Annotated in this window: 840 protein-coding genes, 3 tRNA genes, 4 pseudogenes and 1 riboswitch (2 of these 848 only partly in view); of the genes and pseudogenes, 483 read left to right on the top strand and 364 right to left on the bottom strand. The window is 63.9% G+C overall.

Translation table 11 applies throughout. The annotated features are described in order from the left end of the window. Positions 1–1,167, top strand: partial view of a metallophosphoesterase family protein gene (locus BH93_RS20720; protein ID WP_037175429.1) — the 3' portion only. The gene continues 552 nt to the left of window position 1, outside the view; the window shows 1,167 of its 1,719 coding nt (coding positions 553–1,719); its start codon lies off the left edge, out of view; it ends in the stop codon at positions 1,165–1,167. Between the two features lie 64 nt (positions 1,168–1,231). On the opposite strand, the gene corA is transcribed toward BH93_RS20720, so the two are convergent. Further along, entirely contained in the window at positions 1,232–2,248 is a 1,017-nt protein-coding gene (gene corA / locus BH93_RS20715; RefSeq protein ID WP_037175428.1) for a magnesium/cobalt transporter CorA, read from the bottom strand. Between the two features lie 255 nt (positions 2,249–2,503). Further along, complete coding sequence (locus tag BH93_RS20710; RefSeq protein ID WP_037175427.1) at positions 2,504–2,785, bottom strand: PASTA domain-containing protein; 282 nt, start codon at positions 2,783–2,785, stop codon at positions 2,504–2,506. Positions 2,786–2,896: 111 nt separating this feature from the next. On the opposite strand from BH93_RS20710, the gene BH93_RS20705 reads away from it, so the two are divergent. The 7 genes from BH93_RS20705 to BH93_RS20670 all read left to right on the top strand — a co-directional run bounded on the left by BH93_RS20705 (position 2,897) and on the right by BH93_RS20670 (position 10,108). Beyond that, a complete protein-coding gene (locus tag BH93_RS20705) occupies positions 2,897–3,511 on the top strand; it encodes a trimeric intracellular cation channel family protein (protein WP_032377307.1) in 615 nt (204 codons plus the stop codon). A 55-nt stretch (positions 3,512–3,566) separates the two neighbouring features. Beyond that, complete coding sequence (locus BH93_RS20700) at positions 3,567–4,253, top strand: response regulator transcription factor (RefSeq protein WP_032377306.1); 687 nt, start codon at positions 3,567–3,569, stop codon at positions 4,251–4,253. After that, on the top strand, positions 4,253–5,722 hold the full coding sequence (locus BH93_RS20695; protein WP_037175425.1) for a HAMP domain-containing sensor histidine kinase: 1,470 nt from the start codon (positions 4,253–4,255) through the stop codon (positions 5,720–5,722). Before BH93_RS20700 ends, BH93_RS20695 begins: the two co-directional genes overlap by 1 nt. A 102-nt stretch (positions 5,723–5,824) precedes the next feature. Continuing rightward, positions 5,825–7,384, top strand: a complete 1,560-nt coding sequence (locus BH93_RS20690) for a S1C family serine protease (protein WP_080739150.1) — start codon at positions 5,825–5,827, stop codon at positions 7,382–7,384. A gap of 89 nt (positions 7,385–7,473) precedes the next feature. Beyond that, the gene (locus BH93_RS20685) at positions 7,474–7,971 is read left to right on the top strand and encodes a MogA/MoaB family molybdenum cofactor biosynthesis protein (protein WP_032377304.1); all 498 of its coding nucleotides are present in this window, start codon (positions 7,474–7,476) and stop codon (positions 7,969–7,971) included. A 773-nt stretch (positions 7,972–8,744) separates the two neighbouring features. Next, positions 8,745–9,518 carry an MspA family porin gene (locus tag BH93_RS20675; RefSeq protein WP_052065385.1) on the top strand — a complete coding sequence of 258 codons (774 nt, stop codon included), beginning with the start codon at positions 8,745–8,747 and terminating at the stop codon, positions 9,516–9,518. 146 nt (positions 9,519–9,664) lie between these two features. After that, positions 9,665–10,108 (top strand): hypothetical protein, encoded by a 444-nt coding sequence (locus BH93_RS20670; RefSeq protein ID WP_032377302.1) that lies wholly within the window; start codon positions 9,665–9,667, stop codon positions 10,106–10,108. A 132-nt stretch (positions 10,109–10,240) separates the two neighbouring features. Here BH93_RS20670 and mscL read toward each other — a convergent pair whose 3' ends face one another. From mscL to BH93_RS20650, 4 genes are all read right to left on the bottom strand, one after another. Then, positions 10,241–10,720, bottom strand: a complete 480-nt coding sequence (mscL, locus tag BH93_RS20665; protein ID WP_032377301.1) for a large conductance mechanosensitive channel protein MscL — start codon at positions 10,718–10,720, stop codon at positions 10,241–10,243. Between the two features lie 112 nt (positions 10,721–10,832). Next, positions 10,833–11,495 (bottom strand): SAF domain-containing protein, encoded by a 663-nt coding sequence (locus BH93_RS20660; RefSeq protein WP_037175422.1) that lies wholly within the window; start codon positions 11,493–11,495, stop codon positions 10,833–10,835. Positions 11,496–11,583: 88 nt separating this feature from the next. Next, positions 11,584–11,940 (bottom strand): FmdB family zinc ribbon protein, encoded by a 357-nt coding sequence (locus BH93_RS20655; RefSeq protein ID WP_032377299.1) that lies wholly within the window; start codon positions 11,938–11,940, stop codon positions 11,584–11,586. 143 nt (positions 11,941–12,083) lie between these two features. Then, a complete protein-coding gene (locus tag BH93_RS20650) occupies positions 12,084–12,680 on the bottom strand; it encodes a 5-formyltetrahydrofolate cyclo-ligase (protein ID WP_037175420.1) in 597 nt (198 codons plus the stop codon). A gap of 107 nt (positions 12,681–12,787) precedes the next feature. Here BH93_RS20650 and BH93_RS20645 point away from each other — a divergent pair, with 107 nt between their 5' ends. The 7 genes from BH93_RS20645 to BH93_RS20615 all read left to right on the top strand — a co-directional run bounded on the left by BH93_RS20645 (position 12,788) and on the right by BH93_RS20615 (position 18,681). Continuing rightward, positions 12,788–13,741 (top strand): UTP--glucose-1-phosphate uridylyltransferase, encoded by a 954-nt coding sequence (locus BH93_RS20645; RefSeq protein ID WP_037175417.1) that lies wholly within the window; start codon positions 12,788–12,790, stop codon positions 13,739–13,741. Positions 13,742–13,774: 33 nt separating this feature from the next. Next, entirely contained in the window at positions 13,775–15,034 is a 1,260-nt protein-coding gene (glp, locus tag BH93_RS20640) for a molybdotransferase-like divisome protein Glp (RefSeq protein ID WP_032377296.1), read from the top strand. 72 nt (positions 15,035–15,106) lie between these two features. Further along, positions 15,107–15,754 carry a GNAT family N-acetyltransferase gene (locus BH93_RS20635; protein WP_032404305.1) on the top strand — a complete coding sequence of 216 codons (648 nt, stop codon included), beginning with the start codon at positions 15,107–15,109 and terminating at the stop codon, positions 15,752–15,754. Between the two features lie 145 nt (positions 15,755–15,899). Continuing rightward, positions 15,900–16,769 (top strand): divisome protein SepX/GlpR, encoded by an 870-nt coding sequence (gene sepX / locus BH93_RS20630; RefSeq protein WP_037175415.1) that lies wholly within the window; start codon positions 15,900–15,902, stop codon positions 16,767–16,769. A 55-nt stretch (positions 16,770–16,824) separates the two neighbouring features. Beyond that, positions 16,825–16,897, top strand: a tRNA-Ala gene (locus BH93_RS20625). Between the two features lie 124 nt (positions 16,898–17,021). Beyond that, entirely contained in the window at positions 17,022–17,558 is a 537-nt protein-coding gene (locus BH93_RS20620; protein WP_052065382.1) for an acyltransferase, read from the top strand. Positions 17,559–17,799: 241 nt separating this feature from the next. Then, the gene (locus BH93_RS20615) at positions 17,800–18,681 is read left to right on the top strand and encodes a glycosyltransferase family 2 protein (RefSeq protein WP_052065381.1); all 882 of its coding nucleotides are present in this window, start codon (positions 17,800–17,802) and stop codon (positions 18,679–18,681) included. Between the two features lie 129 nt (positions 18,682–18,810). Here BH93_RS20615 and BH93_RS20610 read toward each other — a convergent pair whose 3' ends face one another. Beyond that, on the bottom strand, positions 18,811–19,701 hold the full coding sequence (locus BH93_RS20610; RefSeq protein WP_037175413.1) for a LysR family transcriptional regulator: 891 nt from the start codon (positions 19,699–19,701) through the stop codon (positions 18,811–18,813). 85 nt (positions 19,702–19,786) lie between these two features. Between BH93_RS20610 and BH93_RS20605 the strand changes: the two genes are divergently transcribed. From BH93_RS20605 to BH93_RS20580, 6 genes are all read left to right on the top strand, one after another. Further along, on the top strand, positions 19,787–20,986 hold the full coding sequence (locus BH93_RS20605) for an MFS transporter (protein ID WP_037175409.1): 1,200 nt from the start codon (positions 19,787–19,789) through the stop codon (positions 20,984–20,986). Positions 20,987–21,125: 139 nt separating this feature from the next. Further along, positions 21,126–21,581, top strand: coding sequence for a GyrI-like domain-containing protein (locus tag BH93_RS20600; RefSeq protein WP_037175408.1), 456 nt, complete (start codon positions 21,126–21,128; stop codon positions 21,579–21,581). Continuing rightward, positions 21,578–22,012: an effector binding domain-containing protein gene (locus BH93_RS20595; protein WP_242459024.1), complete on the top strand. Its 435-nt coding sequence runs from the start codon at positions 21,578–21,580 to the stop codon at positions 22,010–22,012. The genes BH93_RS20600 and BH93_RS20595 overlap by 4 nt, the downstream gene beginning before the upstream one ends. A 188-nt stretch (positions 22,013–22,200) precedes the next feature. Continuing rightward, positions 22,201–22,875: a ScbR family autoregulator-binding transcription factor gene (locus BH93_RS20590; protein WP_032404301.1), complete on the top strand. Its 675-nt coding sequence runs from the start codon at positions 22,201–22,203 to the stop codon at positions 22,873–22,875. Positions 22,876–22,949: 74 nt separating this feature from the next. Then, on the top strand, positions 22,950–23,120 hold the full coding sequence (locus BH93_RS20585; protein WP_165430185.1) for a hypothetical protein: 171 nt from the start codon (positions 22,950–22,952) through the stop codon (positions 23,118–23,120). 74 nt (positions 23,121–23,194) lie between these two features. Then, positions 23,195–24,097: an SDR family oxidoreductase gene (locus BH93_RS20580; protein WP_037175405.1), complete on the top strand. Its 903-nt coding sequence runs from the start codon at positions 23,195–23,197 to the stop codon at positions 24,095–24,097. Here BH93_RS20580 and soxR read toward each other — a convergent pair. Beyond that, the gene (gene soxR / locus BH93_RS20575) at positions 24,013–24,513 is read right to left on the bottom strand and encodes a redox-sensitive transcriptional activator SoxR (RefSeq protein WP_080730484.1); all 501 of its coding nucleotides are present in this window, start codon (positions 24,511–24,513) and stop codon (positions 24,013–24,015) included. The two genes, BH93_RS20580 and soxR, sit on opposite strands and share 85 nt — an antisense overlap. Before the next feature lie 61 nt (positions 24,514–24,574). Further along, entirely contained in the window at positions 24,575–24,922 is a 348-nt protein-coding gene (gene arsC / locus BH93_RS20570; protein ID WP_037175401.1) for an arsenate reductase (glutaredoxin), read from the bottom strand. 62 nt (positions 24,923–24,984) lie between these two features. On the opposite strand from arsC, the gene BH93_RS20565 reads away from it, so the two are divergent. The 3 genes from BH93_RS20565 (at position 24,985) to BH93_RS20555 (ending at position 26,521) form a co-directional block, all read left to right on the top strand. Beyond that, complete coding sequence (locus BH93_RS20565) at positions 24,985–25,653, top strand: SDR family oxidoreductase (protein ID WP_037175400.1); 669 nt, start codon at positions 24,985–24,987, stop codon at positions 25,651–25,653. 10 nt (positions 25,654–25,663) lie between these two features. Continuing rightward, positions 25,664–26,032, top strand: coding sequence for a GntR family transcriptional regulator (locus BH93_RS20560; protein WP_037175398.1), 369 nt, complete (start codon positions 25,664–25,666; stop codon positions 26,030–26,032). Positions 26,033–26,098: 66 nt separating this feature from the next. Further along, the gene (locus BH93_RS20555; protein ID WP_032377283.1) at positions 26,099–26,521 is read left to right on the top strand and encodes a DoxX family protein; all 423 of its coding nucleotides are present in this window, start codon (positions 26,099–26,101) and stop codon (positions 26,519–26,521) included. A gap of 24 nt (positions 26,522–26,545) precedes the next feature. Here BH93_RS20555 and BH93_RS20550 read toward each other — a convergent pair whose 3' ends face one another. After that, on the bottom strand, positions 26,546–28,057 hold the full coding sequence (locus tag BH93_RS20550) for a dolichyl-phosphate-mannose--protein mannosyltransferase (RefSeq protein ID WP_037176772.1): 1,512 nt from the start codon (positions 28,055–28,057) through the stop codon (positions 26,546–26,548). 107 nt (positions 28,058–28,164) lie between these two features. Between BH93_RS20550 and rsmI the strand changes: the two genes are divergently transcribed. After that, the gene (gene rsmI / locus BH93_RS20545; RefSeq protein WP_242459023.1) at positions 28,165–28,989 is read left to right on the top strand and encodes a 16S rRNA (cytidine(1402)-2'-O)-methyltransferase; all 825 of its coding nucleotides are present in this window, start codon (positions 28,165–28,167) and stop codon (positions 28,987–28,989) included. A gap of 4 nt (positions 28,990–28,993) precedes the next feature. Here rsmI and BH93_RS20540 read toward each other — a convergent pair whose 3' ends face one another. Both BH93_RS20540 and BH93_RS20535 read right to left on the bottom strand, forming a co-directional pair. Beyond that, positions 28,994–29,422, bottom strand: a complete 429-nt coding sequence (locus BH93_RS20540; protein WP_037175394.1) for an SRPBCC family protein — start codon at positions 29,420–29,422, stop codon at positions 28,994–28,996. A gap of 14 nt (positions 29,423–29,436) precedes the next feature. Beyond that, entirely contained in the window at positions 29,437–30,456 is a 1,020-nt protein-coding gene (locus BH93_RS20535; protein ID WP_032377280.1) for an alpha/beta hydrolase, read from the bottom strand. Between the two features lie 171 nt (positions 30,457–30,627). Between BH93_RS20535 and BH93_RS20530 the strand changes: the two genes are divergently transcribed. After that, positions 30,628–32,007 carry a WS/DGAT/MGAT family O-acyltransferase gene (locus BH93_RS20530; RefSeq protein ID WP_037176770.1) on the top strand — a complete coding sequence of 460 codons (1,380 nt, stop codon included), beginning with the start codon at positions 30,628–30,630 and terminating at the stop codon, positions 32,005–32,007. A 71-nt stretch (positions 32,008–32,078) separates the two neighbouring features. Here BH93_RS20530 and metG read toward each other — a convergent pair whose 3' ends face one another. Further along, complete coding sequence (gene metG / locus BH93_RS20525) at positions 32,079–33,623, bottom strand: methionine--tRNA ligase (protein ID WP_037175392.1); 1,545 nt, start codon at positions 33,621–33,623, stop codon at positions 32,079–32,081. Between the two features lie 21 nt (positions 33,624–33,644). Between metG and BH93_RS20520 the strand changes: the two genes are divergently transcribed. From BH93_RS20520 to rsmA, 3 genes are all read left to right on the top strand, one after another. Continuing rightward, entirely contained in the window at positions 33,645–34,472 is an 828-nt protein-coding gene (locus BH93_RS20520) for a TatD family hydrolase (RefSeq protein ID WP_037175381.1), read from the top strand. 101 nt (positions 34,473–34,573) lie between these two features. After that, entirely contained in the window at positions 34,574–35,701 is a 1,128-nt protein-coding gene (locus tag BH93_RS20515; protein ID WP_032378282.1) for a resuscitation-promoting factor, read from the top strand. An 85-nt stretch (positions 35,702–35,786) separates the two neighbouring features. Beyond that, complete coding sequence (gene rsmA, locus BH93_RS20510) at positions 35,787–36,662, top strand: 16S rRNA (adenine(1518)-N(6)/adenine(1519)-N(6))-dimethyltransferase RsmA (RefSeq protein WP_037175380.1); 876 nt, start codon at positions 35,787–35,789, stop codon at positions 36,660–36,662. A gap of 3 nt (positions 36,663–36,665) precedes the next feature. Here rsmA and BH93_RS20505 read toward each other — a convergent pair whose 3' ends face one another. From BH93_RS20505 to BH93_RS20495, 3 genes are all read right to left on the bottom strand, one after another. Then, on the bottom strand, positions 36,666–37,169 hold the full coding sequence (locus BH93_RS20505) for a hypothetical protein (RefSeq protein ID WP_037175379.1): 504 nt from the start codon (positions 37,167–37,169) through the stop codon (positions 36,666–36,668). 101 nt (positions 37,170–37,270) lie between these two features. Further along, positions 37,271–38,086 (bottom strand): DNA/RNA non-specific endonuclease, encoded by an 816-nt coding sequence (locus BH93_RS20500; protein WP_037175377.1) that lies wholly within the window; start codon positions 38,084–38,086, stop codon positions 37,271–37,273. Between the two features lie 12 nt (positions 38,087–38,098). Further along, positions 38,099–39,088 (bottom strand): helix-turn-helix transcriptional regulator, encoded by a 990-nt coding sequence (locus tag BH93_RS20495; RefSeq protein WP_037175376.1) that lies wholly within the window; start codon positions 39,086–39,088, stop codon positions 38,099–38,101. Positions 39,089–39,183: 95 nt separating this feature from the next. On the opposite strand from BH93_RS20495, the gene BH93_RS20490 reads away from it, so the two are divergent. The 4 genes from BH93_RS20490 to BH93_RS20475 all read left to right on the top strand — a co-directional run bounded on the left by BH93_RS20490 (position 39,184) and on the right by BH93_RS20475 (position 43,756). Continuing rightward, the gene (locus BH93_RS20490) at positions 39,184–40,119 is read left to right on the top strand and encodes a 4-(cytidine 5'-diphospho)-2-C-methyl-D-erythritol kinase (RefSeq protein ID WP_032378281.1); all 936 of its coding nucleotides are present in this window, start codon (positions 39,184–39,186) and stop codon (positions 40,117–40,119) included. Further along, positions 40,119–41,915: an ABC-F family ATP-binding cassette domain-containing protein gene (locus BH93_RS20485; RefSeq protein ID WP_037175375.1), complete on the top strand. Its 1,797-nt coding sequence runs from the start codon at positions 40,119–40,121 to the stop codon at positions 41,913–41,915. The genes BH93_RS20490 and BH93_RS20485 overlap by 1 nt, the downstream gene beginning before the upstream one ends. A gap of 109 nt (positions 41,916–42,024) precedes the next feature. After that, the gene (locus BH93_RS20480; RefSeq protein WP_032377272.1) at positions 42,025–42,708 is read left to right on the top strand and encodes a DUF4166 domain-containing protein; all 684 of its coding nucleotides are present in this window, start codon (positions 42,025–42,027) and stop codon (positions 42,706–42,708) included. 49 nt (positions 42,709–42,757) lie between these two features. Next, the gene (locus BH93_RS20475; protein WP_032377271.1) at positions 42,758–43,756 is read left to right on the top strand and encodes an enoyl-CoA hydratase/isomerase family protein; all 999 of its coding nucleotides are present in this window, start codon (positions 42,758–42,760) and stop codon (positions 43,754–43,756) included. 9 nt (positions 43,757–43,765) lie between these two features. Here BH93_RS20475 and BH93_RS28015 read toward each other — a convergent pair whose 3' ends face one another. Continuing rightward, complete coding sequence (locus BH93_RS28015) at positions 43,766–44,116, bottom strand: hypothetical protein (protein ID WP_230592571.1); 351 nt, start codon at positions 44,114–44,116, stop codon at positions 43,766–43,768. Between the two features lie 70 nt (positions 44,117–44,186). Here BH93_RS28015 and BH93_RS28010 point away from each other — a divergent pair, with 70 nt between their 5' ends. Next, positions 44,187–44,411 (top strand): hypothetical protein, encoded by a 225-nt coding sequence (locus tag BH93_RS28010; RefSeq protein ID WP_242459022.1) that lies wholly within the window; start codon positions 44,187–44,189, stop codon positions 44,409–44,411. 166 nt (positions 44,412–44,577) lie between these two features. Here BH93_RS28010 and pnuC read toward each other — a convergent pair whose 3' ends face one another. Both pnuC and BH93_RS20460 read right to left on the bottom strand, forming a co-directional pair. Further along, a complete protein-coding gene (pnuC, locus tag BH93_RS20465; protein WP_037175372.1) occupies positions 44,578–45,231 on the bottom strand; it encodes a nicotinamide riboside transporter PnuC in 654 nt (217 codons plus the stop codon). Between the two features lie 6 nt (positions 45,232–45,237). Then, complete coding sequence (locus BH93_RS20460) at positions 45,238–46,872, bottom strand: peptide chain release factor 3 (protein ID WP_052065737.1); 1,635 nt, start codon at positions 46,870–46,872, stop codon at positions 45,238–45,240. 218 nt (positions 46,873–47,090) lie between these two features. Between BH93_RS20460 and BH93_RS20455 the strand changes: the two genes are divergently transcribed. Further along, the gene (locus BH93_RS20455) at positions 47,091–48,725 is read left to right on the top strand and encodes a fatty acyl-AMP ligase (RefSeq protein WP_037175364.1); all 1,635 of its coding nucleotides are present in this window, start codon (positions 47,091–47,093) and stop codon (positions 48,723–48,725) included. A gap of 90 nt (positions 48,726–48,815) precedes the next feature. On the opposite strand, the gene pth is transcribed toward BH93_RS20455, so the two are convergent. The 3 genes from pth to BH93_RS20440 form a co-directional block, all read right to left on the bottom strand. Beyond that, positions 48,816–49,403, bottom strand: coding sequence for an aminoacyl-tRNA hydrolase (gene pth / locus BH93_RS20450; RefSeq protein WP_230594531.1), 588 nt, complete (start codon positions 49,401–49,403; stop codon positions 48,816–48,818). 88 nt (positions 49,404–49,491) lie between these two features. Then, the gene (locus BH93_RS20445; RefSeq protein WP_032404287.1) at positions 49,492–50,154 is read right to left on the bottom strand and encodes a 50S ribosomal protein L25/general stress protein Ctc; all 663 of its coding nucleotides are present in this window, start codon (positions 50,152–50,154) and stop codon (positions 49,492–49,494) included. Between the two features lie 178 nt (positions 50,155–50,332). Next, a complete protein-coding gene (locus BH93_RS20440; protein WP_052065379.1) occupies positions 50,333–50,941 on the bottom strand; it encodes a TetR/AcrR family transcriptional regulator in 609 nt (202 codons plus the stop codon). Positions 50,942–51,014: 73 nt separating this feature from the next. On the opposite strand from BH93_RS20440, the gene BH93_RS20435 reads away from it, so the two are divergent. Then, positions 51,015–51,950: a DMT family transporter gene (locus tag BH93_RS20435; protein WP_080739148.1), complete on the top strand. Its 936-nt coding sequence runs from the start codon at positions 51,015–51,017 to the stop codon at positions 51,948–51,950. Here the strand turns inward: BH93_RS20435 and BH93_RS20430 are convergent. Beyond that, a complete protein-coding gene (locus tag BH93_RS20430) occupies positions 51,857–53,062 on the bottom strand; it encodes an aminotransferase class V-fold PLP-dependent enzyme (RefSeq protein WP_052065377.1) in 1,206 nt (401 codons plus the stop codon). The genes BH93_RS20435 and BH93_RS20430 overlap by 94 nt on opposite strands. Before the next feature lie 145 nt (positions 53,063–53,207). Between BH93_RS20430 and egtA the strand changes: the two genes are divergently transcribed. From egtA to egtD, 4 genes are read left to right on the top strand one after another with little or no spacing between them, the layout of a single operon-like run. Then, positions 53,208–54,464, top strand: coding sequence for an ergothioneine biosynthesis glutamate--cysteine ligase EgtA (egtA, locus tag BH93_RS20425; protein ID WP_037175354.1), 1,257 nt, complete (start codon positions 53,208–53,210; stop codon positions 54,462–54,464). Further along, entirely contained in the window at positions 54,461–55,765 is a 1,305-nt protein-coding gene (egtB, locus tag BH93_RS20420; RefSeq protein ID WP_197914448.1) for an ergothioneine biosynthesis protein EgtB, read from the top strand. Before egtA ends, egtB begins: the two co-directional genes overlap by 4 nt. Next, positions 55,766–56,515: an ergothioneine biosynthesis protein EgtC gene (gene egtC, locus BH93_RS20415; protein WP_037175352.1), complete on the top strand. Its 750-nt coding sequence runs from the start codon at positions 55,766–55,768 to the stop codon at positions 56,513–56,515. It abuts the gene before it with no gap. Further along, positions 56,512–57,480, top strand: a complete 969-nt coding sequence (gene egtD / locus BH93_RS20410) for an L-histidine N(alpha)-methyltransferase (protein WP_037175350.1) — start codon at positions 56,512–56,514, stop codon at positions 57,478–57,480. The genes egtC and egtD overlap by 4 nt, the downstream gene beginning before the upstream one ends. Positions 57,481–57,484: 4 nt before the next feature. Here the strand turns inward: egtD and BH93_RS20405 are convergent, their stop codons facing one another. Beyond that, a complete protein-coding gene (locus BH93_RS20405; protein WP_037176759.1) occupies positions 57,485–58,336 on the bottom strand; it encodes a helix-turn-helix transcriptional regulator in 852 nt (283 codons plus the stop codon). 101 nt (positions 58,337–58,437) lie between these two features. Here BH93_RS20405 and BH93_RS20400 point away from each other — a divergent pair, with 101 nt between their 5' ends. After that, positions 58,438–59,433, top strand: a complete 996-nt coding sequence (locus BH93_RS20400; RefSeq protein ID WP_037176757.1) for an aldo/keto reductase — start codon at positions 58,438–58,440, stop codon at positions 59,431–59,433. Positions 59,434–59,441: 8 nt separating this feature from the next. Here BH93_RS20400 and BH93_RS20395 read toward each other — a convergent pair whose 3' ends face one another. Then, the gene (locus BH93_RS20395) at positions 59,442–59,837 is read right to left on the bottom strand and encodes a RidA family protein (RefSeq protein WP_037175339.1); all 396 of its coding nucleotides are present in this window, start codon (positions 59,835–59,837) and stop codon (positions 59,442–59,444) included. 96 nt (positions 59,838–59,933) lie between these two features. Between BH93_RS20395 and BH93_RS20390 the strand changes: the two genes are divergently transcribed. Further along, the gene (locus tag BH93_RS20390; protein ID WP_037175338.1) at positions 59,934–60,944 is read left to right on the top strand and encodes a helix-turn-helix transcriptional regulator; all 1,011 of its coding nucleotides are present in this window, start codon (positions 59,934–59,936) and stop codon (positions 60,942–60,944) included. Here BH93_RS20390 and BH93_RS20385 read toward each other — a convergent pair. The 8 genes from BH93_RS20385 to BH93_RS20350 all read right to left on the bottom strand — a co-directional run bounded on the left by BH93_RS20385 (position 60,908) and on the right by BH93_RS20350 (position 68,402). Then, positions 60,908–62,293, bottom strand: a complete 1,386-nt coding sequence (locus tag BH93_RS20385) for an ABC transporter permease (RefSeq protein WP_037175337.1) — start codon at positions 62,291–62,293, stop codon at positions 60,908–60,910. The two genes, BH93_RS20390 and BH93_RS20385, sit on opposite strands and share 37 nt — an antisense overlap. Continuing rightward, positions 62,290–63,042 carry an ABC transporter ATP-binding protein gene (locus BH93_RS20380; RefSeq protein WP_032377260.1) on the bottom strand — a complete coding sequence of 251 codons (753 nt, stop codon included), beginning with the start codon at positions 63,040–63,042 and terminating at the stop codon, positions 62,290–62,292. Before BH93_RS20380 ends, BH93_RS20385 begins: the two co-directional genes overlap by 4 nt. A 93-nt stretch (positions 63,043–63,135) precedes the next feature. Then, positions 63,136–63,732 (bottom strand): response regulator, encoded by a 597-nt coding sequence (locus tag BH93_RS20375; RefSeq protein ID WP_230592610.1) that lies wholly within the window; start codon positions 63,730–63,732, stop codon positions 63,136–63,138. 62 nt (positions 63,733–63,794) lie between these two features. After that, positions 63,795–64,991: a sensor histidine kinase gene (locus tag BH93_RS20370; protein ID WP_037175336.1), complete on the bottom strand. Its 1,197-nt coding sequence runs from the start codon at positions 64,989–64,991 to the stop codon at positions 63,795–63,797. An 18-nt stretch (positions 64,992–65,009) separates the two neighbouring features. After that, the gene (locus BH93_RS20365) at positions 65,010–65,642 is read right to left on the bottom strand and encodes a hypothetical protein (protein WP_230592568.1); all 633 of its coding nucleotides are present in this window, start codon (positions 65,640–65,642) and stop codon (positions 65,010–65,012) included. 182 nt (positions 65,643–65,824) lie between these two features. Further along, entirely contained in the window at positions 65,825–66,769 is a 945-nt protein-coding gene (locus tag BH93_RS20360) for a ribose-phosphate diphosphokinase (RefSeq protein ID WP_052058862.1), read from the bottom strand. Between the two features lie 35 nt (positions 66,770–66,804). Next, positions 66,805–68,277, bottom strand: coding sequence for a bifunctional UDP-N-acetylglucosamine diphosphorylase/glucosamine-1-phosphate N-acetyltransferase GlmU (gene glmU / locus BH93_RS20355; RefSeq protein WP_037175335.1), 1,473 nt, complete (start codon positions 68,275–68,277; stop codon positions 66,805–66,807). 54 nt (positions 68,278–68,331) lie between these two features. Then, positions 68,332–68,402 (bottom strand) — tRNA-Gln (locus tag BH93_RS20350). A 276-nt stretch (positions 68,403–68,678) separates the two neighbouring features. On the opposite strand from BH93_RS20350, the gene BH93_RS20345 reads away from it, so the two are divergent. Next, complete coding sequence (locus BH93_RS20345) at positions 68,679–69,311, top strand: TetR/AcrR family transcriptional regulator (RefSeq protein ID WP_080730482.1); 633 nt, start codon at positions 68,679–68,681, stop codon at positions 69,309–69,311. Positions 69,312–69,500: 189 nt separating this feature from the next. Then, positions 69,501–70,145: a ScbR family autoregulator-binding transcription factor gene (locus tag BH93_RS20340; RefSeq protein WP_032395696.1), complete on the top strand. Its 645-nt coding sequence runs from the start codon at positions 69,501–69,503 to the stop codon at positions 70,143–70,145. A 1-nt stretch (position 70,146) separates the two neighbouring features. Here BH93_RS20340 and BH93_RS20335 read toward each other — a convergent pair whose 3' ends face one another. Next, complete coding sequence (locus tag BH93_RS20335) at positions 70,147–71,127, bottom strand: alpha/beta fold hydrolase (protein WP_037175331.1); 981 nt, start codon at positions 71,125–71,127, stop codon at positions 70,147–70,149. A gap of 55 nt (positions 71,128–71,182) precedes the next feature. Here BH93_RS20335 and BH93_RS20330 point away from each other — a divergent pair, with 55 nt between their 5' ends. The 3 genes from BH93_RS20330 (at position 71,183) to BH93_RS20320 (ending at position 76,464) form a co-directional block, all read left to right on the top strand. Further along, a complete protein-coding gene (locus BH93_RS20330) occupies positions 71,183–71,752 on the top strand; it encodes a TetR/AcrR family transcriptional regulator (RefSeq protein WP_037175330.1) in 570 nt (189 codons plus the stop codon). Positions 71,753–71,968: 216 nt separating this feature from the next. Beyond that, positions 71,969–75,547 carry a transcription-repair coupling factor gene (gene mfd / locus BH93_RS20325; protein WP_242459245.1) on the top strand — a complete coding sequence of 1,193 codons (3,579 nt, stop codon included), beginning with the start codon at positions 71,969–71,971 and terminating at the stop codon, positions 75,545–75,547. A gap of 2 nt (positions 75,548–75,549) precedes the next feature. Beyond that, complete coding sequence (locus tag BH93_RS20320) at positions 75,550–76,464, top strand: MazG family protein (RefSeq protein WP_037175329.1); 915 nt, start codon at positions 75,550–75,552, stop codon at positions 76,462–76,464. 102 nt (positions 76,465–76,566) lie between these two features. Here BH93_RS20320 and BH93_RS20315 read toward each other — a convergent pair whose 3' ends face one another. From BH93_RS20315 to efeU, 6 genes are all read right to left on the bottom strand, one after another. After that, positions 76,567–77,208: a dihydrofolate reductase family protein gene (locus tag BH93_RS20315; RefSeq protein ID WP_037175328.1), complete on the bottom strand. Its 642-nt coding sequence runs from the start codon at positions 77,206–77,208 to the stop codon at positions 76,567–76,569. Between the two features lie 112 nt (positions 77,209–77,320). Further along, a complete protein-coding gene (locus tag BH93_RS20310) occupies positions 77,321–77,863 on the bottom strand; it encodes an SWIM zinc finger-containing protein (RefSeq protein WP_037175327.1) in 543 nt (180 codons plus the stop codon). 1 nt (position 77,864) lies between these two features. Beyond that, entirely contained in the window at positions 77,865–79,595 is a 1,731-nt protein-coding gene (locus BH93_RS20305; protein WP_037176754.1) for a DEAD/DEAH box helicase, read from the bottom strand. Positions 79,596–79,956: 361 nt separating this feature from the next. Next, on the bottom strand, positions 79,957–81,207 hold the full coding sequence (efeB, locus tag BH93_RS20300; protein ID WP_080739147.1) for an iron uptake transporter deferrochelatase/peroxidase subunit: 1,251 nt from the start codon (positions 81,205–81,207) through the stop codon (positions 79,957–79,959). After that, positions 81,188–82,327 (bottom strand): iron uptake system protein EfeO, encoded by a 1,140-nt coding sequence (gene efeO, locus BH93_RS20295; RefSeq protein ID WP_037175326.1) that lies wholly within the window; start codon positions 82,325–82,327, stop codon positions 81,188–81,190. The genes efeB and efeO overlap by 20 nt, the downstream gene beginning before the upstream one ends. A gap of 14 nt (positions 82,328–82,341) precedes the next feature. Beyond that, positions 82,342–83,262 carry an iron uptake transporter permease EfeU gene (efeU, locus tag BH93_RS20290; RefSeq protein WP_052065374.1) on the bottom strand — a complete coding sequence of 307 codons (921 nt, stop codon included), beginning with the start codon at positions 83,260–83,262 and terminating at the stop codon, positions 82,342–82,344. Positions 83,263–83,422: 160 nt separating this feature from the next. Between efeU and BH93_RS20285 the strand changes: the two genes are divergently transcribed. The 7 genes from BH93_RS20285 (at position 83,423) to BH93_RS20255 (ending at position 89,406) form a co-directional block, all read left to right on the top strand. Next, complete coding sequence (locus tag BH93_RS20285; protein ID WP_032404887.1) at positions 83,423–84,133, top strand: lytic transglycosylase domain-containing protein; 711 nt, start codon at positions 83,423–83,425, stop codon at positions 84,131–84,133. A gap of 88 nt (positions 84,134–84,221) precedes the next feature. After that, positions 84,222–85,508, top strand: a complete 1,287-nt coding sequence (gene eno / locus BH93_RS20280) for a phosphopyruvate hydratase (RefSeq protein ID WP_008718800.1) — start codon at positions 84,222–84,224, stop codon at positions 85,506–85,508. A 192-nt stretch (positions 85,509–85,700) separates the two neighbouring features. Then, positions 85,701–86,252 (top strand): FtsB family cell division protein, encoded by a 552-nt coding sequence (locus BH93_RS20275; protein WP_032377245.1) that lies wholly within the window; start codon positions 85,701–85,703, stop codon positions 86,250–86,252. Continuing rightward, entirely contained in the window at positions 86,249–86,779 is a 531-nt protein-coding gene (locus BH93_RS20270) for a DUF501 domain-containing protein (protein WP_037175321.1), read from the top strand. The genes BH93_RS20275 and BH93_RS20270 overlap by 4 nt, the downstream gene beginning before the upstream one ends. Beyond that, positions 86,776–87,720 carry a Ppx/GppA phosphatase family protein gene (locus BH93_RS20265; RefSeq protein ID WP_037175318.1) on the top strand — a complete coding sequence of 315 codons (945 nt, stop codon included), beginning with the start codon at positions 86,776–86,778 and terminating at the stop codon, positions 87,718–87,720. Before BH93_RS20270 ends, BH93_RS20265 begins: the two co-directional genes overlap by 4 nt. Before the next feature lie 116 nt (positions 87,721–87,836). Next, complete coding sequence (locus tag BH93_RS20260) at positions 87,837–89,288, top strand: short-chain fatty acid transporter (RefSeq protein ID WP_037175315.1); 1,452 nt, start codon at positions 87,837–87,839, stop codon at positions 89,286–89,288. A 44-nt stretch (positions 89,289–89,332) separates the two neighbouring features. After that, positions 89,333–89,406, top strand: a tRNA-Leu gene (locus tag BH93_RS20255). A gap of 269 nt (positions 89,407–89,675) precedes the next feature. Here the strand turns inward: BH93_RS20255 and mftR are convergent. Continuing rightward, the gene (gene mftR / locus BH93_RS20250; RefSeq protein ID WP_037175313.1) at positions 89,676–90,281 is read right to left on the bottom strand and encodes a mycofactocin system transcriptional regulator; all 606 of its coding nucleotides are present in this window, start codon (positions 90,279–90,281) and stop codon (positions 89,676–89,678) included. Between the two features lie 106 nt (positions 90,282–90,387). Between mftR and mftA (BH93_RS20245) the strand changes: the two genes are divergently transcribed. The 7 genes from mftA (BH93_RS20245) (at position 90,388) to BH93_RS20215 (ending at position 96,299) form a co-directional block, all read left to right on the top strand. Then, a complete protein-coding gene (gene mftA / locus BH93_RS20245) occupies positions 90,388–90,501 on the top strand; it encodes a mycofactocin precursor MftA (protein WP_080739146.1) in 114 nt (37 codons plus the stop codon). A gap of 2 nt (positions 90,502–90,503) precedes the next feature. Then, positions 90,504–90,788 carry a mycofactocin biosynthesis chaperone MftB gene (gene mftB, locus BH93_RS20240; RefSeq protein ID WP_037175312.1) on the top strand — a complete coding sequence of 95 codons (285 nt, stop codon included), beginning with the start codon at positions 90,504–90,506 and terminating at the stop codon, positions 90,786–90,788. A 98-nt stretch (positions 90,789–90,886) separates the two neighbouring features. Continuing rightward, positions 90,887–92,110, top strand: coding sequence for a mycofactocin radical SAM maturase (gene mftC / locus BH93_RS20235; protein WP_037175311.1), 1,224 nt, complete (start codon positions 90,887–90,889; stop codon positions 92,108–92,110). Between the two features lie 8 nt (positions 92,111–92,118). Then, positions 92,119–93,300: a pre-mycofactocin synthase MftD gene (gene mftD / locus BH93_RS20230; protein WP_165712794.1), complete on the top strand. Its 1,182-nt coding sequence runs from the start codon at positions 92,119–92,121 to the stop codon at positions 93,298–93,300. An 8-nt stretch (positions 93,301–93,308) separates the two neighbouring features. Next, positions 93,309–94,475: a pre-mycofactocin synthase MftD gene (gene mftD, locus BH93_RS20225; RefSeq protein ID WP_037175309.1), complete on the top strand. Its 1,167-nt coding sequence runs from the start codon at positions 93,309–93,311 to the stop codon at positions 94,473–94,475. Positions 94,476–94,547: 72 nt separating this feature from the next. After that, complete coding sequence (locus BH93_RS20220) at positions 94,548–94,928, top strand: WhiB family transcriptional regulator (RefSeq protein WP_080739145.1); 381 nt, start codon at positions 94,548–94,550, stop codon at positions 94,926–94,928. 123 nt (positions 94,929–95,051) lie between these two features. Beyond that, complete coding sequence (locus tag BH93_RS20215) at positions 95,052–96,299, top strand: DUF3500 domain-containing protein (RefSeq protein ID WP_052065734.1); 1,248 nt, start codon at positions 95,052–95,054, stop codon at positions 96,297–96,299. A 75-nt stretch (positions 96,300–96,374) separates the two neighbouring features. Here the strand turns inward: BH93_RS20215 and BH93_RS20210 are convergent, their stop codons facing one another. Next, positions 96,375–97,832 carry an MFS transporter gene (locus BH93_RS20210; protein ID WP_037175308.1) on the bottom strand — a complete coding sequence of 486 codons (1,458 nt, stop codon included), beginning with the start codon at positions 97,830–97,832 and terminating at the stop codon, positions 96,375–96,377. A 145-nt stretch (positions 97,833–97,977) separates the two neighbouring features. Between BH93_RS20210 and BH93_RS20205 the strand changes: the two genes are divergently transcribed. After that, positions 97,978–98,652 (top strand): TetR/AcrR family transcriptional regulator, encoded by a 675-nt coding sequence (locus BH93_RS20205; RefSeq protein WP_080739144.1) that lies wholly within the window; start codon positions 97,978–97,980, stop codon positions 98,650–98,652. Positions 98,653–98,809: 157 nt separating this feature from the next. On the opposite strand, the gene BH93_RS20200 is transcribed toward BH93_RS20205, so the two are convergent. Further along, on the bottom strand, positions 98,810–99,154 hold the full coding sequence (locus tag BH93_RS20200; RefSeq protein ID WP_052065370.1) for a hypothetical protein: 345 nt from the start codon (positions 99,152–99,154) through the stop codon (positions 98,810–98,812). 344 nt (positions 99,155–99,498) lie between these two features. On the opposite strand from BH93_RS20200, the gene BH93_RS20195 reads away from it, so the two are divergent. Further along, on the top strand, positions 99,499–100,446 hold the full coding sequence (locus BH93_RS20195) for an acetaldehyde dehydrogenase (acetylating) (RefSeq protein WP_037175306.1): 948 nt from the start codon (positions 99,499–99,501) through the stop codon (positions 100,444–100,446). Then, the gene (gene dmpG / locus BH93_RS20190) at positions 100,443–101,489 is read left to right on the top strand and encodes a 4-hydroxy-2-oxovalerate aldolase (RefSeq protein WP_037175305.1); all 1,047 of its coding nucleotides are present in this window, start codon (positions 100,443–100,445) and stop codon (positions 101,487–101,489) included. Before BH93_RS20195 ends, dmpG begins: the two co-directional genes overlap by 4 nt. Before the next feature lie 184 nt (positions 101,490–101,673). Here dmpG and BH93_RS20185 read toward each other — a convergent pair whose 3' ends face one another. Then, a complete protein-coding gene (locus tag BH93_RS20185; RefSeq protein ID WP_037175303.1) occupies positions 101,674–102,624 on the bottom strand; it encodes an alpha/beta hydrolase in 951 nt (316 codons plus the stop codon). A gap of 194 nt (positions 102,625–102,818) precedes the next feature. On the opposite strand from BH93_RS20185, the gene BH93_RS20180 reads away from it, so the two are divergent. Continuing rightward, positions 102,819–103,859, top strand: coding sequence for a zinc-dependent alcohol dehydrogenase (locus tag BH93_RS20180; RefSeq protein WP_037176744.1), 1,041 nt, complete (start codon positions 102,819–102,821; stop codon positions 103,857–103,859). 13 nt (positions 103,860–103,872) lie between these two features. Here BH93_RS20180 and BH93_RS20175 read toward each other — a convergent pair whose 3' ends face one another. The 10 genes from BH93_RS20175 to BH93_RS20130 form a co-directional block, all read right to left on the bottom strand. Continuing rightward, the gene (locus BH93_RS20175; protein ID WP_037175301.1) at positions 103,873–105,147 is read right to left on the bottom strand and encodes an amidohydrolase family protein; all 1,275 of its coding nucleotides are present in this window, start codon (positions 105,145–105,147) and stop codon (positions 103,873–103,875) included. A 268-nt stretch (positions 105,148–105,415) separates the two neighbouring features. Then, positions 105,416–105,952: a VOC family protein gene (locus BH93_RS20170; protein ID WP_037175298.1), complete on the bottom strand. Its 537-nt coding sequence runs from the start codon at positions 105,950–105,952 to the stop codon at positions 105,416–105,418. A 27-nt stretch (positions 105,953–105,979) separates the two neighbouring features. Beyond that, complete coding sequence (locus BH93_RS20165; RefSeq protein WP_037175295.1) at positions 105,980–107,068, bottom strand: CaiB/BaiF CoA transferase family protein; 1,089 nt, start codon at positions 107,066–107,068, stop codon at positions 105,980–105,982. A gap of 146 nt (positions 107,069–107,214) precedes the next feature. Further along, on the bottom strand, positions 107,215–108,681 hold the full coding sequence (locus BH93_RS20160) for an MFS transporter (RefSeq protein ID WP_037175294.1): 1,467 nt from the start codon (positions 108,679–108,681) through the stop codon (positions 107,215–107,217). A gap of 249 nt (positions 108,682–108,930) precedes the next feature. After that, entirely contained in the window at positions 108,931–110,166 is a 1,236-nt protein-coding gene (locus BH93_RS20155; protein WP_037175293.1) for a cytochrome P450, read from the bottom strand. 27 nt (positions 110,167–110,193) lie between these two features. Further along, positions 110,194–110,388, bottom strand: coding sequence for a ferredoxin (locus BH93_RS20150; protein ID WP_037175292.1), 195 nt, complete (start codon positions 110,386–110,388; stop codon positions 110,194–110,196). Between the two features lie 54 nt (positions 110,389–110,442). Further along, a complete protein-coding gene (locus tag BH93_RS20145; RefSeq protein ID WP_037175290.1) occupies positions 110,443–111,612 on the bottom strand; it encodes an NAD(P)/FAD-dependent oxidoreductase in 1,170 nt (389 codons plus the stop codon). Beyond that, the gene (locus BH93_RS20140) at positions 111,609–112,172 is read right to left on the bottom strand and encodes a hypothetical protein (RefSeq protein WP_037176742.1); all 564 of its coding nucleotides are present in this window, start codon (positions 112,170–112,172) and stop codon (positions 111,609–111,611) included. The genes BH93_RS20145 and BH93_RS20140 overlap by 4 nt, the downstream gene beginning before the upstream one ends. A 212-nt stretch (positions 112,173–112,384) precedes the next feature. Further along, positions 112,385–113,617 (bottom strand): cytochrome P450, encoded by a 1,233-nt coding sequence (locus tag BH93_RS20135; protein WP_165712790.1) that lies wholly within the window; start codon positions 113,615–113,617, stop codon positions 112,385–112,387. Between the two features lie 41 nt (positions 113,618–113,658). Then, the gene (locus tag BH93_RS20130; RefSeq protein WP_052065556.1) at positions 113,659–114,282 is read right to left on the bottom strand and encodes a cysteine hydrolase family protein; all 624 of its coding nucleotides are present in this window, start codon (positions 114,280–114,282) and stop codon (positions 113,659–113,661) included. Between the two features lie 86 nt (positions 114,283–114,368). Here BH93_RS20130 and BH93_RS20125 point away from each other — a divergent pair, with 86 nt between their 5' ends. The 5 genes from BH93_RS20125 to BH93_RS20105 all read left to right on the top strand — a co-directional run bounded on the left by BH93_RS20125 (position 114,369) and on the right by BH93_RS20105 (position 119,260). Next, the gene (locus tag BH93_RS20125) at positions 114,369–115,196 is read left to right on the top strand and encodes an enoyl-CoA hydratase/isomerase family protein (RefSeq protein WP_197914446.1); all 828 of its coding nucleotides are present in this window, start codon (positions 114,369–114,371) and stop codon (positions 115,194–115,196) included. Between the two features lie 40 nt (positions 115,197–115,236). After that, complete coding sequence (locus BH93_RS20120; RefSeq protein WP_052065559.1) at positions 115,237–115,893, top strand: TetR/AcrR family transcriptional regulator; 657 nt, start codon at positions 115,237–115,239, stop codon at positions 115,891–115,893. Positions 115,894–116,065: 172 nt separating this feature from the next. Further along, positions 116,066–116,818 (top strand): SDR family NAD(P)-dependent oxidoreductase, encoded by a 753-nt coding sequence (locus tag BH93_RS20115; RefSeq protein ID WP_037176084.1) that lies wholly within the window; start codon positions 116,066–116,068, stop codon positions 116,816–116,818. Positions 116,819–116,942: 124 nt separating this feature from the next. Beyond that, positions 116,943–118,463, top strand: a complete 1,521-nt coding sequence (locus tag BH93_RS20110; RefSeq protein ID WP_037176086.1) for an acyl-CoA synthetase — start codon at positions 116,943–116,945, stop codon at positions 118,461–118,463. Between the two features lie 5 nt (positions 118,464–118,468). After that, positions 118,469–119,260 (top strand): SDR family NAD(P)-dependent oxidoreductase, encoded by a 792-nt coding sequence (locus tag BH93_RS20105; protein WP_052065563.1) that lies wholly within the window; start codon positions 118,469–118,471, stop codon positions 119,258–119,260. Positions 119,261–119,377: 117 nt separating this feature from the next. On the opposite strand, the gene BH93_RS20100 is transcribed toward BH93_RS20105, so the two are convergent. Beyond that, complete coding sequence (locus BH93_RS20100) at positions 119,378–120,538, bottom strand: acyl-CoA dehydrogenase family protein (RefSeq protein WP_037176088.1); 1,161 nt, start codon at positions 120,536–120,538, stop codon at positions 119,378–119,380. 135 nt (positions 120,539–120,673) lie between these two features. Between BH93_RS20100 and BH93_RS20095 the strand changes: the two genes are divergently transcribed. From BH93_RS20095 to BH93_RS20050, 11 genes are all read left to right on the top strand, one after another. Further along, the gene (locus BH93_RS20095; RefSeq protein WP_052065565.1) at positions 120,674–122,683 is read left to right on the top strand and encodes an alpha-ketoacid dehydrogenase subunit alpha/beta; all 2,010 of its coding nucleotides are present in this window, start codon (positions 120,674–120,676) and stop codon (positions 122,681–122,683) included. A gap of 160 nt (positions 122,684–122,843) precedes the next feature. Beyond that, positions 122,844–124,484, top strand: a complete 1,641-nt coding sequence (locus BH93_RS20090; protein ID WP_052065567.1) for a flavin-containing monooxygenase — start codon at positions 122,844–122,846, stop codon at positions 124,482–124,484. Positions 124,485–124,639: 155 nt separating this feature from the next. Next, positions 124,640–125,692 (top strand): cyclase family protein, encoded by a 1,053-nt coding sequence (locus tag BH93_RS20085; protein WP_037176089.1) that lies wholly within the window; start codon positions 124,640–124,642, stop codon positions 125,690–125,692. 2 nt (positions 125,693–125,694) lie between these two features. Continuing rightward, positions 125,695–126,615 (top strand): SDR family NAD(P)-dependent oxidoreductase, encoded by a 921-nt coding sequence (locus BH93_RS20080; protein ID WP_037176091.1) that lies wholly within the window; start codon positions 125,695–125,697, stop codon positions 126,613–126,615. Positions 126,616–126,753: 138 nt separating this feature from the next. Next, on the top strand, positions 126,754–127,152 hold the full coding sequence (locus BH93_RS20075) for a nuclear transport factor 2 family protein (RefSeq protein ID WP_037176093.1): 399 nt from the start codon (positions 126,754–126,756) through the stop codon (positions 127,150–127,152). Positions 127,153–127,220: 68 nt separating this feature from the next. Then, positions 127,221–127,625: a nuclear transport factor 2 family protein gene (locus tag BH93_RS20070; RefSeq protein WP_037176096.1), complete on the top strand. Its 405-nt coding sequence runs from the start codon at positions 127,221–127,223 to the stop codon at positions 127,623–127,625. A gap of 62 nt (positions 127,626–127,687) precedes the next feature. Next, positions 127,688–128,086: a carboxymuconolactone decarboxylase family protein gene (locus tag BH93_RS27820; RefSeq protein WP_037176097.1), complete on the top strand. Its 399-nt coding sequence runs from the start codon at positions 127,688–127,690 to the stop codon at positions 128,084–128,086. Between the two features lie 33 nt (positions 128,087–128,119). Next, entirely contained in the window at positions 128,120–128,860 is a 741-nt protein-coding gene (locus BH93_RS20065; protein ID WP_037176100.1) for a 3-oxoacyl-ACP reductase family protein, read from the top strand. 2 nt (positions 128,861–128,862) lie between these two features. Next, a complete protein-coding gene (locus BH93_RS20060) occupies positions 128,863–130,053 on the top strand; it encodes an NAD(P)/FAD-dependent oxidoreductase (protein WP_037176102.1) in 1,191 nt (396 codons plus the stop codon). 19 nt (positions 130,054–130,072) lie between these two features. After that, complete coding sequence (locus tag BH93_RS20055; protein ID WP_080739176.1) at positions 130,073–130,267, top strand: ferredoxin; 195 nt, start codon at positions 130,073–130,075, stop codon at positions 130,265–130,267. A gap of 109 nt (positions 130,268–130,376) precedes the next feature. After that, positions 130,377–131,147 (top strand): hypothetical protein, encoded by a 771-nt coding sequence (locus BH93_RS20050; protein WP_037176106.1) that lies wholly within the window; start codon positions 130,377–130,379, stop codon positions 131,145–131,147. Positions 131,148–131,195: 48 nt separating this feature from the next. Here the strand turns inward: BH93_RS20050 and BH93_RS20045 are convergent, their stop codons facing one another. Both BH93_RS20045 and BH93_RS20040 read right to left on the bottom strand, forming a co-directional pair. Beyond that, positions 131,196–131,855, bottom strand: coding sequence for a response regulator (locus BH93_RS20045; protein WP_037176109.1), 660 nt, complete (start codon positions 131,853–131,855; stop codon positions 131,196–131,198). After that, positions 131,852–133,018 (bottom strand): sensor histidine kinase, encoded by a 1,167-nt coding sequence (locus BH93_RS20040; protein ID WP_052065570.1) that lies wholly within the window; start codon positions 133,016–133,018, stop codon positions 131,852–131,854. The genes BH93_RS20045 and BH93_RS20040 overlap by 4 nt, the downstream gene beginning before the upstream one ends. A gap of 177 nt (positions 133,019–133,195) precedes the next feature. Between BH93_RS20040 and BH93_RS20035 the strand changes: the two genes are divergently transcribed. Continuing rightward, the gene (locus BH93_RS20035; RefSeq protein WP_155291067.1) at positions 133,196–133,594 is read left to right on the top strand and encodes a hypothetical protein; all 399 of its coding nucleotides are present in this window, start codon (positions 133,196–133,198) and stop codon (positions 133,592–133,594) included. A gap of 152 nt (positions 133,595–133,746) precedes the next feature. Continuing rightward, entirely contained in the window at positions 133,747–134,595 is an 849-nt protein-coding gene (locus BH93_RS20030; RefSeq protein WP_052065572.1) for a mycofactocin-coupled SDR family oxidoreductase, read from the top strand. Positions 134,596–134,664: 69 nt separating this feature from the next. Here the strand turns inward: BH93_RS20030 and BH93_RS20025 are convergent, their stop codons facing one another. Next, on the bottom strand, positions 134,665–135,459 hold the full coding sequence (locus BH93_RS20025; RefSeq protein WP_037176113.1) for a FadR/GntR family transcriptional regulator: 795 nt from the start codon (positions 135,457–135,459) through the stop codon (positions 134,665–134,667). A 257-nt stretch (positions 135,460–135,716) separates the two neighbouring features. Between BH93_RS20025 and BH93_RS20020 the strand changes: the two genes are divergently transcribed. The 4 genes from BH93_RS20020 to BH93_RS20005 all read left to right on the top strand — a co-directional run bounded on the left by BH93_RS20020 (position 135,717) and on the right by BH93_RS20005 (position 140,693). Next, complete coding sequence (locus tag BH93_RS20020; protein ID WP_037176949.1) at positions 135,717–136,715, top strand: NAD(P)H-dependent flavin oxidoreductase; 999 nt, start codon at positions 135,717–135,719, stop codon at positions 136,713–136,715. A gap of 3 nt (positions 136,716–136,718) precedes the next feature. Beyond that, on the top strand, positions 136,719–137,504 hold the full coding sequence (locus BH93_RS20015; protein ID WP_080739178.1) for an enoyl-CoA hydratase-related protein: 786 nt from the start codon (positions 136,719–136,721) through the stop codon (positions 137,502–137,504). Positions 137,505–137,541: 37 nt separating this feature from the next. After that, positions 137,542–139,815: an acyl-CoA dehydrogenase family protein gene (locus BH93_RS20010; protein WP_037176953.1), complete on the top strand. Its 2,274-nt coding sequence runs from the start codon at positions 137,542–137,544 to the stop codon at positions 139,813–139,815. A gap of 98 nt (positions 139,816–139,913) precedes the next feature. Then, entirely contained in the window at positions 139,914–140,693 is a 780-nt protein-coding gene (locus tag BH93_RS20005) for an SDR family NAD(P)-dependent oxidoreductase (protein WP_037176114.1), read from the top strand. 58 nt (positions 140,694–140,751) lie between these two features. Here the strand turns inward: BH93_RS20005 and BH93_RS20000 are convergent, their stop codons facing one another. Genes BH93_RS20000 through BH93_RS19970 form a run of 7 tightly spaced genes read right to left on the bottom strand, consistent with a single transcriptional unit; the run spans position 140,752 to position 146,848 of the window. Then, positions 140,752–141,726 carry an NADPH:quinone oxidoreductase family protein gene (locus BH93_RS20000; RefSeq protein WP_037176116.1) on the bottom strand — a complete coding sequence of 325 codons (975 nt, stop codon included), beginning with the start codon at positions 141,724–141,726 and terminating at the stop codon, positions 140,752–140,754. Positions 141,727–141,762: 36 nt separating this feature from the next. Further along, entirely contained in the window at positions 141,763–142,476 is a 714-nt protein-coding gene (locus BH93_RS19995; protein ID WP_037176120.1) for a tyrosine-protein phosphatase, read from the bottom strand. A 25-nt stretch (positions 142,477–142,501) separates the two neighbouring features. Then, complete coding sequence (locus BH93_RS19990; protein ID WP_037176124.1) at positions 142,502–143,245, bottom strand: SDR family NAD(P)-dependent oxidoreductase; 744 nt, start codon at positions 143,243–143,245, stop codon at positions 142,502–142,504. Continuing rightward, positions 143,242–144,546 carry an acyl-CoA dehydrogenase family protein gene (locus BH93_RS19985; protein WP_037176126.1) on the bottom strand — a complete coding sequence of 435 codons (1,305 nt, stop codon included), beginning with the start codon at positions 144,544–144,546 and terminating at the stop codon, positions 143,242–143,244. Before BH93_RS19985 ends, BH93_RS19990 begins: the two co-directional genes overlap by 4 nt. Positions 144,547–144,581: 35 nt before the next feature. Then, the gene (locus BH93_RS19980) at positions 144,582–145,241 is read right to left on the bottom strand and encodes a TetR/AcrR family transcriptional regulator (RefSeq protein ID WP_037176128.1); all 660 of its coding nucleotides are present in this window, start codon (positions 145,239–145,241) and stop codon (positions 144,582–144,584) included. A gap of 3 nt (positions 145,242–145,244) precedes the next feature. Continuing rightward, positions 145,245–145,763 (bottom strand): DoxX family protein, encoded by a 519-nt coding sequence (locus tag BH93_RS19975; RefSeq protein ID WP_037176130.1) that lies wholly within the window; start codon positions 145,761–145,763, stop codon positions 145,245–145,247. Positions 145,764–145,804: 41 nt separating this feature from the next. After that, positions 145,805–146,848: a phosphotransferase family protein gene (locus BH93_RS19970; protein WP_037176131.1), complete on the bottom strand. Its 1,044-nt coding sequence runs from the start codon at positions 146,846–146,848 to the stop codon at positions 145,805–145,807. A gap of 398 nt (positions 146,849–147,246) precedes the next feature. Between BH93_RS19970 and BH93_RS19965 the strand changes: the two genes are divergently transcribed. The 5 genes from BH93_RS19965 to BH93_RS19945 all read left to right on the top strand — a co-directional run bounded on the left by BH93_RS19965 (position 147,247) and on the right by BH93_RS19945 (position 152,702). After that, positions 147,247–148,200, top strand: coding sequence for an ABC transporter permease (locus BH93_RS19965; protein ID WP_037176133.1), 954 nt, complete (start codon positions 147,247–147,249; stop codon positions 148,198–148,200). Continuing rightward, a complete protein-coding gene (locus tag BH93_RS19960; protein WP_037176135.1) occupies positions 148,197–149,084 on the top strand; it encodes an ABC transporter permease in 888 nt (295 codons plus the stop codon). The genes BH93_RS19965 and BH93_RS19960 overlap by 4 nt, the downstream gene beginning before the upstream one ends. A gap of 61 nt (positions 149,085–149,145) precedes the next feature. Next, positions 149,146–150,714, top strand: coding sequence for an ABC transporter substrate-binding protein (locus tag BH93_RS19955; RefSeq protein ID WP_037176137.1), 1,569 nt, complete (start codon positions 149,146–149,148; stop codon positions 150,712–150,714). Between the two features lie 4 nt (positions 150,715–150,718). Beyond that, positions 150,719–151,729 carry an ABC transporter ATP-binding protein gene (locus BH93_RS19950; protein WP_037176138.1) on the top strand — a complete coding sequence of 337 codons (1,011 nt, stop codon included), beginning with the start codon at positions 150,719–150,721 and terminating at the stop codon, positions 151,727–151,729. Then, positions 151,719–152,702: an ABC transporter ATP-binding protein gene (locus BH93_RS19945; RefSeq protein ID WP_037176955.1), complete on the top strand. Its 984-nt coding sequence runs from the start codon at positions 151,719–151,721 to the stop codon at positions 152,700–152,702. Before BH93_RS19950 ends, BH93_RS19945 begins: the two co-directional genes overlap by 11 nt. Positions 152,703–152,744: 42 nt before the next feature. Here BH93_RS19945 and BH93_RS19940 read toward each other — a convergent pair whose 3' ends face one another. From BH93_RS19940 to BH93_RS19925, 4 genes are read right to left on the bottom strand one after another with little or no spacing between them, the layout of a single operon-like run. Continuing rightward, positions 152,745–153,677: an ABC transporter permease gene (locus tag BH93_RS19940; RefSeq protein ID WP_080739180.1), complete on the bottom strand. Its 933-nt coding sequence runs from the start codon at positions 153,675–153,677 to the stop codon at positions 152,745–152,747. A 47-nt stretch (positions 153,678–153,724) separates the two neighbouring features. Further along, on the bottom strand, positions 153,725–154,666 hold the full coding sequence (locus tag BH93_RS19935; RefSeq protein ID WP_037176141.1) for an ABC transporter permease: 942 nt from the start codon (positions 154,664–154,666) through the stop codon (positions 153,725–153,727). Then, positions 154,663–155,499, bottom strand: coding sequence for an ABC transporter ATP-binding protein (locus tag BH93_RS19930; RefSeq protein WP_052065575.1), 837 nt, complete (start codon positions 155,497–155,499; stop codon positions 154,663–154,665). Before BH93_RS19930 ends, BH93_RS19935 begins: the two co-directional genes overlap by 4 nt. Next, the gene (locus BH93_RS19925) at positions 155,496–156,527 is read right to left on the bottom strand and encodes an ABC transporter ATP-binding protein (protein ID WP_052065579.1); all 1,032 of its coding nucleotides are present in this window, start codon (positions 156,525–156,527) and stop codon (positions 155,496–155,498) included. The genes BH93_RS19930 and BH93_RS19925 overlap by 4 nt, the downstream gene beginning before the upstream one ends. Positions 156,528–156,866: 339 nt before the next feature. On the opposite strand from BH93_RS19925, the gene BH93_RS19920 reads away from it, so the two are divergent. Both BH93_RS19920 and BH93_RS19915 read left to right on the top strand, forming a co-directional pair. Continuing rightward, entirely contained in the window at positions 156,867–158,450 is a 1,584-nt protein-coding gene (locus BH93_RS19920) for an ABC transporter substrate-binding protein (RefSeq protein WP_037176143.1), read from the top strand. 25 nt (positions 158,451–158,475) lie between these two features. Further along, on the top strand, positions 158,476–159,264 hold the full coding sequence (locus BH93_RS19915; RefSeq protein WP_037176145.1) for a sugar phosphate isomerase/epimerase family protein: 789 nt from the start codon (positions 158,476–158,478) through the stop codon (positions 159,262–159,264). 84 nt (positions 159,265–159,348) lie between these two features. Here BH93_RS19915 and BH93_RS19910 read toward each other — a convergent pair whose 3' ends face one another. The 7 genes from BH93_RS19910 to BH93_RS19880 all read right to left on the bottom strand — a co-directional run bounded on the left by BH93_RS19910 (position 159,349) and on the right by BH93_RS19880 (position 165,762). Continuing rightward, on the bottom strand, positions 159,349–160,563 hold the full coding sequence (locus BH93_RS19910; protein ID WP_037176146.1) for a cytochrome P450: 1,215 nt from the start codon (positions 160,561–160,563) through the stop codon (positions 159,349–159,351). A gap of 66 nt (positions 160,564–160,629) precedes the next feature. Next, entirely contained in the window at positions 160,630–161,970 is a 1,341-nt protein-coding gene (locus BH93_RS19905; protein ID WP_037176147.1) for an FAD-dependent oxidoreductase, read from the bottom strand. Positions 161,971–161,977: 7 nt separating this feature from the next. Next, entirely contained in the window at positions 161,978–162,166 is a 189-nt protein-coding gene (locus BH93_RS19900) for a ferredoxin (RefSeq protein ID WP_037176148.1), read from the bottom strand. Between the two features lie 48 nt (positions 162,167–162,214). Continuing rightward, positions 162,215–163,042 (bottom strand): NAD(P)-dependent oxidoreductase, encoded by an 828-nt coding sequence (locus tag BH93_RS19895; protein WP_037176149.1) that lies wholly within the window; start codon positions 163,040–163,042, stop codon positions 162,215–162,217. After that, on the bottom strand, positions 163,039–163,329 hold the full coding sequence (gene fdxA, locus BH93_RS19890; RefSeq protein ID WP_037176150.1) for a ferredoxin: 291 nt from the start codon (positions 163,327–163,329) through the stop codon (positions 163,039–163,041). The genes BH93_RS19895 and fdxA (BH93_RS19890) overlap by 4 nt, the downstream gene beginning before the upstream one ends. A gap of 49 nt (positions 163,330–163,378) precedes the next feature. Then, entirely contained in the window at positions 163,379–164,848 is a 1,470-nt protein-coding gene (locus BH93_RS19885; protein ID WP_037176151.1) for an aldehyde dehydrogenase family protein, read from the bottom strand. A gap of 53 nt (positions 164,849–164,901) precedes the next feature. After that, complete coding sequence (locus BH93_RS19880; protein ID WP_037176152.1) at positions 164,902–165,762, bottom strand: mycofactocin-coupled SDR family oxidoreductase; 861 nt, start codon at positions 165,760–165,762, stop codon at positions 164,902–164,904. Positions 165,763–166,022: 260 nt separating this feature from the next. Here BH93_RS19880 and BH93_RS19875 point away from each other — a divergent pair, with 260 nt between their 5' ends. The 13 genes from BH93_RS19875 to BH93_RS19815 all read left to right on the top strand — a co-directional run bounded on the left by BH93_RS19875 (position 166,023) and on the right by BH93_RS19815 (position 180,479). After that, positions 166,023–166,844, top strand: coding sequence for a FadR/GntR family transcriptional regulator (locus BH93_RS19875; RefSeq protein ID WP_052065584.1), 822 nt, complete (start codon positions 166,023–166,025; stop codon positions 166,842–166,844). A 171-nt stretch (positions 166,845–167,015) separates the two neighbouring features. Then, entirely contained in the window at positions 167,016–168,200 is a 1,185-nt protein-coding gene (locus BH93_RS19870) for an amidohydrolase family protein (RefSeq protein ID WP_037176153.1), read from the top strand. A 46-nt stretch (positions 168,201–168,246) separates the two neighbouring features. Continuing rightward, positions 168,247–168,495 (top strand): hypothetical protein, encoded by a 249-nt coding sequence (locus BH93_RS19865; protein ID WP_037176154.1) that lies wholly within the window; start codon positions 168,247–168,249, stop codon positions 168,493–168,495. A gap of 83 nt (positions 168,496–168,578) precedes the next feature. Next, entirely contained in the window at positions 168,579–170,210 is a 1,632-nt protein-coding gene (locus tag BH93_RS19860; RefSeq protein WP_037176961.1) for a thiolase C-terminal domain-containing protein, read from the top strand. Between the two features lie 32 nt (positions 170,211–170,242). Beyond that, on the top strand, positions 170,243–171,475 hold the full coding sequence (locus BH93_RS19855; RefSeq protein WP_037176155.1) for a CaiB/BaiF CoA transferase family protein: 1,233 nt from the start codon (positions 170,243–170,245) through the stop codon (positions 171,473–171,475). A 138-nt stretch (positions 171,476–171,613) separates the two neighbouring features. Next, positions 171,614–171,922: a hypothetical protein gene (locus tag BH93_RS19850; RefSeq protein ID WP_155291068.1), complete on the top strand. Its 309-nt coding sequence runs from the start codon at positions 171,614–171,616 to the stop codon at positions 171,920–171,922. 16 nt (positions 171,923–171,938) lie between these two features. Then, positions 171,939–173,456 (top strand): class I adenylate-forming enzyme family protein, encoded by a 1,518-nt coding sequence (locus tag BH93_RS19845; RefSeq protein WP_037176157.1) that lies wholly within the window; start codon positions 171,939–171,941, stop codon positions 173,454–173,456. A gap of 87 nt (positions 173,457–173,543) precedes the next feature. Beyond that, entirely contained in the window at positions 173,544–174,836 is a 1,293-nt protein-coding gene (locus tag BH93_RS19840) for an FAS1-like dehydratase domain-containing protein (RefSeq protein ID WP_037176963.1), read from the top strand. Between the two features lie 42 nt (positions 174,837–174,878). After that, a complete protein-coding gene (locus BH93_RS19835; RefSeq protein WP_197914442.1) occupies positions 174,879–175,679 on the top strand; it encodes an enoyl-CoA hydratase/isomerase family protein in 801 nt (266 codons plus the stop codon). 49 nt (positions 175,680–175,728) lie between these two features. Then, a complete protein-coding gene (locus BH93_RS19830) occupies positions 175,729–176,916 on the top strand; it encodes an acyl-CoA dehydrogenase family protein (protein WP_037176158.1) in 1,188 nt (395 codons plus the stop codon). A gap of 37 nt (positions 176,917–176,953) precedes the next feature. Next, positions 176,954–178,477 carry a class I adenylate-forming enzyme family protein gene (locus BH93_RS19825; RefSeq protein WP_037176159.1) on the top strand — a complete coding sequence of 508 codons (1,524 nt, stop codon included), beginning with the start codon at positions 176,954–176,956 and terminating at the stop codon, positions 178,475–178,477. A gap of 29 nt (positions 178,478–178,506) precedes the next feature. Next, positions 178,507–179,673, top strand: coding sequence for a thiolase family protein (locus BH93_RS19820; RefSeq protein ID WP_037176161.1), 1,167 nt, complete (start codon positions 178,507–178,509; stop codon positions 179,671–179,673). After that, positions 179,670–180,479 (top strand): crotonase/enoyl-CoA hydratase family protein, encoded by an 810-nt coding sequence (locus BH93_RS19815; protein WP_037176163.1) that lies wholly within the window; start codon positions 179,670–179,672, stop codon positions 180,477–180,479. The genes BH93_RS19820 and BH93_RS19815 overlap by 4 nt, the downstream gene beginning before the upstream one ends. An 80-nt stretch (positions 180,480–180,559) precedes the next feature. Here the strand turns inward: BH93_RS19815 and BH93_RS19810 are convergent, their stop codons facing one another. Then, on the bottom strand, positions 180,560–181,612 hold the full coding sequence (locus BH93_RS19810; RefSeq protein WP_037176164.1) for an acyl-CoA dehydrogenase family protein: 1,053 nt from the start codon (positions 181,610–181,612) through the stop codon (positions 180,560–180,562). Positions 181,613–181,736: 124 nt separating this feature from the next. Here BH93_RS19810 and BH93_RS19805 point away from each other — a divergent pair, with 124 nt between their 5' ends. From BH93_RS19805 to BH93_RS19790, 4 genes are read left to right on the top strand one after another with little or no spacing between them, the layout of a single operon-like run. Next, positions 181,737–182,888, top strand: a complete 1,152-nt coding sequence (locus tag BH93_RS19805; protein WP_037176166.1) for a thiolase family protein — start codon at positions 181,737–181,739, stop codon at positions 182,886–182,888. A 33-nt stretch (positions 182,889–182,921) separates the two neighbouring features. Next, the gene (locus BH93_RS19800) at positions 182,922–184,082 is read left to right on the top strand and encodes an acyl-CoA dehydrogenase family protein (RefSeq protein ID WP_037176167.1); all 1,161 of its coding nucleotides are present in this window, start codon (positions 182,922–182,924) and stop codon (positions 184,080–184,082) included. A gap of 25 nt (positions 184,083–184,107) precedes the next feature. Further along, positions 184,108–184,875: an SDR family NAD(P)-dependent oxidoreductase gene (locus BH93_RS19795; RefSeq protein WP_037176169.1), complete on the top strand. Its 768-nt coding sequence runs from the start codon at positions 184,108–184,110 to the stop codon at positions 184,873–184,875. Next, positions 184,872–185,648, top strand: a complete 777-nt coding sequence (locus tag BH93_RS19790) for a crotonase/enoyl-CoA hydratase family protein (RefSeq protein WP_052065585.1) — start codon at positions 184,872–184,874, stop codon at positions 185,646–185,648. The genes BH93_RS19795 and BH93_RS19790 overlap by 4 nt, the downstream gene beginning before the upstream one ends. Positions 185,649–185,723: 75 nt before the next feature. Here BH93_RS19790 and BH93_RS19785 read toward each other — a convergent pair whose 3' ends face one another. From BH93_RS19785 to BH93_RS19760, 6 genes are all read right to left on the bottom strand, one after another. Continuing rightward, the gene (locus tag BH93_RS19785) at positions 185,724–186,254 is read right to left on the bottom strand and encodes a flavin reductase family protein (RefSeq protein ID WP_242459021.1); all 531 of its coding nucleotides are present in this window, start codon (positions 186,252–186,254) and stop codon (positions 185,724–185,726) included. A 36-nt stretch (positions 186,255–186,290) separates the two neighbouring features. Then, a complete protein-coding gene (locus tag BH93_RS19780; protein WP_037176972.1) occupies positions 186,291–187,475 on the bottom strand; it encodes a hydroxylase in 1,185 nt (394 codons plus the stop codon). A 170-nt stretch (positions 187,476–187,645) separates the two neighbouring features. Then, positions 187,646–188,521: an alpha/beta fold hydrolase gene (locus BH93_RS19775; protein WP_037176171.1), complete on the bottom strand. Its 876-nt coding sequence runs from the start codon at positions 188,519–188,521 to the stop codon at positions 187,646–187,648. 119 nt (positions 188,522–188,640) lie between these two features. Continuing rightward, positions 188,641–189,642: a VOC family protein gene (locus BH93_RS19770; protein WP_037176173.1), complete on the bottom strand. Its 1,002-nt coding sequence runs from the start codon at positions 189,640–189,642 to the stop codon at positions 188,641–188,643. A gap of 133 nt (positions 189,643–189,775) precedes the next feature. After that, the gene (locus tag BH93_RS19765) at positions 189,776–190,570 is read right to left on the bottom strand and encodes a 2-keto-4-pentenoate hydratase (protein WP_197914440.1); all 795 of its coding nucleotides are present in this window, start codon (positions 190,568–190,570) and stop codon (positions 189,776–189,778) included. Positions 190,571–190,607: 37 nt separating this feature from the next. After that, a complete protein-coding gene (locus BH93_RS19760) occupies positions 190,608–191,489 on the bottom strand; it encodes an IclR family transcriptional regulator (protein ID WP_080739181.1) in 882 nt (293 codons plus the stop codon). A gap of 355 nt (positions 191,490–191,844) precedes the next feature. Here BH93_RS19760 and BH93_RS19755 point away from each other — a divergent pair, with 355 nt between their 5' ends. The 7 genes from BH93_RS19755 (at position 191,845) to BH93_RS19725 (ending at position 197,176) form a co-directional block, all read left to right on the top strand. Beyond that, positions 191,845–192,453, top strand: a complete 609-nt coding sequence (locus tag BH93_RS19755; protein WP_052065773.1) for a cytochrome c oxidase subunit 3 — start codon at positions 191,845–191,847, stop codon at positions 192,451–192,453. A 3-nt stretch (positions 192,454–192,456) separates the two neighbouring features. After that, on the top strand, positions 192,457–192,741 hold the full coding sequence (locus tag BH93_RS19750) for a cytochrome C oxidase subunit IV family protein (protein WP_037176176.1): 285 nt from the start codon (positions 192,457–192,459) through the stop codon (positions 192,739–192,741). Between the two features lie 66 nt (positions 192,742–192,807). Further along, on the top strand, positions 192,808–194,418 hold the full coding sequence (locus BH93_RS19745; RefSeq protein WP_037176178.1) for an FAD-binding protein: 1,611 nt from the start codon (positions 192,808–192,810) through the stop codon (positions 194,416–194,418). A gap of 70 nt (positions 194,419–194,488) precedes the next feature. Next, entirely contained in the window at positions 194,489–195,358 is an 870-nt protein-coding gene (locus BH93_RS19740) for a mycofactocin-coupled SDR family oxidoreductase (protein WP_155291069.1), read from the top strand. Continuing rightward, a complete protein-coding gene (locus BH93_RS19735; protein WP_052065587.1) occupies positions 195,355–195,861 on the top strand; it encodes a hypothetical protein in 507 nt (168 codons plus the stop codon). The genes BH93_RS19740 and BH93_RS19735 overlap by 4 nt, the downstream gene beginning before the upstream one ends. Continuing rightward, positions 195,845–196,312, top strand: a complete 468-nt coding sequence (locus tag BH93_RS19730; RefSeq protein WP_037176181.1) for a hypothetical protein — start codon at positions 195,845–195,847, stop codon at positions 196,310–196,312. Before BH93_RS19735 ends, BH93_RS19730 begins: the two co-directional genes overlap by 17 nt. A 120-nt stretch (positions 196,313–196,432) precedes the next feature. Continuing rightward, positions 196,433–197,176, top strand: coding sequence for a hypothetical protein (locus tag BH93_RS19725; protein WP_037176182.1), 744 nt, complete (start codon positions 196,433–196,435; stop codon positions 197,174–197,176). An 87-nt stretch (positions 197,177–197,263) separates the two neighbouring features. Here BH93_RS19725 and BH93_RS19720 read toward each other — a convergent pair whose 3' ends face one another. Next, positions 197,264–198,019, bottom strand: coding sequence for an SDR family NAD(P)-dependent oxidoreductase (locus BH93_RS19720; RefSeq protein WP_037176981.1), 756 nt, complete (start codon positions 198,017–198,019; stop codon positions 197,264–197,266). A gap of 152 nt (positions 198,020–198,171) precedes the next feature. Between BH93_RS19720 and BH93_RS19715 the strand changes: the two genes are divergently transcribed. Next, positions 198,172–199,212: an enoyl-CoA hydratase/isomerase family protein gene (locus BH93_RS19715; protein ID WP_052065589.1), complete on the top strand. Its 1,041-nt coding sequence runs from the start codon at positions 198,172–198,174 to the stop codon at positions 199,210–199,212. Here the strand turns inward: BH93_RS19715 and BH93_RS19710 are convergent. Both BH93_RS19710 and BH93_RS19705 read right to left on the bottom strand, forming a co-directional pair. Beyond that, the gene (locus BH93_RS19710) at positions 199,188–200,594 is read right to left on the bottom strand and encodes an amidohydrolase family protein (protein WP_037176184.1); all 1,407 of its coding nucleotides are present in this window, start codon (positions 200,592–200,594) and stop codon (positions 199,188–199,190) included. The genes BH93_RS19715 and BH93_RS19710 overlap by 25 nt on opposite strands. Beyond that, a complete protein-coding gene (locus BH93_RS19705; RefSeq protein ID WP_037176186.1) occupies positions 200,591–201,739 on the bottom strand; it encodes a CoA transferase in 1,149 nt (382 codons plus the stop codon). The genes BH93_RS19710 and BH93_RS19705 overlap by 4 nt, the downstream gene beginning before the upstream one ends. 536 nt (positions 201,740–202,275) lie before the next feature. Here BH93_RS19705 and BH93_RS19700 point away from each other — a divergent pair. Continuing rightward, entirely contained in the window at positions 202,276–202,500 is a 225-nt protein-coding gene (locus BH93_RS19700) for a hypothetical protein (RefSeq protein WP_037176188.1), read from the top strand. Beyond that, positions 202,461–202,742 carry a cupin domain-containing protein gene (locus BH93_RS28310; RefSeq protein WP_080739183.1) on the top strand — a complete coding sequence of 94 codons (282 nt, stop codon included), beginning with the start codon at positions 202,461–202,463 and terminating at the stop codon, positions 202,740–202,742. Before BH93_RS19700 ends, BH93_RS28310 begins: the two co-directional genes overlap by 40 nt. Positions 202,743–203,014: 272 nt before the next feature. Here the strand turns inward: BH93_RS28310 and BH93_RS19690 are convergent, their stop codons facing one another. From BH93_RS19690 to BH93_RS19635, 12 genes are all read right to left on the bottom strand, one after another. After that, positions 203,015–203,662, bottom strand: a complete 648-nt coding sequence (locus BH93_RS19690; RefSeq protein ID WP_037176193.1) for an IclR family transcriptional regulator — start codon at positions 203,660–203,662, stop codon at positions 203,015–203,017. Positions 203,663–204,224: 562 nt separating this feature from the next. Beyond that, the gene (locus BH93_RS19685) at positions 204,225–205,136 is read right to left on the bottom strand and encodes a hydroxymethylglutaryl-CoA lyase (RefSeq protein ID WP_037176194.1); all 912 of its coding nucleotides are present in this window, start codon (positions 205,134–205,136) and stop codon (positions 204,225–204,227) included. A gap of 2 nt (positions 205,137–205,138) precedes the next feature. Further along, on the bottom strand, positions 205,139–206,347 hold the full coding sequence (locus BH93_RS19680) for a CaiB/BaiF CoA transferase family protein (RefSeq protein ID WP_037176196.1): 1,209 nt from the start codon (positions 206,345–206,347) through the stop codon (positions 205,139–205,141). A 159-nt stretch (positions 206,348–206,506) separates the two neighbouring features. Next, a complete protein-coding gene (locus tag BH93_RS19675) occupies positions 206,507–207,970 on the bottom strand; it encodes a GntP family permease (protein WP_037176199.1) in 1,464 nt (487 codons plus the stop codon). 178 nt (positions 207,971–208,148) lie between these two features. Continuing rightward, positions 208,149–208,907, bottom strand: coding sequence for a WhiB family transcriptional regulator (locus BH93_RS28305; protein WP_197914430.1), 759 nt, complete (start codon positions 208,905–208,907; stop codon positions 208,149–208,151). Next, the gene (locus BH93_RS19665; protein WP_037176200.1) at positions 208,889–210,007 is read right to left on the bottom strand and encodes a citrate synthase 2; all 1,119 of its coding nucleotides are present in this window, start codon (positions 210,005–210,007) and stop codon (positions 208,889–208,891) included. The genes BH93_RS28305 and BH93_RS19665 overlap by 19 nt, the downstream gene beginning before the upstream one ends. Before the next feature lie 34 nt (positions 210,008–210,041). Further along, the gene (locus BH93_RS19660; RefSeq protein WP_037176202.1) at positions 210,042–210,806 is read right to left on the bottom strand and encodes an enoyl-CoA hydratase/isomerase family protein; all 765 of its coding nucleotides are present in this window, start codon (positions 210,804–210,806) and stop codon (positions 210,042–210,044) included. Then, complete coding sequence (locus tag BH93_RS19655) at positions 210,806–211,627, bottom strand: hydroxypyruvate isomerase family protein (RefSeq protein WP_037176204.1); 822 nt, start codon at positions 211,625–211,627, stop codon at positions 210,806–210,808. Before BH93_RS19655 ends, BH93_RS19660 begins: the two co-directional genes overlap by 1 nt. 62 nt (positions 211,628–211,689) lie before the next feature. Continuing rightward, positions 211,690–213,111 carry an MFS transporter gene (locus tag BH93_RS19650; protein ID WP_052065594.1) on the bottom strand — a complete coding sequence of 474 codons (1,422 nt, stop codon included), beginning with the start codon at positions 213,109–213,111 and terminating at the stop codon, positions 211,690–211,692. A 91-nt stretch (positions 213,112–213,202) separates the two neighbouring features. Beyond that, the gene (locus BH93_RS19645; protein ID WP_155291070.1) at positions 213,203–214,672 is read right to left on the bottom strand and encodes a four-carbon acid sugar kinase family protein; all 1,470 of its coding nucleotides are present in this window, start codon (positions 214,670–214,672) and stop codon (positions 213,203–213,205) included. A gap of 1,026 nt (positions 214,673–215,698) precedes the next feature. Continuing rightward, positions 215,699–216,685 (bottom strand): alpha/beta hydrolase-fold protein, encoded by a 987-nt coding sequence (locus tag BH93_RS19640; RefSeq protein WP_037176206.1) that lies wholly within the window; start codon positions 216,683–216,685, stop codon positions 215,699–215,701. Between the two features lie 305 nt (positions 216,686–216,990). Then, positions 216,991–217,896: a LysR family transcriptional regulator gene (locus BH93_RS19635; RefSeq protein ID WP_037176986.1), complete on the bottom strand. Its 906-nt coding sequence runs from the start codon at positions 217,894–217,896 to the stop codon at positions 216,991–216,993. 135 nt (positions 217,897–218,031) lie between these two features. On the opposite strand from BH93_RS19635, the gene BH93_RS19630 reads away from it, so the two are divergent. The 4 genes from BH93_RS19630 (at position 218,032) to BH93_RS19615 (ending at position 222,828) form a co-directional block, all read left to right on the top strand. Beyond that, the gene (locus BH93_RS19630; protein WP_037176208.1) at positions 218,032–219,129 is read left to right on the top strand and encodes a tartrate dehydrogenase; all 1,098 of its coding nucleotides are present in this window, start codon (positions 218,032–218,034) and stop codon (positions 219,127–219,129) included. 83 nt (positions 219,130–219,212) lie between these two features. Next, positions 219,213–220,337: a DUF3500 domain-containing protein gene (locus tag BH93_RS19625; RefSeq protein ID WP_052065775.1), complete on the top strand. Its 1,125-nt coding sequence runs from the start codon at positions 219,213–219,215 to the stop codon at positions 220,335–220,337. Further along, complete coding sequence (locus BH93_RS19620; RefSeq protein WP_080739185.1) at positions 220,295–221,701, top strand: HupE/UreJ family protein; 1,407 nt, start codon at positions 220,295–220,297, stop codon at positions 221,699–221,701. Before BH93_RS19625 ends, BH93_RS19620 begins: the two co-directional genes overlap by 43 nt. 65 nt (positions 221,702–221,766) lie before the next feature. Beyond that, positions 221,767–222,828 carry a DUF3500 domain-containing protein gene (locus BH93_RS19615; protein ID WP_080739186.1) on the top strand — a complete coding sequence of 354 codons (1,062 nt, stop codon included), beginning with the start codon at positions 221,767–221,769 and terminating at the stop codon, positions 222,826–222,828. Between the two features lie 45 nt (positions 222,829–222,873). Here BH93_RS19615 and BH93_RS19610 read toward each other — a convergent pair whose 3' ends face one another. Next, positions 222,874–223,044 (bottom strand): aldehyde dehydrogenase family protein, encoded by a 171-nt coding sequence (locus BH93_RS19610; RefSeq protein WP_155291106.1) that lies wholly within the window; start codon positions 223,042–223,044, stop codon positions 222,874–222,876. 136 nt (positions 223,045–223,180) lie between these two features. Between BH93_RS19610 and BH93_RS28300 the strand changes: the two genes are divergently transcribed. Further along, entirely contained in the window at positions 223,181–223,432 is a 252-nt protein-coding gene (locus BH93_RS28300) for a helix-turn-helix domain-containing protein (RefSeq protein ID WP_037176212.1), read from the top strand. A 137-nt stretch (positions 223,433–223,569) separates the two neighbouring features. Here BH93_RS28300 and BH93_RS19600 read toward each other — a convergent pair whose 3' ends face one another. Next, positions 223,570–224,931, bottom strand: a complete 1,362-nt coding sequence (locus BH93_RS19600) for an MFS transporter (RefSeq protein WP_037176214.1) — start codon at positions 224,929–224,931, stop codon at positions 223,570–223,572. A 36-nt stretch (positions 224,932–224,967) separates the two neighbouring features. Continuing rightward, the gene (locus BH93_RS19595; protein WP_037176215.1) at positions 224,968–225,888 is read right to left on the bottom strand and encodes an amidohydrolase family protein; all 921 of its coding nucleotides are present in this window, start codon (positions 225,886–225,888) and stop codon (positions 224,968–224,970) included. Between the two features lie 155 nt (positions 225,889–226,043). On the opposite strand from BH93_RS19595, the gene BH93_RS19590 reads away from it, so the two are divergent. The 7 genes from BH93_RS19590 to BH93_RS19560 all read left to right on the top strand — a co-directional run bounded on the left by BH93_RS19590 (position 226,044) and on the right by BH93_RS19560 (position 232,227). Beyond that, positions 226,044–226,712 carry a GntR family transcriptional regulator gene (locus BH93_RS19590; protein ID WP_242459020.1) on the top strand — a complete coding sequence of 223 codons (669 nt, stop codon included), beginning with the start codon at positions 226,044–226,046 and terminating at the stop codon, positions 226,710–226,712. A gap of 277 nt (positions 226,713–226,989) precedes the next feature. After that, the gene (locus BH93_RS19585) at positions 226,990–227,727 is read left to right on the top strand and encodes a PIG-L deacetylase family protein (RefSeq protein WP_037176216.1); all 738 of its coding nucleotides are present in this window, start codon (positions 226,990–226,992) and stop codon (positions 227,725–227,727) included. Then, positions 227,724–228,437 (top strand): 4-carboxy-4-hydroxy-2-oxoadipate aldolase/oxaloacetate decarboxylase, encoded by a 714-nt coding sequence (locus BH93_RS19580; protein WP_037176218.1) that lies wholly within the window; start codon positions 227,724–227,726, stop codon positions 228,435–228,437. Before BH93_RS19585 ends, BH93_RS19580 begins: the two co-directional genes overlap by 4 nt. Continuing rightward, positions 228,434–229,534 (top strand): 4-oxalomesaconate tautomerase, encoded by a 1,101-nt coding sequence (locus BH93_RS19575; RefSeq protein ID WP_037176219.1) that lies wholly within the window; start codon positions 228,434–228,436, stop codon positions 229,532–229,534. The genes BH93_RS19580 and BH93_RS19575 overlap by 4 nt, the downstream gene beginning before the upstream one ends. Positions 229,535–229,600: 66 nt before the next feature. Continuing rightward, a complete protein-coding gene (locus BH93_RS19570) occupies positions 229,601–230,017 on the top strand; it encodes a WhiB family transcriptional regulator (RefSeq protein ID WP_080739189.1) in 417 nt (138 codons plus the stop codon). A 594-nt stretch (positions 230,018–230,611) separates the two neighbouring features. Beyond that, entirely contained in the window at positions 230,612–230,914 is a 303-nt protein-coding gene (locus tag BH93_RS28005; protein WP_242459019.1) for a hypothetical protein, read from the top strand. A gap of 533 nt (positions 230,915–231,447) precedes the next feature. Continuing rightward, the gene (locus BH93_RS19560) at positions 231,448–232,227 is read left to right on the top strand and encodes a sugar phosphate isomerase/epimerase family protein (protein WP_165712784.1); all 780 of its coding nucleotides are present in this window, start codon (positions 231,448–231,450) and stop codon (positions 232,225–232,227) included. Positions 232,228–233,360: 1,133 nt separating this feature from the next. On the opposite strand, the gene BH93_RS19555 is transcribed toward BH93_RS19560, so the two are convergent. The 3 genes from BH93_RS19555 to BH93_RS19545 all read right to left on the bottom strand — a co-directional run bounded on the left by BH93_RS19555 (position 233,361) and on the right by BH93_RS19545 (position 236,925). Further along, positions 233,361–234,956 carry an alpha/beta hydrolase gene (locus BH93_RS19555; RefSeq protein ID WP_080739191.1) on the bottom strand — a complete coding sequence of 532 codons (1,596 nt, stop codon included), beginning with the start codon at positions 234,954–234,956 and terminating at the stop codon, positions 233,361–233,363. 22 nt (positions 234,957–234,978) lie between these two features. Next, positions 234,979–235,620, bottom strand: a complete 642-nt coding sequence (locus tag BH93_RS19550; RefSeq protein ID WP_037176225.1) for a hypothetical protein — start codon at positions 235,618–235,620, stop codon at positions 234,979–234,981. 117 nt (positions 235,621–235,737) lie between these two features. After that, positions 235,738–236,925, bottom strand: coding sequence for an alpha/beta hydrolase (locus tag BH93_RS19545; protein ID WP_242459018.1), 1,188 nt, complete (start codon positions 236,923–236,925; stop codon positions 235,738–235,740). A 501-nt stretch (positions 236,926–237,426) separates the two neighbouring features. On the opposite strand from BH93_RS19545, the gene BH93_RS19540 reads away from it, so the two are divergent. Continuing rightward, positions 237,427–238,068, top strand: a complete 642-nt coding sequence (locus tag BH93_RS19540) for a TetR/AcrR family transcriptional regulator (protein ID WP_155291072.1) — start codon at positions 237,427–237,429, stop codon at positions 238,066–238,068. A gap of 42 nt (positions 238,069–238,110) precedes the next feature. Here the strand turns inward: BH93_RS19540 and BH93_RS19535 are convergent, their stop codons facing one another. The 4 genes from BH93_RS19535 to BH93_RS19520 form a co-directional block, all read right to left on the bottom strand. Next, on the bottom strand, positions 238,111–239,997 hold the full coding sequence (locus BH93_RS19535) for a S9 family peptidase (RefSeq protein ID WP_052065611.1): 1,887 nt from the start codon (positions 239,995–239,997) through the stop codon (positions 238,111–238,113). A gap of 23 nt (positions 239,998–240,020) precedes the next feature. Beyond that, entirely contained in the window at positions 240,021–241,589 is a 1,569-nt protein-coding gene (locus BH93_RS19530) for an alpha/beta hydrolase (protein WP_037176232.1), read from the bottom strand. A gap of 39 nt (positions 241,590–241,628) precedes the next feature. Continuing rightward, positions 241,629–242,351 (bottom strand): MerR family transcriptional regulator, encoded by a 723-nt coding sequence (locus tag BH93_RS19525; RefSeq protein ID WP_037176234.1) that lies wholly within the window; start codon positions 242,349–242,351, stop codon positions 241,629–241,631. A gap of 86 nt (positions 242,352–242,437) precedes the next feature. Continuing rightward, positions 242,438–243,124, bottom strand: a complete 687-nt coding sequence (locus BH93_RS19520; protein ID WP_242459017.1) for a DUF3159 domain-containing protein — start codon at positions 243,122–243,124, stop codon at positions 242,438–242,440. A 1,143-nt stretch (positions 243,125–244,267) separates the two neighbouring features. Here BH93_RS19520 and BH93_RS28000 point away from each other — a divergent pair. The 5 genes from BH93_RS28000 to BH93_RS19495 all read left to right on the top strand — a co-directional run bounded on the left by BH93_RS28000 (position 244,268) and on the right by BH93_RS19495 (position 249,549). Further along, positions 244,268–245,536 carry a hypothetical protein gene (locus BH93_RS28000; RefSeq protein ID WP_242459016.1) on the top strand — a complete coding sequence of 423 codons (1,269 nt, stop codon included), beginning with the start codon at positions 244,268–244,270 and terminating at the stop codon, positions 245,534–245,536. 46 nt (positions 245,537–245,582) lie between these two features. After that, entirely contained in the window at positions 245,583–246,809 is a 1,227-nt protein-coding gene (locus BH93_RS19510; protein WP_037176239.1) for a DUF4041 domain-containing protein, read from the top strand. A gap of 200 nt (positions 246,810–247,009) precedes the next feature. Further along, complete coding sequence (locus tag BH93_RS19505; RefSeq protein ID WP_037176241.1) at positions 247,010–247,801, top strand: hypothetical protein; 792 nt, start codon at positions 247,010–247,012, stop codon at positions 247,799–247,801. Continuing rightward, positions 247,788–248,516, top strand: a complete 729-nt coding sequence (locus BH93_RS19500) for a hypothetical protein (protein ID WP_052065613.1) — start codon at positions 247,788–247,790, stop codon at positions 248,514–248,516. The genes BH93_RS19505 and BH93_RS19500 overlap by 14 nt, the downstream gene beginning before the upstream one ends. Then, positions 248,509–249,549, top strand: coding sequence for a hypothetical protein (locus BH93_RS19495; RefSeq protein WP_037176243.1), 1,041 nt, complete (start codon positions 248,509–248,511; stop codon positions 249,547–249,549). The genes BH93_RS19500 and BH93_RS19495 overlap by 8 nt, the downstream gene beginning before the upstream one ends. 216 nt (positions 249,550–249,765) lie before the next feature. On the opposite strand, the gene BH93_RS19490 is transcribed toward BH93_RS19495, so the two are convergent. Next, positions 249,766–250,248: a TetR/AcrR family transcriptional regulator gene (locus tag BH93_RS19490; protein WP_165712946.1), complete on the bottom strand. Its 483-nt coding sequence runs from the start codon at positions 250,246–250,248 to the stop codon at positions 249,766–249,768. Between the two features lie 32 nt (positions 250,249–250,280). Further along, positions 250,281–250,484: a DUF5708 family protein gene (locus BH93_RS19485; RefSeq protein ID WP_037176245.1), complete on the bottom strand. Its 204-nt coding sequence runs from the start codon at positions 250,482–250,484 to the stop codon at positions 250,281–250,283. A gap of 1,083 nt (positions 250,485–251,567) precedes the next feature. On the opposite strand from BH93_RS19485, the gene BH93_RS19480 reads away from it, so the two are divergent. Together BH93_RS19480 and BH93_RS19475 are read left to right on the top strand one after the other, a co-directional pair. After that, on the top strand, positions 251,568–252,221 hold the full coding sequence (locus tag BH93_RS19480) for a hypothetical protein (protein WP_052065618.1): 654 nt from the start codon (positions 251,568–251,570) through the stop codon (positions 252,219–252,221). Then, on the top strand, positions 252,221–253,417 hold the full coding sequence (locus BH93_RS19475; protein ID WP_037176250.1) for a PrsW family intramembrane metalloprotease: 1,197 nt from the start codon (positions 252,221–252,223) through the stop codon (positions 253,415–253,417). Before BH93_RS19480 ends, BH93_RS19475 begins: the two co-directional genes overlap by 1 nt. A gap of 811 nt (positions 253,418–254,228) precedes the next feature. On the opposite strand, the gene BH93_RS19470 is transcribed toward BH93_RS19475, so the two are convergent. The 3 genes and pseudogenes from BH93_RS19470 to BH93_RS19460 all read right to left on the bottom strand — a co-directional run bounded on the left by BH93_RS19470 (position 254,229) and on the right by BH93_RS19460 (position 255,336). Continuing rightward, entirely contained in the window at positions 254,229–254,525 is a 297-nt protein-coding gene (locus tag BH93_RS19470) for a CoA transferase (RefSeq protein WP_037176252.1), read from the bottom strand. Further along, positions 254,522–254,743: pseudogene (locus tag BH93_RS19465) on the bottom strand (acetyl-CoA C-acyltransferase); the annotation flags it as partial. The pseudogene BH93_RS19465 and the gene BH93_RS19470, both read right to left, overlap by 4 nt. A 191-nt stretch (positions 254,744–254,934) precedes the next feature. Further along, positions 254,935–255,336: a GlcG/HbpS family heme-binding protein gene (locus tag BH93_RS19460; RefSeq protein ID WP_037176253.1), complete on the bottom strand. Its 402-nt coding sequence runs from the start codon at positions 255,334–255,336 to the stop codon at positions 254,935–254,937. Between the two features lie 648 nt (positions 255,337–255,984). Between BH93_RS19460 and BH93_RS19455 the strand changes: the two are divergent. After that, a pseudogene (locus tag BH93_RS19455) lies at positions 255,985–256,280 on the top strand (putative quinol monooxygenase). Between the two features lie 230 nt (positions 256,281–256,510). On the opposite strand, the gene BH93_RS19450 reads toward BH93_RS19455, so the two are convergent. The 4 genes from BH93_RS19450 to BH93_RS19435 form a co-directional block, all read right to left on the bottom strand. After that, positions 256,511–257,611: a hypothetical protein gene (locus BH93_RS19450; RefSeq protein ID WP_037176255.1), complete on the bottom strand. Its 1,101-nt coding sequence runs from the start codon at positions 257,609–257,611 to the stop codon at positions 256,511–256,513. A gap of 149 nt (positions 257,612–257,760) precedes the next feature. Next, the gene (locus BH93_RS19445) at positions 257,761–258,000 is read right to left on the bottom strand and encodes a thioesterase family protein (RefSeq protein WP_155291073.1); all 240 of its coding nucleotides are present in this window, start codon (positions 257,998–258,000) and stop codon (positions 257,761–257,763) included. A gap of 334 nt (positions 258,001–258,334) precedes the next feature. After that, positions 258,335–259,192, bottom strand: coding sequence for an alpha/beta fold hydrolase (locus BH93_RS19440; RefSeq protein ID WP_032394898.1), 858 nt, complete (start codon positions 259,190–259,192; stop codon positions 258,335–258,337). Next, positions 259,189–260,208 carry an NADP-dependent oxidoreductase gene (locus BH93_RS19435; RefSeq protein WP_037176259.1) on the bottom strand — a complete coding sequence of 340 codons (1,020 nt, stop codon included), beginning with the start codon at positions 260,206–260,208 and terminating at the stop codon, positions 259,189–259,191. Before BH93_RS19435 ends, BH93_RS19440 begins: the two co-directional genes overlap by 4 nt. Positions 260,209–260,361: 153 nt before the next feature. Between BH93_RS19435 and BH93_RS19430 the strand changes: the two genes are divergently transcribed. Both BH93_RS19430 and BH93_RS19425 read left to right on the top strand, forming a co-directional pair. Next, positions 260,362–260,964 (top strand): TetR/AcrR family transcriptional regulator, encoded by a 603-nt coding sequence (locus BH93_RS19430; RefSeq protein WP_037176260.1) that lies wholly within the window; start codon positions 260,362–260,364, stop codon positions 260,962–260,964. 121 nt (positions 260,965–261,085) lie between these two features. Then, the gene (locus tag BH93_RS19425) at positions 261,086–261,382 is read left to right on the top strand and encodes a putative quinol monooxygenase (RefSeq protein ID WP_371828363.1); all 297 of its coding nucleotides are present in this window, start codon (positions 261,086–261,088) and stop codon (positions 261,380–261,382) included. Positions 261,383–261,737: 355 nt separating this feature from the next. On the opposite strand, the gene BH93_RS19420 is transcribed toward BH93_RS19425, so the two are convergent. Continuing rightward, positions 261,738–262,778, bottom strand: coding sequence for an ABC transporter substrate-binding protein (locus BH93_RS19420; RefSeq protein WP_052065621.1), 1,041 nt, complete (start codon positions 262,776–262,778; stop codon positions 261,738–261,740). Positions 262,779–262,810: 32 nt separating this feature from the next. Further along, positions 262,811–263,662 carry a siderophore-interacting protein gene (locus BH93_RS19415; RefSeq protein WP_037177000.1) on the bottom strand — a complete coding sequence of 284 codons (852 nt, stop codon included), beginning with the start codon at positions 263,660–263,662 and terminating at the stop codon, positions 262,811–262,813. Between the two features lie 188 nt (positions 263,663–263,850). Between BH93_RS19415 and BH93_RS19410 the strand changes: the two genes are divergently transcribed. Further along, positions 263,851–263,988: a hypothetical protein gene (locus BH93_RS19410; RefSeq protein WP_155291074.1), complete on the top strand. Its 138-nt coding sequence runs from the start codon at positions 263,851–263,853 to the stop codon at positions 263,986–263,988. Between the two features lie 88 nt (positions 263,989–264,076). Here the strand turns inward: BH93_RS19410 and BH93_RS19405 are convergent, their stop codons facing one another. Beyond that, positions 264,077–265,654: an MFS transporter gene (locus BH93_RS19405; protein ID WP_037176262.1), complete on the bottom strand. Its 1,578-nt coding sequence runs from the start codon at positions 265,652–265,654 to the stop codon at positions 264,077–264,079. Between the two features lie 78 nt (positions 265,655–265,732). Between BH93_RS19405 and BH93_RS19400 the strand changes: the two genes are divergently transcribed. The 4 genes from BH93_RS19400 to BH93_RS19385 all read left to right on the top strand — a co-directional run bounded on the left by BH93_RS19400 (position 265,733) and on the right by BH93_RS19385 (position 267,857). Then, a complete protein-coding gene (locus BH93_RS19400) occupies positions 265,733–266,449 on the top strand; it encodes a TetR/AcrR family transcriptional regulator (protein WP_080739192.1) in 717 nt (238 codons plus the stop codon). 119 nt (positions 266,450–266,568) lie between these two features. Beyond that, on the top strand, positions 266,569–267,072 hold the full coding sequence (locus tag BH93_RS19395; protein ID WP_032394893.1) for a PaaI family thioesterase: 504 nt from the start codon (positions 266,569–266,571) through the stop codon (positions 267,070–267,072). Positions 267,073–267,075: 3 nt separating this feature from the next. Further along, positions 267,076–267,669, top strand: coding sequence for a winged helix-turn-helix transcriptional regulator (locus BH93_RS19390; protein ID WP_197914428.1), 594 nt, complete (start codon positions 267,076–267,078; stop codon positions 267,667–267,669). Continuing rightward, positions 267,666–267,857 (top strand): hypothetical protein, encoded by a 192-nt coding sequence (locus BH93_RS19385; RefSeq protein WP_037176264.1) that lies wholly within the window; start codon positions 267,666–267,668, stop codon positions 267,855–267,857. Before BH93_RS19390 ends, BH93_RS19385 begins: the two co-directional genes overlap by 4 nt. Before the next feature lie 812 nt (positions 267,858–268,669). Here the strand turns inward: BH93_RS19385 and BH93_RS19380 are convergent. Together BH93_RS19380 and BH93_RS28250 are read right to left on the bottom strand one after the other, a co-directional pair. Beyond that, positions 268,670–269,101 carry a hypothetical protein gene (locus tag BH93_RS19380; RefSeq protein ID WP_037176266.1) on the bottom strand — a complete coding sequence of 144 codons (432 nt, stop codon included), beginning with the start codon at positions 269,099–269,101 and terminating at the stop codon, positions 268,670–268,672. Further along, positions 269,098–269,925 (bottom strand): VOC family protein, encoded by an 828-nt coding sequence (locus tag BH93_RS28250; protein ID WP_347402317.1) that lies wholly within the window; start codon positions 269,923–269,925, stop codon positions 269,098–269,100. Before BH93_RS28250 ends, BH93_RS19380 begins: the two co-directional genes overlap by 4 nt. A gap of 136 nt (positions 269,926–270,061) precedes the next feature. Between BH93_RS28250 and BH93_RS19370 the strand changes: the two genes are divergently transcribed. Continuing rightward, the gene (locus BH93_RS19370) at positions 270,062–270,613 is read left to right on the top strand and encodes a dihydrofolate reductase family protein (protein WP_371832073.1); all 552 of its coding nucleotides are present in this window, start codon (positions 270,062–270,064) and stop codon (positions 270,611–270,613) included. Positions 270,614–270,719: 106 nt separating this feature from the next. On the opposite strand, the pseudogene BH93_RS28295 reads toward BH93_RS19370, so the two are convergent. Further along, positions 270,720–270,809 (bottom strand): annotated as a pseudogene (locus BH93_RS28295) (dihydrofolate reductase family protein); the annotation flags it as partial. Positions 270,810–270,994: 185 nt separating this feature from the next. Between BH93_RS28295 and BH93_RS19360 the strand changes: the two are divergent. Further along, positions 270,995–271,585, top strand: coding sequence for a TetR/AcrR family transcriptional regulator (locus BH93_RS19360; RefSeq protein WP_037176271.1), 591 nt, complete (start codon positions 270,995–270,997; stop codon positions 271,583–271,585). Next, positions 271,582–273,186, top strand: a complete 1,605-nt coding sequence (locus tag BH93_RS19355) for a carboxylesterase/lipase family protein (RefSeq protein ID WP_037176273.1) — start codon at positions 271,582–271,584, stop codon at positions 273,184–273,186. Before BH93_RS19360 ends, BH93_RS19355 begins: the two co-directional genes overlap by 4 nt. Positions 273,187–273,226: 40 nt before the next feature. On the opposite strand, the gene BH93_RS19350 is transcribed toward BH93_RS19355, so the two are convergent. The 3 genes from BH93_RS19350 to BH93_RS19340 form a co-directional block, all read right to left on the bottom strand. Then, the gene (locus BH93_RS19350) at positions 273,227–273,763 is read right to left on the bottom strand and encodes a hypothetical protein (protein WP_052065624.1); all 537 of its coding nucleotides are present in this window, start codon (positions 273,761–273,763) and stop codon (positions 273,227–273,229) included. Positions 273,764–273,902: 139 nt separating this feature from the next. Continuing rightward, positions 273,903–275,084, bottom strand: a complete 1,182-nt coding sequence (locus tag BH93_RS19345) for a lipase family protein (protein WP_037176275.1) — start codon at positions 275,082–275,084, stop codon at positions 273,903–273,905. Between the two features lie 134 nt (positions 275,085–275,218). After that, positions 275,219–275,848 (bottom strand): TetR/AcrR family transcriptional regulator, encoded by a 630-nt coding sequence (locus BH93_RS19340; protein WP_037176277.1) that lies wholly within the window; start codon positions 275,846–275,848, stop codon positions 275,219–275,221. A gap of 36 nt (positions 275,849–275,884) precedes the next feature. On the opposite strand from BH93_RS19340, the gene BH93_RS19335 reads away from it, so the two are divergent. Continuing rightward, the gene (locus tag BH93_RS19335) at positions 275,885–276,685 is read left to right on the top strand and encodes an alpha/beta fold hydrolase (protein WP_037176279.1); all 801 of its coding nucleotides are present in this window, start codon (positions 275,885–275,887) and stop codon (positions 276,683–276,685) included. Between the two features lie 246 nt (positions 276,686–276,931). Beyond that, positions 276,932–278,407, top strand: coding sequence for an MFS transporter (locus BH93_RS19330; RefSeq protein WP_080739195.1), 1,476 nt, complete (start codon positions 276,932–276,934; stop codon positions 278,405–278,407). 125 nt (positions 278,408–278,532) lie between these two features. Here BH93_RS19330 and BH93_RS19325 read toward each other — a convergent pair whose 3' ends face one another. Then, complete coding sequence (locus BH93_RS19325) at positions 278,533–279,027, bottom strand: EVE domain-containing protein (protein WP_242459015.1); 495 nt, start codon at positions 279,025–279,027, stop codon at positions 278,533–278,535. After that, the gene (locus BH93_RS19320) at positions 279,020–279,388 is read right to left on the bottom strand and encodes a VOC family protein (protein WP_037176283.1); all 369 of its coding nucleotides are present in this window, start codon (positions 279,386–279,388) and stop codon (positions 279,020–279,022) included. The genes BH93_RS19325 and BH93_RS19320 overlap by 8 nt, the downstream gene beginning before the upstream one ends. Before the next feature lie 62 nt (positions 279,389–279,450). On the opposite strand from BH93_RS19320, the gene BH93_RS19315 reads away from it, so the two are divergent. Continuing rightward, complete coding sequence (locus tag BH93_RS19315) at positions 279,451–279,903, top strand: MarR family winged helix-turn-helix transcriptional regulator (RefSeq protein WP_037176285.1); 453 nt, start codon at positions 279,451–279,453, stop codon at positions 279,901–279,903. A 44-nt stretch (positions 279,904–279,947) separates the two neighbouring features. On the opposite strand, the gene BH93_RS19310 is transcribed toward BH93_RS19315, so the two are convergent. After that, positions 279,948–280,724 (bottom strand): alpha/beta fold hydrolase, encoded by a 777-nt coding sequence (locus BH93_RS19310; RefSeq protein ID WP_037176288.1) that lies wholly within the window; start codon positions 280,722–280,724, stop codon positions 279,948–279,950. 50 nt (positions 280,725–280,774) lie between these two features. Here BH93_RS19310 and BH93_RS19305 point away from each other — a divergent pair, with 50 nt between their 5' ends. Both BH93_RS19305 and BH93_RS19300 read left to right on the top strand, forming a co-directional pair. After that, a complete protein-coding gene (locus BH93_RS19305) occupies positions 280,775–281,188 on the top strand; it encodes a MarR family winged helix-turn-helix transcriptional regulator (RefSeq protein ID WP_037176290.1) in 414 nt (137 codons plus the stop codon). After that, positions 281,185–281,406 (top strand): hypothetical protein, encoded by a 222-nt coding sequence (locus BH93_RS19300; protein ID WP_037176291.1) that lies wholly within the window; start codon positions 281,185–281,187, stop codon positions 281,404–281,406. Before BH93_RS19305 ends, BH93_RS19300 begins: the two co-directional genes overlap by 4 nt. Positions 281,407–281,530: 124 nt before the next feature. On the opposite strand, the gene BH93_RS19295 is transcribed toward BH93_RS19300, so the two are convergent. Both BH93_RS19295 and BH93_RS19290 read right to left on the bottom strand, forming a co-directional pair. After that, positions 281,531–282,724 carry a PrsW family intramembrane metalloprotease gene (locus BH93_RS19295; protein ID WP_037176293.1) on the bottom strand — a complete coding sequence of 398 codons (1,194 nt, stop codon included), beginning with the start codon at positions 282,722–282,724 and terminating at the stop codon, positions 281,531–281,533. Then, entirely contained in the window at positions 282,721–283,347 is a 627-nt protein-coding gene (locus tag BH93_RS19290; RefSeq protein WP_155291075.1) for a hypothetical protein, read from the bottom strand. Before BH93_RS19290 ends, BH93_RS19295 begins: the two co-directional genes overlap by 4 nt. Before the next feature lie 481 nt (positions 283,348–283,828). Between BH93_RS19290 and BH93_RS19285 the strand changes: the two genes are divergently transcribed. The 3 genes from BH93_RS19285 to BH93_RS19275 all read left to right on the top strand — a co-directional run bounded on the left by BH93_RS19285 (position 283,829) and on the right by BH93_RS19275 (position 287,857). Next, complete coding sequence (locus tag BH93_RS19285) at positions 283,829–284,128, top strand: hypothetical protein (RefSeq protein ID WP_155291076.1); 300 nt, start codon at positions 283,829–283,831, stop codon at positions 284,126–284,128. Positions 284,129–284,137: 9 nt separating this feature from the next. Beyond that, the gene (locus tag BH93_RS19280) at positions 284,138–286,591 is read left to right on the top strand and encodes an excinuclease ABC subunit UvrA (protein ID WP_037176295.1); all 2,454 of its coding nucleotides are present in this window, start codon (positions 284,138–284,140) and stop codon (positions 286,589–286,591) included. A gap of 102 nt (positions 286,592–286,693) precedes the next feature. Further along, on the top strand, positions 286,694–287,857 hold the full coding sequence (locus tag BH93_RS19275) for an epoxide hydrolase family protein (protein WP_037176296.1): 1,164 nt from the start codon (positions 286,694–286,696) through the stop codon (positions 287,855–287,857). Here the strand turns inward: BH93_RS19275 and BH93_RS19270 are convergent. From BH93_RS19270 to BH93_RS19250, 5 genes are read right to left on the bottom strand one after another with little or no spacing between them, the layout of a single operon-like run. Beyond that, positions 287,840–289,129, bottom strand: a complete 1,290-nt coding sequence (locus BH93_RS19270; RefSeq protein ID WP_242459014.1) for an MFS transporter — start codon at positions 289,127–289,129, stop codon at positions 287,840–287,842. The genes BH93_RS19275 and BH93_RS19270 overlap by 18 nt on opposite strands. 45 nt (positions 289,130–289,174) lie before the next feature. Further along, entirely contained in the window at positions 289,175–290,404 is a 1,230-nt protein-coding gene (locus tag BH93_RS19265; protein WP_037176297.1) for a hypothetical protein, read from the bottom strand. Beyond that, positions 290,401–290,646: a hypothetical protein gene (locus tag BH93_RS19260; protein WP_037176298.1), complete on the bottom strand. Its 246-nt coding sequence runs from the start codon at positions 290,644–290,646 to the stop codon at positions 290,401–290,403. The genes BH93_RS19265 and BH93_RS19260 overlap by 4 nt, the downstream gene beginning before the upstream one ends. After that, positions 290,643–291,278, bottom strand: a complete 636-nt coding sequence (locus BH93_RS19255) for a VOC family protein (protein WP_037176299.1) — start codon at positions 291,276–291,278, stop codon at positions 290,643–290,645. The genes BH93_RS19260 and BH93_RS19255 overlap by 4 nt, the downstream gene beginning before the upstream one ends. Before the next feature lie 29 nt (positions 291,279–291,307). Continuing rightward, complete coding sequence (locus BH93_RS19250) at positions 291,308–292,060, bottom strand: maleate cis-trans isomerase family protein (RefSeq protein ID WP_037176300.1); 753 nt, start codon at positions 292,058–292,060, stop codon at positions 291,308–291,310. 252 nt (positions 292,061–292,312) lie between these two features. On the opposite strand from BH93_RS19250, the gene BH93_RS19245 reads away from it, so the two are divergent. Genes BH93_RS19245 through BH93_RS19225 form a run of 5 tightly spaced genes read left to right on the top strand, consistent with a single transcriptional unit; the run spans position 292,313 to position 300,701 of the window. Next, a complete protein-coding gene (locus BH93_RS19245; protein ID WP_037176301.1) occupies positions 292,313–294,415 on the top strand; it encodes a hydantoinase/oxoprolinase family protein in 2,103 nt (700 codons plus the stop codon). A gap of 20 nt (positions 294,416–294,435) precedes the next feature. Next, positions 294,436–296,757: a hydantoinase B/oxoprolinase family protein gene (locus BH93_RS19240; RefSeq protein ID WP_037176302.1), complete on the top strand. Its 2,322-nt coding sequence runs from the start codon at positions 294,436–294,438 to the stop codon at positions 296,755–296,757. Beyond that, positions 296,754–298,433 (top strand): (2,3-dihydroxybenzoyl)adenylate synthase, encoded by a 1,680-nt coding sequence (locus BH93_RS19235; RefSeq protein WP_037176303.1) that lies wholly within the window; start codon positions 296,754–296,756, stop codon positions 298,431–298,433. Before BH93_RS19240 ends, BH93_RS19235 begins: the two co-directional genes overlap by 4 nt. Continuing rightward, positions 298,430–299,959, top strand: a complete 1,530-nt coding sequence (locus tag BH93_RS19230) for an FAD-dependent monooxygenase (protein ID WP_037176304.1) — start codon at positions 298,430–298,432, stop codon at positions 299,957–299,959. The genes BH93_RS19235 and BH93_RS19230 overlap by 4 nt, the downstream gene beginning before the upstream one ends. A 25-nt stretch (positions 299,960–299,984) precedes the next feature. Then, complete coding sequence (locus BH93_RS19225) at positions 299,985–300,701, top strand: TetR/AcrR family transcriptional regulator (protein ID WP_052047820.1); 717 nt, start codon at positions 299,985–299,987, stop codon at positions 300,699–300,701. Positions 300,702–300,857: 156 nt separating this feature from the next. Here the strand turns inward: BH93_RS19225 and BH93_RS19220 are convergent, their stop codons facing one another. Further along, positions 300,858–301,583 carry an SDR family oxidoreductase gene (locus BH93_RS19220; RefSeq protein ID WP_037176305.1) on the bottom strand — a complete coding sequence of 242 codons (726 nt, stop codon included), beginning with the start codon at positions 301,581–301,583 and terminating at the stop codon, positions 300,858–300,860. A 131-nt stretch (positions 301,584–301,714) separates the two neighbouring features. Between BH93_RS19220 and BH93_RS19215 the strand changes: the two genes are divergently transcribed. Beyond that, the gene (locus BH93_RS19215; RefSeq protein WP_037176308.1) at positions 301,715–302,131 is read left to right on the top strand and encodes a MerR family transcriptional regulator; all 417 of its coding nucleotides are present in this window, start codon (positions 301,715–301,717) and stop codon (positions 302,129–302,131) included. On the opposite strand, the gene BH93_RS19210 is transcribed toward BH93_RS19215, so the two are convergent. The 4 genes from BH93_RS19210 to BH93_RS27995 form a co-directional block, all read right to left on the bottom strand. Further along, entirely contained in the window at positions 302,118–302,984 is an 867-nt protein-coding gene (locus tag BH93_RS19210; protein WP_037176312.1) for an alpha/beta fold hydrolase, read from the bottom strand. The two genes, BH93_RS19215 and BH93_RS19210, sit on opposite strands and share 14 nt — an antisense overlap. A gap of 116 nt (positions 302,985–303,100) precedes the next feature. Beyond that, the gene (locus BH93_RS19205; RefSeq protein WP_037176314.1) at positions 303,101–303,853 is read right to left on the bottom strand and encodes a ferredoxin reductase; all 753 of its coding nucleotides are present in this window, start codon (positions 303,851–303,853) and stop codon (positions 303,101–303,103) included. Between the two features lies 1 nt (position 303,854). Continuing rightward, positions 303,855–304,454 (bottom strand): sulfite oxidase-like oxidoreductase, encoded by a 600-nt coding sequence (locus BH93_RS19200; protein ID WP_037176316.1) that lies wholly within the window; start codon positions 304,452–304,454, stop codon positions 303,855–303,857. 84 nt (positions 304,455–304,538) lie between these two features. After that, positions 304,539–304,679 carry a hypothetical protein gene (locus tag BH93_RS27995; RefSeq protein WP_242459013.1) on the bottom strand — a complete coding sequence of 47 codons (141 nt, stop codon included), beginning with the start codon at positions 304,677–304,679 and terminating at the stop codon, positions 304,539–304,541. A 70-nt stretch (positions 304,680–304,749) separates the two neighbouring features. Here BH93_RS27995 and BH93_RS19190 point away from each other — a divergent pair, with 70 nt between their 5' ends. Continuing rightward, positions 304,750–305,157: a DoxX family protein gene (locus BH93_RS19190; RefSeq protein WP_032404162.1), complete on the top strand. Its 408-nt coding sequence runs from the start codon at positions 304,750–304,752 to the stop codon at positions 305,155–305,157. 22 nt (positions 305,158–305,179) lie between these two features. On the opposite strand, the gene BH93_RS28380 is transcribed toward BH93_RS19190, so the two are convergent. The 4 genes from BH93_RS28380 to BH93_RS19170 all read right to left on the bottom strand — a co-directional run bounded on the left by BH93_RS28380 (position 305,180) and on the right by BH93_RS19170 (position 308,502). After that, positions 305,180–305,599: a bestrophin-like domain gene (locus BH93_RS28380; RefSeq protein ID WP_442981237.1), complete on the bottom strand. Its 420-nt coding sequence runs from the start codon at positions 305,597–305,599 to the stop codon at positions 305,180–305,182. Between the two features lie 72 nt (positions 305,600–305,671). Further along, positions 305,672–306,550: a helix-turn-helix transcriptional regulator gene (locus tag BH93_RS19180; RefSeq protein ID WP_037176318.1), complete on the bottom strand. Its 879-nt coding sequence runs from the start codon at positions 306,548–306,550 to the stop codon at positions 305,672–305,674. A gap of 131 nt (positions 306,551–306,681) precedes the next feature. Continuing rightward, a complete protein-coding gene (locus tag BH93_RS19175; protein WP_037176320.1) occupies positions 306,682–307,728 on the bottom strand; it encodes an NAD(P)-dependent alcohol dehydrogenase in 1,047 nt (348 codons plus the stop codon). 198 nt (positions 307,729–307,926) lie between these two features. Beyond that, positions 307,927–308,502, bottom strand: coding sequence for a GNAT family N-acetyltransferase (locus BH93_RS19170; protein ID WP_037176322.1), 576 nt, complete (start codon positions 308,500–308,502; stop codon positions 307,927–307,929). Positions 308,503–308,646: 144 nt separating this feature from the next. Between BH93_RS19170 and BH93_RS19165 the strand changes: the two genes are divergently transcribed. After that, positions 308,647–309,135, top strand: a complete 489-nt coding sequence (locus BH93_RS19165; RefSeq protein WP_037176323.1) for a nucleoside deaminase — start codon at positions 308,647–308,649, stop codon at positions 309,133–309,135. A gap of 68 nt (positions 309,136–309,203) precedes the next feature. Then, positions 309,204–310,553: an alpha/beta hydrolase gene (locus tag BH93_RS19160; protein ID WP_037176325.1), complete on the top strand. Its 1,350-nt coding sequence runs from the start codon at positions 309,204–309,206 to the stop codon at positions 310,551–310,553. 134 nt (positions 310,554–310,687) lie between these two features. On the opposite strand, the gene BH93_RS19155 is transcribed toward BH93_RS19160, so the two are convergent. The 3 genes from BH93_RS19155 to BH93_RS19145 form a co-directional block, all read right to left on the bottom strand. After that, the gene (locus tag BH93_RS19155) at positions 310,688–310,843 is read right to left on the bottom strand and encodes a hypothetical protein (protein WP_165712781.1); all 156 of its coding nucleotides are present in this window, start codon (positions 310,841–310,843) and stop codon (positions 310,688–310,690) included. Positions 310,844–310,916: 73 nt separating this feature from the next. Further along, entirely contained in the window at positions 310,917–312,206 is a 1,290-nt protein-coding gene (locus BH93_RS19150) for a competence/damage-inducible protein A (RefSeq protein WP_037176327.1), read from the bottom strand. Between the two features lie 63 nt (positions 312,207–312,269). Then, a complete protein-coding gene (locus BH93_RS19145; protein WP_037177011.1) occupies positions 312,270–312,824 on the bottom strand; it encodes a helix-turn-helix domain-containing protein in 555 nt (184 codons plus the stop codon). A 132-nt stretch (positions 312,825–312,956) separates the two neighbouring features. Between BH93_RS19145 and BH93_RS19140 the strand changes: the two genes are divergently transcribed. From BH93_RS19140 to BH93_RS19120, 5 genes are all read left to right on the top strand, one after another. Beyond that, entirely contained in the window at positions 312,957–314,213 is a 1,257-nt protein-coding gene (locus BH93_RS19140) for an MFS transporter (RefSeq protein ID WP_052065632.1), read from the top strand. 21 nt (positions 314,214–314,234) lie between these two features. Then, complete coding sequence (locus BH93_RS19135) at positions 314,235–314,894, top strand: response regulator transcription factor (protein ID WP_037176328.1); 660 nt, start codon at positions 314,235–314,237, stop codon at positions 314,892–314,894. A gap of 13 nt (positions 314,895–314,907) precedes the next feature. Further along, a complete protein-coding gene (locus tag BH93_RS19130; protein WP_037177013.1) occupies positions 314,908–316,296 on the top strand; it encodes a sensor histidine kinase in 1,389 nt (462 codons plus the stop codon). Between the two features lie 119 nt (positions 316,297–316,415). After that, positions 316,416–317,795: an MFS transporter gene (locus BH93_RS19125; RefSeq protein ID WP_037176330.1), complete on the top strand. Its 1,380-nt coding sequence runs from the start codon at positions 316,416–316,418 to the stop codon at positions 317,793–317,795. A gap of 10 nt (positions 317,796–317,805) precedes the next feature. Next, the gene (locus BH93_RS19120) at positions 317,806–318,744 is read left to right on the top strand and encodes a TAXI family TRAP transporter solute-binding subunit (RefSeq protein ID WP_037176332.1); all 939 of its coding nucleotides are present in this window, start codon (positions 317,806–317,808) and stop codon (positions 318,742–318,744) included. A 16-nt stretch (positions 318,745–318,760) separates the two neighbouring features. On the opposite strand, the gene BH93_RS19115 is transcribed toward BH93_RS19120, so the two are convergent. The 6 genes from BH93_RS19115 to BH93_RS19090 are packed head-to-tail and all read right to left on the bottom strand — an operon-like array spanning position 318,761 to position 325,827. Next, on the bottom strand, positions 318,761–319,519 hold the full coding sequence (locus BH93_RS19115) for a hypothetical protein (protein WP_052065634.1): 759 nt from the start codon (positions 319,517–319,519) through the stop codon (positions 318,761–318,763). A 45-nt stretch (positions 319,520–319,564) separates the two neighbouring features. Then, a complete protein-coding gene (locus BH93_RS19110; protein WP_242459011.1) occupies positions 319,565–320,635 on the bottom strand; it encodes a lipocalin-like domain-containing protein in 1,071 nt (356 codons plus the stop codon). A 35-nt stretch (positions 320,636–320,670) separates the two neighbouring features. Beyond that, positions 320,671–322,158, bottom strand: a complete 1,488-nt coding sequence (locus BH93_RS19105) for an aldehyde dehydrogenase family protein (RefSeq protein WP_037176337.1) — start codon at positions 322,156–322,158, stop codon at positions 320,671–320,673. Continuing rightward, positions 322,155–323,477, bottom strand: coding sequence for a homogentisate 1,2-dioxygenase (hmgA, locus tag BH93_RS19100; RefSeq protein ID WP_037176339.1), 1,323 nt, complete (start codon positions 323,475–323,477; stop codon positions 322,155–322,157). The genes BH93_RS19105 and hmgA overlap by 4 nt, the downstream gene beginning before the upstream one ends. Continuing rightward, the gene (locus BH93_RS19095) at positions 323,474–324,727 is read right to left on the bottom strand and encodes an oxygenase MpaB family protein (RefSeq protein WP_037176340.1); all 1,254 of its coding nucleotides are present in this window, start codon (positions 324,725–324,727) and stop codon (positions 323,474–323,476) included. The genes hmgA and BH93_RS19095 overlap by 4 nt, the downstream gene beginning before the upstream one ends. After that, a complete protein-coding gene (locus tag BH93_RS19090; protein WP_037176343.1) occupies positions 324,724–325,827 on the bottom strand; it encodes an alpha/beta hydrolase in 1,104 nt (367 codons plus the stop codon). Before BH93_RS19090 ends, BH93_RS19095 begins: the two co-directional genes overlap by 4 nt. A gap of 156 nt (positions 325,828–325,983) precedes the next feature. On the opposite strand from BH93_RS19090, the gene BH93_RS19085 reads away from it, so the two are divergent. Both BH93_RS19085 and BH93_RS19080 read left to right on the top strand, forming a co-directional pair. Further along, positions 325,984–326,580, top strand: coding sequence for a hypothetical protein (locus tag BH93_RS19085; protein WP_242459010.1), 597 nt, complete (start codon positions 325,984–325,986; stop codon positions 326,578–326,580). Beyond that, entirely contained in the window at positions 326,577–327,059 is a 483-nt protein-coding gene (locus BH93_RS19080) for a hypothetical protein (protein ID WP_037176347.1), read from the top strand. The genes BH93_RS19085 and BH93_RS19080 overlap by 4 nt, the downstream gene beginning before the upstream one ends. Positions 327,060–327,080: 21 nt before the next feature. Here BH93_RS19080 and BH93_RS19075 read toward each other — a convergent pair whose 3' ends face one another. From BH93_RS19075 to BH93_RS19035, 9 genes are read right to left on the bottom strand one after another with little or no spacing between them, the layout of a single operon-like run. Continuing rightward, positions 327,081–328,382, bottom strand: a complete 1,302-nt coding sequence (locus tag BH93_RS19075) for an MCE family protein (protein ID WP_037176349.1) — start codon at positions 328,380–328,382, stop codon at positions 327,081–327,083. Further along, positions 328,379–329,494: an MCE family protein gene (locus BH93_RS19070; RefSeq protein WP_037176350.1), complete on the bottom strand. Its 1,116-nt coding sequence runs from the start codon at positions 329,492–329,494 to the stop codon at positions 328,379–328,381. The genes BH93_RS19075 and BH93_RS19070 overlap by 4 nt, the downstream gene beginning before the upstream one ends. Continuing rightward, positions 329,491–330,717 carry an MCE family protein gene (locus tag BH93_RS19065; RefSeq protein ID WP_037176352.1) on the bottom strand — a complete coding sequence of 409 codons (1,227 nt, stop codon included), beginning with the start codon at positions 330,715–330,717 and terminating at the stop codon, positions 329,491–329,493. The genes BH93_RS19070 and BH93_RS19065 overlap by 4 nt, the downstream gene beginning before the upstream one ends. Next, positions 330,714–331,769, bottom strand: coding sequence for an MCE family protein (locus BH93_RS19060; protein ID WP_242459009.1), 1,056 nt, complete (start codon positions 331,767–331,769; stop codon positions 330,714–330,716). Before BH93_RS19060 ends, BH93_RS19065 begins: the two co-directional genes overlap by 4 nt. Beyond that, a complete protein-coding gene (locus BH93_RS19055) occupies positions 331,766–332,788 on the bottom strand; it encodes an MCE family protein (protein ID WP_037176356.1) in 1,023 nt (340 codons plus the stop codon). The genes BH93_RS19060 and BH93_RS19055 overlap by 4 nt, the downstream gene beginning before the upstream one ends. Then, entirely contained in the window at positions 332,785–333,990 is a 1,206-nt protein-coding gene (locus tag BH93_RS19050; RefSeq protein ID WP_037176358.1) for an MCE family protein, read from the bottom strand. Before BH93_RS19050 ends, BH93_RS19055 begins: the two co-directional genes overlap by 4 nt. A 2-nt stretch (positions 333,991–333,992) precedes the next feature. Next, a complete protein-coding gene (locus tag BH93_RS19045; RefSeq protein ID WP_037176360.1) occupies positions 333,993–334,835 on the bottom strand; it encodes an MlaE family ABC transporter permease in 843 nt (280 codons plus the stop codon). Positions 334,836–334,843: 8 nt separating this feature from the next. Further along, entirely contained in the window at positions 334,844–335,629 is a 786-nt protein-coding gene (locus tag BH93_RS19040; RefSeq protein WP_037176362.1) for an MlaE family ABC transporter permease, read from the bottom strand. Next, positions 335,626–337,482: a multicopper oxidase domain-containing protein gene (locus BH93_RS19035; protein ID WP_037176364.1), complete on the bottom strand. Its 1,857-nt coding sequence runs from the start codon at positions 337,480–337,482 to the stop codon at positions 335,626–335,628. Before BH93_RS19035 ends, BH93_RS19040 begins: the two co-directional genes overlap by 4 nt. Before the next feature lie 103 nt (positions 337,483–337,585). Here BH93_RS19035 and BH93_RS19030 point away from each other — a divergent pair, with 103 nt between their 5' ends. From BH93_RS19030 to BH93_RS19020, 3 genes are all read left to right on the top strand, one after another. Further along, on the top strand, positions 337,586–338,416 hold the full coding sequence (locus BH93_RS19030) for an esterase/lipase family protein (protein WP_052065780.1): 831 nt from the start codon (positions 337,586–337,588) through the stop codon (positions 338,414–338,416). A 61-nt stretch (positions 338,417–338,477) separates the two neighbouring features. Beyond that, on the top strand, positions 338,478–339,107 hold the full coding sequence (locus BH93_RS19025) for a TetR/AcrR family transcriptional regulator (RefSeq protein WP_037155557.1): 630 nt from the start codon (positions 338,478–338,480) through the stop codon (positions 339,105–339,107). 70 nt (positions 339,108–339,177) lie between these two features. Beyond that, positions 339,178–340,446, top strand: coding sequence for a CaiB/BaiF CoA transferase family protein (locus BH93_RS19020; protein WP_052065636.1), 1,269 nt, complete (start codon positions 339,178–339,180; stop codon positions 340,444–340,446). Here BH93_RS19020 and BH93_RS19015 read toward each other — a convergent pair. The 3 genes from BH93_RS19015 to BH93_RS19005 all read right to left on the bottom strand — a co-directional run bounded on the left by BH93_RS19015 (position 340,415) and on the right by BH93_RS19005 (position 344,725). Continuing rightward, on the bottom strand, positions 340,415–342,262 hold the full coding sequence (locus BH93_RS19015) for a multicopper oxidase family protein (protein ID WP_052065639.1): 1,848 nt from the start codon (positions 342,260–342,262) through the stop codon (positions 340,415–340,417). The genes BH93_RS19020 and BH93_RS19015 overlap by 32 nt on opposite strands. A 201-nt stretch (positions 342,263–342,463) precedes the next feature. Beyond that, positions 342,464–343,858 (bottom strand): shikimate transporter, encoded by a 1,395-nt coding sequence (gene shiA / locus BH93_RS19010; protein ID WP_052065640.1) that lies wholly within the window; start codon positions 343,856–343,858, stop codon positions 342,464–342,466. A 144-nt stretch (positions 343,859–344,002) separates the two neighbouring features. Further along, positions 344,003–344,725 (bottom strand): GntR family transcriptional regulator, encoded by a 723-nt coding sequence (locus BH93_RS19005; RefSeq protein ID WP_037176366.1) that lies wholly within the window; start codon positions 344,723–344,725, stop codon positions 344,003–344,005. A 196-nt stretch (positions 344,726–344,921) separates the two neighbouring features. Here BH93_RS19005 and BH93_RS19000 point away from each other — a divergent pair, with 196 nt between their 5' ends. Then, positions 344,922–345,788, top strand: coding sequence for an isocitrate lyase/PEP mutase family protein (locus tag BH93_RS19000; protein WP_037176368.1), 867 nt, complete (start codon positions 344,922–344,924; stop codon positions 345,786–345,788). A 30-nt stretch (positions 345,789–345,818) separates the two neighbouring features. Beyond that, positions 345,819–346,808, top strand: a complete 990-nt coding sequence (locus BH93_RS18995; protein ID WP_037176371.1) for a C-terminal binding protein — start codon at positions 345,819–345,821, stop codon at positions 346,806–346,808. Positions 346,809–346,876: 68 nt separating this feature from the next. Here BH93_RS18995 and araA read toward each other — a convergent pair whose 3' ends face one another. The 3 genes from araA to araB are packed head-to-tail and all read right to left on the bottom strand — an operon-like array spanning position 346,877 to position 350,748. Then, a complete protein-coding gene (gene araA / locus BH93_RS18990; protein ID WP_037176373.1) occupies positions 346,877–348,361 on the bottom strand; it encodes an L-arabinose isomerase in 1,485 nt (494 codons plus the stop codon). A gap of 39 nt (positions 348,362–348,400) precedes the next feature. After that, entirely contained in the window at positions 348,401–349,078 is a 678-nt protein-coding gene (locus tag BH93_RS18985) for an L-ribulose-5-phosphate 4-epimerase (RefSeq protein WP_037176374.1), read from the bottom strand. Beyond that, positions 349,075–350,748 (bottom strand): ribulokinase, encoded by a 1,674-nt coding sequence (gene araB / locus BH93_RS18980; protein WP_155291077.1) that lies wholly within the window; start codon positions 350,746–350,748, stop codon positions 349,075–349,077. The genes BH93_RS18985 and araB overlap by 4 nt, the downstream gene beginning before the upstream one ends. Positions 350,749–351,014: 266 nt before the next feature. Between araB and fdhA the strand changes: the two genes are divergently transcribed. Together fdhA and BH93_RS18970 are read left to right on the top strand one after the other, a co-directional pair. Beyond that, entirely contained in the window at positions 351,015–352,232 is a 1,218-nt protein-coding gene (fdhA, locus tag BH93_RS18975) for a formaldehyde dehydrogenase, glutathione-independent (RefSeq protein WP_032377181.1), read from the top strand. 108 nt (positions 352,233–352,340) lie between these two features. Continuing rightward, positions 352,341–352,544: a zinc-ribbon domain-containing protein gene (locus BH93_RS18970; protein WP_037177021.1), complete on the top strand. Its 204-nt coding sequence runs from the start codon at positions 352,341–352,343 to the stop codon at positions 352,542–352,544. A gap of 10 nt (positions 352,545–352,554) precedes the next feature. Here BH93_RS18970 and BH93_RS18965 read toward each other — a convergent pair whose 3' ends face one another. Then, positions 352,555–353,727, bottom strand: a complete 1,173-nt coding sequence (locus tag BH93_RS18965; RefSeq protein WP_052065641.1) for a beta-ketoacyl synthase N-terminal-like domain-containing protein — start codon at positions 353,725–353,727, stop codon at positions 352,555–352,557. Between the two features lie 191 nt (positions 353,728–353,918). Here BH93_RS18965 and BH93_RS18960 point away from each other — a divergent pair, with 191 nt between their 5' ends. Further along, entirely contained in the window at positions 353,919–355,523 is a 1,605-nt protein-coding gene (locus BH93_RS18960; RefSeq protein ID WP_165712778.1) for a diguanylate cyclase domain-containing protein, read from the top strand. Positions 355,524–355,636: 113 nt separating this feature from the next. Continuing rightward, positions 355,637–356,569: an arabinofuranosidase gene (locus BH93_RS18955; protein ID WP_052065782.1), complete on the top strand. Its 933-nt coding sequence runs from the start codon at positions 355,637–355,639 to the stop codon at positions 356,567–356,569. 14 nt (positions 356,570–356,583) lie between these two features. On the opposite strand, the gene BH93_RS18950 is transcribed toward BH93_RS18955, so the two are convergent. The 3 genes from BH93_RS18950 to BH93_RS18940 all read right to left on the bottom strand — a co-directional run bounded on the left by BH93_RS18950 (position 356,584) and on the right by BH93_RS18940 (position 359,530). Continuing rightward, the gene (locus tag BH93_RS18950; protein ID WP_037176380.1) at positions 356,584–357,609 is read right to left on the bottom strand and encodes a phosphotransferase family protein; all 1,026 of its coding nucleotides are present in this window, start codon (positions 357,607–357,609) and stop codon (positions 356,584–356,586) included. Further along, positions 357,606–358,817, bottom strand: coding sequence for an acyl-CoA dehydrogenase family protein (locus tag BH93_RS18945; protein ID WP_037177027.1), 1,212 nt, complete (start codon positions 358,815–358,817; stop codon positions 357,606–357,608). Before BH93_RS18945 ends, BH93_RS18950 begins: the two co-directional genes overlap by 4 nt. A gap of 95 nt (positions 358,818–358,912) precedes the next feature. After that, complete coding sequence (locus BH93_RS18940) at positions 358,913–359,530, bottom strand: TetR/AcrR family transcriptional regulator (RefSeq protein WP_032377176.1); 618 nt, start codon at positions 359,528–359,530, stop codon at positions 358,913–358,915. A gap of 153 nt (positions 359,531–359,683) precedes the next feature. On the opposite strand from BH93_RS18940, the gene BH93_RS18935 reads away from it, so the two are divergent. From BH93_RS18935 to BH93_RS18925, 3 genes are read left to right on the top strand one after another with little or no spacing between them, the layout of a single operon-like run. Then, positions 359,684–361,321, top strand: coding sequence for a class I adenylate-forming enzyme family protein (locus BH93_RS18935; protein WP_052065643.1), 1,638 nt, complete (start codon positions 359,684–359,686; stop codon positions 361,319–361,321). Then, positions 361,318–362,610: an MFS transporter gene (locus BH93_RS18930; protein WP_037176382.1), complete on the top strand. Its 1,293-nt coding sequence runs from the start codon at positions 361,318–361,320 to the stop codon at positions 362,608–362,610. Before BH93_RS18935 ends, BH93_RS18930 begins: the two co-directional genes overlap by 4 nt. A gap of 56 nt (positions 362,611–362,666) precedes the next feature. After that, a complete protein-coding gene (locus BH93_RS18925; protein ID WP_037176384.1) occupies positions 362,667–363,461 on the top strand; it encodes a MerR family transcriptional regulator in 795 nt (264 codons plus the stop codon). Positions 363,462–363,504: 43 nt separating this feature from the next. On the opposite strand, the gene BH93_RS18920 is transcribed toward BH93_RS18925, so the two are convergent. After that, a complete protein-coding gene (locus tag BH93_RS18920) occupies positions 363,505–364,320 on the bottom strand; it encodes an SGNH/GDSL hydrolase family protein (RefSeq protein WP_242459008.1) in 816 nt (271 codons plus the stop codon). A gap of 167 nt (positions 364,321–364,487) precedes the next feature. On the opposite strand from BH93_RS18920, the gene BH93_RS18915 reads away from it, so the two are divergent. The 3 genes from BH93_RS18915 (at position 364,488) to BH93_RS18905 (ending at position 366,861) form a co-directional block, all read left to right on the top strand. Then, positions 364,488–364,823, top strand: a complete 336-nt coding sequence (locus tag BH93_RS18915; protein WP_037176388.1) for a DUF2834 domain-containing protein — start codon at positions 364,488–364,490, stop codon at positions 364,821–364,823. A gap of 91 nt (positions 364,824–364,914) precedes the next feature. Then, positions 364,915–365,739, top strand: a complete 825-nt coding sequence (locus BH93_RS18910) for a dienelactone hydrolase family protein (protein ID WP_037176390.1) — start codon at positions 364,915–364,917, stop codon at positions 365,737–365,739. A 222-nt stretch (positions 365,740–365,961) separates the two neighbouring features. Further along, on the top strand, positions 365,962–366,861 hold the full coding sequence (locus BH93_RS18905; RefSeq protein ID WP_037176392.1) for a 3-hydroxyacyl-CoA dehydrogenase: 900 nt from the start codon (positions 365,962–365,964) through the stop codon (positions 366,859–366,861). Between the two features lie 18 nt (positions 366,862–366,879). On the opposite strand, the gene BH93_RS18900 is transcribed toward BH93_RS18905, so the two are convergent. Together BH93_RS18900 and BH93_RS18895 are read right to left on the bottom strand one after the other, a co-directional pair. Beyond that, on the bottom strand, positions 366,880–367,632 hold the full coding sequence (locus BH93_RS18900) for an alpha/beta hydrolase family protein (protein WP_037177030.1): 753 nt from the start codon (positions 367,630–367,632) through the stop codon (positions 366,880–366,882). A 96-nt stretch (positions 367,633–367,728) separates the two neighbouring features. Continuing rightward, entirely contained in the window at positions 367,729–368,922 is a 1,194-nt protein-coding gene (locus BH93_RS18895; RefSeq protein ID WP_155291078.1) for a helix-turn-helix domain-containing protein, read from the bottom strand. Positions 368,923–369,051: 129 nt separating this feature from the next. Between BH93_RS18895 and BH93_RS18890 the strand changes: the two genes are divergently transcribed. Both BH93_RS18890 and BH93_RS18885 read left to right on the top strand, forming a co-directional pair. Beyond that, positions 369,052–370,716, top strand: a complete 1,665-nt coding sequence (locus BH93_RS18890; protein ID WP_037177031.1) for an FAD-binding dehydrogenase — start codon at positions 369,052–369,054, stop codon at positions 370,714–370,716. After that, positions 370,713–371,639, top strand: a complete 927-nt coding sequence (locus tag BH93_RS18885) for an MBL fold metallo-hydrolase (RefSeq protein ID WP_080739200.1) — start codon at positions 370,713–370,715, stop codon at positions 371,637–371,639. Before BH93_RS18890 ends, BH93_RS18885 begins: the two co-directional genes overlap by 4 nt. An 8-nt stretch (positions 371,640–371,647) precedes the next feature. On the opposite strand, the gene BH93_RS18880 is transcribed toward BH93_RS18885, so the two are convergent. Both BH93_RS18880 and BH93_RS28245 read right to left on the bottom strand, forming a co-directional pair. Further along, complete coding sequence (locus BH93_RS18880; protein ID WP_037176395.1) at positions 371,648–372,412, bottom strand: alpha/beta fold hydrolase; 765 nt, start codon at positions 372,410–372,412, stop codon at positions 371,648–371,650. Between the two features lie 78 nt (positions 372,413–372,490). Then, positions 372,491–372,871 (bottom strand): LuxR C-terminal-related transcriptional regulator, encoded by a 381-nt coding sequence (locus tag BH93_RS28245; protein ID WP_306436903.1) that lies wholly within the window; start codon positions 372,869–372,871, stop codon positions 372,491–372,493. Positions 372,872–373,097: 226 nt separating this feature from the next. Between BH93_RS28245 and BH93_RS18870 the strand changes: the two genes are divergently transcribed. Beyond that, positions 373,098–374,342, top strand: a complete 1,245-nt coding sequence (locus BH93_RS18870) for a TetR/AcrR family transcriptional regulator (protein WP_141215771.1) — start codon at positions 373,098–373,100, stop codon at positions 374,340–374,342. 19 nt (positions 374,343–374,361) lie between these two features. On the opposite strand, the gene BH93_RS18865 is transcribed toward BH93_RS18870, so the two are convergent. From BH93_RS18865 to BH93_RS18835, 7 genes are all read right to left on the bottom strand, one after another. Next, positions 374,362–375,630 carry a PP2C family protein-serine/threonine phosphatase gene (locus BH93_RS18865; protein WP_037176397.1) on the bottom strand — a complete coding sequence of 423 codons (1,269 nt, stop codon included), beginning with the start codon at positions 375,628–375,630 and terminating at the stop codon, positions 374,362–374,364. Between the two features lie 15 nt (positions 375,631–375,645). Beyond that, entirely contained in the window at positions 375,646–376,098 is a 453-nt protein-coding gene (locus tag BH93_RS18860; RefSeq protein ID WP_037176398.1) for an ATP-binding protein, read from the bottom strand. A 28-nt stretch (positions 376,099–376,126) separates the two neighbouring features. Further along, positions 376,127–376,516: an STAS domain-containing protein gene (locus BH93_RS18855; protein WP_037176399.1), complete on the bottom strand. Its 390-nt coding sequence runs from the start codon at positions 376,514–376,516 to the stop codon at positions 376,127–376,129. A gap of 31 nt (positions 376,517–376,547) precedes the next feature. Continuing rightward, positions 376,548–376,904 carry an STAS domain-containing protein gene (locus BH93_RS18850; RefSeq protein WP_052065644.1) on the bottom strand — a complete coding sequence of 119 codons (357 nt, stop codon included), beginning with the start codon at positions 376,902–376,904 and terminating at the stop codon, positions 376,548–376,550. Between the two features lie 157 nt (positions 376,905–377,061). Further along, positions 377,062–378,654, bottom strand: a complete 1,593-nt coding sequence (locus BH93_RS18845) for a phytoene desaturase family protein (protein ID WP_037176400.1) — start codon at positions 378,652–378,654, stop codon at positions 377,062–377,064. Further along, entirely contained in the window at positions 378,651–379,931 is a 1,281-nt protein-coding gene (locus BH93_RS18840) for an APC family permease (protein ID WP_080739243.1), read from the bottom strand. The genes BH93_RS18845 and BH93_RS18840 overlap by 4 nt, the downstream gene beginning before the upstream one ends. Before the next feature lie 35 nt (positions 379,932–379,966). Beyond that, the gene (locus tag BH93_RS18835) at positions 379,967–380,404 is read right to left on the bottom strand and encodes an SRPBCC family protein (protein WP_037176401.1); all 438 of its coding nucleotides are present in this window, start codon (positions 380,402–380,404) and stop codon (positions 379,967–379,969) included. Between the two features lie 210 nt (positions 380,405–380,614). Here BH93_RS18835 and thiD point away from each other — a divergent pair, with 210 nt between their 5' ends. Both thiD and BH93_RS18825 read left to right on the top strand, forming a co-directional pair. Next, positions 380,615–381,406, top strand: coding sequence for a bifunctional hydroxymethylpyrimidine kinase/phosphomethylpyrimidine kinase (gene thiD, locus BH93_RS18830; RefSeq protein WP_037176402.1), 792 nt, complete (start codon positions 380,615–380,617; stop codon positions 381,404–381,406). A 103-nt stretch (positions 381,407–381,509) separates the two neighbouring features. Continuing rightward, positions 381,510–381,815: a membrane protein gene (locus BH93_RS18825; protein ID WP_032377159.1), complete on the top strand. Its 306-nt coding sequence runs from the start codon at positions 381,510–381,512 to the stop codon at positions 381,813–381,815. 64 nt (positions 381,816–381,879) lie between these two features. On the opposite strand, the gene BH93_RS18820 is transcribed toward BH93_RS18825, so the two are convergent. The 6 genes from BH93_RS18820 to BH93_RS18795 form a co-directional block, all read right to left on the bottom strand. Beyond that, positions 381,880–382,107 (bottom strand): hypothetical protein, encoded by a 228-nt coding sequence (locus tag BH93_RS18820; RefSeq protein ID WP_037176403.1) that lies wholly within the window; start codon positions 382,105–382,107, stop codon positions 381,880–381,882. A 27-nt stretch (positions 382,108–382,134) separates the two neighbouring features. After that, complete coding sequence (locus tag BH93_RS18815) at positions 382,135–382,392, bottom strand: lipopolysaccharide assembly protein LapA domain-containing protein (protein ID WP_037176405.1); 258 nt, start codon at positions 382,390–382,392, stop codon at positions 382,135–382,137. A 91-nt stretch (positions 382,393–382,483) separates the two neighbouring features. Next, positions 382,484–382,654, bottom strand: coding sequence for a CsbD family protein (locus BH93_RS18810; protein WP_027495724.1), 171 nt, complete (start codon positions 382,652–382,654; stop codon positions 382,484–382,486). Positions 382,655–382,771: 117 nt separating this feature from the next. Then, the gene (locus BH93_RS18805; RefSeq protein WP_052058828.1) at positions 382,772–383,578 is read right to left on the bottom strand and encodes a transglutaminase-like domain-containing protein; all 807 of its coding nucleotides are present in this window, start codon (positions 383,576–383,578) and stop codon (positions 382,772–382,774) included. 85 nt (positions 383,579–383,663) lie between these two features. Then, a complete protein-coding gene (locus BH93_RS18800) occupies positions 383,664–384,683 on the bottom strand; it encodes an LLM class flavin-dependent oxidoreductase (protein ID WP_037176407.1) in 1,020 nt (339 codons plus the stop codon). 81 nt (positions 384,684–384,764) lie between these two features. Next, the gene (locus BH93_RS18795; protein ID WP_230592549.1) at positions 384,765–385,346 is read right to left on the bottom strand and encodes a TetR/AcrR family transcriptional regulator; all 582 of its coding nucleotides are present in this window, start codon (positions 385,344–385,346) and stop codon (positions 384,765–384,767) included. A gap of 95 nt (positions 385,347–385,441) precedes the next feature. Here BH93_RS18795 and BH93_RS18790 point away from each other — a divergent pair, with 95 nt between their 5' ends. The 10 genes from BH93_RS18790 to katG all read left to right on the top strand — a co-directional run bounded on the left by BH93_RS18790 (position 385,442) and on the right by katG (position 396,689). Further along, positions 385,442–386,584, top strand: a complete 1,143-nt coding sequence (locus tag BH93_RS18790) for an acyl-CoA dehydrogenase family protein (protein WP_037176408.1) — start codon at positions 385,442–385,444, stop codon at positions 386,582–386,584. Between the two features lie 42 nt (positions 386,585–386,626). Next, positions 386,627–388,237, top strand: a complete 1,611-nt coding sequence (locus BH93_RS18785) for an acyl-CoA carboxylase subunit beta (protein WP_165712774.1) — start codon at positions 386,627–386,629, stop codon at positions 388,235–388,237. Further along, a complete protein-coding gene (locus BH93_RS18780) occupies positions 388,234–388,461 on the top strand; it encodes an acyl-CoA carboxylase epsilon subunit (RefSeq protein ID WP_165712771.1) in 228 nt (75 codons plus the stop codon). Before BH93_RS18785 ends, BH93_RS18780 begins: the two co-directional genes overlap by 4 nt. Before the next feature lie 14 nt (positions 388,462–388,475). Next, complete coding sequence (locus BH93_RS18775) at positions 388,476–390,272, top strand: acetyl/propionyl/methylcrotonyl-CoA carboxylase subunit alpha (RefSeq protein ID WP_165712768.1); 1,797 nt, start codon at positions 388,476–388,478, stop codon at positions 390,270–390,272. A 10-nt stretch (positions 390,273–390,282) separates the two neighbouring features. Continuing rightward, a complete protein-coding gene (locus BH93_RS18770; protein ID WP_052065649.1) occupies positions 390,283–390,747 on the top strand; it encodes a MarR family transcriptional regulator in 465 nt (154 codons plus the stop codon). Between the two features lie 164 nt (positions 390,748–390,911). Next, entirely contained in the window at positions 390,912–393,065 is a 2,154-nt protein-coding gene (locus BH93_RS18765; RefSeq protein ID WP_037176421.1) for an MMPL family transporter, read from the top strand. Positions 393,066–393,106: 41 nt separating this feature from the next. Then, the gene (locus tag BH93_RS18760) at positions 393,107–393,526 is read left to right on the top strand and encodes a DUF302 domain-containing protein (protein WP_037176422.1); all 420 of its coding nucleotides are present in this window, start codon (positions 393,107–393,109) and stop codon (positions 393,524–393,526) included. Between the two features lie 52 nt (positions 393,527–393,578). After that, the gene (locus BH93_RS18755; protein WP_037177042.1) at positions 393,579–393,848 is read left to right on the top strand and encodes a metal-sensitive transcriptional regulator; all 270 of its coding nucleotides are present in this window, start codon (positions 393,579–393,581) and stop codon (positions 393,846–393,848) included. 87 nt (positions 393,849–393,935) lie between these two features. Beyond that, positions 393,936–394,415, top strand: a complete 480-nt coding sequence (locus tag BH93_RS18750; RefSeq protein ID WP_037176424.1) for a Fur family transcriptional regulator — start codon at positions 393,936–393,938, stop codon at positions 394,413–394,415. A gap of 42 nt (positions 394,416–394,457) precedes the next feature. After that, complete coding sequence (gene katG, locus BH93_RS18745; protein WP_080739201.1) at positions 394,458–396,689, top strand: catalase/peroxidase HPI; 2,232 nt, start codon at positions 394,458–394,460, stop codon at positions 396,687–396,689. 73 nt (positions 396,690–396,762) lie between these two features. Here the strand turns inward: katG and BH93_RS18740 are convergent, their stop codons facing one another. Together BH93_RS18740 and BH93_RS18735 are read right to left on the bottom strand one after the other, a co-directional pair. Beyond that, the gene (locus BH93_RS18740) at positions 396,763–397,227 is read right to left on the bottom strand and encodes a (2Fe-2S)-binding protein (RefSeq protein ID WP_032376547.1); all 465 of its coding nucleotides are present in this window, start codon (positions 397,225–397,227) and stop codon (positions 396,763–396,765) included. A gap of 6 nt (positions 397,228–397,233) precedes the next feature. Further along, entirely contained in the window at positions 397,234–399,423 is a 2,190-nt protein-coding gene (locus BH93_RS18735) for a molybdopterin cofactor-binding domain-containing protein (RefSeq protein ID WP_037177043.1), read from the bottom strand. Between the two features lie 217 nt (positions 399,424–399,640). On the opposite strand from BH93_RS18735, the gene BH93_RS28145 reads away from it, so the two are divergent. Both BH93_RS28145 and glsA read left to right on the top strand, forming a co-directional pair. Beyond that, positions 399,641–399,775, top strand: a complete 135-nt coding sequence (locus BH93_RS28145; RefSeq protein WP_255182535.1) for a hypothetical protein — start codon at positions 399,641–399,643, stop codon at positions 399,773–399,775. A gap of 46 nt (positions 399,776–399,821) precedes the next feature. Then, positions 399,822–401,027, top strand: coding sequence for a glutaminase A (glsA, locus tag BH93_RS18730; protein ID WP_037176428.1), 1,206 nt, complete (start codon positions 399,822–399,824; stop codon positions 401,025–401,027). A gap of 16 nt (positions 401,028–401,043) precedes the next feature. Here the strand turns inward: glsA and BH93_RS18725 are convergent, their stop codons facing one another. Both BH93_RS18725 and BH93_RS18720 read right to left on the bottom strand, forming a co-directional pair. Further along, positions 401,044–402,273 carry an NAD(P)/FAD-dependent oxidoreductase gene (locus tag BH93_RS18725; protein WP_037176431.1) on the bottom strand — a complete coding sequence of 410 codons (1,230 nt, stop codon included), beginning with the start codon at positions 402,271–402,273 and terminating at the stop codon, positions 401,044–401,046. After that, a complete protein-coding gene (locus BH93_RS18720; protein WP_037176433.1) occupies positions 402,270–402,689 on the bottom strand; it encodes an STAS domain-containing protein in 420 nt (139 codons plus the stop codon). The genes BH93_RS18725 and BH93_RS18720 overlap by 4 nt, the downstream gene beginning before the upstream one ends. 247 nt (positions 402,690–402,936) lie before the next feature. Here BH93_RS18720 and BH93_RS18715 point away from each other — a divergent pair, with 247 nt between their 5' ends. Further along, positions 402,937–403,623, top strand: a complete 687-nt coding sequence (locus BH93_RS18715) for a HemK2/MTQ2 family protein methyltransferase (protein WP_037176435.1) — start codon at positions 402,937–402,939, stop codon at positions 403,621–403,623. Further along, positions 403,607–403,897: a CDGSH iron-sulfur domain-containing protein gene (locus tag BH93_RS18710; RefSeq protein ID WP_037176437.1), complete on the top strand. Its 291-nt coding sequence runs from the start codon at positions 403,607–403,609 to the stop codon at positions 403,895–403,897. The genes BH93_RS18715 and BH93_RS18710 overlap by 17 nt, the downstream gene beginning before the upstream one ends. On the opposite strand, the gene BH93_RS18705 is transcribed toward BH93_RS18710, so the two are convergent. After that, positions 403,852–404,847 carry an iron-containing redox enzyme family protein gene (locus BH93_RS18705; protein ID WP_037177044.1) on the bottom strand — a complete coding sequence of 332 codons (996 nt, stop codon included), beginning with the start codon at positions 404,845–404,847 and terminating at the stop codon, positions 403,852–403,854. The genes BH93_RS18710 and BH93_RS18705 overlap by 46 nt on opposite strands. Positions 404,848–404,984: 137 nt before the next feature. Between BH93_RS18705 and BH93_RS18700 the strand changes: the two genes are divergently transcribed. Next, a complete protein-coding gene (locus BH93_RS18700) occupies positions 404,985–406,166 on the top strand; it encodes a zinc-dependent alcohol dehydrogenase (RefSeq protein ID WP_037176438.1) in 1,182 nt (393 codons plus the stop codon). Positions 406,167–406,227: 61 nt separating this feature from the next. Here BH93_RS18700 and BH93_RS18695 read toward each other — a convergent pair whose 3' ends face one another. Next, entirely contained in the window at positions 406,228–407,181 is a 954-nt protein-coding gene (locus BH93_RS18695) for a hypothetical protein (RefSeq protein ID WP_037177046.1), read from the bottom strand. 211 nt (positions 407,182–407,392) lie between these two features. On the opposite strand from BH93_RS18695, the gene BH93_RS18690 reads away from it, so the two are divergent. Beyond that, positions 407,393–407,785, top strand: coding sequence for an OsmC family protein (locus BH93_RS18690; protein WP_032404748.1), 393 nt, complete (start codon positions 407,393–407,395; stop codon positions 407,783–407,785). Positions 407,786–407,819: 34 nt separating this feature from the next. Continuing rightward, complete coding sequence (locus BH93_RS18685; RefSeq protein ID WP_052065650.1) at positions 407,820–408,656, top strand: YihY/virulence factor BrkB family protein; 837 nt, start codon at positions 407,820–407,822, stop codon at positions 408,654–408,656. Here the strand turns inward: BH93_RS18685 and BH93_RS18680 are convergent. The 4 genes from BH93_RS18680 to BH93_RS18665 form a co-directional block, all read right to left on the bottom strand. Continuing rightward, the gene (locus BH93_RS18680; protein WP_052065793.1) at positions 408,604–409,317 is read right to left on the bottom strand and encodes a CDP-alcohol phosphatidyltransferase family protein; all 714 of its coding nucleotides are present in this window, start codon (positions 409,315–409,317) and stop codon (positions 408,604–408,606) included. The genes BH93_RS18685 and BH93_RS18680 overlap by 53 nt on opposite strands. Positions 409,318–409,418: 101 nt before the next feature. Next, positions 409,419–409,649 (bottom strand): hypothetical protein, encoded by a 231-nt coding sequence (locus BH93_RS18675; protein WP_141215767.1) that lies wholly within the window; start codon positions 409,647–409,649, stop codon positions 409,419–409,421. 98 nt (positions 409,650–409,747) lie between these two features. Next, positions 409,748–412,069, bottom strand: coding sequence for a glycosyltransferase (locus BH93_RS27985; RefSeq protein ID WP_242459007.1), 2,322 nt, complete (start codon positions 412,067–412,069; stop codon positions 409,748–409,750). Further along, positions 412,066–413,052 carry a WcbI family polysaccharide biosynthesis putative acetyltransferase gene (locus BH93_RS18665; RefSeq protein ID WP_080739246.1) on the bottom strand — a complete coding sequence of 329 codons (987 nt, stop codon included), beginning with the start codon at positions 413,050–413,052 and terminating at the stop codon, positions 412,066–412,068. The genes BH93_RS27985 and BH93_RS18665 overlap by 4 nt, the downstream gene beginning before the upstream one ends. A 129-nt stretch (positions 413,053–413,181) precedes the next feature. Between BH93_RS18665 and BH93_RS18660 the strand changes: the two genes are divergently transcribed. Genes BH93_RS18660 through BH93_RS18640 form a run of 5 tightly spaced genes read left to right on the top strand, consistent with a single transcriptional unit; the run spans position 413,182 to position 418,251 of the window. Further along, complete coding sequence (locus tag BH93_RS18660) at positions 413,182–414,261, top strand: hypothetical protein (RefSeq protein WP_037176441.1); 1,080 nt, start codon at positions 413,182–413,184, stop codon at positions 414,259–414,261. Further along, complete coding sequence (locus BH93_RS18655; RefSeq protein ID WP_037176443.1) at positions 414,258–415,367, top strand: glycosyltransferase; 1,110 nt, start codon at positions 414,258–414,260, stop codon at positions 415,365–415,367. Before BH93_RS18660 ends, BH93_RS18655 begins: the two co-directional genes overlap by 4 nt. Next, complete coding sequence (locus BH93_RS18650; protein WP_037176445.1) at positions 415,364–416,368, top strand: glycosyltransferase; 1,005 nt, start codon at positions 415,364–415,366, stop codon at positions 416,366–416,368. Before BH93_RS18655 ends, BH93_RS18650 begins: the two co-directional genes overlap by 4 nt. Next, positions 416,365–417,195, top strand: coding sequence for a glycosyltransferase family 2 protein (locus tag BH93_RS18645; RefSeq protein WP_037176447.1), 831 nt, complete (start codon positions 416,365–416,367; stop codon positions 417,193–417,195). The genes BH93_RS18650 and BH93_RS18645 overlap by 4 nt, the downstream gene beginning before the upstream one ends. A gap of 33 nt (positions 417,196–417,228) precedes the next feature. Continuing rightward, complete coding sequence (locus BH93_RS18640; RefSeq protein ID WP_037176449.1) at positions 417,229–418,251, top strand: LLM class flavin-dependent oxidoreductase; 1,023 nt, start codon at positions 417,229–417,231, stop codon at positions 418,249–418,251. A gap of 54 nt (positions 418,252–418,305) precedes the next feature. Here BH93_RS18640 and BH93_RS18635 read toward each other — a convergent pair whose 3' ends face one another. Further along, the gene (locus BH93_RS18635) at positions 418,306–419,490 is read right to left on the bottom strand and encodes an esterase/lipase family protein (RefSeq protein WP_037176451.1); all 1,185 of its coding nucleotides are present in this window, start codon (positions 419,488–419,490) and stop codon (positions 418,306–418,308) included. Positions 419,491–419,844: 354 nt separating this feature from the next. Here BH93_RS18635 and BH93_RS18630 point away from each other — a divergent pair, with 354 nt between their 5' ends. Both BH93_RS18630 and BH93_RS18625 read left to right on the top strand, forming a co-directional pair. Further along, positions 419,845–421,101, top strand: a complete 1,257-nt coding sequence (locus BH93_RS18630; RefSeq protein WP_165712765.1) for a PucR family transcriptional regulator — start codon at positions 419,845–419,847, stop codon at positions 421,099–421,101. After that, a complete protein-coding gene (locus BH93_RS18625) occupies positions 421,098–421,826 on the top strand; it encodes an EAL domain-containing protein (RefSeq protein WP_230592602.1) in 729 nt (242 codons plus the stop codon). The genes BH93_RS18630 and BH93_RS18625 overlap by 4 nt, the downstream gene beginning before the upstream one ends. Before the next feature lie 83 nt (positions 421,827–421,909). Here BH93_RS18625 and BH93_RS18620 read toward each other — a convergent pair whose 3' ends face one another. Next, positions 421,910–422,107 carry a CsbD family protein gene (locus tag BH93_RS18620; RefSeq protein ID WP_027496220.1) on the bottom strand — a complete coding sequence of 66 codons (198 nt, stop codon included), beginning with the start codon at positions 422,105–422,107 and terminating at the stop codon, positions 421,910–421,912. A gap of 117 nt (positions 422,108–422,224) precedes the next feature. On the opposite strand from BH93_RS18620, the gene BH93_RS18615 reads away from it, so the two are divergent. After that, entirely contained in the window at positions 422,225–422,686 is a 462-nt protein-coding gene (locus tag BH93_RS18615) for a hypothetical protein (RefSeq protein ID WP_037176453.1), read from the top strand. Between the two features lie 65 nt (positions 422,687–422,751). On the opposite strand, the gene BH93_RS18610 is transcribed toward BH93_RS18615, so the two are convergent. The 4 genes from BH93_RS18610 to BH93_RS18595 all read right to left on the bottom strand — a co-directional run bounded on the left by BH93_RS18610 (position 422,752) and on the right by BH93_RS18595 (position 426,037). Beyond that, on the bottom strand, positions 422,752–423,300 hold the full coding sequence (locus tag BH93_RS18610) for a Dps family protein (protein WP_037149645.1): 549 nt from the start codon (positions 423,298–423,300) through the stop codon (positions 422,752–422,754). Positions 423,301–423,377: 77 nt separating this feature from the next. Next, positions 423,378–424,445, bottom strand: coding sequence for a TerC family protein (locus BH93_RS18605; protein ID WP_032404759.1), 1,068 nt, complete (start codon positions 424,443–424,445; stop codon positions 423,378–423,380). Then, a complete protein-coding gene (locus tag BH93_RS18600; protein WP_165430199.1) occupies positions 424,442–424,597 on the bottom strand; it encodes a hypothetical protein in 156 nt (51 codons plus the stop codon). Before BH93_RS18600 ends, BH93_RS18605 begins: the two co-directional genes overlap by 4 nt. 225 nt (positions 424,598–424,822) lie before the next feature. After that, the gene (locus BH93_RS18595) at positions 424,823–426,037 is read right to left on the bottom strand and encodes a PucR family transcriptional regulator (protein ID WP_037176455.1); all 1,215 of its coding nucleotides are present in this window, start codon (positions 426,035–426,037) and stop codon (positions 424,823–424,825) included. Between the two features lie 175 nt (positions 426,038–426,212). Between BH93_RS18595 and BH93_RS18590 the strand changes: the two genes are divergently transcribed. Together BH93_RS18590 and BH93_RS18585 are read left to right on the top strand one after the other, a co-directional pair. Continuing rightward, positions 426,213–427,655, top strand: coding sequence for an amino acid permease (locus BH93_RS18590; protein WP_037176457.1), 1,443 nt, complete (start codon positions 426,213–426,215; stop codon positions 427,653–427,655). After that, complete coding sequence (locus BH93_RS18585) at positions 427,652–428,551, top strand: universal stress protein (RefSeq protein ID WP_037176459.1); 900 nt, start codon at positions 427,652–427,654, stop codon at positions 428,549–428,551. Before BH93_RS18590 ends, BH93_RS18585 begins: the two co-directional genes overlap by 4 nt. A gap of 4 nt (positions 428,552–428,555) precedes the next feature. On the opposite strand, the gene speB is transcribed toward BH93_RS18585, so the two are convergent. Then, on the bottom strand, positions 428,556–429,515 hold the full coding sequence (gene speB / locus BH93_RS18580) for an agmatinase (RefSeq protein ID WP_032405057.1): 960 nt from the start codon (positions 429,513–429,515) through the stop codon (positions 428,556–428,558). 116 nt (positions 429,516–429,631) lie between these two features. Between speB and BH93_RS18575 the strand changes: the two genes are divergently transcribed. The 3 genes from BH93_RS18575 to BH93_RS18565 are packed head-to-tail and all read left to right on the top strand — an operon-like array spanning position 429,632 to position 432,779. Beyond that, positions 429,632–430,264, top strand: coding sequence for a helix-turn-helix domain-containing protein (locus tag BH93_RS18575; RefSeq protein ID WP_037176460.1), 633 nt, complete (start codon positions 429,632–429,634; stop codon positions 430,262–430,264). Then, positions 430,261–431,097 carry a carbon-nitrogen hydrolase family protein gene (locus BH93_RS18570; protein WP_037176463.1) on the top strand — a complete coding sequence of 279 codons (837 nt, stop codon included), beginning with the start codon at positions 430,261–430,263 and terminating at the stop codon, positions 431,095–431,097. The genes BH93_RS18575 and BH93_RS18570 overlap by 4 nt, the downstream gene beginning before the upstream one ends. Beyond that, positions 431,094–432,779 carry a flavin monoamine oxidase family protein gene (locus tag BH93_RS18565; RefSeq protein WP_037176465.1) on the top strand — a complete coding sequence of 562 codons (1,686 nt, stop codon included), beginning with the start codon at positions 431,094–431,096 and terminating at the stop codon, positions 432,777–432,779. The genes BH93_RS18570 and BH93_RS18565 overlap by 4 nt, the downstream gene beginning before the upstream one ends. Here the strand turns inward: BH93_RS18565 and BH93_RS18560 are convergent. Both BH93_RS18560 and BH93_RS18555 read right to left on the bottom strand, forming a co-directional pair. Further along, positions 432,776–433,486, bottom strand: a complete 711-nt coding sequence (locus tag BH93_RS18560) for a YoaK family protein (RefSeq protein ID WP_037176466.1) — start codon at positions 433,484–433,486, stop codon at positions 432,776–432,778. The genes BH93_RS18565 and BH93_RS18560 overlap by 4 nt on opposite strands. Positions 433,487–433,538: 52 nt before the next feature. Next, complete coding sequence (locus BH93_RS18555) at positions 433,539–435,032, bottom strand: PucR family transcriptional regulator (protein WP_037176468.1); 1,494 nt, start codon at positions 435,030–435,032, stop codon at positions 433,539–433,541. A 129-nt stretch (positions 435,033–435,161) separates the two neighbouring features. Here BH93_RS18555 and gabT point away from each other — a divergent pair, with 129 nt between their 5' ends. Then, on the top strand, positions 435,162–436,526 hold the full coding sequence (gene gabT / locus BH93_RS18550) for a 4-aminobutyrate--2-oxoglutarate transaminase (RefSeq protein ID WP_037176470.1): 1,365 nt from the start codon (positions 435,162–435,164) through the stop codon (positions 436,524–436,526). Between the two features lies 1 nt (position 436,527). Beyond that, on the top strand, positions 436,528–437,979 hold the full coding sequence (locus BH93_RS18545) for an NAD-dependent succinate-semialdehyde dehydrogenase (protein ID WP_037176472.1): 1,452 nt from the start codon (positions 436,528–436,530) through the stop codon (positions 437,977–437,979). An 84-nt stretch (positions 437,980–438,063) separates the two neighbouring features. Here BH93_RS18545 and BH93_RS18540 read toward each other — a convergent pair whose 3' ends face one another. From BH93_RS18540 to BH93_RS18520, 5 genes are read right to left on the bottom strand one after another with little or no spacing between them, the layout of a single operon-like run. Beyond that, positions 438,064–439,296: an NADP-dependent isocitrate dehydrogenase gene (locus tag BH93_RS18540; protein WP_037176474.1), complete on the bottom strand. Its 1,233-nt coding sequence runs from the start codon at positions 439,294–439,296 to the stop codon at positions 438,064–438,066. Positions 439,297–439,337: 41 nt separating this feature from the next. Then, the gene (locus tag BH93_RS18535; protein WP_037176476.1) at positions 439,338–440,459 is read right to left on the bottom strand and encodes an ABC transporter substrate-binding protein; all 1,122 of its coding nucleotides are present in this window, start codon (positions 440,457–440,459) and stop codon (positions 439,338–439,340) included. Beyond that, on the bottom strand, positions 440,460–442,223 hold the full coding sequence (locus tag BH93_RS18530; RefSeq protein ID WP_242459006.1) for an ABC transporter permease: 1,764 nt from the start codon (positions 442,221–442,223) through the stop codon (positions 440,460–440,462). After that, positions 442,220–443,335: an ABC transporter ATP-binding protein gene (locus tag BH93_RS18525; protein ID WP_037176478.1), complete on the bottom strand. Its 1,116-nt coding sequence runs from the start codon at positions 443,333–443,335 to the stop codon at positions 442,220–442,222. The genes BH93_RS18530 and BH93_RS18525 overlap by 4 nt, the downstream gene beginning before the upstream one ends. A 29-nt stretch (positions 443,336–443,364) precedes the next feature. Then, positions 443,365–444,399, bottom strand: coding sequence for an Ldh family oxidoreductase (locus BH93_RS18520; RefSeq protein WP_037176480.1), 1,035 nt, complete (start codon positions 444,397–444,399; stop codon positions 443,365–443,367). 173 nt (positions 444,400–444,572) lie between these two features. On the opposite strand from BH93_RS18520, the gene BH93_RS18515 reads away from it, so the two are divergent. Then, positions 444,573–445,490, top strand: coding sequence for a LysR family transcriptional regulator (locus BH93_RS18515; protein ID WP_037176482.1), 918 nt, complete (start codon positions 444,573–444,575; stop codon positions 445,488–445,490). Between the two features lie 49 nt (positions 445,491–445,539). Here the strand turns inward: BH93_RS18515 and BH93_RS18510 are convergent, their stop codons facing one another. Beyond that, on the bottom strand, positions 445,540–446,568 hold the full coding sequence (locus tag BH93_RS18510) for a Glu/Leu/Phe/Val family dehydrogenase (protein ID WP_052065799.1): 1,029 nt from the start codon (positions 446,566–446,568) through the stop codon (positions 445,540–445,542). Between the two features lie 257 nt (positions 446,569–446,825). Continuing rightward, entirely contained in the window at positions 446,826–447,305 is a 480-nt protein-coding gene (locus BH93_RS18505) for an Lrp/AsnC family transcriptional regulator (protein ID WP_032376573.1), read from the bottom strand. Between the two features lie 134 nt (positions 447,306–447,439). On the opposite strand from BH93_RS18505, the gene pdhA reads away from it, so the two are divergent. Genes pdhA through BH93_RS18485 form a run of 4 tightly spaced genes read left to right on the top strand, consistent with a single transcriptional unit; the run spans position 447,440 to position 453,066 of the window. After that, complete coding sequence (gene pdhA / locus BH93_RS18500; protein ID WP_037176486.1) at positions 447,440–448,522, top strand: pyruvate dehydrogenase (acetyl-transferring) E1 component subunit alpha; 1,083 nt, start codon at positions 447,440–447,442, stop codon at positions 448,520–448,522. A 5-nt stretch (positions 448,523–448,527) separates the two neighbouring features. Then, positions 448,528–449,538: an alpha-ketoacid dehydrogenase subunit beta gene (locus tag BH93_RS18495; protein WP_371832107.1), complete on the top strand. Its 1,011-nt coding sequence runs from the start codon at positions 448,528–448,530 to the stop codon at positions 449,536–449,538. Positions 449,539–449,582: 44 nt separating this feature from the next. Then, positions 449,583–450,872: a dihydrolipoamide acetyltransferase family protein gene (locus tag BH93_RS18490; RefSeq protein WP_037176490.1), complete on the top strand. Its 1,290-nt coding sequence runs from the start codon at positions 449,583–449,585 to the stop codon at positions 450,870–450,872. Between the two features lie 46 nt (positions 450,873–450,918). Continuing rightward, a complete protein-coding gene (locus tag BH93_RS18485) occupies positions 450,919–453,066 on the top strand; it encodes a thiamine pyrophosphate-dependent enzyme (RefSeq protein WP_037176491.1) in 2,148 nt (715 codons plus the stop codon). Positions 453,067–453,298: 232 nt separating this feature from the next. Here BH93_RS18485 and BH93_RS18480 read toward each other — a convergent pair whose 3' ends face one another. Together BH93_RS18480 and BH93_RS18475 are read right to left on the bottom strand one after the other, a co-directional pair. Continuing rightward, positions 453,299–454,444, bottom strand: a complete 1,146-nt coding sequence (locus BH93_RS18480) for an NAD(P)/FAD-dependent oxidoreductase (RefSeq protein WP_037176492.1) — start codon at positions 454,442–454,444, stop codon at positions 453,299–453,301. Next, complete coding sequence (locus BH93_RS18475) at positions 454,441–454,947, bottom strand: Lrp/AsnC family transcriptional regulator (protein WP_032404776.1); 507 nt, start codon at positions 454,945–454,947, stop codon at positions 454,441–454,443. The genes BH93_RS18480 and BH93_RS18475 overlap by 4 nt, the downstream gene beginning before the upstream one ends. Positions 454,948–455,117: 170 nt before the next feature. On the opposite strand from BH93_RS18475, the gene BH93_RS18470 reads away from it, so the two are divergent. The 4 genes from BH93_RS18470 (at position 455,118) to BH93_RS18455 (ending at position 458,486) form a co-directional block, all read left to right on the top strand. Continuing rightward, complete coding sequence (locus tag BH93_RS18470) at positions 455,118–455,690, top strand: antibiotic biosynthesis monooxygenase (protein ID WP_037176493.1); 573 nt, start codon at positions 455,118–455,120, stop codon at positions 455,688–455,690. A 46-nt stretch (positions 455,691–455,736) separates the two neighbouring features. After that, complete coding sequence (locus BH93_RS18465) at positions 455,737–456,504, top strand: tyrosine-protein phosphatase (protein WP_037176494.1); 768 nt, start codon at positions 455,737–455,739, stop codon at positions 456,502–456,504. A gap of 17 nt (positions 456,505–456,521) precedes the next feature. Further along, positions 456,522–457,046, top strand: a complete 525-nt coding sequence (locus BH93_RS18460; protein ID WP_032376582.1) for a peroxiredoxin — start codon at positions 456,522–456,524, stop codon at positions 457,044–457,046. Between the two features lie 312 nt (positions 457,047–457,358). Continuing rightward, complete coding sequence (locus tag BH93_RS18455) at positions 457,359–458,486, top strand: class I SAM-dependent methyltransferase (RefSeq protein WP_165712762.1); 1,128 nt, start codon at positions 457,359–457,361, stop codon at positions 458,484–458,486. A gap of 3 nt (positions 458,487–458,489) precedes the next feature. Here BH93_RS18455 and BH93_RS18450 read toward each other — a convergent pair whose 3' ends face one another. Next, a complete protein-coding gene (locus BH93_RS18450) occupies positions 458,490–458,915 on the bottom strand; it encodes a hypothetical protein (RefSeq protein WP_032376583.1) in 426 nt (141 codons plus the stop codon). A 197-nt stretch (positions 458,916–459,112) separates the two neighbouring features. Between BH93_RS18450 and BH93_RS18445 the strand changes: the two genes are divergently transcribed. Next, a complete protein-coding gene (locus BH93_RS18445; RefSeq protein ID WP_032404782.1) occupies positions 459,113–459,961 on the top strand; it encodes a Bax inhibitor-1/YccA family protein in 849 nt (282 codons plus the stop codon). A 66-nt stretch (positions 459,962–460,027) separates the two neighbouring features. On the opposite strand, the gene BH93_RS18440 is transcribed toward BH93_RS18445, so the two are convergent. Further along, positions 460,028–461,248: an acetyl-CoA C-acetyltransferase gene (locus tag BH93_RS18440; protein ID WP_037176495.1), complete on the bottom strand. Its 1,221-nt coding sequence runs from the start codon at positions 461,246–461,248 to the stop codon at positions 460,028–460,030. 71 nt (positions 461,249–461,319) lie between these two features. Then, positions 461,320–462,333, bottom strand: a complete 1,014-nt coding sequence (locus BH93_RS18435; protein ID WP_037176496.1) for an SGNH/GDSL hydrolase family protein — start codon at positions 462,331–462,333, stop codon at positions 461,320–461,322. A gap of 96 nt (positions 462,334–462,429) precedes the next feature. Between BH93_RS18435 and BH93_RS18430 the strand changes: the two genes are divergently transcribed. Further along, on the top strand, positions 462,430–463,815 hold the full coding sequence (locus BH93_RS18430; RefSeq protein WP_032376587.1) for a cystathionine beta-synthase: 1,386 nt from the start codon (positions 462,430–462,432) through the stop codon (positions 463,813–463,815). 60 nt (positions 463,816–463,875) lie between these two features. Next, positions 463,876–464,691, top strand: coding sequence for a haloalkane dehalogenase (locus BH93_RS18425; RefSeq protein WP_052065652.1), 816 nt, complete (start codon positions 463,876–463,878; stop codon positions 464,689–464,691). A gap of 57 nt (positions 464,692–464,748) precedes the next feature. Here BH93_RS18425 and BH93_RS18420 read toward each other — a convergent pair whose 3' ends face one another. Continuing rightward, on the bottom strand, positions 464,749–465,921 hold the full coding sequence (locus BH93_RS18420) for an acyl-CoA dehydrogenase family protein (protein WP_037176497.1): 1,173 nt from the start codon (positions 465,919–465,921) through the stop codon (positions 464,749–464,751). Positions 465,922–466,002: 81 nt separating this feature from the next. Between BH93_RS18420 and BH93_RS18415 the strand changes: the two genes are divergently transcribed. From BH93_RS18415 to BH93_RS18360, 12 genes are all read left to right on the top strand, one after another. Continuing rightward, positions 466,003–467,175, top strand: coding sequence for a cystathionine gamma-synthase (locus BH93_RS18415; RefSeq protein WP_032376589.1), 1,173 nt, complete (start codon positions 466,003–466,005; stop codon positions 467,173–467,175). Next, positions 467,172–467,948 (top strand): glutamate racemase, encoded by a 777-nt coding sequence (locus tag BH93_RS18410; RefSeq protein WP_037176498.1) that lies wholly within the window; start codon positions 467,172–467,174, stop codon positions 467,946–467,948. The genes BH93_RS18415 and BH93_RS18410 overlap by 4 nt, the downstream gene beginning before the upstream one ends. 123 nt (positions 467,949–468,071) lie before the next feature. Then, positions 468,072–469,256: an MFS transporter gene (locus tag BH93_RS18405; protein WP_230594469.1), complete on the top strand. Its 1,185-nt coding sequence runs from the start codon at positions 468,072–468,074 to the stop codon at positions 469,254–469,256. A gap of 196 nt (positions 469,257–469,452) precedes the next feature. Further along, positions 469,453–470,724 (top strand): NDMA-dependent methanol dehydrogenase, encoded by a 1,272-nt coding sequence (mdo, locus tag BH93_RS18400; protein ID WP_032376592.1) that lies wholly within the window; start codon positions 469,453–469,455, stop codon positions 470,722–470,724. Between the two features lie 83 nt (positions 470,725–470,807). Then, positions 470,808–471,845 (top strand): MadB family AAA-type ATPase, encoded by a 1,038-nt coding sequence (locus BH93_RS18395; RefSeq protein ID WP_037176500.1) that lies wholly within the window; start codon positions 470,808–470,810, stop codon positions 471,843–471,845. Then, a complete protein-coding gene (madC, locus tag BH93_RS18390; protein ID WP_037176502.1) occupies positions 471,842–473,359 on the top strand; it encodes a MadC family VWA domain-containing protein in 1,518 nt (505 codons plus the stop codon). The genes BH93_RS18395 and madC overlap by 4 nt, the downstream gene beginning before the upstream one ends. Before the next feature lie 178 nt (positions 473,360–473,537). Next, entirely contained in the window at positions 473,538–474,725 is a 1,188-nt protein-coding gene (locus BH93_RS18385) for an iron-containing alcohol dehydrogenase (protein ID WP_052057986.1), read from the top strand. Continuing rightward, complete coding sequence (locus BH93_RS18380; RefSeq protein ID WP_037176504.1) at positions 474,722–476,077, top strand: MadS family sensor histidine kinase; 1,356 nt, start codon at positions 474,722–474,724, stop codon at positions 476,075–476,077. Before BH93_RS18385 ends, BH93_RS18380 begins: the two co-directional genes overlap by 4 nt. Positions 476,078–476,100: 23 nt before the next feature. After that, positions 476,101–476,754 (top strand): MadR family response regulator transcription factor, encoded by a 654-nt coding sequence (locus BH93_RS18375; RefSeq protein ID WP_032405004.1) that lies wholly within the window; start codon positions 476,101–476,103, stop codon positions 476,752–476,754. Positions 476,755–476,873: 119 nt separating this feature from the next. Further along, the gene (locus BH93_RS18370; protein WP_037176505.1) at positions 476,874–479,054 is read left to right on the top strand and encodes a molybdopterin-containing oxidoreductase family protein; all 2,181 of its coding nucleotides are present in this window, start codon (positions 476,874–476,876) and stop codon (positions 479,052–479,054) included. A 34-nt stretch (positions 479,055–479,088) separates the two neighbouring features. Continuing rightward, complete coding sequence (gene fdxA, locus BH93_RS18365; protein ID WP_037176508.1) at positions 479,089–479,403, top strand: ferredoxin; 315 nt, start codon at positions 479,089–479,091, stop codon at positions 479,401–479,403. Continuing rightward, positions 479,400–480,389: an NAD(P)/FAD-dependent oxidoreductase gene (locus tag BH93_RS18360; protein WP_037176509.1), complete on the top strand. Its 990-nt coding sequence runs from the start codon at positions 479,400–479,402 to the stop codon at positions 480,387–480,389. The genes fdxA (BH93_RS18365) and BH93_RS18360 overlap by 4 nt, the downstream gene beginning before the upstream one ends. 18 nt (positions 480,390–480,407) lie before the next feature. On the opposite strand, the gene BH93_RS18355 is transcribed toward BH93_RS18360, so the two are convergent. Further along, complete coding sequence (locus tag BH93_RS18355; protein WP_080739205.1) at positions 480,408–481,433, bottom strand: helix-turn-helix domain-containing protein; 1,026 nt, start codon at positions 481,431–481,433, stop codon at positions 480,408–480,410. Between the two features lie 216 nt (positions 481,434–481,649). On the opposite strand from BH93_RS18355, the gene moaA reads away from it, so the two are divergent. The 7 genes from moaA (at position 481,650) to BH93_RS18320 (ending at position 491,107) form a co-directional block, all read left to right on the top strand. Continuing rightward, positions 481,650–483,248, top strand: coding sequence for a GTP 3',8-cyclase MoaA (gene moaA / locus BH93_RS18350; protein WP_052065653.1), 1,599 nt, complete (start codon positions 481,650–481,652; stop codon positions 483,246–483,248). An 18-nt stretch (positions 483,249–483,266) separates the two neighbouring features. Beyond that, entirely contained in the window at positions 483,267–483,509 is a 243-nt protein-coding gene (locus tag BH93_RS18345; RefSeq protein ID WP_037176511.1) for a MoaD/ThiS family protein, read from the top strand. Between the two features lie 98 nt (positions 483,510–483,607). Then, positions 483,608–484,768, top strand: coding sequence for a molybdopterin molybdotransferase MoeA (locus tag BH93_RS18340; RefSeq protein ID WP_242459005.1), 1,161 nt, complete (start codon positions 483,608–483,610; stop codon positions 484,766–484,768). Positions 484,769–484,899: 131 nt separating this feature from the next. Next, on the top strand, positions 484,900–485,910 hold the full coding sequence (locus BH93_RS18335) for a helix-turn-helix domain-containing protein (RefSeq protein WP_052065655.1): 1,011 nt from the start codon (positions 484,900–484,902) through the stop codon (positions 485,908–485,910). 153 nt (positions 485,911–486,063) lie between these two features. Continuing rightward, positions 486,064–487,329 carry an acyl-CoA dehydrogenase family protein gene (locus BH93_RS18330; RefSeq protein WP_037176513.1) on the top strand — a complete coding sequence of 422 codons (1,266 nt, stop codon included), beginning with the start codon at positions 486,064–486,066 and terminating at the stop codon, positions 487,327–487,329. 232 nt (positions 487,330–487,561) lie between these two features. Continuing rightward, entirely contained in the window at positions 487,562–488,602 is a 1,041-nt protein-coding gene (trpS, locus tag BH93_RS18325; RefSeq protein WP_037176515.1) for a tryptophan--tRNA ligase, read from the top strand. A 204-nt stretch (positions 488,603–488,806) separates the two neighbouring features. Then, on the top strand, positions 488,807–491,107 hold the full coding sequence (locus BH93_RS18320) for an HNH endonuclease (protein WP_165712755.1): 2,301 nt from the start codon (positions 488,807–488,809) through the stop codon (positions 491,105–491,107). 25 nt (positions 491,108–491,132) lie between these two features. Here BH93_RS18320 and mftM read toward each other — a convergent pair whose 3' ends face one another. Then, entirely contained in the window at positions 491,133–491,960 is an 828-nt protein-coding gene (gene mftM, locus BH93_RS18315) for a mycofactocin oligosaccharide methyltransferase MftM (RefSeq protein ID WP_037176523.1), read from the bottom strand. Positions 491,961–492,254: 294 nt separating this feature from the next. Between mftM and mftA (BH93_RS18310) the strand changes: the two genes are divergently transcribed. Genes mftA (BH93_RS18310) through mftD (BH93_RS18290) form a run of 5 tightly spaced genes read left to right on the top strand, consistent with a single transcriptional unit; the run spans position 492,255 to position 496,327 of the window. Further along, positions 492,255–492,368, top strand: coding sequence for a mycofactocin precursor MftA (gene mftA / locus BH93_RS18310; protein ID WP_080734238.1), 114 nt, complete (start codon positions 492,255–492,257; stop codon positions 492,366–492,368). 2 nt (positions 492,369–492,370) lie between these two features. Next, positions 492,371–492,664 carry a mycofactocin biosynthesis chaperone MftB gene (gene mftB, locus BH93_RS18305; protein WP_037176524.1) on the top strand — a complete coding sequence of 98 codons (294 nt, stop codon included), beginning with the start codon at positions 492,371–492,373 and terminating at the stop codon, positions 492,662–492,664. 34 nt (positions 492,665–492,698) lie between these two features. Then, entirely contained in the window at positions 492,699–493,934 is a 1,236-nt protein-coding gene (mftC, locus tag BH93_RS18300) for a mycofactocin radical SAM maturase (protein ID WP_037176526.1), read from the top strand. Between the two features lie 16 nt (positions 493,935–493,950). Further along, entirely contained in the window at positions 493,951–495,129 is a 1,179-nt protein-coding gene (gene mftD / locus BH93_RS18295) for a pre-mycofactocin synthase MftD (RefSeq protein ID WP_037176528.1), read from the top strand. Between the two features lie 7 nt (positions 495,130–495,136). Further along, positions 495,137–496,327 carry a pre-mycofactocin synthase MftD gene (gene mftD / locus BH93_RS18290; protein ID WP_037176530.1) on the top strand — a complete coding sequence of 397 codons (1,191 nt, stop codon included), beginning with the start codon at positions 495,137–495,139 and terminating at the stop codon, positions 496,325–496,327. A 13-nt stretch (positions 496,328–496,340) separates the two neighbouring features. On the opposite strand, the gene BH93_RS27980 is transcribed toward mftD (BH93_RS18290), so the two are convergent. Beyond that, positions 496,341–496,667, bottom strand: coding sequence for a LuxR C-terminal-related transcriptional regulator (locus BH93_RS27980; RefSeq protein ID WP_230594476.1), 327 nt, complete (start codon positions 496,665–496,667; stop codon positions 496,341–496,343). Between the two features lie 222 nt (positions 496,668–496,889). Here BH93_RS27980 and BH93_RS18280 point away from each other — a divergent pair, with 222 nt between their 5' ends. Continuing rightward, a complete protein-coding gene (locus tag BH93_RS18280) occupies positions 496,890–500,663 on the top strand; it encodes an AAA family ATPase (protein WP_037176531.1) in 3,774 nt (1,257 codons plus the stop codon). A 26-nt stretch (positions 500,664–500,689) separates the two neighbouring features. Then, positions 500,690–500,884, top strand: coding sequence for a hypothetical protein (locus BH93_RS18275; RefSeq protein ID WP_037176533.1), 195 nt, complete (start codon positions 500,690–500,692; stop codon positions 500,882–500,884). Between the two features lie 3 nt (positions 500,885–500,887). On the opposite strand, the gene BH93_RS18270 is transcribed toward BH93_RS18275, so the two are convergent. The 3 genes from BH93_RS18270 to BH93_RS18260 form a co-directional block, all read right to left on the bottom strand. Then, positions 500,888–501,619: an aspartate/glutamate racemase family protein gene (locus BH93_RS18270; protein ID WP_037176535.1), complete on the bottom strand. Its 732-nt coding sequence runs from the start codon at positions 501,617–501,619 to the stop codon at positions 500,888–500,890. 10 nt (positions 501,620–501,629) lie between these two features. Then, positions 501,630–503,183, bottom strand: a complete 1,554-nt coding sequence (locus tag BH93_RS18265; RefSeq protein ID WP_094616452.1) for an NCS1 family nucleobase:cation symporter-1 — start codon at positions 503,181–503,183, stop codon at positions 501,630–501,632. 112 nt (positions 503,184–503,295) lie between these two features. After that, positions 503,296–504,021: a GntR family transcriptional regulator gene (locus BH93_RS18260; RefSeq protein WP_032404649.1), complete on the bottom strand. Its 726-nt coding sequence runs from the start codon at positions 504,019–504,021 to the stop codon at positions 503,296–503,298. 71 nt (positions 504,022–504,092) lie between these two features. On the opposite strand from BH93_RS18260, the gene mftE reads away from it, so the two are divergent. The 13 genes from mftE (at position 504,093) to BH93_RS18195 (ending at position 520,142) form a co-directional block, all read left to right on the top strand. Next, complete coding sequence (gene mftE, locus BH93_RS18255; protein ID WP_037176536.1) at positions 504,093–504,779, top strand: mycofactocin biosynthesis peptidyl-dipeptidase MftE; 687 nt, start codon at positions 504,093–504,095, stop codon at positions 504,777–504,779. 125 nt (positions 504,780–504,904) lie between these two features. Beyond that, a complete protein-coding gene (gene mftF, locus BH93_RS18250; RefSeq protein ID WP_032405014.1) occupies positions 504,905–506,302 on the top strand; it encodes a mycofactocin biosynthesis glycosyltransferase MftF in 1,398 nt (465 codons plus the stop codon). Positions 506,303–506,335: 33 nt separating this feature from the next. After that, the gene (gene mftG / locus BH93_RS18245) at positions 506,336–507,829 is read left to right on the top strand and encodes a mycofactocin dehydrogenase MftG (RefSeq protein WP_037176538.1); all 1,494 of its coding nucleotides are present in this window, start codon (positions 506,336–506,338) and stop codon (positions 507,827–507,829) included. Positions 507,830–507,879: 50 nt separating this feature from the next. Further along, positions 507,880–508,017, top strand: a complete 138-nt coding sequence (locus tag BH93_RS18240) for a hypothetical protein (RefSeq protein WP_165712752.1) — start codon at positions 507,880–507,882, stop codon at positions 508,015–508,017. A gap of 108 nt (positions 508,018–508,125) precedes the next feature. Then, positions 508,126–509,421, top strand: a complete 1,296-nt coding sequence (locus BH93_RS18235; protein WP_037176540.1) for a transcriptional regulator — start codon at positions 508,126–508,128, stop codon at positions 509,419–509,421. A gap of 122 nt (positions 509,422–509,543) precedes the next feature. Next, positions 509,544–511,067: an acetaldehyde dehydrogenase ExaC gene (gene exaC, locus BH93_RS18230; RefSeq protein WP_032376614.1), complete on the top strand. Its 1,524-nt coding sequence runs from the start codon at positions 509,544–509,546 to the stop codon at positions 511,065–511,067. Further along, positions 511,067–511,606: a DUF779 domain-containing protein gene (locus BH93_RS18225; RefSeq protein ID WP_052065657.1), complete on the top strand. Its 540-nt coding sequence runs from the start codon at positions 511,067–511,069 to the stop codon at positions 511,604–511,606. Before exaC ends, BH93_RS18225 begins: the two co-directional genes overlap by 1 nt. An 84-nt stretch (positions 511,607–511,690) precedes the next feature. Further along, entirely contained in the window at positions 511,691–512,674 is a 984-nt protein-coding gene (locus BH93_RS18220) for a cation diffusion facilitator family transporter (RefSeq protein ID WP_032404652.1), read from the top strand. Positions 512,675–512,809: 135 nt separating this feature from the next. Further along, positions 512,810–514,264, top strand: coding sequence for an ethanolamine permease (gene eat / locus BH93_RS18215; RefSeq protein WP_032376616.1), 1,455 nt, complete (start codon positions 512,810–512,812; stop codon positions 514,262–514,264). Continuing rightward, the gene (locus tag BH93_RS18210) at positions 514,261–515,673 is read left to right on the top strand and encodes an ethanolamine ammonia-lyase subunit EutB (RefSeq protein WP_032404654.1); all 1,413 of its coding nucleotides are present in this window, start codon (positions 514,261–514,263) and stop codon (positions 515,671–515,673) included. Before eat ends, BH93_RS18210 begins: the two co-directional genes overlap by 4 nt. Positions 515,674–515,771: 98 nt before the next feature. Further along, positions 515,772–516,494 carry an ethanolamine ammonia-lyase subunit EutC gene (eutC, locus tag BH93_RS18205; protein ID WP_052065803.1) on the top strand — a complete coding sequence of 241 codons (723 nt, stop codon included), beginning with the start codon at positions 515,772–515,774 and terminating at the stop codon, positions 516,492–516,494. 53 nt (positions 516,495–516,547) lie between these two features. Next, a complete protein-coding gene (locus BH93_RS18200; protein ID WP_037176544.1) occupies positions 516,548–518,164 on the top strand; it encodes an AMP-binding protein in 1,617 nt (538 codons plus the stop codon). Between the two features lie 31 nt (positions 518,165–518,195). Next, positions 518,196–520,142 carry an acetoacetate--CoA ligase gene (locus BH93_RS18195; RefSeq protein WP_037176546.1) on the top strand — a complete coding sequence of 649 codons (1,947 nt, stop codon included), beginning with the start codon at positions 518,196–518,198 and terminating at the stop codon, positions 520,140–520,142. Here BH93_RS18195 and BH93_RS18190 read toward each other — a convergent pair. After that, positions 520,118–520,573: an acyl-CoA thioesterase gene (locus BH93_RS18190; RefSeq protein WP_371832072.1), complete on the bottom strand. Its 456-nt coding sequence runs from the start codon at positions 520,571–520,573 to the stop codon at positions 520,118–520,120. The two genes, BH93_RS18195 and BH93_RS18190, sit on opposite strands and share 25 nt — an antisense overlap. 52 nt (positions 520,574–520,625) lie before the next feature. On the opposite strand from BH93_RS18190, the gene BH93_RS18185 reads away from it, so the two are divergent. The 6 genes from BH93_RS18185 (at position 520,626) to BH93_RS18160 (ending at position 585,551) form a co-directional block, all read left to right on the top strand. Next, positions 520,626–522,083, top strand: coding sequence for an amidohydrolase (locus BH93_RS18185; protein ID WP_037176550.1), 1,458 nt, complete (start codon positions 520,626–520,628; stop codon positions 522,081–522,083). Between the two features lie 98 nt (positions 522,084–522,181). Then, on the top strand, positions 522,182–522,607 hold the full coding sequence (locus BH93_RS18180; protein WP_032376623.1) for a PPOX class F420-dependent oxidoreductase: 426 nt from the start codon (positions 522,182–522,184) through the stop codon (positions 522,605–522,607). Positions 522,608–522,890: 283 nt separating this feature from the next. Then, positions 522,891–543,800 carry a non-ribosomal peptide synthase/polyketide synthase gene (locus tag BH93_RS18175; RefSeq protein ID WP_242459004.1) on the top strand — a complete coding sequence of 6,970 codons (20,910 nt, stop codon included), beginning with the start codon at positions 522,891–522,893 and terminating at the stop codon, positions 543,798–543,800. Positions 543,801–543,892: 92 nt separating this feature from the next. After that, the gene (locus BH93_RS18170) at positions 543,893–565,663 is read left to right on the top strand and encodes a non-ribosomal peptide synthase/polyketide synthase (protein ID WP_052065659.1); all 21,771 of its coding nucleotides are present in this window, start codon (positions 543,893–543,895) and stop codon (positions 565,661–565,663) included. Between the two features lie 117 nt (positions 565,664–565,780). Beyond that, positions 565,781–571,636 (top strand): amino acid adenylation domain-containing protein, encoded by a 5,856-nt coding sequence (locus BH93_RS18165; protein WP_242459003.1) that lies wholly within the window; start codon positions 565,781–565,783, stop codon positions 571,634–571,636. Between the two features lie 196 nt (positions 571,637–571,832). Beyond that, positions 571,833–585,551, top strand: a complete 13,719-nt coding sequence (locus tag BH93_RS18160; protein WP_080739208.1) for a non-ribosomal peptide synthetase — start codon at positions 571,833–571,835, stop codon at positions 585,549–585,551. Between the two features lie 88 nt (positions 585,552–585,639). On the opposite strand, the gene BH93_RS18155 is transcribed toward BH93_RS18160, so the two are convergent. The 8 genes from BH93_RS18155 to BH93_RS18120 form a co-directional block, all read right to left on the bottom strand. Next, positions 585,640–586,557 carry an esterase/lipase family protein gene (locus BH93_RS18155; protein WP_037176554.1) on the bottom strand — a complete coding sequence of 306 codons (918 nt, stop codon included), beginning with the start codon at positions 586,555–586,557 and terminating at the stop codon, positions 585,640–585,642. A gap of 170 nt (positions 586,558–586,727) precedes the next feature. Further along, the gene (locus tag BH93_RS18150; protein WP_080739209.1) at positions 586,728–587,612 is read right to left on the bottom strand and encodes a glycosyltransferase; all 885 of its coding nucleotides are present in this window, start codon (positions 587,610–587,612) and stop codon (positions 586,728–586,730) included. Between the two features lie 72 nt (positions 587,613–587,684). After that, the gene (locus BH93_RS18145; protein WP_037176556.1) at positions 587,685–588,542 is read right to left on the bottom strand and encodes an ABC transporter permease; all 858 of its coding nucleotides are present in this window, start codon (positions 588,540–588,542) and stop codon (positions 587,685–587,687) included. A 10-nt stretch (positions 588,543–588,552) separates the two neighbouring features. After that, a complete protein-coding gene (locus tag BH93_RS18140; protein WP_032376627.1) occupies positions 588,553–589,410 on the bottom strand; it encodes an ABC transporter permease in 858 nt (285 codons plus the stop codon). Next, entirely contained in the window at positions 589,407–590,378 is a 972-nt protein-coding gene (locus BH93_RS18135) for a daunorubicin resistance protein DrrA family ABC transporter ATP-binding protein (protein ID WP_037176558.1), read from the bottom strand. Before BH93_RS18135 ends, BH93_RS18140 begins: the two co-directional genes overlap by 4 nt. Positions 590,379–590,499: 121 nt before the next feature. After that, on the bottom strand, positions 590,500–591,453 hold the full coding sequence (locus tag BH93_RS18130; protein ID WP_037176560.1) for an AurF N-oxygenase family protein: 954 nt from the start codon (positions 591,451–591,453) through the stop codon (positions 590,500–590,502). A 32-nt stretch (positions 591,454–591,485) separates the two neighbouring features. Next, entirely contained in the window at positions 591,486–592,391 is a 906-nt protein-coding gene (locus BH93_RS18125; protein ID WP_037176561.1) for a prephenate dehydrogenase dimerization domain-containing protein, read from the bottom strand. Positions 592,392–592,403: 12 nt separating this feature from the next. Further along, complete coding sequence (locus tag BH93_RS18120; RefSeq protein ID WP_037176563.1) at positions 592,404–592,898, bottom strand: hotdog fold domain-containing protein; 495 nt, start codon at positions 592,896–592,898, stop codon at positions 592,404–592,406. A 490-nt stretch (positions 592,899–593,388) separates the two neighbouring features. On the opposite strand from BH93_RS18120, the gene rpsJ reads away from it, so the two are divergent. From rpsJ to BH93_RS18060, 12 genes are all read left to right on the top strand, one after another. Next, entirely contained in the window at positions 593,389–593,694 is a 306-nt protein-coding gene (gene rpsJ / locus BH93_RS18115) for a 30S ribosomal protein S10 (RefSeq protein ID WP_003938093.1), read from the top strand. A 14-nt stretch (positions 593,695–593,708) separates the two neighbouring features. After that, positions 593,709–594,374, top strand: a complete 666-nt coding sequence (gene rplC, locus BH93_RS18110) for a 50S ribosomal protein L3 (protein WP_027496309.1) — start codon at positions 593,709–593,711, stop codon at positions 594,372–594,374. After that, positions 594,371–595,048, top strand: a complete 678-nt coding sequence (gene rplD / locus BH93_RS18105; protein ID WP_032376633.1) for a 50S ribosomal protein L4 — start codon at positions 594,371–594,373, stop codon at positions 595,046–595,048. The genes rplC and rplD overlap by 4 nt, the downstream gene beginning before the upstream one ends. After that, a complete protein-coding gene (rplW, locus tag BH93_RS18100; RefSeq protein WP_008718314.1) occupies positions 595,045–595,350 on the top strand; it encodes a 50S ribosomal protein L23 in 306 nt (101 codons plus the stop codon). The genes rplD and rplW overlap by 4 nt, the downstream gene beginning before the upstream one ends. A gap of 39 nt (positions 595,351–595,389) precedes the next feature. Continuing rightward, complete coding sequence (gene rplB, locus BH93_RS18095) at positions 595,390–596,226, top strand: 50S ribosomal protein L2 (protein WP_008718311.1); 837 nt, start codon at positions 595,390–595,392, stop codon at positions 596,224–596,226. Positions 596,227–596,239: 13 nt separating this feature from the next. Beyond that, complete coding sequence (gene rpsS, locus BH93_RS18090) at positions 596,240–596,521, top strand: 30S ribosomal protein S19 (RefSeq protein ID WP_008718309.1); 282 nt, start codon at positions 596,240–596,242, stop codon at positions 596,519–596,521. Further along, positions 596,518–596,940, top strand: coding sequence for a 50S ribosomal protein L22 (gene rplV / locus BH93_RS18085; protein ID WP_027496311.1), 423 nt, complete (start codon positions 596,518–596,520; stop codon positions 596,938–596,940). The genes rpsS and rplV overlap by 4 nt, the downstream gene beginning before the upstream one ends. Further along, on the top strand, positions 596,940–597,749 hold the full coding sequence (gene rpsC / locus BH93_RS18080) for a 30S ribosomal protein S3 (protein ID WP_027496312.1): 810 nt from the start codon (positions 596,940–596,942) through the stop codon (positions 597,747–597,749). The genes rplV and rpsC overlap by 1 nt, the downstream gene beginning before the upstream one ends. Positions 597,750–597,752: 3 nt before the next feature. Beyond that, complete coding sequence (gene rplP / locus BH93_RS18075) at positions 597,753–598,169, top strand: 50S ribosomal protein L16 (RefSeq protein WP_027496313.1); 417 nt, start codon at positions 597,753–597,755, stop codon at positions 598,167–598,169. Then, positions 598,169–598,414 (top strand): 50S ribosomal protein L29, encoded by a 246-nt coding sequence (gene rpmC / locus BH93_RS18070; protein ID WP_032376634.1) that lies wholly within the window; start codon positions 598,169–598,171, stop codon positions 598,412–598,414. The genes rplP and rpmC overlap by 1 nt, the downstream gene beginning before the upstream one ends. Continuing rightward, a complete protein-coding gene (rpsQ, locus tag BH93_RS18065; RefSeq protein ID WP_032376635.1) occupies positions 598,411–598,689 on the top strand; it encodes a 30S ribosomal protein S17 in 279 nt (92 codons plus the stop codon). Before rpmC ends, rpsQ begins: the two co-directional genes overlap by 4 nt. 84 nt (positions 598,690–598,773) lie before the next feature. Then, entirely contained in the window at positions 598,774–599,661 is an 888-nt protein-coding gene (locus BH93_RS18060; RefSeq protein WP_037176566.1) for a glycosyltransferase, read from the top strand. Positions 599,662–599,668: 7 nt separating this feature from the next. Here BH93_RS18060 and BH93_RS18055 read toward each other — a convergent pair whose 3' ends face one another. From BH93_RS18055 to BH93_RS18040, 4 genes are read right to left on the bottom strand one after another with little or no spacing between them, the layout of a single operon-like run. Continuing rightward, positions 599,669–600,991, bottom strand: coding sequence for an AIM24 family protein (locus BH93_RS18055; RefSeq protein WP_080739210.1), 1,323 nt, complete (start codon positions 600,989–600,991; stop codon positions 599,669–599,671). 33 nt (positions 600,992–601,024) lie between these two features. Further along, complete coding sequence (locus BH93_RS18050) at positions 601,025–604,147, bottom strand: ATP-binding protein (RefSeq protein WP_037177070.1); 3,123 nt, start codon at positions 604,145–604,147, stop codon at positions 601,025–601,027. Positions 604,148–604,164: 17 nt separating this feature from the next. Next, the gene (locus BH93_RS18045; protein WP_037176569.1) at positions 604,165–604,818 is read right to left on the bottom strand and encodes a hypothetical protein; all 654 of its coding nucleotides are present in this window, start codon (positions 604,816–604,818) and stop codon (positions 604,165–604,167) included. Beyond that, positions 604,815–605,852: an endonuclease domain-containing protein gene (locus tag BH93_RS18040; RefSeq protein ID WP_037176571.1), complete on the bottom strand. Its 1,038-nt coding sequence runs from the start codon at positions 605,850–605,852 to the stop codon at positions 604,815–604,817. The genes BH93_RS18045 and BH93_RS18040 overlap by 4 nt, the downstream gene beginning before the upstream one ends. A 238-nt stretch (positions 605,853–606,090) precedes the next feature. On the opposite strand from BH93_RS18040, the gene rplN reads away from it, so the two are divergent. Genes rplN through BH93_RS18020 form a run of 4 tightly spaced genes read left to right on the top strand, consistent with a single transcriptional unit; the run spans position 606,091 to position 607,541 of the window. Beyond that, positions 606,091–606,459, top strand: coding sequence for a 50S ribosomal protein L14 (gene rplN, locus BH93_RS18035; protein WP_008718280.1), 369 nt, complete (start codon positions 606,091–606,093; stop codon positions 606,457–606,459). Further along, on the top strand, positions 606,460–606,777 hold the full coding sequence (rplX, locus tag BH93_RS18030) for a 50S ribosomal protein L24 (RefSeq protein WP_008718278.1): 318 nt from the start codon (positions 606,460–606,462) through the stop codon (positions 606,775–606,777). 1 nt (position 606,778) lies between these two features. Continuing rightward, complete coding sequence (gene rplE / locus BH93_RS18025; protein ID WP_008718275.1) at positions 606,779–607,351, top strand: 50S ribosomal protein L5; 573 nt, start codon at positions 606,779–606,781, stop codon at positions 607,349–607,351. Positions 607,352–607,355: 4 nt separating this feature from the next. Continuing rightward, positions 607,356–607,541, top strand: a complete 186-nt coding sequence (locus tag BH93_RS18020) for a type Z 30S ribosomal protein S14 (protein WP_008718273.1) — start codon at positions 607,356–607,358, stop codon at positions 607,539–607,541. Between the two features lie 91 nt (positions 607,542–607,632). On the opposite strand, the gene BH93_RS18015 is transcribed toward BH93_RS18020, so the two are convergent. From BH93_RS18015 to BH93_RS17980, 9 genes are all read right to left on the bottom strand, one after another. Then, positions 607,633–608,331 (bottom strand): DUF6885 family protein, encoded by a 699-nt coding sequence (locus BH93_RS18015; protein ID WP_037176573.1) that lies wholly within the window; start codon positions 608,329–608,331, stop codon positions 607,633–607,635. A 1-nt stretch (position 608,332) separates the two neighbouring features. Then, positions 608,333–609,700, bottom strand: a complete 1,368-nt coding sequence (locus BH93_RS18010; RefSeq protein WP_052065662.1) for a glutamine synthetase family protein — start codon at positions 609,698–609,700, stop codon at positions 608,333–608,335. Between the two features lie 266 nt (positions 609,701–609,966). Further along, positions 609,967–610,206 (bottom strand): DUF7683 domain-containing protein, encoded by a 240-nt coding sequence (locus tag BH93_RS18005; RefSeq protein WP_037176575.1) that lies wholly within the window; start codon positions 610,204–610,206, stop codon positions 609,967–609,969. Between the two features lie 270 nt (positions 610,207–610,476). Beyond that, positions 610,477–610,680 carry a hypothetical protein gene (locus BH93_RS18000; protein ID WP_037176577.1) on the bottom strand — a complete coding sequence of 68 codons (204 nt, stop codon included), beginning with the start codon at positions 610,678–610,680 and terminating at the stop codon, positions 610,477–610,479. A 176-nt stretch (positions 610,681–610,856) separates the two neighbouring features. Beyond that, positions 610,857–611,087, bottom strand: a complete 231-nt coding sequence (locus BH93_RS28375) for a DUF7683 domain-containing protein (protein WP_037176579.1) — start codon at positions 611,085–611,087, stop codon at positions 610,857–610,859. Between the two features lie 100 nt (positions 611,088–611,187). Further along, positions 611,188–611,439 carry a DUF7683 domain-containing protein gene (locus tag BH93_RS17995; protein ID WP_155291082.1) on the bottom strand — a complete coding sequence of 84 codons (252 nt, stop codon included), beginning with the start codon at positions 611,437–611,439 and terminating at the stop codon, positions 611,188–611,190. A 106-nt stretch (positions 611,440–611,545) separates the two neighbouring features. Continuing rightward, positions 611,546–612,748 (bottom strand): colicin E3/pyocin S6 family cytotoxin, encoded by a 1,203-nt coding sequence (locus BH93_RS17990; protein ID WP_197914425.1) that lies wholly within the window; start codon positions 612,746–612,748, stop codon positions 611,546–611,548. Further along, positions 612,748–613,035 carry a WXG100 family type VII secretion target gene (locus BH93_RS17985; protein WP_037176582.1) on the bottom strand — a complete coding sequence of 96 codons (288 nt, stop codon included), beginning with the start codon at positions 613,033–613,035 and terminating at the stop codon, positions 612,748–612,750. The genes BH93_RS17990 and BH93_RS17985 overlap by 1 nt, the downstream gene beginning before the upstream one ends. Continuing rightward, positions 613,035–613,340 carry a WXG100 family type VII secretion target gene (locus BH93_RS17980; protein WP_165712748.1) on the bottom strand — a complete coding sequence of 102 codons (306 nt, stop codon included), beginning with the start codon at positions 613,338–613,340 and terminating at the stop codon, positions 613,035–613,037. Before BH93_RS17980 ends, BH93_RS17985 begins: the two co-directional genes overlap by 1 nt. 506 nt (positions 613,341–613,846) lie before the next feature. Between BH93_RS17980 and rpsH the strand changes: the two genes are divergently transcribed. The 9 genes from rpsH to map all read left to right on the top strand — a co-directional run bounded on the left by rpsH (position 613,847) and on the right by map (position 619,536). Then, positions 613,847–614,245: a 30S ribosomal protein S8 gene (rpsH, locus tag BH93_RS17975; protein WP_008718266.1), complete on the top strand. Its 399-nt coding sequence runs from the start codon at positions 613,847–613,849 to the stop codon at positions 614,243–614,245. A gap of 14 nt (positions 614,246–614,259) precedes the next feature. Next, on the top strand, positions 614,260–614,799 hold the full coding sequence (rplF, locus tag BH93_RS17970) for a 50S ribosomal protein L6 (RefSeq protein ID WP_032376650.1): 540 nt from the start codon (positions 614,260–614,262) through the stop codon (positions 614,797–614,799). Between the two features lies 1 nt (position 614,800). Beyond that, positions 614,801–615,217, top strand: coding sequence for a 50S ribosomal protein L18 (gene rplR, locus BH93_RS17965; RefSeq protein ID WP_032365631.1), 417 nt, complete (start codon positions 614,801–614,803; stop codon positions 615,215–615,217). A 34-nt stretch (positions 615,218–615,251) separates the two neighbouring features. After that, entirely contained in the window at positions 615,252–615,926 is a 675-nt protein-coding gene (rpsE, locus tag BH93_RS17960; protein WP_032365630.1) for a 30S ribosomal protein S5, read from the top strand. After that, the gene (gene rpmD, locus BH93_RS17955) at positions 615,926–616,105 is read left to right on the top strand and encodes a 50S ribosomal protein L30 (RefSeq protein ID WP_008718256.1); all 180 of its coding nucleotides are present in this window, start codon (positions 615,926–615,928) and stop codon (positions 616,103–616,105) included. The genes rpsE and rpmD overlap by 1 nt, the downstream gene beginning before the upstream one ends. Positions 616,106–616,107: 2 nt before the next feature. Further along, positions 616,108–616,551, top strand: coding sequence for a 50S ribosomal protein L15 (gene rplO, locus BH93_RS17950; protein WP_027496326.1), 444 nt, complete (start codon positions 616,108–616,110; stop codon positions 616,549–616,551). A 314-nt stretch (positions 616,552–616,865) separates the two neighbouring features. Next, a complete protein-coding gene (gene secY / locus BH93_RS17945) occupies positions 616,866–618,188 on the top strand; it encodes a preprotein translocase subunit SecY (RefSeq protein ID WP_032376651.1) in 1,323 nt (440 codons plus the stop codon). After that, positions 618,185–618,739: an adenylate kinase gene (locus BH93_RS17940; protein ID WP_037176583.1), complete on the top strand. Its 555-nt coding sequence runs from the start codon at positions 618,185–618,187 to the stop codon at positions 618,737–618,739. The genes secY and BH93_RS17940 overlap by 4 nt, the downstream gene beginning before the upstream one ends. Continuing rightward, the gene (gene map, locus BH93_RS17935) at positions 618,739–619,536 is read left to right on the top strand and encodes a type I methionyl aminopeptidase (RefSeq protein ID WP_032376653.1); all 798 of its coding nucleotides are present in this window, start codon (positions 618,739–618,741) and stop codon (positions 619,534–619,536) included. The genes BH93_RS17940 and map overlap by 1 nt, the downstream gene beginning before the upstream one ends. Before the next feature lie 2 nt (positions 619,537–619,538). Here map and BH93_RS17930 read toward each other — a convergent pair whose 3' ends face one another. After that, entirely contained in the window at positions 619,539–620,432 is an 894-nt protein-coding gene (locus BH93_RS17930; protein ID WP_165712745.1) for a glycosyltransferase, read from the bottom strand. Positions 620,433–620,730: 298 nt separating this feature from the next. Between BH93_RS17930 and infA the strand changes: the two genes are divergently transcribed. From infA to BH93_RS17885, 9 genes are all read left to right on the top strand, one after another. Then, entirely contained in the window at positions 620,731–620,952 is a 222-nt protein-coding gene (gene infA / locus BH93_RS17925; protein ID WP_005140011.1) for a translation initiation factor IF-1, read from the top strand. 89 nt (positions 620,953–621,041) lie between these two features. After that, entirely contained in the window at positions 621,042–621,155 is a 114-nt protein-coding gene (rpmJ, locus tag BH93_RS17920; RefSeq protein ID WP_025347279.1) for a 50S ribosomal protein L36, read from the top strand. 204 nt (positions 621,156–621,359) lie between these two features. Further along, the gene (gene rpsM / locus BH93_RS17915; protein WP_008718227.1) at positions 621,360–621,734 is read left to right on the top strand and encodes a 30S ribosomal protein S13; all 375 of its coding nucleotides are present in this window, start codon (positions 621,360–621,362) and stop codon (positions 621,732–621,734) included. Continuing rightward, positions 621,734–622,147, top strand: a complete 414-nt coding sequence (gene rpsK, locus BH93_RS17910; protein ID WP_027496331.1) for a 30S ribosomal protein S11 — start codon at positions 621,734–621,736, stop codon at positions 622,145–622,147. The genes rpsM and rpsK overlap by 1 nt, the downstream gene beginning before the upstream one ends. Positions 622,148–622,168: 21 nt before the next feature. Next, positions 622,169–622,774, top strand: a complete 606-nt coding sequence (gene rpsD, locus BH93_RS17905) for a 30S ribosomal protein S4 (protein WP_008718223.1) — start codon at positions 622,169–622,171, stop codon at positions 622,772–622,774. A gap of 99 nt (positions 622,775–622,873) precedes the next feature. Next, a complete protein-coding gene (locus tag BH93_RS17900) occupies positions 622,874–623,938 on the top strand; it encodes a DNA-directed RNA polymerase subunit alpha (protein ID WP_032376654.1) in 1,065 nt (354 codons plus the stop codon). A 34-nt stretch (positions 623,939–623,972) separates the two neighbouring features. After that, on the top strand, positions 623,973–624,560 hold the full coding sequence (gene rplQ, locus BH93_RS17895) for a 50S ribosomal protein L17 (protein WP_032404669.1): 588 nt from the start codon (positions 623,973–623,975) through the stop codon (positions 624,558–624,560). Between the two features lie 5 nt (positions 624,561–624,565). Then, positions 624,566–625,462: a tRNA pseudouridine(38-40) synthase TruA gene (truA, locus tag BH93_RS17890; RefSeq protein WP_037176584.1), complete on the top strand. Its 897-nt coding sequence runs from the start codon at positions 624,566–624,568 to the stop codon at positions 625,460–625,462. A gap of 30 nt (positions 625,463–625,492) precedes the next feature. Next, a complete protein-coding gene (locus tag BH93_RS17885) occupies positions 625,493–626,050 on the top strand; it encodes an NADPH-dependent FMN reductase (protein ID WP_037176585.1) in 558 nt (185 codons plus the stop codon). A 7-nt stretch (positions 626,051–626,057) separates the two neighbouring features. On the opposite strand, the gene eccE is transcribed toward BH93_RS17885, so the two are convergent. Continuing rightward, entirely contained in the window at positions 626,058–627,752 is a 1,695-nt protein-coding gene (gene eccE, locus BH93_RS17880; protein WP_052065664.1) for a type VII secretion protein EccE, read from the bottom strand. Between the two features lie 132 nt (positions 627,753–627,884). Here eccE and eccB point away from each other — a divergent pair, with 132 nt between their 5' ends. Continuing rightward, complete coding sequence (gene eccB / locus BH93_RS17875) at positions 627,885–629,453, top strand: type VII secretion protein EccB (protein WP_155291084.1); 1,569 nt, start codon at positions 627,885–627,887, stop codon at positions 629,451–629,453. Here the strand turns inward: eccB and mycP are convergent. The 3 genes from mycP to BH93_RS17860 form a co-directional block, all read right to left on the bottom strand. Next, positions 629,348–630,733 carry a type VII secretion-associated serine protease mycosin gene (gene mycP, locus BH93_RS17870; RefSeq protein ID WP_037176586.1) on the bottom strand — a complete coding sequence of 462 codons (1,386 nt, stop codon included), beginning with the start codon at positions 630,731–630,733 and terminating at the stop codon, positions 629,348–629,350. The two genes, eccB and mycP, sit on opposite strands and share 106 nt — an antisense overlap. Beyond that, positions 630,733–632,346 (bottom strand): type VII secretion integral membrane protein EccD, encoded by a 1,614-nt coding sequence (gene eccD / locus BH93_RS17865; RefSeq protein WP_155291085.1) that lies wholly within the window; start codon positions 632,344–632,346, stop codon positions 630,733–630,735. Before eccD ends, mycP begins: the two co-directional genes overlap by 1 nt. A 124-nt stretch (positions 632,347–632,470) precedes the next feature. After that, on the bottom strand, positions 632,471–633,460 hold the full coding sequence (locus tag BH93_RS17860; RefSeq protein ID WP_037176587.1) for an LLM class flavin-dependent oxidoreductase: 990 nt from the start codon (positions 633,458–633,460) through the stop codon (positions 632,471–632,473). A 247-nt stretch (positions 633,461–633,707) separates the two neighbouring features. On the opposite strand from BH93_RS17860, the gene eccCa reads away from it, so the two are divergent. The 19 genes and pseudogenes from eccCa (at position 633,708) to glmM (ending at position 652,794) form a co-directional block, all read left to right on the top strand. Next, the gene (gene eccCa / locus BH93_RS17855; protein WP_052065666.1) at positions 633,708–637,706 is read left to right on the top strand and encodes a type VII secretion protein EccCa; all 3,999 of its coding nucleotides are present in this window, start codon (positions 633,708–633,710) and stop codon (positions 637,704–637,706) included. Further along, positions 637,703–639,160, top strand: a complete 1,458-nt coding sequence (locus BH93_RS17850; RefSeq protein ID WP_037176589.1) for a type VII secretion-associated protein — start codon at positions 637,703–637,705, stop codon at positions 639,158–639,160. The genes eccCa and BH93_RS17850 overlap by 4 nt, the downstream gene beginning before the upstream one ends. 159 nt (positions 639,161–639,319) lie before the next feature. Beyond that, positions 639,320–639,685, top strand: coding sequence for a WXG100 family type VII secretion target (locus tag BH93_RS17845; protein ID WP_032376662.1), 366 nt, complete (start codon positions 639,320–639,322; stop codon positions 639,683–639,685). A gap of 66 nt (positions 639,686–639,751) precedes the next feature. After that, the gene (locus tag BH93_RS17840; RefSeq protein WP_032376663.1) at positions 639,752–640,033 is read left to right on the top strand and encodes a WXG100 family type VII secretion target; all 282 of its coding nucleotides are present in this window, start codon (positions 639,752–639,754) and stop codon (positions 640,031–640,033) included. Between the two features lie 117 nt (positions 640,034–640,150). Further along, positions 640,151–640,279 (top strand): hypothetical protein, encoded by a 129-nt coding sequence (locus tag BH93_RS28140; protein ID WP_277950832.1) that lies wholly within the window; start codon positions 640,151–640,153, stop codon positions 640,277–640,279. Positions 640,280–640,294: 15 nt separating this feature from the next. Further along, positions 640,295–641,788, top strand: a complete 1,494-nt coding sequence (locus BH93_RS17830; RefSeq protein ID WP_052065667.1) for a recombinase family protein — start codon at positions 640,295–640,297, stop codon at positions 641,786–641,788. Between the two features lie 258 nt (positions 641,789–642,046). Then, positions 642,047–642,247, top strand: a complete 201-nt coding sequence (locus tag BH93_RS17825; protein ID WP_037176591.1) for a helix-turn-helix domain-containing protein — start codon at positions 642,047–642,049, stop codon at positions 642,245–642,247. A gap of 154 nt (positions 642,248–642,401) precedes the next feature. Next, entirely contained in the window at positions 642,402–644,369 is a 1,968-nt protein-coding gene (locus BH93_RS17820; RefSeq protein WP_052065668.1) for a bifunctional DNA primase/polymerase, read from the top strand. Between the two features lie 210 nt (positions 644,370–644,579). Then, a complete protein-coding gene (locus BH93_RS17815; RefSeq protein WP_155291087.1) occupies positions 644,580–644,810 on the top strand; it encodes a hypothetical protein in 231 nt (76 codons plus the stop codon). After that, positions 644,807–645,022 (top strand): hypothetical protein, encoded by a 216-nt coding sequence (locus BH93_RS17810; protein WP_037176595.1) that lies wholly within the window; start codon positions 644,807–644,809, stop codon positions 645,020–645,022. The genes BH93_RS17815 and BH93_RS17810 overlap by 4 nt, the downstream gene beginning before the upstream one ends. Continuing rightward, on the top strand, positions 645,019–645,270 hold the full coding sequence (locus BH93_RS17805; protein WP_037176597.1) for a hypothetical protein: 252 nt from the start codon (positions 645,019–645,021) through the stop codon (positions 645,268–645,270). Before BH93_RS17810 ends, BH93_RS17805 begins: the two co-directional genes overlap by 4 nt. Before the next feature lie 181 nt (positions 645,271–645,451). Further along, positions 645,452–646,084 carry an HK97 family phage prohead protease gene (locus BH93_RS17800; protein ID WP_080739215.1) on the top strand — a complete coding sequence of 211 codons (633 nt, stop codon included), beginning with the start codon at positions 645,452–645,454 and terminating at the stop codon, positions 646,082–646,084. Positions 646,085–646,086: 2 nt separating this feature from the next. After that, positions 646,087–647,529, top strand: a complete 1,443-nt coding sequence (locus tag BH93_RS17795) for a phage major capsid protein (RefSeq protein ID WP_052065672.1) — start codon at positions 646,087–646,089, stop codon at positions 647,527–647,529. Beyond that, positions 647,526–647,723: a hypothetical protein gene (locus tag BH93_RS17790; protein WP_155291088.1), complete on the top strand. Its 198-nt coding sequence runs from the start codon at positions 647,526–647,528 to the stop codon at positions 647,721–647,723. The genes BH93_RS17795 and BH93_RS17790 overlap by 4 nt, the downstream gene beginning before the upstream one ends. A gap of 381 nt (positions 647,724–648,104) precedes the next feature. Continuing rightward, positions 648,105–648,617: an AAA family ATPase gene (locus BH93_RS17785; RefSeq protein ID WP_052065675.1), complete on the top strand. Its 513-nt coding sequence runs from the start codon at positions 648,105–648,107 to the stop codon at positions 648,615–648,617. Between the two features lie 1,346 nt (positions 648,618–649,963). Continuing rightward, positions 649,964–650,197: pseudogene (locus BH93_RS17780) on the top strand (TraR/DksA C4-type zinc finger protein); the annotation flags it as partial. A gap of 167 nt (positions 650,198–650,364) precedes the next feature. Next, complete coding sequence (gene rplM / locus BH93_RS17775; RefSeq protein WP_027496344.1) at positions 650,365–650,808, top strand: 50S ribosomal protein L13; 444 nt, start codon at positions 650,365–650,367, stop codon at positions 650,806–650,808. After that, positions 650,805–651,332, top strand: coding sequence for a 30S ribosomal protein S9 (gene rpsI, locus BH93_RS17770; protein WP_032376665.1), 528 nt, complete (start codon positions 650,805–650,807; stop codon positions 651,330–651,332). Before rplM ends, rpsI begins: the two co-directional genes overlap by 4 nt. A gap of 106 nt (positions 651,333–651,438) precedes the next feature. Next, positions 651,439–652,794, top strand: a complete 1,356-nt coding sequence (glmM, locus tag BH93_RS17765; protein WP_037176602.1) for a phosphoglucosamine mutase — start codon at positions 651,439–651,441, stop codon at positions 652,792–652,794. A 4-nt stretch (positions 652,795–652,798) separates the two neighbouring features. Here the strand turns inward: glmM and BH93_RS17760 are convergent, their stop codons facing one another. After that, positions 652,799–653,839: an LLM class F420-dependent oxidoreductase gene (locus tag BH93_RS17760; RefSeq protein WP_032404679.1), complete on the bottom strand. Its 1,041-nt coding sequence runs from the start codon at positions 653,837–653,839 to the stop codon at positions 652,799–652,801. A 152-nt stretch (positions 653,840–653,991) separates the two neighbouring features. Here BH93_RS17760 and BH93_RS17755 point away from each other — a divergent pair, with 152 nt between their 5' ends. From BH93_RS17755 to BH93_RS17745, 3 genes are read left to right on the top strand one after another with little or no spacing between them, the layout of a single operon-like run. Beyond that, entirely contained in the window at positions 653,992–654,297 is a 306-nt protein-coding gene (locus tag BH93_RS17755; RefSeq protein ID WP_037147840.1) for a type VII secretion target, read from the top strand. Then, positions 654,294–656,228, top strand: coding sequence for a hypothetical protein (locus BH93_RS17750; RefSeq protein WP_155291089.1), 1,935 nt, complete (start codon positions 654,294–654,296; stop codon positions 656,226–656,228). The genes BH93_RS17755 and BH93_RS17750 overlap by 4 nt, the downstream gene beginning before the upstream one ends. Further along, complete coding sequence (locus tag BH93_RS17745) at positions 656,225–656,494, top strand: hypothetical protein (RefSeq protein WP_037176606.1); 270 nt, start codon at positions 656,225–656,227, stop codon at positions 656,492–656,494. Before BH93_RS17750 ends, BH93_RS17745 begins: the two co-directional genes overlap by 4 nt. A gap of 22 nt (positions 656,495–656,516) precedes the next feature. Here BH93_RS17745 and BH93_RS17740 read toward each other — a convergent pair whose 3' ends face one another. Beyond that, positions 656,517–657,377 carry a dienelactone hydrolase family protein gene (locus tag BH93_RS17740; protein WP_037176607.1) on the bottom strand — a complete coding sequence of 287 codons (861 nt, stop codon included), beginning with the start codon at positions 657,375–657,377 and terminating at the stop codon, positions 656,517–656,519. Between the two features lie 99 nt (positions 657,378–657,476). On the opposite strand from BH93_RS17740, the gene glmS reads away from it, so the two are divergent. Then, the gene (gene glmS / locus BH93_RS17735; RefSeq protein ID WP_032376725.1) at positions 657,477–659,339 is read left to right on the top strand and encodes a glutamine--fructose-6-phosphate transaminase (isomerizing); all 1,863 of its coding nucleotides are present in this window, start codon (positions 657,477–657,479) and stop codon (positions 659,337–659,339) included. Positions 659,340–659,346: 7 nt separating this feature from the next. Here the strand turns inward: glmS and BH93_RS17730 are convergent, their stop codons facing one another. Next, positions 659,347–659,721 (bottom strand): cupredoxin domain-containing protein, encoded by a 375-nt coding sequence (locus BH93_RS17730; protein ID WP_052065677.1) that lies wholly within the window; start codon positions 659,719–659,721, stop codon positions 659,347–659,349. An 89-nt stretch (positions 659,722–659,810) separates the two neighbouring features. On the opposite strand from BH93_RS17730, the gene BH93_RS17725 reads away from it, so the two are divergent. From BH93_RS17725 to tsaE, 4 genes are all read left to right on the top strand, one after another. Then, positions 659,811–661,253, top strand: a complete 1,443-nt coding sequence (locus tag BH93_RS17725) for an NAD(P)H-hydrate dehydratase (RefSeq protein WP_037176609.1) — start codon at positions 659,811–659,813, stop codon at positions 661,251–661,253. 72 nt (positions 661,254–661,325) lie between these two features. After that, positions 661,326–662,516: an alanine racemase gene (alr, locus tag BH93_RS17720; protein ID WP_052065679.1), complete on the top strand. Its 1,191-nt coding sequence runs from the start codon at positions 661,326–661,328 to the stop codon at positions 662,514–662,516. A gap of 3 nt (positions 662,517–662,519) precedes the next feature. Next, positions 662,520–663,539 carry an alpha/beta fold hydrolase gene (locus BH93_RS17715; RefSeq protein WP_037176611.1) on the top strand — a complete coding sequence of 340 codons (1,020 nt, stop codon included), beginning with the start codon at positions 662,520–662,522 and terminating at the stop codon, positions 663,537–663,539. Next, the gene (gene tsaE / locus BH93_RS17710; RefSeq protein WP_037176612.1) at positions 663,532–664,041 is read left to right on the top strand and encodes a tRNA (adenosine(37)-N6)-threonylcarbamoyltransferase complex ATPase subunit type 1 TsaE; all 510 of its coding nucleotides are present in this window, start codon (positions 663,532–663,534) and stop codon (positions 664,039–664,041) included. The genes BH93_RS17715 and tsaE overlap by 8 nt, the downstream gene beginning before the upstream one ends. Here tsaE and BH93_RS17705 read toward each other — a convergent pair. From BH93_RS17705 to BH93_RS17665, 9 genes are all read right to left on the bottom strand, one after another. Then, positions 664,022–664,549: an RNA polymerase sigma factor gene (locus tag BH93_RS17705; protein ID WP_032376729.1), complete on the bottom strand. Its 528-nt coding sequence runs from the start codon at positions 664,547–664,549 to the stop codon at positions 664,022–664,024. The two genes, tsaE and BH93_RS17705, sit on opposite strands and share 20 nt — an antisense overlap. A gap of 110 nt (positions 664,550–664,659) precedes the next feature. Continuing rightward, complete coding sequence (locus BH93_RS17700) at positions 664,660–665,061, bottom strand: hypothetical protein (RefSeq protein WP_052065682.1); 402 nt, start codon at positions 665,059–665,061, stop codon at positions 664,660–664,662. A gap of 47 nt (positions 665,062–665,108) precedes the next feature. Then, on the bottom strand, positions 665,109–666,131 hold the full coding sequence (locus BH93_RS17695) for a C39 family peptidase (RefSeq protein ID WP_052065685.1): 1,023 nt from the start codon (positions 666,129–666,131) through the stop codon (positions 665,109–665,111). Between the two features lie 40 nt (positions 666,132–666,171). After that, entirely contained in the window at positions 666,172–666,858 is a 687-nt protein-coding gene (locus tag BH93_RS17690; protein WP_080739216.1) for a hypothetical protein, read from the bottom strand. Between the two features lie 106 nt (positions 666,859–666,964). Next, on the bottom strand, positions 666,965–668,713 hold the full coding sequence (locus BH93_RS17685) for an Hsp70 family protein (RefSeq protein ID WP_037176614.1): 1,749 nt from the start codon (positions 668,711–668,713) through the stop codon (positions 666,965–666,967). Between the two features lie 49 nt (positions 668,714–668,762). Continuing rightward, positions 668,763–670,457, bottom strand: coding sequence for an Hsp70 family protein (locus BH93_RS17680; protein ID WP_052065687.1), 1,695 nt, complete (start codon positions 670,455–670,457; stop codon positions 668,763–668,765). After that, the gene (locus BH93_RS17675; RefSeq protein ID WP_037176616.1) at positions 670,454–671,899 is read right to left on the bottom strand and encodes a dynamin family protein; all 1,446 of its coding nucleotides are present in this window, start codon (positions 671,897–671,899) and stop codon (positions 670,454–670,456) included. Before BH93_RS17675 ends, BH93_RS17680 begins: the two co-directional genes overlap by 4 nt. Then, positions 671,900–672,364, bottom strand: a complete 465-nt coding sequence (locus BH93_RS17670; protein WP_052065689.1) for a hypothetical protein — start codon at positions 672,362–672,364, stop codon at positions 671,900–671,902. Beyond that, positions 672,361–674,241, bottom strand: a complete 1,881-nt coding sequence (locus BH93_RS17665) for a dynamin family protein (RefSeq protein ID WP_242459000.1) — start codon at positions 674,239–674,241, stop codon at positions 672,361–672,363. Before BH93_RS17665 ends, BH93_RS17670 begins: the two co-directional genes overlap by 4 nt. 194 nt (positions 674,242–674,435) lie before the next feature. On the opposite strand from BH93_RS17665, the gene BH93_RS17660 reads away from it, so the two are divergent. Next, positions 674,436–675,668, top strand: coding sequence for a DUF7373 family lipoprotein (locus BH93_RS17660; RefSeq protein ID WP_155291090.1), 1,233 nt, complete (start codon positions 674,436–674,438; stop codon positions 675,666–675,668). Between the two features lie 99 nt (positions 675,669–675,767). Here the strand turns inward: BH93_RS17660 and BH93_RS17655 are convergent, their stop codons facing one another. Continuing rightward, the gene (locus BH93_RS17655; protein WP_037176620.1) at positions 675,768–676,325 is read right to left on the bottom strand and encodes a hypothetical protein; all 558 of its coding nucleotides are present in this window, start codon (positions 676,323–676,325) and stop codon (positions 675,768–675,770) included. Positions 676,326–676,544: 219 nt separating this feature from the next. Here BH93_RS17655 and BH93_RS17650 point away from each other — a divergent pair, with 219 nt between their 5' ends. The 4 genes from BH93_RS17650 (at position 676,545) to tsaD (ending at position 680,109) form a co-directional block, all read left to right on the top strand. Next, the gene (locus tag BH93_RS17650; protein WP_155291091.1) at positions 676,545–677,828 is read left to right on the top strand and encodes a DUF7373 family lipoprotein; all 1,284 of its coding nucleotides are present in this window, start codon (positions 676,545–676,547) and stop codon (positions 677,826–677,828) included. 93 nt (positions 677,829–677,921) lie between these two features. Further along, positions 677,922–678,590, top strand: coding sequence for a tRNA (adenosine(37)-N6)-threonylcarbamoyltransferase complex dimerization subunit type 1 TsaB (tsaB, locus tag BH93_RS17645; protein ID WP_037176625.1), 669 nt, complete (start codon positions 677,922–677,924; stop codon positions 678,588–678,590). Then, positions 678,587–679,078, top strand: coding sequence for a ribosomal protein S18-alanine N-acetyltransferase (rimI, locus tag BH93_RS17640; protein WP_037176626.1), 492 nt, complete (start codon positions 678,587–678,589; stop codon positions 679,076–679,078). The genes tsaB and rimI overlap by 4 nt, the downstream gene beginning before the upstream one ends. Continuing rightward, positions 679,075–680,109 (top strand): tRNA (adenosine(37)-N6)-threonylcarbamoyltransferase complex transferase subunit TsaD, encoded by a 1,035-nt coding sequence (gene tsaD, locus BH93_RS17635; protein WP_032376736.1) that lies wholly within the window; start codon positions 679,075–679,077, stop codon positions 680,107–680,109. The genes rimI and tsaD overlap by 4 nt, the downstream gene beginning before the upstream one ends. Here the strand turns inward: tsaD and BH93_RS17630 are convergent. Continuing rightward, a complete protein-coding gene (locus tag BH93_RS17630; protein WP_052065691.1) occupies positions 680,094–681,812 on the bottom strand; it encodes an Hsp70 family protein in 1,719 nt (572 codons plus the stop codon). The genes tsaD and BH93_RS17630 overlap by 16 nt on opposite strands. Positions 681,813–682,342: 530 nt before the next feature. Between BH93_RS17630 and groES the strand changes: the two genes are divergently transcribed. Further along, positions 682,343–682,642 carry a co-chaperone GroES gene (gene groES, locus BH93_RS17625; RefSeq protein ID WP_008718149.1) on the top strand — a complete coding sequence of 100 codons (300 nt, stop codon included), beginning with the start codon at positions 682,343–682,345 and terminating at the stop codon, positions 682,640–682,642. A 93-nt stretch (positions 682,643–682,735) separates the two neighbouring features. Further along, positions 682,736–684,349 carry a chaperonin GroEL gene (gene groL / locus BH93_RS17620; protein WP_032376738.1) on the top strand — a complete coding sequence of 538 codons (1,614 nt, stop codon included), beginning with the start codon at positions 682,736–682,738 and terminating at the stop codon, positions 684,347–684,349. 79 nt (positions 684,350–684,428) lie between these two features. Here groL and BH93_RS17615 read toward each other — a convergent pair whose 3' ends face one another. After that, positions 684,429–684,722: a WhiB family transcriptional regulator gene (locus BH93_RS17615; protein ID WP_027496361.1), complete on the bottom strand. Its 294-nt coding sequence runs from the start codon at positions 684,720–684,722 to the stop codon at positions 684,429–684,431. Between the two features lie 668 nt (positions 684,723–685,390). On the opposite strand from BH93_RS17615, the gene BH93_RS17610 reads away from it, so the two are divergent. The 3 genes from BH93_RS17610 (at position 685,391) to BH93_RS17600 (ending at position 687,939) form a co-directional block, all read left to right on the top strand. Continuing rightward, the gene (locus BH93_RS17610) at positions 685,391–686,218 is read left to right on the top strand and encodes a hypothetical protein (protein WP_155291092.1); all 828 of its coding nucleotides are present in this window, start codon (positions 685,391–685,393) and stop codon (positions 686,216–686,218) included. A 136-nt stretch (positions 686,219–686,354) separates the two neighbouring features. Beyond that, on the top strand, positions 686,355–686,933 hold the full coding sequence (locus BH93_RS17605) for a sigma-70 family RNA polymerase sigma factor (RefSeq protein WP_032376740.1): 579 nt from the start codon (positions 686,355–686,357) through the stop codon (positions 686,931–686,933). Continuing rightward, positions 686,926–687,939, top strand: coding sequence for an anti-sigma-D factor RsdA (locus BH93_RS17600; RefSeq protein ID WP_052065693.1), 1,014 nt, complete (start codon positions 686,926–686,928; stop codon positions 687,937–687,939). The genes BH93_RS17605 and BH93_RS17600 overlap by 8 nt, the downstream gene beginning before the upstream one ends. 97 nt (positions 687,940–688,036) lie before the next feature. On the opposite strand, the gene BH93_RS17595 is transcribed toward BH93_RS17600, so the two are convergent. Then, positions 688,037–688,441: a DUF5319 domain-containing protein gene (locus tag BH93_RS17595; RefSeq protein WP_032378069.1), complete on the bottom strand. Its 405-nt coding sequence runs from the start codon at positions 688,439–688,441 to the stop codon at positions 688,037–688,039. Between the two features lie 320 nt (positions 688,442–688,761). On the opposite strand from BH93_RS17595, the gene guaB reads away from it, so the two are divergent. The 4 genes from guaB (at position 688,762) to guaA (ending at position 695,042) form a co-directional block, all read left to right on the top strand. Further along, positions 688,762–690,285 (top strand): IMP dehydrogenase, encoded by a 1,524-nt coding sequence (gene guaB, locus BH93_RS17590; protein ID WP_032376741.1) that lies wholly within the window; start codon positions 688,762–688,764, stop codon positions 690,283–690,285. Between the two features lie 56 nt (positions 690,286–690,341). Beyond that, positions 690,342–691,481, top strand: coding sequence for a GuaB3 family IMP dehydrogenase-related protein (locus tag BH93_RS17585; RefSeq protein ID WP_037176631.1), 1,140 nt, complete (start codon positions 690,342–690,344; stop codon positions 691,479–691,481). Between the two features lie 186 nt (positions 691,482–691,667). Next, the gene (locus BH93_RS17580) at positions 691,668–693,422 is read left to right on the top strand and encodes an FAD-dependent oxidoreductase (RefSeq protein ID WP_037176633.1); all 1,755 of its coding nucleotides are present in this window, start codon (positions 691,668–691,670) and stop codon (positions 693,420–693,422) included. A gap of 30 nt (positions 693,423–693,452) precedes the next feature. After that, the gene (gene guaA, locus BH93_RS17575; RefSeq protein ID WP_037176636.1) at positions 693,453–695,042 is read left to right on the top strand and encodes a glutamine-hydrolyzing GMP synthase; all 1,590 of its coding nucleotides are present in this window, start codon (positions 693,453–693,455) and stop codon (positions 695,040–695,042) included. A 5-nt stretch (positions 695,043–695,047) separates the two neighbouring features. Here guaA and BH93_RS17570 read toward each other — a convergent pair whose 3' ends face one another. Together BH93_RS17570 and BH93_RS17565 are read right to left on the bottom strand one after the other, a co-directional pair. Continuing rightward, a complete protein-coding gene (locus BH93_RS17570) occupies positions 695,048–695,308 on the bottom strand; it encodes a hypothetical protein (protein ID WP_242458999.1) in 261 nt (86 codons plus the stop codon). Continuing rightward, positions 695,305–696,663: a PspC domain-containing protein gene (locus BH93_RS17565; RefSeq protein ID WP_165712741.1), complete on the bottom strand. Its 1,359-nt coding sequence runs from the start codon at positions 696,661–696,663 to the stop codon at positions 695,305–695,307. The genes BH93_RS17570 and BH93_RS17565 overlap by 4 nt, the downstream gene beginning before the upstream one ends. A 146-nt stretch (positions 696,664–696,809) precedes the next feature. Between BH93_RS17565 and BH93_RS17560 the strand changes: the two genes are divergently transcribed. Genes BH93_RS17560 through BH93_RS17535 form a run of 6 tightly spaced genes read left to right on the top strand, consistent with a single transcriptional unit; the run spans position 696,810 to position 702,481 of the window. Continuing rightward, entirely contained in the window at positions 696,810–698,168 is a 1,359-nt protein-coding gene (locus BH93_RS17560) for a sensor histidine kinase (RefSeq protein ID WP_037176638.1), read from the top strand. Next, positions 698,165–698,812 (top strand): response regulator, encoded by a 648-nt coding sequence (locus BH93_RS17555; RefSeq protein WP_037176639.1) that lies wholly within the window; start codon positions 698,165–698,167, stop codon positions 698,810–698,812. The genes BH93_RS17560 and BH93_RS17555 overlap by 4 nt, the downstream gene beginning before the upstream one ends. A 52-nt stretch (positions 698,813–698,864) precedes the next feature. Further along, complete coding sequence (locus BH93_RS17550) at positions 698,865–699,872, top strand: DNA polymerase III subunit beta family protein (protein WP_037176640.1); 1,008 nt, start codon at positions 698,865–698,867, stop codon at positions 699,870–699,872. Between the two features lie 32 nt (positions 699,873–699,904). Then, positions 699,905–700,660 carry a YqeB family protein gene (locus BH93_RS17545; RefSeq protein ID WP_155291093.1) on the top strand — a complete coding sequence of 252 codons (756 nt, stop codon included), beginning with the start codon at positions 699,905–699,907 and terminating at the stop codon, positions 700,658–700,660. Positions 700,661–700,670: 10 nt separating this feature from the next. Further along, positions 700,671–701,804, top strand: coding sequence for a sensor histidine kinase (locus BH93_RS17540; protein WP_037176641.1), 1,134 nt, complete (start codon positions 700,671–700,673; stop codon positions 701,802–701,804). Further along, entirely contained in the window at positions 701,783–702,481 is a 699-nt protein-coding gene (locus tag BH93_RS17535; RefSeq protein WP_052065698.1) for a response regulator, read from the top strand. The genes BH93_RS17540 and BH93_RS17535 overlap by 22 nt, the downstream gene beginning before the upstream one ends. Here the strand turns inward: BH93_RS17535 and BH93_RS17530 are convergent. Together BH93_RS17530 and BH93_RS17525 are read right to left on the bottom strand one after the other, a co-directional pair. Further along, positions 702,459–703,028: a TetR/AcrR family transcriptional regulator gene (locus BH93_RS17530; protein ID WP_037176642.1), complete on the bottom strand. Its 570-nt coding sequence runs from the start codon at positions 703,026–703,028 to the stop codon at positions 702,459–702,461. The genes BH93_RS17535 and BH93_RS17530 overlap by 23 nt on opposite strands. 587 nt (positions 703,029–703,615) lie before the next feature. After that, on the bottom strand, positions 703,616–704,839 hold the full coding sequence (locus BH93_RS17525) for a serine/threonine-protein kinase (RefSeq protein ID WP_242458998.1): 1,224 nt from the start codon (positions 704,837–704,839) through the stop codon (positions 703,616–703,618). A gap of 205 nt (positions 704,840–705,044) precedes the next feature. Here BH93_RS17525 and BH93_RS17520 point away from each other — a divergent pair, with 205 nt between their 5' ends. Genes BH93_RS17520 through BH93_RS17505 form a run of 4 tightly spaced genes read left to right on the top strand, consistent with a single transcriptional unit; the run spans position 705,045 to position 708,741 of the window. Continuing rightward, positions 705,045–705,863 carry a hypothetical protein gene (locus BH93_RS17520; RefSeq protein WP_155291094.1) on the top strand — a complete coding sequence of 273 codons (819 nt, stop codon included), beginning with the start codon at positions 705,045–705,047 and terminating at the stop codon, positions 705,861–705,863. Then, positions 705,860–707,434, top strand: a complete 1,575-nt coding sequence (locus BH93_RS17515; protein ID WP_037176645.1) for a DNA polymerase Y family protein — start codon at positions 705,860–705,862, stop codon at positions 707,432–707,434. The genes BH93_RS17520 and BH93_RS17515 overlap by 4 nt, the downstream gene beginning before the upstream one ends. Positions 707,435–707,456: 22 nt before the next feature. Further along, positions 707,457–708,221 (top strand): alpha/beta fold hydrolase, encoded by a 765-nt coding sequence (locus BH93_RS17510; protein ID WP_037176647.1) that lies wholly within the window; start codon positions 707,457–707,459, stop codon positions 708,219–708,221. Positions 708,222–708,231: 10 nt separating this feature from the next. Next, a complete protein-coding gene (locus BH93_RS17505) occupies positions 708,232–708,741 on the top strand; it encodes a hypothetical protein (RefSeq protein ID WP_037176648.1) in 510 nt (169 codons plus the stop codon). A gap of 14 nt (positions 708,742–708,755) precedes the next feature. Here the strand turns inward: BH93_RS17505 and BH93_RS17500 are convergent, their stop codons facing one another. Beyond that, positions 708,756–709,715, bottom strand: coding sequence for an ArsR/SmtB family transcription factor (locus BH93_RS17500; RefSeq protein ID WP_037177106.1), 960 nt, complete (start codon positions 709,713–709,715; stop codon positions 708,756–708,758). Positions 709,716–709,770: 55 nt separating this feature from the next. Here BH93_RS17500 and BH93_RS17495 point away from each other — a divergent pair, with 55 nt between their 5' ends. Next, positions 709,771–710,535 carry a class I SAM-dependent methyltransferase gene (locus tag BH93_RS17495; RefSeq protein WP_037177107.1) on the top strand — a complete coding sequence of 255 codons (765 nt, stop codon included), beginning with the start codon at positions 709,771–709,773 and terminating at the stop codon, positions 710,533–710,535. An 8-nt stretch (positions 710,536–710,543) separates the two neighbouring features. On the opposite strand, the gene BH93_RS17490 is transcribed toward BH93_RS17495, so the two are convergent. Then, positions 710,544–712,544, bottom strand: coding sequence for an SDR family oxidoreductase (locus tag BH93_RS17490; RefSeq protein WP_037176651.1), 2,001 nt, complete (start codon positions 712,542–712,544; stop codon positions 710,544–710,546). A 34-nt stretch (positions 712,545–712,578) separates the two neighbouring features. Beyond that, a complete protein-coding gene (locus BH93_RS17485; protein WP_037176653.1) occupies positions 712,579–714,708 on the bottom strand; it encodes an MMPL family transporter in 2,130 nt (709 codons plus the stop codon). Between the two features lie 123 nt (positions 714,709–714,831). On the opposite strand from BH93_RS17485, the gene BH93_RS17480 reads away from it, so the two are divergent. Both BH93_RS17480 and BH93_RS17475 read left to right on the top strand, forming a co-directional pair. Then, a complete protein-coding gene (locus BH93_RS17480) occupies positions 714,832–718,107 on the top strand; it encodes an error-prone DNA polymerase (protein WP_037176654.1) in 3,276 nt (1,091 codons plus the stop codon). A gap of 33 nt (positions 718,108–718,140) precedes the next feature. After that, positions 718,141–718,641, top strand: coding sequence for a metallophosphoesterase family protein (locus tag BH93_RS17475; protein ID WP_037177108.1), 501 nt, complete (start codon positions 718,141–718,143; stop codon positions 718,639–718,641). Between the two features lie 15 nt (positions 718,642–718,656). Here the strand turns inward: BH93_RS17475 and BH93_RS17470 are convergent, their stop codons facing one another. Further along, positions 718,657–719,382, bottom strand: a complete 726-nt coding sequence (locus BH93_RS17470) for an SDR family NAD(P)-dependent oxidoreductase (RefSeq protein WP_037176656.1) — start codon at positions 719,380–719,382, stop codon at positions 718,657–718,659. A gap of 74 nt (positions 719,383–719,456) precedes the next feature. Here BH93_RS17470 and BH93_RS17465 point away from each other — a divergent pair, with 74 nt between their 5' ends. Together BH93_RS17465 and BH93_RS17460 are read left to right on the top strand one after the other, a co-directional pair. Next, entirely contained in the window at positions 719,457–720,296 is an 840-nt protein-coding gene (locus BH93_RS17465; protein ID WP_032404708.1) for a helix-turn-helix transcriptional regulator, read from the top strand. 119 nt (positions 720,297–720,415) lie between these two features. Next, positions 720,416–721,345: an SDR family oxidoreductase gene (locus tag BH93_RS17460; protein WP_037176657.1), complete on the top strand. Its 930-nt coding sequence runs from the start codon at positions 720,416–720,418 to the stop codon at positions 721,343–721,345. Between the two features lie 32 nt (positions 721,346–721,377). Here BH93_RS17460 and BH93_RS17455 read toward each other — a convergent pair whose 3' ends face one another. Both BH93_RS17455 and BH93_RS17450 read right to left on the bottom strand, forming a co-directional pair. After that, complete coding sequence (locus BH93_RS17455; RefSeq protein WP_037176659.1) at positions 721,378–722,331, bottom strand: methyl-accepting chemotaxis protein; 954 nt, start codon at positions 722,329–722,331, stop codon at positions 721,378–721,380. Positions 722,332–722,435: 104 nt separating this feature from the next. Beyond that, positions 722,436–722,759 (bottom strand): winged helix-turn-helix transcriptional regulator, encoded by a 324-nt coding sequence (locus BH93_RS17450; protein ID WP_032376810.1) that lies wholly within the window; start codon positions 722,757–722,759, stop codon positions 722,436–722,438. 65 nt (positions 722,760–722,824) lie between these two features. Between BH93_RS17450 and BH93_RS17445 the strand changes: the two genes are divergently transcribed. Beyond that, complete coding sequence (locus BH93_RS17445) at positions 722,825–723,571, top strand: SDR family oxidoreductase (protein ID WP_347402316.1); 747 nt, start codon at positions 722,825–722,827, stop codon at positions 723,569–723,571. Between the two features lie 49 nt (positions 723,572–723,620). Here the strand turns inward: BH93_RS17445 and BH93_RS17440 are convergent, their stop codons facing one another. From BH93_RS17440 to BH93_RS17430, 3 genes are all read right to left on the bottom strand, one after another. Beyond that, complete coding sequence (locus BH93_RS17440) at positions 723,621–724,175, bottom strand: DUF6764 family protein (protein ID WP_197914423.1); 555 nt, start codon at positions 724,173–724,175, stop codon at positions 723,621–723,623. Between the two features lie 565 nt (positions 724,176–724,740). Continuing rightward, entirely contained in the window at positions 724,741–725,208 is a 468-nt protein-coding gene (locus BH93_RS17435) for a MerR family transcriptional regulator (RefSeq protein WP_037176666.1), read from the bottom strand. Between the two features lie 184 nt (positions 725,209–725,392). Beyond that, positions 725,393–725,857: a tRNA (cytidine(34)-2'-O)-methyltransferase gene (locus BH93_RS17430; protein ID WP_197914422.1), complete on the bottom strand. Its 465-nt coding sequence runs from the start codon at positions 725,855–725,857 to the stop codon at positions 725,393–725,395. 33 nt (positions 725,858–725,890) lie between these two features. On the opposite strand from BH93_RS17430, the gene BH93_RS17425 reads away from it, so the two are divergent. The 3 genes from BH93_RS17425 to BH93_RS17415 are packed head-to-tail and all read left to right on the top strand — an operon-like array spanning position 725,891 to position 727,741. Further along, positions 725,891–726,499, top strand: a complete 609-nt coding sequence (locus BH93_RS17425) for a pentapeptide repeat-containing protein (RefSeq protein ID WP_032376816.1) — start codon at positions 725,891–725,893, stop codon at positions 726,497–726,499. Positions 726,500–726,554: 55 nt separating this feature from the next. Then, complete coding sequence (locus BH93_RS17420) at positions 726,555–727,412, top strand: bifunctional methylenetetrahydrofolate dehydrogenase/methenyltetrahydrofolate cyclohydrolase (protein ID WP_032376817.1); 858 nt, start codon at positions 726,555–726,557, stop codon at positions 727,410–727,412. An 11-nt stretch (positions 727,413–727,423) separates the two neighbouring features. Next, positions 727,424–727,741, top strand: coding sequence for a DUF3017 domain-containing protein (locus tag BH93_RS17415; protein WP_052057976.1), 318 nt, complete (start codon positions 727,424–727,426; stop codon positions 727,739–727,741). 43 nt (positions 727,742–727,784) lie between these two features. On the opposite strand, the gene metX is transcribed toward BH93_RS17415, so the two are convergent. Both metX and BH93_RS17405 read right to left on the bottom strand, forming a co-directional pair. Further along, entirely contained in the window at positions 727,785–728,930 is a 1,146-nt protein-coding gene (gene metX / locus BH93_RS17410; RefSeq protein WP_052065702.1) for a homoserine O-acetyltransferase MetX, read from the bottom strand. After that, positions 728,927–730,276, bottom strand: a complete 1,350-nt coding sequence (locus BH93_RS17405) for a bifunctional o-acetylhomoserine/o-acetylserine sulfhydrylase (RefSeq protein WP_080730450.1) — start codon at positions 730,274–730,276, stop codon at positions 728,927–728,929. The genes metX and BH93_RS17405 overlap by 4 nt, the downstream gene beginning before the upstream one ends. A 171-nt stretch (positions 730,277–730,447) precedes the next feature. Beyond that, positions 730,448–730,571, bottom strand: a riboswitch (SAM riboswitch). Between the two features lie 351 nt (positions 730,572–730,922). Between BH93_RS17405 and BH93_RS17400 the strand changes: the two genes are divergently transcribed. Beyond that, positions 730,923–732,065 carry an MFS transporter gene (locus tag BH93_RS17400; RefSeq protein WP_037177109.1) on the top strand — a complete coding sequence of 381 codons (1,143 nt, stop codon included), beginning with the start codon at positions 730,923–730,925 and terminating at the stop codon, positions 732,063–732,065. A 14-nt stretch (positions 732,066–732,079) separates the two neighbouring features. On the opposite strand, the gene BH93_RS17395 is transcribed toward BH93_RS17400, so the two are convergent. Next, positions 732,080–733,135 carry an ABC transporter substrate-binding protein gene (locus tag BH93_RS17395; RefSeq protein ID WP_080739217.1) on the bottom strand — a complete coding sequence of 352 codons (1,056 nt, stop codon included), beginning with the start codon at positions 733,133–733,135 and terminating at the stop codon, positions 732,080–732,082. Between the two features lie 165 nt (positions 733,136–733,300). Between BH93_RS17395 and BH93_RS17390 the strand changes: the two genes are divergently transcribed. The 9 genes from BH93_RS17390 to yhjD all read left to right on the top strand — a co-directional run bounded on the left by BH93_RS17390 (position 733,301) and on the right by yhjD (position 741,340). Then, on the top strand, positions 733,301–733,975 hold the full coding sequence (locus BH93_RS17390; protein WP_032376819.1) for a response regulator transcription factor: 675 nt from the start codon (positions 733,301–733,303) through the stop codon (positions 733,973–733,975). Then, complete coding sequence (locus tag BH93_RS17385) at positions 733,975–734,946, top strand: HAMP domain-containing sensor histidine kinase (protein WP_080739254.1); 972 nt, start codon at positions 733,975–733,977, stop codon at positions 734,944–734,946. The genes BH93_RS17390 and BH93_RS17385 overlap by 1 nt, the downstream gene beginning before the upstream one ends. 88 nt (positions 734,947–735,034) lie before the next feature. Further along, a complete protein-coding gene (locus BH93_RS17380; RefSeq protein ID WP_052065704.1) occupies positions 735,035–736,465 on the top strand; it encodes a DUF4153 domain-containing protein in 1,431 nt (476 codons plus the stop codon). Positions 736,466–736,504: 39 nt separating this feature from the next. Continuing rightward, positions 736,505–736,789 (top strand): DUF6412 domain-containing protein, encoded by a 285-nt coding sequence (locus BH93_RS17375; RefSeq protein ID WP_052065707.1) that lies wholly within the window; start codon positions 736,505–736,507, stop codon positions 736,787–736,789. A 62-nt stretch (positions 736,790–736,851) separates the two neighbouring features. Then, on the top strand, positions 736,852–737,196 hold the full coding sequence (locus BH93_RS17370; protein ID WP_052065709.1) for a DUF6412 domain-containing protein: 345 nt from the start codon (positions 736,852–736,854) through the stop codon (positions 737,194–737,196). Positions 737,197–737,260: 64 nt separating this feature from the next. Continuing rightward, positions 737,261–738,163 (top strand): membrane protein insertase YidC, encoded by a 903-nt coding sequence (gene yidC, locus BH93_RS17365; protein ID WP_037176677.1) that lies wholly within the window; start codon positions 737,261–737,263, stop codon positions 738,161–738,163. Positions 738,164–738,314: 151 nt separating this feature from the next. Then, positions 738,315–739,121, top strand: a complete 807-nt coding sequence (locus BH93_RS17360) for an exodeoxyribonuclease III (protein ID WP_080739255.1) — start codon at positions 738,315–738,317, stop codon at positions 739,119–739,121. Positions 739,122–739,195: 74 nt separating this feature from the next. Beyond that, positions 739,196–740,236 (top strand): tryptophan--tRNA ligase, encoded by a 1,041-nt coding sequence (trpS, locus tag BH93_RS17355; RefSeq protein WP_037176679.1) that lies wholly within the window; start codon positions 739,196–739,198, stop codon positions 740,234–740,236. Between the two features lie 84 nt (positions 740,237–740,320). Beyond that, positions 740,321–741,340, top strand: a complete 1,020-nt coding sequence (gene yhjD, locus BH93_RS17350) for an inner membrane protein YhjD (protein WP_037147980.1) — start codon at positions 740,321–740,323, stop codon at positions 741,338–741,340. A 33-nt stretch (positions 741,341–741,373) separates the two neighbouring features. Here yhjD and BH93_RS17345 read toward each other — a convergent pair whose 3' ends face one another. Next, on the bottom strand, positions 741,374–742,663 hold the full coding sequence (locus tag BH93_RS17345; protein ID WP_277950831.1) for a D-alanyl-D-alanine carboxypeptidase family protein: 1,290 nt from the start codon (positions 742,661–742,663) through the stop codon (positions 741,374–741,376). A gap of 268 nt (positions 742,664–742,931) precedes the next feature. Between BH93_RS17345 and BH93_RS17340 the strand changes: the two genes are divergently transcribed. Then, complete coding sequence (locus tag BH93_RS17340; RefSeq protein WP_037176683.1) at positions 742,932–743,291, top strand: hypothetical protein; 360 nt, start codon at positions 742,932–742,934, stop codon at positions 743,289–743,291. 35 nt (positions 743,292–743,326) lie between these two features. Here the strand turns inward: BH93_RS17340 and BH93_RS17335 are convergent, their stop codons facing one another. Genes BH93_RS17335 through BH93_RS17325 form a run of 3 tightly spaced genes read right to left on the bottom strand, consistent with a single transcriptional unit; the run spans position 743,327 to position 745,779 of the window. Continuing rightward, complete coding sequence (locus BH93_RS17335; RefSeq protein ID WP_037176685.1) at positions 743,327–743,989, bottom strand: response regulator transcription factor; 663 nt, start codon at positions 743,987–743,989, stop codon at positions 743,327–743,329. Next, positions 743,974–745,443, bottom strand: coding sequence for a sensor histidine kinase (locus tag BH93_RS17330; protein WP_080739218.1), 1,470 nt, complete (start codon positions 745,441–745,443; stop codon positions 743,974–743,976). Before BH93_RS17330 ends, BH93_RS17335 begins: the two co-directional genes overlap by 16 nt. A 24-nt stretch (positions 745,444–745,467) precedes the next feature. Further along, a complete protein-coding gene (locus BH93_RS17325) occupies positions 745,468–745,779 on the bottom strand; it encodes a hypothetical protein (protein ID WP_052065713.1) in 312 nt (103 codons plus the stop codon). A 215-nt stretch (positions 745,780–745,994) separates the two neighbouring features. Between BH93_RS17325 and BH93_RS17320 the strand changes: the two genes are divergently transcribed. The 4 genes from BH93_RS17320 to BH93_RS17305 all read left to right on the top strand — a co-directional run bounded on the left by BH93_RS17320 (position 745,995) and on the right by BH93_RS17305 (position 750,174). Next, a complete protein-coding gene (locus tag BH93_RS17320; protein WP_037176687.1) occupies positions 745,995–746,999 on the top strand; it encodes a substrate-binding domain-containing protein in 1,005 nt (334 codons plus the stop codon). A gap of 29 nt (positions 747,000–747,028) precedes the next feature. Then, on the top strand, positions 747,029–748,087 hold the full coding sequence (locus tag BH93_RS17315) for an ABC transporter permease (protein ID WP_032404730.1): 1,059 nt from the start codon (positions 747,029–747,031) through the stop codon (positions 748,085–748,087). Positions 748,088–748,090: 3 nt separating this feature from the next. Continuing rightward, positions 748,091–748,873, top strand: a complete 783-nt coding sequence (locus BH93_RS17310) for an ATP-binding cassette domain-containing protein (protein ID WP_037176689.1) — start codon at positions 748,091–748,093, stop codon at positions 748,871–748,873. Between the two features lie 95 nt (positions 748,874–748,968). Further along, positions 748,969–750,174 carry an acyl-CoA dehydrogenase family protein gene (locus BH93_RS17305; protein ID WP_052065715.1) on the top strand — a complete coding sequence of 402 codons (1,206 nt, stop codon included), beginning with the start codon at positions 748,969–748,971 and terminating at the stop codon, positions 750,172–750,174. Positions 750,175–750,239: 65 nt separating this feature from the next. Here the strand turns inward: BH93_RS17305 and BH93_RS17300 are convergent, their stop codons facing one another. Genes BH93_RS17300 through sdhC form a run of 4 tightly spaced genes read right to left on the bottom strand, consistent with a single transcriptional unit; the run spans position 750,240 to position 753,582 of the window. Beyond that, on the bottom strand, positions 750,240–751,019 hold the full coding sequence (locus BH93_RS17300) for a succinate dehydrogenase iron-sulfur subunit (protein ID WP_032376832.1): 780 nt from the start codon (positions 751,017–751,019) through the stop codon (positions 750,240–750,242). Between the two features lies 1 nt (position 751,020). Then, the gene (gene sdhA, locus BH93_RS17295; protein ID WP_032376833.1) at positions 751,021–752,772 is read right to left on the bottom strand and encodes a succinate dehydrogenase flavoprotein subunit; all 1,752 of its coding nucleotides are present in this window, start codon (positions 752,770–752,772) and stop codon (positions 751,021–751,023) included. A gap of 16 nt (positions 752,773–752,788) precedes the next feature. Further along, the gene (locus BH93_RS17290; protein WP_027496419.1) at positions 752,789–753,241 is read right to left on the bottom strand and encodes a succinate dehydrogenase hydrophobic membrane anchor subunit; all 453 of its coding nucleotides are present in this window, start codon (positions 753,239–753,241) and stop codon (positions 752,789–752,791) included. Then, positions 753,241–753,582, bottom strand: a complete 342-nt coding sequence (gene sdhC, locus BH93_RS17285) for a succinate dehydrogenase, cytochrome b556 subunit (protein WP_032378103.1) — start codon at positions 753,580–753,582, stop codon at positions 753,241–753,243. The genes BH93_RS17290 and sdhC overlap by 1 nt, the downstream gene beginning before the upstream one ends. Positions 753,583–753,916: 334 nt before the next feature. On the opposite strand from sdhC, the gene BH93_RS17280 reads away from it, so the two are divergent. Together BH93_RS17280 and BH93_RS17275 are read left to right on the top strand one after the other, a co-directional pair. After that, on the top strand, positions 753,917–754,330 hold the full coding sequence (locus BH93_RS17280) for a cytidine deaminase (RefSeq protein WP_037177115.1): 414 nt from the start codon (positions 753,917–753,919) through the stop codon (positions 754,328–754,330). Beyond that, positions 754,323–755,606: a thymidine phosphorylase gene (locus tag BH93_RS17275; protein ID WP_037176692.1), complete on the top strand. Its 1,284-nt coding sequence runs from the start codon at positions 754,323–754,325 to the stop codon at positions 755,604–755,606. Before BH93_RS17280 ends, BH93_RS17275 begins: the two co-directional genes overlap by 8 nt. A 25-nt stretch (positions 755,607–755,631) precedes the next feature. Here the strand turns inward: BH93_RS17275 and BH93_RS17270 are convergent, their stop codons facing one another. Both BH93_RS17270 and BH93_RS17265 read right to left on the bottom strand, forming a co-directional pair. Next, entirely contained in the window at positions 755,632–756,999 is a 1,368-nt protein-coding gene (locus tag BH93_RS17270; RefSeq protein WP_037176694.1) for an aspartate aminotransferase family protein, read from the bottom strand. Further along, positions 756,996–757,460: an Lrp/AsnC family transcriptional regulator gene (locus BH93_RS17265; RefSeq protein ID WP_032376836.1), complete on the bottom strand. Its 465-nt coding sequence runs from the start codon at positions 757,458–757,460 to the stop codon at positions 756,996–756,998. The genes BH93_RS17270 and BH93_RS17265 overlap by 4 nt, the downstream gene beginning before the upstream one ends. Positions 757,461–757,602: 142 nt before the next feature. Between BH93_RS17265 and BH93_RS17260 the strand changes: the two genes are divergently transcribed. Together BH93_RS17260 and BH93_RS17255 are read left to right on the top strand one after the other, a co-directional pair. Next, on the top strand, positions 757,603–759,108 hold the full coding sequence (locus tag BH93_RS17260; protein ID WP_037176696.1) for a gamma-aminobutyraldehyde dehydrogenase: 1,506 nt from the start codon (positions 757,603–757,605) through the stop codon (positions 759,106–759,108). Continuing rightward, entirely contained in the window at positions 759,105–760,526 is a 1,422-nt protein-coding gene (locus BH93_RS17255) for an NAD(P)/FAD-dependent oxidoreductase (RefSeq protein ID WP_037176698.1), read from the top strand. The genes BH93_RS17260 and BH93_RS17255 overlap by 4 nt, the downstream gene beginning before the upstream one ends. A gap of 75 nt (positions 760,527–760,601) precedes the next feature. Here the strand turns inward: BH93_RS17255 and BH93_RS17250 are convergent, their stop codons facing one another. Both BH93_RS17250 and BH93_RS17245 read right to left on the bottom strand, forming a co-directional pair. Next, positions 760,602–761,456: a universal stress protein gene (locus BH93_RS17250; protein WP_032376839.1), complete on the bottom strand. Its 855-nt coding sequence runs from the start codon at positions 761,454–761,456 to the stop codon at positions 760,602–760,604. A 19-nt stretch (positions 761,457–761,475) separates the two neighbouring features. After that, positions 761,476–762,978 (bottom strand): APC family permease, encoded by a 1,503-nt coding sequence (locus tag BH93_RS17245; protein ID WP_037176700.1) that lies wholly within the window; start codon positions 762,976–762,978, stop codon positions 761,476–761,478. 245 nt (positions 762,979–763,223) lie between these two features. Between BH93_RS17245 and BH93_RS17240 the strand changes: the two genes are divergently transcribed. Next, positions 763,224–764,348 (top strand): adenosine deaminase, encoded by a 1,125-nt coding sequence (locus tag BH93_RS17240; RefSeq protein ID WP_052065717.1) that lies wholly within the window; start codon positions 763,224–763,226, stop codon positions 764,346–764,348. A gap of 22 nt (positions 764,349–764,370) precedes the next feature. On the opposite strand, the gene BH93_RS17235 is transcribed toward BH93_RS17240, so the two are convergent. From BH93_RS17235 to BH93_RS17220, 5 genes are read right to left on the bottom strand one after another with little or no spacing between them, the layout of a single operon-like run. Beyond that, complete coding sequence (locus BH93_RS17235; RefSeq protein ID WP_032376841.1) at positions 764,371–765,645, bottom strand: hypothetical protein; 1,275 nt, start codon at positions 765,643–765,645, stop codon at positions 764,371–764,373. A 15-nt stretch (positions 765,646–765,660) separates the two neighbouring features. Then, positions 765,661–765,975: a YbaB/EbfC family nucleoid-associated protein gene (locus tag BH93_RS27810; RefSeq protein ID WP_052058850.1), complete on the bottom strand. Its 315-nt coding sequence runs from the start codon at positions 765,973–765,975 to the stop codon at positions 765,661–765,663. Beyond that, on the bottom strand, positions 765,972–766,325 hold the full coding sequence (locus BH93_RS17230) for a hypothetical protein (RefSeq protein ID WP_052065719.1): 354 nt from the start codon (positions 766,323–766,325) through the stop codon (positions 765,972–765,974). Before BH93_RS17230 ends, BH93_RS27810 begins: the two co-directional genes overlap by 4 nt. Beyond that, positions 766,322–767,452: a C40 family peptidase gene (locus tag BH93_RS17225; RefSeq protein ID WP_037176703.1), complete on the bottom strand. Its 1,131-nt coding sequence runs from the start codon at positions 767,450–767,452 to the stop codon at positions 766,322–766,324. Before BH93_RS17225 ends, BH93_RS17230 begins: the two co-directional genes overlap by 4 nt. 5 nt (positions 767,453–767,457) lie before the next feature. Continuing rightward, complete coding sequence (locus BH93_RS17220) at positions 767,458–767,790, bottom strand: type VII secretion target (RefSeq protein ID WP_037155867.1); 333 nt, start codon at positions 767,788–767,790, stop codon at positions 767,458–767,460. A 133-nt stretch (positions 767,791–767,923) separates the two neighbouring features. On the opposite strand from BH93_RS17220, the gene upp reads away from it, so the two are divergent. Then, positions 767,924–768,547, top strand: coding sequence for a uracil phosphoribosyltransferase (upp, locus tag BH93_RS17215; RefSeq protein ID WP_032376845.1), 624 nt, complete (start codon positions 767,924–767,926; stop codon positions 768,545–768,547). Between the two features lie 80 nt (positions 768,548–768,627). Beyond that, positions 768,628–769,476 carry a DUF2797 domain-containing protein gene (locus tag BH93_RS17210; protein ID WP_242458997.1) on the top strand — a complete coding sequence of 283 codons (849 nt, stop codon included), beginning with the start codon at positions 768,628–768,630 and terminating at the stop codon, positions 769,474–769,476. A gap of 18 nt (positions 769,477–769,494) precedes the next feature. Here the strand turns inward: BH93_RS17210 and BH93_RS17205 are convergent, their stop codons facing one another. Together BH93_RS17205 and BH93_RS17200 are read right to left on the bottom strand one after the other, a co-directional pair. Then, on the bottom strand, positions 769,495–771,096 hold the full coding sequence (locus BH93_RS17205; protein WP_052065721.1) for a phospho-sugar mutase: 1,602 nt from the start codon (positions 771,094–771,096) through the stop codon (positions 769,495–769,497). Further along, the gene (locus BH93_RS17200; protein ID WP_037156237.1) at positions 771,093–771,887 is read right to left on the bottom strand and encodes a purine-nucleoside phosphorylase; all 795 of its coding nucleotides are present in this window, start codon (positions 771,885–771,887) and stop codon (positions 771,093–771,095) included. Before BH93_RS17200 ends, BH93_RS17205 begins: the two co-directional genes overlap by 4 nt. Positions 771,888–772,007: 120 nt before the next feature. On the opposite strand from BH93_RS17200, the gene BH93_RS17195 reads away from it, so the two are divergent. The 4 genes from BH93_RS17195 to BH93_RS17180 all read left to right on the top strand — a co-directional run bounded on the left by BH93_RS17195 (position 772,008) and on the right by BH93_RS17180 (position 775,626). Beyond that, positions 772,008–772,712: an enoyl-CoA hydratase/isomerase family protein gene (locus tag BH93_RS17195; RefSeq protein WP_037177117.1), complete on the top strand. Its 705-nt coding sequence runs from the start codon at positions 772,008–772,010 to the stop codon at positions 772,710–772,712. 111 nt (positions 772,713–772,823) lie between these two features. Further along, positions 772,824–773,987 carry a M20 family metallopeptidase gene (locus BH93_RS17190; protein WP_037177118.1) on the top strand — a complete coding sequence of 388 codons (1,164 nt, stop codon included), beginning with the start codon at positions 772,824–772,826 and terminating at the stop codon, positions 773,985–773,987. Then, a complete protein-coding gene (locus tag BH93_RS17185; protein WP_037176707.1) occupies positions 773,984–775,147 on the top strand; it encodes a M20 family metallopeptidase in 1,164 nt (387 codons plus the stop codon). Before BH93_RS17190 ends, BH93_RS17185 begins: the two co-directional genes overlap by 4 nt. 14 nt (positions 775,148–775,161) lie before the next feature. Next, positions 775,162–775,626: a TrmO family methyltransferase domain-containing protein gene (locus tag BH93_RS17180; protein ID WP_037176708.1), complete on the top strand. Its 465-nt coding sequence runs from the start codon at positions 775,162–775,164 to the stop codon at positions 775,624–775,626. A gap of 13 nt (positions 775,627–775,639) precedes the next feature. Here the strand turns inward: BH93_RS17180 and BH93_RS17175 are convergent, their stop codons facing one another. Then, positions 775,640–776,104: a gamma-glutamylcyclotransferase gene (locus BH93_RS17175; RefSeq protein WP_032404793.1), complete on the bottom strand. Its 465-nt coding sequence runs from the start codon at positions 776,102–776,104 to the stop codon at positions 775,640–775,642. A 182-nt stretch (positions 776,105–776,286) separates the two neighbouring features. Here BH93_RS17175 and BH93_RS17170 point away from each other — a divergent pair, with 182 nt between their 5' ends. The 3 genes from BH93_RS17170 to glpD all read left to right on the top strand — a co-directional run bounded on the left by BH93_RS17170 (position 776,287) and on the right by glpD (position 780,887). Then, positions 776,287–777,690 carry an NAD(P)H-quinone dehydrogenase gene (locus tag BH93_RS17170; protein WP_032376850.1) on the top strand — a complete coding sequence of 468 codons (1,404 nt, stop codon included), beginning with the start codon at positions 776,287–776,289 and terminating at the stop codon, positions 777,688–777,690. Between the two features lie 139 nt (positions 777,691–777,829). Beyond that, positions 777,830–779,053, top strand: coding sequence for an aminotransferase-like domain-containing protein (locus BH93_RS17165; RefSeq protein ID WP_037176709.1), 1,224 nt, complete (start codon positions 777,830–777,832; stop codon positions 779,051–779,053). Positions 779,054–779,111: 58 nt separating this feature from the next. After that, positions 779,112–780,887 carry a glycerol-3-phosphate dehydrogenase gene (gene glpD / locus BH93_RS17160; RefSeq protein ID WP_371832071.1) on the top strand — a complete coding sequence of 592 codons (1,776 nt, stop codon included), beginning with the start codon at positions 779,112–779,114 and terminating at the stop codon, positions 780,885–780,887. 148 nt (positions 780,888–781,035) lie between these two features. Here glpD and BH93_RS17155 read toward each other — a convergent pair whose 3' ends face one another. Together BH93_RS17155 and BH93_RS17150 are read right to left on the bottom strand one after the other, a co-directional pair. Continuing rightward, a complete protein-coding gene (locus BH93_RS17155) occupies positions 781,036–781,818 on the bottom strand; it encodes a DNA-formamidopyrimidine glycosylase family protein (RefSeq protein ID WP_037177119.1) in 783 nt (260 codons plus the stop codon). A gap of 38 nt (positions 781,819–781,856) precedes the next feature. Further along, positions 781,857–786,434, bottom strand: a complete 4,578-nt coding sequence (locus BH93_RS17150; protein WP_052065723.1) for an ATP-dependent helicase — start codon at positions 786,432–786,434, stop codon at positions 781,857–781,859. A gap of 96 nt (positions 786,435–786,530) precedes the next feature. Here BH93_RS17150 and BH93_RS17145 point away from each other — a divergent pair, with 96 nt between their 5' ends. After that, entirely contained in the window at positions 786,531–786,782 is a 252-nt protein-coding gene (locus BH93_RS17145) for a hypothetical protein (RefSeq protein WP_032376853.1), read from the top strand. A gap of 97 nt (positions 786,783–786,879) precedes the next feature. After that, positions 786,880–787,416: a J-domain-containing protein gene (locus BH93_RS17140; protein ID WP_037177123.1), complete on the top strand. Its 537-nt coding sequence runs from the start codon at positions 786,880–786,882 to the stop codon at positions 787,414–787,416. On the opposite strand, the gene BH93_RS17135 is transcribed toward BH93_RS17140, so the two are convergent. Continuing rightward, positions 787,400–788,965, bottom strand: a complete 1,566-nt coding sequence (locus BH93_RS17135) for an NAD-dependent epimerase/dehydratase family protein (RefSeq protein WP_037176711.1) — start codon at positions 788,963–788,965, stop codon at positions 787,400–787,402. The two genes, BH93_RS17140 and BH93_RS17135, sit on opposite strands and share 17 nt — an antisense overlap. Further along, positions 788,962–790,191, bottom strand: coding sequence for an aminotransferase class I/II-fold pyridoxal phosphate-dependent enzyme (locus BH93_RS17130; protein ID WP_037176712.1), 1,230 nt, complete (start codon positions 790,189–790,191; stop codon positions 788,962–788,964). Before BH93_RS17130 ends, BH93_RS17135 begins: the two co-directional genes overlap by 4 nt. Positions 790,192–790,567: 376 nt before the next feature. Between BH93_RS17130 and BH93_RS17125 the strand changes: the two genes are divergently transcribed. Then, positions 790,568–791,686 carry an acyl-CoA dehydrogenase family protein gene (locus BH93_RS17125; RefSeq protein ID WP_037176714.1) on the top strand — a complete coding sequence of 373 codons (1,119 nt, stop codon included), beginning with the start codon at positions 790,568–790,570 and terminating at the stop codon, positions 791,684–791,686. A gap of 3 nt (positions 791,687–791,689) precedes the next feature. Here BH93_RS17125 and BH93_RS17120 read toward each other — a convergent pair whose 3' ends face one another. After that, positions 791,690–792,292 (bottom strand): hypothetical protein, encoded by a 603-nt coding sequence (locus BH93_RS17120; protein WP_032376857.1) that lies wholly within the window; start codon positions 792,290–792,292, stop codon positions 791,690–791,692. Positions 792,293–792,346: 54 nt separating this feature from the next. Between BH93_RS17120 and BH93_RS17115 the strand changes: the two genes are divergently transcribed. The 3 genes from BH93_RS17115 to BH93_RS17105 all read left to right on the top strand — a co-directional run bounded on the left by BH93_RS17115 (position 792,347) and on the right by BH93_RS17105 (position 794,777). Next, positions 792,347–793,531, top strand: a complete 1,185-nt coding sequence (locus BH93_RS17115; protein ID WP_037176716.1) for an NAD(P)H-binding protein — start codon at positions 792,347–792,349, stop codon at positions 793,529–793,531. Then, positions 793,531–794,241 carry a CPBP family intramembrane glutamic endopeptidase gene (locus tag BH93_RS17110; protein ID WP_037176718.1) on the top strand — a complete coding sequence of 237 codons (711 nt, stop codon included), beginning with the start codon at positions 793,531–793,533 and terminating at the stop codon, positions 794,239–794,241. Before BH93_RS17115 ends, BH93_RS17110 begins: the two co-directional genes overlap by 1 nt. A gap of 98 nt (positions 794,242–794,339) precedes the next feature. After that, on the top strand, positions 794,340–794,777 hold the full coding sequence (locus tag BH93_RS17105; RefSeq protein ID WP_032376860.1) for an Lrp/AsnC family transcriptional regulator: 438 nt from the start codon (positions 794,340–794,342) through the stop codon (positions 794,775–794,777). Here BH93_RS17105 and BH93_RS17100 read toward each other — a convergent pair. Next, the gene (locus tag BH93_RS17100) at positions 794,749–797,463 is read right to left on the bottom strand and encodes a molybdopterin-dependent oxidoreductase (protein ID WP_037176720.1); all 2,715 of its coding nucleotides are present in this window, start codon (positions 797,461–797,463) and stop codon (positions 794,749–794,751) included. The genes BH93_RS17105 and BH93_RS17100 overlap by 29 nt on opposite strands. After that, positions 797,460–798,272, bottom strand: coding sequence for an FAD binding domain-containing protein (locus tag BH93_RS17095; protein WP_037176722.1), 813 nt, complete (start codon positions 798,270–798,272; stop codon positions 797,460–797,462). Before BH93_RS17095 ends, BH93_RS17100 begins: the two co-directional genes overlap by 4 nt. Positions 798,273–798,447: 175 nt before the next feature. On the opposite strand from BH93_RS17095, the gene BH93_RS17090 reads away from it, so the two are divergent. Both BH93_RS17090 and BH93_RS17085 read left to right on the top strand, forming a co-directional pair. Next, a complete protein-coding gene (locus tag BH93_RS17090) occupies positions 798,448–800,040 on the top strand; it encodes a PucR family transcriptional regulator (RefSeq protein WP_037177125.1) in 1,593 nt (530 codons plus the stop codon). A 9-nt stretch (positions 800,041–800,049) separates the two neighbouring features. Continuing rightward, complete coding sequence (locus BH93_RS17085; protein ID WP_037176724.1) at positions 800,050–800,682, top strand: DUF2461 domain-containing protein; 633 nt, start codon at positions 800,050–800,052, stop codon at positions 800,680–800,682. 10 nt (positions 800,683–800,692) lie between these two features. On the opposite strand, the gene pucL is transcribed toward BH93_RS17085, so the two are convergent. The 4 genes from pucL to uraD (BH93_RS17065) all read right to left on the bottom strand — a co-directional run bounded on the left by pucL (position 800,693) and on the right by uraD (BH93_RS17065) (position 804,356). Then, positions 800,693–801,613 (bottom strand): factor-independent urate hydroxylase, encoded by a 921-nt coding sequence (pucL, locus tag BH93_RS17080; protein ID WP_037176726.1) that lies wholly within the window; start codon positions 801,611–801,613, stop codon positions 800,693–800,695. A 1-nt stretch (position 801,614) separates the two neighbouring features. Next, the gene (gene uraH, locus BH93_RS17075; RefSeq protein WP_037176728.1) at positions 801,615–801,941 is read right to left on the bottom strand and encodes a hydroxyisourate hydrolase; all 327 of its coding nucleotides are present in this window, start codon (positions 801,939–801,941) and stop codon (positions 801,615–801,617) included. Beyond that, positions 801,938–802,384 (bottom strand): 2-oxo-4-hydroxy-4-carboxy-5-ureidoimidazoline decarboxylase, encoded by a 447-nt coding sequence (gene uraD / locus BH93_RS17070; RefSeq protein ID WP_052065725.1) that lies wholly within the window; start codon positions 802,382–802,384, stop codon positions 801,938–801,940. The genes uraH and uraD (BH93_RS17070) overlap by 4 nt, the downstream gene beginning before the upstream one ends. A 67-nt stretch (positions 802,385–802,451) precedes the next feature. Continuing rightward, the gene (uraD, locus tag BH93_RS17065) at positions 802,452–804,356 is read right to left on the bottom strand and encodes a 2-oxo-4-hydroxy-4-carboxy-5-ureidoimidazoline decarboxylase (RefSeq protein ID WP_037176731.1); all 1,905 of its coding nucleotides are present in this window, start codon (positions 804,354–804,356) and stop codon (positions 802,452–802,454) included. Positions 804,357–804,531: 175 nt separating this feature from the next. On the opposite strand from uraD (BH93_RS17065), the gene BH93_RS17060 reads away from it, so the two are divergent. Next, the gene (locus BH93_RS17060; protein WP_037177126.1) at positions 804,532–805,068 is read left to right on the top strand and encodes a nucleotidyltransferase family protein; all 537 of its coding nucleotides are present in this window, start codon (positions 804,532–804,534) and stop codon (positions 805,066–805,068) included. 56 nt (positions 805,069–805,124) lie between these two features. Here BH93_RS17060 and BH93_RS17055 read toward each other — a convergent pair whose 3' ends face one another. Next, entirely contained in the window at positions 805,125–805,631 is a 507-nt protein-coding gene (locus BH93_RS17055) for an alpha/beta hydrolase (RefSeq protein ID WP_165712737.1), read from the bottom strand. 166 nt (positions 805,632–805,797) lie between these two features. Between BH93_RS17055 and BH93_RS17050 the strand changes: the two genes are divergently transcribed. Genes BH93_RS17050 through BH93_RS17035 form a run of 4 tightly spaced genes read left to right on the top strand, consistent with a single transcriptional unit; the run spans position 805,798 to position 807,928 of the window. Next, positions 805,798–806,199 (top strand): VOC family protein, encoded by a 402-nt coding sequence (locus BH93_RS17050; protein ID WP_037176734.1) that lies wholly within the window; start codon positions 805,798–805,800, stop codon positions 806,197–806,199. Between the two features lie 29 nt (positions 806,200–806,228). Next, positions 806,229–806,864: a class I SAM-dependent DNA methyltransferase gene (locus tag BH93_RS17045; RefSeq protein ID WP_037176736.1), complete on the top strand. Its 636-nt coding sequence runs from the start codon at positions 806,229–806,231 to the stop codon at positions 806,862–806,864. A gap of 27 nt (positions 806,865–806,891) precedes the next feature. Further along, positions 806,892–807,368 carry a DUF2306 domain-containing protein gene (locus BH93_RS17040; protein ID WP_052065727.1) on the top strand — a complete coding sequence of 159 codons (477 nt, stop codon included), beginning with the start codon at positions 806,892–806,894 and terminating at the stop codon, positions 807,366–807,368. Beyond that, the gene (locus tag BH93_RS17035; RefSeq protein ID WP_052065730.1) at positions 807,365–807,928 is read left to right on the top strand and encodes an AAA family ATPase; all 564 of its coding nucleotides are present in this window, start codon (positions 807,365–807,367) and stop codon (positions 807,926–807,928) included. Before BH93_RS17040 ends, BH93_RS17035 begins: the two co-directional genes overlap by 4 nt. 9 nt (positions 807,929–807,937) lie before the next feature. Here BH93_RS17035 and BH93_RS17030 read toward each other — a convergent pair whose 3' ends face one another. The 9 genes from BH93_RS17030 to BH93_RS16990 form a co-directional block, all read right to left on the bottom strand. Continuing rightward, positions 807,938–808,624 carry a haloacid dehalogenase type II gene (locus BH93_RS17030; RefSeq protein ID WP_037176738.1) on the bottom strand — a complete coding sequence of 229 codons (687 nt, stop codon included), beginning with the start codon at positions 808,622–808,624 and terminating at the stop codon, positions 807,938–807,940. Continuing rightward, a complete protein-coding gene (locus BH93_RS17025) occupies positions 808,621–809,046 on the bottom strand; it encodes a DUF1707 SHOCT-like domain-containing protein (protein ID WP_037176740.1) in 426 nt (141 codons plus the stop codon). Before BH93_RS17025 ends, BH93_RS17030 begins: the two co-directional genes overlap by 4 nt. A 66-nt stretch (positions 809,047–809,112) precedes the next feature. After that, positions 809,113–810,906, bottom strand: a complete 1,794-nt coding sequence (locus BH93_RS17020) for an acetyl/propionyl/methylcrotonyl-CoA carboxylase subunit alpha (protein WP_037176419.1) — start codon at positions 810,904–810,906, stop codon at positions 809,113–809,115. A gap of 110 nt (positions 810,907–811,016) precedes the next feature. After that, positions 811,017–812,486, bottom strand: coding sequence for a condensation domain-containing protein (locus BH93_RS17015; protein ID WP_037177040.1), 1,470 nt, complete (start codon positions 812,484–812,486; stop codon positions 811,017–811,019). A gap of 122 nt (positions 812,487–812,608) precedes the next feature. Next, the gene (locus tag BH93_RS17010) at positions 812,609–813,022 is read right to left on the bottom strand and encodes a SufE family protein (RefSeq protein ID WP_032404102.1); all 414 of its coding nucleotides are present in this window, start codon (positions 813,020–813,022) and stop codon (positions 812,609–812,611) included. Continuing rightward, complete coding sequence (locus BH93_RS17005; RefSeq protein WP_032404103.1) at positions 813,019–813,915, bottom strand: sulfurtransferase; 897 nt, start codon at positions 813,913–813,915, stop codon at positions 813,019–813,021. Before BH93_RS17005 ends, BH93_RS17010 begins: the two co-directional genes overlap by 4 nt. 122 nt (positions 813,916–814,037) lie before the next feature. Beyond that, complete coding sequence (locus tag BH93_RS17000) at positions 814,038–815,411, bottom strand: condensation domain-containing protein (RefSeq protein WP_037176418.1); 1,374 nt, start codon at positions 815,409–815,411, stop codon at positions 814,038–814,040. After that, on the bottom strand, positions 815,389–816,846 hold the full coding sequence (locus BH93_RS16995) for a condensation domain-containing protein (protein WP_052065648.1): 1,458 nt from the start codon (positions 816,844–816,846) through the stop codon (positions 815,389–815,391). Before BH93_RS16995 ends, BH93_RS17000 begins: the two co-directional genes overlap by 23 nt. 46 nt (positions 816,847–816,892) lie before the next feature. After that, positions 816,893–818,341, bottom strand: coding sequence for a condensation domain-containing protein (locus BH93_RS16990; RefSeq protein WP_037176416.1), 1,449 nt, complete (start codon positions 818,339–818,341; stop codon positions 816,893–816,895). A 742-nt stretch (positions 818,342–819,083) separates the two neighbouring features. On the opposite strand from BH93_RS16990, the gene BH93_RS16985 reads away from it, so the two are divergent. Then, complete coding sequence (locus tag BH93_RS16985) at positions 819,084–820,244, top strand: hypothetical protein (RefSeq protein WP_155291079.1); 1,161 nt, start codon at positions 819,084–819,086, stop codon at positions 820,242–820,244. Positions 820,245–820,249: 5 nt separating this feature from the next. Here BH93_RS16985 and BH93_RS16980 read toward each other — a convergent pair whose 3' ends face one another. Beyond that, positions 820,250–821,527, bottom strand: a complete 1,278-nt coding sequence (locus tag BH93_RS16980) for a glycosyltransferase (RefSeq protein ID WP_037176415.1) — start codon at positions 821,525–821,527, stop codon at positions 820,250–820,252. 141 nt (positions 821,528–821,668) lie between these two features. Between BH93_RS16980 and BH93_RS16975 the strand changes: the two genes are divergently transcribed. Further along, positions 821,669–823,036: a hypothetical protein gene (locus BH93_RS16975; protein WP_037176413.1), complete on the top strand. Its 1,368-nt coding sequence runs from the start codon at positions 821,669–821,671 to the stop codon at positions 823,034–823,036. A 114-nt stretch (positions 823,037–823,150) separates the two neighbouring features. Further along, on the top strand, positions 823,151–823,594 hold the full coding sequence (locus tag BH93_RS16970) for a flavodoxin domain-containing protein (RefSeq protein WP_032376881.1): 444 nt from the start codon (positions 823,151–823,153) through the stop codon (positions 823,592–823,594). A gap of 11 nt (positions 823,595–823,605) precedes the next feature. On the opposite strand, the gene BH93_RS16965 is transcribed toward BH93_RS16970, so the two are convergent. The 3 genes from BH93_RS16965 to BH93_RS16955 are packed head-to-tail and all read right to left on the bottom strand — an operon-like array spanning position 823,606 to position 826,201. After that, positions 823,606–824,250 carry a Maf family protein gene (locus BH93_RS16965; RefSeq protein ID WP_242458996.1) on the bottom strand — a complete coding sequence of 215 codons (645 nt, stop codon included), beginning with the start codon at positions 824,248–824,250 and terminating at the stop codon, positions 823,606–823,608. A gap of 20 nt (positions 824,251–824,270) precedes the next feature. Continuing rightward, positions 824,271–824,564: an acyl-CoA carboxylase epsilon subunit gene (locus BH93_RS16960; RefSeq protein WP_052065646.1), complete on the bottom strand. Its 294-nt coding sequence runs from the start codon at positions 824,562–824,564 to the stop codon at positions 824,271–824,273. Beyond that, on the bottom strand, positions 824,561–826,201 hold the full coding sequence (locus BH93_RS16955) for an acyl-CoA carboxylase subunit beta (RefSeq protein ID WP_165712734.1): 1,641 nt from the start codon (positions 826,199–826,201) through the stop codon (positions 824,561–824,563). Before BH93_RS16955 ends, BH93_RS16960 begins: the two co-directional genes overlap by 4 nt. 94 nt (positions 826,202–826,295) lie before the next feature. Between BH93_RS16955 and BH93_RS16950 the strand changes: the two genes are divergently transcribed. The 4 genes from BH93_RS16950 (at position 826,296) to BH93_RS16935 (ending at position 829,846) form a co-directional block, all read left to right on the top strand. After that, a complete protein-coding gene (locus BH93_RS16950) occupies positions 826,296–827,123 on the top strand; it encodes a biotin--[acetyl-CoA-carboxylase] ligase (RefSeq protein WP_037174484.1) in 828 nt (275 codons plus the stop codon). Between the two features lie 77 nt (positions 827,124–827,200). Beyond that, positions 827,201–827,800: a PH domain-containing protein gene (locus BH93_RS16945; protein WP_037174482.1), complete on the top strand. Its 600-nt coding sequence runs from the start codon at positions 827,201–827,203 to the stop codon at positions 827,798–827,800. A 39-nt stretch (positions 827,801–827,839) separates the two neighbouring features. After that, positions 827,840–828,520, top strand: a complete 681-nt coding sequence (locus BH93_RS16940) for a response regulator transcription factor (RefSeq protein WP_032378125.1) — start codon at positions 827,840–827,842, stop codon at positions 828,518–828,520. Positions 828,521–828,526: 6 nt separating this feature from the next. Continuing rightward, positions 828,527–829,846: a sensor histidine kinase gene (locus BH93_RS16935; protein ID WP_032376883.1), complete on the top strand. Its 1,320-nt coding sequence runs from the start codon at positions 828,527–828,529 to the stop codon at positions 829,844–829,846. 6 nt (positions 829,847–829,852) lie between these two features. Here BH93_RS16935 and BH93_RS16930 read toward each other — a convergent pair whose 3' ends face one another. Next, positions 829,853–830,413, bottom strand: coding sequence for a GtrA family protein (locus BH93_RS16930; RefSeq protein ID WP_032376884.1), 561 nt, complete (start codon positions 830,411–830,413; stop codon positions 829,853–829,855). 197 nt (positions 830,414–830,610) lie between these two features. On the opposite strand from BH93_RS16930, the gene BH93_RS16925 reads away from it, so the two are divergent. Genes BH93_RS16925 through BH93_RS16915 form a run of 3 tightly spaced genes read left to right on the top strand, consistent with a single transcriptional unit; the run spans position 830,611 to position 832,710 of the window. Next, positions 830,611–831,813: a 5-(carboxyamino)imidazole ribonucleotide synthase gene (locus BH93_RS16925; RefSeq protein WP_371829166.1), complete on the top strand. Its 1,203-nt coding sequence runs from the start codon at positions 830,611–830,613 to the stop codon at positions 831,811–831,813. Next, positions 831,806–832,324 (top strand): 5-(carboxyamino)imidazole ribonucleotide mutase, encoded by a 519-nt coding sequence (gene purE / locus BH93_RS16920; protein ID WP_037174195.1) that lies wholly within the window; start codon positions 831,806–831,808, stop codon positions 832,322–832,324. Before BH93_RS16925 ends, purE begins: the two co-directional genes overlap by 8 nt. 8 nt (positions 832,325–832,332) lie before the next feature. Then, positions 832,333–832,710, top strand: coding sequence for a hypothetical protein (locus tag BH93_RS16915; protein WP_242458995.1), 378 nt, complete (start codon positions 832,333–832,335; stop codon positions 832,708–832,710). A 30-nt stretch (positions 832,711–832,740) separates the two neighbouring features. Here the strand turns inward: BH93_RS16915 and BH93_RS16910 are convergent, their stop codons facing one another. Then, complete coding sequence (locus BH93_RS16910) at positions 832,741–833,466, bottom strand: TIGR03089 family protein (protein WP_371832070.1); 726 nt, start codon at positions 833,464–833,466, stop codon at positions 832,741–832,743. 96 nt (positions 833,467–833,562) lie between these two features. Next, complete coding sequence (locus BH93_RS16905; RefSeq protein ID WP_037174192.1) at positions 833,563–834,999, bottom strand: LCP family protein; 1,437 nt, start codon at positions 834,997–834,999, stop codon at positions 833,563–833,565. A gap of 99 nt (positions 835,000–835,098) precedes the next feature. Between BH93_RS16905 and BH93_RS16900 the strand changes: the two genes are divergently transcribed. From BH93_RS16900 to BH93_RS16885, 4 genes are all read left to right on the top strand, one after another. Further along, on the top strand, positions 835,099–835,296 hold the full coding sequence (locus BH93_RS16900; RefSeq protein WP_037174190.1) for a hypothetical protein: 198 nt from the start codon (positions 835,099–835,101) through the stop codon (positions 835,294–835,296). Positions 835,297–835,439: 143 nt separating this feature from the next. After that, the gene (gene rfbD / locus BH93_RS16895; protein ID WP_037174187.1) at positions 835,440–836,294 is read left to right on the top strand and encodes a dTDP-4-dehydrorhamnose reductase; all 855 of its coding nucleotides are present in this window, start codon (positions 835,440–835,442) and stop codon (positions 836,292–836,294) included. Positions 836,295–836,328: 34 nt separating this feature from the next. After that, positions 836,329–837,240: a glycosyltransferase family 2 protein gene (locus BH93_RS16890; RefSeq protein WP_032376890.1), complete on the top strand. Its 912-nt coding sequence runs from the start codon at positions 836,329–836,331 to the stop codon at positions 837,238–837,240. Then, complete coding sequence (locus BH93_RS16885; RefSeq protein WP_032376891.1) at positions 837,230–838,324, top strand: sugar phosphate nucleotidyltransferase; 1,095 nt, start codon at positions 837,230–837,232, stop codon at positions 838,322–838,324. Before BH93_RS16890 ends, BH93_RS16885 begins: the two co-directional genes overlap by 11 nt. A gap of 14 nt (positions 838,325–838,338) precedes the next feature. Here the strand turns inward: BH93_RS16885 and BH93_RS16880 are convergent, their stop codons facing one another. The 3 genes from BH93_RS16880 to cofD all read right to left on the bottom strand — a co-directional run bounded on the left by BH93_RS16880 (position 838,339) and on the right by cofD (position 841,257). Then, positions 838,339–838,800, bottom strand: a complete 462-nt coding sequence (locus BH93_RS16880; protein WP_080739072.1) for an NUDIX hydrolase — start codon at positions 838,798–838,800, stop codon at positions 838,339–838,341. Positions 838,801–838,906: 106 nt separating this feature from the next. Further along, on the bottom strand, positions 838,907–840,259 hold the full coding sequence (locus BH93_RS16875; protein WP_037174478.1) for a coenzyme F420-0:L-glutamate ligase: 1,353 nt from the start codon (positions 840,257–840,259) through the stop codon (positions 838,907–838,909). 23 nt (positions 840,260–840,282) lie between these two features. Then, a complete protein-coding gene (gene cofD / locus BH93_RS16870) occupies positions 840,283–841,257 on the bottom strand; it encodes a 2-phospho-L-lactate transferase (protein WP_032403066.1) in 975 nt (324 codons plus the stop codon). Positions 841,258–841,981: 724 nt separating this feature from the next. Between cofD and BH93_RS16865 the strand changes: the two genes are divergently transcribed. Then, positions 841,982–842,215, top strand: coding sequence for a WhiB family transcriptional regulator (locus BH93_RS16865; protein ID WP_027496498.1), 234 nt, complete (start codon positions 841,982–841,984; stop codon positions 842,213–842,215). Positions 842,216–842,263: 48 nt separating this feature from the next. Here BH93_RS16865 and BH93_RS16860 read toward each other — a convergent pair whose 3' ends face one another. Further along, entirely contained in the window at positions 842,264–842,749 is a 486-nt protein-coding gene (locus BH93_RS16860) for a metallopeptidase family protein (RefSeq protein WP_037174184.1), read from the bottom strand. Positions 842,750–842,821: 72 nt separating this feature from the next. Between BH93_RS16860 and BH93_RS16855 the strand changes: the two genes are divergently transcribed. The 14 genes from BH93_RS16855 to secA all read left to right on the top strand — a co-directional run bounded on the left by BH93_RS16855 (position 842,822) and on the right by secA (position 861,546). Next, positions 842,822–843,229: a DUF3499 domain-containing protein gene (locus tag BH93_RS16855; protein WP_170944848.1), complete on the top strand. Its 408-nt coding sequence runs from the start codon at positions 842,822–842,824 to the stop codon at positions 843,227–843,229. Between the two features lie 186 nt (positions 843,230–843,415). Further along, positions 843,416–844,798 carry a phosphomannomutase/phosphoglucomutase gene (locus BH93_RS16850; RefSeq protein ID WP_037174182.1) on the top strand — a complete coding sequence of 461 codons (1,383 nt, stop codon included), beginning with the start codon at positions 843,416–843,418 and terminating at the stop codon, positions 844,796–844,798. A gap of 69 nt (positions 844,799–844,867) precedes the next feature. Beyond that, entirely contained in the window at positions 844,868–846,010 is a 1,143-nt protein-coding gene (locus BH93_RS16845; protein ID WP_037174477.1) for a hypothetical protein, read from the top strand. After that, on the top strand, positions 846,010–847,239 hold the full coding sequence (gene manA / locus BH93_RS16840; protein ID WP_037174180.1) for a mannose-6-phosphate isomerase, class I: 1,230 nt from the start codon (positions 846,010–846,012) through the stop codon (positions 847,237–847,239). The genes BH93_RS16845 and manA overlap by 1 nt, the downstream gene beginning before the upstream one ends. Before the next feature lie 151 nt (positions 847,240–847,390). Beyond that, on the top strand, positions 847,391–848,899 hold the full coding sequence (locus BH93_RS16835; RefSeq protein ID WP_037174177.1) for an amino acid permease: 1,509 nt from the start codon (positions 847,391–847,393) through the stop codon (positions 848,897–848,899). A 251-nt stretch (positions 848,900–849,150) separates the two neighbouring features. After that, on the top strand, positions 849,151–850,254 hold the full coding sequence (locus tag BH93_RS16830; RefSeq protein WP_230592470.1) for an alkane 1-monooxygenase: 1,104 nt from the start codon (positions 849,151–849,153) through the stop codon (positions 850,252–850,254). A gap of 101 nt (positions 850,255–850,355) precedes the next feature. Continuing rightward, on the top strand, positions 850,356–851,840 hold the full coding sequence (gene ahcY / locus BH93_RS16825; RefSeq protein WP_032378132.1) for an adenosylhomocysteinase: 1,485 nt from the start codon (positions 850,356–850,358) through the stop codon (positions 851,838–851,840). Between the two features lie 6 nt (positions 851,841–851,846). Beyond that, the gene (locus BH93_RS16820) at positions 851,847–852,512 is read left to right on the top strand and encodes a dTMP kinase (protein WP_037174174.1); all 666 of its coding nucleotides are present in this window, start codon (positions 851,847–851,849) and stop codon (positions 852,510–852,512) included. 4 nt (positions 852,513–852,516) lie between these two features. After that, on the top strand, positions 852,517–853,194 hold the full coding sequence (mtrA, locus tag BH93_RS16815) for an MtrAB system response regulator MtrA (RefSeq protein ID WP_027496508.1): 678 nt from the start codon (positions 852,517–852,519) through the stop codon (positions 853,192–853,194). Further along, positions 853,191–854,891, top strand: coding sequence for an MtrAB system histidine kinase MtrB (gene mtrB, locus BH93_RS16810; RefSeq protein WP_032376899.1), 1,701 nt, complete (start codon positions 853,191–853,193; stop codon positions 854,889–854,891). Before mtrA ends, mtrB begins: the two co-directional genes overlap by 4 nt. Further along, a complete protein-coding gene (gene lpqB / locus BH93_RS16805; protein WP_037174170.1) occupies positions 854,888–856,669 on the top strand; it encodes an MtrAB system accessory lipoprotein LpqB in 1,782 nt (593 codons plus the stop codon). Before mtrB ends, lpqB begins: the two co-directional genes overlap by 4 nt. A gap of 45 nt (positions 856,670–856,714) precedes the next feature. Then, positions 856,715–857,398, top strand: coding sequence for a ComF family protein (locus BH93_RS16800; RefSeq protein WP_037174168.1), 684 nt, complete (start codon positions 856,715–856,717; stop codon positions 857,396–857,398). A gap of 235 nt (positions 857,399–857,633) precedes the next feature. Further along, on the top strand, positions 857,634–858,302 hold the full coding sequence (hpf, locus tag BH93_RS16795) for a ribosome hibernation-promoting factor, HPF/YfiA family (protein WP_032376902.1): 669 nt from the start codon (positions 857,634–857,636) through the stop codon (positions 858,300–858,302). A gap of 352 nt (positions 858,303–858,654) precedes the next feature. After that, a complete protein-coding gene (secA, locus tag BH93_RS16790; protein ID WP_037174475.1) occupies positions 858,655–861,546 on the top strand; it encodes a preprotein translocase subunit SecA in 2,892 nt (963 codons plus the stop codon). A gap of 32 nt (positions 861,547–861,578) precedes the next feature. Here the strand turns inward: secA and BH93_RS16785 are convergent, their stop codons facing one another. Further along, positions 861,579–862,145 (bottom strand): Rv3235 family protein, encoded by a 567-nt coding sequence (locus BH93_RS16785; protein WP_155290954.1) that lies wholly within the window; start codon positions 862,143–862,145, stop codon positions 861,579–861,581. A gap of 197 nt (positions 862,146–862,342) precedes the next feature. Between BH93_RS16785 and BH93_RS16780 the strand changes: the two genes are divergently transcribed. The 5 genes from BH93_RS16780 (at position 862,343) to BH93_RS16760 (ending at position 868,344) form a co-directional block, all read left to right on the top strand. Next, positions 862,343–863,788 carry a WS/DGAT/MGAT family O-acyltransferase gene (locus tag BH93_RS16780; RefSeq protein WP_032376903.1) on the top strand — a complete coding sequence of 482 codons (1,446 nt, stop codon included), beginning with the start codon at positions 862,343–862,345 and terminating at the stop codon, positions 863,786–863,788. A gap of 11 nt (positions 863,789–863,799) precedes the next feature. Further along, entirely contained in the window at positions 863,800–864,324 is a 525-nt protein-coding gene (locus BH93_RS16775; RefSeq protein ID WP_032376904.1) for a DUF6912 family protein, read from the top strand. 120 nt (positions 864,325–864,444) lie between these two features. Beyond that, on the top strand, positions 864,445–865,560 hold the full coding sequence (locus BH93_RS16770; RefSeq protein ID WP_037174473.1) for a ferredoxin reductase: 1,116 nt from the start codon (positions 864,445–864,447) through the stop codon (positions 865,558–865,560). A gap of 108 nt (positions 865,561–865,668) precedes the next feature. Further along, complete coding sequence (locus BH93_RS16765) at positions 865,669–866,970, top strand: fatty acid desaturase family protein (RefSeq protein ID WP_032378136.1); 1,302 nt, start codon at positions 865,669–865,671, stop codon at positions 866,968–866,970. A gap of 123 nt (positions 866,971–867,093) precedes the next feature. Beyond that, complete coding sequence (locus tag BH93_RS16760) at positions 867,094–868,344, top strand: fatty acid desaturase family protein (protein WP_032376905.1); 1,251 nt, start codon at positions 867,094–867,096, stop codon at positions 868,342–868,344. A 45-nt stretch (positions 868,345–868,389) separates the two neighbouring features. On the opposite strand, the gene rsgA is transcribed toward BH93_RS16760, so the two are convergent. The 3 genes from rsgA to ybaK are packed head-to-tail and all read right to left on the bottom strand — an operon-like array spanning position 868,390 to position 871,190. After that, complete coding sequence (rsgA, locus tag BH93_RS16755; RefSeq protein WP_196249118.1) at positions 868,390–869,424, bottom strand: ribosome small subunit-dependent GTPase A; 1,035 nt, start codon at positions 869,422–869,424, stop codon at positions 868,390–868,392. Then, positions 869,376–870,692 carry a 3-phosphoshikimate 1-carboxyvinyltransferase gene (gene aroA, locus BH93_RS16750; protein WP_032376907.1) on the bottom strand — a complete coding sequence of 439 codons (1,317 nt, stop codon included), beginning with the start codon at positions 870,690–870,692 and terminating at the stop codon, positions 869,376–869,378. The genes rsgA and aroA overlap by 49 nt, the downstream gene beginning before the upstream one ends. A gap of 6 nt (positions 870,693–870,698) precedes the next feature. Next, complete coding sequence (ybaK, locus tag BH93_RS16745; RefSeq protein ID WP_037174165.1) at positions 870,699–871,190, bottom strand: Cys-tRNA(Pro) deacylase; 492 nt, start codon at positions 871,188–871,190, stop codon at positions 870,699–870,701. 90 nt (positions 871,191–871,280) lie between these two features. Between ybaK and BH93_RS16740 the strand changes: the two genes are divergently transcribed. Continuing rightward, on the top strand, positions 871,281–872,063 hold the full coding sequence (locus tag BH93_RS16740; RefSeq protein WP_155290953.1) for a sigma-70 family RNA polymerase sigma factor: 783 nt from the start codon (positions 871,281–871,283) through the stop codon (positions 872,061–872,063). Positions 872,064–872,140: 77 nt separating this feature from the next. Continuing rightward, positions 872,141–872,356, top strand: a complete 216-nt coding sequence (gene rsrA / locus BH93_RS16735; protein WP_371832106.1) for a mycothiol system anti-sigma-R factor — start codon at positions 872,141–872,143, stop codon at positions 872,354–872,356. A gap of 87 nt (positions 872,357–872,443) precedes the next feature. On the opposite strand, the gene BH93_RS28290 is transcribed toward rsrA, so the two are convergent. Further along, positions 872,444–872,518 carry a 50S ribosomal protein bL37 gene (locus tag BH93_RS28290; protein ID WP_370878772.1) on the bottom strand — a complete coding sequence of 25 codons (75 nt, stop codon included), beginning with the start codon at positions 872,516–872,518 and terminating at the stop codon, positions 872,444–872,446. Between the two features lie 119 nt (positions 872,519–872,637). Between BH93_RS28290 and BH93_RS16730 the strand changes: the two genes are divergently transcribed. Next, positions 872,638–872,853 carry a biotin/lipoyl-binding carrier protein gene (locus BH93_RS16730; protein WP_008717734.1) on the top strand — a complete coding sequence of 72 codons (216 nt, stop codon included), beginning with the start codon at positions 872,638–872,640 and terminating at the stop codon, positions 872,851–872,853. A gap of 21 nt (positions 872,854–872,874) precedes the next feature. Continuing rightward, a complete protein-coding gene (locus BH93_RS16725; RefSeq protein ID WP_037174163.1) occupies positions 872,875–874,353 on the top strand; it encodes a sensor histidine kinase in 1,479 nt (492 codons plus the stop codon). 108 nt (positions 874,354–874,461) lie between these two features. Here the strand turns inward: BH93_RS16725 and BH93_RS16720 are convergent, their stop codons facing one another. Further along, entirely contained in the window at positions 874,462–874,716 is a 255-nt protein-coding gene (locus BH93_RS16720) for a WhiB family transcriptional regulator (protein ID WP_032366305.1), read from the bottom strand. A 266-nt stretch (positions 874,717–874,982) separates the two neighbouring features. Beyond that, complete coding sequence (locus tag BH93_RS16715; protein ID WP_037174471.1) at positions 874,983–875,936, bottom strand: diacylglycerol/lipid kinase family protein; 954 nt, start codon at positions 875,934–875,936, stop codon at positions 874,983–874,985. A 128-nt stretch (positions 875,937–876,064) separates the two neighbouring features. Between BH93_RS16715 and BH93_RS16710 the strand changes: the two genes are divergently transcribed. Beyond that, the gene (locus BH93_RS16710; RefSeq protein ID WP_032376911.1) at positions 876,065–876,496 is read left to right on the top strand and encodes a hypothetical protein; all 432 of its coding nucleotides are present in this window, start codon (positions 876,065–876,067) and stop codon (positions 876,494–876,496) included. Positions 876,497–876,505: 9 nt separating this feature from the next. Here the strand turns inward: BH93_RS16710 and BH93_RS16705 are convergent, their stop codons facing one another. Further along, entirely contained in the window at positions 876,506–876,982 is a 477-nt protein-coding gene (locus tag BH93_RS16705; RefSeq protein WP_037174162.1) for a GNAT family N-acetyltransferase, read from the bottom strand. Then, positions 876,979–877,620: an acid phosphatase gene (locus BH93_RS16700; RefSeq protein ID WP_155290952.1), complete on the bottom strand. Its 642-nt coding sequence runs from the start codon at positions 877,618–877,620 to the stop codon at positions 876,979–876,981. Before BH93_RS16700 ends, BH93_RS16705 begins: the two co-directional genes overlap by 4 nt. A 192-nt stretch (positions 877,621–877,812) precedes the next feature. Here BH93_RS16700 and BH93_RS16695 point away from each other — a divergent pair, with 192 nt between their 5' ends. Next, a complete protein-coding gene (locus tag BH93_RS16695) occupies positions 877,813–879,279 on the top strand; it encodes a DHA2 family efflux MFS transporter permease subunit (RefSeq protein ID WP_080739052.1) in 1,467 nt (488 codons plus the stop codon). Positions 879,280–879,338: 59 nt separating this feature from the next. Further along, positions 879,339–880,133: a ParA family protein gene (locus tag BH93_RS16690; RefSeq protein WP_032376913.1), complete on the top strand. Its 795-nt coding sequence runs from the start codon at positions 879,339–879,341 to the stop codon at positions 880,131–880,133. Positions 880,134–880,155: 22 nt separating this feature from the next. On the opposite strand, the gene BH93_RS16685 is transcribed toward BH93_RS16690, so the two are convergent. Beyond that, a complete protein-coding gene (locus BH93_RS16685; RefSeq protein ID WP_037174161.1) occupies positions 880,156–881,409 on the bottom strand; it encodes an Rv3212 family protein in 1,254 nt (417 codons plus the stop codon). A gap of 9 nt (positions 881,410–881,418) precedes the next feature. Next, positions 881,419–883,080: a DEAD/DEAH box helicase gene (locus BH93_RS16680; protein WP_032376915.1), complete on the bottom strand. Its 1,662-nt coding sequence runs from the start codon at positions 883,078–883,080 to the stop codon at positions 881,419–881,421. Positions 883,081–883,383: 303 nt separating this feature from the next. Between BH93_RS16680 and BH93_RS16675 the strand changes: the two genes are divergently transcribed. Together BH93_RS16675 and BH93_RS16670 are read left to right on the top strand one after the other, a co-directional pair. Then, positions 883,384–884,103 (top strand): ferritin-like fold-containing protein, encoded by a 720-nt coding sequence (locus BH93_RS16675; protein ID WP_037174159.1) that lies wholly within the window; start codon positions 883,384–883,386, stop codon positions 884,101–884,103. A gap of 108 nt (positions 884,104–884,211) precedes the next feature. Further along, complete coding sequence (locus tag BH93_RS16670; RefSeq protein ID WP_170944847.1) at positions 884,212–884,439, top strand: DUF3107 domain-containing protein; 228 nt, start codon at positions 884,212–884,214, stop codon at positions 884,437–884,439. 76 nt (positions 884,440–884,515) lie between these two features. Here the strand turns inward: BH93_RS16670 and BH93_RS16665 are convergent, their stop codons facing one another. Then, positions 884,516–885,169, bottom strand: a complete 654-nt coding sequence (locus tag BH93_RS16665) for a TetR/AcrR family transcriptional regulator (protein WP_032378141.1) — start codon at positions 885,167–885,169, stop codon at positions 884,516–884,518. Positions 885,170–885,468: 299 nt separating this feature from the next. On the opposite strand from BH93_RS16665, the gene BH93_RS16660 reads away from it, so the two are divergent. The 3 genes from BH93_RS16660 (at position 885,469) to BH93_RS16650 (ending at position 888,722) form a co-directional block, all read left to right on the top strand. Then, positions 885,469–886,548, top strand: coding sequence for a DUF3152 domain-containing protein (locus BH93_RS16660; RefSeq protein WP_037174156.1), 1,080 nt, complete (start codon positions 885,469–885,471; stop codon positions 886,546–886,548). 92 nt (positions 886,549–886,640) lie between these two features. After that, entirely contained in the window at positions 886,641–887,807 is a 1,167-nt protein-coding gene (gene moeZ, locus BH93_RS16655; RefSeq protein ID WP_037174154.1) for an adenylyltransferase/sulfurtransferase MoeZ, read from the top strand. A 60-nt stretch (positions 887,808–887,867) separates the two neighbouring features. After that, complete coding sequence (locus BH93_RS16650; protein WP_032378142.1) at positions 887,868–888,722, top strand: TIGR02569 family protein; 855 nt, start codon at positions 887,868–887,870, stop codon at positions 888,720–888,722. On the opposite strand, the gene BH93_RS16645 is transcribed toward BH93_RS16650, so the two are convergent. Continuing rightward, positions 888,712–889,401: a FadR/GntR family transcriptional regulator gene (locus BH93_RS16645; RefSeq protein WP_032376920.1), complete on the bottom strand. Its 690-nt coding sequence runs from the start codon at positions 889,399–889,401 to the stop codon at positions 888,712–888,714. The two genes, BH93_RS16650 and BH93_RS16645, sit on opposite strands and share 11 nt — an antisense overlap. A 54-nt stretch (positions 889,402–889,455) precedes the next feature. Here BH93_RS16645 and BH93_RS16640 point away from each other — a divergent pair, with 54 nt between their 5' ends. The 6 genes from BH93_RS16640 (at position 889,456) to BH93_RS16615 (ending at position 897,349) form a co-directional block, all read left to right on the top strand. Then, entirely contained in the window at positions 889,456–890,724 is a 1,269-nt protein-coding gene (locus BH93_RS16640; RefSeq protein ID WP_371832069.1) for an MFS transporter, read from the top strand. Positions 890,725–890,950: 226 nt separating this feature from the next. Next, complete coding sequence (locus BH93_RS16635) at positions 890,951–892,354, top strand: nitrate/nitrite transporter (protein WP_037174467.1); 1,404 nt, start codon at positions 890,951–890,953, stop codon at positions 892,352–892,354. Positions 892,355–892,415: 61 nt separating this feature from the next. Next, positions 892,416–894,911: a nitrite reductase large subunit NirB gene (nirB, locus tag BH93_RS16630; RefSeq protein ID WP_037174153.1), complete on the top strand. Its 2,496-nt coding sequence runs from the start codon at positions 892,416–892,418 to the stop codon at positions 894,909–894,911. A 121-nt stretch (positions 894,912–895,032) separates the two neighbouring features. Then, entirely contained in the window at positions 895,033–895,410 is a 378-nt protein-coding gene (nirD, locus tag BH93_RS16625; RefSeq protein WP_032376922.1) for a nitrite reductase small subunit NirD, read from the top strand. Continuing rightward, the gene (locus BH93_RS16620; RefSeq protein ID WP_032376923.1) at positions 895,407–896,618 is read left to right on the top strand and encodes a uroporphyrinogen-III synthase; all 1,212 of its coding nucleotides are present in this window, start codon (positions 895,407–895,409) and stop codon (positions 896,616–896,618) included. The genes nirD and BH93_RS16620 overlap by 4 nt, the downstream gene beginning before the upstream one ends. Beyond that, on the top strand, positions 896,618–897,349 hold the full coding sequence (locus BH93_RS16615; RefSeq protein ID WP_037174152.1) for a sirohydrochlorin chelatase: 732 nt from the start codon (positions 896,618–896,620) through the stop codon (positions 897,347–897,349). The genes BH93_RS16620 and BH93_RS16615 overlap by 1 nt, the downstream gene beginning before the upstream one ends. Here the strand turns inward: BH93_RS16615 and BH93_RS16610 are convergent. From BH93_RS16610 to BH93_RS16595, 4 genes are all read right to left on the bottom strand, one after another. After that, positions 897,306–899,036: an NTP transferase domain-containing protein gene (locus BH93_RS16610; RefSeq protein ID WP_242458994.1), complete on the bottom strand. Its 1,731-nt coding sequence runs from the start codon at positions 899,034–899,036 to the stop codon at positions 897,306–897,308. The two genes, BH93_RS16615 and BH93_RS16610, sit on opposite strands and share 44 nt — an antisense overlap. Positions 899,037–899,100: 64 nt before the next feature. Then, a complete protein-coding gene (locus BH93_RS16605; protein ID WP_242458993.1) occupies positions 899,101–899,547 on the bottom strand; it encodes a PaaI family thioesterase in 447 nt (148 codons plus the stop codon). Further along, entirely contained in the window at positions 899,544–899,885 is a 342-nt protein-coding gene (locus tag BH93_RS16600) for an MGMT family protein (RefSeq protein WP_037174150.1), read from the bottom strand. The genes BH93_RS16605 and BH93_RS16600 overlap by 4 nt, the downstream gene beginning before the upstream one ends. Next, a complete protein-coding gene (locus tag BH93_RS16595; protein ID WP_032378146.1) occupies positions 899,886–900,662 on the bottom strand; it encodes an alpha/beta hydrolase in 777 nt (258 codons plus the stop codon). A 108-nt stretch (positions 900,663–900,770) separates the two neighbouring features. Between BH93_RS16595 and BH93_RS16590 the strand changes: the two genes are divergently transcribed. Then, positions 900,771–904,082: an ATP-dependent helicase gene (locus BH93_RS16590; RefSeq protein WP_037174147.1), complete on the top strand. Its 3,312-nt coding sequence runs from the start codon at positions 900,771–900,773 to the stop codon at positions 904,080–904,082. Further along, a complete protein-coding gene (locus BH93_RS16585; RefSeq protein ID WP_037174465.1) occupies positions 904,079–907,498 on the top strand; it encodes an ATP-dependent helicase in 3,420 nt (1,139 codons plus the stop codon). The genes BH93_RS16590 and BH93_RS16585 overlap by 4 nt, the downstream gene beginning before the upstream one ends. Here the strand turns inward: BH93_RS16585 and BH93_RS16580 are convergent. Then, positions 907,464–907,847 (bottom strand): DoxX family protein, encoded by a 384-nt coding sequence (locus BH93_RS16580; RefSeq protein ID WP_037174463.1) that lies wholly within the window; start codon positions 907,845–907,847, stop codon positions 907,464–907,466. The genes BH93_RS16585 and BH93_RS16580 overlap by 35 nt on opposite strands. Positions 907,848–907,952: 105 nt before the next feature. Between BH93_RS16580 and BH93_RS16575 the strand changes: the two genes are divergently transcribed. Next, positions 907,953–909,020: a potassium channel family protein gene (locus BH93_RS16575; RefSeq protein WP_032378149.1), complete on the top strand. Its 1,068-nt coding sequence runs from the start codon at positions 907,953–907,955 to the stop codon at positions 909,018–909,020. A gap of 24 nt (positions 909,021–909,044) precedes the next feature. Continuing rightward, positions 909,045–909,947 (top strand): NAD(+) diphosphatase, encoded by a 903-nt coding sequence (gene nudC, locus BH93_RS16570; RefSeq protein ID WP_037174146.1) that lies wholly within the window; start codon positions 909,045–909,047, stop codon positions 909,945–909,947. Between the two features lie 7 nt (positions 909,948–909,954). Here nudC and BH93_RS16565 read toward each other — a convergent pair whose 3' ends face one another. Beyond that, entirely contained in the window at positions 909,955–910,254 is a 300-nt protein-coding gene (locus BH93_RS16565; protein ID WP_052065126.1) for a mycoredoxin, read from the bottom strand. Positions 910,255–910,313: 59 nt separating this feature from the next. On the opposite strand from BH93_RS16565, the gene BH93_RS16560 reads away from it, so the two are divergent. From BH93_RS16560 to BH93_RS16550, 3 genes are all read left to right on the top strand, one after another. Beyond that, positions 910,314–912,428: an ATP-dependent DNA helicase UvrD2 gene (locus BH93_RS16560; RefSeq protein WP_371829141.1), complete on the top strand. Its 2,115-nt coding sequence runs from the start codon at positions 910,314–910,316 to the stop codon at positions 912,426–912,428. A 143-nt stretch (positions 912,429–912,571) separates the two neighbouring features. Next, the gene (locus BH93_RS16555; RefSeq protein ID WP_032376929.1) at positions 912,572–912,877 is read left to right on the top strand and encodes a hypothetical protein; all 306 of its coding nucleotides are present in this window, start codon (positions 912,572–912,574) and stop codon (positions 912,875–912,877) included. Between the two features lie 154 nt (positions 912,878–913,031). Then, positions 913,032–913,367, top strand: a complete 336-nt coding sequence (locus tag BH93_RS16550; protein WP_037174461.1) for a WhiB family transcriptional regulator — start codon at positions 913,032–913,034, stop codon at positions 913,365–913,367. Between the two features lie 34 nt (positions 913,368–913,401). On the opposite strand, the gene BH93_RS16545 is transcribed toward BH93_RS16550, so the two are convergent. From BH93_RS16545 to BH93_RS16535, 3 genes are all read right to left on the bottom strand, one after another. Then, positions 913,402–914,712, bottom strand: a complete 1,311-nt coding sequence (locus BH93_RS16545) for an ABC1 kinase family protein (protein ID WP_037174141.1) — start codon at positions 914,710–914,712, stop codon at positions 913,402–913,404. 71 nt (positions 914,713–914,783) lie between these two features. Next, positions 914,784–915,668, bottom strand: a complete 885-nt coding sequence (locus BH93_RS16540; RefSeq protein ID WP_032376931.1) for a hypothetical protein — start codon at positions 915,666–915,668, stop codon at positions 914,784–914,786. Positions 915,669–915,790: 122 nt separating this feature from the next. Beyond that, positions 915,791–917,206 (bottom strand): zinc-dependent metalloprotease, encoded by a 1,416-nt coding sequence (locus BH93_RS16535; protein WP_037174139.1) that lies wholly within the window; start codon positions 917,204–917,206, stop codon positions 915,791–915,793. 167 nt (positions 917,207–917,373) lie between these two features. On the opposite strand from BH93_RS16535, the gene BH93_RS16530 reads away from it, so the two are divergent. Continuing rightward, positions 917,374–918,399 (top strand): YlbL family protein, encoded by a 1,026-nt coding sequence (locus BH93_RS16530; RefSeq protein WP_037174137.1) that lies wholly within the window; start codon positions 917,374–917,376, stop codon positions 918,397–918,399. A gap of 55 nt (positions 918,400–918,454) precedes the next feature. Here BH93_RS16530 and BH93_RS16525 read toward each other — a convergent pair whose 3' ends face one another. Then, positions 918,455–919,033: a PPA1309 family protein gene (locus BH93_RS16525; RefSeq protein ID WP_037174459.1), complete on the bottom strand. Its 579-nt coding sequence runs from the start codon at positions 919,031–919,033 to the stop codon at positions 918,455–918,457. Between the two features lie 276 nt (positions 919,034–919,309). Between BH93_RS16525 and BH93_RS16520 the strand changes: the two genes are divergently transcribed. Then, the gene (locus tag BH93_RS16520) at positions 919,310–922,270 is read left to right on the top strand and encodes a UPF0182 family protein (protein ID WP_176457632.1); all 2,961 of its coding nucleotides are present in this window, start codon (positions 919,310–919,312) and stop codon (positions 922,268–922,270) included. Between the two features lie 103 nt (positions 922,271–922,373). On the opposite strand, the gene BH93_RS16515 is transcribed toward BH93_RS16520, so the two are convergent. Beyond that, a protein-coding gene (locus BH93_RS16515; RefSeq protein ID WP_037174134.1) for a transglycosylase family protein crosses the window boundary here: on the bottom strand, positions 922,374–922,746 show its 3' portion. It continues 179 nt past the right edge of the window; 373 of the gene's 552 nt are visible here — the last part of the coding sequence; its start codon lies off the right edge, out of view; it ends in the stop codon at positions 922,374–922,376.

The raw sequence follows: 922,746 nt of genomic DNA, 5'->3' as shown, positions 1-922,746 counted from the left end.
ATCGCTCCGTTCCGGTTCACGATGATGGGCGATCAGGGCGTCGACGAAACACCCGCGCAGCCTGCGGGTCTGGTGGCCGGAGACTACGACGACCAGTACTACAAGGCGGACAACGAACCGTCGGTCAAGCACGCTCGCAACATCAATCGACAGATCGAGGCGTCGCGGCCGGACTTCCACATTCTCGCCGGGGATATCGCCTACGCGGACCCGTCGGGTGCAGGTCTTCCTCCCCAGTTCGCCAAGCACGGACAGACACCGCCGAAGGGGTTCGACAAGTTCAACCCCTTCGTCTGGGACGGCTACTTTCAGGCGATCGAGGCGAGCGCGTCCACCGCTCCATGGTTGTTCGCCACCGGTAATCACGACATGGAAGCGCTGTACAGCCCCAACGGATACGGCGGCCACGCAGCGCGGCTCGATCAGCCGACCACCGGGCCCAAGGGATGCCCGTCGGCCTACTCGTTCGTCTACGGCAACACGGCCGTTCTCTCGCTCGACGCGAACGACGTGAGCTACGAGATCAAGGCCAACACCGGGTACAGCGGGGGAGCCCAGAACACCTGGGTGGAGCAAACTCTCGCGAAATACCGTGCCGATCCGAACATCGACTTCATCGTCTGCTTCTTCCATCACTGCGCGTACTCGACGACGTCCACCCACGCGAGCGACGGCGGTGTGCGCGACGCCTGGGTAGCGCTGTTCGACAAGTACGAGGTGGATGTGGTGCTCCAAGCCCACAATCACGTCTTCGAGCGAACCGACCCCATCCGTGGCAATCGCGCGACGCGTGTCGCCGGTGACAACGCGACAGTCAGTGGAAAGACCGACGGCACCGTGTATTACACCGTCGGCGGGGGCGGCCGTCCCCGATACACGTTCCAGGACGGCGAAGGCGTCAGCTACCGAGGCAACGAATTGCCCGACACGGCAGTTCCGAACAGCTACGTGTGGGCACCCGACGGTACCAAATCGGCCGAGTCCATCACCTGGTCTCGGGTGCGGTTCCTCAACTACTCGTTCGTCAGAGTCGATGTGGTGCCGGGTATTCCGGGGATCACGCCCAGCAAGATGATCATCGGTGCCATCGACGAATACGGCAACGAATTCGACAGGTTGACCTTCACCCGCGACATCCCGATCGGTCCGAGGTTCGGCTCCTCCTGAGTGCCCATGTGAGTGGAACTTCGACCCCTGCTACGAAGTTCCACTCACATGCGGCGAAGCCGCTCTACAGCCACTTCTGGCGTTTGAACACCACGTACAGCGCGCTGGAACAGATCACCATGGCGACCAGCGCGAGTGGATAGCCGAACTGCCATTTCAGTTCGGGCATGTCGTCGAAGTTCATGCCGTAGATGGCGGCGATGAGCGAGGGTGCGAAAAGTATTGCACCCCAGGATGAAATGCGCTTGACCTGTTCGTTCTGTTCGAGGCTGACCTGGGTCATGTTGCGCATTTCTTCGTTCTGCTGCTGCGCCACCATGGTGGAGTGCACGGTCATCGCGTTCTGCAGATTGGACCGGAACGCCTCGATGCGGTCCGAGATGCGGATCGCGTGGTCCAGCACGTCGCGAAGGTTGCGCTGCAATTCGACGTCGACGTGATACTTGTCCGACCCACGCTTGAGTGATTCGATCATCTCGACCAGAGGCTTTGCCGCGCGGTCGAATTCGGATACCTCACGCAACAGTGAATAGATTCGGCGCGACACACTCGGATCGCCGGTGAACAGTTGATCCTCGATCTCGTCGATGTCGGTTTGCAAGCCCTTGATGACGGGAACGTATTCGTCGACGACCTGATCGAGGATGCCGTACAGGATCGCTTCGGGCCCCAGTCCGAGCAATTCGGGGGATTCCTCGAGCCGGTGTCGCACTTTCCCGAGTTCGGGCGATTCGGCGTGGCGAATGGTCACCACAAAATCTGCGCCGAGAAAAATGTGCAATTCGCCGAATTCGACCTTTTCGGTCTCGTCGATGTATCTGGCGGGGCGCAGTACGACGAAGAGCTGCTCGGCATAGCGTTCGAGCTTGGGCCGTTGATGGGCCGCAATGGCATCCTCTACGGCCAGCCGATGCAGCCCGAATTCGTTTGCCACAGCGTTGATTTCGCTGAGCTCGGGTCGGTAGAGGCCAATCCATGCCATTCCGTGGCGATCTCGCATGCACTCGAAAGTGATATCGAGGCTTTCGGGATTAGCGGTTCGCTTCCCCTCCACGTAGACGGCGTTGTCGACGATCGGCACTTCGGGTCACCTCGGTTCGAGAAACAGATGTGCCGGACGGCACTCGATCGAGACTATCGCTACCTCGTCCACGGGTAGATTCGACGACGCCCGAGCGTTCGCAGTCGATCCCGCCGCGGGTGCGGTGCCTGTCAAGACGCCGCAACCCACGTTCGGCGGGTGCCACGGTCCTATCGCTGACCCCGACGGTGTGATCCCGGGAATCTGTCACAACCAGGGATGACGCGTCGACGACAACGGAACCATGCGGTTGAGCTAATCGCGTCCGACCATGACCAGGATGGACGCGTTCTCGTTGACCTGGGTCCCGGCCTGGAAGCTCGTTCCAATCACGATGGCATCCGGTCGGTCGTAGTTGGTGGTCACGTTGGTGAAACCAGCATCCGCGAGAGCCTGTAAGGCGGCTGATTCGGAGATGCCGACAACATCGGGAATCGTCGCGCGATCTGTGTCGGCTTGGGCGATGGCGCCGCCACCGAGTGAGAGGGCACCGGCTACGGCGATGGTGGCAATGGTCTTCTTGAATCCGATACGCATGACGTGCTCCTGAGGTTGGAATCGGTGACGACTCGAATGTGCTCGTCGGTCCTGTGGTCGCGCTCGGATGTTGCTGTCAAAACCCTGTCAGTGCCGTGACATGCTGATCCGATGCTTCTCGACGTGTTGGGTCTGATCGGTATCGCGGTGTTCGCCGCGTCGGGTGCCCTGGTCGGAGTGCATCGACGACTGGACCTATTCGGGGTCTGCGTCGTGGGAATCACGACGGGTATCGGCGGTGGGATCATTCGTGATCTGCTTCTGGGAATCCACCCGCCGACGTCGTTGGACACGTGGCCGAACATCACCGTCGGCTTTTTTGCGTCGCTGGCCGTGTTCGTGGCTCATCGGCAGATGGGCAAGGTACGACGCGGCGTTCTCGTGCTCGACGCCTTCGGGATGGGGCTGTTTGCGTCGACCGGTGCGACGATCGCGTTGGCTGCAGGCGGAAGCGCCCTGTCGGGAGCCCTCATCGGCACCACGACGGCGGTGGCCGGCGGCGTGATCCGCGACGTGCTGGTCAACGAAGTGCCCCTGCTGCTGCACCGAGACCTGTACGCCTTGCCGGCCTTGCTCGGCGCGTCGACGGTCGTGTTGGCCGATGTTCTGGCACTGCCGGAGAACGTGGGACTGGTAGTGGGAACAGTGCTTGCGACCGGGTTGCGTCTGCTTGCGCTGTGGCGGAAGTGGAACCTCCCGCTCGCACGGAACCTTCCGGTGCTCTAGGCGGAGTAGGTACCCCTCTCAGACAGATCTCAGTCGACCAGGACAAACTGTACGAATGCGGATATTGGTGGTCGACGACGATCGAGCGGTGCGTGAGTCGCTGCGTAGGTCGCTGACGTTCAACGGGTACACCGTGGACCTGGCGGTCGACGGGCTCGACGCGCTCGAGCAGGTAGCGGCGGGGCGGCCCGATGCGTTGGTACTCGACGTGATGATGCCTCGGCTCGACGGCCTCGAAGTGTGCAGGCGATTGCGCAGTGTCGGCGACGACCTGCCGATTCTCGTGCTGACGGCTCGGGATTCTGTGTCCGAGCGCGTCGCCGGTCTCGATGCGGGGGCCGACGATTACCTCCCCAAGCCGTTCGCGCTCGAAGAACTACTGGCCCGTCTGCGAGCGTTGCTACGGCGCACCGCGATGGAGGCGGGCATCGACTCGGAGACCATGACGTTCGCGGACCTGTCTCTGGACCCGGTCACCCGGGAGGTCTCGCGTGCCGAACGCTCCATCAGCCTCACCCGAACCGAATTCTCGTTGCTCGAGATGCTGATGACGAATCCACGCCGAGTCCTCACCAGAAGTCGAATCCTCGAGGAAGTCTGGGGCTACGACTTTCCGACGTCGGGCAACGCGCTCGAGGTGTATGTCGGCTATCTGCGCCGTAAGACCGAGGCCGAGGGGGAGTCGCGGCTGATCCACACCGTTCGCGGTGTCGGATACGTCCTACGCGAAACGCCCCCGTGATGGTCGCTCCGTTCGGACGCAAGACGGCTGACGTCGGCGGAAGCTCGCCCACCGCGATGCGGCCGCCGACAGCAATGCGGCCGCCGACTCCTCTGACTCGGTCGGTGTCGTTGCGCTGGCGGGTGACGCTGCTGGCCGCCTCGGTCGTGGCAATTGCGGTCGCGGTCATGGCCATTGCCGCGTACACGGTTGTGTCGCGGGCGCTGTACGGCGATGTGGACACGCAATTGCGTTCTCGTGCATCGGCTTTGGCGGAGTCGACCCTGGTTTCGTACGATCCTCGCTTCGTTGCCGGTGCCACGCTGTACAGCACCGACGTGAGCGTGGCGTTGATCTATCCGGACATGTCGAGCTACAACCCACCCGGGCCGAAGGTTCCGATCGGCGACGCCGAACTCGCCGTGGTGCGCGGAGATCAGGAATCGTCGCTGCGAACGCTCGACGATCAGCGAGTGCTGGCCATCCGCACCGAGGACGGCAGTACCCTCGTCGTCGCGCAACGACTGCTACCCACCGGAGAAGTGCTCGATCGTCTGGCGTGGGTTCTGTTGATCGTGGGTGGCTGCGGCGTGGTGTTGGCTGCCGGCGCAGGCATGGCCGTGGGCCGCACCGGTTTACGGCCGATTGCTCGATTGACAGCCGCTGCCGAACGAGTGGCGCGTACCGATGATCTGACGCCGATCCCGGTAACCGGTGACGACGAATTAGCCCGTTTGACAGAGAGTTTCAACACGATGCTCCGGGCGCTCGCCGAATCTCGTGGCAGGCAGAGCAGATTGGTCGCCGACGCAGGCCACGAACTGCGCACACCGTTGACATCGCTTCGGACCAACATGGAGTTGCTCATCGCGGCCGGTCGCCCCGGTGCGCCGTCCATTCCGGACGAGGACATGGCCGAACTGCGAACCGACGTGGTGGCGCAGATTCAGGAACTGTCCACGCTGGTAGGAGATCTGGTCGATCTGGCGCGTGAGGACGCACCCGAGACGGTGTTCGAGCGCGTCGACCTCGCCGATGCCGTCGAACGCAGCCTCGAACGAGCACGCCGACGCCGCAACGAAATCGACTTCGAGGCAACGCTGATGCCGTGGTTCGTCTACGGCGACCAGGCGGGACTGTCGCGGGCAGTGCTGAACGTGCTGGACAACGCAGCGAAGTGGAGTCCGAGCGGCGGGGAAGTACGAATCGCTATGCGGCAGATCGGTGATGGTCTTCTCGAGTTGACGGTGGACGACGCGGGCCCGGGCATCCCCGAGGAAGATCGCGAGTTGGTGTTCGAGCGCTTCTACCGCTCCACGGCGTCGCGCTCGATGCCCGGAAGTGGCCTGGGGCTTGCCATCGTGCGACAGGTGGTCGTCAAGCACGGCGGCACCATCGGGGTCGAGGTATCCGAACGCGGCGGTGCGCTCATTCGGATCGTGCTGCCGGGCGAAGGTGCCTCGGATCCCCACACACTCTCGGCAAACTGATAGCCGGATCTCAGCGCGCTCTCAGTACCGCCCTGCACAGTGAGTAGCAAGAAGGCGGGCGGACCTCGGATGTCGAGGTCTCTACTGAAGGAAGCAGCAACGATGAGTGACGACCGTAACGAAGCCGAACAGCCCGGACAGGGTGCCGGGTCCGAGCAGCATCCGGCAAACCGGGCTTCGGGCGGCGACGAGCAGAACTACTCGACCCAGCAGCATCCGACTCAGCAGAATCCGGCTCAGCAGGATTCCACTCAGCAGCACCCGACGCAGCAGTTCCCGCCACAGCAGAACGAACCCCACAACGCAGGGTCGCAACCGCCGCAGCAGGGTTACCCGCAGCAGTACGCCGGCTACGGACAGGGGGCCTACCAGCCCGGCTACGGGCCGTACGGCCAGCAGGGTCATCCCCAGGCGTCCACGCAGGCCCATGCCCAGCCGCAGCACGTTGCACCGCAGACGAATTCGACGCAGGGCGCTGTGAAGACCCGGCCCGGTCGCTCGGCGCTGGTGGCCGGAGCCATCGCTCTCGTTCTGGTCGGTGGCGGAATCGGCGGCGCGGTCGGTGCGATCGCGACCAACAACGCCAACGGCAACGGTGGCGCAGTCAGCAATTCGTTGAACTCGACTGTCACAGCCGCGCAACCGGCCGCGAACTTCCCTGACGGCTCCGTTCAGGCCGTTGCGAACAAGGTGCTCCCGAGTGTGGTGCAGATTCAGGTCAAGGGTTCGCAGGAAGAGGGTGAGGGCTCGGGCGTCATCCTCAGCAGCGACGGCTTGATCCTCACCAACAACCACGTTGCGACGGGCGCAGGCGCCAACGGCAAACTCACCGTTGCATTCTCGGACGGCTCGGTGGCCGACGCCACGATCGTCGGTGCCGACTCGGTGTCGGACATGGCCGTCATCAAAGCCGAAGGCAAATCCAATCTGACGCCCATCGAACTCGGTTCGTCGTCGAATCTCGAAGTGGGACAGCAGGTTGTCGCGATCGGTTCACCCCTCGGATTGGCGGGCACCGTCACCACCGGCATCGTGTCGTCACTCAACCGGCCGGTGTCGACTTCCGGTGAGTCCGGCAATCAGAACTCGGTGATCGACGCCATCCAGACCGACGCTGCAATCAACCCGGGCAACTCCGGTGGTGCGCTCGTCAACACCGACGGTCAGCTGATCGGTATCAACACCGCAATCGCCACACTCGGCGGCAGCGAGGGATCCGGTACGCAGAGCGGCTCGATCGGGCTCGGGTTCGCAATCCCGGTGGATCAGGCCAAGCGCATCGCCGACGAGCTGACCACCACAGGCAAGGCGACCCAGGCCATGATCGGGGTTCAGGTGCCGTCGCAGGACGATGCCAACGGCGCGACCGTCGTCGAGGTCACCGAGGGTGGTCCGGCGGCGTCGGCAGGAATTCCGAAGGGCGCGGTGATCACCAAGCTCGACGATCGGATCATCTCGAGCGGTGACGCGCTGATCGCGGCGGTCCGCTCGCACGCTCCCGGAGACTCGGTCACTGTCACCTACACCGACGGCGGTAGCGAGAAGACGGCCAAGGTGACGCTCGGAACGGCAGAGCCCGCTGCGCAGCAGACGCAGACGCAGACGCAGCAGCAGGAACAGCAGTTGCCCTTCCAGGTCCCGTCCTTCCCGGGCGGTCGCTGATGTTGCGGGAAGCGGGCAGGCACGGGACGGTTGCAACGATTTACGCACAGCGTGAGCCGGGTGGAGGCCTTACTACTACGGTGAGCGGTATGGAACTCGACGCACCACTGGCAGGGCGCGCGTTGGTCGTCATCGTGGATGACCGCACTGCGCACAGCACCGAGAAGGATTCGACGGGACCTCTCGTCACCGAACTGTTGACCGAGGCAGGGTTTCTCGTCGACGGCGTTGTTGCAGTGACTGCCGACGAAGTAGACGTGCGAAACGCTCTCAACACAGCGGTGATCGGTGGAGTCGACCTGGTGGTGTCGATCGGCGGCACGGGCGTTTCGCCGCGTGACGTGACCCCCGACGTCACCGCTGAGGTACTCGATCGTGAGATTCCGGGTATCAGCGAGGCGTTGCGTTCGTCGGGTCTGGCAGCGGGCTCGCTGGACGCGGGCCTGTCGAGAGGCTTGGTCGGCGTGTCCGGCAGCACCCTCGTGGTCAACCTGGCGTCGTCGCGGGCAGCTATTCGCGACGGCATGGCCACGCTGACGCCGCTGGCGAGCCAGGTCATAGCCGAGCTGTCGGGGCTGGACGCATAGCGACGCCGATGAACGAGCCGAACGACGATCGATCGGCCGAAGACCAAGCGAGCCGGGCCCGAGCAGAACGGGCCCGGCTCGCTCGCATCTTCGGCGAAGTACTCCCCGAGACGACTGGAGACGAGCGAAACGACGGCCCGGACGCGGAGTCGAGCGGTTCGCAGTCGGACGAATGGTTGAAGCAGCAGCGACCACCTCATTACTTTTGATGTGATCCACGACACATTTTCTTGGCTGGAATGACAGGTCTGTTAGTTACTCGTTTACCTAGCGTTAGCGAGCTACCTGTTGGTAGCTTCGGACGACAAGGCCCAAAACGGGCGTAGTGGACGCGGAGTAGACCGGACTATTCGGCCGATCGGGACATGGCAGTGTCGGAGTATTCCCACATCAGGGAGGGTTTACGTGAATGAGGCGGATGTAACAGTTCGACGCCTCCGAGAGATGCTGTGACTTGGGTTATCGCTAACACTGCTGTGAAAGTTGTTCACGCCGCCGAAACACATCACGAGTCGGCAACGTTTGGGGGCCGATCGTAGGGATTGTCACGGTCAGGCATCTCCTCTAATGTTCCCCTCAGCTTCCAAGGATCAGGGCGTGGGACCAACCGGTGCCGCGCCCTTCATCTCGGAACTGTTGGATCGAGGATGTGGCCTTCACGGCTCCATCCGGCTCGGGCTCGCACACATCGTTGCGTGCGATCTAGTTCGAGGGTGAAAGCCACAAGCTTCCCCGTGCGACACCGCGCTGGGACTGAACATGATGAGGAATAAATGACGGAGATCCAGAAGTCGCGGCGCAGCCGGGGACTCAAGTCCATGAGCGTTGCAGTTGCTGCCAGCGCTTCGGTAGTCGGCCTGGTACTCGGTACCGGAACCGCTTCCGCCGCTGTCGACAGCTCCAACTCGATCGTCGATGGCGCCGGCAACACCATCACGGTGACGCTGTCCGACACCTTCATCAACGGTGTCGCTCCGCTCGACGGCAACCCGCTCACCCGTGAGTGGTTCGCCAACGGTCGGGCTTCCTACGACGTCCAGGGCCCCACGGCCGACGACTTCGAGGGCACCCTCAAGATCGGCTACCAGATCGGCTACCCGATGAGCCTCAACGGTGGCGTCGAGGTCTCTTGGTCCTCGCCTTCGGCTGAGTTCAACCTCGGTTCGGGCAACGAGTCCACCGTGACCGGCACGATCCCGGTCACACCTCCCGGAACTCCGTCCATCGAGCTCGGCGGTGTCGGCACCTCCAGCACCGGCCTCGACGTCGGCGTTCAGCTGATCCCGCAGGCCACCGGAACCATCGCCCTGGCCAACGGCCCCGGCGTCGTTCAGTCCGAGAGCGCATACGCAGTGCTCAACGACTCGGCCGACATCACCTCTTCCGAGGGTGACGCAGCAGGCACCAGCGGATCCATCCAGGTCGCGAACCTGCACGGTACCGCCACCGGCATCCTGGGCAACGTCACGATCCGTCCGTATGTTTCGCTGACCAGCGCAGCGGGCGACACGGCCATCACCTACGGCGTTCCGGTTCGCCTCAACTGATTTCCGAATCGGTTGTAGCTCGGTGACGTAACGTCACCTGCTGAAGCTCGAGAAAAGTTCAGGCCCGTACGGATAACTCCGTACGGGCCTGAACTATGTTCTGCACAGAAGTAGTTCGACGTATACAGAGAGGCACTGAACCAAAGATGCACTCGAAAGCCCGTTACACAGTTGCCGCTGCAGGAGCGATCCTTGCTCTCGGCCTCGCCGCCGGTTGTAGCAGCGACGAGCCAGCGGCCTCCGGCGAGAACACCGACGTCTGCAACACCTTCGCCACCGACCACAACGCATTTGTGGGACTGGCGGCAGCGGGACCCGGATCGGCCGAGAACATCGACAAATGGACTGCCGACAAGCAGGCCGCAGTCGACAAGCTGAAAGCGTTGCCTGGCACCGCATCAGGCGACGTTGCGAGCTCGCTGACAACCTTCAGCGATGGACTGCCGGCGGACACCCTCGAACTCTCGACCACCGACAGCGAATCCGGTAAGGCCTTCGTCGACAACGGTGCAGCAGTGAAGTCTGCATGCGAGGCGGACGGCACGACGATCACCCTCGACGCGCTTCCGCTGTCGACGTTCTCCAACTGATCGCCTGACGGGCCTCTCGGTCTGTCCCATCAGCACCCACACCAACGAATGAATGTGCCAGTCACGCACTCAGAGTGCGTGACTGGCACATTCATTCGATAAGGGGCCCACCAAGCGCGGGCGAGCGAGATGTCAGTCCTTCGAGTGCTTGCCCAAGTCGGGGGAGGAGGAATCGATTGCCTCGCCGCTACCGCCGGTGGTGTCGGCGGCCGTCGAAAGTTTCTGTCCCGCTGCGGTTCCGCCCGCGAGGATGTCGCGGATCTGCACCAGCACGTCGACGTCGCTCAGTTCCTTCTCCGGCTGGCTGACGAAGCGCTTCTTCGCGGTGTTCACCGGCAGGATCAGCACGAAGTAGACAACCGCGGCGATGATGATGAAGTTGATGATCGCCGTGACCACGGCCCCCAGATTGATGAACGTCGCATCGTTGTCCGACAGTATTTTGATGCCCCAGCCGAGTTCGTTGCTACCGCCGACGGCCGCGACGAGGGGGTTGATGATGTTGGTGGTGAATGCGGTGACGATGGCGGTGAATGCCGCACCGACGACCACTGCAACTGCGAGGTCCACGACGTTGCCGCGCAACAGAAAGTCTTTGAAGCCCTTCAGCATGAGCCCTTCTCCCAACGTTCGGTATGTTCTGTCTCGTCAGACGTTAACCCAGATCGTCGTACTGCGGCCGGTGTGAATCGCCAGTAACGGAGCCTTTCAACGCTGGGGCCTTTCAGTGCAGCGTGACCGTCAGTGCACTGACCAACGACGCGGCGGCCACCGTCGTCGCATCGTCGGTCGGTAACGCGAGCAGCACCACGCGATCTCGCTGTCTGCTGCCCCCGGCGTCGGCGGAGACGAGTACGACCACGGCGCCAGATGCCAGCACTCGGGCGGCGGGGACGGCGTTAGGGTCTTCCTGTACCTCGACGGTCAACACGTCGACCTGATCACCTTCACGCAGCAGGTCGCTCACTCCGGCGTCCGCGAGATGCACCGGTACGACGCGTGCCTCGGTGCCCAATGCCGTCGTGGCGGTCCGAGATCCGAGAAGGCGTACGTCGGTCAGCAACTCGCCCGCTCGTACCGGCCCGGTGAGTGTCTGGCCGTCCACCGCAGCCGTATCGATCAGTGCGCCCTCGGGAACACTTGCTGAATCCCAGTCGCTGACGACCACATCGGCCGGCGTCAGAACCGTCCCGGGTGTCAGATCGCGTCCTGCGGTGATCACTTCTACTCGGTCGTCGCCGGCGGCGTCGTCGACGAACAAGACTGCTGCAAGTGCCACCAATGCGCCTGCCGCCACCCGCCGGAACTTCGGGGAGCCGACCCACGCCGGCCGCAGGGTGATGCTATCGAGCAGAGTCGAGTCGAGTCGGTTCTTACGAGCGGTCATGCTGGAACGCTATCGCCGACGAGGGCACTTCGAACGCCGAAAAGGCCGGGCTGTGGATAACGGCCCGGCCTGTGGATGAAGTGGAAAGCTACTGGCTTGCAGCAGCTTTCGTGGTGGATGACGAAGACGAGGAGCTCGACGACGACGAATCGGAAGATTTCTTCTCGGCCGGCTTGGAGTCGGACTTGGACTCGGACTTCGAGTCCGACTTCGCGGCGGCCGCATCGGACTTCTTCTCGCCTGCGCCCTCGCTCGAGGTGCTCGAGCCACCGCGACTGTCGGTGCGGTAGAAGCCGCTGCCCTTGAAGACGATACCGACGGAATTGAACAGCTTTCGAAGCTTGCCGGAGCATGCCGGGCACACCGTCAACGTGTCGTCGGTGAAGGACTGGACGATGTCGAAGCGGTTGTCGCACTCGGTGCATGCGTATGAGTAAGTGGGCATCGTGATTCCTCCGCGCTGGTCACCGAGGAGATTGGCTGCTCTGCGAGCCGAGGCCGAACACCGCCGGTGTCTTATCTGTTCGTCGAAACTGGGAGAGCATTAGCACTCTACAGTCAGGAGTGCCAACCAATCGAATCGGAACGTTATTCCGTACCCAAGCGTACGAGTCCGCCGCCGGGGGTCAACGCGTGCGTCACCCTTCGGTCGTGTGGCTCGTCGGGTAGTCGATCCACCACTTCGGTGTCGCGCACCACCGCAACCAGCATCGTGTCGGGTCCGCACAGGTCGAGTGTTCGGTCGTAGAACCCCGCGCCGCGTCCGAGTCTGACGCCACGCCGATCGACGGCCAGCGCCGGAATCAGCACCAGCGAGCAGCCGGCGACGGCGTCGGGTGCCAGCAGAGGGCCGGAAGGTTCCAGCAAACCGAACGGAGCAGTGACCAGGGAATCGCGACCGGAGTACGCCACCCAGCGCAGCGGTCCCGGCTCGTGCGCACTCGGAAGCAAGACTGTCGAGCCGGCCGCGGCCATCGCGTCGAGCATCTCGATCGAACCCGGCTCTCGGCCGATCGGCACGTACGCGGCCACCGACGGGTGTTCGGCCGCCAACTCGGCCACGACATGGCAGAGTGCGGAGGACTCCACCGCGCGCTGCGCATCGTCGAGCAGTCGGCGTTCGGCGAGGACATGTGCCCGCCAACGATCCTTGGGCGTGTTCTCCGATAATTCGGGAACGTTCACAACGGTTCACTCACCCTTCCTGTGCAGTCGTTCAACGATATGCACTCGGGGGTAGAACGCAGCACACGGCGAGCAGATCACCAGAAACCATGGATAGGGTGAGCACCATGACAGAAGCCGTTACCGCGACGACCGCCGCCACGCCTGTGCATTTCCGCACGGCCATCGTTCCTGCCGCAGGCATGGGTACCCGGTTCCTGCCGGCCACGAAAACCGTTCCGAAGGAACTGCTTCCGGTCGTCGACACACCAGGTATCGAACTCGTCGCCGGAGAAGCGGCGGATTCCGGTGCACAGCGGTTGGTCATCGTCACCTCACCCGGCAAGGACGGCGTCGTCGCACACTTCGTCGAGGACCTCGTCCTGGAAAAGAAGCTCGAAGCGAGCGGCAAGCTCGAAATGCTCGAAAAGGTGCGCGTCGCCCCCAAACTCCTCGACGTGCAGTCGGTCATCCAGCACGAACCTCTCGGACTCGGGCATGCCGTCGCCTGTGCCGAAGAAGCCCTCGACGACGACGAGGATTCGGTCGCAGTTCTCCTTCCCGACGATCTGGTGATGCCGCGGGGTGTGCTCGACGTCATGGCTCGCGTGCGCGCCAAGCGCGGCGGCTCGGTGCTGTGTGCCATCGAGGTTCCCGACGACAAGGTCTCCTCCTACGGCGTCTTCTCGGTCGAGATCGTGCCCGACGCGGTCAACCCGAACGTCCTCAAGGTCACCGGTATGGTCGAAAAGCCCAAGCAGGAGGACGCCCCGTCCAACCTGGCTGCGGCGGGCAGGTACCTGCTCGACCGCGCGATCTTCGACGCTCTGCGAAGGATAAAGCCCGGTGCCGGCGGCGAGCTGCAGCTCACCGATGCCATCGCGCTTCTCATCGACGAAGGCCATCCCGTGCACGTGGTGGTGCACCGCGGATCGAGACACGACCTCGGAAATCCCGGGGGATACCTGCGCGCTGCGGTTGACTTTGCTCTACAACGTGACGACTACGGCCCAGCGCTGCGCGAATGGCTGAACGAACGCTTGAGCGACAGCTGGGCACCGGAACTGACCACGTACGAATAGCATCGCGGGTCGATGCCATAGAGGAAGGGCCAGATGCGCTCGGTCGAAGATCAGCAGACCAGAGTGACCGCCGCGGCGGTGGCTCCACGGCCTGTTCGGGTCGCCATCTCGGAAGCACAGGGCCTGCTGTGTGCCGAGGAAGTGGTCACCGAGCGTCCCCTTCCCGGTTTCGATCAGGCCGCGATCGACGGCTACGCAGTGCGCAGCGTGGATGTGGCAGCCGCCGGTACGGATCTGCGCAACGAGGAAGACGAGCGCATCGACCTGACCCTGCCCGTCGTCGGCGAGGTCTCGGCCGGGTCGCGTCAACCCATCCGGTTGCAACCACGGCAAGCAGTGCGCGTCGACACCGGCGCGCCCCTGCCGACATTGGCCGATGCGGTGTTGCCGCTGGATCGCACCGACAGTGGTCGAGCTCGCGTCAAAGTGTTTCGCCCGGTGCGTTCGGGTGACTACGTCCGCAAGATCGGCGACGACGTCCAACCCGGCGACGTGGCGGTCCGCGCAGGCACGATCATCGGTGCCGCTCAGGTCGGATTGCTCGCAGCGGTCGGCCGCGACAAGGTGCTGGTGCATCCGCGTCCCCGGCTGTCGGTGATCTCCGTGGGCGGTGAACTGGTCGACACCGATCGGACCCCCGGGCCCGGACAGGTGTACGACGTCAACTCCTATGCGCTCGCCGCCGCAGCGCGCGACGCCGGAGCCGACGTCAACCGCGTCGGCATCGTCAGTACCGATCCCAAGCGTCTGCGCGAGGTGGTCGAGGGCCAATTGATCCGATCCGAGATCGTCGTCATCGCCGGCGCAGTGGGCGGCGGCGCGTCGGACGGTGTGCGGGAGGCGCTCGGTGAGCTCGGCGACATGGAGGTCGAACGAGTCGCCATGCACCCCGGGTCGGTTCAGGGCTTCGGCCAACTCGGACGCGACGAAGTACCCACCTTCTTGCTCCCGGCGAACCCCGTCAGTGCGCTGGTGGTGTTCGAGGTGATGGTTCGACCGTTGATTCGCATCGCACTCGGTCGACGACAGCCGATGCGTCGGACCGTCACGGCGCGAACCGTAGCGCCGATCACCTCGATCGAGGACCGCAAAGGATTTCTTCGGGGCCAACTCATGCGCGACGAAGGCACGGGCGAGTATCTGGTTCAGGCGCTCGGGGGCGCGCCGGGATCGTCGTCGCATCTCCTCGCGACCCTTGCCGAGGCAAACTGCCTGGTCGTCATCGATCCCGAGGTCACCGAAATCCGCACCGGCGAAGAAGTGAAGGTCTCGTTCCTCGCTCAGAGAGGCTGACGCCAGTGGCACGTTCAAGCGCCGCGGAGGGCACATAACCACGCCACTGCGCGTAGCGCATACCATCGACGGATGCCGCGAACGTGGTCGAGCCACCCAGGTTGGCCGGCGAAATTGGGTCCTGTGAGAGTGGCCGGCGGAACCGTGACGGTACGCCCGGTACGGATGCGAGACGCGGCAGCCTGGAGCCGGATTCGCACCGAAGACCGCGCGCACCTCGAGCCCTGGGAACCCAGCGGCGAGGGCAGCTGGAATTCACGGCATCACATCTCGTCCTGGCCCACTCTGTGTTCGGGCCTCAAGTCCGAGGCTCGCAAAGGGCACATGCTGCCCATGGTCATCGAGGTCGACGGCGAATTCTGTGGTCAGATCACCACCGGAAACATCGTTCGCGGCGCATTGCGGTCCGCGTGGATCGGCTACTGGGTGTCCAAGGACGTCAACGGTAAGGGCGTCGCTACGGCAGCACTCGCGCTCGGACTCGATCACTGCTTCGGCCCCGTCGGACTCCATCGCGTCGAAGCGACGGTGCGACCGGAAAACCTCGCCAGCCAGGCCGTGCTGCGCAACGTCGGGTTCCGCGAAGAAGGTCTGCTCTACAAGTATCTCGACGTCGACGGTGAATGGCGCGATCACAAGCTCGTGGCCATCACCTCCGGTGAAGTACAGGGAACCGTCGTCGATCGATTGGTTCGTTCGGGACGGGCCGCATGGGCCTGATCTCTCCCGAGAAGATGGCACTCCTGTTGTCAAAGTGACAGGAGTGTAATTCGGGTCGGCGCGTCTGCGTGGTTCTTGCACCTCCTCCCCATAGCCTGATGTCGTCACGACTGTCGCCGTTGCCCAAGGGAGGAGAACATCGCCGATGCCGAACTCGATCATCTGGATCGGTCTCGTGGCCGTCTGGCTCTTCGTTCTTCTTCCCATGCTGATGACCAAGCGTCCCCAGATCATGCAGACCACGGACGCGGCGCTCGCCACGCGCGTGCTGCATCGGGGTGGCACCAAGCGAAAGCAGCGCGGCCCAGCGACCGGCCACCGCAGCGATCCTGACTGGCGCCCGGAGGACGACCTTCGAGTCTCCGCGCCTGCCCGTGAGATCTTCGGCCCGACACTGGCGACTGTTCGTATCGACTCACCCGATCTACCCGGTACCGCGGAGGACCCGATGGACACTCACGCAGCAGAGAACGATCTCGAACGCGACGCACCGGTTCAGGAACCAGCGCGCGAGAGATCAGCCGCGCACGAGCCCGGTGTCGTCGACGACGACTTCGTGCCTCGCCGACGCGGCCGCGGCGGTTTCGATCCCGAGGCGGACGCGATCGCCCGCGCTGCGCGGTATGCCTTCCGGCAGCGCGCAGTACTGGGTCTGGTTTTCGCCGCGATCACCACAGCGGCATTGGCGTTCATCATTTCTCCGACGATCTGGTGGCTGTGCGGTCTGCCCGTCGCAGTCCTCGTCGGTTATCTGTACTACCTGCGTAGGCAGGTGCAGATCGAGGAGGAGGTGCGCCGGCGTCGGCTCACCCGAATGGGCCGGTCCCGGCTCGGGGTGGAGTCGGAGACCGACGAAGAGCTCGAGCTCGTCCCGCAGCGCCTGCGTCGACCCGGCGCAGTTGTGCTCGAGATCGACGACGAGGATCCCGAGTTCGAGCATCTGGACCACTACGACGAGCCGTTCCAGGCCAGCCGTGACGACGATCGGAACTTGCGCCGGGCGCAGGGCGCGTAGCGGCCGTCCGACACGGCTTTGCTAGAGTTACCCAGCCGGTCTCGATGACGGCAAAGGGGCTGTGGCGCAGTTGGTAGCGCGTCTCGTTCGCATCGAGAAGGTCAGGGGTTCGATTCCCCTCAGCTCCACCCCGAATTCGATTTCAGGCCCGGTCGACACTGTCGATCGGGCCTGTTTTCGTATCAGCCGCCGCTTGTTGCGATCGGCGTGTGCCGCTCGGTCGACTCAGTGCGCACAGCTAAGGTTTTGCTCATGCGCGGTTGGCGAGGATACGTAGCCGACGACGTCCTCTGGGCTGTGTTCCAGGTGCGGCAGTCGGCCGTGGTGGCGTTGGCCAACTGCCCGCTTCTGCCCGCGATACTCCGCGGACGTGCGCTACGGGGAGCGCGTGTGCGGGGAGGTGCCCAGGCGCTCGTCTACGGCGGTCAGATGGTCCAGGGGCGAGGCGTGCTTCGTCTGGGTGCCGGTGTGTTCGTCAATTACGGCTGCTACTTCGACACGGTGGCGAACATCGATATCGGTGACGGGGTCTTTCTTTCCGATCATGTACGCGTGTTGACCAGCACACACGAGGTGGGCGCTCCGAGTCGACGGGCAGGGCGCTTGGTGGGCAGGCCGGTGACGATCGGATCGGGAACCTGGGTGGGCTCCAGTGCCGTCATCATGCCAGGCGTCCGCGTCGGCTCGGGCTGCATCATCGGTGCCGACTCTCTGGTGACCAAGGACTGTGATCCCGACGGAGTCTACGTGGGCAGTCCGGCGAGACGAATCCGAACCCTGAACGATTAGTCGGCTCACTGCGGTCAAACCGGCCGAGTACCCGTTTTATTGTTGTTCGAGTGAATCGAAGTACGTTCGGTGATCGTCAGTCGTAATTCATATTGTTTATCACGCATAAATCGACGAATTATCTTTCCGCAATATTGAGGTAGCATCAGATCCGTCCGCGGCTCGTATTTCGGGACTAACGAATTTTGCAATCGAATCGAGCCACACGATTGCCTAAACAATTCGTCAGGGGTTGGCACGGGTGAACACTCTTTCGATCGTTGTTCCTGCATTCAACGAGTCCGCCCACTTGGGTGAATGCTTGGATGCACTGCTCGAGCAGCAAGAACACATTCACGAAATCATCGTCGTCGACAACAACTCCACCGATGACACCGCCGAAATCGTGCTCGACCGCCGACGTCGATTTCCGATGGTGAAACTCGTGGCCGAGTGCGAGCGGGGAGTCGTGCATGCACGAAATGCCGGATTCGATCACGCGAGCGGATCGATCATCGGACGCATCGACGCCGACACCCACGTCGGCGCAGGCTGGGCGAAATCGATTCTGGACTTCTTCGATCGACGGCTGGACTACGCCGCGGTGACCGGACCGATCTTTCTCTACGACTCGCCCTGGGCTGCTCCTTACCGGGCCTTCGTCAAGTACACGACCAAGCGAAAGCCCGATGAGCTGCGGGTATCTGCAGCGTCCGGCAACAACTTCGCCATTCGTCGCTCTGCCTGGGAGGCGGCCCGCGACCGAGTGAGTTTGCGAACCGACCTGCACGAGGACATCGATCTTTCGCTGTGCCTCTACCGCGTCGGGCTGCACATCGCACAGATCAAGACGATGTGTGTCGAGGTATCGGGGCGTCGACTGCTCACACCGCCACTCGAATACCGCCACTACGTACTCAGTTCCTATCGGACCTGGGCGTTCCACAGCCTGGCGGGTAAGTCGCTACGTCGTTTGTTGGTCGCGGATATGATCCTGCACACTGTTCATTGGCCGCTGACGCGCATGTTGTCCACATGCGATTCGCGCATTCTCCCGGTTTCGCATTCCGACTCGAGCGATACATCCGACCGGCATCTGTCCGCCATTCGCGAAGATCGATTTGCCGCTGCCTCCGGGAAGTGAATTCTCGGTTGCCCGACGATGAATAACAGCAATGTAATAAGTCGTCGATTTCTCAGCAATCGATAAACCCTGGGGCAATATCCACAAAGTCCGTTTCGCCCGAAAATCAGGGCGATGAAATTGTCGGTCTCAGGCGTGAACGAGGTCGAGGCCGCACCAATTCTCGTGGCCCAGATAGTCGAGCAGTGCAGACTCGGCGGGACCGGAAGGCGAGCGGACGCTTGCGCGAACGGCATGCGACACCGGCGGATCGAGCGGGCGCGCAAGGTGCCCGTATCCCGGTGGCACGGCTGAGGCCGGTATCAGTGTGACGCCCAGACCCTCCGAAGCCAGCTTGACCGCAGTGGCCAGTTGGGATGCGCGCGCGACCGTCGATACGGACAACGAGTGCGAGCGAAGTGCGTGCGTGATGACGTCGTCTCGAGCACTGCCCCGTCGCAGTCGAACCCACGGCGCAGACGCCAGTTCAGTCAGCGTCAGTACTTTCCTGGTCAACAGCGGATGTCCTTCGGACAGTACGACGACATACGATTCGTCGCCGATGACCGTGGCATCGGGGTCGTAGTGGCCGTAGTCGCTGGACAGCACCAGGTCTGCCTCGCCGGTGCGCACCAAGCGGTCGATGGCCTGGGGGTCCGACTCCTCGTACAGGGTCACCTCGAGGCGGGGATACCGTCGCCGCAACTCTCCGATGGCTCGCGGGAGTTGGCACATCCCCAGTCCGGTTTCCACGACGACGACCAGCTCGCCGGCAACTGTGCCTGAGCACGCCGTCGCAGCGGCGCGAGCGCGGCGAGCGGCGGACACCGCGATCGATGCCTCCTTGACGAAGGCGCGTCCGGCGACGGTGAGGCTCAGTCCACGGGAGGTCCTGAGGAACAGTTCCACGCCGAGTTCCTTCTCCAGCGACCTGATCTGTTGCGAGATCGACGGCTGAGCGACGCGGAGCTTCTCGGCCGCCGCGGTCACCGACCCCTCCTCGGCCACGGCGAGTGCATATTCGTACTGGCGGATGCTCATTCGCCGTCTCCTATAGGGGTTGTCTATACAGCGCACTGCAAATTCGTCTTTGATCCTATACCGATTCGGTTCTAGCGTCGTCGGCATGACGTCCACCGTGTATGCCCATGTGCAGCAGCGATCTCTCCTGTCGCCCCCTGTCCTGTTGCTCGCCGCCGTCGCATTCGTGATCGGAACAGCAGAGTTCGTGGCCATCGGCCTCGTTCCTCAGCTGGCCCGGGATCTGAACACCACCGTCGGTGCCGCCGGGCTCACCGTCACTCTGTATGCGCTCTCGGTCGGAATTCTCGCCATCCCACTGGGCCTCGCCCTGGCGCATCGTCATCCACGTGCACTGCTGACCGCGCTTCTGTTCGTATTCGCGGCGGCGAACCTGGTTGCGGCAGCGGCGCCCGGACTCCCGCTGCTCCTGATCGGACGCATTGCGTCCGCGGCGACGCAGGGAGTCGCGCTCGGCGTGGCCGTCAGCACCGTCACCACCTTCGTTGCGCCGGAGGCGCGCGGAAAGGCCGTGTCTCTGGTCTTTGGCGGTCTGATGAGCGCGATGTTCCTCGGGGCACCGATCGGCACGTATCTCGGCGGGGTTGCCGGGTGGCGTGCAGTGTTCGTGGCGCTGGCCGTGCTCGGAGCGGTACTGGCAGCGGGTCTGTGGACCGTCCTGCCGCGTCGAATCGAGGGGCCGGGAGTGCGTGGGGGCATACACCAACTCCGGGTGGTCACCGTGCCCGGCGTTCTCGGCTTGCTGGGAGTTGCCGTCGGAATTCTGCTCGTGTCCAACTTCTTCTTTCCCTACCTCGGTGTCTACCTCGAACAGTCGGCCGGGATGGGATCCGGCGGCATTTCGATGGGGCTGGGGGTATTCGGCGTAGCGGGCTTGCTGGGCAATGCCATCGGGGGCTACCTGGGCGGACGGGCCGATACGTTCTGGGTGACCGTGCTCGCCGTGATTGCGATGGTCGCGGTTGCCGCGCTCGCACTGTCCGGTGGCTCCGCGGCGGTGGTGTTTCCCGCGCTGGCGGTGTGGGGTGCCGCGCAGATGGCCGCGCTTCCGATCGTGACCACTGCGGTCGTAGCACTGGGCGGGGGGTTCGCCGCGACGCTCAACGTCGCGTTGGTCAACCTCGCCATCGCTGCAGGGGGGTTCGTCGGTGGCACCTTCGCGGCGTCCGCGATCGACCTGCTGCCATGGCTGAGCGTCGGTGGCTTCGGGCTGGTCGTCGCGGTGCTGGCGGCTCGACACCTGAGAGCGCCCGAAGCCTCGGCTGTGCGTGCAGAAGTTGGTTAGCAATCGAAACGGGCTGACGGTATGGTTGATCGATTGACGATCGACCTGCCCGTCGGGCCGGTAGATTGACGGGCGATATCCTCGACCGGACCGGTTCCGAGCACAGGATCTGCCCCTGCAACTTCTCTTTGGAGTACGAATGTCGTTCGAGATCGTCGACCTCCCCGAAACGTGGGTTGCCGGTCTTCCAGTCCGCAGCCCCAAACGGGCACTGGGCAGGCTCAACGACCCCGCTTTGGATCAGGCCTGGTCTGCGGTGCTCAATCAGGACACGTCGGGACCGTTGGCTTCGATTTATACCGACTTCGCCCCCGGTATCGGCTCTTACAACACACAGATAGTCGGTTATCTGTGTTCCTCGCTGAGTCAGGTTGCGCGAGGGCATCTCGTCGCGAAAGTGCCTGCTGCGAAATATGCACGATTTTCTGCAGTGGGGTATTTCCCCGAGGTTCTCACCCGACTGTGGACTCAGATCGATCATGCGGAGGAACAGGGTGAGATAGTGCGATCGTTCACCGGCGATTACGAGTGCTATCCGCACGCATACAAAATCGATCTCTATCTGGCGATCACTGTGCCCGGTGGTTCGTCGTGAGCTTTCGAGTGACAGCGCGCAGTGCGGAACTGTTCAGTGGATTGGTAGCGCCGAGGGTGGACGCCGGTGCCGAATCCAGCGGTAGCGAATGGATGCGATTCTTGCGAGATCGCGTGCGCGAGAAGCACATCGGCGCGAACGAAGTGAGCACGGTCTACGTTCCGGATCCGCACGGCACGGTCAATGCAGTCGTCGCTGTTTCGGTCGATTCTCCCGCTGACGTCGACGCGGGGGATGTATTCGTTTCAATACCGACCGGTGTGTTTGCAGTATTCACACCGAGTGGTTCTTTGGCGGACCCTGTCGAGGACGTGTGGGCTCAGGTCGACGACTGTGTGGCGTCCGGGGTAATTTTTCGGGCATACAAAGAGGAAGTAGAAGTCGTTACAAAATCTGGGGAAGTGGAACTTTTCATTTCAATAGTTTTGTAAACAGAACCTTCTTCACGCAATTGTCACTTTCGAATCACAAAGTCACCATCGAACCGGTTACTATTGTCGAGCGCAGTCGGGCCGATTGGGCGTCGTCAATTCGGCTCTCATGCCGTCGGTCGACGGGCAGGCAGCGTGGACAGGGCGTCGATGTCATCGCAAGGTCGACAGAGCAGGGGTGCAGCAACATGGTGAGACAACTCAGAGCAGAAGCAACGCGCGCAGCCGCACTACGCGCCGCGGCAGATCTCTTTCTCGAGGTGGGGCACGCAAATGCCACCCTCAGTCAGGTTTCTGCGCAATCCGGCGTGACCAAGGGGGCGTTGTACTTCCACTTCGCGTCCAAGGAAGAGCTGGCCCGCGCGATCGTCGACGAAGGCCACGAGCGGGTGTCCACCGCGTGTGCAGGCCTGGTCGACAGCCGTAGCCCGGCACTCGAATCCGTCATCGGAATCTCGTACTCCGTGCTCGAGCTCGCGGCCTCGGATCCTTTGGTTCGAGTCATGTACCGGTTGCAGATGGAGATCGACGGTTCCGACACCGCGCGTGGCAGTGTGTTCGGTACGTGGGGAAACATTTTCGAGCATCTTTTCGAGCGGGCGATCGAGCACGGCGACGTTGCCGATCACCTGGATGCGGGCAACGCAGCATTGCTGGTGTGCGAGATGCTCGCCGGGGTCTTGATGGTGTCCGAGGCGCAATCACGTCTCGAAGATGCACCCGCACGGATGGAAAAGGTATGGAACACCGTGCTCCCATCGCTCGTGCCCGCCGACAAGCTCGCCTACTTCCGTGAGTTCGCAGCACGGAGTCTGTCCAGTTTCGTGCGCGAGAACATCACTTCTGCATCCGTCACCGTCTGAGCAGTTTCGTACCGAGAAATATCGTGATCGGGTAGTGCTTGCCGGGCTTCCGCATGCCGGGCACACTGTGTGACATGGAACACACTGCTCAGAAATCGAGAATGTCGGACAACGAACTGCGGAAAGCGATCGGCACTTTGCAGCAGCGCGCGGACGACGCGCGCAAACGCGGTGCGGACGACGACGCTGCGCGTATCGAGCACACCATTGCCGACTACCGAGACGAGATGTCGCAAAGATTGTGACAACCCTGTCGGTCGTCACCGCGTAGGGTCGAAATCGAACTGAACGTGGCAACCGGTGGGGGATACAGGCTTCGATGGCTACTTACGATCTGCGCGGCAAGAAGACGTTGATCACGGGCGCGGGCAGCGGAATCGGTCGGGCGACGGCCATCGCTGCCGCAGAGGTGGGAGCGGAGCTCTTCCTCACCGATATCAACGGCCCAGGACTGGCCGAGACGGTGGACATGGTCGGTCGTGCGGGCGGTACCGTCAGCCACTCGCTGCCCTTCGATGTGTCCGATTTCGAGGCGGTCACCTCGTTCGCGGACGACATCCATGCCGAGTTCAGCAGCCTCGACGTCGTGATGAACATCGCCGGCATCTCGGCGTGGGGAACCGTCGAGAACCTCGAGCACCGGCACTGGAAGTCGATGGTCGACGTCAATCTCATGGGGCCGATTCACATCATCGAGAAGTTTCTGCCGCCCATGGTCGAGGCCGGACGCGGCGGTCATCTGGTCAACGTCTCGTCCGCGGCCGGATTGATTCCACTTCCGTGGCACGCTGCGTACAGCGCAAGCAAATACGGCCTGCGCGGAGTGTCCGAGGTACTCAAATATGACCTCAAGCGCCATGGAATCGGCGTCAGCCTTGTCGTGCCGGGCGGCGTCAAAACTGGTCTGGTGAACACACTTCAGATTGCCGGCGTCGACCGGGACGATCCGCGCGTGCAGAAGTTGCAGCATCGATTCGAGAAGCGTGCCGTCGAACCGTCCGTGGTCGCCGATGCCATCCTCACCGGAATCGCCAAGCGCAAGTACCTCGTGTACTCCTCCAACGACATCAGGTTCGGTTACTGGATGGCCCGCAAGTTCGCGCCGCCTTACGAGTTCGTGCTGCAGCGCGCCAACGATCAATTTTCGAAGTTGCTGGTGCCGCGTCGCGTGGAGGGGTCGTCGAAATCGACATCCAGCGTGCGCGCACCCGGACCCGAATGAGAGAGCTCGTCGTGCGGATTGGCCAGAGCGCAACCGGCAAGAGATAGACATCCGCAGCCGATACACCCGGTCAGGTTGTCGCGCAGCCTGGTCAATTGTTCTATCCGAGAATCGAGTTCGCGATGCCATCGCGTCGAGAGGCGGGCCCAGTCCTCGCGCGTCGGCGTCCGTTCGTCCGGAAGCTCGCTCAGTGCCTGCCGGATCTCGGCCAGCGGAATTCCGACCTTCTGTGAGATACGGATGAACGCCACGCGTCGCAAGGTCTCGCGGTGGAACCTGCGCTGATTGCCCGTGGTTCGGCGGCTGGTGATCAGCCCCTGTTTCTCGTAGAAGTGGAGCGCAGACACGGCAACGCCACTGCGCTCGGAGAGTTGGCCTGGAGTCAGCTCACGAACGTTCCACTCGGGCATCGGCACGACCTCGACATTACTTCAGGTCTTGCCTTCCCGCGCGAGTTGCTCACCGAGGCCATCGAGGTCAGAGAACGGTGAGCACCTTGTCGGCGGGCCGCGCCAGCACGGTTCCCTTGTCGGTCACCACAATCGGGCGTTCGATGAGAATCGGATGCTCGATCATCGCGGCGATCAACGTGTCGTCGTCCGCGGATCCGAGTCCCAATTCCTTGTAGATGCTCTCGCGGGTGCGAACGGCCTGCCGGGGTTCGAGACCGGCGTCGGCGAGCAGGGTGCGGAGCTCGTCCTCGGTGGGCGGTGACTCCAGATATCGGACCACTCGCGGGGTGACGCCCGCTTCCTCGATCAATTTCAACGCAGTGCGAGAGGTAGTGCACCGCGGATTGTGGTAGATGGTCGCGGTCAGGGTCATGTTTGCGATCTTGCCACGCGGGTAGCCAAGCCGACAGATTCACGCCAGGAACGGGAGTGGTTATGACCGACAAGCGGATTGTCATTGCAGGTGGGCACGGCCAGATCGCCCAGCATCTGACGCAGGTACTCACGGCGCACGGAGATCGTGCGGTGTCGTTGATTCGCAACGGCGACCACGTCGATGCCGTCACAGCACTCGGCGCACTGCCGCAGGTGATCGATCTCGAGTCTGCGTCCGTCGACGAGTTGGCGGCCGTACTCGACGGTGCCGACGGAGTGGTGTTCGCGGCCGGTGCCGGGCCCAACAGTGGCCCGGAGCGCAAGGACACCGTCGACCGCGCGGGCGCGGTGCTGCTGGCCGACGCGGCCGAGAAAGCCGGTGTTCGCCGCTACGTGCTGATCAGCTCGTTCGGTGCGGGAGAGCCGGTAGCAGAGGACTTGGACGATGGCTGGAAGGCCTACATCAAGGCCAAAACTGCTGCAGAAGAAGATGTTTCGGCCAGGGCTGGCCTCGACTGGACCATTCTGCGTCCGGGCAAACTGACGGACGAAGACCCCACGAACTCGGTATCGCTCACCGAGCCGCCGCTCGAGTCGGGCGAGGTGACGCGCGCCGATGTGGCCGCCGTGATCGCGCGCCTGCTCGATACCGGTGCGGCAGTGCACAAGACTCTGATGTTGACGTCCGGTTCGACGTCCATCGTCGACGCAGTCGACGCGGTCGGTTGAGGCACGGACTGTGCGCGTTCATATCGATTCGTCGAACACGACACCGGTGTTCGAGCAGTTGAGGATGCAGATTCTCGGGCTGGTGCGGTCGGGAGATCTGATTGCCGGTACCAAGATTCCGACGGTTCGCGGCCTTGCCGAGGAGCTGAAGATCGCGCCGAACACGGTAGCGAAGACATACCGAGAGCTCGAGCAGCAAGGCGTCATCGAGACACGCGGACGATCGGGTTCCTTCGTCGCATCGGGCGGCGATCCTTCTCGCGATATCGCGGCCCGAGCGGCGACAGAATTCGTCAAGACGGTCCGTTCCATTGGCCTGGACGACGACCAGGCTCGATCGTTCCTCGAATCAGCGCTCAAGGGTGCAAACGACCACTAAGTTGACGCTTCAACATACTTCTGACATCGTGGTGCGGCCCATGTAGTCGTGTCAGAAGGATGCACAATGAACTCCACCCTCGTCCGCGACGCCGTCGCCCTCGTAGCCCGCATCGGTTTGGGAGTCGTCTTCATCGCTCACGGCTGGCAGAAGCTGAACACCTACGGTCTCGACGGTGCCGCGGCCAGCTTCGAGATGATGAACGTCCCGCTCCCCACGGCGTCCGCATACTTCGCCACATTCGTAGAACTCATCGGCGGCGGTGCCCTGGTGCTGGGAATCTTCACCCCCATCGCCGGCCTGCTGCTCTTCCTCGACATGCTCGGTGCCGCGGTCTTCGTTCACTTCGAGCACGGTGTGTTCGCCGCCGACAACGGCTACGAGCTCGTCGTCGCCCTCGGCGTCGGCGCGTTGCTGCTGGCCGCATTCGGTGCCGGCCGCGTCAGCATCGACGGACTCACCAAAGGCAAGACGGCAATTCTCCGCTGATCTGCATCGAGCGGCGATCGTCGGTCAGCGCCAACTTGGTAACCACAGTTGCTCCTGCCACATCTGCGGCGTGATCGGCATCGCGGTGAGGATCGGCCACAGCCAGACGAAATTCGCGATCACCACGGCGAGGTACAGGGCGACCAGCAGTAGCCCGGTACCTCGCCGTTCCGCTGACGCTGTTGCCTTGCCGATGATGTCGCCCAGCACCAACGCGAAGCCCATCACCATGAACGGGGCGAGCGCCACCGCGTAGAAGTAGTACATCTGCCGGTCCAGTGTGGTGAACCAGGGCAGCAGTGCTGCGGAGTAGCCGACGAGCACTGCTGCGTAACGCCAGTCGCGCCGAACGAACACCGACCAGATCACCCAGGCGAGCATCGGCAACGCCAGCCACCACATCGCGGGCGTGCCGATCAGCATGATCGCCTTCACGCACGAGGACGCCGAGCAGCCGGACACGCTCTCGCCGTCGGCGAAGTAGTAGAGCATCGGACGCAGGCCCATCGGCCACGTCCACGGCTTCGATTCCCACGGATGCCGGTTGCCGGCCGAATTGGTCAGTCCCTCATGGAATTGCAGCACACTGCCGCTGTAGTACCACAGTGACCGCAGGGCTTCGGGCACGAAAGAGAACGGCCCTCCGGCACCGATGCCGCTGCCGACCTCGTGCCGGTAGACGCCCGTCTCGGAGGTCAGCCATGCCCACCAGGTCATCAGATACACCGCGATCGGAACGACGACCAATGCGTAGAGCGCAGGCCCGATGTCGCGCAATGCCGTTCCCCGCCAGGGGCGCCCGACGCCGTACGAGCGACGTGCGGCCACATCGAATGCCACACTCAGCAATCCGAAGAACGCAATGAAGTACAGGCCGGACCACTTGGTGCCGCAGGCGAGCCCCAGCATGATGCCGGCTCCGAATCGCCACCATCGCACACCCATTCGCGGACCGAGCGCACTCGCGTCCATTCGGCCCTCGTCACGCACTCTCGACAACCGTTGTCGCACGTCGTCGCGGTCGACGATCAGGCAGCCCAGTGCCGCGGTGACGAACAACGCGAGAAAGATGTCCAGCATGCCGATCCGGCTGCTGACGAAGGTGACCCCGTCGACGATCAGGAGGATCCCGGCAATCGCACCGACCAGCGTCGACCGTGCGAGGCGTCGCACGATTCGAATCACCAACAGCACCAACAGAGTTCCGGCCACGGCCGACGAGAAACGCCAACCCCACCCGTTGTAACCGAACAGCGCTTCTCCGACGGCGATCAGCTGTTTGCCGACCGGTGGATGCACCACCAGGCCGTACGCAGGATTGTCCTCCAGCCCGCCGCCGGTGAGTACCTGATAGCCCTGCGGGGCGTAATGCTTTTCGTCGAAGACCGGGGTCCCGGCATCGGTGGGGTAGCGCAGCATCGTGAATCGCGTGATCGCGCAGACGGCGGTGATGACGAGGGTGACGATCCAGCCGCGCCTGGCATCGGTGTCGTGGAACCAGTCGCGCGCGGCAACCGTGGGCCCGGGACTGACCATCGACCGGTCGCCGGAGCGCTCAGAGGTCAGCAAGGTCACGTACCGATCGTAGGCGTTGATCCGCGGTGCATGACAGGCCGCCGCACTGCATGCGGGACACTGGAGTCATGCTCATCCTTGCCGCCACCCCGATGGGCGACGTCGGTGATGCCTCGCAGCGCCTGCGTGATGCCCTCGGCAGTGCCGATGTCGTCGCCGCCGAGGACACCCGGCGCACCAAACAACTCGCGTCCTCGCTCGGCGTGGTGATCGCAGGGCGCGTGGTCAGTTTCTACGACCAGGTCGAGACGGCTCGGCTGCCGGCGCTGGTCGAGGCCGTTGCCGAGGGCAAGACGGTGCTGCTGGTGACCGACGCCGGGATGCCGTCGGTGAGCGATCCCGGCTACCGCCTCGTGGCCGCGTGTGTCGATGCGCATCTGCCGGTGACCTGTCTGCCCGGGCCGTCGGCCGTCACGACTGCGCTCGCGTTGTCGGGTCTGCCGGTCGAACGGTTCTGCTTCGACGGGTTCGCGCCGCGTAAGCAAGGCCAGCGACGCACCTACTTCCAGTCGGTGCTCGCCGAACCGCGGGCCATCGTCTTCTTCGAGGCACCGCACCGTCTCGTCGCGTGTCTCGAGGACGCCGTCCACGTGCTCGGTCCCGATCGTCGCGCCGCGGTGTGCCGGGAGCTCACCAAGACCTACGAGGAGGTCCGACGCGGCGGGCTGGGGGAGTTGCTCGACTGGGCGAGGGGAGGAGTGCGCGGCGAGATCACGGTCGTCCTCGAAGGAGCGGTCGCCGTCGCCGAGGAGCCCGAGGATCTCGTGGCCGACGTGGAAACCCTGGTGGCGTCGGGCATGCGGTTGAAAGACGCCTGCGCCCAGGTGGCGGTCGACGGCGTCTCCAAGCGTGAGGTCTACGAGGCCGTACTCGCTGCGCGGAAGGAGCAGTAGCGGGTCAGCCCACTACTTGCTGACGCAGACCCTCGGTGGCTGCCTCGAGGATGGTCTTGGTTCCCTTCTTCACCAGGAAGCCTGGTAGCGGAATCTTCGGGTCGACCGTCAACTCGAACTCGACGTGGGTGCCGTTGTCCTTGGGCGTCAACGTGTACCGGCCGTCCTGGGCCTTCTGCTGAGTGCTTTCCACCAAGGTCCACGACACTTCGTTCTCGCTCCAGGTGTACGCGACCAACTGCTCGTCGTTGACACCGATGATCGAGACGTTCATCTTGACGTGGTTCGGCTTGCCGTCCTCGAAGCGATCGACCACCTCGCACTTCTTGTGGACCGGGGACCACGAGGGGATGCTTTCGACGTCCGCGAGGACGTCGAGAATTGTCGCTGCGTCGGCGTCGATGTCGACGGACTTGTTCACTGTGACTGCCATGGGGAGAAGGTATCTCAGCTTTCTGTACGGGGGCTGACGTTCCGGGCGAACTCGCCGATGGCGCGAAGCGCACGTCGGGCTTCGGGGACGAAATCGGCCGCCTGGAACACGTGGACCTGATCCTCGTACACCTGAAGTTCGCAGTCGACTCCGGCGACCGCGAGACGCTGAGCCATGAGTTCGGCGTCGGCATAGACCATTTCGGTCGAACCGACCTGAATCAACACCGGCGGCAGGCCGGTGAGGTCGCCGTCGACGGGTGAGACCCGCGGGCCCCGGTGCCCCTCGACGACGATGCGCGCGTCGACGCGATCGGCCAGTGCGGTCAGTGCGGGAACCGCGTTGGACGGAAACACCGAACACTTCGACGCGTTCTCGTGGTCGAGTTTGCCGGTGGGGTCCATGTCGGTCAGCGGGGACATGGTGAAGATTCCGGCGGGTGCGGGCAGGCCGACGGTACGCAGCGCCAGGGTGACCATGAACGCGAGGTACCCGCCGGCCGAATCGCCGCCCAGGATGATCTGCTCCGGGCGGTAACCGGAATCGAGAAGGAAGCGGTACGCGTCCACGCCGTCCTCGACCGCATGGGTGATCGGATTGCGCGGCATCATCCGGTAGTTCACCGACAACACCGATCCGTCGACCTGCTTGGAGACCCGTGAGGTCATCCGGCGATGGGTACGCAGTCCGCAGCAGACGAACGCGCCGCCGTGCAGGTACAGGACCACGCGATCGCTTCCGGTTCCCTCGGCGCGGATCCACTCGGCTTCGCACTCGGCCAGCATGACGCGGCTGCGCGTGGTGCCGCTGATCTGCGGGACGAGCAGACCGGCGTAGTCGACCAGCCCCATCGGCCACGGAAGAGAGGGGGCCTGCGCCCACACGGTCAGAAACGGGCGGACGGTGAACTGCAGGTACTTGGACAGGATCTGCGACTGCAGGCTCGCGCCGCGGATGTCGCGTCGGCGTGCGGTGGCCGCCGGGTCGGTCGATTTCACTACGGTGAGCGCCGGATTCATAGCCGTCGCCTCCATCCCCGTTGTCGTTGCGCGGAGCGTGTGCGCCGTGCGTTGGAACCCCGCTCTATTTGGAACCCCTGGTAACGGACAATAGCGGGTAGCTTTTCGTGACCGGACGTAAGGTCGTGTTCTGAGTCACATTCGGTGCCGTACCGTGACCGAAAACAAATGGAAAAGGGACAGCTCATGGCACTCATGCCCATCACGGAATCGATGTTTCTGATCGCCGAGTCACGGGAGCACCCGATGCACGTGGGCGGGCTGGAGTTGTTCGTCCCGCCCGGCGATCCGCACGAGTTCGCCGAGGAAGTGCACCGCAAGTTCACCTCCGGCGAGGTGCACGAGCTCTTCCGCAAGCGCCCAGCGCGGCCCGTGCAGATCATGGGCAATCTGGCATGGGCATTCGATCAGGACGTCGACTTCGAGTACCACGTTCGCCGTACGGTGCTGCCGGCACCCGGACGCATTCGGGAACTGTTCCAGTTCCTCTCGCTCAACCACAGCGCACCGCTGGATCGCTATCGGCCGATGTGGGAACTACACATCATCGAGGGGTTGGCCGACGGTCGAATTGCGCTGTACACCAAGGTGCATCACTCACTGGTCGACGGAGTGAGCGCGTTGAAGCTGATGCAGCGGACTCTCAGCACGGACCCGGACGATCGAAGCGGAGTTGCCACCTGGGACCCGTCGCTGTTCGGTCGGCGCAAGAAGCAGGTCGCCGAGGAGCAGTCCGGGCGATTGGCGCAGCTGAGCAGTGGACTCTCGGTGGGCCGCAAGATCGTCGGGGACTTGGTCGATTTTGCACCCGCAACAGCTCGAATCGGGTTGCGCGCGTTGAAGAAGGAAGGGGCACAGTTGCCGTTGCAAGCGCCACGGACGATGTTCAACGTGCCCATCGGCGGTGCGCGCCGGTTCGCCGCCGAGAGCTGGTCGATCGAGCGCATCCGCACGGTCGGAACGGCGCTCGACGCCACGCTCAACGACATGGTGCTCGCGATGTGTGCCGGAGCTCTGCGCGCGTACCTCATCGATCAGAACGCGTTGCCCGAGGAACCGCTGATCGCGATGGTGCCGGTCTCGCTCCGCAAGGAGGGTGACGACAGGGAGGCCGGTAACTCGGTGACGGTGATCCTGTGCAATCTGGCAACCGACGAATCGGATCCGATCCTGCGGCTGGAGCGAATCAAGGATTCGACCGTCAAGGGCAAGCAGATGATGGGCGAACTCAACACGCTCGAAGCACTCGCCGTAGGAGCAGTCACCATGGCTCCGTTGCTGTTCGGTCCGGTGCCGGGATTCGTCGACTACACCCCGCCGCCGTTCAACGTCATCATCTCCAACGTGCCCGGATCCAAGGAGGATCTGTACTGGAACGGTGCGAAACTCGACGGCATCTACCCGGCGTCGATCGTGGCCGACGGGCAGGCACTCAACATCACCGTCGCCAGTAACGGCGATTCGTTGAACTTCGGACTCATCGGGTGCCGACGCAGTGTGCCGCACCTGCAGCGCATGCTGACGCATTTGGAGAACACGCTGGAGGAGCTCGAAAAGACCTTGTGAGAGCGGCTTCGCCGCATGTGAGTGGAACTTCGTAGTGGGGGTCGAAGTTTCGCTCACATGCGCGGAGCGCTCTACTCGTACTTGGGGAACACCGGCGTCGGGGTCGGCAGTGCCGTGCCGGGTACCGAACGTGTTGCCACATCGGCAAATTCGCGGTTCGACGCACCGAGCAGGTCGAGGATGCGCGACGCGGAATCTGGCATGACGGGCTGCGCCAGGATGCTCACGATGCGTAGCACCTCGATCGTCACGTACAGCACGGTGGCCATGCGATCGGGATCGGTCTTGCGTAGCACCCACGGCTGCTGCAGCGAGAAGTAGCGGTTGGTCTCACCGAGTACCGACCAGATCGCTTCGAGCGCGGAATGGATTGCCTGCATATCGAATTCGCGTCGGCAGATCTCCAGCAGCGCGTCCGCGCGAGCCAGCATCGCCTCGTCCTCGGCGGTGAAGTCGCCCGGCGTCGGGAGCTTTCCTTCCAGGTTCTTCGCGACCATCGTCAGCGAACGCTGCGCGAGGTTGCCGAGTTCGTTGGACAGATCGGCGTTGACGCGAGCGACGATGGCCTCGTGGCTGTAGCTGCCGTCCTGACCGAACGAGACCTCGCGCAGGAAGAAGAAGCGCACCGGATCGAGGCCGTAGTTCTCCACCAACGACTGCGGGTCCAGCACGTTGCCGAGAGACTTGGACATCTTCTCGCCCTTGACGTTCAGGAACCCGTGCACGAACACCCGCTTGGGTAGCTCGATACCCGCAGACATCAGGAACGCAGGCCAGTAGACGGTGTGGAAGCGCGTGATGTCCTTGCCGATGATGTGCAGATCGGCCGGCCAGAACTTTCGGTACGCCTCGGATTCGGTCTCGGGGAACCCGGCACCGGTGAGGTAGTTGGTCAGTGCGTCGACCCAGACGTACATCACGTGCGCGGGATCGCCGGGAACCGGTACGCCCCAGTCGAACGTGGTTCGCGAGATCGAGAGGTCGCGCAGTCCGCCCTTGACGAAATTCACGATCTCGTTTCGGCGCGTGTTCGGCGCAATGAAGTCCGGCGACGCGTCGTACAGCGCGAGGAGCTTGTCCTGGTACTGCGAGAGCCGGAAGAAGTACGACGGTTCCTCGGTCCACTCGACGGGCGTGTTGGTCTCCGTCGCGACGCGGGAGCCGTCCTCGCCGAGGGTGGTTTCGGCCTCGGTGTAGAACGCCTCGTCGCGTACCGAGTACCAGCCGGAAAACGCGTCGAGATAGATGTCGCCGTTCGCCTCCATCCGTTTCCAGAGTTCCTGGCTGGCGGCGAGGTGATCGGCATCGGTGGTACGGATGAAGCGTTCGTACGAGATCTTCAGCAGATCCTGCGCAGTCTGGAAAGCGTCGGAGTTGCGTGCCGCTAAGTCGCGGACGTCGATGCCCTCGGTCTGGGCGGTCTGCTGCATTTTCAGGCCGTGCTCGTCGGTTCCCGTCAGGAATCGCACGTCGTAGCCATCGAGGCGCTTGAAGCGCGCGATGGCGTCGGTGGCGATGTACTCGTAGGCGTGCCCGATGTGGGGAGCGCCGTTGGGGTACGCGATCGCCGTGGTGACGTAGAAGGGTGGCCGTGAGGCATCAGCTGGCGCAGTCATGGTGCGCCTACTCTAACGATCGTGAGTAGAGACCGTCCCGCACCACCGTTGCCCGAGCCCGTCGGCACCCTCGTCGACGCGCACACCCACCTCGATGCGTGCGGCGCGACCGACGCGGCGAGTGTGGCCGCGATCGTGGACAAGGCCGAGTCCGTCGGCGTCACCCGCGTGGTCACCATCGCCGACGATCTCGATGCCGCGCGCTTCGCCGTCGACGCTGCGTCCTGGGATCCGCGGGTATGGGCCGCGGTGGCCATTCACCCCACCCGCGCGAATGTGCTCGACGACGACGCCAAGGCCGAGATCGAGCGATTGGCAACCGATCCGCGCGTGGTTGCCGTCGGTGAGACAGGACTGGACTACTACTGGCCCGGCAAGCTCGACGGTTGCGCGACGGTCGCCGAGCAGCACGAGGGATTTCGCTGGCACATCGATCTCGCGAAGCGCCTGGGCAAACCCCTGATGATTCACAACCGTGAGGCAGACGAGGACCTGCTGGCTGTTCTGAGATCGGAGGGCGCTCCCGAGACGGTGATCTTCCACTGCTTCTCGGGCGGTCCCGAGACCGCGAAGGCCTGCGTCGACGCCGGCTACGTCCTCAGCTTCTCCGGGACGGTCAGCTTCAAGAACGCGCATGCCCTGCGTGAAGCCGCGGTGCTGGTGCCCGACGAGCTGGTGCTGGTGGAGACCGATGCACCGTTCCTCACCCCACATCCGTTCCGTGGCGCACCGAACGAGCCGTACTGCCTGCCGTACACCGCCAGGGCTTTGGCCGAAGTTCGCGGTCAGGATCCCGCAGAGCTGGCGGCGCACGCGACTGCCAATGCCCAGCGGGTGTACGGCCTGTAGCAGCTGAAGTTGCGGCGCGGGTACTAATTCGTTACCGTACCGTGACCGAACTCGGCGTTTCGTGTACCGAGTCACGCTCGCAACCGCCAGGAATACGAAACTTGTCGACTATCAGACGTCTCAACTCCGCCCGTTCGACCACGCTCTACCTGGTCATCGCGGCCCTGTTGATGACGCTCGTCGCCGGTGGCGTGATGGCCGTGAGCCGTCACAAGACCGTGACCATCGACGTCGACGGCGACATGATTTCGCTGAGCACGATGAAGACCGACGTCAACAGCGCCTTGGTCGACGCCGGCTACGCGCCGTCGGACAAGGATCTGGTTGTTCCCGCCCCGGACTCCGGGCTCAACGACGGCGACACCGTGGTGCTGCGCCGCGCCCGTGAGATCACGCTGAACGTGGACGGCAAGCCCGAGGACATCTGGACCACCGCCCTGACCGTCGACGAGGCGCTGCAGCAGACCGGTTTGGCCGAGGACGTGCACGTGTCCGCATCCAGATCCGAACGACTGCCCCTTGACGGAACCGAACTCGATGTGGCTCTCCCCAAGCAGGTCTCGCTGGTCGACGGCGGATCCCCGGTCACCCCGGTCACTCTGGCCGCACCGACCGTGCGTGAATTCCTCGAAGCAGCGGGCAAGCCGCTGGAAGAGGCCGATACGGTCACCCCGGATCCGGACGCCACCGTCACCGACGGCGCAGAGATCGTCGTGACGCGCGATCGGACCGTCACCAAGTCCGAGACCACCGATGTCGACGCTCCCGAGCAGCGCATCGAGGATCCGACGATGAACATGAGCAAGACCGTCGTCGAGAATCCCGGCGCTCCCGGTGTCTCGGACATCACCTGGAAGATCAACATGGTCAACGGTGTCGAGGTCGGCCGCGAGAAGGTCGACGAAGTGGTCAAGGTGCCAGCGCAGCCGAAGACGGTTCGCGTCGGAGCCAAGCCCGGTACCGAGGTGCCGCCGGTGGAGAACGGGGCGATCTGGGACGCGCTTGCCCAGTGCGAGGCAACCGGGAACTGGGCGATCAACACCGGCAACGGTTTCTACGGCGGCGTGCAGTTCGACCAGAACACCTGGGAACGCCAGGGCGGCCTCAAGTACGCTCCGCGCGCCGATCTCGCCACCCGCGAAGAGCAGATCGCCATCGCATCGGTGACACAGAAGTCCCAGGGTTGGGGCGCATGGCCGGCATGCACCTCGCGCTTGGGTTATCGCTGACTATCCCGGGTCATTCCGCAGGCTCCACTCCTGCCTTCCTGGGTCGTTCCGCAGGCTCCACTCCTGCCCACGTAGAGTTTCCGCCGTGTCCGAACATGTGAGGGGATCCGCGGCCCTGCTGGGTCCCGCCGAGGTCCGCTCGTTGGCCGCCGAGCTCGATGTACGGCCCACCAAGCAGCTCGGCCAGAACTTCGTGCACGACGCCAACACCGTCCGACGCATCGTCGCCTCCGCCGGAGTCGGCCCGCAAGACACGGTGCTCGAGGTCGGCCCCGGTCTCGGATCGCTGACACTCGCGCTGCTCGATGTCGCCGAGGCCGTCATCGCCGTCGAGATCGACCCCAAGCTCGCGACCCGTCTGCCGATCACGGTGGCCGACCGGGCCCCGAGTCTGGCCGACCGCCTGACAGTTATCGAGGCCGACGCCCTTCGTATCCGTGCCGCGGACATCGCCGGGGAGCCGACCGCCTTGGTGGCCAATCTTCCCTACAACGTCGCCGTTCCCGTGCTGATCCATCTGTTCTCGGAACTGCCGAGTCTTCGGGTGGCTGTGGTGATGGTCCAGGCCGAGGTGGCCGATCGACTGGCCGCGGTGCCGGGAAGCAAGATCTACGGCATCCCCAGCGTCAAGGCCAGATTCTTCGGTGACGTCAAAAGAGCAGGCTCAGTGGGTCGTTCGGTGTTCTGGCCGGTCCCCAAAGTCGAGTCGGGTCTGGTTCGCATCGATCGGTACGCCGAGCCACCGTGGCCGACGGACACCGCGCATCGCAAGGCTGTCTTCGCCGTGATCGATGGCGCATTCGCGCAGCGGCGCAAGACTTTACGAGCAGCCCTGGCGGGGTGGGCCGGTTCCCCGGTTGCCGCCGAACGGCGACTTCGCGAGGCCGGAATCGACCCGACGGCACGCGGCGAGACCATCGACGCCGCAGCCTTCGTCCGTTTGGCCGCTACCGAAGCCTGACCGTCAGAACGGGTTCAGGGTCACTTCGAGTGCGCCGGACGACGTGACCCGCTGCGGATTGAGCTGCTGAATCAATGCTCCAGAGGTGACCGTGATCGTGTACTCGACCCACCCGAGGCCGGTGTCGATGTACGCCTCACCCCACGGGTACCTCGCCGTTCTGTCCTCGTGTGCGACGCCCGAGGCGCCGGTCGTCGTGTTGCGCCACTGCACTTCGGTGTGCGAAGCGAACGACAGAAAACGCCAGTTCTGGCTGTAGATCGGGTCGGTGGTCGGCGGCTGCGCGGTGATCGCCAGGAATGCGTGATACGGCCCGCCGAAGTCCGATCGAAGGCCGCTGTAACCGTTCACCTCGAGCGTGTAGGGCGCTTCCCAGGGGTACGCGCTCGGGATCGATACGGTCGCGAGATGGGAATGCGGTGCAGCCGCCGCTGTGCCACTCGAGACGAACAGTGCTCCCACCGTCATCGCCAGCGCCACCAGTGCCGTCGTCCATCGTCTTCGCATGTCGAACCCCTGTTCGTCGACGCCTCGTCAGATGCTGAGCAATGCTATTGGCATTCCGCTCCGTTGCGCGTCACGATTCCGTATCGAACCGAGTGGTTCGTTCAGAGGTGGATGTCCGACAGTCGCGTCAGCTCGGTCCACCTCGACGCCGCACCGCGGGCCGCGGCCACCGGTGCGTAACGATCGGCTTCGATCAGAAGGTCCAGCTCGAGGCCGGTCGCCGACGCGATGTCGGCCACCGGAACCTGGTACGTCCGGTAGGGGCCGAGGGGTGGGGGATCGGTCTCGAGTCGCAGCGGTTTGTCGAGGATCGGGTCGAGAGACGGCGACTGGTCCAGCACGTAGCCGGTGCACGCAGGTCTCGAATCCTGTGACCACACAGCGATTTTGAAGAACCGTCGCGGAATGGCGATGCCTCGGTAGATGGGATCGTCGTCGGCGAATACGCAGCCGCTGAACACCGAAAGACGTCGGCCGTATTGCTCTGCGTAGCCCAGAACGTAATCTTCGAGCCCGAGCCACAGTGTCTTCGATTGGTTCAGCGTGGCCGTCTGCGGAGCGCACACCGTGTAGTGGAAGGTGTCCTGGTTGGCGCGGGTGGCCACCGACAGCTCACCCCACACCGGGTCTCGCCGGCGAACCAGGTGTCCGCGATCGAGGTCGTTGTTCGAGTACAGCTCGTTACCGGCCTGCTGCGACGCCGGCAGGCGGTCGTCCAATCGCCAGTCGTCGCCCCGCTCGACATCCTTCAGGCTGGCGCCGTCGATGTTGACGCCGGTGACCGCGGCGAGGCGTCGGTCGGGGTCGATGGACACCGAGAAGTGCGTGTACGGCAGTACCACCACACCTGCGCGATCGGGCAACGGAACGTCGATGTCGGCCAGGAACTTCGGGTCGAAACCGAATGGTGTGGTCATCGGTCCATTGACTCACGTGTCGGTTACCGGAGAGTGAACCGCCGCCAGGTACCGGTCGGTCAGTCTCGCGTGTCGCTCAGCCACGACTCGGCATTCCTCACGTAGTTCCGGTGGATCGAGCACGGTGAAATCGGTGTCGAACGCCGCCAGCCACCGCGCGATCGACGGCAGCGAATCGCCGGACAGCACCACCGCGCAGGTGCGCTCGTCGATGGATTCGATTGCGCCCCATTGTTCGTCGATCATCGGAGCGATGGTCTCGATCGGCGCATGCAGTGCGATCCTCGCCTGCACCTGAGTGAACGCGCGATCGATTCCCTTCGAGACGAACGCGGCCGCCCCGCCTGCAGGCAACTCTCGCGGGGTGAACCGAGGACCCGTCGGAATCTTCGGAATCAGGCGATCCACTCGATACGATCGCCAATCCTCCCGCAGCACATCCCATCCCAGCAGATACCAGCGTGCCCCCGCCCGCACCAGGCTGTACGGCTCCACCTCACGTCTGGACTCGGAACCGTCGTGCTTGCGGTAATCGAATCGCAGCCGCTCGTGCCCGTGACACACCGCCGCCACCGTCGACAGCACCGAGGCGTCCACCGCCGAACGCGGCGTCTGTTCCACCACATCGATTCGCAGCGCATCGAGCCGATGCCGGATGCGCGACGGCATCACCTGCCGCAGCTTCGTCAGTGCTCGCAGCGACGCCTCGCCGATGCCTGCCACCGAGCCACCGGCGGCGGACTGCAACCCGAACGCCACCGCCAGTGCCTCGTCGTCGTCGAGCAGCAGCGGCGGCATCTCGGCACCGGGGCCGAGCTGATAGCCGCCGCCCACCCCCGGCGTCGCATTGACCGGGTAACCGATATCGCGCAGCTTGTCCACGTCGCGTCGCAGCGTCCGCGGGGTGACATCGAGCCGCTCCGCCAGCTCCGCGCCCGCCCAATCGCGACGGGTCTGGAGCAGGGACAGCAACCGCAGCAGCCGTGCCGAGGTTTCTTTCATGCTCACACGATGCCACGCAATGCGGACATGTTCGGTCCGCATGCAAAACCCTGGTGGTGAACTCGGCCGCTGTTTCTCCACTACTGTGGTTACTCGTGCTGTCTGTCGTTCCCACACCCGTTGTCGTTCGGGCCCCGTCGAAGGTGAACTTGCATCTCGCGGTCGGTGACCTGCGTCCCGATGGCTTTCACGAGTTGACGACGGTGTTCCAGGCGCTCTCGCTGTCCGACGAGCTGTCGGTGATTCCGGCCACGTCGCTCTCGGTTCGGGTGCGCGGCGACGACGCGAAGGTGGTTCCCACCGATTCGCGGAATCTGGTGTGGAAGGCCGCGGTGTTGCTGGGGCGTCGAGTGGGCCGTGAGCCGTCGGTGGAGATCACCATCGACAAGGGAATTCCCGTGGCCGGAGGCATGGCAGGCGGAAGTGCCGATGCCGCCGCGACGCTGGTGGCGCTCAATGCGATGTGGCATCTGGATCTCTCTCGCGACGATCTGGACGAGATTGCGGCCGAACTCGGTAGCGACGTGCCGTTCTCGTTGCACGGCGGAACCGCGGTGGGAACAGGACGCGGTGAGAAGTTGCTTCCGGTGCTCTCGCGCAACAGCTTTCACTGGGTACTGGCGTTGGCCAAGGGCGGTCTGCAGACGCCCGCGGTGTACAACGAGCTCGACGAGTTGCGTGCCAAGGGCAGTCCGCCCCGCCTCGGCGGCACCGAGGATCTGATGCATGCGCTCACGTCCGGCGATGCGCGGGCACTCGCACCGTTGCTCGGCAACGATCTGCAGGCTGCTGCGGTGTCGCTGATGCCACAGCTGCGTCGCACCCTTCGAGCGGGGGTCACGGCCGGGGCGTTGGCGGGCATCGTCTCGGGCTCGGGCCCCACATGTGCGTTTCTGTGCGCCGACGCCGACGCGGCGGTGTCGGTGAGCGCTGAACTGTCCGGTGCCGGCGTGTGCCGCACCGTCCGTGTTGCGAGTGGGCCGGTTCCCGGCGCTCGTGTTGTCACTAATGAATCGATTGGTTTTTCCTGATGGTCAATCTCGTCAATCTCGAAAACGTCAGCAAGTCCTTCGGCGTCAAGCCGCTGCTCGACGGCGTCTCCCTCGGTGTACAGGAGGGCGAGCGCATCGGCATGGTGGGCCTCAACGGCGGTGGCAAGACCACCACGCTCGAGGTTCTGGCCGGTCTCGAACCGCCCGATTCGGGACGCGTCAGCCGAGTCAACGGCCTGCGGATGGCCGTCGTCACCCAGCGCGGTGTGCTCCCGCCCGGGTCGACGGTCGGCCAGGTGGTGCTCGACCCACTCGGAATGGCCGAGCACGAATGGGCCGGTGATTCTCGGGTGCGCAACATCCTGACGGGCATCGGCATCGCCGATCTCGGACCGGTCGGCAGCTCCGGGCTCGACGCGTCGATCGACAACCTGTCGGGCGGCGAGCGGCGTCGCGTCGCGCTGGCTGCGGCGCTCGTGCAGGACCTGGACCTGCTCGTGCTCGACGAGCCCACCAACCACCTGGACGTCGAAGGAGTGCAATGGCTCGCTGCGCACCTGGTGTCGCGTCGCAGCGCACTCGTCGTCGTCACTCACGATCGGTGGTTCCTCGATACCGTCGCCAATCAGACGTGGGAGGTCGTCGGGGGTGGTATCGAAACCTACGAGGGTGGCTACAACGATTGGGTCTTCGCGCGGGCCGAACGGTCCCGTCAGGCCGACGCATCCGAGGAGCGGCGTCGCAACCTCGCCCGCAAGGAACTTGCATGGCTGCGCCGCGGTGCTCCTGCGCGAACGTCCAAGCCCAAGTACCGCATCGAGGCCGCCGAGGCATTGATCGCCGATGTACCGCCGCCTCGTGACTCCGTAGCACTGTCTTCCTTCGCTCAGCGTCGGCTGGGCAAAGTCGTCATCGAACTCGAGGACGCGCGCCTGGAAACTCCCGACGGCCGTGAGCTGGTCAAGGACTTCACGTGGCGTCTGGCGCCCGGCGAACGCGTCGGGCTGGTCGGCGTCAACGGTTCGGGTAAGACGACGATGCTCCGCACACTCGCCGGTGAACTGCAGCCTGCTGCGGGCAAGCGCATTCAGGGCCAGACCGTCAAGATCGGTTGGCTGAAGCAGGAATTGGACGACCTGCCCAAGAAGCTGCGTGTCCTCGACGCGGTCAAGGAAGTGGCCGAGCGAATCACGTTGGGCGACAAGGAGATTTCTGCCGGTCAGCTCGCGGAGAGGCTGGGCTTCACCCCCGCTCGCCAGCGCACGCCGGTCGGAGATCTGTCCGGTGGCGAACGTCGCCGCCTGCAGTTGACGCGAGTGCTGATGGCCGAGCCCAACGTGCTGTTGCTCGACGAGCCCACCAACGACCTGGACATCGACACCCTGCAGCAACTGGAGGACATCCTGGACGGCTGGGCGGGCACGCTCGTCGTCATCAGTCACGACCGGTACCTGATCGAGCGCATCTGTGACTCGACGTGGGCACTGTTCGGCGACGGCAAGCTCACCAACCTTCCCGGCGGCATCGAGGAGTACCTGCGTAGGCGGGCCGTCCTCGCCGCCGACGCGACGCCGGACTCGTTGACCACCGGCGGGGCGCCGCGCAAGGCCACCCGTGATGCGGCCTCGGAGCGCGCGGCACGCAAGGAACTCAGCAAGCTCGAGAAGCTCGTCCTTCGGCTCTCCAAGCGTGAGGTGGAGCTGCACGCCGAGCTCGTCGACGCGTCCACCGAGCAGAGCGAGCTCGTCGCTCTCGACACCGAGCTCAAGCAGGTCCTGGCGGACAAGGACGTTGCCGAGGAACGGTGGATGGAACTGGCCGCCGAGTTGGAGTAGAGCCTGCGGCATGTGGCAGGAGTGGAGCCTGCGGAACGACCCGGGGTAATAGTTGGCTCGTAGCCTGCTACGAAGTTTCGCTCACGTGCCCGATGCGCATACTGGAGACATGGCATCGGTGGTCGCGGAAGTACTCGGTTCGGATTTCTCCCGTCTGCATCCCAAGGTTCAGTGGCGCTTCGGATTGAAGTCCTCGGACCATCTCGCCCAATTCGGGGTGGGCGTCATGGAGGAGATGACGCACTCTCGGCTGGTGCCGCCGCCGTTGCTGTGGGCCGGCCGCAAGCGTGGACTGTTCCCCGCCGGTGTGGGCAAGGATGTGCCGTTCACCATCGCCAACTACGCGTATGTCGACGAATTGGGCCGCGAGACACTGTCTTTCGTGCGCCGTTTCGCCTTCGTCGGCCATCCGCAGGGGATGAACTCGGTGATGGTCTCCTCGGCGGAATCCGACGCCTATGCCCTGGACTATCTGGGATTCTCCTCGGACATGGTGGTGCACACCAGGTGTGAGGTCGACGACGAGGGCGGTCTGATACTCGAGAGCGAAGTGCCGAGATTCCTGCTCGGCCCGCTGGCACCGAAGTTGCCGAAGGTGGCGTCGGCGCTGACGATCGGTCGGGAGTGGTGGGACGCAGCCGAGGAGCGGCATCGCATCGAGATCAAGGTTCAGAGTCCGGTGCTCGGCCAGTTGTTTCTGTATCGCGGATGGTTCACCGCAGAGGAGAGGCCGTGTCGACCTGCCGACATCCCCGGTGACGCGCGCCCGCGATCGGTGGAGTCTCGCGAGTAGCGCGCGCTACTGTTACGCGTCGAGCGATGCGCGTGTGAAGGAGTCAACTGTGGCCGTTGTCGAAGCCGAGGTGTCCGGCGGGGTCGGACATATCGTTCTGAATCGGCCGGAGGCTCTGAACTCGTTGAACGGTGCCATGATCGAGGGCATCCGAGACGCTCTCGATGCGTGGCGAGACGACGATGCTGTCGCGTCGGTTCTGGTGACGAGTGGTTCGCCGCGGGCGTTCTGCGCGGGCGGAGACATCAAGGCGATTCGGCAGGCAGTCGTCGACGGCGACCACGACGCCGGTCCCCAGTACTTCGCGGCGGAATACGATCTCGACGAACTGATCGCGAACTACCCCAAGCCGTACATCGCCGTCATCGAGGCAGCGGCCTTCGGTGGAGGTCTGGGTATCTCGATTCACGGCAGCATCCGCATCGTCACCGAGAACGCGGTACTGGCCATGCCGGAGACGGCGATCGGCTTCGTGCCGGATGTGGGGTCGAGCTATTTTCTGTCGCGGCTGCCCGGTCGTGTCGGGCGTTACCTGGCGCTCACGGGTACGCGCATCACCGGATCGGACGCACTCGCACTCGGATTGGCCACTCACTTCTGCCCGAGCGAGGTGGTGGACGAGCTGAAGGCCGACATCCTCGCAGGCACCGATATTCACGAAGCGCTTGAGCGTCACACCACAGCACCGTCGTCGACGGAGCTGTCGTTCGACGCGGAGGCGGTGGCGGCAGTGTTCGAGAAAGAGTCTCTCGTCGACATCATCGATGCACTCGAGTGCGATACACCGTGGTCGCGTACAACGAAGACTCAGCTGGCGACGTTGTCTCCGACGTCCCTGATGGCCACCGACGCGTTGATTGCGCGCGGAGCAGACAGCACGTTGCGGGAATGCCTGGACCGCGAGTTGCGAATGGCCACATGGATCATCACCGAGCCGGATTTCGCGGAGGGTGTACGCGCGGTGTTGGTCGACAAGGACCGTGCACCGCAGTGGAAGCCTCTGGTACTCGAAATGGTGCGACCAGAGGTCTTCCAGCAGCTGTTGTGACCGTCTGGGTCAGCGGTAACCCTTGGCCGGGTTCTGCAGGTCCAGCACGATGGTCTGGCCGTTGGAACGCACGTGGATCTCGGGGTTCTGCAGGCCACCCGAGACGAGGTATTCGCCGAGAAGCTGCAGCAGCTCGTCGGGGCCGACGGAGGTATCGGGGGTGCGGATGTCACCGGTGCGGCTGCCGAGCTCGTTCTGGGTCAGCCGGCCTGCGATGCGTACCGAGGCGACGCCCATGGCGGTACGGCGGTCGGGAGCCTGGCCACGCCCGAGCGTCGGCGTGGAGCCGGTCGATCCGTGAGACGTGGAGCGGCCGTTGGTGGGCAGGCCGTGTTCTGAGATCTGATCGCTTGTAGTCACTTCAACCTCGTTCGATTCCGTGGCGGGCTTCTCTGGACGACGTCGATCCGCGCGGGGGGTCGCTGAATCCGTGACGGACGACGTTGCTGGTGCAGGCGCTGTTGCGGACGCCTTCTCGGTGGGCGTGGCCGCTTCGGCCGATTTCTCGGTGGTTGCGGCCTCGACCGCCTTCTCGGCGGGCGCTGCCGCCGAAGAATCGGTGCGGGCACTGGTGGGCGAAGTGGAGCCTGACTTCGGCGGCGTCGCCAAACGATGCGCAGGAGCGCCACCGACCTTGATCCCGGCCAATGGGTAGTTCGATCCCTGTGTCGTCATGTCGTCTTCCACTTCATCGTGTTCCCAGGTGACTCGGTGCCGAGATGTCACGATCGGATATCGATCAGGACGACTCACTCGGCGTCGAGCACGCCAAAACGTACTCTAAGTTTGTTCGGACACACTGAGAGTAGCATCACGATTGTTTAAGACGCTATTTTTTGACCGATGTATTTGTTCTGGATCCTGAACCACATGGCAAAACCCCAGGCGACGAACGCGGCGTACACCACGTAGAGAGCCGCGGACGGGTAGAAACCGGCGACGACGAGCAGCGGTACCCCCACTACGTCCACTGCGATCCAGATCAGCCAGAACTCTGTGAGGCCGCGGGCCATTCCGAAGGTGGCCAGCATCGATCCGGTGAAGATCCACGCGTCGGCCCATTTGCCGAACGAGCCGAGATAGCCGAAGAGCTGCGCGAACACCACCGTGCCGACGACCGCGACCACGAGCATGGCGGTCCGTTCTCGCGCAGTACCCCACCGCGGGAGCACAGCGGCCCCCGATCGCTTGGAATCTCGCATCCAGCGCACCAGCCCGTAGACACTCACGGCGATGAACATCAGCTGTCGTCCGGCTTGGCCGTAGAGATCGAGTGCCTGCGGTGTATGGAACACGCCGCCCAGAAACACGGTGAACAGCAATGCGTTTCCGATGATGCCCACCGGCCACGCCCACACGACGCGTCGCATCCCACCTATGGCCGAGAGCAGCCCGAAGCCGTTGCCGACCACCTCACGCCACAGCACGGGGTGGCCGAACACGCTGAATTCGGCGTCGAGCAGATCGATCAGCACAAGGTGCTACTGATCGCCCGCGGCGACGAGCGGTTCGAGGGTCAACTCCGGCATTTCCTTCTGGATGTACTGCAAGCGCCATTTGTCGCTGACGAGCGCCAGCAGGGCCCCGTCGGTCCGGGTGAAGATTTCGACCCCACGCTGACGACCCAGTTCGACGGCCGATGCCGCGTCGGTCCGCCGGGCAAGGGAGTAACCGAGGGGTTCCATCCGGGCGTCGACGCCGAACTCGGTCTTCATCCGTGCGGTGACCACCTCGAACTGCATCGGACCGACGGCCGCGAGTACCGGGGAGGCGTCGCCGCGAATGTCGTTGCGCAGCACCTGAACCACGCCCTCGGAGTCGAGCTGCTCCACGGCGCGGCGGAACTTCTTGTACTTGTCCGCACTGTCGACGCGCAATGCCGAGAAGTGCTCGGGCGCGAACGACGGGATCGGCGGAAATTCGACCTTCTTGTCGGAGTACAGGGTGTGGCCCGGAGCCAGCGCGGTCGCGTTGACGAGGCCGACGATGTCTCCGGGGTAGGCGTTCTCGACCGTCGTGCGATCGCGACCGAACACCGTCAGGGCGTACTTGGTGGTGAACGGCTTCTTGGTCTGGGCGTGCGTGACCACCATTCCGCGCTCGAAGACGCCCGACACCACGCGCATGAAGGCGAGTCGGTCCCGATGGGCGGTGTCCATACCCGCCTGCACCTTGAACACCACAGCGCTGAACGGATCGGTCACCTCGCGCACGCCGCCGGAGACGTCGTCACGAGATCCAGGCGCGGGGGCCAGGGCCACCAGGGTGTCGAGAATCTGCCGCACACCGAAGTTGAGCATCGCCGAGCCGAAGATCACCGGCGAGGTCTGGCCGGCCAGGAACATCTCCTGATCGTGCCGCTGACCGCTCGAGATCAGGAGATCGCTCTCCTCGACCGCGGTCTCCCAGTCGACGCCCTCGCGTTCGGCGGCTGCCTCGGCCGACATGAATTCCTCGGGAGCGATGGTCGCACCGCCCGCGGTTCGGGTGAAGCGGATGTAGCTGCCGTCCTGCACGTCGAGCAGCCCGCGGAAATCGCCTGCAATGCCGACGGGCCAGTACAGCGGCGTCGGAGTGAGGCCGATCCGCGACTCGATCTCGTCGAGCAGCTCCAGCGGCGACTGGCCCGGGCGGTCCCACTTGTTGATCACGGTGATGACCGGGATGCCGAACTGACGGCACACCTGGAACAGCTTGAGAGTCTGCGGTTCCAGGCCCTTGGCAGCGTCGATGAGCATCACGGCCGCGTCGACGGCCGTGAGCACGCGGTAGGTGTCCTCGGAGAAGTCGGCGTGGCCGGGAGTATCGACGAGGTTGATGACGTTGGTGATCTCGGCATCGGGTGAGGTGTGGTAATTGAACTGCAGCGCAGTCGAACTCACCGAGATTCCGCGGGCCTTCTCCATTTCCATCCAGTCCGAGACGGTGGAGCGGCGGCCGGCTTTGCCGTGGATGGCTCCGGCCTCGGAGATGACGCGGGCATGCAGGGCCAGTGCCTCGGTGAGCGTCGATTTACCGGCGTCGGGGTGCGAGATCACCGCGAATGTTCGACGCCGGGCGACTTCGGTCTCGAGCTCTCTGGAAGGGTTTCGAGAGGGCCCGGAATCGCCGCACACTGCCGGTCCGGACCCTTCGAGCGCTGCGTCGACGTCGGGGGTACTGGACGGGGTACTCACGAAAACCTCATTCTCGTAGAAGGCGGCACCGACACGGTGACCGGGCAGAAATCCTGCGTTCGAATTCTCAGGATACGCGGCCTGTTGTGCCTCGCGGGCGGGGCGGGACTGCCTACTGTGTTCGGTGGGGCGGGATCCACCTCACGAGGAGACGCGCGTTGAGCAAGTTCACCGAGGAAATGTTCGAGACCGCGAGCACCAGCAAGCGAGGTCTGGTCACCGGCGAGCCGGATGAGGCGCTGCGGCAGTCCTGGGGCGAAATTCACGAGCAGGCGCGTCGGATGGCAGGCGCGTTGGCCGACGCGGGCGTCGTGCACGGTGACGCGATCGGCATCCTGGCCGGTCAGCCGGTGGACATCGCACCCGCGTGTCAGGCGACGTGGATGCGCGGAGCATCGGTGACGATGCTGCATCAGCCGACTCCGCGGACCGACCTCGCCGTGTGGGGCGAGGACACCGAGACCGTCGTGCGGATGATCGAGGCCAAGGCCGTCGTTCTCGGGGCCCCGTTCGACATCGCCGCCCCAGTGCTCGAGGAGCGCGGCATCACCGTGTTGAAGATCGAGGACATGAAGACCGGTCGCGATATCGACCCCGTGCCGACGGCAGAATCCGATATCGCGTTGCAGCAGCTCACGTCCGGTTCGACCGGTTCACCGAAAGCCGTACGGATCACGCACGAGAACTTCTACGTCAATGCGTACGCGATGATCGACCGCATCGAGTTCGACGTCGAGTCCGACGTGATGATCAGTTGGCTGCCGCTGTTCCACGACATGGGGATGGTGGGCTTTCTCTCGGTGCCGATGCAAGTCGGTGCCGAGGTCGTCAGCATCACTCCGCTGGACTTTCTGCGTTCACCGCTGTTGTGGGCCAAGCTCATTCACAAGTACCGCGGCACCGTCACGGCGGCACCGAATTTCGCGTACTCACTGCTTGCGCGTCGGTTGCGCCAGGCCGAGGACGACCTGGACCTCGACCTGTCCACTCTGCGTTACGCCTGGAACGGGGCCGAGCCTGTCGATCCGGACACGATGATCGCGTTGGCAGAGGCCGGTGCCCGGTACAAGCTGAACCCGTTGGCTCTCGCTCCGGTGTACGGAATGGCGGAAACCACTCTGGCGGTGTCGATTCCGGACCCCGCTCGCGGCCAGGTGATCGACGTGGTCGACGCGGACCTGCTCGAGACTCTGGGTCGAGCCGTTCCGTCCACCCGTGGCAACACTCGATCTCTCGCCACCCTCGGCAAATTCGTGCCGGGCCTCGAGGGCCGCGTCGTCGACAAGGAGGGGCAGGTGCTGACCGCTAGAGGTGTCGGCATCATCGAAGTGCGGGGCAAGGCCGTCACCCCCGGGTACATCACCGTCGAGGGGCCGGTCTCGACGCAAGACGCCGACGGCTGGCTCGACACGGGCGACGTCGGCTACATCACCGAGGAAGAACTGGTGGTCGTCTGCGGACGCATCAAGGACGTCATCATCATGGGCGGTCGCAACATCTATCCCACCGACATCGAACGGGCAGCACAAACCGTCGCCGGTGTGCGTCCCGGCAATGCCGTGGCCATCCGGCTCGATGCAGGCGACAAGCGTGAAAGTTTCGCTGTGGCCGTGGAAACCAACGACATCGGCGATGCGGACGAGGTCAAGCGCATCGAACGTGAGGTGGTCCACGCCGTGCACTCGGAGGTCGGAGTGCGACCCCGCACCGTTGCCGTTCTCGGACCGGGCAGCATTCCCAAGACGTCGAGCGGCAAACTGCGACGGGCCAATTCGGCCTCACTGATCGCCTGAAACGGCAGGAGACCTCACACCTTTTTGCGGGGTGCGCGCCTGCGTCAGGAAGCGAGAACAGGCGCGCACCTCACAACAGGGGTGTGAGGTTCAGCGTGGGTGCACCCTGTTCTGGGCAGCTTCGAGCCCGGCCGAGAGCAGGAGTTCGGCGGCGTCCGCGGCTTCTTCGACGACGACGCCGAGATCCTTGCGTTCGGCGGCCGAGAACGGCTTGAGGACGAACGACGCAGGATCCATTCGTCCGGGTGGGCGTCCGACGCCGACGCGAACCCGCAGATAGTCCTTGGTGCTCAGATGCTGCGAGATCGAGCGCAGCCCGTTGTGGCCACCTTCGCCGCCGCCGAGTTTGAGTCGTAGAGCACCGAAGTCGATGTCCAACTCGTCGTGCACCACCACGATGTTCGCCGCGTCGATGGAGAAGAACCGTGCCAAGGCGGCGACCGGCTGGCCCGAGAGATTCATGAACGTCCGCGGCTTGGCGACGACCACCGAGCGACGCCCCAGACGTGCCTGCACGATGTCGGAATTGGACTTCTTGTGCGAGGAGAACGCCCCGCCGATGCGTCCGGCCAAGGCGTCGGCGACCATGAAACCGACGTTGTGGCGGGTCTTTTCGTACTGCGGGCCGGGATTGCCGAGCCCGACGATCAGGGCAGGCGCTTCGGGGTCAACACTCACGGTCGTCATTCTCTCATCGGTGATTCGAAACGAACGGCGCGCCGGTCCCGTGGGGGAGCGACGCGCCGTTCGACGTGCTGGGTGAGAATCAGCTCTCGTCGGAGCTTTCCTCGTCCGTGGACTCTGCTTCTTCCTGAGTCTCGGCTTCGCCCTCTTCGGAGATGGGCTCGGTGCCTTCGCCGTCGGCCTCGAGGTCTTCCTCGGACGGAGCCTCGACGACGTTGACGAGGAGCGTCTCGCCGTCGGACACCAGGGTGACGCCGGACGGAAGGTCCAGGTCGGCTGCGGTGATCTGGGTACCGATCTGAGCCTCTTCGACGGAGACGACGAAGTTCTCGGGGATCTCCAGTGCGTCGGCCTCGATCTCGACCGCGGTCGAGTCGGTGGTGACGAGGGTGCCCGGTGCGGCGTCGCCCTCGACGATGATGTTGACCTCGACGGTGACGCGCTCGCCCTTCTTCAGGACGAGGAGGTCGGCGTGCTCGATGCTGCGACGGATCGGGTGCACGACGATCGACTTGGTGAGCGCCAGCTGCGACTTGCCGGCGATGTCGAGGGTGAGCACGGCGTTGGTGCCGTCGTTACGCAGCACAGCCGCGAACGCGCGAGCGTCCAGCGCGAGGTGCTGGGGATCGGTGGCGTGTCCGTACAGAACGGCGGGAACGAGGCCGTCGCGACGTGCACGGCGAGCTGCGCCCTTGCCGAATTCGGTGCGGACCTGCGCGGTGAGATTGTTTACCTTCGATGCCATGGTGCTACATGCTCCTGATAACTGTGGTTCGTGCGGCGTACTTCGTCGGGCGGTCAAGCTCGTCGGGGCGGACACGAACGAGCGCGGCCAACGGGGCCGAGCCGCGTCGATAACGGTGGATCCTGAAATCGTGGATCTACCCTCGCCGAGACAACCTGGAAGACAATACACGACCACGTCATGTGCGCGGAAGTTCGACCCCTGCTACGAACTTTCGCGCACCTGCGAGCGCAGCGAGCAACTCGGCGGCAACTCCACGCGCGACGGATATCGCATCGTCACGGCCGCCCGCGGTTCCCATCACCACCGCACCCTCGTGCAGTACGGACAGCCGCGATCCCAGCTGTTCGGCGTCGGCGTACCCGGCGTCGTCGGCCAATCGCGCGAACAGTGATCTGGTCCATTCCTTCTCGGACTTGATGATGTCGAGTACCGGGCTGTCGGTACCGCCGAACTCGGCGAACGCGTTGACGAACCCGCAGCCGCGATGGTTGTCGCGCATCCACAGATCGAGGGCGTCGTACACCCCTAAAATGCGCGCGTCTCCCGGCGTGAGGGATTCGACGTACCGACTCACGTGCTCGCACCACAGGCCGTACCGGCGGGTGAGGTACCGCTGCACCAGGCCGTCTTTGGAGCCGAAGCGGTCGTACAAGGTCTTCTTGGTGGTGCCGGCTTCCTCGGCGATGAGGTCGACGCCGACGGCACGAATTCCGCGGGCGTAGAACAGCTCGCTGGCGACGGTGAGAATGCGTTCTCCGGCGGGGGTGAGTGGCTTGTCGAGCATGGTTGCCTTCCGAAAGCGCTGGTGAGAAGCAGGTGCACTGCGAGTATACAGACCTGTATGTTTACATCGCTGCATGAAAGCAAATGTCGACGCCGTGGCAGGTACTGCCCTGGTGGTGCTGTGGAGTTCGGGCTTCATCGGAGCCGAGCTCGGCACAGCGCAAGCCCCCGCGCACACGCTGCTGGCCTGGCGCTATGTCGCGGCCGTGGTGCTACTGATCGCCTGGTGCCGATATCGACGGCTGACACCGACCTGGCACGCCATCCGAATTCACGCCGTTCTCGGCCTGTTCTGCCAGTTCCTCTACCTCGGGGCCACCATCACCGGCATCGGGATGGGCGTTCCGCCAGGTGTCGCCGCGCTGATCGCCGCCCTGCAGCCGCTGTTGGTCGCGTTGGCGTCGAGCAGGATATTCGGCGAACGCGTCGGGGCGAGGCAGAGTCTGGGGCTCGCCGTCGGCATCGTCGGGGTAACGCTGGTCGTGGTGGGGGACATGTCCGGTGCGGATCTCGCCTGGCCCGTCTACCTGCTACCGGCCGCCGGGATGCTGGCTCTGTCGATAGGGACGATCGGTCAGCGAATCCTGGCACCGAAGGAGCCGATCGCGCTGTCGATGGCCATCCAATGTTCGTTCAGCGCAGCCGGTTTCATGACCTGGAGCATGCTGGCCGGAGATGCCGCACCGCCGATGACAGTGGGTTTCGGGTTGGCCGTCGCCTGGACCGTGGTGCTGTCGACCTTCGGCGCATACGGCGCGTACCTGTTCGTGGTGCGTCGCAACGGGCCCACCCGCGCCAGTGTGCTGCTCTACCTGACTCCGCCGACGACCATGGTGTGGGCCTGGCTCATGTTCGGCGATGCGATCACCTGGGTTGGAGTGGGCGGGCTGGCGGTCTCGGCAATCGGTGTGGCTGCCTACGTGAGCGGAACTTCGACCCCTGCTACGAACTTTCGCTCACCTGCGAGCGCAGCGAGCATCGTGTCCAGTTCGGCGAACGTGACGAAATAGTGCGGAGATGCGCGCACCACGGCGTCGAGTCCCCGGCCCGTCATGTCCAGTCGCGTCGAGCTGCGGTGGCTGACCGTCACCGTCACTTCCTCGGCGGCGAGTCGATCGCGAACAGACACGGGATCCTCACCGTCGACGGAGAAGGAGACGATGCCACTCTTGCGATCGCCCAGATCCTGCACCGTCACCCCGGGGATTTTTCGGAGTCCGGCGCGCAGGTATTCGGCACGTTCGGCGACGGCTTCTTCGACGTGGTCGATACCGAGGTCGAGTAGGTAGTCGACGGCGGCACCGAGTGCGAGCCTGGCCGCGACGTCGCATTCCCAGAACTCGAATCGCGTGGCGTCGTCGGCCATTCGGTAGGTGGACGTGTCTTCCCATTGAGCGCTGTGCAAGTCGAGGGCCGGTGGATGCAGCGTCGACGCCAATCCTGGACGCAGGTAGAGAAATCCGGTTCCGCGCGGGCCACGAAGCCATTTGCGTCCGGTGGCGGACAGAGCGTCGACATCGAGCTCGGCGACGTCGACGCGCATCTGCCCCATGGACTGGCAGGCGTCGAGCAGTACCAGGGCACCGTGTCGGTGGGCGAGATCTGCGACGGCGCGGGCGGGGTTGATCAGACCGCCGTTGGTGGGTGCGTGCACCACCGAGACCAGCTTCACGCGATCGTCGAGCATGGTTGCCAGCGCGTCGACGTCGATTCGTCCCGACTCGTCGCTCGGAATCACCTCGACGATCGCTCCGGTGACCTCGGCGCGATGGAGGGCGGAGATCGCGTTGCTGGCGTATTCGGCCTCGCACAGCAGGATTCGATCACCGGGGGAGAGCGGCACCGAGTAGAAGAAGTCGGTCCAGGCACGCGTCGCGGAGTCGCTCAGAGCGATGCTCGACGCCGAAGCCCCGATCAACGTTCCGATCGATGTCTTCACTGCGGCGAGGTCGTTCGCTCGTTCGGTTGCGGCCCGATAGCCACCGATTTCCGCTTCCCGGCGCAGGTGCGCAACGGCGGTGTCGACGACGACGGTCGGCGGCAACGAGGAGCCGGCGCTGTCGAGGAATACCCGACCCGACGCACCGGGGGTGTCGCTGCGAATGCGGTCCTGATCGAGCATCGGTCGTCCTTCCTGTCACGAACTCTCGGCATCAGGGTTGCACAATCGGTAGCCTCGATACGACGCGGGATCACGGCGTTTTCGATCCCCGCAGCTGGGTACGTTCGGTAGCGAAGAACGTGGTGAGTGCGGAAAGAAGGAAAAAGTGTCGTCGAACGAGAAATCCCTCGAGCTGAGCACACGCCCAGCAGCCGAGGCGTACGTGTCGAAAGTGTGTTTCAAGCTGGGTCCACCGACGCTGATCGGTGCCGAACTCGAGTGGCTCACCGCCCTCGACGACGGAACGCGTCCCAGCCTCTCTTTGCTGGCAGCTGCACTCGGTGACCACTCCCCGCGCAGTATCGCCCCCGAGTCACCCGCCCTGACGTTGCCGGGCGGAAGTATGGTCACCGTCGAACCCGGCGGCCAAGTCGAATTGTCCAGTTCGCCTTATACATCCGTTTCCGATCTCGCACCGATGCTCGACGCCGATGCCCGGTTGTTGCGAGACATGCTCGACGGCTCCGGTATCGACATCCTGGCGGTTCCGGCCGATACCGCGCGTGCTCCGGAACGACTCCTCGTCCTGCCGAGATACTGCGCGATGGAGAACCGATTCACCACCATCGGGCCCTATGGCAAATTGATGATGTGCAACACGGCTGCCGCGCAGGTGAGTGTCGACGCCGGTCGTGATCGAGCCGAGGTTGCGGCGCGTTGGCGAATGCTCCACGTCATCGGCCCGGCCTTCGTGGCGGCCTTCGCCCGATCCCCGGAGCTCGAGGGAGCCCCCGAAGGAGTATGGGCGTCCCAGCGCATGCGGACGTGGCTCGAACTCGATTCCAGTAGAACGGATTCCAGCAGAACCGCGGTTCCCGCTACCGGAGACCCGATTGCCGACTACGCACGGTGGGCTCTCGACGTGCCGCTGCTCTGCATACAGGGCGTCGACCAGAACTGGGAAGCGCCCGCGGGTACGACGTTCGCACAATGGTTGGCCGATCCGGGCGTCGTCGGGCGCGCCCCCACATACGGGGATCTCGACTATCACCTGACCACCCTCTTCCCTCAGGTTCGAGCGTGTGGTCACCTCGAGATCCGTTACCTCGATGCCCAGCCGGACGGGCAGTGGGTGGTTCCTGCGGCGGCGTTCGAGGCGCTGTTGTCGACACCCGAGCTGGTGGCTCGCGCCACCGAGATCGGAGCAGGGACCGCCGGACGTTGGATCGACGCGGCGCGCGTCGGGCTGGGCGACCGCGATCTCCGCTCGGCCGCAACCGAATTGCTGAACCTCGCGGCGGAGTTCGGCGGCGAGCACGCCGACAACCTGTCGGCAGCCGCTCGCCGATGTCACTCCGGCGAGCCCCCGAGCGAATTCGACTCTGCGACGCGGGAATTCCACACTCGAAAGGAATCGGTGTGAGCGCCGAACAACTCAGGAACAGGATCGAAACGGTCCTCACACGCAGCCGCGCCCGTAGTGCAGCACTCACCGATTGCGTGGACGAAACCGAACTGATGGCGCAGCATTCGCCGTTGATGAGCCCGCTGGTCTGGGATCTCGCGCACATCGGGAGTCAGGAAGAACTCTGGCTGGTTCGCGACGTCGGTGGCCGTGACCCAGTGCGTCCCGATATCGACGAGCTGTACGACGCGTTCAAGCACTCGCGTTCTTCACGAACGTCGCTTCCGTTGCTCACTCCCGACGAGGCGCGCGTCTACGTGCAGACCGTTCGAGACAAGGCCTGGGACGTGCTCGACCGCAGCACATTTGCGGGCAGGCCGGTCGAGAAGCATGGATTCGCGTTCGGCATGATCGCGCAGCACGAGCAGCAACACGACGAGACCATGCTGGCGACGCATCAATTACGCTCGGGGCCCGCTGTTCTCGCCGCCCCTGCGCCGCCGTCGTCTGCGGTTCAGGTGGCGGGTGAGGCGATCATCTCCGGTGGGTCGTTCTCGATGGGCACCTCACTCGACCCGTGGGCGCTGGACAACGAACGTCCGGCCCACCCGGTACACGTGCCGACGTTCGCGATGGACCGCGCCCCGATCACCAACGCACAGTTCGTCGAGTTCATCGAGGACGGCGGATACCGACGCCGCGATCTGTGGACCGAGAAGGGGTGGCAGCACCGCGTCGAGGCCGATCTCAGCGCTCCGCAGTTCTGGGAGCGCGATTCCGACGGCACCTGGTGGCGTAGTAGCTTCGGGGTGCGCCGTCCGGTGCGTCCGCACCAACCCGTCGTTCACGTGTGCTGGTTCGAGGCCGACGCGTACGCCCGGTGGGCGGGCAAGCGCCTACCGACGGAGGCGGAGTGGGAGAAGGCCGCGCGCTTCGATGCCAAGACCGGTACCAGCCGTGCCTACCCGTGGGGCGACGCCGAACCCACGGCGGCGCATACCAATCTGAATCAGCGGCACCTCGAACCGGCGGACGTGGGCGCGTACCCGGACGGTGTGTCTGCCGACGGCGTGCACCAACTCATCGGTGACGTCTGGGAATGGACGTCGTCGGACTTCGAGCCGTACCCCGGATTCGAGGCGTTCCCCTACGCCGAATACTCCGAGGTGTTTCTGCGAGGCGATTACAAGGTGTTGCGCGGCGGCTCGTTCGGCACCGACGAGGTGGCGTGTCGAGGCACGTTCCGTAACTGGGACCACCCGATTCGCCGGCAGATCTTCAGCGGCTTCCGGCTGGCCCGCGACGTCGAGCCCAGCTGAATGTGCCGTCACCTGGGGTATCTCGGCCCCCGCACGTCCGTCGGGGGAGTGCTCACCGACGGTGAACACAGTTTACGTGTGCAGTCGTACGCCCCGAACGACATGCGCGGCGGGGGCACAATCAACGCCGACGGGTTCGGCGTGGCCTGGTGGCAGGACGGTTCGGTGCGCAGCTACCGCAATCCGATGCCCATTTGGACCGACTCGGCGGTCGATGATGTTCTGCCGCAGCTCCATTCGACGTCGGTGATCGCCGCCGTACGATCGGCCACGGTAGGAATGCCGGTGGAACGGTCTGCCTGCGCGCCGTTCACCGACGGCCGTTGGGCGTTCAGTCACAACGGTGTGGTTCGCGGCTGGCCCCACTCGCTGACCGACCTGTGGTCCGAGGTGCCGGCCGTCGATGCACTCACGTTGCCTGCTCCGACCGACGCAGCCGCAGTCTGGATCGTGTTGCGGCAGTTACTCGACACTCTCGCCCCGCCGGCAGCCCTTGCCGCGTTGGTTCGGCGCATCGAAGCGCGCGCGCCCGGGTCCAGGCTCAACTTTCTGCTCGGCGATGGGGAGAACATGTACGCCACCGCAGTGCATCACGCATTGTCGGTGCGTCGTTCCGATGACGCCGTCACCATCGCATCCGAACCGACCGACGACAGTTCCGACTGGACGCACATCGACGACCGCAGTCTTGTCGTTGCCACGGCATCGGAGTTCACCGTTTCCCGTCTCGACGAAGAGGAGCACACATGAGCACTGTCGAGGTACACCTCGCAGACACAGCACTGGTGGACGAATTGCGCAAGGATGTGCGGGACGGGTTGACGTCTTCGCCGAAGTGGCTCTCGCCCAAGTACTTCTACGACGCGTTGGGTAGCGAGTTGTTCGAGCAGATCACCGTGCTGCCGGAGTACTACCCGACCCGCACCGAGCGGGCGCTCCTCGAAGAACATGCCCTCGACATCGCCGAGGCAACCGAATCGACGATGTTGATCGAGTTGGGCTCGGGCTCGTCGGAGAAGACGAAGATTCTGCTCGCTGCAGGGGTCAAACACGGATCACTGAAAAACTATGTGCCGCAAGATGTATCCGTCACGGCGCTCGAGGGAGCCATCGAGCAGATCGCGCAGGAGTTCCCCGCTCTCGAGGTGCACGGCATCGTCAGTGATTTCACCGACACGCTGCACAATCTGCCCGCGGGTCACTCACGCACCATCGCGTTCCTCGGCGGCACCCTGGGCAACCTCATCCCCGAGGAGCGCGAGGAATTTCTGAAGGCCATCGCCGACGCGCTCGATCCCGGCGAACACCTGCTGCTCGGTGTCGGGCTGGTCATCGACCCGAAGGTTCTCGTTCCGGCGTACGACGACGCGGCCGGGGTGACGGCGGAGTTCAATCGAAACGTGTTGTCGGTGATCAATTCTCGCCTGCGCGGAAACTTCGATGCCGACGCGTTCGAGCACGTTGCGCTCTGGAATGCCGAGCAGGAGTGGATCGAGATGCGGCTACGTGCCTCGTCGCCGCAGGAGGTGTATCTCGCCGATCTCGATCTGCACGTGCACTTCGACGCGGGTGAGGATCTGCGCACCGAAATCTCGGCGAAGTTTCGACCGGAAGGCATCACCGAAGAACTCGCCGCCGCGGGATTCGACGTCGACCATCTGTGGACCGATGCAGAATCGCGCTTCGCGCTCATCCTCGCGCGCAAGGGTGCGTAGCGATCTACTCGGCGAGAGTCGCATCCAGTTGCTGAGTGCCGATGACGCCGAGCAGATTCAATTTCTCGCGGGCATCGGTTCCCGGTTGCGGCGAATAGACCAGGAGATGTTGGCCCTCTTTCTGAGTCACGAGGGTCTCGCAGTGGACGGCGATCACGCCGAGTTCGGGATGCACGAAGCGTTTGGACGCCGACGTCTTGTATGCGACTCGGTGCTCGCTCCAAATCGTCTCGAACTCGGAACTGGCGGCGCGTAGACCCTCGACCAGTACAGCGACCTCAGGATCGCCTGCTCGCCTGGCCGACACTGCTCGAAGATCGGCGACGTGCTTGTGGCCCATCCGATCCCAGTCCTCGCGAACGAAGTTGCGGCGCGTGCCGGGATCGGTGAACCAACGCCACACCACGTACTTGTCGAGCCCGGTGTACCTGCGCGGGTCCTCGGCCAGCGCGAGGTACATCGCATTGTGCGCCACGATCTCACCGAGGTCTGTCACCACGCAGGCGGGAGTGTCGTCGAGCTTGGTCAGCAGGTGCATCAGGCCGGGGCCGACGTGTTTGTCCGCACCCATCCGCGTCGGCGGTGATTGGCCGGCCAGGATGAAGAGATGGTCTCGCTCGTCGTCGTCCAACCTCAGGGCGCGGGCCAGCGCACTCAATATCTGAGTCGACGGATGCGGCCCGCGGCGTTGTTCGAGGCGGGTGTAGTAGTCGGTGGACATCCCGGCCAGCAGTGCCACCTCGTCACGACGCAGTCCGGGCGTGCGGCGGCGCGGTCCCGGTGCAACACCTACGTCGCCGGGAGTCAGAAGTTCCCGACGTCGTCGGAGAAAATCGGCCAGTTCGTCACGTTCCACGTATCGAGTGTGCGCCTCGTCGCCGGTTCGAGCCAGGGATCGGCAGTCCTCCGACAACTGCTCTCTGCCGCAATTCTCGTCGGGAACGCACAGTGGACGACATGAACAGAACACAACTGGGAAAGTCCGGACCCACCGTCTCGCGTATCGGCCTCGGCGCGATGGGGATGTCCGGTGCGTACGGCGAATCGAACGACCGGGAATCGATCCGCACCATCCATGCCGCTGTCGACGCAGGCGTCGACCTTGTCGACACCGGTGACTTCTACGGTGCCGGTCACAACGAGATGCTGATCGGAAGGGCACTGAAAGAGCGCAACCGAGACGACGTCGTGCTGTCGGTGAAATTCGGAGCTCTGCGCGGGCCCGACGGTGGATGGCTCGGCTTCGACGGCCGACCGGAGAGCGTCAAGAGTTCGCTCGGCTACACGTTGCAGCGGCTGGGTGTGGATCACGTCGACGTCTACCGGCCGGCTCGACTCGATCCACGGGTGCCGATCGAGGACACCGTCGGTGCCATTGCCGAGATGATCGAGGCGGGCTACGTCCGCCACATCGGTCTGTCCGAGATCGGTAGCGAAACACTGCGGCGAGCGGCAGCGGTGCACCCGATCAGCGATCTCCAGATCGAATACTCCATCGTCTCGCGCGGTATCGAGGCAGACATCCTCGATACCGCGCGTGGACTCGGCGTCGGAATCACGGCGTACGGCGTGCTCTCACGTGGTTTGCTCAGCAACACGTTTCGAGCTCACAAGCCACTGTCCGCCGACGATTTCCGGGCGCACAGCCCGCGATTTCAGGGGGAGAACCTCACCCGGAACGTCGAGTTGGTGGAACTACTCGCCGAGATCGCCGACGACCGCAGCATCACCGTCGCGCAGTTGGCCATCGCCTGGGTCATGTCTCGTGGTGACGACATCGTCCCGGTGATCGGTGCCCGCTCGGTCGAGCGGTTGATGGAAACCATTGCTGCTGAGGATATCTCGTTGAGCCCCGATGAGGTGGCCCGAATCGAGACGGCCGTGCCGACGGATGCAGTTGCCGGCACCCGCTACGCAGAGTCTCAGATGGCGCAACTCGACAGCGAGGTCTGAGGCGGGCGTCAACCCACGGCGATGGCGTCGATTTCGATCATCTGACCTGGGATTGCCAACCTGGCCACCCCCAGCATCGTCGTGGTCGGCGCAACTCCTGCTGCTCCCAGTCTCGCCATGAGTACGCCGTAGTGCTGGAACAGGAGGTCGACGTCGGTGGTGTACACGCCCAGCCTCACCACGTTCGAGATCGACATCTCGGCCCCCGCCAACACTGCGTCCAGATTGTCGAGACTCAGCGTCAGCTGCGCGCCCATGTCTCCCTCGTGCACGGGCGTGCCGTCGCTGTTCGTCGAGGTCTGCCCGGAGCAGTAGAGGGTCCTGGTGGGTCCGGTGACCAGCTCGCCCTGGTGAAAGCCCAGAGCGACCGACCAGTTCACCGGGTCGACTGCAGTTCTTTCCATATCTTCGTCTCCGTCTCGTTCGTTTCCGATCAGTACGAAGCAAGATTGACAGCGATACACGACACCCTCTGTCGTGTATTTCGGTACCGTTCGCGCATGCGTGCGGACAGGTTGGTCTCGCTGGTGCTTCTGTTGCGCCAGCGCGGCCGAATGACGGCCGATGCTCTCGCCGTCGAACTGGAAGTGTCGACTCGAACCGTCCTCCGCGACATCGACGCTCTGTCGACTGCGGGCGTCCCTGTCTACGCCGAGCGCGGCAGGCTGGGAGGGTTCGCGCTACTGCCTGGCTTCAGGACCGAATTTCCGGGCCTCAACCACGATGAGACCCTGTCGCTACTGGCTGCAGTGGGATCGAACGGCGGAGATCACGCGCTCGGCCTCGGATCCGGAGTGGTGTCAGCGCTCCGAAAGGTGATGGACGCGTTGCCCGACGGCCATCACGACACCGCGCGTACTGCCGCTCGCCGGCTACTCATCGAGCCGGAGACAGACCTTCTGTCTCGCCGGGTTGTCACCGAGCAGATACCCGCTCCCATCATGGACTCCGTTCGCAGGGCCGTGTTCGACGGCAGAAAGCTCCGGATTCTCTACGCGCCGAACGACCGAGATGCGCAGTGGCGCACGGTGGATCCTGTCGGCTTGGTCGCAGTGCGAAGCCGGAGCTACCTGCTGGCGACCCGAGACGGCGAAGACCGCACCTACCGACTTTCGCGGGTGCAGGACGCCGAGGTGCTTCTCGAGCCGGCCCAACGGCCGGACAGCGTGCATCTCGACCGGATGTGGCACGAGCGCAGCACCCGATTCAGGAACGGCGGCACCCCTGTGACGGTGTCGGCGCTCATCGACCCGAGGCGCCGGGAAGAACTGGCAGACACTGCATTGACCGTCACCGACGAGGATCTCGACGGTGACGGTCGGTTGCGAATGAACATGACTTTCCAGGATGCGCGGCACGCTGAGTGGGCTCTGTGGCAACTCGGTACCGACGCGGAAGTCCTGGGGCCGCAGTCGTTGCGGGATGGTCTGTACGGCCGGGCCCTTGCAATCGCCGAGCGCTACAGACCACGCGATCAGGCGTCCGCCAACGCGAGTACCGGCGAGATCTGATTGGCACGTCGCGCCGGGGTCAACGAGGCCCCGAGTGCGAGGAGTCCACCGCACAACACGGTTCCGGCGATGACTGCCCACGGCAGGGTGGGCGCGGTGAGTCCGCGGGAATCCAGTGAGCCCAGCAGCGATTGTGCTGCGGCCCAGCCGTACACGATGCCGAGGATCAGACCGAAGCCCATGGACGCGACCACCATCTGAGTACTCTCCGAGACGATCATCGCTCGAATCTGCTTGCGGGTGAATCCGAGTGCACGCAGCAGACCGATCTCACGGGTGCGCTGCAGAATGCTCAGCAGCAGGTTGTTCACCATTCCGACGGCCGCGATGACGGACGAGAAGCCGATGAGTCCGGTCATGATTCCTACTGTCACGGTGAGTACTTGGCCGACCGTGGCCTCGTCGTATTCGTTGACGAGCATCGACCGGTAGCTGTACATCGCGACCGCGAACGTCGTCACCAACGTCACCCCGATCAACAGTCCCACCGCGGTACGGGTACTGCGATCCGGATAGCGAATCGCGTTGGCGGATGCCAATCGGGCAGCGGGTCCACGGCCGGACAGTCTCCCGACCAGTTTCAGTGTGGCGGGCAGAATGCGGTACGCCCCGACCATGATTCCGGTGAACGATGCGACACCACCGAAGAACGCGACCAGAACACCGCCCGGGTTGACCATCCCGATCAGGACACCGATTCCCAGCAGAGCCACGCCGCCGGCGATGAGCACGATAGAGAGCGCGGTCCTGATCCGACGCGACCGCGGAGCCTCCACGCCCGTGTCGACCGCACCTCCGGTTGCCTGGACAGGTGTGACGTCCAGGACCTTTCGTGACCCCACATACGACGCGACGGTGGTCGTCAGCACCACGATCACGACGGGCAGAAGCACCACGGGCTGAACGGTCGTGTACTGCACATCCGGCAGCTGACCGGCCGAGACCGCAACGGCCCGGGCCAGGTGACTCGCGCCGACGCCGAGGACCATACCGACTGCGCCACCGAACAATCCGACGACGAGGCCCTCGCGTGCTACCGATCGGCGCAGGTCACGAGAGCGGGCTCCCAACAGTCGAAGGAGTGCGATGGTGCGGGTGCGGCCCGCGACGATCGTCGCGAACGTGTTCGAGGTGACCACCGCCGCGACGTACAACGCGAGGCCGATGAACACCAGCGCCACGCTGTACAGCGCGTTGACGGCAGCACCGTCGAGGTCTGAATCCCCGAAGATGTCGACCAGAAACGCGGTTGCCTGAATCAACACAACTCCGAAGAACGACGCCAGCGATGTCACCAGAATGCTGGCACCGTGCTCTTTCGACGCGTGAGCAGAAGTCAACGCACTCATCGGACGCTCTCCATTCCCAGCATGTAGCTCGAAATCTGTTCTGCGCTCGAACGCCCCAGTTCGTTGACGATGCGCCCATCGGCGAGGAAGACGATGCGATCGGCGTAGCTGGCTGCGATCGGATCATGGGTGACCATGACGATCGACTGGCCGTACTCGCGCACCGCCGCGGCCAGGAGGCCGAGAACCTCGCGGCCGGTGCGGGAATCGAGGTTGCCGGTGGGCTCGTCGGCGAAGATGAGATGCGGTCGAGTCCCCAGCGCACGGGCGATCGCGACGCGCTGCTGCTGTCCGCCCGAGAGCTGATGTGGACGGTGGTTCACCCGACCTTGTAGTCCCAAGGTATCGATGAGTTGCTCGATCCAGGCCGACTCCTGCGCACTGGGTGCGCGGCCGTCGAGCTCGAACGGCAACAGGATGTTGCCCCGAACATCCAGAGTGGGAACAAGATTGAAGGACTGGAAGATGAACCCGACTTGCTTGCGTCGCAACGTCGTCAGAGCGTCGTCGTTGGCCGAGGTGATGTCTGCACCGGCCAGCATCAAGTGACCCGAGCTGGCGTTGTCCAGCCCGGCCATGACGTGCATGAGCGTCGATTTGCCGGAACCGGACGGTCCCATGATGGCGGTGAACTGGCCGGCGTGAATGTCGAGCGACACGTTGTCGAGGGCGCTCACCGGATTGGACGAGTCGCCGAAGTGCTTACTGACCTGAAATGCCCGTGCAACAGGGCCTGCTGTGATCGTCATGCCCACAACGCTATGAATTCGCCGGATCGAAGTAATCAGGCGCGAGTCTTCGCGTCGTACATCTGCAGGATGACATCGGCGTCAGTCCCGAGGTCAGGGCGAGTTCAGCCCGTGCTCGAATGCGTAGACCACCAGCTGCACTCGATCGCGCAGGTGCAGCTTGGCGAATATGCGGCTGATGTGTGTTTTCACCGTCGCTTCGCTCAGGTACTCCAGCTCGGCGATCTCGGAGTTGCTCAGCCCGCGGGCTGTGAGCCGGAAGAGCTCCTTCTCCCGCGCAGTGAGGGTCTCGAATGCGGCCGGCACCGTCGGAACCGGAGGCGTCGGAGTGAAATGCGCCAGCAAGCCGGTCGTCGCGGACGCGGCGATCACCGAGTTTCCGGCATGGACCGTACGGATCGCAGCGAGCAGAAACTCAGGGTCGGCATCCTTGAGCACGAATCCGCTTGCGCCCGAACGAATGGCTCGCGCAGCGCTCTCGTCCAGGTCGAACGTCGTGAGTACCAGAATGCGCGGAGGTGTGTCGGAGGCGGCCAGAATCTGCTCGGTCGCGGCGATACCGTCGAGCACCGGCATCCGGATGTCCATGAGCATCACGTCGGGAGTGACGGACGCTGCGAGTTCGACGGCTTCTCGTCCGTTGCCCGCCTCCCCGACGAATTCCAGGTCGGGCTGGGAGGAGATCAGCATGCGAATGCCGGCTCGGAACAGCTGCTGGTCGTCGACCAGCGCAACTTGGATACGATCGGAACTCACGTCGTGCCCTTCGTCGAGGGGGTGGTGGTAGGCAACCACGCCGTCACAGTCCATGACGAGGCGTCGCCGGTCGCAGTGCAGGTTCCGCCGGAGAGGCCGGCGCGTTCCTTCATGCCGGCCACTCCGTGGCCGGATGATTCCGCGGCGGGAAGCCCCGGGAACACACTGTTTCGTACCGTCAGTTCGACGCCGGCAGAATCCGATTCGATGGCGACGGTCACCGGCGAGTTCGGATCGCCATGGCGCAGTGCATTGGTCAACGATTCCTGCGCGATGCGGTACAACGCAAGATGCGCTCCTGCACCCAACGACACGTCGCCGGTGTCGATCGAGGAGTCGATGTTCAGGCCGGTGGCGCGCATCTGATCGAGCAGACGCTCCAGGTCGCCCGGACCGGGGGTCGGTAGATCGCCTTGGCTGTGGCGGAGCTGCCCCAGCAGCACCCGGACGTCGGACAGGGCCTCGCGCGCGGTGTCGGAGATCGTCGTCAGTGCAGTGTCGACGGCCGCGGGGTCCAGTGCACGCACATAGCGTGCGCCATCGGCCTGAGCGATCACCACGGCCAGGGAATGCGCCACGATGTCGTGCATGTCCCGGGCAATTCGGTTGCGCTCCTGTTCGATTGCCACTTCCTGCTCGGCTCGCGCCTGATGCACCTCGGCGAGCTCGCGCGCGTGTGCCGATTCGATGGCTGTACGCCGGGCGTAGGCGAGTCGACCGAGCGCCCAGGACAGCCCGAGCATGGCCCACAGCGCAGCGAGGAGAACGGCGGCCTGCAGCAGCCTCGGTTCCTGAAATCCTGCATCCGTGGGCGCCCCGAACGGATTGCCGTCCACGAACGCCAGGTACAGCGCCGCTATCACTCCGCCGACGACGGCCGAGGCGAGACCGAGGCGTCGAACCACGTTGTCGCCGTACGCGGCCGAGCAGTACAGAATCGCGAAGATCGCTGTATCCGCCGACAGGGGGAGCACTCCGCTGACCATCTGTACGACGGCCAGCACCCAGGCGAGCGCCAAGGACCATCGTGGTGATCGGCGCCGGATGGACAATGCGATGCCGAACCCGATCAGAACAGCTGCGCCCGGAGAACCGGAGGATTGGCTCAGAGTCGACGGCAGCAGGAGCAGAACGAAGACCACGGCGTAGGTGACATCGAGCACCTGCCGTGAGATCGAACGCTTGCGCAGCACTCGATCAGACTACGTGGATCAGTTGGTGCGGCGACGAGCCTTCTCGAGCGCGGCCAGTGTCGTCAGCACGGTGGTCCGCTGACGTTCGAGATCCTTCATGCGAGCGCGTGCGGGGAGGCCCTGTACGCCGTCGAGTGCGCTGATCTGCTCGTCGACGGAGGTGAGTTGGCCGAGCAACTTCTCCACGCGGGACTGCAGTTCGATCGCATCGATTCCGGTGACACCGGCCTGCGACTTCTTCGTCGGTGCCTTCGCCGGAGCGGACGTCGACGAGGGTGAGGCCGGTGCGTTCACCGCGGCAGCGGCCCTGGGGCGCAACGCCTTGCGTACGGCGGCCGGGTCGGGGAGCTTCTCGAGCCGAATGCGGTTGAGGACCTCACGCGCATCGCGGGCGGTGACGCGGTACTCGCGCTCCTCGTCGTCCTCGGACGCCAGGGTGCCGCCCAGGGGGCGCAGACCGTACATGCCGATGAAGTGCTTGGCCTCGTCGATGACGGCTTCCTTCTCGCGGCACAGACCGCAGCGAGGCTCGTTCCTGAAGGTTTCGACGCTGTCGGTGCTGCCGCACCAGACGCACCCGCCCGGCGTCCATCGAGCAATTCTGACGGTAGTAGTTCCAGCCGGGCCGTTGAGAGAGTGCGCGTCGATCACGACGAGTCATCTTAGGTGACAACAAAACCCGCCCCACACACCCCCGTCTCGCGAGCTGCATATTCCGGTCGTCGACGTGACGTAGTTCATGCAGTGCGGACGGAGAGTGGGTGGGGCGGGTTCCGGTCGAGCGAAACAGACCTGAAGGTCGGGAGTGGAGCCTGTGGAACGACCCAGGGGTACTATGCGCTGCCGTTGAAAAGGCTGGTGACGGAACCGTTTTCGAAGACCTCGCGGATGGTGCGGGCCAGCAGGGGTGCGATCGACAGCTCGGTGAGCGTCTCGAAGCGCTTCTCGTCGCTGATCGGGAGGGTGTTGGTGACGACGACTTCCTTGGCACCGCAGTTGGCGAGGCGCTCGGCGGCCGGGTTGGACAGAACGCCGTGAGTGGCGGCGATGACGACGTCGCCCGCGCCTGCTTCCTTGAGAACCTTCACCGCGCCCGCGATGGTGCCGCCGGTGTCGATCATGTCGTCGATGAGGATGCAGGTGCGCCCCTCGACCTCGCCGACGACGCGGTTGGACTTGACCTGGTTGGGCACCAGCGGATCACGCGTCTTGTGGATGAAGGCCAGCGGTGCGCCGCCGAAGGAATCCGCCCACTTCTCGGCGACGCGGACGCGGCCGGAGTCGGGGGAGACGACGGTGATGTGCTCGAGGCTGTACTTGCCGCGGATGTGATCGGCGAGCTGGCTGTGCGCGTGCATGTGATCGACGGGGCCGTCGAAGAAGCCCTGAATCTGATCGGTGTGCAGGTCGACGGTGATGATGCGGTCGGCACCTGCGGTCTTGAGCAGATCGGCGACGAGGCGAGCGGAGATGGGCTCGCGGCCGCGGTGCTTCTTGTCCTGGCGGGCGTACGGGTAGAACGGGAGGATCGCGGTGATGCGCTTGGCCGATCCACGCTTGAGAGCGTCGATCATGATCAGCTGTTCCATCAGCCAGGTGTTGAGCGGGAACGGATGCGACTGCAGAACGAACGCGTCCGATCCGCGGACCGACTCCTCGAAGCGCACGAAGATCTCGCCGTTGGCGAAGTCACGCGCCGTTTGCGGGGTGATCTCGATGCCGAGTTCCTTGGCGACCTGCTCGGCCAACTCCGGATGTGCTCGACCAGAGAACAACATCAGGTTCTTCTGGTTGTCGATCCAATTGGGGGTGCTCACTGCTGTTCGCCGTCCTTTTGTTCTTGCCGATCACGATCTGCGAGCGCCGCTGCCTGCGCAGCTTCGGTTCCGGGCCTGTTGTCGATGACCCAGCCTTCGATATTGCGTTGCTTGCCACCGGAGACGGCCAGCGCGCCGGGAGGAACATCTTCCCGAACCACTGTTCCTGCGCCGGTGTAAGCGCCGTCGCCCACGTGAACGGGAGCGACGAACGTCGAGTCGGAACCGGTCCGTACATGGGATCCGATTTCCGTGCGGCTCTTGTTGACGCCGTCGTAGTTGGCAAAGACGTTGGAGCAACCGATGTTGCTGTGGTCGCCGATCGTGGCATCGCCGACGTAGGTCAGGTGCGGAACCTTGGTGTGGTTGCCGATCGTCGCGTTCTTGGTCTCGACGTAGGCACCGAGCTTGCCGCCGGTGCCGAGAACGGTGCCCGGACGCAGGTAGGTGAACGGTCCGACGGTGGCATCCGGTCCGATCACGGCCTGCTCGGCGTGGGTGCGCACCACCGACGCGCGTTCCCCGATCTCGACGTCACGCAGGGTCGAATCCGGCCCGACGACCGCGTCGTCGGCGATATGGGTCTTGCCGTGCAGCTGAACACCGGGCTCGAGGCGAACGTCCGCACCGAGAGTGACATCGATGTCGATCCACGTGGTCGACGGGTCGACGACGGTGACGCCTGCCCGCATGTGCCGCTCGATGATGTGGCGATTGAGTACCGACGTGACGTGCGAGAGCTGCACGCGATCGTTGACGCCCACCACCAGGTCGGGATCGGCGAGTTGGGTGCCGTAGACGGCTTTGCCGTCGGCCTTGCTGATCTTGACGACGTCGGTCAGATACAGCTCGTGCTGGGCATTGGCGGTGCTGAGCTTGCCGAGTGCGGTCCGCAGCGCCACCGCGTCGAACGCGTAGACGCCGGAGTTGACCTCGCCGATCAGCACCTGAGCGGGAGTGGCATCGGCGTGTTCGACGATCTCGGCCACCTCGCCGTCGTCGGTGCGAACGATGCGGCCGTAGCCGTTGGCATCGTCCGGGACGAAGGTCAGCACCGTCGCGGCCGCGGGACGCGGGGCGCTCAGATGCTCGTCGAGCAATGCCTTGAGGGTGTGGCCGTCGAGCAGAGGGACGTCGGCCGCGGTGACGAGGATCGTGCCCTCGAAGTCGTCCGGGAGCGCAGCCAGGCCGCACTGCACCGCATGGCCGGTACCCAACTGTCGATCCTGAACAGCGGTATGGATGGTGCGACCCAAGGTGGCCGCGAGATCGTGCACAGCGGAAGAGACTCGTTCACGATCGTGTCCGACGACGGTCACCAGGTGATCGGGCCCGAGGTCGGCGGCCGCGTGAAGGGCGTGCGCGAGCATCGTGCGGCCGGCCAGAGGATGCAGAACTTTCGGGGTCTTCGAGCGCATTCGGGTACCTGCACCCGCAGCGAGAACGACCACGGCGGTCTGCACAGGCATTGAGCTCCTCAGGCGGTAACGCGAAAGACGGGCATGCGTGAATGATGTTGCTCGCTCCGCCGCCAGGACTCGAACCTGAACTATCTGAACCAAAATCAGAGGTGCTGCCATTACACCACGGCGGATAATCGACCGGTGGTACAGACAGTGGCCGACGAATCGAACGACGCATTCGTCAAGCCGTTGCGCTCCCACCGAGCGCAACGATCCTCGCATGAGAGGTAGTGGTGAGTCGAACCGCGACGTATAACAGACCTCCTCTGTCGTTCCCGCAGGCACGCCAACCGTCCAGTCTGGTCGTTCCGCAGGCTCCACTCCTGCCTGGATCGGGCATCGCTAGGGTGAGGTGGTCGTCGATTCCGGCGTCAGGACGTGCACGGTCGGTAACGGAAGCGGTTTCCATGTCAGCCTCGGAGCAAGAACGCTCACCTCGGGTTCGGATGACCGGGACTCAACGTCGTGAGCAGTTGATCGAGGTGGGACGGACGCTGTTCGCCGAACGTGGCTACGAGGCCGCGTCCGTGGAGGAGATCGCCGGACGCGCCAACGTGTCCAAGCCGGTCGTCTACGAACATTTCGGCGGTAAAGAAGGCCTCTACGCCGTCATCGTCGACCGTGAGATGTCCACGTTGCTGGGGATGATCACCAAATCTCTCGATCTCAATCGGTCGCGAATCCGCGTGGAACGTGTCGCGCTCGCGCTACTGACCTACATCGAGGATCGGACCGACGGTTTCCGCATTCTCGTTCGTGATTCCCCAGCCTCTGCCGAGGACGGTAAGTACTCGTCCCTGCTCAACGAGGCCATCGGACGCGTCGGACACATGCTGGCCGGAGACTTCTCGCGTCGCGGCCTCGATCCCGAGTTCGCCCCGATGTATGCCCAGGCCCTGGTCGGAATGGTGTCGATGACGGCGCAGTGGTGGCTGGACGTGCGCACTCCCTCGAAGGAAGTGGTGGCGGCACACGTGGTCAACCTGTGCTGGAACGGGTTGACAAACCTGGAGGCGGACCCTCGACTGACCGAGGAATGAGTACCTGGTTTCGTCTCTTCGCGGCGAAAGAGGGGGTATCGTCCCCTTTGTCGGCCATGAGAGCTGCGTCACTCACGGCACAGTGCACAATCGGACCGATGCATGTTGGCATGAGACGTAAAGCCACTCAGTGGTACCGTTCGGGCGTAATTTGCGCAGTGTCAGTACAGAATCGCGAAGGCGGATCCTATGGTCAGGCAGGCCCGCGCTGAGATAACCCGCGACACCGTGCTCGCGGGCGCAGCGAATGTATTCCTGCGCCTCGGGTACGCGAACGCGAGTCTCAGCGAGATCATCTCTCAGTCTCAGGTCACCAAAGGCGCTCTGTACTTCCATTTCGGTTCCAAGGAAGAGTTGGCGCGTGCGGTCATCGACGAGGGAAACGCTCGTCTGACCACTGCCTGCTCGCAGTTCAACGACGGTCGCATCCCCGCACTCGAAGCGGCTATCGGCATCTCCTACATCGTCGTCGATCTCTCGGTCAGCGATCCCATGGTCTCGGCCATGCTCCGATTGAGCCATCAGATCGGTGACTACCGAGGCACCGAGGGCAATGTGATGGCCGGGTGGAGCGAGTCGTTCGACAGGCTCGCCGCCAAGGCAATTGCGCAGGGCGACATCGATCCCAACTCGGATTCACGCACCATCGGTTCGCTCGTACTCGAGATTCTCACCGGCGTGCACATGGTTGCGGTTGCCACCTCCACCACCGAGGAATTGCCGTCGCGCATGGAGCGCCTCTGGTACTACCTCCTGCCGGCCCTTGTTCCTGCCAACAAGTTGGACTACTTCCGCGAGTTCGCGGCTCGTCGAGTCATCCGCTTCGGCCCGTAACTCACGAGTTCTTCGCAACGAAGTCTGCGATGTCCTCTCGGAGTCCATCCGGGTATTCGCCGTTGATCGCGTGTGAGGCGTCCGGATAGAGCCGCACAGTCCCGTCGGGAAGCGTTCTTTCTGCTGTGGTGACTGCGTCCCCCGCGTCGTGCATCACGGATTTTCCTGCGATGACGGCCAGCACCGGTGCGTCGAGAGTCGACAGGCGCTGATCGGTGATGCGGGTGGGCTGCGGCAGTTTCAGCGAGTAGCCCTGCATTCCGGCCTCGATCATGTCTGCAATCGGAACGTTCTGGACCTCTGCACCGCACGCGGTGTACGAGTTGAAGCCGTCTCGCCAGGACTTCGGCAGCCACGGTACGGCGGCAGGGAGGGCGCGGATCGCGGTGCTCCAGGGGATGTCGGAAAAGACCTCCACCGGGTCGATCAGTGTGAGGGAGGCGATGCGGGAGCTGTCGTGCAGTGCCAGGTTCGCCGCCGTCCACCCGCCGATGGACAGCCCGATCACGTGCACCTTGTCGGCGGGCAGAGCCGCGAGGGTCTGCGCGAGCCAGTTTGCCTGATCTTCGTCACCGGAGATCGGACGTTCTTGAATACTGCGACCCGGTTCGCCCAGTAGATCGACGGTGTAGACGTCCCCGATCGTCAGCAGGCCCGGAAGATTCGCTGCCCAGACCGGGGTCGCGGAGGACCGCCCAGGCAGGAGCAGTAGCGGGTGCGTCGAGCCGCCGGTGCCCGCAAACCGATAGACGCGGACGACGCCGTAATCGGTGCGAACGTCGAGCGTCTCCGCCGGGGCGGGCAAGTCCTCGAAAGCGCGGTCGTATGCGGCGAGAAATCGATCCTCGCTCTCTGCGCTGTTCCAGTGCCCGACAGGTGAGGGGGATCGAAGCGCGAACGTGAGGGCGAGCGCGCCGACGGTCAACGCCCCGGCGGCGACCTTCAGGTATCGACGGCGTGGGTGCGGTACTCGGTCGTTCATGTCCGGTCTCCTAACCGATCGGTAAGTATTTCGACCGTACGGTAAGCTGGCGGTTGTGGCAACGAGAGAACCGAGCTTCATCGAACGCACCCGGCGCGCGCAGCTGATCGACGTCACGATCGCTGCGGTCGCCGAGCACGGATACTCGAACGTCTCGCTCGCGCGTATCGCAGACAACGCCGGCATCACCAAAGCGGCTGTGCTGTACCACTTCCGAACCAAGGATGCGGTAGTGGACGCGGCGTATCGATTCGTTCTCGATGCGCTCGTCGAGGACGTGGCTGCTGCGGTCGGGGATGTTCCAGCGCAGGACGGTCCTCAGGCGTACGTCCGGGCCATGGTCGGCCACCTCCGCGCTCACCCCCGGCACACGCGCATGCTGATCGAGGCGCTGGCAAACTCCACAGCCGGCCACACGCCGGAGCAGCGATGGCGTCCGTTGGCCGACCTCATCGACGCGTCGGTCCGTGCACGTGGGACGGACGGTGTCGATTCACGAACGCTCGCCATCATCACCGGCGGCGCGATCGACGCGATCGTCACCGAATGCCTGCACGACCCGCATTACGACTCGGCTGCTGCCGGCGAGTCACTCGCAGCGATGCTCGACGCAGCTCTGAGCTGAGCTCGCGTGTCTCCCGCCTGCCGAGGTGTCGGCGTACTCCCATAGACTCGACAGCGACTGTGCATGCGCAGCCGTCGCCTCGAATCGCTTGTAGGAGCATTGCTGTTGTCTTCCGATTCTCTGCCTGCCGTGTCGCCATCCGGGCCGGCCCCGATCGTTCCCGACGCGGCGCTGCAACTGTCGGGTCTGGCCAGCGTTGCGCTGACGGATTCGTCGATGGTGGCCGTCGCCGACGCGATCGGCACCGCCGAGCACACCCTCATCGGGCCGCACTCGGTTCGTCCGTTCGTCGCGGCCGCGATCGCGCAGCACACTCAGCTGTTGATCGTCACTGCCACCGGGCGTGAAGCGGACGATCTCACCGACGAACTCCGCCAGATCCTCGGCGGCGGCGTCGTGATGTTCCCGTCCTGGGAGACGCTTCCGCACGAGCGACTCTCACCGAGCGCAGACACCGTCGGCAAGCGACTGGACGTGCTCCGCCGGCTCGCTCGTCCCGGCAACACCGACTACGGCGATCCTCTGCGCGTCATCGTCACCACCGTCCGCTCGCTGGTGCAGCCGATGGCACCCGGTCTCGGCGAGATCGAACCCGTGACCCTGAAGGTCGGGCTCGACATCGACTTCGACGGCTTGATCCACCGGCTCGTCGAGTTCGGATACCTGCGCGTGGACATGGTCGGCAAGCGCGGTGAGTTCGCCGTCCGCGGCGGAATCCTCGACCTCTTCTCGCCGACGGCAGATCACCCGGTGCGCGTGGAATTCTGGGGCGACGAGATCACCGAACTCCGCGCGTTCGCGGTCTCCGATCAACGGTCGCTGCCCGATCATGAGGTCGAGCTCGTCATCGCGCCGCCGTGCCGTGAGCTGCTCCTCACCCAGGAGGTTCGTGACCGCGCCGCAGTGCTCGCCGCCGACAACGCGGGTGACACGGCGCTGGTGGAGATGCTGGACAAGCTCTCCGCCGGAGTTCCCGTGGAGGGAATGGAAGCGTTGCTTCCGCTGCTGCAGCCCGGTGAACTGCAACTGCTCGCCGATACCCTCCCCGCCGGAACGCACGTACTGCTGTGCGATCCTGAGCGAATCCGCACGCGCGCAACAGATCTGGTGCGCACAGGCCAGGAGTTCCTCGAGGCATCCTGGACGGCCGCATCGATCGGTGGAGCTGCGCCGCTCGATACCTCCACCCTCGACACGTCCAGCCTCGAAGGTGCGTCACTCGATCTCGGTGCCTCGGCCTACCGATCGCTTCGACAGGTACGCGAGTCCGCCCAGGTGCACGGCCGTCCGTGGTGGACCATCAGCCCACTCGCCTCTGGAAACGGCGAAGAAGTCGAACTCGCTGTCGATTCGGTCCCGGAGGTCCGCGGGTCCGAGGAAGCGCTGACGGCCCTGTTCGCCACCCTGCGGGCGCACATCGCCACCGGTGGCCGAGCCGTCATCTCCGTAGCGGGTGCCGGTACCGCCACCCGCATCATCGAACGCCTTGCCGAGGCCGAAGTGCCTGCAGCGCATCTCGAGTCCGGTGCGGTTCCGGTTGCCGACGTCGTCAACGTCCTCTGCGGATCGCTGCACGACGGCCTGGTGTTCCCCGATGCCAAGCTCGTCGTCGTCACCGAAAGCGATCTGACCGGCAACCGCGTCGCCGCGGCAGGGGAGGGGCGCAAGCTTCCGGCGAAGCGTCGCAATCAGGTCGATCCCCTCGCGCTCGTCGCCGGCGACAGCGTCGTACACGATCAGCACGGCATCGGTCGATTCGTCGAGATGGTCGAACGCACCATCGGTGGTGCCCGACGCGAATACCTCGTTGTCGAATATGCACCGAGCAAGCGGGGCCATCCCGGCGACCGACTGTTCGTCCCGATGGACTCGCTCGATCAGCTCTCGCGCTACGTCGGCGGCGAGCTGCCGTCGTTGAGCAAGCTCGGCGGATCCGACTGGGCCAATACCAAACGCAAGGCGCGCAAGGCAGTTCGCGAGATCGCCGGCGAGCTGGTGCAACTGTACGCCGCTCGTCAGGCAGCCCCCGGGCACGCCTTCGGGCCCGACACTCCGTGGCAACTCGAGATGGAAGATGCGTTCGGATTCACCGAGACGGTCGACCAGATGACCGCCATCACCGACGTCAAGGCCGACATGGAGAAGGCGGTCCCGATGGACCGCGTCATTCTCGGCGACGTCGGGTACGGCAAGACCGAAATCGCAGTACGCGCCGCGTTCAAGGCTGTGCAGGACGGCAAGCAGGTCGCCGTCCTGGTTCCGACAACGCTTCTGGCGCAACAGCATCTGCAGACCTTCACCGCACGCATGGCGTCGTTCCCGGTGTCGGTGAAGGGGCTCTCCCGCTTCACGCACGGGTCCGAGTCCAAAGAGGTCATGGCCGGGCTGGCCGACGGCACAGTCGATATCGTCGTCGGCACGCACAGGTTGCTGCAGACCGGTGTCGCCTGGAAGGACCTCGGTCTGGTCATCGTCGACGAGGAGCAGCGTTTCGGCGTCGAGCACAAGGAGCACATCAAGTCGCTTCGAACCCACGTGGACGTGCTGACGATGTCGGCCACGCCGATTCCGCGAACCCTCGAGATGAGCCTGGCCGGCATCCGCGAGATGTCCACCATTCTCACCCCGCCCGAGGAGCGGCACCCGGTGCTCACCTACGTCGGGGCGTACAACGACAAGCAGGTCGCCGCGGCCATCAGGCGCGAGTTGCTGCGTGATGGTCAGGTGTTCTTCGTCCACAACCGAGTCAGTTCGATCGACAAGGCCGCCAAGAAGATTCGTGATCTGGTGCCCGAGGCCAGGGTCGCGACCGCCCACGGTCAGATGAACGAGGAGACACTGGAACGCACCGTGCAGGGTTTCTGGCAGCGTGAGACCGACGTGCTGGTGTGTACCACCATCATCGAGACCGGCCTCGACATCTCCAATGCCAACACGCTCATCGTCGAGCGGTCCGATTCGCTCGGCCTGTCCCAGCTGCACCAGCTCCGAGGCCGAGTGGGTCGTAGTCGCGAGCGCGGTTACGCGTACTTCCTGTATCCACCGGAGAAGCCGCTCACCGAGACCGCCTACGATCGCCTTGCGACCATCTCGCAGAACTCCGACCTCGGTGCCGGTATGGCCGTTGCGATGAAGGACCTCGAAATCCGCGGTGCCGGAAACGTTCTGGGAGCCGAGCAGTCCGGGCACGTCGCAGGCGTTGGATTCGACCTGTACGTGCGGCTCGTGGGTGAGGCGGTCGAGGCCTACCGCGCCGCTGCAGACGGAAAGCCCATCACGACCGACGAGGCTCCGAAGGAAGTGCGCATCGACCTTCCCGTCGACGCCAACATTCCACCCGACTACGTCACCAGCGACCGGTTGCGCCTCGAGGGCTACCGAAAACTCGCTGCGGCAGCCGATTCTGCTGGCATCGACGCCGTCATCGACGAACTCGTCGACCGGTACGGGCCCCTTCCCGAGGAGGTCGGCCGCCTGGTCTCCATCGCGAAGTTGAGGCTGATCGCCAAGGAGTACGGCTTGACCGACGTCAACGTCGCCGGAACTCAGGTCAAACTGGCTCCGATGGAGTTGCCCGATTCCAAGCAGATTCGCCTCAAGCGGCTCTATCCCAGTGCCACCTACCGGGCGACAACCGGAGTGGTGCAATTACCGCTGCCACGCGTCGAGGGTGGCGGAGTGGGCGCGGCGCGCGTGCGCGACGTCGAATTGGTGCAGTTCATCGCCGATCTCATCCTATCCTTGGACGGGAAGCCATCTCGGTCGGTCTTGTTGGAGCAAACAGTGGGGGTGTAGCGGTGACGGTAGTTCTGCTCGACCCCGTTCGTCCGGCGCAGGTACCCGTGGATGCAGTCGAATTCCTCGGCGGTGCCGTGCAATTCACCGAAGAGGTACCGGTGCGGGTGCGATGGCTGTTCTCCGGCACCGCTGCGCCCGATGCCGTCGATCCCGTCCTGGTCAGCACCGACCGGGCCAACCCCGACGTCCAGAACCGGATCGCGCGCGGAGAACGAGTCATCGCCGCCGAGAAGTTGCCCGGTGACGACGTGATCGCGGCGGTACACCTGATGGACCGGTTGCACACCGTCGGCGGCTGGGAAGCGCAGCAGACCCACGAATCGCTGCGCGGCTACCTGTTGGAAGAAACCTACGAACTTCTCGACGCCATAGCCGCAGGAAATTTGAACGACCTGCGCGAGGAACTCGGAGACCTGTTGCTGCAGGTGCTCTTTCATTCCAGAATCGCGCAGAACGCCGCCGAGAATGCCTTCGATATCGACGACGTCGCCGCGGGACTCGTTGCCAAACTGACCCACCGCAGCCCACACCTCGCACGCCAGGACGGCGGACCGATCGACATCGTCGAACAAGAGCGCGCCTGGGAAGCGCAGAAGGCGTCGGAAAAGGCGCGGCGATCGTGCATCGACGGCATTGCTCTGTCGCAGCCGTCACTCGCCCTGGCGCAGAAGGTGATCGGACGAGCCACCAAGGCCGGCCTACCCGACGAACTCGTTCCCGACGGCCTACGCGTCGTGCACATCGGGGTCGATCACTCGCACGGTGGAGAAAGCGCCGAGGACGCGCTGCGGCGTCGGGTATTGGATTTTGCATCCCTGATCCGCAACGCCGAAGCATCCGCCCGTAACGCGGGCATCGCGCCGGGAGAGATGTCCGCACTGGATTGGATCGAGCACTGGGGTTTGCGGGGGTAGTCCTACTCCACCCCCTCCACCCCTCACCTCGTCCCTCGGTTATGGGATCAATGTGGGTTTCAGTCGCTCAGAGTGCAACAAAGCCGCATTGATCCGGAGCGGCTACTTGCGCCAGAACAGGTGATGCGTGACGCCGCTGCTGCTGGGGACGACCTCGTGCTCGAATCTGTCGTTCAACTCGTCGGGTGAATCCCACAGCTTCAGGCCCGAGCCGAATTCGATGGGCGAGACGACGATGTGCATGGTGTCGACGAGATCGGCGTCGAGGAATTCCCGAATGCTGGTGACGCCACCGCCGAGGCGCACGTCCTTACCGTCGGCCGCCTCCTTTGCTTGCTTCAGTACCTCGGCGGGCTCGCCGTCGACGAAGTGGAACGTGGTGTCGGAGAGTGTGATCGATGGTCGCTCGTGGTGGGTGAGGACAAAGACGGGTGTGTGGAACGGCGGCTCGCCACCCCACCAGCCCTGCCATTCGTGGTCGGTCCACGGTCCTCGTTGAGGGCCGAACTTGTGTCGGCCCATGATCTCGGCACCGACGTTGTTCGCGAAGTCGCGGGCGAAGTAGTCGTCGAGTCCGCGACTACCACCCGAACCGGCGTTCCCGGGAAAGCTGGCGGTGCCGAAGTACCACCCCATCAGGGCCAGATGGTCGAGTCCGAACGGGCTCTCGAAGCTCTGGTCCACCCCAGCAGCGATTCCATCGCTCGATACGGTGAAGTTCTGTACCCGAACCAGCTGTCCCATGTGCGCTCCCGATGTCGATGATGAAGATGTACGACGTGTAGACCGATCCGCGTGTGCAAACTCATCGCTGAACCGAATCGGATCAGACTAGTCCGATAGCACAGGTCGTCGATCACCGAACCGTGAAGTAATCGGCCGGATCTAGCGCATCGAGTGTGGTCCACCGCTGTGGGACTGCCGCGAATTCGTGAGGGCCGTCGGACGGGGCCAGGACATCGAGGGCGAGACGCGGATCGTCGTCGATGCGCCGGGCCATGTCGTAATAGACGGCGAGCACGTGGACACACCGACCGGTGCTGTCGGAGCAGGTGCACTCGACCCTGGTGAGTGTGGGTACAGGCGGATGACCTCGTTCGGTGCATGCGCTGTACATCTCGTCGGTGAGAATCGTTCGGGTTCCACGCAATTGGGCGGTGATGATGTTCAGAACAGGCGAAGACATGGGTGCTACCTCGATGCGCACCTCGGGTGTCGTCCGGCCGTGTTCTACGGTTCCTCGGACTCGTCCCGCGCTGATCGTCACCTCCACTTTTGCGCCCTTCGCCAGCGCGCGGGCGCGGGGTAGTCGGGGGTCGGGCCGAGTCACGCGTAGCGGCTGGGCGAGTCGAACCCAGTCCCGTCCCCATGCTGTGTAACCGAAGTCGTCGTCCGCCATGTCAGCGGGTTCGCTTCCGGCGCAGAGTGTCGACGAGGCGGTCGTCGTCCAACTTCGCCAGCTCGGCTACACCCGACATATCGGCGACCTCGGACAGCGTCGACTTTCGTGAATGCATGGTCGCGATGTGCTCCTCGATGGTGGTGTCGGTGGTGAGCGTGGTGATGGTGACCGTGCGGGTCTGCCCGATCCGGTGGACTCGATCCGAGGCCTGCGCTTCGACGGCTGGGTTCCACCATCTGTCGAAGTGGACGACGTCGGCTGCGCGAGTCAGGGTGAGTCCGGTGCCGCCGGCTTTCAGGCTCAGCACCAGGACGGCAGGGCCGTCGTCGGACTGGAAGCGTCGAACGATATCTGCCCGTTGTTCCTGATTCAGGCCACCGTGAAAGAACGGCACCGACACTCGGAACTGCTCGCCGAAGTGTCGCACGAGAAGCTCGCCGGTCTTGCGATACTGGGTGAAGATGATTGTCGGCGAATCGGTTTCGAGGTTGTTGGCCACGATGTCGGTGCAGAGGTCGAGCTTCCCCGAACGCCCCGACAGATCGTCGGAGTCGCCCGTGACCAGTGCCGGGTGATTGCAGACGTGCTTCAGTGCGGTCAGAGCGGCCAGCACTCGGGCCTGGCGTTGCACGCCATCGCCGAATCCGTCGTCGATCGCCTGATCCAGGACGCGGTCGTACAACCGCTGCTGCTCCTCGGTGAGGTCGCAGATCAGGTCTGCATGGATCTTCGGCGGAAGTGATGCGGCGACCTGAGACTTCTTTCGCATCAGTACAACCGGTTCGATCGCTGCGCGGAACCGAATGGCGGCGACGCCGGAACCGTCCGTTATCGGCTTGATGAATCGACGCCGGAACTGAGTCTTGTTCCCGAACAAGTGCGGTGCGACGAGGTTGAGTAGAGCCCAGAATTCGTCGAGATGATTCTCGACGGGCGTGCCGGTCATCGCGATCGTCGCGCCGGCGTCGATGATGCGCGCGGCCTTCGAGATCTGCGTACGCGGGTTCTTCAGCACCTGTGCCTCGTCGAATACTGCAGTGGCCCAATGAAGATCGGCGAGCTGCGGACCGTGTGTGCGCAACGTCGGATACCCCGTGAGCAGCACCGTTCTCGGGTCCATCGTCGGCAGTGGCCCGCCGCGCCAGATCACCGTCGACAGGTTCGGTGCAAACCGAGCGATCTCGTGCGCCCAGTTTCCGACCAGCGACGTCGGACTCACCACCACCTGCGGCCCCTCGTCCGCGCGCCCGACTAGGTAGCCAATTGCCTGCAGCGTCTTGCCGAGCCCCATCTCGTCCGCGAGCACCGCACCACCATGGGCGGACACGGTCTCACGCAGCCAACTCACGCCGCGTACCTGGTAGGGCCGCATCTCCGCGACCAGTGCTGTGCGCAGTTCGGCGGCAACGGCCGTCGTATGGCGAAAAGCGGCGACGGCGTGTTCCGCCGATGCCACCGCTTTCCCGGTGGCATCGGGGACCGCATGCCCAGCGATCGGCAGCGCAGAATCGCCGCCCGTCAGGTGCGTCCGCCACGCATGAACCGAGGCACCGGAAGCGTCGAGGACAACGTCGGCCAGTCGATCGGGCTCGATCAATGCACAGTCGACGTCGGACACCTCGAAACCCGAGAGGCCAGATGTCGGAACTGCCAGCGTGACCGTCTGGGCATCGCCGACTGGTGGGGGAGACCCGACAGTGCCGGAGGACCAGGTCCACAGGGCAAACATGTGACGATCGAGGAGGTAGGTCGCTTGAGTATCGGCAGTCTGGGGGAGGGGCATGAATCCCTTCGAGGAGCAGTCGGCGACGAATCCGAACCGCTAGAACTTAAGCAGACTGCGCAGTTCTGTCAAACTCGAAAAAATTCCGAAAGCTGTTGCAAAATAACGGAATTTGTGACCCTGAGTAGAAATTTGACACCCAGATGATTCGGTGTCCTCCGCTGGACTCAGGGCTCACCCGCTCGCGTCCAGAGTCCCGCCCCTCGGTCCTCGTTTGGGATCAATGTGGGTTTCAGTCGGTCAGAGTGCAACAAAGTCGCATTGATCCGAACCTGCAATAGTCCATTGACGCGAACGGGGGGCCGGTCTACTCGAACAGCGTCGAACCCCAGTATTCGGATTCTCCGACGCCGGGAGGGCAGGCGAATACCGCGGAGCCCACGTGTTGGATGTATTCGTTCAGTGCGTCCTTGCGGGAGAGGGCCAGTTGCATCGGGACGAATTGGGTCAGTGGGTCGCGGCAGTAGGCGATGAAGAACAGTCCGGCGTCGAGGTGGCCGAAGCCGTCGGAGCCGTCGGTGAAGTTGTATCCCCGACGCAGGAGCTGGATTCCACCGAGTTCCTCTTTCGACGCCAGGCGTACGTGCGCGGTCTTGTCGATGAAGGTGCCCTCGGGGCCCTGTGACTCGAAATCGAGTGCGTCGAATTCGTCTTTCTGGCCGAGTGGTGCGCCGGATCCCTTGCTGCGCCCGATCACTCGCTCTTGTTCCTTCAACGTGGTGCGGTCCCACGATTCGATGAGCATGCGGATGCGACGGGCGACGAGGTAGGAGCCGCCTGCCATCCATTCCTGATCGTCATCGGACGCAACCCACACGTTCTCGTCGAGCAACGACGGGTCCTCGGCCTTGAGGTTCGCCGTTCCGTCCTTGAATCCGAACAGGTTTCGCGGTGTTGCCTGGGTGGTCGAGGTGGACGAGGTTCGGCCGAAGCCGAGTTGAGACCACTTCACCGAGACGGTGCCGAATCCGACGCGAGCGAGGTTGCGGATCGCGTGGACGGCAACCTGGGGGTCGTCGGCGCAGGCCTGGATGCAGAGGTCGCCGCCGGAGCGTCGAGGATCGAGGTTGTCGGCCGGGAAATGCTGCAGATCGGCAAGCGACGCAGGCCTTTTCGAGGCCAGATCGAATCGGTCGAACATCGAGGGACCGAATCCGATCGTCAGCGTCAGCGATGATGCCGTCAGGCCGAGTGCTTCGCCGGTATCCGACGGCGGTTTGTACTGGCCGCCGTCGACGGCACCGCCGTCGAACGTCTCTTCGCCCTTGGTGAGGCGTTCGGCCATCAGGGTCCACTTCTTCAGCAGCGCAACAACGTCGTCGCGTGAGTCGGTGGTGATGTCGAAGGCGACGAAGTGCATGCGATCCTGTGCCGGGGTGACGATTCCGGCCTGGTGGTCGCCGCGAAATTCGACGACGTCCGAAGCGGGTGCCTCGGCGCCGGAGGCGGTCGCGTGTCCGGCGATGGCTCCCACTCCGACGAGTGCCGCCCCCGTCCCGACGGCACCGAGCAGGCGCCGTCGGGACAATTGTCCAGTCTTATTGTCCGGCAACGACACCCTGCACCTGGCTCACTTCGGCGGACAATGCGTCGATCTTGTTCGAGAGTTCCTGGCGCTGTGGTTCGGTCACCGTGTCGTAGAAGACGAAGCCGTCGCCGCTGCGGTACTTGGCCAGTTCGGCGTCGAGTTCTGCGAAGCGGGCATCGATGGCGGTACCGAGTTCGGCGTTGCGCTCGTCGAGGATGGGACGCACCGCAGCGATGGCGGCCTGGGAGCCGTCGACGTTGGCCTGGAAGTCCCACAGGTCGGTGTGTGAGAAGAAGTCTTCTTCACCGCTGATCTTGGTCTTGGCAACCTCGTCGAGCAATCCCTGTGCGCCACCGGCGACCTGAATGGGGTCGATGGTGAAGTCGTCGGCCTTGATCTTGTCGGCGAGTTCGGTGATGTCGGCCTCGAGTTGGTCGGCCATTGCGTTGGTGTCGGGCTGCAGCCCCTGCGTCCACAGATCCTTTTCGATGCGGTGGAATCCGGTCCACTCCGCACCGGGCTCGACATCGGGCTCGCGCAGGTCGATGCGCGGGTCGAGATCGTCGGGGAAGCTTTCGGCCACGGGCTCGATGCGCTCGTAATAGCTACGCGCAATGGGGAACTGGGCCTTGGCTGCGTCGACGTCGCTGCTCTTGACGGCGGTGACGAACGATGCCGTGGTGTCCTGCAACGCGTCGATCTGGCTGACGACGTAGCGCTTGTAGCCGGCGGCGGCCTCGGTGAGGAGGCCGTTCTCGTCGGCGGTGCGGACCGAGTCGCCGGAGACGACGTAATCGGCGCGGATACCGTCGCCCACCATGCCTGCCCTGCAGGCGGTTTGGTAGGTGCCGGGGTCGGGCAGGGCGACGATGAGCTGACGCGTCAACCCGGGTCCGATGTTCTCGACCTCGCCCATGACGCGGTCGCCCGCGCCGTAGACGTAGAACTCGGTGACCTTGCTGCCGTTGTTGGTGATCTGGAACGTCGAGTTACCGGTGGTGCCCTCGGATGCACTCACGTCGCAGGAGGAGTCGGTGGCGGTGACGGCGATATCGCCCGATTCGGCCTCGGTGGACGACTTTTCGGTGCATCCGGCCAGGGCTATCGGCAGAACCGCGACCGCGGCCAGAGCGAAGGTGGAACGACGCATGATGGTGGTGCCTTTCAGGAGTTCTGAAGTACGGGCTCGGGAGCCGCGGGAACGCGGACCGGGCGGAGGAAGAGGAACAGGACGACGACGATGTAGAGCACCCATGCGATCGCTTGGAAGACAGTGGGTTCGGGGCGGAAGTTGAAGATGCCGCCGAGCACGGTGCCGTACCAGCTCGAGGCGTCGAAGTGAGCGCTGATGTCGAAGGCGACAGCGCTGCCACCGGGCAGAACTCCGCCGATCTGCAGTGCGCGGATGCCGTAGGCGAGGATTCCGGCGGCGACCACGATGAGAAAGACGCCGGTGTACTTGAAGAAGACGGCAAAGTTGATGCGGACGGCACCGAAGTACAGGAACACCGTCAGCACGGCAGCGACGACGATGCCGAGCAGCAGACCGAGCAGCGGCCACAGGCTACCGTTCGTGTTCTCGGCGTAGCCGACCATGAGCAGTGCGGTTTCGACACCTTCGCGGCCGACGGCGAAGAACGAGAGCGTCAGCACTGCAGCAGGCCCGACGGTGAGTGCTTTCTCCATGTTCGCGCGCAGTTCGCCGGAGATGTTCTTCGCGGCGGTCCGCATCCAGAGCACCATCGCCGTCACGATGACCACGGCCACGAGCGATGCCGCGCCTGCGATGATCTCGGCGGTCAGTCCGGTGACCGTGGATGTGCCGTAGTGGATGACGAAGAAGATCGCGGCCACCATAGCAACGGCCAACCCCACGCCCAGCCACACCCATTTGAGTGCGTCGCGTCGGTTGGCTTTGACGAGGAACGCAACGAGGATCATCACCACGATGCCGGTCTCGAGACCCTCGCGCAGGCCGATCAAGCCACTGCCGAACATCTGGGTGGCGATCGACGGCGCTGAGCCTGCGGCGGCGAGAACGGCTACTGAGGACACGGGGTAGTGCTCCTGTTGTGCGTCGAACATTGGTACGCCTTCCCTCGCGAAGGGTAGGCGACCCTCATGCGTGAAGGTTGACAGAAACATACACCCTGCATCGCCAGTCGAATGCACGTTGAACTGGGGTTTTACGGGTCTTTAGCTTTCTATTACCTTGCGTGTGCAGGATGGTGAGGTGATCTCACGAATCTGCGTGCTCGCCACCGCATCGCTCCTCCTTGCGCTCACCGCATGTGGCAGCAGCGAGCCGAAGCGTGAGATTCCCGAGGGCATTCCGCCCGGTCCGGGAACCGAGGTGCCGCTGATCGATTTCAATGCCCCCGGCCGGACAGCCGATCTGTTGCTCGCGTGGGCCGAACCTCAGACCGACGCGCTCGGTATCTCGGTGACGGCTCTCGCGTCGTACGGGCACGCGGCCGCGATCATGACCGAGACGGATGCAGACTGCGGAATTGCGTGGACGACACTGGCCGGCATCGGCTACATCGAGAGCCGGCACGGGACGTTCCAGGGATCCTCGGTGCAGCCCGACGGCCTGGTCGCACCGCCGATCCGCGGTATTCCGCTCGACGGCGGTCCGGGTGTCGCCGAGATTCCCGACACCGACGGCGGCGTCATGGACGGTGACGCCGAGTTCGATCGAGCGATGGGTCCCATGCAATTCATCCCCGAAACATGGAAGAAATGGGGGGTCGACGCCAACGGCGACGGCATCGCAGATCCGGACAACATCGACGATGCGGCGTTGACGGCGGCTCGATATCTGTGCGCCCGCGGCGGCGATCTGCGAACGGCACAGGGCTGGGAGACGGCGTTGATGGCGTACAACCTCTCGGGCCAGTATCTTCGTGACGTGCGAGATCGCGCGGCCGCGTACTCGGTGGGCACCAGGCCGTAGAAACTCCGTGCATCGCGGGCACCACGCAAGAGCGGCTAGTCTTGCACCCGGCACAGTCCGCCGGTCCCCGTTACTAGGAGAAGCATTCGTGGCCATCATTGAGCAGGTCGGAGCTCGCGAGATCCTCGATTCCCGTGGCAACCCCACGGTTGAGGTCGAGGTCGCATTGGACGACGGGACGTTGACCCGCGCAGCCGTCCCCTCCGGCGCATCCACCGGTGAGCACGAGGCCGTCGAGCTTCGTGACGGCGGAGACCGCTACGGCGGCAAGGGCGTCGAGAAGGCCGTCAACGCGGTGCTCGACGAGATCGCGCCCGCGGTCATCGGTCTCGACGCCATCGAGCAGCGCACGGTCGACCAGGCTCTGCTGGATCTCGACGGCACTCCCGACAAGTCTCGCCTCGGCGCGAACTCCCTGCTGGGTGTCTCGCTCGCGGTCGCCAAGGCTGCGGCCGAGTCCACCGGCCTGGAGCTCTTCCGCTACCTCGGCGGACCGAACGCACACATCCTCCCCGTGCCGATGATGAACATCATCAACGGCGGCGCACACGCAGACAGCGGCGTCGACGTGCAGGAGTTCATGATCGCGCCGATCGGTGCTCCCACGTTCAAGGAGTCGCTGCGCTGGGGTGCCGAGGTCTACCACGCACTCAAGTCCGTGCTCAAGGCCAAGGGCCTGTCCACCGGCCTCGGCGACGAGGGCGGCTTCGCTCCCGATCTCGCCGGCACCAAGGCAGCTCTCGACCTGATCCTCGAGGCCATCGGCAAGACCGGCCTCAAGCCGGGCCAGGACGTCGCTCTCGCGCTCGACGTGGCGGCCACCGAGTTCTACACCGCAGGTACCGGCTACGCCTTCGAGCGTGAGACCAAGTCCGCCGAGCAGATGTCGGCGTTCTACGGCGAACTCGTCGACGCCTACCCGCTGGTCTCCATCGAGGATCCGCTCGACGAGAACGACTGGGACGGCTGGGTTGCACTCACCGAGTCGATCGGCGACAAGGTTCAGCTCGTCGGCGACGACCTGTTCGTCACCAACCCCGAGCGTCTCGAAGACGGCATCGTCAAGGGTGCGGCCAACGCGCTGCTGGTCAAGGTCAACCAGATCGGCACGCTCACCGAGACCCTCGACGCAGTCGATCTCGCTCACCGCAACGGTTACAAGACGATGATGAGCCACCGGTCCGGCGAGACCGAGGACACCACCATCGCTGACCTGGCAGTTGCCGTCGGCAGTGGCCAGATCAAGACCGGTGCTCCGGCTCGAAGCGAGCGCGTGGCCAAGTACAACCAGTTGCTGCGTATCGAAGAAGCTCTGGGCGACGCGGCGCGTTACGCCGGCGAGTTGTCTTTCCCCCGGTTCAATTACGAGGGATAGCAGGCAGGTACGTATCGCACGAAGTGGAGATGAATGATGGCACGGCGCGGAAGGTCTGGGACCAGTCCAGGTGGACGTGATCCCCGACCCCGCGGCCGGTCCTCCTCTTCGAGTCGGTCGAAGGCCGGGGGCGTCTCTCGTGACGAGAACGCCTCCGGTCGGACGGCCACCCCGCCGGAACCATCGGAGCAGGTGCGCGACGCGGTGGTCGGCGGCAAGGCCGCTCCCCGGCGCGTCGGTGTTCGTCGGCCCAAGATGCCCGAGCGGACGTTCCTCGGACTGTCCACCGGACGGGCCGTCATTCTCGGCGTTGTGGTGTGCGCGCTGGCGTTGACGCTGGCAGTGCCGCTACGCACCTACTTCTCGCAGCGCAGCGAACTCGAGTCCGTGCTGGCCGAGCGGCAGGCTTTGGAGAACGACGTACAAGCGCTGCAGACCCAGAAATCTCAGCTCGACGAGCCGTCCCGCATCGCGGCCGATGCGCGTGAGCGCCTGCGGTTCGTGATGCCGGGGGAGACGCCGTACCAGGTGCAGTTGCCCGGCGACTACGGCAAGACCCCGGAGGAACTCGCGGCCGACAGTGCGCCGACGGGTCCCTGGTACACCGACCTGTGGAACACCGCAGTTCAGCCGCAGGGATCGAACGAGCCGGCGGAGCCGACATCCGCACCGATGCCTGTCGTACAGCCAGAACCCGTGCCGGCCGCTCCGGCACCACAATCAGAAGGAGGACCGGTCGGGTGAATTCCTCGGCAGTCTCGCAGGAAGATCTCGATGCGGTCGCATCGCAGCTCGGACGTGAACCGCGTGGCGTACTCGAGATCGCATATCGATCTCCGGACGGCCGGCCGGGCGTGGTCAAAACCGCCCCCAAGCTGCCCGACGGCACGCCGTTCCCCACCTTGTTCTATCTGACCGATCCGCGACTGACGGCAGAGGCGAGCCGTCAGGAATCGGCGGGGGTGATGCGGGAGATGACCGAACGTCTCGGCACCGATCCCGAGTTGGCTACTGCCTACTTGCGCGCCCATCAGTCGTATCTGGCCGAACGTGACGAGATCGAATCTCTCGGAACCGATTTCACCGGTGGTGGGATGCCCGACAGGGTCAAATGCTTGCACGTCCTGATCGCCCATTCGTTGGCCAAGGGCCCGGGCGTCAACCCGCTGGGTGACGAGTCGGTGGCCCTTGCCGCCGAGAACTCGTTGCGTGGCAAGGCTATTCCGGCCGATTGGCCGACCATCGAAGAACTACGTGCGGAGAAACAATGACCAGGGTTGCAGCAATAGATTGCGGCACCAACTCGATCCGCCTGCTCGTCGCCGACAACAACGGGAAGTCCCTCGCCGACGTCGCCCGCGAGATGCGGATCGTGCGACTCGGTCAGGGAGTCGACGCGACGGGAGCGTTTGTGCCGGAGGCCATCGAACGCACTCGCGTGGCATTGGTCGAGTACGCGGAGATCATTCGTAAGACCGGGGCCACCGCAGTGCGGATGGTGGCCACCTCTGCCACTCGGGATGCGTCGAATCGCGAGGACTTCTTCTCGATGGTGCGCGAGGTACTCGGCAAGGTCATTCCCGGTGCCGAGGCCGAAGTGATCACCGGTGACGAGGAAGCACGGTTGTCTTTCGCCGGTGCGGTCGGTGAACTCGACTCTGCGGCAGGCCCTTTCCTGGTTGTCGATCTGGGTGGCGGTTCTACCGAGCTCGTACTGGGCGACGCGAAGGGCGTGAAGGCAGCGTTCTCGGCGAACATCGGCTGTGTCCGTCTGACCGAACGATTCCTGCATTCGGATCCTCCCACCGCGGACGAGATCAACGGCGCGCGTGAGTACGCCCGCGAGAAGTTGGCGGAGGCGTTCGAGGACGTGTCGATCGGCGACGCGTCGAGCTGGGTCGGTGTGGCCGGCACGATGACGACCATCGCCGCCATCGCCAAGGACCTGCCCGAGTACGACGCAGACGCAGTGCACTTGTCGCGAGTGCCCTTCGATCAGCTCTTCGAGGTATGCGAGCGGCTGATCGGCATGACGCATACGCAGCGAAGTGCGTTGGGTCCCATGCATCCCGGTCGGGTGGATGTGATCGGCGGCGGTGCAATTGTCTGCAGCGTATTGGCCGAGGAGTTCGAGCGACGCGGTGCCGTGAGCTCGTTGACGGTCAGTGAGCATGACATCCTCGACGGAATTGCGATGTCGATCAAGATTTGATCTGCATTTCTGCAGATGCGGCCTGCGGCGATGTAGGTTGCATCGCTGCATATTCCGGTGAAGCCTGTTAGGTGCTGTGGCCCACGTCACGGCTCCCTTCGAGGTGAGGACCACCGATGACGTCACCCGCCGAACAGGCTCCGGCCAACCAGGCGCCGGCCGAGAAAGGGCTGGCGCGAGTAGCGCAAACGCTCGCCAAGGGAACCGAGAAGTGGTTTCCCGACGCGTACATCTTCGCCCTCGTGGGCGTGGTGGTCGTTGCCGTCGCTGCCTTCGTCAACGGGTCGTCTCCGCAGAATGTGGTCGACGCATTCGGAAACGGGTTCTGGGATCTGACCGCCTTCACGCTGCAGATGGCCATGGTCGTTCTCACCGGCTACGTCGTGGCCACATCTCCACCGGTCGCCAGATTGATCACCCGATTGGCGCAGGTGCCCAAGAATTCCAGTAGCGCAGTCAGTTTCGTGGCACTACTGTCTTGCTCGGTCTCGTTCCTCAACTGGGGATTGAGCCTGGTGTTCGCCGGTCTACTGGCCCGTGCCATCGCGCGCCGTGACGATCTGCGAACGGACTACCGAGCACTCGGGGCTGCGGCATTCATGGGACTCGGAGCGGTCTGGGCACTCGGAATGTCGTCCTCGGCTGCGCAGCTGCAGGCGACGGCGAAATCGCTTCCGGCGACACTGCTTTCGGTCACCGGAGTACTCGATTTCGGAACCACGATTTTCACGTGGCAGTCGCTGCTGATGTGTGTGATCATCATCGTCCTCACCGTGGCCATCGCGCATTTCTCGGCACCCAAGGGCGCGGCCATCAAAACCGCCGAGGACATGAACGTCAGTTTGGACGACACCGTGTCCGAGCCTGCTCCGCGCAGTCGACCAGGGGAGTGGCTCGAGTACAGCAGAATTCTTCCGCTGTTCGCCGGCGCGATGACTCTGGGATGGCTTGTCTCCCAACTGCTGACGCTGCCAGTGCTGTCGGTGGTCAGCAGCCTCAACGGGTACTTGTTGGTCTTCCTGATGCTCGGGCTCGTTCTGCACGGCACTCCGCGGCGCTTCCTCGATTCGGTCAGCAAGGCAGTCCCGGCCACAGCAGGCATCCTGGTGCAGTTTCCGCTGTACGCGGCTATGGCAGCCATGCTGACCAAGGCGGAGGGCAGGGGAGGCGTCACGATCTCCGAGCACCTCGCGAATTTCTTCACCGACATCGGGAGTGGCGGCGGATTCGCCGTGGTCATCGCCGTGTACACCGTCGTGCTCGGATTGTTCGTCCCCTCCGGTGGCGGCAAGTGGCTCGTCGAAGCGCCGTACGTGATGCAGTCGGCCACCGATGTGCAGATGAACCTCGGCTGGACCGTCCAGATCTACAACGTCGCCGAGGCGCTGCCGAACCTGATCAACCCGTTCTTCATGCTGCCTCTGCTGGCGGTTCTAGGCCTGCGAGCGCGAGACTTGATCGGATTCACGTTCCTGCAGTTCATCTTTCACTTCCCGGTGGTCCTGCTGCTCGTGTGGCTCCTCGGTATGACCTTCGACTTCGTGCCGCCGGTCATCCCGGCGCAGTAGCAGCCCGATATGATCGTCACCGCTGGAGCGCGACTCCAGCGGTGGCCCCTATAGCCCAATTGGCAGAGGCAGCGGACTTAAAATCCGCACAGTGTCGGTTCGAGTCCGACTGGGGGCACTGGAGTCCATATGGATCCAGATTTGTGGACCAGGACAGTGCTTTTCGGGTGGTAGCGTGGATGTCGGTGGATTCCCACGGATTTGAGTGGACAACCGAGACGGCGGACTTTAGATCTGCTGAGTTGGGTCTCGTCTCTAAGCAGCCCCGGCAGCTCGCGCGCGCGAATGGCTGACCGTGCGCAGACTGTGATCGGTCCCAAACGCTGCGATCGTATAGATGTTGCTGGGCGAGAAGCGGCACGAGTCCGACCGGGTCAAATTTTACCTTCAGGCCGAACCGTCGAGGCCGACGTGGAGGATGCTGGTTCCCTCACCTAGGAGCTCGACCAGACTCGACTCCCCGTTTGCCAGCCACTGCTCGTATGCCGAAATTGCGATGCCGAGAAGGATCCATCCGACGGTGCGCGGTAGGTGATCGGCCGGCGTGCAATTCGTGCGAGCGGCGACGTAGTCCGCAATGACGGCTCGCCACCCCTCGTACATCACCATCGAGTAGCTCTGAAGGGCAGCGTTTCCCAGAATCAGCGACATCCGTTGCCGGTGAACTGCGGCTTCCTCTGGGGGGAATGTATTGAATTGCAACAATGCCGATTTCAGAGCGTCGGCGAGACCGATGTCGTCCGGCAGGCCGTTCAAGTGTGCCCTCAGAGCTGCCAGCTGAGTGTCGAAGTCTCCCCACGGCACGGCGTTCTTGGACGGGAAATAACGGAAGAACGTTCGGCGCGCGATGCCTGCTGCGTCGGCTATGTCATCGATGCTGGTTTCGTCGAACCCTTTCGAGGTGAACAGTTCGATGCCGAGGTCGCTCAGTTGTCCTCGCGTCGTGGACGGTCGCCGACCCATGGGTTTCGACGGTGTGGTGCCTGAAGCCATTTTTCTTCTCCGAACTCTAGCTTTATGCACTCAGTGCCATTATTATCGTGATGTGAGCCACTATCGGGTCCGATTGTGGTCCTTAACTACTTCTGGAGGTATCCCGATGTCGAAGAACAACGAGAACCCTGTGGTCGGTACCGCCGTCGTCGAATCCGATCTGGTCGAAGAGTCGTTGGTCGAAGAAGTATCCATCGACGGCATGTGCGGCGTGTACTGATCATGACTGCTGCACTGCAGGATGCGCTTGATCTGGATGTGCGGTGGGCATTACATCCGCAGGTGGCGCTGCGTCCAGAGTCGTTCGGGGCGTTGCTCTACCACTTCGGAACACGCAAGCTCTCCTTTCTGAAGAACCGCACGATCGTAGCGATCATCGAGTCGTTTCCCGATCACCCGAGCATGCGCGCCGCGATCGCGGCCGCAGGTATCTCGGAATCGGGGATGGGGCCGTACGTAAAGGCGTTTGCCACGCTGGCCGACTCGCGGATGATCACCACGCGCTAATTTCCCTGGCTGCAACGAGCCCTCCGACGGTTCGGTCGCGCCCTGTCCGACGCAGCCTCGTCGAACATCACTCCTGAAATCTTGAATGAGGACTGCCCATGACTTCCACCCTCGAAAGACCGGCTCCGGTAGGAAAACTGGTCGATCAGTTCGAACTCGGACTCGACGCGCCGATCTGTCTGACGTGGGAGCTGACCTACGCCTGCAATCTGTCGTGCGTGCACTGCCTGTCATCGTCGGGTCGCCGTGATCCGCGTGAGCTCAGTACCGAGCAGTGCAAGTCGATCATCGACGAGTTGCAGAAGATGCAGGTGTTCTACGTCAATATCGGTGGCGGTGAGCCGACGGTGCGCTCGGACTTCTGGGAGCTGGTCGATTACGCGACGGCGCATCAGGTGGGGGTGAAGTTCTCCACCAACGGGGTCAAGATCGACAAGAAGGTCGCAGCGCGGTTGGCGGCGTCGGATTATGTCGATGTGCAGATTTCCATCGATGGCGCGACGGCGGAGGTCAACGATGCGGTCCGCGGGCCGGGTTCGTTCGACATGGCGTGCCGGGCTCTGGAGAACTTGAAGGAGGCGGGGTTCCGGGACGCGAAGATCTCCGTCGTCGTCACCCGACACAACGTGAGTCAGCTCGACGACTTCAAAGCGTTGGCCGACAAATACGCTGCGACACTGCGTATCACGCGTCTGCGGCCGTCGGGTCGCGGCGCGGATGTCTGGGACGATCTGCACCCGACGGCCGGTCAGCAGCGCGAGCTCTACAACTGGCTCGTCGCGAACGGTGAGGGTGTGTTGACGGGGGATTCGTTCTTCCACCTGTCGGCGTTCGGTGACGCTCTGCCCGGGCTGAACCTGTGCGGCGCGGGACGGGTGGTGTGCCTGATCGACCCGATCGGCGACGTGTACGCGTGCCCCTTCGCCATTCACGAGAACTTCCTCGCAGGCAACATCGTCCGAGACGCCAAAGACGGAATGGGTGGGTTCCAATCGGTCTGGCAGACATCGGAGTTGTTCCAGGAGTTGCGGTCTCCGCAGACCTCCGGCGCATGCACCAAGTGCGCCCATTTCGATTCGTGCCGCGGTGGATGCATGGCGGCGAAATTCTTCACCGGCCTGCCCATGGACGGCCCGGATCCCGAATGCGTGATCGGTAACGGTGAGATGGCGTTGACGGCGGCGGGGGAGATCCCGAAGTCGAGTGTCGATCATTCGCGTACCGGGCAGCGCAAGACCCCCCGTAAGTCGGTGCCGCTCACGTTGATGATGCGTCCACCGGCGAAGATCTGCGACGAGAACCCGCTCGCTGGAATGGAATAGGAACGCTGATGGCGAAGAGTGAGTGGTTCGAGACCGTTGCCGAAGCGCAGCGGCGTGCGAAGAAACGTCTACCGAAGTCCGTGTACGCCGCGTTGGTGGCAGGCTCGGAGCGTGGGTTGACGATCGACGACAACATGGCGGCGTTCGGCGAGTTGGGTTTCGCCCCGCATGTGGCGGGGTTGTCGGACAAACGTGATCTGTCGACGACGGTGATGGGGCAGACGCTGTCGTTCCCGGTGATGATTTCGCCGACGGGTGTGCAGGCGGTGCACCCGGACGGTGAGGTGGCTGTCGCGAGAGCTGCTGCAGCGCGCGGGATTCCGATCGGCCTGTCCTCGTTCGCGAGCAAGTCCGTCGAGGAGGTCGCGGCGGTGAATCCGCAGACGTTCTTCCAGATGTACTGGGTGGGTTCGCGTGAGATCTTGTTGCAGCGGATGGAGCGGGCCCGCGCTGCAGGTGCGGTGGGGTTGATCATGACGTTGGATTGGTCGTTCTCGAACGGCCGCGATTGGGGCTCTCCGTCGATCCCGGAGAAGATGGACCTCAAAGCGATGGTTCAGTTCGCGCCGGAGGGCATCATGCGACCGAAGTGGTTGTGGGAGTTCGCCAAGACCGGAAAAATCCCTGATTTGACGACCCCGAACCTGACCCCGCCGACGGGCGGTCCGGCTCCGACGTTCTTCGGCGCGTACGGGGAGTGGATGGGGACTCCGTTGCCGACGTGGGAGGACGTGGCGTGGCTGCGTGAGCAGTGGGGCGGGCCGTTCATGCTCAAGGGCGTGATGCGGGTCGACGACGCGAAGCGGGCTGTCGATGCAGGCGTAACCGCGATTTCGGTGTCCAATCATGGCGGCAACAATCTCGACGGCACTCCGGCACCGATCCGGGCTCTGCCTGCGATCGCCGAGGCCGTCGGTGATCAGGTCGAGATCACCCTCGACGGCGGTATCCGGCGCGGCAGCGACGTGTTGAAGGCGCTCGCGTTGGGTGCGCGGGCGGTGTTGATCGGGCGGGCATATCTGTGGGGTCTGTCGGCGAACGGTCAAGCAGGGGTGGAGAACGTGCTCGACATCCTGCGCGGCGGAGTCGATTCCGCTGTTCTCGGGCTCGGGCATACGTCGGTCCACGACCTCTCGCCCTCGGACGTGGTCATGCCGCTCGGATTCGACCGCAGACTCGGCGTCGACTAGCGAACCCCGTGTACGACAGATCGAGCTGGTTCGAGAGCGTTGCCGAAGCACAACGCCGTGCGAAGAAGCGACTCCCGAAGTCGGTGTACGCCGCACTAGTCGCAGGTTCGGAGCGGGGAATCACCGCAGGCGACAATACGGCTGCGTTCGCTGAGCTCGGGTTCGCCCCGCATGTGGCAGGACTGTCGGACCGCCGTGAGTTGTCGACAACACTGATGGGACAGTCTCTTTCGTTTCCCGTGATGATCTCGCCGACGGGTGTGCAGGCAGTACACCCGGGCGGCGAGGTCGCGGTGGCGAGAGCGGCGGCGGCGCGGGGCATTTCGATGGGGTTGTCGTTGTTCGCGAGCAAACCCATCGAGGACGTCGTCGCGGCGAATCCGCGGACGCTCTTTCAGCTTCACTGGGTGGGTTCACGAGAGTTGTTGGGGCACATGCTCGATCGCGCGCGCGGTGCGGGTGCGGTCGGGTTGATCGTGACGATGGACTGGTCGTTCTCGGAGGGCCGCGATTGGGGGAGTCCGGTGATACCGGAACGCCTCGATGCGAGGGCGATGCTGCGGTTGGCACCGGAAGTGCTGGCGCGGCCGCGGTGGCTGGCTCGGTGGGCACGGTCGGGTGCGTTCCCGGATCTGACGGCCCCGAATCTCGCTCCGCCCGGTGGGCCTGCGCCGACGTTCTTCGCGGCGTACCGGGAGTGGAAGTCCACCCCTCTGCCGTCGTGGGAGGACATCGCCTGGTTACGTGAGCAGTGGGACGGGCCGTTCATGCTCAAGGGCATTTCGCGGGTCGACGACGCACTCCGGGCCGTCGACGCGGGTGCCACCGCGATCTCGGTGTCCAATCACGGGGGAAACAATCTGGACGGTTCCCCGGCCTCGATCCGGGTGTTGCCTGCGATTGCCCACGCGGTGGGGAATCAGGTCGAGATCACCCTCGACGGCGGTATCCGCCGCGGCAGTGACGTGGCGAAAGCACTCGCTCTCGGTGCACGGGCGGTACTGATCGGGCGTGCGTATCTGTGGGGGCTGGCGGCGAACGGTCAAGCCGGCGTGGAGAACGTCCTCGACATTCTGCGCGGCGGCCTGGACTCGACGATGCTCGGCTTGGGACATGCATCGGTGCACACCCTCGGACCCACCGACGTCGTCGTACCGCCAGCTTTCAGTCGATAGTAGATTTATAAATGTACGTAAAGACATATCCGGCATCTAGTTTGGCGGTCAGCTCGCTGCCATAGGACCACCGTGCGCCAGCCCGCACCAAGGCTGCCGATCCCGGAATCCGAGCACTGGGAGTTGCAGCTCGAAGCACGGTGCCGCACCGAGCCCGTCGAGACGTTCTCTACACCGCAGGGAACGCGGGGCGCAGCGCTACGACGAATCGAAATGGTGCCGAAAGAACATTGTGCGCTGTGCCCGGTGAGGGATCCGTGCCGACGCTACGCGATGGAATTTCGTGAACCGTACGGTATTCGGGGAGGCTTGTCGGCAGCGGAGAGGTTTTTCGTGTTGAGTAACTCTTCGGATGTCGCCCGGCCGCAGGACGATGCATCTCGGCCATGCCGGACGGTCGACCTCCGGCTCTCGCCCGGAGCGACTCCGCCGGGGCGACGCGCGCGCCGCTAGTGGTTCGATGCCTCGGCAGTTCCGAATTCACATCATTGTGCTCGAGTTGCTCCCACCGAACGTCCAGGTTTCTGTCAGGTTTGTTCCAGGGAGTTGCCAGACTTGCTGCCTAAAGTCATCATCATGATGATCTCCAATAGTGGCAAAGGCCGTGCCGCAGCTCGGGCACGGACAGCGTTGGCATCCCTCGTTCTGGTCGGGGGTTTGGTGCTGGCCGGCTGTGCTGACGATACGACTACCAATTCGGCTATGGCGGTTTCGACACAAGTAAGTGCCTCACCCTCGAGTGGCGCCACGCTTGACGGAGCGTCCGCCGATACGACCACCACGGCCGACACCATCGCGGCCACCGCCGATGCCGCCCAGGCGTTCTTGAACACGCTGTCGGACGAGCAACGCGAACAGGTTTCATATGCATTCGACGACGAAATCAAGACGACGTCGTGGTCGAACTTCCCGGTGACGATCGTCGATCGAGCTGGGCTGGACCTTGCCGACCTGACGGAGGAACAGCAAGCTGCTGCGTTGGCCGTACTTCGAGGACTACTCAGTGACGAGGCCTATGCGACGGTGAGTGGCATCATGGGTGGGGACGAGTTCTTGCGTGACAACGCGCCCAACACCGAACAGATTTCGTTGGGGCAGTATTTTATTGCGTTCTTCGGCGATCCGTCCGATTCGGGCGCATGGGAGGTCCAATTCGGCGGCCACCATCTCGGAATCAATGCCACCCTCGACGGTAACGACAACTCGATCACCTTCGCCCCGACACATCTGGGTGCTCAACCTGCGGTTTACACCGACGTGGACGGTAACGAAGTGCAACCGTTCGACGGCATCTACACGGCTGCGTTCGCCTTCTACGACAGTTTGACGGAGGAGCAGAGGTCCACGCTGTACCAGGGCGAGACCGTCGGCGATCTCGTGTGCGCTCCCGGAGGCACATGTGACTTCCCGACAGGAACGGGTATATCAGGCTCGGATTTGAACGACGAACAGAAACAGCTGCTCATGGATCTGATCGCGAAATGGGCCGGGATGTCCGATACCGAGACCGATGCCGCCGCTCTCTCCAAGATCGAAGCTTCGTTGGACGAGACCTTTGTGAACTGGTCCGGTGCGACTACGTACGACATGACACAAGGCAGCGGCATCTATTTCCAGATCACGGGGCCCGATGTGTACATCGAGTTCGCCAACCAGCAGTCCTCGACCGGCACCGATGTCGCCGGCTATGTCACGGCCGGATGGGGGCACATCCACACGATCTACCGCGATCCGACGAACGACTACGCGGGCAGCGCTGTGCAAGGCGCAGCACAAATGGGCGGCGGCGCAGGTGGATCCGGTGTGATGACACCCCCGGCTTGATTCCTCGCAACGGTGCTGCTCTTACCCCGGGACACGGGGTGAGAGCAGCACCGACAGCTGGCACGTGGTGGCCGGTCAGTGCGCGACAGTGGCGGATTCGACAGTGCCGACCGTCATGGTTCCCTGCTTTACGAACCGTGGGATGCAGGCAGCGAGGACGAATGCCAGGATGGCTGCACCGGCCGCGACCGCCATGGTGACATGGAATGCGGCCTCCGACGGAACGGACGTACCCCCGGTCGAGATGGTCATCTGCGCGAGTATCACGCCCGCGACCGCACTCGCGAACGATGTTCCGAGAGAACGCATCAGCGTGTTGAAGCTGTTCGCGGCTCCGGTCTCGGAGGGGGGCACGGCACCCATGATGAGAGCGGGCATAGCACCGTAGGCGAGGCCGATTCCGGCTCCGATAACTATCGAGATCACGACCAGCTGCCATACCGCGCTCAGGGTGACGACGCCGATCAGGTAGCCGGCCGCGATGACGAGCGCGCCCATCATGAGAGTCGTCTTTGGGCCCTTGGAGGTGGTGATCCGCGCCGATACGGGCGCAACAAGCATCATGATGATCCCGGACGGTGCCATTACGAGACCTGCGGCGAGAATCGACTGTCCCAGGCCGTAGCCCGTGGTGTCCGGAAGTTGAAGGACCTGTGGGAAGACGAGACTCATCGCGAACAATGCGAAACCAATGGAGATCGATGCGAGGTTGGTGAAGAGAACCTGACGGCCGGTGGTGACACGGATATCGACGAGTGGGAGCGGGGTGCGCAGCTCCCACCAGGTCCAGAACGCGAACGCAGCGGCCGATGCGGCAAGCATCGCCAGTGTGAGAGTGCTCGACCACCCCCAACTCGAGCCCTTGGAGATTGCGAGCAACAGGGTAACCAGCGCAACCGAAAGAGACGCAGCTCCGGGAAAGTCGAAGCTGCCGCCGGTGCGGACTTCGGATTCGGGCACGGTGGCGAGCACCAGACCGATGACAACAACGCCGAGGGCGGCGGACGTCCAGAAGAGGAAGTGCCAGTTCGCGTATTCGGCGATCAGGGCCGCGGCGGGCAGACCCAACGCTCCACCCACTCCGAGCGACGCACTCATCATGGCGACGGATCCGGCGAGCTTATCGACGGGCAGCACATCGCGCATGACGCTGATTCCCAGCGGAATCACGCCGGCGGCCAAGCCCTGGAGCGAACGTCCGACGACAAGCGGAACGATGCTACTGCTGAGCGCGCCGATGATCGAACCTGCTACTAGGAGTGCGAGCCCCAGTAGAAGCAGTCGGCGTTTGCCGAACATGTCTCCGAGACGACCCATCACGGGTACTGCGACCGCGCCTGCCAGCAACGTTGCTGTCACTACCCATGCGGTATTGGACGCTGATGTGTCGAGGAGTGCGGGTAGCTGGGGGATCAAAGGAATGACCAGGGTTTGCATCAGGGCGACGACGATTCCCGCAAACGCGAGTACTGCCACGATGATGTTGGTGCTACTGGAATTGGCCGTATCGGCTCCGGCTCTAGAGCTGGACATCGTTCCTCCGAGAAGTCATATCACTGAGAATTAATTCGATTGATTTAATGAAAGTTAAGTCACCTGATTTGTACTGTCAACTGCAGGCGCTGTAGTGTGATGCGCGCAACTGACCACGGAATGTGAGGAGACGTACGCGGTGAGCATGCACGCCGCCCGTTCGTCCGAAACGCGTGACCGCATCTTGGCCGCGGCCGAGAAGCTCTTTGCCGAGCAAGGAGTATTTGCGGTATCCAATCGCCAAGTCAGCGAGGCTGCGGGCCAACGCAACATATCGGCAGTCGGGTACCACTTCGGAACGAAGACCGACCTCGTCACGGCCGTCTTTCGAAGACATAGCGAAGAGGTCGAAAGTCGTCGCGAGGTTCAGTTGAACGCAATCGACGATTTGACGGACACGCGTGAGTGGGTCGGGTGCCTGGTTTTTCCGTATGTCCAGCATCTCGAGGCGCTTGGGCCGGATTCCTCGTATGCGCGATTCAGTGCGCAGGTGATGACCGACCCCACGCTACGTCTCGCTGTTTCGACGATCGCGCTGTCGTCTCCTTCCATGCGGGCGACACTGCAGGGGCTCCGAAGCTGCGTTGCCGGTCTACCGGTCACTGTGCAGCGTTCTCGTAGCGAGATGGCCAGTCATCTCATCGTGCACATGTGCGCAGAACGAGAACGAGCGTTGAGTGAGAACTGCGTCGACGGGGCAACGTCATGGAGCACGTTTGCCGTCGACCTCGTCGACGCTGTCGTAGGTCTCTGGTGCGCACAGGTCTCAGACAGGACCGCTGCCCCAATGCTGCAAAACCCTCAGTTTCGATCTACATAGGCCGATGGTGGCGTGATCGCATTGCGTGCGAGATGAGACTCTGCGAACGACGGCTACCTTGCCTGCCTCGAGACGGGAGCATTCCGACTGGAAGACGATTCGTGCCGAAGTCAGCACCGAACCCGTAGCGTCCGAGTATCGCGACACACTGGCGGATCTAATCATGATCGTTGTCCGCAGACGGTGACCTTTCGGTGCCCTTGTTCGCATTCATGGGGTCGAGCCGATCTCGCTTTCGTTCGTCTCGACGTTCGTCTCGACGCTCCTCCCGGCGTTGCTCCGCATTGATCCGCTGCTGTTCGTCCGCGCAATCGGCCCGCGAGTACAGGTAGGTGACATCCCCTTCGTTGTTGGTCAGGATGCAGTACGCGCCGTCGGACGTCTTGGTGGCGAAGTTCTCTAGCGTGTCCGCCGAAGCGGTAGCAGCGCCGGCTGCTCCGATCACGCCGATGAGACAAGCGATGACCGTCGTACGGAATGTGTACTTTCGCTGTGTTTTCATTTTTGTTCCTTTTCATTCGGACTGCTTGATTCGACAGGTATGAGCCTGCCCAATCGGGTTGGGTTCGTCGTCGTCCATCCGAACCTGTCGCGAGTACGCCCGGCGCAGTACTGGGAGGTCCGTTGACTATCGGTGAGAACGAGCGGGTACGAGGAATTCCTGGACGCATCGTGTCGCGAGGTTCCGTATCAATGCTGTCCCGGCACATGGGACAGACACTGTGGCGAGGCCTTCATTGCCAATACCGTCTCGACAATGACCGAGCATGTAGATCCGTCGTCGATAGCGGCCGCCGCTCCGGAGCCGTCCGCTTGCACGCGAATTCGAATCGAAGGTAGGACAACATGAGTCGTACGAAGGTTGCAGTTATCGGATCGGGCAACATCGGTACCGATCTGGTGATAAAGCTGAAGCGCGTTGCCCAGCACGTCGAGATCGCCGTGCTGGTAGGTATCGATCCGGGGTCGGACGGACTCGCGCGTGCGCGTCGAATGGGAATCAGCACCGTCGATTCGGGCGTGCAGGGGCTGATCGATCATCCGGACTTCGCCGATATAGACATAATCTTCGACTCCACCTCCGCGAAAGCACACGTCGCGAACGAGGCTGCACTTCGTCCGTTCGGGAAGCGGTTGATCGATCTGACACCGGCAGCCATCGGACCGTACGTGGTTCCGGCGGTCAACCTGGAGGCGCATCTCGACGCGCCCGATGTCAACATGGTGACGTGTGGGGGGCAGGCGACCATTCCGATCGTCGCGGCGATTTCGTCCGTGACTTCGGTGCACTACGCAGAGATAGTCGCTTCCATCGCGTCGAGGTCGGCAGGGCCGGGGACGCGCGCGAACATCGACGAATTCACCGAAACTACTTCGGAAGCAATCGAACAGGTCGGCGGGGCTGAACACGGGAAGGCCATCATTGTGCTCAATCCTGCCGAGCCCCCGCTCATCATGCGTGACACGGTGCTGGCTCTCGTGACCGACCCCGACCAAGATGCCATCCGCCGTTCGGTGCTGGAGATGGTCGACAAGGTATCCACCTACGTGCCCGGCTATCGCCTGAAGCAAGAGGTGCAGTTCACGAAACTCGACGATGCGGAGTCTGTGGCAACGCTCACCGGTGGTATCGAGAAGGGGCCCGGCCTGTGGAAGGTTTCGGTATTCCTCGAAGTCGAAGGTGCCGCACATTATTTGCCTGCCTACGCGGGCAATCTCGACATCATGACCTCGGCCGCCCTTCAAGTCGCCGAGAAGCTCGCGGAGAACAAGGCCCTGGAGGCAGCACGATGACCGATCCGATTTCTCGTCCCAGTGCTGTGGACGGTGCCGCACTGTATATCCAGGACGTGACGCTCCGCGACGGCATGCACGCGATGCGTCATCGCATCACACCCGAGAACGTGGCGCGAGTGGCCAGTGCCCTCGACAGTGCTGGCGTCGACGCGATCGAGGTGACCCACGGTGACGGGCTGGCGGGACACAGCTTGACCTATGGCCCCGGTAGCAACACCGACTGGGAATGGATCGAAGCCGCGGCTGCGGTGGTACACCGCGCCAAGCTCACCACGTTGCTGCTACCTGGTGTGGGTACGGTCAAGGAGCTCGAGCGAGCCTTCTCGATGGGTGTTACCTCGGTACGTGTGGCCACTCACTGCACGGAGGCGGACGTAGCGGCGCAGCACATCGGTAAGGCCCGCGAACTCGGTATGGATGTGTCCGGGTTCTTGATGATGAGCCATCTTGCCGAACCGGCGAAGCTGGCCGAGCAGGCGAAGCTGATGGAATCGTATGGTGCACATTGTGTGTACGTCACCGATTCCGGTGGGCGACTTACGATGAACGGCGTACGAGCTCGAGTCCGGGCGTACCGCGACGTGCTCGACGCCTCGACTCAGATCGGCATCCACGCTCATCAGAATCTGTCCCTGTCGGTCGCCAATTCGGTGGTGGCAGTGGAGGAAGGCGTGACCCGGGTCGACGCGTCTCTGGCGGGACACGGAGCCGGTGCAGGTAACTGCCCGATCGAACCCTTCGTTGCCGTTGCGGATCTGAACGGGTGGAAGCACGGGTGCGATCTCTTCGGTCTGCAGGACGCTGCCGACGATATCGTGCGCCCGCTGCAGGACCGGCCGGTGCAGGTCGATCGCGAAACGCTGACGCTCGGCTACGCGGGGGTCTACTCGAGCTTTTTGCGGCATGCAGAGTCGGCTGCCGAGCAATACGGATTGGATACCAGGGCAATCCTTCTCGCGGTGGGCGAGCGCGGTCTGGTCGGCGGACAGGAAGATCTGATCACCGACATCGCGCTCGATCTCTTGGGCAAACGGAGCTGACCACATTGGAACAGAGCGAACGGTTCGGTCGGAGCGTCGAGGAGGATTGCGATGCGCCGCTTTCCCGGGACGCGGGCGATCATGGAAGCGACGGTGGCCCAGGGCAGAACGGTTATCAGATACGGCCGCACTTCGGTCCGGGCTCGTACATTCAGTATTGACACCTCGGACCTCGGGACCTGCTCTACATCGAAATGACTTCTTCGAGCAGGCTCCGAGCCAGGTCCAATACTTCGCGCAGGTCGTCCTGTGCCGATGGGATGGCCCGGCGGTAAGTCGCGAACCCGTGAATTGTGCCCGGAATCTCGAGGAAGGTGGTCCGGACTCCGGCCAGGACGGATGCTGCGGCATAGTCACGGCCCTCGTCTCGCAGTGGATCCAGTTCCGCAGTGACCAACAGCGTCGGAGGTAGGCCGTCTTTCATTCCTCGCAGTGGTGACGCACGCCAATGCGTCGGGTCGGAGGCGTAATGCTCCTCGTACAGCGCCATATTGGCCGCCTGTAGACCGTAGCCATCAGCGAAAGATATTTTTGACGGGTACGGGGCCCGAGGATCCGTGGCGGGGTACAGGGCGATCTGCGCGCTGATCGGTATCGCGGCAGGCCGATCTCTCAAGGCCATCGACGTAATGAGCGACAAGGTCGCGCCTGCACTGTCACCGAACAAGATCAGCTCGGTGGCTTCGATGCCTCCCATGCCGCCATCGGCAATCCAGCGCACTGTGGCTTCGGCATCGTCGGGTGCCGCGGGCCACGGGTGCTCGGGTGCCAGTCTGTAGTCGACCGAGATCACGGGCAGTTCGAGCGAGCGTGCTACTTCCGCAGCGAGAGCGGCGTGGGTATCGATACTCCCGACCACGAAACCGCCGCCGTGGAAAAACACGATTGCCGGCCCCGGACCACGTTCGGCCTCGACGTCGAACAACCGCAGCGCGATGTTCCCCTTCGGACCTGGCGCTACCGCATCGCTAATCACTGCCAGCTCACCTACCGGCAGATCCGATCCTGCCATGGCCTCCGGCGGCAACGTGCGGATCATCGCCACGACGTCGGCGGTGAAGAGTGGGGGCGGGGAGGCCTCCAAGGCGGAGAGAAAGTCACGAACGTCCGGGCGGCGCACTTGGAATTCTGTCACGAGTCGTCAATTCTGTAGTCGTTCAAGCTTATTCCAACATCTGAAGACTCTTACAGTAGTCGAGCCCAACCCGACTCGCTGCCGAACTTCTACTGCGTTCGCAGTATCTCGAACTGTCCGCGTGGATGATGACGCATCCGGGCGACCGGGACAAACTGGAGTCACCGAAATACAATCGACCGAAGGAAAATCAGATGAAATCCGTTCTTGTCACAGGCGTCGGCACGGTCGGTGTGGAAGAGGTCGCCAGTCCGACCATCACCCCCGCCGACGTTCTGGTCCGGATCCGAGCGTGTGGAATTTGTGGATCGGATTCGTTCTACATCAGCATCGGTGGCATCCCTCCTCGCCAACATTGCACTCCTCTCGGGCACGAACCGGCAGGCGAAATCGTCGAGGTCGGATCCGAGGTGATTGGCTTCGCGGTCGGCGACCACGTGGTGATCAATCCGATTGCCGAGGGTTCCGGGTTGATTGGAAGCGGTGGGCCGCAGGGCGCTCTGTCCGAGTTTCTGGTGGTGTCGGACGCGGAGGCTGGGAAGAATCTAGCCAAAATTTCACCCGAAGTGCCCTGGGAGGTAGCGGCATTGAACGAACCGATGGCCGTTGCGCGCCATGCAGTCAACCGAACCTCGCCTTCCCACGGCGACAAAGTCGTCGTCTTCGGTGCGGGACCGATCGGTTTGGGTGCCGTTATCGGGTACAAGCTCAGCGGCGTCGAACACGTTGTGGTCGTCGACATCATTCCGTCGAGACTCGAGAAGGCCCTGGCTGTCGGCGCGGATGCCGTCATCGATTCACGGACCGAGGATGTGGGTGCGCGACTACTCGAGCTGCACGGACCGGGAACTACTGCCATGGGTAGGCCCAGGGTAGGAACCGACATCTACCTCGATGCCGCGGGTGTGACCTCTGTCGTGGATACGGTGGTGGCCAACGCAAAGCAGTTCGCCACTCTGGGAATTGTTGCCGTACACAAGAAGCCGGTTCCGGTGGACTTCGGCGCCTTACTGGGAGCCGAGATCACCATCGTCACTGCGATGGGGTACCCGAACGAGATCTTCCAGATCACCGACGAGATATCCGAGCACTGGGAGCGATTCGCGGTGATTGTCAGTCACACATTCGATTTTGCAGACGTGCGTGAGGCACTGACCACAGCGGGGACACCGGGTGCGGCGGACAAGGTCGTGGTCACCTTCCCGAAGACCATAGACCTTGCCGCCAGTCTCTGAAAGTCACGAATCCTCATACTTGCGCGGGAGATTCGACCAGCTTCTTCGACTTGTCGAAGTGGACGATGTCGGCCAGGGTGCCGCCGAGAATGGCGGCACGATCTTCATCGTTGACTCCCTCGAAGTTGAAGGCAACGCACTCCTCGCTGCCGCGGAAAGTACCCTCGGCATGCGGGTAGTCGTTGCCCCAGATGATCGTGGAGATGCCCGTGATGTGGCGGGCCTTGACGGCGGTGGGATCGTCGGCGAACTGCACGTGAATCTGACGCTGGAGGTATTCGGTCGGGCTCAGCGGCAGAGGCCATTTGGCATTGATGGCAAACAGGCGGCCCATTGCGGGCTGATCCTTTGGGCCTCGCGAGTCGTCCCAGAATCCGAGCCACCAGTCGGCATCCTGACCGATGCCGGTACGCCAGGACTTCTCCATCATTCCCATGTAGGAGACCAACCAGCCCGCGCCGAACTCGACGAGATTGAAATGTAGGTTGGGAAACCGTTCACACACGCCGCCGCCGATCAGCGACGCGATGATCTCCTGCGGACTCGCAGACGCAGTGTTGCCGCCGCCCATGGTACGACCGGCCACCATATCGTCGGTGAGCTGACCCTTGCCCATATTCATGGCGGTCATCAAGCCGCGGACCGTCGTCGCGGTTTCGGAGACGTTCTCCTTGACACTGACCCCTCCGGTGGCCACGTGAAAGAACACCGGGAGCCCGTGCGCCTGCGCAGTAGCCCAGACTGGATCGTAGTCTTTCACCCAGTAAGGCATCGGGGGGATTTCCGGAAGGAGCAGAGCCTGAATGCCCATGCGCGCGCAGCGTTCGATCTCGGCTACGGCCTCGGGGATATCGGTGAGCGGAATCGCAGCAGTGGGCCGGAGACGCTTGTTGTACGGCAAGTATCGTTCGACGATCCAGTCGTTGTAGACCCTGCAGTGGGCCATCGACAGTTCATGGTCGTCGGTGAACAGGACGAATAGTGACAGGTTGGGGAACATTACCGAAGCGTCGACTCCGTCGATGTTCATATCTCGGATGATGTGCTCGGGTTCGCCGTCCGGGGTCTCGCCGCCCAGCTGGCGGTACTTGGAAATCGTCCAACCGTCGAACCCGATCGTGTGCAGCTTCTTGAATTCCGTGTGTCCGCCGGGGACAATCGGTTCGTCGAGAGTGAATTCCTCCTCCCAGAGTGCTCGATCTCGGAGGTGAATCGGCAGCCTCGTCTTGAACAGGTCTGCTGGCTCGATGATGTGAGAATCACCGGAAACCACGAATTCCTTGAACATTTGGCGTTCCTCGAATCTGTGTAGGAGACGTGATCGCCCGCGCGCCGGGTAGCTCTGAAAATTAATGTACCGATCGGTCGACGTCAACAAATCCGAGGCCAAATTCCACTCAGCGACAAAAGCTTTCGATATCTTTCGACGATTTCGCAGTTTTGCCGTGAGGTTGTCGAGGTCTGTCGTAGTGTGTAAGGTGCCCCTGTTCTGCGCATTGTCGGCATCGATGGAGACGTGACGACCGTTCCGAAAGATGGAATGCCTCGGTGCCTTGCTACCCGCGCTCGGCCAGTCGGCGCATCACGCGTTCCATCAATTCGAGATCCGACCGCGGGCCACCTGGGGTATCGGCACCGTATCGCTCGATCTCGGCATCGATGTCGAGCGGCCGAGTGAACTCGACGCCGGGAACCACCTCCGTCTCGAGCAGGCTGTCGGGTACCAACCAGGTCACCTCGAATTCGATTCCATCAGGATCTCGTCCGTAGAGCGCCTTCGTTCCGGCGTGGTTCGCAGCTCCGGTCAGTGCACCGGCCTGCGCGAGACGATCACGGACCTCGGAAAGTTCTCGCAGGGAGTCGACTTCCCAGGCCAGGTGGTAGAGCCCCACCGCGCCATCCGCGGTGCGCGGCGCGCTGGCCTGGAAGAGCCCGAGATCGTGTTCGTTTGCCGAGCCGGTGCCGCGTAGGAATGCGCCGCCCGGAAAATCGGTAGGAAGTTTCTCGAAACGAAGTATCCGACAATAGAAGTCGACACTGCGATGGACGTCCGAAACGTATAGGACGGCATGATTCAGACTTCGGATCGGCACATCATGTCCTTCGTGTAGGGATGGTCGTCAGAGCCATAACAGGTCCGGGTCGGCCGATGTCGACGGAGGGCCGGTCGGCACCCCGTTGGGTGTTCGAGAGAATCGGGGAGCCGGACTGTGCTGCAGCACTCCGTCTACCTCGATCAAATTCTCCCGTGCTTTCAGGTGAATCTGGTCGGACGCTTCCGCAAACGTCAGCACAGGAGATACGCAGGCGTCGGTACCGTCGAAGATCGCTGCCCACTCGTCTCGGGTCTTGGACCGAAACGCCGCGGTGAATCGCGATCGCAGATCCGGCCACTCAGTCTTGTCGTTCTGTGGGGGAAGTTCGTCCGGGTCGAGACCGAGACCGGTCACGAACAGCCGGTAGAACTGTGGTTCGAGGGCGCCTACGGCGACGAACCGTCCATCCGAGGTCTCGTACGTGTCGTAGAACGGGGTGCCGCCGTCCAATCTGTTGACGCCGCGCTCGTCGGACCACCTGCCGGTACCGCGATAGTTCCAGATCATGTGCGAGAGAGCGATAGTCCCGTCGACCATCGCCGCGTCGACGACCTGTCCCATGTCGGACGTCTGACGCTCGACGAGTGCTGCGAGAATACCGAAGATCAGGAACATGGACCCGCCGCCGAAGTCCCCGACGAGGTTCAACGGAGGTACCGGGCGTTCGCCCTGGCGGCCGATTGCGTGGAGTATCCCCGTGGCGGAGATGTAGTTGATGTCGTGGCCCGCGACCGCGGACCATGGGCCTTCCTGGCCCCAACCGGTCATACGGCCGTACACGATCCGTGGGTTTCGGGCATGTACGGCGTCCGGACCCAGGCCGAGTCGCTCGGTGACTCCCGGGCGAAAGCCCTCGATCAGAACGTCGGCTCGGTCGAGCAAACTCAGCACCTTCTGCAGGTCCGACGGTGCCTTGAGGTCTGCCTCGACGACGGATCGTCCTCGCAGTTGGGGATCGTGCGCACAAAGCGAGCCGGGGCGTTGTACTCGAACGACGTCGGCCCCTAAGTCGCTCAATAGAAGCGCCGCGTGCGGGGCCGGCCCCAGTCCGGCCAGTTCGACTATCCGGAGACCCTGGAGTGGTCCCGATCTCGGAGCATTCTTCGCTGACACGTGGCCTCGTCTTCCTCGAAGTCGTTCTCCAATTGAATCCAACAAGTACTACTGAGTCAACTAGGTGTGGGTCGTGCACGGTTCGAACTGCGCGAAACCGCACCCGACGTTGTCGTCGAGTACGGTTCCGGAAGTCGCTCGAATGGTCAGCGAAGTGCCGCGACCTCCTCCTTCGGGGAGGAATCCACCGCTGTGGCCGTGGCGGCCGGGGGTGTGAACTTCGGCAGGAACGACGCCACGATGAATGCAATCACGGCAGCACCGGCCGCTACGGCCATCGTTACGTGGAACGCGGCCTCGGACGGAATCGATGTGTCGCCGACTGTCATGGTCATCTGGGCCAGGATGACTCCGGCCACGGCACTTGCGAAAGACGTTCCGAGCGAACGCATCAGGGTATTGAAGCTGTTTGCCGCGCCGGTCTCCGATGCGGGGACCGCCCCCATGATGAGCGCGGGCATCGCACCGTAGGCAAGGCCAGTTCCTGCACCGATCACCACGGAGATGAGAACCAGCTGCCACACGGCGCTGAGCATGACCACTCCGATCCCGTACCCGATAGCTACTACGACAGCGCCGGCCATCAGAGTGACCTTGGGTCCGCGGGTCCTGGTGATCACGGACGAGAGCGGAGCGATGAGCATCATGACCACACCGGACGGTGCCATTACCAGGCCTGCCACCAGCATCGATTGGCCCAGTCCGTATCCCGTAGTCTCGGGCAGCTGAAGAACCTGGGGGAAGACGAGAGTCATGGCGAACATCGAGAAGCCGAACACGATGGACGCGAGGTTGGTGAACAAGACCTGGCGGCCGACTGTCACGCGCAGATCGACGAGGGGCTGCGTCGATCGAAGCTCCCACAGGCCCCACACCACGAATGCGGCAGCAGATGCGGCGAAGAGTGCGACGGTCAGACCGCTTGTCCAGCCCCAGCTCGAACCCTTCGAGATGGCGAGAAGCAACGTGACGAGTCCGGTGGACAGTGACGCCGCGCCGAGGAAATCGAACGAGCCGCCGGTGCGAACCTGCGATTCGGGAACGATCACCACTATGAGTGCGGTAGCGATGGCACCGAGTCCGGCAGCGGTCCAGAACAAGAAATGCCAGTCCGCGTACTCGGCAAGAATGGCTGCGACGGGCAAGCCCAGCGCACCGCCCACTCCGAGAGACGCACTCATCAACGCGACGGAACCGGCCAATTTTTCGGCGGGCAGTACGTCGCGCATCACGCTGATGCCCAACGGAATAACGCCGGCAGCGAGGCCTTGAAGTGCTCGGCCGACGATCAGTGGCATCAGGGAATCGCTCAGTGCGCCGACAACGGAGCCTGCGACGAGAAGCGCCATACTGACCAAGAGCATCCTGCGTTTACCGAACATGTCGCCCAGGCGTCCCATGACCGGAACTGCGACGGCACCGGCAAGTAGCGTAGCCGTCACGGCCCAGGCAGTGTTCCCGGCCGAGGCACCCAGCAGCTGAGGTAGTTGGGGAATGAGTGGAATGACCAACGTCTGCATCAGCGCAACGACGATACCGGCGAAGGCAAGGACGGCGACGATGCCACCGGTGGCCGGCGGCTCGGTCTTGGAATGGGTTGTGGCAGTGGACATGATCGGCCTCACGTTCTCGGGAAGTTGGGCAGGCAAGTGGATATTTTCACTTCTTCGCCGGAGGCTCTTGCCTCGGCACACTGAATATCTTGCTCGCGGAACAACTCGAGGGCGTCGTCCCCACGGACCGTCCGTGACTACAGCGCCTGCAGTACCCGGGCTGAAATTGAGTAGTACGGCCGCCGCGTCGAACCGTGATGCGGCGGCCGTCCCTGTGGGGTAACTGCAGGTGTCACCCACCCATCGGAACTACCAGCGGACGGGTAGCTCGAACACCCCGTAGGCGAGGTAATCGCCCTTGAACCTCAGGTTCTCGAAGTCGGTGGCGAGTGCGAGGGTGGGGATGCGCTTGAAGAGGGTGCTGTAGACGACTTCGAGTTCGATCCGTGCGAGTTGTTGTCCGATGCATTGGTGCGGGCCCCAGCCGAAGGCGTGGTGGTGACGGGCTTCGCGGGTGAGGTCGAGCTTTTCGGGGTCGGGGAAGGCGACCGGGTCGAAATTGGCGGCCGGTAGCGGGGAGACGATGCCGTCGCCTGCTTTGATGACGGTGCCGTTGTAGTCGATGTCTTCGGTGGCGATTCGGCGTTGGAGTAGGTGCGGGATCGTCAGGTAGCGGAGCAGTTCTTCGACTGCGCCTGCGATGACTTTCTTGTCGGTGGTCTCACGGATGATGGCGAGTTGGTCGGGGTTCTGCAAGAGGGCTGCGGTGCCGAGGGAGATCATGTTGGCACTGGTTTCGTGGCCGGCAATGAGAAGAATCTGGCCGAGCATGGCCGCACCCGGAAGATCGAGATCCCCGGATTGCACCCGCTTGGCCAGGTCTGTCACGACATCCTCGTCGGGTTCGACCATCTTCTTCTGGAGCAGCTCCGTGATGTACCCCATCAATGCGACGCTGGAGGCGGCGCTCTCTTCACGAGTTGCGTTGCGGTCCACAGCCGCCCGAGAATGCTTCTCGAAGAAGTCGTGGTCCTCGTAGGGCACGCCGAGCAGTTCGCAGATCATCAACGACGGCAGCGGCAATGCCAGTGCTTCGACGAGGTCGGTGGGGTTGGGTCCAGCGAGCATGGTGTCGATCAAGTCATCGGTAGCCTGCTGAATTCCCGGCCGCACCTTCTCCATCCGACCGCGAGTGAAGGCGTTGGTCAGCATTCGGCGGAGCCGGGTGTGTTCCGCGCCGTCCACGTCGAAGATCGTTTTGGGTCGATCGGAGATGGTCTCGGCCATCGCTTGGGTGGCGATGGGAAATCCAGAAAGATGGTCGTTGGCACTGACTCGCGGATCGGACATGATCGTTCGCTGCGCGGCGTGAGTGGTCACCAGCCACGGAGTACTGCCGTCCCACACACGAGCCTTGGACAGGGCGGTGCCGTCGGCGCTCAGGTCACGAAGCTCCTTCGGCGGCAGGAAAGGGCACTTTCCGTCTCGGGGCATCGGGAAGTCGGGGATGGAATCGGTGTTTGTGCTCGTGCGTAAATCTGTCATGTGTTCTCCTCCTGAGTGATTGGTGTGCTATTCCTCGATACGAATGGCCAGAGCGGGGCAGACCATGGCGGCCTGACGAACGTCCTCGGCCTGGTCTTCGCTCGGTGAGTCGGTCAACAGGACAACGATTCCGTCCTCGTCACGTTGATCGAAAACCTCGAACGCTGCTGCCACGCATTGGCCCGCCGCGACGCATTTCTCTTGGTCGATGAAAACTTTCATTGCTCCTCCTGGGGATGACTTAAAGTTGTTGTTCTTCAGTCGAATTCGGTACTTTCACGCCATCGAGTCGACGATGTCCTGCCGGTGCTGTCGAGCTTGTTTGGGCATGTTCCACCCCAGGACCCCGGTGACGGTTCCGGCGGTGGTGTAACGGGCCACGAAGCGGCCGGCCGCAGTGTCGCCCTCGACGATGTCGACGTCGGCATCTTTCGGCAAGAATCCGTAGACCTGCAGCTTGACGTCGAACTGGTCCGTCCAGAAGTAGGGGACCGGTACGTACGGCTCGTCCTCGCCCATGATCACTGCAGCGACGGCGGCGGCCTGTTCGGTTGCGTTGGTGCGATTTTCCAGCCGGACCATTTTGTCCAGCTTCTCGTGCTTCCACCGTGCGATGTCCCCGACCGCATAGATGCCGTCCGCGGCTCGGCACCGAGAGTCGCAGACGACACCGTTGTCGAGTACCAGCCCGCTGCCATCGAGCCACTCGGTGGCCAGCACAGCTCCGATCGCGACTACGACCACATCGGCATCGAGTGTTTCGCCGGTGCTCAGCTGTACGCCGGTGACCCGCCCGTCTCGCTGGGTCAAGCCGTCGACACCTGAGCTCAGACGCAGGTGAATTCCGCGCTCGGCGTGCAATGCCGCCAGAAGGTCGGCCACCAACGGGCCGACCTGTGCCGTCATGGGGGCGGGTTGCGGGCCGCAGATGGTGACGTCGGCACCCATGGTCGCCGCAGTTGCGGCAATTTCACATCCGAGGACGCCTTCGCCTACAACGACCAACTTCACGCCTGGTCGCAATTCGGTTCGTAGAGCCAGAGAATCGTCGAGGGTACGAAGGACGTGGACTCCCTTCATGCCTTCCTGACCGGACAGAGTGCGGGGTCGTGCACCTGTTGCGACGACGATGGCGTCCGCGTCGAGGATGCGTCCGGATTCTGTTCGTACGGTTCTTGATTCGGAGTCTAGCGAGAGTGCGTGATCTCCGACGATGAACGTTGCGTTGAGCTTCTCGAGGTGATCGGTGGTTCTCAACGTTGCCTTGTCTGCACTCCAAGCACCGGAAAGGATCTGCTTGGACAACGGAGGTCGGTCGTACGGAGCGTGAGACTCACCGCCGAGTACGGTGATCTTGCCCTCGTACTCCTTGCGTCGAAGCGACTCGACGGTCGACAGACCGGATGCCGATCCGCCGACGATCAAAATGTCGGCCGGAGTGTTCACAGGTCCGCCGCCCGATCACGCGTCGAATCCTGCAAGAGCGTGTAGGCGCGCTCACTGCTCTCGCGGACGATTCTGAAGTGGTCGTCGACAGACTGCGTAATCTTGGCCGTCTGCTTGGCAGCAACCCGGCCGTGTGCAAAGTAGCCCGCGATCCATGCGAACAGGCCATTCGCGCCGAGAGCGATGGAGACGATCGTGAGGTCTGCATCGAGAGCGAAGATCGATCCAGCGAGCAATGCTGCACCGACGACGCCCAACATGGCTGCGACCGCGACCGCAGTCGCAGATACCGAGCGTTCTGCCTTGGTGATTGCCGCCAATGACGTTTCGCAGGTGCGCTGCAACTCTGCGACGTCGGAGCGGTGGTTGATTCCGCGGTCACGCTTGAACGCGAGAGTGACTGTGTCCGAGCCCTGCCAGAGTGACCGCCGGCCATCGAGTTCCCAGCCGAAGTTGGCGTAGGTGTCCCGGTACAGGGATTCGCGATCAGCCGGTACTTCGATCCTGGTGTGCTCGTACGCAACGAAGCGATCTTCGGTAGTCGTGAGGTATTCGGTCATCGTGTACTCCCTGTAGTCGTTCTCCCTGGCTTGCAGGAAGATTCGGTCTCTGTGTCGCACTACCTATGTTGGTCTGCGATTGCTCGAGGCGAATCGTCCAGAAGGACCGAAACGGTGTACTGCGTTCGGATCATCGACAACAAGAACGGCCCGGCATGGCCGGGCCGTTCTTGTGGTGTCGAGATGGTGTGGTGTTGATGTGTTGGCCTGATCTACCAGGTGACGGGTAGCTCGTAGATGCCGTATGCGAGCGAATCGCCCTTGAACTTCAGGTTCTCGAAGTCGGTGGCGAGTGCGAGGGTGGGGATGCGCTTGAAGAGGGTGCTGTAGACGACTTCGAGTTCGATCCGTGCGAGTTGTTGTCCGATGCATTGGTGCGGGCCCCAGCCGAAGGCGTGGTGGTGACGGGCTTCGCGGGTGAGGTCGAGTTTTTCGGGGTCGGGGAAGGCGACCGGGTCGAAATTGGCGGCCGGTAGCGGGGAGACGATGCCGTCGCCTGCTTTGATGACGGTGCCGTTGTAGTCGATGTCTTCGGTGGCGATTCGGCGTTGGAGTAGGTGCGGGATCGTCAGGTAGCGGAGCAGTTCTTCGACTGCGCCTGCGATGACTTTCTTGTCGGTGGTCTCACGGATGATGGCGAGTTGGTCGGGGTTCTGCAAGAGGGCTGCGGTGCCGAGGGAGATCATGTTGGCACTGGTTTCGTGGCCGGCAATGAGAAGAATCATCCCCAGCATGGAGGCCCCGGGTAGATCGATATCGCCGGCTTTCACTTTCTGGGCCAGGTCTGAGACTACGTTCTCCTGTGGGTCGTTCATCCGATCCTGGATCAACTTCGTGACGTAACCTCCCAGTGCCCGAGTCGATTTGGTGCTTGCCTCGGGTTCGGTATCCCGTGCGTTGGCAATCTTCGCGTGCTCCTCGAAGAAGTCGTGGTCCTCGTAGGGCACGCCGAGCAGTTCGCAGATCATCAACGACGGCAGCGGCAATGCCAGTGCTTCGACGAGGTCGGTGGGGTTGGGGCCGGCGAGCATGGTGTCGATCAAGTCGTCGGTAGCCTGCTGAATTCCCGGCCGCACCTTCTCCATCCGACCGCGAGTGAAGGCGTTGGTCAGGAGGCGTCGTAGGCCCGCATGCTCGGCACCGTCGGTATCGAAGATTGTCTTCGGACGGTCCGACATGGTCTCGGCCATCGCTTGGGTGGCGATGGGAAATCCAGGCAGGTGGTCGTTGGCACTGACTCGCGGATCGGACATGATCGTTCGCTGCGCGGCGTGAGTGGTCACCAGCCACGGAGTACTGCCGTTCCACACACGAGCCTTGGACAGGGCGGTGCCCTCTGCGTGGAGTTGTCGGATTTCTGGAGACGGAAGAAAAGGGCACTTGCTGTCGCGGGGGGTGGGATAGGGCGGAATTACTGATGTGGCTGTGTCCGATGTCTCAGTCATGCTCGAATATTAGTCCAATCGGTCGGTACAAACAATGAATTCTACGATCGGTCTCGAGGAGCGGTCGTTGCGGAATTCGTTGCAGTATCGAGGGCCGCGAGAAACTCCGGGGACTCGACGACGTCGGAAGTCATCGGGAGTACCTTTTCGGTCAGGATTCGATGGACCTCCGGGTCGAAATCCGCGCAGCAGTCCGACAGGACCACGACCCGGTAGTCGAGATCAGCGGCTTCGCGGGCGGTGGTGAGCACCGCGCCGCTCGTCGCCACACCGGCGAGAACGATCGTGTCGATTCCCCGGCTCCGGAGGTCCGCGTCCAGCCTCGTCGTAGAGAACGACCCCATCCGGGTCTTCGTACAAACGAGGTCGTCTGCCGCAACGTCGAGACGCGCGTCGACCTGCGATTCCGGCCCGTCAGCGGGGGGAGTCATCGTGGCGAAGTGTCCGAACATCTTGTTCGTCGGTGGTACCGCCGCAGCGTCCTCGGTCGTGAGGAACACTCGGACGAACGCCACGCGCGCACCGGCGGCACGTGCCCCCGCGGTGACCGCGCCGAGCCGCTCGATCGCGGGTTCGCTGCCGGCCACTCTGGACAGCACGGTGGGCTGTACATCGACGATCACCACGGCAACTGTGCTGGGATCGAACGGTGCGAGATCGGGCATGTCAGTTCGCCTCCTGGTCGTGCGTGTTCGATCGGGCTGGTTGCCCGACATTCGGGTTTAATGTACCTATCAGTCCAAGGAATTGTATGTTGTTGCAGCGCCACAACAACGAGATCCCGGAGGCTCGGATGTCACAGAACGTAGTAACCACAACGGTGGGGGCGGTTGCCACCGTTCGACTCGACCGCCCACCGGTCAATGCATTCGATTCTGCTCTTCGGGTGGAATTGGGAGCTGCTGTGCGGTCGCTGTCCGAGGACGAGGGCGTACGTGCTGTTGTCGTCACCGGCGGACCCAGCGTGTTCGCTGCCGGTGCGGACCTCAAACAGTTGGCTGCCATGGAGTACGAGCAGATCTCTGTTTGGAACAGAGCCTTGCAGCGAGTGTTCAACGAGATCGCTGCTCTACCGTTGCCTGTTATCGCGGCAGTCAACGGTGTTGCCCTCGGTGGCGGGATGGAGTTGGCTCTCGCAGCCGACTTCCGGGTGTTGGCAGACGATGCCGTGATGGCTCTTCCCGAAGTTCAGCTGGGAATCGTGCCTGGTGCGGGGGGGATGCAACGTCTGCGGCGGCTCGTCGGCGTCAGCAAGGCCAAAGAGATTCTCATGTCGGGCCGCCGGTTGGACTCGTCCGAGTGTTCGAGGCTCGGTATCGCCGAACACGTGGTGCCGTCCGAGGATGTTCTCGTTTTGGCACAGGACCTTGCAGCACGGTTCGCGGCCGGGCCACGTTTCGCGCTTCAGGCGATCAAGGAATCGATCGACCTCGGCGCGGACAGCCCGCTGGCCACCGGTCTGGCGATGGACAGGAACGTGCTTGCCGGACTGTTCGCCACCGGCGACCGAAAGATCGGAATCGATTCCTTCTTCGATCACGGGCTCGGCAAAGCGCAGTTCGGAACTACCCTCGAGTAAGCTGGTACGGATCGAGGAACACGAACAGCTGAGGAATTCTATGGCGCGACCACCCGGGCACGGCCCCTCGTACGAGGTCAAGCGCCAGGAGATCATCGATCTTGCGGCGGGCTTGTTCGCCAAGAACGGATATGCGGCAACAGGAATTGTCGAGATCGGTGAGACTGTCGGACTGGCCAAGGGGGCGCTGTATTACTACATTCGCTCCAAGGAGAATCTCCTGGTCGAGATTCAGGAGCGGGTCCTCGACCCGCTGGTGTACAACGCCAATCGCATCGCCGAGATCGACACTGCGCCCGCAGTGAAGCTTCGGCTGCTCTCGCATGCTCTGCTCGACATGATCTTCCGGCGTCTCGATCACATCTGGGTTTACGAGCACGACTACAAGCATCTGACGGGTGACAATCTGTCCCGAATGCTCAAGCGACGGCACGAGTTCGAGAACATCGTGCGCGAAATGTTGGTTGCTGCAATGGAAGAAGGAACCTTCCGTGAGGCGGATCCGGTGCTTGCCATGCTCCAATATTTGAACATGCACAATCACACGTACCAGTGGCTGAAGCCCGAGCAGAGGTGGGATGCAGCCTTCCTGTCCAAAACATATTGCAAGACTCTCTTCACCGGATTCGCCGGTGGAGACTTCGATTTCGACACGATGGAAGCCGAGGTAGCTCGGATTCAAGCGATGGCTCAGTAGAAAAAGAGATGATCGCAATGCCCGTGCGGGTGGTCGACGCACGGGCATTGTGCTGTGCCCGTGAGTTGGGTTCGGGGGAACTTCGACCTGGGCCTCTTGACACGTCGACTATTTTGGTTTTGTATACCGAGTGTTCTAAATTACATCGAACGTCTGGTCGCGGGAGGCTGCAATGAGTACTAGGTTCGACTCGAAGACGGTGATCGTGACCGGAGCTGCAGGTGCGCTCGGTGCCACCGTAGCCAGGAGGCTCGCCTTCGAGGGGGTGTCCAATCTGGTTCTCGCCGATATGAATGCGGCAGCTCTCGGTCCCATTTCGGAGGAGATCGGTGCCACGGGAGTAAATGTCCTCGCAGAGAACCTCGATGTAACTGACGGCGATGGGTTCGACGCATTGGTCTCGCGTACGGTCGACCGGTTCGGCGCACTCGATGCCCTGGTCAACTCTGCCGGAATTGTCTCGCCGAACGCGCGGATCCATAACTTGTCGACCGCAGACTGGGAGCGGTCTTTCGCGGTGAACAGCACGGGGACCTTCCACGGAGTGCGCGCGGTTGCGCGAACCATGCGCAAGCGCGGGGCAGTGTCGATCGTGAATGTGGCATCCGTCAGCGGCATCACTGCATGGGCCTACGCGGCACCGTATTGCGCGTCCAAGGCCGCGGTCATCCACTTGACGCGGGTTGCTGCCCTGGAGTACGCGAAGGAAGGTATTCGGGTGAATGCAGTGTGTCCGGGAACATTTCCTTCTGCCCTACACGAGGGATTGCCGCCAGAGGCGTTGGCGTCCATCGAGGCCAAGCACCCCCTTGGCTTCGGTGCGCCGGACGATATCGCCGGCGCAATCGCTTATCTCGCCAGTGACGATTCCCGTTGGGTGACCGGGCATTCTCTCGTCGTCGACGGAGGGTATTCGCTGCCGTGAGTGTCGGCGCGGACTGCGGTGCCCTTTCGTGCCGATAGTGCGTGTGCACGGACGTGGAGATGTCTAGACTGATCGGTACATCAAACAGCGAGTCCAGTAGTTGCGGGAAGAGTGAAAGGGCACGATGATCAATTTCGCGACCGTGGTCGACAGAAATGCGGCACGTTTCCCCGACCGCATTGCAGTATCGGAGACGAACCGTGAGGTCACCCACGAGGAGCTGCGCACTCGCGTCGATGCGCTTGCCGTGGCATTGGTGGAACTCGGCATCGGGCGCGGCGACATTATCGGCGTTCTGCTGTACAACCACATCGAGTTCATCGAAACCATGTTCGCGGCCAACAGGATCGGTGCCGCCATCGTGCCACTGAACTATCGGCTGTCCGACGCCGAGTGGACGTTCATTCTCCAACACGCCGAAGCCGTGGCAATCGTGACCGAGGCAGAGTTCGCGGACAAGATCGATGTGATCGGTCCGCACTTGCCGCTGCTTCGAACCAAGGTCACACTCTCGGATCCGAGCGGTCCGACGTGGAATCGATACTCCGACTTGGTTGATCGGCATCTCGGCGAGACTACCGATCTCGCGGATGTCGACCCGTCCGAGCTGCAGAGGCTGATGTACACCTCGGGCACGACATCGCGTCCCAAGGGCGTCAAGATTTCCCACGAAAACCTGATTTTCAAGAACCTTGCGCATATTCTGGAGTTCTCGCTGACCTCATCGGACACCACTCTGGTGTGCGGCCCGCTCTATCACGTCGGCGGTATGGACCTCCCCGGGTTGGCGACGCTCCACGTCGGCGGCAGTCTGCGCCTACTGCGCAAATTCGATCCGAATGCCGTCATCGACGCAATCGAGCAGGAGCGTCCGACGAACATCTGGCTTGCTCCATCGATGATGAATGCGGTACTTCAGCTGCCGAACATCGAAGACAGGGATACGCGCTCGATTCGATTCATCACCGGTGGCGGAGAGAAGATGCCGGTGCCACTTCTCGATCGTATCGCGCACGTTTTTCCGGCCTCGTGGTTCGCAGATGCATACGGACTCACGGAGACCGTGTCCGGAGACACCATCAACGATGCCGAGCACATGAGATCCAAGGTGGGGTCCGTGGGGAGGGCGGTCGCCCATACGCAGATCGCAATTTTCGATGATGACGGAAAGCGCGTGCAGGCAGGTCAACTGGGTGAGATCGCTGTGCGTGGACCCAAGGTGACGTCCGGTTACTGGCGAGACGAACAGGCTACGGAAAAGGCACTCAAGAACGGGTGGTTCCACACGGGCGACATCGGCCGCCTCGATACCGACGGCTTCCTCTACATCGAAGATCGCAAAAAAGACATGATCGTCTCGGGGGGCGAAAACATTGCCAGCCCTGAGGTCGAGCGTGTTCTGTACGAGTTCCCGGACGTCATCGAAGCTGCTGTGATCGGTGTTCCAGATGACCGGTGGGGTGAAGTTCCGAAGGCGTTCGTGGTTCTGCGGCCGGGAAGTACGGCCGGGATCGAAGATCTCAAGGAGTTCTGTCGCGGACGCCTCGCCAAGTACAAGGTGCCGTCGAGCATCGTCTACATCGAGTCCCTTCCACGCACGCCCTCCGGGAAAGTGCTGAAACGTACTCTGCGAGAGGCAACGTAACAAGCATGGTCTATTCATCGTCCGACACGAGAACATCTCCGTTCGACCTGATCGGCAAAGTCGTCTGGGTGACCGGTGCAGGGAAAGGTTTGGGATCGGCCATTGTGCATGCGTTGCACGACGCGGGAGCGACGGTCGTTCTGACTTCTCGTACGGAGTCCGACTTGTTCCGAGTGGCAGAAGAATTGACAGAAGCGGGGCCCACGGCTCGCGCGTCGGTGATTGCAGGTGCAGTCGACGAACCGGGCTTCGCGGCCGAGGCGGTGAGAGACATCGTCTCCGAACACGGCCGCGTCGATGCGCTGATCAACTGCGCAGGAATAAGTCCCAGTTTCACCCGAAGCGAGCGAGTGACCGACGAGGACTGGAGACGCGTCATCGCAGTCAATCTCGACGGCGCATTCTTCTGCGCTCGCGAGGCCGGTGCCCAGATGTTGACCCAAGGTGCAGGAAGCATCGTCAATGTCACCTCGGTTCATGCGGTGACGGGTTTCGAACGCATCGCTGCGTACGCGGCCAGCAAAGGTGGGCTGGATGCACTGACGAAGACTCTTGCCGTCGAGTGGGCTCGACACGGCGTTCGGGTCAATTCTCTTGCCCCCGGCTACTTTCGCACCGATCTGTCCTCCGGGCTGCTGGACAGTAAGTGGGGCGAGACCATCCTTTCGGCGACTCCGATGGGACGGCTGGGCATCCCATCCGAACTGGGTGGCGCTGCTGTGTTTCTGGCGAGTGACGCCAGCTCGTATGTCACGGGAACATCTGTCAACGTCGACGGAGGTTGGGTGGCCCGCTGAAGCAGTGGGAGGACTCGAACGAAGCCATCCCCGGTCTTGCACAATGCGAGACCGGGGATGCTTCGTCGGTGGTGCACTCCCGGTTCGAACCTGTTCGGCCCGAACCGGGAGGGGTATTCATCGCCGCTTCGCGTTGATCACACTGCGCGCGATCACGTTTCGCTGAATCTCGTTGGTACCCTCGCCGATTTCGAGTATCTTCGCATCGGAATAGAAACGCGAGATCTTCGATTCGCGAATGTAGCCGTAACCACCGTGAATCTGGAGGCTGGAACTGGCCGCGCGGTTTGCGACCTCCGATGCGTAGACCTTGGCCATGGCGGCCGCTTGACCGAACGGCTTCTTGTTGTCCGCCAACCACGCTGCTCGGTAGACGAGGCTTCTGGCCGCCTCGATCTCGGTCGCCATGTCTGCGATCTTGTGCTGCACTGCTTGGAATTTGGTGAGAGGGCTGCCGAACTGTTCACGATTCTTGGCGTGATCGATTGCGAGGTCGAGCGCGGTCTGGGCGAGTGATAGTGCAAGTGCTGCGACGCTGATTCGGCCACCGTCCAGGACGTCGAGGAATTGCCGTAGGCCGTTTCCCTCTTCGCCGATGAGGTTCTCCGACGGAATCCAGCAGTTGTCGAAGACGAGTTCGCGCGTATCCATCGCGTGCCAGCCGAGTTTGTGGAGCGATTTACCTACGGTATAGCCCTCCGTACCCGTGGGGATGAAGAACGTACCGTAACGCTTGGTTCCGTCATCGTTCTTACCGGTCACAGCCAGAATCGTTACGCCGATACTGATATCCGTGCCTGCGTTGGTGATGAACATCTTGCCGCCGTTGATGACCCAACCGTCCCCGTCTGCACGGGCGGTTGTGCGAATGCCCGCAGCATCGGAACCCGCCGTGGGCTCGGTCAACCCGAACGCGCCGATCTTGGATCCGGTGGCGAGCGGGACCAGCCAGTCCTGCTTCTGCTTCTCCGTTCCGAAAGCTAGCAGCGGAAGCGACCCGATCGTGGAGTGCGCGTTCCATGCAGCGCCGAGGGACTGATCCGCACCACCGATGGCTTCCATGGCGGCGACGTACGACACGTAGCCCACGTCCATGCCGCCGTACTCCTCCGGAATCAGAAGCCCGTTGAGGTTGAGTTCACCCATCTTGACGAAGACCTCCGAGGGGAACCGTTCTTCCTCGGACCAGAATGCCGCGTGCGGGTCTATCTCTTTCTCCGCGAACGATCGGCACAGTGCCTGAAGCTCGAGTGTCTCGGCCGGCAGCTCTAAGTCCATTTCGTGACCGTCCTTTTTTCTGCTTGTTCAACGTCCCTTGTTTTTTCGACCATACGGTATAATATTCACGGTCGGATGAACTTTAGTCAAGAGCGCAACCATTGCTCTTGCGGCACATCGACTGACAGAGGGCTGATGACCACAATCGAGACGGCATTCCGGACGGACGCGATCGAGCACCCGGACACACTCACCGAGCTCTATCGTCGTATGCGACTGATTCGGCAGTTCGAGGATCGAGCATCACGTCTGTACAAAACCAACCAGATCCCGGGCTTCCTGCACCTGTCGATCGGGCAGGAGGCCTCGGCTGTCGGCGCATGCTGGCCGCTGGACGACCGTGACGTCGTGACGTCCACGCACCGCGGCCACGGACATTGCATCGCCAAGGGGCTCGACGTCGATGGCATGTTTGCCGAGTTGATGGGGAAAGAGACCGGCACCTGTAAGGGTCGGGGCGGGTCGATGCATATCGCAGACCCCAGGAAGGGCATCTTCGGTGCCAACGGAATCGTGGGTGCAGGTATGCCGATTGCCGTCGGTGCCGGTACCGCAGCACAATTGAAGGCGGAAGGCGCGGTCGTCGTAGCGTTCTTCGGCGACGGAGCCGTTGCGCAGGGTGTCTTTCACGAGTCGGTGAACCTGGCTGCCGTGTGGGACCTTCCCGTGATCTTCTTCTGCGAGAACAACGGTTACGCGGAATTCTCCTCGGCCACCGATCAGCATCGCGCGACGCTCGAGGCCCGGGCTGCGGGATACGGAATCGAGTTCCACAGCGTCGATGGAAACGATGTGACTGCAGTAGCTGCATTGCAGACAACGTTGGTCGAGCGGATTCGCGCAGGTGCCGGGCCGATGATCGTAGAGGCTGCCACCTACAGATGGCACGGTCATTACGAGGGCGATCCGCAGAGCTACCGGCTGGAAGACGAACTGGCGCAATGGAAGCTGCGTGATCCGCTCGAGCTGCTCGCTGATCGTATGCGCTCGGCCGGGCTCGGTGAGCGCGTCGATGCGGTGAACAGCGAAGTTCAGATTGCCATCGACCGCGCCGTCACACTGGCAGGCGAGGCATCGTACCCGGCAGTCGAGACTGCCGGTGACTACGTCTACTCCGAGCGGGCGTTCATTCCCGAGCCGGCTGAGGCAACGGAGGGCGTGTGGAAGACGATGCACGCCATCACTGCTGCCCTCGCGCGTGAACTCGACGACGACCCGTCGGTCTTCCTCGCCGGTATAGACGTGGGGGAGGGCGGGAACGTCTTCGGTCTCACCAGGGGACTGGCGGGGAAGTATCCGGGGCGGGTTCGTGATACCCCGATCTCGGAGAGCGCCATCATGGGTACGGCTGTGGGTGCCGCGATGGCGGGGTTCAAGCCGGTTGTCGAGCTGATGTATTTCGACTTCATCGGTGTCTGTCTCGACCAGCTCATGAACCAAGCGGCCAAGCTGCGATTCATGACCGGCGGTGCCGCATCCTTGCCGATGGTGGTCCGCACTCAGTTCGCGGCAGGTAAGTCCTCCGGAAGCCAGCATTCGCAGAGCCTGGAGGCCCTGCTGGCGCATATCCCGGGCCTGACGGTGGTGATGCCGTCGACCCCGGCCGACACGTACGGTCTTCTTCGCGCGGCCATTCAAGACCCCAACCCGGTCGTGTTCATCGAGAATCGGTTGCTGTACGGGATGAAGGGGCCGAAGCCCGCCGACGACCACCTGATCCCACTCGGCAAGGCAATCGTTCGACGGCCGGGTTCCGACGTGACCGTCGTGTCGTACAGCGCAATGATGCAGGGATGTCTGGCCGTCGCGGATCGATTGGCCGACAGTGGTATCGACACCGAGGTCATCGATCTGCGAACGATCAGTCCGCTGGATTTCGACACGATCCTGACGTCGCTCAAGAAGACGAACCGGCTTGTCGTCGTTCATCAGGCGGTCGGTGAGTTCGGAGTAGGTGCCGAGATCGCGGCGCGAGCGGTACGTGAGGGCTTCTGGCATCTCGATGCACCGGTGGTGCGGGTGACCGCTGCGCAGTCTCCGGCACCGTACTCGCCAGTCCTGGAGAAAGCGTGGCTGCCCGACGAGGCGGATATCGAGGCCGCGATTCGAGAGGTGATCGACGCCGATCCGTCCGGCCACAGTTGAAGCATTCGTGACAGCTGATTCCAATCATGTTGTGCAAGAGCATGTATGACGTTTCCCCGAATTTCGGGGAACCAATATCGTCCGTTTTCGTATATTCGACTGACCGGTCGAAATATAGTGATCGTCACAGGCCGCGATCTGATTCGACAGTGGAGGAAAAGTGAGCCAAGAAGTACACGAGCGCAGCGCGTTCGACGTCGACGTCGTCGTGATCGGTGCCGGGGTGACCGGTATCTACCAGGCCTACCGCGCCCGCGAGGAAGGCTTTTCGGTTCAGGTCCTCGAGGCCGGCCACGGCGTGGGCGGTACCTGGTTCTGGAACCGCTATCCCGAGGCTCGGTTCGACTCCGAGAGCTACACCTACGGCTATCTGTTCTCGAAGGAGCTGTGGGAAGAGTGGGAATGGTCCGAGCGCTTCGCCGGCCAGCCGGAGATCGAACGGTACTTCAACTACGTCGTCGACAAGTTCGATCTGCGCAAGGACATCCGCTTCGATTCGAAGGTGGTGTCCTCCTCCTTCGACGAGTCGACCGGTGGCTGGACGACCACGACCGAGGATGATTTCGTGGTGACAAGTCGATATCTGGTCGCGGCCACAGGTGTCCTGTCGGTCCCGTTCTATCCGAACGTGGAGGGACGTGAATCCTTCCAGGGCGAGAGCTACCACACTGGCCTGTGGCCCTCGGCCCCGGTCGATTTCACCGGCAAGCGCGTTGCGGTCATCGGCACTGGCTCCAGTGGAGTCCAGCTCATTCCGGTGGTGGCGCGTGAGGCCGCATCCTTGACCGTGTACCAGCGAACCGCCAACTGGTGCACGCCTCTGAACAACGCGCCGATCTCGGCCGAGGAGCAGGCCGAACTCAAGGCGAACTACGAGTCCATCAAGGCGACCTTGGACACCTCGGTCAGTGGTTTTCTGCACAAGATGGACTTTCGAAAGTTCGAGGAGGACGCAGACGTCGACCGTCTGCCCTTCTACGAGAAGATGTGGAGCAGCCCCGGATTCGAGAAGTTGACCACCCATTACATCGACATGACGCTCAACCCTGTCGCGAACAAAGAGTGGTCGGATTTCGTTGCCGACAAGATACGCAGTCTGGTCGACGATCCTGAGACTGCCGAGAAGCTCATTCCCAAGGATCACGGCTACGGCGGTAAGCGTCCGCCCTTCGTGACGGACTACTTCCAGGTGTACAACCAGCCAAACGTCGAGTTGGTGTCACTGAAGGAAACGCCGATGCAACGAGTCACCCCTGTTGGTATCGAAACCGAAAGTGGTGTCAAGGAATTCGACATCATCGTGTGGTCGACCGGCTACGACTTCGGCACCGGTGCACTGAATCGCCTCGGCGTCAGCGGACGGGACGGACTCGAGTTGAAGAGCTATTGGGGGGATGGGCCGAGAACCTACCTGGGCACTGTGGCAGCCGGGTTCCCCAACTTCTTCTTTCCCGGTGGTCCGCACGGGTCGACCGGAAACAACCCCCGTTACTCGGGTGATCAGGTCGAGTTCGTCACCGATGCGTTGAAGTTTGCTCGTGACAACGACATTGCAGTGATGGAGATCAGCGCCGCCGCGGAGGAAGAGTGGACGGCGATGATGGATTCCGCGAGTGTCTACTCGTCGTTCACCGACAAAAGCTACTTCTATGGAGCGAACATTCCAGGTAAGCCTGTCAAGCAACTGCTCAACCCGGCGGGTAGGCCGACGCTGCAGCAAATCATTGCCAAGACGATCCAGGGTGGATTCGAGGAGTTCCGTTTGGTGCGTGGCCGCACCGACGATCGGGCAAGTGTCTGAACAGCTTTCACGTTTTCAAAGCTGCATCGGCCGCTCGTTCGCTCCCGGCTCGGCTGTCCGTTTTGTTCCCAGAATTGTATTGACCGACCAGTATAATAATGAGTAATATCACACCTACCAGTCGACGAAGACTGACATCGAGTGAAGGAGTTGCCGTGACCAAGCGGTGGAAGCAGCGCCCCCCGGGTTCCAACTGGGGCGATTTCGGCGATGATGACGAACTGGGGCGTATCAACCTCGTCACAGCGGAGAAAGTGCTCGAGGGCGTCCGAGAGGTCCAGACCGGCGAGACGTTCAGCCTGAGTCTGCCGCTCGACTATCCCGGTGGTTCGGCGTTGAACCAGCGTCGTTACCCGCCGATTCTTCGGCCCACCGAGGACCTGATGCACAATCAGGACACCTTCTACAACATCGTTGCTCGTGACAAGATCGCGCCGAACTTCATCGATGTGTGGGGCGATGACGTCGTCACCTTGTGGCTTCAGTACTCGACGCAGTGGGATTCACTCGCTCATCAGGGCGCATTGTTCGACGCGGACGAGGACGGCGTCGACGAAGCCGTGTACTACAACGGTTTCCGAGCCGACGAGCATATCGTCGGTCCGAAAGAAGATGCGAAAGGCGATGGCAGCGGCAGCCTTTCCTTCGCGAAGAACCTCGGACTCGAGCACATGGCAGAACACGGGGTGCAGGGGCGCGGCGTTCTCATCGATATCGCCCATCACCTGGGCGACACCAAGCACGAATGGCAGCCCATCGGTTACGCCAAGCTCAAAGAAATCATGGACAAGGACGGCGTCGTCGTCGAGCCGGGTGACATGGTGATCCTTCATACCGGTTTCGCCGATCAGATTCTGCGGTGGGAGAAGAACCCGGACCCCACGAAGATTCAGGCCATGTACGCCTACCTGGACGCCGAGGATCCCGAAATCCTGCAGTGGATCACCGATTCCGGCCTCGCGGCATTGATCTCCGACAACTACGCGGTCGAAGGTTTCGTCCCGGGCGACGAGACACCGCACTCGCTGCTGCCGATTCACAACCTGTGTCTGTTCAAGCTGGGAATCCCACTCGGTGAGCTGTGGAACACGCAGGCACTTGCCGATTGGCTACGTGCACACGAGCGCAGTCGCTTCTTGCTCACTGCTCCTCCGCTGAATCTGCCCGGCACCATGGGTAGCCCCCTGACACCGGTCGCGACGGTCTGATCATGTCCGAACTTCAGTTCGACGGACGCGTCGCAGTGATCACCGGAGCCGGTCGCGGAATCGGACGGGCGTACGCCAAGCTCCTCGGTGCTCGAGGAGCCAGCGTCGTGGTCAACGACTTCGGTGGCTCGATCGAGGGTGAGGGCAGCGACTCGGGCCCGGCGCAGACAGTGGTGGACGAAATCGTTGCTGCCGGTGGCAAAGCTGTTCCGAACACCGATGACGTGTCGACGGCGGCAGGTGCCACGGCAATCATCGATACGGCAATCGAGCAGTTCGGCCGCATCGACATCGTGGTCAACAACGCAGGCATCGTGCGCTATGCGGGAATGCCCGAGGTCACTCTGGACAACGTCGAGCGTCATATCGCCGTCCACCTGCTCGGTGCCTTCAACACCAGCAAGGCCGCATTTCCGCACATGATCGAGCAGGGTTACGGCAGGATCATCCACACGACCTCGACGGGCATGCTCGGTCTCGACAACAACCTGCCCTACGCCACGGCGAAGGCCGGACTGGTCGGCATGACTCGAAGTATGAAGCTGGCGGGCGATCCGCACGACATCAAGACCAATCTCATTGCGCCGGCGGCAATGACTCGAATGGCAGGGATGGACGAGCCACCGGACAACGCCGAAGCCGTGCCGGGCCAACCGCATATGCCGTCGGCCGCGGTTGCTCCCATGGTCGCATTCCTTGCGCATGAGAGCTGCCCCGTCAACGGCGAGATCTACGTCGCGGGTGCCGGACGCTTCGCGCGCCTGTTCATCGGGTCGACCCAGGGCTACTACAAGCCCTCCGGTGCCCCAACGATCGAGGACGTGGCCGAGAATTGGGCCGAGATCAACGACGAAACCGGCTACTTCGTACCGGACGATCTGATGGACTGGTCGGGTAAATTCCTGGCCCATCAGTTCCAATGACGGCCGAGCAGCTGCCGCCTCGGGCCATCGGTTCGATGGCAGCTGCCCTTGTGCCGCCCGACCCGAGGGCGAGCCGCTGAGCTCGTTTCCTTCCGCTGAACTCATCCGGCGGACCAACAGATTCGATTGGAGATCGTCGTGAGTGACTTCCAGAATTCCTCTGCCGCAGCGCAGGTGCGCGCATTGATCGGTGCCCACACGCAGGCTCAAGATGCCGGCCGAACCGAGGAGATCGTCGATCTCTACACGGTGGACGGAGTGCTCGACGTACCGGGCTTCGGTCAGATCACCGGTCGGGATGCGCTCCGCGCGGCGTTCGAGGGTTGGGTACCGACAACACCACAGCGGCATCTCGTGGCGAACACGCTCATCACGGTCGACAGCGATGACGAGGCCACCGCCAGCAGTGACGTCGCATTCTTTCAGCGAGGCGAATCAGGCTGGGCCGTAAAGGTATTGGGCAAGTACGAGGACACGTTGCGGTTGCAGGACGGTCGCTGGCGATTCGCCAAGCGCGCCACTACATACCAGGCATAACCGACCTGCTGACCGCCCACGGCGAAGCCTGTCGATCCATCTCGTTCCACTCAACTTCTGGAGGATCCATGAGCACGAGAACAGCAACGGACGTATCTGCAGTCGACGGAGTTCTTGCGGCCATCGCGGCGTACGCGCACGCTTTGGACGAGGGGCGAACCTCGGATGTGGTGGCTCTGTTCACCGATGACGGTGTATCCGAAATAACCGGCTACGGAACATTTTCCGGTCACGAACAACTGACCGGTGCGTATGCCAACCTGGTGCCGATGGCACCGCAGCGTCACATGACCGGAAATTCTGTAGTCACTGTGGTGAGCGCCGACGAGGCAACGGTGTCCAGCGATTTCGTCCTGTTCGTTCGCGGAGAATCAGGTTGGGCCGTGCAGCTCGCGGGTCACTACGAGGACACGCTTCGGATCCGGTCAGGTCAGTGGCTTTTCCAGCGCAGGCTGACCACTTTCGAGATGTAAGCCCCCATTCGGGCCGCGGGCAGCAGAGACACGGCCACGCCCCAAACATTCAGGAGTCGACTGTGACAATCGAAAACGCAACAGTGTCCACGGACACCGATCTGCGCGCAGCGGGCCTACAGGCCCTACGCGAAGCTCTGCCCGGCGTGATCCCGGAAGGCGATGTCGATCTGCGAGATGGACGGCTCGGTGAGGATCTGGTCGAACTCGGATTGGTCAGCGTCTGGGGCCAGATGTGGACGCGAGAGGGACTGTCCAAGCGCGACCGCAGTCTGATCACGATCGCCCTACTGGTGGCGCTTCGGTGTGACGCGGAGCTGAAGACCCATTCTCGGGTGGCCATCACCAACGGTGTGACAAAACCCGAGATCGCCGAGATCCTTTATCACGCAGCGGGTTACACGGGATTCCCTGCTGCGGTGGCCGCACGTGAAGTGGTGCGCGAGGCGCTCGACTCCTAGCCCATCGACCAGAACATCGAACAAGGAGCAGGCATGTCGTTGCAAGGCAAAGTAGCAGTAGTCACCGGTGGTGGCCGCGGTATCGGCGCGGCGATCGCGCTGGAACTGGCATCAAGAGGCGCTGCGGTAGCGGTGTGGGACCTGAACGAGGAAAGCGCGGAAAAGACCGTTGCGGCAATAGAAGAGGTCGGCGGTCGAGCAATTGCAGTCGGCGGAGACGCAGCAGAAGCAGGGTCCGTCGCAGCTGCGGCCGCGACGATCAAGCAACAGTTGGGCCCGGTGGGAATCCTGGTCAACAATGCGGGTGTAACCACGTATGCGCTGTTCCCGAGCCTGTCCGAGGAGGAATGGGATCGCATGATCCGCATCAATCTCAAGGGCCCGTTCCTGGTGACCAAGGCCTTCGTCCCGGACATGTTGGACGCAGGGTGGGGGCGCATCATCAACATCTCATCCTCGTCTGCTCAGACCGGCGCGCCTGCACTTGCGCATTACGCGTCATCCAAAGGAGGCGTCATGGGTATGACCAAAGCGCTTGCCATGGAGTTCGCCGACAAGGGCATCACCGTCAACACCGTGCCCCCTGGCTTCATCGACACGCCACTGCTGCGCGAGGGCCTCCCCGACCCGTCGGCTGCGGCAGCAACCATGCCGATGAAGCGGGCGGGCCAGCCCGAGGATATCGCGCATGCCGTCGCGTATCTGGCCTCCGACGGTGCTGCCTATGTCACCGGCCAGACGCTGAGCGTCAACGGTGGTCGTTACCTCGGATGAGCATGGTCAGCAGTGCGAACAGCGTTGTAGTGATCGGTGGGTCTGCAGCAGGATTGACCACTGTCGAGGCGTTGCGCCGTAAGAAGTTCACGGGGGAGATCACCGTTCTCGGTGACGAAATGCATGCGCCGTACGACCGTCCACCGCTCTCGAAACAGGTGCTGGCGGGCGCGTGGCAGCCCGAACGTGCCGCGTTGAGAACCGAAGAGCTTCTGGCCGGCCTCGACGTTCGATTCGAACTCGGAGAAACGGCGACGAGCCTGGATGTCTCGGCGCACGCTGTGCACACGGCGAGCGGACGCACCTTCAGCGCCGACGCCCTGGTGATTGCTACGGGCGTTCGTCCGCGAACGCTTCCCGATCAGCCGGATCTCGCCGGCGTGCATGTACTGCGCACTCTCGAGGATTCCGTCCGGCTGCGCGCAGATCTGACCGTTGGTGCCAGGCTCGTCGTTGTCGGAGAGGGTGTCCTGGGCTCCGAGATCGCAGCCACAGCAAGGAGTCTCGGGGTGGACGTCACCATTGCCGGTCCGTTGGCGGCACCCATGGCCGGGCAGGTAGGTCCACTCGTGTCGGGTCTACTTCGCGATCTTCACCTCGAGAACGGGGTGCACCTACGTCTCGGAACCGGCGTGGCCGGGTTGACGGGCACCGACGGTCGAGTGTCCGGCGTCGAACTCGCGAGCGGTGACACTCTGCCCGCAGACGTCGTGGTCGTCGCGATCGGCGCGGTGCCGTGTACTCAATGGCTCGAAGGCAGCGGACTCGAACTCGACAATGGCGTGGTCTGCGATTCGCACTGCCGGGCAGCCGAGGGAATCTATGCGGTCGGCGACGTCGCACGTTGGTACCACGAGCACACGGGCGCACTGATGCGGTTGGAGAATCGCACCAACGTCACCGAACAGGCCGCGGCCGTCGCCGGTGTGATCACCGGCGACTCCGCTCCCTACGCCCCGATTCCCTATTTCTGGACCGACCAGTTCGACGCCAAATTGCAGGTACATGGATTGCTCCCAAAGGACGCCGACGTGGACATAGTGGAAGGCGACGTCGCCGGCCGTCGTTTCGTTGCTCGATACCGGAGCAACGGTGTGGTGACCGGAATCCTCGGGTGGAACATGCCCAAACAGTCCCGGATGCGTCGACAGGAAATCGTCGACGCCCTCACCGATCTCAGCCCGAGCCGGTGACCGCAATGAAGGAGTTCTCATGAAGGTTGTTGTCGATCAGGACAAGTGTGTGGCAGCGGGGCAGTGCGTCGCGGCATCGATGGAGGTTTTCGACCAGCGGGACGAAGACGGAATAGTTGTTCTGCTCGAGGAGTTCCCGTCGGCAGAGCTCGCCGAGGACGTTCGACAGGCAGCAGCAGTCTGCCCAGCCTTGGCCATTCAGATCGAGGAATGAGTGATCGGCGGACATCGATCACACGGTGTCCGCCTCGTCGGGGCGAGTGGGGCCTGGCATCATCGTCTGTCGAAGCACGAGACAGCGACGAGAGAGAACGATAAGCACCGTGAGATCTGGCTTCGGGCGGCGCTCGACCACCGAGAACGACGGTCGACGCACTCTGCGCACCCGAGGTGGTAGCCACCTGCGCAGATTGTCCGTCGGTACTCTCCGCGGTGGCCGTCTCGAGCGAAGCGTGTACTTTGCTCGGCTCTCGGTTCCGGTCGATGTCACCATGGCGTCGTGGAAGATTTTGCTGGCCGTGCAGGCGACGTCCTTCGTGTTACTCGTCTACGGTGCCTTCAGCGTCGGTATCGCATCCTCGAAGATTCTTGCGGTCCGTCACCACGACCGAACGGGAGCCTTTGCCGCAGAGGACGCGAACGCTGACATCGTCGGTGTGGATTGTGCAGATTCCGACACCGTGGCATCCGATGCGCTCAGGCGCACGTTCCGTCGAATCGGTGCGATTGTCATAGCGTTGTCGGCAATCTTCGTGGCCACCAGTATGTACAACTTCTTCTCGTCGTCACCGACACAGCAGTACGACAAATGGGTTGCCATCGCTATCGCGACCGTTGCATTCGTGGAGCTCATCGGTTCGGTGATGGGTGCGCATTCTGCTCGAAAGAACAACGAGCCGGTGATGGAGTCTCTGAAGCTCGTCAATTTGGCAGGATGCTGTGCGCTACTGGTGATGACGCAGACGGCCTTGCTCTCGTTCACCTACGAGGGTGACACGACGAAGTACAACGCCCTTGCGGGCATCGTGTTCGGTCTGATCGCTGTGGCACTCGGAGTTCGCGTCTACACCAGGCGCGCCACTACGGCGTTGTGAGGCTGCGATTTGCCGACACGGGGCACAACGTACGAGGCGGAACTCGAGTCACGGCGACATGCCTGCCTGGACGGCAAGCGAAACCAGTTGTGCGCGATCGTGAGCCCCTACTTTCATCATCGCTCGATTCGCATGGGTTTTGACGGTGTACGGCGACAGGAACAGTTGCCCGGCAATCTCGGCATTGCTCGACCCGCGAACGATTGCCTCGACGACTTCGAGCTCCCTCGGCGTCAGGGCCGTGAACAGCGCGGCCACCGCCGGATCTGCAGGCCGGTTCATACCGTCTTTGACGTGGTCGACAAGTGCGTGCACCGCATTGGCGGACAGCGCCCGCTCGCCGAGAGCAACTCGAAGGATTCCGTCGGTGAGCTCGGCTGGTCCGGCTCCTTTGCTCAGGAAACCGTCGGCACCCGCGCGCAGGGCCGCCAGCACGTTCTCATCCTGGTCGAAAGTGGTGAGCACCAGTATCCGAAGCTCGGCGGGAGTTCGCGTCGCGCGAATTCGTTTGGTCGTTTCGACACCGTCTATTCCCGGCATCCGAATATCCATCAAGACGACGTCGACCTCGGTGGTGTCGAGCGTCGACAACGCCGCGTAACCGTCGGGGGCTTCGGCCACCACGGTCAACTCGTCGTGCGATTCGATGATGGTGCGCAGTCCCATTCGAATCATTTCCTGGTCGTCGACGAGCATCACAGTGATCATCGTGCCGGACCATCCTCGAGTGGGAGTCGCGCTTTCACCCAGAAAAGTTCACCCTCCGCGGCGGCGTCCAGGGTGCCGCCGATGGACGTGGCGCGTTCCTTCATGCCGATCAGACCCCGTCCACCCCCGTCGGTGCTGATGCTGGTCTTCCGATTCTTGCTACGGACGTTCACGATCTCGATGACGACCTCTCCTCTGCGGGAAACGGTGAGTGTCAACGACACTGCGCCGGCTCCATGGCGATTGGCGTTGGTCAACGCTTCTTGCACAATTCTGAATGCTGCCGCACTGGTACTCGGTGGCATCTCGAGATCAAGCCCGGGTAACGATGCCTCGATCTCCATGCCGGCCGCAGAAAAGGTGTCGACCAATTCGGCTATGCGGTGATGATTCGCAGTCGGGGCCCCTGGATCGGAATGGCCATCGACCCTCAACACTTTCAGAATTTGCTGGGTCTCTCGCAGCACTTCTTGAATCCCACTCCGCGCCGACTCCAGATCGGTTCGGGCCGCCTCGGCACCTGCGGGGAGGTGCACCTCGGCCGCCCCCAAATGCATACTGACAACCGCGATGTGGTGGCCGACGCTGTCGTGCAGGTCGCGCGCAATGCTCACGCGCTCCTCGGCGATCGCTCGGTCGACGGCCGCTGCTCGGGTCATCACGGCGTCCTGTGTCCTGTGTTCCAGTTCGAACCAGTACTTCCGATGTGCGCGAATCGAACTACCCGCCGTTGTGGTCACCAGGGCGGCGAAAGCACCTATGGATGCTCCAGGGTTGACGGACGGCACAATCGATCCCCCGGCCAAGCCCGAAGCCGTCAGAACCGCGGCCGAAACCACGACTCCGGTGAGAACGGCGGGAAGCCCGCGCAGCGCCAGGATCAGGGCAGCGAAACAGGCGACCGACCACGTGGTGATGGGATCCCAGCCGAGGCCTGCGCCGGCAATCGGACCTGAGGAGACGGCCAGTAGAGCGAATGCCGGTAACTTTCGAATCGAGGCAACGCCAGCGGCGGAAACGACGAGCGACACCCAGCCACCGACGGGGTTGTCGTCGGCCAGCAGGCGAACGAACTCGACGGTCAGCGCCAGACCCATGATCACGAACAGGGTGTTCTCGAGGAGCCGAGGGCCCTGGGTCCACATCGGAGTGTTCATGCTCATGGAGGAGCGGAACGGTGATCTCACCTCTCGATCATCTCATTTCGAGTGCAGATCGACGTACTACGAGCGCAGTACGTCGATCCGGTGCGGATGAACGATGTGCGAAGCGCTGTTTTCGGCCACGATCGAGGGGTGTTCGACACACCGGAGTCGTCGACCCAGAAAGCGAGTCCAGTCATGAGCGACACAGCTTTGCCCGATCGATCAGGTTGCACAGCAGATGAATTCATGACCCTCGTCGTCGTCGATCGGGCGGTGGAACCGCTCTACCGTCGGCTCTACAGCGATTTCGGTTGGCATGTCGAGAAGTCGACGGGCGGGCGGCCCGAGGCCGCTGCTGTGGTGCTCCATCTGCGACGCGATCGCCGCATCAAGAATCGATCGATCGTCGTGGAACTCCAGCGGCGGTGCGAAAGAACCCTCGACGACATCCGAGAGATGGAGGAGCGTTCTTTCGTAGTACGGTTTCGGGTTCCGCTGACGAAAAAGCGAGCGAGGAAGACCGGCCGCGACATCGCCGCCCGCTACGATCTCGCGCGCGAGACCGGCGAGCAGGCACGCAGGCTGCTGAGTTGAGCCGGCCGTCGCATTCGGTTCTCGAACCGCTGACACGTCGTGATCGGACATGATTGACTGGGTAAACCAGGTTCAATCTGTGCGCCGAATGCGCCAAGGAACCCGGCAGCACATCCGTGTCGAAACGTACATCGGTCCACGAAGGAGTCTTTATGACCAAGGAAATCCCCGAAGAGCCCATCCCTGACGCACCGAACGGCCATCGATACGAGGGCAAAGTCGTATTCGTCACCGGTGCGGCGCGTGGCCAGGGGCGCGCCGAGGTCGTCCGCTTCGCGGCCGAGGGTGCAGACATCATCGCGCTGGACATCTGTGCCGATCTCCCGACGGCGGGATATCCGGGCGCAACGGTGGAAGACCTGGACGAGACTGCGCGGTTGGTCCGCGCGTTGGGTCGCCGAATCGTCACCAGCACAACGGACACCAAGGACTTTCACGGATTGAAGGCAGCTCTCGAAAACGGTGTGAACGAGCTGGGACGGCTCGATGTTGTCGTTGCCAACGCGGGAATGACTACAGCTGCGTTGACATGGGAGATCGATCTGGAGCACTGGCATGCGACGATCGACAACAACCTTCACGGGGCGTTCTATACCGCGAAGGCAGCGGTGCCGATCATGATCGAACAGGGGGCCGGTGGCGCGATCGTCTTCACGAGTTCGGTTGCCGGGCTCAAGGGACTACCGTTCCTGGCCGATTATGTTGCTGCCAAACACGGGGTGACGGGATTGGCCAAGACGCTGGCAAACGAGTTGGCCATTCACCGCATTCGTGTCAACTCCGTGCACCCGCACGGAGTTCGGACCGGGCTGACCGTTCCTGAACTTCACGAAGCCATGGCGCTTCGCTCGGAACTGGGCTTGCTGTACATGGGAAGTCTCCCGGACCAGATGAGCGAGTCCGAGGACATCGCCGCAGCCGTCGCGTGGATCGCATCGAACGAGGCCCGACACGTCACCGGGGTGCAGCTCCCGGTTGATCTGGGCCGGACGAATCGTTAGCGCGGCGTGAGCAAGGGAGCGCCCGCCGTCGACTCGACCGAAGGCGGGCGGCGCGGCCGGAAAGGGGGCTCAGTCGAGAATGTCCCGCACCTTGACGTCCAGATGCCCTTCCAGCATCGACCGCGCGACCACCATGTGCTTCTTCCAATGGGCTGTGGCACCGTCGCTGTCACGAGCGCGTAGCAGCTTGATCAAGCGGCGCTGCGATCGAACGAAGAGCTTGTAATTCGCTTGAGCTGCCGCCACATCGGTGCGGGTCGATTCGCGCGTCACCGTTGTGGTGTGCCTATCGAATATCTCGTGCAGCATCCCCGCCATGAGAGCTAACGTTGCGTTGCCGGAAAGCTGAACCATCCTCAAATGGAAACGAGCAGCGGCACTGCCGAATTCATCGGCGGCAAGCGCGGCAGGGATGTCCTCGTCGACGAACCTTTCGAGCTCGTCGAATGCGGCTTCGGTCCCCTCTGTTGCGAGAATCCCGGCCGCCGCAGGTTCCAATGACTCGCGCGCGACGAGCACGTCGCCAACCGTTGCACCGGACAGTTCGAGAAGTAGAGATGCGGGCCGCGCCACCACCTCGGGTCCCGGCACACATACCCTGGCTCCGGTACGTGAGCCGCGGCGAACCTCTACGAGGCGTTCTGCTTCCAGAATCCTCACAGCTTCACGCAGAGTGGGACGACTGACGGAGAAATGCTCCATGAGCTCGGCTTCGTGAGGCAAGTGATCCCCGTCGACGAGCTGCCCGTCGACGATCATGCGCCGTAGCTTCGCAGCCACCAATTCCGCGGTCTTCGGCGTCCGGACCGGCCTGCCCGTGGGACTGAGTAGGTTGAAAACCGGGGCCGCCGATACGTCTGTCACTGGCCTACCTACCTTTCCTGTCGGGTTACCTCGAATACCTAGTAAAGCATCCGACCGACCTGCATATGTTCCTGTACTGCCGAGTTCACCTGTGCGTCTGGGCTTCGGCGGCCAATCTCGCGGACGCATCTTCCTTCGGCTGCGTTCTTGCCAAGCTCAACATAGACAACTATGTTAGCTAAGTAGATCGAGCGTCAGGCTCGACTTCCCTCATACAACGGGTCCGCAGGATGGTTGTGGCCGCCCGAGGAGTACTCATGCTGAAAACGCGATTCACAGAGACATTCGGTGTCGAGCACCCCATTGTCCAGGGTGGAATGATGTTCGTCGGCCGCGCCGAGTTGGCCGCAGCTGTTTCCAACGGTGGTGGACTCGGAATTATCACTGCACTCACTCAGCCCACGCCCGCCGATCTGGCGGAGGAGATCAGGCGGTGTCAGGCGCTCACCGACAAGCCGTTCGCAGTGAACTTGACGCTGACGCTCTCGATCAACCCACCACCCTTCGCCGAATTCCGCCGAGTAATTATCGATTCCGGCGTGAAGATCGTGGAGACGGCCGGGTCGGACCCCACCGTGCATGTCGAGCACTTCAAGGAACACGGTCTGAAGGTGATTCACAAGTGCACCAGTGTGTGGCACGCCCTCAAAGCAGAGAAGGTCGGCGTGGATGCGGTCAGCATCGACGGCTTCGAGTGCGCGGGTCATCCGGGTGAAGACGACGTGCCAGGCTTGGTCCTGATTCCGGCGGCCGCGGATGCGCTGTCGATCCCGTTCGTTGCCTCCGGGGGATTCGCGGACGGCCGCGGTCTCGCTGCGGCGTTGGCTCTCGGCGCCGACGGCATCAACATGGGCACCCGATTCATGTGCACCGAGGAAAGCCCCATTCACGACAACATCAAGAACCTCATCGTGGATGCAAGCGAACGGGATACGCGGCTGATTATGCGGCAACTACGAAATTCGATGCGTGTATCGAAGAACACCGTCAGTGACGAAGTGATCGAGATACTGAACAAGGGCGGACGGTTCAAAGACATCAAGGACCTGGTGGCCGGAGTACGAGGACGCACCGTCTTCCAGAACGGGGACCCGGAGTTGGGCGTCTGGACCGTCGGTCTCGTGCAGGGATTGATTCACGACATCCCTCCGGCCGGTGAACTGGTGCAAAAGATCTCGGCCGACGCGGAGCAATTGTTGCTGGGCTTGACCCGCACCGTTGTCGTCGATCCGGTAGCCGCGGCAGGGCGTGGGTAGGACATGACTGTCGACGACGTCAGCGCATCGGTGACCGACGAAGAAGTGCCGTTGCTGGTAACCAGAGACGGGCAGGTTGAGATTTTCACCCTGAACCGTCCCGACCGCAGAAATGCCATCAATCGGGCGATGCGCAAGGCCATCAAGAAGCAACTGTGGCGAGCCGATGCCGACGACGAGGTCCGGGTCGTCGTGATCACCGGTGCCGGGTCATCGTTCTCGTCCGGCGTGGATCTGCCGGAGGCGCTCGCGGGGCCGCCACCCCGAACGGAGGGAACCACGCCGACGCAGGTGCTGAGGGCGATGTCCAAGCCGATCATCGCCGCGGTGAACGGGCCTTGCTATACAGGCGGATTCGAGTTCGCGGTGAATTGTTCGTTCATCATCGCCTCCGAACGCGCCAAGTTCGTCGATACCCATGCGCAGATCGGTTTGCTCAACGGCTGGGGAGGAAGTGCGTTGCTCCCGCGCGCTGTCGGGTTACCCGCCGCCATTCAGATCATCCTCGGCGGTCAACCCGTCGACGCAGCTACCGCCGAGCGCATCGGGCTGGCCAACGAAGTGGTTCCACACGATCGGCTCATGACCAGAACCATGGATGTTGCCCATGCGATCGCCCAGGGGCATCCCGGAGCCGTGCAACGCATGCTGCGGTTGTTGAAGGACGGTGCAGGGACGTCGGTTACTCACGCACTGGGTCTGGAAGCCGAGGCCGGAGCGACTTTTCGTCGTGACAATGCAGATGTCGGCGCTCGTTTCGGGCGCCAGCGCGCGGCGCAGACGGACTGATCAGCAGATGCTGCAGAAAGGTGGTCCGGTGGAATCGATGTCCTCGACGAATACCGATGATTGGCGGGAACGGCTCGCTGTCTCCTTGGACGACTACCGCGCGCGGCCACGGCCGGTAACGTCACGTGAACGATTCGATGCCGCCGTGGCGTGGCAGTCCGAACTCGTGGACGCCGCTCTGGCGGCTCCGGGGTGGCCCGCGGCCGTCGGCGGGATGGAACTCGAACTCGAGGACCAACTCGACTACTACCGAATGATGACGGCCGCAGGTGCCCCCAAACATCCGTGTGCCCTATCGTTCATCGTCGCTCCGACACTGATTGTGCACGGCACGGCCGAGCAGAAGAAGCGCTACCTCGAGCCTTTGCTTCGTGCCGACGAGTTCTGGTGTCAGGGCTTCTCGGAACCGGGCGCGGGCAGCGATCTGGCCTCACTGTCCACTCGTGCCGTTCGGGACGGTGACGTGTATCGGGTGACCGGGCAAAAGATCTGGACGACCATGGCCGACAGAGCAGACTGGATTTTCGCGTTGGTGCGGACCGGCCCTCCCGGCCGTGGCACGGCGGGTATTTCCTATCTGCTCATCTCGATGAGGTCCCCTGGTGTCGAAGTCCGTCCCCTCCGTGAGGCAGCAGGCGGTCACCACTTCGCCGAAGTGTTCTTCGACGATGTGGAAGTGCCGGTGGCGCAGCGTATCGGGGAGGAAGGGGAGGGCTGGTCGATCATGCGAACCTCCCTCGGCCACGAACGGGCGACGGCTTTTCTCGCCGACGAATTCCGTTACCGCGCAACCGTCGACAAAGTGTTCCGTCTGGCAATCGAACAGGGATATGCGCGCGACGCGTTGGTCAGGCAGGAGCTCGCTGCCATCGAAACCGGCGTCCGCACGATTGCCACCAACAGTGCCCGCGCGCTCGACGCGGTGCTTCGCAAGGAAGATCCAGGTGCCGTGGCTTCTATCAACCGACTCGTGAAATCGGAGTTCGAGCAGAGAATGCACACGTTGGCTCTCCGGCTCACCGGATCAGGATCTGTGCTGGGGACTCGTAGCAACGGTGCGGTCGAAAAGGGCAGGTGGAGTTACGGATACCTGATGTCCCGGGCAACGACCATCGGCGCAGGAACCTCGGAGATTCAACGTAACACCATCGCCGAATCGGTTCTGGGTCTGCCATCTCATCGGGGCGAAGGGCGTCGAGCGGCTGCAGTGACACCCGGGCGGCCCCTGGCAGCACCCGACGAGGACGAAGCCGCATTGCGCCAGATCTTGCGCTCCGCGATTGCAGGTCATGTCGATACCGCTTCGCTCCTGGCGCGTGCGGGTGAACCGGCGTCGATGTGCACAGCCCTGTGGGACGAACTGGTTCAGTTCGGACTTCCAGGACTCGCAGCTCCCGACTCGCTCGGCGGAGGCGGCGCACCTGTTCGATTGCTGTTGGCGGCCATCGAGGAAGCGGCGTACCTGCTGGCTCCGGTTCCGCTCGTGCCGACGGTCATAGCGCTCGAAGTACTACTCGCGGCAGGCGCGGACGACGCCGCACGGCGTGTCGTCAGCGGCAGCACTGCAGCCTTCGTGGTCTCTGTCGACGACGGGGGGTGGGTCACGGATTCAGGCCTGCCTCAGCTACGGGACAATCGTCTCTCCGGTGTGGTCGAACGCGTGGCGGGCGCACCGGTAGCGGAGGTACTTACCGCTCTCGCAATCGATTTCGATACCGACGAGCAGGTACTTGTGGTGATCGAACCCGAGAACGTCGAAAGATCCGACCAGGAATCGATCGACATCACGGCAACGGTCGGCACCGTGAAATTCGACAACGCACGATGCGTCGTCGTAGCGCGTGGACCGGACGTCGAGGTCGCCTTGGACCGTGCCCGGGTCCGAGCGCTGGGTGCCGTGGCGGCGGACTCTGTCGGCGTTGCCAATCGGGCACTCTCAATGGCGGTGGAGTGGGCAGGACAGCGCGAGCAGTTCGGACGGCTCATCGGGTCGTTCCAGGCCGTATCGCATCGGTGCGCAGACATGCTGGTCGCTGCCGAAGGTGCCCGCAATCAAGTGCTCTCGAGTGCAGACCTCTCGGACGATGACCCTGACGTCGACGTTGCTGCGGACCTCGCCGCGGCGTCGGCGTGCACCGCCGGTGTGGCGGTGACAGAAGCCTGCATCCAAGTGCACGGCGGTATCGGATTCACTTGGGAGCATCCTGCTCATCTCTTGTTGCGCAGGGCCACCGCCAACCAGGCGTGGCTCGGCAGACCAGAGGTGCTGCGGGACCGAGCGGTGGGATCCGTGCTCGACCGACTGTCCTGATCGGTCGATCGTATCGATCGTCGAGGCGTGTCGTTTTCGAGATCTTTCGAGTGCAGTGTCGTAGTCCGTGTTGTACCGATGAACGAAGGAGTTCACCCATGATCATCGAAGGCAGCGTCGCATTGATAGTAGGCGGCGGTGGAGGGTTCGGCGGGGCAACCGCTCGCAGATTGGCGAAGGCCGGAGCCACCGTCGCGGTGCTGGATCTCGACGAGGAGAAGGGCGCCGCCTCGGCAGCCGAGATCGGCAACGGTGCCATCTACGCGAAGACCGACGTCACGTCCGAGGAGAGCATTCTCGAGGCGATCTCCCGAGCCGAGGCTCTCGGACCGATTCGTATCGCCGTGGTCGCGCACGGCGGCGGCGGGGGAGACGGTCGGGTTGTTCATCGCGACGGTGCCCCTCACAGCTTCGAAAAATTCAAGCGCGTCGTCGATGTCTTCCTGAATGCCACGTTCAACGTGACTCGATTGGCGGCGGCGGCCATCGCCAGGAACGATCCACTCGACGGCGGTGAGCGGGGCGTTATCATCAATACGGCGTCGATCGCTGCGTTCGACGGCAGTATCGGCCAATCTGCCTACGCTGCGGCAAAAGCCGGAATCGTGGGGATGACGCTGCCGGCGGCACGTGATCTGGGGCCGCTGGGAATCAGGGTCATGACCATCGCCCCCGGCGTATTCCTCACCGGTGCATACGGTGATGTGGCACCGGAAGATCTACAGGCGCAATGGGGCCCGTCGGTGCCGTTCCCTTCCAGGATGGGTGACCCGGACGAGTATGCGATTCTGGCGCAGCAGATCTGCGAGAACCCCTATTTGAACGGGGAAGTGATTCGGCTGGACGGTGCGCTGCGGTTCACCAAGAAGGGTGGCTAGATCCGGTCACGAGTTCGGGCCCTCCGTCCTTCGGTAGGGCCCGAACTCGATTCGGTGGCTACAACCTCATGTCGATGACGATCTTTCCGCTGGCTCGGCGCTCAGCGACCTCGGTCAGCGCGCTCGGAACATCCTCCAACGAATAAGTCTTGGAGACATACGGTTTCATTCCCTCCGCGACAAGTCTGGTCAGCTCGGCAGCCGCTTCCTTCGCGGCATCGGGCGCGTGCGCCGCGAGGGTGCGTATCTCGAAGCCGCGCAGGATTACACCCTTGAGCAATACGAGATTGAGCGCGATCTTGGGAATCTCGCCCTGCGCGAACCCGACACAAACGTATCGTCCACCCCAGGTCAGAGCGCGAATCGATTGTTCAGCGTACGGCCCACCGACCGGGTCGACCACGACGTCGGCACCGCCACCGGTGATCTCCTTGATTCTGACCTTGAGGTCCTCGTGGTCGTAACCTACGGTCTCCACTGCGCCCAATTGCCGGCATAGTTCTGCTCGCTCGGTGGTCGACGCTGCCGCAATCACGCGTGCGCCCAACCTCGTAGCAATATCGACACATGCCGTCCCCACTCCGCCCGCGCTGCCGAGCACAACAACCCAGTCGCCTGGCTGCACCGCTCCGAAGGTTCGCAGCGAGTGATACGCGGTTCGGTAGGTGACATTGAATGCCGACGCATGGATCATGTCCAGCCCCTGCGGAACCGGAGTGAGTGATTCGGGGAGAACGGCGATGCGCTCGGCGAATGCGCCGCCCATGGCCGATCCCATGACCGGATCACCGACCGAGAGCCCCGTGACACCGGCCCCGACTTCGGCGACCCTGCCTGCGAATTCGCTTCCAGCGGTGAAGGGTAAAGGAAAGCTCACCTGGTATTTGTCGGCGGCGATCAGCACATCCGGATAATTGACCGCTGCTGCTTCGATCGCGACGACGACGTGCCCGGGTGCGGCGACCGGATCGGGAAGTTCGCGGATGACTATTTTGTCCGGATCCCCATGTGTTTCACATCGTGCTGCGCGCATATCGTTCGCTCTCCTCATTCCGTGAAACTACGAATGTCATTGTGCTGTAAAGCGTCGACGCCAAAGATCGATGTCGGCCCGGGATGCACCGTGATCGGTCAGCCAACCCGTCGGGCCGCCCGGCCAGGACGTGACGATGTCCACGACCTCAGAGATTGCGTCGGGCGAGACGGTGAACAGACCCCGCGCCACCGGGGATCGCGTCTGCGCACGTTCGATGTTCGGGTCGGCCTTCGACCTCAGGCGTTCTCGCAGCAAAGGCAGGTTGCGCTGAGTCGCCAGATAGTCGCCCGTGACGGCCCACGGTTCGACCCCGGCAGCCAACAACAGCACTGCGACGACGACCCCGGTCCGATCTTTGCCGACAGCGCAGTGCACGAGCACCGGTCCATCGGCGTGCGCGGCCAAGGCGACCGTCTCGGCGATTCGACGTCCGCGATCGCGAACCATGGCGGAATAGATCTCCTGCAACGTATTCGGAATTTCACGCTCCGGAGCGGCCGCGTCGAACAAGGAGTGTCGGTGGACGACCGGGCCTGGCGGCCATCGATACCCAACCCGATCGATCTCCTCATCCGAACGAAGATCGATCACGACGGCAGGTGGCCAGGTGTCCACCTGCTGAGGGGTCGAGTCGCCGGGATAGAGCGCGTCGCCCCGGTAGAGTACTCGCGGATGAGAAGTGCCGCCGCCCAATACAGGTAGACCTCCGAGATCCCGTAGATTGACCGGTCCGGCAGTGGTTTTCACTGCTTTATCTCCAGTCCATCCGCACTCAGTACAGTCCGCCGTCGACGCGAATGAGCGACGATGTCGTGTAACTCGACGCCGAGCTGGCGAGGTAGAGCGCAGTGGTGATGATCTCCTCGGGCTGTCCGGGTCGGCCGGCCGCGCTGCGAGTGGTGTGCCGCTTCTCTTCGTCCCAGTGCTTGGAGATGTCGGTGAGGAAAGGTCCTGCGGAGAGTGTGTTGACTCGAACCTTGGGGCCGTACTCGCGTGCGAAGACACCGGTCAAGGTGTTGAGCGCAGCTTTGGCCCCTGCGTACGGTCCGAATCTCGGCTGTGGGAACAGTGCCCCTGAGGACGAGATGTTGATGATCGAGCCACCATCGCCTGCGGCCATGCGCTCACCCACCAGAGAAGTCAATCGGAACGGCCCCTTGAAGTTGATGGCAATGACCTTGTCGAACAGTTCCTCGCTCGTTTCGGCCGAAGATGGTGCGACCGGCGACATTCCGGCGTTGTTGACCAGGATGTCGACTTTGCCGAACTTGTCGTAGGCACGCTCGACCAACGACTCGATCTCGTCCCAATGGCCGACGTGGCAGCTGACCGGCAGCGCTCTGCGGCCCAGTGCCTCGACCTCACGCGCGAGTGATTCGCACGCGTCGAGTTTGCGGCTCGTGATGACGACGTCGGCACCGGCGGCCGCGAATGCGAGCACCATCTCTCGGCCGAGTCCTCTGCTCCCACCGGTGACGAGGGCAACTTTTCCATCGAGTGAAAAGTGGTCGGTCATGAGATCACGTACTCCTCGAGAACATCGGCATGCTTGGTCTGCGCGGCAGCCAAGCGGGTCGGAATGTGATTGGACGGGAACAAGCCGTCTGCTGCTTCGTAGTTCGCGAGAACTCCGCGGGCCACGGCGACCTTGTGGACCTCGGTCGGTCCGTCGGCGAGGCCGAGGGAGACGACGCCGGTCCACCAGATGTGCAGCGGGGTTTCGGTTGTGACACCGAGCGAGCCGTGAATCTGAATAGCCCGGTAGATGATGTCGTGGTACACCTTCGCCATTGCGACCTTGCACATCGCAATGTGGGTACGCGCGGACCCGTGTGGCTTGTTGTCGATGATCCACGCTGTCTTGAGCACCAGCAGTCGGTACTGCTCGAGCTCGATGGCCGAATCCGCGATGAACTGCTGAACCAGCTGCTTCTTGGCCAGCGCTTCGCCCTGGGTACGACGGGAAAGGGCGCGCTCGGCCATCATGTCCAGTGCTCTTTGACATTTCCCGACGGTACGCATGGCGTGATGCACACGGCCGCCGCCGAGGCGCGCCTGGGCAACCTCGAAGCCTTGCCCCGGGCCACCGAGAATCGCATCGGACGGTACCCGGACATCGTTGTACCGAATGTAGGCGTGAGTTCCCTCGTCGAGTTCCTCGCGATCGCCCATCACCGTGACGTTGCGGATGATCTCGATGCCGGGAGTCTCGCACGGTACGACGAACATCGACATGCGACGGTAAGGCGACGCCTCGGGATCGGTGACGGCCATGACGATGAGGAACGCCGCGTAGCGGGCATTGGAAGAGAACCATTTGTCGCCGCTGATCACCCATTCGTCACCGTCCAGACGGGCCGAGCAGACGAACTCCTTCGGGTCTGACCCGGCCTGGGGCTCGGTCATCGAGAACGACGAGACGATGTCACCGTCGAGGAGGGGTTGAAGATACCGTGACTTCTGCTCCTCGGTACCGAACATAGCGAGAATCTCGGCGTTTCCGGTATCGGGTGCTGCCGTTCCGAATACAGTCGGAGCCCACATCGACCGACCGAGAATCTCGTTGAGTAGTCCGAGTTTTAGCTGGCCGTAGCCCTGTCCGCCGAGCTCGGGACCGAGGTGGCACGCCCACAGACCCTGTTCCTTCACTCGTTCACGCAGTGGGGCCAGAATGGCGCGTGCGGCCTTGTTCTCGGTGTTGTACGGCTGGCCCAGATGCTGGAACAGCACATCCAGCGGTTCGCACTCCTCGGTCACGAATTTGTCGACCCAATCCAGTTTTTGCTGGAAGTCCGGATCGGTTGAGAATTCCCACATGTCGATTCCTTTTCGTGTTCGGAAAAATCGGTCGTTCAGTGCTGGAGTGCCATGCCGGCCATACAGAACACCAGTAGGTGTTCGCGATCCTCGGGGGTCGGTCTCTCGCCGCTGTTCAAGTAGGTGGCCGTAGTCCCCATGACAAGGGTGTGGATCAACTGCGCCGTGCGAAACGGCTGCGCCACATGGCCTTCGGTCATGACGGCGGTCAATAGATCCAAGATTCGTGCATGTCCTACCGGCTCGATGTCACTGTTGTTCGGTGCGACCTGTCCGACATTCCAGATGATGGTTGCGCTCAGTTGTGACAGTGCTGGATCTTCGATCTGCGCGAGAACTCCGTCGATCCAGGCGCGCATACGAGCCTCCAGCCCGACCTGCTCGAGCACTTTGCGCTCCAGGTAGGAATGAATGGCGAGCAGGCCCTGCTCGTACGTCGCGACTATGACGTCGTCGCGGCTCCGAAAGTGGCGGTAGAAGGCCTGATTCGACATCCCGGCCTCACGGACTATGTCAGCGACTCTCGGTCGGTCGGCGCGTCCGATTCTGAGCATGACCTGTTGCGTCGCGAGGACGAGCTGTCGAACCTCGTTGTCGTACGACGCCTGTCGATCCGGTTTTGCCACGCGGCGCAGCCGACTCCCGCCGGAGATGACCGGCGTGGTCGGTAAGGGGCGGTCGGTGGCAGAGGACACGAGTCAGCCCTCCACCCGACGATGAAACACCGCGAGTTGTGTTGCTGCAGCTGCGATACCGAGGGCTAAGACACCGGCCACGGCTTTGTCTCCCCGAAAGGCCGTGTCCCAGCCGAGGAGGCGATCGACACTGAATCGACCGGGCCCCAGTGCGGCCAGGGCGGTCGCCGCGGTGGCGAGATTTGCGACGTACTCCCAACCTTCGGACGTGATGAAGAAGCCGTTCTGGACGTGAACCGACCGCGCGGCCACGGCCATGGTCGCGACGACGGCGGCGGCGGCCACGGGCGTCGCCGCGCCCGCCACGAGTGCGGCTCCTGCCGCCGTCTCGACCGCGGCGCTGGCCTGCGCCTGCAACCGCGGTCTACGGAAGCCGATGGAGCCGAACCACCCGGCCGTTCCGTCGATGCTGCGACCGTGTTTGAGACCGTGAGCGACCATCGTGCCCCCGATCAGTGAACGCAACAGCAACGGGGCAAGGATGTCGCGGCCGCTTCGGGTGTCCGACTTGTTCGACAGCATGATGGTTCGTACTCCTTTCGCAGACGATCTGTTTCGATGCGTCAGCATCCGATGAGTGTCCGGGCATCGGACAGCAGTGACGCCATCTTCGGTTCCATGCGAACGAATGAGGGGTTGGCCTCTACGGTCATGGTTCCGGCACGCCGCGCACGCTTGATGAGCAGGCCGGTGGCAGCGGCTTCCTTGTACCTCGTCAGGGCCTCGAACCACTGCATGTCCGGGACGGTTTCGCCCCGCGTCTGCTCGTAGGTCCGCACCACCTCGGCCACCGTCGGAGTCCCCGCAGGTTCTCCGGGAGGTGCAGCAGGATGGCCGGCCTCATCGGTGAAGTACATGAGCCAGGTGAGATCGATTCGGGGATCGCCGACGGACCAGATCTCCCAGTCGATGATGGCGGTGACCCGATCGCCCTCGCAGAGGGTGTTCCCGAGCCGGAAGTCGCCGTGATTGACCACGGGGGCAATCGCCGCTGGGATCGTGGAGTGGAGAGCGCGCGCACAACTGGCGAAGTCGCCCTGCAGATCGGACGGCACTGTCTCGAATGCCCTTGTCCACCGGTCGATTTCCTGAGCGAGAGACACCTGCGGTTCGTCGGATAATCCGATCGATGCGGGCGCGACCTTATGTAGGTTCGCCAGCATTCTGGTGGCATCGAGGTACCGGTCGAACGTCTGCTTGCGGCCGGCGGTGTCCCGAGGGCGCGTGGTATCGAGCAGCGGCTCGACGCATTCGCCCGCGACCATTTCCATCGCGACGAACGGTGGGAATTCCGGCGGAGTGCCTTCGTGCTCGAAGTAGACGGCAGGTGTGCGAACCCCCTCGACGCCGTGCAGGGCCGACATGACGCGACCCTGCCGTAGGACGTCGCGATTACGGACCGGGGCGAGGCCGGGCGGTGCGACCTTGAGGACGACGGGTTCCGGACCGGACGGCCGCATCGTCTGGGCAACGAAGGTCAGCGACGAGGATCCCCCGGTGAGAGATGTGATGTCGGTGACCTCGACGTCGTCGTGCCAGTTCAGTGCAGCTCGCCGCGTCCGACTGGTGAGGTCCTCGAGCAGATCGGTGTGGTCGACGTGCGGCATCGATCGAAGCCCTTCGGTGGAGTGAAGTGAGAACAACGTTCTGAGAACAGCATTCTCGGTGGAATCACCGCAAACAAGGGGCTGTTCCGCTCAGCGGTCGAGCGCTATCACCCGGTACCGGCAGGCGCCGACTCACTCACTGCGACAGAAGCATTTGGAAACAGTGAAGGACCGAAATCGGGCACGGATAACTCTTGCGTTCTGTGGACCGATGGGTCTACGTTTCGAGTGGCGCACGTCATACCTCCGACATCGGGAGGCCGTCAATCTCGCGATTCGATAGCGACAGCCCTCGCCGTCATCGCGAATTTCCAGACAGCTCGCCGCACGTGTCGAAAGCTGACCATGCGTGTCGCGATCTCGGGAACCTACTCGGAAAGGCCTCGGAGCGAACGCATATGGCAATCACCTCATTCAAACGGGTCTGGCGCGGCCTACTCGTACTGTTCCTGGTCACTGTCGCGGCCGTTGGTCTACTCGGACTGGCACCAGGTTCCGCGGCCGAGGTGATCCTCGGTGAGAACGGCACTCCCGAGGCAATTGCCGAGTTGAACGCCGAACTGGGGTTGGACCAGCCGCTCTGGCGGCAGTATGTCGAGTGGTTGTGGGCGGCTCTCCGCGGCGACCTGGGAGTATCGCCCCTGACCGGCCAAGACGTCACCGGCGCCATTGTGGACCGTCTCCCGGTCACTCTGGAATTGGCGGCATTGGGTCTGCTCATCGCATTGATGGTCGCTGTAGTGCTGGCCGTGATCGCCGCGGCAACGCAGGACAGTTGGATCGACCGAGCAATCAGCGGAGTCTCCTCGGGATTTCTGGCGATACCAGCGTTCATTGCCGGTCCGGTGCTCATCTACTTCTTTGCCCTGCAGCTCGGTTGGTTACCGGTCTCCGGGTGGGCTCGTCCCAGTGACGGGATCGGCGAAAACCTGGAGTACGCAATCCTTCCTGCGGTCGCAATCGCCTTCGTGGAGATCGCCACCTTCCAGCGCCTGCTGCGAACAGATCTCGTCGGAACGCTGCGGGAGGACTACGTCGCCGCAGCACGGGCGAAGGGAATGTCGTCGACGTACGTCCTGTTCAGGCACGCTCTGAGGCCGTCGTCGTTTTCCTTGATCACCATGGCGGGCATCAGCTTGGGCCGGTTGATCGGGGGAACTGTTGTGGTCGAAATCATCTTCGGTCTTCCTGGACTCGGACAACTGGTGTCGTCATCGATCACATTGCGCGACGTCGTAACCGTTCAGGGCGTCGTGGTGTTCATCGCTCTTGTGTACGTCCTGATCAACATGTTGGTCGACTTCAGTTACGGATTCCTCGACCCACGGGTCAGAAAGGCTGCGCGAGCATGACTCTGACCGAAAACAGTGCCTCGGTGAAAGACGCGGTACCCGACAGGCCGATCGTCCGACCGATCCCGAAGAAGCGAGCGGTCGCCCTGTGGGTGAGCTATGCATGGCTCGTCTCGACAGTCGTCTCCGCTGGTGCCGCGGGCATCCTGCCGATACCCGACTATGCCGTTCCTGTTGGACCATCGCGCATCGGGCCACAGTGGAATTCGATTGACCTGTTTCTCGGAACCGACAATTTCGGGCGATCCATTCTGTCCCGCTGCATCTACGGGGCGCGGGTGTCCTTGGTGGTCGGAGCTGTCGCCGGGATTGCAGGACTGGTGATCGGCACCGGACTCGGGATGCTCGCCGGCTACTTCGGGAAGCGGTGGGAGTGGTTCATCTCCCTCTTGGCCGACGCGATGCTGGCGTTTCCGCCCCTCATTCTCCTGTTGGCCCTGGCGTCGATCATGACGCCGAGCGTGTCGACAATTCTGATCGGTTTGACCCTGGTCACCATTCCGACCTTCATCCGCCTGGCTCGCGCTACAACGATCTCGTGGTCTTCGCGCGAGTTCGTCCGTGCCGCCAAGAATCTCGGTGCGAGGGACACCCGTATCCTCTCGAAAGAGATTCTGCCGAATGTGATTCCGACTCTTGGGGCGTTCTTCCCCATCGTTATCGCTGCCCTGATCGTGGCGGAGGGTTCACTGAGTTTTCTCGGCCTCGGAATCCCTCCGCCGCAGCCGAGCTGGGGCGGAATGATCGCGGACGGGCAGGCTTCCATCGCAACCTCGCCCCACATGGTCTTCGTACCGGCACTGGTCATCTTCCTCACCGTCTTCTCGCTCAACCAGATCGGCGATCATCTTCGATCGCGCTTCGATCGCACGCTCACGGACTGACAACAGCGCTCACGCAGTACAAGCCCGCCTCGTTCACAGCTGCATACAGGAAGGTCTTCACATGATTCTCGGAAAACGGCTCACGGTCGTTGCTGCGGCGGCGTTGTTGCTGCTGTCGGCCGCGTGCGGTGGCGGAGGAAACTCGCAAACCAGTGGTTCGACAGTCGGAGGTCCTGCAGGAGAACCTGTGTTGGGTGGAACGGCTCGGATAATCGAAAATGCAGAGCCGCGTAGCCTCGACCCGGCTGTGATAGCGAACTCGTACGCGAACTCGCCGGTACTGGGTAATGCGCTGTACGGCACGTTGATGATCAACGATCCGGAGACGAACGAGATCGAATACAAGATGGCCGAAGATTTCTCGACCTCCGACGGCGGCAAGACCTTTATCCTCGAGCTGCGTGACGGGATCGCATTCTCGGACGGAACCCCCTACGACGCTGCAGCTGTCAAGACTGCGTGGGAGCACGTGAAAGCACCCTCGACCGCGTCACCCGACCGCCCGCAGGCAGGATTGATCGAGTCGGCCGAGGTTGTCGCCCCGACGACCTTGAAGGTCACATTGACCGAACCGGTTCCCAACTTTGCGAATGCGGTGCTTCAGACGTCGTTGAACTGGATCGCCTCGCCGGCGACACTCGCTGCAGATCAGGCAACGATAGATTCCAAACCCATCGGTGCAGGTCCGTTCACCCTCGTTCGTTGGTCTCGTCAGGACGTCATCGAGTTGACTCGAAACGACAACTACTACGACGCTCCTCGACCGTATCTGGACAAACTCGAGATTCGGGCGATCGTCGACCCCGACCAGCGGTACAACACTCTGGTCAGCGGGGGTGCCGATCTGGCGCTCGAAGGTGTGTGGACGAATATCGACAAGGCCTCGAAGGGCGGATTGCAGAATTCGGTGGTGCCTCTCGGCGGCGGAATCGCGATGGTGCTCAACAACACCAAGGCGCCGTTCGACGACGTGCGCGCCCGCACTGCACTGTCTCATGCACTCGATCTCGAGGGACTCGACAACGCTCTCTATCAAGGCACCGGAGAGATTCCGAGGACGCTGTTCGACGAGAGTTCGCCGTTCTACAAGGACATTCCGTTGGCCGAACAGGATCTGGCCGAGGCGCAGAGCCTGCTCGACGAGCTTGCAGCGGAGGGCAAACCGCTCGAGTTCTCGCTCTCGGTCTTTCCCGGAAACAGTGACTTCGGTGAAGCCGTGCAGACCCAGCTCAGCACCCTCGAAAACATCACCGTCAACGTCCAGGTCATCGACTTGGCAGAATACGGCCGGATCATGGGTCAGAAAGACTACGACGTCATCACCAGCACCGTGATGTTTGCCGATCCCGAACCACGCCTGTGGCTCGGATTCAACAGCAAGTCCAACGGAAACTACAGCGGCGTCGATGATCCCGCACTCGACGATGCCCTGAACCGCGGCCGCGTCGCTACCGACGAGTCCGAACGTGTCGTGGCTTACGAGGAGGTACAGAATCGACTTGCCGAACTGAATCCGGTCATTTTCTACACGCGGGCATCTCCCGGCGTCATGGCAGGCACCCAGGTCGGCGGTGTCGAGCAGTACGGAATAGGCTCGGTATTGCCCGAGACCCTGTGGATTGCGGAGTGAAGCAATGACCGCCACGTTGCTCGAGGTCCATGATCTGCACGCCTATATCGGTTCACCGCGCGGGGTCGTCCGCGCGGTGGACGGGGTAAGTTTCGATCTCGCTGCATCCGAGGCCTTCGGGGTGGTCGGCGAGTCCGGATCCGGTAAATCGGTGATGGCTCGAGCGATCATGGGACTGATGCCCAAGCATGCCGCCATGACCGGTGAGGTTCTTTTCGAGGGCCGAGACCTATTGCAGGTCAACGGAAAAGAACGAGAGTCGATCTGGGGAACCAAGATCGCCATGGTCTTTCAGGATCCTGGCCGATCGCTCAATCCTGTTGTTCGTATCGATCGACAGCTCACCGAGGGAATGCGTAAACACCTCGGCATCTCGCGGTCCCGGGCACAGAGTCGAGCGCTGACTTTGCTGCAGGAGGTGGGTGTTCCCGATCCCGAGCGACGTCTCCGCAGCTACCCACACGAACTGTCCGGCGGTATGCGTCAGCGCGTGATGCTGGCCATCGCACTCGCCTGCGAGCCGGACCTGCTGATCGCCGACGAACCGACCACGGCGCTCGACGTCACTGTTCAACGGCAGATTCTGGATCTGTTGCGCAAGATACAGATCGAACGTGGGATGTCCACGATGTTGATCAGCCACGACCTCGCCGTCGTCGCCGGACGTACCGACCGAATGGCCGTGATGTACTCGGGGAAGATGGCCGAAGTGGGCTCGACCCGAGAGGTTTTCGCATCCCCCCGGCATCGGTATACACATGCGCTTCTCGGGGCCACACCCACCATCGATCACGAGAGGCATTCGCCATTGAAGTTGATCCCGGGTTCGCTACCGATTCCTACCGATCCACCCGATGGATGTCGATTCGCTCCCCGCTGCGAACATTCGCAGGTCGAATGTGTTTCACCGGGGCCGACGATGACCGCTGTCGGTACCGACCATCGGGTCGCGTGTATCAACCCGGTGGACACGGCTCACTCAACTGCCGCGGGCGGTGAGCTCGTTGGCCGGTAGTGGTACTGCGCATCTGAGGGGAGAGGACGTCCTCCTCAGTGTCGAGAACCTCGAAGTCGAATACCGGACGAAGGGCGGAACGTTCAAGGCCGTCGGCGGAATCAGCTTCGATGTCGAGCGGGGGGAGACCCTCGGAATCGTCGGTGAGTCGGGATGTGGAAAATCGACCACAGGACGGGCGGTGCTCCGTCTCGATCCGATTGTGGGTGGCCGCATCCGGTACAACGGCGAATGGATCGAAGAAGTTTCCGAGAAACGAATGCGTCTGCTTCGGCGCGAGATGCAGATGATCTTCCAGGATCCGGTTGCTTCGCTGAATCCGCGGCGGTCCGTCAAGGACATCGTTGTCGAAGGCCTCGCGATCGGCGGCACCCCGTCCGAGGAGCGTGCGCGTGCATCTCGATCCGTGCTCGGTCAGGTCGGGCTGTCGGGCGCACGATTTGCCGAGATGGTTCCCCGTCAGCTGTCCGGGGGTCAAGCACAGCGCGTTGCAATCGGGCGCGCGTTGGCCCTGAACCCTCGTCTGTTGATCTGCGATGAGCCGGTGTCTGCACTGGACGTCTCGGTGCAGGCACAAATCCTGAACCTGCTGGAGACCCTCAAGAAGGAATTCGACCTGACCGTCGTGTTCATCGCCCACGACCTCGGCGTCGTACGAACGGTCAGTGACAACGTTCTGGTGATGTACCTCGGAAAGGTGTGTGAGTACGGCGATTCCGCCGAGGTCTACGCAAGTCCAGTGCATCCGTACACCCGAGCTCTGTTGGATTCGGTCCCATTGACCGATCCGGAGAAGGGGTTCGCGGGGCCGGCCCTGACCGGAGATATTCCTTCGCCGCTGACTCCGCCGTCGGGCTGTCCGTTCAGGACGAGATGTCCCTCTGCGCAGAGTCGGTGCGCCGAGGACGAACCGGTGATGCGCGAGATACGTCCGGGCCGGTTCGCCGCGTGTCACTTCCCTCTCGATGCATAAGGCCTACCGCACGGAGGTTGCTCGCGCGTCAGGCTTCCTCGGTCAGGCTTTCTCGGTCACCGTGGCCGAGCCCTCGAGGGCGTCACGAAGCCCATCGCCCAATGTCGAGAAGGCGAGGACGGTCAGAACGATCATGAGAGCAGGTGCCACGATCGTTCCGGGGGAGCTGTAGACGTTGTCGAAAGCTTCGCGCACCATCGAACCCCAGGAAGTTTGGGGCGGTTGGACACCGAGTCCGAGGAAGCTCAAGCTCGCCTCGGCAACGATGGCCACGCCGGCGGAGAACGACAGTTGCACGAGCAGCGGGGAGGACGCGTTGGGCAGAACATGGCTCCACAACATGCGTCCTCTCCCACAACCGAGTGCGCGGGCAGCTTCGATGTACGTTTCGGTCGCGATCGACTCTGCGGCCCCGCGGGCCAAGCGGAACAGCGAGGGAGCCATGACGAGCCCTATCGCCACCATGGCATTGGTCAGTCCGGGTCCGAAGATGCCGATGATGGCTATGGCGAGAATCAGCGGGGGCAGAGCTTGGAGGGCATCGGAGAACCGGCTGAAGAGTCCGCCGATCCACCCGCCCGTCACCCCGGCGAACAGCCCGGTGGGAATGCCGATCAGCGCGGCTACCCCCACTGCCTGAATGACGGCCAGCATCGTGACGCTGGCGGACGAGAGCAGCCGGCTGTATTCGTCGCGGCCGTAGATGTCGGTGCCGAGCCAATTCTGCGCGGTCGGACCCGAGAGGCTGTTTCCGAGATCCTGCGCATTGGGGTCGAACGGAGCGATCGCATCTCCGAACACGGCAAGAAAACCGACGAACAGCAGAAACACGAGCGCCGTCATCGCCGGAATGTTGCGGCGCAACAACACGAGTGGTCTCGACGTACGGAACGAGTGCGCAAACCTTTTACGGGGCCGTGCGGGCGGCTCGGTGGACGTCTGCGAAGCATCGAGGGGAGCGACGGTTTCGCTCATGGAAGTCCTTTCGAAGGGAGAATGATCGGTGGACGGGGCCGGACCGATCAGACTCGGACCCGTGGGTTCAGATACGCGGACGCCATGTCGACGACCAAATTGATGACCACGATCGCGACGGCCATGATCATGACGATGCCGAGGATGACCGGAATATCACGGGTGAAGACGGAATTGACTGCGAGAGTGCCGAGTCCGGGAAGGGCGAAGACGAATTCGACGGTGACGGCACCGGCCAACACGCGATTGACCTGAAGTCCGAGCACGGTGACGATCGGAACGCCGGCGACTTTGAGCGCATGCTTTCCCACGATCCCGCTCGTGCGAAGTCCCTTTGCCCGCGCGGTCCGGATGAAGTCCTTGCCGAGGGTGTCGACCACGGCGGCTCTGGTCTGGCGGGCGACTTCCGCAATCGAGATCGCGGCGATCGCGATTGCCGGCAGAAAGAGGTGTTGCAACCACGGCACGAGTCCGTCTGCGAGCGGGATGTAACCGGTGGCTGGAAATATCGGCGCAGAAATTGCCAGTCCGATCACCAGCGCCAGCCCGATGATGAAGGGAGGCACGGCCATGGCGACGCCGGCAAAGGCGGTCAGCGCCCGGTCCGCCAGCGAGTTCGCTCGCATGGCTGCGAAGATCCCCAGCGGCAGTCCGATGACGATCACCAACACCATTGTCACCACGGCCAAGGACAGGGTCACCGGAATGCGTTCGAGGAGAATCTGTGCCACCGACTGCGAGCTGTACAGCGACGTGCCGAAGTCGCCTGTGAACACATTTCCCAGCCAATCGACGTATCGGACCACCAAGGGCTCGTCGAGGCCGAGTTGCGCGCGCAGCGCCTCGATATCGGCAGGCGACGCACTGTCACCGGCAAGGTTGGTTGCAGCGTCTCCCGGCATCAGATCGACGAGTAGATAGACGAAGAAGCTCAGGAACAGTAGAAGTGGGATCGCAGAGAGGAGGCGTCTCGCTAGCAAGGTGGTCATCTTCCCTGCACATCCTCTCGCGGCGCGCTCGTCGTTCGCCGTCGCGATCGTGGGTCGGGAACTGCTGCGACCAGTGACTTGGTGTACGGGTGCTCGGGTCGCTCGAAGAGCTGCTCGGCCGTTCCCGATTCGACTATTTCGCCCTGGTACATGACGAGGACTCGGTGAGCGAGAAATCTGATCAGTGACAGATCGTGTGAGATGAAAATGTAGGACAGGCCACGCTCGGTCTGAAGGTCGAGCAGGAGATTGAGAACCTGAGCCTGGATCGAAACGTCCAGTGCCGCTACCGGTTCATCGCATACGATGAAGTCTGGATCGAGTGTGAGCGCGCGCGCGATGGCAATGCGCTGCAGCTGCCCACCGGAGAACTCGCGGGGGTACTTGTCGAGCTGGTCTGCCCGCATACCGACGCGCTCGAGCATCTCCACAACTCGTCGATCCCGTTCCTCGCCCTTGATTCCGAAGTGAATGGTGAGGGGTTCGCCCACAGCGTTGCGAATGGTCATGTGTGGATCCAAGGAACTGAAGGGATCCTGGAAGATCATCTGGGCTCGACGGCGGAAGGCCAGAAGCTCTTTACCCTTCAGCTCACCGACGTCGCGCCCGTCGAATCGAACTGTGCCCGAATCGGGTTCGATCAATCTCAGGACTTGACGGCCGATGGTGGATTTACCTGCTCCGGATTCCCCGACGATGCCGAGAGTTTCTCCGGCGGAGACGGTGAACGACACGTCCTTGGTCACCGCCGCGCGTTCGGTCACTCGGCCGAACATGTTGCGGGCGGTCGGAAAACTCTTGTGAAGTCCCTCGACTTCGAGGAGAGCTGTCATGAGCCGTAACCCTTCAGGGTCAGTTCTTCGTGACGGAGGCATCTCACTGCGGTTCCGCCGGAGAGGTGCTGCAAGGGCACCGAGTGTTCGTCACATCGGCCCGGTTCGGCGTAGGCGCATCGGGAATCGAATCGGCAGCTGGTCGGCCAGTCCCACGGCGCCGGCACAGCTCCGGGGATGGCCGACAACCGCGTTCGTTGTGAGCGTGCATTCGGAATCGCGGCGAGCAACCCCTCTGTATAGGGATGTCGCGGTTCGTCGAACAGGCCGTCGATATCGGTCGATTCCACAACCTGACCGGCGTACATGACGTTCACCCGGTCGCACATCTCGGACACGACGCCGAGATCGTGTGTGATGAACAGAATCGACACGTCGTACTCGTGCTGCAACTGTTTCATCAACCTGAGCATCTCTCGCTGAACCGTGACATCGAGTGCGGTCGTGGGCTCGTCGGCGATGAGTAGCTTGGGCCGACACACCATCGCGATGGCCAGCATCACTCGCTGGCACATGCCGCCGGAGAACTCGTGTGGGTAGAGCTTGGAACGTTTTCTCGCGTCCGCGATCCCGACCGAGTCGAGCATCTCGATGGCTCGAACGACGGACTCCTTCTTGGAGACGTCCTCATGACGACGGACTACTTCAGCAACCTGATCCCCGACCGTGAAAGCAGGGCTGAGGCTTCGACGTGGCTCCTGGAACACCATTGACACATCGGTGCCGCGGATGTCGGACATCTCCCTCTCGGACAGGCCGACGATCTCGCGACCGGCAATCTTTATGGAACCGGAGACTCGGGCCACCCGCTGGGGCAGCAATCCCATCGCGGCCAAGGAAGTCACTGTCTTCCCTGAACCCGACTCGCCGACGAGTCCCACGGTGGTGCCGGGAGGAACGCTGATCGACACTTCGTCGACAACACGGGTCCATCCACGATCGGTGGCGAACTCCACGCTCAGTGCATCGATCTCCAGCACGCCGTTCGTCGCTGTGGCGGGGGGTGAGAGGGCTGTGTCCGTTGCCATGACAGGTTCTCCTCGGTCGACGATCCGCCGCTGATGCCGACGACGGAGGTGGCGTCATGCGTTCATGATGACCTGCATCACAGTAGACCAAATCGCGACGACATACCTAACTTAGGTAGATAAGAGAGATATCGGTCGACCGTGCCGGTTTTCGAGGCGCAGCTGGTAGTGGGGCGAAGCTAGCGGAAGGTGACGCAAATTGGGTGTCGATTCGTCTCGATCCTTTACAGTGACCCATCACACAAGGTACTACTAGTCGGACCGATTGCGAATCGCAGGGTCGACGCCTCGGCGCTCTGTGCACCGGTCTCCTCACCCAAGGACAAGGAACACGTCAGCATGGCTAGAAGATCTTTCCGACGGTGGACAATCGTCGCAGCAGTGGCAACGCTGAGTGTGGCTCTCGTTGCGTGCGGAGGTAGCAGTTCCACTGCGCCAGGGGCATCGGACGAGAACCTGGTGGCGGATCCGAACGGCGCAATCCGTGTGGGTTTCGTGATCCCGCCGGCACCGCTGAACCCGCACAAGGTGGCATCGGATATCGGAGCGTACGCATACCTCGCTCCCGTCTACGACCGGTTGACACAGATGGTGTCGGGGGAGAGCGGTGCCGAACTCGCACCGATGGTGGCCACGGAGTGGGAGTTCGCTCCCGACGGGCTGTCGGCCACGTTCACCCTTCGTGACGACGTCACGTTCTCCGACGGAGCGAAACTTGACGCAGCCGCGGTGAAAGCCAACATCGATCATGCGCTGCAGACCCCCGATTCGACTGCCAAGACGTACCTGTCGGTGATCTCGGGGGCCGAGGTGGTCGACTCGACCCATGTCGTGATCCGCACGACGCGACCGGCTTCGGACCTGCCGTACGTGCTCTCGGGCGCGTCCGGATCCCTGATCAGTCCAGCAGCTCTGGACAACCCGGACTTGGACGTCAATCCGGTCGGGTCGGGTCCTTACACCGCGACTTCGGTCAAGGTCGGCGATTCGGTCACGTACGAGAGACGTGACGGATACTGGGATCCGACTGCACAACAGGCCAAGTCGCTCACCATCACCGGGATCGTCGATGACAACGCCCGGCTCAATGCACTGCGATCAGGACAGATCGACATCGCCTACTCGCCGGTGACCAGTTACAACCAGAGCAGCAAGCTGGGGGCGGGATTCGGCTTCTTCAGCTATCCCGAAGCGAACGTCTATTCGCTCCAACTCAACACGGGCAAGCCGAACGTCGACAACGTGAAATTCCGTCAAGCACTCAATTACGCAGTCGACCGGGAGGGGATCAGTGCTTCCCTGACCGCGGATCAGTGCGTCCCGAACGGACAGCCGCTTGCGCCCGAGCGCGTCGGACATCTCGACACACCTCCCGTCGAATACTCCCACGATCCGCAGAAGGCCCGAGATCTACTGGCGGAAGCCGGGATCGAGAACGCGAGTCTGAGTGTCGTCATTCCCACCGGATTGTCGCTGCAAGAAGGCCTGGCGTCGGCGCTTCAGGCGCAGTTCCGTGAGGTCGGCATCGATATGCAGATCCAGCAGGGTGATCCCGCCACCTCCAGCGCGGAGTATGCGCAGGGTGCCTACGACGGCTACGTTCAGTCTCGGACGCCTTTGCCTGCGTCGAACCAGTCGCTCGCTCGCTTCTACCTCAACTCCCGTGGATTCCCAGGACCGATTTCCTCCGGAGTGCAGGATGCGGTTCTTGCGTCCTACGACCCCAATATCGAGGACGCCGCACGAGACGCCGACATCGAGCAGGCAGCTGCCGTGGCCACCGGAGATGCACTCGATGTCTTCATCTGCGCTGTGCCTACCCAGTTCGCGTACAGCGACAAGGTCATCGACATCGACTCGATGGGTGTCTCGAACTTCCAAGGTATCTTCGACCTGCGTTACGTGGGTATAGCCGCGAAATGACCGATAGCACTGCAGGAGTAAGGCGATGAACGCACGTATATCTGTCAGTGGCCTGTGCTTTCCGACGCTCGATCTCGTGACGACGCTCGATGTCCTGCGCAGTGTCGAGGCCGGTCGAACCACGTTGCAGGCGAGAAAGTTCAGGAGTTTGGGCTGGGAACTGGGGATCGACGCTGTTGCGTCCTCGGGAATCGAGGTCGCCGGGCTTGTCGCGAGCTACCCCGAAACCGTGGGCGATCGTTCGACGTGGTCGGAAATCCGTGCCGATCTGATCGAGACGGTCGACGCTGCAGTGGTTCTCGGTGCGCCCATGGTCTACAACGTCACTGGTCCGATGCTCGATACAGGCAGGCAGGCTTCGTTCGAGGCATACGCAGAACTCGTCGAACCGGTCGTATCGCACGCGAACGCGGTCGGTGTGGCGCTGGCTGTGGAGCCGACGCTGCCGTCTTTTGCATGGGTGTCTTTCGTCCATTCACTGGCCGACGTCGAGGATCTGGACTCTCGAACCGGCCTCGGAGTCTGCCTCGACCTCCGGCACGTATGGAACGAGCCTACGCTGCAGGCTTATCTCGAACGCAACATCGGCCGCGTCGCCCTGGTTCAGATCGGCGACACCATCGACGGCAGCGACGGCCCTGAAGCTGCCGTACCCGGTGACGGGATCATTCCGCTCGCGGACCGCATCGAACGAATCGAGAAGGCCGGCTACCAAGGGGTGTACGACCTCGAACTAGCGGGACCGCTGATCGACGCGGAGGGCCATATCGCCTCGGTCCGCCGCGGTGTGGCTTTACTGGAGAGCATCCTCTAGGCGGCGCAGCGGACCCAGTCGAAGTGTGCCACCCCCGGACGAATCCGGGGGTGGCACACTTCGTTCGGTAGTATTTCGATCGAGTCAGACGTCCCATTCCAGAATGACATTTCCGCTGGGACCGAGCTGAGCACCGGACTCGCTCGGCACCTCGGAGCCCTCGACGAGCCTGTAGTTCGGGATCACCTTGTGCCATTCCTCGAGGGCTATCTTGAGCTCGCGACGCGCGAGGTGAGAGCCGAGACAACGGTGAGGTCCCGCACCGAAACCGATATGGTTGTTCGGGCTTCGGTCGATCTTGACCTCCTTGGCATCGGGATAGACCGAGTTGTCTCGGGTAGCGAGATTCAATGGCAGGGAAATCATTTCGCCCTTGGCGATCGGACACCCTGCGACCTCGGTGTCCTTGGTGACCTTGCGCGAAGGAATGACGATCGCGTACGCGCGGACGAACTCCTCGATAGCGGTCGGAATCAGATCGGGATCGTCGACGATGCGTTGACGATCGTCCTGGTGTCGAGCCAGATGGTAGTAGATGGTCCCCAACGTGGCCGAGACGGTATCGAGGCCTGCCATGAACATCAGCAGGCAGAATGCACCCAGATCCTCGTCGTTGACCGGCTTTCCGTCGATCTCGAACGACAACGCCTTGGTGACGAGATCGTCTTTGGGTTCGATTCGTCGCTGCTCGATCACTGTCGCGAAGTACGAGGTGACACCCTTCGTCGCTTCACCGCGGCGCTCGGCGGTCTCCTCGGCGGTGGCACCGGAGAAGTGCAGGATGTCGTGCTCCCACTTCATGAATTGGTCGAGGTCCTCGAACGGTAGGCCCATGAGTTCGAGGAAGATGAAGGACGGGTACTGAAAGGCGAAGTCTGCCATGAAATCACAGCGACCCCGTTTGGCGATATCGTGAATCAGCGACACGGCTCGGTCGCGAACCTTCTCTTCCAGGCGGGAAATGGCCTTCGGCGAGAAATGCGGTCCGAGCTGCTTGCGCCACTGCAGATGCTCGTCACCGTCGAGCATCTCGGGAATCCACCGGTAGGTAGGATTCGGATTGAACACGGTTACGGCTTCGTTCGAGAACGTTTCCGGCTCTTGATATACGGCCAGAATGTCGTCGTAGCGGGTGACGATGTAGTGCCCGTTGGCGAACTCGTTTCGGTACACCGGTGCCTCGTCGCGAAGCTTGTCGTACAGTTCGATCTTTTCGCCGAAGGGCATCGGCTGGTAGTGGTTGAAATTGACCACCGGGCAGCCCCTGGAGGTGGTCTCGGTCGATTCTGTAGTGCTCATGTTCTCCTCGAATCTTTATAGGGCGTCGTACTTCTACAGCGATGTCTTGTTCGTCAGGGGGCGGGTTCAGCTTGCGTTGACCGTCGACAGTCCGGCTGCGACGAGGTCCTGCCACTTCCGTATCTTCACTCGGTCGCGTCCGTCCGCGAGACCGAGTTCTCTCTCCTTCGCGGCAATGGAATTCCATGCGACCTTGTCGAGAAGACCTGTGCATCGCTCGGTCAGCAGGTCCAGCGGAGATCCGACGGTTTCGGTTCGACGTGCCAACAGGGTTTCGCGATCTTCGAAGACGGCTGCTGCTGTGGCCTCGGCATCGGATCTGTTCGTTCCCAGGATTCCGCTCGGGCCGCGCTTGGCCCACCCCACCGTGTACTCCCCAGGTTGTGCGTTCTCGTCGCGGACGACGCGATGGTCACGGTGCGGGATGGTGGCGGTGCTCTCTCGAAAAGGGACGCCGGCAATGGGACGCGAACGGTAGCCGACGGCACGCAGAACCAGTTGCACTGGAAGCTCGTGGGTTTCACCGTCACGCTCGATGCGTACCGCACGGACCTCGTCGACCCCGAGGACTTGGGTCGGCTGCGTCGAAAAGTGGAAATGGACTCGCTTCGGTGCACCGGTCGGTTGCCGGACAGCCCACTTTCTCAGTACGGCAAGAGTACGTTTGGCTGCCGTGGGGAGGCCACCGTCGATCTCTTGCGCAGGCAGCTGTGCCGGATCGACCATCACGTCCACTCCGGTGAGCTCACCGATCTCCCGCAGCTCTTTGGTAGTGAACTTCACGAATTCGGCTCCCCGCCTGACGAGGACGTGCACATCGGTCACGCCGCTGGCTGCCAAAGCATCGAGCGTCTCGGAGTCGATGTCGGTGTGGCGCAATTCCGCCACGTCCTTGACGAGGAGACGAGTGACGTCGAGTGCGACGTTTCCGGCTCCGACCACCGCGACGGCACCGGTCGACGACAGATCGAAGAGCTGTGCCTCGGGATGGCCGTTGTACCACTTGACAAATGCCGTGGCCGAGGAACTTCCCCGTAGTTCTTCCCCGGGAATCGACAGACTGTTATCGGCATCGGCTCCGGTGGCGTAAACGATCGAATCGTAGTGTGCCCGCAGTGCATCGACATCGACATCGCGTCCGATCTCGACATTGCAGAAGAGTCGTACGTTCGGCCTGTCCAGTACTTCTTGAAGGGTGTCGGCGGCCAGTTTGATGTTCAGGTGGTCGGGCGCGACGCCGTAGCGAAGCAACCCGAACGGGGCAGGAAGCCGCTCGAGCACGTCGACGTGCACCAGCAGATCGGAAGCGAAGGTGAGTGCGTCGGCGGTGTAGAGGCCTGCAGGTCCGCCGCCTACCACGGCTACACGTAGCGGGCGCTCGTTCGACGGCGTTGCGGTATCGCTCATGTGGGATTCAGTGAAGGCTGATGGCGCGTTCGGGGCACGATGCGACGGCGTCGATTGCCTTGTGCTCGTCGGCCGGGTCGATGTCGACCTCGGCGTTGAGCGCATAGCCACTGTCGTCGATATCGAAGAGCTCCGGATCGATCTGGTAGCAACGAGCGTGACCGGAACACAGAGTGAGATCGATTCTGGCTTTCATTCGGGCCTACTTTCAGGGGAGAAGCGAGTGGCGGACAAGGAGAGTTGCTCAGGCGTCGATGTGGTCGCGTTCGAAGAGGTCCATCGGCCCCAGTCGAGCGGCGGCCAGTAGCGGACCGATATCGGCACCCAGTTCGGACGCGACGTCCTCGACCGAGCGCAGGTCTTTGATCAAATATCGGGGCAGGCTTGCGCGGTACTTGTCTGCTCCGATACCGGAGGCCGCGATGTAGCGTGCGGCACTGCTTCCGCCACTGCTGACGGCCAACACGTTCAGCAGGGTTTCCTCCGAGATACCGAGCGACCTCGCTGCCTCTATCGCCGTCAGAGTGAGTTGAGTGCAGACGGCGAACAGCGCGTTGTTCAGCAGCTTCGCGGGTAACGCCGTTCCCAACTTACCGGTTCGAATGACGTTGGCCGCGTACGCGCTCACCACATCGGAGGCGTTCGCGACAGCTCTGTCCTCGCCGGCGAGCAGCACAGTCAGTCGACCTTCCCGAACAGCGTCGGGTGTTCCACTGAAGGGCGCCTCGACGATTGCGACACCGAGGTCTTCGGCCTGCGAGGCGAGTGCTCGAAGGGAGGTCGGGCTTCCCGTGGTGTGAGAGACGAAGACCGAGCCCGGGCCCATTCGCGCGATGATCTGCGGGCAGACCTCCATCACCTGCGCGTCCGTGAACAGGCACGAGACGACCACGTCCCGTGTGCCGAGCGATTCCGGGTCCTCCACGGTGGCGGCACCAGCAGCGCGGAGGCGGTCGATGACCTCGGGTCTGCGGGCGTACACCGCAGTGGGCAGGCCCGCGTGCAACAGACGCTCGACCATCGGCTCGCCGATATTGCCGGTGCCGATGAAACCTACTCGGAGGGAGGTCATGTCAGCGCTACTGGCAATTTGCCGTACTTCCGGGCACCACCGAGCTTGCCCAGCGTGAGAAAAACGGTGTTCTGGCGATCGGTAGTGTGCGCCTGGTCATCGGGGAGATCTGCCTCGTGGTACACAGCCTCGTGTGGGCACGCCGGTTCGCAAGCGCCACAGTCGATGCACTCGTTCGGGTTGATGAACAGCTGGTGTTCGCCCTCATAGATGCAATCGACCGGACACTCCTTCACGCAGGCGCGATCCATCAGGTCAATACAGGATTCGGTGATCACGTAAGTCATTGCAGTGCCCTCATTTTCGCTGCTTGGTGTAACAGTGCGGAACCGAGTGTCAGCCGGTCCCCACGGGCCAGGTGATGGTTTTGGTTTGCAAAAATTCGTCGAGCCCCGCATCGCCACGCTCGCGACCGAGTCCGCTCTGCTTGTAACCACCGAAGGCTCCGTGCGGGCTCATACCACCTCCGCCACCGTTGACCGTGACCGTTCCGGTACGAATTCGCTTGGCGAGCTCGTACGCGCGCACTGGGTCCTTCGACCACACTCCGCCGGCCAATCCGTAATCGCTGTCGTTGGCGATGCGGATCGCCTCGTCATCGTCGCCGAATGTGATCACCACACCCACCGGTCCGAAGAATTCCCGCTGCGCGATGGTCATCGAGTTCTCGACGTCGACGAAAAGCGTGGGCTCGACGAAGAAGCCCTTTTCGAGTCCTTCGGGGCGACCGCCACCGACTGCGAGGGTTGCCCCCTCGGCGATTCCGGCCGCAATGAGTTGTTCCACCTTGGCTCGCTGAGCAGAACTGCCCACCGGCCCCATCACCGTGTCCGGTGACGCAGGGTCGCCGACCTTGATCTTCTTCAGTGCATCGGTGACGAGTTCGATCAACTCGTCCCGGCGCGATCGATGCACCAACGTTCTGGTGAGGAAGGCGCATCCCTGGCCGGCATGCAGCACGATGTCTCGAACCACGGAGCCGACCACCTTGGTCAGGTCTGCGTCATCGCAGACGATGTTGGCCGACTTTCCACCGAGTTCGAGCACGACCTTCTTTACGGTCGAGGCTGCTTGCTCGAACACTTTGCGGCCGACCGCATCCGATCCGGTGAAACTCACGATGTCCACCATCGGGTTGGTGCTGAGCTCGAGTCCGGCGTCGACATCACCGGCGACGATATTGAGCACGCCGTTCGGTAGTCCCGCCTCCTCCGCGATCTCGCCGAGGATGAATGCCTCGAACGGCGTTGTCGGCGCAGGTTTGAGAATCGTCGTGCAGCCGGCTGCCAAGGCCGGTCCGAGCTTCATCAAGTTGAGAAAGAATGGAAAGTTGTAGGCCGATATCAACGACGCGACTCCCCACGGCTCTCGTCGAATGACACCCTGGCCGAGCGTGCCCCCTACGTGGGGAGGCATCGGTCGCTCCATCGGGAACTGAATCATCACCCGTTCCGCCAAGTCTCGGAAGTGAGCAATCGGAAAACCGATCTGAAAGGTCTCGGCACCGATTCTGGTTCCGCCGGATTCCGCGATGTTCATCCGCACCAACTCGTCGACACGCTTGTCCATGACGTCGGCCATACGGCACAGCACAACCGAGCGCTCTCGTGGCGACATCCGAGGCCACGGGCCATCGTCGAACGCGGTGCGGGCCGCAGCGATCGCCTTCGCGACGTCGGCGCGGGAGGCAACCGGTGCGAGGCCGATGGTCTCTTCGGTCGCTGGGTTGATCACCGGTGCGGTAGTGCCGAATTCGCCTGGCACCCAGGCTCCGTCGATGAAGAGGTGGGGATATTCCTTGTACATTTCTGGTCCTCGGTCCGCGGTGCCGGTCGGTGGGTGAAGCTCCGAACCTCTGATCAGGAAATTGCGAATGCCTTCGTGTGAGCGATCGCGGTCCCGGCATCGACCTTCATCTGCAGTCCGGTGACGAACTTCGCCTCGTCCGAGGCGAGGAATACGACAGCGTTACTGATGTCCTCGGGCTCGACCCACGGGACGGGCATCGGCTGGTTGTGGTGGAACGCGCCGACAGTCTCCTCGCGGGTCGGATGCTCGAGATCCGGCCGAAAGACCCTGTACATCCCTTCGCTGTGCAGCATGTCCGTGTTGCAATTGGTGGGGTGAACCGCATTGACGCGGATCGATTCCGGAGCCAGCGCGAGCGCGAGGGAGTGCACATATTCCGCGACACCCTTCTTGGCGTGGCTGTAGCCGGCACCGCCAGCTCCGAGTGCGGGGTTGTCCGTGCCGCCTTTCATCAACGCGGCGACGGATCCGGTGGCGATGATCGACGCACCGGCAGTCAGGTGCGGGTACGCGGCGCTGATGGTGTTGATGACGCCGACCAGGTCCACATCGACTGCGTCGAGGAATGCTTTGCGTGGGACGTCGCCCAGGGGGCAGATGCCAGCGTTGGCGACCACGATGTGAAGACCGCCGAGCTCGGAGATGCCCAGGGCGATGGCGTCGCGAATTTGGGCCGGCTCACGGACATCGGCGACAGCGGTGATGCAGCGACGGTTTTCTTTCTCCACCAACCGTTGTGTTTCGGCCAGGTCGTCCTCGTCGGCAAGGGCGTAGCTGTTGGTGTCGATATCTCGACAGATGTCGAGCGCAAGGACATCGGCACCCTGTGCTGCCAGCGCTATCGCGTGGCTGCGGCCTTGGCCGCGGGCAGCGCCAGTGATCAGTGCGATCTTGCCGTCGAGCTTTCCCATGTCGTTCTCCTTCTCGATTGGTGGCCGGCCTGCCTGGTGTGTCAGCGGTGCGTCCACCTTAACTATCTAACTAGTAATACCTTGTGGCCTTGATCACTGTAAAGCAACAGTGCGATTCGGGGAAGCGAACCGTTGGACCGCTGCCCGTCGAGCAATTGTGTAACGAATGGTCGAATTATGCTGCCCCCAGCTTCGCATGTAGGTGGCGTGGTTCGGCGCGACTTACGAATACTCGGCGAAGTGGCGCTAGAGTCGAATCGATGGAGACCGAGCAGCGCGAGATGTGGCGATCCGAGGGGCCTGCCGCCGCGGCCGAGGTTCGGGTACCGAAGGCCTCCGAGCGGATCGCTCACCGCTTGCGCGGGCAGATCGTGCGTGGCGAGATAGAGCCCGGTCAGATGCTCCCCCCGGAGAAGACGCTGATGGTTCAGCTCGGCGTCTCGCGACCGACGCTGCGAGAGGCCTTCCGGATACTCGAGAGTGAAGGCCTGATCACGGTGGTGACCGGCTCCCGTGGCGGGCCACGGGCGCGCTTGCCCGATCTCGACGTGGCCTCTCGGCATATCGGGCTCTACTTGCAGATTCAAGGAACAACGCTCGAGGACGTGTTGGAGGCTCGCGCGGAGTTCGAGTCGGCGTGCGTTCGTCTGTTGGCTCGCAGATGCCCGCCGGAGGGGCTCGAATCCCTCCGCCGCTGCGTCGATGCTCACCGGCAGCGGGTGGCGGCCGGCCTCGACAGTGAGGACGGCTTCGTGCGGTGGGTGGCACTCACTGCCGAGTTTCACGAGTTGATCTCGTTGAACTGCGGAAATAAGACGCTCAATGCGCAGGTCAGCGCGCTGCGAGACGTGCTCGATGCGCATCGGACCATGGGCATCCGGCAACGAGTCGACGACGCGGATGCCCCAGAACGGACGGCTTATGCTCCGTCGGTCGTCGAGGATTACCAGAAGCTGGTCGACCTCGTCGCTGCGCGCGATGCGGTTCGGGCCGAACGGCATTGGCGAACACATCTGAAACGCGCCAGCGAGATCATCTATCGAAGCCGAGATCGAACAGCGACCATCAGCCTCTTCGACTGATCCTGGCCCTTCGACACGCGGACGACCCCATCACCCCGCCGGCATTCGTCGGCGGGGTTCTTCGTGTTTCCAACCGACTTCGGTGACGTGGATTACATATTCTGCTAGCCTTCAGAAAGCTAAACAAGTAACCCCAATTCAGCGTGTCTGGGGTGTCATCCAGGAGGATTCATGCCACTGCAGAGCCACATGCAACTCATCTCGACCGACGATCATTTGATCGAGCACCCCAAGCTCTGGTCGGATCGGCTGCCGAAGAAATTCGTACAGGCCGGTCCTCGCATCATCGAGAAGGAGATGCCGAGGTCCATTCACGCCGGAGACGGCGGCCGCAAGGACGGTGGCACCAAGCTCGCCGAGGTGTGGGAGTACGAGGGACGCATATATCCATACATCGGACTCAACGCCGTTGCGGGCAAGAAGCCGGAAGAGTACGGAGCCGAGCCGACCCGATACGAGGACATGATCCCGGGTTGCTACGAGCCGAAGGCACGTATCGCGGACATGGACATCGACGGCGTACAGGCGACTCTGTCATTCCCGTCGTTCCCTCGCTTCGCGGGGACTGTGTTTCTCGAGAGCCAGAACATGGAGCTTGCATTGCTCTCGGTTCAGGCTTGGAACGACTACGTTCTCGACGAGTGGTGCCCTACCGCTCCGGATCGGTTGATCCCGTTGGTGATTCTCCCTCTGTGGTCGGTGCAGGACGCGGTACGCGAGATCCATCGCACGGCTGCCAAGGGTGCCCGCGCGATCTCGTTCCCCGAGAACCCCTCACCGCTCGGCCTACCCTCGTTCCATACAAATCACTGGGATCCTGTGTTCGCTGCGGCGGTAGAGGCAGGATTGCCGCTGTGTGTCCACTTCGGTACCTCCGGAAAGGCTCCGATCACGGCCCCCGAGGCTCCGATGGCGGTCATGACGTCGCTGTTCGGCTGTAACTCGATGTACGCCACTGCAGATCTTCTGTTCTCGCCGGTATTCCACAACCACCCCGGTCTGAAGTTCATGCTCTCCGAGGGTGGAATCGGTTGGGTTCCTTACATGCTCGAGCGCATGGATGCGGTGTGGACGAAGCATCGCTACTACCAGAACATCAATCAGTCGGCCCGGCCGTCCGAGCTGTTCGCCAAGCACATATACGGCTGCTTCATCGAAGACGAGTTCGGTCTAGCGAATCGGCACCTCGTGGGAATCGACAACATCACGTGGGAAGGCGACTACCCGCACTCGGACTCGAACTGGCCCAATAGTCGCAAGCTCGTGCACGATTCGATGCTCGATGTGCCCGATGAAGATGTACACAAGATCGTCGAGCTCAATGCGCGCAAGCTCTTGAACTTTCCGCGCAGCTGAGTGACCCATCACCCCCGCCCTTGCGTACACGAGAGAGATCGAATCGATGGATGAGCAAGTCGAACAGTTTCCCGAAGCCGACTGGGTCGATCAGGACCTACTCACTCGCGACCTGGCCGGGTCGCTGCTCGAGGAAGAGATAGCCGCCGAACGCGGTCGCCTCGACAGGTTGAGTCGAGGCGAGGGTGGGGACGACATCGTGATGAGCAAAGCGGACGCGGAACGTCGGCTGGCCGCGATGATCGCGGTGCGCGACAGCGTCGGAAAAAACACCTCGGGCCGAATCGCTTACTAGCACATAAGTTTTCTACGAATCCGATCGAACCGAATGGAGGACGCGTGACCGAGCTGCTCGATACCGGCAGGCCGGTACCGCAGATGTCGCTTGGACGGGCACAGTACTGGGCCTCCGGGGTAGATGGTGTACTCCGAATTGCTCGCTGTCACAGTTGTTCTCGGTGGATGCACACGCAAAACGTGTTGTGCCCGCAGTGCCGGGGCCGCGATATCGGTTACGAACCCGTCTCGGGTCGCGGAACGGTGGTCGGGTTCACGGTCAATCACCAGCAGTGGCTACCGCACTTTCCGCCTCCGTACGTCGTCGCGATCGTGGCCCTCGAGGAGGATTCTCGAATCAGGCTGACCACGAACATCGTTCATTGCGATGTCGATGATGTCGCGGTGGGCAGTGCAGTTCGGGTTCTGTTCGAGCACGTGTCCGAGGAGGTCTGGCTCCCGCTGTTCGAGCCCGACCCGGACTCGTCGGCAGAGTCGGGTCCGATTCCCGAGCTGCAGGACTACCGATCGAATCTTCGCCCGCCGCCGACAACGGAAAGATTCGAGAGCAAAGTCGCGATCACAGGGGTCGGACAATCGAAGATCGGTCGTCGCCTGATGATCGAGCCACTCGCACTGACCATCGACGCCTGCCTCGCTGCGGTCGAGAACGCCGGTCTGACCTTGGCCGACATCGACGGCTTGTCCACCTACCCGGGCAGCGGTGGGGGAGGCGGCATGTCCGAGGGCGGAATCATGGCTGTGGAGCAGGCTCTGGCCGTCCATCCGACCTGGGTCAACGGCGGAAACGAGTTGCCGGGCCAGAACGGCTCCATCATTGCCGCGATGCTGGCCGTGGCCTCGGGGCTGTGTCGGCACGTCCTGTGTTTCCGAACCGTTTGGGAATCGACGCACTCGGAGCTCGTGCGCTCGGGGCGGATCCAGGTGCCCCCTGCCCGCCCCACCGGAATGTTCGAGCACCGTGCGCCGTTCGGTGCCATGTCCGCCGCCAATTGGATCGCGTGTCAGGCGTCGAACTACTTCCACCGTTACGGCGGCGACCGCGAGGCCCTGGGTGCCATCGCAGTCAACGCGCGCTCGAACGCCTCGGCAAATCCTGAAGCGGTATATCGCGATCCGATCACGATGGACGACTACCTCTCGGCCCGAATGGTGTCCACGCCCTTCGGTCTGTACGACTGCGACGTTCCGATCGACGGTGCCGTTGCGGTGATCGTCTCTGCCGTGGACGCGGCGTCGGACGGACCTCACCCGCCGGTGTTCGTCGAGGCGGTCGGTACTCAGATCATGGAAAGCCTGTCCTGGGACCAAGGCACTCTCACCCATACCCCGCAGTCACTCGGGCCTGCGGCGCATCTGTGGAGCCGAACGGATCTGCGACCATCGGACGTGGACGTGGCACTGCTGTACGACGGCTTCACGTTCAATGCGTTGTCGTGGCTCGAAGGCCTTGGGTTCTGCGAGCTGGGGGGAGCGGCAGACTTCATCGACGCCGGCCGAGGGATCGCCATCGACGGTCGGCTACCGCTCAATCCTCACGGCGGTCAGCTCTCCGCGGGACGAACTCACGGATACGGATTCTTTCGCGAGGCCGTGCTACAGCTCAGAGGCCAGGCCCCCGGCCGCCAGGTACACGAACCGAAAGTCGCCGTGGTGACCGCAGGCGGCGGAGTTCCCTCAGGAGCAATTCTGCTCCGAACCGACAAGCCCTGATTCACAGAACATATTCCGTAAGAGGAGTTTTCATGCATCGTCCACTGGAGGGCTACCGAATTCTCGAGGTCGCTCAATTCACCTACGTTCCCGCTGCGGGTGCAGTGCTGGCGGATTGGGGCGCCGACATCGTCAAGGTCGAGCATGCGGAAACCGGTGACCCCCAGCGCGGACTGGTCCGAGTGCTCGGTCATACCGCAGGCAAGGAAGGCTCGTCTTTCGCGCCGATCATGGAGGGCCCGAACCGTAGCAAGCGCAGCATCGGAATCGACCTGTCCAATCCCGCAGCGCGTCCGGTGCTCGAGGAACTGATCCGGCGCAGCGATGTCTTCTTGACCAACTACCTGCCCGGTGTGCGCACCAAGCTCGGCATCACAGTCGAGGACGTACGTGCGATCAACCCGAACATCGTGTACGTCACCGGAAGCGGATTCGGCAGTCAGGGTCCGGATTCGGACAAGGGTGCCTATGACGCCACCGGGTTCTGGGCGCGCGGTGGTAGCGCCGACGGCGTCATGGCAGAGGACGCGGACTCGATGGCGTTCATGCCCGCCGGAGCGTACGGCGACAATATCGGCGGTATGACGATAGCCGGCGGAATCGCGGCGGCGCTGCTCGGCCGTGAGCGAACGGGAGAACCGTCCGAGGTGGACGTATCGCTCCTGGGTGTGGCGGCCTGGGCAACTCAATTCTCGGTGAATCTAGCCTTGAGTTCGGGTGGACCATTGCCGAAGGTCAAGCGGAAAAAGACTGCCGCAGCGGGCAATCCGCTCACCGGCTCCTATCGGACCGCCGACGGTCGGTGGCTTCAGTTCTCGATGCTGCAACCCACGCGATTCTGGAACGAGTTCGTCACTGCCATCGGTCTCGAGCACCTGGTCGACGACGCTCGCTTCTCGACGATGGACGGGATCTTTCAGCATGCCGAACAGATCGGGGACTGGTTCGCCGAGGCCTTCGCCACTCGTTCGTACGCCGAGTGGCTGGTCGACTTGACCGGTCTCGGCGGTCCATGGGCCCCGGTACAGAACAGCTGGGACGTCGGCAACGACGCCGCTCTGATAGCGAACGGCCGCATCACGGATATCGTCGATGCAGATGGAGTGGCCCAGAAGCTGGTGGCCAATCCGGTCAAATTCGACGATCAGCCGGTGCAGATGAGGCGCGCGCCCCAGTTCGCAGAACACACCGACGACATCCTGCGTGAGCTGGGACTCGACGACGAGCAACTGATCGAACTCAAGATCGCCGGAGCTGTTACCTGATGGCCACTCACCGGAACACACGGGTTCAGAGACCGTCTCACTTGTAGTACTTTGTTATACAAGTCACCAACGCTCTCGTCTGAGAGTGCCCGGGGCGGTGTGTCGGAGACACCCGGTCCCGCTCGAATGGAGGAAGTCGTGAATCTCAAGGTCGGTCAATCGTTGGGTAGTGCGCTCGACACCACTTCGGTGATCGTCGTGCGCGCCCCCGCCGTCGAGGTTTCTCTTACATGCGGCGGTGTCGAGATGGTCGTCGGAGCCAAGCCGACCGGTGACGGTTCGCAGATCGAGCTCTCGAAGGTCGGCGGTGCCGTGCTGGGAAAGCGGTACGTGGACGAGGCTGTCGGCGTGGAAGTGTTGTGCACCAAGCCAGGTCGGGGTGCTCTCGAAGTGGACGGTGTCGCACTCACGATCAAGGCGGCCAAGCCGCTTCCGTCATCGGACTGACCGAAGTGAGTGTCGGATGAACATCACGTTGTTGTTGGACATGGCAGTGGACGGCTTCGCCGATCGGATCGTCGTGGGCACCCGGGATACCGGTCTCACCGCCGCACAGATACACCGGCTCGCCGCGGTGGGTGCAGCCGAGATTGTCGACAGAGGGGCAGACGCACTGGTCTATCTGGCCGTGAATGGTCCGGCGTTTCCCGTCGCGATGTTCGCAGCCGCGCGAGCTGGAGTTCCGTTGGTGCCGGTCAACTATCGGCTCGGCCGGGAGCAGCTGGATGCGTTGTTGGCCAACCATCCCCGCGCACTCGCGCTCGCTGGAACGGAACAGACGGACGCCCCTGTGCGCGCAGGACTCTCGGTTCGCTCTCCCGAGCAGTGGCTGGCGGAACTGTCGAGTACAGCAGAATCGGTGGTCGAGGGATTCGATGAGGCCGCCGAGAGTGACGGCGACCAGGCTCCGGCCGTCATCATCTACACCTCCGGAACGACGTCGGCCCCCAAAGGCGTGCTCCTACGCCACGAGAACCTCTCGTCCTACGTACTCGGATCGGTCGAGTTCGCCTCTGCCGACGCGTCCGATTGTGCTCTGGTCAGTGTGCCGCCGTATCACATCGCGGCGGTGGCGAACGTGATCACCAATCTGTACGCCGGGCGGCGGACGGTGGTGCTCGAGCAGTTCAGCCCGGCGCAGTGGCTGCACACTGCCAGAACGGAAGGTGTGACCAACGCTCTCGTCGTGCCGACGATGCTCTCTCGGGTGGTCGAAGCGGACGTGGACAAGGCTGTCCCCACCTTGCAAGGCTTGGCCTACGGCGGTGCCCCGATGCCCACGCAGGTCATCGAGAAGGCGCTTGCGATGTGGCCCGATGTAGGTTTCGTCAACGCGTACGGACTCACCGAAACGAGTTCCACCATCGCCGTTCTCGGGCCGGACGATCACCGAGCTGCGATCGACAGCGATGACGATGCCGTTCGGGCACGACTCGGATCGGTCGGCCGAATTGTTCCCGGAATCGACCTCGAGATCAGAGATGCGTTCGACGAGGTTCTCGGTCCGAACCAGATGGGTCGAATCTGCGTTCGCGGCGACCAGGTATCCGCGGAATACGCCGGCATCGGGCGAATGGTCGACGATCGCGGATTCTTCGACACCCGGGACAAAGGTTTCATCGACGACGAGGGCTTTCTGTTCGTCGGCGGGCGGGTGGACGACACGATCATCCGGGGCGCGGAGAACATCGCTCCAGCCGAGATCGAGGAGGTAGTGCTTCGGCACCCTGCCGTGCTCGACGTCGCCGTCGTCGGCGTTCCGGACCCGGAGTGGGGCCAGCGCATCGAAGCCGCCGTCGTGCTTCGGCCGGGCATGTCGGTCGACGCCGCAGATCTGCGGGAGTTCGTTCGATCGTCTCTGCGCAGCAGTCGAACTCCCGAGAACATCGTCTACTGGGACGAGTTACCGCGTACCGAAACCGGCAAGCTGGTGCGCCGGCACGTGGTCGAACGACTGACCGAGCAGGCCACGGGTGTCTAGTTCCCGCGGTTCTTCACTCCTGATGTACCCGGACAACCCATGCGCCGGTACCGCATCGAAGGCACCGCAACGATCACGGAGGATTTCATGAGTACCGAGACGACCGACAGGACGACCGAGGCGGGCGAGAAGGAAGAAACCTTCAGCTTCCTCGAATCCGACATCCAGCGTGCCCGCGATCTGGTCGGTATCTACCACGCGGTGACACAACGTGACCAGTTCTCCCGTGCCACTCCGGATGTCATGCGCGCATTCGCGCGCAGCTACGGTGACGACAACCCCCTTTTTGTCGACGAGGAGTACGGTCTCGACACGCGGTGGGGCGGGCAGATTGCTCCGCCGATGATCAACATCGCCGTGACGAAGGATCTGTTGGCCGATCGAGTGCCGAAGGAACAGCGTCGACCACCGTTCCGTGGGATTCACGTGTTCGTCTCGGGCTCCACCACCGAGTGGTACCAGCCGGTCTACGACGGTGATGCGGTGTATTCCTTCCAGGGATTCGACAACGTCGAACTCAAGGAATCGGAGTTTGCGGGTCGCTCCCTCGTCGTGACTAGGATCCATGTTCAGTTCAACCAGCGCGCGGAGATCGTGCAAATCCAGCGAGTGATCACGATTCACACCGAACGACACGAGTCGAAGAAGCGCAAGAAATACGACACCATCGAACCCGCGTCGTACACCCCGGAGGAGATCGCGGAGATCGATGCGATCTACGAGGCCGAGGTCCGCCGCGGTGCCGAGCCCAGGTATTGGGAGGACGTGGTCGTGGGGGAGCCTCTCGGTCTGATGGCCAAAGGGCCTCTGACAACTACGGACATGGTCGTATTTCATTCCGGTGGTTACGGTTTCGCGCCCTACACCCCCTGCACAGGACGGCTTGCCTACCGGAACCGCCAGCGGATCGGTGCTTTCTACATACCCAACGAGCAAGGCATACCCGATGTCGCACAACGGATCCACTGGGATGCGGAATACGCACGGTCCATCGGACTTCCGACATCGTACGACTACGGAATGTTGCGAGACTGCTGGCTCACTCACTTCCTGACCGACTGGATCGGTGACGACGGCTGGATCGAAACGATGTCGAGCCAGATGCGCAAGTTCAACTACCTCGGCGACACGCACCGTTTCACCGGTGAGGTCGTGGGCAAACGGCAAGAGGGCGATCGATACTTGGTCGATCTCGAATTCCGTGGGACCAGCCAACGTGGTGAGGAGACCTGCCCGGCAACGGCAACGGTCTCGCTGCCCAGCCGCGAGACCGGGTTGGCCGGACTGCGAACGCCACCAGCAGATTTGAGCGCCATCGCGGCGAAAATGCTGGTGCGGCATGGGCAGTTACGGGCAGAAAAGCGTCGTACACAGTCCTGAGATGACGGCTGTGTTCGTTCCACAACAATCCGAGGAGACAGCGTGAGCCTGACCAGTATCGGCGAGTTGAAGAGTTTGACCACGGTGATCGCGGAGCTGGAAGATCAGGTACTGACGATCACCTTGGACAGGCCCGACCGGATGAACTCGTTCACCAACGCTATGCGTGCGGAGTTCCGCGATCTGTGGAGCTTCGCCGATCTGACCGACGACGTCCATGCGATCGTGCTCCGGGCGAACGGTGACCGCGCGTTCAGCACCGGGATGGACGTCAAAGAGGGTACCTATCTGGCGGACAATCCTTTCAGCAAGCGGGATCCGGGCGTTGACCTCTCGCCCAAGCACAACAAGTGCTGGAAGCCGCTGATCTGTGCGGTGCACGGTCTCGCCGCGGGCGGCGCACTCTACTGGCTCAACGAGGCGGATCTCATCATTGCCAGTGATGACGCGCAGTTCTTCGACCCGCATGTGTCGTACGGTCTCGTGGCAGCGCTCGAACCCATCGGTCTGGCTCACCGCATACCGATTGGGGAAGTGTTGCGGATGGCATTGCTCGGACTCGACGAACGCATGTCTGCCCAGCGTGCTCATCAGATCGGTTTCGTCAGCGAGGTCGTTTCCCGTGACCTGCTGTGGTCGCGTGCGGCGGTGCTCGCCAGGAAAATTGCAGCAAAGCCACCCGCTGCAATCCAGGGAACCGTGCGCGCGATCTGGGAATCGAAGGACGTCGGCCGCACCCATGCTCTGGCAACGGCGCTCCCGTACACGATGATCGGTAATCCGATCGGCAAGGCTCAGATCGATCGATCTCAGGTGCCGACCCGCTCGTACGAGGTCCGCTGACCAGTGTGCGCGACAAGAGGTATCAGACCTACGACCGAAGGGGCGTGAGATGGATTACGGAATGACCCCGGACCTCGAGAAGTTCAGGCTCGAGGTCCGTCAGTTCGTGGCTGCGAATGCACCTGACATCGCACCGAAGGCCGGCGTGCGCTGCGCCGAGACGGCCGAGGAACTGGGTCTGCTGAAGAACTGGACGGGGAAGCTCTTCGCGGCCGGATACTTCGGTGGCGACTGGCCGACCGAGTACGGCGGAGCCGGTGCAGAGCACAGCGCTGAACGCAGTGTCGTCGTGGGCGAGGAGATTGCCCGTGCCCGCGCGTCCGTCCTGCCCGGCGCGGGCAACCTGATCGCCCACGCGCTCTTCGACTTCGGTACCGACGAGCAGCGGACGAAGTATCTACCGGGAATCAGGGCGGGTTCGGAGGTCTGGTGTCAGCTGTTCAGCGAACCTGGGTCCGGTAGCGACCTGGCCTCGCTTCGCACCAAAGCCGTGCGGACCGAAGACGGGGGTTTTCGGGTCACCGGGCAGAAGGTGTGGACGACCAACGGGCATTGGTCCGACTACGGGTACATGCTTGCGCGCACCGATCCCGATGCGCCCAAACACAAGGGCATCAGTGCGTTCATCGTGGACATGTCGCTTCCTGGTGTCGACATCCGACCGCTGCGCGAAATGACAGGTACGTCCGACTTCAACGAGGTATTCCTCGACGATGTGGTTCTGACGCCCGACGCTCTGGTCGGACAATTGAATCAGGGCTGGACCGTTGCCAATTCGAGCTTGTCGCATGAACGCTCAGGTGTGGCAGCGAACGCTGTTCGACTGCGGCAGAGCGTCGAAGCGCTGAAGGATCTGGCGCGTCGCGTCGAGCGGAACGGGCGACCTGCGATCGAGGACGGGTATGTGCAGGACCGACTCGGCCAGTTGGATGCGTCGATTTCCGCTCTGTCCGCGTTGGTCTACGCCAACATCAGTCGGTGGTCGCGCAAGTCGGAGCGAGCGTACGACGCACCGATGGCCAAGCTGTTCTTCAGTGAGATCGGAGTCGAGGTGCAGAGGTTTGCGCTCGAATTGAGTGGCGAGGCAGGCATTCTCGTCGAGGGTGACAACAATGTGTTCGATTCTGGACGATGGCAGGACGAATTCCTGTACGCGCGTGCGTTCACGATTGCTGGGGGGAGCTCGGAGATCATGCGGAACATCATCGCCGAGCGTGGCCTCGGAATGCCACGCTAGTTGACCTGATCGACCATCCGAGCGAGGGCGCAAATTCATGACGAGTATCAGACAAGCGTTGAAACAGCTGTGGTCGGCCCCCGGCGACGCCCGAATGATCCAGCAGGAGAAGCGCTGGTACACGTGGGGACAGGTGCGAGAGACGGCCGAGCGCATCGACGCCGCCCTCACCGACCTCGGATGCGGAGAAGGCTCCCGAATCGGGGTGGTGGTGTCAAACCGCGTCGAGACGGTCGCTGCTCTGATCGCGATTCTGGGCGGCGGACGGACAGTGGTGACGTTGAATCCGATGCAACCCATGGTCCGGATCCTGGCAGACGTCGTGGCGTCCCGGCCACCCGTGGTGTTGGCACCGCAAAGCGACTGGGACAGCGCAGAATTCTCTGCGGGTGTCTCCGCTGCTGGTGTCGTCGGATTCGCGGTGGACGGTGCAGAAGTCGTACGCATCCCCGGGCCGTCCACCGTCCTCGACTCGCATCCGCTGCAGCCCGAAGATCCAGTCGCCGTGGAGATGTTCACCTCGGGGACGACCGGAACGCCCAAACGAATTCCGCTGACATGGCGCCAGCTCGAGTCGGCAATGTCGGCAGTTCACCGGCACACCGGGGCGGCGGGCAAGATCCGCGAACCGCTCAGCGGTAAGGCCGCGCTCGTGACGCTCGCTATCGTGCATATCGGCGGCATGTGGAGCGTTATTCAGTCGTTGACCGAGGCGCGCCCGTTCGTGCTGCTACCCCGATTCACAGTCGAGGGCTGGGTCGATGCCGTATTCGAGCATCGACTGGCGATAGCCAGTCTTCCCCCGGCGGCCATGCGCGCAGTTCTCGGTGCCGACGTCCCGAAAGAGAAGCTCACGAGCCTGCGTGCCGTAACGGCGGGAACAACGTTCGTCAGCCCTGATCTGGCCGACGAGTTCACCGAGAAGTTCGACATCCCCGTCATGATCGTCTACGGAGCCACCGAGTTCGGAGGTGCCGTCGCAGGATGGACACGGCCGCTGATCGAACAATGGTGGAAGGCGAAACGGGGGAGTGTCGGAAAGCCGTTCCCCGGAGTGGCCATGCGCACCGTGGCTACCGACGGTTCGGTCCTGGCGGTGGGGGAGACCGGCCGACTCGAAGTATCGGCACCTCAGGTCGGTGCCGGGGCCGGCAGCTGGCTTCGGACCAGCGACCTCGCTCACCTGGACACGGACGGCTTCCTGTACATCGACGGCCGTGCCGATGATGCCATCGTGCGCGGCGGCTTCAAGATTCAGCCCGAAACGGTGTGCAATGCCCTGCGCGCGCATCCGTCGGTGCACGATGCCACGGTGTTCGGCAGGGATGACGAGCGGCTGGGTCAAGTTCCGATTGCGGTGGTGGAGTTGGTGGCGGGGGCTCCCGACGTCAGCGAGAGCGAACTCCGCGAATTCGTCCGTCACCGGCTGACCGGTTACGAGGTTCCGGTCGATATTCACACTGTCGCGTCCTTGCCGCGTGGGGCCTCGCTCAAAGTCGACCGACGCCGCGTACTCGAGCTCGTCGCGGACCTCGAATCCGCTCGCGTTCAGAACGCCTGACCGAAGAACCAACTTTCGAAGGAGCAAGTATGTCCGCAGTAATTGTCGGAGCCGTCAGAAGCCCCGTCGGTAAGAGGAACGGTGGCCTCGCAGATGTCCACCCAGCCGATCTGTCTGCGGCAGTGCTCAACGCGCTCGTCGAACGCGCAGGGATCGATCCGGTGATCGTCGACGATGTAATTTGGGGATGTGTTCAGCAGCTCGGTGATCAGGCCAACGACATCGCGAGAAATGCAGTCTTGTCGGCGGGGTGGCCGGATTCGGTTCCCGGTGTCACGATCGACCGCCAATGCGGATCCTCGCAACAGGCACTGAACTTCGCCGTCGCCAGTGTAGAAGCGGGTCACTACGAGGTAGTGGTCGCAGGCGGTGTCGAATCGATGTCTCGGGTTGCGATGGGTTCCGCAGGCAAAGTCGGCGGCAGTCCGTACGGTCCCGGCTTCCTCACGCGATACGAGGTGGCACCCAATCAGGGTGTGGGCGCCGAAATGATCGCCGAGAAGTGGAACTTGAGCCGCACCGACCTCGACGCATTCTCCGCACGGTCTCACGAGCGAGCGGCCGCGGCGCAGGACGCAGGGTGGTTCGACGAGCAGATCGTTCCGATCACTACCCCGGCCGGCACCGTCGTCAGAAGAGACGAAGGTATCCGTCGCGGAACCACTGTCGAGAAGCTGGCGTCCCTGAAGACCGTCTTCAAAGAAGACGGCGTCATCCATGCAGGCAATGCCTCGCAGATCTCGGACGGGTGCGCGGCGTTGCTGATCATGAGTGAAGACGCTGCTCGCGCACATGGGTTGACGCCTATCGCCGCGATCCACACGGCGGTCGTCGCGGCCGCCGATCCCGTCATCATGCTCACCGCGCCGATCCCCGCGACGGCGAAGGCGCTCGACAAATCGGGACTGACGGTGGACGACATCGGGGTCTTCGAGGTGAACGAAGCCTTCGCATCGGTGCCGCTGGCATGGCAGAAGGAAATCGGCGTCGAGTCGAAGAAGCTGAATCCGAACGGCGGCGCTATAGCTCTGGGACATCCCCTCGGCGGTTCGGGTGCCCGGATCCTGACCGACATGATTCACCACATGCGTCGCAACAACATTCGGTACGGCCTTCAGACGATGTGCGAGGGCGGCGGCCAAGCCAATGCCACGATCCTCGAACTGATCGACCCGATCCGAGAGGTAACACCATGACCGAAGAAACCACGACCCCGGAGCGCCCAGCTGCCCTCGTGGAGCGCTCCGGAAACGTCATGATCATTTCCATCAACCGTCCGGACGCACGTAACGCCGTGAACAGTGCCGTCAGTGCCGCAGTAGGGGCAGCCCTCGAGGAGGCGGAAGCCGATCGAGACGTCCGCGTCATCGTCGTCTCCGGCGCCGGTGACAAGTCGTTCTGTGCCGGCGCGGACCTGAAAGCGATTGCGCGAGGCGAAAGCACGTACGCCCCAGGTCACGCGGAATGGGGTTTTGCCGGATTCGTCAAGCATCTCGTTCAGAAGCCGACGATAGCGGCGGTCAACGGCTCGGCCCTCGGAGGCGGCACGGAGTTGGCACTGTCCGCCGACTTGATCGTGGCATCCACCAACGCAACGTTCGGCCTACCCGAGGTCAAGCGCGGATTGCTTGCCGGTGCCGGCGGGGTGTTCAGACTTCCAGCCCAGATTCCGCAGAGACTGGCCATGGAGATGATCTTCACCGGCGACCCGATCAGCGCCGAGCGAGCACTCGAATGCGGATTGATCAACCAAGTCGTCGAGGAGGGACGCACGGTCGAGGCCGCGGTCGAGCTCGCTCAGAGGATTGCCGTGAATGCACCCCTGTCGGTGCAGGCCAGCAAACGAATCGCGTACGGCATTGTCGACGGCACCCGTTCCGATGAGGATCACAAGTGGGCGCTGTCCGCGACCGAGTGGGACCTACTGCGCACGACCGAGGACTCGAAGGAAGGTCCGCGAGCGTTCGCGGAGAAGCGGCAGCCCGTTTGGCAGGCTCGCTAGTAACTCGGACTGCGTTCAGAGTTCGGACTTCAGGAAAGGCGGGAACCGAAAGCGCTTCCCGCCTTTCGGGGTTCGGCGACTCAGACCTGAACGAGCCGGCGTCGATGGAACGATACTGTTCCATCGAGCAGCTCGTCGACCTTGATCCGGCGCATCAGCAGATGAAGGTGGTGTTCCCAGGTGAAGCCGATTCCGCCGTGTACCTGAAGAGCTGTCTGAGCGACGGTGCTCGTGCCTTCGCCTGTGTAGGCGGCAGCGGCAGACACCGCAGCTGTGCGCTCGGGTGATCTGTCGTCGAGGGCGACCGCCGCAGCCCACAGCGCCGCACGTGCTGTTTCGACGGACAACGCCATGTTCGCGCAATGGTGTTTGACGGCCTGGAACGACGCGATGGGCTTACCGAACTGCGTTCGACTCTTCGTATAGTCGACGCTGTCCTCGACCAGGCGTGCGGCGGCACCGAGGGCGTCGAATGCCCGGTAGGTAGCAAGCTGATCGTGAACGAAATCAGTTGTACCCGAGGGCAGTCCGTACCATTGGTCGACTTCGAGAGTTACGTCGATATCGACCACGGACCAGGACCTGGTCAGATCGAGTGTGTCGAGCGGAGTCACCTCGACCGCACCGACCGGCAGTACCGCGGCAACTTCGATTCCGTCGCGGCACTGCGCCAATATCAGTACGTGGCCGACGTCGATCGCTCCGCTCACCGGAGCGCTCCTGCCCTGCAGCCGCAGCGTGTCGTCGTCGATGCTCGCGGTGATCGTGGCGTTGTCGATCGCGGCCGCCACCGGCACAACGAGTTCGTCTCCCGATTCGGCGCTCTCCCTCATCGGGTGGTCGAGAAACTCGAGAAGGCCTGCTGCAATGGATAATTCGGCGAGCGGAATCGCGCTTCCCGCGCGACCGTGCTCTTCCACCAGGACGGCGAGATCGACGTGCGTGCCGCCCATGTTCTCGGTCAACAGACCTGCCAGGCCAGAGTCGCGCAAATGTCGGAGGTCCTCGGACCGCAGACGCGCCGGACCGTCGTCGATCGTGCTCCGGCGGGAAGTGATCGGGTTGTTCTTGGTCAGCCAGGCGCGTTCGGCTGCGGCGAGGGCGTCTTGTTCATCGCTCAGCGCGAAGTCCATGGAACTCTCCTAAACAGTGTTTGACGTAGTTAACCATGTAATCTATCTTTTGAGTAGCGATCGTGGCTGTCGATGCCACTCTTTCATCTCTCGCTACTTCAGCTACATCGATCGGAGCAGTCACTTGCAGGTCCGAGAAGCAGTGATCGTCGAGGCAGTACGCACGCCAATCGGGAAGCGAAACGGATCGCTGAGCGGAATTCATCCCGTAGATCTCTCGGCACTCGTCCTCCGTGAATTGGTGCAGCGCAGCGGAATAGATCCAGGAACCATCGACGACGTGATGTGGGGGTGTGTCACGCAACTGGGTGACCAGTCGAGCAATGTCGGACGTTTCGCAACCCTGGCTGCCGGGTGGCCCGAATCGGTACCCGCGGCCACTATCAACCGCGCGTGCGGGTCAGGACAACAAGCCATCGAGTCGGCCGCGCATGCCGTGATGTCGGGCGCCTACGACATCGCAGTCGCCGGTGGAGTCGAATCGATGTCCAGGGTCCCGCTCGGCGCAACCCGTGCATCGGGGTTCCCCTACGGTCAGACGGTACTCGACCGCTTCGGCGTCGACGGACTCGATCAGGGGACCGGTGCCGAGATGATCGCCGAGAAGTGGGGTCTGACTCGACTCATACTGGACGAGTACGCATCCCGCTCGCACCGACTGACTGCGGCAGCGATCGACCGCGGTGCATTCGACTCTCAATTGGTGGGTGTCGATACGCTCGACGCGAAATTGACGGTGGACGAGGGAGTGCGCCGTGGCACGTCCCCGGAGACGTTGGCCAAGCTGAAGCCGTCGTTCCGCGAAGACGGCGTCATACACGCGGGCAACGCCTCTCAGATCTCTGATGGCGCAGCGGGCGTGCTGATCACGACACCAGAGAAAGCGCGGCAGCTCGGGTTGACGCCGATCGTCCGGATTCTGGCCGGCTCCGTCGTCGGTGCCGATCCGGTGATGATGTTGACCGCGCCCATACCCGCGACGCAACGGGTGCTCGCTCGCACAGGGTTGACCATCGGCGACATCGGAGCAATCGAGATCAACGAAGCCTTTGCACCGGTACCGCTCGCCTGGCAAATCGAACTGGGCGCGGACCCGGAGCGGGTCAATCCGCTCGGCGGTGCCATCTCGGTCGGCCATCCGCTGGGGGCATCGGGTGCCATTCTGACCACTCGCCTTATCAACCACATGCGCGATCGAGGGCTCCGATATGGGCTTCAGACCATCTGTGAAGGCGGCGGTACTGCGAACGCAACCATCTACGAACTCGTCGACTGACTCGTCGACAGCGAAAAGACCGGGAGATCGACCATGCCAGAGAATTTTTACGATGCCGACCATTCGGCCTTTCGTGCGTCCGTCCGCGAATTCGTGAGCCGAGAAGTAACCCCGAATCTCGATCGCTGGGAGGAGGAGCGAAGTACGGGACGAATCGTGTGGAAGGCAGCTGGCGCTCAGGGCATTCTCGGTATCCGGATACCCGAAGAATTCGGCGGTGGAGGTGCAGCTGATTATCGCTTTCGCTGTGTCGTGCAGGAGGAACTCGCACGAGTGGGGGCCGCGGCACTTGCTTCGGCCTTTTCCATCAACGATGACATCGTCGCGTCCTACCTGACCACCTTCGGCACAACCGAGCATAAGCAGACGTGGCTACCCGGTATGGCAGACGGTTCGACCGTCGCGTCGATTGCGCTGTCCGAACCTGCCGCGGGCAGCGATCTCCGCGGGATGAAGACCACAGCGGTCCGCGATGGTGATGAGTGGGTGATCAACGGAGCGAAGACGTTCATCACCAGCGGCTTCTCCTCGGATGTGGTTCTGGCCGCGGCCCGGACGGGAGAGAAAGAGGGTAGGCCGCAACTTTCGCTCATTCTGGTTCCGACCGACACCCCAGGTTTCGCACGGGGGCAGAAGTTGCGCAAACTCGGTTTGCACGCCCAGGATACTGCCGAGATCGCTTTCTCCGATGTGCGCGTGCCGCTGTCGAATCTCGTCGGTGAGGAAGGCCGCGGATTCCATCACCTGACCGCCCAGTTGCCGCTCGAGCGGTTGTCGATCGCATGGCGCGCTCTCGTCGCAGCCGAAGCGGCATTGGAGTGGACGCTGAAGTACACAAGCGAGCGAAAAGCATTCGGCCAGAGAATAGTCGACTTCCAGAACACTCGGTTCAAGCTCGCCGAAATGACAACCGAGGTCGAGATAACCCGCAGTTTTCTTCAGCAGAGCATCCTGGCATACAACGACGGCACGTTCGACGCCACCTTGGGGGCGAAGGCCAAGTGGTGGACCACCGAATTGCAGAAGCGCGTCACGGACGGGTGTCTGCAGATGTTCGGCGGATACGGCTATATGGACGAATACCCCATATCGCGCGCTTACGCAGACGCGCGTGTCCAAACCATCGTCGGTGGCACCACCGAAATCATGAAGGAAATCATCGGCCGGGATCTGGCAAACCGCTACCCGTCCTGACTGCGAAGAAAGAATACGATTCTCGATGAAGCTCACAGACAACACTTTTCTCGTCACCGGCGGCGCATCCGGACTCGGCGCGGCAACGGCAACCGCAATAGTCGAGGCGGGCGGCCGGGTCGTCATTGCCGATCTACCCACGTCGGACGGTGAGATGACCGCAAAAGGCCTCGGCGACGCCGCGGTTTTCGTCGCCGTGGACATCACCGACGAAGATTCCTTCGGTGCCGCACTCGACGCCGTGGAATCCCACGGTCCACTTCGCGGTGCCGTGCACTGCGCCGGCCGCGGTGGGGATCGTCTGCGGATCTTGGACAAGGAGGGCAATCCTGCACCGTTGCAGAGCTTCCGCGATGTGCTCGAGGTGAACTTGATCGGGACGTACAACGTACTTCGGTTGGTGTCCGCCCGGGTTTCTCGCAACGAGCCGATCGACGGAGAGCGAGGGGCCATCGTCCTGACCGCGTCCGTCGCTGCGTTCGACGGCCAGATCGGTCAGACGTCCTACACAGCCTCGAAGGCGGCGGTGCACGGCATAACCCTGGTTGCCGCGCGCGATCTAGCCAGTGTTGGTATTCGAGTGAACACCATCGCCCCCGGAGTGTTCGACACACCGATGTTGGCGCGTTTGCGTGAGGACATTCGCGAGGGTCTCGCAGCGGGCGTCCCGTTCCCGAAGCGACTCGGCCAGCCGGCGGACTACGCAGGAATGGCTGTGACCCTGCTCGGTAATTCGTACGTGAACGGTGAAACCATTCGGCTCGATGGCGCGATCCGGATGGCACCGCGATGAGCGACGCCGTGGACAGTGAAGTCAGGGTCGAAGCGGAGGCTGGAATCCTCACCATCACCATCGATCGGCCCGCACAGCGAAACGCGATGACCAAGGCGGCCGCGCACGTCATCGCAGAGGCACTGCTGCGTTTGGACCGAGACCCGGAACTGAACGTGGCGATTCTGACCGGAAGCGGCGGAACATTCTGTGCCGGTATGGATCTCAAGCGCTTTCAGTTGGGTGAACGGCCGGTCGTCGACGGCAGGGGGTTCGGCGGTCTAGTGGAGTCCCCTCCCACAAAGCCTCTCATCGCTGCGGTGGAGGGTTGGGCACTGGGAGGCGGCTTCGAGCTGGTTCTGGCCTCGGATCTGGTGGTCGCAGGAGAGAGTGCGCAGTTCGGTCTACCCGAGGTGACGCGGGGTCTCGCCGCTCGCGCCGGCGGCATCTTCCGCGCCCCACGTGTACTTCCGCGTGCGGTCGCGTTGGAATTGTTGTTGACCGGACAACCGATGTCGGCCCGGACGGCGCTCGGACACGGAATGCTCAATCGTGTTGTCGAGGATGGTGAAGCTCTCGCGGTAGCCCGCGAACTGGCTGTGACCATTGCCGGCAATGCACCGCTGGCAGTACGGGCCAGCAAGGCATTTGCACTTGCATCGAGAACGTTGACCGATGACGAGGCCTTCGCGGTGCAAGGCGCATACACCGATCCGGTGTTCGCTTCCCAGGACGCCATCGAGGGGCCTGCCGCATTCGTCGAACGCCGCCCACCGAAGTGGAACGGAACGTGAAACCGCCAGAAAAGCAGAAGGCGACAACACGAGAACGGGCCGGTGAATGATGTCACCGGCCCGTTCGTTCTGTTCTCACCAGCTTCGGTGGCTATCCAGCAGTAGCTGAGAACTCGAGAAGTAATCGCCATAGCCGCCACGGAAGAACAGCAGAGGCGTCTTCGTCGATACCACTTTCAGGTCGTGGATACGGCCGACCACCAGGTCGTGGTCACCGAGCTCGACCACTTTCTCGATGGTGCAATCGATCCAGGCCACCGTTCCTTCCAGGATCGGGTTCGCCAGCGCAGACGGTTCCCAGGCGACGCCGTCGAATCGGTCTGCTCCACGCCGCGCCATCTTGCGGCATAGGGCTTCTTGATCTGACGCCAGCGCATTTGCGCAAAATCGTTTGGCAAGAATAATTTTGGGAAGTGTCGATGACGAACGGTCAGCGAGGAAGGATACCAAGGGCGGGTCGAGCGATACCGATGTGAACGATCCGACGACCATTCCCACCGGCTCGCTCTCGGGGTCGAGAGCGGTCACTGCAACGACGCTCGTGGGAAAGTTGCCCATCACGTCGCGCAGGTGGCGACCATCCAGCGTGCCCAACTCCGAATCCACCCTGTCCCCTTTCGAATTACTGTGTAGAACTGACGGTCAGAGCATCACGAGCATTCCGGGGGGAGTGTCGAGCTCCATCATGTGCAGAGCGTTGGAGTGGTAGGCAACTCCGTCACCGTGGATCATGTGCTGCAGACCCACGTGCGCGTCACGCCAGTACCGCTGCATCGGGCTCGATTTACGGATGGCACCGCCGCCTGATCGAGCGAAGATCGCGTCGACTGCCTGCACTGCGCGCCACGCGCAGCGAACCTGATTGCGACGCTGGTTGGACTTGTCCTCCGTTGTCGGCTCACCACCGGATTCGACGATGTCGTACAAACGGCTGATTCCGTCGATCAGTTGCGTACGTGATGCGGCAATCTCCGATGCAGCCTGTCCTGCTGCGTAGAGCGCGTACGGATCGTCGCGGACCTGAACACCGGTCACGGCAACGCGATCCTTCTGAATCTGGAGGTGGGTTGCCAGCGCGCCCTCACAAATTCCGATGACTGCTGAGGTGATGCCGAGCGGGAACATCACACCGAAGGACAACTTGTACACGGTGTCGTGGCGTCCTGCGCGGGCCGCAGCAACTCCACCCGCGATATCCGACTGCATCACAGTCCGATAGGCCGGGATGGTGGCCTTGTCGACGACGACGTCCTTGCTTCCGGTGCCGGACAGGCCAACGACCTCCCATGAGCCATCGATGATCTGGTAGTCCGAGCGCGGCAATACGACGTGCATGACCTCGGGCGGCATGATCGGCGCACCGGATCCGTTGCCCTTCATGGCACCCAGGAAGTCCCACTGACAATGATCTGCACCGGAGGAGAACGGCCAGCGGCCGCTGAGGACGAAAGAATCGTCACCGGTCGGATCGGCAACACCGTTGGGCATGTACGGGGACGCGACCCACACGTCCGGATCGTCACCCCAGATCTCCTGCTGCAACTTGCGATCCATCTGTGCGAGTTCCCATGGGTGGACCCCGACCACTCCGGAAACCCAGCCTGCTGCGGGGTCGTGCTTGGCGATTCCCATGACCGCCTCGGCAAAGTCACGCGGGTGTGCCTGGTACCCACCGAAATCGGAAGGCTGCAGCAAACGCATGACGCCGATCTGGCGCATCAGACTCGCGGTCTGGTCGCTCAGTTTGCCCAGGCTTTCGTTCTCCTCGGCCAGAGCCGCCAGTTCGGGGCCCAATTCTTCGACGCGCTTGACAACTTCGTGGACCATGTCGACTACCTCTGTTTCTCGATACCGATACATCCCCGTTCCGACGGATGCGGAGGGGCTTTACTCGATTGTGTACCCCGTAACCGACTATCGCCCTTGCGATCCCGGTGAGCGGGATGTTCGCTTTGACAGGTGGCGAAGTGTGTGTGGGGTCTGTTGGATACGAACCGTCACTGTGCTGGGGTCGGTTCTTCACGGGTCAGGAATTCCTGCACGACGCGCTCGAAGTCGGACTTGCGCTCGACCTGAATCCAATGGCCGCAGTGTGCGAACGTGTGCAGTTCCACTTCCGGGAGCCATCTGGTGGCGAAATGCGCTTGGTCGTACGGAAGCATGCGGTCGTCGCGTCCCCACAGCAGCAGTGTGTCGGTGGTGATCGACGCGGCTTTGGTCCACAGCGGGGTGTACGTCGCCTGGTTCTTGGGGTTGAACATGGAGCCGAAGATGGCCTTGGTGCGGCCGAGTACTCCATCGGCGAGCGCATTCTGCATTCTTTGGTCTACCAACTCGTCGGTGATGAGCTTCTTGTCGAACACCATGGTCTTGATCCACCCGATCATGCGGTCGCGGGTCGGATCCTCGAGAAACTCGAACAAGCGGAGAAAGCCTTCGCTCGGCTCTGCCTGAAAGATCCCGACGGACATACCGCCCGAACCCATCAGCGCCATTCTCCTCACCCGATGGGGGTACAAGGCCGCAAGTTCGGCCGACACCGCCCCACCCATGGAATTGCCGACGAAACGGGCGGACTCGATTCCGAGATGGTCCATGAAGCGGGCGATCCACTTGGCCGCGGCGACGGTGTACACCTCGTCGAGCGGGGGAAGTTCGGTACCGCCGAAGCCCGGAAGATCCGGCATGATGACGCGAAAGTCGTTGGCGAAGAACGGCAGATTGTCCCGGAAGTTGGACCAGGCGCTGACACCGGGACCGGACCCGTGAAGCATGATGAGTGGCTCACCCGTGCCCGCTTCGTGATAGGCGAACGTGAGGTCCTCGACCTGCGCGGTCTTTCGCGTGGACTCGAAGGAGATTGGACTCGTCATCTGTGGGAGCCTCTCTGGCAGCCTCATCGCTGCCGATTCGGTGTGCGTGACGCGTCTGCACGAGCGTGATCGCGCAGACGCGTCGGAGTTTCTTTCGTGCGACTACCGGCCGGGCTCCGTTACGGCTTGAGGCCTGCGGACGGCGTAGTGGTCAGGAAGGTGCCCTGGGGTCCCACGTCGAGGAGGTCGCCATACCACGTCTGACCATAAGAAATTTCGGGAAGCTTCCATTCGATGGCTTCGAAATCGGGATCGAAGATCAAGTAACCGCCCGAGTACAGCTCGACTCGATGGCCCGAACCGGGATCGTGAAGGTAGAGGTACATCGCCTGACCGACGCCGTGCTTGCCCGGCCCGGCACCGTATTCGATATCCAGATCGCGGACCTCGTCGGCAATCCTGAGAACGTCGGCGAAGTTCTCGATGTTGAACGCGACGTGGTGGAACTGGCCGTTCTCGTCGTGCGGATTGATGCCGATGGCGATGTCGTGCACCTGCGGAGTCACCGACAACCACGATGCCATCACAGTCGTGGGATGGTCGGGAATCATCACGAACTCGCGGCGCTTGAAGCCGAGCGATTCCTGCAGCCAGCCCTCTGCTTGGTTGACCGTGCCTGGGCTGCACTGAACGTTGAGGTGATCGAGTCGCCGAACTCCGAATCCGCGCCGACGTGAGCTGTTGCTCGGCAGCTTCGAGCGGATCGATTCGTCGGCAAGTGGCTTCTCGATGTCGTAGTACAGCTCGATAGGGTGCTCACCGCCGGGCAGGAGAAAACGGATCGCTTCGCCGCGACCGGTCTCGTGGCCTGCGGCCAATTCGATCGACTCGATCTCTTCGCGATCGAGCTGTTTCTGGAACAGCTCGACGTCCTGCTTGCGCTGGACGCGGAAGCTGTAGGTGTTCACCAACGATTCGGTCTGCTGGGTGAGCACGAGCGAGTGGTGGGTGAGTTCCTGATATCCGCGAAGGTATGCAACACCGTCGGCTTGCGCGGTGACCTCCATCCCCAGAAGGTCACGGAAGAACCAGAGCGAGCGTTCGAGATTTTTGGTTCCCAGATTGATGCTGCCCGCGTGGGCAATTCGGGGACCTGGGTCGTAATCGTGGGACATGGTCATCGAGCTCTCCTTCGAGTGGTTAGTACGGGTTGGAACGCTATTTCCGGCCGGGTGACGACCGTGGTGGGCGTCCCGGCCAGCGGGACAGGATCGCCGTTTCCGGTCCCTGAATTGCCGGGATCGCAGCGAGGCATCAGCTGTTCTCGGCCAAAGAGAAGCGCGCCGAGATGGAACCGAGTGGGTCGATGTCGGCCTCGAACACATCGCCGGGATGGACTGTGACCATTGGCCCCAGTGCACCCGAAAGCACGATATCGCCTGCGCGAAGCGGTGATCCGATATCGATAGCGGTGGTGGCCAGCCACGCCAATGCGGCAAGGGGATCGCCAAGGCAATCTCTGCCGGTGCCTCGAGAGACGACTTCGCCGTTTCGCCTCATGGTCATAACGACGTCCCGAGGCTCCACATCCGAGAGACCGAAGCCGGTTTCACCAATGACGAATACTCCGGAAGACGCATTGTCGGCGACGGTATCGGTGATACCGATCTGCCACTGTTTGATTCGGCTATCGACGATCTCCAGTGCCGGATAGGCGAATTCGACGGCAGCACGTACCGCGTCGGGTGAGGACGCGTCGTCGATATCGGATCCGAGTACGAACGCGACCTCGGCCTCGGCCTTGGGTTGCAGCAACCTGCCGAAAGGAATCAGGTCGGTGTCGGAGAATCGCATGTCGTCGAACAGCACTCCGAAATCTGGTCGGTCGACACCGATCTGAGCTTGAACTGCGACCGAGGTCAGTCCGATCTTGCGCCCGATGAGTCGAGCGCCCGACGCGATCCGTCTTCGGGTGAGCGTTTGCTGCACCGCATACGCGGTATCGATGTCGCTCGTACCGATCAGGTCGATGACCGGATTGCAGGCAATACCTGCTGTGGCGGCATTCTGTAGGCGGTCGGCGACCGCGTCGATTACCCCGGGGGCCACGTTCACCGTGATCCCACGTCTCTGAAAACTTTGTCGATCAGCACTTCTCGACCCTTTCGCGTCTTGTTGGTCCTTCGGAAGCTGTGGTGTGATGCCATCCGACAGGTTGTTGGAAATCGACGACCGTGGCGTTCTGCGCCGTAAAGGGCAGCTGATTGGCCGTTCGGCTCGGTGGGCAACTCGACGCCATGAGACGGCGGGAGATTTCGGCTGCGGTCCACATGATTCGATGCTTGAGTTCGTCGACCCGCAGCCTTTGCTGGGGTCCGCATGCCGAAATGGCGGCCACCACATTGCCGAACTCGAAAATGGGGGCACCGACACACGCGACACCGGGAACCGCTTCACCCCGCTCCGTGGAGTATCCGAAGTTTCGGATGCTACGGATCGAAGACTCCAGTGCTTCCTCACTCATGATGCTCGCGTTTGTCTGACGCCTCATGCCGCTCTTCTTGTATTCCTCGACTATCGGATCGGGGGAGTAGGCCAGTAGGACTTTTCCTACGCCGGTGCAATGGGCCGGCAACCTGCCGCCCACGCGCGAGGGGAGTCTGCCGCCGAAGGGGCCGCCAACCTTCTCGAGGTAGACCACATCGTGTTCGTCGAGCAACGCGAGGTGCACCACGTGTCCGGTTGCCGTGGAGAGTTCCTGCATAAGGGGTCGAGAGATCTCGCTGAAGCGGGTACGTTGTTCGACCTGACTACCGATCTCGAACATACGCAAACCGAGTGTGTACTCGTTGTCCCGCCGGTCGATCCACCGCGCCGTGACCAATTGTTGCAGGATTCGGTGTACCGACGACCGAGGCAATCTGCTGCGTGAACTGATCTGTCCGAGTGTCAGGGTGCCCGATGACCGGGCGAAGACATCCAGAATCAGAACCACGCGTTCGACCATGCTTGATGGAGCATCGGACATCGTCAACCTCCTAGCGCCGGCATGGCTCATGATCTCGATATGTATTACTTGTTACAACACCATGCCGAATCAGTATGGACGCAACCGACCGCTTTCGGACAAGAATCGAACAGTCGGTCTAAAAATGACTGTACTCGTCGGCATCGGATCTGGGTTGCGTCTCGGTGAGTGGGATTCGACCGCCTCGTCCGTAGTGCACACGGTGAGACTGTGGTCGGAGCAACAAAGAGATGTGCATCACTCGTGTGCGTGAAACGTGATTTGGATCATCAGCGCCGACGAGCCACGATCGAAGGGGACTCAACGTCATGTTCAGACACCGCCGCGGGACGATCTCCACAAGTTGGTTGGTCTCGTGACGAGCGATACGAATCTCGCGACGGCTCGAGAAACGGCACATGAGAAGGGACGACGGATTCCCGGCGAGCCCGGTCTGTGGGTCTTTCTTCTCGGTGACATGATCGTCTTCGGCTTCTTCTTCGTCGCCTTCTTGATGGAGCGCAGCAAGGAACCGGAGGAGTTCACAGCATCTCGTGAGGCGCTGGGATTGGCCATAGGGCTGACCAACACGATGATCTTGCTCGTCAGTTCACTGTTGGTCGTTGTGGCCCTGAACGCCCTCCGTCTCGGAGCTCATCGCTTGGCATCGAGGCTGTATCTGGGTGCGATTGCGTGCGGCGTGTTTTTTACGGTGCTCAAGATTTCCGAATATATCCACATGATCGGCGCCGGGCACGGGCCGGAGGTCGGTCCCTATTACATGTGGTTCTTCATTCTCACCGGCACGCACCTGTTTCACGTAGTCATAGGTCTCGTCGCACTGTGGGTGATGTTCACTCGCGCGCGACATCGAGTCGAACTCACGGGTACACAGCGTCTCGTCTTCGAGGGCGGTTCGTGTTACTGGCACCTGGTCGATCTTCTCTGGATGGTCCTGTTCCCTCTCGTCTATCTGGCGGTATGACTCATGACAACAAGTTCGATCGACCTGAAACAGCTTCTTCCCGCCCGAATCGTCGTCACGTGGGTCATCTTGGTCCTCGCGGCCGTCGTGGGCCCTTTGCTGACGCTGGACTCCCACGGCGGCACGGTCTCGGCAATCGTCGTTCTCGCCATTGCCGCGATCAAAGTTCGACTGGTCGGCTTGGACTTCATGGAACTGCGTCACGCTCCGTGGGAGCTCCGCGCTGCCTTCGAAATATATTGCGTTGCACTATGGCTCGTGCTGTCAGGATTTTTCGTGTTTCTCTGAGCCGTTCGAGCGCACACGTCATCATCCGTCGAACCAATGGTTCGACACTCATCTCAGGAGGAAATCATGGCCACTGAAGTGGAGACATTCGATGTCATAGTCGTAGGTTCAGGCGGCGGACTGATCGGTGCCTACGTCGCCGCGTCTCGCGGTCTTCGCACACTCGTCATCGAAAAGACCGACAAGGTCGGCGGTACCACCGCCTATTCCGGTGCCGGATTGTGGTATCCCGGAAGCGCTCCCGTGACGCGGGCCGGCATCGAGGACGGCACAGACAACGCTCGCGAGTATCTGCGCGCCTTGGTCGACGACCCGTCCCGCGAGCCACTGCAGGATGCATATTTCAAAGCCGGAAGAGAGCTGATCGACGAACTGGAGACGAATGAGCGGTTCGGGCAGTTCTTCCACCAGCCGGTTCCGGAGTACTTCGCTGCCGCGCCTGGCTTTTCACCTGCAGGAAACACGATCTTTCCCTCACCGCTTTCCGCCGCCGAGCTCGGCGACAACCTCGCCATCCTGCGCAAGTCGATTCCGGACGAACGTTGGGGTGACGACGAAGGCCCGGTCCTGTCGGGTGGGCGGGCACTGATCGGCCGAGCGCTGTTGGCATTCCTCGACACCGGTCACGGCGTGCTCCGCCTGAACACGGCGCTGAGCAGTCTCGTTATCGAGGATGGCCGCGTCGTGGGCCTCAAGGCCACCAGCGACGGTGCGGAGGTGACATATCGAGCGGAACGCGGAGTTCTGCTCGCCGCAGGCGGATTCGAACACAACGCACAGTTGCGCACCGAGTACGGCAGGGTCCCCCTCACCGGCGAGTGGTCCAACGGAGTCGAAAGCAATACCGGTGATGCGTTGACCGCCGGCATAGCGGTCGGTGCCGATATCGATTTGATGGACGAAGCGTGGTTCGTACCCGGCCTCGTTCAGCCGGACGGTCAACCCGTCTTCCAGACCGGCACACGCGGCGGGATCTGGGTGAACGGAGCAGGCGAACGTTTCACCAACGAGACGCAGCCGTACGACCAATCCGGCCATGCTATATACAACGCAGAGGCAACTACCGGGGTGTCGCACATGCCGGTCCGATGGATTCTCGATCAGAAGCAGATCGACAGGGACAGCTTCGGCGGTGATCCTGCCGTGCCGGTGCGCCCGGAATGGTTCGAGTCGGGCGCGCTGGTCAAGGCCGATACGCTCGAGGAACTGGCCGACATGATCGGTGTTCCTTTCGAGAACCTCAGCAATACCGTCAAGGAATTCAACGCGGCCTCGGAATCCGGTGTCGACGACAGGTTCCATCGCGGGGAGACGCCCTGGGACAACATGTTCCGGTATGTCGTCGGTTTCCCTGCTCTTCCTGCGCAGAACTACATCGTTCCGCTGCCTCAGGATGTTCCCAATCCGCTCCTCGGGGCGATCGATACTGCTCCCTACTATGCCGCCACGATTCGGCTCTCCGACATCGGAACGAAGGGCGGACTCCGGACCGACGAGTGCGCTCGGGTTCTGACCACGAACGGGTCGCCGATAAAGGGCCTCTACGCTGCGGGCAACACTATGGCCGCGATGTCCGGGAGCGTGTACCCGGGTGCCGGCACCCCCATCGGCTCGTCCCTGGCGTTCTCCTATCTGGCGGTTCTCGACATGGAGAACAGCCGCAACGCCGACCAGTGATCCAGCTGGCCGAACCAGGGCGGGCTCACCTCTCGGGTGGCCCGCTCCGAAATACGAAGTGGAGTTGTGTGTGACCGGACGTATGGACGGCAAGGTTGTTTTCATCACGGGGGCAGCTCGTGGTCAAGGGCGCTCGCACGCGGTGCGGCTGGCCGAGGAGGGTGCCGACATCATCGCGGTCGATATCTGCGATCAGATCGACACCGCGACGTACGCGATGGCGACCGAGGCGGACCTCGCCGAGACAGCACGGCTGGTGCAGGACACGGGTCGTCGAATCGTCACTCGGGTGGCCGATGTTCGAGATCGCTCGAGCATCGCGGAGGCGCTGAAATTCGGTGTGGCCGAGATGGGCCGACTCGATGTCGTGGTGGCAAATGCGGCGATCTGCCCGATCGGTGCCGATGTCCCACTTGTCGGATACTTCGACACGCTGTCGGTGGATCTCGTCGGGGTGATCAACACCGTAGAAGTCGCATTCGGGTACTTGGAATCGGGTGCATCGATCGTGTGCATCGGCTCGATGGCATCGATGCTCACCGGGCTGGTGGACAATCCTGCCGCGGGACCTGGGGCGGCGGGGTACGGGCACGCCAAGCGGGCCGTCGCCCGGTTCGTCCATGAGACGGCACTTCAGCTGGCTCCCTTGAATATTCGGGTCAACGCCGTTCATCCGGGCAACATCGACACGGCGATGTTGCAGAACGATGCCATGTACAAGCTCTTTCGACCCGATCTCGACGCGCCGACCCACGAGGATGCTCAATCCGCGTTCGGAAGCTCGCACAAACTCCCGGTGAAGACGATCTCGACGAGAGACATCAGCGAAGCAGTTCTCTACCTCGCCTCCGACGCTGCCCGATTCGTAACGGGACAGCAATTGAAGGTCGACGCAGGTGCACTTCTGACTGCGACAACATCGGGAGCCCCGCCGGTATGACGATCGACCAGCGCCCGGTTGGGCGGGAAGCCGGTGTCGGCGACGGTGAGATGGGTAGACCGGGCCTGTCGGTGATACTCGCTGAGGACGTAGAAGCGCGCCGCGACAAGTTCCACCGGATGCGACAACCTGATCTCGGCGGCGGAATTCGTGAACGAGAAAGAGTGCGCCGCTCGTGGACGGACGCAGGCGGAGATCCGGCCTCTCTGAGCGTGGCCCTCGACATAGATGTCCTGATTGCCGACGACGCTCCGTCGGCTCGGACTCGTCTGAGTCTGCGCGGTGAGGAAATGTTCGGTAGCACCGTGCGCTACGTCGGAACCGCGCGAGGTCTGGTGTCGCTGATAGTCGATGTGTATTCCGCACATGTTGCCGATGCCGTCGTTCTCCACGCAATCGATCGAGGTGCACCTGATCCCGGATGCACCTCTGCGTTGCTCGCGCGGGAGGTTCTGCCCCTGTTCCACAACCGATCTCGGTGCCCTCGTGATCGTGCTTCGTGACGTATCGGATGTGGAAGCGGCCGTTGGGCGCGACATCGGACCGACCGACTGGATCACGCTGTCGCAACATCGAATCGACTCGTTCGCGCGGGCGAGCTCGCATGCACCGGGCACCGACTCTCCCCGCCGGGAGATCGTGCCCGGTTCGGTGGGTACTACTGGGGCGCAGGAGTTTCTGACCCTCGCTCTGATTCCGTACTTCCTCGGCCGGCTGCGTCGGTTGGAAGGCGTGTCGATGGGAGTCAACTGCGGGCTCGATCGCGTGAGATTCGTTGCACCGGCACCCGTGAACAGCCGTCTCCGAGGACGAATGACGATCCGTAGCGTCGCAAGACTGCCCGGGGCGGTTCAGCTCGTCACTCGTGTGACGGTGGAGCGCGAGTACGCCCGAAAAGTCTGTTGCACTGCTGATTTGATCAGCAGAATCTATCTTCGAGAGAATCACCGCTAATTGCGTTCCGGTCACCGGAATTTCCTGCGATGTTTTTTTGTGCTGTTCACCACACTGTAAACGTTCGTCACACGACGAAGTCGACGCCGAGGGGCGATACCGATCAAGGAGATCTCTCAGATGAACAAGGGCCTTCAGTTCAAGTATCAACGGATTGCTGCATGGTCCGGATTCGTGGTCATGATTGTGGTGGGTATCTGTTTCTTCTCCTTTGCGAAAGTGCAGCCGCCGTTGTCACCGACCATGGAACCCGATGGCATCAAGGAATTTCTGATCGCCAACCGATCCGGCATCCTGTGGTCCGTCGTGCTTATTTCGTTCGTCGTGCCGCTCGAGTATCTGTTCGTCGTCACCACCAGCTGGCAGATGAACCGGATCGAGGGCGGCTGGGGATTGCTGTCCATGACACAGCTTCTGACGGGCGTCGTGGCCCCCATCGGATTCATGTACCCGCTTTTCGTTCTTGCCACAGCGGCCTACCGCGCAGAAGAACGCTCACCGGAGATCCTGTCCGTCCTCACGGACTTGTTCTACTTCATGTACGTGGGTTTCGCACTGGTCTTCGTGCTACAGGTCGTGGCCATCGGCATCGCCGTGATGTCCGACAAGCGGAGCACGCCGATCTTCCCGCGGTGGTTTGGCTACCTCAACTTCTTCCTGGGTGTTGTGTTGGCTCCCGGAGTCTTCATCTTCGTGGTCCAAGACGGCCCGTTGGCCTGGAACGGTCTTTTCGCCTTCTGGCTCCCGTCGTTCGCCTACCTGCTGTGGAAGGTATCGACACCGCTCCTCCTTCTCAAGGCAGTCAAGTCCGAGGAAGCAGAGCACAAGGCTTCGGTCACGGCCGAGACAGCGTCCCGAGTCTGAATCGGAATTTGATCTTCCTGCACAACGAACTGCGGCTCCTGGCTATTCATCCAGGGGCCGCAGTTCGTCGTCGCGTCTGATCGACGGCTAGGCACCGAGCATGAGAAGTCCTCCGTTGACCGCGATCAGTTGGCCAGTCATGAAATGTGCGCCCGTGCCGGCGAGAAAGACCAGTATCGGCCCGAGGTCTTCGTCGGGCTCACCCAATTTGCCGCCCAGGGGTATCAGAGTCTCGAGCTGTTTCTCGAATCGAGCTGCAGCTTCGGGACCGATGAAATCAGTTCGTCGGTCGGCACCCGGTGTGGCCACTGCAGGTGCGAGCGCATTGACCGTCACACCGTCCTTCGCCCACGTGCGCGCGGCGGATCGCGTCCACGCGTGAACGGCGGCCTTTGCCGATGCGTACGTCGCCGACAGGGGGCTACCCGACACGCCTTCGCTCGAACCGAAATTGATGATCTGGCCGCCGTGCTCGCGCATCACCGCGTATGCGGCCTGATTGGTGATCACGGTGGCACCGAAATTGACGTCGATCATGGTACGGAGGTTGTTCTGGTCGATTGCGCCGGGTGCGCCTGGCTCCCACAGACCCGCGGCGTGTACCAGAACGTCGAGGCCCCCGAGGAGATCGACTGTCTCGGTGAGGCAATCCGCGACGGAATTTTCGTCGACGACGTTGCACCGAATCCACGTCACATCGGACTCCGACATCGGCGGTGGAGTCCGATGGTAGGTCCCCACCACCCGCGCGCCTGCAGCGGACAACACGCGAACGGCGGAGGCGCCGATCCCTGTTGCCGCGCCGGTGACGAGAATTCGTCGGTCGTGCAGTGCCTCAAGCATATTCATCTCCATCTCGTTGCGATCGGTCGTCCGATCGTCGGTACTTGGCCGCACTGTAGACTTTTGAATCCGCGACTCCTATGCATCGGACCGTTCAGTGGGAATGCCGATCTGCGCAGTCGGGCGTGGCAACCGAGAGGGCTGTGAGCGCAATGAGGACAGTCTCCATCGCACGTCTGGCAGCCGCCGATCTCGATCCGGTGTCGCCGGACGATGTGGTGTCCTTCGTCGATCTGACGGAGAGGGCCGATACCGAGACGGTATCCGCTGCAGCACAGCGCGCTCGCAGGTCGCACCGCATTCTCATCGGAATCGGCTCCCCGTCGGAAAACCTCGAAGTGCTGGGCGAATCGCTGTCGTTCTCGATCGACGACGGTCCCGCTGAGGGATTTCGGAGCGTCCGTGTCTCCGGTGTCGAACGAGAAGTTGCCCAGATCGCCGATTCTGTGCGGGCAGCTCCGCTGGCGTCGATGACGTGCAACGGTCTCTTACGGATGGCCCAGACACTCGACGTTCACAGCGCACTCGTTGCGGAGTCGATGGCGTATTCGACCCTGCAATCCGGTCCGGAATTCCGAGGTTGGCTTGCCGGCAGGAGAAGCTGTCGAGGGTCCAGCGCGTGCTCCACAGTGCAGGTGAGCAGAGACAATGACAGACTCACCATCGAACTGGACCGGCCCGAGGTGCACAACGCGATCGATGCGGGCATGCGCGATCAACTGGTGGAGGCTCTCCAACTCGCGCTGGTCGACGACACGATCGACGAAGTGGTACTGAGCGGCCGCGGAAAGTCGTTCAGCAGCGGCGGTGACCTGACGGAATTCGGTTCCACCCCGGACCCCGCGACTGCGCACCTGATTCGCACCGAACACCGTCCGGGAGAACAGATCTATCGACTGGCCGAGAGGTTGGGGACCCGTTGCGTCGCGCACGTGCATGGTGCTGTCATCGGTGGTGGGCTCGAACTCGCTGCCTTCGCCGGACTCGTCGTCGCCGATTCGAATGCGGTCTTCGCCTTACCCGAGGTGTCGATGGGATTGGTCCCGGGTGCCGGGGGGACCGTCAGCGTCTCTCGGCGTATCGGGCGCTGGCGTTCTGCCTGGTTGATGTTGACCGGCAACAGGATCGATGCGGCGACAGCCGAACGATGGAACCTCGTGGACCGAATTCACACCGGATCGCCTGCGATATAGGTTGCTTGCACTGCGTCTGCACTGGGATTGCGAAGAACGGTGTCGAGCGATGCATGCAGAAGGACAAGGTCCGCTTGCATGCCAACGGTGACTCGCTGAGGCGGACCGCCAGGATCGTGGCTCGGCGAAAGAAACGCGTCGAGTGCGACGCGGGCGTGGATCCGCTCGTCTGCAGCGACGGACACACCGGACTCGCTCAGTCGGTCGGTTGCACTCACGATGACCGACCAGGGGTCGAGTGGACCGTACGGAGCGTCACTCGAGAAGGCAACGGGGATCGAAGCGCCGATCAGCGATGCGCAGCGGTACAGGTTGCTTGCATCGAGCGCGTCGGCTTCGCGGAGGAACAAGTCGCCTCGATCGGCGAGGAACCCTGGCTGAGTGACGACCCGCAGGCCCAACTCGTGGATCCGATCGACCAACTGGAGCGGAACCACCGATGCATGCTCGATGCGGTCTCCGTCCAGCGAACCGATTTCGTCGAATGCGTGAAGTACCAGCACAAGGGATTCGATACTCACACAGTGGACAGCGACCGCCCGTTCGAGGCAATGAGCTTTTCGGATCACCCGTGTCAGCGAATCGATATCGGGCAGTGCAGAATCGGCGACAACGATCTTGTACGGCCCGCACGTCAGCCGCCCGCCGGTGTCCGAGGATTCGAGTGGGTCGGAAACCAGCGGAAAGCCCATGAGGTGCACACGCTGCGGGAGGTGCCCTTCCGCCATGGCCTGCTCGATGGCAGTTCGAGACTCGCGTGGCATGTCGGGGGTCGCGTCGGTGACCGAGGTGACTCCGAACCGGGCCAATGTGTGCCCTACCTCGTTCAGGCTCGGTGGGGGTAGTTCGGGAAGGCGTGTGCGCAGCCATGTATCCGCGCGCCACACGCGACCGGTGGGCAAGCCGTGCACGGAGCGTTCTATTCCAGGGTGATCGGCGTCTGCCAGCCTCGAGGCCGTGACCGCCAGCGAATTGAGCATCCACAGTGCGCCGCTACGGTGTTGGATCCTTACCGGTCGGTCCGAATGCAACTCGTCCAGCCTCGTCGCGTCGAGCAGACCCGCTGTTCGCTCGTCGTATCCAACACCTCGGACCCAACCGGCTTGGTCTCCGGGCGACGAGGCCAACGCCCGAGCGAGGTCTGCAGCACCCCCGATCGCTGTGGGACCACACCGCACCGACAACGATGCCGCAGCTAGTGCGTGCAGGTGAAGATGGTGATCGGTCAGGCCAGGAATGACCGACTTGTCGTGACCGTCCACCACGTCCGCGCCCGTCGTACTCAGCCCTCGGCCGATGCTGTCGATGACTCCGTGTTCGATTCGGATGTCCATCCCCCGGATGCCGTTCACCTCGACGTCCTGAATCACCCTGATGGTCATGGCACCTCGATACCCAAGCTATGAAGTGTGGCTGCTGTCGTCTCGCCCGACAGGGGTGCACGGCCAGGACGTGTGCGGCACTGTGGGGGGTGTGCTCCGGAGTGCTGCGCTGGGGCGGTCGCGGTGGACACAGTCGAGCCGACGACAGAGGACATCGACATGTCGATCAGCTGCCCGCAGTCGGTGCGGCTAGTGAGAACGGCTGCAGCGGAGGCCAATCCAGTCAATGGATCGGCTATGGCGTCACCCACGAAGAGTGGTGTGCCGTGGACGTCCCAGGCCACCAGACCGCTCGTCGCGGCGATGTCGTCACCGAAACCTATTCGGTCGGACGAGCGGCCCGCGGCGGTGATGGAGACCCACACGCCGCCATTCTGTGCGAAGCGTTCGGGATCGAGTCCGAATCCGATGAGCGCGCGCGGGCGGGACGACTCGATGACGATGTCCGCTCTGGCCACCAGCTGTGCGAGTGCGTCGCGCTGGCTGCGTATCGAAGGATCGAGGGCGACCGACTCGTGGCCACCGTGCAGCAGGCGATAGAACTCGGCGTTACCGCGCCTGGCACCGTCCGGTCGCTGCGGGGTTTCGACCTTGACGATTCGTGCCCCCGCCAGTCCGAGGAGGTGGGCGCACAACGGTCCGGCCCAGAGGGCGCTGAAGTCGACGACGAGTGCGCCCTCGACCGACCGAAAACGGTTGTGCGAAAACGAATTAGTACACACTGCCTCGTCGGGTTCACGAACCACGCCGCCTGCGATGCCGAGCATGGAGATGCGTGCGGTCACCTCGTCGTCTGGTGTGGATTCGAGCCATCTCGCGACCTTGGGCCACACGTTGTGATCCGAAAGCTCCTCGCCGACCAAGGCTCCGAGCAGATGCACGTCATCCGGACGGGCGCAGGAGATCACGCCCCAGCTATCGCGGGTACGCAACAATCTCGCCGATCCGCCGACCGAGACGGTGCCGTTTCGACTTCGACCGGTGAAGGCCGCCCGTTCCGCGAGTAAAGCGGCACCGTCGACGGTGACGGGGTGCTCGGTAAGGACAGTTGCTGCTGCGAGAAGAATCGAGAGCGAACGCGCAACCGAGGCCGCATTGCCTGGAGGCAGCACGGGAGGACCGTCGGCGTGCCCAGTTAGCGCCATGACACCGCTTTCGGTCCAGTCGCGGACGGTATCAACGAAATTCACAGACCCGACAGTACCCACTGGCAGGGAGCAGCGGGCCCTGTACGCCTGTCTAGTGGACGGCGACCGTTGTTGTCCACGATCGGATTACGCACGATGCCGAGACGCTTGACCTCCACTCCGACGGTATCTCCGGGCTTCGGGAGCCACGGGTGGGTTTCGGGCATATCGTCCAGCGGTTTGCCGCTCTCGACCGTCCGTTACCGGGACCGTTCGCTCGAATGTGAACCGTTCGTCATGTGGTCAACGGATCGCCCCGGCACCGGGAACTCGCTCGGACATCGACGACCCTCATGTCGGAGAGCGTCGCTTCGAGCAGGCCTCCGCCTTTCACGAAGGTGTTCATTATTTGCAGTTATTATTCAATATTCGAAGCCAAGCTGTGATCGATGGGATTGCATCCGGCATGAGGGCCGATGTGATCGAGGATTCGAGGTATCGAGGAGTGGCGCGAACTGTGATGATCGAATTCGGAAGGGGCTGCGCTGACAACAATGGCAACGGCGACCGTTCTGCTGGTGTCCCAGGGTTTGAATTCAGGGCCTGCTGCGAATGTATCCGCGCCGGCGGTACGCGAGACGCCGGAGGCTCTCGACGAGTCGCCACCGGTCGTGTCTGTTTTGTCGATCGCGGACGCAACGGTCTTGCGTAATCCGGGCGAGGATTCTGCTCAGATCTTGTGGACGGCGAATGCGCCGGATGCGCAGATGACGATCTGAGGGTGGCCCTTCAATCGGGGGCTGTCTCCGAGTCGCACGTGCACGAGGTATCCGAGCAGGTGTGGTTGGTCGAAGAGGGCACAGCGACAATGTTGTTGGACGATAACGAGGTTCGGGTGATCTCAGCCGGGCAGCTGGTACGAACACGCTGCTGGTGCATCTCATGTATCGAGAACACTGGTCCGGGGGTGTTCGGGTATTGGAGCATCACCACACCTCCGGAGGACTTCACGAAGTTCTAACCCGATTCGGCGACACAGACTCACACGGGTGCCCCATGATCTGCACCCCTGCGCGGTCGAACGTTTCGGCAGCCCTGGGAGGACAGTACTGAACCGATCTCCGTCTCGGACTCGGTTGCTGCGACTATCTTTCACTGTGCGGTCGGGTGCCGGCGCGCTCACGGCGTTGGGGAGGGTGACTCGGTCCTCCGTCGTCTCCACGCACTCGGCGGACATCGCAGCCAATCGACGCGCGGCGAGTGCCGCACTTGCTGGGTTGTTCGATCTGCAAGTCAGGTGGCGGGCAGGGTCGAGCCGATTCGTGCGCCGCATTCGGCGACGAGGTTGCCGAATTTCGATCCGGGGTCGGGTGTTATGCGTGGAAGTGGTCCGGTCAGGCAAACCGCAGCGACGAGTTGATCGCCCGCCAACACGGGTGCGCTAACGGACCCAATTCCGGGTACGCGGGTGCCTTCGGTTGCTGCGTAGCCGAGTTCGGTGTCGTAGCGGCCGGTGAGTATCAGTGCAGCCGATCCCTCCTGGAGGGGGATGAGGCTGCCGACTTCGAGGACTACACGTAGCGCATCGTTGGACTCGAAACTCAGCACACACAGTCTGTATGCTCCGCGTTTGACCCAGAGCTGGGTCGATTCACCTGTCGTATCTCTGAGCTGTCGCAGCGCGGGGCCGGCTGTCTCGGTGAGCACGGCCTGACTGAAGCGGTGGCCGAGAAAGTAGCGACCGTCGTCGTCGCGTCGCATGAAGCCATGGCGGCACAAGGCAGTAGCCAGGCGGTATGCGGTGGAGATGTTGACATCGAGCGAATCGGTAATTTCCGGAAGTGTCATCGGATGTCGTTCGACGAGGTCCATCATGGCAACGCTTTTGTCGAGGACGCCGACTCCGGTTTTGGTCGGTTCGGACTTGTGCGTCGCATTCATCTTTTCACCTTACGAGAACTCAATGCCAACAAGTGGCATCGACATGTCAACAGGTGATTTCACCGCCCGTGTGGCTCTCTTGGATCGAGGACGCGGCGATCGTTGGCGCAGTGTTACGCGTTGATCGAGACCGAAGTGTCGAAGAGTTCGATCGAGGTCACAACCGTGTGCTGTATCGCCCGCCGCGCTGCGCCCCACGTCTCCACCGCGTCCGAGGCATCGTCCGAGTCTGCTGTGAAGTGGAGCGACGCGGCCAAAGCTGCGCGCCGTAGTTCTGCGTCGACGTTGACCTTCGCAACTCCGATATCGATTGAACCGCGGATCTACTCTTGCTCGGTGAGGATGTCGGTGCCGTGGATCAGTACGGGATCGTTCCGTTGCGGTCCTGTAAGGCGACGGTCGAGGCCATCTGACAGCTGATTCCTTCTCTACAGGCGAGGCTCGCGCGGTGGGACCGATGACGTCGCGCAGTGTCGTTGGACGAGATCCGGAGGTAGACGAGGTCTGGGACACGGAGTCTGTACTCATCCCTGTCCCAGACCTCGGTGTTCGGACGTTGTGCTCAGGCGACGCGACGTAGGCGTGAAGGGGTGGCCGGGATTCGTGCCAGCGAGGACGCCAACGGATGTCCAACCAGACCGGAGAGCCGGTCACGGAGTGCGGGCAGGGCGTCGACGTCGACGCCGGTGTCGATGCCTTCACGGTGAAACATGTGAATCAGATCATCGCTGGCGATATTTCCGGTAGCGCCGGGTGCGAAGGGGCACCCACCGAGTCCTCCGAGTGCGCCGTCGAAGCGTCGGATGCCGAGTGCGAAGCCCGCCCAAGCGCTCGCGGACGCCATGCCGTAGGTGTCGTGCAGGTGCAGAGCGATGCGCTCGACGGGTAGGCGAGTGGCGAGTTCTGCGACGACGCGGCGTACGTCTCCCGGGGACGCAGCACCGATAGTGTCGGAGATGATGACGGTTTCGGCACCCAGATCGATGTAGGTCTGTGCGACGCGGGCTGTGCGCTCGACCGGGGTGTCGCCGTCGAATGGGCATACGAACGCGGTTGCGATCGCACCCTCGATGCGGATGCCGGCCTCGGTGAGAATCTCAGCTGCGCGCCGAATACGTTCGAGTGCCTCGTCGGTGGGTACGCCGGCATTCGATTTACTGTGTCCATCGGTGGCCGACACGACCAGCCGAACATTGCGGGCGCCGGCCCGCACCGCGTTTTCCGCGCCTCTCTCGTTCATGAGCAAGGTATGGAACGTCGCCGGCGTGTCCGCGAGGCCCGCTACGACCTCTGCAGTGTCAGCCATCGTCGGTACGGCCTTGGGGTTGACCCAGGAGCCGACTTCGAGTTCTTCGAACCCTGCCGCGATAAGTGCTTTTCCGAATGCGATCTTGTCTGCTGTCGGGACGATTGTGGGTTCGATTTGCAGCCCGTCGCGGAGTGTGACGTCGGTGATGAATACTCTGTCGCTCATGCTCAGATGACTCCCTTGGTGTCGAAGGCTTCGATGTGGTCTGTGTCGTAACCGATCTCGGTAAGGACGTCTTTGGTATGCGATCCGAGGTCCGGTCCCATCCATCGGGTCCGGCCGGGAGCTGCGGACAGCCGTGGGACGATTCCAGGAAAAAGCACCTCCTGTTCGGTATCCGCGTCGATCCGGATCGAGTGGCGCTCGTTCATTCCACGTGCTTCAAGATGCGGATCGTCGGCGAGATCTTCGATGGTGTTGATCGGTCCACTCGGCACGAACGCGTCGGCGAGCAACTGCAATGCAGCTTTGCTGTCGAGTGACACAGCCCAGTCCGAGATGGCTGCGTCGATCTCGGTTTCGCGTTCCACGCGTCCGGCGTTGGTCTGTAGAGCAATGTCGGTACCGAGGTCCGGTCGTCCGACGACGTTCATGAATCGGCCGTAGATCGCGTCGCCGTTGCCGGCGATGACAATGTATTTTCCGTCCGAGCACAGATACGTGCCGGAGGGGCATACGCCGGGCATCTTGCTGCCCAGTGCGCCCCGAATGGTCCCGAAGGCAGAATAGTCGGGAAGGGTGGACTCGAGCATGGAGTAGATCGCTTCGTAGAGAGCGACATCGACTGTTTCTCCGCCGCGACCGCTACGCTTGCCAATTATTCCGATCAGTGCTCCGACAACGGCGTACAGCCCAGCTACGAAATCGGCAAGACTCACTCCAGTTCTAACCGGGGTTTGTCCGGGTTCGCCGGTGAGGTGGCGTAGGCCACCGTAAGCCTCGGCGACCGCGCCGAAACCCGCGAGGTGGCTGTTGGGCCCTGTCTGTCCGAAGCCCGAAACGCGCACGAACACAAGGTCGGGATTGACCTCGCGTAGCGCATCTTCACCGAGTCCCCACTTCTCAAGAGTCCCGGGACGAAAATTCTCGAGGACGATGTCAGTACGTGCGATCAATTTCAGTGCGATCTCGCGTCCTTCGTCGGTGCGGAGATCGAGGGTCAAGGACCGTTTGCTGCGAGCGACGCTGCGAAAGAGTAGGGATGTATCACCAGCTCGTAATCGCCAGTTACGGAGCTCGTCTCCAGTTCGGGGGCGTTCGACCTTGATCACGTCCGCGCCGAAGTCCGCGAGGATTCGGCCAGCTGTGGGGGCGGCGATGAAATTTCCTAGTTCGAGGACGCGGATGTCCTCGAGCGCTCCTCGGGTGTGGGCCATCTCGCCTACTCCTTCATATAATGAACATGAGGCTTCATATTATGATTCGATCGTACGGTTCTGCGGTCGCTCGGTCAAGGGATGGTTATGGCGACTCCGAATTCGATGACGCCCTCCTGGAACGGGAAATTCGAGAGACTCAGCCGTTGCTTCCTGCGATCACAGCACCAGACTCAGGGGGGTGATGATGCACAATGCGACCACCGATGCGACCGACACCCCCACGGTGCACGTTTTGAGAGTTCCGCGGGTGGTCTGTCCCATGAGGGATTTCAGGAGCCAAAACGTGTTCGAGGTGACGTGTATGGCGAACAGCGAACCAGCGCCCGCTGCGAGGGCGAGGAAGACGGGATCGAGTCCGATCATCGGTGCCACGGGGGCGAGGATGCCCGCTGAGGTGATCGCCGATATGGTCACCGATCCCACGGCGATGTGCAGCAGGGCTGCAATGACCCAGACCAGCAGCACAGGCGCGACGGTGTTGGCGGAGAAGTACTGTCCCAGGATTTCGCCGAGTCCGGCGAGCTTAATCACCGCGGCGAGTGATCCGCCGACTCCGGTCAGCAGCAGAATCTGACCACTCTCGGCAAAACCTCGTCCGACGGCTTTCTCCACCCGGTCCCGGCCGATGGTGCGGCGCGCGAGCAACGAGGTGCCGACCAGTCCGATCAGGAGTGCGATGGCAGGTTCGGAGATGAACTCCACTATGCCAATTTCAACATCAGCGATGCCGAAGATCGCGCCGAGGCCGATCAGGACCAGCGAGAGCATCAGGGGAGCGAAGAGCATTGCCAGTGGGACCGGGCGTTCGGTCGGTGGCGAGGCCACAACAGTGGATGATCGATCTACTCTGCTCGGGGCGTCGTCTTGGGGCATGGTCGGATCTTGCGCGCGGCGGGAAGTCGTTGTGGCACCGGCGTCCCCATGGTGTTCGGGGTCGCTCCGTCCAGTGTCGTGAGCGCTTTCGACATCGATGCGGACTGCCTCTTCGTCAGCCTCGCTCCACCATCCCCGCTGAAACAGGAACGACATGATCGAGACCGCAATGGCGACCGTGGGGACGATGACGACGAGTCCGAAAAGCAGCATTTTTCCCAGAGGGACCCCCAATAGGCCGGCGAGGGCGATGGTGCCGACACCAGGAACCATGAGGACAATTCCGCATTCTCCGCCTATTGCCAGGGCCGTGGCCATTCGTGCGGTTCCGGCCTTGCCGATTCGAGTACCGATGCTGCGCGCGAGTGGTGCCGAGATCACTACCAATACATCGAGGAAGATCGATTGTAGTGCAGTGGCAAGGGTGAGCGAGAACGCCATTGGAACACGCTTGGGCCCGAAGACTTTCAGCAAAGCATCGACCAGCCTGCCGATCGCGCCCATCTCATGAAGAATCGCGCCGGTCAGCACACCGAATGCCACCAGGAGGCCGACCTCGGCCATGATTTCACCGAATCCCGCTGTGATGGTGTCCACTGTCGTGCGCACCCCAGCACCGGTCACGAGGCCGAGGTAGGCGGCACCTACGACCAGAGAAATAACCGGATTGAACTTCAAACGCATGATCAGGACCACGACAGCGAGCACCGCGATCGCGGTGTTGATGACGATCCATGTATTGGACATCGTGACTCTTTCGTTGGACGACCCGGGAACGGGATGGCTACGGCGCAGGCCGTACACGTCCCGTACGGCTGCATTCACAATGTAAACAAAATTAGGTGTTCCTTGTCACTATATGATCACGTTGTGTTGTCGATCGCAAGGAAACCGGGCATCGGGGATGGCCTGATCAGCCGCATCTTCAGATCCGGCAACAGCTGAGATGTGCCCGTTGCTGTCTTCGATTCTCGAACGCGTCGACCCTACGGGGATAGTTAAGTACTGCGCCGAAAAAAGTTGTGAGACAACGTATTAGTTCCTCAAGGGCCGAGGGACTGCGGCATGGGCGGGAAACTAGTGACACGGCTGGTGAATCAAGAAGTCGGATGCCGGCCCAGCCCGGTGAACGCCCGGTTCGTGGGTCCACACCACACTCGACGTCGCCGGTCGAAGTCACGAATCGAAGTCGGGGCGGACGAATGACGACGGCTGAAGGTGACGTCCGCAATGGCGCGTAAAACAGGCGAAGCACCGCACCGCTCGCACGAGAAGGCGTGCACGAAAGGAGCAGTCTGTGCCCGAATCGGGCGTCCTGTACCGTGAATGCCCGGCGCCACCAGCTACAGGAGCGTGCGACGTAATCCTGTGGGTGAGTCGTTTGCGTTCGGCGGGGGTGGGACCTCCCCAGGTACCCGTAGCGCTCACGTGCAGCAAGGGCGTCCTGCCGACATTGAGCGACTACCGGGCACTGCCGACAAACCGCCGCTGCGGCGGCGTCGCGGTTCGTCAGAACTACCCCGTGCTCCGGTCCGGGGGGGCAAGCTCGACGGCATGGACCGGCACCGCGCGGAGAGAGGCCATTGCCAATTTTCGACGGTCGGATCTGGAAGCTCGGGGCAAGTTTGTTGTTGCTTAACGCTGCCCTGCCTGTTCGAGTGCGGGTCAGGCCGTGCGGCCCCACCCATCGACCGATTCGGGGGTACGCGGGGACGGTCCGGTGTAGATGGCGGCGGGGCGGACGAGTTTGCCGAGGCGCTTTTGCTCGAGGATGTGCGCGCACCAGCCGGCGGTGCGGCCGCAGGTGAACATGGCGGGCATCATCTGGGCGGGAACTTCAGCGAAGTCGAGGATGACGGCGGCCCAGAATTCTACGTTGGTTTCGATGGGACGGTCGGGGCGACGCTCGCGCAGTTCCGCGAGTGCTGCCTGCTCGAGAGCGGCTGCTACTTCGTAGCGCGGTGCGTTCAAGCGCTTGGCGGTTGCACGGAGCACCCGTGCGCGTGGGTCTTCCGCGCGGTAGACGCGATGGCCGAAGCCCATGAGCTTTTCTTTGCGGTCGAGGATTCCCTTGACGAGTCCGCGGGCATCGTCGGACTTCTCGACCTCTTCGATCATCGGCAGCACGCGGGCCGGTGCGCCGCCGTGCAGCGGCCCGGACATTGCGCCGATGGCCCCGGACAGGGATGCTGCGACGTCGGCTCCGGTGGAGGCGATGACGCGGGCGGTGAACGTCGACGCATTCAGGCCGTGTTCCGCGGCGGAGACCCAGTAGGCGTCGATGGCCTCGGTATGCGCGGGGTCCGGGTCACCTTTCCATCGCGTCATGAACCGCGCGGTGACGGTTTCGCACTGGTCGATCTTCTTCTGCGGCACCGCGGGCTGGTAGATGCCGCGCGCGGACTGGGCGACGTAGGACAGGGCCATCACCGACGCGCAGGCGAGGTTGTCGCGGGCGGTGGTGTCGTCGATGTCGAGCAGTGGCTGGTAGCCCCAGATGGGTGCGAGCATGGCCAGGCCCGCTTGAACGTCGACGCGGACGTCGCCGGTGTGGATCGGTAGCGGGAAAGGCTCGGCCGGCGGTAGTCCTGGTCCGAAGCGGCCGTCGACGAGAAGCGCCCAGACGTTGCCGAAGGTGACGTGCTTGGACACAAGATCTTCGATGTCCACTCCGCGGTATCGCAATGCGCCGCCGTCTTTGTCCGGTTCGGCGATGTCGGTGGTGAATGCCACGACGCCTTCTAATCCACTGATGAAATCCTGCGGTAGATCCATTACGGACATTGCTGTTCACTCTTTCGTTGAAGAAGCCTGCAAATCAGAACCGTTCCAGGTAGTCCTGTGTCGATTGCTTCGACCTGAATCGGTCGAAGAGCAATTCGAGTCCCTCGTCGGCAATCCGACGAGAATCTAGGAGGTCCGCCCGGTCGAGTGCCTCGAAAGTCTGCATGGCTTGCTTGGTAACGTTGCGGCCCAATCGATTCCATAGGTGCACATGCGCGTCGACAATAGTTTCCGCGACGGTTGTGCTTGCCGCAAGTTCGTTGACCATCCCGCGGGTGGCGGCGTCGACGGCGCTCAACGAGTGCCGTGTCAATACAAGGTCTCGGATGGCATTCATGTCGTAGCGAGTGGCCATCAACGCGATGGCATAGACCGGGACGAGGCCGTTGTCGAGTTCGGGCAAGGTGAATGTCGCGGCGGGTGATGCAATGGTCACATCGGCGGTCAGAGCCAGAGCGCATCCGAATGCCAGCGCTGGCCCATTTACTACCGCGATGACAGGGAATGTTCGCCGTCGCCATGCCTCGAATACGGATCCGATAGCGGGCTTGTAGATCGCCGACACGTGAAGAGGTTCACTGTCATCGCTGGTTTCGTCGGTGAAGATTCCGCCGTACAAAAAAGTCTCGCCGGACGCCCGAAGAATCACACCGCTCACCGAAGCATCGGCTTCTGCGTCGTTCAGTACCTTCCCCAGTGCTGCGAGCGTGTTCGGCCTCAGAGCATTTCGTTCGTGAGGTCGCGAGACAACGATCTCCAAGACACTGCCGATCCGAGTGCCCGTCACACCGGAGCTCATCAGTGGAACACTCCGCTCCTGCGGATCGCGGAGAGCGCATCGAGAGTGTTCCCCGCCGGATTGAATTCGAGTGCGATGTCCCCGACGTACCCGACGTCGTTCAGCAGTTTCAGCCAGCCCGTGAAGTCGAAGTCCCCACTACCCGGTTCGTGGCGGTCAGGCGTGTCCGCAACTTGCACATGCGCAATGTAGGGCGCGACCCGCCGAACACTGTCGAACACGTCTTCGCCGTTTCGGACCAGATGGAATTGGTCGAACAAGTAGCCCGTCGGTCCTGCGTCACGGGCACGTAGTCGGTCCAATAAGGCGATGGCGTCGTCGCTGGTCTTGATCGGATACTGCGGCATACCGCTGACAGCTTCCAGAAGCACCACGGCATCGAACTCTTTCAGCGCTTCGTGCGCGGCGCGCAGATTCTGTTCGGCGACGGTGAAGGCGTCGTCTGAATTCAGATCGGACCGGCTGTGGCCGTACGGCACATTGAACAACTTCGTACCGAGATCACGCGCGATCGTACGGACCGGTTCGAGGCTGTCCGCGAAATCATCTCGGCGTTCGGGGTGGGATAGGACCCCGCGTTCGCCAGCTGCCATGTCGCCACCGAACAGATTCATGTGCACCAGCTTGACGCCGGCATCGTCGATCGCCGAGACGAATTCGTTGACCTCGGAGGCGGTGGGGCGCGGTTTCGCCCCGAATGGCCACCAACATTCGACGCGGTCGAAACCTGCCTCTTTGGCAGCGCGCGGCCGGTGGAGAAAGTCGACCTCGGGAAAGAGCAGGGTGAGATTGGCTGTCGTCCTAACAGGTAAGGGCGTCATCGAATTCTCTTTCTTGTCAAAGATTTACGCGGTCGCGCGTACGGCGCGGATCACTGCAACCGTCAGCTGCTCGTCGCGGGATCGGAATTGGGCAACGTCTCGGCGGCGGGACGAGGTAGCGACGATCCCTCGGCGGGGTCGGCGGCTTCGGGACGGCCGGTGGCACTGTCATCCTCGACGACCATCGTCTTCTTGCCCTCGGTGCGATTCCACGTCAGGGCGGTGACAAATCCGATCACTGCGAACGTTGCCATGTAGGCGGCGATCGGGGTTGTGCTGCCGGTCGCGGAAAAGAGCGCAGTAGCGATGAACGGTGATGTTCCACCTACTATCGCAGTGGGGAGGGCCTGGCTGAACGCAACACCCGAATAGCGAACTCGGACAGGGAACTTGTCGGTGAACATGCCCGCCTGCGGAGCCTGGATAGCTGCGTGCACAGCGCTCAGTCCGAACGTCATCCCGATAAAGATCAAGAACAGATTCCCGGTGGAGATCAACGGGAAGTAGAAGAACGCGAACAATGCAGACAGTCCGCACCCGATGGCGACGACTTTGGCGGGTCCGATCTTGTCTGCGAGTCGCCCGTACGCGGGAATCGCAACGACATAGACGAATGCTGCAGCAAGCTGCGCGTACAACACTTCTTGACGGGGTATTCCGAGCTCGCTGGTCGCGTAGGACAGTGTGTAGGTAGCGACGATGAAGTAGACCGCGTTGGCCGCGCCACAGATCAAAAAGATCTGCAGCACCTGACGCCAGCCGCGGCGCAGCACGGCGCGGATGGGAACTCGAACCGGTCTTTTTACTTCGGACAGGGACTGCCGGAATTCAGGGGTTTCCTCGAGTTTGCTGCGAATGTAGTAGGCGGCGAGCACCAAGACGGCGCTGAGTAGGAACGGTACGCGCCAACCCCATGTCTCGAAATTGTCGCCGGTGAAGGAGACTGTTGCGGAAATGACGGCGGTGGAAAGGATCAGTCCGCCAGGAGTGCCCATGTTCACCACGCTGCCCATCGAGAACCGGCGCTCGGGTCTGGCGTTCTCTACGAGCATCAATGCTGCTCCTCCCCATTCCCCGCCCAGTGCGAAGCCCTGGACGAGCCGGAACAGCACCAGCAGCAGCGGTGCGAGGAAACCGATTGTGCCGTACGAGGGGAGCAGGCCGATGGCGACTGTAGATACCCCCATCAACACCATCGACAGCACCAGCGCCCTCTTTCGGCCCAAGCGGTCGCCCATCGAGCCGAGCACGATGGATCCGATAGGCCGTGCCACGAATCCGACCGCGAACGTTGCGAACGAGGCCAGCACGCCGACGACCGGCGAGAAGCTCGGGAAAAATATCTTGTTGAATACGAGCGCGGACGCCGCGGCGTAGATGAAGAACTCGTAGTACTCGAGTGTCGTGCCGATGAAACTCGATGACACAACCCTGCGCACAGTCTGCTTGTCGACCTGTTGAGACCCTGATCGGGACTGATCCATTGTGACCTCCTCGATGAATGTCACATAATGAACTTTGAAATGCACATTGTGACTCAAACAACGTAAGCCTTGTTGCTGAGATTGACAAGACTCAACTCGCGACTGCGTGTCCGGCCAGAGCGCAGACGACCGACAGCAGATCTCCTTCGCCGCCGACATTGCCGGGAAACACCACGTAAGGGATCCCCTCTGCCGGACCACCCACCGGACGGAGTAGAGACACCAAACCGGGCAGCATCGGCCCGACGATCATCGCCCGGGATATCGACAGGCCCCGTGCTGCAACATCATGGGAAGTGATACCGCCTTTGGCGACCACGAACTTCGGCGGCAGGGCTGCCAGCACACCCGCCACGATGTTCACCACGACCTGGGACACCCGTCGAGAAAGGGCAAGGCTCGCCTCGGGATCGTGAAACCGAACCAGGTTGCGACTGGTCTGCACGATGACGTGCGCGTGGGGGAGAGCCTCGACGACCCTCTGGATGCACTCACGCTCGATTCTGTCCGCTTCCGCAGCATCGGATACAGCTTCGACCGGAATCTCTACGACGACCGCCTCGGCGTAACGATCGTGCAGTTCTGCAAGCTGTGCGGTCGTCAATTTTGTGTGCGAACCCACCACAACCAAGCCGTGGGCAGCGGTCTCTGCGGTGAAGGCAAAATCGCTCGGCTGCACAGTTGCGGGTGTGTCCTGACCCAGCCGGGCGCGCACGAAGGCGGGCCCCACTCGATAGACGAAACGCTGGCCGCGCGACTCTGCCTGCTGAAATCCGAGAGCGATCACAATCAGATCGTGCTCGTCGAGAACGTCTACCACGATCGGGACAGCACCTCGCGCGCTGCCAAGGCGCTCCGCGATTGCCTCGACACCGGCCCGGACCGTACCGATGTCGATCACGAGCACGTCATCGGCGGCGGTGGCGCCCGAGGTCTTTTCGTGAACATAGTCCGGGAGATATGACGACTCGAAGCCGAATGTCGCATCCCGCGCGAACTCGGTAGCGGAAACAGGAATCAGCTCGCCGGCCCGCTCCACGTAATGAATCCCGTGCAGCGTCAATCGCCCTGCGGCGGGAAATGCCGGAACGAGCACGACCCCTGAAACGTCCGCCCTCGCAGACTCGATGATCACGTCGGTCTCAGCCGGAAAGTGTCCACGCAGCGTCGAATCGGATCGGCTCACGAACACCGGTCGGCGTCCGCTGACTTCCGCCGCCCGGGTTGCCGCGCGAACCACGTCGGCAGTGACGCGAACAGCATCGTTCTCCGTCAGGCTGCGCGAGTTGGTGAGAACATATACGCCGGGACAGCCCTGGTCGAACGCCCACCGTAGATCATCCGGCGACCAACTCGTCAAGAGCGGGACACCCCGTACGGATTGACTACCGGTGGGATCATCATCGATGACCACCACGATCTCGGCCGGGTCACGCAGTTCCGAAACGGACGTAGGGGTGTAGCGCTGGTGCGGGTCGGGCGCAGACATCACTGCGGCCGCGAAACCGATAGAGGGATGGAACATGACGCCTCTTTTCATATAATAGTGTCGATAAGTCATTATATGACTCGTACGGCATGGGTCGGACTGCTTTGTCGACACCGACGGCTATCGACCATCGGACACACTGGCCGGCAGATGTGGGTCGTTGACGGGTTTCCGGTGCGGTCTGGAGTGCCGCTCGGTGCGAAGTGGTGAATTGGGAACCGGCCTCCGTGCCGTCCGATAGAAGCGCTGCACGCTGACGCTCTGCGTCCATTCGGTGCCGTGGTTGTCCGTGGCCGACCGCGACTGTTCGGTACCGGTGGATCGGAGGCGGCTCGGTGACGCAAGGGTGTTACAAGCAGCTAGATTCGTCCCTGACAGTGTTGACTGTTAATGCACGAAAAGTCCTGCAAGGAATCAAATGTGAGTCCTTCATACTTCAGGTGAATCCACTTCTGAGGACTTTAAATACGTCAAGTGTCGGGTCGAGTCCGACTGGAGGCATTGGAGTCCATATGGATCCGAATTTCAGAAGAAGCAACGAGTTTCGACGGGTGTCGTGGCCTTCGTGAACTTCGTTCGTTTTGAATAGACAAGTGGCGCAGCGGATTCAAGATCCGCTGACCGGCAGGAGCTCGGTTGATCGCTTATCGGCAGACATGTGCAGCTCGAGGCAGGTCTCAGCGCTGCGATAAGGCCTATTGTCGCGGTCTGGCTGACACACGGCTGACGCATCTTGGTACGAGCTGAGCCCTGGTGTGGGCGTCGATTCGGAATCATCTGCGCAAACTTGTTTGCGATCCGTCTGGTCGAGCGGGCACGCGGCGGCCGAGCGGATGGCTAGCGCTGCCGTCGATCGACGCGATGTCAGCTCAGAGTGACTGCGCTTGTCGGCGAGACTGCAGTTCACCGTGTCGTCGCGGTGAACCGACAGCGCATCTTCAAGATTGGTGGGCAGCGTTGTCCCCGTGCAAGACTGCCAGCCCGCCGAACCGACCTCGTTTCGACCGTCGAGATGAGGAGAGTCTCGAGAAGACGAAAGGCGCTGTCACACAACGGTTCGGAGGCGTCATAGATCTTGGCGCGTATGCGTCGTCTGTCTCACGCCTGTTGTGCGAACAACCAGTCACGCAGTGCGGTTATTTTGTAGGCAGGTTCGAAGGAAGCCATGTGTTCCATGTTCGACACGGGGTTCGCGGTCAAAACCGTCCCGGTGGCGAAGGTGGCGAAGTTGGCCGAGTCACCGGCCGACAAGAGTGCCTGGGCAGAGGAATCGAGCTTCGCAGGCTCCCACGTCGCGTCCCACGTCGCGGTCTGGAACGGTACGCCCGCGGTGCTGAGCATGTTTTCTACCTCGGTTTGGCCGCCCGTTGCATTGGCGTCGCCGCCTGCGGCGGTGTACACGAATGTTGCCTCCGTCAGGTTCTGCAGTGTAGTGATGTCCCACTGCCCCGACACGAGCATCTCGGCGGCAAAGAGATCGGGATACTTGGCGGTGAGGTACATAGTTGTCATGCAACCCATCGACTGACCGGTGCCGTAGACACGGTTGGTGTCGACGCTGTACTCGGTGCGTAGAAAATTAACGAACCGCGCTGTCAGTTCGACGTAGTCGGTGGTGGTGAAACTGTCGTGGTCGTCGAGAATCACTTCGGGGTATTCGGGTACAACGACGATGCTCGGGTGCTTCGCCTGTTCGGTCTCGCTCGCCCAAATCAAGGCACCGTATTGGGACAACGGAGCGGTGACGTCCTGCCCGACCAAGCTCGAGTCCGCGATGTAGTGCACGAGTGGGTATTTGGTTCCGGTGTCGTACCCCTCTGGGAGAAAGATGTTGTACGGCAGTACAAGTCCAGTCTCGGTGTCGGTGTACGACGCCTGCGTGAACGATGAGGTGACGGCGGCAACGAGTTCGTCGATGCTGGGAACGGTGGCAGCGTCGGCAGCCGCCGAAGTAGAGGTATCGGCAGCAGACGTCGTAGCAGTGGCCTGTGAACTGGTACCGGTGCATGCCGTCAACCCGGCTGCAGCAAGTACTCCGATGGTGCCGCCGAGGAACGCTCGCCGGCCGATTCGTGTAGGAGTCATACCGAGGACTGTAGAACCTTCGGGGCGTCGACTAGCTGTCAGTCGGCTGGGTGGTTGCTGTGAATCGACGCGGTTCGAGCTCTGTCCACTGATGCTGGGGCCGCAGTCTCCACGCTCCCCGCGAGGGGTAGCTCTGCAGTCTGGACACGGAGGGGCCTCGGCGATCTCGAGAGTGTTGTCGCAGCAGCCCAGGTCGCGTCGTTGTTCACACCGCACAGTTGCTCGTCTCCGTCGCAGTGGTGTGTCTCGAAGCGTCTACCGAACCCGCCACATCCGTCCGGGGTCCCGAAAGGTCTTACCACTCATCAAGATTCGACTCGGTCGGCTATTCGAGCACGCAGGTAGTCGACGGCGGCGCGTACTCTGCGCGGAACCCCCGGGCCAGATGAGAAGAGTGCGTGAACGTCGGCTGCCGGGGTGTCGATGTCATCTAGCACCTGTACCAGTGCTCCAGCCTGCAGGAGTGGGGTGACGTGCCACAGCGACCGCATCAGTAGTCCCCGGCCGTCGACGCACCACTGGGTTGCGACATCGCCGTCGTTGCTGATCATGTTCCCAGATACCCGAACCGCGGTGTCGTCATCGCCGAAACCGAAGCGCCACAACGCGTAATCGCCTTCATCTTGTCGTAAAACAATGCAATTGTGGTCGTCGAGATCCCGCAGCACCCGTGGTGCTCCATGCGCGGCGAGGTAACTCGGTGACGCGCACACCACGCGCCGGTTCTGGCACAGTCGTTTGGCCGTCAATCGTGAATCCTGCAGGTTTCCCACTCGAATACCGATGTCGAACGGTGTCTCGGCGACGTTCAGCGGCTTGGCGGACAATTCCAGATCGACATGCACGCCAGGGTTGTCGGCAACGAACTCCGCCATCACGGGGGCTATGTGCGCCCGACCCAGACCGACCGACGAATGAACCCGAAGTCGTCCGCGTAATTCGGCGTAGTTGCCGGTGACGGACTCCTCGAGTTCTACCACCTCGGCCGCGATGGCCGCAGCGCCGGCCGCGTAGCGCTCGCCCTCCGGGGTCAGCGTCAATCGGCGAGTGCTTCGCGTGACCAGACGTACTCCCAGTCGCCCTTCCAGCCGCGCTAACCGCTTGCTGATAGCCGAAACGGAGACCCCCAGCTCTCGGCCTACCGCGGTGAGACTGTTCGACCTCGAGACGACATCGAAAAAACCGATGTCGTCGATCTCGTGGACTCGCATCGGATGACCTTTTGTCGATTTCGGCAAGACTGCGTTGCTCACATGGGTCTTTCGATCCATCATATTGCCTCCTACGCTTATCGAGACAGTCACGTCATGACAATCGGTCGTTCGAGGCCGAGATCGGAGCACCCCATGGGAGTCACCCATCGCATCGCCGCCATACCCGGTGACGGAATCGGCAAGGAAGTGATGGTGGAGGGGCTCAAGGTGCTCGATGCAGCTGCGTCTGCATTCGACTTCACTATCGACCTCGAACAGTTCGACTACGCCAGCGCCGATTACTATCTCGACACGGGTGAGATGCTGCCGAAAGGCTGGTTCGAGGAGTTGCGGTCGTTCGATTCGATCTTCTTCGGAGCCGTGGGTTGGCCCGAGGTCGTACCGGATCACGTGTCGTTGTGGGGTAGCTTGCTTCAGTTCCGCCGTCACTTCGATCAGTATGTGAACCTTCGTCCGGTCAAGCTCCTGCCCGGGGTGGACAGTCCGCTAGCCGGTCGGCTGCCCGGTGACATCGACTTCTATGTCGTACGGGAGAACACCGAGGGTGAATACTCCTCGGTCGGTGGAATGATGTTCGAGGGAACCGACCGCGAAACCGTCCTACAGGAAACGGTGATGACGCGCACGGGAGTCGACCGGATCCTGAAGTATGCGTTCGATCTAGCGGAAACCCGGCCGAAGAAGCACCTCACATCGGCCACCAAAAGCAACGGTATCTCCATCTCGATGCCGTACTGGGACAGTCGAGTCGAGGCGATGGCAACCCGATACAGCGACGTCCGCGTGGACAAATATCACATCGATATTCTCGCTGCGAATTTTGTTCTCCATCCGGATTGGTTCGACGTAGTAGTCGGTAGCAATCTGTTCGGCGACATCTTGTCCGACCTCGGGCCGGCTTGCACCGGAACCATCGGTATCGCTCCGAGCGGCAACATCAATCCGGAGCGCACATTCCCCAGCCTGTTCGAGCCGGTGCACGGCTCCGCGCCGGACATCGCCGGATTGGGAATCGCTAACCCCATGGGTCAGATCTGGAGTGCGGCAATGATGCTCGAGCACCTTGGAGAAGCCCAGGCTGGAGCCGCTGTCCTCCATGCGGTCGAGACTGTTCTTGCAAAAGACAAATCAGCACTCACGGCCGACCTGGGCGGAAACGGAACCACTGCCTCGCTCGGTGATGCCGTCCGGGACGAACTCGTGCGTGCGTCATCGATTTCGCGCACGTGATCGGACTTCTACTCGACGCCGCTCACAGTGAATTCACAGCTGCGGTACAGAACAGAAGGACACTATCTTTCTACTGTTCTCCCATGCGTACACACACCTACCGCTACACACGTGCCAGGAAGTTGCTCGTCGCGTCATCGATGACGGCATTCCTCGGTCTTTCCCTCGTTGCATGCGGCACGGACGGCGATTCCACCGCGGCAGCGACGAGCGTTGCCGCTACCACCACCACTGTTTCTACGTCGACCTCGGCCGAGACGGGCTCGGTAGTTGCCGCCGCCGACGCATTCGCCGCGACACTGACCGACGAGCAGAAGACGTCGCTACAGCAGGAGTACTCGCTGGAGAACGCCGAGAAGTGGTCCAACCTGCCTCAGGCACTCCTGCGTGGAGGCCAGGGTCGGATCGGGTTGCAGCTCAGCGAGCTGGACGACACCCAACTCGCAGCGCTCGACACCCTCCTTCAGGCCGTCACCGGTTCGGCGGCGGGCGACGGATACGACGAGATCCAGCAGCTGCTGAACGCCGACGACTACCTCGCAGCCAACGGCGGGGGGACAGACTACGGCTCCGGGAACTACTACATCGCCTTCCTCGGCACACCGTCCGACTCCGGCACCTGGGAGCTTCAGTTCGGCGGGCATCACCTCGCCTTCGCCAACACGTATACCGACGGCGCGTTGGCAGGGGCGACCCCGTCGTTCCGCGGGGTCGAACCGTACGGCACGTACGAGGAGAACGGCGCCACCTTCGCGCCGCTGGAGAACGAGCAGGCCTCGTTCGCGGCGATGCTCGCCGGGATGTCGACCGAGGAGTTGGCCGCCGCGAAGCTCGACTCCGTCTACTCCGACATACTGCTGACGCCGGGCAAGGACTGGGCCTTCCCGACCGCCAAGGAGGGCGTACAGGCTTCCACGCTCACTGCGGAACAGAAGCAACTAGTAATGGCTGCGATCGCCACCTACGTCGACGACATCGACGATGCGGACGCCGCGACGATCCTCGCGAAGTACGAAAGCGAACTCGACGTGACGTATGTGTCGTATTCTGGCAGCACAGCAGTGACCGAGCAAGACGACTACGTACGTATCGACGGCCCGTCGGTCTGGATCGAGTTCTCCATGCAGCACGGAATCGTATTGTCCGGCAACCACCCACACTCGGTATGGCGCGACCGCACCACCGACTACGGCGGCACGCAGGCATGATCTCGGCCCGAGAAGTCCCACGATTCCGCAGGTCGATCGCCGGGCTCGCCGTCATCGTGTCCGCGATCGGGGTATGGCTGATCGGCAGCACCGCCTCGGCGCACGTCCTTCCCACTACGACAGTCGAACTGGACGTGCACTCGGGTGAGATCGACGCCGAACTGACCATTCCGCTCAGCGATCTCGAAGCCGCAAGCGGGATCGATCTCGATTCGGCGACTCAGGATCAAGTCGACGCCCACTCCGCCGAATTCTCGAGCTATCTCGGTTCCCATTTCCGACCGACATCGGTCGACGGACAACCGTGGGCGGTCACTCTCGACGACCTCACCATCGATTCCGCAGAAAACGTCGGAACCGGTGTCTACGACACCGTGACCACGACGGCACACCTCACCCCACCCGCAGGTGCCGACGAGCGAACGTTCGATCTCGGCTACGACGCCGTGATACATCGGGTCATCACCCATGTCGTCCTGGTGACCGTTCGATCCGATTGGTCCACCGGCACCATCGATTCCGTTCACGAGATCGGTACCGTTGGCCTGGATACCGTCACCGGTGAGATCACTCCACTCACCGTGCGACTCGACGACGGCAGTATGTGGCAGGGCTTCACCAGCATGGTCTCGCTCGGTATATCGCACATCCGGGAAGGCACCGATCACCAACTGTTTCTGCTGACACTGCTGCTTCCAGCCCCGCTGCTCGTAGCCGGTCGGCGGTGGGCCGGGGCTGCACGACCGACAACGGCAGTGCGCCGGATAGCAGCGATAACCCTCGCGTTCACACTCGGCCATTCCGTCACCCTCACGTTGGGTTCGATCGGATTCCCTGTTCCGCAGCAACCCATCGAGGTGCTCATCGCCGTCAGCATTCTCATCGCAGCTCTCCATGCCATCAGACCGACCTTCCCTGGCCGAGAAGCGTTGATAGCCGGCCTGTTCGGGCTGGTCCATGGCCTCGCGTTCTCTACCACGCTGACCGAGCACGATCTGACCGGCAGCCAACTCGCTACCAGTTTGTTCGGCTTCAACATCGGTATCGAACTGATGCAGCTTGCCGTAGTGGCGGTGGTCCTGCCGCCGCTGATGGTCCTGGCCCGCACACGTGTCTACGGCCCGCTGAGAATCGTCGCGGCTGCGCTGGCAGGCACTGCGGCCGTCGGATGGGTGTTGGACCGCGTGGGCGTTCCGAATGCCGTCGCCACTGCGGCAGACAGCCTCGTCGACGTCTCCGTCTACGTGGTCGCGGCCCTGTGGCTCGCAGCCGCGATTGCCGCATTCATGCTGTATCGCTCTCGGCCGACCGGATACCCGAAACCCATTTCCATACAACATGATTCACTACTGAGGAGCACATGATGCGCATTCCCTGTCCAACGCGATCGGGCCGCACGCGAGCAGCCTCGGCTGCAGGAATATTCCTGATGACCGGAGCAGCGCTCGTCGGCTGCTCGTCCACCCAGGACGACACCCCCTCTACCGAGTCGGCCGCATCCGAGTCCGCGGCGACGTCATCCTCCGATTGCGATGCGGAGTCGGGCTACTCGAAGATCACCTGCCTTTCCAACGAGCTCATCGCAAGTGCGGACGCCGATCTCGCGTCGTCGATGGTCCTCGACTATTCGCTGGACACTGCCGAGAAGTGGAGCAACTTTCCGCCCCAGGGATACCGCGATCGCGTCGGCCCGACACTGAGTGAGTTCTCCCCAGAGCAGCTCGCGCTCGTGATGGACATTCTGAAGGAAGCGTCGGGCACGGCCGACAACGAAGGCTACGACGAGATTCAGCAGATCCTGAATGCCGACGACTACCTCGCGGCGAACGCCACCGGGCAGGACGGCGGATTCGGTTCGGGCAACTTCCACTTCGCCTTCCTCGGCACACCGTCCGACTCCGGCACCTGGGAGCTGTACTACGGCGGACACCACACGGCGTTCGCCAACACCTACACCGATGGAGTGCTCGTCGGAGCGACACCGTCGTTCCGCGGTGTCGAGCCCGGCTACAGCTTCGACGAGAACGACCGCTCGAACATGCCGATGGAGCAGGAACGAGTCGCCTTCGCGAACCTCGTGGGATCGCTGACTCCGGAGCAGCAGGCGGCAGCTAAACAGGACGAGGTCTACACCGACATTCTGGTCGGCCCACAGAAGGACGGTCAGTTCCCCGCGACCCAGACCGGGGTACCGGTCTCATCACTCTCCCCGGAGCAGAAGGCACTCGTCGTCGCAGCGATGAACACCTACGTCAGCGACATCGACGACGCCGACGCCGCTACGATTCTGGCCAAGTACACCGCGGAACTGGACAACACCTACGTGGCGTTCTCCGGCACCGCGGGCGTCGACCAGGTCAGTGACTACGTCCGAATCGACGGGCCGTCGGTGTGGATCGAATTCGTGCTTCAAGCGGGCGCATCGCTCGACGGGGCGCACCCGCACTCCGTCTGGCGTGACAAGGTCGCCGATTACGGCGGCACCGAGTGAACCCCGGCATCAGACGCAGGATGAATGCGCAGAGCTGGAATCGTGTCAGAACGTGCGACATACGAATTCGTCGCTGAAACCGCATAGCTCGAGCGAAATGCTCTTCAGGGATCCTCCGGCAGCAGAAGCGATGGCCTGGTCGGTTGTGGATCCGGTGAACGCGACATCGTCGTCTTCGGGATGTGTGGTCAGCGCTGCACCCGGTAAAACATCCATGTCGATGAGCAGCGGGTAAGTCGAGAACTCGACAGCGCCGGACAACAGACAGTCCCGGAACTCGGTAGGTCGGGTTCAGGGGCGTATCGGTTGTAAAGTTCAGCCTCTCAGTGGGGTCGCGGCCCAGGATCGGCTTGTGTTCGGACAGGGAACGGCTGGCACCGATACTCGCCCAGCCCGCGCTCGTGGCCCGCGAGCACCCGGATCTGGCGGATACGGTAAGTCCTCCTCGGACACGGGTTTCTCGATCAGCAAGAGTGCGCAGTTGCTTCATGTCCACCCCAACACAGCGTCCTATCGAACCGACAGATGGAAGAAGTTGTCCGGTCTGAACCTGCGAAGCGGTCGGGGGCTTGCAGCGTCGATCATCGCGGTCGACAGCGTTTAACGGCGTCGACGCGTGGCAACATGCTGGTTTTCGATCAGCTGGTTCGGTAGTCCGTTCGATAGCAAATAGCCCCGGAACCTGACAAGTCAGGTTCCGGGGCTATTTCGTCGTATTCGCTTGTGCGGGTCAGCTTCTGATCAAGGGGTGGCGGGCTGTGTGGTGGGTGCGCTTGCTGCGAGGCGAGCTTGTCGGGTTTTCGGCCCGAAGATGGCGAGAGTGATGGAGCCGAACAGCCACATACCCGCGATGAAGTAGAAGACGCTTTGGTAGCCCTGGCCGTTGTAGAGCGCGACGATGATCAGTGGTCCGATGGCATTCGACAGGCGGCCGAGGCCGTAGGAGACGCCTGTGCCCAAGGATCGTGCGCGGGTGTCGAAGACTTCAGGGGAGTAGGCGTAAGCAACTGCTGTGTAGCCACGTTCGAAGAAGTTCACGAGGAATCCGAAGGTGACGATCATGATCGGGTTGAAGGTGAGGCCGTAGAGAAGGCCGCAGACGGCAATCACGGCACCGAAGATCGCCAGGCACCACTTGCGTTCGAATCGATCGGTAATCTGGGCGGCTAGCAGTGATCCCAGTGGTGCACCGACCGTGGTGAGTGCTACGTAGAAGATCGAATCTTCGACGCTGAAGCCTTCGTTTGCGAGGAGGGTCGGTGCCCAACTCGAGTATCCGAAGAATCCGATTGTCTGAGTGATCCACATGACCGACAGTAGAACGGTTGGAAACAGGTATCGCTTCTGCAACAACATCTTCAGAGGTGCTTTGGTCTGCGACGCTGTCTCGATCACCTCGGCCTTCGGCTCGGGCAGCGGACCCGACTCGGCAACGATGCTGTCTTCGATCTCTTTCAGGATTTCGTTGGCTTTGTCGTACTCGCCCTTGCTCTCGTACCAGCGTGGGGACTCCTTCAGCCTGCGGGCGAAGATCAAGAAGAAGATTCCGCATGCACCCCAGAGATAGACCAGTCGCCACGACCAATCACTGGCCGGCACCACCGCGCTGGCGATGAGGTTGGTGACCGGAGTTCCGCAGATACCGATGGCAATCGCGTAGGCCTGGTACTTGCCGCGAATCGCGCTCGGAAATATCTCGTTGACGTAGATGACCGCGGCGACCGTCATGGCCGACAGTCCTGCTGACGTGAGAATTCGCAGCAGTCCGAGTGAGTAGATGTCCCAGGTGAACACCGAGAGGAAGGAGAACGTCGCGAACCAGATGGTGGTTGCGAACAGCGCCTTCTTGCGTCCGAGCCTGTCAGCGATGTAGCCGCCGATCATGGAACCGAAGAACATCCCCACGAACGACAGCGAAGTGACGTAGGCAATCTGATTGACGTTTACGCCCCAGACCGAGATGAGCTTGGGGACTGTGGTGGCGAAGGTGTTGAGGTCTGCGAATTCGAAGAAGTACGCAAACGAGATGGCGATCAAGGTGATCTTGTGGAATTTGGACACCGGCATACGATCGAGTCGGTTCGCCGCGTTGGAGTGTTGCATCGTGTTACTCAATTCTTGGGGTGGTCGGAGCGGCGATCAGGCGTTCTCGTTCGGCCAGTACAGCCGCGTGGGGTTGGCGACGAGGAGTTTGTGTTGGATCTCGGACGTGGGTGCGAAGAGTGGAATGCGGTCGACAATCAGACCGTCGTCGGGCATGTGGTCGGTTAGATTCGGGTGGGGCCAGTCGCTTCCCCAGAGAACCGAGTCCGGGAACTCGTCGACGACTTTTCGCTCGAAGGGAACTACGTCGAGGTAGGAGTTGCGTTCACCGTTGAGTGCGGCCGGTCCGGTGGCGGTGAGTCGTTCTGGGCAGCTGACTTTCACCCATGCGTCGTTGCGTTCGACGAACCGAAGGAATCGATCGAACTCCGGACCGTCGACGGGTGATGTGACGTCGGGTCGGCCCATGTGGTCGATCACGATCGGGACCGGGAGTGTGTCGAAAAATCCTTCGAGGTCCACGAGGTCCGGGCCTTCGAAGTAGATGACGATGTGCCAGCCCAGAGGCTCGATTCGTTTCGCGATCGTGAGCAAATCGGCGTCGGGGGCGGTGTCGACCAGCCGTTTGAGGAAGTTGAAGCGGACCCCTCGGACGCCCGCGTCGTGCAGTGTGCGCAGTTCGGTGTCGGTGACGTTGGGGCGGACCGTGGCGATGCCGCGGGCCGTACCGCTGGAAGCTTCGACGGCGTCGAGCATGGCGGTGTTGTCAGCTCCGTGGCACGTTGCTTGGACGATGACGTTGCGGGTGGCTCCGAGATGGTCGCGGAGGGCAAACAGTTGGTCTTTGCTTGCGTCGCACGGTGTGTACTTGCGTTCGTCGGCGAACGGGAACTGATCGGACGGACCGAAGACATGGCAGTGAGCGTCCACGGCCCCGGTTGGCATCGCGAAGCGCGGTGTGCTCGGGTCGGGATACCAGTCGAGCCATCCTGGGCTTTTGACGGCAGGTGTGGTCATGCGGTTCTCCAGTCTCGACAAGTTGGGTGTTCTTCTCGTTTATCGGGGCGAGCAATCCCACGGCGGCTGTCGGTTCGGTCGAAAGTCGGCAAAGAATCCATTACTTGAGTTACGATTTACGCAACAATTTTGGTGACAATGTTGAAGGTGGCTCGATGTCGATGACGGAACAGGGATCGAAGGAACTGATCACCGATCACACTGTGGTGACCGATGGGATTCGGCAGGCGATTCTCGGTGGTGACTTCGCGCCCAACCAACGCATGGTCGAAGCTGATCTGTGCACACAGTTCCATGCCAGTCGGAGCGCTGTGCGCGCTGCTTTGCAAGAACTCGGCGCTCAAGGCTTGATCGAACGTGTCGCCAATCGGGGTGCGCGGGTGCGGTCGGTCTCCCTCGACGAGGCGGTCGAGATCACCGAGGTCCGCATGGTCGTCGAAGGACTGTGTGCCGCCCGGGCTGCACGCAATGTCACCGACGCAGGAATTGCCGAGTTCACCGATCTTCGCCGAGCGATCACCGAATCCGCCGCAGCAGGCGACGTCTTCGGATACTCCCGTCAGAATCAGTTGCTGCACAGACGTATTCGCGAGATCAGCGCCCAGCGATCCGCGGACGAGATTTTGGAGCGGCTGCGCGGGCAACTCGTCCGACATCAGTTCAAGCTGGCGATGCATCCTGGACGTATGTCGGTGTCGCTGCCCGAGCATGTCGCCATCATCGATGCCGTCTGCGCCCGCGACTCCGATGCAGCCGAGGCTGCCATGCGCGCACATTTGCGGAGTGTGATCACTGCGCTCCGCGAGGTTGCCGCAACGCGGTAGACCCGGCTCATCTTTCACCGGGGCGACACGTAGGGAACTCGAGACCGACGGCGAACAAAGGTCTTCGTACGAGTTCATCGGGGCTCCCAGGGATGAAGGGCTGGTGGTGACTCACGTCACCTGATGGGGACTTACGTTAACCACACCGCACCGGTTTCGTCAACAGTCTGGTCAATCTTTCTGTGTCCAAAATTGTTGACAATCACGAAGGTGATGTGGATTACTGGTGGAGCAGCGGGCGCGTCCGCGTCCGGAACTTCGTCGTTAGGTGAAACCAGTGCCAACAAATGTCAAACCAGCTCTGCTGGTGATCAGTGCCCACGCCGGAGACTTCGTGTGGCGTGCGGGCGGCGCAATCGCGGCCGCCACGGCCCGCGGTGAACGAGCCAAGGTCGTGTGCCTCAGCTACGGCGAACGCGGAGAGTCGGCGCGTGCATGGCGAGATGGAAAGACTCTGGAGGAGATCAAGGCTCTTCGTCGCGGCGAGGCGGAGGCAGCGGCATCAGCTCTGGGTGCGGAAGTCGAGTTCTTCGATGCGGGCGACTATCCTCTGCTGCAATCTCCCGAGATCGTCGACAAGCTGGTGCACGTATACCGCGATGTCAAACCGACTGTCGTGCTGACACATCCACTGACGGACCCCTACAACGCGGACCACCCGGTCGCGGCAAGAATGGCTCTCGACGCTCGGATCCTCGCGCAAGCAATCGGATACCCCGCCGAAGGTGACGCACTCGGGGCACCGCCGGTCTTCTTCTTCGAGCCACATCAGCCGGAACAGAGCGACTTCAAGCCCAACGTCCTTCTCGATATCACCGAAGTGTTCCCGCAGAAGCGCAAGGCAATGGAAAGCCTTGTCGCGCAGGAGCACATGTGGACCTACTACACCGACCTCGCGCGCAGGCGCGGTGTGCAACTCAAGCGCAACGCCGGCCCAAACCTCGGTTTCACCACCGACACCCTGGGAGAAGCGTACGTGCGGTACTACCCCGAGGTCGCCGGAGTGCTGGCATGAACCCGGTCATCGTCACCGACCCCGTCCGGACACCGCTTGACGTCGTCGACGCACTGGCGGAGTTCGGGACGGCCACCGTCCACGAAGCGCAAGGTCGAACCGGTCTGCCTGGTCCGGAGTTTCGGCCGATCCAGTCGGGCGCGCGGATTGCCGGCAACGCAGTTACCGTCCACTCGTGGCCGGGCGACAATCTGATGATTCACGCGGCCGTCGAACAATGTACTGCCGGTGACATTCTGGTGGTCGCGACGAATTCGCCGTCGACCGACGGTATGTTCGGCGAGCTGTTCGCGACTGCGCTGCAGGTACGAGGGGTTCGCGGACTTGTGACCGCGGCAGGCGTTCGTGATCTCACCGAGCTCAACGAGATGGACTTCCCGGTGTGGTCACGGGCTGTATCGGCGCAGGGGACGGTCAAGGCCACCGCAGGATCGGTCAACGTCCCGATAGTGCTGGGGCAGGTGACGGTGAACCCAGGGGACGTGGTGGTGGCCGACGACGATGGTGTTGTCATTGTTCCTCGTCGCACCGCGGCGACGGCAGTCGAATCATCGCGTGCTCGCCTCGACAAGGAAGAAGCTGCACGGCAGGCATTCCGAGGAGGGCAACTCGGTCTCGATCGGTACGGTCTGCGGCCGGTTCTCGCTGATTTGGGCGTCCGATACTTGACCCAGCAGGAATTCGACCGCGAACAACGGAGTGAAGCATGACCGGTGGGATCCACTGCACATGGATGCGCGGTGGAACATCGAAAGGTGCTTTTTTTCTGGCCGAGGACTTGCCTGCCGGTGTGATCGAACGCGACCGTCTGCTACTTCGGATCATGGGCTCGCCCGATACCCGTCAAATCGACGGTATCGGCGGGGGTCATCCGCTTACCAGTAAGGTAGCGATAGTCGGAACGTCCGATGATCCACGGGCGGACGTTGACTACCTTTTCCTGCAGGTCGGCGTCGACAGCGCGACGGTCAGCTCGTCCCAGAACTGCGGCAACCTACTCGCCGGAGTCGGGCAATTCGCGCTCGAACGAGGACTCGTCGTAGCCGGGGAGCGTCAGACCACAGTACGAATCAAAATGCTCAACTCTGACAGCTATGCAGCGTCTACGTTCCCCACTCCATCGGGCAATGTCGAGTATTCGGGAACAGGTCGTATCGACGGTGTCCCCGGCACAGCAGCCGAGGTGAGCATCGCATTCTCTGACACGGCAGGATCGAGTTGCGGGAAGCTCCTTCCCACCGGGAACGTGATCGATGTCGTCGACGGTATCGAAGTGACATGCATCGACAACGGAATGCCCACAGTGGTTTTGGCCGCGACGGATGTCGGAGTGAGCGGACACGAGAGCCCGTCGGACCTCGAGAACAACGCCGAACTCAGCGAACGTGTCGCGACCATCCGAGCGCAGGCTGCGAAGCTGATGGGGCTCGGTGACGTAACCGAATCAACCATTCCAAAAATTACACTCGTGTCCGAACCTCGAGCCGACGGCAGTATCGCGACGAGGACCTTCATCCCGGTGCGGTGCCACACCGCCATCGGCGTTCTCGGCGCACTCACCGTGGGAACAGCTGCCCGCCTTGGAGGGTCGGTGGCAGAACGCGTGACCCGCACGCGTGATGGCGGCGTAGTGCGAATCGAGCACCCCACCGGTTTTTTCGATGTTGACATCGAAGTGGAATCGGCGGCATCTGGTGAGGTCGACGTCCGCCGCGCCGCGGTGATTCGCACCGCCCGGAAACTATTCGCGGGTGAGGTGTTTCCGGGGCCGGAACGCGCCGGAACATACGACAGTTTTAACGGTTGACCATATTATCAGCCGGGGTCGGCAATCACCCCCGACCCCGGGCGAGCTCAGTTCGAAAGTTGAACCATGCGTAACTCATTCCCTCCACCCAGGCTCCCCGCTCCCCAGAACTCAGAGTGGGAATGGCAGCTCGAAGCGCGGTGCCGTTCGGAATCGATATCGATCTTCTATCCGCCGCACGGAGTTCGAGGTGCGGCGTTGAGACGAATGGAGAACGCAGCGAAACGGCACTGCTCTACTTGCCCGGTAGTAGACAGGTGTCGCTCCTTTGCGCTGGAAAACTTCGAGCCCTACGGAATCTGGGGCGGGCTTACTGCAACCGAACGATTCGAACTGCTGAACTGTTCCTCTCCAGCTGGGAAACCTGAAACTGGGATCGTTGAAAGCCGAACACCGGGAGGTCTGAAGATCTCAGCGCACCTCCCACCTCCGGGACGGCGCAGCGCTTTCCCAGTTTCTGGCGCTACCGGCTCCCGCGCCTGACCGCCGAGAAGCATTCTCTCGAACTCAACAAAGAACGCGCGATACAGACTCGTTGTAGCGCTTCCCCGGTGATATGGCTGTGTGTAGTTCGCAAAGACGCCTTGCGATCTCCACCACCAAGCACCCCGCGCATTGGCAACCGTCTCGTCGGGATACTGTCGGTTACCTACGCCACCACGTGGCCTACGATGAAAACATCGTGTGGGCACATTTGCCGGAGCGGAGTCGCAGGGCCGCTGGAAAGTTACGAGACAGGATTGTCTAGCCTGTGGGGCCATCGGGTGCCATGCCGATGCGGCCGCCATACGTGTCGATTCTTCCCGAGTGGTCGCAATAGTTATCGCGAGATTAATTGCGCACGTTCGCGTCAACTCGGCACTGGTGATGTTCGCAACGTGGGCGTGTCCCCAGATCCCAACGCAGTTGACTGCGTCATCGAATGTTCCGTACTCCGATCAAAGCTTGGTGAACGCGGCAGTGGTGGAATGCAGCAGTTCCGCGTCGAGGTGCCACAAATATGTGACGTCGTTGCGCGTTGCGTGCGTTCTGCTCAGCACCGTGACCCGATTGTCGGTCTGCGAGATGTAGTGGTCGATGAAAGCGGCGGAGTTTGTTGTGGAAATACATCCAATGGCGAACTACAGCAATCAATTTGGATCTGAATACGAACGCGTGCCGAATGTAAAAGTCGTGCTTGAACGTCGACCACAAGCTCTCGGCACCGGCGTTGTCCCAGCGAATCCCGATCTTGCCCATCGAACGCCGCAACCCGTACTGTTCGCACGCTTTCTTTGTCAACGCAGCGGCATGCTGCCTTCCGCTGTCCGAGTGTGCGATTGTGCCCGCGACGTCGCCGCCACGGTCGGCGACTGCCATGTGCAAAGTATCCAGAACTAGTTCGGCGCGCACGTGATCGGCAACGGCCACCCCGAGGCTACCTTCGAGTGTTCATCCTTGATCGCGCAGAGGTATGCATCGCCCTCACCGCAGTTCAGGTAAGTGATGTCCCGGTCCACACCGCATCGACGTGCCCCTGGTCGAACCGGCACTTCACCAGATCCCAGGGGGGAACGAGGCGACCGGGGGCGTGATCGACAGGCGAGACGTGGCGGATCAAGGAGTGCAGCCTTCGTCGTCATCACTCGCCTTCGCCCAATCTATATAGCACTTTCCGTTTATGCTCTGGCCGAATCGAATTCGGGCACTTCTGAGACTGGGCGGTGGGACGCTTCCGGCACCGGCGGGCCGACCCGAAACCACTGTCCCGCTCATCGAGACGTGACCTGCATCGCGAGCTGAGACGCGCCCTACTGTGGGACAAATATGGACACAACCGTCTCTCTTCTCAGAGATAAGCGGGTCTGGACGGAGTGATAAAAATGAGCATAAGTCGTCACGGATCCCGGCCCGTCGGTTTGGAACATCTCAGTTTGTACGATGAACCGCTGCCCGTCTTCATCGCTGCAGCGGCCGGCGCAGGTGCCGACTCGGTGTGCTTGAGTATCAATCGTCACGAACTCCTCGACCCCGCCACGCTGAGAACTACTCTTACGCAGATCGATGATGCCGGAATGACTATTTCGATGGGTGATGGCTTTCTCATCAATGCCGCCGGCAGCATGGAGCAGTTGAAACGGCAACTGGACTTGTTGGTTGAGCTGGGTGCCCCCTACGCTAACGCCTGTGCGTTCGAGGCGGACGAGACTGTCGTGCGCGAGCCGGGTTCGGTCCAGGACACCTTAGGCGAGCTGGCTGTGCTCGCCGAGGACCTCGGGTTGGGGGTGCTCATCGAGTTCACCCCGTTGTCCCACGTGCCGACACTCGCCGCGGCTGCGGCCCTCGTCGCTAAGATCAATCAACCGAACCTGAAAATCATGCTCGATACACTGCACCTGGCCCGTGCCGGTGAGGGGCCCGATGACATTGCAAATGTGGATTCCGACCTGTTTGGTTACTGCCAGATCAGTGACGGTCCGCTAGGAACTATGGATCTCAGCGCCTACATGATGGAAGCGGTGCACAACCGCGGAATACCGGGTAGTGGCGACCTCCCGCTGGTCCGAATCTTGGAGCTCTTGCCCCGCGACATCACGGTCAGCGCCGAGGTGCCACTGCAGGCGCTGAGGGAGGTCGGGGTGTCGCCGCATGAGCGGGCACGCCGCGTTATCGAAGGAAGTCGGAGAGTTGTCGACGGCATTGCTCGGAGTTGACCACGGCGCAGCAAATCAAGTTGATTGCCTGAGCGCTTCGGTGGTGGTCGGTCCAGGAAGTCGACCGGCACCGGTCCGGAAGTTTGGCCTTCGTTCGTGCCGGGTGTTCTGAAGGTTTTTTCCTCGGCCCGCTTGTCGGGAAGAGTCGATAACTGAGGCCCCTGATGGTGTACACCGAGATTACGGGATCGAGGGTTCGGAACTGCCACAGGGACATCCGCTCGTCGTCGATGTACTGATACGACGGGGTTTATGAGCGCACCCGGTTCGACGGCAGAGAACTGCAGCCGAGGGATTTCAATCGGGGGAGTGGGGCCGGGCGCGCGTCTCGGTCCCAACCGGCGCGTTAGGTCAATATCAGGACCTGCATCGTCGAGCGCGCGAAGCGGAAGCGCTGATGGCATTGTCTTAACTGTTATTGGCAAAGCTCGATGTCAGGAAGCGCTGATAGCGTTACTTGCGAAGCATGAACTTCCGGTGCCACTGAATCTGCCGAGCGTCGGTACGCGCTACTGGTCACTCGGTCCGTGTAGATCCGCCTCCACTTGCCAAGGTTCATGATCGTCCACTCGGACCGGGTTGGGTGAAGTTCGGTGTCACGAGAGTGTCACAAGTCGGTACGACCCGACATGGACTGGATCGGACGGTACTGCACGGAAAGTGTTGCAATGAAACGAATATCGAGTCCAGAGACGTTCAGGTGGATTCATCTGTGGGGACTAGAAATTCGCACAGTGTCGGTTCGAGTCCGACTGGGGGCACCGGAGTCCATATGGATCCAGATTTTCGGACCAGGACAGTGGTTTTCGGGTGGTAGCGCGGAGTTCGGCGGCCTACCACGGATTCGAGTGGACAACCGAGGCAGCGGATTTCAGATCCGCGCATTCTTGACACTGGCCATCGGCAAAAGTTCGTATTCGTGCAGTTCAGGCCTAGTTTCCTGTCGGGCCGTTTTCTTCGCGCGTGGCTCGGTGTCACGAGACCGTCACAACTGGATTTTGCTGACCTGTTCAACCTGCTCTACACCCGCGGCGTTCCACGCCGATGCGCTGCACACCGATGCGATTGCGGCAGCTCGTGATTGAGCGGCAGGCCTACTGAGCCATCGAGCGGATCGGGGCCCGCTCGATGGCTCAGATGGTGCAGCGTGCACCTTCATCCGGCAGTTCGAGGTCGATCAGGTAGTCGGCGAGTGCCCCGTCGACGCAGGCGTTGGCGGAGATGATCGTTCCGTGCTGGTTGGCCTCGACCGTGAGCAACCGCGCCCCGAGGGTGTCGGCAAGGCTGATGCCTCCTTCGTGAGGTGTCACGGGGTCTCCGGTGGCAGAGACCACGAGCACCTCGGGAAGCCCGTCGATGTCGGTGGCGTAGGGGTATCCGAGTGTGGGCTCGGCCGGCCAGAACTCGCACCCGTCCTGCGTAGGGGGAGTTGATCCGGGGTCGAGGAACGGCACTGCCTCGTTGAGATCGCGGCCGAGCTGGGCCATCTCTTCTTCGGTGAACCGTTCCTCGTCGAGGCAGTTGATGGCGAAGAGCGCTTCGAACGAATTGGTGTACTCCCCACTGTCGGACCGGCCGTAGTACCCGTCGCGAATCGCGAGCAGAGCGTCGGGTCGTCCGGCTTCGAGCTCCGTCAGCCCCGCGATGATGGTGGGCCAGCTCGCTTCGGAGTAGAGGCCGGAGACAATGCCTTCACCGGCGGCGAGGAAGCCGACCTTTCGTCCGTCGGCGGACATCAGCGGTTCTTTCTCGAGAGGTTGGAGGAGCTCCTGGGCTTCAGCGGTCGCCTGCGCCGGGTCGGTTCCGAGCGGGCATGCGGCCTGCGTGACGCAGAAGTCTGCGAAACGCTGGAACGAGGCCTGCAGTCCTTCACTGAGCTGGATCCTGCGATCCGCGGTGTCCATGAGCGGATCCACCGCGCCGTCGAGAACGAGAGCGCGGACATTCTCGGGGAACATCTCGGCGTACACCGAACCGAGTCGAGTGCCGTAGCTGACTCCCGCATAGGTGAGCTTGTCATCGCCGAGCGCGGAGCGGAGCACATCCATGTCGCGAGCGACATCCCGTGTCCCGAGATGGGCGAGTACCTCTGTGCTTCCGGAGCCGTCGGCGCATTTGTCGACGATGGCGCGCGCGGATTCTTCGGTCCACTCGCCGAGAGCCGACAGGGGTGCGTCGGCGTCGCGCTCCTCATCGGAGTAGCAGTCGATTGCCGGTGTGCTGAGACCGACTCCGCGCGGATCGAAGCCGACGATGTCGAAGCGTTCGGGGATGGGACCTCCCGTCCACAGGGCATCGACGAGTGGAGCGAGCGTAGTCCCCGCCGCTCCGGGACCGCCCGGGTTCAGCAGGACGGAGCCGATCGGGTTGTCGCCGGTGGCGGAAATGCGCGCGACGGCGATTTCGATGGTCGTGCCGTCGAGGTCCTCGTAATTCATCGGCACCGTGAGCATCGCGCACTTCGCCTTCTCTGCCGCCTCGACGATCTCGGGAACGGGCGGCTGGGAGTCCACGACGCTGGCATCGCACGCCCCGAATGCGAGCTCCTGCTCCATGAACCGTTCGAGGCCGACCCTGTTCGCGCTGTCGTCATCATTCGGTGCTGCACCGGAGCATCCGGCGAGCAGGAGCGCCAAGGCAGCAGCGGCAGCCGCCGCTATCACCGGCTTCGGCCGTCGCCGTCGTTCGTCGTCCTTCGATCGTAAATCTGTGGGAGTCGTGCGGGTCATGGTGGTGTTCCTTCGGTGGGGTTCAGCTGGCCAGTTCGTCGATCCAGCTCGATCGCATCCGTAGAGCTCGTTCAGTGCTCCCGATGACGGCGGCGAATCCGATGAGCAGGTTGACGTGGAGCGGCAGTCGGATGGGTGAGGTGAATGTTCCGATCGAGTCGGCGATGGGGGGGATGAGAGAGAGGGATGCGATGATCTGCGGCACCTCCACGCAGAGGCCGCCGATGACGAGCAGGATCGAGATGAGACCGATGACGCGACTGGGACCGGGGTGCCGGTGGTGCAGCCGAGCTCGGCGTCCCTCTGCGGAAGCGGGATCGGGAGACAGCTGCTGTTCGGTGCCGTCCTCACGCACGTAATGGCAGCGCTTGAGCCCGAATCCGGTAGCCGCGACCTCGATGTGCCCACCGGGGACGGGGAAGCGGGTCGGCATTTTTGCGTACGACTGCTGTGCGCCGTCGACGTAGAGGCGAGCGCGCACCTCACCGTCCTTTGCGTCGCCCATGTGCCGAACATCGACGGCGTAGACCGACGTCGTGCCGTCGGGTGCGGTGAGCGTGATCGACCGGAGCGATCTGCCGAACATCTGCCACCAGCGGTACCGCCGGAGCGGCTCACCCGATCCGGCGCGAATGCGGCGGTAGCGCCACTGTTCGATTCCCATTCGATCGACCCTCGATCCAACTAGTACAGCGTGATAGTCGCGGGATAACGCTAGCACGCTGTGATGGAAAGTTGTCACGCAATAATCTGGGTGTTACGCGTCGTGCTGGTCGTGGCTCTACAGACTGCAACGCAAGTCGCCGTCGGGAATGGTGAGATCGACGAGATAGCGTTCGACGATCGAGTTGACGCATGGGTTCGCTGCGGTGGTGGCACCGTGCTGTTCGCCGTCCACGGTGAGGAGCCGCCCGCCGAGGTTGTCTGCCAGCGCCACACCGCCTTCGTGTGGTGTCAGTCCGTCGCCGGTGACCGATACCACGAGTGTCTGCGGGAGGCCGGTGATGTTGTCGCCGTAGGGATAGTCGAGTACGTGTTCGTCGGGCCAGCCCTCGCATCCGTAATGTGTGTCCACGTCGAAACCTGGGTCCATGTACGGTGCCGCGGAATTGATCTCGGCGACGGTGGATGTCGTGTGCTCCGGTGTCGGTCGTATTTCGTCGAGGCAGTTGATGGCGAGAGTAGCTTCGGAAGAGTTGGTGTACGTTCCGTCGGGTCCGCGCTGCGCCGAGAGATCTCGCAGCGCGAGAAGCACCTCACCGCGCCCGGCCCGTAGGTCGGCCAAGCCGCCGATGACGCTGTCCCAGGCCTGGTTCGAGTAGAGACCGAGGGTGATGGCTTCGATCGCCGAGTAGTAGGTCAGCCGACGACCGTCGGCAGTTCGGACCGGATTGTCGACAAGTGGTCGAAGCAAATTCTGGGCAGCATCGGTCGCTCGGGCCGGTTCACTTCCCAGGGGGCAGCTTCCTCGTTCGATGCAGTAGCGAGCCAGCTCGTCGAAGGAACGCTGCAACCCGGAAAACGTTTGGATCTGGCGTTCGAGAACATTCTTGCGCGGGTCGACTGCGCCGTCGAGAACCATCGCGCGGACCCGGTGCGGAAACTGTTGCGCATAGATCGTGCCCACACGTGTTCCGTAGCTGGCACCGAGGAACGTCAGCTGCTCGTCGCCGAGCGCAGCGCGCAGGACATCGAGATCTCGGGCCACGTTCTGGGTACCCATCTGTCCCAGGACATCCATACCACCGCTGCGTCGAGCGCACTGATCGAGAACCGAGCGGGTCGATTCCGCGGTCCAGGCCAACGCCCCAGCGGGAACTCCCGACACGATGGCGTCATCGTCTCGTTCCTGGTCGGTGTAGCAGTCGATGGCCGGTTGCGAGCTCCCGACTCCACGTGGATCCATCGATACGATGTCGAAGTGTTCGCGAGCGGGACCGTTGCCCCAGGAGTCTGCAACCGCGGTCACGAATCCGAGACTCGGGGCTCCCGGGCCACCGGGGTTGACCGCGACCGATCCGACGCGAACGTTCCCGGTGGCTCGAATGCGGGAAATCCCGAGCTCGATGGTGGGCCCGTCGACAGCCGCGTAATCGAGCGGTACTTCGAGCGTTGTGCATTCGACCCTATCGTCGGCAATGCCTGTGGCAGCAGGGTCGCACGAAGAGAAGTCGAGTGTTTGTTGTTCGTAACGTGTCGGTGCAGGCGAAGGCTGCGGCTGAACCGAGGGCGGTGCGCTGCACGAGGTGAGAGCCCACAATCCAGCCATTGTCACTGCGGCGGTGTCGAGCATTGCCGTCCGGCGGCCCCGATCTTTCTGGCTCCGGTGAGATCGACTGTGAAGCATCGTAATTCCTCTCTCAGAGGCTCGGCGGCGTAGGTGCGAGCGCTGTGTTGTTCTCTTCCAACGGCGCGACTAGTACAGCGTGATAGTAGGCTCAAGGTATCACGCTGTATTAGGGTCGGGAAGGTGTCGGACAATGTGGAGACTCGAAAAAGCGAACCCAGCACCAAGGACCGAATTCTGATCGCGGCCGCGACGATGGTGTCCGAGGATCCGGTTACCCGGATCAGCGTCCGAGCGGTCGCCGCGCGAGCCGGGGTCAGTACCGGATCACTGCGTCATTTCTTTCCCACGCAGCGAGTACTGATGGACGAAGTCGCCGCGGGAATCACCGGACTGGTGGCGAGCAAAAATGTCATCGAAGACGCCACGGTGCCTGCCGAGGAGCGACTGTTGGCCTGTATGCAGCAGGTGTTGTCGGCCACCGGGACCGGTGAGCAAGCCCGAGATACGTGGCGACGGACGTTCGGCACGTACCTCAGCGCGGAGCTCAACGCCGATGCCATCGACACGTACCTCGCTTTCAGCGCAGCCGGCCTCCGGCACATAGGACACTGGCTGGAGGTCCTCGACAAAGAAGGTGCCCTGCCGCCGGGTGACAACACCCAGCGCGCCGCCTATCTCAACGTGGTACTGGACGGGCTCTCCGTAGCACGAGCCCTCCCGACCGACGCTACTCGAATTCGCTCGGAAACAGACGTTCTGCAGCACGCCATTTCGATGCTTTTTCACACCGCTGCACCCATGCCGAAGGGCGACTCGGACTGACTTCGACGACGAGCTTCCGATCCACATCCACTGTGCTTCCGATCATGGCAGACTACGGCCGCCGAGGTGCTGGGCGAGAAACTCTTCCACCGCGCGGTAGTAGCGAATACTGTTCTCCGGGTTCACGAATCCGTGGCCCTCGTCGTCGAACACGAGGTAGTCGACGTCGACGCTACGTGACCTCAGGCGCTCGACGACGTTGTCCGACTCTGCCTTGACGACCCGAGGATCGTTGGCACCCTGCGCAATCAGGAGCGGCGCACGTATCGCGTCGAGCTTGGAGATGGGGGATCGTGCCAGCATGTCGGCCAGCTGATCGGGGTCGGCGGGGTCGCCGACAAAGCGGTGCCAGCTGTTGATGATTCCCGGGCCGATGAAGGCCGGTTGGGTGCGCATGAAGTTCGACAGGTCCGAGATGCCGACGCAGTCGATGGCCGCGGCAAACGTGTCGGGAGTGAACGATGCGCCCACCAGCGCCGCATAGCCGCCGTAGGAACCACCCATGATGGCCACTCGCTCGCGATCGGCGTATCCCGCTTCGACCGCCCAGTTCACTGCATCGATGAGATCGTCGTGCATCGCGCCCGCGAATTGGCCGACCCCGGCGTTCGTGTGCGCTGTGCCGTATCCGACGGACCCGCGAAAGTTGACCTGCAACACTGCATATCCGCGGTTCGCCAGCATTTGCGCGATGGGATCGAAGTTCCACGAATCCCGATACCAGGGGCCGCCGTGCACCAACAGAACCATCGGCAGACTCTCGGGTTCTACGCCCACCGGAAGCGTCAGATACGTCGGCAGAGTCAGCCCGTCACGCGCCTGAATGCTCACCGGCACCATCGGGGCCATGTCCTCGGGATCGAGATGTGGGTAGGGGCGGAACAGTCGGCGACTCGATCCGGTGTTGTGATCGTAGTAGTAGGTGACGGACGGATCGCGGTCGTGGATGAAGCTGACAATCCACTTCTGTCCGCTCTCGTCGGAGGACAGTGCTCCGATGTCACCGTCGAACAGTTGCTCCAGATTCTTCAGGATCTCTGCGAAACCCGGTTCCAATGCATGGATCACCTGGCGTTCTCCCAGATACCGAACACCGATGAGCTCTCCGGTTGCACTGTGGCAGATCAGCGGTGGCGAGGTCTGTTCGACGGCTCGTCGCGCACCGTCGAGTTCGAGTGTCGGGTGGCTGTCGACGAGGGTCTCCTCGCCGGTCTCAAGGTCGAGTCGGATCAGATGGGTCAAGTCGCGCCCTCGGTTGGAACCCAGCCACATGCCGGTACCGTCCGCAGTGATCTGCATCGGGCTGATGCCCATCGGGTAGTCGGTGCCGTCGAACGACGCCACCGTGGTTTCTGCTCCTGACTCGTCCAACCGCGTGATGTCGATGGTGCCGTCGGCGGTCATCGCGAAGACGAACACCTTGCCGTCGGCACCGAGCATCGGATACCGGCCGACGCCCGGGCTCTGCCGGATCATCGTCAATTCACCTGTGGCGATCTCGATTTCGTAGAGGTCGAACTCGGCGATGTTTCTCGCGTTGATCAGGACGGTGTACACACCGGCCTTGCCCCGCACGGGTTCGATGGCCACCGCGCGGGAGCCGGGGAACGGCGTCAGATCGACTGCCGCGCAGTCTGGATCCTCCAGGTCGACGCGGAACACGTGGTTGTTCTCGTCACCGCCGGTGTCCTGCAGATACAGCAGCCAGCGGGGGTCGTCCGTCCACCGGAAGTCGTGCACACTGCGGGTCTCGTCCGCGGTGACGCAGCGTGGCTCGCTGCCGGGAGCGAGGTTCTCGATCCATACGTTCAGACGGTCTTTCCACGGCGCGAGGAACGCCATCGTGTTGCCGTCCGGTGAGATCGTGGCACCGGACCGAACGGGTGGGCCGAAGAAGTCCTCGACCGAGATCAGTAGGGGTGCAGTCATGATTCGTCCTTTCGTTCGGGCTGTTACAGAGCGCAGCGGGTGTCGGTCGGTGGGGATTGGAGATCGACGAGGTAGTTCTCGACGATGTCGTTGACGCAGGTGCTTGTTGCACCGAACGCCACGGTGTGCTGGTCGCCATCGACGGTGAGAAGCGATCCGCCCAAGGTGTTCGCCAAGTTGACGCCGCCCTCGTACGGTGTGGACGGGTCGCCGGTGATCGAGATGGTCAGAGTGTCGGGGAGTCCGTCGATGTCGGTGGCGTACGGGATGTCGAGAGTCGGTTCTGCAGGCCAGAATTCGCAAGGGTCTCGTGCGCCGTCCGGTCCGAGGCCTGCGTCGGTGAACGGTGCTATCTCTTGAATCTGCCGCTTGAGATCGACTTCTTGTTCCGGGGTGTTGCGCTGTTCATCCATGCAGTTGATCGCGTAAAGCGCTTCGGAGAAGTTCGGGACTCTGCCGTCGGCGTCACGTCCGCCGAAGATGTCGTTGATCTTCAGAAGGGTATCGGCCTGTCCTGCTTGGAGTTCGGCAATTCCTTTGATGATGACAGGCCATGCCGAGGAGTCGTACAGGCCCGCGATGACGGCGCCGTAGGCGGCGTCGAAGTCCATGACGCGGCCATCGGGGGTGACGATCGGGTTGTCGATCAGCGGTCTGACGATCTGTTGGAAGTTGTCGACAGCCTTGCTCGGGTCGGTGCCCAGCGGGCAGTCAGGGGCGCTCGTGCATGCCGCGGCCATGTCGTCGAAAGCTTTTTGGAAGTTGGTGTATTGGTAGATCCTGCGCTCAGCGGTGTCCTGCCCCGGATCGATTCCGCCGTCGAGGACCATCGCGCGCACGTTCTCCGGGAACATCTCCGCGTAGACCGCACCGAGTCGTGTTCCGTAGCTCTGACCGAAGTAGCTCAGGGTGTCGTCGCCGAGCACGGCCCGGAGAATGTCCATGTCGCGGGCAGCGTCGCGGGTGCCGACTTGTTCGAGGACGTCGTCGCCGCCGGATCGTTCGGAGCATTGGCGCACCAGCTGTCGTGCACCGTCCTCGGTGAGGGTTCTCGAGCCGGTGAGGACTGTGGTGTAGGACTGCCCTGCCTCGTGTTCCTCATCGGTGAAGCAGTCGATGGCCGGTGTGGACGCACCGACGCCGCGGGGATCGAATCCGATGAGGTCGAACTTCTCGGTCAGCCGGCCGTCCGCCCAGTTCGCCACCGCACCCGTTGCAGCCATGCTCATTCCGGCACCGCCGGGTCCGCCGGAGTTGAGCAGGAGCGAGCCCACTTTTTCTCCGCGTGCGGGTGCCTTGAGCAGTGCGATCTGCGCCGTGCGCCCGTCCGGATCGTCGTAGTCGAGTGGCACGTCCACGCGGGCGCACTCGAACCTGGGATCGCCGGCGAACAGTTGATCGTCGGTTGTGGTGGTGCCGTACCCTTCACACGGCTCGAATGTCACGCTCTGGTCGTAGAACTGCTGCAGATCGGCCGACGGCTCGGAGTCGGCGTCCGGTTCCGACGGCGACTGGCTGCAGGCACCGAGCAGTAGCATCGACGCTGACGCTGCAGCGAAGAGTTTCGCTCTCCTGTTGTCGATAAGGGGCATGATTGGTCGACTCCTGTCGAATTGCAGTGTGCTGATGTTCTATTCGGGATCGGTGGCGTTGAGTGCCGCGACCTGTCGCAGCACGTCGCGTTGGGCGGGGTTGTACAGGTCTTCCACGGCGATAGCGAGTGCGCGAGTCGCCCGTTGTCTGTCGCCGTCGGTTTCTGTGTCGTCGAACAGGGCCGGGTAACGAGCCGCCAGCCGACGAACATGCGGAGCCATTCGTTCCGCCAGATCCCTGGTGGTGACGCTGTCGGCGTCGGCCGGCAGGTCGTCGAACTCTGGATCTGTGGGCAGCTGAGGAGTGGACCGCAGTAGATCGCAGTAGGCGTCGAGCGCCGTCGGATTCAGTACGGTGCTGGCGAAGGTGATGAACTGCCGGTCTGCTGTCGTCAGATGTGCTGCAGCAGATCCGAGTTCGGGCGGAAGATCGGTCGGAAGGGAGTCGTGGAGAAGCATCGCGATCTCCAACCGTGCTCGCTGCAGGCGCTCGATCGTCGCGCCGAGTTCTGCATCCAGGGTGCGAAGTGCCTGTTCCGGATGGTCGCGTCCGTCACCCTGAGCGGCGATGTCGGCCAACGAGAATCCCAGTTCGGACAGGCGTTTGATCTGCATCAGCCGTACGAGATGCGTGACGCTGTACTGCTTGTAGCCGTTCGAGGCACGCTCGGGCTCATCGAGTAGTCCGACATCGTGGTAGTGCCGCACCGACTTGAGGGTGATGCCGGCGAGATCGGCAATCTGCCGAGTGCTCCAGCCCATGTCGCTCTCCTCCGGTTCGATCGGGTCGGAATCAGTGTCGACTGTGACCCAACGGCATAGTCAAGGGCCAACCCGTCCAGCAGGGTCTACGCAGGGTTGGAGTGAACCAACTGCGCTGTGGAGCGGCGGAAGGCCCAGACGGTGACGAGCACTGCCAGTGCGAGCAGCGGGGTCCCCATCGCGATTCGGGCGAACGCGAGCCACCCGGTGGCGTCGGTGTCGTACAACCAGTCCTGAATGACGTAGCGGGCACCGAACAACACGGCAAATGCCGACGTCGCGATGTAGTGGGCGCGGGCGACCGAGCGATTCGATCGCCACGTGTACTCGTTGCCGTGCAGCGCATTCCATAGCAGTCCGGCCAACGGTCGTCGGGCAAGTATCGAGGCCAGCATCAGCGCTGCGCCGCCCAAGCTCAGCCAGATCCCGATGAGGAAGTAGCCACCTGCCGACCCGGTCCAGGCGGCGACACCGCCTGCAACGACGACACCCAGCAGTCCGCCACTGGCCTGCGCGATCGGCTCGCCTCGCCGGACGCGGAGGACGGTGATCACCAATGCGATGGCGATCGCGACGCCGACGGCGACCGGAAGGGCCACGAGAGCGTTGGCGGTGACGAATGCGACGACCGGAATGGCGGTGTAGATCATTCCGCTGGTTCCGCCGAGGCCGTCGAGCAGAAGCTCTGTGGCATTCACCTTTTCATTGGTCTTGCGACCGGTAAGTGTCTGCGTCTCGTTGTTGTCGTCCGATGTCGATTCCGGCCTGTTCATGGTGCCCTCCTCGTCGATGCTTCGGTTCGCTCTGTGCATCCCCTACTGTCGTCTCGGCGACCGGGGCACAACAGTGCACACAAACATTGGATGTGGTGACAACATCATCGGCGGGACATGACAGATGTCATGTCGCGGCAGTGTGACCACTAGGTCGGTGGCCCGGGAACAGCGTCGACTGCGGAACAGAGCGTTGTGGTTTCTTGCTGAACCGCCAGAGCACTCCAGGCGTACCGCGGCTCTGACGGCTCAGCAACTCCAAGGCAGATCAACCAGGCGGCCGGGTAGCGAAACCCGGCCGTACAAGGGCAGCGACGACGCCTGCCCGTTCGACGCTGAAGTGCGCTGATGCAAAGTCGTCGCTGTGGAGCCCGCAGTCGCACAGTCCTACTGACTCGAGGGCGATATGGATTCGCGACGAATGAGTCTCGTTGTCACGAGTCCGCACAGAGCGTCGATCGCCAGGACGCTCTTCGTCCATCCGATACCGTGGCTGTCCGACACCGATCAGGACTGTCCGGTGTCGGAGAGTCGGCGGAAGTTCGGTGTCACAAGAGTGTCACAAGTCGGTACGTTCGGACCTGGACTGGGCAGGACGGTGATGTACGAAAAGCGTTGCAAATAAACAAATATCGAGTCCATCGGTGTACGCATGGATCCACTTCCAGGGACTTAAAATCCGCACAGTGTCGGTTCGAGTCCGACTGGGGGCACCAGAGTCCATGTGGATCCGTTCTCGATTGCAGCACAACGTATTTCGAGAGTGTCGATGTACTGGGTGGACGCTAGCGGATGTGTACGGACCCCGAGGAGCAGCGGATTCTGCTCGTTGTCACAGAAATCGTGGATTCGGCCGAGTTTGTGCTGCCCAGAGCGCTTTCGCAGGAGTGGGTATTGCCTCGAGTGTCATGGCTCGGTGTCACAGAATGTCACAAGTCATCACGAACTGGACGCGTGCGGCATTAGTCCGATCTGGCAAAAGGCTGCGCCGGTGACTCGATCTGTCGCGGCGCGGCAACGTCATCCGGAAGTGTCATTCGAGTAGATGAAGGGGCCGCTGGCCGAAGTCGAAGGGCACCGGATTTGTCTGGATGGGTCGCTACAGTGCAGGAACTCGCAACGATCAGAACAGAGGTGTCACCGGTGGCGAAGCGTCGAGGTTTTTTCGCGGAGATGCAGCACCAGAACCGGCTACGCGAACAACGTGACCGCCAGCAAGCACGGGCCCACGCTCAGGCGACTGCTCGAGCGGTGCGGTTGTCGGAAAAGGCGAGGCGCGATTGGGAGCGCGCGTGCGCCTCCGCCGACCGCGCGGCGAATCAAGCTTCGGCAGCCGCGGTCAAAGAACGCGCCCGCTTGCACGTGGAGGCGCAACTGGCAGAGGTCGAGGCGCGCAACGCCACCTTGGCAGAGAAGTACGAGGCGATCGACGGCATCCTGGCGGCCACACTGGACGTGGACGATTACGTCGACCTGAACGCTTTACGACAGAAGATCGAGCATCCGCCGTTCGATCGACCGGATCTGACTACACCGACACTTCCGCCTCCACCCCTACCGCTCCCACCGGAGCCGGTCTACGTCGAACCAGCTGCACCCGAGGGTCTCGGCTCCCTACTGGGGGGACGAAAACGCCATGTAGCAGCTGTGGAGCAAGCGCAGGCGATGTACTGGCAGCAGCGACAGGGATGGGAACATGCTGTCGCTCAGCGCAATCACGCCCAGGAGGCCAACGAGCGCGCACACGGTGTCACCGAAGCGAACCGGCTACGGGCCCTTTCTGTCGCTCAGTCCGAGTACGAGGCGGAGTGTGCTGAACGCCGCAAACAGGTGATGCAGGCGAATGTCCAGTTGGAACGGCTGATGGTAGGGCTGCAGGAGGGTGAACCGAATGCGCTCGAAGAGTATGTTTCCATTGTGCTCGGGAATTCGGTGTACCCGGAATGTTTCGAGGTCCAACATGACTTCTTTTTTCACGGCCAGGATCGAGAACTCGAACTGACCGTTTCAGTACCCATGCCATCGGATCTACCGACCGAGAAGTCGTTCAAGTACACCAAAGCAAGTGACACGATCACCAGCACGCCACTACCGCTGAAGGCGCGCAAGGATCGATATGCCACCGCAGTGGCCGAGGTCGCAGTCCGCACCGCACACGAAATTTTCGAGGCGGACCGTGACGGTGTGGTCAGCACGTTGTCGATGACAGTCGGGGTCGACACCGTGGACCCCGCCACTGGCCACCCCACTCGAATCACACTGGTTGAACTGGCGACAGACCGAACTGTCTTCGAGCGGCTCAATCTATCGGGCGTTCAGGCGGCCGCTACGCTCGAGCACTTGAATGCCGGTGTATCGAAGAATCCACATGACCTGATACCCGTGGGCAACACACGGGGAGTTCGCGGGTGAGTACCTATCAGAAAGACCCTGTCTGTGATCACACGTCTAGGACGCGATGACAGGCCCAGACGACACTATCCGGGCTCTTCGAACCACTCTGGTAGCCAAAGAGCGCGAGCTCAACGATCTGTTGGATCGGCTCAAAGTGGTCGAGCAAGAACGCGACGAGGCGCGATTGCACGCTGCGCGATGGGGCTCCTCACCAGAGCCAGCTTCGGGGCCCGCGCCTACTGGCGTGGTGGAGACCGACGACCGGATCGTGTTGCAGGAGGTGGGCATCTACACCTACCAGCACCCCCTGGAGAACGCCGAGCAATTCCGTGAACGATTGGCCACGGTTCGTGACGAGATCAAGGCTGCGGTCGTCGGCGGAGGGGCCATAGTCGCGTCGGACATGTTCAGCTTCAACAACTCTCTCGTCAAAGGCCGCAAGATGACTTCGGATCTGTCGAAGCTCATGCTGCGCGCCTACAACGCCGAGGCCGACATTTGTGTTCGTACCATCCGGGCGGGAAACCTCGCGACGGCCGTGAACCGTCTGGAGAAGGCTGCCGCGACGATCGCCAAGCTCGGAGACATGATGCAGATGCATGTCGCCGAGACCTATCACAGGCTTCGGGTAGAAGAACTCGAGCTCACAGCCGACTACATGATGAAAGTGCAGGAAGAAAAACTCGCTCAACGTGAAGAGCGCGAGCGTCTCCGAGAGGAACGCAAGGTCGAGCAGGAACTGGCGGCGCAGCGGGAAAAGCTCGACAAGGAACGAGCGCACTATCAGAACGTGCTCGACTCCCTCGCCGGCCGCACCGATGCGGAGTCTCAGCGTATTCGAGACAAGTTGGGCGAACTCGACCAGGCCATCGCACAGAACGACTATCGTCGTGCCAACATTCGCGCTGGCTATGTTTACGTGATCAGTAACCGCGGTGCATTCGGACCGGATGTGGTCAAGATCGGTATGACGCGGCGGCTCGAACCGATGGACCGGGTCCGCGAGTTGGGGAGCGCCTCGGTACCGTTTCCATTCGATGTGCACGCGTTGTACTTCTCCGACGATGCCGTTGCCCTGGAGGGAGCGCTCCACGCTGCTTTCACGACTCGTAGACTGAACCACGCAAACCTCAGGCGAGAATTCTTCTTCGCCGAACCCGGCCAAGTGCGAGAGGTGTTGGCTCAGAAAGTGGGGAATCTGTTGGAGTACACGGAGGAACCCGAAGCGACGCAGTACTTTCAGAGTCGTGGTTCCTGGCCGACCAGCGTGCTGTCGCGGCCGGAAGTGTGATCAAGGCTTGGTTGGTGTCCGGTGAAACCGGCGCCAATAACGCTGTCCTGGTGCGCCCTTAGTACATGACGTTTCGTTCGTCGAGGCTGCACATGCATTGCTTTTCGTTGTGCTCGGAAGTCCGGGCGTGTTTACTGGTGTCTGGTGATCTCGCGCCCGTCGGCTTCGTTCGGCGGTTTCCCTAGTGCGCGGGCTTTCATATGTGGTTGCAGGAAGTCGAGGGTCGAACCCTCGAACAATTCGTGTACGACGGCGGGTCAGTGGCCGGTGCAGATTCGATGCGGCGATTACCGCCGTTCCATCGAGATCTGTTCGACGACTTTGTCTTCACCGCGTCGGCGGTAGCGGTGGGGGTGAGCGACTGGAGTAGATTCCCTATCGCGTGTATGGGCTATCTGTCGGCTGTCCACGGTGATCTTGCGTTGGTGCCGCCGCTGATCCCACCCGATACCGCGGCTGTGGTGGCGGGGGTGCTTTCCCGATTCACAAGGTTCAGATCCGGTGACAAGCGCGTCGCGGACGGGTCGCGCATCAACGAGGAACAGTATCGACTTGCCGAGGAGTTGTTCTTCGGTCTCGGTGCTGATCGTGGAGACGGCGTATGCGCGGCGGGGGCGCGTGCGCACAGCCGGATGTTGTCGGCGCGCATCGCGGACGGGTTCGTCCACCCGGCGATTGGGGCTCACCTGTGGAGTGATGTCCCCGCCGCACCGATGGCGCACCCGAACAGCGGTCCCGAGATCACCGTGCTCGAATCCGTGCAGACATTCGTCGCGACGTGGCGCGACTTCCCGGCCGAACGACCAGGCACCGAACGCGACATACTCACCGCCGCAAGGTGTGTGGGTTGGGCGGGCGTTGTGGCACCGATGGCTGCCGGTGACTCCGGCGGGTGGTTCGTACGCTCACCCGAGGGTGCTGGGACCGTCGGGGCTGAGGGCACTGTCGTTGGTGACCATGCCTCGGTCGATGCGGGCGATGACCCGGAATGAGGCCGGCGTCGTACTCAGTGATCGTGCAGTGACGGCAAACCGTCTCGGCTCCGGTACCGGCCGGGGAGGCTTCATCGCTCTTGTCGGTCAACTCGTCGATGCGATCGACCGGCAGGATCGGTGGGCAGTGGCGCGCCGCGCGACAGGTCGTTTGCTCGACGAGTTGTTGTCCGGGCAGTACGGCGAATACTTCGGGGTGCCTACCACTTCGGCGGAGTGCCTCGGTCTCGACAATGCGCCGGTTGTGCTCGTCGACGACGGTCTGGCTATCGTCACTGCGCCTGTGATGCGCCGACACGTCGGTGTGGTGGGTGCCGTGTCGGCGCTTCTGGTGCAGGCCGAGGGTCGTGATGGCCCGTGGTTGGTGGCGTCGTTGACGCAGAACACGCTGTTGGACAGTGCGTTTCGGGGGCGGGTTCAGCACGAGGCGTTCGAGATCGACGCTGACCTCGAGATCATCGCTGCCCATGGTCCTCTCGATGCTCGCGCATCATCTATCGACTGGGTCGACGGCTCGGTGATCCTGCGGCAGAGTGACACCGGTGTGACGACCGTTGCCGATGCGCGCGCCGAGGCCGCGACGTGGCCGCGGGAGAGTTGGCACTGGCTCGCCGACGACGGTCTCACGTTCGCGGGGTTGTATTTGCGTAGGTGCCACCCGGAACTGGTGCGTGAGTTCCCGCACCGCCGCGCCGGAGGTCGACGCCATGACTGAGATCGAAGATGTTCGCATGGTTGTGCAATTCGTGAGTCGCAGTCATCCCGCCGTGATCACGAGACTGCACAATCACATCCAACTTCTGGTGACCTCTCGAGGCCGTTCCGATGACCGCCTGGGCCCGCACGAGCGGCTCCAGGGACCCGCATCACGGGACGAGACGATCCGCATCGTCGTCGCGTGCAGTTTTCATCCGTACACCGACGATCTCGGCACCTTCCCGCCCGAGACCGGACCGGTCTTCGTACGGGTGCGCGTTGTCGGTCGACGACTACCGCCGACGGAACCTCCACTGCGGACGATCGGTCCTCCGGATGCAGCTATCCCTGTGACCGAAGCAGAGGGGTGGGTCCGTGCCGCGCTCGGTGAGTGGTGGGCCGACTACGCCTACGAATACAGTGACCACCGAGAACCGACTGCTCCGGCGGCTTGGTTCCGGTTCGGGGTGATCCTCGACCGCACCGCCGCGCCGATGCTCGCGCCCGATAACTTCGACTGGTCTCGGATCGACGGCCCGGCCGAGAACGGCGTGCGCAAACTCGCGTCCAGTGCGGGCAATGCGTTTCTGCAACAACATCTCTCGGAAGTCGGTCCGTATGCTGCTACCGCCCGTTATCTTGACCCGAGGACAACTCCCGACGGTAGATGGCGAGTCCGTGTCGACAGCCACAGCGCCTACCCCGGCACCCTCGATACGTTCACTGCTCTCGCGAACAGGCTCCGTATCCGCGGTGTGGTGGACACCCGCTTCGTGCCGATCTCGCTCGACCTCGAAGGCGGGACTGCAACGTTGGTGTACCAGCTCACCGGCAGCCCTGCTCTCTACGACGCCCACGTACCCATCCCGACCGAACCTGAACTGCGCGTACTGCCGACTGACCAAACGTGGGGCGCGCGGTATGAGTATCACCCGCCTGTCTTTCCACTCACGGCCGATCAATGGGCGTCCGGCCTGTGTGCATTCTGGAGTGAGATGGTGGCCTATGGACGCATCGGCGACGTACGTGCTCCTTGGGCAGGGCGGGGGTAGTGTCGACGCAAATTTCCGTCAAGGTTCCTTGACGGCGCGGTAACTGAGGCCCGACTGCCCGGATCTACCGTGTGGTTATCGATCATGCGGACCGATCGAGCACATGGAGTCGGATGACCGACTCCTGGATGAGTGGACCTTCCGAACCGCGAGGCCGGTCAGGCTGAACTATTTTCAGAACCAGCCGGTACCTCTTCACCAGCCACCGGCATCTCTTCACGAGTTCGATTCGAGGGAAGCTATGTAGGGCTCAAGCGTCCGCTCGACGAGCACGTGCCGTTCCGATCGAGGCAGCATCAGGCACTGCACGGTGAGCCCATCGATCAGCGCGAAGATCTGCGCGGCTTGAAGTTCGGAGAATTTCTGGCCGACGAACCATTGGCGAATCTCGCAGTCGAGCTTCGCCGAGGCTGCAGCCAATTGAGGGTCGACAGCCGAGATGGCTGCATAAGCAAGCCAAACAAGCGCACGGCGTTCGCGCCGATCGTCGAGGGGGAGCCACTGCTTCACGAAGTCCGTCAGCGTGCCCGGCCCCGCGGCCTCCACGTCCGCAAGGAACTGCTCTCCTGCATAGTCGAAGCCGGCGTGCACCAATTCGTTCTTCGTCCGGTAGTAGTACTGCACCTGCGCGGGCGACACTCCCGCCGCGGCGGCGACACTACGAACGCTCAAGGCTCCGATGCCCTGTTCGGCCAGCACTGTCAGCACACCGTCGAGAAGTCGAGCTTCCTTCATCTGCCGTGCTGTCGTCGTCTGGATCCGAGCCGCGACCAACCGGTCACGGCGACCTCGATTGCGCCGAGCGCCGCGATCACGACACCGGCCTGACGAAGCCCAACGATGGGTGTCTCTACGTCACGGAAAGCGAAGAACAGCACTAAACCTCCCACGATCATGACTGCTCCGACGGCTAGTGACGCAGTGTGCTTGCCCATGACTTGCTCCTTCCCTGTACGAACGTATTGTACGAATGTACAGTCAGTTTAGGGCGGCAGTCAACAGCTCGGCCGGACGGCTGAGCCCAGAGTGAGTGGCACACCTCGGCGTCGACGCCCCCCGCGTGAACGGAGGCGCTCGAGCGACCGGATCAAATCGAACTCCCCTGTCGAACAACGCTTTCTAGCGTCCACTGGTAACCCTCCACATCGGAACTCGCCCTATTCCCGCGGGCATCGTGGCCTCAACAGCAGCTGCCGAACTCCGATCGGGCAATCGGCTTCGCCGACGACACGAGAACGAATCCCCGTGGCAAGGCATCGACCTGATGGCGTGTTGCCGAGACTTGAGAAGCTTGCGTGCTCGTATCACCGTCCGTGGAGGCGATGACGATGAACAGCGAACGGGGATCGTCGGGTAGTCGAACCACGGGGTCGGCCGTCCAGGGACCTTCGGGCGCAGCCAGGGATACTTGAACGGACCCCGATTGCGGCTTCGATGCGTGCAGCTCACCAAGGGTTGTGTTCTGCTGGTCCTGGGCATCTCGCAGCAAGCAATTGTGTCACAGGAACTCCTTAGCTCTTGGCGTTGGTCATGGCGTCACGCGTACCTCAGTGCCGGGACAGTTCGACAACGGTCGCCGAACGAAGCCACTTCGGGGGAGGTGTACGCGTTGTTTTCGTTGCGCCGCAAACTGATAGGCCCGACGCAGTACCTCTGCGACGATCAGATTCGGAGGTGGCTTGACGGGTCGCCGTTGCACAGATAAAAAGACCGAAACCGGATTCTCAGCGATCGAACCGGGGGATCACTCGATCACGGGCGCGAATACGGGACGTTGTGCCGGTAACGACGATGCCAAAGCTGTTACGGACCGCGCAATCTCGCTGGAAATCGACTTTCGTCACCCCACGGAAAGATTGTCCGTTGGCCGAATTGTTCGACAGTGCTGAAGCATTCGCCTACTTGACTATGGTCCTGGCATCAACTCCGCCAGGATTTGTTCGACCGTCGATGACTCCACAAACTGGTTCATGATCTGAAATAGTGATGGCTATCATCCAGTACGAGGAAGGTCCACTTTGACCGTTGACACGGACGACAAACCGCGGCAGCACAGGGCGCATCGGCACCGCCCGCCCGTCGACCATCGATTCCTGGGCTTCGACACGCGCGTATTCCCGTACGCACTGGTCATTCTCACTGTGTGGCTGGTGTGGGCCGTCATCGTCCCGGCCGTCGACTCGGCAGTATCGAGTGAAAATCCCACGGTTGCAGGAGACAGAATCTCCGTCACCGAGACCTTGTCTTTCGTCCCGGCGGCCGACTGGAACATCGATTCGGGCTTCCGAGTCGGTGAGCGCGGTGCCGACCCGACTTCGTTCCCGTCAGTCGGATTGACCCGCAGCAGCGTGAATTTCTCGGTCGTAGCCGACTCGTTCGACGGAACGCCGGACGAACTATTGACGCAGATCGACGCGGTCAGCGCAGGCGAAACCGGCAGCTCGTTCCTTGCGATCTCGGGGGCGCGGCGCAACGTCGTCACCGACGGTGGGCTCACAGGTGTACAGGTCGATTTCAACACTCCGACCTCTGCCGGGTCGGTCACCACCTTCGTCGTCGACGGCACCGGAATACGAGTACAGATCGTGGGTCCGCCCGACCAGATCGCCAATCGGAGTCAAGAATTGCAGGACATGCTGTCCAGCATCGCAACCACCGAAGGGCAGGCGTGATGAGCACCGACCTCGTCGATGTACGTGCGGCGGCACTGGAGAAGACCGCGTGGGGCGAAAGGTTCGATCTCTTCCAGCCACGCAACATCGTGTTCTGGATGTTTGTGTGGCTGTGCGGAACGGGTGTCGTCAAGGCATGGCAGATGCTCTCGCCGCTCTCCGGATACTTCGGACGTGCGCTGCTCATCGCCAACATCATCGGTGTGATCAGCGCGGTGATCTGGGGTTGGTGGTTCCGTCACGTCGACCGGTACGAACGCCAACCCGTCAAGCTTGCGCTCACCGGATTCGTTTGGGGCGCAACAGCAGCAACGTTCGCCATCGCGGTACAGGCCAACGACGCGCTCGGCTCGTTGTATGCCAAGTGGTTCGGTCAGGTATGGGCGCAGGACTGGCATGCCGGACTGTCGGCACCGCTCGTCGAGGAAACCGCCAAGGGCGTCGGGATCGTCGTCCTGATCGCGCTCGCGCCGAGGTTGGTTCGCACACCGACCGATGGTCTGCTGCTCGGTGCATTCATCGGCCTGGGATTTCAGACCAGCGAGGATCTGTTGTACTCGATCTCGGGCGCGACACAGGGATTCGGCTCGCATCAAACCGACGGCCTCGTCGGGTCCATCGCAACTCGCACCTTCTCGGACATCGTCTCGCACCCGCTGTTCACTGCATTGTTCTGTGCAGGGGTCATCTATCTACTGGGCAGTCCAGCTCAACCGAGGCGAATCGGGCGCGGCATAGCTCTGATCGTTGCTCCGATCGTCGTTCACGCTGTGTGGGATTCGATGACGGCGCTCGCCGGCGGCACTGCTGTCGTCGTCGTTGTGCTCATGGTGGGAGATTTCCTCTTCGCTGTCACTGCGTTGTGGATCGCTTTCGTCTGGGCCCATCCGCGGGAGGCGCACTTCGTGCGCGATGTTCTCGGTCCGGAAGTCGACGCAGGAGTTCTCACCGATGACGAAGTGACAGCAGCGGGAGGCTGGCGGCAACAGCGTCAGTACGTGAAAGCAGGCACCGATCGAGCAGATAAGAAGAAGCGACGTCACCTCGTTCGCGCCGCACTCGATCTCTGTGCGGATCTCGCGGTCAGCAAAGGTCTCGACAGTGACAGAGTCGTTCATTCACGGGCCGAGATCGCGCGCCTGCGCGAGGGCACCAAGGCGGACCCGCTGACCTCGGATCGACTCGCGTCGAACTGATTGGCCCAGGCGGGGACCGCATCGCGGTCGGTACGCCGTCGACCAGGTGCTCACGCCGGCCGACAGTGCGGACAGTGATTCAGTCAACCGACATTGACGGTGTGATAACTGCCGTTTCCGCGCGATGTCGTCGGCGGCATCGCGCCTGTTGTTGGCAAGTCGGCGATTATTCGCTTCCGTCAACATCATTGCCGGATGGCTAACACCTCGCCTGAAGCAGTATTTGTCCGACAAGCCGTAGGGCCAATGCAGTGGGGTTCGCCGTTGCACGTTTCGACTGACTCGAAGGTGATATTGGTTCGCGACGAATACGTCTCGTTTTACGAGTCCTCATGTAGCGTCGGTGCGCCAGGACGCTGTCCGTCCACCCGATACCGTGGCTGTCCGACACCGATCAGGACTGTCCGGTGTCGGAGAACCGGCGGCAGTTCGGTGTCACGAGAGTGTCACAAGTCGGTACGATCGACGATGGACTCGTCCGGACGACAATGCACGAAAAGCGTTGCAAATAAACAAATATCGAGTCCAGTCTGGTTCAGGTGAATCCACTTCTAGGGACTTAAAATCCGCACAGTGTTGGTTCGAGTCCGACTGGGGGCACCAGAGTCCATATGGATCCAGATTTCTGGACCAGGACAGCGCTTTTCGGGTGGTAGCGTGGTCTTCGGCGGTCTACCACGTATTTGATTGGACAACCGAGACAGCGGATTTGAGATCCGCGGTAATCGACATTCCCGCAGGCCAATAATTTCGTTTCCGCAGTTCAGGGGCTTAGAGCTCTGTGGCGTTCGTTCTCGGTGTCACAACGTTGTCACAATTGCCGCGTGAGCATCCAGATGGTTGTGAGTCGACGTGCGTGGACTTGCCAGCCCTTCAATTCGTTCACATTCGGATCGCTACATGCCGACGATGCCCTCGAACGCCGCGACTCGGCGATTCTGATGACCTCGGCACCGACGTCGGCGACCAACCTGCTCGCGAACGGGGCGGCGATGAAGCTTTCGAGCCCGATGACGCGGACACCGTGCAGCGGGGCCTTGTTCGTCGATATCCGTGACGGTGGATCGCTCGGTGTCGAGGGTGGTGTGAGCTGGTCTGCCCCGGTCAATCACGAGCGGCGTTGCCGCTGCGCAGAATCAACGCGTTCCCCTGGCCGCCGCCGCAAAGAGCCGCTGCGCCCACACCTCCACCACGCCGCTTCATCGAATGCGCAAGCGAGAGCGCGAGCCGGGCACCGGACGTTCCGACCGGGTGGCCCAAGGCAATAGCTCCGCCGTGGATGTTGACCTTCGTGGTGTCTAGGCGGAGGATGATGATTGAGGCAAGGGCACCCCTGTGCAGTGGGAGAAGTGCTCACCCGTCCGCCAACTGAACCCACAACCGAGACGTCCAGTCGCGCACTGTTGCTAAGGGCTTTACACCGAACTTCGACGCGTCCGCGCCGACGCGCGAACGTTCGTGAACTGTGCTGTGGGTCTAGTCGTACCGTCATACGCACCGGGCGCGTAGTGGTGGGTCTAGATCGCGACGAGACCTGCTTCGGCGACAGCCTGGTCCTGCTCGCCGGATCCGCCGCTGACTCCGAGTCCTCCGATGACGACGCCGTCGTGTTCGAGCGGGACGCCGCCAGCGAAGATGGCGACTTTGCCTCCGTTGGTGGTGTAGATGCCGAAGAACTGTTGCGTCGGCTGCGAATTGTCTCCGAGCTCCTTGGTCTGGATGTCGAATGCCCTCGATGTCCAGGCTTTACTGATCGAAATATCGATGCTTCCGATCCAGGCACCGTCTTGGCGGACGTGGCAGATGAGGTTGCCGCCGGCATCGACGACCGCGATGTTCATGGGCTGGCCGATCTCGTCGGCCTTCTTCTCAGCTGCGGCGATGATCGTGCGGGCAGCTGCGAGGGTGAGGGCAGACATTTCGATCTCCTTCTTTTGGTTTGAGTTTGACGTCTCGCGGCTCGTGCGTCGCGTTGGGTGCGCCGATCTGCGTCCGGCCGATCGGTCACTCCTTCGGGGGCCGACCGATATTTCTGGATAATGTTGCACAGCAACAGGTATCGAAGGAGTTCGGCCTGCAGCACGAGTAGATCGTCGACCCCTGAGCCAACGACACCGGTGCGACATTCGGGCGAGTGTGCCTACCCCTCGTCTGCGCACCGGCCTCATGCGAATACCACGTTGCGCTCATGCCAGTACTGCAGCGTTGCGCACTCGCTTTCGTCGATACCGGCCTGGCACCGCATGCCCGGTCGGTTCCGGCCCGGCGAACACAGGCGCGTGCATGTGATCGATCGAATGAATCGTACGGCTGCGCCTGACGCGACAGTGTACAAATGTTGAGAACCCAAATCGTTGGCACAACACCATTTTTCGCGTCACAGTCTGGCGACAGCGGATACGCATTCCAGGTGTGTCCATTACCTACACCATGAAGTGTGCGCTCCCGGCTCCGAAATTACCAGGGGCAAAACGAGATTGCATGTCCGTACTCGCCGGGCGGCCATTCCTTTGCCGGTGATCGGTTAGATGCTCGATCACGTCCACCCCCTCAACGGGAGATCCGACATGGTTACCAAAGCGCCGCTGGTACAACTCGAAGCCAAGCCCGGCAAGGAAGACGCAGTCGAGGATTCCTCCGATCAGCGCTGCCCCTCGTCGAACGGGAGCCTGGCACGAGGCCGTGGTTGGCGGTACGGTTCGGTCCTTCGACGTTCGGCATCATCGACGCGTTCCCCGATCAGGGCGCCCGTGAGACGCACCTCGGTGGGCCAGTCGGCACGGCGCTCGGCGAACGCACCGACGAACTTCTCGCTGTGCCAACAGAAATCAGCTACCTCGACGTCTTGGCCGAGAAGCTCTGAGGCAGCGACCGATAACAACGCACGCGCACATTCGACAATTGCCGAGTTCGTGCATTCGCATAGCCGGACACTCGAGTACCGTGAATCTGGCGGACGTGGCGCGCAACGGTTCATCCGTCCACCGGGGCTCTACCGGTGTCGCGCTCGCGAGCGCTGGTGGGTCGGGCGGACCGTGAATCGTGTGTGCGGATCGTCGTGGTCGTCAGCTGTAGTCGCCGATTGGACTGTCCTTACGCCTTTCGAGAGCGATTCTGTGTCTGATCGATGCGCTGTCGTTGCCGGATCCCGTAGGCGGCGTCGGTGACGGCGGTGTCGTCCTCGAGTCCTGAACCGAGTGCACCGCCGATGGTGGCGATCGATGCCAGCAGCCAGGCGAGCGTGAGGTAGTCGGAGAAGCTGACCGCATGTCCGAGCGTGCTGGACAGCAGCGGAGGGGGCAACGCAATGGATGCGGTGAGCAGAAGCAACCCGAACAAGGCGACGTGCAGAACGAGGACACCGATGACCAGGGTGACGACGGTGGCGGTGTTGTACAGCACGGACCGCTCGCGCGCGTCCGGCGACGTCGGCCGCTCCCACAACTGGTGATCGAGGACCAGCCACAGAACCATGGCCGTGATCGACAGCAACGTTGCTGCGCTCATGCGCCACGGACCCATCGTGTCGGCGAACAGCCAGATCGTGTTCGTCGCCAAGGCGAACGCACCGGTGGCGAATGCGCCGACGAGAACTTTCGACAGCCCGGTGACCAGTCGCCACGGCCGGTTCGCACGCACCATCCCCGACAGCAACCGCAGCCGTCGCAGACCCCGGGGAGCGAAATATCGCGTACCGCTGTCGATCTGCTGGGAGGGAAACCGCCGCTGCGCACCGGCCGGCGCGAGTGTCGGTTCACCGAGGACGAACGCGATCGCGAGTTCGGCGACGGCACGCACCCGGTCCTCGATGCGAATCCCGCCGACGGCGGCGATGGAGACGAGCGCGAACAGATGTGCGGCGCTGACGTCGGCGACCACCGGCACGGTGTCCTCACGCCGCGGTAGATCAGTGAGGTAGACGACGACATCGTCGTTCTCCGAAGACGGTTCGACTGCGTCGATGGCGTCTGCGAAGTTGGCCTGCTCATCGGAGAGGTACGGCTCGCTGCGCACGGACACAGTCCATCGGCGCTCGTTGCGGTCTCGGTGTCGCAGGCGTTCCGGTAGGTTTTTTGCGAGCTTGTGAGCGAGAGCAGTGGGTTTGCCGGGGTCGGCGATCAGCAGGACCGAGACCGCCTCGGCAATTTCAGGTGGTCCTGCTCGTGGCCCTTGATCGTGTTCGTTACCCGACATCGTGTGAGCGTACGCGCGTCTACCGGCTGAGGGTGCGGAACTGCAGCAGGCGGCATGCAGAGCTCGCGGGACACTGCCGTGTCCATGAATTCAATTGTTGCTTAGTGGGATTGGAGACGGTATCGGCGCATCCGGTATCGACTGGATATCTACGTGCAGCGCGGCTTACTGGTCATCTTGATGCCACACCACCGCCACAGATCCGTCCGCGTCAGGTACGAGATGCGGGCGGCGTCGAGAATCGACAGGTACCGCCCATTCGTCGTGTGCATCAGCATGTCGAGGTCGCCCGGCAGAACCCGAAATGTCGCGTCGATCGAATCCAAGACGAGCGCCGGCTCGCGGGAGCGCGACACCGGGATCATCGCCCGCACCCATCGCAGCGCCATCAGCACCTCGATCTCCCGTCGTCTTCGCTCACCCAGACTTTCGATGTCGTGTTCATCGTGGAGGACATGGACCGACGGCGACAGGGTCAACAAGACGCGTGAGAGGTGCGACCGGTCTGCACGGCGCGCACGTGCACTGGCGAGTCAGGGCATGCCGCGTTGGGCTCTGCGAGCGAGACGAACGCAGACACCTTCCACTTCACTGTGTGCAACGCAGACCGCAACCTCGAACCAAGCCTTCTCGCACCTTCGATACTGGATTCAGGCAGGACTTTCTGTGCAGTGCGGAGGGACGGGATGGTGACGCGGCAAGACTTCGGTGCGTGAGAAACGGTCAGCGATTGAGGAATTCGACCACACGGGGTGCGAACTGCTCGTGGAACTGAAAGATGCCGCCGTGTCCGGAGTCTGGGTAGATGACGAGTTCGCTGCCGGCGATGCGTCGGTGCATGTCTTCGGACAGGACGCTGGGCACCATACGGTCGTTGTCTCCGTTGGCAATCAACGTCGGTTGGGTGATCTTGGACAGATCGGACGGTGCCGACCGACCGTATTTCTTGATCGCGGACAGTTGCGTGCGAAACGCCGAGATGCTGACGTCCTTGTCGCGGTTGTGGGTGCGCTCTTTCAAGCGTTCGACGAAAGCCTTGCCCGCGCGCTTGCCGGTTGCGTTGCGGTTGAAGAAGAGAAATTCTTTCGGGTCCGAACGGGACAGTGTTGCGCGCAGGATGTCCCAATAGGTGACGCCGGCGACCTTGTCGATGTGCTGTCCACCACGGGGTCCGGTTCCGGTGAGGACGAGTTTGCGGACGAGTTCGGGGTGCTTGACGGTGAGGTCCTGGGCGATCATTCCGCCGAGTGAGAAGGAGAAGATGTCGACGGTGTCGAATCCGAGTGCACGTATGAAGGTGTAGGCGTCGTCGGCGGCCTCCTCGATGGTGCTGGGGACCCTGCCGGAGGATGCACCGACGCCGGTGTTGTCGAAGGCTATGACGTGTCGATCCTGAGCGATGGGATCGACGATGCGCGGATCCCAGTTGTCGAGGTTTGCGGCGAGATGGACGAAGAACACGACGGGGATGCCGCCCGTCGGTCCGAGTTCTCGGTACGAGTAGGTGGTGCCGCCGGCGGTGACCGAACGGACAGGAGCGTGCGCGTAGGACCTGATGATCGAGGTGTTGTCGTTGCTCATTGGTCGTTGGCTTTCTGGTTGTGGGGGAGGGTGACGACGGTTTTGCCGCGGACGCCGCCCCGGCCGAGTGACTGCAGGGCCTCCTGCGTCTCCTCGAAGGGGTAGGTGGCTCCGACGACGGGGCGGATGGTGCCGTCGTCGACCAGTGCTGCGATACGGCGGAGCTGTTCGCCGTCGGAGTGCATGAACATGAATTGGTAGTCCACGCCCAGCTTCCGGGCCTGTCTGCGGATCTTCCGGCTCAACGCTGTGATGGCCAGTCGTAGAACGGGATTGAGGCCGGCGTTGCGGGCGAAATCGGGATCGGGAGGGCCGGTGATGCCGATGGCCTTGCCGCCGGGCTTCAGGACGCGTAGGGACTTCTCGAGGTTGTCACCGCTGAGACTGTCGATGACGAGGTCGTATCCGGAGATCTGGGTTTCGAAATCCTGGGTGCGGTAGTCGATCACGAGGTCTGCGCCGAGGTCGCGCAGGAAGTCGGCGTTCGACGCGCTGGCGGTCGTGGCAACGGTCGCCCCGAGGTGCTTGGCCAGCTGAATCGCGATGGTGCCGACTCCGCCGGAGCCGGCGTGGACGAGGACTTTCTGGCCTGGTTGAACGTTGCCGTTCTCGACGAGAGCCTGCCAGGCGGTGAGAGCGACGAGTGGGAGTGAGCCGGCTTCGGCGGTGGTCACCGTCGTGGGGCGCAGCGAGATGTCCGTTTCCGCGATGGCGACTCGTTCGGCCAGCGTGCCGACGTGGTCGGTGCCGACCCGCGAATAGATCTCGTCGCCCGCGGCGACACTGCGCACTTTCGCTCCGACCTTCAGGACGGTGCCGGCGACGTCGTATCCGAGTGTGCGCGGAAGCGAATACGGCAGGATCTGTTTGAACTCGCCCAGACGGATCTTCTCGTCGAGTTGGTTCAGTCCGACGGCCTCGACGCGGACGCGGACTTCCTTCTCGCCGATGGTCGGCTCTGCGACGTCGCGCAATTCGAGGGGTTGCTTGTACTTGGTGAGAACGAACGCTTTCATGATCGACTTCCTGGTCCGATTCCGCCGTTCGCGCCGGTCACGAATACGACTGAGTTGGAGAGTGTTGGCATGCTGTGTGCGTGAGTGAGTGCGCAACAATACTGACTATACTCATAACTGAGTGTAATCATAAATATTCCCGAAAGGTCGACGATGTCCAGTCCCCACCGCGAGCCCGTGAGCCGACGAGAGCGAAACAAGCAGGACAAGCTCGCCCGCATCACGGCGGCGGCGAGCGAACTGTTTCTCGAGCGCGGGGTCGACGAGGTGACCACGCAGCAGATCGCCGAGAAGGCGGACATCGGAACCGGGACGTTGTTCCTGTATGCGAAGACGAAGGGCGAACTACTGCTGCTCGTGCAGAACTCGACCTACGGTGAAGCTCTCGAGCGAGGCCGGGCGGCGGTGCCAGCCATCGAGGACACGCTCGATGCTGTGATGGCTATCGTGCGGCCCGTCGTCGAGTGCAATCGGAAGCAGGTCGACAACGGGCGAACATATTTGCGCGAGATCGTGTTCGGTGATCCGGAGGAGCCGCATCACGCTGTCGCTCTGGGGCTGATCGCGGAGACGGAGGGCGAGATAGCCTCGATCCTGACGCGCGGCGGCACCGTCGACCCACAACGGGCGGCTCTGACAGCCCACGTCGTGTCCGCCATCATGTTCGTCGCCATGGCCGCGACGATCAACGTCGACAAGTCGATCGAGGACGTGGTAGCCGAGATCGAGGCCCAGGTCGCTGTGCTCCTGACCTGAGCAACCCGTCCGCGGCGATTTCGTCTGTATCGGTGAACATTTGACCTGTGCTTACCGAGACCAGTCGCACAGCCCTGCGGACACGGCTGTGCAGGCCGCGATCCGGCGGTGACTTATCGGCGTGGACATTGTCCGTATCCACATGATCATCGTTGCCGGATACCTCACCGTGAACCCGACCGACCGCCAGCACTTTCTCGACGACTGCGCCGAGGTGGTCCGCCTCGCTCGCGCCGCCCCCGGGTGCATCGACTTCGCACTCGGGGCGGACCTCGTCGAACCAGCTCGAATCAACGTGTACGAACGCTGGACGACCGAGCAGCAGATGCACGACTTTCGCGGATCCGGTCCGGACCCCGAGCAGACCGCCGCGATCATCGCCGCCGACGTTCGCGAGTTCACGGTACTCGACGCATAGCTCGCTCCAGCCGGCTTCGAGTCACTCGGCTACCGGACGATCCATGCTTCCGACGTCGAAGAGAATGTAACTGGGCCAACGCAACCAAACAACGAAAACTGCTGCAGCACACAATATGCAGACGTCTACGTGACATTATCCGTCGTATCGGCAGTCTCCTCTAGTTGGTCGTGCGTACTCGCCTCCAGGATTTGATGACGGTGCGGAAACTGAGGCTCGAATTGCCCGGATCTACCGTGTGGTTATCGATGATGCGGACCGATCGAGCACATGGAGTCCGGATGACCGACTCCTGGATGGCTGGGCCTTCCGAACCGCGAGGCCAGTCAGGCATTGTCTGCTGAGTTGGGGCTTCTCATAGGAGGATTCGTCGGAGATCGTCGATGACGGCGTTGGCACCGGTCAGGTTGTAGCCGTCGAACCAGGGTGCCGAGTCGACTTTGTATGCCTGGTTGGCTTTTACGGCAGACAAGCTCGACCATAATGGGCTCGAGACGAGCGCCTGTTCGACTGCGGTGCCTGCATCTGCTTGGCCACCGGCGCCGACGTAGTAGATGATGACGTCACCGTCGATGAGCGGAAGATTCTCTGCACTGACTGCGGTGTTGACTTTGCTGGGGTCGGCTCCGGGCACGGTGTTGGCTGTCGGGGTGACCCCTGCCCCGGAGAGAATGTCGGCGTACAGGAATGTCGTCGACGCGGTAAGGGTGTTGTACGAGCGGACGTCGCCCGATGTGTCCGACACCCGCACTACCGATAGGCGGAGTCCGTTTGGCCAGGTCTGCTCGATGTCGGATCGGAGGGCGGCGATGCGGTCGTCGAGGCCGGTGAAGTTCTGCGTGGCCTGCAGACCGAGACCGACGGAGTCGGCGACATCGATGTATTGGTCTCGCCAATAGCCGAAAGGGATGAGCACGGTGGGGGCGATGCTGGTCAGTTCGCTGTAGTATTCCTCGCCGATCGGCTGGCGGCCGACGATCAGGTCCGGTGCAGCCAGTGCGATCGCTTCCAATTGCATGTCGCCGAGTGCGGTGACGCCGATGGAAACTAGCTCCTGCGATGCGATGCTGACGAGTGTGCGCAGGCCACCGCCCAGTGTTCCTGTCGCGACGACCGGGGCTCCGAGTTCGTCGAGTGTCTGCAATCCGACGTATGCGTCCAGGCTTACCACTCGCTTCGGGGTAGCCGGGATTTCCACTGGACCCATTGGCGTTTCGATTGTGCGAGTGAAGTTTTGTGTGTTGTCGCCGGAGTCGTCGTTCGGGGAGGAGCATCCAGCACCGAAGAGGGCGGCGATGGACAAACCAGCGGCGGCACCGAAGTGGCGGCGTGAGAGATCATCGGTGAGAACACCGTCGCCGGCGGCGGGGCGGTCGAGGATGCTCGAAGAGGTCATGCGGGTTCCTTACTTGGAGGTTGAGGTCGGGTTCACAGACCGGCTTGTTCGAGGGCGTTGTCGACGATCTGTGTGAGTTCGTGGCCGGATTTACCCTCGGCGACGGCCTGCTCGCGAATGGTGTCGATGCGATCCTGCACCTGCATGTAACGCTGCTGCCATCGTTCTTTGTCGCGTCGCCAGTACCCCTTGATCTCGAATCTAGTTGGATGCCAGCACAGTTCTCGGTGAAAGTACTTGCGGATGGATCGGGCGTCGGATGCTTCGGTGGCCGCCCAGACATATCCAGCTTCCGGGAAGAGGTCGAACGATCGCACCGCTTCGGGTAGCGACAACGCAGAGGCGTGATGTCCGCGCTCGTGCCCTGTCCGGTCCGTGTGGAGCCACTGGTAGGAGACGTCGCCTTGCGTCTCGACGGTCTGCTCGTCTGCGTGATTGGGTACCGACGCTATGACGAAGGCGCGCGACCCGGTGGGAAGTTGCTCGACGGCTCGGGTCAATGCAGGAAGGCCGGTCATGTCGGCGACGAGGAGCTGCCATTCAGTGTCGGACGGAGGTTGGTACCAGCCGCGGGCCTCGGATATTCGGAGCTGATCTCCGGGCCTGGTGTTCAGGGCCCAGTCGGCTGCGATTCCGCCGGCGTGTACTACGAAGTCGACATCGAGAAGCCTCGTGGCGGGCTGGAAAGCACGAACGGTGTAACTGCGCGCGACCTGTTCCGCACCTTCACCGAAGAGCAGTCGCAACCTCTCGTCCGGTACCCCCGTGCTCTCGAACCCTGCGAGTCCATCGCAGCCGAGACGAACCCTGATCATCGACGGAGTCACGAACCGCGTGGAGACCGTTACGGCATCGAACACTCGGGGAAATGCGGACTCGGTCATCGACATGAATTCAGCCACTTCCTCCGCTTCGACCCCCAACAACATTAGCTTAGCCTATCCTTGAACCCTCTCCCTCGGAGTTCGCGCGAGGACCCGGAACGACCCGCGGGACACCGACGGGTATCGGCGTGGTTCCGAGAAACATCACGATCGATTCCTGTTTACGACCCCCTCGAACTGCCGTTCCGATGATCAGAACATCGCAGGGCAGGTGTCTGGCGAGACTCGACCTGGTTCGCTACAGCATCGGCGCACCGCCTCACAATCGCGATGCCATCAACAGCCACTTCGAAGCGTTGGCTCTCGCGGCTCCCCAGATTCTGTAGTCGACACGGGACGTGCGGCGATCGGATGAGCAAGCATCACGATGAGTAGTCGACTGTGGCCGTTGTTGACGTCGGTTGGCGGGAGATGTCACTGCGGCAACGAGGATTCGCTGGTTTCGTCGTCGGACGGCTGCTGGTTGGGGTGCGCCGGCAGAAATATGAGGATCAGTACTGCCGCGACTGCGGTGATCACCCCTGCCACGAGGCTGCCGGTGGTGAATCCGTCTACGAATGCGGTTCGGGCCAGGTCCGAGAGTTCGAGTGCGGCGCGCGTTCCTGCATCCCCGAAGGCGGTGGCGGCTTGCTGTGACGCAGCGAGTGCCGCGCCGACCGATTCCCGGGCGGGCTCCATCAGGACCGGGGGTAGTTGCGTGCCTTCGAGGCTGTCGCGGTACACCGACAGCGCAACCGAGCCGATGACGGCGACGCCGAGGGTCCCGCCGAGCTCTCGCGTGGCGTCGTTGACGGCAGATCCCATTCCTGCCTTGTCGGTTGGCACCACTCCCATGATGGCCTCGGTTGCGGGCGCACTGATCAGGCCGAGGCCTGCACCGAGGAGGACCATCTGCCCGGCTATCTGCCCGTATCCGGTGCTTGCGTCGATGGTCGAGATCCAGACGAACGCGGCGGTCAACGACGCGAGTCCACTTGCTACGACGAGTTTGCTGCCTATGGATACGGCCAGGCGAGGGCTGACGAGTGAGAACGCAGCAAGTGCTCCCGCGACCGGGAGCATGCGCACGCCTGTTTCCAGGGCTCCGAAACTGCGGACGGATTGGAAGTACTGGGTGACCAGGAAGATGAAACCGAACATGGCGAAGAAGGCGCTGGTGACCGCTCCGCTTGCCGCGGTGAATCGCATGTTCTTGAACAGTCGTACGTCGAGCATGGGGTGGCGGGCACGTGACTCCCGGTAGACGAAGACGGTCAACAGAACTGCTGCCAAGGCGAAAGCGAGCGTGGTCGCTCGTGAACCCCACCCGCGGTCGGGCGCTTCGATGATCGCGTGGACCAGTGATCCAAGTGCGATCGTGGACAGGATCAGTCCTGATTTGTCGAGCGGAGGCGTGGACGGATCGCGTGAGTCAGGAATGGTTCGGGTGGCCATCAGTAGTGTGAACAGTGCTGCGGCACCGTTGAATACGAGGATCGATCCCCACCAGAAGTGCTCGATCAGAGCGCCGCCGACGACGGGGCCGACGGCGACGGACACTCCGGTCGCTGCGCCCCATATCCCGATGGCTGCAACCCGCTCGGATCGTTCGGTGAACACGTTCGTCAGGATCGACAACGTCACCGGGTACACGATCGCTGCCGCGACGCCGGCCAGTGCGCGCCACGTGATGAGTTGTCCCGGATCGCTGCTCCATGCCCCGCCCAGCGATGCGATCGCGAACAACGTGAGTCCGCCCAGAAGGAACAGGCGCCGTCCGAATCGGTCGCTGAGCGATCCGGCAGCGAGCACCAGTGCTGCGAACGCCAGATTGAAGGCGTCGACGATCCACAGGAGATCTCGGGTTGTTGCGCCGAGATCGCCTACGAGGGTGGGCAATGCGATGTTGACGATCGTGGTGGAGACGTTGACGACGAAGACCGCGAAACACAGCGTCACCAACGCAAGGGTCTTTCTGGAGCGAAGTGCAGGTACCGCGGATACCAGGTGCATAACGAAGTTATAGCAGCGACGGCGAGCGACTGCAATGGTCTTGCCTGTGTGAACCTCGGTCTGTGACACCATCGTTTGATGGTCGGGTCCCCAGACGAGAAGTCGGCTCTGCAGCGAGGTTCCGTGCGTGAGCGACTGGTCGAAGCAGCTGTCGAGGTGCTGCGCGTTCATGGTCCGGGTGAGATGAAGGTGCGCCGAATCAGCGAGGAGGCCGGTGCTTCGACGATCGCTGTCTACCACCACTTCGGTGATCTGCAACATTTGCTGATCGAGGTGGTCAATCGCGGATTTTCGATGCTTCGTGCGGAACTTCTCGACGCTGCCGCCTCGAATGTCGAACCCGAGGTTCAGCTGTTTTCGATGGCCCTGTGTGTCCGGGGAATGGCTCGTGGCAACCCTCATCTGTACGACATGATGTTCGGTCTCTCGACCCGAGGGACGTACCGGGCGGCGGCGCCTGCGACCGTGACGCGAAAGCCGTTCTCGGATGCATACGAGGTGCTGGCTCGTGCATGCCAGGATCTTGCGTCCTCCGATCGAATCGATGTGGAGGACGGCGAGCTGATAGCGGCCCAGTTGTGGAGCCTGGTTCACGGGTTCGTATCTCTGGAAGCGGCCGGACATTTCGATGATCACGGCGATGCTGTACTCGCTGTACTGGCTCCGATGGCTGTTACCCACATGGTCGGTTTCGGGGAAGATCGCACGTATGCCGCGCACTCCGCGAGTACTGCCTTGGAGTGGTGGAAGCATCGTGATCGAAAATTCGATCGCAATGGATCCGAAGAAATCTGACTGTCGAAATTTGGTATCGAAGTCCTGAACGTCGCTGTGCACTTGGGGGGACGCGGTGCCATACTGACTATCATCTTGATAGTTACTCAACGGCGCTTCATCACTGCTGAAGGACGGATATGACAATCGGACAGGATCAACGGTCACAGACTTTCACCTGGGTTACTCCGAAATCGGTGTTGCGAGAGGCATCGCAGATGAGTGGCCTCGAGGTGATGAGGGCTCTGGCGGCGGGCGAGTTGCCGCCACCACCGATCGCGGTGCTGATGCAGTTCGATCCCATCGAGGTCGAGGACGGCAAGGTGGTATTCGAGTGCACTCCGTCCGAGGCGCACTACAACCCGATCGGCACTGTGCACGGTGGTCTCGCGTGCACTCTGCTCGATACGGTGATCGCATGCGCGGCGCATACCACGCTGCCTGCCGGAACCGGGTACACATCGATAGATCTGAACGTCAGCTACCTTCGAGGAATCTTCGATTCGAGTGGGCCGTTGATCGCCACTGGAACTGTGGTCAAACGAGGTTCCCGGGTCATCTTCGCGGAAGGATCCATAGTCGACAAGAACGGTGACGTCGTGGCCACCGGAACGAGTTCTCTGCTCGTCATACCCCCGAGGTGATACGTGCCGAGCAGCAGTTTCGACAGCATGGGTTGCCCAATTGCCGGCGCGCTCGAACAGGTCGGTGAATGGTGGACACTGCTGATCCTGCGTGATGCACTCGATGGGTTCAGCCGCTTCGACGAATTCGAGCGCAATCTCGGTATCGCACCGAACATGTTGACACGCAGGCTCAAATCCTTGGTCGACGCCGGATTGTTGGAACGTCGGTCATACAGCAATCGTCCGCCTCGCTTCGAGTATGTACCGACCGCCAGAGCCCGAGAGCTCACCTCGGTCATCGTCGCGCTCTACGCCTGGGGTAACAAGCACGTCGACCACGACGACCGTGCGGTGGTGTTAGTGGACGAGGCAGGGGAGACCATCGACCCGGTATTCGTGGACCGTCGGACAGGGCGCACCCTGGCAGAAAGCAAGGCGCAGTTCGTATCCGGACCGAAAGCTTCCGATTTCATGCGGGAACGACTCGACCCCGCGAACCGTGCACGACGTCGGTCCCGCAGCCGCGCCACGGCCGCCGCCTTCGAACCTGCCGACCGGCACGAATCAACACCGATGACACCGCCGACCCTCGGCCCGAAAGAGGCACAGCCATGACCACGTCCGAACTCGCGTCCACGCTCAGACGGCGATTTCACCCAGTGTTGTTGGGAACGGGCAACTTCGGCGGCATCGCCGGAACTGTTGCTTCCGGTATCGGCCTGGACGCCGCAGGCGCGACCACGATCATGGACCATGCAGTTGAGGTCGGAATCTCGGTGTTCGACACAGCGGACATCAAATGAGATGGGGCCCGTCGTGCACCTTCCTAATGACTCAAGGGCGACATGGGCTCGAGACGAGTGAGTCTCGTGTCACGAGTCCGCACGAAGCGTTGATCGTCAGGACGACCTCCGTCCACCCGATACCGTGACTGTCCGACTCCGATCACAACTGTCCGGTGCCGAAGGATCGGCGGCAGTTCGGTGTCACGAGCGTGTCACGAGTCGGTACGTTCGGACATGGAGTGGACCGGACGGGTATGCACGAAAAGCGTTGCAAAGAAACAAGTATAGAGTCCAACGCAGTTCAGGTGAATCCACTTCTAGGGACTTGAAATTCGCACAGTGTCGGTTCGAGTCCGACTGGGGGCGCTGGAGTCCGCCTAGTTCTCGAACTGCCTCAGTCGCGATTTCGGTGCGTTCGTGTAGTTCAGGCGCTGTTTTCGCGTCGGGAACCCACCAATTGCGATGGCTCGTTGACGCGAAGCTGACACATCTCGCTCCCTAGGGAACCGCCTTCGCTGGAATCGTCCGAGTGGCCCCCAGAAAGTTGGGGTGCGCATTTGATCCTGGTCTGGCCTACGCCCTCGAGTTCACGCGCTGAGATTGTCTGAGGTGACGGCACGGCGGCGCAACCAGTCGGAGGCCGCCCCTGCGTCTGCCGTACGAACCTCTCGAGCGGCAGATGCTTTCGACTGCATGACCCGGCCCCTCGTAGTAGCTCCCTTTTCTTTCGGAGCATGAATTGAGTGCGTCCGCTCGCTGAGCATCGGGCACCGAAGCAGTCGAAGTACCCGATCATCGGATCGTCGAGACGCGGTCAGTCGCTCTCGCTCTCAACCGATCCTGTCGAATCGCATCGACATCCACGTCGTCCAGCCGTCGCCGTCGAATTGTTCCCATCGAGTTGTCATGTGGCGGGTCCCGGCTCGGAAGTGGAACCAACTGCGAATACCGTTGCCCTCCAATAGAAGAGGGCCGTTGTCGTGCAACGTCAGTCGCATGAGCCCGGGTTCGGAGGCTTCGTCGAATGCATACATACGCCAACCCCCGTCGGGGTGTGAACCGCCGATCAGTTCGTGCGCGAGGGTGCGGTGGACACCGATCGTGACGTCGACGTCGTGCGCAATCCACTGCCCGCCCGGCAGCGCGGTGTAGGAATCCGTACCTGCTATTTCACTTTCGAGATTCCCGTGTCTATCCACGACGGTGCCCGATGTTCGCCACCGGCCCAGAATGGGATCCAAAGTGGCCAGTGAAACGCTCATTTGCCGGTGCGGATCGCGGCGTCCAGCGATGCCAGCGAGTCGTCGAGGAAGCTCATCGGAACCGCTGGCATCCCGCCGATCTCCTCTCGCACTGCTGCGGGTGTGTCGCTCCAATCGTAGGTAAGGGTCACCCGAGTTCCGTCGTCGTGAGATGCCAGGTCGTAGCGCCACCACCATCCGCCTGCGTCGAGTTCGCCGTCGCCGCTCTGCGAACACGGCAGCCACGCGATGATGCGGTCGCGCTCGAACGCTGTGACGAGGTTGTGCATCACGTAGTGTCCACCCGCCGCCTCGAGGAACATGTTGACCGCGAACGTATGGCCCGGGCCGGTGATCGGGGACGTGTCGATAGCGTCGCGAACCCAATCGGTCGGCTCGGTATGTTGGTGATTGTCGGGATTGGTCAGGAAAGCGAAGATGTCCGACGCCGCCGCGCCGATGGTGCGGGTGCTGGTGAATCGCTCGATCGGGGGCTTTGTGTCGGTCAGTGATTGGGACAGGATCACGTTGTTGCCGGCAGGGTCGGTGATCACGGCGAGCTTGAACTGCCCCGAGGGCACTGTGAATGCCTCGGCGTCGATGCCGCGAGAGCCGATGTCGAGCAGTGCGGCGTCCAGATCGGGTACTCCCAGGACGACATCGTGCCCGCCGGCCCGTTCGGGGTCGTGGTAGATCTGTACTCCGCGCCCGTCGCCGAGGTCCCATTCGGCGTCGGGGTCCATCGGCCGTCGGTCGAAGGTGCGGCCGAACAGCTTTGTGTACCAGTCGATAGCGGTGTTGTGATCGTCGACGAACAAGACTGGCAGAGTATGAATTGTCTGCATACCAAATCCTTCGCATCGGTGGATATAGAACCTTGCTACGAGTTCTGACCGAACGAAGTTCGAAAACTCACCGCGCCGGTGGAGCGAGGGGTGTCTGGAACGGGCGAGAAGTGGGTGGACGCAGTGGTACTTTCCGATGATGCGCACACTGGTTGTCACGCAGAACATCACTGTCGACGGCGTGATCGAGGCGACCGACGACTGGTTCAACCGAGCAGGGCACGACCCCGAACTCGACGCGGCGCTGGCCGCGCAACGCGATGCGTCGGACGGCTTCTTGGTGGGGCGGTTGACATTCGAGGGTATGCGTGACTTCTGGGGGCCGAAAACCGACGACGCGACGGGAGTGACTCAACATCTCAATCGCGTCGCGAAGTACGTCGTGTCCTCGACCATGAAGGACCCCGGGTGGACGAATTCGACTGTGCTGTCGGGAGATCTGATCGAGGAGGTCACGCGGGTCAAGGCGCTGGACGGTGCCGACATCGTCTGCACGGGGAGTATCGGATTGTGTCGGGATCTGATCGCAGCTGACCTCGTCGACGAGTACAGGTTGTTCCAGTACCCGTACGCGCGCGGACATGGCGAACGACTCTTCGACGGCACCCCGTCGCAGAAACTGCGCTTGCTGGAGTGCCGAGCGTTTCGGTCCGGATCGTCCTTGATGCGTTATGCAGTCGACCGATGACGGGTTGTCGAACGCGACTCCGTTGACGGGTCCGTTGCTCGGGCGCGGGCTATGTCTGCGGGACAGGGCTGTGCATCGTCTCCTGAATAACACCATCGAAGGTTTGACGATCGACCAAGCCTTCTGCCATCAGTGCTCGATTCAACGAAATGCTGCCATGTGATCGCAGCGGCATCGCCGATTCGGTCTTCAACCGGAAGGCCCTACCGAAATCGAGCGCCTCGAGCGCCGATGGCGGTGATCTGCTGATGTTCGGCAGCGCTACGACGGCGAACCCCCTGCTCGAATTGGGCTTCGTCGACGAGCTGATCGTATTCCGGGATCTAGATCTGACATCTGACATAGGTGTCAGAGTTTGAGCAGTCATGCTAAATTGGCCTCATGGACCACACGTTCCTTCAATCGGCACGACGCGCTCAACTCGTCGATGCTGCGATTGATGTTCTGGCCGACCTGGGTGCCGAACAGGCCTCTCTGGTGCGGATAGCCGAATGCGCGGGTGTCAGCCGCGGGGTGGTGAACTACCACTTTCCCGGGGGACGTCGCGAGTTGTTCGAAGCAGCTGTGGACGCCATCTACGACCTGGGTCGCCGGGAAGTGCACCCGGATACCGTGTCGGCGCAGTCGCCCCGCGACAGCGTGGCGTCGTTCGTTCGGGGGAGCATCGCGTTTTACGCCCGCTACCCGCGTCACCTTCGGGCCCTCACCTCGATCTACACCAGCCGCACCGGGGACAGCCTGCGGCGGGAGGAGCGACCCGAGCATGCGGCCGAAATGATGGCGACCGCCGGCCTGCTCCGGGACGGTCAGGTGGCCGGTCAGATGCGTGAGTTCGACGTGACTCTCATGGCGCTGACCATCCGCGCGATCCTGGATACCGCGGTCGGCTTGACCGCGGCGGGAGCCGACCCGGTTGTGCTTGCTGGCGAACTGGTCAGCACCATCGACGCGGCCACGAGGGCGATTTCGTGAGGCGCGCACTGGCGGTCGTCGCCGCGATGGTGCTGGTCGCCACTGGCTGTTCGTCGGTGGGCAATGATGCGGCGACCGGGTCGGATCTGGTGGTGGATACCACGACGGGAACCCTGCAGGGGGTCGCCGTGGGCGAGACGCACCAGTTCCTCGGTGTTCGGTATGCGCAGCCGCCGACCGGTGACCGCCGGTGGACCCTGCCCCAACCGGTTCCCGACACCGATGAAGTCCTCGATGCCACCCGACCGGGGTCGCCGTGTCCACAAACGGGAGAGACTGCGCAGGCCGTCTCGTCGACCGACGAGGATTGCCTGTTCCTGAATGTCACCGTCCCCGCCCGAGCGAGTGCGACACCGCGCCCAGTGATGGTGTGGTGGCACGGCGGCGGCTTCACCAGCGGAGCCGGCGCGCCGTACGACGCTCAGCGGCTTGCCGATCAGGGTGACGTCGTCGTGGTGACTGCGAACTATCGGCTCGGGATGCTCGGCTATCTCGGATTGCCCGGACTCGACGGGGCCGGAAACTTCGGTCTCGCAGACCAATTGGCTGCTCTGCGTTGGGCCAACGACAACGCCGAGGTATTCGGCGGCGACCCCGACTCGATCACTGTGTTCGGTGAATCGGCCGGCGGAACGTCCGTCTGCGCCGCGCTGACATCACCGGCTTCGGTAGGTCTCGTCGACAGGGCCATTTTCTCTTCCGGCTCGTGCAGCCTCGCGTGGCCCGCTGGAACGCTGTTCCCCGGTTTGCCTGCGTCGTCATCTTTGATTTCGTTGGCCGACAGCGAAGCTCACGGTTCTGCGGCTGCCACTGCGCTCGGGTGTACCGACCCCGACCTGCTGGGGTGTCTACGCGCACAACCCGTCGATGCCTTACTGGGGCAAGCCGTGTTGTTCGGTAACCCGATCGCGTACGGGACCGAACTGCTTCCGCGGCAACCGTCGGCAGCAGTCCAGCAGGGGAATTGGCTGAAGGTTCCTGTCCTGTCCGGCGGCAATCGCGACGAACACCGCTCGTTCATCGGCGGACTCTTGCTTACCGACCCGACCGCAGTGACCGCGGAGAATTACGAGTCCTTGATTCAGAGCTCGTTCCAGGCCGATGTGGGGGCGGTGAGCGCGACGTATCCGCTCGGTGACTACGAGTCGGCTCCCGTTGCGTGGGCCACCGTGGTCACCGATGTGGCGTGGGCCTGCACGACATCGCGCGGTGCCCGCGAATTGGCCGCGGATGGAACACCGGTGTACAGCTATGAATTCGCTGACCGGAGTGCACCCGATGTGAGCGGGGTGGCGTCATCGGGTGTGCCCCAGGGTGCGGCGCACGCCACCGACCTGCCGTACCTGTTCGATCTCGGCAGCGAAGATCTGCTCACTGAACCCGGACAACGCGAGCTCGGTGACGACATGGTGGCCGCCTGGGCCTTGTTCGCCCACACCGGTACTCCCGGTGGGGCCGACGACGCCTACTGGCCCGTCACCACCGGTACCGAAACCCCGGTCATGCAGTTCGACAATCCGGTCACCGGGTCAGGCATGCACCTCGTCGATCATCGCGCCGAGCATCACTGCGAGCTCTGGGACGCGATCACCCCAGAGTGAGGGTCGAGCCGTGCATCGTTCAACGTCCGCGAATCGAGGGTCAACTCGCTCCGAACACGAACCTGGTCGGCTCGACCTGGTCTCGGGTCGGAAATGCGTAAGCGCGGGTGGGACGCAGCTCCCAGGCCTGGAAGGGCGGCCCACCGGACGTCGGTGCCGCGTACGGTGCGTCGAGCTCATCGCCTCGAACCTCTGTGGGCCAGCCGAAGACGTCGAGCATGGCTGCGGAGGCACGGTGCATGTCGTCCGCCGTTGTGAGGCGCTCGGCAACACCGTCGACGACGAGATGAACATCGCCGAGGTCGATGGCCAGGGAGACCCCGTTGTCGTTCTGCAGGTGCGCAGTTTTCGACGCCGACGCTTTGGTGGCGAAGAAGAATGTCGTCTCGCCCCACGCCGCGAACACCGGCCGGGTGTGGACACCGCCTCGACGACCACGGACGTTGAGCCAACTCGTCATCTCTCCGGATCGCAGTGTCGCTGCAATGTCCGACCAGTGTGCGGCTCCGCCGCTTTCCTTCTCGCTGGCGGTGCCGCGACCGGTGCGGGCAATGATCTTCGTTTCGATGTTGTCCATACTCGGTGAGACCTCGGGTGGGCACCGAACTCATCGCGGCTGCCCACCTCGAGCATGAAAGGCGGCGGCCCGATTCGTCGACTGCAGTTCTCAATCGCGACCGAACGGACCTATCACGCCGAACTCGGCGGGCGGCGAGCTAACCCGAACCGTTGGCCGCGAATTGCTCTGCGGTCCAACGCAACACGAACGGCAGTCCGGTCATGGCACCGATGAAGTGGTCGCCTGCCACGGGCTCGTAGTGCACGTCGGCACCCTTGCTGCGCCACTGCTCGATCAGGGCAGTCACGCCGGCCTCGGGGATGAAGCGATCGCCGATCCACTTGCTCGCGGAACCGTGGAAGAACGCGACCGGCACCGACGGCGCGTCGGCACCCGGACGGTTCGCTGCGATCACCCGCCGCGCGATGTCGGAGTCGAACGGGTCGCGCTCGGACGCCAAGTCCTCGATTCGCATGCGTGCCAACCCGCCCAAGGCCAGGGGAAGGACGGACATGTCCTTCACCCAGGACGCCAACAGCAGCGCCTTCGGGCCGAACAACTCCACCATCTCGGGGTGCTCACGCGCGAGACCCATGCTCGCCGCGCCAAGCAGGCCGGCCGCGACGGTGCCGTTCATGGTGTCCAGCAGCATCGAGAAGTCGGTGGGCGTTCCACCGGCGACGGCACCCGCCAACCTCACGTCCGGCGCGTACCTCGGCTGCAGCTGCGCCGTCCACGTGGTGGCGATAGCGCCGCCGCTGTAGCCGTAGGCCACCACTGGGCTGTCGGCGAGCTCCGGGGCGACGACCGTCATCCCGCGCAGCGAGTCGAGGACGGCATGCCCGGCCATCGTGCCTTCGGAGTACGACATCCGCGGGCCTTGGTGATCGGCGACGAGGACGGCGTATCCGCGGGCGAGCCAGAGCGGCATCACCGGCGGGAGGTCCGCACCGACACCGTGCACGAGCCGGTACGACGGCGTGCTCTTGGCTCCGAGGGAATCGATGGCCACGTTGTGGGCGACGACGGGCCGCGGTCCGCGCCCGGTCCACGGCCGTTTCGGGATCAGCAGCGAGGCGGTGACGCCAGCGGGGAGACCCCGCGCGTCGGTCGACCGAACCATGAACTGATGCAGGGCGGTTCGCGGCCGGGGCACCAGACCGCGGGTCGTGCGCTGCCGGATCACTGCACCGGGTGCGAGGTCCTCGAAGCCGGGTGGGGTGAGGAAGAAGGCGTCGTTGTCGATCGGGGTCGGAAGGATCGCGGCATGGGGATCGTCCGGAGGCTCCAGAGGCAGTCGTCGAGTCAATACGCGATCGAGCACACCGAACAGAGTCATGATCCCCCGACATTCGTCTCCAGCCGTATGAATCCCCGCGGTCACCCTACAGTGCGAGGCGGTCGAGCTCGAGCACATCGGTCCGGCTCAGGACCGCCTCGCTGTGTTTGCCGCACGTGGCAAGCAGTCTTCCGTCATGCCTTTGCTCGGCTTTCGCTCCTGCAGTGCTCGACAATGGACGATGCGGCCAGCTTGGCGGTCGAGATGAGTGCATGTCGCGGCACTGCATTTCGAGATTGGACAGAAAGGCCGTGCCAGATCGCCTGGACGACTCCGACGATGGCGTCGGCCGATGTGTCGACTGGGAGCTCACCCTCGGCGATGGCACGTTCGATTCGCGCGTGTAGCGTGCGTTCGTTCGCGCGGTGCAGTTCGGAAATGTATTGCGCGGCGTCCAGCGTGTCAGCGCTGTCGTTCGTCACTGCACTGCTGACGAAACACCCGGGATGAGTGTCGGAAGGCGCGGTGAACTCGAGCACCGAGTTCGTCAGGATCGACTCGATCACCGCAGCGATCGAGTCGAGACCGACTGCGCGGGTGTAGATGTCGCGATACTCGACGGTGTATGTGCGGACAGCTTCCTCGAACAGTCCTGCCTTGCTGCCGAAGGTTGCGTACAGGCTGGACGTCGACAGTCCGGTCGCAGTGGTGAGTGCACGTGTGGATGTGCCGGAGAATCCGTGCCGCCAGAAAAGCCGCGCAGCAGCGAGCAATACGAGATCGCGGTCGAACGCCGAGGGCCTGCCGCGTGACGGTGTTGCCATGGTTGCATTTTAGATCGATTGCTCCATAATTGTCATATGGAGCGAACGATTCAGAAATCGGTGCCCGTGTCCGGCGGCAGCTGGGTCAACGTCGATGTCTACGGCAACCCGGACCTGCCAGGCCTTCTCATCCTTCCTGGAGTCATGAGTGATGCTCGATCCTGGGCTGCGGTGGCGCGATCGGTGAATGCGTGGCCGTCGGTCACAGTCGTCAATCGACGCGGACGCAGACCTTCGGGGCCACTGACCGCCGAGTACTCGATCGGTGTCGAGGTAGACGATCTTGTCCAGGTGCTGAGTGCGATTCCCGAGCCGGTCAGCATCTTCGGGTGGAGCTACGGCGGACTGATCACGTTGCTCGCCGCAGACGAACATCCAGTCGAACATCTCATCGCGTACGAACCTGTTATCCCGCCTTTCGCTCGACACGCTCTGAGCGACCTGAAAGAGGCAGCAGCACAGAGTGATCGGGGGAGGAGCGTCGAAATCGTCAATCTGGACATCTCCGGCTTCTCCGTCGAACACGTCGACATCTTGCGCGCCGATGCAAAGCAGTGGGAAGCGCTGTGCGAGCTCGCTGAGCCGCTGTACGACGAGTTGAGTGCGCTCGACGCAGCGCATCTTCCCGATGTTCTGGCCGGAAATGTCGAGCGAGTCGACCTGATCATCGGCCAACACAACCGTTCGGTCGAACCGTACGGCACATCCTTCGACCGGATCAGCCGTCGAATCCCGAACGCGCGCGTTCATCAACTCGATGGCAACGGTCATCTCGCTCACATCGAATCACCCGGCCAGCTCGGACGGGTCATCGACGCAACCGTTGTGTCGATATGACTCGGTTTCTCCCTGTGACCGCAGTTCGTGAGCCGGAAGAGTCTGCGCTGCCGAGTATTTCGTCAAATACACAACTGCGAGCAGGCGCGCCACTCGCCACCGATCAGCAGTCCAGCAACGAAGTCGGGCTCCCCTCGCTTGCTGCTGCCTGTTAGAGTCGGATTACCGGAAGTAAAAGCGAGGGCTGTCAGCCCCGTTCATACGCCGCCCACCGAGCTGCCACTTCTCCTTTGGATGGAGACGTGTATGAGCCTGAAAAATGAGCGACCAGCCAAAACAGATGAGGCGCAGGCCTCTTCGACGCGGCACCGTCCGCAGACTTTGAAAGCCGCCGCAGTAGCACTGGCCGGCCTTTCTGCAGTGTTTCTTTTCGAGATGCTCGACAACTCGATCCTCAACGTTGCCCTTCCCACCATCGGGCGTGAACTCGGTGCGTCGACCACCGCGCTGCAGTGGGTCTCCGGCGTGTACGCGGTCGTGTTCGGGGGACTGATGTTGCTGTTCAGTGCCATTGCAGACCGATTCGGGCGACGTCGAATGATGTTGAGCGGCCTCGTATTACTGGCGGTTGCCAGCGCGGCTACGTCCGTCGTCGAGACTCCCGAGCAGCTCATCGCAGTGCGTGCCGCGATGGGTGTCGCGGCGGCCATGACCACCCCCGGCTCCATGGCGCTCGCGTTCCGGCTCTTCGGTGAGGAGTCCTTACGCGTTCGAGCCCTCACCCTGATATCGACAGTCGGTCTGGTCGGGTTGGCGATCGGACCGACCGCAGGAGGCTTCGTTCTCGCTTTCGCGCCCTGGCAGGTCCTGCTTGTGATCAACGTACCCATTGCGATTCTCGCGTTCATCGGAATCCGCGTGGGCGTCATGAAAGACCTTCCCGAGGAGTTGCACCGCGACCCCCTCGATGTCGTTGGGGCGTTTTTCGGGACGGCCACCATCGTCCTGGCACTCGTCGCGCCGACCCTGTTCGTCGAGGTGGGTCCCGAATCATGGACGCCGTGGGCAGCAACTACCGGAACCCTTGCTGCGGCCACGCTGTTCGTCGTCCGCGCTCGCACGGCAAGGTACCCGCTCTTGGACCTGAAGCTCGTCGCGCTTCCCCTCGTGTCCAGCGGTCTCGCCTACAAAGCCGCGTCCGGTCTCGCCATCGCCGGCCTCGGCTACATGGTCACACTGCAGCTGCAGTTCGCATGGGGATGGTCGCCGGCCCTCGCATCGATAGGGATGCTCCCTCAGGTCGTTGTGCTGCTCGTGGGCGGCCGACTCGTCGCACCGTTCCTGCGACGAGCGGGGATGAACCACGCCGCCTGGATGAGCGCGGCGGCGGTGGTGCTGGGGCTGGCCGTCTTCGCCGTTGGTAGCCGATTCGGGTATGTCTGGGTCGCTTTTGCTCTCGTCCTCGTCGGGGTAGGTATGCGCATAGTCGGTGTCGTCGCAGGTACCAACGTCATGGCAGGTCTCCCGGAGAGCCGCACCACCATCGGGGCCGCCATGGTCGACACATCGAGTCAGGTCGCTACCGGCGTCGGGATCACCGTCACCGGCACCATCCTCGCCGCTCTCTTCACGGGCAACATCTCGAGTACCACGTGGAGCGCCGAGCAAGCGGCCTCGTTCCAAACCGGAGTGACCGTAGCGGGGTTCGTAATCACGGCGGCGGCTGCAGCGCTGGTGCTGCTCGGCATGACCCGGGCGCGGTCAGGCCGTGGCGGACTCTGATCGCTCAGGGAGATACCAATCGAGGCGCGCTGACTTGGTTGCTTTGCTTGCCGAGTCGTCTGTGAGCACCGTGGCCGTTGTGACGTCACTATCGACGTTGCCGGTGTGACGTGGTTGTGGAGTGGTCAGCGGCGCATCCGGGCGCAGATCGTCGAAAAGTCCTCTCGGGGAACGGTGAAGAGTCCGCGACGAAAGGGAAGCCCCCAGTGGGCAGTGTCCGGAATGAACGACAGTCGATCGACGAGCGGTCGTGCGTCCACGGGTGTGCAGGGGTGGAACGTGGCGGCCAGTCTCCACGGCCGGAAGTTCTCGGTGATGTCGACTTGATAGGGCTCGTCCCCGGTGATGGTCGCCCATGCTGTGAATTGTTGAACCGGAGTTCCTTTGTGCAGGCTCGTGCGGGGGGAGTAGAAGATCATCTCGTCGCCCGGCCGAGGTCGACCTAAACGCGTTCTCGCGCCGTGGTCGGCCTGCGTGAAGCCACCCTTGCTGGCTGCCTCGACGTGGTCCAGGCTGACGGTGTTGATCCAGAACCGCTGCTCCGGCTTGTCCGTGGCGGGCTTCGGGCGGGTCTTCGGGGGCGTGTGGCTCGTCATGATCTTCGTGCGCGGTTCAGGCACGGTCGTGGAGGGTGATGTGATAGCCGTCGGGGTCGGCAAATGTGAACGTGCGGCCGAAGGGGCCGTCGATCGGCGCGGAGACGATCGTCTTGCCATCGGCGACGAGGGCGTCATGGATGGCCTGAACATCTGTGGCGTGCAACCAGATTGCCGCACCGATGCCGGGCTGCGGGGTGGACGCGATGTCGGTGCCGGGGATGACGTCGCGGAGCGCGAATGCGATCGGGGACGTCTCGAAAACGACGGCGTGAGGCGGGCCGGCCTGCGAACGCACGAGACCGAGGTAGTGCTCGTAGAACGACTGCGATGCAGCGAGGTCGGTTGCTTGGAGGTTGATGAAGTCGGGTCCGGTGACAGCCATGGTGATGCTCCTTATCGTTTGTCAGTTTGTTGACACGCATCAAGCTATGTCAAACTACTGACATGAGTCAAGCGGATGAGGGTGTCGACCTGAAGACGTCGCTGGGATACCAGCTGAAGGAGGCTTCCAGTGCGCTTCGTGCGGCCATGGAAGCTGCCCTTCGGCCCCTCGGGATGACGGTGACTCACTATTCGTGCCTCGAGCTTCTGTCGCAGCGTCCGGGCTTGTCGAACTCGGATCTGGCACGGGGCACCTTTGTCACGCGGCAGGCGATGAATGTTCTCCTGCAATCGCTCGAACGCGACGGATATGTAAGTCGGCCCGCGCGAGCACCAGTCGGCAAGGCCCTGCCCACCAGTCTCACTGCCGCCGGGCGACGGAGATTGGCCCGGGCGACGGTGGCCGTCAGGGCAATCGAGAAGCAGATGCTCGCAGGGTTGTCCGATCAGGACCAAGTCGCGACCCGGCGCATTCTGTCGACCATCATCGAGTCGCTGAACCATCCGAACGGTTGACCGGGGCGGCTCTTCGCCGGCCACGCGCGTTGTCCGATGAACTTTCAGATGTCCGCCAGGAACGGATCGATAGCCGTCCAGGTCGCGTCCGGCGCTTCCAGGTGCGGCAGATGTCCGGCGTGAGCGATTTCGACGAACTGCGCGCCGGAGATCGCGTCGGCGATGGCCCGTCCGTACGCCGGCGTGACGATTCGGTCGCTCTCTCCCCACGCCACGAGCGTCGGCACCCTGATTGCGGCGAGCCGCGCGATCAGGGTCGGATCGCTCATGTTCCTGCCCGCCAGGGTTTCCATGGTGTTCCTATTTGCCAACTGCATCGCTCGCTGTTCATCGGTGAAAGTGCCGGGGTCGATGTATCCACGGTGCGGGTCGTGCCATGCGGCGTCGGCGAGTTCGCGAGCGTCGAGGGCGAAGAAATCCGCGACAGGTTCTCCGTCCACGACCGCTCCGACGCCGTCGATGACGACCACTGCTCCGATCGATGTTCGGTACTGCTCGGCACGGGCGGCCTGTACTGCCATTTCCAAGGCGATCCACCCGCCGATGGAGGACCCGATCAGCACGACGTCGGTGTACCCGCGCTCGCGCAAGAGGGCGAGGTAACCGGCGGCGAGTTGCGCGATCGAGGTGATGTTGTCCGGGCGGTCGGTGCCGTCCCAGCCGGGATGGGTGGGTGCCAGCACGTGCCGGTGAAGCGCGACGTGTCCGGCTAGGGAAGCAACGGTTCCAGGTCCGCCGCCGCCGTGTAGTACGAGCGCGGTCCGTGACCGAAGGCCAGGGGTCGAGGCGACGGGGAAGTCGATCGGCAACGATGCGTTCATGATTCTCCTGTATCAACATGTTTATATAACGACATTGATACGGTAGCACCATGGCTACCGATCTCGAAGTCCTCGGACAGACAATCAAACGTGCGCAGTATCGAAATCACCGCGCGATGGACGCTGCTCTACGCGAGATAGGTGTGAGCCTCGTGCAGTGGGATGCGCTGCGCGCGATCGATCGCATGCCGGGTGCCTCCGGGCACGAGCTCGCTGTGACGACCTTTCAGAGCGATCAGGCATTCGGGACTTTGGCGGGCAGGCTCGAAGAGCGAGGGCTCATCAGACGCTCCTCGGGCCGAGGACGCCGGGTGGAACACGTCCTGACCGACGCGGGAGTGCACGCACTCACGGAAGGTCGAAAGCTGACGCGCGGAACGCTGGAAGACCTTTTCGCGCCACTCGGTGAAGCGCAACGTCGCGACCTACTTCGGACCCTTCGCAATCTCACAGAAAAGCCTTGAGCCGGACGGTCCCGAGTGCCGCCGCGACGGTCAGCGAGTCGTACTCCGCTCCGTGTGCTCCCAGTGACCGTGCGGCCCGCGACCTGATGCGGCTGCGGGACGAGACCGAGCATCCGCACTGGATGCCGCAGCGCGAGTACGACAGCCTCTTCGGAGTGAACGTGCCTGTGATCGTCGCCTATCACGGTTACCCATGTCTCATCCATTTTCCGACCTAAGCCGAGCCAACAACACGCATCCTCACGTGTGTGGCCACCACGCCCTTCGGCATGGTGACGATGAATGACATGGACCGTCTCCATCGACGTCATCGACCGCACACCGATTCTGTTCGGTTGTCGGTCAGCCGGCCTTGACGCGCAGACGCTCGACCTCCGAGCGAGAGTGACGGACGGCCTCGGTGTCGGCTCCTTTCCCGCTGGCAAGGTCGTGGGCGAGGTCGAGAATCGCGCGCCGAAGATGCTTGCGTGCTCGACGGCACTTGTGATGGGGCGCGGACTTGATGAACGCCTTACGCGCCTTCTTCTCCAGGATGCCGTCCACCTCTGCGTCGGTCACGGTCCCCGCTTCGACCTCGGGGGCGAGGATGTCGCGGACGAACTGGTACTCGCGCGGCGCTGCTCGTCGAAACGCGATGGTCAGCACTGTGAACCCGAGCGCGATGGAGCCGATCATGACGGGGAAGGTCAAGATGCCACCCATACCGAGACCGGTGGCGTCGTCCCAGGTGAAGTGCAGGAACATGCCGAACAAGACGAATGCCAGGCCGCGCCCGATCCGGCGTGGCTGGGCCGCGGTGCCGATGATGTAGATGACACCCGTACAGACGAGGGCACTGAAGAGCGGATGGGAAACGAAGCTGACCGCGATGCGGGTGAACGACATCTGCACTGCCTGACCGACCGGATCGGTACCGAACGCCCGGGCAGTGGAGTTGGCCGCGTACAGAAAATCCTCGAAGACCGCGAATCCGAGTCCGAGGAACGCGCCGACTATCAGACCGTCGTTCGCGGTCCGAATCAATCGCGGGGCGAGGCCCATGAGGAGGACGAATCCGCAGAGTTTGGCGGCCTCTTCGGTGATCGGTGCAGTAGCACCGGCTGCCCAGTCGGCGCTCCACACCTGACCGAACAGCTTGGAGTAGATGCCGAGCATCGCGGTGTTCACGGTGTAGGCGAACGCGAAGGTTGCCGGGATAGCGCCCCACAGAAGCGCAGCGAGAACGAGGCGGCCTGGCTGGCGCTCCCAACGGTCGATATGACGGAACCAGGCGAACCACGCCAGCCCACACAAACCACACAGTATTGCCGAGATCGCGAAAGCGTCGGCGTAGAAACCGGCCGACGGCGCGAAGAACGCCCACGCCTGGAACACGCCGATCGCAGTCAAAGCGAGGTAGACCCAGAACGAAAGATTGTGGGGTTGCACGAAGCGGAAACGCTCACCCCAGCCGGAGACCTCGATCGCACGGGCCTGGCGTTGGCGGGCTTCGGAAGACTCGGAGCTGCGCGTGGTGTCGGTACCGGTCTCGCTCATGAGTTGTTCCCGTCTACGGTCCGGATGCTGGCGATCATGGTCTGGATGTCGTCGACGGCCGCGGTCATCTGAGCGGGAGGACCGTAGGCGGTGATTTTCACGCCGGTACCGGAGATGACAAATGCTGCGACCACACCGTCGCCGGTCACACTGCTGTAGGGCTGAGCGACACCCGTCTCGCCCGCCGTCGTGGTGAGAGTGGTCCGGTCGCCGTCGACCCGGAAGGTCGGGTCTTCGGTGCGGGAGGTGACCTTCTCTACCTGGTCCAACAATTCACCGGGAGTGCCGTCGAACGTGTCCGGCGAGACCTGGAAGGTGACGCCCTTCCCGGCGATGGTGGCGTCGCCGGACCTGCGCCCCTGATCGTTTGCTCGAAAGCCCGCTTCGACATCCCAGCCGGTGGCCGGGGTGAAGACGATGGTGTCGGTGATCGCGAGTTGCTCGCCGGCTACCACTGGATCGTCCCAGCCGATGGCTGCATTGACACGTGGCACGAAGATGGTCAGCACTACGAAGACCGCGACGACGAAGAGCGCCGGTGGAAACGTGCGTCGGTCGAGTCCGAGCAGACGATGCTCCGCCGGCGCCCGATGTTTTTGGTGCGCAACATGTATCTGTGTCACGGGTACTCCTCGGTGCCGAGTGTTGTTCGTGCACATGGACCTCGTGATCGGTGCAGTTCAACAGGGGTGGAATGAGCAGAGTGGTGCTTGCGGTGCAACAGTGCGCGGTCGTTCATCACCGAGTTCATTGATATCAAAGGCGCGTGGGTATCCGCTGTCGCTCTGCTCGAAAAAAACTGGAAGTACATTTACTACGAAGAAATCAGAAGTTTGCCCTCGTCGCCAGACGGCATTCGCGATAGCCGCGACATCACGTAATGCAAAAAGTGGTCGGGCGAGGGGAGAGGGCGAAACCAATGTGCCTACATTGCTGTTCCGAGGGATGGTTCCCGGATTTCGAGAAAAGCGCCGGGCAGCAACGTCGTTCTTCGTACGGTGAACGGTACGGCCTGGCCAATGGATATTGGGCCGGACCCGACGTGCGATCGACAAGTCAGGTTCCGTGAGAGCAAAGCCCGGTCGGGTGCGCAGGAGTCCGTCGGTGGTGACCGGATTCTCGATGTGGCCCTTGCGGTTTCACGCGGCTCGACGTCAGAAGATGACTCCATCGGTGGTACTCGCGATGTCCGAGACGACGGTGTATGCACTGGCGCACAAGCGATCCAAGCTGTTCGGATCATGGCAGAAATTGGGACTACTCGCCGAGATTCCACGTTCGCACCTGAGCGTGGCGCACAGACGGCGCGGAAACGTTCTTCTTTCGACGTTGACGGATCATGCCGACCCGCCGATGCAGCGCATCCCGCCGCTTCTGTGCCCTCGGGCCGAGGACGCCAGCTAGGCTCGTTCGGTGACGGACTCAACGTGGGACGGGTATGTCCGTGTGCGCGGCGCCACCGAGCACAATCTGGCCGCTGTCGATGTCGACATACCTCGCAATGCCTTCGTCGCGTTCACAGGGGTGTCGGGGTCCGGAAAGTCGTCACTGGCTTTCAGCACCTTGTATGCCGAAGCGCAGCGACGCTACTTCGAGTCGGTTGCGCCCTACGCGCGTCGGCTGCTTCAGCAAGTGGGCGCACCCCACGTCGCCTCCATCACCGGCCTTCCACCGGCCGTCGCGCTGCAGCAGCGCCGGGGTTCGCCCAGCTCACGCTCCAGCGTCGGCACCATCACCACCATGTCCAACTTGCTCCGCATGCTGTACTCGCGGGCCGGTAGCTATCCCGATGGTGCGCCGCTGCTCGCGGCGGAGGCGTTTTCACCCAACACGGTCGCCGGCGCGTGCCCGCGATGCGGCGGATTGGGCGACTTCCACGATGTGACAACGGAATTGCTCGTTCCCGACCCCTCGCTCAGTATTCGCGAGGGGGCGATCGCGGCGTGGCCGGGTGCGTGGCAGGGTGCCAACCTGCGCAGCATCGTTGCCGGACTGGGTATCGACATCGATGTGCCGTGGCGCACGCTGAAGAAGAAGGACCGGGAGTGGCTTCTCTTCACCGACGAGCACCCCAAGGTGTGGATCGAACCCGAAGAGGGCCGCGTCGACCACAGCTACGAAGGCAAATTCTGGAGCGCTCGGAGTCACGTCATGCATGTTCTGGCGGACTCGAACAGCGAGCGGATGCGGGACCGCGCGCTGCAGTTCACCGAGACCGTTCGCTGCCCGATGTGCTCCGGCAGTGGACTGCGCGCCGACGCGCTGGCCGTCACCATCGCGGGCCGCTCGATCGCCGAGATCAATGCACTTTCCTTGACCGAACTTGCGCAGGTGTTGCGCCCGATCGGCGAACAGGAAGGAGAGGGAACCGAGGTGGCGGTACGCATCACCGCCGACCTGCTGGTCAGAATCGATGTGTTGCTCGACTTGGGCTTGGGATATTTGGCGCTGGGGCGTAGCTCGACGACGCTGTCGCCTGGCGAGACGCAGCGGTTGCGGATCGCCACGCAACTCCGTTCCGGTCTCTTCGGGGTGGTCTACGTGCTGGACGAACCTTCCGCAGGACTGCATCCCGCGGATGCCGAGCCACTGCTCGACGTCCTGGACCAACTGAAGGCGTCGGGCAACTCCCTTTTCGTCGTCGAACACGACATGGACGTGGTTCGCCGCGCCGACTGGGTGGTCGATATCGGTCCCGCGGCCGGCGAGGGCGGTGGACGGGTTCTGTACAGCGGCCCCGTCCCTGGGTTGGAGGAGATCGAGGAATCGGTCACCGGCAGGCACCTCTTCGGTCGGGCGGAATCCGAGCAGCGCGAGTCGCGCCCCACCCAGGACTGGCTGACTCTGACCGGAGTCACCCGGCACAATCTGCAGGAGTTGACGGCGAAGTTCCCACACGCGGTGTTGACGGCAGTGACGGGTGTGTCGGGCTCGGGGAAGTCGACGCTCGTCAGCCAGGTCCTGTTCGAGGTGGCGCGCCACCGACTCGAGACCGCGGCGGACGAGGACGATGACGCGCAGATCGAGGTCGACGTGGCCGAGGTGTCCGGAATCGAGATGTTCACCCGCCTGGTCCGGGTGGATCAACGCCCCATCGGCCGAACCCCCCGATCGACACTGGCCACCTACGTCGGAATGTTCGACATCGTCCGCAAACTGTTTGCCGCCACCGATGAGGCCAAGGCCCGCGGATGGTCACCAGGCCGGTTCTCCTTCAACGTCGCCGACGGACGATGCCCCACGTGCCAGGGTGACGGTTTCGTCGAGGTGGAGCTGCTGTTCCTTCCCGGCACCTACGGCCCTTGCCCCACCTGCCATGGTGACCGGTACACCCCGGAAACTCTCGAAATCACCTGGCGCGACAAGACGATTGCCCAGGTATTGCACATGTCGGTGGACGAGGCTGCGATGTTCTTCGCCGATATCGCGGGAGCATCCCGCAGTCTGGAGACCTTGCGCGACATCGGGCTCGGCTACCTTCGGCTCGGTCAACCTGCCACCGAGCTGAGCGGCGGAGAAGCGCAGCGCATCAAGATAGCCACCGAACTGCAGCGCACCCGCCGCGGCACTGCCCTTTATCTGCTGGACGAACCGACGGCAGGGCTGCATCCCTCCGACGTCGCACTGCTCATGCGCCAACTACACCTGCTTGTCGACGCGGGCAACACTGTGGTGATGGTGGAACACGACTTGGATGCCATCGCCTCCGCAGACTGGGTCATCGACCTCGGTCCCGGCGGCGGCGACAACGGGGGCACCGTGGTTGCCACCGGGACGCCCGCCGAACTGGCGGCGTCTCCGGACAGCATCACGGGACCATATCTGGCCCGACGGCTCCAATCCTCAACTGCCGCTTCGTCTCATTGAGCTTCAGCCTTACCGACGCGACCGACAACTATGCGAGCTACATCGTGGGCTTGCCGGCAATTCAGGACCACCGCTGTCCGCGATACCTTGCACGATGACGTCATGACAATCACTGAGCCTCCCACCCCGTTCGTTGTCGACGTTCCGCAATCCGAGCTCGACGACCTGGCCCGTCGTGTTCGGGACGCACGTCTGCCCGAACCCCTCGGTGCCGACGACTGGACTACTGGAGTGCCTGTGTCCGTGCTCCGTTCGATGGCGACCACCTGGGTCGATGACTTCAGCTGGCGAGAGGTGGAGAAGCAGCTCGCGTCGTTCCCTCAGTACATGGTGGAGATCGACGGGCAGCGCATCCACTACTTTCACGTGCGGTCGTCGCGAGCCGACTCCACTCCCGTGCTGCTGTGCCACGGATGGCCGGGGTCGTACCTCGAATTCCTCGACCTCGTCCCACTGCTGACCGAGCCGGACGACGCCGACCTTCGAGCCTTCGACGTGATCGTGCCATCCGTCCCCGGATTCGCATTCTCGACGCCGCTGTCCGACGGCGGGTGGAGTACCGATCGCGTGGCCCAAGCGTTCGTGGAGTTGATGAGTTTCCTCGGATACGGGTCCTATGTAGTGCAGGGCGGTGATTACGGTGCCGGAGTCGCACCGGCGATGGGTCGTCTCGATCCGGACCACTGCGCCGCCATTCATGTCAACGGGTCCATCGGCGCACCCTTCCAGGAACCCGACGAGGCAGAGCAGAAACGTTGCACCGAAACCGAATTGGACCGCTATCGACGTGTGGGCGAGTTCATGGAGTCGGAGTTCGGGTACATCTCCATCCAGTCGACGCGTCCGCAACTTCTCGGTGCTGCTCTGACCGACAGTCCCATCGGTCAGTTGTCATGGATGCTGGACAAATTCCGCGCGTGGACTTATCCGTTCGACGCGGAACCGGATGGTGCCCTCGGCCGCAATCGGATACTCGCCCACGTCACCCTGTACTGGTTGACTCGGAGCGCCGGTAGCGCCGCCTACACGGTCTACGCGGCCGAGGGTGGAGCCTGGGATGGTCCGAAGGCAAAACCGTCGCAACCGGTGGGTGCCATCATGTTCGCCCACGACATCGGCATCAGGCACCTTGCGGAACACGAGTTCGACATCGCGCACTGGACCGAGGTTCCGGATCATGGTGGTCACTTCGCGGCGATGGAGGAGCCGGTGCGTCTTGCCGCGGATCTGCGCTCGTTCTTGTCTGCGTTATCGTCTGCCGGTTGACCGATCACTGGGGGTGGGGACAGTCTCCGCGGCGGCCGACGAACGCCGTCCGGCTGGAATCAGAATCGTCACACCGGCACCGATGACTGCCGGCAAGGCGAAGGCCAACAGCTGAGTGCTGGTTCCCGCACCGGCGGCGACGAACAGTCCGCCGTATGTCGGACCGACGATCGCGCCGAGACGCCCCACCGCGAGTGCGACGCCCAGTCCTGTGGTTCGGCACGACACGGGGTAGTAGCCACCGATGAAAGTGTTGAGCAGGATCTGCGTCCCGGTTGTTCCCATTCCTGCGATCAGCACGAGAACGTAGACGATCCCGATCGGGGGAGTGGTCGCGATCAACGCCAACGACACTGCTGCACAGAGGAATCCGAGAGTCGTCACCGGCTTGATGCCGAACCAATCGGCCAGGTAAGCGCCGCCGAGTGCACCTACTGCACCGCCCACGTTGAGCACCAGCAAGAAGGACAGCGCTGCACCGAGCGGGTATCCGGCCGATCGCATCACCGCGGGCAACCAGGTGGCGACGCCGAACAACACCAGGAGGCACAACAGGGTCATCACCCAAAAGGACAGTGTCACTCGCGCACGGTTCGCAGTGAACAGCGCACCGATTCCGCGATCTGTCGACTTCGGGTCACCACCGAAATTCTTCACAGCTTCTTCGAGGCCGTAACGAGTCGAGATCGTCTGTGCCGCAGCGCTCCTGCCCTGCGAGTTCAGGAAAGCGGGGGATTCAGGGAGATAGCGGAGCATCATCGGCAGGATCAACAACGCCGGGATCATCCCAGCTGCGAACATCGCTCGGAAGCCGAATGCCGGGACGAGCCAGAGGGACAGGATCCCCGCCGCGATACCGCCGACGCTGGTCCCCACGAATCCCAGTGCGACCGTTCTCGCTCTGGTGTCGAGGCGGGAAAATTCGATCAGCATCGACGCCGCGGTCGGCATCAGAACTCCTGCCCCGACGCCGACGACAAATCGCGCTGCTCCGAACATCTCGGGCGAGGGTGCAAGTGCACAGCATCCCATTGCGGCCGAGAACAAAGCGACCGCGGCGATCAAGGCGCGTCGCCTACCCCAGCGATCTGCGATGCTGCCCGCGGCCAGCGCCCCGACCAACATGCCGACTCCCACCACCGATCCGAGTACACCGACGGTCGCCGGATCCAGATCCCACGGCTCGTACGCCAGGAGCGACGGCACCACCGTTCCGTACATGAGAAGGTCGTACCCCTCCAGCGTCAACGCCGCCAGGCAGAGTGCGACCACGGGTGAAAAAGTGTTACGTGACATGAGTTTCCGCTCGCGAGAGGGTCAGATGAAGTGGTGGGACAACCAGGCACCGATGTCGGCGGCGGCCAGAGAAGCACCGGTGGGCGCGCCATCGCGAATGGGGCCACCGAAGTGGGTGCCCTCGATCGCCACGCGGGACTTGTCCACTGAGCCCAGAGCCTCGACCATCCTCGACGCATCTTCCGGGAAACACGCCTGATCGCCGGTCAATTCGACGAACAACGACGGGACCGTCACCGACGGTGCGCACCGAACGAAATCGGCGTTGGAGCTCAGACCGGACCACGTCGACAGCCAGGCATCCGGTGTGGACAGGCGCGCGAACCCGACGAGCCCATAATTCGTCAGATCCGGCCGTCGGCCGAACAACGAACCATAGGGGCGGGCGTTGGGGCTCAGCGACAGGTCGGTGAATCTCAGGTCCGCGTCGGTGCGATAGACGGTCGATATGCGAGGTGCCAACGCATCTCGACGGTCGACAGGATCACGGCTTGTCTTGAAACGCCGTCGGGCGCCGGATGCTTCGGCGACTCGTGACCGCGCGATCGCGTCGAGCCGAGCGACGCGCTCGAGCTGAGCGGCGCGGTACCTCTGAACGAAGTCAGAGGAATAGGTAGAGCTATCAGGTGCGTCGACAAATCCGTTCGCCTTATCGAAGGGATCGAGTGCCGGGTCGACGGACATGGGGTCCGATTCGTCGACGACGGACGGATCGATCAGACGCAGCAGCAGCGCACCCTGTCCGGGGTGTGGAGCCATGAAAATCGCACCGTCCGGCACGGGCATCTCCGCAGATGCGAGGTCGATCGGTCGACCTGCGGGCGTTGCCGCCAGCCGATCCTCGGGCGCGAGACCGGCCTGCTCGTGGTAGAACGCGAACAGGGTGCCACCACCCGAGTGTCCCAGCGTCACAACGTGATCGAAGGAGCGCGAGCGTAGGAACACCTGCCCGGCGGCGGCGTCGAGCAACGCCTGCTCGTGCACCAGGGAGATGTCGTTGTTCACCGATCGCGTGCCCTGAGTCCACACGGCGTATCCGCGGGCGAGCAACTCGGGCACGAGAACGTGATGCGTCAGGTCCTGTCTCGGGTGCATCAACGCCACGACCGTCTCGGCACCGGGAACGGTCCGCAGCACTCCGCTGACCTTGGCACCGTCTGCGGTGCTCAGCTCGTGCACCGAGGTCACCGTATTCGACGGAGCCTCGGCGGCATCGATGTACCGGCCTGCGCCGAGTCGGGTCCGAGTCATGACTGCTCGACGCGCAGAGCGTCTTTGTCCCACTGTGTGATTCGAGACTCCGACAGGCCAGAGACGCTGCTGTACCAGACGGCGTGCCTGCATCCGGTGGCCCGACGATCGATGACGATGTCCCCATCCGAGACTATGCGGAAGTACGGGCCGACGTGGTCGACGCGTACGGCTGGGTCGACGTCGGCCACCGATGCGATAGTGGTGTTCTCGGGAATGTCGAGTACGTACAACGTGGTCACGAAACTCCCACCTCGTGCTCGGCCGACCAGTCGGCCGCACGTTCGACGATCAGTTCGGCCTTGCGGGTCAACAGATTCGCCATATTCGGGTCGGGTCCGCGCACGACGTCGATCAGGGCGTCGATCGTCAGGTTCGCGTCGAGATCTTCCTGCGGCGTGACCGGCCGCATCGCGCGGGTGAGCTCGATCATGTAGCCGTTGGGATCGTGTGTGTAGATCGACTCGATCGTCTCGTGTTGGATCTGCATCTCCACGGGCCAGTCGCTGCCGTCCAGCCGCCGCCGGTATTCCATCAGGTCTTCTTCGTTGTCGACGTGGACTGCCAGGTGACGCGAGCGGATGAAGAAGATCGGAACGTCCTCGGCGAAGCGCGAGTACGAATCGCCCTGTGGTCCACCGTCGAACGGTTCGAGGCCGAAGTAGTAGAAGAACGCGAGGCGGTCGTCGTTGCCGATGTCGAAGAAGAAATGGATGAAGTCCGGATGCTTCTCCGGGCCCCACCCTGCGGCGCAGATGGAGTGGACGACGGGGAACCCGAGAACGTCGCGGTAGAACTCGACCGTTGCTGCCGGATCGAACGTGGGGTAGGCGACGTGGTCGACGCCCCGAACCTTGTGTGGCAAGTCGGACATGAAGATTTCCTCTCTACGAAAGTGACGATCTAGGAGGTGACGACGGCGTCTGCCCGGAGCAGTGAGCCGGCGTCCGGAAGATCGACGGGTAGGTCCAGCGCACGGAGCAGGCTGTAGGCGCCTGCCGTCGCGGCCGACAGAACGGGGATGCCGAATTCGTCCTCGGCAGCCTGGACGAGCGGAAGGGACGGCATCTGTACGCACGCGGAAATCACCAGGGCGTCGGCACCTGTGAGATCCAAGGACCGTGCCGCGTCCATGACTCGTTCGCCAGGGATGCAGCCGACTTCGGCGTTGTCGGACACTTCGAGTGCACGCCAATCGAGGACGCGAATGCCTTCGGCCTCGATGTACTCGACCACCTTCTCGGCGAGCGGTCGCATGTACGGCGTCACGAGAACGATGTTCTTCGCGTCCAGAGCCCGCAGGCCTTCCACGAGTGCTCCCGCACTCGACCTGACGGCTGCATCGGATCCGCCCGTGGCGAGTTGTTCCGCGATGAGCCCCTCGACCCGTTGGTGTTCCCCGGGCCCGGCGACCATGAGAGCGACGAGGCATGCATAGAGAATTGCGTCGATTCCGGCATCGCCCAACTCGAGGATGCACCGTTCGCGCTGGGCGTTCATGGCCCGCAGTTGCTCCGGCGACACGGCCTGCATGCGCATGCGCGAGGAGTGGAACGAGAACCGGGCATCTCGATGTCGCGCCAACAGGGCGGGCATCTCCGTTTCCACGGTGACGTTGGAGCTCGGTACGACCAAGCCCACACGATGAATACTCATGAACTGCCTTTCAGTAATTGACGTTGATGACGAGTATTCGACGTATACGACGATTCGTCAAGCGGCCTGGAGCTGGGGAATCGGATCCGGGAGTCCGGTCGGGCAGTATCGAGGAAGGTGGCAGCACTCACATTCACGCTTGACATGTCGTCGGTCACGTCGAATACTCGACGCAGACGTAAGCAGTGTTCGAGAGTGTTTCGCTCTCACACGCCAGAACGTCTTCGACTCGGACCTAAGGAGCACACCGGCATGACCTATGTGATCGGAGTGGACGTCGGCGGAACGTTCACGGACGCAGTACTCGACGACAGTTCCGGCACCGTGGTCGCTGCAAAAGCGCCCTCGACACCACCCGACTATTCCCAGGGGGTCATCGACGTTCTCGAAGCGTTGGCCGAACAACTCGGATGCCCGGTGCAGGAAATGCTCGCGAACACCCACCACATCGCGCACGGCACCACGTCCTCGCTCAATGCTCTGGTGATGGGCAACGTCCCGCCGGTCGGGTTCCTGACCACCAAGGGGCATCGGGATTCGATCTACATCATGAACGTCGAGGGCCGGTACCTCGGTGGCTCTCCCGAGCAACTGCAGAACGTGTTGGGACAGAGCAAGTCCCACGGTCTCGTCCCCAAGCGACATGCACTCGAGGTCACCGAACGCCTCGACCGTGACGGAACGGTCGTCGTCGCGCTGGACGAGGATTCCGCGCGCGTCGCCATCCGAAGCCTCGTCGACGACGGCGTCTCCGGAATTGCGGTCTCGCTGCTCTGGTCGTTCCGTAACCCTGTGCACGAGCAACGCATTCGCGAGCTGGTCCACGAGATCGACCCCGACATGTTCGTCTCGCTGTCCTCCGAAGTGAGCCCGCGCATTCGTGAGTTCGCGCGGAACGCTACGACGATCATGAGTACGCAGATCGGTCCGGGGTTGCGCGATTACCTCGGCTCGTTGGAGAAGAAGCTGCGTGCCCTCGACCTCGCCGGCCCATTGCTGGTGATGCAGAGCAACGGTGGTGCCGTTGCGGCAGCCGAGGCCCCGAAGAACGCCATCAGCACCGTCGGATCCGTGTTGACCGGCGGCGTGGTCGGAGCCGTATCCCTCGGAAAGCAGCTCGGACACAAGAACATCATCGCCACCGACGTCGGCGGAACCACCTTCCTCGTCGGCCTCGTCGTGGACGGTGAGCCGGTGCGTGCGTCGAGCACCATCATCAATCATCACCCGATCAACGTGCCCACCCTGCAGGTGCACGCCATCGGCTCCGGCGGCGGTGCCATCGCGTGGGTGGATGCCGGCGGCAACCTCCAGATCGGGCCGCACAGCGCTCAGGCGGTACCCGGACCTGCGTGTTACGGGCAGGGTGGCACCGAACCCACCAATGCCGACGCCAATCTCGTCCTCGGTATTCTCCCCGAACGCGGACTGCTCGGTGGTCGCAAACCACTCGACAAAGAGCTTGCGCGCGAGGCTATTCGACGCCGCATCGCCGAACCGCTCGGTCTGTCGATCGAGGCCGCGGCGGCCGCGATCTACGCCGTGCAGAACGCACAGACAGGCGATCTCCTGCGCAAGACCGTCGTCGAAGCCGGGCACGATCCGCGCAACTTCGTTCTCTATGCATTCGGCGGAGCCGGCCCATCGCATTGCGCCGCCTATGCAGCAGAGGTCGGCGTCAAGGAAGTCATCGTTCCGCTCGGGCAGGTGGCATCGGCGTTCTCGGCCTACGGTCTTGCGTCGTCGAACATCGTGCTCGCGGCCGAGTTGTCCGACCCGGCTGCGATGCCGCTCGACCCGGCCCGCGCCGAAGCGAACTTCGACGGCCTCGAGAAGCGCGTCCGCGAAGCCCTCGGTCGACAGGGACTCAATTTCACGTCTGTCCAGGTCGAACGTGAAATCGACATGCGGTACACGATGCAGTTGGCAGAGGTTGCCACAACCATTCCCGAAGGCTCGCTGGACTCGTCCAGCGTCGCGCACGCCTCCGATCTCTTCGAACAGCGCTACGCCGACCTTTACGGGAAGGACAGCGGCTTCCGTGAAGCAGGTATTCAGGCGATCACCTATCGCGTGCGCGCAACCGGCGTCCTGCCGTTCTCGCCGACCCTCCCCGAGCTGAAGTCGGCCGATTCCGCCGATGCCTCGGTCGCTCGCATCGGTACCCGAAAGGTCAACCTGGACGGGCGAATCGGATACGTCGACACCGACATCTACGACTACAGCAAGCTCGCCGCCGGGCATGTGCTCGCCGGCCCCGCCATCGTCGAAGTCCCGACGACCACTGTCGTCGTCCCGCACGGCACCACCGGAACCGTCGACCGCCTCGGCAACCTCAACATCGTCGCCGGCTGAGACCACAGGAGAACCGAACCATGACATCCGCAATTCCAGGGTCCGAGATCTTCTCGTCTCGCCCCGTCGACCCCGACGCCCTCGCCCGTAGCCTCCCGCCGACTCTGCCGGTGCACACCGTCACCCAGCAGCAGATCGACGATCTCGACCCGCTGACCTACGAGGTCATCCGGCACCGACTCTGGTCGGTCACCGACGAGATGGGCGAGGCACTCAAACGAATGTCGGGCTCACCCATCGTCACCGACGCGAACGATTTCGACTTCGCGATCAGTGACGAACTGGGACAAGAGGTTCAGGTGGGCCTCTACAACACCATGCTCGTCGGAGCCGTCGACCTGGCGATCTACTGGACCCTGCAGCACCGCGCCACCAACCCGGGAATCGTGGAGGGTGACATGTTCCTCTGCAACGACCCATGGGTCGGCGGGGGACTGCATCAGAGTGACGTCATCGTCTACCAGCCCATCTTTCACGAGGGCAAGCTGTTCGCCTGGACCAGCGCGATCTGCCACGAACCCGACCTCGGCGGTTCCGGACTCGGATCGTTCGACCCGTCGGCGAAAGACGTGTTCTCCGAGTCGCTTCCGACTCCACCGGTCAAGGTCGTCCGCGACTACGAGCTACAGCGCGACGTCGCCGATCTCTGGGTTCGACGCTCCCGTGTTCCCATGCTGGTCGGGCTCGATCTGCGCGCCAAGATCGGCGCGAACACCGTAGGCCGCAACCGCATGCTGGCCGTCATCGAGCAGTACGGTGCCGACACCGTCAAAGCCGTCATGAAGCGCATGATGACCGACGCCGAAGTGCGCCTTCGCAGCAAGCTCTCCTCGCTGCCCGACGGGACATGGAAGGCCACCGGCTACCAGGACCAGTCGCACATCGGTGACCGCGAGGTTCACAAGATCACCGTCGCGATGAGCAAGACCGACGACCATCTCACGTTCGACTTCACCGGCACCGACAAGCAGACGGGCGTCATCAACTGCACGTACGCAGGTATGCGCGGCGGCGTCATGCTCGCGTTGCTTCCGATCCTCGCGGGCGACATTCCCTGGTCTGCAGGCGGATTGATGCGGTGCTTCGACCTGGTGTCCGAAGAGGGCACCATCAACAACGCGAGCTTCCCGGCGGCGGTCAGCCGTGGTCCCATCGGGCCCGCTTGGCTGACGGGAACACTCATCGCCGAATGCCTGTCGCAGATGCTCGATCGATCGGTCGACCTCGGCAAGAGCGTGCAGGCCGCGTGCTGCGGTACCTGGGACACCGCCGTGATCGCAGGCCTCGACGAACGTGGAGAGCAACCCGTTCCGTTCCTCAACATCATGATGGAACCGATGGCAGGCGGTTACGGCGCGCGCCCGACCGCCGACGGCATGGACACCGGCGGACTCTTCTGTATTCCGATGGGGCGCATTCCCGATACGGAAATGACCGAGTTCCTCTACCCGCTGCTCACACTGTGGCGTCGTGAAGAACCCGACTCCGGTGGACCCGGTCGTCAACGCGGTGGCGTGAGTGCATCGCTCGCGGTCACGCCGTACGGCACTTCGCTTCCGATGGGCCTCGTCCTCGCCTCGGCGGGTAAAGCAGTGGCGCAGAACAACGGACTCGCCGGCGGATACCCCGGCAACACCGGACTCGAAATTCTGGCGCGCAGTACCGACGTCATCGAGCAGTTCGCGGCGGGAAAAATCCCCGGAGCCCTCGACGAGCTCGGCGGCGGAAAGGAATTCGGCGCGTGCTACGCCGAAAGCTATGTCGCTCCCGGTGAGGTGCTGTACATGCATTGGCAGGGCGGCGGCGGTTACGGAGATCCGCTGCATCGTGATCCGGCCGCGGTCAGCGTCGATCTGCGTGAAGGCAAGGTCACTGCCGACGGTGCCAGTGAGGTCTACGGCGTGGTGATCGACGCGGGAAAGGTGGACGAGGTAGCAACTGCGCAACGACGTCGAGAGATGATCGACGAGCGACGGACGCGGTCCACCCAGCACGCCGATGCTCCCATCATGGATCTCTCGCTTGCCCGCAGGCTCGACGACAACCTGTCCGAGGTGACCGTCGGGGACGTTCGGGTCATCGCCTGTGCACAGTGCGGTCGACTGCTCGGTGACGAGAAGACCAGCGGCGTATTGGATCTGGCTCGGTACGAGGGGCCGTCCTCGGCGGCGGGGCCGCAGGTGACGTCGGATCCGTCCATCTACGTCGACACGCCCATCGTGTTCCGTCAGCTGTGCTGCCCGGGATGCTGGACGGCCGTGTACTCGGGAATCGTCCCGGCCGATCACCCCGATCATTCGTTGGAGATCTCACGATTGCTCCCGGCGGTGGCCGAACGATGACGGTGACCACCGACGCGACCCACTCGGACTGGGACGGCCGGCTCGTGGGATACCCGGAGGATCGCGCGCAGCAGTACCGCCGGAGTGGTTCGTGGAGTTCACTTCCCACAAGTCGCCGGTTCCGCGACATCGCTCTTCGGTATCCCGACAGGCTCGCGATCATCAGCGCCGAGGGGGCGATGACGTTCGCCGAACTCGACCGTCGGACCGATGCCATCGCTGCAGGCTTGGTGCGACTGGGGCTGGCGCGCCTGGACCCTGTGTTGTTCCAACTGACGAACCGGCTGGAGACGGTGCTGGCCTGGTACGGCTGCGTCAAGGCCGGACTGGTTCCGGTCGCCACACTGGCCGCGCACCGAATGCACGAGATCGCGCACATCGGTGCTGCGGTGGGCGCGGTCGCGCATATCGTCGAGGCCGGCCTGCCGTCGTTCGATCTGGTCTCGTTCGCCCACGAACATGCCGCGGGCAGCGAGACCGTTCGCCACGTGGTCACAGTCGGGGCGGTGGACACCGACGAACTGCGCGTGGAGGACCTCGGTCTCGACATCGATCCCACCGAGGCCCGAGCTCTCGTCGACGCCATCGAGGCCGAGACGGATCCCGAGGATGTGGTTGCATTCCAATTGTCCGGCGGGACAACGGGAGTGCCCAAGGTCATTCCACGGATCCATGCCGAGTACTGGAACAACGCACTCATGTACGCCCAACGGCTCGAATGGACCGCGGACAGCCGCGTTGCCCATCTGATCCCCATCGTGCACAACGCAGGGATTGCCTGCGGTCTGCACGCCTCGCATTCGGTCGGTGCGTGCCTCGTACTCGCGACCGCCGACGTCGGATCGGCGTTCGACCTGATGGAGCGCGCGGAAGCCACCGAGGTGTTGATCGGCCACGGTCATTACCAGGCCGTGTCGAGTCCCGAGTTCGATCGCGTGCGTGAGCGTTTGCGGCACGTGATCCTGTCCGGTGCCAAAGTGTCACCGGCACTAATGGACCGAGTCGACGACGGCGGAGATCATTGGGCGGGTCAGCTGTTCGGGATGTCCGAGGGGCTGCTCACCGTCACCCCGGTCGCCGCCCCTCGCGACGCTCGAATCACCACCGTCGGCACGCCTGTCTGCGCGGAGGACGAGGTGCGCATTCTCGATCCCGGCACGGAGATCGAGGTTCCCGACGGGGAAGTCGGTGAATTGTGTTGCCGCGGGCCGTACACGATCACCGGGTATTTCGGTGCCCCCGAGCACAATCGAACTGCCTTCACCACCGACGGCTTCTACCGCACCGGTGATCTGGCGTCGATCTCCGTCGTCGACGGCGAGCGGTACGTCACGATCGAGGGGCGCATCAAAGACCTCATCAACCGCGGCGGCGAGAAGATCAACGCCGAGGAAGTGGAGCTTCTGCTGCTCGACCATCCGGCCATCGTGGGCGCGGCCGTCGTCGCGATGCCCGACCCTCGACTCGGCGAGAAGACGTGCGCGTATCTCGTCACCGACGGGGCCCCGTTGACGATGGCCGACGTGCAGGACCATCTCACGGGACTCGGTGTGGCCAAGTTCAAATGGCCGGAGCGCCTCGAATGGCTCGACGCGCTTCCCCGAACCAACGTCAACAAGATCGACAAGAAGCGTTTGCGGCTGGACATCGCCGCGAAGCTCGAGAGGCAACGATGAAACTCGACCGCGTCGCAGTCATCGGCGGGGGCCCCGGTGGCCTCTACGCCGCACGATTGCTGAAACTGTCCAACCCCTCCGCGGAGATCACCGTCTACGAACAGAGTTCACCGGACACCACGTTCGGGTTCGGAGTCGGCCTCGCCTCACGGACGCAGCGGAATCTACGTCGGGCCGACGCTGCGTCACTCGATGCAATTGTTGCTCAGGCGTATTCACACGAGATGTCGATGCAGGTGGGGGAGTCGATCGCCCGGTTGGCTCATGGTGATCTGCTCGCTGTGGCCCGTACCTCGCTGCTGTCCGTCCTGCAGGAGCAAGCGCGTGACGCAGGGGTTCGGCTCGAATTCGGCGAACGCCGTGAACCGGGCGATCTCGATGTCGACCTCGTCATCGCCTCGGACGGAATCAACAGCGCAACGCGAACTGCAGACCCGGGGTTCGGCACCGAGATCAGCACCGGAACCGGCCTCTACCTCTGGTGTGGAACGGATTTCGCACTGGCAAGCGCCATTTTCGTACCCGTCACCACCGAGCACGGCACTTTCGTCGCACACGCGTATCCCTATGCGCCGGATCGCAGTACGTTCCTGATCGAGACGGATCTCGACACGTGGCACCGCGCGGGCTTCGACGTCACGACGGCTGCCACCGACCCGACCGACAGTGACGAGGCGTCGTTGCGCTACCTCGAGACGGCCTTTGCCGACACCCTCCAGGATCACAGGCTCATCGGAAACCGGACCAGGTGGATGCAGTTTCGAACCGTCAAGTGCCGAAAGTGGTCGGTGGACAACGTCGTTCTCCTCGGGGACGCCGCTCACACCGCCCATTACTCGATCGGATCGGGAACGAAGTTGGCCATGGAAGATGCCATCGCCCTCGATGCTGCACTGGCGTCGGCTGCGACCGTCGGCGATGCCCTCACCGAGTACGAACGGGTGCGTCGCCCCGCAGTCGAACACCTCCAGCAGATTGCCGTGCGCAGTGAACAGTGGTGGGAATCCTTCCCGCAACGGATGGATCTGCCCGTGGAGCAACTGATGGTGGCGTACATGACGCGCGCCGGAAAGGTCGGCCTGGAGCGATTCCTCGAGTCTGCTCCCGAGGTGGCGTGGAAGGGAATCGCGAGCTACGCGCAGGTTGCCGCAGACTCGGAGGTTCCTGTCGACGTGTCGCGCTGGATCCTCTCGCGGCCCGTCGAACATGGCGGGCGGCTATTTCCCGACCGATTCGCCCCGTCCGATCTTCGCGAAGAGCCGACGACAACGGTGGTCTCGGTGGACGTCGAATCTGCGTGGAACGAGAAGGCCACGGCCATTGTCGACGAGTGCAGGGCAAGCACCACGGTGTGGCTGACCGGGTCCGGCGAGCGTGATGACGTCCTGACCCGACTCGATGTCGCGGAGCGAATGATGCGCAGCACCAGTGCACTCGTTGTCGTCGACGTACCGGAAGAGTGGATGCCCGACGCGGTGGCAGGTCTGGTCGGTGCGCGCACCCACCTCGTGTCTGTCGGTCGTTGACGTCAGCGACGGTTATTCTTCGGTCATGACACGCGAGGACTCACAGCGAGGAGCGGCGCGTAATCCGCGTCGGGAGCTGGTCGAGAAGCAGATTCTCGACCAGGCCACGCGGTTGTTCGCAGAGAAGGGCTTTGCCAGCACGACCCTCCAGGACATCGCCGACGCAACGGGCCTCACCCGGCCGGCGCTCTATCATTACGTCGCGAACAAGGACGAGTTGCTGTCGCGCCTGATCAGTGAGAGCACCGAGACGCCTGCCGCAGTTCTGCACCAGATCAACGAGCGATCCGATCTCGGTCCCACCGAGAAGCTTCGCAAGATGGCCACCGCGATCGCCCTGAACCAAGCTGAAACCGCCGATCGCTTCAAGCTCATCATCAGGTCGGAAGCCGACCTCCCCGAAGAGATTTCTCGGACCTACCAGCAGAGTCGACGTCACGTCCTCAAGGAGTTCGTGACGGTCGTCGAAAGCGGCGTCAAGGCAGGGGAATTCAGACCCGTCGATCCGCGTACTGCGGCACTCGGCATCATCGGCATGCTGAACTGGGTCGCCTGGTGGCATCAGAGCGGTGATCCGGACGCCGATCGGAGCGTGGCCGTCCAACTCGCCGACATGGCACTGCGCACCGTTGCCCAGGACAGCGGCAAGCCCGTCGTACCCGAGGGGCCCGAACGGGCCATCTCCATGCTCCGCGAGGACCTCGACTACCTCGAACGCATTCTGGCTCGGGATCGAACCTAGGGGAGCGTGAAAAGAGCGGTTCCGTAGTGCGACACCTCGCCGCTCACATCCCTTCCGCCTGACCGAACGGTTCGGTGCACCCCACAGTTCTCGGATCGAATCCATATGGCCCCGCCCAGTGCCTTTCGGTTGGGGGTCGGGAGTTGGGATGGAAAGTCAGTTCGCTCCGAGTAGTTCGGCCATCTGTGCATAGAAAGCTGCGGGATCGCCGGCGAGAGAGGACTTCACCATAGCGGTCCATTCGTCGACGATGATTTCGATGGAGCCGGCCGCCAGACCGTCCAGGGCGGCACGCGGCACTGTGCGGGGATCGATCTTCGGTCCGTCGTAGCCGGCGGCGATGTCGGTATCTGCAGCGCCGAGAAGTACGCCCTGTACGAATGTTCCTTGCGGTGCAAGTTCCAGGCGTACACCGTTCGTCATGTTCCATTCGGCGGCCTTCGCGGCAGAGTAGGCCCCGGATCCCGTTGTGGCGAACCAAGATAGAGCCGACAAGATGTTGACGATCGAGCCGCCACCCTGTGCTGCGAGTACCGGGGCGAATGCCCGAATGACGTGCAGTGTGCCCCAGAAGTGTGTGTCCATCTCGCGTCGAACCTCGGTGAGGTCACCGGTGACGAGCGCGGCGCCGGTGGAGATGCCCGCATTGTTGACGAGCAGAGTGACATCGGACGCCGTCGACGCCGCCGCTCTCACCGATTCGCTGTCGAGCAAGTCGAGCGTCAACGGCACCACCCGGTTGTCGTCGAAGTCGAGCATTTCGGGTCTGCGAGCTGACGCGTAGATTTTCTCCGCACCTCGATCGAGCAGTTCGAGGACGAAGTGACGGCCGATGCCACGGTTGGCTCCGGTGACGAGGGCGATCTGGTCGGAGAAGTCCATGGGGACCTTGCTTTCTTCGCGAATTTTCGTTTCTTCGGTCCTGATCGGTCCGACATCGACAAGGCTAAAACTTCACGTTAACGTCAAGGGCAAGTCCAAGAACCGAAATATTGCTCCGAGGGAGATACTGGATGCGTATAGGCGAGGTGGCACACCTGGCAGGAGTGAGCACGCGAGCTCTTCGCTACTACGAAGAGCAGGGCTTGCTGGCGTCCGAACGTACCTTCAGCGAACAACGCGTCTACCCTGAGTCTGCCGTCGAGCGCGTGAAGTTACTCCAGCAACTTTTCTCCGCTGGTCTTTCGAGTCGGAAGATTCTGCAACTCCTGCCGTGTATAGACAGCGGCCAGAGCTCGCCCGAGGCCTTCGAGATCATGAGAGTCGAACGAGACCGAATCACCGCGGCCATGGCCGATCTGGCCGCCACGCGTGACGTCCTCGATCGGATGATCGACATTGCACACAACCCGACACCCGAACACTGTCCTGCGCTTCGAGACACCCCATGGGCACCGTTCGAGGCCGACGCATCTGCTACGCATCGGTGAACTGCCCGACTCCTTCTGGCTCCGCGTCGATTGCTTCGTCGATCGTTTCTCCCACTGCAGCCGCACCGACCGCAGTCATGGTCGTCCCTGCGTGATCGAGCCCCGGCATCGGGGTGATGGACGTCAGGTCGAGTGCTTCGATGTCCTGCGGTGAGTACATCGGGGCGGAATCTGCCCCAACACTCCACTGCGCGTGCAGGAATCGAATCGGCATGGTCAGTTCCCGGAATCGTGAAGCGCCGAAGAACACGTCCGTGGCGTCGGCGACGACCGCAGCCGACGACAGTCGAATCGATCCGTCGGCCAGATCGTGTTCGGCATACGTCCGTAGCAGCGGGTCGGCGGGGTCGAGCAGCGGCAACGACGTCGACACCAAGAACTCGATGTAATCCTCGATGTTGTTCCACCGCTGCTGAGTTCGCGCAATCTTGTCCCCGAAAGCAGCCGCTACGTTGTCCTGGGTGAGACCGGCGGGCGGTGCGACTGGAACGCCCCCGTCGACGAGAACGAGACTCTTCACTCTGGACGGATACCGGGCCGCGAATTCGACTGCCACGAAACCGCCCATGGACATTCCGCACACGTGCACGGCGTCGAGTCCCAACGCATCCAGGACGGCGTCCAGATCGTCTGCGTGCTGGGCCAGCGATGACAGTCCCGTGACGTCCACGCTGTCACCTCTGCCGCGCAGATCCGGTGCAACGAGGGTCAGGTGCGGCGACTCCGCGTGCAGCCAGCTCCAGAGCATGCGCTGGCTGGAAACCCCATGCACCACGAGGACTGGCTCACTGGTCCCGGTGTGTGTTTCCACGACGACGTCTCCGCCGGATACCGGTACTCGATCGATGGTCATGACTGCAGACAGTATGGGAAGCCGGATCCAGAAGGGACGGATCCCAACCCCACTGTGACCGTCGAAATGTGGATAGTTCATCTACCGCGTGCGCGGTGCCGAGCGGAGGGCCTCCCTCAGCTCGGTCCGAAACGCTCGGTACGGATGTTCGCTGCCGAGTGGCCTCGCGCCACCAGCATGTCGGCCACCGTGTCGACGAAGCTCGTGGGGCCGCAGATGTAGCACCGCGGCTCGAACTCTGCCGGCCATCCGTGGGCGTCGAGGTCCTCGATCGTGATGCGGCCGAGGGGCCGTGCGTTGCCGGCAGGGGCACGCCGCGTGTGGATCATGGTGACGTCGACGCCGGCCGGAGGGTGAGCCCACTCGTCGGCGAAGTAGACCTCCGCGGGTTCGCGCACCGAGTACAGCACCCGGAAAGGCACTCGTCCACCCGTCGCCGAAGCCTGCGCGTGAACCATCGCGCGGAGCGGGACGATGCCGGAACCGCCGCCCACCAACAGGATCGGCGGGGACGGTGTCTCGGAGGGCTCGGACGGCCGCCAGACGAACCATCGACCCACCGGCCCGCGGATCTCGATGCGATCGCCGACCTCGACGGCCTCGACCAGGTAGGGCGACACCTCGCCGTCCGCGACGTTCTGGACCGCGATCTCGATGCGCGACGTGCCGTCGGGAGCCGACGCCACGGAGTAGCTTCGCTGCGCGCTGTAGCCGTCTTCGGCGGTGAGCTTGACGTCCACGTGCTGACCGGCAAGATGGCCTGGCCATCCGTCGACGTCGAGAACCAGGGTGGACGCGGTTGGTGTCTCACGCCGCACGGTCTGCACCGTGGCAACGAGCCAGGGTTTCGCCCCAGCCGCCGATGTCACGTCAGTCGCCCTGGTACCGCTGCTCACGCCACGGATCTCCGTAGTCGTGGTACCCACCGCGCTCCCAGAAGCCTTGCTCGTTCTCCAGGGTGAGTTCGATGCGTGAGATCCACTTGGCCGATTTCCAGAAGTACAGATGCGGAACGAGAAGCCTTGCGGGACCACCGTGTTCGCGAGCCAGGGGAGCCCCGTCGAACTCGGTGACCAGCCAGGCCTTCCCGTCCCTGAGGTCCTCGAGGGGGAGGTTGGTGGTGTAGCCGTCGAAGCCGTGCACCACGACGTATCCGGCATCGGTGTCGAGACCGTCCAGCAGAACGTCCAGGCTCACGCCCTTCCAGGTGGTATCGAGCTTCGACCACTTGGTGACGCAATGGATGTCGACGGTTGGAGTGTCGTGCGGGAGTGCCGCGAATTCGTCCCAGGTCCAGCTGCGAGTCTCGCCCCGTTCGGTGGTGATCGAGAACGACCATGTGTCGGTCGCGACCACGGGCGCGGGCCCGATCGCGAGGACGGGAAAATCCTTGGTCAGATACTGACCGGGGGGAGTGCGCCCGTCGTCGCCGCGTCGGCGGCCGACGAAGCCCTTCGAGATCAGTGCCATGGTGACGAATTGTGCGCTCGTGGTCGGGAGTCTGACAAGTCAGGACGCATTCGACGTGGAGCTGCCCAAGATCCGAGAAGGGGGTCAGACGATCCCGCCGTTGGCGTACACGACCTGACCATCGATCCATCGAGCAGGACCGGCCAGGTGGGCGACGGTCTCGGCTGTGAGTTCGCACCCGGATGTTCGTGATCGACGCTGAAGCAGTCCTGGTGTGATCCGCACGGCGGTGAGTTTTCGTACCGATGGCAGTCGATACCGGCGACACCTTGTATATCGAGCATCGGAGACGACCATGACCACGACGACCACCCCTGCGACCAACTCACGCCGCGCAACCCGCGCGGGCTGGGGCCTCACTGGACTTCTTGCGCTATTCCTGATCTTCGACGTCGTCGGCAAACTACTGAATGTGCAGCAGGTGAAAGATTCGACTGCGGAGTTGGGGCTCCGCGACGAGATGACGCCCGTCATCGGCATCGTCCTGCTTGTGTGCCTGGTGCTCTATCTGGTGCCTCGTACCGCGTTTCTCGGTGCGGTTCTGCTGACCGGATATCTCGGTGGTGCCGTCCTCACCAATTGGCGAGTGGACAAGCCGTTGTTCAGTACGGTCTTGTTCGCGGTGTACGTCGGAGTTCTTGCTTGGGGTGCGCTGTATCTGCGGGATCCGAAGGTGCGTCAGGTCATGCCGATAGTGCGGTAGTGGGTGCTGCGCATCCGTCGGGTCAGGTGGGGTTGCCGGCCTCGTCGCACGGGGCCGGGTGGCCGTCGTCGATGAACTGGAGCGTCACGTTCATTTCGGTGGGTTGGATGCTGCCCGACCAATCGGAGTACGGGTGGTCGAGAAACGCGACGACGACCAGAGCCGAGGCCACGAGCGCGGATACGAACGCGATCGGAACGGCTTGTACTACAGCGGATTCGCGGCGATCCGCCTGTACGCACATGTACGAAAGAATTGCCGACGCTCCGATGCCCAGCACGATCCACAGCGGAAACGGAACCGACGGTGTTGCCTCGGCCAGCCGATCGCGGCGACCGTCGCGGCGTTCGGCTTGTTGATCGAACCACTGTCCATACGCCGCCTCCTGCGAGGCACCTTCCGATGTGGTGGCCGCAAATCCTCGACCATGGTGTCGACCCAGTGATTGACCGCCGGCGACGTTTCACGCGGTTCCGCGGTGAGCGGCGCGGCGGCGACGTTCGGTACAGATGTGTCAGGGCTTCGGCTGTGCCTCGGTGCGTTCTGCGGCCCATGATCCGAGCAGCCGTATGCGTTCCGCGCTCGGCGAGCCCGGCTCAGCGGTGTACACCATGAGGACGGCTCCGGGATCGGCGGTGATAGCGAGCGCCTCGTAAGCGAGGTGAACCTCGCCGACGACCGGGTGGTTGAAGCGCTTCATGCCGGCCCCATGGGTTCGAACGTTGTGGGCACCCCACAGTTTTCGGAATGTATCGTCGCGCGTGGAGAGTTCCCCGACGAGGTCTTGGAGTCCCTTGTCGTGCGGGTCGCGACCTGCTTCGGCGCGCATGATGGCTACACACATTTCGGCGAAGGTGTCCCAGTCGGGGTAGAACTCTCGGGACGAAGGATCCAAGAACTGGAATCGAGCGAGGTTGGGCGTTCGTCCACCGTCCCCGATCACAGGGGCGTAGAACGCTTTCGCGAGTTCGTTCGTCGCCAGCAGATCCTGACGTTGGTTGCGTACGAAGGCAATCCCGTCCGTTATCGAATCGAGGGCCCATTGCAGGCTGATTCTCGGGGCAGCGGGGCGGGCAGCCTTACGTCGAGGACGTCCGGAGGTCGGTACTCCGTCCACAGCTCGCGCAAGGTCGAGAAGGTGTGCATGTTCGGTGTCGTCGAGTTGTAGTGCGCGCGAGAGGGCATCGAGCACGGACGCCGATGCACCGCCGATGGCACCGCGCTCGATACGCGCGTAGTACTCGACAGAGAGGCCGGCAAGTGCTGCCACTTCGCTTCGTCGTAATCCGGCGACTCGGCGACGGCTGCTTCCACCCGTGATACCGGCCGCATCCGGGGTAAGCCTGGCTCGGCGGGTCATGAGGAACTCGCGTACCTCTGCCTTGTTGTCCATGCGGTCCAGCCTAAGTCTGCCGGTCGAATCGAGCGACGCCCTGCTGATACATCCTTCGTGATGACGCATCGGTAAATTTCGAGGTCGCCGGTGCAAGCAGATCGCCGCCTGCACCGGCTACCCCTACTCGATCAGACCAGGGTCGAGGTATCGATGACGAATCGGTAGCGAACGTCGGAGGAGAGTACCCGTTCCCACGCGTCGTTGATCTTGTCGGCGGAGATGACTTCGATGTCGGCTCCGAGGTGGTGTTCGGCGCAGAAGTCGAGCATTTCCTGCGTTTCGGCGATCGATCCGATGGCCGATCCTGCGAACGTTCTGCGGTGGGGGATGAGCGAGAAGACCTGCAACGGAAGGGGTTCTGCGGGAGCGCCCACGTTGACCATTGCGCCGTCGACGGCGAGCAGAGACAGGTGTGCGTTCAGATCGATCGAGGCGCTGACGGTGTTGATGATCAGATCGAATGTGGACGCGAGCTTCTCGAATGTGTCGGGGTCACTGGTTGCGTAGTAGTGGTTTGCTCCCAGTCGAAGTCCGTCCTCCTGCTTCTTCAGCGACTGCGACAGAACCGTCACCTCGGCACCCATGGCGTGGGCGATCTTGACGGCCATGTGGCCCAACCCGCCCATGCCGACCACCGCGACCTTCTTGCCGGGACCGGCTACCCAGTGCCGGAGCGGTGAATAGGTGGTGATCCCGGCGCACAGCAGCGGCGCGGCGGCGTCGAGCGCGATGCCCTCGGGGATCTTCACCACGAAGTGTTCGGTGACGACGACCTGTTGGGAGTAGCCGCCCTGGGTGGTCGTGCCGTCGCGGTCGGTGCCGCCGTAGGTCTGGATGTTGCCGACGAGGCAGTACTGTTCGAGACCCTTGACGCACTGGGCGCATTCGCCGCACGAGTCGACCATGCAGCCGACTCCGACACGATCGCCGACGGCGTGCGTGGTGACCTCGGATCCGACCTCGGCCACTGTTCCTGCGATCTCGTGGCCGACGACCAGCGGGTACGGTACCGGGCCCCATTCGCCGCGCGCGGTGTGAATATCGGAGTGGCAGATGCCGGCGAACTCGATGTCGATACGGACGTCGTGTGGTCCGAGGTCGCGGCGCTCGATCGTGATGGGGGACAGCGGCTGGTCGGCTGCGGTGGCGGCGTAGGCCTTCACGGAAGTTGTCATGTTTCGATGAAACATGAGTCGGCGAGATCGAGACAGTCTCTGACGAGAGGTGTACCAGGAGAGCACCCCTTGTCGGTTCTGCTGGAGATCGTCCACCTGCTGCTGATCTGCGCCTGCTTCTCTCCGCGTCGACGCGAGCCGGGTGAACCAGTGTGGTTGTCCAATTCCGATGTGGCGCAACGGTAGAACCGCACCACCTCAGTGGCGCAGGTCTTTTCGCATGATCACCCGAGGGAAGCCACCCGACACCGACATTGTTTCGACGGCGAACTCGAAGCCCGCCGACTCGAACAGCCGGCGGGTTCCCACGTATGCCATGGTGAGATCGACTTTTCGGCCCTTGTTGTCCACCGGATACCCCTCGACCGCCGGGGCACCATGGTCGTCCGCGAACCGAACGGCACCGTTCAACAACGCATGTGCGATTCCGCGTTTTCGGTGGCCGGCCTTGACCCGGAAGCACCAGACCGTCCAGACCGGCAGATCGTCGACGTGCGGAATCTTGTTGGACCGCGCGAACGGTAACTCCGAGCGCGGTGCAACCCCCGCCCAGCCGACCACCTCGTCGCCGTCGTAGGCCAGTACCCCCGGCGCGACTGTTCGACGGGTCAGCTTCTTCACGTACTCGGCGCGTTCGGGGCCGACGAGTGCCCTGTTGGTCGCGGAATCGATTCGGTGGCTCAGGCACCAGCAGACCGAGGACGTCGGGTTCTTCGGGCCCAGGATTTCACGCAGATCCGCGAACGACGTGGCCGGCCGTATCGAGAAGCTCACCCGCCGACCATACCGAGCATCGATGGCTGGTGCCCCGGAACAGGCACCCGGTTGTCGGGACGAACCGGCCCGGAGTTTCCGCGTCTCGACCCGGTACGGTCGTGGCGTGGACACTTCGATCGTCGACGCACCCGGCGGTGCGCTGTGAGTATCTCCTCGAGCGACCGCACATTCCTGGCCCGTGCTGTGGACTTGGCGGCGGACGCGGTGCGGACAGGCAACGATCCGTTCGGCTCGGTGCTCGTCTCGGAGGGCGGGGAAGTGTTGGCCGAGGACAGGAATCGGGTGGGCGACCGGAACGATCCAACCCAGCACCCCGAGATTGCTCTGTCACGTTGGGCTGCTACCAATCTGAGCCCTGTTCAGCGTCGAGCGGCGACGGTCTACACCTCTGGTGAGCATTGTGTGATGTGCGCCGCGAGTCACGGAATAGTCGGGCTCGGGCGCATCGTGTACGCGACGTCCACCGCTCAATTGCTCACGTGGCTCCAAGAATTCGGCGCTGCACCACTCGCCATCACACCGTCGCCCATCGAACAGATCGTGCCGGGGATCGTGGTGGACGGGCCGGTCGCCGAGTTCGGCGATGCTGTTCGTGAACTACACCGGCAACGTCACGCGTCTGCGCAGTAGAGAGCAACAAAGAGGGGAAGGCCGTGCCGGACGGCATCGAGATCGAAAACAGGCAGCGTACGAGTGCGATGACAACGGCGCTCGCAGCGACCGGTGGCGGCAGCGTCCTACTGGCGTGGTTCGAGTTCGTTCTCATCCGTCAGCAGCTCGCGGTGGGATTGTGGGTCATCGCCATGGCAGTGGTGGCGATATGGCTCGTCTCGTCCGATGCCGGGAAGCTTGCAGCCGTAGGCACTTCGCTCGGTGCTGCCGCCGTCGTCACTCAGGTCGCATGGCTGGTGACGGGCTTTCACGCACTGTGGGTCTTGTGCTTGACCGCGGCGATTGCACTCGGGTTCTTTCTGCTCGCGTCGGCTTGGGCGGGCCGTTCGGCGAGCTCCTCGGGTCGGGGCGGTACCCGTAGGGCGGTTGCCGTGGTTTCGGCCGGTTTCGCTGCGGCGAGTGCGGTGGTGGTCTCCGCGCTGGTGATAACTACCGCAGCCAGTCCGGCACCGCTGATTCGATCGCTGCACGCGTTGGGGCAGAGCAACTCCTTCGAGTCCGACGCGCCGACAGCGACGACTGTGGTCGACGGGGCCCGTCTCACCAGCGACGTCGAATACGGCTCGGCGCTACCGAATTCGTTTCTCGACATCTACATCGCGGACAACGATGCATCGATCCGTCGGCCCACGTACGTATCGGTTCACGGTGGTGGCTGGATAGTCGGAGACAAAGCGGACGGTGCTCCCACCACAGATTCGGACGGCGCGTCGTGGGTCGGCCCCATGCTCGACGCCGGTTACAACGTGGTGTCGCTGAACTACGCGTTCGCGCCGCAGTACCGCTTTCCCACGCAGACAATCCAGCTGGGCCAGGCCATGCGCTTTCTCGAAACGAACGCCGACCGGTACGGACTCGACATGAGTCGCGTCGTGCTCGCCGGAAACAGTGCGGGCGGCCACATCGTGGGCAACTACGCCATTGTGCAGACCGATCCCGACTACGCGCGCGCACTGGGCATCGAACCCACCATGGACCGAAATGCTCTGAAGGCGCTCGTGTTCGACAGTGCTGCGCTCGATGTCGGTAGAGCGGGCGCACCGCAATCACCGAGCCCGTCCAACGGTTTCTTTTTCGACATCGCGGCCCGAAGCTACCTCGACACCACCGACCCAGCGCTGTTGGCGCAGGCGAACGTCATCGACAACGTCACAGCCGACTTTCCACCCAGTTTCATCTCCGACGGCAACACCGGCACTTTCCCAGATCAGGCAGCCGAACTGAGCGCCAAGCTGGACAGAGTGGGCGTCGCCAATCGCCTGAACCTGTACAGCAAGAACGAGGCGAGACTCGATCACGGATTCATGGCTGTGAGTTCTCAGTGGACCGACGACTACAACCGTCTCAGGATCGAGTTCCTCCGCGACTTCGTCTGATCTTCACCGCCATCTACGTCGGTATCGCAGCGTGGGCGGCGTTGTACCTGCGCGATGAGCGCGTCCGAAGCATCGTCCCGTTGCGCCGAACACTGCCATCGGACTCGACCACTCGGTAGCCCTCGGGCGACCGCTCAGTTCTGAGGAACCTCGTCGGTCGGAGGATGCGGCACGTTCTCTTCGTCCACGTGCGCGCCTTCGACTGCATCGGTCTCGGCGGCGTGGTCACGCGGACCGTCATTGCTGCCGTGCGACGGTACTGCTTCGCTTGCATCGCTGGGCATCGTCATGGAATCTCCTAGTGGTCGAGGCGACCGGTCGCCGGTATCAGGACCTCCTGGGAGTGCCCCGCTGGACACAGAACTACACCCGGTCAGGCTTCAACGCGTCGGCGAGCATGTGCATCGCTGCTGTGGTGGACAGTGCACGCACACTTGCCCGGTCGCCGGGGAGATGAAGCGTGCGGGTCGAGGTCGGTCGGCCGACAGCGGCAATGGCGAAGCAGACTGTGCCGACCGGTTTGAGTTCCGTGCCGCCGCCCGGTCCTGCGATTCCGCTGGTGGACACGGCGATGTCGACGCCCAGTCGGTGCCGAGCGCCCTCTGCCATCAGAGCCGCGACCTGTTCGCTGACGGCTCCGTGCTGTTCGATGGTCTCGGCGGGAACGTCGAGTAGGCCGATCTTCGCCTCGTTCGCGTAGGACACCACAGCGCCGATCACGTACGCAGACGATCCTGCGCGGTCGGTGAGCCGGGCCGCGATCATGCCTCCGGTGCAGGATTCCGCAGTGGCGATTGTTCGGCCGGTCAGTCGGTCGGCCACGATGTCGTCGATGGTGGATCCGTCGGTCGAGAAGACTTGTGCACCATGGTGTTCGTCGATGAGGCCGACGAGATCGGAGTATGCGGTTGCTGCCGACTCCGCATAGCGGGTCACCATCTCGAGCTCACCGAGACGCAGGCACGTGGTGATCTCGAGAGCGTCGAATCCTTCGATCTCGACCTCTGCCGTCCGCAACGTTGCGGCGAGGTCGGCCTCGGACAACCGGTAAGCGCGAATCGTGTCCTGACGGATCCGAGCGCGTCGCGTCAAGACCTGGGCGACGGGCGCACTGTCGAGTGCCTCCGGCCACATCGCCTGCAGTTCGCGAGGCGGTCCGGGCAGTATCAGCACCACGGGAAGTGTCCCGGAATCGTTGGCGGGTATCGCCACGCCGGGGGCAGTTCCGGTCGGTGAAATCGATTGTGCACCTTGCGGAACCATTGCCTGCTTGCGAATCCCCGCCTTCAGTGGCTCGGAGTCGATCGCGGAGCTGAGTCGGCTGCGCCAGCGCTCGACGATCTCGGAAATTCGCTTCTCGAGCTGAACGTCGAGGTGCATTTCTCGGCCGTACAACGCAGCGACTGTCGCCACCGTGAGATCGTCGGCGGTCGGACCGAGGCCTCCGGTGGTGACGATCAGATCGACGCGCTGATCCGCGAGAAATCGCACTTGTGCCGTCAGGTCATCGGGTCGGTCGCCGCAGATCGTGATGTGTGCGACGTCGACACCCAGCTCGAGGAGTTGCTGCGCCACCCACGGGCCGTTTCTGTCGGCGACCCGACCGGCCAGCACCTCGGTGCCCGTGACCACTACACCCGCTCGCACACTCATTCTTCGACCTTACTGTCCCGATGCTCGCACGGATCTGTGGTTGCCGGTCATCCTCGCGTCACGTCAGTGGGTGCGGGAGGCGGCGGACACCAGCAGTGCGCGCGTGGGTTCGTCACCGAGTGCTCGGACGGAGTGAGCGTTGAGCGACGGGAAGTGCAGCGCATCTCCGGTTTCGAGTCGAACACTGTCGTTTCCGATGGTGACCTCCACCGAGCCATCCAGTATGTAGAGCCATTCCTCGCCAGCGTGGTGGGCAATCGGGGCATCCGAGGCGGGCGGGATGGTCAACAGAACGGCATCGATACCGGGGTAGTTGCCGGACAGGGGAGTAATCGCTCCGTTGGCAGAACCGTGGCGACGCTGGTCCCCGGCTCTCACCAGGTGAAACGCGAGGGTCGGCTCCTCGGCAACGAGTTCACTCAACGTCACCTGGAACACACGTGCAAGCTCGATCAACGTGCCCACCGACGACTGCCGACTCCCTGACTCGATGCGCGAGAGTTGCGTGGTCGACAGGCCGACCCGCTCCCCGAGGGCGGCCAGTGTCCAACCCCGTTCGCGCCGAAGACTCGCGATCCTGCGTCCGATCCAGTTCTCGTCACTCGGATGGCCCGGCATGGAAGGAATGGTACGCACACCGACAACGAATATTGCCCTGTAGGTCATTCATATTGCCCATGGGGTTGATTTGTCGGTACCCGCCTGCGATGGTCGATCACGGGCGATGGCAATTCGAGGAGGGGAGCAGCGGTGACCGATACCGGCTCGGAACATCCGTCCGGCAGCCTGGAGGGTTCCGATCGAACTGCTCTCTCCGTGGTGGGAACGGGTGCCGCTGTGGCAGCGATCGTTCTGCTCGGCCTCGATCTACGCGTGGTGTTCGGGAGCGCGTCGGCGGTGCTGGCCGAAATTCGACAGTCCTACGCCCTGGGGTCCGGTTCGGCCGCACTACTGACCACCGGACCGGTCGTGTGCCTGGGTGTGTTTGCCGTCGCGGCTACTCGGGCGGCTCGGCGATGGACCGTGCCCGTCGTGCTGACCGGATGTCTGATGCTGATTTTCGTCGGGACAGTACTGCGGGGAGCGCCGTGGTGGCCGGCGCTCGTGTTCGGAACTCTGCTCGCAGGGATAGGTATCGCTGTCGCAAATGTTCTCGGGCCCATCTTGATTCGCCTGCTCTTTCCGCACCGGATCGGATTGACGACGGGCCTGTTCACCGCATTGGTCAGCGCCAGCGCCGGCATCGCCTCGGGTGCGACCGTCCCGTTCGACACATTCGTGTTCCACAACTGGCGAACGACGCTGATGGCCTGGGCAATACCGTCCGCCCTCGCGGTGGTGGCCATGGCACTTCTCGCACGACGGTATCGCCACGTCGACTGCACGACGACCTCAACGGACCGATCTGCGCCGAAGTGGCAGACCGCTGTTCTGCGGTCACCTGTTGCCTGGGCCGTCACTGGATTCATGGGACTGCAATCGCTGCTGGCCTATTCGATGATTGCGTGGCTCCCCACGATCTACCGGGATCGCGGGCTCAGTGCCGAGAATGCAGGACTGTTGCTGACTGCACTGTCGGTGTCGAGCATCGCCACAGCACTGACCGTCCCCATCCTCGCCGCCCGCTTCCGTCGACAGAGTGCGCTCGCAATCGCTGTCGTCGCGCTGTCCGTCGCGGGACTGATCGGCGTCCTCGCAGGCGGCGTCGAGCTGGCGGTGGTGTGGGCAATCCTGCTCGGACTCGGTCAGGGAGGCCAACTTTCGCTTGCCCTGACGATGATCAATCTTAGAGCCCCGAACACAGCGACAGCAACGAGCCTGTCGACGATGGCCCAGTCCATCGGCTACCTCGTGGCCGCAGCGGGACCCGTCGCGGCAGGCGCGTTGCACAGCTCGACCGGTTCGTGGACGGCACCCGTACTCGCACTGCTCGTGGTCATGATTCCGCTGACGATATGCGGATTCACGGCCGGGCGAGATACGCCGGTGACGTTCGTCCAACCCTGATGGTGGCCTATCTTGATCTCGATGCGTATTGCAGTGGTGGAAGACGACGACGGGGTCGGTGACGCGTTGGTCGACGCGCTGACCGAGGTGGGGCACGCACCTGTTCGAATGCGTCGTGGTGCCGACCTGTTGCTCGGCTATCACGAGATGGATGTCGTTCTGCTCGATCTCGGGCTGCCCGACATGGACGGCCTCGACGTTCTGCGCAAACTACGGACTCTGAGTTCGGTCCCGGTGGTGGTGTTGACTGCACGGGACGACGAACGCTCGGTGGTTCGTGCTCTGCGAGGCGGTGCGGACGACTACGTCGTGAAACCCGCTCGGTTGGGTGAACTGCACGCCAGATTGGAAGTAGCCGCGCGTCGTCGGAGCGCGACGAACGACACCGCCGAAAACCGGTTGGTTCTCGGCGACATCGCCGTCGATCTCGTCGGTCGAGGTGTCGAAATCGACGGGCGTGAAATTTCGCTGACGACCAAGGAGTTCGACCTCCTGGCTCATCTCGTGACGCGACGGGGCGAAGCAGTCAGCAGGGAGCAGTTGATGGATGCCATCTGGGGCGATGCGTACGTTGCGATTTCGCGGACGCTGGATGTGCACATGACTGCATTGCGATCCAAGCTCGATCGGCCGGGAACCATCGTCACCATTCGCGGCTTCGGCTACCGCTGGGACACCTGACGTGCGCGGCCGCATTCTTGTGGTGTTGATGATCTACTCCACCGTCGTCGTGCTCGCCCTGTCGGTGCCTCTGGCCCTGCTGGTCGGGCGGGAGCGGGCACAACGATTCGGTGAGAACAGGGCCTCCGCGGCAACGTTCTTTGCCGATCTCAGTTTGCGCGAAGACGAATCCGGTGAGCCTCGCTTGCTGGAGTCGGTGCAGCGGTACAACGATCTGTACGGCGAGGGGATTGCTGTCGTGGATCGGACCGGCGCGGCCCGGGCTCTGTCGGGCCTGGACCTGACGCGTGCGGACGTGCAGCAGACGGTCGCAGGAGCGTTGCGAAATCAGCGCGGCGACCTCCCGTCGAGTCTGACACCGTGGTCGCATTCGTCGGTGTTGATCGCTGCACCGGTCGGTGGGGGAACGCAGGTCGACGGCGCGGTGGTCCTCGAGGCATCCACCGACTCGGCGCGTCGGGACGTCGCAATCGCCTGGGTGGTCATCGCCGCTGGTGCCCTTTTGATTCTCGCTACGGTCGCGGTGATCGCGGTTGCGTTGTCTCGCTGGGTGGTTCGGCCACTGACCGCACTGTCCTCGCGAGTCCACTCGTTCGGCGGAAAGTTCCACGATCAGCTACCGATCGACGAGGTTCCGACGACCGAGCCGGCTGCCTACGACGGGCCGCCGGAAGTTCGAGAACTGTCTCGCGCGTTCGATGCCATGGCAGGCGATGTCGAGGCAGCCACGACGGCGCAGCGCCGACTGGTGGCCGACACTGCTCATGCGCTTCGCAACCCGCTGGCAGCGTTGAGGATTCGACTGGACGTGCTGGGAATGCGGATACCCGATTCGGCAACCGAGGTGCACCTGCGGACCACCGTCGAAGTCGACCGCCTGAGTTCGGTGGTCGAGGATCTGCTCGTCTTGGCCGCCGCCGAAACGCCGGTGAGCAGCCGAACCACCGGATGCGAGCTGGGTGCGGTGGTCACCGATCGAGTCGAATTCTGGTCGAGCACAATGGCTGCGGCCGGTACTACTGTCCGCATCGACGAGCCGGATCTCGAGGTGGGGCTCCGTGTTGCGATACCGGAGGACGACCTGATCCGCATTCTCGACGCGTTGCTCAGCAACGCCACCAAGTACGCAGGTGCGGGTTCGGACGTCGAGATCGGCTACCGCGCACACGGCACCGACGTATGCGTCTGGGTTGCCGACACCGGACCAGGTGTGCCGACGGACGAGCTGCCGATGATCGTCGACCGCTTCTTCCGTGCGTCGAGTGCGCGCGGCGCGGGCACGGGTCTCGGCCTCTCCATCGTGCGGGCACTGACCGAGCGGACGGGTGGGAGTCTCGAGGTGAGTGCGCGCCGTCCGTCGGGTCTGCGGGTCGAGCTGCGTTTACCGACCACCGATTCCTAAGGGAGTGTTAGGAAATCCGAATCGGCTTGGTTCCGGGCTGTGCTTACCGTCACAGTAGGGGGACTTCGGTTGTCGAGTCCCTTCGGCAACGCGACCCGCTCATCGTGGAAGGACCAACCATGGCCAACGAGGCCACCTCGACTACCGGTTCGGCTCGCCCGACACCGCCTGTCTCGTCTCCCGCGGCCACTCGTCGTGCCGTGTACAACACGTTGCGCGGGTCGTCGGGCAACCTCGTCGAGTGGTACGACGTCTACGTCTACACCGTCTTCGCGACCTATTTCGAGAATCAGTTCTTCGACTCGGCAGACAAGAACTCGACGATCTACGTCTACGGCATCTTTGCGGTCACCTTCCTGATGCGTCCGGTCGGTTCGTGGTTCTTCGGACGCTACGCAGACCGACGAGGCCGTCGTGCCGCGTTGACGTTCAGTGTCTCGATGATGGCGGCCTGCTCGATGGTCATCGCGTTCACCCCCGGGCGGGAGAGCATCGGCGTCTGGGCCGCCGTCATCCTCATCCTGTGCCGTCTGGTGCAGGGCTTCGCCACCGGTGGTGAGTACGGGGCGTCGGCCACCTACATGTCCGAGGCCGCCACCCGTGAGCGTCGTGGATTCTTCTCCTCGTTCCAGTACGTCACGCTGATCGGCGGACACGTACTGGCGCAGGTGACGCTGTTGCTGATGCAGGTCTTCTTCGAGCGGGAGCAGATCGAGGACTTCGGTTGGCGGATCGCGTTCTTCATCGGTGGCGTCGCCGCAGTGGTCGTCTTCTGGCTGCGCCGCAGTATGGACGAGTCGCTGACCAAGGATCAGCTCGAGGCCGTGCGCAGCGGAGCCGATCAATCTTCGGGATCCATGAAAGAACTGGTCACCAAGCATTGGCGCGCCCTGCTGATCTGCTTCATGGTGACCGCTGGTGGCACCATCGCGTTCTACACCTACAGCGTCAACGCACCCTCGATGATCAAGGCGGCGTACGAGGACCGCGGAATGACCGGAACGTGGATCAACCTGTTCGGGCTGGTTTTCCTCATGCTGTTGCAGCCCATCGGCGGGTTGATCAGCGACAAGGTCGGTCGTAAGCCGCTGCTCGTCTTCTTCGGTGTCGGTGGGGTGCTGTACACCTACGTACTCATCACGTATCTGCCGTCGGCCACGTCGGTGGTGCAGTCCTTGGCGCTGGTCTGCGTGGGCTACGTCATTCTCACCGGTTACACCTCGATCAATGCGATCGTCAAAGCCGAACTGTTCCCCTCGCACATCCGTGCCCTCGGCGTCGGTTTGGGCTACGCGCTCGCGAACTCTGCCTTCGGCGGAACTGCTCCGTTGATCTACCAGGCCGCGAAGAACGGCGGGCACGTCGGCTGGTTCATCCTCTACGTGACGATCGTCATCGCCATCTCGCTGCTGGTGTACATCTTCGTTCTGCGGAACAAGACGGAGACCGTCCTGGACCGCGAGCAGGGTCGAGCGTTCGAGCAGTCCACCACGCCATAGGGTGACTGATATGACTCCGCCTGCAGCGTCGTTCTCGCGTAGAACGGCGCTGCAGGCCGGTGTGCTGGCTGTGCTCGGCACTGCCGCCGTGGGGTGTTCGCCGGATTCACCGACGCAGTTGCGTCTCGCGGCGGGTGAGGTCGGCGGCTTCTTCTGGGAGTTCGCCGGATTGTTGTCCGACGCTTCCTCGAAAACCGATGTCGCGGACATCGTTCCGCTCACGACGGCCGGCTCGGTCGACAACCTCGAGGCGCTGCGATCTGGCCGGGCCGAGCTGGCTCTGACGCTCATAGACGCCGCCTACAGTCATCCGAGTCAAGACTTGGCGGCGGTCGGGTGCGTATACGAGAACTACTTCCAAGTTGCCGTGCGCGCGGACTCGACCATCGAGACCATGAACGATCTGCGCGGGCGGAACGTGAGCATCGGTGCCCCGGGGTCCGGCGCGACCGAAGTATCTCAACGAGTTCTTCGGGCAGCGGGTGTGGTGGAAGCCGATGCCGTCCAACAGGTTCAGCTGTCCATGAGCTCGGCGGCGGCGGCCCTGTCGAGCAGCGAGGTCGACGCCGTGATGTGGGCCGGCGGGTTGCCGACTCCCGCATTCGCCCAGCCGCGTTCCGCCATCCGTCTACTCGATCTGGGTGCCGTCGTCGCCGGTCTGAGGCGCGAATTCGGTACCGCGTACGAGGCTGTGCTGGTTCCGGCGAACGTGTACGGCGAGCACGCGGAAGTCACCACAGTCGGTATCCCGAACATTCTCCTGGCGCATCCCGAAGTGCCGGACCGCGTTGTCGCTGCACTGGTGAGTGTGCTTCTCGATCAGTCGTCCGGGCTGGTCCCCGGTCAGGCGATCGGCAGCCAGTTCCTCGACGCCCGCTCACTCGTCATGACCGGCAGCATCCCCCTCCACCCCGGGGCCGAACAGGAATACCGCCGACGACACGGGTGAGTGACAGCGACGGCGACTAACGCGCGATCGACTCCACTCGCGCCTCGAAATCGAACCTGTTGATCGCGCCCAACCCCGTTGCCTCCTCGGTTCCCATCAGCGAGGCCATTTTCGAACCCGCGTCGGCCGATACTCGACCGACTCCGGCCTGTGCCGTCGGATCGTGCACCGACAGCCGCAGAACCTTTGTGCCGCTGTCGGTTTCGTTCCAGATGCTGACCTCGTCCAGCGGCGACGGCAACTGTGGCAGTGGTGCCTGATCGACGACACGGACAGATCCCCCCTCGGAGATCCCGCCGGTAGCATCGGCGGTAGCGCCGACTCCCGGCAGATACGCGATGTCGAAACCGGCTTCGTGCATCAGGTCGTAGATCTTTCGGTTGTCGGTCACCTGTTCGACGGCATAGAAGTGGTATCCCGAGGTGGCGTCGTGGCGGTCGACCGACAGAACTCGCTCGCCGAAAGCGAACGGTCCATCGAAGGGGACTCCGTCGATCGTGCCGCTCTGGCATGTCTCGACACCCATGAGCAACGATGAATTGCCGGGTAGTCCGGGGCCTCCGGGTAGTCCGATGAAGCTCGAGGAGGTGTACCCGTCGGGCAGTGCGGCGTCGGCATTGGCCGGCGGCACCGAGACGATGGCCGACACTTCGACACAGTCTCGGGCGTAGAACCCGCCGATGTCGGTCGGCTCTGCCGCGCCTGCGGTGGGGGCCACCCCCACACCCAGTAGGAGGGCAAGCCCGGTGGCCAGCGACAGACGGCGAGGGTACATCGAACTATGGTGCACAGCAGTGCCTTTCCGGGAAGTTGGGTGGGATCAGTTCAGGGCGACGAGCTCGTGCAAGGTTCTGCCCGTGCGAACATCGGTGACACCGTCTCGGACCACTGTGAGCTCGAATGTGGAATCGAATCGGAAGTAGCCCGGATGGCCGACGAGTCGGTACAACAACGGCCTGAAAACCTTGTGACCGGCAACCGGTACGTCGTCCAGTAGGTCGTGGGCGTGCACCACGGTCTCTACGGTGAGTACCAGTTTCACCACGCCGGGGATCTCGATCTTCAACCATTCCGGGTACTTGCGATTGGCAATCGCGTTGTACACCATCGGCCCTTCGGAGACCTCGGCCTCACCGGAGCTGAGAATGACTTCGCCCTTGTACGCCAGCATCATCGGCCGGCTTTCGTGCGCATCGAGGCGTTCCTGCGTCTTCACCAGTGCGTAGAGCAACGAGTAGTCGTCGTCGTACAGGCGGCCCCAGTGCCAGCGATCGATCACCCGCTTCATATCGCCGGCACCCCAGTTGTGATCGGCGTACCCCCTACCGGTGACGGTTTTCGTCGTTGCTCCGATCGTGATCGACCCCTCGACACGTGCACGGGGAGCAGCGACGACCCAGCCGAACACATCGGATTCGCCGAACAAGGTTTCGCCTTCGCCCGGCATCCAGCTGGGTAGCTCGTTGTGGAAACGCAGATCGAACGTGACGTCCTCTTCCGAGAGCGAGAGGTGATGGATGGGCAGACTGTCCGGGGGGAACTCGGCCCAGGCGTGATTGGGACCTACCCGGACATCGCACTGGGAGATAGACGCCGAGGCTTGCTTCTTCGAGTATCGCTTGAAGATCTGGCGGCGGGTTCCATCCGGTGCGTAGATCAGGATCTCCACGCTCGGCTTGGCCACCATCGCCGGCTCCTCCGGCCGGCGCAGGTTGAGGAAGCCGATGATGGTATGCCCGTCGTCGAGATGGGCATCGAAGTACCAGTGCTCGAAGCCTGTTCGGCTACCCGGCACGGGGTGCGCACCGTTGTGCCTCGGTAGCACTGTGGTCAGGGCGGCGTCGGTCCTGCCGGGTCCGTTCCATGTCTCCACGATTTCGGGCAATGTCATCTGTAGTTCTCCGCTTCGTTTGCTGGTTCCGGGCATCACAGGCCGTCGAAGCCGATGTGTACCGTCTTTTCCTCGGTGTCGCCCTCGAGTCCGGATCGACCGAGTTCGCGGCCGATGCCGCTCCCTGCTCGACCGCCCCAGGGCAGTGCCGGATCCGGCACACCCCATCCGTTGACCCACACCGTTCCCACTCGGAGCTTCTCGACGACGGAATGGACACGGGAGATGTTCTGCGAGTAAACCATTGCGTTGAGTCCGTACCGAGTGTCGTTGGCGATACGAATTGCCTCCTCGGTGGTGCGGAAGCTGATCACCGTGGCGACCGGGCCGAAGATCTCGTCGCGTGCAATGGTGAGTTCGTTGGTCCCGCGGAACACCGTGGGCTGCGCGTAGATTCCCGTACTACGTTCGCGCTTACCGCCGTAGATCAATTGTGCGCCTTCGGATATTCCGGAATCGATGTATCCCTCGATGCGGGCGAGCTGCTTCGCGTTGACGACGGTCCCCATGGTGGACCGGTCGTCGAAGGGATCCCCGACCACGGCGCTCTCTGCGGCCGCAACGAGCCCGTCGACCACCTGATCGATGACGGACTCGTGCGCCAGCACCCGCGTCCCGGCAGCACACACCTGACCCTGATGATAAAAGTTGCCCATCGCGATCCAGGGCATCGCTGCGTCGAGATCCGCGTCCTCGAAGATCAGCTGGGGTGCCTTGCCTCCGAGTTCGAGAACGAGCTTGCGGAAGCTCTCCCCCGCGAAGCTCTGAATCGATTGCCCCACAGCGGGGCTGCCGGTGAACGAGACCTTGTCGACCCCGGGGTGCGCGGCCAGGGCCGCACCGGCGACGGGACCGAGACCGGTGACCACGTTGATCACACCGTCCGGAATGCCTGCCTCGGCGGCGAGTTCGACCAGTCGCAGCGTGGACAGTGAGGCATCCTCTGCCGGCTTGACGACGACGGTGTTCCCCGCGGCGAGAGCCGGTGCCAGCTTCCAGGCCGCGATGAGGGCCGGGTTGTTCCAGGGAGTGATGGCAGCGACGACACCGAGCGGCTGGCGGACGGTGTAGCCGAATCTGTTCTGTGGGCCGAAGTTGGGTAGGGACATGGTCGAGCCGGAGATCTTGTCGGCCCACCCGGCGAAGTGACGGAACGACTCGGCGGTACAGGGAATGTCACCGCCGACGGAGTCGCGAAAGAGCTTGCCCATCTCGACAGCTTCGAGGGCAGCAAGAGTCTCGGCGTCCGCATCGATGAGCGACGCCAACCGAGTCAGTGCCTTTCCTCTCTCGGGGCCGCTGGTACGCGACCACTCACCGTGCTCGAACTGCTCACGTGCAGACCGAACTGCCGCATCCACGTCCTCCTGGCCGGCCGCGGCGATCTGGGCCACCACCTCGCCGGTGGCAGGATTAGTCGAGGTGTACGTGGCACCGTCGGCCGCTGCGATACGTGCACCACCGATGCGAAGCAGTGGCTCGGGTAGATCGAATTCAGGTCGAGTGATGTCGGCTGTGGTCATCGTGGGTCTCCTGTGGATGCGGAATCTCGGGGAACGAAATGTCGTTGCAAGCCGCTCCACGAAGAGTCGTAGTCCGGCTGGCGGTGCCCAGCACTGTGCGCGAAGTCCGTCGTGATCAACGGAAGTCGGGTCTCGAACATGAAAGCCAAGGACCCGTCGAACTTCTGGGGCACCAGCTCAGCATTCGAAGCGGTGGTGAACGTTTCGAGGTCGGGTCCGTGGGCTCCCCACATGTTGTGCAGGCTCGCCCCACCGGGGACGAAACCTTCGGCCTTGGAATCATGTTGCCCTCGAACGAGTCCCATGAACTCGGTCATGATGTTGCGGTGGAAGTGAGGAGGCCGGAACGAATGTTCGGCGACGTTCCATCGCGGTGGAAAGATGGCGAGGTCGACATTCGCCTGGCCGGGTCGCTCCGACGGGGAGGTCAGAACGGTGAAGATGGACGGATCGGGATGATCCCACCCGACGGTGCCCATGGTGTTGAAGCGGTCGGTATCGTATTTGTACGCACTGTGTGTGCCGTGCCAGGCCACCACGTCCAAGGGGGAGTGGTCGTACTCCGCTGCCCAGAGCTGGCCGCCGAACTTCTGGACCACCTGCACGGTGTCCGTACGATCCTCGTACGCGGCAACCGGATACGAGAAGTCACGGGCATGGGCGAGGCCATTGGATCCGATGGGGCCCAGTTCGGGCAGGGTGAAGTAGGACCCGTAGTTCTCGCAGACGTAACCGGAGGCCGAATTCGTGTGCAGTGACACCCGAAACTTCACTGCACGACCGATCACGGCGATCTCGCCGGGCAGGACGTCGAGGAGTCCGAACTCGGTATGCAGTCGTATTCCACCCGATTGCGGAACGACGAGTATTTCTCCGTCGAGATCGGCGAAATACCGGTCGGTCATCGACCTGGTCGCGTGGTACATGTGCACGGCGATTCCGTTGCGCTCGAGCACATTGCCGTTGGCTGCCATCGTGTACATGCTGTCCAGGAAATCCTCGTCCGGCCACGGGGTGTCCAGAGGATTCCAGCGCAGACGATTGACGTCGAGTACGCCGTCGACCAAGGGCGCTGATCGGAAGTGGCGGTTGTCGATGCGCTCGAACCTCGGGTGCCGTGCCGATGGGTCGATGCGGTAGACCCAGCTGCGTCGATTGATCTCGCGTGGCTCGGTGAACGCGGTCCCGGAGAGCTGCTCGGCATAGAGGCCGTAGGGCGCTCGCTGCGGGGAGTTCTGACCCCAGGGCAGCGCACCCGCGATCGCCTCGGAATGATGTTCGTTCCCGAATCCGGTCTGATATTCGAGGTTCTCGGTCATCGCCGCAACGCTCCCTGGGCATCGAATTCGGCCTCTCGGCCGTCCATTTGGGCACGAAGCCAGCTGCGACGGTGCGCGTCGGCGATTCGCTCCATCCGCGGTGCGACACCGGGCACGAATCGGCGAACGAGCTCGAGCGCAGTGATGAGAGGGAATCGCGCGATCACGATCAGAATCCACGGGAACGCCGAAGGCATATCGTATTTCGCACGCGTCGCCGGGCCCATGAACAGCGTGGTGTACGCGCCGTAGATGCCGTAGTTGTACCGAGCACGTAGGCGCGCGAATCCCTTCTGGTGCGGCCTGGGTGCAAAGCTGGCGGGAAACGATTCGATCAGTTCCTTGCCGTGCACCCCGGCGTCGTAACTGCGTGCTGCCGAGACCATGGCCGTCATGCGCAGTGAGTCGGCAATGGTGGTCGGGAAGTTGTCCACGTTCACCCCGAGCAGATGACCCATGAACTTCTGAAAATGCAGCAGCGCGCGGATCTCGGTGGGTGTGGTCTGCAGTCCGACGAGTCGCAGCGCCAACGCGGGTACGGTGCTGCCCCCGAGCAGCGTCAGCATCTGATAGCCCTGGCTGATGGGGTAGCCCCACTTCTCGGTGTGCCATTCGGGATGCCCATCGATGCGGCGTCTGACTGCAACGTGCATCACCCGCACCTTCATCGCGGTTGCTCGGCCGGTCGATCCGATGCGCAACAGCGCCCCCGGCTCCGATGTGTCGACCCAGAACTGGCAGGTTTCCAGAAATCGGCGTAGTGCGTTGTCGCCTGCGTAGCCGCCGGCGAGGGACAGCGGTGTCGCAACGGCTGCCTCGGTGTACATCTCGAGGGTGATGCCGCCCGCAACAGCGAACAACATCGTTCCCCAGCGCCGCCAGATGGCCGCGCCCTGTTCGACCAGCTCCGGCCGCACCCACTCCGGAAGCGTCTCGAACTCGTCGAAGAGAATGCGCATGCTGACCGGTACGTCGTCGAGTGCGTCGATGCCCTCCACCAACGCTCGGTCGAGAAGTGCACGCCCGGCCTTCGGATCCGCGGCGAAGACCTCGTCGACGAAGTTCTCGGCGACGGGGTCTCCGTGGAACAGGCTGTCGCAGAAGTCGGCGGCGAGTTCGTCGGACGGAAAGAGCGACGTGCCGAACAGCTTTCGCACCGTCGATTCGACTCGGGCGAGACGCGGGTTCTCTCGATGCTCCCAATACGTGAAAGCAGTGGGGACGCGTCCGGTGTCCGCGGTGAGGGTCATACGTTCTTCTCCATCCAGGTGCCGCATTCGTCGGTGACGGCGCCGACACCGTGGGGTTGGTCGACGAGATAGTGATTGAGTTCGGGCAACTCGACGAGCGTCGAGTCAGGACTGGCGTCGTGCATCGCGCGGGCATCGTCCGCGAATGCGGCTTGGTCGCCGAGCAGCGAGACGATCAGCGTCGGTGCGTCGATCCTCGGTAGATTCTTCAGAGCGTCGGCTCCGGTGTGATCGGAGCTCCAGGTGCTCAGCCAGCTGCGTACCGACACGAATCGTGCGAGCCCGCCGGCTGCGGTGTTGGCGCGCTGGGGATCTCCGTACATGCTGCCCAGCTTTCGGTCGCTGGGATCGAGCGTGAGGTCGACGAATCGAGGGTCTGCGACCGTGCGGTGGACCACGAATGCGTGATCCGACGCGCCCCGGACAGCCATGGTGTCGAGTTTTCGGATTGCCCAGTCGTCGATTCTCCTGATGCGTTCGAGCTGCGCCGCGCGGTATTGCTCGACCCAGTTCCGATCGAGGGGATCGGTGCGATCGGGGCTGTACAGATCGAGCTCCGGGTCGGTGGAGAACGGATCGTTCTCGTCGGTGACGGCAGGGTCGATCCAGTGCCGCAGTACACGTGCCCGACCGGAGTGAGCTCCGACGAGCATCAGTGCATCGGCCGGGACGAGCGCGTGGCCGTCGACCTCGACGGTGGGCGACTCCGCCTGCTCCTGGTAGTAGGTCGACAGCGAGCCGCCGCCACTGAACCCGAGCAGAACGACCTTCTCGAACCCGAGTTCGTTCTTCATCCAGCGCACACCGGATCCGACATCGGCGATCGCGCGTTCCATCAACAGCGCCGGTTCGTTGGAGCTGTATCGCGTGTTCAGTCCCATGATCGGCAGACCGGCTTCGGCGAATCCGCGAAGTAGGAAGTGCGACAGGAAGTCCGAGGTGGGATGTGCGAGAAGGATTCCGACACTGCGGTCGTAGTGCTGCCGGGCAACGAGATTGGCGTGCAGCGTGGGGTAGTGCCGGGACAGGCCGGAGTGCATTTCCACCCGGCCGTCTCGGGCTGGTTCGTACTGAATTCTCTGGAAATTGTCGACGATCACTTGAGGGTCCGCCTCCTAGGACGAATGCGATCCGAGTCACAGAAACCTACCATACTTCGAGGTATGGACAAGTCTTGTCTTTCTTGTTCGTTCGGCTGCGAAATGTCCATACCGTGTAGTACGGTCGGTTGGTTCTGGACTGAGAGAGTGATATCGATGAGTGAGCGAGAAGCAGTGCTGGAGAGCGCATCCGAATCGACCGAGGATACGCCGGACGTCGATGAAGCCGCTGTCGACAACGACGAATCGAACGATGCACCCAGGCGTCCGCTGTGGCTGCGTCGCAGCCTGTTCGGCGTCGCTGTGGTGGGGGTCGTGGCGCTCGGCGCGAGCAGTGCGCTGCTGCTGCATCAGCATCAGAAATTGGATGCTGCACAGGACCTTCAGCAGCGATATCTACAGGCTGCACGCCAGAGCGTGCTCGATCTGACCACGATTTCCGCGTCGACCGTCGACGACGATGTCGCGCGAGTTCTGGAGCGTTCGACCGGCACGTTTCGCGACCAGTTCGGCGATCGAGCAGATGATTTCGTCTCGGTGGTGCAGCAAGCCGATGTGCAGGCGACGGGGTCCATCACCGAAGCAGGAATCGAGAACGCCGACGACCGTACCGCGAGTGTTCTCGTGGCAGCGACGTCGAGCGTCACCAATTCATCCGGCGCGCAGGAAGAACCGAGAATATGGAGGCTTCGAGTGACCCTCGACAACGCCGGCGAGTCGATCTTGGTATCCGACGTGGAGTTCGTCCCGTGATCGGCCGTCGGGTGCTGGTAGCGGGCCTGTCGGTGTTGCTCGTCGGTGGCGGCGCATCCACGGCCTCGCTCTACGTGGTGAACCGAGCGGACGAAGAACAGCAGCAGGCTCGCTCGGCAATCGGTGACGCGGCCGACGACGGTGCCGTCGCGGTCCTGTCCTACCGCGCGGAGACGGTCGATGCCGACATCGAGCATGCAGCATCCTTCCTCACGGGTGATTTCCTGAACTACTACAGCGCATTCGGTGCCGAGTCCATCGCTCCGGCCGCGAAAGATCGCGGAATCACCTCGAGTGCAACGGTATCGGCCAGTTCAGTGGTGTCCTCGTCGGAGAACTCGGCGGTGGCACTGGTGTTCGTGAACCAGAACATCACCTCCACCGACGCCCCGGATCCGAAGGCCGCATCGAGCAGCCTTCGGATCGAACTCACCCAGGTCGACGGCCGGTGGTTGATTTCCACACTCGATCCGATCTGACTCCGAGGACGTCATGGGCGCTCAGCCCCCGTCAGGGACCAGCAAGCCGTCCAGAGTCTGCGTCGTGGTGTCGAGGTTCTCGTCGACGTATCGTCGACCGTCGCCGGCGATGTAGGAACTGTCGGTCGGGTCGTACTCGCCGGTGGATGCCACTGGGTCGCGGCACAGTTCCACGGTAGCGGCACGACGTCCCGGAAACTCCATGCACGGAAGGTTTCTCGCGCCACGAATGGCGGTCGGATCGGCTGGATCGACCTTGCAGTAGAGCCCTTCAGGAGTCGGGATGGTGTCGATCTCGGTGGGTGATCGGCGTTCCGATGCCGGTAGGAACCCTGTGGTACAGGGCGGTGGGTCGTTCACCTGTGCCGCGAAGTACGTGTTCTGGCCCGGCTCTCCGGCCTGGGAATTGAGCATCCCGGTTCCCTGTGTCGCTGCGATGAGGGGCGGGTACAACACCAGAATTTGTTCGATCGACGGGTTGTAGACCACTGCGACTTGTTCCACTGTCGCCAGATTCGCCAGTAGCAGAGGCAGTGTCGGCTGCAGCTGCTGGAACAAGGCAGTCACCTCGGTGGCCATCGGCGTGCCCTTGTCGATGAGGGCACGTACCGACGCATCGTGGTCACGAAGCGTGCCGGTGACACCGGTCAGTGACGCAGCCCAGGCCCTGATCGAGTCGCTGCTTGCCGCGGTTGCCGCCAGGACGGGATCGGCATCGTCGATCAGTGCGGTGATCGATTCGGTGTCGGCGTTCGCGTCGGCGCTCAGAGTACGGAACGAGTCGAGGAGTTCGGCGACGTTCGTTCCGTTGTTTCCCAGCGCTGCAGCGCTTTCGTCGAGCACGCTACGAAGGTTGTCGGAGCCGATGGATGCCAACGCCGTCTGCAGCAGGTCGATCGTGGGGCCGACCTGTTCGGGGACGGATGTCCTGTCCCGGGGAATCACCGAACCGTCGGACAGATACGGGCCGTCGGGCGAGTTCGGAACGATGTCGATGTACTGCTCGCCGATTGCGGACATGGAGTGGACCTCGGCTTCGGTGTCGGCGGGAACCGCAACATCCGAGACGAGTGAGACGACTGCTCGGGCTCCGTCACCATGGGTGGTCAGCTCGACGACTCGGCCGATTTCGGAACCTCGATACGTCACGTTGGCACCGGTGTACAGACCGGCACCGTCCGCGAGTTCGACGGCGACTCGATAGCGACCGACGCCGAGCTGTTCAGGAAGTCGCGCGAAGTAGATCCCGGTGGTCGAGACCGAGACCACCGCGATGGCCAGAATGGTCCACAGCTTGCGATGGAGCGACTGCTTCGGTGTCATGGAGTGCCTGCCGGTGGGATGAGTAGATCTGTGGTCGACGGGATCGTCGCCGCCGGGCTGGGCGCAAACGATCCGAGTGCGCCTTCGAGCGGCGTGCCGAGAAACAGGGCGTTGTCGAGGGTGTCGAGCCGAAGGTCCAGTGTCACATCACCGTTGGCGTAGTCGCCCCGCACCGCATTCTGGTAGGTGTCTATCGGAAACGGGTAGGTGAGTAGATAGCGGAACGAGTCGGTCAGTGACGTACCGGAGTCTGCCAGCGAGGCCAGTACCGGACGCAACTCCTCGAGTTCGGCGACCAGGTCACCGCCGGTGTCGTCGACGATCTCTTTCGCGGTGCTGCCCAGCGTGCCGAGCGAGACCAGCGCGGTGGTCAGATCCTGTCGGCGATCGGACAAGACCGCCAGTGCAGGGCCGAGTGTCGTGACGGCGTCGGCAAGCACCTGGTTCTGAGCGGCGACGTCGGCGGCGAAGCGATCGAGGTTGTCGATGGAGCGTTCGATGTCGGCTTGCTGTTCGACGAGACCGCCGAGGAGGGTGTTCAGACGATCGATGAGAGCGCGAACCGATTCCGGCCGTCCACCGAGTGCGGCGTCCAGCTCGTCGACGATGTCACCGAGTTGGGGGAGTCCGCCGCCGTTCAGCACGAGCGAGAGCGAGGACAGTGTCTGTTCGGTGGTGGGGTACGCGCCTGCTCGATCCAGCGGGATGACATCTCCATCGGCGAGACGGCCGGTGGGTGATTCGGCGGTGGGCGGCGACAGTTCGATGTGGGTAGATCCGAGAAGGCTGGTCTGGCCGACTGCTGCCACAGCGTTCTCCGGCAACTCCACGCCCTGGTCGATGTGGACGGTGACGACCGCGTGGCCGTCCTCCAGGGCGATGTCTGCGACGCGTCCCACCGTGACGTCGGAAGCGAGCACTCGCGAATTGCGGTCGATGGTGGATACGTCCGGCATCTCGATGGTCACCGAATATGCGCCCGGCCCTTCGCCTTCGGTGCCGGGCAGCGGGAGGGAATTGAGACCCTGCCAGCCACACCCGGAGGTCAGCAGGACGAGTGCCACACCGGTGAGTGGCAGTAGTGAACGACGGTTCGGCGTGCGCGTCGTCATTGCCCGCCTCCCGGAAGTAGAAGGTCCGTCAGCGACGACGGCGAGGGTGCCGGGGTCGGTGCCGGGGCGGCCGGTACGAGGTCGGGTTCGCTGTAGACCAGCTGATCGGGGAGTGCGCCAACTCCGTGAATCGGGTTGGTGGACAGGGGAAGATAATCGAAGGCCAGTGTTTTCAGCAGCGGACCGAGGTACTGCACGCACAGATTTGCCCCTTCCTGAGCTCCGACTTCCTCCGCTGCGGCAATGGCCGAACAGATGAAGTCCATCGGATTGGCGAAGTTGTTCGGTGCCAGTGCGGAGACGATCGCATTGTGAGCAGGCTGATAGATGTTGTTCAGATTCGACAATGCGGTCGGGGCGACATGGAGTATCTGCGCGATTCCGTCACGTTGCACGGCGAGTTCACCGACCACGCTCTGCAGGCTGCGGAGAGTGTCGTCGAGACCGTCTCGATTGGCGGCGACGAAGCGCTGCACATCGCCCACCGCGACATCCAGTGACGTCAACGCGGTACCGATCTGTTCGGAGTTCGCATCCAGGACCTCGGTGATCGACGCCATCGAGTTGTTGAAGTTCACGATCTGCTGTCCGCTCGCCGACAGTGCAGAAACGAATACCTGCAGGTTGCGGACGACAGCGAACAGGTCGGTTCGGCCGTCGGACAACGTCTTCAGCGCATCGGAGAGCTGAGTGACCGTTGTAGCGATGTTCTGTCCTTGACCTCGCAGGTTGGCATCGGCAGCGTCCACCAGGGCTCCGAGAGGTGCCTGTCGATCAGGTGTCGCGGTTCCCAATGCGTCGGCCACCCGGGCGAGCTGGGCCTTGATCTGATCCCACTCGACCGGAACCGCCGTGCGCGAGATCGGGATTCGTTGCCCACTGTCCATTGCCGGGCCACCGGTGTAGGGCGGGGTGAGTTGTACGAAGCGGCTGGCGACGAGGCTCTGCGAGACGATCACGGCCATGGCATCGGCGGGTACCGGATAGGACGAGTCGACTTCGAGCTCCACGTCGGCGTGGTCGCCGCGGGGTTCGATCGACCGGACGGAGCCGACATCGACTCCCATGATCCTCACGTCGTCACCGACGTACAGGCCGGTGGTGCTGGAGAATTCGGCGACGATGGACGTGGTGATCATGCGAGGGACCACGGTGTACGAGACCGCGGCCAGCACCGCCAAGCCGGTTCCGATGGCGGCAAGCTGCCACCGCCGGGCCGTCACCGTGGCGCTCCGTCGATGGCGGACAACGGGTTGACCGCGGCAGATTCACCGGGAGCAGGACCGAGTCCGAGGGCGGCTCGAACGAACGGCGAAATGACCTGCCCGGGAATCAAGTTCTGAATGTACGAGTTGAAGAACGGTCCACTCGACACTGCTTCACCGAGCTGGGTGATGTACGGACCCAGATTCTCGATGGCCTGGCCGATGTTGTCTCGGTTCTGTTCCAGAACCTCGAGTACCGAATTCAGCGATGCAAGTGTCGATCCCAGTTCTGCCTCGTTGTCTGCGACGAGACCGCTCAGCTGCTGTGCCAGGGCCGTGACGCTGTCGAACAGGCGATCGACGACCGCGCGACGGCGGTTGAGTTCAGACAGAATGGTGTCGGCATCGACGACGAGGGTGTCGATCTGTTCGCTGCGAGCGGCGAGTACCCCGGTCACTTGTTCCGCTGTCGCCAGCAGCTTCCGCAATGATTCGTCCCGTGATGCGATGGTCTGCGACAGTCGACCCACACCGTCGACAGCGGCTGCGAGGTCGGCGGGTGTCTGCTCGAGAACGTCGGTGGTCACGCGCATGGCGTCGGTGAGTCCATCGGTGTCGAGTTCGGTGACATCGTCGGTCAGATCTCCCAGCGCGTCGGTCAATTGGTACGGGCTCGAGGTGTTGTCCAGCTCGATCCGAGCCCCCGAGCTCAATCGTCCCCTGGTGCCGGGATCGATGCGCAGGTTCTTCGTACCCAGCACCGTCTGTGTCGGTATGGACAGACGGGTATCTTCTCGCAGTTCGACGTCGCCGCTCACGGTGAACGTGATGATGACTGTGTCCGAGTCGATTTCGATGTCGGTAACTGTGCCCACAGTGATCCCGGCGACCTCGACGTCGGCACCGACGGCGAGCCCCCCGGTGTCCCGAAACGTGCCACTGTATTGCGAACCGGCCGACAATATCGGCAGCGATGACACATTCGTCGCCACCAGCGTCAGCAGTATCGCCAGGACGGTACCCACGACACCGAGTCGGAGCGTATCGCGACCTCGAACTCGCTGATTCATCGCGGCGCGCACCTTCCCGTTTCCTGGCCGATGAGCGGCGTGGTCAGTCCTCGGCCGTCGGGTGTGTCGATCTTCAATTTGATGCCGCACAGGTAATAGTTGAAGAAGTTTCCGTACGCGCCGAGCCGACTGAGCGCAGCGTACGTATCGGGCAACCGAGAGACGACGCTGCCGATCGTCTCCTTCTCCGAATCGAGTTGAGCAGCAGTGCGACCGAGCTCATCGAGCGTGGACTTCAGCGGTGGTCTGGCCACGGTGAGCAGGTCTGCCACCGTGGCCGACGAGGAATCGATATCGTTCAATGCAGTGCCCCAGGCGGCGCTGTCGGCGGCCAGGCCGGACGCCAGATTCTGGGCACGATCGAGTGCTGTGGACACGACGTCCTTCTGGTCTGCCAATGTCGCCAAGGTCGTGTCCAGGTTGGTGATCACCCGTCCGATCACCTCGTCTCGATCGGCGAGGGATGTGGTCAGTGTGGCGGTATGGGCGAGCAGGGATGCGATCGATCCGCCCTGTCCCTGCAGTGTCGCGACGAGTTCGGCGCTCAGATCGTTGACCTTCGAGGGATCGACGGCCTGGAAAAGTGGCTCGAAGCTGCCGATGAGTTGGTCCAGATCCAGTGCGGGTGAGGTTTGTTCGAGTTCGATGGTGGCACCCTCGTCCATCGGAACCGCATCCCCGGGTCCGTCCGCCAGTTCGAGGTAGCGGTCGCCGACGAGATTCTGGTAGCGCACGGTTGCAGTTGTGGACGACGTCACGACGTAACCTGCACCCACGTCGAGGCCGACCGCCGCGCGATCGTTGTCGACGATGGTGACGTCCGCGACCTTGCCGACTTCCACGCCTGCAACTCGTACGAAATCTCCACTGCGAAGACCGGATACGCTGGTGAAGACTGCCCGGAACGAGGTGGTCGATTCGAATCTGACCTGTCCGAACACGACGACCAGGCACCCGAGCACGACGGCCATCACCACCACGAACACGATCAGCTTGATCGTCGTGGAGGTGCGGCTCATCGGGTGCCGCCCGGTGCGGCGAGTCCGCCGGGCAGAAAGTCCAGTAACGAACCAGGTGACAAGACCGGACCGGTATTGCCGGCACGGAACGGATTCGATCCGGTATCGGCAACCACGTACGGGGTCGGTACGGCATCGTTCGGCACGAAAGGCAGAGCCCCGCATCGCGGACCGCCGGACGCTGCAACGCGGGGTAGGTCCGACTCGTACTCGTACGGCGGGATGCCGAACAGCACGGTGCTGTTGAGCAACATGGTGCGTCCGTTTCCGCCGGATACTTCCTCGGCACCGACCCGGGCGCGGTCCGCTCCCTGCAGGAAACAGGTGAACTCGGGCGAATACTCTTCGAGCAGTTCGGTTGTCGGCTTCAACTCGTGCACCGTGCTCGAGATGCCTGCAGCATTGTCCGTCAGCACCGAACTTCCCACCTCGGCCATACCGATCACGCCGAGCAGCACGGCGTCGAGACCACCGGTGGTGTCGACGAGTGTCCGCCCGGTCGTCGTCAGGTTGTTCAGGTCGGTCAGCAGATCCGGTGCCGCGTCGGCGGACGTCTCGGTGACGGTCGCTCCCGACGCGATGTCGCTCTGTAGCGTTGGAATCCGAGGTTCGACGGCGGCGAGCAGTGCGTTCGTCTCGTCGAGGCTCAGCCCCAAATCGCTGCCGCGCCCTCTCGTTGCCGTGGCCAACGCGGTCAGCGTCGCGTTCAGCTTGTCCGGTTCCACGGAAGACAGGACCTCGGTCAGGGTCTCGAACACGGTGTTGACCTCCACTGTCACCGAGGACGATTCGATGATCGCGCCGGACACGATGGGGGTGGTCGATGGACTCGCCGGTTCGGTGAGCGTGACGAACTTCGACCCGAAGATCGTGGTGGCGGCAATCCGGGCCTCGACGTTCTCCGGAATAGACTGTGCTGCAGCGCCATCGAGGCGAAGCTCGACGACCGCGCCACCTGGAACCTGGCGGACGGCATCCACCGTTCCCACTTCCACGCCGTGCATCTTCACCAATGCTCCCGGTTGCATCACGAGGCCGCTGCGATCCGACTGCAGGGTCACTCTGGTCGGTGGATGGACGGAATCGCCCACCGCGCCGGTGAAGGCGAAGTAGGTGGCCGCCACTGCGAGAACGAGCAGTGCGGCCATGATCACGGCAGCCACACGGGGTGCAGCCGATCCGATCCGGTGTGTGTGGTTCATCGTCACCCCGCCAGGTGTACTGATCGGGAATTACCATAGAGAGCAAGCGAAATCATCAGCGTCACCATCACGACGGTGATGAGCGAGAGTCGGACGGCGCGACCGGTGGCAGTTCCCACTCCTGCCGGCCCACCGGTGGCGGTGTAGCCGTAGTAGGTGTGGATGAGCATGACGGCAGCCGCCATGACGAAGACCTGCAGGAAGGACCACAGGACGTCCGAGGGGACGAGAAACGTCGAGAAGTAGTGGTCGTAGACGCCGCCGGATTGTCCGAGAACGACGACTGTGGCGATTCGGCTTGCCAGAAACGAGGTGATCAGTGACAAGGAGTACAGAGGGAGAACAGCGAGCATGCCTGCAAGCACCCGCGTTCCGACGAGATACGGCACGGATTTGATGGCCATGACCTCGAGCGCATCGATCTCCTCGCTGATGCGCATCGCACCCAATTGCGCTGTGGTGCCTGCGCCGATAGTTGCCGCCAAGCCGACGCCGGCAGTGATCGGAGCTACCACACGAACGTTGACATACGCGGCGAGAAAACCGGTGAGGGCATCGACACCGATATTCCCCAGGGAGTCGAATCCCTGGACTGCAACGGTAGCGCCGGCGAACAGCGTGAGGAATCCCAGCACGACGATGCTTCCACCTACGGCCGCGAGAGCGCCTGTGCCGAGACTGATCTCGGCAAGTACGCGCAGGGTTTCGGCTCTGTAGTCACGTGCGGCTTTTCCAGTCGACGCGACGGCGCGTCCGAAGAACAGAGCGAGATCGCCCACGGTGTCGATTCCGCGGAGAACGCTGCGGTACCGACGATTCACTCGGACGGCGACATCGAAGCCCATCACGTTCCTCACCGGTCGCTCAGTGCAAGGCCGACAGACGTCAGCGTGAGATTGACGAGAAACAAAGCAACGAAGGAGAATACGACGGTCTCGTTGACTGCCTCGCCTACGCTTCGTGGCCCTCCGACGACGGACAGACCGCGGTAGCAAGCGATCAGTGCGGCCAGTAAACCGAACAATGCCGCCTTGATCTCGGACAGGATCAGCTCCGGTAGGCCGACGAGCAGGGTGATTCCGGATACGTACGCACCTGGCGTGACGTCCTGGAGATACACAGAGAAGAAGAAGCCGCCCACGAGGCCGATGCTGCATACAGCTCCGTTCAACAGCGCCGCGATCATGGTGCAGGCAACGACACGAGGAACGACGAGCCGATGAATGGGGTCGATGCCGAGCACCTCCATCGCCGCCACTTCTTCACGGATGGTGCGCGATCCGAGGTCCGCGGCAATCGCTGTGGCCGCAGCACCGGCAACGACCAACACGGTCACCAGGGGACCGATCTGGGTCACCGCACCCAGTCCGGCCCCCGCGCCACTGAGATCGCTGGCTCCCAATTCCGACAGCAGTGAGTTGAGTGTGAACACGACCAGAACCGTGAAGGGGATCGACATCAAGATCGTGGGTAGCAGAGACACTCGGGCGATGAACCAGCTCTGGTCCACGAACTCGCGCCACTGGAAGTCTCTGCGTCCCAGTGCCACCGCGGTGTCGATCGAGAGGCCGTAGAACTCACCGACCGCCGACGTCGCCTTGGCGGTCGCGCGCGCTGCACTCCGAAGAGGCTGTGTCACTGGGTTATCCGATACTTCAGCATCATGTCGTGGTCCTCGTGGTCGAGGAGATGGCAGTGCCAGACGTAGCCCTGAAGGTCGCCCGCGGGTTCTGCGGAATGGTCCATTCCGTTGTGCACCTGATGCATCGGGCCGTGATCGACGCTGTGTTCGGGACTCGGTTCCTGCGCCGACGTACCGCCGGGCCGGGCGAAGGTGGCGTCGGGGTCGAAGCCCAATTCGTCGGCCGTCGGAAAACGAACGATGATGCGAGTGACCGTACCGCCGTCCACCCGGACCGTGTCCTTCCATCCGGCTTCCCACGGGGCAGGCGGGGTTGCGGGTCCGGCGAGAAACCGCTCCGGATCGGGAGTCCACTTGATTCCGACGGCGGGTTGTGGATTTGCCACCTGGTAATCGACGGTGCGCAGGGGAGTGCGGCTCAGGATCCTGAACGTGACGAGGTGGATGTGGATCGGGTGTGGATCGGGAGTGATGTTGACGATGTTCCACTGCTCGACCGTTCCGGGCCGAGGCATCTCGATACCCGGGTCGCTGTAGCGAAGATTGTTGAGCGACATGATGGCCGGTGGATTGCGCAGCGCATAGGGCTGGCTGACGGTGACGGTACGGATCTTCGTCGGCTGCTGGATCGGTGCGATCGGTGCCGGTCCTCGACCACCGCGCAGCGATGTCGGTACCCCTCCGATGAATCCGCGCGCGGCACCCACCCTGAACCGACAGAACAGCGGCATGGTGACCGCACCGATGACGGCCGCTTGAAACGGTGGGGCCTCGTCGTTTCGTAACTCGACCGTCTGGCCCGCGTCGTAGTCGGAGAAGTCCACGAGTACGTCGTATCGCTCACCCGGAGCAACTCTGATCGACGTCACGGGCACCGGGGCGTCGAGCAATCCTCCGTCGTTACCGATGACCCAGAACCTCATGTGGTTCTCGAAGTGCAGATTCCACACGCTGTACGACGCGGCGTTGATCATCCGAAAGCGATAGAGGCCTCGGGCAACGGTGAGTTCGGGCCAGATCATGCCGTTGACGAGCCCCACATCTCCGACGGCTCCACCTTCCCAGGAACCCTCGGGCACGATGCGAGTCGATCGGATGCTCAGGTGACCGTCCTCGCGAAAGATTTTCTCCTGCATGACCAGTGGCATCTCGAATTCACCGGCAGGCAGGCCGAGGGAATTGTCGGTGAGGCCGGTGTCGAATCGATCTCGCAGTAGGTACATACCGGCCAGGCCCGCGTAGACGTTGACCCGGGTGATGGCCATCGCGTGATCGTGATACCAGAGCGTTGCCGCTTCCTGACCGTTGGGGAAGTGGTGGACGATGCTTCCTCCGGGGAGTGTGAGCTGTTCCGGATTGCCGTCGCTCTCGGGAGGAGTCACGCCGCCGTGCAGATGCAGGGACATCGGGGTCGAGGTACGGAAACTTTCGGTCACACCGTGCAGCGAGGTGTCCATGTCCTGGGCCATGGGGTGCAGGGCCATGTTGTTGGAGAATCGGAGGGTCAGCGGGTCCTCGGCGTGCCCTTCGATGATGGGCCCGAGGTAGCCGGGTTGTGCGTTCGGTCCGCAGTGATAGGCCAGGGTAGGTACCTCGGGCATGTCCGCATGGAATCTGTGCATCGCAGACACCGCATCGACCGAGAGATTCGATCCCGACACGGTCGGGAGTGTCGGTAGCGCATCTCGGAACGCAGTCACGTTGGGCGAGTGGAACAGCAGCGGACTCTCGAATGCGTTGTCGATGGGCGAGGTGAATGCGCGGGAGGCGCTGACGCCGCCGAGGGCCACTGCTGCGGTGCCGACACCCAGCGCTCGGAGAAGATTGCGGCGGGTCATGTCGTGCGCCATGTGTGAGGGGGCCTTTCGCGCCGGTCGAACGATGTGACACGCACCATACCGCACTGTATGGTGTGGTCAATCACTTTCACCGAAACCGCAGATGGAGGGCCCGATGAAACTGCGTGAGAACGCAGGTCGAGTGGCGCGGGTTGTCGTCGCGACCTCGTCGATCGTTGCCGCCGTCATGAGCTTCGGCGTTTCGGCCGCCGCTGCGTCCCCCTCGACGTGCGCCACGCCCACCGTCCTGGTGCACGATCTCGCATCTTCGGAGCGCGAGTGGGACGGGTGGCTCGACGAGCTGGGTGGCCGGGGTGTGTGCGCGTTCGCGTTCACCTACGGTGCCTCGGAGGCTTCGGTTCTGTTGCAGCAGAACGGACTGGCGGTGGCAGGTCTGGCGAGAATCGAGGACTCGGCAATCGAGTTCGGAGCATTCGTCGGCTCCGTCCGCGAACGCACCGGGGCCGACCGAGTGCAGGTTCTCGCGCACGGTGCAGGCGGGTTGGTGGCGCAGCAGTGGATTGCGCACGCCGGTGCGGAGGACGTTCGCACTCTGGTGACCGTGGGGCCGCTGTGGAACGGGACCGATATCGCCGGTCTCGGTACGATCGCTGCCGTCAATCGGGGCCTCGGAATCTACGACGCTCTCGCCGTGGTGGAAAAGCCTCTGCTCGAACCGATCTGCGCCGCGTGCGGCCAGATCGTCGCCAACTCCGGGTACATGCACGATGCTGCTCGCACTGGGTGGATGGTGCCGGGGGTGCGATATGTCAACGTGATGTCGCGGTACGACGGCCTGATGACCGACCCTCTGTCGGCAGCAGTACCCGGTGCGGAGAACTGGATCGTCCAGGACTTGGACGCCGACGATCGAACCGATCACCTGCGATTGATGGACAATCCACTCGTTCGGCGGCTGGCTCTGTCCGCTCTTGCCGTCGGATGACGACTTCGGATCGTACGATCGAAGGGCGGTACGCCGCTCCGACAGCGAGGAGTTCACTCTGATGGCAGGCACACCCAGGTCGGCGTCGTCGCGACGTGCACCTGCAAAGAAGGCTGTGGGGGCAAAGGCCGGGACCAAACCGGCGCGTCGCGCAACACGCTTGTCGGTCGACGACTGGATCGACGCCTCGTTCGAGCTGATGGCCACCGACGGCGTCTCCGGTGTGAAGATCACCAAGTTGTGTGAACGCCTCGAGGTCACCAAGGGGAGCTTCTACTGGCATTTTGCCGATATCGACAAGCTGATGGAAGCGATAGCGGACAAGTGGTGCGACACTCAGAACGACACTGTTCGTGGACTGAAAGGCCTCGAGACCGTCGAGGTCGAGCAGCGTCTGCAGATCATGGCCGAACTGTTGATCGACCAACGAACCTGGGCTGTGGAGTCGGCTGTTCGGGACTGGGCTCGCAACTACGGCAAGATCGCCGACGCGGTGCGCGAACTCGACAATCGAATCTTCGAGGTCGTCCAGCGCTCGCTGCTCGATCTCGACTTCGACCCCGACGAGGCCCGGCTTCGGGCAGGCATTCTCGTGTACTCGGGCATCGGGTTCGTTCATGCGCGGGGCAGTCTGCCAACTCCATCGGCTGCGGAAGTTCATGCGATGTTCGAGCTGCTCACGCGCCATTGAAGCCGTGAATCCGTACCATACTCAATGGTACTGTGAGCGGGTTGATCCCCACCACTCGACGGAGGCTGCTGTGCTCGGAGAAGACCCATCTGCTGACTCGAATGCACTGCCGCTGAGCGGGTTTCGCGTACTTGAACTGGGGAACTACATCGCCGGGCCCACCGCTGCACGCCTGCTCGCGGATTTCGGTGCCGAAGTGATCAAGGTGGAGCGCCCGGACACGGGCGACGAGACCCGTTCGTGGCGCCTGTATTCAGGGACCACCTCCATGTTGTTCAGAACACTCAACCGCAACAAGAAGTCGATCGTGCTCGATCTCAAAACCGAAGAGGGTCGACGGTCCGTCCTCGACTTGGCGGCGACGTGCGACGTGGTGGTCGAGAACTTCCGCCCTGGAACACTGGAGAAGTGGGGCATCGGGCCGGACGCCCTCGATGCTGCCAATCCGAACGTCGTCCTCGTGCGCATTTCGGCGTTCGGGCAAACCGGGCCGCTGTCGAAACGGCCGGGATTTGCTGCAGTTGCCGAAGCGTACAGCGGATTTCGGGAGTTGGTCGGCGATCCCGACCGGCCGCCCATTCGGGTCGGAGTGTCCATAGGCGACACGGTAGCCGCATTGTATGCAGGATTCGGAGCAGTGATGGCGTTGCTGCACAATCGTTCTCGGACCATCGAAGAAGGTTCGCTGCCGCTGTCGTCTCGGGTGATCGATGTTGCGCTGAGCGAATCCATGTTCTCGGTGCTCGAGTCACTGATTCCCGACTACCTGGCGTACGGTGTCGAGCGGCAACGTCTCGGCGGGCGGATGGAAGGGATAGCGCCGTCCAACGCTTACACGTGCTCGGATGGGTTGTCGATCGTTGTGGCAGGCAACGGAGACGCCATCTTCGTTCGCTACATGCTGGCGATCGGGCGTCCCGACTTGGCTACCGATCCCGAACTGTCCGGTGGTGCGGGCAGGTGGAAACGTCGAGACGAACTCGACGAGGCGATCGGTGCGTGGGCTGCCACGGCGACTCGTGCCGAGGCGCTCGCAGTGCTCGACGCAGCGGAGGTGCCGAGCGGTCCGATCAATACAGCGGCCGATATCTGTACGGACGAGCAGATGCTCTCTCGCAACATGATTCAGCAGTTCCTTGTCGATACAGGTGGTCCTGACCCGGTCTCGGTGGGGTTTCCCGGCATCGTACCGGTGATCGGCGAGCGATCGGTGTCGATCCGCAACCTAGGCCCTGAACTCGGTCAACACACCGACGATATTCTCGGTGAGTTGGCGAGCGCTCGAACAGATCTCGGCGGGGACCAGGTCAATGGTGGTGTCCGCCGGCACCGTGCGTGACTGAGGAGGGGGCAGCGCCCTCGGCCGACACGACCCTCAGTCGTTGCATCATCTCGTTGTCCTCGTGATCGGTCAGATGGCAGTGCCACACGTATCCCTGCGCGGCGGTGCCGTCGGGGCCGGTGAACTCCGCGTCGGGATCGAATCCGAGTTCATCGACTGTCGGCCATCGGACCAGAATTCGAGTGATCTGGTTCGGTGGGCATCGGACAGTGTCTTTCCATCCGGATTCGTACGGCGCGGGCGGTTCCGGGCTGTTCGTGGTGTACTCGTCGGCCGACGGTGTCCAGCGAGTACCCAGTAGCGGCGGTGGGTTCTCGGCCAGGTAGCGCACTTTGTCGAAGTCCTGGCGGCCGAGGACCTTGAACTGCACCAGGTGAACGTGCATCGAATGAACCTGAAAGGTGGCGTCCGCGTTCACGAAATCCCACTGCTCGGTGGTTCCCTGCACCGGCATGTCGAAATCGGACTGATCGAATCGCATGTTGTTCAGACTCATACCGAGGACACCGAGAAATGTGGGGTTCTCGGTGTTGGCGTTGACAGACAGCGTCGCTGTACGGACAGATTGTGGTGTCCCCGGAACAGCAGTGGCTGAGCGCCTCAGTGTGTGGGGGACGGTCCGCACCGGTGCCTGGCTCTCGCCGACGACGAAGCGCATCACGTCGCGGATCGCCATGGCGCCATTGGCCTGTCCCGCTATCGATATCTGCATCGTGTTGACAAGATCGATGGCGGTTCCTGGCTCGGCACGGGAGAAGTCGATCAGAAGGTCGTAGCGTTCGGCGGGCGCGATGTCCAATTCGCCAACCATGACCGGGGCGTCGAGAAGTCCACCATCGCTACCGATCACCCAGAACGGCTCGCCGTTCGACAGTGCCAATCGGTAGTCGTTGAGTTGGCTCGAACTGATCAACCGAAAGCGATACACGCCTCGATCGACGTCGAGATAGGGCCACGCCTTACCGTTGACCACCATCACGTCCCCGCACAGTCCGCCCGCCCAGTGACCCTGCTGCACGGTCGGGGTGTTGTCGTAGCGCAACCGCCCGTCGTCGTAGAACAGTTTGTCGCACACCATCAACGGAATCTCACGAGTCCCCGACGGGAGCCCGAGCGGATTGTCTGCCTCACCGGTATCCCAGTCGTCACGAACGAAATAGGGTGCGGCCAGCCCGGAATAGATCGACAGACGACTCGTTCCCATCGAGTGGTCGTGGTACCACAGCGTAGTTGCGTCGAGATCGTTCCCGAAGGTCATCTCGACGCTCTGGCCGGGTCGAACGACAGACGTCGGATAGCCGTCGAACTCGGGGCGGTTGGGCGCTCCGTGAAGATGGACAGCCAATGGTGGCTCCGTGCGGTCGATTTCGAGGGCACCGTGCAAAGTGGTGTCGACGTCGGCCGCGAGCACGTGCGAGCGCAGGTCGTTGACGAACCGCGTGGAGATGATCTCACCGCGCCGAACTTCCAGAATCGGACCCAGATGAGTGACGCCGTCGAATCCCCAGCTCGCAACTTCCGGTAGGTCACGGTGAAACCGGTGCTGGTGCAGTCCGGCGACGATGTCCCCGCCCAGGCGGCGGCGCGGCAGAATCGTCAGTGGGTCGACGAACTTGGTCAAGTTCGGAGACTTGTACGAGAACACCGAGATTCCAGGGATCGTCGGTTGGTCGTGCGCCCGCGACGGGAAGAACGGTGCTGCCGGATCGGCCGCCGCACGCGAGAGCCATGTACCGCCCACCGTTGCGGCCACCACAGCCACGGCGCTACCGAGCAGCCGTCGCCTGTTCGGCCGCCATTGTCGATTCACCATCGGTCCCGTCCTCCCTGATGCAGACGGGAGTGACAATACAGTCCGGTACGGTATGGAATAGCATTTCGGACGAAAGGCTCGGTTGAAGCCCAATTCCGACTGTTGTTCGTGTGATCGGAACCGAGCCGACCGCCGTGATGTTCGACGAGTCGGCCCGGCTCCGAGATCCTGCCGTGCCCCAGGAGAACGTGCTCTCTCTGGTCAGAGGGACCGCGAGTCGATCGAATCGCCTCGACGAACATCGGATTCGGTGCCGGAAATCCCCGATTCGGCCTCGGCCGGGGCCGTAGTCGTGCGGTCCGCGTCACCGTGCGAGATGGAGGCTGCAATGACGGCCGACACGGCGCAACCGATTCCGAGGTACGCCGCGACCAGATACCAGCCTCCGTCGTTGATGCCGACGAGCAGGGCGGCGATGAACGGCGTGAGGCCGCCCGCAATGGCGCTGGCAACCTGGTAGCCGACTCCGGCTCCGCTGTAACGGTATTCGGCACCGAACATTTCGGTGAACAGTGGCTGCTGAGCGCTGACGACCGAGTCGTGACCGATATTGAACAGGATGACAGCGAGTATTGCCGTACCGATCAGTGAATCGTTGTCCATTGCCATGAAGAACGGAGCCGCACAGACTGCGCCGACAACGGAGCCGAAGACATAGATCCGCTTGCGGCCGAAGCGATCCGACAGGTAGGCGAAGGTCGGAATCGTGACGATTCCAAGCGCACCGACCACGAGGATGATGTCCAGCATGAAGCCGCGGCTGATCTCGGTGTGGTTGGTTGCGTAGCTCAGTGCGAAGGCGGTGACGATGTAACCGATGAACAGTTCGGCGAAGCGCAGTCCGATGATCTTCAGGAATGCGGTCGGGTGGGCCTTCAACGCCTCGAAAAGCGGAATCTTCCTCTGCTTCTTGACATCCGAATTCACCACCTTCTCGGTGAACTCCGCTGTCTCGTTGACGCTCGAGCGGATCCACAGGCCTATTGCTACGAGGACGATGCTGGCGATGAATGGGATTCGCCAGCCCCATTGGTTGAAGTCCTCGTCGCTCAGCGTCGCACTGAGAATGGCCACCGAACCGGTCGCGATCAACAGTCCGACCGAGTACCCGACCTGTACACCGCTGCTGTAGAACGCTTTCTTTTTCGGGGGCGCGCTCTCCACCGCCATCAAAGCCGCCCCGCCCCACTCACCGCCGACGGCGAATCCTTGGATTGCGCGGAGCAGAACGAGCAGCGCAGGGGCCCACCATCCAATGGAGTCGAATGTCGGTAGCAGGCCTATTCCGGTCGATGCCAGTCCCATGACGAGCATGGTGATCACCAGCATCCGTTTGCGTCCCAGTCGATCCCCGAAGTGGCCGAACACGATGCCGCCCAGGGGACGGAAGAAGAAGCCGACCCCGAACGTGGCGAATGCGGCAAGGGTGCCGATTGCCGGGCTCACGTCGGGGAAGAATGCGGTGTTGAACACGAGCGCGGCGATCAAGCCGTAAAGGATGAAGTCGTACCAATCGATGACGGCACCCGCAAAACTGCCGAACGCGGCTTTGCGTGCCTGCCGTTCTTGTTCGGGAGTGAACGATGTTTCGGTCATGTGGGTCTGGGGTCCTATTCGTGAACGAACGCCGTGCGTTCAGGCTGCATGGGGCGTGGAGGCTCTCCACTCCACAACATGGATCCCTCAACTGGGATACTAGATGAGTGTGACACGGAGCACCTTGGCTCGCAAGGGTCTCTCTTACAGCGCCTGAAGTTTGTGTCTCATGCGGTCTGCGCGAGAACCCGAGTGTGCGCGGGTGCGCTGCGCGAGAGCGACCAAGTACATCTCACGGGTTCGCATGATGTGCACTTCGAGTAGTGGTTCGAGATCGCCGGCGTTACCCGAGTCGAAGATTTTGGCCATGTGTTCGTGCTCGGAGAACGACCGCTCGGGTTCGGTGGGGGAGAGAAACGTGAGATGGGTGCGGAGTGCAGCCACACGCGTGAGGTTCATGCGATATGCGTTCTGCAGGTATCGATTTCCGCAATTATCGAAGAATGCCTCGTGAAAGCATGTATCGGCTTTCCCATATCGCTGCGAGTCCCGCGAGGGGCGGGCTCCGTCCATGTCCTCGATGGCGGCGCGGAGGTCGACGAGGGTAGCGGCGCGGTTGCGCTCGAAGGACAGCGACGCGGCGCGAACTTCGAGTGTCGCGCGAAACTCGCACAGCTCGGCGATTTCGTCCTCGGTCGGTTGGAATACGTACGTTCCCGACTTCGGCACCACCGTGACCAGGCCCTGGAGCTGCAGCAGCCTCATCGCTTCGCGGACCGGAGTTCGGCTGACGCCCAACGCTTCGGCCACAGCGTCCTCGGACAGCGCCTCACCCAACTCGAATTTGCCGTCGATGATCGACGCTCTGAGGGTGTCGGCCACCGACGACGCCAAAGATGGAGCCTGTGATCGCACTGCCCGTGCCATGAACTCTCCGTTTCCGCTGCTTACCGCCTCGACTGTACCGGCATGTACGTCAGATCGACCGTTTTCGAGATGCATGTCTTGCATTCCAGATGGGAGATATCTAGTGTCCTAGTTGTAGTGATTCAGGTCATCAGCCGACCTACGCCACTCTCACGGTTTTCGATCGACCACCACCGACAACACCAGGAGCGCATTCGTGCATGCAGCCGACACGCTAAGAACTCTGATCTCACCCGGCGCACCGATAGTTCGAGCCCCGGGCGCATTCGACTCGTTTTCGGCTCGATTGGTCGAGAGTGCGGGCTTTCCGGCGGTCTATATGACCGGCTTCGGCGCGACAGCGTCCCGGCTCGGAATGCCGGACATCGGTCTGCTCACGCAGACGGAGATGACCGAGCATGCACGAAACATGGTACGTAGCACGTCTATTCCGGTCATTGCCGACGCCGATACCGGCTACGGGGGCCCATCCAACATCGACCGAACTGTGCAGGAGTACATCCAAGCCGGTGTAGCCTCAATTCACCTCGAAGACCAGATCGCGCCGAAGCGGTGTGGACAGATGGCCGGAATTCGTCTGATGCCGATGGAAGAAAGCACCCGGCGCGTCCAAGCGGCCGTGGCGGCCCGCAAGGAGGGATCTCTCCTGGTGATTGCACGGACAGACGCGCTGGCCGCGACCGGCCACGAAGATGCGATCGCCAGAGCCGAGAGATACCGAGATGCCGGTGCTGACTTGGTCTTCGTGGATGGGGTGAAGACTCGGTACGACGTCGATTACGTTGCCGAAAATCTCGCCGGACCCAAGGTGGTCTCTCTGGTGGACGGCACCGAGGCGGCGACTCTGTCGGCGTCCGATCTCGAGGAGCGGGGGTTCTCGATTGTCTTCTATGCCCTGACTGCCCTCTTCTCGGCAGCGACAGCGATGCGAAAGTCGTTGTTCGACTTGCACGAAACCGGGGTGATCGCCGCCGGAAACGACGCAATCACCTACTCGGAGTATTCCGACATCGTAGGGCTGCCCTATCACCAGAAGCTCGACAACGAATTCGGCGCTCTCTGAACCGTTTCGACCACACCGAGGAGTCAGACCATGCCGAAGATTGTCATCACCGACTACGAATTCCCCGACCTGAAACCAGAGTTGGATGTGCTCGACGGTCACGATATCGAACTCGTCACCGGTCCGTTCGCGTCCCGAGAGGACTTGATAGCTGCGTGTGAGGAAGCCGACGCCGTCATCAACCAGTACGTGACAATCGATCAGGACTTCATCGCCCGCCTGAGCAAGTGTCGAGTGATCTGCCGGTACGGAATCGGACTGAACACCATCGACGTCCCCGCGGCGACGGCGGCAGGAATCATGGTCGCGAACGTACCCGACGGATCGCTGGACGACGTGTCCGATCACGCCGCGGCCATGATTCTGGCACTGTCGCGGGGCCTGGTTAAGTACGACCGGGCTCTTCGATCGGGGGAGTGGAACTACCAGGCCGCGGCACCACTGCACAGGTTGCGCGGTGGACTCCTGGGTTTGGTCGGGTTCGGAAACATCCCCCAGCGGCTCGCCTCGAAGATGCGGGCCTTCGGCATGGAACCTATTGTCTACGATCCTTACCTGTCGGCAGCGCGGGCCGCGGAGCTCGGTGTTCGATCGGTGGATCTGGCCGAGTTGGTGCGGTTGTCGGATGTGGTGTCGGTGCACGCCCCTCTGACCGACTCCACACGTGGCCTCATCGGAGCCACCGAGTTGGCCGCGGTGAAGTCCACTGCCTTCCTGGTGAACACCTCTCGCGGGGGCATCGTGGACGAGGACGCGTTGGCCGATGCCCTGCGGACGGGATCGATCGCCGGTGCTGGACTCGACGTGTTCGCGCAGGAGCCGCTCCCCACGAACCACGAATTTGGGTCGTTGGACAATACGATCCTCTCCCCGCACTGCGCCTGGTATTCCGAGGAATCCGAGGTCGAGATTCGCACCAAGACTGCGCGCAATGCCCTCGAGACCGTCACGAACGGACGTCCGAAGTACCTGGTCAACACCGAGGTCGACCCGAGACGATCGGTCCGGGTAACGGGCTGAGCCAGACGAGCGTTGGGCACCGGCGAGCCGCGTCGACGGCTCACCGGTACCCACCCGGCGCAGTGTTCCTACAGTCTCGCTGCGAGTCGGTGGTACGCCGCGTTCCATCGCAATGTCTGCTGGAACCCACGCGTCGTGGTGGTGGAGTCGATCGCGAGCAGCTCGACCCCGATCATGTCCGAGAATGCCTCCAGCACAGGTAGACCGATGGCCGTGCTCAGGACAGTGTGGTGGGGCGCGCCGGCTGTCAACCACGATTCTGCCGACACCGACAGTGACGGCTGCGGTTCCCACACTGCACACGCCACCGGCAGCTTCGGCAGTGCCTCGTCGGGTTCGACCACGTCGATCACGTTGGCCGTCAACCGGAATCGCTCACCGACGTCGGACAGCCCGACGACGACGCCGTGCCCTGGATCGGCGGTGAATCGCAACCGCACCGGATCCTCACGTCCGCCGATCGACAGCGGATGGATTTCCAGTGTGGGTCGCGACGTCGTGATCGATGGGCACACCTCCAGCATGTGTGCGCCGAGGATCTTCTCTTCTCCGGGCACCAGGTGGTAGGTGTAGTCCTCCATGAAGGACGTGCCACCGTCCAGTCCCTCGGCCATCACCTTCATGCCGCGCAACAACATCGACGTCTTCCAGTCGCCCTCGCCGCCGAAGCCGTAACCGTCGGCCATCAGCCGTTGCACTGCGAGTCCCGGCAACTGACGAAGCCCACCGAGATCCTCGAAGTTGGTGGTGAAGGCCTTGAATCCGCCGTCGTTCAGGAACTGCCGCATTCCGGCTTCGACGCGTGCACCGTATCGAAGGGAGTCGTGACGGTCCCCGTCCTTGTCCAGCCTGGGGGCGATGTCGTACAGCGACCGATACTCGTCGACGAGTTCCGAGACTGCCGCCTCGCTGACACCGTCGACCACGTCCACGAGATCGTTGACGCCGTAGGTGTTCACGGAAACGCCGAAGCGTAGCTGTGCCTCGACCTTGTCGCCCTCGGTGACCGCGACGTCGCGCATGTTGTCGCCGAAACGAGCCAGCCTCAGCGACCGCAGCTCGGCCCGCCCGAGTGCCGCACGTGCCCACTGTTCCGCCCGCGTCCGAACCGTCGGATTGTCGACATGGCCTGCGACGGTGGTCCGCAGTACACCGACCCTGGATTCGATGTGCCCGAACTCGCGATCGCCGTGCGCAGCCTGGTTCAGGTTCATGAACTCCATGTCGATCGTGGACCACGGCAACGACATTCCGGCTTGGGTGTGCAGGTGCAGCAGCGGAACGTCCAGTGCATCGAGGCCGGCGATCCACATCTTGGCGGGGGAGAATGTGTGCATCCAGGTGACGACGCCGATGCAGTCGTCGGAGGCGTTCGCCTCGCGCATGCAGCGCAGGATGGACGAGGCGTCGACCAGTACCGGCTTCCAGACGACCGACACGGGTAGCGCGTCGTTGAGTTTGTCTGCGATCTCACGTGATTGGACCGCTACCTGCTCGAGCGTCTCGGGACCGTACAGAGCCTGGCTGCCGGTGAGAAACCATACTTCGGACATGGAGAATGTACCTTCCGTGGAAAGAGTGTGTGGCGCCGGTCAGCGCTGGCCGTAGACGTTCTGGTATCGGTCGTACAGTGCGTCGACCGAGGAGCTCGGAATGCGAAGTGGTTGTCCCAGTTGATAAGACAGATGTACGGACCGTGCGACGTCCTCGCACATGACCGCCGCCTTCACCGCGGATCGAGCGCTGGGTCCCACTGCGAACACTCCGTGGTTCTGCATCAGGACGGCGGGAGACCGACTGCCGGCCAGGGTGTCGACGATGCCGCGGCCGATCGAGTCGTCGCCGATGACGGCGAAAGGACCCACTGGAATGTCACCGCCGAATTCGTCCGCGCACATCGTGGTGACCACCGGAATGGGTTCTGCCCGAGCAGCCCACGCGACCGCATAGGGCGAATGAGTGTGCACCACACCGTTGATGTGGTCGAGGTGCCGATAGACGTACGCCTGTGCCTCGGTGTCCGAGGACGGCGCATGCTCACCTTCGACCACTCGACCGTGCAGATCGCAGACCACCATGTTGTCCGGAGTCAGGTCGTCGTAGGAGACGCCGCTGGGTTTGATGACCATGAGATCTCGCCCGGGTACGCGCGCGGACACGTTGCCGGCCGTCCACACGACCAATCCGTAGCGCATCAGTTCGGCGTGCAATGCGCACACGTCCCTGCGGATCTCCTCGACGACTCCGCGAACATCGTCGACAACCGTCATTTCGATTCCAACTTCCTGGTCAGGGCAGCGCGTCGGAGTGATCGCAGCCGGCGCATCGTCGGTACGTCCCGACCGAAGCGATCGTGTAGTTCCAGATAGATCTCGTACAGCGAGTCGTAGGCCTTCGATCGGGACTCGTCCGGTACGAAGGCGCCGCGGCGGACCATGCCCATCGATTTGGACGCCACCGGCACGTCGGGATAGCAACCGGCGGCCACGGCGGCATGGATGGCGGAGCCGAGTGCGGGCCCTTGCGCGGAAGTGATGACGGACAACGGCATTCGCAGTACATCCGCGTAGATCTGCATCAGCAGTGGGTTGCGAGCCAGACCCCCGGCCACGACGAATTCCTCGACAGGAACGCCGCTGTCGCGAAACGTCTCGACGATGACGCGGGTTCCGAATGCGGTGGCCTCCAGTAGTGCGCGATAGGTGTCCTCGGGACGCGTGGCCAGTGTGGTTCCGATGACGAGTCCGGAAAGTTCGTGGTCCACCAGCACCGACCGGTTGCCGCTGTGCCAGTCGAGCGCGACCAGGCCGTGCTCGCCCACTTCTTGGGCAGACGCGAGCCGCGTCAGGTATTCGTGCACCGACTCCCCGGCGGCCGCCGCTGCTTCGGAGTACGACGCGGGAACCGAAGTGCGCGTGAACCATCCGAAGATGTCGCCGACGCCACTCTGGCCCGCCTCGTACCCGTAGGAGCCGGCCACGATGCCGCCGTCGACGACGCCGCACATCCCGGGGACGTCGTTCAACACTGTCGAGCTCATCACGTGGCAGGTGGACGTTCCCATGATGGCGACCATGCGACCCGACTCGACTGCGCCCGCGGCCGGTGCCGTGACGTGAGCATCCACGTTGCCGACCGCGACGGCGATTCCCTCGGGCAGTCCTGTCCATGCCGCAGCCTCGGCAGTCAACGTTCCTGCCCGCGAGCCCAATTCGCCCAGAGGCTGATCGAGTTTGTCGGCGACGAATCCGGCGAAGCCGGGCGCGAGTTCGGTCAGGAAATCGACCGAAGGATATTTCCCGTCCTGGTAGATCCCCTTGTAACCCGCGGTGCATGCGTTGCGTACGTAGTTTCCGCACAGCTGCCAGACGATCCAGTCGGCCGCCTCGACCCACCGGTCCATGGCCTCGTAGATCTCGGCGTCTTCCTCGTGGATCTGGAGTGCTTTGGCGAATTCCCATTCCGAGGAGATCAAGCCGCCGTAGCGGGGGAGCCAGCTCTCGCCGTTTCGGGCGGCCAGTTCGTTGATGCGGTCGGCTTGTCCCTGCGCTGCATGGTGTTTCCACAGTTTGACGTATGCGTGTGGTCGATCGGCGAATCGAGGGTCTTCGCTCAGCGGGGTGCCGTCCGCATAGGTGGGCACCATGGTGCATGCGGTGAAGTCGGTACCTATGCCCACCACCTGCTCCGGCGCGATTCCGGCGGCCGCGATCGCTGCGGGTACCGCGTGGCGTAGGACGTCGCGATAGTCGTCGGGAACCTGCAGGGCCCAGGCGTCGGGCAGTCGGACTGTGCTGCCGGGCAGAGTCTCCTCGAGCACGGCATGTCGGTATTCGTGTACGGCAGATGCTATTTCGGCACCGTCCGAGACGCGGACGACGACGGCACGGCCGGAGAGGGTGCCGTAATCGACGCCCACCGTGTACTGGTCCACCGGCATGCAAATCTCCTTCATTGTGCCACCGACTGTGACGTGTGCAACACAGTGTGAGCGCTAACATCGCGCTGAGTCAAGTGCTCGGGATGTGACGGTCGATCGATTGTGGGACGGGGTGCCGATCTGGGTCGCTCACCTCCACTCCGAGTTCGGTGTCCGCGAACACATGAGGAACTGTGCATACTGGTGTGACGCGGGCCACAGGCGCGGATCGAGTCGATGATCTCGGCCTGCCGGTCACCCAGCTCACTCATCGAAGAGGAGAACTCATGGCAGACAACCGCGCAGTGACATACGCCGGCCCAGGGAAGGTGGAGGTCCAGGACATTGCCTTTCCCGGGTTGGAGTTGACCGACGGACCCGGAGTGAACCCCGCCAATGTCGGCCGAAAATGCGAACACGGTGTGATCCTCAAGGTCGTCTCGACCAACATCTGTGGCAGCGACCAGCACATGGTGCGCGGGCGCACGACCGCACCCGAGGGGCTCGTGCTCGGTCACGAGATCACCGGCGAAATCGTCGAGGTGGGACGTGACGTCGAATTCCTGAAGGTCGGAGACATCTGCTCGGTACCGTTCAACATCGCGTGTGGACGGTGTCGAAACTGCAAGGAACGCAAGACCGGCATCTGCCTCAACGTGAACCCCGATCGACCCGGGTCGGCGTTCGGGTACGTGGACATGGGCGGTTGGGTCGGGGGCCAGGCCGAGTACGTCATGGCACCGTATGCGGACTTCAACCTGTTGAAGTTTCCCGACCGGGACCAGGCGCTGGAGAAGATCCTGGACCTGACGATGCTGTCCGATATCTTTCCCACCGGGTTCCACGGGGCGGTGACTGCTGGAGTGAAACCCGGTGCGACGGTCTACATCGCGGGTGCGGGTCCGGTCGGCCTCGCTGCTGCGGTCGGTGCGCAACTACTGGGAGCGTCGGTGGTGATAGTCGGCGACATGAACGCCGACAGGTTGGCCCAGGCGCGAACCTTCGGCTGTGAGACCGTCGACGTCGGCAAGGGTGCACCGCAGGATCAGATCGAACAGATTCTCGGCATCCCCGAGGTCGACGCCGCGGTGGATGCAGTGGGCTTCGAGGCTCGCGGTCACGGTGGAGATTCGTCCCACGAGGCACCGGCGACGGTGCTCAACTCGCTCATGGAGATCACCACGGCGGGTGGCGGCATCGGGATCCCCGGGCTGTACGTCACCGGCGATCCGGGCGGTGTGGACGAGGCTGCGCAGCGTGGTGCTCTCTCGCTCAGCCTCGGTACCGGTTGGGCCAAGTCGCTGTCGTTCGCCACCGGGCAGTGCCCGGTGATGAGCTACCACCGAGAGTTGATGAATGCGATTCTCAAGGAACGGGTTTCGATTGCCAAGGCCGTGAATGCCACGGTCATCACGCTCGACGATGCACCACGCGGCTACCGCGAATTCGACAGTGGTGTGGCACAGAAATTCGTCATCGACCCGCACGGCATGATCGCCGGCTGACAGCGTCCGACCCCGGCAGTCGTTCGAGCCACCATCGCGAGAATGCGAGGGTGGCTCGAACGTTCGCTGCATCGAGTTCGGCAGTCGTCGGCCACCTATGCTGGGGTGATGTTCCTACTCTTCGGTTTCGGCAGCAAGCGCAAACACGTCGGCCCTGGCGCAACGCGAAACTGCCCGCGATGCCACAACACAACCCAGTGGTCGAGAATGAAGCAGTACCAGCAATTCACGCTGTTCTTCGTTCCTGTTGCACGCTGGAAGCGCGTCGAATTCGAGGAGTGCGGAATCTGCGGTGCTGCCACCGAGGTGTGAGGAAGGTACGTCACGCCGGAGCAAACACCACCACCGAGTTGTGTCCGCCCATTCCCAATGACGACTTCACCGTCAATCCTGGCTCCGCGGTGGTGAATCCGTCGAGCAACAGGGGATGGGCATCGGAGACCTGAGGTGCTGCGGGCACGATTCCACGTTCGAATCCCATGACCGCAGAGACGGTTTCGATTGCCGACGCCGCACCCTGGCAATGTCCGGTCAATGGTTTCACCGAATACACCTGCGCGTGTGACTCGAGCACCGTCTCCAACATCTGCGTCTCCGCTGCGTCGCATTGCGCCGTGCCGGGGCCGTGGGCATTGAGGTAACGGACCTGGCGTGGTGTGACGCCGGCATCGGCCAAGGCCTGCTCGAAGCATTCTCGTACCTGGGTGAGGGCCGGGTCGATCGAGGTGGCGTGGAACGCGTCGTGCGTCATGGAGCCGCCCAACACCCGAGCGTACGAGGCAGAGCTTCGATTGGACAGTACGAAAGCCGTTGCCGCTTCCCCCATTCCGAATCCGCGGCTGCCTTCCTGGAACGGCCGGCAACCCTCCTGGGGCTCCACGTCGACGACACCGACGCCGAGCTTGACGAAATGATCGATGTTCTCCGGCGTCAGCGACAGATCGGTGGCGACGAACACGACGTCGTCGACGAAGCCGGTATCGAGCCACATCTTGGCAGTCAGCAGGCCGGCGTTGCCCGATGCGCACATGGCCGAGACATTCATGGCCGGGCCGTGAAAACCGTATTCCTGCATCAAGAGCGACACCGGCGTCGACGGCATCAGGGTCAGATAGTCACGAACTCGGCGCTCACCACCGTCCTCCAGGTAGAAGTTTCGCCACTCGTCCACTTCGCCGAGGACGACGGCATGGATCAGGCCGACACGTCGCCCCGGATGCCAACCACGCGTCAACGCGTCGTCGATGGCCTCCCGTGCGGCCCCGCGAAGCGCCCGACCGAATCGGCTGGTGCCGTCGCCGTGGTCTCCGCCGTCGGGGACTTTGGCCAGCCACACCGGATTTCTGCCGGGTCTGGTGCGATCGTGATGCAGGGTGGCTGCCGCTTTGCCCGTGGACAGGCCGTGCCACAGGGCGTCTGTGCCCCAGCCGTAGCCGGACACTGCGCCGATCCCGCTGATGTCGATCCCCGTGATGCCGATGCCCTGAGTGCTCATCGTCGATATCCGTTTCTTTCCGAGGTATGCAAGCCGGATTCGGCTCACGCCTCGATTTAGCCCGTGAAACCGGCACCGGGTCCAGTCGAGAAAGGGATGTTCGTTGTAAATCGGGCATCGAACTCCACCGATCTTCGTTCTGGTGGTTCAATCGGGTGTTGACCGTCTGTCTACGAACGCGAGGACCGAGCATGGCCCCAGGGGAGCGCGAGAGCGTCGGCGACCCTGAACCAAGTCCCGCGTCGCCTGGATTGGCAGACCGCTACCGGGTTCTCGTCGAGCATTCACCGGACGCGATCGGTGTTCACCGACGTGGGACGCTGGTCTATCTGAACCCTGCCGGAATGCGATACCTACGCGCCGAAAGCGCCGAAGACGTCGTAGGTCGGCCGATCGAAGACTTCATTGCTGCCGAGTCGATCGGGCCCATGTTCGAGCGAATCGCCGCTCTCGGCACTCACGGCACGGCCAGCGCTGCGTCCGAAGCGACGGTGCTTGCACTCGACGGGACGACACTGACCATGGAAGCAGTGTCCGTGCGCACGGTGTGGAACGGCGAGCCGGCGTTCCAGGTCATTCTGCGAGATCTCACCGAGCACAAGGCGGCACAGAAGGCGTTGCGGTATCAAGCCGCCTTGGTCGAGCACGTCAGCGATGCCATCGTCGGAGTGTCGTCCGATGGTCTGGTGTCGAGTTGGAACCCCGCAGCCGAGTCGGTGTACGGACGGTGTTCGGCCGACGTTCTCGGTCGCAGCGTCTCGTACGCGGTCGGCGTTCCGTGCGATCCGGCCTCGATTCTGCGGGCCGGTGGACAACTGTGCGAGTCGCATCGTCGTGCGGACGGCACCGCGCTGGCGGTGGTGGTGTCCGCGGCTCAGATGCCCGATGGCTGGGTGTTGGTGTGCGCCGACCGAAGTGCGGTGCGACGGGCCGAGGACCACTTCACCGCCGTGGTGGAATCGCTCGAGGCAGGAGTCGTCGTGCTCGATCACACCGGCCGCATCGAGTCGGCGAATCTCGCGGCGAAGACGATCCTCGACATTCAGGTGGGGACCGAGACAGGGCAGGGGGCGTCCCTCCCCTTCCGCGTGTACGGAACCGACGAGGGACCGATTCAGCCGTTCGAGCACCCGGTCGCCGCTACGAGAAAGACCGGCGCGCCCAGCCAGGCGGTGATCGGCGTCGAGCGTCGCCGAGACGGCCGCAACTTCTGGCTGTCGTTGACGGCGACGATGCTGACGTCGGGCAGCCCGTCCCCCTCCGTAGTCGCCACGTTCGTCGACATCACCGACGCCTACCGGATGAACATCAAGCTCGAACATGCCGCGACTCACGACGATCTGACCGGCCTGCCGAACAGGCCGCTGATCCTGTCGCGCCTCGACGAGGAACTGGCGCGGCCGGCCCGAGACGACGCCATGGCGGTGCTGTTCATCGACCTCGACAACTTCAAGACGATCAACGACCTGCACGGACATACTGTCGGCGACGCTGTACTCGGAGTGGTTGCCGCGCGTCTGACCAGGGCGCTCCCGGCCGACGCCTTCGTCGGACGAATCGGTGGCGACGAGTTCGTGGCAGTGGTTCCACATCGAGCGGGCACCGAGGCCGACGATGTGCGCGCCGAGCTCGCCTCTCCCATCACGACGGCGGGACGAGTGTTGACGGTGACGGCGAGCATCGGTGGTGTCACCGTCGACAGCGACGACACCCGAAGTGCACTCGACATCCTCGATGACGCCGACCACGAGATGTACCAATCCAAGCCCGCAACGCAGTATCTTTCGCATCCGTAACAGAATTGGTAACGATTTCTCGTGTGTGCTGACAATGTTACGCACGAGGCGGGTGGGTCGTAAATACTGCTTCGGTGATACCGACCGTTCGAAAGTGCATGCTCGCGGTGCCGATGGTGGTCCTCGCTGTCGCCGGCCTGTTGTTCGCCTCTGCGGGCACCGGTGCCGCCGCGCCGTCCGAGTGGCGCTACACGATGGTGGCGTTCAGCAACGACAGTGATCGCAACATGGACGTCTACCAATCCAGCGACGGCACCGACTTCACCGCGTTGCAGACCTCGGCGTACCAGCCGCCGTCCGGCGTGGTGCGAGACTCGAGCATCTTTCGGCACACCGACGGTATGTACTACGCGACCTACACGACGGGCGGCGGAGCGAACATCGGCTTCGCTCGCAGCAGCGACCGCGTCGACTGGACGTTCCTGCAGAACTTCCCGATTCCGTTCTGCTGCGCCTTCCTGCCCGGTACCGGCGCCGGTACCGGATCGGCCAGCCCGCCCGGCTTCACCGGCTCGGCCGGCTTCTCGGACGGGCCGTCTCTGTCGCCGTTCACCACGAAGGCTTGGGCACCCGAATGGTTCGTCGACGGTGACCGCGTCAACATCATCGTGTCGCTCTCGACCGGTGGTGGATTCGTGCCGTATCTGATGACCGCGATGGATCCGGGCCTGAGAATGTGGAGCTTCCCGGTTCCGTTCGTCGGGATCGACGCCGACCACATCGATACCACGGTCGTGAAATCCGGATCGACCTATCACGCGTTCACGAAGAACGAGACCCGCAAGGTGATCGAGCATTGGACCGCGCCGTCGTTGATCGGGCCCTACACGCCCGCTCCGTTCCGCGACTTCGGTCCTCTGAAAGAAGGCCCCGCCGTCATCGAGTTGCCGGACGGCACCTGGCGGCTCTACTACGACGACTACACCAACCGGAAGTACTTCTACTCCGACAGTTCGGACGGTATGAACACCTGGTCCGAACCGACGGAACTCCCGGGCCTATCGGGAACCGTGCGCCATGTCGGCGTGATGAGAGAGCCTGCCTGACGAGGGCGTCCGTGTCAGTCGGTGGAACCCGATAGAGCTCTGAGCCCGGCTGCGATGAACTCCCCGGTAGCGTCTGCAGCGTTACGGGCACCGGCTCCGGTATCGGAACCCGACAGCGCGCGGTGAGTGATGCCCTCGCCGATCACCCCGAGCTTGAAATTGGCCAGGGCGAGATAGAAGCCCCAATTGTGCAGTTCACGACCGGATTCCACTGCGTACTGGTGGGCAAGGTCGTCGGCCGAGGGATATCGGTCGCTCGTCCATGCCGCGTCCGCGCCCAGGACCGCATCGAACACGGGTTGACGGTAGATGCACATCAGTGCGACGTCGGTGAGGGGATCGCCGAGGGTGGACATCTCCCAGTCGACCACGGCGGCAACAGAACTCACGTTGTCGGCATCGAGAATTGTGTTGTCGACGCGATAGTCTCCGTGGACGATGGACGACGCCGAGTGCGTCGGTATCGCAGCCTCTAGTGCACGGTGAAGTCGGTCGACATCGGGTAGATCTCGGGTCTTGACACTGTGCCACTGCCGAGCCCACGTCGCGACCTGACGGGAGACGAAGCCGTCGGGTCGTCCGAAGCTGTCGAGGCCCACAGCAGCGGGGTCGACGGCATGCAGCCTGGCGAGCACCCGGACGAGCTCGGCGGCGTTCTCGGTGACCTGCATGTCGGTGAGGTCGGAAAGATCCTCGCGCGTGCGGACGACTCGGCCGGGTACGAAGTCCACGACGGTCATCGGAGCACCGAGAATCGAACCGTCCCGATCGAAGGCCACTGTCCGGGCGACGGGGACATCGGTGGATGCAAGAGCCTCGGTGACGGCCCACTCGCGGGCCATGTCGTGTGCCGAGGGGGTGAGCCCACTGGTGGGCGGTCGACGAACGACCCATGTCGAGGTGTCGTCGTATGCCTTGTAGGTGAGGTTGGAGCGACCACCGCTGATCATCTCGACCGACAACGCGCCATCGAGCTCGATACCGTTGTTCTGCAGGAACCGTTCCAGCGCATAGCGATTCATTCCCTGCAGATCGCTCACGCCTGTGCCTCCCGCGCGGCGCGCTTGGCGGCACCGATCGTCCGTTTGGCGATGGCCCAGCGGTGTACCTCGGACGGACCGTCGTACACGCGGAACGGCCGCACTTCGCGGGAGAGCCGCGCCAGCGGAAGATCGTCCGAAACGCCGAGTCCTCCGCACATCTGGATGCTTCGGTCGACGATGCGGAAGATCGCTTCGGCGGCGAACGTCTTGGCGATGGATGTCTCGTTGCTCGCGTGTCCACCCCGGTCCAGCTCGAAGCACGCCTTGATCAGCAGTGCGCGGGTGGCCGCGATGTCGATTTCGTTGTCCGCGACCATCTTCTGCACCATGCCGAGATCGCCGAGCTTCCCGCCGAACCCTTCGCGGTGGGCCACCTGTGCGACGGCGATGTCGTGAGCTCGCCTCGAGGCTCCGAGCCAGCGCATCACATGGGTCATGCGGGCCGGTCCCAAACGCACCTGGGCATAGGCGAATCCCTCGTCGACGGCCCCGAGCACGTTCTCGTCGGGCACGAATACGTTCTCGAAGAACACCTCGCAGTGTCCGCCGATCATGGCCTTGTCCAAAGTGCCGATATGTCGGCCGACCGTGATGCCCGCAGTGTCGGCGGGGGCCAGGAACATCGTGGCTCCGCCTCGATCGCCCGGCTCACCCGATGTTCGGGCCATGATGATGAAGAACCCCGCACCGTCGGCACCGGTGATGAACCACTTGTGCCCGTTGATCTTCCATCCACCCTCGACCCGTGCGGCCGCGGTGGTCAACGCCGAGGGATCGGAACCGGCACCCGGTGCGGGTTCGGTCATTGCGAAAGCCGAGCGCACGTCTCCGTGCGCGAGGGGAGCGAGAAATTGCTCCTTCTGTGCCGCCGACGCGATGTGCGCAAGCATGTGGACATTGCCCTCGTCGGGCGCACCGAGGTTCAGTGCGATGGGGCCGAACAGTGAATATCCGGCTTCCTCGAACACCGGGGCGCGGTCACTCATCGAGAGCCCGTGGCCGCCGTATTCGACGGGCGCATGTGGCGCGAACACACCCGCGTCCTTCGCCGCCGCCTGCATCTCGACGCGAAGTCGGTCGCCGCCCGCATCGGTGACGTTGCCCAGAAACCGGTCCTCGATGGGAAGCACGTGGTCTCGAGTGAAGGCGCGAGTCCGGTCGATCAGCTTCTCGATGTCCGGGTCGTACGTCAGATCGATGGCCACCATGTGCTCCTTGTCCAGTACCGACCGAACACTCGCTCGGTTCCTCGAAGGTTTGCACAACTGCCCGTCCGGGTCAAGGGACCCGGCCCGGGCCGCTACTCGGGTATCGCGGTCGCGGCACCGACTGTCCGTCGGGCGATGTCGAGATACACGGCGACCAATTCGCCTGGCGTCATCGGTCCGTCGGGGCGATACCAGGTGGCGAGGCCGACGCACATGGTGGTGACGGCTCGGCTGGCATCTGCCGGGTGCGGGGTGTCGAAGACCCCGGATTCGACTCCGTCGGCAACGATCGCGTCGAGCAGCCGTTGCTCTTCGTCCCGCTTGGCGATGTACGCGGTGCGATTCGCCGAGTCGAGACTGCGGATTTCCGTCGAGCAGACGAAGGCAGCGTCACGCCGGTGGATGTGGAACAGCAGCAGGGACTCCACGACTGCGTCGAATCGGTCGCTGGGCGAGGTACCCGCCCCGTCCTCGGCCGATCGAGTTCGATCCAGCAGTTCGTCCATCGACGCGTCCATGATGCCGACCAGCAAGGCCTGCTTCGATGGAAAGTGGTGGTAGAGGCCGGGAACCGACAGGCCGGCACCTGCGGCGATCTGCCGCACCGACGTACCGTGGTACCCCTGCTCGACGAACATGTTCAGCGCCGACGCCAAAGCTGGGGAGAGGTTCGAGCCCTCGTAGGTTCGCCAGGTGTGGGTCGCGGTCATGCGCTTACCGTAGAGGTCGACTCGGCTGCGGCCGACCCCTATACACCGGGTTGACACAAATCTTGTGATCCGCAACACTGTTGAAACGCAGACCGAGCGAGTGTTCGGTCGGTCCCTTCGGGCCGAAATTCTGCTCGAGCGAAAGGGCCGTCCATGACCCTCGACGGAGCGACCGGGCCTGCAACTGTTCTCGACGCCTGGCGTAGCCGAGTCTCCGACACCCCGGACCGGCCGGCACTGGCGTACTTCGACGCCGTGCTCACTGTCGCCGAGGTGGACGAGGCATCCGATGCGCTTGCCGCGGCCATGATCGATCGAGGCGTGTCGCAGGGTGATCGCGTCGGCATCTATCTGCAGAACATTCCGCAGTACGCCTTGACGTTTCTCGCGCTGTGGAAGATCGGGGCGGTCGCGTTGATCCTCAACCCGATGTACCGCAACCGTGAATTGCGTGCCTTGATCGACGATGCGGAACCGATCGCACTCGTGTGCGACGAACGCGACCTCGATGCTGTGGGGGCGACGTTGCGCGGCAGTTCGATTCGGCTGATCGTGAGCACCAGCGGGCTCGATGTGCAGACACGCAACGACCCACGAGTCTTTTCGTCGACGTCACGCGTGACACCTCGGCCCGACGAGGATCTGATGGGTCTGATCGACGTCTACCGCGGCCGACCCATCCCCGAGTTCGATCCGAAGCCAGACGATCTCGCACTTCTGGCGTACACCTCGGGAACCACGGGTCCGCCGAAGGGTGCACAGATTTCGCACGCGAACGCATTCGCCACGGCTCTCGATTTCGGGGAACGGGCCGGTCTCGTCGACGGTGACGTCGTGTTCGCAGTCGCGCCGCTGTTTCACATCACCGGCGCAATGCTCGACGCCGCGGTGGCCCTGATTCGCGACTGCGTGCTCGTGTTCGCGCATCGTTTCGACGCAGCAGTCACTCTCGACGCCTTCGTCGAGCATCGTGTCACCTATACCATCGGGTCCATCACGGTGTTCAACGCGATCTCCGCAACCGAGGGTGCGACGCGAGCTCACTTCGAGTCGGTGAAGGCGTTGTACTCCGGCGGTGCGCCGATTCCGCCCGCGACGGTTACCGCATTCGAGTCCGTGTTCGGTTGCTACATACACAACGCATACGGCATGACCGAAACCACGGCAGGCGTCATCGCCGTTCCGCCCGGCGTGCGTGCGCCGGTCGATCCCGCGAGCGGGTCGTTGTCCGTCGGGCTGGCGCTACCCCGTGTGACCTTACGAACGGTGGACCCCGCAGGGCAGCCGACGGCTCCGGGAGTTGCTGGGGAGCTGGTGATCTCGGGTCCACAGGTGGTCTCCGGATACTGGAGAAATCGCGCTGCGACCGCGTCCACGATGCCCGGAGGTCGTCTTCGCACGGGAGACGTGGCGATCATCGACGAAGACGGATGGGTGTATCTCGTCGACCGACTCAAGGACCAGATCAACGTGTCGGGATACAAGGTCTGGCCCCGGGAAGTCGAGGACACCCTCTACGAACATCCTGCAGTGTTCGAGGCCGCCGTGGTGGGCAGACCCGATGCCTACCAAGGCGAATCGGTGGTGGCCTACGTGTCCCTGCGGCACGGAACCTCGGTGACACCGGATGCGCTGGTCGATTTCGCGCGCGATCGGTTGGCCGCGTACAAGCGTCCGAAGGCCATTCACATCATCGACGACCTTCCCAAGACTCAGACCGGGAAAATTCGACGTGCAGTACTCAAACCTGTTCCTGTGGAAAATCATTCGATCGAAAGAGACACTCCATGACCGTCGGATCATCGCGCGACACCCGCTCGGCACCCGATATCTCCTCACGGAAGAAATCGCTGTTCGCCAGCACGATAGGCAACGTACTCGAATGGTACGAATGGAGCGCCTACGCAGTGTTCGCACCGTTCATCGCGGCAGCGATGTTCAGCCAGACCGATCCGGTCTCCGCACTGCTGTCCACGCTGGCGGTGTTCGCCGTCGGATTCCTGATGCGGCCTCTCGGCGGCATGGTGTTCGGACGGATCGCGGACAAGAAGGGCCGCAAGTTCGTCCTCGTCACCACGATGCTCATGATGGCGACCGGCAGCCTGCTGATCGGCATCATGCCCACCTACGGTGCGATCGGGGCTTGGGCATCGGTACTGCTGTTGCTCGCACGCGTCATGCAGGGTTTTGCGCATGGTGGCGAGTCGGCGACGGCGTATTCCTACGTCGGCGAGATCGCGCCGCCGAACCGACGTGGCATGTGGGGCAGTGTCGCGTTCGTCGCCATCTTCGGTGGATCGGCTCTGGCATACACCGTGGGTGGCGTCATCACCTCCACGCTGTCGGATTCTGCTGTGGGGCAATGGGGTTGGCGCATCCCCTTCCTGCTGGGCGCACTCCTGGCGCTGTTCGCTCTCTACCTGCGCAAGAACATGGACGAGAGCGAGGTGTTCGACTCGGAGCAGAACAAGGTCGAACAAACACCGATCGCACGCAAGACCGTCGTGAAGGCGATCGTGCTGATGATCGGAATGACGTCGGGAATCACGGCGGCGCACTACACCTGGACCTCGTACGTCTCGACATTCGCGATCACGCAGCGTGGGATGAATCCAGACACCGCGTACTGGATGCTCGTCATTGCGCAGTTGATAGCGCTGGTGTCCCTACCGTTCTTCGGTCGTCTCTCGGATTCGATCGGTCGACGGCCGATGTTGGCCACCTTCGCCGTGCTGATGTTCCTGCTGCAGATCCCGCTGACGATGCTGATCTCGACGCAGTGGTGGACACTGCTGCTCCCGTCGACGGTGGCCCTGCTCGTCATCGCCGTCCCGGCCTCGATTCTGTCTTCGACACTGTCGGAGAGCTTTCCCACCCGACTCCGCACGCAGGCAATCGGATTCGCCTACTCGTTCTCGGTGGCGGTGTTCGGCGGAACCGCGCCGTATCTCAACCAGCTGTTCCTCGGGTTCGATCTGGGCTGGGTGTTCGGCGTGTACATCATGTTCCTGGCCGCTCTGACCGGCGTCGCCTGCTTCTTCATGAAGGAAACCAAGGGAATTCGACTCGAGGATGTCTGATCCGTCCCCGACCGGAGTTTGCTCCTGACGTGGCGTGAGGTTCTACCGTTGCTTGCATGAACAGCAGTGATTCGACCACCTGGGGTATCGGTGACGTCGCCCGTCGGACCGGCGTCACCGAGCGGACCCTGCGCTACTACGAAGAGCTGGGCCTGCTTGCTCCGGATCGGGACGGAGGGGGCAGGCGCCGGTACGACGGCGGAGATCTCGATCGGCTGTACCGGATTCGACTGCTCCGAGAACTGGGCACTCCGCTTGCGGAGGTCGATCCGGAGGCAGTGGACCTCCAGCACCTGACGCGGCAGCATCTGGCCGACCTGGATCAACGGATGGCCGAGCTCGCTCGTGTGCGAGAGCGTGTTCGGGCCGTGGAGGACCGACTTCTTCATGGTGATCGCCCGAGCGACGACGCCCTACTGGACCTTCTCTCCGGCCTGTCGACCGACGAGCCTGCGGTCACACGCCGCACCACGTTGCTCGTCTACCGCGACATCGCAGCAGCCCATTCCTACCTCGTCGACGTGCTGGGACTGGCTCCCGGACAGATCGAATACGACGGCGACCGAGCCGTCCACGGCGAGGTTCACGCCGGTGACGGTGTTGTCTGGTTGCACCGCGAGGCCCCCGAACATCGCATGGTGTCGCCGCTGACCACCGGCGCGGTCACCGCGTCGCTCGCGATCCTCGTCGACGACGTCGATGCCCATCACGCTCGGGTGGCGGCAACCGGAGCAGCGATCGACTACCCGCCGACCGACATGCCCTACGGCGTTCGTGAATACAGCGTTCGCGATCCCGAGGGACATCTGTGGTCGTTCCAGACGCCACTCGCAGAATCGGCGGCGTCCTGAACTCACCGACGACCGTTCCGAATCAGCCGATCGGGGATCGACTTCAGGCAGTCAGCGCCTCGGTCACCTCGGCCGCGATGGCGGCCTCGCCCAGCGAGTTCGGGTGCAGCGGCACGAACTGATCCGCGAACAGCAGTGGTTCCACCCACCGCACTCCGACGGGCTGGCAGGCGTCGTGCCCCTCCGACGCCACGGACATGTCCACGAAGGTCGTGTCGGTGTCGGCCGCTGCCTCGCGGATGGCATCGTTCAGCGTGGCCTGGAGGTTGCGCAGATACGGAACGTCGCCGAGCGCGACGGGGACCGACGGTTCGCACGTGCTTGCGGCCGGGATGAGCCATGGATAGCCGATGATGATCACCTTTGCCTCGGGCGCACGAGTATGTATGTCTCGCAACGCCTGTCGAACGGCCGGCAGCGTGCTGTCGAGAATCTTGTCGTCGAAGCTACTTCCGTTCTGCTGCGTGCACGGATCGAATGCACCGGCGTGGGTTGCCAGCGCACTCACGCACGCTGCGATCGCTCCCGAGAACACGCTGTTGTCGTTGCCACCGATCATCAGAGTCACTACATCTGCCGATGGCGACAACGCATCGAATTGCGGTCGTGTGCCCTCGAATTGAGAGGCATAGAAGTCGTCGGTGGCCGCACCGCCGCAGCTGACATCGGCGAGGCTGTAGCCCTGCTCGCGCGCTACGAGATGAGCAAAGTTCCGTTCCGACTGGAGGCACCTCAGTGGCGTGTTCGGTGCCAGCGGCAGCACGCCGTTGCCTGCACCGAAGCTGTCGCCGAGGTTGACGTATTCGATGGGCGACGCTGTTGCATGGGAGGGGATCGCCAGCGCGACAATGACGGACACGACATTCCGAGCCCGAGCCGTTTTGTCCTGGTGCGCATTACAGACCCCCATGATGGCCGGATATTGCTCGAAATCGTACCGCTGTCCCAGCCATGTGAGGATCGACCGAGGACGACGATCTCGAACGACACGCCGAGGAGATCGCGAAGTGGCCTAGGTTGAGATCCATGAGAACAGCAGATGCCACTCGTCGACGCCTCCTGCTCCTGCTGACCGTGATCGGGTTCGTCGTCCCCAACTCGTTCGTCGTCGCCTACTTCAAGGAGCACGGCGTCAGTCGCGACAGCGCAACCGCATTCTTCGCGGACTGGGTCGCCTCGACTCCCACTCGTGCATTGACCGCCGATCTGGGTATCACGAGCATTGCCTTCGGGGTCTGGTCCCTCTGGGACTCGAGGGACAACGGAGTCAAGCACTGGTGGTTGGTGCCCGTCGGTACCGGGTCAGTGGGTATCTGCTTCGCGGCACCGCTCTACCTCCTGCTGCGCGAGTATTCGCGGTAGTCCAGGTCCATCAGGGCTTACTTCTCCACCGTTTCATGCTCGTGTCCGGTACCGCAGCCGCTGTGTGCCCCTCTCAGAAGGACGTGTTTCCATGACCGCCGACGCGTTGGCCGATTTCGAACGAACCGAGTTCACCGCGGACGGGCGCACGGCACCGGTCTATCGCATCGGCACCGGACCGGCTGTGATCGTGATGTCCGAAATGCCGGGCATCACGCCGAGAGTGGCGGACTTCGCGCGCACCGTCGCCGGAATCGGATGCACCGCGATCGTGCCGCATCTGTTCGGCGTCGACGGAAAGGACCCGCTGACCGCACCCCTCGGACTTCTCGGTACCGCTGCCACCATGTCCCGTGCCATGGTGCCGGCGTGCATCAGCCGAGAATTCACCATATTGGCCACCGGCAAGTCGTCGCGGATCGTGGTGTGGCTGCGTGCTCTCGCGGCCGAGGAACACGAGCGGTGCGGCGGACCAGGTGTCGGTGCCATCGGAATGTGCTTCACGGGCGGGTTCGCCCTGGCAATGGCCGCCGACGATCGATTGATCGCACCGGTGCTCTCGCAACCGTCACTTCCGTTCGCGGCATCGAAGTCACGCAGTCGTTCCATCGACATCAGTGCCGGCGACCTCTCGAAGGTGAAGAGCCGTTGTGCTGCGGGAGATCTCACTGTTCTCGGTATGCGGTTTCAGGGCGACAAGATGTGTCCCCCTGCACGGTTCGAGTTTCTGAGGGAGCAACTCGGCGACGCATTCGTGTCGGTGGAATTGCCCGATTCTGCGTTCAACCCGGAAGCATTCGGGCCGCCACACTCCGTCGTGACGGAAGGACTGATCGACGAGCCGGGCCAGCCGACCCGGCAGGCTTTGGACCAGGTACTCGACCTGTTCCGCAGTAAGTTGCTCGCAACGCCGTGATGTCCCGCGGCGCGAACACGATGCGAAGCCGAAGGTCGAATTCACGACCGCGGAACGGAGGCCTGCAGAACCGCCTCTTTCCGTCGATCCTGTGGAGTGTGAAGCGCTGTCGTCGGGTCGAGTCGGTCCACGGTTGGACCCCACGAGACGGTGGCTCCGCGCTCAGCGGTAGAACTTGGAGAGCGGGAAACCAGTGACTCCATAGAGGGAAGTGTGTCGTCCATGACTGATATTGGGAACGTGACCGTATTCGGAACCGGAGTGCTCGGTTCGCAGATCATGATGCAGGCTGCCTACCACGGAAAAACCGTTGTGGGATACGACATTTCCGACGAACTACTTGCCAAGCTGCCGGATCGTTGGGAATGGATGCGCGGATACTACAAGCGTGACCTGAAGACTTTCGACGAGGCGCGATTCGACGAGGCCATCGAATCCATCACGACCACCACCAGCGTCGCCGAGGCCGTTGCGGACGCCGAACTGGTGATCGAAGCAGTTCCGGAGGATCTCGACCTGAAGAAGAAGGTCTGGTCGGATATCGGCGCGTCCGCTCCGCCGAAAACTATCTTCGTGACCAACTCGTCGTCGCTACTGCCCAGCAGTTTCGCCGAGGCCACCGGGCGGCCGGAAAAGTTTCTTGCATTGCACTTCGCCAATCTCGTGTGGCGGTACAACACCGGTGAGGTGATGGCAACTGCTGCAACAGATCCTGTCTACTTCGATGTCGTACTGAGCTTCGCTTCGGAGATCGGACTCGTTCCCGTTCCGGTCCGAAAGGAAATTCCGGGATATGTGCTGAACAGTCTTCTGATCCCGCTGCTGCAAGCGGGAGCCAACCTTTACGTCGGTGGGGTTGCCAATCCGGCAGACATCGACAACGTGTGGCGCATAGCCACCGGGGCACCCGCCGGTCCGTTCCAGATATACGACACCGTCGGCTTCAACGTTGCAGCACACATCGCGCGCGCACACGGCGGCGAGGATCAGGTCAAATTTGCCGACATACTGCAAAAGGGTATCGACGCGGGAAAGACCGGTCTCGGGGACGGTGAAGGCTTCTACACGTACGACGCCGACGGCCGGCGACTCGACGCTGTCGAGTCGTGGAACATCAACTGAATCGCTCGACCCCGCCTGTCAGAGGTACGGATCCGCCCAGGCGCTGATGATCCGACCGGCACGAGCTGCTTGATTCTTGCCGGTGAGAAGGTGATTGGCCCCCTCGAGCGAAACGAAGCTCCGGGGGTGGCGCGCGGCCTGGAAGATCTCGCTGGCGTTGTCGATCCCTACCGTGTTGTCGGTGGGGGAGTGCATGACGAGTAGCGGTCTCCGCAGGGTGGTGATGCGCTCGCGCAGGTCTGCTTTGCGGACGTCGTCGACGAATTGGCGTTTGAGAGTGAGCGCTTTGCCGCCGGCGTGGAACGGTGCTTCGCCCTCCTCCTGGATCCGGTGGATGAGCGCGTCGTAGTTGTGCTCGACGTGCGCGGGCTGAAACGGGGCGGCGACGATGGCGACCGCTTCGACCGTCGGACAGTCGTGCGCCGCAGCAATGGCCGCCGAGCCGCCGAAGGAATGGCCGACGAGCAACTTCACCTCACGACCGGTCGCGTTCATGAACTCGACGGCCTTGACGGTGTCGTGCACCTTGTTCGAGAACGAACCGTCGCCCCAGTCGCCCTCGGAGTGGCCCAGGCCGAGATTGTCGAAGCGAAGCATTCCGATGCCGTCGGCCGCCAGCTGCTTGCACATTCGATTCGCCGCCGGGCAGTCCTTGCCCAGCGTGAAACCGTGAGCGAAGACGCCCCACCCTCGCGCCTCACCATCAGGAACATCGACCACGCCTGCCAAGGTGGGTCCGGTAGCGCTGGGAAAGGTGACCTGTTCCGACATACCGGTCATCCTAGGATCGACGGCCCCAGCTCGAGCAATCAGGCACGGTCGCGTGTGCGCATGACCACCGACGACGCTGGGTTCAGCCGAGCCGGGTCAACCGAGTTGGCGTAGCTGTATCGCGGTGTCCAGTGCCAGTCGATGCCACGCCGAACGCGGATCCCGACCGGTCAATTGCTGAGCCCTCCGCAACCGATAGCGCAACGTCTGCGGGTGCACCTGCAGACGGGTGGCAGCAGCCGTCGCTGTCCCGGTGGAGATGAAGGCCGAAAGACCTTGCAGAATATGCTCGTTCGCAGCCTCGGTCAGCGGACCGAGCACGGTACGCACCACCTCGTTCGTGTTCGCGGTGGGACGCGCTGTCAACAGTGCCAGTAGTTGCCCGTCGCCGTGATCGAGCAGTACACGGTCGTCGAACGCGTGATCCGGTGCGGTGTCGAGCGCTTCCGAGGCGAGTCGCCACGAACTACTGATACCGGCAATGGTCGATTTCTCCACCAAGCATCCACGCAGCCGCAGATCTCGACACGCGAGGTCGGCCTCGGTGCGGGGGATCGATGGTGGCAGCAGCACGATCGCGCGATGCTCGTGCCGAGTAACCAGGTGGCTCCGCTGACCGGGCGTCGCGGTGCGGTCCGGGGGAACGAGTCCCACTGCGAGAACCAGCGATTCGACGGTGTCGTCGGACATGGGTCGGCCCGGATCTGTCGATTGCACCACGAGCAGATTCGGGTGCTGGGGTAGCTTCAGGTCGAGTTCGCGGCAACGATCCGACACGGTCCCGGGTGAATTGTGTCTGGCAGCCAGCAAGTCGTCGAGCAACGCGGCGTGCGCCTGCGCACGGTTGGATGTGAGCTGTTCGCGCGCAACGACGTACGCGCCGATGATTTCCTCGGAGATTGCGTCGATGGCGTCGAGCACGCCGAGGCCGAGTTCGGCAATGTCCGGTGGTTCGAGTACATCGAGATACTCGGTTGTCACGTGCCGAACGAACACGCTCGACGCGACTCGATACGCACGCAGCACGTCGGCCAGCGGGCGCCCGTCCGCGGCGCGCGCGGCACCTATCGCACGGAATCTGCTGTCGTCGATCGTCCGATCGCCGTGCGCCCACAGGGCCATCAACCGCCTCAGTGACCAATACGCAATGGCCTCGACATCGGCCAACTGTGCACCCTGCAGTGATCGGTAGACCGGGATCGCGTCGCGAATCGCGTGTACTGCGGACGCGACGACGGGGCCCAGCTCCGATTCGATCTTCGCGACGACGGCGACCCGCGCTCGGTACATCGATCCACCTCCCCGCACTTTGTCAGTATCTGATAAATCCTATAGTCATTCGAGTCGGTTTCCTTGAGTTCCGGTGCCGACGACAGCACAGTCGAGGGAGACAGCCGGGTCGAGCAGAAGAGTGGGGCAATGGACGCAGACGTGATCGTGGTGGGCGCAGGCTTGGCAGGACTGGTGGCAACCGCCGAATTGGCCGACGCGGGAAAGCGTGTGCTCCTCCTCGACCAGGAGCCCGAGCAGAACCTGGGCGGACAGGCGTTCTGGTCACTCGGCGGGCTGTTCATGGTCGACACTCCGGAACAGCGACGCATGGGTATCAAAGATTCGGCCGAACTGGCGTGGCAGGACTGGCTCGGCACCGCGACATTCGACCGCGGTATCGACGATCCCGCCGGAGAGGACTACTGGGGTCACCGGTGGGCACGGGCGTACCTCGACTTCGCGGCAGGGGAGAAGCGGTCCTGGCTGCACGCACAGGGGGTTCGGTGGGTTCCCATCGTCGGCTGGGCCGAACGCGGCGGCTATCTCGCCGACGGCCACGGCAACTCGGTTCCGCGCTTCCACCTGACCTGGGGTACCGGGCCGGGCGTCGTCGCACCGTTCGAGCGCCGCGTCCGCGAGGCCGCCGACAAAGGACTGGTGCGCTTCGGTTTTCGCCATCGAGTCGACGAGTTCGTCGTCAGCTCGGGTGCGGTCGAGGGAGTGCGCGGCGCGATTCTCGAACCCAGCCGTGCGGAACGCGGTGCGGGCAGTAGTCGCGTCGAGGTGGGGGAGTTCGAGTTGCACGCCGGTGCCGTGCTCGTCACCGCGGGTGGCATCGGAGCGAATCACGATCTGGTGCGGGAGAATTGGCCGGCTCGTCTGGGAACACCTCCGACATCGTTGATCTCCGGAGTCCCCGAACACGTGGACGGCCGCATGCTTGGTATCACCGAGAAGGTCGGTGGACGTCTGGTCAACAAGGACAGGATGTGGCACTACACCGAGGGCATCAAGAACTGGAACCCGATCTGGAAGAACCACGGAATCAGGATCATTCCAGGGCCGTCGTCCATGTGGTTCGACGCGCGTGGTCGGCGATTCCCGGCTCCCAACTTCCCGGGCTACGACACCCTCGGAACGTTGAAAGCCATCCAGGACAGCGGTTTCGAGTACTCGTGGTTCGTCCTCACCCAGAAGATCATCGAGAAGGAATTTGCGCTGTCGGGATCGGAACAGAACCCGGACATCACCGGCAAGAACCTCAAGCTCGTACTCGGCCGAGTCTTGCCCGGTGCCAGTGAACCGGTCGAGGCGTTCAAGAAGAACGGCGAGGATTTTGTCGTCGCCGACACCCTCGGTGAACTCGTGCAGGGAATGAACAAGGTCGCCGGCGAGGACCTGATCGACCTGGTGGACTTGCAACGGCAGATCGAGGCTCGCGACCGTGAAGTCGACAATCAGTTCACCAAGGACCTGCAGGTCTCCGCGATTCACAATTCCCGTCGCTCGCGCGGGGAGCGCATCGCGCGTACTGCGTCTCTGCACAAGATTCTCGATCCCAAATCGGGGCCGTTGATTGCGGTGCGGTTGAACATCATCACCCGAAAGACGTTGGGCGGAATCCAAACCGACCTTCAGGGCCGCGTGCTCGACAGCGAGGGGCGGGCGATCGAGGGGCTGTGGGCGGCAGGCGAGATCGCCGGATTCGGCGGTGGTGGAGTGCACGGCTATCGCTCGCTGGAGGGAACGTTCCTGGGCGGGTGCATCTTCGGGGGCCGCCAAGCCGGGCGTGCGCTCGCAGCGCAGGCATGACGGTGTTCCGACGCGTCGGTCGGCCCCCGTTGCCGGGTCCGTCGGAGATCGCCACCACCGCGTCGGCCACTCCTCGCTCGCCGGTGACGGTGTCTTTCCTCGGTGTCAGCACGGTGTTGTTCGACGACGGCGAATCCGCAATCCTCACCGATGGGTTCTTCTCGCGCCCGTCCCTGGCGAGAATCCTTGCGCTGCCACTTCGTTCCGACATGCAGCGCATCGACGCCGCCCTGCGCAGAGCGGGAATCATCTCGCTCGACGCTGTTCTGTGTGCCCACTCGCACTACGATCACGCACTCGATTCAGCGGCGGTGGCTCGGATAACCGGGGCGGTTCTGGTCGGTGGTTCCTCGACCGGTTTCATCGGGCAGGGTTCTGACTTACCCGACGACCGCATCGTCGCGGTCGAGAACGGTGACACGACCGAGCATGGAAACTTCGCCGTCACCTTCTTCGAATCCGTTCACTCGCATCCGGATCGAGCGCACGGGGAGATCGAACGACCACTGAGCCAGCCCGCTCGGGTGAGCGAATATCGATGCGGTGAGGCGTGGTCGATGCTGATCGAACACATTCCCAGCGGCCGAACCGCACTCGTTCACAGCAGCGCCGGTTTCCGGGTCGGTATGCTCGACGGAAGCCACGCAGATGTTGTCTATCTGTCGATAGGCCAACTCGGCCGGCAATCGCAAGCGTTCATCGAGCAGTACTGGCGCGAGACGGTCTCGGTCGTCGGTGCCCGGCGCGTCGTCCTGACGCACTGGGACAACTTCTTTCGGCCTTTGCACAAGCCCCTGCATGCACTCCCGTACGCCTTCGACGATATGACTGCCTCGATCGGCGTGCTGGCCGACTGCGCACGGAGAGACGGGGTCGTTCTCGAGCTACCGACGCTGTGGCGACGTGTGGACCCGTGGGCCTGACGGACGCGTCAGCCCGCCTGGTTCTCGATCGAATAGACGATCGTTCGTGCGCACAGAACCGGGTCGTCGATCATCGGAACGTGGCCGACGCCCGGCAGGGTGACGAACCGGGCCCGAGGGAGGCGCTGCCGGGCAATGGGGACGAACTCTGCAGGCGGAAAGATGCGATCGTGAGCGGCCCATGCGACGGTGATCGGGCATGGCAGGTCGAGGAGTGGATCCATGCTTTCGCGGGTGTTCAGTAGTTCGTACGCTGCCTCGCACCCGACAAGATCCTGAAACGACCGAACGGCTTGCTGCGGCGTCATACTGTCCCCGTGGACTGCGATGTCGCGCATGGCAATTCGGCGAGCGAGACCGAACCTCATCAGCGCTGGGGCGAGACGACGAGTCGCGTCGGCCAGTCTCTTGGTACGGATCAAGGTGGCTCTGCTGGCACCTGGTTTCTCGTCCTTCTCCCACAGTCCTGCTGGTGAGAAGGCGCAGACCGAGCGTGCGCGTCCCCGTCTCGCCAGTTCGACGGCCATCCATCCGCCCATCGAATTTCCTGCGATGTGTACTGCATCCAGGCCCCGCTCGTCGAGTTCGCGTTCTGCGGTATCGGTGACGGCGGCTATTGTCGCCACGCCTGCGAGCGCCGGGCCTCCACGATGACCGGCCGCGGTGGGAGCAATGACATCGAACCGTTCGGCCAGCAACGGCACGACGTCGTTCCACGCTGCTCCCGACATGGTGACACCGTGCAGCAACATCAACACAGGCTTGTCGTTCATCGACCGAAGTGTGCCACGTGCGTCGTCACCTGGGCGGGCAGGGCATCGTTGCACTGTCCGCCTCGTGCCGACCTTCCCTCACAGATCGTCCAGGGCGACCAGGCCGTCCTGCAGTGCTCTCGCCACCAGCGACGCTTTGGTCGGCGCGGCTCGACCGACACTGGCATACTTCGCGCGAATACGGGACAGATGGGTGTTCACCGTGCCCAGCGCAATATGCAGCACAGCGCACACTTCTTGCTTGGAGTCGCAGCGCAACCAGGCTCCGAGAACCGCAATTTCGCGCGTGGTCAATCCGGGATCGACGAACTCGGCCGGTACCTGCGGCACCCGAGGCCTATCGGTGCCGGGGGTTGCCGTGGTTCGGGAGCGCACCGCCGACGCGCTTCGCCGAGGCGCAAATCGCTGTGACGGGTGAAGCGACCCGCCGGACGCAATCTCGAGCGTCGTGGTCGTCACACCTGTGTTCGTGTCCCGCATGGCATTCGACCCCCGTTGTCCGTCTTGGGTGTTTCGATCATCCGACCACGCCGCGAAATATGAAACAACACCATCATGTTCGAGGATCACTGCATAATTCGATATCCGAATCCAATGGACTTTATACACCTATAAAAATTCAGCTCGTGGTGTGTATTGATATAGTCGACGATCCATCAGATCGAACATCCGTAGGCGGTTGTCGTTGAGCTCGAAATCCACACCACGCGAACAATTGCTCCGGGCCGGTTCCCGCCTGCTGACCGATCTCGATATGACGGTGTTGGCGCGCTCGCTGTCCATTGCAGCGGTCGTGGAAGAAGCAGGACTGTCGCATCAGACTTTCCACAATGCCTATCCAGGTTCCTCCCGCACCGGCGAGCGCGGCGGCAAGGAAGCGTTCATGGAGGATCTGCTCGCACACGTGACGTTGGAGTACTCACCGCCCGATGACGTCGCCGAGCAGCCGTCCTCGGATCTCGCGGCCTATTTCGAGCAGCTGACCTCGGGGCTGCTGCGTCAAAGGATGATCGGTGCCATGATCGCCTCCGATCACGCCGGAGCGCGGTCCTCGTTGGCACCGGAATTCGATGCCATGGATCACGCCGTCGAGAGCGCAGTGCGGCACAAACTCCGCGCTGTCGGCGGCTCGGTGAGAACACCGTTGACGGTGGCCGACCTCTCCACAGTGTTCGTAGCTCTGCTCGACGGGCTTGCCTTCCGTGAAAGTCTCAGCCCGGGAACGATCTCCGCGGAACGCGTGGCCACGGCCATCGATTCGTTGCTCGATTGGGCGGTGGACCCGGTCCACTCGGATCGACGGCAGCGTACCGACGAGCAGGTCGATGCGCTGCCATCGCTCGAATCCCTCGATCCGGCAAGGGGCGACATCGAATCCGATGTCATCGTGGCCACCGAGACGCTGTTCTCGGAACACGGATACTTCTCGGTCACCCTCGCGGACATCGCGTCGGCGTCCTCGCTCACCGTCACCGATCTCAAGCGATTGTTTCCGAGCAAAGTCGACATCATTGTCGCCGCACTCACCCCCGAGTTCGAGCGTGTACTCCGGCTGGGTCGCGCGGATGCTCGGCTCGACGTGGAACCGGTTGTCGCTCTAGTGCGTTCGGTGAATCGTCTGGCGGAGTTCGTGTCGCGCAACCGGGCCATGAGCTCGGGAATGTTGCTTGCGCTGAGCTTCGAGCAGTTTCACGAGCCCGGTACCGTCACCACCATCAGGGAACACCTTCCCGTGCCGTCGGCACTGACCCCGATTCTCGAGAGCGGTCAGCTCCGAGGCGACTTCGCTACCGAGGTGTCCGCAGTCGAACTGGCCACCGTGCTCGCCAACAATGTGGTGATCAGATCGCTGACGCGATCGGGAGAATCCCCGGAAGAAGTCGCCGACAATGTGCTGAAAGTGTTCCTGTCCGGAATACTGTCTCGTTGATCGACGCCCTCCGCGACAACTACGCCTCGACAGAGTCTGTGTCGGGAAGTGGGACGTCGAAGGCGAGCAGAGCCACGTCGTCCTGAAGTCCGTCTCCGAACGACGCCAGCAGGGTGGTGAGGTCGTCGACGATCTTCGGAGCAGTGGTGGGCCCCATCTCGGCGACGAAGGTCTCGAGGTTGCCGTTGTCGTCGAAGCGAGTTCGGCCGGGCCCCACGATCGCTTCGGTCAGGCCATCGGTGTAGAACGCCATGACGTCACCGGCCCGCAGTGTCACCGATGCCGACTCGAAGTGGGGTTCGGACAGGGCACCGACGAGCTGCCCGCCGGTGGTATCGACGAAATCGACTGCAGCGTCGTGGGTTACGCGTATCGCAGGTGGATGCCCGCCGCTTGCGAGGTGCACCACCGCGCCGTTCGGTTGCGGAGTGATGGTGCCGAACACCACCGTGCAGAACCTCGGGTCGTCGCCGTGAAACTCGTGATGCAGAACGGTGTTGAGGTTCTCCAATACCGAGATCGGGTTGCGGTCGAACACTGCCGCGGCCCGCAAGGTGTACCGGGTCAGTGACGTGACGGCGGCGGCACCGGCACCCTTACCGCTCACGTCACCGAGAAAGAAGCCCCACGTGTCTTTGTCGAGTGGAAACACATCGTAGAAATCACCACCGACTTCATCGAGGGACGCGGGGTGATAGTGGGCTGCGACGTTCATGCCGGTCGGAGCGGAGAGGATCGGTGGTAGCAGAGTCCGCTGAAGCGTCGACGCCAAGATCTGAACCTGAGTCCGTTCGGCCTCGGCCAACTTTCGGGCTTGCTCCGATGCTCCCAGCGCATCCTGGGATCGATCGAGGGCTGCTTCGGCATCGTCCTGAGCCGCCTCGGCATAAATACGGGCGTCGACGAGATCCTGCTCGCGCACTCGGCGTTCCGTCTCGTTGTGCAGCGTCATCGTGACGGTCATCGCGCCCGACTCCGAACGAAGTCTGTTCGCCAGCACGGACACCGCAGTGGACGACGCTCGCCCCGGCGCGCCGGTCAGCTGGGCTGCAGTCCCGATCGGCACGTCCGAATCGGATGTGGATGCAGCGTCGAGCAGGCCGGCCAGCACCGGCGCGAATTCGGTACCGAAGAGGTCTGCGACGGGGGTTCCCTCCAGCGAGTCACGGCTGCGGGCGGTGATTCGAGAGGCGGCCACGTTCGCGTACAGAATTCTGCCGCTGGCGACGTCGACCGAGAACACTCCGCAGGGCGCAGAGGCGAGTAGTTCGGCAGCCGAAGCGGTCATGGGTACTCCTCCTGATCAGGTCGCGCGGTGGGATGACCCGCTGGGGCGGGCCGCGGCGAGCGGCTTGCTCCACGCGACGGTCACGACCGTGCCGAGACCGGGTCGATGATCGACCGACAGCTCGTCCGATACTGCGGCGGCCAACTGCAGGCCGTGGCTACGAGTGGTCGTCGGTGTCGGTGGGTGCCACGTTCCGGTGTCGGAGACGGTCACGGTGAGCGTCTCGTGGTCGTACGCCGCGGTGATCGTCATCGTTCCGATTTCGGGGGACGCGCGATAGGCATGTTCGACGACGTTGGCGAGCGCCTCGTAGACCCCGAGCACGATGTCGTCCACCAGAGCGCTGTTCACTCCGAGTTCGAGCACCCAGCCGCGCAGCCGCCGACGAAGCGTGCTCGCCGTCGTCGGCTCGGCCTGTGCCGTGTGACTCCAACGCAGAGGGGCCGACCCCGAATTGCTCGCGGTCACGATCTGCGCTCCGACCGGGGATGTGGTGTCATCGGTCGGCCTCGCCGCTGCGAGTCGAAGACTGCACGTGCGCAACGGCGTCGGGAACGGTGGTGAACGTGGCCATGACGCGATCGATTCCGCTGAGCTGCACGGGCCGAACGACCACGCCGTTCACCGCAACCAACGCCATGCGCGAGGCGTCCGGCAGTCGATCGCACACGCGCACCAACACTGTGATCGCGCTCGACGACAGGAAACTCACGTCGGTCAAGTCCACGACCAAGCCCCCTTCGGCGGTGTCGGCCGCAGGAAACGCTGTGGCAGACAGCGTAGGGATGGTGTCGAGGTCCAATTCCCCTCGAACAGTGAGTACGGTCGTCGAGTCGTGCGCAGCCGACACGATCTCGAACGGCCCTCCGGTCGGCTCCTCTGACATGTCTGCGACGTTACCTGTTATCGAGTGCGATTCACGACCGGAAAGTGTCGATCAACAACCCGCCGGCACCGAGCACGTCCAGAACCATACGAACCGATCGTGCAGGTGCGAATACGGCGATCTTGCCCGGATGCGCGTACGTCGCATCGATGATCGCGTTGGCCACACCCGAATACATGAACGACACCTGCGACAGATCGACCACCACCCGATCCGACGTGGACGCGAGGCAGTCGAGGCTGTGGACGAATTCGGCCCGAGTGGACATGTCCAGCTCGCCGAATGCGCGCAGTGTGTCGAGGCCGTCGGAAGTGCGAACTGTCTCGAGTCGGAAGACGCTTTCGTCGTCGCGGAGGGAGCGTTCCATGGTTGCAGTGCTCGTCAGCATGTCCTTACCTCTTCCCCGAAGCGCTCGCACCGATCGGTGTGCCCGTGCGGTGCGAGACGCTGAGTTGTTGTGCTTTCAACAATGTCAGTGCGTAGTTGCGGAAGGCTCTGCCGCAGATCTCGAATCGGTAACGACAAGTCTCGGTTCGGTAACGCCGTCACCTGGCCAGCAGCTCTATGAGAGAACTCGTGACCTTCTTCTTCATCCAGCCTCGTACGCCGCGCTGCCCGAGCGCTGCCCGAGCAGCGTTGAGGCCTGCTGCTCCGTGCACCCCGCCACCGGGGTGCGCCGATGCAGAACCGAGGAACAGACCCTCGACGGGAGTTTCCGACCGTCCCAGCCCCGGCGTCGGCCGAAATATCAACTGTTGCTGAAGCTGTGCGGTTCCACCGTTCACCGCGCCGCCGTACAGGTTGGCATCGGCCCCGTGCAGATCGCTCGGTCGCTGCACGATCCGGCCGACGATCGAATCCAGAAATCCCGGTGCATGAGCATCGAGAACTCTGTCCACACGGTCGGCGACGGTGTCGGCCGCAGCATCGTCGACGACGCCTCTCGGTAGATGGGTGTAGGCCCAAGCGCTTTCGGTACCTTCCGGCGACCTGCTTCGATCGGCCGTGGTCATCTGGCCGAACAGCATGAACGGGCTCTGTGGAAGAACTCCGGTGGTGAGGTCGGCGGCCCAGTGCACGAGGCCGTTGTCGTCGGCACCGAGGTGAACTGTGCCTGCATCCGCCAAAGACGGTGAGTTCCAGGGTATTCGACGATCGAGGGCGTAGTTGACCTTGACTACCGGGGTGTCCCACTCGAAGGCGCGCAGGTCGTCGTGCACTCGACTCGGAACTGCGTCGAACGGAAGCAGCGAGCCGTACAGTGCCGGTGCCGATACATCGGCGACGATTGCCCTGCGTGCACGGAACGTGTCTCCGGCCGCCGTGTGCACCGCACGCGCACGGCCGCCGCGAACGTCGATCGATTCGACCAGCTGTCCACATTCGAGCGCGGCCCCCGATGCGGCCCCTCGGCGAATCAGAGCGCCGGTCAGTGCCGATGATCCACCGACCGGGGCGGGGTAGCCGACGTCCTGGGCCAGCATCGTGAGCAGGTAGCCCATCATTCCGCTGACGGGGGCATCGGTCGGCACGTCGCCGTGCATCGCATTGCCCAGCAGCAAGCAACGCGCAGCTTCGCTGTGGAACAACTCGTGAGCCATCACCCGGGCCGGAAGGGCCGCGAATCGGACGAAACGCAGTGTCTCGGGCACCCCTAGGGTGCGGACCAACCGTGCTGCGGGTGCCACGGGCGGAAACGGTCCGAACAGTGAATCGAGGAGCGGCTCGCGAATGCGCTCCCACTGCTCGAAGAGCCGCAGCCAGGTATCGCCGTCTCGCGCGTCGTGTTCGGACAGTAGCGCCGCCGTGGTCTCGACGTCGTGGTGGACGACGGGAGCGTCGACGTCCTGCGCCGACCGTGCATGGCCGTACACCGCGGGCGAGTGCGACCACTGCAGCCCGTGTCGTTCGAGTTCGAGGGCGGTCATTGCCGGCGATGCAAGCGCCATCGGATAGAAGGCGCTGAAAAGGTCGCTGGTGAAACCCGGAACGAGCTCGGCACTACGCACGGCACCGCCGGGGTGCTCGGCAGCTTCGAGGACCACCACGTCCCAGCCCGCGTCGGCCATCGCCGCAGCAGCCACCAATCCGTTGTGACCGCTGCCGATGACTATCGCGTCGACCTCGGTGGTGGTCATCGGGAAGTGCTCCTCTGCTCGGTCGTGGTCTTCCTGGTGAGGACTGTACCGACGACGTACAGTGCGACCCCCACCGCGAGGAGCAGTCCGGCGCGCAGCCACGTTGCTCCCGACTGTTGGGTGAGCAGTACAGCGCAGGTGATGAGCGCGAGGACGGGAAGTGCTGTGGGCGTTCGGAAATGGTCGGTATCTGTGCGATCGCGGCGTAGCACGAGCACTGCGACGTTGGTGCTCACGAAGACGAACAGCAGTAGCAACACCACGGTTTCGGCCAGTGCCGCAACAGATCCGGTGGTGCAGAGAACCATTGCGACGACGGTGGTGGCCACGATGGCAAGCCACGGTGTCTTTCTCCCGGGCAGAACCTTGGCCAGCGCTCCGGGGAGCAAACCGTCGCGCGCCATCCCGAATGTCAAGCGGGACGCCATGATCATCGTCAGCAATGCGCCGTTGGCCACCGCGACGAGCGCGACGAGGCTGAACACCCACGGCGGAATACCGGCGTCTGCGGCGGCGACGACCTCGAGCAGCGGGCCGGTCGATTGCGCCAACGTGTCGGCAGGCACGACGGTCGAGACTGCCAGTCCTACCAGCACGTACACCACACCGGCCGCCGTGACGGCACCCAGTAGGGCTCGTGGGTAGACCCGGCGCACGTCCTCGACTTCCTCGGCGATGTTCGCCGAGGTCTCGAAGCCCACGAACGAGTAGAAGGCGAGCAGGGCCGCCCCGAGCACGGCCAGCGTCGGGGTTGTCTCGTCGGTGAATTCGAGGACGCGAGACGGCACTCCGTCTCCACGGCTCAGTACGAGTCCGGCAAGGGCGATGACGACCACCAGCCCGGATACCTCGACCACCGTCATGACGAGGTTGGCCCGGAGAGATTCGGTGATTCCGCGCGCGTTGAGCAACCCGACCAGCAGCAAGAAGACCACTGCAGCGGGTACGGCCGGCACGTCGAGGAACACGCCCAGGTAATCGCCCGAGAAGGCAAGCGCAAGCCCGGCGGCACTGGTGACGCCTGCGGCGAGCATCGAAAATCCGACCAGGAACGACACGAGCGGTTTTCCGTACGCCTGTTGCGCGAACACGGCTGCGCCGCCTGCTCGTGGGTACTTGGTGACCAACTCCGCATACGAGGCCGCGGTGAGCAGCGCCATCAGCAGGGCGACGAGCATGGGAAGCCAGATGGCTCCGCCGACCTCGCCCGCGATCTCGCCGACGAGAGCGTAGATTCCGGCACCGAGCACGTCGCCGAGAATGAACACGAACAGCATCTTCCCCGAGACTGCTTGTCGCAGTGGAGTGTTGCTCACGGGGCGGTGGATCGCTCGGCCAGGAGTGCAAGTCTGCGCAACGCTTCGGCGTTGCGTGGATGCGCGAGAACATGTTGGATGCGGTCCGGCACCAGGTCGAACGGTGCGGTGATCGCATGTTCGATGATCTCGATGCGGCACCCGGTGGCTGTCGGGTGCACACGAACTGTGATCGACGCCTTTCCGAACGGCAGTGCACGCGCCTCCAGCCGGAGTTCACGACCGGCGTGCATTCCCACCGAGCGGGTGACATCACTGAGTACTGCGGGCCAGGCACCGACAGAATGATGGATCGAGCTTCCGGCGGCGGGCCAGTTGCCGTCGACGGCGCGAATTCGGGAAGCACCGACAACCCATGTCGCGTAGCTCCATCCGTTGGCGAGAACGTCCCACACGTCGTCGCAACTGGCTGTCGTGTTCCTGCTGGTGGGCACTGTTCGGCCTCCGGGACTCTGGTCGTTGGGCGTGATTGCACGATCAGCTATCGTGCTCCGCTACTCCTGGGCTCGAAGTCGATGTGCTGCGCGGTGTCGTCGGTCGCTCGGTGAGCCGAACCGAATTCGACGTATGCCCCGAAACTGCCGGACCCAATCGGATGTCGACCACCTGATTCACGGGCGATCCCGGATTGTCATACTGAGTGCATGTCGACAATCGCGTATGTCATTGCAGGTTCGGAAGCTACCGGCGGTGCCGGTCTGCAGGCAGACCTCAAGACATTCGAGCGGCTCGGGGTGTACGGCGTCGGAACGATCACCTGCATCGTGTCGTTCGATCCGAAGTCCGGCTGGGGGCACCGGTTCGTTCCCATCGACAGTTCCGTCATCGCCGATCAGATCGAAGTCGCCACTGCCGCACACGATCTCGATGTCGTCAAGATCGGCATGCTCGGTACCCCGGACACCGTCGACACGGTGGCCGGCTCGTTGCGTCGGCAGTCGTGGCGGCACGTTGTGGTCGATCCGGTGTTGATCTGCAAAGGCCAGGAACCCGGTGCCGCGCTCGACACCGACAATGCGCTCCGGCGCGAGATTCTTCCACTGGCCACCGTGATCACCCCGAACCTGTTCGAGGCGCAGACGCTGTCCGGGATGGACGAGATCACCACCGTCGACGAGCTCGGCGAGGCCGCCAAGAGAATCGCCGACCTCGGACCTCGCTACGTGGTGGTCAAGGGTGGTGCCGGGCTGCCCGGCGGCGAGGCCGTCGATGTCGTCTACGACGGGTCCGACCTCACCGTGCTCCGTGCTTCCAAAGTGGGCGAAGAACGTGTGTCGGGTGCGGGCTGCGTATTCGCCGCAGCCATCACCGCGGAGTTGGCCAAGGGCGCGGACGTACTGGACGCCGTTGCGACGGCCAAGGACTTCGCGCACGCCGGCATCGTCGGCCGGCTCGCGAGCCGTGCTCCGTTCGCTGCTGTGAGTTGGCACGACTGACCGTCCGATCCGACGTCAGGTTTACCGCCGAGGTTCAGCGGGCAGCCGACGTGGACGGTTCGTCTCGAGTGGGACGAACGGTCCGTATCCGGAGAGGATCCACATGGCAGACGAGAACACGAGCGAATCCGACGCCGGGGCAACCGACGACGATCGGACGACCCGCGGCCACGCGGGTGAGGCGATCGTCGACACCCGCAACTGGCCGGGCTACATCTGCATCGGAGTCGCGTTGGTGAGCCTCGGCCTCACTCTCACTGCGGCAGGGTACGGATTCACCGGGTGGGTGTGGATCGGGGCAATTGCCGCGCCGGTTCTGCTCGTGGCCGGTATTGCCCTGGTTCTGCTGGAGCGCAAGCGGGTCAAGGCTCGGGAAGGCAAGTCGCTGACCGACCCGGCCGGACATTGATCGACCCGACCTCGATCGTCGCCTTCACGGCCGGTAGAACCGGTCGACGTACTCGCCGGCGGGCCTAGCGCAGGGCGTGCTGGGTCTTGCGTTCCTTCTTGCCCTGCGACTTATCGGCTCGTTTCTGCGCGAATCTGCCGGCCGACTTCAGTCCCTTCGACACGAAGTTGTCTTTCCCCGTCCGCTTTTCGAGGCTTTGCCCGGCGAAGGCCAACGTGCGAGCGAGGATGGGAAGCCCGATCGCGACGATGAGGTAGCGGTACAGGTACTTGCGTGCCAGCAAGGGAAGCATCGGAAGGATCCTTTCGTGTGGGAGTCGTCAGCGGACTGCGCGTCGAACCTTCAGTGCGGCGGTAGCGGTCAGCGTGATGACGGCACCGACAACGGCTGCGCCGAGCAGCGAGACTCCTTGGCCGAGATCGAAGTTCCAGCCCAGGAAGTCGATCGTGGTGTGGACGGTGTTCTGCAGTACGAAGATCACCAGTGCGGCGACCAGCACGAGCGTGATCAGCAGGGCGAGCTTCGAGGCGAATCCGCCGCGGCGCTTGGTGGTCGTGGTGTCGGTCGATGTGGTCATGAGGGGTTTTCCGTTCTCGGTGTGAAAAGTGGGATGAAGTGCAAGTGCCGCCGATCATCGAGATCGGCGGCACTCGATGAGCTTGGGGTGGTTACTTGAAGGTGTCCTTGATGTTCTCGCCGACCTTCTTCACGCCTGCCGAACCCTGATCCTTCTTGCCCTCGGCCTCGAGGTCCTTGTTGTTCGTGGCGTCGCCCACAACTTCCTTCGCCTTGCCGATGGCGTCTTCTGCTGCGTTCTTGGCCTTGTCGATGAAGCTCATGGTGTTCGCCTTTCAGGTGGCTGTGAATGTTGGTAACGGATAGATAGTCGGTTTTCACGCGCGAAAACAAACGCCGCTGTGATGTAGCTCATATCGCGGTGGCGTTCGTTCGAACGATCAGGTGAGGGAGACCAGCTCGGTGATGTCGTCCTGGGGGAGCTCACCGTCGACCACGGCGGTGACCACGGAACTGTTCAACGTGATGGCACCCTTGTGGTTGTCCAGGAATGCGGTGTCGGCAGCATCGCGACCGACGGAGATTCGCACCAGCGTGGAGCGGGGGGCGAGGCAAGTGGCATCGACAACACGCCATTGGCCGCCCACGAACGCCTCGGCGACAGCATGGAAGTCCATCGGATCGCAGCCGGGCGCGTACACCGCCACCAGGCGGGCCGGAACGTTGACCGCACGCAGCATGGCGACCACGAGGTGCGAGTAGTCCCGGCAGACGCCCTGTCCCGCGAGCAACGTGTCGACAGCACCGTCGATCGGATCACTGCTTCCCGGAACGTAACTCAGCCGAGCGCCGACCCACGCGGAAATCTTCGCCAGCAGTTCCTCGGAGTCCGCGTAGTCGCCGAATTCGGTGGCGGCGAAACCGTAGAACTTGTCGGCCTCGGCGTACCGACTCGGTCGCAGATAGAGCGACATGTCGTAATCGGTGACCGGTGCCGGGGTGGTGTTACCCAGAATCGTGGCGTCGTACGAGACCTGAAGGTTGCCGACATCGGCGGGCATGACGTGAATCCGGTTGCCGTGCGGCCCGCTCACTTCCTTCGCCTCGATGGGTTTGCCGTCGAGGACGAAGGACAGCGATTCGGTGACCGTCGTGCCCGGGTGCGGAGCAATCGCGATCTGGAATTCGAGTGTGGTGGCTGCGGTGATGTCTACATCGAGGCGCGCGGATACGTCGCGTTTGAGCACTGGAACTCCTGGCAGGTGGTGGTGGGTGAACCTGCTGCCAGTACCCGTATCCACCGAAACCAATCGCGCCTCGTCAGTCCAGTGATCAGCGCCACCCCAGTGCGGGGGCCACGTCGCTGAGCAGTGTCTCCACCACGTGGGCGCAGTAGTCGACGCCCAACTGATTCGGGACGGTGAGCAGGAGGGTATCCGCGGCGGCGATCGCCTCGTCTGCGGCGAGTTCTTCGATCAGTCGATCGGGCTCACCCGCGTAGGTCTTGCCGAACCGGGCCTTGCCGCCGTCGAGGTAGCCGACTTGGTCGTCGCCGCTTCCCTCCCGTCCGAAGTAGGCGCGATCCAGGTCGCTCACGATCGGAAAGATGCTGCGACTCACGGACGTTCGAGGAGCGAAGTCGTGGCCGGCGTCGCTCCACGTCTTGTGAAAACGTTCGATCTGCTCGGCTTGCAACTGATGGAAGGGCACTCCGGTGTCTTCGCTCAGCAGGGTCGAGCTCATCAAGTTCATGCCCTGGCGTGCTGTCCACTCGGCCGTCTCGCGGGTGCCTGCACCCCACCAGATGCGTTGGCGCAGGCCCGGTGCGTGAGGTTCCAGGCGCAGCAGGCCGGGCGGGTTGGGGAACATCGGCCGCGGGTTCGGCTGAGCGAAGCCCTTGCCTTCCAGGAGATCGAGGTAGATGCGGGTGTGCTCACGAGCCATGTCTGCATGATCGGAGCCCTCCGCGGGGGAGTATCCGAAGTACCGGTAACCCTCGATGACCTGTTCGGGCGATCCTCGGCTCACACCGAGTTGCAACCGCCCGCCCGAGATGAGGTCGGCGGAGCCGGAATCCTCGGCCATGTAGAAAGGGTTCTCGTAGCGCATGTCGATGACGCCGGTACCGATTTCGATGGTGCTCGTTCTGGCCCCCACGGCGGCGAGCAGCGGAAACGGAGAGGCAAGCTGGTTGGCGAAGTGGTGCACGCGGTAGTAAGCGCCGTCGGCCCCGAGTTCTTCGGCCGCCACCGCGAGGTCGATCGACTGCAGCAGCACATCCGACGCCGATCGCGTCTGTGACTGCGGGGACGGGGACCAATGACCGAAGGACAGGAATCCGATCTTCTTCATCACGTGCTCTTTCGTTGAAGGATCAACCATATTCACTGTACTTCAGCACGTGTCGGGGTGGATTCATTCCCGACTCCGCTGCTACGCGCCGATTCCAGCGGTCAGCAATTTCGCCAGTTCGAGATACGCATCTCCGTCACTCAGGCCGGTCAATCGGAACACTTCTCGCGTCTGAATTCGGACCATGACCGAGGACGCGACGTCGCCGACGAAAGCCGCGTGCACGTCACGTACCTCGCCACTGGCGACTCCTTCGCTGATCAGCTCCTGGACGCGTCGTGCGGCGATTGCGGTATTGCGCTCGTACACCGAACGCGCCGACTCGAGCGATGCCAGATCGGTCATGAACTGTTCGGATGCCGATTCCAGAGCTGCGCCGACGGCGGTGAGGTAGGTGGTGATGCGATTGCGGGTGCCGTCCACCTCGGCGACCGCATTTTCGACCTGGGTGGTCATGGACTTGAAGTAGTGCACTGTAGCTGCGCCGACCAGCTGATCCTTGCTGGACGCCAGGGTGTAGAGGGTGGACTTGGAGCAGCGAAGCCGTGCCGCGATGGTGTCGAGTGTCAGGTGTGCGAATCCCTCGGCCAAGAACAGACTCACGAGTTGGTCGAAGAGCTCGGAACGGCGCGCCGTGGCGTGCGAGGTCACGGGTGCGTTCACACCAAGGATGGTACTGCATCGACTTGTGCAGTACTGTGCATCAGTACTGCGGATCACCCTGCAGTACTGATGCTGAAAAGTCCCGGAGGTTGTCCGTGCCCGTCGATCGCCTGTTGCCCACCGCTGAAGCACGTGACCTCATAGCGCTCACCCGAGATGTGGCGGACAAGGTACTCGACCCGATCGTCGACGAACACGAACGCCACGAGACCTACCCGGACGGGGTGTTCGCGACACTGGGCGAGGCGGGCCTGCTGAGCCTGCCGTACGCCGAAGAGTGGGGCGGTGGCGGCCAGCCGTACGAGGTCTACCTGCAGGTTCTCGAAGAGTTGGCATCACGTTGGGCCGCAGTTGCAGTGGCGGTGAGTGTGCACGGTCTGGCCTGCTATCCCATGATGGCGTTCGGTACCGATCAGCAGAAGGAAGACAAGCTCCCAGGCATGCTCGGCGGCGGACAGATCGGTGCGTACTCGCTGTCCGAAGCCCAGGCCGGTTCCGACGCAGCGGCGCTGAGTTGCAAGGCCACCGCAACCGACGGTGGTTACACGGTGAACGGATCGAAGGCCTGGATCACGCACGGCGGTGTGGCCGATTTCTACAACCTCTTCGCCCGCACCGGAGAAGGCTCGAAGGGGGTCTCGTGCTTCCTCGTTCCGAACGGAACCGAGGGCCTGAGCTTCGGCAAGCCCGAGGAAAAAATGGGGTTGCATGCGATCCCGACGACCTCCGCGCACTACGACGACGTGCACGTACCCACCGAATGGCGGATCGGAGCGGAGGGCCAAGGGCTGCAGATCGCGTTCAGTGCGCTGGACGCCGGAAGGCTCGGAATTGCCGCTGTCGCAGTAGGAATCGCCCAGGCAGCACTCGACGATGCAGTGAAGTACGCCCAGGAACGCACTGCGTTCGGCAAGAAGATCATCGACCATCAGGGTCTGGGCTTCGTACTGGCGGACATGGCGGCTGCGGTCGATTCCGCCCGCGCCACCTACCTCGATGCGGCTCGCCGCCGGGACGCAGGACTTCCGTACTCCCGCAATGCTTCCGTGGCAAAACTGATCGCCACTGACGCAGCCATGAAGGTGACCACCGATGCAGTTCAGGTGTTCGGCGGTTACGGCTACACCAGGGACTTCCGCGTCGAGCGATACATGCGCGACGCCAAGATCACCCAGATCTTCGAGGGCACCAACCAGATTCAACGTCTGGTCATCGCGCGATCGCTCGCAACCAACTGACGATCCGTACCCGGCTTTTCACACAACGTAGGGGACATCTGCATGACGACAACCGAACCCGATATCCATACCACTGCGGGTAAATTGGCCGATCTTCGTAAACGTCTCGCGGGTGCGGAGCATCCCTCGGGTGAGGCGGCGGTGGAGCGGGTCCACGCGAAGGGCAAGTTGACCGCACGCGAGCGGATCACGGCGTTGCTCGACGAGGGCTCGTTCGTCGAGCTCGATGCGTTGGCGCGGCACCGGTCCCAGAATTTCGGGTTGGGTGACAACCGGCCCCTCGGTGACGGTGTCGTCACCGGCTACGGCACCGTCGACGGCCGTGATGTGTGTGTGTTCTCCCAGGACGCGACCGTTTTCGGCGGCTCGTTGGGGGAAATCTACGGCGAGAAGATCGTCAAGGTCATGGACCTGGCGGTCAAGACCGGACGGCCGTTGGTGGGGATCAACGAAGGTGCCGGTGCCCGCATCCAGGAAGGGGTCGTCTCTCTCGGGTTGTACGGGGAGATCTTTCACCGCAACGTCCGCGCGTCGGGGGTGATCCCGCAGATCTCGTTGATCATGGGTGCCGCCGCCGGTGGGCACGTCTACTCCCCGGCGTTGACCGATTTCGTGGTCATGGTCGACGGCACCAGTCAGATGTTCGTCACCGGCCCCGATGTCATCAAAACCGTCACCGGTGAGAACGTGACGATGGAAGAGCTCGGTGGCGCGAAGACACACATGGAGAAGTCCGGGGTCGCGCATTACGTCGCCTCCGGTGAGCACGACGCATTGGATTACGTGCGGGATCTGCTGTCGTATCTCCCGTCGAACAATCGCGCCGATGCCCCGCGGACGGTGCCGTCGGATCCGATCACCGGGGCGATCGAGGACTCGCTGACGGCGGAGGATCTCGAGCTCGACACTCTGATCCCGGATTCACCGAACACCCCCTACGACATGCACGAGGTGATCACCCGGATCCTCGACGACGACGAGTTCCTCGAAGTGCAGGAGGGGCGGGCCCGCAACATCATCGTCGGGTTCGGGCGGATCGACGGCCGCAGTGTGGGGATCGTGGCCAATCAGCCGACGCAGTTCGCGGGAACCCTCGATATCGATGCCTCGGAGAAGGCGGCGCGGTTCGTGCGCACGTGTGATTGTTTCAACGTTCCGATCATCACGTTGGTCGATGTGCCGGGGTTCTTGCCCGGGACGGGTCAGGAGTACAACGGCATCATTCGGCGGGGCGCGAAATTGTTGTATGCCTATGGGGAGGCGACGGTCGGGAAGATCACCGTCATCACCCGCAAGGCGTACGGCGGGGCGTACGACGTGATGGGGTCCAAGCACATGGGTGCCGACGTCAATTTGGCGTGGCCGACGGCGCAGATCGCGGTGATGGGGGCCTCGGGTGCGGTCGGGTTCGTGTATCGCAAGCAGTTGTTGGAGGCGGCGAAGAACGGTGAGGACGTCGACGCGTTGCGGCTGACGTTGCAGCAGGAATACGAGGACACTCTGGTCAACCCGTACGTCGCTGCCGAACGCGGGTACCTCGATGCCGTCATCCCGCCGAGTCATACCCGCGGTCAGATCGTGACCGCACTGCGTCTGCTCGAACGCAAACAAGTCACCCTCCCACCGAAGAAGCACGGAAACATCCCACTATGAACGGCGAAGCGAATCTTGTTGCGGCGTCGGGTAGTTGGTCGTTCAGTGGACGCCCGACCGACACCGACATCGCCGCTGTTGTTGCTGTGTTGTCCGCGGCGCAGCCGTCCGTGGTCCAAGAACCTTCGCCGGTGCTGGATCTGTGGGGTCGCCCGGAAGACATGCACCGTTATGGACTCGCCAGTGCCCCAGCTCTTTTCGTCAATGCCCGATACGGCCAGTGAAGGAACTCGACAATATGACCACGTCCAATTCTCATCGGAAGATCACCAAGGTTCTTGTTGCCAATCGTGGTGAGATCGCGGTGCGGGTGATCCGGGCGGCTGCTGATGCCGGGTTGGCCAGTGTCGCTGTCTACGCCGAACCCGACGCCGATGCCCCCTTCGTCCGCCTCGCCGACGAAGCATTCGCCCTCGGTGGGCAGTCCTCGGCCGAATCCTATTTGGTGATCGACAAAATTTTGGATGCCGCCGCCAAGTCCGGCGCCGACGCCATCCACCCCGGCTACGGATTCCTCTCCGAGAACGCCGACTTCGCGGGGGCCGTGATCGACGCCGGCCTGATCTGGATCGGACCCTCCCCACAGTCCATCCGCGACCTCGGCGACAAGGTCACCGCCCGCCACATCGCCGCCCGCGCCAAAGCACCGTCGGTCCCGGGCACGTCCGAGCCGGTGAAAGACGCCGACGAAATTTTGGCGTTCGTCGACGAACACGGCCTGCCGATCGCGATCAAAGCCGCGTTCGGTGGCGGCGGCCGCGGCATGAAAGTCGCCCGCACCCGCGAGGAAATCCCCGAACTGTTCGACTCCGCCACCCGCGAAGCCGTCGCCGCATTCGGGCGCGGGGAATGCTTCGTCGAACGCTACCTCGACAAACCACGCCACGTCGAAGCGCAGGTCATCGCCGACCAGCACGGCAACGTCATCGTCGCCGGCACCCGCGACTGCTCCCTGCAACGCCGCTTCCAGAAACTCGTCGAAGAAGCCCCCGCCCCGTTCCTCACCGACGCCCAACGCAAAGAAATCCACTCCAGCGCCAAAGCCATCTGCCTCGAAGCCGGCTACTACGGCGCCGGAACCGTCGAATACCTCGTCGGCCAAGACGGACTCGTCTCGTTCCTGGAAGTCAACACCCGCCTGCAGGTCGAGCATCCCGTCACCGAGGAAACCTCCGGCATCGACCTGGTGCTGCAACAGTTCCGCATCGCCAACGGTGAAGAACTGACCATCACCGACGATCCCGAACCGCGGGGGCATTCGTTCGAGTTCCGGATCAACGGCGAAGACGCCGGCCGCGGGTTCCTGCCCGCCCCCGGACCGGTCACCACGTTCACCGCCCCCTCCGGCCCCGGTGTCCGCGTCGACTCCGGTGTCGAATCCGGCTCGGTGATCGGTGGCCAGTTCGATTCGATGCTCGCCAAACTCATCGTCACCGGAGCCACCCGCGAGGAAGCATTGGCCCGTTCGCGTCGGGCACTGGCCGAATTCACCGTCGAAGGCCTGGCGACAGTGATCCCGTTCCACGCCGCGGTGGTCTCCGACCCGGCGTTCATCGGCGACGGCGACTCCTTCTCGGTGCACACCCGCTGGATCGAAACCGAATGGGACAACCAGGTTCCCCCGTTCACCGCCGGGCAACCGATCGACGACGACGAGGTCCTGCCGCGGCAGTCCGTCGTCGTCGAGGTCGGTGGCCGCCGCGTCGAGGTCTCACTGCCCGGGGAACTGTCCCTCGGCAGCAACGGAGGTGGGCCTGCCGGAGCGGTGCGGCGTAAACCCAAGCCGCGTACCCGAGGCGGAGCCGGCGCGGGAGCAGCGTCCGGTGATGCGGTGACCGCACCGATGCAGGGCACCGTGGTCAAGGTCGCCGTCACCGAAGGCCAAACCGTCGACGCCGGGGACCTCATCGCCGTCCTGGAAGCGATGAAAATGGAAAACCCCGTCACCGCCCACAAAGGCGGCACCATCACCGGCCTGAGCGTCACCGCAGGCGACGCCATCACCCAAGGCACCGTCCTCACAGAAATCAAGTAGGGAGTATCCGATGACTGCCCTCGCCGAATCGTTCGACGGTGATACCTCTCCGGTGCATTCGACCGAGCTCGAAATCGTGTCGACGGTGCTGCGCATGGCGTCGGCCGCGCGGGTTCGTCTGGCGGAGGCACTGGACACACAGGGGCTGAGCTGGGCGAGGTACGAGGTGCTGGAACTTGTGTGCAGGCGAGGGCCGACGTCGTACAGCACATTGTCACGAGAGTTGGTGCGGCACAGAACAAGTATCACCGCGACCACCGCGAGCCTGGTGGACGCGGGGCTGCTGGTCCGAAGCGTCAATCCGCGGAATCGGCAGCAGTACTTGGTCGAGGCCACCGACTCGGGTCACCGTGCGGTGACGCGCGCCGAGCGTGCGCTCGAGCGCGCCCGGTCGCGGATGGCGGTCGATGCGGACTCTGCCCAGACGCTGGAGGTTCTGCGGGGGATAGAGAAGCAGTGGAACGGTCGGCTCTGATCGGCGGCTGACTGCAACGGCGCGCCTGCTGTGATTCGAGTACCCCTGGGGTGATACCCCCAGGGGTACTTGCATACCCCCTTGGGTATATGCGAAGGTGGGCACGTTCGGTCGCTCGGGGTTCCCTCTGCCCCGATCGATACCCCCACCCGTATAGGAGAACCATGTCGCTGCGCGATGCCGAAACTCTTCGTTCACCTGATGACCTGCCCGCGAGTGGGCCAGGCCTACTCGGCCGTGCGGGTGCTTCGATGGTGGCTCATCGCCGTTGGGTATTCGGCGTGTGGCTCATCGCGTTGATCGGCCTCGGTTCGTTTGCGCCCTCGGTCTTCACTTCCCTGGCGGGAGCGGGGTGGCAGGCGAACGGATCCGAATCCGTTCAGGTTCGAGAATTGGCCCAGCAGCATTTCGGCGGTAATTCCTCTGCGGCGGTGCAGGTGGTCGTCCACTCCGACGCGGCGTCCATCACCGATCCCGCCGTTCAGGCAGTGATCACCGACGTATCCGCCGTGTTCGCCGGTGACGCCAGGTTCGGGGATGTCGTTGCGCCGCAACCGGGTATGACGATCAGTCCGGACGGCCGAACCGGCATCGTCATCGCCGGGGCGAACGGCACGACCGACGAGATGGTGAAGGCCGTCGATGATGTGAAGGAGCGGTTGACCGGGCTCTCGGGCGACGGAATCGAGGTGTATCCCACCGGCTCGTCGGCACTGTGGTCGGACTTCAACAAGGCGAACCACGACGCGATGATCCAAGCCGAATTGTTCTCCTGGCCGGTCACATTGGCGATCATGGTGCTCGCGTTCGGCTCACTCGTCGCCGCAGGCTTGCCGTTGCTGCTCACCGTCGCCGGACTCGTTGCGTCCGCGGGTGGTCTCGTTCTGCTCAACGGCGTCACGCCCATCTCGGTGTGGGCCATGAATTTCGCGATGATGTTCGCCCTCGCGCTGGGGATCGACTACGCCCTCTTCATCGTCGCTCGATTCCGCGACGCGCTGCGTCACGCCGACCCCAGGGCTGCTGTGGCCGAAACAATGGACACCGCAGGCAAAGCCGTCGTACTGTCCGGTCTGACGGTGTTGGTGAGTCTGTCCGCTGTGCTGCTCGTCCCCGCGCCCGCGGTGCGCACCATGGCTGTCGGGATCATGCTGGCCGTCGCCTTCGTGTTGCTGGCGACGATGACACTGCTGCCTGCGGCATTGGGGGCGCTCGGACCCAAGGTCAACGCCGCATCGTTGCCGTACGCCAAGCGTCAGGAGCATCGATCCCCGAAGTTCGCAGCATGGGGTGAGTTGTTGCACAAGCACCCGTGGCCGTTCGCCGTTGTCTCCGTGGGAATTCTGATCGCCCTGGCACTCCCGGTGCTCGGTTTGAAGGTCGCGATGCCGTCCATCGCCGTGGTGCCGGAGGATGCACCGGTGCGGCAGGGCTACGAGCTGGTGCAGGCCCAGTTCGGCCCGGGTGCACCGGGTTCGCTGCAGATCGTCGTGCCCGAGGCGGATGCTGTCGGCACCGCTGAGGCGGCAGCTCGAGTCGAGGGGATCTCGATGGTGACTCCGCCGCAGGGTGCGACCGATGGATCGGGATATGCACTGCTGCAGGCAATTCCGTCGGTCGATCCGTCCGACGAGGCGATGGGCTCGATTCTCGACGATCTGCGCGCCGCTCTGCCCGACTCCGCGCTCGTCGGAGGAGCGCCCGCGGAGAACCTCGACCTGCAGCAGGCATTGAACGATTACCTGCCGATCGTCGTCGGGATCATCCTGGTCCTCGGTTTCGTGCTGCTTCTGGTGGCACTGCAGGCCCCGCTGATCGCACTGCTCGGCACGCTGGTGAGCCTGCTGTCCACTGCCGCAGCCTTCGGCGTCGCCAAGTTGATCTTCCAGGACGGCCACGGCGCGTCACTGCTCGGTTTCACCCCGCAAGGATTCCTGGACGGCTGGGGTCCGGTGTTCTTCTTCGCGATGATCTTCGCCATCGCCATGGACTACACCGTTTTTCTGCTGGCCACCGCCAAGGAGCACTACGAGCGCACCGGTGATTCCAAGGTGGCCCAGGTCGACGGCTTGGCTCACTCGGGACGAGTCATCTTTGCCGCCGCAGCGGTGATGGTGGCAGTGTTCTTCACATTCGCACTGTCGGATCCGCTGCCCCCGAAGGAGATGGGCATCATCCTCGGCGTTGCGGTACTGCTCGACGCGTTCCTGGTTCGACTCGTGCTGCTTCCGGTCCTGCTACGGCTGACCGGACACGGCGCGTGGTGGTCGCCGGCATGGCTGCGTGCCGCGTTGCCGTCCATCCGCTTTTCTCACTGAATCAACAACTCCCACCGAACAACAGCTTTCGAGGAGACACCATGAACATCGCACTGTCCACCACGCTGACCGACACCGATTTCGACACCGCGATCGACAGCACGAAAAAGGCGCTGTCGGAACAGGGTTTCGGAGTTCTCACCGAGATCGATATGCAGGCGACTCTCAAAGCGAAGCTCGGCGAGGACATGGAGCGCTACATGATTCTCGGTGCGTGCAACCCCGGGCTGGCGCACCGTGCGGTCGGTGTCATGAAGCAGATCGGGTTGCTGCTGCCGTGCAACGTGATCGTGCGTGACGACACGGCGGCACCGGGATCGGTGATCGTCGAGGCGATGAACCCGGCCATCATGGTCGAGGTCACCGGCGAGCCGGAATTGGCCTCGGTCGCCGCGGAAGCGACGACCAGGCTGAAGGCGGCCATCGCTGCTCTGGGCGGGCGTGGATCCAACCCTGCCTGATGCCCCCGGGGGTACCATCGAGTTCGACACCACCACCATCGAGGGGATCGACATGATCGGCGACGAAGACAGCATCGCACTGGTACTCAACCGACTCAAGCGCGCACACGGTCAGCTTGCCGGCGTCATCGGGATGATCGAGAACGGTCGCGATTGCAAGGACGTCGTCACCCAGCTCGCTGCTGTCTCGCGTGCACTGGACAAAGCTGGATTCAAGATCGTGGCGACAGGTCTGCGTGAGTGCATGACGGGTGAGAGTGCGGACGGTAAGGAGCCGATGTCCGAGGCTGAACTCGAAAAGCTGTTTCTGGCGTTGGCCTGACGAGGGTCCGGCGGTGTGCGGTCCACGCCGGCAGGTTCGGCCGAATACTTGACTTGGTCCAGAAAGCCGGAGGATACTGGCAGCGTGATGCCGATCTCGCCGCATGCGGAGCAGTTGCGCACTGCCGATATGCGCGTGACCCGTCCCCGGGTCGCGGTACTCGAGGTCGTCGAAACCAACCCGCACGCAGACACCGACACCATTCTCGGGCTCGTGCGATCCATGCTGCCCGAGGTGTCGCGGCAGACGGTCTACGACGTCCTCAATGCATTGACGGTTGCGCGCCTGGTTCGGCGGATCGAGCCGGCGGGTTCGCCCGCGCGGTACGAATCGCGCGTCGGCGACAATCACCATCACGCCGTATGCCGCTCGTGCGGCGTCATCGCCGATGTGGATTGCGCAGTAGGCGAGACGCCGTGTCTCACGGCATCGGACTCCGTCGGTTTCACCATCGACGAGGCAGAGGTCATCTACTGGGGCCTCTGCGCACAGTGTTCGGCAGCTCGAGAGCAGCCGTCGGTTCCCGCTCAGTTCCCTCCCCGGTCTCGAACACAGCAGAGTTCGTGACCACCGATCACAGCCCGATCGTCATACCTTGGAAGGAAGCACGTGTCCGAAGATCACGTAACACGCGAAAAAGAGATGAACGAGGATCAGCCGCAGGAAGGTGGCGGCGGCAAGTGTCCGGTCATGCACGACTCGATGCCGAGGCCCGTCGAAGGCGGAAGCAATCGTGAGTGGTGGCCGAAGTCGCTGAATCTGAAGATCCTCAAGAAGAACCCGGCAGTCGGCGACCCCATGGGGCCCGACTACGACTACGCAGCCGAGTTCAACTCTCTCGATCTCGCCGAGGTCAAGCGTGACATCGAGGCCCTGATGACGAACTCGCAGCCCTGGTGGCCTGCCGACTTCGGTCATTACGGCCCCTTCTTCATTCGCATGGCATGGCATGCAGCGGGCACGTACCGCAAGCAGGACGGACGCGGCGGTGCCGGAGCCGGCATGCAGCGCTTCGCGCCGCTGAACAGCTGGCCCGACAACGCAAGCCTGGACAAGGCCCGGCGCCTCATCTGGCCGGTCAAGCAGAAGTACGGCCGCAAGCTGTCCTGGGCCGACCTGATCGTGCTCACCGGCAACGTTGCCATCGAGTCCATGGGTCTGCCGACCTACGGCTTCGCCGGCGGACGCGTCGACGCCTGGGAGCCGGACGAGGACGTCTACTGGGGCCCCGAGCAGACCTGGTTGGGCGACGAGCGCTACGACGGTGATCGCACGAGCCTCGAAAACCCGCTTGCCGCAGTGCAGATGGGCCTGATCTACGTGAACCCGGAAGGCCCCAACGGCAACCCGGATCCGGTGCAGTCCGCACTGGACATTCGCGAGACCTTCGGCCGGATGGCCATGAACGACATCGAGACCGCGGCACTCGCCGTCGGCGGACACACGTTCGGTAAGACACACGGCGCAGCGGACCCCGACGAGCACATCGGTGCCGAGCCCGAGGGTGCCCCCCTCGAGCAGATGGGCCTCGGCTGGAAGAACAGCTACCAGAGTGGTGTCGGCGCAGACGCGATCACCAGTGGCCTCGAGGTCATCTGGACCCCTACGCCCACCCAGTGGGACAACTCGTTCCTCGAGACCCTGTACGGGTTCGAGTGGGAGCTCTACAAGAGCCCGGCCGGTGCACACCAGTGGCGCCCGAAGAACGGCGAGGGCGCGGATCTCGTTCCCGACCCCGCCGATCCCTCCAAGCGTCGCCACCCGTCGATGCTCACCTCCGACATCGCGATGCGCGTCGACCCGATCTACGAGCAGATCACCCGGCGGTGGCTCGACCATCCCGAGGAGCTCGCAGAGGAATTCCAGAAGGCATGGTTCAAGCTCACCCACCGCGACATGGGACCGGTCTCGCGTTACCTCGGCCCCGAGGTCCCCGCGGAGCCCCTGCTCTGGCAGGACCCGATCCCGGCCGTCGACCACGAGCTGATCGGTGACGCACAGATCGCCGAACTGAAGCAGGCCATCCTCGGATCCGAACTGACTCAGGAGCAGCTGATCTCGGCTGCATGGGCGGCGGCGTCGTCGTTCCGCGTCAGTGACAAGCGCGGCGGTGCCAACGGTGGCCGTCTGCGTCTGCAGCCGCAGGCCGGCTGGGAGGTCAACGAGCCCGACGAGCTCGCACAGGTCATCCGCGTCCTCGAAGGAATTCAGCAGTCGTTCTCCGGAACGGTGTCCTTCGCAGACCTCGTGGTACTCGGTGGCGTCGCAGCCGTCGAGCAGGCCGCCAAGAACGCAGGCGTCGACATCACGGTCCCCTTCACTCCGGGCCGCATGGATGCCACGCAGGAGAAGACGGACGTCGACTCGTTCTCCGATCTGGAGCCCAAGGTCGACGGTTTCCGTAACTTCCTGGGCAAGGGCCAGAAGCTGCCGGCCGAGTTCAACCTGGTCGATCGCGCAAACCTCCTGTCGCTCAGTGCACCCGAGATGACCGTGCTCGTCGGTGGTCTGCGCGTGCTCGGCGCGAACTACAAGCAGTCGACACACGGCGTCCTGACCGACAAGGTCGGCACGCTCACCAACGACTTCTTCGTCAACCTCCTCGACATGGGTACCGAATGGGTTCCCACCGCCGAGGACGGCATCTACGAGGCCAAGGATGCCGCCACCGGTGAGAAGAAGTGGACCGGAACTCGCAACGATCTGGTGTTCGGCTCGAACTCCGAATTGCGCGCTCTCGCAGAGGTGTACGCCTGCGACGACGCCAAGGACAAGTTCGTTCGGGACTTCGTCGCGGCCTGGGACAAGGTCATGATGCTCGATCGCTTCGAACTGGGCTGAATCGGGTAGTTCACACAGCACCCCGCGAACCTGTGGTTCGCGGGGTGTTGTGCTGTGGCAGAAACCTTTTCGATCAGCGCTGCGACATCGCTTTCGCGGCCGCCTTGATGGCCCGTCGAATTCGGGGATAGGTACCGCACCGGCAGACGTTCTCGATGGTGTCGATGTCCTCGTCCGTCGGGTCGGGGATGCGCTTCAGCAGTGCGACGGCAGCCATGATCTGACCGGGTTGGCAGTAACCGCACTGGGAGACGTCCTCGTCGATCCATGCCTGCTGCACGGGATGGAGAACGTCGCCGTCCGCGAGCCCCTCGATGGTCGTGACCTCTTTGTCGACGGCATCGGAGACCGGTGTGACACAGGGGAGTACCTCCTCCCCGTCGAGGTGGCTCGTGCAGGCATGGCACACGCCGATGCCACACCCGTACTTGGGGCCGCGGACACCGAGTTCGTCCCGCAGGGCCCAGAGCAACGGCATGTCGTCGGGTAGGTCGACCGACACCGCGACCCCGTTGACGACGAACTTCTGTTCAGCCATGGGTCCTCATTTCGGGAACGGGTCGAAGTCGACGTCGAACAGGATCGGGAAGCGGGTGGGGGTGGTATCGGTGGCGCGTGCGTACGCGTTGGCCACTGCGGCGGCCGCAGCGGGAACTCCCAATTCTCCTGCCCCACCGGGGTTCTCGGTGGTGGGCGGCATGATCACCACTGACACATCCGGTGGTGAATCGCGTTGGCGGGCGTAGTGGAACTGCGAGTAACTACCCTCGAGCGGCAGCCCCTGCTCGTAGTGCAGTGCGGCCCTGAGGGTGGTCGAGATGCCGTCCATCAGGCAGCCGATCATCTGGGCCTCGAGACTGCGAGGGTTGACCACGCGGCCTACGTCCACGACGATGACGGCTTTTCTCACGCGGGGCGCTCGCGGGTCCTGCGCATCGATCTCTACGAGATATCCTGCACTGGAACCGAACTCGGCATGGAACCCGATACCCTGCGCCCGGCCGGGGCCGAGATCTGCACCCCAGTTGCCCTCTGCGGCGAGCGTATCGAGCACATCACGGTGGCGGTCGCTCGCGACGGCCCCGATGCGTAGCTCCAGCGGATCGGTATCGAGGGCGTCGGCGATGCGATCAACCATGATCTCGGCCGCTGTACGTACCGTTCCGGAGAACACCGATCGCCAACTGCCGGTAGGCATCTCCACCGGTACCTCGACGAGGGTCCTGATGCTGCTGTCGGTGAACGAGTACGGGTCGAGGGTGCTGTGGAACAGCGTCTGGGAAATCAGCGGGGACGGTGCCAATGCGTCGGTGGCGAGGTCACCGAAACCGCCGTCGAAATCGGTGCACACTGCGGCCACGCGCTGCTCCCAGGAGATCACCGTGCCGCGGGCGAGGACCGCGTCGAACTTGGTGTGTACCGCGGGCCGGGCTCGGCCGTGCCGCATGTCGTCCACCCGCGACCACATCAGGCGCACCGGTTTGCCCATTGCTCGGGAGATGACGGCGGCCTCGAGTGGGCCGTCCAAGTAGAGCCTACGGCCGAACGAGCCGCCGCCGTTCATCACGTGGGTGGTGACCCTGTTCAACGGAATGCCCAGTGTCAGAGCAATTTTCTGCCCGGCGTAGTTGGGTAGCTGCATCGATGCCCATACATCCGCGCGATCGGATCGCACGTCGGCGACTGCCGAATTGGTTTCCATCGCGGCATGCGAGACGGGAGCGAAGTCGAAATCGACGTTCAGTTTCGTTTCGCCCGGCAGCTCGGGCCTACCCACTCCGCCGAAACCCGTGAACGCCGGGGTGCTCCGCCGAAGCCTGTCCTGGATGGAATCGGTGGATTCGTCGTCGATGGTTCCGGCGTTCCACGTGACCACCGCGGCGTCTTTCGCCGCGAGCGCGTATCCGAAGGTGCGCGCCATGATGGCGACCCCGGTGGACACGACGGCAACATCGATGACCCCTGGCATCGCTCGCAAGGCCGCCTCGTCCACCGAGGCAACGGTTCCGTTGATCGTCGGTGGGCGTCGGACGACGACAGGCATGGCGTCGGGCACGTCGAGATCGAGCGTGTAGGTGAGCCGACCGGTGACGATCGCGCGAGCATCCTGGCGCGTGGTCGGAGTGCCGACGACCGTCAGATCTTCCTCCGACTTCGGGTCCACCGCCTCGAAGCGCAGTTCCGGGGCCGCGGCAGCGACTGCCAGCTCGCCGAAGTGCGCCGCCCGTCCGTCCGGTGCCATGACGACACCGTCGACGATCCTCAGCGTGCCGACGTCGGCACCCCACCGATCGGCGGCAGCGCGCAGCAGCCGCGCTCGTGCCGTTGCAGCGATGGATCGAACGGGCTCCCAGAGAGACTGGATGGAGTTGGAGCCGCCCGTGTAGTGGTTTCCGATCAGTTCCTGCCGGCCACGTGAGAGTGACACGACGGTCTTGTCGAGAGAGATGTCCAGCTCTTCCGCTATCAGCATCGCCACCGAGGTGGTCAGTCCCTGTCCGATCTCGGCACGGGGCAACGCGCAGTGCACGGATCCGTCCCCGCGCACCTCGAGGATCACCAGATTCGAGTCGGCGGGAATCGCGGTGAGGACCTGATCGGGCTCACCGTCGGTGCCGGCCGGTTCCGCAGACGCGGTGGTGCGTGTGACGAGCATCAACGTGGAGCCGGCCACTACAGCAGTGAAGAAGGAACGACGCGATACGGTGCGCCGTCCGGGTGTCGCGTGCGTCACATCGTCCTTTCGGTCGGGCCCGACTTTACAGTCGCCGATCCGACAAACGGCGCACGTCGAGGTTCGGCCGTTCGCGAGCCCGAGAATTCCCTCGGCCATTTGTCACTCGTCACGACGGCGCTACCTCGGTCGCCGTTATCGCTTCGTTATATTTTGTTGCCCTATCGTGATATTGCCCCCAGATCCGCTGACATGTCCGAACGGCAGCATCTGTGACATGGAATCAGACAACGCGGCGGTCGGACCCGCACAGGACACACGTGACAACACTGCGACGAGTGGCCAGGGCTTCGGATCCTTCCTGGAAATGTTTCAGAGCGCGTCGACGACGAACTCCGAGCGCGAGCGCTGAATCGCGCAATGCGGAAGTGACCTCTGCGCCGAGTTAGCGTGACGGTATGCAGTCACCGATCAACCGCTACCTCGAATCCGTCCTCGACGATTGCCGACACCTCGACGGCGGGGCAATCGCGGAGGGTAACGCCGAACTCGAGCGAGCAGACCCCGAGACCTTCGCGGTGGCCCTTGCGACCGTCGGTGGATCGGTCTATGCCGCAGGTGATTGCGATACCGAATTCTCCATCCAGTCCATCTCCAAGGCCCTCGCGTATGCGTTGGCCGTCGAGGACAACGGACTCGAACGAATGCTGGAGGCCACCGATGTCGAACCGTCCGGCGATTCGTTCAACGAGATCTCGCTCGAACGCGCCACGGGTCGACCGCGCAATCCGCTGATCAATGCAGGAGCACTCGCTGTGCACTCGATGATTCGGGGCAGCTCGGCGCAGGAGCGTGCCGATCGCATCAGGGACTTGCACAGCCGTTGCGCCGGAAGGCAATTGAGCACCAACACGTCGGTCTACGAAGCCGAGATCGAATCGGACGACCGCAACACCGCGATCGCCTACCTTCTGAAATCCGTCGGAATTCTCGCAGCCGATCCGGCCGAGGTGGTCGACGGCTACGCCCGTCAATGTTCGGTGGACGTCAACTGCGTGGACCTGGCCACCATTGCGTCGGTGATGGCCAACGGGGGAGTCGATCCCAGCACCGGGGAACGGTTGATCGACGGTGCGGTCAATCGGCACGTGCTGTCGGTGATGTCCACCTGCGGGATGTACGACGGATCGGGGAGTTGGGTTGCGGCAGTGGGTATTCCGGCCAAGAGTGGGGTGGCCGGTGCGATCGTCGGTGTGCTGCCCGGGCAGGTCGGGTTGGCTGTGCTGTCGCCCAAGTTGAACGAACACGGAAACAGCGTGCGGGGAGTCGCCGTGTTCGAGCGCCTCTCACGGGATCTCGAATTGCACATGATGCATGTGGCACCGAGTGGTACGTCGGCCATTCGTGAGGTGACGGGTGAGGACGCCACGATCGTGCACCTGCAAGGTGACCTACGTTTCGCCGGAGCCGAGTCGGTACTGGCCACCTTGGCCGAGGGCATCGACGCCCATCACCGAATCACCCTCGATCTGAACCATGTTCGCGCGATGGACGACGTGGCGCGTCGGCTTCTCGAGGACGCAGCCGCCGGTCTGCGCGAAGACGGCCACGACGTCGACATCGATGATCCGCACGGACTGATGGCAGTACTCGAACTCGACTGATCGATGGGCGGTGCCGTCAGAGCCGTCCGCGGAGAATCATGTTCCAGTAGCTCAGTGGCAGGCCGTAGCGGTCGAACAGCCAGGCCGATCGTCGCGCTTTCAGCGGATCCAGAAACGACGGTAGCGATGGCGTGAGTGCCCCGGTTCGGTCGAATTCGGCCGCAACGAGACGGTGGGCGTCGATCGTCACCGGTGCCACGGTGTATCCGTCGTACGAGGACATTTCTCGTCCGGCTCTGGCGGCGAGCAGGTTGTCGATCAGAACGGTTATCTGCTTTCTCAGCCCACCACCGGACGAATCGGTGTCGATTCCGGCACCGTCACCGGCGGCCCAGATCTCGCTGTGTTCGCGGTGTCGCAGTGTGCGGGGGTCGATGTCGACGAGACCGTGCTGTCCGTCTCCGGTCAGTTTCGACGACTCGACCCATGGCTGTCCGCGAAACGGGGGCACCAGGTGCAGCATCCGGTAGTCGATGATCTGCTGTGCGCCATGGTGATCGGTGACGGTGATCTGCCGAGTTGCAGGGGAAAGGGCGGTCACTGCTGTGCGGTGCAATATCCGGACGCCGAGATCGCGGAGATGATCGAGCAACACCGAATCGAGCCGAGGCACATCGAGTAGACCCTCGCGGTCGATCACCAGGGTGATGTCGATGTCGGCGAGCTGCCCGGTCGCCCGCCAGTGGGCGGCGGCCAGGAACAGTGGTTTGAGCGTGGTGCCGGTGCAGCCCACGGGTGGCCGCGGCACCGTGAACACTGCCGTGCCGCGCTCGGAGGAGCCGCCGATCTCGGGTGACGGGAAGTGGGAGATCAGCTGCCAGGTCTTCTCCGCTCGACCCAGATAATTGCTCGTCACCGCGTCCGAGTCGGCGGCCGCGGTGATTCCGGGCAGAGCCTCGTGGTCGGGTACCAGGCCGGTCCCGATGATCAGGTCTCGATAGCCGTATCGCCGACCCGACGCGGTCGTGACCACCTTCTCGTAGGGGTCGACGAATGCTACCGTGTCCTGGATCCAGGTGCTGCCCTTCGGCATCACCGAGCGTTGGGTTCGCTCGGCATCGCGGAGTCGGGCTTGGCCGCCCCCGACATACGACAGCAACGGCTGATAGGTGTGCACGGACTGGGGTTCGATGACCGCCACATCGCTGATACCGAGACGAAGTGCGCGTGCGGCCGCACTGACGCCTGCGTTGCCGCCGCCGAGAACGAGAACGTCGTGGCGGCCGTCGACGCCGGTCGAGGTCAAGCCGAAATCTCTCTGTATGCGAGTGCAGCGTCGAGAGTGGTGTGAAATGCGGTGCGGCCGCCTGCGTTTGCGGCCAGCGCTCGGGTCGACTCGATCGAACCGACCACAGCCAGTCGAGTGCCCCACCTGCTCAGGTGCATCGACGTGGCATCGAGAATTGCCGCCGTGCCTGCCGGCACCGCGTCGACCGCGGTCAGATCGAGCACCAACCGAGAACCTTCGACCGATGCATCACCGAGTGTCTCGGCCAGCACGCCGAGATCCTGACGACCGAATTCTCCGGCGACGCGAACGACGGTGGCACCGCCGAGTTCGGTGACGGTGATGCCGGCTCCAGCAGTCGGTGCCGGAAACACCTGCCGAAGCGACGGTACGACGACGGCGGGAACAGGGTCGATGGACGGTAGAACCGACAAGAGAATCTCCTCGATGAACGACGGCGGTCAGTGCTGCCGAAGCGGACGGTGTGGGCCCGAGACGGGCGAACGGCGGCGTTTGCTTCACCGCGTGTTGTCGGTGGACTACCCGATTCGCGCGGTTTCAAGCGGCTTGTTTGCGGCCGGTGCGATCGGGCATACAGTAGCCACCTCGAGTGGAGTCCACGCTCGGCACACAGCCCGAGAGGGCACGTCTTGCGATGACGATCTCCGAGAGGACACCTCGATGACGACGGCGGAATTCGATACGTTCAGATCCACCCGTGCGGTTCATGCAGATCCCGGAGTGTATGAGCCGCAGGACGATTCATGGTTGCTGTGCGAGATGGCGTCGAGGGCCGGGGTAGTGCGCGGTGCCCGTGTGCTCGATATGTGCACCGGGAGCGGTGCCGTGGCGCTCGCTGCGGCGTCGTTGGGCGCACGTGAAGTGCTGGCGTTCGACATCTCGCCGCTCGCGGTGGCGTGCGCTCGTCGCAACGCAGCCGCCCTCGATGTCGATGTCGACGTCCGCCTCGGGTCGTTCGCGGACGCGTCGGTGCTCGAGCCGTTCGACGTGGTTCTGTGCAATCCGCCGTACGTGCCCTCGGAGGCGGTGCCCGAGGGTGTCGGTCCGCACCGAGCGTGGGACGGCGGCCACGACGGCCGAGTGGTGCTGGATCCGCTGTGCGATGCCGCTCACGACCTGCTCGTCCCCGGCGGGACCCTGATGGTGGTGCAGTCGGAGTACTCCGACCCTGCACGAACCGAAGCGATGCTGCGCCGTAGGGGCATGACGGTGTCCGTGGCCGCACGGCGATCGATCTCGTTCGGCCCGGTCATGACGGAGAGGGCTGCCTGGCTCGAGCAGGTAGGACTACTCGAAGCATCCCGTGACATCGAGGATCTGGTGGTCATTCGTGCCGACCGACGATGAGGGCGGTGCCGACGGCGACAACCATGGTCCCGCGGCGTCCACCACGAAACGCACCACCGTCCGCATCGTCAAGGGTGGGCCGATCGTCATCGACGGACCGGTCGACATCGAGTTGGACGACGGCACGCGAGTGTGTTCCGACCGATTCGCGGTGGCGGTGTGCACGTGTCGACGGAGTAAGAACTACCCGTTGTGCGACACCAGCCATCGCGCCAAGAAGAGGCCGGCTCAGTCGAGCGAGGACCGACCGGCGGACCAGCGCGACATCACGTGATCGGCGAGCTCGTTCTCCACGAAATCCAGTGCGCGCATTCCGAACACCACATCCGCCTCCAGTTCGGGCTCGTCGCGGAGTAGATTGCCGACGACATCGCGCCGAAGTACCTGCTCGTGCACCGCATCCGCCTCGACGTGCTCTGCGTAGAACGCAATGCATGCCTGGGGTGCCTTCAACCTCTCGAGGCCGTGTACGTACCGCTGTGAGCCCGGCGACGACGTGATCTCGGTGGCGGCAAGGTGTCCGACCGTGGCACCGCGGAGTCCTCGGTGCAGACCGAAGAGCGACATCAGGTTCACCCACGCCAGAGTCTGAGCGGGAACACGGTCGATGTATCCGAGGTACGACGCGTCGAGCTCGGCGGCTACCATGGAGTCGGCCCATAGTTTCTGGTGTACGCGATCACCCTTCCCGCCGCCGTACTCGTCGAATTCGACTGCCACGTAAGACGCTTTGGCCTGACCGGTCAACCGGGGGATGGCCCAGGCGTGCGGATCGGCTTCCTTCAAGTGGTAAACGGACCGATGCACGAAATACTCGCGCATCTGCTCCCACGAGCCCTCGTCGCGCAGGAACCACGACGGGCCGGTTCCCGAGGTCGCCTCGACGGACAGGGCGTCCATCTCTGCGGCCGCGTCGTGCCCTGGTTCCACGTGAGCCCGAACGTACTCGAGGAAAGCGGATTCGAGTGTTGCTCGCAGGCGAAGGAGATCGGGGTCCCACTCCCATGCGTCGGCGACACCGTCGAACCCGCGATAGTGCAATTCGTAGCAGATCAGCAGGGCGAGTTGTACGTCTCGCGACGTGGAATCGACGTCTGTCGGTGTCGGCACGATCCCGGTCGTTCCCGGTTCACCTGTGGTCAAGCACCGTACGACGGCTTCCGAAATCGGCCCGCACGGAACCGGCAGGACGGGGGAGCGTACGGCGGTCGGGCGGGCGGACAGAAGCTCGGTCATACCTGAGGCTACCCACCGCGGGCCGGTACCAATCGCAGTCCGCGCAGGTGTTTGTGAGCCGTCACAACCGGCAATCCGTTGTGCACGACATCGAACTTCGGTGTCGAATCCACCGGAAGGACCTCATGCGCGCAGTCACCTGGCAGGGCAAGAGAAAAGTCAGCGTGGACACGGTTCCCGATCCGCAGATAGAGCAGCCGACGGACGCGATCGTCAAAATCACGACCACCAACATCTGCGGCTCGGATCTGCATTTGTACGAAACTCTCGGTGCCTTCATGGACGAGGGCGACATTCTGGGCCACGAGCCCATGGGCATCGTCGAGGAAGTCGGTTCGCAAACCGGTGATCTGGCAGTCGGTGACCGCGTCGTCATCCCGTTCCAGATCTCCTGCGGACACTGCTACATGTGCAATTCGAGTCTGTACACCCAGTGCGAGACCACCCAGGTTCGCGAGCAGGGAATGGGCGCAGCACTGTTCGGCTTCTCCAAGCTCTACGGGCAGGTGCCCGGCGGACAGGCCGAGTACCTTCGTGTCCCGCAGGCGCAGTTCACGCACATCAAAGTTCCCGAAGGACCGCCGGATTCACGATTCGTCTACTTGTCGGACGTGTTGCCCACCGCGTGGCAGTCCGTGGAATACGCTGCGATTCCCGAGGGCGGATCGGTGACGGTGCTCGGTCTCGGGCCCATCGGAGACATGGCCGCTCGCATCGCCCAGCACAAGGGTTTCCGAGTGATCGCGGTCGACCTCGTTCCCGAACGGCTCGCCCGCGCAGCAGCGCGAGGAATCGAAACGGTGAACCTCGCCGAACACAGCGGCGGCGTCGGCGACGTGATCCGGGAGATGACCCACGGCAGAGGAACCGACTCCGTCATCGATGCCGTGGGCATGGAAGCGCACGGATCACCGGTCGGCAAGATGGCGCAGCAGATCGTCGGGATGCTCCCGGACGCCGTTGCTGCTCCGATGATGCAGAAAGCCGGTGTCGATCGCCTCGGTGCGTTGTACTCGGCCATCGACATCGTTCGCCGCGGCGGAACCATTTCGATCATCGGCGTATACGGCGGCATGGCCGATCCGCTACCGCTGATGACCATGTTCGACAAGCAGATTCAGCTGCGAATGGGGCAAGCGAACATCAAGAGGTGGGTCGACGACATCATGCCGTTGCTCGGTGACGACGACCCTCTCGGCGTCGATTCGTTCGCAACGCACGAGTTGTCGCTCGACGATGCCCCGCACGCGTACGAGTTCTTTCAGAAGAAGCAGGACGGTGCCATCAAGGTTCTGCTGAAGCCGTAGGGCTTCGAATACAGCGATGCGGCCCGGAAAATCACGGGCCGCATCGGTATTCGCAGAAGGATCAGTCGACTGAGATGACGTCCTTGGCGATTGCTGCCACGCGCGTCTGTCCTGCGGACACGACTCCGTGGCGGTTCTTGTGTGCCTCTTCGTACGTCACGACGGTGCGAACGTCGGTCGGGTTGCTGAGGTCTTTGATGGCGGCGACGGCGTCCGAGACGTTGAGATCGTCGTAGTCCGCGATCGGCAGCTCGTCGGCATCGAGAGTTCCGCTGGCAGAGCGAGCAGTGTGGATCGCGTCGGCGACAACATCGACGCCTTCGCTGCGGGTCACGTCCTCGGCAGCCTCGAGTGCTGCATCGCGGCTCGCGGTGAGTGTCTTGACTGCGACGTCACCGGCATGTGCACCGCGGCCCAGCAGTGCGCTGAGGCGGTCCGGGGTGGCGCGAGCTGCATCCAGTGCGCGGTCGAGGCCTCGTGCCGACCACGTTGCCGGTGCGTTGACGATCTTGACCGCGGTACCTGCGGCGGCCTGGAACGGGGTGCGGCGCAGTGCTGCGGGTCCGCCCAGAGCGTCCTCGGCAAGTACCGTCTCGAGCCACTCGACCGTGGCGGTGTGAGCGGTGGCCAGCCTGGTGGCCAGTGCAACCACGGACGGCTCGTTCGCTGCCGTTGCCAGTGCCTTGATGTACTTCGCTCGGCCCAGCAGTTGCTGCTCGAGTGCGAGGTCACCCAGCAGGGCTTCGTCGAACGGCTGAGCCTGTTCGGCGACCGCTTTGACAGCAGCGAGTGTGCGTCCCAGGAACGGTGACACGAGATCGGGCAAGCCGCCGAGACCACGAAGGGCTTCCTCGATGGCTGCGGCGCGATCCCGGCCGTTCGCGGCATTCTGGGCCAGTTCTCGACGAACCGCCTCGGTGCGCGCCTGAACGACGCGAGTTTCCGCGATCTGGATTTCCGTGTTCGTCAGCTGCAGCGCGACGCGCAACTGAGCGATCAGTGTGGATGTGCTCATGGTGCTCCCCTTTCGGTTGGTGATCGATTCCCTGTGGCCGATGCCTGCGGGTCGCAGCGTGATGCTCGGCCCTGTACCGGTCATTACCCGTGGGTAGGTTCGGTCAAACAGGAGTCGCGGATGTGTGAACAGGGACACGTGCGGACGGATGCGCGGAATGATCGCGACGTACGCCGGTTTCGATCGCGCACCGAGTGGACATCCGTGATCGATGAACACCGAGCTCTACACAGCAACCGTTTCCGCCACCGCGACCGGCGTCACGTCCGACGACGGCGTCCTGTCGCTCGGTGTGCGCGAACCCCAACAACTCGGTGGCCCCGGCGAACGCACCAACCCCGAGCAACTCATGGCCGCGGCCCTGTCGAGTTGCCTGGTCGAGTCGTTGCGCATCGCCCTCGGAACAGTGGGCGGCAGTGTCGACGACCTGGCTGTCAAAGGCAAGGTCGTTCTGACCGACTCCGACGCATCCGGGTACGACGCGAAGTTCTCTCTGGCGGTGTCGCTGCCGGGCACGGACAATCCCGAGGCGATCCTGGCGCAGGCGACGTCGATCTGCCCGTTTCTCAAGGTGATCGACGGAGTGGACGTAGTCCTCGAATGACGCCGCGTCGGCATTCTGTGGCACATTTCCAGCCGTGACGACAATTCGTACGCGGGCGATTCGTAGCCTCGGCGCCATCAGGGCAGGGTTCGCCCGTGAGGACACCACTCTGATCGCAGGCGGACTCACGTTCTACGCCGTCATTGCCGTTGTGCCGCTGCTACTGCTCACGATTCGCGCCACAGCTCTGCTGGTATCGGCGGAGTGGGTACGGTCCGGGTTCGATGCGGTGTCGGCATTGCTGCCCGATGCGCTCGGTGCCCGGGCTGCGGTCGACGGATTGGCCACCGCCGGAATCGAACTCGGTCCGCTCGGGGTCCTGATCTCGATCTTTCCCGCGACGTTCTACGGGGAAGGCCTACGCCGGGCGATCGTCCGGTTCGCTCCGACCCGAGAATCGTTCACCGGCTGGCGTGGACGACTGGCGATGGTGCCGTTCTTCGTCGCAGCCCCGGTGCTGCTGGCCGGCGTGCTCAGCGTTGCGCGGCTGCTCGAAGCAACGACCGGCAACGGCGGGATCGGTGCAATGACGCTGCGCGTGTTCCTCGGTTTCAACTGTCTGTGGCTGATTCTGTCGGTTCCCCTTGCGTGGACCTACCGAGTGATTGCTCCACGGGCGGTGGGTTGGCGGGCGTTGGCCGTGGGATCGTTGGTCACCTCGTCCATCGTCACCGGGTTCGTGCACGGATTCATTCTGTTCCTGGCGATTCCGGTGGACCTCGGCGCGCCGTTCGGTGGCCTCACCGCGATCGGCGGGGGCGTGGCAATCATGCTGTGGATGTTCGTGTTCCACATCTTGGCGCTCGCAGGCTGGCTGGTCACCGCGGAGTTCGATCTGCCCGGCGATGCAGCCCGAACATCAACTGAGTGAAGCCGAGGACGGCCAGTGTGCACGTCACGGAGATACCGATCGTCGCCGATGTACCGGCACTCGCCGGAGCGGCACCGGCAACGGTGGCAGTGACCGCGGCAGCGATGACTCGGGACGGGCGCTCCCATACCGTCAGAAATCCGACGTCGGGTATGCCGGCCCCGACTGCCCGGGCTCGGGCCATCTCGTGCAGGAGGGTCGTCACCCCGACCGCGACGACAAGAGGCATCGGGGCTCCCAGCGCAAAGCCGCTCGCAAGCAACAGCAGATCGCTGCAGCGATCTGCGACCGTGTCGAGCAGATAACCCCACTGTGATTGGGATCGACCGATCATCGCGACGCCGCCGTCGATACTGTCGAGCAGGCCCGAGAGAGCAATGAGCACAGCGGCGACCAGGGGGGCCGAGGTGCCGGGCCGAGACAGAGCGACCGCCGCCCCGGCCACGACGACGGCGGTGCAGGTGACGGCATGGGCGGACACGGAGGCACGAACCAGCGGGGCGCTCAGCGTGTAGACCACTCGGAGCCACCATCTGACCAACACCGACGAAGACGGATCGATGCCGTTGTGCAGCGTCGACCACGTCGACAGGTATTCGTCGCGAGTCGCCGGACGAACCGGGGAATCCCGCTGACTGGACACACTGCGCTGACTGACCATCGACGATCCTTGCTCGGCACCCGATACGAGGGACCCGACGAGCATCCGAACTGGAGGGTGTACGTCGAGACTTCAATCCCGAGTACCCGTCGCCGGCGTTCTCAATCGGTGTCGGAGTTGCTCTCTCGTCTGCGGGCCTTCAACCGAGAAACCTTGACGCCCGCGGCGACGAGCACGATCAGCCATCCCGAGATCAGCACCCCGCCACCGACAAACGCCGCGCGGCGCAACGGGTGGGTGTCGGCATAGACGTACCCGACTGTGCCCCATAGCAATGCAACGAAGGCGATGATCGCCATCATGCAGATCATCGAATACAGCGTTCTGTTCATCTTCATCCGACCTTGCTCTTCACTTCGTCCCGACGAGCCTAGACTCGTACTTTCCATCGATCTTCATTGAATCGTTCGCTCCGACACGGCATTACCCGTCACCAGGCCAGGTTCGGCTGCTGCTCGCCGATCGACAACCCGAATTCGACACCTGTGCGGTGGTTGTGGCCGAACAATGCGTCGGCCACGTCCTCCGGTGTGCGCTCCAGGGCCGCTGCCCACCGCGCCGCACGTGCATTCGAGCGCGAAGTGCTGAATTCGACCACTCCCGAACCCCCGACGTCCACTGTCATCCGATCGGCCCCGGTGGCGAGCAGTCGACGCAGAGCGTGCTCGCCGAACAGCACCGGGCCGCGTACGTGCACAACGGCGTGGCTGCGGCCGGTGTCGCTCGGTTGCCCCTGCTTCACTCGCGGATCGACGTCGCCCCACGGCCGTCGCAACTCGGCTGCGTCGGTGCCGTGAATCCATACGACGCAATCTCGTTCGCGCAGAACGGATCCGACGGTGTGCAGTAGAGACGCCGAGGTGTGTCCTGCGGAATCCACGACCACAACGATCTCGGGCACGGCGTAGAGCAGACCGTGGGTGCGCGCCGCCGGGTCGGTGATCCGCGAGGCCAACATCATGGCCTCCATGTTCTTGCGTTCGCGGTCTCCGCCCGTCCGCTCGGCCCATTCCGGCCCGTCGTGCCAGGCGACTGCGCGCGGCAGGTGTGCCAGGACGGCTCCGGCGTCGTAGGCGCGGTGCGCGAAATCCCAGTCCTCGCCGCCGTATCCGACGATGCTCTCGTCGAACCCGCCGATCTCCGTGAAGAGCTGCCGGGTACACGACATGACCGCGCTGATGATGTACCGGTACGAGCGCCGATCGGCGTCGAGCAAGTCACGCGAGTGCGCATATCCGTCTCGGAGCCAGAGCGGTTCCGTCAACTCGTGCGGTCCGGCCGATCGCCCGCCGAGCCACTCCGCCACATCCCTCGAGGTCCAGCCCTCCAGATCGGCGTGCCGTCGACGTCCCACGGCGAGGCCGTCGGGCAGGGCCGCGAGCAGCTGGGCCGATTCCACGATGTACCCGGGCTCGGGAACGGTATCCGCGTCGAGAAAACACAGAATCTCGCCCTGGGCGACCGACGCGCCGAGATTGCGGGCCGCTGCCGCACGAAAGCCGAGGTCGGATTGGCGTATCACGGTGATGTCCAGCGCGGTGCGAAAGGCATCGACGTCGGGCGCTACGGGGGACCCGTCGTCGGCCACGATCACTTGGATGCGAGAAGCCGGATACGTCTGTTCGGTCAGCGCGGTCAGAACGAACTCCAACCGGCGTTGTTGCTCGAAGTACGGAATCACCACCGACACCGACGGGTTCCGGTCGACGGGTGGCACCAGGTCCCACCGATTGTCCGGTACCACCCAGCGCCCATCGGAGAGCTGCTGCGCCGTCGGCACGCTCTGTTCGCGAAACAGTGCGGAATACAGCGCCGCTGCCTGGTGGAGTGTCGGATAGGAAGTTACGCCGGGTTGCTGCCAGGTCTTTTCGGGATGATCCAGCGCCTCGATCATGGCGGCAGCGAGGCCGTCGACGGAGTTCTCGTGGATCCAGAGTGTCCCCGGAGAATTGGCCTCGATCTCCTCCACGTACCGACCGCGGGGGACCAGCGGCCTACGGCCTGCCGCGATCCAGGAGTTGATGGAACCGGATGCCGACAGGTGCCGGTGGAACGCGACGGGTATCGCGATCGACCGAAGGAGTCCGTCGAGGTCGGCGTCGGGAACGAACCCGGTGGAGCCGAACGAACGGCCGAGTCGAGCCGCGGCACAGGCGAGTTCGTCGATCATGGTCTCGTGGCCCGGCGACGCGGATCCGATCGACAGCAGGTCGACAGCAGTGTCGAGAGATCTCATGGCCTGCAGTACTTCCTCGTGCCCCTTGCCCGGGTACACGAACCCCAGTACGCCGACGACGTTGCGCACGGCGTCGCGCGGTCCGGGTTCTGCTGTAGCACTGTGGATCGGCAGCGGAATGACGCGAGTGTCGATTCGGTCGTGCGCTACGTCGTCGAGCAGCAGCCGCTCGTGCATGCTGGAGACGACGACTGCAGACACGCAGTCCATTACCCGCCGATAGCATGTCGTTCGCGCTTCGAACGCGGTTCCATCCGAGGCCTGCGGGATGTCGTGCAGTGTGACGGTGATCGGAGCTCGGTGCCGTCCCACCGCGGAGACGAACACGTCTGCGGCCTCACCCGCGGTTCGGCCGAACAGCCGGTCGGTGAAATGCACGTGTATCGGAATGTCGACGGGCAGATCTTCGAAGCTCGAGATCACCGGACTGGCTGTCGCAGAGGCCAGTTCGCGCGCGCAACGAGTCACTCCGTGCTCAGGAGGGCCGATGACCAGATGGTGCACAGGCTGGGTCACGGCACCAGCTCCAGGATGCGAATCAGTTCCGAGTGCCGCTGCAGCGCCGCACCGACGAATTCTGGATGGGCTGCATACCAACGCAGATGGGCACGGTGCACCGAGCTCGGAGAATGCGGTGTGCCGTCCACCGTCCACTCGGGCCGTGGATCGCCGTCGAGACCGAGTGCTTCGAGTACTCGTCGCTCGACCGGTGCCCGGACGCCACCGAGCAATTCGCGGCCCGGATCCGCGGCGGTGCAGCCGGTGCCGAGCTGGTCCAGAATCCGCTGCGCCAGCGCAGTCAACACCACATTGGTCGCATGATTGATCGTGTGGGTGGCAGCGCGCCCGGCATCGGCGAACAGGTCGGACGCTGCGATGTCGGTATCTCGGCTCTCGCGCCGACGCAACTCGTCGAGGCTCGACTCGGCTGCGTGTCGGAGACCGTCGTCCGAGACGGAGCGGTCCCAGTCGTCGTCTTCGCCGAGTCCGCACTCAGCGGCAAGTATCGTGCGCAGGTCGTGGTACGGCACCAGGCTCGGAACGGCGGCAGGATCGCTCGGATGTCGAACGATCACCTGAAAGGGATGCAGCCCTGCATATCTGAGCACCGGCCATCGCACGACGGTGGCGTCGGGCGGCAGGGTCTCGGCAAGATCGGGTACCCCGAGCGGTAGCGAACGATAGCCGGCCCGAACCGGTTGCGTGAGAAGGACCGACGCCTGGCGCACGAGCCGGTCGACATAGGGCAAGTCCGAGGACTCGAGCTCGTGGACGGGTGGTACGCGCACCGTCCGCAGCGGCATGGCCGGATCGGAATCGAGGAGAATACGCAGTGCCTCGGCCTGACAATTTCCCCAGACCAGAAGGAGCGGCCGGTCGTCGTGTTCAGGGGCGTCACGGCCCTGTTGTCGTTCGGCTACTTCGTAGAATTCGCCGTAGTGGCGGGTGCGCCCGTCCATGATTGCCCCGACGTCGTGTGCTCGTTCGTAGTGGACCATTTCCTCGTCAACGTAGCCCCGGAAGACCTGCTGCGCCAACCCCGATTGAACCCTGACGAAAGTGGGTACTGGACACGTATCGCGTGTCGGGACCAGGCACGATTGCCCTGCCTGTACCCGAAGGATGTCATGATTCGTGTTGCCTCGGTTCCGTCCTCGCACGTCTACGTTCAGCACCTGCTGCCGGTGCTCGGCGACGGTGCGGTATCCACCCTCGAATCCGTCACGTTGCTACCCGACCCTCCACCCGTCCGCGTGGATGTACCCGGGCAGTGGTGGCCGCCGCGGCTTCTCGATGCACAGTGGCTCGCCGAGCAGACCGACGTCCAGTTCGACGTTCTGCACGTGCATTTCGGGTTCGAGTCCTTCGGTCCCGAAGAGCTCGCTCGCACCGTCGAACACCTACGTGTCCACCGTCAGGCGTTGGTTCTGACCGTCCACGATCTGCACAATCCCCATGTCGCCGACAACACCGATCATCTGCGGCAGCTGGATGTCCTGGTTCGCGGAGCCAGTGCGGTGATCACCCTGACCGAGGGCGCGGCCGCCTGGATCCACGACCGGTGGGGGGTGCGCGCGAGCGTGGTGGAGCATCCTCACGTGGTGCCGCTCGAGCGAATGAACTGCGCCCGCCCCCGGTCGGAGTCGTTCGTCATCGGTGTCCACGCCAAGAACCTACGATCCAACATGGACCCGCTGGCGGTGATGGACGCGGTGATCGAGGCCGCGAGATCGCTGCCCGACGCGACGGTTCGGTTGGATATCGACCAGGATGTCTTCGAGTCCACCAGTCACTGGTACAGCCCCACGGTCGGCGCAAAGCTGTTGGATTACAACACTTTTCCCGACGTCGATGTGCGGGTGCACCAGCGGTTCGACGACGATGCGCTCTGGAACTATCTCACCGAGATCGACGTGTCGTTGCTGCCGTATCGATTCGGCACCCACTCGGGCTGGCTGGAGGCGTGCCGCGATCTCGGGACGGCCGTGGTCGCGTCGGACTGCGGCTTCTATGCGGACCAAGCCCCGGTGCACAGCTTCCGAATGGGAATCGACTCTTTCGATGCGGCCGGCCTCGTTGCGGCCGTGCAGGCAGCGCACGACGATCGAACGCCCGCACTCGATCCCGGCGTCCGAGCGAAGCAGAGACGAACGATCGCAGAAACCCACGCAGCAATCTATTCAGCAGTGACAAAGGAGATGCGTTGAACGAGAACCCACTTCGCATCGCGGTGCTGGCGTCATCGAGTTTTCCGGTGGCCCAGCCTTTCGCGGGCGGTCTGGAGGCACATGTCTACAACCTGGTGCGTGCGCTCACCGAGCGCGGGCACCAGGTGAGTTTGTTCGCAGCGGACGGCTCGAGCGTCGATCTGGACGCGACGTTGCTACCGGTCCGAACACTGGATCTGACGCCGATATCCATTGCCGACGTCGCGATCACTCCGACCGCGATTCGCGAACACCACGCCTATCTTGCGGTCATGATGGAACTGGCAGGGACGTTGTCGGAGTCTTTCGACATCGTGCACAACCACAGCCTGCACTACCTGCCGCTGGCTATGTCCTCGACATTGTCGGTGCCGATGGTGACGACTCTGCACACACCGCCGTTCGCATGGTTGGAGTCGGCCGTGGCGCTGGCCCCTGCCGGAGCCAACACCTTTGCCGCGGTCAGTGAGTTCGCAGCCTCGCAATGGGCCGATGTCACTACCGGCACCGTCGTCATTCGCAACGGAATTTCGTTGGAGGAGTGGCCCTTCGGCAGTGGTGGCGATTACGTGGTGTGGTCCGGCCGGGTCGTTCCGGAGAAAGGACTGCACCTGGCCATAGCCGCTGCGAAGCAAGCAGGACGCTCGCTGCGCATCGCGGGTCCGCTGAGTAACCTCGACTACTTCCATGACGTCGTCGAACCGTTGCTCGACGAGGACATTCGCTACGTCGGTCACCTCGACCAGCCTGCGTTGGCGGCGTTGGTGGCCGGCGCCGAGGTCGCGTTGGTGTCGCCGGTGTGGTCCGAGCCGTACGGCCTGGTGGTGGCGGAAGCGCTGGCCTGCGGCACTCCCGTCGCAGCGTTCGCACGAGGCGGCATTCCGGAGATCGTCGACGCGTCGTCGGGCGTACTCGTACCGGCCGACGATGTTCAGGGCCTCGCCGCGGCGATCCCTCGGGCAGCCGCTCTGAAGAGAAGCGACGTCAGGGCACGCGCCGAAGCGGTGTGCTCGATGGATCGGATGGTCGACGAGTACGAGGCCCTGTACCGCTCGACGCTCCAGGCGGTCGCAGGCCCGGTCGACGATCGGCTCGCGATCGCATGATCGGCTATTACGCGCACCATCACGGGGTCGGTCATGTCACCCGTGCCGACGCCATCGCACGCTCGATGTCGGAACCGATGACCGTTCTGTCCTCGAGGCCTCGACCTCCGGGGCATGCGGCGGCCGAGTGGCTCTCGCTACCCTTCGATGTGGAGGAGTCCACAGACGTTGTGGCACAGGATGGTTCTGCGGGCGGAGTGCTTCACTGGGCACCGCACGACGTGGACGGTCTGACCGAGCGGATGGCGATCGTCGCGCAGTGGGTGGCGCGTGAGAAACCGTCGGCGGTCGTGGTGGACGTATCGGTGGAAGTGGCGATGTTCCTGCGCCTCATGGGAGTTCGGGTGATCGTCATGGCAATCCCGGGGGAGCGCACCGATCCGATCCACGGTCTGGCCTACCGGGCAGCGACACACATCCTCGCGCCGTGGTCACGCGAGGTCTACGACCCCGGTTGGCTGCTGCCGTACGCGGACAAGACGACGTTCTCGGGATCGATCAGTAGGTTCGCCGGACGCGAGCGAACCTCGCGTTCGGGCGATCCGACGGTTGTGGTGTTGGGTGCGGCAGGCGGTACGTCGCTCACCCGCGATCTGGTGAACTCGTGGTCCGCGGTGGACGACCGCTTCGAGTTTCGCGCCCTCGGCGTCGCAGGCGGAGATTGGATCGACGACGTGTGGCCGGTGCTGTGTTCGGCCGCTCTCGTCGTCACACACGCCGGGCAGAACGCCGTCGCCGACGTCGCTGCGTCGGGTGCGCCCGCCGTCGTCGTGCCGCAGGTCCGGCCCTTCGGGGAGCAATCGGCCACCGGACGGGCCCTGGCCGACGGGTCGATCGCCGAGGTGCTCGATACATGGCCGTCCGTAGCTCGGTGGCACACCGCAGCGGATCGCGCCCTCGATCTCGGGGGTGCCCGGTGGTCGGCACTGCACACCGATGGTGCCCCCGAGAGAGCCGCCCGGGCCATCGAACAGTCAGTACCTCGACGGAGTCGGCAGTGAAGATCGCGGTCGTCACCGTGGTGGCCGGCCGACACGAGCACCTGGGCGCTCAGGTGCGCGGTCTGCGACGGACCACCGCGGAACAGGTCGACCACATCGTCGTGTCCATGGGAGACGACGCAATTGCCGACGTACTCACCCGGACCGGTTCGGCCGCCACATGTCTCGAGATCCCCGTGGAGGGCGCGCTACCGCTGGCCCGTGCGCGCAACCTCGGCGCTGCTGCTGCAGTCGACCGCGGCGCAGAGTTGTTGGTGTTCCTCGACGTCGACTGCATCCCGGGGCCAGGATTGTTGGAGCAATACCGTTGTGCGGCAGCCGCTCCGGGTAACGAACGATCCCTGCTGTGCGGTCCGGTCACCTACCTGAAACAACGCGACGTCGGTACCGAGGGTCCGGCTCTGGCGGCACTGACCGCGCCACATCCGGCGCGCCCGAATCCGCCGGCCGGAACCGTCGCACACGGGGACAACTTCGACCTCTTCTGGTCGCTGTCCTTCGCCGTCACCACGCAGACCTGGACCGAACTGGGTGGTTTCTGCGAGGACTACACCGGCTACGGCGGCGAGGACACCGATTTCGCTGCCACCGCGGTGGCGTCGGGCATGGGGTTGCGGTGGGTGGGCGGGGCGCATGCGTATCACCAGTGGCATCCGGTCTCCGATCCTCCGGTGGAGCATCTCGACGACATCGTTGCCAACGCGCGCAGGTTCTTCGATCGATGGGGTCGGTGGCCGATGGTCGGTTGGCTCGACGCGTTCGCGGCCCGCGGTCTCATCGAGTTCGGCGACTCCGGGATTCGGCAAACATCCGGTCACGTCGCCTAGGCTGGTCGAACATTCGGACCGAGGAGTAACCCAGTGCCCCAGCCTTCTCAGCCGCTGCGCTCGCTCGGCTTCCTCACGATCGGGTTGTTCGACGAAGACGATCCCGCGCGAGGGCACGAATCGACGTTGAGCATCATCGAACTCGGCGAGCGGCTTGGCTTCGACAGTGCTTGGCTTCGCCACCGACATCTTCAGTACGGAATTTCTTCACCGATTGCGGTGATGGCCGCGGCCTCGCAGCGCACCCACCGGATAGCGCTCGGTACGGCGGTGACCCCGTTGGGCTGGGAGAACCCGCTGCGCTTGGCCGAGGATCTAGCGACGGTCGACGTGCTCTCGGGTGGACGGATCAATCCCGGTGTCAGCGTCGGTCCACCGATGCAGTTCGAGCGCGTCAAGCACTCGCTGTATCCCGACACCGCGAACGACGAAGATTTCGGGTACGGACGGGTATCGAGGTTGCTCGGTTTCGTGGCCGGTGAGCCCGCGTCGAGCTGGTCGGGAACAGAAGGAATCGAATCGTATTCCAATCGTGTGCAACCGCATTCGCCCGGTTTGCGGAATCGGATGTGGTACGGCGGAGCAAGCCTTCGCTCGGCGCAGTGGGCCGGTGAGAACGAGATGAATCTTCTGGTGAGCAGCGTGGTGCGTGCCGAGGAGTCGACCCAGTTCGACGAGATTCAGCTCTCGCACATCCGCACGTTCCGGCAGTTCCACCCGGCAGGGCTCGATGCGAGGGTGTCGCAGGGACTGGTCGTGATTCCGACCGACAATGCCAGTGCCACTCAGGTCGCCAAGTACGAGGAGTATGCGCGGAGCCGATCGGCGCGCACGCACGAGCCGCAGGGCCCGGCGCGGATGATGTTCGCACCCGACCTCGTCGGTACCTCGGATGACATTGCCGAGCAGCTGTATGCCAACAAGTCGTTTCGTGAGGTGGACGAGGTGGCGTTCGCTCTGCCGTTCAGCTTCGAATACGAGGACTACGTACAGATCCTCACCGACATGGCACTCGAGCTGGGTCCGGCCCTGGGGTGGAGGCCGGCACAGCGATGAGGACGATCGACCGTACGGCCGATCGTCCTCATCGGTGAGTGCTGAGCGGGGTGACTATCCGCCGGTGATGGGGGAGTTGTACGCACACGGGATCGACTTCGTGGGGAAGCCCTTCGGATCCAGTGCGTTCTTCACGATTCCGATCGCGCGCTCCGAGACGGAGATCGACAGGTGGTCGGACAGGTCGATTCCGCAGCCGTCCTGCAGGGTGACGTTGTTGACCGTGGCACCGGGGCCTGCGGTGAGGAACGTCGTCTTGTAGGGGGTGACGACCTCGTCGTACTTGGTGCCGATCACGGTGTACTTGATACCGGGGTCGGTGTCACCGCCGACAGCCAGTGCCTTGACCAGCGGAGAGTCGATGACCTGGTCGGAGGCAGCGGGGCCGGCGATCGCACCGACGACGCCGAGCACGTTCAGACCCAGATTGTTGATGGTGCGACCGAGCGTGCCGATTCCAACCAGCGTGGTGCCGTGGTTCGAGCCGGCGACGCTGACGACGGTGTTCACCTTGTTCTTGGTGGGATCGGCCAGGTTGGCTCCGCCCTCGAAGCGAAGGTACTGACGGGTGACGAGGCCACCCTGAGAGTGACCGACGACGTCGACCTGAGCGGAGCCGGTGGCGGCCCGAACTGCGTCGATGTAGGTCGCGATTTCCTTGGCGCTCGAAGCGACGGAGTCCGTGCCGCGCAGCGACTTGATGTGACCGATGGCGCTGGAATCCGTGTCACCGTAGTTCAGGGCGAAGACGCAGTAGCCTTCCTTCTTCAGCGCAGGCGACATCCGAGCGAAGTTGTTGAACGCGTTCTCCCAGGTGCCGTGCAACAGGACAACCGGTCGCGGATGCGCTGCCGAAGGCTTGCAGTTCCAGTCGTTGGCCCCCTGCGGTGCCACGTCGGGATTGACGACGCTGTACAGGAAGCCCGCGAGGAAGTTGGTGAATACCGGTCCGTAGCCCTTCGTCTCGGTCTTCGGATCGTAGGTGCTGGTCGCAGGAAGAGCGGAGTCGAGACTCGGAGGAACGATGCCCTGGTCGGAGGCCTTGGGTGACGCCTCGGTCGGTGCGGGCGGGATGACGTCCTCGCCCTGCACGGTGGCGGGCGGAGCGGGAGCGGCGGGAGCGGCAAGTGCTGTCGCACCGGTACCGAGGGCAAGCGAGCACGCCATTGCCGCGATCATTGCAGCGCGCACAGTGGTGGCTTTCCGTGTTGCGCGGAAAGTGGACCGAGAAGTGGTCATGGAGCCTGACTTTCGACGAGGGTTGTTGGACAAGCCGGAACAGTAGGCGCGGATTTCGGTCGATTACGGCCTCCGGCCTGGCGTTTGGAATCTGCCCGTAACCGCTGCGTCATTTGTGAGAAGACGTCACAAGTGACTTGGGCCACCTCGATTCAGGATGCGATGCCGGATATATTGGCGAAAACAATCCGTAGGTTTGATTATTGTTCTACGGTTCGTCTGTTCGCTTCTCCGTTCGGTGGTTCAGCGGGCGCAGTGGAGAGCGACGCACGAGGTCGATGCCGCAGCAGGTGGGTGCCGAGCCGATACGACAGACAAACCTGTTACAGGTTCGAGTGCGAGGGGTGGAGTCGGGTGACCACAACAGAGAGCGTGCGCGTGCCACAGGAGGATTACGTGGGCGGGCGACGTGCATCCGATCGGTTGCGGACGCCGCGGGAGACGGCCGCCCGGATGTTGGATCAGGACATCGGGGAACCGGAGGACACTCCACCGCCTCGGGACTGTGCTCGCGGTGAGCTCGACGACATGACGACCACCTGTTGCGAACTGGCAACGGGGGTCCTGGAATCCGGCCGTCTACCGATAGCGGGTGCGATGGACATCTTTCGTGATGCCGCAACCAGGTGGGCCCGCGACGGTGTCCCGCTCGGCCGGATCCAGCACGCGATAAACGAGGGCTGCGCACTGGGTTTGCGCACTGCCCCACGCTCGGTCGACGAGAACGCCGATGCTCCGATGGTCGACGGCACCGTACTGATCATGGAGCTCCTCGATGCAGTCACCGAATCCGTCTCCGATGCCTACCTCGCGGAATTTCGCACACTGACGCAGAACGGTCCCCGCCACGACGCGGAACTGCTCGACGCGCTGCTGACCGGCGACGGGACGGCCCGCAAGATCGCCGATCGAATGGGCGCACTGCTCGCCGAGGACTATCACGTGGTGGCTCTGCACTTCCCGGCCCACGCCGACGAAGGTGCCCGCAGGGGTGACGCCGGCATGATGGCAGCCCGTAAACTGCGCAGAATCCATGGTGCTCTGGCAACGCTGGACGCGGACTGTGCGCCGATCGCATCCGTCAGCGCTACCGGTGGAACCGTTCTGCTGCCCGACATACCCGGTGTCGACGTCGACGAACTGGTCGGTCGTTTCACAGACGGCGGGCAGATAGCCGTTACCGCGACCACTGCATCGGCAGCGATCGACGACATCGCCGCTACTGCACCGCATCTGTACGAGCTGCTCAGTCTCGTTCGTCGGCTGCGATACTCGCCGGGAACGTATCGGATTGCAGATCTGGTGTTCGAGTATCAGGTGAGCAGGCCTGGTCTGGGCCGCAAGCACCTCGTGACGTTGATCGATCCGCTACGCGATTCGGTCGATCTGTTGCCGACGCTGCAGGCCTTCGTCGAATCGGACTCCAACCGGAAGAAGACGGCCACCTGGCTCACGGTGCACCCCAACACGGTCGACTACCGACTCAAGCGCGTGGAGCAGCTCACCGGACTGGATCCGATGAAGCCGTCGGGATTGCGTCGACTACACGCGGCTCTGATCGCCGACCGCCTCGAGGCACGCCGCGCGCCGGTGGACGAGCGAATATCGTGACCGTGTCGGACGGCGCGGTGCTGGCAGCATCGGCGGCGCTCGATTCGGTCGAGTCGGTGGCTGCGATGTTTCAGCCCGTCGTCGAACTGTCGACCGGGGCTGTCGTCGGCTACGAGGCGCTCGCCAGGTGGCCCTCTCCCAGCCTGGCCGTTCCCGAGGCCGTGTTCGCCCTCGCCCGCGAGCGCGGCATGGTGGGCCGTGTGGACGTCGCATGCCGGGCGGCCGCGTTGCGGGCGGCTCGTGAGCGCGCGTACTCACGCAGAGTGCGATTCTTCCTCAACATCGAGCCGGGCTGCTTCGTCGACGAACGGGATGTCGACATCCACCTCGATGCGATCGGCAACGATCTCGACGTGGTCCTCGAGATCACCGAGCGAGACCTCGATCGAAACGTACCGATGCTGATGGCGCTGGTTCGAGGTGCTCGCGCACGCGGGATGTCGGTGGCGATGGACGACGTGGGTGCGACGCCGGCGACACTCGGTCTGCTGGCGTCGGTCGCGCCGGACATCGTCAAACTCGACGCGTCGATCGTCCGGTCGCCGTACCGATCGCGTACTGCGATGCGGCAGGTGCGAGATTACCTGCGCACGAGCGACGCAACTCTGTTGGCGGAAGGAATCGAGACTCGTCGGCATCTGCGTCGTGCAATGGCATTGGGCGCGACCCTGGGGCAGGGCTGGCTGTTCGGCCGACCGATGCCGCTCCCGAATCCGCCGATCTGACGCCGTCGATCGCGCACAGACCAAGGACCCCGCGTCTCGAACCGCTCGAGATGCGGGGTCCTTGGGGTCGTCCGAACAAGAAGTCAGTTCGTGAACTTGTCCTTGATGTTGCCTGCAGCGTCGGAGACGTCGTCGCCGACCTGCTTGGTCTTGCCCGAAGCCTGATCCTTTGCGCCTTCGGCAGCAAGATCGTCGTTGTCGGTCTTATGGCCGATCTTTTCCTTGGCTTCGCCCACCAGCTCTTCGGCCTTGTGCTTTGCCTTGTCGATGAAATCAGCCATGTGAACTCCTCGAAATAGATTGTCCTACCTGTTCGCAGAGAGCTATACCCACGATCGGACGCGGTAATCCCCGTTGTGGGTGCGGTTGTACGGATGCGATCCGGGTAACCGTCGACCATGAACTCAGACAGCGACGCCAAGCCCGCCCACGAGACACCGTCTCCGGAGCATCGGCGTCCGAGCGGTGTTAACGACGCGACCGTGGCGGCGGTGGGCAAGATGTCCGAGGCGCTCGAATGCGTCGAGCGGGCCCGCGGGCACCTCTATTCGTTCCATCAACTGATGGGTCACTCCGACCTGCTCCTCGGAGAAGCCGTCGAGGCACTCGCCGAAGCCGATCACGATGCAATCGCACAGCGAATCGGCGACGACATGATCGGCAGGAACATCGCACCCGGACGCTGGACGTTCCAGCTCGTCGAGGAATTCGACGACGGCTACTGGAGTCCGCTGCGCGAACACGAGCGGGCGGTGCGAGACGAACTGCTCGACGGTCGCCGCCACATCTTCGAGGCAGAGATGAAGGAGCAGCGTCGTACCCATGGCCGCCGCGGGCACGAGGCCAGGCCGACCGACTGACTGCACTCGGACGAAAGCACCGACCCCGCCGGTAACGGCGAGGTCGGTGCTGGTGTCGAGAAGGTCTAGCCTGCTTGAATTGCTGCGTCGACCTCGCTGGTTGCACTGGCGGTGGACAACTGCCCGCCGGAGTTCTCCAGGTGCGCGCGAACGAACCAGTGGAACAGTTCGAGCTGGGCGCTCTGGCCGATGAGCATGTCCTCGGTGATGGGGTCGATGTCACCGACCTCTTCGATGTTCTTGCGAGTGGTCTCGATGACGCCGGTGTAGACCAGATCGAGAGCTCCGAGGTGCTCGATGGCCGTTGCGCGTCCGATCGAGTAGTCGTCCCAGCTACGTTCGGAGACGATGGTGCCGGGCGTGCCCTTGGCCGAGGAGCCGAGGGTTGCGATGCGCTCGGCGACGTCGTCCGCGAAACCGCGAACTGCCTCGACCTGCGGGTCGAGCATCTCGTGTACCGAGATGAAGTTGGGTCCGACGACATTCCAGTGAATGTGCTTGAGCGTCAGGTGTAGGTCGTTGTACGCGTTCAGTCGATCTTGCAAGATTTCGGCGACGCGCGCGCCCTTTTCCGAGGTGAGTCCGGGAACGGTGTACGAGTTCTTTTCAGCCATGATCAGTGATTGCCCCAACGCCCCGGAACACAAACATGCCCCGCCGAACTGATCGGCGGGGCATGTTTCGTGCGGTGCTAGGACTTGTCGAGTCTCGGTGAATCCGTACCCGACGTTCCCGTCGACGAGGAGCCGGCGGTGGATGTTCCGTCCGTCGGGTCGACGATCGGGCTGTCGGCCGCGGCCCTGTCGATCGCGTCGGCGCTGTCTTCCTCCGGGGGATTCTTCAGGCTCAGGATGATCGAGCCTGCCAGGACCACGATGATGACCACCAGGCTGACCAGAGACGGGATCTCGGGGATCGACGTGCTGATCACCTTGTGTCCGGCCTGGAGAATCAGCTTGACGCCGATGAAGGCGAGGATGATTGCCAGACCCTTGGACAGGTAGTGGAACTTCTCGAGCAACCCTGCGAGCAAGAAGTACAGGGCACGCAGTCCGAGGATGGCGAACGCGTTCGAGGAGTACACGATGAACGGGTCGTCGGTCACGGCCAGAACAGCGGGAACGCTGTCGACTGCGAACACCAGGTCGGCGGCCTCGATCGCTACTACGACGGCGAGCAGCGGCGTGGCCACCCGCTTGCCTGCTTCCTTGACGAAGAACTTGGTACCGGAGTACTCGTCCTGAACGGGGACGATCTTCTTGAGCAAGCGCACTGCGATGGAGGTGCCGGGGTCGTACGAGTCGTCCTCGTCCTTCATCAACTTGTAAGCGCTGTAGAGCAGGATGGCTGCGAAGACGAACAGAACGGCGGCGAACTTGCTGACGATGGCCACACCGGCGGCCAGGAAGATGGCACGGAAGACCAGGGCGCCGATGACACCGAAGAACAGCACGCGGTGCTGGTACTCACGGGGAACCTTGAAGTAGCCGAAGATCAGCGCGAAGACGAACAGGTTGTCGACGGACAGACTCTTCTCCAGCAACCACGCCGTGGTGTATTCCACGCCGGCAGTCGTGCCGAGCGTGAAGAACACGACGATGCCGAAGATTATCGCCACGCCGACCCACAGAGCGCTCCACCACGCGGCCTCCTTGAAGCCGATGATGTGAGCACCGCGGTGCGCAAGCAGGTCTATTGCCAGCAGGATGAGGACGACGGCACCGAATGCCGCCCACGCCCACCACGGAACGACGTTCATGAACGACCACCCTTACCGCTGAATTTGCTACCGAGTTGCTTCAACTTCGCCTGATTCTCCGGCTTGGTTGCGTATCTACGTGCCTGATCGACCATCTTCTTGCCCTGTGGGCTGCGAGCGAATGTGGTCAACTTCTGTACCAATGACGACATCTGTCACATGCTCCTTGCGTTCTCGTTCGTATGATCCCGGTGGCGTTCTGGCCGAGCGTTCTGCTCGACGGGAATCGTGGGTCTTTCCGCGGGGCCCCACGCCTGGTGGGTCCGACCGCGACTACTCCAGTGTGACTGTTCAGTTTCATGCAGGCAGGGTCGTTTTACGGACATGTTTCGCCGGAATTCTTTGCCGGAAACCGGCAAGTTGGTCGTCTGTACCTGTCATGAGGGCAAGCGACCGCCAGGCCAGTCGAGCAACATGGCACCGAGTACGGCTGTATGCAGCGCAAATGCCTCGACGGGGTTGCCCACATCTTGACCGGTCAAATCATGTATTCGCGACAATCTGTACGTGACCGCCCTCACCGACAGGTGCATGCGCCGCGCGGTGGACGCAGAGTTCGCGCCGGTGTCGAAGTACACCTGCAACGTTTCCAGCAACGGACCTGCACCACCGCGGGCGACCAGTAGCGGCGTCAGCAACGTGTCGACCAGATCTGCGATGGCGGCCCGGTCACTGATGAGGACTCGGTAGACGAGCAGATCTCGGGCATCGACCACCGGGGTATCGAGTCCGAGCGCGGAGGCCAGTTCGAGAGCATCGAGCGCCTCCCGGTAGGACGCGGCGACGCCTCCTGCTCCTCCGCGTGGGCGACCGACCCCGATCTGCGTCCTGCCGTACTCGCCGTCGCGACGGAGGTCGACGGAGTCGGTCGGGGTGTGCCCGGACGTACCGAGGACACGTCCCGCCCTGTCGAGAACATGCTCGACGGCCTCGCGGTCGGGTGCGGGAAAGACCAGAATCAACCGACCCTGCTTGGTTGCGACGAGCAGCTCGGCGTCACCTTTGCTGCCCTGCACGCTGCGCTCGACGAGTCCGATCGCCGAGCTCGCGTCGGTGAACGGCTTGCTCGACGTGACCACCGCAACCGCGTGCGGACTCGACAGGTCGAGTCCGAACGTCTGGGCGCGTCCGAGTACCCCGGCGACGTCGGACGTTCCGGAGAGCAGATCGTCGACGAACTCGCGGCGGGCGAGTATCTCGGCACGAACGAGCGTGCGGCGGGCGAGTTGAAACCCTTCGGCGAGTTCGGCCACTGCGTCGTCGACGGCCCGCAGCATCACCTCGCCTGCCGTCACGACGCCGGCCGGATTGTCGGCGGCTGCCGTCACTGCGGGCAGTTCTCGCCACAGCCGCCATGCCGAGGACAGATACATGTCGAGGAGCGCGCGCAATGCGACTCCGGCGCGCGCGGCAGCATCACCCTGCGCCCGGAACGGTCTGAGCTGTTGTCGTCTGAGCGGGACGCCGGCGTTCACCGCGTCGGTGAGGACGTCGAGAAAGTTTCCGAGGAACACGACGTCGAGGCCGCCTGCGTCCGACGCAGCCAGCGTTGCGACCGTGTCGAGCCGTGCCCCGCCCTCCTGTGTGGCCATGTGTTCGCTCGTCTCCCATTCGATCGAAGGTCAATGGTAGGCATCGCGGTGGCAGTCCCGAAACGAGTCGCTGCGTGAATCGAAGATTTCGCGGCGTGTTCGATGTGCGGGGGGCACTATCTGGGAGCACAATCAGCCGATCCGCACGTTCGCCTCCACATTGGGAGAGCCGACCATGACTTCGTCGAACAGACCTGCATCGGGTCTTCGATCACAGCTGCTACGCAAGAAGCCGATCGTGGACCCCGAACAGCACAGCAGCGGGGGGCTCGAACGCACTATCGGCACGTTCCAGCTGACGATGTTCGGCGTCGGTGCCACCATCGGCACCGGTATCTTCTTCGTGCTGTCGCTCGCCGTTCCCGAGGCCGGTCCCGCGGTGATCCTCTCGTTCCTGGCGGCAGGTATCGCGGCCGGTCTCGCCGCAATCTGTTACGCCGAAATGGCATCGGCAGTGCCGGTTTCCGGCTCGACCTACTCGTACGCCTACGTGACGATGGGTGAGGTGGTCGCGATGGGGGTCGCGGCCTGTCTGCTGCTCGAGTACGGGGTGTCGAGTGCCGCCGTCGCCGTGGGGTGGAGCGGGTATCTCAACGAACTGCTCAACAACCTCTTCGGTTTCACCATCCCGCATGCGTTGTCCGCTGCACCGGGCGACGCCGACCCCGGGGTCATGAACCTGCCCGCGGTGGTGCTGATCGTGTTGTGCGCCGTGCTGCTCATTCGCGGTGCCAGTGAATCCGCTGCAGTCAATGCGGTCATGGTCGTCATCAAACTCGGTGTGCTCGCACTGTTCGCGGTCGTCGGATTCTCCGCCTTCGATTCAGGGAATTTCTCCGATTTCATGCCGTTGGGTACTGCCGGTGTCACGGCTGCCGCAGGCACCATCTTCTTCTCGTTCATCGGACTCGACGCGGTGTCCACCGCGGGCGACGAGGTGAAGAATCCGCAGAAGACCATGCCGCGGGCCATCATTGCTGCGCTCATCGTCGTCATCGTCTTCTACCTCGTGGTCGCGGTGGCAGCGCTGGGGACTCAGCCGTGGACCGCTTTCGCCGGTCAGGAGGAAGCCGGCTTGGCCGAGATTCTTCGCAACGTCACCGGGCAGGCCTGGCCGGCAACGATTCTGGCTGCCGGCGCGGTCATCTCGATCTTCTCGGTGACCCTGGTGACGATGTACGGGCAGACTCGCATTCTGTTCGCGATGGGCCGAGACGGCATGTTGCCGAAGACGTTTGCCAAAGTCAGTCCGCGCACGCACACCCCGGTCAACAACACGATCGTGGTCGCGGTGATCATCTCGATACTCGCTGCGTTCATTCCGCTCGACAAGCTGGCCGATCTGGTGTCGATCGGAACGCTCGTCGCGTTCATCGTCGTTGCGATCGGGGTGGTCGTGCTTCGTCGGACGATGCCGGACCTGGAGCGTCCGTTCAAGGTGCCGGGCTACCCGGTGACGCCGGTGTTGTCGGTCGCCGCATGCGTGTACATCCTGTCGGGTCTGCGGTGGACCACGTGGTTCTGGTTCGGGCTCTGGCTCGCTGTGGTTCTCGCGTTCTACTTCCTGTGGGGTCGGCATCATTCGGCGCTTCGATCGGTTGGAAAGGACGCGGAATGAGCGTTCTGATCGCCTTTGCGCCGGGAAAAGGCAGTGTCGGTGCCCTCGATCTCGGTGCTCAACTCGCGCGGTCGTCGGGTACCGACATCGACGTTGCGACGGTGGTGCCCAAGCCGTGGTCCACGCCGTCGATGGCACGCGTCGATGCCGAGTTCGCGGATTGGGCGGCGGTGACGGCAGCCGAGTCGGAATCGAAGGCGCGCCACTACCTGGAGGACCGGGCCCCCGACATCTCAGCATCGTTCCATCGTCTGGCACACCGCTCGGTATCGACGGCGTTGACCGAAGCGGCACAGAACCTTTCGGCGTCGGTTCTGGTACTCGGTTCCTCGGGGGACGGGGCGCTCGGGCAAGTTGTCGTCGGGTCGACCGCGGACAAGCTCCTGCACTCCTCGCCGGTGACGGTAGCGCTCGCTCCGCGTGGCTATCGCATGCGTGAACGTGCGACGCTGACGCGGATCACCTGCGCGTTCTCCGGTGACAGCGAGGCCTCGCGTGTGGTGGGACCCACCGCGGAACTGGCCAGGGATGCCGGCATTCCACTGCGATTGGCGTCGTTCGTCGTCCGCGGGGCAACGATGTACCCACCCGAGGTCGGACTGCGAGCCGAGGACGATGTTGCCGCCGAGCTCGCCCGAGGGCTGAGCGAGGCACTCACTGCGGCGGTGGACGACGCTGTTGCGGTGGGACTTCCGGCCGAACAGGTGACGACCGAGTTGGCCACGGCCGGGAGTTGGCGCGAAGCCCTCGACGAACTGCACTGGCAGGACGGCGAAGTACTGACCATCGGATCGTCCGGACCGTTGGGGCCCATCGCTCGGGTGTTCCTCGGTTCGCGGGCAACGAAGATCATTCGTCACTCACCGGTACCGATCCTGGTGCTGCCGCGTCGGTGACGTTCTATCGGTTGAGGGCCAGCACCGAGAGCAGTTCGTAGGCCACGTGAGCCGCGGCGATTCCGGTGATCTCGGCGTGGTCGTACGCGGGCGCGACCTCGACGATGTCGGCACCGACGACGTTCAGTCCGACAAGTCCACGCAGCGTGTTCAACAGTTCGCGAGAGGTCATTCCCCCGGCTTCGGGAGTGCCGGTGCCCGGAGCGTGTGCTGGGTCGAGTACGTCGATGTCGACCGAGACGTAGACCGGGCCACCGTCGAGGCGACGACGCATCCGCTCGACGATGCTGGCCACGCCGTCGACCTCGTAGTCGTCGGAACGGATCACCTGGAAGCCCAGCACCCGGTCGTCCTCGAGGTCCTGCTCACTGTAGAGCGGGCCGCGGATGCCGATGTGCTGCGAGCGTTCGAGGTCGATGAGCCCTTCCTCGCTGGCTCGTCGGAACGGTGTCCCGTGTGTGTAGGGCGCACCGAAGTACGTGTCCCACGTGTCGAGGTGAGCATCGAAGTGCAGCACTGCTATCGGCCCGTGGTCGCGCGCGAGCGAACGCAGGATCGGCAGTGCGATGGTGTGGTCACCGCCGAGGGTGAGAACCGACGAGCCGTCGGCGCGCAGGTCCGTCACCGCGTCGTGCACCGTGGTCAGTGCCTCGGTGATGTCGAACGGATTTACCCCGATGTCGCCGAAGTCCGCCACTTGTTGACGGGCGAAGGGTGACACCTTCAGCGCAGGGTTGTACGGCCGCAACAGTTTCGAGGCTGCGCGGATGTGACCCGGGCCGAAACGTGCCCCTGGGCGGTAACTCACGCCGGAATCGAACGGCACACCGAGGATGGTGACGTCGGCGCGAGACACCTCGTCGAGACGGGGCAGCCGCGCGAAGGTGGTCGGCTCGGCGAAGCGGGGGACCTTGGTGGCGTCGACCGGACCGATCGGGGGGTGCTCGGGATTGCTCGGGTTCATCGACAAATCCTTCCGAATTCTCAGGAGTCCGGTCACGTTGGGTCGACCAGTTCGCCCGGCAAGCGTTACTCTGATGCTCGATCTTGTCAACACAAGTTTCCTGAAAGGCGAGAGCAGTGTCCCTTGCTACGTCGGTCGTCGGCGATGCGCCGCGTATCGGTGCGCGGCTCAGGGAGGCTCGGCAGAAGAAGCGGTTGACTCTGGACGCGCTCGCCGAGACGTGCGGGGTGACCAAGGGGTACCTGTCCAAGCTCGAGCGCGATCAGGTGAACGCCTCGGTTGCGTCGTTGGTGCGGGTCTGCGCTGCGCTCGACGTCCCGGTCGGCTCCCTGTTCGACGATGCCCCGGCGGGTGACGTCGTACGGGCACAGTCGTTGCCGCGCATCGTGTTCGGGGGCGAGGCGATGACGGAATATTTGTTGACCCCGGTGGGGGAACGGCGCGTCCAGGTGTTGCTGGGGGACATCGAGGAGGGCGGCGGCAGCGGAGCGGAGGCGTACACCCTGCCGTTGGACGTCACGTTCGTGCACGTGTTGTCCGGCGAGGTGCGGGTGACCTTCGAGGCCGACCCCGGCGGCAGCTTCGGCGGCGACGACGTCCTGCTCGGGGCGGGCGATGCGTTCACCTTCTCGCCCAGGCGACCGCACAGTTTTCGCAGCGAGGGCAGCGGCGGTGCGCAGGTTCTGTGGGTACTGGCCCCGGCGTTGCCGGAGGAGTTGCCTGCAACGAAACAGGAGTTTTCCTCATGACTGTCACCGTGTCGCTGTTCCAAGGGCCGGAGTTGTCCGGTGATGTCGACGCGAACCTCGCGGCGATCGACGCCGCCGCGGCGAGCGCGTCCGCGGCAGGGGCGTCCATCCTCGTCACCCCGGAGATGTCGGTCAGTGGCTACGACATCGGAGATCTCGTGCGGGAGCGCGCCGAACCGTTCGACGGTCCGATCTTCGAGCGCATCGCCGCGATCGCGCGATCTCGAGCTGTCGCAATCGTGTACGGCTATCCCGAGAGCAGCGGTGAATCCGTGTTCAATTCGGTCCAGGTGGTCGACGCATCCGGGCTGTCGATCGCGCGCTACCGCAAGACCCACCTGTTCGGTGAACTCGATCGCACGCACTTCGCTCCTGGGCCGGAACTGTTGGTGCAGTTCGACTTCGGAGGTCTGCGCTGCGGCCTGCTCACCTGTTACGACGTCGAATTCCCGGAAACGGTGCGTGCGCAGGCCGATGCCGGAGCGCAATGGTTGATCGTCCCCACCGGTTTGATGACGCCGTTCGAGATCATCGCAACTCACGTGGTCCCGACGAGGGCGTACGAGAGTCAACTGTTCATCACCTACGTGAATCGCTGCGGGGCCGAGGCCAGCCTGACGTACTGCGGACTCACCTGCGCCGTCGCGCCGGACGGTACCGACATCGCCCGGGCAGATGCACACGAGGAGTTGCTGACGGTGGACTTGGATCCGGCCGAACTCGCTCGATCCCGCTCCGTCAACACCCATCTGGCCGATCGCCGCCATGATCTGTACCGGACAGTTCTCGACCCGACAGGGTCCTCGCGGCCCGAGCAGGAGACCGACCGATGACCACACCCGTCACCCCGGACAGCTCGATCGAATCCGAGGACGAACAGCCGCTCACCATGTTCGGCCCGGACTTCCCGTTCGCCTACGACGACTACCTCGCGCATCCGGCCGGTCTCGGCAGCATTCCCGACGCGGCCCTCGGTACCCAGGTCGCCGTGATCGGCGGCGGACTCGCGGGCATGGTCGTCGCCCACGAGCTGCTCAAGCTCGGGCTGGAACCGGTTGTGTACGAGTCGGATCGGATCGGCGGACGAATGCGCTCGGTGCCGTTCGACGGACACCCCGGGGTGGTGGCCGAGATGGGTGCAATGCGGTTTCCGCCGTCGTCGACCACGCTGTTCCACTACCTCGACGCAGTCGGGCTCGAGACGACGCCCTTTCCGAATCCGTTGGCAGAGGTGACACCGAGCACGGTGATCGACCTCAAGGGCGAGAGCCATTATGCGCGCAAGCTCGACGATCTTCCGCCGATCTTCGCCGAGGTTGCCGACGCGTGGAACCGCACGCTCGAGGAACACGCCGAGCTGGTTCCGCTGCAGCGCGCCATTCGCAGGCGAGACGTGGCCGAGATCAAGAGGATCTGGAACGAGCTGATCGTGAAGTTCGACGACCAGACCTTCTACGGCTTCCTCGCTGCGTCCGAGCACTTCTCGTCGTTTCGGATGCGAGAGTTGTTCGGCCAGGTGGGTTTCGGAACGGGTGGCTGGGACACCGACTATCCCAACTCGATTCTCGAGATCCTCCGCGTCGTCAGCACGGCAGCGGACGACCACCATCGCGGAATCGTCGGAGGCTCACAGCAACTGCCGATGCGGCTGTGGACCGACTCGCCCGCGAACATGGTGCACTGGCCGGCCGGCACGTCGGTGGCGTCACTGAACGGTGGCACCACGATGTCGCGCGTCACCGAGATCAGGCGCACCGACGGCGGCACCACGATCCACGACGACCGCGGCAACATCCGCACCTATGCGGCCGCCGTCGTGACGGCTCAGAGCTGGATGTTGCTCAGCAACATCAGATGTGACGACGGCCTGTTTCCCATCGATCACTGGACCGCCATCGAACGCACCCACTACATGGGGTCGACCAAGGTGTTCGCACTCGTCGATCGGCCGTTCTGGAAGGACAAGGATCCGGTCACCGGGCGAGACCTGGTCAGCATGACACTGACCGATCGAATGAGCCGCGGCACTTACCTACTCGATCAAGGCGAGGGCAAGCCGGGGCTGATCTGCCTGTCCTACACCTGGTCCGACGATTCGCTCAAGCTGCTGGCCCTCGACCCGACCGAGCGGATGAACATCATGTTGCGCTCGCTCGAAGAGATCTATCCCGGCGTCGACTTCCGTAGCCACATCATCTCGACCCCGGTGACACTGTCCTGGGAGACCGAACGCGATTTCATGGGTGCATTCAAAGCGAACCTGCCGGGTCACTACAGGTATCAGGAACGACTGTTCACCCACTTCGTGCAGGACGAGCTGGACCCCAGGCACCGAGGGATCTTCTTGGCCGGCGACGACATCTCGTGGACCGCGGGCTGGGCGGAAGGTGCGATTCATACGGCACTGAACGCAGTGTGGGGCGTCGTGCATCATCTGGGCGGTTCGTCCGCCGAGGGCAATCCGGGACCGGGCGACGTCTTCGAGACCATCGCGCCACTTCGATTGGGGGATTAGCCCTTCGGCGGCAGCGAACGCGGCGCGCGCTCGTCGAACACGAACAGCGCCAACGCGATCGTCAACATCAGCGCCACGACCCAGATCGCTCGCAGTCCGAACAGCTCGACCGCAGCTGCACCCAGCAGCGCGCCGCCGAGGAACCCGGAAATCACCGCGGCGAACCGTCGCGCCCGCGTCCCTTCCTCGCGATCGTGGTCGACGACACGGTGAAATGCGGCCATCGCCATGCTGCGCAGATTTCCGGTCGTCATCGTGGTGTTGAACGGCGAATCCACCAGCACGCGAAAGGTGGTCACCTGCACGCCGGCCACATGCGCGAGGATGACCGAGACGACGGCGTCGGGCACGGTTGCCGGGAGAAATCCGACGCCCAGAACCACGAGGATCTCGAAGACGAGTACCGCACGGACCGGCCGTCGCACGATCTTTGCCACCGCGGGCAACGCGATGAACTCCGCGGTCGCGACGCCCAGCACGAACGCCGCCAGCGGCGGTAGAAAGGCCAGCGCGTCGATCCAGCGCCCGCCGGCGATGTCGACGCCGAGCAGCACCACGTTGCCGGTCTGGGCACCTGCGAACACTCCGCCGCGAGTGACGTACGTGTAGGCGTCGAGAAAACCGCCGACTGCGGCCAGAAGTACCCCGAGTCGAACCGACTTCGCGGTAGCGACAGCGATGTGGGGCTCAGGACGTGGCGTGGTCATCGAGAAATCCTGACACAGGGCCCTTCCATCACGGCTCGACAGTTCGTTCCATTCACGTCGATGCCAGGAGTGAGAGCAACAATTCCGCGCGCACTCGCGCGGACGTCAGATCCACCGCGAGTAGTTCCTCGCATCGCGTGATCCGGTTTCGCAGCGTGTGCCGATGAACGGACAGTTGTGCGGCAGCGGTTTCCCAGTGCCCGTTGGCCTCGAGGAAAGCCCGAAGTGACGCCACCAGATCGGCGGTATGGATGCGGTCGTACTCGGCCAGCACGGCGATGGTCACCGCGGCCATGGCTCGTAACGACTCCTGCACCGGTTCGGAGGCCAGCAACATCGATCCGGTGAATTCGACGATGTGATCGTGGGATCCGGCAGCCGCGCAGGCGAGCGAGGCTTGTCGAAGCGCCGCGGGGGACTCGGTGATGTGAAGGCGGGCACTGAGGCCGACGCACGTCGATCGGGGTAACGAATCCATCATGCGTGCGACGAAGGTGGCGTCGTCGGAGCCACGGAGCAGAAGCTCGCAGCCGATGTCGGTAGTCCGGGCGAAGGTGGGCCGCCCCCGGAGCCGAGACTCGGCATCGATCGCGTCGACGATGCGCTCGGATGGTCCGCGAACCACCGCAACCCTGATGTGCGAGTCGTCGTCGGCAGCATCGGCGAGATAGCTGGGCACGTGCACATCGTCGTCCGTGGTCAGATGCCCGTCGAGGAGCAGCCCGAGCGCCAAGGTGTTGAGCCTGGACTGTTCGGCGCGCAAGCGCGCCGGCTTCTCGAGTTCGAGGGTCACCAGTGAAACGGCATGCCCGAGCAGGATCTGCTCGACCCCGGTCATCGGTCCAGCGGTGCGAATGGCCAAGAACGTCGGTGCGCTGCCGGTGATCGGGACGGAATGCAGACTCACGGTGCGACCCGGTTCGCTCACCGAGACCGTGGCAGGTGACGCCGACGGGCGGATGCTGCGAGCGATCTCGCGGGCCTGCTCGACGAGATTCGATGCGTCGGTCGGATGGAACGATTCGGCGCGCCTACCGATCAGTGCCACCGATGTCGACGTGGCGACTGCGAGTTCCCGGACGATCGCGTCGACGCCGCCGTGCAGCGCTGCCCGCGTGATGCGGTTCTGCACCGACGCAGCGCGAACGACCTGCTCGTACTCCTGCTCGGAGATTCGCTTCATGACCGCCCGGATGACAGCAGCGAACGGAGTGTCGTAGGGAACTTCGACGACCGAAAGGCCCACCTCGTCTGCGGCGTCGAGAAGATGCTGGGGAATCGTGCTGTGGGACAAACCGATTCCGAATCCGAGGCACGCAACACCCGCGGCCGCCAGAGTTCGAACGTAGGTCCCGAGCGCGGGACCGTCGGAGTCGAAGCCCAGCCCGGTCGTCAGAATCAACTCGCCGCCCGACAGCCAGGGGCTGGGGTCGGTGAGCTCGGTTGCCTGCGCGAAGGTGATGGACGCAGAACTGCGCTCGGGTCCGCCGCGGTGACTCAGTCGAAGGTGTCGCTGCCTCAGCAGCCAGGACATCTGCACGCTCACATGTCGCACTGTAATCCTGGGTTCGACGAAAAGGAGTGTGATCGGCTCGCGGGATGGACGAAATGGCAACTGACCCGGCGATCGAGCAGTCGCATACTTGCTGAAACAGCCCAGACGAAAGGTGCGACCATGGCCTCGATCGAGTACCGACTTCCACAGGAGCGCAAGATCGTCACCGCGTTCCCCGGACCGAAGTCGTCGGCATTGGCGGAGCGCCGCAAGGCTGTCGTCGGTGCAGGCGTGGCGTCCACTCTGCCGGTCTACGTGGCCGACGCAGACGGCGGCGTCGTCGTCGATGTGGATGGCAACTCGCTGATCGATCTCGGTGCCGGAATTGCCGTGACGACCGTCGGCGCCTCGAATCCGGCCGTTGTCGCCGCCGTGCAGGATCAGGTCGCTCACTTCACCCATACCTGCTTCATGATCGCGCCCTACGAGGGTTACATCGCAGTTGCCGAGAAGTTGGCCGAACTCACCCCCGGAGATCACGACAAGCGCACCGTCCTGTTCAACAGCGGTGCCGAGGCAGTCGAGAACGCAGTGAAGATCGCCCGGCACGCCACCGGACGCTCGGCCGTCGTCGTGTTCGACCACGCCTACCACGGCCGCACCAACCTGACGATGGCACTGACCTCGAAGTCGATGCCGTACAAGAGCGGCTTCGGGCCGTTCGCGCCCGAGGTCTATCGGGCCCCGATGTCCTACCCGTTCCGGGAGGGCCTGAACTCCGACGGTTCCGCGGTCACCGGCGCGCAGGCTGCGGCACGGGCGATCTCCGTCATCGAAAAGCAGGTCGGTGCAGCCAATCTCGCGGCCATCCTCATCGAGCCCATTCAGGGTGAGGGCGGTTTCGTCGTGCCGGCCGACGGCTTCCTGCCTGCACTGGCGAACTGGGCGCGCGAGAACGACGTCGTCTTCATCGCCGACGAGGTGCAATCCGGATTCACCCGGACCGGCGCCTGGTTCGCCAGTGAGCACGAGGGAGTGGTGCCGGACCTGATCACCATGGCGAAGGGCATCGCGGGCGGGATGCCGCTGGCCGCGGTCACCGGCCGCGCCGACCTGATCGACGCCGTGCATCCGGGTGGACTCGGTGGGACGTACGGCGGCAACCCCGTCGCCTGCGCTGCCGCACTGGCATCCATCGAACAGATGGAGACGCTCGACCTCAATGGCCGCGCCCGCGATATCGAACGCATCGTGCTCGACCGGCTGCACGCGTTGACTCCGGACGTCTCCATCATCGGTGACATTCGCGGACGCGGAGCCATGCTGGCCGTCGAATTGGTCGTACCCGGTGGACACGAACCCAATCCCGAGGCCACCAAAGCCGTTGCGGCTGCGGCACTCGAGGCCGGGGTCATCGTGCTGACGTGCGGTACCTACGGCAACGTCATCCGCCTGCTGCCGCCCCTCGTGATCTCCGACGAGCTGTTGGACGACGCGCTCACCGTCCTCGAAGGTGCGCTTCGCTCAGTGGCACAGGGGAACTGACATGTCGGCCCAGGATCTGATCTCCTCGCTGCCCACCGATCTCTGGCTCGGCGGTACGCAGACACCGTCGGCGTCGGGCGCACGATTCGCCGTGCTGAACCCGGCGACCGGCGAGGAGTTGACCACCGTCGCCGACGCCACGGCGGGCGATGGCATCACCGCGCTCGATCTCGCTGTTGCGGCGCAGGGCGCGTGGGCGGCGACGCCTGCCCGCGAACGGGCAGAGATTCTGCGGCGCGCCTTCGACCTGCTGCAGGCGCGCGCGGCCGATTTCGCCCTGCTGATGACCCTCGAAATGGGGAAGTCGTTGGCGGAGAGCCGCGGTGAAGTGAACTACGGCGGAGAATTCCTGCGCTGGTTCAGCGAGGAAGCCGTTCGGATCGGCGGCCGGTTCGCTCCCGCGCCGGCAGGCAACGGCCGAATCCTGGTGACCAAGATGCCCGTCGGTCCGGTGCTGGCCATCACCCCGTGGAACTTTCCGCTGGCCATGGGAACGCGCAAGATCGGGCCCGCTCTGGCTGCCGGATGCACCGTCATCGTCAAGCCGGCCGAGGACACTCCGCTCACGATGCTCCTTCTGGGGCAGGTGTTCGCCGACGCGGGGTTGCCCGATGGGGTGCTCTCGATCCTTCCGGCCTCCGACGCCGCGGCGGTCACCGGACCGCTGATGGACGACCCCAGACTGAGGAAGGTCACGTTCACCGGATCGACCGGAGTGGGAAAGCTGTTGGTGCGCAATGCAGCCAACCGCCTGCTACGGACGTCGATGGAGCTCGGTGGCAATGCCCCCTTCATCGTGTTCGACGACGCGGATATCGACGCGGCCGTGGACGGGGCGATGCTCGCCAAGATGCGCAACGGCGGCGAGGCGTGCACGGCGGCCAACCGTTTGTATGTCGCGAACTCGGTGCGCGAGGAATTCACCGCGAAGTTGACGGCGCGAATCGAGGCCTTGACGGTCGGTGCGGGTGATCGAGAGGGCACCGATATCGGGCCGCTCATCAACGACAAACAGCGTGGAACGGTCACCGCACTGGTCGACGATGCCGTCGCGAAGGGTGCTCGGGTACGCACCGGCGGTACGGCACCCGATGGACCCGGATTCTTCTATACGCCGACGGTTCTCGACAGTATCCCCGCGGACGCAAATCTGTTGCAGGACGAGATCTTCGGACCTGTCGCGGCGATCATCGGATTCGACAGCGAGGCCGAGGCCGTCGCTGCAGCGAACAACACCCGATACGGGTTGGTGGCGTACTTCTTCACCGAGAATCTCGACCGTGCTCTGCGGGTGTCGGAGGCTCTGGACACCGGCATGGTCGGGGTCAATCGAGGTGCCATCTCGGACGCGGCCGCTCCGTTCGGTGGTGTCAAGGAATCGGGCTTCGGCCGCGAGGGTGGGTCGGAGGGCATCGAAGAATACCTCGAGACCAAGTACATCGCGCTGCAGTAGCCGGCGCACATAGCGCTCCACTCCAGGCCGAGGGTGCGGGAATTCCCCGATGCACGGCCAGGAGTGGAGCCTCGTGCGCCGAGATCATCGTCCCATTCGTCGGTCCAATTCGTATCTGACCGCGTCCAGGAACTGCTCGGTGGTCAGGTAGTCCTGGTTTTCGCCGATCAGTGTTGCGAGGTCCTTCGTCATTCGACCGTCTTCGACGGTCCTCACGACGACGTGTTCGAGTGTCCGGGCGAACCGGCCCACTTCGGGGGTTCCGTCCAACTTGCTGCGGTGTTCGAGGCCGCGAGTCCAGGCGAAGATCGACGCGATCGGGTTGGTCGATGTCGGTTCACCGGCCTCGTGCTCACGGAAGTGGCGTCGCACGGTTCCATGGGCAGCTTCGGTCAGGCATGTCCTGCCGTCCGGTGTCAGCAGGATGGACGTCATCAAGCCTGGTGAACCGAATCCCTGTGCAACCGAGTCCGACTGCACGTCACCGTCGTAGTTCTTGCATGCCCACACATACCCTCCTTTCCACTTCATGGCCGATGCGACCATGTCGTCGATGAGGCGGTGTTCGTACGTCAGTCCGGCTGCCTCGAACTCGGCCTTGAACTCGGTCCGATAGATGTGCTCGAAGACGTCCTTGAATCGACCGTCGTACGCCTTCAGGATGGTGTTCTTCGTCGACAGATAGACCGGATAATTCTGCTGCAAGCCATAGTTCAACGAGGCCCGCGCGAAATCGATGATGGACTGGGTGAAGTTGTACTGACCCTGCACCACTCCGCCGAGGCTCTCGTCGGTGAACCTCACCAACTCGTGCCGTATCGGTTCGCTTCCGTCGTCGGGGGTGTAGGTGATGGTGACGGTACCCGGCCCGGGCACAGTGAAATCGGTTGCGCGGTACTGGTCGCCGAAGGCGTGACGTCCGATGACGATGGGTTCGGTCCACCCGGGAACGAGTCGGGGAACATTCGAGATGATGATCGGGGCTCGAAAAATAGTTCCCCCGAGTACATTCCGAATGGTGCCGTTGGGTGAGCGCCACATCTGTCTCAGGCCGAACTCCTCCACCCTGTCGGCGTCGGGCGTGATGGTGGCGCACTTGACGCCGACGCCGTACTTCTCGATAGCTCGTGCAGCATCGACGGTCACCCGATCGTCGGTGGAGTCACGATTTCGTATTCCCAGGTCGTAGTACTCGAGGTCCACGTCGAGATACGGAAGGATCAGATGATCCCTGGTGTATTGCCAGATGACTCGGGTCATCTCGTCGCCGTCCAGTTCGACGACGGTGCCCTCGACTCGGGTCTTGGACTTCGGCATGAGAGTTGGGTCCCTTCAGTGGACTCTGCACTGCGGCAAAGTCATTCGTTGTATCCGAAAATCGAATTCCACGCGGCCTGATCCTCGGCGGAATGGGTGGTCGATTCCTCCGGGGTGATCCGGTGCACCTTGGGATCGGTGAAGTCGGGGAGCTGAACACCGAGAATGTTCGGCGGATCGACATCGGTCCGTACCGAGTACTCACCGAGGTCGGTGAACACCCGCTGGCCGCGGGTGGAGAGGTTCCAGTTCATGAATACCTGTGCGGCAGCAAGATTGCGTGCAGTGTCGGCCACTCCGGTGTAGTAGTCGTACGAGGTGACTCCCTCGTCCGGTACGACGAAATCGACGGGAGCGTTCTCGTTGTTCGCAATGTTCACGCTGCTCACGACGACGGTGCCCGCGTTGATCTCGCCGCGGGCCAAGGCGTCGAGCTGGGCCCCGATGGAGTCGAACACTCGTGCCTCCGAGGAGTATCGGCGGAGGTAGTCGTCGCCGAGAACATCACGCTGAAATCGAGTCAGCGCGAGCGCGCTTCCGCCCGAACCGGCCTGCGCGATACCGAGTTTGTCGTTCCAACGATCCTCGAGAAGAGAATTCCACGACGTCGGCGCGTCGGTGGGATCGACGACTGCGCGGTTGTACCCGAAGGTGTAGATCGGGTTGAACGTGCGGAAATATCGGTTGTCGTCGAACGAGACGTCATCCTGGAGATTGTCCGCAGTATCGGGCCGGTAGGGCTGGAACAGTCCGCGCTCGGCCAAACCCCGAACGAACCCCGGGTCGGAGATCCGGATGACGTCTGCATCGAGGCGACCGGTGCTGTATTCGGCCGTGAGGCGTTCGTAGAGCCGATTGGACGTCAAGCGAACGAGTTTCACATCGATACCGGTGTCGGCCTCGAACTGTTCGAGCACCTCGGATTCGGTGTCCTGCGTGTATCCGCTGTACAGCGTGATGGTGCCCTCGGATTCTGCGCGCGACCACAGATCCGGGTCTGCGATCTGCTCGCCGTCGATCACCAGAGCACCACCTGGTTCGGTGATGGACGCGGCCGACCGTGCCAGCGATGGGGCCTGCGGTGGTGGACTGCATGCGGTCACCGCGGCGACTGCGATGGCGCACACTGCGGCACCGAACCGCCGGATCGTCGATGTGGTCATCTACTTGGACTCCTTTGCGCCGAATCGGCGGGACAGTGCAGCAAGAACGCCGATCACGACGCAGTAGAGCAACCCCAGTTCGGCGGCCGATCGGATGGATCCGTTGTCGTAGGCGTCGAAGATCGCTATGGACAGCAACCTCGTGTCCGAAGTGAACAGGAAGAGAGCTGCCGTCAATTCGCGCATCGACAACATGAGTAGCAGCAGAAAGGTCGAGGACAGCCCGATTCGGAGCAGGGGCACTGTCACGAATCGGATGGCCTTCGATCGGCTCGCGCCGAGCATCACTGCGCTGTCCTCGAGGTCCTGGTCGAGCTGAACGATGGAAGAGGACACTCCGCGGTATCCCTGCGGCAGGAAGACTGCGATGAATGCGACGACGAGGACGGCGAGAGTTCCGTAGATCGGCACGGGCAACGCCAGCCAGGTCCAGAGCAAACCCAGCCCGAGCACGATCGCGGGAACTGCCAACGGCAGCATTGCCACGTACTCCAGCACCGATCGTCCGGGCGACCTGGTCCGGTACCGGGTGTACGCCAGCGCGAAGCAGAAAGTAGTGCCGATGGCCGCGGTCGACACACCGACGATGACACTGTTGAGTACCACGTTGTGGAAGTCCGGGTCCTGAACTGTTTGCCCCAGGCTCCACAAGGACAACGCGCCGGCATCGAACAATTCCCCGAATCGGGCCAGGTACGGGCTCGTCTGGAGCGACGCCACCACGAGGGCTCCCATCGGGAGTGCCACGGCGAGAACGAAGTACAGCCATGCGAGAGCAGCGGCAGGCCAACGCCAGCCCCGAAGCGGCACCTGCCGTGCACGCACTCCCTTGCCGCTCACAGTGGTGTATTCCTTGCTGCCGGTCACTCTGTTCTGCAAGGCCACGACGATCACGAGCAGAACGGTGAGGACGACGGCGATGGCTGCCGCGTCGTTGCTGCGAGCAGGCGCAGCGTTCATGAGTCGGTAGATGAGGGTGGGCAAGGTGTCCACGCCGCCGGGTACACCGATGACCTGTGCGACGGCGAAGTTCTCGACGGTCAGAGCGAACACGAGTATGCCGGATCCGATCGTGGCAGGAAGCACGAGCGGAAAGGTGATCTTACGGAGCATCTGGGTGAGCCCTGCCCCGTGCAGGCTGGCCGCATCTTCCAGATCCGGATTCATCAAAGACAACGCCGAGTGAATCATCAGGAACGGATAAGGAGCGTAATACAGGCCGAGAACGAAGATCATTCCGGCGAAACTGTAGATGTCGACGAATCCGGGGAGTCCGAGTGCAGTCAGGGCGAGATTGAGGTAGCCGGTTGCGGGGCCGGCGAGCAGAGCCCACGCCAGCGCACCGACGAGCGACGGCAGAAACAGTGGGGCGATCCCGATGCCGTAGATCAACTTTCGACCAGGGATGTTGGTTCTGGCGGCCAAGAACGCCAGTGTCGCACCGATGAGGAGGGCGAGAATCGACGATCCGATTCCGACGATCGCGGAGCTCCACATCGCCTCCTGAGCCGACGGGCGTCCCAGTAGAGCGAAATTGTCGAAGGTGAAGTTACCGAAGTCGAAGACATTGCTGCGGTCGGGATTGTCGGTGAAGGCACCCATGACGATGAAGAACATCGGGCACAGGACGATGAGCGCGAGAAGCGCGAGTTGGACGAGTGTCGGAATGCTCCGCCGCAGCCGTGGGTTGCGTGTGCGCGACACCGAGACACCCGGCGTCGGTGCCGGAGCTTGCCGCGGACGGTCGGTGGTCGGGGCGCTCACGAGAGAGCCCCGACGAGCTGCGCACGGTCGTCGACGAGAAGCTGTGCGGCTCCTGGTGTTACGTCGACGGTGACTCGTTCTCCGACGTGCAGCGCCCGTTTCGAGGCTCCGGTGGCGAGTGCCTCGATATTCGGCCCGCCGTCGAGAGTGATGCGGTAGCGAATGGTCGCGCCCTGGTAGCTCGCGACGTCGACACGCCCCGCCCAACCCACTCCCGCAGACGTCTCGTCGTGCACAGGCGTGACGGCCAGGTCCTCGGGACGCAGACACACGAGCAGTCGGTCCGCATTGTCGGGCACGGTGGCATCGACTCTGATCGTGAAATCGTGGTCGGTGAGCGTCACTGCTCCGGAGATGCCAGGAGTAGGTGAGCACGCGAACAGGTTGCCCACGCCCAGGAACTCTGCGATCGACCCACTCGCGGGCGCGGTGTAGATCTGATCGGGTGCGCCGCTCTGGACGATGCGACCGTTCTGCATCAGCGCAATGCGGTCGGCCAGGGCGAATGCTTCCACCTGATCGTGAGTGACGTAGATCGTGGTGAGGCCGAGTCGCAGTTGCAGTTCACGCAGTTCCATTCGCAGGCGTTCGCGCAGGCGCGCATCGAGATTGGACAGCGGCTCGTCGAGCAACAGGACGTTGGGGCGCATGACCAGACTCCGTGCGAGGGCTACCCGCTGCATCTGCCCACCGCTCAACAGGCTGGCTCCGCGCCCGGCCAACTCACGCAGCCCGACCAGATCGAGTGTCTCGTGTACGCGAGAGACGAGTTCGTCCTTACCGACTTTCTGCATCTGCAGCGAGAACGCGACATTCTCGAACACGGTGCGATGAGGCCATACCGCGTACGACTGGAACACCATTCCGACGTTGCGCTTGTTCGGCGGTACGGTTCGACCGCTGGAAGAATCATGCATCACGTTGTCGCCGATTATGATTCGGCCTTCGTTCGGACTTTCGAGACCTGCGACGCAACGCATGGTGCTGGTTTTGCCGCAGCCCGATTGACCGAGCAACACGAGGGATTCTCCGTCGGCAATCTCGAGATCGAGGTCCCGGACGACGGTGTTCTTGCCGTAGGCAAGGGTCAAATTCTCTATCGATACTTTCATTGGGAATTCCTTCGACTTGTCGGTTCTTCTCAGACCCGAGACTCGACGAGCTGATGCAACGCTCGAATATCACTGTCGTCGAGCGTGATCCCGTCTCGGATCTGCTCGTGGTACCGCGCCATCTCGTATTCGCCCGGTAGTCGAACGGGATCGGCGGGATCCGACGCTGGAACCGAATGCAACCGATCACCGAAGTCCTGGACGCGCTCGTGCAACTCGGGCCCGGAGAGCAGCAGTTCGGTGTTGACAAGGATGAAGAAATGGCCCAGGTTCTGGGCCCGCTCGGGTGAGACACTCCATGAGCTGACCTTGTCCAGATATGCTGCACCGGAGAGTAGTCCGGCAAACAGGTCGACCATCACCGCCAGCCCGTATCCCTTGTGGCCCGCGATGGGTTGCAGGAACCCCGAGAGCGCGGCGCTCGGATCGGTCGTAGGTCGGCCTTCGCTGTCGGTGGCCCAGGTGGCGGGAATGGTGCGGCCATCGTTTTGGGCGGCTCGAATCTTAGCTCTCGCTGCGACGCTCAACGCGATGTCCAGAAAAATGGGGTCGCCACCCGGATTGGGGATGCCCCATCCCATCGGGTTGTTGCCCACTCGCGTGGCCTTCCCTCCGGACGGTGCGATCGTGGTCGTGGCATTGCTGGCGATGATCGCCGCGAATCCCTCCGAGGCAGCCTTGAAGAGATAGGGCATGACCGGGCCGAAATGATTGCTGTGCTTTGCGAACGCCGCTCCCACGCCGCATGTTCGGGCACCGTCCATGGCTGCGGCGAGTGCAGCACTACCGACCAGAGGTCCCACCGCGTTGGCGCCGTCGATCAAAGCCAGAGCCGATGCCGGCCGGGTGGTGGTCACCACGGCGCGCGGATCGATGCCCCCGATGGTGGCGCGATCGAGGTACTGCGGGACCCGTTGTATTCCATGTGTATGAATGCCGAACAGGTCGGCCAAGACGAGGACTTCTGCGATGGTCCGAGCTGACGCCTCGGACATACCGCAGGTGATCAGTGCTCGCGATGCCAGATCTTCGAGGTGGGCGGCGGAAACCGTAACTGTCGACATGGTGCCATGGCTTTCTGTGCAGTCGAGGGAGTGCCGAGGACGTTCGCGGAACAGGTCAAGCGAACGGTGGCCTATGGCCTGGATCACTCTCGAAAGCCACTATGGCAGCGCAGGGTGATAAGCACTAGTCAAGGTTTCTTGACCCCGACGTAAGAGATGCTAAAGTGCGGTCGATGAAAGCGGACTTGACCCGGTTGCAGATCTTGTCGGCTGTCGGACGACACGGATCCATGGCCGCGGCAGCCGACGAGCTGAGCTACACCTCTTCGGCCGTCTCGCAGCAGATCAGCAAGTTGGAGTCGGAACTCGCCGTCGAGCTCGTCGAGCGACACGCCCGCGGTGTGCACTTGACCGAGGCCGGGCGAGCGGTTGTCGCGAGGGCGCGCGCCATCGACGAGCAACTCGACGGCATGAGAGACGATCTCCGTGAGCTCGCCGGAGGCTTCACCGGGACTGTCCGCTTCGGAGTCTTTCCCACGTTTGCCGCGTCGTTGTTGCCCGACGTCGTCATCGGTCTGCGTGAGACGCACCCGGGAATTCGCTTGTCGGTACATTCGAGCCGAATCGCGCCCCTGCGGGAATTGCTCGAGACGCGGCAGCTCGATCTGGCGCTGACGTGGGACTATCCATGGAATCGAACCGTCGACGAAGGCCTGACCGTCCGCGAAATTCTCAGCGACTCAACGGTATTGATCGTTCGACGCGATCACGAACTCGCGCACGCGGATACGGTCGAGCTCTCGGATCTGAGCAACGACGACTGGATCGTGCGAGCGGGAGGTCACCCCACCGCAGAGCATCTCTGGCGCTGCGCCCGTACCGCCGGCTTCAGGCCGACGGTGGTGGTGGAAGCAAGCGACTACCAGGAAACGCAGGCCATGGTCGCTGCAGGTCTCGGAGTCACGTTGTGCCCCCAACTGGCCACCAGCTACGTCCGCGACGAGGTCGTCGTCAAGCGACTCGCCGCGTCCGTGCCGGCACGGCGTATCTGTACGGCCCGGCCATCGGACGTCGAACCGTCCGTTGCCAGTCTCCGCCTGGAGGCGTTGCTTCATCAGGTCGTGAAGGGATACAACGCTTCTCGGGGGTAGGCGTCCGACGGTTCGGCGTCGGTGCAGGATGTCGGAGTGATGCCTCCGCTCAGCCCTGGGCGGCCGCGATCCGGTCCTCGGCCAGACGATCGGCTGCGGCTCCCAGCAGAATGCCCTCGGCGTGAGCGATGGCGAAGATGCCGGAGACGGTGTCGCGGATCTTCCCGATCGTGGCCATCACCTGGGCCGAATCCTTACCGCGCAGTTCGCCTTCCACCTGGATCAGTCCGCCGGCGTTGGCGACGTAATCGGGCACCCAGACGATTCCGCGCGCCGCCAACATCTCTTCGACGTCGGGTGTGAGCAGTTGATTGTTGGCCGCGCCGCAGACGATGGACGCCGACAACCGGGCCACCGACGACGCGTCGAGGGTGGCACCCATGGCGCACGGTGCATAGACGTCGACGTCGGCACCGATGATGTCGGATCCGATGGTGACCCCGGGGAAGTCCAGGGCGATGCGATCGAGTGCGGGTGCATAGGAGTCGCTGACGATCACGTCGGCACCGGCATCCCGAAGCAGGGCGACGAGGTTGTATCCGACCTTTCCTGCACCTTCGACGGCGACACGCTTTCCGGTCAGATCGTCGGAGCCCCACACCGATTCGGCTGCCGCACGGAGCGAAAGAAAGACCCCGAGCGCGGTCTGCGGACCGCTGTCGCCGGTGCCGCCTGCAGTGGTGTTCTTGCCGACGACGTGCGCAGTCTCTTCGGCAATGATGTCGAGATCGTTGCTGTTGGTGCCCACATCGCCTGCGGTGACGTAGGTTCCACCGAGCGACTCGACGAAACGACCGTATGCGTTCAGCAGCGTCGGGGTCTTGATGGCGGTGGGATCGCCGATGATCACGGCTTTTCCGCCGCCGAGGTCGACGCCAGCGACGGCGGCCTTGTAGGTCATTCCGCGGGAGAGCCGCAGTACATCGGTCAACGCATCCTGCTCGGATGCGTAGGGGTAGAAGCGAGTTCCGCCGAGGGCCGGCCCGAGAACGGTGGAGTGGACGGCGATGATCGCACGCAGCCCGGTATCGCGATCCTGGCAGAACACGACGCGTTCGTGTGCGGAGTTGCGCGGCATGTCGGGACGGTCGAAGACGCCTGCTGTCGAGGAGAGGGAGCGGGGCGGGGTGCTGGTGACGGCGGCGGGGTGGTCGGCAACGACGGACACAGGCGGTCTCTTTCGGTGATGAGGCGGCGGTACCCGGAAATGGGTGGTATCCGGGACATGTCCGTCGAAGAGTGCCGTGAACGTGCACGCTGGTCAACCGCCGTCGCCGAGATCATGCATCTTGCACGGTGGACGCTGAATCGGTCTGGCAGAGCTGGTCTGCCTGCTCAGCGTCGGCCGTCTTCGGCGAGCTGTTCGAGCAATGGCTTGGTGCGGTACTGGATCAGTTCCGACATGGCGATGGACATGTTGGTGCGCTCGACTCCTGGTATCTCGAGAATCAGACCGGCGATGCGATACAGGTCGTCGGCGTCGACGGCGGCGATGCGGATGTGCATGTCTGCAGCTCCGGACAGCCCGAACACCTCGAGTACCTCAGGGATGGTGCGGAGATTCTCGGTGACTGCCGCCAGCATGTGCTGATTTACCCGTGCGGTGACGAACGCCTGCAGCGGTCGCCCCAGCGACTTCGGCGGTATGCGGTGATCGATCGGAGTGAGTGAGCCCTTGTCGTCCCATCGACCGAGGCGCGCCTGGACGGTGTTTCGCGACAAGCCCAGTGTCGTGGCGAGTTCGACCCCGGTGGCGCGAGGCTTCGAGCAGAGGGCAAGGAGAAGCTTGGCGTCGGTCTTGTCCAAATCGGTCATTGCGCACTTCCTGTAGCTCGGTCGTTACCCAATTTTGTGCACGTTGCGCAGTTTCGAAGTCATCACTTGTGCAGTCTGGATGTCGGTGGTGTCCTTGTGAAGGAGATCACATCAGGACGGAGAGTGCCAGGACCATGAACACCAACTCGCTGGTTCAGCTGATCAAAGAATCGGGAACCGTGGTGCGCAACGAGACCTACTCGCCTCTCGTCGCCGATATCGACACGGCCGCGATGATGGAGATGTATCGCGATCTCGTTGTCGTCCGGCGCATCGATTCCGAGGCCACCGCATTGCAGCGGCAGGGCGAACTGGGTCTGTGGGCACCGCTGCTCGGTCAGGAAGCAGCGCAGGTCGGATCCGCTCGTGCGCTCGACTCCGAGGACTTCGTGTTCGCCAGCTATCGCGAGCACGGTGTCGCTTACTGTCGCGGCGTGGACCCCACCCAGATGCTGCGGTTCTGGCGCGGATCGACGCTGTCCGGCTGGGACCCGTACGAGTACCGGATGACCACACCGGCGATCATCGTCGGGTCGCAGGGTCTGCACGCGACCGGGTACGCCATCGGCATGCAGCTCGAGGGCGCCGAAGGTGCGGCCATCACCTACTTCGGTGACGGCGCGACAAGTCAGGGCGACATCTCCGAGGCGCTCGGTTTCGCCGCCAGTTTCCATGCGCCGGTGGTGTTCTTCTGCCAGAACAATCAGTGGGCGATCTCCGAACCGGTGACGGTACAGACCAAGACGACGATCGCGGCCCGCGGCGAGGGCTTCGGTATTCCGTCGGTGCGCGTCGACGGCAACGACGTTCTCGCCGTCCTGGCTGTGACCAGATCAGCGCTGGCGCGCGCCCGAGAGGGTAGTGGCCCGACGCTCATCGAAGCCGTCACCTACCGGATGGGTCCGCACACCACGTCCGACGATCCGACGCGATACCGCTCGGGTGCCACCGACGACGAATGGCGTGCGAAGGATCCGATCGATCGAATCGAGAAGCTGCTCCGTCGAATCGGCGTGTACGACGACGCGTTCGCTGCCTCGGTCAAGCGCACCGCCGACGACGTAGCCGCCGAGCTTCGTCGCGGTTGTCTCGAGACCGTCGAACCGGAAGCGATGTCGGTGTTCGACAACGTCTACGCCGATCCACACCCCCTCCTGGACGACGAGCGAGCCCAATTTGCCTCGTACCAGGCCGGATTCGAAGGAGCCACGTCATGACCACCATGGAAAGTATTGCGCCGCAGCGGCCCACGAGTCTTCCGTTGGGCAAGGCCATCAATGCAGGTCTGCGGCGAGCGATGGAGAACGACCCGAAGGTCCTGCTGATGGGCGAGGACATCGGCAAGCTCGGCGGCGTCTTCCGCATCACCGACGGCCTGCAGAAGGACTTCGGACCCGGTCGTGTTCTCGATATGCCGCTGGCCGAGTCCGGCATCATCGGCACCGCAGTCGGTCTCGCGATGCGGGGATTCCGGCCGGTGTGCGAGATTCAGTTCGACGGTTTCATCTATCCGGCGTTCGACCAGATCGTCTCTCAGGTGGCCAAGCTGCACTACCGCACCAGTGGCAACGTGAAGATTCCGATGACGATTCGCGTGCCCTACGGCGGCGGAATCGGTGCCGTCGAGCATCACTCGGAGTCGCCCGAGGGCTACTTCGCGCAGACCGCGGGCCTACGCGTGGTCACCTGTAGCAATTCTGCAGACGGCTACTCGATGATCCAACAGGCTATTGCCAGCGACGACCCCGTGTTGTTCTTCGAGCCGAAGCGTCGGTACTGGGAGAAGAGCCCGATCGACCTGGACTCCACCGATCCGGGCGCGTCGTACCCGCTGCACCGGGCGCGGGTGGTCACCGAGGGCACCGATGTCACCCTCATCGCCTACGGCCCGCTCGTCGCCACCGCCCGCAAGGCCGCCGAAGTTGCTGCCCACGAGGGAATCTCGATCGAGGTCATCGATCTGCGCTCGCTGTCCCCGATCGACTTCGAGACCATCGAGGCCTCTGTGCGCAAGACCGGACGTCTGGTCGTCACACACGAGGCGCCGGTGTTCATGGGTATCGGCTCCGAGATCGCCGCTCGTATATCCGAACGGTGTTTCTACAACCTGGAGGCACCGGTGCTACGCGTCGGCGGCTTCGGGACCCCGTACCCCGCGTCCAAGCTCGAGAAGTTCTATCTCCCCGACGTGGACCGGATCCTCGACGCCGTCGACCGCTGCCGCTCCCACTGACTTTTCGCTCACTGCCTCCGACAGACACCGAACAGGATTCGACGATGCCCACCATCCAGAGTTTTCCGTTGCCCGACCTCGGGGAGGGTCTCACCGAGGCCGACCTGCTGACCTGGCTCGTCGCCGTCGGTGACACGATCGAGTTGAATCAGAACATTGCCGAGGTCGAAACGGCCAAGGCTGCCGTCGAACTTCCGTCACCGTTTGCGGGTGTGGTTGTTGCGCTGCATGTCTCGGAGGGCGACACCGTCGAGGTCGGGGTGCCGATCATCGACATCCGAGTCGGCGGCGACAGCCACGACCCCGAAGTCGTCGTGGCTGCGGCCGATGTGGACGAAGAAAGCCCCGCCGAGGACAGTGACGAACGGGTCCCGGTTCTCGTCGGCTACGGCGTGGCGAAGGAAGGATCCAGTCGGCGCGGCGGCCGGGGACCCGCTCCGGTCACCGCGACATCGAGTGGTCGGAACGGCAAGCCGTTGGCCACACCGCCGGTGCGAAGGATCGCCAAGGACAACGCCGTCGACCTGGCCGAGGTGCCCGCAACCGGAAGCCACGGTGACGTCACGCGTGAGGACGTCGAGACTTACCTGAAGGGTGAGGAGCCGGCGGAGGCGCGGGCCCCGCACCGGACCGGCCGCGAAGAGCGCACGCCGATCAAGGGAGTGCGCAAACACACGGCGGATGCGATGGTGCGCAGTGCATTCACCGCTCCGCACGTCACCGAATTCGTGACCGTGGACGTCACCGAGACCCTGACACTGCTGGAATCCCTCCGGTCCTCGACCCACTTCGCGGACGTGCGACTGACTCCGTTGGCGTTGGTGTCCAAGGCAGTTCTGGTAGCACTGAGATCGAATCCGTCCCTCAACTCGTCCTGGGACGAGGCGGCTCAGGAAATAGTCACCAAGCACTACGTCAACCTCGGCATCGCCGCAGCGACTCCGCGCGGACTGATGGTGCCGAACATCAAGGACGCGCAGGAACTCTCGTTGGTGGACATCGCGCGTGCACTGGCAGATCTGACGCGTACCGCCAAGGAAGGCAAGAGCAGTCCAGCCGACCTCGCCGACGGCACGATCACGATCACCAACGTCGGAGTGTTCGGAGTCGACGCCGGGACACCCATTCTCAATCCCGGTGAAGCGGCCATCCTGTGCTTCGGTTCGATCCGCCGTATGCCCTGGGAACACGAGGGTGCCATCGCACTGCGTTCGGTGACGACGCTGTCACTGTCGTTCGATCACCGACTCGTCGACGGCCAGCAGGGATCACAATTCCTCGCCCTCGTCGGTCGGTTGCTCAGCACTCCGATGGATATGATCGCCCTGAGCTGATTCCACGGCTCGATGGAGACAAGTCGATAGAGACAAGGGTGCGCGCGTGGCCGAGGCAATCGACGAGTACTTCCTGAAGCAGGTTCGCTCGGCCCGGCCGGGTGGGTCGGTCGTCGCGAATCCGGATCGACTGCTTCGGTACTTCGACGCGCAGCTTGCCAGCAGGCATCTCGACTTCGCGGCCCGTCGGTTGCAGTCCGAGGGCTTCGGTTACTATACCATCGGATCGTCCGGGCACGAAGCCAACGCAGCCGTCGGGGCAGCGACCGAGGTCACCGACCCGGCGCTGCTGCACTACCGCTCCGGTGGCTTCTATGCCGCACGCGCACAGCAGTATTCGGACTCGAACCCGATCCGGGACGTGCTGGCGAGTCTGGTCGCCTCGACTCGAGATCCCATGTCCGGCGGCCGCCACAAGGTGTTCGGGCATCCGGCTCTGGGCATCGTCCCGCAGACGTCGACCATCGGATCCCAGGTTCCGCGCGCGGTCGGTCTGGCGTTCGCGCTCGGTCGAGCAAAGGCGCTGCGACATCGAACCCCGTGGCCCGAGAACGCCGTTGTGGTGTGCAGCTTCGGCGACGCCTCGGCCAACCATTCGACGACGGTGGGTGCGCTCAACTCGGCTGCCTACTGCGCACACCAATCCGTTCCGATGCCGATCCTGTTCGTCTGCGAGGACAACGGAATCGGCATCAGTACCCGATCGCCGCGGGGGTGGATCTCGCAGTCGCTCAGCCGATTACCGTCGATCGAGTACTTGCGTGCCGACGGCGATGATCCGATCGCACTGATGCGCACCGTCGACGATGCGGTTGCAACGGTACGGGCGAGGCGGCGTCCGGTAGTCCTCCATCTCGAGACGGTGCGGCTGATGGGTCACGCCGGATCGGATGCCGAACTCGCCTACCGCTCGAGCGCAGACATCGTCGGTGACTACGAGCGAGATCCGTTGCTGGCGAGCGCACGTGCACTCATCGGGGGCGGTGTTCTTTCGGCAGCCGATGTCGAGGCCCGCTACGAAGCGATGCGCGAGACCGTCATGGGCGAGGCCGAGGCGACGGTCGACTCGCTGCGCTCCGGGGAATCGTCGCGTCTCGCTACCGCAGATGCGGTGATGGCTCCGCTCACCGAACGACGACCGAGCGCTGTGGCCGCCACCGAGTCCGGTCTGCGCGGTGCACCCAGCGAGCAGCGTCTCACGCTCGCCGCGATGATCAACCGAACTCTCACCGACATCATGACCGCGCGACCCGACGTGCTCGTGTTCGGCGAGGACGTGGCCGTCAAAGGCGGCGTCTACGGCGTCACGAAGGGTTTGCGCAAGAAGTTCGGGGCAGCAAGAGTTTTCGAGACTCTGCTCGACGAACAGACGGTGCTCGGCACCGCCCTCGGTGCTGCGCTCGCTGGATTCGTCCCGATACCCGAGATTCAGTATCTGGCGTACCTGCACAATGCCGAGGATCAGCTGCGCGGTGAGGCTGCGTCGCTGAAGTTCTTCTCCGACGCCCAGTACACCAACGGGATGGTGGTGCGCATCGCTGGTTTGGCGTATCAACGCGGTTTCGGCGGACACTTTCACAACGACAATGCGGTCGCTGTTCTGCGCGATATTCCGGGCATCGTGGTTGCGGTTCCGAGTTCGGCGGCCGAGGCCGCCGGTCTCTTGAGAACCTGTGTGGCACTGGCCGCGGAGGAGGGGCGAGTGTGCGTGTTTCTGGAGCCCATTGCGCTCTATCACCGCACCGATCTGCGCGACGGCGACGGTGCACTGCGCTGTGCCGACAGTTCATCGGGCGATTTCGGCACCGTCGCAAGCCATCTCGACGGAGAAGATCTGGTGATCGTCACGTTCGGAAACGGAGTGGTGATGAGTCGACGGGCCGCGTCGCGGTTGAGCGAACGCGGGATCGCGGTGACGGTCGTGGACCTACGTTGGATAGTGCCCCTGCCGGCCGAGGATCTGTTGCACCGGCTGGCACGCTTCGATCGAGTGCTGATCGCCGACGAAACCAGGCACGACGGGGGAGTGGGTGAGGGCGTCGTGACCGCCCTCGTCGAGGGCGGCTACGACGGTGCCATCGCACGAGTCTCGAGCGCGAATTCGTTCGTCCCCCTCGGCGGCGCGGCCGATCTCGTCCTGCTGTCGGAAGACGAGATCGTCGACGCGGCCGTGCGGATGATGGACGCCGGTTGACCTGGTGAAATGGTTGTGCGGGGGAGCGCCTCGCTATCGGTTCGTGCCGGTGCCCGGATGAAGAACGACGCCGCCACTGCGACCGACGACGACGGGCAGGACGCCGATCCGGTGGACATCTACCGAACCACGCTCAGCGATCTGCGACGCGTCGTCGCCGACTGACCTTCTCGTCGTGCGCGGAATTTCGTAGCAGGGGGCGAGTTTTCGTGTACGTGGCGCGAAGCGCCTCTCACCCGAAGCGGCTGGGCGACAGGTCCGCTTCGTCGAGCCCGCGCTCGGTCACATCGACCGGAAGTGGTTGCCGCCGTACCAGAGACGCGCCGACCCGGGCCAGCGCTGCGCACGTCTGGATTCCGTACCCACCCTGACCGGCGCACCAGAAGAAACCCTCGATATTCGGATCGAACCCGACGACCGGAGTTCGGTCGGGCACGAAACTCCGCAAACCGGCCCAGGACGACCGCACGTGCCGCGCCGTCAACGTGGTCGCCTCGGCAATGTCGTCGAACGCTCGGGCGATCTCCAACTCGTCCGGGCGGGCATCACTCGGCTCGGTTGGCGTCTCGTCCGCAGGCGAGCACAGTAGTTGTGTGCCTTCGGGTTTGATGTAGAACTTCTCGTCGATGTCGCTCAATGTCGCCAGGTGTGCGGTATCGAGGTCGTCGGGTGCTGCCACCATGAACACCGAGCGACGCATGGGTACGAGTCCGATGGGCTCGGCTCCCGCCATTGCCCCGAGGGCATCCGCCCATGCGCCCGCGGCGTCGACGACGAGTGGAGCAGTGTGTGTCGACCCATCGGTGGTGTGCGCGTGCCACAGGCCGTCGATGCGCCTCAGTGACCTCACCCCGGTCCCGGTGTGGACACGCCCGCCCCGCGCACGGAGCCCGCGCACGTAGCCCTGATGCAGGGCGTGTACGTCGACTTCCATCGAATGCGGCTCGTACAGAGCGCAATCGATCAATTCGGGGCGCAGCGGCGGAAAGAATGTGCGCGCGTCGGCAGGCGAAACCAGTTGTACGTCGGGCGTCAAGCGGCTGACGTCGGCGTACATCGCTTCGAGCGCGTCGCCGCGTCCGATGGACGCGAACTGGAGCAGGGGGCGCGGGGCGAGCAGTTCGGATCGAAAGTGCTCCGGCGGGCTCTCCAGGAAGTCTCGGCTGGCCGTCGTCAGAGCACGAATCGTGTTGTTGCCGTAGGTCTCCAGAAACAGCGCGGCCGATCGTCCGGTGGTATGAAAGGCCAGGGTCTTCTCGCGCTCGAGCAGGGTGACCCGGTGATCACTCGCGAGTTCGTATCCGAGCGAGACACCGCCGATTCCGCCGCCGACAACTATTACATCGGTGGTAGGCGTGTCGCGAACAGACGTGCTCATCGAGTTCTCCCGTTCCTCGGCTGGGTGATTTTCGGCTGGGCGGTCCACTGAGCGCCGGGGCCGACCGCTTCGTCGAAGATCAGCCAGGTTCGGGTCGACAGTATCCCGTCCAGCCCCTGCAGCTTGTCCAGCACCAGATGTCGCAGCGCCGATGTGTCAGGAGCACGGACCAGAACGAGCGCATCGAAATCACCGCCCATCAAGCTGACGTGCTCGACGAACGGATAGGTACTCAGGTCGTCGGCGACGGCACGCCACGAATCCTGCCGAATGGACAGAGCCACATAGGCGGATGCGCCGACCCCGGCCTTCTCGTAGGCGATGCGTGCGGTGAACCCCTCGATGACGCCCTCGTCGAGGAGGCGGTCGACGCGTACGTAGGCGTGTGCCCGGGAGATGTGGGTTGCCTCGGCCAATGCGCGCATGGACATTCGGCCGTCACGGCTCAGCTCGGTGACGATGCGTCGATCCACGTCGTCGAGCTCGTACTCGGTTTGTGCCATCCGTCCACTCCAGGTCGTTCACGAGAGGTCTGTATGGACAGACTGCCACACCAGGCGCAATCGAGGGCCATACATCTACATCTGGGCCCCTGATTTGAAAGCTGGTCCACTGGGCCGCACTCTGTGTAGAACGGGAAAGCCGAGACGAACACGTGCAGAAGGGGTACCGCATGACCACGACGGACACGCTCGATCACGTCACGACCTCGGTCGCACGGCGCGTTCGCGAGGGGTACGAAGCAGATTTCGTCGAATGGACCGATCGCGGTATCGATCTCGTTCGAACTTTCCCCGGCTTTCTCGGTGGCGGCTGGCTGCGCAGTTCCGGCGGATCCAACGACTACCACGTGGTGTATCGGTTCGAGACCCACGACAACCTCGACGCGTGGCTGCACTCGGACTCTCGACGCCGCTGGCTCAGCAGCGGCAGGCCCATCGCCGACGACGTTGCAACACATCGTCTTTCCGGCGTGGAGGGATGGTTCGAGCCGCAGTCCAACCTGACCGACGCAGTTCGAGTGATCGGCGGCCCGCCACCCCGGTGGAAGCAGGCGATTTCGATCGGCGTGGCGTTCTATGCCGTCAGCTTGCTGGTCAACATCGTTCTCACACCACATTTGATGGGGTTGAACGTGGCCCTGCGAACGGCGGTCGTGGTGATGATGTGCACGCCGCTGATGGTCTATGTGGTGATGCCGTTCGTCACCTCCCGGCTGCGGAAGTGGCTCGTACCCCGCGTCTGAGCCCGGCCTCGCTTGTCCACAACCTCACTTCTATACAGTCGAGATCATGCCCGACGCCCGTGTGCACAACCAGTTCGCTCTCGACGGGGCCTGGAACTTTCGAGACCTCGGCGGTGTTCGCACTGCCGACGGCTCGAGGATTCGGCCCGGAAAGTTCTATCGCGCATCGGAATTGAGTGCTCTCACCGAGAGCGGACAACGCGCCGTGGTCGATCTCGGGATACGCACGGTGTTCGATTTTCGCAGTGACTCCGAAATCGCACGAAGTGGTGTCGACAGAGTTCCGGACGGCGTGCAGTCGATCTCGGTGCCGTTCCACAACGACATCGGTGAGCGCGCTCCGCACGAGGTACCGACCCACGAAGAACAGAGTCAGGTCGACTACCTGCTCCGCGCGTACGCGTCGTTCCCGGTGCTGGACGGGGCGGCGCACGCGATCAAGCAGGTGGCGGAGGCTATTGCCGCCGGACGAGGCGGAGTTCTGGTGCACTGCGCCGCGGGTAAGGATCGGGCCGGGTGGACCGTCGCGACTGTGCTGCGGGCCGCCGGAGTGAGCGAGGACGAGATCCTCGCCGACTACCTCGCCAGCAACGCTGCAGTGGAGCCGCTGCTCGCCCATGTGCGCCGGACATGGGCAGGTGCCGATGACGCCCGAGAGCCCGGGGAGGCGTTGTTGGGAGTCCGCGCGTCCTATCTGGAGCGTGGAATGCAGGCTGTGACGTCGAATCACGGGTCGTTCGAGGCATATCTGAGTCACCTGGGTATCGATGACCATCTGCGCGGACGGCTCGTCGCCGAATTGGTTCAGGACTGAGCGGTAGCCTCTGCGTCATGCGAATCGGACAGACGGCCCCGGATTTCGAGCTCCCCGATCATGCGGGTGAATCCCGTGCGCTCTCCGAGCTGACGGCATCGGGACCGGTGGTGCTGTTCTTCTATCCTGCGGCCAACAGTCCCATTTGCACCGCCGAGGCCTGCCATTTCCGCGACCTCGGAACAGAGTTCAGCAGATTCGGTGCGCAGCGAGTAGGAATCAGCACCGACACCCGCGACAAGAATCAACATTTCGCGCTGCAGAGGTCCTTCGACTTTCCACTGCTGTCCGATTCCGACGGCGCGGTGGCCGAACAATTCGGAGTGCGGCGAGGTGGGTGGTTCACCCGGCGGCGTCGGCTTCGTGAGCTCGAACGCGGGCGGGCGCATGCGGCCAATCGTGGGTATTTGCGGCAGCTACTGTCCGTGAAGCGGACGACATTCGTGATCGATCGGCACCGAGTGGTGCGGATGGTGGTGCAGAGCGAACGCGGTCACGTGCACGCGACCAAGGCCTTGGAATACCTGCGTTATCTGTCTTGACGACGAAGTGCGCCTTTATTCGTTCGCGCCGCTGAACAGGGCGGTGTAAACAGCAGGCTTCGAAGCTTCTGCGTGCGCATCGGTCGACGCGTCGTCGGGATGGCTGAAGAGTGCCTCGTTCTTGTCTTTGTGTTCCATTCCCCGAGCATGCCCCTAGTCGACCGCAATAGCCACTCGCCGCGCTGGCTTTGCTGCGACCCGTACCCCCTCGTGCGCGTTTTGCGTAGGTCCACCTACGCAAAACGCGCACGACGGTGGCGCCTGGGGAACGAACGCGAAAGGTCACACGCAGCCGGGTGGGATACTGCTCGGGTGCCTGATGAAACTCTGTTCGACGCCTTGCGCCGCGAACCCGACGCCGAGGCACCCAACCTCCATGCCGTCGACGCCGCGGACCGTCTGGTACTCGATACCGTCGACGAGCGCCCGGGAGTCGACAGAACGGCACCGATCGCGGTGATCGGCGACCGGTACGGCGCCCTCACCCTCGGTGCCGTGGCGTTGGGCTTCACCGATGTGCGGGTCCATCAGGACGCCGTCACCGGCGTAAGGGCGCTCGAACTGAACGCTGCACGGGTTGCCATGAGCGGTTCGTACACCCAGCACAGACTCGGTGCCGAGCTTTTCGACGGCGTCGGCACGGTACTGATGCAGCTGCCGCGAGGTCTGGCCGAGCTCACCGAGATCGCCGAGCACATCGCGGCGCACGCAACCGCGGACGTGGTGGTGTTGGCAGGCGGGCGAGACAAACACATGACCCCTGCCATGAACGACGTGCTACGACGGTCCTTCGCGACGGTCACGGCCGGCCGCGGCCGGCAGAAAGCCCGAGTGCTCACCGCGACCGGGGCGGTGGCGTCGGCGATGACGTATCCGGTGAGCAAACGTCTCGCGGATATCGACATGACGGTCGTGGCCCATGGCGCTGTGTTCGCCGGCGCAGGCCTGGACATCGGGACACGGTTCCTGCTCGAGTTCGTTCCGAAGATGTTGCCGCGTGCTCGCACGGCCGTCGACTTGGGCTGTGGCACAGGCATTCTCGCAGCAGAGCTGGCGCGAACCAGGCCGGATCTGGAGGTGATCGCCACCGATCGTTCGGCTGCAGCGATCGCGTCGGCAGCGGCGACGGCGGAGGCGAACGGGACTCGGATCGCGGTGATCGCCGACGATGCGATGTCGACCTTCGAACCGGAGTCGGTCGATCTGGTGGTCTGCAATCCGCCGTTTCACGAGGGTGCTGCCGTGCATACGGGCGGGGCGAGCAAACTGTTCGCTGCCGCCGGTCGGGTGCTGCGGCCCGGCGGTCAACTGTGGACCGTGTTCAACACTCACCTGAACTATCGACGCGAACTGGCCGACGCCGTGGGTCCCACCGACCTCATGGGACGCAACGGCAAGTTCACCGTTGCTCGCTCGGTGCGGCCGAGCGAGCAACGGTGATTGTCAGGTGACCGGGCCGCCGTCTTCGGGGGAGCCGTCGATCTGGCCGCGGTTGCGCCCGCGGTCCTCGACGAGGGTTCCCTCGACGATCTCCGCCTGACGCTGGCCTTCGGCGTAGTCGATATCGGGATCCTCGTCGGATTCCTCGACAACGTGGTCGACCAGTTCCTCGGTCAACTCGTCGTCGGGGGTCTCGGTGATCGGGCGGTCGAGCTCCTCCTCGACCGCGATGTCGGGTTCTTCCTCGCTGAGCTTGAGGTCCAGGCTCTCGCCCTCGGCGGCCTCACGGGCTGTGGTGCCGAAGCTGTTGGCCTCGCTCCAGTGGTCCGGGGGATCGACCACGGTGTCGCCGTCGTCGTTGCGCACCTCGTCGGAGTCGACGCTTTCGCTGGGGTCCAAAGTCTGGTCGGGTCCGTCTTCGATTGCCATTTCCTCATAGTGCCCGTTTCGATTCGGTGTCACACACGCGGTCGTGTCCGCGTATGGAGGGCGTACCCGGTAGAGTCCGTTTTGTCCGTCGTAGAAGTTCTCCGTTCGGGAACTTTTGTCCGGATATCAGACGTTCTACTGATGACCGGCGGGGAGATCCCCGGTGGGGATCAGAACTTACGAAGGGAAGAGACACGGTGCGCACCTCCAGCAACCCGGTGTTCCGCAACCTGCCCAAGCAGCAGGGCGGCGGCTACGCCACATTCGGATCTGCGACGGCTGGAGCCTCGCAGGCCGCAACCTTCGGCCAGCATCCCGGAACGCAGGCCGATCCGTACACCACACAGCCCGCGCAGCGGGCCATGACGATCGACGACGTCGTCACCAAGACCGGCATCACCCTCGGTGTGCTGAGCGTGACGGCGATCATCTCGTACCTGCTCGTCTCCAACAACACCGACTTGGCCATCCCGTTCGTGATCGGCGGTGGCTTGATCGGCTTCGGCCTGGTTATGTTCGCGACCTTCGGTCGCAAGATGGACAACAAGGCCATCGTCCTCGCCTACGCCGCCGCAGAAGGCGTGTTCCTCGGCGCACTGTCGCTGATGTTCACCGGTGTCGAGTTCGGTGGGGTCGGCGGATCCGCCCTCATCGGTCAGGCAGTGCTCGGCACGTTCGGCGTGTTCTTCGGCATGCTGATCGTCTACAAGACCGGCGCGATCCGCGTCACCCCGCGTCTGACCCGCATGGTCGTCGGTGCCCTCATCGGTGTCGTTGTGCTGATGCTCGGCAACCTCGTCGCCAGCTTCTTCATGGAAGACGGCTTCGGACTCCGCTCGGGCGGACCGCTGGCCATCATCTTCAGCCTCGTGTGCATCGGCATCGCTGCCTTCAGCTTCTTGCTGGACTTCGACCAGGCCGATCAGCTGATCCGTGCACAGGCACCGGAGAAGGCAGCCTGGGGCGTCGCTCTCGGCCTGACCATCACGTTGGTCTGGCTGTACGTCGAGATCCTGCGTCTGCTGAGCTACTTCCAGAACGACTAGTAATCTCGCGAAAAGCCCCGCCACTCCATTGAAGAGGGCGGGGCTTTTTCGTTGTGATGTCTCGGATCAGCTGAGGCGTTCCAGCACCATGGCCATACCCATGCCGCCGCCGACGCACATGGTCTCGACGCCGAACGTCTTGTCCTGTGTCGTCAGGTTGTTCAGCAACGTGGTGGTGATGCGGGCACCGGTCATGCCGAACGGGTGGCCGATCGCGATGGCACCGCCGGAGACGTTGAGCTTGTCCTCCTCGATGCCGAGGTCGCGAGCCGAACCGAGTACCTGCACGGCGAACGCCTCGTTGATCTCGAACAGGTCGATGTCGGAGATGGACATCCCCGCGATCTTCAGCGCCTTACGGGTGGCCTCGATGGGGCCCAGGCCCATGATCTCGGGGGACGTGCCGGTGACGCCGGTGGAGACGATGCGAGCCAACGGCGTCAGGCCCAGTTCCTTGGCCTTGGTGTCGCTCATGATGACGAGCGCTGCTGCGCCGTCGTTGAGCGGGCACGCGTTGCCCGCGGTGATGGTGCCGTTCGGTCGGAACACCGGCTTGAGCTGGCTGATCTTCTCGTAGGTGGTGCCGGCGCGAGGGCCGTCGTCGGTGTTGACGACGGTGCCGTCGGGCAGGGTCACCGGGGTGATCTCCCGCTCGAAGAAGCCGGCGTTGATAGCCTCTTCTGCGCGGTTCTGGCTGCGGACGCCCCAGTGGTCCTGGTCCTCGCGGGTGATGCCGGTGAGCAGCGCGACGTTCTCGGCCGTCTGGCCCATCGCGATGTACGCGTCGGGGAGCTCGCCGTTCTCGCGGGGATCGGTCCAGCTGTCCGCGCCCTCTTCCTGTGCCTTCTTGGTACGGGCTTCGGCGTCGGCGAAGATCGGGTTGTGGCTCGCGGGCAGCGAGTCGGAGCTGCCGTGAACGAAGCTGGACACGCTCTCGACACCGGCGGAGATGAACACGTCGCCCTCGCCTGCCTTGATCGCGTGCAGCGCCATCCGGGTGGTCTGCAGCGAGGACGAACAGTAGCGCGTGATCGTCGTTCCGGGGAGCGAGTCGTAACCGAGCTGAACCGCGACGATGCGGGCCAGGTTGTTGCCCTGCATGCCGCCGGGCAGACCGCAGCCCAGGAGCAGATCGTCGATGTCCTTGGGGTCGAGCGAGGGCACCTTGGCCAGCGCGGCGGCGACCATCTGAGCGGTGAGGTCGTCGGGACGAATGTCCTTGAGCGACCCCTTCATCGCCCTGCCGATCGGTGAGCGCGCGGTGGCGACGATGACTGCCTCTGGCATGAGATCTCCTTCGAATCGATACTGCTTACCTGCTCTGTTACCGCCGAGTAGGCGATGTCTCCTGACCGAACTTACAACCCCGCTCGACCGCCGCCGCCACGACGTACGAGATCCTCCGACGCAGTGCTGATCTCGGCGTCGAGCTCGGCGGTTCTCCTGCGCAGGAAGCGGTCGAGTGCGGCAGTGGCGCGGGGGATGGCCTTGCGTGATTCGGCGGCCGCAGAGACCGTCGGTAGCTCGGGCAGCGGACCGCCGTGCCATACGCCCAACGCCGACGCGAGTACCGGCAGAATCTGTTGGGCGGCGAGTTCGTAGCCCGCGGCCGACGGGTGAAAGCGGTCCGCCGAGAACATGGTGTCGGGGGCCGCGAGAAACTCGGGGGAGAGCAGGTCCGCCAGAGCCACCGGATGTCCGCCCGCGCTGAGCGTCCTGGCCGTCTGAGCATGCGCCAGGCGTCGACCCCAATTGCGGACGACGGTGCGCAGCGGCTGCGGAATGGCAGTCACGACACCGAGATCCGGGCACGTCCCCACGGCGACCACACAGCCCTTGGCCGTCAACCGCTCGACCGCGTCGCCCAGTCTGGCCGCCGATGCGGGAATGGAGAACTTCTTGGTGACGTCGTTCGCGCCGACGAAGATGACCGCCGCATCGGGCGGCGGACCCGCGACGAACATCGCATCGACCTGGCCTTCGAGGCCCTTCGAGGTGGCACCGGCAATTGCTTTGGTACTCAAGCGGATTCGCTGACCTGTCTCCTCGGCCAGGCCGCGGGCGAGCAGAACGCCCGGGACTTCGTCGGCAACGACACAGCCGACGCCCGCGGCCGTGGAGTCGCCGAAGATCATCAGATGAATATCTGCTGAACTTCCCAATCGCCACCGTTCGGGGGCTGCGCAGCCCGCCGTGTAGACGCCGTCGGCCTCCGGTGGCTTGGCGGTGGTACGCCCGATGACGCCGCGCGCCGCAGCGGCCTGTCCCATGAGATGTCGGTAGGCGGCCCAGGACGCAGTCCCTGCTCCAGAGCCCGCAAGTACCGTCGCGGCGCTCGCTTTCGCAGCGGTGCGCCATCCGCTCGCCGTCACAGATCGATCCCTCTCGTCGCGCCGTCGACACCATCGTAGGCGGGCGTCGACGGCAGTGGCCGAGAGTCGAATACCTGCATCTGGGAAGATGGTGCAATGCGCATCGCTCAGCACATCACCGAACTCATCGGCAACACCCCGTTGGTGAAGTTGTCCACCGTCATCGGCGACGGTGCAGGCACGGTCGCGGCCAAGATCGAGTACCTCAACCCGGGTGGTTCGTCCAAGGACCGCATCGCCGTGAAGATGATCGACGCGGCCGAGGCGTCCGGCGAACTGAAGCCCGGCGGCACCATCGTCGAACCCACGTCCGGCAACACCGGCGTCGGTCTAGCGCTCGTCGCACAGCAGCGCGGTTACAAGTGTGTGTTCGTGTGCCCCGACAAGGTCGGCGAGGACAAGCGCAACGTGCTGCGCGCCTACGGAGCCGAGGTCGTCGTCTGCCCGACGGCCGTCGCACCCGAGGACCCCAACAGCTACTACAGCGTCTCCGATCGACTCGTTCGCGAGATCGAGGGAGCCTGGAAGCCCAACCAGTACTCCAACCCGGCCGGACCGGCCAGCCACTACGAGACCACCGGCCCCGAGATCTGGGCCGACACCGACGGAAAGATCACTCACTTCGTCGCAGGCGTCGGCACCGGCGGCACCATCTCCGGCACCGGCAAGTACCTCAAGGAGGTCTCCGGCGGCAAGGTCAAGGTCATCGGCGTCGACCCCGAGGGGTCGGTCTACTCCGGCGGCACGGGACGCCCGTACCTGGTCGAAGGTGTCGGTGAGGACTTCTGGCCGACCGCCTACGACCCGTCCATTCCCGACGAGATCATCGCCGTCTCCGACGCCGACTCCTTCGACATGACCCGTCGCCTCGCCCGCGAGGAAGGCCTGTTGGTCGGCGGCTCGTGCGGCATGGCTGCCGTGGCTGCGATCCAGGTTGCCGAGCGCGAAGGTCCCGACGCGTTGGTCGTCGTGCTGCTGCCCGACGGCGGACGCGGCTACCTGGCAAAGATCTTCAACGACTCGTGGATGTCGTCGTACGGATTCCTGCGTTCGCGTCTGGACGGCACAACCGAGGAGACCTCCGTCGGCGCAGTGCTGCGCGGCAAGTCCGGTGCCCTGCCGGATCTGGTGCACACTCACCCGTCCGAGACCGTGCGTGACGCCATCGAGATCCTGCGCGAGTACGGCGTCTCCCAGATGCCGGTCGTCGGAGCCGAGCCACCCGTCATGGCAGGCGAGGTTGCCGGCAGCGTCACCGAGCGGGATCTGCTCAGCGCCGTGTTCGAGGGTCGCGCAGCGTTGGCCGACCCGGTCGCCAAGCACATGAGCGAGCCGTTCCCACTGATCGGTGCGGGCGAAACCGTCTCCGACGCCACCAAGGCACTCGGCGAATCCGATGCGCTGATGGTCGTCGAAGAAGGCAAGCCAGTCGGCGTCATCACTCGCCACGACCTGCTCGGATTCCTCAGCAAGGGAGCCTAGTCCTCGTGCGCGTTTTGCGTGCCCTGAAGTACGCAAAAACGCGCACAAGGACGAAGCCGAATGCACTACGTCGAATCCGGAGACGGTCCGGCGATGGTGTTTTTGCACGGTAACCCGACATCGTCGTATCTCTGGCGTCATGTGACCGATGTCGTTGCACGTTCCGGTTATCGCTGCATCGCCGTCGACCTCGTCGGAATGGGTCGTTCCGGTGCATCGTCGTCCGGCTACCGTCTGGTCGACCACATTGCCCATGTCGGCGAATTCATCGCCGAGCTTGGTCTGTCCGACGTCATTCTCGTCGGCCACGACTGGGGCGCGGTCATCGCCCTCGCTCTCGCCCGCGCGGACCCGGACCGTGTGTACGGGGTAGCGGTGATGGAGGGTCATATTCATCCCATCGATAGGTGGGACGACATGGACGACGGCGCAAGAGAGCTGTTCTCGGCGTTGCGCACCACCGGTGTGGGTGAGCGAATGGTGTTCGAGGACAACGTTTTCATCGAGGCGGTGCTCCCATCAGGAATTCTGAGGACGCTGAGTCCCGACGAAATGGATGCCTACCGTCGTCCGTTCGTGAATCCTGCCTCGCGCGCACCGATGCTGGAGTGGGCACGTGAAATTCCGATCGCTGGGGAGCCGTCGGATGTCGTATCGATCGTGACGAGCAATCAACAGGTGTTCGCGGACGCGACGATGCCGACCTTGCTCATGCACGGGAGTCCGGGTGCGGTTATCGGGAACACCGAAGTCGAGTGGTGCCGTACCCACGGACGTGCGATGACGATCGGCGACGTCGGTAGCGGCACGCATTTCCTCCCGGAGGATCAACCCGCCGCAATAGCCGACGCTCTACTGGGCTGGCTGGGCACCTAGTCCTCGTGCGCGTTTTGCGTACCCTGAGGTACGCAAAACGCGCACGACCCAGAGCCTCTACCGCACCGCGCTCGAGCCGGTCAGCGCCTGCCCGATCACCAGTTGATGTACCTCGGACGTGCCCTCGTAGGTGAGGACGGACTCGAGATTGTTGGCGTGACGGAGCACCGGGTATTCGAGCGTGATTCCGTTGGCCCCCAGGATTGTTCGGCATTCGCGAGCAATCTTGATGGCCTCACGCACGTTGTTGAGCTTGCCGAGAGACACCCGCTCGCCCGGCAGTTCGCCCTTGTCCTTGAGCCGGCCCAGGTGCAGCGCGAGTAGCTGTCCCTTACCGAGTTCGAGGGCCATGTTCGCGAGCTTGGCCTGAGTGATCTGATATCCGGCGAGGGGCTTGTCGAACACTGCGCGGGTCTTCGAGTACTCGATGGCCGATTCGATGCAGTCCCGAGCCGCGCCCATCGCGCCGAAGACGATGCCGAAGCGGGCCTCGTTGAGGCAGCTCAACGGTCCGCTCAGGCCGCGGGCCTCGGGCAGCATCGCGTCGGCGGGCAGTCGTACGTCGTCGAAAACCAACTCGCCGGTGATCGAGGCACGCAGCGAGAGCTTCTTCTTGACCGTGTTCGCGGTGAATCCCGGTGTGTCGGTCGGTACGACGAAACCACGGATCTTGTCGTCGGTCTGCGCCCATACGACGGCGACGTCGGCGACCGGTCCGTTGGTGATCCACATCTTGCTGCCGTTGAGGATCCAGTCGTCACCGTCGCGCTTGGCGCGGGTGAGCATGCCGCCGGGGTTCGATCCGAAATCGGCTTCGGTGAGACCGAAACAGCCGATCAGCGAACCCTCGGCCATTCCCGGGAGCCACTGCTGCTTCTGCTCCTCGGAGCCGTACTTCCAGATCGCGAACATCGCCAGCGAGCCCTGCACCGAAACCAGCGAACGGATGCCGGAGTCGATGGCTTCGAGTTCGAGGCAGGCCAGGCCGTATGCCGTCGCGGACGTTCCGGCGCAGCCGTAGCCCTCGAGGTGCATGCCGAGCAGGCCGAGCGAGCCCAGTTCCTTGGCGAGTTCTCGCGCCGGCACCGTGCCCTCGTCGAACCAGTCGGCGATGTGCGGACGGATGCGCTCGTTGCCGAACTTGCGGACGGTGTCCCGGATCTGGCGTTCCTCGTCGTCGAGGAGTGAATCGATCGCGAACAGTTCGTCGACGCTCTGGGAGTTGGCCACGGTGCCTCTTTCCGCTGGGGGTTGTCTTCGCAGGTTACCCACGCCCCCGCCGGGCGACGCAGGCCGATTAGGGTGGAGGCCATGAGTGAGCAGCGCAGCAAGGCAGACAACACCTCCTGGCAGGGCTTTTCCACCAAGGCGGTCCACGCAGGCTACGAGCCGGATCCGCTGACCGGCGCAGTGAACGTGCCGATCTACGCCAGCTCCACCTTCGCCCAGGACGGCGTCGGCGGCATGCGCAGCGGATTCGAGTACGCGCGCACCGGCAACCCGACGCGTCGTCCGCTCGAAGCCAATCTCGCGGCCATCGAGTCCGGCACCTACGGTCGGGCGTTCTCCTCGGGCATGGCGGCCACGGACTGCCTGCTTCGCTCGGCGCTGCGTCCCGGCGACCATCTCGTCATCCCCAACGACGCCTACGGCGGCACGTACCGATTGATCGACAAGGTGTTCACCCAGTGGGGCATCGAGTACTCGGTGGCCGCGGTGTCGGACGTCGACGAGGTGCGCGCAGCGATGCGTCCGAACACCAAGCTCGTCTGGGTGGAGACGCCCACCAACCCGTTGCTCAACGTCGGCGATATCGAGGCGCTGTCGGGCGTCGCGCACGAGGGTGGGGCCAAGCTCGTCGTCGACAACACCTTCGCGTCGCCGTACCTGCAGCAGCCTCTGAGTCTCGGTGCCGACGTGGTGCTGCACTCGACCACCAAGTACATCGGCGGACACTCCGATGTCGTCGGTGGCGCATTGGTGACCGACAGCGAAGAACTCGATACGGCGTTCGCGTTCCTGCAGAACGGAGCGGGCGGAGTTCCGGGGCCGTTCGACGCGTTCCTGACCTTGCGCGGCATCAAGACCCTCGCGCTGCGGATGGAACGGCACAGCGACAACGCCGAGAAGATCGTCGAATTCCTCGACGGGCACCCGGCCATCTCGCAGGTGATCTACCCCGGACTCGAATCGCACCCGTCTCACGCGGTCGCCGCGAAGCAGATGCGACGCTTCGGCGGCATGGTCTCGGTTCGCCTGGCGGGCGGCAAGCAGGCGGCACTCGACTTCTGCGCCAAGACCGAAATCTTCACTCTCGCAGAGTCTCTCGGCGGCGTCGAATCGTTGATCGAACATCCCGGCGCCATGACCCACGCGTCGACTGCCGGTTCGTTGCTCGAAGTTCCCGACGACCTGGTGCGGCTGTCGGTCGGTATCGAGGACGGCGCCGATCTGGTCGGTGACGTCGAGCAAGCGCTGGCATGATCGTCGCACTGATCGACTCGGGCCTGGGAATGGTCCCGACGGCTGCGCGGCTGCGCAGTCTGCGTCCCGAGCTCGATCTGGTGCTGATGATGGACCCCGACAACGCTCCGTGGGGCCCCAAGCCGGACCGGTGGGTCATCGACCGGGTGGTCGGTACCGCGCAGCATGCCGTCGACCTCGGTGCCGAGGTGGTGGTGCTCCCGTGCAACACCGCCAGTGTGACGGCGCTGAGCCACGTGCGGGCCGCGCTGGGCGATTCCGTGCCGGTGGTGGGGACCGTGCCGGCGATCAAACCCGCTGCGGCGGTGAGTGATCGGATCGCGATCTGGGCGACGGCAGCGACGACGGCAAGTGCGTATCAAGCGCGCTTGATCGAGGAATTCGCGTCGCATCGGACGGTGACGAGTGTGGCCTGCCATGGTCTTGCCGATGCGATCGACCGCGGAGACGCGACTGGCATCAGCGCAGCGATCACCGCTGCAATGGCGTCCACTCCCGACGACGTCGAGTCCATCGTGATGGGGTGCACGCACTATCCGCTGGTACTCGGCGAGATCGTGGCGAAGCTCCCCACTCAGGTGACGATGTTCGACAGCGCCGAGGCCGTTGCCAACCAGACGGTTCGACGCGTCGACGAGGTCGGTTCGGCTGTTTCCGGAACCGGTCGCGTATCGGTGTGGCTCAGTGGAGTCGAGGGCGAACTGCCTGCGAGCGCGCAGCGTTATCGCGAGGGACAGCTGCTGCTCGACAGCGCAGGAGTGCACCGATTCTGAGTCGTCGGGAATGTAAGACCTTCCAACGCGTTGTCCTTCACTGAGGTAACGGTCGCTGCAGTGGAGGGACAACACATGGTCGACGTGGACGTGCGGAGTAGTACCGGAAGGACTGCGGTGAGGATGCCGCACCGGTACGCCTTCTGGGTGGTCGGTGTCGCCTTCATCGTGCTGATGGCGTCCTCCGCAGCACCGTCCCCGTTGTATCCGGTCTACCAGCAGGCCTGGGGATTCAGCGCGATCACGCTCACGGTCATCTTCGCCGTGTATGCACTTGCTCTGCTGCTCACGTTGCTCACCGTCGGTAGTCTGTCGGACCACATCGGGCGCAAGCCGATTCTGATCGCGTCGCTGCTGTTGCTGATCGTCAGCCTGGTGCTGTTCATCGTCGCCGACAGTGTGCCGCTCCTCATCGCGGCTCGCGTCGTACAGGGAATTGCTGCAGGCGCGGCCACGGGTGCGATGAGCGCAGCGGTCATCGATCTGCAGCCGAACGTATCCACCGGGCCGTTGCTCAACAGCATCGCGCCCTCTCTCGGGTTGGCGGGCGGGGCACTCGGTGCCGGGTTGCTGGTGCAGTTGGCACCGGCACCGGAGATCCTCGTGTTCGCTCTGTTGGTCGGCGCGGCGCTCGTCCTCGCGGTGGCGCTGCTGTTCGTGCCGGAGACGTCGGCGATGCGCGGCTTCGATTCTCGACGCCACCTCGCGTCGACGCTGCTGCCGCGAGCGTCGATTCCGAAGTCCGTGCGGGCACCGTTTCTTCTGATAGCGCCGGCTCTGTTCGCCACCTGGTCACTGGGCGGGTTTCACCTATCGCTCGGTCCTTCGATCATCGGAACTGTCTTCGGTGTCGACAACCACATCGTGGGCGGGTTGGAGATCTTCGCGCTGTTCGGTTCGGGTTCGATAGCAGCTGCCGTGGTGCGCAACGGATTTCCTCGCAGGGTGATGATGATCGGCGCCACTGTGCTCGCAATCGGTGTGGCGCTGACCTTGGTCTCGGTCGAGATCGGCTCGATCGGGCTGTACTTCGTCGGTGCTGTGATCGCCGGGTCGGGTTGGGGAGCAACTTTTCTCGGCGCGATGCGCACGCTCGGTGCGCTCGTCCCCGCTGCGGAGCGAGGCGGAGTGTTCGCCACGACGTTCGTCATCAGCTACCTCGCGTTCAGCGTGCCCGCAGTGGTCGCCGGGCTGGCGGTGCACCGCCTCGGTCTGAGCACGACGGTGGAACTGTACGGAGGATTCGTCATCACGCTCGCGCTGATCTCGGTTCTCGGCTTTTCCATGGCTCAGCGTCGAGATCGCTAGTGCAGCAATCTCGGTCGAGTGGCCCCTACCGAGGATGAGCGAGGAGCCCTGCCCGATCGGGTAGTTCGGTGCGTCGTTGGCAGAGTTCGCCCGGCTGGGTGTTCCCATCGCGGTGCCGGGCAGTCAGTGTGATCACCAGTGAGACGCCGATCACAGAGGAAGGCGTCTTCGACTCACACTCACCGAGGAGACACCGATGGTTATCGAGCTCAATCAGATCTGGGAATTTCCCATCAAGGAGTTTCACCCGCTGCCGCGCGCCAAGCTGGGAGTCGGTGCCCACGACATGATCGGTGTCGAGGCCAAGGAACTCGGGTTCAAGCGCTCGCTGCTCGTCACGACCGGTCTGCGCGGATCGGGCATCATCGAGGAACTGATCGGCAAGATCGAGTACCAGGGCGTCGAGGTGGTTCTCTACGACAAGGTCGAGTCGAACCCCAAGGACTACAACGTCATGGACGGCGCCGCGCTCTATCAGAAGGAGAAGTGCGACAGCGTCATCTCCGTCGGTGGTGGCTCGAGCCACGACGCAGCCAAGGGCATCCGCGTCGTGGTCGCCCACGACGGCCGCAACATCAACGAGTTCGAGGGATTCTCCAAGTCCACGAACAAGCAGAACCCGCCGCACATCGCCGTATCGACCACTGCCGGAACGGGTTCGGAGACATCTTGGGCCTACGTGATCACCGACACCTCGGACATGGAGAAGCCGCACAAGTGGCTCGCCTTCGACGAGGCGTCGACACCGACTCTGGCACTGGACGATCCGCTGCTCTACTACACCTGCCCCCAGCAGTGGACCGCGTTCTGTGGCTTCGACGTCCTCGCCCACGGTGCCGAGCCGTACGTCTCGCGTCTCGATTTCGCGCCGTCGCTGGGTAACGCGATCTACTCGATCGGATTGGTGTCCAAGCACCTCCGCGAGGCCGTGTACGACCCGGGCAATCTGAAGGCTCGCGAGGGCATGATGAATGCCCAGTACATCGCCACGCAGGCATTCAACTCCGGCGGACTCGGTGTCATTCACTCGATCTCGCACGCGATCAGTGCGTTCTACGACAGCGCTCACGGCCTGAACAATGCCATCGCTCTGCCGCGTGTGTGGGAGTACAACCTGCCCTCACGCTACGAGCGCTATGCGGAGATCGCCGTGGCCATGGGCGTCGACACCAAGAACATGACCACCGTTCAGGCTGCCGACGCTGCCGTCGAAGCCGCCATCCGCCTCGCCAAGGACGTCGGCATTCCCGACAACTTCGGATCGATTCGCTCGGCGACCTACGACAAGAACCGGATGAACACCGGCAAGTACGCCGGCAAGGGCGACGTGATCAAGGGCGACGAGAAGTCGGTTCTGAAGATCTCCGAGCACATCCAGGAAGACTGGTGCACCCCGGGCAACCCCCGTGAGGTCACCGTCGAATCGATGATCCCCGTCGTCTCGCACGCGATCAACGAGTCGTACTAACCGCCACCCATGTGAGCGGGACTTCGTAGCAGGGTACGAAGTTCCGCTCACATGCGGCGCAGCCGCCTTCCGAAGGGACACACATGACCTCACTGTCGACAGTGCGTAGCGACGACACCGGCACCGTTCGATTCACCGACGCCGCCGATCTGCAGCGCGCGCTCGGGGAGCAGGACTACATCGCCGACGACGACCTCGCCACCGTGGTGCATCTTGCGACAGCGCTCGATCGCCCGCTGCTGCTCGAAGGCCCTGCGGGCGTCGGCAAGACGGAGCTTGCCAAATCCCTTGCTGCGGCCAGTGGCCGCAAGCTCGTGCGCCTGCAGTGTTACGAGGGTCTCGACGACAACCGAGCCCTGTACGAGTGGGACTACGCCAAGCAACTGCTGCACGTGCAGATGCTGCGCGAGCACATCGGCGCGCTCACCCAACACGTCACCGACATCGACGACGCCTCGAAGATGCTTGCGGCCAGAGACTTCGGTTTGTACTCCGAACCGTTCCTGTCGGTGCGTCCCCTGCTGGAATCGGTGCTGTCCGAGGAGCCGGTGGTTCTGCTCGTCGACGAGGTCGATCGCACCGAGGAGTCCATGGAGGCACTGCTGCTCGAAGTGCTCGCCGAGAAGCAGGTGACCATTCCCGAGGTCGGCACCTTCACCGCACGCAGCGATCCGTGGGTGATATTGACCTCCAACGACACTCGTGAGCTGTCCTCGGCGCTCAAGCGACGCTGCCTGCACTTCCATCTCGATTACCCGACGGCTGCGCGTGAACGAGAGATCGTCACCGCTCGCGCGCCCGAGGTGCCCGCCGACATCGTGGCCGAGATCGTCGATTTGGCAACCGAACTGCGCGAACTACCGCTGCGCAAGAGTCCGTCGATCTCGGAAGTGATCGACGCGGCTCGTATCGCGTCGGTTCTCGGTCATACCGACGAGACCCGCAAGTACCTGCTCGCGGCCCTGGTCAAATATTCGTCGGACATGAAGATCGCGATGGCGGGACCGATCGCGGAGACAACCCACGCACCGACATCGCTTGGGGCGATAGTCAACACGACCGCGACCGCATTTCGTGGGCACGGCGGACGCGACAAGGGTGGCATCGGAATACGACGATGACTGTGCACCGGACATTCTCGGCATCTGTGGTACTCGATGTCCTCGCCGCAGTGTTCGGGCGGACGCTGCGCCGCTACGGTGTCGCTGCGTCGCCGGCCGAGGTCATCGAAGTGCGACGCGTCCTCGGCCTTCTCGGTGCACGTGACCTGACGGTTCTGCGCGCGGCGTTGCGCGCGACGTGTGCGAAGTACGACCATGAACAGCATGGTTTCGATCTCGCGTTCGAGACGTTGTTTCAGGACGCGGCAGAAGTCGTTGTGGACGAGCATCGTTCGTCGGTCGGCGCGCAAGTGGCAGGCGGACTTCCCACGGACCTGGACGTTGGAGCGGACCAGGAGGCTGCGAAGTACGCCGAGTACAACGAGCGAGCCGTCGAAATCGGCGATCTGCTCGACGCTCCCGAGGCAGACAAGGGCTTCAACCCCCACAAGGACGACGACGACATCAGTCTGTCGTCCGAGGATCACGATCTGTCCATCGACACCGACGGCGACATGGGCCGACGGGGCGTCACCTACACAGTGGACCTCGAGCGTTCCGGGTCGACGGCGGCCGGGGAGTTGGCGTCGAGCACGAGTGGAGCCGTTGCAGGACAGCTGAACTGGGAGGATCCGGCCGGAATCCTGGCGTGGTTCGACGCCTACGATCCGAGCAGCGTCTACGGTGACGGCGGCGATTCCGGCGAGCTGAGTGCGGCAATGTTGGATCGGATCACCGATGCCGTCGAGGCGTTCGTTGCGGCGCTGGGGGATGTGACCGGGACGATGTCGTCACCGGTGCCGGTCGACGGCGCGGTGCAGGCGATCGGCCGGCATGCCGAGATCGAGCGTGCGAGTCACGAAGTTCTGAAACACATGCGGGGAACTCCGCGCCCCCGACCACGCGAACATTCACGCGGCCCACTCGACATGCGACGCACCGTCCGTTCCAGTCTGCGTACCGACGGAATTCCCTTCCGTCTGGTGACGAAAACACCTGTACCCGACAAGGTGAGACTGCTCGTACTGGCTGATGTTTCGCTCTCGGTGCGGCCGATCACCGCGTTCACGCTCAGACTCGCGCAGGCCATGCATTCGCGCGCGCACCGGTGCACGGTGATGGGCTTCGTGGACGCACCGGTGGACGTGACGACCACGTTGCTCGGTAGCACGGGCGACGGTGCGCTGGCTGCGGTGCTCGCAGACGCCCGACTGGACCTCGAAGCCAGCAGCGATTACGGCAAGACTTTCGCCGACCTCCTGGATGCGCATGGGGACGTGCTGAACAAGCGCACTGCCGTGATCATCGTGGGGGACGGTCGATGCAACGGACGGCCGTCCGGACTCGACGCGTTGGAGAAAATTCGGTCCAAGGTGCACCGCATCGCCTGGATCACTCCCGAGGCCCGCCGTTACTGGGCGCAGGCCGCGTGCTCGATGGAGGACTACGAGCAGATCTGCGACCGGGTGGTGGTCGCGCGGGACGGGGAGCAGTTGACGGCCCAGGCGGCCGAATTGGGGCATGCGCTGTCCTGACCTGATCGCACCGGTACCTACCCGATCGGGTAGGTACGAACCTGGCCCGGTGCTGGTGGGATCGCACCCGTCTCGCTCGTAAGGTTGTAACCTGAATCACAGATCCGGATAGTGTGGACCGAAGACAGCGAGGGTGTGAACGGTGGACCAGGCAGCTACGGCGAACGTCGGCAAGGCGCTGCACGACCTCGATGCGCAGCGCAGCAGGGCAGAGACACCGCGAGTGCTCAAGTTCCATGCGCCCGAGATCGTGTTCGGTCCGGATTCGCTGGGCGAGGTCGCGCACGCGACGCGCCGCCTCGGCGGGGTCAGGCCGATGCTCGTCACGGACTCGGGGCTGATCGACAGCGGCTGGGCAGGGCAGCTGGTCGACCTACTGGTTGCGCAGGGACTCGAGCCACAGGTCTGGAGTGCGCTGACACCCAATCCCAAAGATGTCGAGATCGAGGCCGGGCACGGTTACTACGCAGACTTCGGCTGCGACGTGTTGGTGGCCATCGGCGGCGGGTCGGTCATGGATGCGGCCAAGGGGATTGCCATCCTTGCGGGCAACGGCGGCAGAATCCTGGACTACGAGGGGGTCGATCAGGCCACTCGGCCGATCCCGCCGCTGGTGATGGTGCCGACGACATCCGGCACCGGGGCCGACGTCTCGCAGTTCTGCATCGTCACCGATACCGCACGCTCGACCAAGATCACCATTCTCGGCCGTGCCCTCGTTCCTGACATCACCGTGATCGATCCGATGTTGCTGACCACGATGCCCGAATGGCTCAACGCCGCAACCGGTTTGGATGCCCTGACGCACGGAATCGAGGCATTCGTCTCGCTGGGTCACAACCAGCTCACCGACCACCATGCTCTCCGAGCCATCACCATGGTGATGTCGCAGTTGGCTCGCACCATCGACGAGCCGACCGACATGGCGGCGCGCGGGTCCATGGCGCAGGCAAGCCTTGAAGCCGGCCTGGCATTCACGAACGCCATCCTCGGTGCCACGCATGCCATGAGCCATCAGGTGGGAGGACTGCTCGACCTCCCGCACGGAGTGATCAACGGGGTGCTGCTACCGCACGTCATCCGCTTCAACGCCGCGGAGGATCCGTTGCCGTACGTGGCCATCGCCACGAGCCTCGGATTGCCCGAGGGCAGGGCCAGGCCGGAGGAAGCCGCCATGGCCGTGGCAGACCGAGTCGACCGCCTCGCGCGTCAGGTCGGTGTTCCTACCGGTCTTGCGGAGATCGGTGTGAGCGAATCCGATCTGGATGTGCTGGCCACCAATGCTCTACGTGATGCCTGCATGTCCACCAATCCGCGCTCGGCCACCCACCGCGAAATGGTCGACCTGTTCAGGAGCGCGCTGTGACGTCCGGACCCGACCTGTCGCTGCTGACGGGACTGCGTTCGGGAAAGAACACGTTCTACCCCCAATATCGCGGCGCGGCAGAACGTTTGGAGCGTGTTGTCTATGCACTGGAGCTCATCTCACGAGCGCTGGTGCGCACGGTCGACGGCCCGGAAACACTGGTGTGCGCGGTGGCAGAGGCCGCCCGCGCGCACCTGAGTGCGCGCTGGGTAGTCTTCGCCCTCGCCGACGGCGCGTTCCCCGATGCCGGACCGCGCCGACTGGTGCTCGGTCCCGACGCCACACCGTTTCTGGTGGACAACGTCGAGGGGCCACCGCTGCCGGACGACGTCGTCGATTGTCTCGAGTCGATCCGGCAGTCGACGTGCGGCGACGGGCTGACCCCTGTGATCTCTGCTCATCATGCTTTCGTGCCGATCGCGTTCGACGGCGGCGTCGTGGGCGCCTTTGCTGCCTGGACCGGTGAGCAGCGGGTGCTGGACGCCACCGATGCCGCGGTATTGAGCATTCTTGCCAGCCAAACTGCTGTGGCCCTGCAGAATTCGGCTCTGTTTCAGAGTCGGCGGCAATTGCTCGAGCGCACCGAGAGTGCCTATGCCGAGGCGAATCGAACAGCGGCAGATCTCGCAGCCCGCAATGCCGAACTGTTGCTGACACAACGGCAACTGGGTGCCGCGCATCGCCATCAGGTGCTCGACGACGAACGCCACCGCATCGCTCGCGAACTGCACGACAGCGTTACCCAGGCCGTGTTGTCCGCGGGTATGCAGATCGAAGTGTGTCGAAGCGACATCTCGGCCGAAGAGCGAAGTGACAGGCTGGATCTGGCCAAGGATCTGACTCGTAGAGCTGTGGATCAGCTGCGGTCGGCGATCTACGCGCTCAATCACCCGCAGGACGCCGATCGGACGTCGCTTCCCGAAATGCTCGAACAGCTTTCCGTGGTTCACATGCCCGACGAACTGCAGGTCTCGCTGCGTGTGGAGGGAACTCCCGTCGAGTTGAGCAGCGAGTGCGAGCACGCTTTGCTCCGCATTGCAGGCGAAGCATTGTTCAACACCGCGGTGCACGCGCATGCCTCGAGAGCAATTCTGCGTTTGACCTATTCGCCCGATCAGGTGCAGCTGTCGATTGCCGACGACGGCGACGGCGATCCGGCCCACTTGCGCATGATGCTGCACATGGCCGAATCCACCGATGTCGACGGCCGTCACCGCGGACTGGCGAACATGGCGGCCCGCACCCGCGAACACGGCGGGGTCCTCGAGATCCGCCGAGCCCGAACCGGCGGTGTGCGCGTTGCAGTGCGCATTCCGTTCCAGAACCAATCCGAGAAGGGCGAAACACAGTGAGCGTTCCGACGGTTCGCACGGGCATGGGGCAGGTGGCGGCACCTACGGTGCGCATCGTGCTGGTCGACGACCACGCAATTCTGCGGGACGGGCTGCGCTCGGTACTCGAACGCGAGTCGGATCTGACGATCGTGGGGGAGGCGTCCACCCGGGAGGAGGGGTTGGCCGTCGTCGCGCGGGTCGAGCCCGACATCGTGTTGATGGACCTCAAGCTCTCCGCCAGCTCGGACTACGAGGGGCTTGCTCTGTGCGCGCAACTGGCGAAGGCGCACAACGGAATCGGTCTGCTGGTGCTCACGACATTTCTCGACGACCGACTCGTGGTGGAGGCCGTGCACGCCGGGGCGCGTGGATACGTGGTCAAGGATGTCGACACCACCGAGTTGGTTCGTGCGATCCGTGCCGTCTCGCGCGGGGAGAGCGCCTTCGATTCACGCAGTGCCTCCGCCGTCGTTCGATCACTCAACGGCACACCGAGCAGCATCGAGCGCCTGACCGAGCGTGAGCTCGAAGTGCTCAGGCTGCTCGCGACGGGCTTGTCCAACAACATGATCGGAACCCGACTGTTCATCTCGGCAACGACGGTGAAATTTCACGTCAGCAACATCATGCGCAAGCTCGCCGTCTCCCGGCGAGCCGAGGCGGTGTACGCAGCGAGTAAGCAAGGCTTGATCTGACCGCAGAGCCTTCGGGCGCAGAAAGCAAAGTAGACGGCGCTCGGTGTCCTGTCGAGAGCGTCCGGGCGGTGCAGGCTACGGATAACACACATCAGTGATATCCATGCCGAGGAGTACCCATGACGACTGTTCAGGACGACACGCGCCCACACGACGCTGCTGCTGACCACCCCAAGGAGCTCACCGTCCTCGGGGCGTGCGGGCAGGACTGTCCGGATTCGTGCTCGATGGTGGTCACCGTCGAGGACGGTGTGGCGACGAGTGTCAGCGGGAGCAAGACCAACCCGTACACCAACGGTGGCCTGTGTGTGAAGGTGGACAACTACCTGGACAAGGTTTACAGCCCCGAGCGAGTTCTATACCCGCTCAAGCGATCCGGACCCAAGGGCTCGGGAATGTTCGAGCGGATCTCGTGGGACGAGGCCGTGGCCACCATCGCCGAGAAATTCACCTCCATCGCCGAAGAATTCGGCCCCGAGGCGATCATGCCGTGCAACTACCTCGGCACCCAGGGGATCACGCAAGGCCTGAACGTGGGGGATGCGTTCTTCAACCGGCTGGGGGCGACCGTTGCCGAGCGTACTTATTGCGACGCGGGGTCCTGTACTGCCTACGCAATGACGGTCGGCGACACGGCGGGTGTCGATCCCGAAAGCTTCGTCCACTCCAAGTTCATTCTGATCTGGGCGTCGAACATCATGAGCACCAATCTGCACCTCTGGCCGTACGTGGCCGAGGCCAAGAAGCGCGGTGCCAAGGTGGTCGTGATCGATCCGGTCAAGACCAGAACCGCGAAAGCCGCCAGCTGGTACATACCCATTCGTCCCGGCACCGACGGCGCGCTCGCCCTGGCCATGATGCACGTCATCATCGACGAGGGTCTGACCGACGCCGACTACATCGAGCGTCATACCATCGGCTTCGACGAGTTGGCGGAGCGCGTGCAGCAGTACACCCCGCAATGGGCGTCCGAGGAGACGGGCATTCCGGTCGAGGACATCTACACCCTGGCGCGGGAATACGCGCAGAGTCAGCCGGCCGTGATCCGCATCGGCGTCGCGATCGAGCGAAGCGCCGGTGGTGGACAGAGCGTTCGGGCAATCTCGTGCCTGCCGTCGCTGGTGGGTGCCTGGCGTAAGCCCGGTGGCGGAATCCTCCAGCTACCCCTGTGGGCGTTCCCGGTGAACTGGCCCGAATTCCTGCAGACGGACCTGCAGACACCCGGCACTCGCGTGATCAACCTGTACCAGCTCGGCGAAGCACTGACCGGCGGGTTGAACCTGGACACTCCGCTCAAAGGTCTGATGGTCTACAACTCGAACCCGGTGGTGGTGTGTCCCGATCAGAAGCGAATGATCGACGGGCTCGGTCGCGAGGATCTGTTCACCGTCGTCAGTGACCATTTCATCACCGACACAGCCGATTACGCGGACATCATCCTGCCTGCCACGACCCAACTGGAACAGGACGACATCAACTTCTCCTGGGGTCATCTGTTCGTCACGTACAACAATCGATCGATCGAGCCGCTCGGTGAAACAGTCCCCAACACCGAGCTGTTCCGCCGGCTGGCGGCCGCGATGGGCTTCACCGAGCCGGTGTTCTCGCGTACGGACGAGGAACTGATCGCACTGTCCTACGACTGGAATGCCCCTGCAATGGAGGGTATCTCGATCGAGTCGCTCAAACGGCTCGGGTGGCAGCGGCTCAATCTTCCCGGACCTGACGAGTACGCACCGCACGCAGAAGGAAACTTCCGGACACCGTCCGGCAAAACGGAGTTCCTGTCCTCGGCAGCGGCGGGCGGCAACTTCGTGCTTCCTCTGTTCCGTCAGGGGTCGAACGATCACCAGCCGGGGCAGCCGGTGGATCCGCTCCCGCACTACATCGCGCCACGAGAGTCGTCACGGACCAATCCGGTTCTGGCAGAGAAGTATCCGCTGAACCTTCTTACGCCCAAGTCGCATGCGTACTTGAATTCGAGTTTCGGAAACCTCGACATGCACCGAAAGGTGCAGAAGGAGCCGACGCTGTTGATCAATCCTGTCGACGGTGAACACCGGGGAATTGCCTCGGGTGATGTGGTGCGGGTCTTCAACGATCGCGGCGAGTTCACCGTCGTTGCCAAGCTCGACAAATCCGTCATGGTGGGTGTCACGGTGTGTGCGATGGGTGCGTGGCGCAAGAACATGCTGTCGCTGTCGACCCCGGCATCGCTCAACCCGACAGTGTTCGCGGATCTCGGAAACGCTCCGACGTTCTCCGACACCCTCGTTCAGGTCGCAGCGCTCGTCGTCTGACAACCCTTACTCCTACGAACACGAGGATTTCGCCATGGCTTACGTCGTTACCGAAGCGTGCATCGACCTGCTCGACAAGGCATGTACCGAGGAATGCCCCGTCGACTGCATCTACGAGGGCGCTCGGATGATGTACATCAATCCCGACGAGTGCGTCGACTGCGGAAAGTGCATGCCCGCCTGCCCGAACGATGCCATCTTCTGGGAACACAAGATCCCGGACGAGCAGAAGCGATTCGTCGATATCGCAGTCGAATTCTGCGAGGACGCCGACGCGTCGGGAGGGGCGGAGGACCTCGGCCCGCTCGGCCGCGATCATCGGGCCATCGACGAAGTGACGAAGAAGTGAGTGGTGCAACGGTTTCCGAGTGTGACCTGATCATCGTCGGCGCTGGTCCTGCCGGTCTGTACGGTGCCTACTACGCGGGTTTCCGAGGACTGACGGTCACCGTCATCGACGCCCTACCGCACCCAGGTGGTCAGCTGGCCGCGTTGTATCCGGAGAAGAAGATCTTCGACGTCGCAGGCTTCCCGGCGATCAAGGCACAGCATTTGGTCGACGCGTTGGTGGAGCAAGCAGAGCAGGCGAAGCCGACGTATCTGATGGGACACGTCGCGACAGAGCTCGAAGAATCCGACGACTGCGTTCGGATCACGACGGACAAGGGTGTCACCGTGGTCGGGAAGGCCGTGCTGGTGGCGGCGGGGATCGGGAAATTCACGCCGAGACCGTTACCGACGGGATCGGAGTTCCACGATCGTGGGCTCCGCTACTTCGTGCCGAGACTGAACGAGCTGGCCGGCGAACACGTGATGATCGTCGGGGGCGGTGATTCGGCAGTGGATTGGGCTCTGAGTTTGGAGCCGATCGCGAAGTCGGTGGTATTGGTACATCGCCGCAAAGAGTTTCGAGCTCATGCTCACAGCTTGGGACTGTTGGAGCGGTCGAGTGTCGATGTCCTGACTCCGTACGAAGTCGAGGAGATCGCGGGATCGGGCACCGTCGAATCGGTGACGATCGTCGACGGTGCCGGAACCGAACGCCGTCGACTGGCAGTATCGAGTGTTGTTGCTGCATTGGGGTTCAAAGCAGCGCTCGGTCCGATCGGGACATGGGGGCTGGACAAACACCAGCGCGATATCGCCGTCGACCGGACGATGCGAACCAACCGGCGACGGGTGTTCGCCGTCGGTGATGTTGCGGGGCATCAGGACAAGGTCAAGCTGATCGCGGTCGGGTTCGCCGAGGCAGCGACCGCGATCAATCACATAGCACCGCTGGTGGACGGTTCGGCACCGATCGTGCCGGGCCATTCGAGCGACTCGATCCACTGAGTCGAGTCGCTCGTCGGGTCAGTACCTCTGTTCTCGGTCGGTCGGTCGTGTCGAACGCGTCACCGCACGTGGGTCGTCCGACCGGGCGCAGACACTGGCTCGGTACTGCCGCGGACTCATCCCGTACTGCTCCCGAAAAGCGCGGCTGAACACGGCGAGGTCCGCGAAACCCCATCGCCGACTGATCTGCCCGAGAGATCTGTCGAGGGTGATGCTGCCGATGATCTCGCGGCGACAGCGCTCGAGTCGTTTGGTTCGGATGGTGCGGGCCACCGTCGTGCCGCTCGAGGCGAACACTCGATGCAACTGACGGGTCGATACCAGCATCGCCGACGCGACCGACGTGGGTGAGAGCTCGGTGTCTGCGAGGTGGTCGTCGATGTACCGTTGCGCTGCTCGCACCAGCGCTACGCCTGGTGAGTCGATGGTCGAGTTCGAGGTGGTGTTGCGGGCGATCACACTGACGAGGTCGCCGACTTCGTCGGCTATGGCCTGCGCGCCGCTGATGTCCAGTGACGAGCGCGTCGAACCCAGGTCGTGGAGGAATCGCGCCAGGAGTCCGCTGAATCCGGCCGATCCGTCGAACGCCATCGCCGTCATGTCACTGGATTCGCGTGCATCGAGCCGAAGCATGTGACGGGGCCAGGTGAAGACTTCCAGCTCCCACTGATCGTCGTCGGGATGGCCGTCGATGATCCAATCGAACGGGCGCGAGGTGTCGTAGATGGCGAAGTCGCCGCGCGTCAACGTGCATTCGCGGCCGTCCTGCACGACGACTGCCGACCCACGCCTGATCATCCCGATCTGGACGTACTCGATGCGATCCTGCTCGATCAGCGAGTCGGTACGCGCGATGTGCTGCGTGGTGGATCGGACACTCGAAACCTGAAGGTGCGCAAGGGACATGGACCGAACAGCTCCGGTGAATCGGCGGTCGGCCACGTCCGCGACGTCGAGTGCGACGAAGTGTTCGTTCAACATGTCGCACCAGTCGCCTCGGCTGGTCGTCCGAGTCGGGATCGAGAATCCGGATCGAGACAGCATGGGAACCCCTTGTCGTAGACGCTCACGGCGATGCAGGAGCTGTGTTCGAGGTTAGCGCGCAATGTTTCCGGTTGATGCGCTGTTCGTAACAATGCCGGAAAGTCCGATCACATCTCCATGCAGCAGTCCCTGCAGGTCAACTAACGGTCGCTGGCGGTCAAGTGACATGCACATGTCTCGACCATTCTGAGGTCGGAACAACGAAAGGGGTGTGCCGTGGGCGAAGTCGACACTGTCCTACACCGGGACGAGAAAACGAACGACAGCGAATCCCGCGCGGGTGACGTGTATGTCGCCGTGACCTCCGAGGTGCTGTCGGTCGAGGCCGCGATCGAGTGGGCAACACTGCCGCGGTGCGGAGCCGTGGTCACCTTCACCGGGGTGGTTCGCGAGTACTCGAAGGACATCACGGGTCTGCGTGCAGACGGGGTCGTGGCGATCGACTACCAGTCCTACGAGTCGGTTGCGCGTGCGCGGCTGCTGGAGATTGCGGAGGTAGCCCAACAGCGTTGGCCCGGAATCGGACGTATCGTCCTGCTGCACCGGATCGCATCCGTCGCAGTCGGTGAGGCCAGCGTCCTGGTCTGCGTGTCCTCGGGCCATCGCGTGGACGCATTCCTGGCAGCTCAGTTCTGCATCGACATTCTCAAGGCGTGCGTTCCGGTGTGGAAGCTCGAACAGCGCGCCGCTGCCCGAACTTGGGTGGAGACAGGCGTGCAGATCGAGACTGTCGAACAGGCAGCCTCGCAGGTCGCCGCTCACGTGCGAGGTCGCTTCGTGAGTGACTCCGTGAGTGACGTCGAGGCCGGCACGAGAGACGTTCGGGGGCGACCACTTCGGGATCTACGTATTTCCGTCACCGACCGGTGCAACTTCCGCTGCGTCTACTGCATGCCCCGGGCCGCATTCGGTCCGGACCACGAATTCTTGAACACCGGGAAACTGCTGTCGTTCGACGAGATCGAGAGAGTCGCCCGCGCCGCCGCCACCATCGGTATTCGTAAGGTGCGCCTGACCGGTGGCGAACCTCTGCTGCGCGCCGGAATCGTCACGCTCGTCGAACGATTGAGTGCCATCGACGGTATCGATCTGGCGATGACCACCAACGGTTCTCTGCTCGGTGCCCACGCGGCAGCCTTGGTCGACGCGGGTTTGGGGCGCGTGACCGTCAGCCTCGATTCGACGGATCCGGCAACGTTCGCTCGGATGAGTGACACCCGGGTACCCGTGCAGACCGTGCTCGACGGAATCGACACGGCGGTGCGGGCCGGAATGTCGCCGGTGAAGGTCAACGTCGTGGTGCGTCGCGGTGTCAACGAAGGTTCGATTCTCGCTCTGGCCGAGCGGTTCAGGGGCACCGGCGTCGTGGTGCGCTTCATCGAGTACATGGACGTAGGGGCAACGAATCGGTGGGAGTTGTCCGAGGTTGTCGACGTCGACTCGATAGTGCAGACGATCGGACAGGTCTATCCGCTGGCACCGGTCGACGCGGAGTACGACGGCGAAGTGGCGACTCGGTACCGGTATCTCGACGGTGGCGGCGAGATCGGTGTGATCGGGTCCGTCTCGGAACCGTTCTGCGGATCCTGCACTCGTGCACGGTTGTCCGCGGATGGAAAGGTGTACACCTGTCTGTTCTCCTCCACCGGCACCGACCTACGTGCGTTGCTGCGCTCGGAGGCATCGCAGGACGACCTCGTCGAACGCCTGTCCACGCTGTGGCTGCAACGCGATGATCGCTATTCGGAACTCCGAGCGGGAACGAACGACGGGCCGGTGCGCGATCGCATCGAAATGTCCTACATCGGTGGATGATCGGAGAGTGGTGATCGTATGGCCGAATTGGTGATGTTCGCTGCGGCACGTCAGATCGCAGGTGAGGCGTCTCGAGATATTCCCGGATCGACGGTTCGGGAAGTGCTCGACTCCGCCGTCGGAAGATACGGCGCATCCTTTGCGGATGTGCTTGCCGTGTCCAGGATCTGGATCAACGGGCAGTCTCTCGCGCGGGCAGAGGATTCTCCGTGCAGCGATACCGATGAAATCGCGGTCCTACCCCCGATCTCCGGCGGATGATGTCGACGACGGTCGACATCGTTCCGGCCCCTCTCCGAACTGTGGACCAACATCGTTGTGCGATAGGGAAGCTGGGAATAACGGCGAAGGCACGTTCCGTGTCGATCGGCGACGCGGTGGGTGCGGTGCTGGCCGAGGATGTCGTTGCCGACCGCGCGCTGCCGGCATTCGACAATTCGGCGGTCGACGGATTCGCCGTTCGCGCTGCCGATGTCGTCGGTCCGGAACGTCTACCCGTGCGGTTGCTCGTCTCCGCGTGCAGTGTCGCAGGGAGACAAACGGCACCGCTGCACGTTCGTTCGGGCGAGTCGGTACAGGTCATGACCGGTGCCGTAGTCCCGCTGGGGGCAGACATGGTCGTTCCGGTCGAAGTGACCAGCGGGTTCGTCGAGGCGTTCGGAGTAGAGGAGGTGACGATTCACTCGGTCGACTCCAAGAGCAACGTCCGCAGTCGTGCGTCGGACTTCGAGGTCGGCGACGTTGCCGTCAGGGCCGGCACGGTGGTGACGCCGGCGCAGGTCGGTGTATTGGCTGCCGTCGGCCGCACTCGTGTGCTGGTCGAGTCGGCCCCGGTCGTGGCGGTGCTCTCGACAGGATCCGAGATTCGAGCTGTCGGGACAGACCTCGAGCGGGGCGAATGCCACGACGTCAACTCGGCGATGCTCGTCGCCGATCTGCTTCGGTGCGGTGCCGACGTTCACCTCGAACCGGCCGTTGCCGACGACGTGAACGCGTGTCGGGCGGCACTGGCCCGATGCGCCGAGGTTGCCGACGTCATCGTCACCACCGGCGGGATCAGTGCGGGTACCGAAGAGGTGATTCGGCTCGCACTGCGGGGCCAGGAGGTCGAATTCGTCTCGGTAGCAGTGAAACCGGGAAAACCTCAGGCGTGCGGGAAGGTCGAGGGAACGCCGATCGTGTGTCTGCCCGGAAACCCGGTCAGTGCGTTGGTCTCGTACGAATTGTTCGTCCGGCCGGTGATCGTGGCGGCATTGCGAAACCCACAGGCGGACAGGACGATGAGAACGGTCAGGGTGGATGGGGAGACGGTTCCCGCCTCGCCGATACCTCGGGTGATGTTGGGCGTCGTCGACGGTGAAAGCGCCGCGATCATCCGATCGCACTCGGTCGGTGCGCTCGCCCATGCCAACTGTGTGATCGTGGTCCCGCCCTCCGACGGCGGCCTCGGCCCTCCGGGCGAGTATCCCGCATGGATGCTGGACTCGGTCGCGTCGACGCGGCGAGGTACCTGCATCTGAAACTCGAAGAATCTCTCCGTGACTCTTGCGTCGGTGTGAGGAGAGTGCACGCATTTCGTAACGCAAACGCCTCGGATGGCTTACGCCCAAGGCCTACCGTGGGTGCACTCGAACCTAGCGCGGAGTGCATCATGACGTCATATTGGACAACCAGGGGACTCGGTCCGGCCGATCAGATGAGCTATTGGGCCGACGTCCTCTGCCAGGCATTCACCCCGCTTGCGCCGTGGCGATCCCGGGACCACGTCGAACGCAGCTCCTCGAGTTCCGGACTTCCCGGGTGGGTGCGATCGGCGGCGATCGGGGGTGGCAATGCAGCGGAGATTGCCTCCTGCACACAGCGAATCGACCATGGAAAACGTGAAGTCGCCCGAGCCGACGAGGACGTCGTTTTTGTCAACCTGCAATTGGACGGGCACTGTACGACTATTCAGGACGAGCGGCAGTGCACCGTCTCCCGAGGCGAATTCGCCATCGTCGATTCGACTCGCCCGTACCGGCTCGAGTTCGTCGAACCCGGTAACGACGAACTGTGGCGAGTGCTGTCTTTCCGGCTGCCGCGCCCTCTGCTGGCGGACGTGGTCGGCCCGTCGGCAGCGACCACTGCGCGGCGTTTTTCGAGCTCCTCGGGCTCGGCTCGCTTGCTCCGCTCGTTGATGGTGGAGACCTGGCAAACCGATTCCTCGCTGCATCCCGCCGAGCGACAGATGATCGGTGCCGCCCATGTCGATCTGCTCCGTGCGGTGCTGGCAGGGACGGCCGAACGGGGTGCCGGATGCTCTGTACAGACCGACGAAGCACTCCGAGTGTCCGCAGTTCGATACATCGATTCCCGGCTTCCCTTCGGTCGAGTTCCCGCCACCGAGGCAGCCCGCCACGTAGGGGTATCGGTTCGTACGCTTCATGCCCTTTTCGAGAGGGCTGGAACGACTTTCGGTGCTGTCGTCCGTGAGCATCGGGTCGAAGCGTGTCGTCGTGAGCTAGCCGATTCACGTGACGATCGATCGATCGGTGCGATCGCTGCAGCGTGGGGATTCTCGGATTCGGCGCATCTGGCCAAGACCTTTCGATCGCGCTTCGGATGCAGCCCGGTCGAATACCGCGCGTCGGTGAATACGAGGGGAATGCCGCAGTTGGCGTAGGGGGACTCTCTGTTCGGGAGTGCAGAACGGTACCGATGACGGCGCAGTCCGGTACAAGACCGGGATGCATCGGGCCATGAAACATGGTGTGCAGGGCAGCGTCGCCCGATTCCGTTCTTCACCCCCACCAGGACAGACATCGAGGAGTCTCACATGACCCTGAGTTTCGAGCTCAGCCCCGAGCAGATGGCCGTGCGCATGCAAGCGCGGCAAGTGGCAGACGACATCCTGAGCGAAGTAGCGGCAGCTATCTCATCCTTGCCGCGGCCGGAGGATCGCTTCTACGCACTGCAGCCGGTCTACAAGCAGTTGGCCGGTCTCGGATTCGTCAAGGGATTGGTTCCCGATCAATACGGCGGCGCGTACTTCGACAACCTGACCTTCGCGCTCGCGGCCGAGGAACTGGCTCGGGTCGACATCAACACTCCCACTGCATTGCTCGGCACCGGATTGGGACTCAACCCGATCATCAATTTCGGCACCGAAGAACAGAAGAATCGCTGGCTCCCGCTGTTCTGCGACGGCGAGCCCCGGCTGGCTGCGATCGCATACACCGAGGTGACCGGAGGGGCCAACTACGACTCGGAGGACCCGACCGTCGGAATTCGGACCTTCGCGCGACTCGAGGGCGACGAGTGGGTCATCAACGGTGCCAAGCACTACACCACCAATGCCTCGGGCTGGGACGGTCAGGGTGCCGACCTGATCAGCGTGGTGTGCCGCACCGATCCTGCGCTGCCACCGTCGGAGTCGCTGGCAGTCATCGTCGTGGAGAAGGGAACGCCGGGGGTCGAGATCACCGACATGATCGACACCATCGGACATCGCGCCACCAATTCGCCGCGGGTGGAATTCCGCGACGTGCGGGTGCCGGTCGGCAACCTCATCGGCAAGCCGGGCGACGGGTTGGACATCGTCGCCACTGCCTTCTCCTGGACCTGCTCGTCCATCGCTGCCGCGTGCGTGGGCAGGATGCGAGCGGCATTCGACTACTCACTGCACTTCGCCAAGACCGACCATCGGTCAGGTCCGGTACCCGTCATCGAGTATCAGAACGCCGGATACATGTTGGTGGACATCAAGACTCGCATCGAAGCGGTCCGCTACTTTGCATGGAAGGCCGCCGATCATTTCGATCGTACCGGCGGACGTGACCGCGAATTGGCCAACGAGGCAAAGATCTTTGCATCCGAGACGGCCGTGCAGGTGGTGTACGACGCCATGCGTCTCGTCGGCGTCGATGCGTACACGAACCTGACACCGATCGCTGCGATCATGGAAGACGTCCTGTGTTTCCCGGTGTACGACGGAGGCAACATGGGCGTCCGACGGCGCAACGTCCACAATCTGCTCAAGGCAGACGGATTCGACTCACTCGCCGCTGCAGAGAATCGACTGTCGGTGCCCGAGCACGCCTAGACCACAGAGGCAGTGGTGTCAGGATCCATTGCGATCCTGACACCACATCGGTCGCTCTCGTCGATCCGAGTCTTGGTAGCCTTTCGAGATGATCGACACTCGACAGGCTTGGTGGTGGCTGCACTAGCAGCCCGGTCGATCATGTCCCGCGGGCTGTACTCAGCCCGCCGATGTCCTGAATTCGGATCGAAGCGCGGTCGATACAGCCCTTCGTTCTTTCAGGAGGAATTCGATGGACACTTACTTGTCCAGCATCGGCCGCAGCGAGGCGCTCGCCTCCGACATCGCTACCGATCCAGGTAGTTATACCGTGTTGACAGGCGAACGGCCAACCGGTCCACTGCATCTCGGTCATCTCTTCGGAACAATTCGAGAGCGAGTTCGGCTGCAGGACATCGGGGTCCGAACAATGGTGGTCTTGGCCGACTACCAGGTGATCACCGATCGCGACGCAATGGGGCAAGTGCGGCAACATGTGTACGACGCTGCGTTGGACAACATGGCCGCGGGTATCGACCCCGAGAAGTCCATGATCTTCACGCATTCGGCAGTACCCGCCCTCAACCAGTTGATCCTGCCATTTCTGAGCCTGGTGACCGAGGCGGAGCTTCACCGAAACCCTACTGTCAAAGCAGAACTCGCCGCTAGTGGCCGCGCACTGAGTGGACTGTTGCTGACGTACCCGGTACACCAGGCAGCCGACATCCTGTTCTGCAAAGCAAACGTGGTGCCCGTCGGAAAAGACCAACTTCCGCACATCGAGATGGCGAGGACCATCGCGCGGCGATTCAACTCCCGCTACGGCGCGGTATTCGAGGAGCCGCAGGGTCTGCTCACCTCGAGCCCCGCCGTTCCTGGACTCGATGGCCGCAAGATGTCCAAGAGCTTCGGCAATGCGATCACGCTGTCCATGACACCGGACGAGACAGTGGCCGTGGTGCGACGAACTCCTACCGATTCGGATCGAGACATTTCCTACGACCCAGCTGCAAGGCCGGGAGTATCCGCACTGCTCGCCATCGCCGGCTTGTGTACGGGGCGGGACCCAGGGGCGATTGCCGCCGACATAGGTGGTGGGGGAGCAGGATCATTGAAAGACTGTGTGGCCGAGTCGGTCAACTCATTTCTCGCAGAACATCGACGTCGGCGTGCCGACATGGCTGCGGACCCCGACTACGTTCGGTCGGTGGTGCGTCACGGAAACGCGCGAGCCAACGAGATCGCCGAGCAGACGTTGAGCGAGGTGCGCGCGGCGATGGGTACCGCGTATTAGGCCCGCCTGCTCGAGACGGTCGTCGATGCGATCGACAGAGTTTGAGGTGACGAGGCCCGGAGTTCGACCTTGGCGGATTGGTCCTGCTCGGAGAGGTGCACACGACCTGCCGAGCCTGCGCTTCCGTCTCTTGTCGGTGGGTCGAGATAGTCTTCTTTCAGTTCGAACGCATGTTCTGAATCGTTGCTCACCGGGGGGTGAAAAATGGGCGCAGTACCGACCGTGTCGCTGGAGGCGTTGACCGCTGCCGCGCGTGCGGAGAATCGTCTTGCGGCTCGCAAGATCAACGCCTGCTACCGCGTGCACTGCGACTGGATCACCCTCGATTCCAAGTACAAGCATTACAGCCGGTACGGACGCACCGAGATGGCAGTGGCGTTGGGATGCTCCGCCACCGTCGCCGAATCGTACGTCTCCGTGGGCGTCGCCTTGCATACCCGGCTTCCGCTGGTGAAGTCCGCATTCGAGTCCGGGGAAATCGACCTCCCGCGGGTACGGACGGTGTGCCGGATCCTCGACAACCTCTCCGACGACATCGTGTCTCTGGTCGAGGACGAGATCGTCGAGGCCGCACGCAGGTCGTCACCGGGTCCGCTGGAGAAGGAGATCTGGGACATCCTGCTGCGGGTCGCGCCCGAGGAAGCGGCAGCGCTGCGGGAGTTCGCGAAACGGTTCCGTCATGTTTCGTACAGCCCGGCCGGTGAGTTGGCGCGGATTCGAGCGGAATTGACTGCCCCCGAGGCCGTGGCGGCGTGGCAGTTGCTCAGGGAGATGGCCGACACCCTCTGCACGAAAGATCCTCGCGGCAAACAAGATCGCTTGTGTGATGCGTTCATGGCCCGTATGCACGGCGAACCCCGCTTGGCATGCCTGTGCCAACGCGAGGATTGCCCGAAAAAAGATGCAGCATTGCCGGATCGACGAGTGCCGTTGACGATGATCACCGTCGACATCGCCACCCTCATCGGGTTGCTCGCGAACCCGGCGTATCTGGCCGGTCATGGATCGATCGACCCGGACCTCGCGCGGGAGTTGGCGCGGAACAGTCAGTGGCAGATCCTGCTCACCGACGCTGTCACTCTCGCCGAGAAACTGGGACTGGCGGTGCAGAACCCGGAAACCGGGGAATGGGAACGACGCTCGGACAGCGAGAAGGCAGGAGCGGCACCAGGACCCGAGACGGAAACAGCGACGGAACCAGACGTAGACGCTGATGCTGGTGGGGGAATGGCGTCGGCTACGGATTTGGGGGCGGACGCTGACTCCTCGACCGAACCGACTCCGGCCACTGCACCGGCACCGGAAGAACCGGCAGAAAAGATCGACGAGACCGACGAGACCGACGAGACCGACGATGCCGAGGAGAACGACGAGTCCACAGCCGTACCTGCGACCGACCCGTTGGCAACCCCCACCCCGGACGCCGCCGATCCTGTCCGGAAGCACGCAGCAACGCGCTCAGGGGCACCAGTGAGCGACCCGCTAGCGGAGGCGACGTCGGACACCGAGCCTGATGCATCGTCCGAACCCGCGTCAGCTCCACGATCACCTGCGCGACAGGCATCGCCGGCACCTGATACCGGACCGGACTGTTCGGAATCAGGCTCTTCCACAACGCCATCCGGCTCCACAACGCCATCCGGCTCTACAACAGCCGGTGCGACGCCTGTACCTGAACCAGCGGCGGCCACCGTGTCATCGCCTACTCCGAAGCCTCCGGCCGAGCAGGGTTCGTTACCGGATCCAGTCCCAGCAGAGACTGGCCCGACCGACCCGGCACCGGGCGACGATCGATCTCAGCGTCGTCTGCAGTCGCTGACCTCCGCTGCAGCCCTGTTCTGCACCCACACGCCAGTCGGCAGGGGCACACGGCACAGCTCTGCCCTCGATCTGTCCTCCGCAATCCGGCGCAACAACCGCACGATCCCTACAGCAGGCCACACACCCTCGGGCCTCTACCTCGGCAACGCATCGCTGGCCGCGGCTCTCGAAGCTGCGATCGCCGCCGACCCCACCCTCGGACAATCCGTCGGACGGGACCCACTGACCGACCGAGCCCTGATCTACCGACCCGACACCCTCACCACCGCCGCGGTACGTCTACGTGATCGCCACTGCCGCTTCCCCGACTGCCACCGCCCCGCCGACCGCTGCCAACTCGACCACATCATCGCCTTCGATCACGCCAACCCTCTCGGTGGCGGCTGGACCACCGTCAACAACCTCCAATGCCTGTGCGAGTACCACCACACCGTCAAAACCGCCGGCTACTGGAAAGCCGTCATGCTCCCCGGCGGGGCGATCCTGTGGACCTCCACCTCCAAGACCACCCGAATCACCTTGCCCGCCAACGGCACAGCCGTACCCATCATCGGCAACGACCTGAGGCCACACATCCCCACCAAACCGAGACGGTCCGGCATCATCGCCTACCCCGACCCGCCCGAGGACCCGGAGCCAGAAACAGGACCAACCGCCGAAGAAACCGACGAGCCGCCGTTCTAGGTTCGTTCGGGTGCGACACCCCTGTTCAGGCGAACTGGCGTGTCGAGGCCTTGTCGATCACAAGCCATCCGCCGTGGTGCTCCGATGTCTCGAACTGCGCACCGGACGAGCGACCGAGCTCGACCAACGATGCCTCGTCGAATGTGCGGACGTGCCCGTGGCAGGCGGTGGTCTCGGTCTCGAAGGGCACGGCGACGACGACACGCCTGCGTGCGATACGGAGCGCTTCGGCCACGATCCGAGAGCCTGTCTCGGCGTCGACATGTTCGAGGAGGTGCAGCGCTGTCACGGTGTCGACACTGCTGTCTGCGACTGGAACATCGGCAGCATCACACACCACGGTGTCGAGCGTGATCCCGAGATGCGGGGCAACGGTGGCGAGCAGGCGCATGGTTCCGGCGGACAGGTCTGTCGCAGTTACCGAGTGGCCCTTCATCGCCAGTCGTAGCGGAAAGAAACCGAAGCACGATCCCAGGTCGAGCACCGAACCGACGACCAAATCCTCGGCGCGTGCATGGACGGGAGCGAAATCGGCGGTGCCGCCGAGTAGCTCGTCCAGAGAGTTGCGGTAGTAGGTGGACCACGCGTCGATCGGATCTGTGACGGTGGTGCGAACGAGTCCGACCAACACCAACTCGAACTCACGCTGGGAGAGACCGACGTGCCGGGCCTGTGCGGTGACCATCGGAACGAGGCGCTCTCCGATCTCGGCCGACGTCAGGCCATGACAGACCTGCACCGTCGAGCCCACACGCACAGCGTCGAATTCGAGTCCACGCATGTGCCGAACCACCACGTTCTCGTGAGCCCAGACTCCGTCGGAGCCCGGTGCAAGTGCATCCAATTCAGTCATCGGAGTCGTTTCTGCTCGTCGTATGCCGATCGTTGGTCAGGGCTGTCCCTTCGGTGAGGTCGAGCGTTGCATACACAGCGGGTGATTCGGCGGTTGTGCACCAGGTCGGCCCGCTCGGGCACCGTCGACCCCGCGCGCCGGACGGGTCGGTACCTACCCGAACGGACGGTTGATCGCGACGGCCGACCAGTTCCGATCGTCATGCCGGTTCAGGGACGGTGTGGGCCGTTAGCGTGGTGACCCGAGACACAACCAATTGGATTGTGACCGAGCAAATTTCGTAGGAGGTTTCAGATGTCGAAGAAGAACGAGAATGCTGTGGTCGGTGCGGCTGTTGTCGAATCCGATCTGGTCGAAGAGTCGTTGGTCGAGGAAGTGTCGATCGACGGCATGTGCGGCGTGTACTGATCATGACCGCTGCAGTGCGCGAGGACCTCGACGAGTTCGATCTGGATGTGCCGTGGGCTCTGCATCCGCAGGTAGCGCTGCGTCCGGAGTCGTTCGGAGCGTTGTTGTATCACTTCGGAACTCGCAAGCTCTCCTTTCTGAAGAACCGCACGATCGTGGCGATCATCGAATCGCTGCCCGATCACTCGGACATGCGTTCGGCGATCGCAGCCGCGGGAATCACCGAGTCGCAGTCGGCCCCGTACGTCTCGGCGCTCGCGACGCTGGCCCACTCGAAGATGATCACCCGCCCGTAAGACACTGACCTACTGCAGAAGAGGACTTCCGCCCATGACTTCCACCCTCGAAAGACCCGCTCCGGTAGGCAGATTGGTCGATCAGTTCGAGCTCGGGCTCGACGCTCCGATCTGTTTGACGTGGGAGTTGACCTACGCGTGCAATCTGTCGTGCGTGCACTGCCTGTCCTCGTCGGGTCGCCGTGACCCGCGCGAGCTCAGTACCGAGCAGTGCAAGTCGATCATCGACGAGTTGCAGAAGATGCAGGTGCTCTACGTCAACATCGGCGGCGGCGAGCCGACGGTGCGCTCGGACTTCTGGGAGCTCGTCGATTACGCGACGGCGCATCAGGTGGGGGTGAAGTTCTCCACCAACGGGGTCAAGATCGACAGACAAGTCGCCGCGCGGTTGGCGGCGTCGGATTACGTCGATGTGCAGATTTCCATCGACGGCGCGACCGCAGAGGTCAACGACGCGGTCCGCGGACCCGGTTCGTTCGACATGGCCTGCCGGGCGTTGGAAAATTTGAAGGAGGCGGGCTTCCGGGACGCGAAGATCTCGGTCGTCGTCACCCGACACAACGTGAGTCAGCTCGACGACTTCAAAGCGTTGGCCGACAAATACGCTGCGACACTGCGTATCACCCGTCTGCGGCCGTCGGGACGCGGCGCGGATGTCTGGGACGATCTGCACCCGACGGCCGGTCAGCAGCGCGAGCTCTACAACTGGCTCGTCGCCAACGGTGAAGGTGTGTTGACGGGAGATTCGTTCTTCCACCTGTCGGCGTTCGGCGACGCGTTGCCCGGGCTGAACTTGTGCGGTGCGGGACGGGTGGTGTGCCTGATCGACCCGATCGGTGACGTGTACGCCTGTCCCTTCGCGATCCACGAGAATTTCCTCGCCGGCAACATTCTCCGCGACGCGAAAGCCGGAATGGGTGGGTTCCAATCGGTCTGGCAGACATCGGAGTTGTTCCAGGAGTTGCGGTCTCCGCAGACCTCGGGTGCCTGCACCAAGTGCGCCCATTTCGATTCGTGCCGCGGCGGCTGCATGGCGGCGAAATTCTTCACGGGTCTGCCGATGGACGGCCCGGATCCCGAATGCGTGATCGGTAACGGTGAGATGGCCTTGGCGGCGGCGGGGGAGATCCCGAAGTCCAGTGTCGATCATTCCCGGACCGGGCAGCGCAAGACACCCCGTAAGTCGGTGCCGCTCACGTTGATGATGCGACCGCCGGCGAAAATCTGCGACGAGAACCCGCTCGCAGGAATGGAACAGGAACAGTCATGAAACAGAAGGCACAGTAATGGCCAAGAGTGAGTGGTTCGAGACCGTTGCCGAAGCGCAGCGGCGTGCGAAGAAACGTCTACCGAAGTCCGTGTACGCCGCGTTGGTGGCAGGCTCGGAACGCGGGTTGACGATCGACGACAACATGGCGGCGTTCGGCGAGCTCGGCTTCGCCCCGCATGTGGCAGGGTTGTCGGACAAACGTGACTTGTCGACGACGGTGATGGGACAGACGCTGTCGTTCCCGGTGATGATCTCCCCGACGGGTGTGCAGGCCGTGCACCCGGACGGTGAGGTCGCCGTCGCGAGAGCTGCTGCAGCGCGCGGGATTCCGATCGGCCTGTCCTCGTTCGCCAGCAAGTCGGTGGAGGAGGTCGCGGCAGCGAATCCGCAGACCTTCTTCCAGATGTACTGGGTGGGGTCGCGTGAGATCCTGCTGCAGCGGATGGAGCGGGCCCGCGCTGCAGGTGCGGTGGGGTTGATCATGACGTTGGATTGGTCGTTCTCGAACGGCCGCGATTGGGGCTCTCCGTCGATCCCGGAGAAGATGGACCTCAAGGCCATGGTTCAGTTCGCCCCGGAAGGCATCATGCGACCGAAGTGGTTGTGGGAGTTCGCCAAGACCGGAAAAATCCCTGATTTGACGACCCCGAACCTGACACCGCCGACGGGTGGTCCGGCTCCGACGTTCTTCGGGGCGTACGGGGAGTGGATGGGTACTGCGTTGCCGACGTGGGAGGACGTGGCGTGGCTGCGGGAGCAGTGGGGCGGGCCGTTCATGCTCAAGGGCGTGATGCGCGTCGACGACGCCAAGAAGGCTGTCGACGCGGGGTGCACGGCGATCTCGGTGTCCAATCATGGCGGTAACAATCTCGATGGCACGCCTGCACCGATCCGGGCGCTGCCTGCGATCGCCGAGGCCGTCGGCGATCAGATCGAGATCACCCTCGATGGCGGAATCCGACGTGGCAGCGACGTCGTGAAGGCCCTCGCGCTCGGTGCGCGGGCCGTGTTGATCGGCCGCGCGTACCTGTGGGGTCTGTCTGCCGGTGGTCAGGCGGGTGTGGAGAACGTGCTCGACATCCTGCGCGGCGGAGTCGACTCGGCGGTCCTCGGGCTCGGGCACACCTCGGTGCATGATCTGAACCCCTCGGATGTGGTGATGCCGGCCGGATTCGACCGCAGGCTCGGCGTCTGAGCGGAGGATGTCCAGCAAGAAAGAGTGGTTCGAGACTGTCGCCGAGGCGGAGCGGCGTGCGAAGAGGCGTCTGCCGAAGTCCGTCTATGCGGCTCTGGTGGCGGGCTCGGAGCGGGGTCTGACTGTGTCGGACAATACAGCCGCGTTCGGTGAACTCGGGTTCGCTCCGCATGTGGCGGGTTTGTCGAATTCGCGTGAGTTGTCGACGACGTTGATGGGGAAACCGCTGGCGTTCCCCGTGATGATCTCCCCGACGGGTGTGCAGGCGGTGCACCCGGGCGGCGAGGTCGCGGTGGCGAGAGCGGCAGCGGCGTGGGGCATGTCGATGGGTTTGTCGTTGTTCGCGAGCAAGCCCATCGAGGAGGTCGTCGCGGCGAATCCGCAGACGTTCTTTCAACTCCATTGGGTGGATTCACGAGAGTTGTTGGGGCACATGCTCGATCGTGCGCGCGCTGCGGGTGCGGTCGGGCTGATCGTGACGATGGACTGGTCGTTCTCGGAGGGCCGTGACTGGGGTAGTCCGGTGATTCCCGAACGCCTCGATACCAGGGCGATGGTCCGGCTGGCACCCGAAGTGTTGGCGCGGCCGCGATGGTTCGCTCGGTGGGCGCGATCGGGCACGTTCCCCGATCTGACGGCACCGAATCTCGCCCCGCCCGGTGGGCCCGCGCCGACGTTCTTCGCGGCGTACCGGGAGTGGAAGTCGACACCGTTGCCGTCGTGGGAGGACATCGCCTGGCTGCGTGAGCAGTGGGACGGGCCGTTCATGCTCAAGGGCATCTCGCGGATCGACGACGCGCTCCGGGCAGTGGACGCCGGCGTCACCGCGATCTCGGTGTCCAATCACGGTGGGAACAATCTCGACGGTTCCCCGGCGTCGATAAGGGTATTGCCGTCCATCGCCGAGGCAGTGGGGGATCAGGTGGAGATCACCCTCGACGGCGGCATCAGGCGGGGAAGTGACGTGGCGAAAGCACTGGCGCTCGGTGCGCGAGCCGTCCTGATCGGACGGGCGTACCTGTGGGGTTTGGCAGCGAACGGTCAGGCCGGCGTGGAGAACGTGCTCGACATTCTGCGCGGCGGCCTGGATTCCGCGGTGCTCGGCCTCGGGCATGCATCGGTGCACTCGCTCGGCCCAAGCGACGTCGTGGTGCCGCCAGGCTTCGCTCGCTCGACTCAGCCCGCCCGCCGCAGTTGATACGAACCGACAGTCACCATTCGGACAGGTGAGTATGACCGTCCTGGAGCGCCCGAGCGAACAGAGCGGCCTTCGTCGGAGCGCTGCGTCCGACCGCCGCGTACTTCTGCCGAATACGGGTGATGTGCGTGTTGATCGTGCCGACCGAGATATAAACGGACCGAGCTGCAACCGTCTTCGAGTCCGAGGCGAACCAGGCAAGCATGACCTCGATCTCGCGTGCGCTCAGCGCAGGCTTGCGGTGAAGAGGGTCGAGCCGCGTCGGGCGTGCAACGAGTGCCGGCTGTACCGGCGTCCGGAACGAGTGATGCGCCGCCGACGTCAGCATCTGTTCGAGCATGAATTTCCCCCTCGACTTTCGACCGATCTCTTGTACTGCAGCGTCCATCGTCGAAGAAAATCTGGGGCGGATCCAGCGGTGCACCGAACTCCATACAGGGTCAATACGGACGACCTCGGATTCGATGCGACCGTCATTCGAACGGAGTAACTTGCTGTTTCTGCTGCTCAGCGAAGCGTTCGCGCGCATCTTTAGGTGATTTACCGGCTCTATAGTGCGCTCATGACCACTGAGCGCCCGGATCCCTCGTCGATCTCGGACCGCAGCGAATTCGCGGCGGCGCTGCGTTCGATCAGGATCGATTCGGGTGCAACAGTTCGTGAAATCGTCGAGCGTTCCGGTGGTCTGCACGGCACCATCAGCGGCTGGTTTTCCGGTCACCACCTTCCGACCAAAGCCAGCGCCGAGATGTTCTCGGCCGTCCTCGTCGCATGCGGAGTCGACGACGAAGGCGAGCGCGCACGGTGGTGGAATGCGGTGTCGAGGGTGCGGTCCATCCCGGGTAGGCGGACTGTCGATCCGGTGAAGGGCGACCCTCCGTACAAGGGCCTGGAAGCGTTCGAGTCCGCCGATGCAGAGTGGTTTTTCGGACGAGACGATGTGATCGAGCGACTCGGCGCGCGCGTCCGTGACGCCCTCGACTCCGGCGGCGGCATTGTCTTCGTGGTCGGCGCTTCGGGCTCGGGTAAGTCCTCGCTCCTGCGCGCTGGATTGGCATCGAGGTTCCCTGGCTCGCAAGTTCATTCCGGCGTCGGCGATATTCGGGCATTCCCCGAGCGAATGGAATCGTTCGCGCCGGGTTCTGTACTCGTCCTGGATCAAGCCGAGGAGCTGTGGACGCTGGCGTCAGCGGATGAGCGCGAGAGCTTTCTCCGTGCGGCATCGTCGCTGCCGAACTCTGATTCGGTCCTCGTGGTCGGCCTGCGGGCCGACTTCTATCAGAACGCCGTGTCGGAGGATGCGTTGCTTGCCGGACTTTCGGACAACCCGGTTGTCGTCGGGCGTCTCACCGAAACGCAACTGCGTGAAGTCATCGTGTCGCCTGCCGCGAAGGCGGGCTTCACCGTCGACGACGCCCTGGTGCAGGTGTTGGTCGGCGAATTGGGTCCGCGTGGATCGCAATTCGCCCACGACTCCGGTGCCCTGCCGTTGCTCTCGCACGCGCTGCTGACGACGTGGCAGGTGTCGAGAGGCAGGACGCTGACCGTCGCGGACTACCTCGCGACCGGCGGGATCGGAGGTGCGGTGGGGCAGAGCGCCGAGGAAGTGTTCTTGGCCCTGACCGCCGAACAGCAACGCGAAGCACGACGCATCTTCATGCGTCTGGTCAATCTCGACGACGACGTGGTGACGCGTCGCCGCGTCGATCGTGTCGGGCTGTTCTACGGAAACGAGAACGCAGACGCCGTCACCGACGTCGATGTGGTGGTCGAGCGGTTTGCCGCGCGCAGACTGCTGACCGTCGAAGAAGAGACGGTCCAGGTGACCCACGAGGCGCTGCTCACGGCGTGGCCACGGCTCGGTGAATGGCTCGACGACGATCGTCAGTGGCTCGTCGAACACCGTCGACTCACCCAGGCGGCAGAACTGTGGAACAACAACGACCGAGACGAAGGTTCGCTGCTGTCTGCGTCGAGGCTGCTACTGGTGCAGGAATCCATCGGCCCGGTGCGTCGGCGAGACCTCAATTCCGTCGAGAGGCTCTACCTGGAAGCGAGCGCGGAACGAGTCGAGCAACAGAACCGAAGCGATCGTCGCCGTCGGCGCACCCTCGAGACGCTTGTCGCAGCACTCGCGTTTCTGACCGTGCTGGCCGTGACACTGGCGGTGACCGCGTTCGTTGCCCGATCGGATGCGAACAGCCGGCGGGTCGACGCCGAACACGCGGAGGGCGAGGCCGTCTCTCGTCAGATTGCCGGTGTCGCACAGCAATTGAGGAACCAAGATCCTGGTCTGGCGGCGTACTTCGCGTTGGCGTCGTACGAGGTGGACCGAACGTCGGAGGCGCGATCGGCGCTGCTCGATTCCTCGGCGATCCACACACCGGTGCGGTTACTCGGTGTGGAGGGCGGGGCGGTGACTGCGGTCGACCCTCGCGGAAGCATCGTGGCAACAGCGGGTTCCGACGGGCGCGTGCGGATGTGGTCCCTTGCGGACGGACACGCGCAGCTCGGCGAGATCGTCTCCAGGGACGTGTCCGCGCTGACGTTCGATCCGCGGGGTGGCGTTCTCGCCGTGGGTGGGTTCTACGGCGTCGAACTGTGGGACGTGTCGGATCCGACGGCACCGATACTGTTGTCGCGCAACGATGTCGACGAGGTACGAAGCATGTCCTACTCTGCTGATGGGCGCTTGCTCGTCGTCGGTACCGGGGCCGAGTCGTTGCCTCTGCTCGACGTCGCCGACCCCGCCCGGCCGACCGCAGCGGGCGAAGTGGCTCAACCCGGTTCGCCGACAGCGACCGAATTCAGTCCCGATGGTCGGTACCTGGTGACGGTCGGCCCCGGGCGCGCGATGCGGTTGTGGGACGCGAGCAGGCTGACCGCGTCTCCAGCAGCCGCCACCGTTCCGCTGGTGGACATCCCCTCGGACGGATCGACCTACACCGCGCAACAGCTTGCTTTCTCTCCCGACGGCACCACGCTGATCGCGGGTACTACCGGTCGCGAGGTTCTGCGGTGGGCTGTCGACGGCGGCCGGTTGTCTCGTCTGCCGGCGTTGACGGGATTCACCAGCTATGTCAACGATGTGGCGTTCAGTGGGGATGGGACTCTGATCGCTGCGGCGAGTTCGGACAATTCATCGAAAGTGTGGGATGCGGCCTCGGGAACGCCAGAACTGACGCTTCCCGGTCCTTCCGAGGTGAGTTCGCTCGTATTCACGCCGGATCGCTCGTCGATCGTCACTGCCAGTGGCGATGGCATCACCCGAATCTGGCCGCTTCCTGGGCCGGCCCTCGCCGACGCCGGCGACACGATCTTTCAGAATCCCATCGGTGCATCGGGCACCCGTTTGCTCGCCGGAGCAGGCACCCGAGCCTCCGCGACGACGCTCTGGGACGTCTCGGACGTCGAGCATCCGGTGGCATCGGCACCGTTGGTGGTCGGTGACGGTATGGACCAGACGGGTGCGGTGGCGCTCACCGTCGACGGCAATCGGGCTGCGGTCGGCACGACGACCGGCGGTTTCCAGCTGTGGGACACAACCGATCTCGCCGATCCGGTGGAGCTCGGTACCGTTCGGGCGGCAACTACCAGCTTGACTGCTGTGTTGGTCTTCGACCGCACCGGGACCCTGCTGGTCGCGTCCGGCCAGAACTCGAACGACGTGTCGTTGTGGTCGCTGGCCGAGCCCACAACCCCACGGGCGTTGTCGACCCTGGAGGCGGGGAACTACCCCGCGGGAATGGCGCTGTCGCCCGACGGTTCGGTACTCGCCATCGCCAGTGTGGGGGGCGTGGTCGAACTGTGGGATGTCGGCGACCCGACCGATCCGCGCCGGACTGCCGTGCTCGGCGGTTTCGGAAGTAGCGTCCAGGCCGTGGCCATCTCACCGGACGGGCACACTCTTGCCGCGGGCAGTGCGGATCGCTCGATTCGATTGTGGGACATGGCGAACTCGGCCGAGCCGCAGCACCTGGCTCGCATCGTCGGGCCGTCCAGCCCGATCTACTCGCTCTCGTTCGATAGGTCCGGTGGACGGATGGCCGCCGGTGACGGGGGATCGACGCTCTGGTTGTGGAACGTAGGCGACCGCACCGCACCCGAGCAGTACGCCGCCCTCTCCGCGTACGGTCAGCGCGTCAACGATGCGGGTTTCGCCGCAGACGGACGCGTCGTGTTCGGCGGTGGTACGGCCCGTGATGTTCGCATCTGGCGCACCGAGCCGGAAGAGGTGCGCAGTCGCCTGTGCGGATCAGGAGGATCGGTGGTCACAGAGGCCGAATGGGCCCAGTACCTCCCTGGCGTTCCTTACCGAGAGTTGTGTAGCAGCTGATCGACTGGGGATGGTGTACTTGCGCAATGACCGCCAGGTTTCCGAGAAGCGCCACGACGTCCGCTCTGGTCGCGCTCGTGGCGTCCTGCGTCGTGATCTACGTCGGGTTGTTCGAAAACTCGATGTCCACGACCCTGCAGGCTGTGCTGCTGCTCGTCGGCGTACTGGTTGCCGGTGCAGCAATCGGGTACACCGTTACCAAGCTCGGTCGGTCCAGGTAAGGCTCAGGGCCTACTGAAGCCTTCGAGCATTCCCGTGTAGAGCTTGGGCGGCGGCGCGGCGAATTCGCCGCGCTTTCCGGTGCGCAGGCCGAGGGTTACAAGTGACTGCACGAACAGTGTTCCCGCGGCCACACCGTCGACGACGGGTACACCGATCTCGGCCGAAATGTGTTGGCAGAGATCGGCCATGCCCGCGCAGCCGAGAACGACAGCATCGCTACCGTCCGTCTCGACGGCGACGCGGCACGCTTCGGTGACGATCTTGCGGGCGTCGGGGTCGGTCTCGAGATCGAGGACCGGCAAGTCGCACGCATGAATACCGAGACAGTGGCGGCCGAAGCCGTAGTGATGCGCCAGATCCTGTGCCCGGCCGACGGTGCGGCCGAGGGTGGTGACGACACTGAATCCGCGGCCCAGGAAACTCGCGGCATGCATTGCCGCTTCCGCGATACCGATGACCGGTCCAGACGCAGTTTCGCGGGCCGCGTCGATGCCGGGATCGCCGAAGCAGGCAATGACGTAGCCGTCGACCCCCGCAGCTTCGCCACTGGCGATCTCGGCGAGAATGCCGGGGACGCTGAGGGCTTCGTCCACGTGGCTTTCGATGGATACCGGCCCCATCGAGGGGCTGACCGCATCGATGACTGTGCCCGGGCCTACTACGGCCCGGGCACAGTCACCGATCGTTGCGGTCATCGAACCGGTGGTGTTCGGATTGATGACCTTGATGAGCACGCGCGAAATCCTATGCCTTGGCTGGAACGTCGAAGTTGGTGACAGCGAGCTTGGTCTTCGTCGCCAGATAGAAGTACATGACGAAGCCGATGCCGCAGCCGATGAACCAACTGTACTTCGAGGCCGTCGACATACCGGCGATCTCCATGCCGTCGATCGCTCCGTTGAAGAGCACGGTGAACATGGCTACGAGCGCACCGACGACGGTGGAGTACACCGCTGCCGGGTTGTACCCCTTCGAGTACCAGTACAACCCGGTCGGCGACATCGAGAACAGTTCGTCGACAACGACTTTCTGCTTGCGGACCAGGTAGTAGTCGGCGATCAGGATGCCGAACAGCGGTCCGATGAATGCGCCGAGAGTTTCCAGCGTCAGGTGAATGACCTCGGGATTGTTGTACAGGTTCCACGGGGTGATGAGCACCGAGCCGATCGCGGCGATCATGCCGCCTGCACGCCAGCTGATCTTCTGGGGGCTGACGTTGGAGAAGTCGAATGCCGGCGAGATGAAGTTGGCGACGATGTTGATGCCGATCGTGGCGATCGTGAAGGTCAGGGCACCGAGGACGATGGCGAACGTGCTGTCGATTCGGGCGACGGTCTCGACCGGATCGGTGATCAGCTCACCGAACACCGGCAGCGTCAGGGAGGCGGTGACGACGACCAGAATCGAGAACACCAGGAAGTTCACCGGCAGGCCGAGGAAGTTGCCCTTCTTCACTGCGGCATAGGATTTGCCGTAGCGCGAGAAGTCGCCGAAGTTGAGCATCGGACCGGAGAAGTACGAGACCACCAGCGCGATCGCACCGAGCATCACCGGGATGGAGCTCAGACCTGTGTGCTCGACCTCGCCGAGGTTGAGATCGATAGCGCCCCAGCCGGCTTTCCAGATCAAGTAGCCGCACAGCATGAACATCACGACGTACACGGCAGGGCCGCAGAAGTCGATGAACTTACGGATGGACTCCATGCCGCGCCAGAACACCGCGGCTTGCACGACCCAGAGGAACAGGAAGCTCGCCCAGCCGAGCAGCGAGAGTCCGACGAAACCGTAATCCGCAGTCACCGCGTACGGAGCCAGTGACGGGAACAACTTGATCAGCACGATATCGAGTGCGGCCGAGGCCAGGAACGTCTGAATGCCGTACCAGGCCACCGCGATCAGACCGCGGATGATGGCGGGAATATTGGCACCGAGGACGCCGAAGACGCTGCGGCAGATGACCGGATAGGGGACCCCCGACACCTGGCTCGGTTTGGCGACGAGGTTGCAGAAGAAGTAGACGATCGCGATGCCGACGAGAAGTGCGATCAGCACCTGCCAACTGGCCAACCCGAGTGCGAACAGGCTGCCCGCGGTCACGTACCCACCGACCGAGTGCACGTCCGACATCCAGAACGCGAACAGGTTGTACGAGGTCCAGGTCTGCTTCTTCAGCGGAGCAAGATCCTCGTTGGTCAGCCGCGGGTCGTAACTGTCCTTGATCAGTCCACCACCGACGGGGTGGCCCGCGGCTTCCACAAGATCTCCCGTTTGGGCGGGACCGTGCGCTGTATCTGTCATCGATGCTCCTGACGGCATGGCGTATGAGGTGAACGAAGGTGGTGAATGAGGAAAAGCTAGCGGCGAAGTGTTGCGCGCTCGTGACGAAAGCGATATATCTTTCGAGGAATTTTTATCGAGTCTGGTCGGGCGGTGGATCGGCGAACAATCCGTGGTCGTTCGACAATGTCGAAATGACCGAATTGAGACGAGTGTGATGATGCTGCGCGGCTCGCAGCAGGCCCGCGGAATCGCCGGCCAGAAAGGCCGTGAGCATATCCGCGTGATCGCTGTGCAGTGATGCTCTGTCCGATCCGGCCACATGGACCATCGGTTGAATGGGTTCGGTTATGTTCCAAGCAGATTCGAGCATGTGAAGCAACCGATGCATGCGGCAGGGGCGAGTCAGGGACAGGTGGAATTCACGCGAGAGACGGTGGTATTCACGCGAGTCGTCCTGGGTGAGCGAGGCCTCGAGCAGGCGATTGACCTCGATGAGGTGGGCGCGGTCGTCCTCGGTGGCGAGATCCACCGCCACCGGAAGGGCCGCGGTCTCCAGAACCTCTCGTACGATGTACATTTCGCGGAGCTCTGCCGCGGTCAACTGAGCCACCGTGTAACCGAGGTTCGGTCGATGATCGACCAATCCCTCACCGATGAGGGTTTTGAGGGATTCGCGCACCGGGATTCTGCTCACCCCGAAAAGCTCCGCTACTTCGTTGAGTGGAATCGGAGTATTCGGTGGTGCATCGCCGGCGAGAATTACTCGGCGTAGCTCTCGCAGAATTGTCGGCTGTGGACCACCCGGCGTCGTTATCGACAATTGCGAGAGAAATATCGACCGGCGACGGGGTGGCACGAACCGAAGGTTAGCGGCGCAGTGTTTCGACGGCGTGACGTTCTCGTTCCATACCGATAGCATCGGCACCCATGGCCACGGACCCCCTCGGTACGCAGTACTGGCCGGACGTCGATGGGTCCAGGACCCTCGTGGTGCCGGTCGGCTCGATCGAGCAACACGGACCGCACCTGCCGCTCGATACCGACACCCGGATCGCCACCGCCGTTGCGTACACCATCGACAACGCAATCGTTGCTCCCGCGATCGCGTACGGGTCCAGTGGCGAGCACGAGGGATTTCCCGGCACCGTGTCGATCGGCGCTGCAGCACTCGAGACGGTGCTGGTGGAATACGGGCGCTCCGCGTGCCGGTGGGCCGAGCGGGTGGTGTTCGTCAACGGGCACGGCGGCAACGGGCCCACCCTGCGATCTGCAGTATTGCTGCTGCGCTACGAGGGGCGTGACGTCGTCTGGTTCCCGTGCGCGGTGCCCGGAGCAGATGCTCACGCTGGGCGCACCGAAACGTCGATGCTGCTGCACCTTTCGCCCGAGGTAGTGGACATGAGCAAGGCGGAGGTGGGCAATGTGACCGACATCGCCGCCCTACTTCCTGCGCTGCGCGCCGACGGCGTCGCATCGATCGCTGCAAACGGTGTGCTCGGCGATCCCTCCGGGGCCGATCCGGAGGAGGGGCGTCGAGCGTTCGACCTACTTCGAGCCCGCGCCGGCGATGCGGTGCGGAGATGGAGTCCCTCCGAGCATGGAGTGATCGCGTGACCGACCTGGGTGAAACGCCTGTTCAGCGTCCCGCTGTCGATTCCGAAGAAACGGGCAGCAGGTATGTTCCGTCCGATTTTGCGGGTGGCCGACACACCAGAGGCTTGTCCGCTTACGATCTCCTGATGGGTGAAGGTCGGTTGCCTGATGGCTTCGGGGTGAGAGTCGATCCACGCGTACGCACATTCTCCGAAGGACGCGTCCTGATCGGTGGTTCGCCGACACGGATGCTCACACTCGCACCGACGGCGGCCGCGATGATCGGCGACGGTTTCATCGAAGTGACCGACTCGCAGTCCGCGCTCGTCGCACGCAAACTTCTCGACTCGGGAGTCGGCAACCCGCGCCCGATGTCGATCCCGTCGCCGTCCGACGTCACCGTCGTCGTTCCCCTCAAGAACAACGAGGCCGGGCTCGAGCGTCTGATCACGGCGTTGCACGGGCTGCATGTGATCATCGTCGACGACGGGTCCGACATCCCGGTCGCAGTGCCGCGGATGGCGTGCAGTGTGGGCAGTGTGACGGTGCTCCGGCACGAGCGCTCACGCGGACCGGCTGCGGCGCGAAATACTGGATTACGCTGCGCTACAACTGATTTTGTCGCCTTTCTGGATTCGGACGTCGTGCCGCGCAAGGGCTGGCTCGAGGTGATGCTCGGTCATTTCTCGGATCCTGCTGTGGCATTGGTGGCACCCCGCATCGTCGCGCTCGAGCCCGAAGGCAGTGCGCTGGCCCGATACGAGCACGCACGCTCGTCGCTCGATCTCGGTCGCAGAGAAGCCGCAGTGCGGGCCGGGAGCTCGGTGTCCTACGTACCCAGCGCCGCGATGTTGCTGCGCCGGTCCGTGGCGATGGACTGCGAGGGATTCGACGAGTCGATGCACGTGGCCGAGGATGTGGACTTGTGCTGGCGGCTGCAGGAGGCAGGATGGCGGTTGCGCTACGAGCCCGTCGCCCACGTTGCTCACGAGCACCGCGTCACGTTCGTCGAATGGTTCGCTCGCAAGTTGTTCTACGGGACCGGTGCCACTCCGTTGTCCGCTCGTCATCCGGGAATGGTGCCGCCGATTGCGATGTCTCCGTGGACGCTCATCGCGTGCCTGCTCGCTGCGAGCCTGACGCGAATCGGACTCGTCGGCGCAGCTGCGACACTCGGCGTGACGGTTGTTCGACTTCGCAAGATGTTCGTCGGCTTGGACCAGCCCACTCGCATCGCGGCGATTCTTGCCGCGGAAGGTTTTGTGGCGGGGTTGTGGCAACTGGCGTCGGCCTTGTGCCGACATTATTGGCCGATTACCCTTCTCGCCGTATTGCTGTCCAGTCGAATTCGAAAGATCGCGCTCGGATTGGCTGTGGCAGAAGCATTCTCGGATTGGAGTAAGCACCGCGAGCTCGGCGGTCTCGATCCGGTGCGCTATGCCTTCTTCAAACGAGCCGACGATATTGCCTACGGTGCGGGGTTGTGGAAAGGCGCTCTGTCGGCCCGAAGCATCGATGCGCTCAAGCCACGCTTGGACGGCTGACGCGGTGCGAGCCCGGCCCGATCCGTCGATGGTGTGAACCGGACCGAGTACGCGGACGTCATCGTCGTCGGCGGTGGCTCCTGCGGCTGTGTCGTCGCCTCTCGATCGAGCGAGAATCCCGATCGATCGGTGTTGTTGCTCGAAGCCGGACCCACGTTCTCGGCTGTCGCCGAAGTCCCGGCCGACCTGACCGACGCATCGATGCTTCCCATCGGACCCGGCAGCGAATGGGTGGGAACGTATTCGGCCGAACTCACCTCCGGCGTCGGCCGAACAATTGCTCGAGGTCGGGTTCTGGGCGGCTCGGGCGCAGTGAACGGTGGCTACTTCGTTCGTGCCACGCCCACGGACTTCGACGGCTGGCCGCAGCCGCTGTGGTCTTTCGAGCAGGTGCTGCCGTTCTACCTCGGCTCCGAAACAGATCTCGATGCCGGTATGCAGAGGCAATGGCACGGATCTCGCGGACCCATGCCGGTCGCGCGCACCCCGGTACACGCTCGACATCCGATCACGACGGCATTCGTCGATTCTGCAGTGAATGCGGGATTTTCGATGCAACAGGACCTGAACTCTCCCGGAGCGTCCGCCGGGGGAGTCGGTGCAGTGCCGTTGAACATCCGCAACGGCACCCGCGTAAGTGCGGCTCTCGCATACCTTTTGCCGATCCTGGATCGTCAGAACCTACGCGTGCAGGGAAATTCGACGGTAACGTCGTTGATGTTCGACGGCAGCAAGGTGATCGGCGTCGAGATCGTCGTCGACGGCGTGCGCAGTATCGTGAGGTCCGACACGGTGATTCTGTCTGCGGGTGCTGTGCACACCCCGGCACTGTTGCTTCGATCGGGTATCGGTCCCGCTGATGATCTTGTCGCGCTGGGCATGTCGGTCGTTGTCGACAGTCCTGGTGTGGGTCGAGGTTTCAGTGACCATCCCGAGGTTGCTGTTCCTGTCGTCGTAAAGAACGAAGTTCCGTCGAAATCGTCTGCGCTGGAAGCAGTTCTACATGCCGGCGCTGTGGAGATCAGGCCGTACACCAGAAAGTTCGACCGGCTGATCTCCGGTCTCGAGCCCGGGCCCCACGTAGTCGGCGTCGGCCTCATGCGATCGACGAGTCGCGGGAGCATTGCGCTGCGCAGTACGGACCCGTTCGAGGCTCCGGACGTGCGGTACCACTATCTCGAATCGGAGGTCGACCGGCGCGCTATGCGCGAGGGCGTCGAACTTGCGCGCGATCTGCTGGCGTCGCCGATCATGTCGGAGACCGTGGATGTGCTAACGATCGAGAATCCCCTCGCGGCGCCCGGCACATCACTGCACCTGTCCGGTAGCGCCAGGATGGGGCCCGAGTCGGATCCGAGTTCGGTACTCGACGATCACTGCCGGGTGCGCGGTGTCGACGGACTCTTTGTCGTCGATACCTCGGCATTCCCGGTGGTGCCCAGCCGTGGGCCACACGCGACGGCCATCATGTTCGCCGAGCGCGCCGCCGATTTGATTGCAGACCACGATCGGCGCGGGGGAGCGTAGCGTTCGTGGTCTGGGGACCGTTCAGGTTCCCCAATAGATGGGTTACTGCCATGTCGGACAAATCGCCTCGCAACACGATGACCAAGAAAACCGGCAAATCTCTCAAGGACAAGCGCGCAGACAAGCGGGCGAAGTCCAGTGGTGACACCAGCAACGACATCATCACCTCGGCCGTCAAGAAGAAGTAGCCTCTCGCGGTCGACGTGACCGGGCCCACCGCTCGCGTCGACCACGGCTGTATCCTTGTTTGTGAGCTGGGTTACAGCAATGTGGACAGGTCACGGAGGAAGCGTCGAATGGCAAGCCGATCGGACAGTGGCGGCAACCCCTGGGTCGCAGTGCGCCCGGGTGAGGACGTCGCCGTTCTGGCGCGCCAAATGTCCAGTGCCCATCAGTCTTTCGTCGACGACATCCGTACGCACGGTTCGACGGTTCGGTCCGTCGTGCTCGATTCGTGGATGCGCAGTCGCACCAAGGGCGTCGATCCCGACGGTGGAAACGACACTCCGATTCTGACCGGGCCGGATCTCGAGCGCTACCGAAACGGTCATCCGATGGCCATCATCCGCCCGGTCATTCGCAAGCTACTGGTCGAGGACGCCTCCGATACGGGATTGCTCGTGGCGATTTCGGATGCGGAGGGACGCCTGCTGTGGGTGGAGGGTGATTCTGCGGCGAAGGATCGGGCGCTCACGATGGACTTCGCCGAAGGCGTCGACTGGAGCGAGGAGAGCAAGGGCACCAATGCTCCCGGTACCGCGCTCGCGGTCGACCACAGTGTGCAGATCTTCGCGTCGGAGCATTTTTCTCGGTCGGTGCACGAGTGGAGCTGCTCGGCGGCACCGGTGCACCACCCCACCAGCGGTCACATTCTGGGAGCCATCGACATCACCGGTGGTCCGCGGGTGGCGGTGCCCGAGGTGCTCTCGCTGGTGCGTGCCACCGTCGCCGCGGCCGAATCCGAGTTGCGTCTGCACCTGATGAACTCGCCGAAATCGTTGGGCGACACGGCTCCTCGTCTCGAAGTTCTCGGATCCGGTCGGCCGGGGGTGGTTCGCGGATCCGGCCGGGTGCCGCTCTCCCAGCGACATGCCGAGATCTTGCTGCTGTTGGGTGAGCATCCTGAAGGGCTCAGCTCGGACCACCTCGCGGTGCTCCTCGACGAGCAGGAACTCGACTCCGTGACCATCCGCGCCGAGATGTCGAGACTGCGCAAGACCTTCGGCACCGCAGGTCTGGCATCGCGGCCCTACCGTCTGGTCGGCGAATTGACCTCCGATGTCGGCGACATTCGGCGCGCCCTCGACCGCGGCGACGTCGACGCTGCTCTACGGATCTACTCCGGCCCGGTGCTCCCGGGGTCGTCCGCGCCCGGAATCGAGAGCATCCGGGAGGAACTGCGGTCTCGTATGCAGGCCGCGCTGCTGCGGCTCGGAGACCCGGTGCTGCTCGCGCAGTGGACCTCGTCGATTCACGGCCGCACGGACGTCATTGCCTGGGAGGCCTACCGGGCCACTCTGAGCAGGGATTCTGCGCTCTACGGTCAGGTGAGCGCGCGCATCGAACTACTCGATCGCGAACTCGGAATCTGACGCACCCGTCGCGCCGAGCCTGTCCGAAATATCGGCAACGTACTTGCAACGTTGCACGGCCTAGTGTCCTGAATCACACACCGCATCAACTGTGAAGCACGTGTCGATCAGGAGGATTATCAATGTCCGTCTACGCCCGTCCAGGTACCGCAGATTCCGTCATGTCGTTCCAGTCGCGCTACGACAACTGGATCGGCGGCGAGTGGGTCCCGCCTGTCAAGGGTCAGTACTTCGAGAACCCGACTCCCGTCACCGGTGAGAACTTCTGCGAGGTCGCCCGCTCCACGTCCGAGGACATCGAACTCGCACTCGACGCAGCACACGCCGCAGCTCCCGCATGGGGCAAGACGTCCGCCGCCGAGCGCGCGGTCATCCTCAACAAGATCGCCGACCGCATCGCCGAGAACCTCGAGTCCATCGCGCTGGCAGAATCCTGGGACAACGGCAAGCCGATCCGCGAAACCCTCAACGCCGATATTCCGTTGGCCATCGATCACTTCCGGTACTTCGCCGGCTGCATTCGCGCGCAGGAGGGCTCGCTCTCCGAAATCGACAGCGACACAGTGGCTTACCACTTCCACGAGCCGCTCGGCGTAGTCGGACAGATCATCCCGTGGAACTTCCCGATCCTCATGGCCGTGTGGAAGCTCGCGCCGGCACTCGCGGCGGGTAATGCCGTGGTGCTCAAGCCCGCCGAGCAGACCCCCGCGTCGATCCTGCACCTGATCTCGATCATCGGTGACCTGCTGCCCCCGGGCGTGATCAACATCGTCAACGGTTTCGGTGTCGAGGCAGGAAAGCCGCTGGCATCGAGCCCGCGTATCTCCAAGATCGCGTTCACCGGCGAGACCACCACCGGCCGCCTGATCATGCAGTACGCCTCGCAGAATCTGATTCCGGTGACACTGGAGCTCGGTGGCAAGAGCCCCAACGTCTTCTTCTCCGACGTGCTGCAGGCCAACGACGACTACCAGGACAAGGCCCTCGAGGGCTTCACGATGTTCGCCCTCAACCAGGGTGAGGTATGCACGTGCCCGTCGCGCTCGCTGATTCAGGCGGACATCTTCGACGAGTTCCTCGCCCTCGCTGCCATCCGGACCAAGGCTGTGCGACAGGGAGATCCGCTCGACACCGAGACCATGATCGGTGCCCAGGCATCGAACGATCAGCTCGAGAAGATTCTCTCGTACATCGAGATCGGCAAGGGCGAAGGCGCACAGGTGGTCACCGGCGGCGAGCGCGCACAGCTCGGCGGCGACCTCAACGGCGGCTACTACATGCAGCCCACCATCTTCACCGGCAAGAACAACATGCGCATCTTCCAGGAGGAGATCTTCGGACCGGTCGTCTCGGTCACGTCGTTCACCGACTACGACAACGCCATCGAGATCGCCAACGACACCCTCTACGGTCTCGGCGCAGGTGTCTGGTCTCGCGACGGCGGCATCGCCTACCGCGCCGGCCGCGACATTCAGGCCGGTCGCGTGTGGACCAACACGTACCACCAGTACCCGGCGCACGCCGCGTTCGGTGGCTACAAGCAGTCCGGTATCGGTCGCGAGAACCACAAGATGATGCTCGATCACTACCAGCAGACCAAGAACCTGTTGGTGAGCTACGCCCAGAAGGCACAGGGCTTCTTCTGATGCTGGACGCTCGGCCGCCTGCGCGGCTGAAGACCACCGTCGAGGCGATGGACTTGCTCCGTCGCCTCGGCGGTATCCACGGGGAACTGATGATGCATCAGTCCGGTGGATGCTGTGACGGATCGTCACCGATGTGTTATCCCGCAGGCGAATTCATCGTCGGTGACCGCGACGTCCTGCTCGGGTTCATCGACCTGAGGCTCGGAGTGGGTGAGGTTGCGACGACTCTGCCCGAGGGTGCCGACGGGGTCGCAGTCTGGATTTCGGGGTCGCAGTTCCAGGCATGGAAACACACCCAGCTGGTTCTCGACGTCGTACCCGGCCGCGGTGGTGGGTTCTCGCTCGAATCCCCGGAAGGGGTTCGGTTCCTGAGCCGAGGCCGCGCGTACACGGCCGAGGAGAACGAGATCCTGGCCGAGCACCCGCCGCTCGTCGGCGTCGACTGGGAAGAAGGTCGACGGCCCGAGGTTCCCGACGAACCTCTGGTGGTCGCCGAGGCTGTCGACGCATGTCCCGTCCCGGGGATGCTCCAAGGCTGAGTGCGCCTGCGCCGCAGTGGCGCGGTTGAATGCCCCAGGCGGCACTCAACCGCACCACTGCGCGGAGCGCATACAGTGCGAACGATGAAGAGCTCATCGAAATCCGACGCGGCCGAGGGCGGCGAAAGCCTGCGCACGGTGGTGATCGCGTTCGTCGCCAATCTCGGCGTCGCGATCGCCAAGACGTTCGCCGCGGTGTTCACCGGATCGGCGTCGATGGTCGCCGAAGCCGCGCACTCGTGGGCCGACACCGGTAACGAGATCTTTCTGCTCGTCGCCAATCGTCGGGGTTCACGCGGGCCGGACGATCGTCGGCCGCTCGGCTACGGACGCGAGACCTACTTCTGGTCGACACTCGCAGCCATCGGGCTCTTCGTCGCCGGTGCCGCGGTATCGGTGTGGCACGGCATCACCTCGTTGCTCGCCGGCGAATCGAGCAGTGAGAACTACCTCGTCGCGTACGTGGTGCTCGCCATCGCATTTCTGCTCGAGGGAGTCTCGTTCCTGCAATCGGTTCGGCAGATTCGCGGTGAAGCAGCCGAATACGACAAGGACTTTCTCGATTACGCACTCGAGACCTCGGACCCGACGCTGCGCGCAGTGTTCGCAGAGGACAGTGCCGCGTTGATCGGCATCGTGATCGCCGGTGCCGGAATCGGATTGCACCAACTGACCGGTAACGCCGCCTTCGACGCCATCGGGTCCATTCTGGTGGGAGTACTGCTCGGAATCGTCGCGTTCGTACTGATCGATCGAAACCGCCGATTCCTCACCGGTGAACCGGGATCGAGAGCATTATGGAATGCGGTGGTGCAGCGAATCGAGCAACTCCCCGAGGTGGCGTCGGTCCGGTTCGTTCGCATCGAGTTCGTCGGTCCCAAACAGATCTACGTGGTGGCGAGTGTCGATCTCGTCGGTGATTTCGCCGAATCACGCATCGCGCACACGCTCCGGCGGCTGGAGCGTGAGTTGGAAACCAACAGAGCTGTGGTGGACGCGGTACTGACAGTCGCCGAACCGGACGAGGGCGACATCGGTGACATCAACGCGGTGGGGCACCAGGCGTAATTCGCCCGTCATTCATCGATGACGCGGCGCTTACATCACGGGCCTATCGTGAACCGATTCGCGCGCCACACGTGTTGTGAATCGTCCCCTCGGGCGTGAACCCGCCCCGAGCGCAACGGCTACGAGAGGCTTGCAATGTCCGTAGTAGACCCCCAGTCGTCTCATCCGAAAACCGGCTCGCACGAGAGCACGCAGTCGCACGTCGAGGGCGGTGACTACCTGGCCAAACGCACCCTGAAGAAGGGGACCGCGGGCTGGGTACTGCTGGCCGGCCTCGGAGTCAGCTACGTGATCTCCGGCGACTACTCGGGGTGGAACCTCGGTCTCGCCGAGGGCGGTTTCGGTGGCCTTCTGATCGCGGCGATCATCATCGCGGGTATGTACCTCGCCATGGTCCTCGGCATGGCAGAGATGTCGTCTGCCCTGCCCGCGGCAGGCGGCGGTTACACCTTCGCCCGCCGGGCCATGGGACCGTGGGGCGGATTCGCCACCGGTACAGCGATTCTCATCGAGTATGCGATCGCGCCTGCCGCGATCGCGACGTTCATCGGTGCCTACGTCGAATCGCTCGGACTGTTCGGGATCACCGACGGGTGGTGGGTCTACCTGGTGGTCTATGCGGTGTTCATCGGAATCCACCTCTCCGGCGCGGGCGAAGCACTCAAGATCATGTTCGTCATCACCGGCATCGCCTTGGTCGGACTCGTCGTGTTCGCCATCGCAGCCATCGGTCAGTTCGACGCGAGCAACCTGACCGACATCGCGCCCACCGACGCTGCCGGGGCCTCGGGATTCCTGCCGTTCGGCTACCTCGGCATCTGGGCGGCCGTGCCGTTCGCCATCTGGTTCTTCCTCGCCATCGAGGGCGTGCCGCTGGCCGCGGAGGAGGCCAAGGATCCGACCAAGAACGTCCCGCGCGGCATCATCGCCGCCATGGGTGTTCTGCTCGTCACCGGTGCTGTCGTCCTGTTCCTGGTGACCGGAGCAGGCGGGGCCGACGCCGTCAAGGAATCGGGAAACCCGTTGGTGGAAGCCCTCGGTGACGGAACGGCGAGCAAGATCGTGAACTACATCGGCCTGGCCGGATTGGTCGCGTCCTTCTTCTCGATCATGTACGCGTACTCGCGCCAGCTCTTTGCGCTCTCTCGCGCGGGATATCTGCCGAAGACACTGTCCATCACCAACTCTCGCAAGGCCCCGACGCTCGCTCTGATCGTGCCCGGCGTCATCGGCTTCCTGCTCTCCCTGACCGGTCAGGGCGGAATGTTGCTCAACATGGCCGTGTTCGGCGCGGCCCTGAGCTACGTTCTGATGATGGTCAGCCACATCGTGCTTCGTCGCAACGAGCCGAACATGGAACGGCCGTACCGAACTCCCGGGGGTGTCGTGACCACCGGATTCGCGTTGATCATCGCGGCACTCGCCGTTGTCGCCACCTTCGTCGTCGATTCCACTGCGGCACTGTGGTGTCTGGCCGTGTTCGTGGCGTTCATGGCGTACTTCGGCATCTACAGCAGGCATCACCTCGTCGCGAATTCGCCGGACGAGGAGTTCGCCGCACTGGCCGAGGCCGAGGCCGAACTGGAATGACGATCTACACCCAACAGGTCTCGGGTACCACCTACACGTTCGACGGTCTGGTGGACCTGATGGCCAAGGCGACCCCGCTGCGGTCGGGTGACGAGTTGGCCGGTTGCGCAGCCGAATCGGATGCCGAACGGGCTGCTGCGCAGTGGGCATTGTCGGAGGTTTCACTCGATGTCTTCCTGCACGATCTGCTCGTTCCGTACGAGAGCGACGAGGTCACTCGGCTCATCATCGATTCCCACGACCGCATCGCATTCGGGGCCGTCTCGCACCTGACCGTAGGAGGTCTACGGGATTGGCTGCTGCAGGTGACCGCAGGGCCCGACGCGGCCGCGACACTGCGATCGGTCGCGGCAGGATTGACGCCCGAGATGGTCGCTGCCGTCAGCAAGATCATGCGAAATCAGGATCTGATCGCAGTGTCTCGGGCGGTGCAGGTGACGTCGGCGTTCCGGACGACGATCGGGCTACCCGGAACCCTCACCACGCGTTTGCAACCCAATCACCCGACCGACGATCCGCGCGGAATTGCGGCGGCCACGCTCGACGGATTGCTGCTCGGATCGGGCGACGCGGTCATCGGGATCAATCCCGCGACCGACTCACCTCAGGCCACAGCCGACCTGCTGCATCTGCTCGACGAGATTCGACAGCGCTTCGAGATTCCCACGCAATCCTGCGTGCTCTCGCACGTGACGACGACGATGGAACTGATCGACAAGGGAGTTCCCGTCGACCTGGTGTTCCAGTCCATCGCAGGCACCGAAGGAGCCAATTCGAGCTTCGGCGTGAACATTCCGCTGCTTCGGCAGGCCAACGAGGCCGGCCGATCGTTGCACCGCGGAACCGTCGGGAACAACGTCATGTATCTCGAAACCGGTCAGGGCTCGGCGCTGTCGGCGGGTGCGCACATCGGCACCGGCGATCGACCGGTCGATCAGCAGACCCTCGAGACACGCGCGTACGCGGTCGCCCGCGATCTCGAGCCGTTGCTGATCAATACCGTCGTCGGGTTCATCGGGCCGGAGTACCTGTACGACGGCAAGCAGATCATCAGGGCCGGACTCGAAGATCACTTCTGCGGCAAGCTGTTGGGGCTGCCGATGGGCGTCGACGTCTGCTACACCAACCATGCCGAGGCCGATCAGGACGACATGGACACGTTGCTCACGCTGCTGGGTGCGGCCGGAGTTGCATTCGTCATCGCGGTGCCGGGAGCCGACGACGTCATGCTCGGATACCAGTCTCTGAGCTTTCACGACGTGCTCTACGTTCGGCAGGTTCTCGGCCTGCGGCCCGCACCGGAGTTCGAGTCGTGGCTCTCGCGTCTGGGCATGGTGGACGCCGACGGTCGAGTTCTGGACGTCGATGCTGCGGGATCACCGTTGCGGGCCCTGATGAGTGCGCGATGACCGACACATCAGGAGCAGTGCCTGCGGAACGACCGGAAACAGCAGGAGTGGAGCCTGCGGAACGACCGGAAACAGAGTTCTGGGGCGAGTTGCGGGCGATGACTCAGGCCCGAATCGGGCTGGGGCGTATCGGTGATTCCTTGCCGACCACCCGGGTGCTGGAGTTTCGCTCGGCGCACGCTGCCGCGAGGGATGCGGTACACATGCCGCTCGATGTCGAGGAATTCGTGAGCCGGGTAGAGCAGGTGGGACTCGGTGCGCCGGCAGTGGTGACGTCGTTGGCGACCAGTCGTGCGGAGTATCTACGACGGCCCGATCTCGGCCGGCAACCCGAGGATCTGTCGGCGGTGCCGCATTCCGAGGACGAGATCGGAATCGTGTTGAGTGACGGGTTGTCCCCCCGCGCACTCGCCGATCACGGTGTGCCGATGCTGGAGGCATTGAAATCCGAACTGGCCGATCGGTATTCGATAGCGGCTCCGGTGATCGCGACCGAGGCGCGGGTGGCGTTGGGCGATCACATCGCCGCGGCGATGGGAGTGCGGACGGTACTGGTTCTGATCGGGGAGCGCCCGGGGTTGTCGGTTGCGGACAGTCTCGGCATCTACCTGACGCATCTGCCGAAGCCGGGCTGCACCGATGCCGACCGCAACTGCATCTCCAATATCCATCCGCCCGAGGGACAGGGATACGCACAGTCGGCGCGAATAGTAGCGGGCCTCCTGGCCGGGGCAAGGAAGCTCGGACGGTCCGGAGTGGCGCTCAAGGACACCTCCCGGGCCGATGTGCTCGAGGCGACCGAGGCCCTCACGCTGGAGTGACATCCCCCTATTCGGGGGTGGCTGCGCGTGACGGCGGTCACTACCGTGGGGGTATGGACAGTTATTCTTCCGGTACGTCGGACACCGCAGTTCTGGACGACACGATCGGCGCGAATCTGGATCGCACTGCGGCGCGGTACTCGGATCGTGATGCATTGATCGATGTTGCCTCCGGGCGACGGTGGACCTATTCGGAGTTCGTCGCCGACGTCGATCTGTTGGCGGCCGGACTACTGGTGGCCGGTGTCGCGGTGGGTGACCGAGTGGGGATGTGGGCACCCAACTGTCCCGAATGGGTCCTGGCGCAGTACGCGACAGCGAAGATCGGGGCGGTGCTGGTCAACATCAACCCTGCGTATCGGTCACACGAGCTGCAATTCGTCCTGAAGCAGGCCGGGGTCTCGGTGTTGTTGTCGGCCAAGGACTTCAAGGGTTCGGACTATGCCGCGATGATCGAGAACGCGCGACCCGAGGTGCCGTCGCTGCGTGAGGTTCTGTTCATCGGCAGCATTCAATGGGAAGCGATGACCGATCGTGGGCACCGTGCTTTGGCGAAGACTCCGAACATGATCACCGACGTGTCCGAACAGCTCCGTGCCGATGACGCGATCAACATTCAATACACCTCGGGGACGACGGGTTTCCCGAAGGGCGCGACGCTGAGTCACCGGAACATCCTCAACAACGGCTTCTTCGTCGGCGAGCTCTGCCACTACACCGCCGAGGACCGAGTGTGTATTCCGGTGCCGTTCTATCACTGCTTCGGCATGGTGATGGGCAATCTCGCGTGTACCTCGCACGGCTCGGCGATGGTGATTCCCGGACTCTCCTTCGATCCGGTCGCGCCACTGACCGCCGTGGAATCGGAGAAATGCACGTCGCTCTACGGCGTCCCGACGATGTTCATCGCCGAACTGGCTCTCGAGAACTTCGAAGACTTCGATCTGAGCAGTCTGCGTACCGGAATCATGGCCGGATCACCGTGCCCCACCGAAGTGATGAAGCAGGTGATCGAGCGCATGGGGATGACGGAGGTGTCGATCTGCTACGGCATGACCGAGACGTCCCCGGTGTCGCTGCAGACTCGAAGCGACGACTCCATCGAACAGCGAGTGTCCACCGTCGGTCGTGTGGGTCCGCATCTCGAAGTGAAGATCGTCGACCCGATGGAGGGCAGCACCTTGCCGCGCGGGGAGGCGGGCGAGCTGTGCACGCGCGGCTACTCGGTGATGCTGGGCTACTGGGAGCAGCCGGAGAAGACCGCCGAAGCCATCGACGCCGAGGGGTGGATGCACACCGGCGACATCGGGGTGATGGACGAAGACGGCTACGTAGCCATCACCGGACGGATCAAGGACATGGTGATTCGCGGCGGTGAGAACATCTATCCCCGCGAAGTCGAAGAGTTTCTGTACACCCATCCCGACATACTCGACGCACAGGTGATCGGTGTTCCCGATCAGAAGTACGGCGAGGAGCTCATGGTGTGGATCAGGATGAGAGACGATGCCGCGCCGCTGGATTCGGACACGTTGCGCGCGTTCTGCGATGGCCGGCTCGCGCACTACAAGATCCCGCGGTACGTGCACGTCGTCGACGAGTTTCCGATGACGGTCACCGGCAAGGTGCGCAAGGTGGAAATGCGGGAACGGTCGCTCGGATTGATCTGACGACGATCACTCGGCTGACATACTCGCATGCATGGACAGTGCGCTGTGGACGCCGACGGATTCCGATCTCGCCGAGGCTCGGGTGACCGAGTTCGCGCGGTTCGTCGAGCAACGTCACGCTCTGACGTTGCCTGACTATCAGGCGCTGTGGCGTTGGTCGACGACCGAGCTGGAACTGTTCTGGCGAGCAGTGTGGGATTTCTTCGAGATCCGCTCGGCCGCCGAGCCGACCGTCGTGCTCGGTGAACGCGGAATGCCAGGTGCGCAGTGGTTTCCGGGAACCGAGCTGAACTACGTGGACCAGGTGATCAGGCATGCTCGCCCCGATCGCGCGGCCATCGTCCATGCTCGCGAGGACGGTTCCGTCCGGACCGTGACATGGGCGGAGATGATCGAGCAGGCGGGCGCGCTCGCGGGGACGCTCACTGACAAGGGGGTTCGGCGCGGCGATCGAGTCGTCGGATATCTGCCGAACATCCCGGAGGCGGTGATCGCTTTTCTGGCGACCGCGAGCCTGGGTGCGGTGTGGTCCGCCTGTGGGCAGGACTATTCGGTCTCGGCAGCTCTCGATCGTCTGGGACAACTCGAACCCACGGCACTGATCACCGCCGCCGGGTACACCTACGGAGGGAAGTTCCGAGACAAGGCCGCCGATGTCGATGCCCTCGTCGGAGGCCTTCCGACTCTGCGGGCAGTGGTGACGATCGGCGAACCGTCGGGAACGGCGCAGAGTTGGTCCGACGCCACCGCCGAGAGCCGGAAACTGGTACCGGTGGCCGTCCCGTTCGATCACCCACTGTGGGTCGTGTTCTCGTCGGGCACCACAGGTCTACCCAAGGGAATCGTGCACGGTCACGGTGGTGTGGTGCTCGAGCACCTCAAATCTGTTGCCCTGCACTCCGATCTGGGTCCCGAGGATGTCTTCTTCTGGTACACCAGCCCGAGCTGGATGATGTGGAACTTCCAGACAGCCGGCCTGCTGACCGGTGCCACCATCGTGTGTGCGGACGGTAATCCGTCGTTCCCCACGCCGGATGCGCTGTGGGACATCGCAGCCAGGCTGGGTGTGACGTACCTCGGTACCAGCCCCGGCTATGTGCTCTCGTGCATCAAGGCCGACACGCATCCCGGTACCGATCACGACCTGTCGGCTCTGCGCGCGGTCGGTATCACCGGGTCTGCGATGCCTGCATCGTCATCGATCTGGTTGTCGGAGAACATCGGTGCGCAGATTCCGGTCTTCTCCATCTCGGGCGGTACCGACGTCGTGTCGGCGTTCGCCGGGGGAGTGCGAACCGCCCCGGTATGGGCCGGAGAGCTCTCCGTGCCGTTCCTCGGCGTTGCGCTCGACGCCTTCGACGAGGACGGCAACTCGGTGCGGGGGTCGGTCGGTGAATTGGTCGTCACCGAGCCCATGCCGTCGATGCCGCTGTACTTCTGGAACGACGCCGACGGAACTCGCTACCGCGACGCTTATTTCGACACCTACCCGAGAATCTGGCGTCACGGCGATTGGATCACCATCACCGATCGCGGCAGCGTTCTCGTGCACGGTCGATCGGATTCGACCCTGAACCGCAATGGTATTCGAATGGGGAGCGCCGACATCTATCAGGCCGTGGAGTCACTGGACCAGATCACCGAGGCACTCGTTCTGGGTATCGAGCTGGCAGACGGTGGTTACTGGATGCCCTTGTTCGTGGTCGTTCCGGACGGTCTCACCGACGAACTGCGCGGACACATCGAATCGATCATCAGAACGCAGGCGTCGCCGCGGCACGTTCCCGACGACGTCATCGAGGTGCCGGCAATCCCGCATACGCGAACCGGGAAGAAGCTGGAGGTGCCGCTCAAGCGACTCTTCCAAGGTGCCACGGCGACAAGCACTCTCGAATCCAGCGCCGTCGACGATCCGGCTGCCTTGGCGTGGTTCGTCGACCGGGCGGCAGAATATCAGCGAGTCCAGCGGGCGAGATAGGCCTTCTCTTCCGGCGCGATGCGGCGCAAGGTCTCGGCACCGACGTCGACCATCGCCATCCGGGTGGTCGCCACCACCGCCGGTGGCGAATCCGGTGCCGCGCCTGCTGCCCGCACCTCGTACCCGATGGTGAAGTCGACGGCTCGCACCTTCTCGAACCACAGTGTGACGTCGAGCGGACCGTCCGAGTGCCGGAGCGGTTTCTTGTATGCGATGGTCACATTCGCGATCAACGCACTCTTGATCAAGCTCTCGTTCGCCTCGCCCTCACTGAGCAGCCACTCGATACGCGCCTCTTCGAGCAAGGTGACCATCCGGGCGTGATTGATGTGCGCAAATGCGTCCATGTCCGACCAGCGCACTGTGACGGTCGCGTGATACCCGACGGGTCCGGTCGGCTCTGTCTGCATCGCGCCAGGCTCTGTTTTCATTGCTAGAGGATGGCATGCGCGACTGCGAAGACGACGCTCTAGAGTCCCAGGGGTGATTATCGCCAACGTCGCACTGGATGGTTCCGGCGTGCTCTTCGACATCGAACTCGTCGGCTCGGTCATCGCGTCGATCGTCGCCGCCGGCAGTCCGCGCGGTACCGGCGTCGAGGTGCTCGACGGGGGAGGTGGGGTTGCCCTGCCCGGATTCGTGGACAGTCACGTACACCTGACTCAATGGGCGGCGGCGCGTCGGCGTATCGATGTCGGGCCTGCCACGTCGGCGGCCGATGCCGTCGCGCTGGTGTACCCATATGCGCGGACTGCAGGCGATTCGGTGGTGCGCGCCAACGGCTTCCGGGACGCGCAGTGGCCCGAGGAGCCGCACAAGGATCTGCTCGAGAGTGCACTGCCCGGTGCCCGCGTGGCCATGACGAGCATGGACCTGCACACGCTGTGGTTGAGCCCGGCGTTACTCGCAGATCTGGGAATCGATCACCCCACCGGGGTGCTGCGCGATGTCGACGGCCTCGAAGCGGTCATGGCACTCGAGGAACAGGAAGACCCGGCGGAACTCGATCGGGCCGTACTCGACGCCACCGCAGCGCTGGCGGTCCGCGGAGTCACCGGCGTCGTCGATTTCGAGTTCGCGGACAACAGGACGGTCTGGGATCGACGCCTGTCGGCCGGTTCTCCCGCGGTACGCGTCGACACGACGGTATGGCCGCAGTGGCTCGACGAAGCAATCGAACGCGGCGAGCGTACCGGCGACGTCTCGGCGCTCTCGGAACTGATCAGGCGCGGACCGCTCAAGGTGATGCTCGACGGTTCGCTCAACACCAGAACGGCGTGCTGCCACGACCGGTACCCGGGCATCGACGGGGACGACGCCTACGGTCTGTTGCTCGAGACCCGGGAGAGTCTGTTCGAGCTCGTCTCGCGGGCGTCACGCAGTGGCATCGTGCCCGCGATCCATGCGATCGGCGACCGCGCCAACAGCATCGCACTCGATGCTTTCGAGCGGGCCGGCTGCGGTGGTCGAATCGAACATGCGCAGCAGATCCTGCCGGAGGACATCGAACGTTTCGCCGCACTGGGTGTCGCGGCATCGGTGCAGCCGCAGCACGCCATGTCCGATCGCGACATCGCGGAGGATCTGTGGTCCGGGCGTCGCTCGGTCGCCTACGGCTACGGAACGCTTCACCGCAGCGGGGCGAGACTGCTCTTCGGCTCCGATGCCCCGGTCAGTCCACCCGAACCGCTGGCCGGAGTCGCCGCCGCGGTGTTCCGAACCGACGACGACCGACCGCCGTGGCACGTCGAGGAAGCAGTGCCCCTCGACGCCGCGCTGCAGGCCGCGTGTGGCGGTCGCCGGGCCCTCCGAGTGGGGGACGCGGCGGACATCGTCGTGCTCGTCGAGCATCCCGAGCACCGCACGGTGCACGATCTCGCGGAAACGGAGATCAGAGCCACGATCTGTGCAGGCGCGCTCACCCACGCGGCTGCGGTGTAGGCGCACTCGACCCTCGTGCGCGCTTTGCGTAGGCAGAGGTACGCAAAACGCGCACGAGGTGATCGATGTTGTCGGTGTGGCCGCGTAGCGTAACTGCGATGACGTCGATCACCGATCCGCGTGTGCGCGAGTTTCTGTCTTCGGGAACCCGCACCGGCAAGCTCGGGTACCTCGCCTCCGACGGGAGGCCCCTGGTGGCACCCATCTGGTTCCTCGTCGAGGGCGACCAGATCGTGTTCAACACGGGAGCAGACACGGCCAAGGGCAAGTCGATTCGCCGTGACCCCCGCGTGGTCCTGACCGTCGATCTCGAGCAGCCACCGTACGGTTTCGTCCAGGTGCAGGGCATCGCATCCGTCGACGAGGACCCGGCGGAGCTGGTTCGCACCGCAACCGAGATCGGAGCCCGGTACATGGGCCGCGAGCGCGCCGAGGAGTTCGGCACCAGGAACGGTGTTCCGGGCGAATTGATCGTTCGGGTGACGCCGAACAAGGTGATCGCAGCTTTCGACATGACGGCATGACGACCGACGATCTCTCCTCGGTAGGCACTGTAGATTGACCGGGTGCCGAATCGAGTCGGAGTGTGTCGGGTGAGCCCGAAACGGGTACCGACTTGTAACGGTCCTGTACATACGTACGGATATGTACTGAAAGGTAACTTCGAGTTGTCGCCGGTGAGAAAATAGAGAACGAAGTAAGCAACTTGCTCGACGTGTTCGGTGCCCACCGATCGCTGCTGGTTCAGCAGCCGGTGGGGGCGCGTGTGATTGTGGGAAAGAGAGGCATCGATTGGACCCGCTAGGTGTGGAAGGTGCTGGACACGACGACGGAGTCGGCAGTCCTGAGCATTCGTCGTTCCCCCTGTCACCGGCCCAATTGGGAATGTGGTTCGCGCAGCACGTGGACCCTGCGGTACCCGCGAACATCGCCCAGTACATCGAACTGCACGGTGATCTCGATGTGGAGCTACTCCGCCGGGCTTCGTCCCAGGCTGCGCTCGAGCTGCAGTCCGGATTCGTGCGTCTACTCGAGATCGATGCCGAGCCTCGGCAGACCGTCGACCCCACCCTCGACGACTCCCTGAACTGCTTGGACCTGCGCGGTGAAGCCGACCCGCGCGCCGCCGCTCTGAAGTGGATGCACGACGACTACAGCGCGCCCATCGACATCCTCCGAGACCGGTTGATCGCCGCCACCGTTCTGCGCCTGGACGACGATGTGTGGTTCTGGTACGAGCGCGTTCACCACGTGGTGCTCGACGGTTTCGGTGCCGTCACCTTCATGAACCGCGCGGCGGAGCTGTACACGGCAGAAGTGGACGGCATCGAGCCGACCAAGAATCTGGCGTCGGATCTGACCAAGGTCTACGACATCGACGTGGCCTACCGAGACTCGAGCCGCTTCGAGGCCGACCGCGAGTACTGGGCGTCGCGCATCGAGGGCATCGACGGGGTCACCACCCTGGCCGGTCACACGGCCCCGCCCGCGGCGAAGAGTCAGATCGACAGCACAGCTCTGTCCGCCGAGACCATGGAACGGCTCGAGGCCCTGCGCGCCCGGACCGACACGACGATGGCCACCATCGTCATCGGTGCTTTCGCCGCCTACCTCGCTCAGATGACCGGCCGCGAGGACGTCGTGCTCTCGCTCCCGGTGACCGCGCGTACCACCGCGGTCCTTCGCCGCTCCGGCGGAATGGTCTCCAACGTCGTGCCGCTGCGGCTCGATGTCGCAGGCGACACCACCGTCGAAACCCTTCTCGCACGCGTCAACGCCGAGGTCTCCGGAGCCCTGCGGCACCAGCGATACCGGCACGAGGACATCCGCCGTGACGCAGGCGGTGCCAGCGGTCAGGCATCGTTCTTCGGCCCGTGGGTCAACATCATGCTGTTCTTCGGCGAGGTCCGCCTGGGTTCGATGGTCGGCGGCATCAACATTCTCTCCACCGGCCTGATCGAGGATTTCGGGCTCAATCTGTACACGAGCGTCGCCGGTTCCTCGACCCACATCGACTTCGAGTCCAACCCCAACTTGTACGGGTCGGAGCAGTCCGGGCGAAACCACGAACGGTTCGTGGATTTCATCGGCCGGTTCGTGGCGTCTGCTCCGACGGATCGAGTGTGGGATCTCGCGCTGACGGACGGTGACGAGCGTGAGTTGGTCGTGGCGCAATGGAACGCCACCGATCACGAAACCGACCCGCGCACGCTGCTGTCGGCCTTCGAAGCGGCAGCTGCAGCGAACCCCGGCGCAACAGCGCTGGTGTACGAGGGCGAGGCGCTCACCTACGGCGATCTCTCGGCGCGAGTGAATGTGCTCGCTCGACACCTGATCGAGATGGGCGTAGGCCCCGAGACGCTCGTCGGACTCTCGATCCGTCGTTCGTTCGACCTCGTCGTCGGCATGTATGCCGTCGTAGCGGCCGGTGGTGCCTGGGTGCCGATCGATCCCGACCACCCCGCCGAGCGCACGGCGTACATCCTGGACTCCGCGCAGCCGCGCTGTGTGTTGATCTCCTCGTCCGACGACGTTGCCCTGCCCGACGGAACCGAGACGGTGGCAGTCGATCTCCTCGACTACGCCTCGCGGTCCACCACGCCGATCCGCGACGCCGAACGTACCGCGCCACTGCGTCTTTCGAACACCGCATACGTGATCTACACCTCCGGCTCGACCGGAAGACCGAAGGGCGTGGCGGTCGAGCATCGGGCGATCCACAACCAGATGGAGTGGATGCTCGCGGAGTACCCGATGGACGCCTCCGACGTCTATCTGCAGAAGACGGCCACCACCTTCGACGTATCGCTCTGGGGGTTCTTCCTTCCGTTGCGGGTCGGCGCGACGATGGTGCTCGCGACACCCGACGGGCATCGCGATTCGGTGTACGTGGCCAACAAGATTGCCGAACACCGGGTCACCGTCACCGATTTCGTGCCGTCCATGTTGACGGTCTTCGTCGCCAATGCGCCGGTGCACACGTGCAGTTCGCTGCGACACGTGTTCGTGATCGGTGAGGCGCTGCCGGTCGAGACCGCCGCGTCGTTCCGGGCGATATCCCCTGCGGGACTGCACAATCTCTACGGCCCCACCGAGGCTGCCGTCTCCGTGACGTACTACCCCAGCGGCCCGCAGGACAGTCGGACAGTTCCGATCGGTGTGCCCGAATGGAACACGAAGGCGTTCGTTCTCGACAGTCGCTTGCGCCCCACACCGATCGGCGAGTCGGGTGAGCTCTACCTCGCCGGAGTGCAGCTCGCGCGCGGGTACGTGGGCCGGCCGGATCTGAGTTCGGATCGCTTCGTGGCCAATCCGTTCGGCGTCGGCGGCGACCGGATGTACCGCACCGGCGACCTCGTGCGCTGGCGTAGTGACGGAGTTCTGGATTACATAGGACGCACCGATTTCCAGGTCAAGTTCCGCGGCCAGCGCATCGAGCTCGGCGAGATCGAGACGGTTCTGCTGTCCCACGAATCCATCTCGCAGGCAGTGACTCTGGTGGCTCAGACGGTCACCGGTGACCAGTTGGTGGCCTATGTCGTCGCGGCTCCGGGGCGATCCATCGAATCCGCAGCGGCGATCGAATTCGCAGGACACGCGTTGCCGTCGTACATGGTGCCGGCGGCGGTGGTGGTCCTCGATGCTCTCCCGCTGAACACCAGCGGAAAGCTGGATCGAAAAGCGTTGCCGGAACCCGTGTTCAGCAGCGCGAAGAAGTATCGGGCGCCGAAGAGCCGTGCGGACTACGTGGTGGCGGGCATCTACGAGGATCTTCTCGGGGCCTCCAAGGTCGGTCTGGACGAAGACTTCTTCGAGCTCGGTGGCAACTCGCTGATCGCTACTCAGTTGGTGACCCGAGTGGGCAGTGCACTGGGAGTGCGGCTCGGCGTCCGGGAACTGTTCGAGGCGCCCACCGTCGGCGCGCTCGCGGCCAGGGCGGAATCGGCGGCTCGGCTCGGCGCGGACGTACCGGTGCTGGAGGCCAAGGAACGGCCCGAGCGCATCCCGCTTTCGCCTGCGCAGCAGCGCATGTGGTTCCTCAACCGTTTCGACCCCACCACTGCGGTGTACAACCTGCCGTTCTCCGTCCGTCTGACCGGCCCTCTCGACGTGGTCGCCCTGTCGGCTGCATTCGCCGACGTCGTCGATCGACACGAGACGCTGCGGACCGTCTACCCCGAGGTGGACGGCTCACCCGAGCAGGTCGTGCTCGAGGCAGCTCGCACCCCGGCAACGATCCTGCCGGTGCGCATCGACCGCCGCGACCTGGGCGGCCGCCTGCACGAACTGGTCGGAAAGGGCTTCGACGTCACGGTCGACACACCCTTCCGAATCGCGCTCTTCGAGATCTCACCGACCGAGCACGAACTCGCCATGGTGCTGCACCACATCGCCGCCGACGGCGCGTCGTTCGGTCCGCTCGCACGGGACGTGCTCGTGGCATACGCGAGCCGGATCAACGGGCGCGCACCGGAATGGACGCCGCTCGAGGTCCAGTACGCGGACTATGCGTTGTGGCAGCGGGCTGTGCTGGGCCCCGAGACCGATCCGCTGTCGATGGCCTCCCGTGAAATCGCCTACTGGAGTGCGACTCTCGAGGATCTGCCCGATCAGCTGGCCCTGCCGTCGAGCAGGCCGCGCCCTGCGGTGTCCTCGAACGCCGGCAGCAAGCTGCGCGTCGACGTTCCGGCGGGGCTGCACGCCTCGTTGGCACACCTGGCGCGCGCGAACAACGCCTCGCTGTTCATGGTGATGCAGGCCGCGTACGCGCTGCTGCTCGCCCGACTGAGCGGCACCACCGACATCGCCATCGGAGCGCCGGTTGCGGGCCGCGGCGAGCCCGCACTCGACGACCTGGTCGGCATGTTCGTCAACACCCTGGTGTTGCGCACCGACGTCGATCCCGCATTGACGTTCGAGGAACTGCTCGAACGAGTCCGCGACACCGACCTGTCTGCATACGCCCATGCCGATGTGCCGTTCGAGCGACTCGTCGAGGTGCTCAATCCGGTGCGCTCGACGTCGAGGCATCCGTTGTTCCAGGTTGCGATCTCGTTGGAATCCGCGATGTCGCGCGAGCTCACAGTCGGTGGACTCCGCGCGGAAGCCGCCGAATTCGATGTTCCCATCGCCAAATTCGACGTCCAGCTGTGGCTGACCGAGCACCTCGACGACGGAGTGCCCGCGGGCATCGACGCGGTGTTCGAATACGCCACAGATCTCTTCGACGCAGAACTCGTCGACAGTTTCGCGCGCCGATTCCTCGACATTCTGGACGCTGTCACCATCGACCCGACGGTTCCTGTCGGTGACGTCGACATCGTCGATGCCGCGGAGTACGAATGCGTGGCATCGCAATGGAACGCGTCGGGAGTCGACGTCTCTCGCGAGGTCACACTGGTCGACCTCCTGGACGCAGCGGCGTCCGAGAAGCCGAACGCCGTCGCGGTGCGCTTCGGCGGCACGTCTATGACGTACGCCGAGTTCGATGCCCGCACCAATCGTCTTGCCCGAGTTCTGATCTCCCATGGCGTCGGCCCCGAGAGCCTGGTCGCCGTCGCCCTGCCGAGGTCGGCAGAGCTCATCGTCGCCCTCGTGGCGGTCGTCAAGGCCGGCGGCGGTTATCTTCCGGTGGATCCGAGCTACCCGCTCGACCGCGTCGAGTACATGCTCGACGATGCTCGACCCACCACCGTGCTGTACTCCGGTGCCGAAGGCGTCGAGTTGCCGGTGGATGTCGAATCACACACCGGCGCAACGTTGCTCGACATGGACACCGTCGATCTCGTGTCGATGGCGGACGGCGTCGTCACCGACGACGAACGGACGCGTCCCCTGCGTCCCGACAACGTCGCCTACGTCATCTACACCTCGGGCTCGACCGGTCGCCCCAAGGGCGTGATGGTGCCGCATCGCAACGTGGTTCGGCTGCTCGCCAACACCGATTCGGTCTACGGCTTCGGTGCCGACGACGTGTGGACCATGTTCCACTCCTACGCATTCGACTTCTCGGTCTGGGAGCTGTGGGGTCCGTTGCTCTACGGCGGCACGTTGGTGGTCGTGGACTACTTCACCTCGCGATCGCCCGAGGCGTTCCACCGACTGCTCGTCGACGAGCGGGTGACGGTGCTCAACCAGACGCCATCGGCGTTCTATCAGCTCTCCGAGGCCGATCGCGTCGCGGTCACGGACGGCGGTGAGCTGTCGCTGCGGTATGTGATCTTCGGCGGTGAAGCACTCGAACAGCGCCGACTCACCGGGTGGTTCGAGCGGCACGGGGACACTGCGCCGCGGCTGATCAACATGTACGGCATCACCGAGACCACCGTCCACGTGTCGTACCGTGAGCTCGGTTCTGCGTCCGTGGGGACCAGTGCATCGGTGGTCGGCAAGCCGATCGCCGGTCTGCGTGTGTTCGTGCTCGATACCCGACTGCATCCGGTTCCGGTGGGTGTTCCCGGCGAAATGTACGTCGGCGGTGGACAACTCGCCCGCGGCTACCTGGGTCGCCGAGCGCTGACATCGACCCGCTTCGTGGCGAACCCGTTCGCCTCGGGGTCCGAGGATGGGTCGCTGCTGTACCGAACGGGTGACCTCGCGCAATGGAACGCCGGGGGAGAACTCGAGTACCTCGGACGCTCGGACGATCAGGTCAAGGTGCGCGGATTCCGCATCGAGCTGGGCGAGGTCGAGGCTGCAGTGACAGCGCAGCCGACGGTCACCCAGGCGGCCGTCGTCGTTCGTGAGGATTCGCCGGGTGCGGCGCGTCTGGTGGCGTACGTGGTCTCCGCGGCAGTCGAGGGCCGCCCGATCGTCGACATCGAAGACCTCAGGACCGGTATCGCTGCAGCTCTTCCGGAATACATGGTGCCGTCCGCTTTCGTTGTGCTGGACGCCATTCCGTTGACGGTCAACGGCAAGCTCGATCGCCGGGCACTGCCGGCACCGGTGTTCGAGGTACGCGAGTTCCGCGCTCCGACCACCCCGATCGAGGAGATCGTCGCCGACGTCTTCGCAGACGTGCTCGGGGTCGAGCGGGTGGGGCTCGACGACGACTTCTTCGAGCTCGGCGGCAACTCGTTGATCGCCACCCAGGTGGTCTCACGATTGGGAGTGGCGCTCGATGCCACTGTGCCGGTGCGCATGTTGTTCGAAGCCTCGACCGTCGCCCTGCTCGCGGTGCGGGTCGAGCAAGCAGCGGGCGAAGGTGGACGCACCGCGCTGGTCGCGGCGGTGCGGCCGGAGCGAATTCCGCTGTCGCTGGCGCAGCAGCGAATGTGGTTCCTCAACCGGTTCGACGCAGATTCCACCGCGTACAACATTCCGTTCGCGTTGAAGTTGACCGGCGAACTCGATGTCGCGGCACTGCAGGTTGCGATCATGGACGTGATCGACCGGCACGAGTCGCTGCGCACGGTGTATCCCGATACCGCCCACGGCCCACAGCAGTCCATTCTCGACGCCGCTCAGACGGTGCCGAACCTGATGCCCATTCCGACGTCTGCGGCCGACATCCAGCGGCAGGTTTTCACGTTGGCTTCGACGACGTTCGACGTGACCGTCAATGTTCCGATTCAGGCCCGACTGTTCGAGATCGGCCCGCGCGAACACGTCATCGCCATGGTGGTGCACCACATTTCGGCCGACGGATGGTCCATGGGCCCGCTGGCGCGCGACATCATGATCGCGTATGCCTCGCGCACTGCCTGGGAGAACCCGGCGTGGATGCCGTTGGAGGTGCAGTACGCCGATTACAGCCTGTGGCAGCGCTCGGTTCTCGGATCCGAGGACGATCCGCAATCGCTGATCTCCGGCCAGGTCGAGTACTGGGCTCAGATGCTGGCCGGGCTGCCGGATCAGCTCGATCTGCCGACCGACCGGCCTCGCCCGAATCGCCAGTCCTATCAGGGTTCGTCGATCCGCTTCGAGGTGCCGGCCGAGGTCCATCGCGGCCTCTCTGCGCTGGCCCATACGCACAACGCGTCTCTGTTCATGGTCGTCCACGCTGCTCTGGCAGTGTTGCTCGCGCGCCTCTCGGGCACCGAGGACATTGCGATCGGCACCCCGGTCGCCGGTCGCGGCGACGCAGCCCTCGACGACGTGGTCGGCATGTTCGTCAACACGCTCGTACTGCGTACCGATATCGAAGCGGGTCGCACGTTCTCGGAGCAGATCGGGCGCGCGAGGGAAGTGGCGCTCGGTGCGTTCGGGCACGCCGATCTTCCGTTCGAGCGCTTGGTCGAGGTGCTGAATCCGTCGCGTTCGCAGGCGCGGCACCCGCTCTTCCAGGTGATGCTCTCGTTCGAGAACCTCACCCGTACGCACGTGGACCTGCCGGGTCTGTCGGTGGACAGCGTCGCACTCGACGCCGAGGTGGCGAAGTTCGACCTCCAGCTGACCGTCACCGAGTCGATCGGAGTGGACGGGCGCGGACAGGGCATGGCCGCCGAGTTGACGTACGCGACCGACCTGTTCGATGCCGAGACGGTGCGCGGCTTCTCCGATCGTTTCGTGCGGATGCTCACCGCGGTGGTGGCCGATCCGTCGGTGTCGGTGGGAGACATCGATCTTCTCGACGACGGTGAGCGCGCGCGAGTCGTGACGGCGTGGAACCACACCGAACACGACGTGCCGAAGCAGGTGACGCTCGTCGACCTGTTCGACCGTCAGGTCGCCGAGACTCCCGATGCACCGGCGCTGGTGTTCGAGGGGGAGCGGCTGACGTATGCGGAGTTCGCCGCGAAAGCCAATCGCCTTGCGCGCCATCTGGTGTCGATCGGAGTCGAGCCCGACTCCCTCGTCGGACTCGCTGTCGGTCGAAGCCTCGACCTGTTCGTCGGTATGTATGCGATCGTCAAGGCGGGGGCGGGTTACGTTCCGATCGACCCGAAGCAGCCGGCCGACCGCAACGAGTACATCGTCGCCACGGCGGCACCTGTCCGAGTGCTGTCCATCACGCGCGATCACGTGGAGTTCGCCGGAGTCGAAACGATCGACATCGACACGCTCGACGTGTCAACGCTGTCGTCGGCTCCGCTGACCGACGCCGATCGAATCGCCCCGCTACGACCCTCGAACACCGCCTACGTGATCTTCACGTCCGGATCGACAGGCCGACCCAAGGGCGTCGGGGTGGCGCACGAAGCGATTGTCAACCGTCTGCTGTGGATGCAGCACGAGTACCGGTTGAATGCCGACGACGTGGTGCTGCAGAAGACTCCGTCGACCTTCGACGTGTCGGTGTGGGAGTTCTTCTGGGCCCTGCAGAACGGCGCGTCCGTGGCCATCGCCGTCCCGGACGGTCACCGAGACGCGTTGTACCTGCTCGATGTCATTGCACGCGAGCATGTCTCGGTGGTGCACTTCGTGCCCTCCATGATGTCCGTCTTCGTTCCTGAGGTGGAACGGCGCAGGACGTCGGGTGCCACGCTGCGGCTGGTGTTCGCATCCGGTGAGGCTCTGGCTCCCACCACTGCCCGGGCACTGCGCCGCGCGATCGGGGGAGTGGCGCTGCACAACCTGTACGGTCCGACGGAGGCCGCGGTCGACGTGACGTATCACGCTGTGACGGACGAAGACTCGGATGTCATGCCGATCGGTGCTCCGGTGTGGAACACCGCGGTGTACGTGCTGGATTCGCGACTGAACCCCACTCCCGTCGGAGTCGCGGGTGAGCTCTATCTGGCGGGTACACAGTTGGCTCGTGGCTACGTCGGTCGCCCCGATCTGACCGCGGATCGATTCGTGGCGCATCCGTTCGCGACGGGCGGAGCTCGTCTCTACCGCACCGGCGACGTCGTGCGGTGGAACCGACACGGCGAACTGGAATACGTCGGACGTTCCGACTTCCAGGTCAAGCTTCGCGGCCTGCGCATCGAACTCGGCGAGATCGAATCGGCACTGCTGGCACAGCGTTCGATCTCCCAGGCGGTCGTCGTCGTGCGCCGCGAACAACTCGTCGGGTACGTCGTACCGTCCGGTGCCTCGGTGGACACCGGAGCCGTACTGGCCGCGCTTCGGGCACGACTGGCGGAATACATGGTGCCGTCGACTCTCATCGTGCTCGCGGAGTTCCCACTGGGCGCGAGCGGAAAGCTCGATCGAAAGACGTTGCCCGATCCTGCCTTCGAGGTGACCGAGTACCGGGAACCGACGAACGACATCGAACGTGTCGTCGCCGACGTCTTTGCTCAGGTGCTGGGTATCGAGCGGGTCGGTCTCGACGACGACTTCTTCGATCTCGGCGGAAACTCGCTCATCGCGACACAGTTGGTGTCCAGGCTGGGCGTCGCTCTGGATACCCGCATCGCGGTGCGGGAGCTCTTCGACACGTCGACAGTGGCCGACCTCGCTGCTCGGTTGGGCACGCTGGTCGCCACCGGTAGTCGCCCGCCACTGGTGCCGCAGGAGCGGCCGGAACACATACCGCTGTCGTTGGCCCAGCAGCGCATGTGGTTCCTGAACAAGTTCGACGTGGAATCGGCTGCCAACAACATCCCGATCGCCGTGCGCCTGTCCGGTCTGCTCGACCGCCGCGCGATGCAGATCGCGGTGTCCGACGTCGTTGCTCGGCACGAATCCCTGCGCACGGTGTTCCCCGAGACGGACGGCACCGCACATCAGGTGATCGTCGACGCGCAGTCGGCCACCCCCGACCTGACGCCTGTCGACATAGCCGCACACGACGTGGCGGACGCGATGCGCGAACTGGCCACCACCGGCTTCGACCTGTCCAAGGACCTGCCGTTCCGGACGAGGCTGTTCGAGGTCAGTCCCACCGAGCACCTGCTCGTATTCGTCGTCCATCACATCGCGGCCGACGGATTCTCACTGGGTCCGCTGACTCGTGACGTGATGAATGCCTATGCCGCGCGGTCGATGAACCAGGAACCGTACTGGTCTCCGCTGCCGGTCGATTACGCCGACTACAGCCTCTGGCAGCGCGAGGTCCTCGGTTCCGAGAGCGATCCCACCTCCATCGTCTCGCAGCAGATCGACTACTGGACAACGGCATTGGCCGGTCTGCCCGACCAGTTGGATGTGCCGTCGGATCGTCCGCGGCCCGCCGTTGCCTCGAACAGCGGTGCGCTGGTGCGCTTCTCGATCGACGAGGATCTGCATCGCGGCCTGATCGACGCCGCGAGAGCCGAGAACGCCTCGCTGTTCATGGTGGTGCACACCTCGCTGGCGGTACTGCTGTCGCGCTTGTCCGGTGAAGCCGACATCGCGATCGGTACTCCGGTCGCCGGTCGTGGCGAGGCCGCTCTCGACGACCTGATCGGCATGTTCGTCAACACCCTGGTCCTGCGCACCGAGATCGATACGTCGCGGCGGTTCGACCAGGTGCTCGCCGACACTCGAGAAACCGACCTGTCTGCGCTGGCTCACCTCGACGTTCCGTTCGAGCGGCTCGTCGAGATCCTCAACCCTGCCCGTTCCACGGCTCGTCATCCCCTCGTACAGGTGGTGCTCGCGTTCCAGAACCTGGGACAGAAGGATCTCGAACTGCCGGGACTGTCGGTGTCCACCGTCGACTTCGAAACCGTGGTCTCGCTGTTCGATCTCCAATTCACCTTCGTGGAGAAGATCGGTCCGGCCGGTGCCCCACAGGGCATGGTCGTCGACGTCACCTACGCGACGGATCTGTTCGACGAGGACACCGTCCTCGTTCTGTGCGAGCGGTTGGTCACCGTCCTGGGTTCGGTCGCGGAGAATCCCGCGGCCGTGGTCGGCGAGATCGAGCTTCTCGACGACAGTGAACGCACCCGAGTCCTTCGTGAGTGGAACGACACCGAGCATCCCGTCGACCGCTCGCAGACCTTGGTCTCGTTGTTCGAGGCCCAGGTCGAGAAGACCCCGGACGCAACGGCTCTGGTGTTCGAGGGTGAGTCGCTGACGTACGCGGAGTTCTCTGGTCGCGTCAACCGACTCGCTCGCGTGCTGATCTCTCGCGGAGTCGGGCCGGAGACATCGGTTGCCGTCGCCGCTCGTCGGTCGATCGAGCTGCTCGTCGCCATTCATGCCATCGTCACGGCCGGCGGTGCCTACGTCCCCATCGATCCGGACCAGCCTGCCGAACGTACGGGCCACATCCTCGACACCGCGGCTCCGGTCTGCATCCTGACGACCGACCGCGACGGGTTCTCCTTCGGCTCGGACGTCCCGGTTCTCGACATCGCCGAGAATTCGGCCGCGGGTCTCGACGTGTCGGACGCTCCGATCGGCGACGCGGATCGACGTGCTCCACTGCTGCCGTCGAACGCCGCGTACGTGATCTTCACCTCGGGTTCCACCGGTACCCCCAAGGGTGTTGCGGTGACGCACATGTCCATCGTCAACCGTCTGTCGTGGATGCGAGAGCACTTCCCTCTGACGGCCGACGACGTGATGCTGCAGAAGACCCCGGTGACGTTCGACGTCTCGGTACCGGAGCTGTTCTTCCCGTTGCAGATCGGTGCGACGTTGGTGATCGCGAAACCGGACGGTCACCGCGACCCGACGTATCTCGTCGATCTCATCGTCGAACGATCCATCACCGCTGCTCATTTCGTGCCTGCACTGCTCGAGGTGTTCGTCGGCGAGGACGGTGTTTCGCGCGCCGAGTCGCTGCGGATGGTGTTCGCGTCCGGTGAGGCTCTGTCCGCAGGCGTGGGCGCTCGACTGCGGGCCGTGTTGCCGAACACGACCCTGCACAATCTGTACGGTCCGACCGAGGCTGCAGTCGAGGTCACCTCGTACGACGTGACCGAGGCCGACGTCGACGTGGTGCCGATCGGTGCTCCGGTGTGGAACACCCACACGTACGTGCTGGATTCACGTTTACGACCGGTGGCTCCCGGAGTCGCAGGCGAGCTCTATCTCGCGGGTGTGCAGTTGGCGCGCGGATATCTGGACCGTTCCGATCTGACCGCCGACCGTTTTGTCGCCGACCCGTACGGCGAGCGCGGCGACAGAATGTATCGCACCGGCGACCTGGTGCGCTGGCGTGACGAGAACGGCCCGGGCACCACCGGGTCGGGTGGGGTCCTGGAGTACCTGGGCCGCACCGACTTCCAGGTCAAGCTTCGTGGCCTGCGCATCGAACTGGGCGAGATCGAAACCGTGTTGCGGCGCCATCCCGGTGTCGGATCGGCTGTGGTGCTCGTGCATTCGAGCGAGGTGACCGGCGATCAACTCGTCGCGTACGTCGTGCCTACTCCTGGGGCGACCCTCGACCCGGCCGAGCTGACCGAGACCGCCGCGGGTTCACTGATCTCGTACATGGTTCCGGCGGCGTTCGTCGTGCTCGATTCCCTGCCTCTCACACCGAGCGGCAAGCTCGACCGTCGATCGCTCCCGGATCCCGAGATCGTTCAGCGCGAGTTCAGAGCACCGAGCACGGCCACGGAAGTGGTTGTGTCCGATGTGTTCCGCGAGATTCTGGGCGTAGACCGAGTGGGTGCGGACGACGAGTTCTTCGCACTCGGTGGAAATTCGCTGGTGGCGACGAGAGTGGCGTCGCGTATCGGCGTCGCACTCGACACCACCGTGTCGGTTCGCGCGATCTTCGAGGCCGCCACGGTGTCTGCACTCGCAGCCCGACTCGACGAGCAGACCGGCTCCGGTGGACGAAAGTCGTTGGTGCGCAGCGAGTTGCCCAAGACAATCCCGCTGTCGCTCGCGCAACGCCGAATGTGGTTCCTGAACCAGTTCGACGTCGACGCCGCAACGAACAACCTTCCGGTGGCCATCGAGCTGACCGGCACGCTCGACGTCGATGCCCTGGCTGCCGCCGTCGCCGACGTCGTCGAGCGGCACGAGTCGTTGCGCACGATGTATCCCGAGGTCGACGGAACTGCGTCGCAGGTCATCGTCGACGCCGCGCAGGTCGTGCCGGAACTGCACGCCCGTTCGGTTGCCGAGGCCGAGGTCGTCGGTGCGCTCACCGATCTGTTCATGGGCGGATTCGACGTCGCGACGGTACCGCCGCTGCGCGCAGCGTTGCTGCAGATCGAACAGAACCGTCACGTCCTGGCGTTCGTGACCCACCACATCGCTGCCGACGGCTACTCGATGGGACCGTTGACCCGTGATCTGATGATCGCCTACGGGGCCAGGTCTTCCGGCGTGGTGCCGAACTGGGAGCCACTGCCGGTTCGCTACGTGGACTACACCCTGTGGCAGCTCGCCGAGCTCGGTTCCGAGGACGACCCGCAGTCGCCGATCTCGACGCAGATTCGGCACTGGTCGCACACGCTGTCCGGACTACCCGACGAAATCACGTTCCCCGGTGATCGGCCTCGCCCGGACACCGCGTCGTATCGCGGCGGAAACGTCGTCCTCACTGTCGGTGCTGCAACCCGGGCGAGCTTGGTGGATCTGGCCCGCGACCATCGGTCGTCTCTGTTCATGGTGCTGCACACCGCACTCGCAGTACTGCTCGCGCGACTGTCGGGTGAGCGGGACATCGCGATCGGTACACCGGTCGCAGGCCGCGGCGACGCGGCACTGGACGATGTGATCGGCATGTTCGTCAACACCCTGGTGTTGCGCACGGACGTCGCGTCGGATTCGTCGTTCGTCGCCGCGCTGGAACATGTCCGGGAAACGGATCTGTCGGCCTTCGGCCACGCGGACGTTCCGTTCGAGCGTCTCGTCGAGGCTCTCGATCCGGCTCGTTCGGCCGCGCGACACCCGTTGATCCAGGTGATGCTGACGGTGCAGAACATGGACCAGACCGAACTCGAGCTGCCCGGACTGCACGTGCGCGGACTCGACCTCGACATCGTCACGTCCAAGTTCGATCTGCAGTTCACGTTCACCGACGATGCCGACGGCAGCACGCGACTCGACGTCACCTATGCTCGCGACCTCTACGACGAGGACACCGCCCGCAGCTTCGGTACCCGGTTGCTGCGCATCCTCGACACGGTCGCCGAGAACCACGGCGCTCCGGTGGGAACCATCGAGTTGATGGACACGGCCGAGCGCGACCACGTTCTGGCGCTTGCCCGTACGGCACCCGCCGTCGCGGATAGGCCGGAGACTCTGGTGGACCTGTTCGCCGCCCGCGCCGCCGAGGCACCCGAGTCGGTGGCCGTGGTGTTCGGCGATCGCAGCTCGACCTACCGGCAGATCGACGAGGCATCCAATGCTCTGGCCCGCCGTCTGTCGGCGGTCGGAGTGGGCCCGGAAAGCCTTGTCGCCGTGGTTCTTCCGCGGTCCACCGACCTCGTCGTCGGCTTGCTCGGCGTGCTCAAAGCAGGTGGCGGCTACGTCCCGATCGATCCGTCCTACCCGGCCGATCGCATCGAGTTCGTCCTGGCCGACTCGCGTCCTGCCGCCCTGTTGACCTGGTCCGGGGTCGAGGTGGATCTACCGACGACATTGCCGCGCGTGGAGATCGACTCGTCCGACGACGCGGTCGACACTGCGCCGTTGGAACCGACCGAACTGCGTTCACCGCGCTCCGACGCACACGTCGCCTACGTGATCTACACGTCGGGGTCCACCGGTAAACCCAAGGGCGTGGTGATTCCGCATCGCAATGTCGTTCGCCTGCTTGCGAACACGCAGAGCGAGTTCGACTTCGGTCCCGAGGACGTGTGGACGCTGTTCCATTCCTTCGCTTTCGACTTCTCGGTCTGGGAGCTGTGGGGGCCGCTCACCACCGGCGGCACCGTGGTCGTCGTGGACTACTACACGTCACGGTCACCGGAAGCTCTGCGCGAGTTGCTGGTTTCCGAGCGGGTCACCGTGCTCAACCAGACACCGTCGGCCTTCTACCAGTTGGACGAGGCCGATCGAACCGCCGCCACAGCGGCCGGTTACGCGCTGAGGTTCGTGATCTTCGGTGGCGAGGCACTCGAGCTGCGCAGGCTGTCCGGCTGGTTCGCCAGGCACGGTGACAGTCGTCCGCGATTGGTCAACATGTACGGAATCACCGAGACCACGGTGCACGTGTCGCACCGCGAGCTCGATGCGACCTCGGCCGCGTCTGCCTCGGGATCTCTTGTGGGACGGGCGATTTCAGGACTCGCGGTCTACGTACTCGACTCCCGGCTCGGGCTTCTTCCGGTCGGAGTTCCCGGCGAGATGTACGTCTCGGGCGGCCAGGTCGCGCGCGGATATCTCGGCCGAGCAGGATTGAGCGCCACCCGTTTCGTGGCCGATCCGTTCGCTGCGGACGGATCGGTGCTGTACCGCACCGGCGATGTCGCACGGTGGTCCGCTTCGGGCGAACTCGAGTTCGTCGGGCGAGCCGACGATCAGGTCAAGATCCGCGGATTCCGGATCGAACTGGGCGAGGTCGAATCCGCTGTCGCCGCGGCGGCGACCGTGGGCCAGGCAGCCGTGATCGCTCGCGAGGACACTCCGGGCTCGGCGCGACTGGTTGCGTACGTGGTGCCCGCTGCGGGTGCTGCCGTGGACGTCGACACCCTGCGCTCGTCGGTCGCCGAGAACCTCCCCGACTACATGGTGCCGTCCGCGTTCGTCGTACTCGACACCATTCCGTTGACGGTCAACGGAAAGCTCGACCGGCGCGCGCTTCCCGCGCCCGCAGCTCAGCTTCGGCAGTTCCGTTCGCCGTCCACGCCGATCGAGGAGATCGTTGCCGGTGTCTTCGCCGGTGTGCTGGGAGTGGATCGTGTCGGACTCGACGACGACTTCTTCGAGCTCGGTGGAAACTCGCTCGTCGCAACCCAGGTGGTCTCTCGGATCGGTGCCGCTCTCGGCCGAAACGTGCCGGTGCGGATGCTGTTCGAGGCATCGACGGTCGAGTCGCTGGCGCACCGTGTGGAACGCAGCTCCGGGCCCGAGCGCCCTGCACTGGTGGCGCGGCCGCGACCGGACTTCGTCCCGTTGTCGCTGGCGCAGCAGCGCATGTGGTTCCTGAACCGGTTCGACAACTCGTCGACGGCCTACAACATCCCGTTCGCGATGCGGTTGAGCGGCAACCTCGACGTCGACGCGCTCGAGCAGGCCGTCCTCGACGTGATCGAACGCCACGAGACCTTGCGTTCGGTGTACCCGGACTCGCCGGACGGGCCACATCAGGTGATCGTGCCGATGTCCGAGGTGCGCACAGCACTGACCGTCGTGGACACCGATGCCGAATCGGTCGCTACCCGCGTCGGTGAACTGTTGGCGACCACTTTCGACGTCACCGCGTCGATCCCGTTGCAGGCGGTACTCTTTCGGGTGTCCGACACCGAGTTCGTGCTCGGAATGGTCATCCACCACATCAGCGCCGACGGGTTGTCCACGGTTCCCCTCTCGACCGACGTGATGACGGCGTACGCCGCGCGTTCCCGTCGATCCGATCCGCAGTGGTCTCCATTGGCCGTCCAATACGCCGACTACGCGCTGTGGCAGCGGGAGGTACTCGGCGACGACGGCGATGCCGACTCGATCGCAGCGCAACAGATTCGGTACTGGACGGACGCATTGGCCGACCTTCCCGAGCAACTGGACCTGCCGTTGGATCACCCACGGCCTGCCGAGCAGACCTTCCGCGGCAGTCGCATCGATTTCCACATCGATGCCGAGGTCCGGGCTGCTCTGGTCGCACTCGCGCGTACCCACAACGCCACGGTGTTCATGGCCGTGCACGCAGCATTCGCAACGCTGCTGGCTCGCATCTCCGGATCGCAGGACATCGTGGTCGGTACTCCGATCGCCGGCCGCGGCGAAGCGGAGATCGAGAATCTCGTCGGCATGTTCGTCAACACGTTGGTGTTGCGTCTCGACGCGCGCGCCGATGCCAGTTTCGAGGACCTTCTGGTAGCGGCTCGCGAGACCGACCTGCAGGCATTCGCACACGCGGACATTCCGTTCGAGCGTCTGGTCGAGGTGGTGAATCCGGCACGTTCGACGGCTCGGCATCCGCTGTTCCAGGTGGGCTTCTCCTTCCAGAACTTCGTGCGCCGCAGCTTCGAGTTGGACGGTCTCGACATCTCGGCACTCGACACCGACTCGACGACGTCTCAGTTCGATCTGCACCTGATCGTCACCGATACGCCCGGATCGAGCGACCCGCAGAGCGGGGAGCTCGGCGGGTTCGGGGCGATGTTGACCTACGCCACAGATCTGTTCGACGAGCGAACCGCCCGGACTCTGGTCGATCGGTTCCAGCAACTGTTGGCCGCAATCGTCGCATCGCCTGCGACCGCCATCGGCGATCTGGATCTCCTGCTCGGCGACGAGCGCGAGACCATTGTCTCGCGCTGGAACGACACGCATCGCAGCATCTCCGAGAGCACGCTGACCGACCTGTTCGCCGCATCGGCCGCGCGAGATCGCAGCGCCGTGGCTCTGATCCACGACGACGGCACACTCACCTACGGTGAGTTCTCCGATCGCGTTGCACGGCTGGCGCGTCATCTGATCTCTGTGGGGGTCGGACCCGAAGTGCGTGTGGGCCTTGCAATTCGGCGCTCCGTCGATCTCCTCGTCGGCATGTACGCGATTTCGGCCGCGGGCGGTGCGTATGTTCCGCTCGACCCGGATCAGCCTTTCGAGCGCAACTCGTTCGTCCTCGAGACGGCCGAACCCCTGTGTGTGCTCGTCGCCGCGAACGGTGCAGACGAGGACGGGATCGCCTCGGTCGCGACGGCCGTCGACATCACACAGCTGGACCTGTCCGGCTATTCCGCCGAGCCGGTGGCTCCGCACGAGCGGACGTCGGTGCTGCGCCCGGAGAACACCGCGTACGTCATCTTCACCTCCGGGTCGACCGGTCGACCCAAGGGCGTCGCGGTGAGCCACGGTGCCATCGTCAATCAACTCGAGTGGATGCGTGAGGAGTACGGCCTCGGTACCGCGGACGCGTCGCTGCTCAAGACGGCGGCAACGTTCGACCTCTCGGTGTGGGAGTTCTGGTCTCAGCCAACGTCGGGCGGACGAGTCGTCATCGCGGCTCCCGACGGGCATCGCGATCCGGATTATCTCCTGGCGGCAATCCGCGAGCACGAGGTGACGACGCTGCATCTGGTGCCGTCGACGTTGACGATGCTGACCACTGTCGCCGGCGGTTCCCTCGGACCCTCCTTGCGTCGTGTGCTGGCCATCGGCGAAGCACTCCCGGCTGCTCTGGCGCAGGACTTCCGGCGTCGGAACACCGCCGAGCTGTACAACCTGTACGGGCCGACCGAGGCCGCTGTGTCGGTGACGGCTCACCCGGTGACCGATGCCGACACGGTTGTCGTCCCCATCGGTGTGCCGGAAGCGAACACTGCTGTCCACGTTCTCGATTCGCGTCTGCACCCGGTTCCGGCGGGAATCACGGGCGAGCTGTACCTCGCCGGTGATCAGCTCGCACGCGGGTACTTCGGCCGCGAGGATCTCACTGCGGAACGGTTCGTTGCGAACCCGTTCTCGGTGGACGGCGGGCGGATGTACCGCACCGGAGACCTGGTGCGGTGGCGTCTGGCGGACGGCGATTCCGAGGGTGCCGAAAGTGCACGACTCGAGTACGTCGACCGAGTCGATTTCCAGGTCAAGATCCGGGGATTCCGGATCGAGCTCGGCGAGATCGAAGCCGCCGTGCGCGCACTGCCTCAGATCGCCGAGACTGCCGTGGTGGTCCACCGGGACTCGGTGGTCGGTCAACAGTTGGTCGCGTACCTGGTGGGTGTCGACGGATCGGCTCCTGACACGGCGGCGGCCGAGAAGGATCTGGCGCGCGTACTGCCGTCGTACATGGTCCCGGCCGCGTTCGTTGTGCTCGAACGGCTTCCGCTCAACGCCAACGGCAAGCTCGATCGCGCGGCACTTCCGCACCCGCAGTTCGAGACAGCCGAGTTCCGGGCACCGGTGGGACCCGTCGAGGAGATCCTCGCGCAGACCGTCGTCGATCTGCTCGGCCTCGACCGCGCCGGACGAGACGACGATTTCTTCGCGCTCGGCGGCAACTCGCTGATCGCAACGCAGTTGGTGTCCCGTCTCGGACAGGCGCTCGATGCGCAGGTTCCGGTGCGCGCAGTGTTCACCGCGTCAACGGTCGAGGGCCTTGCAGCTCACATCGCACCCCTCGTCGGCGGGGGAGCCCGTCGGGAGCTGACCTCGGTCGCGCGGCCTGACGTGCTGCCGCTCTCGGTGGCCCAGGACCGGATGTGGACGATCAACCGAGTCGATCCGGAGTCCGCCGCGTACAACATCCCGGTGGCGGTCCGACTGACCGGCGAGCTCGACGTAGCTGCTCTCGCGGCGGCGTTCGACGACGTGGTGGCCCGACACGAGATTCTGCGGACCCGGTATCCGGAGGGCACGGACGGTCCGATGCAACTCATCGGATCGGTCGCCGACGTCGGGGTCGACCTGACCCCGGAGAAGGTCGACCGAGACGCGTTGCCTGCCCGCCTGATGGAAGTACTGGGAACCGGCTTCGACGTCACCACGGCGGTGCCGGTCCGTGCAGCTCTGCTCGAGATCGGTGCGGACGAGCACGTACTGGCCGTTGTCGCGCACCATATTTCTGCCGACGGTTTCTCCATGGGCCCGCTCATCCGTGACGTGATGGTGGCCTACACCGCACGCGTCGACGGAGGCATGCCCACGTGGGAGCCGCTCGACGTCCAGTACGCCGACTTCGCGATCTGGCAGCGCGAGGTACTCGGCAGCGAGGCCGACCCGGACAGCGCGCTCGCCCGACAGCTGTCCTACTGGACCGAGCGACTGTCCGGTGCTCCGGAAGTGCTCGAACTGCCGACGGATTCACCGCGTCCGGCTCGGCCGTCGATGCACGGCGCGGCCTATCGGTTCACCATCGGCCGGGATGTCGCCGGTCGCATCGAGGCGATCGCGCGCGAGCACGCGGCCACCACGTTCATGGTGGTCCACAGTGCGTTCGCCGTCCTGCTCTCGCGGCTGAGCAACTCCACCGACATCAGCATCGGCACGCCGAGCGCCGGTCGCGGTGAGCAGAAACTGGACGACTTGGTCGGCATGTTCGTCAACACCCTGGTTCTGCGAACCCGAGTGCAGCGCGCCGATTCGTTCCTGGATCTGCTGCAGCAGGCCAAAGAGACCGATCTCGCTGCGTTCGGCAACGCGGACGTGCCGTTCGAGCGGCTCGTCGATGCGCTCGGTCGGGCCAGGTCCACTGCGTACACGCCGTTGTTCCAGGTGATGCTGACGTTCCAGAACCACACCACCGGAACGTTCGAGCTGCCAGGACTACGCATCGAGGCGCTCGACGCCGGCGACGACCAGGCGAAGTTCGACTTGCAGTTGACCGCGGTCGAGTCGTTCGACGAGGCGGGATCACTCGCTGCGATCGAGGCGACGTTCACCTACGCCACGGCGCTGTTCACCGAGGCGAGTGTCGCGACCTTCGCCGAGCGCTTCGGGAAGATTCTCGAGGCGGTCACGGCCGATCCGACGGTGGCAGTGGGCTCCATCGACGTTCTCACCGACGACGAGAAGGCCGAGTTCGCACCCAAGGCCACTCCGAAGACGATCGACGACCTGCCCGAGTTGGTGGCGCAGGCCGCGGCCGTGGCACCGGACGAGATCGCGTTCGAGCACGAGTCGACGCGAGTGACGTTCGCGGCGATGAACACCAGAGTGGCGCAGACGTCGGCGACGATGGGCGGTGCCATGAAGCCGCAGGCGCTCATGACGGTGACATTGTCCGCTCTGGTGCCCGGCATACTTCCGGCCCTCGGTGCACAAGGGCTCACCACGGCTCTGGCATCGTTGATCGAACGTGCGGAGTCGGTGATCGCGTCATCGTGAGCGGCGGCGATCCCGGCGGCACGTATCCCCGCCGACCGCGCGGGGCCAACGAGAACGACACGGCACGGTTTTCGATCAGGAGGAATGGATAGATGGCGTCAGGCGGCCTCGGCGGTAGCTCTTCGACTATCGAGGATCTGCCTCGGCTGGTTCGGAGCGTCGGTGCGCTCGAACCGGATCGGGTGGCGCTGACGCACCTCGGTGCGGAGCTGACGTACGTCGGTCTGGATGCGGAGATCACCGCCCTCGACACGGCCATGGGCGGTGCCCTCGGACCCGACGCCCTGGTGCCCGTGGTGCTGTCCACCGCTGTCCCCGGTCTGATCGAGGCAACCGAGGGTGGCCTCGACGCCGTCGTCGCGGGCCTTCTCGACGATGCGGTGTCGGTGTTGGGACACGACACGGCAGCCGTTTCGGCCGTAGCGGCCGGGCCACGGAGTTCGGCCGAGGCCGACACGCTCTATCGGCGTTTCGTCGAGCAGGTCGAGCGGACCCCGGACGCTCCTGCCCTGACGTTCGCCGGCGAGACGCTGACGTACTCGCAGTTCGCGGATTCGGTGAACCGGTTGGCCCGACACCTGATCGAGCGCGGTGTCGGCCCGGACGCCCGAGTGGGCCTGTCGATTCGTCGATCGATGGATCTGCTGATCGGCATGTACGCGATCACCGCCGCCGGTGGCGCGTACGTTCCTCTCGACCCGGATCATCCGTCCGATCGGTTGGGGTACGTCCTCGATATCGCCGAGCCGGTGGTGGTGGTCACGACCTCCACCGATCACCCCGACGTGCCGGCGTCCACCGAGACCGTGTCGGTGGATACGGTCGATCTGTCCGGGTACTCCGCCGGCCCGGTGACCGACGAAGACCGCCGCGCCCCACTGTCGTCCAGCGATCTCGCGTACGTCATCTTCACTTCCGGGTCGACCGGTCGGCCCAAGGGCGTCGCGGTGGGGCACAGCGCGATCGTGGCCAACATCGCGTGGCGGCAGCGCGAATACGTCATGACTGCCACGGACGTCGTGCTGCAGAAGACGCCGTTCACCTTCGACGTGTCGGTGTGGGAGTTCTTCTGGCCGTTGCAGATCGGTGCCCGGCTGGTGATCGCAGAGCCCGACGGTCATCGGGATCCCGCGTACCTGGCCCGAATCATCGGTGAGCAGAGCGTCACGATTGCCCACTTCGTGCCGTCGATGCTCTCGGTGTACGTCGCCGAACCCGCTGCAGCACAGGTGACGTCGCTGACGACCGTGTTCGCATCGGGTGAAGCACTGCCGGCCCGCACCGTCAATGCCTTCCACCGGATCTCTGCCGCGTCACTGCACAACCTGTACGGCCCCACCGAGGCCGCGGTCGACGTCACGTACTACCGCACGCAGGACGTCGAGGAGGCTGCTGTCCCGATCGGTGCCGCGGTGGCCGACACCGAGCTCTATGTGCTGGACGAGTCGCTGCACCGGGTGCCCAGAGGCGTCGAGGGCGAGCTGTATCTCGCCGGTGTGCAGCTCGCGCGCGGCTATCTGCGCCGAGGCGACCTCACCGCGGATCGTTTCGTCGCCGACCCGTTCGGCGGGCCAGGCGATCGGATGTACCGCACCGGAGACCTGGTGCGCAGGCGCTCCGACGGTCTGATCGACTACATCGGCCGCACCGACTTCCAGGTGAAGCTGCGCGGACTGCGCATCGAACTCGGCGAGATCGAATCGGCTCTGCTCGCCGAGCCGAACGTGAGCCAGGCTGCGGTGCTGGTGCATGCCGACGAGGCCCACGTGGAGCTGGGTGAGCACCTGGTCGGTTATGTCGTTTCGTCCGACCCCGAAATCGATCACAGTGATCTCGCAGCTGCGGTACGGCGTCGCACACCGGATTACATGGTGCCGTCGTTGTTCGTCGTACTCGACGAGTTCCCGCTCAATTCGAGTGGCAAGCTCGACCGAAAGGCGTTGCCGGCTCCCGACTTCGGGTCACTCGTCCGTGAATACCGAGCTCCGGAAACCGAGACCGAGTCCGCGCTCGTCGAGATCTTCCAGAGTGTCCTCGGCATGGACCGCGTCGGCATCGACGACGACTTCTTCGCGGTCGGGGGAAACTCTCTCAACGCCACTCGAGTCGTCGCGCGCGTCAACGCCGAACGCGGTGTGTCCGTGGACGTTCGCGCGTTCTTCGATGCTCCCACCGTGGCCGAGCTCGCCGCTGTGGTCGATGGGGCTGAGGCGTCGAGTGGTGCACCCCGTGCGGCGCTCACTGCACAGCCGCGGCCGGAGCGTGTTCCGTTGTCGTTGGCTCAGCAGCGGATGTGGTTCCTCAACCGTTTCGAGCCCGAATCGGCCGTCAACAACATTCCGGTCGCGATCTCGCTGTCCGGCGAGCTCGATCTCGATGCGTTGCGTGCGGCAGTCTCGGACGTACTGGGCAGGCACGAATCCCTGCGGACGATCTATCCGGATCACGCCGGAGTGGGGTACCAGCAGGTGCTCGAACCCGGCTCCGCCACGGTGGACGTGGAGTTCTCGGACGTCGAGGATGCTCGGCTGCCGGAGACGTTGCTCGAGTTCGCTCTTCGGCCGTTCGACGTCTCGACCGGTTTGCCCGTGCGCGCCGCCGTACTGGCGCTGTCTCGAACCGAACACGTTCTGGCCCTCGTGGTCCATCACATCGCGGCCGACGGATTCTCGATGGCACCGTTGACGCGAGACGTGGTGACCGCGTACGTGGCCCGCAGTTCCGGACAGGAGCCGGCGTGGACGCCGTTGCCCGTCCAGTACGCCGACTACACGCTCTGGCAGCGGTCGGTGCTCGGAGACGAGAACGATCCGACCTCGCTGATCGCTGCTCAGGAGGCCTACTGGCGTTCGCAGCTGGCCGGCGCACCCGAACAGCTCGACCTGCCGACGGATCGACCGAGGCCGGCGGTGGCGACCACCCACGGCGGTACACATCTGTTCGAGATCGATGCGGACCTCGCCGCGGCGATCGAACAACTCGGGCGTACCCACGGGGCCACGACCTTCATGGTGGTCCACTCGGCACTGGCCGTTCTGCTGGCGACGTTGTCCGCTACCGACGACGTCACGATCGGAACACCGGTCGCCGGTCGTGGCGACGCCGTTCTCGACGACGTCGTCGGCATGTTCGTCAACACGCTCGTGCTGCGCACCACGATCGACCCCGCGGCTGACTTCGAGGATCTGCTGGGCCGAGTACGCGAGACCGATCTCGCCGCGTTCTCGCACGCCGAGGTTCCGTTCGAGCGACTGGTCGAGGTTCTCCAGCCCACTCGCTCGACCGCTCGTCATCCACTGTTCCAGGTCATGCTGACGTTCCAGAACCTGGACGCCACGTCCGTGGAGATCCCCGGTCTTCGGGTGAGCGCACTCGATTACGAGGCCGATCTCGCGAAGTTCGATCTGCAAGTGACACTGTGGGACTCGGTGGCCGAGGGGACCGATCCGGCCGGTTTGACCGTAGCGCTGACGTATTCGGCCGATCTGTTCGACGCGTCGACGATGGCCGCATTCGGCGAACGGTTCCTGCGGGTCCTCGAATCGGTGACTCGTGCACCTGCCGCGCCCATCGCCGAGATCGATGTGCTCGATGCCGAGGAACGGTTGCAGGTGCTTCGAGCATGGAACGCGACGGGCCACGAGGTGTCGTCGGACCTGACGCTGGTCGAGATGTTCCGAGCGCAGGTCGAGGCCACACCCGATGGACAGGCGTTGGTGTTCGAGGGCGAACGGCTGACCTACGCCGAGTTCGCCGCCCGGGTCAATCGTGTTGCACGAGAACTTGTCTCGCGTGGTGTCGGTCCGGACACGTTGGTCGCTCTCGCGATGGAGCGCAGCATCGAGCTGTTCGTGGGTATGTACGCGATCGTGACGGCCGGTGGGGCCTACGTGCCCGTCGATCCGAGCCAGCCGCGCGAGCGCAACGACTACATCGCCGAGACGGCGAATCCGGTTCTGGTGTTGTCCTCGACCCGTGATCACCTCGAACTCGACGGATTCGAAACGGTCGATATCGACGCGCTGGACGTCTCGGCACATTCGGCCGAACCCCTCGTCGACGCCGATCGCCGGGGTCCGTTGCGTCCGCACAACCTCGCCTACGTCATCTTCACGTCCGGATCCACCGGCCGCCCCAAAGGCGTCGGCGTCTCGCACGAATCGATCGTCAACCGTGTGTCGTGGATGCAGCACGAGTATCCGCTGACCGCCTCCGACGTGGTGCTGCAGAAGACGCCCGCGACGTTCGACGTATCGGTCTGGGAGTTCTTCTGGGCTCTGCAGAACGGTGCCTCGGTGGCCGTCGCTGTACCGGACGGCCATCGGGACCCCGCGTATCTGCTCGATATCATTGCGCGCGAACAAGTCTCGGTAGTTCACTTCGTTCCCTCGATGATGTCGGTGTTCGTACCCGAGGTCGTTGCGCGCGCCGAGTCCGCGGAAACCCTGCGGCTGGTGTTCGCCTCCGGTGAGGCGTTGACACCGACGACTGCGCAGGCGCTGCGCCGGGCGCTGACGGCCATCGAGATCCACAACCTCTACGGCCCGACCGAAGCCGCGGTGGACGTGACGTACCACCGAGTCACCGACGACGACACCGCCGTCGTACCGATCGGTGCGCCGGTCTGGAACACGGCCGTCTACGTACTGGACTCCGCTCTGCGACCGGTGCCGGTCGGAGTGCACGGAGAGCTCTACCTCGCCGGAACGCAGCTTGCTCGGGGCTACGTGGGGCGACCGGATCTGACGGCGGATCGCTTCCTGCCCAACCCGTTCGGCGAGGACGGAGCCCGGATGTATCGCACGGGCGACGTGGTGCGTTGGCTGCCCGGCGGCGAACTCGACTACGTCGGACGTTCGGACTTCCAGGTCAAGCTTCGCGGTCTACGGATCGAACTGGGTGAAATCGAAGCGGCCCTGCTCGAGCAGCCGTCGGTGAGCCAGGCGGTCACCGTGGTCCGTGCCGATCGGTTGGTGGCCTATGTGGTCGGCACCGGGAGCGTGGACACGCAGTCTCTGCGTGATGCATTGAGCGAGCGCCTCGCCTCGTACATGGTGCCCGCCGTGATCGTCGTTCTCGATGCTCTGCCCCTCGGTGCCAGCGGCAAGCTGGACCGCAAGGCCCTGCCGGATCCCGAGATCGAGGAAGTCGAGTATCGCGCACCGTCGAATCCCGTCGAGGAGATCGTCGCTCGGGTGTTCGCGGACGTTCTCGGAGTCGACCGCATCGGCGTCGACGACGATTTCTTCGCCCTCGGTGGCAACTCTCTCGTCGCCACCCAGGTGGTCTCGCGGTTGGGTAGCGAACTGGATGCGACCGTTCCGGTCCGTGCACTGTTCGAGGCCAGTACGGTTGCGGCACTGGCGGTTCGGGTGGAGAGTCATCTGGGTGACGGTGCCGCGGCACCGCTGGTTCCGCAGACTCGGCCGGAGACGGTTCCGCTGTCGATGGCGCAGCAGCGGATGTGGTTCCTGAACCGATTCGATCCCGAGTCCGCCGTGAACAACATTCCGGTGGCCATCCGGTTGCGTGGTTCGTTGGACGCGGCTGCGCTGCGCGCTGCCGTGTCGGACGTCCTCGAGCGCCACGAATCCCTGCGCACGGTGTACCCGGCTGTGGACGGCTCGGGACACCAACTCGTGCTCCCCACCCGGACCGTCGTCCCGAATCTCGAGCCGGTCGGGGCAACTGCCGATGCGATCGTGGCCGACGTGACCGCCTTCGTGGCCGCAGGCTTCGACGTCACTGCTGCAGTTCCGTTGCGCGTGAGGCTGTTCGAGGTCTCGGAGCAGGAACATGTCTTGGTGTTCGTGGTGCATCACATCAGCGCCGACGGTTGGTCGATGGGTCCGCTGACCCGCGACGTGATGACCGCGTACCTCGCACGAGTGGCGGGCGAGTCGCCGTCCTGGCAGCCACTGGCGGTGCAGTACATCGACTTCACGCTGTGGCAGCGGTCAGTACTCGGTAGCGAGGCGGATTCGGCGAGCCTGATCTCCCGGCAGGCGTCGTTCTGGCGCGAGACGTTGGCGGAGATGCCGGCCGAGCTCGCTCTTCCGCACGATCGGCCACGTCCCGCCGAGTCCTCGGGGGCCGGTGGCCGCGTCGAATTCGAGATCGCCCCCGACGTCCATGCCGGTCTCAGTGCCCTGGCCAGGGAGAGCGGCACCACGACGTTCATGGTGCTGCACACTGCCCTCGCGGTATTCCTTGCGCGCATGTCGAATTCGACGGACATCGCCGTCGGCACGGCCATCGCCGGACGCGGAGATGCTGCACTCGACGACGTGATCGGAATGTTCGTCAACACCCTGGTCCTGCGTACCGAGGTGAACCCGGGCAAGGGCTTCGACGGCATGCTTGCCGACGTCCGTGAGGTCGATCTGGCGGCCTTCGCGCACGCCGATATCCCGTTCGAGCGTCTGGTCGATCTTCTCGACCCCGAACGCTCCGCTTCACGACACCCACTGTTCCAAGTGGCGATCGCCTTCGAGAACCTGCCGCCGAGCACCTTCGCGCTGCCCGGGTTGGAGGTCTCGGCTGTCGATCTCGACGTCGAGACGGCCAAGTTCGATCTGTCGCTGACGTTGCGCGAGTCCGACGGCGGCGGTATGTCCGCGGCGTGGCTCTACTCGCGCGATCTGTTCGACGAGTCGACCATCGTGGGCTTCGCAGACCGCTTCCGCCGTCTTCTCGACGGCGTGGTGGCGGATCCGAGTACTCCGGTCGGCGACCTGGGGATTCTCTACGAGGACGAATACGACCGCTTGACCCACGTACACGGCGACGAGGTGTTGGCAGGCGGCACTCTCGCCGAGATCTTCGCTGCCGGAGCCGCTCTCGATCCGCAGGCGATTGCCATCCGCTACCGCGATCGCTCCATCACGTACGCCGAACTCGACAGCACCTCGTCTCAGCTCGCCCGTCTGCTCATCTCCAGGGGCGTGGGGCCGGAGACCGTCGTCGCGCTCGGGTTCCAGCGCTCCTACGAGATGGTGCTCGGGGTCTGGGCCGTGGCCAAGGCGGGCGGTGCCCACCTCCCGGTCGACCCGACATATCCGAGCGACCGCATTGCCCACATGGTCGGTGATTCCGGGGCGGTACTCGGCCTGACCGCCGCGGCACACCTGGCTTCGGTGCAGGGATCGAGCGGCGGTCCGGACTGGATCCGTCTCGACGACGACGACGTGGTGGCGGCGGTGCGCGCTCACTCCGCCGATCCGATCACGGATGCGGATCGACTGCGGCCGTCGGTGTTCCAGAATCCGGCGTACGTCATCTACACCTCGGGCTCGACCGGTAAGCCCAAGGGCGTCGTGGTGACGCATGCCGGGCTCGGGGGCGTGCTCGATGCCGCCGGCGATCTGTACCACCTGACACCGTCGGCGCAATTCCTGCACATCTGCTCGCCGAACTTCGATCCGTCCGTCCTCGAGTGGATGGCGGCGTTCTCGGTAGGTGCAACTCTGGTGATCGTGCCCGCCGAGATCCTGGGCGGTACCGAGTTGTCCGAGCTGCTGAAGGCCGAGCAGGTCAGCCATTCGATCATCACTCCCGCGGTGCTCGGCACGATGGATCCGACGGGTCTCGACGCGCTCGAAGTGCTCTCGGTCGGCGGCGACGTCACCACACCGGAACTGCTCGCGCGATGGGCCCCTGGCCGTAAGTACTTCAACGGCTACGGACCGACCGAGACGACCATCATCTCGAGCTTCGCAGACCTGACTCCCGGCGAACCGATCACCGTCGGACGGCCCATTCACGGTATGTCGGCACTGATTCTCGACGATCGATTGCGTCCGGTGCCGTCCGGAGTGGCCGGTGAGCTCTATCTGGCCGGCGGCGCTCTCGCTCGCGGCTATCTCGGTCGGCCCATGCTGTCCTCCGAGCGCTTCGTTGCCAACCCCTACGGTGTCGGCGGCGGCCGGATGTATCGCACCGGAGACGTGGTGCGTTGGACCGAGGATCTTCAACTTCAGTTCGTGGGCCGCACCGATTTCCAGGTGAAGGTGCGTGGGTTCCGTATCGAACTCGGCGAGATCGACTCGGCACTGACCGCGTACCCGAGTGTCGAGTTCGCCGTGACACTCGGACACCGGCTGCCCTCGGGGGTCACCACGCTCATCTCGTACGTACTCCCGGTCCGCGACGCATCGGTCGACGTGGACGACCTGACGGCGTTCGTCGGAAAAGCGTTGCCCAACTACATGATTCCGGCATCTATCACGGTGCTCGACGCGGTGCCGCTGACGTCGGTCGGCAAGCTCGATCGGGCAGCGCTTCCCGCTCCGGCGTTCGAGGCACGCGAGTTCGTCGCGCCGGCCACCGCGGTGGAGCAGAGCGTGGCGACCGTGTTCGCGGAGGTGCTGGGAGTCGATCGGGTGGGAGCCCAGGACGACTTCTTCGAGCTCGGTGGCAACTCGCTCATCGCGACGCAGGTGGTCTCGCGTCTCGGTGCGATTCTGGACACCACCGTGCCCGTACGCATGCTGTTCGAGGTGTCCACCGTCGCAGCGCTGGCGGATCGCCTCGAGTCCGGCGTCGGTTCGGGCTCGCGTGCGCCGCTCGTGGCCGGACCTCGGCCCGAGCGTCCACCACTGTCGTTGGCGCAGCAGCGCTACTGGTTCCTCAACCAGTTCGACACCTCGTCGGCCGTGGACAACATTCCGTTCGCGGTACGTCTGACCGGTGCGCTCGACACGGCGGCATTGGCTGCCGCCGTCGGCGATGTGGTGGAGCGCCACGAATCGCTGCGCTCGCTCTACCCGGACTCCGAACACGGACCGTTCCAAAGGGTACTCCCGGCTGCCGAGGCCACTCTGGACCTGTCGGTGCGGACAGTCGCAGCGGCCGATGTACCGGAGACGGTGAGCCGCTTCTTCCTGCGCGGCTTCGACGTGACCCGCGAGGTTCCGGTGGACGCGATGCTGGTGCGAATCGACGGGGAGGCCGTCGAGCACGTCCTTGCTTTCGTCGTCCATCACGTTTCCGCCGACGGTGCATCGATGGGACCGTTGGCAACGGATGTGATGACCGCATACACCGCGAGAGCGGCAGGCTCGGCTCCGAACTGGGAACCCCTGCCGGTGCAGTACGCGGATTTCGCGCTGTGGCAGCGCACCGTTCTCGGCTCCGACGACGACGAGAATTCTGTTGCGTCGCAACAGGTTCGGTACTGGAAAGAAGCGCTGGACGGTCTGCCCGACCAGCTGGTGCTGCCCACCGACCGACCCCGCCCCCCGACCCAGAGCTTCCGGGGCGAGACGGTGCGCTTCACCGTGGATGCCGCGGTGCACGCTGCCGTCGCCGACCTCGCGCGGGCACGTCAGGCCAGCGTCTTCATGGTCGTCCACTCGGCCTTCGCCGCGTTCCTGGCACGTGTGGCAGGAACCGAGGACGTCGCCATCGGGACTCCCATCGCCGGCCGCGGCGAGAGAGCGCTCGATCCCATGATCGGCATGTTCGTCAACACGTTGGTGTTCCGGTCCACGGTGCACCCCTTCATGACGTTCGAGGAGTTGCTGGCGCAGGCTCGCGAGCGCGACCTGTCGGCATTCGCCCACGCGGACGTACCGTTCGAGCGTCTGGTCGAGGTACTCAACCCGGTGCGTTCCACCGCGCGAAATCCGCTGTTCCAGATCGGCCTGTCGTTCCAGAATCTGGCCGATCTCAGCTTCGAGTTGCCGGGGCTGACCGTCCGCGGTGTCGACGCCGAGTCGACCCTCGCCAAGACCGACCTCCAACTGACGGTGTCCGATCGCTACGCCGCCGACGGCACGCCTGCGGACATGGACGCCGAATTCACCTTCGCTACCGACCTGTTCGACAGATCGACGGTCGAGGCCTTCGCTCGGAGATTCGTCGCGGTGCTGGCCGCGGTGGCTGAGTACCCGAGTGCAGTCGTCGGAGATCTGGACCTGCTCGACGAGTCGGAGCGAACGACGATCCTGGACACGTGGAACGACACCGATCACGATGTCGATCTGTCGCAGACCCTGGTGTCGCTGTTCGACGCTCAGGTCGACGCCCGCCCCGAGGCTCCGGCGGTCAGGTACGCCGGCCGGACACTGACCTATCGCGAGTTCGACGGTCGGATCAACCGTCTGGCGCGGCGGTTGATCACCGCGGGGGTGGCCCCGCAGGTGACGGTGGCGCTCGCGCTCGGGCGTTCGGTCGAATTGCTCGTCGCGATGTACGCGGTGAGCAAAGCAGGCGGAGTCTATGTGCCGCTCGATCCGGATCAGCCGGCTGCCCGCATCGCCGACATCGTCGACGACGCATCGCCACTGTTGATCCTGAGCTCGACCCGTGACGGGTTCTCGGCTCCCGAGGGCAACGGTCGGTCGGTGCCCGTCGTGATGGTCGACGCGGATTCGGACGAGTACGCACACATCTCGGATGCACCGATCACGGACGACGAACGACGTGCGCCGCTGCGTGCCGCGAACACGGCGTATGTGATCTTCACGTCCGGCTCGACCGGTCGACCCAAGGGGGTCGCCGTCAGTCATCGCGCCGTTGTCAACCAGTTGCTCTGGGCGCGTGCGGAATACGGCATCGGCGTCGACGACGCGGTGTTGCTCAAGACCGCGGCCACCTTCGATCTGTCGGTATGGGAATTCTGGACGGCGTCGATCGCCGGCGGTTGCACCGTGGTCGCCGAGGCCGGTGGACACCGCGACCCGAGCTACCTGCTGAACCTGATGACCGAGGCGAACGTGACGACGCTGCACACGGTGCCGTCGATGCTCGACGCATTGATCGCGGCGTCCGGCGGCACGCTGCCGTCCGGCCTGCGTCGAATCCTGGCCATCGGTGAAACACTGCCGCCTACCACCGCTCAGCGTGCGCTCCGCGCTACGCGGGCACGCCTGGACAATCTGTACGGCCCCACCGAGGCGGCGGTGTCGGTCACCGCGCACCGGGTGCACGACTCCGGGACGGGGCCGGTTCCCATCGGTGCTCCCGAATGGAACACCCGTGTCTACGTGCTGGATTCACGTCTGTCGCCGGTCCCGGTCGGTGTCACGGGAGAGCTCTATCTCGCGGGCACGCAGTTGGCCGACGGTTATGTCGGGAGGCCGGATCTCACCGCGGAGCGGTTCGTGGCCAACCCGTTCGCGCCGGGCCGACGGCTCTATCGCACAGGCGATCTCGCAGCATGGCGTAGCGACGGTGAACTGGAGTACGTGGGTCGTTCGGACTTCCAGGTCAAGATCCGCGGCTTCCGCATCGAGCTCGGCGACATCGACGCCGCGCTGCGCTCGATCGAATCGGTACGCGATGCGGCCGTGGTCGCCTCGAACGACGAACGCCTCGGGGATCGACTGGTCGCCTACGTGGTGCCCGTCGACGGCGTATCGGTCGATCCCGAGACCGTACGCGCGTCGATGGCGTCGTCGGTGCCGTCCTACATGGTGCCGTCCGCCTTCGTGATCCTCGATGTCCTGCCACTCAACGCCAACGGCAAGCTGGACCGAAAGGCCCTGCCGGAACCGGTGTTCGAGGCCGCGGAGTTCCGGGCCCCCACCGATCTCGTCGAGGTGACGGTCGCCGGTGTGTTCGCGGACATCCTCGGCGTCGAGCGCGTGGGTCTGGACGACGATTTCTTCGCGCTCGGCGGAAACTCGCTGATTGCCACCCAGGTGGTCTCACGGCTGGGCTCCGCGCTCGACACCGTGGTTCCGGTGCGGGCGATCTTCGAGTCGCCGACGGTGCTCGGACTTGCCCGCGCCATCGAATCCACCGTCGGTGCCGGTGCGCGCCGTGCTCTGGTGCAGCGCAGGCGGCCCGAGCAGGTTCCGCTGTCGCTGGCACAGCAGCGGATGTGGTTCCTGAGCCAGTTCGATCCCACCTCGGCGGTGAACAACATTCCGGTGGCGATTCGACTGTCCGGCGATCTCGACGTGCCCGCACTGGTGCGAGCGGTGTCGGATGTGGTCTCGCGGCACGAGATTCTGCGCACCGTGTACCCCGAGGTCGACGGGCGAGGCAGCCAGGTCGTGCTCGGCCTCGCCGAGGGCGCACCGTCCGTCGACGTCATCGACACGGCAGCCGCCGATGTGCCCGAGACGTTGCGGCGGTTCGTGTCCGAGGGCTTCGACGTCACCAGCGCCGTTCCGGTGCGGGTGACGATCCTGCGCATCGACGAGCGTGAGCACGTCCTGGCTTTCGTGGCCCACCACATCGCCGCGGACGGGTTCTCCATGGGACCGTTGACCCGCGACATCATGGTCGCCTACACCGCCCGTGCGGCGGGCGAGGATCCGCAGTGGGCACCGTTGCCCGTCCAGTACGCAGATTTCACGCTGTGGCAGCACGAGTTGCTCGGCACCGAGGGTGATCCCGAATCGCCCATGGCTCAGCAGCTCGGCTACTGGCGTTCGGTACTGCGCGGCGCGCCTGCACAACTCGATCTGGCGACCGATCGACCGCGGCCGGCGGTGGCGACCAACAGAGGAGCGGCGTACAACTTCTCGCTCGACGCCGAACTGCACGAGAGCATCGCCCGAGCGTCTCGGGAGAACAACGCGACGGTGTTCATGACCGCACACACCGCTCTCGCGGTGCTGTTGGCTGCGCTGGCGGGAACCGACGACGTGGTGATCGGGACGCCGGTGGCCGGGCGTGGAGATTCCAACCTCGACGACCTCGTGGGTATGTTCGTCAACACCCTCGCACTGCGCACATCCGTCGAGCCGGGCACGACATTGCGCGATCAGCTCGCCCTGGTGCGAGAGGTGGACCTCGGGGCGTTCTCGCACTCCGACATACCGTTCGAGCGACTCGTCGACGCGATCGCGCCGGAACGGTCGCAGGCCAGGCACCCGATCTTCCAGGTGATGCTCACGTTCCAGAACCTCGCCGAACAGTCGTTCGCGCTTCCCGGTCTCGACATCGACGGTGTCGATCTGTCGAGTGCGATCGCGAAGTTCGATCTGCAGGTGACACTGTGGGAGAAGTTCGACTCCGCAGGCGCGCCCGATGGCGTCGACGTCCAATTCGATTACGCCACAGATCTGTTCGACGAATCGTCGATGGCAGCCTTCGCACGCAGGCTCGTCCGGGTTCTCGAGTCGATGACGGCCGAGATCGACCGGCCCGTCGGCGACGTCGATCTCCTCGAGCCTGCCGAGCGCACCGCCGTCCTCGAACAGTGGAACGCGACCGACCACGAGATCGACGATCGGCACACCCTGGTCTCCCTGTTCGCCGAGCGGGTAGCAGCAGCACCGAACAACGTGGCCCTGGGCTTCGGCGACGAGCAGATCGACTACGCGGAGTTCTCCGGACGGGTGAATTCGCTTGCCCGAGTGCTCATCGGGGAGGGCGTAGGACCCGAGACCGTGGTCGCGATCGCGATGCGCCGTTCGCCGGACATGCTCGTCGGCATCTACGCCGTCCTCGCTGCAGGCGGTGCCTACGTGCCGGTCGACCCGGACCAGCCGTCCGATCGGATCGAGTACATCCTCGAGACGTCAGCACCGGTCGCGGTGCTGACCACCACCCGCGACGGCGGCGTCGCCGGTTCGTCCGTTCCGCAGATCCGGTTGGACACCGTGGACACCGATGCGTCCGCGACCCGACCGGTCGAGGATTCGGAGCGACTGGCACCGCTGAGGCCGTCGGACACCGCTTACGTCATCTTCACCTCGGGCTCGACGGGCAAGCCCAAGGGTGTGGCCGTCACGCACGCCGCCATCGTCAACCGTCTGCTGTGGATGCAGCACGAGTACGGGCTCACCGTCGACGACGTGGTACTGCAGAAGACCCCTGTGACGTTCGACGTCTCGGTGTGGGAGTTGTTCTGGCCGTTGCAGGTCGGTGCCCAGCTCTACATCGCCGAGCCGGACGGTCATCGGGACCCCACATATCTGGTGGAGACGATCGAACGCCGCGGTGTCACCACCGCACACTTCGTTCCCTCCTTGCTCGCCGTGTTCGCTGCGACCGACGGCATCGAGCGATGCAGCGCTCTGCGGATGCTGTTCGCATCGGGTGAGGCGCTACCGGTCTCGGTAGCCGCAGGCATCCGTCGGGCACTGCCCGCCGTGGAACTGCACAACCTGTACGGGCCGACCGAGGCCGCGGTGGACGTGACGTTCCATCGGGTCACCGACGCAGACACCGTGTCGGTGCCGATCGGCGTGCCGGTCTGGAACACCCGGGTCACCGTGCTGGATGCTCGGCTGCGCCCGGTGCCGATCGGCGTGCCGGGCGAGCTGTACCTGGCCGGAACCCAGCTGGCCCGAGGCTATCTGGGACGACCCGACCTGACGGCAGACCGATTCGTCGCAGATCCGTACGGGCGAGCTGGGAGTCGGATGTACCGCACCGGCGACCTCGTGCGCTGGAACACCGGGGGAGAGCTGGAGTACCTGGGGCGCACCGACTTCCAGGTCAAGCTCCGCGGCCTTCGCATCGAGCTCGGTGAGATCGAGTCGGCCCTCATCGCCGACCCGACCGTCGATCAGGCCGTCGTGCTCGTGCGGCAGACGCCGTCGGCGGGCGAAATTCTGGTGGGCTACGTGGTACCCGCCTCCGGCGCGGCCGTCGATCCGGCGGCCCTGACGGCGGTCGCGGCGCGGACGGTGCCCGAATACATGGTTCCGGCATCGGTGGTGGTTCTCGAATCACTTCCGCTCGGACCGAACGGCAAGCTGGACCGACGCGGACTACCGGATCCCGAGTTCGGTAGCGACGCCGAGTTCCGCACTGCGAGCACCGATACCGAGCGCATCATCGCCGACGTGTTCGCAGACGTCCTGGGACTCGAGACGGTGGGCGTCGACGACTCCTTCTTCGCGCTCGGTGGCGACAGCATCGTGTCCATTCAGTTGGTCTCGCGCGCCAAGGCGAGAGGAATCCAGTTCGGCCCACGAGATGTGTTCGAGCGCAAGACCGTTGCCGGGCTGGCCGAGGTGGCCGTCATCGTCGGCGAGGGTGCGGACACGGTCGTCCTCGACGAACTCGACGGCGGTGGAGTCGGCTGGCTGCCGCTGCCACCGTTCGGTGCGGCACTGCTGCAGCGCGGCGGTGGGTACCGTCGCTTCCATCAGGCGCTCACACTCGAGCTCCCGGCAGGCATCGACCGCGACGGTGTCGTGGCCACGCTCACTGCTGTCGTCGACCACCACGACGTTCTTCGGTCCACCCTCGTGCACGACGATCGTGGCTGGGGTCTCGAGGTGGGCGAGTCCGGTTCGGTGGACGTCGACGAGCTGCTGACGACCGCGTCGGCGGACGGTGGAGCCGCCGCGGTGGATGCGGCGGTCGGATCGCTCGATCCGGAGAACGGGCGCATGCTCGCGTTCGTGTGGGTCGAGAGCGCGCCGAACACATTGACCGTCGTCGCACATCACCTCGTCGTCGACGGCGTGTCGTGGCGAATCCTGGTGCCGGACTTCGTGTCCGCGTGGGCGCAGATCGCCGGCGGTGCCGGCCCGGTGCTGCCGGATGTGGGTACTTCGATGCGGCGCTGGACACACGCACTCGTGGAGGAAGCGGCGCGCCGGACGGACGAGTTGCCGCAGTGGCGCAGCATCGCCCGGACCCCGGACCCGGTCCTGGGGGAGCGGGCCTTCGAGCCGGCCGTTGACGTGGTGGACACCCTCGAGCGAGTCGAGATGTCCCTGTCGTCGGATGCGACGCGCACGTTGCTGACCACGGTTCCCGAGATCTACCACGGCGGAGTCGCGGACGGACTGCTCGCCGCACTCGCGCTGGCAGTCACTGCCCTGCGCAAGGAACAGGGGATCGATGCCCCCGTAACACTGCTTCAGCTCGAAGGCCACGGCCGCGAGGAGGCCGTGGTCCCCGGAGCAGACCTCGGCCGGACCGTGGGCTGGTTCACCAGCCTCTTCCCGGTTCGGCTCGACCTGACCGGAATCGACGTCGACGACGCCCTCGGCGGAGGCTCTGCCCTCGGCGACGCCGTGAAGGCCGTCAAGGAGCAGATGCTGGCGTTGCCCGACCGAGGAATGGGCTGGGGGCTGCTGCGCTACCTCGATCCCGCGAGCGAGACGGAGCTGGCGGCGCTGTCCACCGGGCAGATCAGCTTCAACTATCTCGGTCGGGTCGGTACCGGTGAGGTACCGGAGGACATGAAGTCTCTCGGCTGGTTGCCTGCCGAGGACACCGCAGGTCTGTCTGCAGCCGGTGATCCGGACATGGCCGCGAACAAGACGATCGACATCAACGCCATCGTGGTGGACACCGACGACGGCAGCGCCCTGAGTGCTTCGCTGGCGTTCCCGCGGGGCGCGATCTCCGAGGCGACCGTGGCGCGTCTGGCGCAACTGTGGTCGGAGCTGCTCGACTCGCTCGCGGCCCACGCACGTACACCCGGTGCCGGTGGCCTCACTCCGTCGGACCTTCCGTTGGCGCGCGTGAGTCAGGCCGACATTCTCGGCTTCGAGCAGCGTTATCCGGCACTGACCGACGTGTGGCCGCTGGCACCGTTGCAGCAGGGCTTGCTGTTTCATGCCTTGTTCGCCGATACCTCGCTGGACGTCTACACGATGCAGGTCGTTCTCGACCTGGCAGGCGAGGTCGATGAGGAGCGTCTGCGCGATGCCGCGCAGGCCCTACTGGATCGGTACGAGAACCTACGCGCCGTGTTCGCGGTGACCGCGGACGGCGACAGCGTGCAGATAGTTCAGCAGGGTGTGCGGTTGCCTTGGCGCACAGTCGATCTCAGCGGTGTCGAGGAGAACGCGCGCGCCGCCGCGGTCGCGGCGGCACTGGACGAGGATCAGCGGGAGCATTTCGACATCACCACCGCCCCGTTGTTGCGGTTCTTGCTGATTCGCCTCGGGCCCACGACGTACCGACTGGCGATGACCAACCATCACGTGCTGCTGGACGGCTGGTCGCTGCCGCTGGTGATGAAGGAGCTGCTCTACCTCTACGCCGTCCGTAGCGACACCTCGTCGATGCCGCGTCCGCGCTCGTATCGCTCGTTCCTGCAGTGGCTCGGTCAGCGCGACCCGGAGACCTCCCGGCAGGCGTGGGCCCGTTCGCTCGACGGCGTCGACGAACCGACACTGCTGACTCCACCGACCCTGGGCCGCGAGATCTCCACCCGATCGGCGGAGACCGAGGTGCGGATCGACGCGGAGGCCACCGCAGCGTTGATCGCGCTCGGTGGACGCCTCGGCGTCACCGTGAACACGTTGGTACAGGCCGCGTACGGAATGCTGTTGGCTCAGATGACGGGCCGCGACGACGTGATCTTCGGGGCAACGGTGTCGGGTCGTCCCGCGGACCTTCCCGGAGTCGAATCGATGATCGGTTTGTTCATCAACACCATTCCGGTACGATCTCGCCTCGATGCTCACGACACAGTGGAGCAGTACCTCACGCGGCTCCAGGGTGAGCAGGCCGATCTGCTCGATCACCACCACGTGGGATTGGCGGACATCCAGCGGGATGCGGGGCTGGGCAACCTGTTCGACACGCTGACGGTGTTCGAGTCGTACCCGGTGAACGAGGCGGAGTTGGCGCAGCAGGCCGCATCGATCGACGGCATGACCGTCGAGGGTGTCGGCTCCAACGACAACACCCACTACCCGCTGACCCTGCTCGTGGTGGCGAACGAGGAAGTGACGCTGACGGCGAAGTACATCAGCGACCTCTTCGACACCCGTGCGGTCGGATCGATCCTGGCGCGCATCGTCTCGCTGCTCGCTACGTTCGCGGCGGACCCCACGCGTCGGGTTCTCGACATCGATCTGCTCGACCCCGTGGAGCGCACACGGATACTCGACGAGTGGAACGACACTGCCCGCGAGATCGACTCCGCGGCAACGCTCGTGTCGATGTTCGAGGAGCGGGTGGCGCAGTCCCCGGACCGGATCGCGGTCTCCTTCGAGGGTGATCGAGTGACGTACGCGGAATTCGCGGGTCGAGTGAACGCGCTTGCGCGACTGCTGATCCGCGAGGGCGTCGGCCCGGAAACGATGGTCGCGATCGCCATGCGTAGATCGGTGGACATGCTCGTCGGTGTCTACGCGGTGCTGACCGCGGGTGGGGCATACGTCCCGATCGATCCCGACCAGCCGGCCGAGCGCGTCGAGTACATCCTGGCGACGGCCGATCCCGTTGCGATTCTGACCACGGCGGCGGATTTGTCTGCAGTGCAATCGGTCTCGTCCGTCGCGCCCCGGATCGAGGTCGATTCCGTCGACCTCGCCGGCTTCGCCACCGATGCGGTTCTCGCCGACGAGCGGCGCGCCGCGCTGCTCTCCGACGACGTCGCGTACGTGATCTTCACCTCGGGCTCGACGGGCAAGCCCAAGGGTGTCGCCGTGACGCACGCCGCCATCGTCAACCGGCTCGTGTGGATGCAGGACGAGTACGGGCTGACCGTCGACGATGTGGTGCTGCAGAAGACTCCGGTGACGTTCGACGTGTCGGTGTGGGAGTTGTTCTGGCCGTTGCAGATCGGTGCAGAACTGGCGATAGCGAAGCCGGACGGACATCGCGATCCGGCCTACCTGGTCGAGATCGTCACCGAGCGGTCGGTCACCGTCGCACACTTCGTGCCGTCGATGCTGGCCGTGTTCGCGACAGCGGACGGAGTCTCGCGGTGTTCGAGCCTGCGCATGCTCTTCGCGTCGGGTGAGGCGCTGCCGGTGTCGGTCGCCTCGGCAATCGGTACGGCACTGCCGAACACGAACCTGCACAACCTCTACGGACCCACAGAGGCCGCGGTGGACGTGACCTACCACCGCGTCACCGACGCCGATGTCGCCGGCGTACCGATCGGTGTGCCGGTGGCCAACACTCGGGTGACCGTGCTCGACGCACGGCTGCGGCCGGTGCCGGTCGGCGTCGCGGGTGAGCTCTACCTCGCGGGAGTCCAGTTGGCCCGCGGCTACCTCGGGCGAGTGGATCTGACCGCAGACCGGTTCGTTGCCGATCCGTACGGTGCACCGGGTACTCGGATGTACCGGACCGGCGACCTGGTCCGGTGGAACGTCGACGGCGAACTCGACTACATCGGCCGCACCGACTTCCAGGTGAAACTGCGCGGCCTGCGCATCGAGCTCGGTGAGATCGAGGCGGCGTTGACCGCTCACCCCGACATCGACCGATCGACCGTGCTGGTGACGTCGACGGCGTCGGGCGAAATCCTCGTCGGCTACGTCGTTCCTCGTACCGGTGCGTCGGTGGACGTGAGCGAACTGACCTCGTTCGCAGGCAGCCGACTCCCCGGCTACATGGTGCCGACCCAGATCATGGTGCTCGCCGAGTTCCCGCTGAACGCCAGTGGCAAGCTCGATCGAAAAGCATTGCCGGAACCGGTGTTCGAGGCGAGTGAGTTCCGTGCACCGGTGACCGCGACCGAGATCGCCATCGCCGACGTCTTCGCCGACGTGCTCGGTGTCGATCGGGTGGGATCGGACGACGACTTCTTCGCCCTCGGTGGAAACTCGCTCGCGGCCACCCGTGCCGCGGCGCGCATCACCGCTGGTCTGGGCAAGCAGGTGGGTGTTCGCGAGCTGTTCGAAAACTCGACGGTCGCAGCGCTCGCAGCGCGCACGGATCTCCAGGGAACGGTGCATCGCGTGCCGCTTCGACCCAGGACAGGCGGCGAGCGGGTACCGCTCTCGCTCGCACAGCAGCGGATGTGGGTGCTGAATCGACTCGACCCCGGGTCGGGTGCGTACAACATGCCGCTCGCCCTGCGGCTCACCGGTGACTTGGACGTGGCCGCATTGCAGTCGGCTGCGGCGTGGGCGATCGAGCGGCACGAGACCTTGCGAACCCGCTATCCAGAGGATGCCGACGGCACTGCGTTCCAGGAGGTCCTCGACGCCCGGGCCACCACTCTCGACCTCGATCCGATCGACGCCACGGGTGAAGCCGACATCGCCGACCGGGTGCGTCGACTGGTGTACGACGGCTTCGATGTCACCGCCGCGCCTCCGGTGCGCGGGGCACTGTTCCGACTCGCCGGAGCGAGCGACGGCGACATCCAGTACGTGTTCGTCATCGTGATGCACCACATCAGCGGCGACGGAGCGTCGATGGCGCCGCTTGCTCGCGACGTGATGACCGCGTACCTCGCCGCGACAGCAGGCACGGTTCCGTCGGTGGCACCGCTGTCGATCCAGTACGCCGATTACACGCTGTGGCAGCGTGAGGTGCTGGGTTCGACGAACGACCCGGGTTCCGCAGCGAATCGGCAGGTCGACTTCTGGCGCACCGAGCTGAGCGGTATCACCCCGGTCATCGCCCTGCCGTGGGATCGACCGAGACCGGCAGAGCCCTCGCTGCACGGTGGAAGTGTCCGCGCACATCTCGACGCGCAGACCCACGAGGCGTTCGTCGGCATCGCACGATCGAACAACGCGACTCTGTTCATGGTGTTGCACAGCGTCCTCGCGGTATTGCTGGCGAGAACCAGCGGTGCACGGGACTTCGCTGTCGGAACTCCGATTGCCGGCAGGGGAGACGAACAACTCGACGACATCGTCGGAATGTTCGTCAACACGCTGGCGCTTCGGACCAGCGTCGATCCGGACGCGACGTTCGAGGATCTCGTGCGCAGCATTCGGGAGAGCGACCTGCGGGCATTCGGCAACGCGGACGTACCGTTCGAGCACGTCGTCGACGTCATCGGGCAGGACCGAACCCCCGGAATCAGCCCGCTGTTCCAGACCGTGCTGTCCGTCGAACCATTGGGCGAGGCTCGCTTCGAACTGCCTGCCCTGACCGTCGAGCCCGTCGAAGGATTCGAGCCGACCGCCAAGTTCGATCTCCAGGTGACGGTGCAGACTCGGCCCGTCGTCGGTGCCGATGGCGAACCAGACCTGGCGGTCGAATTCGCCTACGCCGCAGACCTGTTCGACGAGTCGACCGTATCGGCGATGGTCGAGCGTTTCGTCCGGATCGCCGACGCCGTCGCGGCGGCTCCGGGTATCAAGGTCGGTGCGATCGACGATCTCGGTGACGACGAGCGGGCCGCGTTGACCGCATCCCCGACACCGGTCGCCGACGCCGTGGGTGCAGTGGCCGGTCGAACGTTGCCACAACTGCTCGCTGCGACCGTGGAAGCGGATCCCGAGGCACCGGCGTTGTCCTCCGCAGGTGAGGACACCACGTACCTCGAGCTCGACCGACGTTCGTCGCGCCTGGCCCGCGAACTGATCGACCGCAACGTCGGTCCCGACGTCACGGTTGCCGTCGTCGTCGACGACGCAGTCGAATCCGTCGTGGCCCGGTGGGCGGTGGTCAAGGCGGGCGGCGCTCTGGCCCTGGTGGACCACATCGACAGTGCCGTCGGGGTAGGCGCGAGCGTAGTGGTCATCGATACCGGTGAGGCGCAGGACTGGGATCGAGTGTCCACGGTCGTCGATCTCGGTGACGAGGCGACCTCGAGGTCGGTGACAGCCCGATCGGCTCGTCCGATCACGTACACCGACCGTGTCGCTGTGCTCTCCGCAGACAGCCCGGCTCTTGTGGTGGACGTGTCGACCGGCGCTACGGTGAGCCATGGTGCCCTTGCTGCCATGGCCGTTCGTGCGGTCGGGGAGTACGGGATCGACTACGAGTCGCGACTGGGCGTGCCCACGGCGATCACCTCTCCGTCAGCGTGGTTCGCCGGGGTGATGGCTGCTTCGGTCGGTGCTGTGCTGGTGGTCGATCGGGCCGAATCACCCGAGGATTCTGCCGATCTCGTCGTCGCCGAATGGATGACGCACGCGTTCGTGACTACGGCGGAAGCCGCGGCGGTCGCCGAATTGGAGTCGGACGATCTCGAGGACCTGGTGGCTCTGGTGATCGTGGCCGGTGATGTGGAGGCGGCCGAACGACCGGTCGGTGTGTCGGTACACGGCGCGCCGGAGTTCGGCTGAACCGATCGGGTCGATAGACTTCGACCCTGAACAACAACCGTCCGTAGAGACGGTGAGCGTTCTCGGCACGCGTCACTGAGGCGGTTGTGTGGGAGCGCCGCCGATGAGGAGTGTTCAGTGAGTTCGGAGTGGTCGGGGACCGGTACGTCCGGTAAGGCAGTGCGACCGAAGGGACGTGTCAGGCGTCCGAAACCGGGCCGTAGCCGACCCGCACGGGTTCCTACCTTGCCGGCATTGCTCTCGGCAGCGGTCGAGAAGAATCCGACGGGTACCGCGCTCGTTTTCGGCGAAACGTCCGTTACGTACGAAGAACTCGACGGGCAGTCGTCGAAGTTGGCTCGGCTGTTGATCTCTCACGGCGTCGGACCGGAACACCTGGTGGCGATCGCGCTCGATCGATCCATCGAGTCGGTGGCCTCGGTATGGGCCGTCGCGAAGTCCGGCGGAGCCTTCCTGCCGATCGATCTGCGGTATCCACCCGGGCGGATCGAGCACATGGTGACCGACTCCGGTGTTCGATGGGGACTGACGACGTCCGACCGGGTGGCCGAGCTGCCCGACGGAGTGTCCTGGATCGCGCTGGACGGGACCGACGAAATGCGGCAACTCGAGCAGTTGTCGGCAGAGCCGATCGCACCGCAGGACCGTCTGGCTCAGCCGGTTCCCGCCAATCTCGCCTACGTGATCTACACGTCCGGGTCGACCGGAAGGCCGAAAGGGGTCGCGGTCACGCACGCCGGACTTGCCCCGCTCGCCGCTACCGTCAACGACACGTTCGAGACCTCCGGTGACTCTCGCACAATGCATTTCGCCTCACCCAGTTTCGACGCCTCCGTGTTGGAACTGCTGATCTCCATCGTGAACGGGTCGATGATGGTGATCGTTCCGTCGGGTGTCTACGGCGGCACGGAATTGACCGAGATCATGGCGAAGCATCGAGTCACTCACGCGATCATCACGCCTGCCGCGCTGACGACCATGGATTCCGGCGACCTTCCCGAACTTCGTGCCCTCGCCGTCGGTGGGGAGACGTTCACCGCGGAGCTGATGGGACGGTGGGCCCGTGGTCGGCAGTTCCACAACGCCTACGGTCCCACCGAAACGACCGTCATCTGCAGTCTGTCCGCCCCGCTCGTCTCCGGCGGAGCGGTCGACATCGGCTCGCCCACAAAGAGTATGGCCAGTCATGTGCTCGACGACCGACTCCGGCCGGTTCCGGTGGGCGTGGTGGGGGAGTTGTACATGAGTGGGCCGGGACTGGCCCGCGGCTATCTCGAGCGCATGGGGCTCACCGCACAACGGTTCGTAGCCAATCCCTTTGCGGCAGAGGGCGATCCGTCGCACTCGCGGATGTACCGAACCGGCGACCTGGTTCGGTGGCGACAGGGCGACAGCGGACCTGTGGTGGAGTACGTCGGTCGCAACGACGCGCAGATTCAGCTGCGAGGCTTTCGCATCGAACTCGGGGAGATCGACGCGGTGCTCGCCGCCGTGGACGGGGTCGACTTCGCCGTGACCGTAGGACACCGACGCGATTCCGGTGCAACCGAACTGGTCGGCTACGTCCTGCCGAACACGGGAGTGGATCTCGTCGTCGATGAGGTGCTGGACGCAGCGAAGCGGTACTTGCCTGCGCACATGGTGCCGACGACGCTGACGATACTCGAGTCGATTCCGCTGACACCGGCGGGCAAGCTCGATCGAAGTGCCCTACCGGAACCGGTGTTCGCGGTGCGCGAGTTCCGCGCTCCGACGACTCCGACCGAGATCGTCGTGGCCGACGTCTTCGCCGACTTGCTCGGTGTGGACGAGGTGGGGTCCAACGACGAGTTCTTCTCGCTGGGCGGCAACTCGCTCCTTGCGACGCAGGCCGCTGCGCGCATCGGCGCAGCGCTCGGGCGCCGAGTGCGACCGCGGGCTCTGTTCGACAATGCCACCGTCGAGTCATTGGCCGCGTCGATCGACGCGGCCGAGGCCGACGCGCTGACCGTACTGGACTCGTCCAGGCCTCGCCCGCAACATGTTCCGCTTTCTCCGGCGCAGCAGCGCATGTGGTTCCTCAACCGGTTCGACACCGCATCGGCGATGAACAACGTGCCGGTGGCTCTGGCTCTGACCGGCGCGCTCGACGTCGATGCGATGCGCGCGGCGATAGACGATGTGATCGCTCGGCACGAGTCGCTGCGCACCGTGTATCCCGAACTCGACGGAACGGGGTTCCAGCAGATTCTCGACGCGTCCGGTGTCGACGTCACCTTGGAGGTCGTTCCGGCGTCACGCGAGTCGGCAGCCGAGGCGGTGGGTGAGTTCCTGTCGAGGGGATTCGACGTGACCACGGAGATTCCGTTTCGGGTGCGGCTGTTCGAGATCACGGACCCGGACGGTTCCGAGCCGGAATTCGTGTTGGCTTTCGTCGCCCACCACATCTCCGCCGACGGGCTGTCCATGGGGCCGCTGTCGCGAGATGTGATGACTGCCTACGTGGCTCGTGCGGCGGGAGACGCACCGAACTGGCCTCCGCTGGCTGTGCAGTACGCCGACTACACACTGTGGCAGCGCGAGATGCTCGGTTCCGAGGACGACCCGAATTCGTTGGTGTCCAAACAGATCGCCTTCTGGGAAGCTGCATTGGCAGGCACCCAGGAGCAACTCCAGTTGCCGTGGAATCGACCACGTCCTCGGGTGGCGTCCGGGCGAGGTGGACTGACGCAGTTCGCCGTCGAGCCCGAGACGTACGAGCGCATCGTCGAACTGGCGCACAGGCATGACGCGACGCCGTTCATGGTGGTGCACGCGGCGTTGGCGGTTCTGCTTGCGCGGATGTCCGGTTCCCTCGACGTCGCCGTCGGTGCGCCGGTCGGTGGTCGCGGCGATGCCGGTCTCGACGATCTGGTCGGTATGTTCGTCAATACGGTGATCCTGCGGACGCGGGTCGACGGAGATCGATCGATTGCGCAGCTTCTCGACCAGGTGCGGATCTCCGACATGGATGCCTTCGAGAACGCAGAGGTGCCGTTCGAGCGTCTGGTCGAGGTGCTCGATCCGGTGCGATCGCAGAGCCGACACCCCCTGGTGCAGGTTGCACTGTTCTTTCAGAATTTCTCCGAGGGGACGTTCGAGCTTCCAGGGTTGACGGTCTCGCGGTTCGGGGCCGCAGCGTTCTCGGCCAAGTTCGATCTGCAGGTCACGGTCACGGAATCGGCGGGTGGACTCGCCGGCGAACTGCTCTATGCGACCGACCTGTTCGACGAGGACACCGTCGTTGCCTTCGGGAAACGGCTGGTGGCGTTGCTCGATGCTGTCACCGAGAATCCCGAGGTTCCGATCGGCGACCACAAGATACTGCCGGAGAACGAGCGATACCGAATCCTGCAGCAGTGGAACGACACCCATCACGCGGAGGTACCCGGTGACGAACTGCTGCTCGACGGATTCGATCGACAGGTCGCCGCGACGCCGGATGCCGTGGCCGTTGTCTTCGGAGACGATGTGCTCACCTATGCCCAGTTCTCGGCTCGGGTGGATGCCGTAGCGCAGCGGTTGCATCAGGACGGCTCCGGTCCCGGCGCTCTCGTCGGGTTGGCCATGAAACGGTCCATCGAACTGGTCGTCGGGATGTACGCGGTGTTGCGCACCGGTGCGGCCTACGTTCCCCTCGATCCCGATCAACCGATCGAGCGAAACGATCACATTCTGTCCACGGCAGATCCGATGGTCGTACTGTCCACCAGCAGAGACGAATTCGCGACGACCAGTGATGTCTCGGTCCTGCTGATCGACGGGGTGGAGCGGATCGATGCTGTGCCCACGTTCGGACGTCCACACTCCGCTGATCTCGCGTACGTCCTGTTCACCTCGGGTTCGACGGGCAGGCCCAAAGGTGTCGCGGTCGAGCATCGGGCCATCGTCAACCAGATGGTCTGGATGGCCGAGGAGTACGGACTCGACAAATCGGACGTGTATCTACAGAAAACGGCGACGACGTTCGACGTGTCACTGTGGGGCTTCTTTCTTCCTCTACGGACCGGCGGGCAGTTGATCATCGCGCCGCCGGGTGCACAGCGCGAGGTCGATGTCGTCGGCGACTTGATCTCCCGACATCGAGTGACCGTGACCGATTTCGTACCGTCGATGTTGACCGTATTCGCGGAATCCGTTGCTGCGGAAGCGATATCTACACTGCGGCACGTATTCGTCATCGGAGAGGCTCTGCCCTCTCGGACGGTGGCGGCCTGCCGTGCAGTGTCGAACGCACGAGTGCACAATCTCTACGGTCCCACCGAGGCGGCCGTGTCGGTGACCTACCGTGATGTCTCCGATGACGCAGCCGACCTCGTTGCCGCGTCCGGCGACGGTTCGGTGTCGATCGGTGTTCCGGAATGGAACACCGCTGTGCGAGTTCTGGATTCGCGATTGAATCCGGTTCCTGCCGGGGTGCCCGGTGAGCTGTATCTGGCGGGTGTGCAGTTGGCCCGCGGTTATGTCGCACGACCGGATCTGACGTCCGAACGGTTCGTGGCCGATCCGTTCGGTAGCGCCGGCGACCGCATGTACCGAACGGGCGACCTGGTGCAATGGTCGATGCTCGGCGACGGCCGAATCGAGTACATCGGACGTACCGACTTCCAGGTCAAGTTCCGCGGTCAGCGCATCGAGCTCGGGGAGATCGAAACCGCTCTGACATCGTTGCCCGGAGTCGGTCAGGCGGTGGTCGTGGTCTCCGGCTCGGTCGCCGGTGACCTTCTCGCTGCGTACCTCGTGCCGGTAGCCGATGCGGTTCTCGACACCGAGGATATTCGCACCAGGCTCGGCTCGCTGGTTCCGACGTACATGGTGCCGTCGGCTTTTGTTGTTCTGCATTCACTTCCGCTGAATCCGGCGGGCAAGCTCGATCGCCGTGCGCTGCCGGATCCGGTGTTCGAGGCACGCGAATTCCGTTCTCCTGCCACCGCGGTGGAGGAGGCAGTGGCGTCGGTGTTCGCGGATGTACTGGGCGTCGAGCGGGTCGGGTCGGACGACGATTTCTTTTCGCTGGGCGGAAACTCGCTGTCGGCGATGAAGCTCGTGTCCCGGTTGGGCCGCTCCCTCGAGGGCGTGACGGTGCCGGTGTCGTGGTTGTTCTCCGATTCCTCGGTCGCAGCATTGGCGTCGCGGATCGATGCGGCGCGTCGTTCCGATACTCCGATCGCCGAAGAGACCGGACTGGATACCGTCGTCGAACTGCGTGGGGGAAGCGGCACGCCACTGTTCTGTGTACATCCGATCGTGGGACTGTCCTGGGCGTTCGGCGGATTGGCGCCGTACGTCGACAGCACCCGGCCCCTCTACGGTCTGCAATCTCCGGTGCTGGCCGGCGACCCGATGCCCGCCTCGATCGACGAGTGGGCATCGATCTTCGTCGATCGCATCCGCGAGATTCAGCCCAGCGGGCCCTACCACCTGCTGGGGTGGTCGATGGGCGGCGTCATCGCTCATGCGGTCGCCGTGCAGTTGCGAGGGCTCGGGGAGATGGTGTCGACGCTGGCAATGATGGATTCGTTCGTGCTGTCCCGAACCACACATCTCGTCGAACGGACAGTGACTGCGGGGGAGGTGCTCGGCGGGTTGGGCATCGACTCCGAACACGACTCGGACGTGTCCGAACTGTCCGTCGATTCCGCCATGGCGCTACTCCGCACGATGCCCGCTCCGTTCGATGCGTTGTCCAGAGATCGGGTGCAGGGCATCGTCGACGGAATCGAACGGTCGGCCACGATGCTGCAGGCCCACGAGCCTGAGCGGTTCGACGGTGAGCTGCTCTATTTCGCGTCCGTCGTCGACGACCCGACAGGTGTTGCCGGTGCATCGACGTGGACCGAGTTCATCGACGGGAAACCGACCGTGACGCAAGTTCATTCGACGCACTGGCAGATGGCGTCGGCGTCGGCGCTCGCCGAGATCGGACCTGTCCTCGACGAATGGATATCTCGCTGACTGAGAGCGGCACCGCCTGCAGTCGTATCGCTGGCAGCTCACATCCGAACGCAACGTCAGTTCGAGGGTAACGAATCCAGCAAAGTACCCGATATCTCGAGTGATGCGTACCGTCGGACGTCAATAGTCCGCCGGGCTGGATCGGGCGAGCGGCGGACGCCCGAGTGTCGTTCGAGTGTGAGGAGCACGACAGTTCATGGGTACCGAGACGTCGGGGACAGCAGGAACGACCGGCGGCGGCAACCCGGTGGAGAACGGTTCGCGAGAGCGGGGCCGGGAAACACGAACCAGGGAGCGGCCGGCACGACGTGAGCGTCCCGTGCGCCGTCGACGCCCCCGCACGCCGCTTCTGCCTCAGCTGCTGGCCTCGGCAGTCGAACTCGGACCCGACTCGGATGCCCTCGTGTTCGACAGCCGAATCTGGACCTACGCCGAGCTCGATGCTCGATCGGCTGCTCTCGCCCGCGTGCTGATCGCGCGTGGCGTCGGTCCCGAGGACTTCGTCGCACTGTCGATTCCGCGCTCCGACCTGTCCGTCATGGCGCTGTGGGCGGTGGCCAAGACCGGCGCGGCATTCGTGCCGATCGATCCGACCTACCCGGCCGACCGGGTGCGGCACATGGTGTCCGACTCCGGCGTGCTGCTGGGGTTGTCCGTCGGCGCGGTGCGCGACGATCTGCCCGCGGAGGTCGAATGGCTGGTGATCGACGACAGTGACATGACTCGGCGTCTCGACGAACTGTCCAGCGAGCCCGTCACGGCGGAGGATCGGGTGCGAGCCCTGGAGCCGACGCATCCGGCATACATGATCTACACCTCCGGATCGACCGGTCTGCCGAAGGGCGTCGTCGTCACTCACGCCGGACTGAGCAACTTCTGCGAGGAGCAGATCGACCGCTACTCGCTGACCGAGCAGTCGCGAGTGCTGCACTTCGCATCACCGAGCTTCGATGCGTCCGTACTCGAACTCCTGATGAGCATCGGCCGGGGTTCGACGATGGTCGTCGCCTCTCCGAAGATTCTCGGTGGGGACGATCTGGCTGCGCTCATCCGCGCGCAGAACGTGAGTCACGCCTTCATCACCCCAGCAGCTCTGGCGTCGGTGAATCCGGCCGACACGGACACTCTGCAGACCGTCGTCGTCGGCGGCGAGGCCTGCCCGCCCGAGCTGGCGAACCGATGGGCACCGGGCCGCCGTTTCTTCAACGGGTACGGGCCGACCGAGACGACGATCATGACCAACATCGGCGGCCCGATCGCCGAGAACGAGCGCGTGACGATCGGCGGGCCCATCCGAGGCGTCAGCGTATATGTGCTCGACGCATCCCTGAACCCGGTCCCCGACGGGGTGGCAGGAGAGCTGTACCTGGCCGGGCCGGGACTTGCCCGCGGCTATCACCAGCGACGTGGACTGACCTCGGATCGCTTCCTTGCCTGTCCGTTCGGTGAGGACGGTGCGCGGATGTACCGCACCGGAGACGTCGTGCGCTGGCGGGTGGTCGAGGGTGAGCGAGTGGTCGAATACATCGGCCGCAACGACTTTCAGGTCAAGATTCGCGGCTTCCGCGTCGAACTCGGTGAGATCGACGCCGTTCTGGCGGCCGACGAGAGCGTCGAATTCGCCGTGACGGTCGGCCGCGAGACACCGTCGAAGTCCACCGCCCTCGTCTCGTACGTACTGCCCGCGGCGACGTCGGAATTCGACGAGCGAGCACTTCTTTCGGTTGCGGCACAACATCTTCCACGACACATGGTTCCGTCGATGATCATCGCACTCGACTCGATCCCGTTGACGCCGGTCGGCAAGCTGGATCGGGCCGCGTTGCCCGCTCCGGTCTTCGCCGCGGCAGAGTTCCGTTCTCCGTCGACGCCCTCCGAAATCACCGTCGCACAGATCTTCGGCGAGCTGCTCGGCATGGACCGAGTCGGTGCCGACGACGACTTCTTCGACCTCGGCGGAAACTCCCTGATCGCAACGCAACTGGCCGCGCGTCTCGGAGCTGCGACCGGAACCCGAGTGCCGGCACGCACGGTCTTCGAGTTCTCGACCGTGCAATCCCTCGCTGCCCGCGTGGAGAGTGCCTCGTCCGATGGCGACAACGCCGCGAGCCGACCGCAGCCGGTGCTGGCGACGAGGGAGCGGCCCGAGCGGATCCCACTGTCGTTGGCTCAGCGACGGATGTGGTTCCTCAACCGCTTCGACACCGCGTCGGGAGCGAACAACATTCCGGCCGCCATCGAACTGCGCGGAATTCTCGACGTCTCGGCGCTGTCCTCCGCGATCGACGATGTCGTCGATCGTCACGAATCGCTGCGCACGTACTACCCCGAGGTCGACGGGATCGGGTACCAGATGGTGCGGGACGCGGTCGAGAGTGGAGTCACGCTCGAGATCGAAACGATCGGGGCCGATGCGGTCGCGCGTCGGGTTCAGGAGCTGGCTTTCGCGGGCTTCGATGTGACCCAGCAGGTCCCGGTGCGGTTGCACCTGTTGCATCTGGGCACCGATCACTACGTCTTCGTGCTGGTGGCCCACCACATCACCGCCGACGGCTCGTCCGTCGCACCGATGGTGCGAGACATCATGACCGCCTACGCCGCTCGCAGCGCGGGGACTGCACCCGGCTGGGAACCACTGGCAGTGCAGTACGCCGATTACACGCTGTGGCAGCACGAGGTGCTCGGATCCGACGACGATCCCGACTCCGTTGCACATCAGCAGATTTCGTTCTGGAAAGACAACCTCGAGGGGTTGCCGGATCAGCTCGACCTGCCGACCGACCGTAGCCGTCCACTCGATCCGACCGGAGTCGGTCGGGTACTCGGATTCGACATCGACGCGGCGTCGACGGCGGCGATCGGGCGTCTGGCCCGCGAGCACGGGGCCACGCCGTTCATGGTGGTACACACCGCCTTCGCGGTGCTGCTCGCCCGCCTGTCCGATTCCACGGACGTCGTCGTCGGATCGCCGATCGCCGGTCGAGGTGAGCAGGCGCTCGACGACGTGATCGGAATGTTCGTCAACACCCTCGTTCTGCGTACCGCCGTCGACGCGTCCCGCACATTCTCGGACCTGCTTTCCCAGGTTCGCGAAGCCGATCTGCAGGCGTTCGCGCACGCGGACCTTCCGTTCGAGCGTTTGGTCGAGGTGCTCGACCCTGTTCGCTCCGGCGACCGCCACCCGCTGTTCCAGGTGGCTCTGTTCTTCCAGAACCAGCCCACAGGCACACTCGAGCTGCCGGAGCTGACGGTGTCCCCGCTGGACTTCGGTGAGGTGGTCGCGAAGTTCGACCTGCAACTGGTCCTGGAGGATCGCGCCGCCGGTACCGAGGAGCACGCGCTCGCGGGCACGTTCACCTATGCGGCGGATCTGTTCGACGAGGCGACGGTGCGTGGAATCGCCCACCGCTTCGTCCTGCTGCTCGCTCGACTCGTCGATGCGCCGACACTTCCGGTCGGCGATGTGGATCTGCTCGACGCCGCCGAGCGGGCACTGTCCACCCAACATGCGGCCGTCGATGCAGTCGCGGTGCCGGACCGGTCGATCCTGGACGCCTACGTGCGGCAGGTATCCGCGACACCCGATTCGCCGGCGGTGACGTTCGAGGACGTCACGCTGACCTACGCGGAGTTCGACCACCGAGTCAATGCGCTTGCGCGGCATCTGATCTCGCGCGGTGTCGGCCCCGAGGTGCTCGTCGCCGTGTCCATCAGGCGCTCGATCGACCTGCTGGTGGCGATCTACGCCGTGGTTCGAGCGGGCGGCGCCTACGTGCCGATCGATCCTGATCTCCCGAGCGAACGCCGAGCCCACATCCTCGGCACGGCGGCGCCGTTGTGTCTGCTCACCAGCGCCGCCGACATCGAACCCGACGAGACCAGCGGGCACGAGACGGTGCCGGAATCCATCGCGATCGACACCCTCGATCCGGCGCTCGACGGTTCTCCTCTGCGCGCGAACGAGTTGCGCCCCCTGCACACAGCCAGTCCCGCCTATGTCATCTTCACCTCCGGCTCGACCGGAAACCCCAAGGGCGTCGCGGTGTCCCACCGCGCGGTCGAGAACCAGCTGGCCTGGATGACGGCACAGTACGACGTGGCGGACACCGACGTCTATTTCCAGAAGACCGCAACCACCTTCGACGTGTCGGTGTGGGGCTTCTTCTTGCCGTTGCGTACCGGGGGCCGCATCGTTCTCGCGACGCCGGACGGGCATCGCGATCCCGAGTACATCTCGGCCTCGATCGCCCGGCACGGGGTGACACTCACGGACTTCGTGCCGTCGATGCTCACCGTGTTCGCTGCGCACGCACGCGCCGCCGAATGCGCCACGCTGCGTGACATCTTCGTCATCGGTGAGGCGTTGCCGCCTGCGACCGTGACCGATTTCGGTCGCGTCAGCACTGCTCGCGTCCACAATCTCTACGGGCCCACCGAGGCCGCGGTGTCGGTGACTCAGCATCGCGCGGAGCCGGATTCGCGTGGTTCGATACCCATCGGTGTCGCCGAATGGAACGTCGGCGCACTGGTACTCGACCGACGCCTTCACCCTGTGCCGACAGGTGTGCAGGGCGAGCTGTATCTGGTCGGCGACCAACTCGCTCGGGGCTACGTCGCCCGTCCGGATCTGACATCGGACCGGTTCGTCGCCGACGTGAGCGGCTCCGGCACTCGGATGTATCGCACCGGTGACCTGGTTCGCCGTCGACCCGACGGCGTGCTCGACTACATCGGGCGCAGCGATTTTCAGGTGAAGTTCCGCGGCCAGCGCATCGAACTCGGCGACATCGAATCTGCGTTGCTCACCTCTGCCGATGTCAACCAGGCCGTGGTGCTGGTGGTGCCGACGGCCACCGGTGACCAGCTCGTGGCCTACGTGGTGCCGGCGGTCGGTGCCGCACCCGATCGTGCATCTGTGACCGAGTTCGCCAAGAACTTGTTGCCCGCGTACATGATTCCGAGTGCCGTCGTTGTCCTCGGCGAACTTCCGTTGAACTCGAGCGGCAAGTTGGACCGTCGCGCACTACCGTCCCCGTCGATCGATACCCGGCAGTACCGCGCACCGTCGACACCGGTGGAGGAGATCGTCGCGGCATCGTTCGGCGATGTTCTGGGCGTCGAGCGCGTCGGACTCGACGACGACTTCTTCGATCTGGGCGGGAACTCTCTCATCGCCACCCGTCTCGTCGCACGGGTGGGTGTTGCCGCCGGATGGCGCGTTCCGGTTCGAGCGCTGTTCGAGGCCTCCACTGTCGCCGCCTTCGCTGCGGCGGTCTCGGCGTTGTCGTCCGAGCGATCCGTTCCGAAGCTCGAGTCTGTCGAGCGTCCGGCGGAGATCCCGCTGTCGTACGCACAGCAGCGGATGTGGTTCCTCAACCAGTTCGACACCACCTCGGCCGCCGACAATCTGCCGTTGGCGATTTCGCTGACCGGTGATCTGGATGTGGTTGCGCTACAGGGTGCGGTATCCGACATCGTGCATCGACACGAGTCGCTGCGGACGCTGTATCCCGAAACCGACGGTCGGGCACGGCAATCGGTGGTGACCGACGGCATCGAGGTGCCCGATCTCACGCCCATCGCCGTCGCGCCGAACGAACTCGTCGCGGTTCTGACCGACGCCATGAGCATGCCGTTCGATGTGACGATCCAGGTACCGCTGAGAGCGTGGCTCTACCGGCTGGGTGAGCGCGAGCACGTACTGGCCGTGGTGGTGCACCACATCAGCGGTGACGCATTCTCGATGGGGCCGCTCGCGCGGGATCTTGCGGTGGCGTATTCGGCTCGCACGGCGGGGTCCGCCCCGGGCTGGTCGGATCTGGCCGTGCAGTACGCGGACTACACCCTGTGGCAGCGTCGCGTACTGGGCGAGGAGACCGACCCGGAGTCGGTGCTCTCGAAGCAGTTGGACTTCTGGACTCGGACGCTGGCCGGAATTCCCGATCGAGTGGATCTACCCACGGACCGACCTCGTCCACCGGTGATCAGCAACAGGGGAGCGGCGGCTCGTTTCGAGATCGACGCCTCCCTGCACGCCTCCCTCGGCCGGGTCGCGCGCGAGAGTGGTTCGACGCTGTTCATGGTGGTCCACGCAGCGCTCGCCGTGCTGTTGGCACGATTGGCAGCCACCGACGACGTCGTGATCGGTACGCCGATCGCAGGCCGCGGGGACGCCGCCCTCGACGACCTCGTCGGGATGTTCGTCAACACGCTCGTGCTGCGGACCGACGTGCAGCCGAGCAGCCGGTTCGCGACCGTTCTGAACACCGTGCGGCACGCGGACCTCGAGGCCTTCGCGCATGCCGATGTGCCGTTCGAGCGTCTGGTGGAACAGCTGAACCCCGAACGTTCGCAGTCCCGGCACCCCCTGTTCCAGATTGCGCTCTCGTTCCAGAACCCGGCTACGAGTTCTCTGACGCTGCCCGATCTGACGATCGCCGGTGTCGACATCGAGGACACGAGCGCAAAGTTCGACATGCAGTTCACGCTGTCCGAACAAGCCCATCCCGACGGCACCGCCGACGGCATGGCAGGCGTGATCACCTACGCCACAGACTTGTTCGATGCCGACACCGTCGACGAGATCTCGGCGCGGCTCGTACGGGTGCTGGCCGCCGTTGCGGCCGATCCCGAGACGGTGGTGGGAGATATCGAGTTGTCGGCACCCAGCGAGGCGCAGGATCTGCTGCGCGGGCCGGTGGGAACCGTCGCCCCGCGAACCCTCGCGGATCTGATGGCCGATGCCGTCGCGGCGAACCCGGACGGAACTGCGCTGGCGCAGGGCAGCAACCAGGTGACCTATCGCGAGCTCGACGAGACGTCCGCCGCGATCGCGGAGATTCTGCGGGGTCGCGGTGTCGGACCGGGCACCACGGTGGCTGTCGCCACCCGCCGCGGCATCTCGTCGGTGACCGCGGTGTGGGCTGTGACTGCATCCGGCGCGGCCTTCGTGCCCGTCGATCCCGACTACCCGGACGATCGAGTTCGCTTCATGCTCAGCGACTCCGGCGTACGGATCGGGCTCACGACATCGGATGTCGTCGAGTCACTGCCGACCGAGGTGGACTGGATCGTCGTCGATGCACTCGTGCAGTCGAATACGACAGTGGTGCAGCCTGATTCGATGGACCGTGCGAAGGCCGACGACGCCGCGTACGTCATCTACACCTCCGGCTCCACCGGAAAGCCCAAGGGCGTGGTCGTCACGCATCGCGGCCTGGCCAACTTCGCGGCCGAGCAGAGAGAGCGATACAGGCTGACCGAGCAATCCCGCGCGTTGCACTTCGCGTCGCCCAGTTTCGACGCGTCGGTTCTCGAACTGCTTCTCGCGGTTGCCTCCGCGTCCACCCTGGTGATCGCGCCACCGCGCACATACGGCGGCGGCGAGCTGGAGGCACTGATCACGCGGGAGTCGGTAACGCACACGTTCCTGACTCCGACGGTTCTGGCCTCGATCGATCCCGACGCGGTGACCGGTCTCGAGGTCGTGATCGCAGGCGGCGAGCAGTGCTCGCCGGAGCTGGTGCAGCGCTGGTCCACTCACGTTCGGTTCTTCAACGGCTACGGCCCGACCGAGACCACCATCATGACCAACATCAGCGACGCTCTGAGCCCCGGCGACCTGTTGTCCATCGGCGGGCCCATCCGGGGAATGGCGTCGTACGTCCTGGATTCGCGCCTGCGTCCGGTACCGCTCGGCGTCACCGGCGAGCTCTACCTCGCCGGTGTGCAGCTCTCTCGGGGATACCTTCGGCGGCACGGGCTGACGGCCGAGCGTTTCGTCGCGAATCCGTTCGGCGACGCCGGAGACCGGATGTACCGAACGGGTGACGTCGTACGCTGGCGAAAGAGCAACGGCAGCAACGTGATCGAGTACGTGGGCCGCTCGGACTTCCAGGTCAAGATCCGCGGATTCCGCATCGAGCTCGGTGAGATCGACTCCGTCGTCGCGACCTACCCTAGCGTCGACTTCGTGGCCACCCTCGGGCGGACGCTTGCCTCCGGCGGCACCGCCCTCGTGTCCTACGTGCGCTTGCGGCCGGGAGCTCACATCGACGCCGCCGACGTTCGTGAGCACGTCGGGAAATCGCTTCCTGCACACATGGTGCCCTCGGCCGTCGTCGTGGTGGACGAAGTGCCGCTGACCCCGGTGGGCAAACTCGACCGAAACGCGTTGCCGGAACCGGTGTTCGAGACCACTGCAGGTCGCGAACCGACCACCGACACCGAGCGCGCCCTGAGCGAGGTGTTCGCGGAGGTACTGGGTGTCGACACCGTGGGCGTGGACGACTCGTTCTTCGCCCTGGGCGGTGACAGCATCGTGTCCATCCAGCTGGTCTCGCGCGCCCGGGCTCGCGGCCTGAACTTCGGACCGCGGGACGTGTTCGAGCTCAGAACCGTTGCCGCACTGGCCGAGATCGTGGAATCCGGTGCCGCCGACGTACTCGAGGAACTTCCCGGCGGCGGAGTGGGGACGATTCCGCTGACCCCGGCCGTCGGCTTCATGGTCGAGCGCGCCGGTGGCTTCGATCGGTTCACCCAGAACCTCGCTCTCGAGCTTCCCGCCGGCATCACCGAGAACCAGATAGTCGCCACCCTCACCGCCGTGATCGATCGCCACGACATGTTGCGCGCGGTGCTGCAACGCGACGTCGACGGTGCGTGGGTGTTGCGCACGCGCGAGCAGGGCGGTGTCGATGTCGCGGCGGCCGTCACGCGCACGGCCGTCGATCCGGCCCTCGATGACGATGGTCGTCTGACCCTCGCTGCGTCGGCACTCGAGGGTGCGCTGAGTCGTCTGGACCCAGCGGCCGGACGAGTCGTCGAGTTCGCGTGGCTCGATCCGACGTCACCGTCCGGGGAAGGAACCGACGACACGGGCAGGCTCATCGTCGCTGCCCACCACCTCGTCGTCGACGGCGTGTCCTGGCGCATCATCGTTCCCGATCTGATTTCTGCCTGGCTGCAGGTGTCCGCGGGGTCGGTACCGACACTCGATGCGGTCGGCACGTCGTTCCGGCGGTGGGCGCACGCGCTGGTCGACAACGCGGGTTCCGATGTTCGTCGAGCCGAATTGCCCTACTGGACTTCGGTTCTGGACCGGATCGAGCTGCCCGTCGGTACGCGCCACTTCGACCCCGCGGTGGACTTGGCATCGACTGTGCGCAAGGTGCACATCGAGGTGGACGAGGCCACGACCGAGGCCGTGACGACGGCGATCCCGACTGCCTTCAACGCCGGTGTCGACGATGTTCTCCTCGCCGCGCTCTCGCTCGCGGTGGCCCGCTGGCGTGACGAGCGGGGTGTGCAGTCTTCGTCGGTTCTGATCAGACTCGAGGGTCACGGGCGCGAGGAGTCGCTGGCCACAGGGGCCGATCTGTCCCGTACGGTCGGCTGGTTCACCGGCATCTACCCCGTTCGACTCGAACTCGAGACCATCGACGTGGGCGACGCCTACTCGGGTGGCATCGCTGCCGGTGCCGCCGTGAAGTCGGTCAAGGAGCAGCTGCGATCGATTCCGGACAAGGGGCTGGGCTACGGATTGCTGCGGTACATGGGCGACCCGGCGTTCGCACCACCCTCGGCAGCGCACGCGCAGATCAGCTTCAACTACCTGGGCCGAGTGTCGGCGGCCGACATACCCGAGGGCATGGAGAAGGTCGGGTGGATTCCGGCCGGGGACCTCGGTGACCTCACCGGGACGCCCGACGTGGACGCCCCCGCCATGGCTCCGATCGACATCAACGCCGTTGTGGTCGGTGGACGCCTCACCGCAGACTTCGGCTTCCCGACGACCCTGTTGTCGGAGTCCGACGTTCAGGCCTTGGCCGAGCACTGGCGAGATGCGCTGACGTCCATCGTCGAGCACGGCCGAAACGACGGTGCCGGAGGTCTGACCCCGTCGGATCTGCCGCTCGTGCAGCTGACTCAGCGCGACATCGAGCGGGTAGAGGCACAGCTGCCGTCGGTGCGCGACATCTGGCCGCTGTCGCCGCTGCAGAACGGACTGCTGTTCCACGCGTCGATCTCCGAGGCCACGACCGACGTGTACACCACACAGATCCAGCTGCACCTCGGCGGCGACGTCGACGCGGAGCGGCTGCACCTAGCGGCGGATCGGATTCTCGAACGGTATTCCAACCTGCGCACCGCATACCTGCGCGACGAGACAGGCAATGCCGTACAGGTCGTCGTCGACTCGGTTCGCGTGCCGTGGCGAACAATCGATCTCACTGTTGCCGAACATGATTCGAAGTCTGCGGACGAGTTGCTGAGTGCCGAACAAGCGCTCGGATTCGATATGACCGCGCCGCCGCTGATCAGGTTCTTGTTGATCCGCACGGCCGCCGATCGGTGGACGCTCGGCGTGACCAGCCACCACATTCTGCTCGACGGCTGGTCGATGCCCATCTTGATGAAGGATCTGCTGGTCCTGTACGCGACCCGCGGCGAGACATCCGTTCTGCCGAGGGTCCGTCCTTACCGCAATTTCCTCGCGTGGCTGTCCACGCGTGACCTCGACGACTCACTGGACGCGTGGCGACGGGCGTTCGCAGGACTGGACGACCCGACGCTGATCTCGCAGCACGGCTCCGCGGATTCCGACTCTCCTGCTATAGCCGAGAAGAGATTCGTCCTCAGCGGTGCGGACGCCGCTCGGTTGTCGGACCGCGCGTCGGAACTGGGCGTCACGATGAACACTCTGGTTCAGGTTGCGTGGGGAGTTCTGCTCTCGCGCTTGCTGACTCGCGACGATGTCGTGTTCGGAACCACGGTGTCCGGTCGTCCGGCGGAGCTCGACGGCATCGAATCGATGGTCGGTCTGTTCATCAACACCGTTCCGGTCCGATTCACCCAGGACGCGAACTCGAGCATCGAGGATCTGGTGCACCGCACGCAGAGGGAGCAGGCGGAACTTCTCGATCATCATTACGTGGGTCTGACCGACATCCAGCAGGCGGTCGGCTCGGGAGCAGTGTTCGACACCCTGGTGGTGTTCGAGTCGTACCCGATCGACAAGTCCGGTTTATCCGCGGCGAGCTCGATCGACGGGATGAGCGTCCTCGGTGTCGACACCAAGGACGCAACTCACTACCCGTTGACCCTGGTGGTCGTAGCCGACGCCGAGATCACCTTCACGCTGAAGTATCGGGCCGATCTCGTCGACGCCGACGCCGTGGAATCGATGACGACGAGATTTGCTCGGGTACTGGACTCCGTCGCCGACGGATCGAACGGAGCCGACAAGGCAGGTTCCATCGACATCCTCGACGGTGCCGAGCGGGCGCAGGTGCTGCAGACCTGGAACGGTGTGACGGAAACCGTTGCTTCCGAGCTCGATTCCGAGGCGGAGGACGAGTCGCTGATCTCCCTGTTCGAGAAGCAGGTACTGGCCGCACCCGACGCTGTCGCCGTGGTCTTCGGTGACGAACGCGTGACCTACCGCGAGCTCGACCTACGAGCCGAGAAGCTGGTCGGCACGCTCGTGGACGCCGGTGCGGGACGGGAAACCTTGGTTGCCATAGCGCTTCCCCGCGGTATCGAGCTGATCGTCGGCTTGCTGGCCGTGCTGAAGTCCGGTGCCGGCTACCTCCCCGTCGACACGTCGCTGCCGCTCGACCGGGCGCGCTTCATGATCGAGGATGCACGTCCGACGTGTGTACTGACGGACCGCGACGGCGGGGCGTCGTACGCCGAATTCGGTGTGCCGGTCATCGCGTGGGAGGGTGCGGGTGCGACCGAGCAGGCTTCGGTGACCCGACCCGATACGGCGCGCAGTGGTGCCGATCTCGCGTACGTCATCTACACCTCCGGTTCCACCGGCACGCCGAAAGGCGTTGCGATACCCAACGAGAACGTCGTACGGCTGTTCCGCAACACCGATCGGACATTCGACTTCGGACCGAGTGACGTGTGGACGATGTTCCACTCGTTCGCGTTCGACTTCTCCGTGTGGGAGATCTGGGGACCGTTGTTGCACGGCGGCACTCTGGTGGTGGTGGATCATGCCACGTCCCGGTCGCCTCGGGAGTTCGTCGAGCTCGTGGCGCGCGAGGGCGTGACGATGCTCAGCCAGACGCCATCGGCGTTCTATCAGTTCGTCGATGCCGAGCGGGCCGCGTCGTCGTCTCCGACGGCGTTGCGACACATCGTGTTCGGCGGCGAGGCCCTGGATCCGAGCAAGCTCACCGGATGGTTCGACGCGCACGGAGTCGATGCGCCGCTGCTGAGCAACATGTACGGGATCACCGAGACCACGGTGCACGTGACACATCATGAGGTCCGTGGTGTCGACGAGAGTGTCCGACACCCAATCGGGACCGCAATCGACGGCCTCGGAACCTACGTCCTCGATCAGGGTCTGCGTCCAGTGCCGGTCGGAGTGGTGGGCGAGGTCTATGTCTTCGGAGTGCAGCTCGCGCGCGGGTACCTCGGACGTGCAGGACTGACGGTAGGACGCTTCGTCGCGAATCCGTTCCAGGGCGTCGGCGCGCGTATGTACCGCACCGGCGATCTGGCGCAGTGGACGCCGCAGGGCACCCTCGACTACGTCGGACGGGCGGACTCGCAGGTGCAGTTGCGAGGCTTCAGGATCGAGCTCGGCGAGGTCGAAGCAGCGCTTCGGTCCGCACCCGGTGTAGCGCAGGCTGTCGCCATCGTCCGCGAGGACGAGCACCTCGGATCCCGACTCGTCGGATACCTGGTGCCGGACGACGGGTCCGTGGATCTCGATCATGTGCGCGGGCACGCCGCGCAGAGCCTGGCGTCGTACATGGTTCCCGACGCCCTGATGGTCCTCGAGTCGTTGCCGTTGACGGTCAACGGCAAGCTCGATCGTCGCGCACTACCTGACCCGCAGGTGCGCCGGATCGAGTTTCGCGCGCCGACCACAGATCTCGAAGCGGATGTGGCTGCCTCGGTGGCCGACGTGCTCGGGCTCGACGACGTCGGGCTCGACGACAGATTCTTCGAGCTGGGCGGTAATTCGTTGCTCGCTGCGAAGCTCGCGGCTCGGATCCGATCGCGGTGCGGGTCGGCGGTGCAGGTGCAGTGGGTCTTGACCGAGCCCACCGTCGAGCTGCTCGCGCGTCGGATCCACGAGGCGGCGGGTTCGGCAGCGGGCGGTGCTGCCGCAGATCCGCTGGCGGCGATACTTCCCATCCGAGCCGGTGGCGACCGTCCGGCGTTGTTCTGTATTCATCCGATGATCGGGCTGGCGTGGAACTATGCCGCGTTGGCCGAGACCACTGCACCGGGACGCCCCATCTACGGCGTGCAGCTTCCGCAGTTGCGCGACGCATCGGACTCGATGCGCACCATGGTGGAGCAGGCCGAGTTGTACGCACGGGAGATCGTTCGCGTGCAGCCGACCGGACCCATCCATCTTCTGGGGTGGTCCTTCGGTGGCGTCCTTGCTCACGCGGTAGCTGTTGCACTGCGAGCTGCCGGTCACGAAGTCGGCGTCGTAGCGATGCTCGACAGTCTCCCCACCGTCGACGAGGCGGTGTTCGCCGAAGAGTTCGCGGACAATCTGCGCGCGCTCGGGATCGGTGGGGCGGGGGAGCTCACCGACTTGCGCAGCGAGGCCACTCGCCGGCAGGTCGTCGATCTCGTGCTGGCCGAACTGGACATGTTCGACGAGCTACAGGTGTCGACGCTGTACGAGGACGCTCTCGCGAGCGCGACGAAGATCAACGGCTACTCGCCGGTGGCACTCGAGGGAGATCTGCTGTTCTTCTCAGCAGTCCGAGATCACCCGTCCGCAGGCGACGCGGCGCTGCTCTGGTCGCCGTACGTGGGCGGCACCATCGAGAACGTCGATGTCGAGGCCACGCACGCGAACATGACTTCAGCAGAGTCGCTGGTGGTGGTCGGACGGGCACTCGACACAGCGATGGACGCCGCCGAGCGGTGAATGTCGGTCGAGCCGGAGGCCGTGATGGGCGGCCCCGGAGTCGACTTGCGCCGTAGGACCGTGGGGTCCGAGCGACCGGACCGTCAGGTCAGCAGGGTGCGGTGTGAGTCGAGGCGTATTCGGGATCGAGTGCGGAGAGCACCATGTAATTCGGTGCCGGATCCGTGACGAGCCCGACGTGAGTAGTGGTTGCGGCAGGGCAGACGTCCTGGACCCATACGTTGTGCACCGACTCCGTGTCACCGGTACGAAGAAAGGTCTGCTCCGGGGGCGTCGAGATCGTGTCGTCCCGAGTGGCGATCACCGTGTAGTCGACGCCGGGAAGGGCGTCACCGCCGGCATTGAGATTGACCAGTACCGGCGAACCCACCAATTGCTGGGCTCCGGCCATGTTCCAGGTCAACGGTGTGATCGCGTCACCGGGAAGTCCCAATGAGGCGACCAGCTTCGCCAATTCCTGCAGTCCGCCGAATGTCGTGCCGTGGTTGGTGGCACCCAGGGTGACGAGGCTGTGGACCTTGTTTCGTGAGGGGTCGGCGGGATCGGTACCACCGTCGAACTTCATGTACTGCCGAGCTACGATTCCGCCCTGCGAGTGTCCGACGATGTCGACCTGCGAGGCGCCGGTCCCGGTGAGAACTCGATCGATGAAACCGCCGATCTCACGCGCCGATTCGGGAATGTCGCCCGAGCCCCACACGACCTTGCCAGGCTCGAACAGCAAGCCGACTGCACCGTAATTGGGTGCGAACACGCAGTAGCCCTGTTCGATGAGCTGCGGAGCCAGAACGGTCCACGTCGTGGCATCCATCTTGGTGCCGTGGATCAACACGACAGGTCGTGGATGTTCGGGGCTGGGAACGCAGCCGAAGTCGTTGGTCCCCTCCACGGTAGGAAACTGCGTGGGGGCAGGATCGGCGGACGCGATGGCTTGTCCGGAGAGGGTCACGGCGAAGATTGCCGCGAGCGCACAGAGAACTCGCGCGGCTCGTGTTGTAATCGCCATGGCCCCTTTCGGGTTCAGCTCACCGCGTCGGACGACGTCGGCGATAGCATGTGGTTGACACAACCGTAACATTCATAGTGCGAGTAACCTTTTGGGCAATTGCAGAACTACTGGTCCGCGAGTTGTGCTCGATCCCCATTGTGATGATGCTCACAAACAAGGCCGATTTATTACCAGCTGAACGCTCGGTGTTCGATACCGGCGCGCAGTTCCCCGACGCGGATGTACAGGGCACGCAACCAGTGCCCTCGCGACAGTTTCGTCAGCGACGTGGGTAACAGTGGATTGCGCAGGATCAACACGCCCCATCTGAGCAGTACGGTCCGAATGCTCAGGGGAGGGCAACCGAGTGGGCGGTACACACCGATGAGCTTCGTGGTGCCGTAACCGGCCCGGTACGACTGGCGCAGAAGCGGTCGGAGTCGGTCACGAAGACGGTAGGAGACTTTCGGCTGCGGATCGAAGCGAAAACTGTGACCCGCCAGCTGTGCGCGCCAACTGAACTCCACGTCCTGGCTGGCTGCGAACTGATTGTCCATGCCGCCGAGAGCGCGATAGACCTCCGCGCGGCACGCCATGCTGGCACCGATTGCGAACGGGCGAAACGAAGTTCGACCCTGTTGTTCCGGAGCCGGGCCGGTCGTCCACGACAACGCCCGTTCGTCGTTGAGCGTCGACGTCTCGACTGCGGTACCGACCACATCGTAATTCGTCGCCAGCCGGGCGAGGCTGTTCAACCAGTCGGGATGCACCACGTCATCGGCGTCGCAAAAGGCGAGCAGCTCACCGGTGGCCGCCTCGGCCCCACGATTGCGAGCATGCGCGGCCCCCGTCGCCTGGGATGCGTCGACGTACAGGATCGACACACCCTCACGGACTTCGCATGTTTCGAGGTACTTCCGAAGCTCGGCGCAGTCGGAATTGTCTGCAATGACGACCTGGAACTCATACGAAAAATCTTGCGTTGCGAGAGCCCTCAGTTGTGCCTCGAGATGTCGATCGAACGAGCCGACAGGAATGATCACCGATACGGTGGGCACACTCGAAGAGGTCACGGCGGTTCACGGTACGCAAGGACGTGGCCCGAGCGGAAGGGGCCGGTCCGAATGCGGTCGTGCGCCTGTTCGTCAGCCGTCCGAAGATGCCTTCTTGTAACCGCGGATTGCCGGTATCAGAAACACGACTGCCATTCCGAGTGACCACGCCAGAGTTTGCAACACCGGGGTCAGGACCGGACCACCCATAGCGAGATTCCGCATTGCGTTGACTGCAACGGACATGGGTTGCGCCGCAACCACCGGTTGGAGCCAGAGCGGATAGGCGAGCACGGGGACGAATCCCGCATTGAAGAACATCAACAGGGTGCAGAAGATCGATACCAGCTCGACCAGTGGTGCGTCTCCGGCGACCGTGGCCAGGAATGTCACCATCACCGCGAACCCGATACCGAACACAACCGGAATCAGGATCAACAAGATGCCGGCCTGAATTCCCTGGGAGAATCTGAATCCCATCGCGACACCCGCACAGATGATCACGGAGGTGGTGACGAGCACTCGAACTGCTTCGGCGATCATTCTGCCCAGCAGGCCGGCAGCGCGGTGAGTGGGTGTCGTCCAGAACCTGGACAACAAGCCTGATTTCCGCTCGCCCTTGAGACCGACAGCGCTGACGATGGACCCGAACATGGCTCCGACAAGAGCGATCATCGGCACCTGACCGTAGATCGCCGGCGCTCCGGTGGCCGCGGAAATCGAGTTACCGAGTACGACACGGAACATGACCAACATCAACGCGGGGTACAGCAACGCTTGAATCATCGTCGACGGATCGCGCATCCATCGCATCAACAGTCGCTTGGCCTGGATCAGACTGTGGGTCCAGAGCGCACGAACAGACCTTTCGCCCAGGACCATATTGGGTTCGGGGAAGGTCAAGCTGGACACGCGGCGGGTTGTGTTCACCGACGCTTCGGACATTGTCATCTCGGACTCGTCACTCTGGCCTGGAGCTCGCCCAGATGGCGAGCGGTACGAAGAACACGATCAAGCCGGCCACCCACGCGAGCGACGGCCACAACACCTGGAAGCTGACTCCGCCTTCGGCCATGTCGCGCATTGCGAAGGAGAACTGCGAGATCGGCTGGTTGCGTACGAACGGTCGGATGAGTTCTGGGAAACCACTTTCCGGAACGAACCCGCACGAGGCCATACCGAGAATGAGCTGGGGGAGGGTCAATACCTGGCTGGTGGCTTCCGGACTCTTCGACAGCGTCCCGATCGCATCGGCACCGATCGACAACGTGGTGCTGATCAACATGGCGAGTGCACAGAACAACAGCGCCTGACCGAATCCTGCAGTGAAGCGAAAACCGATGACGTAACCGAAACCGAGGGCCGACACCAACGACACCAACGAACGGACCACACCGCTCGAGATCCGTGCCACCAGTGGGACACCACGAACGACGGGCATCGTCTTCAAACGAGAATTGAGTCCGCTCATCGCCTCCGTCGAGGCTCTCTGGGCGGCGGAAATTGCGGTGAAGGCCATAGCCTGCAGCACGATGATCGGCATCAGGAACTGCGCGTAGTTGATGCCCTGTAGGCCCATCACGAACTTCAACGGCAGGTAGAAGCCGATGGTGAAGATCAGCGGAGCGATGACCGCGATCAGCAACTCGCCCTTGGTGAGCATCGTCCACAGAGCACGTCCGGTCAGCGCCTGCCACTGGACGAATCCGGACGGCCGCGTTCGTGACCGCCGCTTCGGCTGCTGTGTGGTGGAGCCGGCACCGGTCCGCTCGACAAACCTCGAGTGTGTTTTGGGTAAGCCCCGCGTCGTGGCCGTCATGAGCTCGCGCTCGTCTGCGAGTGCCCGGTGAGGGTGAGGAACACGTCGTCCAGCGAGGGTCGTCGCAGTGCGATGTCGGCCAACACGATTCCCTCCGCGTCGACGCGGCGCAGGATCTCGGACAGCGTCGCTGCGCCGTCGGGTGCAGGCACCGAGAGCCGGTCGGAGGTAGCGGTGATCTCGGCGTGTACCGCAGCAGGGACCATGTCGCCCAATGCCTGCGCGGCCGCTCGGAGCTGACCGGGATCGAGCGGCACCACTTCGCAGTAGCTGCCACCGGTCATGGCCTTGAGCTGATCGGACGTGCCCTCCGCGATCACGGTGCCCTTGTCGATGACGATGATGTTGTCGCTGAGGACGTCCGCTTCTTCGAGGTACTGCGTCGTCAACAGCACGGTGATGCCCTGTGCCTTGAGTGCTTCGACCAGTGACCACACGCCCTGGCGGCTGCGCGGGTCGAGTCCGGTCGTCGGCTCGTCCAGGAACACGACCTCCGGCCGCACGACCAATCCGCACGCGATGTCGATGCGGCGACGCATGCCGCCGGAGTACCCACGGACGGGCCGCTTGCCGGTATCCGAGAGGTCGAACTCGTCGAGGAGAGCCTTGGCGCGCGCCTTGGCGGCCTTCTTGTCCAGGCCCATCAGGCGGCCGAACAACTCTATGTTCTCGCGGCCCGACAGGGTGTCGTCGAGGGCCGCATACTGTCCGGTCATCATGATCGAGCGTCGTACCGCCGGGGCGTCCGCGGCAACGTCGTGTCCCGCGACGAAAGCTCTGCCTCTGTCCGGTGCGATCAGGGTCGACAGCACCTTGACCGTGGTCGTCTTTCCGGCACCGTTGGGACCGAGAATGCCCAGGACGGTCCCGCGCTCGGCGGAGAAGCTGATGCCGCGCAGCGCATGCACATCACCGAAGGACTTGTGTACGTCCTCCACGTGTACGGCTGCGTGTTGAGCTGACGACATCGATTCTCCGAGCTGTCGGGGTGAATGGTGGGGCAGGACCCCGTGGAGTCGAGGGCCACTACTTGATACCGGAATTCCCCGAGAATGTTACCTGCGGGTCGACACCGGGTGACCTCCGCAGTCAGCCCCAATCGATATCGATACTGTCTTCGACGTCGAGCTTCCGGCACAGAGATCGAAGCCCGCTGTAGTCCTGAACCAGAGCGCGGCGACTCCTGTCCTGCTCGACGTCGGCCAGCATCTCGTCGGCACCGCGGATGCCCTCGAGCTCGAGAATGCGTCGCCAGGTGGAGAAATCGCTGCTCGAGAACGCATCCATGCCGTCGACGAGACCGTCGAGGAACGTCTGTCGGTCGTTGGCTCCGAGTCGATCGAAGACGATCGCGGCCATGTCGTCGGCGATCGACGCATGGCAGTACTCGTCGCGATTGTGCAGTTTTACGGTCGCCCGATTGATGGGCTGGATGACGTCGTCGTCCTCGATCAGGTCCAAGTAGGACGTGATGGAGATCTCCGCAACCGTCATGAATGCCAGTGAGCTGATCGCAGCGGACCACGAGTCGTCGCTGGTTGCCTGCGCAGTACGTTGCCGACGCACCGTCGAGCTGAAGGGCAGGGAACGCTCCGACAGCGCCCACCCACGCCCTCGCCGCGTCGCTGCGCTCGCGTTCAGGTGCATCAGCGTGTGGTACTGCTCGTCCACCATCGCCTGGGTCACCGCTACCGCGAGGGTGTCGCCCATTCCGGTCTCGAACACGTCCTGCGCCAGGAGCGCGAAACCTGGGTGGACGACGTGCTGCTCGACATCCATCACGTTCTTGTTGAACGCGATCCAACCCCAGGCTCGGAGGCGATCCTTCTGCTCGGGGGTGGCGCCGGTGAAGGTGTCGTGCTCGCCGAAGGGAATGAGGGCGTCGGGAAAATCCTGTTTGGACGTGTCGAACAGGTCGTCGAGCTCGGGTTCGGGCTTCTTCACTGTCGCGCGCTGCGCCCAGTTCTTGGCCAACCGCGAGACGACCGCACTCTCCACGACATCGTCGGAGTCGAACTCCGGCAACGACGGCTGTTCCAGCATTGCGTGCCTCGCCTCCGCGCTGTTACCAGCGGTCATCGGTTCCCACTGCTACCTCGAACGATACCGAACATCTCCGCACACACGGCTCGATAGCGATCGCCGCTTCCGCCCAGCGCGGACTCTGCCTCGGCCAACAGTCGCGCGAACTGGGCCTCGGAACCGGAATCGACCGCCTCGTTCAGTGTTTGCGTGGCGCGCCGCAGTGCCGCTCTGGCCTCGGCGGCATGCGGATTGCCTGCTTGTACGTCCCAATAGACCTCGGGTTCGCCGCCCGTGATGCGAGCGAGCACCGCCAGCATCGTTGCGTGTGGGGGAGGTGCAACGGCAGCGATGTCCCCGAACGGCAGGTCGAGTTCGGCCAGTGCCAACCCGAACGCCAGCACACTGGCGTGCGTCAGAGCCTGCGTCGCGGCGGCGAGGCGATCGTGGCGCGCGGCGTCGAGCAGAACGACTCGTCCACCCCACCGTGCGACCGTGTCGAGAAAGGCGTCCGCGGATGGGCCTTCGCGGTGCACGACGGCGGCCACCGGGCGGCCGGCCATTCCCAGCGACGGGGCGAACATCGGATTGATTCCGACGGTGGGACCGAGGCGGTCGGTGGCATCCACGTGGCGCGCGAATCCGGATTTCACCGACAAGGTCTCCACCACCAGTGCTTCGGACTGCACGGCCGAGAGGTCTGCTGCCAACGCCACGGATTCGGGCACCGCCAGAATCACCGTCGCAGCACCTGTCAGTACCGAAGTGAGCCGGGCGTCGGGCGCGGTGATGTTTCCGACCGTGACCGGCGAGGCGGCGTCGGAGCTCTCGTGCACGTCGACGACCGTCACGGGTACGCCATCGCCGCGCATCAGGTCGACGATCAGGCGGCCGACAGCCCCTGACCCGCCGACCACGACCACCGAGTCATCGGACTTCCACTGCCGAACCGTGTTCATCGTTCGAGTATGTCAACGGGCCGCGGCGGACACCCAGATCGTGATGTCTGCGTGCACCACCTCGACGCCTGCGGTGTCTCTGATCGACACGGGCACGACGACTTCGAGTCCGTCGGTCACCGCGGAGAAGTCGGGAATCGGATCGAGTTGCGCGACGGCACGGAGTGAGGTGGTTGCCTTCGTCAGGTATCGGACGTTCATCGATTTGGGGATCCAACGGTGCGAGGTCGGCACCGTCGCCTCGGCGAGCATGCCCATCGCAACTTCGGCGAGGTTGCATGCGGCGATGGCGTGGAAGGTGCCCAGGTGGTTCCGAATTCCGAACCATTTCGGAGCCGTCACCTCGCAGCGACCCGGTTCGAGGGCCACCACTCGCGGCAGCACGGAAGCGAAGTAGGGGACCCGGAGACACATGCCGACGGAGAACACGGCGGACCCGATAGTGTTGTGGGGAAGCTTCGACCAGGCGCGATAGGTTGCGCCCGTGGTGCTCTGGACTGAGGTCATGGCGCTACCTTACTGCTCGGTAAGGTAGCGCGACGACGATCGACGGACCCCGAGTTGATCTGTCGCCCGGACTGCGGCATACTGGTCGGGTTGCCTGGACACGGGACGCTCTTGCGTGCGGCCTGAACCAGGTGAGTCGGCTGCAGAGCCGGCTGAGCAAGACATGAGACCAGCGCTCCACGTGAGCGCGTCCGGAACACCAGCTCGATCGGTGCGGGTTTCGTTCGGTACGGATGGTTGAAGCGAAAGTTTCAGCGCAGACGAATGAGCGCAATCGCGACACGCCCGACCGCGTGGACCGGAGAACCATGACAGATGAAGAGCGGCAACGGATGCAGGCCACGCCTGGGTCGTCAACGTTTTTCACTGTCGTGTGTGCACGAAGGCAGTTCGGGTCGGTGGGTTCCACCGGCTCGGGGACTGTGCAGACGAGGTGGAGCAGGCCGAACGGCCCGTTCTACGACCAAGCGGCAAGAAAAGGACACTAAGCGTGGCGGGACAAAAGATCCGCATCAGGCTCAAGGCCTACGACCATGAGGCGATCGACGCGTCAGCGCGCAAGATCGTCGAAACGGTCACCCGTACGGGTGCCCGCGTCGTCGGACCGGTGCCGTTGCCGACAGAAAAGAACGTGTACTGCGTCATCCGTTCGCCGCACAAGTACAAGGACTCGCGCGAACACTTCGAGATGCGTACTCACAAGCGGCTCATTGACATCCTCGACCCGACACCGAAGACGGTGGACGCGCTCATGCGCATCGACCTCCCGGCCAGTGTCGACGTCAACATCCAGTGAGCGCGGAGACAACGATGACTGATAACAAGAACCGGCCTGCGACAGGAATTCTGGGCACCAAGCTCGGAATGACCCAGGTCTTCGACGAGAACAACCGCGTCGTTCCGGTGACCGTGATCAAGGCAGGCCCCAACGTGGTCACCCAGATCCGCACCCAGGAACGTGACGGCTACAGCGCCGTCCAGGTCGCATTCGGTGCGATCGATCCGCGCAAGGTGAACAAGCCCACCACCGGCCAGTTCGAGAAGGCAGGTGTCACGCCGCGTCGCCACATCGTGGAGATCCGCGTTGCCGACGCCTCGCAGTTCGAGGTCGGCCAGGAGCTCACCGCTGCAGTGTTCGAGGACGGCGCATACGTCGACGTCACCGGCACCAGCAAGGGCAAGGGCTTCGCCGGAACCATGAAGCGTCACGGCTTCAAGGGTCAGGGCGCGAGCCACGGTGCACAGGCTGTGCACCGTCGCCCCGGATCCATCGGTGGCTGCGCAACTCCGGGTCGCGTGTTCAAGGGAATGCGCATGTCCGGACGTATGGGTGGCGATCGCGTAACCACGCAGAACCTCTCGGTCCACAAGGTGGACAGCGAAAACGGTCTGCTGCTGATCAAGGGAGCGATCCCGGGCCGTCGCGGCAACGTCGTGATCGTCAAGTCTGCATTGAAGGGTGGTGCACGGGCATGACCAGCCTCGACAAGAAGACCGAAACCAACTTGACGCTGGACGTCAAAGAGGTCGGTGGCAAGACCAACGGAACCGTCGATCTGCCGTCGGCGATCTTCGACGCACCCGCGAACATCGCGCTCCTCCACCAGGTCGTCATTGCGCAGCTCGCAGCGGCACGCCAGGGAACGCACTCCACGAAGACTCGTGGCGAGGTTCGCGGCGGTGGCAAGAAGCCGTACCGCCAGAAGGGAACCGGCCGCGCCCGTCAGGGCTCGACCCGCGCTCCTCAGTTCGTCGGCGGTGGCACGGTCCACGGACCGCAGCCGCGCGACTACAGCCAGCGGACTCCCAAGAAGATGAAGGCAGCCGCATTGCGCGGTGCCCTCTCCGATCGGGCTCGCAGTGAGCGGATCCACGTGATCACCGAACTGGTTGCCGGACAGATTCCATCCACCAAGGGTGCGAAGACGTTCCTCGCCGAGCTCTCGGACCGCAAGAAGGTCCTGCTCGTCGTCGGACGCGAAGACACCGCGGCCTGGAAGAGCGTCCAGAACCTGGACGGCGTGCACCCCATCGCACCCGACCAGCTCAACACGTACGACGTGCTCAACGCCGATGACGTCGTTTTCAGCGTGGAAGCGCTGAACACCTTCATCGCTGGGCCTGCAAAGAACGAGGAGGCAAGCAAGTGACCACGATCGCCGATCCCCGCGACATCTTGCTGGCACCGGTCATCTCCGAGAAGTCCTACGGACTGATCGAAGACGGCACGTACACGTTCCTGGTGCACCCGGACTCGAACAAGACGCAGATCAAGATTGCCGTCGAGAAAATCTTCGACGTCACCGTGACCAGCGTCAACACGATGAACCGTCAGGGCAAGCGTAAGCGGACCCGGTTCGGTTACGGCAAGCGCAAGGACACCAAGCGCGCGCTCGTAACGCTCTCCGCCGACAGCAAGCCCATCGAGATCTTCGGAGGTCCGGTCGCGTAAGCGACTGGGACTCTTCGGATATAGAGGACGAGAAGACTCATGGCAATCCGTAAATACAAGCCGACAACCCCGGGCCGTCGTGGCTCCAGCGTGTCCGATTTCGCTGAGATCACGCGTTCGACCCCCGAGAAGTCGCTGATCCGCCCGCTGCACGGTCGCGGTGGACGTAACGCACACGGTCGCATCACCACCCGGCACAAGGGTGGCGGTCACAAGCGTGCGTACCGTCTCATCGATTTCCGTCGCAACGACAAGGACGGCGTGCCGGCCAAGGTCGCTCACATCGAGTACGACCCCAACCGCACCGCGAACATCGCACTGCTGCACTTCGCAGACGGCGAGAAGCGCTACATCGTCGCACCCAAGGGCATCGCCCAGGGATCGCCGATCGAGCAGGGTGCCAATGCCGACATCAAGCCCGGCAACAACCTGCCCCTACGCAACATCCCGACGGGTACGACCATCCACGCGGTCGAACTCCGTCCGGGTGGTGGCGCAAAGATGGCCCGCTCCGCTGGAGCGAGCATTCAGCTGCTCGGCAAGGAAGGCCCCTACGCCACGCTGCGTATGCCGTCCGGTGAGATCCGTCGCGTCGACGTGCGCTGCCGCGCAACCGTCGGCGAGGTCGGCAACGCCGAGCAGTCGAACATCAACTGGGGCAAGGCCGGCCGCATGCGCTGGAAGGGCAAGCGCCCGACCGTTCGTGGTGTCGTGATGAACCCGGTCGACCACCCGCACGGTGGCGGCGAGGGCAAGACCTCCGGTGGACGCCACCCGGTCAGCCCGTGGGGACAGCCGGAAGGCCGTACCCGTAAGAACAAGGCGAGCGACAAGCTGATTGTCCGTCGTCGTCGTACCGGCAAGAACAAGCGCTAGGAGGGAGTTCAGAATGCCACGCAGCCTGAAGAAAGGCCCGTTCGTAGACGATCACCTCCTCGCGAAGGTTGACGTCCAGAACGACAAGGGAACCAAGCAGGTCATCAAGACCTGGTCCCGTCGATCGACAATCCTGCCCGACTTCATCGGTCACACTTTCGCCGTCCACGACGGTCGCAAGCACGTACCGGTGTTCGTGTCCGACTCCATGGTCGGCCACAAGCTCGGGGAGTTCGCACCGACCCGCACGTTCAAGGGTCACATCAAGGACGACCGGAAGGCGAAGAGGCGATGACCAACTTCACCCCCACCGCCAATCCGACTGCCAAGGCCGTAGCGAAGCACGTTCGCGTCACGCCGATGAAGGCACGTCGCGTCGTGGATCTGGTTCGTGGGCGCTCCGTCGAGGACGCGCTCAACATCCTCAAGTTTGCGCCGCAGGCAGCGAGCGAGCCGGTCGCCAAGGTGATCGCGTCCGCAGCCGCCAACGCCGAGAACAACCTGGATCTCGATCCCAGCACGCTGATCGTCGCCACTGCATTCGTCGACGAGGGCACCACCCTCAAGCGATTCCAGCCGCGCGCTCAGGGCCGGGCATTCCGGATCCGCAAGCGCACCAGCCATATCACGGTGATCGTCGAAAGCCTGCCCAAGACCGGTGGAACGTCTCGCAACCGTCGTAAGGGCCAGGCGTCCAAGGAAGGGGCTCAGTAGTGGGTCAGAAAATCAACCCGCACGGCTTCCGCTTGGGTATCACCACTGACTGGAAGTCGCGCTGGTACGCAGACAAGCAGTACTCGGAGTACGTCAAGGAAGACGTCGAGATCCGCAAGCTTCTTGCCACCGGCATGGAGCGCGCGGGTATCGCCAAGGTCGAGATCGAGCGCACCCGTGACCGTGTTCGCGTGGACATCCACACGGCACGTCCCGGCATCGTCATCGGCCGTCGTGGTGCCGAGGCCGACCGCATCCGCGGAGCTCTCGAGAAGCTGACCGGCAAGCAGGTTCAGCTCAACATCCTCGAGGTCAAGAACGCCGAGTCCGAGGCTCAGCTCGTGGCCCAGGGTGTTGCCGAGCAGCTCAGCAACCGCGTCGCATTCCGTCGCGCAATGCGGAAGGCCATCCAGTCGGCCATGCGTCAGCCGAACGTCAAGGGCATTCGTGTTCAGTGCTCCGGCCGTCTCGGTGGCGCAGAAATGTCTCGCTCGGAGTTCTACCGCGAGGGACGCGTTCCCCTGCACACGCTCCGTGCCGACATCGACTACGGGCTGTACGAGGCCAAGACCACCTTCGGCCGCATCGGCGTGAAGGTCTGGATCTACAAGGGCGACATCGTCGGCGGACGGCGTGAACTCGCTGCCGCTGCGGCTCCGGCCGCCGGTGCAGACCGTCCCCGTCGTGAGCGTCCCACTCGTCCGCGTCGCAGCGGTGCCTCGGGCACCACGGCGACCAGCACCGAGGCCGGCCGCGCGGCATCCGCAACCGAGGCTCCGGCCTCGACCGAGCCCACTCAGGAGGGCTGACGCATGTTGATCCCCCGCCGGGTCAAGCACCGCAAGCAGCACCACCCGAAGCGTTCGGGTGCCGCCAAGGGCGGAACTCAGGTGACATTCGGTGACTACGGCATCCAGGCTCTCGAGCCCGCCTACATCACCAACCGTCAGATCGAGTCCGCTCGTATCGCGATCACTCGCCACATCAAGCGTGGCGGCAAGGTCTGGATCAACATCTTCCCGGACCGTCCGCTCACCAAGAAGCCTGCCGAGACCCGCATGGGTTCCGGTAAGGGTTCGCCCGAGTGGTGGATCGCGAACGTCAAGCCGGGCCGGGTGCTCTTCGAGCTGTCGTACCCCGACGAGACCATCGCGCGTGAGGCACTGACTCGCGCCATCCACAAGCTGCCCATCAAGGCACGCATCATCACCAGGGAGGAGCAGTTCTGATGGCTACCGGAACCCCAGCCGCAGAGCTCCGCGAGCTCACCGGTGAAGAGCTGGTCACCAAGCTGCGTGAGTCGAAGGAAGAGCTGTTCAACCTTCGTTTCCAGATGGCTACCGGCCAGTTGGACAACAACCGTCGACTGCGCGTGGTGCGCCACGAGATCGCGCGTATCTACACGGTGCTCCGCGAACGTGAGCTCGGCTTGGCCTCTGGTCCTTCCGAGGACACAGCAGGTGACGCAGCATGAGCGAGGAAAACACTGTGACTGAAGAGCGCAACAACCGTAAGGTCCGGATCGGCTACGTCGTATCCGACAAGATGGAAAAGACGATCGTGGTCGAGCTCGAGGACAGGGTCAAGCACCCCCTCTACAGCAAGATCATCCGTCGTACCACCAAGGTCAAGGCACATGACGAGAAGGGCGACGCCGGCGTAGGCGATCGCGTTCAGCTCATGGAGACCCGTCCGTTGTCCGCCACGAAGCACTGGCGACTGGTCGAGGTTCTCGAAAAGGCCAAGTAAGCACCGAGTGCTGGAAGAGCCCATTCCCGGATCAACCGGGGATGGGCTCTTTTGTGTTCTCACCCGAGGTAGGAAGAGCATTCGATGGACGAGAACCGACGCAAGGGCGTGACTGTGGTCATCCCCGTCCGCAATGCGGTCGCGACCCTGGGAGCCCAACTGGACGCCTTGGCGGTACAGGATCACGGCCCCGATTTCGAGGTGATCATCAGCGACAACGGGTCGACCGATGGGCTGCGGGAGTTTCTCGGCACGCGCCCTGACGACTACGGAATATGCGTTCGGTACGTCGATGCTTCCGGTTCTGCAGGCACATCGCACGCACGTAACGTCGGGGCATCGGCAGCTCGAACCGAGTTGCTGGCGTTCTGCGACGGCGATGACGTCGTCCGGCCCCAGTGGTTGAGCGAACTGGTGGCTGCCGCATCGACGGCGGATCTGGTGAGTGGCTCGGTGGACACGTCGAGGGTGAATTCTCCTACGGTGTACCGTCGCCGTCCGATGACCCCCTCGACCGCGGGTCTCGACACCGACTTTCTCCCGTACGTCCCAGGCTGCAACTTCGCGGTATGGGCCGATGTCTTTCATGCCGTGCACGGTTTCGACGAGACCTTGACCGAGGCGGGCGAGGACCTCGACTTCTCCTGGCGTGTACAACTGGCCGGGTTCCGCATGGCTCATGCAGGAGCTGCGACCGTCGACTACCGCCTCAGACCGACGATGCGCGAGTTCTGGTCACAGGTGCGGCGATACGCCGTCGGCGACGTTCAGCTGTATGTCGCGTATCGCGACTACGGGTTCGCCGGTCTGTCGGTCAGGGTTTTCTCGAAGCATGTGCTGCGACTGTTGGTGACCAATCCGCTGGTGCCGCAGAGGGTGTCGCGGGTGCCCCGAGAACGCTGGATCGGAGCAGTGGCTGTGGTCGTCGGTCATGTCCAGGGATCGATCCGGTACCGCACGCTGTTCCTGTGACCGGGGGTCACCTGCCCAGCAGGCCGCCGAGCGCCCCACCGACGCCGGCTTGCTCCCCGCTGCCGGCACCACCGATCAATCCGCCGGGCGGTTGTTCCGACGGCTGTACGACGACGAATCCCTGACCCGCGAACTCCAGGGTGAATCGCTCACCGGTCGAACGGCCGATCAGGGTCCCGAGTCCGAACGAATCGTTCTTCTTCACCCGTGTCTGCAGGGACGACGACCACGCGACCGCAGCTTGCGGGTCTGCGAACGTCGGCTGATCGACGTTCAACACCACCGGCACACCGTCGGTCGTGATGGCGATTCGCCCGCGCCCGGTGAACACACAATTGAAGAAGCCCGCGTTTCCACCTGCCGCCGCGCCCTGGACTCGCTTGACGTCGTAACTCAGCGAGGACTCGAAGGCCAGCACGTTGGCACCGTTGATGGTCAGTCCATCCGAGCCGTCCAAGTCGATCAGATGGACGTCCTGTGCGGCATTGGCGAGGAAGAGGTCACCGTGACCGGTGACCTTCATCAGTGGCACGCCCTCGCCGGACAGCGCCTGCTTCAACGCCCGGCCGATACCCCCTGAGCCCTTGGCCTCGAACTGCAGGTTTCCCTGGTACGCCACCATCGAGCCCGCGCGGGCCATCAGCTCGCCGCTCATGCCGACGCGGCACATCTTGCTGCCCTGCTTCTGAATGCCCGACCCGGGAACCTCGGCGTGGGCAGGCGCGAACAGTTCGCTTCTCATGGCCAGAACTCCTTGGTGGACAGGTGAATCAACGGGTGGTTCGATCTTGTGTGAGGGGGTTGCAGTCGGTACCTCGGGCGGCTGCTCGTCGTCGTCGATACTGATACCGAAAGCGGTGGCGAGACCGGCCAACCCGTCCGCGTATCCCTGGCCGACAGCGCGGATCTTCCACTGCTCACCGCGCCGGTAGAGCTCCAGGCACACCAGCGCGCTTTCGTCCCCGAGAGCATCGGCAGCGAACCCGACCTGAGCCGTCCCCGACGCATCGGAGACCGTCACCGACGTAGGGCCCGCGGCGGCAAATGTTGCTGGACCACTTCCGTCCAACGAGGCTGCGATCGCAATGGTCTCGATGTCGGGCGGAATCGCAGACGGATCCACCCGGACGAGATGGCCGGACGGCGCGCGTTGGTAGTCCACGCCTGCACCCGCGGGCTGGTTGTAGAACACCAGATCCGCGTCCGAACGCACACGTCCGTCCCGCCCCAACAGCAGCGCGGACACGTCGACTGAGGTCGAAGCGGCCAGTGTCACCGTCAGGGGTCCGGTCGGAGCGGGGCAGTTCTCCCCGCGAGCGAGGTTTTTCATCGAATCCAGTGTGCCAGTGTTGGTCGCCCGCCGTCAGGAACGCGCGAGTTCGATGACTTCTTCCTCGGTCGGTGGACTCTTGGGGTGGTAAGACAAGCACAGTGGAGTGGCCGTGCGCCGGAACTCCGCGCCTTCCACGGCGGCGTAGAACTGACCGGCGGGCAGACGCCCGACGTCGGGAACCGAGCCGCCCTTGACTCGCGCCATCTCCTTGGCCGCATCGACCTGCGACGGGCTGTTCAACAGGCCGTAGAACTGAGTCGACGCGTTGCCGGCAATGCGGTTGTGCAGGCCCTTCGGAGCTTGGGTGGCGAACACCAGACCGAGCCCGTACTTACGTGCCTGCGACGCCAGAGCGAGGGTGCTGTGTGTCGCGGCGGTCGTCCTGTCCGACGGCGCGAAGTTCTGCGCCTCGTCCATGACGAACAGTCCGCCCAGCGGCCGGTCGCCCGCAGGATTCTTCTTTATCCAGGCGAACAAGCCCATCTGCAGCTGGTTGACGAAGCTCTGCTTCTGCTCGTCGGTGGTCAGGCCGGCGAGGTTGATCACCGACACCCTGGCCTTCTTGCCCTCGACCGGCGTCAGCAGAACAGCCGGATCGACCGGCGTACCTGCTCCGGCGAACATCGGATCGTTCGCGGCGGCGGCTTTGAGATTCTCGGCCAGACCGGCAGCGATGCGGACGGCGTCGCGCATCTCGCTGGCGTCCTCGGGGAATTCCTCGAGCAAGTCGATGAAGTCGGTGAGATTGCCACCGTGCGGGCGTCGACCGAACAGATCGAGGGCCGACTTCAGCACGGCCCGACCGTGTTTGGCCTTCTGTGAGGTACCGAGAACGCCCGCAGCCGGTTCGAGCGAGGCCAGTGCAGACTCGACGGAGGCCTCGAACTCGTCGGCGTCACCGAGGACGCTGACGAAATCGGGAAGGGGCTGAAAGCTCAGCGGCCGACCGGCGGACTTGCGCGGCGTCCAGACCACGACATCGGTGTCGCGCAGATACGCCGTTGCTTTGGCTTCGTCACCCGGCGGCCAGGTTCGCTCGTCCTCCGGCCATGCAGTGCCGAGCCGAGCCAGGTCGTTGTTGACGTCGAGTACGATCGCCGAAACACCCTGCAGCGCAGACTCTTCCACCAAACGTCGGATCAGCACCGTCTTGCCCGAGCCGGAGCCGGCAAAGATCGCCGTGTGCTTGCGCAGCGCTTCGAGGGGAACCGCGACATCGGCACCTGTGCTCAATTCGGCACCCACCACGATGGACGGCCGACGCGATGCGGCCGGTGCGGCCGCGGTGATCGGGGTCTCCGGTTCGATCAGGGCCGTGTCGTCGTCGACGACGCTCACGGCAGGCAACACCGCGCCGAACAGTTCGACGTCGTGTGCCGGCTTGCGCGCGAGCAGCCAGGAGGTGAGCGCGGGGGAGTTCTCGCTCAGCAGGATCGACAGCGCTGCCAAAGCCCGACGGTCCTGGTCGCTCAAGGGCGCCACGACGCCTCCGGCGCGACGCAGGGCTGCAATCGTCTGCTCGGTTTTCGCTCCGTTGGGCCACGGGTCGTTCCTGATCAGAATCAGTCGCCGTTTGGGCATGTCGACGCGCAGGCCCGCTGTGGTCACTGCGCGCTCCACTCGGGCCAGCGCGGCCCGAGCGTTGCCGGACGTCACCGCACGGAAGCACCAGTGCTCCTCGTCGTCGGTATCGGTGTCGACGGTGTGGCGTAGCCGGGCGTGCAGGGCAGGCTTGCCGCTCGGGGGCGGGTCCTGGGCGAGGCTGTCATCGGACGACTGGTGTTCGTGGATCCACGCGGTCAGACCCGCGGACAGCAGTGCGGGAACGATCGAGTCCTCGCTGTCGGGACGCAGCGGAACGGAGACGTCCACCTGTTCGCGAAGTTGCTTGTAGCGATCGTCGAGCATGTCGAGTTCGTTGACCCGCGCGGTGGGGAGTTCCGGCGCATCTGCCGGGCCGGACCGGTCGGTGAAGCTCGTCAGCTCCGATGCGATGCCGGTGTCGAGGCAGTGCCTGATGTGGCGATCGACGGCAATGAGCAGCTGGCGCGGAGTGAAGTCCGGGGCTTGCTCGAACGCGTCGGGTGCCACCGGCCACGTCGGGTGCGGCGGAGTGAAGCCCGCTTCGAGGAAGCACGCTGCCAGGCGTCGTCCGAGCAGTAGCCGACCGATGTCCGACGACGGAATCGGCTTGAGCGACTGAGTGACTCGGAAACGGTCTCGCATGGGAGCGACTCCACGGGCAGCGATCAGTTCCCACGCACTCGACAGAGCCGACAGCACCGAGGCGGTGCGGGGGAGTGTCTCGCGTAGAGACATCAGCCCGTGCGCCAGCTGTTCGACGACCTTGTCCTCCTGCGCGTCGGCGAACTCCTGATCGGATCCGGTGCGCGACTGGGCGACGAGAGTGTCGATCTGGTCGATCGCGAGAATCGTCGGGCCGGTGATCGCGAGCAGTCGCGAAATGTTCTCGGCGATGCCCTGATGGCCGAGCTCGGCGCGGCGAATTCCCCACCCCGAGAACTCCTCGGGATCGACGTCGTCGATCGACTGCAGGTATGCATCGCCCAGGTCCTGAACCGCAGAGTCCGGGGCAATGGACAGCACCAGCGCGCGCAGTGTGTGCTGCGACGTCCGGCGATGGCGGGGATGCACCTTGTACACCGCGGTGACGAAGGCGTCGAGCGTCTCGGCATCGATCATGTTCTCGCCCATGATCTTTGCGCGCTGATCCTCGGACGCGTCGCCGATCTCGCACAGGCGTCGAAGCAGCAAACCGAGCTGACTGTCGGATCCGCGACCGGACGGGCGCATCAGATCGTCGAGCATTCCCATCAGGGTCGAGCGCCAGAATCCGGCGGCGTCGAGGAGCCGGATCAGAAAGAAGTAACCCCCCTTGAGCTGTACTTCCTCGCGCACCTGGCCCAGTAGGTGCGTCTTGCCCGAGCCGGCAGGCCCTCGCACGACGACACCGAGAGGGCTGGCGTCATCGGACACATCGGCGTCGTCGTACGCATTCATCACCTCGAGGAAGACCCGCTCGTGCATCCCCGGCACATGCACGTTCGATTGCGAACGCCAGACGTCGTCGGGTGTCGGTGCCCAGCTCAGCCGCACCGATTCGAGGGCTCGGATCTGCTCGTTGTCCGTCATCGTCGACTCAACGCCCATCATGCTTCGATCGAGAGAAGGTGGTTCTGCTGATTACCGACGACGACGGCGGCAGCACGTTCCTCGTCCGTCAGTGTCTTCTGATTCTCTTCGGGGATCAACGAAACGTCCGACGCTCGTCGCAGGCGTGCGAGAGCGTCGTCGAGGTCGCTTCTCGGTATGTCGTGCAACTCGTTTCGCAGTCGCGAGAGTCGAACCGTGCTGCCGGGTTCACGTGCGAGCCGCGCGTAAGCCGTGCGAATCGAGGCTTCGATGTCGACGGTCTCGTCGGACTTCTCGGACCTGTCGGCGGGTGCGGGTTCGTCCTCGCGGGGCGAGAACACATCCGCCGGACGGCTGTCGGTGCGATCGAGCCATCGACGCAACCCGGCCAACACGGTGAACATCGCCTTACCGGCTCCGGTCGATCGAGCCGGGGGTTCACCGCCGATGAGTTCACCGCAGGTACGCCACCCCTTGTCGGTCAGTTCGAGAGTCATCGGGCGTACCGAGGAGTTCACCTCGATCAGACCTGCGTTCTTCAGCTTGTCGCGAGAAGGCTTGGCCAATTCGGGGCCCATCGTTCTGAGTTCGGAATTCTTGACCGGACTCGCTTCGGCCATCAGGACCAGTAGCACTGCTGCCTCGGTCCCGTTCAGGTCTTCGGTACTCATCGAGGATCCCCCTTCGATCGTCTTCTCGATACTGCCTCGCGGATGGTAGCGACAGCGCGGTGCGGGTCGTCCATCACCTGAGCGTTGGTGAACCGCAACACCATGTAACCGTGTGTCTGCAGTTGGTTGTCGCGCACGCGGTCCTCGGCGAAACGCTCGGGTGCACGGTGTTCGTTGCCGTCGATTTCCACGACGACTCTCTCGGTGCGCCACAGTACGTCGACTGTGAACGGTCGGCTGAGCTCGTCGAGCCGGATCGAGCGATTGTGCTCCCGTCCGGTGGCCCACTCGTGCACGTCCAGCGCTCGATACAAGCGCTTCTCCGGATCACTGGCCGGGTGCGGATGTCCGGCGATCGGTGGATAGCTCAGTGGGCGAAAGCGATCGAGGACGGTGCTGACACCGGCGGGCACTGCGGGTGCACGAACCGACACCGACGGGAACCGATCCATGCCCGACGCCCCGTCTCCGATGACCCACACCGCCATCCCGGCATGCGTGCACAGCCATTCCGCCGCAGTTGCGGCGACACCGGCATCGATGCCCGTGGGTACGACCAGCACGAGCGCGGCGGAACGGCGGCGTTGAGCAACTGCGAGTATCCGCGCCGAACCCGCAGCCCTGGTTTCCACGGTGAACGCTGCTCGACGCGGCGACCGCCCGGCGACGGCCGCGTCGGCGAGAGCTCCGACGTAGGGGCCGAAGTGCTCGGTGTCGGCGGCCAGCCGCACAGCGGTCGTGCGCGCAGCGCGCCGATCCAGCGTGGACGTGCCTGCCTGGTGGTCGAATTCCGGAAGCCAGAGCTCGGCCGAGTTCGCCGCCGCATTCTCCAGTTCGTCGACCACGGCATCCACGAGGTCGACAGTCCGTTTCGCAGTCGTAGGCTCGAGCGCGAAGAAGACGATTGCGGGTGCAGAGGTGGGCAGCGGGTTCACCGAATCGGCGAGTTCTCGTTCGGTCGCACCGTGTACTCGAACGACTCGATCCACGGGTAAGCCGGACCACCAGCCCGCGGTAACGTCGTTCGACGTCATCGCCCTGCCTCGACGATCCGAAGATGTTCCATCTCCGAAACCGTACCGAGAGTCCTGGGTCCGTTGGCAACGGCTCGAGGGCGGGCGATCACGATTTGGATCCACGGGGGCCGTTCCCCTACACTTGACCGGTTGCCTGTGGCAGCGGTGTGCCTTCGTGCGCCCGTACCCGGCAGCCGACCGCGCGTGTCGGGACGGAAATCCGGCACGTACGTACATCCAGGTCAAGGAGAAGTGAGTGATTCAGCAGGAGTCGCGAGTACGCGTCGCTGATAACACGGGCGCAAAGGAAATCCTTTGCATCCGCGTTCTCGGTGGCTCGTCACGTCGCTACGCCGGAATCGGCGACATCATCGTAGCTACGGTGAAAGACGCCATCCCCGGTGGAAACATCAAGAAGGGTGAGGTCGTCAAGGCCGTCATCGTCCGCACCGTCAAGGAGCGCCGTCGTCCGGATGGCTCGTACATCCGCTTCGACGAGAACGCTGCTGTGCTGATCAAGCCGGACAACGATCCCCGTGGAACCCGTATCTTCGGCCCGGTCGGCCGCGAGCTGCGTGAGAAGAAGTTCATGAAGATCGTCTCGCTCGCCCCGGAGGTGCTGTAAATGAAGGTGCACAAGGGCGACACCGTTCTCGTGATCGCAGGCAAGGACAAGGGTGCCAAGGGCAAGGTCATTCAGGCCTACCCCGCTGACTCCAAGGTTCTGGTCGAGGGCGTGAACCGCATCAAGAAGCACACCGCGGTCTCCGCCAACCAGCGCGGCGCATCCTCGGGTGGCATCGTCACTCAGGAAGCCCCGATCCACGTATCGAACGTCGCAGTGGTCGACTCGGACGGAAACCCCACCCGCGTGGGCTACCGGACCGATGAGGAATCCGGCAAGCGCGTTCGTGTTTCCCGCAAGAACGGGAAGGACATCTGAGATGACTACCACCGAAAACATCGCGGGCGAACAGCCTCGACTCAAGGCGCGCTACCGCGCCGAGATCAAAGACGCCCTGAACACCGAATTTGCATACGAGAACGTCATGCAGATCCCCGGCATCGTCAAGGTCGTCGTCAACATGGGTGTCGGCGACGCCGCCCGTGACGCCAAGCTGATCAACGGTGCAGTTGCCGACCTCGCTGCCATCACCGGCCAGAAGCCGGAGATCCGCAAGGCTCGCAAGTCCATCGCACAGTTCAAGCTGCGCGAAGGAATGCCCATCGGCGCACGCGTCACCCTCCGTGGCGACCGCATGTGGGAGTTCCTCGACCGTCTGGTCTCCATTGCCCTTCCCCGAATCAGGGACTTCCGCGGCCTCTCGGGCACGCAGTTCGACGGCAACGGAAACTACACGTTCGGCCTCAACGAGCAGTCGATGTTCCACGAGATCGACGTGGACAAGATCGATCGTCCGCGCGGCATGGACATCACCGTAGTAACCACCGCAACCAACAACGAAGAAGGCCGCGCGCTGCTCAAGCACCTCGGCTTCCCGTTCAAGGAGAACTGAGTCCATGGCGAAGAAGGCATTGGTCAACAAGGCCAACAAGAAGCCGAAGTTCGCGGTGCGTGCATACACTCGCTGCAACCGCTGCGGCCGTCCCCATTCCGTGTTCCGCAAGTTCGGCCTCTGCCGTATCTGCGTGCGCGAAATGGCACACGCCGGAGAGCTTCCCGGAGTTCGCAAGAGCTCCTGGTGATCTGAGGCCTCCGGCCTTCACCACACCACGCTGATGGGCGTGGGTTCCGACAGGAACCCACGCCCATTTCGTGTTTCCCAGGTGCCGATCTTCACACCGACCACACGTCGTGTCGTAGCTCGAGAGAGCGGACCAGATCCACCGCCGCATGATGATCCTGGCTGTCGACGATCAGCAACAGGCCACGCTCGGACATCGCCGACGCGAACGCGTCGGTGGAGACGGTTCTACATCCAGGTGGCATATCCGGGACTCCGAGTTCCCGATAGGTGTCGGCGATCGCAACCACGTCCTCGACTGGATCGAATCCCCAGACGGTCACGAAATGTCCTACATTCCAATCGAATTCGGTCAGTTCCGCGGTGTGAACATTCGCCACCAGGCCGAATCGGAAGTGCACGTCGGCAAGGCCGACGAGTAGCAGGCGTAGCCGCTCGGTACCGGGCCCCATGATCGGAACGACGGCAACGCGGTGGTCGGTTGCCGTCTCGATGCCCTCTGCGAGACCTGCCGCTGTGGTCCCGGCTGCGTCGATCGATGTGGCCCTCGGCAGTGCGTCCCACCCGTCGGTGATTCGAGGGGTTCCGGGAGGACCGGTCGACTCGACCTCGACCGGCCAGATCGCGGACCCTGATGCGACCGCAAGTGCCGTCACGCCCGGTGCGTCGTCGCCCATGACGGCCGTCAGCGCAACCGATGCCGAGAACGGTCCGCAGAGTTGATCCGGTTGCGGCAGAACATGATCGAGCCCCGAGACAATGGTGCTTGCCTCGGGGAACCGGCGCAGCATCTCAGTAGATCCAGCGCAACGATTCGAGCAGTTCGTCCTCGGTATGGCTCTCCGCCCACGTGGCGTCGGCGTCCCGGCAGGCAACGAATGCGCCCAGAAGTTCCTCGCCCAACACGTCTCGGACCAGTGCTGACGACAGTAGGTTGTCGCGCTGCTGCGCGTGGGTGGTCGCGAGTGGGGAGATCCCCGCGGTCTCGCGACGCGCGTCGTCCCAACCTCCCACGTCCTCCTGGACCGGTGACGGCAACTGCGCCGAATCCGCGACTCCCGACAGGCCGGCCGCGATCGTGACGGCCAGTGCCAGATACGGATTGGCGGACGCGTCGCATGCCTTCAACTCGACGTTCGTGTGTTCGGGGCCGAGAAGGGGTGTGGCCGGTACGAGTCGCACTGCAGCCTCACGGTTTTCGACGCCCCAGAACCCGAAGGCACCTGCCCAGTAGCCCGGTCGACGACGCAGCAGCGAACCCGAACTCGGTGCCGTGATGGCAGTGAGTCCCGAAAGTTCTCGAACGAGGCCCGCGACGTACGCCCGCCCGGTGTCGGACAGTCCGTACTCTCCGTCCCCGGTCAATGCGTTGTGACCATCACGAACCAGTGACGTGTGCAGGTGCCACCCGTTACCTGCACTGCTCGATGAGGGCAGGGGAGCGAAGCTTGCCCGCAGGCCGTGAGCTTTCGCCGCTGAGTGGATGGTCTGCCGCGCGAGAACTTGCGCATCGGCTGCAGCAAGTGGATCGAGTGGACTCAATGCGATCTCCAGCTGGGAGCCGCCGTACTCGGCATGAATCTGACCGATGTCGAGGCCGTTCGCAGTCAGCGCCTCGAGCAGCAGGACTACGAATTCGTCGACGTCGCGGAGTGCGTTCGCCGAGTAGGCAGGTCCGCGATGAGCCGAGAGCCCGTCCGATTCGCGAGTCAGGGCGAACTCGATCTCGAATCCGGCCCGCACCTCGAAACCCGCATCGGACGCCCTCTGAACCTGCCGCTCGAGAACAGCACGTTGATCGTAGGGCCAGGGAGAGCCGTCCGCCGACAGCTGCCTGCCGTGTACCCAGACAAGCCCTGGCTGTCCGGACAGGGCGACCACGCTCGACGCGTTGTCGATCACCGGAATCAACCGCACATCGCCGGACGGCGTCGACAGTCCCTCGTGGGCGAACGTGATCCCGTCGTGGGAATCGAACACCGCGAACACCGCGGTAACTCCTACTCCACGCCGTGCGACTGCCGTCAATCCTGCGGTGGGCACGGTGCGTGATCGGACGATGCCATTGTTGTCGACCCAGCCGATGGTCACCCCCGCGATGTTGCGGTCACGCAGAGTGTGGGTGAGGTGGTCGATGTCGACTGCCTTCGAGTCCGTCATGGTCCGACGTTAGCGAAGAAGTGGGAGTCCGGGTGTCCAACTGGGTCTGCGGGTTGCGAAACGGCGGGGCTACCCGTGTACCGCGCCGAACTGAGCCGCTGAATTCGCTTGACCGTGTCTGCGGTCGAGTCCAGAGCGGCGTCAACGCGGCGAGGAGTATTGCGCGCGACATCGGTACAGAGTTTTGAACGTGATTTTCGTACAAGGTCTGTACGCAAACCTCTTGGGCCGCGTCAGGCCGCGTTGTGGCGGGGGTTCTCCTTGGATCAGTCCGCGAAGAGGCCTACGAAGTAGGTGCAGTCGAAGTCGATCAAGAACTCGACATCGATATATGGCGCGAACTTTGCCAAGCCCGCGGGCGCGACCTCATGCATTGCGGCTTCAACTGGTCCGTATCCTTCGTCTACTTCGATCAACTCTTTGATGATCCTGGTGGTAGCACCCCGAAGCGGGTAGCTCTTGGTAAGAAGCTCGGATTTTTTCTCGTACGCGTCCAGGTACCACATTTGTCATCTCCGTGGTTTTCGGCCGGGCACCGGCGCTTTTGTCATATCGCCGGTGACTGGGTCGAACTTGTCGAGGCGGTGCCCGTTCCTCGTGTGCATTCGGACCCCCATGTCGGTAAGTGCATACGAATAGATATCTTCTGTTGCCTGTCCGATGTGGCCGATCGTCCGGTGGACGTTCATCGCTGAGGTGCGGACACTGAGATTGAGATCCGACCAGAGCGATGACGATACCGAGGTCTACGCTGCAGGACGTGTTGTTGGTGATCGTCAATCTGAAGAATAGCCAACTTTGTACTCGCATTTCTCGTCCAGAGTGAAGGCTTCGTTCAGGAAAGCTGCAAACTCTGACGCCTTGGACAGCGGAACGTCGTGTTGACGAATCCCAATGGGAAGTTCGTTCTCGTCGTCTGCTACTCCGAGAATCCTCCCGATTACCGTGGCTGACATGTCGTGAAGGACATATTCGCTCATAAGGAGATGGGTAGTCTTATCGAATTTCTCTAGGTGCCACATCTTAGTTTTCAGAAGTTAGTGAGAACAAGCGCGTGCCGTGTGACCGGTAATCGCTCGATCAGTCGATAGATTCTGGTATCACGTGTGCTCCACTCTCGAGCAGTTCGCCTCCCACGTATCGCATTGCCCATTCCTCAGTCGGTGAACAGGCCGATGAAGTATTCATAATCGGAGCTGATTCTCAAATTGCCATCTATGTACTTCGCGAACTTCGGTACGTCGGCCAATGCGACGGGGTACGGTCCCATCTCTAACGGATATTCACTTTCGTCGACGTCCATTATCTCTCTGATTTTGTCTCCCGTAATAGCGAGCAGAAGATAGCTGTCCGCGATCGAATCGGTTCGGTCATTGTACGATTCCAATTACCACATGCCGTCTCGTGGTTCCTGATGCGATCGATCTGGTAGGTCTTCGTCTTCCCTCGACCGCAAACGCTCGGCCATGGACGCGGAGTGTGAAGCCTCATTTCGGTTCGGCGCGGAACGAGACTTCGTACGAGTGTCCTTCTTTGGCTTGGAACGGGATTTGTATGAACTGAGCAAAGGCCGGCACCTTCTCCGCCGGTACGTCGTTCTGGCCGACTGCAACGGGTAGGTCGAAGTCGCTGTCGTCGATCTGTAGCGTGTGTTTGACGAATTCGACCGTCATATCGTGCAAGAGGTATATCTCTGTTGCCAATTCGGTTTCATCATTGAATTCTTGCAGGTACCACATGGCGTTCTCCTTTCGAGTGTATATTTTACTGTTGTGGTTGATTTCGGAGCGGTTGTGACCCAGCGTCATGTCAGGTTCGAGCAATCCAGATGTCGGAGCCGATTCGTCATCGACCTGGCCTTCTGGTTGGATCTGGGGGTTTCGTCTGAACGCCGGTATTGGGGTCGTATTCCCCCAAATGTTTACCGCTCTTGCTGTACTTTTCGACCGCGCCGTGCTGATAATCCCACTCGTATATGTTTCCTTTTTCGTCGACCCAACGCGTCCGCCGGTTCATTCTTTTTGCTAATTTCGCGTTAGGTATCCCTGGAAGATCCCTTGTTGGCGGAGGATTGTAATGCCAACTACCTCCACCAGTATTCGCGTTGAATGTCGTCGGACTTGCTTGTAGGAGCGGTTGCACGTCCAGTGCAATTCCAATGGCCGCCGCGCCGGTTGCCACGGTGACACCGACAGCAATTGCCGACGCCGCTTCCACTCCGGTGAGGACCGCGATGACACTTCCGGCGATGACGCTGCCCGTCGCGCCGGTAACCGCGACCGTTCCCACGCCGAGTGTGAAGAAGCCGGCAACTGCACCGGCGATCATGCCGGCAACGATGGCCGTCCCCACGATATCGATGACGCTCTGGTGAGCCTCCTGAATGGTGGTGGCCCATTCGCCGCAAGCGCTCGCAAGGGTGTCGAATTGGTCGGCGGTGTTCTGCGCAGCGATGTAGACGCCGTCCATCTGGGCGAGGACCTGCGGCATTTCGTCGGAGGAAAGGTCCTCGATGTCGGTCCATGCGGAGTTCGTGGCGTCGCTCGCTCGGCGTAGCCCCTCGGCGGCGGTGCGCCACGCGCTTCCGAGACCCCGGAGCTTGTCCGGATCGCCGTTGGGCCACATGTGGCCCTGTAGCCATCGCGTGATCAGGCCCCACCCCATCGGAGCGTCGGTGTCGCCGCCGTAGGAACCGTCGAAGCGCGGTGTATCCGTATGAGGAAGTTGTGGGGGAGCGGGTAGCGGTGGGGGCGGCGGAACGGTGTTCGCATTCTCCGCGTTGGCGTGGTTGACGCCGGTTGCCGCCAGCAGATCATGAAGTTTGCCGAACGCATTGGTGATGTCGGTCCCCGCGGTGACTGCGTCGAATGCCGCGGAATCGTAACTGTCTGCCCAAGACTTTCCGGCGTTGTCGGTGCCTGCGCAGCCCCAGTTGCGGTCGAGTTCCGCGGCGAGTGCCGCTATCGCGCCGCTGGATATGGTCTTGGCGCTGCCGTACTGGGAAGCCGCATCGGCAAGGATGTCCGGGTCGACGCTGATCGGGGCCATCAGGGCCACATTCGCTTGTTGTGGTCCACGGCTGCGCGGTAGCGATCATGGGCGCCTCGTGCCAGCGAGCCGAGTTGGGCGAGCGCGGTTCGCATATCGTTCAGTTCCTGCCGGAGTAGCTCGTGCTTCGAGCGGTGCGCCTCGGCCGCTTCGCCCTCCCATTCGATGCCGAGATCGTTGACCTCGCGCTCGACACCGGCGATAGCGGATTCGATCGTGGCTCCCACTACATGCGCGCGATCGACAAGAGCGAGAATCCGCTCGACGTCGGCGACGTAGCGTGCCATCAACGGTCCAACCGCAGGCCGGAATCCATCACGTGCGCGTCGATCTTCTTGTCCGCTGCGGCGTAGTCGATTGCAACGCGATCGAGCAGCGCAGCGTCCTCGGTCAGCGCGCCACACATCTTCCGGGCCGAATCGACCCACTCCGCCCACAGAACGGCATGGGAATCGGCCGCGATGCCCGTCCAGGAGGACTCCATCAACTCTTCGGCGTCTCGGCGGATGAGGTCGATGTCGTCCCAGAGCGCATCGGCGAGACCGGACATTCGGGCTGCGGCTCGACGGATGCGGTCCGGATCGGCTCTCACAGCGTCTTCCGGGACGAACCCGGCCACGGCCGGACGCCGACCGTTTCGAAAAGACCATTCGAATGCATCGAACCCCCCGGAGCGATGGAATGATGCCGGAAGGCTACTGCACCGAACCGACGAACGCGGTCGTGTCTGCCGCCTCGCACCGGCAGGGTGCCCCTCGAGCACTACCACGATCGATTTTGAGAATGGCACCCGGTTCCCTACACTAGAGCGGTTGCCCGGGCTTCGTCGTGCCTGCACGCGAGTCCTTGCAATACAGAACGCAACCTCGAGTTCTCCGTACGTCAGCATTGAACATGCGGAAGCTCGTAACACCTGGCAGTGCAGCGATGCATTGCTTGGAGCGCAACCCCTGACCGGCAACAGTCGGTCAGGACATGTTCACTTCGCTGTAGGCCCACGATGTGACGAGCCAGGCCCGTCGGTTTTCCGAAACCCACAGGCACCAGCCCGCGCGTGCTGCATGGGAACCGCTGCGAGAAAGGTGCACAGGTCACACCATGACGATGACCGATCCAATTGCAGACTTCTTGACTCGTCTGCGCAACGCCAACTCGGCGTACCACGACGAGGTGAAGCTTCCCCACTCGAAGCTCAAGGCGAACATCGCCGAGATCCTCAAGCGCGAGGGCTACATCTCCGATTACCGCACGGAAGACGCCGAGGTGGGCAAGACCCTCATCGTCGATCTGAAGTACGGCCCGAGCCGTGAGCGCAGCCTCGCCGGCGTGCGACGCGTCTCCAAGCCCGGTCTCCGGGTGTACGCAAAATCCACCAATCTGCCCAAGGTTCTCGGCGGCCTGGGCGTGGCGATCATCTCCACGTCCACCGGTCTGCTCACGGAGCGTCAGGCTGCCAAGCAGGGTGTGGGCGGAGAAGTCCTCGCCTACGTCTGGTAGGGGAGGCCACCACCATGTCACGTATTGGAAAATTGCCGGTCCCAGTCCCCGCTGGCGTCGATATCACCATCGACGGCCAGGACGTTGCGGTCAAGGGCCCCAAGGGTGCCCTGAGCCTGACAGTCGCCGAGCCCATCAAGATCGCCCGCGCCGACGACGGCACCATCGCCGTCACCCGGCCGGACGACGAGCGTAAGAGCCGCTCGCTGCATGGCCTCTCGCGCACACTCGTTGCGAACCTCATCACCGGTGTCACCAACGGTTACACCACCAAGATGGAGATTCACGGCGTCGGTTACCGCGTCGTACTCAAGGGCAAGGACCTCGAGTTCGCACTCGGTTACAGCCATCCCGTGCTGATCGAAGCACCCGAGGGCATCACGTTCACGGTCGAGTCGCCCACGCGATTCACCGTTGTCGGCATCGACAAGCAGAAGGTCGGTCAGATCTCTGCCAACATTCGTCGTCTGCGGCGTCCGGACCCGTACAAGGGCAAGGGCATCCGCTACGAGGGTGAAGTGATCCGCCGCAAGGTCGGAAAGACGGGTAAGTGATATGAGCCAGCAAACAGCAGACAAGGCGAACGTCGTCAAGCGCACACCGCGCGGCACCGACGTCTCGACGAAGCGTCGCCTGTCGAAGGCACGTCGTCACTTCCGCCTTCGCAAGAAGATCTCCGGAACGCCCGAGCGTCCGCGCTTGGTCGTCAACCGGTCCTCGCGTCACATCCACGTGCAGTTGATCGACGACCTCGCGGGCCACACGCTGGCCAGCGCGTCGAGCATCGAAGCCGATGTGCGCGCACTCGAGGGCGACAAGAAGGCCGTCAGCGCGAAGGTCGGCGAGCTCATCGCCAGCCGTGCGAAGGCAGCCGGCGTCGAGGCAGTCGTGTTCGACCGCGGCGGCAACAACTACAGCGGCCGCATCGCGGCACTCGCAGACGCTGCCCGCGAAGGCGGGTTGACGTTCTGATGATGACAATGACTGACAACGGAAGGACAGCCTGATGCCGGGACGTCAACGGCGTGACGGCGGAAGCGGCCCCGCCGGACAGAACAGTGGCCCCAACGCAGGTGGCGACAACAACCAGCGCGGCGACAACCGCGGTGGTGGCGGTCGTGACCGTCGTGACAACGGCCGTGGCGGAAACGCTGCGGACAAGTCGAACTTCATCGAGAAGGTCGTCACGATCAACCGCGTCTCCAAGGTGGTCAAGGGTGGTCGACGCTTCAGCTTCACCGCCCTCGTCATCGTCGGTGACGGCAACGGACTGGTCGGCGTCGGCTACGGCAAGGCCAAGGAAGTTCCCGCGGCCATCCAGAAGGGTGTCGAGGAGGCTCGCAAGAGCTTCTTCCGCGTCCCGATGATCGCCGGCACCATCACGCACCCCATCCAGGGCGAAGCCGCTGCCGGCGTCGTCATGTTGCGTCCGGCCAGCGCCGGTACCGGCGTCATCGCCGGTGGCGCTGTGCGCGCAGTGCTGGAGTGCGCCGGTGTCCACGATGTGCTGTCGAAGTCGCTCGGTAGCGACAACGCCATCAACGTCGTGCACGCGACCGTCGCGGCCCTCAAGGGTCTGCAGCGTCCAGAGGAAGTTGCGGCTCGCCGCGGCCTGACCCTCGAAGAGGTTGCACCCGCCGGAATGCTGCGCGCTCGCGCACAGGCAGGAGCGGTGAAGTAATGGCTCAGCTGAAGGTCACTCAGATCAAGAGCACCATCGGCCAGAAGGCGAACCAGCGTGACAGCCTGCGTACTCTCGGGCTCAAGGGCATCCGCCAGACGGTCGTCCGCGAGGACAACCCGCAGAACCGCGGACTGGTCAACACGGTGCGCCACCTCGTAACTGTTGAGGAGGTCTAACCATGACCATCAAACTGCACCACCTGCGCCCCGCAGCCGGATCCAAGTCGACGAAGATTCGCGTCGGCCGTGGTGAAGGTGGCAAGCGCGGCAAGACCGCAGGTCGCGGTACCAAGGGAACCGGCGCACGTAAGAACGTGCCGGCACGCTTCGAGGGTGGCCAGATGCCCCTCCACATGCGGCTCCCGAAGCTCAAGGGCTTCACCAACCGCAACCGTGTCGTGTTCCAGGTCGTGAACCTGCGCGACATCGAGCGCCTGTTCCCCGAGGGTGGTCAGATCGGTATCCCCGAGCTGATCGCCAAGGGAGCCGTTCGCAAGAACGAGCTCGTCAAGGTTCTCGGAGACGGAAACCTCACCGTGAAGGTCGATATCTCGGCCAACAAGTTCACGGGCTCCGCCAAGGAAAAGATCGCCGCTGCCGGCGGTTCTGCAACCGAGGTATGAGCATTGCTTCGAAGTGCTGATTAGCAGCGCTTCGAGCAGCAGTTCGTGACGATGGCCGCAGCCACAGCTCTCGCAGCTGAGCTGCGGCCATCGTCGCCTACACGCAATGTCGTGTGTGTCGACCGATCGGCCAGGGTCCAACACTGACCGTCGGGACGTTCGATGCGCACTGTTAGAGTTCTAGAGTTCAGAGAAGTTCGTATCGATGCGGTCGATGTACGTCGTCCGCAGTCCATGCTCGTGAGGCTCACGGGAGCATCAGTCGCTCCCGCTGAAGCACTCGCGGCGTCAACGCAGTCGTGCCAGGAGGATCTTTGCTTTCCGCCTTCGTGTCGGCCCTCAGGACTCCTGACCTGAGACGGAAGATCCTCTTCACGCTCGGTCTGGTGGCCCTGTATCGCTTCGGTGCAACGCTGCCGTCGCCGGGTGTCGACTACGCCAATGTCCGAGCGTGCATCGACCAGGTCTCCGGTGGAGATTCGGCGGGCATCTACTCGTTGATCAACCTGTTCTCGGGTGGAGCGCTGCTCCAGCTCTCGGTGTTCGCGATCGGCATCATGCCGTACATCACCGCCAGCATCATCGTGCAGCTGCTCACCGTCGTCATCCCCAAGTTCGAAGAACTCCGCAAGGAGGGACAGTCGGGCCAGGCCAAGATGACGCAGTACACGCGTTACCTGTCGATCGCACTGGCCATCCTGCAGGCGACCGGCCTGGTGGCCCTCGCTTCGCGCGGCCAGCTACTCCAGGGATGTCAGCAGGACATCATCGCCGACCAGTCCATCTTCGGGCTCGTCATCATCGTGCTCGTCATGACTGCAGGCGCAGCCGTCGTGATGTGGTTCGGCGAGGTCATCACCGAGCGCGGTGTCGGTAACGGAATGTCGCTGCTGATCTTCGCCGGAATTGCCTCGCGCATCCCGTCCGAGGGCAACTCGATCCTCGAGAGCCGCGGCGGACTGGTGTTCGGGTTCGTCTGCTTCGCAGCGTTCCTCATCATCACCGGTGTGGTGTTCGTCGAGCAGGGTCAGCGTCGTATTCCGGTTCAGTACGCCAAGCGCATGGTCGGTCGAAAGATGTACGGCGGCTCGTCGACCTATCTTCCGCTCAAGGTCAACCAGGCCGGCGTCATCCCGGTGATCTTCGCGTCCTCGTTGCTCTACCTGCCCAATCTGATCGCGCAGCTCACGTCTGCGAGCACGGCAACAGATCCCAGCTGGTGGCAGCGCATCATCAACGAGTACCTGGTGAACCCAGCCAACCCCGTCTATATCGCGATCTTCTTCGGGCTCATCGTCTTCTTCACGTACTTCTACGTGGCGATCACGTTCAATCCCGAAGAGCGCGCCGACGAAATGAAGAAGTTCGGCGGGTTCATTCCCGGTATCCGCCCCGGCAAGCCGACTGCGGACTACCTGAACTACGTCCTCAGCCGCATCACGCTGCCCGGCTCGATCTACTTGGGCACGATCGCTGTGCTCCCGAACCTGTTCCTCGACATCGGCAGTTCCGGTGGAGGCGGGAACCTCCCGTTCGGTGGAACAGCCGTGCTGATCATGGTCAGCGTCGGCCTGGACACCGTGAAGCAGATCGAAAGCCAGCTCATGCAGCGCAACTACGAAGGGTTCCTCAAGTGAGACTTGTTCTGCTCGGTCCCCCCGGTGCCGGCAAGGGCACTCAAGCCGTTCTCCTCTCCGAGAAACTGGGCGTGCCGCACATCTCCACCGGAGATCTGTTTCGCGCGAACATCGGCGAGAAGACGCCGCTCGGCCTCGAAGCGAAGAAGTACCTCGACGCCGGCGATCTGGTTCCCAGTGAGCTGACTGTCGACATGGTCCGCAGCCGTCTCGCCGAGCCCGACGCCGTCAACGGTTTCCTGCTCGACGGCTTCCCACGTTCAGTCGGTCAGGCCGAGGCTCTCGTGGGCATTCTGGCCGATCTGAACGCAAAGCTCGACGCCGTGCTGTCGTTCGTCGTCGACGAGGACGTCGTTGTCGAACGGATGCTTGCGCGCGGTCGCGAGGACGACAAAGAGGACGTCATCCGCAACCGCCTCAAGGTGTACCGAGACGAAACGGCACCGCTGCTCGACTACTACGCCGACGAGCTCGTCACGGTCGACGCCATCGGTGAAGTGGACGAGGTCAACGCTCGCGCGCTGAAGTCCATCGAGGATCACGGCAAGTAATGGCGTTCGGCCGTAAACGCAAAGTCGTACCGTTTCGTAGCGCAGGTGAGCTCGACGCCATGGCGGCTGCCGGTGCGGTCGTGGGTGCTGCGCTGGTTGCCGTCAGAAACGCGGCGGGTCCCGGGGTCTCGACACTCGAACTCGATCGAGTAGCCGAAGCAGTGATTCGTGACGCCGGGGCCGTTCCGTCGTTCCTCGGGTATCACGGCTTCACCGGCAGCATCTGCTCCTCGGTGAACGATCGTGTGGTGCACGGCATTCCGTCCGCAGACGAGGTTTTGGCTGCAGGCGACCTGGTCTCGATCGATTGTGGTGCGGTCCTCGACGGATGGCACGGAGACTCCGCGTGGACGTTCGGCGTCGGAGACATCATCGAGGCCGATGCAATGCTGAGCGAGGCGACGAGACTGTCGATGGAAGCCGGTATCGCGGCAATGCTCCCTGGTAACCGACTCACCGACGTTTCGCATGCCATCGAGTCCGGAACACATGCGGCGGAAAAAGCGCACGGCCGAAAGTACGGAATCGTCGACGGCTACGGCGGCCACGGAATCGGCCGCGAGATGCACATGGATCCATTCCTGGCGAACGAGGGTGCACCGGGCAAGGGCCCGGAGTTGGTGGTCGGATCGACGCTCGCGATCGAACCGATGCTGACTCTCGGGACCTACGACACCGACATCCTCGAGGACGGGTGGACCGTCGTCACGACCGACGGATCGCGCTCGGCGCACTGGGAACACACGGTCGCCGTGACCGAGGACGGGCCACGCATCCTGACGGTTCGGCCCAGCTAGAACTACCAGGCCAACGATCCGTAACGACGGCCCCCTCGGATGAGTCCGAGGTGGGCAGCCGTCAAACGTAGCCACAGGCGCGTCGGCATCCGGGTCAGTGTGGTCGGCAGCAGTGGGTTTCGCAGTGCAAGCGCGAGTAGCGCGACGATCGTTGTACGAACTCGGAACGGCGGGCATCCGCGAGCCCGGTACATCCCGCGGACGTGGGCCGAGCCGTATCCGAGTGCCCCCGCTTGTGCCCAATTGTCTCGGTAGCCCGTACGCAGACGATATTCGACGAGCGGCTCGGCTATGAAGTGCAGGCGAGCGCCCGATTGCTGTGCGCGCCAAGAGAATTCCATGTCCTCGCTGGCATGAACGAATTCGAGCATCCCTCCGAGATCTCGGTAGGTCGACGCGTGGCACGCCATACTCGCTCCGATGACGAACGGTCGAAATGCTGACTTGCCCTGATTCGAAGGTGGGGCGAACGGAACGGCGGCTCGCGTGGATTCCGAGTTCAGTGCCTCGGTGCTCAGGCCGGTTCCCACGAGGTCGTAGCGCTCGAGCTCGGCAGTGATGCGCCGCAGCCACGTCGGGTGCACGACGTCGTCGGCATCGCAGAAAGCCAGGAGTGGGCCGTCTGCTGCCTCCGCCCCGCGATTGCGCGCGAAGGATGCGCCTGCGGTGCCGGACGAATCGAGGTACTTCAGATTCAGTCGGGTCCGTAGCTCGTGGTTCTTCACGAACTCACACACGCCGTCGGTCGAGCCGTTGTCGCTGACGACGACTTCGAACGAGCCGTCGTAATCCTGATGCGCGAGCGCGCTCAATTGTTCGTCGAGTAAATCCTTGGCGTTGTGTACGGGAATGATCACGGAGACGGCTGGGCTGCCTCCGGACGGGTTGGAACTCAAGAGTGCACCTTGCGGGCTCGGACGCTGCACGATTACGGGCGGACGAAACGTTAGCTTCTTTGAACGAGCGTGGCCAGCCGAGGTGTTTCGTGCCCGCTTCGCGCGCATTTGGCCAGATGTGTGTTTGCCGGTAACATAGATCGACGGTGCGCCCTGCGTACCGGATGTTCGCGTGCCCGCATGGGCTGCGAGCGTTTCCGGCGACACGCAGGCTCGAGCGATCGAGTCGGTCAGTGCGCATCACGGTAACGGAAACAGATGCAATCAACCAGGTGTGAGAGCCAGGATCGCGGAGGATATGGCCAAGAAAGACGGTGCTATCGAGGTAGAGGGCCGAGTAGTCGAACCACTGCCCAATGCGATGTTTCGCATTGAGCTCGAAAACGGCCACAAGGTACTCGCTCACATCAGCGGAAAGATGCGTCAGCACTACATTCGCATCCTTCCCGAGGATCGCGTCGTCGTAGAGCTCTCGCCCTACGACCTCACGCGTGGACGCATCGTTTACCGCTACAAGTAAGAGCTTCCCCGGCCACGTCCGGTCGGGGGGAACCATGCTCGGAGCCGCTGCCCGCAGTGGGGCCGAGCTACACACAGGAGATCAACGACGTGAAGGTTCAGCCGAGCGTCAAGAAGATCTGCGAAAAGTGCAAGGTGATTCGTCGTAACGGGCGAGTCATGGTGATCTGCGACAACCTGCGTCACAAGCAGCGTCAGGGATAACCACCGAGCTTTTCGCACGTCGGCTTGGCAACAGCTAGAAGATGACCTCCCAGCACCAACCGTGACACACGCGTTGCGGCATACCCCCGGCACGGAGGCCGGGGCCCCACTGAGTTGGTTGAAAGACGCTTCACACCCCAGCGGTGAGAAGGACACAGGGGACGGACTGGGAGCAGACCTCCGGACAAGAAAAGGAAATGCCACATGGCACGTCTCGCAGGTGTGGATCTGCCGCGCGAAAAGCGCATGGAGATCGCACTGACTTACATCTACGGCGTCGGCCGTACCCGCTCCAAGGAGATCCTCACAGCGACGGGCGTCAGCCCCGACCTGCGAAGCAAGGATCTCGGCGACGACGATCTGCGCAAGCTCAGCGATTACATCAACGAGTCCCTCAAGGTCGAGGGCGACCTGCGCCGCGAGGTTCAGGCCGACATCCGTCGCAAGATCGAAATCGGCTGCTACCAGGGTCTTCGCCACCGTCGTGGTCTGCCCGTCCGTGGACAGCGCACCAAGACCAATGCGCGTACCCGTAAGGGACCCAAGCGCACCATTGCCGGCAAGAAGAAGGCGAAGTAATGCCCCCCAAAGCACGCGGTACCGGTCCGAAGAAGGCGCAGAAGACGCGTCGCAGGGACAAGAAGAACGTCCCGCACGGATCTGCGCACATCAAGAGCACGTTCAACAACACGATCGTGTCGATCACCGACCCCGCCGGAAACGTCATCTCATGGGCGTCCTCGGGACACGTGGGCTTCAAGGGCTCGCGCAAGTCGACTCCGTTCGCCGCACAGCTCGCAGCCGAGAACGCTGCGCGCAAGGCACAGGAGCACGGCGTCAAGAAGGTCGACGTGTTCGTCAAGGGTCCCGGCTCCGGCCGTGAGACCGCGATCCGCTCGCTTCAGGCCGCTGGCCTCGAAGTCGGCACCATCTCCGATGTCACCCCTCAGCCGCACAACGGCTGCCGTCCGCCCAAGCGGCGTCGGGTCTAGCGGGAAGGAAAGGTTTAGAAAATGGCACGTTATACCGGTCCTATCACCCGCAAGTCGCGTCGTCTGCGCGTCGACCTCGTCGGAGGCGACCAGGCGTTCGAGCGTCGTCCCTACCCGCCGGGCCAGCACGGCCGCGCGCGGATCAAGGAGAGCGAGTACCTGCTCCAGCTGCAGGAGAAGCAGAAGGCTCGCTTCACCTACGGCGTCATGGAGAAGCAGTTCCGTCTGTACTACAAGGAAGCCAACAGGGCCGCCGGCAAGACCGGTGAGAACCTGCTGACCATCCTCGAGACTCGTCTCGACAACGTCGTCTACCGTGCGGGTCTCGCACGCACGCGTCGTCAGGCACGCCAGCTGGTCACCCACGGCCACTTCCTCGTGAACAACAAGCGAGTGGACATCCCCAGCTACCGCGTCTCGCAGTACGACATCATCGATGTCCGCGAGAAGTCCGCACAGACACTGCCGATCCAGATCGCCCGCGAGAGCTACGGCGATCGTCCGGTCGCACCGTGGCTGCAGGTCGTTCCAAACCGTCTTCGCATCCTGGTTCACCGGGTGCCGGAGCGCGCACAGATCGACGTGCCGCTCCAGGAGCAGCTCATCGTCGAGTACTACTCGAAGTAAGGCGCAGCACGCATGTGAGTCTCTTCGCGAGGCTCACATGCGTCTTCGCCTCCACACGTGGGCGTCAAATAGCGGACGCCCGTACAGGAGGAACACACAATGCTCATTTCACAGCGCCCGACGCTGACCGAAGAGGTCATCGCCGACAACCGCTCGAAATTCGTCATCGAGCCGCTCGAGCCCGGCTTCGGTTACACACTCGGCAACTCGCTCCGCCGCACCCTGCTCTCGTCGATCCCCGGCGCTGCTGTCACCAGCATCCGTATCGACGGTGTTCTCCACGAATTCACCACGGTCCCCGGTGTGAAGGAAGATGTCACCGACATCATCCTGAACCTCAAGGGTCTCGTCGTGAGCTCCGAAGAAGACGAACCGGTCACCATGTACGTCCGCAAGCAGGGCCCCGGCGCTGTCACCGCAGGCGACATCGTTCCCCCGGCCGGCGTGACGGTGAACAACCCTGATCTGCACATTGCGACCCTGAACGACAAGGGCAAGTTGGAGATCGAGCTCGTCGTCGAGCGCGGTCGCGGCTATGTCCCCGCCGTTCAGAACAAGGCATCGGGTGCCGAGATCGGCCGTATTCCGGTCGACTCGATCTACTCGCCCGTGCTCAAGGTCACCTACAAGGTGGAGGCCACCCGCGTCGAACAGCGCACCGACTTCGATCGGCTCGTTCTCGACGTGGAAACCAAGAATTCCATCACCGCGCGGGACGCGCTCGCTTCGGCGGGCAAGACCCTGGTTGAGCTCTTCGGCCTCGCCCGTGAGCTGAACGTCGAAGCAGAAGGCATCGAGATCGGACCCTCGCCCGCCGAGGCCGATCACATCGCTTCCTTCGGACTCCCCATCGAGGATCTGGACCTCACCGTCCGTTCCTACAACTGCCTCAAGCGCGAAGGTGTTCACACCGTCGGTGAGCTGGTTGGTCGTACCGAGTCCGATCTGCTCGACATCCGTAACTTCGGGCAGAAGTCCATCGACGAGGTGAAGGTCAAGCTGCATTCGCTCGGCCTCTCCCTCAAGGACAGCCCCGCGTCGTTCGATCCGACCACCGTGCCTGGCTACGACGCCACCACGGGTACGTGGAGTGACACCGACGCCGGCTCCTTCAGCGACACCGAAGGTGCCGAGCAGGACTACGCCGAGACAGAACAGCTGTAATCAGCTCGCTGGAGCTCTTACTAGGAGATTCATCATGCCCAAGCCCACCAAGGGCCGCCGTCTCGGCGGGTCGGCGTCGCACCAGAAGGCCATCCTGGCCAACCTGGCGACGTCACTCTTCGAGCACGGCCGCATCACCACCACCGAGTCGAAGGCCAAGCGCCTTCGTCCCCACGCCGAGAAGCTCGTCACCCATGCCAAGAAGGGTGATCTGGCCCATCGTCGTGAGGTTCTCAAGACGATCAACAACAAAGATGTCGTGCACAAGCTGTTCGCCGAGATCGGGCCTTTCTTCGCCGATCGCGACGGTGGCTACACGCGCATCATCAAGACCGTCCCCCGCAAGGGTGACAACTCGCCGATGGCCATCATCGAGCTCGTCAACGAGCAGACGGTGTCCAACGAAGCCGACCGCGCACGCCGCGTGAAGGCATCGAAGGCTGCTCCCGCCGCAACCGAGGCCCCGGCCGAGGAAGCGACCGAAGAGAACGTCGTCGAGGCTGTCGAAGCCGACGCAACGGACTCCGAGGTAGCGAACGCCGACGCAGTCATCGATGGCATCGAGGACAACGACGCTCACGCGTCGGACGCCCCCGAGGCCGAGGAAGCAAAGAAGGACTAGTCCTTTTGAGCTCCGCGCACGATCGAAGCGGGCCCGCCATTCCCCCAGGGGAAGGCGGGCCCGCTTTGTCGGTACCCACCAGAATTCGGCTCGACATCTCCTACGACGGCACGAACTTCTCCGGATGGGCGCGTCAACCGGGTATTCGTACCGTCTGCGGCGTGCTCGAACAAGCCTTCTCCACCGTGCTCCGGCAACCGATCGAGCTGACCGTCGCCGGCCGTACCGACGCTGGAGTACATGCGACCGGTCAGGTGGCCCACTTCGATGCCGTCGACGTTCCGGATGATCACGACCGACTGGTCCGGCGTATGGCCCGGTTTCTGCCCACCGACGTTCGGGTGCGGGCAATCAGCACCGTCTCCCGCGATTTCGAAGCCCGATTCTCGGCCTATCGCCGACATTACGAGTACCGATTCAGCACCGCGCTCTATGGAGTCGACCCGCTCGACGTCGCCGGCGTCGTGTCGTGGCCACGGCCCATCGATCTGGACGCAGTACGCGAGGCGTCGCGGGCATTGATCGGACTGCACGATTTCGCAGCGTTCTGCAAGAGGCGAGACGGTGCCACCACGGTGCGAGAACTGCAGCGCTTCGACTGGGAACGCGACGGTGATCGGCTCACCGCGTACGTCAGCGCCGACGCGTTCTGCTGGTCGATGGTGCGTAGCCTCGTCGGTGCAATGCAGGCTGTGGGGGAAGGACGTCGCAGTCCGGATTGGGCGCGGTCACTGCTGACGCGTCGCGAACGGTCCAGTGAGGTGACAGTGGCTCCGGCACATGGACTCTCGTTGGTCCGCGTCGACTATCCGCCGTCCGACATGCTCGCTGCACGAAACGCGGCCACCCGAGAGGTGCGAACTGCGGTCTCGGCCGACGGATGCTGCGGGGGAGAGGGCTGACGAACCGCAACCGGGGCTACTGTCGGAACGATGCATCCGATACAACTAGCCATCGTCGTCGGTAGTGTCCGCGCCGGGCGCATCGGACCCACGGTCGCGGCCTGGGTCCGCAGCGTTGCCGCCGAGCGTGCGAGCATCGAGGTGGTCCACGTGGATCTGGCCGACTTCGAATTGCCCGGCAATTTGGTCCCGAACGACGATACCGAGCGTTTCACCTCGACGATCGGGGCATGCGACGCGTTCGTGTTCGTCACGCCCGAGTACAACCACGGCGTTCCAGGATCGTTGAAGACGGCGCTCGACACCGTGAAGTACGAGTGGCGCGCCAAGCCGGTGGGATTTGTGTCCTACGGAGGCCTCGGTGGCGGAATCAGAGCTACCGAACAACTACGACAGATCACTGCGGAACTGCACATGGTGTCCGTTCGAGACGCCGTATCGGTGCACCGTGTGCGCAAGCGGTTCGACGACGAGGGTGGTATCGACGATGCCGCTGCCGTCGATGCCCTGGGTCGACTGCTCGATCAAGTCGAGTGGTGGGCCGGTGCGGTGGCCGGCGGACGGGAGCGAATCGACTATCCCGGCTGAGAATTCGTCAAGCACGCACGGCTGAGCGCAGACTTCGTGGCCGACCGATGAACGCCGTCTCCTGAGGGATCGTCACCAGTGTCAGTTCGATGTCGAGAGGGCCCGAGAGCACCCTGATCCGGTCGCCCGAGGCGTGCGGTTGAACTATCGACACGTCCCACTCCCGCCGCGGCAGTCCGCGCGCGTGCTCCGCGCCGTCGTCGCGCGGTACATGCTCGGTCAACGACATCACGGTCACACCCGAAAGTCGTTGCTGATCGGTCGGTTCGGACCCGTCCGCGAAGTCGTTCAGGATCACGTCGTACGGCGTCCGAGATCGGATCGTGTGGCCGTCGACAGACAGGCGGTCGGGGGCACCTATCGCGTCGAGGAGTGATCGCCATGCGTGCGGGCGGTCGCTCCGAACGAGAACTCTGGCTCCCGTAGCGATGGCGCGGAACAGCAGTTGCTGAGCGAGGTAGAGTTCCCCGGCGATCCGCACTCGGGCCAGGCCCGGCCCGAACAATCGCACCGCGACACCGTGTCCGGCGGCGTCGGAACCCAGGAGCTGGCCGCAACCGCTCACCGGAAGGTCCAGGTCGTCGAGGCTCGATACGTCGAGAGTTCTACTGGGGGACAAGGACTTCAGCCCGGGTACTGCCAGCGGTAGCTGTGCGAAGATACCGTCTCGTTGACTTCCGCTCATCGAGGTCAATCCGCGGACCGAAGGTTTCGCGACTCGGGCGCGGGCGGCGAATCTGCACGATCCACGGATGCGAAGCTTTCCGCTGTCGCGGGTCGGCTGCAGGTGGAAGGTCATCGTCGTCCCCAGGGACGGTGTCGACCACAGAGTGGCAATGTCTTCGGCAGTGATTGCGCTGCAGTCCATTCCGAAGCCGACGCTGGACACTCCCGGCAAGGGTGCCGTCGACCACGTCTGTGTCAGATCGTCGGTACTCACTCCCCGACAGAGGTGCACCACAGCCGATCGAAGTTGTGCGCTCGTGAGCAGGCGCGAGGGCAGGCCATCGGCCTGGAGAGCACGCAGGACGCGCGTGGTCGCCACGACGGCGGTGCGCGCTGCCCCGGCGCGGCTTCCGCCTCTGACCTCGATAGCCCGAGCATTGGACCGCACGTCGAGAGTGACTGCTACCCATACCGTCCGCATCGCCACAGCGGGTAGCAGACCGATGAGTCCCTCGTACACCTCGGTGGCAGCCGAACCGGGTGAGCTGCGAAGTCCGAGTGCAGCGATGTCGATCGACGAGACGGCGATGTCGTGTTGCCGAAGACACGACGCCAGCGTCTCGATGGGGAGGGTGTACCGCGTGTCCGCGCTCGCCCTGCCGAGAACCGTCTTCGTGTGCGCGGGCGGGAGGATCTCGATGATGCAGCTGACCGTGTTGCGCTGCCAGTGGACACCGACAGCCCGGCCCGTCGTGTCGTGATGGTCGGTGGTCACACCCACCTCGGGAAAACGGTTCGCGAGGAACCGCCAGAGGACCCGGAACCAGTCGACGATCGGTCTGCGGCGAATGGTCACGAACGGAACGAGTGCCACCGCCGCAGCGGCGACCAGTGCCCATAACGGCCGCACCTGCCCTGCGAGCAACGCAAGACTCGTTGCCACTGCAGCGATCTCGGCCGTGATCACGCGTCGGAGCGTAGGCGCGGCGAAAGGCATCGCGGTTCGCCCGAGCCCGATCGAACCCGTACGTGCCATCCGAACCCTCCCCCCGAAGGTTGCCGTACCCATCGATCGCCGCCGAAGCGGTCGCCGAGGTGTGCGCACGAACTGTACTGTGTCGCGTGACTCGAATGGGGATCGGGTCAGATCGAATCCTGGGGAGGAACTGTGGCGTCGACGCCCACAACGAAGTGGCAGGTTGGCGGCTATCGCTTTCTCGTTCGCCGAATGGAACACGCGCTGATCAGGCGTGATGCCCGAATGTTGCACGATCCGATGAAGTCGCAGTCCCGTGCACTGCTGGTGGGCGTCGTGATCGCCTGTATCGGTTTGGCGGGATGCGCTGCGCTGGCACTGTTTCGGCCGCAGGACAAGATCGGCGATGCGTCGATCGTGGTCGGTAAGGATTCGGCCGCCATGTTCGTGAAAGTGGACGACGTGTTCCACCCGGTGCTCAATCTCGCGTCGGCCAGACTGGTGGTCGGCAAGCCCGACGACCCGTTGACGGTCAAGGAATCCGAGCTCGCGTCCAGGCCTCGCGGAGCGCTGGTGGGGATTCCTGGCGCTCCGTCGGCGCTGCCGCACGACGCCGATGGTCGCGCCGAAGCGTGGACTGTGTGCGACACACTCGATCCGATCGCAGGGGTCACCTCGACCACGGTCGTCGCGGGTGATCTCCGGTACGACGACAGCGCAGCGCCACTTGCCGATACCGAGGCATTCCTGTGGAGCTCGAACGGCACGGCGTACCTCGTGCACGACGGAACGAAGTCGCCGGTCGATCTGGCCGACCGGGCCGTGATCCGTGCACTCGGGCTGGAGGATGCCACACCGTCACCGGTGAGTGCCGGTCTACTCAATTCGGTGCCGCAGTCGCCGGCCGTCGCGGCACCGTTCATTCCCCGCGCGGGAGAGGCTCCGCAGTTTCCGTTCGACGGTCGACCGATCGGTTCGGTCGTCAAGGTGGCCGGTCGCGACGTCCAGTACTACGTCGTACTCGAGGACGGTATTCAAGCGATCAGCGAAACGGCTGCACTGCTCATCAAGTTCACCGACTCGCAAGGCAGTCCAGACATCGCAGCGGTCAACCCCGACGTTCTCCGAGATGCGCCGAAAACCTCGGTGGGGCTTTCGGTCTCGACGTTTCCGGCGACGACCCCCGTGATCGTCGACGCCGGTGAGCAACCTGTCAACTGTCTCACCTGGGAACCGCTCGAGGTGGCCGACGGCGGGCCGACGGCTCGGCTCGTGGAGTCCGCCGGTCGCGGGTTACCGCTCGAGTCCGGCGCGCAACCGGTCACGCTGGCTCAGGCCGATGGTGGAGGTGACGCCGTGGATCAGGTCTATCTGGCACCCGGCAGTGGCGGGTTCGTCCGCGGCACGGGAATCTCGACGTCGAGTACCCGTCAGGACAGCGTCTTCTTCGTGGCAGACACCGGGGTTCGTTACGGCGTCGAGGGCAGTGAAGCAGTGTCGGCGCTGGGGTTCGGGCCACCCGCACCGGCGCCGTGGGCGATCCTGCACTTGCTCGGTAGCGGTCCCACTCTCGGGCGTGGTCAGGCCCTGACGATGCACGACGGGTTGCGCCCGACCCACAGGCCGCCGCGCTACCGACGAAGTAGCGCAACTCGTTACGGCCGGCCCCGCCGACGCAAAGGTATCGACAGCGCAAGACCGAGCGCCAGAATCACCGCGACCAGTACCGAACCTGTGACCGCTGCATTTCGCGGACGATGATCCGGTGCAGGCGGTGGAAGCGGAGCGCGCATCGCGACGCTGTCCGCAAGCGCGGCACGAGGTGCAGGCACCAGGAGATCGGTCACCGCGGCGAGTGGATCGACGACGCCGTGACCGACGAACGGGTTCCATCCCTCGGCCGGTGCGTGCGCCGTTCTCTCGATTCGGTCCACCACTTCCAGCGCCGTCAGCTCGGGCCGGTGGGCGCGCACCAGTGCTGCGACAGCAGCCACCAGCGGTGCCGCGAAACTGGTTCCCGTCATGGGGTTCACACCGTCGTTGCCCCGAGTGCCGTTCGCCAGTCCGCTGCCCGAAGGCGACAGCGAGGTCATGTTCGAGCCCGGCGCGGCGACGTCGACCCACGGACCCGCAAGACTGAACGAGGACGGCGTGCCATCCGACTCGACCGAACCGACGGTCAACACGTCTTCGAACCAGGCCGGGGTTGCGATGGTCGCGAAGCCGTCCCACGGATCTGCATCGGGCCGAAGCGGGTCAGCATGCGGGTTCTGCGTCTGGCAGGCCGTGCTGCCCAGATTTCCCGCTGCGGCAACGACGACGACATTTCGCTCACGGACGGCGTAGTGCACCGCGGCACCGAGGGGGCCGTCCGGCACACCGCCTCCCGCGGGTACGCAGGCCACCTCCGAGATGTTGATGACCGACGCCCCGGAGTCGACCGCGGTCCTGATGGCCATGGCCATCGTGCGCACGTTCCCGTACCCCGCGGCGTTCTCCGGCTCGGCGGCCTTGTCCTCCTCGGGTCGGTTGTCGACAATCTGAAAAACATTGCTGGACTGGCGAATCGAGAGTATGCGTACATCCGGCGCGCCGCCGGCGAATCCACTGCCCGGCGCGGTGTTCGCGGCGATCAAACCGGCCACCATGGTGCCGTGCGCATCGCAATCGAACAATCCGTCACCTGCACTGACGTAATCGCCGCCCGGGCTCAGACCCGACAAACGCGGATGAGCGGTGACACCGGTATCGATGACAGCGACCACCTGACCGGCTCCGCGAGTGATGGGCCAGACCGACGCGAAGTCCAGCGCTTTCAGCGCGGTCGGAACCTCCTGCGGGTCGGGTGTCTCGGACGGAAGAGCGCACGCATTCTTCTGTTCCGTGGGCTCGAGAGGAGCCGGGGGACTCGGTGCGGGTAACTGGGCGGGATCGATCAGGGGGCGTTCGGCACGAGCGGGAGAGACCCCGAGAACGGCATTCGACAACACGGCGAGAGCAGTGAGCACCGCAACGACGATTGTGTGCCGCCTGCGCGGCATCACAGCCCGCGGACGACGCTGTACAACCCGCACACCCACACGGCTACCGGGATGACCAGGGCAATGACGGCATACTCGAGGAGCTCGGCCGATCGTCGCATCACCGGCGAGTACGTGCGTGTCGGCACGAATGCGCCGAAGATCGATGCAGTCACGGCTCCGGCCACTGCCACGCCGAACAAAGCGAGGGAGTATTCGGGCAACGCGATCACGGCACCGACGAGGAGAGACAACACAATCGTCGTCCCGCCTGCGACAAGCGGAACAGCATGTACCACAACGGCATAGGTACGACCTCGCAGTAGGAGAACGAGAGCGCACAGCGCCGCGAGCGCTACCGCGGGCCACTCGACGCCGCCCCCGGCATCGTCGGCCGCCGCAGCGAGAACGCCTGTCACCACGGCGACCGTGAACGCCAGCAGCAGACCGGTCAGGTAACTCCGCGCTCGTGCTGCGGCTCCCTGCAGATCCTCGAACGACATCGCGTCGAGTTCGGCTTCCTCGACCGTGTCCAGCGGTGCGCCTGCTGTGGGAACCGGCGGAAGCGGCAACTTGGCCTGCATCATCGACACGCGCGCGGAGAGAGCAATTCCCGTGAGACCCGCCAGAGCCGCAGCGGTGCCGATCGCCGGTTGCGACATCGTGGTGAACAGCGTGCACACAGCCGCGAGGAACGTGAGCAACGCCAGCACGATCGCGGCGGTGAACAACGCGAAGCCGGTTCCACCGATCCGCAGGGACAACAGGGCCGTCGCGCCGGCCATGGCCGAGCCCAACATCAGCTGCGCCGCACCGAATTGTCCTGGCACCAGCAGAGTTCCGCCGGTGAACATCAGCGTGACGGCACACCCGCCGAACATCACCGCGACCGCGTCCTGCCGATACAGCCGCCCCAGAATCACCCCCGCGATCGCGAAGAGGATCGAGGCAGTCACCGCAGCGACTCCCCCCACGATATCGCCCACATTCTCGGCTCCGGCGCGAATCGGCCCACGCAACACCGTCGCGCACGCCAACAACACCGAGGATGCGGTGACGACCGAGCCGACGGTTCGCGCAGTGCGTGCCGTCCAGTGTGGGACGTCGTCGCTACCCGCTCTCGCAACGGAATACATGAGGTCGTCGAAGAGCGGAACCGGTGCAGGCCGCTCGGCGACGCCCAACACGAGCAACTCGCCGTCGCGAACCGACAGTTCGGCGAAGGTCGCCGTCGGCGACAGCGGAGGCAACCCGATTCGAGCGAGCGTCCACGCCACGGGCACGCCCTCGGACTCAGGATCGAGGTCGTACCCGGCCACGCCGAGTCGTTCCGCGGGCTGCACTCCCGCAATCCCGGGTCGTTCCGCAGGCTGCACTCCTGCCACCCCGGGTCGTTCCGCAGGCTGCACTCCTGCGATCAAGCCTGCGATCATGTCGACGATCCCCGGAACGAGAAGCGAGACCGGAACGTCCACCGGCAGCGCCATATCCACCTGGGTGGACCTGGCCAACACCGTCACCCGGCAGACGTCCTGCGCGAATACGGAATGCGTTCCCGATGGCCGACGGTCTGCTTCTGGTGCGGTGGTCGACGGCACTTGGCCGACCGATGGACGGCTGTCGGCGCGTGTCATGAAGATCCCCCCGGATGCGTACTGTTCGCGTGCAGATGCCCGCCCCACTGGGCATCTGCGTGCACACCTTACGACATCACGACGACTCGCAATCGTCCTTCACACTGCGCGCAGACACTCGCGCTCAGGCTGCGACGAGGTCGCTCACCTGTGCGAGCAACTCGAAGGAGCGAAGCCACGATGCTCGATCGGACACCCCGGAGGCGACGATCAGCTCGTCGGCGCCCGTCCGCTCGGCGAATCGATCGAGGTAATCCTTGACCATGTCCGGCGTACCGACGGCCGAATACTTGGTCATCTTCGCGATCTGTTGTCCTGCCGGCGCTTCGAGAACCATGTCGGCTTCTTCGTCGGTGAAGGTCCGGCCTCGGCCCAGCAGCAGGCTGACGCGGCTGCGCTTGGTGCGGAGGAACTGAGCCTGCGCGTCGGCGAGTGAATCCGCCGCGATCACGTTGACACCCACGATCAGATGCGGCTCGGCCAGTTGCGCCGACGGCCGGAAGTCACGGCGATAGATCGCGACGGCCTGTTCGAGCGCATCGGGTGCGAAGTGCGAGGCGAAGGCAAAGGGCAGTCCAAGTGCAGCAGCGAGCTGAGCGCCGAAGAGCGACGACCCCAGAATGTAGAGCGGCACTTCGGTACCGGCACCCGGCGTCGCGTTCACCCCGGGGATCAACGACTCCGTCGACAGGTACCCCTGCAATTCCTGGACGTCCTGGGGAAATCGATCTGCGGACTCGGGATCGCGGCGCATCGCGCGCATCGTCACCTGGTCACTCCCAGGGGCGCGACCCAGGCCGAGGTCTATCCGGCCCGGATGCAGGGTCGCCAACGTGCCGAACTGCTCGGCGATGGTCAGCGGCGCGTGATTGGGGAGCATGATTCCGCCGGACCCGAGCCGGATCCGCTCGGTATGGGCAGCGACGTGCCCGATGAGCACCGACGTTGCGGACGACGCGATCGACTTCATATTGTGGTGCTCGGCGTACCAGATGCGTCGATATCCCCAGTTCTCGGCGTGCTGAGCGAGCGTGACGCTGGCGTCGAAGCTGTCGCGGACTGATTCGCCCTCGCCCACATGTGCGAGATCGAGGATTGACAGGGGTACGGACACGGTGGGAGCCAGCCTTTCGTTCGTCGAGCGCACGGCAAGGGAGCCGTATTCATGTGTAACGGCGTCGGGCGGTGTTCTATTTCTCGCATCCCCGCGCAGTACGACCCCGGCGGCGGCACCGAGTCGGGCAGGCGCTCGATGTGTGCGTGGACCGCCCGGTCTGCGATGCGTTAGCCTGTCGTCCACGTGGCCTCGGGGGGAGGTCGCAGCGAGGCAGTTGTGGGGGCGCAGCCGTGGGGGCGGATCGATGAGTACCGTGCGCTTCGTTCGCGGCGCGCGCAGGGCAGTGCCCCGGTCGCCGGGCGGTGAGGTCGATCTGCAGCCACCACCCGAGATTCCGCGCGCAGTTCCCGGCAATCTGCTGATGAAATTGATGCCGTTGGTGATGGTCGCGGCCATGGTCGGGATGGTCGCGCTGATGTTCACCTCCGGTGCGGCGGCCAACCCGATGATGTTGATGTTCCCGGCCATGATGTTGATGTCCATGGTGGGAATGCTCGCGGGCGGCGGCAAGTCCGGTGGAGCACGTACGGCCGAGGCGAACGAGGACCGAAAGGACTACCTGCGCTACCTCGATCAGCTGCGCCGCGACGTCGCCGAGACCGAGCGTGCACAGCGCAGGGCCCTCGAATGGAGCCACCCGTCACCCGAGACCCTGTGGTCGGTCGCCGGAACGGAACGAATGTGGGAGCGACGACAGTCGGACCCCGATTTCGCTCATGTGCGGGTCGGTCTCGGTGATCAAAGGCTGGCCACCCGCTTGGTACCACCCGAGACAGGGCCGGTGGAGGAGCTCGAGCCAGTGTCTGCGGTGTCGCTGCGCCGTTTCGTGCGGGCGCATTCGGTGGTGTCCGCGCTGCCGACGGCGGTGTCGCTGAGGGGGTTCGCTGCGCTGTCGATAGCGGGCGATCGCGACTGTGCGCGAGCGATGGTGCGCTCGATGTTGGCCTCGCTGTGCAGCTTTCACGGCCCCGACCACGTTGCAGTCGCGATCGTCTGCGGTCCGGACACCGTGGAGCAATGGGAGTGGACCAAGTGGCTTCCGCACACGCAGCACGACGCTGTGCGTGACGTCGCAGGGTCGGCTCGGATGATCTTCGGGAGCTTTCTCGAACTCGAAAGCGCACTGGGCGATGTGCTCGCCTCACGAAATCGGTTCGCACGCGGGGCAGTTCCGGTCGCCGGAGTAGTTCAGCTGGTGATCGTGGTGGACGGCGGACTTCTCGACAACAGGTCGACCGACCTCACCGACACGGGCCTCGATTCCGTCACGATCATCGACTTGTCCGGTCTCTGTCCCAGACTCGCTGCATCGCGCGGTCTCCAGTTGTTCGCCGAGAACGGATCGATCGGTGCCGTGAGCGGGACCGCGGTCGAGGTTTTCGCCGTCGCGGACTCGATGAGTACCACCCAGGCGCACGCCGTTGCCCGACGCCTGTCGCCGTTTCGCGCTCCATCCGCGTCGTCGGTGGTCGATGCCACCGGCGACGACGGAGTGCGAGTCTCGGGATGGAACAGTCTGGTCGGGATCGCCGATGTCGGTGCCCTCGATACCGACCGGGCCTGGACGATGCGTCGCGGCCGCGACAGACTGCGGGTGCCGATAGGTGTGGCACCCGACGGTAGTCCGGTGGAGATCGATCTGAAGGAGTCGGCCGAGAACGGGATGGGGCCGCACGGATTGTGCATCGGTGCAACGGGTTCCGGGAAATCGGAGTTCCTCCGCACGCTGGTGCTCGGATTGGTGGCGACGCACTCGCCCGAACAACTGAACTTGGTGCTCGTCGACTTCAAGGGCGGCGCGACGTTCGCAGGCCTCGAGTCCGCACCGCACGTCGCCGCGGTGATCACCAACCTCTCGGAGGATCTGGCGTTGGTAGATCGAATGCGCGACGCGTTGGCCGGCGAGATGAACCGTCGCCAAGAGTTGTTGCGCTCGGCCGGAAACTTCGCAAACGTCTCGGACTACGAGAAGGCGCGCGCCGCGGGGGCGAATCTGGCACCGATGCCCGCTCTGTTCGTGGTGGTCGACGAATTCTCGGAGCTGCTCAGTCAGCAGCCGGAATTCGCCGAGTTGTTCGTGGCGATCGGCAGGCTCGGGCGTTCACTGCATATGCATTTGCTCCTGGCCAGTCAGCGCCTCGAAGAGGGAAAACTGCGCGGGTTGGACAGTCATCTTTCGTACCGAATCGGCTTGAAGACGTTCTCCGCGAACGAGTCTCGCTCGGTGCTCGGCGTTCCCGACGCTTACCACCTTCCCGCGCAACCCGGTGCGGGCTACCTCAAGTGCGATTCTGCCGAAATCGTCAGGTTTGCTGCAGCGTACGTCTCCGGCCCCTACGAGCCGCCACGGTCGAGTATCGGTGCGCGAGCTGTGCTGGGAGCCGACGTCAGGCCGAGGCCCTTCACTGCCTATGCGGTGCCACTCGATTCCATCGATGTCGGCCGTATCGAGGCCGCGCAGGCTCCCGTGGACGAACCGGAGCCGGCCGAGTCCGAGACCACCGGTGCAACGGTGCTCGATGTGGTCGTCGGACGAATTCGCGGGCGTGGGATGCCGGCTCACGAAGTGTGGTTGCCACCGCTGGATACCGCACCCACGTTGATACAGCTGCTGCCCGAGTCGGTCCTGACCGAGCGCATCGATCCACGTTCGGGTCTACGTGCTCCGATCGGCATCATCGATCGACCGTTCGATCAGCGCCGCGATCTGCTGACCGTCGATCTCTCCGGTGCAGCAGGTCACGTCGCTATCGTCGGGGCCCCGCAATCGGGGAAGTCGACGGCTCTTCGGTCGCTGATTCTGGCGCTGGCCATGACGCATTCACCCGCGCAGATCCAGTTCTACTGCTTGGATTTCGGCGGCGGAACGTTGGCCGGTCTGGCCGATCTTCCGCACGTGGGATCGGTTGCCAACAGGCTCGACGTCGATCGGGTTCGGCGGACCGTGGCCGAGGTTGCGGGTGTCGTGCGGCAGCGGGAAAAGACCTTCCGTGATCGCGGAATCGACTCGATGGCGGAGTTCCGGCGTCGACGTGCGACGCAGCCCGTCGATCCCGACGATCGGTTCGGGGACGTCTTTCTCGTCATCGACGGGTGGCCGTCCATCAGATCCGACTTCGAGAGCCTCGAACAGTCGATCGCCACCTTGGCAACCCAGGGCCTTGCTTTCGGTCTGCATCTGATCCTCACGGCGTCGCGGTGGGCCGAAGTTCGTCCTGCGACAAAAGATCTGATCGGTACCCGATTGGAATTGCGCCTCGGCGATCCGTCGGATTCGGACATGGGCCGTGCGAAGGCAGCGAGTGTTCCGGAAGGCCGGCCCGGACGGGGTATGACCAGGGAAGGACTGCACATGTCGATTGCGCTTCCTCGAGTGGACCAGCGGAGTTCCGTCGACGATCTGTCTCGCGCAGTCGGTGAATCGGTCGCAGCGATCTCCGCGGCATCCACGGGAACCCCTGCGCCGCAGGTTCGGATGCTGCCGGAGTTGCTCGAACGGTCCGCGATCCTTGCTCAGCTCGGCGATGCGTGGCCCCGAACACGAGGCGGCACTCCCGAACTCGGAGTTCCCATCGGCATCGACGAGGCCGAGTTGGCGCCGGTGGTACTCGATTTCGCGGAGAATCCGCACTTCGTGGTGTTCGGCGACAGCGAGTGCGGCAAGACGTCTCTGCTGCGCGGGATCTGTCGATCGCTCACCCTGGCCAATTCATCCGATCGGGTCAAGATCATCGTCGCGGACTACCGCCGAACTCTTCTCGGCACAGTCGATTCCGATCATCTGGCGGGCTACGCGGCCTCGCAGGCGACTCTGACGAGCATGATCGTCGACCTCGCCGGTCGTATGAGCGACCGCATGCCGGGTTCCGATGTGACCCAACAACAGCTTCGCGACCGCTCCTGGTGGGATGGTCCCGAGGTGTTCGTCGTCGTCGACGACTACGACCTGGTGGCCACATCGTCGGGAAACCCCCTGGTGCCGTTGGTGGAACACCTTCCGCACGCACGAGACATCGGGCTTCACGTCATCGTGGCGCGCCGCTCGGGCGGCGCAGGCCGGGCACTGTTCGACCCGGTCATCGGACGGCTACGCGATCTGGTGACACCTGGTGTGGTCATGAGCGGAAGCCGCGACGAGGGGAACCTGCTCGGGACGGTACGGCCCAGTGCCATGCCGCCCGGACGCGGCGTCTTCGTCGATCGCTCCGGTCAGGCTCTCGTCCAGCTCGGGCATTCCAGTTGACCGACTCGTGGCGCTATGCGGCAGTGCATCTGGGGTATGCCGAGGTCTCGGTCGTCGCGACGAGCGGCCCGCTCGAGGGACCGCGAGAGAGCGTCGGCTCGGCATTCGCCACGGTCGAAGGTGGCCGCCTCGTGTTCGGTCGTGCCGACGCGGCAGGGGAGATACCGCCCCTGCTGTGTATCGACGACCCGTACATCGCGGTGGGAACCTCGGTGTGGAACCGAGGCGAAGTTCTGCTCGGGATCGTGTGGTCGGCGCTGCAGAACGCCGGGGTGCGCGACCGACTCGATGTACTCGAGATCGCGTATCCGTCGATCTGGGGCGACGAGCGCACGGGTTTCCTTCGCGCCACGTTCGCGGCGTCGGCGAACGAGGTGGTGCTCGCGGAGACGGCCGCGGCCGCGATCGAGTCGTCGGGTGAACGTGCGCCGTCCGCCGCGGTCGTCGTCGAAGTGGGTGCTCTCGATACGACCGTGCTCGTCATCGACCCGTCGGGGGCGCACGGCGGTGACACCGGTGCCGTCGTCCCCTTCGGTGCAGGCGACGACGATGCCTGGCGGCGCGCTATCGGTGACTACGTTCGTTCGTCGCTCTCGCACTGCCCGGACGAGGTATTCGTGGTGGCATCGGCGAACGCTGGAGCCGACCTCGTCGTCGATCGCAGCAACAGGTGGCTGACCGGACTCGATATCGCCAGGTCGCTGTATCGGCGGGCCGGCGCGGATCTCGAACCGGCACCGTCCGTCCGTGCGGCGACGACTCGGTCGGCAGCGTGGCTCGACGACGTCACCGTGCCGTCCCCTCGGCGAAATCCGGTGTCCTCTCGAATCGCAGTCGCGGTCGGAGTCGCGGTTGCCGTCGTATCGACATGTGCCGCGGTGTATTTCGTCTCCAGTTCGCCCGGGAGCGTCGAAACCGCAGCAGCACAGCCGTTCTCGCCGATCGTGGCACCGAGCAGCAGTACGTCGGTGTCTACCGTCGATACGGCACCATCGACCACGTCGACCGATGTACCTCTGCCGGTTCGAACGGTGACGTTCGTATCGGGACGGGCCTCGATGCGTCTGCCGGCCACCTGGACGAGGCTGGACGACCCGGACCGCATGGTGTTGATTCCGCCGACACCTCCGGACCGACGCATCGTCGTCACGGTGGCCGACCTGGCGCCGGGTTCGACGCAGGAACAGGTGGCGGCCGAGCTCCGATCGGCCGTCGATGCCCGTGGCCCGGACTCCACAGTCGGGTCGCTCGAACCCGTCCGTGATTTCGGTGGTCGGGTCGGGATCGCCTACACGGAGACGCCCATCGACGATTCGACGGTGCTCTGGCGGGTGTTCGTCGAGGCCGATCTGCAGGTCAGTATCGGTTGCCAGTTCGAGGGCGTCGACTCGGCCGTGATCGACGCCGAATGCGACCTGGCCACCCAGAGCCTGGAGATCGTCCCGACGGCGTGAGAGCCGACCACAGTTTTTCGAGTGCAGCCGGAACCGAATCGAGGGGTTGCTGCGTCCAAGGAGATGTAGGGGAGTGAGCAGGCCGGACAAGGCCTCTCGGTCGAACAGCACGTGTGCCGCGGGTGCACGTGATTCGAGTAACGAGTACTAGGAGTCGAAGTGGGATATCCAGGGGGACCGGAATCTACGGGTTCGTCGAACGGCGTCACAGTCACACCGCAGGAGCTCGTCGCTGCCGGAGCCACGATCGAGGGGCTGAGCGTCTCGATCAACGCTTCCAATTCAGCAGTCCGCTCCATCGTCGAACAGACCGCCGAGGCCTGGGTCGGCAAGGCAGGCAAGTCTTTTCAGGACGTGATGGCGCAGTGGGACACCAGCGCACAGAAGATGCGCAGCGCGCTGGAACAGATCTCCGCGGACATCAAGACCAACGGCCACGGCTATTCCGACGCCGACGACGACAACGTGTCGGCCGTCAATCAGGTGGCCGGGTCCCTGAACTCGGGCCTGTCCTCCTTCAAATAACCCCTCGTATCCGGTGACCACGAGACAAACCACACGACCGAGCTCGACCAAGGAGACTGATTCGACATGAAATACGACTTCGCGCAGATCGCGGCGTTGACCGAGGCGATGAACAAGCAGGCGAACGTGACCAAGGACCTCCTCGGGGACGTGGACAGTACTGCGAAGCGGCTCTACGAATCGTGGGAGGGCGACGCGATGACGTCCTACTACGAGCTTCAGCGCCAGTGGAATTCCGCATCCGACGAGCTCAATCTCATTCTGTCGAGCCTCGTCGCGGCTGCCCGCACCGGTGGCGAGACCATGCACGGCGTCGAGATGGCCAACAAGGCGCGAATGGCTCGCTGACTCTCTCGGCTCGAGGGAGAGACGCACGACGAAAGGGATTTGCCCCGACCGAGAAATTCGGTCGGGGCAGATGCCGTTTCTCGGCATCCGAGCCCACCTCGGGGGTCTACTGGTGTGGTGACGGATTTCGGAGCAGCACTCGCGGTCGAGCGGTCTCGTGCCGAGCATCGACTCGAGTCCCTGCGAGACGAACTGGCGTCGGTGATCGAAGGATCGCGGTGGACCACCGACGACGTTACGCTTTAGGTATACGCTGGTCAGATGACCATCTCACGCGCCGTGATCTACGCCAGGGTGTCCAAGGCAGGTAGGGACGGCACATCGAAGTCGGTGGACGAGCAACTGACCGACTGCAGGGCCGAGTGTGCACGCCAGGGGTGGCCCGTCGGCGAGGAGGTCGAAGATCGCGAGCGAGGCGCGTCCGAGTGGTCGCCGGGTGAGCGGCCCGGTTTCCGTCGGTTGTTCCAAGTGCTCCGACGCGGTGACGTGCTCGTCGTGTGGGAACTGTCGCGGCTGGCGCGCAACGATGAGGACCGGACGGCGCTGGCCGCATTCTGCAAGCAGTTGGAAATACCGTGGCACTACGCGGGCCGAACGTACAACGCCGACGACCCCGACGACGCCTTCAATCTCGACATCAACCACGCCGTGTCGAAGAAGGAGTCGGCCCAGACCCGCAAGCGCGTACTGAGAGCGCTCAGCGCGAACGCGGCCGACGGCAAGTGGCACGGCCGAACCATCTACGGCTACCGCGGTGTTCGTGACCCCGATACCGGGAAGATCGTCCGACGGGTGCCCGACGAGGTGACGGCACCGATCGTCAAAGAAGCGGCCGAGCGAGTGCTGACCGGTGAATCGCTGCGCAGCATCGGGCTCGACTTCCAGAGCAGGGGACTGCTGACCGCGAACGGGTCCGAGCGATGGCACGGGTACACGATCCGCAACATGGTGATGAACCCCGCGTACGCCGGTTTCCGAGTGCACAAGGGCTCGCTGACGCAGGGGAACTGGGAACCGATCCTGACCGAGGACGAGCACGTTCGGCTCAAGGCCGTACTGACCGATCCGGTGAGGACCGCGCATATCCCGCGTGGCACACCACCGCGCTACCTACTGTCGGGCATCGCGAAGTGCGGAGTATGCGGAATCCCGTTGTACAAGAGCGCAAACCACGGCCGGCCGATCTACAAGTGCTCAGGTCGACCGTCGCATATGGCACGCGAGTTGTCGAAGGTGGACGCCGTTGTCGTGCAACGAATCCTGCAGGCGATCGAGCATTACCGGATCGAATTGGTTTTCGTCACAGCAGAACACGACGATGACGACCAACCAATCGATCCCGCGGTACAAGCGGTGGGGGAGCACCTGACCGAGGCGCGTGAGCTACAGCAACGTCTCGACGCCGTTTATGACCAGGTGGCCGAGGGCAAGGTTTCAGCGACAGCGCTTGCGAGGATCGAGGCCCGGTTGTTGCCGCAGATCAAAACGGCCACCGATGCCGCCGAGAGTGCCGCTCGTGTGTCCGATCCGGCCGCTCGCATCCTGAATACCCCTGCCGAGGATCTATGGGCCTCGTGGACCCTGGACGAGCAACGTGAGTTCATTCGTTCGGCCGCGGACATAGTGATGCTGCCTGCCGAGGGGCGCACGTTCGACCCTGACCGGATTCAGATCACCATGCACAAGAATCTCCGCACACAGCCCGAAGGTTTCGAGCACTACGGACCCTTGGGCGACGACGATGCCCCCGGCTAGTGTCAGCACACCGAGGGCATCGCCAGAATCGTCGGGAAGGCAACCCGTGGCCCTTATTGTACCTGCTCAGGGCGGTATTTCGGTCCGAGCCTTGCAACCCGACACAACCTGATAAAGACTGGTCTTATCGGAGAAGCGAAGTCAGCTCGCATCGCTCCGACGCTCGACACCCAGGACTGCCAGGCACGACTGTGGGCGCGACCTCGACGGGGCTGACCGTCGCTAAGGCCGGATGCCAACCACACACCGTAAGTTCGTGTGCTGGAAGGCAATCCGATGTCCAACAACTACCTGTCAATCTCTCAAGTCGCCGACGAGCTAGGACTGGGCACTACTACCGTTCGCGCGTATATCGCTGCAGGACAACTCAAAGCGTCCAAGCTCGGTGGTGGCAAGACTTCGCCGATCCGCGTCAAGCGCAGTGACCTCGAAGCGTTCGTTGATGCCGGTGCACTGTGAAGTCGGCAGGCATGGTGTCCGGCCAGCGCTGGACCGATCGACCTACCGCTCACTGCCACCTGTGCCACCGGCAGCCACGCCACGAGCCCCTGTCCGACTGGACCCACCTCGACGGCAAGCTCACCTGTCCGCACTGCATCCAAGGCGGTTCGGCATGAGCGGTTTCGGCGACACTGCCCACGAGTACAAGTCCGCAGGCTGGAACGTCGTCCCGATCCCGCACGGCAGCAAGCGCATCACGATCACCGGCTACACGGGCAATGACGGTATCGACGCATCGGGCGCGGATATCCAAGCCTGGATCGAGGGTGGCCACGACGGCGACAACATCGGTCTACGGATGCCCGAGAACGTGGTCGGGATCGACATCGACGCCTATCACGACGGGCTGACCACTCTTGCTGCGCTTGTCGAGAATCTGGGGCCGCTGACGTCGACACCGAGGACCACCGCGCGCACCGACGGGTCGGGTATCTCGTTCTATCGCATTCCTGTTGGGACGTTGCTGCCGAGTGGTCTGGGCAAGGGGATCGACATCGTTCGCCGCGGGCACCGGTATGCCGTGGCACCGCCGTCGCTGCATCCCGAGGGCAACCCGTACCGATGGCTGGACTCCGAGGGCACCGAAGTCGACTCCCCGGCTGTCGGATCGTTGCCGATGCTGCCGCCGTCGTGGGTCGATCACCTCGATGGTCTGGGCGCTGCTCCCGCGGCGATCACGGCACCCGATGCCGGTCCTGTACGGCTCACGGACGGATCTGCCGACGCCGAGGTAGCACGAGCACTGGCCGACGCGCTTGAGGCCGCACAAGGTGAATCAGGCTCACGCCACGACACGATGCTCGAGCACATCAACCGGGTGGTTCGGTTGGCAGAGCGTGGACACCCTGGCACTACGGACGCGTTGGTGCAGTTGCGAGCTGCGTACGTCCTGGCGATCGGTTCGGATCGCTCCGACGCTGCCACCGAGTTCGACCGTATGGTCCACGGCGCACAGGTCAAAGTCGGACAGACACCATCGGCAGAGCACTACACGGTTGCCGCTGTATCGGCCATGGACGAGATGATCGGTGATATCCGATCCGACGATGCCGTCAATCCTGTTGCGCCTGCAGGACCCCGAGCACGACGCGCGTCCGAGATGGTGGCAGCTCGGCGTAAGGAGTGGTTGGCCGAGGGGCGAATCCCCAAGGGCCAGTTGACTCTGCTGGTCGGTGCCGAGGGGATCGGTAAGTCGGCCTGGTGGGTGTGGTTGGTGGCGAAGTTGACCACCGGCACCCCTGCACCCGAGTTCGGGATCACCGGGACGACGCCGCGGGAAGTGGTCCTGATCATCACCGAGGACCCGTGGGCGACAGACGTTCTGCCGAGGCTCATCGCTGCAGGCGCGGACCTGAATCGGGTTCGTGTCGTCAGTGAGGACGCCGACGGCGAAGGATCACCGACACTGCCGACCAACCTGGACCGGATACCCGAGGACGCGGACCTCGTGATCGTGGATGCATGGTCGGATACGTTGCCCGCGAACCTCAGCGTGAAGGACAGCCAGCAAGCACGGCGCGCGCTGCACCCGCTCAAGGAATGGTGCGCCAGCTCGGACACGTCGATGCTGCTGGTAACTCACACGAACCGGCTGTCGACGGGCTCGACGCGAGATGCGTACGGGTCCACGGGCGAACTGCGTAAAGCGGCACGGTCGACGCTGCTGGCACAGCGCGAGGCCGACACCGAGGACGTACTGACCGTGGGCACCGACAAGTCCAACGGTGCTCGTGTGGGTGTGGCGTCACGGTTCCAGACGTTCGGCGTCGTGCACGACGACATCGAGACTGTGGCTGTGCGGTTCGTCGGCCAGTCCGATTCGTCCGCAGCACAACAGTTCCAAGCGGCTCACGACATCGACAGCGATCAGGGCGAGTCCAGAGACTGCACCAAGTGGTTGCGCGAATTCCTGACGACCGGCAACGGAAGCGCCGAAGCGAAGGTCGTACAGGCCGCAGCACGAGCCGAGTTGTATTCCACCCGAGCGCTCAACAGGGCCAAGGCGAACCTGGCCGTGGTGTCGAAGAAGGCACCGGGAATCGACAACGGCCCGTGGCTGTGGGTGCTGCCCGCGGACTAGATCAAGCGCATCAGTACCCAAGGACTTACAACGTTCTTCTTCTCTTCTTCGCAGGTCAGGGCGTATTTCTTCTACTCCGATCGAAGGCGAACATGTACACCTTCTCCCGCAATCGAACAATCACGCCCTGACCTGCGAAGACACGAACAATCACGCCCCCAGACACATGGACATCTTCCGAAGGTGTTCACCTTCCCGAAGGAGCACAGCATGACCACCACCGAACGACATCGCACACCACGAGAGATGGCCGTACTCCGCGTCGTCGCATCGACACCGGGCATCCACCTCGACAACATCGCCGCCGTACTCGGATACTCCGCGACAGCCGTACGCGGCATCCTCAACGTCCTGCAGTCGCACGAGGAAGCGACCCAGACCACCGACCGGACGCACACCCTGACAGCCAAGGGCCTCGACGCGTTGGGGGTACGGGCATGACCGGCGCTCGCACCTTCAAGGCCAAGTTCTCTTCCGGCCAGTGTGGCCGCTGCAGCCGCCCGATCGTCAAGGGCATGGACGTGAAGTACCTCGACACCGCCACCGGTAGACAGCTCGTGTGCGGCGGCGGTCAATGCCAGGCGGGCAACACGCCGACGAAGTTCTGCACCTCGTGCGGTCAATCGTTGCCGGTGGCCGAGGAGGCAAGGTGAGTACGCCCGAATCGCTCGTGCACGAGGAGATCGTGGCCATCAAGCTCGGTGCCTGCCTGGACTACGTGTTGTCGAAGATGGACCAGACCGAGCGTGCAGCCCTGCCGATGCTGCAGCCGTACATCACTCCCGAGTTCGTCGAAGTCAGGGCCGAGGATCGCGTCATCGTGGCCGTACCGCGGTGGTGGCTGGCCGACGACGAAGACCAGTTGCTACCGACGTTGGAACGGCACACCACCGCCGAATAACCACGGGTGCAACGGTTGGTACAACGGGGTAGGCTCGGCACCGAACAGAGAACATCGTCCGACCGAGATGTGCGCCCTACGGGCCGTCTGGCAGGTAACGGAAGATGCAGGCTCATTCGTTCGGTGCCGGGTCACTCCGACCTGTGTGCACATTCTCATCCAATCCTGAAGTGAGACAACCATGGCCAGACAGCCATCACTCACGCGGACACTGGACGTACCGTTCGAGATGCGCGGTGCCGAGGACGACGACGATGGCCTCAATATCGAGGGCTACGCCACGGTTTTCGGGACCGATACGACCATCAACTCATACGAGGGTCGGTTCATCGAGCGGATCGCCAAGTCCGCGTATCCCGCCAACGCACCACTGCCGACGATGCAGTTCCAACACGGACGAGACGCCCGAGTCGGCTCGGTTCCCATCGGCGCATACACCGAGGTTCGGCCCGACGCGCACGGCCTGTTCGTACGGGGCCGTCTATTCGACAACGACCTCGTTCTACCTGTGCGCCAGGCAATCGCAGGCGGCGGCATCACCGGAATGTCGATCTCGATGCGCGTCCTGCGCGACACCTGGACGAACTCCAAGGGCCGACACCTCACCCGGCAGGAAGTCGAGCAACTGCTGTGGCAGTCGTCCGGCGATCCGATCCGGCGAACCATCACCGCGATGGAAGTTTCCGAGGCCGGTCCCGTGGTGTCTCCCGCGTACAAGACCACGAGCGTAGGCGTCCGATCCGCTGCACCGCACAGCATCACCACCAATGCCGCCAAAAGGCAACTAGCACTGATCAACACGAGAAGGACATAGACATGACACGACGTAGGAAGACCACCACAGCGGCCGACACCGGCACCGCAGTAGACACGTTGGAACTCCGGGGCTTGACCGTCACCGAGGCCGACGAACGCCGCGAAGAGCTGCGCGAGGAACTGGCCGATCTGGTCGAAGCCAACGAGGATCGGAACGAGCTGGATCCTGACGACGAGGCCCGCTTTACCGAACTCACCGAGGGCATCGAGTACCTGGACAGCCAGCACGAGAAGCGCAGCAAGATGCTCGGACTCATCGAACGGGGTGCCCACGACGACGCCCCGAGCCGCAGCACCCGAGGCACCACCGATCGAGACGTAGTACTTCGCAACCTGGAGAGTGACGTCAAGGCGAAGCACCTCTCCGAGGATGCAGCGACCGGCGTCGAAGCACTGTTGCGTGGCGAAGACTCCACCACGGCCACCCGCTGGGCACGAGCTGCAGGCGACCCGGCTTACCGCAGTGCATTCGGCAAGATGCTGGCCGATCCTTCCCGTGGGCACCTGGAGTGGACCGCAGCAGAGTCCGAGGCCTACCGCAATGCGCAGAATGTCCAGCGGGCGATGAACGAGGGCAGTTCCGCTGCAGGCCTGGCGCTGGTGCCTCTCAGTCTCGATCCCACGGTCGTTCTGACCAGTGACGGCAGTACCAACCCGATTCGCAAGATCGCACGGAACGAGACCGTCACCGGCCAGGCCTGGCGCGGCGTGAGTTCTGCGGGAGTGCAGGCATCGTGGACACCCGAGGCGCAGGAGATGGCCGACGCGAGCCCGACTCTGGCCGCTCCGGTCGTTCCGGTGCACAAGGCCACTGCGTTCGTCCCGTTCTCGTGGGAGGTCGAACAGGATTCGGCAGATCTGTTGGGGCAGTTGCAGATTCTCATGGCCGACGGGCTCGATCAGCTCACCAACACCGCCTTCACGACCGGCACAGGAGTCGGCCAGCCCCGCGGTGTTGCAACGGCTCTGGCAGCAGCAGGCGCACCCTACGTCCTGACTCCCGCGGCTCCCGAGACTCTTTCGCCCGGTGATGTCTACAAGCTGCAGCAGGCCTTACCGCCTCGTTTCCAGGCGGGCGCACAGTTCGCGGCCAATCTGGCGATCATCAACATCCTTCGCCAGTTCGAGACCGGCAACGGGTCCAAGACATTCCCCGAGCTGGCCGACGGTCGACTGTTGAGCCGCAGCGTCAACGAACTGTCGAACCTGGAGGGTTTCAACCCCGCCGTGACCGACGCAGCCAACCTGGTCCTGATCTACGGAGACTGGAAGAACTACCTGTGCGTCAACAGAATCGGCGCATCCGTGGAGTTCATTCAGAACCTCACCGGCCCGAACGGTCGACCCACCGGCCAACGCGGAATCGTTCTGTACACGCGTATCGGCGGCGACGTGATCAACAGCGCCGGGTTCCGAGCGCTCAATATCGCGACGACCGCATGACCGATGTTCTGATCGCACCTGCGGCATTCACGACAACCGATCCTGATACCGGGGCCGAGGTCGTGGTGCCGCAGGGCGCGAGAACAGCAGTCGGGTCACAATGGGCGCTGGCCGATCCTGATCGTTGGGTCCGGTACGTCCCACCACCTCCGAGAACCGAGGGTTACGCTCCCGTGTATTGCTCGGCAGGCTGAGAACCACCTGCAGTGCGGTAATTCGTTGGACGCGGCTACCGCACTGCAGGTCCCCAATCTTCCCCGAGTTCCGTTGCAAGGACTTGGGGGTCGGGTCCGCGTGATCCGATAGCTCAGTAGTCCGATGTGGGCCGAGGGCCTTTACCTCATTTCACCCTCGCGCAAGCGAACTGGTTGGTTGGCCGAGTTCGCCTACAGAGCAACACTTCCCGTTCGGTAGTTCTTCGCGGAGCCTCCCGAGCGGGATCGACACCCCTGCCGAGATCATGTCGACGCGCACGGCTACCCACCTGGCCGTAGTGCTCCGTGATCTCGGTGGGGGTGTTCCAGTATTACCAGCGCCTCGAAACGCTGCCACACGTCAACTGAGAGCCGAAGAACATGATCCACATCGTGACAGGACCACCAGCGTCGGGTAAATCGACGTTCGTCGCCGAGCATGCGCGGCCGGGGCTGGACACCGTGATCGACTTCGACGTGATGGCCGACGCGTTCGGCGCGGGTGGATCTCGTGTCTATGACCAGGCGCTTGCTCGGATGATTCAAGCCTCTCGCCGCGCCGCGGTCGACTACGTTCTGAAGTCCGAATACTGGCGCGGGCTTGCCGTCGATGCCTACATCGTCCACACCAGTCCGAATGCACAGCAGCGCAAGCGATATGCCGAAGTCGACGCAACGATCCATGTGATCGATCCCGGCGAAGATGTTGTGATGCAACGTATCGCCGCTGAGCGCCCCGCGCATCTGAAAGATGTTGCCCTCGACTACTACTACCCTGAGCGCCGAGAGATCCGCAGAGCCCAGAAGAAAGCCGCCGAGGCTCAACAGTGGGTCTATACGTCCGAGGGCCGGCGCGTTCCTCTCAAGCCCCGTACCTCACGCCGCTGGGGTTAGACCATCCACGCCGTGCGGGTCCAGACGAGCCGGGCGTTGCCGGTGTTGAACCACGGCGTGGTCGGGTGGACGTGGACCAGACGTGGTTGACGCTTGCACGAGTAGTGCAGTGGTGAACCTACGCACATGAACAGTTGCATCATCACCAACGTGAACAACTGTGACAACCACCATGTTGCACTGACTGTGTTGACCACTACCACTGCAGCCCTTGGCAACCCATGCACCAACAGTGCAGCAGCGCACGCCATGCCTACCACCACGTAGACCACCAGCAGTCGCAGTGCCCAACGTGTGATCGTCTGTATCGTTCCTGTCTTCCACACTCTGACAACAGCATTCGTAATCGTTGATCTGATTGATGTTGTCTCAGTTGAACTGTCATCGTTCGTGTCGTCCTCGACGATGGTGTCCGTGGCGTCTGTGGTCGGCGCTGGGAGTAGTGGACTGCCTCCGAATGCGATGTCTGCGTATATATCTGGTGCCTGCCGATTCTGTGCTGTGAATGGGTTCGCTCGATCCCATATCTCGAGAATGACACGCTTGATATCCGTTGTCCAGGTCGGCACCCGATGAATGATCATGCAGGTTCATGCAATGGCATACGGAGCCCCGGCTGGGGTAGGGGGGATACCAACCGACCGTTCGGGGGACCTGGCTGACCCCGCGCACAGTCAGCCGCATCTCTCTCTAAGGCTCCTACCTGGGGCTTAGCACCTCCGACCAGGGTTTTGAGAGATTTTCTGTATCGGACACCCTGAATGGAAGCCAAAACTGCCCCGAAGTTTACTCCAATTAGACCCAGGCGGTACAGCCATGCTGCATGATCATGCACTCCGGATTGCACCAGCGCGCACCGATGATCGCGGGTATTCTGGCACCTGTTGATGAATACCGTGCTGAGATTCGCTCTCTCGGTACGAACGAAAGCCCGACACCGTAGTCCGATTCCGGTGTTGGGCTTTCGTGTTGTCTACGGGACTACTGGCGGGGCCTGGTTGTGCCGGTTGAGTCGCCTTCCCCTCGACGCCACTGTTCCTCAGCGTGCAGGGGGCGTGAATCCGTGAGACCTGCTCGAACATGGTGCCCGACGCAGTGAGGTCCTGGCCGTTGGCGTATGCCTCGCGCATCGCTCGATGGGCCTGGCGGCGCTGTTCCAGTAGGTCAGCGGTTCGTTGTTCAAGTTCCGGCGACTCCAGGGCGTAAATTGCGTCCAGTTGTTCGCGTGAGAAATTCATGACCAAACCTCCGGTAGTCGAGCCCGACCGTGACTCAATAGTGCGCCTGTTCGGCCGTCGGCACGTCGGAATCGGACTGGTCCGTTACGGGTCCTGTAAGCCCCAATGACCGACGATGACGAACACGATCCGGAAGGGTCGACGATCGCGTTCGAGCGAGCGAAGATCGCGGCACTGATAGACGACACCGAGTCCGAGATGCGAGAGATCGACGCGGCGGATTCGCGGCTCGCCGCCGGGACGTACGGTATCTGCGACAGGTGTGGGACCGAGATCCCGGCGATCAGGCTGGAGGCACTTCCGGCCGCCCGCCGGTGCGTGCAGTGCGTGCGCCTGCGCTGAGACGTTTTTGACCTGGGGGACCACTGCCGGTATCGTCTCCCGTTGGCGTGTATGGGCTCGCCGCGTGTTCTTGTGCGCATCGAGCTCTTGTCCTCGGGTCTCAACTGGCCGCCGAGGGCATCCACTCGTCTTGGCCAGCAGCGACATCATGAAGACAGGAATTTTCTGTGTCTACTTACGCCCCGAAGGCCGGGGACACCACCCGGACGTGGCATGTGATCGACGCCACGGACGTCGTGCTCGGACGCCTCGCCGTCCAGGCCGCGACTCTGCTCCGCGGTAAGCACAAGCCCACCTACGCACCCAACGTCGACGGTGGCGACTTCGTCGTCATCATCAACGCCGAGAAGGTTGCCATCAGCGGCAACAAGCTCGACGGCAAGTTCCACCACCACCACTCCGGCCACCCGGGCGGTCTGAAGTCGCGCTCCACCCGCCAGGTGCTCGAGAACAACCCCGATCGTCTGGTGGAGAAGGCCGTTGTCGGCATGATCCCCAAGAACAAGCTCGGTAATGCCATCGCGAGCAAGCTGAAGGTCTACGCGGGCCCCAACCACCCGCATGCCGCCCAGCAGCCCGTTCCGTTCGAGATCAAGCAGGTGTCCCAGTGACGGCGCCGGAGGGAAATGACGTGACGTCGCAGGAGAACATCGAAGAGATCGCCGCCGACGAGTTCGTGGCCGTCGAAGAGCCGGAGGTGACCGCGGACATCGAGGCCGCTGCTGCTGCCCCGGCCCCGATCGTGTTCGATCGTCCGATCCAGACCGTCGGTCGCCGTAAGGAAGCCGTCGCTCGTGTTCGGATGTCGTCCGGCACCGGTGGATTCAAGCTCAACGGCCGCACCCTGGAGGATTACTTCCCCAACAAGGTGCACCAGCAGCTGATCAAGGCTCCTCTCGTGCTCGTCGATCGCGCGGAGTCCTTCGACATCGTTGCCCTGCTGCACGGCGGCGGACCGTCGGGACAGGCAGGCGCATTGCGTCTGGCCATCTCGCGTGCGCTGATCGAGCTCACCCCCGATGATCGCCCGCCGCTCAAGGCAGCCGGCTTCCTCACTCGTGACGCCCGTGCAGTCGAGCGCAAGAAGTACGGCCTGAAGAAGGCCCGTAAGGCGTCGCAGTACTCCAAGCGCTGACGCGTCTTACCCGTTCCATCCTCGAGGGCAGGCTCCATCAGTATCGGATGCCTGCCCTCGAGGCATTTCTCACGACACACTCTCCGCTCGAAGGAGTTCTTGGTTCATGGCGCGATTGTTCGGCACCGACGGGGTTCGCGGACTGGCAGGCGGGCTTCTGACCGCAGAGCTGGCGTTGCAGATCGCGAGAGCAGCGGCCTCCGTATTGGCACCGAACGTCGACGGCGGCAGACGCGTGGCACTCGTAGGTCGTGACCCGCGCATCAGTGGATCGATGCTGGGTGCCGCCGTGTCGGCCGGACTGACCGCCTCGGGTGTCGACGTGATCGACGTCGGGGTGCTTCCCACACCGGCGCTTGCCTACCTGACCGCCGAATACGGCGCGGCGCTCGGTGTGATGATCTCGGCATCCCACAATGCGATGCCCGACAACGGAATCAAGATCTTCGCTGCCGGCGGACACAAGCTCGACGACGACGTGGAAGACCGCATCGAAGCTGCCCTCGATCCCGACGCGCGCCCCGCGAACGACGGACCTCCGTTCGACGCGACCGGTGCTGCGATCGGTCGAATCGATGTCGCCCAGGACGCGGCCACGCGATACATCGAGCACCTGGCTGCGTCGGTCTCGCATCGACTCGACGGTGTCCGTGTCGTTGTCGACTGCTCGCACGGTGCCGCTTCGGTCGTCGGGCCTGAGATCTACCGACGGGCCGGCGCAACGGTGGTGGCGATCAACGCGGAACCCGACGGTATCAACATCAACGACGGTTGCGGATCGACGCACCTCGAGGGGTTGCAGAAGGCCGTCGTGGAGCACGGTGCCGACCTCGGTATCGCCCACGACGGAGATGCCGACCGCTGCCTGGCCGTGGACGCATCGGGCTCCGTGGTGGACGGTGACGCGATCATGGCCGTTCTGGCCATTGCCATGCGTGACGCGAATCAGTTGACCGACAACACGTTGGTTGCCACGGTCATGAGTAATCTCGGTCTGCACATTGCGATGCGTGAAGCGGGAATCACGTTGCGCACCACGGCAGTCGGTGATCGCTACGTGCTCGAGGAATTGCGCCGTGGCGGATTCGCGCTGGGCGGCGAGCAGAGCGGTCACGTGGTGCTTCCCGCCGTCGGCACGACGGGCGACGGCATCGCGACTGCGCTGCGACTGATGGAACGAATGGCTCGGACCGGCAGCAGTCTCGCGGACCTGGCGTCGGTGATGCGGACACTGCCGCAGGTGCTCATCAATGTGCGAGTGACGGACAAAGCGGCCGTGGCGTCGGCACCGTCGGTATCGGACGCGGTGGCCGTAGCCGAGCGCGAACTCGGCGAATCGGGCCGAGTTCTGTTGCGCCCCAGCGGTACCGAGCAGCTGGTGCGAGTGATGGTCGAGGCGTCCGAGCTCGACGTCGCGACCCGGCTCGCCGAAGAGCTGGCGGACCGGGTCGCGTCGGTCTGACGTCTCAGGCGGTGAGTTCGCGCAGCGCTGTCAACTGCGCGACGCGTCCGGCGGTGTTCTCGGCCAGCGGCGCGACGTTGAGGGTGGTGACACCTGCTTCGGCGAAGGCAGCGACCCGCTCCTTGACGTAGCTTTCCGGTCCGATGAGGTTCACTGCGCGAGCAAGCTCGTCGGGGACCGCAGCGGCCGCTTCTTCCTTCTTGCCGGCGAGATACAGATCCTGGATCTTCTCGGCCTCGGCCTCGTATCCGTAGCGCTGGGCCAGCGAGTTGTAGAAGTTCTTGCCCTTGGCACCCATGCCGCCGATGTAGAGCGCGAGATGTGGCTTGACCCAGGGCAGGTACTTTTCTGCGTCTTCGCCGATGGCCAGGGTGGGACTTGCGAACACCTGGAGTTCGCCGAGCGACGGGTCACGCTTGGCCTTGCCCGCAGCGAGCGAATCTCCCCAGACGTCGGCTGCTTTCTCGGGGAAGTAGAAGATGGGTTGCCAACCCTCGGCGATCTCGGCGGTGAGCTCGACGTTCTTGGGTCCGAGAGCGGCAATGACGACTGGAATGCGATCGCGCACAGGGTGATTGATGAGCTTGAGGGGTTTGCCCAGGCCGGTGCCCTGGTCGGCAGGCAGCGGAATCTGGTAGTGCTTGCCCTGATACTGCACCTTCTCGCGACGCCAGACCTGGCGGCAGATCTCGATGACCTCGCGGGTTCGTGCGATCGGTGCGTCGTACTTGACGCCGTGGAAGCCTTCGACGACCTGCGGCCCGGATGCGCCGAGTCCGAGTACGAAGCGGCCCTCCGATACGTAGTCGAGACCGGCGGCGGTCATGGCGGTCAGTGACGGTGTCCTGGTGTAGATCTGGAAGATGCCGGACGCGATCTTGATCGTGCTCGTCTTGGCGGCGAGGAATCCGAGTTGACTGACGGCGTCGAACGAGTAGGCCTCGGGCACGAAGATGATGTCGAGACCTGCCTTCTCGAGCTCGGCGACCTCGGCAACCGTCTCGTTGAAACCACCGCTGTAGTTCAGCATCGTTCCGATGTGCATGGGACTCCTCGTTCAGTGAGCAGCTCGGGAAGCTACTTCAGGTACCTGTTACTGACATTTCACATCGGGACGTTACCGCCCGCTGGGGAACCGATGTGCGTCGGCGCACGTCATAGTGAGAAAGGGGCACATCGAGGGCGAGACGGGGACGTATGAGTGAGGGATTCTGGGTGGACGTGGTCCGCGTTCGCGGAGTTGCAGAAGCCTTGGCGGTATCGGCAGACGCACTCGGCAGTGCGGCGGATTCGGTGGCCGACGCGGGCTTCGGGGCGGCCGGTGCCGGCCAGAACTACGGCGACCTCGGCGCTGCGTACACCCAAGCTCACCACGGCCTCGGCCGGGCCGTCGACTCGTGGAGATCCTCGGTCGAGGACGTCGCCAACGCCATCGTCACTGCCATGAACGACTACGAAGGCCAGGACGAGACGACGGCAGACGCGATCGAGTCGCCTCGATGACGTCACCTTCCGTCTCTCCGGAGCAGCACTCGTCGATAGACGAGATTCTCGATGCGAATGCGATAGGGCTGCTGCACTTCGAGCGCTTCCTGCCACTCGTCGCCCGGGTATCGAGCAGCGAAGAGTTTCCGAAGTACGAGCAAATATGCGCGAGGTACGACGAACAACGTGGCTTGAATCTCGGCGCGCTCGGCAACGATGCCGACGCGGTCGAAGCTATGTCTGCGGTACTCGGCGATCAGCTCGAGGAACACGTTCGATTGCGCCGGGTTCTCCAGATGCGATGGCACGGCGAGGCAGGCGACGCCGTGCAGATCTACCTCTCGGCCGAACAACAGACAGCGACCGAGTTCCTGAAATTGATCGAGGACTCACACCAGACGATGTCCGCCGCCGTCGAAGTTCTTCGCGACGCAGTCACCGACAAGGCAGAACTGTTCGGAGGACTCGACATCGATGCGGTGGACGGTCGGACTGTCGACGAGATCGACGCGATCCTGCTTGCTTCGGGAATCGAATGCGTTCCGTTCGATCGAGAGTCGGTGTTTCCTCGGTTGGCGGCGGCATTCGAGGAACTGGCCGAGCGAGCTCGAAGTGCGGACGTATCGGACGAGTTCGCAGCCGAGGTGGGTGAACGCAGTAGGGAGTGGATCCACGAGGAGTTCGTCCCGAGGATGAAGACCACCTGTGATGCTGTGCTCGACGCATGCACCTCGACGAACACCGCCGTTCGAGACAGTCTGGCGTTGCTGGTCGATGTTCTGGGCGACGTGCACGACCCGCCGTTCGGCGATCTCGACGAGCGGAGTTGGGCAATTGCACCCGGAACAACGTCTGCCGAACCGTGGCAGGCAGCCGACGACTCGTCGGCAACGCCCCCGGCGACTGCATCTGCTCCTGCGACACCGGCAGCCAGTGCGGCACAGTCGATCGCGGGTCCGACAGTCGCAGCACCGGCAGTCACGGCTCCGAACGCCGGTCCATCCGTGGTCGCGGGAGGTACCGACTCGTTCGGTCCACGAACATCCGAAGATGGGTCCGCTGCCGGAGCCGGCGAATCCTTGGACGGACTCGTGGATCGGGTGGTCGCCGAGATCGTGGATCGCGTCGACGAAGCGTTGAGCACTGCGATCCCAGATGACCGCAGCGCGGATGACGGCAGTGCTGATGACGCGAGCTCCGATGACCGCAGCTCCGGCGACGTCACGGATCGGTCCACTGCAGAACCGGATAGCGGATCAGCGGTGCAGGACGATCCTGCCGTCCCGCGGACGGAGTCGGCGCCATCGCTGCTGCCGGAGCAGTCGTTCCCGATCGACTCGCGCTCGCCCGGGGCCACCGACGAGCGTGGCCATCTCGAGGCCGAGCTCGATGGGCATCGCGCTCGCATCGCACTGTCAGAGGACGGTGCTGTGACGCTCCGACTCGAAACCCCGGGGCTGGGGGTTCGCTCGTTCGAGTTGAGAATCGGCCCGTTCGGCCTGCCCGAGATCGTCGAGATACCCGGTGCTGCGGACAACGTTGACGCGAACCAGCCATCGATACCGGCAGCCACGCCGCCGTCGGAACCTGTGTCTCCCTCAGAACCTGTGTCTCCCTCAGAACCTGTGCCGACGACCGACTCCGGTCCTGCCGACACGACACCGACCGAGTCCGGTCCTGCCGAAACGACACCGACCGAGTCCGGTTCTGTCGAGCCGGCACCGGCCGATTCGGTGCCGAGCCAGGGGTCCGATCCCATGTCGACGGATGCGCAGGCGCAGTGCCTGCCGGAATCGCCCACGGACGAGACCGTCCAGCAGGATGCAGACGAGTCCGGGAATGATCCGTCGGCCGCGCAGCATCCGGTGTCGGCAGATCTCCCGCGTCCTCCGGCCGAATCACACGATTCGAGCACCGGTGCCGGACTGAGTGAAGCGGGAACACTGTGAGCGCCGCCGGCGGGTGGCGGCGTGAGCTGCATCGAATACGCGACGAGCACCGTGACGCGATGGCGCGCGCGGCCGAGGCGCTCAGGCGGGCTCAGACCCCCACAACAGTGTCAGGCCGACACGACTCGCACACCGATTCCCCCGTGGATCCGGAAACGGAGCCGACTCGTGGTTCGGTGCTGCAGCCGGCTCACCTGGACCGGCGAAAGTCCGTACCGCATGTCGAGACCGAGCCCGAAGAACGGCCGCGATCCTGGCTGGTCTGACGTGGGGCGAGGTCGATCCGAATCAGCCTCGGCCGAGAAGAGCCTTGATCGACGCGGATGCCTTGGGCTTGGGCTGGGCGTCGAGCGGCGCGTGCGGATCGACCGCTCTGGTTCCGTCGATCTCACCTGCCGATCCGGCCAGCTCCTCGTAGTCGGAGTCGCCCGTGAGGTGGAACAGCAGAAATGCGGTCAGCACGGCCCGGGTGCGCTGCTGGGTCTTGCGGTCGGAGCTGTTGATTCCCAGTGAGCGGAGCATTCGCCGGCCTTCGACGAATCCGTCTGCCGTCGAGCCGTCGATTCGGCGGAGGACGGATGGTCCGTGCCAGGCCTGGGCGAGCGCGAGTGAATTGTCGTTGAGGGAATCGGCGTTCGAGTTGTCGCCGACGACGAGCCCGGGGACGGTAAGGCCGGCGGCGGCGTCCTCGGACGACGGTGCCGTCGGTGCCGGGAACAGTGCAGCGACGGCCTTGATGTCCGATCGCCGAGAGGCTGCGAGAACGGCAGTCCCGGCACCCATCGCATGGCCGGCTGTGGCGAGCTTCTCCGGATGCACGCTGATGTTGCCTGGACCCAATCGCACGCCGGTCATGATGTCGAGCACAGTGCCCAGGTCGGTGGCGAGTCCGCGGTGCGAGGGCACGAGGCCACGCTCGGTGTCCGGTGCCGCCACGACGATGCCCCAGGACGCCAAGTGCTTCAGTGTGTCGGTGTAGTGGCTGGGTCGGAGCAGCCAGCCGTGTGCGAAGGCCACGCCGGGCAGGCCGAAGCCCTCGGCCGGGGTGTAGACGACGCCGGGTTGTCCGGCGAGGGCAAGGTTGCCTCGCAGCACCTTGTGCGGGCCGCGCTTGGAGAGAGCAGATGCCAGCTTCTTCGGTTTCGCCACGAGAGATGACGCTACCGAACGCGGGCCGGTGAGGGGGACGGGGACACGTCGACCCGAGCGAATGGGTCGTGCGCGCCGTGCCGAGTACCCTGAACCACCATGTGCGGAATCGTGGGTTATGTCGGCCACCGCCCAGCTCTGGGTGTGGTGGTCGAAGCGCTTCGGCGTATGGAATATCGGGGCTACGACTCTGCGGGTATCGCAATTCTCGACGGAGCGGGAGCCACCGCCGTCGAGCGCAAAGCGGGTCGGCTGGCGAATCTCGAAGCCGAATTGGACGACATCGGTACCGATACGTTCGTCGGTACCACCGGGATGGGACACACCCGGTGGGCGACGCACGGCCGACCCACCGACCGCAACGCCCACCCTCACCGGGATGCGTCGGGCACCGTCGCGGTGGTGCACAACGGCATCATCGAGAACTTCGGCCCGCTTCGGGCCGAGTTGGAGGCTGTCGGGGTCGAGTTCCTGTCCGATACCGACACCGAGGTCGCAGTGCACCTCGTGTCGCGGGCCTACGCAGACGGTCCGACCGCGGGCAACTTCGTGGCCAGCGCCAAAGCTGTCCTGCGTCGACTCGAGGGTGCGTTCACCCTCGTGTTCACTCATTCCGATCACGCCGACACGATCGTTGCCGCACGCCGGTCCACGCCGCTGGTGTTGGGCGTGGGCGACGGCGAGATGTTCCTCGGTTCCGATGTCGCGGCGTTCATCGAGCACACGCGCGACGCCGTCGAACTCGGCCAGGATCAGGTTGTCGTGATCACTGCAGACGGATACGACATCAGTGATTTCGAGGGCAACGAGGCGCAGGGGCGCCCGTTCCGAATCGACTGGGATCTGGCGGCCGCCGAGAAGGGTGGTCACGACTACTTCATGCTCAAGGAGATCCAGGAGCAGCCGGCCGCCGTGGCGGATACGTTGCTCGGCCACTTCGACAACGGTCGGATTGTGCTCGACGAACAGCGGTTGTCCGATCAGGAGCTGCGCGACGTCGACAAGGTGTTCGTCGTGGCCTGCGGCAGCGCGTACCACTCGGGTCTGCTCGCCAAGTACGCGATCGAGCACTGGACCAGGCTGCCGGTCGAGGTGGAACTGGCCAGCGAATTCCGCTACCGCGACCCGGTCCTGGATCGATCGACCCTGGTCGTGGCCATCTCGCAGTCGGGCGAGACCGCAGACACCCTCGAAGCCGTGCGGCACGCCAAGGATCAGAAGGCGCGCGTCCTCGCCGTCTGCAACACCAATGGGTCACAGATTCCTCGTGAGGCCGACGCCGTCCTCTACACCCGGGCAGGCCCGGAGATCGGCGTCGCGTCGACCAAGGCATTCCTCGCCCAGGTGACAGCGAACTACCTGGTCGGCCTCGCTCTGGCACAGGCACGCGGCACCAAGTACCCCGACGAGGTCGCCCGCGAATTCGCCGAACTCGAAGCCATGCCCGAGTTGGTGCAGCGAGTTCTCGAGACGGTCGAGCCGGTCCGGGCGCTCGCCCGAGAGCTGTCGACCGCGACGACCATTCTCTTCCTCGGTCGACACGTCGGGTACCCGGTTGCGCTCGAAGGCGCGCTCAAGCTCAAGGAGCTCGCGTACATGCACGCGGAAGGCTTCGCGGCGGGCGAGCTCAAGCACGGACCGATCGCGCTGATCGAGGACGGTGTCCCGGTGATCATCGTGATGCCCTCGCCCAAGGGCCGCGCGGTGCTGCACTCGAAGATGTTGAGCAACATTCGGGAAATCCAGGCGCGTGGTGCGCGGACCGTCGTCATCGCCGAGGAAGGCGACGAGGCAGTGCGGCCGTTCGCCGACAACCTGATCGAGATACCGGCCGCTTCGACGCTGTTGCAGCCGTTGCTGTCGACCATCCCACTGCAGGTGTTCGCTGCCGAGGTCGCCCAGGCGCGGGGCTACGACGTGGACAAGCCGCGCAATCTGGCCAAGTCCGTCACCGTCGAGTAGAGCCCCATCATCTGACGACCACTGCACCCTTCATCTGCGGATGGAGGGTGCAGTAGTAGCGGTAGGTGCCGGGCTCGTCGAAAGTTTGCACGTAGTCGCCGTATCCGAGCACGGGGCTGTGCAGGAGGGTCGAGGCCGTTCCGAGACCGACCACGTTGTGTCCGACGCCGCGATCGGCGAAATGCCACGCCACACTCTGGCCGACGTCGATCGTGACAGACGTAGGAGAGTAGGCCATTCCGGCCACCTGCACGGTGACGTCGGCGATCGATTCGTCCACCGTCAGCGTCGACGGGTCCTCGGTGCAGCCGGTCGCCCCGACAACGATCGGGAGCAGGACCGTGAGCGTGAACGCTGCCGTTCCACCGCCGCGAGATGTCATCTTTCGAGGCTAACCGCCTACGTCACGGTGCCTGATCGGGCGCACGTAGGCTCGAGGTTCACGCCAGCGGATAACGAGAGGACCTCGGCATGCGCGCCTATTACACACCCGAGCAGATACGGAATGCGGAAGCGCCGCTGCTGAATTCCTTGCCGAACGGCGTTCTCATGCGTCGCGCCGCCTATGGCTTGGCCACTGTGGTGGCAGCCGAGCTCGCGGCGCGCACGGGCGGCGTCGCGGGTCGGCGCGTGACGATTCTGGTGGGCACGGGTGACAACGGTGGCGACGGTCTGTGGGCCGGGGCATATCTGCGTCGACGGGGCGTCTCGGTGTCCGCACTGCTTCTCGATCCGGCACGTGCGCATGCCGAAGGGCTGGAGGCCCTGCGCTCGTCGGGCGGACGGGTGGTGACGCAGTGCGGACCGGCCGACGTCGTGATCGACGCCATCGTGGGGATTTCCGGTAGAGGTCCACTGCGGCCCGACGCAGCTGCGGTCGTCGCGCAGATCACCGCACCGATCGTGTCGGTGGACGTACCCAGTGGTGTGGACGCCGAGACCGGTGCTGCGCCGGGTCCGGCGGTGACGGCCGATGTGACGGTGACGTTCGGCGCGCGCAAGCCCGTCCACGTTCTTGCCGTACCTCGTTGTGGCCGAGTCGAACTGGTCGACATCGGGCTGACGCTTCCGGCTCCGGTGATGGCGTCGTTCGAGCCGGCCGACGTCGGGAACGTCTGGCCGATACCCACCGCCTCGGACGACAAATATTCGCAGGGCGTGGTGGGAATCCTGGCCGGCAGCGCGACATTCCCTGGTGCCGCACTGCTCTGTGTCGGTGCGGCCGTCGCGGCCACCTCCGGAATGGTCCGCTACGTGGGAAGCGCGGGTGCAGAGGTCGTTTCGCATCATCCGGAGGTGGTGGCCGCCCCAGATCTCGACGTGGCCGGCAGAGTTCAGGCGTGGGTGGTCGGTCCGGGCTTCGGTACCGACGAGCCCTCGGCGGAGACAGTGCGCCGGGTGCTGGAATCGGATCTGCCGGTCGTCGTCGATGCGAATGCGCTGACGATCCTCGCAGGCAACGCACAGTGGGTGACCGGGCGCACCGCACCGACCCTGCTGACCCCGCACGCCGGAGAATTCGCACGCCTGACCGGGTCGGACCCGGGCCCCGACCGCGTGGGAGCGGTGCGCGATCTTGCCGCACGTTGGGGTGTGACCGTGCTGCTCAAGGGACGCGCAACGATCATCGCCGATGCCGACGGGACCACCTTCGTCAGCGACGCCGGGGGATCGGCCGCATCGACCGCCGGATCCGGCGACGTTCTCTCCGGCATCCTCGGGGCCTTGCTCGCCTCGGGAATGTCGCCCTCCACCGCTGCGGCCTGCGGGGCAAAGGTCCACGCTCTCGCCGCAGCCCGCGCGGCACATGGATCGGGCGGGGAGTTCGCGGCGCCCGTATCGGCGAGCCCACTGTGCGCGTCCATCTCGGACGCGATCCGTACCGTGCGCTCGCTCACAGACGGATCGAGATAGTTTCAGGTCCCACTCCGGGCACCGGGTGTGTCACGAGTTGTGCCACCCTGATCCGTCGTTTGCCCGGCCCGGATGGCACTATCGAATGTTGTGAGTATCGGCTGCGGTGACGAGAGGACAGGTTCGGGCGCGGTGGCGTCCGTCGACCTCGACGCAGTGGCCCACAACGTACGCGTCTTGCAACAGTTCGCCGGCGACGCTGCCGTGATGGCGGTGCTCAAGGCCGACGGGTACAACCACGGTGCCATCGAGGTCGCACACGCCGCGGTGGCAGCAGGCGCGCAGGAGATCGGCGTCACCACGATCGGCGAGGCTCTCGAACTCCGCGCAGCGGGAATCCGCGTACCTGTGCTGGCATGGCTGCATCGAACGGATTCCGATTACGATGCCGCGATCACCGCACAGGTGGGGATCGGGGTGTCCACGGCAGCCCAGCTCGACGCCGTGGTGGCAGCAGCGCGCAGAGTCGGCCGCGCCGCAGACCTCTCGCTCAAGATCGATACCGGGCTCAATCGCAACGGGGTCGCGGAGGCAGATCTCGATGTCGTCCTCGACGCGACGGCGGCCGCCGTCGCGGAGGGAGCCGTGCACTTGGTCGGCATGTTCTCGCACCTCGCGTGCTCCGACGAACCCGAGCACCCGGCCAACGACGCCCAAGCTCAGCGGCTTCGCGACGCAGTGAGTCGCGCCACCCGGCGCGGAACGCCTCCCGCCGTCGTACATCTGTCCAACTCGGCGGCCACGTTGACCAGGCCCGATCTCGGTTTCGACATGGTCCGTCCGGGTATTGCTCTCTACGGTTTGTCGCCCGTGCCGCAGTTGGGAAAGTTCGGTTTGCGGCCGGTGATGACCCTGTCGGCGCAGGTGGCGAACATCAAGAAGGTGAGCAAAGGTGAATCGGTGTCGTACGGATACACCTGGACCGCTCAGACCGACACCGTGGTCGCGCTCATCGCTCTCGGATATGCCGACGGCGTCGTCCGCAGTCTCAGTGGGCGGTTCGAGGTGACGATCGCAGGTCGGCGTTTCCCTTCGGTGGGACGAGTGTGCATGGACCAATTCGTCGTCGACCTCGGCGGCGACGGCTCGGGTGTCGCGGTCGGCGACGAGGCGCTACTCTTCGGGCCAGGGGACAGGGGAGAGGCGCACGCCCAGGATTGGGCAGATGCGCTCGAAACGATCAGCTACGAGGTCGTCACCGGCATTCGTGGACGTGTTCGACGACAGTTCGTCGGCGCGCGCTCAGGGGAGGCGACGGAATAGATCATGCTCGGATTGCTGGAGAGTATTGCAATTGTGGTGCGCGAGACGGCGTTCCGATCGAACAAGGACCCGCTGGCCACCGAAAATCTCGATCTCATGGACGCGGACCGCGGCAGTATCGTCACCGCGGACGACGGTGTGCCACTGGCGGTGCGCGAAGTCGGCCCGACCGACGCCGAGCTGACCGTGATCTTCGTGCACGGCTACTGTCTGCGTACGTCGTCCTGGCATTTCCAACGTCGTGCACTCGAACAGCAATGGGGTTCGACGGTCCGCATGGTCTTCTACGACCAGCGCGGCCACGGTCGCTCGGGCGTGCCGAGCCCGGACAGCTGCACCATCGGCCAGCTTGGCCTGGATCTGGACGCGGTGATTCGCTCGGTCGTGCCCAAGGGGCGCATCGTCCTGGTCGGTCACTCGATGGGCGGTATGTCGATCCTGTCCATGGCACGGCAACGGTCGGACGTGCTGCGCCAGCGAGTCATAGGCGCGGTGCTGATCTCGACGACCGCTGCCGGTCTCGCGCAATCCGGAGTCGGTCGTAGTCTGCAGAATCCGGCGGTCGACGCGTTTCGCCTCGCGGTACGGACCTCGCCCGGCGTCGTTCAGTTCGGCCGTGGTGCCGTGCGCGCACTCATCTCACCGATATTGCGTGCGGCGTCCTACGGAACCAGGGTGTCCCCGCGTCTGGTGGCATTCTCTCAATCGATGATCGACGACACCTCGGTTGTCACGATCGTCAATTTTCTCGAAACACTCGAGTTGCACGACGAGTCCGAGGCTCTCGTGGAATTCGAGAACATTCCGGTATCGGTGGTGTGTGGCGACGAGGATTGGATCATCCCGTTCGCCAGTTCCGAGGCGCTGGCGCAGGCCCTGCCGCGTTCGGAGACGGTGCGCGTCCGACAGGGCGGTCATCTGGTTCAGCTCGAATTTCCCGAACAGGTCAACGGTGCGATTCTGCGCCTCGTGGCGCGAGCGTCGGAAGCCGCAGGCAAGAAGCGGCGGTGGGGCGTTGTCTGACGTGCTGTTGACACTGCCGGTGGATGCCGAGTTGGTCACTGCTGCAGACACTGCCGAGTTCGGCGCACGGTTGGCGAACGTTCTGGTGGCGGGTGATCTGGTGATTCTCGACGGTCCGTTGGGCGCAGGGAAGACCGCGATGACCAAAGGTATTGCCGCAGGTCTCGGCGTGCAGGGGCGGGTGACGTCACCGACCTTCGTCATTGCCCGTGAGCATCGGCCCGGGCCGCGGCCGCATGGTTTACCGCCGGTTGCGCTCGTGCACGTCGATGCCTACCGGCTCGGGATGACCGGACAATCGGCACTCGACGAACTCGACGCTCTGGACCTGGATACCGACCTCACCGATGCGGTGGTCGTGGTCGAGTGGGGCGAGGGTTTGGTCGAAAAACTGACGGACGGACACGTCTCGATTCGGTTGACACGCGATCCGGAGTCTGATGTCCGACGCGTGAGCGCTCGCCGTGTCGGCGATGTGCCGGTCAGCCCGCTGCCGGCGTGAGTAGAGCCACCAACTGTGCTCGCCCCCTGCTGATCCGGCTCTTGACCGTCTGAATCCCGACCCGCTGGTGGGCGGCTATCTCCGAATACGACAGATCGGCGAACTCTCGAAGCACGATTGCCTCGCGGAAGTCCTCCGGGAGCTGAGCCAGGGCAGATCGAACTGCGTCCACGTCTGCTACCCGGTCGGCCGTGGGGGACGACAGGTCGGGCAGTTCGATCCCCTCAGGCGAGTAGTCGAGGACTTCCTTGCGTCGACGGATCAACGAGAGCGATGCGTTGGCAGCGATGCGATGCAGCCACGTGCTGAATTTGGCATCACCGCGGAATCGGTGGAGATTCTGCCAAGCCGAGGTGAGAGTGTCCTGTAGGGCGTCCTCGGCGTCGTGCCGATTTCCGGTGATCTGCAGGCAGACTGCCCAGGCGTGAGTGCGATGTCGACCGACCAGCTCGCCGAACGCAGCACTGTCGCCCTCGCGGCACAAGGCCAACAAAGCACTGTCGTTCATACATGCTCCCCCAACACAGGACTAGTCGGTCTGTTTCTGTTCCTGAGGTAATGATATCGCTCAGCGGAGACATCGTCTCGCCGCCCCCTGAGGCGGATGGACTCGTTCGACTACGGTCCGAAGTCGGATCCGTTGCCCAGGTCGATGTCGTCCGCGTCCCAGTGCCCGCCGTCATCCTGCTCGTGGCTGTGATGATCGTGCTCGTCGGTGTGATGATCATTGCCGTCCAGGTGCGACGATCCGTGATCCAGTAGACCGTCGTGGGAAGGATCGTAGCCCCCGGCGGTGTCGGAATCGTTGTCGTCGTCCGGGTCGGGCAACAGCACGTCCTGCGCATCGAAGACGGTATCCGTGTCGTCCATGATCGGGACCATCACGTCGTCGACGGGGGGAGAGTCGGGATCGAGCGCGTGGGAGAGCGCTGCCGACCAGACATCGGCAGGTGGTGCCGGTAGCACGACCGATCGGTCGAGGCCGAGAATGTCGAAGACGCTGTCGCCGTCGCTGCTCACTTCACAATCCTCTCGTCCTTCACGAGTATGCACTCATATTCAGACAATCAGGTCAGCGGGATGAGGGCCCACAGTTTGGGGGCCAGGGCAGCGAGGCCGGGATCGACCGAAGTGGTGTCGGCGAGATCCGGATCGGTGTCGTCCGCCACCAGCATCTCGTGATCGGAGTCTGCCCAGGCGTTGTCGAACTCGTCGATGGAGATCTCGAACTGGTTGCCGTCCGGATTGCCGGGGTCGGACAAGATCACCACGCCGCGATCCTCGTCGATGCCGGCGACGACCAATGCGTGATCGGGAGTGTCGTCCTCGTAGGTCTCGGTACCGGGGTACCAGATTTCACCCGAGTCGACCATGGCGATGACGCCGTACCCTTCGGACAGCTTCGCCTCGAGATCCTGCATCGAACTGCTCTCCAGATGACACGGAACTCCTTGATCTTCCATCAGGATCTCCATGTCGGCGGACGTCATACCCATGGACGGATCGTTGTTGGGAAACAGGCCGAGCTCGAGGGCTCGGTCGACCAACTGCTGGGGGTCGGTGATGTTCAGTCCGGTGTACTCGGAGACCACCTGCGCAATCGACGACGGCCCGCAGTAACCGTCGACCTCCTGATAGAACCAATCTGCCGTCCATGCCGTCGGGGTGCCGTAGGAACCGTCCTCGGGCACCGGAGCGCCGTCCGCGGGCGGCGGAACGTCCACGGGCTCGGGGGCAGGAGGCGGGACGTCGGTCGGCTCGGGCACGAGTGCCGGCTCGGGATCGGTGTTCGGCTCGGGAACCACTGCAGGCGAGGGTGATTCGGCCGGCGGGTCGCTCAGGTCCGGTACCGAAGGGTCGGGAACTCCTGGCGCGGAATCCGGGGTCATCGACGGCATGTCGGGCATTTCGGGTGCCGACACCGCGCTCGGCGATTCGACGTAGTCCATCGAGGGCATCGTGGGCATCGACGGTGCTGCCAGGGTGTCGCCGAGGGAATGGTCGACGCTGTCCGAGTAGTCGTCGGTGTCCGTGCCCGATGCCGCGTCGTGGTCCGCGGAGGTGTCGGTGAAATCGAAGTGCTCGTTCATCTCGGTCTCTTTCGTCTGGGATCAGGAACGAACGCGGGGATCAGGCCAGGTCCGGCGTGGGGTTGAAATCGCCGGACTGATCGGTGTCGATGTAGACCTCGTCCGCGTATCCGTCGCCGTCGGTGTCGACTCCGAGGTAATCGAGTGTGCCGTCGCCGTTGGTGTCGAGGAGGACGGTATCGATCACTCCGTCCCCGTCGGTGTCGAGATCCACCTCGTCCGCCGTGCCGTCGCCGTCCAGATCGAAGATGGCCGTGTCGGCGTTGCCGTCGCCGTCGGTGTCCATGCGGGTCTCGTCGGTGACACCGTCACCGTCGAGGTCGGTATCGACGATGTCGAAGCGACCGTCGCCTGCACTGGACGTCTCGACGACGTCGGCCACTCCGTCTCCGTCGTAGTCGTGCAGGATCTGATCGACGGTTCCGTTGCCGTCGAGGTCGATCTGTGTGGTGTCGACGACGCCGTCGCCGTCGAGATCACGATGCGAGACATACGAATTCGTGTCGGCTGGTTCGGGTGCCGAGCTCGCGGGCTCCGGGGCAGTCGCCGGTGCTGCAGGAGTCGGGGCGGCGGGCTCGGGGACGGAGGCGGCCGAATCGTCGGTGGTCGTCGGTGCCGGCACCGTGCCTGGTTCGACGAACTTGGCGTCGTCCGGGTTACCGGTCACCTGAGGGTTGGTGGAGGCGGGTGCGGTGGGTTCGCTCGAGGTGGGTTCCTGGGGAGGCATGGCTTGCTCCTTTTTTGTGTGTGTCTCGCGGGCAATCGGTAGTGAGATGCGCCGATCGATCGCAATGTTCCCGCCGCGTGCGATATTCGTTCGCGACTCCGGCTTTTCAGAGCAGACCGATTGCCCGCAGAAATTCGAGCGCGTTGTCGTCGGTGGTGAAGTTCGAGAACCGTGCGGACAGGCCGGTGCCGGGGTCGAAATACTCTGCCGTACTCGTGGAGGCGCTGTACCCCTTGCCGTAGACGATCTTGGAACCGCTTGCTGCGCCGTCGATTACCGTGTCGCCGGGGGCCAGGGGATAGTCGCGAATGCCTGCGAGTTGGCGCTTGACCTGTTTGATGTCGACATACGAGGTGAAGGTGTGTGCGGGTCCGTAGCTGGACTCGAACAACGGGTCGAACGTGCTCGGTGAAACCAGCGTGCAGGATGCGATCAGTCCGCCGGTATCGGTGAAGTCGGAGTTGACGCACTTCTCGACCGCACTGTTCAGCGCGCTCGGTAGTGCCGAGCGGATGGCATCGACATCCGACGCGAATGCGGCGGCCCCGCTCGCGGTCGTGGTTCCGCCGGTATCCGCTGTACTCGAGCTGTCTCGATCGCTGCCGAAGACGATGTACCCGGCGATCAGGGCTGCGATGACCACCACCGCTGCGATTGTCGAGGCGACGACGGTGCGGGCTGCGGGCTTTCTCCGTGCACCCGAGGACGATGCAGTGTCGGCGACCGGCGTGGCGGCGGGGGTCGGCGTCGGGGTCGGTGCGGTGTCCTGGGCTGCGGACCGATGCGCGGTGGCGATCAATGCGCCCTGCGCGACAACGGTTTTGGGGTCGTCGAGAGTGGCGATAGGGCCGAGCGCAGCGAGCCGGTCGTGCACTATCGGCACCCGTGACGACCCGCCGGTGAGGTACAGCGCAGAGAGGCGGTTCCCGACGGCAATCCCGGCGTCGACCAAGGTCTGACGAGTCAGCTGCACTGCCCGCTCCACATCGTCGGCGATGAGTTCGTCGAACTCGTCGCGGGTGATGTACAGCGTTTCCTGCTGCCCGTTGCCTGCAACGGTCACCGACGCCGATGGGGTCGACGACAGCAGCTCCTTGGCCCGCCGAATGGAGTCCTCGAGGCTGCGGGCCACGTGCATGGGCGCACTGCGTCGAATGAAGTCGAGCAATTCGGGGTTGCGGTCGAGTAGTTGTTCGTCCACCCAACGGCGCAACCTCGAGTCCAAGGACTTCCCGCCCAACGTGTTGTCGCCGCGCGCGGCGATCACCTCGAACGAGTGCTCGGTGGCTCGCAGGACGGCGACATCGAGTGTGCCGCCCCCGAAGTCGAACACTGCGATCTCGGTTCCTGGCGGCATCGCGCTCGATCTCGAGTAATAGTGCGCCGCTGCTCGGGGCTCGGATACGGTCGCTACCCTGTCGCGCGGGTAGCCGACTCGGGCGGCCGCGTCGAGAAGTATGTCGATCTCGCGGGGCGACCACGCTTCCGGATGCGTGAGTATCAATCGGTTCGGTGGAACTCCGCGCCGGATTGCTGTCGCGGCCGTGATGACGGCGTGCAGTACTGCGGCTGCGGGCAGTGCCGACGGAATGTCGTAGCCGTTGACGTTGAGCACCTCTTGGCCGATGACGCGCTTGGGCGACGGAACGAAGGCCGCGGGGTTGGTCTGTGCTCGGTTGATCGCCACGTCGCCGACTTCGATCGAGTGCGGGGACTCGACGAACACCGCCGACGGCATCAGGTTTCCCTGGTGCGTCAGGGGCACTACCTCCGCCGCGTCCGAGCCGTTGTCGGCATGTGCGGCAGCGGTATTGGACGTACCGAAGTCGACGCTGAGCATCCAACCGGCCATCATGTGCTTACCTCGATATCGTCAGGGGTCGATGCGGCTGCACCGGTGGAAGTCATTGGATCGTCTGTCGGCAGATGCGCCACTGGCCCTCTTCTCGACCGAAATCGAACGCCAGGATCTCGCCGTCCCCTTCTTCTGTGCTCGGCTCTCCGTCGACCGTCGCCTTCAGTCGGATTCTGGTGCTGGCCTTGTCCCCGTAGATCGATGTACCGATGAATTCGGCAGCCGTCAGTTCGAGGTCGCCCGTCGAGGAGGTCGGGGCGGGAGAGGGTGTCGTGCTCGCCCGCTTCTCCCTGTTCGCTGCGCACCAGAACGAGGTCATCGCTGCATCGTCGTGGTCGGCCACGGCATCGAGATAATCGTTGGTCACCGATTCGAGTGCCGCGGTGTCGTCTTGCCCGCTCGCCGTGCTGGGCACCGGGTCGGTCGAATCCCACGGTGCGAGTACCACTGCGGCAATAACGGCACCGGCCACGGCGACCGTGCCCGCTGCCGCGGCCACCAGCCGCCCACGACCGCGCGCAGGTGGTGCAGGAGAGATCGGCAGATCGGGCCCACTACCGACGACGGGTGCCGGTTGGGTGCTCGGCGCGCCGGAAAAGGCGTGGGATCCCGCCACCGGTGCGGCTCCGAGTCGGTCGGGTAGTGCGAGCAACGCTCCTTGAGCCACCACCGTTTTCGGATCGTCGAGCGTCGCGATCGGGTGACCGAGGGAGTGGAGGGCACGGTGTACCAGAGGTATTCGGGACGATCCCCCGGTGAGGTAGAGCGCGTGCACCGCACTGCCCGTCAGTGCATGTGCCTCCGCGAGGGTGGCGTGCGTCAGAGCGACCGCACGTTCGATCTCGCTCGCGACGATCGTCTCGAACTCTCCGCGCTCGAGAGTCAGTATGTGCTGGCGATCGGTCCGACTGTCGCCGATGGCGATGGTGGCCGACTCGGTGGACGACAACAGCTCCTTTGCGCGGCGGATGGAGTCGTCGAGGGTTCGGAGCGTGTGCAGTGCCGCGTCCGTGCGGAGGAAGCGCGACAGTTCCGGATTCTCGTCCTCGAGTCGACGATCGACCCACCGGCGAACGGACGCATCGAGGTTCTTGCCACCCAAACCGTTGTCGCCGCGGGCGGCGACGACGTCGAAGGTGCCGCGAGCAGTGGCAGACAAGACGGCGATATCGACGGTTCCACCGCCGAAGTCGAACACGGCGATCGACGTACCCGGCTCGAGATACTCACTGCGACTGTAGAAATGGGCCGCAGCGCGCGGCTCCGACAGTGTGGACACCGAACCCGGGCCGTAGCCGGCCCGGTTCGCCGCCTCTTCCAGTACCGCGACTTCGCGAGGAGACCACGCCTCTGGGTGGGTCAGGATCAAGCCCGCTGGAGGTTGTCCCCGACGGTACGCAGTTGCCCGATCGATCACCGACCGCAGAACGGCGGCGATCGGAACCGCGATCGGCAGATCGAGGCCTGCAGCTCGAACGCTGCCCTGCGCGACCAGTCTCTTGGGGGAGGCGATGAAGGAAGCCGGTGCCGTCTGCGCCCTGTTGAGCGCTACATCGCCGACGTCGATTCGATCCGGACCGTCGACGAACACCGATGAGGGCATCAGGTTTCCCTGGTGGGTCAGCGCCACCGCCTCGACCCCGGAGCGTCGTGTGGAGCGTTGGGCCGCAGCGGTGTTCGATGTGCCGAAGTCGATCGACAGAGTCCAGCTCGGAGTGGGTGTGGGCTGTGTGGGGTCGTTCATGCCGTGCTCCGAATCGTGGTGTAGAGACGCAACAGTTCCCCCAGGGCAGCATCCTCGGCGGCGGTTCCGGCCGAGATCGAGCGCCCTGCTGCCCAATCGATTCGCTCGCTGGCCACGGCCACGACCTGTGCACGCTGGGCGTGGACGTCCAGTCCGAGACGCTCGGAATCGTTCCGTCCGGTGAGCACCCGCATCAACTCGCCCACCACCGGTGAGGAGTCGTCGGCGAGAAGCATGCCGCGCAGTGCTTGGAACAGCAGTACCGGCTGCAGGGCCGGGTCGCGTCGAACGGTGTCGGTGATCGCCCTGATCCGGTCTCTGAAGGTGTGCGTGAACGCCAGTGAATCCAGTTCGGTGAGAACACGACTCGCTCTGTGCAGGGTGGCGAAGTCACGCAGCGCGGTGTGCAGCACGCCTCTGAGCGGGTCCACCCCCGACCTGGCGATCAGCCACTGGCTCAGTGCGTATGCACCCCCGGCCGCAGCGGCTCGTCCACCGACCATGCCGTACTCGCCGATCAGGTCGAGTAGTCGATCCCTGGTCGGTGGATCGAGCGGAGCGGGGTCGTCGGATTCCAACAGGTCGAACAGTTCCAGCGGATTCAGGTGCGCCACGCGCTGCAGAGCGCGAGCATCCGATTCGGTGACACGACCGGTATGGGACGTCTCGGCCAGCAGCCCGGAAATCGGAATCACGGTCGCGACCGAGGAGGCCAGCGTGGCCGCCAATGTCACCGAGTGAGCCCTGGCATGCTCGATGGGATCGATGCGGCCGAGAGCTCCTTCTCCGAAACCGTCGGCTCGGGACAGAACACCCAGTGTGTTCAGCGGCGTGAACCCCAACTGCTGCAAGAACTTCATCTCGTCGGCGCGCGGGGTCGAGTCGAAGAGAAAGATCGCGGCGTCGGCGTCGACACTGGCGTTACGGGTCTGCTCGTAACCGTCGATGAGCGCCCGATGTGTGGCCTTTTCGTTCTCCACTGTCAGAGTTGCCAGACCCGGCGTGTCGATGAGCGTGATGTCGGACAACGCTTCCGACGGTAGGTACCGATGCACGTAGGCGACATCGGCGGCAGGAATTCCCAGGTCCGCCCGATATCCCTGCCTCAGTTCCACTGCCCGACGCTGTCCGTCCGGGGTCACGACGTCTGCGCGCGAGGGCATTCCGTTCTCGTACACGGTGACCACGTTGGTGGCTTCGAGCGTCGCGGTCTCCGCGATCGGTGCACCGATGAGCGCATTGACCAAGGTCGACTTGCCTGCCTTGAGTCGGCCCACCACCACAATTCGCGGCGGACCCCACAGGATGGCTCCTATCCGGTTGGCCTCGTGCACCAGATCCGGTGCCAGCGCGGCAAGTCCGTGCAGTCCACGGTCCAGTACGGAGCGCATCTCGATGTTGCGTGCGGCCAGCGGTGTTGCGGAAGGTTGCTGCACGTTCACCTAGGCACCTGCCGACGCTGGTCCGTACACCGATACCTCGGTGTACCGAATGATGCCGCCGGGACCGGCCCACCCCGGCCGGACTGCCTCCGCGATCGTGCCCACCCGATCGGGAGTCGGCGCAGCGACGCTGTGTACGGCCTTCTGCGAGCTCGAGTCGAACAGTGTTCCTGGCTGCGCGTCCAACCGGACGACACCCACCCGATGCAGCTCCTCGGAAATGCGATCGGTTGCCGATACCCCGTCACCCAGGTCGTGCACACCGATGAGCGCATCGACCAGTCGGCGGTCCGGTGATCCGTCGGAAGCAGGCGAATCATGATGGGGGAGTTCATGATCGAGTGCAGGGTCGTGGGGTGCCTGTCGGCGGTCGGGGCCGGCAGCCATCGAGTGAGCGAACCAGCCGACGAGAGCTCCGAGTAGCAGCGCGGCGGCGATCAGCGCCGAGGCGGTCGACATGATCACGAGTTCGTCTCGCTTTCGGTGGCGTCGGGGATGGGCGAGACAGGGGATGCCGATTCCGAGCTACGACCGGCCGACCGAACGAGCGCATTGTCGACCTCGGACATCGTGGCAGTGACGACTCTGAGGTTGTTGGACAGGCGCTTGAGGGTGGCGTCTCGTCCGGCGGCATCGAGACGGGCAGCGTCCTTGGCGTCGGACATCTGCTGTTGCACAGTATCGATGGAGGTTCGGATGTAGTCGCGGTAGCGTACGACAATCTCCGGTCGGCCCAGTGCGAGCGCGGCCTCCAGCATGCGTGCGGTGCTGGCTTTGGCGCTTCCGGTCGTCTCTCGCAGCCAGTTCAACAGGTTCTGTTTGCCGGTACGCATCGCTTTGTATCCGAGATTGACGCCGATCCAGACCACTCCGGCCACCGCTCCGACCCCGATGAGTGCACCGAGCATCGAGGTGCCGATCATGCCCATCGACAAGATGCTGGGATCGAGCAGGCCTTGACGCTTGCTCGCAACCTCACCCGTGGTGAGCGATTCGCCGGACATGGATGCGGCGATGTTGTGCTCGATCTGCTCCCAGATTCTGGGTGACTCGAACAACGGTTCTGCGACACGGCGCAATTCGTCGAGGAACAGGCGAACGGTGCCGGTCATGGCGGCCAGGAGGTCGGCCTCGATCTCGGCGGTGAACACCTGTGGGTTCTTCCGCAGTACTTCCATGCCGGACTTGTTGATTCGTGTCGTCCACTTCGTTCGGACGCGATCGAGTTCACCGTCCAGATGTGTCAGCGCCCGTTGGCGGGCCAGCGTGAGGTCGCGTCCGAGCCACTGCTCCCACTGCGCACTGGTGTCCTTGAGCTCCTGCAGTCGGTCTCGCTGAGCGGTCAACTCGGGCAGAGCATTCGCGCCCTGTTCGGTGATACCGATATCCGCGGTGATCTTGGCGTGGACCTTGCGTAGACCTTCGAGCGCAGTACGCAGGCCGTCTCGGACGCCACGTTCGGTGCCGTCGCCCAACCCGGCCGCGATCATCTGCCGCAGCTCGACGATTCCCGAAGATTCTTCGCCGCGCCGTCGCGCCTGATCGTCGACCATTTCCTGCGCCACGAGCGCGCGGACACTGGACACTCCGATTACGGGAACCGAACGCCGAAGGTGCTTGTGGAGCAGGCGCTTGTTCTCGTCGGCCACCGTTCGCCAGCGGCGTAGGTTCTTGTCGGTCTTGCTGACGACGACGATGACGGAGTCGACCGTCGAGGCCACGTCCCGAACGAAGTCCATCTCGGGTGCGGTGATCGTGGTGCTGGCATCGCTGACCACGACCAGAACGCTGGCCTGCTGTGCCGACTGAACGGACAGCTGGGCGGCGAGCGAATCCAAGCCCCCCGAGCCCGGCGTGTCGACGACGACAACATCTCCCATCGGTGAGTTCGCGACCGGAACGAGCGCGCGGGTGGGAAGCGACTGAGTTGCCGGATCACGCACGTGCGAACCGTTCACGGTCACCCACTCGGGTAGCTCCTCGATGCTCACCCGACGAGTGCCACCGGGAAACACCAGTTCGGCCGTCCCGGGGCCGCGGTCGGGTTCGCTGGGGACGAAGACCAGCGACGCGGAGGTGGTCGCTTCGACCCCGACCGGCGAGACACGGCTCGACACGAGAGCATTCACCAGCGAGCTCTTGCCGCGTTTGATCTCACCGACCACGACGACGCTCTGTCTCCGATCGACCGTGGCGGACTTCTCCTCGGCCAGCGCGGCCGTGGCCTCGAATCCGTACATCCTCAAAATCTTGGTGGCCCCGGCGAGTGTCTTCGCGGTGGCAGCATCCGAACCGGCACCCGTGCGGCGCTCCGGCAACGACGGTGTAGCGGTCTCGGACACGTATCGGCGCTCCGTTCTTTTCTCTCGCGGTCGTGTGCGGTTGTCGTTCGGCGAAACGACCGACGCGCATTCGACGCTCGGGCCGGCGGTTTTGTTCCCGGGCAACTCGAGATTGCCCAGCGGGAACAATGACACGATTCCTGGCGTCGGATCGCCGACTTCGATTCTCTCGAGAAGGGCATACCATGCGTTCGATGTGGACACGATCGGTACTGGCAACGCTGACGGTAGCGACGCTGGTGACGGGTTGCTCCTCCGGTGGCGACGGCCCGTCGAACGCGTCGGGACAGACGATCAGCGAGGCCGCTGCCCCCGGGGAGATCGACCCGGGAAACTTTCGCACGACACCTCAGGCACCGTTCGGCACGGTCAGCGACGAGACACAGGGGCGGGTGATCGAGGGCCAACGACTCGCAGAATTCGTCGTCCTGCCCAGCGAAGTCGATCCCCGCCTGTTGGACAATTTCAGCGGCACTACCGGAGCGTTCGCCGGAGCGAACTCCGTTCGTGGAGTCCCGTACACCGACGGTCAGGTCGATGTGCTGGCTCGCGAGAACATGATGTTGGGGTTCGCCTCCAATGCCAGTTACCGAGCCGACGAGCCAGGGGTGGATCCGGGTACCCGAAATGCGCTGTATCTCATGGTCATGCGGTTTCCGGACGCGGAGTCCGCTCGGCGTGCCGCGCAGGGGTTGATCGAGCAGTCCTACCTCCCGACCGAGTACAGCCCGGCGGCGGTGTCCACTCCCATCGACGTTCTGCCCGATACCCTCGTCTCCTCCAAACCCACCGCACTGGGCGGTGTGTCGAGCGATTCGTTCACCGCGCGAGGTGACTACGTGATCTCGGTCGACGCCTCTGCGCCCGAAGGCCAGCAGGATTGGGTCGCGCGCTCGATCGCGACGGCCGTCGACCGCCAGGGGACGCTTCTGGACCGGTTTTCGTCTACCCCGTCGGACCGGTTCACCGAACTGCCGATCGACGAGGACGAAGTGCTGGTTCTGACGCTGGAACAGGACGCGGACAATGCGAACCGCGACCGGCGCGCGGTGTACGGCGCCCGTGGCGCAGCGCACACCTCGACCGATTCGACCAAGACACTCGAGGAGTTCGAGAAGTCGAACAGCGATCGGATGGCCACCGACGGAACAAACGTCTACCGATCCGCTGACGCGTCCGGGGCCGCCGTCATGTACGACATGTTGAAGCAGGAATACCTCGACATGGGATTCGAGCCCTCGGCCGGGTCTCCCGGTGTACCCGACTCCAGCTGCCTGTCCAAGGACACGACCGTCGGGGTGCAGACGGCATGTCTGATGCACAAGGATCGCTACACCGCCGAGCTGTCCACGCTCGAGGACGAAACGAAGGCCCATCGGATGACGGCGGCCCAGTATCTGGTTCTCGACACTGCGACCGGGTCCTGACTGCGGGGCTGCAGTAACTCGGAACGGCAGCGACGAACAACGGCCCCGGGTCCGTCGATCCGGGGCCGTTCGTCGCGGTCGAGAAGTGTGACCGTATCGCTACTGCGGGTCGACGCGGCACACCTTCCACGTTCCGTTCTCCCTCAGGTAGTCAAGGCCGAGGATGGTTCCGTCGCCGCCGCCCAGGCTGGGGGCACCGTCCACGGTGGCACCGACCACCACTCGTGCGGTGGCGTGATCGGGCCCGTAGAAGTTCTGTGTCAACTTCTCGGCGACCACCATGTCGGTTCCGTCCGGGAACGGGGTGGGCTGCGGTGCCTTCTCGGCCCGTTCGATCGCCTGGGCGCACCGCACCGGAGCCAACCCGTCGGGTCCGCCGTTCGAGCCGAGGATGCTCAGGTACTGCGAGGTGAGTGCATCGATGTCCTGCGCATCCCTGTCCTGATCGACCACGGCCGCGGGTGCGGCGTCGGTGTCGGTGTCGGCGTCCTCGGGATCGGAGAGACCGGGAATCACGATCGCGGCCGCCACCGCAGCGACCGCGACGACACCGATCGACGCTCCGACGATCAGTGCACGCTTCTTGCCGCGTCCTGCGCCTGGTTCCGGGTCGGCCGGGTTCGGTGATGCAGGTGAATAGTGTCCGTAGTCCGTCATCGTGTTCTCCCAATCGTCATGTGTTTCGAAGAATCGTGCTGTGCTCGGTAGCCGATGCGTCCGGACTGCGGAGACTGTGCAACACCGAACGATGCAGCGATCGGACGTCGCCCGATCGCTGTTTGTTCCCGTGACCGGCGATCGAATCGTGGGGTCGTCGCGGCGGGAACATTGTGGCGCGACGCCGCGTCTGATGTCCGACGCAGCGAAAGGACAGCTATGAGAAGACGATTGGGACCCGGTGTGATTGCGGCCGCAGCAGCCATGGCGCTGGTGGCGGGGTGTGGATCGGACACCGATGGATCGACTCCCGACACAGGTGCCGCAGAGGCCACTGCCACCGGCGAGAATACCGACAGCGGGGTGACGGCAGCGGAGGGTGAGCTCGATCCCGGTGAGAACAGGACGTGGCCTCGGGCGGAATACGCACAGGTTCGGGACGAAACACAGGGCTACATGATCGAGGCGCAACGCCTGGCGGAGTATGTTGCCCTGCCCTCGGCCATCGACTCCGCCCTGGGCAAGAATTCGACGCTCGGAGTCCTGAAAGGTCCCGAGGCCACCGACCTGATCCTGCCGCAGGAAGCCGTTCCGGTCCTCACCGATGCAGGCATGCTGTCCGGATTCTCCACCGGGGGATCCTCCGATACTGCGCCCGATTCGGCAGCCGATCCCGTCGGCCGCGCGACGAGCGCCAACGTGCTGAACATCTCGGTGCTCAGATTTCCCGACGAGGCTGCCGCCGCCGACGCAGCCCGTGGCGTCCACGAGGTGTTGATCACCGAGGGCGCACCCGATCAGTACACCGGGACACCCCGACCGGCCGACACCGAGACTGCCATCGATGTCCTTCCGGAGACCTTGGCGTCGTCCAACACGCAGAACGACGCCTTGTCGGTCAACACCCTGACCGCGCGTGGGGATTTCGTCATCTACGTCAACGGGTACTCCGGTTCTGGCGACGAACAGTGGGCCGCCCGAACCATCGCCCGTGCAGTCGACGAGCAGGGAACGTTGCTCGACCAGTTCCCGGCCACGCCGATCGGACAGTTCGATTCGTTGCCCATCGACGTCGACAAGGTCCTGATTCTCACGCTTCCGGCCGAGGAGCGCTCGGTCAACCAGCTCAGTGTGTACGGGGCACGCGGTCTCAAACACTTCACCGTCAGCGGCGACCTCGATGCGGTATTGGACGAGACCGGCACCGATCGCGTTGCGATCGACGATTCGATGGTCTACCGCAGCGCGGACGCAGAAGGTGCGGAAAAGCTCTACCAGGCCATGAACGACGGCGATCTCGAAGACGGAGTCTACGAGCAATCCGCTCCCGCCCCCGGTGTTCCGGGATCGTCGTGCATCTCCAAGGAATCGACGACGGAGACGACCATCCGGTGCCGAGTGCACGTCGGTCGATACACCGCGATGGTCGACACCAAGGACGACGAACTGGCGGCACACCAACGGATCACCGCTCAGTACATGATTCTCGACGCTGTCGCCTGACATCGGTGTGCGCGGACCTCGTGACAGGGAGGCGAGGTTCCGCGCACCACGGGAATGCGTACCTGGACGCGCGGACGCGTAACCTGAACCCTCGTGCTTGTACTTGCCGTCGACACCTCGACCCCCGCCGTCACCGCAGGTGTGGTGCGCCTGACGGAGGCCGCCGGTGTTCCGGTCGAAACCCTCGCCACGCGGGTTCGGGTGGACGCGCGGTCGCACGCGGAGGTCCTGACGCCCAATATTCTCGAGTGCCTCACGGAGGCCCACATCACCGCGGCCGATCTCGATGCCGTCGTCGTCGGCGTCGGGCCCGGCCCCTACACCGGGTTGCGGGTGGGAATGGCGACAGCAGCGGCGTTCGGTGACGCGCTCGGGCTGCCGGTGTACGGCGTCTGCAGCCTCGACGCCATCGCGGCCGAGGTTGCCGAACCAGGGTCCCTGCTGGTGGTGACCGATGCGCGGCGTCGCGAAATCTATTGGGCCCGGTACGAAGCGGGGGTACGCACAGCGGGACCCGACGTTCTGGCACCCGCTGAACTCGACCGTCTCGGGGTCGACGCGGTCGCGGGCTCCGGTCCGCATGCCGCGCTGTTCGACCTTCCGATTCGCGATGTGCAGGCACCGTCACCGGCCGGTTTGATCCAGGTCGCGGCGGCCGATATCGCGAGTGGAGTTGTCCCGGGTCCGCTCGTTCCGCTGTATCTGCGCCGCCCCGATGCCAAGACGCTCGACGAGCGCGCCGCGGCGAAGGCCCGGCAATGACGGTATCGATCGAGCCCATGACCGTGCAGGACGCTCCTCGGTGCGCGTACCTCGAGACCGTCCTCTTCGAGGGCGACGACCCGTGGTCCGAGGATGCATTCGTCGCGGAACTGGCTGCGCCCCACAATCATTACTTCACGGCGCGCGAGGGCAGCGAGGTGGTCGGCTACGCAGGCATCGCCCTCCTGGGGCAACCGAGCCGCGGTGCGTTCGTGGTCGGTGAGTCCGAGGTGCACACCATCGGCGTCGATCCTGCTCATCACCGCAGAGGGATCGGCGGACGACTGCTCGGCGAATTGCTTCGAGCGGCCGACGAGCACGGTGGACCGGTCTTTCTCGAGGTCCGCACCGACAACGAGCCTGCCATCGAGTTGTACCGACGCGAGGGGTTCGAGATCGTGGGTACCAGGGCCAAGTACTACCAGCCGAGCGGAGCCGACGCCTTCACCATGCGTCGGCCGGAACGAACCGAAGGATCAGCCCGATGATCGTCATGGGTATCGAAAGTTCTTGCGACGAAACGGGAGTCGGGATCGTCCGGTGGAACGCCGGACAGTGCGAGCTGCTGGCGGACGAGGTGGCATCGAGCGTCGACGAGCACGCCCGTTACGGCGGAGTGGTGCCCGAGGTGGCGTCCCGGGCACACCTCGAAGCCATCGTGCCGACCATGCGGCGAGCTCTGGCAGCGGCCGACATCGATCGTCCCGACGCCGTCGCGGTGACGATCGGGCCGGGATTGGCCGGGGCGCTGTTGGTCGGGGTCGCTGCCGCCAAGGCGTACGCCGCAGCGTGGGGCGTGCCCTTCTATGCGGTGAACCACCTCGGTGGACACGTCGCGGTCGACACGCTCGAACACGGTCCGATGCCGTCGTGTGTTGCGCTGCTGGTCTCCGGTGGGCACACTCATCTGCTGCACGTCGACGATCTGTCTCGGCCGATCGCCGAACTCGGAACGACGGTCGACGACGCCGCCGGAGAGGCCTTCGACAAGGTCGCGCGACTACTCGGATTGGGCTACCCGGGCGGGCCTGCTCTCGATGCTGCTGCGCGCGAGGGTGATCCGTCCGCGATCGCGTTTCCCCGGGGAATGACCGGCCCTCGCGATGCCCGGTACGACTTCTCGTTCTCGGGAGTCAAGACCGCGGTCGCTCGATTCGTCGAGGCCAGGCAACGCGCCGGCGATCCTGTTCCGGTAGCTGACATCGCCGCATCGTTTCAGGAGTCCGTCGCCGATGTGTTGACGATGAAGGCGGTTCGTGCGGCAACCGACGTCGATGTCGACACGATCGTCCTCGGCGGGGGTGCCACGGCCAACTCGCGTATCCGGTCGTTGATCGAAAGTCGTTGTGCCGAGCAGGGTTTGACACTGCGAATACCGAAGCCGCGGCTGTGCACCGACAACGGTGTCATGATTGCGGCCCTGGGTGCACATCTCGTCGCCGGCGGCGCTGCGCCGTCTGCACTCACCGCAGTGACCGATCCCGGTCTATCGGTTGCGACCAGTCAGGTACCCGGCTGAACGTCCGGAACGGGCTCGGAGGTTCGCGGAGCAGCCGACTCCTGTGATGTGCGGGGTTCGACGCTCTGGCCGGACACCGCAGGCGGTGGCGACCACACGGTGGGCGGAGGCGTCAGTTCGGGAGTGGGATCGGAGCCGCGGACGACCGTCGTCGGAACCGCGATCGATTCGGTCGGTTCCACACCGCTGGATTCCACACGGCTGGGTTCCACACCGCTCTGTGGCACGGCCTCGGCCGAGGGTTGCGGTGTCGATCCGGGGCTGAGCTCGGTGGGGCCGGACGGCGTTGTCGTACCGGGGGTCTCGCCCGCGTCGGGGTCGGTGGGCTCGACAGGTGCAGTGGTGGTCGGTGCGGGCGTCGTGGGCTCGGGGGTGACCGGTGTCGGCGGCACGACGGTGACACCGGTGCCTGCTCCGGGTGACGACGACTCCGGCGGCGGACCGACCGGCCATTCGATGCGCGGGAGGTCGGGAGCAGGTCGCAGCGTCGGCGTGGTGGTCGGTGCCGTGGACGTGGTGAGTCCGGACGACGAATCCGTCGACTCCACCGTGGTTGCTGCGGGTCCGACGGGGTCTCCCGAGCTGCGGGCGGAGGTCGACGTGTCACCGGGCGAGTAACCCTCGGCCACGGGTCGTCCCGAGTCGCCGGAGCCGGCGACGGGGTTCGTCGCGCTGCCGGCAGGGGACACGCTCGGGTCGTCTGCCGGGGTCATCGTCTGTAGGCCGTAGGCGAGCACCAATCCGCCCGCGACGACGGCGGCAGCTATCGCTCCCGAGTAGCGACTCATCCGGCCCGCGGTTCGGCGTGCAGCCGAAACCAGTGGGTAGTCGGTGTCGGTCACCGATGCGGCGACCGCGGCCGCCCCCACGGCGAGTACGGCGTCGGGCTCGGGGAGGCGAATGACGCGGGCATGGAACATGTCGGTGATGGACGAGGCCAGCAGCGGGATGTGGGCACCGCCGCCGATGAGCACGATGGCCTCGGGTTCGTGGGTGCTCTCGTCGAACACTCTGCGGACGAACAGGGCTGCTTCGCGCAGGAGCGGCGATGCAGCGGTCTCGAATTCACTTCGGCCGACGGTCAGCGGTACCCCGCTGTAGCGCTCGATCCGGACTTCGTCATCGCAGGAGAGCTGTTCCTTGATCGATCGGTACCGTGCCGATCCAATTCCGCGGTCGTCGCGAATGTCGTCGCGCAGGTTGTCACGGGTCATGTCCTGGACGAGATTCTTGACGAGAGCGTCAAGTGCGTTGCCGCTGACGACGTCCGACCGGCCGTGCGCCGATACCGTTCCAGCCGTTCGGTCGGTGACGGTGACCGACAGGCCCGACGCGCCGAGATCGACCAGAGCGATCGTGTCGTAGCCGTCGATCAGGCCGGTGGTCGCCAGGTGCGCAATTGCCGCCGCGGATTCGGGCACGAGCCGAACGTCGCGGGTGGTGTGCGCCAATGCGCCGCGAATTGCCGCGGCGTGCTCTTGGGTGCGGTAGGTGACGGCGATGGCGTCGGGTGATCGATGTCCGGGAACCATCGATGCCATGAGCTCGATCGCAGAGGTGACGAGCTCGCCCATATCGGTGTTCGCCTGGCGATCGGCCGATACCGTCCGATACTCGACCGTGCTACTGCCGTCGAAGTCGACTGTGACGAGGGCTGCGCACACGACCTCGGATCCGGTGGACACTCCCACTCCTACCCGCATGGTGCACCTCCCGCCCCTGTTTGCCTGTCCGGTTCGACTGCCTTGTGCCTCATGTCGCGACACAGCTGTCGATCGTTATCGTTCGGACAGCCCCGTTATCGTAACGTTACTTCCGGTGTTTATGCGAGCGTTATATTCCGTGCGGTCGGTTATCGGGAAGCTTTTCGGCGTGGTTCACCAGGCTTTTCAATGGACGAGGGCGCAGCCGGAAAAACACGGAAATCGGTAGCGGCATCGGCGTTTCGGGGCCTGATTTGCTGCGATTTGCGACTGATGGGGTCCGAGAAGCTGTGCGTCGTCGGTAGCGGACAACCGTCCGGGCCCGCACCGACTCGAATCTGGCGAACCCAGCCCTTGAGTGCTGGCACTCTCGTGTATAGAGTGCTAGTTGGCATCGAGCGAAGTCCCGGCACCCGCGACGACGGGAACGAGTTCGAGCTGTTTATCAGGACCGCACGAGAAGTACTTACACACAGCTGTCCGGGGATCCGACCCCGGACGCGTACCCCATAACTTTTGGAGGGCTCAACGTGGCGAGCGTGAAAATCAAGCCGCTCGAGGACAAGATCCTCGTCCAGGCCAACGAGGCCGAGACGACGACCGCCTCCGGTCTGGTCATCCCCGACACAGCCAAGGAGAAGCCTCAGGAAGGCACCGTCGTCGCCGTTGGCGAAGGCCGTGTCACCGAAAAGGGCAATCGCATTCCGGTCGACGTCAAAGAAGGTGACACCGTCATCTACAGCAAGTACGGCGGCACCGAGATCAAGTACGCCGGCGAGGAGTACCTGATTCTGTCGGCACGCGACGTGCTGGCAGTCATCGCCAAGTAGGCCACAACGCATCCCGCCCCGGAAGCCGATCTCGTGTCGGTGCCGGGGCGGTGTGCGATCGAGTTTCTTTACTCGAAGGAGTAACACCGAAACATGGCAAAGCAAATCCAATTCAACGAGGAAGCGCGCCGGTCACTCGAGCGCGGCGTCGACAAGCTTGCCGACGCAGTCAAGGTCACTCTCGGACCCCGAGGACGCCACGTCGTGCTGTCCAAGGCATTCGGCGGACCGACCGTCACCAACGACGGTGTGTCGATCGCTCGTGAGATCGACCTGGAAGATCCGTTCGAGAACTTGGGCGCACAGCTGGTCAAGAGTGTCGCCACCAAGACCAACGACGTCGCAGGCGACGGAACCACCACCGCGACGGTTCTCGCGCAGGCTCTCGTGCGCGGCGGACTGAAGAACATCGCCGCCGGTGCGAACCCGATCGCACTCGGCGTCGGGATCTCCAAGGCTGCCGACAAGGTTGCCGAGGCTCTGCTCGCCGCCGCTACTCCGGTCGAGGGCAAGCAGGCCATTGCTCAGGTTGCCACCGTGTCCTCGCGTGACCCCGAGATCGGCGAGCTCGTCGGTGAGGCGCTCACCCGCGTCGGTGCCGACGGCGTGGTCACCGTCGAAGAGTCTTCGACTCTGCTCACGGAACTCTCGGTCACCGAGGGCGTTCAGTTCGACAAGGGCTACCTCTCGCCGTACTTCGTCACCGACGTCGACACGCAGGAAGCCGTACTCGAAGACGCGTACGTCTTGCTCTACCGCGAGAAGATCACCTCGCTTCCGGACTTCCTTCCCCTGCTGGAGAAGGTGGCCGAGAGCGGCAAGCCGTTGCTCATCCTCGCCGAGGACACCGAGGGCGAAGTTCTCTCGACGCTCGTCGTGAACTCGATCCGCAAGACCATCAAGGCCGTCGCCGTGAAGGCGCCGTTCTTCGGTGATCGTCGCAAGGCATTCCTGGACGACCTCGCCGTCGTGACTGCGGGACAGGTCATCACTGCCGATGTCGGTCTGAGCCTGAAGGAGGCCGGTCTCGAGCTCCTCGGGCGCGCTCGTCGTGTCGTGGTGACCAAGGACGACACGACCATCGTCGACGGTGCGGGTTCCCAGGAAGACATCGATGCTCGCGTCGGCCAGTTGCGTCGTGAAATCGAGAACACCGAGTCCGAGTGGGATCGCGAGAAGCTCGAAGAGCGTCTGGCGAAGCTCTCGGGCGGCATCGCCGTCATCAAGGTCGGCGCAGCCACCGAGACCGAGCTCAAGGAACGCAAGTTCCGCGTCGACGACGCAGTGGCAGCAGCCAAGGCGGCCGTCGAAGAGGGCATCGTTCCCGGCGGTGGCTCCGCTCTGACGCAGGCAGCGTTGTCGCTGGCCGATGATCTGGGCCTGACCGGCGACGAAGCGACCGGAGTCGCCGTGGTGCGCACTGCGCTCAACGCGCCGCTGTTCTGGATCGCCACCAACGCCGGCATCGACGGTTCCGTCGTGGTCAGCAAGGTTGCCGAGCTGCCGAAGGGACACGGATTCAATGCCGCGACCCTGACGTACGGTGACCTGCTGGCAGACGGCGTCGTCGATCCGGTGAAGGTGACTCGTTCCGCTGTGGTCAATGCTGCGTCGGTTGCTCGGATGATCCTGACGACCGAGAGCTCGATCGTGGAGAAGCCGGAAGAGGCCGCCGAGCCTGCCGCCGGGCACGGTCACGCTCACTGACGTTCGGTAGAACTACGACGAAGCCCCCAACCCGTATCGGGTTGGGGGCTTCGGCATGTGTGCGTGAGTGTCGCGTCGACTAGACCGCGATACGGCGACGGTTGTGCCGGGCGTGCAGTTCTCGCTCGGTTTCGGACATTCCGCCCCAGATGCCGTACGGCTCACTGACGTTGAGAGCGTGTGTGCGGCACTGCGCGAGAACGGGGCAGCTGCGGCACATTTCCTTGGCGCGCATCTCGCGCTGTGCTCGTGCGCGGCCTCGCTCGCCGTCCGGGTGGAAGAACATGGACGAGTCGACCCCACGGCACAGGCCGTGCATCTGCCAATCCCAAATGTCGGCGTTCGGCCCAGGGAGGTGATTCGGCTGCGGCATGAAAACTCCTAGGGTGGTGTGGCTTCTCGGATTCGTGATCCGAATGCCGACAACGTTATGTGGGTCGACGAAATCCAGTCAATAGTTCTTCGTCGTGGGCAAATGCATAGTTATGGTGCCAAGAATTAACACGGGCGATATTTACTTGGACCTCACCGCGTGCGTGTCGCTCCTGTTGAAGAATCCGCGAACACGGGAGACGATAGGGAGAGCACGGCTCGGCATCCGTCCCGTCGACGCTGGGAATCAATGGCCGAAACTGCGGCGTCGTGCGGTCGATTCTCCTGGCGTTCGTCCATGTTCTCGCTGTTCAGGGTCCTGTGAAGGCTCCAGGGGTTCGTTCGGTGCAAGCTGGTCGGCTCGGTCGGAACTGCACTGCACTCGGCGTGCGGTGTCGGCCTCTGGAACTGCATGTTCAGGGCCGAGCCTTCGGGCAACGACCGCCGAGGTTTCTCGGCACGGTTCACCGTTTCGGTGCGGCGCTTAACCTATTCGCTACACAGCGTTCAGATTGCCGTTTCCTGAACGGTCTTATTTACATTGTTAATTCCTTGAAAACTGCAATTCGTGCACGGAATGAAGAGCCCGCATCCGGTGCTGAGATCGAGTACGAATTCTCGCCACACCGAGTGGTTCTCGGCGCAGCACAAAGGCCCTACCCTTGCGTCGTGCCACCAGAGCAGATCTCGCGGTCAGCCGTGACGCCCTCCGACCTCCTCGACGTCGCTTTCGGTCCGGACCCCGGCCGATTTCCACTCCCTGCGGCGACCGGTCCCCGCGAGAGCTGGTACCGCAGCGTGGCGTTGGCCGGGCAAGGTCGATACGGCGCGGCGGACGTCGAGCTGCGGCGGTACAGACCGGACAGCCTGGAACTCGAGTCGCTGCACGCGTCGACCAGAGCGTCATGGCTGCGTCAACTGGGTAGGCACGATCGGGCGCGCCGCTTCGACGGCAGAGCGGTGTTTCTCGTCGGTCTCGTGGGACCTCCGCGATCGAGGGACACCGTCGAAGCCCGCAGCGATGCGTTGATCGGCCTCGCCGCCGATGCGCTCGGCACGGGGCGGTTCGAGTTGGCGCAGATCCTGCTCGAGCGCAGCGAGGAACACCGGCAGGGGCCGAACGGCGATCGGCTGTGGCGTCCGGCTCTGCGAGCTGCGTGGGTGTCGGCCGAACTGGCGATGGTGCGCGGCGACGGCCCGACGGCCGTCCGACACGCCGAATCCGCACTGGCTCTCGCCAACGATGCCGATTCGTTACGCCACAGCATCAAGACGGACCTGGTCTTGGCGGCCGCACTGAGTTGCGCAGGGCAGAGCACCCGCGCACATGATTCGGCGGTCCAGGTGGCCAGCGCTGCGGCGATGCACGGCCTGCTGCCCCTGCGCTGGGCCGCGACGATGCTCTGCGAAGGAACCGGAATCGCCGACGCAGGGATGATGACCTCTGCCGATCTCGCTTCGGCGATCGATCGCCGGAGTGGTTCGTCGATCGACTGACCAGGACCGCGGTCGAAGACGGACCGAGTGGTTCGGTTGGTTCGGGGTGGTGTCGCTATCCTTGGTCACGTTCCACCACCACGTGGAAGCGCTCCCAGGCGGGTGCGTACCTGTAACGCGGGGAAAATTGTCGACGATGAACACAGCGGGTGAGGAGTTGGACTCTTTCGTCGTTGCCGCAGCGCAAGGCGATCGACTGGCTCTGTCCCGGGTCTTGGAGTTCATCCGACCACTTGTCGTCCGGTACTGCCGGGCACGAGTCGGATCGGCTGAGCGCGGTCAGCTATCGGCCGACGATGTGGCGCAGGAGGTCTGTTTGGCAGTCATGACCGCCTTGCCGCGTTACCAGGACCAAGGTCGTCCGTTCATGGCATTCGTGTACGGCATCGCGGCTCACAAGGTCGCCGATGCCCATCGCAGCGCCTCGCGTAACAAATCGGACCCGGCCGCCGAAGTACCAGATGTCGTGTCGATGGAACACGGACCGGAGCAACGTGCTCTCGAATCCGAGTCGAGTCGTCAGATGACTGCACTGCTGGACACCTTGCCCGCCAAGCACCGAGAAATTCTGGTGCTCCGACTCATCGTCGGATTGTCGGCCGAGGAAACAGCTGCGGCAGTCGGCAGCACTGCAGGCGCTATCCGCGTGGCTCAGCACCGAGCTATCGCAAAACTGAAGAACGAAGTTGTGAGAGCAGGTGAAATGTATGGCTAGGGACATTGGTCACGGTGGCTCCGGTGAGACCCCGCGTCGCGGAATCTCGCGAATCGGTGAGCACGTGAACCCCACTGGACCGAAGCAGAACGATCCCTATGCCGACATCGGTGCAGACGGTGGTCCCGTGGACCTCGTCGCCGTACGTCGTGACGATGCGTTCATCGACGCGATCAGTGGTGACGGACCGATTGCTACCGATGACGCAGACGAGTATCAACTCGCCCTTCTACTCGCCAACTGGCGAGCAGACGTGGTGTCGCCGGCGATGCCCGCCGGCCCCTCCCTCGACGTGGTCGTGGCCTCGGTGGAACGCGAGAAGCTCGCCGCCGACATGGCGCGGAGGAGCTCGGCGAATCGTGGTGGACGGATGCGTTTACTGCGTCCCATCGCCGGTGCCGCCGCAGCGATCGCCGTGGTGATGGGTGGCCTTGTGGTCATCTCCTACAACTCGACGCCGGACGATCCGCTGTGGAGCGTCAAGTCCGTCGTCTTCTCCGAGCAAGCAGATTCGACTGTGGCGCAGATCGATACCACGTCCAAGCTGCAGGAGGCCGAAACCCTGCTGTCGTCGGGTGATGCCGATGCCGCTCGGGCTCTGCTCGACGGTGCATCGAACCGCACCTCTGCTGTGCTGGACGATTCCCAGCGCGCCGAGCTGGACCAGTGGCTGGCGCGTCTGCTTCAGGAGTTGCAGGCACTTACCTTGCCCGCGCCGGTACCACCGGCACCCGCGCCGGCCGTGCCTGCTCCCGTACCCAGCCCCGACCCCGTCGCCCCGCAGGCTCCGGTGGATGCGATCACTCCGGACACCAGCGCGGTTCCGGTCACACCGAGCCCGGCAACATCGACGCCCGTGGTGCCGCCTACCACGACGAGTCCGAGTCCGACAACGACCGACGTCGCACCGACGGTCCTTCTCGACCCGAATCAACCGACGGCTACCGCCGGTGGCAGTTCGTCCGAGAACCGCGACCGTATGTCGGTTCCGTCCGGCGGAAGCTGAGCGGAAACCGGACGGCACCGTCCGTCCCCGGCCAACGAAGAAGCCCGACACGATCATCGTGTCGGGCTTCTTCGTCTTGCGGAGGTCGGGCCGTAACTCAGCTGTCGAAACCGTCGCCGTGCAGGGCGTCGTTCATCGATGCATCCGCGAAACCGCGGCAGTAGTCCCAGGTGACGTACGCGTCGGGAACGGGGTCGTAGGCCGGCTCGTGCGGTCGTACGGTGCCGTCGACCAAGAGCTGCAACAGGTTCGCGCGGAGCATGTCCCAGTCGTGGTAGTGGTCCTGCTGGCAGTCCTCGCAGCACACGACCAGACCGCGGATGCCGCGATGGCCGAGCAGTGCTTCGTAGACAGCAAGGTCCGCCAGGTCTTCCTCGACGGCCAGTCGCTCCTGAGGGTCCAGGGGCTGGCCAGGCTCGATGGCGTCGAGGGCGGCCGACGGGTCGGCTGGGTCTCCGGCGAAGGGGTCCGGGGGTAAACCGGGAGGCAGTTGATCGCGCACGCCTCCACGGTACGCAGGACTGGTGGGTCTGCGCCAGCCGTTCGAAAGCGACATGCCGGACGTGGATGCTGCGCACTGGTGCCGATGGCCGAAATTTCCGGGCCTCGGGCAGGCCGTAGTGGGAGGCATTCGCACTGGTTGTGCCCTAGCCGATACCATGGTTCACGGCGCTGAACAGATGAGTGCAAGTGCCGAAACTCCATCCGTTCTCCAATCCCGCCCATCCGTTGTCCAATCCCGCACTGCGGTGCGCCTGCGAGCTCTCACCGGCCGCACGCCGCGCCGAAGTGCAACCAGGCTCTAGGGAGGGCCAGATTCGCATGAGTAGTCCCGGAGCCCACGTCCGCACAGGCGGCGACGATCCCACCAAGGTCGCGATGCTCGGCCTCACGTTCGACGATGTCCTGCTGCTGCCGGCCGCTTCGGATCTGATTCCCAGCTCGGTCGACACGTCCAGTCAGATCACCCGCGAGATCCGGTTGCGGGTGCCGTTGGTCAGCTCCGCCATGGACACCGTCACCGAAGCGCGGATGGCGATCGCTATGGCCCGCGCCGGCGGCATGGGCGTGCTGCACCGCAACCTGTCGCTGCAGGATCAGGCGTCGCAGGTGGAAACCGTCAAGCGCTCCGAAGCGGGCATGGTCACCGATCCGGTCACCTGCAAGCCCACCGATTCGTTGGCCGAGGTCGACGCCATGTGCGCGCGCTTCCGCATCTCGGGATTGCCCGTCACCGACGAGACCGGCGCGCTCGTCGGCATCATCACCAACCGCGACATGCGCTTCGAGGTGGACCAGAACCGCCGCGTCGCCGATGTGATGACCAAGGCTCCACTCATCACCGCGCAGGAGGGCGTCACCGCTGAGGCCGCCCTCGGCCTGCTGCGCCGCCACAAGATCGAGAAGCTTCCGATCGTGGACGGCAAAGGCGCACTGACCGGCCTCATCACGGTCAAGGACTTCGTCAAGACCGAGCAGCATCCCAACGCCACCAAGGACCGTGACGGCCGCTTGCTCGTCGGTGCCGCGGTGGGCGTCGGACAGGACGCGTGGGCTCGTTCGATGGCCCTGACCGATGCCGGTGTCGACGTCGTCATCGTCGACACCGCGCACGGCCACAATTCGCAGGTGTTGGAGATGGTCAGCAAGCTCAAGGCCGAGGTGGGCGATCGGGTTCAGGTCGTCGGCGGAAACGTCGCCACCCGCGCAGGTGCACTCGCTCTCGTCGAGGCCGGCGCGGATGCGGTCAAGGTCGGCGTCGGGCCGGGGTCCATCTGCACCACTCGAGTGGTCGCAGGCGTCGGCGCTCCGCAGATCACCGCCATCCTCGAAGCCGTTGCCGCGTGCAAGCCGCACGGTGTGCCGGTCATCGCCGACGGCGGTATGCAGTTCTCCGGTGATATTGCGAAGGCACTCGCTGCAGGTGCATCGACCGCCATGCTCGGATCGTTGCTGGCCGGAACGGCCGAGTCCCCCGGAGAGCTGATTCTGGTGGGCGGCAAGCAGTTCAAGAGCTACCGCGGCATGGGTTCTCTCGGTGCCATGCAGGGGCGTGGGGGAGCGAAGTCGTTCTCCAAGGACCGCTACTTCCAGGACGACGTGCTGGCCGAGGACAAGTTGGTGCCCGAGGGCATCGAAGGCCGTGTCCCGTATCGCGGACCGTTGAATCAGGTCATTCACCAGCTCACCGGTGGTCTAAGAGCTGCGATGGGCTACACCGGGTCCAACTCGATCGAAGACCTGCAGAAGGCTCAGTTCGTGCAGATCACCGCGGCCGGGCTCAAGGAGAGCCATCCGCACGACATCACGATGACCGCAGAGGCCCCGAACTACACCACCCGATAGTCGTTTCGGCCTCACTCGGCCGACTCGATTCGCTCTCGAAGTAGAAAGGTGCGCGCGTGCGCGACCTCGTTGAAATCGGCATGGGCAGAGAAGCCCGCCGCACCTACCAGCTGGACGACGTGGACATCGTGCCGTCCCGTCGTACTCGGTCGTCGAAGGAGGTGTCGACGGCGTGGCAACTCGACGCGTACCGCTTCGACATCCCGGTGCTCGCCCATCCGACCGACGCCCTGGTCTCGCCCGCGTTCGCGATCGAGCTGGGTCGCCAGGGTGGACTCGGAGTCGTCAACGGTGAGGGCCTCTGGGCCCGCCACGCGGACGTACAGGCCAAGCTGGATCAGCTGATCCATATCGCCGAGACCGATCTCGATCCCGATGCGCCCATCGCATTTCTGCAGGAGTTGCACGCCGCGCCGCTGCAGCCCGATCTGCTGTCGGCCGCCGTCGGCCAGGTCCGCGATTACGGGGTCACCGTGGCGGTGCGGGTGAGTCCGCAGAACGCACGTGCGTTGACACCCGCTCTGGTCGCCGCCGGCCTCGATCTGCTGGTCATCCAGGGCACCATCATCTCCGCCGAGCACGTGGCGCACGGCGACGAAGAGCCGCTCAACCTCAAGACGTTCATCGCCGAACTGGACGTCCCCGTGATCGCCGGTGGCGTCAGCGATCACCGCACTGCGCTGCACCTGATGCGCACGGGTGCAGCAGGCGTCATCGTCGGCTACGGCTCCGTCGAAGGCGGCACGACCACCGGTGAGGTGCTCGGCATCGGTGTTCCGATGGCCACCGCGATCGCCGACGCGGCAGCCGCGCGTCGGGACTACCTGGACGAGACCGGCGGCCGGTACGTGCACGTCATCGCCGACGGCGACATCACCACCTCCGGCGCGTTGGCCAAGGCCATCGCCTGCGGAGCCGACGCTGCGGTTCTCGGAGCGCCGTTGGCCGTCGCCGCGGAAGCTCCCGGTGGCGGCTGGTACTGGCCGTCCGCGGCGGCGCATCCGTCGATGCCGCGTGGTGCGTTGCTGCCGATGTCGGCGGGGGAGCGTCCGAGCCTCGATCAGGTGCTGCACGGACCGTCGCGCGAGTCGTACGGCTCGATCAACCTGGTCGGCGGACTGCGTCGGTCGATGGCGAAGTCGGGATACTCCGATCTCAAGGAATTCCAGAAGGTGGGCCTGAACGTCAGGGCCTGATCAAGTCTTTTCCAGCAGGGCGCGCACTCCTTTCACACCGGGGTGCGCGCCCTTTCTTTTGCATGTCGTCCACCTAAGCCGACCCTGGGTTGGTGATACCTCTCGTAACAGCTAGAATCGTTTGTGGCGGTAGTCACACGGGGGTGTGCATACTGTTCGACAGCAACGGATGTAGCGGAGGTCACCATGGGTTCAGCTGTTCGCGCCACGGATTACGACGTTCTGATCGTCGGTTCGGGCTTCGGCGGAAGTGTCACTGCGCTGAGGCTGGTGGAGAAGGGATACCGCGTCGGAATCCTGGAAGCCGGGCAACGCTTCGAGGACAAGGACTTCGCGAAGAACAGCTGGGATCTCAAGCGCTTCCTGTGGGCACCGAAGCTGGGCCTGTACGGAATCCAGCGCGTGCACCTGTTGCGCGATTGCCTCATCCTCGCCGGTGCCGGAGTGGGCGGTGGATCACTGAACTACGCGAACACCCTTTACAAGCCTCAGGCACCGTTCTTCGAGGACAAGCAGTGGGCGCACATCACCGACTGGAGCAGCGAGCTCTCTCCGTTCTACGACCAGGCCACCCGCATGCTCGGCGTGGTGCGCAATCCACACATGACCCCTGCCGACGAGGTCATGAAGTCGGTCGCCGAGGACATGGGTGTCGCCGACACGTTCATCCAGACACCGGTGGGCGTGTTCTTCGGTGACGAACCCGGCAAGACCGTTCCGGACCCGTACTTCGGTGGTGCCGGTCCCGAGCGCACCGGATGCATCGAATGCGGTGAGTGCATGACGGGGTGTCGCCACGGTGCCAAGAACACACTGTTGAAGAACTACCTCGGCTTGGCCGAGCGCGCGGGAGCCGAGATCGTGCCGATGACGACGGTGTCCGGCCTTCGCCCCCGATCCGACGGCACCTGGGACGTCGACACCGAGCGCACCGGTGCTCGGCTCCGCAAGGGCAAGAAGACCTACAGCGCGGCAAATGTCGTGTTGGCCGCGGGCACCTGGGGCACCCAGAATCTGCTGCACAAGATGAAAGACACGGGCGCGCTGCCCAAACTGTCGGACACACTCGGCGAACTGACTCGCACCAATTCCGAGTCGATCGTCGGTGCGGCCAAGCTGGCGGTCGATCCGAACATGGACCTCACGCGCGGAGTCGCCATCACGTCCTCGTTCCACCCCAGCCCCAACACGCACATCGAGCCGGTTCGGTACGGCAAGGGCTCGAACGCGATGGGCATGCTGCAGACCCTGATGACCGACGGCGGGGGAAGAGTTCCGCGGTGGCTCAAGTTCGTGTTCGCGATGATCGCGCATCCGATTCAGTTCGTCCGTGTGGTCAACGTCCGGCACTGGAGCGAGCGCACCATCATCGCGCTGGTGATGCAGAATCTGGACAACTCGATCACCACGTTCACCAAGCGAGGGCCGTTCGGCCGCAAGGTTTCCAGCAGGCAGGGCCACGGGGAGCCGAATCCGACGTGGATCCCCGAGGGCAACGACGCCACCCGGCGCATCGCCAAGAAGATCGGCGGCGTCGCAGGCGGCACCTGGGGAGAGCTGTTCAACATCCCGCTCACCGCACACTTCCTCGGCGGCTGCGCCATCGCGTCGGATTCGGCGCACGGCGTCATCGATCCGTACCACCGCGTCCACGGATACCCGACGCTGAGCGTGGTGGACGGGGCGGCCGTGTCGGCAAACCTCGGGGTCAACCCGTCGCTGACCATCAGCGCGCAGGCCGAGCGGTCCGCCGCACTGTGGCCGAACAAGGGCGAGTTGGATCTTCGCCCGGCACAGGGGCTTCCGTATCAGCGGCTCGATCCCATCGCCCCCAATTCGCCTGTCGTCCCGGTGGACGCTCCGGGTGGACTGAGATTGCCTATCGTCGAGATCAGGTCCGGCTCCGCGGCGCTGCACGTCGAGCATTCGGGTGTTGCGTAGGCACTACAGCGGTCCCACTAGACTGACCCGGTGACCGACTCCACTGCACACGATCCCGCACACGCACGCCCGGTTCTCGTCGTCGACTTCGGTGCCCAGTACGCGCAGTTGATCGCCCGCCGTGTGCGTGAGGCCAACGTGTACTCCGAGGTGATCTCGCATACCGCAACCGCCGAGGAGATCGCGGCAAAGGATCCGGTCGCGCTGGTGCTCTCCGGTGGACCGTCGAGCGTCTACGCCGACGGGGCACCCGAACTGGACTCGACGCTCCTCGACCTCGGCATCCCCGTGTTCGGAATCTGCTACGGATTCCAGGCCATGGCTCAGGCCCTCGGCGGAACCGTCGAGCACACCGGAACGCGGGAGTACGGTCGCACCCAGCTCAGCGTGGACGGCGGTCGTCTGCACGACGGTTTGCCTGCGACCCAGCCGGTGTGGATGAGCCACGGCGACGCGGTCACCGCGGCCCCGGAGGGCTTCACCGTCACTGCCACCAGCGCCGGGGCACCGGTTGCCGCCTTCGAGAACGAGGCCAAGCGGATGGCCGGAGTGCAGTATCACCCCGAGGTTCTGCACTCCCCACACGGGCAGCAGGTACTCAGCCGGTTCTTGCACGAGACGGCGGGCATCGCTCCGGACTGGACAGCGGCCAACATCGCCGACGCACTGATCGAGGCAGTTCAGGAGCAGGTCGGTCCGACGGGCAAGGCCATCTGCGGTCTGTCCGGAGGAGTCGACTCCGCGGTGGCGGCAGCTCTGGTGCAGCGCGCAATCGGCGACCGGTTGACCTGTGTCTTCGTCGACCATGGATTGCTGCGTGCCGGCGAGCGCGAGCAGGTTCAGCAGGATTTCGTGGCTGCCACCGGTGCCAAGCTCGTCACCGTCGATGCTGTCGACACCTTCCTCAATGCGCTCGAGGGCGTCTCCGATCCGGAGGAGAAGCGCAAGATCATCGGCCGCGAGTTCATCCGTAGCTTCGAGGGTGCCGTCACCGAGGTGCTGGGTGAGAACGCCGAGCACGGCGACTCCGTCGAGTTCCTGGTGCAGGGCACGCTCTACCCGGATGTCGTGGAGTCCGGTGGTGGTTCGGGAACCGCCAACATCAAGAGCCATCACAATGTGGGCGGTTTGCCGGACGATCTGCAGTTCGCCCTGGTCGAGCCGTTGCGAGCGTTGTTCAAGGACGAGGTTCGTGCCGTCGGACGTGAATTGGGACTGCCCGAGGACATAGTCGGAAGACAACCTTTCCCCGGACCCGGACTGGCCATTCGTATCGTCGGAGAGATCACTGCGGATCGGCTGGCCACATTGCGTCATGCGGATTCCATTGTTCGAGAAGAACTTACGGTTGCCGGCTTGGATCAGCAGATCTGGCAGTGCCCGGTGGTGCTGCTGGCGGACGTCCGCAGTGTCGGAGTGCAGGGCGACGGTCGTACCTACGGTCATCCGATCGTGCTGCGTCCGGTGTCGAGCGAGGACGCGATGACTGCGGACTGGACCCGACTGCCGTACGACGTGCTGGAAACGATTTCGACTCGGGTGACCAACGAGGTTCCGGAGGTCAACCGAGTCGTTCTCGACGTGACGAGCAAGCCGCCGGGCACCATCGAGTGGGAGTGAGCGCGTCAGCTCTTTCTGCTGGGGCCCAATAGAAGAGCGACTCCGACGGCGACCGCAGCGATCACGAAGACCCAGCGAAATTGCACGTCGCTCAGGGCAACGATCGCATCCTGTCCGATGATTGCTGCGACCGAGACGACCATGGCGGCCAGTCCGGCAAGCAACAGCAGCGCCGACGGTCCGCGGCGGTTCGAGTTCTGCGCCTCGGTGTCGGAATCGCTGTCGCCGTAGTCGTGGCCGATACGGTCGGCGTTGTTCTTCTTCACTGGTTCACCACTTTCAGCTCGCCGAGCGCCAAGTCGCCCACGATCGTCAGGACCGGAGCATCGGGGCTCGTTGCCGGACCGAACCGTGTCTCGGTGGGGCACGAACCTATCAGCGCTTCGCACTCGACGGTCACGTTCATCGAATCGGGCACGGTGACCGTCGCACTGCCCAGTGCCACATCGATGTTCACGGTGCGGTTCTCGGTGAGTGCCAGGCCGGCAAGGTCGAGGTTCAGCTCACCGGCGCCGACGTCGTAGGACGGGGCGAGCTCGGCAACGGTCGACGGAACGACCTGCTGGGTTCCCGACGCACCGTTGCCCAGGTCCACCGGCCCGACCGCCGATGCCAGTACGACGAATCCGGCCAGGGGTGCCGCGACCACCAACAGTCCGTAGCCCTTGCGGAGGAAGGCACCGAGGATCAGCCCGACCGAGATGATCGCCAACGCGACGGCTCCGACGCGTCCCGCTGTGGCCCAGTCCCCGCCGGACGCGGCTCCGACCGCGGCGGTGACGGCAGCTCCGAGCAGTGCAAGGCCGAGAAAGCTTGCTGTCCAACGTGATCGGTGCTTACGCTCGATCGCTGCCGGTGGGAACGCCGGTGCCGGTTCGGGGAGATCCCAGGCGAACGGAGCCACCCCGAGCGGGTCCCACGACGGGGGAGTAACCGTGGGCGTTTCGGTCGGCGTCTGCTTGTTCAGATTCACGGTGTGGTCGACACCGGACTCTGCAGCATCGGAGCTATCGGCTACTTTCGGCGTCGGAACGTAACTGGTCGGCAGCGTCGTGTACGGGCTGTAGTGCTCGTGCTGGAACTGCGGCGGCCGATACTGAGCGGCCGTCCACTGCTCCGCGGACGTACTGTACGAGCCGAAAGGCTTGGGCGCGTAGTAGTTTCGGGAGAACTCTTCGGTCCGCATGTACGGCGGCGGCTCGGGGCAACGCTGATGCAGCAACCACAGGCCACCGAGCATGGCCAGCAGCGAGATGAGCCCCGAACCTCCGAGCCCGACACCTACCGGGCCTATCGTCGACACCGCGATCACCAACGCCACTGCGACGACGACCATCTTGGTCGTCGAGTCGGAACTGGTGCCGCGGCCGACGAGTGACTCTGCGCCCGACGCAGTGTCACCGGCTCGGCTGAGTACCAACCACGCCGCCAGATACAGCACGATGCCGGTGCCGCCGAACAGAGTGGACACGACGAACGCGACCCGAATCAGAACAGGATCCACGTCGTAGCGATAGCCGATACCGGCCGCGACACCCGCCACATGTCCGCGTTGCGGCAATCGGTGCGGACGGGTTCGCCACATCTGCTGAATTTGATCCGAGACGGTCACGTTGCTCATGACAACCATCGTGGCGCTCCCGATCGAGAAACACATCAGGGATACCCCTGATATCGACCCCGAGCGTAATCGGACGTCGGCGAAGGCGCGAAACATCAGGGCGAACCCTGATGCGACACTCGCCCCGTCCGTGTCAGGATCGATGCGTGCACCCTGTCGACAATCCACCCGTTGACGCCGCCCGCAACACACCACCCGTAGCCGGCGACGCTCCGGTCGCCCCTGTCACCCCTGCCACGTCGATTCCCCCAGCTCCTGCACGCTCTGCGCCTGACCCTTATCTACGACGCGGCGGCGGACGCATCGTCGGCGGCGTCGCCGGGGGTCTGGCCGACCATCTCGGCGTCGACGTCTTCAAGATTCGGGTGGCGTTCGCGCTGCTCGCGGCCTCGGCCGGTGCCGGAATCGCCGCCTACGGCCTGATCTGGATGTTCACGCCCGCCGGCGACGACACGGCACACCCGAGTGCCGCCGAACGTCAGCGTGCGCTGGGGTTGGCTGCCATCGGTCTCGGCCTCGCGGTGGGGCTCGCCTGGCTCCTCAGTGGTACTGCCGCATCGGTCATCGTGCCGGTCATCGTCGTGGTGGTCGGTGCAGCGCTGGTGTGGCGCGAGTTCGACGTCGAGGGTCCACGCACGGCTTTGGGACTGCCCAAGCATCCCACCGTGCTGAGCTGGGCGCGGGTGGTCGGCGGAGCAACACTGATCGTGCTCGGGCTGGGGGTGGTGGTCCTTGCCCGCGTCGACTTGGCCGCACTGCGTTCGTCGCTGCTGGCGGTGGTGGTCACCCTCGTCGGCGTCGGCCTGTTGACGGTTCCCATCTGGCTGCGTACGTGGCGTGCGCTCGGTGCCGAGCGTTCTGCGCGTATACGTAACGACGAACGCGAGGAGATTGCCTCACACTTGCACGACTCGGTGCTGCAGACACTCGCCTTGATCCAGAAGCAGTCCGATCGGCCGCAGGAGGTGATGCGGTTGGCGCGCGGGCAGGAGCGGGAGCTACGCAGATGGCTGTTCGACGGCGGCGACACCGACAACTCCAGCTTGGCCGACGCCCTCAAGACCATCTCCGGTGAGGTCGAGGATCAGCACGGTGTGACCGTCAGGCCCATCACCGTCGGAGACGTACATCTTCTGCCCGACGACGTCGAATCCGGCCTGTCCAGGGAGAGTTTCACCGCGCTGCTCGGTGCCACGCGCGAGGCACTGGTCAACGCGGCCAAGCATTCCGGTGAGACCAACATCGACCTGTTCGCCGAAACCGAAGCGGAGCAGGTCAGTATCTTCGTCCGCGACCGCGGAACCGGGTTCGACGAAACCGAGGTACCCGAGGACCGGCAGGGCCTGGCGAAGTCCATCAGGGGTCGTGTCGAACGCCGCGGCGGCACCGTGCAGGTACGGTCGACCGTCGGCAAGGGCACCGAAGTACGCATCTTCATGCCCCGCAACGGCAGTACTGTGACCACTGAATCGCCCGAAACCAACCAGCAGGAGCAGCCGACGTGACCGACCCGTTCCGAGTTTTCCTGGTCGACGATCACGCGGTCTTTCGCTCGGGCGTGCGAGCCGAACTCGGCCGGGAGGCGGACATCGAGGTGGTCGGTGAAGCGGGAGGCGTCGCCGAGGCGGTATCGGGTATCGACTCGACGAAACCCGATGTGGTGTTGCTCGACGTGCACATGCCCGACGGCGGTGGCGTGGCCGTGCTGAATCGCATCGCCGAGGGGCCGGTGTGCCTGGCGCTGAGTGTGTCCGATGCGGCCGAGGACGTCATTGCCGTCATCCGCGCCGGGGCGAGGGGATACGTGACCAAGACCATCTCCGGTACGGAGCTCGCCGACGGTGTTCGACGCGTCGCCGGGGGAGACGCGGTATTCAGCCCGCGTCTGGCCGGGTTCGTCCTCGATTCGTTCACCGGTCGTAGTGCCGCCCCGGAGCCCCCGCTGGATCCGGAACTGGATTCGCTGACGCCCCGTGAACTGGAGGTGCTGCGGTTGCTGGCGCGCGGATACACCTATCGCGAGATCGCCGAGGATCTGTTCATCTCCGTCAAGACCGTCGAGACTCATGCATCGAATGTTCTTCGAAAGACCCAGCAGTCCAACAGGAACGCACTCACGCGATGGGCGCACAAGCGTCGAATCGATTAGCCGTCGGCGTCGCGCTTGACCTTCGACCAACCCGAAGCCTCAGGATTTCACCATGACTGATTCGGACGAAGAATTCCTGACCATCGGTGTGTTCGCTCGCTCGAGCGGGCTGACCCCGAGTGCCCTGCGCTTCTACGACGACTGTGGATTGCTCGTCCCGGCGTCCATCGACTCGAAGTCCGGCTATCGCTACTACACTCGTGCACAGTCGAAGCGGGCCAACATCATTCGACAACTGCGCGAGATCGGGATGCCACTCGACAAGGTGACCGCCGCCCTCGACGGCGACGGAGCCGCGGCGGTCGAGATCGTGGATCGACACGTCGAGGAGCTGGCCGCGAATGCGCGCGCGGCAGCCGATGCTGCGGTGTCGATCCGCCGGCTGTTCGACGAAAAGTACTGCACGGCAACGGTATCTGCCGCGGAATTTGCCTCCGCAGTGGAACAGGTCTCGTCGGCAGCCGGGACGAGTGACGACTTCCCGGTGTTGCGAGGCGTCCTGATCGAGGTGGACGGCGGCACCGTCACTCTCACTGCGACGGATAGGTATCGGCTCTCCACCCGCAGTCTCGTTGCCCAGTGTTCGGCAGGCAGCCCGTGGTCTCGAATCGCAGCGGTCGGCTCGCTCGGGACGGTGACCGCAACCGGCACCCTCGTGCTGACGGCAACCGATGACGCGATGGTGATCGACTCCGACGGTGCGCGGGCCGAGGTGGATCCGGTCGACGGCGAATTCCCCGACTGGCGGGCGATCATGGACGGTTTGGCTCCGACCGTGACGAGGGTTGTGCTTCGACGCGATTTCGTTCCGCTCGACAGCGGCACCATTCGCATGACCGCCGGGCCGGACGGCGTCTCGGTCGATGGTGTTCCGGTTCCCGCGCAGGTGACCGGATCGGAGAGCGTGGTGTTCTTCGACTCGGCCGTCCTGCAGGCGGCCGTCGCCTCGGCTGTCGGACCCGACCTGATGCTCGACATCGCTGCACCGGATCAACCGATGCTGGTGCGCTCCGCGCTCGACGGCGCTCTGACGACGCTGGTGATGCCGGTTCGCGGCTGATCGAGTGCTTCCTGTCGTCGAAAGTCGGCGAAGTGTCGACTTTCGATGACTGGGGGCGAGCTCCCGCACTCGATACCGTCGACGGTATGGACGACAAGATGCTCGGGGAGACGCCACCGGCGGTGCTGTGGTTCTCTCGTGGTGATCGAATTCTGCTGATCGCCGGGGCAATGCTGATGGGCGGACTGCTGGGGTTCGCGGTGCCGTACGTGGCGGAGTGGGGAGCGTCGCTCACCTGGATACCGTTCCAGGGTCCGTTGGAGTTGATCGCATCGTGGTCACAGTGGTGGGTGCGGTACGTCTGCATCGCGGTGGGGGTTCTGCTCGGGTTGGCGCTGGTGGCCGCCGCGTTCTACGACACTGCGCGGGTGGCGGTGTCGGAGGCGCACGTACGCATCACCGAGAAGGGCGAGACCGCCACGGTGTCCAGATCGCAGGTGGGTACCGTGTTCGTCGACGGCAAGGAACTGGTGTTGCTCGACGCAGCTTCGCGTCAGTTGGTGCGAGTACCGAGCGAGGAGAAGCGTGAGGCCATCGAGGCAGCATTCGAGCAGCGGGGTTACTCGGTTGCGCCCGGTGATCCCTACGCGGATCTCTATCACCTGTGGGTGCCCGAGACGCCAGGCCTGGCACCGGAGGTGAATGCGGTGCTCAAAGCTCGGGACATGGCGCTGAAGAAGAAGGCGGGTTCCGATGCGCGCGAATTGCGTTCGGAGCTCGACAGACTCGGTGTAGTAGTGCGCGACAAGAAGACCAGTCAATACTGGCGTCCCCTGGTTCGATCATGACGGTCAGATCATGACTGTGCTGCGACGGCATCGAGATCGCGCATGGGATGTCGCCGCCATCGCGTTCGCGTTGTTGTTGGTGGTGTCGGTAGCCGCAGGCACCGAGGGTATGACCACCACCCGAACGGTCGTCTCCATCGTCGTGGGCGTTGTCGGTGCCGTGCTGTTGTGGTGGCGTCGCCGGTGGCCGATCGAGTTGGCGGTGGCGCTGGCGGTGTGTGCTGTTCTCACCGATGCAGTGGGTGGAGCCGAACTGGTGGCCGTCTTCACGGTGGCTTCTCGAAAGTCGTGGCGGGTCACCACCGCGGTGGTGGTTCTGCACGTGCTGGCGTCGATGATCTGGACGACCGTGTGGGCCGAGCAGTCGATTCTGTACGTCGCGACGACCAGTCTCGCCTTTCTGAGCATCCCGGCGGCATGGGGCATCGTCGTCAAGTCGCGTCGCGAGGTGATCGATTCGCTACGTGAGCGGGCCGAACGAGCAGAATCGGAGTCGAATCTGCGAGCCGAGACCGTTCGCGGACTCGAACGTGAGCGGATCGCCCGGGAGATGCACGACGCTCTCGCGCATCGGATCTCGTTGGTCAGTCTCCATGCGGGTGCGCTCGAGGTCCGGCCGGATGTCGGTGCGCGGGAGGTCGAAGCACTCGCGTCGACCATCAGATCCAATGCGCACGGGGCCCTGGAGGATCTGCGGGAGATACTGGGAGTACTTCGATCGGGCGAGGTGAACGTGCCGCGTCCACAACCGGGTGTGGACGATATTGCTGCGCTGATCGAGGATTCGGAGAAAGCCGGTACACAGGTGACGTTTTTCGACGAGATGCCTGCGAACCTCTCGCTGCCTGCCTCTGCTTCTCGCACCGTTCACCGTGTGATTCAGGAGGGCCTGACCAATGCCAGAAAGCATGCGCCGGGGTTGCCGGTGCGATGTGGAATTACGCAGGTCGACAACGAGATTCGAGTGTGGCTCGAAAACGGCATCGGCACAGGGGGATTCGCGACAGTACCGGGCTCTCGATCGGGAATGATCGGCCTCACCGAGCGGGTCGAGCTGGCGGGCGGGCGAATCGAGTACGGTATCGCCCGAAGCAGCGTCGGAGTGGTCTACCGTCTGGAAGCATGGCTACCGTGCCCGAACTGACCGATGGTCCCGAAGCGGGCAAGACACTCGAGGTGTTGCTCGTCGACGACGACGCGTTGGTCCGGGCTGGGTTGTCGCTCATCCTGAGTTCGGATCCGGGTATCGCAGTGGTCGGTGAGGCGTCCGACGGTCGCGGCGGTATCGAGGCAGTGCACGCGCTGTCTCCCGACGTGGTTCTGATGGATGTGCGGATGCCCGTCATGGACGGTCTGGCTGCCACCGAAATGCTTCGGGCAGAGGGTTTTTCGGCGGCAATCGTGGTGTTGACCACGTTCGACACCGACGAATATCTGCTGCGGGCTCTGCGGGCGGGAGCCAACGGGTTCTTGCTCAAGGACACGCCGCCGCGCGACATCATCGACGCGGTGCATCGCGTCGGAACCGGGGAGTCGATGCTGTCGCCGGCGGCCGTAGGACGCTTGGTTGCCCACTGGCGCGAGCAGGACGCTCGATCACACGACTCCGCCACGGCGCGAGCGCGAGCGGTACTGGATTCTCTCACCGATCGAGAACGTGAGGTGGCAGTTGCCGTCGGATCGGGAAAGTCCAACGCGGAGATCAGCGCGGAGTTGTACATGAGTGTGGCAACGGTGAAGACCTACGTGTCACGGATCCTGACGAAGCTGGAGTGCAGCAACAGGGTTCAGATTGCGATCATCGTGCACGAGTCGCGTTGACGGGGTCGATCACCAATTCGGTGGCAGCGTCGAGTACCTGCCGACGGGTGAAGCCGGGATGATCGGCGTCGAGCAGTCGGCTGCCGATTGCAACGCAGAAGGCAATCAGGCAGCGAGCTTCGAGTTCGACTCCCTCGACGCCGTTGCCCGCGAACGATGTGCGCAACAATTCCATTCGTCGGTTGTCGACTTCTCGTAGGCGTTCTGCGACGCCGGAGTCGCGGCGCGCCCATTCGCGTACGGCCATGTCCGTCGGCAGGCGTTCGTCGTCGAATGTCAGGTGGCCGGCGAGGACGGCCCGGTCCGCCGGAGCACCTCCGACTCGCTCGACGGCAGCGAGTACCTCGTCGACGCTGTCTGTGCGCCACCGGTCGAGCATGGCGTCGAGGAGGGCCTGCCGGTCCGAGAAGTGGCCGTAGAAGCCGCCTTTGGTCACTCCGATGCGCGTCGCGAGAACTTCCACGCGGACTGCATCGGGACCGCCTTCGACGAGGAGGGTCAAGCCCTCCTCGATCCACCTGTCACGTGGGGTGCGTGCACGAGGCAAAGTGCCCTCCTGAGCGTCGGCGAAATCGATCTATACGGCACCGTATAAAAGGGATACGATCGCGTTGTACGCCACCGTATACCCGAGGGGAGTCGAGTGTGTCGAAGACTGACGAGCAGGACCGGTATCTGGTGAAGAGGCTGGTCGGAGCCGGTGAGATGACCGAGGACGTACTCGCTCGCTCGACCATGCGAGCGGACTACGTCGACCACTTCTTCGTGGACGTCGCTGTCACGGCCACGCCTGAACAGTATGCGAGAGCCATGTTCGGTGATGTTCCTACCGCCACGGAACGATTCATCTGGCAGGGTTTGTTGCAGTTGAGGCTGATCGGAGGATCGACGCCGACGTCGGTGGCCGGATGGAGCATTGCAGAAGCTACCAAGCAGTGGATTCGCATGGAGGCCCGATCGCATTCTCTGACTGTGCATCTGGTGATCCAGGCAGCAGGCGGACGGCTCGAATTGACGACGTTCGTCGATACGACCGCAGTCCGGGGAGGTGGGTGTGGGTGCCGTTGTCGGCGGTGCACCGCAGGCTTGCACCATCGGTGCTCACCGACGCCATCGCGCGACTCGGGAGCCGGGTTACACCACGAGCGTGATCAGCAGTACGACAACGACAACGACGGCGAGGATCAGTGCAGCGAGGATGACCGGCGACGGAATCGTCGTCCGATCGCCCACGGCATCTTCGATCCGCATCAGCACGTTCTCGATGGGGTTCTTCTTCTTTCGGGGTAGGTCGAACGGTGGGGGAGAGTAGCTGGAGGGAATCGGATTCGCTGGGCTTTCACCGGGTTGCACGGCGGGTAGGCCTGCGACGGTGCTGCCGAATTCTCGGGACGGACGGCGAGATTCGGATACCGGTGTCGAGCGTCTTGCCCATGCCGGAACTACGCCGTCCGCAGAGGTGAGCGGTACACCGCGTAGCTGAGCTATGTTGCCGCGCTTGCTGATCGCAGCGAGGATGATCTCGTCGCGGGCCTGCGCCATGGTGGGACGCCGAGCAGGATCGGGCTCGAGCATGTGCAGCAGCGGACCGGTGAGATCTCCGCTGCGGGTGGGAGAGATGATCTGCCCCTTGGCAACTCGGTGCAACAGTGCGATCGAATCGTGGTCGATGTCGAACGGAGGTTTGCCTTCGATGGCGGTGTACAGCGTTGCGCCGAGGGAGAACACGTCGCTGGCCGCGGTTGGATCCTGTCCGCGGGCAACCTCCGGGGCGAAATATGCAGGGGTGCCGGTGATCACGCTGTCGTCGGATTCCTCGACGTCCCCTTTGGCGCGGGAGATACCGAAATCACTGATCTTGACGATGCCCAGATCCTTGCCGCGATCGGCGATCAGGATGTTGCCCGGCTTGATGTCGCGGTGCACGATTCCTGCCTCGTGCGCCTCGGTCAGTGCGTCGGCGATCTGTGCCCCGATCTGAGCAACCTCGAACGGCGGTAGCGAATCGGTGGTGCCGAGCGCCTGCGCGAGACTGCGCGAGGACAGGTACTCCATGACCAGCCACGGCTCGCCGTCGACGAGAGCGACGTCATGCATCGCGATGGCGTGGGGGCTGGACAGGCGGGCAGCGATACGACCCTCACGCATGGCCCGATTACGCACCTCGACAGCTTGCTCAGGGCTCAGCGCGGTGGTGGATGTGACCTGCTTGACGGCCACCTGGCGGTGCAGAAGTGTGTCGGTTGCGAGCCATACTGCGCCCATTCCGCCGCCCCCGAGTTTGCCGGCAAGGCGGTATCTTCCGGCCAGGAGGTAGTCGGGTCCGACTCCTCGTCGAACACGCTGCTGATCGGTCACGCCCACAGGTTAGTTGACGATGGCGGGGTGTGCCCGCAGCCGCAGAACGGAAGCCCCCACCAGCGGGTTCGGCACCACCTTGACGAGTTGCCGTCCGAGCGGCTTTACTGAGTGCAGATCGAAATTGTGTTCGAATACGCCACTTCCCGCGTTCGACGAACACCGATGTTTCGGCTCGATTTTCTACATCGTGAAGGGGAGTGACATGACTGTATCGGGAGCTTCTGTCACGCCGGATGTGCTCGACGGGTTGTCGCTGCCGGAGCGTGTCGCGTTGCTGCGTAGCCGGATGGCTGCCGTGCCTTCCCGTGGCGAAACGGCGTCGGTGCGCATCGAGAGTTCGGACCCCGACCCCGTTCGTTCCGATCTCGGCGAGGCCGAGCCGAAACGTGCGGTCCGTCAGCGGGCCGTCCTTCCGGTGCCCTCTGCGCTGATCGACGTGCTGCCGCACGGTGGGCTGGTGCGTGGAACGGTGGCCTCGGTGTCCGGTGCAGGCTCGCTGCTGATCGGTTTGGTGGCTGCAGTGACGGGTGCCGGTGGGCATGTCGCCGTCATCGGGCAGCCTCGTTTCGGAGTTCTCGCCGCGGTGGAGATGGGCGCACAGCTGAGCAAACTGGCTCTGATTCCCGATCCGGGCCCCGATCCGGTGGAAGTGGCGGCAATCCTGCTCGACGGTGTGGACCTCGTGGTGCTCGGTCTCGGTGGTCTGTCGGTATCTCCCACTCGGGCCAGAGCCGTGGTGGCCAGGGCACGGAGCAAGGGTTCGACGCTGCTGGTGACCGATGGACACTGGGACGGGGCAGAACTACGGCTGGACGCATCGGTGCACGGTTACGACGGTCTCGGTACGGGTCGGGAGCTGGGACGTGGCAGGCTTCGCGGCGTCCGATTGTCGGTGTGCGCTCGCGGCAAGGCGATGCGGCCCCGCACCGTTCGACTCGATCTGCGTTCGGAGAACGGCCGCATCGAGTGGCATGCCGAACAGCACGAACAGAATCCATTGTCGATCGCGGTCTCGACATGAGCATCGACCGTCCCAGCCGTGTTCTTGCCCTGTGGTGTCCCGATTGGCCCGCTGTTGCAGCAGCTGCTCAGGCCGATCTGCCTGCGACGCATCCGGTGGTCGTCACCTCGGCCAATCGGGTCGTCGCGTGCTCGGCGACGGCACGCGCGTCGGGTATCAAGCGTGGCCTACGGCGTCGGGAAGCGCAGGCGCGGTGCCCGGATGTGCATGTCGCTCTCGCCGATACCGATCGTGATGCGCGACTGTTCGAGCCCGTGGTCTCTGCCGTCGCCGCCATCGCACCGGGAGTCGAAGTGCTGCGGCCGGGTCTGTTGGTTCTCGCTGCTCGCGGTGTCGGACGGTATTTCGGTACCGAGCATCGGGCCGCGGAACGGTTGATCGACCAAGCGTCGGCTGCCGGTGTGGAATGTCAGATCGGTATCGCCGACGAGCTGTCCACCGCGGTCGTTGCCGCTCGGTATGCACAGGTGGTACCGCGCGGAGGTGGTGCCGGCTTTCTCGCTCCGTTGCCGGTGGCAGAACTCTCGGCAGAACCGAGTATGTCCGCTGCCGATCGTGGTGAGTTGGTGGACCTGTTGCGACGCTTGGGTCTACGAACCATCGGCGACTTCGCTGCGCTGTCTCCTGGTGATGTCGCGTCGCGGTTCGGTACCGATGCGGTGTTGGCGCATCGCAGTGCTCGGGGTGAGCCCGAGCGTCCGCCCTCGGCCCGGGCGCTGCCGCCGGATCTCGATGTGGAGTATCGGTGCGATCCACCGATCGATCGGGTCGACGCCGCTGCCTTCGCCGGGCGCGGTCTTGCCGAACAGTTGCACACCAAGCTTGCTGCCGCTGCCGTTGCGTGTACTCGTCTGCTGGTGCATGCCAGTACCGGTAACGGTGAGAACCTGTCGCGGATCTGGCGCTGCGCGGAGCCGTTGACGCCGGAGGGGACCGCCGATCGCGTGCGGTGGCAACTGGACGGCTGGCTCACCGGGCGCAGTGAGAACAAGCCGACATCCGCGATCACTGTTCTGAGGCTCGAGCCGATCGAGGTGGTGGCAGCCGGTGAGCTGCAACTGGGGTTGTGGGGCAGTGTCGGCGACGAGGACGACAGAGCGCGTCGGGCATTGGTGCGCGTTCAGGGTCTGCTCGGTGGCGAATCGGTGCTGGGCGGTGTTCTCAGCGGTGGACGCGGGCCGGCCGAACGGATAACGCTGCGCCCACTCGGCGACGAGCTGGTGCCGATGTCCGATCCATCCCATCCATGGCCGGGACGATTACCCGAGCCTGCTCCGGCGGCAGTGATAGAGACCCGTCCGACAGTGACGCTGATGAATCGGACGGGTACGGGAATCGGCGTCACCGACCGCGGTGTGTTCGACGCGCCACCGGCACGATTGCGCTGGGGAACCAAGGAATGGGAACTGACGGGATTGGCCGGGCCGTGGCCGGTGGACGAGCGGTGGTGGGACAGCGGCAACGCATCGACGGGTCCGACAGCGCGGGCTCAGGTGGTGCTCGACGACGAAAGAGCCCTGCTGCTCGTGTTCGACGAAGGTCGGTGGCGGGTGGAAGGAATCTACGAATAGTGACACCGCTACATTCGAGTGAATGCAGATGATGTCGGAGACGGTCGACCTCGGTGGCGTCGATATCGCGTATCGCTCGTTCGTCCCGCAGGAACACCCCAGCGCGGCACCGGTGCCGGTCATGCTGGTGCACGGGATGGGCGGGGACAGCGGAACCTGGGATCGCTTCGCCCGAGCACTGACAGCTCGAGGTCGCCGGGTGATCACCGTCGATCTGCGCGGGCACGGTAAGAGCGCCCACACACTCACGTACGAGTTCGACTCGTTCGGTGGCGATCTCCTTGCTCTGATCGATCACCTCGGGCTCACCGAAGTCGATCTCGTCGGGCATTCCCTCGGCGGATATGCGGTCTCGCTCGTCGCGCAGCGTCGCCCGTCGCTCGTCCGCCGTCTGGTACTCGAGGAACTTCCGATACCGATTCGGCCGGGGGATGCCCCGCCGAGCCTGACCGGCAAGATGCCGTCGGTCACCGAGCTCTGGCACGCCGCAACCAGCGTTGTCCTGCATCCCCGTGCGGTACTCGCGTTCGATCGGTCGATGACTGCCACTGCTCTCGAGCAGTTCCGTCGGCCGAATCCGCAGTGGTGGGAGTCGTTGGCCGACATCACTGCTCCGACGTTGGTGCTTCGCGGAGGTCCCGGCGGCATGGTCGATCCGGTTCGGCTCGACGCGATGATCGCCGAGATCTCGACCTGCCGCGTCGAAGCGTTTCGCACCGGACACAGCATCCATCGCGACGGTTACTCGGCGTTCGAGGCCACCGTTCTTCCGTTTCTCACGGACTAGGGTTTCGGACATGACTCCGAGTGCGCTCGATCGCGGAATGCTGGGCTGGTCGGCACTGTTCGTCGTATCCCAGGCCAACATCGCTCGGCTGCTCGGACCCGCGGCCCCGAAAGTACTCGAGGTGCAGACGGCCTGGTCCGCGCGGCGCTACCGGCAGATCCTCGCGAGCATGGACGACGCCGAGATCGCCAGATTCCGCAGCCACTACTTTCCCGACTTCGTGCATCCGGCGATCTATGCCATCGCACTGCGGGCCGGTGCACGCAGCCTGGCGGCGAAGACGCCGCTGAGCCCTGCGGCGACGACGGCATTGGCCGTCGCACCCGTTGTCTCCGCCGGCGGTGACTACATCGAGAACATCGTCGGCCTGATGCTGGTGGACAATCGAGAACAGATCACCGACACCGTCGTTCGCGCCACCACCGTGGTCAGCACCGTCAAGTGGATACTGGCGATCGGCTCACTGACGTACCTCAGTCAGGGATTTCTGCGCGTGTGGACAAAGGCGCTGTTGCGCTGAACCTCGCGACAGCCCTACCCCTGTCGTTCGACCAGCTCCTCCCCGAGGGGAGTGCGTACGTACAGCACCGATCGTCCCTGTCTGACGCGTCGCACCACTGCCGCTTCGCGCAGAACACGAAGATGCTGGCTCGCCGCGCTGGGTGAGACACCAAGTGCAGCAGCGATTTCCCCGGTGGTGGTGGGCGCGTCGAGCAGCGTGAGAATCGTGGCACGGTGGGTGCCGAGGAGATTGGTCAGCGCTCGGTTCGCAGCTGTCCGTGCCATGTTCCACACTGCGCCGCGCCCGCGGGCCGGATACACCAGCGACGGAGCCCGCGTCGGGCTGATCTGAGTGATCGCGCCGTGCACGAACACCGACGGAATCAGCGGAAGTCCACGTCCGTCGACGTCGACCCACACCTGGTCCTCGAGCCGATCGACCCACAGCACACCGTCATCCCATCGAACTCGGGAATCGAGGTGCTCGAACATCTTTCGTGCCCCGAAGTGCGAGAGCTGTTGTGCTCGGTAGTCCACATCTCCGTCCAGTACCGCTCGGATCCGGGACCAGTCGGGTTCGAGGCACGTGGCCCAATACTGCGAGAGCGCCTGGACTGAACGGGTGCGCACCGCTCGGGCCGGACCGATGAGGACCGCAGGAATGTCAGTGGAGAAGGCGGCAACGATGTCGCGTCGCATCTCCGCTGCCGGTGTCGCTCCGACAGCGGCGATCTCGTCGTCGAAGGCCGGGGATTCGGTGGGCGGACGGGGAGCGAGAAAGTCCGGGATCCTGCCCTCGGGAGAGACCAACGCCGTCAGCAACTCGGTGTCGCACTGCTGCCATGCCGTCCGGACGCGTCGACGCCACGGCTCGTGCAGACGGTGCCGATTCGGCGAGGTCCAGGCACGCAGACTCAAGACCGTCTCGAACAGCGGCGAGACGGTCAACGAGGTATCCGCCAGGTCGGCGGCTCGGAGATGAAGTGCGAGCATGTAGTCCCACACTAAATGGTGGCGACCGACAGCCGTGCTCGATGTACTGATCCACATGCCCATCGACTTCGAAGATCCAGCCAACAGCGACACCTATTCCGGCCGCGAGGCCGACCCTTCCTGGGGTGCCGCGATCACCGATTTCGTCGATCCGGTCGGCGTGCACGTCATCGATCTCGGATGTGGCGGGGGTACCTATGCGCGTGCATGGCGCACGCTGGGAGCGCGTGTCACAGCTGTCGATTCGAGTGAACCGATCCTGGAGTCCGCCCGCCGATCGTCGCCCGCGGACATTGCGTTCGAGTGTGCACCCGCCGAGCGCACCGGCCTACCCGACGGCCTGGCAGATATCGTGTTCGCTCGCGCGCTCGTCCACCATCTGCCCGACGCATCCGCCCTGGCAACAGAGATGTTCCGGCTGCTGCGGCCGGGTGGTATCGCGATCGTCCAGGATCGGACGAGCGAGGACGCGACACTGGCAGGATCGCCGACGAACCCGCGCGGATATCTCTTCGACGTGTTTCCCCGGTTGACGGAGGTCGAGGGCCGCCGCCGACACGACGTCGACGACGTAGTGGCCGCATTCGCTGGGGCAGGATTCACCGATGTTGCCACGCAACCACTGTGGGAAACCCGTCGACGCTACGAGAATAGCGAGCAGTACCTGACAGAAATCGCCGGCAGAACCGGGCGCTCCATCCTGCACGAACTCTCCGACGTCGAACTCGCGGAGCTGGTCGAGTATCTACGCGGTCGCCTGGCCCCCGGTGAGTTGATCGAACGCGATCGCTGGACTCTCTGGACCGCCGTGGCCCCATGACGCGCACGTCACCAACTGGTGCCGGGAACCAATCTCCCGACACGCCGGATCACTTTGCCGATGCGTGCTTTCGGAGTCTTCGGATCGTACGGGCGGACTCGGTAGGGCACCTTCCCGTCCTCGAGGGGTACCGGCATCTCGCCCTTGGCGGCAGCGGATTCGGCGAACGTACGGTAGTGTTGATGCATCGTGCGGTCTTTGCCCTTGGGGGCAAACATGGCTCCGAACTGTCCGAGTGTTCCCAACGGTGTGTCGATGCGTTTGGGCTTGTCGCTCAATGCGCGGATCACCATCGCGGCGGCCTTTTCTGGTGAGAACACGGTGCCGACGTTCTTGTCGCCTGTCGGGGTGATCATCGGGGTGTCCACCAGGGGCATGTGGATGGTGGTATAGGTGATTCCGTCCGAGAGTGTCTCTGCAGCAGCAACATCGGTGAAACCGTCGAGTGCGGCCTTGCTGGCCACGTAAGCCGAGAAGCGCGGAGGGTGTCCCAGGACCGCGGCACTGGAGATGTTGACGACGTGTCCGAACTGACGTTCGCGCAGGTGCGGTAGCAGCGCCAGCACCAATCGAATCGCGCCGAAATAGTTGACGGCCATGGTGCGCTCGTAATCGTGCAACCGATCGGTGGATCGATAGAGCGACCGGCGGATGGATCGACCGGCGCTGTTCACCAGCATGTCGACGTGACCGTGTTCGCTCAGAACGGTCTTGACGGTGTGGTCCACCGATTCGCTGTCGGTCACGTCGCACGGGTAACCGTAGGCGGTACCGCCCGATTCGCGAATGTGCTCGACCACCTCGTCGAGTTGATCTTGTCCGCGTGCCAGAAGAATGACCACTGCGCCCTTGCGAGCCGCCGCCTCGGCACTGGCTCGGCCGATGCCGGAGGACCCGCCGGTGATGATGATGTGACGACCGAACAGTGCTCCCCGCGGGTCGTCCCGGCGGTTGCGCTTGGGATCGAAGTTCTTCTGCCAGTACGTCCACACGCGATCTGCGTACGTGCGCAGTGGCGGTGGCGTGATCGAGCTGCCCTGCAACGCTTTCTGCGTCGCTGCCGACTCGAACACCGTGGGCAGTGTCAGGTGATCGAGCATGACCGGTGGGACGCCGAGATCGCGGAGGGCGGCGTTGCGCTGCTTTCGTACCGCTCCGGATTTGGGGGACACAACCGGGGCAACCAGTGCTCCGGGAACGTCGAGCACTCGTGCTCGGGATCCGGCCGCCGACGAGAATGCCGAGTACACCTCCGCCATGGACTGTGGACTCGGGTTCACCAAGTGAAAAACACTGCGGGGAGCGGTGTCTCGGTGCACGAGTTCGACGATGGCGTCGGCGACGTAGTCGACCGGAACCAGGTTGGTATTGCCCATCTTCGGCACCGTGATCGGTAGCACGGAGGGCAGCTTGGCCAGTTGCGCGAAGAACGGAAAGAAGTAGTACGGGCCGTCGATCTTGTCGATGGCTCCGGTCTCCGAGTTCCCGATGATTGCGGCAGGCCGGTAGACCCGCCAGTCCACGGTGCTGTCGCGGACCAATTTCTCGGACTCGAACTTGGTGCGATGATAGGCCGTCGGGAATCTCTGGCCGAGGTCGAAATCGTTCTCGGAGAACGTTCCTCGGTAGTCTCCGGCAACGGCGATCGACGAGATGTGATGCAGTCGAGCGCCGGTCTTCTCGGCCAGGCCGATGACCGAGGCGGTTCCGGCGACATTGGTCGGTGCCTGCTCGTCGCCTGCGGTCAGATCGTAGACGGCACCGAGATGGAGGATGTGGTCGATGTCGGACGGCACGTCGGAGAGTCCGAGCTCGGGTTCGGTCAGATCACCGATCAACGGACGAATCCGATCGCCGCCGTCGAGTTGCTGTGCATGTCGCTCGAGGCGAGCCACCGAGTTCGGACGCACCAGCACGTGGATCACGGCGTTCGCGTCACGCTCCAGCAGTCGGGGTAGGACGTTCTTACCGAGAAACCCGGTACCGCCGGTCACGATGTAGTTCGCCATGCGAGCCGACCTTACTCCGAAGTAAGTTCCTGGGCTAGTGGCCTATACCGGCCTTGTCGTGCACTTTCTTCATCCATGCCGGAGCCCACCAATTGGCCTCACCCATGAGCTTGACCAAGGACGGAACCAGCAGCATGCGGATGATGGTGGCGTCGATGATCAGGGCGAGAATGACGCCGAAGCCGAGAAACTTCATGATCGACAGACCCGAGATGGTGAACGCTCCGGTGACGACGATCAGAATCAGCGCTGCCGCGGTGACGATACGTCCGGTGCGCTGAGCACCGAAGACAACGGCTTCTTCGGTGCTCGCTCCCGCCGCGCGAGCTTCGACCATGCGAGACATCAGGAACACTTCGTAGTCGGTCGACAAGCCGAAGATGACCGCGAGGATGAGGACCACGAACGTCGATTCGAGTGGTCCTGGAGTGACGCCGATCAGTCCTGCCCCGTGGCCCTCCTGGAACACCCACGTCAGGGCACCGAATGTCGCGCCCAAGCTCAGCCCTGCCATCAGTACGGCCTTGATCGGCAACACGATCGAGCCGAACGCCAGGAACAGCAGTACCAGCGTCGAGACCACCATGATCGAGATCATCACCGGTAGCCACTTCGCAATGGCCGCATTTCCGTCGTCGATGTTCGCGCGACTGCCGCCGACGAGGATCTCGGTTCCGTCCGGAGGGGTGATCGAGCGCAATGCAGACACTGAGTCGGATTGGGATTCGGCCTCGGTCAGTCCACCGGTCGGTTCGCTGTAGGCCGCCTCGAGGGTCACGAAATCGTCTTTGGAGCCGATGAATTCGGCGCGGGCGATACCGGGCGTGGATTCCACAGCCGAGGTCAGAGCTGCAATGGGTGCGCCCTGAGGCTTGACGCCGTCCAGGCCACGAAGAACGACGGTGGCACCGTCACCGGTCGACTCGAAGTCGGCACCGAGTGTCTCGAACGCCATGCGCGCAGGGTTGTCTTTCGGCAACGCCGTGTAGTCGACCTCGCCGAGTGAGACCTTGAGGATCGGGGTGGCGATGATCAGCAACCCCGCGACGATGACAGCTGCGACGATCCCTGGATGCTTCATCACACGGGTGACCACACCACCCCAGAACTTGTGTGCGCGTGCATCGCTGCGATCGGACGCGGTGCGTGACCAGGTCCAGGAATTGATTCGGGTGCCGAGAATTGCGAGCAGTGCCGGAACGACGGTCAGTGACAGGGCAGCGGCGCTCGCCACCGCGGCCATGGCACCGAATCCGAGGGACCGGATCACTGCCTGGGGGAAGACGAGCATGCCGGCGAACGCGCAGACCAACAGCAGTCCCGAGAAGACGACGGTCTTGCCGGCAGTGGCGACGGTGCGGACGGTCGCGTCGACCGACGTCGACCCGCCCCGCAATTCCTCGCGGAACCTGCTGACGATGAACAATCCGTAGTCGATGGCCAGGCCGAGCCCCAACAGAGACGCGACGTTGATCGAGAACGAACTGACTTCGGTGAACTCGGTGAGGACGCGCAGGATCGCCAAGGAGCTGAGCACGCTCAGGATGCCGACGAACACCGGAACCGCCGCGGCGATCACGCCACCGAAGATGAAGATCAGCAGCAGCAGTGTGATGGGAACAGCGATGAGCTCCGAGCGGACGAGGTCGCTTTCGAGGGTCTCACTGAGCGAAACTCCGACCACCGACGCGCCGGCGAACTGCGATTCGACGCCGGGTACTTCGAGCTGGGGCGGAAGCTCGCCGAAGGTGTTGAACGTGACGCCCGAGTTGGCCCCGAGGGATACCGTCACCAGCGCCTTCGTTCGGTCCTTCGAGACCAGGAATTCTTTGCTGACCGGGTCCGCGGTCCAGTACGAATTCACGTTGCCGAGGGTGTATCGACCGGTGAACTCGTCGAGCGTCGCTTGCACTCGGGGCCCGATGTCGTCGATCGTCTCGCCGTCGGGTGCGGTGTAGATCGCCACGATGTCCGGTGTCGGCTGGCCGATGCCCTGCACCAACCGTGCCACCTCCGACGACTCACTGCCGGCGTCGGCGTAGCCACCCTCGCTCAGCTTCGAGAAGACGCTCAGTCCCAACACCCCGCCGACGGCGACGACGGCAACGACGACTGCCAGCACCCATCGTTTGTGCGATACGACGAACGAGGCCCAACGGGTCACGACGGTGCTCCGGCTCTGTGGAAGGGGTCAGTGGCGACTCGACTGTAGTTGATCGTGTCGGACCCGCGTGCTCTCATTAGAACAGATGTTCGATGCAATGGTGACGCGTGAGGGGAGGGCTCGATGGGATGGAACGACGGACCACCCACGTGGTCGGAGATGGAGCGCGTCCTGTCCGGACGTCCCAAGCCTGCGGCCGAGGGCGACGGCGGCGACAGCCCGGCCTGGTCGCGAAAGAGGGACGTCTACGACCGGACCGTCGACAAGCCCGTGCTGTCCACGACGCCGTATGCAGAATTGCACGCGCACTCGGCGTTCAGCTTTCTCGACGGTGCCTCGCAGCCGGAGGAGATGGTCGAAGAAGCGGTACGCCTCGGCCTCGAATCCATTGCCATCACCGATCACGACGGTTTCTACGGAGTCGTTCGCTTCGCTGAGGCGGCCAGAGCTCTCGGCATCGGAACCGTGTTCGGTGCCGAACTATCGCTCGACAGCGACCGATCGAGGGCCGGAGCGACCGACCCCGACGGCACTCATCTGTTGGTGCTCGCCCGCGGTCAAGAGGGGTATCGACGGCTCTCGCGTCGGATCGCGGCCGCGCACCTGGCCGGTGGGGTCAAAGGTAAGCCGCAGTACGACATCGACGAGCTCACCGAAGCGGCGGGCGGGCACTGGCAGATTCTCACCGGTTGCCGGAAAGGTCATGTTCGGCAGGCACTCTCGCGCGGAGGTCCGGAGGCGGCCGAGGCCGCACTGCGCACTCTCGTCGACCGCTTCGGTCCCGATCGCGTCACCGTCGAACTCACCCGGCACGGAATTGCGGACGACGACGAGCGCAACGATGCGCTCGCGGCACTGGCTCGCAAGTACGGCCTTCCGATGATCGCGACCACGGCCGCGCACTACGCGAGTCCGCGCAGCAGGAGGTTGGCCATGGCAATGGCTGCGGTACGTGCGCGCAGCAGCTTGGACGAGGCCGCCGGTTGGATGGCACCGACGGGCGGCGCACATCTTCGGTCCGGGGCGGAGATGGCCGAATTGTTCGAGCACTATCCGGGCGCGGTACGCGGTGCCGTCGAGCTCGGTCGTGAGTGCTCGTTCGATCTGACGTTGATCGCGCCACGCCTGCCGCCGTTCGAGGTGCCCGACGGTTACACCGAGATCAGTTATCTGCGGCGACTCACGTTCGAGGGCGCGGCCCGACGCTATGGCCCGCAATCGGCGAATCCGGCGGCGTATTCGCAGCTCGAATACGAACTCGACATCATCGAGCGGCTCGAGTTCCCCGGCTACTTTCTGGTGGTCCACGACATCGTCCATTTCTGCAAGACACACGACATCCTCTGTCAGGGAAGAGGTTCGGCAGCGAACTCTGCTGTCTGCTACGCCATCGGTATCACCAACGTCGACCCGGTGGCCAACAAGCTGCTGTTCGAGCGGTTCCTGGCACCCGAACGCGACGGCCCACCCGATATCGATATCGACATCGAATCGGATCGCCGCGAAGAGGCGATCCAGCACGTCTACGCCAAGTACGGCCGTACCCATGCCGCTCAGGTGGCCAACGTCATCACCTACCGCGGCAAGTCCTCGGTACGAGACATGGCCCGTGCGCTCGGCTTCTCGCAGGGGCAACAGGACGCGTGGAGCAAGCAGATCACCCGCTGGTCCGGAATCGGTGATCAGGAAGGTGACGGTATTCCCGAGTCGGTTCTCCAACTTGCGCGGCAGATCGAGGGATTCCCGCGGCACCTCGGCATTCACTCCGGCGGCATGGTGATCTGCGATAGGCCGATCGCAGATGTCTGCCCGGTGGAGTGGGCGACGATGGAGAATCGCAGTGTGCTGCAGTGGGACAAAGACGATTGTGCCGCAGTGGGTTTGGTGAAGTTCGACATGCTCGGGCTGGGCATGCTCTCGGCTCTGCACTACATGATGGACCTGATCGCCGAGCACAAGGGCATCGACATCGACCTCGCCTCGATCGACCTGTCCGAGCCCGAGGTGTACGAGATGCTTCAACGAGCCGATTCGGTGGGGGTGTTCCAGGTCGAATCCCGCGCGCAGATGGCTACTCTGCCGAGGCTCAAGCCGCGTAACTTCTACGATCTGGTGGTCGAGGTCGCCCTGATCCGTCCCGGTCCGATCCAGGGTGGTTCGGTGCACCCGTACATCAAGCGTCGCAACGGACTCGAGCCGGTGATCTTCGAGCACCCGTCGCTCAAGAAGGCACTCGATCGAACTCTCGGAGTTCCGCTGTTCCAGGAACAGCTGATGCAGATGGCCATCGATGTCGCCGGTTTCAGTGCCGCCGACGCCGACCAATTGCGTCGCGCCATGGGATCGAAGCGATCACCGGAGAAGATGGAGCTGCTGCGCGGGCGGTTCTACGACGGGATGCGCGATCTGCACGGCATCACCGGTGAGGCTGCCGACCGCATCTACGAAAAGCTGTCGGCGTTCGCCAATTTCGGCTTCCCCGAGAGTCATTCGCAGAGCTTCGCCTCGTTGGTCTTCTATTCGTCGTGGTTCAAGTTGCATCATCCGGCTGCCTTCTGTGCAGGCTTGTTGCGCGCCCAGCCGATGGGTTTCTACTCGCCTCAATCTTTGGTCGCCGATGCCAGGCGGCACGGCGTGCTGGTGCACGGTGCCGACGTGAACGCCAGTCTCGGTCATGCGAATCTCGAGGGAGACGGCCTCGAGATTCGCATGGGGTTGGCCGATGTGAAGTTCATCGGTACCGCACTGGCACAGAAGATCGTCGATGCCCGGAACTCACACGGGCCGTACACCTCGTTCCTGGATCTGACCGGTCGCGTCGAACTGTCGGTTGCGCAAGCGGAATCGCTGGCCACGGCCGGCGCACTGGGGTGTTTCGGCATCACACGTCGAGAGGCGTTGTGGGCTGCCGGCGCGGCGGCGGGGGAGCGTCCTGGTCTGCTCCCTGGTATCGGCGCGTCGACGAAAGCGCCTGCGCTGCCGGGAATGACAGATCTCGATCTGGCGTCGGCCGATGTCTGGGCAACCGGGGTCTCGCCGAATTCCTATCCCACCCAGTTCTTTCGAGATCGGCTCGAATCTCTCGGGGTGGTTCCTGCGAATCGGTTGCTGCAGATCCCCGATGGAGACCGAGTCCTCGTCGGCGGTGCGGTGACGCATCGCCAGCGGCCTGCCACTGCCGGAGGCGTCACGTTCATCAACCTCGAGGACGAAACCGGCATGGTCAACGTGGTGTGCTCGGTCGGATTGTGGGCCAAGTACCGCAAGTTGGCAATCACGGCTCCGGCGTTGCTGATTCGAGGCAAAGTGCAGAACGCAGAGGGTGCGGTGACCGTGGTGGCAGACCATTTGCAACTGATGGATCTGCGAGTCGCATCCAGGTCGAGGGACTTTCGTTGACCGGGCCGCACCGCTCGCGTGCACAATCGAGTGGTGAAGCTGCTGCTGATTGCCGACACTCATCTCCCGAAGCGTGCTCGCGACCTGCCCGACGAAGTGTGGTCGGCCGTTGACGACGCAGATGTCGTGATCCACGCCGGTGATTGGGTGGACCTCGCATCGTTCGAGGCACTGTCGAAGCGGTCGCGTTCTCTGGTCGCGTGCTGGGGGAACAACGACGGTGACGAGTTACGGGCTCTGATGCCCGAGCGCGCCGACGTCTCGCTCGGCGGAGTTCGGTTCACCGTGGTGCACGAGACCGGTGCCGCGACGGGCCGTGAACGACGCATGGCGTCGGCATACCCGGAGACGGACGTCCTCGTGTTCGGGCACAGTCACATACCGTGGGACACCTTCGCAGACAACGGTCTACGGCTGCTCAACCCCGGATCTCCTACGGATCGGCGTCGGCAACCTTTCTGCACCTACATGACGGCCGTTGCCGAGAACGGGGAGCTCGACGCAGTCGAACTGCACCGCATCGCACCTCGCTAGTGGCAGCCGAGGCGTTCACATACCGCCGGCCACCCGTACGACGGTTCCGGTGGCGTACCGCGCATCGGCGGAGAGCAACCACGACACCGCACCGGCGATCTCGTCCGGCACACCTGGGCGACCGAGGGGGATGTTCGACGCCATCTTCTGCGGCCGTTGTCGATCTCGGTGGAAGTCGGTTTCGATGATTCCGGGTGCCACTGCATTGACCCGAATATTCTGCCCGGCAACCTCTTTGGACAGACCGACGGTCAGTGTATCGACCGCAGCCTTGGCTGCCGCATAGTGCACATACATTCCGGGGCTACCGAGGGTGGCGGCAGCAGAGGACATGTTGACGATTGCTCCACCCGATTCGGCCATCGCTGCGATCGCATATTTGCAGCAGGTGATCACCCCGATCAAGTTGACATCGAGGTCTGCTCTGATGGTCTCGATGTCGTTGTCCACCAGCATCCCGACGGCGCGTGCCGAGCCCGCGTTGTTCACCAATCCGGTGAGGGTGCCGATCTCCGCGGCCGCGGAGAACAGGGCGGAGACCGCCTGCTCGTCGGTGGTGTCGGCGCATACCGCGACCACAGTTCGGCCGGATGTCGACAACTCTGTGGCGAGTCTCTCGGCAGCGACGGCATCGGAACGGTAGCCGATCACCACATCGTGCCCGTCGGCAGCCAGCCGTCGGGACACGGCGGCACCGATCCCGCGGCTGCCACCGGTGACGATGGTCAAGGGAGCGCTCATCGTTCGACAATAGCCACCGTGGAGAGGGCACAATTGCGGAAGCACCAACCGCGTTCGACGGAAGGAGGTCTGTGATGATCGATCGGCCGGAGTTGGCCGCTTTTCTTCGGCAGCGGCGTGAGTCGTTGCAGCCCGAGGACATCGGCCTTCCACGTGGACAGCGCAGGCGAACGCAGGGCCTTCGACGCGAGGAGGTCGCCGAACTGTGCCATATGTCGACCGACTACTACGCCCGGCTCGAACGTGGGTCCGGTCCGGCTCCGTCGGAGCAGATGATTGCGTCGATCGCGCAGGGGTTGCATCTGTCGCTGGGCGAGCGTGATCACGTGTTCCGCCTCGCCGGGCACGCTCCTCCTGTGCGCGGGATCTCGACCGATCACATCAGCCCAGGATTGCTGCGGATACTGGACCGACTGAACGACACCCCCGCCGAGATCGTGTCCGAGCTCGGTGAAACTCTGCGCCAGACGCCGCTGGGCGCGGCATTGACCGGCGATGCGTCGTTGCGCACCGGGCCGAACCGGAGTCTGGGATATCGCTGGTTCACCGACCCCGCTACCCAGCAGTCGTACCCGCCGGACGAGCGTGCCGTGCTGTCTCGGGTGTATGCGTCGGGGCTGCGTGAGATCGTCACTCTTCGCGGGCCGGACTCCACAGCAGCGCATCTGGCCGCCGAGCTGCACGAGGTCAGCGAGGAATTCCGAACCCTGTGGGAGAAGCGCGAAGTGGGGGTGCATCCACCCGAGTCCAAGAGGTTCCTGCACCCGACGGTCGGCATGTTGCAGCTGAACTGTCAGACCCTTCTCGACCCGGAGCAAGCGCATCGGCTGTTGGTGTACACGGCAGTACCCGGCAGCGAGAGCTACGCCAAATTGGAACTGCTCGCGGTGGTGGGAACACAGGTCCTGTCCTGACTCGGTGCAGACTGTCGGAGTATCAGTGGATCGGGAAGTCCTGGATAAGCCCGAAACGGTAGTCGAACATGGGTTCTGCACGTCCGAGCCGGACGATCACAACACCCGAGGAGCTTGATATGGGCCGCATCGCAGATCTATCCATCCCCGACCTGAACGGCAAGCGCGCCGTCGTCACGGGAGCCAGCGACGGGATCGGTACGGTCATCGCGACGCGCCTCGCGCGTGCCGGAGCAGAGGTCGTCATGCCGGTGCGCTCTGCCGCCAAGGGGGAGCGCGCAGCCGAGTCGATTCGGTCTGCGGTACCCGGTGCGCAGGTCAGCACCCGCGAGTTGGACCTGTCGTCACTGAATTCGGTTGCAGCGTTGGCGAGCGAGCTCGTCTCCGAAGGACGGCCGATCGATGTGCTCGTCAACAATGCAGGAGTCATGCAGCCACCCGAGCGCCAAGTCACTCAGGACGGATTCGAGCTGCAGTTCGGAACCAACCACCTCGGTCATTTCGCACTCACCCTCGCTCTGCTGCCGCTTCTTCGTGCCGGCCGTGCTCGAGTCACCCATCAGACGAGCATCGCGGCGCGATCGGGGACCATCAACTGGGACGACCTGAACTGGGAGCGTTCCTACGACGTGATGGAGGCATACAGTCAGTCGAAGCTCGCGGTGGCCTTGTTCGCCCGCGAACTCGACGCACGCAGCAGGGCCGGTGGGTGGGGAATCACCAGCAATATGGCCCATCCCGGAATTTCACCGACCAATCTGCTTGCGGCCCAACCAGGTCTGGGGCGTCCGAAAGATTCTGCGGGAAGACGGCTCATCGGTGTTCTTGCCCGCGTCGGCATCGCAGGAACAGTGGACAGCGCCGCGCAACCGGGCGTTATCGCCGCGGCGGGTACGGTCTCGCGCGGTGATCAGTTCGTCGGTCCCGCCCGGTTGATCGGCGGACCGCCGGCCGAGGTCGGGCTGTGGAAGCCACTGCGCAACATGGACGACGCACGCCGGCTGTGGGAAGCGTCCGAAGAGCTGACCGGTGCGAGACTCTCGTCCTGAAGCGCTCGACTTCGACTGCGTCGCATCGACTGTCATCGAGGTGTCGGCGCGGGTTCCCGGGCATGGTCGACCAAATCGTGCACCAACCCGATGATGACATCCATCTGAGCGATCACCTCGACGCGCAGCCGGTCCTGCTCCTCTTCGGGCATGTCCGGTGAGTCGGGCCGGTCGAGAGACATCAGTAGGTCGATGTTCGTCCGCAGTGCCGTCAACGGCTGCATCAGTTCGGCACCTGCATCGACGATCAACTGCCCTTGGCGTTCTCGCGATCGCGACAGAGCTGCCAACATTTCGTTGAAGCTGTTGGCGAGTGAGGCCAGTTCGTCGTCTCCGTTGACGTCGATGGGCTCGAAACTTCCAGTTCTGGCGACTCTTTCGGTGCCGGCACGGAGGCGTCGGACCGGTCGGAGTCCGGTTCGGGCAACAGCGGCACCGGCGACACCGGCCAGCGCTACGAGGAATGCCCCGACGATAACGAGTGCAAGTGTGAGCTTGGCGAGCAGTGGTGACGCTTCGCTGAGCGATTCGGCCACCATGATCGTTGCGCCTGAGTCGGTGCGTTGGGCCGAGAGGTAGTAGCCACGGACCTCACGCAGCGACCGATCGACGCTACCGTCGACGACAGATTTTTCAGGGCCGTCCAGGGTGCCGTCCGAGTTGATGAACGGTTCGGTGCCGTTCGTCGACGTCACCAACGCGCCGTCGCTCGTCACCAGCGCTACTTTTACCTTGGTGCCCTCGGTGTCTTCGATGCCGAAGCCGAGCAGACCGGCAGGCAGGCCGGATGTCGCGCTGGCGATGATGGCGTCGCTGTTGCGGCCGACGCGGTCGATGATCTGCGAACGTAAGGCTTGCTCCGCAACGAGATAGATCGCCAGAGCACTCACGGCTACGGCGAGGGCCGCCACACTCATCGTCAACACTCGTATCCGGCCGTGCAGCGACAGTGCCCTCGGGCGAGTGGCCGCACGTGAATTCCTCATTTTTCGAGTATGCCGGTCGGCGCGAGTCCATGACTCCGCAGACCAGTCCAGAGTGTCGGGGTGATGGAGCAGAGCGCGGTGGGTGAGGGGTTCGACGCAGTTGCTCAGGGTCGCCGGTCGGCGGGCGCGTTGCCTTCGTCCCATCGTTGCGCCCATTGCCATAGTGGTTCCAGTGCCGGCCCCAGCTCGTCACCGAGTTCGGTCAGGCGATAGGTCCCATCCGAGTCTTTCAGTAGCACTCGCGCATCGACGAGCGTGCGCAGTCGGGTGGCGAGAACGCTGGATGAGATGTCGTCGGTGCGTCGCCTGAGTTCGAGGAACCCGAGCGGCCCGTCGCGCAGTTCCCACAGGATGCGCATGTTCCATCGCTGCCCCAGTAGATCGAGCACGGCCATCATCGATCGGCGGGGTGCGTTTGCCATTTCCATCGCGCTTCATCATAGTGGTTCGAAAATCGAAGCAGTTCGAAAATCGAAGCTAGAGGAGGATGTCGATGACCCGACGTATGGACGGAAAGTCGGTGTTGATCACCGGCGCTTCCCGAGGCATCGGAGCCGAAACCGCGGTGCAGCTGGGTGCGGGAGGTGCGATGGTTGCGGTGAACTACCGAGAGAAGAAGCGCAGGGCCGACGCCGTGGTGCGAACGATCGAGGAGAGCGGGGGTCGAGCTCTGGCTGTCGGAGCCGACGTCACCGATCAGGACGCAATCGATGCGATGCTCGACTCGGTTGTCACCGAGTTCGGCGCTCTCGATGTGCTGGTGCTCAACGCATCCGGTGGACTCGAGCTCGGTGCCGACCCCGGCTACGCGATGAACATCAACCGCGACGCCCAGGTTTCATTGGCTCGAGCGGCCACCGATCGGATGAAGCCCGGCTCGCGCATCGTATTCCTCACCAGTCATCAGGCGCATTTTCACGGCCGAAAGCCGGTCCCTGTCGAGTACGAGCCCATTGCCGCCAGCAAGCGTGCAGGTGAGGACGCCCTGCGCGACTCGATTCCCCACTTCGAGAGTCGAGGCATCGAATTGGTCGTCGTCTCGGGGGACATGATCGAGGGCACGATCGTCGTCACTCTGCTGGAGCGCCGCAACCCCGACGCGGTGGCCGCTCGTACCGCACACGGTGCGCTTCCGACAGTCGCCGAATTCGCTACGGCTGTGGTGGCAGCATGCGTCGATCCGATCGAAAAATCAGGGCATGTCGTTTACGTCGGCGGAGCCGATTACCTCGAGCAGTAGCTGCGGGTAATCGGCTCCGTTCGACGACGGGAGATCGTGTCCCCGAAGATCAGCTACCGAGGACGCAGAACTGGCCGCTGGAAAGATTCAGGGCGAGAGACAGCGGGCCGACGCAATCGACGCCCTGCCCTTCGGATGTGGCACCGGATCCCCACCCTGCGACGGCGAGAGTGGTTTGGCCGGCGTCGGCCCACGAGTGTGCGATGCCCCCGCCGAGCGCGAGAGCGTATGCCGTACCCGCATTCTTGCTGGCTCCGAGTGCGACGCCGTATCCGTTGGCGTAGGTGGTCGTTGCGCCGGGGCCGTCGTTGACGCTGACCGCGGTACCGCTGTCAGCAGCACCGGCGGTCGCCCGGCCGGTGCCCTCCGAGGTGGCGCCGCAGCTGGCGGTGCCGTCGACCTGGATGTCGTTGGCCGAGGGCGGAGACACACAGTTGACGGGGGCGGCCGACGCGGTGCCGGCACCCACCAGCGCCGCGGCGGTCATTCCTGAGCCGAGGGCGAATATTGCTGCGGTGCGGGCAATTCGGCTACCGAACCGACTCGACGATCGCGTGGTGGAGGAGTAGGACGAAGAACGGCGGGGCTGGGAAACAGAGAACAACAGAAAGCTCCTTCAAGAGCGAAACGGGTCGATGCGGCACACCGTACCCCGCTCGAGTCCTTGACGGCAGCATGCTGACGAGGTTTGTGTAACGGTGCCGCTGGCATCCGTGAATGAATCGTCGTTGAAGTCCGGTTTTGCGTACCCTTGCCGGAGCTGTCGTGGCCGCCGGTCGTGCGTTCGGGGCACTGTCCTGTCCTGTGGTGGAATAGTCCAATTCGGTTCCATCGCTTGATATTTCGATGTTCGCATCAGAGTTGTCCGTCACGTCCGAGTCGGTACTCGGCGGGGCGGGAGCGCAAGCGCCGATGCCCGTCGATCGCAAAGAAATCGTTACCGACAGCTACCGCCCGCCGCTGTGGCGAAGACGCGTCGAACACTGCCGATCTCATCGAGACTGGATCGACAGTGTCGAGCCGTCGGGGCACGTGTGACGGTTCGTTGTCACAGACGATCGGCCTGCCCATTTATCGACGCTCACAATTGATTTCGCGTCCAAGGAAGGGGATGGCTCGGCCGGAACAGCTCCATTCAGGGTGACCGTCGAAGACCTGACCACGCGGCCTCAGGGACCGGTTGTACCGCCGTACGTAGCAATCTTGTATTCGGTTGCCACCAGCGAGAGCTGCAGTTCGCGGATGCGGCGTCGAACGGTGTCTCGATGCTCGACGAGCATGTCGAGTCGTGCCGGAACGGTGTGCTCTCCGCCGTCGACCAGCTCGACGTAGTGCTGCAAGTCGCGCATCGGCATTCCCGACAGCCGCATGCGGGTGAGAAACACGAGTCTACGAATGGCTACGTTGTCGTAGCTGCGATGGTCGAGCCCGTCGCGGGCCACCTCGATCAGACCGCACCGTTCGTAGTACCGAAGGGTGTGTGCGGATATATCGAGCAACTCGGAAACCTCGGAGATCCCGAGTGGTTCGGAGAGCTCTCCGGGCTCGATCAGCTCGTGTACCAGTTCGACGGTCAACGGTGCGTCCGAATCCGCCACGGCTGCCAGCGCCCTGTTCATCAAGTCCGTAGTCGCCATGAGTACAGAAGATAGTCCGGCGAGCGGTGTCAGACCGGCCGGACAGATTCGGGAACACCCGGGAAATCCGCACCGGCGGAGGATGCCCCGGTGACGAGCCAGGTACGTGGTGAATCGGTCCGTTGTGCTGCAGATGTCATGAAAACGCACGCTAGGGGTTCGAGCGCACTCGAACGCAAACTCCTCAGACGCTGCCCTGGTACCCGTGTTGCCGCCATGCCTCGTACATCGTCACCGCCGCTGCGTTGGCGAGGTTGAGTGATCGACGGCCGGGAATCATCGGTATGCGAAGGCGGTCGCTCACGTGCGGGTCGTCGAGGACCTCGTCGGGGAGTCCGGTGGGTTCCGGCCCGAAGAGGAGAACATCGCCGGGCTCGTACGCAACGTCGGCGTAGGAACGTGTGGCGTGGGCGGTGTAGGCGAACACTCGCGTCGGTGCCAGAGCCGACCAGGCCGACGGCAGGTCTCGGTGCACGGTGACGGACGCCAGATCGTGGTAGTCCAAGCCGGCCCGTTTGAGCTTCGGCTCGGACATGTCGAAGCCGAGCGGACCCACCAGGTGCAGCTCGCATCCGGTGCCGGCGACCAGGCGAATTGCATTGCCGGTGTTCTGGGGGATTCGGGGCTCGAAGAACATCAGTCGAAACACCCGGTTCACTCTGCCACCACGAACCGGGGAAGTATGGGGCAGGTGGACGACGAGCAGATCATCGGCGAAGATTTTTCCGACACTCGATTGGACGGGCAGGAGTGGAACGGCAGGCAATTCGTCCGGTGCACCTTTCGTGATGCCGACATGAGTGGAGTGCGAACCGACTCGGTCGTGTTCACCGAATGCGATTTCACCGGCACCGACCTGACCGAATCGATCCACACGAATTCTGCATTTCGATCGTGCACCTTCACTCGGACGAATTTGCAGCACAGCACATTTCGTCACTCGACCATGATGGGTTCGGTGTTTGTGGACAGTCGGATGCGGCCCGCGACCTACGACGAGGTCGATTTCACTCTCGCGGCGTTGGGGAACGTCGACCTGCGCGGTCTCGACCTCACGGGGTGCCGGATGCGGGAGGCGAACCTGGTGTCTGCGGATTTTCGGAAAGCAACAGTGCGCTCGGTCGATTTCGCGGGAGCCCGCACTGTCGACGCCAAGTTCGACGAGGCCGACCTGCGTGGAGCCGTTGCCGATCCGTCCCTGTGGGTGAGCGCGAGTGTGCGGGGTGCCAAGATCGAGCTGATGCAGGCCGTGGCATACGCGGGAGCGCACGGTCTCGTCGTGGAGGGTTGACGCGGTCTTCGGACCGGCGCGGCGCGGTCGACCTCGAGCCTGGAACAATGGCCGGGTGACTGCAACGATTCTCGATGGCAAAGCGACCCGTGACGAGATATTCGTCGATCTCACCGCCCGCGTGGCAGCGCTCCGTGAGAGGGGCATAACCCCAGGGCTGGCCACCGTCTTGGTGGGAGACGACCCGGGTTCTGCGGCGTACGTCCGGGGCAAGCACAACGACTGCGCCAAGGTCGGGATCACCTCGATTCGTCGTGATCTGCCCGCCGACATCACCCAGGCCGATCTCGAGGCAGTGATCGACGAACTCAACGCCAACCCCGAGTGCACCGGATACATCGTGCAGCTGCCGCTGCCGAAGCATCTCGACGAGAATGCTGCTCTGGAGCGGATCGATCCGGACAAGGACGCCGACGGTCTGCACCCGATCAACCTCGGCCGTCTGGTGCTCGGTAAGGATGCTGCGCTGCCGTGCACGCCGCGTGGCATCGTGCACCTGCTGCGTCGCTACGACGTGGCCCTCGACGGCGCGCACGCGGTGGTCATCGGCCGCGGCGTCACGGTCGGTCGGCCTATCGGGCTGTTGCTCACGAGACGGTCGGAGAACGCCACGGTGACGTTGTGCCACACCGGAACTCGCGATCTTGCCGCCGAGGTCTCCCGCGCCGACATCATCGTTGCCGCCGCTGGAGTTCCGGGATTGATCACCGCGGACATGGTCAAGCCCGGTGCTGCCGTCCTCGATGTCGGTGTGACCCGCACCGAGGACGGATTGCGCGGGGACGTCGCCGACGGTGTTGCCGAGGTAGCAGGTTTCCTCTCGCCCAACCCCGGTGGTGTCGGACCTCTGACGCGAGCCTTCTTGCTCACCAACGTCGTCGAGCGTGCCGAGCGCACCGCAGCCGAGAGCTGAGCGATCCGAGGATGAACGCCGCCGAGGATTCGCGAGCCGAATCCGACCAGGGATTTCGTGCAGCGGTAGCGCGTAACCTACCGATCGTCGCGGTGTCGGTCGTCGTGCTTGCCGCGCTGGTTCTGGTGCTGGCGGATCGCTGGCGGCGCGGCGCGTTCATCTTCGGATGTGCGGCGCTACTGGCCGCGGTGCTGCGATTGTGCCTGCCCGAATCTCGGGTCGGAACCCTGAGCGTGCGCAGTCGTGGATTCGACGTGCTCGCGTTGGGCTGCGTAGGCGGAGCGATCGTGTTCTTGTCGCTGTCGATCGACCCACTGGGCACCGACTGATACCAGGAGCGGACCCTGGGGGGGAGCCCAGGGCCCGTCGGTGTCAGCGGCGTCCGAGGCGAGCGAGTTCCATCGTCTCGGCGAGCAGTTTCGCCACCGAGTCGGCTTCGGTCAGGAAGCCGTCGTGACCGTCGCGAGATTGGATCACTTCGAGTCCACGGCACTGGGGGAGTTCGCGAGCGATCTCCTTCTGCAAGCGCAGTGGATACAGACGATCCGAATCGACGCCGCCGACGATGGTCGGAACCGGTACCGACGCAAGAGCTTCGGCTACACCGCCGCGGCCACGACCCACATCGTGACGGTTCATTGCCTCGGTGAGTAGGACATACGTCGCCGCGTCGAATCGATTGACCAGCTTTGCGGCCTGGTGCTCGAGGTAGCTCTGTACCGAGTAGCGACCGCCGGCCCACGGATCCTCGTCGTTCTGCGCAGAGTTGCCGAACCGAATGTCGAGTTCGCTCTCGGTGCGATACGTCAGATGCGCAATGCGTCGTGCGATACCCAGTCCGGCCGTCGGAGATGTTCCGGTGGCGTGGTAGTTGCCGCCGAGCCAACCCGGATCCGCCTTGATCGCGGCGATCTGCGTTGTCTGCGTGCCGATCTGGTCGGCTGTTGCCCGGGCTCCGACTGCCAGAACCAGTGCCGCTGCCACTCGATCGGGGCGACTGACGATCCATTCCAGGGTGCGCATGCCGCCCATCGAACCGCCGACGACAGCGGCGAAGCGGTCGATGCCCAGGGCGTCGGCGACGGCTGCCTCGGCGGCGACCTGGTCGCGGATGGAGATCTCGGGGAACGTCGAACCGTACGGTGTGCCGTCGGGCGAGATGCTGCTCGGTCCGGTGGTGCCGCCGCACCCGCCGAGCACGTTGGTCGCCACTACGCACCACTCGTCTGTGTCGATAGGGCGCCCGGGTCCGACCATTCCGTTCCACCAACCGGGCAGTGCATGATCTGCATCCGGCGGGCCGGACACATGCGAATCGCCCGTCAGGGCATGTTCGACGAGCACGACATTGCTGCGGTCGGTGGCGAGTTCGCCCCACCGTTGCACTGCCACAGTGACCTGGGGGATGCGAGCGCCGTTCTCGAGATCGAGACCGCCGATGTCGATGGTGCCCAGCCGCCCGTCCGGAGACGGAAGAACCGCCTCCGGACGAACGCCTGTGTCGCAGCTGTGACTCAAGATGCCGCCGCGCTGAAGCCGACCTCGAGATCGGCGATGATGTCGTCGATTCCTTCGATTCCCACGGCGAGACGAACCAGACCCGGCGTCACTCCCGATGCCAACTGCTCTTCGGGAGTCAGTTGGGAATGGGTGGTGGACGCGGGATGGATGACGAGTGAGCGCACGTCTCCGATGTTAGCGACGTGACTGTGCAGTGTGAGCGCGTTGACGAACTTCTTGCCCGCGTCCACTCCGCCCTTCAACTCGAATGCGACGATCGCACCCTGCCCCTTGGGCAACAACTCCTGGCCGCGTCGGTACCACGGCGACGATTCGAGTCCGGCGTAGTTGATCGAGACGACGTCGTCGCGGCCGGCGAGGAACTCGGCCACCTTCTGTGCGTTCGCCACGTGCCGCTCGATTCGGAGGCTCAACGTCTCGATACCTTGGCTGATGAGGAAGGCGTTGAACGGGGAGACCGCCGCACCGATGTCACGCAGCAACTGCACGCGTGCCTTCAATGCGAATGCAGGCGCGCCGAGATCTGCGAAGACCACACCGTGGTAGCTCGGGTCCGCGGTGGTGAAGTTGGGGTGACGGCCCTGCGTCCAATCGAAGGTGCCACCGTCGACGATGACGCCCGCGATCGCCGTGCCGTGCCCGCCCAGGTACTTGGTCGCCGAATGCACGACGATGTCGGCACCGTGCTTCAACGGCTGTAGCAGGTACGGCGTCGCCACCGTGTTGTCCACGATCAACGGGATGCCGTTCTCGTGGGCCACCGCCGAGATGCCGGGGATATCGAGAATGTCGTTCTTCGGGTTGGAGATCGACTCGCCGTAGAAGGCCTTGGTCGACGGCGTGATCGCGGCTCGCCACTGCTCGAGATCATCGGGATCGTCGACGAACGAGACGGTGATGCCCAGCTTGGGGAGCGTGTAGTGGAAGAGGTTGTACGTGCCGCCGTACAGCCGCGGGCTCGAGACGATGTGGTCGCCTGCCTCCGCGAGATTGAGAATCGCGAACGTCTCGGCCGCCTGACCCGACGCGAGCAACAGCGCCGCGACGCCACCCTCGAGAGCGGCGATGCGCTGCTCCACGACGTCCTGGGTGGGGTTGATGATGCGGGTGTAGATGTTGCCCGGCTCTGCGAGTCCGAACAATGCGGCCGCGTGATCGGTGTTGTCGAACGTGTACGAGGTGGTCTGGTAGATCGGCAATGCACGGGCGTTGGTAGCGCCGTCCGGGGTCTGACCCGAGTGGATCTGCTTGGTCTCGAAACTCCAGTTGGCCGCCGGGTCGGTGAACGGATCCTCGGTGGGTGCTCCGGTGGCGTCGACGATGTCGGGGGTCGAATCGGTCATGGCTGGTGATACTCCGTTTTCTGAAACGAGTCTGTCTAAGACGAATCGAATGTCGAATGATGCTCGAGAAGTCGAGCGTTACGGGGCGTATCGGTACAGCAACACATGCGAGAACCTCCTGACAGGCCTCGGCCCCAGGAGGCCGAAGATTCAGTGGGTCCGCTGCCTGCGGACCCGCGCTTGTCGATTCGGCACTCGGCGTGCCGGATCGGCCCGGTCGTTCACCCGGGGCACCCCACCGCGGTTGGAGGGTTGCCGGCCAGCAAGCCGGGGCTCGATGCTGGCACTCATGACCTGGCGAAGATCTTAGCGGGTGCGGACGTGTCACAGGAACAAGGGCTCGGTGCGGCGGCCGGTGGAACTCGAGCAGATGCTCGGGTGAGGACAATCACCGCGCTGCGACTCGAAAACAGGTTGCCCGAGGGAAGACAATGGTCGGGTTGGCTGTTCTCTTACTCGGTTGCGCTCTGCTGAATCGATTCGGCCGGCCACCGTTCTTGTTGCTCCATTCCACGATCGAAACGAAGGTAGTACCGCTGTGACTGTCACCGATTCCGCTCTTTCCCGAGTCAGCGCTGTGCGCGGCAAGGTCTCGAGTGGTCTGAGCGTCAGTCATCGACCGCACTCGACCCGTCGCAGGCTCGCCATGTTGGCCCTGTCCATCGGCGGCTTCGGCATCGGCACCACGGAATTCGCGTCGATGGGCTTGCTGCCGGACATCGCCACCACGATGGGGATCTCCGAGCCCTCCGCGGGCCACATGATCTCTGCCTACGCGCTCGGCGTCGTGGTCGGTGCGCCCACCATCGCTGCCCTGGCTGCGCGCGTTCCCCGGCGGATGTTGCTGCTGGTGTTGATGGTCGCCTTCACTCTGGGCAACCTCGGAACGGTATTCGCACCCAGTTTCAACGAGCTCGTCGCCTCGCGATTCGTCGCGGGCCTGCCGCACGGTGCGTACTTCGGAGTGGCCGCGCTGGTGGCTGCCCACCTCGCCGAACCAGGTAAACGAGCCAAAGCCGTCGCGATGGTGATGATGGGTCTCTCGGTCGCCAACGTCGTCGGCGTACCGGTGGCAACCTGGATCGGGCAGGCGCTGGGTTGGCGCAGCGCGTTCGCTCTCGTGGCGGTCATCGGTGCCCTCACCGTCGCCGCGCTCGCTGTGTGGATGCCGCGACTCGACGCCATGCCGACCACCAGCCCCATCACCGAGCTCGGTGCACTGCGTCGCAGCCAGGTGTGGATGACCCTGTTCGTGGGCATCGTCGGATTCGGTGGCATGTTCGCGGTGTACACCTACATCGCGTCGACGTTGACCGATGTCGCCGGTCTCGCTCGCGCGCTCGTTCCGGTCGCCCTGATGATCTATGGACTCGGAATGGTCGCCGGCAACTACGCCGGTGGCTGGCTGGCAGACCGGTACCAGCTCAAGGGCACCTTCGTCGGGCTGGCCGCAACTGCAGTGTTCCTGGCGCTGTTCGTGGCAGCGGCACACAATCCGATCACTGCTCTGCTTCTGGTGTTTCTGATCGGCGCATCCGGCTCCTCGGTGGTTCCCGGTCTGCAGACGAGGTTGATGGACGTGGCCGAGGACGCCCAGACGCTGGCCGCATCGCTGAACCACGCCGCATTCAACCTGGCCAATGCCATCGGTGCGGCAGTCGGTGGCGCCGTGATCGCCGCCGGCTTCGGCTACACGGCACCCGCCGCTGTCGGCTCCGGCCTGGCGGTGGCCGGTCTCGGTGTGCTGGCCACCGCCAAGTGGATGGACAAGCGCGCGGCCGCACAGTAGGCCGCCCGGTCCTGTCAGCTGGTGATCGTCGCTGCCGTTCCGCCGAGTGCTTCGGTCAGCGCTGGGGTCAGCTTGTCGATGACGTACGGCAGGCTCAGCACGCTGGTGAAGTAGATCGCACCGGCCGTCACCCCGTCGGTGAAGACCAGGTTGCCGTCCTGCACCGGCTTCAGTGCGTTGTACACCGCTTCTTTCTCCAACTGGGCGCGGTCGCCGGGCCCTTCGGTTCCCCAGATCAACACGTCGGCGACGTTCAGTACAGACAGGTTCTCCAGCGGAATACTGGCCTGAGCGCTACCGTCGGCCGGAACGTACGCGTCGATGTCGTCGGGGATCGCGAATCCGAGCTTGGTGAGAAAGTCTGTGCTCAGTCCGTCCTGGTACGCAATCGCCTTGCCCTCGTAGAACGCGTTCTGCAAGAAGATCGCCTTCTTGCCGGCAAACTCGGGGTGTGCGGCAGCGGCGTCCGCGAACTTCTGGTTCACTCCGTCGATCAACGCATCGACCTCGGTCTTCTGGCCCAGTGCGCGTCCGATCTTCTCGGCCTGGACGTCCCATGGCTCGAAGTAGGCGGTCGACGCGTCGGACTGCGCGAGCGTCGGTGCGATGTCGCTGAGCGTGTTGTACGTGTCCGCCGTCAGGCCGGCATTGGTGGCGATGATCAGATCGGGCTCGAGTGCGGCAATCTTCTCCGTCTCGAATCCATCGTCGTTCGAGAGCACTTCTGGCTGCGCGTCGCCCAGCGCTGCCTGAGCCCAGGGCCAGGTTGCGTACGGCTGTTCGCCGTACCACTCCGTGACGCCGACGGGTATGACGCCGAGCGCCAGCACGGTGTCCTGCTCGGTGTACCCCGCCACGACGATGCGAGTGGGTTCCTCGGGAACGACGGTCTCACCGAACGCGTGCTCGATCGTGACCGGAAATGCGGACGAGTCGGACGAGGAGCCCGTGTTCGCCCCTCCGGCAGGCGACGCCTCGTCACTCGAGTTCGAGCAAGCACTGAGCAGTCCTGCGGTGGTCAGCGCTATCGCGCACACCGCAAGAGTCGTACGTAGTGGTCGGAAGTGCATCGAGACGCCTTTCGGGAGGGTTGGCTAACAAACGGAAGGATAGCCGACCCTAAATTGGACGTGCGGCCGAGTTCGGGATCGACCCGACGGTCCGGCTCGAACCTTCACCGAACCTCCACATTTCCCGACGGACTCCTCCATCTGCGCCCTCTAGGGTCAGTTCTCATGAGCCGCACAGTTCTCGTCGTGGACGACGAGCCCACGATCTCCGAGGCCGTAGCGGCGCGACTCCGCGGCGAGGGGTACCAGGTCGTCACCGCAGCCGACGGGCCCGCCGCCGTCGAGGCCTGTGCGCGATTCGATCCCGACCTCGTGGTTCTGGACCTGATGCTGCCCGGTTTCGACGGGCTCGAGGTGTGCCGCCGCATTCAAGCGTCACGGCCGGTGCCGGTGTTGATGCTGACGGCCAAGTCCGACGAGACCGACATGCTCGTCGGCCTGGGCGTCGGCGCGGACGACTATCTGGGCAAGCCGTTCAGCATGCGAGAGTTGGTCGCTCGCGTGCACGCGCTGATTCGCCGCGCCGAGCGATCGGCGACCGCCGAGACCCACTCCGTCCGTATCGGCGACCTGCAGATCGATCACCGTGAACGACGCGTGTCCAACGAATCCGGCGACATCCATTTGACCAGAACGGAATTCGACATCCTAGCTTATCTCGCTGCTCGTCCTCGTACCGCGGTCTCTCGCGAGACCCTGCTGTCGCAATTGTGGGGCTGGGACGATTCCGCGAGCAGTCGAACCGTCGACTCTCACGTGAAAGCATTGCGCCGCAAACTCGGTGGCGATCTCATTCGTACGGTGCACGGTGTCGGGTATGCCGTGGAGTCGCCGCGATGATGCGCGTGCTGCCGCGCCCGCTGGATCCCTTGCGCTCGTTCAAGCTCAAGGTGTCGTTCGTCGTGGGCACTGTGTTGGTGTTGGCCAGTGTCGTCTTCTGGATCGGGGCGGGTTGGCAATTTCGCTACACACTGCTCGCGGCGCTCGTGGTCTCCTTGGCCGCAACACAATTCGTCGCGCACGGAATGACGTCGCCGCTGCGCGAGATGACCTCGGCGGCCAAGGCGATGGCGCGTGGCGACTACTCGAAACGCGTGCGGGCCACCTCGCGGGACGAGGTGGGAGAGCTCGCCACCGCATTCAACACCATGGCAGACGATCTGGAAGCCGCAGAAAAGTATCGCCGTGAACTGATCGGCAACGTCTCGCACGAGTTGAAGACGCCCATCGCTGCCCTGCAGGCCGTGCTCGAGAACATGGTCGACGGGGTGACCGACGCGAATCCCACAACGCTGTCGGTGGCGCTGAGTCAGACCGAGAGACTCGGTGATCTGGTCAGCGAACTGCTCGACCTGTCGCGGGTGGAGGGCGGTGTTCTCACCATTGCCCCGGAGGAGTTCGCGGTGCGGCAATTCCTCGAGGATGCGACCTCCGTTCACCGTGAACGAGTGTCGATCGTCGTCTCGCCCGCCGATTCGACCGTCGTGGCCGACCGATCTCGCATGACCCAGGTGATCACCAACCTCGTCGACAACGCCGTGCGGCATTCCCCATCTTCGAGCACCGTGACACTGCGGGCCCATCGAATCGTCGGAGCGTATGCATTCGACGTCGTCGACCAGGGCCCCGGTATTGCGCTCGCCGATCGCCATGCGGTGTTCGATCGGTTCACTCGCGGCGGATCCACCGACGGCGGAACAGGTCTCGGCCTCGGCATCGCCCGCTGGGCCACCGAACTGCACGGTGGAACCATCGAAGTTCTCGACAGCGAGTTCGGCTGCCACATCAGAGTGGCCATCCCCGAGCATTGACTTTCTCGATCCATCCGAACCGCGACTGCTCGTCTCCGGACTGCAGCCGCCGACCTTCCATGCCCGAAACACAGAAAAGGGACGAGCCATGAGCACGATCGACATTCCGATTCATCCGAGAACGAAGCACGGGCGCTTTCCCTGGGGGCCGCGCACCTGGCCGGTGCTGCGGTATTCGCAGCCCCCTCGTGCGGCGCTCATGGGGTCGGCTCTTGCTGGACTGATCGGTGCCGTGACGTTGGTGGACAACACGTTCGGTGTGCTGATCACTGCCGTGACCTTCGTGGTCGTTGTGCTTGCAGCACGCAGCGGCAGGCTATCGCGGTGGGAATGGGCCGGCGTGGCAGGAGTGCTGGCACTGGCGAGTGTGTCTGCACTGCGAGCGGCCGAGTGGATCGTGACGATGTCGACGACGCTTGCCATCGTGGTCGCGGTGGTGGCGCTCTCCCGTGCCTGGACGTGGACGGGAATCGCACTCGGCGCTCTCTTGCCGTTGTTTCTGCCGGTGCGCGTGGCTCGGTGGACCCGACGCGGAGCCGGTTCGATCGATCTGGAGGGGCCGCGGCCGGTGCGGATCGGCATGGTGGCCGTCGTGACCGTTGCGCTCTGCGTCGTGTTCGCGGCGTTGTTCGGTGCGGCCGACAAGCGGTTCGCGGATGCACTGGGCGCGGTGACGCCCGAGTTCGACGCCGCATCGATCGTCGGACGCACCCTCGTCTTCGTGCTCACCGCAGCAGGTGCGCTGGCCGTGGCGTACGTTGCCCTGCATCCGCCTCGGTTCGATCGCCTCGCACCGTCGCCGCGTCGAACACTGCAGTTGTGGGAGTGGATGGTTCCCCTGGGGGCGGTGGTGGCGCTGTTCGTCGTCTTCGTCGGTTTCCAGGTGCCGACGCTGTTCGGCGGCCAGGGGCACGTTCTGACCACCGAGGGTCTGACCAACGCCGAGTACGCGCGGCAGGGCTTCTGGCAGTTGCTCGCGGTGACGGTGCTGACTTTGCTCGTCATCGCAGTCACCGTGACCAAGGCCGAGCGCATCGCCCGGCGCGACCGGATTGCGTTGCGTGCCCTGTTGGGCGTGCTGTGTGTCTTGTCGATGGTGATCGTGGCGTCGGCGCTGCATCGAATGTCGTTGTACGAGGAGCAGTACGGGTACACCACTCTGAGGTTGTTCGTCACGGCCGTCGAGTGGTGGCTGGGATCGGTGTTCGTGCTCCTGCTCGCCGCTGGTGTGCGGATGTCGGGTCGCTGGATTCCACGAGCAGTGGGCGTAGGGGCCGTACTCACCGTGCTCGCATTGGCGGCCCTGAATCCCGATGCGTACATCGCGCGTCACAACGTGGAGCGATTCGAGCAGACCGGGCGTATCGATGTCCGCTACCTGAGTGGGTTGTCGTCCGACGCCGACGCGGAGCTCGATCGATTGCCCGATTTCACACGAGCGTGTGTGCACGGCCGCGGCCTGGCGCGAGTGGGCAACGCATGGCAACAGTGCACAGACCCGTCGGTATCTGTACCCTGAGCAACGACTCGGATCAGCGGCACACCAAGGAGGTGGGGGATGGGATACCAGAACTTCGTCGTCACCTCGCTGCTTCTTCTGTCGCTGCTGCTGACGACGCCGGCCGGAACAGCGGACGTTGCACTCGTTCTCGTTGCCGCACTGGCGGTCCTGATGGTGCTCGCGCACCGTGTCGATGTACTGACGCTCCTACGCCGGCTGACGAACGTCGGACCGACTGCCGAGGATCGTCATCTACGAGGTGCGTTCCGACGTCAACACCGCCCGGATGCCCCGGGCCGTCCGCAGCCACGAGCACCCGGTGCCCTGGTGGGGGCACTGTAGCTCGAAAGTTCCCCCACGCCTTCGCAATCCGTTGTCCGCGAGGCTGTCGCAAGGAACCGAAGATGCTCGTATTTCGATCACACGCATGTCGCCTGGCTGTTCGACGCCACGCAATCACACTCGTCGGCATCATTGCCGTCCTGCTCGTCGTCTTCACCGTTGTCGATGCGCAACCCGCCGCCCAGATCGCGATGTTCGGTGCGTTGGTGGCCGCATCACTGCTGACCTTCGGCGCGCCGGTCGATATTGGGGCGGTCGCACCACAGTCGACGTCCGCCGGAGCTGCGGACGGCCGACGTCTTCGAGGATCCTTCCGTAGGCAGGAGCACCCCGACACTCCCGGCCGCCCCATGCCGAGAGCGCCCGGTTCGGTCTTTCGACCGGATCGGTGGCTCGTATTCTGCTGAGTCACTGCGAGATCCGGTCGAGACGCCTTCCGACCGACTTTCTCTCACAGTGAGGTGCTCCACCATGCTCGATTTCGTCTACTATCCCGTCTCCGCAGTCCTCTGGTTCTGGCACCGAGTCTTCGGCTTCGTGCTCGGACCCGACAACGGCTTCGCCTGGGCATTGGCGGTGATCTTTCTCGTCTTCACTCTGCGAGCGGTGTTGATCAAGCCGTTCGTCAGCCAAATTCGTTCTCAGCTCCTGATGAAGCAGCTGAAGCCCCAGCTCGAGGCCGTCCGGAAGAAGCACTCGGGGGACCGGGCTCGCCTGGCCACCGAAACGCGGAAGCTGCAGCAAGAACACGGATTCAATCCCTTGATGGGATGTCTGCCACTGCTTGCACAGGGCCCGGTCTTCATCGGTCTGCTCCACGTGCTGCGCTCGTTCAACCGAACCGGTACGGGATTCGGGCACCTCGGTATGACGGCGCAGGAGAATGCGAACACTGCGAACTACGTCTTCAGTGCCGCCGATGTGCAGTCCTTTCTCGACGCACGGCTCTTCGGTGCGCCGATCTCTGCTGCCATCAACAGCTCTCGGGAAGTGCTCGAAGCGTTCGGTCCGTTCGGGGGAGTGCCGTCGATATGGAGCATCGCGTTCGTTGCGGTCCCGTTGATGATCGTCGCCGCGGTTGCCACCCATCTGAACTCCCGGGCATCGATCGCCCATCAGGATGCAGCGGCAGCTGCCAATCCGCAGACGGCGATCATGAACAAGCTCACGCTCTGGGTGTTCCCGGCGGGAGTACTCGTCGGCGGCCCGGTGTTGCCGGTCGCGGTGCTGCTGTACTGGGTCAGCAACAACATCTGGACGTATGCCCAACAGCACATCGTCTACCGGCGGATCGACCGTGAGCCGGTGGTAGTGCGGGAGGTGACATCGGTGGTCACCGCTCCGAAGCCCGGGGCCAAGCCCAGGCGGCGGTAACGGGCCAGTGCCGCCGACAGAAGGCGACCTGCAGTCTGTCGGTGGTCACCGCTCCGAAGCCCGGGGCCAAGCCCAGGCGGCGGTAACGGGCCAGTGCCGCCGACAGAAGGCGACCTGCAGTCTGTCGGTGGTCTCCGCTACCGTCGTCGGCGTGCCGATCACAATTTCCACAGTCAACGTCAACGGAATACGCGCTGCTGTTCGCAAGGGCATGCTGCCGTGGCTGGAGGCCACCGATGCCGACGTCATCTGCCTGCAGGAGACCCGGGCCAACGACGGGGAACTGACCAAGGCGCTGGCTTCGGCTCTCGATGCGGGGTGGCACCTTGCGTCGGCCGAGCCGTCGGCGAAGGGACGCAACGGCGTGGCGTTGCTGTCCAAGGCAGCGCCCGACGCGATTCGCACCGGAATCGGCGCTGCCGAGTTCGCCGACGTCGGTCGTTACATCGAAGGCGATTTCGGAGATGTCACCGTGGCGAGCCTGTACCTGCCGTCGGGCGAGGTGGGTACCGACCGCCAGGACGAGAAGGAACGCTTCATGACCGCGTTCGCGAAGTACCTGAGCAAGTCGGCCAAGGCAGCGAAGACCGCCGACCGGGACGTGGTGGTGTGCGGCGACTGGAACATCGCCCATACCGAGGCCGACTTGAAGGCGTGGAAGACGAACCGCAAGAACTCGGGGTTCTTGCCGGAGGAACGTGAGTGGGTGTCGCGGTTGCTCGCCGAGAAGGCGCCGTGGACCGATGTCGTTCGGGCGTTGCACCCAGAGGTCGAGGGTCCGTACAGCTGGTGGTCGTATCGCGGGAAGGCGTTCGACAACGACGCCGGTTGGCGCATCGACTACCAATTGGCCACGAGTGATCTGGCCGAGCGCGCCAAGGAAGCGATCACCGAGCGCGCCGTGGCCTACGACCAGCGATGGTCGGATCACGCACCGGTGACAGTGCGCTACCGCTAGAGCGGAGCCTGCGGAGTGACCCGTGTTGGCTAGGCAAGAGCCAGGTGTCGATGGGTTCGTGAAAAGATTGCACCATGTCTTCTCCCGACTCCATCGACACTCCGCAGGGTCCGCGTCGGCGGGTGCTCTCCGGCATCCAACCGACGGCCGATTCGTTCCATCTCGGCAATTACCTGGGTGCGGTGCGGAACTGGGTGGAGTTGCAGGACGAGTTCGATGCGTTCTACTTCATCCCGGATCTGCATGCCATCACTGTTCCGCAGGATCCCAAGGAGTTGCGTCGTCGCACCAGAGTGGCTGCGGCGCAGTTGCTCGCGGTGGGCATCGATCCGGAGAAGTCGACGCTGTTCGTACAGAGTCAGGTGCCCGAGCACGCGCAGTTGGCGTGGGTCCTCAATTGCATCACCGGGTTCGGTGAAGCAGCGCGGATGACGCAGTTCAAGGACAAGTCTGCCAAGCAGGGTCGCGATCACACCAGCGTCGGACTGTTCACCTACCCGATTCTGCAAGCCGCCGACATCCTGCTCTACCGTCCGAATCTGGTTCCGGTAGGCGAGGATCAGCGTCAACATCTCGAGTTGACTCGTGATCTGGCGCAGCGCTTCAACACGAGGTTCAAGAAGACATTCGTCGTTCCCGACGCACACATCATCAAGGGCACCGCGAAGATATTCGACCTGCAGGATCCCACCGCGAAGATGAGCAAGTCCTCGTCGAATCCGGCGGGCATCGTCAACATCCTCGACGATCCGAAGGTGTCTGCGAAGAAGATTCGCTCGGCGGTGACGGACAACGAACGCGACATCGTGTTCGATACGGAGAACAAAGCCGGGGTCAGTAATCTGCTGGTCATCCAGTCTGCTCTCTCGGGTACGAGCATCGAGGATCTCGTGGCCGGATACGCGGGCAAGGGATACGGAGACCTCAAGTCCGATACCGCCGAGGTACTGACCGAGTTCGTCGTTCCGTTGCGTGAGCGGATGGACGGGTTCATGGCCGACGTCGCCGAACTCGATCGCATCCTCGCGGCTGGGGCGGATCGAGCCAGAGAAGTGGCGAGTCGAACGCTCGCTCAGGTGTACGACCGGGTGGGTTTCCTGCCTCCCGGCGCATAGCATTTACGACACACCGGGTTTCGTTGCGCAGCGATGCGGCAACACCATCCGACAGCGGCCGACGACAGCGAGAAGGTGAGCGCGATGCCCGATTTCAAGGCCATGCTCGACGACCGGCGCGCCCGGTGGCCCTGGCTCGATCACACCGTCGTTGCGGCGCAGCGTTATCAAGGTCAGAAGGGTGACTACTACGCGGCCGGTATGACGTATTTCAGTGTGCTGGCGTTGTTTCCGCTGCTGATGGTCGCGTTTGCGGTCGCAGGCTTCGTGCTCGTGAACCAGCCCGAGTGGCTTGCCGAGATCCAGTCGCAGATCGCGGAGAACGTGCCGGGGAGCTTCGGCGAAACGATCAGTTCTCTGATCGAGACGGCCATCGAATCGCGCACGAGTGTCGGCATCATCGGTCTGCTCGGTGCCTTGTACGCCGGTCTCGGGTGGATCGCCAACCTTCGTGAAGCGCTGACCGCCATGTGGGAGAGCCAGCACGAGCAGGGTGGCTTTCTGGCGACCAAGGCCAAGGACTTCGCTGCGTTGCTGGGGCTCGGGACCGCACTGGTTCTTTCGCTCGCCCTCTCGGCTCTGGCCGGCGGCGGCGTCATGCGCAGCATCCTCGAATGGGCGAATCTCGACTCGGTACCGGGAGTGGGAATTGCACTGCGCATATTCTCGGTGCTCCTCGCGCTGGCGGGCACCTGGGCCCTGTTCACTTGGGTGATCTCGCGCCTGCCGCGTGAACCGGTGTCGTGGCGCAGCGCGGCCAAAGGTGCTTTGCTGGCCGCAATCGGGTTCGAGATCTTCAAGCAGCTCGGTGCCCTCTATCTGGCGTCGGTGACCAGCGGTCCTGCGGGCGTCGTCTTCGGACCTATCATCGGTCTGTTGGTGTTCGTGTTCACGACTTCACGGCTGGTGCTGTTCTCCACGTCGTTCGCTGCCACGACTCGCGAAAGCCTCGCCGAAGCCCACGTTCCGGCACCGGAACCGGCGGTGATCAACACCAGGGTCGAGGTCAGTGAAGGTCCCGGTGTGACAGGCGGGTTGGCGCTGGTGGGTGCGGGTGTACTCGCCGCGGTCGGAGTCGCGGGACTGCGTAACCGGCGCCGCTGAATGCCTCGCGACGGCGGACGACCGAAGGCCTGATCAGCGGTTGCGGGAAAGTCTGCGCGCGCCCCACAGCAAGCCGATCACCACGATCGCACCGATGACTCCGATCGAGATACGGACAACGGTGTCGCCCTGGGCCTGCATCTCGGACTGGCGGGAGCCCGACCCCGATGCAGTCGCGGGTGGCTGGGCGAGAGTCGGCGTGGCCCCGCTCGCTCGTGTACTCGTCACCGCCGATGTCGACTGCGGTTCGACGAGATCACCGACGGTGTCGTTCGGATCCATGGCGAACCCGTAGTCCAGCAGCCGCGCCGCCTGCTCCCACGGACGTATCGGCAGCACATCGCCCTTCATGATCGTCACCACGAGGCGTCGGCCATTGCGTTCGGCCCCGGCGACGAACGTCTGCCGGGCGTCGTCGGTGTATCCGGTTTTTCCTCCGAGGGCACCCTCGTAGTTGTAGAGCAGCTGGTTGTCGTTGGAGAGTGCGAAACCGGGTCTGTCCTGATCCTCCGGGATCGCAGGATCTTTCGGGTAGCCCGGAAACTGCACGGTCTCCGTCGAAATCAGTTGCGCGAACGTCGGATTGCGCATGGCCTCGCGGAAGATAAGAGCGAGATCGTAGGCGGAACTCGCCATCCCGGGCCCGTCGAGACCCGACGGCGTGGCCGTGCGCGTGTCGAGTGCGCCCAGCTCTGCCGCCTTGGCATTCATCTTGTCCACAGTGGCGGCGTCCCCGCCGAGTTGAGTCGACAACGCGTGCGCCGCATCGTTTCCCGATGCCATCACCAACCCCTGCATCAATTGCAGATTGGTGTAGACGCCGTTCTTTCCGATGCCGACGGCACTGCCCTCGGCTTCGGCATCCTCGGCGGTTGCGGTGATCTGTGTGCTCGGATTCAGCTCGTCCAGTGCGACGAGGGCCAGCAGGGTCTTGATCGTGCTGGCCGGTCGGTACCGTCCGTGTGGATCTTTGGCCGCGAGAACCGCCCCCGAGTCCATGTCCGCCACCACGAACCCGGTCGCGGAGATATCCGCCGGTAGTGGGGGAGCACCGTCCGGCAATACCACTCCGCACTCGGCGAGGCGATCGCCGCCGACCGCGTCGGCTGGGATCGGAAGTGGTTGCGGTGCAGTACTTCCAGGGGCCGGCACCTCGGACAGGTCGATCGCCGGGGGAGGTGACGCGGCGTACGGGCAGCTGTCTGTGTCCGGCGTCGTGAACGGCGGTGTCGTCGTCGGAACCGGCGGCTCGGCGGCAGGCTGTGCCGAGGTCGCGCCGGCTCCGAGACCGACGAGGGCGAACACCATCGCCGACGCAGCCATAGAACTTCTGATCCTTTTCATCGCGAATCACCATAGGCGTTCCGCAGTCGGTCGACGCCGCGACTCACCGGCGAAGCGCTCTCGCGCGTCCGGTGGCGGTTCTGCACCACTGTCCATCGCTGAATCGGCCGGCCCCGCTGATGGGTAGGCGTCCGCCGCCAGTATGAGAACTCGCTCATGTTGTGCTCCTTCGCTTCTCACGTTCGACAGCGATCGTTGAGTCATCACCGAAAAGGTGGCCTACAGAACTCGGATTCAAGGAGCAGCCATGAGAATGCCAGGAAAGTTCGTATTCGTCGGTGCAGCAGCCGTTGTACTCACCCTCGGAAGCGTCGGCGCACTCGCGATCGCCGACGACGACCCCACCCAGCAGCGTCCGTCCTCGATCTCGGTGGAACAGCGGCTGCCTGTGGCCGATCCGGCTCCAGTCCAGCCGGCGGCCCCAGCGCAGCAGCCGACACCCACACAGATCCCGGACGACCGCTTCGACGATGACTGGGACGACCGCAACGATGACCGTGACGACCACAACGACCGTGACGAATGGGACGATCTGAACGACGACCTGGACGACCGTGACGACTGGGACGACCACAACGACGACCTGGACGACGACAACGACGACTGAGACTCGGGAGTGGCGTCGGCACCGGCCGACGCCACTCATGTCTCGGACAGTCGGTATCCCATTCCGCGGACGGTCTCGATTCGTGCGGCACCGAATTTCGCCCGAAGATAGCGGACGTAGACGTCGACGACATTGGAGCCCGGGTCGAAGTCGTAGCCCCACACCTGCGACAGGAGTTGCTCTCGCGAAAGGACCTGGCCGGGGTGGCGCATGAAGGTCTCGGCCAAGGCGAACTCACGGGCCGACAGGTCGACGGTTCGGTCTCCCACCACAGCTCGCCGGGTGCGCAGGTCGAGGGTGAGATCGGCGACCGTGAGCTGCGTGGTGTCGACGGTTCGTTTGGTGCCCAAGCGAACTCGGATACGGGCGAGCAGTTCCTCGAAGCGAAACGGCTTGGCCATGTAGTCGTCGGCACCGGTTTCGAGACCGGACACCACGTCCTGAACGCTGTCGCGGGCAGTCAACACGATGATCGGTATCTCGCACTGCTCTCCGCGGAGGCGGTGCAGGACCTCGAAGCCGTCCATGATCGGCAGACCGATGTCGAGCACCACCAGATCGAAGTCGCCGCTTCGGGCGTGTTCGTAGGCGGACCTGCCGTCGGATACCGTCGTCGTGCTGAATCCACTCGCTCTGAGCCCCTTGTGAACGAACGAGGCGATGCGGGGTTCGTCTTCGGCGATCAGGATGCGTGCCATGGTCGGTCCTTCTGCGGGGCAACGGAATCGGTCAATGGAATGGTGATAGTGAACGTGGCACCGTGGCCCGGTGCGCTGCCGACACTCACCCGTCCGCGGTGGGCTCGAGCAATTGCGGTGACGATGGACAATCCGAGCCCGGCCCCCTCGGTGCGTCTGGTTCCGTTGCGACCGCGGGCGAAGCGCTCGAAGATCCGTTCCTGCTCGTCGCGCTCGATCCCCTGGCCCGAGTCGGTGACCCAGAACCGGATGTCACCGTCGGACAGTTGCGATCCGATGCCGACGCGACTGCCGGGCATCGTGTGGTGAGTTGCGTTGTCCGCCAACGCCAGCAGAGCCTGAGTCAGGCGTTGTGCGTCGAGCGGAGCGTGGACGGTTGCGCTCGCCTCCAGCACCCATTCCCGGTCGGCGAGAGTGGTCACCTTGTCGAACACGCTTCGAGTGAGCGCATCGACATCGGTGACCACAGGCGTGACGAAGCTCGTCTGGTCGGCCCGGGTGAGTAGCAACAGGTCGGCGACGAGTCGGTTCATCCGGTCCAGTTCGTCGTCGACGAGCGCGACGGTGTCGCGAACATCGGCGGCGTCGCCGTGGTCGAGCACATCGAGATGACCGCGGACGATGGTGATGGGAGTGCGGAGTTCGTGGCCGGCGTCGTCGAGGAATCGGCGTTGACTCGCCGCGCCGGACTCGATTCGGTCGAGCATCGAGTTCAGTGTGTCGACCAGGGCTCCGATGTCGTCGCCTCGACCCGTCGTTCTCGCGTCGGTGATCCGACCGGACAGGTCGGTTTCGTTGATCGTTCTGGCGGTGGCGGTGATGTGTCTGATCGGGGACAGGATGCGACCCGCAACGAACCATGCGCCGATCGCCGCGAGAACCGAGGTGACGCCGCCGACGACGAGCATCAAGGTTGCGGTCTCGTCTGCCGAGGCACGTTCCTGATCGGCGAAGTAGGCGGCAACCACCACACCCGGCACCGGGTCGCCCGCCAACGAGACCGGCACAGCGAGGTACAGCACTTCGCCTGCCGCGCTCGAATAAGAGCCTTCGACCGGCGCGGTGACAGAGCCGACCTCAGCGGTGAAGCCGCCATCGTCGGACAGTCGTACCGGTGCCTGCTGCCTGCTCTGTACCGCGAATCGTCCGTCCACGTACCCCAGGAACTTCTCGTTGGGGCGAGCGAGGTTGTAGGTGATCACCACTCGGAGCACGTCGTTGATGCCGTCGAACGGTTCGCCGGTTCCGGGATCGACGCCCGCATCGGTGAGGGTGGTGAACTCGGCGATCTCGGTGCGCAGCGATTCGCGCATGCGGTTGTCGGTCGCGCGGATCATCAGCAGCCAGGTGGTGACGGTGACGGCCGCCAGCGACACCAGCACGAGCAGCAGTACCCACGAGAAGATGCGGCTGCGGGCGCTCGTCGGGCGCAGTGCGTGCAGTCGGGTCCGCATCACGTGGTCGGTCTCGCAGCGGGGTCAGTCGTCGTCATCGTCATCCCAGTCGTCGTCGAAGTCATCGTCCCAGTCCGCGGGCGGCAGTGGCGGCGGGGGCACGAATCCGTCCGGTGCCACCGGCAGCGGAACCACGGCGGTGGGAGCGCGATTCCCCGTCCCCGGTGCAGGGGTAACGGGTTGCGGGGTACCCGGGGCGGATTGCGCGGGTGCGGCGGGTGCGACGATGGGTGCGGGCAACGGGGTCTGCTCGCCCGTGGATCGCGTCGTCAGCAAGGCCGTGACGAGAACGGCGAGCGTGAGCAGTCCCAGGGCCGAGACGATGATGGTTCGCACACAACCGAGTCTGACGACGGCGGATTGTGGCTAGGTGAATCGGAGATGAGAGTTCTCTCATGTGGTCCGAGGTCCGCTGGTGCGCACACCGGTTGTATTGCCTGACGAATAATCGTCGAAGATGCGTGACGAGTACCCATCGTTTCTTACAGTGATCAGGTCGGCGGCTCGGATTCGTCGGTGTTCGAGAGCCGGTTGTTGGAAAGGGAAGTGCAATGAGGTTTCGGCAAAGGCGCGGGCAGATCGCGGTCGTCGCGGTCTGTGCGGTCGCGGCACTGACTGTCGCTGCCTGTTCGAGCACCGGTGGTGCTCCTCGCTCGTCCGACGACGGAAACAATGCGGGCGTAGCCGACACACCGGCGGCGACGATAGCGATGATCACGCACGAGGTTCCCGGCGACACCTTCTGGGATCTGGTGCGCAAGGGTGCCGAAGCCGCGGCAGCGAAGGACAACATCGAGCTGCGCTACTCCGCAGATCCCGAAGCGCCCAACCAGGCCAACCTCGTCCAGAGTGCGATCGATTCCAAGGTCGACGGCATCGCGGTCACGCTGGCGAAGCCCGACGCGATGGCCCCTGCAGTCGAGACAGCCACTGCCGCGGGCATTCCCGTGGTCGCGTTCAATTCCGGCTACGACTCCTGGAAGGACATGGGAGTCCAGCAGTACTTCGGCCAGGACGAGACCATCGCCGGCCAGGCTGCGGGCGCCCGCCTGACCGCGGACGGTGCTCGCAAGACACTGTGCATCATCCAGGAGCAGGGTGCAGTGTCGCTCGAGGCGCGATGCGCAGGCGTCAGGCAAGGCTTCACCGGAGGCACCACCGAGATCCTCAACGTCAACAGCAAGGACATGCCGTCCGTGGAATCGACCATCACGGCCAAGCTGCAGCAGGATCCGACGATCGACCACGTCATCGCCCTCGCCGCTCCGATCGCTCTGACTGCGGTGCAGTCCAAGACCAATGCGGGAAGCGACGCCACGATCGTCACCTTCGACACCAATGCTGCACTGGTCGATGCGATCGAGTCCGGCGATGTGGCGTGGGCGATCGATCAGCAGCCGTACCTGCAGGGCTACTTGGCGATCGACTCGCTGTGGCTCTACCTCAACAACGGCAACACGATCGGCGGCGGCACCCCGGTGCTGACCGGACCCGCGTTCATCGATTCGACCAACATCGACGCGGTCGCCGAGTACGCCCGTAACGGCACACGCTGAGTGCATCGCCTCGGCGCGGAAGGAACATCATGCCCACACAGGCCGATCCGGCTCTGTCGAAACACACCGTGATCACGGACGAGCGCGTTACGAAGCAAAAGCCGTTGCAGCGCTTGCTGATCCGTCCGGAGGTCGGCGCCCTGTTCGGCGCGGTCGCCATCTTCGTCTTCTTCTGCATCGTGGCACCACCGTTTCGATCGCCGGAGGCTCTCGCGACCGTGCTGTATGCGTCCTCGACCATCGGCATCATGGCAATCGGGGTGTCGTTGTTGATGATCGGCGGCGAGTTCGACCTCTCCACCGGTGTTGCAGTGACCTTTTCGTCCATCATGGCGTCGATGTTGGCCTACAACCTGCATCTGAACGTGTGGGCCGGCTCTGCGTTGGCACTGCTCTTGGCGCTGTCGGTCGGCGTGTTCAACGGCTATCTGGTGATGCGGACCAAAATCCCGTCGTTCCTGATCACGCTGGCGTCGTTCTTGATGCTCACCGGCATCAATCTCGCCGTCACCAAACTCGTCACCGGTCAGGTTGCCACCCCGTCGATCTCGGATATGGAGGGATTCGATTCGGCCAAAGCTGTGTTCTCGTCTTCGTTCTCGGTATTCGGAGTGTCGATCCGAATCACCGTCGTGTGGTGGATCGTGTTGACGCTGGCAGCAACCTGGGTGTTGATGAGAACTCGTACCGGCAACTGGATTTTCGCCGTCGGCGGCAATCAGGAATCGGCGCGAGCCGTCGGGGTGCCGGTCACGAGGGTCAAGATCGGCTTGTTCATGTTCGTCGGCTTCTGCGCCTGGTTCGTCGGCATGCATCTGCTGTTCGCCTTCGACACCGTGCAGTCCGGCCAGGGCGTCGGCAACGAGTTTCTCTACATCATCGCCGCAGTCATCGGCGGGTGCTTGCTCACCGGCGGATACGGAACAGCCGTCGGCGCATTCATCGGCGCATTCATCTTCGGCATGACCAATCAGGGCATCGTCTATGCCGGGTGGAACCCCGACTGGTTCAAGTTCTTTCTCGGCGCGATGCTGCTGTTCGCCGTGATCGCCAACAACTCATTCCGCAACTTCGCGGCGAAAAGGTAATCGATGACTTACTCCGCGAACACGCCCCTCATCGAACTTCGGAACGTGGGCAAGAGTTACGGCAACGTCACTGCGCTGCAGGGAATCGATATGCGTGTCGGTGCCGGTGAGGTCACGTGCGTTCTGGGCGACAACGGTGCAGGCAAGTCCACCTTGATCAAGATCATGGCCGGCCTACATCAGCAGTCCGAGGGTCAGTTGCTCGTCGACGGCGAACCAGCGACCTTCGGATCGCCGAAAGACGCCCTGGACAAGGGGATTGCCACCGTCTATCAGGACCTCGCGGTGGTATCCCTGATGCCGGTGTGGCGCAACTTCTTTCTCGGTCAGGAGTTGCGTCGTGGCAAGGTCCTGAAATCACTCGACATCCATGCCATGCGCGCCACGACCATCGAAGAACTTCGCAAGATCGGCATCGATCTGCCCGACGTCGATGCTCCGATCGGCTCCCTCTCCGGTGGACAGCGACAGTGCGTGGCCATCGCCCGCGCCATCTTCTTCGGTGCGCGTGTGCTCATCCTCGACGAGCCGACGGCCGCGTTGGGCGTCAAGCAGTCGGGCATGGTTCTGCGTTACGTCTCTGCGGCCCGAGAGCAAGGCTTCGGCGTAGTCTTCATCACCCACAATCCACACCACGCGTACCTGGTCGGAAATCATTTCGTTCTGCTCAACCGTGGTCGCCAGACGCTCGACTGTGCTTACGACGACATCTCACTCGACGACCTCACCACGGAAATGGCGGGCGGCGACGAACTGGCGACCCTCACCGACGAACTGCGCCGCTGACCTCTGACCGCTGCTTCGCATGAGTGAGAAGCGGGCGTGGCGGGTAGAAGATCGGTAGCGGTGCCCGACGGAGGCACCAGACGAAGGAGCCGAACATGAGTGAGCACGAGCCCCTCGGACCACTGTCGCCCGATTTTCTCGAATCCGATTTCTACGGATATCAGGGGATGCTCGACGACAACGAGATCGAGGTGGTACTGCGCGCCCGTCGGTTCCTGCAGGAGGAGGTCGCGCCGCGGGCGAACGAATTCTGGGAGAAGGCGAGCTCGCCGGTACATCTGTTGCCGCTGATCGCCGAGCTCGAGATCGCTGGTCTCGGTTACGAGTTCGACGATCGAAAGGCCTCGCGCAAGCTGCTCACGGGATGGCTGGAGATGGAGTTCGCACGGGTCGATCCGTCCACGGGAACGATGTTCAGCGTGCACAGTTCGCTGGCAATGAGCAGTATCTCGATTCTCGGCTCCGAGGAGCAGCGCGCGCGGTGGTTGCCCGCCATGCGCCGGATGGAGACCATCGGTGCCTTCGGCCTGTCCGAGCCGCACGGCGGATCCGACGTCGCGGGCGGGCTGGAAACGACAGCCCGCCTCGAAGGCGATCACTGGATCCTCAACGGCAGCAAGCGCTGGATCGGTAACGCTACCTTCGCCGATCTGACCATCGTCTTCGCCAAGGACGAGGCCGACGGTGAGGTCAAGGGCTTCGTCGTCGAGCAGGGATTCGAGGGGTTCCGGGCCGAGAAGATCGAGGGCAAGTACTCGCTCCGTGCGGTGGAGAATGCGGACGTACACCTCGAGAACTGCCGAGTCCCGGTCGCCAACAAGCTCGCCGACGCCAACTCGTTCGCCGATACCGCCAAAGTGCTCCGCTTGACCCGTGGGGGAGTGGCGTTCCAGGCGGTGGGCGTGATGATGGGTGCGTACGAGCGAGCAGTCGCGTATGCGCGTGAACGCGAGCAGTTCGGTTCTCCGATCGCCTCGTTCCAGCTGATCGCCGATCTCATCGCACGGATGACCGCCAACATCACCGCCTCGCTCGGTATGGCGATTCGTGTTTCGCAGCTGCAGGACAACGGCGTCCACTACGACGAGCATGCAGCGCTCGCGAAGACGTTCTGTACGACGCGGCTGCGCGAAGTCGTCAGTTGGGCCCGAGAGATCATGGGCGGCAACGGAATTCTGATCGAGCATGACGTCATCAGGTTTTTCGCAGACGCCGAGGCGCTGTATTCGTACGAGGGCACAGCGCAGATCAACAACCTGATCGTCGGCCGTGGTGTGACGGGCTTCAGCGCGTTCGTCTGACCCTGGAAACGGAAAGCGCCCCTTCGCATGTGCGAAGGGGCGCTTTCCGTCGGTCGATGTGCTTGCTAGCGAGCGAAGAGCAACGCGCGCTTGACTTCCTGAATCGCCTTGGTCACCTGGATGCCGCGGGGGCATGCGTCGGTGCAGTTGAAGGTGGTGCGGCAACGCCATACACCCTCGACGTCGTTGAGGATGTCCAGACGTTCGGTTGCACCCTCGTCACGGCTGTCGAAGATGAACCGGTGTGCATTGACGATCGCGGCGGGGCCGAAGTAGCTGCCGTCGCTCCAGAACACGGGGCACGAGGTGGTGCAGCACGCGCACAGGATGCACTTGGTGGTGTCGTCGAACCGGGCGCGGTCCGCGGCGGACTGGATCCGCTCACGAGTCGGCTCGTTACCCGTCGTCATCAGGAACGGCTTCACGGCGCGGAACGCGTCGAAGAAGGGCTCCATGTCGACGATGAGGTCCTTCTCCACCGGCAGACCCTTGATGGGCTCGATGGTGATGTTCAGCGTCTTCGACGAGTCCTTGGGGAGCATGTCGCGCATCAGCACCTTGCAGGCGAGACGGTTGACACCGTTGATACGCATCGCGTCGCTACCGCAGACACCGTGTGCGCACGAGCGACGGAACGTCAGTGTGCCGTCGAGGTAGCCCTTGACGTACAGCAACAGGTTGAGCAGACGGTCGGTCTCCAGGGTGGGCACCTGGAAGGTGTCCCAACGCTGGCCCTCACCGCTCTCGGGGTTGAAGCGCGCGATCTTGAGGTTCACCATCACCGCGCCCTCGGGCACGGGTGGCAGATCGGACTCGGACTTCTTGTCCAGGGTAGGTGCGCTCATATCAGTACTTCCGCTCCATCGGCTCGTAGCGGGTTTGGATTACCGGCTTGTAATCCAGGCGAATCTCGGTGAGCAGACCTTCGCCCTCTTTGTAGGCCATGGTGTGCTTCATGTACTCGGCGTCGTTGCGCTCGGGGTAGTCCTCGCGGGCGTGACCGCCGCGCGATTCCTTGCGATTCAGTGCTCCGACGACCGTGACCTCGGCCATCTCGAGCAGGAAGCCGAGTTCGATGGCTTCGAGCAGGTCGCTGTTGTAGCGCTTGCCCTTGTCCTCGACGGTGATCTTGTTGTACCGCTCCTTGAGGGCACGGACATCCTTGAGTGCCGTCTCCAAGCGCTCCTCGGTGCGGAACACAGATGCGTTGTTGTCCATGGACTGCTGCATCTCGGTACGGATGTCGGCTGCGCGCTCGTGACCGTGGTCCGACAGGATCAGCTCGAGCCAGTCCTGCACCATCTTGGCCGGCTCCTCGGGGAGCGGGGTGAAGTCGACCGAGTTGGCATACTCGGCCGCGGCGATGCCGGCACGACGTCCGAAGACGTTGATGTCGAGCAACGAGTTGGTGCCGAGGCGGTTGGCTCCGTGTACGGAGACGCAGGCGCATTCACCGGCGGCGTACAGGCCGGGAACGATGTCGGTGTTGTTGCGCAGAACCTCACCGTGGATCTTGGTGGGGATACCACCCATGACGTAGTGGCACGTCGGGTAAACGGGCACCGGCTCCTTGACGGGGTCGACGCCGAGGTACGTGCGCGAGAACTCCATGATGTCGGGGAGCTTCTCGTCGAGTACTTCCTCGGGGATGTGCGTGACGTCGATGTAGACGTAGTCCTTGTTGGGGCCACCGCCGCGTCCTTCGAGTACCTCGAGCACCATCGAGCGAGCAACGATGTCGCGGGGCGCGAGGTCCTTGATGGTCGGTGCGTAGCGCTCCATGAAGCGCTCACCCGACTCGTTGCGCAGGATGCCCCCCTCGCCTCGGACTGCCTCGGAGATGAGGATGCCCAGGCCTGCGAGACCTGTCGGGTGGAACTGGTGGAACTCCATGTCCTCCAAGGGAAGACCCTTGCGGAAGACGATACTCATGCCGTCACCGGTGAGGGTGTGGGCGTTGGACGTGGTCTTGTAGATCCGGCCCGAACCGCCCGTGGCGAAGATGATCGACTTCGCGTGGAAGATGTGCAGCTCACCGGTGGAGAGCTCGTAGGCGATGATGCCGGTTGCGACGGGGCCGTCGTCGGTTTCGGTCAGGCACAGATCCAGCGCATAGAACTCGTTGTAGAACTCGACGTCGTGCTTGACGCAGTTCTGGTAGAGGGTCTGCAGAATCATGTGGCCGGTGCGGTCGGCTGCGTAGCACGCACGACGAACCGGTGCCTTGCCGTGGTCGCGGGTATGGCCGCCGAAGCGACGCTGATCGATCTTGCCCTCGGGCGTCCGGTTGAACGGAAGACCCATCTTCTCGAGGTCGAGAACGGCGTCGATCGCTTCCTTCGCCATGATCTCCACGGCGTCCTGGTCGGCGAGGTAGTCGCCACCCTTGACGGTGTCGAACGTGTGCCATTCCCAGTTGTCTTCCTCCACGTTCGCCAGAGCGGCGCACATGCCGCCCTGGGCTGCACCGGTGTGCGAACGAGTGGGGTAGAGCTTGGTCAGCACGGCGGTACGAGCGCGGGGTCCGGCTTCGATCGCAGCACGCATACCGGCACCGCCTGCGCCGACGATCAGTACGTCGTAACGATGTTCCTGCATGTAAGCGTCAGTGTCCTTAGCTCGCCGAGATGTTGGGATCGAACGTGAAGATGACGTAGGTGCCGACGCCCATGATCAGGATCATCGACAGCACCAGCAACGTGGTCAGCCAGAATCGCGTCGAATCCTTGCGGGAGTAGTCCGCGATGATCGTGCGCAGGCCGTTGCCGCCGTGGAGCTGAGCGAGCCACAGCATCGTCAGGTCCCAGAACTGCCAGAACGGGCTGGCCCAGCGACCGGCCACGAAGGCGAAGTTGATGCGGTGCACACCGTCGTCGAGCATCAGCATGATGAACATGTGTCCCAGCACCAGCACGACGAGTGCCAGACCCGAGAAGCGCATGAACAGCCACGCGTAGAGCTCGAAGTTGCCCTTGCTCTGCCGACGGGGTGAACGAGGGTTGGCCAAGCTGGCCGGACGGTCGTAGTTCGTGCCGAGTACTTTCGCCTCGGGACCCTGCGTCGACATCAGTGACCACCCGCCGTGAACATGTTGTAGAAGATTCGTCCCGCGCCGGGGATCATGACGACGAGCCAGACGACTGCGATGACCCACAGCATCGGCTTCTGGTACTGCGGTCCCTTGGACCAGAAATCGACCAGCATGACCCGAATGCCGTTCAGCGCGTGATACAGCACCGCGGCAACGAGGCCGAGTTCCATCAGGCCGACGAGCGGGGTCTTGTAGGTCTCGATGATGGCGTCGTACGTTTCGGGGTTGACCCGAACCATCGCCGTATCGAGGACGTGGACGAACAAGAAGAAGAACGTCAACACGCCAGTGATGCGGTGCAGAACCCAGGACCACATGCCCGGGTCCCCGCGGTACAGAGACCGCTTGCGCTCCTTGACCGGAGCGACTTCCGTCGTGCTACTCATCGAGTGCAATGCCTCCAACGTCGTTGGTGGACGCTTCGAGCCCGGTGGCCGGTCTTGTCCTGGCTCGATTTGTCGCGATTCGGCCCTAGTGCTGGTTGTACTAGCCGCTTACTCGAAACTGTAAACCCATTCGAAACACGGAACTAATTCGACTCGAGGTTCGTACGGTGCCGAAATTCGGTGTTAGGTTTGCCTTCCCAATTCCCAATCGAAGTTCGGGGCAGATCTCTGCATCAATTCAGACGGCGTGATTGGATGGGTAACCATGGACGAAATCGACTGGAATACGTTGCGCGACAATGCTCATGAGGCAATGCGACATGCCTACGCCCCGTACTCGAACTTTCCGGTCGGTGCGGCCGCTCTGGTGGATGACAACCGAATAGTCACTGGGTGCAATGTGGAAAATGTCTCATACGGTTTGGGGCTCTGCGCCGAATGCGGGTTGGTCTCGAACCTGCACTCGAGCGGCGGCGGCAGACTCGTGGCCTTCTCCTGCTGCGATTCTCGGCGTGAGATCCTGATGCCGTGCGGGCGATGCCGGCAGTTGCTGTTCGAATTCGGCGGCCCGGATCTGCTCGTCGACACCACCTCGGGACCGCGTCGACTGGCAGAGTTGCTTCCGGATGCATTCGGACCCGACAACCTCGACGAAGGACGCGTGAACAACCATGCCTGACGCCGTATCGATCATCAGCGCGAAGCGCGACGGCCGCGTTCTCGACGACGAACAGATCGAGTGGGTGATCGCGGAGTTCACTCGCGGAACCGTCGCGCCGGAACAGATGTCGGCACTGGCGATGGCAATTCTGTTGCGCGGATTGTCCCGTCGGGAACTGAGTACGTGGACCGGCGCGATGATCGCCTCGGGCACCCGCATGGATTTCTCGGCACTGCCGCTGCCCACCGTCGACAAGCATTCGACCGGCGGTGTCGGAGACAAGATCACGCTGCCGTTGGCTCCCCTCGTCGCCGCGTGCGGGGCAGCGGTGCCGCAACTGTCGGGGCGCGGCCTGGGGCACACCGGCGGAACGCTCGACAAGCTCGAGTCGATACCCGGGTGGCGAGCCGACCTCAGCGGTGAGGAGATGCACCGCATCCTGGCCGATCCGTTGGTGGGTGCGGTCGTCTGCGCCGCCGGTGCCGATCTGGCTCCTGCCGACAAGAAGCTCTATGCCCTGCGTGACGTGACCGGAACCGTCGAGTCGATTCCGCTGATCGCCAGTTCGATCATGAGCAAGAAGATCGCCGAGGGCACCGGCGCACTCGTGTTGGACGTGAAGGTCGGTGCCGGCGCGTTCATGAAGAACGTCGACGATGCGCGCGAGCTCGCGACCGCGATGGTCGAGCTCGGAACCGATGCGGGTGTGCGCACTCTGGCGGTGCTGACGGCCATGGACACCCCGCTCGGGCTCACTGCAGGCAATGCGCTCGAAGTGCAGGAGTCGGTCGAGGTACTGGCCGGAGGCGGCCCGTCCGACATCGTGGAGCTGACGATCACGCTGGCACGCACCATGCTCGCAGCGGCCGGGATCGAGGGCATCGATCCGGCCGACAAACTCGCCGACGGCTCGGCCATGGACCGTTGGCGGACGATGATCGCCGCGCAGGGCGGCGATCCCGATGCCGCGTTGCCCGTCGCCCGGGAGAGCCAGGAATTCATTGCAACCGAGGACGGCGTCGTCACCGGGTTGGACGCGATGGGCGTCGGACTCGCTGCGTGGCGGCTCGGGGCAGGCCGCGAGCGTCAGGGTGAGCCGGTGCAGAGCGCGGCCGGTGTGCGGTTGCATGCCAAGCCGGGGGATCGGGTGCGGGCCGGGGATCGGCTCGCAACCCTGTACACCGACACTCCCGAGCGTTTCGAGTACGCGCAGGAAGCACTCGTCGGGAGCTGGGAACTCGGTGCCACGGCTGTCGAGCCGAGCCCTCTCGTCATCGACCGCATCGGTCGGTAACGAGCTCGGCCAGTAGCAGTCTCGGTCAGATCAGGTTCCCCGCCTCGGTCAAGACGCTGCGCAGAATCTGTTCCATCTCGTCGAATTCCTTCTGACCACAGATGAGCGGCGGAGCCAGCTGCACTACCGGATCGCCGCGATCGTCGGCGCGGCAGTACAGCCCTGCGTCGAACAGAGCGGTCGACAGGAACCCGCGGAGGATGCGTTCTGCTTCGGCATCGCTGAACGTTTCCTTCGTGGCTTTGTCCTTGACCAGTTCGATGCCGTAGAAGAACCCTTCGCCGCGCACGTCCCCGACGATCGGCAGATCGTGCAGTTTCTCGAGCGTCGCGCGAAACGCCGGTGCCTTGTCTGCGACATGCGCGTTGATCCCCTCGCGCTCGAAGATGTCGAGATTGGCCATGGCGACCGCAGCGGAGACGGGGTGGCCGCCGAAGGTGTAGCCGTGGGCGAAGCTGGACGTGCCGTCGTCGAACGGCTCGAACAGTCTGTCGGAGGCGATCATTGCGCCGATCGGGGAGTAGCCCGAGGTCAATCCCTTGGCGCAGGTGATGATGTCGGGAACGTAGCCGAAGTCGTTGCAGGCGAACATCGATCCGATCCGTCCGAACGCACAGATCACCTCGTCCGAGACCAGGAGGACGTCGTAGCGGTCGCAGATCTCGCGGACCCGCTCGAAGTATCCGGGCGGGGGCGGGAAGCAACCCCCGGCATTCTGGACCGGCTCGAGGAACACCGCGGCCACCGAATCGGGGCCCTCGAATTCGATGGCCTCGGCGATGCGATCCGCAGCCCAGATTCCGAACGCCTTCGGGTCGGTATCCAGGGGAGCGGGAGCGCGGTAGATGTTGGTGTTCGGGACTCGGAACGCGCCCGGCGTCAACGGCTCGAAAGGCTCTTTGAGCGCGGGAATTCCGGTGATCGCGAGCGCACCCTGTGGCGTGCCGTGATAGGCGATGGCCCGCGAGATCACCTTGTGCTTGCCGGGCTTGCCGACCTTCTTGAAGTACTGCTTGGCGAGCTTCCATGCGCTCTCGACGGCCTCGCCGCCGCCGGTGGTGAAGAAGACCCGGTTCAGGTCGCCGGGGGCGTAGCCGGCGAGGCGCTCGGCAAGTTCGATGGCCGGTTCGGTGACGTACGACCACAGCGGGAAGAAGGCCAATTCCGTTGCCTGCTTGGCTGCCGCCTCGGCCAATTCCTCGCGGCCGTGCCCCACCTGAACCACGAACAGGCCCGACAGCCCGTCGATGTAACTCTTGCCGTTCGAGTCCCAGATGGTCGAACCTTCACCGCGGGTGATGATCGGAGGTGTGACCCCGGCACCGTGGCGGGTGAAGTGGCCCCACAGGTGCTTGGCTGCGGAGGCGTCGAGCTCGGCTGTCGTTCGTGTCATCGTGTTCCCCAATTGTATTGCTGCTTGACGAGTTTGAGATAGACCAGGGTTTCGGTACTGGTGACTCCGTCCAGACTGCGGATTTGCTTGTTGAGAATCTGCAGAAGCTGTTCGTCGTCCTCGCAGACCACTTCCACGACGACGTCGAACGACCCTGCGGTCAGGACGACGTAGTCGATCGCGTCGATCGCCGACAGTTCCTCGGACAGCGCATAACTGTCTCCGGTGCACTTGATGCCGATCATGGCCTGCCGCTTGAATCCGACCTGTACCGGATCGGTCACCGCGACGATCTGCATGACGCCGGAATCCGTCAGACGTTGAACACGTTGGCGGACAGCGGCTTCCGAGAGACCGACAGCTTTGCCGATCGCGGCGTACGAGCGTCGCCCGTCCTCCTGGAGTTGTTCGATGATCGCCTTGGAGACGTCGTCGAGTGCGATGGGTGGCTGCTCGGGCATGCGTTGATCTTGTCATTGTCGAGGCGGTGAACACAACCCTTCGACGATGAAATGCGTATCAATTGTCTATCTGGACGACAGAATCAGTTGTCGTAAGGTCCGAAACGGAGAGAATCAGTAGCTTCGACGGTACTGTGCAGGTATGGCGAACATTCCTGGTTGTTGGATCGACGGACGCGCGGTGGACGGTAGTGGTCAGCGATATGCCGTCGACGATCCCGCGACCGGAGCAGTGGTGGCCGAAGTCGGCTTGGCGACGGCTGACGACGTCGATTCGGCACTCGCACATGCTCGGTCGGCGTTTTCGGAATGGTCCGGCGCAACGCCCGCTGAGCGCAGCGCGGTCCTGACGGAGTTGGCTCGGCTGGTTGCCGCCGATGCCGAGAACTTCGCGGCCGAGGAAGTGGCGCAGACCGGCAAGACGGTGCGGTTGGCAACGGAGTTCGACGTGCCGGGCAGCACCGACAACATCGAGTTCTTCGCCGGAGCGGCACGGCACCTCGACGGCAAGGCCACTGCGGAGTACTCGGGCGAGCACACCTCGTCGATTCGCCGCGACGCCGTCGGAGTCGTCGGGTCGATCACCCCGTGGAACTATCCGCTGCAGATGGCGGTGTGGAAGGCGATTCCGGCTCTCGCGGCCGGGTGCGCCATCGTGCTCAAGCCCAGCGAACTCACTCCGCTGACCACACTGCGTCTGGCGCGCTTGGCCACCGAGGCGGGAGTTCCCGACGGCGTGTTCAACGTCGTCACCGGAACCGGAGAAGATGCCGGGGTCGCGTTGTCCTCGCACGAGGGCCTCGATCTGATGACCTTCACCGGTTCGACTCCCGTCGGCAGGCGAGTCATGGCGCAGGCCGCCGTTCACGGCACTCGGGTGCAGCTCGAACTGGGCGGCAAGGCACCGCTGGTGGTGTTCGACGACGCGGATCTCGATGCCGCCATTCACGGTGCCGTCGCCGGATCCCTGATCAACGGCGGCCAGGACTGCACGGCGGCCACCCGCGCCATCGTCGCAGAATCCCTGTACGAGGACTTCGTTGCTGGAGTGGCCGAGTTGATGGGACGCGTCGTGATGGGAGACCCGACCGATCCGGCAACCGACATGGGTGCGTTGATCTCGATCGCTCATCGCGATCGTGTTGCGGCCATGGTGAATCGAGCTCGCGACACCGGAGCCAGGATCGTCACCGGTGGCCGCGTTCCTGAGGGCAGGGGTGCGTTCTACCCACCGACATTGGTCGCCGATGTCGGCGAGCAGGACGAGATCTATCGCGACGAGGTGTTCGGCCCGGTGCTCACGGTGTCCAAGCATCATGGTGACGACGATGCGATCCGGCGCGCCAACGACACTGCGTTCGGACTCGCCGCCTCCGCGTGGACCCGAGACGTGTACCGCGCAGGACGAGCGACGCGTGAGATCGCGGCCGGCTGTGTGTGGATCAACGATCACATTCCGATCATCAGCGAGATGCCACACGGAGGATTCGGGGCTTCGGGCTTCGGCAAGGACATGTCGAGCTACTCGCTCGACGAGTACCTCACCGTCAAACACGTCATGACCGACATCACCGGTGTGGCTCGAAAGGCTTGGCATCGAACGGTCTTCGCGTCGGCCGATCCCGAAGCACAGGAGGACGCCCGATGAGCGCATCATGGGCAACCGAACCCACCGACCGCGGCGTGGCGATGGTGGCGGGCGCGGCACCGGAGTCCTATTGGCTCGACCGTCCCGAACGGCCCGCTCCGCGCAGTCGGCACACCGGCTCTGCAACGGCAGATCTGGTGATAGTCGGCGGCGGATTCACCGGCCTGTGGGCGGCGGTGCATGCGGCAGAAGAGAACCCGAACCAATCGATCGTGCTGCTCGAAGGCGACCGCATTGCCGAGGGTGCAACCGGTCGCAACGGCGGCTTCTGCGCGGCCAGCCTGACGCACGGACTGAGCAACGGGCTCGACCGGTATGCCGACGAACTACCCGAGTTGCTGCGGATGGGCACGGAGACGCTCGACGCGATTTGCGCGACTGCGGAGAAGTACGGAATCGACGCAGACATCGAACGCACCGGCGAGCTCGACATCGCCAATTTCTACTGGCAGGTGGACGACCTGCGAGAGCTCGGTGACGAGGGTGCACGCCTGTCGCAGCCGATGGAATACCTCGACGCCGCTGCAGTGCAGTCCAAGTTCACCTCACCGATGGCGCGCGGTGCACTGTTCGACCCCGATGTCGCGATGATCGACCCCGCCAAACTGGCCTGGGGCCTGGCCGACGCGGCCGAATCGCTCGGCGTACACATTCACGAGAACACCAAGGCACTGTCGATCGACAAGTCCGGCAACGGTATTCGGGTGAAGACAGGCTACGGAACCATCGAGGCGGGCAAGGTTCTGTTGGCCACCTCGGCATCGAAGTCGTTGCGACGAAAGCTCCGTCACTGGATCGTGCCCGTGTGGGACTACGTCATCATGACCGAGCCGCTGAGTCCGTCTCAGCTCGCCGACATCGGCTGGTCCGGCCGTGAAGGATTGGCCGACTCCGGCAACAGATTCCACTATTTCCGGTTGACTGCGGACAATCGCATCCTGTTCGGCGGGTGGGACGCCCACTACTTCTACGGTAGCGACACCGATCCAAGGCACACCCAGCATCCCGAAGAGTTCGCCTTGCTCGCCGAACACCTGCTGCAGATGTTCCCGAGCCTTGAGGGAATCCGCGCCACCCACGCCTGGGGCGGATCGATCGACACGTGCTCGCGGTTCAGCGCCTTTTGGGATCTCGGCATGAACGGACGGGTGGCCTCGGTGGCCGGGTTCACCGGCCTCGGCGTCGGCGCGTCGCACTTCGGAGCCCGCACCGCCCTCGATCTGCTCGACGGGCGCGATACCGAACGAACACGGTTGAAAATGGTGCGTACCAAGCCTTTGCCGTTTCCACCCGAGCCCCTCAAGTCGATCGGGATCAACATCACTCGTGCGCAATTCGCTCGCGCAGACCGTAACGAGGGACGGCGGGGACTGTGGCTCAAGGGAATGGACGCGCTGGGTCTGGGCTTCGACAGCTGAGGGAGCGGCTGCGCCGCACGTGCGCGGAAACTCGACCCCTGCTACGAAGTTTCGCTCACATGCGGCGAAGCCGCTCTACTCGTGCGGAACGACGACCACCGGCACCGGGGCGGCCCGCAGTATCTTGGCCGCACTCGATCCGAGGAACACCCGCTTGGGGCTCGCCAACCCACTCGATCCGAGGAACAGCACATCGCCCGGCTTCCAGTCGAGGTTGCCCATGGCTTCGTCCAACGAAGACCCGTCGGCGACGATCGACTGCAAGCCGTCGATATCGGGGAGAGTGCGGGCCGCGTGCTCGAGATTCTCCTGCGCGGCGGCGACCTGTCGTCGACGCGTGTCCAGTGAGGTCTCGTCGCTCGGTGCTCCGGTCGATTCGAGAGACACCAGCGACACCAACCGGACCGGTACGTGCGCCGCGCTGGCCAGAGTGATCGCGAACGGCAACGGATTCGGGGCCGATGCCCGGGTGGGGACAGCGACGGTGAGGTCGGTGATCGGAGCGTCGGAGAGCCGGTAGCCCCGAGGTGCGAGTGCCAGTGGCACTTCGGAGGCGTGCAGAAGCTGACCGGCAACCGACCCGATCGAATGCCGATTCAACAGACCGTCGCCTGCGCCGCCGACGACGATCATGTCGGCATCGTTCTGTACGGCGAAGTCGATGAGGGCCCGGGCGAAAGACTCGTGCGAGAGCACGTGGGTGGTGACCGCGATACCCGACGGGACCTGGGCAGCGGCGTCGTCCACCCAACCCTTCGCTTTCGCCTCCAGCACTTTTCGGTACGGTCCGCTGCCCTCCATGACCGGTTCGTCCACGGCCATGACCAGCACGATGTCGATGGAGGCGTCGAGAGCACGAGCGAGGGCGATGGCCAGGGCTACGCCGTCGTCGCCGCTGGGAGTGGCGAGGTAGCCGACGGTGATCTTCATGAGCTTCGGTCCTTCTCTTCTAGTAAGTGTCCGGAACCTTGACTTCGGTGGACGCGGTGAGTGTCTTGCCCTTGAAGAAGTCCTTGTTGCCCACGAAGCACAGCAGCATCAGCGGGATTCCGAGTACCAGCATGCCGACGCCGAGGACGAACACTCCGCCGATCGGTCCGTAGACGGTGTAACCGTAGTCGGGTTTGATCATGTCGATTGCGCTCTGCACGAACGCCCACGTCATCGACAGTCCGCCGAGAAACGGAAAGATGCCGCGCATGAACAGGTTTCGGACGGACGAGAAGAGCGTCCGGCGGAAGTACCAGGTGCACGCATACGCGGTGATGCCGTAGTAGAACGCGACCGCGAGCCCGAGCGAGGCCACCGAATCCTGCAATGCGTTGGCGCTGACGAAGGTGAGCACCAGATAGAACAGCAGGGCCGCGGCCCCCATCACGAGTGTGCCGAAGCCTGGGGTCATGTACTTGGGGTGCACGCTGGCGAACCGCTTGGGAATGGCCTCGTACACCGCCATCGACAGGGTTCCTCGGGCCGTGGGCAGAATGGTCGTCTGAGTCGAGGACAGCGCCGAGATCGAGACGGTCAGCAACAACAAGGACGCCACGATCGAGCCGGCGACGGGATCTCCGAGAATGGTGAGTACGTCGTCGACGTTGTCCGGGTTGTTCAGGCCGATGCCGGTATCGCCGAAGCCGGCGAACGACTGCACGGCGTATCCGACGAGAACGTATGTGGCGACGAGGATCAGCGTGGTGATCACCGCGGCACGTCCCGGCGTCTTCTCCGAATCCTTCGTTTCCTCGCCGACGGCCAGGCAGGCGTCCCATCCCCAGTAGATGAAGATGCACAGGATGATGGCCTGGGCCGCGTCGGACATCGTCACCCCGGTGGGAACCAACCAACTCCACTGGGGCGTGATGGCCTGAGGTCCGGCGGTGCCGGTACCCACCTTGACCAGTGCCGTCACCGACACTCCGATGAGGACACCGAACTGCACGACCAGCAGCACGTTCTGCATGCGTTCGCTGATCAGGATGCCGCGAAAACTGACGTAGGTCATCGAGACGATGAAGAACGAACCGAGTGCGACCTTTGCCGCAGTCGACTCCGCCAAGTCCGACAGGCCGAGGAACTCGAACAGGTAGATGGCAGCGATCTCGGCCACGTTGGCGAGCACGATGATCGCCGAGACTGCCAGCCCCCATCCCGCCATCCAGCCGACCCACGGGCCGAACGCCTTGGTGCCCCAGGTGAACGACGTTCCGCAGTCCGGGGTGTCGCGTCCCAATTCTCGGTAGGCGAAGGCCGTGAGCAGCATCGGGACGAAAGCGATGAGGAACATCGACGGTGCTTTGTCGCCGACGGCCAGGACGACGTAGCCGAGGGTGGCGGCCAGACTGTAAGCCGGCGCCACCGCCGACAGTCCGATGACGATGTTGCCGACCAACCCGAGAGCGCCGGTGTTGAGTCCCTTACCCGGAATGGTGTTCGGCGGTTCCGCAATCGACATAGGTCTCTCCGAGGTTCGAGTCGACCGAGGACGTCGGAAGGAGACCCGACAGAATCGGTCGCGTGTGTTGGATGAACACTACGATTTCCGTCGCCGATTCGCTGTGTATCGACGGAATTGTTTTCATCGGAGTAACAATGCAACGAAATGGGTCGCAGAAGTAGCAGGGTTCGCCGGAATCCGCGGACTCGCCGAGGGGTTCCGGCGGACGCGCGTACGAACGGGCTGCGCGCTACCGTCGACACATGAGCACCACGGAGAACACACAGTCTTCGATCGGTGGCAGTGCGCCACTCGATCTCGCGTCGATCAGGACAGCTCCGAAGGCGTTGCTGCACGATCACCTCGATGGCGGACTTCGGCCGCAGACCGTGCTGGAACTGGCCGACGAGTGTGGTTACGACGGGCTTCCCGCCACTGATGGCGCGGCGTTGGGCGAATGGTTCCGCGAGTCCGCCGACAGCGGTTCGCTCGTGCGGTACCTCGAGACGTTCGCGCACACCGTCGCCGTGATGCAGACCCCCGAAGGGCTGTTCCGAGTGGCGCGCGAATGCGCCGAGGATCTGGCCGACGACGGCGTCGTGTATGCCGAGGTGCGCTTCGCCCCAGAGCAGCATCTCGAACGCGGACTGACCCTCGACGAGGTCGTCACCCATACCCTCGCGGGTTTCGAGGCGGGGATCTCCGCAGCCAAGGTGCGAGGCAAGAACATCACGATCGGCACCCTGCTCACCGCGATGCGACATGCGGCTCGCTCGCGGGAAATCGCGGAGTTGACGGTTCGATTCCGCGATCGCGGCGTCGTCGGCTTCGACATCGCCGGTGCCGAAGCGGGCTTTCCTCCCAGTCGACACCTCGATGCCTTCGAGTACATGCGAGCAAGCAACGCACACTTCACCATTCACGCGGGCGAAGCCTTCGGTCTGCCGTCCATTCAGGAAGCAGTGGCGTTCTGCGGGACCGACAGGCTCGGTCACGGAGTTCGGATCACCGACGACATCACCCACGAAGCCGACGGCTCGCCCACGCTCGGTTTGCTGGCCGCATACGTGCGTGACACCCGGATGCCGCTCGAGCTCTGCCCGAGTTCCAACGTGCAGACCGGCGCGGTCGAGTCCTTGGCGACACACCCGTTCGATCTGCTTGCACGCCTACGCTTTCGGGTGACCGTCAACACCGACAACCGGTTGATGAGCGACACCTCGATGAGTCGCGAGATGGTCAAGCTCGTCGAGACCTTCGGCTACGGCTGGAGTGATCTCGAGCGGTTCACCATCAACGCCATGAAGTCCGCGTTTCTACCGTTCGACGAGCGGCTGGCGCTGATCGACGACGTCATCAAGCCCGGTTATGCGGTCCTGATCGGCTGACCCTCCGCGCGAGGGCCGGTCACTACTTCTTGCGGAGCCGGCCCTCGAACTCGCGCTCGAGCGCGCGCCATGCTTCGGCCTCGACGGCGAACGGCGCGCTCGGAGCGAGTCGATCGGGACTCGGTTCGAGGGTGTACGAGACGTACCAGCCCAACGGCGTCGACGTGGCGAGCGCCTCCTCGACGGATGTGTCACCGGCGAAATCGGCTGCATCGGTGAACAACTCGACGGCCAGATCCAGCTGATCGGCATCGACCGCAGTCGGGCCCTCGGCGAGATCGTCGGCCAGGCCGGGGAGCACGTACACGTTGTCGTCGGTGATTGTGATGTCGAGCGAGCCGTCGATGGCGGCGGTCTGAATGTCCGAGTACGTGCTGACCTGAGCGAGATCGTGGTCGTGATCATCGGCCAGGTACCGGGCGAGCGAGCGCTCGGAGCCGAACACGCTGATCGCACCGCCGCGGCCGAGGAACACCGGTTTGTCGCCGAGGTAGCAACGCAGGGTGTACAGCGTGTCGTCCGAGGTGATGATGCGAATCGGATCGATGCCGACAGTTGTCCAGAACGTTTCCTCGGCGGCCGCCGCGGCGATCGGATCACGATCGACATCGTCGTCTTCGGAATCGTCGTCTTCGTCTTCCTCGTCGGAATCGGAGTCGATGTCGTCCGTGGCGTCATCGGCGTCGACGGCATTCTCGGCCGCAGCTGTGATCTCGGCTTCTGCTACGGCAACGGCAGCGGAATCGACGTCGGGCGAGGTGACGATGGAGTCGACTGCGTCCAGTACGTCGTCCCAGTGTTTGGCAACCGCCGCTCCGATGCGATCCCACAGTTCGGCTCCCTCACGACCGAGGAAGTTCTCGACGCCTCCGCCGACTGCCCCCACGAACGGATTGGTTCCGAAAAAGCTTGTGACGGGGCGCAATTCGCATACATCACCGATGGAGGCGACGATGTCGAAGGTTGCCTGCAGTTCGGCGAGAACGTCGGCTTCGGGGTCCGAGGCCACCAGCTCCGGTACCGCTACCAGATCGAAGCGATGCAGATCGTCGGGCTCTAGCTCATACGCCGCCAGGGCGGAGACCACCGGCCACGACGGATGGTCGGTGAGATCGTTGTCGTCGTCGGATCGGACGAACGCCGCGAGCTCTGCGACGGTCGAGAATCCGTACAGATCTTCCTCGTGTCCGAGGAATGCCTCCCACTCGTCGTCGCCTTCTCGCCACTCCGGTGCCCACAGTGTCGAGAAGTCACCGGCGGTGAGACCGAGTTCGATCGGGATGATGTCTCCAGCCATGGCGCGAAGCCTATCTCAGGAGTCTGTGAACGACGCTTGCAGAGTTTGCAGGATGCCTTCGCGGTGGTCGAGTGCCCCAGCGGCGGCCTCGGCAGCCACGGAGGTGATCGTCGACGCGAGTACGCGAGCGGTCACCGATCCGAGGTTCTCGGCGAGTTCGAGTTCGACCATGGCACCGGATCCATCGGCGACGACGGTCACCAGGTTGTCCGGAGAGGTGACTCGAAACCTGATGCGGTCCAGTCGCTCGTGAGTCTCGCGCAGGGTGTCCAGTCGGTGCTGGGCTCCGCCGACCAGAGCGTCGACTTCGGTGGTGTGCGTGTGGGTCATGCCTGCCTCAACCAACTCGCGGGGGCGACATCCTCGGCCGAGTCCTCGTTCGCAGCGGCAGCCACTCGGGCGCTCGTGGGTAATCCGAGGCGATCGAGAACGTCGGCAGGAACGCCGTCTTCGGCCAGCAGGGTACGGCGCTGGGCGCGGGCCGCGGCGCTCGCCCGCTCGCTTTGCTGCAGAATCGTCGCCGCCAATGCGCCTCCGCCGTAACGCAGTTCGCGCTCGTCGATGGCAACTGCGATCGGTAGCCCGTGTTCAGTGGAGCGCACTGTCACCGATCCCGATCTGGTGCCCGATACCGCACTGACAACGGTGGTGTCCGAGTCCGTCACTGGCCGGCCTTTCATTCGGTCGGACGGTAGAAGCCCTTGAAGCCCATACCGCTGTTGGTCGTTCGGATCGGTCCGACCTGCACCGGATCTCCGGCTTCGACCAGCTGGCCGTTGCCGATGACCATGGCCACGTGGCCGTCCCAGACCGCAAGGTCGCCGGGCATCACCTCACCCGGTGCCACGGCCGAGCCGATGCCTTGTTCCTGCGCCAGACGGGGGATCTCGACGCCCTGTTGCGAGTACGCCCACTGCGTCAATCCGCTGCAGTCGAGCCCGCTGCCCGGAGTGGTACCGCCCCACGCGTAGGGCACGCCCTGTTGCGTCAATGCACTACGAACGGCACCCGCGGCCTCGGGGTTCGGTGCGGTGACGATACTGCCGTCGGGCAACCGCACTTCGACGCCGCGAGCGGCACTGTCGGTCGACCGGGAAGAATCGGTGGCCGGATCACCCAGATAGTTCAGTGCGCCACCGCCACCGCCACCCGGCACGTCGGCTCCGGTAGCAGGGGAGGACAACGACTGCGCGAACGTCTTCGCCAATTTCTCACCGGCCTCGATCACCTGCGACGTGGCAGGTGAGGTCATGAGGTTCGAGGAAGATCCGGGGGCGGGTACCGGTCCTCCGCCCACGGGGGCGGGCACCGTCGGCGGAGCGGCGAGTGCCCCGACTTTCGCAGTGTGCGCAGCTAATTCGGTGCGAACACGGGCAACCACCACCAGAGCCCGCTCGAGGTGCTCGATGGCTGCCGAGATCAGCATGGTCTGCCCTACCGGTGTAGCGATGATCGGTCCGGCCGAGAGTGCGATGCCCACGAACGACGCCGCGATGGCCTGCAGTTCGAGGAAACCCTGGTTGGTATCGCGGCAGGCCTGATCGACGACGGCGGCGATCTCGTCGGCGTGGTCCGCGAGGGCGATCGCGGACGAGTGTGCGTTCTCGGCGTATCGAGTTGCGGCGTCGGCGGCGGCACCGTTCCAATTCGCGGCGAGCTCGGTGATCGCGACCCTGCCGACTCCCTGCGCCGCCTCGATCGCTGCTGAAGACACACGAAGCACATCGGCCGGACCCCCGGTGGGAACCGCTCCGTTGCCGAAGGCACCGAGCAGGTCGACGATCGGACGGGCCAACAAATCGATCATGGCCGCTACCGCGCGTCCGGCGCGATACCGGCCGCCGAGCCCGCGACGGTTGCGCCGGTGCCGGCATCGGTGAGGGCGTACGACACGGCCGATGCCGTGGCCGCGGAACCGATGCTCGCCACCGCTCCGGCCAAGCGCACCACGGCGTCGGTGTGCGCAAGATGGGTACCGGTGACAGCACCGAGAAATTCCTGTCCGATCAGGCCGAACACCGGTGCGAGCACGGCTGGACCGCACGCCGCGGCGGCAGCACCCGCCGCGGCGATCTGTTGGGCCATGGTCGACGCCACCGCACTGTATGCGAGGACCCCCTCGGTGTCGACGACGAGTTCGGCCATCAGTGCCCCCTGAGAAAGCAATCGATTCAGGGCCGCCGAGTGCGACGCCCAACTGGTTCGACGCGGATGCCCGCCATTCGGTTCCCCTGACTTGCCGTTCGCGTCCGACCACCGAAGTCCTATCCTGGACAGCATGGAAACACACGTGGTCGACCACCCACTGGCCGCAGCTCTGCTCACCACGATGCGGGACGAGCGCAGCGACAATGCCACGTTCCGGACGGCTCTTCGTCAACTCACCCACATGCTGGTCTACGAGGCCACCCGAGACGCCGCCATCGATACCTTCGAAGTGCGCACCCCCGTCGCCGTGACCGAGGGCACCAGGCTGGCACGCCCGCCGTTGCTCGTACCGGTTCTGCGTGCAGGTCTGGGCATGGTGGAGAAGGCCAGCAGTCTGATTCCGCAGTCCCGCGTCGGATTCGTGGGGATGGCCCGGGACGAACAGACGCATCAGCCCGTCCCGTACATGGAGTCCTTGCCCGACGACCTGTCGCAGACGCCGGTATACGTGCTGGACCCCATGCTGGCCACCGGCGGCTCCATGGTGCACACGATCGAACTGCTCGTCGGTCGCGGTGCGGCGGAGGTGACGGCCATCTGCGTCGTGGCCGCTCCCGAAGGTGTTGCCGCGCTGGAAGCCTCGGGCCTGCCGGTCCGATTGGTGGCAGCGAGCATCGACGACGGCCTGAACGAGAATGCGTTCATCGTTCCCGGCCTCGGTGACGCAGGCGATCGTCAGTTCGGTCCGCGCTGACCTCCGCTACCGCCGCCCGCTTGGTCCTCGGGGTCTCCTGGCCCTCGGAGGCGGCACCTGCACCCTGCCCGAGATTACGGGTGCTCGATGTCGACACCGAGCAGATCGAGTTTCACGAACTGGTCGGCCGTAGGCTCGGTTTCCGTGCGCTGGGTGCTTCGACCGATCGGTACTGCACCGGGCGCATGGCATTTCGGGCCGACGGCCCGCCGCGCTACGTGCCGTGCCCCGGCCGGGAGCGCGCCGTCGCGTCGGGCCAGTGCGCGACGTGCGCCGACAAGGACAGTTTTCGATTCGTGCATACCGTGCATCGCAGCGGCTTCGTCTCGCGTGATCTGGAAAAGCATGTCATGCAACCGCATTGGCTCTATCTGGCGGCATTCGCGAACGGCACCTTCAAGATCGGGACGGCAGCGGACACACGCAAGTGGGGCCGGCTCGCCGAGCAGGGGGCGATCAGTGCGCGGTACGTCGCCCACGCCGACGACGGAAAAGCCGTTCGGGTGGCGGAGGATCTCGTGACCGAATCGATGGGGCTACGGCAGGCAGTGCGCTCCGCGGCGAAGGCCGCCTCGCTGTGTCTACCGATCGACGTGGACAGGCTCGACGCCGCCACCGCTGCCCGGGCGGAGCAGGTCCGCGCGATGCTGAGCGAGGCGGGCGTCGCCGGGTGCACCCCGATCGACGAACGATGGACGCCGCCCGCCGGACGCGAAGCGTTGAGCGAGAACGTCAGTCGCGTCACCTACCCCGCGGATGTCGCGACCGGAGCTCATGGACTCGAAATCAGGACATGCGTCGGGCAGGCGGTGATCGCCACTGTGGACGACGACACCTACGTCGTGGACCTGGCAGCACTCAAAGGTCGGCGAATAGAACTCGGTGCCTTCACCTCGGATCTGCCCCCGGTGCAGTCGGCGTTGTTCTGAGATTCGGGATTACCAGGGCTAGAGGTGCTGGGCGTAGTCGGTCAGTTCGGCCAGTAGCTCGCCCGCTGCCGCCCGGGCGCGCGCCAGTTCGTCACGGCTTTCGACCTGCTCGATCACTTCGAGGTACGCCTTGAGCTTGGGTTCGGTACCGGACGGCCGCACGATCACCCGCAGCCCCGATCCGCTGATCTCGACTGCGTCGGTGCGCAACTCGTCGTCGCGGTCAGCGTAATCCTCAACGGTGACCGCCCGGCCGGCCAATTCCGTCGGCGGTTCGGTGCGTAGCCGGTCCATCATGTTCCCGGTCTCGGCGAGGTCCTGCACCCGCCGCGAGACCTGCGCACCCAGGTGCACGCCGAACTCGACCGCAAGGTCGTCGAGCACGTAGAGCAGGGTGCGCCGGTCCTGTTTCAGGCCGGCGGCCAGATCTGCGAGCACCACCGCTGCCGAGATACCGTCCTTGTCGCGCACCACATTCGGATCGACGCAGTGCCCGATGGCCTCCTCGTAGGCGTACACGAGACCCTCGCCCGCGCGGACGAGCCATTTGAATCCGGTCAGGGTGCGGGCATAGCGGGCACCACGCGCCGGAGCGAGCGCGGAGAGCAGTTGCGACGAGACGATGGTGTTGGCCACCAACGGGTCGGCGGGCGCATCGGCGAGGAGATGGTTCGCGAGCAGTGCTCCGGTCTCGTCGCCGGTCAGCATGCGCCACCCGCCGTCCGTGGGCACCCCGACCGCACAGCGATCAGCGTCGGGGTCGAGGGCTATCGCGATATCGGCGTCGATCTCGGCCGCGAGAGCGAGCACCGCATCGGCAGCGCCCGGTTCCTCGGGGTTGGGGAACGTGACGGTGGGGAACGCAGGGTCGGGCTCGAATTGTTCCTCGACCACCTGGACGTCGCGGAACCCTGCTCCACGCAGCGCCGCGGTGGCCAGCTCGCCGCCGACGCCGTGCAGCGCAGTGAGGGCGATGCGGATATCTCGGCGCGTCGAACGAGGGAGTGCAACAACCGAATCGAGGTAACGCGCAGCGATGTCGGTACCGCTGGGTTCGACGATCGAACGGGGAACGTCGACCGCGTCGCCGGTGGCGGCGATCAGCGTCTCGATCTCCGCGTCACTCGGCGGGATCAGCTGCGAGCCGCCGCGGAGGTACACCTTGTAGCCGTTGTCCGCCGCGGGGTTGTGTGAGGCGGTGATCTGCACGCCGAGCTCGGCGTCGAGGGCGCGTACCGCGAAGGCGACGACGGGAGTCGGGAGCGGTCGAGGCAGCAAGACCACCGAAAATCCCTGGGCGGACAGGGTTTCCGCGGCCGCGAAGGCGAACTGTTCGGAGCCGGTTCTGGCGTCGCGGCCGACGACGACGATCGACCCGCCGAGGCCCTTCTCGATCGACCATGCTGAGATTCCGGCGGTGGTCTTCACCACTACCGCCTCGTTCATCCCGTTGGGTCCCGCGCGTACCGGTCCTCTCAAGCCCGCCGTGCCGAACGTCAGTGGGCCACTGAACCGATCGGTGAGTTCGGCATCGGACAGGCTGCGCAGTTCGTCACGGGTAGTGGGGTCCGGATCGCCTGCGATCCAGCGCTGCACGCGTTCGGAAAGCTCCTCGGTCACAGCCGAGTGACCAATTCGTGCAGCAATGCACCCATCCGGGCAGCGGAATCCTTACCGGCAGCGAGTACTTCGGTGTGGTTCAGGTGCTCGCCGGTCATGCCGGCCGCAAGATTGGTGACCAGCGAGATGCCGAGGACTCGCGCGCCCTTCGCCCGCGCGGCGATCGTCTCGTGCACCGTCGACATACCCACGAGGTCTGCTCCGAGAGTGCGCAGCATCCGGATCTCGGCAGGCGTCTCGTAGTGGGGGCCGGGCAGACCCGCGTAGACGCCGTCTTCGAGCGACGGATCGATCTGGGCTGCCAGAGCGCGAAGTTCGGGGGAGTACGCGTCGACCAGATCGACGAACTCGGCACCGACGAGAGGCGAGCGAGCCGTGAGGTTGAGGTGGTCGGAAATCAGGACGGGCTGCCCGACGCTCATGCCATCGCGAATTCCGCCTGCGGCATTGGTCAGCACGACGGTCGTCGCGCCTGCGGCGATCGCGGTGCGCACGGGGTGTACGACGCGTCGCAGGTCGTGACCTTCGTAGGCGTGGGTGCGGCCCTGCAGCAGCAGGGTGTGGGTGCCGCCGACGTCCACCGAGGTGATGGTGCCCGAGTGACCCGACGCCGACGGCGGCGCAAAGCCGGGCAGATCGGCCATGCGCACGGTCGCGGTGGGGGAGCCGAAGACATCGGCTGCTGCCTGCCAGCCGGAGCCGAGGACGATGGCCACGGAGTGGGTGTCGACTCCGGTCGCCGCGGCGAGAGCGTCGGCGGCGGTGCGCGCGGCCCCCTCGGGGTCGGTCACGGGGTCGGTCTCATGTGCGTCGGTGGTTGCCACGATGAACAACAGTAGGAGATCGACGCGATGGATGTGCGACCGATGGAGGTTGCCACCAGCAAGTTACCCCCGAGTAGTATCCGCTGCATGCCTTATCTCGAACGCGACGGCGACGTCCACATCCTGTTCCTCGGTGCCCAGGACGGCGCGGACAATCCGGAGAATCGGTTCCACCCGGACTGGATCGACGCCACCCACGCGTTGCTCGACGAGGTCGAGGCGTCGACCGGTCCGGCGGCACTGGTCACCACGTCGGCGGGCAAGTTCTACAGCAACGGTCTCGACACCGATTGGCTCTTCGCCAACCTGGACAAGATCACCTGGTACCTCGACCGTGTCCACACTCTCTACACCCGGCTGCTGGCGTTTCCGATGGCCACCGTCGCGGCAGTTCAGGGCCATGCGTTCGGAGCAGGCGCGATGTTCGCCACCTCGCACGACTTCCGTATCCAGCGCGCCGACCGAGGCTTCTACTGCCTGCCCGAGGTGAACCTGAACATGCCGTTCACCGTGGGAATGTCGGCACTGATCAACTCCCGGCTGCCCAAGCAGACGGCCGTCGAGGCAATGACGACCGGTCGCCGCTACGGCGGTGCCGACGCCGTGGCCGCCGGAATCGTCGAGGCGACGGCACCGGAAGAGTCGTTGGTGTCCGACGCGGTCGCGAAGGCTGCGGCGCTGACGAGCACCCGGGGTGCGAATCTGGCCGGTATCAAGGCACGTATGCACGTGGATCTGCTCGCCGCACTGAACACCGCAACCGACGACAGCAACTTCAGCTTCGGAAAGTAGCAAGCCGGTCTCTGCCTGCAAGTCGGCACAGCCGTTCCGACACTCGGCCACGCTAGTGACACACTGTCTCTCGTGACGGACGAATCGAACAGTGCTGCTGTGGCCAGTGCCATGGACCGCGCCCTGGCCGCCGCGACTGGCGAACTGGTCGCACTGTCGCACTCGATTCATGCCGAGCCCGAGCTGGCGTTCGAAGAACATCGCAGCGTCGCCAAGATCCTCGATACCCTCCGATCCCACGATTTCGATGTCGAGTCGAACGTGGCAGACATGGATACCGCGTTCACGGCGTCGTTCGGCAGTGGTGACCTGGTTATCGGTATCTGTGCGGAGTACGACGCCCTGCCGGAGATCGGTCATGCGTGCGGGCACAACATCATTGCGGCGTCCGCGGTGGGGGCGGCGCTTGCATTGGCTCCGGTCGCCGACGCTCTGGGCATCACCGTCCGAGTGCTCGGCACCCCGGCCGAGGAGACCGGCGGCGGCAAGGTGCTGATGCTCGAGCGCGGAGTGTTCGACGGCATCGGCGCGGCACTGATGGTCCACCCCGGACCCTTCGACATCGTCGGTGCGACGTCGCTGGCTCTGGCCGACGTCGCCGTGAAGTTCACCGGCCGCGCCGCGCATGCCTCGGCCGCTCCGGAATGGGGAATCAACGCAGGCGATGCGGTCACCATCAGCCAGGTGGCGCTCGGTTTGCTGCGTCAGCACCTGGCACCCGGTCAGCAGTTCCACGGCATCGTCAGCGACGGCGGGGCGGCGCCGAACATCGTTCCCGGCCATGCCGAGTTGCTCTACTACCTGCGCGCGAACACCACGGAGTCGCTCGAGGCGCTGACGACCAAGGCGTTCGCGTGTTTCGAGGCCGGGGCACTCGCCACCGGGTGTACTCACGAGATTCGTACGGTGTCACCGACATACGCTGCGTTGACGCCGGATTCGTGGCTGGTCGCGGCTTTTCGTCAGGAGATCGAAGCGTTGGGCCGATCGCCGTTGGCTCCGGATTTGGAAGGATTTCGCCCGTTGGGCAGCACAGACATGGGAAACGTGACGAATGTTCTACCTGGTATCCATCCCGTCGTCGGGCTCGACGCAGGCGGGGCGGTGACGCATCAGCCGGAGTTCGCCGCTGCGTGCGTCACCGAGTCCGCCGACCGAGCATTACGCGACGGAGCCCTCGGTCTGGCCAGAACGGCCGCGCGTGCTGCAGCCGATCCCAGCACTCGGGCCCGCCTGCTCGACGGCGTGAGCGCCCGATCGGCTGGGCAACAGTGAACACTCGTGAGGCCGCGATCGATCGGTGGATCGAGTCGCACACGGCAGATCTGTCACTGTGGCGTCGGCACATTCACGCCAACCCGGAACTCGCTCGACGCGAATTCGGCACCACCGCATTCGTGATCGAACAACTGGAAGCAGCGGGTCTGTCACCTAAGCCCCTCCCCGGCGGAACGGGGCTGATCTGTGACATCGGGCCCGACGGTCCTCGTGTCGCGTTGCGGGCAGACATGGATGCCCTACCGCTGCAGGAGAACACCGGCGCGGCGTATTCGTCGACTGTGCCCGGGGTGTCGCACGCCTGCGGCCACGACGCGCACACCACGGTGCTGCTCGCGACCGGGCTGGCGCTGGCATCGCTGCCGGATCTGCAGTACGGGGTGCGCCTGATCTTTCAGCCCGCCGAGGAGGTCATGCCCGGGGGTGCACTCGACGCGGTGGCCGCGGGCGCGCTCGACGGTGTCACCAAGATCTTTGCGCTGCACTGTGATCCGCGGCTCGAGGTGGGGCAGGTCGGCGTACGTGTCGGTGCCATCACCTCCGCCGCCGACACCGTCGAGCTGCGGCTGGACTCACCCGGCGGTCACACGTCGCGGCCACACCTGACGACGGATCTCGTGTACGCGCTCGGCACGGTCATCACCGGCCTGCCCGGGATGCTGAGCAGGCGCATCGATCCGCGAACCAGCACGGTCATGGTGTGGGGAGCGGTGGTGGCGGGCCAGGCCCCCAACGCCATTCCGCAGACCGGCATGCTGACCGGCACCGTCCGCACCGGCGATCACGAGACCTGGGCGTTGCTCGAACCGTTGGTTCGCGAGATCGTCACCGGATTGCTCGCACCCACCGGGGTGCAATTCGAGTTGCACTACCGCCGCGGCGTACCGCCGGTGGTCAACGACCCCTCGTCCACGCACACCTTCGAGAAGGCGATCACACGGGTCGGGGTAACCGCCCTCGCCGATACCGCGCAGTCCGGTGGCGGCGAGGATTTCTCGTGGTACCTCGAAAGGGTGCCGGGGGCGATGGCTCGGCTGGGCGTCTGGCCCGGTACCGGCCCCCAACTCGACATCCATCAGCCCACGTTCGATCTCGACGAGCGAGCATTGGCCGTGGGTGTGAAGGTGATGACCGGAATCGCGCTGGATCCGAACTAGGGGCAGGGAACGAGATGGCTTTCGAATTGTCTCCGATCGGAATCGTTCGATCCGACCGTGCCGAAGTGGTGGACGACAACTGGGGATCCGTCGAGTCCGTCATCGACCTCGATCGGACCGCGCTCGACGTAGACGCGACTCTCGGTCTTGCCGACTTCTCGCACCTCGAGGTCGTCTACGGCTTCCACCGGTGTGATCCGGCCGCGACGACCACCGGATCGCGCCACCCCCGCGGCGACACGACGCTTCCTCGGGTGGGAGTCCTCGCCCAACGCGTCAAGGACCGGCCCAACCATCTCGGAGTGTCGCGGTGCGAGATCGTCGACGTCGACGGTCTGCGCATCCGAGTTCGAGGTCTCGACGCGATCGACGGCTCACCGGTCCTCGACGTCAAACCGTTCCTGCAGTCCATGGTTCCGGAGCGTGCGGACGTGACCGAGCCTGCCTGGGTGGCGTCGGTGATGAAGAACTACTTCTGATCTGTCCGTCGAGCTACGAGGCTGTACCGGGACCCACGTTGCGGCTGTTGCGGGTTCGTAGGTCTCGCACGTATTCGGCTGGGGCACCGGCAATTTCGGCTGCTTCCGCCATCACTCCGAGATAGCGGGCCGACGGCAGGCCACCCTCGTAGGCGTCGAGCACGTACATCCACGCCAGTACCGGCTCACGGCCGGTCTCGATGCGTAGTCGGATCTTGCGGTGAATGCCGAGTTCGGAGCCCTCCCAGCGATCCAGACTCTCCTCGTCCTCGTCCGATACGTCGTAGAGGACGACGAAGACCTGAGAGTCGGGATCCTCGACGATCGTGGCGAGTGCGCCTTCCCAGCCGATGTCGCCGCCGCCGAAGGTCAACCGCCATCCGTGCAGCCACCCGGTTCCCGACAGGGGGGAGTGTGGGCATCGCTGCAACATCTGCTCCGGATGCATGTTCGATCCGTAGGCGGCATAAATTGGCACGTCGGCCAGCCTAAACCGTATCGGTGCCGGTTGACGCGTCGTGGTCCTGTTTCGGTGAGTCGTCGCAGGTCCGGTCGCCTCCCGGGTCACCGAAGCCAGCCCTACCGACGCGCCGGGGCGGCCTCTGCAATACCGTTGAGGGGACAAAGCGAGAGAATTTCGAGCACGCGAGAAGAGGATCAATGACCCGGATTGTGATCATCGGTGGTGGTCCGGCAGGGTACGAAGCAGCATTGGTAGCCGCCCAGCACGGCGGACAGGTGACGCTCGTCGATTCCGACGGCATCGGCGGTGCCTGCGTTCTCTGGGACTGCGTGCCGTCGAAGACGTTCATCGCCTCGACCGGCATTCGCACCGAAATGCGTCGAGCCAGCGACCTGGGTATTTCGCTCGATCCATCGCAGGCCGCCGTTGCGCTTCCGAAGATTCACGACCGAGTCAAGAGTCTCGCGCAGGCTCAGTCGGCCGACATCGCACACCGCGTCACCTCGGTCGGCGTCGAACTCCTGGCCGGCCGCGCCGAGATGATCGACACCCATGTCGGCATGGCCTCGCATCAGATCAAGGCGGTGTTGGCCGACGGCGAGGAACGCATCCTCGACGCCGACGTCGTCCTCATCGCGACCGGTGCCCGCCCCCGCGTGGTCAAGGGAGCCGAGCCCGACGGCGAACGCATTCTCAACTGGCGTCAGCTTTACGACCTCGAGGCCCTACCCGAGCACTTGGTGGTCGTCGGATCCGGTGTGACCGGTGCCGAGTTCGTCTCGGCCTACACCGAGATGGGCGTCAAGGTCACCGCTGTCTCGAGCCGCGACCGCGTGCTCCCACACGAGGACGAGGATGCCGCTCTGGTCCTCGAGGACGCGTTCAACGAGCGAGGTGTCACTCTCGTCAAGCACGCCCGTGCGGACTCGGTCGTACGCACCGACGACGGTGTTCTCGTCACGCTGTCGGACGGCCGCACCGTCGAGGGCAGCCACGCGCTGATGACAGTCGGATCGGTTCCCAACACCTCCGGTCTGGGACTCGAGAAGGTGGGCATCGAACTCGACAAGGGTGGATACCTGCGAGTGGACCGCGTATCTCGTACCGCGGTCGCGGGCATCTACGCAGCCGGTGACTGCACCGGTCTGCTGCCGCTGGCCTCGGTCGCGGCGATGCAGGGACGCATCGCGATGTACCACGCACTGGGACAGGCCGTCAGCCCGATCAAGCTCAAGACCGTGGCCTCGGCGGTGTTCACGCGGCCCGAGATCGCGTCGGTCGGTGTGGCGCAGTCCAAGATCGACGCCGGTGACGTACCGGCGCGCGTGGTGATGCTGCCACTGACCACAAATCCGCGAGCGAAGATGAGCGGGCTCAAGCGCGGTTTCGTCAAGATCTTCTGTCGCCCGGCCACCGGCGTCGTCATCGGCGGCGTTGTGGTCGCCCCGAGCGCGTCGGAGCTGATTCTGCCCATCGCGATGGCGGTGCAGAACAACCTCTCGGTCAACGACCTGGCCAACACGTTCTCGGTGTACCCGTCGTTGTCGGGATCGGTCATCGAGGCTGCGCGTCAGCTGATGGCGCACGACGATCTGGACTGATCTCACTATGTGAGAATTGCGTTTCATATTTCGGTAGCACGTGAGACAGTCGAGAGAGCGGACACACCCGTCCGCTCTCTCCTCGACTCAGCGGATCCGCGGGCCGTTCCTTCGTTCCTGCTGCCCCGGAGTCTCTTTCATGTCTTCTACTCACCTCCCCGTCGGCTTGGCCCGACGCACCGCATCGTTGTCCAGCTCGGCTATCCGTGATCTTCTTGCCCTCACCGCTCGCGACGACGTCATCAGCCTGGCGGGAGGCCTGCCGGCCACGGATCTGATCCCCGTCGACCGCATCGCGGCTGCTGCCGACGCGGTACTGCGGAGCCCCGATGCCGTCCAATACTGCGAAACTGCCGGTCATCGCACGCTGCGCAGCGTGATCGCGGCCAGAGAGAGCGCCGTGCGCGGGGGAGTGACGGTTCCGACGGACACCGTCGTCGTCACGCACGGATCGCAACAGGCGCTGACGCTGCTCGCGCAGGCGCTGATCGACCCGGGTGCTGTTGTCGTCGTCGACGAGCCCGCGTATACCGGTGCGCTGCAGGTGTTCTCGATCGCCGAGGCACGGATCGAGGCCATCGAAATCGACGCCGACGGGATGGACACCGCGGAACTCGAACGACGGTTGACGGCGGGGCTGCGTCCTGCGGTGGTCCACACGGTCGCCAACTTCCACAACCCTCGCGGGGTCACGATGAGCGAGCACCGGCGTCGGCACCTCGCGGCGCTCGCGGATCACTACGGATTCTGGGTGATCGAGGACGACCCGTACGGCGAGATCTGGTTCGCCGCAACAGGCTCTGTGCACGGTACGGGCGCACCGCCGCCGCCGATAGCCTGTTTCGGCGATCGCGTCATCCGGCTGTCGAGTGCGTCGAAGATCCTCGCTCCGACGCTGCGTGTCGGCTGGTTCGTCGCACCGCCCGCCGTGTGTGCGGCTGTGGAGCTCCTCAAGCAGGGTGCCGATCTGTGCGGTTCCTCGATGACGCAGCTGATGGCGGCGAGCATGCTCGGCGACACTGCATGGTTGGACGCGCACTTGACGACACTGCGTCATGAGTATGCTTGCCGTGCAACGGCATTGACGGATGCGCTCGATGCCGAGTTCTCCGCGCGGCTCACGGTCTCGCGCCCGACGGGTGGAATGTTCGCCTGGGCGACGTTCGAGGACGGGACCGATACGAGCGAGTTGCTCGCGGCCGCCCTGGAGCATGGAGTCGCCTTCGTTCCAGGCTCGGCGTTTGCGTCGGCCGAGCAGTACGGCCGCTCGCTCCGGTTGAGCTTCGCGGGATCGACACCGGCAGAGCTGGCGGAGGCGGTGCGGCGATTGGGCGCTGCACACACGTCCATCCGCACTCGCTGACCTCGCGGAGCCCGGTCGGCAGGTTCTGCGCGTGGCGGACCTGGGGCGGTAACCTGACATGCACGTAGTGCGCGGGGTTTTTCGACGGATAGGGAGCGTCACAGTGAGCAACCGATCGAACACGAAGTTCCTCGGACCCACCCAGCGGGTGGAGGCGTGGGACCAGCTCGGAACCGAGCAGTTCGACGTCGTGGTCGTCGGCGGTGGCGTCGTCGGCTCCGGTGCGGCCCTCGACGCGGCGACGCGGGGTTTGAAGGTGGCTCTGGTCGAGGCGCGTGATTATGCGTCGGGCACCTCGTCTCGCTCGTCGAAGATGTTCCACGGCGGGCTCCGCTATCTCGAGCAGCTCGAGTTCGGGCTCGTACGCGAGGCGCTGCACGAACGAGAACTCTCGTTGTCCACACTCGCACCGCACCTTGTCAAGCCGCTGAAGTTTCTGTTTCCGCTCACTCATCGCCTGTGGGAGCGCCCGTACATCGCCGCGGGCATCTTTCTCTACGACCGGATGGGTGGGGCCAAATCGGTTCCGCAGCAGAAGCATCTGACGCGTTCGGGCGCGTTGCGGATGTCGCCCGGCATCAAACGGAAGTCGCTGATCGGCGGAATTCGGTACTACGACACCGTCGTCGACGATGCCCGGCACACCATGACGGTCGCCAGAACGGCCGCTCACTACGGCGCGGTGGTTCGTACATCCACCCAGGTCGTCGGGTTCCTGCGGGAGGCAGATCGGGTATCCGGTGTGCGAGTGCGCGATTCGGAGACCGGAGCCACCACGGAAGTACGCGCACACGTGGTGATCAACGCCACCGGCGTGTGGACCGACGAGATTCAATCGCTGTCCAACATGCGTGGACGTTTCCGGGTGCGTGCATCCAAGGGCGTGCACATCGTGGTGCCGCGCGACCGAATCGTCAGCGAAGCCGCGATCATTCTGCGCACCGAGAAATCCGTGCTCTTCATCATCCCGTGGGGTGCGCACTGGATCATCGGCACCACCGACACCGACTGGAATCTCGATCTTGCCCATCCGGCCGCGACCAAAGCCGACATCGACTACATCCTGGGTGAGGTCAACGGTGTGCTCGTCACGCCGCTCACCCACGAGGACATCGACGGTGTGTACGCGGGCCTGCGGCCACTGCTGGCAGGCGAGAGCGACGAGACCTCCAAGCTCTCTCGCGAGCACGCGGTCGCTCGCGTGGCACCGGGACTCATCGCCATCGCCGGCGGCAAGTACACGACCTACCGAGTGATGGCCGAGGACGCCGTCGATCTGGCGGCGGAGGACATTCCGGTGCGGGTGGCGTCATCGATCACCGAGAAGGTGCCCCTCGTCGGTGCCGACGGTTACTTCGCCCTGGTCAATCAGGCACCGCATCTGGGCGAGATGTACAACTTGCATCCACATCGGGTGACGCACCTGCTGGACCGATACGGTTCGCTGATCGACGAGGTGTTGGCGATGGCGGACGGGAAACCCGAACTGCTGCAACCACTCACCGACGCACCGTCCTACCTGCAGGTCGAGGTGGTCTATGCGGCGGCGGCGGAGGGCGCGTTGCACCTGGAGGACGTGCTGTCGCGTCGTACCCGGATTTCCATCGAGTACTCGCACCGTGGGATGAACTGCGCGGGTCAGGTGGCCGCGTTGATCGCACCCGTTCTGGGGTGGGACGAGGCCATGGTCGATCGTGAAGTCGAGACCTACCGCGCCCGGGTGGAGGCCGAGATCGAATCGCAGCGCCAGCCCGACGACGAGTCGGCGGACGCGTTGCGGGTCGTCGCTCCTGAGGCCCGACAGGAAATTCTGGAACCGGTTCGCACGATCTAGCGCAGTCGAACCAGCGTCCGGGGTGCGCGAGCCGCCGTCGCGCCGGAAACGGCCATGATCAGCAGGGTGAATATCGCAAGTGTCAGCATGCGACCCATGGTGGTAGGCGAAGCTGTGAACAGGCTTGGCCGCACCTGGCAGGACGCCGTCAGATGGGTCCGGGTTGACAGTGCGGGCAATAGTAGATCTGCCGCTCCTCGAGCGGGTTGTCGCCGATGAGCCCGAACTCGATGGTGGTTCCGCACCGTCGGCACGGCTTGTTCTCCCGGCCGTACACCCAGAAGTGTCGGCCGGGTCGCCGATCTCCAGTGGTGACGCGCTGATTTCGATCCTTGTTGGCCATGATCAGTCGATAGGACAGGTCGATGGTCTTCTTCAAGTCGCCGGCGTCGGCGACCGGTGTACGCGGGTCGATTCCACGCAGAAAGCAGATCTCGTTTCGATAGACATTGCCGAGCCCGGCGATGTTGCGCTGGTCGAGCAGAGCGAGTCCGACGGGACGAGCCGGATCCGACTCCAGATTGGTCAGGGCGACGTCTGGGTCCCAGTCCGTACCGAGCAGGTCCGGTCCGAGGTATCCGACGGCCTCCTCTTCGTCCTCGATGATGTCGAGCACTCCGAGTTCGAACCCGATGGCCTGCGCATTCGCGGTGTTCAAGATGATGCGCGCCTGGAACGCCGGGCGACGCCACCTGGCACCGGGTGCATAGACGTGCCAGGTGCCCTCCATCTTGAGATGCGAATGAATGGAGTAGCCGCCCACCCGAATCAGCAGATGCTTGCCGCGCGACGCGACAGAGTCGACCGTCTTGCCAGTGAAATCCACTGTGGCATAACGTGGTACGCGAATGTCACAGGTGGTGAGTTGCTGTCCCTCCAGCGCCGCCCGCAGAGTGTTGGCCGCGCGCCAGACCGTATCGCCCTCGGGCATCTGCATCCTCTCTGGTTCCTGGGAAGTGTTGCGGTGCTTCAGCGTCGGAGACGGAGTCCCCGGGGTGTCGCCGAGAAACCGGCCTCGGTCAGTGTCTTGGAGAAGTCCGTGCCGTGGATGTCGTGACCGTTGATCCGCTCGACGAGCAGTTTGTCGACTCCGCCGCGCTTGACTGTGCCTGCCAATGCTGTTGCTGCAGAGGCGATGTCCTCGGTGTTGTCGCCGAACGTCAGCACCGACTTTCCGCCACGTTCGACGAACATCGTCAATTCGCCTCGGACGAGGACGACCAATGCACCGGCCTTGCGGCCCGGCCGATGCTTCGTCGTTTCGTCCGGCTTCTCGCCGACACCAGCCTCGCCACCACCGGCTTTCGGCCAGGGCAGTGCTCCGCCGTAGGGGTTGGCCGGATCACACGACGCGAGTACGACGGCGCTGGCGTTCTTCTTCGGTTCGTCGTAACTGCGCAACCGGTCGACCACGTCGGAGGTGGAGAACTGGGCACCGCCGAGCGAATCGACGAAGTAGCCGCGACGGCATCGACCGGAATCCTCGAACCCGGTGAGCACCTTGTACATCGTGGCGAATCCGCCCGGGACCCCTTCGTTCATCACCGAGCCGCGGGTCACCACGCCGTAGCGCTCGAGAAGTACGTCTGCGGTGGCATGAGCGCGAACGGTGAGGTCGGGTTCGAGCTCGGGCAACCGTGACCATCGACCGCCGGCCGTCGGTGGGCCGGTACGGGTGGGCAGTGACGGCCGCTCGAACTGACGGTAGGAACGCAGGCGCGGTGTGCGACGTGGGGATCGATGACTCGGGGCCGAGCGGGTGGCCGTGGAGTTCAGCAGTGCGCGCAGCGGCGCGAACGTGTCGTTGCTCAGACGCCCTGCCCACACCAACTCCCACAAGGCCGCCTGCAGCGCCGTGTCGTCGGTACTGCCGACGGTGTCGGAGAGTTGCCGAAAGAAGTACGCACCGCCGCCCGCGACGGCGTCCTGAATTCGAATCTGCAACTCCGACAGATCGGATTCTGCTGCGGGTACGAGGGTGAGGGGTGCGGTGTCGGCCATGTGCAGGCTCACCCAACCGTCCTTGGACGAGATCGCACCGTGCCCCGACCACAACACCTCACCGGTGGAGGTGAGTTCGTCGAGCATCGCCGGGCTGTAATCGGTCACTCGCGACGAGAGCACGAGAGATTCCCAGGCCGATGCCGGAACAGGAACGCCCGCAAGCTGTTCGATGACGGTCGCGACGCCGTCGATTCCGCTCAGGCGTCGACTGTCCACGTACTGCCAGGCGGGCAGGAAGCGGCCGAGGGTGGCGGTGGAGACCGGTTCCACCTCCTGCCGGGCTGCTGCGAGCGATCGACGCCGCAGTCGCCGGAGAACCTCGGCGTCGCACCATTCGCTGCCCGCGGCACCGGGACGGAATTCGCCTTCGACGACGCGTTTGTCGACGGCCAATCTGCGCAGGACGTCGCGTACCACGGCGGTACCGACGCCGAACCGAGCCGCTGCGTCGTCGAGGGTGAACGGTCCGTGGGTTCGGGCGTACCGGCTGATCAGGTCGACCAGCGGGTCGTCGACGGGTTCTATGAATGCGGCCGGGGTGCCGATGGGAAGTGGAACACCGAGTGCGTCACGCAAGCGAGCCGCGTCTTCGATGGCCGTCCACCAGGTCTGTCCGGCGAACGTGACCTCCATGGCCCTTTTGGCATCGGCCAGTTCGGTGAGCCACTGCGGGAATTCGTCGCCGTTGGTGCGCAGCCCGATTTCGTCCACGGTCAACGGGCCGAGCAGCCGCAACAGATCTGCTACGCCTTCGATGTCCTTGGCATGTCTGTCCTCGGGCAGTCTCTGCAACTCGAGTTCGGTGGTGGTGATGACGTCGGCGTCCAGCAACTCTCGCAGCTCGACGCGTCCGAGCAACTCGGCCAGCAGCGCGGAGTCCAGTGACAGTGCAGCGGCCCGGCGTTCGGCCAGCGGGCTGTCGCCCTCGTACATGAACGCGCCGACGTAGTTGAACAGCAACGAGTTGGCGAACGGTGACGGCGATGGTGTCTCGACATCGACGATTCTGATCTGGCGCCGACCGATGCGGGCCAGGATGTCTTCGAGGGCGGGGAGGTCGTAGACGTCCTGGAGGCATTCGCGGACGGTTTCGAGCAGGATCGGGAACGTGGGGTACTTGCGTGCCACATCGAGCAGCTGCGCCGAACGCTGCCGTTGCTGCCACAGCGGTGCCCGCTTGCCCGGGTTGCGGCGGGGCAGAAGTAGTGCGCGAGCGGCACATTCGCGAAATCTGGACGCGAACAATGCCGATCCGCCGACCTGTTCTGTGACGATGTCGGCAATCTCGTCGCGCTCGAACACGAACAGCTCTGCGCCGGGTGGCTGATCGTCGGTATCGGGGAGTCGGACGATGATGCCGTCGTCGGAGGCCGTGGGGGCGGCGTCGATGCCGTAGCGCTCGATCAGTCTCGCGCCCACCGCTAGTGCCCACGGCGCGTGTACCTGCTGGCCGTAGGTGGAATGCAGCACCAGTCGCCAGTCACCCAGTTCGTCGCGGAACCGTTCGACGATCATCGTCTTGTCGGTGGGCAGTTGACCCGTCGCCTCCAGCTGCTCGTCGAGCAACGCGATCAGGTTGTTGACGGCGTTGGCGTCGAGGCCGTCGGTGCTCAGTCGCTCGGCCAGGTTGCTGCGGTCGGTGGTGCTCCGCAGGAACTCGCCCAGAGCCCGACCCAGTTCCGCAGGCCGACCGAGACCGTCGCCGTGCCAGAACGGAAGCCTTCCCGGTTGGCCGTACGCCGGACTGACCAACACCCGGTCGTGGGTGATCTCCTCGATGCGCCAGCTGGTGGCACCGAGCGCGAACACGTCACCCACTCGTGACTCGTAGACCATCTCTTCGTCGAGTTCGCCTACTCTGGACTGCTTTTCGCCGACCATGTAGACGGTGAACAATCCGCGGTCGGGGATGGTTCCGCCAGAGGTGACCGCCAATCGCTGCGACCCGGGCCGGCCGGTGAGGGTGTTGGCGTCGCGGTCCCACACGAGCCTCGGTCGGAGTTCGGCGAACTCGTCCGAGGGGTAGCGCCCCGAGAGCAGGTCCAGAGTCGATTCGTAGGCCGAACGGGGCAGCGTGGCGAAACTGCCTGTGCGACGGACGGAATCGAACCAGTCCTCGGCGTCGATGGGTTCGAGGGCGCAGGCCGCGACAGTCTGTTGAGCCAGCACGTCGAGCGGATTGGCGGGTACGAACAGTGCCTCGATCTTGCCCGACGTCATGCGTTCGACCGTGACCGCGCAGTGGATCAGGTCGGTGCGGTGTTTGGGGAACAGCACGCCCTTGGAGATCTCGCCGACCTGGTGCCCCGCGCGTCCGACGCGTTGGAGCCCGCTGGCCACCGACGGCGGTGCCTCGACCTGAACGACCAGATCGACCGCGCCCATGTCGATTCCGAGTTCGAGGCTGCTGGTGGCGACGACGCAGCGCAACCGCCCGGTCTTGAGGTCGTCCTCGATCAGTGCGCGTTGGTCCTTGCTGACGCTGCCGTGGTGGGCCCGGGCCAACAACGGATCGGCACCGTGGTTCACGTCGTTGGGAGTGCCGACCTGTGACGGCGGCTTGTGTTGTGTCTCGACGCCGTCGCCGATTCGCTCGGCATACACCTCGTTCAGCCGCGCCGTGAGGCGCTCGGCGAGCCGTCGCGAGTTCGCGAACACGATGCACGAACTGTGTTCGAGGATGAGATCGACCATCTTCTCTTCGACATGCGGCCAGATCGAGCCCTGCGCCGGGGGAGCGGCGGAGGTATCGGCGTTCGGATCGGTGACACCCAGTTCGGTCATGTCCTCGACGGGTACCTGGACCGTCAGGTCGAACGTTTTGGGGGCAGGCGGGGCGACGATCTCGATGGGAGCAGCTCCGGCCAGGAACCGTCCGACCTCCTCGTGCGGGCGAACCGTCGCGGACAGGCCGATGCGCTGCGCCGGCTTGTCCAGCATGCCGTCGAGCCGTTCGAGCGACACCGCGAGGTGTGCGCCGCGCTTGGTGCCGGCCACGGCGTGCACCTCGTCGACGATCACGGTGTCGACCTCGGCGAGAATGTCTCGCGCTGCCGAGGTGAGCATGAGGAACAGCGACTCCGGGGTGGTGATCAGGATGTCCGGGGGAGTCTTGATCATGTTCCGACGGTCGGCGGCGCTGGTGTCGCCGGAGCGCACGCCCACCGAGATCTCGGGTGGATCGAGGCCGAGTCGCTTGGCCGTCTGAGTGATACCGACCAGGGGCGCGCGCAGGTTGCGTTCGACGTCGACGGCCAGAGCCTTGAGCGGGGAGATGTAGAGGACCTTGGTCTTGCGCTTGCTGTCCGCACCCAGTTGCGCCAGCTCGTCCAGAGCCCACAGAAAGGCCGAGAGGGTCTTGCCCGATCCGGTCGGTGCGACGACGAGAGTGTGAGCGCCGCTCGAGATCGACGACCAGGCACCGAGCTGCGCGGAGGTGGGGGCCGGAAAAGCCCCGGTGAACCACTCGCGAGTAGGCCGCGACAGCTTTTCCATCACTGACAGCTCGTCCGCTGCTCCTGCGCCGATACCGTGCCTGGCCATCCCACCATCATGCCCCGGGGCACCGACAGATAATCCCCGTGCAGCTCCGGTTCACCGAGCCCGTGTTGTTTCCCTCGATTCGGGTACCCGGTCGCCATGACCGACGACCAAGAGACCATGCAGAAGATTTCCGCAAAACTCGATGCTCTGCTCGGCAGCAAGACCAACGGCCTGCAGAACGAGGTTCCCCCGGGAGCGAGCATCCAGTCCGACGAGGACGACGCCGAGCAAGGGCCGCTCGGTCGTGACTACCACCTGGCGAGCAAGTACGCACAGGCTCTCGCGATCAACGAGCCGCAGGTTATCGACCGCGACGAATTCGACCGGTTGGTCGCCGAGTACGGCTGATCGAGCTCCGGCATCGACCCCGGCCCGGTAGGGCCGGGGTCTCGTCGTGTCCGGCGAACCTGGCGAACACCGTGGCATCGGATCTACAGTCGATGGGGTGACCGAACGCAAGAAGCCAGGAGTCACGTTCGAGTCCTGGGTGGACAAGCAAATCCGTCAGGCCCAGGACGAGGGTGCATTCGATGGGCTCGAGGGGGCCGGTAAGCCGATTCCGTCGGGCGATCCCCGGGACGAGTTGTGGTGGGTTCGCGGCTACCTGAAGCGGGAGAATCTCCCAGCCGACGCGTTGTTGCCCACCGCGCTGCAGCTGCGCAAGGAGATCGAGCGGCTGCCGTCCACACTGATCGGTGTTCGGCGCGAGGACTCTGCACGAGATGTCTTGGACGAGTTGAACGCTCGCATCGTCGACTGGATCCGGTTCCCGACGCCTCCGATCGTTCCGTTGGGGCCCGTCGACGTCGAGATGTGGCTCGAGAAATGGCGAACCAACCGGGCCGAGGTGGACCGACTCGAGCGTGAGCATCGCTCGCAGTCGGCCGAGCCCCCTGCAGCAGCCTCCGATACCTCTCGACGATTGTGGTGGACGCGTGTGCGTCGAACATTCAGCGGGCGGCCATTCACCTGGCGGCGCTGAGACCCGTTGTGGTCGTACACAGGGCCAGCGCATCGGCGGCTGTCGACACGAACGGAATGCCGACTGTTCCGTCGACCCGAATCCTCGACGGCAGCAGCCCGTCGGAGTGTGCCGGTTCTTCCATTGTCTTCCAGCCGGTGGCCCGCCTGAGAATTCCGCCGACCAGAGTGTCCGCCGCATGACGGGTACCGCTGCGGACGGTGATCGGCGCGGTATCGAGCTCGACTCGAGCGAAACGTAGTGCTGCATCCACGGCCCCGGTGGTCTGCGCCGCCGACGATCGACCGCGTGGACCTGTGCTCAAGCCGTGCCCGGGTAGATCGAGGACCACAACATCGACGCCGCCGGCAGCGATGTCCGCGGCCAACGGGGTGAGGTACCGCGCATGCAGACCCGCGTCGGCGACGAGCACCACCGACTGCTCGGATTCGATGGACGCTCGGTGGATCTCGGCGTGCACGCTTCCGTGCCCGGTATCGAGCTGTCGATGTTCCACCTGCAGTGCGGCAACATCCGCGCGGCTCAGTGCAACGGCCCCCGATGCCGAGCGTAGGGCTGCTTCGCACGCCATGCCCCGCGCCAGGGCGTCCCCACGACGCAACAGCGACTTGCCTTGCAGCAGAATCATCACCGCGGCACTCTCGTGCGCCGTGAGTGTCGGTGCCCAGCCGGTGGCGCGGCCGAGAGCCGAGGAATCGACGATGGGTTCGCCCGGTGTGACCCACTGGCCGGAGAAGGGGGTGAGCCCCAGTCGGAACGCCACGTTCGCAACATGCGTCGCAGCTTTCTGCGGAACGTCGAACATCAACTGGCCCTGCATCGCAGCGAGTTCGCGCACACCGACCCAGTCCACCGGACCCAGGTTGTACGGGCCCACGAGGTCGGTCTTGGCCGCGCGATGGAAGGCGTCGGCCATGTCGTCCTGGTACAGGAATTGATACGACGCTCGATCCGCGTCCGGGAATGCACCGATCGGCCCAGTGAACTGGTCGATCCCGTCGTTGGCGAAGTCGGGTCCGATGATGTAGGTGCACCGCAACATGGAGATGGTCATCTCGCCGGGGTGCCTACGGAGCCACCACTCCGCATAGTGTTCCACCTCGGCCTTGTCGTAGAAGTAGTAGCGATTGGGATCGCCTGCAGGATAACTGTTCTCGGTGAGCGGCTCCGGCGCGATGTCGGCACCGTACGCGTTGATGCTCGACGCGATCACCACTCGAGCCACGCCCGCTCGATAGGCCGAATCGATGACGTTGCGTGAGCCGCGCAGGTTGATGTCGTGGGTTTCGGCCTTGTCTTTGAGCTCTTCGACCACGAACGCCAGGTGCAGCACGACGTCGCATCCGGCGAACGTCTCCTCGAGGTCGGGAGAGCGAATGTCCGAGCGGAGCGAGGTGAACTTCGGGTGCGTGATTCGTGCTGGGCGACGGGCTATCCCGATGACCGTGTCCACCTCGGGATCCTCGAACAGCCTCGGAAGTATCGCGGCCGCGAAGTCACTGGTGGCTCCGGTGACCGCGATACGCAAGCCGGGGGTGTGCTCGCTCATCGGGGCAGCTCTGCTACGGCCTCGATGATCTGCTCGGTGGCGGTCGACAGCTGCTGTTCGGTGTGTGTCGCCATCACGCACAGGCGGAGTATGGCACCCGACTTCGGTACGGCGGGATGCAAAGCGGCGCTGGTGAAGATGCCTCGGTCGTAGAGGTTCTTCCACAGGCTCATGGCCACGAGGTCGTCGCCGATGTGCAGGGAGACGATGGGGGCGGCCGTATCTCCGTGCGGGGTCGCGGAGCGGCCTGCTACGTCGAGCCCGGCCGATTGCAATCCGCCACGCAGGATCTCGGCGTTCTCGAGTACGCGCCGAGCCCGGTCCTTACCCTCGTCGCTACGGATGAGGCGTACGGAAGCCAACGCTGCACCCACCGCAGCAGGCACGCCGGAGGTCGTGAACAGGAAGGCGCGGGCCTTGACTCGGAGGGTGTCGATCAAGTCACTCGATCCGGTGACGAACCCACCGGTGGAGCTCGGGCTCTTCGACAGCGATGCCATCGTGACGTCGACGTCCTTGGTGATGCCGAACAGCTCGGCTGCTCCGGTGAGTTCGGACCCGTAGACGCCGAGGCTGTGGGCTTCGTCGACCATCAGCGCTGCGTGATAGCGGATACACAGCTCGGAGACCGCGTCGAGCGGTGCGAGATCGCCCTCCATGGAATACAAGCCGTCGACGATGACCAGCACGGCTCCGTCGTCGACGACGGGCTGCTGAAGTTTGGCTTCGAGATCGGCCATGTCGTTGTGCTTGAACTTGACCACCGACGCGCCCGAGAGAGCGCTGCCGTCGCGGATCGATGCGTGTGCCGCCGAATCGACGATCACGGTGTCCCCGGGGCCGACGATCGCACTGATCGTTCCGAGATTCGTTTGATAGCCCGTGGTGAAGACGAGTGCGTCGTCGGTTCCGTGCCACTGTGCGATCTCGTGCTCGAGTTCGAGGTGGAGGTCCAAAGTGCCGTTGAGCAAACGACTTCCGGTGACAGCACTGCCGAACGTGTCGAGTGCGTGCTGGGCACCCTCGACAACCTTCGGGTGGTCGGCAATGCCGAGGTAGTTGTTGGACCCGAGCATGATCTTGTCCCGGCCCTCGACGCGAACCATCGGCGCGACGGCCGATTCCATCTTGCGGAAGTACGGGACCACATCGGCTTCTCGAACTGCGCGCAACAAGTCCACGCGCTCGTCTCCGCCGAGTCGTTTCATCAGTCTGTTGACAACCATCGTGTACCAGAACTCCTCACAGAGTTGATTGTGGATTGTCGCGAATTCTTGAGTTCATTCGGAGCGGCCGGCGAATGCGATTGGTATTCGGCGGAAGAATATTCGATGCTGAAAAACACCCACTCGCAGCGGAAATGGGTTGGTAAATCAGCCCGAAAAAATGATCTGGGTACTTTTTGAGTGTGCAAATTTTACGATATCTTTAGTTTATCCCCGCAGGTCGAAGGGTATGTTGGTAGCCAGCGCGAATTCACCTGCTCCACCGTTGTGTATGGATATCTTCGACCGCTTTGTCGCGATCAAGTGATGGTACAAACGGTCGTCGCTGCAATCAATTGGTGGCACACAATCAACTAGTGACACAAGGAGATGAACTGTGACCGGATTAATGGTGCGCGAAAGGGAAACGCTCGAGAAGTACATGCCCGGCTTGCTGAGCTATCTGGACGCAACCCCGCTGGACCGACTCGAGTCGCGCGAATCGGACGCGATCGACAAGTTTCGGGAGTTCGGCGGTACCGGTTTGGTGGTCCCGGGCGAACTGGGCGGTCTCGGCGCTCCGGCCATCGACGCGGTCCGGGCGCAGAGGGCCATCGGGTCTCGCTCGCCGTCTCTCGGCGCGGGAACCACGATGCACCATCTGTCACTCGCTTCCCTGACGGAGTTCGCGCGCGGTGCCACCGAGGACGACCGAGCATTGATCAAGGGATTGGTCGAACAGAAGGCGATCGTCGCGTCCGGATTCTCCGAGGGCGTCACCGGCGGGAGTGTGTTCATCCCGACGATGACGGCCGTGAAGAAGGGCGACAACTACGTCGTCAACGGAAGCAAGAAGCCGTGCAGTCTGGCACGTTCGATGGATCTGCTGACCTGCAGCGTCGAGATCGACTCCGGTGACCGCGCGGTCGCCCTGATTCCGGCCAGCCTCCCGGGTATGAGCGTGAAGCCGTTCTGGACCACCGACATTCTGGCCGGCGCACAGAGCGAAGAAGTTCTGCTCGAAGACGTCGAAGTGCCAGCGAGCCTGGTCCTGCCCAACAAGGACGACGACCCCGATGGCGTGCACGAGATGACCGGATACCTCTGGTTCGGCATGTTGATCTCCGCCAACTACATCGGTGCGGCGACTTCACTGCTCGAGCGGATGATCGAGCAGAACAAGGGCGACTACGAGGGCTACGTTCGGGCGGCGGCCGAACTCGAGGCGTCCATGGCGGCTATCGAGAACGTGGCCCGCGCCTTCGACGAAGGTGAACGCGGACAGGACATCTCGGTGAAGCTGTTGTTCAACCGCGTTGCGATCCGTGACGCACTGGTCCGTAGCAGTTCGGCTGCCATCGAATCGCTCGGCGGGATCGGCTTCATCAAGTCACCCGAAATCGCTTACGTCGCAGCGGCATTGCACGCGTTCGCTTTTCACCCGCCATCACGGCGATCCATCTCGGAGACCCTGGCACGTTTCCACGCAGGTGAAGATTTCGCCTTCGTCAAGTAGTGGTCAGTCTTCGGTGCGCTCTTCGTCGTTCAACTTGTCTTCGCCTCGGTTTCGGAAGAACTTGAACCCGGGGATACCGATCACCGCGCGACGGACGTCTTTGGTGACTCCCAGCAATTCGTGAATCTCGGGGGACACCGTGTCGAGGGTGGCGAGAATGGGGAGCAGAGCTTCCATGTGAGCGAGAAGGCCGGGTAACTGATCGACCATGGCGATGGCGGCGTCGACCTCTTCGTCGGACAGGTTGTCGACGAACCTCCGCGCCATGGGCTCGGCCTGCTTGGCGATGGGATCGAACAGTTCGATCAGCTCGAGCGCAGTGTGCGATGCGACCGATGCCGATGCGACGACCTCGTCGGCGGCACCGGTCGTTCGCTGCACGCTGGCGACAACAGCGTCGGCCGAGTCGATCACCCGGTCGATGCGTGTCATCAATGTCTCTATGTGGTTCATCAGTGCTTCGATTCGGCCGGGCAGGGTAAGCGCGAATTCGGTTGTGGTGATCATCCAGCTCACACCGACCCGCGCCACCGCGACTCCGCGCCGGAGCACCGTTTCGGTACCGAGTGGATCGGGGAGCACCACGCCTGCCAACACCAGAGCCATAGGAGCGACAATGCCACACCGACACCACGCCCCGAGTGCCGTTAGCCTCGTAGCATGAGAGCCCTCGTCACCGGTGCCAGCGGATACATCGGGTCGCGGCTGGTGGCAGCTCTGCTGGCAGACGGTGCCGACGTCGTAGTCGGTTCTCGTACGCCGCGCAACCTGCGAACCTTCGACTTCTACGACTCCGTCACCGCAGTGTCCCTGGATGTCACCGACCAGCAGTCGTGTGCCGCTGCGTTCGCAGAATCCGGCGACATCGATGTTGCGTACTACCTGGTGCACGCCATCGGTGAGTCCGACTACCGTGCGCAGGATCGACGGTCCGCGGAGCAGTTCGCCGCGGCCGCGGCCCGGGCGGGTGTGCAGCGGATCGTGTACCTGGGCGGCTTCGTACCCGACGACGACCACCTCTCCGAGCATCTTGCGAGTCGCGCGGACGTGGGGGAAGCGTTGACGGTGGACGGCGTCGAGTTGGTCTGGCTTCGAGCCGCCATCGTCATGGGTGCCGGTTCGACGTCGTACGAAATGCTGCGTTACCTCGCCGATCGCTTGCCGGTACTGCCGCTGCCGAGCTGGCTCGCCGAGCCCGTGCAGCCGATCGCCGTCGACGACGTGCTGAACTATCTGGTGGCGTCCGCCGACGGCGAGAAGGTCCCGGCGGGCTCGTACGACATCGGTGGGCCGGACGTGGTGCCTTACCGCGATCTGGTGTTCGCGTATGTCGAAGCTGCCGGTCTTCAACGGGTCGGGGTCCCGGTGCCGTTCGTGCCCACCTCGCTCGCGGGCAAAGTGATCGGCCGGATCATTCCGGTTCCGGCCGGGCTCGCCGAGGATCTGGTGGGGTCGCTGCACAACACGATGACGACGTCGGAGAGCCGTATTCGTGAACTCGTTCCCGACCCTCCACATGGTCTGACCACCATCTCGGATGCCATGGCCCGTAGTGTGCGGGGCATGGTGGGTGAGCCTCCCGGTGTGTGTGCGCTGAAGGATCCGCTCCGGCTGGCGAACACGGACGCGGCGTGGAGCGGCGGCGACGCCCTGGGAGTCCGGCGCCGCGGTGTGGCAGCGTCCTCGGATCGAACCTGGGGCTTGATCGAAGCCCTCGGCGGGCGGCGATTGCTGTCCTCGAAGCCGGTGGCGGCAGCGGTGCGTACCAACCTGGACGTGGTGGCCGGTGTGAACCGACGCGTGACATCGGCCGTGCGTCGCTTGACCGATACCGAGGAGGCGTGATGGGAACGTGGTCTACGACCGCGCTGAACGTGATGAAGTCCGCGTTGGTCGATCCTGTGGAGCGCGATCACCAAGAATCCGACGCAGCATTCCGCAAGCGCCGGATCATCGTCATGATCACGCTGGTGATCGGTGCCACAGTGCTCTACTTTTCGCTCAAGGTCGAGCCCGGCGACCCGTCGTTCTACGCACTGACGCTCGTACTCGCTGCGGTGTGGACGGTGGGCGGACTGCTCTCGGGCCCCCTGCATCTGGGACGCATCGTGGTCGGCGGTTCGATCCGTAGGCCGATCGTCACACCCATCCTGATCGGTCTCGCCGTGGGCGGGGTATTCATGCTCGGCGGCCTGGTCGTACGGCAGATTCCGCCGCTGGCCGACTTCACCGAGAACGTGCTCGCACACGCCAGAGTGGGCTCGCTGGTTCTGATCGTCTTCATCGCGCTGCTCAACGGCGTCGCGGAGGAGATCTTCTTCCGTGGGGCGCTGTACTCGGCGATCGGCGTGAAGAACCCGGTGATCATCTCGACCGTCGTGTACGCGATCGCCACTCTTGCGTCCGGCAATCCGATGCTCGGCTTCGCCGCTGTGCTGCTGGGGTACGTGATGGGTCTTCAACGGCGTGCATCGGGAGGAATCCTGGCACCGATACTCACGCACGTCAGTTGGTCGGCGGTCATGGTTCTCGCTCTACCGCCGCTGTTCGTGTGACCACCGATGTTCGAGCAGAAAGAGGCGCAAACACCGAGTCGGTCGGCAAAAACGGTCCTGCGTGCTGATTCTTTCCTGAACTGGGCTACATTGCGCAGGTGAGTGAAAATCTCGATCGCGTCGATCGCTTGATCATCGACGAGCTGGTGTCCGACGGCCGCGCCACGTTGGCGACGCTGGCGGAGAAGGCCTCCCTGTCCGTTTCCGCCGTCCAATCCAGAGTCCGACGGCTGGAGTCGCGGCGCGTGATCCGTGGCTACACCGCCCAGGTCGATCCGGAAGCCCTGGGGCGGCCGTTGTCGGCATTCGTCGCCATCACTCCCATCGACCCGGCGCAACCCGACGACGCTCCCGCCAGACTGAAGCACCTCTCGGCCATCGAATCGTGCCACTCCGTTGCAGGCGAGGAGAGCTACGTGCTGTTGGTGCGGGTCGAGTCGCCCCGTGCACTCGAGCGCCTACTGCAGGAGATCAGGGCCACCGCCAACGTGCAGACACGCAGCACCATCATTCTGCAGACGTTCTACGACCGCTGACGGCCCGCCACACGCGGTCCGACGACAGCGGTAGGTCGTACAGTCTGGCCCCCACAGCGTCACGGACCGCGTTTGCCAAAGCAGGAGCAACCGGGTTGTACGGAGACTCGCTCATCGACTTCGCACCGAACGGACCCAACCGGTCGTACGTGTCGGCGAACAGTACTTCCGTCCGAGGAATATCCGCGAACTGCGGAACGTGATAGCTCCGGATGGAATCGGTGGTGACCAGACCGGCACCGTCGGTACGGATCTCCTCGTACAGTGCGCTGCCGATGGCCTGCGCAACGCCACCTTCGACCTGGCCGCGGCACTGCTGAGGGTTCATCACAGTGCCTGCATCCGCGCTTTGGACCGAGTGCAGAATCTGCACGGTGCCGGTGTTCTCGTCCACCGCCACCCGGAAAGCTTGGACATTGAACGCCAGAGATCGCGGTAGCCCGCCGCTGTTGCCCTCGGTGACCAGCGAGCCTCCCGCCTTCGCCAGGATGTCGTCGAGGGTGACGAACCGATCGCCGCACCGCACGCCCTCGGGCCCCAATGTGCAGTCCGAGTGCCGGTGTCCGGTAACGGTTCCGGCGACATCGAGAATCCGTGCCGACAGTGCGCGGACCGCCGCGTAGAGAGCCTTGCCTGCCACCACCGTGCCCGCCGAACCGAAGGCACCGGTGTCGTAGGTGGTGGAGTCGGTGTCGGACTGACGAACCTGAATGCGATCGACCGACGTGCCCAACTCGCTCGCCGCGATCTGAGTGTGCACGGTAGTGGTCCCGTTGCCGAATTCCGCTGTTCCGACACGTATCTCGTACCGACCCTCGGGCAGTAACGCCACCGACGTCTCGGCGCGATGGCCGCGTGGTGGAATGGTCGCGATCATGGCCACCGCCATCCCTTCGCCGACCTTCCATCCCGTCGGCGCATGCTCACCGTTGCCGCGTCGCAGGGCTGCCTCGGCGAGGTCGATGCACTGATCGAGGCCGTAGCTTCCGAACTGCAGGTCGTCCTCCTCGAGATGCGCGGCGACGATGTCGTCGCCGGGGACGATCACGTTGCGTCGGCGAAACTCGAACGGATCGACGTCGAGCTCCCTCGCGAGATCGTCCATCGCCGATTCGATCGCGAACATCACCTGTCCCAGTCCATAGCCACGGAATGCTCCGGACGGAATGTTGTTGGTGTAGACGGTCTTCGCATCGACCCGTTTGTTGGCGCACCGGTAGATCGCGACGGACTCGCCGCACCCGTGGAACATCACTCCGGCACTGTGATTGCCGTAGGCCCCGGCATCGGTGAGAACGTCGATCGACAACGCGGTCAACGTGCCGTCGGCACTCGCGGCAGCGGTGACGTCGACCCGGAACGGGTGACGACACGGTGACACCGTGAACTCGTCGGTCCGCGTGAACTCGAATTGCACGGGGCGACCGGTGCGGAGCACGGCCAGCGCCACGACGTCCTCGGTCAGCAACTCCTGCTTGCCGCCGAAGCCACCGCCGACACGGGCGGTGAACACCCGCACCCGATCGCGCGGAAGGCCGAAGATCTGGCAGATCTCGTCGCGTACCAGAAAGGGAACCTGGGTGCTGGTGCGCAGATTCAACCTTCCGGTCTCGTCCAGCCAGCCGATGGTGCCGTGGGTCTCCAGGTGCACGTGTTGTACCCGCTGCGTCGTCCACCGCCCGGTGATCACCGCCGCCGCATCACGGACCGCGGCATCGACGTCCCCGGTGCTACCGTGCAACTCTGCCACCAGATTTCGTGACGGATCCGCAATGCGAGCCGTCGCATCCTTGTCGCCGTGGATCTTCGGCGCACCGGGTTCGAGCGCGGATTCGGGATCGAACACTGCGGGCAGCACGTCGTACTCGACGGCGAGGGCGCGGCACCCTTCCTCCGCGGCAGCGACCGAATCTGCGACCACGATCGCTACCCGCTGGCCGATGAAGCGCACGACGGTGTCGAGCACGTGGGTGTCGTCGGGATCGTCGACGCGTCGATCGTGGCGTGCCGTCGAAAATGCGGTCGTGGGGCTGTCTTTCGCGGTGAGCACAAGCACAACCCCTGGCACCCGCTCCGCGGCAGTGACGTCGATGGCGACGATGCGCGCATGCGCATGGGGGCTGCCGAGCACCGTGGCGTGCAGGAGCCCCTGGGGTGAGTGATCGAGGGTGTAAGGCTCGGTTCCGGTGACGATCCGGGTGCTGGCCGGCGCAGCGACGGACCGCCCGCAGGCCGGTCCGTCGACGGCTTTCTCGGTGTTCACCACACCACAGACTGCGTCGGCTATCGCCCGGTACCCGGTGCAGCGACACAGATTTCCCTTCAGTCGCTCGGGGAGTTCGTCCATGTCGTTCTCGGTCAGGGTCGATGCGGTGACGACCATTCCTGCCGTGCAGAAACCACACTGGAAGCCGGCGGCTTCGACGAAGCGGCTCTGCATTGGATGCAGGTCGTCCGGGGTGCCGAGCCCGGAAACGGTGGTCACGGATCGGTTCTCGGCGCGGAATGCGGGGAAGATGCACGAATGCACCGGCTCACCGTCGACGAGAACCGAACATGCTCCGCAATCGCCTGCGTCGCAGCCTTTCTTCACCTCGAAATGTTCGTGCTCGCGCAGCATGGTTCGTAGGCACTGGCCCGGCCGCGGGCTGACGTCGGTCGGTACACCGTTGATGTCGACGATCATGACAACTCCTCGCGAATCTGCTGGGCTGCAGTACAACTGATGTGTCGACGCCAGTCCGGCGCACCGTGGGGGTCGTCGTACCAGTGCTCGGGGCGGATCGTCTCGGCCAGCGCGTCGTCGAGTTCGTCGGACGTCGGCGGAGCCGGGAAGCGAAGTACGAACGGGCGGACGGTCGATGCGCTGACCGTCAGCACGAACGTGCCGCCGGCGTCGACTCGGCCGATCACCACCGCGGCCGACCGGCCGAGCGGTGACAGTGCGAGCTTGCGCATCGCGGTCCTCGCCTCGAGTGCATGCCGTGGAATCGCAATGCTGCGCAACACATCTCCAGGACGAAGGGCATTGGTATGCGGCCCGGTGATCAATTCGTCGATCGCGATGTCGTAGTCGTGTTCGGGACCGTCTGCCGACCACACCTGCCCGATGCCGTCGAGAGCTGCGGTGACCGAGATCATCGCACCGGCAGGTAGGGCCAAAGCGATGTTGCCACCGACGGTGGCGGTCTTCCAGATCTTGAACGAGGCCAACAGTGCTGCGGCACAGCGAGGAAACAGTGCGGCGGCAGGCCAAGGCGATTCGAATCGAGCCAGCGTCTCGATCGTGCACGTGGCGGCGATCTCGAGTCCGGCCTCGGTGACCGTCAACGGCTCCCAGCCCAAGGCGGTGACATCGACGAGGGTGCTCAGATGATCCTGCTTCTCGGAGAACAGCCAGGTACCACCTGCGAGCACTGCGGTGTCCTTGCGCCCCGGCGGCAGATCCGCGCGGGAGCTGGGAAGCAGAATGTTGTCGACAGTGCCGAGATCCATGGTCTTCGTTCACCTCATCCTCGCCGGGAGTGTCCACCGCGCCGGCAGGTCCACCACCCGATGTGTCACCTCGAACTCTAGTGAGTTTCTGTTACCGATCTGCGGTGGTCCGGCGATCCGTCCGAAACTCGGCGGAAACAACACACACCTACTGTTGCCTCGAACGAGCGCAGCAATGCCGAGCCGGGGGAGGGCAACAGTGCTGGTCAAGGACTTGCTCGACGCCACAGGGCTCTGCATCCGATTGCTCACCTCCGACCCGGACGCTCTCGGGCGCACGTTGCGGTGGACCTACACCACCGATCTGCCGGATCCGTCGCGTTACATCGCCGGCGGTGAGTTGGTCATCACCGGCCTCGTGTGGCGTCGTACGCCGGCCGACAGCGAGGTGTTCGTCCGGGCTGTCGCAGAATCCGGGGCCTCGGCGTTGGCGGCGGGGGAGGGATTGCTCGGCCACATCCCGCGGGATCTGATCGACGCATGCGAGCGGCACGGACTGCCCTTGCTCGCCGTACCCGACAATGTCTCGTTCGGCGAGGTCACCGAGTTCCTCGTCGGGCGAGTCACCGGTGATCGAATCGCGTCGCTCAACAGCTCCCTCGTTCGGCACCGCCAACTGCTCACCGCGGTCGCAGACGGTAGGGCCCTCGACGAGCTGGCCCTGCACACCTCCAGGGAAACTGGAATGGCATGCCTGATCTTCACCGCTACCGGGCGCCGGCTGGTGGCCGAGGTCGTCGCGTTCTCCGATGCCGACGTCGACACGTTGACACACGCCGCGCTGTCCTCCGAAAGACTACCCACGACAACGACTCTCAGCGACGGCGAGCCGTACAGCATCTTCGGGATCGGCCCGTCGCTCGCGCAGAGAACCACGCGGTGGTTCCTCGCGGTGGCGGGAGACATGGACACGTTCCTTCCCGCGATCTCCGACGCGTTCGGTCAGCTGGCAGCCATCGCCGCCCTCGATCGTGCTCGACGCGAGGAAGGACGGCTGGTCCGGCGCGAAATAGCAGACCAGGCAGTGGCATTGATCGAAGCCGACAGCAGCAGGCCCGAGGCGTTGACTCGGCTGCGGCAGGCAGCCGTCGATCCGGACCGTCCGCTGGTCGTCATCAGAATCGTGCACAGCGGCAAAGTCGATCTGCGCGAGATGTTGCGGACAGTGCTCAGCGACACTCTGACCTCCTTCGGCGGCGGCTGCGTCGGTGCCAGCACACACGGCGACATCGTCGCGATCGTGAACACCGAGGATCCGTACATCGCGCAGACCCTCCGAACCCGATTGTCCCGCTTGGGTTCCGGCATCGGGCGCAGCCGCCTGCTCGTGGGCGTCAGCTCGGAGGCCACCGGTCTCACCATCGACGGCGCGCTGCGTTCGGCCCGGCACGCCCTCGACATGAGCAGGCAGGGGACCGGCCCCGTCACTGTCACCACCGGTGCGCAGCTGACCTCGGCGGTGTCGATGCTGTCGGCACTGCCCGACGACGTGCGTCGATCTTTCGTCGAGCATGTTCTGGCGCCCCTGCTCGACTACGACCGGCGCGCCGACGCCGGTCTGGTCGACACACTTCGTGAGTTTCTTGCCACCGGCGGATCGTGGAACCGAACCGCCGACTCGTTGCATGTGCACCTCAACACCGTCCGGTATCGAATCAAGCGGGTCGAGGAACTACTCGGCCGCGACCTGGGCTCCACTGAGGACAGACTGGACGTCTACCTCGCTCTGCAATCCATCCCTCGGTCGTCGGCCACGGGAGCGGCATAAGATCGAGGAATGACAGGCTTCACCGGAATCCCTTTCGCTGCGCTGGACTTCTACGAGGACCTCGAGGCCGACAACAGCAAGCTCTGGTGGAACGAACACAAAGATGTCTACGACAACGCGGTCAAAGGACCGATGACGGCGCTGCTGGCGACTCTCGAACCGGAGTTCGGCAACGCCAAGGTGTTCCGCCCGTACCGCGATGTCCGATTCTCCAAGGACAAAACACCCTACAAGACCCATCAGGGTGGATTCGTCGCTCGCGGTGACAGTCTGGGCTACTACGTGCAGATCGACCCCGCCGGGCTGTTCGTCGCGGGCGGCTTCTACAACAGCTCCACCGAGGGCATCGCCCGCTACCGCCGCACCGTGGACGACGATGTGCGCGGGGCCGAACTCGAACGAATCATCGCGGCGCTGACCAAGGCCGGCTACGAGATCGGCGGCGACACGCTCAAGACCAAGCCGCGCGGATTCGAGATCGATCACCCACGCATCGACCTTCTCCGGCACAAGTCGCTCACCGCCGGTAGACACTTCGGTTCACCCGAGTGGCTGAAGACACCGAAAGCCGCGACGAAGGTGCGCGACGCCTGGCGTGCCCTGACTCCCTTGGTGGAGTGGTCTGCTGCACTGCACACGTGAGCGGAGCGCTCTATCCGACGACAGAGTATGTCCGCCAGGCACTTCCGGCATCCGGGGCATCCTCGCGTTCGACCGTCGCCTGAATCAGACCGTACGGACGATCGTCGGCATTGAACACCTCGAGGTTGTTCTCGATGTCGAACTTACCGAGGTCGTACAGGAAGTGGTGCTTGTTCGGTGCCGACATCGAGATCTCGGCGATGAACGGATACTTCTCCAGCACTGCCTCACCCATGGCGTACAACGTCTGCTGCAGCGCCAAGGACTGCAGATTGGCGAACCTTTCGATCATCGCGGCCTTCACACCCGCGTACACCGCGTCCCACTCGACATCGGTTGTGGTGTAACGCCATTGCGCCGTCAGTGACGTCGCCATGACCCGGTCGGTGGTGGGCTCGAGAACGGTCAGGTCGTCCTCGAGGAAGCCGTGGAACTCCGAACCCGTCGACTTGAGGATCACCATCTCCTTGAAGCCGCTGATCACCCACGTGCGCTGGGCATCGCCCTTGCCTTCGACGGTCACTGCCGACGTGCGGATCTCCTCGCCCTTGCGCGTCCAGGTGTGATCGTGCTCGACGCCGTCGACGACCACTCGAGCCCAGGCATACTCCTCGAGCTCGATGCGGGCACCGTCGACGGGCTCGACGTCGTCCACGTAGTGGCGAGCCAGATCGAGGCCGTAACTCTCGAGGTGCAGTAGGCCCTTGGTCTTGGCATAGGCGTACGCGGTCTGCTTCTGGGTGTCGGTGGGCAGCACGTTGGACTGATCACCCACCAGATGCGCGGGGGAGAAGTTGCCGCGCAGCGCGCTCGAGACGTTGATGTCGTGAATTTCGTGCCGTGGAGAGTCTCGATAGATCCGCACCACGCGGTTCTCCGCCTTGCCGTACTGATTGGATCCGAGGACGATCTTGCCGGTCAGGTCGGTCATGTCAGCTCCCGCGATAGGTCGAATAAGCGAAGGGGGACAACAGCAAAGGCACGTGGTAGTGCGCATCGGGATCGGTGACGGTGAACGAGATGGACACCTCGGGGTAGAAGCTCGGTGTCGATGTGGCCTCGAAGTAGTCACCCGTGTCGAACGAGAGGCGGTAGACGCCCCGATCGATCGGCCCGGGTACGACTTCACCGATGCGTCCGTCTCCATCGGTGGTGGCGGTGGAGATCTCACCCTTCTCGGGGTGGAACAACCGCACCCGCATCCCGACCGCCGGTGTTCCCGAGGTGGCATCGAGCACGTGTGTGGACAGCCCGGTCACTGCTCCGGACCCAGCATGCGGCCGAGGCGAATTCGATTGATCTTGGCCAGTTCCACGCGGAGCACCCGTCTTTCGGTTTCGGCATCGTTGTCGAGCCTCTCCTCGAGGATAGCGAGCAGGTCCTCCGCGGACCTGCCGGTGGCGCACACCAGGTAGACGTGACCGAACTTGTCCTCGTACGTTCTGTTGCCCGCCGCCAACTTCTCGCGCACCTCGGTACCCGCGGTCGTCACCGCGGCCTGCTCGCGCTTCGACGACGGGTTGTCGGCCTTTCCGCCGATGCGGGGATGACCGTCGAGCGCATGATCGATCTCGGCCTCGGGTAGCTCGGCGAGCACTCGATCCGCCCTGTCCAACAGCAGATCTCGACTGCTGAAGGGACGGCCCTGGGCGACTCGACGGGCCCAGATCGACGACGCGCAGCACTCGTAGAGTGCATGCATCGCCTGCCGATCACTGAGCCGGTTGAACCCGTCGAGCCCTATCCATTCGTGTAGCAACTCGCGCTCGCTATCTGAAGTCGTTGATGCGACCGAACCGCGCGGCCGCGATCGGGTTGGCATCGGCCACGAGATCGTCGAATCGGTAGTTCGCGATCTTGGCTATCTCGATCATCGCGAACGACCGCTCTGCCGACGGCGCATTCTCGACGCGAGACCAGCCGTTGGCCAGGACTCGATCGTAGCGTTCGGTCTCCCGCGCGCAGATCACCAGCGGGAAGCCGAAGTGTTGGCGGTATTCGGCGGCGAGTTGGACGATGTTGTCGTGCTCGTCCTCTTCCAGGTTGGACAGGCCGACGTGATCTGCGGCATTGAGGGTGCCGGTGGCGTCCTCACTGCCGAGATCGGGGTAGCTGTTGATCAGCTCGATCTGTTCCTCTGTGGTGCCGGCCAACAGTGCCTCCTGGAAGGCCTCTCGCAGACCGTGAGCATCGGCGAAAGGCCGCTGCTGGTAGGCGCGCTCGACAACCCACGGAGTGCCCTGCACCAAGCCGCCGAACGTGGCAGCGAAGTCCTCGGCGGACATCTCGTTGACCTTGTCGAGGGTGATGCCCTTACCCGGACCGCCGGCGACGGCCTGACCGCGGTTGCCGATGTGGAAGAACAGCACGTTGAGCACGATCGCGGAGACCGCGCCGAGGACGATGCCGCTGCCGAACAACATCTCCAGCCAAGCGGGCACGCCTTCGGAGACCGACGGTTGAATGGTCACGAGCATCGCGAGCCCGAGGCTCGTGGCGACGATGATCAGGTTGCGGTGATCGGTGAAATCCACCTTCGACAGGGTCTGGATTCCGACCACGGCGACGGTCGCGAACAGAGCGAGCGCGGCTCCGCCGAGCACCGGCGGCGGGATGGATGCCACGACGGCTGCCGTTTTGGGTAGCAGGCCCAGCAGAATCATGATGCCGCCTGCCGTGGCCACCACCCAGCGGCTGCGCACACCGGTCAGGCGCACCAGGCCGACGTTCTCCGAGAAGGCCGTGTAGGGGAACGAGTTGAACGTACCGCCGATGACGGTGGCCACTCCGTCCGCGCGCAGAGTCGCTGCGATGTCGTCCTTCTTGATGCGCTTGCCGACGATCTCACCCGTCGCATACACACTGCCGGTGGTTTCGACGGCGATGATCAGCATGACGACGATCATCGAAATGATGGCGAGGACACTGAATTTGGGCACACCGAACAGGAAAGGTTGCGTGAAACCGACCCACGATGCGTCCGAGGTGCCGTCGAAGTTCATGTCTCCCAACACGAATGCGACCGCGCTGCCGATGACGAGGCCAAGGAGTACGGCGATGGTGGCCATGAATCCCTTGAAGAACCGTTGGATCAACACGATGATCAGCAGTGTGCCGATCGCGTACGCCATCCACCGACCGTTGGTCGGGTCCTGTTCGTGAGTAGCGGGATTGGTCACCGCATCGTTGACGGCCACCGGGAGGAGCGCCACACCGATGATCGTGATGACGGTACCGGTCACCACCGGTGGGAAGAAGCGCAGCAGCTTACTGAAGTACGGCGCCATGAAGAACGTGACGAGACCGGCGACGATGACGGCACCGTAGACGTACAGCAACCCCTCGGTGCCGCCGCCGTTCGCCATCGCGATTGCGATCACCGGTGAGACACCGGCGAACGTCACACCTTGCAGCAGCGGTAGGCGGACACCGATCTTCCAGAATCCGACCGACTGAATGATCGACGCGATGCCGCAGGTGAACAGATCGGCATTGATCAGGTGGATCAATTGTTCGTTCGTCAGGCCGATCGCGCTGCCGATGATGATCGGCACGAGCACGGCACCGGCATAGAACGCAACGACGTGTTGGAACCCGTACGCGGCAAGTTTCGGAACAGGAAGAACTTCATCGACAGGATGGACACGTTTGCGTGTGGTGGGCGTGACGGACATGGGTGGGCACCTCGCGGAAGCAACAGGGCAGGATTCCTGCGACGCTGCAGGATAAGTGCACTAAGAATCAGCCATCACGCCTATCCTCGCTAGTCGAGCGCGCACAAACTTCGAGGCGTACTCGACGTGGACGTTGTGCGAACATCCAAGACTCCACCCAACAGTGAAGGGAGCGATCGTGTCGGACCTTGCCGTCGGAGTGCTGCTCGCCGCCGGTGCCGGAACGCGATACGGATCGCCCAAGGTTCTCGCCCACGACGGGCTGTGGCTTCGTACGGCAGTGCAGGCATTGCATGACGGCGGCTGTGACCGCGTGATCGTGGTGCTGGGCGCGGCCGATGCCCCTGTCCCCGACGGCGCGATCGCCGTGCATGCACCCCGGTGGGAACAGGGAATGAGCGCGTCGTTCGAGGCCGGGCTGACGGCGGCGTCGGACGCGAACTACGCAGTGGTGCACGTGGTCGATACCCCGGACGTCGGAGCCGAGGTGGTGCGGGCAGTTCTCGATGCTGCGCGGGAAACCGGTCTCGCGAGAGCCGTGTTCGACGGCCGCCCAGGTCATCCGGTCGTCTTGGCGCGGCATCATTTCGAGGCGGCCGTGGCATCGGCGTCGGGCGATTTCGGTGCCCGGGGCTTCCTGAAAGGCCGCGACGACGTCAGTGCCGTCGAATGCTCGCAGTGGGCAACGGGAATCGACCACGATTACCAGTAACCTGTCGTGCGCGTTTTGCGTACCTCTGACTACGCAAAACGCGCACGACCGGGGTGCTACGCCCAGTCAGCGGCGATCGCCTCGATCATGCCGTCGAACTGATGACCACCGGTCGGGAACTCGATGACTCTCGCCGACGGCAGAGCCGTCGAGTTCAGCGCCAGGTGAGCAATGGGAACCACGTCGTCGTCCCGGCAGTGGACGAGTGTCAGGTCGGTCTCGGGCTCAGGGTCGGTGAACGCGTAGTCGGCGACGTCCCACCCACGCGGAGTCCAGTCCGGCATCGCCAGTAGAGCAGCCCGGACGGGCCGATCCCGGCGACGTTCTGCCAGGACCCTGACGAGGATCGACGCGCCGAAGGAATGCGCAATCACCGAATCCTCCGGTCCGAGCCGGTCCAGGTGCTGCCGAATCGGTTCGGCCCAGTCCTCGAAACCCATGTCTGTGTCGGACAGCTCCGGCATACGAAGGTCGAGACGCAGAGCCCCGGCCAACCCGTGCGCGAGCTCCGCGTCGTCGACGAATCCGCCGGCACCATGAACGAACAGAAGTCGACGAACCACGATGCTTCCCTTTCCTCGAGATCGGTCATACGAAGAAGACCCACCGGCCACCGCAAAATCACCGGTTGACCCGGACCGCCGCACCTGGAATTGTCGACGGCAGCGTCGCGTGTCGATGACGGACTGCGTCAGGCATGGAGGCGTCGTACTGCCCAGGAGGCAGCGGTTGTCCATCTCGTTCGATCACACCATCATTCCTGCGAAGAACAGTTCTGCATCGGCGGCGTTCTTTCGTGAACTGTTCGCCTTACCCGAGGCTCGGTCGTGGGGGCCGTTCGTCAACGTGCAACTCACCGACGGCACGCTGATCCAGTTCGCCGAACCACCGGTGGAAGACATTCAGTTCCAGCACTACGCTTTTCGGGTAAGCGAGGACCTGTTCGACGAGGCCTACGCCAGGCTGTCGGACAACGATGTCGAACACTGGGCCGACCCCCGAATGACCGAACCAGGAACGGTCAACACCGGGCACGGTGGCCGCGGAGTGTATTTCCGTGACCCCACCGGGCACTTCTTCGAGATGCTGACGCACTCGTACCTGACCACGCAGGGTGAGCCGGTACCGTAGCGATCGTGGCCGAGCAACAGCATGTTTCGATGACGAGAACCGCCTACGACACTGTTGCCGAGAGTTACGCGGACCTCGTTCGTCACGAACTCGACGGTCGGCATCTCGAGCTCGGTCTCTTGGCGACGTTTGCCGACCGGGTGCTGGGTGGCGAGGTTCTCGAGGTCGGTTGTGGCTCCGGCCGCATCACCGAGCACCTGCATCAGCTGGGCCTGGACGTGACCGGAATCGACCTGTCGCCGAACATGGTCGAGGTTGCTCGACGCGAATTCCCACATCTGACATTCCGCGTCGGATCCATGGAGTCGTTGGCTGCGGCGGACTGTTCGGTTGCCGGGATCGTTGCCTGGTATTCGATCATCCACACTCCTCTCGAGCACCTGCCGGCAATATTCGCCGAATTGAACAGAGTGTTGACACCGGGGGGATTGCTGCTGATCGCGTTCCAATCCGGCAACGAGCGAGTACGGCTCGAACAGGTCTACGGACACTCGGTTTCGTACGACGCCTATCGACTCGACCCCGATGCGATCGTGGCCGATCTCGTCGATGCGAATTTCGCGGTGGACGTTCGAGTGCACCGGGCCGCGGTGGGATACGAGCCCACCCCGCAGGCGTATCTGATGGCACGCAAAGCGAACACCGCGAGACGCGACGACCGGTAGCGTCGAGACCGCGAAAGGTGGTGGCCGATGCCCTTCACGGTGCTCCACATATCGGCCGCGCTGCTGTCGGTTCTGCTCGGTGCCGTGATTCTGCTCGCGCGCAAAGGGACGCCGCGTCACCGGCATTGGGGACGGATGTACGGGTTCGCGCTGCTGGTGATGGTCGCCTCGTCGTTCTTCGTCACCGACCTCCGGGACGGCTGGAGCGTGTTTCACGTAGTGTCTGTGCTGACCGGTGCCCTTGTGCTGTGCGGCTGGTGGCAGCCCGTGTTCGGGCGCTCTCGAGCGGGTTGGGTGCGGCGACACATGCTGTCGATGCAGCTGTCCTACCTGGTGCTCATCGTGACCGGAACGGCCCAGTTCTTCGACTACCTGCCGCTTCCGAACGACGCTCTCAACGCCATCGTAGTTCTGCAGCTGCCCCTGATGGTCGGGATCGTGGCAATCATTCGGCGCAGTCGACGCCCTATCGGTACCCACGGTTCGCTACCGTCGTCTCCGTGATTCTCGGACCGAACGATGCAGTTCCACGTAGCCCCTCGAGGATCGTCGTTGCGGGGACGTCCGGTTCCGGCAAGACCACGCTGTCTGCTCGTCTCGGATCGGTTCTGGGAATCGAACACATCGAGATCGACAGCCTCTATCACGGGCCGAATTGGACGCCGCGGGCGACTTTCGAGTCCGACGTGGAGGAGTTCATCGCACGCCCGGCCTGGGTCACCGAGTGGCAGTACAGTGTGGTGCGCGATCGTCTCGTCGATCGCGCGCAGCTGATGTTGTGGCTCGACCTGCCGCGTCGAACGGTGATGCGGCAGATCGTGATTCGGACATTGCGTCGACGGTTCGGCAGGCGCGAACTGTGGAACGGTAACGTCGAGCCGCCGTTGCACCGCATTTTCTTCGACCGTGACCACATCATCCGATGGGCATGGCGTACGTACCCTCGGACTGCGGAGAGAGTGTGTCACGTCAGCCTCCGGCGTCCGGAGTTGACGATCGTACGGTTCGAGTCACACAGGGACGTGGACGCCTGGATTGCGCACCAGCTGATTCCGCTGACGTGACAGGTGCAGTCAGCAGCCCAATTGCGTTGCGAGAGACTCGATCGAGTCGACGCTGTATGTCCAGTCCGATTCCGCAACGAGGTCGGCAGTCTGGCCCGGTCCGTGTTCGAGCGGACGCGCGACGAACGCCGTTGCGAACCCGCAGTCGGCTGCCGCGACGAGATCGCTGTTGTGCGCGGCCACCATCATGCATTCGCTCGGCTCGAGGCCCAGAATATCGGCGGTACGCACGTAGGCGTCGGGGGTGGGCTTGTACGCCCGGACCGGTTCTGCGCCGAGGATTGCATCCCACGGCAGTCCGGCGTTCTTGGCCATGTCGAGCAGCAGTGAGATATTCCCGTTCGAGAGCGGGGCGATGATGAACTCGGTGCGAAGCCGGGTGAGTCCGGGGACCGAATCCGGCCAGGGATCCAATCGGTGCCACGCCTGATTCAACTCGGCAATGCGATCCTCGGCCAGCCGAATGTCGAACTCCGACAGGACGACTCGGAGCGATTCCAGATGCAGTACATCGAGCCGGGTGAAGGGCCTGCGACCGGACCGAACCTCTTCCATCGCGGGCTGGTACATGCTGCGCCAGCGGTCGGCGAAGGAATAGCTGTCGACATCCGGCCCGCACTGAGTTCGGACGTCGCGAGCGATGCTGGTACGCCAGTCGGCGACGGTGCCGAACACATCGAACAGGAGAGCCTTCAACGCTCCCTCTTCTTCTTTTTCTTCGGGCTCTTCGAGTGTCCGCCTGCGGACAACAGTGCACCGGCGAGCGGGATGAGGAGGAAGAAGAGCCACTTGCTCTCGAAATCGGTGAGGAAGAACAACGCCAACGAACCGAAGATGACCAGCGGCATGATCACTGCACGCCAATCGAGGCCGCTACCGGTCTCGGCCGGAGCAGGCGACTGCCCAGGCCGAGCAGGCGTGTGCGACGGCGTCGACGCGGCGGGGAGGTCGACGAATACCGTGTCGAGCTCCCCGCGCGTCGTGGCGGACGCGATAGTGGCGCTGCGCTCGTCGAACTCGGGGACGGTGAGGCGACCCTCGCTGAAGTGCAGGCTCAGCGCGTCGAGCGCCTTTTCCCGATCAGCAGTACCGATACGAATTTCCGGAAGCTCGGACATCGCTACAGGGTAACGCTATCCAAGGCCTGGATATGAGCCGAACTTCGCATCGCTACCGATATGTCGTTATTTGATTTCTGTGAGGACGGTGCCTTGGGTGATGGCGTCGCCTGCGGTGACGCTCAGGCCGGTGATGGTGCCGCCTTTGTGGGCGGTGACGGGGTTTTCCATTTTCATCGCTTCCAGGACGGCGATGAGGTCCCCGGCGTCGACGGTTTGGCCTTCGGTGACGGCGACCTTGACCACGGTGCCCTGCATCGGTGCGGTCACCGCATCACCGGACGCTGCTCCCGCGCCGGCTCCGCCTCGGGTACGCGGCTTGGGTTTACGCCGCACCGCTCCGGCAGGCCCACCTCCGTTGCTGCCGAGGGACAGTTCCCCGGGCAGTGAGACCTCGACGCGGCGGCCACCGACCTCGACGACGACGGACTGCCGCGGCAGGACCTCGTCGTCGTCGATCGGTTGCCCGGCGGTGAACGGGGGAACCTGGTTGTCCCATTCGGTTTCGATCCAGCGGGTGTGCACCGAGAAGGAGTCGCCGTCGCCGATGAACGCCGGGTCGGAGACCACCGCGGCGTGGAACGGGATCACTGTCGCCAGGCCTTCGACGGTGAATTCGGCCAGTGCCCGACGCGAACGGGCCAATGCTTCCTCGCGGGTGGCTCCGGTGACGATGAGTTTGGCGAGCATCGAATCGAACTGGCCACCGATCACCGAGCCGGATTCGACACCGGAGTCGACGCGGACACCGGGGCCGGAGGGGGCGGTGAACGTGGTGACCGGTCCGGGGGCGGGCAGGAACCCGCGGCCGGCGTCTTCGCCGTTGATCCGGAACTCGAACGAATGCCCCCGCGGTTCGGGATCGTCGGTGATGGTCAGTTCTTCACCGTTGGCGATGCGGAACTGTTGCAGCACCAGGTCGATGCCGGAGGTTTCCTCGGTGACGGGATGCTCGACCTGCAGGCGGGTGTTGACTTCCAGGAACGAGACGAGTCCGTCTTGGCCGACGAGGTATTCGACGGTTCCGGCGCCGTAGTAGCCGGCTTCGAGGCAGATGGCTTTGGCGCTGGAGTGGATTTCTTTGCGTTGGGCGTCGGTGAGGAACGGGGCGGGGGCTTCTTCGACGAGTTTCTGGAAGCGGCGTTGCAGGGAGCAGTCGCGGGTGCCGGCGACGATGACGTTGCCGTGCTGGTCGGCGATGACCTGCGCTTCGACGTGGCGTGGTTTGTCGAGGTAGCGTTCGACGAAGCATTCCCCGCGCCCGAATGCGGCGACGGCTTCGCGGGTGGCGGAGTCGAACAGTTCGGGGATTTCCTCGCGGGTGCGGGCGACTTTCATGCCGCGGCCGCCGCCACCGAACGCGGCTTTGATCGCGATCGGCAGGCCGTGTTCGTCGACGAACGCCAAAATTTCGTCGGCGTCTTTCACCGGCTCGGACGTGCCCGGGACCGACGGTGCTTTGGCGCGGGCGGCGATGTGGCGGGCGGTGACCTTGTCGCCGAGGTCGCGGATGGACTGTGGGGAGGGTCCGATCCAGATCAGGCCGGCGTCGATCACGGCCCCCGCGAAGTCGGCGTTCTCGGAGAGGAATCCGTAGCCGGGGTGGATGGCGTCGGCGCCGGACTTGGCGGCGGCATCCAAAATTTTGTCGATCACCAAATAGGATTCGGCCGAGGACTGCCCACCGAGGGCGAATGCTTCGTCGGCGAGGCGGACGAAGGGGGCATCGGCGTCGGGTTCGGCGTAGACAGCGACACTGGCCAACCCGGCATCAGCAGCCGCCCGGATCACCCGCACCGCGATCTCACCACGATTGGCAACAAGAACCTTGGTGATCTGAGCACTGGCATGGCTGGGCACTGAGCCTCCTACGGATGTATTTTTCTCGTTGCGAACGTCACGTCGGAGTCTAAGCACCGGCCCCGTCGTCGCTGCAATCGGACTGCACCGCCACGCCGAGTGGACAGGGGCTACTGGCTGGTAGCGATCCGGCCGCTGTCGATGTTGCCGTCATGGAACGGCTCGGGGGCGGTGCCGGGGATTCGGGCGGTACCGGTGTCCGCAACCTCGGTCAGCAGCCTGCGCAGTGCGCCGACGTACTCGTGAACCCGTGCCGTCGCCTGTTCGGTGTTGGGGTACCGAGCGGCGATATTGATCCCCTGCGGGGTGCGGTTGATCCACACGTACACGTCGTGTTGGTACTGCTTGCTGCGCAGCGCACGGGCATTCCAGTCCGGCCAGTGCTCGGCGGCAGGCGCAAACCGCACGTCCATGAACGAGACGACGAAACGTGGGCGGGCGGAGTATCCGAGAGTGGTGAACACCCGATCGAGAGGAACGCGGGCGATCGGTTTGGTCTTCTTCACCTCCGCCGAGGCGGCTGCGATCACCGAACCGAACGAATCGTCACCGTCGATGTCGAAGGAGATGGGGCACAACCCGACGAACCATCCCAGCGCGGATGCCCACTGAGGTTCGTCGCGGGTGTGCACCGGAGTGACCGTGCGGAAGCGAGTACCGCCGCCCAGCTCGGCACCGGTGATGGCCAGGACCGCGAGCAGTCCGGCGAACAGGCTGTGTCCTGTCTTTCGGCAGGCCGTCGAGAACGAGTCGGCCTGCTCGGCGTCGAGCACCCACGCCGACAGACCGCCTTGCGGCACGTCCTCCGCGCTCGGATCGCCGATGTCGAGCGGAAACGCAGGTAATTCGCCATCGCCGTCGACCAGGAACTCGCGCCACATTCTCACCGCGTCGTGAGAATGCTCGAGTTCGGCGTGACGCTCGCGTTCGGAGGAACCGAAATCGAGGTAACTGCCGGCCTCGAACAGAGCGGCAGCCGGGCCACCCAGTGCCTCTCCGTACAGGGCAGCGATCTCGTGCGCGACCAGGACCGTGGACAGACCGTCGATGATCGAATGATCGGCCGCGAAGAACACGGTGATCGGACGAGTGTCGTCGAGTGGTTCGAGAGTGACGAAGGCGTACGCGGGCCAGATCAGCGGTGAGGTGAACTCGTCGAACAGATATTGCAGGTGCTCGAAGACCTCACTCGACTGGCTGCACCGCTCCTGCTCCACCTGCCAGATGTCGATGGCTCCCTCGGCGGCGGTCACCCGCGACATCTCGCCCGTCGTCTCGTCGATCGACGCACTCGACCGCATTGCTTCGTGCCGGTCGATCCAGTTGAGAACCGCTTGTCGGAATGCCGGCTTGTTCAGTGGGCCTGCGACCTCGAAGGCCGCACCGAGCCACGATTCTCTTCCGCGACGGGGGCTGCTCAGACTCGTACGAAGGTGCGCCTCGTGGACGTAGGACGTCGGTCGAGTATCCGGACGCCACCCTGCGGCCTCAGGAGTGCGGGCCTGCGGGCCGACGCTGGGTATCCACTCGGTGAGCGTGCCTGCGGGAACCGCGTAGTCCGCTAACTCCGTGAACTCCATGTCGGCAGCAACCAGCCTTCGTTCGACCACATCGGGGGTGAGGGTGAATAGAGCATCGACGCTCGTACGACGAGTCTACCGATCACGTGATGTATCGATCAAGACGACAGCGGCGTGCGCAGTCAGCGCAGGTGCCGCTTGATTCGAGCCAACATCGCCGACATCCCGCGCAGGCGCAACGGGCTGACCGCGTCACTCAGGCCGAGAGCCGAGTAGAAGTCGTCCGGTACATCGAGAATCTGCTGCGCGCTGAGACCGTCGAGTCCCTGAGCGAGGATCGAGGCGAAGCCGCGGGTGGTCGGGGCTTCGGGCGGGGCGCTGAAGTACAGACGAATCCGGGACGGGTCGCCGGCATCGACCGACAGGAACAGCGGCGACTGGCACTCCGGCACCGGCTCCATCGCGTCCTGAGCCAGGTGCTCCGGCAGGGGAGGAAGTTCTCGACTGAACTCCAGCAGCAGCTGTAGTTTGTCCTGTCCCTCCACTGCGGCGAAGTCCTCGACTATCTCGGCGAGTGATTCCGGAAGCGCGCTCATCGAGTGGCCGGTGCCGATCCGGGCTCCTCGCCCTTGGCGATCGGAACTCGAACGGCGTTGCCCCATTCGGTCCACGAGCCGTCGTAGTTGCGGACCGAGTCGTAACCCAGCAGATGGGTCAGAACGAACCAGGTGTGGCTCGACCTCTCACCGATGCGGCAGTACGCGATCACGTCGTCGGTTGCGGAGGTACCGGCGTAGATCTCGTCCAATTCCTTGCGGGAGCGGAAGCGTCCATCCGGTGCGGCCGCCTTGGCCCAGGGAATGCTGACGGCGGTGGGAATGTGACCGCCGCGCAAGGCACCTTCTTCCGGGTAATCGGGCATGTGGGTGCGTTCTCCGGTGTACTCGGCGGGGGAGCGCACGTCGATCAGCGGCACGGTACCGAGTGAGCCGAGCACGTCGGACGCGAACGCGCGAATGGGCGCGTCGTTGCGTTCGATCACGGGGTAGTCCGTTGCCGGGTACTCGGGCACGTCCAGAGTGGTGTCACGGTTTTCGGACAGCCAGGCGTCGCGCCCACCGTCGAGCAGACGCACGTCCTGATGACCGAACAGCGTGAACACCCACAGCGCGTAGGCAGCCCACCAGTTGCTCTTGTCGCCGTAGACGACGATGGTGTCGTCTCGCGAAATGCCCTTGCGGCTCATCAGTTTCGCGAACTGCTCGCCATCGATGTAGTCGCGGGTGACCGGGTCGTTGAGGTCCAGATGCCAGTCGATCTTGACCGCACCGGGGATGTGGCCGACGTCGTAGAGCAACACGTCCTCGTCGGATTCGACGACTCGAAGGCCCGGGGTACCGAGATGAGCGGAGAGCCATTCGTTCGATACGAGTCGATCCGGATGCGCATAGTCGGCGTACGTTGCGTTGGAATCGGTTGGTACAGGCACGTATCGGCTCCTACGGAAGATATTCGTCTGGCGGCCCGCCCGGGGGTGAGCGGTCTGCACGGTCGATCCTATGCGGTATCGCCGCCGAGAGGTGCCAGTGGAGCCTGCGGATCGGCGCGCGGTCAGGTCGTCAGCGCACCGATGTCTGCGTTCGCCGTGGACGCACGCATCAGAGTGACGAGTTCGTCGACGAACGCGGTCATCACCGCGCGCGCCACCGCGGTATCGGGGAAGCGCGATCGCAATGCCAGGCCCGATCGGGTGCGGGAGATCCAGAACTGGGCATCGTCGGACACTGTCGCGTTGCTGATGTGATGTGCATTGGACTCGTCGAACCGTTCGTGTCCCTCGGCTTTGGTGTAGTCGATGTACGACACCATGAACACGTCCTGTCGCGTCAGCGTGAATGCGTCCCCGAGGTTGGCCAGAACCTGCGGGATCGGAACGGTGCTGAGCGGGAGAGCCGAGCGAAACGCGTTGTGAGCGGCGCGGATCGTGTCGGGTAGGTCGGCTCGGACGGGCACGGTCATCGGGGCGTTGGTGGTGAACCACCCGAGTGCACGTGAGAACTGCGGACGGTGTCGGGTGTGCAGGGGGAACAGGAAGGGCACCTGATCCGGCCCACCGTTGCAGGCAACTGCCTGCGCGATCGCCGCGACGACTCCGGCGAACATCCCGGCACCGGATCGGGCGCAGAGGTGCTCGAAGTCGAGAGTCTGCGAGGCGTCGAGCAGCGTGTTCACCGTCGTGGCCTGCACGGCTGTTTCACCCTCTGCCACTCCGAGATCGAACGGGAACCTCGGCGTTGTGCCGCCGCACTCGAGGAGAAAGTTCGACCACGCCGCCATGCGTTCGTCCGCGGGGTTCACGAGTGGCTCGGTGGCTTCGATGCGGCAGTACTCGACGAAACCACCGACGGGAGATAGATCGACCTTCGGGTTCGAGGGGCAGCGGCGGTAGGCGTCGTACAGGGCGTGGATCTCGTCGACGACGACCGCTATCGACATGGCGTCCACGTTGACGTGGTCGAATGCGCACAACACCGTGGAGGTGTCGGGTCGATCGATTCCGAAACAGGTGTACGACGGGAATCGCCTTGCATCGCAGTGCAGTTCGAGTGAGGTCCGGAGGTGGTCACGGAGCGTGGGTGTCGAGTGGAAGGCAGATCGGGCGGTGTGTTCCATCTCGATCGCACCCGGACCGTAGAGCATCCGTTCGATACCGGTTGTCGTGGAAACGAAGGAGCTGCGCAGCGTGTCGTGGCGGTCGATCAGGTACCCGAAGGCCCACCCGAGTGCATCGACATCGAGGCTGCCCGGCACGTCGAACGCCCCGGCGATCCACACGCGTTCGGCCTCGCCGAGGTCGCCCAGGTGAAACCGCTGGTTGAACGACGGCGGAATCGACGACGGCTCCGGATCGCCGACGACGTGTGCAGAGAATTCGACCAGGGCACCTGCCCGAGGGGCGTACTCAGTGATCGAGGTGACCTGCACCGGCCGGCTCCTGGACGAGGTGGTCGAGCGAGAGCGTGTAATCACCCTCGCGTGCAATGGTTTCGAGCACGTTCGCCAAATGCGAGTGATAACGCTGTACCGATGCGGCAGCGGTATCGGTATCGGGGGTCTGCGCTACCAGGTACAGGTGCTCTTCGTCTCGGTTGATCCACATCGATGCGTTCGATGTCGAGCCTTCTCCGGTGAAATGTTTCGCTCGCGTGTCCGCGTCCCGTCCGACTCCAGGAAACCAGCGAAAGTCGATGTAGGAGAGCATGTTCGGGCTGACCGCGAGCTCGCTGCCCAAGGTCCCGTCCGCAGCGAGTGCACCCAGTACGGCGTGCACGGGTGCCTCCGCGATCTGCTTGGCCTGCTCGAAACCCGAGTGAGCCAGTGGCGCGACATCGGAGAATTTTCCGTTGCCCGCCACCTCGAACGCGACCGGCGCGAAATTGACGAACCAACCCTGAGACTGTCCGTAGTCGCCGTGGTGGCGGGTGCTCAGCACGGTGATCCCGAAATACTCTGCAGTGCCTGCCAGCTCGAAATCGGTGATCGCAACGGCGGCGAATATGCCGCTGCTCATCCGGGCCCCAGCGGCCTTGCATGCGGCGTCGAACGCCGCCGTCGCGCCTGCGTCCAACAGATGGCGTTCGACGATACGGACCGGGGCTCGTTCCCCTGGCGCGAGTCCCAGATCGAGTGGGAATCGTGGCATCAAGCCGTCGTGCCGGGTGAAAATGTCTCGCCAGGCGGAGATTTCGGGGGAGTCGGGCCCGTATGTCGAGGCTCGCGCTCGCTCCTCTGCGGCGTAGGCGAGGTGGCTGCCTGCGTCTGCCGGCTTCGGTGCCGGGTCGCCGATCTCGAGCGCGTACAGATCGGCGAGTTCGCTGATGACCAACGCCTGCGAACCGCCATCGGTGAAGGCGTGATCCGCGCCGTAGTACAACGTGAAGCTCCCCGGCCTCGACACGACGCCGAGCACGAATCCGGGCCAGACATCTGCGGTTGCCTCGGCCCCGAAGCGCTGCCGCACATAGCGTTGGAACTCATCGTCGTCCGTCGACTCGCCGGCGTCCAGGACCTCGAATTCGGCGACCTCGGGTTCCGCGAGGTGGCGTACGACACCGGTGCTCTCCACCTCGAACCAGCAGCGAAGGCCCTCGTGCCGCAGAACGTAGGTCGCAAGGGCTCTGCTCATCGCAGCGGTGTCCACGTCGCCGTCGATCTCGGTGGCCACCCCGGTGTACGCGGTATGAACATCATTGCGCTGCCGCGCTGCCCATGCGGCCTTCAGATGGTCTTCCTGAAGGAACGAGGGCGGAGTCGCATCGACCGGTGCCGTTGCGGCTCTCGCCTGGGCAGCCGGTGTCGGATGCCACTCGAGCAGACGGCCCGGTGCAGGATTCCAGCTGCCCATGGCGGTGATGATCATCGTTGCTACATCCTTTGCGATACGAGCCGCGGGCCGGTCGAGTGTCTCACTCCGCGGCGACGGTCACCGACTGCGAGACCGACGTGAGCACCGTATCGGTCCCGGCGTCGGAATCGATCACCGCAGTCAATACCGCCACGAACTCGGTGATGAAGCGATGAACGTTGGTGGACGCAACATCCGAGCTGGGGAACCGCGCCGAGATGTTCAGTCCTTCGAGCGTCCGGTTGACCCAGAAGTAGACCTCGTCGTCGGCGTGGCAGTTGCTCCGCAAGGCGCGACCCTTACGAGCCTGCCACTGGGCAGCGTCCGGAAGAAACCTCAAGTCGATGTACGAGACGACGAATCGGGGGATCTCCGTCGACTCGAGAATCTGGGCGATCTTGGAGTAAGGCATGCGTGCGAGGCCCTTGTTCGCCGAGCCCGCCGCCGCCGCGGCCTCGAGCGCCTCGCCGAAGGTGCGGGCGCTGTCGAGTTGGATCTCCATCGGCAGGATCCCGACGTACCAACCGACCGACGCCGCCCATTTCTGTTCGTCTCGCGTGTGCATCGGCATCACGGTGCGCAGCGACGTGCGGCCGGACAGGCGCGCGTTCGTCAACGCCAGGGCCGCGAGTATCCCGGCTTGCATGTTGTACCCGGCGGCGCGGCACGCGGCGTTCACGGCGTCCGACTGATCCGCGGTCAGCAGCCACGAAGAGATGCTGCTCTGAGCGGCAGGACCGTCGGTCGTGGATGCCCGTTCGACCGCCACGGGAAGCGGGAAGCCCGGAAAGCGTCCGTCTTCCACGGCCAGGAAGTCCTGCCACGTGCGGACGGCACTGTGGTCCCTTGTCAGGCTGTCGCCCAGCTCGCGCTCGGACTGACTGAAGTCCACATAACTGCCCACCTCGGGCAGTTCCGGATCGGTGCCCTCCAGCGCCTGCGCGTACAGCCGGTCGATCTCGTTGATGGCGTAGATCTGGCTGTAGGCATCCATCACCGAGTGGTCCGCAGCAAATGCGAGCAGGAACGACTCCCCGGGCCCGTTCGAGAGAGCACGCGAGGCATCGTCGGGTTCGATCGTCGCCAGTACGAAGTGCGGCCATGCCGTCGGCGACACCGTCTCGCCGAACCAGGAGTGCAGATGGCTGAAGACCTGTGTTTCGGTTCGCGGCTCGGTGTGCGCTCGATCGATGACCCGTACAGCATCTGTCGGCGCGGTGTGGCGCTGCCACGATCCGGATTCCTCGTCACGACTGACCTTGGTCCGGAAGGCCTCGTGTCGTCCCATGTAGGCAACGATGGTCGCTCGCACTGCCTCGACGTCGTAGCGGCGATGAACCTCGAACACGGTCCCGATCCACGATCCCGGTGCGCTGCGCTCGCAATGGTCCTGATGAGTGAACGACAGCCCACGTGAGTCCGTTGCCCACCGGTCGTCGTCGACGCGTGGGACCCACTCGGTCAGTCGTCCGGCGGGAAGCGGGTAGTCGGCGAGTTCGGTGTATTCCATGTGAGTCCTCTTCCATTCCGGGCCCGGCCAGCGGTGTTCGGCGTCAGTTCGGTATCAGCAAGGCTTCGATTACGGTCGAGCCGTGTATGTAAAGCAAGGTGTCGTGTGACCGTGTATTCGACTCGTCGTTTATCTGATTGCTGCTTTCCGCATTGAAAGAACAACGTCATTGCTGTCGATCCGAAGTGAGTCAAGAAGTCACGATAGGGGCTGAGTGGAACTATTTCGCGACGCGTAGAAGTAATACTTCTCACTATCGAAGCTCTTGACCACCGGTCTTCGTTCACCTGCGGTGGTTGTACTCGGTTGTCGTATCGTACGACCAATTCACTGTATTTGCACTTCGCCATGATGATGAGTCACAATAACCGCCCGATCGGTATTTATTTTTGGGTGATACGCGACCCGCGCCACCTCGGAGCGCGAACATGGCGCGAGACACAGCGCGGCGATTGTCGACGCATCCATTGCCGAATGCGAATGCATTTCGCGGGCGAATTCTCACTGCTACTTCGATGCGTGGATGTAGTAGGTTCGGCGCGTGACTCGAATTGGATTTGCCGATCACCTATTCTTGCGAATGCACCACGGCATCGGATATCCCGTCTATAACCAGTTTCTTTGGTGGTTCGACGAATCGGTCCGGCGGGAAGACCTGGAAAAACTACGCGACAACCTGTCCGACGGTTTGCTTGCGCGTCGCGTGTGTGCGCCTTCCGTGCCGACTGCTCGTGAACGTTGGGTGAACTCCTCTGTTTCTCACGCACTCGATTTTCATCCCGAGTCCATCGAGTCGACGGAGGTGCTGGCTTGGGCAGACGGCCGCCTCGGTTCGGATATCGACCCCGAGACAGGCCTCGGCTGGCGGCTGGCGGCTGCCCCGCTTGCGAAGGGTGGGACGGTTCTGTCGTTGACTGCTTCGCACATGGTCGCCGACGGCGGTGCATTGGTCGCCGCGTTCCGGTCTGCGAATTCCCGTTCCGCGAACGTCCGGGCCGAGCACCTGCAGCTGGCTCCACCCGAGCGCGGACTGGCAGCGATCGGCGCGGACGTGCAGGACGCGGTGGAGCAACTTCGGTCCGCCGCAGGCTGGCTGCTGAACTCCGCGGTATCGGCCCTACCGATCCCCACCCGATCCGTTCCGGTGCCCGCAACCCCCCGGGTGAGCCCGAGGCGCGCCGAGGTTGCGACCGAGCCCGCCACGGACTCGGTGTGGACATCGCCTCACGTGGTTGCCGAGGTGGACGCCGCGACGTGGAATGCGGTGTCAAAAAGATGGGGCGGCACGTCGAACTCGCTGTTCATCGCGGTTCTGACGGCCGCGTCCGGGAACGCCGGACGCGCCTCGGTCGGCGACACCGTGCAGTGGTCGTTGCCCGTCAGCGATCGCGCCGCCGACGATATCCGTTCCAACGCAACCAAGATCGTCAAGATCGAGGTCCCTGTCACCGACGCCACCGCTCTCGACCTATCGCGCATCCGGTCGATCAGCAAAGCGGCGTTCACCGCGTTCGCCGCGAAGCAGGCGGCCGGTCACGCTCCTGCCGGCATCTCGCAGGCTCTCGTTCAGATGCTCCCCGACGCCGTGGTTGCGCGCGTTCCGCAGCCTCGGGACGGTGCCGAAGGCTTGGCGTCCAACCTGGGTGTGTTGCCCGACGACTTCAGCACGGTGGCAGGTGTTCGTGCTCGTGCGGTGTCCGGCAGAGCGACTTTCTTCGGTGCCGACGCGGAGTTCGCTCGATCGCTGGACGGTGGACTCACGGCCTGGGTGTGCGAGACCGACGCCGCCGTCACCCTGACCGTTCACGCCATGGACCCCGATCGATTCCCCGATGACCGAGCGCTGACCGACCACGTGGCCGCCGCGTTGACTCGATGGGGATTGTCCGCGCACTTCTGGTGAGTGCGTCAGCGATTGCGCGCGGTGGCCTCGGCGATGTCCGCCGCGGCCGCCACGGCTGTTTCGGTCGGTGCCACGGTATCTGCGAGCTCCCGTGCCGCACTTCTGGCCGCATCGGTGGTGATGTCGGTAATTCCTTGTAGCAGAACGGGTTCGGACAACATCGAGAACTTCGTACTGGCCCCGGCCCCGATTCGGCGAAGCGCAGCTCCCCAGAACGGCTGGTCGGCGCTGAACCAGCACACGAGCGTCGGCAGGCCTGCGCGCGCGCTCGCGGCCGTCGTGCCTGCGCCACCATGGTGAACGGCTGCACGACACCGCGGAAACACGCTTGCGTGATCGACCGATTCGACGATCATGATGTTCGGATTCGCCTGAGCTGCAATCGATTCGGCACCGGTGAGATCGCTCCAGCCGGCACAGATCAAGGCCCGGAGACCCAGCTGTCCCGTCACATTGTCGATCATGCGCAACAGCGCTGCGGGGTCGGGAACCGGCATGCTGCCGAATCCGAAGTACACCGGTGGGGGACCCGCTTGCAGCCATCGCTCGAGTGCGGGATCGGTCTCCTGCCGCCCGGTGCTCAGCCCGAGAAATCCGACGAACGGACGCAGCGGCCCCCACTGCTCGGCCAGTCCGGGAAAGAGTGCCGACTCGTAGGCCTGAATCTCGACGCCGCCGTACCGCTCGGATCGTCTGGGTAACGAATCGCGGGTGGTTGCCAATCCCAGGTTTCTTCTCTGGGTGTTCTCGCGAGTCTTCATCGACTTCCACCGCAGCGCCTCGGCCAGAGCCCACATCGATCGGTTGACCGTGGACGGCAGGGTGACCCCCGGAACAACCGGCACCACTCCGTTTCGTCGGAGCGGGCAATAATGCAGAGCCACAAAGGCATTGCCGGTCGCCTCTGCCATGTTGAACGCCATTTCCTGCCCCAGCGAGCCGGTGACGATCGCGTCGCTGCCCTCCGCCATCTGCGCGAGCTCGGCCGTCATCTGGTCCCAACCGTGATTGGCCAACTCCGCCAGTGCGGTCATTCGGGTCCGCGGGTTCGCCGACTTGATCCGCACCCGAACGAGCTCCGACTCCAACAGTCGATGGGTGTCCGGGCCGAACGAGACCACGTGCACACGTTCGGACCCAGCCGTGTTCGAGCGCGCGAAGTCCAGCAGATTGGGGGGTGCGCCGAGCACCACATCGTGCCCGCGATGCGCAAGTTCCACACCGAGCGCCACGCCGGGTGTCACGTCACCGCGGCTCCCGTTGAAGGGCATCACGAACTTCATACGGTCCTTCGCAGCACGTCGACTTCGGATCGAAGACAACCTATCAGTACCGTCTGCCTCGATTGGATACGGAAAACATATGGCGGGAAACACAATTGCGGCCCACCTGCGTGCGTACGCCCACAGCGATAGGCTTTCGTGGTGGAACGACTGACGTACGACGACGACCTCTTCCTCCGCATGGAATGCGTTCTCGGGGTACCCGTGGTCAATCAGATCGTCTGGCGATTCGACCGCCCGGTCTCGGTCGACGCACTCGAAGCGATGTGGCACCTGCTCGCCGCGGGCCCTATCGATCGATCCGTTCGGCGGGCACGAGTCCCCGGAGCACGTGACAGTTGGACAGCGGCCCGCAGACCCGCCGATCCCATCGTCGTCGCAGCACCGATCGACCGCGCGGGAGTCGACCGATGGATCGAGGACGAGGCCGCCGTGAGGTTGGACCCGATCGAGGGACCGGCGTGGCGGTTGTCCGCCACAGCGGTCGAAGGTGGCGGCACGATCGTGTCGTTGGTGGGCTCCCACGTCGTCGGCGACGGAGGTGCTCTGACCTCTGCCGCCGCGTCCGCGCTGGCCGGACGCACGGTTCCCGACGATTTCGAGCGAGTCGGACTCGACGATTCCGACTCCGTGTCGGCTCGCTCCGGTGCCGACTTCGTAGACGGTGTCGGACGGATCGGTGCGGCGCTCTCGGGTGCGGCACGAGCTCTCGGCGGTGCCGCGGTCGAGGCGGTGCGAGCACGGACGACGGGCTCCGGCTCGGTATCGACCGACTCCGTCTCCACGGACCGCCCGCGCGTCATGGTGGCACCTGCGGAGGGCGCGTGGGTGCCGAGCACCGTCGTCGTCGACTGCATGTCCGCGGACTGGTCTGCTGCCGCAGCGAGCAAGGGTGGCAGCTCCAACAGTCTGCTGGTTGCTGTCGTACTAGGCATCTTGACCCGCAGTGGACGAATCACCACTGAGCAGCGGGTTCGCGTCGCTCTCCCGGTCAGTACCAGGAGGGCGGGAGACAGGCGAGCCAACGCCACATCCGGCGTCTCGATCCACGTCGACGCGGGAGGGACGTACCGCGACGATCTCGGGCCGATTCGCGCATCGAGCAAACTGGCATTCCGGGCCCAGGCCGACCGAACTGTCACGACGACCTTCGAGCTGCTCAAGCCCCTGATGCAACTGCTGCCCGACGCGGTCGTGGCCAAACTTGCCGCATCGGGATCGGCACCGCTGTGTCTGTGCTCGAATCTCGGCAGCAGAGGCGTCGCGCTGCGCACCATCGGGGGTGTCGACGCCACCGCGGTGGCGATGAGGTCGATCACACAGAACACGGATGTGACGCTGCTCCGGCGCACCGGAGGCGGCGTCAGCGCATGGTGGAACGAATCGGGCGACCGCGCGACTCTGTGCGTGACCGGGCTCGATCCGGACAGTTTCCCCAGCAAGGAACACCTGCGTGGGCTCGTCGAGGCGGAATACGGCAGTTGGGGTCTGACGCCCGAATTCTGGTGACCTCGAGACACTTCACAAATGTGGGGGCACACGGATTTTCGACCGGATCCCCGATGCCGCTATGCTTGCCGACTGTTCGAGTGTTCGAGCAGGTGTGAGAAAGGGGAGCGATCCATGGCAGTGGTCGTGTTGTTCGGGTCCGAGACCGGTACGGCCGAAGAGGTCGCCGACAAGATTGCGGACGTTCTGAGCGATCATGACGCCGAGGTACGCGACATGCTCGAGTACGAGGTGTCGGACATCGACACGGACGACGTCCACGTGATCATCTGCTCCACCTACGGCGACGGCGAGCTCCCCACCGGTGCAGAGCCCTTCTTCGATGCACTCGTCGAAGATGCCCCCGACCTCGCGGGGCTTCAGTTCGCAGTGTTCGGACTGGGTGACCGGGTCTACGAGGACACGTTCAATCGCGGCGGCGAGATCATTGCCGAGAAGCTCACCGAACTCGGTGGAAAGCAGATCGGCAGCCACGCTCGGCACGACAGCTCGTCCAACATCAAGCCCAAGACCATGGCCGAGGAGTGGGCTCGCGAACTGATCGACCTGCTGCCCTGATACCGACACGGCTAGGACGAGGCTCGACCCCAGAGCTCGGCCAAGGACGTGCCCACCCGGTTCAACAGGGTTCGCACCAGCGGTAGGCCTATGCCGATCACGGAGGACGGGTCGCCCTCGATGCGGTCCACGAACCAACCGCCGAGACCGTCCAGCGTGAAGGCCCCGGCAACCAGAAGCGGCTCACCGGAGGCGAGGTAGGCCTCGAGGTCCACCGACGACGGCGTCGCGAAATGCACGACTGTCGAACTGTGCGCCGCAGCCTGGGCCACGACGACGCCGGCCGTCACTCGAAGCACTGCATGGCCGGTCAGCAGCTCGCCGCTGTTTCCCGCCATCGACTGCCATCGTTCCCGCGCCACCTCCACCGAATGCGGCTTACCGTGTAGCTCGCCGCCGATCGACAGCATCGAATCGCAGCCCACGATCACCAGATCGTCTGTCGAGTCCGTGAGTGTCTCGGCTACGGCTGCCGCCTTGGCTCTGGCCAACTCGGTCACCACTGTCTCCGGAGACGCAGAGGGCCCGAGGGCCTCGGCGAGCGCATCCTCGTCCACACCCGATACCTGGACGATCGGTTCGACGCCGGCTCCGCGCAGCACCGACAAACGGGCCGGTGAGGCGGACGCCAGAACCAACCGGACCGGGCCCGGCACGTTCTCCTCGGGCGGCACCGTCACCGTTGGTGACGGCCCGACGCGGCGTACGAGTACGCCGACTGTGCCGCGAAGCGGCGATGCAACAGCTCCGGCGAACCCCACAGCTCCGCAGGCACGGAGCTGCCCACCGATGCAGGTCCACCCTGAGCAGCTTTCAGAACTGCCACCAGCGCGGCGAGTTCCTCGTCGCTCGGATTGCCCTTCACCACGCGAACTTCCGGAGACGTGGCGGAGGCATCCTCCTCCACTACGACCTCGCCGCTCGCCGCGTCATGATTCGCTTCGCTCGCTGCGTCATGATTCGCGTTCATAGTGGGATGTTTCCGTGCTTCTTCGGTGGGAGGGTGACTTGTTTGCGTTCGAGCAGACGCAGCGCGGTCACGATCTGGCCGCGGGTGTGACTCGGGGGGATGACGGCATCGAGGTACCCGCGTTCGGCAGCGACGTACGGGTTGACCAGAGTGTCCTCGTATTCCTGCTGCAACGTCAGCCGCAACGCATCGACGTCCTCACCGTTCTTCGCCGCCTCCAACAACTGCTTGCGATACACGAACCCGACCGCACCCGAGGCCCCCATCACCGCGATCTGCGCCGTCGGCCACGCCAAATTGACGTCGGCACCCATGTGCTTGGACCCCATCACGTCGTACGCCCCGCCGTACGCCTTGCGGGTGATGACGGTGATCTTCCCGACCGTCGCCTCCCCGTAGGCATACAACAATTTCGCGCCCCGCCGAATGATGCCGTTGTACTCCTGACCCGTCCCGGGCAGGAACCCCGGCACATCGACCAACGTGATGATCGGAACGTTGAAACAATCACAGGTGCGCACGAACCGCGCCGCCTTCTCCGAGGCATCGATATCGAGCGTTCCCGCGAACTGCGTCGGCTGATTGGCCACGATCCCCACACTGCGGCCGTCGATGCGCCCGAACCCGACGATGATGTTGCGGGCCCGCCCCTCCTGCACTTCGAGGAACTCGTCGTCGTCGAGGATCCGGGTGATCACCTCGTGCATGTCGTAGGGGGTGTTCGGTGAATCCGGGATCAGAGTGTCGAGCTCGAGATCCTCGGCTGTCAGCGAGTCCTCGATCGCCCCGGTGATCGGATCCGACGGGACCGTCCGCGGGGCGTCGGCGCGATTGTTGGACGGGAGGTACGACAGCAGATCACGCACGTAATCCAATGCGTCGTGCTCACCGGAGGCGACGTAGTGCGCGACCCCGGATTTCTCCATGTGTGTCTTCGCGCCACCGAGCTCTTCCATCGTCACGTTCTCACCGGTGACGGTTTTGATGACATCGGGGCCGGTGACGAACATCTGACTGGTGCCGTCGACCATGACCACGAAATCGGTCAACGCCGGGGAGTAGACGTGCCCACCGGCGGCGGGGCCCATGATCAGCGAGATCTGCGGGATCACCCCCGACGCGCGGACGTTGCGGTGAAAGATCTCCCCGTACAACCCGAGGGAGACGACACCTTCCTGGATGCGGGCACCGGCACCTTCGTTGATCCCCACCAACGGCCGTCCGGTCTTGACCGCCAGGTCCATGACCTTGACGATCTTCTCGCCGTAGATTTCCCCCAACGAGCCACCGAAGACGGTCGCGTCCTGGGAGAACACGCACACATCACGGCCGTCGACGGTGCCGTAGCCGGTGACGACACCGTCACCGAGGGGCCGGTTGTCACCCAACCCGAAATTCTGGGACCGGTGCCGCGCCAACGCGTCGAGCTCGACGAACGAGCCCTCGTCGAGCAATGCCGTGATCCGCTCGCGTGCGGTCAACTTGCCCTTCGCGTGGACCCGCTCCACCGCCGCCTCACCCGAGGGATGCTCCGCACCCGCGAGACGTTTACGAAGATCGGCCAATTTACCCGCAGTGGTATGGATATCGGGTGTTTCGGCCGACCCGGGTGCAGTGGAATCCTGGACGCTGGTCATGGGGCAACACTTTAACTGCGAGTGTGATCTGCGACCCGACCGAGGGTGGTTCGCGGAGGGCGTACGTCGTTGCCGAGCCCATATGCTGGTGCTCATGTGGTCAAACCTCGATCGCCCACCGCTCGACGTCCGCGCACTTCGGCGGGCATTGGTGGACGGACCGCAGGCGTCGTGGTCCCGTCTGGACGTGGTTGCCGAAACCGGTTCGACCAATGCCGATCTGGTGGCAGGGGCAGTGAACTATGCCGACCGGACCGCGCTGATCGCCGAGCATCAGGACAACGGTCGCGGTCGGCACTCGAGATCGTTTTCCGGCGCGCCCCGGTCGCAGATCCTCTTGTCGATGCTGCTGAAGTTCCCTGGGATCGATCCAGCGGTACTCGGATGGCTGCCGTTGATGACGGGAATCGCTCTGGTCGACGCGTTACGGACCGTCGGCGAAGTCGATGCGCGACTGAAGTGGCCCAACGACGTCCTCATCCGGGGCAAGAAGGTCTCGGGCATCCTTGCTGAGGTTGCTGCGCACGGACCGTCCCCGACGGTGGTCATCGGGCTGGGGGTCAACGTGTCGATGACCGCGGACGAGTTGCCGGTGCCGACGGCCACGTCGCTCGCTCTCGAGAAGGCAGCGGTTCTCGATCGCGACACGTTGGTGCGCTCGATTCTGCGGGGGGTGGCCGCAGAGGTGGACTCGTGGCGTGACTCGAACTGGAGTACCGACGCGCTCGCGCACCGGTACCGGGATCGGTGCGGAACGATCGGGCAACGCGTTCGCGTCGACCTTCCCGGCGGCGAGGAGAAGTTCGGCACTGCCGTCGACGTCGACGAGCACGGCAGAATGGTGATCGAGATGGAGCACCCCGATTCCGGTCGGCTGGCGGTCGCGGCCGGTGACGTCACTCATCTCCGGCCCGTCTCGTGAGACCATCTCACGCAGGAGCGGAGCATGCGGAGCGCCCGCTTTTTCATGGGTGCCGTAGCGAGTAGTCAGGAGTGCACGTGGGGTATCCACAAGACGCGTTGGCCGACGAGGAGGAGCTACTGCTCCATCATCACCCGCATTGGAAGATGCTGATACTTCCGTCGGTCACGTTCGTGCTCGTCACCGGCGTCGCCGGTGTAGCCCTCGGCGTCGCGAGTGCGCGACTGCAGTCGACCGCCTCACACGTCGCCATGATCGCTGCGGCGGTGGTGTGGGCTGCGATCGTGGGGTGGCGTTGTCTGGTTCCGCTGATCAGTTGGAAGTGCACGCACTTCATCGTCACCGACCGGCGTGTGTTGATTCGCCAGGGCGTGCTGACCCACTCCGGCATCGATATTCCGATGAGTCGAATCAGCAACGTGCAGTTTCGCCACGGCCTGCTCGATCGGATGCTGGGCACCGGAACACTGATCATCGCCTCGGCGTCGGACGATCCACTCGAGTTCGACGACATTCCGCACGTCCAGCGTGTCCATTCCCTGCTCTACCAGCAGGTATTCGACTCGATGGAATACCGCCGCGAGTCCGTGCACGGCCGAGAGGCTGCATTCGAGCCGATGGCCGACGATTCGCCCGTCGAGTCCAAGCCCGGATGGCGCGCTGGAAAACGCAGGTAACACAGGCTGTTCTCACTTTCGAACCGTAGGGTGACCGATGTGACCGACGTGCTGCTTGCCGAAGACGACGAAGCTATCGCTGCGCCCCTGTCCCGCGCTCTCGGGCGTGAGGGGTACACGGTGACCGTCGAACAGACCGGCCCTGCCACCCTCCAACGCGCCTTGGATGGAAAATTCGATCTGCTGATCCTCGACCTGGGGCTGCCGGGTATGGACGGACTCGAGGTGTGCCGGCAGGTGCGGGCCAACCGATCCGAGCTGGCCGTCCTCATGCTGACTGCGCGAACCGACGAGGTCGATTTTGTTGTCGGCCTCGATGCCGGCGCAGACGACTACGTCGGCAAGCCCTTCCGGCTCGCCGAGCTCATGGCCCGTGTCCGCGCCCTGCTCCGCCGCCGCGGGGCGGGGGAGGACTCGCCGATCGAGGTCGGAGCCATTCGTCTCGAACCAGCGGCCCGTCGCGTCCTCGTCGGTGGCACCGAGATCTCGTTGGCGAACAAGGAGTACGAGCTGCTGAAGGTCTTGCTCGATCACGCGGGCCAAGTGGTCTCCCGTGATGTGATTCTGCGCGAGGTCTGGGGCGATGCCGAGCTGCGCGGATCGAAGACTCTCGACATGCACATGTCCTGGCTGCGTCGCAAGATCGGCGACGAGGGACCCGTTGCCGAGCGTCGGATCGCGACGGTGCGCGGCGTCGGATTCCGCATCAACAGCGACTAGTCGTCGATGCGGCGTCGAATTCTGGTCTCGATTCTCGCTGTCGTCGTCATGACGGCACTGTTGCTCGGTTTGCCTCTGATGTACACGGCGTGGCTGTGGGTCGAGGACTTCACCCGCAACGACCTGCAAGCCCGTCTCGACCGGATGGCGGCGGAGATCATTTCGCAGGAGGGGTCGGCGGGGCTGATCGAAGGCCAACTCGACATCGGTTCGCTTCGATTGGCGATTCCCCAGGGGGGACGGTTGGTGGTCATCTACCCGACCCCCGAGGATGCCGCGTCGCGGGCGGACATCGGCCAGGCGTTCGTGGATCGGCCCCTCGTCGAGTCGTTGTCGATGGGTACCTCGGGTTCACTGCGACTCGAAGTGCCGTCCGATGACATGCGGTCCCTCCAACGCCAGGCGCTCGGAGCGGTGACTCTTGTGGTACTCGCATCCGCGATGGCAGGCACGGTCGTCGCTGTTCTGACGGCCAAGCGCTTGGCCGATCCGCTGCAGGACGTGGCCCGGCGCGCTGCCCGACTTGCCGAGGGCGACTTTCGGCCGGACCCACGACGGCACGGGATCGCCGAGCTCGACCGGGTCTCGGAAGTACTCGACTCGGCCACCGTCGAGATCGCCGGCCGTCTGCAGCGTGAACACACGCTGGTCGCCGATGTCTCTCACCAGCTCCGCAGCCGCCTGACGGCGGTCCGGCTACGGCTGGACGAAATTTCCACGCACCCGGATCCGGCGGTGGTGGACGAGGCAAACGAAGCGATGGACCAGGTCGACCGGTTGACGCTCGCCATCGACGAGCTCGTCCGGTCCTCCCGCAGCGACGGTGCGGCAGGCGCTCACGAAGTGTCGGTCATCGAGGAACTGACCGGCACCGTCGTCGAATGGCAGCGCAATTTCGAGGACGCAGGCCGCAGCCTGGAGCTCAAGGGCGACATGGACCTCAAGGCGTCGGTGACGGGATCGCGACTGCGCGAGGCGGTGTCGGTATTGGTCGACAATTCCCTGGTGCACGGTGACGGTACCTGCACAGTCGCCGTCAGGGCGGTCTCGGCGGTCGAGAGCACCGATCGACGGCGGGAACGACTGGTCTGCGTGGAGGTATCCGACGAGGGGCCGGGGGTGAGCAACGAACTTGCGCCACACATCTTCGATCGCGGATTCTCCGGTGCCGGATCCACCGGTGTCGGGCTGGCGCTGGCTCGGGCTCTGATCGAAGCGGACGGCGGCAGGCTGGAATTGCAACGTCGCCGACCTGCATTGTTCTCGGTGTTCATACCTGCGTGGCGTGAACCTTCGCCTGCGGTGTCGCGGCGTGAGCCGCGTTGAGAACGGTCAGGGCTTGTCGAGTGCGTCTGCAGCGTCGGTAGGGTCCTCGTTGCGCTCGGCATCGATCTCGAGAATCGTGCGCGCATTGTCCTCGGGAAATGCGAAACGCCTGAGCGCCCAGAACCGGAACGCCATCTGGAGAAGATTGCCGATGATGTAGTTCAGGACGAAGTCGATGATGACGACCATCGTCAGCGACTCGCTGGTGTCCCGGATGTCGAAGATGTTGTTCGCGATCCACAGGGGACCGGCAGCAATGAGCACTCCGATTCCACTGATGCCGAAGAAGAGCAGGGCCTCGTGGTGTCTCTCGCGTCCGCCGCGGTGTTTGAAGGCCCATTCGCGATTGAGAAAGTAGCTCAGCAGGGTGGCGAGCACGCCCGAGATGATCTTGGCGATCACCGGCTTCTGCTCGAGCACCGTCAAGCTCAGCGAATAGAAGATCACGAGGTCGAAGACCATCGTCGTGCCACCCACGATGGCGAACTTGATCAGCTCGCTGTGCCGAATCGCAAGATCCCTGATGGGCTTGGGTAAGCGTCGAAGCACGCTGTCGATCGTCGGCACAACGGTGAAGTCTACGAAACGAACAACCGATCCGACGAACCGACGCTCTGATCATCAGGGTTTCCACAGGTGCTCGCTGGGCCGGCAGTGACGTGTGCGGCTGCCGGTTCGGACCGAAGGCGCAGGACATGACACCATGGTGAGCCGTGACAGGTACCGAACCGCGCCCCACAGCTGCGCGCCCGTCGTCGACCGGAATGCCCGTGGTCACGATGATCGGCGGCGGTCAGCTCGCCCGAATGACCCACCAATCCGCCATCGAGCTCGGGCAGACGCTCCGGGTTCTGGCCGCGGGCTCGGACGAGCCGGCAGCCCAGGTGAGCCCCGACGTCGTCTTCGGTCACCACGACGACCTGGAGGCGCTGCGCACTGCCGCCACCGGTTCCAACGCGCTCACGTTCGACCACGAGCACGTGCCGACCGAGCATCTCGAGACTCTGGTCGCCGAAGGTGTCAACGTGCAACCGCCACCGAGCGCGTTGATCTTCGCGCAGGACAAACTGCGGATGCGGCGCAAGCTGGCAGAACTGGGCGCGCCCGGCCCCGCCTACGCGGAGGTCGCGTGGGCGCAGGACGCCATCGCATTCGGAGACGAGCACGGGTGGCCGGTGGTACTCAAGGCCGTGCGCGGCGGATACGACGGGCGCGGTGTCTGGATGCCCGCGGATGCCGAGGAAGCAGAGGCGATCGTCACGGCTCAACTCGACCTGGGTGTACCGCTCATGGTGGAGGAGAAGGTCGCCATGCGCCGCGAGTTGTCGGCCATGGTCGCACGATCGCCGTTCGGTCAGGGTGCGGCGTGGCCCGTCGTGCAGACCGTGCAGCGCAACGGCCAGTGCGCCGTCGTGCTGGCACCTGCTCCCGATCTCGATGAGGACGTGGCCACTTTCGCGGGCCGGCTCGCACTCGACATCGCAGGCGCGCTCGGTGTCGTAGGGGATCTTGCGGTCGAGCTGTTCGAGACCACCTCGGGCAAGCTGCTGGTGAACGAGCTGGCGATGAGGCCACACAACTCCGGACACTGGACCATGGACGGGTGCCGCACCTCGCAGTTCGAGCAGCATCTGCGTGCGGTGTTGGACTATCCACTCGGAGACACCGACCCGCTTGCTCCACTCACCGTGATGGCCAACATTCTCGGCGCGCCGGAGGCACCGGAGATGACGATGGACGAGCGGCTGCATCATCTGTTCGCCCGCATGCCCGATGCGAAGGTGCACCTGTACGGAAAAGGTGAGCGCAAGGACCGCAAGATCGGCCACGTGAACATCCTGGGTTCGTCGTCCGGTTCCCTCGCCGATCCTGCCTACGTGGCCTCGGTGCGCGAGCGAGCCGAACGTGCAGCGCACTGGATGTCGCACGCCGAATGGACCGACGGATGGGACCCGCACAATGACTGACAACACTACTGATCCCGGCCCCGCAGTGGGCCTGATCATGGGCAGCGATTCCGACTGGCCGACGATGGAAGCTGCTGCAGAAGCGTTGGCGGAGTTCGGCATTCGGTTCGAGGTGGGTGTCGTCTCGGCCCATCGAACCCCGCAGCGGATGCTGGACTATGCCCGCGAGGCCGCAGGTCGAGGCATCAAGGTGATCATCGCCGGTGCCGGTGGAGCGGCGCACCTGCCCGGCATGGTGGCATCGGCGACGCCATTGCCGGTCATCGGTGTGCCGGTACCGCTGAAGTATCTCGACGGTATGGATTCGCTGCTCTCGATAGTTCAGATGCCCGCGGGCGTTCCCGTGGCCACGGTGTCCATCGGCGGTGCCCGCAATGCGGGGCTGCTTGCGGTCCGGATTCTGGGTGCGTCCGATCCCGCGCTTCGAGAACGAATGGCTGCGTTCCAGGCGTCACTCGAGGCCATGGTGTTGGAAAAGGACAAAGCTCTGCGCACCACGTTGTTGGGGTGAGGACGGCTGTGTCTCGGCAGGAGCAGATTCGGCGAGCCGGCCGGGGTCGGTGGCAGTCCATACTGGTGACGCGGCTGGCGTTGGTCTACGCGCGTGTGTGGCGCGGAACCGCGCACTTCGACGACGAGTTCTCGATCTTCGTGTGCACCGGTCTACGAGGCGGATTCGGCCGCGGCGGAACGACGTTCGGTGGTGCCTACCTGACGAAGGGAAACACCGCCCGACGGGTGCTGCGACACGAAGCCGTGCACGCGGATCAGTGGGCGCATTTCGGGTTGACGTTCCCGTTTCGATACCTCGCCGAGGAGATACGGCATCGTGGGCCTGCGAACGAATACGAAATCCAGGCGGGGCTCGCAGACGGCGGCTATCGACAGCCTGGATGAGTGCTGCGCTCGCGCGGTGGGCCCCGAGGTTCAGGTCAGGGTGGCGGTGACCTTCTCGGTCTCGGTACGTCGCTCGGACTTAGCCTCGTCCGCATTGGTCACCTGAACCAGCGAGGCTCCTGCGACGAGCACCGACAGCAAGCCCTCGATGATCTCGTCGGGGGTGTTCCACGATGCCGTCGACAGCACGCGATCGGCGGCTGTCCACGAACGAGTCTCGGCGCCGGCACGGGCGGCAGCGAGCACCTCGTCCACCGAACGACCGTCCAGAGCCGGTGTTCCGGTTGCGCCTCCCGAGGTCCGGAACTGATCGCCGTGCACCCGCACCGAGGTTGCGTAATCGGTCATTCCGATCGGCAGGTCGGGGACAGCCTTACCGAACGCGTCGAGTGAGAAGGCCAACACCTCGTCGACATCCGGTGCCTCGGCAAGGCGATCTGCCGACACCATGGCCACGTCGGCAGAGTCGTCGGCACCCAGAACCACCTCGCCGCCCGCCCACCAAGCACCCAGCAGTACCGCGGCCGTCTGCCAGTGTGCGGGCAACAGCACGCTGACCTTGCCGCCGGCCTCGAATGCGAACTCGTCGCGTAACAGGTTGGCGGTCTTCGCGGCCCAATTCGCGAGTGTCACTGCCGACACCTCCACCCGCTCGCCGGTCGCATCGTCGTAGAACGTGATGCGCGGACCGGCCGGGTCAGCGGCAAGAATCGGGTCGAGCAGGGTCTGAGTCAGATTCGAGGCCACACCACGCACCCTAGATGACGACTCGGCACGCCTGTTCACACGCTGCGTTCCACGCGCCGTGAGCAGCACCGTCGAAGTCGACGCACAGGTCGGTCGACGCCTGTGTCAGTTGACGCACATCGGGCCGGTGGAGCCCGCGTCGATCGGAGCCGCGGGCTCCTCGGGAATCGCTGTACCCGACTCGGGTGCAATGGTTTCGGCTGTTGCCGCCTGCCCGGAACCGGGGCCCGCGTAGTCGTCGGCGAGCACCACCCGAACGGTGTCCGACGTCAGCGTGTCGTCCGCGGTGATCTGCAGTCCGCCGAGCGCGGCCGAGACGGCGCGCGCGGCGTCACTGTCGACGTCGGCAGCTTGGATGCGGCTCGACGAGATGGACGAGCCCTCGTAGTTTCCGATGGTCCCGCCGACGTACCCCAACGCCGTCAGGGAACCGGCGACGCCGTTGGCGAGTCCTTCGATTCCGCTGTCGTTCGCGACGTTCACGGTCACCGTCGACGGATCGACCGCCGGGGCCTCGGAATTCTCGGCATTGGCCTCCGCCGAATTGCCATCGCCGAGCAAACTCGCGACGTACTTCTTCACCGCGGCGGGATCGACCTGGACGATCGATTCGCCGTAGTCGGTCGTGGCGTTGATGTCGACGGCGGGGATGGTCTCGAACTTGACCTTGCCTCCGGCGAGATCTTGGAGTCGTGTAGCGAATTGCAGTATGTCCCAGTCGGAATCGAGCGTCACCGACCGCTGCACCGCGGTGCTGAGCTGACCCAGTTTGCTGGGATTGCTCAGTGTCTTGGCGCTCAACACACTCCGAACGAGCGAGGCCATGAACACCTGCTGACGCACGATACGGTCCAGGTCTCCGCGGGGGAGATCGTGCCGCTGTCGAACGAAGCTCAGAGCCTGCGAACCAGCCAGCTTCTGCTCGCCGGCGGGGAAGTTCGCACCCGAGAGTGGTTCTTGCACAGGGTTGTTGAGGCACACTTCGACGCCGCCGACGGCATCGGTCAACAGCACGAAGCCGAGCAAACCCACCTCGGCGTAGTGGTCTACGGTGATCCCGGTCAAGTTGGCGACCGAATCGATCAGAGCCTCGCGCCCGGCCTCGGTGGCCTGGGACTCCGCATCGGCGTCTGCGACACCTTGCTCCACCAATTCCAGTCGTTTGTTCTCTTTGGTCGCGCCGTACGCGGCATTGATCTTCGACATCCCGATGCCCGGTACCTCCACGTAAGAATCGCGTGGGATGGAAATGGCGGTGGCCGACGAGCCGTCGTTCGGGACGCGGATCAACACGATCGTGTCGGTGTTCGACGCCACCTCTTCACCGGCGTTGAGCGATGCGAGTTCCTCGGGCGACAATGCGTTGCCGTGGGCGTCGGTGCGGCTGTCCGTACCGACCATCAGGATGTCCACGGCACCGTCTGCGGCGCCGCCGAGACCCAGACCACCTGCGGTGGCGATGTTCGATCGCAGACTGTCGACACTGCGCCACGCGAAACCGGTCACGACAAGAACGAGGATCGACAGGACTGCGACAGCCACGTGAGTCGGGGGCCAACGGCGACCGCTACCCGCGGTAGGGGCGCCGCGCTCGGTTTCCGGTCGCCCGACGGGACCGCGGGGATCACGCTGCCTCGTCCGGTGCGATCTCCCGGTCGATTCGCCGCGGCTGCGTTCACGGGACCGGCGCTGATCGCGCTGTTCTTCGTCGGGGTGTCGACGTGCGGTACGCGCATCGAGATCGTCGGGGCGGTACGCACCGCGTGCATCGGAACCGTCGGGTCGCCGGGGAGTGCGCCGCCGCGGCGGGGGAGTGCGCTCACCTCCGGGCGTGCCTGAATCTCGTGGCACCGTTCAAGACCCTCTCTCGTTCCGACCGACCTCGGCAGCCGACTGCTTCGTTCTCCCCCCGCGGTTCGAAGGTTACTTGTCGGCGGTCGCTGCCTCGCCCAACCGAACCCGGCGTGCCACACTTGGCAACCGTGAACGCGATCCTGGTAACCGGTGCACACGGCCAGTTGGGCCGCCGAGTGGTGGCTCTGGCCGCAGAACGCGGCAGCGGTGCGCAGCTTCTCGCGTATTCGTCCGCCGACCTGGACATCACCGACCCCGATGCGGTCGCTGCCGTGGTGCGTGCGGGAGCAACGGTGATCAACTGTGCTGCTTACACCGCGGTCGACGCTGCCGAGACCGACGAGGCCAGGGCCATGGCCGTCAATGCGGACGGCCCCCGAAATCTCGCGCGCGCCTGCGGGCGTGTCGGTGCCCGGTTGATCCACGTCTCTACCGATTATGTGTTCGACGGCACAGCAACCGAACCGTACGAGGTCGACGCGAAGACCGCTCCGCAGTCGGCATACGGACGCACCAAGCTCGCCGGCGAGCTCGCGGTGCGCGAGGAGTTGCCCGAGGCCGTAGTCGTGCGGACCGCGTGGGTGTATGACAACACCGGTAAGAACTTTGTGACCACGATGCAACGGCTCGAAGGTGAGCGCGACACCCTCTCGGTGGTGAACGACCAGATCGGCTCGCCCACGTTCGCCCTCGACCTGGCGTCGGGACTGCTGGAGATCGAAGCCGACCCCACCGTGGTGGGACGGACCCTGCACTACACCAACGCGGGGCAGGCCAGCTGGTTCGATCTGGCTCGCGCGGTGTTCACGCACATCGGTGCCGATGCCGAGCGCGTGCAGCCGTGTTCGAGCGCCGAATACGTCGTGCCGGCACCCCGGCCTGCCTACTCTGTCCTCTCGCCGACCGCCTGGGTCGACGCAGGCTTGACGCCGGCGCGCCCGTGGTCGGCCGCACTGACGGCAGCCTTGACGCAGTCGAGGTGAGGCTTTCACCCGCGCTCGGGCTACTCTTGCCCGCGTGAGTTCCGAGCTGGCCGTAGTGACGGTGACCTATTCGCCCGGCGAATACCTGGATCAATTCCTGACGTCTCTACGTGAGGCCACGACGCGCCCCTATCGGGTGATCATGGCCGACAACGGCTCGGTCGACGGCACCCCCGAGGCAGCCGAGGCAGCGTTCGACGAGGCCGAGTTGCTGCGCACCGGCGCCAACATCGGTTACGGAGCAGCGGTCAATCGCGCGGTGGCTGCCGTGGACCCGGCTGTCGAGTTCGTCGTCGTGGCCAACCCCGATGTGCGCTGGCACCCCGGTTCGCTCGACGGACTCCTCGACGCGGCGGCTCGGTGGCCACGCGCAGGTTCTCTGGGTCCGCTCATCCGCGAGCCCGACGGCTCTCGTTACCCCTCGGCTCGGTCGGTGCCCGATCTGACGTCGGGCGCGGGACACGCGATACTGGGCAAGCTCTGGCCGAAGAACCCGTGGACTCAGCGGTATCGCCAGGAGAACGAAACGGTGACCGAGCGTCCCGTGGGGTGGCTGTCTGGATCGTGCCTGTTGCTGCGGCGGTCGGCATTCGATTCGATCGACGGATTCGACTCGCGCTACTTCATGTACATGGAGGACGTCGATCTCGGTGACCGGCTCGGCAGAGCGGGCTGGCACAACGTCTACGTTCCCGGCGTCGAGGTGACCCATTCGAAAGGCCATGCCGCAGGACGGCATCCGGAAGTGATGTTGCCCGCACATCACACCAGTGCGTACCGCTTTCAGGCCGACAGACACGCTCGGACGTGGCAGGCTCCCTTACGATTGGCTCTGCGCGCTGGTCTCGGTCTTCGCTCGAAGATCGTTGTGACCTCGGCGCTTCGGGCCCGCGCAGTTGACGGACGACTCACGGACGAGAGAACAGAGGCTGGACATGTCGGATAGTTCCCCATCGGTCGCCGCACGAACCGATGCAGTCATTCTGGTCGGCGGCAAGGGAACTCGGCTCAGGCCGCTGACGCTCTCCGCACCGAAGCCGATGCTCCCCACCGCCGGACTGCCGTTCCTGACCCATCTCTTGGCCCGCATCAAGGCCGCGGGTATCGAGCACGTCGTCCTCGGAACGTCGTTCAAAGCCGAAGTGTTCGAGCAGCATTTCGGAGACGGATCCTCGCTCGGCATCGACCTCGAATACGTCTTCGAGACCGAACCGCTCGGCACCGGCGGAGGCATCAGGAACGTTCTGCCGCGACTGCGCGCCGAGAACGTCATGGTCTTCAACGGGGACGTGCTGGGTGGTACCGATCTGACGGCAGTTCTCGACACGCACCGAACCACCGACGCCGATGTCACGTTGCATCTGGTTCGTGTCGGCGACCCGCGCGCGTTCGGTTGTGTGCCCACCGACGAATCCGGCCGCGTGACAGCGTTTCTCGAGAAGACGCAGGATCCGCCGACCGACCAGATCAACGCCGGTTGCTACGTCTTCAAGCGCGAGATCATCGAGTCGATCCCGGCCGGACGGCCGGTGTCGGTGGAGCGAGAGGTGTTTCCTGCCTTGCTCGCCGAGGACAAGAAGGTCTACGGACACGTCGACAGCGCGTACTGGCGTGACATGGGTACGCCGGAAGACTTCGTGAAGGGCTCGGCCGATCTGGTCCGCGGCATCGCGCCGTCGCCCGCGCTGCACGGAGATCGCGGTGAATCCTTGGTGCACCCGAGCGCAGGAGTGGCACCGGGCGCACTACTGATCGGCGGAACCGTCGTCGGCCGCGGTGCCGAGATCGGAGCGGGAGCTCGCCTGGACGGTGCCGTCGTGTTCGACGGTGCGGTCGTCGAGGCGGGGGCCGTCGTCGAGCGATCCATTCTGGGCTTCGGTTCCCGCATCGGACCCCGCGCCCTGGTGCGTGACGCGGTCATCGGCGACGGTGCGGACATCGGAGCCCGTTGTGAGCTGCTCCGCGGTGCTCGTGTGTGGCCCGGCGTCAAGCTCCCCGACGGCGGAGTGCGTTTCTCCACCGACGTCTGACCCGATCCGCTCGTCTACCGGCGGCGTGCAGCGTGCGCGACGAGGCGGTCGATCGTCTCGTGCTCGGCGGTGTCCGGCAGAGCGTCCACCGGCCACCATCGGAGATCTGTCGACTCCTCGCTGCGGACCGCCCTGGCACCGTCCTGGGCGCGCACCAGGAACCTCAGGTCGAGGTGCCGGGTCGCCTTACCCAGCGAGCACGTGATCGGGTGCGTGTGCGCCGAGAGCAGTGCCGGATCGATGGTCAGATCGGCGATCCCGGATTCCTCGGTGGCCTCACGCAGCGCCGCGTCGACCACCGTGTGGTCCGTCGGTTCGCAGTGGCCGCCCAGTTGAATCCACCGACCGACCTTCGGGTGAAGAGTCAGTAGCACGTGGGTGCCGGACTCGTTCAGCACCAGCGAGGACGCCGTGAAGTGGCCCGCCTCGTTGGCGCGCAGACACGCATCCGGGTTGCTGTGCAGAAACGCCAGCATCGTGTGCCGGAGCGATTCGTCGCTCGAATCGGACGGTGCCCATCGATCGAGCGATGCTCCGACCGAATTCCACAGAGTCGAACGAGGCGGTGTCGTTGCCGACACGTCAGAGCTCCAACAGTGACGACCCGGGAACCACCGGATCCCGGACCGTCGACGGCTCGCTGGGGTGCCCGATTGCGATGGCTCCCATGGCTTTCCAATCTGCACGCAGTCCGAGTTCGGCACGCACGGTATCGGCGGCGAAAATGGTCGAACCGATCCAGCAGCTGCCGAGTTCCCGTACCGCAAGGGCCACGAGCAGACCTTGGACGGCGGCACCGACCGCCACGGTGAACATCGTCTCCTCTGCGGCTCGACGCCTCTCGTCGGGGTACGAGTGCGCGCCGTCGGGCACACAGAACGGAACGACGATTTCCGGTGCGTCGAACAGAATGTCGCCGCGGCTCAGTCGCGCGGCGATCCGCTCCTCGCTCAGTCCGTCGCTCGTCAGGTCGGCGCGCCACTGCTCGCGCATCGTCTCGAGCAGCCGACGCCGCAGCGCCGGGGTCCTGACCCACACGAACCGGACCGGTCGAGTGTGGTGCGGAGCGGGGGCGGTGAGAGCGTCGGCGACCGAAGCCCGAATCAGCTCGGGATCGACCGAGTCCGAGGAGAACGACCGAACCGACCGCCTCAGCAGCAAAGCCTCCCGACGGCCACGATCGAGTGCTTCGGCGGTGCCGAGCCAGAACAGGTCGTCCTCGCCGCCGCGAAGGAGAGCCGCCGCGGTGGAACCGTCGTCGACCGGTGCCAAGCCGCGTACGACGGCGATCGGCACACCGCCCAGCTTGCCCTTCACCAGATCGCCTGCGGCTGCGAGCTCGTCCGCGATTGCGACCTCGGTGACCACGAGCTCGTTGCCCTGACCGTCCTCGGCTCCGGCGTAGGCGTGCAGAACCGGGAGGCCCGCCGCGCCGATGGCGGCGTCGGTCTGTCCGATCCGCCAGGCGCGCCCCATGGTGTCGGTGACGACCACGGCCACCGTCACCCCCAGCAGTTCGCCGAGAGCGGCGCGCAGGGCAGCGGCGCTGGCATCGGGGTCCTCGGGCAGCAGTGCCAGTTCGCCACCGTCGACGTTGGAGCCGTCGATGCCCGACGCGGCCTGCACGATGCCCAGCCGGTTCTCGGTGATGAGGGTTCGGCCCTTGCGCGCAACGATTCGAACGGCTTCCTGCTCCACCAGCACTCTGCGGGCAGCGTCACGCTCGTCGGCATCGTGCGGTGCCTGCACCAACCGGCCCTCCACCTTGGAGACGACCTTGCTGGTGACGATCAAGATGTCGCCGTCGCGCAGCCACGGCGCTCGCTCGGCGATAGCCGAAGCCAGGTCGTCACCCGGCCTGAATTCCGGGAGCCCGGTGATCGGCAGCATTTCGATCGAACCGCCCGGTGCATGATCGGTCGGTACCGTGGACATCGAGGCGGTCTCGCGTGAATCGGTCACAGGTCGAGTCCAGCCGCGAGCAGCGCGGTACGCGCCATCACCGCTGTGGTCTCGGGGTCGGTCATCAGCAACGGGACCGACTGCACGTCCACTCCGTCGACGACCGCGGCGTCGGTGGTGTGCACCAGCCATGCGTCGAGAATGCCGGTGCCGCTTCGGCTTCCGTAGTAACGGCCAACCGCCTGTGCTGTGGTGTCGACACCGATGACGGACAGGCACTCGTCGGCCATGCCGCGCAACGGCTTACCGTCGACGACGGGGGAGAGGCCGACCACCTTGGCTGCCGTGGTTCTGAGGGCCCCTCGGATACCCGGTACCGCAAGGATCGCGCCGACGCTCACCACCGGATTGGACGGTGCCAGGATCACGGCATCGGCTTCTGTGATCGCTTCGACCACTCCCGGTGCCGGGCTTGCCTGTTCGGCACCGATGTTGGCGAAACTGTGGGTCGGGATCTGCGCTCGGTAACGAACCCACCACTCCTGGAAGTGAATTGCGCGTTGCTGCTCGCCGCTCGGATCGTCCGGATCGGTGACGACGACGTGGGTCTCGGACCGATCGTCGGTGACGGGCAGCAGCCGGACGCCCGGTTGCCACCGGTTGCAGAGAGCTTCGGTGACGGCCGACAGGGGAAATCCGGTGCGCAACATCCGACTGCGGATCAGGTGTGTGGCGATGTCACGGTCGCCGAGTCCGAACCAGTCGGGATCGGCACCGTAGGCCGCCAATTCGTCCCGCGCGTTCCAGGTCTCGGCGATGCGGCCCCATCCACGATCGGTGTCGATTCCACCACCGAGGGTGTACATGCACGTATCGAGATCCGGGCAGATGCGAAGACCGTGCATCCACACGTCGTCGCCTACGTTGACCACCGCGGTGATCTCGTGCTCGGGGTTGTCGCCGAACAAGGATTTGAGACCCTGAAGGAACCGCGCGCCACCGACGCCACCGACCAGAACAGTAACTTTCACAACGCACGAGCCTAGTGGGGTTGCGGCGGTGCCGGGCGAGCGCCCACCCGGTGCTGCACCCGTACGAGCGGACCGTGGGGAGGTGCCATAACCGTCGCGACACGCACGGGACGGGCTCCGATTCGGGGAGACAGCCGATTTCGGGCATGTGATGGTATTGGATTTGCGCGATCGGCTTGACCGCGACACACCTGTGCGTGTCTAATCACAGGTATGTCATTCAGTGTTCGCAGCACGAGTTCGATTGCAGCGAACCTGGTTTCGAACACTCGTTCCCTTCCTGCTCGTCCTTGCATGGACGTCGAGTAGAGGTCGAGAGTTGGACGAACGCATATGCGTTCGGACACGCCAGTTGGACCGAATACCTGCGCGGGGCAAGGTATTCGAGCACACGAAGACCGAAAGTATCTGCGCTACCACAGGTGAGGAGGCGGAAGCGATGTATGACGAGCACGTGACACGTGATCAGCGGGGCGGACCCACTGCACATCTCAGCGCTGTCGACGACGCGCCGCAGACCGAGGCCGACAACGGGGCAGATTCGGGCGTCGCGGCCGACGCGGGTTCTGCGTACGTGGCTCGAACGATCGAAACGCAGATCGAGACCGACGCCGATATCGACAACGATGTCGACTCCGACTCCGACGCCGACCTGATGCCATTCGTTGCCGAGTCGGTTCCGCCGGCCAAGCCGTTCCTCAGCCTCGTCGCAGGTTTCGACGAGATGTTCGAGGAGATCGAGGATCAGTGGCAGGAGCGCGCACTGTGCGCTCAGACCGATCCCGAGGCCTTCTTCCCGGAGAAGGGTGGCTCGACCCGCGAGGCGAAACGCATCTGTCTCGGCTGCGAGGTCAAGGACGAATGCCTCGAGTACGCACTCGCCAACGACGAGCGTTTCGGTATCTGGGGTGGGCTGTCCGAGCGGGAGCGGCGTCGACTCAAGCGCGGTATCGGCTGAGCGTTCCACCGACGCTCGGTTGTGCTCGATCGAGCACTCTGCGGCAGATCACTCTGCGGCGCTGTTCGGATCCACTTCGTCCGGGTCGACCCCCAGATATGTCGCTACTTGTTCCACCAGAACCTCGAACAACAGATCTTCCAGATCTTCAGGGTGCTTTGCGCGACGCTCGAGCGGTCGCCGGAACAGCACCACTCTGGCGCGTGTCGTCTCTCCGCGCTTGTCGATCCCGGCCGGCACCAATCGCGACAACGGCACGGGACCCTCTGCCACAACTTCGGGTGGCCATGTCACGGACTCCGGATCCAGCGCCCTGATCTTGGGCACATCGTCGACGGCGATATCGAGCTTCGAGAGCTTGTCGTGCCATCGATGATCGATTCGCGCGAACGCGTCGAGCACCAGACGGTCGAACTTCTCTGCCCGTGAGCGCCTGGCTGGGATGTCCTCGGGCAGAACCGGTCCGCGGATGCCGCGGCCGTGCCGTGCCACGGACCGAGAGGTGATCCTGCGCGCGGAGGAGAATCGAGGCATGGGGGGAGGTTATCGCGCTCGTCCGGTGTGTCGGTCGTTCGGTCGGTTGCGCCTACCGGATAGTCTGCATTCGTGAGATCACTGCGTGGCTGCTGCAGGCCTGGTTGCAACCGTTCTGCTGTTGCAACGCTCACATATGTCTACTCCGATTCCACCGCGGTCGTCGGGCCGCTGGCCACCGTGGACGAGCCTCACTCGTGGGATCTGTGCGAGATTCACGCGTCCACGACCACTGCGCCGAAGGGCTGGGAGCTCGTCCGGTACGAGGGTGGTTACTCGACGTCGACGCCCGACGAGGACGACCTGACGGCACTTGCCGAGGCGGTTCGAGAGGCGGGCCGCGGCGATCGCGTGCGCTCCGAGGACCGTGAGATCGATCGGTCGGCGTCCCGTCCGTCCGACGGTGAACGCCGATCCGCCCCGGCCGTCCGAACCGGCAGGCGTGGTCACCTTCGAGTTCTTCCCGACCCCACGTCCTGAGTCGCCGCACACACCGGTGTGGTGTGGCGACGTTCGACTGGCCGGTCCGACTGCCGTCTGGCAAGGTTTTCGAGCAGGACCGAAACGGTCTGTGCCGTTCTGCCGATACTGGTGCGGACGCACCGTCACACACGCTCGACGACGCCGATGTGCGGCGTTGCAAGAACGATCACCAGGAGAATCTTCGTGGCCCGAACCGCAGAGTCCGTCAACGCCGTCATCAAGGCCTACGACGTCCGTGGCGTTGTAGGTGAGCAGATCGACGAGGCGTTCGTGCGAGACGTCGGAGCCGCGTTCGCGCGTCTGGTGCGCGACGAGGCGGGGGCCGCGCGGTCGGTCGTGATCGGCCACGACATGCGTGATTCGTCGCCTGCGCTGTCTCGTGCCTTTGCCGACGGTGTCACCGCTCAAGGACTCGACGTGGTGCATATCGGCCTGGCGTCCACCGATCAGCTGTACTTCGCCTCGGGCCTGCTCGAATGCCCGGGGGCCATGTTCACCGCCAGTCACAATCCGGCGAAGTACAACGGAATCAAGCTCTGCCGCTCCGGCGCGAAGCCGGTGGGACAGGACACCGGTCTGGCCACCGTCAAAGCCGAACTGGTGGACGGGGTACCCGAGTTCGACGGCCCGGCCGGAACGGTGACGTCCCGCGACGTCCTCGACGAGTATGCGCAGTTCTTGCGAGACCTGGTCGATCTGTCGGGAATCGGTTCCATGAAGATCGCCGTGGACGCAGGCAACGGAATGGGCGGGCACACCGTCCCTGCAGTGTTCGGACCGTTGCCGGTGACGATCGAGCCGCTGTTCTTCGAGCTCGACGGCAGCTTCCCCAACCACGAGGCCAATCCGCTCGATCCGGCGAATCTGGTGGATCTGCAGCGCTTCGTCGTCGAGACCGGCTCTGCTATCGGGCTCGCGTTCGACGGCGACGCCGATCGCTGCTTCGTCGTCGACGAAAAGGGCGACCCGGTTTCGCCCTCTGCCGTCACCTGCCTGGTGGCCGAGCGCGAACTGGCCAAGGAACCGGGCGCGGTCATCATCCACAACCTCATCACGTCCCGTTCCGTGCCGGAGTTGGTCACCGAGCTCGGGGGCACGCCGGTACGAACCCGCGTGGGTCACTCCTTCATCAAGCAGCAGATGGCCGACACCGGAGCGATCTTCGGTGGAGAGCACTCTGCGCACTACTACTTCCGCGACTTCTGGGGTGCCGACTCCGGCATGCTCGCCGCGCTGCATGTCCTCGCCGCGTTCGGTGCACAAGACCGACCGCTGTCGGAGATGATGGCCGCCTACGAGACCTACAGCGCATCGGGCGAGATCAACTCGACTGTCGACGACGCGGCAGCTCGTACCGAGGCCGTGCTCGCGGCGTTCGCCGATCGAACCTCGGGCATCGACCGACTCGACGGTGTGACAGTCGATCTCGCCGACGGTTCCTGGTTCAACCTGAGGGCCTCGAACACCGAACCGCTGCTCCGACTGAACGTGGAAGCGCGCACCGCTGCGGATGTCGATGCATTGTCGACCGAGATATTGGGCATCGTTCGCGCCGGACTGGAATAGTGGTTACCGAGGGTTCATGAGTGGGTAAGCGTTCGTTTCCGGTCGGTGACGAAGGGAGGTGTCGCAGCCATGACCGCAGTGTCGTCTCTGGTCGATCTCGACGATGCCGATGCTCTCATCGCGGCCGATCGCGAGGGTGCGTTGCGCAGTGCTGCGCTGGCGGGCGCGCAGGTTCGCGCTGTCGCGACGGCGGTGGACGAAGCGGTGCTGGCACGGTTGGCCGATCTGCGTCCCAGAAGTGTGGTCATCGTGACCGGTGACGGGCGCAGCAGTCGTGCCGCGTCACTTCTCGTCGCAGCGCTCGGTGACCGACTCGGTGTTCCGCTGGTTCGCAGTACCGGAACTCCGCCGTGGATCGGCCCGCTCGATGTGGTGGTGGTTGCGGGCGACGACGCAGGCGATCCGCGCCTTGCCGAGTCTGTCGATGCCGCCGCACGTCGCGGCGCGGAAGTGGTGGTGGTGGCACCCGAGGAAGGCCCGCTGCGTGCCGTCCGAGGAGCCAGAGTCATGTGGTTGCCGCCGCGAATCGCGGTCCGTGACCACAACGCCCTGATGCGCTATCTCGCCGCATTCGTCGCCGTTCTCGGTGCGGTTGCCGGTGGATCGTGGAAGACGTTGCTGCCCAATCTGTCTCGTCTGGCCGACCTGCTCGACGCCGAGGCGGTCCGAAACAGCCCGTCCAACGAGGTGTTCCACAACCCGGCCAAGGCTCTCGCGAGCGGAATGAACGGTCGGCGGGTGGTGCTGTCCGGCAGCAGCGCCGCGGCCGTCGAGGTGGCTCGGCACGGCAGTGAGGTGCTACTGCGTGTGGCGGGTGTGCTCGTCGGTGCCGGAGAACTGGGCGATGTCATCGCGGCGTCCGTCCGGGCGAGGACTGCCGAATCTGCCGGCACGGCACAGACATTCGATTCGTTCTTTCACGACGAGCAGCTCGACGGCCCACCACCCGCACTGCCGATGCGCGTCGTCGTGGTCGCATCCGACGTCGATCGCGCCATGACCGAACGACGACTGGCCGGTGTGACCGAGTCGGAATTGTTGCTCGCCGAGTCGAGCGATGCGCTGTTCGGCGGCGCGAGGCCGGGATCCGAGCTCGACATCACCGTCGCGTCTCCCGGTCCGGCTACACTTTCGGTGCTCGACACCATGTCCGTGTTGGCGACGCGGTTGGACACGACCGCCGCGTACCTGTTGTTGATGGGCGGTAGCTAGTGCAGCTCTTGCGTGGTGCGGTTCGGTCCTACGCATGGGGGTCGCGAACCGCTCTGGCCCGTATTCAGGGTCGCCCGGTTCCGTCCGATCATCCCGAGGCCGAGATCTGGCTCGGTGCTCACCCAGCCGATTCGGCACACGTGGTGCACGAGGGCGGCAGCACCCCACTGCTCACATTGATCGACGGGGATCCGGCAACGCAGCTGGGAGGCTCGGCGCAGCAGTACGAGTCCCGACTGCCGTACCTGCTGAAACTGCTTGCCGCAGAAGAGCCTTTGTCGTTGCAGGCCCACCCCAGCAGTGCGCAGGCACATGAAGGTTTCGCACGCGAGAATGCGGCCGGTGTCCCCATCGATTCTCCGGTGCGCAACTATCGGGATCCGAATCACAAGCCGGAACTGATCGTGGCGCTCACCGAATTCGAGGCGCTGGCCGGCTTCCGGAGCCCTACGGAGACCGTGGAGCTGCTCGACGCATTGGCCGTCGCCGCGCTCGGTGGGTACCGCACATTGCTTGCCGCACAGCCCGATGCGTCCGGGCTGCGTACGGTGTTCACCTCGTGGATCACGCTTCCCGGGCAGTCGCTGGACGATATTCTTCCGGCCGTTGCCCAGGGATGCATCGATTATCTTTCCGGTCCCGCGCGCACTGACGGCGGACGATTCGCGGCCGAGGCCAGGACTCTGCTCGAGCTCGGCGAGTCCTATCCCGGCGACGCCGGTGTGCTGGCAGCACTGCTGCTCAACAGGGTGACCTTGGCTCCCGGGCAAGGCCTGTACCTGGACGCCGGAAACTTGCACGCATACCTGCGTGGTACCGGAGTGGAAATCATGGCGAACTCCGACAACGTGTTGCGCGGAGGACTGACTCCCAAGCACGTCGACGTCCCGGAACTGCTGCGCGTACTGGACTTCGAGCCGGCCGATATCTCTCCCATCACTCCGGGCGAGGACGATCGGCCCACCTACCTGTACCGCACGCCTGCACCGGAATTCGCGCTGAGTCGGACGGCGGTGCCGCCGGGGGAGACGGTCGAAATACCCGGATCCGGTCCCCGAATACTGCTGTGTACCGACGGAACCGTCGTGGCGAGTACCGGCGGCAGCCAGTCCGGGCTGACGGTGCCGCAGGGCAGCTCGGCCTGGATACCGGCTGCGGATCGATCCGTCACCGTGACTGCCGATTCGGGCGTGGCCGAGGTGTTCGTGGCCTCCGTCGGCCGCCAGTAGATCCCTCGCGGCCTGTCGCACCTGTGCGGAGGTCTTTTCGAACTGCGGAAGTGCGCGAGCGGCGCGCCCGAAGGCAATAGTCTGATGTCACAGTGAACTCTGCGACGGGTGTGATCCGTGGACAGAGGCGAATACGCGCTACGGAGGCCAGATGAGCAGAGCAGACCGGCCGGCCAAGACCCCGCGCACGACGGGGTGGTTCCGGACCAAATCGATCGAACAGTCGATCGAGGACACCGACGAACCGGATACGAAACTCCGAAAGGAACTCGGTTCCTGGGATCTCACCGTGTTCGGTGTCGCCGTTGCCGTCGGTGCGGGCATCTTCACTCTGACCGCGCGGACCGCCGGAAACGTGGCGGGACCGGCGGTCTCGGTGGCGTTCGTGCTCGCTGCGATCGCTTGCGGCCTGGCGGCACTGTGTTACGCGGAGTTCGCCTCGACGGTTCCCGTTGCCGGCAGCGCGTACACGTTCTCCTACGCCGCGTTCGGTGAGTTCATCGCCTGGATCATCGGCTGGGATCTGATCCTCGAGTTCGGCCTCGCGGCCGCCGTTGTGGCCAAGGCGTGGTCGCTGTACTTGGGCGATCTGCTCGGTACGGCCGCGCCGGTACTCCAGATCGGTTCGCTGAACTTCGACTGGGGCGCACTGCTCATCGTGGTGGTGCTGACAGTGCTCATCGCATCGGGCACCAAGTTGTCCTCGCGGGTCTCGCTCGTGATCACCGCGATCAAGGTGATCGTCGTTCTCTTCGTGGTCGTGCTCGGTGCCTTCTACATCAAGGTCTCCAATTACGACCCGTATATTCCTCCGTCGCAGCCCGGCTCCACAGGCGAGGGTCTCCATCAGTCCTTGTTCTCGTTCGTCACCGGTGCCGGCGGTAGCACCTTCGGCTGGTACGGACTGCTGGCCGCAGCGTCGCTGGTGTTCTTCGCGTTCATCGGCTTCGACGTGGTCGCGACGACGGCGGAAGAGACCAAGGAGCCGCAGAAGGCACTGCCGCGCGGCATCCTCGGTTCCCTCGCGATCGTGACCGTGCTCTACGTGGCCGTCACCCTGGTGCTGACCGGAATGGTGAAGTACACCGATCTGGCGGGCGACAGTTCCACGCTGGCAACGGCGTTCGAGCTCAACGGTCTGACCTGGGCCAAGAACATCATTTCGTTCGGCGCACTTGCCGGTCTCACGACCGTGGTGATGGTGTTGATGCTGGGCCAGACCCGAGTGCTCTTCGCGATGTCGCGCGATGGATTGGTGCCGCGCGGATTGGCACGTACCGGAAAGAAGGGCACGCCGGTTCGGACGACGATTCTGGTCGGCGTCATCGTCGGACTTCTCGCGGCCTTCGTTCCGCTGGGCACGCTCGAGGAGATGGTGAACATCGGAACGCTGTTCGCATTCGTGCTCGTGTCGGCGGGTGTGCTGGTTCTGCGCAAGACTCGACCGGACCTCGAGCGCGGGTTCCGGGTGCCGTGGGTTCCGTTGGTGCCGATCCTCGCCGTGCTCGCGTGCCTGTGGTTGATGCTGAACCTGTCGGTGGAGACATGGCTGCGCTTCCTGGTGTGGATGGCCGCCGGTGTCGTGATCTACGTGCTGTACAGCAGGCGTCATTCGGTGATGGGACTGCGGGAAGCAGAGAAGGTGAAGACCGAGAAGTAGCCGGTGCCGTTTTTGTAGCTCGTCCTACGATGCCCGGCCGAATTCGGTCGTCGTCACATCGGACCCGAAGAATGTTATACCCTCGAAAACAGACTTGGAGGACTCCTACAGTTCGATGAGAGGGTGTTGACACAGTGAATGCGAACGGCCGAATCACTTCCACGAAGGATTCGGGTGTCGCTTTCGGGGGGCGGGATTCGAAGGCCGGCGGACGTTCGGTTCGCTGGCAGGACAACAAACGCTATTTGTGGATGCTGGGGCTCCTGGCCCCGGCATCGGCGCTGCTGCCGTCACAGTTGGTCTACTGGACGGGCATGCAGATCTTCTGGTGGAGCGGTGTTCTGGTGTTCTTCGTGATCATTCCGGTGATCGACTTGATCGCCGGCGAAGACGGGCACAACCCGGACGAGTCGGCGAGCGAGAAACTGCAGAACGATCGCTACTACCGCTGGTGTACGTACCTTTTCCTACCCATTCAGTTCATCGGGCTGATCGTCGCATGCTGGATGTGGGCGTACGGAAACCTGACCGTGGTGGACAAGATCGGGCTCGCCGTGACGGTGGGTCTGGTGGCGGGCACCGGTATCAACGCCGCTCACGAGCTGGGTCATCGCATCGAGCAACACGAGCGGTGGCTGGCCAAGATCGCGCTGTCCCAGACGCTCTACGGGCACTTCTTCGTCGAACACAACCGCGGTCATCACGTTCGGGTAGCGACCCCGGACGACCCCGCGAGCGCGCGGCTCGGTGAGAGCGTGTGGACCTTCGTGCCGCGCAGCACGGTGTTCGGACTCGTCTCTGCGTGGAGGCTCGAGGCGCAGCGACTACGGCGCAAGGGTCGCTCGGTTGCGAGCCCGACCAATGCGCTGCTGCACACCTGGTTGCTGAGCGCAGTGCTGTTCGGCACGTTGCTGGTCGTGTTCGGCCCCGCCATCGCGCCGTATCTTCTGCTGCAGGCCGTCGTCGGATTCGTGTTGCTCGAGATGGTGAACTATGTGGAGCACTACGCCTTGCTCCGCGAAACGAACGACCGCGGCAAATACGTTCGGTGTTCACCCCGCCACAGCTGGAACAGCGACAGAATCTGCACCAACATATTTCTGTACCACTTGCAACGACACAGTGACCACCACGCCAATCCCGGCAAGCGCTATCAGACCCTGCTCTCCTGCGACGAAGCTCCGCAGCTGCCGGCCGGATACGCGTCGATGGTGATACTCGCCGCAATCCCGCCGCTGTGGCGTCGAGTGATGGACCCACGGGTACTCGCGCACTACCAAGGCGATGTCACCCGTGCCAACATCCTTCCCCGCAAGCGCGCCCGGATTCTGGCGCGAGCCGGACGAAACGGATAGTGCAGACACTCGGTGTGGACTCGTGCCCCGGGCAGTCGGTACTTCCGCTGCACGGACCCGATAGCCTGGTGGACAGACACTCAGTCAACAGGAGAGGCAAGATGACGACCTCAGTTACGTCAGGATCGGCACTCACCGTGGATCACCGCGGTGGAATCGACTTCAAGGTCGCAGACCTGTCGCTCGCAGAATTCGGCCGCAAGGAGATCAGGCTCGCCGAGCACGAGATGCCCGGTCTGATCGCGCTGCGTCGCGAATACGCCGACGTACAGCCGCTCAAGGGCGCGCGAGTTTCGGGATCGCTGCACATGACCGTGCAGACCGCGGTGCTGATCGAGACCCTGGTGGCGCTCGGAGCCGAGGTCCGGTGGGCGTCGTGCAACATCTTCTCCACCCAGGATCATGCAGCTGCGGCTGTCGTCGTCGGCCCGTACGGCACCGTCGAGGAGCCCAAGGGCGTCCCGGTGTTCGCGTGGAAGGGCGAGAGCCTCGAGGAGTACTGGTGGGCGGCGGAGCAGATGCTCACCTGGCCCGAGCAGCCCGCCAACATGATTCTCGACGACGGTGGAGACGCCACGATGCTGGTGCTGCGCGGCGCGCAGTTCGAGAAGGCAGGTGTCGTCCCGCCTACCGACGACGATCACGATTCGGACGAGTACAAGGTGTTCCTCGGCCTCCTGCGTCGTTCGCTCGAGGCGTCGAAGTCCAAGTGGACCGAGGTTGCCGCGTCCGTCCAGGGCGTCACCGAGGAGACCACCACCGGAGTGCTCCGGCTCTACCAGTTCGCGGCCGCCGGAGAACTCACGTTCCCGGCCATCAACGTCAACGACTCGGTGACCAAGAGCAAGTTCGACAACAAGTACGGCACCCGCCACTCGCTGATCGACGGCATCAACCGCGGTACCGACGTCCTCATCGGCGGCAAGGCCGTGCTGGTCTGTGGCTACGGCGATGTGGGCAAGGGCTGCGCCGAGGCGCTCAAGGGCCAGGGTGCACGGGTTACCGTCACCGAGGCCGACCCGATCAACGCGCTGCAGGCGCTCATGGACGGCTTCGACGTGCGCACGGTCGAGGAATTCATCGAGCAGGCCGACATCGTGATCACCTCGACGGGCAACCTGTCGATCATCACCTTCGAGCACATGCGCAAGATGAAGCACCAGGCAATCCTGGGCAACATCGGCCACTTCGACAACGAGATCGACATGGCCGGGCTGGAGAAGGCCGCAGACGTCACCCGCATCAACATCAAGCCGCAGGTCGACGAGTACCAGTTCAAGGACGGGCACTCGATCATCGTGCTCTCCGAGGGCCGCTTGCTGAACCTCGGCAACGCGACCGGTCACCCGTCGTTCGTCATGAGCAACAGTTTCTCCAACCAGGTCATTGCTCAGATCGAACTGTGGACCAAGCCGGACGAGTACGACAACGAGGTCTACCGCCTGCCCAAGCACTTGGACGAGAAGGTCGCGCGTATTCACGTCGAAGCACTCGGCGGCTCGATCACCAAGCTCACCAAGGAGCAGGCCGAGTACATCGGCGTCGACGTCGAGGGCCCGTACAAGCCCGAGCACTACCGCTACTGACCCACGGTGGGACAGCTTTTCGTCATCGAAGGAGTCGACGGTGCGGGCAAGAACACGCTCGCCCGTCGGCTCGTTTCGGCATGGGAACGCGACGGACTCGACGTTGCGCGCATCGGATTTCCGAGGTACGACCGATCGGTGCACGCCGATCTCGCGGCGGAGGCACTGCACGGCGAACACGGCGACACCGCCGGCAGCGTGCACGCGATGGCTCTGCTGTTCGCGCTCGATCGCCGGGATGCGGTCGACGAGGTCCGAAAGCTGCTCTCGCACAACGATGTAGTTCTTCTCGACCGGTACGTGGCGTCCAATGCCGCGTACACCGCTGCTCGGTTGGAACAGACCGCAGACGGCGGGGCCGTGGAATGGATCAGGGCGCTCGAATTCGAGCGCTTCGGAGTTCCGATTCCGGACATTCAGATCTTGCTCGACGTGCCGGTGGCACTCGCCGCCGAGCGGGCTGCGGCGCGTGAGAGTGCGGACGTCGCCCGAACCCGGGATGCGTACGAACGGGACGGCTCGCTGCAGAGCCGAACCTCGGCCGTGTACGCCGCTCTCGCGGCGGCGAACTGGGTATCGCCGTGGCAGGTCGTCACTGCCGACGTAGATCCCGATCGACTCGCCGCCGAGTTGTCCAATCAGCCATCAGGCGAGCCGAGAGTGACACCATAGGAGCATGAAGCCTCGGATTCTGGTTGTGGACGACGATTCGGCTCTGGCGGAGATGCTCACCATCGTGCTGCGCGGTGAGGGATTCGAGCCCTTCGTGGTCGGAGACGGCACCCAAGCGTTGGCGGCCGTGCGCGAGAACCGGCCGGATCTGGTGCTGCTGGACCTGATGCTTCCCGGGATGAACGGCATCGACGTCTGCCGCGTACTGCGGGCCGATTCCGGCGTTCCGATCGTGATGCTGACGGCCAAGACGGACACCGTCGATGTCGTGCTGGGCCTCGAATCCGGTGCGGACGACTACATCATGAAGCCCTTCAAGCCCAAGGAACTGGTCGCACGTGTGCGAGCGCGCCTGCGGAGGACCGAGGACGAACCCGCCGAATTGTTGTCGATCGCAGACATCGTGATCGACGTGCCTGCACACAAGGTCAGCCGCGGCGACGAACTGGTGTCGCTGACACCACTCGAGTTCGATCTGTTGGTGGCGTTGGCCCGCAAGCCCCGTCAGGTGTTCACCCGCGAGGTGTTGCTCGAACAGGTGTGGGGCTACCGTCATGCCGCCGACACCCGACTGGTCAACGTCCACGTTCAGCGTCTGCGCGCCAAGGTCGAGAAAGATCCGGAAAACCCTGAGGTGGTGTTGACCGTGAGGGGGGTCGGGTACAAGGCCGGACCGCCGTGATCGGTTTTTCCCACTCTCGGCGACGAATCAACGGCAAATTTTCCCCTTTGCTGCGGTGGTTTCGCTCGCTGAGTACGTCGCTCGGGCATGCCTGGCGACGGTCTTTGCAGCTCCGCGTCGTCGTGTCGACGTTGACGCTGTCACTGGTGGTCATCCTCATCCTCGGTGTGGTGTTGACCTCTCAGATCACCGATCGTCTACTCGAAGCCAAGTTGTCGGCGGCTACCGAGGAGCTCGACAGATCGCGAACCACCGTCGAGGGCAATCTCGCTGGTGCCGACGATTCGAGCGGACTCGCGACGCGCCTGGAACGAGCGCGAGCAGCGCTGACCAACCAGGACCTGGACGCCGCGTCGACCACAGGGTCGGCGGGATCGTTCGACCCGGTGTTGATCGTGGAGGGTGACGCCACCCGGGCCGAGGCGTCGGTCGGGCCGGTCGATCAGATCCCGAACAGCTTGCGCGACTTCGTCAAGAAGGGCCTGATCAGTTCGCAGTACGCGACCGTGACCGACAGTGACGGCGGGTATTCCGGATCGGCACTCATCATGGGATCGCCCACCGGATCCGATATCTCGGCGCTGCAGCTGTATCTCATCTTCCCGCTCGCCAGCGAGGACCGGACACTGTCGTTGGTACGCGGCACGTTGTTCATCGGGGCAGTGGTGCTGCTGGTACTCCTCGCCGCGATCGCGATGCTCGTCGCACGGCAGGTGGTGCTGCCCATTCGATCCGCGTCGCGCATCGCAGTACGTTTCGCCGACGGCAGGCTCAAGGAGCGCATGCCGGTTCGCGGTGAGGACGACATGGCCAGGCTGGCGATGTCGTTCAACGAGATGGCCGAGAGTCTGTCCAAGCAGATCACCCAGCTCGAAGAATTCGGCAACCTGCAGCGTCGGTTCACCTCCGACGTGAGCCACGAGCTGCGGACCCCGCTCACCACGGTGCGGATGGCTGCCGACCTCATTCACGACGCCAGTGACGATCTCGAACCCGCACTCAAGAGATCGTCGGAGCTGCTGGTCAACGAGCTGGATCGCTTCGAGACTTTGCTCGGCGACCTGCTCGAGATCAGTCGACACGATGCGGGTGTGGCCGAACTGGCTGCCGAACAGCTCGATCTTCGGATGTGTGCGCGCGCAGCGGTGTCCACCGTTCGACACCTGGCGCGCGAGACCGGCACCGAAGTGATCGTCGACATGCCCGAGACCGCGGTCGTCGCCGAGGTGGACCCCAGGCGGGTGGAGCGGATTCTGCGGAACCTACTGGCCAACGCACTCGATCACGGCGAAGGCAAGCCGGTGCTGCTGCGCCTGCGCTCGGATGCCGATGCGGCAGCATTCGTGGTGCGCGACCAGGGAATCGGTCTGCGACCCGGCGAGGAGAAGCTGGTGTTCAATCGGTTCTGGCGCTCGGATCCCTCTCGCGTCCGCCGCTCCGGCGGCACCGGGCTCGGGCTGGCGATCAGCGTCGAGGACGCCCGACTGCACGACGGTAAGCTCGAAGCGTGGGGTGCAGTGGGGGAAGGCGCATGCTTTCGACTCACGTTGCCACTCGTGCGCGGGCACAAGGTCATCGGATCTCCACTGCCCCTCAAGCCGAGCACCAAGAAGTACGCGCAGGGGCAGCCGATTCCGGCGATCACCGCCCCGAAGTCGTCCGCGCAGAAGTCGTCGGCCTCGGAGTCGGTGACGTGATTCGATCGGCTCGTCGCGGTAGTCGGGTACTGGCGATCTGCGCACTGGCGATCGCGCTCGTCGGTGGGTGTGCCAGCCTGCCCGAGTCCTCCAGCCCTCAGGCAATCGGAACCCTGACGGACGGTGCCGTGCCGACGAGTGCCCCGGCCCCCGAGCCCGGACGCGAACCGGATCGCTTGCTGGACGATTTCTTCGAGGCCAGCGCCGTCTCCGCCAACAGGCATCAGGCCGCTCGGCAATTTCTCACCGAGGAGGCGTCGGGAACCTGGGACGACGGGGCGCGAACCGTCGTCGCGGACCGGATCGACACCCTGTCCGGACCCCGTACCGCCGATACCGCGCAGTTCACGATTCGTTCGACGACGGCCGGGATGCTGGCCTCGGGCGGGGAGTATCAGGCAGGTTCGGACACCTTCGACGTTGCGATCGAGATGACGCGGGTGGACGGTCAATGGCGTATCTCCAAGCTTCCGCCCGGTGTCGTCATCGATCGATCCGCATTTCTGAACACCTATCAGCAGCGATCGCTCTACTTCGTGGATCCTCTCGGCGGCGTGCTCGTGCCCGATGTCCGCTGGACGAGCGGATCGCAGGACCAGCTGGCCAATCAACTCGTGCAGCTGCTCATCGACGGTCCCAAGTCGGCGCTGTCGGCGGCAGTGAGCAACGAACTGTCCGACGACGTGAGCATCCGCGGCCCGATCACCAAGGCCGACGGTCAGACCTCTCAGGTGGGGGTGGGCCTCGGCGGCATCAAGATCGACTTCGGCGGCCTACAGAACAAGGGTGACCGCGATCGCGAACTCCTTGCCGCTCAAGTGATCTGGACCCTGGCGTCGGCCGAGGTGGCCGGCCCGTACGTGCTGCTGGCCGACGGTCAACCGATCGATACGACCAAGCCCGACGGGTGGACGACCGCGGGCGTCGACTCCTTCGATCCACTCGGCGGCACCGACGCCACCATCGGGCTGCACGCGCTCGCGTCCGGCGGATTGCTCAAGGTCGACGAGGCGGAGACCACACCCGCCCCCGGGTACTTCGGACAGGCCCGCAATCTTCGCTCGGTGGCGCTGTCCAACGACGGCACCCTCGTGGCAGGAGTCGCGGACACCGGGCGGCCTGCGCCTGCCCCGTCGAGCACTCTCATGGTGGGCAGCTACGACGGTGGCGCGTTCCCGGTGGCCGAAGGGCAGTCGATCACGCGGCCCACCTGGGGGTCGGACGACAATGCGGCCTGGGCGGTGATCGACGGCACCAATGTCATCCGTGCCGCTCGTGATCCCTCCACCGGTCAGGTCTCCGTGATCCCCGTCGACGCCACCGCCGTCACGACCTTGGGCACCCGAATCACCGAACTGCGATTGGCCCGCGACGGCGTACGAGCAGCGCTCATCGTCGACGGCGTCGTGTACGTGGCGACGGTGGTGCGTGATCCCTCGGGTGTGTACTCGTTGACCTCACCCCGCGCGGTGGCCATCGGACTCGGCAGTGACGCCACCAGTTTGGACTGGTCCACCGGAGACACCATCGTGATCGCCAGAGTCGCCACGGACACACCGGTGGTGCAGGTGACGGTCGATGGATCCAGGATGGACGCCCTTCCTTCGCGCAACCTCACCACTCCGGTGCTGGCGGTCGATGCGTCGCCGGAAACGGAGTACGTGGCCGACGCGCGTGCAGTGTTTGCGCTCAACAACGCCGATCCGGTCGGCGACCGGTACTGGCGCGAGGTCACCGGCCTGGCCGGCGTGAAAGCGGTGCCGATTCTGCCCGGCTGATGTCGCGGAGTCCCGTGTCGGTGGGTGCGGGCAGACTCGACGCTCATGCGAACACTCCTCGATCTGGTTCTCCCGCTCGAGTGCGCCGGTTGTGGAGTGCCGGGGGAGAACTGGTGCCGCGCGTGTCGCGAGGCACTGTTCGTTCCCCCCATCCCCGTTCGTCCGCGTGTCGATCCCGGTGTGCCGTGTTGGGCTCTCGGCACGTACAGCGGACCCCGTCGCAGCGCCGTCATCGCCGTGAAGGAACGGGGTCGCCGGTCGGTGGCTCGGCCACTCGGACGTGCGTTGGCAAGGGCCGTCGGACATCTGCGTGAGGCGGGTGAGATCGATCCCCCGGAGCTCGGCTCGCTGATTCTGGTCTGCGCCCCCTCTCGGGCCCGCGCGGCCCGGGCGCGCGGGGGTGATCCTGTCCTGCGATGCGCACGGATCGCGGCCGAAGAATTGGCACCGGAGCGAGTTCTCGTGCCCGAGTTGCTGCGAATGTCCGGTGGAGCCAGAGATTCGGTCGGGTTGTCGGCCGGACAACGTCAGCACAACGTGGCGGGTCGGATCGAGGCAGTCGGGGTGCGTCGCCCACGATTCGTCGGAGGTGCGTCGCAGGCGGCGGCGTTCACCGTTCTGTTGATCGACGACGTGGTGACCACGGGTGCCACACTGGCCGAATCAGCAAGAGTGTTAAGCGATTTCGGAGTACCCATCGCCGGCGCACTCGTCGTGGCCAGTGCCTGAGAGCTCCCGAGGAAGACACGCCGACAACCAATTCCCGGTGAACGGTGGCACACGAGTCGATGACCGACTAACGTCGCGGACACGGACCTGACGGGTAGGAGCGAAGCCCCCAGGAACGACCCGAAGAGACAGTGATGCGAGGTGATGCCCCGGACTCTGATGCCGGAAGGTTCCCCATTCGGCATGCACACTTGCCACGTCCAACAGTGGGCGTGGCCGATATCGGGAGGTACGCGTGACGACCCCTTCACAAGCCTCGGTTTTCTTCGACGAGAAGCCTTCGGAAGAACCCGCCAAGAGCAACGCGGACGTTGTGGTCAAGGGCCGCAACGTCGAGATACCGGACCATTTCCGGATATATGTCTCCGAAAAACTGGCTCGCCTCGAGCGCTTCGATCCCTCCATCTACTTGTTCGATGTCGAACTGCAGCACGAACGAAATCGCCGTCAGGCCAAAGCATGTCAACGCGTGGAGATCACCGCGAAGGGCAAGGGTCCGGTTGTTCGAGCCGAAGCGTGCGCCGACAGTTTCTATGCCGCCCTCGAAGCGGTGACGTCGAAACTCGAGAGCAGACTCAGGCGAACCAAGGACCGTCGTAAGGTGCATTACGGAGAGAAACGGCCTGTCTCCGTTGCCGAGGCCACCGCCGAACTCGCCGAGGACGACACGCTGGCACTCGACCCCGATACGAAGCTCGATTCCTTCGAGGACGATCAGAGCGGCCCCGGGCACATCGTGCGTACCAAGATCCACTCGGCCGCTCCCATGAGCGTCGACGATGCACTGTACGAAATGGAGCTCGTCGGCCACGATTTCTTCCTGTTCCACGACAGTGCCACCGACCGACCGTCGGTCGTGTATCGACGGCACGCCTTCGATTACGGCTTGATCAGACTCACCTGACCCGCCCGTTCGCGGCGGCAGGGTTCGTTCGCCGTCCGTGAAATCACTTCACCGCTGCAGGCTCGATGCCGGGGGACATGATCCCCACGTCGGGCCTGCAGTGCTGTGTCGATGCCGTGTCGGTGTTGTCCGGATGGCCGACCCGGGATCTCCTACGACCGACACTCGGTTTGCCGCGCCCGCAGCCGCACCGCCTACCATGGACGCGTTCGGGTCACCCGCCGCGCAGATGCCGTGGTGATGGACCCGTGAGCTCGTACTGTGATGCAGTGTTGTTCGCAACGCAGTGTTGTTCGTGATGCAGTTGTTCGTGTCAGTACCCGTGAACCGAGGATCGAGGACGAGAAAGCCCGTGCCGTCGCTGTCGTTTTCCAAGCTGCTCCGTGTTGGTGAAGGTCGCATGGTCAAGCGCCTCAAGAACATCGCTGACCACGTCTCGACCCTGTCTCCCGACGTCGAGAGCCTTTCCGACGACGAACTGCGCGGCAAGACCGCGGAGTTCAGGGAGAGGTACTCCGCAGGGGAGAGCCTGGACCAGCTGTTGCCCGAGGCCTTCTCGGTTGCTCGTGAGGCGTCGTGGCGCGTTCTCTCGCAGAAGCACTTCGATGTTCAGGTCATGGGCGGTGCCGCTCTGCACTTCGGCAACATCGCCGAGATGAAGACCGGTGAAGGTAAGACGCTGACCTGTGTTCTTCCCGCTTACCTCAACGCCATCTCGGGCGACGGTGTGCACGTGGTGACGGTCAACGATTATCTCGCCAAGCGTGACTCGGAATGGATGGGCCGCGTCCACCGCTTCCTCGGTCTCTCGGTCGACGTGATCCTCTCCGGTATGACGCCGGTGGAACGCCGCGCCGCGTACGCCGCCGACATCACCTACGGCACCAACAACGAATTCGGGTTCGACTACCTGCGTGACAACATGACGCACTCGCTCGACGACCTCGTGCAGCGTGGGCACAACTTCGCCGTCGTCGACGAGGTCGACTCGATCCTCATCGACGAAGCTCGAACGCCGCTGATCATCTCGGGGCCGGCCGACGCGTCGAGCAAGTGGTACGGAGAGTTCGCCCGTATCGCGCCGATGTTGAAGGTGGACACCCACTACGAGGTCGACATTCGTAAGCGGACGATCGGTGTGCACGAAGCAGGCGTCGAATTGGTCGAGGATCAGCTCGGCATCGACAACCTGTACGAGGCCGCCAACTCGCCGCTGGTGAACTACCTGAACAACGCGATCAAGGCCAAAGAGCTCTACACCAAGGACAAGGACTACATCGTCCGCGACGGCGAGGTCATCATCGTCGACGAGTTCACCGGTCGCATCCTGGTGGGACGCCGCTACAACGAAGGTATGCACCAGGCAATCGAGGCCAAGGAGAAGGTGGAGATCAAGGCCGAGAACCAGACTCTGGCCACGATCACACTGCAGAACTACTTCCGCCTGTACGACAAGCTCTCGGGCATGACCGGTACGGCCGAGACCGAGGCCGCAGAGCTGCATCAGATCTACGGTTTGGGCGTCATTCCGATTCCGACGAACCGTCCGATGGTCCGCGTGGACAACGGAGACCTGATCTACAAGACCGAAGAGGCCAAGTTCGACGCCGTCGTCGACGATGTGGTCGAGCGGCACGAGAAGGGCCAGCCGGTCCTCATCGGTACCACCAGCGTCGAGCGCTCGGAGTACCTGTCGAAGCAGTTCACCAAGCGGGGCGTGGCCCACAACGTGTTGAACGCGAAGTTCCACGAGCAGGAAGCGACCATCATCGCCGAGGCCGGTCGGCAGGGCGCGGTAACGGTTGCGACCAACATGGCCGGCCGCGGTACCGACGTCGTTCTCGGCGGTAACCCGGATATCCTCGCCGACCTGAAGCTCCGGAAGCAGGGCTTGGACCCGGTCGAGACCCCCGAGGAGTACGAGGCCGCGTGGGAGCCTGCTCTGGAAGAGGTCAAGGCGCAGGTCAAGGCCGACGCGGACACTGTTCGCGAGGCCGGCGGCCTGTACGTCCTCGGTACCGAGCGGCACGACTCGCGTCGTATCGACAACCAGCTCCGAGGCCGCTCGGGCCGTCAGGGTGACCCGGGAGAATCGCGTTTCTACCTCTCGCTCGGCGACGAATTGATGCGCCGATTCAACGGCGGCGCACTCGAGTCGATCATGACCCGGCTCAACCTGCCCGACGATGTGCCGATCGAAGCCAAGATGGTGTCCAAGGCCATCAAGAGTGCTCAGACCCAGGTCGAGCAGCAGAACTTCGAGATCCGCAAGAACGTCCTCAAGTACGACGAGGTGATGAACCAGCAGCGCACCGTCATCTACGAGGAGCGGCGGCGCATCCTCGAGGGTGCCGACATGGAGGGTCAGGTCGAGGGGATGATCACCGACGTGATCACCGCTTACGTCGACGGTGCCACCGCTGAGGGGTACGTGGAGGACTGGGATCTCGAGCAGCTGTGGACCGCGCTCAAGACCCTCTACCCGGTAGGCGTGGACCACAAGGTTCTGGCCGGGGAGAACGAGGACGGCGAGAAGGGCGACCTCAGCCGCGACGAACTACGTGAGGCGCTGCTCGAGGACGCGCGGGCGGCTTACGCCAACCGTGAAGCCGAGATCGACGGTATCGCCGGCGAGAACGGGATGCGCGAACTGGAGCGGCGAGTGCTGCTGTCCGTGCTCGACCGCAAGTGGCGTGAGCACCTCTACGAGATGGATTACCTCAAAGAGGGCATCGGCCTGCGTGCGATGGCGCAGCGCGACCCGCTGGTCGAGTACCAGCGCGAGGGCTACGACATGTTCCAGGGCATGCTCGACGGTCTGAAGGAGGAGTCGGTCGGCTTCCTGTTCAACCTGCAGGTCGAGGCGACGCCGGCTCCGGCCGGACCTGCGGCCTCGGCAGGTCTCGCCGTGGCTCCGGGACTGGCGTCTCCGGTGGGCTCGGGCCGCCCGGCACCGACACCCGCCGCGCCACCCGCACCGACGGCTCCTACACCCACTGCCCCTGCGCCTGCCGCTCCTGCAGTGCCCTCGGCTCTGCGGGCGAAGGGTCTCGACGAGCAGGAAGAGCAGAGATTGACCTTCTCCGGTCCGGCCGAGGGTGGCGGCACCGATGTCCGCCGATCGGGTGCGTCGGCCGGCGGCAGTGATTCCACCGTCGATGGCACCCGCCGTGAGCGTCGCGAAGCGGCGAGGGCGCAGAGCAAGGCCCCCAAGAAGACTGCTCGCTCCAAGCGCAAGAGGTAGGGGATCACGGTCGCCTCACCGCGAGGCGACTTTCATCCCACTCGCAACGACGTGACCGTCCACCCGGGACGGCGTGGATCGACTGCCAGTTCGATCCGGCCGGCGAAGGCGAACATTCGCGGGCCGCGGGTGTACGAGCCGAATATCTCTGCCGAGACATCGGACTGATACACGACGTGGACTCGGTGCACGGCGGCGAATCCGAGCCGTCGCCCCGGCGGTGGGTTGCGCACGATGGTTCGTACCAGGTCGATCATCGGTGTGGTGAACAACACCGAGAGTTGATCGGCGCTCCGTCGGCGGTCGATCACTTCGATCAGCATGCGCATCGCGCGGTCAGCCGACGACCGCGCGTCGGCGGGAACGACCGGCCGACCGACCGGCTCGGTGCGTCGTCGAGAGCGGTTGCTGCGCACCGACGTTCGATGTACCACCGGCCTCGGCTCGGTTGCCGCCACCGGATCCCACGTGTGCACGGTCGTGGACGAGAGCGGCGGCTCGAAGGGAGCGGCGCGCGAGAGGAAGCAGTGCGGCTCGGCGTGTGGTCGGGGGCTCGTCCCGAAAATACGCGGGGTGTCCGGCGGTTCGTTCGATTCCATGACGCTCACACCGACATTGACGGTCCCCGGCGGTGTTCGGTTCCCCGACGAACCAGGTCGATTCCGGCGACACGAGTCCTCGACCGACCCCACGACCGGCGCTCGTCCGCCACGTACTCTAGGTTCGAGCCACACCGCGCGCCCGGCCTACTCGAACGGGTGCGAACTCCACGCAAGGACGGAGACTGGAACACGCGATGGCGACCAGGCTGACAGCGCAGGATGCGTCGTTCTATTTTCTCGAGGCCAGTAGCAGTCCTATGCACCTCGGCTCGCTCGCGATCTTTCGAACCCCGCGCAGCGGGTTCAGTTACGAGCGTCTGCTGTCGTTGGTCGAACAGCGTTTGGCGCTGGTTCCCCGGTATCGCCAGAAAGTGCGCGAAGTCGCATTCGGGCTGGCCAGACCGGTATGGGTCGACGACGCGGATTTCGACATCACCTACCACATCCGGCGCTCGGCGCTTCCGAAGCCGGGTTCGGATGATCAGTTGCACGATCTGATCGCACGGCTGACGTCGCGACCCCTCGACCGCACTCGGCCTCTGTGGGAGATGTACCTGGTCGAGGGACTGTCGAAGAATCGTTTTGCCATCTTCACCAAGTCCCACTCGGCGCTCGTCGACGGCGAGCACGCCCTCGACATCGGTCAGGTGATCCTCGACGCGAGCAAGAATCCGCCGCCGGTTGCCGAGGAACTGTGGATGCCCGCTCGCGAGCCCAAGGATTCTGCTCTCGTCATCGACGCGCTGACCGAGTTGGTCGTGCGGCCGGGGGAGAGTATCGAGGCTCTGCGTGGCGCAGTGAACGGCATGGCCGGTGTCGCAGGTGACGCGGTGCGTGCTGCGGGCAAGGTTGCGGCCTTGCTGCGCACCGCGACCCAGAGCGCTCCGTCGAGTCCGCTCAATGCTCCGATTTCGCGAAACCGCAGATTCGCGGTGGCCAAGACCGAGCTGTCGGACTATCGCAAAATCCATAATCGCTTCGGTTGTTCGATCAACGACGTGGTGCTCGCGGTCGTCACCGGCGCGCTGCGAAACTGGTTGCTTTCGCGCGGCGAACCCGTGACCGCGTCGTCGACGGTCCGGGCCATGGTGCCGATGTCGGTGTACGTCTCCGCCGATCGCGTCGGTTTCGGCGATGTGGGCGACAGGCCTGCCGAGCCGGCCGAGGACGATCGCAGCGAGATCTCGTCCTTCCTCGTCGACCTGCCCGTCGGTGAGTCGAATGCGGTGGTTCGGCTCTCGCACATCGCACACGCCACCGAGGCGCACGCCAATCAGAGTCGCGGCGTCACCGCGCAGACACTGATGCGCATCACCGGATTCGCGCCTGCGAGTCTGCACGCCATGGGTGCCCGGGCCGGGAGCCGACTGTCTCAGCGGGTGTTCAATCTCATCGTGACCAACGCTCCCGGGCCGCAGTTCCCCCTCTACGTCGGCGGCGCACGCATGCTCGAGATGTATCCGGTCTCTCCGTTGTTCGAGAACCAGGCGATGAGTATCGGGTTGACGTCGTACGACGGTTTCGTGTTCTTCGGGCTCAATGCCGATCGAGGTGCCATGCCCGACGTGGACGTGGTGACGGCGTTGCTGCACGAGTCGCTGGAAGAATTGGTCGACGCGAGTAACGAATCGAGAGTGTGAGGTCTTCTGCAATGCGTGTCTACGTTCCGGCGACGCTGGAGTTCTTGAAAGTGTTGTCGGCGGACGGTGAATTCAGCCCGGTCTCGCGGACGGCGTTCGCGGTGACGCCGACTCTGCGTGAGGCATATTCCTCCGGCGACGACGAGGAGCTGGCCGAGGTGGCGATGGGGGAGGCCGCCAGGGCCTCGCTGCGCTTGATCGCGGCGGCCGTCGACGACGAAGCCGACTCCGGCACGGTCGCCGAGGGGGTGGTGTATCGACGAGCGGTGATCGCAGCCGATGTGGACGACCCCACCCTGCGACCCGATCTCGACGATGCCGTCGTCCGGTTGAAAGAGCCCCTGCGGATGGATCAGGTCGCGTCGGTGCACGTCGATCTCGAAGGGGCAGAATCGGCAGTCGCGAAGGCTGCGGCGGCCGTCGATGCTGCCGACATGGGTGACGCCGACGCGGAGTTCGTGCTCGGAGACGCCGAGGATCACACGTTGGCGTGGTACGCCCCGCAGGAGTTGTCGTTTCTCCTCGAACTGCTGTGATTACGCTGTGATCGTCCCCGCACCGTCGTGGCAAAGGTGACCCTGACCCCGAACCTACGGTAGCGTAACCTCGATGGCCGGATGCGGCTCGGAGTCTCGATCGAGGGAATGGAACACCCGATGGATCTGAAGAAATGGCTGGAAGCTCCTGCGGCCGGCGTCTCGGCACCCAGGCGTCCCAGACTGAACATGGTGCGCGGTGCTTTCACCCGTATCACCACTCCCTTGTTGCCGGACGACTACCTGCATCTGGCGAACCCGTTGTGGTCGGCGCGTGAGTTGCGAGGCCGCATCGTGCGAGTGGAGCAGGAGACCGCGACCGCGGTGACGCTGGTGATCAGGCCTGGGTGGGGCTTCAATTTCGACTACCAGCCGGGTCAGTACATCGGAATCGGTTTGCACCTCGGCGGACGGTGGCACTGGCGGTCGTACTCGCTGACCTCGCCGCCGAACTGGGAAGACAAACTGATTTCCATCACGGTCAAGGCGATGCCCGAGGGCTTCCTGTCCTCGCACCTCGTCGGCGGCGTGCCGCAGGGAACAATCGTTCGGCTGGCCGCGCCGAAGGGGAATTTCGCGCTGCCGGTTCCGCCGCCGAACAAGATCCTGTTCGTCACTGCGGGCAGTGGTATCACTCCGATCATCTCGATGCTGCGCGCACTGGATCGACACGGGGACATGCCCGACACGGTGCACATCCATTCGGCTCCCACCGAGGACGAGGTCATGTTCGCCGCCGAGCTCTCCGCGTTGGAGAAATCTCATACCGACTTCACCTCTCATGTGCAGCTGACGCGATCCGACGGCAAGTTCGCGCTGGCCTCGCTGGACGAGCTGTACCCCGATTGGCGGACGCGCGACACCTGGGCCTGTGGCCCCGCGGCCCTCCTCGAAGAGATCGAGAAGACCTGGAAGCGCGAGGGCATCGAGGACAGGCTTCACCTCGAGAGGTTCGAGATCTCCCGAGCCGACACTTCCGGTGCCGGCGGCACCGTTACGTTCTCCAAATCCGACCGGAACATTGCTGTCGACGGGGCTACGAGCCTTCTCGAAGCCGGCGAGAGTCTCGGAGTTCAGATGCCGTTCGGCTGCCGGATGGGTATCTGCCAGACGTGTGTGGTCCCGTTGACCGCAGGGCACGTCATCGACCTCCGTTCCGGCAAGGAGCACAGCGAGGGCGATCGTGTGCAAACGTGCATTTCCGCTGCTGCGGGCGACTGCACATTGGAACTGTAGGTCTGTTTTTCGCACACTGCCTTCTCAGGCTGTTCGGTTACGCTTACGTAGGTTGCCCATGCCGAACCACGATATTTCGGGCACTGCACTCAACTGTTGGAGGACCCGGTGGCCATCACCGATATCAAAGAATTCGCGCACCTGAGCGAAGAAGACATGGAAGCGTTCGGTCGTGAACTGGATGCGATCCGCCGCGACGTCGAAGACAGCCGCGGCGAGCGCGATGCGGCCTACATCCGTCGGACCATCAGGGTGCAGCGTCTGCTCGAGCTCGGCGGGCGCGCAGTGCTGCTCGGTAGCAAATATCGACCGGCATGGCTTGCCGGGACTGCGATGCTCAGCGTCGCGAAGATCATCGAGAACATGGAGCTCGGCCACAATGTGATGCACGGGCAGTGGGATTGGATGAACGATCCGGAGATTCATTCCACCTCGTGGGAGTGGGATCAGACCGGACCGTCGGAGCAGTGGAAACGCGCCCACAACTACTCGCACCACACCTACACCAACATCGTCGGCATGGACGACGACATCGGCTTCGGCATCCTGCGCATGACCCGTGACGAGCCGTGGAAGCCGATCAACCTCATTCAGCCGCTCGCCAACATCGTGCTGGCCACCACCTTCGAGTGGGGCATCGCACTGCACGATTACGACGCTCAGAAGCAGCTGGACGGCGAGGACGAGAAAGGTCTGCTGAAGTCTCCGGCGAGCCGCGCATTCGCGCGCAAGATCGCCAAGCAGGTCGGTAAGGATTTCGTCCTGTTTCCGGCACTGTCCGGCCCGGCGTGGAAGTCCACGTTGACCGCCAACGCCACCGCCAACCTGGTCCGGAATCTGTGGGCGTACGCGGTGATCTTCTGTGGTCACTTCCCGGACGGTGCGGAGAAGTTCACGATCGGTCAATTCGAGACCGAGACCCGCCCCGAGTGGTACCTGCGTCAGATGCTGGGCAGTGCGAACTTCGAAGCCGGTCCGGCCATGGCTTTCATGAGCGGCAACCTCTGCTACCAGATCGAGCACCACATGTTCCCGGACCTGCCGAGCAACAGGTATTCGGAAATCGCCGAGAAGGTGCACGCGCTGTGCGAGAAGTACGACTTGCCGTACACCACAGGGTCGCTCGGCAAGCAGTACCTGCTGGCGCTGCGGACCATCCACAAGCTGTCGCTGCCCGACTCGTGGTTGCGAGCCACGTCCGACAACGCTCCCGAGACGTCGTCCGAGCGGCGTTGGCGGGTCGGCGATTCGCCCGCCGTTCATGCGCTCCGGATCGATCCGCTCACCGGGCAGCGTCGAGGCCTGCGTTCGGCCATGCAAGAGGCGCGGGTGAGCTTGCGCAACGCGAAGAAGGAAGCCAAGCGTCAGGCCAAGGCTCTCCGCCGCTCGGGCGACCGCGTTTCGTTGTGAATCGTCACACAGATTTCCGCCACTAACCTACGGAACCGTAAGTTACGATACGGTAGGTGACGGAATTGCACATAGCGCATACATGCGTGCTGTGTGTTCACGACTGCCAGGAGGTTTTTTCCCATGGCGATTACGGACGTCAAAGAATACGCGCATCTGACCGACGCTGACATCGAAGCGCTGGGCCACGAGCTCGACGCGATTCGGCGGGACATCGAGGCGTCTCGCGGCGAACGCGACGCCCGGTACGTCAAGAACACGATCCGCTTGCAGCGCTCCCTCGATATCGGCGGCAGGGCCGTGCTGTTCGCCAGCCGCCGCCGTCCGGCGTGGCTGGTCGGAACTGCCATGCTCGGGGTCGCCAAGATCATCGAGAACATGGAACTCGGCCACAACGTCATGCACGGACAGTGGGACTGGATGAACGATCCGGAGATTCACTCCACCTCGTGGGAGTGGGACAACACGGGTCCGTCGGCGCACTGGAAGCAGACGCACAACTACATCCACCACAAGTACACCAACGTGTTGGGTATGGACGACGACGTGGGCTACGGCCTCCTCCGGGTCACCCGCGATCAGCGGTGGAAGCCCTTCAACATCGGCAACCCCGTCTACAACCTGCTGCTGCAGTTGTTCTTCGAGTACGGAGTGGCGCTTCAGCACCTCGAACTGGGCAAGGTGGCCAAGGGCCGAGTGCCGCGCGAGGAATTCGAGCAGAAGCGGCGCGAAGTACTGGAGAAGGTCGGCAAGCAGATCGGCAAGGACTACGTCCTCCATCCATTGCTCACCGGTCCCGCCTGGAAGAGCACGTTGACGGCGAACATCGTCGCCAACATGATGCGCAACGTGTGGACCAACACCGTCATTTTCTGCGGCCACTTCCCCGACGGTGCGGAGAAGTTCACCAAGTCCGACATGGAAGGCGAGACGCAGGGGCAGTGGTACCTGCGTCAGATGCTCGGCAGCGCGAACTTCAACGCCGGTCCCGTCATGGAGTTCATGAGCGGCAACCTGTGCTACCAGATCGAGCACCACCTGTTCCCCGACCTCCCCAGCAATCGACTGCGGGAGATCAAGGTTCGGGTTCTCGAGCTCGCCGAGAAGTACGACCTGCCGTACACGACCGGTTCGATCGTGCACCAGTACTTCCTCTCGTGGCGCACCATCGCGAAGCTGTCGCTGCCCAACAAGTACTTGAAGGCAACGAGCGACGATGCTCCCGAGACCGCGTCGGAGCGCAAGTGGGCCGATGCTCCAGCCGGCCTGTTCACCGTCGACCCGGAGACCGGCAAGCGTCGCGGTCTGCGCACGGCAATCGCGGAAACCAAGAAGCGCAAGGGAATTCGCAAATTGGTCGGCAAGGCAGCCTGACCGACGCCGATTCGGTAGCGAAGCCTGGTAGAGACCCTCGGGTGTCTACCAGGCTTCGTTCGTTCGAACGGCTTCGAGAAGTAGACGAACGGCAGCGACGCGTCGTGCCGCGTCCCCGGTGAGCGAGTCGAGGGCACATTCGGGATCGGCCGGAGGGCCGAGGTGGGTGCACCCGCGCGGGCAGTCTTCGATCGTGTCGGCCAGATCGGAGAACGCGGCGACGACGTTCTCGGGGGAGATGTGCGCGAGTCCGAACGATCGGATACCCGGCGTGTCGACCACCCAGCCGCCGCCCGGCAGCGGTAGCGCCACCGACTGTGTCGAGGTGTGACGGCCTTTTCCGACGCCCGAGACCACTCCGGTGGCCCGATAGGCATCGGGCACCAATCTGTTGACGAGAGTGGATTTTCCGACGCCCGAGTGGCCGATGAGGGCGGTCACGTCGTTCGTCAGCATCGCGGTCAGTTCGGTGAGGTCCTCGGACTGACCCGCCAACACCACGGGGACATCGAGATCGGCGAATGCGGCGGTGAATTCCTCGGGGGCGGCCAAGTCGCTCTTCGTCAGGCACAGCACGGGTTCGAGGCCACCGACGTACGCGGCGACCAGAGCTCGTTCGACGAAACCGGTGCGCGGCGGCGGGTCTGCGAGTGCCGCCACGATGAGCAACCTGTCTGCATTGGCCACCACGACGCGCTCGAACGGGTCGGTGTCGTCCGCGGTGCGCCGCAGGACCGTGCGGCGCTCGGCCACGCGCACGATACGAGCCAGGGTGTCGACCTTGCCCGACAGGTCTCCCACTATGTCGACTTCGTCGCCCACCACGATCGGGGTCCGGCCCAGCTCGCGGGCGCGCATCGTCACGACCGGTCGAGTCGGGTCACCGCCGAGCACACAGCCCCATCGGCCTCGGTCGACCGAGACGACCATTCCTGCTTCGGCGTCGTTGTGTTCGGGTCGCGTCTTGGTGCGTGGGCGAGAACTCTTACCCGGTCGAATGCGGACGTCGGATTCGTCGTATCGACGGGCGGTCAGGAGCCGACCTCGCTCGATGTGGTGGTGGACAACATTGCGTCCCAGAGCTTCTCGAAGCCCGGAAGGGTCTTGGCGGTGGTGCCGATGTCGTCGACCTCGACGCCGGGGACGCGCAATCCGACGATGGCGCCGGCCGTGGCCATCCGGTGGTCGGCGTAGGCGCGCCAGCTGCCGCCGTGCAGCGGTACCGGATCGATCCTGATGCCGTCGTCGGTTTCCACCGCACGCCCACCGAGCCGGACGATTTCGGTGGTGAGCGCCGCGAGTCGGTCGGTCTCGTGACCACGCAGGTGGGCGATGCCGCGGAGAATCGACGGTCCCTCGGCCAGGGCTGCGAGCGCCGCGACCGTCGGTGTCAGCTCGCCGACGTCGTGGAGATCGAAGTCTATGCCGCGCAACGTATCCGGACCCTCGACCGTCAGGGTGCCCGCAGTCAGATCGACCCGAGCGCCCATCAGCGCGAGGATCTCGCGAATCGCGTCACCGGGCTGGGTGGTCGACTGTGGCCAATTCGGCACGCGCACTCTGCCTCTCGTGACGGCTGCGGCGGCCAGGAACGGGGTGGCATTGGACAGATCCGGCTCGATGATCCACTCGATCGGTGTGATCGGACCCGGGTACACACGCCAGGTGTTCGCGTCGCCACCGGTTTCGGGAGTGTCCACACGTACTCCGGCTCGCCTCAGCATCTCCACGGTCATGTCGATGTGCGGCATGGACGGAACGGGCTTACCGGTGTGGTGGATCTCGATTCCCTCGTCGAACGCCGCCGCCGAGAGCATCAGACCGGAGACGAACTGCGAGGATCCCGAGGCGTCGATCTCGACGGCCCCGCCTCGCAGCGAGCCCGTACCGCTCATCGTGAACGGAAGCGCACTGCCCTCGATCTCGGCACCCACGGCGCGCAGTGCGTCGAGGATCGTGTCGAGAGGGCGGATGCGTGCTTGCTCGTCGCCGTCGAAGGATACTTCGCCGTCGGCGAGTGCAGCGAGAGGCGGCACGAAGCGCATGACGGTACCTGCCAGCCCGCACTCCACCGATCCGCCGTGCAGCGGTGCCGGAGTGACTCGCAGTGTCGTCCTGTCGTCGTCTGCGGCGGTGATGTCGATTCCCAGAGTCGTCAGAGCGTCGATCATGAGGTCGGTGTCACGGCTGCGGAGGGCACCGACGATCGTCGACGGGCCGGACGCGAGGGCAGCGATGATCAGTGCGCGATTGGTGATGGATTTCGATCCGGGCAGTGTGACTGTTGCATCGACGGGTGCGGCCGCGGCGGGTGCTGTCCAATTGCTCACGCGTCCATCTTCGCTCATTCGCGATCAGCGCGCGGCGATGGGAGCGGTTGTCGCGCGGGTGAGCCGGACGAGGTCGGCCGGGGCGAGTTCGATTTCCAGGCCACGGCGGCCTGCGCTGCACAGAATCGTCTCGAACTTCAGAGCGGAGTCGTCGATGGCTGTGGGGAGGGACTTGCGTTGGCCGAGAGGTGATATTCCACCGAAGACGTAGCCGGAGGAACGTTCGGCGGCAGCCCTGGCGGCCATTGCGATCTTTCTGGTGGCCAGGGCGGTCGCCGCGGCCTTGAGTGAGAGCATCGTCGTGACGGGGACGATCGCGACGGCGAGCGATCGGTCCGCACGTTCGACGATCAGGGTCTTGAAGACTTGTTCGGGTCGAACCCCGAGTCGGTCGACGAGTACCTGCGCCGCCTCCTCGCCGTAGGACTGCGCCTGCGGATCGTGGTCGTAGGAATGCACGGTGTGCGCCACCTTGCGTGCCGTGAGCAGCGCAAGAGCGGGGGTCGACGCAGCCATCCGCTGAACTCTAGTTCCAGCCCGGGAACATGGCGGTGCCGACCTGTGTTGTGTAACCACAGATACGGATGCAGGCGGAAGGAAAGACGAATGGCAGTGCTGACCGCGGGACGTCCCCTCGTGCTGAAGGGGGTGATCTCTTCGCAGAAGTCGACTTCGGGCGCGGTAGCCTGGGCGGTGGAAGCTATCGAAGGGATCAGCGTGACAGAAGCCAGCAATCCCGTCGCTGCAGTAGACGACGAGAAGGCGATCGCGGAGCAGAGGGCAGCCGAGACCGGAGTGCAGTTGACCGAGCGCTTCGAGCGCGACGCGCTGCCGATGCTCGATCAGCTCTACGGCGCGGCCTTGCGGATGACGCGCAACCCCGCCGACGCCGAGGACCTGGTTCAGGAGACGTTCGTGAAGGCCTACTCGGCTTTCCGGTCGTTTCGTGAGGGCACAAACCTGAAGGCCTGGCTGTACCGGATCCTCACCAACACCTACATCAACTCCTACCGCAAGAAGCAGCGTCAGCCCGCTCAGTACCCCACCGACGAGATCAGCGACTGGCAGCTCGCTGCGACCGCCGAGCACACGTCGACAGGACTGCGCTCCGCCGAGGTGGAGGCGCTGGACGCGTTGCCGGACGACGACATCAAAGCGGCGTTGCAGTCCCTTCCCGAAGAGTTTCGAATGGCCGTCTACTACGCCGATGTCGAGGGCTTTCCGTACAAGGAGATCGCCGAGATCATGGGAACGCCCATCGGAACGGTGATGTCGCGTCTGCATCGCGGACGCAAACAACTCCGAGGACTGCTGGCCGATGTGGCACGCGAGCGTGGATTCAACCGGGACGGCGCAGTCGACCGGCACGAGCAGGAGGTAGTCCAGTGACGGGCACCGGCAACACCGACGGAGACGAGCAGTTCGAGCGACTCGACTGCTCGGCAGTCATCGCGGACGTGTGGATCATGCTCGACAACGAGTGCGACGAGGCCAGCCGAACGCGCCTGCAGAAGCACATCGACGAGTGTGGGTCGTGCTTCGAGGCCTACGGAATCGAAGAGAAGGTCAAGCGGCTGATCTCACGCAAGTGTGGAGGGGACCAGGCACCGGCCGGTCTCCGTGAACGGCTGAGCATCGAGATCCGCCGGACCGTGCTCACTCGGCAGGTCGACTCCGAGTAGCCGAAGACGGGTCGAACGACGACCCACCGAACGACGAGGGGCCGAGAAGCATCTGCTTCTCGGCCCCTCGCGGCTTGTGGCAAACCGTCAGCTGTTCGGACGTTTGCCGTGGTTGGCCTTGTTGCCCTTACGAGCACGTTTCTTACGTCCACGCTTTCCCATGATGGGCTCCTCTCGTTTGTTCAGTACAGTCTCCCACGTGTGATTGGCTTACTGTGACGGGCCTGGTCTCCGGTGGGTGTCCAGCGCGGTTCGTGGTGACGTGAGAGAGGGGTTCGCCGATGTCCGAGGACGTTCGCGCGGAGATGGTGTCCACGGTGTTTCAGGTGGTCGTGGCTCGAGGTGACGCGGTCGAGGTGGGTGACACCCTGGTCATCCTGGAGTCGATGAAGATGGAAATTCCGGTGCTGGCCGAGACGGCAGGCACGGTCACGTCCGTGGATGTGGCCGTCGGCGACGTCATTCAACAGGGCGACCTCATCGCCGTCGTGTCCTGAGTCACGGCCGACCGATATCTCGTGTCGACCCTCAGTGACCTGTTGGCCGAGCACACCGACCTCCCGGGCGTTGCGGTCGACCACCTGCAACGTGTTGTGGGGGAGTGGCAGCTGTTGGCCGACCTCTCGTTCGCGGACGTGTTGTTGTGGGTCGGTACCGACGACGTGTCCATCGGAACCGCCGACGTGCTGTGTGTTGCCCAGTGTCGGCCGACCACTGCGCCGACGGTGTTCACACACGACATCGTGGGCACCACGATTTCCGAGTCCGAGCATCCGGATGTGATGGTCGCTCTGCAGCAACGTGAGATCGTCCAGGGCGGCGTCCTGACGCGAAGCGAGAGCATTCCGGTGCGCTGCGGCGAGCACGTGATCGCGGTGCTCACGCGTGACACCAACCCGGCTCAGCTTCGACCGCCCAGTGCGCTCGAGGTGGCCTACCGTGAATGCGCCGACGATCTGTGTCTGATGATCAGCGAAGGAACGTTTCCCACACCGGAGGAGCGCACCGACGTGAACTCGTCTCCCCGAGCAGGCGACGGCTTCATTCGCGTGGATACCGAGGGCCGGGTGGACTACGCGAGCCCCAACGCGCTGTCGGCCTACCACCGGATGGGACTGACGACGGAACTGTCCGGCCGAGATCTCGCGTCGGTCACTCGATCGCTGGTCACCGATCCGTTCGACTCACAAGAGGTTGCCGACCACATTCGGTCGTCCCTCAGTGGCAACGTGGGCCATCGAATGGAGGTCGATGCTCGCGGGGCCACCGTTCTCGTGCGCACCCTCGCGCTCCAGCCCCGTGGGCGGTCGGCAGGTGCTGCGGTGCTCGTCCGTGATGTCACCGAGGTGAAACGACGCGATCGCGCCCTGCTCAGCAAGGACGCGACCATCCGGGAGATCCATCATCGGGTGAAGAACAACCTGCAGACCGTCGCGGCCCTGCTCCGGCTGCAGTCCCGTCGCCTGGAGAACGAGGAAGCACGTACAGCGCTGGCGGAATCGGTCCGTCGGGTGACGTCCATTGCCGTGGTTCACGAAATGTTGTCGATGTCGGTGGACGAAGAGGTCGACCTCGACGAGATCGTCGACCGCTTGGTGCCGATAATGCTCGACATCGCGACAGTCAATCCTCGGGTCCGGGTGGCACGAGAAGGCAAGCTCGGAGTCTTCTCGGCAGAGCGTGCAACACCGCTGGTGATGGTGCTGACCGAATTGGTACAGAACGCGATGGAGCACGGTTTCGACGCCGGATCTGCCGGAGTGGTGAGAATCAGCGCCGATCGCTCCGCGAAATGGTTGGACGTCGTCATCCACGACGATGGGCGCGGGCTGCCCACCGGGTTCTCCCTCGAACGCTCGGACGGTCTCGGACTGCAGATCGTGCGCACTCTGGTCTCGGTCGAGTTGAACGGTTCGCTCGGCCTGCATCCGGCATCGGGTGGCGGAACCGACGCGATGCTGAGAGTCCCTCTGGGGCGTCGCGCACCGCGTGCCTGACGCCTCGTCGGTGAACATTGCGTTACGCGGTCGGTGGCCCGTGGCATGCAAAAGGCCCGGTATCCGCTTGCGCGGGTACCGGGCCCTCCGGGTTGCTGCGTGTGCGTCCTAGACGGAGCTGCGTGCGCGCGTACGTGCGTTGCGTCGCTTGAGTGCACGGCGCTCGTCTTCACTCATTGCGCCCCATACTCCTGCGTCCTGGCCGGATTCGAGTGCCCAGGACAGGCATTCAGCGGTGACGGGGCACCGAGTACAGACGACTTTGGCATCGGCGATCTGCGCGAGCGCCGGGCCACTGTTTCCCACCGGGAAAAATAGTTCCGGATCTTCATCGCGACAAATTGCCTTGTGGCGCCAGTCCATCCTCTGCTCCTTACCGGGCGCCGAAGCGCCGTTTCGTTTCTCTTCTGTTCACGAGTGGGTAACCAATGTTTCCGCACTGTTGCTTGTGAATGCTTTCACGAACTCAGGTGAAGTCAAGGGATACGCGCGTGACCGTGGTCAAGCTCACTCTGTTAGGCTCGCTTTAGCCTTCTGCGCTCCTTTGTACCCTGAGCTGCCGGATTTCGCTCGTTTTTTCGCAGGAAACTGCCCTCCTGGCATCCCTGTGCACGAGGAACGACCGCGTATCACCTGGTCGGAGCGACAACTTCCAGCGCATCGGGAGTGGCGAAGAACTCGGCTTCGGTACGTTCGCCCAAGTAGTCCCCATCCATTTGCAACCCCACCGGCTCGGTGGAAGAAATGCGGACACTGGGAACGTCGTCGATTCGAATCAGCTTGCGCGACTTGGGTTCTGCGCCCTTGGCCAACAACTGTCGCGACACCCGAAGCGTAGGGAACAGGGCAGTCGAACGCATCCCGAACACACCGAGACCCGAATCGAAACCCGTGCCGGGATTGGTGTGCACAGGCCGCTCGTTCAGATAGGTCCACGGACTCGAATTCGACACGAACGCGTAGTGCACACCTTCGAAGGGCTCCTGCCCGGGAACCTCCACCGTCAACCGCGCCGGCCGACGCTTGTGCTTGAAGAATTCCTGTACAGCCGACCGCAGATACCGCGTCGCGGACACCGGCTTGCCGTCCTTGCGTCCGGCGTCGATCGCCCGGCACACATCGGCATCCAGACCCATACCCGCATTGAACGTGAACCAGCGATTGTCACAATGACCCAACCCGATCGTTCGCCGAGCTCGCGCATCGAGCAGGCCGATCAACTGATTGGTCGCCGCCACCGGATCTGCCGCGATGCCGAGTGATCGCGCGAACACGTTTGCACTGCCGCCGGGAACGACGGCGATCGGCGGAATGGCACCGATCGTCACCGCCTGCATCGACGTCGGTAACGGCACCCCGAGCAAACCGTTGATCACCTCGTTGACCGTCCCGTCACCACCGTGAACGATCACCAGACCCATGCCGTCCTCACGGGCACTGCGCGCGAGTTCCGACGCATGGTCACGATGAGTCGTCTGCGCAACAGTGACTCGAACACGACTCGACAACGCATGGGCCAGCAGATCCCGAGCCGCAGCCGTCGTAGAAGTCGCATTGGGGTTGACGATCAACAGCGCACGCACGAGATCCAACACTATCGGGGCGGTTCCGCAGGCTCCACTTGCCCAGTTCCTGGGTCGTTCCGCAGGCCCCACTCCCGCCTCGAGTGGGTCGTTCCGCAGGCTCCACTCCCGGGTCCTAGGCTGGTCGCGTGCCCACCTCAACACCCGAGAACATCGGTCCGCCGGCCACCTTCCGATCCGCCGGGGTCCTCGTCGCAGCACAGGGCGCGGCCTCGTTGATTGCCGCGTTCGTTCTACTCGTTCGGGCGGTCTCCGGCGAAGGAGACAACGCGGTCGCCAATGGCTACGGCACCGCCGGGTGGTTCGGAGTCCTCGGTGTCGGAGTCGGGGCTGCGGGCGTCGCACTCATCCTCGGCAAACGCTGGGGCAGGGCCATTGCCACCGTTGTGCAGCTGCTCCTGCTGCCCGTCGTCTGGTCGCTGTTGACCGGGTCGCACCAGACCGTCTACGGCGTCGTTCTCGGCATCGTGGTGATCGGAGTGCTCGTTCTGCTGTTCAGCCCGCCCTCGTCGCGGTGGATGGCAGCCGAATACAGCGACGTCGACGACGAGCTCGGCTGAACCGAACCGTCACCGCGCCGTCGCGGCCAACTCGGCCAACGCGTCCTCGGTCAACCGGAACGTGGTCCACTCGTCCTGCGGCTGCGCACCCAACGATCGGTAGAAGCCGATCGACGGGGTGTTCCAGTCCAGAACCGACCAGGTCAACCGCGTGTAGTCGTGGGCGACGCACTCGGCGGCCAACGCGGCGAGCAATCCTCTTCCGAAGCCTCCTCCTCGCGCAGCGGGCTGCACGTAGAGGTCCTCGAGATAAATACCGTTGACGCCGTCCCACGTGGAGAAGTTCAGGAACCAGAGTGCGCACCCCACCACCGCCCCCTCCTGCTCGGCGACGTGCGCGAACACCGACGGCTGGGCACCGAACAGCGCACGACGAAGGTGCTCGTCTCGAACGGTGCACAGTGACGACGACTTCTCGTACGCAGCGAGCTCGTGGACCAAACCGGTGATGGCGGGAACATCGGCCTCGGTGGCGCGGCGGATCATCGGCGGTCTTCCTTTCGAGCGGACGCTGCGGTCAGAATCGAGGGATGCACGTTGTGCGCGACGAGCTGGCGGAACGAATGCTCGAACCCGAGTAGCGAGTACGCGGCAGGCGAGAGCGCGAACCGTTTGCCCTCGGTGATCGGAGCCTCGGTCCAGCCGGCGATGAGCGCGCGGGAGAAGTGGCCGTGACCGACCAACACGACGTCACGGTCGGTGAGCAGCGGTAGGACGACCGAGAGCACCAGCTCCACCCGCACCGCGATGTCACCGATCGACTCACCACCGGGGCACGGGTGCGTCCACACGGTCCAGTGCGGAACCGTCTCGTGGATCTGCGTCGACGTGATGCCCTCGTAGTCTCCATAGTCCCACTCCGACAACGCATCCCACGTTCGGTCGATCTTCAGGCCCGCCAGTTCCGCGGTTCTACGGGCGCGCTCCCGCGGACTCGAGATCACCAGCGGATCGCGCAACTTCAACAGCTGCAACAGTGAGCCGGCGTCGACAGCCTGTTGCTCGCCGACGCTCGTGAGAGGGACGTCGGTACTTCCGGTGTGTTTGCCGGCCAGGGCCCATTCGGTCTCCCCGTGCCGTAGGAGGACAACTCTGCCGGCCTCGACGCCGCCGTGTGTGGTCATGGAGACGATCATGCCTGCAACCGCGATGTGGCCTTCGTCATAGTCGCCCCGGATATGTGTCCGAAAATTCCATTGAGCACAGACCTACCGGCCGGTTACCCTCACTTGAATCTTCGCCGCCGTGCGCCTCGGCTCCGAGCCCTTCGCGGCCTCGGAACGCCTCGTAGCTTTCGATCACCGATCTGGAGAACCATGACCGACCTGACCAAGCCCGCGGCGACCGACGCACCGGCGAAGCTCGACGGAGCGCTGTTGAAAATTGCCGGCGTCGTGGTACTCGGCGCGATCATGTCCATCCTCGACGTCACCGTCGTCAGCGTCGCGCTCCGGACATTCACCGACGTGTTCGACACGACATACGCCAACGCCGCGTGGACGATGACGGGCTACACGCTCGCGCTGGCAACCGTCATACCCCTGACCGGGTGGGCCGCCGACCGTTTCGGAACCAAACGGCTCTACATCACCGCGCTCGTGCTGTTCGTGCTCGGTTCGGTGCTGTGCAGCTTCGCCTGGGACATCACCTCGCTCATCGTGTTCCGAGTGTTGCAAGGGCTCGGGGGCGGCATGCTGATGCCGCTGGGCATGACGATCATGACCCGCGCTGCCGGTCCCGAGCGCATCGGCCGAGTGATGGCCGTGCTGGGTGTTCCCATGCTCATCGGGCCCATCGCAGGCCCCATTCTGGGCGGCTGGCTGATCGAGGCAGCGAGCTGGCACTGGATCTTCCTGATCAACCTGCCGATCGGCATCGTTGCGCTTGTTGCCGCTGTGGCCATCTTCCCCAAGGACAACCCGACTCCGTCCGAATCCTTCGACTTCCGCGGCATGCTGATGCTCTCGCCCGGTCTGGCACTGTTTCTCTACGGCGCGTCCTCGGTCGTCGAAACCGAAACCGTCCTTGCCGTGAAGGTGCTGGCGCCGGTTCTCGTCGGCCTGGTGTTGATCGTCCTGTTCGTCTTCCACGCGCTCCGTGTGGAGCACCCGCTGATCGACTTGCGACTGTTCAAGAACCGATCGCTGTCCGTAGCCGTCATCACCACGACGCTGTTCATGGTGGCCTTCATGGGCGCGGGCCTGCTGTTCCCCAGTTACTTCCTGTTGCGCGGCGAATCGACTCTGTCGGCTGGGCTCCTGCTCGCCCCGCAGGGTATCGGCGCGATGATCGCGATGCCGATCGCGGGGGTGATCGCCGACAAGACCGGCCCCGGCAGAATCGTGCTCGTGGGCATGGTGCTCATCACCGCGGGTATGGCGGTGTTCACGCAGGTGGGCACCAGCACGTCCTACACGCTGCTGATCGGTGCCCTGTTCGTGATGGGCCTCGGCCTCGGATCGACGATGATGCCGATCATGACGGCGGCCCTGCAGACACTGACCGACGAAACCGTCGCTCGCGGCTCCACTTTGATGAACATCGTTCAGCAGGCCGCCGGCTCGATCGGTACCGCCCTGATGTCGGTGGTGCTGACAGCTCAGCAGAAGCCCGCACTGACCGCTACCAACCAGGCCGATGCGTTCGACATCTCGGCCAGAGCCTTCGGTACCACCTTCATGGTTGCCTTGGTTCTCATTGTCGCCACGTTCGTTCCCGCGTTCTTCCTGCCCCGAACCAAGCACGTGAGCGAGGGGGCGGCGGCACCGATCGTCCTGCACTGACGCGGCCGAGAGGTGCCGAACTCTCGCTCATCCGCAGAATGTAAGCAAGGATCAAAGCCGTGACGACAATTCTTGCGGTAGCGAATCAGAAGGGCGGCGTGGCCAAGACCACCACGGTGGCCTCGCTCGCAGCAGCGCTGCACGCGCTCGACCGACGCGTCCTGGTGGTCGACCTCGACCCGCAGGGTTGCCTGACGTTCTCTCTGGGGCACAACCCCGACAAGCTCGATTCCTCCGTGCACGAGGTTTTGACCGGGGACGCCAAGGTGGAGGACGTGCTGATCGAAACGGCGGAAGGAATCGTCCTGTTGCCGGCCACGATCGATCTCGCCGGTGCCGAAGCTCTCCTGCTGATGCGGGCGGGTCGCGAATTCGCACTCAAGCGCGCGCTCGCTCCCATACTCGACGACTTCGATGTCGTCGTCATCGATTGCCCGCCGTCACTGGGGGTACTGACCCTCAACGGGCTCACCGCCGCGCAGTCGGTGTTGGTACCTCTGCAGTGCGAAACCCTCGCCCATCGGGGAGTGGGGCAGCTCTTGCGAACGGTGTCCGAGGTGCAGCAGATCACCAACCCCGACCTGACGCTGCTCGGTGCGCTCCCCACCTTGTTCGATGCTCGAACCACCCACAGCAGGGACGTGCTCGGCGATGTCTCCGATCGATATTCGCTCCCGGTCCTCGCGCCGCCGATCCCGCGGACCGTTCGCTTCGCCGAGGCCAGCGCATCGGGCGCGACGGTACTGTCGGGGCGAAAGAACAAGGGCGCGCAGGCGTATCGAGAACTTGCCGAGAACCTGCTGGCGCACTGGAACGACGGAGCCGAGCTGAAGACTTACGATCCGGCTGTGTAGAACCGGGCGAACGACGGCCTGATCAGCCCAGAGCGACCACGTCGTCACCGCGCTGCTCGACGATCACATCGCCGATGACCGACGTCTGCACCGGGCCGATGTAGTCGCCTCGGTCCACGGGTATCTCGTCGATCGACACGCCGGTGGTGAGATCGACCACCGCAATACCGTCGGGCACGGGGACGAGAAGCCGGCCGGCCATGACGGCTCCGCTTCCGAGGGCTCCGGGGATGGACCACACGGGGGACAGGCCGGTGGAATCGAGCGCCTGCACCCCGGCACCGGTGAACCAGGTGAACACCGAGCCTGCCTTCGTCGCAGGCGAATTCGGTGAGTCCTGCTCGGGGGACAGGGTGGAAGCGAGGTCGAATTCGGATATCCGCGAAGCCGTGTTGTCGTAGAGTCCGATCCGATCGGGCGCGCCGTTCTCGGCTGGAATGTACAGCGCGACAACGCTTCCGGTGACGGCAATGACGCGTCCGGCCGTAGGGGAGTCGGGCCCGGGAACGAGTTCGGGCACCACCGTCGACCCGTACTCTTCGGGTTCACTCGCGTCCTTGGGAGCAGGGTTGATCAGAGACAAGCGCGCAGCAGCCTCGCCCGGGCACTGCTCCAGCACGGCCGTCCGCGAGTTCGTCGACGCCGAGGACAGCAGGGTGCACCCGGTTCTCGGCTGACTACCAGGATTGACCGGAGCATCCACTCGACCGTACTCGAGGGTGCGCACCATGTCCGATCGCCACAACTCCATGCGGGTGTTGCCCCTCGACGTCACATAAGTGCCGTCGGACGACAGGCGAACCGCATCGTCGGCGTCGGACGTGCGTTGTGCCTTGCGCTGCCCGGTGGATCCGTCGAGTTCGGTCACCTGGGAGCAACCGCGATCGTCGCGGTAGACCGCGACTGCCGTGTTCCATGCTGCGACCACCGAGCACAGCGGGAGATCGCGTGTGTAGGACCAGGACTGCTCGCCCGACCGCGGATCACGGCCGACGACGGAGCCACCATCGGCGGTCACCACCGTGGATCCGGCGACGACGGGAGCCGGGGTACGCGCGGGATCCGTTGCTGCGCTCGGCGCACGCCACAGTTCGGTGAGAGCTGTGGGCACCGACGCTGCCGGCTCGGGCTGAGGCAGCGGCTCCGCGGCGGAAATCGACGTGGTGCCGCGGGCATCGCCGGTCAACCAGGCGATGCTCGCGGCCACGACCACCACAACTGCGATGACGGCGGCGACGACGAGGTCGGTTCTCGTCCGACGTTCTGGAGCCAGCACGACGGGAGACTACTCCGAAGCGCTCGCAGTCGACGGTCCGGCATCGGCCGAGGATCCACTGGAGCGACGGCGCCTGCGGCGGCGCGGGGCAGTCTTCGTGGCCGTGTCGGCGGACGCCGTGTCGGTCGTATCCGACTGTTCGCCAACCGAAGTCGCGGCAGATGGGGAATCGTTCGACGCCGCGGCGGAGCCTGCGGTGTCGCCGCCCTGCCCTGCACGAGTGCGACGGCGACTGCGCGAGCGGCGGGGCTTGGTCGCTGCCGACGACGCGTCCGCGGCCGGCGCTGCCGCGTCGGTCTCGCCGTCTTCCTCCGCCTTCTCCGGGGCGCGCGAGGGTGCCTTGCGCACAGTGCCGGTGGCGTCCGTGGCGATACCGAGGTCGGTGAACAGGTGCGGCGAGCTCGAATAGGTCTCGACCGGATCCGGCATACCGAGATCGAGCGCCTTGTCGATCAGCTGCCAGCGGGGGATGTCGTCCCAGTCGACCAGGGTGACGGCGATGCCGGTGCGTCCGGCACGGCCGGTGCGACCGATGCGGTGCACATAGGTCTTCTCGTCCTCGGGGCACTGGTAGTTGATGACATGGGTGACGTCGTCGATGTCGATACCGCGTGCTGCGACATCGGTGGCCACCAGGACGTCGATCTTTCCGGTGCGGAACGCCTTGAGAGCCTTCTCGCGTTGGACCTGACCGAGGTCACCGTGCACGGCACCGACCGAGTAGCCACGCTCGGACAGCTCGTCGGCGACCTTCTGAGCCGTGCGCTTGGTGCGAGTGAACACCATCGTCGCGCCGCGGCCCTCGGCCTTGAGGACTTTGGCCACCATCTCGACCTTGTCGAGTGCGTGCGCCCGGTACACGTGCTGGGCGGTGCGGTCGTGGACGGCGGAGGACTCCGCTTCCTCGGCCCGGATGTGCGTCGGCTGCGTCAGGAAGGTGCGCGCCAGCGTGATGATCGGGCCGGGCATCGTGGCAGAGAACAGCATCGTTTGACGCTTGTCGGGCACCATGCCGAGGATGCGTTCGATGTCGGGAAGGAACCCGAGGTCGAGCATCTCGTCGGCTTCGTCGAGAACGAGCACGCCGACCTTGCCCAGAATCAGGTGGTTCTGCTTGGCGAGGTCGAGCAGACGGCCGGGAGTTCCGACGACGACGTCGACCCCGTTCTGCAGCGCGCTGATCTGAGCCTCGTACGGGCGGCCACCGTAGATGGAGAGCACCTTGACGGGTCCGTTGGCACCGCTGAGGTACTTGGAGGCGTTCTCGAGATCGGAGCTGACCTGGACGCACAGTTCACGGGTCGGCACGATGATCAGGGCACGCGGAGTGCCGTCGAGCGGAGTGGTGCCGGAGTTGTCCGTGGCGAGCCGGTGCAGAAGTGGAACACCGAAGCCGAACGTCTTGCCCATGCCGGTACGTGCCTGACCGATGAGGTCGTCACCCGCGATGGCGAGCGGCAGCGTCAGCTCCTGGATAGCGAAGGTGCGCTCGATTCCCATCTCGGAGAGAGCGCGAACGATGGCCGCGTCGACGTTCAGTTCCGCGAACGTGGGAGGTACGTGGGTGTCGTCCAGTTGCGCCGACAACGTCGTGTCGCCGGTCTCGGATTCTTGGTCGATGACTATCTTGCTCAGGGGACTGGCCTTCCTCGTGTTCGAACGCGCGCACAAGGAAGGGCACAGGCCTATTGCCGGCCGAAGTCGATGCCCTCAATCCGATGTGATGTCGCCGTCAGCCTCAGCGCGGCCACGGACTGCGATGTCCGCTGCGGCGAAGCTGTCGAGGCGACCCGGATCAGGTGCGCGCACATTATCGATGACCATCACGTGTTCTTCGGTCCGTTCCATCGGTCCGCGAGCGACGATCGAGCACCATGGTAGCTTGCCGAGCCCAATTCACCATCGTCGGCCGGTCACGGCAGGTACGACGCGCGCCGCGGCGGGGCGTCGCGCACGGGACTACGATTGCCACCCATGGGAGCCCACTCGCCGGAGTCGTCGTCGTCCATAGATGCATCCACCACGCTCGTCGAGCCGGCCGAGCCGGCCATCGCGCACGATCACCCGGGAGTTCCGGACTTGTTCGCGGTACTCGCCTACGGCGAGATCTCGGCCTTCTATCGGCTGGCCGAAGATGCGCGTATGGCGCCATCGATGGAGGGGCGCGTGGCCCTGGCCAGCATGGCGGCGGCGGAGATGAGTCACTTCGAGACGCTGGAGCGAGCGTTGTCCGTTCGGGGTCTCGACGTCTATGCCTCGATGGCTCCGTTCGTGCGTGCCCTGGACGAATACCACGCATCGACCACTCCGTCGACGTGGTTGGAGTCCCTGGTCAAGGCCTACGTGGGCGACGGGATCGCAGCGGACTTCTACCGGCAGATCGCGCACAGCCTCGATTCCGACGTCGCGGAGATCGTGCGAGACGTGCTGGCCGAGACCGGGCATTCGGAGTTCGTCGTCCACGAAGTATCCGAGCGGGTTCGGGCGAGCTCGCAGGACAAGGCGCGGCTGATGCTGTGGGGTCGCCGCCTGCTCGGCGAGGCCATCACCCAGGCGCAGTTCGTGCTCGCGCAACGAGAGTCGCTGACCGATCTCGTCATCACCGCCTCGGGCGACCTCAACGGAGTGGTCGCACTGTTCGATCGGATGCAGGAACAGCACTCGGAGCGGATGTCCTCGCTCGGCCTGGACTGACCCGTGCGAGGCCGGTGTTCGCTGACAGCACAGGGCGTCGGGCGTCTGGGTCGACCCCGCTGCACTAGCCTGGCGTGAGCAGAGTTGTCGAGAGTTCGGAGGTTGACCGTGGAGGTCAAGATCGGTGTTTCGGAGAGTTCCCGTGAGCTCGTCGTGAACAGCACGCAGTCCCCGGCCGAGGTCGAAGCGCTCGTGTCGACCGCCTTCGCCGGTAAGGATGGAGTGCTGTCGTTGGAGGACGAGAAGGGACGCAAGTTCTTGATCCAGGCCGCCAAGGTGTCGTACGTCGAGATCGGTCCGTCCGATGCTCGGAAGGTCGGATTCGCGACCTCCTGATACGGCCGGGAAACGCACCACACGCCCCTCACTCGACTACGAGTGAGGGGCGTGTGGCGTTGACGGGAAGAGGTTCCTACGGGGCTTGCAGCGGAACGTGCGACAGACCGCCCCAGGCCAGCGACACGGTGGTGTCCACCGCGTCTTCCTTGGATATGGGCCGGTCGGCTTCCAGCCAGTATCGGGCGGTGAACTGGCTCGCTCCGACCAGACCGACGGCGAGCACGCGGGCCCGGTACGGGTCGAGTCCCGAGTCGTGCGCGACCAGATCGAACACGGCGTCGACGCACGCTTCGGTCGCCTGCTCGACGCGCGAGTTGACCTGGGGATCGCCCATCAGATCGGACTCGAAAACCAGGCGGAAGCCCTGAGTGTCGGTGTCGACGAAATCGTAGAACGCCAGTACCGCGGCGCGTACGCGCTGTCGGTTGTCGGTGGTCGAGCGAAGGGCCTGGCGAACGCCTGCGATCAACGTGTCGACGTAGCTCTGCAGCACCGCCAGATACAGCTCGAGCTTCCCGGGGAAGTGCTGGTAGAGGACCGGCTTGCTGACACCTGCGCATTCGGCGATCTCGTCCATTCCGGACGCGTGATAGCCGCGGGTCACGAATATTTCGCTCGCAGCGGCGAGCAGCTGCGCCCGACGGGCATCGCGTGGCAGCCGTGCGCTGCGTCGATTGCCGGTGGTGGCCGGCCGGTCCGAGGACCTCCGGTCGTCGAGATCTGTCATCAATTCCGTTCCCATCCGCGTCGACAACTGCGCTCGTCTTGGTTCGACAGCGAGCGATCCGTCGTGAACTTCCGGCGGGTGGCCATCGGTTCGGATCACTCGTAGCGCAGATCACGGGCAACGATACTCGTGGCGTCCGGCACGGTCGGGATCCTGGGGGACCAGGATCGAATTGCTCGAACCCGGATCACGTCGAACGGTTTGTTTGTACGATGTTTCCGTACCGAGAACCCGATAGTTCCGGTCTCGTTGTCGGCGTGCCGAGCAGCGGGCGGTGAGGATTGTGAGATCGTGATCGAGTGACTGACCGAGGCGGGCCGCGTATCCGCGGTGGTGTGCAGTCGGGCGGCGTCGACGACGAGTACGACGATCGGTCGGACGATTTTCCACGCACGGTGGGTAGCCGCGGTTCTCACCAACCATTGCGCGCGCAGTGGGATCCGACGCAGCGCGAGGTCAAGCAACGCAATCGTCGACCCGACCGAGACGTCCGCAAGCAGAGCAAGATCGGAAAGTTCGCCTCGACGTACGGCTGGCGGGCATACGCGGTTCCAGTTCTGATCGTGGTCACTGCGCTCGTGGTATTCGACGCCGTGCGCACCGGCGACCCGGTCACCGGCACCGCGGCGCAGTCCACCAATGCCGATCCCGGTTTCGGCGCTCTGAGCTCCGATACGACCTCGGGCACCGGAATCATCGGTGTACCGCCACAGGCTGACGGTAATTTCGCGTCGTCGATCTCCTCGGGTGAACTGCCGGATGGGGGCCCCTTCGCGGTCCAGGGTGCCGGCACGTGGCACACCGTGGCCGGTTCCACCGAGCAGGTGGGCCAAGGGACCGAGCGGGTGTTCACGTACACGGTCGAGGTGGAGGACGGTGTCGACACGGTCGGATTCGGCGGCGACGAGTCGTTCGGCCGCCTGGTGGACCAGACACTCGCCAATCCCAAGAGCTGGACGAACGACCCGCGTTTCGCGTTTCGGCGAATCGACCAGGGTGACCCCGACTTCAGGATCTCGCTGACGTCGCAGATGTCCATCCGGCAGGCGTGTGGGTACGACATTCAACTCGAAGTCTCCTGCTACAACCCGGGCATCGAGCGAGTCGTCCTGAACGAGCCGAGATGGGTTCGCGGGGCGATCTCGTTCCAAGGAGACATCGGCTCGTACCGCCAGTATCAGATCAACCACGAGGTGGGCCATGCAATCGGCTACCAGCAGCACCAGCCGTGCGAGGCCGACGGCGGCCTGGCACCGGTGATGATGCAACAGACGTTCGGCACGTCCAACGACGACATTGCGCGACTGGATCCGGAGGGGGTAGTCCCCATGGACGGCAAGACATGTCGATTCAATCCGTGGCCGTACCCGCGCGCGTGACCGGCTGGGTTTCGGACTAGCTGGGGATTAGATTCGAACGTGGCGATCGGGGTCACCGGCCGCCGTGTCGAGTCGAGGAGCGTCGCTGCATCGTGGTCCACCTACCTCCGCTGGTCGAACCCGCGGGCGAACTGACGCCCGAGGACGTAGCGCGATACAGCCGTCATCTGATCATTCCCAGCGTGGGAACGGACGGTCAGAAACGCCTCCGCAACGCCCGTGTACTCGTCGTCGGTGCCGGGGGGTTGGGTTCACCTGCACTGCTCTATCTCGCAGCCGCAGGTGTCGGGACTCTGGGAATCGTGGAATTCGACGATGTCGAACTGTCCAATCTGCAACGGCAGATCATCCACGGTCGGTCCGATGTGGGCCGGGCGAAAGCCGACAGTGCCAGAGATTCGATTCTCGAACTCAACGACGGCGTCGAGGTGACGTTGCACAAGGTCCGACTGGATTCCTCGAACGCGCTCGAACTCTTCGGACACTACGATCTCGTTCTCGACGGCACCGACAATTTTGCCACCCGGTACCTCGTCAACGATGCAGCTGCCCTGGTCGGCATTCCGTACGTGTGGGGTTCGATCTATCGATTCGAGGGCCAGGTTTCGGTGTTCTGGGATGCAGCACCCGGGGGAGTGGGCATCAACTATCGCGACCTGTACCCCGAGGCTCCGCCGCCGGGAATGGTTCCGTCGTGCGCCGAAGGTGGCGTGCTGGGAGTTCTGTGCGCTTCGATCGGTTCGGTCATGGTGACCGAGGCCATCAAGTTGATCACCGGCATCGGCGAGACGCTGTTGGGCAGATTGATGATCTACGACGCACTGGCGATGAGCTATCGAACGGTGCGGTTGACCCGCGATCCGCATCGGACCCCGATCACCGAGTTGATCGACTACGAGGCATTCTGTGGAGTTGTTCCGGCCGTCGAATCCGTCGGCGAGGAAGTTACCCCGGTTCAGCTACGGGCAATGATGGAGTCCGGGCGCGAGGTTGCTCTGATCGACGTGCGTGAACCGGTCGAGTGGGACATCGTTCGCATCGACGGCGCACGCCTGATTCCCAAGGATCGAATCCTCTCCGGTGCGGCCATGGCCGAGCTGCCGCAGCACGTGCCGATCGTGCTGTACTGCAAAACCGGCATCAGGTCCGCGGAAGTGCTCAGCGCGGTCGTCGGTGCCGGTTTTGCCGACGCGTCCCATCTGCAGGGCGGAATAGTGGAGTGGGCCAAGCAAATAGACCCTGGTTTGCCCATCTACTGAAGCGGTGCGTGTGTGCGCGTCGTCCGCAGTGACGCACCGATCGGCGGTAGCGTGGCGGGCGTGAGCTCTGTCGAACCCCCTCAGCACGTGATCTCCACGTTCGGGCTGCGTGATGTCGAGCCGGCACCCCTCGGAGCGGACTGGGACGGTGGGTGGCGTCTGGGTGACGTCGTGCTGTCTCCGGTGGCCGACCACGCCCGCGCGGCCTGGTCGGCGAAGGTACGCGAGACGTTGACGGTGGACGGAGTTCGACTCGCTCGCCCGGTGCGCTCCACCGACGGTCGGTATGTGGTGTCGGGCTGGCGCGCAGACACGTTCGTGGCCGGCGAACCCGAGCCCCGGCACGACGAGGTGGTCTCGTTGTCGTTGCGTCTGCACTCGGCGACGGCGCAACTGGAGCGTCCGCGATTCTTGGTTCAGCCGCCCGTTGCACCGTGGGCGGATGTGGACGTGTTCGTCGCAGCCGACAGAGCGGCGTGGGAGGCCGTCCCACTCCGGTCGGCGCGCGGAGCAGGCGCACCCGAGCCGTCCTCCAATGACGGCAAGAGCAGTCTCGAGTTGGTCAAACAGCTTGCGACACTGCGTAAACCCGTCGAGTCACCGGATCAACTGGTACACGGCGACCTGTTCGGAACGGTGCTGTTCTCGGGCAGTGACGCACCCGGAATCAGCGACATCACGCCGTACTGGCGTCCGGCACCATGGGCCGCCGGAGTAGCGGTGGTGGACGCCCTGTCCTGGGGTGACGCCGACGACGGTCTGGTGGGTCGCTGGGACGATCTACCCGAGTGGCCACAGATGTTGCTGCGCGCGTTGATGTTTCGTCTCGCTGTTCACGCGCTCCATCCGCGTTCGACGTCCGAGGCCTTTCCGGGTCTCGCACGAACAGCGGACCTGGTGCGTCTCATTCTGTAGATTCCGTTGCGCGAGCGAGTGGTTCGGACAGTTCGTGGAACAGTGATCGAGCTGCATCCGACGCACGATCTGCGTCTCCGTCGATGACGGCATGGACGAGTGCGGTGTGCTCGGCAACGTAGTCGTCGTCGTGTTCGATGGCATGGTGGCGCATGGCGTCGTGGATCACCGGCAGCAGTGAGTCGTAGAACTCCAGATAGATCGCGTTATGACTGGCTGCGACGATGGCGCGGTGCAGGCGCGCGTCGATCCGGACGGCGTCCGCCAGTGGGGTCTCGTTCGACCACGCCGCGTTGCGATCCTTCAGCGCGCCCAGCATGACTCGGATGTCCTCGTCGTCGCGTCGGTCGGCGGCGAGCGCAGCTGCAGTGACCTCCAGGGTCTGGCGGAGTTCGGTGACGTCGCGGTGCCGGGCGTCCGAGAAGTACTTACCCAGGGTGCCGCCGAGGTCGGAGCAGGTCATGACGAAGGTGCCCGACCCCTGTCTGCGCTCGACCATGCCGGCGTGCACAAGAGCTTGGACCGCTTCGCGAACGGTGTTGCGACCGGTCCCGGTGATTTCGCACAGTTCCGGCTCGGTGGGGATGCGGGTGCCCACCGGCCATCTCTGCGACGTGATCTCGTCACGCAACTGTGCGGTGACCTGGGTTATCAGGCTCGATCGCTGGACCTGCCGCACGTGGGCTCCTCGGACTGTGAACGTTTCGCCGTCGATAGTAATGCTTTGCACCCGATGATCCGGTCATCCTATGATTACGCGGTGAGTGCGCCTACCGTTCCCGATACCCGCCTCCGCAGTACCTCGCTCGTGCGCGGTCGAATTCTCGTCTTCTCGGCGATCGTGCTGTCTGCGCTGACACTGCGCGCCGCCGTGACCTCGATCAGCCCGCTGTTCGGCAGGATCGGCACCGACCTTCAGTTCGGCTCCACGGTGATCGGCCTCGTCGGTATGTTGCCGCCGGCGATGTTCGCCGTGTTCGGTCTGGCGACGCCGTTTCTCGCCAAGCGCACCGGCCTCGAGCGAGCTGCGTTGCTCGCCATGACGCTCACCACCATCGGTATGGCCACTCGGGCGTTCGCACCGAACACCGCGTCGTTGCTCGCGTTGTCCGCAATAGCCCTCGCAGGCATGGGTATCGGAAACGTCGTCATCCCGCCGTTGGTCAAGCGGTACTTCTCCGACCGCCTGGCGGTGGTGAGCACCATCTACATCTGTGCCTTGCAGGTCAGCACCATGATCCCGCCTCTACTGGCCGTTCCCGTCGCCGACGCCCACGGTTGGCGCGTGTCCCTCGGTGTCTGGGCCGTCGTCGGAGTGGCCGCCGCCGTGCCGTGGCTCGGTGTGGTGGTGGCCCGTCGCGGCCATGACGAGAGGGATGTCTCGGCCGAGGCCGGATCCTCGGCGGTGCACGCGCCGCCGAACGGCCGAATTCATCGATCGTCGCTGGCGTGGGGAATGGTGATGATGTTCGCGATGACGTCGCTGATCACCTACGCGATGCTGACGTGGCTGCCGACGCTTCTGATCGACGCAGGCATCGGCGAGGCGCTGGCCGGCGCGTCGGTTGCCGCGTTCGGTGCAATGGGATTGATCACCTCGCTGGCCGCTCCCACTCTCTGTGCGCGCGTGAAGAATCCGTACGGCATCGTGGTTGTCGCGGCCGCGTGCTACCTCGGTGGCTTCGCAGGACTGCACTGGTCTCCGGCTGGCGGAACCGTGGTGTGGGTGTGCCTCGTCGGGCTCGGCACCATGACCTTCCCGATGTCGCTGACGCTGATCAACCTCAGGACGCGCACCCCGGTCGGATCGTCCTCGCTGTCGGGGTTCACCCAGGGGCTGGGTTACGTGGTGTCCTCGACCGGTCCGATCCTGTTCGGTCAGCTGCACACGCTGTCCGGTGGATGGGGACTGCCGCTCGTGCTGCTGACCGGGTGCGTAGCGGTGCTGCTGGTCGGAGGATTCCTGTGCTGTCGACCGAGGATGCTCGAAGACACCTGGTGACGTTCGGTGAACGTTGACGCTTCAGCTCACGTCGGTGCTCGACGGCGCGTGAGACCAAGTTAATCAACGAGTCATCGCGCGCAGCGCCGCGGCAACATGGCTTTCCTATGTTCGGTTCACACACCGATCAGGAGGCCACAACGTGACCAGCCTTTCTCGCAGCGCTTCGGCAGACGCCGGCTCAGCCACCACGACGACGGTTCCGCCCGGAACGGTTCCCGTTTCCGTGAACCATCACATTGCGCACTGGAATTCCGAGGACGTCGAGGCCTGGGAGGCCGGTGGCAAGCAGATCGCCAAGCGAAATCTGATCTGGTCGGTCGTCGCCGAGCACGTCGGGTTCTCGATCTGGTCGATCTGGTCGGTGATGGTGCTGTTCATGCCGCTATCCGTCTACGGCATCGATGCGGCCGGCAAGTTCTTCCTCGTGGCCGTGCCCACTCTCGTCGGCGCAATCCTTCGGATCCCGTACACCTTCGCCACGGCCAAGTTCGGTGGGCGGAACTGGACCATCTTCAGCGCCTTGGTGCTTCTGATCCCGACCGTACTGACGATGTACTTCATGCTGAACCCGGCGTCGTACACCACGTACATCATCGTGGCGGCGTTCGCCGGATTGGGCGGTGGCAACTTCGCATCCTCCATGACGAACATCAATGCGTTCTATCCCCAGCGCGAAAAGGGTTGGGCGCTCGGTCTCAATGCAGGCGGCGGCAACATCGGCGTGCCCGTCATCCAGCTCATCGGGTTGCTCGTCATCGCCACCATCGGCAACACCGCGCCCGAGATCGTCTGCGCGGTATATCTCGTGTTCATCGCGATCGCCGCCGTCGGTGCAGCGCTGTACATGGACAATCTCGACAATCAGAAGACCAATGGCCGCTCCATGATCGACGTGCTGAAGTTCTCCGATGCGTGGTGGATCGCCTTCCTCTACATCGGTACCTTCGGCTCGTTCATCGGCTTCAGTTTCGCGTTCGGCCAGGTGCTGCAGATCAACTTCCTCGCCGGACTCACCGACGGGGCCCCGGCAACCCCCGCGCTGCAGGCGCAGGCTTCGCTGCAGGCTGCTCAGATCGCGTTCCTCGGTCCATTGCTGGGATCGCTGTCGCGGCCTTTCGGAGGCAAGCTCGCAGACAAGATCGGCGGCGGCAAGATCACCCTGTACACGTTCGTGGCCATGACCTTCTCCACCGGAATTCTGGTAGCGGCCAGTACCTGGGACGACTCGACGCCCGGAGCGGCCAGCGGCACGGTCATGGTGCTCTTCGTCATCGGATTCATTGCACTCTTCTTGCTCTCGGGTCTGGGCAACGGATCGGTCTACAAGATGATCCCCGCGATCTTCGCCGCGAAATCGGTTCAGCTTCAGGGCATGACGGTCGACGAGCAGCAGCACTGGTCGCGCAAGATGTCCGGCGCTCTGATCGGTATCGCCGGTGCGATCGGCGCGCTCGGCGGTGTCGGAATCAATCTGGTTCTGCGAGCGTCGTACTCGGGCACTGCGAAGTCCGCGACCACCGCGTTCTGGGTGTTCCTCGGCTTCTACATCGTGTGCGCGATCGTCACCTGGGCGATCTACCTGCGCAAGACCAGCTCTGCCGATGCCGACGCTTCGGTAGCCGTCTGACGCTCTCTGGCTGGACGAACGAAAAGCTCTGCACGACAACGCAAATTCGGAAGGACCCGCAATGAAGAACGCGGTAGTGGTAGGTCACGGAATGGTCGGGCACCGGTTCGTCGAAGCGTTGCGTGCGCGCGACGAGGCAGCCGAGTGGAAGGTCACGGTCCTCTGCGAGGAAGCGTTGCCGGCGTACGACCGAGTGGGCCTGTCGTCCTACGTCGGTGGCTGGGACCACAAGGAACTTGCGCTGGCGGGTAACGACTACCCCGGTGACCTTTTCGTCGAGATGCGCACCGGCGTGCGTGCCGATCGCATCGACCGTGATCACCGGACCGTCGAGACCTCCGCGGGCGACACGGTGGAGTACGACGCGCTCGTGCTCGCCACCGGGTCCTATCCGTTCGTGCCGCCGATCCCCGGACACGATCTACCTGGCTGCTTCGTCTACCGGACCCTCGACGACCTGGACAAGATCCGTGCCCGGGCGGACGCAGCCGGCCCCGGTGCCGTGGGGGTCGTCGTCGGCGGAGGTCTACTCGGCCTCGAAGCGGCGAACGCGCTGCAGAAGATGGGCATGACCCCGCACGTCATCGAGTTCGCTCCACGATTGATGCCGCTGCAGGTCGACGAGGGCGGAGGCTTGCTGTTGGCTCGTCTCGTCACCGAACTCGGGCTGAACGTCCATGTAGGAGTCGGTACATCGTCGATCTCCGAGAACGACAGCGCCGGCCTGACGGTCGAGCTGAGCGACGGCAGCACGATCGACGCCGCTCTGTTGGTGTTCTCCGCCGGTGTGCGTCCCCAGGATCGGCTGGCCCGCGAGAGTGGCCTCGAGGTCGGCGAGCGCGGCGGCATCATGGTCGACATCGGTTGCACTACCTCCGATCCCGCCGTGTTCGCGATCGGCGAGTGTGCCGCAGTCGAGGGCCGATGCTACGGCCTGGTCGCTCCGGGATACTCGACGGCAGAGGTGGTGGCCGACCGATTGCTCGGCGGCGCAGCGAAATTCCCCGGTGCCGACATGTCCACCAAACTCAAGCTCATGGGCGTCGATGTCGCGAGCTTCGGCGACGCGATGGCGGCTACTCCGGGTGCTCTCGAGGTGGTGTTCAGCGATGCACCCAAGGGAACATACGCCAAGCTCGTCGTGACCGACGACGCGAAGACCCTCCTCGGCGGCATCCTCGTCGGCGACGCCTCCGCGTACTCGCTGCTGCGTCCGCTCGTCGGACGAGAACTTCCCGGCGACCCCGGAGCCCTGATCTCACCGGCAGCCGAACAGGTCGGTATCGGTGCGCTGCCCGACGACGCCGAGATCTGCTCCTGCAACGGCGTGAGCAAGGGGGCCATCTGCTCGGCCATCGCCGACGGAGCGTGCGATCTGGCGGCCGTGAAGAGTTGCACCACCGCGGGCACCACCTGCGGAGGCTGTCTGCCGTCCATCAAGTCGTTGCTGGCCGCATCCGGGGTGGTGCTCTCGAAGTCTTTGTGCGAGCACTTCTCTCAATCCAGGGCCGAGCTGTTCGAGATCGTTCGGGCAACGAACACACGCACCTTCTCGTCGCTGATCGCCAAGTACGGCAGCGGAACCGGTTGCGACATCTGCAAACCCGTCGTCGCGTCGATCCTCGCATCGACGTCCTCCGATCACATTCTGGAAGGCGAGCAGGCCTCGCTGCAGGACACCAACGATCACTTCCTGGCCAATATCCAGAAGAACGGCACGTACTCGGTGGTGCCGCGGATGCCCGGTGGTGAATGCACGCCCGAGCAGCTGATCGTCATCGGCGAGGTCGCTCGCGATTTCGGGCTCTACACCAAGGTGACGGGCGGACAGCGCATCGATATGTTCGGTGCCCGCGTCGAGCAGTTGCCTGCTATCTGGAAGCGCCTCGTCGACGCAGGCATGGAATCGGGCCAGGCATACGGGAAGTCGCTGCGCACGGTCAAGAGCTGCGTCGGCTCCAGTTGGTGCCGCTACGGTGTCCAGGATTCGGTGGGGATGGCCGTCGACCTGGAGAACCGCTATCGAGGGCTGAGGTCCCCGCACAAGATCAAGTTCGGGGTATCGGGCTGTGCGCGTGAATGCGCCGAGGCTCGTGGAAAGGACGTCGGAATCATCGCTACCGAGGGCGGTTGGAACCTGTACGTCGGCGGAAACGGCGGCCAGTCACCCAAGCACGCTCAATTGCTGGCCTCGAATCTGGACGACACCACGTTGGTCAGCTACATCGATCGGTACCTCATGTTCTACGTGCGCACCGCAGACCGACTGCAGCGCACCGCGCCGTGGCTCGAGTCGCTCGACGGGGGACTCGATCATCTCAAAGCCGTCGTGTGCGACGACAGCCTCGGTATCGGCGCAGAACTCGAAGCCGACATGGAGCGCCACGTCGCCGGCTACAAGGACGAATGGGCGGGCGTGCTCGAAGACGACGAGAAGCTCGGTCGTTTCGTCTCGTTCGTCAACGCACCGGCCGAGGCCGATCCCACCATTGCGTTCGACGACTCCGGAGCACGCAAGATCCCCGTGCTGATGGGAATGCCGCGCGTCGGTGCCTAGGACCGACCCCGGCCTGACATACGCCAGGTCACGAAACTGAGTGCATGTGCACAGGTGAGTAATCGCGACTTAACGGCCCAGAAACACTGACAACGTGGAATAGCTGACCAGGAGGTACGCCATGACTGTCATCGACTCACGTACAGCGGTACCGAACGACATTGCTCGTAGTTGGACCCCGGCCTGCACGCTGGACACGCTGATTCCGGGGCGCGGGGTAGCGGTGCTCCTGCGCGGAGGCACCCAGGCGGCGTTGTTTCTGCTCGACGACGGACGACTGTTCGCGGTGGGCAACATCGATCCGTACGGACGCGCAGCGGTGATGTCGCGCGGCCTCGTGGGTGACCGCGGTGGCGAGCCCACGGTCGCATCACCGTTGCTCAAGCAGGTCTTCTCCTTGGTCGACGGGCGCTGCCTCGACGATGCGGAGGTCGGTCTCGGATCCTTCGAGGTCTCCTGCGTCGAGGGTGTCGTGCTCGTCCGCGGCGGCTCTACGTGAGCGAAATCGCCGGGGCAGGAACGCCTCTGGCCGGGTTCACCGTCGGGATCACGGCGTCGCGTCGGGCCGAGGAATTCGCAACTCTGCTCGAGCGGCGGGGAGCAACCGTGATGCATGCCCCTGCGATCCGCATCATCCCGCTCGCGGACGATGCCGAGCTGGAACGCGTGACCGCGGCGATCATCGCGCATCCGCCCGAAATTACCGTCGCCACAACGGGAATCGGATTCCGAGGCTGGGTGGAGGCCGCAGACGGATGGGGGCAGGCAGAAGAACTCGGTGCTGCGCTCGGGGCGTCCCGGTTGCTGGCGCGCGGCCCCAAGGCAACGGGTGCGATCAGGGCCGCCGATCTCCGCGAGGAATGGTCGCCCGCCTCCGAATCCTCCGCGGAGGTACTCGAGCATCTACTCGCCGAAGGGGTCGAGGGCAAACGTATCGCCGTGCAACTGCACGGCGCAACGACCGAGTGGGAGCCGATCCCGGACTTCTGCGAGGTACTGCGCTGTGCCGGAGCCGAAGTGGTTCCGGTGCCGGTGTATCGCTGGACGGCCCCCGACGACCAGGGTCCGATGGACCGCATGATCGAAGCCGTCGTCGTCGGCGATCTCGACGCACTCAGCTTCACCTCCGCGCCCGCGGTGGCCTCGATGCTGATGCGCGCCGACGAGAACGGGGTGCTAGAACCCCTGTTGCAATCGATGCGTACGCGGGTGCTTCCGGTGTGCGTCGGGCCGGTGACGGCAGCACCCCTCGAACAACTGAACGTGGCCACCACGCAACCGGCGAGAGCGCGTTTGGGCGCACTGGCGCGGCATATCGCCGAGGAATTGCCGAGGCGGACCGGTCGTCTTCATGCAGGCGGACACGTGGTGAGCGTGCGCGGACGGTGCGTCGTGGTCGACGGTGAAGTGCGACCGGTGTCGCCGGCCGGAATGGCGTTGATGAAGACACTCGCTCGCAATCCCGGACGCGTCGTCTCCCGGGAGGACTTGCTTGCGTCCTTGCCCGGTGGCGGAGGTGACACTCACGCGGTGGAAACAGCGATGACCAGACTCCGGTCGTCTCTCGGCGCGCCGAAGGCGATCCAGACCGTGGTCAAGCGTGGGTATCGGATCGCACTCGATCACGTCGAGACCGAACCGGACTGCGATTCCGAGGAGCCCGCCGTGCATGCGCGTGTGGCCGTCGTCGAAGGAGGGAAGTACTGATGACTCCGACTCCGGTGTTGGTGGCCCACGGCACCCGAAACCCCCGTGGTGTCGAGATGATTGCCGCACTTGCCGATGCCGTGTCGACGCAGATCGGTACGACTCGCGTGGCATTCGTCGACGTACTCGGGCCGTCCCCGGCCGAGGTGCTGCGCGGCACCCCCGGGTCGGCGGTCGTGGTTCCGGCATTCCTGGCGTCGGGCTATCACGTCCACACCGACGTACCGCGAGAAATTGCCGAAAGCGCTCACAGCTCGGTCGCGGTCACCCGTGCTCTGGGACCGGACCCCGTACTCGCGAAGGTCATGCTCGATCGGCTACGCGACACCGGTTGGTGCACAGGGGATTCCATCGTGCTCGCCGCTGCAGGGTCGTCCGACCCCCGAGCGCTGGCAGAACACGTTCGAGCAGCAGCGATGCTGGCCGAGGTCGCGGGGGTCCCGGTGCGCATCGGGTATGTCGCCACCGCTGTCCCCACTGTGTCCGAGGCGGTGTCGGCTCTGCGAGAGGAGGGACACGCTCGAATCTTCGTTGCATCGTATCTGTTGGCGCGCGGGCTCTTTCACAATCGATTGGCCGACGCAGGTGCAGACGGCGTCGGTGAGCCGCTGGGGGTCCATCCAGCAATCGTGGATCTGGTGGTGGCCCGCTACTTCGAGGGCGTCCGATCGCTGGAGAGCGGATCGTTCAGTACGGCAACGGAAGGATGGTCACCGGTTCGTCGGCGCTGATCTCGGCCGGAACCAGTGCGAGCGCATCCCGGCCGACCAGGTGAGCCAGATGTGCGGTGCGTACCTCGCTATCTGCCCGCCAACGCGTGCCGTCGACGGTGACGGGGACCAGGCGAGAGACTGCAGATCGAACGTCCGCGGCATTGGACAACAGGCCCATTCGTGGTGGACGCACCGTTCTGCCGGTCAACGCGTCGACGATCGCGGGTGCCGTCAGCAGTGCCGTTCCGACGGCCGCCAGGGGGTTGCCGGGTAAGCCGAGCACCACTGTGCCGTCGGGCAGCGCCGCGGTGATCTGGGAACCGCCGGGTCGGACCCGCATTCGCCCGACGATGGGCTTCGCGTCGAGCAGTGCGAGTGTCGAGCGCAGTTGATCGGCGGCACCCCCACCGGTGGCTCCGACCACGACGATGACGTCCACGTCATGCGTGCGAGTCAGGATGTCCCGAAATTCCGTCGCCGAGTCGTCGAGCAGTGTCACATCGACGACCGCGATGCCGCAGTGCGCCAGGTACTCCGGCAACACCGATCCGAGAACGTCCCGGGTCTCACCGGGTGCCAGCGGCCCGTTCGATCGAATCTCGTTGCCGCTGATCACTATTCGACCACGAACCGGACCGCGTACCGTCACGTCGAACACTTCCGCGCTGGCGGCGAGAGACCGTACCGCCGCATCGATCGGAGTTCCCGCGGCGACCAGCTCGGTGCCCGGCAGCCAGTCCTCGCCGCACCGACGTGTGTCGTCGGACTCGGCTGTGGTCGACAGTCGACGCACCGACCCGTCCGGATCGTGTGTCACGTGCTCGTCGCGCACCACCGACGTCGCTCCAGGCGGAAGCGCAGCGCCGGTCGCGATGCGCACCGCTGTTCCGGCGGTGAGTCCGGCGACGTCGACACTTCCTGCGTACGCGATATCGGGCCGCAGCGTCCACGGCCCGGAGCCGCAGACGGCGTAACCGTCCATCGCGGAGATGTCCACTGCCGGCAACGCGGTCTGGGACACGAGGGGTTCTGCGAGGACGGTCCCGGCGCTGTCCTGCAAGGAAATTCGATGGATCGGCAGCGGTGGGAGGCGGCTTCGAATGCGTTCCAATGCGTCGGCGACCTCGAGCGTCTGCGACGGCTGCGCGGCGAGGCGAGCGGCCAGGAGGTCGGCGGGGGTGTCGCAGTCCTCGATATCGCGTAGCGCGATGACCTGATGATCGACCGGAACAATTCGGCGCATCGGTGCACCGTCTACCGAATCCAGCTGTGCCACAGCGGATCTTAGCGTTGAATGCTGCCACACTCCCAGCAGGAACTGCGTGCGGCCTGCGCTGTCGCGAGCGAATACAGCATGTGCTGCGGAGTGTGCGATGGAATCGATCAGGGACCCTATCGCGGCGGAGTCGAGAAGTGGAATGTCCGCCGCGACGACGGCCACCAGATCTGCAGTGTGCTCTGAATCTGCACTGTCGTTCAGGGATCGCAGTCCCGCCGCGAGGGCCGCAACGGGCCCACCGCCGGCAGGCGACTCGCGGGTCTGGACAACGTGGTCCGCCACCCCGGCGCGTGTGGGACCCACCAGAACCGTTCTGCGGCAGCCCGATACGGCGTCCACCGCAATGTCGACCATTCGACGGCCGCCGACGGTCAAGGCCGGCTTGTCGACCTCCTGCGGCGACGTCGGGTGCTCGGGATCGGCCATCCTCGATCCGCGACCGCCGGCGAGGACGATCGCATCGCAGACCGGCGTCATGGTGCGAGCGCTGTCATGTCGGCAGGGGCACGTTCTGTAGCCGAACCTGCCCGCGTGCAATTGTCTTTCCGCTGTCGGAGGCGGTGATCGTGACCAGCCAGAGTTGCTGAACACGGCCCTGCTGCAACGGTTCTGCGAGAACGTCGACGCGTCCGCCCTTGCTCGCTCGGAGAAAGTCGGTGCCGTTGTGTACTCCGACGGCGAACTCGCCGCGATCCTTCACGGCCTCGCTGGCACCGATGCTGGCGGCGCTCTCGACAGCGGTCGTGTAGACCCCGCCGTGTACGACGCCCCACGGGGTGAAATGCTCGTCCGTCAAGTCGATGTGACCCGCCACCCGGGTTCCCGAGACCTCGTCGACGACCAGTCCGGCAGAGGCGACGAAGGTGCTCGCCTTCGACAGTGCGAACTTCGCCGTGGGGCGTGGATCGAATTGCCCGAGCCCGTCTCTGATGTTCATCCTCCGAGGTTAGTGGTCGACTCGAGCGGCGATGGGAGCGCCCCGAAGTCGAATCGAATCGACTTCAGCGGCACTCTGCCGTCGCGGACTGCCACTCCTTCGCTGCGCAGCGTCTCGAGCTGCCGGGTGGCGAGGTGCGGGGCGGGCCTGCCACTGGCTCCGAGGACGCGATGCCACGGGAGGTCGGCGGAGTCGGTGCGCATGATCCATCCCACGATGCGTGGACTCGACAGGTCGGCCGCGGCAGCGATGTCTCCGTACGTGGCGACGAATCCCGAGGGGATGGACGCGACCAATGCGCGAACTCGCTCGACTTGGTTTTCGGTGATCGGGGCCATCTAGAGCACGGATCGCACCAGCTCGGCCACCTCGACCGGCTTGGCCTGGCCGACCATATGATCACAGTCCAGCTCGACGGTGCGCAGGTTCTCACCGAGTTTCTCTCGCAGCGCGGCAAGGAATTCGTCGGTGACATAAGGGGGTTCGACGCGCATGGCCCGAACCACGATGGTCGGGACGCTCTCGGCGGGTACCACGATCGGACGAGCGAGCTCGCCCCACGTCGCAACGATCGCCGGTATCGACATACGCCACGCCACCTTTCCGCCGTCGGCGGGAACCAGGTGGTCGGCGACCTCGCGGTCGAGCAACTCGGTGGGTACGTCCGCCCACGCCCCGTGGATCTTCTCCGATCGCGCCTCGTCGGCGTCGGTGTAATCGGGGGACTTCGCGGTGGCCTCGGCCACCTCGAGCAGCTCGTCCGGCGGCAGAGCGATCGCGGGATCGAGCAGAACCAGCGCCCGCACCGCGTCCGGGAACCTCTGCGCGAGATGGACGGCCAACGCGCCGCCGTACGAATGTCCGAGCACCACGACCGGGCCGCGCGCGTGGGCGTCCAGTACGGCTTTGAGAGCCGTGACCTGCGCGTCGATGTCCCAGGGCGGCGTGGCCGGGGAATAGCCGTGGCCGATCAGATCGGGAGCCAGAATTCGAGCTTCGGGCAGGTGATTCTCGGCGAGATCCCACCAGCGGGCACCATGACCGGTCACACCGTGAACGGCGAGGATTTCAGGACCGTCTGCGGGTCCGAACGTATGCAGATTCAACTCGGGCACGTCGACCACTATGCCGCATGGCGTGCCGCCGCGGATTCTGCCGGTCCGGTGGGGGTGCCTCGGTACTGAGGCGAGCGTTGTCGGTGGTCCGTGATTGCATCTGTACTCATGAGCACGGACGGCAGACACGGCGCGACGGTCACCCTCGTCCGTGCACCCAAGGTGGCTCGGCCCGCCCGCACGTGGGTCGGCGCGGCTGCTCAGCTGTTGTCTTCACGACCGGATTCGGCGGCGGAGGCGGCGCACGGCGCACCCCGGTGGAATCCGTGGCAGATACTCGGTGGCCCCGGAACGGGAAAGACATCGCTCGTCGCCGACTACGCAGTCTCGCGCATCGTCTCCGGGGACCCGGAATCGGTTCTGGTGCTGACACAGTCCAAACGGGCGGCAACCGCGGTGCGCGAGGTGATCACCTCCGGCCTCTTCAGTGGAGACCACGCGCTGAGAGCGACACGTGAGCCATTGGTACGGACGGTGCACTCCTATGCCTTCGCGGTGCTCAGGCTCCAGGCGTCTCTCTACGGCAACCCGCCACCGCGGCTGCTGACCGGTGCCGAACAGGACGCCGTGGTGCGCGAGATGCTGCGCGGCGACCTCGAGGACGGTGCCGCGGAATGGCCGGATCGGTTGCGTCCGGCGCTCGGCACCTCGGGGTTCGTGACCGCGGTGCGGGACATGATGCTCAGGTCCGCCGAACGCGGAATCGGGCCGGAAGACCTCGTCAAACTCGGTCGCAAGCACGGCAAACCCGAGTGGGTTGCGGTCGGGCGGTTCGCCGCTCGGTACGAGCAAGCCATGTTGCTGCGCGGGGCAGTGGGCGTCGAAGCTGCGGGAGCCACGGCACCTGGGCTGGATGCTGCCGAACTCATCGGTGCCGCGCTGATGGCGTTCGCCACCGACCCGGAACTGCTCCGCAGTGAACGTGCCCGCATCCGCCACCTCGTCGTCGACGATGCTCAGCACCTCGATCCGCAAGCAGCACAATTGGTTCGGCTGATCGGTACCGACACCGAATCGACCGTCGTCGCGGGGGACCCCGATCAATCCGTGTTCACTTTTCGTGGTGCCGATCCCACATTCGTGGCCGACCTGGTCGAGGTGAATTCGCCACGGCGAGTGGTGCTGACACACAATCACCGGTCCGTGCCAGAGGTTGCCGAGTTGACCGATATCGTGGCGAGGCGTCTGCCCGGGCTGGGTCGACACCGGTGTCCCGAGCCGGTGGCCGTTGCCCGATTCGGCAACCCTGCGGGGCGGGTGCACGTCGCGTCCTCGCCGGCCAAGGAAGCTGCGATCATCGCCGATGCCATGCGGCGGGCCCATCTGATCGACGGTATGCCGTGGTCCGAGATGGCCATCGTGGTGCGGTCGGTGCCGAGGACCGTTGCACCGTTGCGCCGGGCACTGCACGCAGCAGGTGTTCCGATGGTCACGCCCACCTCCGAGCTTCCGCTGCATCGCCAGCACGGGGCGGTGGGTCTACTGCTGGTACTGCGTGCGATCTCCGATCCGACCTTCGACGGTGAAGATGCACTGGCTTTGCTGTCCGGGCCGATCGGCGGAGCCGATCCGGTGGGTCTGCGTCGACTGCGTCGGGGAATGAGAAGACTCGAGCTCGCATCGGGCGGTGAACGCGACTCGGCCGAACTTCTCAGGGGCGTCCTCACCGACGATTCTCGTGGAAAGACCGGATGGATCGGCGGACTGTCGGATGTGGAGTCCGCGCCACTGCGCAAAGCCCTCGGCGTGATCCGAAAGGCGAGAGCGGTTGCCCGGACGGGTCGCGGTGTCGAGGACGTGTTGTGGGCAGCCTGGCAGGCGTCGGGTCTCGAACGTCGGTGGGCCGGCGCGTCCGCGTGGGGTGGCTCGGCCGGTGCCCAGGCTGACCGTGACCTCGATGCAGTGGTTGCGTTGTTCGATGCGGCGGCAGCCTATGTCGACAGACTGCCGCGGGCACAGATCGGGGGATTTCTCGATTACATTGCGCAGCAGGAGATTCCCACTCTGAACTCGCATCGCGCCACGGTTCGGGCAGACGCCGTCACCCTGCTCAGTGCGCACTCTGCTGCGGGTCGAGAATGGGAGCTCGTTGCGGTGGCCGGGGTTCAGGAAGGTTTGTGGCCGGGCCTTCGAGCGCGCGGAAGCCTCCTCGGAACCGACACCCTGGTCGACCTCGTGTCCGGAACGTTCGACGCCGGAGCAGCACTCGACGGGCGTCTGTCGAAGTCGGCACCCCTGCTCGCCGAGGAGCGAACGCTGTTTCTGGTCGCGTGCAGCCGCGCTCGATCGACTCTGCTCGTCACTGCCGTCGATTCCAGTACCGGCGATGCCGACCTCGTTCGTTCCCGCTTCGTCGACGAACTGCGCGGGGTGGACGTCGACGGCGAGTCCCTCCTTCCGCTCGAAGCACCCGAGTCCGCACATCGGGTGTTGGGGCTGCCGATGCTGGTTGCCGAGCTGCGCAGTGTCGTGTGCGATCCAGTTGTTGCCGAGCAGGATCCGGACAAGCGAGCCCGAGCTGCTCGCCATCTGGCAACTCTCGTCGACGCCGGTGTCCGAGGCGCGCATCCGGACGAGTGGTTCGGGGTGGCGGGGCTCAGCACCGACGCGCCGTTGTGGCAGCTCGGAGACGGTCCGGTGCCGCTGTCGCCGTCGACGGTGGAACAACTCACCACCTGTCCGCTGCGGTGGATGCTCGAACGTCACGGCGGCAACGACGGCACCAACACCCATGCGGTCACCGGTACTCTCGTGCACACTCTCGTCCAGGCAGTGGCCGGTCGGATGCCACCGGAGCAACTTCGTCGTGCACTCGAAACAGCATGGGATGCAGTTGATCTCGGTTCGCAGTGGTACTCGCGGCATGAGCTGGATCGAACCGGGGCCATGCTGGAGACATTCGAGAGTTGGCTGCACGGCAGTCGAGGCGAGCTCACCGAGGCCGGAGTGGAAGTACAGGTCGACGGCGTCCTGGAAGCGCGGTCCGAGAACGAGCCGGCGGTCGCGTTGCGTGGACGTATCGATCGACTCGAACACGACCCGGACGGTCGGCCGGTGATCATCGACGTCAAGACGGCGAAGACCGTCATGTCGAAGGAGGACGCACGTAACCACCACCAGCTGGCCACCTATCAGGTTGCTGCTGCAGCCGGTGCGATCGAGGGCGAGCCCGCGGGCGAACCCGGCGGGGCCCGGCTGGTGTTCGTTGCCAAACCGCACAACAAGGACGGGGCGACTCAGCGCATACAGGAGGTTCCGACACCGGAGAAACTCGAGGAGTGGCGGGACACCGTGCACCAGGCAGCGTCGGCCACGCAGGGGCCGGCATTCGAGGCGCGCGTGAACGACGGCTGCAGGCACTGCCCGGTCAAGTCCAGTTGCCCGGCACACGAGACCGGCAGGCAGGTGACGGAGCAGTGACGACACCGACGAAGAAACGGACCGGTGCGGTGCGGGTGTCGCCGGTCGAGCTCGCCAGGGCACTCGGACAGAAGCATCCGCCGACCGACGAGCAGGCTGCGGTGATCGCGGCCCCGCCCGGCCCGATGCTCGTGGTGGCAGGAGCGGGGGCGGGCAAGACCGAGACGATGGCCGCCCGTGTGGTGTGGATGGTGGCCAACGGTTTCGTCGACCCGGACCAGGTGCTCGGCCTGACCTTCACGCGAAAGGCCGCGCAGCAGTTGACGTCTCGGATCAGGGCGCGGCTGGGTCGGCTGGCCGGATCCGATCTGGTGCGCGCACTCGATCCCAGTCTGGCACTGCGGGAACGGATTCTCGGTGCCGAGCCCGAAGTGAGCACGTATCACTCCTATGCAGGCCGACTGCTCACCGAGCACGGCTTGCTGCTGCCGATCGAACCGTCCGCGACGCTGCTCTCGGAAACCGAATTGTGGCAGCTGGCGCACCGCGTCGTCAGCACCTGGGACGGCGACCTCGACACCGACCGAAACCCCACGTCGGTGACCGAGGCGGTATTGGCGCTCTCGGGCCAGTTGGCCGAGCATCTCGTCGATCCCGATGAGCTGCGCCAGGCACACGTGGAGTTGGAGAAACTGGTACACACGCTCGGGCCGGGCCCGCGACAACGCGGCGGCCCCACCAAAGAGTTGCTGAACATCCTCGACGCGCAGCATCAACGAATCGGGTTGTTGCCGTTGGTGGAACGGCTGGGCCAGACTCTGCGCCGGGAGGGAGCACTGGATTTCGGCTCGCAGATGTCGATGGCGGCGCGGGTCGCGGCCGACCATGCGGAGGTGGGAACAGCCGAACGGCAACGTTTTCGGCTGGTATTGCTCGACGAATACCAGGACACCGGGCACGCTCAACGCGTCCTGCTGTCGTCACTGTTCGGATCGGGCGGCGACCCCACGTTGGCGCTGACGGCGGTCGGCGATCCGATGCAATCGATCTACGGCTGGCGCGGTGCCTCGGCAGCGAACCTGCCACGGTTCGCCACCGACTTTCCGCAGGCCGACGGTGGCCCGGCTCCTCGACTGGAACTACTCACCAGCTGGCGGAATCCGCCCGAAGCGCTGACTCTGGCGAACCTGATCACCGATCCACTGCGCCGCGTCGGTGTTCCGGTCCCGACTCTGCGGGCCCGTCCGGGAGCTGTTCCCGGAGACGTCCGAATTGCCGTCACCGAGACCGTTCTGGGCGAACGCGAGTGGATTGCCGACCGGATCGCAGGGGAGTACCGCTCGGCCCTCGAGCAGGATCGGCCGCCGCCCACCGCTGCAGTTCTGGTGCGACGCAACGCCGATGCCGAACCCATCGCAGAGGTACTGCGCAGCCGTGGGTTGCCGGTGGAGGTCGTTGGGCTCGGCGGATTGCTGCACGTTCCCGAGGTGGCAGACATCATCGCGATGCTGCGACTGGTCGCCGACCCGACTGCCGGCAGTTCCGCGATGCGCATCCTCACCGGTTCTCGGTGGCAGATCGGCCCGACGGATCTGCGGGCACTCTCCCAGCGCGCCCGAGAACTCGAGATCCGCAGCGGGTACGGCACCGCGGGTCGGGTCGACGACCCCGAGACGCTGGACGCCGCACTCGGCAGCGCACTTCCCGGCGAGCAGTCCGAGCAGGCGGGACTGGCAGACGCCATTGCCGATCCTGGTTCGGCCGAGCGGTACTCGGAGGCCGGCTACCGGCGGATCGTCGCCCTCGCGGGTGAACTACACCTGCTGCGCGATCGAATCGGGCAACCGCTGACGGAATTGGTCGGCGACATCGAGCGGATCATGAACATCGGCGTCGAAGCGCAAGCCCGCACACCGATCGGGACCGACGGGGCAGTCGGCCGCGAACACCTGGATGCATTCGCCCACGTGGTGGCCGACTACGCCGACAATCCCACCGCCACGGTGACCGGATTCCTGTCGTTCCTCGCTGCTGCGGAGACGGTCGAGGACGGCCTCGCACCAGGCGAGGTCGACGTCGCCCCACATCGAGTTCAGGTGCTCACTGTCCACTCCGCGAAGGGCCTCGAATGGGAGGTCGTGGCCGTACCGCACGTAGCGAAAGGCGTGTTCCCGTCCTCGAACGCGTCCTCGACGTGGCTCGGAGCCATGGCCGAATTGCCGCCGTCGCTGCGCGGTGATCGCGCACTGGACGGTGAGGGCTCGGAGGGCGTTCCGGTTCTCGAACTCGACCAGCTGTACAACCGGAAGGATCTGGAGGATGCAGTGAAGAACCACAAGGATGCGCTGGCCCGGCGCCGGCTCGCCGAGGATCGGCGACTGTTCTACGTGGCTCTGACCCGAACCGAACGGGTGCTGTTGGTGTCCGCGCACCACTGGGACCAGACGTCGACGAAGTCGCGTGGGCCGTCGGAGTTTCTCGACGAATTGCACAGGCAGGTCAGCGGATCCGCCGACGCCGCGGCTGTGATCGAGCAGTGGGCCCCGGCTCCGGAGGACGGAGTGCAGAACCCGCTCGGAGCTGTGCCGCACACGGCGTCCTGGCCGCGAGACCCGCTCGGACCCAGACGTGGCGCGGTCGAGAGCGGTGCGCGCGAGGTACTACGCGCACTGGCAGATGGTGATGCGGTGCAGCGCAATTCGAGTGAGAACACGGACGACCCAACCCTGACCGACCCGGAGAACTGGGCTGCCGATGTCGAGACCCTGCTGGCAGAGCGGGCAGTGAGGTCGGTCGCGGGAGTCGACGTGGCACTACCGGGCAACCTGTCGGTGACGCAGTTGGTGGACCTGGCCGCAGATCCCGATGGCCTGGCATCGCGACTGCGCAGGCCGTTGCCGTTTCCTCCGAACCCATTGGCGCGCAGAGGAACTGCATTTCACGCCTGGGTCGAGCGGCGGTTCGGTGCAACCCGGTTGCTCGACCTCGACGAGTTGCCGGGCTCGGCCGATACCGGTGCGTCGGCCGACGTCGACCTGGAAACGTTGCAGCAGGCGTTTCTGGACTCGGAATGGTCGCTGCGCAGCCCCGTCGAGGTGGAGGTCCCGTTCGAGACGTCCGTGGCGGGCACGGTGCTGCGCGGTCGAATCGACGCCGTGTTCGCCGACCCCGACGGCGGCTGGACCGTCGTCGACTGGAAAACCGGTGCAGAGCCGACAGCGTCGGAACAGCAGGCAGTGGCGATGCAACTCGCGGCCTACCGATTGGCGTGGGCCGAGCTGATGTCGATCGGGCAGGCCGAACCGGTTTCGCTGGACCGCGTACGCGCGGCGTTCCACTATGTCCGCAGCGGCCACACCATCTCGCCCGAGAACCTTCCGGACGCAGCAGCTTTGGCCGAACTTCTCGAGGGTCCGGCCGCGTCGACGCCGATCGACGCTACTACGCGTTCCGACGAGCCTTCAGAGCCTCGGTGACCAGTGGGATCTGCAGTGGCAGACGGGCGATCATGGCTGCTTTGAGCGCCGGTGAAGTCTTGGAGCTCTGCACGTACTTCCATGCGAGGTTGATGTTGGCGGGGAAGACGGCAACGAACAGCGCGGCCGCGAGTGCGCCGCCCAGGCGGCGGGTGCGAGGCGTGGCAAGTGTTGCGGCCACCGCGAGCTCGGCGACTCCCGATACCTGGGTGTACGTGCGAGCCGAACCCGGCAGTGCCGTCGGAACCTGCGCGTCGAAGAACGTCGGGGTGACGAAATGGAGAATGCCGGCTCCGGTGAGCAGTCCGGCGAGGCGCAGTGCGGCTGCCTGACTTGGTCGCTGTGTCATGCACTTACCGTGCCACATCCCGAGTCGTCGGCACAGATTCGTTGCGTGGGGTTACGCTGCGTGCCGTGAATGATCTCGACTTCTGCGCACACTTCGGTGGGCGACGTGGCAGGTAGGTTGCGAGCGCGCCTGAGCGACAGTGGCGCGCTGACCGACAAGCCCGACTTCGCGCTCGTCGGAGTGCTCCGAGTCCCGGAGCTGGAATCGAGTCCGTGGAGCGCGATCTACAAACGGGTACTGATGGCGCTCGGCATCCTGTTTCTCGCAGCGTTCGTCGTATACCTCGACCGTGACGGTTACAGCGACAACCAGAACGGCGAACTGTCCTTCCTGGACGCGTTCTACTACGCGACGGTATCGCTGTCGACGACGGGATACGGTGACATCGCGCCGATGAGCCCGTCGGCGCGGCTGGTCAATATTCTTGTCATCACACCACTTCGGGTCCTGTTCCTCATTCTGCTGGTCGGAACGACGCTGTCGGTTCTCACCGAGCGGTCCAGGCAAGCATTCAAAATTCAGCGATGGAGACGCAGCGTGCGCAATCACACCGTGGTCATCGGTTTCGGCACCAAGGGCCGAACCGCAGTCGACGCGATGCTCGGAGACGGCGTACCGGCGTCCGACATCGTCGTTGTCGACACCGATCAGACGGTGCTCGATGCCGCGTCGGCTCTGGGCTTGGTCACCGTCCACGGCTCGGCGACCAAGTCCGACGTGCTCAGACTCACCGGGGCCCAGCATGCGTCGGCCATCATCGTGGCGACCAACCGAGACGACACAGCCGTGCTGGTGACTCTGACCGCCCGCGAGATCGCTCCCAAGGCCAAGATCGTCGCGGCCATCAGGGAAGCGGAGAACACCCACCTGCTGCGTCAGTCCGGTGCCGATTCGGTGGTCGTTTCCTCCGAGACCGCCGGCCGGTTGCTCGGCATCGCCACCTCCACACCGTCCGTGGTGGAGATGATCGAGGACTTGTTGACGCCGGAGGCAGGCTTCGCGATCGCCGAGCGCGAAGTCGAGCGCGACGAGGTGGGCGGCTCGCCGCGGCACCTCACCGACATTGTGCTCGGAGTTGTGCGGGGCGGCAAACTCTTCCGGGTCGGCACCCCGGAAGTCGATGCCGTCGAGGCGTCCGATCGCCTGCTGTACATCCGTCGTGTGGGTGAGTAACGAAGTCCGAGTAGGGTTCCGAGCGTGCCGAAATTCCACCTCGCTCACCCACCTCGCCTCTCCCGGTCACCGCTGAACAGGGCCGAGGAATTACGCCGAGACACCGCCGCACTCGCAGCAGGCTGGTCGACCGGCCGACTGCTGAACGTGGACGGCAGAGGCAGATTCGGCGTCGACGAGGACGGCTTGGTCCTCACTCCCGCCGTCGATGTTGCACCGGAACCCACCGCTGATGCGGTCTTTCTCGGAATCCACGGGGACCGGCACGTATGGACCAGGCGGGTGGAGATCGTGGAGGGCACGCTCGGCGACCTACGTACCGACGGTGATCGCCTGGACGGCACTGCACTGTCGATGGTGACCGGTGCGCTGGCGATCCTCAATTGGCATGCGAGCGCGCAGTTCAGCTCGCTCGACGGCGCGCCGTCGGTTCTGTCGAACGCGGGCTGGTCTCGCACCAGTACGTCCACCGGCCACGAGGAATTTCCTCGTACCGATCCCGCAGTGATCTGTCTGGTCCACGACGGCGGCGACAGAGTGCTGCTGGCACGCGCACCGGCCTGGCCCGAGCGGCGATTCTCGGTTCTGGCGGGTTTCGTCGAGGCCGGCGAATCCCTGGAAACGTGTGTGGCGCGGGAGATCAAGGAAGAAGTCGGCCTCGACGTCTCCGACATCGACTACCTGGGTAGCCAGCCGTGGCCGTTCCCGCGTTCGGTGATGATCGGGTTCTCGGCTGTCGCCGACCCGGAGCAGCCGTTGCTTTTCCAGGACGGCGAGATTGCCGAAGCCCACTGGTTCGATCGAGCCGAGGTTGTCGCGGCGCTGGAGCTGGGGGATTGGGGATCGGACTCGACCTCCCGATTGCTGCTCCCCGGTTCCATCTCGATCGCGCGCGGAATGCTCGAAGCGTGGGCGGCCACGGGCTGACGCTCGATCAGAGCGACAGCGCGCGCTTGACCTCGGCCAGGCCGGGATTGGTCGCCGTCGAGCCGTCGGCGAAGAGGACGGTAGGCACCACGTGGTTGCCGTTGTTGACGCTTCCGACGAAGTCGGCGGCTTCCGGGTTCTGCTCGATGTCGATCTCGGCGTATGTGATTCCCGCCTCGTCGAGCTGGGTCTTGAGTCGGCGGCAGTAACCGCACCACGTCGTGGAGTAGACGGTGAGTGCGGCTGGGGTCTGCGGAGTGTTCTCGGTAGTGGTCACGACAAGAGTCAACAGGAGCACCGACGCCATTGTTCCGGCAGGTTCAGGCCCGGGCGGAACTGTCGGTGCGCACTGACACAATGGTCCACATGGCTGACGACGCGATGACCACCGGACTGGATCCGGAGCAATCCGCGGCCGTACTGGCTCCTCGTGGCCCGGTGTGCGTTCTCGCCGGTGCCGGCACGGGCAAGACCCGCACGATCACGCGACGTATCGCGCACCTCGTCTCGGCGGGGCATGTGTCCTCTGGGCAGGTACTGGCGGTGACGTTCACCGCTCGCGCTGCCGGCGAGATGCGCGGCCGCCTGCGCGAGCTCGGGGTTGGAGGAGACGGACCTCCCGTGCAGGCCCGTACGTTCCACGCCGCGGCGATGCGGCAACTCAAATACTTCTGGCCGCAGGTCGTCGGAGACACCGGCTGGCAGCTACTCGATCGCAAGTTCACTGTTGTTTCGCAGGCGGCCAATCGCGCCGGAGTGTCGACCTCGACCGACGCGATCCGCGATCTCGCGGGTGAGATCGAGTGGGCCAAGGGATCGTTGATCGCACCCGAGGACTACCCGCGTATCGCAGCGAGCAATCGCCGCGACGTTCCGATGGACGCCGCCAAGGTCGCTGCCGTGTACGCCGGGTACGAGGAGCTCAAGTCGCGAGGCGGTGACGGCATGTTGCTCGATTTCGACGACCTCCTCCTGCACACGGCCGCAGCGTTGGAAGAGCACTCGTCGGTGGCCGACGAGTTCCGCGAGCGGTACCGCTGCTTCGTCGTCGACGAATACCAGGACGTGACACCGCTGCAACAACGGGTGCTCGACGCCTGGGTGGGCGATCGCGACGATCTCACTGTCGTCGGCGACGCGAATCAGACGATCTATTCGTTCACCGGCGCATCCCCTCGATATCTGCTCGACTTCTCTCGCAAGTACCCCGAGGCCACCGTGGTTCGGCTCGAACGCGACTACCGGTCGACGCCGGAGGTGGTGTCGCTGGCGAATCGTGTCATCGGAGCCGCTCGCGGACGTATTGCCGGTACCCGGCTGCAATTGATCGGTCAGCGGGAGTCAGGGCCCGAGCCGGAGTTCTTCGAGTACGACGACGAGCCGGCGGAGGCCGACGGTGTGGCGCGGGCGGTCAAGAGGTTGATCTCCAAAGGGGTCGAGCCGGCCGAGATCGCGATTCTGTACCGCATCAACGCTCAGTCCGAGGCACACGAGCAGGCGTTGACGGAAATGAAGATTCCGTATCAGGTGCGCGGCGGGGAAGGCTTCTTCACCAGACCCGAGGTGCGGCAGGGCGTCAACGCCCTGCGGCAGGCGGCCGGTCGGGACGATCTGCCCGACGGCGCGCAGTCCGGCGACGGTCTGACGGCTCTGGTGCGTGCCGTGCTCGCGCCGCTGGGCCTGACGGCAACCGAGCCGACCGGTGCGCAGGCCCGCGAGAAATGGGCGTCGTTGGGCGGCCTGGTGCAACTCACCGAAGAACTTCTCGTGCACGAGCCGGACCTGACCCTCGAGAAATTGCTGGGGGAGCTCGCTGCACGTGCCGAAGCGCGGCATCCTCCGACGGTGCAGGGTGTGACGCTGGCGTCCTTGCACGCGGCGAAGGGGCTGGAATGGGACGCGGTGTTCATCGTCGGCCTCGCCGACGGAACTCTGCCGATCTCGCACGCGATCGGTAACGACCCCAGCGCCAACAACGAGGCCGCGATCGAGGAGGAGCGCAGGCTGCTCTACGTCGGTGTCACGCGCGCCCGAGTCCACCTGCATCTGTCCTGGGCGCTCGCCCGCAACGAGGGTGGGCGCAAGTCCCGCCGGCGGTCCAGGTTTCTCATCGGTCTCGTGCCCGAGGATTCGCCCGCCTCACGTATCGCGGCCCCCGCTGCCAAGAAATCCGGACCCAAGTGCCGGTTGTGTGGAAAACCGTTGATCGGGACGTCCGCGACCATGCTCGGTCGATGCGAGAGCTGCCCGTCGAACGTCGACATCGCCCTGCTGGACGCCCTGAAGTCGTGGCGACTGGACAAATCCCGTGAATTGAAAGTGCCGGCGTATGTGGTCTTCAGCGACAACACGCTCACTGCCATCGCCGAGCAGCAGCCGCAGGACGAGCGGGGACTCGTCGCCATCCCCGGAATCGGAGCCAAGAAGTTGGAGCGGTTCGGCGAAGACGTACTCGCAGTCGTGCGCGCAACGGACAGCTGACCGGGCGGGTAGAAATCGCCGAGAAACTGCTGGTCAAAAATAACTTGTGCAGATATCGGCAGGGGGCTTAGTCTGTTTCACGTGCCGCGGGAGATCGCGCACTGTCCAATCCGCCAACGAGACCAGAACAGGAGCTGAAAGAAATGATCAACACATTCCACGCCGCCGTTGCCGATGCAACCGTCGCGTTCAGCCCTGTCCTCGGCACGGCACCCTTCGGAGTTGCCCCCCTCGGCACTCATGCCGCCGCCGCAGGCTCTGTTGCGCAGACGTGGATTCGTTCCTCCGCTTTCGGCCCCATGCACGAGTCCGCCTACGCGGCCTCGGGGTCGAATTCCGCCCAGGTTGCCCTGGCACCAGGAGCGAAAGCCGTTGCTCAGGCAGCCCGACGTCACCGCGCACCAGGCGCGTCCGTGCTCGACAGCAGACACCGACTTCACAGTAGGTAGACGCTTCGACAAGCCCACCAGGCCACGGACCCGCACAACGCGGACCGTGGCCTTTGTCGTTCAGGTAGTCCCTCTACCCGAACGTGAGGCCGACATGGTTCGCATCACCCCTCGAACCGACAACGACGCCGCACGAAAAGTAGAGGAGACCGACGTGTCAACCGCCACGATCCGGACGACATGCCGACCAGAGTCCGAAAGTGCCTACACTGCAGGGTGTTCCACTGAGTTGGGCTCGACCGAATTGGCCGAGCTGCAGCTGTCCGTACCCTGCCGAGCGGCGAACCCCGACATGTGGTTCGCCGACACCCCTGCCGAACTCGAGCAGGCAAAGGCGCTGTGCGCTCAATGCCCCATCAGGCGTACCTGCCTGGATGCGGCATTGGACCGTGCCGAGCCCTGGGGCGTATGGGGCGGGGAGATCCTCGATCAAGGAGTGGTCATCGCCCGCAAGCGTCCTCGCGGACGACCACGTAAGAACGCAGCATGATCTCCGGAACGGATCCCCGGCTTCACCGAATCGTTCAGTCGGTGAAGCCGGGCATCCACTCGGTGAGGATTGCCATGTACGGCGCGTAGGCGTCGAGCTGGGCGCAGATTCCCACCAGTCCACCGAGAACGCGGAAGATCATCACGTATTCGGCGGGCATGTTCAAGGCTCGAACAGTGCGAAACTGAGCACTGTTGAAATCTGCGGCAGTACCCGCGGCCTTCTGCAGCCACGCGCGGGTGAAGTGGAACGACTCGGTGTGGATCGGGTCGGTGAAGGGACGCAGGTAGTCGGCGATTTCTTTCTCTGTCACCGTTCGGCCCGGCACAACGAAACCGCTCTCGGTGAACAACACCACGAGTTCGTCGAATTTCTCGTCGCGTGCGAGGGAGACCATCCGGCCGAGAACCGGCGGAAGACCGACGGGCATCGGAGCGCACGCACCGAAATCGATGACGCCCATGCGCCCGTCCTCGAGCATCATGAAGTTTCCTGGATGCGGGTCGGCGTGCAGCAACTTCGCCCGAGCGGGTGACACGAACGCGAACAGGGCAAGTAGCTCGCCCGCCCGGTTCCGTTCCTCGGCCGTTCCGTTTGCAATGACGTCGGCCAACGGTCGACCCGTCATCCATTCGCTGACAACGACTTTGGGCGCACTGGCAACTATTTTGGGTATTGCGAATTGCGGATCGCCCGCGAACTCCTTGCTGAACACCCGCTGATTCGAGGCCTCGATACGGTAGTCGAGCTCGTCCTCGGTACGAGCAGTGAGCTCCTCGAGTACCGGCTTGACGTCGGTGCCCGCGAGCACGGTGCTGAACAGGTTCGCGAAACGCGACAGAGTCTTGAGGTCGGAGCGCAATGCATCGTCCGCACCCGGGTACTGAATTTTTACTGCGACGTCCCGTCCGTCCGACCACGTGGCCCGGTGCACCTGGCCGATGCTCGCCGAGGCGATCGCAGTGTCGTCGAAATCGAGAAAGCGAGATCGCCACGCCGTTCCGAGTTGTTGATCCAACACTCTGTGGACCGTCTTTGCCGGCATGGGCGGACCCTGCGCCTGGAGCTTGGTCAGCGCTTCCCGGTACGGCTCGGAATACTCCTCGGGAACGGCGGCTTCCATCACCGAGAGCATCTGCCCCAGCTTCATGGCACCGCCCTTGAGCTCCCCGAGAACGGAGAAGAGCTGTTCTGCAGCTTTGGCGGCCATGTCCGCATCGATCTCGTCGCGATTTCCGCCGGCAAGCTTCTTGCCGAAGCCCACAGCAGCACGGCCCGCCATTCCCAGTGGAATGCTGGCCAGTTTTGCAGTACGAGTCGATCCACGGCGCGGTATGTCAGACACAACTCCATCATGGCTGAACCTTCCGACAATTGCTCGGACCGGCCCGTATCGGCCGAGGTGACTGTGTCTGGTCAATGCCAGCAATCACAGTGTGGGTGCTTGGACCACAGTCTCTTGTGCACCGTGGTTGCACGTGCTGCAAGATCCAGCTCCATCGTGCAGTCGGCGGTTTCGGGCATCGACGCGTCGGAACGGCCGATGAGGGGTTCGAGCTGAGCGAACGCAAACGCGGCCGTGGCCAACACCGTCGCGCTGCTGGCCTGGCCGACAGTGCCGAGCAGCTGAGCCGACAGATGCGGCCACTCGGGATCGAGGTCGCAGCGAGTCAGATCTGCGCAGCGCAGGCAACTCGTTCGGCCGGGCAGTACGAAGGGGCCGACCACACCCTTCCCGTCCCGCAGTCGAACCTGAAGATGCGGGATGCGGATGCGCACCAGATCGGTCACCAACCGAGGCTCGGCGACCAGATCGTCGGCGAGTACGACGACGTCGTAGGTCCACGAATTCACCGCCGACTGTGGGTAACGCGTGGGCGTCAGGCTCGACCGGCTCACCTCGGCGGCGGTCCTACTCAGGCCCGAGGCCAATGCGTCCGACAGTGGACCCCGCCCGACCAGGTGGATGGTCCGTACCGTCCCCGGCCGGTCCGGCGTAGCGTGCTGCGACCCGGCGGGCCCGCTCGTGCCGTGCATCAGCAACCCGGACTCCTCCAACTCGCCCAGCATCGCCGATGTTCGATTAGCGGACAGCCCCAATGTCATTGCATGACAGACGATATGAGGCCTCGAACGGCCTGCGGCGAGGAGCCGGAGCAGCTCGAGTATCGAACCCGGCTCGGCACCGGGAGGCGGAGTGACGACAACGCTGGTCTCGGGGCTCCAGCCCAGTTGAACGGTGCCGTCCCGTCGAGGCAGTATTGCCACCGCAGGATCGAGTCGAACGGTCGGTGTGATCATGGAACACACTCTGACAGCGAACACTCCCGAGAAGGCCCGCCCGAGGCACGTTATCCACAGGGTGGCTGTGCCTCCGAGCAGGCGTTCGACGGAGAAGTGGAACTCATCCGAAATCTACTGGGTCAGCTTGTGGATGAACCCTTTTCGGGATCACCGTCGGTGCTCTCGTCGTCCTTGGTCTCGTCGTCCTTGCCCGCGGCCTGTTCGGCTTCCGCGCGTTCTTTGGCCTCCATCGCCTCGAGCTGTGCTATCGGGTCGTCGAAGTTCGATGTTCCACCACCGACGACGCGGTCGATGAACGCCGCAGGGTTGTCCAGGTCCGACGAGTCGGGCAGCAGGTCGGGATGGGCCCACACTCCGTCGCGTCCCTCGATGTCGGCTGCGGCAAGGAGTTGGCGCCACAGCTCGGCTGCCTCGCGAACCTTGCGCGGTCGCAGTTCGAGGCCGACCAACGTGGCGAAGGTCTGCTCGGCCGGGCCACCCGACGCCCGACGTCGGCGGATGGTCTCGCCGAGTGCCACAGCCCCGGGCAGCCGGTCGCCCAGCGCAGCCGCGACCACGGTCTCGACCCATCCTTCGACCAGGGCCAGAAGTGTCTCCAGACGCTCGAGCGCATGCTTCTGCTCCGGCGTCGTCTGTGGTTCGAAGGCACCCTGCTGCAGAATTGCTTCGATTTTCGACGGATCGGTCAGCGCGGACGGGTCGAGGCCCGCTGCTGCCTCCTCGATAGCCGAGAAGTCCATCCGGATCCCGCGCGCGTATTCCTCGACCGTGGCCAGAACCCGTTGCCGCAACCACGGAATGTGACTGTAGAGCCGTTGGTGTGCAGCCTCCCTCGCCGCGAGGAACACCAGAACCTCACGCTCGGGCTGCTCGAGACCCTCACTGAACGACGCAATGGCCGACGGCAACAACGCCGCCGTGCCCGACGGTCCGAGCGGTAGGCCGATGTCGGTCGAGGTGAGTACTTCCTTCGAGAGCTGTCCGAGGGCCTGACCGAGCTGCGAGCCGAAGGCCATTCCGCCCATCTGCGTCAGCATGCCCATCATGGGCCCGGCCATCTGCTGGGCCTCGGCGGGGAGACCGGATGTCCACATACCCGAAATCTGCTCGGCGACCGGGTCGCACAGCCGCTTCCACGTGTCGATCGTGTTGTCGAGCCAGTCGACCGGCGTCCACGCAACGGTCTTCGTAGCACCGGCAGGCAGCGTCGTCGCCCCGTCCAGCCAGAGCTCGGCCAGGTGTGCGGCGTCGGTGATCGCCTCTCGCTCGCCCGTCGACACCGGGCTGAAATCACCCATCTGCTGACGCGCCAGCTGCTTGGCCAAGTCGTAGTTCACCGGACCGGAACCGGCCCCACCGGCACCGGCAGCGCCCATGCCACTGAGCATCTGACCGAACTGGGTGAGCATCTGGCCCAGCTGGGCAGGGTCGAAGCCCTCTGCGCCGAAGCCGAAACCGGCGGGGTTGCCCGAACCGTCCGGATCCTTCTTCTTGTCCGGGTCGTCGTCGGAAGCACCGAAACCAAAATTGCTCATGTCTCAACGGTACAAGCCATGTGCACGGGGAGCGCGGAAGATCGTCACGCTGACGGCGAACAGAAGAAGCTCGACGCTGTGCGCAGAACGAACTCGGCACCGCGCGCAACGGGCTCCGGCAGGGGCGGTATCCACAGCGCCGCGCGTTCGGATCTAGTGTCTACCGAGTGAACCGAAGGATCGCCACTCTTGTCGCTGCGCTGGTACCGGTGGTGGTGCTGGGCGTCACCGGATCGGTCGTCACCGTTCCGTTCGCCGCCCTCGGCCCCGGCCCCACATACAACACCCTCGGCGATGTCGACGGTGTGCCCGTGGTGCAGATCGACGGAACCGACGTCGATCCGACGACAGGTCATCTGAACATGACGACCGTGGCCGTGCGTGACCAGCTCAATCTGTTCGAGGCCATCGGCTTCTGGGCGAGCGGTCGTCAGGGCCTCGTTCCGCGCGAAGAGGTCTATCCGCCGGACAAGTCCAAGGAAGAAGTGCAGGAGGGCAACCAAGCGGATTTCGAGGAGTCCGAGTCCAGCGCCGAACTCGCCGCCCTGCACCACCTGGATCTACCTGTGTCGCTGGCTGTGGCGAGTGTGGCCGAGGACGGACCCGCCGCCGGGGTGCTGAACGTGGGTGACACGCTCGTCTCGGTCGGCGGCAGCCCGGTAGCCACCGCGTCGGCGGTGCGTGAGGCCGTCAGCGCCCGAGCGCCGGGTGATTCGCTGGACATCGAGTACGTGCGAGACGGTACGACGCAGACGAGTGCGGTGGTCCTGGGCGCGCGGCCCGACGACGCATCCAAGGGCTACCTCGGCGTCACTCCCGAAGAGCAGCCCGGGGTCCCGTTCGAGGTCAAGTTCAACCTCGCCGACGTCGGCGGACCCTCGGCCGGACTGATGTTCAGCCTCGCCGTGGTGGACAAACTCAGTCCCGGCGAATTGAGCAACGGAGAATTTGTCGCAGGCACCGGAACCATCGATGCCGACGGAACGGTCGGCCCGATCGGCGGCATTCCGTACAAGCTGATCGCCGCCCGTGAAGCGGGAGCCACCACGTTCCTGGTTCCGGACGCGAACTGCGGTGAGGCGACGCAGAACGTTCCAGACGGACTCCGCCTGGTGCGCGTCGAATCACTGGACAGTGCGGTCGAGGCGCTGCAGGCGATCGGCTCGGGTGCCGACGCGCCGTCCTGCAGCTGACCGGTCTCGAGTCACGGCGTCGACGGCCCGGCTCAGTCGTCTTCGACGGGCCGGCTCAGTCGTCTTCGACGGTGTCGAAGGTGGCGTAGAGCCCGTGTACGACGTTCGGTGCCAGATTTTCTGCGACGCGAAGGTCGATCGGCGCGAAGGGGTCTGCGTCCTCGTCCGGGTGCAACTGCAGCAGCGTCAGCGATGGGCCGTCCTTGAGGACCGCGACGATCAACCGGGCATCCCGCTTCTCGGGATGGTTCTCGGCGGCCGAGCGTGCCGCTCGGTCTGCTGCGTCGGGATCGGCGAGCAACGGCATCAAGGCATCGTCGAGGGTCGATTCGGCGGCCGGGGGAAGTACGACGATCTCTTGCACCAGAGCGCATCCGACGACACCCTCGGGCCACGTCGAGGTGGCGAGGAATTCGTCCAGGGCGGGGGAGCCGCCGGTGATGTCCTCGGGGAGTGAGTGCTGCTGAATCGGAGTCAGAGCTGCGCCGTCGGCCAAGTCCTCGAGCAGACCGGGTTCCGCTGCTGCAAGAGTCGCTGTGGGTACCAAGGCGAACATCTGGGGTGCCTGGTGCCATCCGCCTGCGTCGACGAAGTCCGCTACTTCACGCGCGCACCGGGCCAAAGCCTGCGCCACATCCTGTCCACCCGACTCGGGGTTGAACTCGTCACCGAAATCATCTCGGCCGGGCAGTCCGTCGCTGTCGTTGCTCACGGCACTATCCTCGCATCCGGATGGTTCTATGGATGCCGACCCTCCTGACCTGCGGTCGACAGTGGCCGCAGTACGGCTGTCGCAGCCGTAGGATCAACGTACGTACAGTAGGGCGAAACGGACATGCGGTGCACGGAATGTGCACCGCCTAAGTCATCTGCGGCGCCGTCGGCGTCGCCCGAAGTTGGAGTGTGGCTCGTGGGCATGAGGCCCCCCACCGGTATGCCGTCGTTGTCGCGGCGAAGCCGGATCTTGCTCGTACTGGCCTTGGTAGCAGCAGGTCTGCTACTCATCGGTCCCCGTCTGATCGACATGTACACCAATTGGCTGTGGTTCGGCGAAGTCGACTTCCGTGGCGTGTACACCACTACGCTGCTGACGCGATTGGTGATCTTCCTCGTCGTCGCTCTGGTCGTCGGACTCATCGTGTTCGCCGCATTGTTGTTGGCGTACCGCAACCGTCCGGTGTTCGTTCCGGTGGCCGGTCCCAACGATCCGATCGCGCGGTACCGCACCACGGTGATGAGTCGGTTGCGCCTGTTCGGCATCGGAATTCCGGTGGTGTTCGGATTCCTGTCCGGCATGATCGCCCAGACCAACTGGGTGACCGTGCAGCTGTTCCTGCACGGCGGAGACTTCGGCCAGACCGACCCGCAGTTCGGCCTCGACGTCGGGTTCTACTCGTTCGACCTGCCGTTCTACCGATTCATCCTGAACTGGCTGTTCGTTGCCATCTTGGTTGCGTTCTTCGCGAACCTGGTGACGCAGTACGTATTCGGCGGGATCCGGCTCGCCGGGCGCGAAGGTGCACTCACCCGCTCGGCGCGAATTCAACTCGCTGTCATCGCCGGCAGCTTCGTTCTGCTCAAGGCCGTTGCCTACTGGTTCGACCGGTACACGTTGTTGTCGAGCGGTCGCAAGGAGCCGACATTCACCGGAGCCGGATTCACCGACATCAATGCCGTGTTGCCGGCGAAACTCATTCTGTTGGCCATCGCAGTGATCTGTGCGATCGCGTTCTTCTCGGCAATTTTCTTGCGCGACCTCAGAATTCCGGCGTTGGCCACGGCATTGCTGGTGCTCTCGTCGATCCTGATCGGTGCAGTCTGGCCGTTGGTCATGGAGCAGTTCTCGGTGCGTCCGAACGCGGCCGACAAGGAGAGCACGTACATCGAGCGCAACATCGCGGCCACCCGAGCCGCGTACGGGTTGACCGATGACGTGGTCACTTATCGGAACTACTCCGGCGAAGCAGCGTTGAGCCCCGGTGAGGTGGCGTCGGAGTCGGCGACGATGTCCAACATCCGTCTGCTCGACCCGAACATCCTGGCACCGACCTTCACCCAGCAGCGTCAGATCCGAAACTTCTACGGGTTCCCCGACACGCTGGCCGTGGACCGGTATCCGGATGCAGACGGCAACCTCCGCGATTACGTCGTTGCCGCGCGTGAGATCTCACCGCAGACGCTCGACGCGAACCAGCGTGACTGGATCAACCGCCATACGGTGTTCACCCACGGAAACGGCTTCGTGGCAGCACCCGCCAACTCCGTCGACGAAGCCGTCGCCGACGAATCCAGCGGCGGACGGGGCGGTTACCCCAACTACCAGGTGAACTGGATCGAGAACGATGCCGAGGGCTCGATTCGCAAGGACGGCCCCGGCGACCTCGATCAGCCGCGCATCTATTTCGGACCGGTCATCGCCAACTCCGATGCCGACTACTCGATCGTCGGTTCCACCGGCGAGCCTCGCGAGTACGACACCGACAGCAAGAGCTACACCTACGACGGTGCGGCCGGGGTGAACATCGGCAATTTCTTCAACCGTCTGGTGTTCGCCAGCAAGTACGCCGAGCGCAACATCCTCTTCTCGAGTGTGATCGGTGACGAGTCGAAGATTCTGTTCAATCGCGATCCCCGCGACAGGGTCCAGAAGGTTGCACCCTGGTTGACCACCGACGGATCGACCTACCCGGCGATCGTCGAGGGCAAGCTCGTCTGGATCATCGACGGCTACACCACGTTGGACAACTTCCCGTATGCCCAGCGGATGTCGCTCGAAGACGCCACTGCCGACAGCATCGAGTCCACCACGACGCGTGCGCTGCCGAGCCGGGAAGTGTCGTACATCCGGAACTCGGTGAAGGCCACTGTCGATGCCTACGACGGCACCGTCAAGCTCTACGAACAGGATGAGAACGATCCTGTGCTCAAGGCATGGGAAGGCGTGTTCCCCGGAACCGTCATCCCGAAGGATCAGGTGTCCGACGAACTTCGCGATCACTTCCGTTACCCGGAGGACCTGTTCAAGGTCCAGCGTGAGCTGCTCACCAAGTACCACGTCAACGATCCGCGAGAGTTCTTCACCAACAACGCCTTCTGGGAAGTTCCGACGGACCCGACGGCCGAGAACACCTCGGCCAAGCAGCCGCCGTACTACGTCGTCGCGTCCGATGTCTCCAACGAGGAGAACCAGGCGTCGTTCCAGCTGACCAGTGCGTTGGTCGGTTACCGGCGTGAAGTTCTCGGCGCGTACGTCAGTGCAGATTCCGATCCGGAAAACTACGGCAAGATCACCGTGCTGAGATTGCCGACGGATACATCCACTCAGGGTCCGAATCAGGTGCAGAACCAGATGACGACGACGACGGACGTGTCCGAGAGCTTGGGCATCGTGCGCCGTGAGAACACTGTCGAGTTCGGCAACCTGCTGACCCTTCCGGTCGGCAACGGCGGGTTGATCTACGTGGAGCCCGTGTACGCCTCGCGTACCAACGAGGCATCGGCGTACCCGCAGTTGATTCGAGTGCTGGTCTCGTACGAGGGACGAGTCGGCTATGCCGCGACCCTGCCCGAAGCCATCGAGCAGGTGTTCGGAGCGGGTGCCGGACGGACCGTCACCGCACCCGGTGAGACCGACGGCACCACCCAGCCGGGTGCCGTGCCCGAGACGACGCCGTCCGACGGCGGCACGCCCTCAGCAACTCCGGCACCGGCCACCGGTTCTTCGACGACCCGGGATGCGGCCGTCTCCGGTTTGAATTCTGCTCTCTCCGCTGTGCGCACCGCGCAGCAGAGCGGAAACCTTGCGGATCTCGGCACTGCACTCGAGAATCTGCAGACCGCCGTCGACGCCTACAACCGCGCAGGTAGCTGATCTGTTCGGTCGGGTCCCGCTGACATGAGCGAAAGAGCCGCCTCACCGTATGGTGAGGCGGCTCTTTCGTTGTGAAGCTGCAGCTCGTGTGAACTGCTCGGGATCAGCGTCCGATGGGCGCGAGCACGGGGGAGTTCGCAGCGACGAGGTGCTGGAACTGAGTGCTCAGGCCGTACTGGTCGGCCAACTTGGATGCTGCATCGAATGCGCCCTGTGCAGCCTGTGTGGCGGCTGCAGCCTCCGGTGCGACGGCCGGTGCGGGTGCCGGAGCGGCCTTCGGCGCGGGAGCGGCCTCGGGTGCGGGCGTGGAGGTGCCGGTGGTCAGCTGCTGCCCGCATACTGGCCATGCGCCCGGTCCCTGGCTCTGCAGGGTGTTCTCCGCTACGCGGATCTGTTCTGCCTTGGATGCGTTGGCCGGCGATCCGGATCCACCGTTGGCCGTCCAGGTGCTCTGCGAGAACTGCAGGCCACCGTAG

The sequence above is a fragment of the Rhodococcoides fascians A25f genome, from assembly GCF_000760935.2.
Lineage (GTDB): Bacteria > Actinomycetota > Actinomycetes > Mycobacteriales > Mycobacteriaceae > Rhodococcoides.
The sequence above is the reverse complement of the archived record's forward strand: the minus strand, read 5'-3'. Positions and strand labels throughout refer to the sequence as shown.

Coding starts and splice junctions, on each gene's coding strand:
- BH93_RS20120 (WP_052065559.1), top strand. CDS start 115,237: ATGGCGCGACCACCCGGGCACGGCCCCTCGTACGAGGTCAAGCGCCAG.
- glp (WP_032377296.1), top strand. CDS start 13,775: ATGCGCTCGGTCGAAGATCAGCAGACCAGAGTGACCGCCGCGGCGGTG.
- mftD (WP_037176530.1), top strand. CDS start 495,137: ATGTCCAGCAAGAAAGAGTGGTTCGAGACTGTCGCCGAGGCGGAGCGG.
- BH93_RS19475 (WP_037176250.1), top strand. CDS start 252,221: ATGAGCACCGACCTCGTCGATGTACGTGCGGCGGCACTGGAGAAGACC.
- BH93_RS20700 (WP_032377306.1), top strand. CDS start 3,567: ATGCGGATATTGGTGGTCGACGACGATCGAGCGGTGCGTGAGTCGCTG.
- mftA (WP_080739146.1), top strand. CDS start 90,388: ATGTCGAAGAACAACGAGAACCCTGTGGTCGGTACCGCCGTCGTCGAA.
- BH93_RS17110 (WP_037176718.1), top strand. CDS start 793,531: ATGGGAACGTGGTCTACGACCGCGCTGAACGTGATGAAGTCCGCGTTG.
- BH93_RS19780 (WP_037176972.1), bottom strand. CDS start 187,475: ATGGTCCACGAAGTTGTCAAGCGCGTCGAAGAATTGGGCCCCGAACTG.
- BH93_RS18865 (WP_037176397.1), bottom strand. CDS start 375,630: ATGACCGCTTCGGCTGCCGAACTACTCGCCTCTGCGCCCTGCGGAGTG.
- BH93_RS20590 (WP_032404301.1), top strand. CDS start 22,201: ATGGTGAGACAACTCAGAGCAGAAGCAACGCGCGCAGCCGCACTACGC.
- BH93_RS19350 (WP_052065624.1), bottom strand. CDS start 273,763: ATGGACAACATCGAAACGAAGATCATTGCCCGCACCGGTCGCGGCACC.
- BH93_RS17085 (WP_037176724.1), top strand. CDS start 800,050: ATGACAGGCTTCACCGGAATCCCTTTCGCTGCGCTGGACTTCTACGAG.
- BH93_RS18145 (WP_037176556.1), bottom strand. CDS start 588,542: ATGACAATGTCCGAAGCGTCGGTGAACACAACCCGCCGCGTGTCCAGC.
- BH93_RS18135 (WP_037176558.1), bottom strand. CDS start 590,378: ATGTCGTCAGCTCAACACGCAGCCGTACACGTGGAGGACGTACACAAG.
- BH93_RS16800 (WP_037174168.1), top strand. CDS start 856,715: ATGCGAACACTCCTCGATCTGGTTCTCCCGCTCGAGTGCGCCGGTTGT.
- BH93_RS19275 (WP_037176296.1), top strand. CDS start 286,694: ATGACAATCACTGAGCCTCCCACCCCGTTCGTTGTCGACGTTCCGCAA.
- BH93_RS19175 (WP_037176320.1), bottom strand. CDS start 307,728: ATGACAACTTCCGTGAAGGCCTACGCCGCCACCGCAGCCGACCAGCCG.
- BH93_RS19025 (WP_037155557.1), top strand. CDS start 338,478: ATGGCAGGCACACCCAGGTCGGCGTCGTCGCGACGTGCACCTGCAAAG.
- BH93_RS19725 (WP_037176182.1), top strand. CDS start 196,433: ATGAACAAGGGCCTTCAGTTCAAGTATCAACGGATTGCTGCATGGTCC.
- BH93_RS19155 (WP_165712781.1), bottom strand. CDS start 310,843: ATGACGATGCCCAGCGATGCAAGCGAAGCAGTACCGTCGCACGGCAGC.
- BH93_RS17265 (WP_032376836.1), bottom strand. CDS start 757,460: ATGCCCGAGCAGCCACCCATCGCACTCGACGACGTCTCCAAGGCGATC.
- BH93_RS17380 (WP_052065704.1), top strand. CDS start 735,035: ATGAGCACGATCGACATTCCGATTCATCCGAGAACGAAGCACGGGCGC.
- BH93_RS18240 (WP_165712752.1), top strand. CDS start 507,880: ATGTCGGACAAATCGCCTCGCAACACGATGACCAAGAAAACCGGCAAA.
- BH93_RS19635 (WP_037176986.1), bottom strand. CDS start 217,896: ATGCGAGTCCACGAGATCGACGACATCGGTTTTTTCGATGTCGTCTCG.
- BH93_RS17320 (WP_037176687.1), top strand. CDS start 745,995: ATGAGGTTTCGGCAAAGGCGCGGGCAGATCGCGGTCGTCGCGGTCTGT.
- fdxA (WP_037176150.1), bottom strand. CDS start 163,329: ATGACTTACGTGATCACCGAATCCTGTATTGACCTGATGGATCGCGCC.
- BH93_RS18040 (WP_037176571.1), bottom strand. CDS start 605,852: ATGACGTCGAACGACGTTACCGCGGGCTGGTGGTCCGGCTTACCCGTG.
- shiA (WP_052065640.1), bottom strand. CDS start 343,858: ATGACCGAAACATCGTTCACTCCCGAACAAGAACGGCAGGCACGCAAA.
- BH93_RS20095 (WP_052065565.1), top strand. CDS start 120,674: ATGACCACAATCGAGACGGCATTCCGGACGGACGCGATCGAGCACCCG.
- BH93_RS19925 (WP_052065579.1), bottom strand. CDS start 156,527: ATGGCAACGGACACAGCCCTCTCACCCCCCGCCACAGCGACGAACGGC.
- mtrA (WP_027496508.1), top strand. CDS start 852,517: ATGAAGCCTCGGATTCTGGTTGTGGACGACGATTCGGCTCTGGCGGAG.
- BH93_RS17345 (WP_277950831.1), bottom strand. CDS start 742,663: ATGGCTGCGTCGGCGATGGTGTTCGCCCTCGTCGGTCTCGGAGCCGGC.
- BH93_RS17235 (WP_032376841.1), bottom strand. CDS start 765,645: ATGGCTGGAGACATCATCCCGATCGAACTCGGTCTCACCGCCGGTGAC.
- BH93_RS20130 (WP_052065556.1), bottom strand. CDS start 114,282: ATGCCCGATCTCGCACCGTTCGATCCCAGCACAGTTGCCGTGGTGATC.
- BH93_RS17495 (WP_037177107.1), top strand. CDS start 709,771: ATGCCCATCGACTTCGAAGATCCAGCCAACAGCGACACCTATTCCGGC.
- BH93_RS19760 (WP_080739181.1), bottom strand. CDS start 191,489: ATGTCCGATGCTCCATCAAGCATGGTCGAACGCGTGGTTCTGATTCTG.
- BH93_RS19460 (WP_037176253.1), bottom strand. CDS start 255,336: ATGTCTGCCCTCACCCTCGCAGCTGCCCGCACGATCATCGCCGCAGCT.
- BH93_RS19055 (WP_037176356.1), bottom strand. CDS start 332,788: ATGAGCCGCACCTCCACGACGATCAAGCTGATCGTGTTCGTGGTGGTG.
- BH93_RS20600 (WP_037175408.1), top strand. CDS start 21,126: ATGTCGTTCGAGATCGTCGACCTCCCCGAAACGTGGGTTGCCGGTCTT.
- BH93_RS17330 (WP_080739218.1), bottom strand. CDS start 745,443: ATGCGGACCCGACTGCACGCACTGCGCCCGACGAGCGCCCGCAGCCGC.
- BH93_RS16880 (WP_080739072.1), bottom strand. CDS start 838,800: ATGCTGGCGTTTCTGCACAGCAACCCGGATGCGTGTCTGCGCGCCAAC.
- BH93_RS18335 (WP_052065655.1), top strand. CDS start 484,900: ATGACGTCATATTGGACAACCAGGGGACTCGGTCCGGCCGATCAGATG.
- BH93_RS18280 (WP_037176531.1), top strand. CDS start 496,890: ATGACCACTGAGCGCCCGGATCCCTCGTCGATCTCGGACCGCAGCGAA.
- BH93_RS17165 (WP_037176709.1), top strand. CDS start 777,830: ATGTCTTCTACTCACCTCCCCGTCGGCTTGGCCCGACGCACCGCATCG.
- BH93_RS19535 (WP_052065611.1), bottom strand. CDS start 239,997: ATGACTGCACCCCTACTGATCTCGGTCGAGGACTTCTTCGGCCCACCC.
- BH93_RS19700 (WP_037176188.1), top strand. CDS start 202,276: ATGGCAACGGCGACCGTTCTGCTGGTGTCCCAGGGTTTGAATTCAGGG.
- mscL (WP_032377301.1), bottom strand. CDS start 10,720: ATGCTGAAGGGCTTCAAAGACTTTCTGTTGCGCGGCAACGTCGTGGAC.
- BH93_RS20195 (WP_037175306.1), top strand. CDS start 99,499: ATGAGTCGTACGAAGGTTGCAGTTATCGGATCGGGCAACATCGGTACC.
- BH93_RS16845 (WP_037174477.1), top strand. CDS start 844,868: ATGACCGCAGTGTCGTCTCTGGTCGATCTCGACGATGCCGATGCTCTC.
- BH93_RS20540 (WP_037175394.1), bottom strand. CDS start 29,422: ATGGCAGTCACAGTGAACAAGTCCGTCGACATCGACGCCGACGCAGCG.
- BH93_RS17900 (WP_032376654.1), top strand. CDS start 622,874: ATGCTCATTTCACAGCGCCCGACGCTGACCGAAGAGGTCATCGCCGAC.
- BH93_RS20400 (WP_037176757.1), top strand. CDS start 58,438: ATGAACAGAACACAACTGGGAAAGTCCGGACCCACCGTCTCGCGTATC.
- rsrA (WP_371832106.1), top strand. CDS start 872,141: ATGCTCGACAACGAGTGCGACGAGGCCAGCCGAACGCGCCTGCAGAAG.
- BH93_RS17025 (WP_037176740.1), bottom strand. CDS start 809,046: ATGTCCGAGCTTCCGGAAATTCGTATCGGTACTGCTGATCGGGAAAAG.
- rpsH (WP_008718266.1), top strand. CDS start 613,847: ATGACGATGACCGATCCAATTGCAGACTTCTTGACTCGTCTGCGCAAC.
- BH93_RS17830 (WP_052065667.1), top strand. CDS start 640,295: ATGACCATCTCACGCGCCGTGATCTACGCCAGGGTGTCCAAGGCAGGT.
- BH93_RS20100 (WP_037176088.1), bottom strand. CDS start 120,538: ATGGACTTAGAGCTGCCGGCCGAGACACTCGAGCTTCAGGCACTGTGC.
- BH93_RS17795 (WP_052065672.1), top strand. CDS start 646,087: ATGACACGACGTAGGAAGACCACCACAGCGGCCGACACCGGCACCGCA.
- BH93_RS18665 (WP_080739246.1), bottom strand. CDS start 413,052: ATGGTCCACTACGAACGAGCACACGACGTCGGGGCAATCATGGACGGG.
- BH93_RS19225 (WP_052047820.1), top strand. CDS start 299,985: ATGACACGCGAGGACTCACAGCGAGGAGCGGCGCGTAATCCGCGTCGG.
- BH93_RS18765 (WP_037176421.1), top strand. CDS start 390,912: ATGTCGCTGCGCGATGCCGAAACTCTTCGTTCACCTGATGACCTGCCC.
- BH93_RS19610 (WP_155291106.1), bottom strand. CDS start 223,044: ATGGATGTTTTACCGGGTGCAGCGCTGACCACACATCCCGAAGACGAC.
- BH93_RS18225 (WP_052065657.1), top strand. CDS start 511,067: ATGCTGGACGCTCGGCCGCCTGCGCGGCTGAAGACCACCGTCGAGGCG.
- ahcY (WP_032378132.1), top strand. CDS start 850,356: ATGACGACCTCAGTTACGTCAGGATCGGCACTCACCGTGGATCACCGC.
- BH93_RS18125 (WP_037176561.1), bottom strand. CDS start 592,391: ATGAACACGGTTCGGCAGTGGAAGTCCGATGACTCGGTGGTCGTGGTC.
- BH93_RS16785 (WP_155290954.1), bottom strand. CDS start 862,145: ATGGAATCGAACGAACCGCCGGACACCCCGCGTATTTTCGGGACGAGC.
- BH93_RS17760 (WP_032404679.1), bottom strand. CDS start 653,839: ATGCACATCGGAACGATGCTGAACTACAGCGGTGGTTTCAACGAGACG.
- BH93_RS19315 (WP_037176285.1), top strand. CDS start 279,451: ATGAGTCAAGCGGATGAGGGTGTCGACCTGAAGACGTCGCTGGGATAC.
- BH93_RS18820 (WP_037176403.1), bottom strand. CDS start 382,107: ATGCTTCCCTTGCTGGCACGCAAGTACCTGTACCGCTACCTCATCGTC.
- BH93_RS18905 (WP_037176392.1), top strand. CDS start 365,962: ATGACTGATATTGGGAACGTGACCGTATTCGGAACCGGAGTGCTCGGT.
- BH93_RS20070 (WP_037176096.1), top strand. CDS start 127,221: ATGAGCACGAGAACAGCAACGGACGTATCTGCAGTCGACGGAGTTCTT.
- rplV (WP_027496311.1), top strand. CDS start 596,518: ATGACCAACTTCACCCCCACCGCCAATCCGACTGCCAAGGCCGTAGCG.
- sdhC (WP_032378103.1), bottom strand. CDS start 753,582: ATGTGGTCCTGGGTTCTGCACCGCATCACTGGCGTGTTGACGTTCTTC.
- BH93_RS28250 (WP_347402317.1), bottom strand. CDS start 269,925: ATGCAGACAATTCATACTCTGCCAGTCTTGTTCGTCGACGATCACAAC.
- rplR (WP_032365631.1), top strand. CDS start 614,801: ATGAGCCAGCAAACAGCAGACAAGGCGAACGTCGTCAAGCGCACACCG.
- BH93_RS16885 (WP_032376891.1), top strand. CDS start 837,230: ATGTCGGATAGTTCCCCATCGGTCGCCGCACGAACCGATGCAGTCATT.
- BH93_RS16960 (WP_052065646.1), bottom strand. CDS start 824,564: ATGAACGCGAATCATGACGCAGCGAGCGAAGCGAATCATGACGCGGCG.
- efeO (WP_037175326.1), bottom strand. CDS start 82,327: ATGCGTCGTTCCACCTTCGCTCTGGCCGCGGTCGCGGTTCTGCCGATA.
- BH93_RS19660 (WP_037176202.1), bottom strand. CDS start 210,806: ATGAGCTCCGGTGTGACGGGCACTCGGATCGGCAGTGTCTTGGAGATC.
- sdhA (WP_032376833.1), bottom strand. CDS start 752,772: ATGCAGGAACATCGTTACGACGTACTGATCGTCGGCGCAGGCGGTGCC.
- BH93_RS17335 (WP_037176685.1), bottom strand. CDS start 743,989: ATGGCACGCATCCTGATCGCCGAAGACGAACCCCGCATCGCCTCGTTC.
- rplQ (WP_032404669.1), top strand. CDS start 623,973: ATGCCCAAGCCCACCAAGGGCCGCCGTCTCGGCGGGTCGGCGTCGCAC.
- BH93_RS20360 (WP_052058862.1), bottom strand. CDS start 66,769: ATGTTGTTCTCTGGTCGAGCACATCCGGAGTTGGCCGAGCAGGTCGCC.
- aroA (WP_032376907.1), bottom strand. CDS start 870,692: ATGAGCGAAGATGGACGCGTGAGCAATTGGACAGCACCCGCCGCGGCC.
- BH93_RS17180 (WP_037176708.1), top strand. CDS start 775,162: ATGGCTTTCGAATTGTCTCCGATCGGAATCGTTCGATCCGACCGTGCC.
- BH93_RS18585 (WP_037176459.1), top strand. CDS start 427,652: ATGAGCGTTCTGATCGCCTTTGCGCCGGGAAAAGGCAGTGTCGGTGCC.
- BH93_RS17580 (WP_037176633.1), top strand. CDS start 691,668: ATGGGTTCAGCTGTTCGCGCCACGGATTACGACGTTCTGATCGTCGGT.
- BH93_RS19970 (WP_037176131.1), bottom strand. CDS start 146,848: ATGCCGCACGTCGACCACACCGATCTGCTCGAGGACCTCACCAGTCGG.
- BH93_RS17340 (WP_037176683.1), top strand. CDS start 742,932: ATGAGAATGCCAGGAAAGTTCGTATTCGTCGGTGCAGCAGCCGTTGTA.
- BH93_RS17460 (WP_037176657.1), top strand. CDS start 720,416: ATGGGCCGCATCGCAGATCTATCCATCCCCGACCTGAACGGCAAGCGC.
- rplF (WP_032376650.1), top strand. CDS start 614,260: ATGTCACGTATTGGAAAATTGCCGGTCCCAGTCCCCGCTGGCGTCGAT.
- BH93_RS17300 (WP_032376832.1), bottom strand. CDS start 751,019: ATGAGCGCACCTACCCTGGACAAGAAGTCCGAGTCCGATCTGCCACCC.
- BH93_RS16610 (WP_242458994.1), bottom strand. CDS start 899,036: ATGGCCGATCCCGAGCACCCGACGTCGCCGCAGGAGGTCGACAAGCCG.
- BH93_RS18000 (WP_037176577.1), bottom strand. CDS start 610,680: ATGAGCGAATATGTCCTTCACGACATGTCAGCCACGGTAATCGGGAGG.
- BH93_RS18780 (WP_165712771.1), top strand. CDS start 388,234: ATGAACGGCGAAGCGAATCTTGTTGCGGCGTCGGGTAGTTGGTCGTTC.
- mftB (WP_037176524.1), top strand. CDS start 492,371: ATGACCGCTGCAGTGCGCGAGGACCTCGACGAGTTCGATCTGGATGTG.
- BH93_RS17660 (WP_155291090.1), top strand. CDS start 674,436: ATGTGGACACGATCGGTACTGGCAACGCTGACGGTAGCGACGCTGGTG.
- BH93_RS19870 (WP_037176153.1), top strand. CDS start 167,016: ATGCCACTGCAGAGCCACATGCAACTCATCTCGACCGACGATCATTTG.
- BH93_RS18345 (WP_037176511.1), top strand. CDS start 483,267: ATGGCCGAATTGGTGATGTTCGCTGCGGCACGTCAGATCGCAGGTGAG.
- mftA (WP_080734238.1), top strand. CDS start 492,255: ATGTCGAAGAAGAACGAGAATGCTGTGGTCGGTGCGGCTGTTGTCGAA.
- BH93_RS17995 (WP_155291082.1), bottom strand. CDS start 611,439: ATGTGGTACCTGCAAGAATTCAATGATGAAACCGAATTGGCAACAGAG.
- BH93_RS19075 (WP_037176349.1), bottom strand. CDS start 328,382: ATGACACCGAAGCAGTCGCTCCATCGCAAGCTGTGGACCATTCTGGCC.
- BH93_RS19990 (WP_037176124.1), bottom strand. CDS start 143,245: ATGACCGACCACTTTTCACTCGATGGAAAAGTTGCCCTCGTCACCGGT.
- exaC (WP_032376614.1), top strand. CDS start 509,544: ATGTCCGTCTACGCCCGTCCAGGTACCGCAGATTCCGTCATGTCGTTC.
- BH93_RS19865 (WP_037176154.1), top strand. CDS start 168,247: ATGGATGAGCAAGTCGAACAGTTTCCCGAAGCCGACTGGGTCGATCAG.
- BH93_RS18020 (WP_008718273.1), top strand. CDS start 607,356: ATGGCGAAGAAGGCATTGGTCAACAAGGCCAACAAGAAGCCGAAGTTC.
- BH93_RS18775 (WP_165712768.1), top strand. CDS start 388,476: ATGACCACGTCCAATTCTCATCGGAAGATCACCAAGGTTCTTGTTGCC.
- BH93_RS17015 (WP_037177040.1), bottom strand. CDS start 812,486: ATGGAGTTCACGGAGTTAGCGGACTACGCGGTTCCCGCAGGCACGCTC.
- BH93_RS20445 (WP_032404287.1), bottom strand. CDS start 50,154: ATGGCATCGAAGGTAAACAATCTCACCGCGCAGGTCCGCACCGAATTC.
- BH93_RS16835 (WP_037174177.1), top strand. CDS start 847,391: ATGAGCAGAGCAGACCGGCCGGCCAAGACCCCGCGCACGACGGGGTGG.
- BH93_RS19930 (WP_052065575.1), bottom strand. CDS start 155,499: ATGACAGCTCTCCTCGAAGTCGAGGGACTTCACAAGAGTTTTCCGACC.
- BH93_RS20140 (WP_037176742.1), bottom strand. CDS start 112,172: ATGACCGAATACCTCACGACTACCGAAGATCGCTTCGTTGCGTACGAG.
- BH93_RS20385 (WP_037175337.1), bottom strand. CDS start 62,293: ATGAGTGCGTTGACTTCTGCTCACGCGTCGAAAGAGCACGGTGCCAGC.
- BH93_RS18715 (WP_037176435.1), top strand. CDS start 402,937: ATGACGACGGCGGAATTCGATACGTTCAGATCCACCCGTGCGGTTCAT.
- BH93_RS19595 (WP_037176215.1), bottom strand. CDS start 225,888: ATGACCACACCTGCCGTCAAAAGCCCAGGATGGCTCGACTGGTATCCC.
- BH93_RS18005 (WP_037176575.1), bottom strand. CDS start 610,206: ATGTGGTACCTGGACGCGTACGAGAAAAAATCCGAGCTTCTTACCAAG.
- mfd (WP_242459245.1), top strand. CDS start 71,969: ATGGTGGCCGTCGCCGACGCGATCGGCACCGCCGAGCACACCCTCATC.
- fdhA (WP_032377181.1), top strand. CDS start 351,015: ATGGCAGACAACCGCGCAGTGACATACGCCGGCCCAGGGAAGGTGGAG.
- BH93_RS19380 (WP_037176266.1), bottom strand. CDS start 269,101: ATGAGCGTTTCACTGGCCACTTTGGATCCCATTCTGGGCCGGTGGCGA.
- BH93_RS19210 (WP_037176312.1), bottom strand. CDS start 302,984: ATGACCATCGATCGAGTACCGGTATCCGGCGGAGACGTCGTCGTGGAA.
- rpmD (WP_008718256.1), top strand. CDS start 615,926: ATGGCTCAGCTGAAGGTCACTCAGATCAAGAGCACCATCGGCCAGAAG.
- BH93_RS18680 (WP_052065793.1), bottom strand. CDS start 409,317: ATGGTCAGTCAGCGCAGTGTGTCCAGTCAGCGGGATTCCCCGGTTCGT.
- BH93_RS20660 (WP_037175422.1), bottom strand. CDS start 11,495: ATGACCGCTCGTAAGAACCGACTCGACTCGACTCTGCTCGATAGCATC.
- BH93_RS17415 (WP_052057976.1), top strand. CDS start 727,424: ATGAACGCCGCCGAGGATTCGCGAGCCGAATCCGACCAGGGATTTCGT.
- BH93_RS18960 (WP_165712778.1), top strand. CDS start 353,919: ATGGCCCCAGGGGAGCGCGAGAGCGTCGGCGACCCTGAACCAAGTCCC.
- BH93_RS18170 (WP_052065659.1), top strand. CDS start 543,893: ATGGCGTCAGGCGGCCTCGGCGGTAGCTCTTCGACTATCGAGGATCTG.
- BH93_RS19715 (WP_052065589.1), top strand. CDS start 198,172: ATGAGGACAGTCTCCATCGCACGTCTGGCAGCCGCCGATCTCGATCCG.
- metG (WP_037175392.1), bottom strand. CDS start 33,623: ATGACTGCGCCAGCTGATGCCTCACGGCCACCCTTCTACGTCACCACG.
- araB (WP_155291077.1), bottom strand. CDS start 350,748: ATGCCGGTGGACCAGTACACGGTGGGCGTCGATTACGGCACCCTCTCC.
- BH93_RS20605 (WP_037175409.1), top strand. CDS start 19,787: ATGACGTCCACCGTGTATGCCCATGTGCAGCAGCGATCTCTCCTGTCG.
- BH93_RS18490 (WP_037176490.1), top strand. CDS start 449,583: ATGCCCACCATCCAGAGTTTTCCGTTGCCCGACCTCGGGGAGGGTCTC.
- BH93_RS16535 (WP_037174139.1), bottom strand. CDS start 917,206: ATGAGCAATTTTGGTTTCGGTGCTTCCGACGACGACCCGGACAAGAAG.
- BH93_RS18195 (WP_037176546.1), top strand. CDS start 518,196: ATGGACAGTGCGCTGTGGACGCCGACGGATTCCGATCTCGCCGAGGCT.
- rpsD (WP_008718223.1), top strand. CDS start 622,169: ATGGCACGTTATACCGGTCCTATCACCCGCAAGTCGCGTCGTCTGCGC.
- eat (WP_032376616.1), top strand. CDS start 512,810: ATGTCCGTAGTAGACCCCCAGTCGTCTCATCCGAAAACCGGCTCGCAC.
- BH93_RS17280 (WP_037177115.1), top strand. CDS start 753,917: ATGGACGAAATCGACTGGAATACGTTGCGCGACAATGCTCATGAGGCA.
- BH93_RS17270 (WP_037176694.1), bottom strand. CDS start 756,999: ATGACACGAACGACAGCCGAGCTCGACGCCTCCGCAGCCAAGCACCTG.
- rpsM (WP_008718227.1), top strand. CDS start 621,360: ATGGCACGTCTCGCAGGTGTGGATCTGCCGCGCGAAAAGCGCATGGAG.
- BH93_RS19940 (WP_080739180.1), bottom strand. CDS start 153,677: ATGAGCGAAACCGTCGCTCCCCTCGATGCTTCGCAGACGTCCACCGAG.
- mftC (WP_037176526.1), top strand. CDS start 492,699: ATGACTTCCACCCTCGAAAGACCCGCTCCGGTAGGCAGATTGGTCGAT.
- dmpG (WP_037175305.1), top strand. CDS start 100,443: ATGACCGATCCGATTTCTCGTCCCAGTGCTGTGGACGGTGCCGCACTG.
- BH93_RS18935 (WP_052065643.1), top strand. CDS start 359,684: ATGACCCTCGACGGAGCGACCGGGCCTGCAACTGTTCTCGACGCCTGG.
- BH93_RS17395 (WP_080739217.1), bottom strand. CDS start 733,135: ATGCACTTCCGACCACTACGTACGACTCTTGCGGTGTGCGCGATAGCG.
- BH93_RS19650 (WP_052065594.1), bottom strand. CDS start 213,111: ATGGATCAGTCCCGATCAGGGTCTCAACAGGTCGACAAGCAGACTGTG.
- BH93_RS18695 (WP_037177046.1), bottom strand. CDS start 407,181: ATGAGCACATCCACACTGATCGCTCAGTTGCGCGTCGCGCTGCAGCTG.
- BH93_RS19395 (WP_032394893.1), top strand. CDS start 266,569: ATGACAATCGGACAGGATCAACGGTCACAGACTTTCACCTGGGTTACT.
- BH93_RS20150 (WP_037175292.1), bottom strand. CDS start 110,388: ATGAAAGTTTTCATCGACCAAGAGAAATGCGTCGCGGCGGGCCAATGC.
- rplE (WP_008718275.1), top strand. CDS start 606,779: ATGACTACCACCGAAAACATCGCGGGCGAACAGCCTCGACTCAAGGCG.
- BH93_RS17750 (WP_155291089.1), top strand. CDS start 654,294: ATGACGTCACCTTCCGTCTCTCCGGAGCAGCACTCGTCGATAGACGAG.
- BH93_RS17115 (WP_037176716.1), top strand. CDS start 792,347: ATGAGAGCCCTCGTCACCGGTGCCAGCGGATACATCGGGTCGCGGCTG.
- BH93_RS18855 (WP_037176399.1), bottom strand. CDS start 376,516: ATGTCAGAGGAGCCGACCGGAGGGCCGTTCGAGATCGTGTCGGCTGCG.
- BH93_RS17155 (WP_037177119.1), bottom strand. CDS start 781,818: ATGCCCGAGGGCGATACGGTCTGGCGCGCGGCCAACACTCTGCGGGCG.
- BH93_RS16760 (WP_032376905.1), top strand. CDS start 867,094: ATGGCGATTACGGACGTCAAAGAATACGCGCATCTGACCGACGCTGAC.
- BH93_RS19045 (WP_037176360.1), bottom strand. CDS start 334,835: ATGGGCTTCGATGTCGCCGTCCGAGTGAATCGTCGGTACCGCAGCGTT.
- BH93_RS19965 (WP_037176133.1), top strand. CDS start 147,247: ATGGCAATCACCTCATTCAAACGGGTCTGGCGCGGCCTACTCGTACTG.
- BH93_RS16980 (WP_037176415.1), bottom strand. CDS start 821,527: ATGAAGTTCGTGATGCCCTTCAACGGGAGCCGCGGTGACGTGACACCC.
- eccE (WP_052065664.1), bottom strand. CDS start 627,752: ATGGCACGTACGGGTTCGATCGGGCTCGGGCGAACCGCGATGCCTTTC.
- BH93_RS18915 (WP_037176388.1), top strand. CDS start 364,488: ATGAGAACAGCAGATGCCACTCGTCGACGCCTCCTGCTCCTGCTGACC.
- BH93_RS19245 (WP_037176301.1), top strand. CDS start 292,313: ATGACCTATGTGATCGGAGTGGACGTCGGCGGAACGTTCACGGACGCA.
- BH93_RS19335 (WP_037176279.1), top strand. CDS start 275,885: ATGGAGCGAACGATTCAGAAATCGGTGCCCGTGTCCGGCGGCAGCTGG.
- BH93_RS18565 (WP_037176465.1), top strand. CDS start 431,094: ATGACCACACCCGTCACCCCGGACAGCTCGATCGAATCCGAGGACGAA.
- BH93_RS18055 (WP_080739210.1), bottom strand. CDS start 600,991: ATGAAAAACCTCGCTCGCGGGGAGAACTGCCCCGCTCCGACCGGACCC.
- BH93_RS19520 (WP_242459017.1), bottom strand. CDS start 243,124: ATGAACAGGCCGGAATCGACATCGGACGACAACAACGAGACGCAGACA.
- BH93_RS18140 (WP_032376627.1), bottom strand. CDS start 589,410: ATGACGGCCACGACGCGGGGCTTACCCAAAACACACTCGAGGTTTGTC.
- BH93_RS19230 (WP_037176304.1), top strand. CDS start 298,430: ATGAAACTCGACCGCGTCGCAGTCATCGGCGGGGGCCCCGGTGGCCTC.
- rplD (WP_032376633.1), top strand. CDS start 594,371: ATGACCAGCCTCGACAAGAAGACCGAAACCAACTTGACGCTGGACGTC.
- BH93_RS20015 (WP_080739178.1), top strand. CDS start 136,719: ATGACTGTCGACGACGTCAGCGCATCGGTGACCGACGAAGAAGTGCCG.
- BH93_RS16780 (WP_032376903.1), top strand. CDS start 862,343: ATGGCGACCAGGCTGACAGCGCAGGATGCGTCGTTCTATTTTCTCGAG.
- mftE (WP_037176536.1), top strand. CDS start 504,093: ATGGCCACGGACCCCCTCGGTACGCAGTACTGGCCGGACGTCGATGGG.
- BH93_RS20335 (WP_037175331.1), bottom strand. CDS start 71,127: ATGAACGACCGAGTACCGCACCCACGCCGTCGATACCTGAAGGTCGCC.
- BH93_RS18970 (WP_037177021.1), top strand. CDS start 352,341: ATGTTCCTACTCTTCGGTTTCGGCAGCAAGCGCAAACACGTCGGCCCT.
- BH93_RS19500 (WP_052065613.1), top strand. CDS start 247,788: ATGACCCGGAATGAGGCCGGCGTCGTACTCAGTGATCGTGCAGTGACG.
- BH93_RS18060 (WP_037176566.1), top strand. CDS start 598,774: ATGGACGAGAACCGACGCAAGGGCGTGACTGTGGTCATCCCCGTCCGC.
- BH93_RS20380 (WP_032377260.1), bottom strand. CDS start 63,042: ATGACGATCACAGCAGGCCCTGTTGCACGGGCATTTCAGGTCAGTAAG.
- BH93_RS20215 (WP_052065734.1), top strand. CDS start 95,052: ATGATGATCTCCAATAGTGGCAAAGGCCGTGCCGCAGCTCGGGCACGG.
- BH93_RS18505 (WP_032376573.1), bottom strand. CDS start 447,305: ATGACCGATTTGGACAAGACCGACGCCAAGCTTCTCCTTGCCCTCTGC.
- BH93_RS19710 (WP_037176184.1), bottom strand. CDS start 200,594: ATGACCATCAGGGTGATTCAGGACGTCGAGGTGAACGGCATCCGGGGG.
- BH93_RS19405 (WP_037176262.1), bottom strand. CDS start 265,654: ATGCACCTGGTATCCGCGGTACCTGCACTTCGCTCCAGAAAGACCCTT.
- mftC (WP_037175311.1), top strand. CDS start 90,887: ATGACTTCCACCCTCGAAAGACCGGCTCCGGTAGGAAAACTGGTCGAT.
- BH93_RS19920 (WP_037176143.1), top strand. CDS start 156,867: ATGGCTAGAAGATCTTTCCGACGGTGGACAATCGTCGCAGCAGTGGCA.
- BH93_RS19060 (WP_242459009.1), bottom strand. CDS start 331,769: ATGAATCAGCGAGTTCGAGGTCGCGATACGCTCCGACTCGGTGTCGTG.
- BH93_RS17565 (WP_165712741.1), bottom strand. CDS start 696,663: ATGAGCAACGTGACCGTCTCGGATCAAATTCAGCAGATGTGGCGAACC.
- BH93_RS19370 (WP_371832073.1), top strand. CDS start 270,062: ATGATGCGCACACTGGTTGTCACGCAGAACATCACTGTCGACGGCGTG.
- BH93_RS18605 (WP_032404759.1), bottom strand. CDS start 424,445: ATGAACGTCGTTCCGTGGTGGGCGTGGGCGGCATTCGGTGCCGTCGTC.
- BH93_RS20060 (WP_037176102.1), top strand. CDS start 128,863: ATGGTCAGCAGTGCGAACAGCGTTGTAGTGATCGGTGGGTCTGCAGCA.
- BH93_RS18810 (WP_027495724.1), bottom strand. CDS start 382,654: ATGAGCTTCATCGACAAGGCCAAGAACGCAGCAGAAGACGCCATCGGC.
- speB (WP_032405057.1), bottom strand. CDS start 429,515: ATGAACCCGAGCAATCCCGAGCACCCCCCGATCGGTCCGGTCGACGCC.
- BH93_RS18910 (WP_037176390.1), top strand. CDS start 364,915: ATGACCGCCGACGCGTTGGCCGATTTCGAACGAACCGAGTTCACCGCG.
- BH93_RS20495 (WP_037175376.1), bottom strand. CDS start 39,088: ATGAAAGAAACCTCGGCACGGCTGCTGCGGTTGCTGTCCCTGCTCCAG.
- BH93_RS18615 (WP_037176453.1), top strand. CDS start 422,225: ATGAACTCAGACAGCGACGCCAAGCCCGCCCACGAGACACCGTCTCCG.
- BH93_RS19265 (WP_037176297.1), bottom strand. CDS start 290,404: ATGACTCGGACCCGACTCGGCGCAGGCCGGTACATCGATGCCGCCGAG.
- BH93_RS19600 (WP_037176214.1), bottom strand. CDS start 224,931: ATGCAACACTCCAACGCGGCGAACCGACTCGATCGTATGCCGGTGTCC.
- BH93_RS20265 (WP_037175318.1), top strand. CDS start 86,776: ATGACCAGGGTTGCAGCAATAGATTGCGGCACCAACTCGATCCGCCTG.
- BH93_RS18610 (WP_037149645.1), bottom strand. CDS start 423,300: ATGGCTGAAAAGAACTCGTACACCGTTCCCGGACTCACCTCGGAAAAG.
- BH93_RS18840 (WP_080739243.1), bottom strand. CDS start 379,931: ATGCTGTTCGTGTTCATTCTCGGCGACGTGCTCGGTGCCGGAATCTAC.
- BH93_RS18900 (WP_037177030.1), bottom strand. CDS start 367,632: ATGTCGGAACAGGTCACCTTTCCCAGCGCTACCGGACCCACCTTGGCA.
- BH93_RS19430 (WP_037176260.1), top strand. CDS start 260,362: ATGTCCAGTCCCCACCGCGAGCCCGTGAGCCGACGAGAGCGAAACAAG.
- uraD (WP_052065725.1), bottom strand. CDS start 802,384: ATGCATGCACTCTACGAGTGCTGCGCGTCGTCGATCTGGGCCCGTCGA.
- BH93_RS18700 (WP_037176438.1), top strand. CDS start 404,985: ATGCGCGCAGTCACCTGGCAGGGCAAGAGAAAAGTCAGCGTGGACACG.
- BH93_RS19875 (WP_052065584.1), top strand. CDS start 166,023: ATGGAGACCGAGCAGCGCGAGATGTGGCGATCCGAGGGGCCTGCCGCC.
- BH93_RS19445 (WP_155291073.1), bottom strand. CDS start 258,000: ATGGCGCTGCGATGGGTGCGGGCGATGATCCCGGTGTCGCGCTCCCGC.
- BH93_RS19105 (WP_037176337.1), bottom strand. CDS start 322,158: ATGACCACAGCCGACATCACTCGACCTGAATTCGATCTACCCGAGCCA.
- BH93_RS18330 (WP_037176513.1), top strand. CDS start 486,064: ATGACCCTGAGTTTCGAGCTCAGCCCCGAGCAGATGGCCGTGCGCATG.
- BH93_RS18405 (WP_230594469.1), top strand. CDS start 468,072: ATGCCGCACCGGTACGCCTTCTGGGTGGTCGGTGTCGCCTTCATCGTG.
- BH93_RS20010 (WP_037176953.1), top strand. CDS start 137,542: ATGTCCTCGACGAATACCGATGATTGGCGGGAACGGCTCGCTGTCTCC.
- BH93_RS19570 (WP_080739189.1), top strand. CDS start 229,601: ATGCGTAACTCATTCCCTCCACCCAGGCTCCCCGCTCCCCAGAACTCA.
- BH93_RS17500 (WP_037177106.1), bottom strand. CDS start 709,715: ATGCTCGCACTTCATCTCCGAGCCGCCGACCTGGCGGATACCTCGTTG.
- BH93_RS19085 (WP_242459010.1), top strand. CDS start 325,984: ATGAGTGAGCGAGAAGCAGTGCTGGAGAGCGCATCCGAATCGACCGAG.
- BH93_RS17190 (WP_037177118.1), top strand. CDS start 772,824: ATGGACCGCGCCCTGGCCGCCGCGACTGGCGAACTGGTCGCACTGTCG.
- BH93_RS18375 (WP_032405004.1), top strand. CDS start 476,101: ATGGGGCAGGTGGCGGCACCTACGGTGCGCATCGTGCTGGTCGACGAC.
- glmM (WP_037176602.1), top strand. CDS start 651,439: ATGGCGCGATTGTTCGGCACCGACGGGGTTCGCGGACTGGCAGGCGGG.
- BH93_RS18155 (WP_037176554.1), bottom strand. CDS start 586,557: ATGGCGATTACAACACGAGCCGCGCGAGTTCTCTGTGCGCTCGCGGCA.
- BH93_RS17800 (WP_080739215.1), top strand. CDS start 645,452: ATGGCCAGACAGCCATCACTCACGCGGACACTGGACGTACCGTTCGAG.
- BH93_RS19180 (WP_037176318.1), bottom strand. CDS start 306,550: ATGGACAACAAGGCAGAGGTACGCGAGTTCCTCATGACCCGCCGAGCC.
- yhjD (WP_037147980.1), top strand. CDS start 740,321: ATGCCCGATTTCAAGGCCATGCTCGACGACCGGCGCGCCCGGTGGCCC.
- BH93_RS18750 (WP_037176424.1), top strand. CDS start 393,936: ATGCCGATCTCGCCGCATGCGGAGCAGTTGCGCACTGCCGATATGCGC.
- BH93_RS20565 (WP_037175400.1), top strand. CDS start 24,985: ATGACCGACAAGCGGATTGTCATTGCAGGTGGGCACGGCCAGATCGCC.
- BH93_RS17225 (WP_037176703.1), bottom strand. CDS start 767,452: ATGATCGATTTGTTGGCCCGTCCGATCGTCGACCTGCTCGGTGCCTTC.
- BH93_RS17455 (WP_037176659.1), bottom strand. CDS start 722,331: ATGAGGAATTCACGTGCGGCCACTCGCCCGAGGGCACTGTCGCTGCAC.
- rplC (WP_027496309.1), top strand. CDS start 593,709: ATGACTGATAACAAGAACCGGCCTGCGACAGGAATTCTGGGCACCAAG.
- BH93_RS19900 (WP_037176148.1), bottom strand. CDS start 162,166: ATGAAAGCCAGAATCGATCTCACTCTGTGTTCCGGTCACGCTCGTTGC.
- BH93_RS20200 (WP_052065370.1), bottom strand. CDS start 99,154: ATGAAAACACAGCGAAAGTACACATTCCGTACGACGGTCATCGCTTGT.
- BH93_RS16640 (WP_371832069.1), top strand. CDS start 889,456: ATGATCCGGTCATCCTATGATTACGCGGTGAGTGCGCCTACCGTTCCC.
- sepX (WP_037175415.1), top strand. CDS start 15,900: ATGCCGAACTCGATCATCTGGATCGGTCTCGTGGCCGTCTGGCTCTTC.
- BH93_RS17095 (WP_037176722.1), bottom strand. CDS start 798,272: ATGGATCTCGGCACTGTCGACAACATTCTGCTTCCCAGCTCCCGCGCG.
- BH93_RS17220 (WP_037155867.1), bottom strand. CDS start 767,790: ATGGCCGAACTCGTCGTCGACACCGAGGGGGTCCTCGCATACAGTGCG.
- BH93_RS19685 (WP_037176194.1), bottom strand. CDS start 205,136: ATGAGCGACAGAGTATTCATCACCGACGTCACACTCCGCGACGGGCTG.
- trpS (WP_037176515.1), top strand. CDS start 487,562: ATGGACACTTACTTGTCCAGCATCGGCCGCAGCGAGGCGCTCGCCTCC.
- BH93_RS19975 (WP_037176130.1), bottom strand. CDS start 145,763: ATGCTGTCGAACAAGTCGGACACCCGAAGCGGCCGCGACATCCTTGCC.
- BH93_RS16860 (WP_037174184.1), bottom strand. CDS start 842,749: ATGCCTCGATTCTCCTCCGCGCGCAGGATCACCTCTCGGTCCGTGGCA.
- BH93_RS18265 (WP_094616452.1), bottom strand. CDS start 503,183: ATGACAGATACAGCGCACGGTCCCGCCCAAACGGGAGATCTTGTGGAA.
- BH93_RS17885 (WP_037176585.1), top strand. CDS start 625,493: ATGCATCCGATACAACTAGCCATCGTCGTCGGTAGTGTCCGCGCCGGG.
- BH93_RS19855 (WP_037176155.1), top strand. CDS start 170,243: ATGCATCGTCCACTGGAGGGCTACCGAATTCTCGAGGTCGCTCAATTC.
- BH93_RS17650 (WP_155291091.1), top strand. CDS start 676,545: ATGAGAAGACGATTGGGACCCGGTGTGATTGCGGCCGCAGCAGCCATG.
- BH93_RS18925 (WP_037176384.1), top strand. CDS start 362,667: ATGAACAGCAGTGATTCGACCACCTGGGGTATCGGTGACGTCGCCCGT.
- BH93_RS20675 (WP_052065385.1), top strand. CDS start 8,745: ATGACGGAGATCCAGAAGTCGCGGCGCAGCCGGGGACTCAAGTCCATG.
- BH93_RS19030 (WP_052065780.1), top strand. CDS start 337,586: ATGAAACTGCGTGAGAACGCAGGTCGAGTGGCGCGGGTTGTCGTCGCG.
- BH93_RS18930 (WP_037176382.1), top strand. CDS start 361,318: ATGACCGTCGGATCATCGCGCGACACCCGCTCGGCACCCGATATCTCC.
- efeU (WP_052065374.1), bottom strand. CDS start 83,262: ATGTTCGACGCACAACAGGAGCACTACCCCGTGTCCTCAGTAGCCGTT.
- BH93_RS17135 (WP_037176711.1), bottom strand. CDS start 788,965: ATGAGCGAGCACACCCCCGGCTTGCGTATCGCGGTCACCGGAGCCACC.
- BH93_RS19160 (WP_037176325.1), top strand. CDS start 309,204: ATGACAACGGCGCTCGCAGCGACCGGTGGCGGCAGCGTCCTACTGGCG.
- thiD (WP_037176402.1), top strand. CDS start 380,615: ATGTCGACAATCGCGTATGTCATTGCAGGTTCGGAAGCTACCGGCGGT.
- BH93_RS19250 (WP_037176300.1), bottom strand. CDS start 292,060: ATGAGTATTCATCGTGTGGGCTTGGTCGTACCGAGCTCCAACGTCACC.
- BH93_RS17120 (WP_032376857.1), bottom strand. CDS start 792,292: ATGGCTCTGGTGTTGGCAGGCGTGGTGCTCCCCGATCCACTCGGTACC.
- BH93_RS17820 (WP_052065668.1), top strand. CDS start 642,402: ATGAGCGGTTTCGGCGACACTGCCCACGAGTACAAGTCCGCAGGCTGG.
- BH93_RS20135 (WP_165712790.1), bottom strand. CDS start 113,617: ATGACTGAGACATCGGACACAGCCACATCAGTAATTCCGCCCTATCCC.
- BH93_RS19705 (WP_037176186.1), bottom strand. CDS start 201,739: ATGGCGCTAACTGGGCACGCCGACGGTCCTCCCGTGCTGCCTCCAGGC.
- BH93_RS18425 (WP_052065652.1), top strand. CDS start 463,876: ATGCACTACGTCGAATCCGGAGACGGTCCGGCGATGGTGTTTTTGCAC.
- BH93_RS18560 (WP_037176466.1), bottom strand. CDS start 433,486: ATGACCACGCCACGTCCTGAGCCCCACATCGCTGTCGCTACCGCGAAG.
- BH93_RS17785 (WP_052065675.1), top strand. CDS start 648,105: ATGATCCACATCGTGACAGGACCACCAGCGTCGGGTAAATCGACGTTC.
- BH93_RS18475 (WP_032404776.1), bottom strand. CDS start 454,947: ATGGCACAAACCGAGTACGAGCTCGACGACGTGGATCGACGCATCGTC.
- BH93_RS17255 (WP_037176698.1), top strand. CDS start 759,105: ATGAGCGCATCATGGGCAACCGAACCCACCGACCGCGGCGTGGCGATG.
- BH93_RS19435 (WP_037176259.1), bottom strand. CDS start 260,208: ATGAAAGCGTTCGTTCTCACCAAGTACAAGCAACCCCTCGAATTGCGC.
- BH93_RS18590 (WP_037176457.1), top strand. CDS start 426,213: ATGACTTCGTCGAACAGACCTGCATCGGGTCTTCGATCACAGCTGCTA.
- BH93_RS20635 (WP_032404305.1), top strand. CDS start 15,107: ATGCCGCGAACGTGGTCGAGCCACCCAGGTTGGCCGGCGAAATTGGGT.
- BH93_RS19095 (WP_037176340.1), bottom strand. CDS start 324,727: ATGACCCTCACCGCGGACACCGGACGCGTCCCCACTGCTTTCACGTAT.
- BH93_RS16675 (WP_037174159.1), top strand. CDS start 883,384: ATGGGAGCCCACTCGCCGGAGTCGTCGTCGTCCATAGATGCATCCACC.
- BH93_RS18545 (WP_037176472.1), top strand. CDS start 436,528: ATGTCGGCCCAGGATCTGATCTCCTCGCTGCCCACCGATCTCTGGCTC.
- BH93_RS18450 (WP_032376583.1), bottom strand. CDS start 458,915: ATGGCAATCGAAGACGGACCCGACCAGACTTTGGACCCCAGCGAAAGC.
- rpsS (WP_008718309.1), top strand. CDS start 596,240: ATGCCACGCAGCCTGAAGAAAGGCCCGTTCGTAGACGATCACCTCCTC.
- BH93_RS19955 (WP_037176137.1), top strand. CDS start 149,146: ATGATTCTCGGAAAACGGCTCACGGTCGTTGCTGCGGCGGCGTTGTTG.
- egtD (WP_037175350.1), top strand. CDS start 56,512: ATGAGCACTGTCGAGGTACACCTCGCAGACACAGCACTGGTGGACGAA.
- BH93_RS20035 (WP_155291067.1), top strand. CDS start 133,196: ATGAGCGACACAGCTTTGCCCGATCGATCAGGTTGCACAGCAGATGAA.
- BH93_RS17150 (WP_052065723.1), bottom strand. CDS start 786,434: ATGGCCAGGCACGGTATCGGCGCAGGAGCAGCGGACGAGCTGTCAGTG.
- mycP (WP_037176586.1), bottom strand. CDS start 630,733: ATGCCGCGCAGGCGGCACACAATCGTCGTTGCGGTGCTCACTGCTCTC.
- BH93_RS17695 (WP_052065685.1), bottom strand. CDS start 666,131: ATGAACGAGCACTTCGATTTCACCGACACCTCCGCGGACCACGACGCG.
- BH93_RS20535 (WP_032377280.1), bottom strand. CDS start 30,456: ATGGAGGCGACGGCTATGAATCCGGCGCTCACCGTAGTGAAATCGACC.
- gabT (WP_037176470.1), top strand. CDS start 435,162: ATGGCCTCGATCGAGTACCGACTTCCACAGGAGCGCAAGATCGTCACC.
- pucL (WP_037176726.1), bottom strand. CDS start 801,613: ATGACCGACCTGACCGGCAAGATCGTCCTCGGATCCAATCAGTACGGC.
- BH93_RS17435 (WP_037176666.1), bottom strand. CDS start 725,208: ATGGCGACTACGGACTTGATGAACAGGGCGCTGGCAGCCGTGGCGGAT.
- BH93_RS19910 (WP_037176146.1), bottom strand. CDS start 160,563: ATGAGCACTACAGAATCGACCGAGACCACCTCCAGGGGCTGCCCGGTG.
- BH93_RS17535 (WP_052065698.1), top strand. CDS start 701,783: ATGGCTACCGTGCCCGAACTGACCGATGGTCCCGAAGCGGGCAAGACA.
- guaB (WP_032376741.1), top strand. CDS start 688,762: ATGAGTAGTCCCGGAGCCCACGTCCGCACAGGCGGCGACGATCCCACC.
- BH93_RS20000 (WP_037176116.1), bottom strand. CDS start 141,726: ATGCGCGCAGCACGATGTGAAACACATGGGGATCCGGACAAAATAGTC.
- BH93_RS16565 (WP_052065126.1), bottom strand. CDS start 910,254: ATGGCGTCGGTGCTCCTGTTGACTCTTGTCGTGACCACTACCGAGAAC.
- BH93_RS19200 (WP_037176316.1), bottom strand. CDS start 304,454: ATGGCACTGATCTCGAAGGGCTTCGTCGGCCGCCGACGCGGCGACGAC.
- BH93_RS17550 (WP_037176640.1), top strand. CDS start 698,865: ATGACTGATTCGGACGAAGAATTCCTGACCATCGGTGTGTTCGCTCGC.
- BH93_RS19745 (WP_037176178.1), top strand. CDS start 192,808: ATGGCCACTGAAGTGGAGACATTCGATGTCATAGTCGTAGGTTCAGGC.
- BH93_RS17045 (WP_037176736.1), top strand. CDS start 806,229: ATGACGAGAACCGCCTACGACACTGTTGCCGAGAGTTACGCGGACCTC.
- BH93_RS20395 (WP_037175339.1), bottom strand. CDS start 59,837: ATGGAAAGAACTGCAGTCGACCCGGTGAACTGGTCGGTCGCTCTGGGC.
- BH93_RS18595 (WP_037176455.1), bottom strand. CDS start 426,037: ATGGCCACACAGGAGGGCGGGGCACGGCTCGACACGGTCGCAACGCTG.
- BH93_RS17605 (WP_032376740.1), top strand. CDS start 686,355: ATGAACACAGCGGGTGAGGAGTTGGACTCTTTCGTCGTTGCCGCAGCG.
- BH93_RS19215 (WP_037176308.1), top strand. CDS start 301,715: ATGCGTATAGGCGAGGTGGCACACCTGGCAGGAGTGAGCACGCGAGCT.
- BH93_RS16540 (WP_032376931.1), bottom strand. CDS start 915,668: ATGATCACACCGACCGTTCGACTCGATCCTGCGGTGGCAATACTGCCT.
- araA (WP_037176373.1), bottom strand. CDS start 348,361: ATGTCCGAAGTATGGTTTCTCACCGGCAGCCAGGCTCTGTACGGTCCC.
- BH93_RS20440 (WP_052065379.1), bottom strand. CDS start 50,941: ATGCTCGACAAGCCACTCACCCCCGCCGGAGAACGCATTCTCACCGTC.
- BH93_RS18410 (WP_037176498.1), top strand. CDS start 467,172: ATGATCGTCGCACTGATCGACTCGGGCCTGGGAATGGTCCCGACGGCT.
- BH93_RS16615 (WP_037174152.1), top strand. CDS start 896,618: ATGACTCCGACTCCGGTGTTGGTGGCCCACGGCACCCGAAACCCCCGT.
- BH93_RS20580 (WP_037175405.1), top strand. CDS start 23,195: ATGGCTACTTACGATCTGCGCGGCAAGAAGACGTTGATCACGGGCGCG.
- BH93_RS18850 (WP_052065644.1), bottom strand. CDS start 376,904: ATGCTGACGAGCACTGCAACCATGGAACGCTCCCTCCGCGACGACGAA.
- BH93_RS18235 (WP_037176540.1), top strand. CDS start 508,126: ATGGCAAGCCGATCGGACAGTGGCGGCAACCCCTGGGTCGCAGTGCGC.
- BH93_RS20305 (WP_037176754.1), bottom strand. CDS start 79,595: ATGTTTGCCCTGTGGACCTGGTCCTCCGGCACTGTCGGGTCTCCCCCA.
- pdhA (WP_037176486.1), top strand. CDS start 447,440: ATGAACACCAACTCGCTGGTTCAGCTGATCAAAGAATCGGGAACCGTG.
- BH93_RS17130 (WP_037176712.1), bottom strand. CDS start 790,191: ATGGTTGTCAACAGACTGATGAAACGACTCGGCGGAGACGAGCGCGTG.
- BH93_RS17305 (WP_052065715.1), top strand. CDS start 748,969: ATGAGTGAGCACGAGCCCCTCGGACCACTGTCGCCCGATTTTCTCGAA.
- eccCa (WP_052065666.1), top strand. CDS start 633,708: ATGAGTACCGTGCGCTTCGTTCGCGGCGCGCGCAGGGCAGTGCCCCGG.
- BH93_RS17425 (WP_032376816.1), top strand. CDS start 725,891: ATGGGGCAGGTGGACGACGAGCAGATCATCGGCGAAGATTTTTCCGAC.
- BH93_RS18770 (WP_052065649.1), top strand. CDS start 390,283: ATGACTGCCCTCGCCGAATCGTTCGACGGTGATACCTCTCCGGTGCAT.
- BH93_RS18460 (WP_032376582.1), top strand. CDS start 456,522: ATGCGAATCGGACAGACGGCCCCGGATTTCGAGCTCCCCGATCATGCG.
- BH93_RS19485 (WP_037176245.1), bottom strand. CDS start 250,484: ATGGGCAAGCACACTGCGTCACTAGCCGTCGGAGCAGTCATGATCGTG.
- BH93_RS17375 (WP_052065707.1), top strand. CDS start 736,505: ATGGGATACCAGAACTTCGTCGTCACCTCGCTGCTTCTTCTGTCGCTG.
- BH93_RS20585 (WP_165430185.1), top strand. CDS start 22,950: ATGGAACACACTGCTCAGAAATCGAGAATGTCGGACAACGAACTGCGG.
- BH93_RS19220 (WP_037176305.1), bottom strand. CDS start 301,583: ATGGACTTCTCCGACCAGATCGCCCTCGTCACCGGAGCCAACCGTGGC.
- BH93_RS19985 (WP_037176126.1), bottom strand. CDS start 144,546: ATGTGGGAATTCTCAACCGATCCGGACTTCCAGCAAAAACTGGATTGG.
- BH93_RS18525 (WP_037176478.1), bottom strand. CDS start 443,335: ATGAAAGTATCGATAGAGAATTTGACCCTTGCCTACGGCAAGAACACC.
- BH93_RS19615 (WP_080739186.1), top strand. CDS start 221,767: ATGACCGGAGCAGCGCTCGTCGGCTGCTCGTCCACCCAGGACGACACC.
- BH93_RS20645 (WP_037175417.1), top strand. CDS start 12,788: ATGACAGAAGCCGTTACCGCGACGACCGCCGCCACGCCTGTGCATTTC.
- BH93_RS20480 (WP_032377272.1), top strand. CDS start 42,025: ATGGCATCGGTGGTCGCGGAAGTACTCGGTTCGGATTTCTCCCGTCTG.
- eutC (WP_052065803.1), top strand. CDS start 515,772: ATGACTCAGGCCCGAATCGGGCTGGGGCGTATCGGTGATTCCTTGCCG.
- rimI (WP_037176626.1), top strand. CDS start 678,587: ATGACGGTATCGATCGAGCCCATGACCGTGCAGGACGCTCCTCGGTGC.
- BH93_RS16875 (WP_037174478.1), bottom strand. CDS start 840,259: ATGTCCACGGTACCGACCGATCATGCACCGGGCGGTTCGATCGAAATG.
- BH93_RS19845 (WP_037176157.1), top strand. CDS start 171,939: ATGAACATCACGTTGTTGTTGGACATGGCAGTGGACGGCTTCGCCGAT.
- BH93_RS18815 (WP_037176405.1), bottom strand. CDS start 382,392: ATGACCACATCGACCGACACCACGACCACCAAGCGCCGCGGCGGATTC.
- rpsK (WP_027496331.1), top strand. CDS start 621,734: ATGCCCCCCAAAGCACGCGGTACCGGTCCGAAGAAGGCGCAGAAGACG.
- BH93_RS17515 (WP_037176645.1), top strand. CDS start 705,860: ATGAGCATCGACCGTCCCAGCCGTGTTCTTGCCCTGTGGTGTCCCGAT.
- BH93_RS19505 (WP_037176241.1), top strand. CDS start 247,010: ATGTGGTTGCAGGAAGTCGAGGGTCGAACCCTCGAACAATTCGTGTAC.
- BH93_RS20710 (WP_037175427.1), bottom strand. CDS start 2,785: ATGCGTATCGGATTCAAGAAGACCATTGCCACCATCGCCGTAGCCGGT.
- BH93_RS19825 (WP_037176159.1), top strand. CDS start 176,954: ATGACGAGTATCAGACAAGCGTTGAAACAGCTGTGGTCGGCCCCCGGC.
- upp (WP_032376845.1), top strand. CDS start 767,924: ATGGAAACACACGTGGTCGACCACCCACTGGCCGCAGCTCTGCTCACC.
- BH93_RS19330 (WP_080739195.1), top strand. CDS start 276,932: ATGAGCCTGAAAAATGAGCGACCAGCCAAAACAGATGAGGCGCAGGCC.
- BH93_RS17230 (WP_052065719.1), bottom strand. CDS start 766,325: ATGAAAGGCCGGCCAGTGACGGACTCGGACACCACCGTTGTCAGTGCG.
- BH93_RS18160 (WP_080739208.1), top strand. CDS start 571,833: ATGGGTACCGAGACGTCGGGGACAGCAGGAACGACCGGCGGCGGCAAC.
- BH93_RS19495 (WP_037176243.1), top strand. CDS start 248,509: ATGACTGAGATCGAAGATGTTCGCATGGTTGTGCAATTCGTGAGTCGC.
- BH93_RS18495 (WP_371832107.1), top strand. CDS start 448,528: ATGGAAAGTATTGCGCCGCAGCGGCCCACGAGTCTTCCGTTGGGCAAG.
- BH93_RS17540 (WP_037176641.1), top strand. CDS start 700,671: ATGACTGTGCTGCGACGGCATCGAGATCGCGCATGGGATGTCGCCGCC.
- BH93_RS17090 (WP_037177125.1), top strand. CDS start 798,448: ATGCCGAGCCGGGGGAGGGCAACAGTGCTGGTCAAGGACTTGCTCGAC.
- BH93_RS16720 (WP_032366305.1), bottom strand. CDS start 874,716: ATGGACTGGCGCCACAAGGCAATTTGTCGCGATGAAGATCCGGAACTA.
- BH93_RS28005 (WP_242459019.1), top strand. CDS start 230,612: ATGAAAGCGGCGGAGTTTGTTGTGGAAATACATCCAATGGCGAACTAC.
- BH93_RS20180 (WP_037176744.1), top strand. CDS start 102,819: ATGAAATCCGTTCTTGTCACAGGCGTCGGCACGGTCGGTGTGGAAGAG.
- BH93_RS17510 (WP_037176647.1), top strand. CDS start 707,457: ATGCAGATGATGTCGGAGACGGTCGACCTCGGTGGCGTCGATATCGCG.
- trpS (WP_037176679.1), top strand. CDS start 739,196: ATGTCTTCTCCCGACTCCATCGACACTCCGCAGGGTCCGCGTCGGCGG.
- BH93_RS17240 (WP_052065717.1), top strand. CDS start 763,224: ATGAGCACCACGGAGAACACACAGTCTTCGATCGGTGGCAGTGCGCCA.
- BH93_RS17370 (WP_052065709.1), top strand. CDS start 736,852: ATGCTCGTATTTCGATCACACGCATGTCGCCTGGCTGTTCGACGCCAC.
- BH93_RS19145 (WP_037177011.1), bottom strand. CDS start 312,824: ATGCCGGGCCATCCGAGTGACGAGAACTGGATCGGACGCAGGATCGCG.
- BH93_RS17730 (WP_052065677.1), bottom strand. CDS start 659,721: ATGACATCTCGCGGCGGTGGAACGGCAGCGTTCACGCTCACGGTCCTG.
- BH93_RS20175 (WP_037175301.1), bottom strand. CDS start 105,147: ATGTTCAAGGAATTCGTGGTTTCCGGTGATTCTCACATCATCGAGCCA.
- BH93_RS18520 (WP_037176480.1), bottom strand. CDS start 444,399: ATGTCGACAGTTACGGTTTCCGCCGCCCACCTCGAAGATCTGGCATCG.
- BH93_RS20310 (WP_037175327.1), bottom strand. CDS start 77,863: ATGGCGGACGACGACTTCGGTTACACAGCATGGGGACGGGACTGGGTT.
- BH93_RS16990 (WP_037176416.1), bottom strand. CDS start 818,341: ATGGAATACACCGAACTCGCCGACTACCCGCTTCCCGCCGGACGACTG.
- BH93_RS19240 (WP_037176302.1), top strand. CDS start 294,436: ATGACATCCGCAATTCCAGGGTCCGAGATCTTCTCGTCTCGCCCCGTC.
- BH93_RS19750 (WP_037176176.1), top strand. CDS start 192,457: ATGACAACAAGTTCGATCGACCTGAAACAGCTTCTTCCCGCCCGAATC.
- BH93_RS17195 (WP_037177117.1), top strand. CDS start 772,008: ATGCCTTATCTCGAACGCGACGGCGACGTCCACATCCTGTTCCTCGGT.
- rplB (WP_008718311.1), top strand. CDS start 595,390: ATGGCAATCCGTAAATACAAGCCGACAACCCCGGGCCGTCGTGGCTCC.
- BH93_RS16770 (WP_037174473.1), top strand. CDS start 864,445: ATGGATCTGAAGAAATGGCTGGAAGCTCCTGCGGCCGGCGTCTCGGCA.
- BH93_RS18130 (WP_037176560.1), bottom strand. CDS start 591,453: ATGCTGGAACAGCCGTCGTTGCCGGAGTTCGACTCCGACGATGTCGTG.
- BH93_RS19830 (WP_037176158.1), top strand. CDS start 175,729: ATGGATTACGGAATGACCCCGGACCTCGAGAAGTTCAGGCTCGAGGTC.
- BH93_RS19415 (WP_037177000.1), bottom strand. CDS start 263,662: ATGACCGAGTCCGCATTTCCCCGAGTGTTCGATGCCGTAACGGTCTCC.
- BH93_RS16740 (WP_155290953.1), top strand. CDS start 871,281: ATGGCAGTGCTGACCGCGGGACGTCCCCTCGTGCTGAAGGGGGTGATC.
- BH93_RS19640 (WP_037176206.1), bottom strand. CDS start 216,685: ATGACTCCTACACGAATCGGCCGGCGAGCGTTCCTCGGCGGCACCATC.
- BH93_RS20160 (WP_037175294.1), bottom strand. CDS start 108,681: ATGTCCACTGCCACAACCCATTCCAAGACCGAGCCGCCGGCCACCGGT.
- nirB (WP_037174153.1), top strand. CDS start 892,416: ATGAAGAACGCGGTAGTGGTAGGTCACGGAATGGTCGGGCACCGGTTC.
- BH93_RS20550 (WP_037176772.1), bottom strand. CDS start 28,057: ATGGTCAGTCCCGGGCCCACGGTTGCCGCGCGCGACTGGTTCCACGAC.
- uraD (WP_037176731.1), bottom strand. CDS start 804,356: ATGTCCGTCACGCCCACCACACGCAAACGTGTCCATCCTGTCGATGAA.
- BH93_RS19790 (WP_052065585.1), top strand. CDS start 184,872: ATGAGCGACGCCGTGGACAGTGAAGTCAGGGTCGAAGCGGAGGCTGGA.
- BH93_RS19005 (WP_037176366.1), bottom strand. CDS start 344,725: ATGGCACGGGCAGTGCGATCACAGGCTCCATCTTTGGCGTCGTCGGTG.
- BH93_RS19880 (WP_037176152.1), bottom strand. CDS start 165,762: ATGGGAAAGCTCGACGGCAAGATCGCACTGATCACTGGCGCTGCCCGC.
- BH93_RS18470 (WP_037176493.1), top strand. CDS start 455,118: ATGACCACGACGGACACGCTCGATCACGTCACGACCTCGGTCGCACGG.
- BH93_RS18650 (WP_037176445.1), top strand. CDS start 415,364: ATGATCGGCTATTACGCGCACCATCACGGGGTCGGTCATGTCACCCGT.
- BH93_RS17245 (WP_037176700.1), bottom strand. CDS start 762,978: ATGTCGATTGCGGAACCGCCGAACACCATTCCGGGTAAGGGACTCAAC.
- BH93_RS16950 (WP_037174484.1), top strand. CDS start 826,296: ATGTGGTCAAACCTCGATCGCCCACCGCTCGACGTCCGCGCACTTCGG.
- BH93_RS20340 (WP_032395696.1), top strand. CDS start 69,501: ATGGTCAGGCAGGCCCGCGCTGAGATAACCCGCGACACCGTGCTCGCG.
- BH93_RS18755 (WP_037177042.1), top strand. CDS start 393,579: ATGATCGGCGACGAAGACAGCATCGCACTGGTACTCAACCGACTCAAG.
- BH93_RS16970 (WP_032376881.1), top strand. CDS start 823,151: ATGGCAGTGGTCGTGTTGTTCGGGTCCGAGACCGGTACGGCCGAAGAG.
- BH93_RS18880 (WP_037176395.1), bottom strand. CDS start 372,412: ATGAACGACAAGCCTGTGTTGATGTTGCTGCACGGTGTCACCATGTCG.
- mftD (WP_165712794.1), top strand. CDS start 92,119: ATGGCGAAGAGTGAGTGGTTCGAGACCGTTGCCGAAGCGCAGCGGCGT.
- BH93_RS17520 (WP_155291094.1), top strand. CDS start 705,045: ATGACTGTATCGGGAGCTTCTGTCACGCCGGATGTGCTCGACGGGTTG.
- BH93_RS27810 (WP_052058850.1), bottom strand. CDS start 765,975: ATGACCCACACGCACACCACCGAAGTCGACGCTCTGGTCGGCGGAGCC.
- BH93_RS18395 (WP_037176500.1), top strand. CDS start 470,808: ATGACCTCACTGTCGACAGTGCGTAGCGACGACACCGGCACCGTTCGA.
- BH93_RS17310 (WP_037176689.1), top strand. CDS start 748,091: ATGACTTACTCCGCGAACACGCCCCTCATCGAACTTCGGAACGTGGGC.
- BH93_RS17465 (WP_032404708.1), top strand. CDS start 719,457: ATGATCGATCGGCCGGAGTTGGCCGCTTTTCTTCGGCAGCGGCGTGAG.
- BH93_RS20260 (WP_037175315.1), top strand. CDS start 87,837: ATGACGTCACCCGCCGAACAGGCTCCGGCCAACCAGGCGCCGGCCGAG.
- BH93_RS20055 (WP_080739176.1), top strand. CDS start 130,073: ATGAAGGTTGTTGTCGATCAGGACAAGTGTGTGGCAGCGGGGCAGTGC.
- BH93_RS18050 (WP_037177070.1), bottom strand. CDS start 604,147: ATGACGGACAACGAGCAGATCCGAGCCCTCGAATCGGTGCGGCTGAGC.
- BH93_RS19645 (WP_155291070.1), bottom strand. CDS start 214,672: ATGACTTATCGACACTATTATATGAAAAGAGGCGTCATGTTCCATCCC.
- alr (WP_052065679.1), top strand. CDS start 661,326: ATGGCACTATCGAATGTTGTGAGTATCGGCTGCGGTGACGAGAGGACA.
- BH93_RS20670 (WP_032377302.1), top strand. CDS start 9,665: ATGCACTCGAAAGCCCGTTACACAGTTGCCGCTGCAGGAGCGATCCTT.
- BH93_RS18220 (WP_032404652.1), top strand. CDS start 511,691: ATGAAGAGCTCATCGAAATCCGACGCGGCCGAGGGCGGCGAAAGCCTG.
- BH93_RS19125 (WP_037176330.1), top strand. CDS start 316,416: ATGGCCAACGAGGCCACCTCGACTACCGGTTCGGCTCGCCCGACACCG.
- BH93_RS18895 (WP_155291078.1), bottom strand. CDS start 368,922: ATGTACCGAGCGCGGGTCGCCGTCGTCGCGAAGATCGAATCGGAGCTG.
- BH93_RS19885 (WP_037176151.1), bottom strand. CDS start 164,848: ATGTACAAGGAATATCCCCACCTCTTCATCGACGGAGCCTGGGTGCCA.
- BH93_RS19950 (WP_037176138.1), top strand. CDS start 150,719: ATGACCGCCACGTTGCTCGAGGTCCATGATCTGCACGCCTATATCGGT.
- BH93_RS19440 (WP_032394898.1), bottom strand. CDS start 259,192: ATGAGCAACGACAACACCTCGATCATCAGGTCCTACGCGCACGCTCCT.
- glmS (WP_032376725.1), top strand. CDS start 657,477: ATGTGCGGAATCGTGGGTTATGTCGGCCACCGCCCAGCTCTGGGTGTG.
- BH93_RS19555 (WP_080739191.1), bottom strand. CDS start 234,956: ATGACCCGCACGACTCCCACAGATTTACGATCGAAGGACGACGAACGA.
- BH93_RS19735 (WP_052065587.1), top strand. CDS start 195,355: ATGACGATCGACCAGCGCCCGGTTGGGCGGGAAGCCGGTGTCGGCGAC.
- BH93_RS20115 (WP_037176084.1), top strand. CDS start 116,066: ATGAGTACTAGGTTCGACTCGAAGACGGTGATCGTGACCGGAGCTGCA.
- BH93_RS19915 (WP_037176145.1), top strand. CDS start 158,476: ATGAACGCACGTATATCTGTCAGTGGCCTGTGCTTTCCGACGCTCGAT.
- BH93_RS19035 (WP_037176364.1), bottom strand. CDS start 337,482: ATGGCGCACGACATGACCCGCCGCAATCTTCTCCGAGCGCTGGGTGTC.
- BH93_RS18430 (WP_032376587.1), top strand. CDS start 462,430: ATGCGCATCGCTCAGCACATCACCGAACTCATCGGCAACACCCCGTTG.
- BH93_RS20530 (WP_037176770.1), top strand. CDS start 30,628: ATGGCACTCATGCCCATCACGGAATCGATGTTTCTGATCGCCGAGTCA.
- BH93_RS20430 (WP_052065377.1), bottom strand. CDS start 53,062: ATGCTCGATCAGGACCGCATTCGCAGCGACACCCCCGGTGCGTCGGGT.
- BH93_RS20555 (WP_032377283.1), top strand. CDS start 26,099: ATGAACTCCACCCTCGTCCGCGACGCCGTCGCCCTCGTAGCCCGCATC.
- mftF (WP_032405014.1), top strand. CDS start 504,905: ATGGGTGAAGGTCGGTTGCCTGATGGCTTCGGGGTGAGAGTCGATCCA.
- mftB (WP_037175312.1), top strand. CDS start 90,504: ATGACTGCTGCACTGCAGGATGCGCTTGATCTGGATGTGCGGTGGGCA.
- BH93_RS20390 (WP_037175338.1), top strand. CDS start 59,934: ATGCGTGCGGACAGGTTGGTCTCGCTGGTGCTTCTGTTGCGCCAGCGC.
- BH93_RS20005 (WP_037176114.1), top strand. CDS start 139,914: ATGATCATCGAAGGCAGCGTCGCATTGATAGTAGGCGGCGGTGGAGGG.
- BH93_RS19400 (WP_080739192.1), top strand. CDS start 265,733: ATGGTCGGGTCCCCAGACGAGAAGTCGGCTCTGCAGCGAGGTTCCGTG.
- BH93_RS17810 (WP_037176595.1), top strand. CDS start 644,807: ATGACCGGCGCTCGCACCTTCAAGGCCAAGTTCTCTTCCGGCCAGTGT.
- BH93_RS18635 (WP_037176451.1), bottom strand. CDS start 419,490: ATGACCACTTCTCGGTCCACTTTCCGCGCAACACGGAAAGCCACCACT.
- glpD (WP_371832071.1), top strand. CDS start 779,112: ATGCACGTAGTGCGCGGGGTTTTTCGACGGATAGGGAGCGTCACAGTG.
- BH93_RS27980 (WP_230594476.1), bottom strand. CDS start 496,667: ATGCTCGAACAGATGCTGACGTCGGCGGCGCATCACTCGTTCCGGACG.
- BH93_RS17275 (WP_037176692.1), top strand. CDS start 754,323: ATGCCTGACGCCGTATCGATCATCAGCGCGAAGCGCGACGGCCGCGTT.
- infA (WP_005140011.1), top strand. CDS start 620,731: ATGGCCAAGAAAGACGGTGCTATCGAGGTAGAGGGCCGAGTAGTCGAA.
- BH93_RS17100 (WP_037176720.1), bottom strand. CDS start 797,463: ATGATCGTCGACATCAACGGTGTACCGACCGACGTCAGCCCGCGGCCG.
- ybaK (WP_037174165.1), bottom strand. CDS start 871,190: ATGGCTGCGTCGACCCCCGCTCTTGCGCTGCTCACGGCACGCAAGGTG.
- BH93_RS16580 (WP_037174463.1), bottom strand. CDS start 907,847: ATGACACAGCGACCAAGTCAGGCAGCCGCACTGCGCCTCGCCGGACTG.
- BH93_RS20205 (WP_080739144.1), top strand. CDS start 97,978: ATGCACGCCGCCCGTTCGTCCGAAACGCGTGACCGCATCTTGGCCGCG.
- BH93_RS20685 (WP_032377304.1), top strand. CDS start 7,474: ATGGAACTCGACGCACCACTGGCAGGGCGCGCGTTGGTCGTCATCGTG.
- BH93_RS18940 (WP_032377176.1), bottom strand. CDS start 359,530: ATGACCGCGACCCACACCTGGCGAACCTACGAGGGCTCGAACCTCTCC.
- egtC (WP_037175352.1), top strand. CDS start 55,766: ATGTGCCGTCACCTGGGGTATCTCGGCCCCCGCACGTCCGTCGGGGGA.
- BH93_RS17400 (WP_037177109.1), top strand. CDS start 730,923: ATGTTGGCCCTGTCCATCGGCGGCTTCGGCATCGGCACCACGGAATTC.
- BH93_RS18010 (WP_052065662.1), bottom strand. CDS start 609,700: ATGACGGACTCGAAGGCAGTCGACATCGACCACCTCACCCACACTCTG.
- BH93_RS19150 (WP_037176327.1), bottom strand. CDS start 312,206: ATGAGTGTGCGAGCGGGTGTAGTGGTCACGGGCACCGAGGTGCTGGCC.
- BH93_RS20065 (WP_037176100.1), top strand. CDS start 128,120: ATGTCGTTGCAAGGCAAAGTAGCAGTAGTCACCGGTGGTGGCCGCGGT.
- BH93_RS16775 (WP_032376904.1), top strand. CDS start 863,800: ATGCGTGTCTACGTTCCGGCGACGCTGGAGTTCTTGAAAGTGTTGTCG.
- BH93_RS18355 (WP_080739205.1), bottom strand. CDS start 481,433: ATGCTGTCTCGATCCGGATTCTCGATCCCGACTCGGACGACCAGCCGA.
- BH93_RS17705 (WP_032376729.1), bottom strand. CDS start 664,549: ATGAACGACAGTGCTTTGTTGGCCTTGTGCCGCGAGGGCGACAGTGCT.
- mftM (WP_037176523.1), bottom strand. CDS start 491,960: ATGACTGAATTGGATGCACTTGCACCGGGCTCCGACGGAGTCTGGGCT.
- BH93_RS18760 (WP_037176422.1), top strand. CDS start 393,107: ATGAACATCGCACTGTCCACCACGCTGACCGACACCGATTTCGACACC.
- BH93_RS19860 (WP_037176961.1), top strand. CDS start 168,579: ATGTCGCTTGGACGGGCACAGTACTGGGCCTCCGGGGTAGATGGTGTA.
- BH93_RS20435 (WP_080739148.1), top strand. CDS start 51,015: ATGAAAGCAAATGTCGACGCCGTGGCAGGTACTGCCCTGGTGGTGCTG.
- BH93_RS19680 (WP_037176196.1), bottom strand. CDS start 206,347: ATGGCCCACACCCGAGGAGCGCTCGAGGACATCCGCGTCCTCGAACTA.
- BH93_RS17260 (WP_037176696.1), top strand. CDS start 757,603: ATGGCGAACATTCCTGGTTGTTGGATCGACGGACGCGCGGTGGACGGT.
- BH93_RS19820 (WP_037176161.1), top strand. CDS start 178,507: ATGTCCGCAGTAATTGTCGGAGCCGTCAGAAGCCCCGTCGGTAAGAGG.
- BH93_RS18890 (WP_037177031.1), top strand. CDS start 369,052: ATGGACGCAGACGTGATCGTGGTGGGCGCAGGCTTGGCAGGACTGGTG.
- BH93_RS18965 (WP_052065641.1), bottom strand. CDS start 353,727: ATGAGCACTCAGGGCATCGGCATCACGGGGATCGACATCAGCGGGATC.
- BH93_RS19775 (WP_037176171.1), bottom strand. CDS start 188,521: ATGACGAGTCCAATCTCCTTCGAGTCCACGCGAAAGACCGCGCAGGTC.
- BH93_RS20690 (WP_080739150.1), top strand. CDS start 5,825: ATGAGTGACGACCGTAACGAAGCCGAACAGCCCGGACAGGGTGCCGGG.
- BH93_RS19360 (WP_037176271.1), top strand. CDS start 270,995: ATGGACCACACGTTCCTTCAATCGGCACGACGCGCTCAACTCGTCGAT.
- rplX (WP_008718278.1), top strand. CDS start 606,460: ATGAAGGTGCACAAGGGCGACACCGTTCTCGTGATCGCAGGCAAGGAC.
- BH93_RS20110 (WP_037176086.1), top strand. CDS start 116,943: ATGATCAATTTCGCGACCGTGGTCGACAGAAATGCGGCACGTTTCCCC.
- BH93_RS18620 (WP_027496220.1), bottom strand. CDS start 422,107: ATGGCTGATTTCATCGACAAGGCAAAGCACAAGGCCGAAGAGCTGGTG.
- BH93_RS19590 (WP_242459020.1), top strand. CDS start 226,044: ATGTCGATGACGGAACAGGGATCGAAGGAACTGATCACCGATCACACT.
- purE (WP_037174195.1), top strand. CDS start 831,806: ATGACTGACAACACTACTGATCCCGGCCCCGCAGTGGGCCTGATCATG.
- BH93_RS17815 (WP_155291087.1), top strand. CDS start 644,580: ATGACCACCACCGAACGACATCGCACACCACGAGAGATGGCCGTACTC.
- BH93_RS17790 (WP_155291088.1), top strand. CDS start 647,526: ATGACCGATGTTCTGATCGCACCTGCGGCATTCACGACAACCGATCCT.
- BH93_RS20500 (WP_037175377.1), bottom strand. CDS start 38,086: ATGACCACACCATTCGGTTTCGACCCGAAGTTCCTGGCCGACATCGAC.
- BH93_RS19305 (WP_037176290.1), top strand. CDS start 280,775: ATGGCTACCGATCTCGAAGTCCTCGGACAGACAATCAAACGTGCGCAG.
- BH93_RS17985 (WP_037176582.1), bottom strand. CDS start 613,035: ATGGCACGCTACGTCGCCGACGTCGAGCGGATTCTCGCTCTTGTCGAT.
- BH93_RS18600 (WP_165430199.1), bottom strand. CDS start 424,597: ATGTCGTCATTGGTACAGAAGTTGACCACATTCGCTCGCAGCCCACAG.
- groL (WP_032376738.1), top strand. CDS start 682,736: ATGGCAAAGCAAATCCAATTCAACGAGGAAGCGCGCCGGTCACTCGAG.
- BH93_RS18190 (WP_371832072.1), bottom strand. CDS start 520,573: ATGAAAACAGAGCCTGGCGCGATGCAGACAGAGCCGACCGGACCCGTC.
- BH93_RS19110 (WP_242459011.1), bottom strand. CDS start 320,635: ATGACATTGCCCGAAATCGTGGAGACATGGAACGGACCCGGCAGGACC.
- BH93_RS16865 (WP_027496498.1), top strand. CDS start 841,982: ATGTTCGAGGAGATCGAGGATCAGTGGCAGGAGCGCGCACTGTGCGCT.
- BH93_RS19235 (WP_037176303.1), top strand. CDS start 296,754: ATGACGGTGACCACCGACGCGACCCACTCGGACTGGGACGGCCGGCTC.
- BH93_RS19420 (WP_052065621.1), bottom strand. CDS start 262,778: ATGACCTCTTCGAGCATCCTCGACCGCCCCGCCGCCGGCGACGGTGTT.
- BH93_RS17715 (WP_037176611.1), top strand. CDS start 662,520: ATGCTCGGATTGCTGGAGAGTATTGCAATTGTGGTGCGCGAGACGGCG.
- BH93_RS16935 (WP_032376883.1), top strand. CDS start 828,527: ATGCGGCGTCGAATTCTGGTCTCGATTCTCGCTGTCGTCGTCATGACG.
- hmgA (WP_037176339.1), bottom strand. CDS start 323,477: ATGACCGAGAACCTCGAATATCAGACCGGATTCGGGAACGAACATCAT.
- BH93_RS17010 (WP_032404102.1), bottom strand. CDS start 813,022: ATGAGCGCGCTTCCGGAATCACTCGCCGAGATAGTCGAGGACTTCGCC.
- BH93_RS19795 (WP_037176169.1), top strand. CDS start 184,108: ATGAAGCTCACAGACAACACTTTTCTCGTCACCGGCGGCGCATCCGGA.
- BH93_RS17470 (WP_037176656.1), bottom strand. CDS start 719,382: ATGAGCGCTCCCTTGACCATCGTCACCGGTGGCAGCCGCGGGATCGGT.
- glsA (WP_037176428.1), top strand. CDS start 399,822: ATGCAGTCACCGATCAACCGCTACCTCGAATCCGTCCTCGACGATTGC.
- BH93_RS20125 (WP_197914446.1), top strand. CDS start 114,369: ATGTTGTTGCAGCGCCACAACAACGAGATCCCGGAGGCTCGGATGTCA.
- BH93_RS17445 (WP_347402316.1), top strand. CDS start 722,825: ATGACCCGACGTATGGACGGAAAGTCGGTGTTGATCACCGGCGCTTCC.
- rsmI (WP_242459023.1), top strand. CDS start 28,165: ATGCTCATCCTTGCCGCCACCCCGATGGGCGACGTCGGTGATGCCTCG.
- BH93_RS20655 (WP_032377299.1), bottom strand. CDS start 11,940: ATGCCCACTTACTCATACGCATGCACCGAGTGCGACAACCGCTTCGAC.
- BH93_RS17450 (WP_032376810.1), bottom strand. CDS start 722,759: ATGGAAATGGCAAACGCACCCCGCCGATCGATGATGGCCGTGCTCGAT.
- BH93_RS18015 (WP_037176573.1), bottom strand. CDS start 608,331: ATGCTGCGCCGGTTCCCCGAGGCAAGCACCATTGTCTCGGGGCTCGAT.
- BH93_RS18320 (WP_165712755.1), top strand. CDS start 488,807: ATGGGCGCAGTACCGACCGTGTCGCTGGAGGCGTTGACCGCTGCCGCG.
- BH93_RS16555 (WP_032376929.1), top strand. CDS start 912,572: ATGATCAACACATTCCACGCCGCCGTTGCCGATGCAACCGTCGCGTTC.
- BH93_RS17290 (WP_027496419.1), bottom strand. CDS start 753,241: ATGTCGACGCAGGGTCCCGAGGCGAAAGTACTCGGCACGAACTACGAC.
- BH93_RS17600 (WP_052065693.1), top strand. CDS start 686,926: ATGGCTAGGGACATTGGTCACGGTGGCTCCGGTGAGACCCCGCGTCGC.
- BH93_RS19720 (WP_037176981.1), bottom strand. CDS start 198,019: ATGCTTGAGGCACTGCACGACCGACGAATTCTCGTCACCGGCGCGGCA.
- BH93_RS20610 (WP_037175413.1), bottom strand. CDS start 19,701: ATGAGCATCCGCCAGTACGAATATGCACTCGCCGTGGCCGAGGAGGGG.
- BH93_RS19340 (WP_037176277.1), bottom strand. CDS start 275,848: ATGGCAACACCGTCACGCGGCAGGCCCTCGGCGTTCGACCGCGATCTC.
- BH93_RS18825 (WP_032377159.1), top strand. CDS start 381,510: ATGGCAGACGAGAACACGAGCGAATCCGACGCCGGGGCAACCGACGAC.
- BH93_RS18570 (WP_037176463.1), top strand. CDS start 430,261: ATGACTGTCACCGTGTCGCTGTTCCAAGGGCCGGAGTTGTCCGGTGAT.
- BH93_RS19320 (WP_037176283.1), bottom strand. CDS start 279,388: ATGGCTGTCACCGGACCCGACTTCATCAACCTCCAAGCAACCGACCTC.
- mftD (WP_037176528.1), top strand. CDS start 493,951: ATGGCCAAGAGTGAGTGGTTCGAGACCGTTGCCGAAGCGCAGCGGCGT.
- BH93_RS18440 (WP_037176495.1), bottom strand. CDS start 461,248: ATGCCAGAGGCAGTCATCGTCGCCACCGCGCGCTCACCGATCGGCAGG.
- BH93_RS17615 (WP_027496361.1), bottom strand. CDS start 684,722: ATGCCGCAGCCGAATCACCTCCCTGGGCCGAACGCCGACATTTGGGAT.
- BH93_RS19255 (WP_037176299.1), bottom strand. CDS start 291,278: ATGTCCGACTTGCCACACAAGGTTCGGGGCGTCGACCACGTCGCCTAC.
- BH93_RS18740 (WP_032376547.1), bottom strand. CDS start 397,227: ATGGCTGAACAGAAGTTCGTCGTCAACGGGGTCGCGGTGTCGGTCGAC.
- BH93_RS16600 (WP_037174150.1), bottom strand. CDS start 899,885: ATGGCCCCGATCACCGAAAACCAAGTCGAGCGAGTTCGCGCATTGGTC.
- BH93_RS19960 (WP_037176135.1), top strand. CDS start 148,197: ATGACTCTGACCGAAAACAGTGCCTCGGTGAAAGACGCGGTACCCGAC.
- BH93_RS17040 (WP_052065727.1), top strand. CDS start 806,892: ATGCCCTTCACGGTGCTCCACATATCGGCCGCGCTGCTGTCGGTTCTG.
- BH93_RS19840 (WP_037176963.1), top strand. CDS start 173,544: ATGAGTACCGAGACGACCGACAGGACGACCGAGGCGGGCGAGAAGGAA.
- BH93_RS17170 (WP_032376850.1), top strand. CDS start 776,287: ATGACCCGGATTGTGATCATCGGTGGTGGTCCGGCAGGGTACGAAGCA.
- BH93_RS17680 (WP_052065687.1), bottom strand. CDS start 670,457: ATGAACGACCCCACACAGCCCACACCCACTCCGAGCTGGACTCTGTCG.
- BH93_RS16605 (WP_242458993.1), bottom strand. CDS start 899,547: ATGAACATCAGAGACGGGCTCGGGCAATTCGATCCACGCCCCACGGCG.
- BH93_RS18415 (WP_032376589.1), top strand. CDS start 466,003: ATGAGTGAGCAGCGCAGCAAGGCAGACAACACCTCCTGGCAGGGCTTT.
- BH93_RS18800 (WP_037176407.1), bottom strand. CDS start 384,683: ATGAAGAAGATCGGATTCCTGTCCTTCGGTCATTGGTCCCCGTCCCCG.
- BH93_RS19295 (WP_037176293.1), bottom strand. CDS start 282,724: ATGAGCGAGACCGGTACCGACACCACGCGCAGCTCCGAGTCTTCCGAA.
- BH93_RS19550 (WP_037176225.1), bottom strand. CDS start 235,620: ATGGGAATCGAACAGTGGCGCTACCGCCGCATTCGCGCCGGATCGGGT.
- BH93_RS18955 (WP_052065782.1), top strand. CDS start 355,637: ATGGTGGTCCTCGCTGTCGCCGGCCTGTTGTTCGCCTCTGCGGGCACC.
- BH93_RS18675 (WP_141215767.1), bottom strand. CDS start 409,649: ATGAACAGAACGCTGTATTCGATGATCTGCATGATGGCGATCATCGCC.
- tsaD (WP_032376736.1), top strand. CDS start 679,075: ATGATCGTCATGGGTATCGAAAGTTCTTGCGACGAAACGGGAGTCGGG.
- BH93_RS19310 (WP_037176288.1), bottom strand. CDS start 280,724: ATGAACGCATCGTTGCCGATCGACTTCCCCGTCGCCTCGACCCCTGGC.
- fdxA (WP_037176508.1), top strand. CDS start 479,089: ATGGCTTACGTCGTTACCGAAGCGTGCATCGACCTGCTCGACAAGGCA.
- BH93_RS16695 (WP_080739052.1), top strand. CDS start 877,813: ATGACCGACCTGACCAAGCCCGCGGCGACCGACGCACCGGCGAAGCTC.
- BH93_RS17405 (WP_080730450.1), bottom strand. CDS start 730,276: ATGACCGATTCGACCCCCGACATCGTCGACGCCACCGGAGCACCCACC.
- BH93_RS16665 (WP_032378141.1), bottom strand. CDS start 885,169: ATGACAGATCTCGACGACCGGAGGTCCTCGGACCGGCCGGCCACCACC.
- BH93_RS18200 (WP_037176544.1), top strand. CDS start 516,548: ATGGACAGTTATTCTTCCGGTACGTCGGACACCGCAGTTCTGGACGAC.
- rpmC (WP_032376634.1), top strand. CDS start 598,169: ATGGCTACCGGAACCCCAGCCGCAGAGCTCCGCGAGCTCACCGGTGAA.
- BH93_RS18660 (WP_037176441.1), top strand. CDS start 413,182: ATGATTCGTGTTGCCTCGGTTCCGTCCTCGCACGTCTACGTTCAGCAC.
- BH93_RS20030 (WP_052065572.1), top strand. CDS start 133,747: ATGACCAAGGAAATCCCCGAAGAGCCCATCCCTGACGCACCGAACGGC.
- mdo (WP_032376592.1), top strand. CDS start 469,453: ATGGTTATCGAGCTCAATCAGATCTGGGAATTTCCCATCAAGGAGTTT.
- BH93_RS17755 (WP_037147840.1), top strand. CDS start 653,992: ATGAGTGAGGGATTCTGGGTGGACGTGGTCCGCGTTCGCGGAGTTGCA.
- BH93_RS20705 (WP_032377307.1), top strand. CDS start 2,897: ATGCTTCTCGACGTGTTGGGTCTGATCGGTATCGCGGTGTTCGCCGCG.
- BH93_RS17630 (WP_052065691.1), bottom strand. CDS start 681,812: ATGCGGGTAGGAGTGGGAGTGTCCACCGGATCCGAGGTCGTGTGCGCA.
- BH93_RS19015 (WP_052065639.1), bottom strand. CDS start 342,262: ATGGTGAATCGACAATGGCGGCCGAACAGGCGACGGCTGCTCGGTAGC.
- BH93_RS20040 (WP_052065570.1), bottom strand. CDS start 133,018: ATGAGCATGAACACTCCGATGTGGACCCAGGGCCCTCGGCTCCTCGAG.
- BH93_RS19810 (WP_037176164.1), bottom strand. CDS start 181,612: ATGGACTTCGCGCTGAGCGATGAACAAGACGCCCTCGCCGCAGCCGAA.
- BH93_RS19530 (WP_037176232.1), bottom strand. CDS start 241,589: ATGCCCCTTATCGACAACAGGAGAGCGAAACTCTTCGCTGCAGCGTCA.
- BH93_RS20505 (WP_037175379.1), bottom strand. CDS start 37,169: ATGCGAAGACGATGGACGACGGCACTGGTGGCGCTGGCGATGACGGTG.
- BH93_RS19620 (WP_080739185.1), top strand. CDS start 220,295: ATGGCGCGACCGCACCACCGACTACGGCGGCACGCAGGCATGATCTCG.
- BH93_RS18210 (WP_032404654.1), top strand. CDS start 514,261: ATGACGATCTACACCCAACAGGTCTCGGGTACCACCTACACGTTCGAC.
- BH93_RS19135 (WP_037176328.1), top strand. CDS start 314,235: ATGCGTATTGCAGTGGTGGAAGACGACGACGGGGTCGGTGACGCGTTG.
- BH93_RS17655 (WP_037176620.1), bottom strand. CDS start 676,325: ATGACGGACTACGGACACTATTCACCTGCATCACCGAACCCGGCCGAC.
- BH93_RS20105 (WP_052065563.1), top strand. CDS start 118,469: ATGGTCTATTCATCGTCCGACACGAGAACATCTCCGTTCGACCTGATC.
- BH93_RS16590 (WP_037174147.1), top strand. CDS start 900,771: ATGAGCACGGACGGCAGACACGGCGCGACGGTCACCCTCGTCCGTGCA.
- BH93_RS18275 (WP_037176533.1), top strand. CDS start 500,690: ATGACCGCCAGGTTTCCGAGAAGCGCCACGACGTCCGCTCTGGTCGCG.
- rpsQ (WP_032376635.1), top strand. CDS start 598,411: ATGAGCGAGGAAAACACTGTGACTGAAGAGCGCAACAACCGTAAGGTC.
- BH93_RS16705 (WP_037174162.1), bottom strand. CDS start 876,982: ATGATCCGCCGCGCCACCGAGGCCGATGTTCCCGCCATCACCGGTTTG.
- BH93_RS19385 (WP_037176264.1), top strand. CDS start 267,666: ATGACCACGTCCGAACTCGCGTCCACGCTCAGACGGCGATTTCACCCA.
- BH93_RS19580 (WP_037176218.1), top strand. CDS start 227,724: ATGAACCCGGTCATCGTCACCGACCCCGTCCGGACACCGCTTGACGTC.
- BH93_RS19510 (WP_037176239.1), top strand. CDS start 245,583: ATGACAGGCCCAGACGACACTATCCGGGCTCTTCGAACCACTCTGGTA.
- BH93_RS17315 (WP_032404730.1), top strand. CDS start 747,029: ATGCCCACACAGGCCGATCCGGCTCTGTCGAAACACACCGTGATCACG.
- BH93_RS18045 (WP_037176569.1), bottom strand. CDS start 604,818: ATGAGTACCGAAGACCTGAACGGGACCGAGGCAGCAGTGCTACTGGTC.
- nirD (WP_032376922.1), top strand. CDS start 895,033: ATGACTGTCATCGACTCACGTACAGCGGTACCGAACGACATTGCTCGT.
- BH93_RS19690 (WP_037176193.1), bottom strand. CDS start 203,662: ATGAATGCGACGCACAAGTCCGAACCGACCAAAACCGGAGTCGGCGTC.
- BH93_RS18515 (WP_037176482.1), top strand. CDS start 444,573: ATGAAAGCGGACTTGACCCGGTTGCAGATCTTGTCGGCTGTCGGACGA.
- BH93_RS18480 (WP_037176492.1), bottom strand. CDS start 454,444: ATGAGCACGTCTGTTCGCGACACGCCTACCACCGATGTAATAGTTGTC.
- BH93_RS17250 (WP_032376839.1), bottom strand. CDS start 761,456: ATGAAGATCACCGTCGGCTACCTCGCCACTCCCAGCGGCGACGACGGC.
- BH93_RS17385 (WP_080739254.1), top strand. CDS start 733,975: ATGCGCGTGCTGCCGCGCCCGCTGGATCCCTTGCGCTCGTTCAAGCTC.
- rplP (WP_027496313.1), top strand. CDS start 597,753: ATGTTGATCCCCCGCCGGGTCAAGCACCGCAAGCAGCACCACCCGAAG.
- BH93_RS17840 (WP_032376663.1), top strand. CDS start 639,752: ATGAAATACGACTTCGCGCAGATCGCGGCGTTGACCGAGGCGATGAAC.
- BH93_RS17480 (WP_037176654.1), top strand. CDS start 714,832: ATGGGATGGAACGACGGACCACCCACGTGGTCGGAGATGGAGCGCGTC.
- BH93_RS19770 (WP_037176173.1), bottom strand. CDS start 189,642: ATGACCATGTCCCACGATTACGACCCAGGTCCCCGAATTGCCCACGCG.
- BH93_RS18690 (WP_032404748.1), top strand. CDS start 407,393: ATGAACACCGAGCTCTACACAGCAACCGTTTCCGCCACCGCGACCGGC.
- BH93_RS19800 (WP_037176167.1), top strand. CDS start 182,922: ATGCCAGAGAATTTTTACGATGCCGACCATTCGGCCTTTCGTGCGTCC.
- map (WP_032376653.1), top strand. CDS start 618,739: ATGGCGTTCGGCCGTAAACGCAAAGTCGTACCGTTTCGTAGCGCAGGT.
- BH93_RS18995 (WP_037176371.1), top strand. CDS start 345,819: ATGCCGAAGATTGTCATCACCGACTACGAATTCCCCGACCTGAAACCA.
- BH93_RS18370 (WP_037176505.1), top strand. CDS start 476,874: ATGACGACTGTTCAGGACGACACGCGCCCACACGACGCTGCTGCTGAC.
- madC (WP_037176502.1), top strand. CDS start 471,842: ATGACTGTGCACCGGACATTCTCGGCATCTGTGGTACTCGATGTCCTC.
- BH93_RS19120 (WP_037176332.1), top strand. CDS start 317,806: ATGACTCCGCCTGCAGCGTCGTTCTCGCGTAGAACGGCGCTGCAGGCC.
- BH93_RS18985 (WP_037176374.1), bottom strand. CDS start 349,078: ATGACGGTTGTCGACGATGTTCGCGGAGTCGTCGAGGAGATCCGCAGG.
- BH93_RS20620 (WP_052065382.1), top strand. CDS start 17,022: ATGCGCGGTTGGCGAGGATACGTAGCCGACGACGTCCTCTGGGCTGTG.
- BH93_RS20375 (WP_230592610.1), bottom strand. CDS start 63,732: ATGCTGATCTCCTCCCAGCCCGACCTGGAATTCGTCGGGGAGGCGGGC.
- BH93_RS20485 (WP_037175375.1), top strand. CDS start 40,119: ATGGTCAATCTCGTCAATCTCGAAAACGTCAGCAAGTCCTTCGGCGTC.
- BH93_RS20045 (WP_037176109.1), bottom strand. CDS start 131,855: ATGATCACTGTGATGCTCGTCGACGACCAGGAAATGATTCGAATGGGA.
- BH93_RS19070 (WP_037176350.1), bottom strand. CDS start 329,494: ATGACGACGCGCACGCCGAACCGTCGTTCACTACTGCCACTCACCGGT.
- BH93_RS16995 (WP_052065648.1), bottom strand. CDS start 816,846: ATGATCATCACCGCCATGGGCAGCTGGAATCCTGCACCGGGCCGTCTG.
- BH93_RS19410 (WP_155291074.1), top strand. CDS start 263,851: ATGATCAGAACATCGCAGGGCAGGTGTCTGGCGAGACTCGACCTGGTT.
- BH93_RS19190 (WP_032404162.1), top strand. CDS start 304,750: ATGACCACGACGACCACCCCTGCGACCAACTCACGCCGCGCAACCCGC.
- BH93_RS19935 (WP_037176141.1), bottom strand. CDS start 154,666: ATGACCACCTTGCTAGCGAGACGCCTCCTCTCTGCGATCCCACTTCTA.
- BH93_RS19655 (WP_037176204.1), bottom strand. CDS start 211,627: ATGACGCCCTTACCTGTTAGGACGACAGCCAATCTCACCCTGCTCTTT.
- rplO (WP_027496326.1), top strand. CDS start 616,108: ATGACCATCAAACTGCACCACCTGCGCCCCGCAGCCGGATCCAAGTCG.
- BH93_RS20020 (WP_037176949.1), top strand. CDS start 135,717: ATGCTGAAAACGCGATTCACAGAGACATTCGGTGTCGAGCACCCCATT.
- BH93_RS19575 (WP_037176219.1), top strand. CDS start 228,434: ATGACCGGTGGGATCCACTGCACATGGATGCGCGGTGGAACATCGAAA.
- BH93_RS17685 (WP_037176614.1), bottom strand. CDS start 668,713: ATGATGGCCGGTTGGATGCTCAGCGTCGACTTCGGTACGTCCAATACC.
- BH93_RS18845 (WP_037176400.1), bottom strand. CDS start 378,654: ATGACCACCACCGAGGTCGACGCGATAGTCATCGGCAGCGGTCACAAC.
- BH93_RS17690 (WP_080739216.1), bottom strand. CDS start 666,858: ATGCCTCCCCAGGAACCCACCTCGAGCGAACCCACCGCACCCGCCTCC.
- BH93_RS17505 (WP_037176648.1), top strand. CDS start 708,232: ATGACTCCGAGTGCGCTCGATCGCGGAATGCTGGGCTGGTCGGCACTG.
- BH93_RS19115 (WP_052065634.1), bottom strand. CDS start 319,519: ATGTACCCTCGCCGTCTGTCGCTGGCCACCGGGCTTGCCCTCCTACTG.
- BH93_RS17725 (WP_037176609.1), top strand. CDS start 659,811: ATGCGCGCCTATTACACACCCGAGCAGATACGGAATGCGGAAGCGCCG.
- BH93_RS19525 (WP_037176234.1), bottom strand. CDS start 242,351: ATGGGCTGGAGCACTCGGCAGATTGCCGATCTCGCCGGCATCACCCTC.
- BH93_RS18510 (WP_052065799.1), bottom strand. CDS start 446,568: ATGCCGCGCAACTCCGCACACGAACGCGTCGTGTTCTGCCAGGATCGC.
- BH93_RS17390 (WP_032376819.1), top strand. CDS start 733,301: ATGAGCCGCACAGTTCTCGTCGTGGACGACGAGCCCACGATCTCCGAG.
- BH93_RS20345 (WP_080730482.1), top strand. CDS start 68,679: ATGTCAGCCTCGGAGCAAGAACGCTCACCTCGGGTTCGGATGACCGGG.
- glmU (WP_037175335.1), bottom strand. CDS start 68,277: ATGCCTGTGCAGACCGCCGTGGTCGTTCTCGCTGCGGGTGCAGGTACC.
- BH93_RS16955 (WP_165712734.1), bottom strand. CDS start 826,201: ATGACCAGCGTCCAGGATTCCACTGCACCCGGGTCGGCCGAAACACCC.
- BH93_RS18785 (WP_165712774.1), top strand. CDS start 386,627: ATGACGACAACCGAACCCGATATCCATACCACTGCGGGTAAATTGGCC.
- BH93_RS17145 (WP_032376853.1), top strand. CDS start 786,531: ATGACCGACGACCAAGAGACCATGCAGAAGATTTCCGCAAAACTCGAT.
- BH93_RS19450 (WP_037176255.1), bottom strand. CDS start 257,611: ATGTCGGGTAACGAACACGATCAAGGGCCACGAGCAGGACCACCTGAA.
- BH93_RS19345 (WP_037176275.1), bottom strand. CDS start 275,084: ATGACTCTGTTCGGTGTGCTCGATCGCGTATTGACTCGACGACTGCCT.
- BH93_RS17990 (WP_197914425.1), bottom strand. CDS start 612,748: ATGGCCCCGATCAGCGTCGACCCGGACATCCTTGCCGATGCGGCTTCC.
- BH93_RS17490 (WP_037176651.1), bottom strand. CDS start 712,544: ATGGCGAACTACATCGTGACCGGCGGTACCGGGTTTCTCGGTAAGAAC.
- BH93_RS19895 (WP_037176149.1), bottom strand. CDS start 163,042: ATGACCTCCCTCCGAGTAGGTTTCATCGGCACCGGCAATATCGGCGAG.
- yidC (WP_037176677.1), top strand. CDS start 737,261: ATGCTCGATTTCGTCTACTATCCCGTCTCCGCAGTCCTCTGGTTCTGG.
- BH93_RS19665 (WP_037176200.1), bottom strand. CDS start 210,007: ATGTCCGTAATGGATCTACCGCAGGATTTCATCAGTGGATTAGAAGGC.
- BH93_RS19625 (WP_052065775.1), top strand. CDS start 219,213: ATGCGTACACACACCTACCGCTACACACGTGCCAGGAAGTTGCTCGTC.
- BH93_RS18120 (WP_037176563.1), bottom strand. CDS start 592,898: ATGACCTCAGTCCAGAGCACCACGGGCGCAACCTATCGCGCCTGGTCG.
- BH93_RS18180 (WP_032376623.1), top strand. CDS start 522,182: ATGACGTCGATCACCGATCCGCGTGTGCGCGAGTTTCTGTCTTCGGGA.
- BH93_RS18540 (WP_037176474.1), bottom strand. CDS start 439,296: ATGCCGAAGTCCAAGACCCGAGTCGAGGGCACCGTCGTCGAACTGGAC.
- BH93_RS19905 (WP_037176147.1), bottom strand. CDS start 161,970: ATGAGCGATACCGCAACGCCGTCGAACGAGCGCCCGCTACGTGTAGCC.
- BH93_RS20080 (WP_037176091.1), top strand. CDS start 125,695: ATGTCCGAACTTCAGTTCGACGGACGCGTCGCAGTGATCACCGGAGCC.
- arsC (WP_037175401.1), bottom strand. CDS start 24,922: ATGACCCTGACCGCGACCATCTACCACAATCCGCGGTGCACTACCTCT.
- BH93_RS19815 (WP_037176163.1), top strand. CDS start 179,670: ATGACCGAAGAAACCACGACCCCGGAGCGCCCAGCTGCCCTCGTGGAG.
- BH93_RS20155 (WP_037175293.1), bottom strand. CDS start 110,166: ATGACAGATTTACGCACGAGCACAAACACCGATTCCATCCCCGACTTC.
- BH93_RS20210 (WP_037175308.1), bottom strand. CDS start 97,832: ATGTCCAGCTCTAGAGCCGGAGCCGATACGGCCAATTCCAGTAGCACC.
- BH93_RS18885 (WP_080739200.1), top strand. CDS start 370,713: ATGACGGTGTTCCGACGCGTCGGTCGGCCCCCGTTGCCGGGTCCGTCG.
- mftR (WP_037175313.1), bottom strand. CDS start 90,281: ATGGCTTCAGGCACCACACCGTCGAAACCCATGGGTCGGCGACCGTCC.
- BH93_RS18535 (WP_037176476.1), bottom strand. CDS start 440,459: ATGACCACATCGACGATCCGGCGGTTCGGTGCCGCAGTGTGCGCCATC.
- BH93_RS19675 (WP_037176199.1), bottom strand. CDS start 207,970: ATGTCCAATACATGGATCGTCATCAACACCGCGATCGCGGTGCTCGCT.
- BH93_RS20315 (WP_037175328.1), bottom strand. CDS start 77,208: ATGGGACAGCTGGTTCGGGTACAGAACTTCACCGTATCGAGCGATGGA.
- BH93_RS16560 (WP_371829141.1), top strand. CDS start 910,314: ATGGCTGACGACGCGATGACCACCGGACTGGATCCGGAGCAATCCGCG.
- BH93_RS16830 (WP_230592470.1), top strand. CDS start 849,151: ATGCTGGGGCTCCTGGCCCCGGCATCGGCGCTGCTGCCGTCACAGTTG.
- eccD (WP_155291085.1), bottom strand. CDS start 632,346: ATGACACGCGCCGACAGCCGTCCATCGGTCGGCCAAGTGCCGTCGACC.
- BH93_RS28145 (WP_255182535.1), top strand. CDS start 399,641: ATGGAATCAGACAACGCGGCGGTCGGACCCGCACAGGACACACGTGAC.
- BH93_RS20695 (WP_037175425.1), top strand. CDS start 4,253: ATGGTCGCTCCGTTCGGACGCAAGACGGCTGACGTCGGCGGAAGCTCG.
- BH93_RS16925 (WP_371829166.1), top strand. CDS start 830,611: ATGCCCGTGGTCACGATGATCGGCGGCGGTCAGCTCGCCCGAATGACC.
- BH93_RS19050 (WP_037176358.1), bottom strand. CDS start 333,990: ATGAACCACACACACCGGATCGGATCGGCTGCACCCCGTGTGGCTGCC.
- BH93_RS19630 (WP_037176208.1), top strand. CDS start 218,032: ATGGGAGTCACCCATCGCATCGCCGCCATACCCGGTGACGGAATCGGC.
- rpsE (WP_032365630.1), top strand. CDS start 615,252: ATGCCGGGACGTCAACGGCGTGACGGCGGAAGCGGCCCCGCCGGACAG.
- BH93_RS16700 (WP_155290952.1), bottom strand. CDS start 877,620: ATGACCACACACGGCGGCGTCGAGGCCGGCAGAGTTGTCCTCCTACGG.
- BH93_RS18465 (WP_037176494.1), top strand. CDS start 455,737: ATGCCCGACGCCCGTGTGCACAACCAGTTCGCTCTCGACGGGGCCTGG.
- BH93_RS16730 (WP_008717734.1), top strand. CDS start 872,638: ATGTCCGAGGACGTTCGCGCGGAGATGGTGTCCACGGTGTTTCAGGTG.